Origin of the sequence: Vibrio sp. Y58_MX_L22, assembly GCF_024181865.1 — a bacterium.
Taxonomy (GTDB): Bacteria; Pseudomonadota; Gammaproteobacteria; order Enterobacterales; family Vibrionaceae; genus Vibrio; species Vibrio alginolyticus.
In genome coordinates this window covers 1-729643 of record NZ_JAMZAN010000001.1, presented here as the reverse complement: position 1 = coordinate 729643, position 729643 = coordinate 1, and the positions used below count along the sequence as shown (strand labels likewise).

The following is a 729643-nucleotide window of genomic DNA, read 5'->3' as shown; positions in this document are numbered from 1 at the left end:
TTCTCACGTTTAAAGGAAAAACATAAGAAAGAATATGGTGGAGGGGGACGGATTCGAACCATCGAAGGCAGTGCCGGCAGATTTACAGTCTGCTCCCTTTGGCCACTCGGGAACCCCTCCAGGGTATTTTTATACTTAAAAGTTAGTTTCCCAACCTAGCTTCCAAGTTGTTCTCATGTTTAAAGGAAAAACATAAGAAAGAATATGGTGGAGGGGGACGGATTCGAACCATCGAAGGCAGTGCCGGCAGATTTACAGTCTGCTCCCTTTGGCCACTCGGGAACCCCTCCAGAGGATTTTTATACTTAGTAAGATGTTTTCCCAACTCATCTCCCAAGTGCGGAGCGAATCATAGCAAACTCGCTCAGGCTGTAAAGCGTTTTTCTTACGTTTTTACGTTGAATGCTGTCTTTTTGGGCAAAGATGGTAGAAAGTCAGCGTTTTGTTTGTCCTTTGAACAGAAGAGAAGCGCGCTTTTTACTTGAATTTACACTACTTGACGTTAAACACCGTATCTACTGATAAACTGTAAGCAGTTTAATGACATAAGTTTATTCGTTTAGAAGTCAATATCATGAGCATGAAAGCCACGTTATCGTTATCTGTTTTAACGCTTTCTATATTACTGAGTTCTCCATCGGTTTGCGCTGCGATGCGAGGAGGCTCAGCGGTTACCGTTGTGACTGAACAAGTAGAAACGCACGAGATCAATCAATCCTTAACTCTTATCGGCAAATTAAAGGCAGCGGAGTCTGTGGTTGTCGCATCGGAAGTCGCCGGCAAAGTGAATCAAATCGCTGTTAAAGCGAATCAAAATGTCCAGCAAGACCAGTTATTAATTAAGTTAGATGACGATAAGGCTCAAGCCGCTTTGATTGAGGCAAAGGCGTATCTAAAAGATGAACAGCGTAAGTTAAAAGAGTTCCAACGTTTGGTTAAGCGGAATGCGATTACTCAAACTGAAATCGATGCACAAAAAGCCAGTGTTGAAATAGCACAAGCGAGGCTAGATGCTGCTCAAGCCAATTTAGCTGATCTCCATATTACTGCACCATTTTCTGGCACTGTTGGTTTTATCGATTTTAGCCGCGGCAAAATGGTCAGTGCGGGTACTGAACTTTTGACGTTGGATGATCTTTCCGTCATGGAACTGGATTTACAAGTACCGGAGCGCTATTTATCGATGCTTTCTATTGGTATGGAAGTCATCGCTAAAACCAGTGCATGGGGTAGCCAGATCTTTACTGGTCAAGTCACAGGTATTGATACGCGTATCAGCGCCGAAACACTGAATCTTCGCGTGCGTATTGAGTTTGATAACCCAGAAAATCAATTGAAGCCGGGCATGTTGATGAACGCTTCACTAGCATTTCCTGCTATTAAGGCGCCAATCATTCCTGTTCAAGCACTTGAATACTCCGGAACTAAACGTTTTGTATATGTAATTGATGAAAATAACAAAGCTACTCGTCAAGAAGTGTCGCTAGGTGCTCGTGTTGGTAACGAGGTGGTGATCGAATCTGGTGTTGAGATTGGTGACAAGATTGTGGTTCAAGGCATTGTTAACATGCGTGATGGTGTCGAAGTGAAAGAAATTGTCGCGCCACTAAAAGCGAACACCACGGATGTGACACGCAATGACAGTGAATCGGATGAGGAAGAAAACTAATGTTACTGTCCGACGTTTCAGTTAAACGCCCTGTCGCGGCGTTGGTTCTGAGCATGCTGTTGTGTGTGTTTGGCTTTGTGTCATTCACCAAATTAGCCGTTCGTGAAATGCCTGATATAGAAAGCCCTGTCGTTTCTATCAGTACGCGTTATGAGGGTGCATCGGCGACTATTATTGAAAGCCAAATTACCTCCGTTTTGGAAGACCAGCTTTCTGGGATCAGTGGGGTTGATGAAATTAGCTCCACTACTCGTAACAGCATGTCGCGTATCACGATCACGTTTGAGCTAGGTTACGATCTCAACACAGGTGTGAGCGACGTGCGTGATGCCGTAGCTCGTGCTCAGCGCTCGCTACCTGATGAAGCGGATGACCCTATTGTTTATAAGAACAATGGCTCGGGAGAGGCGTCGCTCTACATCAATCTCAGTTCTGCAGAGATGGACCGTACTCAATTAACCGATTATGCCGAACGTGTATTGATGGACCGCTTTAGCCTGATCTCTGGGGTTAGCTCCATTGATCTATCCGGTGGTTTGTACAAGGTCATGTACGTGAAGCTTAAGCCAGAACTAATGGCTGGACGTTCAGTTACAGCTTCGGATATTACATCAGCTTTGCGAAGTGAGAACCTAGAAAGCCCAGGTGGTGAAGTTCGCAACGACTCAACAGTAATGTCCGTGCGTACGGCTCGTACTTATAACACGCCTGAAGATTTTCAATATCTTGTCATTAAACGCGCAAGCGACAATACACCTATCTATTTAAAAGATGTAGCAGATGTCTTCATTGGTGCAGAAAACGAAAACTCAACCTTCAAAAGTGATGGTGTAGTAAACATCAGTCTTGGTGTGGTACCGCAGTCAGACGCAAACCCGTTAGAAGTAGCGAAGCTGGTTAGGTCTGAAGTCGATAACATCCAGAAGTTCTTACCAGAAGGTACACGTCTTGCGATAGATTACGACGCGACAGTGTTTATCGAGCGTTCAATCGAAGAGGTGTACAGCACGCTATTTATCACGGGCGGCTTGGTGATTTTGGTATTGTACATTTTCATCGGCCAAGCTCGTGCAACCTTAATTCCTGCGGTTACGGTACCTGTTTCTCTGATTTCTTCGTTCATTGCTGCGTACTACTTTGGGTTTTCTATCAACTTGATCACCTTGATGGCGTTGATATTATCGATTGGTTTGGTGGTGGATGACGCAATTGTGGTTGTAGAGAATATCTTCCACCATATTGAACGCGGTGAATCGCCATTACTCGCCGCATATAAAGGCACCAGAGAGGTTGGTTTTGCTGTTGTAGCAACAACATTAGTGCTGGTGATGGTGTTCTTACCGATCTCCTTTATGGATGGCATGGTAGGTCTACTATTTACAGAGTTTTCTGTATTGCTGGCTATGTCGGTCATATTCTCCTCTTTGATTGCCCTGACGCTGACGCCTGTATTAGGGAGTCAGATTTTGAAAGCGAATGTAAAACCAAATCGATTCAATGAAGCGGTTGATCGCTTGTTTAGCAAGCTTGAGAGTGGCTATCGCGCATTATTGAAAGGCGCATTGAAAGTACGTTGGGCTGCTCCGCTGGTGATTCTAGCTTGTTTGGGCGGTAGCTATTTCTTGATGAATCAGGTACCGGCCCAACTGACCCCACAAGAAGACCGCGGTGTGATATTCGCGTTTGTGCGCGGTGCAGATGCTACGTCATACAATCGTATGTCAGCCAATATGGATATTGTCGAAGACCGATTGATGCCATTACTAGGGCAAGGTTATCTGAAGTCATTCAGCATCCAAACGCCAGCGTTTGGTGGCCAGGCAGGAGACCAGACAGGCTTTGTGATCATGATTCTAGAAGATTGGAACGAACGTGATATCACGGCTCAGCAAGCCCTTAACAAAGTACGTAAAGAATTGGCAGGTATCCCAGATGTTCGAGTGTTCCCATTTATGCCAGGTTTCCAAGGTGGTTCGAGTGAGCCAGTTCAGTTCGTATTAGGCGGCTCTGATTACGATGAGCTCGTTGTTTGGGCTGAAATGCTAAAGAACAAAGCAGAAGAATCACCAATGATGGAAGGAGCAGAGATAGATTACTCGGAAAAAACGCCTGAGTTATTGGTTACAGTTGACCGACAGCGTGCCGCAGAGCTAGGAGTCAGTGTTCAAGACATTTCTGACACCCTAGAAATCATGCTCGGTGGTAAAAGCGAAACGACTTATGTTGAGCGTGGCGAAGAGTACGATGTGTATCTTCGCGGTGATGAAAATAGCTTTAATAATGCTGCAGATTTAAGTCAGATTTATCTGCGCACGAATAGCGGTCAGCTAGTGACGTTAGATGCGGTCACAAAAATTGAAGAAGTGGCGGCCTCTATTCGTCTTTCTCACTACAACAAACAGAAGTCCATCACTATTACTGCCAACCTGTCGGAAGGTTATACATTAGGAGATGCGCTGAATTACCTAGACCAGGAAGCCATCGACAACTTACCGGGTGACATTTCGGTGAGTTATTCGGGGGAGTCGAAAGACTTTAAAGAGAACCAAGCGAGTGTTGCTGTTGTGTTTGCATTGGCACTACTAGTGGCGTATCTCGTGTTGGCGGCTCAGTTTGAAAGCTTCGTAAACCCGTTAGTGGTCATGTTTACGGTGCCGATGGGTGTATTTGGTGGCTTCCTTGGTTTGGTTATTATGGGCCAAGGTATGAACATTTATAGCCAGATTGGCATGATCATGTTGATTGGTATGGTGACGAAAAACGGTATTTTGATCGTAGAATTTGCCAATCAGCTACGTGATCGTGGCGTTGGGTTTGAAAAAGCGATCATTGATGCAGCTGCGCGACGTCTACGTCCAATCTTGATGACTGCGTTTACCACACTTGCTGGCGCAATTCCGTTGATCGTATCGACAGGGGCGGGTTATGAGAGCCGTATTGCCGTGGGTACGGTTATCTTTTTCGGGATGGGGTTTGCGACATTGGTGACCTTGTTTGTTATCCCGGCAATGTACCGATTGATTTCGGCGAAAACACAAGCACCAGGTCATGTAGAAGCAGAGTTAAACAAAGCAATTAGCCATGATACGAAGGGCCGTGTTGCCCACCCCTAGCAGTAGCACGTAAAGCTTTGATTGAAAACGCCGGGCAATTTTTGTTCGGTGTTTTTTTATATAGATAGTGATTACTTATAGATTTAATGATTATTTTTGTTTATTATTTCGTCACTTCTTCGAGGGGCACAGGACTCGCTCATCGTTTTGACTGAATGTTGGGTCTTGTTAGGTTTAATGCTAGGAAAGCAGCCTATGCCTATTATTATTGAGGTGTTTCCTTGAAAAAAGTACGTGGTAGTTACATGGTCGAAATGGTTTTAGTTGCAGGTGTTATGGCGTTGCTAGCAACTACCGCACTTCCAACGTTGACGAATGCATTAAAAGATCGTCAAGATGGTATTTTGCATTCTCTCGATGCTGGTCAACCAAGCAACCATGTGAACAAAGAGGCAACAGAAACGTTCTCTGTTCAGTAAATGACGACATACTATAGAATCTAAAAGAAGCCGAGGTAAAACACTCGGCTTCTTTGTTTTTCAATTATGGAAACTTGGTGTTATCTAATGTTAGAAGCGTTTCCCTAGGCTGATTTGTACACCTTCGTAGCTGTCGTAAAAATCTTCAAAACCCATATCTGCGACATTATAAATGTACTCTGCGCGTAACCAGATATCTGTACTCATATCCCAATGGACGCCAGCACCGATGTTGAATAGTGCGCCTGAGTCATCTGTGACTTTTTGTTCGTTTGGTACGTACATTTCAGCTTGAGTGCCAAGCGCAGTTACGCGACCAAACAGTGACAGCGGCGTATCGCCTAAGTTATCACTTGTTACAACAGCAGACATACCTGCTTGGTAATAGTGAAGATCTAAGTCAGTTTTTAGAGCATCGTTCTTAAGTTCATTTTGTGAATAGCGCAGAACCCCTTCAAACGCGAGGTATTGGTTTACATGGTAACCCCAGCCAACTGTGATATGTGGTGTTGACCACTCATTGTCTCTATCCGAGCCGAAGTACGGTGTATCAAAACCAACGTTACCAGTACCCAGATAAAAATAAGATTGATGAGCTTGTTCTTGAGCAGCTAAAGTTGGCACGCTAATGGTCAAGGCAGACAATAATAGAATGGCGTTTTTCATAACTAGACGATAACCTTGGTAAAAGACCGTTGTAATGATTTGTTTAAATGTTAATTTAATCAATAGGATGGATGGTAATTATCATATCAGCTTTTATCAAAGGTAGTGATTTTAGAATGGGAATTGTTGCGCTAAAGCATACTTCTTACTCATGACTACCGACTAACTAGATATGGTGACGAAAGCTAGTTAAATAAGAGAGAAGGAAAGGAAAGTGGCTGAATTCAAATACAAAAACTTGACTCAAGAAGAACAAGATAAGTTAGACGCGGCGACATTTCGCCGTTTATTGGCGCATTTAGATGCCAACAAAGACGTACAAAACATCGACCTGATGATCCTTGCGGGCTTCTGTCGCAACTGCTTTAGCAAATGGTATAAATCTGAGGCTGAAAATCTCGGTTTGGATTTAGATATTGATGACGCTCGCGAACGTGTTTACGGCATGACTTACGATGAATGGAAACAAAATCATCAACCAGCGGCAACGCCAGAACAATTGGCTGCGTTTGAAGCGCGCCAGAAAAAGTAAAACCCAGCGATAAAAACAGCCCGCATGAAGTTGGGCTGTTTTTTTAAAGTCCAGTTTGCACGTTAAGCGTTAGTTGAGCCGCAACAAGCTGGCTCAACGCAACCTTTTGCTTGAATGACTTCGAGTTGAGCTAAGTAAGGTTGAATATCGCCGATGTTCTCTTTTACCCATGTTAAGTCATAATACGTATCTAGGTAACGCTCTCCAGAATCACATAGAAGCGTCACGATAGAACCCTTCTCACCGCGTTGTTTCATCTCACAAGCCAATTGCAGCACACCGTAAAGATTGGTGCCTGTTGATGCGCCGACTTTACGCCCAATCAGCTGAGATACCCAATGGGCGGTTGCCACACTGGCTGCGTCTGGAATTTTGCGCATTTCATCAATGACACCAGCAATAAAGCTTGGTTCGACACGTGGTCGCCCGATACCTTCAATTTTGCTGCCAGTATCGCCTTTCAATGAGTGATTTCCTGACTGGAAAGCATCGTAAAACACTGAGTTTTCAGGGTCTACCACGCAAAGCTTGGTGTCGTATTTTTGGTAACGAATAAAACGGCCAATGGTTGCTGATGTGCCGCCTGTTCCAGGACTCATCACTACCCAGCTAGGAATCGGGTGATCCTCTAACTCCATTTGGCTAAAGATAGAGTTCGCGATGTTGTTGTTACCGCGCCAGTCAGTCGCACGTTCAGCATAAGTAAACTGATCCATGTAGTGACCATTTAACTCTTGAGCCAAGCGTCGAGACTCGTCATAAATCTGATCTGAGCGCTCTACAAGATGCGCTTTACCACCGTAAAACTCAATTTGTTCAATCTTTTTACGTGCGGTGGTTTTCGGCATAACAGCAATGAACGGTAAGCCAAGCAAGCGAGCAAAATACGCTTCTGAAACGGCAGTGCTGCCTGAGGACGCTTCAATCACTGTGGTTTCAGGACCAATCCATCCGTTACAAATCGCATAAAGAAACAACGAGCGTGCCAATCGGTGTTTCAGAGAGCCTGTTGGATGCGTGCTCTCATCTTTTAGGTAGATATCGATACCATCAAGAGAAGGCAGTTCAAGTTTAAATAAATGAGTATCAGCAGAACGTTGAAAGTCTGCTTCAATTTTACGCACTGCATTGTTGATCCAGTTGTGGTCAGTACACATGGCGTCTCTCCTTGGAAATCGATAGATAAGCATTAGATGGGAATAATTTACCTATAATACGAGAGAAAAACTTTGCTATAGTTGCCGGTAATGACTATTTTGATAGAAAAGTTTTCTACACTTCGTGGGTTTTATAGGATGAGTTTGGATCGGGTCGATAAACAGCTGCTTGCGTTGTTACAAACCGACAGCACCTTGTCATTAAATGAGTTAGCAGAGCAGGTAAATCTGACAACGACGCCATGTTGGAAGCGTTTGAAAAGGTTGGAAGAAGAGGGCTACATCGAAAAACGCGTGGCGTTGTTAAGTGCAGAAAAGCTCGAGCTATCTTTCATTGCATTTGTTCAGTTAAAAACGATTGATCATTCCGAAGGTTGGTATCACCATTTTGTTACAACTGTTAGTGACTTTCCTGAGGTAATGGAGTTTTATCGTATGGCTGGCGAGTATGACTACATGATGAAAGTACTAGTCAAAGATATGAAGTGTTTTGACGAATTCTATAAGCGGTTAGTTAATAGTGTAAAAGGGCTATCTAATGTGACTTCAACATTTGCTATGGAGTCCATTAAATACACAACAGAGTTACCAATCCTAAAATAACTCGCCCTATAAGAATTCTATCTAATGTTAATTCTACCTTTTAGTATTTTAAATGTTAAAAGGTAGTTTGATTATGCTTTTAAAACTATTTCCTACCAGATTTTTACAAATATAAACGATATTTATTCTCTCTTCTATTTTTCATTAACCATTTGTTTTTACAGTCCATTAATCCTATACATCATAATGAAAGAAAAAATAACGCAATTTTTTCTCTTTCTTTTTCATGTTTTATTTTATTGAATATTAATTTTTACTAAATTAATGGAAGAGTTTGATTTAAACGTTTGCTTTTTGTGTTTTCATGTAATTTGGTCGCTATTTTTGAGTATTTGTTTTTAGGATTAATACAGTAGCAATTACTTAAGTAATAAAGTACTCAAAAATGGGGATAGTGATTAATAAAACATCGTATTATTATCGCCCCATCTTGTATGTAACAAAGTATTACTAAAAATGAACAGAAATTACTATTTGCTTTTTCTCGCAGCTTTACTCGCTGGCTGTGGCGGTGGGGGAGACTCTAAGCCGAACAATACGAAGACACCAACTACGGTAACAAAGCAGAACCGTCCGCAATTAAAAGTGGAAGACACGGTGTTGAAGTTTGAAGGAGTGGGAACGGTTACTGAAGCAAAACTGAGCAATGTCCATGGGTCGGTATCTTACCAAGTCATTGACTCTAATCCGCCAAATGTCGTGAAAATTAATGACTCAGGAATACTACAAATTCTGCGTCCAGGAACGGCGACGATTCTTGCTACAGATAGTAGCTCTGCTTATGAATCTTCTGAAGCAAGATTTTCTGTCACTGTAGAGCGAGGCATCAATACTGAACTTTCAGTGAGTGATCTGAATTTCAATGCGATTGAGTCAGAAGGAAAAGCGTTGATCGTCCGTGGCCAAAAAGGCGAACTGAGTTATGAGGTAGAAAGTGGTCATAACTTGATTCGTGTTGATGAGAACGGTTCGGTATATTCATTAGGTTCAGTTGGTCAGGCATCGGTGCTGATTACTGATTCAGGTAACGACTTTTACTTGCCGAAACAAGTTCGCGCTACGGTTAAACTGCATGCAGTAGCTCCGGGGCAATTACAGTTCGCTTTGCTTGAAGACGAGTATCGAGAAGGGTTGACGTTAGAACCAGTGCGTTTAGATAAAGCTCAAACGCAACGTATTTCTTACAAAATTATAAATAGCGTACCAGACAGCAAGGTGGCCGAGTTGCTAGACCCTGAAACGGGTTTGCTTCTTGTTCATAATGTTGGGCAATTAACGGTTGAAGCGACAGCAACTTACAGCGACGCGTTTCTGGATAAACAGCAAACAGCGCAATTTTTTGTGGATGTAAAACAAGGCAAGCGTCAAGAAATCAGCGCAGCGGATATCGTCACAACTTATGAGGAAGGTGGACGAATTTTCCCTAAGGTGACGAACGCCTACGGTGACTATGAGCTGAGAATCATTCGTGGTGAAGACGTTGTTGCTAAAACAGAAAATGGTGAAGCATTACTGATCAAAGGTGTTGGTGCTGCTGAAGTGGAAATTTACGAGCATGATATGCGTAATTATCCTGCAAGCAAAACTCGTTTTGATCTTGAAGTTAATCGCGCGCCTCATCCCGTTATAAAAGACATTGAAATGCCGCTTACCTATCAACCAAATCTTTCAATCCCTCTGGCGTTTAAAGGGCAAAAAGGTAACGTAAATCTAGTTAGCAGCTTACCTAATGGCTTACGAATGACTGACGGCAAGTTGGAGGTAGTGACTGCGGGTGAGTACGGCCTTAAGTTTGAAGACGATGGTGGGGAGTTCTACCAACCTATTCAATTTAATGTCGTCATTAAAGTTGCAAAGGCTGAAGGCCAACCCATGGCAACGCACGATTATGACGTTGTATACAGCAACAAATACAGTTTTGATCTTCACCGTGATTTTGGTTTGAGTGCTGACGAGCAAATTGAGATTGTAGATAACACCGCACCAGATGTTGTCGGTGGTTTTAGTGAAGGACGTCTCCATGTGTATAAAGCGGGTAAAGCGACGCTAACTGTGCGCAGAAAAGAGAGCGCGAATTATACCGTTGGTCCAGATCAAAAAGTCTACGTGACAATTTTGAGTGCGCCGAGCCGAATTGAAGTTCAATCCGATGTGGAAGAGATTTGGAAGGTTGGCCAAACATTTGTTGCGCCGAAAATCTCTGGTACGGTTGGGGAAGTTACGTACCGATTTGCAGACAACGCAGCAACAGATGTGGTTTCCTTAAACAGCCAAACGGGTGCCATGCAAATTCTTAACGCGGGTAGCACAAAAATTATTGTTTCGGATGCGGGGGACGACAAAGTGGATCCGGGTGAAAGTAGTTTCTCGGTCACGATTAAACAAGGCACAAACCCTGTATCGGTTACTTACCCAACGGTAGAATTCTCCGCTGGTAGTGTTATCTCACCAGTGATGAGTGGTGGGACTGCGAAGGCAAGTTACCGCCTTATTAACCAAAAAGATCCTGTGGTCGAGTTAGTTTCCCCTGATACGGGGCGTTTGAAAATCCTGCACGCAGGCGAGTACCAAGTAGAGGTTACTCTTACTGGACGCAACTACAAAGCTAAAACAATCGTCGTAAATGGCACTATTAACAAAGCGAAGCACCCTGGTTTAAGTACCTCTACAATGAAGGTGGAATTTGAACCATTTAAAAAGGTTAAGCTAGATTTTGGTACACCAATAGGAAACCGCAGCTATCAAATATCCAGCTCAACAATTAAAGGAGTCGCTTCATTAGATGTTGATAAGGAAGAGCTGACGTTACTTGACCTCCCACCAGTAAAAAGACGTTGGATTTCTCTCGACGTTTCGGAAGGAGAATCTCGAGATTACAAAGCGTTGGAAAGTAAGAAAGTCCAGCTGTATCTAAGCTTTGCAGATGAAGGTGTTGCGGATCAATATACATTGCTTGAAACTGAACAAACAGTATTGTTTAGCACGCTAAATGCACGTGAGTTTTCTAACTTAGAAGAAAGTGAGTTTGGTTTGATGAACGTTCGTTCAGTGCGTGAGCCAACGGACGAAGAATTGAAATTATACGGCAAAGGTAAGATTGCACTACTTGCATTCAAGCCGGTGGGTAACGATGACCAAACTCTAATAAAAGGAGCGTGGGTACACTTAGCTCGATTTGATGGATGTACATCAGAGCTGTTCGAAGATGATCTCAAGCCTTTTGAAGCAATTGACTATGATGACCCAGGGGACTGCACCAGCGGCAGCACGATTCGTATGACTCGGTTCTTAATAATTGATGACTCGAAGATGGAAAAGGTAGAGTATGAGTTAGTAGCACCTGTGATTACTTACCGTCGTGGGGTTCGTGAATTTTTAGCAACGAATAAAGGTGGATTCTATGCCGACCCAAATGTCATTTACGGGAAAGGCGAATATGGTTACCCGAAATCACTTTACGAATGGTCGGTTGTTAACATGAAGTATCAACCAAATTAATCATCGTTTGATACCCATTAAAAAAGGAGTGCGGAACAGCACTCCTTTTTTCGTGTAACGAACACGAGCTATTTCGTGTAGCGCATCACCCCTTCTTGCACGGCGGTCGCCACTAAGTGACCTTGCTGGTTGTATATTTCGCCACGGACCAACCCACGAGTATTGCTCGCCGTTGGGCTCTCTATCGCATATAGAAGCCATTCATCCATCTTAAACGGGCGATGGAACCAGATAGAGTGGTCAATGGTGGCCACTTGAAAGTTAGGCGTCATTAATGAGACTTCATGTGGATGCATTGCTGTTACAAGGAATCCCCAATCGGATGCGTAGGCCAGAAGGTACTGGTGAATTAGCTGATTCTCTGGCATTTCACCATTAGCACGAATCCAAAGGTACTGTTTGGGTTCTGCTTTTTTGGGCTTCAAAGGGTTGATAACCGTAACGGGGCGAGTTTCGATTGGCTTTTCCCCGCAAAATGTTTTGCGTAAGCGTTTGGGTAGAAATTCTGCAATATGGCTTGCGAGCTCACTCTCTGAGGCAAAGTTTTCTGGACCAGGGATATCTGGCATTTCTTTTTGATGATCAAACCCAGGTTGATCGCCATGGTAGGATGCGGTTAGGTAAAAAATAGGGCGTCCATTTTGAATTGCTTTTACGCGTCTAGTGCTAAAGCTACGGCCATCTCTCAGATTTTCTACATCATAAATAATAGGTTTTTCTGGATCGCCAGGGTACAAAAAATAGCTATGGAAGGAGTGTACCGTGCGTGTTTCTTCAACGGTGTAGCGCGCAGCAGAAAGCGCTTGCCCAATTACTTGACCGCCATAAACTTGAGGCAAACCTAGGTTTTCACTTTGGCCACGAAACAAGCCTTCTTCTAATTTTTCGAGTTGTAGTAGGCTGAGCAATTCTCGTAGTGGTTTACTCATTGTGTCTCCTCACCGTTGTCTTTCATTCCAAGTTACCTCAACAGCCTCACTCTTGTGAAGTGGCATAGTTAAGAACTATTGAGTAACTTAGAAATAGTATTGTTCCAATTATGAAACAAAATCAATTGTTTGATAAATTCTAACTCAGTCAAACTATTGTCAAATAAAGTGACAGGAAGCAGACAGTTTTATATTCCAGACCTATAATTGCTTCGGTTTAATGCTCTTTTCGAGGAATATATGAAAAAAACACTACTACTTGTTACTTCTCTACTCTTTGGGGCTGCGTTAGTGGGTTGCCAAACTTCTCAAAATACAGAAATGGAATCTACAGAAGCGTCAATGAAGACGATTACAGGTACAGTGGCTTATCGCGAGCGGATTGCCTTGCCACCAAACGCAGTGGTTACTATTGCGTTAGAAGATGTGTCCTTGGCGGATGCGCCAGCAAAAGTGTTGGCGAAACAGACATTCGAAACAGAAGGTAAGCAAGTTCCTCTTTCTTTTGAGTTGAGTTACGACAGCAATGAAATCAAACCAAACCATCGTTACAGCGTTCGTGCTCGCATTGAGGTAGATGGAAAGCTGCGTTTTATCAGCGACACACATAACGGTGTTATTACAGATGAAGCACAAACTCACCAATTAGATATTCGTCTAGTTGGAACACGTTAATACGACGTACTGAGAACAAAAAATGGCAGCTTAAGGCTGCCATTTGTATTTTTTAAGTGAAGTTTTGCCAACTTCCGATACTTCAATCCCTTCTGCTTCTAATTTCTTTTTTTGTCGCTCTAAGTCTCTGCCTTTTAAAGATATTTTTCCTTGGCTATTTACCACTCTAAACCAGGGGAGTTTGCTGCCTTCTGGTAGGTTACCCAGTGCTTTACCAACATGTCTCGCATAGCCCGGATAACCGGCCATTTTTGCAATTTCCCCATAGGTGGAGACTTTTCCTTTTGGAATTTGGTGAATTACAGCAAAGATTTGCGCTAAAAATTGGTCCATACTCAAAAGTGTCTATTTTGGATTACTAAGGAATGGTAAACCATTGGACTTGTATATTGCTAACGGTTCTTAACCCTTGTGTTGCCAGCGACTCACTTTGAAGAATTACATTTTCTGTTCTTTAGTGTCGTTGGTTGATGAGCCTTAAACAGCATGAAGCAAACGCAAGCTAAGCTTGAATCTAGACCCTCTCAACGACTTTCAATCCCAGTTTTTGCCGTTGAGTTACCAAGTAGGTGGGGAAGCCAGGAGGCGCTATGATTTTATCGACACTTCAATTTTTCGTTACGACCTTACTCGCTGTTGTCTGTGTTCGGGCGATGAGTTTGAGCGAGGGTGACATTCCCGTTCTTGCACTTATGATCCCCGCGCTGTGGGTTCTGCCACAAGGTGGGTTCGCTGGCTTAGTATTACTGGGCGCGATGATGGCTTTTGGTGCGACACTCTCAATGCAGCCAATTGCTTTGTCGGTTGGTGTTTTGATCCTTTTCCCACTTTTAATGGTGGTGTTTTCTCGTAGAAGCTCTTTAGGCGTGTTGCTCACCGCTGGTCTTATTGTACTTACACTGCAAGTTGGTCTTATGGTCACACAGCAAGGCGGTAAGCTGGATGGGTCTGCTTGGGTTACAGTGGTTCAAACCATTGCGGTTATGGCGATGTGGTGGTCGGCTGCGCATTGGACGCCATCCAATAAACACAGCTGGTGGCCGTTGTTTTTGTTGCTCCCATTGTGGATTGCAGGCCTACCGTACGCCGTTCTTATGGCGTTAAGTTTGACGGGAATGTTAGCGTCAATGGAAGCACTTGCGAAGTTTCAACATACCATTCGTTGGAGCAAATTATTATGTTGGACATTGCCGACTGTGGGTTTTGCCGCTTTAGTCGTCAGCCCGACCACGGATGTGCCAAACCCTGTTTTCGTGGTTTGGATCTGTTTGTTAGGGACGGCTTGGATGACTGACTATATTTTACGTAGTAGCGATGAACAGGCTGAATTATGAATTTTTAGTCAGGTAAAAAGTGACATGTGCGGCAGAGTATCGAATTGGTTGTGGAACAAAATGGAGATTAGTATATGTTCTTCATTTCATATTTACTACACTTCCAATAATAATAACCACAATATAAGTGGTTGATTTAAGATAAGTTTGACATGACAACTTTTGCTCGAACACTGTTGCTTTTTGCATGTTGCCTCTTGAGTTTGAATGTAAAAGCCGAAGCCCCTTTAATTGCTCATTATAAAGTCGCGACTGAAGCGGATGATGTCGTCACTCGTGTTCTTTTCAATGCTGCTTCAAAGGAGTTTGGCTTTACCGTTCAATACGTGAACTACTCCAGCTTTGATGCCATTCTAAATTCAGTAGCGAATGGGGAAGCGGACTTTGCTGCGAATATCACTTACACACAAGAACGTGCTCAACGTTTTAGTTATTCCCGCCCAACAAATATCGAATATACCTACCTCTTTGGTTTAAAAGATTCGACGTTGAGTGACATTTCGCGTGTTGGCGTCCCCAAAGATACAGTTTATGCCCAATTACTTAAACAACACTACCCTGAGCTAGAACAGATCTCTTATCAAGGTCATGAACAAGCAGTAACACTGCTACGTTCAGGTGCTGTGGACGGCGTTGTCGATGCCATTAACCAGCTCAAGCCGATGCTGATGGAGGGGTTTGACGCCAAGATGCTCAATGATCAGATTTCGATAAAGCCCGTATCCATCATCAGTAAAAAAGATCATCATCTTGAAGAGTTGGACACGTTCGCTACGTTTATTCACGGGGAAGCGGTGCAAAAGCAGCTTCGCGAAGAAATTTCCCAGTATCAATTTGAATTAAGGCGAGCAGCGTTGCGTGATTCTATTCGTTTATTACCCCTTGATTTTAATGAACCAATACGGATTAAGCTCGAATCTATCTTTCCATATGTTGTATACAACGCAGATGGTAGTGTCGAAGGGATGACGGCTGATGTAGTCCTGAGAAGCTGTGAGATCTTGGCTTTAAACTGCTTGATCATTAGTGAGCCTGGTGAAAGCTGGGGTTCTATGTACCATGAGTTTATCCAAGGTAATTTCGAAATTTTGGCGCCGTTAACGGTCAGCCGTGAGCGGCGCGCATTTAGCTACTTTCCAAAGTCCCATTACGCGCCAGCTTCGGTGATGGTCAAGCGTTTAGGTTACAAACCGAGCACATACTCTCATGTTTCACAGTTGATATCTGAGCGGATTGGCGTAGTTAAGGATGACTTTTTCGATCAAATGATGACGCAACTGTTACCGCTAAAAGAACTCAAACGTTATCGTACCCAACAAGAGCTCATTCAGGGGCTACTACATGAAGAAGTCGATTACATTCCGATGGATACGGCGATGCTCAATCATTTTTTACGTCTCAGTGAATTGGTTCCGATAGAGCAGGATACCGCTATTGGCGAGTTTTATGAGTCACAACTCTCTGTTGGATTGGTCGCGAATGAAAAAGGAGCCATGCTTGCGCCTTTCTTCAGTCGTGCGATAGCGATGTTAGAAGTTGATAAGATCATTGCTCAGTATGATGTACGCCCAGATTGGCGTACCGCACTTGAATATGAGATTCGATTAGCGACGCAAACACAAGCTGTGTTTATCTTTGTATTATTGTTTGCTATTTGTGTTTCGCTTTATCTTTACCGTCAATCGAACACTGACAACTTAACAGGGTTAAGGAATCGTCGTGCGTTGCAAGTAAAGTATCGAAAAGGAGTAAACAAAGATCTATCCATACTTTACTTAGACATTAATCATTTCAAACGAATCAATGACACTTATGGGCATCGCGCTGGGGACGAAGTTTTACAACTACTGGCACTAAAAATTCATTATGTCTGGTCGGGAAGATGTTATCGAATTGGAGGGGATGAGTTCATATTGCTGGGTTATCCTACGCAAGCCGAGTTAACTAGAGCAATGAGAGAGCTCAGTAGAATCGACGTGAAAGGCAAATTATGTAGTGATTTGGAGTCTATAAGTATCTCTATTGGTTTCTCCGCAAAAAGGGAACGGCACATGAGCTTAGAGCAAGCGATGCATTTGGCTGATGAAGACATGTACATGAGTAAGCAGTCCTCACGGCACGACTCCTCTTATCGTGACTGTACGGTTTCATCATAAAGGAATGAATTGATCGAGTTTTGTCCAAACGATAATGAAATGATGAAATTCAAGGTTTTTGCTCTTGCATTATGAGAGCTGATACTGAATAATCGCCCCATCGATTGAGGCAAGACCTCTCGAAAAGAATTATGGGGCTCTGGTCCTCTCGCAACAATAGCTCGTGAACTCGGTCAGGTCCGGAAGGAAGCAGCCGCAGCGTGTGACTTGTGTGCCGGGATGTGGCTGGGGTCCCACCCTTTGAAAGCCCTGCGTTATCGCAGGGCTTTTTTCGTTTTTGAACCTTCTTTTATTTTGGCTACGCTTGGTGTTCAACGTCTTCTGATGATCAAGCTTCTTGAGGTTATTTAGGTATAATTTATAATCTCATCCGCTCGATACCGAACTTTCGTGAAGATTGTTTAGGGTACGCTCGTCGAATAACCATTTTCACCTGGGATACTTTAATGATTTCAAAAAACCAATTAAAACTGCTTCGTGCTTTAGGTCAAAAGAAACAGCGTAAAGCGCATGGCTTATTCCTAGTTCAGGGTGAAAAGAACGTACTAGAGCTAGCAAGTAGTTCATTGAAGGTGAAGCAGGTTTTTGCAACAGCAGCATTTCTCGAACAAAATGCTGGTACGCTAAATCGTTTTGATTGTGTTGAAGCATCGCTTGATGAATTGACCAAAGCGAGCACGCTTGTGAGCAATAATGCGGCCATTGCTGTGGTTGAAATTCCGAGTGTAAAAGAGCCTCAAGCGAAAGGCTTGATGATTGCGCTAGATGGTGTATCCGACCCTGGTAATCTAGGTACGATTATTCGTGTAGCAGACTGGTATGGCATCAAGCACATTATTGCGAGTACAGATTGTGCTGATCCTTATAATCCTAAAACGATCAGTGCGACCATGGGCAGCTTTGGCCGCGTACAAGTGAGTTTGGTGGATTTGCCAAGTTACTTGGAACACGCCAAATTGCCAGTATATGGCGCGTTTTTGGAAGGAGAGAGCGTTCATAAAACGGATTTCGCTGCTGAAGGTATTTTGTTGATGGGCAGCGAATCTCATGGTGTGCGCGAAGCCGCAGCAAAATTCGTGACAGATAAGATCACGATTCCAGCGTTTGGCGGTGCCGAATCACTGAATGTCGCGATGGCGACTGGCATTATTTTAGACAACATGCGCCGCCAACATAGCTAACGCAACAATTACATAATAACAAAGCCAGTCAATTGACTGGCTTTGTTGTATTTTGCCTAGAAAAATCAGCCTGGCTGAATCTTGCGTTTAACGAAATACAGTGAATGTTGTTCGGTGAGTTAATTTTGTTTTAGTTCAATAGGCTGTGCCTATAAATAAAATTACTCCTTTCCATTTAGTAAAATCAGGAAATTAGGCGACACTTATCTAAAGGCCGCAATAAAATGCCCTTAAGGAGATAAGAATGCATTCATTAAAAGTAAAAGATTACATGACGTTGCAAGCGGTGACTTTCACGAAAGATATGTCACTTTCGGCAGCTTTAAACAAAGTAATGCAAAGTGTCACACTAGGTGGCCCTGTCATTGATGAAAATGAAAAAGTGGTTGGGTTTTTATCGGAGCAAGACTTATTAGATAAGTTGGTGAAAGCAAGTTATCACTGCCAAGATACACATACGGTACAAGAGTGTATGCATGATGATGTCTTATCTGTTTCTCCAGAAATGTCAGTAATTGAACTGGCTGACATGATGAAAGTTGGAAAGCCGAAAATGTATCCAGTGGTGGATGGCAAAGGTAAGTTGGTTGGTGTTATCACAAGAAGAGACGTGCTGCGTGCCATCGGAATGACATTAAATGAGTGTTTTAAGCATCCCGTTTAACCTCTCTGTTTAAATTTTACGGAATATTGCTTTTAAACTGGTTTGGAAAGACGCTTCGGCGTCTTTTTTATTTTCTATCGCCGAACTGTACAAATTTATCTTGACCTTGGAGCTTACTCTAAGGTTTACCCTTAGCAATAGGTAAATCACCGATACCAATAAGGAAAAAATTATGTGTACAAAACATCAAGGTTGCCAATCTAGCAAAATCAAAACTGCGGTGCCGCTTGGTGCAAGCGAGTCATGCTGTGCGCCAGTAAAATCTTCGCTCAATATCTCTCAGGCCAGTGTTGATGTTTCTGAAAGCTCTTGCTGTAGTGGAGGAGGCTGCAGCGTTGACACAGGCGAGGAAGACGATCCCACAAGGGAGAGTAATTCCTCCGTTCGGAACGCTTGGCTTGTGTCAGGTATGGATTGCCCATCTTGTGCGCAAAAGCTTGAGAAAGCCATTACGTCTTTACAAGGCGTCAGCCAAGCCAAGGTTTTGTTTGCAACAGAAAAACTGGTCGTCGATTTTGATGGTCGAGAGCTGATAGCTACGATAGAGCAGACAGCCCAAAAAACGGGTTTCCCGCTCTCTTCACTGGATGCTCCAAAACCAAGCACTACAAAGAAAGGCTGGCTTGGCGTCATAAGAGACAACATCCAAATTCTCTCGATCGCTGGTGCAATGGCTACTGCGGCAGTAATTTCTAAGATCGACCCTCAAATAAGCGCTTGGTTATTCACTTTGACATGTTTACTTGGTTTATACCCAATCGCGCTCAAAGCATTTAAGTTGGCGCGTAGCGGTACGCCTTTTGCGATTGAAACGTTAATGAGTGTAGCGGCGCTCGGCGCTTTATATTTAGGTGAAACCGCCGAAGCCGCAATGGTGTTATTGCTTTTCCTTATTGGTGAAAAGTTAGAAGCATATGCATCATCTCGCGCGCGAAGCGGTGTCCAGGCGTTAATGGACTTAGTCCCAGAAAATTCAATTTTAATAATTGATGGTGAACGTAAAGAAGTACCAGCTGCTCAGCTTAAACCAGGGGATATCATAGAAGTCGCCCCCGGAGGTCGTTTGCCTGCCGACGGTGTTTTGCAAGATGCGCTTGCGAGTTTTGACGAAAGTGCGTTAACGGGAGAATCTGTTCCCGTTGAGCATCAAACCGGTGGCAAAGTGATGGCCGGGGCTGTGGTTGTCGATAAAGTGGTTCGTTTACAGGTGACTTCCCGTCAGGGCGAGAATGCGATAGACCGAATTCTTCATTTGATTGAAGAAGCAGAATCCCGTAAGGCACCATTAGAACGCTTTCTTGATAAATTTAGCCGTTGGTATACGCCACTAATGATGTTGGTGTCTCTGATGGTTATCGTTACGCCGCCATTACTATTTGCCCAACCGTGGGAAACGTGGATCTATCGAGGACTCGCCCTGCTGTTGATTGCTTGTCCATGTGCATTAGTAATTTCAACGCCTGCGGCGATCACTTCTGGCTTGGCGGCAGCGGCTAAGCGGGGCGCATTGATCAAAGGTGGTGCGGCGCTTGAGTTGCTTGGCAAGGTTGAGTCTGTCGCATTTGATAAAACTGGGACACTGACGCAAGGTAAACCAGAAGTGACCGACGTCTTTGCTTTTGATATGGATGAAGACAAGTTACTTAGCCTAACTGCGTCAATCGAGATTGGTTCAAGTCATCCTCTAGCGGTATCTTTAGTTACCAAAGTGCAAGAGCAGGGGCTTACTATTCCTGAAGCGTTGGATAAAACCGCGCAAGTAGGCTCTGGTGTCACAGGTTACGTCGATGGAAAAATGGTCCAAGTGGTCACGCCTTCAAAGGCAGGCTTTCCACTTTCTCAAGAAGCCAAAGAGCAAGTGGTTACGTTGGAACAACAAGGTAAAACGGTTGTCATTGTGCGTTTCGATGACGAGGTCATTGGCGTGATCGCATGGCAAGATACATTGCGCTCAGATGCCCAGCAAGCCATCGCAATGTTGAAGGAACTTGGGGTCACGTCGGTGATGCTAACGGGTGACAACCCGAGAAGTGCAGAAGCAATGGCAAATATAATAGGCTTGGATTATAAAGCGAGTTTGTTACCTGCAGACAAGGTGCATTACGTCGAGAAGCTATCACAACAACATACCGTTGCGATGGTGGGAGACGGTATCAATGATGCTCCAGCCATGAAAGCTTCGAGTATCGGCATTGCGATGGGAGGCGGTACAGATGTTGCGCTCGAGACTGCTGATGCGGCGTTAACACACAACCGTTTGATTGAGCTACCTGCCATGATAGAACTGTCGCGTGCGACGCTAAGTAACATTCGTCAGAATGTCGCGTTAGCGCTAGGTTTGAAAGGTGTATTCTTAGTGACAAGTTTACTTGGTGTAACTGGGTTGTGGGTTGCTGTATTAGCCGACAGTGGTGCAACAGCACTGGTGACATTGAATGCGTTGAGATTACTTCGTTTTGAGTCCAAGCAGATCAAATAACTGACCTAACCATTGATTCCACTCATTAATAGCCCGAGGCATTCGTGTATCGGGCTTTTTTTAACCGTATTAACCTGATGCGATCAGACGTTTTTCTCGTCCTTGAAATCACGCATTGCTATGCAACAAAATGATCTAATGCCCCTTAAAGTGTGATCAATACCAGTTTTGTTTGAAATTTCATTTTCATTACATTTTGTCATTGTGATTGTGATCACTCTATGTTGGTGAAAGGTTCGCTACAGTGCATCTGTACCCAATAACTGATTAATGAGCTTATTGTTCATAAAATAAGCCACAATAAGGAGCGACTTATGTCTCAAGCTGTATTCCATTTAGGTGTTACTGAAGCTGATCTTAATGGTGCGACTCTAGCGATCATTCCTGGTGACCCAGCGCGTGTTCAAAAAATCGCAGAACAAATGGAAAATCCAGTATTTCTAGCAAGCCATCGTGAATACACGCTATACCGTGCAGAGCTAGACGGTAAACCTGTTGTGGTTTGTTCTACAGGTATTGGTGGTCCTTCTACCTCTATCGCAGTTGAGGAATTGGCACAGCTTGGTGTTCGCACTTTCCTACGTGTTGGTACAACGGGTGCAATTCAACCGCATGTAAACGTGGGTGACATGATCGTAACGACGGGGTCAGTTCGTCTTGACGGTGCGAGCCTACACTTTGCTCCTATGGAATTCCCAGCAGTTGCTGACTTTGAAGTAGCAACCGCAATGAAAGCAGCGGTAGAAGAGTCTGGCGCTACGGTTCACATGGGTGTGACTGCATCAAGCGACACGTTCTACCCTGGTCAAGAACGTTACGATACGTTCTCTGGTCGTGTTGTTAAGCGTTTCCAAGGCTCTATGCAAGAATGGCAAGACATGGGCGTACTTAACTTCGAGATGGAGTCTGCAACACTGCTAACAATGTGTGCGAGCTCTGGTTTAAAAGCGGGTTGTGTGGCTGGTGTTATCATCAACCGTACACAAAAAGAGATTCCAGATCATTCAACTCTGAAAGAAACGGAAGCGCGTTCAATTAAAGTGGTTGTAGAAGCAGCGCGTAAAATGCTTTAAGCCGCTATAGTTGGCATTTAAACAAACAGAAAAAACCAGAGGCTAACCTCTGGTTTTTTTCTACTTATAGAAATGCGTACAGCTAAAATTTAGGTATAAAAAAAGCAGCATTAATGCTGCTTTTTATCGTTGTTAATTTTAGCTTTTCTTAATGGCACTATATCTCGTCTGAACCGCCCGCGTCTTTAAACCAAGCCGTTAAGTGCGTTCTTAAATCTTTAAGCTCATCAGGGCCAATCAGGGCTAGCCCTAAGTCTTCAGCACGAGTAATGTCATTGTGACGAAGAGGACGGAAGCTCACCAACATTGCGCGCGCTTGTAAGCCACCTAATAGATCGCGAAGCGATTCTAACTTATATAAAGTATCGTCGCCGTCATCTCTCATGCCTTTGGTTTTGCACTCGATGATGTGCAGCTTGTTGTTTACAACTGTTGCGACATCTAACTCATTGCGTACTTCACTTTCACCAAGTTTGCGATAAACCTGAACATTTAACGATCGATCTTGGATCGTCGGCATGGTGTCTTGGATTTGCTTCACGGTGCTGTGAACCAAAGTTTCTAACCACTCACCGTTTGAAAAGCGTCGAGCATCTTCATCTGCAAACGTTAAAACGCCATTCTCATAGGTGGCGATTTCTGCTTCTACTAAATCTGAAAGCAACATGTTGAGCTCACGGTAGCCCTGCTGTTTTTCGGAGAGCTCGACATCAAGCTTTTGTTCTTTGCGGCATGTGGTTGCAAGGTAGTTAAGTGTTGCTAGACCTGGCCCAAGCTCAAGCGCATTTGAGGCCCATCGTTCACCAAGTTCATACAATTTTTTATCAAGAAGAGGTGGTAAATCAACGTGGTGAAATTCGCCGCGTGCACCAAAGATAGTGAGGTAATCTGCAATCGTAATGTGATCTTCGACTTGGGTATCTTCTTTGCCATCAGGGTATAACCAACAAAGCTTATCGCTACTAGGCTCAACCACAAAAATTGGCCAGCGATAGGTACGGAAAACTTCGTACACCGACAACAAGCGATGACGAAGACCACAGCTCGCGTTCAATTTTACATCTTCGCCGCGTTCATGGAGATCTTTTGCCAGTTTTTGAATTGCTTGTTTGATCAGAGATGTATTAACAGCGGATGGAATTTCAAAAAATTCAGAAGTAATTTCTCGTTGATCTAAAACGGCACTCAGTCGGTCAAATATATCTAACTGGCTCTTGTCTCCGATGAAGACGATATGTGTGCTTAGCGTACGATTATCTAATAGAGGAGTGACCAATCTCACTGGGTCTTGGTCGATAATACCAACATGAACAGCCATAGATTTTCCTTTTTATGAGGCCGCTCGAAAAGAGTTGTGCAAGGGGATGAGCTGGCCTTATTAATCATATGTAGACATGGCCGACAAAAAACAAGGGCGACTTAACAAAAAGTCGCCCTTATACAGTTGATTGCACTAATTAATACTCTTAATTATAAAGTATTTATAACTTAAAGCGGTGGACCAATTCATTTTGCTGATGAGCCAAGTGGGTCAGTGATTCACTGGTTTGTGCGATACTCGACATGGCTTGGAAACTTTCATCGGCGATGTTGTTAATATCTTCAATGCTGCGAGCAATGTCTGTTGATGTTTCACTTTGCTCTGCTGCTGCTTGTGAAATGTGCGTACTCATTTGGCTGATCTCAATGATTAGCGCCTGGATCTCTTCCATTGAGCTGTTCGCTTTTGACGCTTGCTCAACCGACATCTCCATATCGCTCATACAGCTTTGTATGACTTGGTTTGCCGATTGTGAGCTAGATTGCAGATTACTGATCATAGATTCAATTTCAGTGGTTGATTGAGTCGTTCTTGATGCGAGTACTCGTACTTCATCTGCCACTACCGCGAAGCCGCGACCTTGTTCACCAGCGCGAGCCGCTTCAATTGCCGCGTTCAATGCCAGTAGGTTGGTTTGCTCCGCAATGTTGCGGATCACATCAAGGATAGACCCAATTTGACCACTCATTTTTTGTAGCTCAGAAACTGCGGAAACCGATTCGTTCAAACGTGTTTCTAGTTGATTAATGGTTGAGATATTACTGCTCATAACATTTCTGCCTTCTTCAGAGGCAGATTCGACGCGTTGCACCATTTCTAACGAGCCTTGCGCACTTTGCGCGACTTCCTGCACTGAATGGGACATTTCTGTCATCGCGGTAGCGACGTTTGCCGTTTGTTCGCGTTGAGAGCTCAATTTAATTTGTGCTTGCGAAGAGGTGCGTTCGTTGGTTGTCGCGGTTGACGATAGGTTTTCTGACGCTTCGTTGAGTTTCACCAAGATCTCGTGAAGGTTGTCGGCGAGTGAGTTAATGTGTCCACTCACACGGCTGAATTCGTTGTTATAGCGAATGTCGATACGCTGTGTCATATCACCTTCAGTCAGGCTTTCTAACACTTTTAGAATACGAGTCAACGGTTCGCGAACGCTTTGAGCGATGTGGTAGCCAATCGCTGTCGCGAGTAAAACGACAATAACGCCAATGATGATGGCTTTCGTTACACCCGCCGAATATATGTCACCTGCGTCTGCCAATGATTCATTGAGCTTATCTGTTGCGGTTGTCGTGAATTGCTCAAGAATCGCCATGGTTGAATCCACTTTATTTGCTAGGTTGGCGATATTGTTATACAAAGCGGCGCGAGCATTGAGGTAATTATTATGTTGGTCTAGCACACCGCCACGCATACCAACGTCACGAGTAAATTGCTCTACAGATTCGCCAAAAGCTTTTTCTAGCTCAGGAAGCTGAGTCACCAACCCGCGGAATGCGTAATTCAAGTGCGCTACTGCTTTGCGGTTTTTAGCTACGGCTTGCGTAACAAACTCAGGGTTGGAACTGGCGAGGGCATCAGAGGTAATTACTTCGGCATCTTTTAACTTGATAAAGTAGCTCTTTGCCATGACTTTGACAGAAATGCTGGTTTGATCTGCCACATATTCTTTAAGACCAACCGAAAGTTCGGTATTCAGTTTTTGGAAGCGGCGTGAGGATTTTTGCACTTCTTCTTGAGCCGCAAACATTGCTTCGTAGTTGTCCATGGCCTCTAGAGCTTCTGTAAAATAGCTCTGCTCTAACGTTTTTAACTGTGAAAACGGTTCGGCAAGAGAAGGGTAGATTTGGCTTGCGGTTTTCAGTTGAGCCAATGTGGATTCGAAGCGCTGTTGAGATCTAGCAAATTCCTGACGCATTTCATCCATGCGTTGTTTATTCTCTGTCGTCAGGAAGTCTTTAAATGATTTGTCGGCAGAAAGCAGCTCAACACTGGTTTGATTAGATAACGATACCAACGGTAGGGATGATTTAGAAACCGTGCCAAATTTTCCGTGAATATCACTCATTCCTCCCATCATAATGGCAATTGTGACGGCAAATAGGATGATGATCAGTGCAAAGCCGGCATACATCCTTTTAATAACTGAACCTCGCATAAGTGAGCTTCCTCTCCCAAAAATAGACAAGCTACCCAAGTATTTTTGAATTTACTTGGGTATAAAAATAATAATTGTCTTAAAAAAGTAACAAAATTCATTGGATTGTATTCAGTTTGTGATGCGCATTTTATGACGCACACGACAAAAAAAGCTTCGTTAATTAGCATTTGATTAATAATGTTAAGTGAACACTGTTTTTATTGAGCTCCGCTTTTGGTTGGCGCATACTAATTGGGGTCTAATTACGTTTATAAAATGGAGTCCTCATGGCGGAAGAAACGATCTTTAGTAAAATTATTCGCAAGGAAATCCCTGCCGATATCCTTTATCAAGATGATTTGGTGACTGCGTTTCGCGACATTAACCCTCGCACACCAAGCCATATTCTCATTATTCCGAATAAACTGATCCCAACAACGAATGATGTAGAAGCTGAAGATGAAGCAATGATGGGGCGTTTGTTCACTGTTGCTAGAAAGTTAGCGAAAGAAGAAGGTATTGCTGAAGACGGCTATCGCCTGATCGTTAATTGTAATCCACATGGTGGCCAAGAGGTTTACCATATTCACATGCACCTACTAGGCGGCCGCCCTCTAGGTCCAATGGTATTGAGCTAAGCTTTTAAAAGTGGGTGGTGATTCACCCACTTCTTTTTCCTGTCGAATGACACATTTGTGGAGATAAATGTGAAACTAGGTGTAAAGCTGTTAGGGCTGATGAGCTGGGCTTTAATGGCCTCTGGCTGCGCGAACTTATCTGCGGGCAATCTGTTTAGCCATTACAGCAACCAGAATCAAGAAGTTTATCAAGCCGTTGTTGCAGGGGAATATGCCAAAGCAAAACAACTTCAATCAAGTGAAGTGGGTGGCGAGATACTTGGCAATTTTGAAAAAGGTCGCATCTCTTTTCTTGCTGAAGATTACCCAACAAGTTTGAATGCGCTAGAAAGCGGCGATCGTGCCGTACGTGTTCAACAAGATCGAGCGACGATATCTGTGTCAGACACGGCAACGAGCGTCGGCTCTCTCGCAGTGAACGACAATCTCCAAGACTATCATCCCGCCGATTACGAACTTGGCTTTTTGCACCTGTATCTAGGACTAAATTACTTACAGAAAAACGATTTAGAAGGGGCACTAGTTGAAGTGCGTCGAGCTAATCAAGTTCAGGAAGCAGCAAGAAAGGCGCGTGAAAAAGAGCTTAAAGCAGCAGAGAAAGACCTTAACAAGCAAGGCATGTCTGCCAATTTAGGCAGTGTGTTAGCGAACTACCCTGATGCTGGTAAAAAACTAAGCGCGGTACAAAATGGTTATCTGTTCTATCTTTCTGGCTTGTTATATGAAGCGTCGCGAGACTTAAACAGTGCTTATGTTGATTACCGACGAGCACTCGCTGTAATGCCAGACAACAAGCAAGTTGTGGAAAGCACCTTATACGCTGCTAAGAAGCTGGGCATGCGTGAAGACTTGCGCATGCTAGAGAAGCGGTATGGTAAAGCACCTTCTGGATTAACTCAGTCACAAGGGCGAGTCATCGTTATTGATGAGCAGGGTGTTGTTGAGGCGATGAAAGGGTGGCGTATTGATTTACCAATTTACGACAGTCGCGATAATGGCGCGATTTATTCGTTGGCGCTTCCTTATTATCAGAACCGAGGTGCTCAACGTTTTAGCGATGTTGTTTTAAATGGTCAGGTATTGCCTTCCAGTACGCTGACTGATGTTAATGCGATGGCGCAAAACGATCTTAATGAACGTCTTACTACAATAGTGATCCGTCAAGCTCTTCGTGTTTGGGCAAAAGATCGAATCCGAAAAGAGGCGGCGAAAAAAGGCGATGATGTGGGCAACATACTTTTCAATGTATGGAACACATTGACCGAACAGCCAGATACGAGAAGTTGGCAAACATTGCCAGCGCAAGTGAAAACGGCTTCAAAAATCGTGAAACCGGGAACACAAAGTTTAAACTTGGGTGATCAAACCTATCAGTTTGAAGTGCCTGCACAGCAGACTACATTGGTATGGGTATCTCGTCAGGGAGCACACTCAACCGTGTGGCATAAACAGCTAGGGAGACTGTAATGAAAGCATGGCTTGTTTGTTTAGCAATGGCTATTGGTTTAGTTGGATGCGCCGAAAACACGGCTGGTATTCGAATTGATGGCCAAACGCAAAAAGTATTTTTTAATGATAACGTTTTAGGTAGTCGCTTATTAGTTGACAACATCACCACCACTTACGTTGATGATCGCCCACGAGGAGTCGTGCAGCTGAGTAGCAATTACAAAGGTGATCAGCATATTCTTTACCGATTTTATTGGTATGACAACAATGGTTTAGAAGTGAATACCAAACCTGGTCCGTGGCGAAAAATGATTGTGCGAGGATTTGAGCAAGTCACGTTATCTGAAGTTACTGTGAATCCAAATGGCACAAAATTCCGTGTGCAAATTAGAGAAGCACAAGACGATTAATCTTAACGGCTCTGCCGAAGCTGCCGCGCTAACGATGCGCTGGTATTGAAAAACTAAGGAACTCTCATGAAAAAAAGTATTATTGCTCTTTTAGGTCTTGCCGTCATTTTAGGTGGCTGTTCTAACAAAGTCTCTTACGGCGATGCGCAAGCAACAGAAACCACGACTATCGATTTTGGCTCAACAGATTTACAAAAAATCGCGGCTGAAATGGTGGATAGCATGATGATGTCGGGCTCTGTAGCAGCAATTACTCGTGACCAACGTCCTATCGTTTTTGTTGAGCGAATTAAGAACAAAACCAGTGAACATATTGACACTGAATCCATTACTGACACGATCTCTACTAAGATGTTGAACTCAGGTAAGTTCCGTTTTGTTGATATGGATCGTGTTGAGTCTGTGCGTGAACAACTTAACTTCCAAAACACGGATGAGCTTGTTAACCAAAGCACAGCTATCCAATTTGGTAAAATGGTTGGTGCTCAATACATGCTTTACGGCAACCTATCTAGCATTGTGAAAAATGCGGGTAGCGATAAAGATGTATACTACAAGATGACCATGCGCCTAATGGACCTAGAAACAGGTTTGATTGAGTGGGCGGATGAAACTGAAATTCGTAAAGCGCAATCTAAGAGCCTATTCGGTCTTTAATCGAACAGGGTGGAGAAGTCATCAATGGCATGGTTTTCTTGGCAACAAGCAAAACAGTTAGATCCGAGTCTTAACGCTCTCGATGGCTTCTTTACGGAGCCTCCGGTAAAAGTACAAACTGTTACCGGGGGGCTCACCAACCGTTGTTGGCGGTTGGAATCTTCTCAAGGCCTTGCATACATCTGGCGACCGACCAGTCATGTCTGCAAGGCTTTTTCAATTTCTCGTCACAGTGAATATCAAGTGCTGAATGCAGTCTCTTCATTGGAAATTGGCCCCAAGCCAGTTTTTATTCATGAGCAAGGGTTGCTGGTGGAATGGATAGAAGGAGAGGCTCTGACGGAGTCAGGCTTAGCACTAAGCAATTTATTATCCATTGCGGCGAAGATTCATCAATATCCGATAAGCGCAATTCCTTTGGTTCCATTTTCATATATTTCTCGCATCGATCATTATTGGCTTGAGCTTGGTGGTCAGTATGTGGGGACGGAGTTTGAGGCTTTGTACATGAAGTGGCGCACGGAACCGAACGTTGCACCTGTTCCGCTGGCCCTATGTCACTTCGATCTGGGGTGTTACAACCTAGTGCGAGGAGAGAGTGGGGTGAAAGTCATTGATTGGGAGTATGCCGGGATTGCTGACCCTAGGCTTGATTTGACCTTAACTATTCAGGTCGCGAATTCGCCTGTGGAAGAAGCGGTAAAGCAGTATTGCCAAATTCGAGGTATCGAAGATGTGTCTCTTTGGCTGAGAGGTGTAAAAGCTTGGCAACCAAGAACCTTGGTGATGGCGATGCTCTGGTATCTACTTGCCTATAAATTGTGGGGAACTGAACAATACTTAAACAGTGCGTATGAGTTGAAAGGCTCATTGTGTATGGAAGATCACTGTTTTGAGAACTCGTGATATTTTCCCCTTTAACAGTAAGGAAATAGTGGTAGTTTTAATAAAAGTACCAGATACACACAGGGAGAGGTACACATGATTATTTACTTACACGGCTTTGACAGTACAAGCCCGGGTAACCACGAAAAAGTTCTTCAACTGCAATTTATCGACGACGACGTTCGTTTTATCAATTACAGCACCCTTCACCCAAAGCACGACATGCAACACTTGTTAAAAGAAGTGTCTAAAGTTATCGATCAATCTGATGACCCAAACCCGTTAATCTGCGGGGTTGGTTTAGGTGGTTACTGGTCTGAGCGAATTGGTTTTCTATGCGGTATCAAGCAAGTGATGTTCAACCCGAACTTGCACCCAGAAAAAACGATGGCTGGTCGAATCGATCGTCCAGAAGAGTACGAAGATATCGCAACAAAATGTGTTGATCAGTTCCGAGCGAAAAATCAAGCTCACTGCTTAGTGATTCTCTCTAAAGATGATGAAGTGCATGACAATTCGAAAACGGCAGCTGAGCTAGAAAAACACTATCAAATCATTTGGGATGAAACTCAGTCTCATAAGTTCAAAAAAATCTCTCATCATTTACAAGCGATAAAGGCATTTAAAAATACTTATTAATGTTGAGTGTAGACAGTAAAGCGGCGTTTTTATCTGCTGCTTTGCTGCGATTCCTTCTCTTGAGTATGCCGAGCCACTGTCTCTTTGAAAGGCACATTTTCTTGGTTTAACGCTTTGAATATTGTGTTCTCCTTACCGTTTTCTTACTTCCCTCCTATGTAGCACGAACACCTTGTTGTAGAGTAGTCGAAAAGTAGTCAATCCGTACTCGTTACACGGATTTTGGTTGCCTTCAAAGTTGGTCTCTATATAATGAACCGGACTAAAATAATTTGATAAATATCAAAAAAAATTGAGAGCGAGTAATAAACTTGCCCAAAAAATTCTGGCGTCGTATGCGTACCAGATAAACATGCCAAACCCTGACAAGTCATTGATAGATAAAGAATCAAGGTGAGTGGCAGTTTTTTAATCCAAGTAATTGAGACACCTCTAAGAACCAAGAATTCATCGGTTGGATGGATGCCACAAATGTTTGTGAGTCATGCATCGAGCTGAACCCCATATATTCATTTTTGTAGAGGAAAATCATTGTGACACGCATTATCGTTGTAGGCGGCGGTGCAGGTGGTCTTGAGTTGGCAACTAAGCTTGGTCGAACTCTAGGTCGCAAAAACCGTGCGCAAATTACGCTAGTCGATCGAAAAGCGAGCCACTTGTGGAAGCCATTATTGCATGAGGTTGCTACAGGTTCTTTGGACGAAGGAGTAGATGCACTGAGCTATCGAGCTCATGCAAAAAACCACAGCTTCGACTTCCAAATGGGTAGTCTTCAAGACATCGACCGTGAACGTAAAGTGATCATCTTAAGTGAGCTTAAAGACGAACACGGTGAACTTCTTATGCCAAGCCGTGAGCTAGAATACGACATTCTAGTGATGGCAATTGGCTCGACATCAAACGACTTCAACACGCCTGGCGTTCGTGAAAACTGTATTTTCCTAGACAGCCCTGAGCAAGCACACCGTTTCCGTACAGAAATGAACAACGAGTTCCTAAAGCTGCACGCGAAAAACGGTAACGGTACGGTCGATATTGCTATTGTTGGTGCTGGTGCAACTGGCGTTGAACTATCAGCTGAGTTACATAATGCTGTTAAAGAGCTGCGCACTTATGGCTTCGGTGATCTTGATTCTAGCAAGTTGAACGTCAATCTGATTGAAGCAGGTGAGCGTATTTTACCAGCGTTACCTCCACGTATTTCTTCTGCTGCTCATCAAGAGTTGGTGAAGTTGGGCGTAAACGTGCGCACCGCCACTATGGTGACTAAAGCTGAAAAAGATGGCCTTACTACAAAAGATGGTGAGAAGATCCCAGCTCAAATCATGGTTTGGGCTGCGGGTATCAAAGCTCCAGACTTTATTAAAGATATCGCTGGCTTAGAAACGAACCGTATCAATCAGCTTGTAGTGAAAAACACACTACAGACAACACGAGATGATGACATCTTTGTTATTGGTGACTTAGCACAATGCACCCAGTCTGACGGTTCGTTCGTGCCGCCACGCGCTCAAGCTGCACACCAAATGGCAAGCCAGGCATTTAGTAACATCGTCGCGAAGATCAACGGGCGCGAGTTGAAAGACTATGTATATAAAGATCACGGTTCATTAGTGTCTCTAAGTCGCTTCTCAACCGTTGGTAGTCTGATGGGGAACCTAACTAAAGGGTCGATGATGGTAGAAGGCCGTATTGCTCGTGTCGTTTACATCTCATTGTATCGCATGCACCTAATGGCGTTGCACGGTGTATTCAAAACCGGTCTGATGATGCTCGTCGGCCGCATTAATCGCGTGCTGCGTCCAAACCTTAAGCTGCACTAAGGTTTTAAATCCACTCTGTGTGGATGTGTTGTATCTTAAAAAATGCAGAAGCCACCGCAAGTCGGTGGCTTTTTGTTTATGTTAGATCTGTCGGTAAAAGTGAGAACACAACGCCATCTTTAGGCTTACCCTGAAAAATAAACCGGTTTCTGGCGATGGCTTCTTTTTGTGCACCGACGGACTCAATTAAGGCTTGGCTAGCTTCGTTGTCGGGGTCACAAACAATCTCTAGTCGAGTTAAACTTAGCTTTGCGAAGCAGAATTCTGCTAAGGCTTTAACGGCTTCTTGGGCATAACCTTGCCGTTGATAGCGGTCGGCAACCCAGTAACCAATACTCGCCATATTAAACGTATGATATAACTCATTAACCGCTGCCATTCCAACCAAAGTGTTACTTTGCCGCTCATAGATACCGAAACCAAAAGCCTCAGTTTTGACCCAGTTAAGACGGGTTGCCAACAGAAAGTCCTGCGCGGTTTTCAATGTGACGTTTTTATCACACCAGTCAAGCCATTGGTGCAGCGAAGGGGATTCTGCAAGTAATCGTTGTAGTGAATGTGCTTCTTCAGCAGGGATGAGCTTGAGCGCTAAGCGGGGCGCAATGATTTCAAAGTCTGGACTCATGAACTAATACGACTTCCATGTTGAGTGTAAGTAAATTGAAAGCTGTCTATTTATACTTGAACGCAGCTATTTTCCTTGCTCTGCGTTGGTTAGGAATAACTGAGGTATAGCAGATAAAAACAAAGCGCAGCTTTGCTGCGCTTTGTCGAACCGCTCGTGCTTATCGAACCCGACGAACTTGAATGATCATACCCATCAACGGGTTATCTAGGTAATGAGTCTCGCTGCTACGCATACGACGTTTTTGATCCATTCGATAACTCTTCAGGAATTTCTCTTCGGTTACTGTCGGCGATATTTCTGCCAAGTTACCAACTTGGACGTTACCATCTACTTCACCTAAGTCATCCGCCAATTGCTCAGTTGAGGTTGGTTCAAAACGCACCTCTCTAACACTTGGTTCGCGCAGATCTAGTGTTGTTTCAGCGAAGAGGTAATGCTGTACGTATATTTGGAATCGACCATCTAGTTCATATAAAGGACCATTGACCGTCTCTTCACTGTAACCGTCGCTGGAAAATGTTTGATTACTATTGCCATTGATTGGGCGGCCATCTGCTTGATAAGAATCAGAGAAATCTCGCCCGCCAACGATGCGGAAAATTGGGGCGCTAGATTTACCTCGGTCACCTTGACGCCAGGCTACGTGTTTAAGCACTTTAAAGCCGGCATGATTATTTAGTGCCGCTTCTTGCGCGTTGAGACGGAAAGAAGAACTTGGCAAAAGCGTCACGCCTTTAGAGCGGCGGTAGGATTCACTCTCTAGGCTACCGACATTTTCCATATCGATTTTTGGCAGTTGATTCGGCCAAGATTCTGTTGTGCTTTCAGCGTCGACTGCTCGCTTGAAAATGATCACTTCAATATCAAATTGGCGCTGTGCCCAAGAGGGCATTGAGACACATAGAAGCAATAACGGGATCAGTATTCTCATTCGACTATTAGCTCGTTGGTAATAAATTCTGTTTAAAATCATTCAGTAAGTCTTGAACAAACTGAATGCGTTTACGTCGGTCCACCAATGGTACGCTAAACTTGAACTTAGTTGGACCTTCCATTGCAAATTTTTGCGGCTGTGATTGCAGCAGTTTAACTAAATACGCTGGATTTATGTCAGCATCAGGGTAAAACTCGATAAATCCACCTTTATCATGGGCTTCTATCTTTTTCGCTTTTAAACTACCAGCCGAAATTTTCAATTCTGAGACGGCAAGTAAGTTCTTTGTTGCGTCTGGAAGCAGACCAAAGCGATCAATCAGTTCCACTTTTAGCTCTGATAGTTCATCACTGCTTGTGACACTCGCAATGCGTTTGTACATCGACAGTCGTGTGTTTACATCCGGAATGTAATCATCTGGTAAGAGCGCTGGGATTCGCATTTCCACTTCAGTTTGCTCACGAAGCAGCTCATCCAAAGATGGCTCCTTGCCTTCTTTTAATGCTTGCACTGCTTGTTCCAGCATTTCCATATAAAGTGTAAAACCAACGGATTGAATTTGCCCACTTTGCTCATCACCAAGCAGCTCACCAGCACCACGGATTTCTAAATCGTGGGTTGCTAACGTAAAGCCAGCACCTAAGTCTTCCAGTGAAGCAATCGCATCAAGACGCTTGATGGCATCTTTGGTCATGGCTTTTGGATGTGGCGTTAATAAGTAAGCATAGGCTTGATGGTGCGAACGTCCAACACGGCCACGTAATTGATGCAACTGCGCCAAGCCAAGATTGTCCGCACGATCCATGATTATGGTATTCGCCGTTGGTACGTCGATACCGGTTTCGATGATGGTTGTACACACCAACACATTAAAGCGCTGATGGTAGAAGTCATTCATGATTCGCTCAAGTTCGCGCTCGCGCATTTGACCATGAGCCACGGTAATGCGTGCCTCTGGGATGAGTTTCTGTAAGTCTTCTGCCGTTTTTTCAATGGTTTCAACCTGATTGTGCAGGAAGTAAACCTGACCACCACGCATAATTTCACGCAGTACCGCTTCACGGACCACTGGCTCTTCTTTTTGTCGAACAAAGGTTTTAATGGCTAAACGGCGTGCAGGAGGTGTCGCGATGATCGACAGGTCTCGCATGCCACTCATTGCCATATTCAGTGTACGTGGAATTGGTGTTGCGGTGAGGGTAAGAATGTCCACATCCGCACGCATTGCTTTGACCTTTTCTTTTTGACGAACCCCAAAGCGGTGTTCCTCATCAACGATCAACAAACCTAAATCTTTGAATTTAATGTCGCTCGAAAGCAGCTTATGCGTACCAACGACAATATCGACTTTACCATCGGCAACGTCTTGCAGAATGACTTTTTGTTCTTTGGCAGATTTAAAACGAGACAGTACTTCAACTCGGATTGGTAAGTTGGCAAAACGGTCACGGAAGTTTTCGAAATGCTGCTGAGCAAGCAAGGTTGTTGGTACGAGTACGGCGACCTGTTTACTGTTATCCGTTGCGACAAATGCTGCGCGCATAGCGACTTCCGTTTTACCAAAGCCCACGTCACCACACACTAAGCGATCCATCGCTTTTGCCTGGCACATGTCTGACAATACGGCATTGATGGCCATAGCTTGGTCATCTGTTTCTTCAAACGGGAATGTTGCTTTAAATGTTGCGTATTGCCCACGATCTAGCTCAAATTTGAAGCCCGGTTTTAATTCTCGTTTTGCATACACATCCAGCAATTCTGCCGCGACATCACGCACTTTTTCTGCCGCTTTACGACGTGCTTTTGCCCACGCTTCACCACCTAATTTATGCAGTGGCGCATTCTCTTCAGCGCCGCCAGAATAACGGCTGATAAGATTCAGTGATGAAACTGGCACGTAGAGCTTGGCATCGTTTTGATACTCAAGGGTGACGTATTCCGTTTTCATGCCACCGGCTTCAAGTGTTTGTAAACCGATGTAGCGACCAATACCGTGATCAATATGAACCACAGGTTGACCGGGTTTTAACTCCGCAAGGTGGCGAATAACGGTGTCACTGTTGACGGCTTTTTTATCTTTGCGGCGTCGCTGGATAACACGGTCACCGAGTAGATCACTTTCACAGATCAGAGCGAAGTTCAGCTCTTCGTGAATGAAACCATGCTCTGCTGCGCCTAAGATCAAGCTGAATCGATCACCTGAGTCTAGAGCTTGGTAAAGTGAGCCATGTACGACTGGCCGAACTTTGATGCCTTGCAACAGCTCCGTTAGTGCTTCACGACGACCTTCTGACTCTACCGAGAAAACGATTTTTCCGCTGAATTGCTCACTAAACTGACGAAGGCGCGAGAGCGGCTCTTTATTTTGTTGCTGAACGCCAAGCTCGGCTAACGATTGTACGGGTAGGTTTTGACGACCGGCACGCTTAACCACTTTATCTAGGCTCAATTGAGCGATAGGGAGCTGTTTTAGTTGACTGAAAAGTTCGTCTTTTTTCAACCAAAGCTGTTCAGGAGTCAAAAGAGGACGCAGCGGATCAACTTTTTTCTGGTCGTATCGATATTCGACATCGGTTAAGAAAGTATCGACCGCAGATTCGATATCACCATATGTGATGACTTGAGAGTCTTCTGGCAAATATTCAAATAAAGTCTCGGTATGGTCAAAAAACAGCGGCTGCCAATACTCAATACCAGCGGGCCACGTGCCTTTGGTCACTTGCATGTAGATTGATTCAGGCTCGCGGCGCGCGTCGAACTGGGTGCGCCAACGTGTACGGAAATCTTCAATCGCTTCTTTAGTGGTTGGGAACTCATGTGCTGGCAGCAATTGGATTTGCTGAATATCGTCGATAGAGCGTTGGTTCTCTGGATCAAACGTGCGAATGGTATCTATTTCATCATCAAAGAAGTCGATGCGGTACGGGTCATTGCTGCCCATAGGAAAGAGATCCAGAATAGACCCACGACTTGCATATTCACCTGGCCCAAATACTTGATCTACATGGCGGTAGCCTGAATTTTCAAGTTGTACACGTAACTTCTCTAGCGAGATTCGATCACCAGTTTTCACCATTAAAGTGTGTTGCAACAGAAAATTACGTGGCGATTGGCGTTGCAATACTGTACTGACCGGGACGATGGTTATGCCATCACGTTGACTTGGCAGTTGGTATAGGCGTGCGATACGTTCAGAGATGATTTCTTGATGCGGAGAAAAGTTATCGTAAGGCAGCGTTTCCCAGTCGGGGAACAGGCTTACCGTTTGGTCGGTGAATTGCTCAATCTCTGCCTGAAGCTTTAAAGCAATTTGCGGGTCAGGCACAACGAGTAGAGAGTGACTCGAATGCTGCTTGGCTAGCTCTGCAATGGCTAGAGGTAGAGCTGCGCCCGGCAAATTACCTAGCTGTTTTTTGTCGCCACGCTCTGAAGGGTTGGTGACGGAAAGAATCGTTGCTTTTGTCATAGGAATTATTTTTTATCTCGCTCCATCGAGCGCTGACGTAAAAGTTTTTGTTGTTGATACAGTGCCGCCTTTATCAGTAAATCTTGATCAGATTCTCGGAGCATCTTGTATCTAAGCGTGATAATGAAATCTTGCTCTGAAGCATCACATTCTTCTACTTGAGCGTAACAGTAAATCGCCGCAGCAGGGTGATCGAGGAACAGTTTAACACGAACGAGTTGTTGAGTAGTTAACGCTGTATCTGAGCGGAAACTGAGTTGACTAGCACCAAACTGCGTCGTTTGATATCGAATGGAGGCGTCATCTTGTTGTGAAAGCATAAAGCTCAACAAGAGGTTAAGTTTCGCGTTTTGCGTATCAAGCAAGTTGATCACATGCTTTAACTCTTTGTTTTTCAGCTCTAGACGCGCGTTGTCTGCCAACATATCTAAGTGACTAAATTCACTGGCGACAATAAATGGTGCTGGAATTTCGGAGGCAAATGTTTCTTCATCTGGCAAAGCAAAGTCCGCACTCAACGTTTCGACGTTGATGGTGAGGTTATGATGGACGGTAAAGTATTCTTGCTCTGTCATATAGTCGATCCTTTTGCCAGTGAGCGCTCCCTGTTCACTCAACAAACAAAGAGAAATAGGGCACTGATTATCGCTAACTGAATGAAGTTATCAAGTTTAGCTGATTTGTCCTTGAACTTTTTGCCCTAAATACAGACTTATTGCATGTCGTTGACAAATTTAGCGATTCTCTTGTCTTCTTAATGAGAAGAGTAAGGTAAGATAATCCGCTAAAGCTTTATATCAAAACAACCAGTTGGTTTGTCTTATATGTATCATCCTATCTCATTGTTTATTGGCTTAAGGTATCTTCGGGGACGCTCTGGAGATAGGTTCAGCCGATTTGTTTCTTATATGTCGACGGCGGGTATTACGATCGGTGTAATGGCGTTGGTGACGGTTCTTTCTGTGATGAACGGGTTTGAATCGCAGTTAAAAGAACGCATTTTAGGTGTGCTACCTCATGCCGTTGTTTCGCAACACGATGGAAAAACGCCTATGACCGAGTCTGCCCCTCCATTTGTTCAAGCGATGTCGAGTGAATCTCAGCCGGAGCCTATCGTTAGAGGAGAGGCTGTTATTCAGAGTTCTGCACAGCTGACGGCTGGTTACCTCATCGGTATTGAACCTAAGAAAGGCGATCCGATTAGCAACCATTTGATTGCCGGACGATTATCGTCACTTCAAGCAGGTGACTACAATGTATTTTTGGGTCACAGTTTGGCGCGTTCACTAAAGGTCTCAATCGGGGATAAAGTGCGCTTGATGGTGACCAACGCAACGCAGTTTACCCCACTTGGCCGTATTCCTAGCCAGCGAAACTTTACTGTCTCAGGCATTTTCAATACGGGATCGGACGTTGATGGTCAATTAATGATTGTGAACTTGACGGATGCATCTAAGCTGATGCGTTTCCCTAAAGACACGGTTTCTGGTTGGCGTGTCTTTTTCTCTGACCCATTTATGGTGACGGATTTTGCTGACCAACCCATGCCTGATGGATGGGAATGGAGTGATTGGCGCGAACAGCGTGGTGAGCTTTTCCAAGCGGTGAAAATGGAAAAGAACATGATGGGACTTATGCTAGGTCTAATTGTGGGTGTCGCTGCATTCAATATTATCTCCGCTTTAATTATGGTGGTAATGGAGAAGCAATCAGAAGTCGCAATATTGAAAACTCAAGGCATGACTCAATCTCAGGTGATGACCATTTTCATGGTGCAAGGTGCAAGCAGTGGTGTAATTGGCGCGATTGTTGGTGGTGCTGCGGGCGTGATCTTGTCACTTAATCTAAATGCGATTCTTGAATCTGCTGGTGTGGCGCTATTCAGCTTTGGTGGTCATCTACCCATCTTGATTGATTCACTGCAAATTCTTTTAGTGGTGGTATTGGCGATTGCTCTTAGCCTTGCTGCTACGCTTTATCCTTCTTATCGAGCATCTTCTGTTAAACCTGCTGAGGCACTTCGCTATGAATAAGCTATTAGAATGTCGTGATATTCGTAAAGTCTACCGAGAGGGTTCGTTAGATACGGAAGTGTTGAAAGGCGTAAGTTTCGATATCGACAAAGGGGAGTTGGTTTCTATTGTTGGCTCTTCTGGTTCGGGAAAAAGTACCTTATTGCATATTTTAGGTGCGTTAGATGACGCAACTCATGGTGAAGTTGATTTTCTAGGGCAAAACTTATCAGCTTTGAGCTCGAACAAACAGGCGGCATTACGCAACAAGCACCTTGGTTTTGTATACCAGTTTCATCACTTATTGGCTGACTTTACTGCGCTTGAAAATGTGGCGATGCCACTGATGATTGGCGGTGCTAAAGTAGAGGATGCAAAACAGGCGGCTAAAGCGCTGTTAGATAAAGTTGGTTTGAATCATCGGATGCAACATAGACCCTCCGAGTTATCGGGTGGTGAGCGTCAGCGTGTTGCGATTGCGCGTGCATTGGTGAATAAACCTGATCTGGTCTTGGCTGATGAACCTACGGGGAACTTAGATCACAATACGGCACTGTCTATCTATGATTTGATGCGCGAGCTCAATAAAGAGTCAAACATTGCATTTTTGGTTGTCACGCATGACAAAGAGCTGGCAGCAAAAATGGATCGTCAAATGCACATGCAAGATGGTTTGCTCGTAGATCGTTTTGTGACTGATACAGCATCTGCGGAGGGCTAGTTTTGTTTACCTCTTTAGCTTTGATGATTGGTGGTCGCTTCAGTCGAGCGAAAAAGCGCAACAAGATGGTGTCTTTCATATCGCTTTCTTCGACTATTGGTATTGCGGTTGGCGTTGCTGTGATCATTATCGGTTTGTCTGCAATGAATGGCTTTGAGCGCGAGCTGCAATCGCGTGTGTTGTCTGTGATCCCACACGGAGAGTTAGAAGGTGTTAATGGACCACTTCATGACTACACCAAAACGATGAATCAAGCTCTAAAACATGAACATGTTGTTGCGGCAGCACCGTACGTTCGTTTTACGGGCTTGGCAGAAAAAGGCAGTAAGCTAAAAGCGATAGAAGTTCGTGGTGTAGAGCCTACTTTCGAGCAAGCGGTGTCGAGCTTATCGAATTTTATTGACCAAGAAGCTTGGCAAAACTTTTATGCCGGTCAGCAGCAAGTGATCTTAGGACGAGGTGTAGCAAACGAGCTAAATGTCGCCGTGGGGGATTACGTTACGTTGATGATTCCGCAAACAGGCGGCGCAAATAAAGTGCAGGCTCCTAAGCGAGTGCGCGTGAAGGTGTCAGGGTTCTTAACATTGAATGGCCAAATCGACCACTCTCTAGCGTTAGTACCATTAGCGGATGCTCAGCAATACGCGAGATTAGGGGAAGGGGTCACTGGCATTTCACTAAAAACTGACGATGTTCTCAATGCGCCTTCTATTGTTCGCGAGGTTGGTAGCATGGTTGATGTTTATGTGTATTTGAAAAGCTGGCAGCAAAAGTTTGGTTTTTTGTATCGCGATATTCAGCTCGTGCGCACCATTATGTACTTGGTGATGGTACTGGTGATTGGCGTGGCATGTTTTAATATTGTGTCTACGTTGATGATGGCAGTGAAAGACCGAGCGGCGGAAATCGCAATTTTGCGAACAATGGGAGCAAAAGATAGCCTAATCAAACGGATCTTTGTTTGGCAAGGTGTATTCTCTGGTGTATTTGGCAGTCTCGTCGGCAGTGTTATCGGTGTCTTAGTGGCGTTAAATCTGACTCCGTTAATTAAAGGGTTAGAGAGCTTAATTGGTCATCAGTTTTTATCGGGCGATATTTACTTCGTCGACTTCTTACCATCACAACTACACTGGCCAGATGTGGCATTGGTGTCAGTGACGGCGATAGTGCTTAGTTTACTTGCGACGTGGTATCCTGCTTCTCGTGCCGCAAGGTTGAATCCGGCGGCTGTACTGAGTTCTAAATAGCTGATTGTTTTACAATATGCGAAAAACAAAAAAGGACCGAATTCGGTCCTTTTTTGTATTTATCCGACTTGAGTAACATCGCGTTTCATTCTAACTGTTAGATGCCCCTCAACTGATAGCTCAAATGCTGATTTTTACGCAGTAAGGTCTTATCTTATTTTGCGTTTTTGCCAGCTCCGTACCACTGAGTAGCGCCAAAGCCCTCGAATTCCGAAGTAGCCAATAATCGCGGATACAACCCCACAAATTGCGCAGCCCAATAGAAATGGAGGTCCAATGGTGCTCATTTGCTGCATGATGAATTCCCACGATAGTTCAAAGTGAAAAGGTTGCGGGGGAAGACGCATCACTAGAGCACCTAGCTTGTACGCAAAGTAAAATAGCACAGGCATAGTGATAGGATTGCTGATCCATACCAAAGCGACGGAGAGGGGCAGATTGACACCCAACATAATGGCCAAACCAGCGGCCATGATCATTTGGCTCGGCAGTGGAACAAAAGCCATAAATAACCCGACAGCAAAAGCCCCTGATGCCGAGCGGCGGTTTAAGCACCACAAGTTCGGGTTGTACAACACATTGCCGAAGACCTTCAATGCTTTTTGGCGTTTGATCAATTCATGATCTGGCATGAAGCGTTTTATCAGCTTTCTAGGCATAGGACAGCATGACTCTCTCAGAAAAAAGTTGGACCTTGGCGTTATTTGTAGCGAGCGTAATCTCGTCAGCTTGGTGGCCGACAATACCAGATTGGCGTTGGTTGCTGCTGGGAATAATAACCACTGGCTCAATAATCAAATTACGTCGTGGCTTAATTAGCATAGGCGCAATTGCGGGCTTTATGGTTGTCATCGTCCACGGCAATGTATTGGAGTCTCAGAGACAAGCCCTTTTTCAAGCAGGGGAGAATATTACCATAATTGGTAAAGTTGACAGCCCTTTTACGCAAATAAGTCACGGTTATGAAGGTATTGTCGCTATAGAAGCGGTAAATTCTCAAACTCTGTTACCTTTTCTTAAACCTAAAATCCGTCTTATTACGCCTTTTCCACTCGATGTTAACAGTGAGTTTACGACATCCATCTCGTTAAAGCCGATTACAGGTCTACGCAACGAAGCTGGCTTTGATGCTGAAAAGCACGCGATGGGTAAAAATATTATCGCCCGAGCGGTTGTTAACAAAGATGCTAAGTGGATTGTTCGTTCTAATGTATCTCTGCGTCAATCCATTATTGCCGATGTCGCTGATGATGTGTCTTCCCTTCATCATTTCTCGTTAATAAGTGCGTTAGTTTTTGCTGACCGTTCTTGGTTGTCTAAGGAAGATTGGCAAGCGCTCAGGGACAGTGGTTTACTGCATTTGGTCTCCATTTCTGGTTTACATATTGGTATGGCGTTTACTTTTGGGCTAGTCGTGGGCGGTACCGTTCGTTATCTATTACCCCAATACCAGTTGTTACCTAGCTTATATGGGCTGATCTTCGCTGTTGCCTACGCTTGGTTAGCGGATTTCTCTCTGCCTACTACGCGAGCAGTGTCGGTATGCGTTGTTTACGTTCTCCTGAAGTATACTCTGGTGCACTGGACTTCTTGGCGAGTTCTTTTGCTTGCAGTATCTCTACAACTGCTTGTCCAACCTTTTGCATCCTACAGTATGAGCTTTTGGTTATCATACCTCTCCGTTTGTGCGGTATTGTTCGCAATTAATTTGATTCGACATCAAAGGGGAGGTTGGAAAACGAAATTAAAAGCGGTATTGCTTACTCAATTGATGTTGAGCGCTTTAATCGTACCTGTTAGTGGCCATTTCTTTTCCGGTTTTAGTTTGTCCTCAATAGCCTACAACTTGGTATTTATTCCTTGGTTTGGATTTATCGTTGTACCTTTGATGTTCCTAGCCCTGTTCTCATCTTTGTTTCTTGAAATGATAGCGAAGCCTCTGTGGCATTTGGTGGACTGGTCATTACAGCCACTGAGCACGTCAATACAGTACGCAATAGGTTCTTGGCAACCTATTAGCATGGAAATGACAATGCTGGTTATGGCGATAGTGGTTTGCTTAATATTTCAACGGTTCATGTCTCAGTACGCGTGGTATTTGTTACTCGGCATCGTTATTAGTATCAAGCTTGCATCGGAGTATGAACCACATTGGCGTATCGATGTATTAGATGTAGGTCATGGCCTTGCAGTGGTTGTAGAAAAAGACGACAAGGTGTTGCTGTATGACACTGGTAAAGCATGGCAAAGCGGCAGTATCGCAGAGCAGGTCGTCACTCCGGTTTTGCATCAACGAGGTTATGAAAGCATAGATACACTGATTCTAAGCCATTCCGATAATGATCACGCAGGCGGCCGCTTTTTCATTGAAGATGCCTTTTCTCCACAGCGTAAACTTAGTAGTCAATTCTTTATCGAATATGAGCCTTGCACTAGAGGCGACCAATGGAAATGGCAAGGATTAAACATGGAAGTGCTCTGGCCTCCTGAACTTGTTCAACGTGCGTATAATCCGCACTCCTGTGTATTACGACTTACTGACCCTATTTCTAACTTTAGTATGCTTTTTACTGGTGATATTGAGGCCATTAGCGAGTGGATTTTGCTTAGAGAACCCGGAAAGTTACAAAGCGATGTGATGCTAGTCCCTCACCACGGGAGTAAAAGTTCATCGAATCCTCGATTTATTGAGGCGGTGAGCCCGAGTGTGGCAGTTGCTTCTTTAGCAAAAAACAATCGATGGGGAATGCCAGCGGAAAATGTCGTTGCTTCATACCGAAAGCTTGGCGTTACTTGGCTTGATACTGGTGAGGGTGGTCAGGTAAGCTTCTTTATTCACCGTGATAATTGGCGCTCAGAAACCAAACGTAGCGATACATTTGAGCCTTGGTATAGGCAGATGCTGCGTAAGGGAGTAGAATGAGAGTCTTAATGTAAGAAAATAAAGCACTTCTATGTCGATAAATACTGATGAAACGACTTGGCAGACGTTTAAGCGTCTATGGCAATTTATTCGCCTTTATAAGTCAGGTCTTGTCGTTGCAGTCATTGCATTAGTTATTAATGCCATATCAGATACCTATATGATTTCCCTGCTAAAACCACTACTCGATGAAGGTTTTGGGAACGCTGAATCTGATTTTTTACGCACGCTTCCATTGATTATTTTTGCCATGATGTTCATCCGTGGCATAAGTGGATTTGTCTCCACCTACTGTTTGAGCTGGGTATCTGGCAACGTAGTTATGCAAGTCCGTCGCATGGTGTTCAATCACTTTATGCATATGCCAGTGTCTTACTTTGATAAGGAAAAGACGGGCAATTTATTGTCGCGTATAACCTACGACTCAGAGCAAGTGTCAGCGGCAACTAGCCAAGCGTTGGTGAGCATTGTCCGTGAAGGCGCAAGTATCATTGGTCTGTTAGTTTTGATGTTTTACAACAGCTGGCAGTTGTCGCTAGTGCTGTTTGCTGTTGCTCCCGTTGTAGCATGGGGTATTGGTGTTGTTTCTAAACGTTTTAGAAAAATATCCAAAAATATGCAGACCATGATGGGTAACGTAACTGCATCAGCAGAGCAGATGCTGAAAGGTCATAAAGTTGTGTTGAGCTATGGCGGCCAAGACATCGAACGTAAACGATTTGAAAAAGTCAGCAACCAAATGCGTCAACAAAGCATGAAGTTGGTGACGGCTCAAGCGGCGGCTAACCCTATCATCCAAATGATTGCATCACTTGCAATTGTTGCCGTTCTTTATTTAGCAAGTATTGATTCGATTAAAGAGCAACTGACTCCAGGTACATTTACTGTTGTCTTCTCTGCAATGTTTGGTCTGATGCGCCCACTTAAAGCGCTGACTAACGTTACTTCTCAGTTCCAACGTGGTATGGCCGCGAGCCAAACGCTCTTCGCGTTAATTGACCTCGAGCCTGAGAAAAACGAAGGTAAGTTGACAGTTGAACGCGCAAATGGCGATGTTTCAGTTAAAAACGTAAGCTTTACTTACACTGGTGCAGAAAAACCAGCATTGGAAAATGTCAGCTTCGATATTCCAAGAGGAAAAACGGTGGCGCTAGTTGGCCGTTCTGGCTCAGGTAAAAGTACCATCGCGAACTTGTTCAACCGCTTCTATGATGTTGACAGTGGATCTATCACATTAGATGGGCATGATATTCGTGATTACGAGCTAAAGAATTTACGCCAGCAATTTGCACTAGTATCGCAAAATGTTCATTTGTTTAATGACACGATAGCAAACAATATTGCGTACGCAACGGATGGCCAATATGAGCGCAGTGATATCGAGAAAGCGGCAACACTCGCGCATGCGATGGAGTTCATCAGCAAAATGGATGATGGACTTGATACCATGATTGGTGAAAATGGTGCTAGCTTGTCTGGTGGTCAACGCCAACGTGTTGCGATTGCGCGAGCTCTATTGCGTGATGCTCCAGTGCTGATTCTTGATGAGGCAACTTCGGCTTTGGATACCGAATCCGAGCGAGCTATTCAAGCTGCACTTGATGAGCTGCAAAAAGATAAAACGGTACTTGTAATAGCGCACCGCTTATCCACAATCGAGAAAGCCGATGAAATTCTTGTGGTTGATGATGGTGCCATCATTGAACGTGGCAACCACGCTGAGCTTATTAAGAAAAATGGTGCGTATGCACAATTGCACCGTATTCAGTTTGGTGAATAAGCGCGGTGATTGAAAAAATCTGGTTTGAAAACCATCCAATAAAATACCTCTTGTGGCCGCTTTTGTGGCCACTGAGTTTATTATTTGGAACGATAAGCAAGTCAAAGCGAAAGCAATACCAAACTGGCCGCAAGCAAGCTTATAATGCGCCAATACCTGTTGTTGTGGTTGGCAATATCACTGCTGGTGGCAATGGTAAAACACCAGTTGTTGTGTGGCTTGTTGAGCAACTACAGCAAATGGGCTTTAAGCCGGGGGTTGTTTCTCGTGGTTATGGGGCAAAGGCTCCTGCCTATCCGTTAGTGCTAAAAGAAGATACGCCAGCGAAGCATTGTGGCGATGAACCTAAGTTGATTCATCGCCGTACAGGAGCACCTGTTGCGGTAGATCCTGTGCGTTCAAATGCAGTGAAAGCACTGCTAGATTTGGATGTGGATATCATAATTACGGATGATGGATTACAACATTATGCGTTAGGCCGTGATATTGAGTTAGTGATTGTGGATGGGAATCGCCGGTTTGGGAATGAAAGCCTGATTCCATTAGGTCCTTTACGTGAAGGTATTGAGCGACTTAAAGAAGTCGACTTTATCATCACCAATGGCGGTCAAGCGCATACGGGCGAAATCGCAATGGCTTTAGCACCCTCTAAAGCTATTAATCTTAAGACTAAGCAACATGTGGATGTCTCGGAGTTGAAAGATCTCGTCGCATTTGCGGGCATTGGGCATCCTCCGCGGTTTTTTCATACACTAAACTCGATGAACGCAGATGTTAAAGTCACAAAAGGTTTTGCTGACCATCAAGACTTTGATCAACAAGAATTAGAAGCATTGGCTCAACAAGGGACCAATGTGGTTATGACCGAGAAAGATGCCGTCAAGTGCAGCCATTATGCGCAAGATAATTGGTGGTATCTGCCTGTATCTGCCCAGTTTGAATCAAACGATGCAGAGCAAATTTTAAATAGAATAAAAGAGGTTAAAGCGGCTTATGGATCACCGTCTACTTGAGATTGTAGCTTGCCCTGTTTGCAAAGGTAAGCTGACGTACGATAAAGATAATCAAGAGTTGATCTGCAAATTGGATCGCCTTGCTTACCCGATCAAAGAGGGTATTCCAGTTCTGCTAGAGCCTGAAGCTCGCACTATGAGCATGGATGAGGGACGCTAATGTCTTTTACGGTTGTCATCCCTTCGCGCTACGCATCGAGCCGTTTGCCTGGTAAACCGCTAGCGGATATTGGTGGTAAGCCTATGGTTCAGTGGGTTTATGAACAAGCGCTACAAGCGGGTGCGGAAGATGTCATCGTTGCAACTGATGACGAGCGTGTTGCGAAAGCGGTTTCGTCATTTGGTGGTAAAGTTTGTATGACCTCTCCCCACCACGAATCAGGTACGGAGCGTCTTGCCGAAGTTGTTGAAAAGATGGCTATTCCGTCAGACCACATTATTGTTAATGTGCAAGGGGATGAGCCTTTGATTCCGCCGTCCATCATTCGTCAGGTTGCTGATAACTTATCTGGGTGTGAAGCCTCGATGGCGACGTTAGCTGTAGAAATAGACTCGGAAGAGGAAGTGTTCAACCCGAACGCTGTTAAAGTTGTCGCAGATGAGCAAGGCTATGCGATGTACTTTAGTCGAGCAACCATCCCCTGGGATCGCGATAACTTTGCTAAACAAGACAAAACCATTGCCAACCCATTAATGCGTCATATTGGTATTTATGCTTATCGAGCTGGTTTCATTAATACGTATGTCAACTGGGCACCAAGTGCATTAGAGCAGATTGAGTGTCTTGAGCAACTGCGAGTGCTTTGGTACGGTGAAAAAATTCATGTGGCGGTAGCGAAAGAAGCACCAGCAGCAGGCGTTGATACGCCCGAAGATCTAGAAGCCGTGCGCGCGATTGTTGAGAAGCAAGCGTAACAAATGCTCATATAGATTTAAGAATAAACAAGGCTCCTGAATTAGGAGCCTTTTTGTTTTACTTGTATCGCGGTATTAGTTAAATGTTAGTGTCGTATTGGTTCCGTTTAGGGCAGGTCGCTAACACCTCTCGGTGACCGGTGTCTTTCACTTCTTGGAGAATGACATCAAAGCCCCATAATCGATACACGTGCTTTAGAACTTCTTCGTAACTATCATCAAGTGGGATGCGGTTGTGAGGAACGTACTGCAACGTAAGCGAGCGATCACCACGGACATCGACATTAAACACCTGAATGTTTGGCTCAAGATTAGATAAGTTATACTGAGCAGCTAAGGTTTCTCTAATGCGTTTATAACCCATCTCATCGTGTATCGCAGCGACTTCAATAAAGTTCTTATGATCATCATCGTTGATCGCAAACAGCTTGAAATCACGCATTAATTTCGGAGAAAGGTATTGGCTAATAAAGCTTTCATCTTTGAAATTATGCATCGCGAAATGCACTGCATCTAACCAGTCGGTTCCTGCTAGGTCTGGAAACCACTCTTTGTCCTCATCAGTTGGTTCTTCACAGATACGCTTAATATCTCGGAACATGGCAAAGCCTAACGCGTAGGGGTTAATGCCATTAAAGTAAGGACTGTTATAAGGCGGCTGAGCCACGACACTGGTGTGGCTATGTAAGAACTCTAGAATGAATTTTTCAGACACCAAGCCCTCATCATAAAGATGGTTGAGTATGGTGTAGTGCCAGAACGTTGCCCAGCCCTCATTCATAACTTGCGTTTGTTTTTGCGGATAAAAATACTGACTGATCTTACGGACGATCCGAACAACTTCACGTTGCCACGGCTCTAGCAACGGCGCATGTTTTTCGAAGAAGTAGAGCAAGTTTTCCTGAGGCTCGCTTGGGAATCGCTCTTTAATGTCTTCCTCTTTCGTCTTGGCTGTCGGTACCGTGCGCCAAAGCTCATTAACTTGAGATTGTAGGTATGCTTCGCGTTCTTCTTGTCTTGCTTTTTCCTCTGTAATTGAGATTTTCTCTGGACGCTTGTAGCGGTCTACACCAAAGTTCATTAACGCGTGACAAGAGTCGAGCAGTTTTTCCACTTCTTTTACGCCATATCGTTCTTCACACTCGGCTAAATACTTTTTGGCGAACAGCAGATAGTCGATAATAGAGCTGGCGTCAGTCCACGTTTGGAATAGGTAATTACCTTTGAAAAAAGAGTTATGGCCGTAACACGCGTGCGCTATAACGAGTGCTTGCATTGTTACCGTATTTTCTTCCATCAAATAAGCAATACAAGGGTCGGAGTTAATCACAATCTCGTAGGCTAACCCCATTTGACCATGTTTATAGTTCTGCTCTGTTTGAATGAATTTTTTACCAAATGACCAGTGGTTGTAATTGATTGGCATGCCGATACTTGAATAGGCATCCATCATCTGTTCTGAAGTAATCACTTCTATTTGGTTAGGGTAAGTGTCTAGGCGATAATGCTCCGCGACACGCTTAATTTCTTTGTGGTAGCGCTCTAACAGCTCAAATGTCCAATCTGGTCCATCTGGCAACACTCTACTGTTACGCTTCTTAGGCGCCTCTCCTGAGAGGTTTCTCGTTGCGGTATTCATCGCTAGCCTCCTTACGCCGTTTCTTTTTGGAATAGTTCACGAAAGACTGGGAAAATATCCTCCACAGAGCGAATGTTTTTCATTGCGAAATTAGGAAACTCTTCAGTGAGTTTTTCGTACTCATGCCATAGAGTTTGGTGCGATCGCCGCGTGATCTCTATGTAAGAGTAATACTGACAGTTTGGAAGTAATTTGTTCACTAACAGATCCCGGCATCTTGGCGAATCATCTGCCCAGTTGTCACCGTCGGATGCTTGAGCTGCATATATGTTCCACTGACCAATCGGGTATCGCTCTTTTACTATTTCATCCATTAACTTGAGCGCGCTAGATACAATGGTACCCCCGGTTTCTTGTGAGTAGAAAAATTCGTGCTCGTCCACTTCCTTCGCTTGGGTATGGTGGCGGATAAAGACGACTTCGACATTCTCGTAGGTACGAGTTAAGAACAAGTACAAAAGAACATAGAAGCGTTTTGCGATGTCTTTCGTTGCCTGGTCCATCGAACCGGATACGTCCATTAGACAGAACATTACCGCTTGGCTCGATGGTACCGGGCGTTTCTCATAGTTCTTGAAGCGTAAGTCGAAGGTATCGATGAACGGCACGCTTTCGATTTTCTTGCGCAGTTCTTCAATTTCAGCCTTCAAGCGGTTCTCTTCAAACTGCTGAGCAGGTTCAATATTTTTGATGCGAGCAAGTTCGTCTTCTAACTCTTTAAGAAGTCGTTTCTTACCAGCAGTCATTGCAGTACGGCGCGCAAGAGATTGTTGCAGAGAACGAACTACGGCGATATTGGAAGGGATACCGGCAGTTTGAAAGCCTGCACGGTGTGTTTTCCATTCAGTGATTTTGGCAATTTGGTTTTTTTCTAGATTAGGCAGCTCGAGATCTTCGAACAAAATATCGAGGTACTCATCTTTTGATATTTGGAATACAAATTCGTCTTGGCCTTCTCCATCTGGACTGGCGTTTCCTTCTCCAGAGCCGCTACCTTGACCGCCACCTTTGGGACGCTCAATTTTATCACCAGTAATGAATTGGTCGTTACCGGGATGAACTCGTTCGCGAACACCACCTTTGCCTTGATGAAATATAGGCTCATTGATGTCTTTGTGAGGGATAGAGACGTCTTCGCCCGTTTCCGTATTCGTAATCGAGCGTCGATTCACTGCGTCTGCTACCGACTCTTTTATTTGCTCTTTGTGGCGCTTCAAGAAGCGCTGTCGATTAACAGCGCTCTTGTTCTTGCCATTGAGCCTTCGGTCTATAAATTGCGCCATGAAATAGCCCTCTTCATGTTTCACAAGCGACCTAACTCAATACTGGGTTAGGATGACTTACGTACTCGTAGGTACCACTCAGAAAGTAGGCGAACCTGTTTCTCGGTATAGCCTTTTTCCATCATGCGAGCGACAAAGTCGTCGTGCTTCTTCTGATCTTCAGAAGAGGTTTTCGCATTAAATGAGATAACCGGAAGTAGCTCTTCGGTATTGGAGAACATTTTCTTCTCGATTACTGTGCGCAGTTTTTCGTAGCTGGTCCAAACCGGGTTTTGACCATTGTTATTCGCTTTCGCACGAAGCACAAAGTTAACGATTTCGTTTCGGAAATCTTTCGGGTTAGAAATACCAGCTGTTTTTTCGATCTTCTCTAGCTCAGCATTCAGTGAAGAGCGATCAAATAGCTGACCAGTTTCTGGATCTCGGTACTCTTGGTCTTGAATCCAGAAGTCTGCATAGGTGACATATCGGTCGAAAATGTTTTGGCCGTACTCAGAGTAAGACTCAAGATAAGCGGTCTGAATCTCTTTACCGATAAATTCAACGTATCGAGGTACTAGGTAGCCTTTCAAGAACTCGAGATATTTCTCTGCTGTTTCAGCAGGGAACTGTTCGCGCTCAACCTGTTGTTCAATCACATAGAATAGATGTACAGGGTTGGCTGCCACTTCGGTTTGGTCGAAGTTAAATACGCGTGACAAAATCTTAAAGGCAAAACGTGTTGAGAGACCGTTCATGCCTTCATCGACACCAGCATAATCACGATACTCTTGATAGCTTTTTGCCTTTGGATCCGTATCTTTCAGCGTTTCACCGTCGTATACGCGCATCTTAGAGAAGATGGACGAGTTTTCAGGCTCTTTAAGTCGAGAAAGAATACTGAATTGTGCCAGAGTCTCGAGCGTGCTTGGTGAACAAGGGGCTTGAGACAACTCACTGTTTTCAAGAAGTTTTTGGTAGATTTTGACTTCTTCTGAAACACGTAGACAGTAAGGTACTTTCACAATATAAACACGGTCCAAGAACGCTTCATTGTTCTTGTTGTTACGGAAGGTCTGCCACTCAGATTCGTTTGAGTGAGCCAGAATCATACCGTCGAATGGAATCGCAGAAAGGCCTTCTGTACCGTTGAAGTTGCCTTCTTGCGTTGCTGTTAACAGCGGGTGAAGCACTTTGATTGGTGCTTTGAACATCTCAACGAATTCCATTAAACCTTGGTTTGCTTTACACAGCGCACCGGAGTAGCTGTAAGCGTCTGGATCGTCTTGCGAATAGTGTTCAAGCTTACGAATATCGACTTTACCAACCAATGATGAGATATCTTGGTTGTTTTCATCGCCTGGTTCAGTTTTGGCAATACCGATTTGGTCAAGGATAGAAGGACGTACTTTCACTACTTTAAATTTGGTGATATCACCACCAAACTCGTGAAGACGTTTAGCGGCCCACGGAGACATGATCGAGCGAAGATAACGGTGCTCTATGCCATATTCTTTTTTCAAAATATCGCCATCTTCTGTGGCTTTGAATAGGCAGAATGGATGGTCATTCACTGGGCTGCGTTCGCCGTTAGCAGTAAGAACATAAATAGGCATCTGTTCCATCAGAGCCTTAAGCTTTTCTGCAAGCGAAGACTTACCGCCACCTACAGGGCCGAGTAGGTAAAGAATCTGCTTACGCTCTTCTAGGCCTTGCGCCGCATGTTTTAGGTAAGACACAATTTGTTCTATGGCATCTTCCATGCCATAAAAGTCTTTAAAGGTTTCATAACGAGAGATAACACGATTCGAGAAGATTCGGCTTAGTCTCGGATCTTTTGCCGTATCGATTATCTCTGGTTCACCAATCGCCATCAGTAGGCGTTCTGCTGCATTAGCATAAGCGCTTTTGTCATCTTTACACAGGGCTAAAAACTCCTGTAACGACATCTCTTCATCTTTTGCAGCTTCATATCTTGATTGATAGTGGTCGAAAATACTCATGTCGCTTTCCCCTTTAATAGTCAGTCTACCGACGAACGTTGATTCAGGCTTTCCACCAACAGTTATGCTCGTTGTTGTTTGAATATACGTCCTGTTATCACATTTGGTTCGTACAGAATGTAAGATTGGCGACACCAAAGACTTTGCTTTATGGACGGTTTTTTCGTTACAACGGTGAGCGGTGGATATGAATTTTTCAATCACAGCCTTTCTCTACTTAAGCCTAGTCGGGGATTTGCAATTTTGCTTAACAATTATGAATTTATTGTAAAAGTGACATTTGAATCACTCTTTTATTAAGGACGAATTTATGTCGTGAATAGGTGCAATAGAAATCAAATATTTGGCAAAGACGGAAGAGTCTCAGTGATTCGTTGCTCTACATTGAGCAAGGCAAGTGAAAGAGGTAGGAAGAGAGCAAAGTCTTAGATAAGTTTGTGACAGGGTAAATAACAAGGAGAGCGGGCGCTCTCCTCATTCTTAGACGACCATTTTATGCGCTGAAGATTTGCGCTAGTTCGTTTTCACATAAATGATACTGACGAGGGCAGTTACGCCAAGTTTGCAGCATACGGCGGTATTTATCTAGCATCGGCATTTGGCTGTTAAAGTGATGATCTGCCTTGTCAAACTGAGGGTACAAACCTTCAGAATCGATGAGAAAACGTACGTAATGTACTTGTTGCGCTTCTGAAGCGATATCAAATCCCAAGAACTTCAAGCGGCGCTGATCTACGTTGCTGCGGTCTTCATCGTCTAGCATGTTGTAAGATTCTTGCATCGCATGATACATCTCCATAACGTCGATGATCTCACGACATTCTGCTTCTGAGAGGCAGCCGAAATCTTTGTTCAACTCTCGCATTTGTAGTTCATAACCACGTTCAACGATCGTTTGTAAGCGTTTGTATTTGGCCGCATTACTTGGATCAAGTTGAGACATAAGGTTGTATTGGTTTGATAGAATCAAACGTTGAGCGTTTGACATTTCCATGGTGACCTCACTAGATATCTAATACATTTTTAATGTGCTTAGGTTAACGCTTAAGACATGAGTGAAACATGATCTCAACACATATTTAATACTAAAAAATGGCAAGAACTGTCACTTTTGACCAGTTTGAAAACACTTATTTATGGTAATGATTGTATATGTAGTCTCGGTCTGAAAATACTCTCAGCCACTCTGGCTTGAATACGGTTAAAACCGCCAGTGCCATACCATTTAATAGACCTTCTGGAAAGGCGAGCAACGGCACAAAAACAAAGTAGTTATGTTGAATGGTTTCCCAATCGTAGTGACCAACTGATAGGTGATAAAAAGAGTTAATGATGAGGTGCAGACTTCCTGTTATCGCGCCATTGAAAAATCCAGCAACGAAGATGAAAACAAAAATGTTTCTTGGCAAGTAGTGGTAACTCAGAAGAAACACTAAGTAACTAATGAAAATCGGAATTAGGGCAGATAGAACTAACGATGTGGGTAAGAGTAACAATGACACATCATGTAGTAGGTGGTTGACCAGCATTGCAGGGATACTGATTAGAAATGCCATACGCCAACCATACATCATCGTCAGCGTTGTTAGTGCAAGAAAATGAATCTGTAATCCTTCTTTTACACCTGCTTGAGCTGTCCATAAAATACTGAAAAAGAAGAGCGTTGCAAAAACGAGGTGCTGAAATCCTTTTTCTTTTTCCAGTTTGGGCCAAACGACTTTTTTCCAATCTGGTAGGCAGTAGACTACTACTATCCAAATTGAGACAACAAGAGAGCCTAAGTTAAACAAATCCATGTTACTTCCTTCCTATGCGAACATGACGCAATCATTTCTATCGTTCTTTTTCTACCTAAATGACCGCAGAGAAACTCACTGATAAGGCTTAGATATAATCAAAAAAATACCAGCAATAAGCTGGTATTTTAAAGAGGTTAGTCTTGCGGTTCACTTAGTATTTTACGTTATCGTTGTATTGAGCAAGAATGGATTGAATTTCATCCATGGTTTCTTTCGGTGGCGGGTTTACGCCTTCGAGTGGGTATTCTAAGCCTAACGCTTCCCACTTATGAGCCCCTAATTTGTGGTAAGGAAGTAACTCGACCTTTTCGATGTTATCCATGTCTTTAATAAATTCACCAAGCATGTGTGCTGCTTCTGGGTCATCTGTGTAACCAGGCACGACGACATAGCGAATCCATGTTTTCTTTCCGATTTTTTGCAAGTAACGAGCAAAGTCCAATGTGCGTCGGTTGGATACACCGATGAGATCTTGGTGCACTTCGTCTTTCATGTGTTTGATGTCAAGCATGACTAAGTCTGTTGCATCCAGTACTTCATCGATAACATCAGTGTGCTTACGAACATAACCGTTAGTATCTAGACATGTATGAATGCCTTCGGCTTTAGCAGAGCGGAAAAAATCACGTACGAATTCCGGTTGAAGCATCGCTTCGCCGCCAGAACAAGTAACGCCACCACCTGATGCATTCATGAAGTGGCGGTAACTTTTCGCTTCGGAAATGATTTCTTCAACCGTGACTTCTTTGCCATCATGCGTGTCCCAAGTATCGCGGTTATGGCAATACTTACAGCGCATTAAACAACCTTGCAAGAAGACGATAAATCGAATACCAGGTCCGTCTACGGTACCACATGACTCAAATGAGTGAATACGACCAGCTGTTGACATCTTTTGCTCTCATTACTAGTAAATTCTAGCTGTTATTTTATTACAAAAAGCAGGGTTAAAACAGCTTTGTCGGTACTAAAGGCAAGGTTATTTGAAGAAAGAAAATAGATGGAGCCAATCTACATAAACGCTTGAACACGAGGTGGTTAATACCTACCCCGAGAACTTGCCGTGTATCTAGATTGACTTCGATGCTGGGATAATCCAGTTTTTAGAAAAAGGCGAACACGGAGAACGAGCCTGTCCCATAAACATCGGTTTGGGCTTCTTCATAATCCGGTGTTTTAATTGTAAAGGTGATGCTTGCACCGTAATTTTGGTTGTACCAAGATACCCCCGCGACGGCACTTGCTTGCCAATTTTGCAGTGTGACGTCGTATGGCGCTGACGGTTCAGGAATGCCAGGACGATCTCCTTCGATAGTCATGTCATTAAAGCGGTAACGACCTTCAAACCCGGTGAACAAGAACCAACTCGACGTGTTCTGAGCGATCATACTTGCTGAGAAAGGGCTTTCGACACTGATATTGGCGGCTCCGATGCTATTCGCTAGGTTTGTACCCCAACGAAACATGACGCCTTGAGAGACATCACTACGGAAGTTACCCGCATTGATGTCGTTAATGTTGGTAATCTCCCATTGTGTTTTTTGTTCTTCGCTGCGCATCAATTTGTTAAATACGCGGTAACCAAGGCTGAACGCAACTTTATCTTCAATCTGGTAATCCCAACCTTGAGGGTCCGTCGATCCTGTTATGCCGTGAACGATTTCTTGCGCCTTTTCTGATAGCGAACTTTCACCCGTAGCTCCTATGGTGAAATTGTACCGTACAGCTTTGTCACTCGTTAGGGAAAGGTAGTTGATTTCGGTGTGTAGGTAACCGGCATATGGGCGATCATTGATTAGTGGATAATCGGCTTCAATGTCGCTTGGAGTCCACATTTTGTGGCCAAGAACCAACTCTATTTTATCGATATTGGCGTGCTCTGAGTTAGCTAGACTCAGCCATTTCCATTGGCTTTCTTGTGTCAGTTGGTCTGTCGCGTAAGAAAGGAAAACACCATTCGTATAGTCTTGATCTACGCCAAAAATACCATCGTTGTCGATGGTAAAAGAAACCGTAGACTTAGTGGATGCTATTGCAACTGGAGAAAGAAGGGTAAGAATAATTAATTTACTAAATCTCATAGACTTTATTTGCTAACTTTTTTCGCATCATACGTAAGAATGCGGGCAAAAGTCTTTCGCGATATCACAACTTTCATTCAAGAAATAAAAAAAGGCTGATGCTACTTAGCATCAGCCTTTGTTGTATTACTAGAACGTTATTTCGCTATAGTCTTATAGAGACTCAGTGAATGTACGCGCGATTACGTCAGCTTGTTGCTCTGCAGTTAGAGAGTTGAAGCGAACAGCGTAACCAGATACACGGATTGTTAGCTGAGGGTATTTCTCTGGGTGCTTAACTGCGTCTTCTAGAGTTTCACGGTTAAGAACGTTCACGTTTAGGTGTTGGCCACCTTCGATACCCGCTTCGTGGTGGAAGTAACCATCCATAAGACCAGCAAGGTTAGCGCGTTGTGAACCCTCATCTTTACCTAGTGCGTTAGGTACGATAGAGAATGTGTAAGAGATACCATCTTGTGCGTCAGCAAACGGCAGTTTAGCAACTGAAGTTAGTGATGCTACAGCACCTTTCTCGTCACGACCGTGCATTGGGTTTGCACCTGGAGCAAATGGAGCACCAGCACGACGACCGTCAGGCGTGTTACCAGTTTTCTTACCGTAAACCACGTTTGAAGTGATAGTAAGAATTGACTGAGTAGGGATTGCATCACGGTAAGTCTTAAGCTTACGGATTTTGCCCATAAATACAGAAACAAGTTCACATGCAATGTCATCAACGCGTGGGTCGTTGTTACCGAATTTAGGGTAATCGCCTTCGATTTCGAAGTCGATTGCTAGACCGTCTTCGTCACGAATTGGCTTAACTTTTGCGTATTTAATTGCAGATAGTGAGTCAGCCGCAACAGATAGACCAGCAATACCACAAGCCATAGTACGTTTAACGTCACGGTCGTGCAGAGCCATTAGTGCCGCTTCGTAGCTGTACTTATCGTGCATGAAGTGGATAGCGTTTAGTGCTGTCACATATTGTTTCGCTAGCCAATCCATGAAGTGGTCCATTTTCTCCCACAGTTCATCGTAGTTAAGAACATCGCCTTCGATCTTAGGCATTTGCGGGCCAACTTGGATTTTTAGCTTCTCATCCACACCACCGTTGATGGTGTAAAGCATTGTTTTCGCAAGGTTCGCACGAGCACCGAAGAACTGCATTTGCTTACCAACAACCATTGGGGATACACAACATGCGATCGCGTAGTCGTCAGAGTTCATGTCTGGACGCATTAAGTCGTCATTTTCGTACTGAATAGAAGAAGTATCGATAGATACTTTCGCACAGAACTTCTTGAAGCCTTCAGGTAGTTGCTCAGACCAAAGAACAGTGATGTTTGGCTCTGGAGAAGGACCCATAGTGTATAGTGAGTTTAGGAAACGGAAGTTTGTACGAGTAACTAGCGTACGACCGTCAAGACCCATACCACCCATAGACTCAGTTGCCCAGATAGGGTCGCCAGAGAATAGATCATCGTACTCAGGAGTACGTAGGAAACGAACCATACGTAGTTTCATTACGAAGTGGTCGATCATTTCCTGAGCTTGTTCTTCAGTTAGCTTACCAGCCGCGATATCACGTTCGATGAAGATGTCTAGGAACGTAGAAGTACGACCTAGAGACATAGCCGCACCGTTTTGAGATTTAACAGCAGCTAGGTAACCGAAGTAAGTCCACTGAATAGCTTCTTGCGCAGTTTCAGCAGGACGAGAAATATCACAACCGTATTTTGCAGCCATTTCTTTGATTTGACCTAGAGCACGGTGTTGCTCTGCGATCTCTTCACGAAGCTGCATTGTCATTTGTAGGTCTTCGCCGTTCTCAAAACGCTCTTGTAGAGAAGAGAACTGCGCGAATTTATCCTTCATTAGGAAGTCAATACCGTATAGAGCAACACGACGGTAGTCACCGATGATACGACCACGACCGTATGCATCTGGAAGACCAGTCAGTACGCCAGATTTACGACACGCCATGATTTGAGGAGTGTAGATATCGAAAACGCCTTGGTTGTGAGTTTTACGGTATTCTGTGTAGATTTTTTTAACTTGTGGGTCTAGCTCGCGGTCGTAGGCTTTGCATGAACCTTCAACCATGCGGATACCACCGTTAGGGATGATCGCACGTTTTAGAGGAGCGTCAGTTTGAAGACCTACGATAGTTTCTAGGTCTTTTTCGATGTAGCCTGCATCGTGAGCAGTGATGGTAGAGATAACTGAAGTATCAAAATCAACAGGAGCGTGAGTCGCGTTCTCTTGTTTGATGCCTTCCATTACCTTAGCCCAAAGCTTGTTAGTCGCTTCAGTACCTTCAGAAACTAGGAAAGATTCGTCGCCTTCGTACGGAGTGTAGTTCTTCTGAATGAAATCACGAACGTTTACTTCGTTTTGCCAGTCGCCTGCAGCAAAACCTTCCCAAGCTTTAGCAAATTGCTCTGCCATGACATACCTACCTTTTTAGTAGAAAAAAATACGTACTGCTTCGCCGTTGAGCCAGCTATCCCCAGATAAAAGAGGGGAACAGTACACTCTTATGAATAACAATATTTATAGTCTTAAATTTACGTATTCGATTTACAAAACTATAAATATTGTCACTAGTTTTAACGTTTCTCTTTTTAAGCAACAGTTAGAGGTTAAACTAAAATTTTTTTGCAAACCTTAAACTAAATCAATAAATCCTCAAAAATCTCGATAAAAATGGGGTAGCGACGAGCGCTACCCACAAATTTCTGGACTGCTAGCTTATAGCCAAGCTTGGATGCCATACTGGTCTTCAAGCATACCAACTGCAAGCATAGCAACTAAACAGATAACAAGTACGCTTACTGGGATCACAATCTTGTCTACAAATGATAGGCGAGACGCGCGCTCTTTATCTCCAATTAAACCGTTGTTATCTAAAAGCATAGTTAATGCCCAAGCTAGAACTGGGTTAACAACGGCAGAACCAAAGATACAAATGCCTGCTGCTTGTGAGTCTTTCGAGTCCTTCACCATCTGCATGCCAGCTTCAAGCAGTGGTAGAGATACACCAACGAGAAGAGCAACGCGCATAACTGGAGGCCATACTGCAACGTCCATAGGAAAACCAAGGATTGCAACAATAATACATAGAGAGCCTAGTAAGATGGCACCAGCAGGAATAGGGCGTTTCGCGATTGCAGCAGGGATCATGTAAGTCCCCCAAGATGATGTGATGTTACCACCACCCACTGCAGTACCGACCATTTGGCGAACGGAACACATTGTCATTGTGTCATCAACGTCCATCAGCACTTTCTCACTCTTACGTGGGTAGTTCATCTCTTGGAAGATACGGTGACCCAAGAAGTCAGGTGACCACATTGCTACCGCAAGAATGGCGAATGGTAGTGAAGCGATGAAGTGTTCCATATTAGGAAGACCAAGCATCCAACCTTCTTCTGTTGAGCCCCACCAGTAGATTGGATTTAGGTTTGGAAGGCCTGTCTCGGTTACGAATTTAATATCGAAGCCTGCGCCAAGAGCAAGTGCGATTGCAAGTCCTGTGAAGGCACAAACAGGGATCGCTAGCCAGCGTTTGTTCACTTTAGCAAGGAACGCGTATAAGCCAATGGTAACCGCAAGAACAATTAGACCGATGTAACCCATGCTACCAGCGGCAATCGTATCGGATTGCAAACCAACAGCCCAAGCTTGAATAGAGTTAATTTGGCTCATGGTTCCGGTTAAACCTAAGAAAATAAGAAGGCCACCAGCCGTACCTTCAGAGGTGAGGTTAACCAGTTTTGACCCACCTTTTAAGAGGCTCAAAATCAAACCAAACACACCAATGAGAATTGCTAATGCAAGAGGGTGAGCGCCAGCAAGAGCGATGGTACCAATAAGAGGGATCATTGGGCCGTGGTTGCCTGCTAGGTTGGCTTTAGGGTTAATAAAACCAGAGGCAAGTACACAGAAAAGAAGTGCAGGGATGAGCATTTCTACACGCGCAACTTCGATAGCAAAGTCCTTGCCTAAGTTTACGTGGTCCCATGCTGCAGTAAGACCTTCAGCCCAAGACATCATTACCGCAGAGTACATTGCGATAATACCGATAGTACCAGCAAGCGCTGGAACAAGGTCTTCAAGCTCAAAGCGGAAGTCACGACCTGGCAAGTTCAAGCCAAAACGACGTGGCTTCATGATTTGTAGTTCGTGGTCTAGGTAGTCTGAACGGCTTGCGAACTCAGATGCTGGACGATGAAGCTCACGGTAGCTCTTGGTCTCGATATCTGAATCAGAGTGCGTTTTGTTAACTGCGTCTGACATAGATTCCTCATATATTTAAAAGTTATGAATTCTTCATTCAATTGTGTTAGTCCGCATCCTGCGGCACGCTTATGCTAGCTATTGTTAGATTTGTTACACGTCGACACTGTGCCTAAGCATAGCTAATAACTTATTGTGTTGAGGCACAAAAAAAGCCTCATCTTTTGGCAGGAGTCTAGCAAGATAGCCATTTAGGGTGATTGATTTAGATCACTTTAAGAATGGTTGTGAAATAAAACTACAGAAAGTTTCTGGCATGCGAATGAGATGCGGAGATCTTGTGTAATTTCATTACACAAGTTGCATAAAATTAGAACTTTTTGTCCTTTTGCACGAGATGCAGATTAAATGTCAATATTCACGATGATTATATAAAGCTGGCTTTATTCTTGCTTTGGACAGAGCAAAGACAATTTTTTGGCTAATCATTGCCGCTCAGTTTAGGAAAAAGACATGAAACAGCTTAAAGTACTGCCACTAGTGGCAATCATCTCAGGGTTAATGGTCGGTTGTGGCGGCGGTGGCGGCGGTGGCGGTAGTTCCACACCAAGAACTACATTCACTTTTACTTTTGCAGCTCCAAATGTCATTAGTGAAACAAATGCACAAAAAGACAGCTGTACTATTTACGACCGAAGAGTAGATGGCAACGGCATCGAGCAGGTATTGACCTATCAACCAGCCGTAAGTGCACAGCTAACAGGAGGTAAGGTCGTCGGTTTCTATTCAGACAAGAATGGTGTCCGTCAAGGCGACTTTATCTACCCATCAGGCACTACTTTGAAATTTGTTCTAGAAGACATTCCTGAGGACGGCTATTTTACTTATCAGTTGCTTGATGCTTCTGGAACAGTATTTACGGCAAACAGCTTCGGTCGAGATTTTTTAAAGGACAATAACCTTAGAAACTCAACGTTCTCAATGAATCGAGAGGCGGTGTCTGCTTGCAATAAAAATGGCAACTTCCGTAAGGCTACCCGAACTGACCTTAAATATGAAGCAACGGAGGCTGGTGGCTTAGAGTACAACTTCATATCTAAAATTGCGAAAGAGTCTAAGCCTACCTATTCTATTGATTCTTTGGATGTAAGAGCAATTGGTTCGAAGATGGAGTCGACAGTCGTGCTACAATATGCAGACGCAGCGAAAACAGAACTGCACCAGTATGGTATTCGCGATTGGTCGAGTGAATCACCATTGCCGTTGGTTGGCATGAATGGTTCTTCTCCAATCTTGAACCCAACACTTTTTAAATATGACACTTTAGACATCAGTGTACTTGTTGGTGATTACAACTACGAAGTTGCAGAGCTACCTATGTCAACGACGAAGTTCTACCACCCGCTTGAGCCAAAAACGGAAACTTGGACTTACAGTGTTGCAGCTGAAAAACCTATCAATGGTTGGACGGTAGTGCTGAACCAAAAGATGTATCAGGACGCAAATTGGGATATCTCAATTGATCCAAGCGCTTACTACAACCTAAATGCTCTGCCTGCGTCGCATGTGGTGAGAGGCTCAACTATTGATACTGGTTTTGCTTTCACTGACCAAGATAAAGGCTTTAGCCGCCTTGCATATCGTGCAGAGTCTAACTCTGGAACACTACACCGAGTAACACACAAGATATTTACAACTTTAGAGAGTGATGTCGTTGTTCCGGAGTTGTTCTACTACACATTCGATGACAGTGTGAAGCAAGATTTGAAAGTTTCTTCTAAAAGTGATTTCTCACAATCTATTGTCGTGGAGTCTGCTGAAGCAAACCTAAATAGCTATGACTTTGTTTCTCTTTTCTCTCATGGTGATGTGACCGATCTTAAAGTGGATCACGATGGTCTTGTGATCAGTGAAGTTGATTCTGAGAAGGTCAATACGAATGCTCAGAAATCTGATTTTATGGTATTGGTTAAGTAGCGTCTTAACACTTTTGTAAATTTATTAAGCCCCTTTGAAAGGGGCTTTTTTATATTTAATATTCAACTTTTGAAGAATATGTTGCTATATATTGCATATTAATTTGTCTATCGTATCTTTCTATTCGAATTATTTAGGTTAATAATTTGTTGCAAGTTTCAGAGGGCGGTGCTAATTTGTTCCGAATTAGAGAGGGCGGAGTCCCTTAATTGCAGTGACAAAAAACACAGGGAGTAGGGCGCATGAATGATGTACCAGCGCTAGATATAAAAGACCTGCACAAAACATTTGGACAAAATGAAGTTTTAAAAGGCATTTCACTTGCCGCGCACAAAGGAGATGTTATCTCCATCATTGGCTCTTCCGGCTCAGGTAAGAGTACCTTTCTCAGATGTATCAACTTGCTAGAAACGCCTACCGCGGGCGAAATTTGGGTAAATGGTGAATTAATCCAAATGAAGAACAACAGAGCAGGTGAATCTGTTCCTGCTAATGAAAAGCAAGTCCAACGTATTCGCTCACGCCTGGCAATGGTTTTCCAAGGTTTCAACCTCTGGTCTCACCTAACCGTACTAGAAAACGTGATTGAGGCGCCTGTTCATGTCCTAGGCGTGCCAAAAGCTCAAGCGATTGAAAACGCAGAAGTCTTGCTTAAGAAGGTAGGCTTGTATGAGCGTAAGGATTATTACCCTGGGCACTTATCTGGCGGCCAGCAGCAACGTGCAGCTATTGCCCGTGCGCTAGCAGTTGACCCAGAGGTGATGTTGTTTGACGAGCCAACTTCTGCGCTTGACCCAGAACTTGTAGGAGAAGTTCTGGGGGTAATGAGAGATTTGGCAGATGAAGGGCGAACTATGCTGGTGGTCACGCACGAAATGGCGTTTGCGCGTGACGTATCAAACCATGTGATGTTTTTACATCAAGGCTTAGTGGAAGAACAGGGAAATCCAGCTAAGCTATTTACAAACCCGGATTCAGAACGATTACAGCAGTTTATCTCATCCATTTACTAATATTTGTTAGGCGGCAGACTATTGCCTCCTAAGCCAACACAACAAACAAAACGAAATAAAATAGCAATCACAGGAGTATGGAAATGAAAAAGTGGTTATTAGCAGCAACGATTGCTGCAACGGCAGTATCAGGTGTTGCCCAAGCGAAAGAATGGAAAACAGTTCGCTTTGGTATCGAAGGTGCTTACCCTCCGTTTAGCTGGACAGAAACTGATGGCTCAATAAAAGGCTTTGACGTAGACATGGCAAATGCACTCTGTGAAGAGATGCAAGTGAAGTGCAAAATCGTCGCTCAAGATTGGGATGGTATTATTCCTTCTCTGCTTGCACGTAAGTACGATGCCATCATCGCAGCAATGTCTATCACTGAAGAGCGCAAGAAAAAAGTCGATTTCACTGGCAAGTACGCACAAATTCCAAATAAATTTATCGCTAAGAAAGGTGCGGGTCTAGATTTTGATAATCTTAAAGATGTCAAAATTGGCGTGCAACGTGCGACGACACATGACAAGTACTTAACTGACAACTACGGCGATGATGTTGAAATTGTGCGTTATGGCTCTTTTGATGAAGCGTATCTTGATCTAGAAAATGGTCGAATTGCTGCTGTTTTAGGTGATGCTTCTGCTCTAGAAGAGGGTGTGATCAACAAAGCAGGTGGCGAAGCTTATGAGTTTGTTGGACCGTCGTTAACCGATCCAAAATGGTTTGGTGAAGGTATGGGTATCGCTGTTCGTAAACAAGACAAAGATCTGACGAAGAAACTCGACGCAGCAATTATTTCACTACGTGAGAAAGGTGTTTACCAAGAAATTGCTGGTAAATACTTTAACTACGATGTGTACGGTGAATAAACCGTAATTAAGCGACCGTTGGCTTGTTCCTAGAAGTAGTCAACGGTCGATTTTTTGAGTTTAGGGATTAGGAACTCACCTATGCTAGATTTACAAGGATACGAAGCTTCGATTTTGAAAGGAGCTTTAGTAACAATAGAAGTTGCAGTGCTTTCACTCATTCTCGCCATGGTCTTAGGCATGCTTGGCGCATTAGCTAAGTTAGCACCTTACAAATGGGCAAGGGCGATTGCCACTCTTTACACCACAGTCATTCGCGGCATTCCAGATTTGGTTCTGATGATGCTGATTTTCTTTGGTGGACAAATACTTTTAAATAACAGCCTTTACTCCATTAACGAAACGCTTAACGAGTGGTTTGCCTCGAGTGATCCAAACCATGAATGGACGTCTTACTTACCTGATTATATTGATGTCAGCCCATTTATTGCTGGTGTACTCACGATTGGTTTTATCTTTGGCGCCTACATGGCGGAGACTTTTCGCGGAGCGATCATGGCGGTGGACAAGGGTGAATTAGAAGCGGCGAAAGCTTATGGGATGAGTTCTGCTTTATCGTTTAGAAGAATCTTACTTCCTCAGATGATTCGTCATGCATTACCTGGATTTGGTAATAACTGGTTAGTGTTACTTAAGACCACAGCGTTAGTTTCCATTATTGGTCTGGATGACATGGTGAGAATGAGCTCATTGGCAGCAGGTACGACCAAAATGCCGTTCACCTTTTACATGGCTGTCGCGCTCATCTTTCTATTTTTTACCAGCGTTTCGACCGGGCTACTCAAGCTTGTTGAGCGTAAGTTCAGTATTCATGCGAGGTAAGTTATGGACTTTTCTTTGATTATTGAAAGCTTTCCAACTTATCTTCAGGGACTTTGGACAACAGTTTGGTTAGTGGGATTAGCGTTGGTTATTGGCTTGTGTGTCTCTATCCCATTAGCCGTGGCACGCAATAGTACCAATTACGCTCTAAGCTTACCTTCTTGGGGATTCATTTACTTTTTCCGTGGAACGCCGCTATTGGTTCAGCTGTATTTGATTTACTACGGCATGGATCAGTTTTTCCCTGTGAAAGATACCTTGTGGGAGAACGCTTGGTTTTGTGCTTTGGTCGCTTTTATTCTGAATACATCGGCTTACACCGCAGAAATTATTCGTGGTGCGATTAATGGTTTGCCGAAAGGTGAGGTGGAAGCTGCGAAAGCCTATGGCATGAGTAAGTTTATGACATACAGACGTATTATCTTGCCGAGTGCATTGCGTCGAGCATTACCCGCTTATTCCAACGAGGTCATATTTATGCTGCACGGAAGTGCAGTCGCGGGCATCGTTACCATCATGGATTTAACTGGTGCTGCGCGTCTAGTTAACTCGCGCTACTATGCACCATTTGAGTCTTTCCTGACGGCGGGGCTGTTCTACATGGCACTGACGTTTATGATCTTGTGGTGTTTCAAAGTGGCAGAGAAGCGTTTCTTAGCTTATCTGCGTCCTTTAAGCTAATTATCAATAGAGGCAATAGCATCGGAGTGGGTGCTATTGCTTTTGATAATTTTGTTATCTTCATTCCTATTTTTTCAGTCGATGTAAAAGACTCTTTCTTATTATTCATCAACTTACATTAACATTCGGTAAACTCATTGTTTAGTAAGTAAAAATGAAAAAAACAATTCTATCGTTGGGCATTGCCGCCTTAGCCACAGGATGTGGTGGGGGAGAGGGAGAATCACAACCTAATGCTCAAGTAAAACCAACGCCAGCTCCAGTTCAACAAGCTCTTGAAACTGGTAATGCACTGCTCGTTTCTGACCCGAGCGAATTCATTCGTAAAAGTCGTCAGGTTGTAGAAGCTCACAAGATGCAGTCGAATACGATCAAATCTGCAATTGCGAAAAACCTTTCAGGTCTTTATTGGGATCCAACCCATGATGCCGCGATCTTGGCACCTCAGTATGGCTTCAACGACACCATCTTGATGACCAATAAGGCCATGGCAAGCGGTTACAAAGATCAAGCTCTGTCAATTGGCGTTGCCGGGGAAAAGTCTAATGGTCAACGTTACGCACTATTAGGGAGTAACCCATTTAGAACGGCACAACGTTTTCCCGACTCTTCCAACTCTGCGATGACGCAATGGTTAAGTAACCTGGTCACTTGGTTGTCGGGCGGAGTTACTTCAAACGTCGTCATCGCGCAAATGGATCAGTCTTATTACTTTCCGGATGAGCAAGCGACTCGGAATTGGCTGAAAGACAATGTTTCACAAGAGTTGGCGTTTAACGAGGCCAACCTATGCGATGGTTCGAAGCTACTTAACTGCTTGCAAACCAATACTCCAAACTTATTGATCTTGTCACAGCATCTGCAATCTGGAGATACCAACAAACCAGTACTCGAAGCTTTGGAATACGCTGAGCAAGCCCAAATTCCTGTTCTATACCTGCATTGGGATGGAGGACTAACTGATCTTGGCCAAGACATTTTGGAAAAATTCCATGTTGATTATGTGGGAGATAACTATTGGCGTAAGTTAGGCTTGGTCGACTGGGAACCTTCATCGTTGATGAACGTTGTGCCGGACTCTGTCATCACACAACAAGCGCTGTTGTCTCGTTTTGAATCTCAAAATTTCAACGTTGACTTGTCAAAGTGTGATGACAAATCCTGCCCTGACACTGCGAATATGGACAGTCAATTTTATGCAGGGGCAAACAGCATTCGCCATTGGTTGCAAAAGCTTGATGAACTAAAAGTAGATTTGTTTAATCAAAACGGCTACCAATACGAAAAACTCATGGTATTGCTGGCTGATCATTATCGTCAAACGGTTGTCTTCCCGATGGACAAACAATCAACCCAAACGACCGAATTCCTAAAGTCGTACTTTGCCGATTACGTGCAATACAACAGCCGAAGCGTAAACCCAAAACAACCAAATATGGGGAACTTCAGCCGTAGTGAGTTTAGCCCTGAAATAAAGAGAATCAGTGCAACGATTAATATGGAATCAAAGCGTAACTTCCGTTCGGCTGGTGTGTATGCGCTTCCTGGGGAAACCTTTACGGTTAAACGTAATGACAGCAATGATGTGGCGACTAAGATTGTCATCAACACTTTAAGAAGTGGTGCAACTCATGAGTTCAGCAAAGATGGATACACGCGACCAAAACTGCTGACTTCATTCGGCTATGAAGTGAAGCCGGGTGAAACCATCACGCTGACTTCTCCTTATGGTGGTCCAGTACAGGTTCACTTTGACAAAAATGATGTTCCGGTTGAACTGAAATTTAATCATGTGGCACAGCATCCAGTTTGGAGAAGTGAGAAGGACAACGACGCTTTTATTCAACAGTTAGAAGCCAATTTATTCGATTGGGCTGAGCTGATCACTCCTGGGTTTGAAGTACACTCAAAGCGCGACAAAATGTTGGAGTCGGTCAACGATGAAATGTGGTCTACCCCTTCGGAAATGGCGCTTGCAACAGAAGAATATGTTCACAACTACCCGCATGTGCTGGCAGGTTTCCAAGGGCCGGGCATAGATGAAGTGCCTGAAATTATTCAATACGCCCAAAACCAAGGTTGGGAAATCGCCAATATTGATATAGTGAAGCACATGAACGCTGACCAAGCGACGTGTGGTTATGGTTGTTCGGGTAACCCTTACGATGCTTACTGGTCATTCAGCCCACTCGGTCACGGTGATTTACATGAGCTTGGTCATGGTTTAGAAAAAGGTCGATTCCGATTTTCAGGCTGGGAAGGGCATTCAACGACCAATTACTACTCGTATTATAGTAAGTCTCGTTTCTTCCAGAATACGGGGAAAGTTTCAACTTGCCAAAGCTTGGATTTCAAAGGCCAGTTTGAATTATTGCAAGCTAGCCGAACTCAAGCGGATCCAAACGCATACATGGCTGCGCAAAATCAAACCAGTTGGAGTTGGGGCGCTCGTGTTTACATTCAAATGATGATGGCGGCGCAGCATGAAGGTGTGCTTAAAAATGGTTGGCATTTATTGGCGCGCTTGCACCTGATTGAACGTGAGTTTAACCGCTTAAAATCGGACGATGCGCTTTGGGATGAGAGACGATTGAGCATTGGTTTCGCCAACTACTCTCGGGAAGAAGCAAATAGCATCTCGAACAACGACTGGTTACTTATTGCTCTGAGCAACATCTCTCAGCGAGATATGACTAACTATCTCGATATGTGGGGGTTCTCGTTCACAGAAAAAGCGAAACAGCAGGTTGTGGCGCTGAATCTACCGCCGATGCCGCTCACTTACTTTGCAAGTAGTAATACAGGCTACTGTCTGAACGAATTTGCTCAAACACCGATAACTATTGATGGTCAAACGGTTTGGCCGCTGAATTAGTGATTAAGTGGTAATTTGTATGAAAAAGGGAGACTGAGTCTCCCTTTTTATTGGACTAAGCTTAGCGTTGAGTCTCGCTTATAGCTTTGCAATATATTACTTAAATGTTGACCAGATTGGTGCGTGATCTGAAGGCTTCTCGATACCACGAAGCTCATAGTCGATACCAGATTCAATACACTTTTCCGCTAGAGAAGGGGTTGCCAAAATGACATCAATTCGTAGGCCACGGTTATCATCAAAACCGCGAGAACGGTAGTCAAACCACGAAAATTGATCGTTCACCTCTGGGTATAGCTTACGGAAGGTGTCCACAAAGCCCCAGTCTAGTAAGGCTTTCAACCATTCGCGCTCTTCAGGTTGGAATGAACATTTACCTGTTTTTAGCCAACGTTTACGGTTTGGCTCGCCGATACCGATATCTGCATCAATAGGGCTGATGTTGATGTCACCCATAACAATCAATTGCTCGTCGTTATTGTGATGATCGTTTAGGTAGGTCATCAGATCTTTATAGAATTGGCGCTTGTATGGGAATTTGGTTTCGTGGCTGATGTTATCCCCTTGAGGGAAATAGCCGTTTAGCACAGTGACCTTTTCGCCGTTTTCATTTAAAAACGTTGCCATGATCATGCGCTTTTGATGTTCCTCGTTATCCGTCGGGAACCCTTTTTGTACGTGTAGAGGCTCTTGCTTACAAAGCATTGCTACGCCGTAATGTGCTTTTTGACCATGAAAATACACTTTGTAGCCCATGGCTTCGACAGCTTCAATCGGGAATGCTTCATCGTGAACTTTAATTTCCTGAAGACCAATCACATCAGGTTGGTGTTTGTCGATTAGCGCTTGGAGTTGGTGCAGTCGCGCACGTAGTCCATTGATGTTAAAGCTGATTACTTTCATTATTTATCCTTTTGGGGGCGTACTTTTTATGAATAGTATCATTGTGTAAGAGCACTGAAAATGAGTCTCGGTGAAAGGAGTGAAACGCTCTGAGCTACTTTGCTTTTAATTTGTTTTCTAAGTCGTTTTGCACGATCTTTAAAGCGTTAAGCGCAACTTCTGGATCTATCTCATTGCTCTCAAGCAAATAGATTAAATCGACAGCCAGTTTGATCTCTTCAGGTGCGTCATCTAAAGGCGAGGTTGGTTGGTCAGCCATTATTGATGTTTTTCCCTATGTGTAATTTGGTTCTCTAGCTTAAGAAGTGCTGCTTCACAACGCGCTAAACGTTGCTCGGTTGCTAGTAATACTTTTTGAGCGTCGGCACGCATAAAACTAGGAGCGCTTTCGACAGCACGTTCTTTTTCTAACACCATCTCGCGCAAGCGTCTTGCCCACTCTTGGTGTTGAGCGAGCTCCTGATAAAGCACGTTGATAGGCTTACGGAAATGGCTGCTATGTTTGATTTCATTCTTACGAATTTTAGTGGTAGAAATCTCGCGTTGAATCGCACCGATTTGCGCCACTAACCGTTCAGTGAGGTACTCAGCACGCAAAGCGGTGAGCTTACCTTCATTTTGCTCACGCACAATCGCATCCAGCGTGGCTTTTGCTTCTTTTACGCAAGGAGTAAGTAAGCGAGAGCGGCAACCAAATAAACGCTCATCAAAAAGCGGAACATGATGTTCGCCTCTTTGACGGTCAAGAACAGCGGCTTGCTTCGCCATTTGTTCTAGATTTTCCTGGAGTTGAGAAATGTTCATGACAAACCTACAAACCATGCGTCATAAGCCAATTTAATGGCTAGTATGCTGACGACAGTAACAAATACAGGACGAATGAATTTAGAACCAAATCTAATAGCGGAGTGCGCGCCAACAAAAGCACCAGCCATTAAACATACTCCCATTGTTAAGCCTAGCACCCAGTTGATATGTCCGAGGAATGCAAAAGTGATCAAAGAGGTAAAGTTACTGGTAAAGTTCATTGCTTTTGCTAAGCCAGAGGCGAGCAAGATATTCAGCCGGTACAGCGCCATTGAACTTACTGTCCAAAAAGCCCCAGTTCCAGGCCCTGCGAGTCCGTCGTAGAATCCGATTGATAAGCCTTGTATGTACTGTTTTTTATGAAGTTTGGGGCAAGGCTCGGGTATTGGACTTTGATGAGCAGAGTGGGGCGTTTTATGAAAAACGGTATACAACGCTGCCGCCAAAATAACAAGCGGCAATCCTTTTTCCAGCCAATCTGTACTAATCGCATCTACAAATAGCGTACCTAATGTCGCTCCGACGAGTGTCGCCACGAATGCACGCCGCCAGCATTGAGGCTTGAATAGACGTTTTTTGTAGTACGTAAATGCTGCAGTAGAAGAAGCAAAGGTAGCGGCAAGTTTATTGGTGCCTAGTGCAATATGAGGCGGCAAGCCTAGCGAAAGTAGAGCAGGTACGGTAAGCATGCCACCACCACCGGCAACTGCATCAATAAATCCAGCGACAAAAGCGACAAGCGCCAACACCAACAGCATGGTTGGCTCAATCATTTCCATAAATGGTGATTCTTCTAATATTCTATTTTACGTTTAAATGGAGGTAGTGAGTCGATTAAGGCTTGTCCGTATCGCTTAGTGACTAGGCGTCGATCAAGAATCGTTACTCTACCAGAATCTCTCTCTTTACGCAGTAAGCGACCTACGCTCTGGATCAGCTTTTTGCTTGCGTCTGGTACAGTTATTTGCATAAACGGGTTTCCTCCTTTTTTCTCAATGTATTCGGAATGAGCCTGCTCAACAGGGGAGGTTGGAACGCCAAATGGAATTTTTGTAATCACCAAGTTTTCAAGTAATTCGCCAGGTAAGTCTAGCCCCTCAGAGAAACTGCCAGTACCAAATAAGACGCTGGTTTTATTTGATTCTATTAGCTTTTTATGTTTTTTTAGAATTTCTTGACGTGAGCTTTCACCTTGAACTTGCAACGCCCAGCCTTTTTTTATGAACTCCGAAGAGAGTGCCTTCGCGACTTGGTTCATCTGCCAATAGGATGAGAATAATACTAAGTTGGCTTTCTTGTCTTCCAAGTACTTAGGCAATATCTCGATAAGATATTCAGTAAATTGAGGCGCTGGTGGTTCATATTTCATCGCAGGGATGAGCAATTCTGCCTGGTTTTGGTAATCGAATGGTGACGCAAGCGCTAAAAACTGAGTGCCTGATTCTGGTTTTCCATCAATACCAACCTGATGGCAAAAGTAATGGAAAGAGTTTAATGCACGCATCGTTGCGGAAACCAAAATGGCGCCAATACATCTGCTCCAAATCTGTTGGTCGAGTTGCCATCCAATTTCAAGTGGCGAAACACTCACAATGAAATCACCCTCGTGATCGGGGTGGGTTTCTAACCAGCGAGCTAAAGGCGCACCTTTTTCACGGGCTGGTTCAGCCATTAAATGCCATACTTGCGCTAGGTTTTCTAACCTTTGAATGTAGAAACCGAGCTCTGCAAGCGCTGGTTCAGCCAACCTTGTCGCAAGCTCCCCGTCCCTTACTCTTTCCGCAATAAGGTCGGCAATTTTTGCCACACTTTGATTTGCTTTTTTACTGAACTGCTTTAACTCTTTGGATTGGTTCTCTAGCCACTCCGGTAGTTCACCGTGTTCGAAGCGGTAGATACCCTCTTCAAATTGAGCTGGGTCGAACTGTTTGGGCAATTGACTCAGTGCCGGTATCAAGTTCTGAACCGCGTCTTGAAGGTCGTTGCGAAATCGAGCTACGCGTTTCTCGTCTGCGAGTGATGAAAACTTACTAATCGACTGATTTAACTTCTCAAGCCATGCTGCCGCACCTTTTAAACTCGCAGATGCTGAAGCATGGTCACGAGCGACGTGAGGTAAGTGATGTGCCTCGTCGAAGACGTATATCGTATTTTCTGGCTCAGGTAAAATCACGCCGCCACCTAAATCTGCGTCTGCCATGACGAGAGAGTGGTTAGCAATGATGACATCGTTTTTATCCAACTCTGAGCGCGCTTTTTGGAATGGGCAGCCGCGGTGGCCTGGTAAACTGTTATTGCAACTGTGTTTATCACTGACAATCAGTTGCCAAAGCTTATCGTCGATGGGTTTAGGCCAAGAATCACGGTCACCGTCCCATTTACCTTGCGCAAGAGAGCGATGCATTGTTTCTAACAGCTCTATATCTTTTTGCTTAGGTTTGGTTTCAAACATGGCTAACTGGCCACCATCAGCACCGCTAGCAGTGGCGAGCTTTTCTGCACAACAATAGCGTTGACGGCCTTTTGCCAAAATAAAAGAAAACTCTCGGTCGGTAATCCGACGAAAAAGAGGGAGGTCTTTATTTATGAGCTGCTCTTGCAGAGCGACGGTCGCCGTTGAGATAACCACTTTCCTATTGTTATGTACAGCCACGGGAATGGTCGCCATTAGATAAGAGAGCGATTTACCAATTCCAGTCCCTGCTTCTGCAACGAGTATTCGGTTAGATTTGTGATACTGACCGCACAGCGTTTTTGCAATCTCTGCAACAAGGTAGTTTTGTGCTCTTCTAGGCACAAAGTTATCAAGTTGATCTTGAAGGTTTTGATAGCTATTACGAATCGATTTTTGAATGTTACTGGTCAGCATACGGGCCTCAAATGCGTTGGAGGCGAATAGTAGCACACATCACTAGTTGTACAGTAGTTCACAAAACGGAATGCTTTTATAAGGAATGTAGATCTCCTTCACAAAAAAATATTGAACCTAATCTTAATGAAATTAATTTCATTATATGAAAAATATAAAACTCCAACTTGGTCTGATTTGTAGGTTTTTATTCTTTTTTTGTTTTTTTAAAATTTACTTATTGGATTAAAAAACCATTTGTTAATAATTTTGTAAATTACAAATAATAACGGGGATTGGTTAGATGTTCGTCGAATAAATAAAGGTAAACTTATCAAGTTGTTGTTTTGTAATGGTATTTTGTTTTTTTTACATTGGTATTTAGAAAATTTGACAGCCAGAATAATCTTTTGCACTCTTAGCTCCAGATTTTGAGGAGGTGCTGTATAACGTTTTGTTAACGCTCTACCTCAAGCATATAAAAAAAGGGAACCGGACAAGGATATCCCGAACTAAGAAAAGGCAGTGGATTAATTATGAAAAAAACTCTATTAGCACTAGCTGTAGTTGCGTCTGCAACTTCAGTGAACGCAGCTGAAGTATTCAAATCTGAAGAAGGTTCTGTAGATTTCTACGGTCAGCTACGTCCAACTCTTCTATTCACAGAAAAAACTGATCACACAGCAGAGCTAAACACTAGCTCTTCTCGTACTGGTGTGAACGCGGTTTACGTTGTTGACGAAAGCCTAAAAGTTCTGGGTGAAGTTGAAATCGGTGTTGCTCTAGGTGACAACTACGACGCAGGTGCTGATTCAAGCGAGCGTACAGATGACTCTGTATACGTACGTCGCCACATCATCGGCTTTGATATGGGTGATATGGGTACTCTTCGCTTCGGTAAAGAAGGTACTTGGGCTGATGACGTATACTTCGCAGATTACTCTTACTTCTTCGGTGGTAACGCAGCGGAAACTGCATACGGTCACGCTTGGAACAACGATTCTCAAATCAAATACGCTTACGAAAATGACGCATTCTGGCTAAAAGCTGGTTACGCGCTAGGCGAAAAAGATTCTAACGAAGAAGTACTAGAAGTATTCGTTGGTAAATCTTTCAACGACCTATCTCTACACGCTGGTGTACTTACTGCGAACAACGACATCAACGTAACTAAAGAGAAAAAACTAGTTCTTAATGGTGTAGAGCAAACAGTTTCTCACACAGAGCGTACTGATAACGAAAACCTATCTTTTGAAGTAACTGCTGAGTACGCACTAAACGAGCACACTCTAGGTGCTACGTACTACTACAACGAAAACGAAGATAAGCTAGGTAAATCAACAGTTGATTCACACTACATCGTTGTAGCTGGTATGTTCGCTGTTGCTCCTAAAACAACTCTATACTCTGGTTACGAGTACCTAGCTCAGTCTACTGACGAAGCAGGTAAAGTAGACGCAGACTCTTCTTGGTTCTACGCTGGTGTTGAATACAAGTTCTCTAAATGGGCACGTGTATTCGCAGAAGCGGGTTACACTTTCGAAGGTACTGACTTCGACAACAAAGACACAGACGACGCAACTAACTTCGGTGTTGGTGCTCGTTTCTACTGGTAATCAATACCCAGTTTGATATTGTAAGACCCAGCTATATGCTGGGTCTTTTACTATGAAGATAAGGATGAAAAATTCTATGCAGTTATCATTAAAAGTGGCAATGGCACTGTCTATTTTTGCCAGTACAAACCTCTACGCTGCAACGACTTTAGTGGTTCCAGAAGACGTGAAGTTATTGGCCGTCAACATGGAGAAGCCAGATCTAGAAGGTGGTCTTTTTTCTAGTGAGAAGACAATCGAACTACCTGACGGAACGAATCAAATTGTCTTCAAATATCAACCTACATTCGAAATTAACGAAAACCTTAAGACGGTTTACAGTGATGTAATCGTTGCTAAATTTGATGCTGAAAACGAAAAGTTAACGTTTGAACTGCCAGAGTTTAAAACTCTTCGCCAAGCGCAAAACAACATCTCGCCTCTAGATTGGCAATTACTGGATACCAAAGGCCAACCTATTGCTTTGGTCGAAGATGTATTAGAGTCAGATGGTGTTCAAATTGGTCGTAATTACCCTCAAGAATCTCGTAACTACAATATTGCTGGCGGTATCGCGAGTGTTGCCGTTAGTTATGTAACTGTGAATCAGCATCAACAATCAGTAAGTGATATCGAGCCTCGAGTTGAGACTAGTGATACCCGTTCAACAGCCGCATCGAACGACAGCCCAATGGTTGATGTATTAAAGACTATGTACCAGAAAGCGTCTCCGGCGGAAAAAGAGGCATTTAAAAACTGGCTTGCTGAGCAGTAATCCCTTAGTTCATTAGATAGGGCTTAACTGAAAAAGTACGAATCTAAAAAGCAGGCTTTAAGCCTGCTTTTATCTTTTCTGCTTATTAGAGAGAGATTTCTCTCCATTCACCAGGCATTAGGTCGTTAAGGACGATATCACCCATCGAATGACGAATGAGGCGCAAAGTAGGGAAGCCAATGTGCGCAGTCATGCGACGCACCTGACGATTTCTTCCTTCGATAATGGTAATGGCTAACCAAGTGGTAGGGATATTTGCTCGAAAACGGACCGGAGGGGTTCTGTCCCAGACTTGTGGTTCTGGAATAACTTCAACTTCGGCTGGTAGAGTCATACCATCTTTTAGCTCTACTCCCTTCCTCAATTTTTCAAGATCTTGCTCCTGAGGAGCGCCATCGACTTGAACCCAATAAGTCTTCGGCGATTTTGACTTTGGCTGCGTTAACTTCGCCTGCAAGATGCCATCGTTAGTGAGTACCATCAAACCTTCGCTGTCTCGGTCCAATCGGCCAGCCGCATAGACATTTTTGATTGGGATATAGTCCGCTAACGTTTTGCGACCATCGCCATCGGTAAATTGACTGAGCGTATCGTAAGGCTTATTGAAAATAATGACTTTACGTTCTTTAGGGGCCACTTTTGGCTTTTGGCTTTTTGTTGGGCGATTAGGGCGGCGGTCTTGCTGAGTACGAGTCTTCGAGCCATTGCGAGCTCCTGAGTGTTTAAAATGGCCCGTTTTAGACTGGTTACGACTGCGACCTTTTTCCTGACCTGTACGAGATGACATGTTAACTACCCTGCAAAAATGTAAATGAACTGTGTTTGAAAGTTTTAAGTTTTCTCATGATCGGATATGATTTGCGCGCCTAAAACTAACAAACGCGCACAGAATGATAGACTAATTCGTGTTATTTGTTTAATTATATCAGTGCACTCATGGATTCAGAGCTTAGAGCTTCAAACTACAACAAAGAGTGCGAACCGCATGTGGCGTTAGTGAGGAGACATGTACTGCTAACGTGCAGCAATGCGTCAATTAAACCAACTCAGACGCTGAGTTGATCAGCCAACAAGTTGATTAAAAAATAGGGAAATTTCATGCCTACAGAAAAACCTACAATTATCTACACCATCACTGATGAAGCGCCGGCGCTAGCAACTTATTCATTACTACCAATCATTCAATCATTCACAGCATCGTCTGGCATCAATGTAGATACTCGTGATATTTCACTAGCAGGTCGAATTATCGCTAACTTCCCAGAGCATCTAAAAGAAGAACAGCGCATTGGCGATGCGTTGACTGAGCTTGGTGAACTAGCTCAAACTCCAGAAGCAAATATCATCAAGCTACCTAACATTTCAGCTTCAGTTCCTCAGCTTAAAGCGGCGATTAAAGAGCTTCAGGCGAAAGGTTACGATTTACCAAACTACCCAGAAGAGCCGAGCACGTACGAAGAGAAAGCGATTAAAGCGGCTTACGACAAAATCAAAGGTAGTGCGGTTAACCCAGTACTTCGTGAAGGTAACTCAGACCGTCGTGCTCCGACTTCGGTTAAGAACTACGCGAAGAAAAACCCACACTCAATGGGTGCATGGTCAGCAGAATCTAAGTCTCATGTTGCGAGCATGTCAGACAATGACTTCTTTGGTAGCGAAAAGTCTTCAACTATCTCTGGTGCAACAGAGGTCAAAATCGAGTTTGTCGGTAATGATGGTACAGTTAAAGAGCTTAAGTCTGCGTTCCCATTACTAGATAAAGAAGTCATTGATACTTCAGTAATGAAGAAGAAGGCGTTGGTTGAATTTTTCGAGAAAGAGATTGCTGAAGCGAAAGCACAAGACGTGCTGCTGTCTCTTCATATGAAAGCGACGATGATGAAAGTTTCTGACCCTGTCATTTTCGGTCATGCAGTAAAAGTTTACTACAAAGACGTTTTCGATAAGTACGGTAAGCTGTTTGAAGAGCTAGGCGTTGATGTAAACAATGGCATCGGTGATGTTTACTCAAAAATTGAGTCTCTACCTGAAGCGCAAAAAGCAGAAATTGAAGCGGCCATTCAAGCGGTTTACCAAACTCAACCAGAACTTGCGATGGTTGATTCTGATCGTGGTATCACAAACTTACATGTACCAAGTGACATTATTGTAGATGCTTCTATGCCAGCAATGCTTCGCTCTTCGGGTCAAATGTGGGGACCAGATGGTAAACAAAAAGACACCAAAGCGATGATTCCAGATCGTAGCTACGCAGGTATTTACCAAGCGGTTATTGATTTCTGTAAAGAGCACGGCGCATTTGATCCAACCACTATGGGTAGCGTACCTAACGTTGGTCTAATGGCTCAGAAAGCTGAAGAGTATGGTTCTCACGACAAGACATTCATTCTAGACGCTGCGGGTACTGTTCGCGTTGTTGATGCTTCAGGTAACGTACTGTTAGAGCAAGCGGTTGAAGAAGGTGATATCTTCCGTATGTGTCAGGTTAAAGACGCACCAATCCAAGATTGGGTTAAACTAGCAGTGACTCGCGCACGTGCAACAGGTGTTCCAGCTGTATTCTGGCTAGACGAAAACCGTGCGCACGATGCTGAGCTCATCAAGAAAGTAAACGCCTACCTACCAGATCACGATACTGACGGTCTAGAGATTAAGATCCTATCTCCTGTTGAAGCTTGTAAGTACTCACTAGAGCGTATGAAAGCGGGTCTGGATACTATCTCTGTAACGGGTAATGTTCTTCGCGACTACCTAACAGACTTGTTCCCAATTCTAGAGTTAGGTACGTCTGCTAAGATGCTATCTATTGTTCCATTGATGAATGGTGGTGGTCTATTTGAAACAGGCGCTGGTGGTTCTGCTCCTAAGCACGTTCAACAAGTAGAAAAAGAGAATCACCTTCGTTGGGATTCTTTGGGCGAGTTCCTAGCGCTTGCAGCTTCGTTAGAGCATTTAAGTGTAGCGACAAACAATCCTAAGGCTCAGGTTCTAGCAGATACACTAGATAAAGCGACCGGTGAGTTTTTAGACACCAACAAATCTCCGTCACGCAAAGTGGGTGAGCTAGATAACCGTGGAAGCCACTTCTATCTTGCACTTTACTGGGCGAAAGCGCTTTCAGAGCAAACGGGTGATGCGGATCTTGCTGCTGAATTTGCACCAATTGCAAAAGCGCTTTCAGAGCAGGAAGAAACGATCGTTGCTGAGCTAAATAATGCGCAAGGCGTGAAAGGTGAGCTAGGAGGTTACTACTTACTAGACGATGCATTGGTTTCTAAATTGATGCGTCCAAGCGAAACCTTTAACGCAATCATTAACAAGTAAGTTAGTGTAAAAACACGTCGTTTTCGGCGTGTTTCCTATCCTGTAAGTGCGTTGTAAGTGTTCCTTTTGTAACACGTGCTCTAAATAGTAAGAAACCCGCTATCTTGGCGGGTTTATTTTTCTCTTCAAAACATCAACGTGGCGTTTCGAGAGCAATATTTTTATATTTCGACAGCGCTCTAATTATTTGGCTTGGCCTTCAAGAGGCACGACGCTACTCGCGTGACAGCCTTTGGGACCTTTTTCAATCTCGTAAGAGACTTGTTGGCCTGCTTTCAGTGTACGATAACCGTCCATCTGGATAGTTGAGTAGTGGGCAAAGATATCTCCCTCTTCTTCATCTGAACAAATAAACCCAAATCCTTTGGCATTGTTAAACCACTTTACTGTACCTGTAGCCATGCTTTACATCCCTCATGCATTTTTTACTGATGTTGTTACTGCAACCAAGTTATACCTTTAACTTGGTACTACCATTGTCAGCGAATGCCAACAAACGTCAAATCAATGATAAGTCACATTCATCAAACCACTTAAAGAAGAGAGGTTTCAAAATGATGATTTATGCATCGACACTTTCCACTGTAGTCAATGAATTTCGACAGTCAATAGCAGTGAGCAACAAACAGAAACATAATTGAAAACAAATCACTTTTGAGATTAACAAATTTGCAAACAGTTTTTCGTATATACGCAGAAGTTTAGTCAATTTGCCTATGAAGTGGTTCATACTGAAAAAGCCATACTGTCCGTGTTGCTTATGGTAGAAGAATCCTCTGACTGAATAAAAAATGAAGTTTTCGTGATAATTACCGTATTCTCAATGAGGAAGTGTGATCCAGATAGAAGATGATGGGGCGGTTTGCAATAGTCCGAAAGCAATAAATAGAAAGTTCTTTTATAAGAAAAAATGCGTAACTTATCGACAAGCATCTTTTATTTGCGCCGTATCAAGACGTGCATTAGTCTCTATATTAGGTAGCAACTTTTATCGATCAAAGATCGAATTCGGTGCCATAACTCACTACACCGCGCTGCACGCTTGTGGTAGATTGTTTTTATAGGTCGAAAACATCAACCCTTTGATACGATATCTTTAGATTGCCATGAGTAAAAATTTTGAATGGGTCACTCCGGACTCTGATCTTCTGGAGCGAGAAAGTACGAAAGTCCAGCCACCTAAGCTGTACAATGTCGTACTCAATAATGATGACTATACACCTATGGATTTCGTCATAGAGGTGCTTGAGCGATTTTTCTCACATGATATTGATAAAGCAACTCAAATCATGCTTCAGGTCCACTATGAAGGAAAGGCAATCTGCGGCACATACAGCGCAGAAATTGCCGAAACAAAAGTAGCGCAAGTTACGATGTACGCAAGGGAAAATGAACATCCGCTACTTTGCACTATGGAGCAAGCGTAAACAAAGAAGACTTGCTCGAACAACCCCAGTTGTTTTTTCGGGAGGTACTTATGCTAAATAAAGAACTAGAGTCAAGCCTTAACGGTGCATTTGCTCGGGCGCGCGACAAACGCCACGAGTTTATGACTGTCGAACACCTCCTACTTGCATTGTTGGAAAATGATGCAGCTAAGGAAGCCCTTCTAGCTTGTAAGGCGGATCTTGACGCTTTACGCAACGAACTCGATATTTTCATCGATCAAACTACGCCTCTTATCCCAGATAGTGATGAGACGCGTGAAACGCAGCCGACTTTGAGTTTTCAACGTGTACTACAACGCGCCGTCTTTCATGTACAGTCGTCTGGTCGTAATGAAGTAACAGGCGCCAACGTGCTTGTTGCTATCTTCAGTGAGCAAGAGTCGCATGCCGCTTACTTACTGAAGAAAAATGACATCTCCCGATTAGATATTGTTAACTTCATCTCCCATGGTATTACTAAAGCATCAGGTGCAGGTGAGGATTCATCATCAGACTCGTTTAGCTCAGAAAGTGTTGAAGAGCCTAATTCTGAAGAACGCCTAGAAAGCTTTGCGACGAATCTTAATCAAGTCGCTAAAGATGGAAACATCGACCCACTCATTGGACGTGATAAAGAGTTAGAGCGCACTATTCAGGTACTTTGTCGACGCCGCAAGAATAATCCACTACTAGTGGGTGAGGCAGGGGTTGGTAAAACAGCCATTGCGGAAGGTCTTGCATGGCGAATTGTCGAAGGGCAGGTCCCTGAGGTTATTCAAAACAGCGTGATTTATTCACTAGATATTGGCTCTTTGCTCGCTGGTACCAAATATCGCGGTGATTTTGAAAAGCGCTTCAAGGCGATTTTGAAACAACTTGAAAAAGAAGAAGATGCCATTTTGTTCATCGATGAAATACATACCATCATCGGTGCAGGCGCGGCATCTGGTGGTCAAGTCGATGCAGCAAATCTTATTAAGCCTCTTTTAAGTAGCGGTAAGTTGCGTTGTATTGGTTCGACGACATACCAAGAGTACAGCAACATTTTCGAGAAAGAGCGTGCGTTGTCTCGCCGTTTCCAAAAGATAGACGTTGTAGAGCCTTCATTGGATGATACAACTAAAATCTTGATGGGCTTGAAGCCGAAGTACGAAGCTCACCATGAAGTACGTTATACCAATAAAGCACTGCGTGCCGCGGTAGAACTGTCGGCTAAATACATTAATGAACGCCATCTACCAGATAAGGCCATTGATGTCATTGATGAAGCTGGTGCGCGTAGTCGTCTTGCTCCTGCAAGCCGTCGTAAAAAAACGGTCGGAGTGGCTGATATCGAATCAATGGTTGCCAAAATGGCGCGAATTCCAGAGAAGTCGGTTTCTTCTTCAGATAAAGACATTTTGAAAAACTTAGATAGCAAAATGAAGATGTTGGTATTTGGTCAAGATAATGCGATTGATGCATTGTCCGAGGCGATCAAGCTGACACGTGCAGGTTTAGGTGTAGACAACAAACCTGTTGGTTCATTCTTGTTTGCAGGCCCAACAGGGGTTGGTAAAACAGAGGTGACGGTGCAGTTATCTAAGCTTCTAGGTATCGAACTACTTCGTTTTGATATGTCTGAGTATGGTGAGCGTCACTCCGTAAGTCGCTTAATTGGTGCGCCTCCTGGTTATGTCGGTTATGACCAAGGTGGTTTGCTAACCGATGCTGTTATTAAGCACCCACACTCAGTCGTATTACTTGATGAGATTGAAAAAGCGCACCCTGATATCTTTAACCTGTTGTTGCAAGTCATGGATAACGGTACGCTAACGGACAACAATGGTCGCAAAGCAGACTTCCGTAATGTCATTCTTGTTATGACAACTAACGCAGGTGTGGCGGAAACCGAGAAGAAATCAATTGGTTTGATTCAACAAGACAACAGTCACGATGCAATGACGGAAATTAAGAAGGTGTTTACTCCTGAGTTCCGTAACCGTCTTGATAACATCATCTGGTTTAACAGCCTTGATGAAAGCGTTATCCATCAAGTGGTTGATAAGTTCATTGTTGAACTGCAAGTGCAACTTGATGCGAGAGGCGTTTCAATGGAAGTATCGCAAGACGCTCGCCATTGGTTAGCACATAAAGGTTATGACAAAGCTATGGGGGCTCGCCCAATGGGGCGTGTTATCCAAGAACAGCTTAAGAAGCCTTTGGCTAACGAACTGTTGTTTGGATCTTTAGTTGACGGCGGTACAGTGAAAGTAACGCTGGTCAACGATACGCTTGAGTTTGAATACTTAAGTGAGAAAGAGACAGCGATGCATTAATCGTTAGTCGGTAACAAACGCAAAAGCGCACGAGAAGATCGTGCGCTTTTTTATCTGAACTAAATCGGAAAAAATTGTGCAATAAAAAACGGAGCAGCTTGCTCCGTTTTTTATTGCATCCGAAAATCAGAGATTAACGAGCGCGGAAGACGATGCGGCCTTTTGACAGGTCGTATGGAGTCATCTCTACAGTTACTTTGTCACCCGTTAGGATACGGATGTAGTTCTTACGCATCTTGCCAGAGATGTGAGCAGTCACAACGTGACCGTTTTCAAGTTCAACACGGAACATAGTGTTTGGTAGAGTGTCAAGGACTGTGCCTTGCATCTCGATTACGTCTTCTTTAGCCATTTAATCCTCTTTAGAAATTAGGCAATATTAGCGGGCTATATTCTGCCGCTAAATAGTAATTATGTAAAGTTGAGGCGTATTCTACCCTCGCCAACGCTGATTTACTAGCCTTTGGTGGCGTTGAAAGCGTGTTTTGTAGCTCATTGCTGGGCACTCATCAATCTGATATCCCAAATATAGCCACTGTTGTTTGTTTTCTTGGCAGTATTTAATTTGATAAAGCACTGCTAACGTGCCAAGAGATAACTCGTAGTCAGGGTCAAAAAAAGTATAAAAAGCACTCGAGCATTGTGGCATCAAATCTGTCACTGCAATGGCGAGCAATTGATCTGATTCATCGTAAATGTGTAAAAACGACGTTGTCAGCCAGCTAGTTTGAGCAAATCGAGCAAACTCATCACGCTTTGGTGGGTACATAGTGCCGTTTTTATGCCGTTTGCAGATGTACCGACTGTAAAGCTCAAACCATTCCTCATCCATTTCAGGTTTCATATCCCAGCGTAAAGACTGTGCTTTATTAAGCAGCCTCTTCTGACTTTTTGATAGTCTAACGTCTGGAATCGAGACTCGAATTGGCTGGCAAGCGGTGCAATGCTCGCAATGCGGTTTATATATGGTATCTCCGCTACGACGAAAACCGTTAGCCATGAGCAACTGGTAATTTTCTTCAGTATGCAGCCTTTCATCAAGCGCCACCGCAACCCGCTCTTGCCGTTCAGGCAAATAACTACAAGGGTGATTATTCGTCAACCCTATTCGAATATGTTGTATATCCGTACTCATACTGAATCCTGCAAAACTTGGGGCTGATAGGCATCAAATAGTGTTTGCTTTTCTCTTAAAGATAGTAGTTTTTGCATAAATTCGTCACGCTCAAGTTCAAATGCGCCAAGTGATGCCAAGTGAGAATTCATAACTTGGCAATCGATTAATTGACCTTGCTTTGACGCCAAATGGTTGCATAAGTACCACAATGCAATTTTGGATGCGTTATCTTTTAGACTAAACATCGACTCTCCGCAAAAAAGTTGGCCCACGCAGATGCCATATAGTCCGCCAATCAGGTTGTTGTCATGCCATACTTCTACAGAGTGACAGTGACCAAGTTTGGCTAACTCAATGTAGGAAGCTTGCATTTCCTCGTTGAGCCATGTTTCCTCTGCAGGGCGTGTTGAAGAACATAGTCTAATCACTTCTTCTGTCGCGAAATTGAGTGTTACTTTATAGTTATGTTTACGCTGAAATTTTTTGAGACTTTTAGATGGCTTAAACTGCAATGGGTCAAACACAGCGCGCGGAGAAGGGCTCCACCATAAAATAGGTTCACCAGGACCATACCAAGGGAAAATGCCTTGATAGTAACCATTGAGGATTCTCATGGGGTTTAAGTCACCACCAAAAGCCAGCAAACCATTGGGGTCGCTGAGTGCTTTATAGGGTGAGGGAAAGTTGAACGTTTCATCGAGTTCAGTTAAATAAATAGCCATAAGAAGTCGTTACCAACATTGGAGTCAGAGGAGTTTATGATGACCTGGTTAAGAAATATCGTAAAAGTATGGCTTGGGATCATACTGTTTTTACCACTTGTCGCCAACGCAGCCTATGAAAGAAATGTTGCCAAGCCAGTTAATGAAGTAGTTTACGGGAAGATTGACTCTGTCCGTTATATTACTCAACAAGAGGTTGTTCAATCGAAAAGTAACGGTTGGAAGACACTACTTGGTGCCACTATCGGTGGTTTAGTCGGTAATCAATTTGGTGGCGGTACGGGAAGAGAAGTCGCGACGGCAGTGGGTGCGCTTGCAGGTGCCGCAGTTGCTCAAAACCAAAGTAATTACCAATACACGGTTGAATATAAGTTAGTTGAGCTACTCATCAAAGTGAAGGGTGATAAGCTAATTAATGTCATCCAAGATGTTGATAAAAATATGTTATTTAGTCGAGGGGATGAAGTTCGTATTTTATATTTTGATGATGGAGTCAGGGTTGATATCACTTATTAACCCTAGGTTGTTTTAGTCTAACGAAGCCTAATCAGGCATGTACAGTCGGGCTGGCTTATCGTCAAATAAAGTCGAAATAGTTTGCTGTTTCGCCGTGCTTCTTTCGCTCTGATTTACATCGCTGGCAATGCCTTTAATTCTGTATCTTTAGGCTGCTTGAGGATATTCATAAATTAGCGCCGATTTACTCTGGTTTTGTCGTGTTTTTTTGGGTAGTCTGAATTCACGAAGAATTGTTTAGCCCTCATAAAAAATCGTATGTTGAGGGCACAAAGGATTATCAACTTTTAATGGAAAGCCTAACGTTACAACCTATCAATAAAATTCAAGGGGAAGTGAACCTTCCTGGCTCTAAAAGCGTTTCTAATCGAGCTCTTTTACTTGCTGCTCTTGCTAAAGGCAGAACTCGCCTTACTAATCTCCTCGACAGTGATGATATCCGTCATATGCTGAATGCGCTGACTAAACTAGGCGTTCAATACCAACTTTCCGAAGATAAAACAGAATGTCTCGTTGAAGGCCTTGGGCGTCCGTTTTCTGTCTCAGAGCCGGTAGAGTTATTTCTCGGCAATGCTGGCACTGCGATGCGACCATTAGCTGCGGCTCTTTGTCTTGGAGAAGGGGAGTATGTACTGACGGGCGAACCTCGTATGAAAGAGCGTCCAATTGGTCACCTTGTCACGGCACTGAAAGATGCTGGTGCGAACGTTGAGTACATGGAAAACGAGAACTTTCCGCCTCTCAAAATAATTGGTACTGGCCTAAAAGCAGGTACAGTTTCTATCGATGGGTCCATTTCAAGTCAGTTCTTGACCGCTTTCTTAATGTCTGCGCCATTGGCTGAAGGTGAAATTCGCATCAACATCGAAGGCGATTTGGTTTCTAAGCCTTATATCGATATCACCCTGCATATCATGAAGCAGTTTGGAGTCGATGTGATCAACAACGACTATCAAGAGTTTGTGATCCCAGCCGGTCAGCAATACATCGCTCCAGGTGATTTCTTGGTTGAAGGTGACGCGTCTTCTGCTTCTTACTTCTTGGCGGCGGCAGCCATCAAAGGCGGAGAAGTTAAAGTCACGGGTATCGGTAAAAACAGCATTCAAGGTGATATTCAATTTGCTGATGCGCTTGAAAAAATGGGTGCAGAAATTGAATGGGGTGATGACTACGTAATTTCACGTGTTGGTCAATTAAAAGGCATTGATATGGATTACAACCATATCCCTGATGCTGCAATGACCATCGCGACAACAGCGTTATTTGCCGAAGGCACTACCGCTATTCGTAACGTTTATAACTGGCGTGTAAAAGAAACAGACCGTTTGTCAGCTATGGCGACTGAGTTACGTAAAGTTGGTGCGGAAGTGGAAGAAGGGGAAGACTACATCATCGTCAAACCTGTCTCTCAGTTAAAGCATGCTGCGATTGATACTTACGATGATCATCGAATGGCGATGTGTTTTTCGCTGGTGGCACTTAGTGATACGCCTGTGACGATTAACGATCCAAAGTGTACGTCGAAAACGTTCCCTGACTACTTCGACAAACTTAAGGCTTTAAGTTGCTAAATATTCTGACCTAAAACAGGAAAGCCAGAGTGAATAACACTCTGGCTTTTTTGTTTCCCAATACTATTTAACCAGCGTAAATTCCTTAGAAAGGTGATGCGCTAAGTATTTGAACATATTGAATACTGCAGTCGTATTTGAAGTTGGTAAACCTTTGTCATCAAGGAAGTATTCACCTTTAAAAACTAAAACACCTTCTTTTTCTTCTACGCTTGTTGCTCGCATCCCCTCGATGTAATCATCGTGCTCTTGGATGATTTGGTTAGCGATCAAAAGAAGGTCGAACTCTTCGATAAACGTTCTATCAGACATATTCTTTCTACCATCCTATTCAGTTAAGAACGCTGAGTATACCTACAACTAAAATGGGTTTGCATGATTAATTCAGTCAATCGTTCAGTAAGACTAAACAGATCAATTTTTAGAGTATAAGCATGATGCGGAGGAAGATGGCAGAGCATTGAACCAAACTATTTTGTGATGGGTAACAAAATTTATTGCATTGGATTAGCGGATGCTAAGTTTGCCTGTTTAGATATGCCGCTCAATACCTTTCAGAACCCTGTCTCTTTGAAGTATAAAGACGATGAATTGTCAACCAATCGGATCTGAATTTCAAAAAAGCAGTTGATCTTCTTTTCATCTCGCACAATAGTAAAAAAAGAAGCAATGAAATAGAACATTATGCGGGTGGCCTTTAAACAAGGTTTCTACCCGCATTATTATGAAGGACGTTAGAGTCAGTTATGGGTAAATCACTCGTTATAGTGGAGTCACCAGCCAAGGCAAAGACGATAAATAAGTACCTTGGTAAAGACTTTATTGTTAAGTCTAGTGTTGGTCATGTGCGTGATCTGCCTACGGCCGGTCAAAGCACTGGTGAGAAAAAAGCCGCCGCCATCTCAACTAAAGGGATGAGTCCGGAAGAGAAAGCGCGCGTTAAAAAAGAGAAAGACCGCAAAGCGTTGATCAAAAAAATGGGGATTAACCCATATCATGACTGGGAAGCGAATTACCAAATCCTTCCAGGCAAAGAAAAAGTTGTCAACGAACTACAAAAACTCGCCAAAGACGCAGATTGCGTTTATCTCGCAACCGATTTGGACCGCGAAGGGGAAGCAATCGCATGGCACCTTCGTGAGATCATCGGTGGCGATGAAGAGCGATACAAACGTGTAGTTTTTAACGAAATTACGAAAAACGCGATCCAACAAGCTTTCCAGACACCTGGTGAGCTGAACATGGATGGTGTAAATGCCCAACAAGCACGTCGCTTCATGGACCGTGTCGTTGGTTTTATGGTTTCACCTCTACTTTGGAAAAAAGTGGCTCGTGGCTTATCTGCTGGTCGAGTGCAGTCTGTTGCGGTGAAACTTTTAGTTGAGCGTGAGCGTGAGATTAACGCGTTTGTACCAGAAGAGTTCTGGGACATTCATGCGAATACGAAAACGAAAGACAAAGCGGACTTTAAACTGCTTGTTGCTCAGAAAGACGGTTCTGCGTTTAAGCCAGTTAATGAGGCAGAAACCAAAGCAGCGATGTCTGTACTTGAGAATGCAAGTTACGAAGTATGTAAGCGTGAAGACCGCCCTACAAAGAGCAAGCCTTCAGCACCTTACATCACCTCTACGCTTCAACAGGCAGCGAGTACACGCCTGGGCTACGGCGTGAAAAAGACCATGATGCTAGCTCAGCGCCTCTATGAGGCCGGTTACATCACTTATATGCGTACTGACTCGACTAACCTAAGTGCCGAGGCTGTGGACGCTGTACGTGACTTTATTGGTTCTGAGTTTGGTGATAAGTACCTGCCAGCGAAACCATTGACGTACGGTAGCAAAGAAGGGGCACAGGAAGCGCACGAAGCGATCCGTCCTTCAAATGTGGGTGTTAAGGCGGAAGACCTGCAAGGTGTCGATGCTGATGCGCACAAACTTTATGCTTTGATTTGGAATCAGTTTGTAGCGTGTCAAATGACGCCAGCAGAATACGATTCAACAACCATCAGCGTAAAAGCGGCAGAATACACGCTTAAAGCGAAAGGTCGTATCCTTAAATTTGACGGCTGGACTCGTGTACAGCGTCCAATGGGCAAAAACGAGGATACAATCCTTCCTGCGGTACAACTTGGCGATAAGCTAAGCTTAGAGTCACTTGACCCTAAACAGCACTTTACAAAGCCACCTGCGCGCTACACTGAAGCAGCACTGGTTAAAGAGCTGGAGAAACGAGGCATTGGTCGTCCGTCGACTTACGCATCGATCATTTCTACGATTCAAGATCGTGGCTATGTGAAAGTTGATCAGCGCCGTTTCTACGCTGAAAAAATGGGTGAAATTGTTACTGACCGCCTTGATGACAGCTTTAACGATTTGATGAACTACGACTTTACTGCGCGTATGGAACAGAAATTGGACCAAATCGCTGAAGGTGAAGTGAACTGGAAAGCTGTGTTAGACAACTTCTTTGCTGATTTTACTGGCGATCTTGAAAAAGCGGAGCTAGATGAGTCAGAAGGCGGTATGAAGTTAAATCACATCGTCATGACGGATATCGAGTGTCCGACGTGTAGCCGTCCAATGGGCATCCGTACTGCTTCGACAGGTGTGTTCTTAGGCTGTTCAGGTTACGCGTTACCACCAAAAGAGCGTTGTAAGACAACCATCAACTTGGGTGACGAAGAAGGTATTATTAACGTTCTAGAAGAAGACGTTGAAACCGCAGCTCTTCGTGCTAAAAAGCGTTGTCCGATCTGTGAAACAGCGATGGACGCTTACCTGATTGATGACAAGCGTAAGATGCATGTTTGTGGTAATAACCCGAACTGTGAAGGCTACCTTGTTGAATACGGCGAGTTCAAAGTAAAAGGCTACGATGGTCCAGTTGTTGAGTGTGACAAATGTGGCTCTGATATGGTGCTTAAGAACGGTCGCTTTGGTAAATACATGGATTGTACGAGCGAAACGTGTAAGAACACTCGTAAGATTCTTAAGAATGGCGAAGTCGCGCCACCAAAAGAAGATCCTGTTCATTTCCCCGAGTTGCCATGTGAAAACTCAGATGCGTATTTCGTACTTCGTGATGGTGCTTCAGGTCTATTTATGGCGGCAAGCAACTTCCCGAAATCGCGCGAGACACGTGCTCCTTTGGTTGCTGAACTGGCACGTTTTGAAGAGCGTTTACCTGAGAAGTTCAAATACCTAGCGACCGCACCGCAAGAAGATCCTGATGGTCGTCCTGCAGTCGTACGCTTTAGTCGCAAAACAAAAGAGAACTACGTTCGTTCGGAAGAGAATGGCAAACCATCTGGTTGGACAGCGCTCTTTGTTGACGGTAAGTGGGAAGTCACTGATAAGCGTAAAAAAGCGAAAGCATAAAAACGTACGATCTAAGTAATGTAAAAAGGCAGCGATATCGCTGCCTTTTTTGCGTTTTGTTTTTGCGTAAAGGCCACTGTGTTGTTCGTATAGATCTTTGCTGCTTTGACTGAGTTTTGCTGACGCGAGAAGATCCCAGTATCAATATTTCGTAGTCGCTGATGTATTTTTTATGTAAAAAATATTCGTTGTAACTTTCATTTTGCATTCACATATTTGTTATACATTGGGCTAAAAAATCGGCGGTGTAGTGAATCCGTTCGTAAATTGTTTTCACAATGTAATCGTTTGCTTTTCCATGTGTGATCTAGATATCGTCTTGAGTACGCAAGAGCTATATGGTACACAGAATGGCGTATTAAAAATTGTAATTTAGAACCCGCTTAGATAATTTATTACAAAAATTAGTGCAACTGTGTGCATTGTTTGCGTCAAAAAATAAGGAAAGAGTGGACGTTGCATACTGGAAGTGCCGTAGCTTTTTTATCCGTGTTGTAAGAGTTCACAGAAACTCAGAGACGGTTGCTAAATGTATTCGCTTGACTCCCCGAGTATGACTCATTCAAGCGAGTACCAAATCCAAGCTATAACGATATGGAGAACAACAAATGGCTGGTGTTTTGGGAATGATTCTTGCTGGCGGTGAAGGCTCTCGTTTGAGACCTTTAACGGAATCTCGCAGTAAACCTTCGGTACCGTTTGGTGGTAGTTATCGATTGATCGATTTTGCTCTAAACAATTTTGTTAATGCGGATCTGATGCGCATTTACGTCCTAACCCAATTTAAATCTCAATCTTTATTCCATCACTTAAAAAAGGGGTGGAACATCAACGGCATTACAGACCGCTTTATCGATCCTATTCCCGCTCAAATGCGTACTGGTAAACGTTGGTACGAAGGGACGGCGGACGCGATCTATCAAAACCTGCGTTTTATGGAATTAGAGGAACCAGAGCAAGTTTGTATTTTTGGCTCTGACCATATCTATAAGATGGATATCAAACAAATGCTGAACTTCCACTCAGAAAAGAAGGCTTCTCTGACGGTATCTGCATTGCGCATGCCACTAAAAGAGGCGTCGCAATTTGGGGTTATCGAAGTCGATAGTGAAGGTCGTATGATTGGCTTTGAAGAAAAACCAGCAAATCCGAAGTCGATTCCTGGTGACCCTGATTACGCTTTAGTTTCAATGGGTAACTATGTTTTTGAAGCTCAGGTACTGTTCTCAGAGTTGGTCGAAGATGCGGATAATGAAGCTTCATCACATGATTTTGGAAAGGACATCATTCCAAAGATGTTCCCTAGAGGTGATGTGTTCGTGTATGACTTCAGTACCAACAAAATCAGTGGCGAAAAAGAAGAGGTGTACTGGCGTGATGTCGGAACTATTGATGCGTACTGGCAAGCGCATATGGATCTGCTAGAAAAAGATGCTCCATTTTCGCTGTACAACCGTAAATGGCCATTGCACACCTACTACCCACCATTGCCACCTGCGACATTTACCGACTCTGATAATGGTCGTGTGCAGATAATAGATAGTTTAGTGTGTAATGGCAGCTATGTTAGAGGCTCAAGAATCGAAAAGTCGGTGCTTGGTTTTCGCAGTAATATTGCTTCTGCTTGCGATATCAGTGAATGTATACTTCTTGGTGACGTAAAAATTGGCGAAGGCTGTGTTTTACGTCGTGTGATTGTCGACAAGGATGCCGATATTGCTCCTGGTACTCAGATTGGTGTGAATCTTCAAGAAGATAAAAAACACTTCCACGTGTCTGAGGAGGGCATTGTTGTTATTCCGAAAGGAGCTCGAGTTGGCTACTAACAACTTATCTATTCTGTTTGTAGCTTCTGAGGTTGAAGGCCTCATTAAAAGTGGTGGCTTGGCAGATGTTGCCAAGGCACTACCGGAAGCCCTTCAAAACCTACAGCAAGACGTAAGAATTACCATCCCTGCGTACAGTAGTATTGATAAACTCGCAGACGCAGAAGTTGTATTAGAAACAGAATTAACATCATGGCCGCATACGGAGTATCGAGTTTTGCGGCTCATGTTAGGTCAAAATCCTGTTTACCTGATTGATTGTCCGCCGTATTTCAATCGACCATCAATGTATGCGGAGAACAACCAAGCGTATACTGATAACGGCGAGCGCTTTGCGTTTTTTAGTGCAGCATGTCTCGACATGTTACCCAAGCTCGCCTTTCAACCTAATATCATACACGCGAACGATTGGCACACAGGTCTTGTTCCATTTTTGCTCAAGCACAGGTATGGCAATGATCCGTTTTTTGCTCATACTAAAAGCGTCATTTCAATTCACAATGCGGTCTTTAAAGGCGTATTTAGTTATGAAGACGTGCAGTGTTTGCCCGAGTTTCATTGTAGAAACGTTCCCGATGCTGCGGTGAGTGCAACGCATATTACGATGCTTAAAGCTGGTGTAATGAATGCAGATAAGATAAACGCGGTTAGCCCTACGTACGCAGAGGAACTAAAAACAGAGCTTGGCAGTCACGGCATGGCTTGGGAGTTTCAGCAACGTGCGCAGGACTTAGTCGGCATCTTGAATGGTTGTGATTACAGCGCTTGGAATCCGGAAACGGATACCTACTTGCCGGTTAATTACTGCGCCGACCAGAAAAGTATGTCGCAAGGGAAGAAAGCTTGTAAAAAAGCATTACAACAAAGACTAAATTTGCCCGAAAAAGATGTAGCTATGTTCGGTATGGTTTGTCGCTTGACCCAGCAGAAAGGCGTTCATTACTTGTTGCCTGCTTTGGCCGATTTTTTGAAGCACGATGTTCAGCTAGTTGTCGTTGGGACCGGAGACCCTGTTCTTGCCGCTCAGTTACGAGAGGTTGCCGCGCAGTTTTCTAGCAAATTTGCCTTTGTAGAAGCGTATGACAATGAACTTGCGCATATCGTTGAAGCGGGTTCTGATTTCTTCTTGATGCCTTCTGAGTTTGAACCATGTGGCTTAAACCAAATCTATAGTATGGCTTATGGGACATTACCGATAGTACGCGGTGTTGGTGGCTTACAGGACAGCGTTAGCGATTATGATGTAAACCCATCTGAAGCAACGGGGTTTGTTTTTTTCGAACCGACACCGCAGGCATTGTTGTTAACGATGCTAAGGGCACTGTTGCTCTACGCTCAAAACGAGCCTGAAGTGAATAAAGTACAGTTGCACGCGATGCAACAAGACTTTTGTTGGCAAAAGGCCGCAGAATCTTATTTGCAGCTTTACCACTCAGCGTTAGTTTGACTTAAAATTGTAACGAAAGGCTCCGAATGAGGTGCCTTTATTATCTTGAGTAAGGGGAGTGTGGTAGGATGGCTTTTTACTCAATAGCACGATCTTTTTGATACTCAATATGACCCAGCCGCTACTTTTTCATAAAACCTATTTGCACCCTACTAGTAATGAGTGGGTTGTATTTGTGCACGGTGCTGGTGGTAGCTCTTCTATCTGGTTCAAGCAAATTAAAGCTTACAAGCAACACTTTAACTTATTGCTGATCGATTTAAGAGGTCATGGAAAGTCAAATCAGTTACTTAAAGAGCTCATTGCTAGCCGTTATACCTTTACGGAAGTTACCCAAGATATTTTGAAAGTATTGGACCATTTAAAGATCCAATCCGCTCATTTTGTCGGTATGTCGCTTGGTACTATTATTGTTCGAAACCTTGCTGAATTGTCATCAGAGCGCGTACGTTCGATGGTGCTCGGCGGTGCTGTCACAAGGCTTAACACTCGTTCTCAGATATTGGTGAAATTAGGTAATTTTTGTAAGCATATCCTACCGTACATGTGGCTCTACAAACTGTTCGCTTATATTGTTATGCCTCAAAGAAGCCAACGAGAATCTCGCCACCTTTTTATTCGCGAAGCCAAGAAGCTTTGCCAAAAAGAATTTAAACGTTGGTTTATTCTTGCTGCTGATGTAAATCCGTTAATGAAATATTTTAAAGATCGAGAGTTACCCATTCCGACTCTTTACTTAATGGGCGACAGGGATTACATGTTTATTAAACCTGTCAAAGAAATGGTTGCAGCACATAAGCTCAGCATTCTACGAGAAATCCCGAATTGTGGTCATGTATGCAATGTAGAGCGTCCAGAAGACTTCAATCAACACTCCATCGAGTTTATTAAACAGCAAGCTGTATGTGCTTAAAACTGAGTGCATCCACTGAATAGGAGAGCCGCTATAGCTCTCCTAGTTGATATCCACATTGCCAACATGCACCAAATTGCCCTTCGTTTATTTCATGACATTTTGGGCATTGCCAATCTTGATACTCATGCCTATCGGATTGTTTTCGATATGCTTTTACTATTTCTTCAGCTTTCATCTTTTGTGCCGTGTCAAAAAGCCACACATAAGGATCGGTATCATCACCAAACGGCAGTTCTCCTTTTAAGCCGAAAATACCTTCTCCACGAACTTCACAGTAAATTTGTTCCACTTTAAGCAGCTCACATACAATGTGTGCTTCTGCTGGGTTTTTAGCGATAAATATTTTCATCAAAATACCCACTTCACCAATTACGAGTTTTGCTGACTTGGTGTCGGCCTTACTTTATTCATAACCCATTTAGTGATGATTGGAAATAGTCCCAATAGCGCAAAAGACGCTAATACTGCGGGTGAAACAATGCCCGATAGGCTTTCAATTGTTGCTAATTGAGTACCTGCATTCAGATATACGGCTGTGCCTGGCAGCATACCTATTTGGCTAGTGAGATAAAATCTACCTACAGACATCGGCGTTAAGCCCATCAGTAAGTTGATTAGAAAGAAAGGGAATACAGGGATTAGACGCAAGGAAAATAGATAAAAAGCTCCGTCTTTTTCGACACCTTGATTAATTGCGTTGAGTTTATTTCCGAATTTGTTTTGTACCCAGTCACGCAATAAGTATCGGCTGCTCAAGAAGGCCAGTGTTGCCCCCATAGTGCTAGCGAAAGAAACCAGTAGCAAGCTTGTCCAAAAACCAAATAAGGCTGCACCAAGTAAGGTGACTACTGCCGCTCCTGGGATAGAAAAAGCGGTAATTGCAATGTAGGTAAAAAAGTAAATCGCAGCCGAGAATACAAAATTCTGATCGATGTATGTAGTTAGTGCTTCTTGTTGGGCTTTTGCATTCTCTAAGGTTAAATACTGGCCAAAGTTAATACCTAAAAAGACGATAGCCGCTAGTAGGATGAGACCTAATATCAGTTTCTTATTCATAATTTTGATTCCAATTTGGGATATATGTAATAAGACAGTAGGAAAACCGAAAAAATTTCACAAAAAAACCGCAGATTAGACTGCGGTTTTACAAGATAGTTTTTAGGCCGACTTTTATTGGAGGCCGTTCATCAACTCATCTCGGCGAGCTTGAGGTACCACACTCCAATGAGTGCCGTTGATAGCACCTTCTAGTGCCCATAGCAACTCAATGTTGACGGTTGCAGAGTGCGTATCTCTTATCGCTTTATAGGCGTTAAGCGCACCTTCCTCTTCAAGCTTCTCTACGGATTCGATGCCGGCTTTTTTTAGCATGCGCTCGGTAGCCAGTCGTAAGTTAGGCAAATCTTTCAAACGGTTAGGCTTTGTACTTGCTTGCTGTTCTTTCTCAAGCTTTGCCTTTTTCAATGATTGATTCGCTACTTCGATTAAGCGTTCGCTTGATTCCCATAAATCGCTGGAAATAGCGTAGTACTTTGTAACGACTGGAAAGCCACGTTTTTTATAAACGTAAGGCTTTAGCCCTTGTTTCTCGAAGTCAGATGAAGTTTTTTGGTCTGCTCTGATATGAAGCTGATTGTTTACCACTAGTGCAAACATTGTTTCATCAGCGAATAGTCCGAAGCCACCAAACATTGAGCGCGACTTGATATTACCAAGTGCCTCAAATAGCTTCATAGAGTCTTTGAGTATCGGTTTATCCATGTTTTGTTATCTCGGTGTAATTAATATTACGCCACCAAAAGTCAGGTCCGAGAGAGTAGCAAACATGCGTAAAAACAATGTCATTACAGAGTAAAGTCATTGCTTACACACTTGCCATCGGTAACCCCGCTACCTTCCATATCGTAATATGGTTCAGGCCGGAGGCTTTGCGTCCCACTCTTTCGAATGGTTTGCCCTGTGCGTGACACAATGAGCATACTTCTTATATTGAATTAACATCACGGTTTAGCGTTAAAAGTGTGATTTCGGTTCAATAAAAATGATAGATTGAATGCTCTATTTTGCATATGGAAAGGTGCAAATTGGCCTTTGAAAAGGAGTTCTTAATATATATTACATTTATATAAAACAGGGAGTTAACGTTAGTCAATTGTTATTAGAGTGGTGTGAAGTATTAGAGAATGCTTAATTTTTCCAAAAAAATAAGCGCCCCTGTAGAGCGCTTATTTAACACGGTTAAATACAGTGAAATTTAGTTCATTTTTTTCACAGTATTTCGAATTACAAGCTCAGGTTGCATTTCGAAAATTCGTTTTTCGTGTTCTTTATCTTTGATACGCTCAAGTAGAATTTCGAATGCATTTTTACCAACACGACGTTTAGGTTGGTGGATAGTCGTTAGCGGTGGAGAGAAGTATTCCGCAAGCTCGATGTTGTCGTAGCCGATCACTGAAATATCTTCAGGAATTTTGATCCCGTTTTGTTGCAAGCGGCTCATTAGGCCTAGAGCCATTGTGTCGTTAAAACAGAATACCGCCGTCGGGCGCTTGTCCATTGCGGTAATTTTATCTGCAACTAATACGGCCGTATCACATTCAAAGTTACCTTCAAGGATCCAGTCTTCATTTACAGCTAGGTTCGCTTCGCTCATTGCGCGACGGAAACCTGCAATGCGCTCTTGGCAAGCAAGCTTTTCAAAATGACCGCTTAGACAAGCGATATCCGTATGACCATTGTCAATCAGATGTTTGGTTGCAATGTAGCCACCTTCTTCTGAGTTATCCATGATCTTGTCTGCTTGTGAGCTCTCTGGGCCCCAATCCATGACCACTTTAGGAATGTCCGCATGACGGTCAAGCATCTCTTTTAGTTCTTCGGTTAAGTCAGAACACATCACTAGGATGCCATCAACGCGCTTTTCAGCCAGCATACGAATGTAATCGCGTTGTTTTTCGTAAATCCCGCCTGTGTTACATAAAATCAGAGTATAGCCTTGGCGGTAACAGTAGCTCTCAACGCCATCAATCACTTCTGAGAAAAATAGGTTAGTTGATTGAGTTACTAACATGCCAATCGTACGAGTTGAGTTGCATTTTAGGCTGCGTGCAACGGCACTTGGCGCGTAATTCAGCTCGTCAACGGCTTTCATTACTTTTTCTTGCGTTGCTTCTGCAACGAAACGCGTTTTATTGATAACGTGCGAAACTGTCGTAGTGGAAACGCCGGCTAAGCGAGCAACGTCTTTTATCGTGGCCATAAATGGTGTCCTGTATCGAGCTACTGAAATATGTCGTATTGGATGTACCTGATGCTCTAATGGTTTCACACCTAGCAATCTAAAATTGGCGCTAAGTGTCTCGGCAGCGGTTGATCCAAGTGCGACAAAAGGGTGCGTAGCAGCATCGGTCGATGAATTTTATCTTTTTTCTATCTGATGAGAAATTGCCATCAACCTGTTAAGAAAACACAAAAACCGCTATATTTCAGCGGTTTACATATAAATCATATTTAATCGTTTGCGCTCACATTTTAGCCCTATGTGGACTGACTAGCAATGTTTTCAGCAAGAGATTTGTGTATTTGAAGTCACATTTTGACTGCTAAATAACCAAGCGTCTTTGCGCTAAGTTAAGGCAAACGAATATTATACCCAAGTTACTTACAATTGGTCACTTTCAGGCATACAGGAAGCCCGATAGGCAGGCTCCCTAAAAATAGGCGGCAATTATTCACCAAGAAGGTAGGCGCTGTCTAGTTTACAAAATGCAACTAATAGTTTCGCGACACTCGAGTAAAATCCAAATTCGTCGAATTTTTTACATTTGTCTGAAAACTGAGGTAACCAAGACATCAATTGTTGCTGGATAAAGTCGTTTTGTTTAACGAAGGCTTCTTCCATGTGTTTTTCTTGTTCAAGCTCGTTTGAGCGGATAATCATGTTCCCGAGAAAGTCGAGCTCAACGGCTAAGTGATCCGCAGGTTCCTTTAGGTTTTCGTCTACTTGAACGCCAAATTCAGCCATCAACTTTTCCATTTCCTCAGCTGGCTTGTCATTCAGTAAACCTGATTCACCAATGTACATGGATGCGTAAGGAAGAGCGCCGTATTTTTCTGTCTTCAAAAACAGTTCACAAAAGTCAGCTGCAAGCTCTAGTTGTGCATCTTCACGATCTTGTAACCGATTCAATGCATCAACTAGGCTATCAACAGCTGGTTTCAGCGACTCATTTTCACCTAAACCTGCGAGAAAACTGCGAATTTCAACACTGTGATAGGCTTCCAATTCTTTCTCTGTTAGTTCTTTTGCGAACAAGCTCGAAAACCACCAGTAAATTTCAGCGCGTTTTTCATTAAAAGCTTTCACTTCTTGCATTTTGGGCTCCTGAATGATGCTTCAAGTCATACATCACAAAGTCAATTAGGGATATCCCCTAAGTGTAATCAATTAAAATGAATAGCAGTAACTATAATTGTTATGTTTTATGGTCAAAAATGACCGTTTATTAATAGCAATGGGCAAGCTTGTTTTGAATCAATAAAAACGCTAAATCTTGCGTTTTAATGTATCTATGACTAGAAATGTTACTAGTTATGAATAGAATACGTCTTGGATAATAAGAAGACAGAAAAGTGGTGTAAATGAGCTATCACGTATTAGTCGTAGAAGATGATGTTGTAACTCGTAGTAAGCTTGCGGGATATTTCCAAAATGAGGGCTACCAAGTCAGCGAAGCAGAGAGTGGCGCAGAAATGCGTGAAGTTTTGCAAGCGGGCGATGTAGACCTGATCATGCTGGATATTAACCTGCCTGGTGAAGACGGCCTGATGCTTACTCGTGAGTTACGTAGCCAATCGGATATTGGTATCATATTAGTAACAGGACGCACGGATAGCATTGATAAAATCGTAGGCCTAGAAATGGGTGCTGACGATTATGTGACAAAACCTTTTGAACTGAGAGAGCTGTTAGTTCGCGTTAAAAACTTGCTGTGGCGTATTTCAGCAGCGCGCAGTGGCAGCTCGAAAGCGAATGAAACCAGTGAAGAGCACATTGTGCGCTTTGGGGAGTGGACATTCGACATTCAACGTCGCGCACTTAGCCGCAACGGTGAGCCAGTAAAACTAACTAAAGCAGAGTATGAACTTTTGGTGGCATTATCGTCTTATCCTAACCAGGTGTTAAGTCGTGAGCGTATTTTGAACATGATCAGCCATCGAGTGGATGCGCCGAATGACCGCACCATTGATGTTCTTATTCGACGTATGCGCGCAAAAATGGAGTTCGATCCTAAGAACCCACAGATTTTTGTAACGGTACACGGCGAAGGCTATATGTTTGCTGGTGACTAGTTTGAGCATAACTCAATCGTAAAAAGAAAAAGGAGAGCTTCGGCTCTCCTTTTTTGTGGCTTCAAGATAATACTAGTTTGCTTCAACCATTGGTGTTTGTCCGACAGTATCACGCAACCTTTGCCAAATACTGCCCAAGTACTCATGCCAATAAAGCTCTGTTTGTTCTAAGTAACGCGCTTTAGGTGAGTATTTATCCCAAGGTTGACTGATTTCGCTAATAGCTAAGAAGTTGGTCGGGGCTGGGATTGGTTTAATGCCTGCCGCGTTGAACTCATACAATGCACGGCTCATGTGACTCGCAGAAGTGACTAACACAATCTCCTTTTGTTGAACGAATGCAGCCGCTTGACGCGCCTCTTCCCACGTATCTTTCGCATCTTCTAATAAAATGATATCGGATTTCGCGACTCCCAACGCAAGGGCAACGTTCGCCATCATTCGCGCGTGGCTAATTTCAGATCCGCCAGCATAGCCGGATAAGATTAATTTCGCGCCTGGATACATTCTTAAAATACGAATGCCCTCAGTTAAGCGCATTAATGCTGCACGGCTTAACTGCGAGGTGGGTGGAATTTCGTCATCGATAACATGACCATTCCCTAAAACCATCACGTAGTCGATGGTGCCAGAAACTGGCAAAAAGGCTTTATGCTCTCGCTCTAACGGCATAAGAAGCTTGGTTGAAACAGGTTGGAAGGCAACAAGAAAAATGCCAACAAAAGAGAATAGAACAACGAAGCAGCCAGTTTTACGTTTTGTAGTAAAACTAATGAGAGCAAGACCCAACAAGCCTATCAGCAGCAATGCCGGAAGGGGCATAAGCATGGCTGACACTACTTTTTTCAGCTCAAACATACATAAATAGTCCGAAAAAACATCAATTGATAATAAAAATGAGGGTATCCCTCTTTATTCCTGCTTTCCTTGTGCCAGAATAGCGGCACAATCCGTTATGATAACTCAGCAGAAGTGACAGAAGACCGCAATTTCGACGATATCGCCCACAAATTTGCAAAAAATATTTACGGCTCCGATAAAGGGGAGATCCGCCAAATCATTGTGTGGGAAGATTTTCTACAGATTCTAAGTGAATTAGATGCTGACCAGCAACCCCTAGAAGTGTTAGACGCTGGTGGTGGTTTGGCACAAATGTCGCAAAAGCTTGCTAAGCTCGGACATCGAATCGCTTTATGTGATCTATCTTCGGAAATGCTGCAGTTGGCTAAGCAGGATATTGAAAAAAACGGTTTGCTTGAGCAGTATCGCCTGATTCATTCGCCTGTCCAATCCATCGGTGAACATATGGATGTACAGGTCGATCTGGTTATGTTCCACGCTGTGATGGAGTGGCTGGTTGATCCTAAGGCCGCACTTGAAACAGTTCTAGAACAAGTAAAACCGGGAGGCATCGCATCAGTCATGTTCTACAACCACCACGGTTTAGTCTATAAAAACGTGGTTTGTGGCAACATTCCTCATATATTAGACGGCATGCCTCACCGAAAAAGATTTAAACTACAGCCGCAAAAAGGCTTAAAACCTGAAGAAGTCTACCAGTGGATAGAAAATTCAGGTTTTAATATTTGTGGCAAATCTGGTATTCGCTCATTTAGTGATTACATAGGCAATATGGAATACATGGGTGATTACGAGTTTGAAGATGTGTTGGCGCTAGAAAAACAACTTTGTCGACAAGAGCCATACCTCTCATTAGGCCGCTACATTCATGTGTGGGCTAAAAAGAACGATAAACAGGAATAACAATGAGTGAGATGACTCTCAATGCTGCAGAGCAACCAATCGATGAGCTGGTTGGCTGGGTTAAGCAGCACGATTTCTCGTTGAACCTGACCACAGAGCGATTGGCATTTTTGATAGCCATTGCCGTACTGAGTAATGAAAGGTTCGATGAAGAACTGGGTGAAGGTGAACTGCATGATGCATTTGCCATCGTCACTCGACTATTTGATGAGACCGGCGAAGCCTCCGCTTTTCGTGCGAACAATGCGATCAACGAGATGGTTAAGCAGCGTCTTATGAGCCGTTTTGTCAGTGAAATTACTGACGGAGCGAGCATTTACCGCTTGTCGCCATTAGCGATAGGAATAACCGACTACTACGTGCGTCATCGTGAGTTCTCAAAACTGCGTCTATCTATCCAGCTATCCATGGTAGCGGATGAAATGGCGAAAGCGATTGAGGCAGCACAAAAAGGTGGCACACCGGGTCACTGGAAGAAAAACGTATACGGTGTTTTAAAATATTCTGTAGGCGAAATTTTCGATCAAATTGACCTCAACCAACGTGTTATGGATGAGCAGCAACAGTCAGTGAAACAACAGATTGCTGACCTGCTTAACAAAGACTGGCGCGAAGCGATCAACAACTGTGAAGCACTTCTGTCAGAAACATCAAGCACGTTGCGTGAACTTCAAGATACGCTGCAAGCCGCCAGTGATGAACTGCAAACTCAGATCCTCGATATTCAAGAAATTGTTTACGGTGACCTTGAGCTGGAGTTTATCGAAGAAGCCTTGTTTGGTCTGCAAATGAAGCTGGACCGAATCACAAGCTGGGGCCAGCAAGCGATCGACCTTTGGATTGGTTACGACCGACACGTGCACAAGTTTATTCGTACTGCAATCGATATGGATAAGAACCGTGCGTTTAGCTCGCGTCTGCGTCAATCCGTCAAAGATTACTTCGATGCGCCTTGGTATCTGACTTATGCAGATGCGGAGAGGCTTTCTGACCTTCGTGATGAGGCCCTAGTACTGCGTGATGACGAGGTAACGGGTCAAGTTCCGATGGAAGTAGAATACGAAGAGTTTCAACAAGTCAATGATGAGCTGTCTGAACGAATTGGTGACATGCTAAAAGCGCATAAAGATCAAGGCACACCAATCGATTTGAGTGTGGTACTGCGAGATTACCTTGCACAGCACCCTTACACTCATCATTTTGATTTAGCTCGCATTATCGTCGATCAAGCTGTACGTCTAGGGTATTCAGAATCGGATTACCAAGCGATTCAACCAGACTGGAAAGCAATCAACGAATTTGGGGCAAAGGTACAAGCGAATGTCATCGACCGATACTAATGAATACATGTCAGAGAATCTGGCAAAAGCAATTTCTAACCCTCTGTTCCCAGCGCTAGACAGCATGCTTCGAGCAGGGCGTCATATCTCAAGTGAAGATCTAGACAACCACGCGTTGTTGTCGGATTTCGAACTTGAGCTTTCTTCTTTCTACCAACGCTACAACACCGAATTGGTGAAAGCGCCAGAAGGTTTCTTCTACCTTCGTCCACGTTCAACATCTCTGATTGGCCGTAGTGTTCTTTCTGAACTGGATATGCTGGTGGGTAAGGTACTGTGTTTCCTTTATCTAAGCCCAGAGCGTCTTGCGCACGAAGGCATCTTCACTAACCAAGAGCTGTACGACGAACTGCTTGCTCTAGCAGATGAAAATAAGCTGATGAAGCTAGTGACGAACCGTGCTACCGGTTCTGACCTTGATAAAGAAAAGCTGTTTGAAAAAGTACGTACGTCACTTCGTCGTCTGCGTCGCCTAGGCATGATCATCAACATCGGTGAAACCGGTAAATTCAGCATCAGTGAAGCGGTATTCCGCTTTGGTGCCGATGTACGTATTGGCGATGACATGCGTGAAGCGCAGCTGCGTCTGATCCGTGATGGTGAAGCAGTAGTGCACACCAAAGAGCCAAGCCAAGGCAGCTTATTGTCTGAAGAAGATCAAGACGACCAAGCCCAAGAAGAAACAACAGAAGAGGGTGAAGCATGAGCATGATTGAACGCGGTAAATACCAATCGCTGACCATGGTCAACTGGAACGGCTTCTTTGCCCGTACGTTTGACATCGATGGTCTGGTCACCACGCTATCAGGTGGTAACGGTGCAGGTAAATCAACCACAATGGCGGCGTTCATCACCGCATTGATTCCTGACCAAACGCTACTGCACTTCCGTAACACGACAGAAGCAGGCAGCAGCCAATCGTCTCGCGACAAAGGTTTGTACGGTAAGCTACAGCCGGGCGCATGTTATGCGGCGCTGGACGTGGTGAACTCACGTAACCAACGCCTATTGTTTGCAGTAAAACTGCAGCAAGTTGCGGGTCGTGATAAGAAAGTAGACATCAAACCGTTTGTTATCCAAGGTCTTCCAAGCCATGTGAAACCAACGGATATCTTGGTGGAAAGCGTATCGGCGACTCAAGCTCGTGTACGTCAAATCAATGAAGTAAAAGAATCGATCGCGGAATTTGAAGGCGTTCAGTTCAAAGCGTTCTCTTCTATCGTGGATTACCACGCACAAATGTTTGAATTCGGTGTGATTCCGAAGAAACTGCGTAACTCTGGTGACCGCTCTAAATTCTACCGCCTGATCGAAGCATCGCTTTACGGTGGTATTTCAAGTGCGATTACGCGCTCGCTACGTGACTACCTTTTGCCACAAAACGGCGGCGTGAAAAAAGCGTTCCAAGATATGGAATCGGCACTGCGTGAAAACCGCATGACGCTAGAAGCGATCAAAACTACGCAAGCAGACCGTGACTTGTTCAAACACTTGATCACAGAGTCGACTAACTACGTGGCAGCGGACTATATGCGCCATGCTAACGAGCGTCGTAAAAAACTAGAACAGACATTGTCTTTGCGTTCAGAGTTATTTGGTTCTCGCGAGACCTTGATTGAGCAAAACAATCTGCTTAATCGCGTTCAAGAAGAGCTGGTACTGCTGATCGAGTCAGAATCTTCTTTAGAGCAAGACTACCAAGCGGCTTCTGATCACTTGCAACTGGTGCAAAACGCGCTGCGTCAGCAAGAGAAGATCGAACGCTACCAAGAAGATCTTGAAGAGCTGAGCGAGCGTCTTGAAGAACAAATGATGGTAGTCGAAGAAGCGCAAGAACGCGTGATGATGGCTGAAGAGCAAGCTACCGTTGCAGAAGAAGAGGTGGATAGCCTTAAGACGCAACTTGCTGATTACCAGCAAGCTCTTGACGTTCAGCAAACTCGCGCCCTTCAATATCAACAAGCAGTTCAAGCGCTGGAGAAAGCGAAGCAACTACTTGGCGATGACAGCCTAACGGCGGAATCGGCTCAAGCGCTTGTCTCTGAGCTTAAGAACAAAGAGTCAGAAAGCACCAATGCGTTGCTATCGGTTAAGCACAAACTGGACATGTCTTCTGCAGCGGCAGAGCAGTTTGAAACCGCGCTTAAACTGGTACAAAGCATTGTTGGTCAAGTTGAGCGCAAAGACGCGTCTGAACATGCGAAAACCGCAATTGCGAAAGCGCGTGAGTCACAACAAATCGCACAAAACGAACAGCAATGGCGAGCACAACACCGTGATCTCGAACGCAGCCTTAACCAGCAGCGTCAAGCACGTGAACTGGTTGCTGAATACAAAAAGCAATATCACGTTGAACTAACCGATGAGGTTACGTTTGAACAAGAACGTGAACGTCATGCGACGCAAATCGAATCACTAGAGATAGCTCAAGAAGAAGTTCGTGATCAGCGTGGTGAACAGCGCCGTCTAGAGCAAAACGCGGTGGCAGAAATCAGTAAGCTTGAAGCAATAGCACCAGCTTGGATTGCGGCGAACGATGCGCTAGAGAAACTGAGAGAGCAGAGCGGTGAAGAGCTTGAGGATCGCCATGCGGTAATGAACCACATGCAAGTTGTCCTTGAACAAGAAAGGGAGCTGTCTTTAGCTAAAGATAAGCTTGCTGAGCGCCGTAGCCAGCTAGACTCTGAGATTGAGCGTCTTGCTTCTCCTGGTGGTTCAAATGACCCTCGCCTGAAAGGTTTAGCAGATACGCTGGGCGGTGTATTGCTGTCTGAGATCTACGATGACATCACGATTGATGACGCGCCTTACTTCAGTGCGATGTACGGTCCGGCTCGTCACGCTATAGTTGTTTCTGACTTGTCAGGCATCGAAGAAAAACTGGTAGAGCTAGACGACTGTCCAGAAGACTTGTACATCATTGAAGGTGACATCGATGCCTTTGATGACAGCTCGTTCGATGCAGAAGAGTTAGAGGGCGCGGTTTGCGTTCGTATGAACGATCGCCAAATGCGTTACTCTCGCTTGCCTGAGATCCCATTGTTTGGCCGCGCGGCACGTGAGCAGCGTCTAGAGTTGCTGCGTAACGAACGAGAAGAAGTGGTAGAGAAACACGCAAAAGCGGCGTTTGATTCTCAGAAAATGCAGCGCTTGTACCAAGCGTTTAACTTATTTGTGTCTAACCACATTCAGGTTGCTTTTGACGCCGATCCAGAACAAGCACTGGCAACTATTCGTGATAAGCGTAACCAAATTGCTCGCGTGCTGGCGGATCTGGATGCGAAAGAGCAACAACAACGTTCTCAGCTTCAAACCAGCAAGCAAGCGTTGTCTTCTCTGGACAAGCTAGCGTCACACATGGTGCTTGTTGAAGATGAGTCATTGCAAGCGCGTTTTGATGAGCTAGAAGAGAAAATCGCTCAGCTGGCAGAGGCGAAGAACTTCTTAAGCAACCATGCAAAAGCCGTCGGGCAATTAGAGAATATTGCGTCTGCGCTTGATGCTGACCCCGAGCAATTCGATGCACTAGAAGCAGAATACAAAGCGGCAGACGAGCAGCTACAAGATCTTAAGAAGCAAATCTTTGCACTTTCAGATCTCGTTGAACGCCGCCACTACTTCGCTTACTCTGATTCAGTAGACCTACTGAACAAGAGCAGCGAACTGAGTGAGCAGCTAAAAGCAAAACTGGTTCAAGCTGAACAAATGCGTACACGCTCTCGTGAAGAGTTGAAACAGTCGCAAGGCCAAATGAACCAATACAACCAAGTATTGGCTTCTCTGAAGAGTTCACACCAAGCGAAACTGGAAACGGTTCAAGAGTTCAAACAAGAACTTCAAGAGTTTGGCGTGAACGCTGACGAAGGTGCAGAAGAGCGCGCAATGCGTCGTCGTGACGAATTGCACGAGCGTCTACACACGTCTCGCAGCCGTAAGAGCGAATACGAGCGCACGATCACCTCTACTGAACTAGAGATGAAAGGCTTGGCAAAACGTCTGAAGAAAGTTCAGAAAGAATACGTTGAGCTGCGTACGTTCGTGGTTGCTGCGAAAGCCGGCTGGTGTTCAGTGCTTCGTCTGGCGCGTGAGAACGATGTTGAGCGTCGTCTACACAAGCGTGAACTGGCTTACATGTCAGCGGATGAACTGCGTTCGATGTCGGATAAATCACTGGGTGCGCTGCGTCTAGCGGTTGCGAACAATGACGACCTGCGTGATGCACTCCGTTTGTCTGAAGACAACGCTCGTCCAGAGCGTAAAGTTCTGTTCTATATTGCTGTATACCAACACCTTCGTGAGCGTATTCGTCAGGATATCATCCGTACTGATGACCCAGTTGAAGCAATCGAAGAGATGGAAGTCGAGCTGGCGCGTCTAACGGAAGAGCTAACGCAACGTGAAAACCGTCTAGCGATCAGCTCTGAGTCGGTAGCGAGCATCATCAAGAAGACGATTCAGCGTGAGCAAAACCGTATTCGTATGCTGAACCAAGGCTTGTCGAACATTTCGTTTGGCCAGGTGAAAGGCGTACGTCTAAACGTGAAGATCCGCGAAAGTCACGAAGTGCTACTGAACGGTCTAGCGACACAGCAAGAGCAGCACAAAGACCTGTTTGAATCGACTCGCTTTACTTTCTCCGAAGCAATGGCGAAGCTGTTCCAACGTGTGAACCCACATATCGATATGGGTCAACGTTCTCCTCAGGTTCTGGGTGAAGAGCTACTGGATTACCGTAACTACCTAGAGCTAAGTGTAGAAGTGAACCGTGGTACAGATGGTTGGCTACAGGCTGAGTCTGGCGCACTATCAACAGGTGAAGCGATCGGTACCGGTCAGTCAATCCTATTGATGGTAGTACAAAGCTGGGAAGAAGAGTCTCGTCGTCTACGCAGCAAAGACATTGTGCCTTGTCGTTTGCTCTTCTTGGATGAAGCAGCGCGTCTGGATGCGAAATCGATCGCGACATTGTTCGAATTGTGTGACCGTCTGGATATGCAGCTTCTTATCGCGGCACCAGAAAACATCAGCCCAGAGAAAGGTACGACCTACAAACTGGTGCGTAAGGTGTTTAAAGACCACGAACACGTACACGTGGTTGGCTTGCGTGGTTTTGGTCAAACGGATAAGCCTAAGACTGAAGCGCAAGAGATGATTGAAGAGTTTGAATCGTAAACTGCGAATCTAACAAAACGCCCGCATGAACGCGGGCGTTTTTGTATCTGTTTGCGAGGTAGGCTTCGAACTACATAAGATAAGCCGAGACTGTAGGACGGCAGTCTCGGCTTATTAGCGGAACTTAATGAGGAAGCGACGTTTATTCCTCTGGAATATCGTCCCTGACTTCGATCATTTCAGCAAGCTCTTCAAGTGCTTGGACAGAAAGCTCAGACAAGCGCTGTAGGTGTTGGTCTAAGCTCTCTTGTTCTTCAAGCTCTGGTTCATCATTATTTGTTTCTTTTATTAGCATTTCCCAACCTCTCAAGTTGAGTAAGGGGAGCTCTCATCATACTCAAAAGGCAAAGTAGAACAGAAACGATCTATGTTGATTTTGTTAGCTCGATCATTGATTCAACTTATATATGAGAAGGATGTGTTTAATAAGGAGAGCAAGTGCAAGGTTTTTGGATGCGGGAACAAAAACGCCAGTAATCATGACAATTACTGGCGAGTAATAACGAACATTATGTCGGAGGGTTAGAACAACGGCTTCACACCGAACTGCTCTGCCGCGTAAGCGACGCGTTCAATCGGTTTTGGATACTCAGCAGGTGTGCCAAGGCTCTCTATGTGTTTCAAACGAGGAAGCAAGCCTGCACCATTAGCGATTTGGATTGCCAGACCAGGGCGAGCGTTAAGCTCTAAAACCATAGGTCCTTCATCTTTATCCAGCACCATATCCGTACCCATGTATCCCAAACCTGTCATTTCCCAGGCACTTGACGCAAGCTCCAGCAAGCGCTCCCAATGCGGTACTTGAAGGGTCGAAAGGTCTTTACCTGTATCAGGGTGATGAGTCACTGGATGATCGAACTGCACCGCTCTGACGGCTTTACCTGTCGCGATGTCAATGCCTACTCCTACCGCACCTTGGTGAAGGTTTGCTTTGCCGTCGGAAGCCGCTGTAGAGCAGCGCATCATCGCCATAACTGGATAACCTTTAAATACGATGATCCGAACATCTGGTACGCCTTCATAACTGAAGCCATCAAAACAGTCATCAAACTTGATTAAGTTTTCAACCACAGCAACGTCATTTTTACCACCAAGAGAGAAAAGGCCAGCAAGCGCATTACTAATGTGACGCTCGACCTCATCCCTACCAATTGTAGAGCCGGAGGGTTTGGTATATACCCCGTTTTTATGAGACGTAACAACCAGAATGCCTTTACCGCCACTACCTTGTGCAGGTTTGATTACAAAACCAGGCCAGTTCTCAACCATTTTGTGGATAGTCTTAACTTCAGCTTGGTTATGAATGACACCGATCAGGGCAGGAACTGTTGCTCCTGCTGCCTGTGCAATAATTTTGGTCTTTAGCTTGTCATCGACAAGTGGGTATTTAGAACGATCATTGTAACGGCCAATATAGCTGTGGTTACGCTTGTTCATCCCCATAATGCCTTTATGGCGAAGCTTAGACGGCGAAGTAAAACTTTCGAACATCGTTTAGTCCTCCGCTAGTGGTTTGAAGCGTCGTAGCTCAGTGAGGCGGTAACCTGTGTAAGTACCTAGTAATAGAATACCGGCCAGAACAATCAACTGTAGACCAATGAAGTTAAAGGTTAAGTGTTGAATGTATGAGTTCGTCATTGCAAGGTAAACTAATACCGCTGTCAGCAATGAACCACCACCTTGCAGAGCAACTTCCTTCGCACCTTCTTCTTCCCATAGGATTGACATACGTTCAATCGTCCAAGACAAGATGATCATAGGGAAGAAGGTAATTGTTAGGCCTTCCGTTAAGCCCATCTTAAATGCAACAACGGTGAACACCGAGATGATCATGATAACGGTAATAATGACCGCAGATATCCTTGCTACCAGCAATAAGTTCAACCTAGACAAATAGCTTCGAATAATCAGGCCTGTACCTACAATTAGCAAGAAACCGACAATACCAGTTAATAGTTGAGTTTGAACAAAAGCAACGGCAATCAACACCGGCATGAAGGTACCGGATGTTTTCAGGCCGATAATCACACGCAAGAACACAACGATCAGAGCACCAATAGGGATGAGCATGATGGTTTTGAACATCGCTTGCTCTTCCAAAGGTAAGCTATGAATTGAAATATTCAGTAATCCATCTGCTTCTATTTTGTTGTTTGTAGCTTGTTGTGGTGTCATTTCTTGCTTAATCATCGAGAAATGCACTTGGCTATTTTTACCACCAACAAGGTCAAGTAAGGATACGTTTGATTCATCCCACACTAACAAGTTGGGTTTCACTGCTTTTTGTTCGGATTTTGGTGAAAACAGTACCCAATCTTTACCTGACCAAACCTGAACCATTGGTTGAATTGTTTGGCGTCGACGACCATCCTCTAGTTCGATAACACCGACGGTTTTGCTCTGTATACCTGCGGTAAGCAAAATATTATGCAGTGCATCAGTACGGCTGAAATCGTTCAGTAGTAGCGACGAGTTTTGGCTATCTGGGTCATTAAGCGCTTTGATAAGCTCACGAGTAAACGTCACATTATCGGCTGAGCGACTCATCGCACGTTCGATAAGGGCATTTGCCGCTGCTGCTTGTGGTGCTGATAGCGTTGGTGGCGTAATGTCTTCCGTTGGCGGTAAAGGAGTGACTTTAGCCTGAGGGTCTACTAAGAACTGGGCTTTGTAGTATATGGTTTGTGGCCCTTGAGCTTGGCGAATTGACCATTCTGCACGACGGCCTGAATCGTCATTGATGTAGGAAACGCCATAACCTGATGAGGAAGCAGATTCACCAATAAGTGTGTAACCACTTTGCGTATGCGGTGCTGCAAGTGACGCTTTTACTTCGTTGCCGTTAGCATTGAACTCAATACGAGCTTCTACATCCCACACCTGGCGAGTTTCGCCTGGCGTCCAAGGCACGCCGTAGTTTTCATGCCTGAAAACACTCAGAGCAATGCCCGCAATCACCAATAAGATGATAGAAAGGTAAAACGGTATTTTTGACGTCATAATCTACCTTATTATTTTTTATCTTCGTCCGTTTGGATATAGGTACGACTTACATCGACAAGTGCTATGTCGCGCATAAATTCTCTACCCAGTAAAATAGGATGGTTCATATGTGAGCGATCTGCCAACGTAAATTGCGCTTTTTCATGAATTTTTCCAACGCGCACCCAAAGTTCTACCACAGCGCGGCGTTCTAACTCTTCACTGGTAACCTGGCGGATTTTGACGTAGCGAATGACAGGTGCTTCGATCCAAGTACTTTTCTCTTCTTCGGATTTACTGGTGTCTGCTAAGTGGAATCGGACCCATTTTTTGCCATTTCTTTCGAACTCTTCAATATCAACGGCATTTAAAGACGACGTCGCAGCACCAGTGTCGATACGTGCATCAAAAGTTTGCTTAATCGACTCTACCGTGACCTTTTCGATAGAGCCAAGGACAATATCGTGAGTTGGGGTTGGTTCCACAGGAGCGGGAGATTGGACAATAATCGGCTCTTTCGGTTTTTTTACTTCTGCCATTGCTTCATCGCGAAATGTAAGAAGTTCAACCTGTAGTTTATCGACTTGTTCTTCAAGGCTGTCGATATAGTCCGATTGGTTGCTGAGCTGTAGCTCTAGGTTGGTAATGCGATTATTGACATTCGCTTCTGAATTTTGAATCGCCGCTAACGTTTCTTGGTGGTACTGTTCGCCTTTGGTTAGTGAGCATCCAGATAGTAAGGCGATGGCAACAATCGGGGTCAATCGTAATAACATTGAAAACCTTGGGATTGGATTAAGTTGTTTATTTTTTAGGAGTTTAGCTTATATCGATAAAGCCTCACAAGTAAGAATGTTTCTCTATTACTTATTGTTTGAGGAATAGTGATGAAAAGCCAAAAATCAAGGACATAAAAGCGCATCCTTATTTAGAGCGTGCTTATATTTTGACGTGAAAAATGGATTCAAAAAACAAACTCGCTCATTACGAGGAAAGAGGGTAATGTCTTAACTCGTAAAATGAGTTAAGACAATGTCAGGAATCTCAGCGAATTATGATTTGCGAGCGACAAGAACCGCGCGGCGAGGGGCAGGGTAGCCTTCTACAGTCTTGCTTGGGTCGTTCGGATCTAAGTAGTCAGGTAGAGAGTTATGCGTCATCCAATCTGTGGTACGTTGTTCATCTACGGATGTGATGTTTTCATCAACGATACGAACATCTTCAAAACCGACCAATTCTAACCACACTTTTAGGGCTTTTGCTGAAGGGAAGAAATAGACATTACGCATTTGCGCGTAACGAGAAGTCGGGACCAATACTGCATTCTCATCACCTTCAATCACGAGTGTTTCCAATACGAGTTCACCACCAGATACCAATTGATCTTTTAGTTGCACTAAATGATCGAGAGGCGAGCGGCGATGGTAAAGCACGCCCATGCTGAATACCGTATCGAACGCTTCTAACTTAGGTAGTTGTTCAATGCCCAATGGCAGTAGGTGTGCACGTTGGTCATCGCCCATTAGTTTACGAATTGCTTCGAACTGAATCAGGAACAGGTGAGATGGATCGATACCGACAGTTAAGCGTGCACCTTCGCCTAGCATGCGCCACATGTGGTAGCCGTTACCACAACCTACATCGAGTACGCTGCGATTCTTTAATGGTGAAATATGCGGAAGCACGCGGTCCCATTTCCAATCACTGCGCCACTCAGTATCAATATGGATGCCGTGTACGTGGTATGGGCCTTTGCGCCAAGGATGGAATGTACGAAGTAAGCTTTCTAGCTTTTTAAGTTCCCCTTGAGGCATCGGCTCATTGTTTGAAATCGTGACAGAATCAACAATGTCGATGTTGTCCGGTCTACCCGCTGGGATTTTGTTCAGGGCTTTCAACCAGCGACCAAAGTCACCGTGCTCTGCATTTTGCCAATCCGTTAGCTGTTGTGGAAGCACATTAAGCCAAGGTTGAAGACGGGTGTCTTGGGCAATCAATTGGTAGAAATTTGCAAAGTTAAACATAGTTAGTTAATCGCTGAGTTGATGGGTATAAATTATTAACAAAAGCCGAAATCGGTATGGTTCAGGCTTTGTATGCATGGTCTATTTAATCGCGAACATGGAGCCGAAGTTAAAGCATTGGAACCAAACATCGTAGCTAGAAAAGCCAATTTTAGCGAAACGCTCTTTATGCTCTTTCTTTGAATCTGGGCGCATTACATTTTCTATCGCGCTGCGCTTTTGGCTGATTTCTAGTTCGCTATAACCATTCGCACGTTTAAAGTCGTGGTGAAGGTCAATTAATAGTTCGTTCGACACTTCATCTTCGAAGACGAATTTCTCAGATAGAATCAAAATGCCGCCCGGACGAAGGCCAGCGTAAATTTTTTCGAGCAAGGAGTAACGATCTTCTGGAGAGAGGAATTGCAAAGTGAAGTTCAACACCACCACTGACGCGTTTTCAATTTCGATATTGCGAATGTCTGCTTCTACTACATCCACAGGAGTGTCACTGCGGTAAGCGTTGACGTGAAGTTTACAACGCTCAACCATCGCAGGAGAGTTGTCCACTGCGATGATTTGGCAACCTTCTTGTTTGATATGGCGACGCATAGACAATGTTGCAGCACCCAAAGAACAGCCAAGGTCATAGATGTTTGAGTGAGGTTTTACAAAACGCTCTGCCAGCATACCGATTGCAGAAATAATATTGCTGTAACCCGGTACCGATCGTTGAATCATGTCAGGAAATACTTCCGCTACGCGTTCATCGAACGTGAAATCCCCAATTTTATCGATTGGAGCCGAAAAAATAGTATCTGGATTGCTCTTAGGGTTCATAACTAAGTCTCTGCATACAAGCCGCCTGAAAATGTCAGGCACCAAAAAAGGCGCGTATTTTATGGGAATTTCGCGCCTCTGTCATGTGTTGCGTTAGAACATCTGTAACTGCGAGTTGCCATCGTCAGCAGGGAAAGGTGCTAACTCAGGGAGCGTGATACGCTTTTGTATGTCTTTATATAGGTTTGCGGCCAACTCTGGCGCAATTAAATTGTCTGCGGTATGGATCATGACATATGGCTGTTTACCTTCGGCAATCCATTGTGGCAACTTGTTGAGCCATGGTTTAAAAAACTCGTAATTTTGCTGTTCTTCTGGATGACCAATAAAGCGAATCAAAGGGTGTGAAGCGGTAGCAATGGCGTGAACAGGTACTCGTGGTTTTTTCATTTGTGCATCAATAATCGCCTCATTGTCGGGCTTAGCGGCAAAGACTGGGCGGCTATCCATAATAATGCGGTCAATATTATTCTCTACTAACCATTGGTTAAGTGCTCGCTCTTCTTCGCCTTTGGAGAAAAATGCCATATGGCGAACCTCAACACCGAGAGGGAAGTTAGGTGGAAAGCTCGCACAGAACTTTTTCAGTCGAACAAGGTGTTCAGGACCAAATGCGGCTGGCAATTGAATTGTCCATTGGCCCACACGGTCATGCAAAGGCTCCATGACTTTCATGAAGTCTCTCAGTTGTTCGCTGCAACCTCTTAGCATTTGCTCATGAGTGATGGCTTTAGGAAGTTTGAAAGTAAAGCGAAAATCATCGTGGGTTGCGGCTCTCCAGTTTTGCACTGTATTGAGCGTCGGTGTGGCATAAAATGTCGTGTTGCCTTCCACGGTATGAAACACTTGCGCATACCTTTCTAAACGTTCAGCGGGCTTTGTCCCGCTGCCGTAAAAACTTTGTTGCCATTGATTGTGCGACCACATCGTCAATCCAAGTCGAAGAGGTAAGTTATCCATTATTCTTTACTGCTTGCTACTCGTGTGAATACTTTACGAGAGTTTTGCTGAAATAGGTAATTTCACGCTATAATCCTCCCCAATTTTTTCGCTTTGGTGCGCTTTTGAACATTTGTTGTACTAAAAAGCACCAGTGAATGATAAAACACACGTAATTGTATGTTGAGTAGTCGATTTTCGTGGACATTCAGCGTATAACTGAATCTTTACTCTGCTTAGCAATGAGGCTGACAGAGCGTAGTTAACAACATTTGAGAGATTGGGAATTTCATTATGCGTACCCATTACTGTGGTCACCTGAACAAGTCCCTTGCAGGACAAACTGTAGAACTTTGCGGCTGGGTTAACCGTCGTCGTGATTTAGGCGGTCTTATTTTTATTGATATGCGAGATCGCGAAGGTATCGTTCAGGTAGTTGTTGATCCAGATATGGCGGATGCGTATGAAGTGGCGAACACACTTCGTAATGAATTCTGTATCAAACTAACGGGTGAAGTGCGCGTTCGCCCAGAGAGCCAAGCAAACAAAGACATGGCAACAGGTGAAGTCGAGATCCTTGCGAAAGGTCTTGAAATCATCAACCGTTCTGATGTTCTGCCTCTAGACTTCAACCAAAAGAACTCTGAAGAGCAGCGCCTGAAGTACCGTTACCTAGATCTACGTCGTCCAGAAATGAGCGACCGCATCAAGCTACGAGCTAAAGCGTCTAGCTTTGTTCGTCGTTTCCTAGATGACAACGGTTTCCTAGACATCGAAACACCAGTCCTAACAAAAGCGACTCCAGAAGGCGCTCGTGACTACCTAGTACCTAGCCGTGTTCACAAAGGCAGCTTCTACGCGCTTCCTCAGTCTCCACAGCTATTCAAACAACTTCTAATGATGTCTGGTTTTGACCGTTACTACCAAATCGTTAAGTGTTTCCGTGATGAAGACTTGCGTGCTGACCGTCAACCAGAATTCACTCAGATCGATATCGAAACGTCATTCATGACGGCTGACCAAGTTCGTGCAACGACTGAGAAAATGGTTCGTGAAATGTGGCAAGAGCTACTAAACGTTGACCTAGGTGAATTCCCAGTAATGCCGTTCAGCGAAGCGATTCGTCGTTTCGGTTCTGACAAGCCAGACCTACGTAACCCACTGGAACTAGTAGACGTTGCTGACCTAGTGAAAGACGTTGAGTTCAAAGTATTCTCAGGTCCAGCAAACGATGAAAAAGGCCGCGTTGCCGTTATTCGCGTTCCAGGTGGTGCATCTTTGACTCGTAAGCAAATTGATGGCTACGGTGAATTCGTTGGCATCTACGGTGCGAAAGGTCTAGCTTGGATGAAGGTTAATGACCGTGCAGCGGGCATGGAAGGTATCCAATCTCCAGTCGCTAAGTTCCTAAATGAAGACGTGATCAACGGCATTCTAGATCGTACTCAAGCGGAATCTGGTGACATTATTCTATTTGGCGCTGATAAAGCGGGTATCGTTGCAGAAGCAATGGGTGCGCTACGTTTGAAACTAGGTAAAGACCTAGAGCTAACGGATGAGTCTGCATGGGCTCCACTATGGGTTGTGGACTTCCCAATGTTCGAAGAAGATGACGAAGGCAACCTACACGCGATGCACCACCCATTCACATCGCCTCTAGGTGTGACTGCAGAAGAGCTAAAAGCAAACCCTGCTGCGGCAAATTCTAACGCTTACGATATGGTTCTAAATGGCTACGAAGTGGGCGGCGGCTCTGTTCGTATCCACAACGCAGATATGCAAGAAGCCGTATTTGATATTCTAGGCATTACACCTGAAGAGCAACAGCTTAAGTTCGGCTTCCTGCTTGATGCGCTGAAATTCGGTACGCCTCCACATGCTGGTCTTGCATTTGGTCTAGACCGTCTAGTAATGCTGCTATGTGGCACAGAGAACATCCGTGATGTTATCGCGTTCCCTAAAACAACAGCAGCGGCGTGTCTACTAACAGACGCACCAAGTATTGCGAACCCAGCAGCGCTAGAAGAGCTAGCAATCGCAGTAACTGCAGCGAAAGAAAAAGACGCAGAATAAGCGCACAACATTTGAAGAAAACTCCCGCAACTGCGGGAGTTTTTGTTTAAATAAACCCAAGAAACTTCCAAAGCAATTTCCCAAGCAACGCTTTTAGAACATGTTTTGTTATTAAGCGTCAAAATACATTAAAAGGTGAATTATGGCTGGTCATAGTAAATGGGCGAATATTCGTCACCGTAAAGCAGCGCAAGATGCGAAGCGCGGCAAAATCTTTACTAAATTAATACGTGAAATCGTTGTTGCGGCAAAAGAGGGGGGCGGTGAGCCAGAAAATAACCCACGTTTGCGAGCAGCAATTGATAAAGCACTGTCTAACAACATGACACGTGACACTGTCAACCGCGCTGTCAGCCGAGGTGCTGGTGGTGAAGGCGACGACAACATGGAAACCGTGATCTATGAAGGTTATGGTCCAGGTGGTACGGCGGTCATGGTCGAATGTATGACGGATAACCGAAATCGTACGGTATCTGGCGTACGTCATGCATTCTCAAAGTCAGGCGGTAATCTGGGGACGGATGGTAGCGTCAACTATCTTTTCGACAAGAAAGGCGTGATTTCATATGGCCCAGGTTTAGATGAAGATGGGGTAATGGAAGTAGCATTAGAAAGTGGTGCTGATGACATTGAAACGGCAGAAGATGGCTCGATTGATGTCTACACGGCCCCAGGCGATTTTGGACTCGTAAAAGATGCTCTTGATGCCGCAGGGTTTGAGGCAGAGAACGCTGAGGTGTCGCTGATCCCATCTACGAAAGCAGATTTGGACGCGGATACTGCGCCAAAACTACTTCGTTTGATTGACGCTTTGGAAGATCTGGACGACGTTCAAGAGGTTTATCACAATGGTGATATCTCTGACGACGTTGCGGCTACGCTAGATTAAACTCAAGGTGTCGGGAGCGGTATTTGCTCCGAAGTTAGCAAGTAATAATAAAAAGACTGAGGCCGAATTAGGCCTCATTTTTAGGAACATTCATGTCAATTATTTTGGGCATTGACCCAGGTTCGCGCATTACCGGCTATGGGGTCATTCGTCAAAATGGACGCCACTTGCAATACCTTGGTAGTGGCTGCATTCGTACTTCAGAAAAAGAACTTCCGGGTCGGCTTAAACAGATTTATGCAGGCGTCACGGAAATCATTACCCAGTTTCAACCGGACGTTTTCGCGATCGAGCAAGTGTTTATGGCCAAAAACGCGGATTCAGCGCTAAAACTTGGCCAAGCTCGTGGCAGTGCAATTGTTGCTGCGGTGAATGCGGAGTTGCCGGTATTTGAATACGCGGCTCGTCTTATTAAGCAAGCTGTCGTCGGCACTGGTGGCGCGGACAAAGCGCAAGTTCAGCATATGGTTCAGCAGATGCTTAAATTGCCCGCCAAGCCTCAAGCGGATGCAGCCGATGCTTTAGGTGTGGCGATTTGTCATGCCAATACTAACAAGACTCTCGTTGCATTAGCGGGCAAAGCAACCAGTGCCAGAAAAGGGCGCTACCGTTAAAATTAACTGGATGTCTATCCAGTTCTTTATTATCCTGTCGCAAATTCATTTCCAAAGAGTATTTATAGTGATTGGACGTCTTCGTGGCATACTGATTGAAAAGCAACCACCTGAAGTATTAATTGAAGTTAATGGCATTGGCTATGAAGTCCAGATGCCAATGAGCTGTTTTTACGAACTGCCAAATGTTGGCGAAGAAGCCATTATTTATACTCACTTTGTTGTCCGTGAAGATGCGCAATTGCTATACGGTTTCAACACGGTAAAAGAACGAGCACTTTTCCGTGAAGTGATCAAAGCCAATGGCGTTGGTCCTAAACTCGGTCTTGGAATTCTCTCTGGTATGACAGCAACGCAATTCGTTACTTGTGTGGAACATGAAGACGTTTCTACGCTGGTTAAGCTTCCAGGCGTTGGCAAGAAAACCGCAGAGCGATTGGTTGTTGAAATGAAAGACCGCTTGAAAGGGTGGGGCGCTGGCGATCTATTTACACCATTTACGGATGCTGCTCCTGCGGATTCTAGTGCGACATCCAACAACGCGGAAGAAGAAGCAATCAGTGCGCTTCTAGCTCTAGGTTACAAGCCGACTCAAGCGTCGAAAGTGGTATCTCAGATCGCTAAACCGGACATGAGCAGTGAGCAAATGATCCGTGAAGCTCTAAAATCAATGGTGTAACGCTGGTTGCACAGTGAACATTTGTTCAAGATAACTCATTCTCTAAGGTTAATGCCAATCGCTTAACGATGTTTTTTGTGTCATTCCAGCGAGCCTGGCGAGACTGGGAATCTAATAGCAGCACGCTGAGCGGTTAATGAAACAATTTGACCATAAATCGCTCGGATAGAAGATCCTGTATCACGCTCCTTCGTCGCTGTACAGGATGACGAGATATAGAAATATGCCACTTGCTGTTAAACGAGCGGCATTATTCTCTCAGGTAACCATTTTTCAAGGTAAAAAGATGATTGAAGCCGATCGTTTAATCGCGCCAGAAAACCCTGCCTTTCGTGATGAAGATGTCATTGATCGTGCTATTCGGCCAAAAAAATTAGCGGATTACCAAGGTCAGGACCATGTCCGTGACCAAATGGAGATCTTCATTAAAGCTGCTCAGTTACGTAGCGAAGCACTTGATCACCTTTTGATTTTTGGTCCCCCAGGTTTGGGTAAAACCACACTTGCGAACATCGTTGCCAATGAAATGGAAGTGAACATTCGCACTACTTCAGGCCCTGTACTTGAGAAAGCAGGCGATTTGGCCGCGCTGTTAACCAACCTCGAAGAAAACGATGTGTTGTTCATCGATGAGATTCACCGCTTGAGCCCGATGGTTGAAGAGGTGCTGTATCCGGCGATGGAAGATTATCAACTGGATATTATGATCGGTGAAGGTCCGGCCGCTCGTTCTATTAAGATCGATTTACCACCATTTACGTTAATTGGTGCGACGACCCGAGCGGGCTCTTTAACGTCACCATTGCGCGACCGCTTTGGTATTACTCAGCGCCTTGAGTTTTATAAGATAAAAGACCTCCAAGATATCGTGCAGCGAAGCGCGGATTGTTTAGGTTTATCAATGGAACCTGAAGGTGCATTGGAAGTGGCAAGACGTGCGCGTGGCACACCACGTATTGCTAACCGTTTGCTACGTCGTGTTCGTGATTATGCGGAAGTAAAAGGCAATGGTCACATTTGTGCCGATGTTGCCGATAAGGCGTTGAATATGCTTGATGTGGACGCCGAAGGCTTCGATTACATGGACCGTAAGCTACTACTCGCGATTATGGAAAAATTTGGTGGTGGTCCGGTCGGGCTCGACAACATGGCAGCGGCGATAGGTGAAGAAAAGGACACTATTGAAGACGTTCTTGAACCTTATCTTATTCAGCAAGGTTATTTACAACGCACTCCGCGTGGAAGAATCGCGACAGATCGTGCGTATTTGCATTTCGGAATTGAAAAATAAGATTCCCTCGCTGGGCCGTTGTTGCCCAGCGCTTCATTAAAGTTGACCAAACTCACATTTTTTGAATTTTTTCTCATACTGGTTTAGTAAGTAAAAAGCATTGATTGTTAACTCGATGTTTGCTTGCAACGGGTTGATTTCTCTCCTGATTACTCTCTCTTAACATCCGTATCCAATACTGGTTGATCTAGATCAATGTGATGGATTTTTGTGCAAATTCCGCGCATAAACATTGATGTATATCAAAGCGCGTTACGGCTATAAACCTTTTGAAACAATCTGTTTTTACAAGTAATATTAGCCCCAGCTATATTAGCTGATGCTTAACAATTAACTAACCAATGAAGCACATTTTTGCAACAATGAGTTGTGATAATTCAACATTTTTCAAGTGTAAATAACACCTGAATATGGATTGCAATATGTAGAGAGTGTCATTCAGCCGACACATAGGAGTTACCATGATTGACGTAGTTGATCTATCGCGGTTGCAGTTTGCACTGACAGCGATGTATCACTTCCTATTCGTACCATTGACCCTTGGTATGGCCTTCCTTCTGGCCATTATGGAATCGATGTACGTAATGACGAACAAGCAAATCTATAAGGACATGACCAAGTTCTGGGGTAAGCTATTCGGTATTAACTTTGCACTTGGTGTGGCGACAGGCCTTACCATGGAGTTCCAGTTTGGTACGAACTGGTCTTACTACTCCCACTATGTAGGTGATATCTTCGGTGCACCGCTAGCGATCGAAGCACTTGTCGCATTCTTCCTGGAGTCAACTTTTGTTGGTCTATTCTTCTTCGGGTGGGATCGTCTATCTAAACGCCAACACTTAGCGGTTACCTGGCTTGTGGCACTAGGCTCTAACTTCTCTGCTCTTTGGATTCTTATCGCAAACGGCTGGATGCAAAACCCAGTAGGCGCAGATTTCAACTTCGAAACCATGCGAATGGAAATGGTGAGCTTCTCTGAGGTTGTACTAAACCCAGTTGCTCAGGTTAAGTTCGTGCATACGGTTGCTTCTGGTTACACTTGTGGCGCAATGTTTATTCTAGGCATCAGTTCATACTACCTATTAAAAGGTCGTGACATTGCGTTTGCTCGTCGTTCGTTTGCTATTGCTGCTTCTTTCGGTATTGCAGCTATCTTATCTACCATCGTTCTTGGTGACGAATCTGGCTACGAGCTTGGTGAAGTTCAAAAAGTGAAACTCGCTGCAATTGAAGCAGAGTGGCACACTGAACCTGCACCTGCCGCATTTACGTTATTTGGTGTTCCTAACCAGGAAACGATGCATACCGATTACGCAATTAAGATCCCTTACGTAATGGGTATTATCGCGACACGCTCTTTTGATGAGCAAGTAACAGGTCTTCGTGATTTACGTGATGAACACGTCGATCGTATTCGTGACGGCATGTACGCTTATGAACTTCTAGAGAAGCTTCGTGCGGGCGACAAGTCAGAAGAAAACATGACTGCGTTTGATGAAGTGAAAGGTGACCTAGGTTACGGTCTACTTCTAAAGCGCTACACAGACAATGTTGTTGATGCAACAGAAGAGCAAATCCAAGCTGCTGCGGACGACTCAATCCCAACAGTATGGCCGCTATTCTGGTCATTCCGTATCATGGTTGCTTGTGGCTTCATCATGTTGTTTGTCTTTGGTGCGGCGTTTATCCAAACGTGTCGTCAGAAGATTGAACAGAAACAATGGATTCTAAAAGCTGCACTATTTAGCATTCCACTACCTTGGATTGCAATTGAAGCGGGTTGGTTCGTCGCTGAGTACGGCCGTCAGCCTTGGGCTGTAGGTGAAATTCTACCAGTGCATGTTGCAGCTTCTGCGCTAACTGCAGGTGAAATCTGGACTTCACTCTTCGCAATTCTGGCGCTATACACGGTATTCCTGATTGCAGAAGTTTACCTAATGTTGAAATTCGCTCGTAAAGGCCCAAGTAGCCTGAAAACGGGTCGCTACCACTTCGAGCAAAATGCTGACTCTGTTGAAGACAAAGTTAGTCGCCAAGTAGAAGCGTAAGGTAAGGAGATAACAAAATGTTTGATTACGAAATCTTGCGACTCATCTGGTGGGTACTAATCGGTGTTCTACTAGTTGGTTTTGCAGTAACAGACGGCTTCGATATGGGTGTAGGCGCGCTTGTACCTATTATCGGTAAAAACGACACGCAACGCCGTGTCATGATTAACTCAATTGCTCCTCACTGGGATGGTAACCAAGTTTGGCTTATCACTGCTGGTGGTGCACTGTTCGCAGCTTGGCCTTTGGTTTACGCAACGTCATTTTCAGGCTTTTACTTAGCGATGATTTTGACACTAGCAGCGCTATGGCTTCGTCCTCTTGGCCTAGACTACCGCTCTAAAATCGAAGATCCAAAATGGCGCAATAGCTGGGATATCTGTATCTCAATCAGTGGTTTTGTTCCGCCAATCATCTTTGGTGTAGCGTTTGGCAACCTTCTACAAGGTGTACCATTCCAATTGAGTGAGTTCTTGATGCCAACATACCATGGCTCATTCTTTGGTCTACTAAACCCATTTGCACTGTTGTGTGGTCTAGTAAGCTTGTTCATGATTTTGATGCAAGGTTCTACTTGGCTACAAATGAAAACAACAGGCGAAGTGCATGTGCGTGCGCGCAACGTTGCTCAGTTGGCTGGTTTACTGACGGTTGCTGCGTTTGTAGCGGCTGGTTTCTGGATCCAAAATATCGATGGCTACGTCATTGTTGGCGGTATCGACACTAACGCAGCTTCTAACCCTTTAAACAAAGAGGTTATCCGTGAAGCTGGTGCGTGGATGAAGAATTTTGAAAACTACCCATTACTATGGGCTGCTCCTGTACTAGGTGTTGCAATGCCGCTTCTCGCTGTATTGGCATCTCGTCTTGAAAAATGTGCGATTTCGTTCATTACTTCAAGCTTGGGTGTTGCTGGTGTTATCTTTACTGCAGGTTTTGCGATGTTCCCATTCATCATGCCTTCAGACTTAATGCCAAGCCACAGCTTAACAATGTGGGATGCAACGTCATCTGAGCTGACTCTGAACCTAATGACAGGCGTTGCGTTTGTTATGGTGCCAATCATCCTTGGCTACACATCTTGGACTTACTACAAGATGTTTGGTCGCCTTGATGACCAGTACATTGAAGACAACAAAAACTCACTTTACTAAGGAGCATTTACTATGTGGTATTTCGCATGGATTCTAGGTGTACTACTTGCTTGTGCATTCGGTATCATCAACGCTCTTTGGCTAGAGCACTCAGAAATGATGGATAAAGACAGTGAGTAACCTCGCTGATAAGGTAGCGAAACTTCACGCACCAATGGATAAGACTCTGCTACGAGTCTTATCTCTCATCCTTGGCTTTATGCACGTAGGATTGGTGATGTGGGACCCTGAAGCTTACCATCAAGCAATTGGTGGTTTTAACTCAATCACCGCACCAGCACTGATTTGGTCTGTATGTTCAAGCATGGTGTATGGGGTGGGCTTCAAGCCAAGAAACTGGTACTGGCAAGTTTTGTTTAGTCCTTATTTCTCGTTAGCTATCTTAATTTATCTAACGGCACTTTATTTCATTTAGGCTGAAATATGCTGTAATAAAGTCGGTTACTAAATCATCGAATAAAAGCTAGGTATCTCGCCTAGCTTTTATTTTTTCTACAAATTTCAAAAATATTTCCTTAGCTCGGTACCAATTGCTGTCGCTTCAGTTATAGTAATTACTTTAAAGAATTGAATATATTGGTACTCCCTTGCAAGGCACATCAAATCTCTTTCACTGGCCGATCACCGTGTACTATGAAGACACTGATGCGGGCGGTGTTGTATATCATTCTAATTATCTAAAATTCTTTGAGCGCGCACGGACAGAGATGTTACGTGCTAAAGGCATTTCTCAACATGTGTTACTGGAACAAAATATCGGCTTTGTTGTCCGACACATGGATATCGATTTCAACCAAGGCGCTAGGCTGGACGAGCATCTGACAGTCGTAACCCGAGTGTCAGAAATAAAACGTGCTTCTCTGCAATTCTGTCAAGAGTTGGTCAATGATCAAGGCAAGATATTGTGCAAGGCCTCGGTTAAGGTAGCATGTATCGATAATAAGAAAATGAAACCAATAGCTATTCCAACCTTTATAAATTCGGAGCTAACAAATAGTGACTGCTGATATTTCCATTTTAGATCTCTTTCTTCAGGCCAGTCTGTTGGTAAAGCTTGTGATGCTGACGTTGCTTGGTATGTCAATTGTGTCATGGGCAATGATCATCAAGCGCAGCAAAGTGCTTTCTCAAGCGTCAAAAAATGCAGAGCAGTTTGAAGACAAATTTTGGTCGGGTACTGATCTTTCTCAGCTTTACCAAAAAGTAAAAGCGCGTAAAGACGAAATTGAAGGCACAGAAGAAATCTTCTACGCAGGTTTTACAGAGTTTGCTCGCCTACGTAAGAGCAACGCAAATTCACCAGCTTACATCATGGAAGGCACTGGCCGCGCAATGCGCGTTGCTGTTTCTCGTGAAGTAGATGAGCTAGAAACAAGCTTACCGTTTTTGGCAACAGTCGGTTCTATAAGCCCTTATATCGGCCTATTTGGTACCGTTTGGGGCATCATGCACGCCTTTATTGCGCTGGGTGAAGTAAAGCAAGCTACGCTGTCTATGGTTGCACCGGGTATCGCGGAGGCACTTATCGCGACAGCGATGGGTCTATTTGCGGCTATTCCGGCAGTAATGGCGTACAACCGCCTAAGCAATAAAGTGAGTAAACTAGAGCACACTTACGCAACATTTTCTGAAGAATTCCACAGCATCCTTCATCGTCAAGCGATGGCTGGCCGAGACAGCGCGGATAAGGAATAAAGCATGGCGGGTTATCAACCTAAAAAGCGAAAAATGACAGCGGAGATCAACGTTGTTCCGTATATCGACGTAATGCTCGTACTGTTGATCATTTTTATGGCGACCGCTCCATTTGTGACTCAAGGCGTCGACGTTGATCTTCCGAAAACATCGACCGCAGAATCTATGCAAGACCTTGCTGGTGAGACTGACAGTAGCTTTATTATCATCGAAATTGATAGCGAGGGTAATTTAGGCCTAAGCGTAAATGATGAAGAAGTTCAGCGAGGTTTGTCGTTGCAAGATGTTATTGTGCGAGTGAAAGCGGAGCGAGAGGTTAAGCCAGATTCACCAGTTGCGGTAGGTGGCGACGCGGCAACACCATATGCCGATGTTGTTCTATTGCTGGATGAACTAAGTCGAGCTGGTATCCCTAAGGTAGGTCTAATGACCGATATCAGGGAATAGACATCAATTATCTATGAAAGATCACAAGAAGAAACCCAACCAATACGCCAAACCGATAGCAATATCGGTTGGTTTGCATGCAATTCTAGTTGCAGCCCTGCTTTGGGGGACGGACTTCAACATGTCTAAACCAGAGCCTACAGGGCAAATGGTTCAAGCTGTTGTCATCGATCCAAAACTTGTGCAGCAACAAGCGAAAGAAATTCGCCAGCAACGCGAAAAGGCAGCGAAAAAAGAACAAGAGCGTCTTGATAAACTGAGACGCGAAGCAGAGCAGCTAGAAAAAAACCGCAAAGCTGAAGAAGAGCAAATTCGCAAGTTGAAAGAGCAGCAAGCGAAAGATGCTCAAGCGGCGCGAGAAGCAGAAGCTGCACGTAAGAAAAAAGAGCAAGAGCGCAAGCAGGAAGAAGAACGTGTTCGCAAAGAAAAAGAGCGAGCTGCTAAGCTAGAAAAAGAGCGCAAGGAAAAAGAAGAAGCCGTGCGTAAAGCTGAGCAGGAGCGTTTAGCAAAAGAAGCGGCTATAGCAAAAGCTGAGCAAGAACGTTTGGCTCGTGAAAAAGCAGCAAAAGAAGCGGAAGAAAAAGCACGTCGTGAGCGTGAAGCTGCTGAAAAAGCTGAACAAGAGCGCATTGCAAAAGAGAAAGCGGCAAAAGAGGCAGCGGAGCGAGAGCGTAAAGCGAGAGAAGCAGCTGAGCGTGCCGAGCGTGAGCGTAAAGCTCAAGAAGCCGCGTTAGATGATATTTTTGCGGGTCTCGAGAGTGAGTCAGAACAGAATCAGCAAGCGAAAAATCAACATGTGCAATCTGAAGTTGACCGCTATGGTGCAATTTACAAACAATTGATAGAGAGTCGTATCATTAAGGACGATTATCTTGTGGGAAAGTCGTGCAGGCTTAATGTGAAGCTAGTTCCAACTGGGACTGATGGTATTGTGAGTAATGTTACTGTGTTAAACGGTGACTCTCGTCTTTGTAGTGCAGCCAAAAGTGCAGTAGCCCAAGTTGGCAACTTTCCGATGCCTAAAGATAGAGATGTTATTGATAAAGTTAGAGATATCAACTTAACCGTTGAATACTAGAATAAGGAATAAGACGTGATTAGACGCCTTTTACTAGGAATGTTTGTACTGTTTAGCAGTATGACAAATGTGGCGAATGCCGCATTAGAGTTGGTCATTACCGATGGTATTGATTCAGCACGACCAATTGCTGTTGTTCCGTTTAAGTGGGAGGGCACACAAGCGCTTCCAACGGATGTTTCTGCTGTTATCGCCTCGGATTTACAACGTAGTGGTAAATTCAGCCCAGTTCCAACGAGCAAAATGCCACAAACACCGTTCAGTGAATCAGAAGTTAATTTTGATGCTTGGACCAATTTAGGTGTGGATGCGCTATTGACTGGTTCAATCAAGCAAAACGACCAAGGTGACTACGTTATCAACTATCAACTTGTTGATATTGTGCGTGGTCAGTTAACAGGTGGGAAGAGTAAGGCGCTTGGTAGTGACGGTGAATTAGTCCTGTCAAAAGATCATGTGCTGTTCAATAAAGTAGCCACTGTTCAAGGGCCTCGTATGCGTGAGTACGCTCACCGTATCTCTGATTTGGTGTATGAGCAGTTAACTGGCGACCGTGGCGCTTTCATGACTCGTATCGCATATGTGGTAGTGAACGATAAAGACCGTTTCCCTTACCAACTTCGAGTCGCTGATTACGATGGCTACAATGAGCGTCTGGTTTTACGCTCTAAACAACCATTAATGTCACCAGCGTGGTCCCCCGATGGTAAAAAGCTTGCATATGTTAGCTTCCAAAATGGCCAAGCAGAAATCTTCATCATGAACATCTACACCGGTGAACGTGAGAAAATTACTTCATACCCACGTCACAATGGTGCGCCAAGATTTTCGCCAGATGGCAATAAGTTAGCGATTGTTCTTTCTAAAACAGGCTCGCTTCATGTTTATACGTTTGACCTTAACACTCGTAAGCTGACGCAAATTACGCGTGGCAGATCAAATAATACGGAACCGTTCTGGCATCCGGATGGAAAATCGTTGATTTTCACATCGGATAGGGGTGGTAAACCACAGATTTATCAAGTAAATTTGGGCAGCGGTTCTATTGACCGTTTGACTTGGCAAGGCAGCCAAAATTTGGGTGGTCAAATTACTCCTGATGGGCGATTCCTAGTTATGGTGAACCGCAGCAACGCAGGATTTAATTTGGCGAAACAAGATTTGGAAACTGGTGCTCTTCAAGTCTTAACTAAGACCTTGCTTGATGAGTCTCCTAGTATTGCCCCAAACGGTGGCATGGTTGTGTATAGCTCGATTTACAACAAGAAAAACGTACTATCGATGGTGTCAATTGATGGTCGATTCAAAGCTAGATTACCGGCAACAAATGGGCGTGTTCGAGCGCCTGCATGGTCACCGTTTTTGTAGTAATAAGTTTGATTAATAAAGGAAAATAAGATGCAACTGAACAAGGTTCTAAAAGGGCTACTAATCGCGCTTCCTGTAATGGCTGTTACAGCGTGTAGTTCAAGCGACGACGCTGCTTCTAACACTGGTGCAGCAACAAACAACAATGGCGCAGTGGAAACAACAGTAGCTACGCCAATTGATCAAAGCGGTCAGTTGACAGAGCAAGAGCTAAAAGAGCAAGCGCTACGTGAAACTCAAACAATCTACTTTGCTTTTGACAACTCAACAATTGCAGCAGATTACGAAGAGATGCTAGCGGCTCACGCTTCTTACCTAAGCAAGAACCCAGCACTTAACGTAACTATCGAAGGTCACGCTGATGAGCGTGGTACTCCTGAGTACAACATCGCTCTAGGTGAGCGTCGTGCACAAGCAGTAGCGAACTACCTACAAGCACTAGGTGTTCAAGCTGACCAAATCTCAATCGTTAGCTACGGTGAAGAGAAGCCACTTCTTCTAGGTCAATCAGATGAAGTTTACGCTAAAAACCGTCGCGCGGTTCTAGTATACTAATTCGAGGTAATCCTCATGTTCAGTAACACTAAGCGCGCTGTTGCGCTTACGTTACTGGCAAGTGCAGCGAACTTTGCGTTCGCTGCACCAGCTCCAGTATCCGATCTCAACAGCACATCATCCGTCTCTAAGAGCCGTTCATCTGAAACGGAAGTAGAGCGTCTAGAGCGCTTGCTACAAAACCGCAATCGCGTTCAGCTCCAAATGCAACAGCAAATTGACCAAATGTCACAAGAGATCAGTGAATTACGTGGTCAATTAGAGCGAAATAGCTACGAAATGAAGCAAATGTTGCAACGTCAACGAGAGTTGTTTGTCGAGCTGGATCGTGTTCGTGGAGAGATAAAATCCGCGCCTGCGCAAGAAGCGAAACCGGCTAAAACAGGTGGTCAGTACACACCAAATGTTGATGAGCAAACGGCATACCAAAATGCAGTCGACCTCATCCTCAAGAAACGTGACTACACTGGCGCAATTGCAGCGTTCCAGCAGTTCCAGAAAGATTATCCTGATTCTACATATTCAGCGAATTCTCACTACTGGCTAGGTCAGTTGTACTTCGCTAAAAAGCAGGATGAGGATGCAGTGAAAAGTTTTGCCGCTGTTGTGTCTTATAAAGACTCCAATAAGCGAGCCGATGCGTTGCTTAAGTTAGGCGAAATCGCTGAGCGTAATAACAATGCAGCTCAAGCGAAAAAGTACTACCAACAAGTGGTTGATGAATACCCAGGTAGTGCATCTGCAAAACTTGCCAGCTCTAAGCTGTAAGACGTTATGTTTTGAAAAGGAAGCTTCGGCTTCCTTTTTCTTTTCCATTTTCTGTTGGTGCAGAACGGCTAAGTCGATAGCAATGATGCAGAGCCTCTGACCTTATGTTGCACCGAATTTCGCTACTCGGAAATGCTACCTGTAACAAAGATATACGGCTAGACCGCTAGAAATCCCCGCGACAAGTTGGTTTTTGAAAATTAACGAGGTTACAATACTCGGATTAAAGGAAGTTGCGTAGAGCAAGAGCAATGAGCCATATATTAGATAAAATCGACACTGTTTACCCATTCCCACCGAAACCAGTTCCATTAAGCGAAGAAGAAAAAGCATCTTACATTGAGCGTATTAAAAAGTTACTCAAAGAAAAAGATGCGGTACTTATCGCGCACTACTATACCGACCCTGAGATTCAAGCCCTAGCTGAAGACACTGGCGGGTTTGTTGGTGACTCGTTGGAAATGGCGAAGTTTGGTAATCGTCACCCTGCAAGTACATTGATTATTGGTGGTGTTCGCTTTATGGGCGAGTCGGCCAAAATTCTGACACCAGAAAAGCGCATTCTAATGCCAACGTTGGAAGCGGAATGTTCGCTTGACCTTGGCTGTCCTGCGGATAAGTTCAGCGAGTTTTGTGATGCTCACCCTGATCATACGGTTGTAGTTTACGCAAATACTTCAGCAGCGGTTAAAGCCCGTGCCGACTGGGTCGTTACATCGAGCATTGCGCTTGAAATCGTGGAACACTTAGACGCTGAAGATAAGCCAATTATTTGGGGACCAGACCGTCACCTAGGATCGTACATCGCTAACAAAACTGGCGCAGATATGCTGCTTTGGCAGGGTGAGTGTGTGGTTCATGATGAGTTCTCTGCTGATGCGCTACGAAAAATGAAGAGCGTGTATCCAGATGCGGCTATTTTGGTTCACCCTGAGTCACCAGCAAGCGTCGTAGAACTTGCCGATGCCGTTGGATCAACGAGTCAGCTGATCAAAGCAGCGAAAGAGCTTCCTCACAAACAAATGATCGTTGCGACAGACAAAGGCATTTTCTTTAAAATGCAGCAACTTGTGCCAGAGAAAGAACTTATCGAAGCGCCAACCGCAGGTGCAGGCGCAACATGTCGCAGCTGTGCACACTGTCCTTGGATGGCAATGAACGGTTTGAAAGCAATTGAGAAAGCGCTTAGTGAAGGTGGTGAAGAGCACGAGATTTTTGTTAACGAAGAACTGCGTGTTAAATCCCTTATCCCGCTTAACCGCATGCTAGATTTTGCTGAGCAGCTAAATATGCAAGTGAAAGGTAATGCTTAAAAAGTCGGCGTAACTGAAAATAAATCTCAAAAACCAGCCGAATATGGCTGGTTTTTTTGTGTCTTACTATCAATGAGTTACTATTGATGCAATCAATGAATATCGAGGTCATAAATTTATGGCGGTGTGGTTAGTAGTTAAAAAGTGGCTTAGTTCCCACCTTTTTAAATTGAGCAACCGAAGCCTTCTCATCTTTAGTGGCTTATATGTGAGCCTTTCATGGTGGCTGCTGGTTCTCGCTGGTGAAACAGCATTAACAGACAGTTTCGCTAACTTTATCTATTACCTCATGGTTACGGCGAGTACGGTGGGTTATGGCGACCATTCTCCAGTAACAGATTTGGGTAAATGGGTTGTCGTACTATTTGTAATCCCCGGCGGTTTGAGCTTATTCGCCGCATTATTGGGGCGTGTCGCTGGAGCAGCGATGGACTATTGGCGAGCGGGTATTTTAGGAAAACGGAGAGTAAGAGTGGAAAACCATATTGTATTGTTGGGCTGGAATGGATCGAGAACGATGCACCTTATTCGCATGTTACAACATGAAGAAGAGGGAAAGCGTCCGATTGTTTTATGCAGCCGTTCAGAAATAGAGAACCCGTTACCTGGCGAAATCAGTTTTATCAAAGTGACCAGTTATACCGATTCGCAAGAAATGAAAAACGCCAATATTGCCGAAGCCGCTTGCATTATTGTGGATAATCTCTCGGACGACATTACCTTGTCAGCCGCTCTATACTGCGCATCTGTAAACCCTTCCGCTCATTTGGTCGCTTACTTTAAAGATGAAGCGCTAGGCCGACTTCTAAGTCAGCATTGCCCGAAAGCGGAATGCATACCTGCTGTTGGCGCAGAAATGTTGGCAAAAGCGGCGGTTGACCCGGGCTCAAGTGCGCTTCATCAGGAGCTTTTGGCTTCAACACGAGGTATGACGCAATACTCAGTTATTTATCCTGAGGGGCAGTCTGCCACCACTATTGAGAATCTCTTCGTTTTTCTCAAAAGACGCCATCATGCCACGCTGATTGCTTTTGATATTGGCGATGGTATTCAACTCAACCCAGATTTAGATGCTGAAGTACCCGCGAGTACCAAGCTGTTTTACATTGCAGATGAACGTATTGAAGATTTTGCCTGGAAAGAAATGAACAAGGAACAATAATGCACATGATTGCTGGCCTGTTAGCAGGCTTCCCAAACTTTTTACTCTATTTCTCTGTTTCTATTATTTTTGTATTGGCGTTTAAGTTCATCTACGTCAAGTTGACGCCATACGATGAGTGGCATCTGATCAAAGAAAAACAAAATACAGCAGCAGCGATTGCGCTAAGTGGGGCCTTCCTTGGTTACTGTCTCGCGATTTCGGGGGCGGCAAAAAACTCAGTCAATATCGTCGATTTTATGGTATGGGGCGTTGTTGCAATGCTTGCTCAAATTATTGCATTTGCAATTGTACGCTTTATTTTACTTCCGAAAGTGGCAGAGCGTATCGAAAAAGATGAACTGCCAGCCGGTATTGTATTAGCAGCAGTTTCTGTTTCGGTTGGCGTATTGAATGCCGCGTGCATGACCTACTAGGAGGAACGATGAAGCGGAGTTCTAACGTTAAACGTTCTTCCATGGACAAAAGCTTAAAGCTTGGGAAAATTCTTCCCTTTGCTGCCTTTGGTGGTATTTTCTTCTTTGCTACGTACGAGTCAAAAACAGAAGGGTACATTTTTTCTAATGCTGATGAGTGTAAATCTAACTCGCCTGAGTTTAGTGAACAGTGTGACATTGCATACCAAGAAGCTTTAGCTCGTGCCGAACAAAATGCCCCTCGCTACCGCAGCGAGTTCGAATGCGAGAATGATTTCTACGAGGATGATTGTTACTACAGTTCCAGTTCCCGAGCTTATGTACCTAACTTTGGCGGTTTTTTTTACAGTCGCTCATTAAGCGGGTTGAAAGGTTATAACAAGAGCTATTACTCAGAGCCGATGTACCGTTATAAATCCAAATTCTATAATGGAGCAGGACAATTCTTTGGCTCCTACCGAAATCAGCCGACCAAAGTTGCGACGAATAGCCTTAATAAACGTGGCGGCGGCACCATTGGCAGGGCGATGTCTCGAGGCGGGTTTGGTAAAGCGGTGTCGGTCAGTCGAGGCGGTTAAAAAGCACTATGTTTCGACGAGAAATACAAGAGCGCGAAAACTGGCGTGAATTAGCACGCCAGTTTGGTTTTGGTTTCCATACCATGTATGACCAACCGTATTGGGATGAGAGTGCTTACTATCAATTCACGCTGGAGCAAATTGAGCGCGATATAGAAGCGCCCACTGAAGAGCTGCATCAGATGTGCCTGGCTATTGTGGATGAAGTCGTTCGGAGTGAGCGGTTGCTGACGCAATGTGCGATCCCTGAATCTATGTGGGAGCAGGTCGCTTCTTCATGGAGACGAAGCGAACCTTCGCTTTATTCGCGGCTGGATTTCGCGTACAACGGGACCTCGCCAGCAAAATTACTGGAAAACAATGCGGATACGCCAACCAGCTTGTTTGAAACTGGCTTTTGGCAGTGGGTGTGGCTAGAAGATGTTGTAAATAAAGGTCGAGTTCACCAGAGCGCGGATCAATTCAATATTCTTCAAGACTTTTTGATCGAGCGCTTTGCTGAAATAGCAAAATACCAACCAGGACAAACACTTCACTTTAGCTGCTGCAAGTACACTGAAGAAGATAAAGGGACTGTCCAGTATTTAGAGGATTGCGCGCGAGAGGCAGGGTTAGCAACGGCATTCGTGCATGTCGAAGATATTGGAGTGACGGAAGATGGTCTGTTTGTGGATGCTGACGACAGAGCGATTCGTTGGATGTTTAAGCTTTACCCTTGGGAGTTTATGTTTGAAGAGGAATATGCGAAGTACTTAGCGACTGCGAACGTAAACTGGTTAGAACCGATGTGGAAGTCGATTCTATCCAATAAAGCACTTTTACCGTTATTGTGGGAGCGCTTTCCTAACCACCCGAACCTTTTGCCCGCTTATTTTGCTAACAATTCAAAAGCGAACACTATGAGAGATTATGTCATCAAGCCACTATTTTCTCGAGAGGGCGCGAACATCGAGATCGTCATCGATGGAAAACGTTTTGTTAAAACGTCAGGGCCTTATGAATCTAAATTTAATATCGTCCAGCAATACCATCCACTACCTAAGTTTGGGCAAAACCATACGTTAATTGGCAGTTGGTTGGTCAATGATAGAGCTGCCGGTATTTCGATTAGGGAAGACAGTAGCTTAGTGACTCAAGATATGGCGCGGTATATTCCACATGTAATTTTAACATGATCAAAAAAGCTCTCCATTTGGAGAGCTTTTTGTCTATTCAGCCGTTCAATCTTGATGGTCGACAGCGTTGCGTCTATTGTTCTTCAGCTAATGCAACACCGCGCTGGGTAAGACCACATAACATCACTGGCATTGCATTGAAGATTTCCTCAAACTGCTCTAAGCCTTCCATACCTTGTTCGGCCAATGTTTCAATGGTCGTTTCTGGGTCGTAAAGCATAGTAAGAGAAAGTAAAACACCACCGAGTAGGGCATTATCTTCGCTATCCTCAGGCATCAACGTTTCCCAGTCATCACGCGCAAGTTGCCAGCCTTGTAATACACCTTCACAGAAATCGCGAGCCTGACTTGTTACAATGTCTTGCTCATCTAGCGCGCACCCTGCAGGCCACTGCCAAGTGCCTTCTAGGAGAGCGGGACGAGTTTGGTTCCACATTTGTACAATCTCGTCAATGTACTGCTCTAGTTGTTCACCGTCAGTAAATGGCGCTGTTTCTTCTCCACCCCATAAGAATGGCAACCACTCTTGAGGCATTAATACGTTTGGCGCTGCAGCCATCGCTGTTACAAAGCCTTGAGTTTTTGCCAGGTTTAGTAGTTTACCGTCAAGTTCTGGGAGAGAAAGGATGTCTTGTAGTTTCAAAATAGAATACCATTTGTTAATGGGCTGGTTGATTGCGCTCATCTTACCAATCAATTAGTGATAAATCGATATTAGGGAATGATTCACACATCTATGGAAATTCGCTCATCACTTAGAAAAAAAAGCATTCTCGCCCTAACACTTTACCTGTGCTTCTTTATCGCCACTATCGGTTCTGTCGCCTATTTGGTTGTTGAGCCACCGGTTAGACAAAAGCTAGAGCAAAACCTAGAGTTACGTACCCAACTCCTGGCTCTTGAGATCAAAGAGCCCCTCCTCAGTTCTACAGGTGTATTGAGCAGCTTAGTAGGGCTAGCCCAAGGGACTGAAAATATTCAATCTCTCAACACAATAATTCCACATATTCTTCAATTGAGTGACAAGATGCTTGTTAGTGGTGGCGTATGGCCTAAACCCGAACTCAAAGCAGAACAATGGAGATATAGAAGTCTATTCTTCAATAAAAACAGTGATAGTGGTATTGACCAAATTCACTCCTACAATAACCCCGAATCTGGCGGTTATGATAATGAACCCTGGTATGTCGCTGCCGCCAATGCTCCGGTAGGTTCTGTTAGTTGGTCTACGGTTTACATCGATACCTTTACTCAGGTCCAGATGATTACCGCGTCTTCTCCGTACTACCAAAACGGTCGATTCGCTGGAGTTGTAACGGTAGACCTATCACTTGATGCACTTTTTCAGTTTATTCGAGAGCACACGAACCAGCATTCTTTGGGGGTAGTGGTTCGCGATGCTGACTCAAACGTGATTATTGAACACAACTTTCAACTGACGGACGAAATTTATGTCAGCGAGCTTGATTTCGGAGAGTTCGATTGGCGCATGGAAGTTGTCAACGCAAAAGCTAAAGTCGCCGATCAAGTGTTTGAACAAGTGATGAGCGTTGAGGGGAGGATCATTCCATTTTTGCTCTTGTGTGTCTTGGTCGGTTACTACTTACTGAATCGCTATATTGTTGAACCAATTGTTCGCATTGCCGCTAAGATTGATGACTCGAAAACTGGTGGGATCATAGATATTGACTACGATAGCGATGACGAAATCGGACAGCTTATCGAGAAGTTCAATGAAAAGACGATCTATTTAGAGCAGGAGAGAATAAAAGCTCAGGCTTCGACAAACGCTAAAACGGCATTCTTAGCCACATTGTCCCACGAGATTCGCACACCAATGAACGGTGTACTAGGAACTGCCCAGATACTGTTAAAAACACCACTTACCGATGAGCAGCGTAAGCACCTGAGAACACTTTATGATTCAGGTGATCACATGATGACATTACTCAATGAGATTTTAGATTACTCAAAAATTGAACAAGGGCATGTTGAGTTTGAAAATAAGCCTTTCCCAATTGAGTCGATTATCGGCAGTATCAAGAGTGTTTATCAAACGCTATGTGCAGAAAAAGGTCTTCGCTTTAGAGTAGTCTCGCATTTACCAACGGGTCGTTGGTACAACAATGACAAAGCCCGTTTGCGTCAAGTACTGTTCAATCTACTCAATAACGCTGTTAAGTTCACCGATCGTGGCATCGTAGAGGTAGAGCTAGCCGAGAAATCGAGTAAGGCTGGCACCAAGCTGATACTAAAGGTAAAAGATACAGGGATTGGTATTTCAAAAGAGGCACAAAAACGCATTTTTCGTCCTTTTGAGCAAGCAGAGTCATCAACGACTAGACGGTTTGGTGGTACAGGGCTTGGTTTAGCAATAGTCAAAGAAATCGCGGAACATATGGGTGGGCAAGTGGTTGTAGAGAGTCAGGAGGACGCTGGAACGACTTTTACTGTCGAAATTGCCCTTACACCTTGCAAGCCGGGTAAAGTAGAGTCAATCAATACACATAAATTGAACTGTAAAGGGTTGAAAGCACTCATTGTTGAAGACAACCGAACAAATGCGATCATTATGGAAACTTTCCTCCGAGCCAAGGGCTTTGAGTGCACAAGTGTCGAAAATGGTCAGCTTGCAGTCGATGAGGTTGCGATCAAACCATTTGATTTGATACTGATGGATAATCATATGCCTGTTCTAGATGGCGTTGGGGCCATATCAGCCATTCGAGCAATGAGTTCACCTGCTAAGTCGGTACTGATTTTTGGCTGTACAGCGGATGTGTTCAAAGAAACACAAGAGCGTATGATTAATGTAGGAGCAGACCACATAATAGCGAAACCAATAGTGGAGTCTGAATTAAATGATGCACTGTATCTTCATGCGACACAGTTATATCAGTACCAATCGGACTTTGATGGAAATGCAGCAGATAGCTTTAATGCTGAAAAGTGGTTACTCAACTTCTATGTCGCTCTAGATAATGGACATCTTAATGAAGCACTTGAGGCTATTTCAGCGATCATTGCGGAGGCTCCCCTTGAACTCAGTGGCGACGTTTCTTCAGTCGCCGAACGGATAAGAAGTAACTTAAAGCGTCAGCAATCCCCAGACCAAGATGATATCGATACATTAACGATTTTGCTGGCCTCACCATAATTTAATCAATATGGCGCAACTGTGAATTGTTCTTACTATTCATACGTCATCCAGCTTCGTGACAAACTCTTCTAACCCGCAATGAACAGGCTTGCAGTTTTACTTTTACGAGTAAAACAGCAAGACCTTCTACTGTGATTATATCGGTAATACTCTGAATTTTCGCAGCTTGGTAGCATAAGCTATAGGAGTGACTGTTTTCGGTCCGAGTTTTGTTCTAACTTTACGTCAAAATAATTATCGTAACCCCTTTTTATGTAAGTGAAATCCGTGTTTTTGTACCATTTTTACGTGATTTTAGGCGTTTTTACTCGCCATTGGTGAAAAAAACTACTTTTACTTTAAAAGTTGGTTATAAATTTACAACTTAATTTTAAATACAGAGCCATAAGCTAGTTTTTGTGTGTTCTAATTGCATCATTAACTGGCTTGATGTCTTTTTGGTGGTTAATAGTTTTATTATTTTCATTAATTGCAGTGTTTGATTTTAAGGGTTTTGTAAATGAAGTCTCGTGGACCATTTTGTATTCGTCACGCCGCAGCGGATACCTTTGCTATGGTTGTTTTTTGCTTTATCACAGGGATGATTGTCGAGATTTTGATTTCAGGGATGACATTTGAGCAATCTCTAGCATCGCGTACGCTATCGATTCCAGTGAATATCGCCATTGCTTGGCCGTATGGGGTTTTTCGTGATTGGGTGCTGCATCAAGGTAGTAAGGTGTCACCGTCTTCCTTTATGAAGAATATCTCTGATCTGGTCGCTTATGTACTATTTCAATCTCCAGTTTATGCGGGTATCTTATTCGCAGTTGGCGCATCTACAGATCAAATTGTGACCGCAGTAGCAAGTAACGCTGTTATTTCTTGTGGCATGGGTGTGTTGTATGGGTACTTCTTGGACATGTGCCGCCGTTGGTTCCGTGTTCCCGGTTATTCTCAAAGCATCTAAATGCCCCAGTTTTGCTCAATTTAGTTACTTAGTGAGCAATCGATTCGAAAAGGGCGCTTTTTTTTATGTTTAGCCTTGACCATCAGGCACATAATCATTAAATTAGCGCCTCGTTAGCCAATGATGCTAACCAAAATTTGATTCGGTGAGTTGTCCGAGTGGCTGAAGGAGCACGCCTGGAAAGTGTGTATACGGCAACGTATCGAGAGTTCGAATCTCTCACTCACCGCCACATTCTAAAAGGTCTGATTTATCAGGCCTTTTTTCATATTTGCACTAAAGTAATGCGTCATTGAAAGTACACAAGAGTGCTCAAGGTGCAAGCGCCATTCTATCTACAAGCCAACTATTCACATCTCACCTCGATACAACGCCAAAATTGAAGATGCTATACAGAGGCAGCCATAATCTGATTGGTGCGAGTTAGCCTATCCGCTTTAATCTAGAATTGAGCAGCCATATCACATGAGGTATGAATACGGCCACAAGAATGAACGTAGTGCTACTAGATGCTAAGCAAAACAGCCTTAAACACGAATACAACAGCAATCATACCAAAGAGATCTGTGTTTGGATTGAGGTCATCTGGGTTAAATTTTTCAATGCTTTGCGTCGTTTTGCATCTTATCTTCATGTTCTTGTCCTTATTTCATGTACTATTTCAACAGCAACATAACATGCAATTGAGTGTTCACAAGTCATAAAAAGCATAAGTATACTTGCACCTCATTGAGCGCAAAAAATACTCAAAACGTTTTAAAGTGATGGTCTACCTTTTGTAACATCAAATATTCTTTCTGTTTTTGTGCCTGTATCGCTATAGTTGAGAAACGGTTATCTCGTTCTAGTTAGGAGCAAACTACTGGCTGCCGCTACATTCTCTCAGCGTTCCCACTCAGTCGCTTTGGGTAGATACTTTAGTCGTGAGTACTGCAAAAAAAACGCCGCATGAGCAGCGGCGCTTTGTTGAGGAATTCCCTTCCTACTTGTAGCTAAGTTCTGTCGCTTTGCCTTTGAAGATCCGGTATACCACAAAGGTGTAAAGCAATATCACCGGCATAACAATCATTACACCGTAGCCCACGATTATTAATGTCGCAGGTGAGGAGGCCGCTTGTTGTGCGGTCATCAACCCCGGCACAACTTCTGGGAAGAAGCTGTACGCAAGACCTAGAAAGCTCAACGCGAAAATGACGGTGACACCAAAGAAAGGCCAGCGCACACCCAGATCATTCACCATTGGAACCTGACGCAAATAGCGATCAACTAGGAAGATGGTTGCCAATACAATTAACGGAACTGGGGCAAGCAACAAGATTTCTGGGAAGCTGAACCAACGCAAGGCAACTTGTTGATTTACAATTGGGTTTACAACACTCACTACCAAGATACCCAGAGCCGCTAACCAACCAGCACGGCGAGACCAACGCGCCGAACGTATTTGCAAATCACCTTCCGTTTTCAGTACCAACCATGCGCCACCGATATAAACGTACGCCGCTGTTACACAAAGTGCGCTTAACCATGCAAAGCCAAATGCTTCGGTTGATTGTTCAAATCCCATGATGTAACGACCCACCATGTAACCCTGAGTTAGTGCGGTGATTAGCGAGCCAATTCTGAAGCACCAATCCCAATGAGGTTTATGATCCGAGTTGGCTTTGGCTCGGAAATCGAACGCCACGCCACGCATTATCAGTGCGATAAGCATGATGGCGGTCGGCATATAGAGCTCCGTTAAAATCAAACTGTGAGCGGTAGGAAAGGCAATCAACAAAATACCAACGGCTAACACCAACCACGTTTCGTTCGCGTCCCAGAAAGGGCCGATAGAGGCTATCATTCGGTCACGTTGCGCTTCATTATCACTTGGCAACAGGATACCGACGCCAAGGTCGTAGCCGTCGAGCACGGCATACATAAAGACCGAGAAGCCAAGCAGCAGAAGATAAATTTCTGGTAGATAGTTGAGCATGATTAGGCCTCTTGTTGTGTCAGTGGGACTTCATGGGCTGCAACGTCTTTGCGCGCCAAATAGAATAGGGTATGGATGTACGCAACCAGCAATGCAGCATAAATGGCTAAGTACATAATGAGCGAAGTCATCACGCTACTGCTCGCAACCGTGGTGACGGCTTCGGATGTTCGCAATACACCGCTGACCAACCAAGGTTGTCGACCAATCTCAGTAACATACCAACCCGCCAGTGTGGCTATCCAACCAGAGAACGTCATGGCTAATACTGTGTATAGGTAAGGTTTAGGTAGCGCTTTTTTGCGTGCTAGCTTCACCGCGCCATACCAGCTAACCAGCAGCATAAGAACACCCACACCAACCATCACGCGGAAACCAAAGAACAAGGGCTTCACTGGCGGGTGGTCAGGCGCAAACTCGTTAAGTCCCTGGATTTCCCCGTCTAAGTCATGCGTAAGAATCAAACTCGCCAACTTAGGGATGCCCACTTCAAAATCATTGCTGAGAGTTTCTTCATTTGGCATCGCAAATAGTAGAAGAGGTGCGCCTTGCTCGGTCTCCCACACACCTTCCATCGCTGCAATTTTTGCAGGTTGATGTTCAAGCGTGTTTAACCCGTGAAGGTCTCCGACAAAGATTTGAATCGGGATGAATCCAGCCGCCGCGAACAACGCGACTTTTAAGCCAAGTTTGGCTGAGCGGTGATCTGGCTTTTTCATTATTTGATAAGCCGAGATACCTGCAATCAAGAAGCTGGCAGTCAGCGCCGATGCTAATAGCGTGTGTAGAAGACGGTACGGTAAAGAAGGATTGAAAATGACTTCTTTCCAACTGGTCACATGAACAATGCCGTCAATCACTTCATAGCCACTTGGTGTGTGCATCCAGCTGTTAAGCACCAGAATCCAAAATGCGGACATACTTGTCCCTACAGCAACCAGAACGGTGGCGAGAGTATGAACCCACTCCGGTACTCGTCCTCGTCCAAAAAGCATCACGCCAAGGAAGGTGGCTTCCATAAAGAAGGCGGTCATCACTTCGTACCCGAGCAATGGTCCAGCTACGTTTCCGACTCGTTCCATAAAGCCTGGCCAGTTGGTACCAAACTGGAAGCTCATCGTAATGCCGGATACCACGCCTAAGGCGAAAGTAAGAGCGAATATCTTGACCCAAAAGTAATAAACATCGAGCCATACGGGGGCTTGTGTGCGGTTGTATCGCCACTTGAAAAACACCAACATCCATGCCAACGCGATGGTGATGGTCGGGAAGAGAATGTGAAAGCTGATATTGGCCGCGAACTGGATCCGCGACAGCATGAGGGTATCTAACATCTTGGTTCCTCAAAAACGTGCCATACTAAAAATCGTGTCTATCTGTAATTTAGTTACGAAAAGTCGGGCAGTTTGGATTCATGTATCGAGAAATACAGGTGATTCTGTTTTCTTCTAACCATGATTTATATCAACTAAGGGAAAGAAAGGAGTGTAGGAAATTGTCTCAAAATGCCACTAATAGTCGCGAGAAGTGAGTAAAAGAAAGCAAATGTAACTGAAGGGGCATGGATTAAGATTAGTTCGAATTATCCTTATGATGGTTTCGATAATCCTGAAATAAAATTACAAAAACAATATTTTTAGTAAGGAAAATTGCCTTGCCTTCACTTTGAACCTCCATACTATTTATACACTAGTCATGTCGAGATCATCTCAAACACAGCAAACTTACTGGCAGTTAAGGTGGGAAACTTTAGCTAATTGATAAACTTAAAATTGCACTGCTAATGACATGTGCATCATAAGTTCGTTAGCACTCGACCAGAAGTGCGATAGGCTACATTTTTATACTAGCGAACGATTTGGCGCTAGGTAATTCGGCTTTCACTAGATCAACAAGTCGACTGCGGACCATTTTCGATTCCTGATGAGTTTCAATCCAAACTGACACTTACTTTTCAGCAAGTGTGCTAGTGTCTTTCTTGTTATTTATTAAATAATTAATAAATGCCGATCTGGTAAAGAGAGTTGTGGACAGCTATCTCGAGCAGTAGACTGGCGTTAGCCAGAGAGTCTGACTTTGAGGGGGGCATTCTACATGAACTTTGGATTCTGCCACCGCAAAGCTGATATTGAATTTGATGGAGATGGATAATGAACGACAGTTGGGCTAATTTCTTTCCTTACTTTGCTGGAGCTTTTAAGCTTATTGTATTAGGGATAGGAGCCTACTTAGCCATTAAATGGCATTTTGACGAAGAGCGAAGGGTAAGAGAAGCGGAAGGTGTGGTGTTTGATAACCCAAATCTCATGAAAAAGTTTGCGAAGACGCTAACTCTGTCATTCCTTTTGTGTCTTCTCGTTCTTCTTGTTATATATGCTACCAACTGGTTCCTGTACTGACAGCGTTATTGTTTGTTGTAGTAAAGTTGAATGCTGCCACCTCTGAGAGTCGAGCCGTAGTTGAAGTTAACGCCTATGCCGAAATTGTCCAACCAATCAAAGGGCTTTGGTGCATAAAATAGCCATCCTATAGAAGCTTCGTAGTAATGCGGACTTCCAAGTTCGTCGCTTAAATCATGCGAAAGGTCGACTCTTTTAATCCCAGTAAATAAAGCTTGCTCACCGTGATAAATATTGTAGTAACCGGTGATTTCATTAGATAGGTACCAACCTTTAGGGTTGCCTATATTGCCGTTATTTGCGCTTCCCCAGCTGTGCCCAATGAATGAATTCAATGTCGAACTGGCATGCCATTTCCCCCAACTTGTGGGAGACGTGTATTTGGCTTTAATGGATGGTTGAACTATTGCCGCCCATGCTGAAACGTTAACGGCACGGCCGTCTAGGATTCTTCCAATGATGGATGAAAGTTTATTATCGGTAGAGAATGAGTTTTTATAACGCATAAGGTGAGTCGTCGTTCTGGTGCTAAGGGTGACGTTTTCACTTGCTTTGTATAGATACCCATAACCAATCGATGCACCGTATGTCCTTTCCTTGAGAAGATCCTTACTTGTGCCGAATAGTTTGAGATCATTCTCTGTTTGTATCGTAAATGCCTTAAACGACAGCTCATGTAAGTCCTCGCTGCCCTCTATATTAAAGTTAGTCGTGTAAGGGAGAACATATACGGATTTGCTTCGACGTTCATTGATTGACTCGTCAGTCCCGAACTCTGGGTTGGCGGTATCAAATAATGCATTCGGATCAAAGTCGCCAATACCAAACGCAATTGCGTCAGTGTCGGACAGCAAAACCGCGATAGAAAAACGTTGTTGGAGAAGGTTGCTAATTTCCTTATCTAGTGAATCCGCTTGAGCTGTGTTAGGAAGAGAGAGTAGGAGAGCGAGCGAAACGACTCGCCACTCCACTGAGGCGAAGTTGGGTTGGAACATTTTGGCTCTTTCAAATGGTTCATGCATGGAGTTTTTGGACGTACCGGTACGCTAACATTAGTTTAATCGTTGAATGGTCGGTGTAACTTTGAGAAATCTATGTTTTCTCATATTGATATGAAAAAGTTCCTTAAACGAGTTTAGCTTCAATGTGTATGCTGCACCAGATTTGTTTAGCAACATCATTCTTTTCTGAAGATGTAGCAAAACTTTGTGACTAGGTTGCATTATTTTCTTGAATGCGTCTCTTGAGAGGAAAATAGCAAACTTTTTTATTGCCTTGGCGCTCAAGAAAATCTGAATCGTTCACTGTGCTACAGGTTACTTCGAAAACTTGTAAGCACCCTGTCTGCCAACATCACGACTAACATCATCAAGGATTACCCTTAAATACGTCAGATAAACAATGGTTTTTTTGAGCTTTAGAAGAAATGTTCGGACCTTTGCATATTACGCGGTCGTGCTCAATCCAAAAACTGTGTTTTGTATGTGTTCTCAGTAAATCATTGAGTCGATCTATTCTTCAAAATGTGGTCCCTTTTAATTCACTTTCTGTTACATATTTTTCGTTTTGAAAGAGCATTTTAATTTGCATCTTTTGAAAAGATCTCTTTGTTAAATTTTGTATAAAATCAACTAATTGTTGAAATTAGAACCCTTGTCAAAAAGTCATTAGATTTCATGTTGAATAGCCTCTTTTACCTAATAGTATACTCTATTTGTTTGATATAATTTCCGGCAGTTTGTATACCATAAATAAAGAGAGTCTATTCATGTTCCAGAACTTAACGATCAAGCAGAAGATAGTGATTCCGCTGTCATTGATTATTGGATTGTTTATTGTGAGCTCTGTATTAAACGTTATGACAAGTTGGAAGCAATCTGAATTGAGTGAGACACTCAACGAACAGATCGTGCCGAACTTATTAACGATTGAGGATGCTTACCGCGATCTTTACCAAGCTACATCTGCAATCCAAGGTGTTGCTCTTTCTGATACTCAAACCGATATTGATCACCACATCGGTGAATACAAAGACAACGCATACAAAGCGCTGCCGCGTATGGAACAAATGATTGAGCTATCGCAAGCCGGTGTGACGCCTTCTACACATGGTAATGAAGTTCGAACGCTTGTCTCTTTGGGTGAAAAATGGTTAGCAAGTTATGAGGCGATGCTACGTTTACCTCAATCTCAATGGCGTGGTTACTACAATGAGCACAAACATACCTTTGAAGACCAATTTATCGAGGTTAGAGCGCAGCTTAACGTTGTAAAAGATGCAATAGAAGAAAAGCAAAGCCAATTGAAGGACGAAATATCAGCGGCTGCAACAAGAGCAGAACTCATTCTTGAAGCGGGCATTGTGATTGTTATTCTGGCCGCTATTGCGATGGCGTTTTTGTTGTTGCAAACGGTTGTGAAGCCTATCAATGATATTAAAAATGCGATGACAGAAATTGCGTCCGGTGAAGGTGATCTAAGTCAGCGAATCGATGTAAAAACACAAGACGAAATTGGCAATTTAGCAGACGCATTTAACCAGTTTGTGTCCAAAATTCAAATGACAGTCGCTCAGGTAATTGAAAGCTCAAATACCTTACGTAACGAAATGGCAAATCTTAGCTCGTTGACCACGACCATCGCGAATTCGACCGTTTCTCAGCAAAAAGATAGCGAGGCGGTAGCGGCGGCAGTGCATGAAATGCAAGTCACCAGCAGAAATGTAAGCGATAGCGCTAACGAAGCTGCGGTTGCGAGCCAAACAGCGAATGATGAACTTACCAATACCAATGTTATTTTGGATCAAACGGTTAGCTCAATTCGTAGCCTCGCAAGTGAAATCGAAAGCGCAAGCCACGTCATTAACACATTGGATCATGATGTGAGTAACATTGCGTCCGTACTGGATGTAATTCGTGGTATTGCCGAGCAAACAAACTTATTAGCGCTTAACGCAGCCATTGAAGCGGCTCGCGCTGGAGAGCAAGGGCGAGGCTTTGCTGTGGTAGCGGACGAGGTTCGTTCTTTAGCCAGTCGTACGCAACAGAGTACGGGAGAAATCCAAACCATGATTGAAAAGCTACAATCTGGTGCAGGACAAGCTGTAGAAGTGATGCGCGGTAGCCAAAATAGCAGTGATGAAACGATCAAGTCCGCTGGCCGAGCGAGTGAATCCCTTTCTGAAATCTTGAACGCGATTTCACGTATGAACGAGATGAATACACACATTGCAACGGCTGCGAGCCAGCAAAGTACAGTAAGTGACGAAGTAAATAGCAACGTACAAGGCATTGCAGACAGTAGCACTTCAATTGTGGAAATCGTAAACCAAGCGCAAGCTTCTTTAGCCATGTTGTCAGAGCAAACTCAACGTTTAGATCATCAGGTCAGTCAGTTCAAAGTATAAGCTTGAGAACAGCAATCTCACTGACGAAATAACCCGCTTCTTAGCGGGTTATTTTTTAGATAAGTGGCGAACCTGACTTGTGAAATTTCGACTATATTTACATTCCTTTCTCACTTTAGTTCGTATACCAGAGTGGGCAAATAACCCTAGACAGCGGTAACAAACTCTGTACAGCGTGATGATGCTTTTATCATCACTTTTGCTGCTTTTTAACCATTGCAATTGCACACAGGAAAATGTGATTTCCAACTCAAAATCTTCAAATTTGAGAACTTCATAACACCTTTACCATAAACGTTTTTCGTAAGCGTATAGAACTGTAAATTTTGTTGTATGTACAACACTGGGTATTTATCATCCTAATTAATTTGTTCTGGATATACATCCATTAGTCATTATTAAGTCATTCTAGAAGCTTTTAATAAGGAATCTTGAAGGCTTGTCGGTAGATAAGAGAGAAAAATTCATGAGACGTAAAACCACGCTATCTCTGCTGATTGCGTCGAGCCTTTTTGTGGTTGGATGTCAACCTAGCGAAGAAGGATCGAGCCAAGGTGGGGGGCCTGCGCCCGTAACCGAAGTAGAAGTGTTAACAGTGCAGCCAACGCGCCAAGCATTGACAGTAGAGTTGCCGGGTCGTAGCAGAGCATTCAAAGAAGCAGAAGTTCGTCCGCAAGTCACTGGCATTATTTCGGAGCGAAATTTTGTTGAAGGTGGCCTTGTTGAACAAGGACAGTCGCTATATCAAATTGATGATTCATCATTTCAGGCGGATTTGCTGAGCGCTGAAGCGGAATTAATCCGTGCGCAAGCTGCGGCAGAGTCGACCTATGCCACGGTGAAGCGTTACAGAACCTTGATCACCAAAAAATCCATCAGCCAACAAGACTTGGATGAAGCAGAAGCGGCATACAAAGAAGCGAAAGCGCAGGTCCTAGTCGCAAAAGCCAAGATCAACACAGCAAAAATCAATTTAGATTATACGCAAGTCAAAGCTCCGATTAGCGGGGTGATCGGTAAATCGAGTGTGACAGCGGGTGCGTTGGTTACGGCTAACCAAGCTGCCAAATTAGCGACCATTCAGCAGCTTGACCCTATCAATGTTGATATTGTGCAATCATCCGCGCAACTGCTGCGTTTGAAAGCATCACTCTCCCAAGGCCATATGCAAGAAGATGATTCTGCGCAAGTTACATTGATGCTTGAAGATGGCAGCACTTACGAACACAAAGGCACAATGAAATTTACTGAGGTCAATGTGAACGAAAGTACGGGCAGCGTGACGCTTCGTGCCGAATTCCCAAACCCTGACGGTTTGTTGCTACCTGGAATGTTTGTTCGTGCGACGGTCATTACTGGTGTCGACCCTGATGCGATTCTAATACCACAAAATACGGTATCTCGTGATGCGACAGGTAAAGCGACAGTGATGACGGTTAATGGCGAGAACAAAGTGGAAGCGAAACCAGTGAAGACAGCTGAAGCGATCAATAGCCAATGGCGCATTATTGATGGTTTGAACGCGGGTGATAAAGTCATTACCGCCGGTTTACAAAAGGTAGGGCCAGGTAGTTCGGTAACTATCCAAAACGGTGAACAGGAGTAATCATGGCACGATTTTTTATCGATCGTCCGGTATTTGCTTGGGTTCTCGCGATTCTAACGATGTTGGCGGGGGTAATGTCATTATTCAATTTACCCGTCTCGCAATACCCAACGATTTCACCGACGACGATCACCATCAGTGCTCGTTATCCAGGTGCATCAGCAAAAACCGTTGAAGACTCGGTAACGCAGGTTATCGAGCAAAATATGACGGGATTAGATTACCTTCGCTACCTATCATCGAGCAGTGATGCATTTGGTAATGCGACAATTACCCTGACGTTTGATAGCGAAGCTGATCCTGATATCGCGCAAGTACAGGTGCAGAACAAACTGCAATTGGCATTGACTTCATTGCCGATGGAGGTACAAAACCAAGGTATTGTCGTCAATAAATCTAATACGGCATTTCTCATGGTCGTCGCAGTTTATTCTGAAGATCCTGACTTTACAGAAAACGATATCGGCGACTTTGTTGTAACGAATATTCAAGACCCGATAAGTCGTGTTACTGGTGTAGGACAAGTGCAGGCGTTTGGTGCGCAGTATGCAATGCGAGTTTGGCTGGATCCTTTTAAGCTTACGCAGTTCAACTTGACCGCGATCGACGTAGCAAATGCAATCAGTGAACAGAACGCACAAGTTTCTTCAGGTCAACTTGGTGCGGCACCTGCGCAGGAGGGTCAGTTGTTGAATGCTACGATTTCTTCTGCAAGTCGTTTGAGCAGTGTAGAAGAGTTCCAAGACATCATTCTTAAGTCTGACGCCAGTGGTTCGAATGTTTATTTGAAAGATGTAGCTCGCGTTGAGCGTGGTGCAGAAAGTTATGATATTCGAGGCCAATATAATGGCTTCCCAGCATCGGGGTTAGGTATTTCATTAGGTACTGGCGCAAACGCGCTTGAGACCGCCAATGCGGTAAAAGAGCGCTTAGAACAACTGAGTGCAACGTTCCCAGAAGGGTTGCAGATTGCTTACCCATTTGAAACAACGCCATTCGTCAAAGCCTCGATTCAAGAAGTGGTTAAAACGCTATTAGAAGCTATTCTTCTTGTGTTCTTAATCATGTACCTGTTCTTGCAGAACTTCCGTGCGACGATCATTCCAACGATCGCAGTGCCTGTCGTATTGCTCGGAACCTTCGCTATTTTGTACGCGACTGGATTTAGCGTAAACACGTTAACCATGTTCGCGATGGTTCTGGCTATCGGTTTGCTGGTGGATGACGCCATCGTTGTGGTGGAAAACGTCGAGCGTGTGATGCATGAAGATGGTTTAGAGCCCAAAGAAGCGACCAAAAAATCGATGGGGCAGATCACTGGTGCCCTGATTGGTGTGGGGTTGACGCTTTCAGCGGTATTCGTCCCTATGGCGTTTATGTCTGGTTCTACCGGGGTTATTTACCGTCAGTTCTCGATAACTATTGTGGCGGCTATGACGCTTTCCGTTTTGGTTGCGATAATTCTGACTCCAGCATTGTGTGCTACGTTGCTGAAAAAAGGCGATGCTGAGCTTCTAGAGAAAAAAGGCTTCTTTGGCTGGTTTAACCGCAAGTTTGATGCGATGACAGCAGGCTATGAAACCGGCGTTGCCAAACTTCTAAAACGCACAGGTCGCATGTTGGTTGTATTTTTGGCAATGAGTGCAGGTGCTGGCTGGTTATTTATGAACCTTCCAACGTCATTTTTGCCAGATGAAGACCAAGGCACAGTATTCTCAATGGCTATTTTGCCGCCTAACTCAACACAAGAACAGACGGAAAAAACACTTGAGAAAATGCGTGACTTTTACCTAGTAGACGAAAAAGACAATGTAAAGTCAGTCTTCTCCGTTGCTGGATTTAGTTTCGCAGGCCAAGGCCAAAACATGGGGATGGCATTTATCGGTCTGAAAGATTGGTCTGAGCGTGAAGCGCCTGGCGCCGATGCCGCTTCCATTACGGGCCGAGCGATGGGGTACTTCTCTACTATTAAAGAAGCTTTGGTGTTTGCGTTCGCCCCTCCAGCGATTCAAGAGCTAGGTAACTCGACAGGTTTCGATTTCTATCTCCAAGACTCGTTGAATAAAGGGCACGATGCATTAGTTGCGGCTCAAGGGCAACTTCTGGGCATGGCAGCACAAAACCCGAAACTTGTCGGTGTTCGTCCAAACGGTCAGGCAGATGCGCCAATGTACAAAGTTAACATTGACCACGTCAAACTTCGTGCTTTGGATGTCAGTATCAATGACGTAAACCAAATTCTGTCAGCTGCATGGGGCGGGGCTTACATTAACGATTATATTGATCGCGGTCGTGTGAAGAAAGTGATGGTGCAAAGTGATGCGGAATACCGCATGCAGCCAAAAGACTTCGATTCATGGTACGTACGCAACGCTAAGGGAGAGATGGTGCCTTTCTCTGCTTTTGCGAGTGGCGAGTGGACCTATGGGTCTCCTCTTTTGCAGCGCTTTGATGGTTTGCCAGCAATGAATATTCAAGGCGGTGCAGCTCCTGGTGTAAGTACTGGTGAAGCCATGGAAGAAATTGAAGCAATGGTAGAAAAGCTACCGGAAGGCTTCACGGTGAACTGGAATGGTATTTCGTATGAAGAGCGCCTTTCCGGAAACCAAGCGCCGATGCTATATGCGCTATCTATCCTCGTCGTATTCTTAGTTCTTGCCGCTTTGTATGAAAGTTGGTCAGTACCTTTCGCCGTGGTGTTAGTTGTTCCTCTTGGTGTGCTTGGTGCTGTGCTTGCGGTAATGACGCGCAGTATGGATAACGATGTGTTCTTCCAGGTGAGCTTATTAACGACGGTCGGCTTGGCAACCAAAAACGCCATTCTGATTGTTGAGTTTGCAAAGGACTACTATGAGAAAGGCGCTGGGCTTATCGAAGCAACCCTGCATGCCGTTCGTGTTCGTCTGCGCCCAATTATCATGACATCGCTTGCTTTTGGTTTGGGTGTGGTACCACTTGCTATCAGTTCAGGTGTGGGATCGGCAGGTCAAAACGCAGTAGGTACCGGCGTACTTGGTGGCATGATCAGTGCCACGATATTGGGTATATTCTTCGTCCCAATCTTCTTTGTAGTGGTTGAGCGATTGTTTGATCGACGTGCGAGAAAAGAGTCGGAGGCAGAGTTGTCTGAGACCAGCACTAAACCCAGTCAGCAAAGCGAGTAGGACTTGGTTGTTTTAACTGAGTTATACTAGTGATAATTAACACGATTAAAGGGCGCTTCGGCGCTCTTTATTTTATGTTTTCACTTGGTGGTTACCGTCTATGACGCGAGCCTGAAAGACGGCGTGTTGTGTGCAGTATCAGCACAGCCTTTTCGACCGAATGAAAGCCTAAAGAAGAAAAACGACGATGAAAGATCAGAAAATTTCCCCAATTTCCGTTTTGGATCAAAGCCCTATGTTTGTCTGCGGTGTGATGCAGCGCATGTACCGCAATCGTGCCCAAGCCGAGCTCTCTCGGCAAAATTTGATGACACTAGAAATGGCAAGTGCACTGGCCGCTTTAGAAGAATTTCAACCTATGAGCCAGCAAGCGTTGGCTGATGCGGTTCGAACTGAGCGAAGTGTAGCAAAGCGGATGGTGGACAATCTGGAAAAGAGAGGGTTTGTTCAAGTTTCTAAAAGTAAATCGAATCAGCGCCTTAAAATGCTAAGCATGACAAAAGAGGGAGCAAATGCTTTAAAGCAAGTTCATCAAATCATGACGAATTTACAGAAAGAGTTTTTTTCTTGTTTGTCGGAATCTGAAGCGAGTGAATTTTTTCGTCTGGTAAGAAAGCTCACTTTTGCGAATCACGACCAGTAACTGACATCAATGCCGTTTAGCGTCTTTATTTTATCGCGGACCAATTATATTAAGTTGTAGAACTTAAGAAATAGGATGCCCAACGTACAGGTCACGGTAGAAAGCACCGTAGTGAGTGCGATGATATTTGCAGCTAACGTGGCATTGCCTCCCATGGAACGCGCCATGACATAGCTGGCAGCAGCGACTGGAGAGGCGTTCATAAAGAAAAGAATACCGAGCTCAATTCCTCGAAATCCTACTAAGTAAGCTCCCATGGTGATGATGACTGGCGCTACGATGAGCTTGTAACTGCTCGCAAACCAAGATGGACCTTTCTCTTTTCTCATCAAGCTAAAGTCAAGTGAGCCACCCGTACACAACAGCGCCAAAGGCAATGTCATTTTGGACAAGTAGTCTCCTGCGTCAATAACCACATTCGGTACTGGAATAGCGAGTAAATAAAAAGCCATTCCTAGAACAATGGAGATTATGAGCGGATTCCTAGTCAGTGTTCGGCCCATCATCTTTGCTGCTTGCGAGGCAGACGTTGCCCCCTTGGGCGATAAGCAAATTACCGCTTGGACGTTATAAATAAATGTGGTGACCGCGACATAGAGCGCTGCTAGCGCCACACCTTGAGAACCATACGCATTGGCAACGTAAGCGATACCAATAATACCTGTATTTGCTCGGAACCCACCTTGGATGAGAACGCCTTGGTCAGGCGATGCTTTGAACAGAAGTTTGACGGAAAGGTAGGTGAAAATGAAAAACGAAATACTAGCGATGACGCCGAAATTGACGAATCCACTTGCCGCGGAAAAGTCGTGTTCTGAAGCCACAATGCTGACAAATAACATTGCAGGCAAGGTAACTTGAAACACCAGTTTAGAGCCTACTTCGATAAAATTATCGTTGATTAGACCAAAGCGCTTAAAAAGAACGCCAAGTACCAACATCAAACAGATAGGTCCGGTTATCGACAAAGAGAATTGCAACTGATGTAAAACAGCTTCCATGTAAGTATCCGCAGCAAAAGAAAAAAGTGTTCCTGTTGCCTATTAAGCCACAAACCCGGAGGGTAGGACAGTAACGTGATGAAATTTTCTTCTGTTGTAGGTTCCGGAATCATTTACACTCCAAGTTATGGACGAGGTCCCAATTTAACAAAGCGGTACTGGTCCTACGTGCGATATGTTGGTTAACTCGTTGTCGTGATGCATCCACATGCGTATTAGATGTGAGGGCTGGTCATCGTAGTTATGGATAGGAGTTCATCAATGAAAAGGAAACACAACAAAACTGTACTGTGTGCGTTTGTCTCTGGTTCGGTATTTGGTGCGGTTTTGGTCATTGCGATGTCTTTACCAATGTAATCCTATTAATTGGCTGTTGGAACACTCACACTAATTCAGTACAAAACAGATTGAGTTCTGCGGTATGTGCTGTTAGTTTAAAAAACATGAAAATACACGTTCGCCCTTCATTAACAACCTTCTCTTGGTGGCGCTCTAAATAGAGCGGCGCGGAATACTTACATTCTTAAGCTGCTGGATGGTAGCTAAGAGTGTTTGATCTTTTTATCTCCAGTAGCGATCTATTAAATACTTGGAGACAAATATGAATACCCATAAAAACACATCTCAGCGTGAAATTATACTTACCGGAGATCGAGCAACAGGTCCATTACACCTAGGGCACTATATTGGTTCATTGAAACAACGAGTCAAATTGCAAACGGAGCACGAGCAAACAATCTTGGTCGCGGACATGCAAGGGTTGACGGATAACGCGCATAATCCATCAAAGGTATCCTCTAATATTCTCAATGTCGTTGCAGATTATTTGGCTGTTGGTATCAACCCCGCTCAAACTACGATCACGTTGCAGTCTCAAATTCCAGCGTTAGCCGAGTTGACAATGTATTACAGTAATCTAGTTTCTATCGCACGATTAGAGCGAAACCCTACGGTTAAAAATGAGATTCAGAGTAAAGGTTTTGAACGCTCTATTCCCGCAGGCTTTTTAACGTATCCAATTTCTCAAGCTGCTGATATTACGGGGTTTCATGCGACGCTAGTACCAGTGGGTGATGACCAACTGCCAATGTTAGAGCAAACTAATGAAATCGTGAGAAAAATAAACCATCTGGGTGGAAAAGAGGTTCTTAGAGAATGCCGTCCATTACTTAGCGATGCACCTCGTTTGCCGAGTACTGACGGTAAAAATAAGATGTCTAAAAGCATGGGGAACGCAATCAACTTAGGGGCCTCCGAAAAGGAGATTTCCGCGGCAGTGAAATCTATGTATACCGATCCCAATCATCTGAAAATTGAGGACCCTGGCCAAGTCGAAGGGAATATTGTATTCATCTACCTCGATGCTTTTCATCCTGATAAAAATTATGTCGAACAGCTAAAAGACCATTATCGACGAGGTGGGTTAGGTGATGGTTTGACCAAGAAAGTGTTAGAAGAATGCTTACAAGAGATGCTTCGCCCTATTCGAGAAAAGCGCGCTATGTATTTGAATGATAAAGCGCAGCTGATTGATATTTTAAAACAAGGTAGTGAGCGTTCTCGCGAGAAAACCGAAAAAGTGCTATTTGATGTGAAAGATGTATTTGGTTTAAATTTATTCTGAATTAAAAGTAGAGAGTTGAACATAAGGCACGACGGCTGGTTAGCAACGTGCCTTTTTAAGTTCCCAGTCAGTCAAAGCGCATTATTAAGAAGAAAAAAATTCACGACGAAAATCCGCGACTTCTTGTTGGTAATAGCTTTGCCATTCCGGTTCTGACAAATGTGAATGGCTAGAGGCTCTTTGCGTTCTTAGTTTGGACTCAAGTTGCTGTAATGCTTGTTGATAATCTTTGACTCGTTTTTTTTGCTCTGTAATTTGCTGCTGACGAGCATGAATGTTTTTACTTTCTTCTTTAGTTAAGTAAGTTCGTTCTAGCTCTGCGATGAGCGCCAAGCGATCTGGTAGGCTTATACTATTAGGAATCAGGGTGACCGCACGCTCATATTTTTCCTGGTCGCTTGTTAGCCCGATCGCACCTGCATGTTCTTGCCAGTCAATGGTGAGTTGCTTGAAAGCTCGCAAAAAGTTATCTGGGCTTTGAGTGTCCAGCTTTTGGGCTTCTAAGTTGAAATCGTACAGCGCGAACTCATCCGCGAAAACAACATCAGCCAATTCTCCCCAGATGCTTCTTGCTTCGTTCTTCAGCTGTGCAATACGCGACGCCAGTGATTGTTGCTCATCAAATAACAAATTTCCTACACTCTCTTGCCATTGGCTGCTGAGCTGAGGGTAGTTCGCCAAAAGCTGGAATCGAGCTGAAGATAAATGCGCCTCAAACAAGGCGACCTGCTCTTCACAACTACGGTTCAACATACACTCTTGCCAAAACGTCTCAAGTTGGGCGACAAGTTTCCTGCCTTTGAGTTGAGTTAATCGCTCAGTCGTTATTTGAACTGTGGAAGGGAGCTTAGTTGTTTGTGGTGAAGTATCCGTATCGGGCACGATGCTATTTGTTTGTGGTGATGTACTTGAGACACTCTTATTTTTTGTCTTAGGGGAAGGAGAGGAAGCGAGCTCTTCTTTTTGAACATCGTGATTGAAAGTTAAAAATATCATGCCCGCCATAATGGCGGACATGATTATCAAAGCGATTTTCTTCATGGCTTGATTGTTGCGCTTACTGGGAAATGGTCAGAAAGGTTGTAGTGTTTCCATAAACTCTCTGCGGTTGTGCGCGGCACGTCTACACGGTTGTCATTGAATGATTTCACCCCGTATTCACTACTCACCATAACATAGTCAAGGTATTCCACGTTTTCGCCACCTGATAACGCTTCACCTGCAAAGTTATTGATACGGGGATCAAAGGTTGACTCCGTGTAACCAGAGTAGTGAGGTTCGATGGCGCTTAAGTTAGCGATCATTTGTTGGTAGTCACCAGGGAACTTTCTTTTGTTTACGTTAAAGTCGCCGCTGTATACCACAGTTTCGCTTGAAGGAATTTTAAGAGATTGGGCGAGTGCGCGGATTTGTTTGAACTGGCGCTGACGATACTCACGGGCGGTGTCTGTATCGAAAGATGCGGTATGGGTAGCAAACACATGGTAAGCCTGACCACCTTTAATTATTTCCGCATAATTTACGCCTTTATCGGCAAAGCAGTCTGTACCAGAGCAATCGGGAAAGACATATTGCGCTTCGTTCACGATAGGGTAGCGACTAACTATGATTACGCCACCATCATGAATATTAACGCCTTCTTTATCTAACATCTTTGTTTGGTAAGGATATTCCTTGGCTAACTCACGTAAGAATGCTTCACGGCCGCTGGCAAACACCTCTTGCAGCGCCAAAACATCGTAACCTTTTACATGTTGAGGAATCAGTTCGTAACGATCTCCAATGTGCGATGCAATAGCCGTCAACGCCCAGATGTTATAAGTCATCAACTTAAGGTTTTGCTCTTCGTTGTCGACAGATTCCGCTACCTTGCTTGGCGTGATGGTGTAGTAAAGATCATCATATCGAGCGGTACTGTCTGACTTAAATGCCAGTTCGGTTTCTCTCGCACCAAAAGCGTTAGTGTTGGTACGATGAATATTACGATCATCTTTGAGAGATAACTCGACATCGGCAGCGGACAAGCCGTATTCAATGGTCGAATTGTACCAATGGCCTTCCATTATTTGATTGAGTGTTATGCTTTCACCTTCGGGGCTAGAAACCACAGTTTCAAAACGGTAAGTTTGATTTGATTTCACGCCCTCCCAGCGGTTGAAGCTTAATACAGATTTAGTTTCCCACGGACCAAGTACCTGCACATGTTGTTGCCATTCTTCTCCGTATTGAAGCAAATCGCTGCCTTCATGTTTTACTTGAATAGTTAACGGTTGAGCAGAGTTATTCGTTAGGTAAACGTCGGTATCTGCAATGCTGGGTAACGCTATCAAGCTACTTAATAAAAGGCTCCACTGCGAAAATTTCATCTTATTTTTCCATCATTTGAACTAGAGCAATCATTCTTGTTTATAAATGTTACTTGCACGTTAAATATGGATGACATCTAAGCCAGTGCTGAAAATTGTTATCAGAATGTGATCTTTATTCAATGGTGAGGGTGGAGGTATTGAGTGTCTGGCCGTTGAAGCGGTGGAAAATAATACCAACAGTCAACGAATTGCATTCACTGCAATCAAGCTGTCATCTTTGCTCTATAAGTTGTGCGGCGTCATTCATCTAGCCATATGGCTAGAACTCAAATTGATAGATGGAGCACCATGGCTAGAGCAGTAAATCCAACCGATGAAACCATCATTAAATTGTTACAAGAGCAAGGTCTGATTAGAAGTGAAGCAGAAGCGCGTTTAAAGAAAGAGGTGTACCGCTTGCAACCTAATGAGATAGCAAAAGTAAAAAATTATGCCCAGCATTTTGGGATAAATGCGAAAGAAAAGCTCATCGATGAGATCTTGGATCTGCGCCGAGAAGCGCTCATGAAAAGATGTAGACACAATACGGAGCATGCGAGCCTATCTCTAAAATAGCATGTGATAAAACTATCAATTACTGGTCAAGATTTGATCTCTCAAGCCGATGTATATAAGAGCGTTCAATGATATCGAGCGCAAAAAACAGTGTGTTTTAGAGGTTAAGCTTTCACTTAAGTGAGAGGTTTGGAAAGGCTGCGGGGAGAAAGTGCATGCGTATTAAAGACTTAAGTGTCGTAAAGAAAATATCGGTTAGTTATTTAACCGTTTTTGCCGTGTTTGGTTTAGTGTCAGTAATGTTGGTGCAAGGTTTGTTAACACTGAATAAAGACATCTCAGTGCTAACAGATAAAAGTTTACCTTCTGTTGCGATTTTGAAAGGTATCCAAGTTGATATTACTAAAGTGCGTAAAGATGAGTTCTCTTTATTGCCAAACGCAAATCACCCCAAAATTGGTGAGTGGTTAAAAGGCCTCGACCAATGGCGTTCTGATGTGCAGGCTGGTATTGCAGAATACGAAAAGCTCGACCTTAATAAGCGTGAAACGCAGTCCTTTAGCGTTTTTAAAGAAACTTGGAATCAATACATCAAAGAAACGAAGACTTACAACGTATTGCTAAGCCAAGGCGATGCTGAAAGTGCAAATGATGTAATTTTATCAAGTTTCGATACCTACTCAAAAGCGTTGAGCAGCTTGGATGATACCCTCGCGTTGAACGATGAGTTGGTGAATTTGATTGGCGAAGAAGTACAAAGTGAAGCGGCATTTACACAATACAGCGCTGCTGTTGGTGCGCTTGTGGTCGCATTGGTCATGGTAATGTCTGCCATGTTGCTTTCTCGAGTCATCTGCGGGCCTGTTGATCGAGCACTGGAATTCGCTTCCAAAATCGCCAAAGGTCAATTGAATAATCAAATCGACGAAAGCGAATTGAGCAAAGACGAGTTAGGAACGCTGCTCAAAGAGCTTGTCGGTATGCAAACAAACTTACATTCGTTGGTTTCTGAGATTAATGACTCAACGATTCAGCTAACGGCAGCAGTAGAGGAAGTGAGTGCTATTTCTTCTCAGACCGCTTCTGGTATGCAAAATCAACAAATTGAACTTAGCTCGGTGGCTTCTGCGATGACAGAAATGCAAGCTGCTGTAAGTGAAGTGGCACAAAATACCGAAGTTGGCGCAACCTCTGCTTATTCGGCTGCGGAAGTGGCAAAGCAAGGAACGGCGACGTTACAACAAACTATCGCAGTAATTGAGCGTGTATCACATACGATCCAAGAATCAGATGAACTGGCACGTGAGCTTGAATCGAGCTCAAACAATATCAATGTGGTCGTCGATGTGATCCGCGGGATTGCGGAGCAAACAAACTTGTTAGCACTGAACGCCGCAATTGAAGCCGCTCGGGCAGGTGAACAAGGACGTGGGTTTGCTGTTGTGGCAGATGAGGTTCGTTCTCTGGCGCAACGCACTCAAGACTCCACTTCACAAATTGTGGAAATTGTTAATCAACTACAAGAGAGCAGCAGTAAAATAGGGCATTCAAGCCGTGATTGTCAGGAGGGTATTTCTCAGTGTGTTGAGCAAGTTAATGATGCTGATAGCCAGATAAAAGAAATTGAACATTCTGTCGATAACATAGCGCAAATGAGCACACAAATCGCAACGGCGTGCAGTGAGCAGAATTCTGTATCCGAAGAGCTGAATCGCAGTGTGGAGCATATTAATAGTGCTTCAACAGAGATGGCTGAGGGAGCTTCACAAACGGCTGTGGCTTGTCAGCAGATTAGTAGCCTAGCGCACAACTTGAAAACTCGAATGGGTTCATTCCAGCTCTAGCTGTTGTGTTTCAGCTTTATTCCTAACCTCATTGCTACAATAAATAAGCCGGACGAAATGTCCGGCTTATTTATTCTCTGTCTATATAAGTTCAGAGTATGCTCAACCTTGGGAGAATATGCTCGCTAGGCTGGAATACCACTGTGAAACTTAAAATCTGTATCTGGCGTAGAAATTAAATCTGCCTCTATACGTCCAAAGTAGGCGATGCGCTCGCTGATATCTTTGCCTGCGATTTGCTCCGCTAATACAAGATAATCCTGGTAATGGCGTGCTTCTGAACGTAATAAAGAAATGTAGAACTTTGCGATATCGTCATCCATATGTGGTGCTAGTTTGGCAAAACGCTCACAAGATCGGGCTTCGATGTACGCACCAATGATGAGTTTATCGATCAGCGTTTCCGGCTCATGAGTCTTCATATGCGAAATCAGTCCTTTAGCATAGCGACTTGCTGGAATATTTTTATACTCAATTCCACGACTTTCCATGATCTCTAAAACTTGATAAAAGTGGTGTAACTCCTCTTTTATCAAAAGCACCATCTTATCGATCAAATCTTGGCTGTATGGTGAGTCGGACATAGCCATGATTGACTTAGAAATATTGCTCTTGCCTTTTAAAGTTTCCAATGAGCCTACGTTACGGTAAGCAAAATCTTCGTAGGGCTTAAACCAGTCAAGTAGAGCATGTGAACTGGATTGGTCAACGGCATACTTACGAATTAAAAACATGGCAGATTGGCCAGCTTTTAGTTCGCACAGTAGGTGGTCTAACAAAATGGTTTGAAGGTTCTCTGGTTTCTTTGCTTCCTCTACCCATTCATCAGGTGTACTGCATCGCAGAAATTGGTTAATGGGAGCAAGAAGATCTTGATAGGCGTCTAGATTCATCATTTTAGTTTTAGTACTTCACATTTTTATTGGGCATATCCGTTGTCTTGCGGATAGAAAAAAGGCTGCAATTGCAGCCTTTTTTGACCTGAAGTGAATGTTACCACTTTTTCTTCTCGCCGAAGAGAGCTTCCATGTCATTGTCACGCTCTTTGTCAGCAATCTGCTGCATTTCGGCATCGCTTTTATCTTGGCGCTTTTTATCTAAGTCACCTAACATCTCTTCAAGCTTTTGTTTCGCTTGAATAGAATAAGGATCGCTCTTAGTGCTCAAAGCATCGATACCTTTACGCAGCAGTTGAAGCGCGGTGCCTGGTTGGCCACGAGAGATAGAGTCGTTTGCTCTTTTGATGACATTTTCAATGTTGATGCGAATTTGCATCGTTTCCAAGCGCGCATTTTCGGTTACGTAAGTCTGGGTATCCAATCGGCCTTTGTTGTGCTCGTTACGGATAGTGTCGCGAAGTCGTTTAACCAGCTTAAGCATGACGATAGCTTGTTTGTCACTACTCGGCATCTTGAAAGTGGTACTCTCGCCAGTAGGGCCATTCTCTTTTAGCTGCGTAATCTGCTGCTTCATATTTTCGATACGTTGAGCAAGTTGCTTGTTCTTCGGGTCCAGCTCATGCATGCTCTCTAGCGCGTCAAGAATACGATTGTTTAGACACAGCAACAGCTCTTTACTAAAAGGGATATGGTGCGCATGACCAATCAACTCTTCAGTACCATCTATCAAGGCTACATATCGCGCTGATTCCTGCCTTTTTGCGGTTTCAACTTTAACCTTATATTGCAACATAATGTTATAGCCTAGGATTAACACCAGTAGGATGGCTACCAAAGCGATTATTAAACCAATATTCATATCTTTGCGTCTGCTTTACTTTTCTGCGGCTAGCGTTAAAGAATACATGAATCTTATCTTACTCGGCACCTTATTTGTTTGATTATTTTGTCTCTCCCACGTTTTAGTTACTGATAGAAGTCACATCATAGAAATTCGGTCATTTATTGGCTCAACTTTGTGCATATTGTTTCTTGCTTGAAGATTATTAGTATGTGATTGAGGTATAAGTTAGAAATTGCTGTTCATTTCGATTTGAACGCGTTATAACTAATTATTATATCGCTCGCTTGAGTGGCCAATAAACTCTCTCATGAATAAGTAAGGGATTACGATGAAACTGCAGCAGCTGAAGTATATTGTTGAGGTTGTAAACCATAATCTGAATGTATCTGCAACGGCGGAAAGCTTATATACCTCTCAGCCAGGTATCAGTAAACAGGTTCGGTTACTGGAAGATGAGTTAGGCATTCAGATTTTTGAACGTAGCGGTAAGCACTTAACGCAAGTGACGCCAGCTGGTGAAGAAATTGTACGTATCTCGCAAGAAATTCTCGCTCGTGTAGAAAGTATCAAAGCGGTGGCTGGAGAGCACACCCATCCAGAAATGGGGACGCTGAATATCACCACGACACATACGCAGGCTCGTTATGCACTGCCAGATGTCATCAAAGGTTTTACTTCTCGTTATCCAAAAGTGTCGTTACACATGCACCAAGGTACACCGTCACAAATGTCTGAGGCGATAGCTAAAGGCACAGCGAATTTTGCGATTGCGACAGAAGCGCTTCACTTATATCAAGATGCCATCATGCTGCCTTGTTATCACTGGAATCGTTCAATAGTTGTGCCTAAAGACCACCCACTAGCGAAGAAAGACAAAGTAACGATCAGTGATCTTGCCGCTTACCCATTAGTCACTTACGTGTTCGGTTTTACTGGCCGTTCAGAGCTGGATACAGCATTCAACCGCGAAGGTTTAACCCCGCGAGTGGTGTTCACTGCAACTGATGCAGACGTCATTAAAACTTACGTTCGTATGGGTATTGGTGTGGGTGTGATTGCAAGCATGGCTGTGGATGAAGAGCAGGACGGTGACTTGGTTGCAATAGATGCGAGCCATTTGTTTGGCGCGAGCACCACGAGCATCGGCTTCCGCCGTGGTACATTCTTACGCTCTTACATGTTCGATTTTATGGAGCGTTTTGCACCGCACTTAACGCGTCCAGTGGTTGAGCAGGCGATTTCGTTGAAGTCTAATGCAGAAATCGAAGAGATGTTTAAAGACATCGAGCTTCCGGTGAGATAACACTTCATTGATGTTTCGATTCCCTCTACAATGCGCTCGTTGTAGGGGGAGTTATGAAAACGCAATTTCAATTTATTAATGACTGCTTAATCGAAAACCAATCTTTGTGGCGATTCGAGCCTTTTAAAAGCAGCATTCACACATCATTACCTTGGCAGGAGCAACATCCTCGACTGTGCCAATGGCTAGCGTCTCTTACTCCCTCTCAAATCGAAGAATACAAAGCAGCACCAGAACTCGCGTTAAAAGCACTTAGTCCGTTTTTGCCTGAGCTTGAACAACTCGCAGAACTGACTCATTTAGAGCTTTTGTCGTTAAACGGCTTGGAACTCGCTCGTGGTTTAGATAACGGTATTCCGGGACGTAAGTTGGAGCAAATTAGCTCGATGGGTGAAGCTGCAATTCAACAACACTGTGGCGAAGAATGGCTAGAATGGTGCTCAGGTAAAGGTTACTTGGGGCGAATCCTGACAACGCAAACCGATCAGCCTGTAACCAGCTTTGAATACCAACAAGCACTGTGCGATTCGGGGCAACAAGCAGCCAATGAACATCATTGGAAGATGACGTTTATTCAAGGCGACGCGTTTGATAGCAAAGCGAAAGCCGTGTTTAAGCCAACGCAACACGCAGTAGCACTGCATGCATGCGGTGACCTTCACGTTCGTCTAATGCAGTACGGCAGTGAAAATGGGATTGCTGCGATGACCATATCACCTTGTTGTTACCACTTGATTCAGTCGGAACAATACCAGCCGATGTCGGAATCGGGCAGGGCTTCTTCTCTCTCATTGTCTAAGCAAGAACTGCGTATCCCATTACAACAAACGGTGACAGGAGGAGAGCGCGTGCGTCGTCATCGTCAGCAGGAAATGATGTTTCGTCTTGGGTTTGATTTGATCACGCGACAAGCTTTGGGAATGGCAGAGTATCAGCCTGTGCCGAGTATCCGTAAGTCGCAATTAAGTGATGGTTTTGAATCTTTATGTCGCTGGGCAGCGGAGCAAAAAGGCATTGTTCTTCCTCAAGAAATCGATTTCTCTCATTTTGAAAAGTTAAGCGAACAACGCTTCTGGCAAATGGAGAGAATGAGCTTAGTGCAACTTGTTTTTCAACGTCCGTTGGAGATCTGGCTCGCATTAGATAAAGTGCTTTATCTTGAAGAACGTGGTTACCGTGTTAGATTGTCAGAGTTTTGCCCTAAATCGGTCACGCCTAGAAATATTTTAATTTGTGCATATAAGATTTAGTTATTCTTTATAGCCAAACGCTCTATATGAAAAAGCCCACTTATGCGTGGGCTTTTGTAAACAAAACGTGACAAGTTATGTTTTATTTTGTCATTAATTGAACATAGCGATAGCTTGAGTAGGTTCAACGTATTCCAAGTCAAAGCTTTCTGCTACTTCTTTACACGTTACTTTTCCGTGAATAACGTTTAGACCTTCAAGGAAGCCTTTATCTTCTAGAAGTGCTTCGCGGTAGCCTTTATTTGCTAACTTCACGATGTATGGAAGTGTAGTGTTGTTGAGTGCAAATGTTGAAGTGCGAGCAACTGCGCCAGGCATATTTGCTACACAGTAGTGAACCACTTCATCAACGATGTAAGTTGGATCTGCGTGAGTTGTCGCGTGCGAAGTTTCGAAACAACCGCCTTGGTCAATTGCCACGTCAACCACTGCCGCACCAGGCTTCATCTTAGCAATGTGCTCTTTAGTGACCAGTTTAGGTGCTGCTGCGCCAGGAATTAGAACGGCACCGATAACAAGGTCCGCTTCTAGAACATGCTTCTCGATAGCGTCTTCAGTAGAATAAACCACTTTTGCGCGACCTTGGAATTCTTCGTCAAGCTTACGAAGTGTGTCTACGTTACGGTCTAGAATGGTGACGTCAGCGCGAAGGCCAACCGCCATACGAGCAGCGTTTGCACCAACAACGCCACCACCAACGATAACGACTTTTGCAGGTTCAACACCAGGTACGCCGCCTAGGAGCAGACCACGACCGCCGTGCGATTTTTCCAACGTTTGCGCGCCAGCTTGGATAGACATCCGACCTGCCACTTCTGACATTGGTGCTAACAGTGGCAAACGACCCATATTATCTGTTACAGTCTCATAGGCTATACAGACAGCTTTGCTCTTGATTAGCTCATCAGTTTGTGGAAAATCTGGTGCTAGGTGTAAATAAGTAAATAAAATTTGCCCTTCGCGGAGCATTGCTCTCTCTACTGCTTGGGGTTCTTTTACTTTTACAATCATGTCTGCTTGCGCAAATACGTCAGCAGCATGAGGGAGAATGGATGCGCCGACAGCGATGTAATCATCGTCTGAAAAACCAATGCCGGCACCTGCATTGGTCTCAACTAAAACTTGGTGACCATGTGAGATGAGTTCTCTCACGCTAGCTGGGATCATACCAACACGATATTCGTGATTCTTGATTTCCTTAGGTACGCCAATGATCATCCTGTATCCTCTTTCTATAATGGTTGTATTAACTGTTAGTAGGGTGTTATTGTCGAATTAATAACTAGTATAGTTATAGATTTGTAAAATTTGGCACCAAATATTAAAAAGTTGTAGTATATTTTTTTGCAAGGAAGTAATAAGGTGGAATAAAAAATGGCAGACAACTATAAAAAGCCGTCCAAGGAACTAGACCGTATCGACCGCAACATTCTTAATGAGCTGCAGAAAGACGGTCGTATTTCAAACGTTGAGCTTTCAAAACGTGTGGGACTTTCTCCAACGCCATGTTTGGAGCGTGTACGTCGCTTAGAGCGTCAGGGTTATATCACAGGGTATACTGCATTATTGAATCCGCAGTTCCTGGATGCATCACTATTAGTATTCGTTGAGATTACGCTAAACCGTGGTGCGCCGGATGTGTTTGAGCAGTTTAACTCAGCTGTTCAAAAGCTAGACGACATACAAGAGTGTCATCTTGTTTCAGGTGACTTTGACTATCTTCTTAAAACCCGTGTATCAGATATGGGTGCTTACCGCCGACTATTGGGCGATACGTTACTACGTCTACCTGGCGTAAATGACACTCGCACATACGTTGTTATGGAAGAAGTGAAACAATCTAACCAGCTTGTGATCAAAACTCGTTAATTTCTTGCAAAGAAAGCGGTATATGCTTCCGCTTTCGCCAGAGAGTAATTGGGTTTTTCTCCTTGATATGGTTAAATCAATTTACCGAGCGGCTTGATGCCGCTCGGAATGTTTTGCAATTTCCTATTTCATTTCCATATTCAAGTTGATTTATGTTCAAAGAGAACGCAAAGAAAGTCGAAACCATTATCAAAACCAGTGAAGAGCCCCAGTCTTCACGCTTAAATGGCTTCCAACGCTTAAAAGAGTGCTGCTTTATCGTTGGCGTTCTTAGCTCGGTATTGCTTGCGGTTGCACTATTTACCTTCAGTCCGGCCGATCCTTCTTGGTCCCAAACCGCATGGGGAGGGGATATCGATAATGCTGGTGGCCTTTTCGGCGCTTGGCTAGCCGATACTCTATTCTTCACATTTGGCTCTCTCGCTTACCCAATCCCTTTCTTGCTAGCGGCGGCTGCATGGGTGATTTGCCGTAAACGAGGAGAAGATGAGCCCATTGATTTCATGTTATGGGGTACAAGGCTGCTCGGTCTGGTCGTCCTTATTATGACCAGTTGCGGTCTTGCCGATATTAATTTTGATGACATTTGGTATTTTTCATCCGGAGGTGTGGTCGGGGATGTGTTGTCTAGCCTCGCTTTACCTACATTGAATGTACTCGGTACCACATTGGTACTGCTGTTCTTGTGGGGAGCGGGCTTTACGCTCTTCACTGGCATCTCATGGCTTAACATCGTGGAATGGCTTGGTGATCGTGCATTAGCACTAATTGCCGCGCTTGCAAATAAGGCAAGAGGTTCAGAGCAGGAAGTTTTAGAACCTCAGCTTGATGAGTTTGTAGAAGATAAAGTCTCTACGCCTAAACATAATGTAGATTATGAAATTGATGATGAGCCGCTTCCTCATTTAACGGCATACGACGTCGATGAACCGAAAGAATCGGCGCCAGCGCATGAGTATCCTATTTATATGCCGCAAGCGAAACCTGATAAGCCTGCGGAACAGGCGATGGTAGAACCGACGCCACCACAACGCAAGGCTACGGTTAATGCTGCGCCAGTTTATGCTGAACCTGAGCCTCAAACACAACCTATCCATACGGTTAACACTGATAACGTTGATCCGCTCTTGGAACGCACCAAGCAACTGAATGTTACGATAGAAGAGCTTGAAGCAGCGGCGCAACAAGCAGATGACTGGGGAACTGAAGAACAGGCAGCCCCATCATTTGCAGACACTTACTCTTCCTATGTAGAGCCACATACAGCTACAGAAGAACCGATCAGTGTTGAACCAGATTATGCGGAGTACGAACAATTTGAAGCAGAGCAAGTACAGCAGCCAAGTATTGAGCATCCTGTACATGAAGAGCCTGCAATTGATTCTGCTGTATTAGATAGCATCACGGCGCAAACAGAATCGAGCCAACATATTGAGCCTACGATCTCTGACTTTGATGTGTTAGATGATGAAGACGAAGTGGAGTCTCAGCCTGCACAGCAAGCACAGCCAACAACGCCTCATCAGCAAGCAGCAACACCTTCAACAACATTTGAACCTGCACCTCAAAAAGTGGAGGTAGAAGAGGTCCAAGACAACGACCAAGACGTTACCGCATTCCAAGATATGGTTTCCAATGCGCAAGCCAAAGTCGCTGCAACACAGAACCCATTTTTGGTACAGAAAGAAGAAAACTTGCCAGTTCCGGAAGAGCCACTCCCAACGCTCGAGTTGCTTTATCATCCAGAAAAACGTGAAAACTTTATCGACCGTGATGCGTTAGAGCAGGTCGCTCGATTGGTAGAGAGCAAACTCGCTGACTACAAAATCAAAGCCGATGTGGTTGGTATTTATCCTGGTCCAGTGATCACTCGTTTTGAGCTTGATTTGGCGCCGGGGGTGAAAGTAAGTCGTATTTCTGGTCTTTCAACTGACTTAGCGCGTGCATTGTCTGCGATGGCGGTACGTGTCGTGGAAGTAATCCCTGGCAAGCCTTACATCGGTTTGGAACTGCCAAACATGAGTCGTCAGACGGTCTATTTATCTGATGTCATCAGTAGCCCTCAGTTTGAGCAAGCAACGTCACCAACAACGGTTGTGTTAGGTCAAGACATTGCGGGCGAAGCTGTGGTGGCAGATCTTGCGAAGATGCCTCACGTGTTAGTAGCAGGTACAACAGGTTCTGGTAAGTCGGTGGGTGTGAACGTGATGATTTTGAGCATGCTGTATAAAGCAGGTCCAGAAGATGTACGCTTCATCATGATTGACCCGAAAATGCTAGAGCTTTCTATTTATGAAGGTATCCCTCATCTTCTTTCTGAAGTTGTGACTGATATGAAAGACGCATCAAATGCTCTGCGTTGGTGTGTGGGCGAGATGGAACGTCGTTACAAATTGATGTCGGCATTAGGTGTACGTAATGTGAAGGGCTTCAACGAAAAATTGAAGATGGCAGCAGAAGCGGGCCACCCAATCCATGACCCGTTCTGGCAAGAAGGCGACAGCATGGATACTGAACCGCCATTGCTAGAAAAGCTGCCTTACATCGTCGTTGTTGTTGACGAATTTGCTGACCTGATGATGGTGGTAGGTAAGAAAGTTGAAGAACTGATTGCTCGCTTGGCGCAAAAAGCGCGTGCGGCAGGTATTCACTTAATTCTTGCGACTCAGCGTCCATCGGTTGACGTTATTACCGGTCTAATTAAAGCGAACATTCCAACTCGTGTTGCGTTTACGGTATCGACTAAAACGGACTCTCGTACAATCCTAGATCAAGGCGGCGCAGAATCACTACTTGGTATGGGTGATATGTTGTATCTACCGCCGGGATCAAGTCATACAACTCGTGTTCACGGTGCATTTGCATCAGATGATGATGTTCATGCTGTTGTAAACAACTGGAAAGCGCGTGGTAAACCGAACTACATTGAAGAGATCATCAGTGGAGATCAAACTCCAGAAAGTCTATTGCCTGGTGAGCAAATGGAAGCGGATGAAGATGTAGACCCGCTCTTCGATCAAGTTGTTGAGCACGTGGTTCAATCACGTCGAGGTTCGGTTTCCGGTGTTCAGCGCCGATTTAAGATAGGTTACAACCGTGCCGCCCGTATTGTAGAGCAGCTTGAAGCGCAGGGCATCGTAAGTGCTCCGGGTCATAACGGTAACCGTGAAGTACTGGCACCTGCGCCACCAAAAGATTAATGAACTTGTTTTACTCACCTCAGTCCAACTGAGGTGAGTGGTTCTAATAATAGGTATCTGAATGAAAAAACTATTTTCAGCGAAACTTTTCTCTGCGCTTGTTTTAAGCTTTTCCCTCTTTTCTACCGCACACGCAGCATCTCCTAAAGATGAATTAAACAAACGCCTTTCTATGAATGATGGCTTTAGTGCAGATTTCTCTCAGCAGGTTATCAGCCCTGAAGGCGAAACGGTTATGGAAGGAGAAGGTACGGTTGAAATTGCCCGCCCAAGCCTGTTCCGTTGGAGCACAACATTCCCTGATGAGAACCTATTGGTCTCTGACGGTAAGACATTGTGGTACTACAGCCCATTCATCGAGCAAGTGAGCATCTACTGGCAAGAGCAAGCAACAGAGCAAACGCCATTTGTTTTGCTAACGCGTAACCGAGCAAGTGATTGGAATAACTACAAAATATCTCAAAAAGGTGACCAGTTCACTCTCATTCCTACCGCAGTAGACTCCACACAAGGTCAATTCCAGATTAATATTGATGCCAAAGGTGTCGTGAAAGGCTTCAACGTGGTTGAGCAAGACGGTCAAAAAGGTTTGTTCACCTTTAACAACGTGAAGCTGGGTAAACCAAAAGCAGACAGATTCACATTCACAATTCCAAAAGGTGTGGAAGTGGATGACCAAAGGAATTAATTGGTAGTGAGTAATTACACATTAGATTTCTCGGGGGACGAAGATTTTCGTCCCCTTGCTGCTCGTATGAGACCGGAAACAATCGAGCAATACATTGGACAGCAGCACATTTTAGGCCCTGGTAAGCCACTGCGCCGTGCGCTAGAGGCGGGTCACATTCACTCTATGATCCTTTGGGGACCACCAGGCACAGGCAAAACGACATTAGCGGAAGTGGCTGCAAACTATGCCAATGCTGAAGTAGAGCGTGTGTCTGCGGTAACGTCTGGTGTGAAAGAAATCCGTGCTGCAATCGAGAAAGCACGTGAGAACAAAATGGCGGGCCGCCGCACCATCTTATTTGTGGATGAGGTGCATCGCTTCAACAAATCTCAACAAGATGCGTTTTTGCCGCATATCGAAGATGGCACGGTTACCTTTATTGGTGCGACGACAGAAAACCCATCGTTTGAGTTAAACAACGCATTGCTGTCACGTGCACGTGTCTACAAGCTGACGTCTCTCGATAAAGATGAAATCTCACTGGCGCTGAACCAAGCGATCAGCGATAAAGAACGTGGCTTGGGTAACACACCTGCACACTTCGCTGATAACGTATTAGACCGCCTAGCAGAACTGGTAAACGGTGATGCTCGCATGTCTCTCAATTATCTTGAGCTGCTCTACGACATGGCAGAAGACAATGCGCAAGGTGAAAAAGAGATCACGCTTAAGTTGCTGGCTGAAGTGGCAGGGGAGAAAGTCTCTCGCTTCGATAACAAAGGTGATATCTGGTATGACTTAATCTCTGCGGTCCACAAATCAATTCGTGGCTCTAACCCAGATGCGGCGCTTTACTGGGCTGCACGTATGATTGCAGCGGGATGTGATCCTCTTTACATTGCCCGTCGATTACTTGCGATAGCATCGGAAGATGTCGGCAATGCGGACCCTAGAGCCATGCAAGTGGCACTCTCCGCGTGGGACTGTTTTACGCGCGTTGGTCCAGCAGAAGGTGAACGTGCGATTGCACAGGCGATCGTGTACTTAGCGTGTGCGCCAAAAAGTAATGCGGTATACGTGGCGTGGAAACAAGCGCTCACGGACGCTCATAACTTACCTGAATATGAAGTGCCGCATCACCTTCGAAATGCACCAACCAGTTTGATGAAAGACATGGGTTACGGTGCAGAGTATCGTTATGCTCACGATGAGCCTGGCGCTTACGCTGCTGGTGAGCAATATTTGCCACCTGAAATGGGCGATCGTAGGTACTATCAGCCGACAAATCGTGGTCTAGAGACCAAAATCGGCGAAAAGTTAGATTACTTGGCTACTTTAGACGCAAATAGCCCACAAAAGCGCTATGAAAAGTAGGCGTTTTTGGATACATTTGTTCAGTAAATTTTTTTAACGCGTACGCTTGGAAAGTGCGCGTGATTTCACAACAAAAAGCATAGGATTAACAATGCTGGATTCTAAATTACTTCGTACAGAGCTGGATGAAACAGCTGCTAAACTGGCGCGTCGTGGCTTTAAGCTAGACGTAGATACTATTCGTAAACTTGAAGAACAACGTAAGTCCATTCAAGTAGAAGTAGAAAATTTACAATCCACGCGTAACTCCATCTCCAAGCAAATCGGCCAAAAAATGGCGGCTGGCGACAAAGAAGGCGCAGAAGAGATCAAGAAACAAATCGGTACGCTAGGTAGCGATCTTGATGCGAAGAAAGTTGAACTTGAGCAAGTAATGGCTCAACTAGACGAATTCACGCTTTCTGTACCAAACATCCCAGCAGATGAAGTGCCAGATGGCAAAGATGAAAACGACAACGTTGAAATCTCTCGTTGGGGTGAGCCAAAGTCTTACGACTTCGAACTGAAAGATCACGTTGACCTAGGCGAAATGGGCGACGGTCTAGACTTCGCAAGTGCAGTTAAGATCACTGGCGCACGTTTCATCGTGATGAAAGGCCAATTCGCTCGTCTACACCGTGCAATCGCTCAGTTTATGCTGGATCTTCACACTGAAGAGCACGGCTACACAGAAATGTACGTACCTTACCTAGTAAACTCTGACAGCCTATTCGGTACTGGTCAGCTTCCTAAGTTCGGTAAAGACCTTTTCCACACAGAGCCTCTAGCGGAAAAAGTAAACGACGAAGAGCCACGTAAACTGTCTCTAATCCCTACTGCAGAAGTACCTGTAACGAACCTAGTTCGTGACACGATTTCTGACGAAGCGGATCTACCAATTAAGATGACAGCGCACACGCCATGTTTCCGCTCAGAAGCAGGTTCTTACGGTCGTGATACTCGTGGTCTGATTCGTATGCACCAGTTCGACAAAGTTGAGCTAGTACAAATCACTAAGCCAGAAGATTCAATGAACGCACTAGAAGAGCTAACAGGTCACGCTGAGAAAGTTCTACAACTTCTTGAGCTTCCTTACCGTAAAGTGGTTCTATGTACAGGTGACATGGGCTTTGGCGCTCGTAAGACTTACGACCTAGAAGTTTGGGTTCCTGCTCAAGAAACTTACCGTGAGATCTCTTCATGTTCTAACATGTGGGATTTCCAAGCTCGTCGTATGCAAGCGCGTTTCCGTCGTAAAGGCGAGAAGAAACCTGAGCTTGTACACACGCTAAACGGTTCTGGTCTTGCTGTAGGTCGTACAATGGTTGCTATCCTAGAAAACAACCAAGAAGCAGACGGCCGCATTGCAATCCCTACAGTACTTCAGAAGTACATGGCGGGCGCAACGCACATCGGTTAATTCATTAACCACTAGAACACCAAAACCCAGCCTCAGTGCTGGGTTTTTTGTTATCTGCGTCGAGTGAAAATTGATTATTACTAAGCTGCAATAGTGTTTTCGAATTTACCCTAATTATCTTGTTATTTGTAATCGATATAATCGTCCACCTTACCACGGTAAGTAGATTTTCTCATTCAAGTAACGAGGAGGGCTTATGGCCGTAGGGTGGGCAAACGACGATAGTGTCAGCCAACAAATTCAAAACACAATAGACGACGAGATTTCTCGTGTTCGTGGCAGTATCACAAAGGGTGAGAGCGCCCATTACTGTGATGAGTGTGGTGATGAGATTCCGGAAGCTCGTCGTCTTGCTATGAAAGGCGTTCGTCTGTGTATCGAATGTCAGTCAACAATCGAATTGGTATCTCAACGCCAAGCATTGTTCAATCGACGAGCGAGTAAAGACAGTCAACTCCGATAACTTTACTGTTCTAATAAATAATGAGACGGTTTGAGTCTCATACTCAAACCGTTTTCGTATTGAATTGGACTATGAAGCGAAGCAGTCTTTACGTTGCAACGCCGCATCAATCGCGTTAACTAGCTTCTCAATATCTTCCGGCTTGCTGATGAACGGCGGCATCATATAAATCAGTTTGCCAAATGGACGAATCCAAACTCCGTGTTCAACAAACAAGGCTTGGATGGTTTCCATATTCACAGGGCGATGCGTCTCCACTACGCCAATGGCACCTAGCCAACGGGTGTTCTTCACCAACTCGTATTCTTCAAGTTTTGGTAGTAACTCAGAAAACAGCGTTTCAATTTGTTGGGTTTGTTGCTGCCAATTACCTTGCTCAATCAATTCCAAACTTGCGGTGGCAACAGCACAGGCGAGTGGATTCCCCATAAAGGTTGGACCGTGCATAAAACAGCCTGCATCACCACCACAAACGGTGTCTGCTACGTGTTTGCTCGCCAGGGTCGCAGAGAGGGTCATGTAGCCGCCAGTGAGTGCTTTCCCGACACACAGAATGTCTGGTTGAATGTCTGCATGTTCGCAGGCAAACAACTTACCGGTACGACCAAATCCGGTAGCGATCTCATCTGCAATCAATAACAAGCCGTATTTGTCGCAAAGCCTACGCACGCCTTTGAGAAATTCTGGATGGTAGATGCGCATGCCGCCTGCGCCTTGAACAATAGGTTCTAGGATCACCGCAGCAAGTTCTTCATGGTGCGTTTCAATCTTGTGCTCGAAGTCGGTAAGGTCCTCTGGCTTCCATTCATCCCAATAACCACAAGTTGGTGACTCCGCAAAGATATGCTCAGGCAAAAAGCCTTTGTAAAGAGAGTGCATTGAGTTATCAGGATCGGTAACCGACATAGCCGCAAAGGTGTCGCCGTGATAACCGTGTCGCAAAGTAAGAAACTTCGGTCGGCGTTCGCCTTTTGCATGCCAATATTGCAGTGCCATTTTTAAGCTGACTTCTACGGCAACGGAGCCTGAATCGGCAAGGAATACATGTTCAAGGTTATTTGGTGCAAGGGACAATAGCTTCTTACACAAACTGATTGCTGGCTGGTGGGTAATCCCGCCAAACATCACGTGAGAGACCTGATCGATTTGCTGGTGAGCGGCTTGATTTAAATGCGGATGGTTGTAGCCGTGGATCGTCGACCACCAAGAAGACATGCCATCGACCAGCTCAGTACCGTCTTCCAATTTAATATGAACACCATTTGCCGATGCCACTGGGTAGCAGGTCAGAGGTGTCAATGTCGAAGTGTAAGGATGCCAGATATGCTGGCGGTCGAAGGCGAGATCCATGTGCGATTCCAATAATAATTGAGGTTAAAAAACAGACAGATGTAAACTTTGTTCTTTTGCGTTGTGTTGACAGTTTATCGAGACTCAGTAGACTGTCAACACAACAACAAAAGTGACTAAAGGAATACACGTGGAAGTTCGTCATAACTGGACGCATGCTGAAGTGCGCGATCTCATGGAAAAACCATTCATGGATCTCCTATTCGAAGCGCAGCTTGTACATCGTCAATATCAACAAACCAACCATGTTCAAGTAAGCACGCTTCTGTCGATTAAGACAGGTGCTTGTCCAGAAGATTGTAAGTACTGTCCTCAGAGTGCTCGTTACACCACAGACATCGAGAAAGAGCGTCTGATGGAAGTAGAACGCGTACTCGATGCTGCGCAAAAAGCCAAAAATGCTGGTTCTACTCGATTCTGTATGGGCGCAGCATGGAAAAATCCAAAAGAGCGTGACATGCCGCATTTGACCGACATGATCAAAGGCGTGAAGGACATGGGTTTAGAAACGTGTATGACATTAGGTATGTTGACACCAGATCAAGCAAAGCAATTGGCAACCGCAGGTCTGGATTACTACAACCACAACCTAGATACCTCACCTGAGTTCTACGGCAACATTATTACCACACGTACTTACCAAGACCGTTTAGATACTTTATCTCACGTACGTGATGCTGGCATGAAGATCTGTTCCGGTGGCATCATCGGCATGGGTGAAAGTGCTAACGACCGAGCAGGTTTGTTGGTTGAATTGGCTAACTTGCCGGTACACCCTGAAAGCGTTCCAATCAACATGCTCGTGAAGGTAAAGGGGACACCACTGGAAGAAGTGGATGATGTTGAGCCTTTCGATTTCATTCGCCTGATTGCGATTGCACGAATCATGATGCCTCAATCAGCCGTTCGTTTATCCGCCGGCCGTGAAAACATGAACGAACAAATGCAAGCGCTGTGTTTTATGGCGGGTGCAAACTCCGTTTTCTATGGCTGCAAACTTCTGACCACACCAAACCCTTCTGAAGACAAAGACATGATGCTGTTCAACAAGCTCGGTATTAACAGCCAAGAGGTGTCTCAAAAACCTGATGAAATCGAAGAAAACGAGTTACTCGATCGCGTCGTAGAGCGCGTTGCTGCTCGTCCAACAAAAGACGACCTTTTCTACGATGCCAGCGTTTAAATCTCGTATCGAGTCCGCCCTTGCTGAGCGTAAAACGCAAGGGTTGAATCGTTCTATGAATGTGGTGTTTGCCGGTAACCAGTCCGTTTTGGAACACGAAGGCAGACGCTACATTAATTTCTCAAGTAATGATTATTTGGGCTTGGCCAATGACCAAGCGCTTGTTCGGGCTTGGCAGCAAGGTTTAAGCGTATACGGCAGTGGCAGTGGGGCATCACCAATGGTGACTGGCTTTAGTGCAGCACACAGCAATTTAGAAGCCGCACTAACTGAATGGTTGAGCTACGACAGAGCAATTCTGTTTGGTTCTGGATTCAGTGCTAATCAAGCCTTGTTGTTCACCTTGTTAGAAAAAACAGACGTATTGATCCAAGATCGTTTGAATCATGCTTCACTGATGGAAGCGGGGATGTTGTCACCAGCTAAGATGAAGCGTTTCAAGCACAATGACATCGAGCACCTGAAGTCGCTGATTAATAGCGAAGGCAACCATCTAGTTGTGACTGAAGGGGTATTCAGCATGGACGGTGACTGTGCACCACTCGCTGATATCGCTGCTGTCGTTGATAGCCACAATGCATGGTTTGCTGTCGATGACGCTCATGGAATTGGTGTTCTCGGTCAATCCGGTGGTGGTTCTTGCGAGTTGGCAACGGTTAAGCCTGAGTTATTGGTCATTACCTTCGGTAAAGCGTTTGGTATGTCTGGCGCGGCTATTTTATGTGACCACGCAACGGGGGACTTTTTAACTCAGTTTGCTCGTCACCATGTGTATTCCACGGCGATACCGCCAGCACAAGCGTATGCGTTGACTCATGCAGTCTCGATGGTTCAAGAGCAGTCTTGGCGACGTGAAAAGCTCTCTGAGCTTAGTGAAGTGTATCGAGATAGCCTTAGCGACCTTGAGGGGTTTGTTGAGACTCAAACTTCGATTAAGCCCTTTTTGATTGGTGAATCTGAATTGGCTTTGCGAGTAGCAGGTGCTTGTCGCCAAAACGGTATTTGGGTGACTGCTATTCGCCCTCCGACGGTGCCTAAAGGAACGTCTCGTCTTCGAATCACACTCACTGCCAATCACACTAATGAACAAGTTAAAACGCTTTCAATCGCATTGAAGCAAGCATTAGGAGCGCTGTAATGGATAATGCAACTACCGCATTAGCGCAAACGCTCGCGTTAGAGAGTTTCCATCAAGATAAAGACGCGATTGCCTCTTCGTTTGGTAAAGCAGCAGAAACATACGATAAACATGCGGCTTTTCAACGTGATGTCGGGCATCAGCTGCTTGATAAACTTCCTGAAAACTTGACGGGAAAACGTGTATTGGATTTAGGTTGTGGCACGGGTTATTTCTCCCAACTACTTCAACAACGCGGTGCGGAAGTAGTCTGCGGCGATATCTCTCAAGCCATGTTAGATAAAGCAGAGCAGCGTTGTGGTGCAGTACGAATGCACTACCAAGTTGCTGATGCTGAAAACTTACCATTTGACGATGATAGCTTCGATTACGTGTTTTCAAGTTTAGCGCTGCAATGGTGTACAGATTTAAGTTACCCACTAAAAGAAGTGCGCCGCGTGCTAAAAAATGGTGGGAAAGCGTGGTTCTCTACACTGGTTGATGGATCACTGTATGAGCTGCGTGCATCATGGGAAAAAATTGATGCATATCAACACGTCAATAACTTTCTAACGCTCAATCAGGTAAAAATTGCGTTAGCGCAATCTCGATGTGACAGCCATCAACTAGACTTGACCACCATCACAGTTTGGTACAACTCTGCATTTTCAGTTATGCGTGACCTCAAAGGTATAGGTGCAAATCACGTAAGCGGGCGCTCACACGGTTTAACTAGTCGCGAGACTTTGTTAAAAGTTGAGCATGCGTACCAAGCGTTTAAAAACGATCAAGGTCTTCTACCTGCAAGTTATCAGGTTTGTTTTGGAGTAATACATCTATGATTGATGCTTTTTTTATTGCTGGTACGGATACTGATGTTGGAAAGACGGTAGCGTCTAAAGCCATTTTGCAAGCGATCGCAGCAAAAGGACTAAACACTATTGGTTATAAGCCAGTGGCAGCAGGGAGTGACAAGACTGAAGCGGGATGGCGTAACTCTGATGCTTTACACTTACAAGACGCCGCAACACTCGATGTGGCCTATGATGATGTGAACCCATACGCTTTAGAGTTGCCTGCTTCTCCCCACATTGCAGCGAAGCATGAACATGTCGAAATAAGTTACGATGTTCTGAGTCAAAAACTGGCTCAACATAAGCAGCAAGCCGATGTTGTTCTCGTTGAAGGTGCTGGAGGCTGGCGTGTGCCAGTATCCGATACGGACTGTTTATCTACATGGGTAAAAGAAGAGCAGTTACCTGTTGTACTGGTGGTTGGCATTAAATTAGGCTGTTTGAGCCACGCTTTACTCACAGCGGAGAGTATTAAAGCGGATGGTTTGAATCTTGTTGGCTGGGTGGCAAACCGCGTCAACCCAGGCACAGAGCACTACGCTGACATTATCGAGATGCTAGAAGCACGTATCGATGCACCTAAGCTTGGGGAAATTCCATATATTCCAAGTGCTAAACGCAAAGAGCTAGGCAAGTACATTAATGTAGAGCCGTTGCTAAACACTGACTAATGGTGTTTAGGATAAAAGACTAAAAAACCCAAAGGGCTGCGCAATGCAGCCCTTTCTTGTTGGTGTAACCTAAAAAGTCAGATTACTTATCTTGGCTGAGCCCCATCAATGCTTGTTGTGTTTCTGCAACACGCTGAGACATATGATGATCGGTTGAAATACCAAGTTGTTGCTTTGCCTCGTCCTCTGAGATGCCTAGGTGACAACGTAGTAAATCAATAGCCATTTGATAGTCGTTAGTTTCTACCATGGTTTTTCCCTCAATACATGGAGTTTTTGAGCTCACCCAATGCACTTTTTGCAATGTACTTAGAGTGACTCTGTTTTGTTCATCTCATTCGAATTTAGCATGTCCATGTGGCCGCACAATAAGACCAAAGTCTATAGCAGAGCTAACGTACTGTTTTTGGTCTATTAAAAAATTTCTAGCTAAGTTGCTAAGAGGTGATAGATTTAACACCAAGATCATCTATCAATACATGATGGGTAGCTCAGAGCTTATTTCATCATTTTGATAAATGTATATGAGCGGAGGTTCCAGCTCCTACCAAAGCATGTTTTGAAATCGCTTGAATCAAATATTTCAGTCCCGAAAACAAATGTTGCAATTTATTGCTTAACCTTGTTTTTATCGCGGATAGACTATATCTATAACGCACGGAACATGAAAATCAACGGAATTGGCTTTTATAGCGATTACCATTTGTTCCTTATAACAATCCGTTTTAAAAAAACGATAAGCTTCCTCGGAGAAAAGTAATGAAGCGAATTATGTTATTCCTAGCAACTAACCTAGCTGTCGTGCTAGTGCTTAGTGTTGTTCTGAATATTGTTTACGCTGTAACTGGAATGCAACCAGGCAGTCTGTCAGGTTTACTTGTAATGGCTGCTGTATTTGGTTTTGGTGGCGCATTTATTTCGTTGATGATGTCAAAGGGTATGGCGCTACGCTCGGTTGGTGGTATGGTCATTGAAAGCCCGCGCAACGAAACGGAGCATTGGTTAGTCGAAACTGTGGGTCGTCAAGCTCAACAAGTGGGTATTGGTATGCCAACGGTGGCTATTTATGATTCACCAGATATCAATGCATTTGCGACTGGTGCAAAACGAGATGACTCTCTTGTCGCAGTTTCTACTGGTCTTTTACACAATATGACTCGTGATGAGGCAGAGGCAGTACTTGCACACGAAGTGAGCCATATTGCAAATGGTGATATGGTCACGATGACGTTGATGCAAGGTGTCGTGAACACGTTTGTTATCTTCCTATCACGCTTTATTGCCAATATCGTGGCATCGAACGATGATGAAGAAGGCCAAGGTACAAATATGATGGTTTACTTTGGCGTATCCATGGTGCTTGAACTGGTATTTGGTTTCCTAGCTAGCTTCTTGACTATGTGGTACAGCCGTCATCGCGAATTCCACGCGGACGCAGGTGCTGCGCGCCTCGTTGGCAAAGAAAAAATGATTGCGGCTCTAGAGCGTTTGAAGGTGAGTCATGAATCTCAACTGGATGGCACCATGATGGCGTTTGGTATCAATGGCAAGCAGTCGCTGACTGAGCTACTAATGAGCCACCCTCCGCTAGATAAACGTATTGCAGCGTTGCGAGGCCAGCAATACTAATTGTTCCTACTTAAATAATTGTTAATCTGCTGAAAAGGCTTGGTTTTGACCAAGCCTTTTTTTTTCGCCGATTGATCGCGTGCGAACTTCATCACGTACTACTTACAGAAATAAAGTTATACAAAATTATTTTTGTACAACTTTGGTGGAATGAACTATCTTGTACATATAATAATTTTGTACAACTTAATGGGCGTGTAGGAGTAAAAAATGGACATACAGTCTGTTGGCAATATCTATCAAAAGCTCAACAAAGCGAACTTACATCTACTTAAGGATATATATCACCAAGATGTAGTATTTGAGGACGCAGCGCATCGTTTAGAAGGATGGCCAGCACTTTCGGATTATTTCACCTCATTATATGCCAACGTCATCAGTTGTGATTTTGTAATCCATGAGCATCAACAAGTCGGAGATACAGGCTTCCTAACTTGGACAATGGACCTTCAGCATCCCAAACTTCAGAAGGGTGCGCCTATTCTCGTCAATGGTGTTTCGCACCTCAAATTTAGCGAAGGTCAGGTCATTTATCACCGAGACTATTTTGATCTCGGAGAGATGCTCTATGAGCATTTACCGTTACTTGGTTCAGTCGTTAAAACCATCAAGCAGAGGTTAGGACAATGAACAACACCATCTTAATCACAGGCGCCACCTCCGGAATAGGAAGACAGCTTGCCCTAGATTACGCGAACTCAGAATGGAATGTGATTGCTTGTGGTCGGAATCAAGATGTTCTTGCAGAACTGGAGGCAGTTTCCTCCAAAATTCATACATTGCAGTTTGATGTGACAAATTATGAGGAAACTCAGCAGGCGCTCTCTAATTTGCCCTTTACGCCAAATACATGGGTTTTTAACGCAGGCCATTGTGAGTACATGGATGAGGGAGTGGTCGACGCGAAACTCATGGCGCGTGTGATGAACGTAAATGTTGTCGGTGTTGCCAACTGCGTTGAAGGCTGCCAAGTGCATTTAGAGAGAGGGCACCGCATTGTTATTGTTGGCTCTATCGCATCAGAAGTGGCACTGCCTCGTGCAGAAGCTTACGGCGCATCCAAAGCGGCAGTCAGTTATTTTGCACGCACGCTCGCCGTCGACTTGAAAAAGAAAGGGATCAATGTGGTAACGGTGTTTCCTGGTTTTGTTGAAACGCCGTTGACTGACAAAAACGACTTCGAAATGCCAATGATCATTTCTACTCAGCAAGCGTCGGACTCTATCAGGAAGCAGTTAGCCGCCAACAAGACCTATATCTATTTCCCGGCGAGATTTACCAGTATTTTACGTTTTATCTCGTTACTTCCATACAGTTGGCAAGCTCGCCTAACTGCTAAACTCGTATCATAAGAAGGAATAAAAATGAAAACAGCAGGAAGAAAGAAGATAGCGATTGTGGGAACGGGAATCTCTGGCCTTACTTGTGGTTATTACTTGCATAAAGAACATGATGTAACGCTGTTTGAAGCGAACGATTACATCGGTGGCCATACTGCAACCGTTGATGTGAGCCTTGATGGTAAAGAATACGCGATAGATACTGGGTTCATCGTCTATAACGACCGTACGTACCCTAATTTCATTAAAATGATGAGCGAGATTGGCGTTGAAGGTCTGCCGACTCAAATGAGCTTCAGTGTCAGAAATGATGGGAACGGACTAGAGTACAACGGCCACACAGTGTCGACATTGTTTGCTCAAAAACGTAACTGGGCAAACCCTAAATTTTATCGATTTATCTTCGAGATACTTCGTTTCAATAAACTTGCCAAGCGCTTCGCTAGCGAGCAGTCCACGCACTCTCAGACGTTAGGTGAGTTCCTTGACGAACACAAATTCAGTGCTTTCTTTACCGATAACTACATTTTACCGATGGGTGCTGCGATTTGGTCGTCGACTTTAGCTGACATGCGCGCATTCCCTCTTATGTTCTTCTTACGTTTCTTCCTCAACCACGGTCTGCTAGATGTGACTAACCGACCACAATGGTATGTGATTAAAGGTGGTTCACGTTCATACATTCCACCATTGACCAAAGGCTTTGCCGAGAATATTCGTCTTAATAGTCCTGTCGAAAAAGTGGTTCGCAACGAAAAAGGGGTTGGCGTTCAAGTTCGCGGAGAAACGCATTGGTTTGATGACGTTATCTTTGCTTGTCACAGTAATCAAGCAATGAGAATGCTAGAGGATATCAGCCCAATTGAGCAGGAAATCTTGGGGGATATGACATACCAAGCAAATGAAGTTGTTCTTCATACCGACTCTGCCGTACTACCAAAACGTAAGGCAGCATGGGCATCATGGAACTACCTATTGGAAGGCAGTGAGGAGGAACAGCAACGCCTCCCTTCGCTCACTTATAACATGAACATTCTTCAGCATATTCAATCAGAACACACGTTTTGTGTAACGTTGAATAGTACTGAGCAAATTAACTCAAATAAAGTCTTGCGTTCGTTCACTTATCATCATCCAGTATTCACCACTGAGTCTATTGCAGCGCAGCAGCGCAAAAATGAGATACAGGGTAAACAAAGTACCTGGTTCTGCGGCGCTTATTGGTACAACGGTTTTCATGAAGATGGCGTGCGTAGCGCGCTTGATGTTGTGAAAGAACTAGAAGAAAAGTACCGCGAACAAAATGTGGTTCCTTTCGAAAAAGGCGCAGCGTGATATGGATAGCCAAATGAACAGCCGATTGTTTATAGGCAACGTTCGTCACCGTCGATTCACGCCTGTGAATCATGAGTTGAACTACTCTTTATTTATGCCCGCCATCGATGTAGACGAGATCGATGCTTTAGAGAAAAAAGTATGGGGTTTTGGTTCGCGTTGGTGGCATTGGGCTCGCTTTAAGCGCAGTGATTACATTGGTGAAGGTAGCGTCAAGTCGGCAGTGCACAGCAAAATTGAAGAACTGACAGGTGTTCGCTGTACCGGCAAGGTAATCGCAGTCTGTCACTTGCGTTATCTAGGACTTTATTTCAGTCCCGTTAATTTCTACTACGTTTATAACACGGAAGGAGAATGGAAGTATCTCCTCGCAGAGGTGAGTAACACTCCTTGGAATGAACGACATTACTACGTGGTGTCAGCAGATAAAGAAGAAGAAAAGTTTGGTTGGGAACAAGTTAAAGCATTCCATGTTTCACCATTCAACCCGATTGACCAACTCTACCGCTGGAGAATTAAACCTTTGACAGACAAGTTGAATATTCATCTTGAATGTCACAAAGGAGAGAAACACTTTGATGCCACCATGGTTATGAAAGCCAAGCCACTTTCAAGCAAAACCTTATTGAGGTGTTTGATCGTTACACCAATACAAACGGTAAAAGTAATGGTTGGTATTTATTGGCACGCATTAAAACTTTGGGTGAAAGGCGCACCTTTTTATTCTCATCCTAAATATTCAACGCATGAAGAAATAGAAGCCGATACTGAAAAAACAGACAAAAAAAATAAAAAGCACAAGGAGAATTCTGCATGTTAAATACTAGTTCTATGACATTGCCGCGTAAATTGACGACAACGCAAAAAGCGGCTCGCGGAGTTATTTTTCAATGTCTGCAAAAAATGGAAATCGGTTGCTTAACAGTTATTGAAAGTTTTAAGACGGAAACGACAGAGCGAAGCGAGCGTTTTAGTGCGCCAAATGGGGAGTATAGTGGTCAACCTGTTGTCGCTACTATAGAGGTAAAACATCCAGGCTTTTATTCACGGATCTTGCAGGGCGGCAGTATTGCTGCTGGTGAGGCTTATATGGATGGGTGGTGGGATAGCCCCGATTTAACCTCATTAATGAAACTGATGGCCCTTAACATGCGTGCTCTAGATAAACTCGAAGAGCAAGGCAGTTGGTTGACTAAAATACTGTACAAGTTCAGCCATTGGTCAAACAGAAACTCTGAAGAGAACTCACGTAAAAATATCCATGCGCATTACGACTTGGGTAACAACCTATACGAAGCGTTCCTTGACACCAATATGCTGTACTCGTCGGCGCTTTACAATCATGCGGATGACTCTCTAGAGCTGGCTCAAATCAACAAAATGGATCGTCTATGTCAGCAACTTGAGCTGAAGCCCACTGATCATGTTGTTGAAATTGGCACAGGGTGGGGCGCTATGGCGATTTACATGGCCGAACAATACGGTTGTCAGGTCACCACAACAACGATATCTGAAGAGCAACACGAGTACGCGGAGCAAAAAATCAAAGAGCGTGGCTTAGAAGACAAAATCACTCTACTCAAAGAAGATTACCGCAACCTAACCGGCACTTATGACAAGCTCGTTTCTATTGAAATGATTGAAGCTGTGGGCAAACAATTCCTGCCTTCGTACATTAAGGTCTGTGAGTCTTTATTAAAGTCCGGTGGCTTGATGGCGATTCAAGCGATTACGATTGCCGATCAGCGTTACGATTACTACAGTAACAACGTCGACTTTATCCAAAAGTACATTTTCCCGGGTGGTTTTTTACCGTCGGTAACCTCACTAACCCAAGCCACAACAAAATACAGTGACTTAGTGACGCGAGACTTGTTCGATATTGGTTTGGACTACGCTAAGACGCTGAATGAATGGCACCTACGTTTTAATCGAGCAGAGGGTGAAGTGCGCTCATTTGGCTACGACGACCGCTTTGTGCGTATGTGGCGCTACTATTTGAGCTACTGTGAAGGTGGCTTTTTGGCTCGCACGATCAGTGCCGTTCACATGACGTTTCAACGCCCGTAGTTCGTTATGAAGGTGTTTCTTGCTTCGACATGGTTCCAACTCTGCTGGTTTGCAGCGGTGCTTGGAACCTATCAATGGCAATGGGTGACGTTATTCCTTACTTTGGCAACCCTACTATATTGTTTGAAAACTGACGCATCTTCGCTCAAAAGTATTGGTGTTATCGCCACGATTGGTCTCGTGCTTGATACATTAAATCAGCAATTTTCAATTTTCATGTTTGCCACTCAATGGTTACCCCTTTGGCTTTTGTGCCTTTGGATTCTGTTCGCCTGGTATGCCTATCAACTCAAGTCAATTTTGTACCGTTTCCCAAAAACCTACGTATCAATAGTAGGCGGTATCGGAGGAACAGCGAGCTACTTTGCTGGCTATAAGCTCCAAGCCGTTGAATTTGGATTTAGCACTGGCGCTACACTGGCAATGTTGTTTGTCGAATGGTGCGTCATGATGCTCTTGATACTCAAGGTGTACGGAAATGAAAAGCTTGAAGAGAGACTTAACTCAGAGACTGACTAGGCTGCTTGCGTTGGTAATAGTAACTGGCTCTTTTGCTCTGCAAGCTCAACCTGTTGGAAATAGCGAAGCTGCCAGCAACATTGCGAATTGGAAGGGATGGAAAACTGTTGGAGAAGCCCAACTTACTTGGTTCATCTTCGATATTTATCACTCAAGATTAAAAGCGCCTGATGGAAAGTTCATCGTAAGCGATGACGTATCGCCACATCCCCTTGCGTTGGAAATTAATTACAAGAGAGACATCAGTAAGCAACAGCTGCTTGATGTGACGGATGAGCAGTGGGCGAAATTGGGTTTTACGGACTCATATCGAAAAGCTTGGATCAGCGAGCTCGATCGTATGTTTCCTGATATTCAAAAAGGTGACGAGCTTACTTATCTAACAGATGGAAAATCTGGTCAGCTGTTTTATAAGCAGGTTGGGGACGTGCAAGTAAAGAACGTTGGCATCATTGAAGACGAACGAATGAACGATGCATTTTTGGCTATATGGTTATCACCCAACACAGAATTTCCGAAACTCCGAAAACAATTGATAGGGCAGGTTAGATAGTGTTTAAACGAATTTTTAAAGCAGCGACTTTAGTGGCAGCTGTTTTTCTTTCGGCATGTTCCGCAGACATTGATAATTACCGCTCTTCTACACCGACTTTTGACGTATTCGGTTATTTCGAAGGCGACATAAAGGCGTGGGGGATGGTGCAAGATTATACCGGACAGCAAACGCGTCGCTTTGAGGTCGATATAGTGGGTACTGTAGCGGGTGATACGCTGACGCTGGTGGAAGACTTCGTGTTTGATGACGGAGAGGTGGACCAGCGAATTTGGGTTATCACTAGATTAGAAGACGGTCGTTATGAAGGTAAGGCAGACGATATTATAGGTGTAGCAACAGGGGAAGAGCAGGGCAATGCGCTACAGTGGCAATATGACTTTGAGCTACAAATGGAGGATTCATCAGTGACAGTTGCTTTTGATGATTGGCTTTATCGTCAGGATGACAGACACGTTTTCAATCTAACGAAAATAAAAAAGTTTGGTGTGGAAGTAGGAACAATAACCTTGTTCTTCCAAAAGCAGCCATAACAAATGGGGCTGATCTTCAATTAATAATCCATTCCATATAACTAAAATTATTTTCTCCCGACCTAACTCTCCTAACTAAAAAAGGTTGACGCTTTCGCGTCAACCTTTTAAGTATCTGGTCGTTACAGGAGTATTACAGCTTATCTGTCAGCTCGATTGCTTGACCGATATAGTTCGCTGGTGTCATCTCTTTCAGACGTGCTTTCTCGTGCTCAGGAAGCTCAAGACCGTCGATGAAGTTACGCATTGCTTCGCCGTCTACACGCTTACCACGAGTTAGCTCTTTCAGCTTCTCGTATGGCTTCTCGATGCCGTAACGACGCATAACGGTTTGTACTGGCTCAGCTAGTACTTCCCAGTTCTTGTCTAGTTCAGCAAGAAGCGCTTCACGGTTTACTTCTAGCTTGCTGATGCCTTTAAGCGTAGAAGTGTAAGCGATGATAGCGTAGCCAACACCAACACCAAGGTTACGTAGAACCGTTGAGTCAGTTAGGTCACGTTGCCAACGAGAGATAGGCAGTTTCTGTGCTAGGTGGCCGAATACAGCGTTCGCAAGACCTAGGTTACCTTCTGAGTTTTCAAAGTCGATTGGGTTAACTTTGTGAGGCATTGTTGAAGAACCGATCTCACCAGCAACAGTTTTTTGCTTGAAGTGGCCTAGTGCAATGTAACCCCAAACGTCACGGTCGAAGTCAATCAGGATAGTGTTGAAACGAGCGATAGCGTCGAACAGCTCAGCGATGTAATCGTGCGGTTCGATTTGAGTTGTGTAAGGGTTCCAAGTTACGCCTAGAGACTCTGTGATGAACTCTTCAGAGAACTTGTGCCAATCTAGTTCTGGGTAAGCAGAAAGGTGTGCGTTGTAGTTACCTACTGCACCGTTGATTTTCGCTAGGATTTCAACGTTTTCGATTTGCTTGAATTGACGCTCCATACGGTACGCCACGTTTGCCATTTCTTTACCCATAGTAGATGGAGAAGCAGGCTGACCGTGTGTACGAGATAGAAGAGGAATGTCGCGGTATTCCACTGCTAGTGCTTTGATAGCGTCGATTAGGTTACGGATTTCTGGAAGAATCACGTTCTCACGCGCTTCTTTAAGCATTAGAGCGTGTGATGTGTTGTTGATGTCTTCAGAAGTACATGCGAAGTGGAAGAACTCGTTTACTGCGTGCAGTTCAGGAACGTCTGCTACTTTCTCTTTCAGGAAGTACTCAACCGCTTTTACGTCGTGGTTAGTTGTACGCTCGATCTCTTTGATACGGCGTGCATCTTCTTCAGAGAAGTTTGCAGCAAGGTCGTCTAGGAATTGGTTTGCTTCTGCGCTAAACGCTGGCACTTCTGCAATTTCAGCAGTAGCAGCAAGCTTTTGTAGCCAGCGGATTTCAACGATAGTACGGTACTTTAGTAGACCGTATTCACTGAAAATTTCGCGTAACGCAATTGTCTTGCTTCCGTAACGGCCGTCTACTGGTGAAACAGCAGTCAATGCTGACAGTTCCATGATGTTCTCCTGAATTGGGTTTCTAAATTTCGTGAGCTTTATACCAATAACTGTGGCAATTGTCACGAATATTGCGCAAACGTTTGCGCGAGATTTGTTTTAGTCGAAAAAAATGAGCTCGCGATAAACGCGAGCTGCTTATTTGATATTTTACTACAGACGAGCAAGAAGGATTTGTGCTTGCTCTACCATCTTCTTGCGCCCGAAGATTAGGTGGCGACGCTTACCACCAACTTGACGCCAAAGAACTGCACTACGAATGCCAGATAACAACAGCGCACGAACTTTGTGTTGGCTTGCCGTCTGCTGCAGTACAGATGGCGTGCCCGTTACTTGAATGCGTGGGCCAATAGGGCTAACGACATCCAGATAGATGCTCGCTAAATTGCTGATCATTTGATCGTCTAGTAGCTCAAAGTGCTCTGACTGACGCTTGGCCATTTGAATACGATCACCAAGCTGAGACATAGCATCGTTACGAGAGCTTAATTTACGTTCTAACGCCATTAAACTAATAATGTAACGAGTAATTTCACTGCCTGATGGTGTGCTATCAATCCCTTTAACCAAGCATTCTAGGCCGAGCTTTAGATCGGCTTCGCGACCGAATACGCCAACTGTGTTAGCAGGGTTCGTGCTCAAAATAGCGTTGATTGATGTTTCAAAAGCATCTTGATCACAATGTCCGTTTCTCGCTACCTGTTGAACTAAAGCAACAGCTTGGCAAATCCCAGCGAAAGCGATGGTACGGTCATAAAGTGTATTCGCCACGTAACGACTCCTAAGCTTGAGAATATTTAATGCGTTGCTCGATGATGCCGCCACCTAGGCACACGTCACCTTTGTAGAACACTGCTGATTGACCTGGAGTTACAGCAATTTGTGGCTCGTCAAAGATAACTTTAATGTTTTCATCATCGATAGGGATGATTGTACAAGGAATATCTTCCTGACGGTAACGAGTTTTCACTGTGCACTTCATAACATCGCGAATTGGCTCACGATCTACCCAGTGAAGTTGTGATGCAAGTAGACCTTCTGATTTCAACATTGGATGGTCTTTACCTTGAACAGCAATCAAAACGTTACGTTCTAGATCTTTCTCACCAACGAACCATGGGTCCTCGTTACCACCGCCGCCTTTACGGCCACCGATGTGTAGACCTTTACGCTGACCAAGTGTGTGGTACATAAGGCCTTGGTGTTGACCAATCACTTCGCCTTCTGGAGTCTCGATATTACCAGGCTGAGCTGGAAGGTAGCGACCTAGGAATTCCGTAAACTTGCGTTCACCGATGAAACAAATACCAGTTGAATCTTTCTTCTTAGCAGTAATTAGGTCTTGTTCTTCCGCAATGCGGCGTACTTCTGGCTTCTCTAGGTCACCAACAGGGAATAGGCTACGTGCGATTTGCTCGTTGCTTAATGTGTACAGGAAGTAGCTTTGATCTTTGTTGCCATCTAGACCACGTAGCATCTGTGGTTTTTCACCGTTTTCTGGGAAAGAGCGACGCACATAGTGGCCCATTGCAATGTAATCAGCATCAAGTACTTCATCAGCGAATTCTAGGAATGCTTTGAACTTGATTTCTTTGTTACAAAGAATGTCAGGGTTCGGAGTACGGCCAGCTTTGTATTCAGCAAGGAAGTACTCAAATACGTTATCCCAGTATTCGGCAGCAAAGTTGATAGTGTGTAGGTGGATGCCTAGCTTGTCACATACTGCCTGAGCGTCAGCAAGATCTTCTGCCGCTGTACAATATTCTTCGTTGTCATCTTCTTCCCAGTTCTTCATGAAAAGGCCTTCTACTTGGTAGCCTTGCTGCTTTAGAAGATACGCGGAAACAGATGAATCAACGCCGCCGGACATACCGACGATGACTTTCTTTTGACTGTTATCAGACATTACTAAACACCACTTAAATAAACGGGATGCAGATTCTATCAGAATCCACAGACCGGTGACAGATCCGAGATCGAAATCACAATTCGTTTCGCTGGATTTTTCTTCAACAAAGATTCGAACGAGTAATTTCGCAAGTATAGAAGAGGTATATATGGCATAGTTGGCCAAAATCCAAGAGGAAACACCAAATGACAGAAGAAAACCAATTTATGCAAGAAAGTGAGTTGATTGAAATTGTTGAAAATCAGCTCGAAGATGGTAACCCGCTTAAAGTAAAAGAAACCCTTATGCGTTTAATGATGACTGGCACACCACGTGAAGATGCGGTTGCGATGATGGCATGTGCGATGTCAATTGAGATTTTTGATGTAATGAAGAATGAAGGTGAGTTCAACCTAAAGCGTTATAGCGAGCACCTTGAGCAACTACCAGATCTCAGCTTTATGGAAGGTGAATAAGCCACCTAAAAGAAAAAAGTAGTCAGCAAACGTTTGCTATAATCGCTTTTATTGCTGCTTTATTATTAGCGGTATAGAATCCGCTCTCCTTTTCATCCCCTTACTCAGACTGACAATATGAAATTTCCTGGACAACGCAAATCGAAGCACTATTTTCCTGTTCATGCTCGTGACCCGCTGGTGAGCCAAGCACAAGAAAGCAAGAAGATGACGCGCACTCACATCATTGGTATTGACCAAACCTTGGTTGATATTGAAGCAAAAGTTACAACGGATGTGATTGAAAAGTACGGTCTGAGTAAAGGTCACTCTCTGGTTATCGATGACGAAAGAGCAGAAGAGTTATACCAGCAACTGAAAGAAGAGAACTTGATTACCAATGAGTATGCGGGCGGTACAATTGGTAACACGCTACATAACTACTCCGTGCTAGCGGATGATCGCTCCACACTACTTGGAGTGATGAGCCAGGATATTAAGATTGGCAGCTACGGTTACCGTTATCTTTGTAATACATCAAGCCGCATGGATTTGAACTACCTACAAGGTGTAGATGGTGCAATTGGCCGTTGTTTTGCTCTTATCACAGAAGACGGTGAACGTACTTTTGCTATCAGCGAAGGGCAAATGAACCAACTCCATCCTGATAGCATTCCAGAGAAAATCTTTAAAAATGCATCAGCACTTGTACTGACGTCATATCTAGTACGTTGCAAAGACGGCGACCCAATGCCGGAAGCAACAATGAAAGCGATTGAGTACGCGAAAAAGAATGATGTGCCTGTTGTTCTGACTTTAGGCACAAAGTTTGTTATTCAAGATGATCCTAAATATTGGCAAGAATTCATTCGAGATAACGTTTCTGTCGTTGCGATGAATGAAGATGAAGCAGAAGCTCTGACGGGGGAATCTGATCCACTTGCTGCGTCTGATAAAACATTGGAGTGGGCTGATCTAGTATTGTGCACGGCGGGTCCTGTAGGTCTATTTATGGCTGGGTATACGGAAGATAGCGCGAAGCGCGAAACTTCTTTGCCATTACTTCCAGGGTCAATTGCTGAATTTAATCGTTATGAATTCAGTCGTCCGGCGAAAAAAGACTCATGCGAGACGCCAATAAAAGTGTACTCGCATATCTCGCCATATATGGGTGGCCCAGAAAAAATTAAGAATACAAATGGCGCAGGTGATGCCGCGTTATCTGCTGTTCTTCATGATATGGCAGCAAATAAATACCATAAAGAAAATGTGCCTAATTCAAGCAAGCACAGTAACGAGTATTTAACTTACTCTTCTTTTTCTCAAGTCTGCAAATACGCAAACCGTGCTAGCTACGAAGTTCTCGTGCAACATTCACCACGATTGTCGCGCGGACTTCCTGAGCGAGAAGATAGCCTAGAAGAAGCATACTGGGAACGTTAATACGAAGCGGTTTAATTAACTATTCTGTAACTAAAGTAAAAGGCACATTAAGAAATGTGCCTTTTTTATTTGTAATGGTTTAAATAAAAAAGGCTCCCTATGGGAGCCTTTTAAAAATAGCACGGATCTAGATTAGGAACTCATCCAGAGATTTACCTGCATCAAGTTGCTCTTGAATCGCCGAAGGTGTACGACCTTGGCCAGTCCAAGTTTTCTCATTACCGTTTGAATCTGTGTATTTGTATTTAGCAGGGCGAGGTGCGCGCTTCGCTTTGCCTTTCGTCTTAGTTTCGCCAGATAGCGCAGTAATAAGTGCTTCCACGTCAATACCGTCTTGAGCGATTTTCTCAGCAATCTCTGCAAGCTTAGCTTCTTGCTCTGCTTGTGCTGCGCGTTCTGCTTCTTCTGCTTCACGACGCTCATCTACGACAGTAGTGAGTTTATCTAGAGCTTCTTCCAATTGTTCTAGAGTCAGCTCACGAGAAAATGCACGAAGGCTACGGATATTTAGAAGGGTTTTAGTCAGCTCTGACATAACGATTCCTATTAAAAGGTTAATGTGTTGGGCACTTTTTATCGTTACGATTAAATAATGCCAATCTATAAATAAACAAAGAGTCCTTATATTTAACTTTATCTTTTCCTTATGTGCAAATGCTAAATCAAGATTTTGTTTAAATTTGACTATTTTTTAAAGCAATTAATATTATTACACTCGAAATAAATCATTATTAGATGAGAACTAAAATCAACAATCATTATTGTATAGAGAGAGTGACAGCTTGGTTTTTTATAAAAAAATTTGAGTTATTACTTAAAAATATGAAGCATCCATCTTTAATGGTGTGTCATATATCCTTAATTTATTGATATAAGATAAACCATGATATTTCTAAGGTAGTAATAATGTTTCATAAATAACATGATTGATGTGATTTCAGTTGCACAAAACTTATGGAAGTAGGCAAGGTTTATAAATTATCTCAGCCATTATTTATTTGTTTAATTTAGTTTGATGTGTTGCATTGACTCTCATCATAAGTACAATGGCTGCCACCTGATGCAATATTGCAGACAATTTGTTGTTAATTTGTACAGTTAGTGGTTAATTGTTTGTTGTTGCCGTAGAGGCGCGGTCTCGAAGAGTAGCTATTATTGGGGTGATGCCAATGAATAATAGTGGAAGGCGAAGATTGCCGAAGTAAGTAACTCATCAAAGTTACTTGCTGGGGTTGTATCTGAAAGGAACAACACTGCCATAGTATATATTCACATTAAACTATGGAGCGCTACTGTAGGGTTGGGTGGAGTGTTCGCTTCCCTGTCGCTAAGTTCAACATGAGCACGTATCGTATGCTACGTGACTTGTCTGCAGTAGATCTCTAGCCAAACTTTGGTTTTTGAAGATCATGAATTTAATAGATTTTTCTAGTTCTCCTGTTTCATTATTGCCACCTATTGTCGCTTTGACTTTGGCGATTTTGACTCGACGTGTATTAGTTTCCTTGGGTGTAGGTATCGTGCTAGGTGCGGTGCTACTTAATAGCTGGTCTATCAGCGACACCGCAGGTTACGTCAGTTCTCAAGTTTCTTCTGTCTTTATTGAAGATGGCGGAATTAACACTTGGAACATGAGCATTGTTGGTTTCCTAATCTTATTAGGTATGACAACAGCTTTATTAACGCTATCTGGCGGTACTCGTGCTTTTGCTGAATGGGCACAATCTCGAGTGAAGAGTAAACGCGGCTCCAAACTTCTTGCCGCCTTTTTAGGCGTATTCATTTTTGTCGATGATTACTTTAATAGCCTTGCTGTTGGTGCGATCTCTCGCCCAGTAACCGATCGCTTTTATGTGTCTCGCGCTAAGCTTGCGTACATTCTAGACTCAACCGCTGCTCCAATGTGTGTAATTATGCCTGCTTCTAGCTGGGGTGCTTACATTATTACTATTATTGGCGGGATCTTAGTCTCACATGGGATCACAGAGTATTCGGCTCTTGGCGCATATGTTCGTCTTATCCCAATGAACTTCTACGCCGTTTTTGCGCTGCTAATGGTGTTCGCTGTTGCGTGGTTTGGTCTTGATATTGGTAAAATGCGTGAGCATGAAATCTCTGCATCGCAAGGTCGTGGCTTTGATAAAGACAAAGAAAATGACTCGCAAGAAGCGCATGACCTAAACGAAGAGCTAGATATCCGTGAAAGTGAAAAGGGTAAAGTGTCAGATTTGATACTTCCTATCGTAACGCTGATTATCGCGACTATCGCTTCAATGCTTTACACGGGTGGCCAAGCATTGGCTGCTGATGGTAAAGAATTTGCGCTTCTTGGTGCTTTTGAAAATACAGACGTAGGTACATCACTAATCTACGGTAGCTTGCTTGGCTTAGCAGTTGCACTGTTTACTGTTGTGAAGCAAGGTCTACCAATGGCTGAGATCGCACGTACACTTTGGATTGGTGCTAAGTCTATGTTTGGCGCGATTCTAATCTTAGTATTTGCCTGGACCATTGGTTCTGTTATCGGTGATATGAAGACAGGTACTTACCTTTCGACAATGGCGCAGGGCAATATCAACCCTCATTGGCTCCCAGTCATCTTATTCCTGCTGTCTGGCCTGATGGCGTTCTCAACAGGTACTTCATGGGGTACGTTCGGCATCATGCTTCCAATCGCTGGAGACATGGCTGGCGCAACAGACGTAGCGCTAATGCTACCGATGCTGAGTGCGGTTTTAGCTGGTGCGGTATTCGGTGACCATTGTTCACCAATCTCAGATACGACTATCCTGTCATCGACGGGTGCACGTTGTAACCACATTGACCACGTATCAACACAGTTACCTTATGCATTATCAGTCGCGCTTGTTTCATGCGTCGGCTTTATTGCCCTTGGTATGACTGCTTCAATTGCGTTCTCGTTCATTGCAGCGTCGATAACATTCGTTATCGTTTGCGCTATTTTGTCATGGCTTTCAAAGTCTAAAATAGCGTCTTGCCAGAGTGCGTAAGTTGTTTTGAATAGATTCGTTACAGAGGGAAGCTCCGCTAATTTAGCGGAGCTTTTTTTTAACGCGACTTAGGTGAGGGGGGCAATCGCGTTTTTGGGGATAAAAGTCTCGTGTTAAGAGCGAATTGTTTGTGTACCGAGCTCTCCTTGATGGGCTGTAATGGAAAAGCAATCCATGTTCTTCTTAGTTCTAAGCAAAGACTATGCCCATTTTAAGCTTTTGATTTTTAATACAGCAAAATACGCATGGTTGCGATGCAGAGTTAACTAAATGATATCTAAAGAGTTACCTGTTACACAGTGTTACGTTACACCTATACAGTATTTAAACATTTAAGTTGTATTTCTTTATTAATCGATAAAGCGTTGTTCTTGAAATGCCGAGGTGACGTGCAGCCGCACTCATATTGTGTTTATTTTCTTCGATAGCTTGCAGTAGGTAGTCGAGATCAATTTGGTCCACAGAAGGGAGCAATTGCCTCTCATTGTTATCAAGGCCCAAGTCAGCGACGAGAAGCGTGTGATCTTCACACATCACAATTGCTCGTTGGATGACATTACGCAGTTCTCTTACGTTGCCTGGCCAACGATGTTTGAGGAGCTTGGCTTTTACCTTATCAGACATTTTTTGTACCTGACCATGAGACAGATCTGTTAGGAAGTGTTCAGATAAAATAATAATGTCTTTTCCACGCTTTCTCAGTGGAGGGATAGTTAATGGTAATATATTAAGCCGATAGAATAGATCTTCACGAAATCCTCCTTGTACGACCTCATTTTTCAAATCCACGTGGCTTGCTGCAATGACCCTACAGTCCACGTCAATGAATTTATCCGCTCCGACTTTATGGATTTGTTTACTCTCCAAAAAGTGAAGGAGGTGGATTTGTAGGTCTGGTGGCATGTCACCAATTTCATCAAGAAATAGGGTGCCTTTATGTGCCTTTTGAATAAAACCTATACGCTCTGAGATTGCGCCTGTAAATGCTCCTTTTTCATGGCCGAAAAGCTCGGATGCAATAAGACCACTCGGAATGGCTCCACAGTTGACTTCCACAAAAGGTGCTGAGTGTCTGTTCGACAATTGATGAATAAGGCGAGCGCAAAGACCTTTCCCAACACCAGTTTCACCCTGAATGAGGACTTCAGCATCACATTGAGCGTACTTTTGTATTGCAGTACGAAGTTCTTGGATACAGGCACTATTGCCGATCAACGGGTATAGTGCCGTATCGTCGAAATCTACAGCTTGTTTATTACTACCGTTACGCAGTTTCATTGTTAATCACTATTTTTTGCCCCGCTCTAATAATAGTTTTGAATGACTTGTCTCAAACGTGAGTTGCTGTCTCTTTATTGAGAAAAGTGTCAATTAATGGGTTGGGTACGGTCTAAATAGTTGTTTTGGTGAATATTCATACTATTCTTCGCTTTCTTCGTCAGAGTAGAGCTGATTGGAGGTGCTCTTTCTGCCAGAGTATTCAATATGGAAAAGAATTTAATTTCATTTAAATCAATGTCTTGTGAAAAATATTTAGAAAATATTCAATTGAGTATTGAAAAATATAGAATCCTTAGTTAGTGTGGTTACTAACAAAGCAACTCAAAAAGAGCCTTAAATAAGTATGCGTAATTTTGTAATGAACATTCATCACCATCATCACCCAATCTAGTCTTTCGGGCGATGTACGCATACCCGGGAGGCAGGAAACTCCCGGAGGTAAAATCAAAGTAAAAGCAGATTTTAAACCCTCGGGAGACTTCAATCTCCCGAGGGTTTTTTAGTTTTATTAGTTTGAAAAATACTTAGATATCAAAATCTTGCATAGGGACAAAGCAATGCAAACACAACGTTTAAGAATCGCAATTCAGAAAAAAGGGCGTCTTAGCAAAGAGAGTCAAGCTCTACTAAAACAGTGCGGCGTAAAGTTCAACGTAATGGGCGAGCGTTTAGTTGTCCATTCTGAAAATATGCCAATTGATTTACTCTTGGTTCGTGATGACGACATCCCAGGTTTAATTATGGATGGCGTGGTTGACCTTGGCTTTATTGGCGAAAATGAACTAGAAGAAGTTCGCCTTGACCGCAAAGCATTAGGTGAACCCTGCGAGTTTGTTCAGCTTCGTCGACTTGATTTTGGTGGCTGTCGTTTATCTATCGCAATCGACAAGGACGAAGAGTACAACGGTCCACAAGACTTAGCTGGCAAGCGTATTGCTACAACGTATCCTCAACTTCTAAAAGCGTACATGGATGAAGCCGGCGTTTCATTCTCTACATGTATGCTGACAGGCTCTGTAGAAGTTGCCCCTCGCGCGGGTCTCGCTGATGCTATCGCTGATTTGGTTTCTACAGGTGCAACACTGGAAGCGAACGGCCTTAAAGAAGCTGAAATTATCTTCAAATCAAAAGCGACATTGATTCAACGCACAGGTGAGTTCGACGCAGACAAAGTGGCGCTTATCGAAAAGCTGTTAACTCGCATGCAAGGCGTGCAGCAAGCGAAAGAATCTAAGTACATTATGCTTCACGCCCCAGCAGAGAAGTTAGATCAAATTAAAGCACTACTGCCAGGTGCTGAAGACCCAACTGTTCTTCCTCTTTCTGCAGATAAGCAGAAAATGGCTGTTCACTTAGTGAGTTCTGAAAACCTGTTCTGGGAAACAATGGAACAGCTGAAAGAGTTGGGTGCTAGTTCAATTCTCGTTCTACCAATTGAAAAAATGATGGAGTAAGCATCATGAGAACAGTCGTTTGGCAATCATTAAGTGAGAATCAGCAAGACTCTATTTTGGAGCGCCCTGCTATTGCAGAAGGTGCCAATATCACCACTGCTGTGGCCGAAGTTATTGCTAAAGTTCGAGAAGAAGGTGACTCTGCTCTTATTGAGCTGACCGAAAAGTTTGACCGTGTTAAGCCTGAATCCATTCGTGTTTCTTCTCAGGAAATTAAGGCAGCGTCAGAGCGTTTGTCAGAGTCAATGAAGAGCGCACTAGAGCAAGCTTACGCCAATATTTCTAAGTTCCACAAAGCGCAAAAGCCGCAACCGATCAAGGTGGAAACCCAGCCAGGTGTCCTTTGTGAACAAGTAACACGCCCAATTCAAAAAGTGGGTTTGTACATTCCTGGTGGCAGTGCGCCTTTGCCATCGACTGTTTTGATGCTCGGCGTTCCTGCAAAAATTGCAGGTTGTCGTAAAGTCGTTCTTTGTTCTCCACCCCCAATCGCTGATGAGATCCTTTATGTCGCGAAACTGTGTGGCATTGATGAGGTGTATAACGTCGGTGGTGGCCAAGCAGTTGCTGCAATGGCTTATGGCACCGAGACTGTATCGAAAGTAGATAAGATCTTTGGTCCGGGCAACGCTTACGTGACCGAAGCAAAACGTCAGGTAAGTAATGATTTCCGTGGTGCTGCGATTGATATGCCTGCAGGGCCGTCTGAAGTGCTTGTGATTGCCGATGAAACCGCAGATGCAGACTTTATCGCTGCGGATCTTTTGAGCCAAGCAGAGCACGGTCCTGATTCTCAAGTGGTACTTGTGACTCCTTCTCCTGTGATTGCTGATCAAGTGACGGATGCGGTTCAACGTCAGCTTAAGGAGCTATCTCGTGCAGACATCGCAGAAAAGGCTCTGGCATCAAGCTTGATCATTATTTCCGAGTCGATGACGCAGTCAGTTTCTATTTCCAATTACTACGGTCCTGAGCACTTGATTGTTCAGACTAAGAACCCTCGTGAGCTTCTACCTCTACTTGATAATGCAGGCTCTATCTTCCTTGGAGATTGGTCGCCTGAATCAGCAGGTGATTATGCATCAGGCACCAACCACGTTCTTCCTACTTACGGTTACACACGCACGTATTCAAGCTTAGGTTTGGCCGATTTCTCCAAGCGTATGACGGTTCAAGAACTGTCTGCTGATGGCCTAAAGAACCTTGCACCAACGGTGGTCACCATGGCGGAAGCGGAAGGCTTGGATGCACACAAACGTGCAGTGACGATCCGTGTAGAAAAACTGGCAGCTAAGTAAGAGGATATTGAGATGGAAAAGCTAGCGCGCAAACAAGTCCAACAACTTACCCCTTATATGTCGGCTCGTCGAATTGGTGGTACAGGTGACGTATGGTTAAACGCCAACGAATCGCCATTCAATAATGAATACAAAACAGACTTCGCTCGCCTTAATCGTTACAGCGAATGTCAGCCTAAAGAACTGATTTCTGCTTACGCAGCCTATGCGGGTGTGAAACCAGAGCAAACATTAACATCTCGTGGTGCGGATGAAGGTATTGAACTACTGATTCGTGCTTTCTGTGAGCCGGGTGAAGATGCGATTCTTTACTGCCCACCGACTTACGGTATGTACGCCATCAGTGCAGAAACCATCGGTGTAGAGCGCAAAACCGTGCCGCTAACGTCAGATTGGCAACTAGACCTTGCAGGCATCGAAGCTAATCTGGATAACGTGAAACTGGTTTTTGTATGTTCGCCAAACAACCCAACAGGTAACTTGGTTAAGCGTGAGGACATTGTGTCTCTGCTTGAGATGACAAAGGACCGTGCAATCGTGGTGATGGATGAAGCGTACATCGATTTTTGTCCAGAAGCGTCAACGGTAGACCTACTGGCGCATTACCCGAACCTTGCGATTTTGCGTACTCTGTCGAAAGCTTTCGCGCTTGCTGGTCTGCGTTGTGGATTTACGCTTGCGAACGAAGAGCTGATTAATGTACTTCTTAAAGTTATCGCACCTTACCCAGTCCCGGTTCCAGTGGCAGAAATTGCGACTCAGGCGCTTTCGGAAGCTGGTTTAGCGCGAGCGAAGTTCCAAGTTCTTGATCTGAATGCAAACCGTGCTTACTTGCAAGTTGGCCTTTCAATGATTCCGGGTTTGGAAGTGTTTGAAGGGTGGGGGAACTACCTATTGGTGAAATTCCCAGATGGCGATGATCTTTTCAAAGCGGCTTGGGATACGGGCATTATTTTACGTAACTCGCCAATTGAGAACTGCGTACGTATCAGTGTTGGTAACCGCGACGAGTGTGAAAAAACGCTTGGATTTATTAGAAACTACTACGCATAAGTAGAGACAAATTAATCGCTCTTGCTCAAAAGCGGGAGCGCCAAAAGAATAGCAATAAGGAAGTTCCCGAGTGAGCAAACAACAAAAAATCCTTTTTATTGATCGTGATGGCACCTTAATTGTTGAGCCGCCGATTGATTTTCAAGTAGACCGTTTAGACAAACTAAAACTAGAGCCATTTGTTATCCCAAGCCTGTTGTCGTTGCAGGATGCAGGATACCGTCTAGTGATGGTCACGAACCAAGATGGATTGGGTACCGACAGCTACCCACAAGAAGATTTTGATGCACCGCACAACATGATGATGGAGATCTTTGAGTCTCAAGGTGTGAAGTTCGATGACGTACTGATTTGTCCTCACTTTGATGAAGATAACTGCTCTTGCCGTAAGCCTAAACTAGGCTTGGTAAAAGAGTATCTTCAAGGTGGCAAAGTAGATTTCCAAAACTCTGTTGTGATTGGCGATCGTCAAACCGATCTTCAACTTGCAGAAAACATGGCAATTCGTGGTATTCAATACAACCCAGAAACCATGGGCTGGAAACAGATCCTAAAAGATCTCACAGTGAAGGCGCGCGTGGCTGAAGTGGTCCGCACCACAAAAGAAACAGACATCAAAGTATTCGTTAATCTTGACGAGCAAGGCGGTAATGACATTTCTACAGGTCTTGGCTTTTTTGACCACATGCTGGATCAAATCGCGACGCACGGTGGATTCCAAATGGTGTGCAAAGTGGAAGGTGACCTGCACATTGATGATCACCACACAGTGGAAGATACCGCTCTTGCGTTAGGTCAAGCGTTGAAGGAAGCACTGAGTGACAAGCGTGGTATTGGTCGCTTTGGCTTTAGCTTGCCAATGGATGAGTGTTTGGCGCAATGCGCACTAGACCTATCAGGTCGTCCTTACCTTAAGTTCGACGCGCAGTTTAGTCGTGAGCAAGTGGGTGATCTTTCAACAGAGATGGTGGTTCACTTCTTCCGCTCTCTGACTGACACATTAGCGTGTACGTTGCACCTTTCTTCTGCGGGCAACAATGATCACCACATCATTGAAAGTCTATTTAAAGCGTTTGGTCGTACGTTACGCCAAGCAATCAAAGTAGAAGGCACTGAGCTACCAAGTAGTAAAGGCGTGCTTTAAGGCTAACGTTAGCAAGGAGAAAAACAGTGACAGAACAGAAAGTTGTCATTATCGATACTGGCTGTGCCAACGTTTCTTCGGTGAAGTTTGCCATTGAACGCCTAGGCTATGACGTAACGATTTCAAAAGATCCGCAAGTTGTGTTGTCGGCAGATAAGTTATTCCTACCGGGCGTGGGAACCGCCAGCGAAGCGATGAAAAACCTAGAAGAGCGCGATCTTATCAGCTTGGTAAAACAAGTAGAAAAGCCGCTGTTAGGTATCTGTTTAGGCATGCAACTGTTGGGCAAAGTGTCTCAAGAGAAAGGCCAGAAAGCCGACGAGTTAGTTGAGTGTCTTGGACTTTGTGATGGCGAAGTGAAGCTACTACAAACTGGCGATTTGCCGTTGCCGCATATGGGGTGGAACACGGTCTCTGCAAAAGCAGGTAATCCACTTTTCAAAGATATTGAAGAAGGTGAGCATTTCTACTTCGTGCACAGCTTTGCAATGCCTGTTGGGGATTACACGATTGCGGAATGCGAGTACGGCAACCCGTTCACAGCAGCAGTACAAAGCGGTAACTACTACGGCGTGCAATTCCACCCTGAGCGTTCTTCAAAAGCGGGTGCGAAGCTTATTCAAAACTTCTTAGAATTATAAAAGGGATTTAGTGTGATTATTCCAGCTCTTGATTTAATTGAAGGACAGGTGGTTCGCCTTTATCAAGGTGATTACGGCCAAGTAACCGAGTACAAAGTTGACCCAGCAGAGCAGTTCAACTTGTACCACCAAGCGGGTGCTAACTGGTTGCACTTGGTGGATTTAACTGGTGCGAAAGACACGACAGCACGCCAGCTTGATTTGATTGCAAAGCTACTAGCAAGTACACCAGCAAACATCCAAATCGGTGGTGGTGTGCGTACAGAGCAAGACGTTATTGATCTGTTAGAAGCCGGTGCTCAGCGTGTTGTTGTTGGTTCTACAGCAGTAAAACAGCCAGAGCTTGTGAAAGGTTGGATGGAAAAATACGGCGCAGAGAAAATCGTTCTCGCGCTAGACATCAACATAGATCAAGACGGTACGCGTAAAGTGGCGATCTCTGGTTGGCAAGAAGACTCAGGCGTGACCATCGAAGCTCTGATCAACGATTACTTAACGGTAGGTTTGCAGCACGTGCTTTGTACGGACATTTCTCGTGACGGTACGCTAGAAGGCTCAAACGTTGAGCTTTACATCGACTTATGCAAGCAGTACCCACAAGTGCAGTTTCAATCTTCAGGTGGCATTGGCTCATTAGCAGATATCGAAGCGCTAAAAGGCAGCGGTGTGGCTGGTGTGATTGTTGGTCGTGCGCTGTTAGATGGTAAGTTCACAGCAGAGGAGGCGTTTGCATGTTGGCAAAGCGAATAATTCCATGTCTTGATGTTCGTGATGGACAAGTGGTAAAGGGCGTTCAGTTCCGTAATCACGAGATCATTGGCGACATCGTTCCTCTGGCACAGCGTTATGCGGAAGAGGGCGCTGACGAGCTTGTGTTCTACGATATTACCGCTTCAAGTGATGGTCGTGTCGTAGATAAAAGTTGGGTCGCTCGCGTTGCAGAAGTGATTGATATTCCTTTCTGTGTCGCTGGTGGTATTAAATCAGCGGAAGATGCAGCGCGCATTCTTGAGTTTGGTGCAGACAAAGTGTCTATCAACTCACCTGCATTAGCGAACCCACAGCTGATTACTGACCTTGCTGATAAGTTTGGTGTGCAATGTATCGTCGTTGGTATCGATTCATACTACGACAAAGAGACAGGTAAGTATCAGGTTTACCAGTTTACTGGCGATGAAGAACGCACCAAAGCAACCCAATGGGAAACGCGTGATTGGGTGCAAGAAGTACAAAAACGCGGCGCTGGTGAAATCGTACTGAACATGATGAACCAAGACGGCGTGCGTAACGGCTACGACATTGAACAACTTAATATGGTGCGTGAAGTGTGTAACGTGCCATTGATTGCATCGGGTGGTGCAGGTGCCATGGAGCACTTCGCAGAAGCCTACCAAAAAGCAAATGTGGATGGCGCGCTTGCCGCATCGGTATTCCACAAGCAAGTCATCAATATTGGTGAACTAAAGCAGTATTTGAAACAACAAGGCATTGAGGTACGACTATGAGTGTGAAAGCCGCCGAAGTAAGTTCGCTAGCTGAGCGAATCAACTGGGAAAAGGTGGATGGTCTGGTACCTGCCATCGTACAAGATTTCCAATCAAGCCAAGTGCTGATGATGGGTTACATGAACCAAGATGCGTTGGCAAAAACGGGCGAAACAGGTCAAGTGACGTTTTTCTCTCGTACCAAGCAGCGTCTTTGGACGAAAGGTGAGACTTCTGGCAACGTATTGCAATTGGTGAACATTCAGCTCGATTGTGACAACGATACGCTACTGGTGAAAGTGAATCCCATTGGTCCTACGTGTCACTTGGGTAACACAACTTGCTGGGATGTGGACCCTCAAGAGGAGTCACAAATGGTGTGGCTTCATCAACTTGAGCAGCTATTGGCTGCCCGCAAGAGTGCCGACCCAGATTCCTCTTATACTGCCAGTCTTTATGCCCGTGGCACCAAGCGTATTTCGCAAAAAGTGGGCGAAGAAGGCGTTGAAGTCGCGCTTGCGGCGACGTCGGGCGATAAGGCGGAGCTAGTGTGTGAATCAGCAGACTTGATTTACCACTTGCTGGTATTGCTTCAAGACCAAGGCTTATCGATGAATGACGTAGTGAACAAACTGAAAGAGCGTCATAAATAAACCTGCTATAAATAAATGAAAGCCCCTATGCTCTCGAGCCTAGGGGCTTTTTTACTTTAGTGTTCTTGATTCGGGGGAAAACCCGGCAACAGTGCTAGTAGCGATTAGACTCTGAATCACACTCGTTCCTCGCTGTTCAGAATGACGGTATATTTTCTAATGGTACTTGCAGTAGAGTTATTTACTTCAAATAGGTACACATATTCACGTCACTCCAACGAACCTAGGCGAGGTCAAGAATCCAATTAAATCGAGCACAATAAGCTAGGTATGGATGCTTTACCCACAACACTTCTTGAATTTCTTACCGCTTCCGCAGATACACGGGTCGTTGCGACCTACTTTCAGGCTACTTACTGGCTGGTTTAGACGAGGATCTTGTACTGGTTCTTCTTCAGGAAATGTGCCGTCAATGTAGTACCAAAGCCCATTTTCTTTTACGAAGCGAGAACGTTCTGTCATACAGTAGCGTTTGCCGTCTTCGTCAAAGTAAGCGTTGAATTCAACAAAACCTTCATTCTCGTTACAACCCGCTTCAGCTTTCACTACCTCAAGTTTGCACCAATCGCTGTCGATAGATTGGGCAATGCCTTCACGTTGCTCTTCTGCATTACAGCTTGGGTGGTACGTGTTCACCACGTAATCGACTAGACCTAACACATGCGCACTGTAACGAGAGCGCATTAACTGCTCTGGAGTGGTGACGTCAGCGTGGTTATTGTGGGCAATTTCACAACACTGTTGGTAGGTGCGGTTAGATCCGCAAGGGCAAGAAGAAGCCATAAAATGAAATCTCGATTAATTAAGCGGTAAAAACAAACAACCTCACAATTGCGAGGCTGGAGGTGAGGCATTATAGCGATTTAGGGCGTTTGAGACAGCAGTTCTTGAGCCCATTCCGTCGATTGATTAAAAGCGTCTGCTAATTGAGGTTCGGTTAATTTAAGAACGGTGCAATATCGCTCGGCTAACTCCCAGTCCGCTTGTTCATAGGCGATTGTCATCGAAAGTAAGTGACCAAGTACACCTTTTCGACTGGTTAATGCGAGTTTTATATCTTCGTCAACGGGGATATCTTCAATGACATCCGAGAGAGGTTGATCGAGCAAAGATCCGAGTAAAGAAAACATGCCTGTTAAAAAAGCCTGCCCAGGGTCATACCTAGTGTTCATTTGACTAAGTAACAGTTCACACATTCGTGCACGCTGAATCGCTAAAGAGTAAAGAGAGTCAGGTTTATCTTCTTGAACGGACGCAATTGCAACTAAGGAAATAAAGCGTCGTAGTCGCTCTTCACCCAGATAAATAAGCGCCTGTCTGAACGATTTTATCTTAGTCGTTAATGTATATCCTGAATTTACGTAAGTAAGCAACTTGTATGACAGCGTCACATCAATTGAAAACAGACGTTCAACCTCATTGAAGTCGATGGGCTTATCTGCAATCTCTTTACAAAGCTGGATGACGGTAAGAAACGCGGGGTTCAACCGTTTTTTCTGGATCATCTCAGGTTTGCTAAAAAAATACCCTTGAAAATAGTTAAAACCGGCTTCTAGAGCTTGCTCAAACTCTTCATAGGTCTCTACCTTTTCCGCTAGAAAGTCGATTTTAAATGGGCTCAACGCCTGAATAAAAATGGCAGCTTTCTTGATCGGCACAAGTCTAATATCAAACTTGATCATGGAAACGTATGGAAGAAAACGCTTCCAAGCTTTCGTCGGAACAAAATCATCCAGAGCAATTTTGTATCCGCACTCATGAAGGTGCTTGATGGCTTCTAACAGTTCTTCTGTCGGTTCGCAGTCTTCAAGGACTTCAATGACGAGAGATTCTTTAGGGAACAAAGTTGGGACCAAGTTCACCAAGCTTTGATGCGGAAAGTTAACAAAGCCAAGTTTGTTTCCTAATGTGTTGTAATGCGTCGACAAAAAATGATCGGATAGCAGTCGACTAGTAGCCAGCTCTGGTTCTACTTCAGGGAAGGTATTTTTAGGGCCGTCTCGAAAGAGGAGTTCGTAACCTATGGTTCGTTTTTCTCTATCCAGAATCGGTTGGCGAGCTACGTAAGAATACTTCAATTAGGTACTTCGTTCTGTTTAACTTAGTATTATGATAATAGCGATTTTTTACAAAATATCTACGACTTGAGCGTGAATCTTCTACACGCTCTACATGCTTAACGCAAATTCTGTATGAACGGTCTCGTTTGTAGGTCAAAACTATCAGAATTTACTTTTAAAACTGAGCCTTGCGTATACCAATCCCCTAAAACAATTCGGGTCTTTTTAACGCCATCGACGTCAAAAAAATGTGTGTTCGGGCGATGCGTGTGACCATGAATCATTAAGTTGACGCAGTTCTGAGACATCACTTTCTCGACCTCATTTTGGTTAACGTCCATGATATCTAATGACTTGCTCATTTTATCATCACGAATATCGGATTGAACTTTTGAGACAATTTTCTTCTTAATAAACCAAGGAATACGGTTAAACAACCATTGTAGCCATGGCTTGTGAACGGTTTTTCTAAACTCTTGGTATTTCACATCGTCAATGCAGAGCGTATCGCCATGTAGGATTACGGCTTTTTGACCATAAAGATCAATCGTGCAGACATCGTCGAGTAATGTCATACCGGTTTCTTTGCAAAAGCGTTTGCCGAGTAAAAAATCTCGATTGCCTTGGATGAAAAAAGTTGGCACACCCGCATCCGTCAGTGCTTTAAATTCTGCACGGATTTGGTCTGCAAAAGGGGTGTTGTCATCGTCACCAATCCAGAACTCAAACAGATCGCCGAGTACATAAAGTGCATCAGCTTTTGTTGCTTCTGTTCGCATGAACGTCACAAAACATTCCGTGATATCAGGACGTGATGGGGTAAGGTGAAGATCGGAAATAAATAATGTCGTCATAGAAATAAGGGGAAGCTATGCCTCCCCATTAACTTATCTTTTAAAAATAATTCCTAAGAATTACTCTTCAATTGTTGTACCAGTGATTACTACGTCTTCTAGAGGTACGTCTTGGTGCATGCCGTAAGAACCAGTGCTAACGCCTTTGATCTTATTTACGATGTCCATGCCTTCGATTACTTCACCGAACACACAGTAACCCCAACCGTCTAGGCTTTCGCTACGGAAGTCCAGGAATGTGTTGTTGTTTACGTTGATGAAGAACTGAGAGCTTGCTGAATGCGGCTCCATAGTACGTGCCATAGCAAGTGTACCCACTTTGTTGCTTAGGCCGTTGTTTGCTTCGTTCTTGATAGGTGCACGAGTCGCTTTTTCACGTAGACCAGACTCCATACCACCACCTTGGATCATGAAGCCGTCAATAACACGGTGGAAAAGCGTGTTGTCGTAGAAACCGTCGCGGCAGTACTGAAGGAAGTTTGCGCTTGTCTCTGGCGCTTTCTCTTCGTTTAGTTGAATCTTGATGTCACCAAAATTAGTGTGAAGGGTGATCATGCTACTTTCCTTTACTGTGTTGTGTTGAGCCCGAGATTCTAGCCTAAGTTCTAGTGCTTTAAAAACTCAGGAAGAGGAAATTCTTCGTTTTGTGCTTGAAGTTTAGCCGATTATCGTTTTATCGGTTAATTGCTATTACCTAACTAGGTTGGAGTTGATATACTCATCTTCTTTTATTCATTCACAATCATAGATAGAGATCATGTTAAAGATATATAACACACTCACAAGACAGAAAGAGGAATTCAAACCAATTACAGCTGGCAAAGTCGGTATGTATGTCTGTGGAGTTACCATCTACGATCTCTGTCACATTGGTCACGGTCGTACTTTCGTCTCTTTTGACGTTGTATCACGTTACCTTCGCTACTTGGGCTACGATCTGACGTTTGTACGTAACATCACAGATATCGACGATAAGATCATCAAACGTGCCGCAGAAAATGGTGAGTCTTGCGATTCATTGACTGAGCGGTTGATTGGTGAAATGCACGCTGATTTTGATGCGCTGAACATGAAACGTCCGGACGTTGAACCTCGTGCGACACAGTTTATTGCTGAAATCATCGAGTTGGTTGAGAAGCTAATCGAGCGCGGTTTTGCATACGTTGCAGATAACGGTGACGTAATGTTTGAAGTGGGTAAGTTCAACGAATACGGCAAGCTTTCTAAGCAAGACCTTGATCAGCTTCAAGCTGGCGCGCGCGTTGATATCGAAACAGCAAAACGCAGCCCTCTAGACTTTGTACTTTGGAAGATGTCTAAGCCGGGTGAACCAACGTGGGAGTCACCATGGGGTCCTGGTCGTCCAGGTTGGCACATTGAGTGTTCAGCAATGAACTCTTCAATCCTAGGTAACCACTTCGACATTCACGGCGGCGGTTCTGATCTTCAGTTCCCACACCACGAAAACGAAATCGCGCAATCATGCTGTGCACACGACACTAAGTACGTAAATACTTGGATGCACAGTGGCATGGTGATGGTAGATCGCGAGAAGATGTCTAAGTCTCTAGGCAACTTCTTTACTATCCGTGACGTACTTGGTCACTACGATGCAGAAACGGTTCGTTACTTCCTTATGTCTGGTCACTACCGTAGCCAGTTAAACTACAGCGAAGATAACCTAAACCAAGCACGTGCTTCGCTTGAGCGCCTGTACACATCTCTACGTGGTTTAGACCTAAACGCGGCGCCTGCTGGTGGTGAAGAGTACGTATCTCGCTTTACAGCAGCGATGAACGATGACTTCAATACACCAGAAGCGTACTCAGTTCTGTTCGACATGGCGCGCGAAGTTAACCGTCTGAAGACAGAAAACCTAGAGAAAGCGAGCGAGCTAGGTGCGCTAATGCGTGAACTAGCAGATGTGATCGGTATTCTTCACCAAGATCCAGAAGCCTTCCTAAAAGGTGATGCAGGTAACGATGATGAAGTGGCTGAAATCGAAGCTCTGATCAAGCTGCGTAACGACTCTCGTGCTGCGAAAGATTGGGCGAATGCAGATATGGCTCGTGACAAGCTGACCGAAATGGGCATTGTTCTGGAAGATGGTCCAGAAGGCACAACGTGGCGTCGTAAGTAATTGAATTTTCATTTTTAAAGGGCTGATAATTCAGCCCTTTTATTTTCCATTTCCATAAATTAAAACTTTAACTTTAGGTAATGCTCTGTGGCTCAGATGTATTTCTATTACTCAGCAATGAATGCGGGTAAATCAACAACGCTTCTTCAATCCTCTTTCAACTATCAAGAACGCGGCATGACGCCAGTTATTTTTACGGCTGCGCTAGATGATCGTTTTGGTGTCGGTAAAGTGAGCTCTCGTATTGGTCTTCAATCTGACGCACATTTATTTCGTCAGGATACCAATTTGTATCAAGAGATCGCAGATCTGAATGAGGTTGAAAAACGTCACTGTATTCTTGTTGATGAGTGTCAGTTCTTGTCGAAAGAACAAGTTTATCAACTTACTGAAGTCGTTGATAAGTTGCATATTCCAGTATTGTGTTACGGCCTTCGCACCGATTTTCTAGGCGAACTTTTTGAAGGCAGTAAGTATCTATTATCTTGGGCAGACAAGCTGGTTGAGCTCAAAACAATCTGCCATTGCGGCCGCAAAGCGAATATGGTTATTCGTACCGATGAACACGGCGTGGCAATTAAAGAAGGCGATCAAGTTGCGATCGGCGGTAACGATAAGTATGTCTCCGTATGCCGCCAACATTACAAAGAAGCGCTCGGTAAATAAGCCGTATTGATACAGAAAAGCCACCGAACTTGGTGGCTTTTTGTTGTCGGTTAGAAAAAGTTAGACTAAGTCAAAACCAAACCGCTCGAGTAAAACCTGGTAAGAAGATTCGACTTGCTGAGGGATGTTCTGCTCGGTTTGAAATCCTTTCTCTGGATAGCTTTTTACGCGAGAGAAATCTTCCATTAGTGCTTCTAGCACCATCATTAATGGCATGTCTTCATTAATGTATTCAAAAAATGGAAGAGCCGCAGAGCTTACTTGGAGCTGAGTGTAGGGTGACTGCCACTGTTTTTCAAATGTCGCGATTGCTCTACGCTCCATAAACGGTTTTTGTACCAGAATAAACGAGGAACACTGTTTTCCTTCCTCTTTTAATCGTTGCTCAGTAAAGCGAACATTTTCTCCACTGTTTGAGGATTCAGTCTCGAGCAAAACTGCTTCGCTTGGAACGCCCGACAACTTTGCAATCTCGGCAAAGGTTTCTGCCTCGCTTTTTTCAAACAGTCCATCTGTGAAGCGACCTTCACCCCCTGAAAATACAATCAAAGGTGCCAACTTTTGGTGGTAGAGCTTGGCAGCGTGCTCCGCTACACGCACATCATTACTGCACATCACAAACAAACAGTCCGCAGGCTTCAGTTCATGTTTAAGTTGCATGTAATCCCAAAGCGTTTCTATATGTCTATAGAGTCTCATAGCGCATCCAAAGTTGAATTGAAGTGAAATCGATAACCAAGTGAGAGTAGTTTGTCAGCAAGAATACGCTTGTCAGCTTGCTCTGTGACGGGTGGAAGAGGTATCTCACTTCCGATTTTGTTTATGGCAGCTTGGTAGAACTCAGCCTTGCTGACAGTATGAGGTGTCGTAACATTAATGACTTGGTTGCTTAAATTGCCTAAGGCAAATTTCGCAGCCGAGACAGCATCATCTTGATGAAGCATATTAGCTGGTGCTTTACGACTAACTTGTTGAAGCCTTGCTGCAAAGCGAGATGGGTGTCTATCTGGCCCGATTAATCCGCTACAACGTAGAATAACAAAGCTAATATTCGAGTCGATAACATGCTGCTCTGCTTGAAGCATAATACGTGCATTGTCAGAGAAATAAGGGCTTTCGGCTGCTAAAGAGATTGACGCGTCAGCTTCTTCCATATCGGAAGCAAGGTTAGGGTAAACCGTTGTAGAGCTGATCATGAGAAGTTTTTCAACGTTGTTTTGCTTAGCTGCGTTGGCAAGTATTTGCCATTGCTGTGCATATTCTTGACCGCGTCCTTTACGAAATCCTGGAGGAAAAGCACCGATAACGTGCGTAATTTGATGCTGTTTGAGCAGCTCATCTAGCCGTGCTGTGGCGTTCAATTGATTGAAATCGAACAATGCGGAGTGAGTTAATGAGGTGGGTAACTCTTTTAATCGAGTTTGGCTACGACGAGTGACAACAACATAGTGTCCATCTTTCATCAATGTTTCTGCTAGCGGAGTTCCGAGCCAGCCTGCACCTACGATCAATGTATTTGCCATTTGGGTCTTCCTACTTACTTATGTCTGCCCGAATAGGTTGAGCAGTTCTGCTTTGGCTTGTTGATGGAGGGGATCTGAATGCCATTTCTGGTGCTGAATAAGGTCAACATTGACTTGCCAAGCCAGTTTTGTGAAATCATCCCCAACTTTTTTTAATGTATTAGGTGAATACGCGACTAAATGCTGTGGTAGAAAGCACCAACCAAACCCTTTATTCGCCAATTCCAACAAAATATAGTAGTTATCAGCGTACCAGATATCTGGGCTAAATGCTTGATTGAGGCCACATGGCTCTGCACTTTTGGATCGTATGACCAATTGACGATGTTGTTTTAATTGATCAATGTGAGTGATTTGCTGCTTTGCTAAAGGATGTGTTGAAGAGACATAGACATCAAATGCAATATTGCCAAGATTGGTGAAATCGATGTGCCTTGGCATTTGTAAATCACTCAAAATAATCCCAGTCGTGGCGCGTTCCGACTTAACCAATTCAATGATATCAGGGCTTGATGCCGTTAAGCATTCAACTTGTAAGTGTGGAAAGCGTTGCTCTAACTTCTTTAGCACATCCGGCAAGCGAGTCAGAGGAATCCCTTCATCAATAGCTAAGACTAATTTGTTCGTTGGCGTGGAAAAGAGCTGCGATGCCCTATTGTTTAGGCGGTCGAGTTGGCTGATTGTTGCTTGTGCATAGGGTACGAGAGCGAGGCCATTCTCAGTTAATTTAGGGTACCTGCCTGATCGATCGAAAAGCTCAACGCCACAGTCGATCTCCATATTCATGATGTGCTGGCTCACTACAGATTGAGCTCGCCCCAGTTTTCTAGCTGCTCCTGAAAATGATCCTGCTTCTGATGTAGCAATGAAAGCTTGCAGTTGTTCGATGGTAAACATATCGCTTAAACCGATGGTATATAACTTTTGATTATCTAAATAATAGATAAAATTCTAAGCATTGAGTAGAACTATTTGGATAGAGAAATATGACTCGTAACGAACGAATTTTTCATGCAGTACTTTTTGAGTTAATCGCACTCGCGATTATTGTACCAGCGGCTTCATTGATCACTGGAAAGGGCTCTAGTGATCTCGCGTTAGTTGGGGTCGGGTTGAGTATGTATACCGTGATATGGAACTACATCTACAACTTGTACTTTGATAAGTGGTTTGGTGGCAATCGAGCTGAGCGAAGTTTAGCGATGCGGCTTGGACACACTGTTGGTTTCGAGGGAGGATTGATCTTTATCTCTCTACCTGTGATTGCCTGGTTCTTAGAAATTACGCTTCTTCAAGCTCTGATGCTGGAAGCCGGCTTCCTCGTTTTCTTCCTATTTTATGCTACTGGTTTTAACTGGTTGTATGACAAGGTTCAACCATTTAGCAAAATGAAAAAGCGATTATTGCCGCAGGCATCGACAGGAAAAATATAGGACTAAAAAACGCCACCGAGTTCGGTGGCGTTTTTTGTTCAAATTACACAGACAAAACTCTTAAAATCTTATCTGCATGTTCTGCAACTTCAATGCCTTCGTCTGTTAGATAACCACCGTCAGGCTGTGTACAAAGTTGCTTCTTATATAGACGAGCAACGGCTGCCTGCATTTCTTCTGACGCGTCTGTATGAACTTTAATACCAGTTGCAGCACTACTTAGGTCGAACTGAAGAAGTAGATTCAATTCGGCGATATGTTCAGCTGAATATTTCATAAATGATTCCTTTGCGCTTTTTTTACCAAGCTAGTCTGAAAAGTAGCGTTGGGCAACATTCAACGACAAGAAGTGTTAAGTATGGCGCTATCAGGCTGATATAACGCAGGATCTTTGTTCGAAAGGCCGAATACTTGTTAAGTATCAATGATACTTACGGTAGCGAATGATAGGCGCTATTTATTGCTTGATCTCCCAATAACAACGATTTTAGTAAACACGCCAAATAGCACTTGAAAAAATAGGGAAATAGAGCGATTATCCGCGCCTCTTTAAATGTTTCTAAATGTTACACCAGAATGAACTTTAATCAGTTTGACTCACTATTACCGCCACAAGCTGCGGAACGCGCGGCTGAAGTGGGGGTAGGCAAAGCAACGAAAGCTCCAATCAAATCTTTTCTGCTCGCCATTTCTGCGGGGCTTCATATTGGTATTGCTTTCATCTTCTATACCACAGTAACGACAGGCGCAGGCGAGCTGCCTTGGGGCATTACACGACTCATTGGTGGTCTGGCATTTAGCCTTGGTTTGATTTTGGTGGTGGTTACTGGCGGCGAGCTTTTCACTAGCTCTGTGCTAACACTAGTTGCGCGTGCGAGTGGAAAAATCTCTTGGCAAGCACTTATCAAAAACTGGTTGGTGGTTTACTTTGGCAATATGGTTGGGGCCATTTTGCTCGTGGCCTGTATGCTAGTTACCAAGCAATATATGTTTGATCATGGCCAAGTTGGTCTTAACGCGATGGCGATCTCCCAACACAAATTACATCATGGTTTCTTTGCCGCTGTTGCGCTTGGCATCATGTGTAACGTATTAGTTTGTATTGCAGTTTGGATGACGTTTAGTGGGCGAACATTGACAGATAAAATAGCGGTCATGATTTTGCCTGTGGCTATGTTCGTGTCGGCAGGTTTTGAGCACTGTATTGCGAACATGTTCCAAGTACCTATGGCGATTGGTATTAAGTACTTTGCGCCAGAAGCGTTTTGGCAAATTACAGGGGCAGATATTGCAAACTACGCGGACTTAAACATGATGGGGTTCATCGTAAACAACCTAATTCCTGTTACGATAGGAAACATTATTGGTGGTGGCGTATTTGTTGGCATGTGGTATTGGATGATTTATCTACGCGATGAAGATAACCATTTGCGATAAGTTTAGAAGATCACAAGAAAGGCGAACCAGATGGTTCGCCTTTCTTTTTACTTGTCTCTGCAAGTGTCAAATAAGTCGAGTCATGCTAAATCAACTCTTCGTTGATGCCAAAATCGGTTGGGAGCCAATGAGAAGTTACTTCCTTTGGTTCTTGAACGAGCCAATCCAGAGGTGCATCGGACAGGAGTTCATCGTAATTTTCTTTGATCATTAAGACATCCATGTACGTCTCTCCAAGTTTGTGGTCACTGCCTTTACTTTAAAATTAGAACATGTCAGTCACGTGATCAATGCATGAAGATTCGATTGATCACTTATGTTGCTATGTTTCTGGTTGCGTATGGGTTTTGGGGGCTTATCCACATTTTCTGTGGATAACCTGTATCAAAGATCGTGCGTATCTAAACTTGCAAAGAAAATTTCATAAAATTAGAGGCTTATATCAAAAAGAATTCTGCCTGACTTTTCATCTGAAAGCGTCTTGATGAGTGCTCGAAGAATAGTTGAGTTATTCAGTTATAAGTACGTTCGACTTGGCAACATAAGTTGTTTAACGGGCTTTACCCACAAGCGCCAACTAACCGTGAGTTTTGGTCGATTCGGGTTGCTCGATTTTTATCTTGATTCGGCCTTCTTTGGTTTGTACCCAGCGCAATGTCATTTCTAACGTTATGGTTACGGAGGCACTCAACATAACGAAAATAGCCAGCATAATTACTAACTGGTATTTAATCGCAACCATCGGGCTCGCGCCACCTAGAATTTGACCGGTCATCATACCCGGTAAGGTAACCAGCCCTGTAGTGGCCATAGAAGCTAAAGTCGGGGCAAGGGACTTTCTAAGAGCCTCTTGAATGAAGGGGAAGGATGCGTAGCGAGGAGAGGCTCCAAGTGAGATTGCAGCCTCATATTCTGCTTGTCTCTGCTCAAAAGCCGTAAACAAATTCTGAAGAGCGATGATATTACTACTCAAGCTGTTACCCAATAACATACCAGCAAGTGGGATCATGTACTGCGCATTGTAAATAGGGGATGGTTGCACTAAGCCTGCTGTAATTGCTATCAGAAGTGGTATTAGACCACAGGTAAGGCCCGTTAGTAGCGGAAGCATAAGTGGCTTTTTAGGTAAGTGAGCTTTTCCCGCAATTGAGCTGGCACCAATCAGTAGCATGATGGCAAGCCAAAGTATATTGACAAGTAAGCTGTTTAATTGAAAAAGATATTCTAAATACACGCCAATCAATATGAGCTGAAGTGTCATTCGGATAACACTGATTATGGTGTCTTTTGCTATCCCTAATTTGTAGCGGGCATTGATAAAGAAGGGGACCAATAAAATCAAACCAAACAGTGCCAGTTTGACCCAGCTTATATCCACCACGTTATCCATAATCGCTCCTTGAAAATACGCGAATAATTGTATCTAAGCCTCCCCTTTATATGAACCACTATGTGCACTTTTTGCTGTTCTTAAAGTAAACCTTGAGTGCTATTTTAGACATTAATACGCAGCATTCTGTTTACAAGTGGGTATCTTTTTCGGAGTTTTTAAGTCGATTTATGGCATGGTAATTACGATTTAAATGTGATCGATGTTTCTTAAATGTTGGTTATTTAACAACTCCTTAAAAGACTTATTTTGTCACATCTGTTCATGTTTTTTAATAAATAACATCAATCCATCATATCTCTGGATGAGCTCAAAAAAGTGTTGAATTACAAGGTCTGAGGTCGCTTATTTGATTGAACCCTACTATTAGTATGGTCTAACATTTTCCATTAGAGATTGTAAAAAACTTAAGCTTGGTTACGCGGGCTTTTCAATAACACTAGATACAAAATAGGCAAATGTATGAGTGATGTTAATAAAATTGAGAGTGGTGAAAAACGCTCCCTGGAGTGGAAGTCGTTCCTCTTCATTGCAGTTGTTCTCTTCCCAATTCTGAGTGTGGCCTTTGTTGGCGGCTACGGGTTCATCGTTTGGATGTTGCAAGTCTTCTTCTTTGGACCTCCAGGCGCGCACGGCATGTAAGCCAGTGAGCTCATAACCACACTTTTGAAAAGATTTTAAGAGAGCAAATAATGAAATCATTAATCATTAAACTGTGGCGTACCATGACGCGCCCAGCTGTACATATCAGCCTAGGTGTGCTGACTATGGGCGGCTTTATTGCTGGTGTTATCTTTTGGGGTGGCTTTAACACCGCTCTAGAAGCAACCAACACAGAAGAATTCTGTATTAGTTGTCACACAATGCGTGACAACGTGTACGTTGAGCTACAAGAAACGGTGCACTGGAAAAACCACTCTGGTGTTCGTGCTACCTGTCCTGATTGTCACGTTCCACATAACTGGACAGATAAGATCGCTCGTAAGATGCAAGCTTCTAAAGAAGTATTTGCACAAGTATTTGGCAACTACGACGAACCGGGTGTGTTCGAAGAGCGTCGTATCGAACTTGCTAAACACGAATGGGATCGTTTCTCGGCAAACAAATCTCTGGAGTGTAAAAACTGTCACAACTATGAATCGATGGATTTCGAGCAAATGTCTCCTACGGCTCGTATCCAAATGAAGCAAGCCGCTGAGAAAGATCAAAGCTGTGTTGACTGTCACAAGGGTATTGCGCACAACCTACCAGCAGGCATGGACAGCATTGGCGGTATCGTGGGTGATCTAGAGGGTATGACTTCTAACACGGATTACGGCGTTGGTCAGCAACTCGTGAGCGTTCGTCACCTACCAATTTACTTTGATGCGCAAGGCAGTAAAGAAGCTGGTCTTCTTAATCCTGCATCGACCGTTAAAGTTCTTGAAGACAAAGGCGAGTTTGTTGAGATCGAAATTGACGGTTGGCGCAAAGCAAAAGGTTTTGGTCGTGTAATTCAAGAAGACTTCGGTAAGAACATTGCGACTGCGTCTCTGATGAAAGAAGCAGCAACAGACAGCAACATTGTGACGACTGGTGAGAAAAAAGTGGATGAGCTAACAGGCCTTCCTTGGGAAAAAGTAGCGGCGAAAGTATGGATTAAGAAAGAGTCTATGCTGAACGACATCAATCCTGTTTGGGAAAAATCTCGTGAAGCCTACAAGACCAATTGTTCTGTATGTCACACTCAACCTGCGGAAGCGCACTTCGACGCGAACACCTGGCCAGGTATGTTCGACGGTATGTTGGCGTTCGTTAACCTAGATACAGACAGTGAAGCACTGATCTTGAAGTATCTACAGAAACACTCTTCAGATTATGCTGAAGGTCACCACTAATAAGCGTCGGATTGGAGTAATTTTAAATGGCTATTACACGAAGAAGTTTTCTTAAAGGTGTAGCAACCACAAGTGCAGCGTCAGTAATTGGTCCTAGCTTATTGGCGTCCGCCTCTGCAAATGCCGTTGAGACGACAGGTACTTGGAAAGTAACCGGTTCTCACTGGGGCGCGTTCCGCGCCCACATCTACGCGGGTAAAGTTCAAGAGATCAAGCCGCTAGAGCTAGACAAAAACCCAACAGAAATGTTGAACGGTATCAAGGGCATTATTTACAGCCCTTCACGTGTGCGTTACCCAATGGTTCGTCTAGATTGGTTGAAGAAACATAAATACAGCGCAGATACGCGCGGTAACAACCGTTTCATTCGAGTAACTTGGGATGAAGCGCTAGACTTGTTCTACCGCGAACTAGAACGTATTCAAAAAGACTACGGTCCATGGGCGCTACACGCAGGTCAAACGGGTTGGAACCAAACAGGTTCATTCAACAACTGTACCGCGCACATGCAACGTGCAGTAGGTATGCACGGCAACTTCATCACGAAAGTAGGTGACTACTCGACGGGTGCAGGTCAAACCATTATGCCTTACGTACTTGGTTCAACCGAAGTTTACGCACAAGGTACGTCTTGGTCTGAAATCCTAGAGAACTCTGACAACATCGTTCTCTGGGCTAACGACCCAGTGAAAAACCTTCAAGTAGGTTGGAACTGTGAAACGCATGAGTCGTTCAAGTACCTAGCACAACTAAAAGAAAAAGTAGCGAAAGGTGAGATCAACGTTCTATCTGTAGACCCAGTGAAGAACAAGACTCAGCGCTACTTAGAGAACGATCACTTGTACATCAACCCGCTGACAGACGTAGCATTCATGCTTGCTGTGGCGCACGTGCTGTACAACGAAGATTTGTACGATAAGAAGTTCATTGATACTTACTGTCTAGGCTTTGAAGAGTTCATTCAATACGTTCAAGGTAAGACAAAAGATAAAGTAGAGAAAACACCAGAGTGGGCTGCGGCTATCTGTGGCGTGAAAGCGGACAAGATTCGCGAATTCGCGCGTATGCTAGTAAGTGGTCGTACACAGATCCTGATGGGTTGGTGTATCCAGCGTCAAGAGCACGGTGAGCAGCCATACTGGGCAGCGGCTGTGGTTGCTGCAATGGTTGGTCAAATCGGTCTACCTGGCGGTGGTATCTCTTACGGTCACCACTACTCAAGTATCGGTGTACCTTCAACTGGTTTCGCGGGCCCTGGTGGTTTCCCTCGCAACCTTGACCAAGGTATGAAGCCGAAGTGGGACAACAACGACTTTAACGGTTACAGCCGTACTATCCCAGTTGCACGTTGGATCGACTGTCTGCTTGAGCCAGGCAAAGAGATCAACTACAACGGCGGTAAAGTGAAACTGCCAGACTTCAAGATGATGGTGATCTCGGGTTGTAACCCATGGCACCACCATCAAGATCGTAACCGCATGAAGAAAGCGTTCCGCAAACTTCAAACGGTTGTAACGATCGAGTTTGCTTGGACTGCGACATGTCGTTTCTCAGATATCGTTCTACCGGCGTGTACGCAATGGGAACGTAACGACATCGACGTATACGGTTCATACTCGAACAAAGGTCTGATTGCGATGCATCGCCTCGTTGATCCATTGTTCCAATCTAAGCCTGATTTCCAAATCATGAGTGAACTCACTCAGCGTTTTGGTCGCCGCGAAGAATACACTCGTGGTATGAGTGAGATGGAATGGATCGAAAGCCTTTACAACGATTGTAAAAAAGCGAACGAAGGTAAGTTTGAAATGCCAGAATTCAACGAGTTCTGGGAGAAGAGCGTACTAGACTTCGGTGAAGGTAAACCTTGGGTTCGTCATGCGGACTTCCGTAAAGACCCTGAGCTGAATCCACTAGGTACGCCGTCTGGCTTCATCGAGATCACGTCTCGTAAGATCGGCCGTTACGGTTACGAACACTGTCAAGAGCACCCAATGTGGTTCGAAAAATCAGAGCGTTCACACGGTGGTCCTGGTTCAGATAAATACCCATTCTGGTTGCAGTCTTGCCACCCTGATAAGCGTCTGCACTCTCAAATGTGTGAGTCTGAAGAGTTCCGCGCGACTTACGCGGTACAAGGTCGTGAGCCGGTTTACATCAACCCAGCGGATGCCAAAGCAAAAGGCATCAAAGATGGTGATTTGGTACGTGTATTCAACGGTCGTGGTCAGCTATTAGCTGGTGCTGTTTTGACTGACAGCTACCCACGTGGCGTTATTCGTATCGAAGAAGGTGCATGGTACGGTCCTCTAAACGAGAAAGAAGGAGCAATCTGTACCTACGGTGATCCTAACACGCTAACGCAAGACATCGGTTCTTCTGAGCTTGCACAGGCGACTTCTGCGAACACATGTATCGTAGACTTCGAGAAGTTCACAGGTAAAGTGCCGCCAGTCACTTCATTTGGTGGTCCGATCGAAGTTGCTTAATTAGTGCAGTTTGCATAAATCGAAATACCAGCCACAGAGCTGGTATTTTTTTATCAAAATTTCAGTGAGCGTTGTCTCAATAGTAACTTCATAACGTTAAACGAGACTGGTATTCGTGATGATGGTAACGAATTGGGTAAGACAAGCAGGAGATAATGCGCCAAGCTAAACAATAATAATTAAGTGAGTAGACTCTTTATGGCTCAGAGCATTCAATTGGCAAATCACACTGAGATCACTGTGAATAACAATGACTTCCAAGTTGAAGTCGAGGGTAATCAATTACATTTTTCTTTTGCTGGTCTTCACAATAAAACCTTTACCGACCGTGAAGTGTTGCTCGAAATGCCGTTTTTGTACGAGCACGAGGCCAACGTAATTGGGGATGGTTTTCAAATGTTGGCGCAAACGGCGGGAACGATCAATCACCCCGTTGATATTGGTCGCTGCCCAGACAATAATACTTCTTATCGAATCTACCCTAAAGATGCCCCTAAGCGTTATTACAACTATTTAGTAGTGGAAGGTTCAGCGGGCTACACATTATTTGGCTTCACATCATGTCATCGCTTTGCAGGCTATTTTGATGTTGTGCTGCGTGATGGGCATTGGGTTTTATCAGCCGCAATTGATGGTGAGTTGACTCAAGTGGCGGATTGGGAAAGTAATCAACTTGAATCCGTGGCGGTACTCTGTGGTCAATCGCTGTCCGAGCTTTATCAAACCTATGGCGAGATGATTGCAGAGCATCATCCTGTTCGCCAAGGTGTGACACAAGATGCGCCTGTTGGTTGGTGTTCGTGGTACGCGTACTACGCAGACGTGACAGAGCAAAACATCATGCAGAACGTAGATTGTATGAAAGATAAGCTCGAAGACCTAGAGTGGGTACTTCTGGATGATGGCTATCAAGCCTTTATGGGCGATTGGTTAACCCCATCAGATAAGTTTTCTGGTGGCGTAAAAGAGCTCATTCATAACATCCGTGCAAAAGGAAAAAAGCCGGCAATTTGGATGGCGCCTTTCATTGCACAGCCTGAGTCGGAGATCTTCAAACAGCATCCAGATTGGTTTGTTCGCCACAAGGATGGTGGCTTACTTAAAGCAGAAGATGTCACATACGGTGGTTGGCGATGCGCGCCTTGGTACATACTCGATACCTCAACCCCAGAAGTACAAGACCATTTGACGCATGTGGTCTCTGTCATGAGACAAGAGTGGGGCGTTGAGTTGTTCAAGCTAGACGCTAACTATTGGGGAACCTTAAAAGGTGTTCGCAAACAATCTGGTATTACAGGCGTTGAGGCGTATCGCTTAGGAATGGAAGCGATTGCTAAAGGCGCTGGTGATGCGTGGCTTTTAGGTTGCAACGCGCCAATGTGGCCATCTCTGGGACTTGTGGATGCAATGCGTGTTTCTGACGATGTAGAGCGTCATAGTCGTCGATTCGAACAGATAGCCAAAGAAACCTTTTACCGTAGTTGGCAGCACCGAAAACTGTGGCAAATTGACCCGGATTGCGCGACATTCACTTCATTAGCTAATCAAGCCGCATCCAGAGAAGAGTATGAATTTCATCGCACGGTGTTATTAGCTAGTGGTGGTTTGCTGCTGTCTGGTGACCCGCTCCCTGAGATTACGCCGTTTGCGAAGAAGACATTGTCTAAGCTCATGTTACGTCAACAACGTAACCAACAATCTGCAAAGTTTACCGCTTTGAGTTTAAATCACGCGTTTTTAAAACTAACGACGAAGAATGACCTCCATTGTTTGTTTAATTATGCGAGTTACGGAGCGATGGAATTTACGCTGACGTCTGATCAACCGGTGGACTGGTATGATTACTGGACAGGGGAAAAGCTAAACCAAGAACCTTGCCAGTTGTTAATGGTGAGCGTTGATAAAGGGCTCAATGCGAAAGCGATCGTTACAGCATAACGTGAAGTAAATCGCCCAATACTAAGAACAAGAAAGGAGCTTATTGCGGCTCCTTTCTCGTTTTGATGCTCTGGGCGTTAGAACTCGAATAAAAAGTAATACCCGTATCCAACAATAAACGCAGGAATGGACGAATAAATTGTCGCGACCAAAGCAGCTTTCGGTGCCATAGCAATGGCGGGGAATAGGGCGTCACCATCATTGGAAATCGCATTTGCCAATTGCGCCGAAAGTGGCGCTGCACCAGAGATGTACAGGCTAGTGACTAAAATTTGCGGACCACAACCAGGTAGCATACCAATGGCTAAGCCAGCTAATGGCATCCATATCCCCCAATGAGAAAAGGTTTCTACGAGGTCGATTCCAGAAAAATAGGTCGTCAGTTCAAACGCCAGAAAAGCGACGATCACCCAAGCACTGACGAAGTTTGTGTCTTGAGCCGCTTTTTGAATTGGATGCGAGTCCACAATTTTTTCATCTTCAGAGACCGTTGACTGATAATCGCCGAGCTCTTTTGTCATAGCCCACAACGACATTGTGATCACCGCGAAGATAGCGCCCAGCCATTCAATGGTGTTGGCTTTCAAAGATAGCAACTGATTAATATCTATTTGGAAAGACATTAACACAGCAACGACACTAGCAGGCACAATAAGCCATTTCCAAAATGCGCCTTGTAGATTGATTGCACGTTGTTCAAGAGGCGTGTGTCGGTCTGTCTGGTGTTGGCAACAAGCATGTGTCTGAGGTGCTTCTTTTGGTTCTGGTCGCAGAAAGTTATCAGCATGAAAAGCATTAACGACTAACCCTGAAAGAGTACCCACGATAATGCCTAATCCAACCACGCCTAATCCAACACTTGGTTTGGCGGCCAGAAGTAAAAAGGCAGCGTCACCCATTGTTGAAGTAAGTACCGCGACAATCGCACCAAATCCCACTCGGCCACTAATAAATTGCGTTGTCACAACAATAGCGCCACCACAGCCAGGCAAAGCACCCAATAAAGAAGCAAAGAAAACCTGATGATTACGCGAGCGATGGTAGAGCTCGGTAATTCGATTGGTTTTCGACATAAAGTTTGAAAGATAATGATAAATAGCCAATGTGGCAGCAACATAGCATGACACTGCCCAGAATGAGTCGGATAGCGTCTGTACGGCTACGTCACGTGTATTTTCATTGCCTAGCAAAATGAGCATGACGATAGGGATCAGCAATCGCTTATAAGCTAAACGAAACTGAGTAGGCTGAAACAACTGTTGTGCAGAGTGTAATAATTGGGTCGCGTTCATCGTTTACTCAAATGCAAATAGGAATAATTATCATTATATGTAAATGAGATTTATTCGCAATAGCATTGTGAACTTTTCTTCGTGTCAAACTCTCTGAAATCAGGTAAAGTATCGGCCTTTGTGAGCAAACACGCCCTAATTAACTGTATTAGGCGGCGTATAAAATTGACTTGAATAGGAAGAAACATGATTCTAGTTGTAGGTCATAAGAACCCAGACAGTGACAGTATTTGTAGTGCACTCGTTGCAACTGAACTTCTAAAAGCGCGTGGCGTTGAAGCTATGCCAATTCGCCAAGGCGAAATCAACCGTGAAACTCAGCACATCCTAGAAGTTGCTGGCGCTGAAGTTCCTGAGCTTCGCACATCAGTTGCGGGTGAGACCGTTTGGCTAGTAGATTACTCAGATCTAGCACAAGCACCAGACGATATCGCAGAAGCTGAAATTGCGGGTATTGTTGACCACCACCGTCTAGGTGACGTGATGACAGTAAACCCAATGGAAGCATGGATCTGGCCTGTTGGTTGTACCAACACTGTTCTATTCAACATGTTCAAGATTGAAGGTCACGCGATTACTCCACAAATTGCTAAGCTAATGATGTCAGCAATTCTATCTGACACAGTAGGTTTTGCTTCTCCAACTTGTACACAAAAAGACAAAGATGCCGTTGCTGAACTAGCGGCAATCGCAGACGTACAAGATGTTGACGCGTTCACTAAAGATCTTCTAATTGCTAAAACAAACATCGAAGGTCTATCAGCGGCTGAGCTTGTTGAGAAAGACCTTAAAGGTTACCCATTCAACGGTCGTGACGTAGTGGTTGGTCAGGTTGAACTTGCAACTCTTGAGCAAGTTGACGGTATGATCGAAGCACTAGAAGCAGACCTAGAATCTCGTTGTGAGAAAGATAACCTAGCGTTCGCTGCTGTAATGCTAACAGACATCACGACTGCTCAAACTCGTCTTCTATACAAAGGTGAGTGGGCTGAGAAGCTTGTTAAGCACGAAAAAGACGGCATGCTAATGATGGAAAACACGCTAAGCCGTAAGAAGCAAGGTTGGCCTTGGCTTCAAACTGAGCTAGCTTAATTTTCTAGCATATACTTTAAATGCCCGCCTAGCTGCGGGCATTTTTCTATGGGAAATAGGAGACGAATATGTCTGAGCAACTGACCCAAGAGCAGATGGATACCATTAATCGCTACAACGAAGAGCAACGTTTAAAGTACTGCGTAAAAGAGATTGTGGCGAATCGTAAGGTTTGGATTCTGAAAGACGAACATGGCTGTGTCATGTTAAATACAGAAGATGATGATTGTGTACCAGTATGGCCAAACGAAGAGTTCGCTTTGCAATGGGCGAATGGTGATTGGGAAGATTGCGAGCCTGAGGCGATCTCTTTAAACAAGTGGCACAGCCGTTGGACCTCTGGTCTAGAGGATGACGAGCTATCGATTGTTGTATTCCCAAATCAAAATGAAGAAGGGGTCGTATTGTTTCCTGACGAGTTTGATTTTGAACTGCGCAAACAAGCGAGCCGCCGTTAGTTTTTTGATTAGTACCCATGCAATAAAGAAGCCTGCGTTAAAGCAGGCTTCTTTACATTTGCACGATTACATCTTTGATAAGCTATTTTGTTTGATGGCTTGGCGCTTTATAAAAGTGGCTTTCGACTAGTCGTTGAGTAATAGGATGCTCGGGATGAGTCAATACTTGGTTGGTCTCGCCAAACTCGACCACTTCACCTTCATGCATCACCATCACTTTATCAGTAATATGCTTAACAATGCCAATATGCTGAGACACGTACACAAATGACAATCCCATCTCTTCTTGCAACTCGAGGAATAAGTTAATGATCTGCGAGCGCATTGCCATATCCAAACCGTTTAACGCCTCATCAGCGACAATGATGGAAGGTTGAAGAATAAGTGCACGAGCCAAACACACGCGCTGTTTTTGACCGGCAGCTAGCATTTGTGGATAAAAATAGGCGTGCTCAGGCAGCAATCCTACGCGGAGCAGGGTGTTCTTTACACGCTGCATGCGCGCATCTGGCGGCATGTTGGTATTTCGCTTTAGCGGACCTTCTAAAATACGACCAATCTGGATACGTGGGTTTAACGATGTGTTTGGATCTTGGAAAATCATGCGGATGAGCTTGCAGCGTGTCGCGTAATCTTTGTGCTCCAATCGTTCGCCATTCACACGGATCTCTCCGGAGCTTGGTTCAACAACGCCAGCAAGCATACGAGCTAGTGTGGATTTTCCTGACCCGTTTTGACCAATAAAACCAATAGTTTGTCCTGGCTCTAAAGTAAAGCTTACCGGTTTAACTGCCTCATTAACCTGACGTTTGAACAGACGGGAGCGCGTAACAAATTGCTTCGATAAATTATCGACTTCAAGTAACGCACTCATGACTTTTTCTCCGTGTTCAATGGAAAGTGGCAGTTAAATTTATGATTCTTAATTCGTCTGGTGTGTGGAATTTCTACACATTGTTTCTGCGCATACGGGCAACGTGGTCCGAGGCGACAACCGATAGGCAGATGCTGCAATGGCGGAATCGAGCCCGGTAGGGATTGGAGTTTTTGCTTGTGTGGTACCCAATCATTAAAGTCAGGCATCGCTTTAAGCAAGGCATCGGTGTACGGGTGCTTGGGTGCCGCAATGATTTTACTGGTATCGGCAGACTCCACCGACTGACCACAATACATTACCGTAATACGTCCTGCCCACTGTGTTATGGTCGCTAAGTCGTGGCCGATAAGCAAAATGGTTGTGTTATTAAGTTGGTTCATGCGGCTCAACAGACGCAAAATTTGCGATTGAGTAATCGGGTCTAAGTCGTTGGTTGGCTCATCTGCGATCAGCAACTTTGGTTTGGTCGCTATCGCCATGGCAATCATGACTTTTTGACACTCACCATCAGTCAGTTCATAAGGGTAGCTACCCATTAAACGCTTGTGATCTTTAATACCCACTTTATGCAAAAGCGCGATGGCCTGTTTTTTACGCCATTTAAATCGCTCCCACCATTTCCCTTCAAATGCGCGAGATGGAATGGATTCAATCAATTGACGCCCGACTTCCTCTGAAGGGTCAAGACAAGTTGAAGGTTCTTGGAAAATCATCGCAATATCACGAGCAATGACGCGCCGACGCTCTTTTGGTGTAAGCTGAAGCAAGTCAATATTGCCAAGGCGCATACGGTCTGCGGTGATGCGCCAGTTATCTTTACTTACCCCGACAATCGCTTTTGCAACTAAGCTTTTCCCTGAACCAGACTCACCTACAAGACCACGAATTTCGCCTTCGTTCAAAGTTAGGCTCATTCGGTCAACGGCTTTGACCAACCCTTGAGGTGTTTCGATCTCAATGGTCAAATGTCGAATATCTAACAACGGCATTATTCGATCCCCGCATTAAGCGCTTGACGTACACCTTCACCTACTAAGTTTAGGGTAATAACAGTAAACATGATGGTCAGGCCGGGTAGGGTCACTGTCCAAGGTGCAATATAAATAAGCTCGACAGAGTCACCTAATATTGCTCCCCACTCGGTGCTTGGGGCCTGTGCGCCTAGGCCAAGAAAACCCAGTGCCGTAATATCTAAAATCGCAGCAGACAGCGCGAGTGTGATTTCAGCGGCAATGACCGTCAGAATGTTAGGAAGAATTGAACTCCACAGTAAGTAGAAATCATTAGCGCCATCAAGGCGTGCTGCCATTATGTAGTCTTTTTCAACTTCGGTGTGGACTGCGATATAAACAGAGCGAATAAAACGCGGAATCAAAGCTAAGCAGATTGCGAGTAAAATATTGAACCCACCAAAGCCGAGAAATGCCACAAAAATGATTGCTAATAAGAGCGACGGGATCGACATGACGGTATCGAGCAAGTGGTTGAGAGTACTCGACAGTAAGCCTTTCGTCATACCTGCCAATACGCCAATTAAACAGCCTACAACGGCAGCAATTGCGGTGATGGCGACAGCAGCGCCAAATGTTAGCTGAGAGCCCATAATCAGGCGCGAAAGAATATCTCTACCTAAGTCATCGGTCCCCAAAAAGTAATCAACCGTTCCTGCTGGGGCCCATGATGGCGGCACAAGCAACTCACCTGACTGTGCTTGGGCGTCAAATGGTGCAAGTAGGGGCGCAAAAATGGTAATAAGGACGATAAACACCAAGCACCACAAGCCAAACATGGCTAGTCCGTTGGCGCGGTAGCTTCGCCAAAAACGCTCAAACTGAGTTGGAATGCGCTCTTCCTGATAAACGTTATTTGTTAGCATACCATTCCTTTCGAACTAAAGGGTTAATCATCGCGCCAATCAAATCCGAGAGTATGTTAGCGGTAAGAACCAAAGTCGCAAGTACCATCACGCCAGCTTGGATAGATGCATAGTCTTGGCTTGCTAGCGCATCTAAAAGCCAACGACCAATACCTGGCCAGTTAAAAATAGACTCCGTGATGATAGCTAAGGTAATCATACTCGAAAGTTGAACACCAACTTTGGGAATGATAGGCGGTATCGCATTCCGCAATACATGTTGAGTTACGATTTCGCGGTTAGAAAGACCTTTGATTCTCGCTGCACGGATGTAGTTTTGGCTCATCACTTCCGCTACCGAGGAGCGCATTAGTCCGACAACCTGGGTGGTTGGAGCCAAAGCAAGCACCAAACATGGCAGCACCATATGCTCAATAACGCTTTGCAGTGCGTGAGCGCGGTATTCACCTTTCGCCATGAATGCGTCGATAATGGCAAATCCGGTTACATGATCAATTTCGTAAAGCAGGTCATATCGTCCTGCCACTGGAAAGAGTTGGTACTCTAATGAAAAAACCATGATAAGTAACAAAGCCACCCAAAAAATTGGGGCGGAATAACCAGACATTGACATGAATGAAATGCTGGTATCGAGCCATTTACCTTGCTTCATCCCAGCCACGGTTCCAAGTGGAATGCCGATCAAAAGGGACACCAAAAAGGCAAAGAAACACAATTCCAAAGTGGCTGGGAATACAACGGCGAGCTCGTCGTAAATCGCATTGCCGTTTTTACTTATGCCAAAATCGAGTTGAGAAAGGTTGATTAAGTAAGTTTGCCAGCCAGACCAAAAATCAACGTTTGCCCAGTGCGAGAGAGGGTCAAGGCGAAGCAGAGAAAAACCCACTAATGTAAGGATCATCAAAGTGATGATAAATAGGTTAAAGCGTCGAACGGTATACCAAAACATCAGTGAATTCTCTCAACTCTATCAAACGGTTGGGCATTGAAAGGGCTTGATTTGAAGCCTGTCAGCGATTTGTCGTGCACACGGAACTGCACGCCATGCGCCAGAGGAATAACCGGGAACTCTTGATTCAAAATGTTCTGTGCTTGGCGATATAGGTTCAAACGGTAACGCGGTTCTTGAGTTTCTAACGCCAAATCGAGCAAGAAATCGAAGTCATCGTTACACCACATGGACACGTTAAGGCCAACGCGGTCAGACTCGCAAGATAATAAAGGGCGGAAAAAGTTGTCAGGATCCCCGGTATCACCAATCCAACCTGTTAAAAGTAAATCGATATCGTTGATGTTCTCCAAATCCACACGTTCAAACCTATCATCGGTCAGTAGCGTTAATTTAACCCCAATATCGGCAAAATTCGCTTGGATTAACTCCGCAGTCTTACGAGGGCTTGGGTTAAAAGCACGTGGTTCAAGTGGTACCCACATGGTCAATTCTAGGCCGTCTTCGTAGCCTGCATCTCGAAGTAGTGCCAATGCATAATTCCGGTCATAACGAATTTTTACGCTATCTTTTTGATAAGCCCATGAATTAGGTGGTAGCAAAGTATAAGCTTGGGAGCCAGTTCCGTAGTAAACCGAATCTAAAATATTTTGACGGTTGATCGCTAAGTTAAGTGCTTGGCGAACTCGAGCATCACTCAGCGCGGTGGTTTCTGTGTTTATCGCAATAAAGGAAACGTTGTTAGCTGGTGTAGCCGTCAGCTCAAGGTTGTCATTTTCTTGAATGACAGGTATTTGGCTCGAAATAGGTGAAGAGAGTACGTCACACTCGTTTCTTAAAAGTTTAGCTAGTGTACCCGTGCCTCTGTGAGAGATATCGAACACCACTTGTTCCATTTTTGCTGGTGACTTCCAGTAATTAGAATGACGCTCTAATCGAATCAAATCGTTCACTTGGTACTCTTTTAATTGATAAGGGCCGGTACCGATAGGAAGTTGGTCGATTTCTTCTTTATGATCTTTTGCTGCCAATTGCTGTCCGTACTCCGCAGACAAGATAACCGCATGGCTGGTGGCAATATTGGCCAAGAAAGAAAAGTTTGGCTGAGATAACGTAAACCTTACCGTATGCTCATCTATTGCAACCACGTCTTGGAGTAGGTTTTGAAAATCTAACCCTGCAAACCATGGATAAAAACCACCACCTACTTGGTGAAAAGGATGGTCTACATCGATGATTCGCTTGAAGCTAAATACCACATCTTTTGCATTCAATGGGCGAGTGGGTGCGAACCAAGGCGTGGTTTGGAATTGAACACCACGTTTAAGCTTAAACGTGTATTCCGTCCCTGATTCATTTACTGACCAACTCTCGGCGATGCTTGCCACGGGCTGATGTGATTTAGGATCGAGCGTGAGCAGCGTATCGTACAGCTGTGGGCTCAGAGCCTCTGCGGTAATACCGCTATCAATAAGCTGAGGGTTAAACGTGGTCGGCTTACCCTGTCCGCAAAACACAAAGCCAGCTTTGCGAATATCATTGTGGTCAATTTCATCGCCACAAGCGGTAAGTAGGCTAATCCCAATAAGGCTCAGCGATAATCTTATAAAAGCATTCATAATATGAAATGTTCATTGGATCTTGCTCGTTTCGTTTGATCTTACTCTTTCAAAGCTAACAAGCGAAAATGATCTCGCTAATTTATCACCTTTGTGAACTCGCTCCAAACATAAAATCCATACACTGTAAGGTGTTATGCCATAAATGCATGCGAATTAGAGCGCAGTCACGAGCTCGTGTATTGATTGAGTACTCTCGGTCAAGTTAGCTTTGTCCGACCAAACCATATTTTCTAACCATCCCTCGTAATTGGTGATAGCTCAAGCCAAGTAGCTCGGCTGCTTGTCGTTGATTAAACTTGGCTTCTTCCAATGCACGATTGAGTAAATGGATATCTTGTTCCTCTTGCCATTGTTTATAGTCTAGAGGGAATTGGATGGTGTTGCTTGATGCTTCCTCTTCTTGTTGTTCTGCTTGTTTTGCACTATGGCCAAGCGCGCTGTGCCAAACCGTTTCAAAAGGATTGAAAACCAGTTCATCAATTGGGTGAGCATTCAGACCATGTTGGTAAATCGCACGTTCAATCACGTTTTTTAGTTCGCGGACGTTACCGGGCCATTCATATTCAATAAGCGACTGCTGCGCTTTTGGGGTAAAACCGACAAAGTATTCCAGTTGCAGTTCACGACACATTTTCATCGCGTAGTGCTCTGCTAAAGAGAGAATGTCTTCTTTGCGCTCGCGAAGAGGCGGTAACATAATGACATCGAAGGCTAGCCTGTCGAGCAGATCTGCACGAAAATCACCTTGCTCTGCCAATTTTGGTAGGTCGGCATTGGTTGCACAAACAAGTCGAACATCCGCATTGAGAGCGGTATGACCGCCAACTCGCTCATATTCACCATATTCAATGACACGTAATAGCTTTTCTTGAACTAAAAGTGGTGCGGTTGCCAGTTCGTCAAGGAACAAAGTACCGCCCTCGGCACGCTCGAAACGCCCTTTATGCTTACCTTTAGAGCCCGTGAAGGAGCCGGATTCATGTCCAAACAATTCGGAATCTATTAGCCCTTCGCTTAATGTCGCACAGTTGAGTGATAGTAGTGGTTTATCCCAACGTCTTGATAAATAATGCAAACGCTGAGCGATGAGTTCTTTACCCGTACCTCGTTCACCAATGATGAGGACAGGGCGCTCAATGGGTGCAAGTTGTGATACTTTATCTAGTACAGCGAGAAAAGCAGGTGATTCACCAATCAGGTTTTGCTTCATAAAGTCCTTCTTATTTAACAGCCGAGCCATGATTTAGAGATAGAGTTGGTAAATTTCACCAACAGTTGGTGAAAAACATCATAGCACAATAGTGTGTAACGACAACAAAATGAATAACGCTCTGATTTAAAAGAAAATTATAAGTTGGCACGTTACTTGTTATATATTCAGGGAGACACAAGGTTAATCACCACCTTGTCGAGTTTTAATAGGAAAAAAGAGGAGTTCCGTTATGGGTATTTTTTCTCGATTTGCAGATATCGTTAACTCAAACATCAGTGCATTACTGGACAAGGCGGAAGATCCTGAAAAAATGATCCGTCTTATCATTCAAGAAATGGAAGACACACTTGTTGAAGTGCGTACTAACTCGGCTAAAGCGATTGCAGACAAGAAAGAGTTGGCTCGTAAGGTTGAAACGTTAGAAGAGCAAATTGGCGAATGGGGCCAAAAAGCGAGCTTAGCATTAGTGAAAGAGCGTGAAGATCTAGCTCGTGCAGCGTTAATTGAAAAGCAAAAGCTAGAGCAAGTGATTAAAGGCCTCCACACTGAGCAAACCTTAGTGGAAGAAACGATCGATAAGCTTACTGGCGAGATTGGTAAGTTGGAAAGCAAAATTGCCGAAACGCGCGCAAAACAGCAAGCACTAGCAATTCGTAACCAAACTGCATCTAACCGTCGTGATGTGCAAAAACACCTGCACACTAGCCGCACTAATGAAGCGATGGCGAAATTTGAGCAGTACTCACGTAAAGTGGATGAAATGGAAGCGGAAGCAGACCTGTATGCTCAAACTGGTAATGCTAAATCGCTAGAACAAGAGTTTGCAGAGTTGCAGGCACAAGACGAAATTGAAAAAGAGTTGGCAAAACTGAAAGAACAGATGTCATCGAAAGATAAATAAGAAAGGAGCCATTTATGTCGGCATTTTTTATAGCAGGACCAGTGATTGTCTTTTTAATCTTTGTCGCTCCACTATGGCTCTTCTTACACTATCGCAGCAAACGCAAAACAGATAGTGCACTGTCGAGCCAAGATTTAGAGCGCCTTCAGGTACTATCTGAAAAAGCGGAAGCGATGCAGTCCCGAGTTGATACATTGGAGCGCATCTTGGATGCTGAGTCACCAACATGGAGACGAAAGTATGAATAATCGAGAACTGTATCGTGATCCAGTAAATGGCAAAATCTCCGGTGTTTGCGCCGGAATTGCCAACTACTTTGGTGCAGAAGTTTGGTTGATTCGTATTGTAGTGATTTCTGCAGCGCTGTTAGGTGGTACGTTTTTGGTATTGTTAGCGTACATCGCGATGGCGTTTATGTTAGAAAAGCAACCAGTAACGTATTCTGAAAATATCAGAGCGCAGCAAGAGCATACGCTCAAAAGTAAGCCTTGGCAGAAAGGGCAAAGCCCTGATCAACTGCTCAGTGTGTTGGAAAGGGATTTTGACCGTCTTGATGGCAAAATTCGTAACATGGAAGCGTATGTTACGTCTGATACATATAGGGTGAACAGAGAATTCAGTAAGCTCTAGGCATTTTGTATCCAAAGAAGATTTAACTGAAGCAGGCATAAAGCCTGCTTTTTTATCACAAATTACTAATTTTAAAGCACTATTAATCTTTTCTGCTCTGGAAGTTCGTTCAAAATTCATCTACTTTAAAAATAATCCCCCAATTTTTATGGATGAATGTAATGAGAAAATTGCTCATTCCTATTGCCATCTCGGCTGTCTTGTCGGGGTGCGGTAAAGAACTTCCTCCTGTTCCTGAACCTGAATCGCGCCCTGCGAAGCTATTTACAGTATCTGTTGGCAATGCCCAGTTTGAGCGACATTTTCCTGCCACGACGGAAGCTGGCGATAGAGCAGTACTGACATTTCGAGTTCCTGGGCTTCTTCAAACGATAGAAGTGAATGAAGGTCAAGTCGTTAGTAAAGGTGATGTTTTGGCGTCATTAAACCCAGATGAATATTCTCTGCTCGAACAGCAAGCTCGGGCAAATTTTTTGCTCGCAGATGTGCAATACAAGCGATACCAAAAGCTACGTAAAGACCAAGTAGTATCTGAGCAAGATTTTGATGAGGCAAAAGCGAATCACAACTCGGCAAAAGCTCAATGGAATCAAGCAAAGGCAAACTTAAGATATACCAAACTTGTCGCGCCATATGATGGCACCATTTCGTACATTCCAGCAGAAAACCATGAATATGTTGCCGCGAAAGAAGGGGTGATGAATATTCAGTCCAACCAACTCCTCAAAGTGATATTCCAAATCCCAGACTATCTTCTAAATCGTTACACGCAGGGGAGCGATGTCTCTGCCAGAATGATATTTGATGCGTTCCCCGAGCGAGCCTTTGACTTAACCTTTCAGGAAATCGATACAGAAGCCGATCCTAAAACGGGCAGTTACAAAGTCACGATGGTCATGGAGCGACCAGCAGAAATAGGCCTTTTGCCGGGAATGTCTGGCAATGCTTACCTCCTGTCCAAAAGTGCAGGAGCGACAAAGATTCCTAACTCCGCGTTGCTAGAAGAGAACGGCAAAACATACGTTTGGCGTGTCGATGAGCAAGGCATTGTGTCCAAAGCCGCAATTGAGATGAATGACAAAAATCAAGTGTTAGCTGGGCTTAACGATGGCGACCAAATCATTATCTCGGGTGTCAGTGTAATTGAACCCGGAATTAAGGTAAGAGCGTGGATTAAGGAAAGAGGGTTGTAATATGAAAGGAATCATCTCTCTAACGACTTTACTTTCAACGCTTTTTCTCGTTGGCTGTGGGGATAAGGCGCCAGAAAAAGAGCTCGAAACGCCACGAGTTAGAGTTACGTCATTAGCGGGAAGCAAGGTGGATGACAACTTGTACTTCCCTGCGGTTGCGAATGCAGCGGATCGCTCTCATTTGAGCTTCAGAGTGGCAGGAGAAGTCAGCAGCATCATGGTAAAAGAGGGCGACAAAGTCACGAAGGGTGATGTTATTGCAACACTAGATCCCACTGACTATGAGTTGGATGTAGATAATGCGAGTGCGCGTTTTTCTGTTGTCGACAGTCAGTATCGCCGCTCACGCCCTTTGGTCGATAAAGGCCTATTAGCTAAGTCTCAGTTTGATGAAATTGCAGCACAACGACAAATCGCCTTAGCTGAGCTTCAGTTAGCCAAACTTCGTCTATCATTTACTGCCTTAAAAGCGCCCGTGGATGGGATTATTTCGCGAGTTAATATCGACCAATTCGAAAATGTTCAAGTCGGACAGCATATCGTTAATATTCACAGCTTGGAGCGAGTCGAAGTGTTGATTCAGCTTCCAGATCGCCTCTATGTGAACCAACCGCCAACGGAAGAAAGACTCACCGCGATCAAAGCATTGGTGCGCGTGCCCAGCGGTAACGAATATAACGCGACGGTAAAAGAGTTTACGACTGAGCCCGATCCAACAACAGGTACGTTTACTGTCACACTGTCGCTTCCTATGCCGGAAGAAGAGTACATCCTAGATGGGATGGCTGTTGAAGTAACGTCTAAAGACGAGAATGTTGGGCTTGATTTAAACCTAGGAATTAATGTCCCTATCGAAGCCATTTTCAATGCGGACGGTGACGAGCTGGGACGCGAAAACAAATTTGTTTGGGTACTGAATGACGACAATACGGTATCGCGCAAACAGGTGCGAGCAGGTAAGGCATCTAAAACGTCCATTCAAATCCTTGATGGTCTCATGCTCAAAGACAAAGTTGTGATTGCCGGTGTTTCTCGATTAAGGGATGGCATGAAAGTGGAAGTGATACAGGAAATGGCTACGCAGGAGACCGGTCTATGAGCGATCTTAATAAATCAGTGCCTCAAAGTGATGATGATGTGACCGGTATTGCTGCGTACTTCATCCGAAATCGCGTCATCAGTTGGATGGTTGCACTGATATTTTTGATTGGTGGTATCGCCGCATTCTTTGGTTTAGGGCGTCTTGAGGACCCTGCTTTTACTATTAAAGATGCGATGGTAGTGACCTCTTACCCTGGTGCGACACCGCAACAAGTCGAAGAAGAAGTGACGTATCCAATCGAAAAAGCGATTCAGCAGCTTACTTATGTTGATGAAGTGAATTCGATTTCTAGCCGAGGATTATCGCAAATCACGGTCACGATGAAGAACAATTATGGCCCTGATGATCTGCCACAAATCTGGGATGAGTTACGCCGTAAAGTGAACGACCTTAAAGGGACGTTGCCTCCAGGTGTGAATGAACCTCAAGTGATCGATGATTTTGGTGATGTTTACGGGATTTTGTTAGCGGTGACTGGCGACGGTTATAGCTATAAAGAGCTACTGGATTACGTCGATTACTTACGCCGAGAGCTCGAACTGGTTGATGGCGTGAGTAAAGTTTCGGTATCTGGGCAACAGCAAGAGCAAGTGTTCATCGAAGTATCGATGAAAAAATTGAGCAGTATAGGTCTTGCTCCGGATACCGTGTTTAATCTTCTTTCGACGCAAAACGTAGTTTCTGACGCAGGAGCGATCAGAATTGGTGATGAGTACATCAGAATTCAGCCGACTGGCGAGTTCCAGAGTGTGGATGAGCTAGGCGATTTGTTGATTACTGAGTCGGGTGCTCAGGGGCTCATCTTCTTGAAAGATGTGGCGGAAATAAAACGTGGTTACGTAGAAGTCCCGAATAATATTATTAATTTTAACGGAAGTCTTGCACTAAACGTCGGCGTTTCTTTTGCTGAAGGCGTCAACGTCGTTGAAGTCGGAAAAGCATTTGATCATCGCCTTGCCGAGCTAAAGTACCAGCAACCTGTCGGTATCGAAATTTCGGAAATCTATAGTCAGCCGAAAGAAGTGGATAAATCGGTTAGCGGTTTTGTTGTGAGCTTGGCTCAAGCTGTCGGTATCGTCATTATCGTACTTCTGTTCTTTATGGGGCTACGTTCTGGGCTACTAATCGGTTTAATCTTGCTGCTGACGGTGCTGGGTACGTTCATTTTCATGAAGTATCTCGCGATAGATTTACAGCGGATTTCATTAGGTGCCTTGGTTATCGCGTTAGGTATGCTGGTGGACAATGCCATCGTTGTGGTTGAGGGGATTTTGATTGGTACGCAAAAAGGGCGAACTCGACTCCAAGCAGCGACCGACATTGTTACCCAAACAAAGTGGCCATTACTTGGGGCAACTGTGATTGCGGTAACTGCATTTGCGCCAATTGGACTGTCTGAAGACTCGACGGGCGAATACTGTGGCACTTTATTTACGGTTCTGCTGATCTCTTTAATGTTGAGCTGGTTTACCGCTATCTCGTTGACACCATTCTTTGCTGACATCTTCTTTAAAGGCCAGAAGATTAAACAAGGTGAAGGGGAAGAAAATGATCCATATAACGGGGTTATTTTCGTTATTTATAAAAAGTTTCTTCAGTTTTGTATGCGTCGTGCTTGGTTTACCGTTGTGGTGCTGATTGCGGGATTAGCGGCAAGTGTTTACGGGTTCACCTTTGTGAAGCAAGCGTTTTTCCCATCTTCGACAACGCCGATTTTTCAGTTAGATGTATGGATGCCAGAAGGAACTGATATTCGAGCAACCAACACAACGCTTAAAGAGTTAGAAAGTTGGTTAGCTAAGCAAGAGCATGTTGACCATATCACGACGACCGCGGGTAAAGGCTTACAGCGCTTCATGTTAACGTACGCGCCAGAGAAAAGTTATGCGGCTTATGGTGAGATAACCACTCGTATGGAAAACTACGAAGCGTTAAAACCATTAATGGCGAAGTTTCGAGAGTATTTAAAAGCCAACTACCCAGAAATCAATTACAAGCTCAAACAGATTGAGTTAGGCCCTGGTGGTGGTGCAAAAATTGAAGCGCGCATTATTGGCTCTGATCCAACCGTCCTTCGTACGATAGCCGCTCAGGTCAAGGACATCATGTACGCCGATCCTCAGGCAACAAATATCAGGCATGATTGGCGTGAACGAACCCAAGTTCTTGAGCCTCAGTTTAATGAGAGTCAGGCACGTCGCTATGGCATTACCAAATCGGACGTCGATGATTTCTTGTCCATGTCATTCTCTGGAATGACGATAGGCTTATACCGAGACGGCACGACGCTCATGCCTATCGTGGCTCGTTTACCAGAAGATGAGCGCATTGATATTCGTAACATCGAAGGCATGAAAATATGGAGTCCAGCACAGAGTGAGTTTATCCCACTTCAACAAGTCACAATGGGTTACGACATGCGTTGGGAGGATCCTATCATCGTACGTAAGAACCGTAAGCGTATGCTCACTGTGATGGCAGACCCTGATATTCTAGGTGAAGAAACCGCATCGACGTTGCAAAAACGTTTACAGCCCCAAATCGAAGCGATTCAAATGCCTCCTGGCTATTCACTAGAGTGGGGTGGTGAATACGAATCTTCTGGTGATGCTCAAGAGTCGCTGTTTACTACCATGCCAATGGGGTACTTGTTCATGTTCTTGATCACTGTATTCCTATTTAACTCTATCAAAGAGCCACTCATTGTTTGGCTTACCGTGCCGCTGGCGTTAATTGGTGTCACTACCGGTTTGTTGGCGCTCAACACGCCGTTTGGTTTTATGGCATTGCTCGGCTTCTTAAGCTTATCGGGAATGGTGCTCAAAAATGGCATCGTATTACTGGACCAAATTGAAATTGAAATGAAGTCCGGTAAAGAGGCTTATGACGCGGTCGTTGATGCTGCGGTAAGTCGCGTCCGTCCCGTTTGTATGGCTGCTATCACGACGATCCTTGGTATGATCCCACTGTTGCCAGATATTTTCTTCAAACCAATGGCGGTTACGATTATGTTTGGTTTGGGTTTTGCGACAGTCCTGACACTGATTGTCGTGCCAGTGTTGTATCGTTTGTTCCATAAAGTGGCAGTACCGAAACAGGCTTAGTGCTACTGATATAACGATGAAAAATATCGCGCCTCTAGCTCATCAGTTAGAGGCGCTTTTTAAGGAAGAATAATGACAGAACAAAAAACGTGTGCGTGGGCGATGAATCACCCATTAGAACGCGAATATCATGATTCCGAATGGGGCGTGCCAGTATATGACGACCAAGTCCTGTTTGAATTTATTACTTTGGAAGGTGCGCAAGCTGGGCTTAGCTGGATCACCATCCTTAAAAAACGCGAAGGTTACAGAGAAGCGTTCGAGAACTACGACCTAGATGCGTTGGAACAAAGAAATGAAGAACGCGCTGAATACATCGTGGAAAACTTCGATGTTGTGAGACATCGCGGAAAGATTAACTCGGTATTTAGTAATGCCAAAGCGGCTAAAGCGTTAATTGCTGAATACGGGAGTTTATCAGACGCGTTGTGGCAGTTCGTGGACGGTGAACCAATCGTCAATCAATGGCAACATATGAGTGACGTACCAGCTTCGACAGAGCAATCCAAAGCCATGAGTAAATTCCTAAAAAAGAAAGGCTTCAAGTTTGTCGGTGAAACCATCTGTTATGCTTTCATGCAAGCCGTCGGCATGGTGGATGACCATATCGTTGGATGTCCTAAAAAGCAGAATAAGTAACGTTTGGCGATTAAGCTAATGTTGTTAGTTCTGGCTATCATGAATACGTTCCAAAGCTTCGATTCGACGCCATTGAGTGGTATCGAAGCTTTGTTTTCTTAAAGCAATGATTTCTGCCTGTTTTTCGTCTTGCCCTAGAAAATCTCTATTCAGAATATTTTGACGCTGCTTTAAGTAAGTGGCGAGTTGAGTCTCAAATGATGCTCTTTGCTCATCAAGCTTTTGGAGCCTCTGCGCTCCGGCATCTCCTACCAGAGCAACACGGGCGATGTACTTGTCTTGTGAATCAAGCTGAGAAGCTTGCTCGAGCTGCTTTGCTAATGCGTTATTGCGTTCACTTTCTCGTATGTAATCCGGTTGTTCTGATAACGCTTGATTGAGAAGGTGTTCTTGACTCTCGCTATCCGATGCCTGTGTTTTAATCGTCAGCTTTTCTAAAGCAAGTTGGCGAAGTCGGTTTTCTTCGTTAAACAATTGGGTTATCTGCACCTCGTTAAAGTATTGAAGCTGTAAGTTCAGTATTGCTTCATTCAGCATGGTTAACTGTTCAAGCGTTAGGTGGTTGTGCTCAAAAGGCTCTAATGCAGAGAGTGCTTGCTTGTAGGAAAGGTAGGTTTGAAAAAGTTTGGCATCAATATTCAGAGTTTGCTTTGCTAAAGTGTCATCATTAACTTCCGCTTTGATCGTATCGAGATCTTCTTCGCCCAGCCGGCTAAGAGAATATTCGAAGAAGTCTTTTGGGGAAGAGACATCGGCGGCTATATCTTGCTGAGATTGCGAATGGTTAGAGGTTATCTCTTGTTGTTTGTCGCTTTGCAACAGAGAAAGCGCTCCCACGCCAAATATCGAGAGCAGGATAAAAGTGGTGAGAGCGACTTTCTTCATTGTGATGACCTCTTATAAACCTTGAAGTTTGAGACGATTTGCATGTTGGCGATAAAGCGTGACTGGATCGGTTTCAAAAAGATGATGAATACCGAGTAGGCCGTTAATTTCATCCAAATGGTTCATTTGATAATCATCACGTATGACTTTGCCCAAATGTGTGCTGCACGCACCAACTAAGCCATCATTTGGCCCATCAAAGGCTAAGCCAAGTACCATCATGGCAGCATCGGTCGGATCGAAAACGTTTGTAAAAGTGGATGATCCGGTCCATGAGTAGTAATAAACGCCATTTGAAGCCAGCAAGTCACCATTACCACATTCACTGGTAGGGACTCCCTCCGGGTAGTGTTGGTTAAACGCTAATGATCCTTCCGTGGTTAATGCTGCTAGTGAGGCTAAAGGGTCTTGGTCGAGATCAGAACCACCTGATAGAAGATTAATAAGAGTAGTTAAGCCTTGCGCCAGTTTTACCGCGAGCTGCTCACTACCCGAACCCTCAGATACGGTGCCACGAACTAAATCTGCCACTTTAGACCCTTTATTAACGCCTCCTATACTCGTAACTGATGCGACTAGGTCAGGACGGACAGAGGCAACATAGCGCGTTGTTGGACCACCATGACTGTGACCAATGAGATTGACTTTCTCTGCGCCTATTGCTGCAAGTAAGGTTTCTACTTGAGCAAGCAGTTGCTCCCCTCGAACTTCGCTGCTATTGGTCGCGGATACCTGTGCAACATAAACCGTAGCGCCATCTTTTGTTAAGGAATGTGGTATTCCGAAAAAGTAATCAACGCCTGCCAGGGTATCAAAACCAAACAAACCGTGAACCAGAACAATCGGATACTTGGTTTGGGTATAACCTGTTGCAGCGTATACGGAGGTTATTGGGACGGTAACTAAGGTAAAAAGCATTAGCGCTATAAATTTGAGTTTCAAAACTATCTCCTTGTGGTATGACCTCTTATGAATGATAAAAAGTAGGAGAGAAACTCTAAATTTGAAAAGCCTATTTATGGCACATTATTTCATTCTGTGACTGCTCAATTGAAAAACAACACAAATGATTAACATCAATTAATGGTTCGGGTGAATGTTAGTTAATTCTAATTAAGTCAGGGGTTTATAAAAACGCCCCGCAATGCAGGGCGATTCAATCATTGTTATAGGGAGACTTCTTTTTCAAGCATTAAGGCGTTATAACGCGCAAAACCAGCCTCTAAATCAGCGATCAAGTCATTTACGTCTTCTAAGCCAATATGAATACGAACCAAAGTACCTTCAAAGTGTGGGTGAGCTACGGTTCTCAGGCTGTTAAAGCTCTTAGGTTCGTTAGCTAGAATGAGGCTTTCATAACCGCCCCAAGAGTAACCCATACTGAAGTGTTTCATACCATCAAGCAGAGCCGTCGTCGCTTTTGGATAAGACGTTTTGAGAACAAATGAAAACAAGCCGTTTCCACCTGTGAAGTCTCGTTTGAAAAACTCATGGCCAGGGCTTGTTTCTAAAGCTGGATGGCGGACATGATCAACTTCTGGGCGAGAAGCGAGCCACTGAGCGACTTTTAAACTGCTTTCTGCGTGCTGTCTTAGGCGAACATCCAACGTGCGAATACCTCGAAGACCTAGGTATGCGTCGTCAGGAGAAACGCACTGACCCATCAGGTAGCTTTGTTCACGAAGCTGATCCCAATACTTTTCAGAAGCCACAGCAGTACCTAGCATGACATCTGAATGTCCAACGATATACTTAGTCGCCGCTTGAATGGAAATGTCTACGCCATGCTCGAAAGGAGAGAAGTTCACGCCAGCTCCCCATGTGTTGTCAAGCATCACAATGATATCTTGCTCGTGGGCAATGCGCGCTAATGTAGGTACATCTTGGACTTCCATGGTTATTGAACCAGGAGATTCTAAGAAAAGGACTTTGGTATTCGGCTGAATCAAGTCTCGGATACCTTCACCGATCATTGGGTCATAATAGGTGGTTTCGATGCCCATTTTCTTCATGATGGTGTTACAAAAGTCACGAGTTGGTTCGTAACAAGTGTCCACCATTAGAATGTGATCGCCAGTTTCAACGAAAGAGAGGATGGCGTTTGAAATTGCTGCCGTTCCACAAGGGTAAAGCGCGCAACCAGCTCCACCTTCAATCTCAACCATTGCGTCTTGGAAAGCAAAGTGCGTGTTGGTGCCTCGGCGACCATAAAACAACGTTTTGTTTGCACGATTAATGGTGGCTTGGTTCTTTTCTGCAACGGTATTGAATACCACAGTTGAAGCGCGTTGAACGGGTGGGTTTACAACACCATTTGTCCACTTTTTATCGCGGCCAGCGGTAATGAGTTTGGTTTTTTTTCCCTCTGACATAAAAGTTCCCTGTCTTAAAGATTGCGGTTTGGAATATTTAAAACATGGACGACGTAGGTTATGCAAGGGAAAAGTCAACTATCAGCCAATAACAGCCAAGATGAACAGGTAATGATGTCGAGAGGTATCGTGTAGATAGGGAGCTAAAAGAACAAACCTCCAGCAGGATGCATGTAGCGCTGGAGGTTTTTTAGTCGGTGTATTTGAGGTATTAAAGGAGTGGATTGAAGAGATAGAACACTCGCTCTAAGAACCGAGAAAATAGGCTCCTTTTCTCCCATTCTTCCAATACAACAGTGTGAGATTGCTTAATATAGCTATCTTGTAACCAAGACATTTGCTTGGTGAACTCTTCGTCATCAACGGCGAGGGTCACTTCGAAGTTCAGCCACAAGCTGCGCATATCCATGTTTACGGTGCCAACTAAACAGAATTGGTCGTCAATTACGACAGATTTTGTATGCAGCAAACCACCATAAAACTCATAAATCTTGACCCCTGCACTCAAGAGCTCACTATAAAAAGCGCGTGACGCCCATTGTACCATCATAGAGTCATTTTTATGGGGAATAATGAGTTCAACGTCAATGCCTCGTTGTGCTGTCATCTTTAACGTTTCGAGTAAATCAGCATTGGGCACGAAATATGGTGTTGTGATTCGTACCGAGCGATTGGCTTGGTTTATTGCCAATGTTAATACTTGATAGATCAGATATTCCGGCATACCTGGGCCAGAAGGCACAACCTGAATAGGGTGTTGGAATTCACTCTCATCGATCTTGCATTCAGGTAGTCTCGGTAAATGACGTTCGCCAGTTTCGACTTCCCAATCCCAACAGTGGATGGCACTCAATACGTTTACCGTTGGTCCCGTAATGCGAACCATGATGTCTACCCAATGCCCGACGCCACTGTTTTGCTTGAAGTAAGCCGGGTCAACCAAGTTCATTGAACCTGTATAAGCAATTTCATCATCAATTACGATGATCTTGCGATGTTGGCGAAGATCAAGACGACGTAAGAAAATACGCCACATCTTCACTTCTAGCGCTTGAATAACTTCAATTCCAGCATCCTGCATCATTCGATACCAAGGACTTCTGAAAAAACGCGGGCTACCTGCTGAATCGAGCAATAGTTTGACATCTACGCCGCGTTTAGCCGCTTGGATAAGTGCAGAAGCGACAGAGTCAGCCAAACCACCCGGATGCCAAATGTAGAATACCATTCGAATACTGCTCTGCGCGTTTTCGATGTCTTCAATAATGGAATGCAAAATCTCATTAGGTGACTGTTGCAGCGACAATGTATTGCCGCTCAATGCGGGAAGACCAAGGCGGTTGTTACAAAGTTCATCGATTCGGTAGATGTGCCTTCCCATCGTTTCTGGGTTGTGCGCGTTACAGTCGTTAAGTTGACTGAACCACTTCTCGAATGGTGTAAACATCTCTTTCGCACGTTCGGCTCGTTTTCTGCCTAAGTTCAGTTCACCGAAGAGGAAATAACATGCGACACCCAGAACGGGAAGGATATAAATGATCATTAGCCAAGCTAAAGACACGCTCACTGCACGGCGCTTTAAAACGACACGAATGGTCACACCTGCGACCAGTAACCAATATAGCCCAATGCCAGCTAAAGTAAGAAAGTGATAAAACTTGTCCATATACGCTCAGAGTAATATGCCCTTCTAGGATATTAAGCATAAAAGTGGGTTGGGGGAATAGATTTCCCATTTAGACGTGGGATTGACCTTATATGAGGAACGAATTTCATAACAGCTGATTCTGTTATTTTAATGTGAAAAATAAGGTCATTCTTTAACTTTTGAACAAAAAAGCAGCATTTAACCTGCGTAACTCGACACTTGTGCGATAAATGTACTTTTTTGGGGTTCCAATTTTAAAGGGGAGCTGCTTTACTTTCTAGACATAGTGCGTCGAACGCTTATTTTATAAGTGTACAATAATTTTTACATAAACTTTTTAGACGCCTATCTCTATGCATACACAACAAACTAATTTTGGAGAAAAAGCGTGGCTACAACTAATACAGCAGCACCACGTGATACGTGGGGGTCTAAACTAGGCTTCGTAATGGCAGCAGCGGGTTCCGCTGTCGGTTTAGGCAATATATGGAAATTCCCTTACACAGCAGGTGAGAGTGGCGGCGGTGCATTCGTTGCTATCTATCTTATCTTTGTAATTTTTATCGGCTTTAGCGTGATGCTGACAGAGTTCGCTATTGGTCGTAAGACAGGTCTTTCTGCCGTAGGTGCATTCAAAACAACTGACCGACGCTGGACGTTTACTGGCGTTATGGGAGTCTTCAGTGGTCTTTTGATCATGGGCTTCTACCCTGTGGTTGGTGGTTGGGCATTGGCCTACATCTTTAAAGTGGGTGGTGGTCTACTCAGCGCGCCAGAAGCAATTGGCGACAGCTTTGGCGGTTTCATCTCAGATCCGATTCAACCTTTAATGTGGATGGGTGTTTACCTGTTCCTTAACGTCATGATTGTGATGAAAGGGATTTCGGGTGGTATTGAGAAAGCCGGTAAGGTTCTGATGCCGCTTCTGTTCTTAATCCTAATCGTTGTTTCTGTTAAAGGCTTGATGCTGCCAGGTGCAATGGCTGGCCTTGAGTTCTTATTCATGCCGGACTTTTCTAAAGTCGACAGCAACGTGGTTCTTGCTGCACTAGGACAAGCGTTCTTCTCACTTAGCTTAGGTATGGGTTGTATGATGACGTACGGTTCTTACCTGAAAAAGAAAGAGAACCTAGTTCAAACAACCGGTATGGTTACAGCGATGGATACTGGTGTCGCGATTCTTGCTGGTGTTGCTATGTTCCCAGCAATGTTTGCCTTTGGCATGGAGCCTGCGGCAGGCCCTGGTCTTGTATTCGTTGTCGTTCCTCAGCTATTTGCTGAAATGGGCGGTGTGATTGGGTTGCTATTCGCGTTGTTATTTTTCATCGGTTTGACGGTGGCGGCATTAACTTCTTCAGTATCACTATTGGAAGTTGTCGTGTCTTACCTAATTGACGAGAAAGGCATGAAGCGCTCTAACGCAGTTCTGTCTGCAAGTGCAGTTATGGCGGCATTATGTATTTTTGCGTCACTATCGTTAGGTGGAATGGGACCAACGCTGTTTGGTACCGGTGCCTTTGATATCTTCGACTTGCTAACGGACAAAATCTTCTTAGCGGTTGGTGGTATGTTGGTTTGTATCTTTGCAGGATGGCGCCTAAGCCGTGCTGAGCTAGAAAAAGAGATCACTAATGACGGCGAAGTATCCTTCCCGCTATTTGGATTGTGGTACAACCTAGTTAAATACCTGATTCCTGTTGCGATTGCTATTGTTGCCTTCATGGGGATTAAGTCTGGCTTTGATAGTGGCAAAGGTGAAATCATGCTGCTGGGTATCGCAATCATTGGTCTTGCTGGCATTTTCTCGAAGAAGCTTTAGCAAATACCTTGGGGGCAAGCCTCGATAGCTTTGTCCGATAACTTATGTATACTGCTGGCTCCAAACGTGGAGCCAGTTTTTTATGTTCGATATTCTACATACCCATCCCGATTTTCTGATCATCAATAAGCATCCCAACGTCTCTGTTCATAAAGACGATGGCGACACAATGCTGCTGCAAGAAGTGGCTAAGCAGAGTGGTGATCAGCAGCTCTATCTTATCCATCGCTTGGATAAAATGACATCGGGTATTCTGCTCCTCGGACGCAACGCCAAAGCGGCCAGTGCGTTATCGCAAGCTTTTGCTGACCGCCAAGTGGAAAAGTTCTATCTGGCGATTGGCTCTAAAAAGCCGAAAAAGAAACAAGGTTTGGTCGTTGGTGATATGGAGCGTTCGCGCCGTTCATCATGGAAGCTGGTCAACAGCAAAAATAACCCAGCCGTCACCCAGTTTTTCTCTCTTGCGGCAGAGCCCGGAGAGCGCCTATTTTTATGTAAGCCACACACTGGTAAAACGCATCAAATCCGCGTGGCATTAAAATCGGTTGGCTCAGGTATTGTTGGCGACCCGATTTACAATGCAGGCAATGAGGCTGATCGCGGTTATCTGCATGCATTTTCACTTTGCTTCCAATACCGAGATGAGCAATATCGCTTTGTTTGCGACCCACGAGAATACCAAGTGCTGGGTAACAAATGGCACAGTGAAATCGTCTCTCAGGGTTTGGATACTTGGCTTTCCCCTTGGGAACTGAACTGGCCTACGATCAAATAACCGTCACAAAGAAAACTAATAAGAGAACTCGATGCAAGCATCACAACTTCCGCTGTTTTTTCAGCATCTAGAAACCGAGCTCGCGCAAGCTCCGAACGAAATTCGTCGACTGTTTCATGGTCGTGGCCGTCGTTTTGAGGGCTTAGAGCAAATTACCTGTGATTGGTTACAAGGTCAGTTGATCATCAACTTGTTTAAAGAAGTCGACGACGCGTTTCTCGCTGAGCTGAAAAGCGGCCTCAATGCGTTGGCACTATCACCACTGTGGGCAGACAAGCAAGGTCGTACTATGGTTCTTCAGCACCGTTATGCCGATGGTGCGCCTTCAGAAGTGCTTGTCGGTGAATTAGACGCTCGCCCTGTCGTTGAAGAAAGCGGTTTGAAATACCAATTGGATATTGGCCGCAACCAAAACTTCGGTCTGTTTTTGGACATGCGCTACGGTCGTGATTGGGTACGGGAAAATGCGAAGCATAAAAACGTGCTTAACTTGTTTGCTTACACGTGTGGCTTTTCTGTCGCTGCCATTGCGGGTGGCGCAGATAAAGTGGTTAACGTCGACATGGCAAAAGCGTCGCTGTCTAAAGGTCGTGAGAACCACAAGCTAAATGGTCATAACATCAACCAGGTAAGCTTTATGGGGCACGATATCTTTAAATCGTGGGGTAAGATTAAGAAATCTGGTCAGTATGACTTGATTATCATCGATCCGCCTTCGTTCCAGAAAGGCAGCTTTGCGCTGACTAAAGATTACAAAAAGATTTTACGTCGATTGCCGGATTTGTTGGCAGAAGGCGGTCAAGTGATGGCATGTGTGAACTCACCATCTGTGACAAGCGACTTCTTGATTGAAAGCATGAAAGAAGAAGCGCCAGAGTTGACATTCCGTGAGCGCCTGGATAACCCACCAGAGTTTATGGACGTAGACAGCGAAGCAGCATTGAAAGTGTTGCTGTTTAGCGAGAAGCAATGACGACGAAACGAAAGTTGTGCCTATCTATAATACCAGCCGTTTGAGTACGGCTGGCATTTCCACGATACCCCGTTAATCTGAATAGCGAGACGCGAGTGTGATTCAGAGTCTATTATCAGAGTAAGTTATTCCTAACACGCTGATATTAGATTCCTGATCTCGCCTAGGCTCGTCGGAATGACGGGAAACAATAAAAGATCGATACCAGCAGCATTAACCGATCTGCACTTCAAGATCCGCTTCGATGGTTGATGAGCAGGCGAGCACATAACCTTGTTCAATTTCTTCTGGCGTTAATGTTTCTAGGCTGGTGGAAGAGACGTTGCCTTGACGAACCTTGCATTTGCAAGACCCACATATGCCACTTCGACATGCGACGATGAGAGGTAAGCCCGCGTCTTCAAGCACATCTGCCAATACCTGACCTTTTTGCGCATCAATGGTTTGAGCAAAGTCAGGAACAGAAACACGAACAACTTCATCGGAGACCGATGTTTCTGCGCCAGTCGCTGGCGTAAAACTCTCTTGGTAGAAGTTCGTCATGTCAAAACCAAGGTCATTCAAATAGCCGTGAACATCTTGCATAAACTGGCTTGGACCACACAGGTAAACGGTGCGTTGCTTGAAATCAGGAACAAGCTCTTTAAGCCAGTCGGCATTCAAACGACCTTGTGAGTGTGACGTTCCTTCGCGGTTTTTCAGCAACAGCTTTAAATGGAAGTTGGGATACACAGCGTCGAATGTTTCTAGCTGATCGTAGTAAATCGTCTCTTCAGGGCTGCGTGCGATATGAAGAAATGCGATGTCTACATCGTTGTCGTTTTCATCTTGATTACTCAGCCAGTGTTTTGCCATCGAAAATACGGGCGTGACGCCGCAACCTGCACTGATAAGCAAGGCTTTTGTTTCGCCATCACGTAACACGGGTGGGTGGTCGATGCAGTTAAATTCACCCGCTGGTGGTAATGCTTGAACGGTATCACCAAGCAGCAGCGAGTCAACGATGTAGTTCGATACTTTACCGCCAGATACTCGTTTGATGGTGAGTTGAAGGTGATCGTCTTCATTGATCGAGCTGATTGAATAGGCACGAAACTCCATTTTTCCATCAATTTCGACGCCCAAGTTAATAAACTGGCCAGGCTTAAACTGAAACAGAAGTGATTCGGTTAGTTCGGCCAATTTGATGCTGACTGTGTCGTGTGTTTCGAAGTATTTGTCGATGCAACGGAGCGTGACGGGTTGGTTACCTTGCCATTCAAAAAACATAACAATCTCTTTGGTTGTGGCTATTTTTAGTTCGAAATAGAGAGCGCCTCCACGTAAGGAGGCGCGAACAAGCAAGTTTATTAAGCTGCTAGGATGGCTTTTAGATCATCCTGAACATTGCCAATACTGCGCATATCGAACTTCTCTTGGATTATGGCGATTAGGTTTGGCGTTAGGAATGCCGGTGCAGTAGGGCCTGTGTAAATGCCTTTCACGCCCAATGCAAATAGTGTTAGCAAGATAACGATCGCTTTTTGCTCGAACCAAGAAAGCACAAGCGTGAGTGGTAGTTCATTGATGTCACAGTCAAACTCTTTCGCCAGTGCAAGTGCAAGCTGGATTGCAGAGTAAGCATCGTTACATTGGCCCACATCCAATAGGCGAGGGATGCCGTTGATATCGCCGAATGTGTTCTTGTTGAAGCGGAACTTACCACACGCCAAGGTCAGGATGAGCGTGTCTTCTGGCGCTTCAGCCGTAAAATCGGTGTAGTAGCTGCGTTCCGCTTTATCACCATCACAACCGCCGACTAGGAAGAAGTGTTTGATGTTGCCTTGCTTCACTTGGTCGATAACCGCAGGGGCGGCGTTCATCAGTGCATTGCGACCAAAACCAACCGTGATGTGGTGTTCGATTTCATCGTGTTGGAAACCGTCTTGCGCCAGAGCACATTCGATCACTTGGCTGAAATCATCGCCTTCGATATGTGCAACACCAGGCCAGCCAACAATGCTACGGGTGAATAGACGGTCTGCGTATTGACCCACATTTGGATTCAACAAGCAGTTTGACGTCATTACGATTGCACCAGGGAAGTTGGCGAATTCTTTCTGTTGGTTTTGCCATGCGCTGCCGTAGTTACCGACAAGATGAGGGTATTTCTTCAGCTCAGGGTAGCCGTGTGCAGGCAGCATTTCACCATTGGTGTAAACGTTAATGCCTTTACCTTCGGTCTGTTGCAGGATTTTTTCTAGGTCATGCAAATCATGGCCAGAAACAAGAATACATTTACCTTTTACTGGCTTGACGTTCACCGTGGTTGGTTCTGGATGGCCGAAGGTCATTGTTTCACCTTGGTCGAGCATTTCCATCACTTTGTAGTTCATCAGGCCGATGCGCATTGAGCAATCAAGTAGTTCGCCGAGATCTTCAGGGTCTGTGCCCAACCACGCCATGATTTCATGGTATTCGGCATAGATATCGTTGTTGGTTTGCTCAAGAACACGTGCGTGCTCCATGTACGCGGCTGCACCTTTAAGTCCGTATAGGCAAAGTAGGCGTAGGCCAATAACATCTTCATGTACTTGGTCCTTACCACGGTTCACCGCGACTTGAGGAGCAAAAGTTAAGATCGCTTCTGCGCTGTTTGGTAGATCGAAGTTGGCAACGGCAGGAATGTCAGTAAGGTTGGTGTTTGACAAAGTCGCAGCAGACATTACTTGCTCTTTTAACAATGCTTTGTACGTTGCGGCTTGAGAAGTTAACTCTAGGATGCGTTCAGGGTCGAAGTTAACGTTCGTCAATGTAGAGAAAAATGCCTTGGGTGCCCATTGGTTGATTTCATCGTTAATGATGTTGAATTCAAGTGCTTTTGATGCCCAAAAAGAAACCCCTTGCAGTGTGTAAACCAACACGTCTTGCAGGTCAGATACTTCAGAAGTTTTACCACACATACCTTGTGCAAAAGAACAACCTTTAACAGCAGGGGTTTGAATTGTCTGTTCACATTGAATACAGAACATATTGGGTTCTCCAGTGATTGTTTTAATAGTCGTGATGTTGACCACTAGCGAGCAGAATGCGTGCCAATTATTATCTTGTTGATTTTTAATGATTTTATTTGTTTTTGATAGGGCGAGTGATGTAATTAAGACAACGTAAATGATGTCTTAATTACATCAGCTTCTTGTGGTTGGTTATTTATTGATCCCGAGCTTTTTACCCATTCGATATAAGTTCCCGCGATCCATTTGCAAAAACTCCGCTGCTTTTGCCCAAACGCCACCAGTTTGGCTTAAAGCATGTTCAATTAAATCACGTTGATAGCTTTCTATCAGTTCTCGCATTGGTTGGCTTTCTTTGGGTAAATAATGCGATGTGTTTTTTACATCACCGAGAGCCAATGAGGTGTCGAAATGGTTAAGCATGATCGTGCTTGCACCTTGTTGAATAGCGTGTAAAGCCGCGCGAGTTAAAGTGTGTTCGAGCTCGCGTACGTTTCCGTACCAAGGTGAAGACTCCAGTTGAGCCAACACCTTAGGGTGAACGTGCAGGTTGGGCGCATTAAATTGTTGGCGTACTTTTTCTAACAGGTATCCTGCTAAAACGGGAATATCTCCGTCACGGGCACGCAGTGGGGGGACTTGGATTGGGAACACGTTTAAACGGTGGAAAAGGTCTACTCGAAACGTGCCAGCTTCGACCTCTTTTTCTAATTGTCGATTAGTCGCGGCGATGATGCGCACATTGACCATCAAATGCTGATCGCTACCTACACGTTGCAGCTCGCCTTGTTGAATCACACGTAGCAATTTTGCTTGCAAAATCAAAGGCAGTTCGCCCACTTCATCAAGGAAAATCGTTCCACCGTCTGCCAGTTCAAACTTACCGGCACGGTGGCTATTAGCACCTGTAAATGCGCCTTTGACATGGCCAAACAGTTCACTCTCAGCCAGACCTTCAGGCAGGGCCGCACAGTTGACGTAAATCATCGGCTTATCGCTACGATGAGATTGCGCGTGTACCGAGTGCGCGACCAGTTCTTTACCAGTACCGGTCTCTCCTGTGATAAGTACTGCGTAATCTGATTGAGCAACGGTCGCAATGTTGTTTCGTAACTGGTTGATCTGTGGACTCAAACCCACCATTTCACCATGTTGAGAACGGGCTTGCTGGATAAGGGTTTGAGTGACGCTTTTTTGCTTCTGGTTTTGCGCTTTGAGCGCTTTTAACTGAGCAATGTTACGCAATGTCGCAGCGGTCAAAGCCGCAAAGGTTTCGATAGCGACAGGATCGATGCCATCAAACGCGCCCACCGTTAGTGCATCCATCGTTAGTGCGCCAACAAGTTGGCCTTCGACATACAAGCTAAAGCCCATGCAATCGTGAACATCAATGCATTGGTCTTCAGTTAATAGTGTGCCGTCGAAAGGATCCGGCAGTGAACAATCGGCATCGAAACGCACCGGTTCACGGCTATGAATAATGGCATCTAAGCGAGGGTGCGCCTTGGGGAAATAGCGACGACCTAAGACCGAGCTGGATAAGCCTTTTACCGCGACAGGAGTTAGAAACCCATCCTCATCGAAGATAAACAGGCAGCTCGCATCACATGGGAATACTTGCGCGACCCCATCAATGAGATTTTGATATTGCTGCTCGTGAGAGCGATTTGAGCTGAGGTTTAGCGCGATATTAAGGAATACGTGGTCAACAGTCGGAGTCATAACAAGCCCAAAGTTATCTGGAATGGGCTCATGCTAGCAACTTGATGTCATTTGAACATCGAAAGGTGTGGGAGATTGATGTTCCATTGACGACGATCAAGTTTGATACGAAAAGAAACGCGCAAGTTAACAAGCCAGTGATGTAAGCTTGCGCGGATTAGGTGTTTGAATTAAAGCAGGCCAAAGGTTTGGTTCGTCCGAATTAACGAGGAACGACTCTGGCGTCATTACCAGAAACATTGATTTGGACCGCTTGGCCTGGTTGGAAAATCATGTTTGGATTTGCTTCTTGAACAATAGAGATAATCTTTCCGTCCTCTAAACGAATGGTCAGATTCACGCCATTTCTTTTCGCGGTTGCTTCAGCCGCTTTGCTGCCTGCATAGCCACCCAATAGACCACCACCAATGGCAGCGATATCCGAGCCAGAACCGCCCCCAACTTTTGAGCCTAAGATCCCGCCCACGGCAGCACCAGCGATGGTGCCAATGGCATTGGATTGGGTAGAGGCATCAATGGTTACGGGTTCTACTTTTTCTACTGTGCCGTAGTAAACCTGCTGAACTTTGCGAGTGTCGGATGAGCCGTATGCATCTCCGTACGGGTTAGGTGAGCTACAGCCGCCAAGCACGAGCGCACAAGTAATGGTGAGCAACATGCCTAAATTGATCTGTTTTTTCATATAGCCTCCGAATGGTTTCTTCATTCAAAGAGTATATACCCCAATTTAACCTGCGTTTTGGTGCTTTATAAAACAGTGGCTTAGCGGCCTGTCCCTTAAGGAAACGCGATTGTCTAAGCAGTATTAATGATCGTTAAGCGTATGAAACCCTGAATAAATACGTGTAAAAGTAGTAAACCAGCATGCCGCGCCAAAGATATACGCGATGACGGCAAAGTGTTGCGGTAGCAAACAAAATAAAACCAAGCAGCCAATGGTTTCTGTACCTTCGGTTAAGCCGCTCATGTAGTAAAGCGATTTGTTTTTATATACCGGATTATCGATGCCTTGTTTTCCTGCCATGATGGCAAAAGCCAAAAAGCTACTACCAGTGCCGATGAAGGAAAAAATCAAAAATGCGCCTGCAACGGCATTGTGCTCTGGGTTGGCAAGCACAAAGCCAAAAGGAATCAACGAATAGAACAAAAAATCTAAGCTGATATCAAGAAAACCACCCGCATCGGTAATGCCTTGAATCCTCGCCAGTGCACCGTCTAACCCATCACAGATTCTGTTCAGCAAAATAAACAGCAACGCCAACAAGTACTGTTCGGTGATCAAAGCCGGCAGGGCAAAACAGCCAAGTACAAAACCAAACACTGTCGTCTGATTTGCAGTGATACCACATTTATCGAGATATTTCGCACTGAGTGCCAGCGGTTTGCGGATGAGCTTTATACTCAGGCTATCAAGCATGATTTGTCTCCCACGGCCAGTTTAGGCAGCTGCTGCCATCAGGAATATCGTCTTCATCGTGCGTTACCATCAAAGTAGGGATGTTCGCTTGCTGCAATTGTTCGACCACCCAATTGCGAAATTGCACGCGCAGGTCTTTATCCAGCTTGCTATAGGGCTCATCAAGTAGCGCAACTTTTGGCTTTGCTAGCAGCATACGAGTCAATGAGATACGGGCACGTTGCCCTCCCGAAATTTGGTCAGGAAAGGACTCTGCTAGTTTGGTCAATGAAATGTTCTTCAGTGCTTGCATAGCGTGAGCTTTACGCTCTTCACCTTTGATTGAGTTTGGTAGCGCGAAGGCAAGGTTCTCCCACACCGTTAAATGAGGGAAGAGCAAATCTTCTTGGAATAGAATACCGACCTGACGCTTATGGGCAGGGAGGGCATCCAACTTTTCGTTATCAAGCGTAATGGATCCAGAGTAGTTGAACTCGGCGGATAGGTGCCCGGCAATGGCATCCAACAAAGTGGATTTACCACAACCGCTAGGCCCCATCAGGGTAACGATTTCACCTTTTTCTACGGTCATGTTGAACGCTGAAAAAAGCGCGTCGCCATTGGTTTTACGGATGGCGAGGTTTTCGAGACAAAGACTCATTCAGTAGTAAACCTTTTATAGACAAGCGGCGATACTTCCTGTGCAAGTGGCTAAGCAGTATCGCAAAAGAAAAGAACAAGAATGGCAGCAGAGCTTGCCAAATGGCGTAAATAGCGGTGACACGTCGGTCAAAACCACTGGATAGTGCAACGGCTTCGGTTGTGATGGTGCTAATGCGCCCAGCCCCTAGCACCAATGTTGGTAGGTATTGCGCCAGGCTGACACTAATACCGACAGCCCACGCGAATGCAATTGCAGGCAGGAGGATTGGCAGTTTCACTTTTAACCAAGCTTGCATCGGTGATTTACCCAAGCTGAGTGCGACGCGAGTTAAGCCGTTATCGAAGCTGCGCCACGGACCGTCTAGCGAGAGGTAAATAAATGGGAACGCAAAGAATACATGCGCCCAACATACCCAAAAGAAATACGCATTACTGTTTAAGTACAGCGTCACTACTTGCATACCGAATAGCACGGATAGCTGAGGAATCAGCATTGGGATGGCGATGATGTAACCGGGCACCTGCCAGCGATAACGGAGATGATACTCATGTGCTATTAAAGCAAGAACTAGCGCGACAGTCGCGCTGATTAGGGCGATTGACATACTTTGTTCTAGAGTCCCTAGAATACTGTGCCATTCGTATTCCCAAAAACGCAGGCTGTAACGGCTTGGGAGCAAATCTGGAAAGCGCCAACGTTGGGCAAAGCTCCACAGCACCATGAGTGGAATCATTAGAAGTGCAAGTAGCGCGACCAGTGAAAATAGGGTTTTACCGGGTAAACGAAACCCGTTTCGACCAGAGTACTGCCAGCGTTTGAAGCCTTTGGTAATACACCATTCCATTAAGCGTGCAAATCCAATCAAAAGGCTAGCGATCGCAAACAGTATTACTGCGCCAGCGGCAGCTCTTGGTAGGAGCGATAAATCTGGATCGTTAAACCATTGCCATACCAAAACCGCAAACGTGGGTGGGTTGGTAGGGCCAATAATCAGGGCGACATCGACAACGGACAAACTGTAAGCCAATACCGCCAGCATTGGGAAACGAAGTTTTGCTAACCATTGCGGAAATACGCATTTCCACCACGCTTGCGCGGAACTGTAGCCCATCGAGTGACTGACTTTTTCAACCTTATCGACTTTCAATTGCTGAAGGATCGGAATACTCATCAACAATAAAAACGGCACTTCTTTAATCGCAAGCATGATGATCAAACCGAGTGCATGTGGGTCCTTAATCAGCAATGCTAAGTCATTCACCGTTTGTGCATTCGGGTCGTAACCAAACAGTTGGTTGAGAACACGAACGCCCATACCAGTTGGGGCAAACAAGAACGCAAAGCCAATTGCAAACGCGACGTGCGGCATCGCGAGAAGTGGGGAAAGGCTAACTTCAATTTTTCGCCAAAACTTACTGCCCCAAGAGGCTTGTAGAATTGCAAATGCGATGAAGCAAGCCAAGTAGCTACTGAAAATGGCGGAGTAGAAAGTAAGCCCGATGGATGTCCAAACACCTTCCCAATCAAAGACGGCATTGAAGCCATCAAAAGAAAAGTGGTGCAAGCCGATAGGAGGTACATAACCGAGCGCAGAGACCACCACTCCAAGTAGTCCCGGAATGGTAGGTAAAATACAAACTGCGATAATGACTAAATACAGCGCTCTTAACATGGATTCTTACTAATTCCCGTAGCGTTTCAACCATTCTTTTTCCAACGCCGCTTGCCAACTTGGATGTGGCTCAGCGATAGATTTGAATTGTTGAGTGTTTTTGGCCGAACCAGTTAGGTATTGGTTGCTTAGTACCGAAGGGTCGCCCCAGATGTTTAGGTTACCTTTGCGAGACTGTGCTTCAGGGCTCAATAAAAAGTTTATCGCAACTTGTGCACCAGCACTGGCATTTGCGTTCCAAGGAATCGCTAAAAAGTGGATATTTGAGAGTGCTCCTGCGTCCATTGCGTACGCTTTGGTGCTCTCTGCAAGATTACCGCTCGACTGCGCAGAGAAAACCGCGTTCGGGTTAAAGGTAATCGCCAGGTCAGTCTGACCATCATCTAGTAGCTGAAGGGTTTCTGCTGTACCGCCTGGAAACTGCTTACCACCGCGCCAAGCGACTTTATGGAACTCATCTAGATAAGACCACAGCGGTTGAGTGACTTGTTCAAACGTGTCATCGGTAACTGGTTGTTGCAGCTCAGGGGCGTTGTTAGACAGTTCAATGAGTAATGCTTTGATAAAGCTTGTGCCATGAAACTCTGGTGGTCGAGGGTAAGTCAGGCGATTCGGGAACGCTTTTGCATAGCTCAGCATTTCTGAGAATGATTTTGGAGGGTTATGGAGGGTTTGCTCGTCATGGATAAACACTAATTGTCCTACTCCCCAAGGTGCTTCTAGACCTTCTGTTGGCTCGGAGAAGTCCACATCAATTGGTAGAGATTTATCCACATATTGCCAGCTTGGCAAACCTTCGACAAAAGGACCAAATAGCAATTGGTTATCCTTCATTGATTTGAAGTTTTCGCCATTGATCCAAACCATATCAACACTACCACCGCTGTTTTTGCCTGCCGCTTTTTCTGCAATAAGTCGAGTAGTGGTCTCAGAAATATCAGTTACTTTAACGTGGTTTAGCGTCACGTTATAACGTGATTTTAGCTCTCTACTCGCCCACTGTATGTAGCGATTAATTTCTTGGCTCCCGCCCCAAGCATGAAAGTAGACGGATTGCCCGTCGGCTTGCTGTTCGATTTTTTGCCATTCGCTATTCACTGATGAATCGGCAAAAGAAGGTGTCGCAAAAGTCGTGGCTAAAATGCCAATGCTGCTGAGTAGCTTTTTCATATCTATTCCGTGTTATGTCTTTTGGTTCTTGCTTTCGTTTCTATTGACGTTTTCGCAAGTCGTTCCGCTCTGTTACAAGGATAGTAATTCATCTCTCTCTATTATCAATGCCAATCCCAAACGGAATCACTCATTGATTCAAAGAATTACTCTCAATGTGAAGCAAAACGAATAAAGGACAAATTTGGTGTCATTTTAGGAGCGGACCGTTTGTTTGAGGATATTCTTTCAAGTAATTGAAAATTATTGTCCCCAGAGATATGAATAGGTTGTTTTACAGAGCAAAATTGATGTCTAAAGCATGGAATTGAGGGCGAAAAGAGAAAGAAAGTTGGCCATTTAAATGACTTTAGCATGCATGACTAACGATTCATCGATATAAAAAAAGCAGCCGTTTGGCTGCTTTAAGATACTATCTGGTTTACTTAGTTGGGATTAGTTTACCCAGTCACGTAGTGTAAACGTCAATTCGTGATCGGCACTTTTCAGAACAAGACCATCTTTAGTTAGCGTGATATCGCTCCAGTTAGATAGTGTTTGTGTCATTGCGTTTTCGATCTTCATTTGATCTTCCATACACATCTTCATGGTCATGCCCATTTTTTCGATGCGTAGTTGGTTGTTTTTCAGCTCGGCTTGACCGAAGAAGTTGTTACAACCTGCGTTGCCGTTTGCGGTTAGATTTTCACCGATTTCTAGGCGAGCCGCTTTTTGGTGTTCGTCTAGAACGATATTTTTGCCATCAACTTGAACAAGTTCCCAGTTGTGGTGCTGCAAATCTTGAGCCGTTATTTCTTTCACATCATCACCGTTGCTAGCACAAGCAGTCATAAGAACAGGGAGAGAGATTGCTGTAACTAACGTTTTTAGGCTAAGCTTCATTTTATAGACTCCGTTTTTATAAACGCGGTAAGTATAAGTAATAAAACACTGTTTTTGTCAGCATAAGGTTATGGTTTCGTATGTTTTTGACATAACGAAGTATATAGCAAGTTTTGTTGCTGACTAATCTTCTCATTATTTAAACTAGGCCAATACGCCCTAATATGGAAAGAGCGGTTTTAGTATGGAGCAACTGGAGTTTTTTACTGTCCCAAGCCCTTGTGTTGGAGTATGTACCTCCGATGAAAAAGGGTATTGCAAGGGGTGTATGAGAAAGAGAGAGGAAAGGTTTAATTGGCTTAACTTAACCCCCGCTCAGCAGTTGCACGTTATTAAGTTGTGTCGTCAAAGGTACAGAAGAAAGATGTTGGCAGGGAAGACGAAGCCAGAACAGCTTCAAGATGAGTCATCGCCTCAACAAGACTTATTCTAGAACTCTTGTTCAGTCTGTGGGTTACGCCTTCGCTTTCGGTTCTGATTAGGCTTTTACATATTCCCGGTCCGGCAAGGTGTCCTTTAAGAACCGGGAATCTCCTATCCATTTTCCCTATAAAGCGGTAATTGGCGTTATTTCATCGACCAACGGTCGCTAACCCAGCCTCCCGCTTGTTCGTCGAAGTGATTTCCTGAAAATCGATGATTGAATTCAACATCTAATTTACTTGTTGGGCGTTCATCCATGAGTTGATGAATGTATCTCGCCATAGGATCCGTACAAGCTTCACGCTCTCTACGGGTAACTACTTCTTTGATCATTTGGAGTCTGTAGCTATTGCTGGCTCGTTTCATTTTTGACCTCCAGAACTCGATGGCAGCAGTTTGAACACATTGACGTCCAGATCGCTGCTCATTAGTGTGCGCGTGGAGGCACATCACCATCGTTTGAAGTCCAAAGACAAATTGTTTGAGAGCAGTGTTTGTAACGCCATTCACATCTTTCTCAGAATCATTGACTGTGCGATTGAAAATGTTTCGCGAAATTTAGCCGATGAACCTGCATATTTAAAAGACCTTATCAAACATAGAAGCCCAACACAGGGGCGTCAATAACACAAATGAACAATTTTTGAACATATTGTGAAGGTGGAGAGTTTTCAGTAATTTATCGAAAATAAAAAACCGAAGCACAAAGCTTCGGTTTTAAGGAAAGCCCTGACGAAATTGCTTGTAAAAGCTCTTAGCGCCAGGGGTAAGGTGTTGAGTATTAGCTACCAGTTGCAGGACAACCTTTTACTGGTTGGCCATTACTGAAGTACTTGACGTTCTCTAAGTTCTTGTTGTAGTTATCCGCAGAGATTTGTGGGTTGTTTACGAAGAACTCGCGCAAAACGTATGCATCGGTTAGCTGTGTAGATTGAACATCGATGATTGGATAGTTATCGCCACCAGCAGCACTGAAGCTGATTACAGAGAATGTGTACGTTGCGTCTAGATCGAAGCCTTTATTGTTAATATCGGTAATGGTTACTGAGCCAGCATCACAATTTACATCTAAAGTGATGTTATCTAGTTGAGCGTAAGCACCAGAACCTGCAGATTTCGTCGCAACCACGTCTAGGTATTCTTTAACTTCTTTACCTGTCATAGTTGCTTTAGTCACGAAGTTACCAAATGGCTGAACCGTTAGTACGTCACGGTAAGTGATATCACCATCTTGGATTGAATCACGCACGCCGCCAGAGTTCATCACACCAAAGTCAGCATTTACCGTTTTGTAAGTACGGTATGCCTCGCCGAGTAGGTGACCTAGGTTAGTTTGTTGAGAGCGAACTACGTTACGATCACCTTCTAACTTACCCGTCGTATTAGAAATCTTCTCATCTAATAACTCTTGACCTTGTTGTTGGTATGGCAGTAGTAACGCTTTTACCGTTGCATCTTGTTGAATTCGTTCACCGATAACTTCATCGTTTTCGTCTAGAAGGTTTACAGGAATCAGTGCGTAATTCGCTAAATGAAGCTTGCCGTCGTAGTATTCGAAGTCAGCACGACCCACATATTTACCCCACTCATGCGCTTGCATAATCCAAGTGCCTTTTTGTTGGTCTGGGGCACAATCATCCCCAGGTTTGAAATCAGCATACTCATTGGTACCTGGTTCCATACATACAGGGTTTTGTGAGTGACCACCGATGATAGCGTTTAGCTGTCCTTCTTCAAGAGAGCGAGCGAGTTTAACGTCACCTGGTGCTTCACTACCGTTTTTGCCATCTTCGTAGTGACCCATGTGCGTTGTTGCAAATACTAGGTCTACCTTTTCGTTCTCTTCGATTTCCTTCAGTACCTTTTTGATTTCTACTTGAGGGTCTTCGAAGTGGATGTTTGATACGTTGTCTGGATTGACTAGCTTCGCAGTGTCTTGCGTTGTTAGACCAATAACAGCGATCTTAAGGCCGTTGATAGTAAATACTTTGTAAGGGTCGAAGTAACGCTCGTTTGTATCTTTTTTATAGATATTCGCAGCCAGCATAGGGAAGTCAGCTAGCTCGGCTTGCATATCGAGAATATCTAGTGAGTTATCAAATTCGTGGTTACCGACAGCCATTGCATCGTAACCAAGTAGGTTCATCCCTACGAAGTCTGGAACCGCATCTTGCATGTCTGATTCTGGTACGCCGGTATTAATATCACCGCCAGATAGCAGAATGGTTTCACCGCCTTTTGCTTCGACTTCTGCGCGGATAGATTCGATTAAAGTGTGACGCGCAGCCATGCCGTATTCGCCGTCGCTGTTATGCCAAAAGCGACCATGGTTATCGTTAGTGTGGAGAACGGTGAACTTAGTACAAGAATCTGCAGTCTCGCAGGTTACTGGAGAATTGTCGCTGTCTGAGCCGCATCCTGCTAGCGCAGCGCCTACTGCCACTACCAAAAGAGATTTGGAAAACTTCATAAGGGATCCTTTCTTTGTGATTTTGTTATTGTTACGGCGTGAAATATACGGAATTAATGTGAAACTTTAGTGATCTATCTCTTATTTATACTTCTATCGGAGAAATGAATTAATAAGCCTGCAAACTACGTCTATAAATAAACAGAATTGGTATTTAGTATTTATTTTGTATCGCTAGCTCTATTTTTTGTGAGGTAGTTAATTGAATGTGTGTTGTTTGTGTGAATCAATGCGCATTTTTGCGAAGTATTACGCTGATTTTGGTGATTATTTTGCCAAGTTTATGTTTTTCCTAATAGGTATGACACAAATCGTTATAAATTTTCGCTCTAATGATGAGGGGCTCGGTTTGTATGCATAATGAACAGCACAGAGCTTAAACTCATTTGATCATGGCTTTATTCTGCCAAACTCTATCAAAAATTGTATTTATCTCTTTACTATAATTGCGATCGTTTAGAAACCTTATGCTTTAGGCATCGTTTATTTATCCTCATCCGATACCTTATCGTGCTTATTCCGCATTTGACACTCGAGTGTTTAAACAAATAGATTCAACCTAATGAGTCAAAATGAAAAGTAAATAATGGATCGTTCTTCTTCGAATATTATGATGTGAACTATCATTTAATTAATGAAAATGAAATAGATTAATGTAAAGCGTTGCGACTGTAGCCGTTATCTTTGAGCTTTGGTTTAAAGGGTAGGGTTAAAAGAATTTGTAAGTGGTGAACGCTAATAAAGGATGCTTATGAGATACACAGTAAGGGACGCACTCAAAAAGGAAGCAGCCCAAATCGCCAAGATACACGTTGATTCTTGGCAGGTGGCGTATAAAGGATTAATGCCAAAGAGCTACATAGAGCAGTTTACGATTGAGCGTCGAGAAAGGATGTGGGCGCGAGTGATGACGGAGCAACTGGCCCAATTGATCGTAGTTGAGAGGCAAGGAGAAATTGTTGGCTTTTTAAGTTACGAGTTACCTAACCACACCAGCGAAGATAAAACGGCATTAGTGACATGTTGCTACGTTACGCCGCTACATTATGGGCAAGGAGCAGGAAGTGCACTGTTAGATGAGTTAGAGACACGTTTGCTCTCTACGTCAGTTATGCAGATCAGTTTGAAAGCACTGGATACTAATCAACAGGGGCTTAACTTTTACAAGAAGTGTGGTTTTGTGCGTACTGGAGAGGAAGAGTCGGAAGTGATTGAGAGTATGACGCTGACCGATCTCACTTTAGTGAAGTATATTGCCCGTTCATAAATCAAATGTTATATGCCAAATATAGTAAAACCCCGGAGGTGGTAAGACTCCGGGGTTTTGAAATTTTTTAGATGTCTCGGTTGGTAAGTCCGATTATCTTTTATGCAAAAGGTTTGGATTTAATCCGATTAATTCCTTGGTAGGGAATTAGATGCGGATGAAGTCCATGTGTTCAACTTTTGGCTTGAACGCGTGACGTTGAACGTCTTGTGGCTTAACTTTAACTTCTTTGCCATCGATAACTAGAACGATGCCTTCGTAGAATTCAGGCTTGTCCATTTGGTTTACGATGTCGTCGTGGTTAAGAACGATAGCTACTGCTGCTTCTTCACCGCCGTATACAACTGCAGGGAATTTGCCAGCGTGACGTAGGCGGCGGCTCGCACCTTTACCTAGTTCAGTACGTACTACTGCTTCGAATTTCATAGTATTTACTCTCAAATTAGTAAAAATCAAATGTTCACAATCAACAATGCGACCTTGTTGTTCGTGGTAAAGCTTGAAACAGGAACTGTTCAAGCGAGCGCGGATACTATCATTCCACTTATAAATGGGCAACCCAAATCGTATCCAAATCAACAAAAAGGTATGATTTAGCGGGGTGGAAGGCTATCCCTTTTAACGCTTTGCTTGGATTTTGTTCACATCGACTTCATTTTCATCGGTTTACTAATCATGGTCCGAAGAACAAAGTTTATGTGTTATATGCTTTATGTTCGGCTGAGATGTAAGACTAAAGATGCTTTTAATCCACCTAAAGCGCTTGTATCCAATGTTAATTGACCTCGGTAACTGTGTGCCATTTCACTGACTATGTTTAGACCAAGACCTGAGCCAGGGGTTGTTTCATCCAATCTAACTCCTCTCTTGATTACTTGACTCAGTTTCTCTTTAGGGATGCCTGGCCCATCATCTTCAATAATGATGTGTATATTTTCCTTATCCTGAGAGGAGTGCACACGAATCATGCTGTTGGCCCACTTATAGCCATTTTCTAGCAAGTTACCTAGCATTTCATCGAGATCGGTCTGCTCTACTGCTACATTCAGCTCTGAATCAAGTTCATTAATTAAGGTAATGCTTCGGCTCGCATACACTTTATCAAACGCCATTGAGATAGCATCCACACGATCTGCTGGGTTCGACTTCACTGATAATATGTTCATCGATCCGGCCATACGGGCACGACCCAAATGGTAATCGATATGGTCTTGTATTTGATTGATTGGAGCTCGGAGACGGGATTGTGCCTCAGGTTCTAACGTCTGAACTTCATTTTTTAGAACAGAAAGTGGCGTTTTAAGTGCATGAGATAGGTTACCTGCATGATTGCGAGCTCTCTCTAGTAATTCTTGGTAATGGAACAGCAGAGCGTTGAGGTCGAAGATTAGAGGAGAAATCTCTTTTGGGTAGGTTTCTTCTAGACTCTTTTTATTACCAGACTTCAGCTCGGCTAATTCTTTTTGTAGCTTTGTAAGCGGACTCAATGACCAAGCAATTTGCAGTAAAATGACGGTAAGTACGCCCGCGAATAATAAACCCAAAATAAGCCAAAGTTGGCCGATTAACGTTTGAAGGGTATTTTTAATGGGCTCTTCGTCAATACCAATAATAATGTGAATAGGACCATCGTAATCAGGAAGATACAGCGCTTTTTCTAGCGTAATTAGTTTTTCGCCTCTTGCTCCATACGCATCTTTATCCAAACCTTTGTATTCGATTTTTTTGTCCCACAAAGAACGAGAACGTTCGAGGCTTGCCTCTGTAGAGGCACTCCAATACAAACCACTGTAAGGTCGGTTAAATCGAGGGTCTGATAGCTGAGCTGCGAGTGAAAGATGCCCGGTGTTATCGACTTCTAACTGTGCGGCGACTTCATCCATAAAAATGCTGAGCTGTGAGCGAGTGTCATCAACCATATAGTTGTAGACCTGCGTCGGTATAGTCACACCAGCGGCGAGGATCATTGCTGTTAACCAAACGATCGCCGCTAAAACGAGGCGACTTTTGATACTCAGTCGTTTTATTGCGTTCAACGGTAGCCTGTTTCTATTCGGCATTTAATTGGTATCCCAACCCTCGGACAGTTTTGATGATCTTTGGTGCGATTTTTTTGCGAATTCGGCCGATAAAAACTTCGATTGTGTTGGAGTCACGATCAAAGTCTTGTTTGTAAATGTGCTCAACGAGTTCGGTTCGAGAAATCACTTTTTCCGGGTTATGCATAAAGTAAGCGACCACTTTATACTCTAGCGCAGTCAAGCTTACCGCCTGCCCTTGCCACATGACTTTAGAAGTGCGTGTATCCAAGCTCAAGTCGCCAATTTGCATTACAGGAGAGGCATTACCAGAGGCTCTTCGCAGCTGTGCACGAATACGAGCGATAAGCTCAACCATTTCAAATGGTTTAGTTAGGTAATCGTCTGCACCTGCGTTTAAGCCTTCAACTCGCTGCGTTAGGGTGTCGCGAGCGCTTAGAATCACGACAGGAGTATTAATGTTTTCATCTCGGATGCCTTTTAGGACGGTAAGACCATCCAGTTTTGGCAAGCCGAGGTCAAGAACAATGGCGTCCCATTCTTCCGAAGTCGCGCGATACAGAGCGTCTATGCCATCTTGGGACAATTCTGGTACCCAGCCGGTACTTTCTAATGTTTCGATGATTTGCTCGCCTAAACGAGGATCATCTTCAACAACAAGTATTTTCATATTGATGATTCTTATTATGTTTGGATTTTTATCGAAGTAAGCTACGCATCGCGTCTGGATTACGCATTAGACAAGTTTAGTTGTTTTGCGGCTTTAACGCTTTGTTAAAGCTGCGACCTTTGATCTCAAGCATTTCTAGCGTGGCGGCGTCGTACTCAACTTTCAGGACGCTGTTGTTGTACAGAATTTTCAATTCATACACCCAAGCATCATCATCTTCTTCAAGCTCGACCTTGATGATGCGGCCGTATAGGTCGTTTTCTACTGCGGCGTAAAGTTCCGAAAATGGTCGTATATATCCTTGTTGAACCGCGCGGTAGACCTCATCTTGATCTTCATCGAATTCGATGCGTGTTCCTGGCTTTTCGACATCTTGCACGATGGCGTGGCCATTTTGTGATGTGTACTCGTTGCCATGCTTGGCAAAACTTGGTGCACACATGAATGTCGTGATAAGGCCGAAAAGTAACGCAGAATGTAGAGAAGTCGTTGCTTTATACATAGTCAAACCTTTTCTGGAGCGTTAGCCGCAGTATATCGGATATAGATGAACAGAGAGTGAATCAGCTAATTAAGTTTTGCCATATGTTGTCGATGTTATTTCAACTCATCTTCAAAAATCTTATCCCGCAGCTTCCAAAAGCGACCAGATTTTCTAGCAATAACAAACTGAGGCAAACGGAAACGATGTTGATTAGCTACAACGCGTGTCGGTGAAGCCTCTTCAAAAGGGCGATGCTTGTCTGCTAAGTGGGGGCGTACGAACTGATCTTTAAACGTTTGTTTTTGTTTTTTGGTACTCAATGACCAAAACTCATGAACTAACGCATTGCCTTCGCCTTGGTATGGTTCACCAGAATACGTCACTTTTAGCTGAGATTTACCATCACTGGACTTAAATACAGATAGGTCCATTTCTGTGCATTCAAAGATTAATGCATCTTTGAGATTAAGGGCTTCTTTTAGCTTTTTATCTGGGTCAACGAGCGTCGCGTCACACTCATGACAAATTCGTGCAGCGATATCGTTGTCCGCACCACATTCACCGCAGTATTTGGCACGAAAACGGTAGCCACAGTGTTCACGTTCGCCTGTGTCTTCATCTTCAAAGTAACCTTGGCAACGTCTGCCAAAATGTTCAACCAAGAAACCGTTACTATCCAACTTACCCCAGAAGTTGTTATTGAATCCGCAAGCCGGGCAAGGAATCGTGATAATTTCACTGTCAGAGTCTGGTTTGGGATCACCGACTTCAGGTTGGTATAAATCGTAGCTGTTGCCTGCGTAATCAAGCACTAAACATTCTGATTTTCCGTCTGATAAGCGTAATCCTCGTCCTACTATCTGTTGGTACAGACTGACTGACTCTGTTGGTCGCAAAATCGCGATTAAATCGACATGCGGCGCATCAAAACCGGTTGTCAGTACCGAAACATTGACCAAGTATTTTATTTGGCGATTCTTGAACGCTTGGATGATCGCATCGCGCTCCGGCGTAGGTGTATCACCAATGACGATTTCAGTTTCGCCTTCTGGCAATAAACTGTGGATCTCCTGTGCGTGTCGGACAGTTGCAGCGAAGATCATGACACCTTGACGCTCTTTCGCATATTGCATGATTTGCTCAACAATTTGTGGAGTCGCACGTTTGGCTTTATCGATCACCATGTCCATTTCTGCTTCTTTGTAGCGTCCGGTGTTAGCGGGCTTCAGCTGAGAGAAGTCGTAAGACAAAACGGGCGCATCCATCATGCGGGCTGGAGTGAGGAAGTTTTCGTCGAGCAAGTAACGGATCGGCAGTTCGAAAATACAATCGCGGAAGAATCGAGGCTCTTCGGTTCGCACTTGACCTCGGGTGTGATACTGATAAATCCAGCCCATTCCTAAACGATAGGGCGTTGCAGTTAGTCCCAGCACCTTAATGCCAGGGTTTAGTTCTCGTAAGTGAGTAATAACTTTTTGGTAGCTGCTGTTTTTGTCATCTGGCACACGATGGCACTCATCAATAACGAGCAGAGAAAACTGGTTTTTGAACGAATCTAAGTTACGTACGACCGATTGAACCGAAGCAAACACGACTTGCTGGTCAGTTTCTTTTCGTCCCAATCCTGCTGAGAAGATAGAACCTTTTAAACCATAACCTTCATACTTTGCGTGGTTTTGCTCGACCAGTTCTTTTACGTGGGCGAGGACTAACACTCGTCCTTTCGCAAGGCGAGCAAGTTCTGCGATCACCAAGCTTTTCCCGGCACCGGTTGGCAGCACGATCACTGCTGGTGTCGAGTGTTTACGAAAGTAATGAATAACGGCTTTAACCGAGTCGGCTTGATAAGGACGAAGTGTGTACATGAAAATATGTGAAATTGCTCAACTATTCGAACGAGGAACGCTATAATACCTGACTTTTTATACCCAAGTGACCTTTAAACCAAGATTTAGAGATCACTTGGGTATAATTCAATGAGGTATTCATGCGTTTAGATAAATATTTGTGTGACGCTCTGGGTGCAACACGCAAACAGGCAACAAAGATCATCAAAAGTGGAGACATCACCGTAGACGGTGAGGTTCAAAAAAGTGGTGCATTTAAAGTACCTGAAGGTGCGGAAGTGATGTGGGAAGACCGTGTTATTGGTGCTCCTGGTCCTCGTTACATTATGTTGTATAAGCCTGCTGACTTTGTTTGTTCACATGAAGATGGCTACAACCAAACTGCATTCGCATTGCTTGATGAGCCTAAAATTGAAAACCTTCACTTTGCGGGCCGATTAGATGTCGACACAACTGGTCTAGTGTTGATTACGGATGATGGTAAGTGGTCTCACCGTATTACCTCACCTAAGCATAAGTGTGAGAAAACGTACCGTGTTTGGCTCGTCGATGCTATTCAGCCAGATTACGCGGAAAAGCTCGAGCAAGGCATCATTTTGCGCAATGAATCAGAAGCAACATTGCCTGCTCGTTTGGAAATCGTGAACGAGGCCGAGAATGAAGTATTGTTAACTATCGTGGAAGGTAAGTATCACCAAGTGAAACGTATGTTCGCGGCGTTAGGAAATAAAGTTGAGTACTTACATCGTGAGCGTATTGGTTCTATCGAACTTGATGAGGCACTAGAACCAGGTGATTATCGCTACCTCACGCAAGAAGAAATTGATTCTATTTGGAATTAATTGTCGGCATGGGAAATTCTTTAGTTCCTAATAGGAACTAGTCTTTTGGTAGGAATTGGCTCAAAATAAATTTTCCTACCAAAATTAGTGCCTAGACAATTCCGGTGTGCTTACTCATCTCAGTGATATGCCTTTGCATTTAGCTGAGGCATGCATACTCTTATTGCAAAGCCTTCGGCTACGGTGAATGGAATGATGGTGTCAATGCCATCATTTTTACTGCATTGTGTTTGTTTCCCATAAACACATTTCGCTTTCACATGCTTTTCTATGTCGAGTTCGTCAAGGTCACACCTTGGTACATATTTGTCCTTATGATTCTCGAACGTTGGATAGAACAGGTTTTTGGCTTCTACATTCAGCGATATGAGAACTGTCCGTTATTTTCACTTTGTTCTGCAAGTATTGACGGTAGGGCTCCAACAAGAGGTAAAAGAATGACAGAAAAAGCTCAAAGTGCTCCGCAATCCCAAATCAGTTTTCTATTGTTTCTGGTACTAGGAGCGATTGGTGCTTTGACGCCTTTGGCGATCGATATGTATTTGCCTGCGATGCCGACAATAGCGAAAGATTTGGGGGTCGCGCCTGGCGCGGTTCAGATTACGTTGACGGCTTATACCGCGGGTTTTGCGATCGGCCAGTTAATTCACGGGCCGCTTGCCGATAGCTTTGGTCGCAGACCTGTGTTGATTTTAGGCGTACTTTTCTTCGGCTTGGCTGCTGTTGTGAGTGCGACAACAAATGGCATTGATGCGCTGACCTATGTACGTACGGCACAAGGTTTTGCTGGCGCGGCAGCGGCGGTCATTATCCAAGCTGTCGTGCGTGACATGTTTGACCGTGAAGACTTTGCACGCGCAATGTCCTTCGTTACTCTGGTCATTACTATTGCGCCGTTGGTGGCACCGATGATCGGTGGTCATCTCGCGATTTGGTTTGGTTGGCGTTCCATTTTTTGGGTATTAGCTATTTTCGCTGTAGTTGTGATTTTTCTCGTACTTTGGAAAATCCCTGAAACGTTACAGCCTGAAAATCGTCAGCCTCTTCGTTTCCGCACGACGCTGAGAAACTACGCCAGATTATGCTCCAATCCTGAAGCGATCGGTTTGATGCTCTCAGGTGCGTTTTCATTTTCCGGAATGTTTGCATTTTTGACGGCGGGTTCGTTTGTTTATATTGATTTATATGGTGTTCGACCAGACCACTTTGGTTACCTATTTGGTTTGAACATTGTGGCGATGATCATCATGACCAGTATTAATGGTCGCTTGGTGAAAAAAGTTGGTTCCCATGCCATGCTTCGTTTTGGGTTGTTCGTGCAACTTTTGGCGGGGATTGGTTTATTCGTAAGTTGGTTAATGGACTTCGGATTATGGGGCATTGTGCCTTTTGTTGTGCTGTTTATCGGTACATTGTCGACGATAGGTAGTAACGCGATGGCGCTGCTTTTAAGTGGTTACCCATCAATGGCGGGTACGGCGTCGTCTCTAGCGGGGACATTAAGATTCGGTATCGGTTCATTGGTTGGTGCGCTGGTGGCATCACTGCCCGGGAATGTTGCTTGGCCGATGATCATCGTGATGTTTACTTGTTCTGTGCTTTCAGCACTGTTTTATTGGACTTTAGGAAGAAAGGCGTAATGTCGAATTACACCAAAGAAATTCAAAACTTGGTTAACTCAGCACTTGAAGAGTTAGATCAAGAGCATCGCTCAGGTAAGTTAGCCAATGCCCCTGTTGCGAATAACCATTATTTAGTGCGTTGGGTAACAAAGGCGCTAAAATCACAACGTTTCGGACGTACGGTAGGCGATGACTTAACGCGTTGGCAAAAAGCAGGTCGCTCAAAGGGGAACGATGCTGGTTTGTTGTTTATCTTTAAACGTATTTCTGCTTTTTATGCGCAATTCTTCCCTGAAGGTGAAGACTCCAAAGTGTTCAAAGATTCAGATATTGAGTCTTTTCTTGATTTGATGGAGCAAGCAGGCTGGGAAGTCTCAACGTCTGAGCAACTGATTGGGTGCGGCAAAGTACAAATCTTCACTGAAGGTCAAAACTCTTTAGCGTTATGTGCAGACCAATGCGAAAGCTGTTTTGATGGCGAGTTGCTCGTAAAGCCAATGAGTTGGTTTGTACGTGGCAATCATGCTGAGTTTGTTGAGAAAGCAGCGCAAGCGGGCTTTATGGTACATAAGGTAACAGACTACAAATCGATGGTGAAATACCATGGCGAGTACCTTATTTTTCCCGCAAACGAAGGCAACCAGTTAGCCGAAATTCCACTCTCGTTCAAAGCTGACTAAAGTGACATTTTGAGTGTTTAGAAGCCCCTGTTATTGGGGCTTTTTGTTTTCTAAACGGTTTGCTTCTTTCGCGATGGCTTTGACCATGCCTTTAAATATGAAAAGATGGGCTGGCATCATTGCAAACCAATAAAGCAGCCCAAGAAACCCTTGCGGGTGCCACCAGGCGGTAATATCCAGCTCTCGTTCGTCACCGAGATCTTTGATGGTAATTTCTAAACGCCCAAGGCCTGGGCCTTTCATACCAAAAAACAGTGAAAGAAACTGATTATTATCGCAGCGAATCACTTTCCAAGAGTCAATAAAATCACCGACTTTAAGCTCTGGTCCAGGAGGAGAAACGCGAATCGGTTTTCCGCCACCAAAAAAGATATCGAGCCATTCACGTGTACGCCACAAGATGTTGGCAAAGTAATAGCCTTTTTCGCGACTCCCGATCTTTTGCGCCACTTTCCATAATGCTGCCGCTGAGGCTTGGGTTTTAATGCTCGCTCCAGCTTGTTTTGGGTAATAGCCATATCCTGGTTGCCATCGACGAAGCGCTGCGGGTTCAAACCCCCAGACATTACTGCGTACAAATGTGCCTTCATCTTGAATGGTATCAGTTACCGCTTGCTCGTAGCTGATCAGCGTTTGAGGAAATCGTTCTTCAATCGCTTTAGAGTCTGCAATGTAGTCGTGCTCTAAGCCCGCAAGTAATGCTTTACCGATACTAGTTGGCACTGAGGTAACTAAACCTAGCCAGTACGATGCCATTTTCGGAGTAAGTAGCGGGGTCGACCACAACCGATACGGCTTGTTCGTGATTCGGCAAATGACTTTGAACTGCTCGCGGTAGCTAAGTGTATCTGGCCCTCCAACTTCATAAATTTCACTTTCTTCTGGATAGGGGGCTTCTGCTAACTTCAACAAATAGTGGTTGAGATTGGGCAAGGCGATAGGGTTCGCTTTTGAGTCGACCCATTTAGGCGCGATCAAAATAGGTAAGTTGTAGACAAAGTCACGCATGATTTCGAAAGCGGCAGAGCCGGGGCCGATGATAACGCCTGCACGCAATTCAGTTACTGGAATACCAGACTGTCGAATTATTTTTCCCGTGGCTTTACGAGCGGCTAAATGGCGAGAGTTTCCGGTTTGAGGTTGAATGGCACTCAAATAGATAACATGCTCGACGGAGCTTTGTTCCAACGCATATTTGAAGTTCAAAGCAAGGTTTAGTTCGTACTCAACAAAGTCATCACCTTGAGCCATCCCGTGCACGAGAAAAAATACTAAATCAAAATCGTTCACTACAGCCTTCGTGGTCTCTGCGTCAGCCAAGTCGAGATACCTTAACGTTAAATTAGGGTGAGGCTGAGTTCTTGACTCTAAATAATCAATATGTCGCGCCGCTGCTGTGACGGCGTAACCTTTATCTAAAAGTAACGGAAGAAGTTGAGAGCCAATGTAACCCGAGGCGCCTAGCACCAACACCTTTTTCATTATCTGTCCTTTTATCGTTGGTGGAATAAACACCACAGAGTATAATCATGAGACACTTTCCCCATTCTATCAATAAGTTGTCGTTGGAGCGCTTGTGACTTTTCTTTCTCAACTCTCAATACACGCAGATAAAGCATTCTTACGTCGTTTATTTGCAATCGCGTTACCAATTACACTGCAAAGCATGATGTTTTCAAGCCGAAGCCTCGTCGATGTTCTTATGCTTGGTCAACTTGGTGAAGCAGAAATTGCCGCAGTTGGAGTTGCTGCGCGCGCGACTTTCGTCACCACCATTATGTTAGTTGGGGTGACAACGGGTGGTGCATTGTTAACCGCTCAATATTGGGGGGCTGGCGATAAAGTTGGGGTGCGTCGCAGTACCGCTTTAACATGGATGATCGCAATGATGTTTGCTGCGATTGCTGTTGCTTTGTTTGTTGTTTTTCCACAGCCCATCATGAGTTTGACTACCGATTCACAAGAAGTGATTGAGCTAGGGGCCAGCTATCTCATTATTTCGTCGGTTAGCATGTTTGCTGTTGCATGTGTGGCCAGTATGTCGGTGGGCCTAAGGGCGATGTACCAACCAGGCTTAAGCACTTTTTTTAGTGGTATAGGCATTTTATCTAATGTGTTTCTTAACTGGGTTTTAATTTTTGGTCAATTAGGCTTTCCTGCTCTGGGGATTACGGGAGCAGCGATCGCAACGGTAATCAGTGGCGCGATCGAAGTAGGTTGCCTGTTTGGTTATCTATGGTTGAAAAAACACATAATCGCATTTGGTTGGGATGATATACGCGCAGGATTGGTCTTAGATAAAATTACGCGTTTCTTGAGCCTCTCTTTGCCAACCACATTTAACTTCTTGGCGTGGGCTGGTGGGCTGTTTGCTTATCACGCCATCATGGGGCAAGCAGGCGTACAAGGTTTGGCGGCACTTTCCGTAATGACACCTGTTGAGTCGATCGCATTGGCGATGATGATTGGTTTATCGAATGCGGCTGCAGTTCTAGTCGGGAACCAGCTCGGCGCTCGTAATTTTGAACCCGTTTATTATCAAGCATGGGCTACGGTCATTTTGAATGTGCTTATCGCATTTGTGGTCGCCGTCTTGTTGATAGTGTCAAATCAATGGATCCTTAATGCGTTTAGTGCACTGACAACAGACACTCGCGAGCTAGCTGAACAGTTTATGGTGATTCTTGCGTTGGGTGTCGTGCTACGCTCGGTGCCGATGATGGCGATTGTTGGTGTATTACGCGCGGGCGGTGATGTTAAGTTTTGTTTGTATCAAGACATCTTGGCGCAGTGGGTGATCGGGATTCCACTCGCAGCATTTGCAGCGATTTATCTCAATTGGGACCCACAATGGGTTTACTTACTCTTTTTGACGGAAGAAGTTGTGAAGTGGGCGATTTGCTTGCCAAGAATGGTTAGCCGAAAATGGATGAAAAACCTGATTGGCCAGTAAGGAGGAACAGAGTTTATTTTGGCTGCAAAAATCTGCTCAAAACGTCAACAAAATTAGCAACAGAAAGTGAATCGAGTTGCATTTGTACTTCCATAGTGTGATCAAGCATTCAAAATACTTTCTACTAACAGGATTTTAGTGTAGATTCTGATCCCAATTTTTAAACACCATCCGAGCGGCATAATCAATGTTAAAACTGTCAGACCTATGTAAAGGCTATGTAGACGGGGGAGAGTTTCACCCTGTATTACAAGGGGCAGAATTAACATTGCAGCAAGGCGACCAAGTTGCTCTGATGGGAGAAAGTGGTTCGGGTAAAAGTACTCTGCTGAATTTAATCGCCGGATTAGATACTGCTGACTCTGGTGAAGTGCAGTTTCCAAATTTTGCTATGCATGAAGCACCGGAGCATTTAAGAACCCTTTATCGCCGCAACAATATTGGTAATATCTTCCAACAATTCAACCTGCTTCCTACACTTAATATTGCCGACAATATTCGTTTTTGTCGTCAGTTAAAAGGTCTGCCGGAAGATAAAGAGTTGTGGCGTCAAATTCTTTCTGCTTTGGACTTAATGCCATTGCTAGGACGTTATCCGGAAGAGGCGTCTGGTGGTCAGCAACAACGTGCGGCGATTGCTCGCGCCCTTTATATGGAACCCAAAATCCTGCTTGCTGATGAGCCAACTGGTAGTCTAGATGAGCGAAACGCAGAAGCAGTAATGCGCTTATTAACGAGTCTCGCTCGCCAACTGGAGTGTACTTTGCTGTTAGTGACGCACAGTGAAAAAGTGGCCGCCCATATGGAAGGAAAGATTCGACTTCAAGGAGGGCAGCTACATGTTATGGCCCGTAGTTAAGGCACTACTCGGTCATTACCGTCGTTACCCTCTACAAATTATTCTTGTCTGGCTGGGATTAACTTTAGGCGTGTCCCTCCTTGTTGGTGTTACTTCTATCAACCAGCATGCAAAACAAAGTTATGCTACTGGGGAAAAGCTTTTCTCCAATCCTTTGCCATACCGAATCCGAACGAAGCACTCTGCCAATAAAATTCCTCAAGGTTTCTATATTCAGTTACGTCGAGCTGGGTTCAACCAATGTGCACCGTTTGACGTGCTGCATCTAGATGCCAAGACCGATATGAGCCTGATGTTGGTGGGGATAGATCCTGTCGCGATGATCCCACTACAACAAGGAAAATCGCTAGGTGAGATGCCTGTTTTATCACTAATGAAGCCTCCTTATCCTATTCTCGTTAGTCAAGATTTGGCCGCTTACATGAGTTGGCAGGATGGGGACTTCATTGAGATGAATGACGGAAGCCGTCTTGGGCCTATTCAAGTAGATAAGGACAAGATGCTTTCGGGTACTCGGCTGGTTACTGATATATCGTTGTTGCGTATGCTCAAGCGGAGCTCAGGTTTGTCTGCGATTTCTTGTGGCGAAATGCCAGAGGAAAAGCTGATAGCACTGAAAAACATGTTGCCAAACGGAATGACGCTCGTTAGGAATACGCGTACTGAGCTTGAGTCGCTAACTAACGCATTCCATATGAATCTCACCGCGATGGGAATGCTGTCGTTTTTGGTCGGGTTGTTTATTTTTTATCAAGCGATGTCTCTGTCTTTCATCCAGCGACAACGTTTGGTAGGTATTTTGAGACAGACTGGTGTTAACGGAACACAGTTAGCGCAAGCCTTATTGCTAGAGTTGTCTTTGCTCGTCTTTATTGCGTGGGCGTGTGGTAACTTTTTTGGCTTGATCTTAGCGAATGAACTTATCCCAGCAGTGTCTTCGAGCCTGAGTGATTTGTATGATGCCAACGTAGGTTTAACCATAGGATGGTCATGGCAATCTAGCTTATATAGCCTAATCATGGCAGCGATGGGTGCGTTGATATCGTGTCTGTGGCCATTAATCCGTTTGCTGAAGTCACAACCAATCCGCCTTTCTTCTCGACTGTCGCTAATGCGATTTGCTGGAAGAGAGTTCTCTTGGCAGGCGCTTGCGGCATGTGCGTTTTGTGTCGCTGCAATAGCGGTATATCAGGCGCCGAAAACACAAGAAACCGGCTTTGCAATTATTGCGCTGATGTTGGTTAGTGTGGCGTTGTTTATGCCATTTATTATGTGGCATATGTTCCAAAGTTTTTCTTATACCATGCGATGGGTTCGTGTCCGTTGGTTTTTTGCTGATGCAGCAGCCAGCATGAGCTATCGCGGTGTGGCTACGATGGCGTTTATGTTAGCGCTGGCGGCAAACATTGGTGTAGAAACAATGGTCGGAAGCTTTCGAGATACAACCGATAAGTGGCTAAATCAGCGATTAGCCGCTGATGTGTACATCTATCCGACCAACAATTCAGCCGCTAGGATGAGCGCATGGCTCCAGAATCAGCCAGAGGTGAACTCGGTTTGGTGGCGCTGGGAAAAAGATATGCCGACCGAGCACGGTGCTCTACAAGTTGTAAGTACGGGCTCTTCTGAAGGTGAGTTAGACTCACTTACCGTCAAGTTAGGTGTCCCAAATTACTGGTATCAACTGCACGCTACCAAGAGCTTAATGGTCAGTGAGTCGATGGCCTTGAAGCTGGATATCCGCCCTGGCGATTTCATTAACTTGCAAGAACCGCTTGGTGGTGATTGGCAAGTCGTAGGCGTTTACTACGATTATGGAAACCCATATAACCAGGTGATGATGTCGCACCGGAATTGGCTGTATGCATTTGCAGGTACGGGTAATGTTGGTCTTGGCGTAGTATTAAAAGATAACGTCAATGGAGAAGGGCTGAAAAATCGCTTAGAGAATGTATTCCGTCTCCCGCAAGATCGTGTGTTTGATAACGGTAATATTTATAGCCAAGCAATGAGAGTGTTTGATCATACCTTTGCTATAGCAGGAACCTTGGGCAATATCACGCTGATTATTGCCGTGTTTGGTTTATTCTTTGCGACGTTGGCAGGAGAACTTTCACGGCAGCGGCATTTTTCCTTATTAAGATGTATGGGTGTGTCCGGAAAAGAACTTGTCGTATTAGGTGGTTTGCAGCTATTCGTCTTCGGAGCCATTTCTGCGATTATTGCAGTGCCGCTCGGCTTGGCGCTCGCACATTTGATCGTTGATATTATCATTAAGCAATCATTTGGCTGGTCTCTAGAGCTTCAAACGATTCCATGGGAGTATGCTCAAACCATTGCTTGGGCGATGCTTGCCATTATGGTTGCTGGCGCATTGCCAGTTATTAGAATGATCAAAAGTACACCGATGAAGTCATTAAGGGACGCGTTGTAATGAAAAAAATGGGCTCTAAAAAACGCTTGTTGGTTTCAACGCTCATTGTTGTTACGTTCACTTTTCTGACTGGGGCTGCTTTTTACTCAACTTTTTGGTTAGAGGCGACAGCAACACGAGAAAGCGAACTTGATTCTATCTTAACGCGTGAAAATCAAACGATTTTCGAGCCTGTACTACCTAATGAGCATGTCTCTTTACCCTCAGACTTTCGCTTTCATCCCGAGTATCAGCATGAATGGTGGCACTACTTTGCGAAACTAAAAGATGAGCAAGGCAAGATCTACAATGTTCAATGGAGCTATTTTAGGGTTGCGACGGACGAGCGAGAAACCAGCGGTTGGCAGAACCCTCAATTGTACATTTCACATGTTGTCGTCAGTCATGGCTCGCATGTATGGAAAGAGCAACGGGTAGCTAGAGGTGGGATAGGCCAAGCTGGTATGATCAATCGTCCTTTCAGGTTATGGATTGATAATTGGACTTGGCGATCACTCGGTGCGACGCCTTTCCCGGGCAACTTGAATGTGAATACTGATACGTTTGGACTTGAGCTCAATACCATGACAAGCGGCCCCTTTGTCGTGAATGGAGACAAAGGTTTCCAAGTTAAACATGCGTTGCAATCTGTTGCTTCTTTTAGCTTCAGTGCTCCATTTTTAAAAGTAAAAGGTAGCTTAAGCTTAAATGGTAAGCGATTCTCAGTGACGGGTTCTGCTTGGGCGCAAAAAGAATGGGGCAGCGGCTTAATTGGTGAGGGGCAACAAGGCTGGGATTGGTTTGTTTTCAATTTAGATGATGGTCGAGCATTAACTGTTAGCCGTTATCGTCACCATGGGCAAACACCGCACGTATTTGGCACGTTGTCGACACGCTCAGGTAAAGTCATCAACCTCTCAGACGATGATATCAGTATTAAACCAATGCAAGTGACCAGTTTATCCAATGGAAGAAGGTTACCTTTGCAGTGGATTATCAATATTCCGAAGCATCAAATTAATTTGACTACCCGCATTATCAAGTCAGATATGTGGCTACCCTTTGTAATACCTTACTGGGAAGGGCCTACTTTAGCCTCCGGCTCCAATGAGGCTTGGGGCTTTATGCAGCTGACAGGCTATTGAGTTGTGAAGAAAACCACCCCCTACGGGTGGTTTTTTAGTGCGCGAAGCTTCGTAGCTTTTTCTCAAAAGTACGGGGTTATCATGATGGTACAAGCCGTGTTATGCTGATTTTCTCATCATCTTGATAAATATTTGGTGCGACAAAAACAAATACGATCTCCGATCAAAATTGAGTGTCATGTTGGAAAATACGATGTATAGTAAACTTAACATCGAAAAAACCGAAGTTTATACTCTGAAGAAGCGATTATTCTAAAGTTTTCGACAGCTATACACTCTTATCACTCTTTGTTAATCGTTTATTAAGATAATAAATATAAGGACGAAACCATGAACGATGTCATTCGTGACTTTTTCAAAATGGAATCAGCAGGTGGTATTCTTCTCGTAATTGCAGCGGCAATTGCGATGACCATTGCTAACTCACCGCTGGGCGAAACTTATCAATCTGTACTGCATACTTATGTATTCGGTATGTCAGTTTCTCACTGGATTAATGACGGCCTAATGGCTGTTTTCTTCTTACTTATTGGCCTTGAAGTGAAGCGAGAGCTACTTGAAGGAGCGCTAAAATCAAAAGAAACCGCAATTTTCCCTGCGATTGCAGCGGTTGGTGGTATGTTAGCCCCTGCTCTTATTTACGTTGCGTTTAATGCTAACGACCCAGAGGCGGTTTCTGGCTGGGCCATTCCAGCTGCGACGGATATTGCATTTGCTCTAGGTATCATGGCGCTACTAGGTAAGCGCGTACCAGTAAGCCTTAAAGTGTTTTTGTTAGCTCTCGCTATCATCGACGATTTAGGCGTGGTTGTTATTATTGCACTGTTTTACACAGGTGATCTTTCTAGCATGGCGCTGCTTGTTGGCTTCATCATGACTGGTGTCCTGTTCATGTTGAATGCGAAGGAAGTAACGAAACTGACGCCATACATGATAGTCGGCGCGATCTTATGGTTTGCGGTACTTAAATCTGGTGTTCACGCAACACTTGCAGGCGTAGTGATCGGCTTTGCTATTCCTCTTAAGGGTAAACAGGGCGAACATTCCCCACTTAAGCACATGGAGCATGCACTTCATCCATACGTGGCATTTGGTATCTTACCTCTATTCGCATTTGCAAATGCGGGGATTTCGCTAGAAGGCGTATCGATGTCAGGCCTAACTTCAATGCTGCCATTAGGTATTGCTTTGGGGCTACTGGTTGGTAAGCCTCTAGGTATCTTCACCTTTAGTTGGGCTGCTGTGAAAATGGGTGTAGCTAAGCTACCGGAAGGCATTAACTTCAAGCATATCTTTGCGGTATCTGTGTTGTGTGGTATCGGTTTTACAATGTCTATATTCATTTCCTCTTTAGCGTTTGGAAATGTAAGCCCTGAGTTTGATACCTATGCTCGACTAGGTATCTTAATGGGCTCGACGACAGCCGCGTTACTTGGCTACGCGTTACTGCACTTTTCTTTGCCTAAGAAAGCGCAAGCGTAAGATACACACTGTTTAGTAAAGCCTCCCATTCGGGAGGCTTTTTTATGTCTGCAGATCGGCACATCAACCACTTCAGGCTGGTTACTTTTGTGACCAACTAAGGTCTGGCTTATGGAGTTGGGGCAAATCATCGAAAGAGGCGCTTGGTAAATCTACAGGCGAAAAAAAGCCCAGCCGAAAATTTGACTGGGCGGATACAAACATAGGAGTTAATAAGAAAAAAGCAGCAACGTAACAATTAGATGGAAACAAGTTTGACGGCCAGTGAAACTTCAAATGCCCTAACTGTTACGTATATTCAGACCGAGCCTTTTCCAAACAGTTCCATTTTTTTTCAAAAAATTTCTACTTAATGCTTTCTAGCTTCTTACACACCCGAAAGTAATAGAAAAATCGAGATGGATTACCAACTTGGCGAAGTTACTAACTTCTGTGTTTCTCATTTTATCTCCCCTAGAACCGAAGATGTATTTCATTCTCTCGTCGCTCACTCCGAGCCGCCAAGGCTATTGTTAGCGTTTCAATTGCGATGGACTGAGAAATTTGATCGTTTTCTTCTGACAAGCTTCACTGGAGTATTCGATTGAATTTCAAAAGATTAGATCACACCTTTTATTGTCTGGTCAGACCAATTGGTTAAAGTGTGATGTTAATCATTTGTTAATCTGAAGTTTCGGGAGTATATTTTCAAACAGTTGTTTAATACGAGTGATTAAAATGGCCCCGAGAACATCAACAAAAGAAAAAATACTCGATGTCGCAGAAGGACTCTTTGCTGAACATGGCTTTAATGATACTTCGCTAAGAACGATAACAGGTAAAGCTAACGTTAACCTAGCATCGGTAAACTATCACTTTGGCGATAAAAAAACGCTGGTTAGAGCGGTTTTAGATAGGTATTTAGAAGCACTAATGCCGAGCATTAAGACTTCATTAATTGAGTTAAACACGCGCGATAGCTACAACATGGACGATGTCTTTGAGTCATTGCGATTACCTTTACGTACATTAAATGATGTACGCCCAAATGGTACTGCGCTATTTATGTTGTTAATTGGCCGCGGTTATACAGACGTTCAAGGTCATCTACGCTGGTTCATTACCACCAGATACGAAGAGGTACTGAACCTTTTCACTTTCTCGATAATGAAGGCGAACCCGGAACTATGTGAAGAACAGTTGTTTTGGCGACTGCACTTCACGTTAGGAACCTGTGTATTTACGATGGCTTCAAGCCAAGCTCTTTCGGAGCTGGCAGAAAGTAAGTTTGAAAAGGAAGTCGATGTGAAATCTGTCGTCGATTTACTGATTCCATATTTGTCAGCAGGAATGTCAGCAAAGCAGTTGGCATAAGACAAATAAGAAAGTTAAACCAATAATAAGATTATACCCCGAGCGGTTACGTGAACAAAAGGATCTGAACTATGAGCTCTCTACGAAGAAAATGGATTAGTGACCCGGCTTTTAAAGTGTTCAAAAAAGTATTGCCACCTCTGTCTAGCACCGAGAAAGAGGCGATGGAAGCGGGTAGTGTATGGTGGGATGCCGAACTATTCTCAGGCAAGCCAAACTTCACAACATTGCATCATTATCCAACGCCTACACTGACGGCAGAAGAGCAGTCATTTATGGATAATGAGCTTGAAACTCTGCTAGAAATGCTTGATGACCAGAAGATTGTCAAAGAAGACAGGGATTTACCGCCTGAAGTATGGGAGTACCTACGTAAAGAGCGATTTTTCTCTTTGATCATCTCGAAAGCATATGGTGGTCGTGAATTTTCCGCTTTGGCGAACTCAACCATTGTTTCTCGTATTGCGACTCGAAGTATCAGTACCGCGGTATCGGTAATGGTACCAAACTCTCTTGGCCCTGGTGAGCTGCTATCGCACTATGGTACGCAAGAGCAAAAAGATTACTGGTTGCCTCGTTTAGCTGATGGTACAGACATCCCTTGTTTCGCCCTAACTGGCCCTGAAGCGGGTTCTGATGCAGGTGGCATACCTGATCAAGGCGTGGTTTGTTACGGCACCCATGAAGGCAAAGAAGTGCTTGGCGTGCGAGTTAGTTGGAATAAACGCTACATCACGCTTGCGCCAGTTGCGACAGTGCTCGGGTTAGCATTTAAACTGCAGGATCCTGAAGGGCTACTTGGTGACAAGAAAGAGGTTGGCATTACATGTGCGTTGATTCCCGCTGACCATGAAGGTGTCGAGATAGGCGAGCGCCATGATCCTCTGGGGTCTGCGTTCATGAATGGTCCTACTCGTGGTGAAGATGTCTTCATCCCTATGGACTGGTTGATCGGTGGCGCTGATTACGCAGGTAAAGGTTGGCGTATGCTGGTTGAGTGTCTTTCTGCTGGTCGTGGTATCTCTCTCCCAGCGCTTGGCACAGCGATTGGTCACCTTACTACACGTACAACAGGTGCTTATGCTTACGTGCGTAAACAGTTTGGAATGTCGATCGGTAAGTTTGAAGGTGTTGCAGAAGCAATGGGGCGCATTGGTGGTCTTACTTACCTACTAGAAGCGACGCGTACGCTAACGACGACTTCTCTCGATATGAAAGAAAAACCTGGGATTGTAACCGCGATTGCCAAGTACCACATGACGGAAATCGCGCGTACCATTCTAAATGATTCGTTTGATATCCATGCGGGTCGTGCGATTCAAGATGGCCCAATGAACTATCTTGCTAAACATTACCTTGGTATCCCGGTTGCTATCACCGTTGAAGGCGCGAATATTCTGACTCGTAACCTGATGATTTTTGGTCAAGGTGCGACTCGATGTCACCCATATGTTCTAAAAGAAATGGAAGCCGCGGCGAATCCAGATTCTGAACAAGGTGCGAAAGAATTTGACAACTTACTCTTTAAACACATCAAGCACGCTCTCGGTAATACATTCGGTGCATTTGGTGCAGCACTAACTGGTTCTCGATTTGTTAACGCGCACATGAGTGGCCCAACGCAGCAATACTACAAAGACATTACTCGTCTCAGTCGTGCACTTGCAGTAAGTGCAGACTTTGCGATGTTAACCTTAGGTGGAGACTTGAAGCGTAAAGAAATGATCTCCGCACGTTTGGGTGATGGATTAAGCTATCTATATATGGCATCTGCTGCCTTGAAAAAGTATGAAGATGAAGGCCGTCAACAAGGCGATCTAGACTTCGTTCATTACGCTGTTCAACACTGTTTGTATAACGCTTCTAAGTCATTAAATGAGGCTTACACCAACTTCCCTGTGAAATACGTTGGCGGTGTGCTTAAGGGGCTATTGTTCCCGCTTGGTAATCATTTCAATAAGCCAAGTGATGAGCTGTGTGTGAATTTGGCTGAAGCGATGATGACACCAGGCGCGCAACGTGATCGCCTCACGCATCTGTGCTACATCGGAAAATCAGAGGATGACAGCGTAGGCTTAATGGAGAATGCATTCCTTGCAATGTACGACATTAAACCTTTGGAGCGTAAACTTATGAAGGCTGCGAAGGATGGTAAAGTGGCTCGTAAAGGTTTGCTGCATGACCGTTTGCAGCAAGCATTTGAAGCAGGCGTGTTAACTGAGCAAGAAATTGATCAAATCATGGCTGCAGATAAATTGCGCTACAAGGCGATTCAAGTTGACCACTTTAGTCATGACTTTTCTGAAGTGCGAACTCATAACCCAAAAAAGTCGCAGTTGAATCCGGCGGCATAATAGACAACTAATGTTAAGAAAAGCACCTCAATGAGGTGCTTTTTTGTATTCTTGGGGAGTGGATGGTGGGATAGTGCTCCAACCACTTGCCTTTTAAGAGCATTTTTACAGAAATTAGATGCGAAATCCCAACGAAACTTTTATCCTAACAAGGTTTTTTAAAGGAAGTTGAATATGATCATCAAACCTAGAATTCGTGGATTTATCTGTACTACAACGCACCCTGTTGGTTGTGAAGCTAACGTAAAAGAACAAATTGCGTACACCAAAGCGCAAGGTCCAATCAAAAACGCACCTAAGCGTGTTCTTGTTGTTGGTGCATCAAGTGGCTACGGTCTATCTTCTCGTATCGCTGCGGCATTTGGTGGCGGTGCATCAACTATCGGTGTTTTCTTCGAAAAAGAAGGTACTGAGAAGAAGCCAGGTACAGCAGGTTTTTACAATGCCGCTGCTTTTGAAAAGCTAGCGCGTGAAGAAGGTCTGTACGCAAAAAGCTTAAACGGCGACGCTTTCTCAAATGAAGCGAAACAGAAAACTATCGAGCTGATCAAAGAAGACTTAGGTCAAATCGATATGGTGGTTTACTCACTGGCATCTCCAGTACGTAAAATGCCAGAAACTGGTGAATTAGTTCGTTCATCTCTTAAACCTATCGGTGAAACTTACACATCAACGGCTGTTGATACCAACAAAGATGTGATCATCGAAGCTAGCGTTGAGCCTGCAACAGAAGAAGAAATCAAAGACACTGTCACTGTAATGGGCGGTGAAGATTGGGAACTTTGGATCAATGCGTTGTCTGATGCTGGTGTTCTTGCTGAAGGTTGTAAGACCGTCGCGTACAGCTACATTGGTACTGAGCTAACTTGGCCAATTTATTGGGATGGTGCACTAGGTAAAGCAAAAATGGACCTAGACCGTGCAGCGAAAGCGCTAAACGACAAGTTAGCAGCAACAGGTGGTAGTGCCAATGTTGCGGTACTTAAATCTGTTGTAACTCAGGCGAGTTCTGCAATTCCTGTTATGCCACTGTACATCGCAATGGTATTCAAGAAAATGCGCGAAGAAGGTGTACACGAAGGCTGTATGGAACAAATCTACCGTATGTTCAGCCAACGTCTATACAAAGAAGACGGTAGCGCGGCAGAAGTTGATGAGATGAACCGCCTACGTCTGGATGACTGGGAACTTCGTGACGACATTCAGCAGCACTGTCGTGAGCTATGGCCTCAAATTACGACTGAGAACCTAAAAGAGCTGACTGACTACGTTGAGTACAAAGAAGAGTTCTTGAAACTATTTGGTTTCGGCGTTGAAGGCGTAGATTACGAAGCGGATGTGAATCCAGCAGTTGAAGCAGACTTCATTCAAATCTAATCGAATCACAGACTAGATAACCAATAAACAAAAGGCGCTCATTGAGCGCCTTTTTGTATTTCATAGTCAAAGTGAGTATTAACTTAGTATTATCAGAATCGTACCAGCTAGCGTCATTAAAATATTCGCAATCGCATAGGTACCCGCATAACCAAGGGCAGGGATGGTGGACTTAGCGTAGTCGTTAACGACATCCATAGCTGGAGCGCAAGTACGGGCGCCAATAATGGCACCGAAGAGCAGGGCACGGTTCATCTTGAGTACGTGTGCGCCAACTAAGTAAGCCAGAACTACAGGCACGACACTGACAATAAATGCCAAACCAATGACTTTTGGACCTACTTGCGTTAGGTGCTCGAACATCTTTCCACCTGCACTTAGACCAATTCCCACCATAAAGAACATTAACCCTAGATCTTTGACCATATTCAGCGCCCCTTGTGGGACATAACCGAAAGTAGGGTGATTTGCTCGTAAGAAACCAAGCGTAATACCGGACAACAGAAGACCCACCGCATTACCCAAACTGAAAGACACCTGACCGAACGTCATTGTGATGAGGCCAAACAGAATACCCAAAATAAAGAAGCTACAAAAAGCGAGCAAATCGGCCATTTGACTGTGGATCGAGATGAAACCGATTTTTTCCGCCAGTCCATGTACTCGGCTTTTCTCGCCGCTCACTTGAAGGACGTCCCCTTTAGCGAGCACAATGTCTAAGTCCATAGGCATTTCAATCTGAGCGCGAACTACGCGGTTTAAGAAACAGCCAAACTCAGACAAATTCAAATCCGATAAACGCTTACCAGCGATAGCGTCACTTTTTACGACGATTTCTTCTTCAACGATGCGCAAATCAAGCAAGTTACGGTCGAATACTTCTTTACCATTACGGAAGCTAGGGTCTAAGCGAGCATGGCTGTCAGGGAAGCCAACCAGTGCAATTTCATCTCCCTCTTGCAAGATAGCATCACCATCTGGGTGGGCGAGAATACCATTGCGACGGATTCGTTCAATGTAACAGCCAGTTTGACGATAAATACCCAGTTCTCGCAAGTTTTTACCATCAGTCCAGTCAATTAGCTCTGGGCCCACTCGGTAAGCTCGAATAATGGGTAAATACACTTTTCTCTGGCTTGAATTTCCAAGGCCACGCTCTTGTGCGATTTGCTGCGCGGAATCAGAAAGGTTTTGTTTTTGCAGTTTTGGCAACAATTTAGCAAACATGATCATGCTAATTAAGCCGACCAGATAAGCCATCGCGTAGCCTACGGATAGATTTTCTAATACCAGAGAAAATTCCATATTCCGCGGTATAGTCGCAAGGCCAGAGTTAAGAGCATCTTGTGCACCAACCAGTACTGGCGTTGCGGTCAATGCGCCTGCCATCATACCGGCGGATAAGCCAAAATCGAGGCCGAAATAGTGACTCAAACCATACGTTAAGCTGACCGCAGACACGAGAACAGTCATGCTTAAAATAAAATAATGCTTACCATCTCTGAAGAATATACCAAAAAAGTTTGGTCCAGCTTCAATGCCAACGCAGTAGATAAACAGCATAAAGCCAATGGTTAAAGCTTCTGCATTAAATGAGAAACCAAGGTGGCCCATTACCAAAGAGGTAATAAGAACGCCAATAGAGTTGCCTAATTGTAATTTGCCAAATCGAATTTTTCCGATGGCAAGGCCAATGGCTAATACGACGAAGATTAGAAGGATAGGGTTTTGCTCAAGAAGGTATACGACGTCTATGTTCACTGTGTGGCTCGGTAGAGTGTGTGCCAAAAAAGATTAAGAACTGTGAATTGTAACTAAATATAGCAAAAAGATAAGTGAATTTTTTTAGGTTTTACCATTAGTTGACTTAACGTAATAACCAGCTGAAAAATAATAAAAAAGCCGCATGAAGCGGCTTTTTTGAAAACAGTCTTTATTACTCGTCAAATAGACCTAGGTGCTCTTTCGCGTATGCTTCGAATTCGTCGCAGCCACCGATGTGCTCTTGGTCGATAAAGATCTGGGGAACGGTTTCAACTGGTTTACCAACTGTTTTCTCAAGATCTGCTTTAGAAATACCCTCAGCGTGAATATCAACGTAACGGTAGTTGAAGTCATCACGTTTTGCTTTTAGCGTTTCTGCGTGCTCTTTTGCACGAACACAGAAAGGACATGCAGGGCGACCAAAGATAACAACGAACATAATCTTATTTCTCCTAAATCTATTCTTTTTTGAAAGCGTACAAAACATAGCGGCTGAGTGCGCTTTCTTTTGTTGGAGTAACTATGCCCGATCCAGATACGGAAATAAAGCGGCAATTACCTCTTGGTTCTATAGGTGAAATCTATCGAATAAAAACTAAACGCGCGTGCTTATTTTACGGCTCTGAAGTATGTGAAGTGACGCATAAAAAACATACATTCTAAAGGGTTAATGATGGCAAGGTGGAATTGGTCAATTTTTTTTGTTTAAAAAAATAGCAATCTATTTTGGCTATACGCAAATAACTTCAACTCTTACATAAGTGTTAAATCAGAGGGCGAGAGGTTATTTGGGTATATTCTTTTGGGAGGGTGTGTATGTTTCAGTTTATGACTGCAACAAGGATTATATTTGGTGAAGGTGCACTTCAATCTTCATTGTCCGTTATTAACCAATTTGGCTACAGTGTTTTGCTGGTTACTGGGCAGGATACCCAACGAGCCGCCCCCATTATCCAATATCTTAAAGCTCAAAATATGCGTTACCAGCACGTAGCTATCGTTGGTGAACCATACATCACGATGGTAGAAGAGACCGCAGTGCTCGGTAGAAAATTCCAACCTGATATGGTGGTTGCGATAGGTGGTGGCAGCGTCATCGATATGGGCAAAGCCTTAGCTGCCATTATTCCCAATCAAGGCAATGTTTACGATTACGTAGAAGTGGTAGGAAGAAGCGTCCCTTTAAAAGCAAAGCCTCTTCATTTTATTGCAATTCCTACGACAGCAAGCACCGGTTCAGAAGTGACCAGAAATGCTGTGCTGAAATCTGGACAAGATAAAGTGAAAGTGAGTCTTCGAAGCCCTGATATGCTCGCAGACGTTGCCATTGTAGACCCGACACTTACTTACGGGACCGACCAATACACATCTGGACGTGGCGCAATGGATGCGTTCACTCATTTAATGGAAGCGTATGTGTGTGGTGAGCCAAACCCTCTTACTGATATGGTCTGCGAAGAGGGGCTACGCCGTTTAAGCCGTTCAGTGATTGCCGCTTGTAAGCAAGATAATCATAAGGCGCGCTCTGATTTATCGTTCGCTGCATTGCTTGGTGGTATGGCGATTACTAATGCCAAATTAGGTGCTGCTCATGGGTTAGCATCGGCGTTAGGAGGCAAGTTAGACGCCCCCCATAGCGTTATTACGGCTCGCCTAGCTCCGCACGTGATGCAGGAGAACATTAACGCTGCTAAACTCGCGGGTAGGAATGATGTGATAAGTCGTTATCGTAAGCTGGCCCAATTAGTCACTGAGCGAGTAAATGCTAACGAACACGATGGAATTCTTTGGGTAAATATGGTGCTAGATAAGTTAGCGTTACCGCTACTGGCTCAATTTGGAGTATGCCAAACCTCTTTTGAGCAAGTGGCGAATGATGCGCTTAAATCAATGGCAATCAAAGGGAATCCTTTACCTCTTAATCAGGAACGTTTGATACACATATTGCAGCAAGTCTGTGATTGTAGTGGAGAGTGTGTAGCAGAGAGTGCACAACATGTCAGTTCTGTTGAAGTACTGGAATCAAGAACGGACTTATCGAGTGTCAACGACTTAGGGTGATTGCTCCCTTAGCAGCATTAAAACAAAAGGGGAGCCTTGAGCTCCCCTAGATAAAGTATTGACTAAGCTTTAGTGCTTAGTACTGGCTTAGTTTGTCATAGCGACTGTCTTTCAACGCATCTTTTACGCGTTTTAGGTTCTCACGGAAACCAGTACCACGGCGAAGAGTGAAGCCAGTTGCTAGCACATCAATCACTGTCATTTGTACAACTCGGCTCGCCATTGGCATGTAAACGTCGGTATCTTCTGGAATATCGAGCGTGATAGCCAGCGAGCTTGCCTTTTCTAGAGGAGAATCCTTCGCTGTAATCGCAATAACCGTTGCGCCATTTTCACGAGCAAGGTTCGCTATTTCTACCTGACTCTTTGTTCGACCGGTATGAGAAATAAGAACCACAACATCATTATCACTGCAGTTGATACAACTCATGCGCTGCATAACAATATCTTCAAAACAAGTAATTGGAATATTAAAGCGAATAAACTTGTTTTGTGCGTCTCGGGCAACAGAAGATGATGCACCAAGGCCAAAGAATGAAATGCGCTTCGCTTGCGTTAGCAAATCGACCGCACGGTTCACTTGCATTGGATCTAGGCTATTTTTCGCGACATCTAAACACGCCATCGTCGATTCGAAAATCTTATGGGTGTACGCGTCTGGGCCATCGTCTTCTTCCACATTACGGTTAACGTAAGGGGTGCCGTTGGCTAGGCTCTGTGCCAAGTGAAGCTTAAAATCTGGAAAGCCCTTGGTGTCCAGACGACGACAGAAGCGGTTTACAGTGGGCTCACTAACGTCGGCCATTTTAGCCAGCGTTGCAATGCTTGAATGAATTGCAGTTTGTGGAGACGCCATAATTACTTCCGCAACTTTGCGCTCTGACTTACTGAAATTCTCCAGGTTTTTTTGAATTTTTTCTAATGTATTCATAGTGTTCACGAGGGTATAGAGAACAACTCGCTGGCTCTGCTAACGAAAGGAAACACGAAGATTCCGGAGTAGAGTGGGGCGTTAACGAAAACAACCAGCGCCATAGAATCAGTATAAACCTGATCTTCAATCAGTCTAAACCAATAACGGGTACTATTTAGTGAGAATTTGACAGGCCTCAAACAAAATGTTGTAAAAACTACAGAATTGGATGTGTAAACGAAGTTTTGTTGCGCTAGTCGCACGATAATGATGTTTGAGTTACATCAAAACGAAAAAAAATTTCAAATTGATGTAACTCGATCTGGCTGTTAAGACGATTGAATATCGACAACCAGCTGTTGAATTCTTTTCATCAAATTTGGTGCTTGCTTGGCGATTTCGCGTTGTTCATCAAGCACTGAGCTCAAAATTTCTTTTGTGGTCAGTGGATTTGCCAAAACCACTCTAAACACTATCGTATTCATGCGTTGCCATTGGTCTGGGTTCAGTCTTGTACGTGAAACGAACGATTTGCCCGTTTCGCGCTGACGCTTTTGAATAAACTGTGTTAACTCATTGATCAGCTCATTCAGTTGTTCTTTTTGTGAGCCTTCTGCTTGTGCTAATGCTTCACGGATGAATGGCGGCAAATAACGGTATGTGAGCAGACAAAGCTCTGGTTCAGAAACTAACTCGAAATCATCTTGCTGTTTGATTAAATCCGCAAAGTATCGAGCTTTTTCAATGCTTTGGTCAATCAGAAGCTCGTAACCTGGGCGACTTATGATGTGCATTGCGGCGTAGACCAACATCGCCATACCCGAACGTGAACCTTCTAATGTATGGCTGCCTAGGTCTTTTGAACCTTTGCGCAATATATATTGAGCGTGATGCTCTATGGATTTCATTGCGTCAGGGTCTTTGAACAGAACCATACCAGCGCCCATCGGGATGTAGAGCTGCTTATGCGCATCAATAGTTACTGAGTCTGCCATTTCCACACCTTTGAGAAGGTGACGGTGATGGTTAGACATAAGTGTTGCGCCACCCCATGCGGCATCCACATGGAAGTGACAGCCGTGAGCTTGGCAGACTTCAGCGATTTCAGGCAATGGATCAACATTACCTGTCTCTGTTGTGCCAGCCACACCAATAACAGCAATAGGCTTGATATTTTGTTTTTCGAGCTCAACAATTTTCGCTTTCAGGTCGTTGACAATAATACGGTTGTTGGCATCGGTTTTAACCGCAACCAAGCCCTCTTGGCCTAGCCCTAATACATCGGCTGCTTTCTTAAGGGAGTAGTGACCACGCTCAGACACTAGCACCGCTAAGCCATCATATCCATAGTGCATCATGGCTTTAAAAAGGCCTTCCTTCTCAACGCCTTTAAATGAGCCATTGGCTCTTAACGCTTTGTTACGTGCTACCCAAAGCGCAGTGATATTGGCAATGGTGCCGCCGGAACAAAATGCGCCTAATGAGTGGTTTGCACTGTGCATCCACTGATTGTAAAACGTATCATTCTGACCATATATTAAGCGATGCAGCATACCCAAAACTTGACGCTCAAGTGGCGTAAAGGCTTTGGAAGTCTCTATTTTTACCAGGTTTTGGTTTAAGGCGATCATGATCTTTGACAGTGGCATCAAGAAATAAGGCAGTGCCGATGTCATATGACCAATGAAGCTTGGTGAAGATGTGTGAACTGAGTGCGACACCAAAGTGTCGAGTAAGTGCTCTGTATGATCTGACACGAACTCTGGCTGCTCAGGAATCTGAGCAGAAGAAAAGTCTTTTTCGATTTCGCGTAAAGGCTTTTCTTCTGCCACGATGTGTTCACGAAGAAATTGATTTAGATTTCGCGAGAGGCTCTCGTCAATTTTAGTTAACGTTGAGTCCGGACCTTCTGGGACAGTGAAGATCTTTAGCAAGCTCTCAAAGCTAACATCAGCGGTTTTTTGTTCCTTAACCATAGCAAAGAATCTTTGTAGTTATTTTGGTAATGCGAGCGGCACAATCTAAACTAAAACGGGCGCAAAGTCCCGTTTTAATTGTTGAAACCCAAGTTGTAGAAATGAAAATTTTAGGTGAAGGTTACGATATTCACATTAAAAAATTCTAGATTGAGTACGTTAAAACACTCTGATGTTATCGAATGCTAATCAACGACTAATGCGAGCAATCTTAGTCACATTTCTGCTTTTCAATCTTTTCTATTGACTGATTGTACTTATTAAGTGCGGTATCAATTTGTTGGGGATGACTAAGCAGATCAGCGAATGCTGAACGAAGCTCGTAGTTTTTTGGGTGGTTAGTTGATTGACGGTCGCTAAATGTCTGTTTTGCAACTTCACCTAACTTATCGCTTCGGGTCGCTAACTGCTTAACGTCATGTTGCTCTAGTTTTAACCATGCTTCGATTGGCTGTTCCGTCGCAACGCGGCTAGGGTCGTTCTCTAGAAAGTAGTGAACCGCTTCGCGGTTTAATTCAAAGTGATGTTTACGTCCATCCAAGAACCATTGACTAACTTCTTTCAGATCTGGATATTGGGTAACCGTCAAATCAACAAGATCTTGATACCACTGTAGTGAGGCATCGACGTAGCCATCGTATTTGCTAGCAAGGCATTGTTGATCTGCGGCAAGCGTAAAAGTTGAGCTTGTAGCGAGGAGCGCTGCAACGACAAAGCGTTTCATTCTTCTTCCTTCTGGTTGTTATCCCTTTATTAACGCAATGCACATCAGTTGATGTTTCTCCCTTCTTTCTATTTGGTCGTGACAAATCGTTGGGCTGAATGACGAAAAGAAAGAGGGGTCTTGCCAAAAAATATTGACCACTTTGACGTTAACTGGGTATTTAAATTTTTGCCGTATTGTAATGGATGTTAAAGCGAAAACCTGAGATCTAGCTAGCAAGTGATACAAAGAAAAGCATCATAACTGGTACCAATAAACTCAAAATAAAGCCGCTAACGATAGCAACAGGAACACAACGCACACCACCGGTGGTTTGAATAACGGGTAGGGTGAAGTCCATTGCTGTTGCACCGGCGTAACCAATTGCGGTGCACGGATAGCTACGAATAAAGAGAGGAATGGCAACCAGTGCGACTAGCTCTCTCATCAATTCAATCAAGAACGACGCGCCACCAAATACCGGACCAAAAGCGTCACCCATTAAAATACCTGCGAGTGAATACCAGCCAAAACCTGAAGCCATTGCGAGTGCTTGATAAAGAGGAAGATCCAAAAGCAACGCTGCAAGAACGCCACCAAGCATACATGTTGCGATGACAACAGCCGCAATGGCCATTCCTTGTTTATTTAATAGGATTTGACGCAGAGTAAGTCCACTATTGCGCAGCTGAATACCAATAAAAAATAGAAGTAGAAAGAGTATCCATTCGCTTGCTGTATCTACCCAACTCAAATCAATGGGTAACAGCAGGCCAACCACTAACCCTCCGCCAACGACCACGATAAGCTTAACTGACTCTAAAGCCATCGAAGATAACGGTAGCTTCTTTTGATTCTGATTGGTCTGGAGTGGAATAATTTTATCAATAATAGGCAGAGCCAACAGGTTGCAGGCACTTAGACACAAAAAAAACGTACTCGCATAGAGGATAATACTTTGTAAGTTGCTGCTTAAATTATCGAGCGCCGCCAAACTAAGACCCATCAACGACAAAATGACGTAAATAAGGTAGGACGTTGACTGATTGATCTTCTCCAATAACGAAGATCGAGATATAGGAATTAGATACCCCACCACAAGCGGAGCGAAAATAAATAGCATCCCTGAAAACATAAAGCTCAATGATTCCTTTTTGAGATAACATCAACACGCATAAATCAAATTATCTATCGGTTGAAATTAAAGACATTTCACCACACACAGCTCAGCCTTGAGCGAATCGTTTTATCACGGATAAGGTATTATCAGAAAACGATAAATTACAAACCGCTAGCATTGAGTACAGCACGGATTTGATCATTGAAGTCAGTATCACTCATGTTACTAAGTTCATACAAGACTTCTGCACCAGTTAAGTTGAATTCAACTTCATGTTCGTCAATGCGTTCATCGTGATTGCGGAACATCAATAAATGATGCGCAATTCTAGCGATGTCGAGATAACTCACTTCTGGTCGCGTTAATTCGTATTTTTCGTTTGAGGATACTTCTCTGAAGTCGTTGTCAAACCCCCAACGCTCAAGTACCAGTTTACTTGTGGCAGAACAACGTGTTTGGAAGATCTGCAATGCAATATCTGGGTCTAGGTAATTGCCCCTATCTAAGTACAAGTGGTACTCATTAATTAGGCAAAATAGCCCTATATCGGCTAATAGACCGACCAATAACGCCTTTTCTTGCTCTAGATGACCATAAGTGCCTGGCTCGTGGCTACGAAACGATTGAACCAACATCACCATTACGGCACCGAGCTCACGCGATATCGCTGCACTCTTCACCAAGATGGCATTGCATTCTTTAGTGAGATTAACTGAGTGTTTAAGTTGCTCGATCGCTTGTGCGGTAACAATATCACGTACACGAAGTATTCCGAGACGAGATACCGCTGTAGTTAAGTCGTTGCAGGTGATATTTCTGCGATTAAAAATCACAGAGTTAGCGACTCGTAAAACGACTGCTGCTAATCCGGGATCTTCCAATAAACAGTTAGCAACATCGGCAATCGTGGTGTGTTCTTCGACACATAACTGCTGAATTTTAAGCACGACATCAGGAATAGGAGGTAACGAAATCTTACCCGTGGCGATGGACTGTTCTACCAGCTGAGCAAACTCGGATTCCAGTGCGTTTATAAGCTTATCTTTATTATTTGGCAGCCAAAAAAATGATAAATGTTCCATTGTGACGCTGTACTTGAGATCTTTCGTACAGTGTACCCTTACAGCGTATTCTTTATCAATTAAATGCGTATTATGTGCCCGTAATTGCCAGCGAGATCATAATGATGGCGCGTTTTAGGCATGCTATGCGTCAAAAAAATATCACCACACGAACAATAAGTGTGAAACTAATCACGTATGCAGAATTTATACTTTTTTATATGTGACCTATGTCCTAACTTATTTTTCAACGTTAAGTATGATTAAGCAAGTTGGTGAGCACAACTCACAAAAATATCGCCAACAAATCGACATTTATAATTCGCTATAAGCTGCTGTTTATCTGGTGACATCGCTAATCGGGGTAATTTATTCAGATTAAAGAGGTCAATGGACATGACAGACCAAGCTTTTTTTAAATATGTACGCACCTTCAGTGAGTACCAAAAACGTTCTATGTTCGGTGGTATTGGTTTATTCACCGATGATGCTATGTTTGCGCTTGTCAGCAATGATTGCTGCTACTTACGTGGTGGGAATGGGCTAGATGAAGTGTTTACTCAACTGAGCTGTGAGAAGTATAAGCACGTCAAAAAACAGACGACGGCAACCGTAAATTATTATGATGTAACCGATTTATTCGAATCCGGATATGTAGGGCTTGATGAACTGGTACAGAAATCAATTGAATACTCAATTAAGGAACGGAAATATCAAAAGTCCTCTGCCAGTAGACGCTTAAGAGACTTACCCAACATGCAACTAACCCTTGAACGTATGGTCAAGAAAGCCGGTGTTGATGACGTAGAAACCTTTTTAGAACTTGGACCTGTAAAAGTCTTCAACAAAGTTAAAACGGCTTACGGTAATGATGTTGATGTAAAGCTACTGTGGAAATTTGCCGGTGCAACTGATGGCGTACATTGGAAACTGATCCAAGAGCCGCGTAAAAAACAGTTATTGGCACTGTGTGACTAAGCGAAGCTGATCGCACAATGATTGACTCGTTTCGATGGAGTTAGCGGGTCGTAAAGGCAAGTGTGAAAAGCGGAAAAAGGACGTTGAAGTTTTTTACCACTTCATTGAGTTAGTCATTAAATTAGACAAAAAAACCGAGGCAGAGACCTCGGTTTTTGTTTTTTTAATTTGCTCTTTTCTTACAGCACAAATCTTAAAACTTAAAACGCGTAGTGAACATTACCTGATCACCGTAAAAATCGTTGATACGTGCTTCAGCACCCAAAGAGAAAAGCTCTGTTGAGTGGAATCGAGCGTAGGCAGAGCCAGTCCAATCGTCATCGTTATCGATAGAAACGTAGCCGACTTTGCCGCCTACTTCTAATTGAGGGCCCAACCATTGGCGAACACCTAAGTTAAGCTCCATACCAACATCTGTGCTGCTCTCATTCGAAGGTTGCACAACGCGCATTAGCATTTCACCAGTAAGATCTGCCCAGTTGTTTAGCGGAGAATGGAAGCCAAAGCCTGCAGCTGAGTCAAAATCACTTTCAAACTCAGAGTCAATACGAGCAATAACATGCGCGTTCGGGTGAATTGATTTGCTGAATCCAGCACCAAATGTCACAGGACTTGCGCCAATACGTGCTTCGAAATAGTCGTAGCTAAAGTTGCTCATAGTTGCTGGCGCATTGCGATCGTTTGCAGCTAGGGCATGGCTTGATGCCACTAGTAAGGCAGCGGCTAATAGTGTTTTACGCATAACTAACGATAAACCTTGTTCATTATTTCCATGGATTCAAGCAACCACTTGAACCGTAATCTGATTTGTCCGACATCATAATAAAAAGGAAGGTCGACGACCAACAAAAATGTGTCGATGTTTTGTCAATTAACTTAATAGTTCCTTGGTTTAAGCAAAAACTACGCCATATACGTAGTGTCCGAGAATTTCACTCGGACAAGTAACGATATTTTTCTAACCTCGTTCGACTATCGAGGTTAGGTGGTTCAATGAGCATCGTTGAGTTCAAGTTAGAACCAAACACTTTATTACTCGCCAAAGCTTGCTCTTCTATCTGCCATGGCGTTGAGGATTGCCTCAGAATCAAGGATTTGAGTCCAGGATAGCAGGTTATCATCATTCTCAATCACAAACGCGGTAAGCTGAGACACGATTGCCTTTCTCAATGCTTCGCCTTTCCAAGGTTTGGCAATGTAATAATCGAGACTCGCGTTATTTACGGCTTCTACGGTGTCTTCCAAACCGGCTTGTCCTGTGAGTAAAACTTTGCGCGCTGCTTTTGTGTCACCATTTTGACTGAGTTCGATTAAGAAGCTGATCCCAGTTTGTTCCGGCATAATGTGGTCACATAAAATGAGCGCAAGCTGAACTTCTTCTTCCGCCATCTCCTCAATCACTTGCCGAGCTTCAGTCACTGATTCCGCTCCTTCGACGACAAAGTTCTCCTCGAAGGGAGCAAGATCTTGGAGCACGCTATCCAAGACTTCTCGTTCGTCATCGACACATAAAATTAGATACTTGGTCATGTTTCATCTCCTTTTTCGATGACTGGTAACCAGACGGTCATTCGTGTGAACTGGCCGATCTCTGATTCGACGTCAATCCACCCTCTGTGTGCTGTTACGATTTGCTGGCAGATGGACAGCCCGATGCCTAAGCCAAAGTTACCTTCTTTTTTTGTGGTGAAGTTTAGCTCGAAAATGGCGTCTCTTTGCGACTCAGGAATGCCACATCCATTATCGTCAAATGAGATAACGGCATAATGTGTGTGCTCTTTTTCTACAAGGCGTGTTTGTATGTTTAACACCCCTTTTTCTGGAAATGCGTCAATGGCGTTAGAGACCAAATTCGTCCACACCTGTTGGAGTGCGATCGGTTGACAAAGGATGGAAGGCAAGTTTGCATAGTCGGTTGAAACTTGGTGCATTTTTAATTTGTTCTCGAAAATCACCAAGGTGTCTTCAATACCTTCATGAATATCAGCATAGTGCAGGGTTTCATCATCTGACCGAGCATATCCTTTCAGGCTTTTTACCATATCAGCAATTCGTGCTGCACAGACATTAATTGAGCGAAGTGTGGAACCTGCTTTGTGGTATTGCTCTAGTGTATTGAGGGCATGATAAGACGCTTGCTGCTTTCTCGTTAGTTGGGTAAGTAGCTCGTGATCGGATTCTAAACCAAGGCTCACCACTTTCTTTGCCAACGCTCGGTCTGGAAGAGTATGGCTAAGCGCTTTTACGCGTGATCTGAGCTCGGCGGTTGAAGCGGGTTTTGAGGTTTGCGCTTTGTTCAGTAATTCAATGCCTTTGGTTTGTATATCGGAACTGGGCGCATCGTTAAGTAATCGTTCTAGTGTATGCGTTAAATTCTCTACGCCCCTTAATATCGCGGCTACTGGATTGTTTAGTTCGTGGGCCACTCCCGCAACCAATTGACCAAGCATCGCCATTTTTTCTCTTTCAATGAGCTGCTGGTGGGCTGATTCTAAAGATTCGAGCGTTTTTTGAAGTTGCAGTTTGGTGTTGATGCTTCTTTGCAATCGGCGGTTGAAGTGGCGTAAGAGCAAGTTTGTAAAAAGAGGCAGTAAGTTTGAGTCGCTTTGCATCACTTTATTGAATACGTTGCGATCGAGTTTGATAACTTCTGTTTTGGTTAGTGTTAGAGCTGTCGAGAAAGAACATTCCCCAGTAACAAACGACATGCCTCCGACAATATTCCCTTTGTTATGGCGTACAACCTCTCGCTGCATGCCTTGTTCATCGCGCTTGTACAGAGCCACTTCACCTTCGGTGATAAACCACAAAAAGCTATTTGGCTCGCCTTCCACGGTTAATAAGTGTTCAGGTGAGTATGTACGGCACGCTCTTGTTTCGTCATTATCTTTGAAAAATTGCTGGAGAGCGGAGATCACTTGCTCGGCTAACTCGGTATCAGACATCGAGTGGTAGTCGTGTAAGAATCCGGCTTGATAATGGCTCATCTGATTATTGATGTGCGCTCGCAACAAGCTGTGATGATCCAATATCTGACTGTAACTTAGCAGGTCTTCTTTACCGTTTCGCAAGATAAATTGGGTCAGCTCTTTTTGCACTGTGTTAAATAAGACGTGATCTGGCAAAGGTTTAGTGAGGCAGTGGTCGAGCCTGCCCTCATTAACGGCAGTGAGAATTGCCTCTATATCAGACGAGCAGCTAATAAGAATTTTTCTTGCTTGCTCGGTATGTGGCATCCGGTCTAAACCAATAAGAAAATCCACGCCGTTAAAATGAGCGTGATGGCTCGCTATAACTAAAGCAACAGTCTGTTCTCTTTCTTCTAGATACTCTAAAGCGCTTTGAGCCTCTTCTATCGATTCGACAGAAAAAATATCAAACTTACTTGAGAAGGCAGACAGCTCCAATCGAAACTGTTCAGCACTGATTGGGTTGTTGTCGAGACACAACACAGCATAACGATTCACAGATGTTTTAGCTCCGGTTAAAACTTCGCCACGCAAACTTTAACAATAAAAGGACATGATGAGTGGGAGCCAAGTATGATTCCTGGTTAATGGACTAGAATAAGCATCAATAGTCTGATTTGTCTCAATGTTTTCTCCGCAGGTGGTTTGGGGTAGACTGACCGAAAATATCTAATAAGTGACGTTATGCAAAATCTTAAAAAAATCGGCGCCATTGGTGGTGCTATCTCATTAGCACTGTGTTGGCCATTGGCTGTCGGACAAATTGGTCAGTCCATCATTGAAGATGGTATTACCAATATGAATGATGAAATGATTAAAGGCGAAGTGGTCGAGTATCAGCGTGGCTATTTGTCTTCAGTCGTGCTGACTCGTTATTCAGTTGTTGATCCTGAGCTTAAAACGCAGTTAGAGCGTGATGGTATGCCAACGACGTTTGACGTAACCAGTGATGTTAGCCACGGTCTAACAAGCCTAACAGCAGATTCAAAATTGGTGGACAATGACTTTTTGCCTCTCACGATGCATAGCCAGACTCAATTAAATGGCAATACAGCATTTATCCTCGACCTAGACAGTTGGCATTATCGTAACGAAGCGCAAGGTGTTTCTGTTTCTACAAGCCCTGCAAAAGTAACAGGTGATGTGACGGTATTGGGTGATCTCAATTACCAAGTTTCCGTTCCTTCTGTTCAAGTGGATTTTGAAAACGGTGAAGAGCTTCATCTGAATGCATTGACAGGGCAAGGTAAAGGAAAGCAAGCAAAAGGCTACTGGTTAGGCGAGCAATCTTTCTCTCTAGAGAAGCTAGATGTGGTTGATGCGAACTTGACGCCTGTCTTTTTGATTGAAAATGCGAGCTACCGTGGTAACACTACGATGAGTGAGTCTGGTGATAAGCTGAACAGTCAATTAAACCTAGATGCTAAGAAACTACGTTTAACTGATGGGACGGATGTCGATAACTTTAAGTTGGATTTCTCAATTGCAGATGTGGATAGCCAGTCTTTTGATCAAATTATGTCTATCTATCAAGGCTCTCCTATGTTAGATGAGCAGGAAATTGCGAATTTATTGCCGCATGTCGATACGCTGTTTAGCAAAGGTTTTGATTTATCCGTGAACGAGCTTTCACTCGCATTCGGTGACGGCAAGTTCCACAACGAGTGGCAACTATCCATCCCTGAAGGTACTGAGCATATTACTCAAGATCCAATGAAGTTGGTGACGGCCACTACTGGTGAACTTAGCACTTACTTCTCTGATGAATTAGTAACGCATTACCCATTTATTCAAGAAGGGATTGATGAGCTCCTTATAATGGAGTTGATCGAAAAAGTAGAGGGCGGTTATCAATTAAAAGCAGAAATTGGTGAAGGCAAATTGAAGTTCGAAAATGGGCATGAGTTCCCATTGGTGGCTCTACTTATGCCTGCTTTGATGCAACAACAGTAATTCGTATTGTTGCGAATTTGTTCCAATTCAACGCTTAGTCTTTAAAAAGAGGTCGTAAGACCTCTTTTCTTGTTTTTATCACTGCGAAAACGTGATATTAATTTCGTAATATTTACATAGCAGGAGCAATGAGCATCATGGAACAAAATACGGACAACGTATTTAACTTCAGTGCAGGGCCAGCAGGTCTGCCTAAAGCAGTTATGCAGCAAGCACAACAGGAACTAATCGATTGGCAAGGTCTTGGCACTTCGGTCATGGAAATCAGCCACCGAAGCAAAGAGTTCATCAAAGTTGCAGAAGAAGCCGAGCAGGATTTACGTGACCTTCTGAATATTCCGGACAACTATAAAGTGCTGTTCTGCCAAGGTGGTGCTCGTGCTCAGTTTGCTGCTGTTCCTCTAAACTTACTTGGTGATGCCGATACGGCAACTTACATCGATGGTGGTTATTGGGCTGAAAGCGCGGTAGCTGAAGCGAAAAAATACTGCGAACCAGACGTGTTTGATGCAAAAACAGAAATCAACGGGAAAGTCGCGGTTCTACCTGCAAGTGAATGGAAAATTGCTCCAGAAGCGGCTTACGTTCACTTCTGTCCAAATGAGACCATTGATGGTATTGAGATTAACGATCTTCCTATTACCGACAAACCGATTGTTGCTGACATGTCTTCGACAATTCTTTCTCGTGAAATCGATGTGTCTAAATACGGTGTGATTTACGCGGGCGCTCAGAAAAATATTGGTCCTTCCGGCATTGCTATTGCTATCGTGCGCGATGATTTATTAGGTATGGCGAAGCAGGTTCTACCAAGTATCTTGGATTACACTGTTTTGGCAGAAAAAGAATCAATGTTCAACACGCCACCAACCTTTGCATGGTACCTGTCTGGTCTTGTTTTCAAATGGCTGAAGGCACAGGGCGGAGTAAAAGCGATTGAGCAAGTGAACCGCGCTAAAGCCGCGCTACTGTATGATTACATCGATCAGTCTGATTTCTACCGTAATGGCGTGCACTCAGCAAACCGTTCTTTGATGAACGTGCCATTTCAACTTGCTAAGCCTGAACTGGATGCAACCTTCCTTGAGCTAGCAGACTCTAAAGGGTTGAAAGCGCTAAAAGGTCACCGAGCAGTTGGTGGTATGCGAGCATCCATTTATAACGCAATGCCGCTTGAAGGCGTTCAAGCGTTAGTAGACTTCATGCAAGAGTTTGAGAAAAACTACGCGTAAACTCAAACTGATAGTTGTTCTCCAAAGCGTCGCTATTGCGGCGCTTTTGTTTATCTCAACTCACATCATTCCAGGAAGGTAAAATGACCAAGGCAAATATTGAAGCGCTGACTAAGCAGTTCCCACTCTTAGCAGCACTTATTGATCTTGAAGAGGTTTGTTGGTTTAACCCCCATATCACTTCCTTGGAGGAAGGTTTACCTCATGTCGGGTTAGATGAAAAAGATATTCAAGCGGCGAGTGAACGGCTAGCACGATTTGCGCCTTATTTGATGAAAGCGTTTCCCGAAACGGAAACGTCGCGTGGCATTATTGAGTCCCCAGTGGTGGATATTCCCAATATGAAAGTGCGTTTGGAGCAGCAATACGACACACCAATATTGGGCCATTTAATGCTCAAAAAAGACAGTCATTTGCCAATTTCTGGTTCGATCAAAGCGAGAGGTGGTATTTATGAAGTGCTCACTCATGCAGAAAAGTTGGCGTTTGAAGCCGCCTTGCTCTGTGAAAACGATGATTACAGAAAATTGTTCAGCAATGAGTTTCGGCAGTTTTTTAAGCAGTACAGTATTGCAGTTGGCTCAACCGGCAATCTTGGTATGTCCATCGGCATCATGAGTGCGAAGCTGGGTTTTTCAGTTTCAGTCCACATGTCTGCGGATGCGCGGGAATGGAAGAAAAATAAGCTCCGGTCGCATGGTGTTAATGTCGTAGAGCACCAAGAAGATTATGGTATTGCTGTCGAGCAAGGTCGTAAAGAGGCAGAAAAAGATCCCAACTGTTTCTTTATCGATGATTAAAACTCACGGACGCTCTTTCTAGGTTACTCTGTTGCGGGTGAGCGTCTTAAGCAGCAGTTTGATGACTTGGGAATCGTTGTTGATGAGCATCATCCATTGTTTGTTTATCTTCCTTGTGGTGTTGGCGGTGGACCTGGTGGGGTGGCATTTGGCTTGAAGGTAGCATTTGGCGAGCATGTTCACTGTATTTTCGCAGAGCCAACGCACTCACCGTGCATGCTGTTGGGCGTGCATACAGGCTTGCATGACGATATTTCGGTACAAGATTTGGGTATCGATAACATTACCGCCGCTGATGGTTTGGCAGTAGGTCGTGCCTCGGGATTTGTCGGAAGAGCGATGGAAAGGCTACTTGATGGTTTTTACACCATTGATGACGCTCGTATGTATCACCACTTGGGTGAGTTAAGTGAACTGGAAGGTATTAGTCTAGAGCCTTCTGCATTAGCCGGTATGATTGGGGCAGTGCACGTCTCGAATAACCATGCTTATCAGTCTCGAATGAAATTTGACGAAGAAAAACTCAAAAACGCAACACATCTTGTTTGGGCAACAGGTGGGGGCATGGTTCCGGAAGATGAAATGGCGGCTTATCTCAAAAAATCTGGTCGGTAAATCAGCACTGTATACGTGCTTAATTAGGTAACTAATAATACAGGAATAACAAAAGGGCTCATCGTTTGATGAGCCCTTCTCGTCACTGAAAATCGAATTATAGAGATTGTAATAGCTGGTAGTAACGACCTTTTTGAGCGAGTAGCGTTGGATGGTCGCCTTGTTCGATGATCTCACCTTGTTCCATCAAACAGATGCTATCCATACTTTCTAACTCTATCAGTCGGTGTGTAATGAATACTACTGTCTTATTAGCAAAGTGTTCATTGAAAAGCGCCATCACTTTTTGTTCCGTACGCTTATCGAGGCCTTCAGTCGGTTCATCTAAGAGTAGGATTGGGGCATCACGTAGCAATGCTCGAGCAATGCCGATTCGACGTTTCTCACCGCCAGATAACTGACGACCGCCGTCGCCTAACCAAGCGTCTAACCCCGGCTCTTCAAGAAGTCCGCCAAGCTCGACTTTTTGTAAAATAGTAGACAGTTGCTCATCACTTGCATCCGGAGCGGCCATGAGTAAGTTGTCACGTAGTGTCCCGTTTAGTACATCTACGCGTTGACTGATCACAGTCATTGCTGATCGCAGGTCCGACTCGCTCCAATCTTGCAGTTTTGTACCACCGATTCGAACTTCACCTTGGTTAACATCCCAGTAGCGGCAAAGAAGCTGAATCAGTGTTGATTTACCTGAACCTGTTTGACCTACAATTGCAGTTTTAGTGCCCAACGGTAGTGAGAGTGACAAGTCTTTCAGCACCTTTTGCTGACCGTCAGGGTAAGTAAAATCTATGTTGTCGAATTCAATGTCTAACGTTGTGTCTTTATGTTTCGACTGCTCAGGGAAGACAACGTCAGGTTCAGCCAAAATTACTTCATTTAAACGACGAGCAGAGGTCAACGTTTGACCGAGATATTGGAATGCGCCCGCGATAGGCATCAGAATCTCAAAGCTCGCCATGGTTGCAAACGCAAACAGCGCAATCCAAGGATCAGGAGCACGACCACCTACGCCGTCTGCAGCAAACCAAAGCATCACAACCAGTGTAAGGCCGTTCACCAGCATAAGCAGGCCTGAAGCCATGCCCGTTAAGTTCGCGTTCACAAATTGGTTAGACAGCAACTGCTTCTGCTTCTCTAGAATGAGATTACGATAACGTTCTTCTGCTCCAAAGATACTCAGTTCACTGTAGCCTTGAAGCCAGTCCAGTGTCGCCACTCGCAATTGCGCTTTATGATGAGTGAGCTTCTCGCCATTGTTTTTACCCAGTTTATAGAACAGTACTGGCCATACAAACAACATGACGGTAAGAATCGAGCCAAGCAGTAGGGCGAGATGCCAATCAAAGAAAGCCAGGACAGCCGTTAAACTCAATATGCCAAAAATACCAATCACGACAGGGCTGATAAGTCGAAGGTAAACGTGATCCATCGCGTCTACGTCCGCTACTAGGCGGTTGAGCAGATCGGCATCACGCATCGTAGAAACACGACCCGGAATCAGTGGTGCAAGTTTCTTAAAGAAGAAGATACGTAGATCGGTAAGCAGCTTGAACGTTGCATTGTGGCTAACGACACGTTCTCCCCATCGACCTGCGGTTCGAGCCATTGCAGTGCCGCGTACCCCGGCACCTGGTAACATGTAGTTGAAGGTCTCACGAGCAACCGTCAAGCCTGCCACCGCTGCGGCTGAAATAAACCAACCTGATAGCGTTAATAAGCCAATAGACGCCGCTAAGGTCAGAAATGCCAGTAGCATACCTAGCGAAAGACCAAACCAGTGTTTCTTATAGAGTTTTAGATAAGGGAGTAAATCACGCATCTAAGTTCCCCTTGTCTGTTTCACGTTGTGCGAGGTTCGCTTCCAACATGTCTTTAAATAAGCCATCTTCTGTCGACAGTGTGGCGTAATCACCACGTTGAACAATCTGGCCGTCCTGCATAACAAGAATTTGCGATACGTTTTGTAAAGGCGCAAGTTGGTGAGTAATCATCAAATTCGTTGTGGCATGCGCATACTTGTTAATGCCTTCCATCACGAGTTTTTCACTGCGAGCATCTAAGCTTGCGGTTGGTTCATCTAATAACCAAAAACGACCATTTTGTAGCATGGCGCGAGCCAGTGCTAAACGCTGCGCTTGGCCGACAGATAAACCACCAGAACGATCAGATATCGGATAATCCAACCCATGCATTTCAACAAATTCAGCAGCGTGAGAGTCATTCAACACAGAATGTACGTCTGCATCCTGAATATTGTGCTTACCTAGTGTGATGTTATCTCGAATGCTACCGTGTAATAGCATCGGGTTTTGACCAATCCAGCTTACTGCCTCTCGCCATGTGGCTAGATCCAGTTGCGACAATTCACAACCATTAATCTTCAAGCTACCTTGATAAGGCATGAAACCGAGGATGGTGTTTACCAAGCTTGTTTTACCTGCGCCACTTGGTCCAACTAAAGCCGTACTTTTGTTGGCTTCAAGAGAGAAGGATAGGGGACCTGCGAGCTGCTTACCTTCCGGACTAAAAATGGTTAACTGGTTCGCTTCAATATGGATAGGGCTGTTTTTATCTAACGCTTGGGTACCATCTTTGATTTGATCGACTTCCAAATCCAGAAACTCGACAATGCTTTCTGCTGCCCCAACCGCTTGCTGTTTCGCATGATAGAACGTGCCCAAATCACGTAATGGCTGATAAAACTCTGGAGCAAGAATCAGAATGAACAAACCAGCAAAGAGCGTAACACCTGTGCCGTAGTAGCCGAAGTCCAGCTCCCCGATATAACTAAAGCCAAAGTAGACAGCGGTAATTGCGATAGAAATGGAAGTGAAAAACTCTAACACCGCAGAAGACAGAAACGCGATTTTCAGAACGTCCATGGTACGAGTACGAAAGACTTCTGAAGCACCCTTTAGCGTCTCAGTTTCAGATTTTGTTCTATCGAACAAGCGAATGGTTGTCATTGCTTGCAAGCGGTCATAAAAGTGACCCGACAAACGCTGCATCGCTTTAAAGTTTTTACGGTTTGCTTCTGCGGCTTTCATCCCAACCAGTGCCATGAAAATAGGCACTAGTGGTGCAGTGACCAGGAAGATCAAGCCTGCTGCCCAGTTTACTGGGAATACGACAACCAAAATGATGAAAGGCACTAGTACCGATAATGACATTTGAGGCAAGTAGCGTGAGAAGAAATCTTGCATATCTTCTACCTGCTCTAAGATGAGCGTTGCCCAACTGCCAGCAGGTTTGCCTTTGATGTAAGCTGGCCCAAGTTTATGAACTTTATCTAAAATGAGTTGGCGAATATAAACTCGAATTTGCTCCCCGCAACGGTAACCGGCAAGCTCTCGACCCCAGGTACAAGCAGCTCGACCGATAACCGTGCCACCGAGCCCAACAAAATGCCAAATGAGGTCGGCTTTGTCGACTTGGTCAATGATTAACTGGTGCAGAATGGAGGCGAGCAGGGCTGCTTGAGCCAATAAAAACACGCTTGAAAGTACGCCTAGGCCTATCGCAATCATAAGCCAGCGCTTGGCTAACTTACTTTGTTGCTTCAGCCACTTATTCAAGCTGCTTTGCTTTTTCTTATCCATCGTGAAGGCTTAATGATAATTGTTTTAATGAGGCGGTAGTATACAAAAGAAAACCCAGCGGGAATACCGCTGGGCTTTAAGGATATGACACAAATGTGAAAAGTTATTTGTCACCAAGTGAGTCTAAGAAACGTTCAGCATCTAATGCAGCCATACAACCTGTACCTGCAGAGGTGATCGCTTGACGGTAGTTGTGGTCCATTACGTCGCCAGCTGCAAATACACCTTCGATACTAGTTTGTGTTGCGTTGCCTTCAAGACCTGATTGAACGATGATGTAGCCATCTTTCATGTCTACTTGGCCTTCAAAGATTTGTGTGTTTGGCTGGTGGCCAATTGCGATGAATGCACCCATTACATTGATATCTTCTGTCGCACCGCTGTTCACGTCTTTAATGCGGACGCCCGTTACGCCCATATCGTCACCCAGTACTTCATCGAGAGTGCGATCGGTATGAAGAACGATATTACCGCTTTCAACTTTATCCATCAGACGTTTCACAAGGATCTTCTCTGCGCGGAATGAATCGCGGCGGTGGATCAGGTGAACTTCTGACGCAATGTTAGATAGGTATAGCGCTTCTTCAACAGCCGTGTTACCACCGCCCACAACTGCAACTTTCTGATTACGGTAGAAGAAACCGTCACAGGTTGCACAAGCAGAAACGCCGCGACCTTTAAATGCTTCTTCAGACTCAAGGCCAAGGTATTTTGCTGATGCGCCGGTAGATATGATTAAGGCATCACAAGTGTACTCACCTGAGTCGCCTTTTAAACGAAATGGGCGTTGTGATAGCTCTACTTCATTGATGTGATCAAATACGATTTCAGTTTCAAAACGCTCGGCGTGTTCTTTCATGCGATCCATCAATGCTGGACCTGTCAGTCCCTCAGCATCGCCTGGCCAGTTTTCAACTTCAGTTGTGGTGGTTAGCTGACCACCTTGTTGCATTCCCGTCACAAGCACAGGGTTTAAGTTTGCACGCGCTGCGTAGACGGCAGCTGTGTATCCTGCAGGACCAGAACCAAGAATTAATAATTTACAGTGTTTTACGTCGCTCATTATGGCTCCAAAAAGGGCGTAACATTTCCCTCGATTGTATGGAAATTCTTAGTGCTTTAAAAGCATAAACAACGATTGTGATCGAATAATTGGTTATAGATTAGAACCCACTAAATATTGATAGAGAACGTTGACTTCTAGCATAAAACTCTATTCGTAGTAGAGAAGTCTAGTTTCAAATATTGCCAAAGCGTAAAACTGAAACATGGTTCTGTTTTTTTTGCTTTATTTGGTTTGATATGTTGTTTTTGTTGTTTTGTTGAAGCTATCAACGTTAAAAGCTGGTAATTGCAGAATATTTGCGTAACCTAGCGTGTAAATTAAATGTTAATTAATGTGCCTCATTAAAGGAGCAAATGATGTTACATTCACGTGAGAATACTCTACATTTAACACAGCTCAGCATGGCAGCAATTGAGCAGCTTTCCCCATCGTTTGAAGAACTGCCTCGAACCGAACATGCAGATGGTCAGTATCGACTACGACGTTATTCTGTGGTTGGTTTTGATAACGGCAAAGTCATCGACTTAAATAAAAATAGCTTTGTTCAATCCTCTGATATCAACCGATTTCAAGGTGATGTTGTAAGACAATTCGAGCCAATTGAGAAGGATATTCTTACCAGCGATGGATTTCGAGAAATGTGTGAATTGTTTGTCAATGCGAATCATCTGCCAAACGGTCAAGAAATAGAAATTCACCAAATCCGTATCAGGGCACTGGAAGAAGAAACCCAAGTAGCACCTGAAGGTGTGCACCAAGACGGTTTTGATCACATTGCAATGGTTGGTGTGGGACGCCATAACATCATCGGTGGCGACATCATGCTTTACAGCAGCCATAACCAAGCCCCATTTTTCCGTAAAGTGCTAGAAACCGGAGAGGTCGCAATCTTGGCTGATAGCAAGCTGTGGCATAACGCGTGCCCAATCCGCTCTGTTATTGATGACGAAGCAGGCCATATGGATGTATTTGTACTCACTGCTACGGATAAGCGTAATGAACTTCAATCTTAATCAGATCAGAGCGCAATTTCCGGCGTTGGCTCAATACCACAACGACAAGCCTGTGACGTTTTTTGATGGTCCAGGTGGCTCACAAGTGCCTCAATCAGTACTAGACAGCATGGTAGGGTATTTAGGTCGTTTCAACGCTAACTTAGGCGGACATTATTTTTCTAGCCAAGTGACCGTTGACGTAATGCAAAATGCGCGTGAGTCGGCTCAGGCTCTACTTAATGCCCCTTCATCTGGCAATATTGTCTTCGGTGCCAATATGACCTCACTAACCTTTCAGCTTAGTCGCGCGATTAGTCGAGATTGGCAAGCAGGAGATGAGATCATTGTTTCCGCTTTGGATCACTATTCAAATGTATCCAGCTGGCAGCAAGCGGCAGAAGATAAAGGCGTTACGGTTCATCAAGTTCGTATCAACGAAGAAGATTGTACGCTGGATATTGAGCATTTAAGCCGCCTTCTTTCTGATAAAACGCGCCTTGTCGCTGTGACTTATGCATCGAACACGACGGGCTCTATTGTGGATGTACAGCATGTAGTCAGCATGGCGCACAATGTTGGGGCACAAGTTTATGTGGATGCCGTCCATTATGCGCCTCATCATTTGGTTGATGTTCAAGCGTTAGGTTGTGACTTTTTAGCTTGCTCAGCTTACAAGTTTTTCGGACCGCACGTTGGTATTGCTTACATAGCCGATCAGTGGCTCCACAGTATTCGCCCATACAAAGTCGAGCCTGCCACTAATATAGGTCCAGGTCGATTTGAAACAGGAACGCAAAGTTTTGAAGGTCTTGCTGGTGTCGTTTCTGCGGTTGAGTATCTGGCTCAATTTGGTGAAGTCGGTTTACCTCTTCGCCAACGGTTGGAGCAAAGCTACCAACTGTATGAACAACATGAGCAGCGCTTGAGTGAGCGTTTCTTACAGCGTTTGAATGCATTAGATGGTGTCAATCTATTCGGTATCGCAAAGGAAGATAGCCAACTCCGCACGCCAACTTTTGCGCTAACGTTTGACCGATATTCTCCAGAGTTCATCGCGAAAACACTGGGTGAACATAACATTTGTGTATGGAATGGTCACTTTTATGCGTTGGGCTTAGTTCGTCAACTTGGTTTAGAAGAATCGGGTGGTGTAGTGCGAATTGGTTGTATGCATTACAACACAATAGAAGAAGTCGATATGTTATTCGATGTGCTAGAAAGCATCCTTGACGCATAACTAACGATTTCTTCCTAATAGAAAAACAAAAGCTCGAGTCAAACTCGAGCTTTTTTCATTTTTATTTGAATCAACGCGTTCTGCAAGCGATTACTCACTAACTTCAACTTCATAGGAAGTGAATTTTCTTACATTAATAACGCCGGTATCAAAGATGAGGTATTGACCTTTGATGCCTTGCAAAGTGCCAGTCACAACCGGGTTTTTATCGAAGTTATGCGAAGTGATCTTCGTTGGGTGCTGTTGTACCGGGTAGCTAAGGTCGGTAATGCTTTCGTTTAATACTTCAATGGCATCTTCGCCGAATTGCTGTTTTATCTCGGCAATTTTCTCTTCGACTAAAGGCAATAGCTCAGCAAAACGGTCCTGCAATGCCATAGGTTCACCGTCACCTTTTAGCAGTGTGCGCCAATTGGTCTTGTCTGCGATATGTTTCGCCAGTTCAACTTCAATTAAACCGGAGATATGGCGAGTTTTTACTTTAAAAATTGGCAAGCCCTGAGTCGCGCCTTGGTCAATCCAACGAGTCGGGATTTGAGTATGACGAGTAATACCAACTTTTAAGCTGGATGTGTTGGACAGGTAGACAAAGTGATCCACCATGCAATTCTCTTCACCCCATTGTGGTTCGCGACAAGTCCCTTGATCGTAGTGGCAGGTCTCTGGCTTCATGATACACATGTCGCAGCTTGCTAGCTTTTTCATGCATACAAAACAGTGGCCTTGCGAATAACTCTTTTTCGTTTTCTTTCCACATGAGCAACAAAAAATATTGCCAGTGTGAGTCAGTGTGAGCGTTTTACCCAGAAAAGGAGTTAAGTCGATTTCTTCCTCACCGACAGGAAGACGGTAGTTGACGGCACCGTCCAGAGAAGCACGCATTTTGTTTAGCGTGCCAGTTGCAATTAATGACATGACATTACTCATTATTGTGTTTTTGCACAGTATATACTGAAGTGGAGAAGAGATGCAGGGTTGACAGGAGCTTTAAAGTAAATGTCTTGCACTAAATTATTATGCATCGTGTTTTATTTTCTAAAAATTATGGCTGTGAAATGCTTCGCAAATAGAAGTTGGGCTGCACTTTTTAGAAATTTTAAAACGTGATAACGGTTCAAAATCCGTTACCATGTGTCGAAACTAAGAATTGAATGAAAAAGCGATTTTATTTCTTGATAAATCACCTTGATTTCATTTTTGAAATTATTGAACCCCACGTATTGTATAATCTCAGCAGGTCACTTGCCCATGAAGTGGATCCATAACTTTATCTTTGCTCTTTCTATTTGCACTATCAGTTTGGTCGCCCTTTATAGTGTGCTTGGCGATACGCGAAAGCTGACCATTACACCTGAGCATTTCAATATCTATGCAACTAAAGATGCCAGTGAAGGAGGTGTGAGTGAGGCAGATATCACATACGATCGGCAAAGCCTAGTCCTTAGCTGTGAACTAAAGCAGAGCTCGTATGCTTGGCCTTACTGCGGAATCTCGGTTTATACCGATTCAGCAACGCCAACACAGGGTATTGACCTTTCCAACTACCATACGATTCGATTGAAGGTGCGATATGAAGAGGCAGGAATAGGGGCTAACCCTAGCCACGACCTACGTTTGTATCTTCGCAATTATAATTCTGAGTATTCCAAGCCGGACGACGAGTACACCATTAAATATAATGGCATGCAGTTTTCTCCGTCGGGTTCGAGCGATATTGTCGAAATTCCGATTAAAAATCTTCAGGTGATGACCTGGTGGTTAGCAGATAACGGAGTCGCGATTGAGCACTCTGCACCTGAATTTTCAAACATCACACGTATTGATATTGCAACTGGGTCTGGTGCGGCACTTGGTAAACATAGAATTGTGATTGATAAAATTGAGTTTGAAGGCGCTTACCTTGCGCAAGAAACATTGTTGTATGCATTATTACTCTCTTGGATGGCGCTTGGACTGGCTTTTTCACTGCATGAGTTACGAAAAAATAGAGTGGCTTATGAAAAAGCGCAAAAGCGTCACCGTCATTTGGAAAAGGTGAATGATACTTTGCGAGCTCAAAACTATGAGTTTGCAGAGCTAGCGCATCGAGATGCTTTGACGGGCGCGATGAACCGATATGCTGTGCAACACTGGCTGGAACAACAATCTCGTCAGGTTCGCTGGGGGCATAACACCTTCAGTATTCTCTATTTGGACTTGGATAAGTTTAAAAAGGTGAACGACAAATTTGGGCACCAAATGGGGGATGACATATTGCGCGAATTTGTCATGGTGGTAGCGACTTCTATTTACTCAGACGATCGACTCGTTCGTTGGGGCGGCGAAGAGTTTGTCGTATTTTGCCCTGATACCAATATTGAACAAGCGTTAGAGAAGGCAGAAATGATTCGCAAAAATGTGGAGGATCATTTGTGGGTGCACGGTGAATCATTAACTTGCAGTATTGGCGTTGCCCAAATGCAGAATGAACGCGTCTCAGAAACCATGGCGAGAGCTGACGAAGTGCTGTATCAGGCGAAGCGCAATGGTCGCAACCGAGTGGAAGCTCATTATGGTTTACTTGCTTGCGAAAAGAAGCAAGCCTGATAGCCGTTCACTAAAAGGAAAGAAAAAAGGTGGCCAACTGGCCACCAAGAGGGAAACTGCTGAACACCACTTAGGGGGGAAGTTTGGGTTATCGATACGATTACCGTGAGCAGCAGTGTAGTGCTAATCGAACTTGCTATTTTTACCAGAACAACCAAGCGAAAAGCGTTAGTGCAGCAATACACGCAATGTTTAATACGAAACCAATTCGCATCATTTCTTTTTGCTTGATATGACCCGTACCGAACACAATCGCGTTTGGAGGTGTTGCAACTGGTAACATAAATGCACAAGATGCAGCGACGGCAATCAGTGCAGAAAGAATAACCGGAGACATGCCTAAGGCTTCTGCAATGGTCGCAAATACAGGGACAAGTAGTGCAGCACTGGCGGTGTTACTCGCAAACTCAGTTAAGAAGACAACAAAAGCAACCACTGCAAGAATCGTTAAGAGAATACCGGCTTGCTCAAGGAAGCCTGACAAGCTATGAGCCAAAAATACGCTTGTTCCGGTTGCTTTTAGGACGTTACTCAGACAGATACCACCACCAAATAGGATTAACACACCCCAGTCGGTTGTTTTCTCGATATCTTTCCACTCGACGGCGCGAGAAGCACCAAGTAGAAGGATGGCGCCAATAGCTACAAGAGTATCGAACTTCGCGAAGCCACCCAGCATAGCGTTAATAGGCTTACTGAATATCCACAACGTCACGGTCAGTAAGAAAATCGCCAACGTAATCATTTTGCCGTTTGTCCATTCGACTGGTTGATGGTCAAGGTCAAACTTGTGGCTAAGGTCAGGCTTAGTCATCGTGTACAATACGAGGATAGCGATTGGCATTAATACTAGGGAAATAGGTACACCAAACTTCATCCATTCAGTGAAGCTAAGGCCAACTTCAGCTGCTGCAATTGCGTTTGGTGGGCTACCAACCAGTGTTGCAATACCACCAATTGAAGCACTGTAAGCGATACCGAGTAGAACAAACAAAAAGGTGTTGTGGTTTTTCTTGGCGTCTAGCTTTGTCATCACACCCAGCACAAGCGGTAACATCATCGCGGCGGTGGCGGTGTTTGAAATCCACATTGACAGGCCAGCACTCACACCAAATAGCATGAATACAGCGACAGACATTTTTCCTCTTGCCAGCAATAGTACTTTATCTGCAATCGCTTGATCTAACTTTTGTTTATGTAGAGCCGCAGCTAGTGCAAAACCACCCAAAAATAGAAAAATGATGGAGTTGGAAAAGTTATTCAGTGCGGCTTGAGTGTTGAACACACCCAAAAATACCGCAAGTAGTGGTATGAGCAGCGCAGTAATGCTGACGTGAATCGCTTCGGTTAGCCACAGAATAGCAACAAAAACTAAGATGCTCAGGCCGGTTACTACTTGTGGTTCAAAGGGTAAGGTATTAAACAAGATAATGAACAATAGGATATTCGCGTTCAAAATCATGCTGTTGCGAGTGAAGAACCAATTCTTCAATGTCACAGCGAGTGCGGTCATGGGTAGTGCTCCTTTTGCATTGCCTTTTGTCGGTTTTTTTATGGCAAAGTAACTGACTTGTAGTTATTTATTGATGAAATGTTACTTTGAATGCGAAAAAGAGTTTTGCCTGAATCGTAGAGCAAATTAGAAAGTGTGATGTTGAGAATTGGAAATGGGTAGAAAACTACCCATTTGTTTTATAGAAATGTTACTAGGCTTGTGAGCCACGTTATTCCTCTATTCGACGGGGACTTGAAGAGGCTCGTTAGCTGCTTTATTTGGCTCTTTTACTGCGACGATAGGTTCTTGAGGGCCAAGAAACTTAGGCTGCGTATTGATAATATACAGGTCTAAAAACGCTTTCACACGGGCTAGCAGTTCTCGAACACGCATCGATGTTTTTTGCTTGTTGGCCGTCGGCCCTGCTACCGCGAGACACTGTGCATCAATGCTGTAAGCATCAGCGATGAACAGTGCGCGTTCGCAGTGAAAGCGTTGAGTCACAATCAGAAATCGCTCCGAAGCAAAAATTTTTTTTGCTCGTACAATCGAATCTAAGGTACGAAAGCCAGCATAATCAAGGTGAATCACTTCTTCAGGCACGCCTGCTTTAAGTAAGTCGCGTTTCATTGTCCACGGTTCGTTGTATGAACGGTGGGCGTTATCACCACTCAATAAAAACTGTTTTACTTTGCCTTGGTTGTAAAGCTCAATCGCCGCATTAATGCGATGAGTGTAGTAAGTGTTGAGGATCTTTCCGATGTATTTACTGGTACCAAGAACTACGGCAACCTCATGTTGAGGGATTTGCTCGTATTCAGTGAAAATGCTCTCTTTGGCTTGTAAAACCACCCACCGGTCGATGGCAATAACAGAAACAAGCAGACTAAGTGCAGAGATCGACAAAATCAAAGCAAATCGCTTCCAGGAAAATTTCAGCTTCCACTTTGATCTTATGCGAGAAAACAACAAAACGTTTTATATCCTTAACTAAAAATGTAGTTCTCATCATATCTGATAGAAACAAAAAGAGAGAAGCCCATTTATGCCAAAATCTGGTTAGGATGATAAAAAAATAAAAGCCCCTACATGGTAGGGGCTAATTATTAAACGAATTGTCTCAAGCTTAGAACGCAGTGCGTTTGTAGCGGCGGTAAACAGGTTGCCAGAACGACTGTTCAATTGCCACGTTCAATGCTTCATCAGTAATTTCTAATGCGACACCTTGTTCAATTGCCTTTTTACCAACGGCAAATGCGATTTTTTTCGATACTAAGTGGATCTCTTCTAGTGGTGGAAGTAGAGCCCCACGACCGTTGATTGCTAGAGGAGAACATGTTGCGAGCGCGCGGCTTGATTCCATTAGCATCTCGTCAGTGACACGTTTTGCATTGACAGCAAGTACACCAAGGCCAATGCCTGGGAAGATGTAGCTGTTGTTACATTGTGCAATAGGGTAAGTGCGACCTTCATGAACCACTGGCTCAAATGGGCTACCTGTTGCAACCAGTGCTTCACCATTTGTCCAACGAATGATGTCGTTCGGTGTCGCTTCCACGCGGCTTGTTGGGTTCGACAGTGGGAAGACAATCGGACGCTTACAGTGTTTATGCATTTCTTCGATGACTTCTTGGCTAAATAGGCCAGGAGCACCAGAAACACCAATTAGTACCGTTGGCTTCGCGTTACGCATTACATCGAGTAGTGAGAAGCCATTTCCTTCATTTTCCCACTCTTTCGTATTGGTATGCTTTTGCACCAAGCGTTGTTGGAAATCAAGAAGGTTAGGCATGCCTTCTTGTAACAGACCCCAACGGTCAACCATGTAAACTTGTGAGCGAGCTTGCTCGTCAGAAATTCCTTCCGATACCATTTGTGCGATGATCGCTTCTGCGATACCACAACCAGCAGACCCTGCGCCTAGGAAGGTAATACGTTGTTTAGAAAGCTGAGTTCCTGCTGCTTTACAGGCGGCAAGTAGAGAGCCAACAGTAACAGCTGCAGTACCCTGAATATCATCATTGAAGCAACACACGCGGTCTTTGTAACGCTCTAGAAGAGGCATCGCATTTTTCTGAGCAAAGTCTTCGAACTGGATCAAAGCATCAGGCCAACGGCGCTGTACCGCTTGGATAAACTCTTCTACAAATGCATCGTATTCTGGACCCGTAATACGAGGATGACGCCAACCCATGTACATCGGATCAGCTAAGCGTTGCGGGTTATTGGTACCCACATCAAGCACGATTGGTAGCGTGTAAGCAGGGCTGATACCACCACACGCGGTATATAGTGACAGTTTACCGATAGGAATACCCATGCCGCCGATACCTTGGTCACCCAAGCCAAGGATACGTTCGCCATCTGTCACGACAATCACTTTAACGTTGTGGTTTGCTGCGTTGTTCAGCAAGTCGTCAATACGGTCACGGTTTGGGTATGAAATGAACAGACCACGACCACGACGGTAAATGTTAGAGAAGTTTTCACATGCTGCGCCAACAGTCGGTGTGTAGATGATAGGCATCATCTCAGAAATGTGATTTTGCACTAGGCGGTAATACAATGTTTCGTTGGTGTCTTGGATATTACGCAGATAAATGTGCTTATCCATATCGCTTTCGAAACTTTTGTATTGCTGGTAGGCACGTTCCACCTGCTCTTGGATAGTTTCGGTCGACTCTGGAAGCAGACCTTCTAAGTTGAATGAACTACGTTCTTCAGCAGAGAATGCACTGCCTTTGTTCAAAAGAGGGGTTGCTAAAAGAGCCGGACCCGCATATGGAATATATAGTGGGCGTTTATCGTTGTTCATTGGGTGCCTTATGTAGGGTTGAAGGATGCGCACCAAATTTTAACGGGTTCACTATTTAGTTGTAAACATGCGTTGATGCACATCAATGTAATGTCGCAAAAAAATTCAGATACCGACGAAAATATCGGCAATATTGGTTGTTTAGAGATACCTAAAGCAGGATTTTTTTACTTGGGTATAATGTTTTGCATCATCAAATCAAATCCAATTTCTATGTTTCAACTACCTATCGACAGCCTGAAAGCCGAGTTTGACCATCATGTAAGCCTTAACCATCTTGTGGTGGAAGCCGAAACCGGGTCGGGTAAATCTACCCGCTTGCCCATGTGGGCGGCAAAACACGGACGCGTTCTGGTTATTGAACCACGTCGAATTGCTTGTACCTCGCTGGCTGAATTTCTTGCGGAGCAATCTGGAGAGCCAATAGGTCGCAAAGTCGGTTACGCGATCAAGCTTCATGCCTACTTTGATGAAAAAACCGAAGTTGTATTTGTGACTCCGGGGGTTGCACTGCGTTGGTTTTCGGAAAACAAGCTAGCAGACTTTGATGTCGTGATAGTGGACGAATTTCACGAGCGACGCTGGGATATTGATCTATTAACCGCCATTTTGAAGCAAGAAAATCAACATCGATTGATCGTCACTTCCGCTACCTTAGAAGGCGAAAAGCTTGCTCGTTACCTGAATGCTAAGCGCCTGAGTTCGGAGGGACGTTGCTTTCCAGTCACGGTGACACATCGTTCTACAGACAGCCGCTATTTACCGAACAAAAAGGGATGTGAACAAGAGGTTGTCGGAGCGGTAAAAGAAGCACTGGAAGATGAAGATGGCGATATTCTTGTTTTTCTCCCAGGACGTAAAGAGATCGCCCAATGCGCGCAGATGCTACAAAGCAGCAGTGATGTCATGGTGGTTAAACTTCATGCCTCGGTCAGTGATGCAGAACGACATCGTGCGCTGACGGTACAAAAGCAACGGAAAGTCGTATTGGCAACCAACGTCGCGGAAACCTCTCTGACCATTCCTAATATCCGTGTGGTAATCGATAGTGGTTTAGAGCGCAGAACTGTACAACGAAATGGACGTACAGCACTGACATTAACCAACATTTCTAAGGCCAGTGCCGCGCAGCGAATGGGGCGAGCAGGTCGCGTTACCGAAGGGGCTTGTATTCGTCTATATGGTGAGCACGCGCCTTTAGAGTTGGTGACACCTCCAGAATTACACAGAGAAGAGCTCGTCGAGCCCATGCTGGCAGCGGCTTGTTGTGGGTACCGTCTCTCAACACTCGATTTTCTCGACTCAATTCCAGAAAAGTCGCTAGAGGCATCTCATTCGACGTTGTTATCCATGGAAGCGATTGATGAGGATGGCAATGTCACGCAGCACGGGAGAAAAGTATATCCACTACCCATTGATGCACTGTTTGCCGATCTCGTTACCAGAATTCAAGCGAAGCCAGAGAAGGAAGCAATGATTGATTTGGCTGCCGCCTTATCTGTGCCTGCGCAGCTCTATCAGCGACAAAGTGGTGAAGTTGCTGAGCTTCTATCTCAAGAGGAGCCATACGGATGTGATGCCTCTTTACTGATCCGTTTGGTTCGAGGGGAGCAACTCTCAGGCATTATCATTGACGCTAGCGCGCTCGAAGAGGCACAAGGTTTAGCGAAACAAATGCGAGAAGTGTTTGAATTGCCGGAACTTGACGTTGCCTCTCGATATAAACGTGAAGCGCTCTTTTTCTCCATCGCCTCATTGCACCCTGAGCTTGTGTTTGTCCGACGAGCTCGTCGAAGGGATGCTCTAGGAAATGGCGTAGTCGAGATGCTGGTTGGGCGTAACAGCCGCTTTCCTGACAAAGAAGAAGCGGCAATCGTGCTAGATAGCCATAGCGTGCCAGGACGAGGCGTTAAGCAAACACTAAACCTCGCATCGGTTATGATGCCTATCCCGCTGACGTTGTTACGCGAACTTGAATTTGGGGAGTGGCGACAAGGTGAGACGAATTATGAAGAAGAGACGCCAAGAGCAACAATGCATTTGGTCTACGCCGGGCGAACAGTCTGTTCTGAACACCAAGCGTTACAAGGTGATGTTGCTGTTCAGTCTATTGTCGAAATGATAGAAGACGAGACACTGTTACCAGGTTTTGCTTCTCAAAGAAAACAACAAATCCAACACTGGAAACTCTACAACGCATTGGGCCTTAATGTCGAAGGAGAAGAGGTTAACGACTTGGCCTCCTTGACATTTTCTAGCTGGTTAAAGGATCAGTTGGAAACATTAGGCGTTGAAAATGTCGATGATATGGCGTTATTTGAACCGGAAGACTTAACATTTAACGGTGTTCCAGAATGGGAATACGACGATTTCACGGAGCAGTACCCTTTAGAACTTTCGCTGCCAGAACTCCAACTGGATGTTGAGTATTACGCGTCTCGCAAGCTGGTACAGGTCGTTTATCGAGAGGGAAACCGTAAGGGGGACCCGAAGCGTTGGGAGCTGCCACGTTGGGCTGGTTGGAAGATACAGTATAAAAAGGCCAGTCGAGTGATTGATGTAAAGTAGGTCGGCGGATGACGTTGTGACAAGAATTGATATTTTTTTGGTGAATCTATAATGATTTCATATTGATAGCGTTACTTGCGTGTTGTTTTTAGTTTCTTAATTGAAATATTAATCAATTGAATGCTTATATATGGCGAAGCTGTACATCAGTTGTTACAAAGCTGGTTTTAATATTTCCTTTTGTATGTAAATTAGGGCATAAAAGACGAATGTTTTATATCCCATTGCTATATCAAAACAGTTGAACGATATTTGGTATATCTCATTTTCGAGTGTCGGGGGCATAGAATGGATCAACAAGGAAAGACGTGCATTGAATTCGACTACACTAGCTTTTTAGGAGCGACAGGTAGTAAAAAATGGACCTTTTTAGAGGCATTTGCCACCATCGCGCCTATTTTCGGTTTGATGTGGAAACAGAACATTGCGGAATTGAGCAAGCCTGAAGATCGGTTGTGGGATGCCGCATTAAAATCGATGTCTTCTCGTAAAAGTGATGAATCCAATTTGGTCCGCTTAACCCAGTTAGCTAAACATGAAGGGATCAATGAATTGCGAGTCGTTATGCCATATTCGCTCGATGTTCAGCAAATCGAGTACATAGAATCTCGCAGTCAGTTGAAGGTGGATACGTCAGAACAAGATGTTCTTAACATCAAGTTTTAGGCTGAGTATTTCCACTTCATCGATGTACTACTTAACAATAGTGCAATGAAAAGCGACCTCAAAGTAGGTCGCTTTTTTATTTTGAGGTTTTTGTCACAGGTCTTGGAAGTGTGATGAATATAGAGTATTTGCACTTAAATTAACAAAAGTGTAACGTTTGGAAATGCAATTGTCATAACTAGCTTCTAACTTTGTGTTTTTAGGACAAATTACCGACTAAGTGGTTGGTACTGTAAGTTCGAATTAACGTCCCTTATTGGCACACAAGGATGATTGAGTCACCACGTCATTTGGGCATAAAAACAAACACAATAAGAAAGGAAGTCAATATGTCTTTGTCTCGTCGAGACTTTATGAAAGCTGCCTCTTCAACGGCGATTGTTACCGGGCTGGTGGGCTGTGGTAGCGATGCTAGTGAATCTGTTGCGGTTACCTTTGAGCACGGAGTGGCGAGTGGAGATCCTACTCAAACACAAGTAATCATTTGGACTCGTGTTACAACCTCAGCGAGCTACGCAGATGTAAGCTGGCAAGTTTCATCTAACGAAAATTTTACTGATATCGTGCAAAGTGGCACTTTTGCCACAGACACGAGCCGAGATTTCACGGTAAAAGTCGATGTTCAAAATCTCAATGCAAATTCTCGCTACTACTATCGATTCATGGTTGGAGATGTCACTAGCGAAGTCGGGCAAACTCAAACATTACCAGAAGATGGTGTAGAAAAGGCATCCATGGCGGTTGTTTCTTGTGCAAACTATCCTGCAGGCTATTTCCATGTGTATAGAGAGATCTTAAATCAACATGAACAAGACCCGTTTGATGTGGTGCTTCATCTCGGTGATTACATTTATGAGTATGGTGCTGGTGGCTACGCTAGTGAAGATGCTGAGGCACTAGGGCGAGAGCCAAGCAAAGGCACTGAATGTATTACCTTAGATGATTACCGAAAACGGTATGCGCAATATCGCCAAGATGCTGATTTGCAAGCGTTACATGCGAACCTACCAATGATTGCTGTCTGGGATGACCATGAGCTTGCAAATGATAGTTGGAAAAATGGTGCGGAAAACCATCAAGAAGAGGAAGGCAGTTTTAATGATCGTCGTGCAGCTGCGGCTGCCGCGTGGACAGAATGGTTGCCCGTTCGTGAAAACACTTTCTCAAACATGCTGATTTACCGTCAGTTTTCGTTTGGAAGTTTAGTCAATTTGATGATGCTCGACACGCGACTTGTGGGGCGTGATAAACCGTTGGATTATTTCTCGCTCAGCTCACCAACGATGGAAGCTATTGGCGGTTTAGTTGCTCAGTCGCGCAGTCAAGACCGAGAGCTGTTAGGCGGTGACCAACTCGCTTGGCTGATGGATGCGTTCAGTACGCACGACGCAACTTGGAATGTGCTAGGGCAACAAGTGTTAATGTCTCGTATGGAGTTGCCAAGTTCGGTTATGACCGCGATGTTTCAATTGTTTACTGCCACTGAAGAACAAAAAACAGAGGCGTTATTAGCGGTAAACTCTGCGATTACGGGTTATCTCTCTGACCCAAGTTTAGATACCATTGCTTTACCATATAACCTAGATGCATGGGATGGTTACTACGTTGAGCGAGAGAACGTTTATCAACTGGCCAAAGCCAGCAGTGGTAACTTTGTCTGTTTGGCAGGAGATACGCACAACGCATGGGCAAGTGAGCTTAAAGACGTATCTAAGCATCCTATCGGGGTAGAGTTTGCGACTAGCTCTGTGAGTTCCCCTGGGTTAGAGGCCTACCTCGCGTTAGACCCTGTTGCGATCGCTCAAATGGAATACACGCTGCCGCACTTAGTGTCAGAATTACAGTGGGCAGACATCAAACAGCGTGGCTTTATGCGCGTTACTTTTACGCCCGACAGGGCAGAGTCGACCTGGTATTTCGTATCAACGATTAAAGACAAAACATATCAGGTGACGACCAAGTCAGCCTCTACAACAGATGGCACTACGTTAAATATCGGCTAAACTGAGCCTAATACGAAAAAAGTCCGCAAGCTAGTGCGGACTTTTTATTGGAAAGCATTTAGCAATCTAGCGACAGTGCTAGTCAATCAATCCGTATTCTTTGCTCAGAACTTCGATGATTTCCGCTTTCGGATTCTCACTCAAATGAATCGGCTTGCCTGTAATCTTCTCGGCAATACCAATGTAGGTGCTCGAAATCGCCATCAAAGATTCGACGGGTAAAGCATTATCACGAGCGAGTGCTTCACGCTCTGGCATACGTTCTTTATTTAGCAAGATATCTGGGTCAGGGAAGTGGTTAAGTAGGAACTGGCGGAAACCTTCTTTTGAGTTCTCTACGATGTGACCTGCTTGGTACTCTTTAGCATCCCATATACGAGACGAGTCTGGTGTACCCACTTCATCCATGTAAATCAGCTTTTCATTGCTAGCAGCATCATGAACATAACCAAATTCGAATTTGGTATCGACAAAGATTTGGTCGATTTCTTCTAACGCTTGGCTGATAACGTTAAAGCCTTCTTTCAGCAATTTTTCGTAGAGTGCGATATCGTCAGCGCTTGAGAAGTTAAATGCTCCGTAGTTGTCTACGATGTTTTGACGAGTAATATTCACGTCATCCGCTTCTGGCACACCGGGAATGCCTTTTAGAATGCCTTTTGTGGATGGGGTCATTAGCAACTCTGGCAGTACTTTGTCTTTTCCTAACCCTTCAGGAAGTTGGATTCCACAAAACTCGCGCTCGCCATTTGCGTAAGCGCGCCACATCGAACCCGTGATGTATTTGCGGCAGATGGCTTCGATTTTTACCGGTTTGGCTTTTTGTACAATCCAAACAAAAGGGTGAGGAATGTCTAGAATATGGCTATCTGCTAAGCCATTTTCTTTGAACAGTTTGAACCAGTGATTAGAAATCGCATTTAGCGCAGCGCCTTTACCCGGGACACCATTAAGACCACCTTCAGCATGCCAAATACAATCGAATGCAGAGATTCGGTCGCTAATCACCATGATAGCCAAAGGCGCATCTGGAGCGACATTGTATCCTTTTTCTTTGATCAGTCGGGCGCTGTCTTCTTCAGTTAACCAGTAAACTGAACGAACTTTTCCACTATGAACGGGTTTATGGGTGCGAATTGGCAGGTCGTCATTGACGGCAAGTACTTGATTAGCAAGGCTCATTGCGACATTCCTATCATCTTAATCAAACGTCAGAAAGAGAAGATATTCAGCAAAATGTGGGCGCTGAATAAATCGAATGTGGGCATCATACCAGAACTATTTTAACTCGCCAGAGAAAAAGCAAACGTTTGCCTGTTTTCTTTAATACAAAAAAATGCCCCCTTAAAAAGGAGGCGAGATGCAGGATAGATAACGTCGAACTTATTAGTGGTACTTATTAACTCTGCCTTCGACGAAAAAGACTTCACACTGATAGCGCTGCGCCACGTCGCGCAACATAGATTGATTCATAAGTGCAATTTTATTGGATGCGACAACAGCACTGGCATTACCTGATCGGATGGCTTTTATCACGATCTCGACTTCTGAAAGCTGTTGAGAGGGCTTCATTTGAATAACGTTTTTACAGCAAATATTAGAAGCAGTGAGTTGTTCAAAGTCTGGACGAGGGCAGTCTGCTGTAAACAAAATCCATTGTTTCTGCTGCGATAAAACAGCCAGCTTAGATAGAAGCTGATCCGAAACGGCCATGGGCTTAGTTGCTTGTGCCAATACGTTGTAGCGAGAGTATGTATGAGATTGACTTTGTAACTGCATCTTACTGTTCCTTTATACATGCTGTATGTGTATACAGTAGTTTGTTTTGGCGACCTGATCAACCAGTTTCTCAAAAGTTATTTGCGGTTTTTTGAAAAGGAAATAAAAGGATTTTACTTTAAGTAATTGAATTTATTTGTTTATTTTTCATTTCTGATATGTCTAACATCAATTTAAAAATGTGAGGTGAGTAGAAAATTGGACGAGATACATACAGGGGTTCACTACTGTATATACAGGTGTTGTTTCACGGACAGTGGTTTGTATACAGTGGAAGAGGGCTGATAACCGATGCGACATGCTATGTAGGATAGGAGGGAATACGAGATAGAGATTGGAAATAGGCTTGGGCGATCAAAAAAGCGCCTTATAAAAGGCGCTTTTGAAAATCAGTTCCATTGATTCCGTCTTGCTTAGCTCGCTCGTTGCAAACGTTCGCGCATTTGCAATTCGCCTTGGTTAAATAGGCGCACGTCGATTTTCGCCATATCGTAACAAGCTTTACATGAGTAGTGGTGCTTGCCATCTAAATAATCGTGACGAGTTACAAGACTAGGTTTTTTACACCAATCACAGGTGCCTTCTTCAGTGAACATTGATTTTCTCCCCACCTAGATTAATTTGAGTCGTTAGGTGTTATTTTGCGCCGGGCATTATGGCATAAAAGCGCGACTTAAGTTAAATGTCTGTTAATTTCTTTGAGAGGGAGATCGATTGCGGTGCTTGATTATATGGGAATAAAAGCATGGCAGCCAAAGTATCCTGACCTATTTTTACTGTTTTGTAACATTTTGTGAGACGAGCTTAAAGGCATGATTGAGTCGCTTCATTTCTTCTTCACTGCCCCTTGTGTCAGGATGATAAAGCTTTGATAATTGTCTATAGCGTAGCTTGATTGCCTGTAAATCAGGGATGGTTTGTGGTGTGTAGCCAAACATAGCACACGCGACGCTTAGCTTATGGTTTTCTGCCTGAGTTTTGGATTTCTTAAATTCTCTGAATACTTTCTCTAACTGACGCTTCAGTTGCTTGTTCGTAAACTCTAGCTCTTTTATTTTTTCCGCCATTCGTTGATTTTGGCTTTCCTCTTTGGCTTCACGCGCTTTTCTATTCTGCTTAAGTTTTTTGATCGCGAGGAAACTTAAGCCGCTGATGATGAGGATCGCCGCTAGCCAAATCAGCCATAGAAACTGCGAGTGTTTTACTTTGGGGGTTGCAACTGTGCTTTTCTCTTCTTGTGTTTGCTCTGCTTTTTTATCGAGCGACTTTATTTGCGAGACTTGTTTAGCTCGTAGTTGGTTGAAGCGCAGCTCTAACAGTTGATTATAAGCTTGTTCTGCTGCTGGATTATGCTGAGAAGCCATTTGATACAAGGCTTCAGTCAATTGAGAAGTTGTGACCTTACCTGGATTGCGCTGAATAAAATCGGCGAGAAGAAAGCCACGATCGGTTGGGTCATTGAGTGCGATAGAGGTTAGCCAATATAACGCTTGTGTTTCATTTTTTTCGCCATTTATCCCTTTAGCAAAGTCGTTCGCGAGCTGTTTTTGTGCAGGGAGGTAACCTTGGTTGGCGGATTGCTCTAGCCAGTAGCGCGTTTCTGGTGAGGCTTCAGCTTCGTTTGATGCCAATAATTGTTGTGCGTACTCGTATTGTTCGATGGGGTCATTTGGAGCTTGAGAGGCAAGTGAGTAGCCAGAAAAGCTGAGGCTAAATAAGCAGAGTAGGGCAGACGTTTTGACAGACATTAATATGTCAGGCCTAACGATAATGGTTAGGCCTGCTCCGGTAATTTTTTATTATTACCGTTATGGTGCAACCAAATTACTTCAGTGGCAAGATCTGGATTTCAACACGACGGTTGCACGCACGACCTTCAGAAGTTTGGTTTGAGCAAATTGGGTTACGTTCGCCGTAGCCGCGTGCAATTGCACGACCAGGTGCAACGTTTTGAGATACTAGGAATTGACGTACGGACTCTGCACGGCGCTCTGACAACGTTTGGTTGTATGACTCACTACCTGTGCTATCCGTGTAACCGTCAATAACGAGACTGGTATCTGGGTACTCAACTAGGATGCGAGCAACACCGCGTAGAGTATTATGGATACTAGCATCAAGCTGGTAAGAGCTTGAAGAGAAGCCGATACCGTTTTCCATACGCAGTAAAAGCTGATTTTCACCAACACGCTGAACTTGTACGCCAGAGTTTAGCAAAGCGCGACGTAATTCCGCTTCTTGTTGGTCAAAGTAGTAACCAACGCCAGCGCCAGTCGCTCCGCCTGCGGCTGCACCAATGAGTGCATGCTGACGACGTTCTTTAGCATCATCACCCGTTGCTAGGCCGATTGCTGCGCCAGCGATCGCACCAATAAGCGCGCCTTGCGTGGTGGAGTTAGTTTCGTATTCACCCGTTGTTGCATTTTGGCGTTGAGTGGCTTGACAGCCAGTAAGAGCTAGCACTAGAGCTAGTGCAATAGGCATCTTTTTCAAGGGAAAATCTCCGTATAAAACTGAGGCGAAACCATGCCTCATAATGGGATGCGAATTATGAATAAACAAGCATTAATATTTGTTATGAGAAAGTAAGATTGATAAGAGTTTCTGTAAGAAAATTCCTATCAATACTGCCAAAGCTCTCAAAGTAAGCCCTATAGACATCGAAGTCATGGGTGCTTATGTGAATCCTTTACTATTCTGGCTATTTCGATGAATCGCCCAACATTTTGCGTGCTTGTTCGCCGCCCACTCCACGGTTAACTGAAACCTTTCTACCTTTCTTTAAGCCCACTTCGTAGTCTTCAGTTAGGTTTTTCATCGCTTCTTTCAATTGCTTCTTGAACGTTTCGCGGTCAATGTTTTGGAATTCTTTATCAATATAGTCATTAATTTTATTGGCCGACTCTTCATCTGGAGAAATAATTGGCAATTTTTCAATCGCGCCTTCCACCCAGCCAGATACAAATGAGTTCACACGGCGAGTCACTTCCTGAGAAGAGGTGCCGGTGCCAGCAAAGCTGTTTCGGAATTGTCCGGTACTTTCGTTCATCTCGCGATAAACAATATCGAAAGCAAATGCAGCAAAAATAGCGCGATCTGCTTCACCGATAAATTCGACACGTTTGAGCCCTTTGTGATTCAACAATACTGCTTCGACACCGAATTTTGTGTTAATGCCGCGAATCACTCGCAATATGGTAGAACTGATGTTCGCTGGTAGCAAATGAGAAGATTGTGTTTTTCCCATTCTGATGAACTCAATATCGTCTTTATCGAGACCATATTTAAGCATGAGGCGATGTGCCATTTTGATAGCATTGGCAGCCTCATTAACATTAGCGGAATTGCCCAGTTCTAAGCACTTGGCGATTTTTTTCAGAGCTTTTTGTTTATCCATCGACAACCAGTAACGAAAGCAGAAAATTTATGAAGTCAGACATATTACCTTTTTTGACATAAAAACGAAATACAAGGTGGGACTGAAGATAATTTCAGCACATAAAAAGAAGCCTCGCATTAAGCGAGGCTGGCGTTTTAGTTCGTCGTAATCAGTATGAAGTCGTACTTGTGTCTAAGAAGCCATTCTTCATTAAGATTCGTTAGAATTACAACCCGAGCTGGTTGAGCAAGTCATCGGCATCATCGTTTGATCCCGACGATTTAGATTCTTTCTCAGCCAACTGTTTACGTGTTGCCTCTAAAATGTCGTCTGGGTTTTCGTCTTCAGCAACTTCAAACTCTTCCAGTTGGATGAACTCAGTTTTATCCATTGCTAGTTCGAGATAGAAAATATTGTTGTTTTCGGTGGAGAACGTCACTCTGCGAGCTTGAGGGCGGTCAAGGTTGGTATCAACTTGTAAGATAACTTGCTTATTCAGCGCCAGCATTTTTGGTTGGTTTTGTGTGATGTTCGTTTGCAGGTCTTTACGAATTTTATTAGTGAAGTCTCCGACCAGTTGATTCATGAGTTCACCCAGAACATCGCCTACCTCGTCAGAAGTATGAGATATTGCCAGTTCTTCTTCTGGCATGCCCATATTACGCATGTAGTTGGTGTAGATCTCCAGTGCGGCTTTTGCCGTAAAATTAATCACAACTAGCCCGGTAAATCCGCCATCAAACAGAACAAAACAGCCAAAATCTGGTTTGAGGCTAGTCTTGTGGATTTTTTGCACCATTGCTGAATAATTTACTTGAGAAGATGTCGCCGAAGTAAGTACGCCAGAAACAGACTGGCAAAGTTTGAGAAGGATATCTTCAGTGGTCACAATTTTATTTTTTTTCATTCTGAAAACTCATCTAGAAACGCGATTCGTTCCCCAATGTAAGGCATCAAGCGTGAAAAAATAAAGCATAAGTTTAATTATTGTATCGAGATTCTGATTTGCTCGTCTTTTTAAATGTTGTAAAGTGACGAAATTCAAAGAATATTACTTCACTAACTCTTTTGTGGTGTTTTTTTTCGCTTAGCGCCAATTTGTATGAGAAGTGAGCAAATAATTACACAACCCGCAGCTGATCGGATCAGCGTCGTAGGGGCAGGAAGCAAATGTTACCAAGATTACACTCGCAAACTGATGTCGATCCTCTTGTTCTTAGTTTTCTGAAAGAGCTTGAGCACGCCGGATTCACTGGTGATATCGAAAGCCAATATTCAAGCCGACTAGCGGTTGCCACTGACAACAGTGTTTACCAGCAACTTCCTCAGTCTGTCGTTCATCCCAAAACGACAGAAGATGTTTCTCTCCTCGGGAAACTGAGCAATAAAGAAAAGTACGAACGAATTACCTTTTCACCTCGTGGTGGTGGCACAGGGACCAATGGTCAGTCGCTAACCAAAGGTATTGTGGTGGATATGTCTCGCCACATGAACAAAGTGCTTGAGATTAATGAGAAAGAAGGCTGGGTTCGTGTACAAACTGGTGTAGTGAAAGACCAGTTAAATGACGCTGTTCGCCCTTATGGCTACTTCTTCTCTCCAGACTTATCTACCAGTAACCGTGCAACGATTGGCGGCATGGTCAACACCGATGCTTCTGGTCAAGGTTCTCTGAAATACGGAAAAACATCCGATCATGTTTTGTCGCTACAAGCGGTGTTTGCTGATGGCTCAGTTTTAGAATCAGACCTGTCCAACGGCTACCCAAAAGAAGACGAGTTTGCTGCCAAGGCGCTACGTGTAACGGAATCCGTATGTCGTGAAAAACGCCAGCAGATCGTAGATAAGTTTCCTCCTCTTAACCGCTTTTTAACGGGCTACGATTTAAAAAATGCCTTGAATGAAGACGGTGACCGTTTCGATATCACACGAGTACTGTGCGGCGCTGAAGGTTCATTGGCATTTATTACCGAAGCAAAGCTTAACCTGACGCCAATTCCGAAAGCGCGCACTTTGGTTAACGTTAAATACAACAGCTTTGACTCTGCGCTGCGTAATGCACCGTTGATGGTCGAAGCGAAAGCGCTATCTGTAGAAACCGTTGACTCGAAAGTGCTTAATCTCGCGAAGCAAGATATCGTTTGGCACACCGTGAGCGATTTACTTACCGATGTTCCAAATAAAGAGATGCTTGGCATCAATATGGTGGAATACGCAGGTCAGGACGAAGAGGAAGTTGCTGCTCAGGTTGCAGCATTGACCGCCAAGCTCGATACCATGTTGGAAACAGAAGAAGCGGGCATTATCGGCTACCAAGTTTGTAACGATGTAGCTAGCATTGGGCGTATTTACAACATGCGTAAAAAAGCGGTGGGTTTGTTAGGCGCAGCAAAAGGTCGTGCTAAACCGGTCGCATTCGCTGAAGATACCTGTGTGCCACCAGAAAACCTGGCGGACTTCATTGTAGAGTTTCGAGAACTGTTAGACAGCAAGTCTCTGAATTACGGCATGTTTGGTCACGTCGATGCTGGGGTGCTTCACGTACGTCCTGCGTTGGATTTGTGTGACCCGCACCAAGAAGCATTGATGCACGAAGTTTCTGATGAAGTGGTCAAGCTGGTGGCGAAATACGGCGGTTTGATGTGGGGTGAACACGGCAAAGGTTTCCGTTCAGAATATGGCCCTGAGTTTTTCGGCGACGAGTTGTTTACTGAACTGAGACGTGTGAAAGCGGCATTCGATCCACACAACAAAATGAACCCGGGCAAAATCTGTACACCGCTGGATAGTGATGCAGAGCTTGTCAAAGTTACCGATACCAAACGTGGTTACTATGACCGTCAGATTGACGTTCAAGTACGTGACAGCTTTAAACAAGCGATGGAATGTAACGGTAACGGTTTGTGTTTTAACTATGATACCAGCTCGCCAATGTGTCCATCGATGAAAGTAACAGCCGATCGTCGTCATTCACCGAAAGGTCGTGCGGGTTTGGTTCGCGAGTGGTTGCGTCAGCTTACTGAGCAAGGCATTGATATTCTTGACTTAGAAAAGCAAACACTAGAAAACAAAACATCAATCAAAACCATGATTGACCGCGTACGTCATGCTATCAATCGTCGTCACGAGTATGACTTCTCTCACGAAGTGTATGAAGCGATGAATGGTTGTTTGGCGTGTAAAGCGTGTGCGAGTCAGTGTCCGATTAAAGTCGATGTTCCGAGCTTTCGCTCACGCTTTTTAAACATCTATCACTCTCGTTATCAACGTCCTGCAAAAGACTATCTGGTTGCGAACATTGAGACTATGCTGCCGATGATGGCAAAAGCGCCAGGTGTCGTAAATGGTGTTTTGAAGCAGTCGTGGGTGAAAAGTTTAACGGCATCTACGGTCGGGTATGTCGATGCGCCGTTGTTATCAGTACCCACCTTGAAACAACGAGTAGAGTCGCTGACAACGCCTTATGATCTGCAAGCGCTCAGTGGTTTGTCTTCGTCTGAAAAGAGCAAGCATGTTTTAATTGTTCAAGACCCATTCACTAGCTACTACGACGCTGATGTCGTTGAAGACTTCGTTAAGTTATTGAAAAAGCTGGGTATGCATCCGGTACTTCTGCCGTTTAAGCCGAATGGTAAAGCACAACACATTAAAGGTTTTTTACGTCAGTTTAAGGACACAGCAGCCGACACAGCGAAGTTCTTGGCGATGGTAGCGGATTTGGATATCCCATTAGTTGGCGTCGATCCTGCTTTGGTGCTGTGTTATCGAGATGAATACGCTGAAGTGCTTGGCAGTAAGCGAGGTAATTTCGATGTACTAACAGCCCACGAATGGCTTTACCCAAGACTAGAAGCGTTTGAAAGCGGAGAGCATAAGGCGCAGGAACCTTGGTATCTGTTTGCGCACTGTACTGAAAAAACCAAAATGCCAAATGCGGAAAAAGAGTGGGGCGCTATTTTTGCTCACTTTGGTGCAGTTTTGAATACGGTACCTGTTGGTTGTTGTGGTATGGCGGGTACGTTTGGTCATGAGGTTGATAAGTTGTCGATGTCGAAAGACATCTACAATTTAAGCTGGAAGCCAAGCTTAGATAAGTTGGATAGCGAGAGATGTTTGATTACAGGCTATTCTTGCCGCAGCCAAGTGAAACGCTTTGAAGGAACGAAGCCCAAGCATCCCGTTCAGGCATTGTTAACTTTGTTGTAATCGGACTAAATCAAGCCCAGTTTTACTGGGCTTTTTAGAAACCGTACTTAGACCCTTTCAAAGGATATGAATCTTGAGAAAACTTGAACTCAAAGTCCCACCTGTTGCGGTGTTTTTGTTAGTCATACTTTTGATGTACGGACTTAAAGTTTTGACGCCGAGCATGAACATTCGAGTACCCTTTGTTGAATTTGTAGTAGGTGTATTAACTTTGTTGTCTGGTTACATGGGCATTGCTGGTGTGTATGAATTTCGCAAAGTAAAAACCACAGTGAACCCAGTAAAACCTGAAGCGGCATCTTCTGTTGTAAGAACTGGTGTGTTTGCCTTTTCACGCAACCCTATGTACACGGCATTATTGCTTCTAATCATAGCAACTGGTTTGTGGTGGCAGCACTTGAGTGTGGTGCTTTGTGGCGTGATATTTGTCAGTTATATGAATCGGTTTCAAATCAAGCCTGAGGAACGCGTTTTAGAGCGATTGTTTGGTGAAGAGTATGTGGATTATAAAAACCATGTTCGTCGTTGGCTCTAAGCATTGCGTTTAGTTTTGTTTGGATGAGACATAAAAAGAAAGCCCAACGGTCGACGTTGGGCTTTCTTTTAGTAAACACGTTTTTTGTGCGCTTCTGATAGGGCAGTCGACTAGGCTGCCTTAACGAACTTTGCTAGGAATGCATCCTTACGTTCATTAAAGCGGCGTACAAGGTCGTCAACCGCTTCTTGGTCATATGGCTTCAAGCCACTTGCAACCATGCGCTTAATACCTTTACCAACGACTTCACCGTCTTCTTTGAACGCAAAGTTTAAGGTGACTACACCTCGTTTTCCTTCTACGTCGAATGTTGCGCCAGTGAAATCAACCTCTGGATGCGTAAGGTCTAAGCGTGAAAATTCGACTTCCATGCTTTCATAAATAACTAATGGACGCTGGCAGTTGATCATCATTTGCTTCTCTTCCATAAGAGGAACCATGATGTGAGGGAAGTTCATACCAGAAAATTGCACGTAATTTGTCACTACATGCTCAATAAATGCCGGATCGTGGTTAGTTTCACCTTCACGGGACATGTGTAAGTATTCTTTACCTGCCTCGTCAACAACAGCGCTTTCTTTGTCACACTTATTTTCAATATGAAGTGCTACACCATCGTTTACCATGCCAGAGAAGTTAAAACGCATCTTTTGGCTAACGCCTTCTTTACTAAGAAGCACAGCGAAAAGTAAATCTCCAGGGACACAAAAGCGTTTGTTGTCTTCATCATGAATTGGGTTGTAGTCACCTGCGACACGTTTTGCAAAGTGGCTTGCTTGTTCGCGAGTGAACTGAAACTGGTGATTAGTGTTTGAAAAATAAGGTGTTAGAAACATAATTTTTACGTAGTAACCAAAACTGTGTGGGATTATATGCGAATATCTGCGTAGCAATGGTCCATCCAGTGAAAACTTCACCGTATCCTAACAATAAGACACTATTTCGGCGGATAAACCGTTAAAAACGCATACTTTAGCAACGCTTTTATTTGTGAAAACAATAAACAACGACCTTTTCGCTCGCCTATCTTTTAAAGTATAGCCATCAAAGTAGACAGGCGTTCATAAATAGTGCCATCAACATGTTTAATCGTATGTAAAAAGGCTCCACGCTGAACGTAGAGCCTTCAAGTCATTATCTGTTTATTCGATGAAATGCCAGTTATGCTTGGTTATTGAACACTTGGTAACAAGCTCTCTGGCATGAGCGTGTTGTGAATAGCCAGCTTAAGCAGAGTATTTGCCTGTTCAATGTCTGGAGCAAAGTAGCGATCTTTATCGTAGAACGATACTTTTTCACGCAACATTTGTTTCGCAATCTCAATACGCTCAGAGGACTTGTTTGGCGCTCTAAAGTCTAGGCCTTGTGCTGCTGAGAGGTATTCGACAGCCAGAATACCGCGAGTGTTTTCGCCCATTTCTTTCAATCTGCGAGCCGCGAATGTTGCCATTGAGACGTGATCTTCTTGGTTTGCAGATGTTGGCAAGCTGTCTACTGACGCTGGGTGAGCGAGCGTTTTGTTTTCACTTGCTAACGCAGCAGAGGTCACCTGAGCGATCATGAAACCAGAGTTCACACCACCATTGTCGACTAAGAACGGTGGCAGTTTTGATAGCGCGCTATCGATAAGTAATGCCATACGACGTTCAGACAAGCTGCCGATCTCGGCAATCGCAAGTGCTAGGTTGTCGGCTGCCATTGCAACAGGCTCCGCGTGGAAGTTACCGCCAGAGATGATGTCACCATCTTCAGCAAACACCAACGGATTATCTGATACGGAGTTCGCTTCTACTTGTAATACTTCCGCCGCATTGCGGATTTGCTGTAAACACGCACCCATCACTTGAGGCTGACAGCGCAAAGAATACGGGTCTTGTACTTTTTCACAGTTAGTGTGCGAATCACCTATTTCACTCGATGTGTCTAACAAATGACGGTATGCGAGTGCTGCGTCCATTTGGCTGCGATGACCACGTACACGGTGAATGCGCGGATCGAATGGACGTCGGCTGCCGAGAGCGGCTTCAACAGACATTGCACCACAAACGGTTGCTGACGCGAAAAGGTCTTCCGCGATAAACAGGCCTTCCAATGCGAACGCTGTGGATGCCTGAGTCCCATTTAGTAGCGCTAAGCCTTCTTTTGGCGCCAGAGTGATAGGCTCTAGACCTGCGATTTTTAATGCTTCTTGCCCGGAAATGATATTACCGTTGTGGCGAGCTTGCCCTTCTCCCAGTAATACTGTGCTCATATGGGCTAGAGGAGCTAAGTCACCTGATGCGCCAACAGAGCCCTTTTTAGGTACGCAAGGGTAAACTTGTGCGTTGACTAGGTCGGTCAGCATATTAATGACTTTTAGGCGAATCCCAGAAAAGCCACGAGACAGACTATTGATTTTTAATACCATCATCAGACGAACCGTTTCATCTGACATAAACTCACCGATACCTGCCGCATGAGAAAGAACGATACTGCGTTGCAGTGTTTCTAAATCTTCTGGTGCTATTCGTGTGTTAGCCAATAGCCCAAAACCAGTGTTAATTCCGTAAACCGTTCGATCTTCCGCGATGACTCGGTCTACGACCTGTGTGCTTTCTTCAATGGCCGGAATGGCTTCAGGACCCAAAGTAAGGTTGACTGGTGAACGGCTCACTTGGCGTAGTTCGTTTAAGCTAATATGACCCGGCTTTAGCGTTAAATTTAACATCTCTTTCATCCTTACTTGAGCTTCTTCAGTTCTTCGTTGAGCATTGGCAAATCTAGCCCTTGCTCTGCTGCACATTGTTTAGCGATATCGTATCCCGCATCAGCATGACGCATCACGCCTGTTGCTGGGTCGTTATGCAGCACGCGGGCAATACGTTGTGAGGCATCTTCACTGCCGTCACAGCAGATAACCATACCTGAGTGTTGCGAGAAGCCCATACCTACGCCACCACCGTGGTGCAGTGAAACCCAAGTTGCGCCGCCCGCCGTGTTGAGTAGCGCGTTTAATAATGGCCAGTCTGATACGGCGTCAGAACCGTCCATCATACCTTCGGTTTCACGGTTCGGGCTTGCTACAGAGCCAGAGTCTAAGTGGTCTCGACCAATGACAACGGGCGCCTTAAGTTCGCCATTTTTCACCATTTCGTTGAATGCTTGACCAAGACGCTCACGATCTTTAAGACCAACCCAGCAAATACGCGCAGGTAAACCTTGGAACTGGATGCGTTCGCGAGCCATATCTAGCCAGTTATGTAAGTGCGGATTATCTGGAATTAGCTCTTTTACTTTTTGGTCGGTTTTATAAATGTCCTCAGGATCGCCAGAGAGAGCAGCCCAACGGAAAGGACCGATACCTTCACAGAATAGAGGACGAATGTAGGCTGGAACGAAACCAGGGAAATCAAACGCGTTTTCTACGCCTTCTTCCAAGGCCATCTGGCGGATGTTGTTACCGTAGTCGAGTGTTGCGGCGCCGCGATTTTGCAGCTCTAACATCGCTTGAACTTGCACAGCCATGGATTTTTTCGCTGCTTTTACGACCATTGCTTCATCTTGCAAACGCATTTCTGCTGCGTGAGACATGCTCCAGCCTTGTGGTAAATAGCCATTGAGCGGGTCGTGTGCAGACGTTTGGTCTGTTACGACATCAGGCGTGATATTACGTTCTACCAGCTCAGAGAAAACGTCTGCTGCATTACCTAGTAGACCAACCGATACTGGTGTGTCTGACTCTTTAATGATAGCTAGCGCTTCATCTAAAGAAGTCGCTTTCTTATCGACATAGCCTGTACGTAGGCGGTAATCGATACGTGATTCATCACACTCTACTGCAATCATGGAGAAGCCCGCCATTGTACCAGCGAGAGGTTGAGCACCACCCATGCCACCAAGACCACCCGTTAGAATCCAACGGCCATTTGCGTCACCGTCAAAGTGTTTTTTTGCAACAGATACGAACGTTTCGTATGTGCCTTGTACGATACCTTGCGAGCCAATGTATATCCAGCTGCCAGCGGTCATTTGGCCGTACATCATCAAGCCTTGTTTATCGAGCTCGTTGAAGTGTTCCCAGTTTGCCCAATGCGGAACAAGGTTTGAGTTTGCGATAAGCACGCGTGGGGCATTTTTATGAGTAGGGAAAACACCAACAGGCTTGCCTGATTGAACTAAAAGCGTTTGGTCATCTTCGAGTCTTTCAAGTACTTCAACAATCTTGTCGTAACATTCCCAGTTTCGCGCTGCTCGGCCAATGCCGCCATATACAACCAGTGAATGTGGATGTTCTGCAACATCAGGATCAAGGTTGTTCATCAGCATACGAAGAGGGGCTTCGGTTAGCCAAGATTTTGCGCGCAGTTTATCTCCGTGAGGTGCACGAATTGTTCTGCTTGTATCAAGTCGTGGATCTTGTCCCTGGCGCTGTGTCATTTCAGACTCCTTTAGTTTCTCGTGATGACCAAGTACTTGCTTGGTCGTAATAATCAGTGGCATCTGGGATGCATTATGGTTTGTGCTGTTTTTCCGCCATTGCGTTGGCGATATCCCAACACAAACGGGCAGCTAATCGTGCTGTTTGACTATCGACGTCATAATTTGGGTTGTATTCGGCGATATCAGCCAGCATTAACTTATTTTTGTAATGAAGAATTCGATCTAAAAAGGGGGCAATTGTGTCGTAACTCACTCCCCGAGCTGCTGGTGCGCTGACTCCAGGTGCGGTTGCAGCAGGGAATACATCCAGATCAATAGTCAAATAGAGGTAGTCACAGTCGTCAATAAAATGCTGAAGCTGAGTTAAGTGATAACTGTGGTTTAAGTAGCAGAGCTGATTGTCCTCTACATACCAAACATTTAACGCATCTGCTTTTTCAAATAGCGCTTTAGTGTTGCTACTACGGCTTACACCAATACAAGCGTAATGAAAGTCCCAATCGTTACGTTGACAAAAATGATGAATTTGGTTGAAGGGTGTACCAGAGCTCGGTCTTATGTCGGCGAGGTTACTCTCAAATGCGCGCAAATCGAAATGCGCATCGAAATTGATAATGCCGATTTTAGGTTTCTTCTCTGGATAGCGCTCTTTAAAGTACCCCGCTAAGCCGGAAAAGGAGGCCCACGCAATCTCATGCCCACCACCCAGCACGATGACTGGCGTGTGGGGCAGTGCGCTTGAAATGGTTGCTGCACATAGAGCTTGGCTCTCTTCCAGTAAGTCGTCTTCACACACCACAGTACCTAAGTCATATAGTGGGGCGTCTTGGTGCCATGCTAAATTAGCGAGTGCTCGTCGGATTAAGTCTGGCGCTTTTTTCGCGCCAATGCGTCCTTTGTTTCTCGCAACGCCAGCGTCGGTAGCAAAACCGAGTAATGAGACGCCATGCGCAACGGCACTCAACTCATCTGCTTTTTGGCGTTGAACAACGTGATGAATTCGCTGACCAAGCTTGCCGTCCTCGGCATCATGACGGCCTTGCCAATGAAATAGGGGAGAATGTAGGTCGAATTGAGACATATTATTGGCCTCCGTGTGAAATGTATTCACCATTTACTATACGACCTACCAGACGTTTTGCTCCGACTTGATAGCTTAAATCCGCAGGGCTTTCGATATCCCATATAGAGAAGTCCGCATCAAACCCTACTTTGATTTCGCCACGTGAGTTTTGATAACCCAGAGCTTTGGCTGCATGTTGCGTTACACCACGCAGTGCTTCTTGCGGTGTAAGGCGAAATAGTGTGCACGCCATATTCAGCATGAGTGTGAGATCAGAAAATGGTGATGTACCTGGGTTGACGTCCGTAGCAATTGCCATCGGCACGTTATGCTCTCTCAACAACTCAATCGGTGGTAACTGAGTTTCTCTTAGAAAATAAAAAGCGCCAGGCAATAGAGTGGCGACGGTGTTTGATCGAGCAAGTGCTTTAACACCTTGCTCATCTAAAAACTCGATGTGATCCGCTGACAGACCGTTGTATTGCGCAGTGAGGGCTGTACCACCGAGATTAGAAAGTTGCTCAGTATGCCCTTTAACCTTTAAGCCGTGGCGTTTTGCAGCTACAAACACTTTTTCTGTTTGTTCAAGATTGAAACCAATCGATTCACAAAAAACATCGACACTCGTAGCTAATTCTTCCTTTGCGACAACAGGGATTATGTCCTGACAAATGTGCTCAATATAATCATCTGCACGACCCTGGAACTCTGGCGGAATGGCGTGAGCGGCGAGAAGTGTAGTGGTGATTTTAACTTTGCGCTCTTGTTCCAGCATTTTGGCTGCACGGAGCATTTTTACTTCATCATTCAGTGTCAATCCGTAGCCTGACTTCACTTCGACAGAAGTGACGCCGCTCGCGAGTAGCCCGTCTAAACGTGGCAACGCTAACTCAACTAATTGCGCTTCGGTTGCTGAACGCGTCGCATGCACCGTTGAAAGTATTCCACCGCCTTGTTTGGAAATTTCTTGATATGGCACGCCGTTTAAGCGCATTTCAAATTCGTTGGCACGATTGCCCGCGTAAATAAGATGAGTGTGGCAGTCGATCAAACCTGGCAGAACTAACTTGCCTTGAAGGTCGATACTCTGAGGGTAATGTTGGGCAGACAGCAGAGACTCGGTTTGCGGTGCGTCTTCACCAATGGCACAAGTACTGATCGCAACGATTTTTCCAGATTGAATACCAATGCGCGCTGGAGGCGTTGGAAGGTATCCGCATTCTCCCGATTGCATGGTAACTAGACGTGCGTTTTCAATCAGCAAATCCATGTTTGTGTCCCTGTGTTTATTTGTATCATTAAATGTATATACAAATAAATAGAGCAAAATAAGAACACTGACAAGATTGATGTTGCTAAAATGTGATCAAAACGTAGAACTAGAGGATAAATCTTGTCCTTAAATGAGCACTTTTGAGCTCAGCTTATATTTGTTACCAGGGTGATAAAGTAGGGCGGTACTGACTAACTTATCTTGGCTCCACGTTCTGCGATTCAAGAGAAGGCAAGGTTCATTGGCTTGCATTTTTAAGTCTTGCTTAATACGGCTTTCAGGCACAATTGCCTCTACAGTATGTTCTATCGCGCTGAGTGGGCAATTATCTGACAGGTATTGATTTGGAGTGATTTGTGTGAAGTCTTGATTTAAATAACTCGGGGCATATTGGCTATTCACCCAGCGGAGCTCCAATTGAATCGGCGTTTGGTCTTCATAGTGAATAATTTCACTGTAAAACACTGTCGTGCCTAGCATAACGCCGAGTTTTGTCGCAATGTTGTCATCTGCTTTTATGGCAATCTGTTTGAGCACTTTACTGCCATACTTTCGCCCTCTATCGCTGACTTCTTCGGCAATGTTTCGAATGTCTAGCAGGGGAGATTCTGACTTTTCACCAGGATCACACACGAACGTGCCTAAGCGTGGGCGACGTTGTAATCGGCCCTCATTTACTAAATCCCGAATTGCTTTGTTCACTGTCATTCTACTGACACCAAATTGCTCGGTAAGCTCAATCTCGGTGGCGATGCGATGACCAACTACCCACTCTCCAGCATCAATTTTATCCAGGATAAATTGTTTAATTTGAATGTAGAGTGGTGCAGACATAATGATCTCCCTTTATTTGACTATACAAATACTGCTTAATTTAGGTACAAATTGCAAACATTTCTCGACGAATGTACCGCTTAGTGACCGAGCAATCCTATTGCAGAGCTGAATGACTCTTGCTGCTGAGCATTATTTGGATTGATGATTGAATTCAAACATTTTCTTGTGGTCTATTGCTTGCACAGCAGAAAACAATTGTGTAAACAAACGATTATTAGAAGAAAAATCGCTAAAAAAGGAAAAGTATGTTTAAAAAATTGAAAGCATCACTGGGGATCGGCTCTGCAAAAGTAGATACTATTTTGGACGAAATGAGCGTGTTTCAAGGAGCGACGCTGAAAGGGCATGTTCATATCAAAGGCGGAGACGTCGAACAACAAATTGATGCTATTACGATTAAATTGAACACGGAAATGAAAGTCGAAGTGGATGATAGCGTAAGTTACCAAACCTTCACTATTGATCAATTGAAAGCAGTTGACCCTTTTGTGATTCAACCTAATGAAGAAAAGCAGGTTCCGTTTGAGCTAAAACTGCATGATGAAACACCAATTACTGCGGTTAGCGCACTTAAGAATCAATGTCATGTTTGGGTCGAGACGACGTTAGATATTGATTTTGCAATTGATCCGCGTGACCGTGACTATATTGAAGTGAAGCCTTTACCAGTAGCATCTCGGGTTATTCAAGCGATCGAGCAAGCTGGTTTCACTATGGTTAAAGCCGATGTTGAAAAAGGCTTTTTGCGCGGTGGCTCGTTTGCCTCTCGCTCTGGTATTTATCAAGAGCTAGAGTTCCGTAACAGCGGCTTTATCTCATCAAAAGAAATTGAGCTCTCTTTTATTCTGGAAGGGCAGGTCATGCATTGTTTGGCAGAGATTGACCGTTCGCTCAGCTTGGCTGGTGACCAATATCGCTCGTTTACGTTGCCGATCAATGCAACCGATGCTCAAGTCGCTGCCGCAGTTACACCAACGCTAAATCTATAGCTCTCATCAACTTGATGAAAATATGTACCGATATCCTATTGTGAAAGCGATATCGGTACTGTTATCCATGTTTCTTGCGTTCTCTACGGCTAAAAACTCAAGCGCTGAATTTTCCATTAGATATCGATAGCCCAATACCAGTTCATTAGAGGCATCAGCAAACTCTGTGGGCCCTTCTGTTGAGCCTTGATACCAATGATATTCCAACATCAGGTGATGGTTATCTTCTAAGGCATAACGGTACCCACCCGCAATGGCAATCGTATTATGTCGATAGGGCAGATCGAGCAAGGCACGGTCATCCGATCGAAAAGTCATGCCAATCATCGAATAAAATGCATGAGCATCACTTAAGTAGCTGTAGTTTAATTGGAAGCCTTGCTCGAAACTGCTACCTTGAAAAGTGCCGTGAGCCACATCGTTAAAATACAAACTGCCGCCAATCGATAGGCCGTGATGTTCATTTTGGAACACTTGATACTGTAAGTAAGTAGATAGGTTATTGGCCAGTGTTTGTCCTTCGAAATCATCTTCAAGCACATCATATTGCGGCATTGAAATGTAAAAACGATCTCTGTCTACTTTATCCCGCCCATTTTGTCCGATACCGAAAAGTTTATGGAAGCTTTTCGTCAGTCCATCTAAATGGTTGTCAGCGGCAAAGACCCATCGATAGTTGAGCTCCCACTGCCAACGGTTGCTGACTTGCCATTTGCTGCCTAATTCGATTTGATTGTGGTAATAATCCAGTGCGTATTCATCAGTATGAGCCCAAACACTTGCCACGGTTCCCGAACCATAGGCTTCGACAAAACCAGAGGGCAGACTGTGCCCTGAACGTAGTATGTTGGTGTGACTAACCACTTGCATTGGGGATTGTGCGTAAGAACGCAGCGGGCCATATAAGTCATTTGATGCGAAGGCTTGCAAAGAACATATCGAGGTGCTTAGAAGCACCATAAAGCGCGATTTGAAATAGACCATGATGAATACCTACATACAAACTACTCTATAAAACAACTATATACCTAAATCGCACGTTGAGCTCTCGCCAAGCGTGTTAGGCTTTGTATCGGTTCAAACGTAATAGGCGATATTGTAATTTGTTGTGTAAGTTCATTGAGGGGCAATTCCGTTTACAAGTTATGCGGTCTCTTAAAAAGCATGATCAGATTGCCGTGATGGGTCTGCGGTTAAGTTCTTATGACAAAACAAAATCGCGCTTTGCATTCTAAATGTGAGCTAGGTACAATCCCATTTTCGATAACGGTCCGGTATTCGTGTTACCGAGAGGCCTTTATTGACTCTCAACTATTTTCAACAAATAGCTTCTAATTTGAATAACATGTGTTGCTTGGTGTGCAACACCACTGTAAAGGACATAGCATGCCTATTATTACTCTTCCTGACGGCAGTCAGCGTCAATTTGACAACCCAGTATCTACTATGGAAGTTGCGCAATCGATCGGTCCCGGTCTTGCCAAAGCAACTATCGCTGGTCGTGTAAACGGTAACCGCGTTGATGCGTGTGACCTAATTGAAGAAGACGCAAGCCTTGAAATCATCACAGTTAAAGATGAAGTAGACGGTCTAGAAATCGTTCGTCACTCTTGTGCTCACCTTCTTGGTCACGCTCTTAAGCAGCTTTACCCTCAAGCTAAAATGGCGATCGGTCCAACCATCGACAATGGCTTCTACTACGATATCGACCTAGACGAATCTCTAACGCAAGAAGATCTTGAAAAGATTGAAAAGCGTATGAAAGAGCTAGCGAAAACCAAGTACGAAGTGGTTAAGAAAAAAGTAAGCTGGCAGGAAGCGCGTGATACGTTTGAATCACGTGGCGAACCATACAAAGTGGAAATCCTTGACGAAAACGTATCTCGTGATGATCGTCCAGGCCTTTACCACCATGAAGAATACATCGACATGTGTCGTGGTCCTCATGTTCCTAACATGAGCTTCTGTCAACACTTCACTTTGCTGAATGTTGCAGGTGCTTACTGGCGTGGTAACAGCGACAACAAAATGCTTCAACGTATCTACGGTACGGCTTTCCACGACAAGAAAGCACTGAAAGCGCACCTAACTCGCCTAGAAGAAGCGGCGAAGCGTGATCACCGTAAGATTGGTAAACAACTAGACCTATTCCACATGCAGCAAGAAGCACCGGGTATGGTGTTCTGGCATCACAATGGTTGGTCTATCTTCCGTGATCTAGAAGTATTCATCCGCGCTAAGCTAGATGAGTACGGTTACCAAGAAGTGAAAGGTCCACTTATGATGGACCGTGTTCTTTGGGAACGCTCAGGTCACTGGGATAAATACGCTGATGCAATGTTCACAACTTCTTCTGAGAACCGTGAATACGCAATTAAGCCAATGAACTGTCCAGGTCACGTACAGATCTTCAACCAAGGTCTAAAATCGTACCGCGACCTACCGCTACGTATGGCTGAGTTTGGCTCATGTCACCGTAACGAACCATCTGGTGCACTACACGGTATTATGCGTGTACGTGGCTTTACTCAGGATGACGCTCACATTTTCTGTACTGAGAGCCAAATCCAAGAAGAAGTAACAAACTGTATCAAGATGGTGTACGATACGTACCAAACATTTGGTTTCGACAACATCGTAGTGAAACTGTCTACTCGTCCAGAGAAACGTGTAGGTTCAGATGAAATCTGGGATCAATCTGAAGAAGCATTGAAGCAGTCTCTTGAATCGATGGACATTCCATACGAAATTCAAGAAGGCGAGGGTGCGTTCTACGGACCTAAGATTGAATTCACACTATACGATTGTTTAGACCGTGCGTGGCAGTGTGGTACTGTCCAGCTAGACTTCAACCTACCAGGTCGCCTAGGCGCTACTTATGTAGGTGAAAATAACGAACGTCTTGTACCGGTAATGATTCACCGTGCGATTCTAGGTTCACTAGAGCGCTTCATCGGTATCCTTATCGAAGAATATGCTGGTTTCTTCCCTACTTGGTTGGCGCCAGAACAAGCAGTTCTTATGAACATTACTGATAAACAGTCAGGTTATGTTCAAGAAATAGTACAAAAACTACAAAAAAGTGGAATTAGAGCTAAAGCGGACTTGAGAAATGAGAAGATTGGCTTTAAAATCCGCGAACATACTTTGAAGCGTGTACCGTATATGCTTGTTGTTGGTGACCAAGAAATGGAAGCTGGCGAAATTGCAGTGCGTACTCGTAAAGGTAAAGATCTTGGTAAATTTAAAGTGGATGATTTTATTGCATACATCCAAGACGAGATCTCTAGCCGTAAGCTCAATCTGGAGGAATAAGCTATTAAAGGCGGAAGACGTGGCCAACAGCCGGTAAAACAAAACCCGCACCGTATCAACGGTGAAATTCGTGGTATTCGTGAAGTTCGACTAACAGGCGCTGACGGTGAATCAGTTGGTGTTGTATCGATTCAAGAAGCCATTGCAGCTGCTGAAGAAGCTGGTATGGATCTCGTTGAGATCAGTCCTAACGCCGAGCCACCTGTTTGTCGTGTGATGGACTATGGTAAGTTCCTCTTCGAGAAGAGCAAAACTGCTAAAGAGCAGAAGAAGAAGCAAAAGCAGGTCCAGATCAAGGAAGTAAAATTCCGTCCTGGAACTGATATTGGAGACTATCAGGTAAAACTACGCAACCTGACGCGTTTCCTTGAAGAAGGCAACAAAGTGAAAGTAACAATTCGCTTCCGTGGCCGAGAGATGGCACACCAAGACATCGGTGTTGACGTTCTAAATCGTCTTAAGGAAGATACTGCAGAAATTGCTGTAGTTGAATCTTTCCCTAAGAAGATTGAAGGTCGCCAGATGATCATGGTGCTAGCCCCTAAAAAGAAGTAATTAACGGCTCATCAAGTAATTAAAACCTAGCCGCTTTCCTTTATATAAAGGCATATGGCTGGGTTTTGTTCGCCCTAATTACGTTGTTTATTAAACCTACTCAATGCGGAGTTATTCATCATGCCTAAGATGAAAACCAACAAAGGTGCTGCTAAGCGTTTTAAGAAAACTGCTGGTGGTATTAAGTACAAGCACGCTACAAAACGTCACATCCTGACTAAGCGTACTACTAAGAACAAGCGTCAACTACGTCCGAATGCAATCCTTCCAAAATGTGAAGTGGCTGCAGTAATCCGTATGTTGCCATACGCTTAATTCTTTTTAGTTATCAATCGTTTAGTTTAGGAGAAGCATAATGCCTCGCGTAAAACGTGGTGTACAAGCTCGTGCACGTCATAAGAAAGTTCTAAAACAAGCTAAAGGTTACTACGGTGCGCGTTCACGTGTTTACCGCGTAGCTTTCCAAGCAGTTACTAAAGCTGGTCAATACGCTTACCGTGACCGTCGCGCTAAGAAACGTCAATTCCGTCAACTATGGATTGCACGTATCAATGCGGCATCTCGTCAAAATGGTCTATCTTACAGCCGTTTCATCAACGGTCTTAAGAAAGCATCTATCGAGATCGACCGTAAGATCCTTGCGGACATCGCAGTATTCGACAAAGCTGCATTTGCAGTTCTAGTTGAAAAAGCGAAAGCTGCTCTTTAATTAGCAGTTTAGGATTAAGAGAAGGAGAGCATTAGCTCTCCTTTTTTATTGCTAAAATTTATACCCAAATGACTTTTAGCTTGGCTATAAATTTTTACGTTTATAAGGGATTAAAAAATGATCTACACAACGACCGAAAGCATTCCTGGCAAGCAGATCTCTGAAATCAGAGGGGTTGTAACTGGTAATGTTGTTCAATCAAAGCATATTGGCCGTGACCTCATGGCGGGTATCAAGAGCATTGTTGGCGGCGAAATTCGTGGTTACACGGAAATGATGACCGACGCGCGTGATATTGCTATACAGCGCATGGTGGCGGACGCTGAATCTAAAGGTGCCGATGCAATTGTAGGGATTCGATTTACCACAAGCTCAATCGTAGATGGTTCTTCGGAAATTTTGGCATTTGGTACTGCAGTGAAACTGGCGGACTAGTCTACTTGAATAGCATTGCAAAAATGCTAATAGAGAGCGGTGAATTATTATGCATTTACCGTTCTGTTCCTTTTAGGTTAATTATTCTAGATTTTTGTAGAGCGAATAGGTTTATATTCTCAACTTTACGTTACTATTAAAATTAATCACGATAATTTAGAGTGATTGCTTTACTTTTATTTTGCATATTATTTTATACCTATAATGAAATTGAATTCATATTGAATTTTTCATTTGTTGTGTGAATTCTCCTTTCAGTATATTAATTCATGTTTTTCTTATAAAAATATGAACTTATACCTTGCCAAGCGGTTCTAAATTGTTACAAATACTATACAGCTGTAACATTGCCAAAAGGAATTGTAGATGAGAGATCTGACTCCCGAATACTTGCTAGCCGCATTACGCCAAGCGATTAAAACAAAAGGGCTAACATATCGAGAGCTATCTGAGAAAATGGGTATGCCACTGTCTACCTTTAAGAGACATCTTACAAGCACGAATCTCGCTTTAGATAAGTTGCTGGAATATTGTAGAGCGGTTGATTGCACGTTAGATGAACTACAAAAGCTCGCAAATCAATTGCAAGGTGAAGACGAGGATTACTTTAGTCGTACGCAGGATGAGGTATTCTTTCAATTCCCTCACCTTTACGACTTTTATCGTGAATTGAGAATGCTACGAGGTAAAGATGGTTATTCTATTTTAAAGAAAAAGTATGACTTGTCTGAGCAGAGCATGTCTGATTACTTAAAAGCATTAGAGTTGTTGGATCTCGTTTACGTTGATGAAGATAAAAATATAACGCTGCACGGGCCTTTATATTATAGCTATGCAGAGAACTCCAAGCTCAACGACAAATATACAGAAATCATAAAAGAGCAGACGACTACCCACGATAAGTGTGTTCGCGTTGCTTTGGCGCGTATGAAAATTACCGAAGAACAGCTTTTGTTACTGGAAGAGCAAGTCGCAAAGACCGTCATCGATTTTCATTCCAAAAATGTTGTAGCAGAGAACTTTAATGTCTCTGATTTTACTAATATTGTTCTACTTGCTGGGCCACATCAGCCAGTCACATTCTCTGACGGCATTATTGAGACAGAGGGGCGATTTATTGATGATATTCGTTATGCCATCGCAGCTGCAGGTGATAAGCCAAGCCTATCGATATAGATTTTGAGCCTTTTTTGAAGAGAGTTTCTGAAAGGGCGTTGCAAAAGAAAAAGCCTAAGACAGCAAATACTTTGTAAGTAGGGCATTCAGCGGTGTTTGCTCTTAATTCAGACTTAAAGTGTTTTGGGCTTGTTTCGAATAATACCTGTTCAGCATCTACTTTCGTTATTTTTAACATGCTGATTTCCTTCGTTGTTCCTCCCAAAGCCTCTCTCGCTTCCTCTACAAAGAAACCATTCTCGTTGAACCAAGCATCCTGTAGCTACTTGGGTATGCATAATTGGTAGCTATTTATCTTCTAATTATAAATTCATACTTGAAATGTTTGTTTTTTGATCTATTATGACGAAGTGTCATTTATGACGGTTCGTCAACTTTAGTTGCGTTCCTGTATTAAAGAATCGTGTTACAATTATTGGGAGTGTGTTGGTATACGGATCAAAGGATTATGTTTAACTTTCGCTGTAAAAAATATAGCAAGCAAGACGGATGTCGTGTGTCTTCAGGGCTAACAAAAAAGCAACAGGCGATTGCTGATCGTGAGATAGAGCTTATTCAATTGGCTAAGTCTTTAGTTCAAGAGCAAGGCTTTGCCAACTTAACGATGGACAAGCTTACAGCGTCAAGCCCTTATTCTAAAGGGACGATCTACAATCATTTTTGCAGCAAAGAAGATGTGATTCTTGCGCTTTGTATTCATTCGCTGAAAAGCGAAGCAATATTTTTCGAACGTACCGCCAAATTTAATGGCAATACCAGAGAAAAAATCATTGCGATGCATGTAGGTTATCGTATTTACGCTCGTATGGAGCCAGTACTATCAACTTGTGCGATTGTTGCAAAGACGCCTTGGGTTCTAGAAAAGGCTTCGCCTAAACGTGTGAATGAACTGAATAACTTGGAAGAACAAGTAATAGATGGTGCTGATGCGCTGGTGAACAATGCGGTAGAATGTGGTGATCTTAAGTTTTCTCCCGCAATTGGTTCTGATGCTATTGTATTCGCCAACTGGTCTATTGCATTCGGTTCAAACGCTTTGGCGCAAAATGCATCGAACAGTCGATGTATTCAGCGAATTCAAGACCCATTCTCAGTACTGCACAACGCGAATATGTTACTTGATGGTTTAGGTTGGTCGCCTTTATCTACAGAATGGGACTACCGTAAAACCTGGCGTCGAGTGGAGCAGGAGTTATTTAGTGAAGAGCTTGCTTATTTAGAGTCAGTGAATCGCTGATAAACTGGAAAGGCCAATCTGACGTTATGGTTGGCTTTTTTATCGCACTATTGTGACGAATCGTCATTAAATCTCGAAGGTTGGCGTTCAGCCAATGATCACGAGAAGCATAGGAAGTTACTAAAAACTAACTTATGTAGCCAAATTCATTCGATCTAAAGTTTGCATGTCGAGTTTGTCTGGTTATTTACAGCATTTGCTGTTTTTTTAGTTTTTAAATTTGACGAAACGTCACAAAAGGAGAGTGTGATGCCATATCACAACGTTCAACAATACGCCCGTTCAGGGTGGGGTAAGCTACCAACGAATTACAGTGTATTGGTGATGCTTGCTACCGTTTTATTGATTGTCATAGCAACCATTGGAGGAAAAAATCTTTACTTTAGAGGAGATTACGACATCTTCTTTGATGGAACAAATGAGCAGTTACTTGCGTTTGATGAAATTCAAACCACCTTTGCAAAATCTGACAGTCTTGCTTTGGTTATAGCGCCAAAGAGCGGCACTGTTTTTACTCCTAGCACATTATCTCTTATTCAGCAGATCACTGACGAGGCGTGGCAAGTTCCATACTCCACCCGCGTTGATTCCCTCGCCAACTACCAGCATACCGAAGCGTTTGAAGATGATCTTCTTGTCGAAGATTTACTGTATAGCGAATATGAATTGACACCTCAACGAATAGAGAAAGTCAAAAGTATTGCGTTGAGTGAGCCGGTTTTGAAAAGTTCACTGATTTCTGAAAAAGGAGATGTCACGGTCGTAAACATTACGGTCCAACTCCCTGAAATAGATAAAACTGCTGAAGTACAAGAGGTGGTTGCTTACATAAACGGAATGATTGTGCGTTATCAGCAAGTGTACCCAGACACGGAATTCCACAAGGCTGGTATTATTGCAATGAACTACGCGTTTATGACCGAAGCCCAAGATGATAGCGCAACATTAGTGCCAACTATGTTACTAGTGATATTGGTGTTTCTGACCATCATGTTGCGCTCATTGCTTAGCGTCATCGCGACGCTCATCGTTATTATCGGCTCGGTTATGGTTACAATGGGCTTGTCAGGATGGGCTGGTATGTTCTTAAGCACGGCGACCGTTAATGTGCCTACCTTGGTGATGACGCTTGCCGTCGCAGACTGTGTACACATCATCGCGACAATGCGTCAGTCTATGCAAAACGGCTTTAGTAAAGCCCACTCTATTGAGCGAAGTATTGCGCTCAATTTCATGCCTATCTTGATTACCTCCATTACCACCGCGATCGGCTTTTTAATGATGAATATGTCGGATTCTCCAATCCTGAGAGATTTCGGCAACCTATCAGCCCTTGGCGTCATGGTTGCTTGTTTCCTTTCCATCACGTTACTTCCCGCCTTGCTTAATATCCTTCCGGTTACGGTGAAGTCGGATACTTCTGATGAAAGAAAGCACTTTATGGATCATTTAGGAGATTTCGTGGTGTCAAAGCGACATGCGTTATTGCCGTTGTCGGTGCTTGTTATTGTCGCGAGTGCGAGCTTGATTCCGCTGAACAAAGTCAATGATGAATCCGTCGAGTACTTTGGCCATAGCAATGAATTTCGCCGAGCGGCTGATTTTATGGAAGAGCGAATCAGTGGCATGGCGAACATCAGTATCGCGATAAAAACTAACGAATCGCAGGGCATTGCCGATCCTAATTTTCTCAATTCCGTGGGTAAATTTACTGACTGGCTAAGGTTGCAGCCAGAAACAGACCATGTTGCGACCTTGAGCGATGTTTATAAGCGCCTAAACAAGAACATGCATGGAGATGATCAGGCTTATTACTCGCTCCCTCAAGACAGAGAATTAGCGGCTCAATATCTGCTGCTTTATGAAATGTCACTACCGTATGGTTTAGATTTGAACAACCAAATCAATGTAGATAAGTCGTCGATCAAGATGGTTCTCACCGTGGAGAACTTGGGCAGCGTCGAGCTTGTTGATTTGGAAAATCGCATTTACCAATGGTTTAACGAAAACGCGCCTCAATATGATGTTGTTGCGTCTAGTCCTTCACTGATGTTTGCGCATATTGGTGAAACGAATATGGCCAGCATGCTGTCAACCTTGCCCATTACTCTTGTCTTAATCTCTGCATTACTGATCTTTGCCTTGCGTTCGTTCAAGCTTGGCTTAATTAGTCTTGTCCCGAATATTGCTCCTGCGCTTATTGGTTTTGGTATTTGGGCGCTGGTTTCTGGCGAGATTAACTTGGGATTGTCTGTCGTTGTGACATTAACGCTTGGTGTTGTTGTCGATGACGCCGTTCACTTTCTTTCTAAATATCAACACGCTCGTAAAGATGGCCACAGCGCGGAGCAAGCGGTTCGCTACGCCTTTCGTACCGTGGGGCGCGCACTCTGGATTACGACGGTCGTGCTTGTTGCTGGTTTCTCTGTTCTGGCGATGTCGAGCTTCCGTTTAAATGCCGATATGGGACAGTTGAGTGCCATTGTCATCTTTATTGCCCTTGTTGTGGATTTCATCTTTCTACCGACTCTACTGATGTTGTTTGACAAAGGCGTCTACGACGAGGTGGACCGCCGAAACAAGCTTAAATCAACTGACTCTCAAACCACGGCTGTTACTCAGTCATAACGAATCAAAGGATTGAACATGAATTTAGTAAAAAATGCCTTAAAAGTATCTGCACTTTCTGTCTCGCTTTTTATGAGTCATGCGGTGTTAGCGGATGAAGCGAAAGGATTAGAGATTGCTCAAGAGCGCAAAGCCCGTGATGAAGGGTGGGGGGATTCTGTTGCTACGATGCAAATGATTCTGCGAAACGCGCAAGGAGAAAGCAGCACACGTTTAATGCGCTTACAATCACTTGAAGTTGATGGCGATGGTGACAAAGGGCTCACGATATTTGATGAACCGAGAGATGTAAAAGGCACGGCGTTTCTCAACCATTCTCATACGGTGGGTGCCGATGACCAATGGCTTTACCTTCCTGCACTGAAACGTGTGAAACGTATTTCCTCGCGTAACAAATCAGGTCCTTTTATGGGCAGTGAATTCGCGTATGAGGATCTCAGTTCCTTTGAGATTGAAAAATACCGTTTCAACTACCTAAAAGATGACAGCATAAACGGGCAAGATGTTTTCGTCGTAGAGCAAATTCCGACCGATAAGAACTCAGGTTATACCAAGCAAACGGTGTGGTTAGATAAAGCGCATTATCGTCCACTTAAAGTTGAGTTTTACGACCGCAAAGGCTCTTTGTTAAAAACGCTTTCTTTTTCCGATTACAAGCAATATCTCAACCAATATTGGCGAGCGCACACTATGGCGATGACAAACCATCAAACAGGAAAAAGTACTGAGCTAACGACTAGCGAAATGCGTTTTAACACTGGATTACAAGACAATGACTTTCATAAGAATGTGTTGAAGCGAGTGAGGTAGTGGAGGAAAAATGAAGCGATTAAATGTTGGGTTGTTGCTTAGTGCAGCAGCCTTTTTTTACTCGATGCCTCTGACTGCCGTCGAGCTTGCAGGACAAGTCAATATTGAGCATCGTCAGTTTTTTGAAACGGGCTCTCAGGGTCAGAGCAAAGCGCAAACGTCATTGGTTTTGCAGCCAGAATTTTACTGGGAGATACAAAATGGTGATGCAAACTTTACTTTCACACCTTTCTATCGTCTGGATGGTCTAGACGATGAGCGAAGTCATGGCGACATACGAGAGGCACTTTATCTGAGTTATTGGGATGATTATGAGCTTCGAGTTGGGATTAGTAAGGTCTTTTGGGGAGTGACTGAATCAGCCCATTTAGTTGATGTAGTAAACCAAACAGATGCCATTGAAGCCGTCGATGGTGAAGATAAACTCGGTCAGCCGATGTTACATTTTACCTCTTTCAAAGACTGGGGCACCGTCCACGCAATGTTGTTACCTTACTTTAGGGAACGAACGTTTGCGGGTACAGATGGCCGCTTGCGAACCGAACCCGTTGTCTCTGATGATGCTATCTATGAATCAAGCAGAGAAGAGAAGCACGTAGATGTGGCTTTTCGATATTCGAAAATGCTTGGCGATTGGGACGTAGGCCTAAGCTATTTATATGGAACAAACCGGGATCCTTACTTTCGTTTAGAGTACGGAGAATTAAAGCCTTACTACGCTCTGATGAGTCATGTCGGTCTGGATGTGCAAGGAATCGTTGGCGATTGGTTATGGAAACTGGAAAGTATTTATCGAGATAGTGCTGATAATCATGTCGGTCTTGTGACGGGCTTTGAGTATACCTTCGTCGGTGCATTTGACACGGTTTGGGATGTGGGGGTTATTGGTGAGTACCTCTATGACAGTCGTGGGAACAACGCACAAACTATCGGTCAAAATGATGTGTTTGCAGGTATTCGTTGGGCGCTCAATGATGAGGACGGAACGGAAGTATTGACGGGAATTACGAAGGATTTAGATAACGATGATGTTTACAATGCTAAGTTAGAAGCATCGAGCCGAATATCGAATCACGTTAAGTGGCAAATTGATGCTTGGTTGTTTAAAAATGAAACACCAAATGATTTGCTCTACTTCGCTAGAGATGACGATTTTATCGAGCTATCTATTCAATACTATTTCTAAAACAAAAGGGCACAACTAAACGGCAGATTAACTAAAGATGACATTTTTGACGTTTTTGTGCTCTTTTTATTCAATAACCTCTTCTTTTCGTAATTCAATTTGGCATTGGTGCCCGGTTTGGCTACTATGTACAGCTATCAAAAAACCAATCACTCCCTTATGGACACTACCTACAGGTAGATGAGGAAACGATGCAACATCTAGAAGAGATCATTGCTAGCGCGAGCACTGCAATTGAAGCTGCCGAATCGCTAGTCGCACTTGATGAAGTGCGTGTTCAGTATCTGGGTAAAAAAGGTGAGCTAACTGCTCAACTTCAAAGCCTAGGCAAACTACCACCAGAAGAACGCCGTGAAACTGGTCAAGAGATCAATAAAGCGAAAGGCGTAGTTCAGCAAGCTATCGTAGCTCGTAAAGATGCACTACAACGTGCTGAGCTTGAAGCAAAACTAGCAGCAGAAACAATCGACGTAACACTACCAGGTCGTCGTATTGAAAACGGTGGTTTACACCCAGTAACTCGTACTGTAGAGCGTATTGAGAAGTTCTTTGGCGAACTTGGTTTTAACACCGAGGCTGGACCAGAGATCGAAGATGCATTCCACAACTTCGATGCGCTAAACATCGCAGCTGATCACCCAGCGCGTACTGACCACGATACTTTCTTCTTCAACCCAGACTTGATGCTTCGTACTCATACGTCAGGCGTACAGATCCGTACGATGGAAAATGGTAAACCACCATTCCGTTTCATCGCACCAGGCCGTGTATACCGTAACGACTATGACCAAACTCACACGCCAATGTTCCACCAAGTGGAAGGCATGCTGGTTGATGAGAACGTAAACTTTGCTCAGCTGAAAGGCATCCTGCACGATTTCCTATGTAACTTCTTCGAAGAAGAAGTAGAAGTACGTTTCCGTCCATCTTACTTCCCATTCACTGAGCCTTCAGCTGAAGTAGACGTGAAAGGCAAAAACGGTAAATGGTTAGAAGTACTAGGCTGCGGTATGGTTCACCCGAACGTGCTACGTAGCGTAGGTATCGATCCTGAAAAATACTCTGGTTTCGCATTCGGTATGGGTGTTGAGCGTCTAACAATGCTTCGTTACGGCGTGAACGACCTACGTGCGTTCTTCGAGAACGATCTTCGTTTCCTAAAACAGTTCAAGTAATCCAGAGGGTTCATCAACATGAAATTCAGCGAATCATGGCTTCGTGAGTGGGTAAACCCTGCGGTTACTACTGACGAGCTAACTCACCAAATTACAATGGCCGGTCTAGAGGTAGACGACGTTCTTCCTGTTGCAGGTTCTTTTACTGGCGTTAAAGTCGGTCACGTTGTTGAATGTGGTCAACACCCAGATGCAGACAAACTGCGCGTAACTAAAGTTGACGTGGGTGAAGAAGAGCTTCTAGACATTGTTTGTGGCGCACCTAACTGTCGCCAAGGTCTGAAAGTAGCAGTAGCAACAGTTGGTGCTGTTCTTCCAGGTGATTTCAAAATCAAAAAAGCGAAACTACGTGGCCAGCCATCTCACGGCATGCTTTGTTCATTCACTGAACTAGGTATCGACGTTGAGTCAGACGGTATCATGGAACTAGCAGAAGACGCAGTAGTCGGTACCGATTTCCGTGAATTCCTAGGTCTAGACGACGTAACAGTAGACGTAGACCTAACGGCAAACCGCGCTGACTGTTTCAGCATTCGTGGTCTAGCTCGTGAAGTTGGCGTACTAAACCGTGCTGACGTGACAGAGCCATTAGTAGAAGCAGTTGCCCCTTCAATCGACGATAAAGTGTCTATCGAAGTGAAAGCTCCTGCTGCGTGTCCTCGTTACCTAGGTCGTGTTATTAAGAACGTAAACGTTCAAGCTGAAACACCACTATGGATGCAAGAGAAACTGCGTCGTTGTGGTATTCGCTCTATCGACCCTGTAGTAGACATCACTAACTACGTTCTTCTAGAGCAAGGCCAACCAATGCACGCATTCGATCTAGCGAAGATCGAAGGTGGCATCGTAGTTCGTATGGCTGAGCAAGGTGAGAAGCTAACGCTTCTTGACGGCAACGAAGCAGAACTAAACGCAGATACACTAGTAGTTGCTGACCATAACAAAGCACTTGCAATCGCAGGTATCTTTGGTGGTGAAGAGTCTGGTGTAACAACTGAGACTAAAGACGTTCTACTAGAGTGTGCATTCTTTGCACCTGACCACATCCGTGGTCGCGCACGCAGCTACGGTCTGCACACTGACTCTTCAATGCGTTTTGAGCGTGGTGTGGATTACGCACTGCAAGTAAGCGCAATGGAGCGTGCAACACAGCTTCTTGTTGAAATTTGTGGCGGTGAAGTAGCACCTGTTGTTGCAGTAGAGTCTGAAGCAGACTTACCTAAGCCAAACAAAGTTGCTCTACGTCGTACTAAGCTAGACAACCTGCTAGGTCACCACATTGCAGATAGCGACGTAGTAGAAATCCTAGAGCGTCTAGGTTTGACTGTTGAAGCTTCAGAAGAAGGTTGGATGGCAGTAGCGCCAACATGGCGTTTCGATATCGCTATCGAGCAAGACCTGATTGAAGAAGTTGGCCGTATCTACGGTTATGACAACATTCCTAACCAACACCCAGCAGCAGCACTTAAGATGCACAACCACGTTGAAGCGGATCTTCCACTGAAACGCGTTCGTGATCTTCTTGTTGATCGTGGTTACCACGAAGCAATTACATACAGCTTCGTTGAGCCTGAGCAACAAAAGCTAGTTGTACCTGGTGTTGAGCCTCTAGTGCTTCCAAACCCAATTTCTGCAGACATGTCAGCAATGCGTCTTGGTCTTATCCAAGGTCTGCTGAACACGGTTGTTCACAACCAGAAGCGTCAACAGCCACGCGTTCGTCTATTCGAATATGGCCTACGTTTCATCCCATGTGAATCTGCAGAAAACGGCATGCGTCAAGAGCCTATGCTTGCAGGTGTTATTGCTGGTACTCGCGGTGAAGAACATTGGGATATCGAAACTAACACGGTTGATTTCTTCGACCTTAAGGGCGATCTAGAAGCGATTCTAGAGCTATCTGCGAACGAAAAAGCGTACTCTTTCGCTGCACTGTCACCTGAAAGCAAAAAAGCTAACCCAGCTCTTCACCCAGGTCAATCTGCGGCAATCATCGTAGACGGCAAAGAAGTAGGCGTGATCGGTACCGTTCACCCTGAGCTTGAGCGTAAGTTCGGCCTAAATGGTCGCACTATCGTATTCGAAATCGAATGGTCTGCAATCAACAGCAAAGTGATCCCAGAAGCGGTAGCACTTTCTAAATTCCCTTCAAACCGTCGTGATATCGCGGTAGTAGTGGATGAAGCTGTTGCATCTGGTGACATCGTTAACGCTTGTCTAGAGCAAGGTGGCGAGTTCCTTAAAGATGCGAAACTGTTCGACGTTTACGTAGGTAAAGGCGTTGAAGAAGGTAAGAAGAGCCTAGCAATCGCTCTGACTCTACAGTCACTTGAGCGTACGCTTGAAGATGCAGATATCGCTGGTGCGGTTGACGCTATCGTTGCTCACGTTTCTGAGATGTTTGGTGCGTCTCTGCGTGACTAATCTCGCGTAACGTATCTTCTTAAGAAATGAAAACCCTGCCAGTTTGGCAGGGTTTTTTATTTTTAGGATTACCTTATCGTTGTTCAAGTTCCATACTGCTCGCACCACCCCTCATGACTTTAAAATACTAGACCAAACTAGGGATGGCCCTTACCCGAGATTAGGAACGTATTGTTTTTCAGCTAATACACGCTAACGATAGCTTGTTGGCGGTTAGGCAGCGAGTGAGAGGGTATAGCTAAGCAGAAGAGGTAGCGTAAGAATGCTGAAAAAGTTGCCAAATAGTACCATTGACGCCACTTTCATGGGTTCTATATTCAGCCTTTCCGCAAATAGGTAATTCATGACGGCTGGCGGCAGCATTGTGAAGAGCACCATCATTTGCAATTGCATCGTTGGAAGGGGAATTAACCAATAAATAAGTGCAAAAGCGACAGCACCAGTTGCCAGTGACTGCACGGTACACAACACACCAATCTTTAAACCGTCCAACCTTAAATGACACATTTGTGCCCCCAGAGATAAAAGCATCACGGGTACGGCCGCTTGCCCAAGTAGAGCCGTGCCTTCGTATAAAGGCGCCCATGCACCCACATTTGACACGTTGAGAAACAGAGCCAACGACGCTGCTAAAAAGATTGGCATCTTGACTATTTGCTTAAAAGGGTTGCCATGACTAAGCAGCATTACGCCTAAGCTGATATGCAAGCATGCTGATACGACAAATAAAAGCACTGCTGACGACAGCGCAATTTCTCCAAACGTATAGGTAAACAAAGGAATAGCTAGATTTCCGCTATTGCGAAACATATGTGGTGGCGCCCAGGTTTTAAACGAGAGTGACGTCCATCGACATACCGGGATCATGAGTAGTGCGGGAATTAAAACCGCGACAATTGCCGCCAAAAGAAGCGGCCCCTGATTTGAATCGAGCGGCATACTAACGAGTGACGAAAATACCAGTGCTGGCGTAAATACCTCAATATTAATGCGGTTTATTGGGCGAAAGTCAGGCTTGATGTAACGACCGACCAAATAGCCAACTCCGACAAGAGCAAAAACAGGGAAAAGAATATTTATGATTTGATTAATCATGGTCGCCTAGAAGCAGTGTAAGAAGCTAATGAGGAAATACACGAACTTCCACATTATCAATCTTTATATATGGCGTCATCGTTAAACAGCGAGAAGCGTGGGTTTAATCAAGCTTTCTAAGCACAGTTGCAAAGTACAGGTGGTCATACCTTTTAATCTAATTGTTACGTATCGAGTTACATACAAATCACTGAATTTACGACAAGTTCTATGTCAAGTGTCTGTTAAATAACCAATATCTGATATTTTTATTAAATAGTGTTTAATGTTGATATTTAAACTACTTTTAGTTTTATAATCTGGATGTTTTTCCTGATAAAGATGAAACAAAAACAAAAATATCAAATTTCTGGCGTTTAACAATAATTTACGTAGTGCTATTCCTTTTGTTCGCCAAGAAAAAAGTTGGCGAAAATCATAAGCTTGTCATACACTTCCTGATGTAACCCCGATATGTTGTTGAATTGGTAGGGTAAAACTGCTCTGGCGCTACACTAACGTAGCATTGTTTAACATAGCTTTGAGGAAAGTTTTATGGCGCTCACAAAAGCCGAACTGGCAGAAAACCTGTTTGATAAATTAGGATTTAGTAAGCGGGACGCCAAGGAAACGGTGGAAGTGTTCTTTGAAGAGATTCGTAAGGCACTGGAAAGTGGCGAACAGGTAAAACTGTCAGGTTTTGGTAACTTTGATCTTCGTGACAAGAATGAACGACCTGGTCGTAACCCGAAAACTGGTGAAGATATTCCAATTACTGCTCGACGTGTAGTGACTTTTCGCCCGGGTCAGAAGTTAAAAGCTCGTGTAGAAAACCTGAAGAAAGTACAGTAAGCCGAATAAATGGATCACGCTAAGGCGTGGTCTTTTTTTTGCGTAAAATTCGTGTGCATACAAATGAAAACCACCGCAATGCGGTGGTTTTTCTGTTTATGAGAGACGCTTAATGATATCGGTTACGCCGCTTCTAGATGCGTTGTTAAGTATGGTTGCCATGCTTGTTGGTACAAGTTCTTAGACTGTGTACGCATGTTGCGAATAGAGGCAAGCTCTATTTCGCTTAGCTCACGTTTTTCCAACATCGCTTGACGTTCTAGTTTCTGGATTTTTTCGTATAGGTCGTGTTCGGGACCGCTTTTTACATCTGCGATTGCTTTCAAGTGCAGTTGAACTTCGGCTACTAGGTTTGTTTTTGGTAAACGAACGAGCAAGTTCAAGTCTCTATATCCTGAAGGGCCAGGTTTTTTGAATCGATTTTTTACTTTCACAATAGTTGTTTCACGCTCTAAAGTTTCATAAATGGAGACTAAGCTCGCGACGTCTTCAGCTACAATCGTTGCACGTGCTAGGTCAGTAATACGTTCAACTTTCCCACCTAATTCTAAAGCTATCTTTTCTTCTGCTCGTTGTTTGGATTTCACGCCTGCGAAGTATGGCTGAGCGTCATTAAGAAGTGCGGTACTTTTACAGATAGTTTCAAGTTCAAATTGCGCTTGGTGAGCTTTGCTGTAAAGAATGTCGAAGTCAGAATATGGCTGAGTTGGTGTGGTGTCGATTGACTGAATGCCATATAAACCGCTAAGGCTGTGTTTAAAAAGTTTCGAACAAACTTCGTTTTGGCTGGTTGAACGATTTTGTTCGCCATTAGGCGCAGGGGTAATTGGAAGTGCGGCAAATGCCGGTGCACGGCTAAGTACCAAAAGCATCAATGCTGTAGTACGAAGAAATAAGCTCATTCACTCTCCTTAACTTGCTTGTACTTAGAAAATAGGGAACATAAAGGTCGCTAAGTTCGGCAAATCAGGTACTAACTTATAAATGGGGCCATTACGAAAGATTCCAAGGTTTCAGTTTTATCTTGAAGTAGAATCGTGCGTTAGATCACCATTTCTCTTTTCTTTATTCTGATTATCAGATAAAGGCGCGTCTCCTATGAGACCGATTACATCCTATCACCGCAGTATTAACCAAAGATGAACGGCATAGACAAATTGAAAAAAAACGTTAGTCTTACCTCTCAAAATGAAAACAGCCGACAAGTAGAAAGTAAAATGAGAGACCAAGAATTTTGGCATAACAAATGGGCCAGCAATCAGATCGGATTTCACTTGGAAGATGTAAACCCGCTATTACCAGTATATTGGAAACACACTAATCCAAAGCGTGAAGATAAAGTGTTAGTTCCTTTATGTGGAAAGTCAGAAGACTTGATTTGGCTAGCGATGAAGCATGATTCGGTTGAAGGCGTTGAGCTAAGCCATATTGCTGTGCGTGCCTTTTTTGCTGAACATTTTTACACGCCAACGGTAACGCCTATTAATGGCATGCACGAGCTTTATCAATTTGATGAGCTCTCTATTTATACTGGGGACTTTTTCACTGCACCAGTATCTCAAGCCGATATCATTTATGATCGCGCCGCGTTGGTTGCTTTACCGCAAGATATGCGAGAGGAGTATGTAGAGCGTCTCAAGCAACTTTTGAACCCAGGCGGTCGTATTTTGCTTGTTACACTCAACTATCCTCAAGAAGAGATGGCGGGGCCTCCATTTAGCGTGCCGGTCGAAGAGATTGAGCAGTTATTTTCAGGTTACAAAGTTACTTGTTTGAACGTAGATGAAGCTGACGAGAATCATCCTAAAATTGCGAAAAAAGGCTTAAGTCGCTTCTCTGAAGAAGTGTACTTAATCGAGAGTGAATAGGCTCTCTTCGGTTTGGAACACGAAATAGCGCAGCAATTTGAGCTGCGCTATTTTTGTATGAGTGGTTCGTATTTAATAAATGATATTCACTTTTGAAGCACTTTCAACAGCATCTTGAACGGCTTCTTCGGTGGTTTTTCGTCGCGTAAGGACAACACCTAAACGGCGGCGACCATCGATTTCTGGCTTACCGAATAGACGAATTTGTGTTTGAGGTTGAGCTAAAGCTTTGCTTAGGTTTTCAAAGCGAATGTTTGTGGAAGTCCCTTGTCCAAGAATAACAGCAGACGCAGATGGGCCATATTGCACAATATTATTAATTGGCATTCCGGTAAACGCGCGCACGTGGAGAGCAAACTCAGACATTTCCTGTGAAATCATTGTAACCATACCCGTATCGTGAGGGCGAGGAGAGACCTCATTGAAAATGACTTTATCGCCTTTAACAAATAGCTCTACACCAAAGATGCCGTAGCCACCGAGCGCGTTTACCACTTTCTCAGCCGTGTATTCAGCTGCTTTTACTGCGTTTTCTGACATAGTTTGCGGTTGCCATGATTCGCGGTAGTCGCCATCTTCCTGACGATGACCAATTGGAGCACAGAAATGCACACCGTCAACGGCTCTGATGGTCAATAAAGTGATTTCGTAATCGAAGTCGATAAAACCTTCCACGATAACGCGACCTGCACCCGTACGCCCGCCTTCCTGAGCGTAATCCCATGCTTTTGTAACGTCGTCTTCGGTCTTGATAACACTTTGCCCTTTACCTGAAGAGCTCATCACAGGCTTCACCACGCACGGAATACCCACATGCTCAACCGCGGCTTTGAAGTCTTCAAAGTTATCTGCAAAACGATAAGGTGAAGTCGTCAATTCCAGTTCTTCTGCTGCCAAACGTCGGATACCTTCACGATTCATTGTTAGCCTGGTTGCCTTAGCGGTTGGAACAACATTCAGTCCTTTTTCTTCAAGCTCTACCAGTTTGCCGGTTGCGATGGCTTCAATTTCTGGTACGACGTAAGTAGGTTGTTCCTTCGTAATAACTTCTTCTAAGGCGTTCCCATCTAACATGTCGATAACATAACTACGGTGAGCGACTTGCATCGCTGGAGCATTGGCATAGCGATCACAAGCAATCACTTCTAAACCAAGTCTCTGGCATTCAATGGCGACTTCTTTACCGAGTTCGCCAGAGCCTAAAAGTAATACACGGGTAGCATTTGCGCTAGTTGCAGTGCCAAACATAGTGTTCCCTTACAAAATAGAGTGATGAGACAGAAATTGCAGGAGATCATACTGAAGTTTTATGACAAAGCAAACGTTTGCTTTTGGTTTTTAGGTAATAAAAAAGCTCTACATGTTGTAGAGCTTTTTGTTGAATTTGTCGTTTATACGTTGACAAAACTAAGCGGAATATCTGGATTCAACGCTTCCAACGTTGATTGCGTATCGGCTAAGTGACTGATCTTACCTTCAGAGTTTTCTACCAATGCAGCGGCTTTGATGCTGTCAAAGGTTTCACCCGCAAGTAAAACTTGGATTAGCGCAACTTGTAGCGGTGGCAAGCTAGGATTAAACGCTGCATTTTCTGCATAAGCGCCTTGGAATACACGGCCGCTAGTCATCTCTAATGCTAAACCACTCAAGTTGTTGGTGTATGGAGAGTGGCTCATGTTCATCGCTTCAACTGCACTTTGGATGAGTGCGTCTTCATCATCACATGAGAATTGGTGTTTAACTTCTGCCATTAAGCCGGACTCGATACCGAGATCGTTTGGTCCAAAGGCTTCAGGCAGGTATTCATGAAGTGACTTTTCTTCGCGTTCTGGGAGCTGGATTTTAAGCTCGTTTGCGGTAGATAACTCATTCATGAACTGGCGGCAGTGACCACATGGGCTGAAGTTGATAGTGATATCCTTAACACCACGTTCGCCTTTCATCCAAGCATGGCTAATCGCAGACTGCTCTGCGTGAACCGTTTGACCCAACTGTACACCAAAGAATTCCATGTTGGCACCGAAGTAAAGGCGACCTGAAAGACCACGAACGATAGCGCCGACATAAAAGTCAGAAAGGGGAGCATAGGAGTACGCTGCGGCAAAAGGAAGTAGCGCAACACGAAGCTCTTTGTCTGATAGACCGGTAGCTGAAAGCAACTGCTCAAATTGTTGAACTGAAAGCGTAGCATCAAAATCATCAGCTTGGATGATAGGAGCAAGTTGTTTGGAAAGTGCTTCTGGAGCGCCTGCTAGCGCCTGTTCAATGCGACTTTTCATGTTGAATCCTTGTTATTGCATGGACAGTTATTCTATGTGAAAGATAGAAATGTTCCGTGCGTTAGATCACGATAAATAATGCAATTGATAATTCTGTTACATAATTAGAGTGAGCTCACACATGTATTCGATTGCACAGGTGTGAAGCGTTATCTCCGTCTCACAATTAACCATATCAGTATATATTCATATGACCAAGGAGCAGGAGTATGTTACTAACGCGACTTTTACCGCTATGCTACTTTATACCTACGTAATCTAGAGCGAGTGGTAGCACCTAGAATGCTAATGCTATGAATGTATATCTCGATCAAGTCCCTTCACGATATTACTGGGTGAGGTTGATAGATAAGATAGGGTTTTGAAAAGGGTAAGGAAGAAGCGGAAAGGCTACGGCCTGCCGGAAGGAGGGCAGACCGAGAGCGCTTAACTATTGATATAGCCAGACAGCCAAAGCAAAAAAGCTTGGAGCCAAAATAGAAGTTATGATCCCACATAAAACCAATGCGAGTGATGAGAACGCGGCATCTATGGGCTGTTTCTCTGCACAAGTAGCGGTGCCTAAGGCATGAGAGACTGTACCCATTGTCAGACCACGTGCAATCGGGTGTTTAATTCCAATCAAATTGTAAATTGGGTATGCCAAAATTGCGCCCAATAAACCGACAATCAGAACCAAGATCGCTGCAACGGCGGCTTCACCACCGAGGTGACTCGATATTTCCATCGCTATTGGTGTAGTGACGGACTTACCCACTAGACTCGCGATTAAACTGATATCCGCTTTGAAAGCGACTGCGATCAAGGTGGTTGTCATCATCGACATCACACTGCCTACTGTGCAAGCAAAAGTGATGATTCGCCAGTTTGCTTTAATTTGTGGTAGTTGTTCATATAGTGGATAAGCCAGAGCAACTACGGCTGGTTGAAGTAAAAAACTGATCCCTTCGTTATCCGCATAATACGTTTCAAACGGTACATTTAAGTAAGTAAGCAAAGGAATGAGCACTGCAATACTGATCAGCAAAGGATTTGCTAGAGGATTATTCACTTTGATTGCAATTTGGCGCGCGACAAGAAAAACCGCAATGGTAACAACTAACCACATATCAGTGCTTCTCCTTTAACAAGTAGTCCAGCAGCCAAGCGAGGCTGACTAGTACAATGAGTGAGCCTCCAACTGCGCTAGCAATGATAGGGAGGGCATTAGCGAGTAGCATATCGAAATGTTGCATTAATCCCACGCTAATAGGAACGAACAATAAGATCATATAGCGGATAAATAGCGTGGCGCCCGGTTTGACCCAGTCGACTTTTACAAGCCCAAGAGTCATGGAGAAAAACAGTACGAGCATACCGATGACACTTCCTGGAACGGAAACGCCAGTGAACTTTTGAATGGTAATTCCGATGCCAAGTGCTCCCATGATGAGGAAGATTGAAATGAGCAGTTGGATCAGTTGTAAGAATCGTTCTTTAATCATTTTGACAGTATATAAACAACAAGCACACCATAAGGTGCGCTTGTATTAGGAGGAGTTAGGAAGCTAAGCTCTCTACATAACGGTACACGGATTTTAATATCGCAATCTTCTTTTCGTCACTTTCATGTTCGTGAACTAAGTTTTCTAAATTCAGCATGTACTCTTCAATTTGGCTTTCAAACACTTCTCGACAGTGTAGTGCCCAGCGTCTTTGTTCTTGCTCGTCTAATGTGCCTGGGAAGTTACGCGCACGATAGCGGAACAATAGAGGTTTAATGCGCTTGTCATCAAATTCAATATCTAATGCAGCAAGATTATTCGGATCGGTTTCGCGAATGATATCCATAGCTGCGCGATCGGCTGGAGAAAAGAACCCGTCGTAAAGTTGTGTATCGACGTCATCACTTTTATCGAATTTACGCTCGACTGAAAAGAGGCTAATCAGCTTTTCTCTAATTTCAGGATGTTGGCGCAACAAAGCGAGATTGGCGAGACATTGTTGGCGATCAATGCCAATAGACTCTGCATTTTCAGCCGTTAACGTTTTTGCAGGGGCGAGAATAGGGCATTTGTTCAAATGAACTAGTTTAACTGGCACTGGTAGCAATTCACCAAGATCTTCGCGCTTAGTGTAGAGTCTTTCGTGCAGCTCTTCTGCGGATAGCTCAAGAATAGGTTGAGGGTCTTTCGCTAAATCGATGGTGATAACGGCGTTATTATTGGTTGGATGCCAAGCAACAGGCACAATCCAGCTAGTGTACTGGCATTCGCGCCCTAGCATGCCTGAAACGTGCATCAACGGTGTCATGTTGACGATGTCGACTAAATCATTGAGCTTGCGCTTTTGGCGCATAGAAAAAAAGTAATCAAACAATTTTGGTTGCGCTGCTTTTACTTTCTTTGCCATTTCGATAGTCGCAACCACATCTGCCATGGCATCGTGCGCGTTACTATGTTCTATGCCGTTAGCCACAGACAAGTGTTCTAATTTAAAGCTAGTGAAGCCATCTTCGTTTTCTGGCCATTCTACGCCTTCTGGGCGAAGGGCATGGCACGCGCGTAGTACATCGAGTAAATCCCAACGTGAGTTACCGTTTTGCCAACTCCATGCGTATGGATCGATAAAGTTGCGATAACAAGTATAACGGGTCACTTCGTCATCAAAGCGAATGCTGTTGTAGCCTAAACTGGTAGTATTTGGTTTCGCGAGTTCAGCGTGAATCTTAGCGATAAACTCTGGCTCAGAAAGGCCTTCTTGAACCGTTTTTTGCGGAGTAATACCAGTAATAAGTGCAGCTTCAGGAGACGGAAGATAATCAGCAGGTGGCTGGCAGTACATGACTAAAGGCTCGCCGATGATATTAAAGTTTTCATCTGTACGAACACCCGCAAACTGGCTTGGGCGATCTTTCGCGGGGTTGGTTCCCCATGTCTCATAATCAAAGAAGAAAAAAGTGGGCTGATTATCTTGGTGCATTCTGCTTACCGTTTACAAAACCGATGACAGTATTAGACCATTCAACGCCTTGACTAGCAACGAAAGATGCAAGTTGAATTTTTGAAAATGAAAAAAGCCGATGGCGAACCATCGGCTTGATATTTTACGTTATATCGCTTTGGAAGGAATTTGAGCTCTATGCTCGTGTTTCTTCCAATGTTGCTTCACTTTCTGGTGACTTCAGCACTCGACTAGCAATTGTACCCGCAGTCATTGAACCTGAAACGTTTAGTGCGGTACGTGCCATGTCAATCAATGGTTCAATAGAGATAAGCAGCGCCGCGATGGTCACAGGTAAGCCCATTGCAGGAAGAACAATCAAGGCTGCAAACGTCGCACCGCCGCCGACACCTGCAATACCAAATGAGCTGATGGTGATAATCGCAATCAATGACAGGATAAAGTGAAGATCCAGAGGGTTGATACCCATTGTCGGAGCTACCATCACTGCAAGCATTGCAGGATAGATACCCGCACAGCCGTTTTGGCCGATAGTGGCACCAAACGATGCTGATAGGTTTGCAATCGCTGGTGGTACGTTAAGCTTGGTGATTTGCGCTTCTACGTTTAGTGGAATTGTTGCTGCTGAGCTACGGGATGTAAACGCGAAGGTCAGTACAGGCCAGATTTTCTTAAAGTATTCCGCAGGGCTAACGCCAACAAAAGAGACCAATACGCCATGAACAACAAACATCAGTGCGATAGCAACATAAGACGCCACAATAAAGCCAAGTAGGTTTAGGATGTCGCCTGCGCTTGATGTCGCTACCACTTTTGCCATCAGTGCTGCGATGCCGTATGGCGTTAGGGCCATGATCATCTTCACTAGTCGCATAACGATAGATTGAGCAGCTTCTACGAAAGTACGAATCGGTGATTCCAACTCTGCTTTTTCCATCATCACTTTACGAGCGGCGATACCAGTTAACACGCCGAAAATCACAACAGCGATAATTGATGTCGAGCGAGCACCTGTTAGATCAGCAAATGGGTTGGTTGGAATGAAGCTAACTAGCATTTGAGGAATAGTTAAGTCACTTACTGTACCGGCACGGCTTTCTAAAACGGCGATACGAGCGGTTTCACGCGCACCTTCAGTTAACCCTTCTGCTGACAGGCCAAATGTTGTTGTCACCAAGATACCGATAAGTGCAGCAATTGCAGTCGTTACTAGAAGAACAGAGATGGTCAGGCCAGAAATTTTACCTAAAGATCCACCTTTCTCCAATTTAACAACTGCAGAGATCATCGATACCAATACTAGTGGCATGATGACCATTTTCAGTAGACCAACGTAGCCACTGCCTACAATGCCTACCCATTCAAGTGTTTGAGCAATTGCGCTGTTGCCTTCACCGTGAATGAGTTGCAAAGCAAGACCAAAAAGAGAACCGGTAACAAGACCGATCAAAACGAGACGTGAAAGAGTATGTTTCTTTTGTTGCTGACTAAATAGAAAGAACAATATGCCAACAAAGACGGCTAGAGAGGCTATCACTGCAAAATTCATAATTTGACCTTATCAACCAACCGAAGTGGCGGTTGTTTTTTATACGGGGTTTTATACGGATGTATTTATGGAGCGTAAGATAACGCTCGTGATATAACTTTAAAAATGACAAACGGGTATTAGCTAGATCTAAAATGAATATAAAAACGAGATCTAAGTCGCGTGAGAGCGTGAATTAGCACGTTAATTGTACAAAATGGTTATTCGTAGTGATGCAGTAAGTCACGCATTTCTTTCCTTTGTAAGTAAACCACCGAGTCTTCTTGATAACTGAAAAGTTGATAAATCATCGCTTTGGCGACATCTTCTGCTCGAATCGGTAAAAAGTTGGACAGTTTGCCAAGCATAAGTGGGCGAATTACCTTAAACAGAGTTTGTACTAACTTCTCGTCCATTCTTGGGCTTTGACGTTGACCAACAAGCGGGCCTGGGCGAACAAATACGATTTCCTCAAAATCCATAGCTTCGATTCGTTGTTCCATTTGTCCTTTACAAGCTAAGTAATGGGATGGCGATTTACTATTTGCACCGAGGCTAGAAACAACCGCAAGGCGTTTAACTCCGATTGTTTTCATCTGCTGGGCGACTTTACACACCAGATCAACATCTACTCTACGCAAATTATCCTTACTGCCTGCTTGCTTAAGGGTCGTGCCTAAACAGATAAAGCCGATGGTTGGTGTTGGTTGGTTCTCATCCCATTGGTGGATAGAAAGGTCTGCATCAATGAGAGGAATAAGCTTGTTTTCCACATCTAGGACGCCATCGAGTGGGCGGCGAGAAAGATAATATAGGGTTCCAACACCTGATTGATTTATGAGGTTTGCAATGACTTTTGAGCCTACTAAGCCAGTTGCACCGGCGATGATTGCGCAGGTGTTGTTATCCATATCTTTTCTCCTATATGGGAACATAGTCTAAGCTATTGTAGCGGATTTCAACGAGTTACTTATAATCTCGTGCAAGAAAGGTGAGACGCTCTGCGAACTCGGCAGACTATCCTGAGATAAACTTGATTAGCGCTGCCCCAATTGGATGCAAGTGTATACAATAGTGGGCGCGCAAAAACTGTCGCTGAACAAGACCTCTTGAACAACAGAACACCTCTCACCCAGACAACATCAAAGGAACGTAAAAAATGGATGACTCTTTTGCTGCGGAGATACAAGCACGCATAGATAACAAAACCAAACCCGTCGGTTCTTTAGGCTTATTGGAAAAGGTGGCACTGCAGTTAGCTCTTATTCAAAGTCAGAATAAACCTCAGCCAGTTGATTCCATCGCTATCTGCAAACCAAGCATGCTGGTATTTGCTGGAGATCACGGCGTTGCAGAGGAGGGTGTGAGCATTGCGCCAAGCGAAGTCACTCAGCAAATGGTGGCTAACTTTCTCGCTGGCGGCGCAGCCATCAACTGTTTTTGCGATATTAATGGCATTCAACTCAAAGTAATAGATTGCGGCATGTTGGCTCCTATTGATGTGCTGGTTCCAGAATTTAAATCCCATCCCAACTTGGTTGAACAACGGTTGGGTAACGGTACGGCTAATTTTTCTAAACAATCAGCGATGTCCCCAGAACAAGTGGCGTTAGGTTTAGAATATGGTGCGAAGATTGCTGAGCAAACCATTTTGCATGGTTCAAACCTCTTGATGTTCGGTGAGATGGGCATCGGTAATACCAGTTCGGCCTCAGCACTGTTATCGGCACTGAGCTCATTAGATATTGATTATTGTGTTGGCGTTGGCACTGGAATCAATCAACAGCAGTTGAGCAGCAAATATAAACTGGTAGCACAGGGGGTAAACCGATGTCGAGGTCTTGATACCAAAGCGATTCTTGCACAGGTTGGAGGTTTTGAAATCGTACAAATGGTGGGCGCTTTTTTAGAAGCCAAGCGGCTTAAAACTCCAGTTTTAGTGGATGGGTTTATCGTATCGGTAGCGGCTTATATTGCGACGTTGCTAGATGAAGAAACGCGTGAATACATGTTGTTTGCCCATCGCTCTGAAGAAAATGGACATAAATTTGTATTGGAACATCTTAAAGCAGAACCTCTGCTCGACCTTGGTTTACGGCTAGGGGAGGGAACAGGAGCCGCTCTTGCCTTACCCTTGTTAAAAGCTGCCGCTCAGTTTTACAACAAAATGGCGAGCTTCGAGAGTGCAGGAGTTACAGTATAGTGTCAGTCCCTGATAATTCTGAGAAAGTCACGCCGTCATCGTTAAGATACCAGTGGGAGTTATTTCTATTAGCTACCAGTTTTTTTAGCCGCTTACCCGTGCCCCAAGCGTTGCCTTACAGTGAAGAACGCATGAATCAGGCAGGCCGTTACTTCGCGTTAGTTGGTCTCGTGCTTGGAGCACTTTGCGCTTTGGTATTCTCGCTCACCTCAATTTTTTTCCCAGAGTCGGTTGCCATAGTATTAACGATGGTGTTTAGCTTATTGTTAACTGGGGCTTTTCACGAAGACGGCTTGACCGATATGGCGGATGGCATTGGCGGTGGCATGACCGTAGAGCGACGCCTCTCTATTATGAAAGACAGTCGTATTGGCACTTATGGTGCCGCCACTCTCATTATGGCGTTATTGGCTAAGTATGTTTTTTGGAGTGAACTGGCTAACTTGCCGCACTTTTGGTTGGTCATTGTCGTCGCTTACACCGCAAGCCGAGCACTAGCAGCGACGCTTATTTATGACATGCCTTATGTCAGTGACAGTGATACGTCGAAAAGTAAACCGCTAGCAAGTCGCCAGTCTTCTCTAGAAGTCTCCATTTTGTTGTTTACTGGTGGCGTAACATTGCTTGTGCTTGGTTTCGCGGATGCGATCTTGATATCGCTTGTTCTCGTGGTATTTCGTTTGATGTTCAAACGTTGGTTAACCAAGAGAATTGGCGGCTTTACGGGGGATTGCCTTGGCGCAGCGCAACAGTTGTCGGAACTGCTTATTTATCTCACTATGATTGGGTTGTATCACTCCTCATGAAGCAATTGATACTCGGTGGCGCGCGCTCTGGGAAGTCGCATTTGGCAGAAAAAACAGCTAAGCAATTATCGGTCGCTTCTCATCGATCATTACACTATGTTGCAACCGCGCTGCCATTTGACCAAGAAATGCGAGAGCGAATAGCGCATCATCAAAAGCAACGCGGGGGCGAGTGGCAAGAGCATGAATGCCCCCTTCATTTATCTGAGTTACTGACAAATTTCGCTACCACCGATGTTGTATTGGTCGACTGTTTAACCTTGTGGCTCAACAATTGGATATTTGAGTTAGGTGATGAATGTTCCCATGAGAAGCTAGAAGCAGAAATTGAAAAGCTTATAAAGATGGTACGTGGCTCAGATGCGACGTTAATATTCGTCTCTAATGAGGTTGGAATGGGCATTGTGCCTTTGGGGGCGGTTAGTCGTTATTTTGTGGATAATGCAGGACGGATGAATCAAAAACTAGCCAGTGTTTGCCATCGCGTTACCTTTGTTGCTGCTGGTTTGCCGTTGGTTCTTAAAGAGTAGGATGGAACAAAATGAAAACACTCAATATCTATCTTGTGCGTCATGGAAAAGTAGACGCTCCACCAGGACTCCATGGCCAAACAGATGTAAAAGTTACGCCTGCTGATCAAGAGAGTATTGCTCGGGCTTGGGCTGAGAGTGGACGAGGTGTGGGTGGAATAATTTCTTCTCCACTTTCACGCTGTCAAGAACTGGCAAACATCATTGCTGAACAGCAATTATTACCAGTAATGACGGATGAATCTTTACAAGAGATGGCATTTGGTGATTTTGATGGTATGCCTTTTGATCTGCTCACTGAGCAGTGGAAAAAGCTAGATGCTTTTTGGCAATCGCCAGCACAACATACGTTGCCGAATGCTGAGAGCTTAAGCACATTTTCTAAGCGCATATGTCGCGTTTGGTCTCAAATCATCAACGATATCAATGACAATCTACTTATCGTCACGCATGGTGGCGTCATTCGTATGATTCTTGCTCATGTATTGGAGTTAGATTGGCGTAACCCAAAGTGGTATTCGACGTTGTCGATAGGAAACGCTTCTGTCACGCATGTAACAATTACCATAGATGAGCAAATTTACGCCTCGGTGCGTTCGATTGGCGTACCTCTTTTAACTCGTTAATTTATAAATATTAAAATGCCCAGAACGATATTGCTTACGGGCATAGTCACGGAAGATGTCAGTGGAAGCCCATCTGCTAGGTGCAGGAAGCGAAAATTGACTCAGTTACATAAAAAGGAAATATAGAAATGACAACGCCGAGTTGGGATTTGTCCATCGTTTATAACGACCTTTCTGACCCACGAATTCAAGACGATATTGCTCTTGTGGAACAATGTATTGATCTTTTGAATAAACAATCAGCAGATTGTGGCAACGTAGAGATCATGCAAAATGCGATTTTGACCAATGAAGCCGCGAGTCGTTTAGCGGGTACAGTTGCAAATTTTGCGAGTTGTTATGCTTCTGTTGATGCAACAAACGCCGAAGCGAAATCGTTACTTGGTAAAATGACCCGCATCTTTTCGGAGCTTTCCCAAGCGTTCAGTCCCTTTGATTTGACACTAACGCATGCCGACGAAGAGTTTATCTTGCGCGTGTTAGACCATGAGAATCCTGATATCAGTGGGCAAGCTTTTTCTATCTTGAATTCTAGAAAGTTGGCGGATACTCGTCTTAGCAACGCAGAAGAACAGTTACTGGCTGCGATGAGTGTGGATGGCAAATCGGCTTGGGGTAACCTATACGATAACCTGACTGGCTCATTGAAAGTGAAGCTTGAGTACACAGATGGTAATAGTGAAGAGCTTGGGTTTTCTCAAGCGGCAAGCATTCTTTATGGTTCTGAATTCGAGCGTCAAGAAGCCGCGTGGCGAGGCGTACAAGATGCAATGCAAACGCACCAAGAATCATTCGCTGCGATTTTGAATGCGTTAGCAGGATGGCGCTTAACTGAAAACAAAAAGCGTTCTACGAAGCGTGAAGTTCACTTCCTAGAGCCGAGTTTGCATGGTAGCCGAATCCAAGCTGAAACTTTAAATGCGATGATGACCGTAGCCAAAGACAGTCGAGCTATTGGTCAGAAAGCGGGTTTATTGATGGCGCAAGTACATGGTCTGGATGAGATGAAACCTTGGAATCATCTGGCGGCTATGCCTGCTTTGAGCGGTGAAGCGAAGGTTTACGACTTTGATGAAGCGATTGATGTTATTTGTGAAGCATTTGAAACAGTAAACCCTGAGATGTCGGAGTTTGTCCGTTTGATGGTACAAAATGGTTGGATTGATGCCGCGCCAAATGCTAACAAGCGTCTTGGCGCATACTGCACCAAACTGCCAGCAACGCGAACACCACTTGTGTTTATGACTTGGAGTGGCAGCCGTTCAGACCTTATGACTCTGGCACATGAACTTGGCCATGCGTTCCATAACTGGGTTATTCGTGATTTGCCACTTTGCCAAACTTACTACCCAATGACGTTAGCAGAAACCGCCTCTATCTTTGCAGAAAACATCGTTCGTGATCATTTGATTTCGAAAGCTGAGAGCGTTGATGAAAAGCTCGAGATGTTGTGGGAAGAGTTGTCATCTGCGCTAGCTTTAATGATCAACATTCCGGTTCGCTACGAGTTTGAAAAATCGTTTTATGAACGCCGCCAGGATGGAGAGTTAACCGCAGATGAATTCTGTGAGTTGATGTCAGAAACTTGGAAAGAATGGTATGGCGACGTAATGAGCGAACCGGATCCGTACTTCTGGGCAAGCAAGCTGCACTTTTCTATTGATAGCGTGAGCTTTTATAACTACCCATACCTATTTGGTTTCTTGTTTAGCAAGGGTATCTATGCACAGCGAGAAACCAAAGGCGAAGCGTTTTACACCGATTACATCAATTTGCTGCGCGATACAGGCTGCATGATGGCGGAAGATGTCGTCGAAAAGCATCTGTCGATGGATTTAACCCAGCCAACGTTTTGGCAGCAGAGTGTTGAGCTAGTGCGTGAAAAAGTCGATGAGTTTGAGCGTTTGCTCGCACAGCGCGGCTAAGTTTTTCGCAGTGTTGATGCATAATCTGCTTTATAGCTACAAAAATTTGATCAAATCATAATGATCTTAATCAGGGCTGTGGTAAAGTTCACAGCCCTAACACTTTGTAATTGTTTGAAAATTAAACGCCTCAATGCTTGATTTGAGTGCCTGGCGCGAAAAGGCATCGGATTTTCGAGGGAAATAGTGATTTCTACTCATAAGTGAGATCGCAGCAACAAAAATCCTTTGTACAATTTATTAACATATCCGCCGTGCTATTAAGGAGTAACGCATGACGAAGTCTCTCTTTCGCCAATCGTTTTTAACTGACACGTTAGATGTTCATATTGATGTTGCACCAGCGGAGCAGGTGCTTTCTAACGGTGTAAAACTTAAACTCTATCAGCGTGGTGTATTAGAAGTAATCCCTGCGAATTATACTCAGGATACGAAGAACATCATCATCTCTTGTGGGGTTCACGGAGATGAAACCGCACCGATGGAGCTGGTGGATTCCATTATTCAAGACATAGAATCTGGGTTCCAGACGGTCGATACCCGTTGTCTGTTCATTATCGCTCACCCAGAATCCACTCTGGCGCACACGCGATTCCTCGAAGAAAATCTCAACCGTCTGTTTGACGAAAAAGAACACAAACAGACAAAAGAGCTTGTTATCGCCGATACGCTTAAGCTGCTTGTTCGAGATTTTTATCAGGATACCGACCCGACAACACGCTGGCACCTTGATTTACACTGCGCGATTAGAGGCTCGAAGCACTATACGTTTGCAGTAAGTCCTAAGACTCGTCATCCTGTGCGCAGCAAGGCATTGATCGATTTCTTGGACAGTGCACACATTGAAGCAGTGCTCCTGTCAAACTCACCATCGAGCACGTTTAGCTGGTACAGTGCCGAGAATTTTGGTGCGCAGGCTCTCACAATGGAGCTTGGCCGTGTGGCTCGTATCGGTGAAAATGACCTCGATAAACTGACCGCGTTTGATTTGTCTTTACGTAATTTGATTGCGGAAACGAAGCCAGAACACTTACCAAAACCATGCATTAAGTATCGCGTAAGTCGCACAATCGTTCGTTTGAACGAAGACTTTGACTTTATGTTCGACGACAATGTTGAAAACTTCACCTCATTTGTTCACGGCGAAGTGTTTGGTCATGATGGCGACAAACCATTAATGGCGAAGAATGAAAACGAAGCGATTGTCTTCCCGAACCGCCACGTCGCAATAGGTCAACGTGCAGCTCTGATGGTTTGTGAAGTGAAAACCCGTTTTGAAGAGGGTGAGTTGGTTTACGATTAATCCAACATTGCTTTGAGAAGTTAATTGCAATTTACCGAGGCTTAACTGTAAGGTTAAGCCTCGTTTGTTTTTATCGGCCGCTATGGATTTTCAACAACTTATCCTGAACAAGGAACGACGCTGGCAACGTAACCTGATGGTTATGTCGATCGTGCTCGCTGTACTCTCTGCCATTCACTTGATGGTCGGAGAAATTTTCCTTTCTCCTTTTCAATCCTTATCTGCATTTGAACAGAAGTTATTGGTGGACTTGCGTTTACCGAGGTTAGTGTCTGCGGCAATTATTGGTGCTGCGTTAGCGGTATCTGGCGCGACGTTACAAGTGTTGCTTGGGAACGTGTTGGCTGAACCTGGCGTGCTTGGTATCTCTGGTGGCGCAAGCTTAGCAATGGTCTTAATCATGTTCGCGTCACCTGTTCTTCCTACCCCGATTGTTTTTATGTTGGCAGCGATTGCAGGCTCGATGGTATTCACGTTTGTTTTGGTGGCGATAGCAAGGGCAATGCACCTGACGACGGCTCGATTGCTTTTGGTTGGGGTCGCATTGGGTATTTTATCGAGCGCGATTGTGACCTGGGCATTTTACTTTAGTGATGATCTCAGTTTACGCCAACTGATGTATTGGTTAATGGGCAGTATTGGCGGTGCAAGTTGGTATCAACATACCGTTACTTTGGTGATGTTACCGGTGCTTACCTGGTTATGTTGTAAAGGCAAGTCGCTTGATAAATTGATGCTGGGTGAGATTCATGCGACCCAATTGGGTGTCGATGTGCATCAAATGCGTTGGAAATTGATCCTCGCCATTTCTGTTTTGGTGGGTAGTTCAGTCGCTTTGGGTGGCATCATCAGTTTTGTTGGTTTGGTGGTGCCGCACTTGTTGCGTTTGGCTTTTGGTACGGAAAACCGTTATTTATTGCCACTTTCTGCAATATCTGGTGCTGCGTTGCTTGTATTTGCTGACATCGGCGCAAGACTGTTATTGGACTCCGCAGAGTTACCTTTAGGTGTCATGACAACATCGATTGGCGCACCTATTTTCATCTGGATGCTGGTGAAGAGTCATGATGCACGTTAAACATATGTCGGTTGGTAGTCGATTATTGCCTCTTTCTTTTGAGTGCAAAGCTGGCGAAATCGTACATGTCGTTGGGCCTAATGGTTCCGGTAAGAGTACTTTATTGGCTGCGATTTCTGGTACGTTAAGTCACCGAGAGGGTATGAGTGGTGAAGTGTACGTTGGCAACAAAAACTTGCTTACTTTACCGTTGTCAGAGCAAGCTCATGTTCGAGGTTATTTGTGTCAGCAATCGCGCCCAGCGTTTAATGTTGATGTGTTTCAGTATCTCGCTTTATCTCTGCCAAGTGGTGCTGAGATTGCGGATATCAAAGTGCGTGATGCCGTCAATATGGTGGTGGAGCTGGTACAACTGCAAGATAAGCTTCATCGCAGTATTCAAACATTATCCGGTGGTGAGTGGCAGCGTGTCCGATTAGCAGGTGTATGTTTGCAGGTGTGGCGTACCATTAATCCTTTTTCGCAGTTTTTAATTTTGGATGAGCCAGCAGCACCGTTAGATATTGCGCAAGAGGGTCTGCTCTATCAATTGATTAACGCTATGGCGGCGCAGGGGATTGGAGTATTAGTTGCTAATCACGATCTCAATCGCACATTAAAGCACGCAGATAAAGTATTGCTGCTTAACAACGGTGTGCTGCACTCATCAGGAAATGCCGATACTGTGCTAACGGAAGAAGCTCTCGGGGAAGTGTTCAATACTCAAGTCAAAAAGGTCATCGTAGATGAGCAACCTTATTTAATCTTTGATTAGTATTTAGGGACAACAAAAAACGACCTACTTGAGGTCGTTTTTTTTTAATCGAGATAGCCAAACTCAACGCTTATTGAGTTAACGGTTTTAGATCTGCTGGGCGGTAGTAAACAGATTTGAGTACTTTGCCTTTACGAATGGTTTTACCTTCCGATACGAAATCTTCGGCGCATTTCGCGATGATGTATTCACCTTTCTGCACCGCCATCAACTTGATGCCTTGTTCCGCGTAGAATGCTTCTGTTTCTGAGTACTCTTGCTCGTTACGGCATACTTTGCTCATGTTGCTTGAATGTACTTCATCCCAGCAAGGAATAAATTCGATACCACGGTTTACCGCAACGTTTAATAGAAGATCAATTAAGTAGCTGATCGCCAGGTTGTCTTCTACTTTGCTGTGGCCAAGATGAACGAGACGGCCCATTAATACATACACGCTGTCTACGATGGCATCTGCTTGCTCAGTTTTACAATCTGCTTCTGCTAGCTCTGTTAGCTCTTCGATCGCCAAAGAGGTGTGTAGTGTATCTGCTTGCGTATCAAGGCTTGCAGCGTCTGCGACTGGTAAGTCGAACGTACTACGGAACTCGGTGATATCACGGTATAAGTGATCAAAAATCTCTTGGGTTAGCTTTGACAGTTGCATTCTAATTTCCATTGAATCGATTGAAGCGGCAATGATACCAAACCGCACTTTGAACCCCAAGGGCATTGCATCTAACTGGTGATAAATCTGCCTTTGGGGAATGGTGGTGCTTAACGAAATAGGTAAGGGAACAGCTTTTTACGTTCTTCCTCTGAAAGGGCGGAAACACGAGCGATGTTCGTATCGGGAATGGATTCAGGATCAGGATAGTGTTTTAGTACCTTTTCCATACTCTCTTCGCGAATCAAATGGAAGATCGGGTAAGGAGAACGATTGGTCAGGTTTTCGTCGTCTTCAGGCCTTGCGCCGCCAAAACAGTAATCAGGATGGAAAGTCGCTACTTGGAAAATACCTTCCCAGTTTTGCTGCTTAATTAATCCTTCAACCCAATCTATGCAAAAGTTGTAGTCCCAGAAATCTTGTAGCATGTTGGGAACCACAACCAACGTGGTCTCAAGTTGTTCGGGTTCTGTGTTACTCAGCTCAATCAGCTGCAATAAAATATCTTCAAGAAGCGTTTCTTCTTGAGTCGCTTCACTAACAAAAATTTTGATTTGTTTATTACGTTGCGGTTTGGCAGCAAACGGACAAAGGTTGAGTCCGATTACCACATCGTTGAGCCATTGATCGACCTGTTGAGTGATCGCTTCGATATCTGTGTTTTGTGTTGAACGCGTTGACATACGACTTTCTGGTTTTTATTAAAGTAGCCCAAGCATAGCAGAGTTGGTTATCCAAGTAACCAGAGAGGTATTACGCAAATGAGCGTACCTTAGCTACTCTTTAAACTCGCAGCGTCAGGTGTTTGGTCAGTATGCTTTCTTTCGGCAATGTGTTTCAAATACGCAATCGCAGCAAACATCGCTAGGTAGACTGCGCTTCCCCCCATGAGAACACTCGACCAACCACCATGTTGCCAACAATAAAGAAGTAAGAATCCTCCCAAACTACCGCCTACATAGTAGTGTACTAAGTAGAGCGCTGTCGCGGTGGCTTTGGCGCGAGTGGCATTCTGACCGACCCAACCGTAGGCGAGGGTATGAGTAAAGAAGGCACCAAAACTTATCAGCAACAACCCAAATAGCATTGCAGTCAAGCTTTCAACCGCCGCAATCCACATCCCCGTCATGCTCACTATCGCGCCCAAGAACATGCCGAGGATTGATGAATAACGTTTACTCCAGTGGCCTGCGCAACGAGAGGAGAAAGTTCCTCCCAAGTAACAAATAAAGATCAGTGAGGCCAACCCGACGGGCACATTGTGAGGTTCACTCACCAGACGGAACCCCATTACGGAGTAAAGGTTGACGAACAAAGCAAAGTTGAGTCCTCCTATCAGCATCGCGAACCATACGCGTTGGTTTTTAAAATGACCAATAAGCGCACGATTTTGATGGCGCAAGCTGCTTGATGACGGGGTGAAGTTGCGCTGTGTTGGCAATAAATAGTGAACGCCAATGACACCAAGAAGAGTGAACACCATCATAACTTCAATGGCGACATCAACACTGAAATTGTCCGCCAATAAGCCGCCGCTAATACGCCCTGCAATGCCGCCTAATGAGTTAGCTGCAATGTACGTTCCAATTGCCATCGAGAAAGCGTGCTTGTCGAGCTCTTCTGCCATGTAAGCCACGGCGACCGCAGCAAAAGCTGCGAGCGCGACACCGATCAGTGCTCGACATACCACCAAAAACAGGAATGAGTCACCAAACAGCATCAAAGCAGAAAGGGTAGGAATCGAAAACAGACCAGCCATCATGACTGGCTTTCTTCCCACTGATTCTGATAACACAGCCATTGGAACGAGGCTAAAAGAGAGAGCGAGTGTTGAGGCCGCAAATAGCCAGTTAACTTGCGTTTCTGAGATCGTAAAAATTTGGGCAAAAGTGGGCAGCATTGGCTGTAGTAGGTATAAATTTGAAAAAACCAAAAAGGAACCAAGCGCTAGCGAGAGCGTAATGCGTTTGTATTCCGGTGTGCCAAAACTGACCATGAATCCTGCCTAATGTGAGCAAATGGAGAGACTGTGATCAATCTATCAGTTCGTTATAAATTAAAAAAATATATTAAAAATATGGACACCATATATTTTTGATCTAATGGAATCGAAACAACTTAAACATTTTCTGGCGGTCGCTGAACACGGAAACATTACCCATGCGGCGAAAGCCCTGCATATTGCCCAGCCCGCATTAAGCATTTCTATCAAAAAGTTTGAGCAGTCTTTGGGCGTTACCCTATTTCGCCGTGATGATAAAAAAATCAGCTTAACGAAAGAGGGCGAAACGTTATTTGTACATGCTAAGCGGGTGATTCAACAGTTGCACGACGCGCAGCTCGCGATTGATGAGTTGAAAGGTTTAGCGAAAGGCGAAGTAAGACTAGGGACGCCATCAATGATGGGCAGTTATTTCTTTCCACGAATTGTGATGGCGTTTAAAAGCCAATTCCCTGAGTTAAAATTGACCTTGGTCGAAGCTGGAACTCAATCGATTCGTCGTATGCTGCTCAATGGTCAACTCGATATTGGTGTGATCAGTTGTGATAATGTGCCTGATGATCTAGAAACTGACCATTTGTTTACTAGCCAAATGGTCGCAGTTGTTTCACCTGAGCATGAGTTAGCCCAGCGACACGCTCTTACTTTTGATGAGTTCTTTGAACACGATTTGGTTATGTTTCAGCATGGCTATTTTCACCGCGAATTTTTGGATCAGGTGAGTGAGGAGCATGGGTTTACCATGAAGTCATCATTCGAGACCAACTTACTGCCTTTGATTTTGAGTATTGTAAAACAAGAGTTTGCGATTACCGCGTTACTGGAATTGGTGACTCAACATGAGTCGGGCGTTGTTGGCTTACCGTTTGAACCACCAGTGACGCTGGATCTGGCACTTGCTTGGCGCAAGCAGGGGTATTTATCAATAGCAGATCGAACGTTTATCGACTTTATCAAGCGCTACGTTTAAATGCAGCGCAGATTCATCGTCCGAGCACTAGTCGCCTTTGTACATCTTCTCGAAGTTCTTTGGGTTCCAGCCAATCATTACCCGATCACCAATTTTTAAAACAGGCACTGAACGAGCACCAAGCGCATCAAGTTCTTTGCGACCGCGTTGCATCTTAGCATTGCACAAACGATAGTTAATATTTTTCGAATCCAGATAACGTTGAGCATCTTTGCAGTGAGGGCATTTATCTTTGACGTAAAGAACGACACGTTTCATTGAATTTCTCTCCATTATCATTGGGAGGCGAAGTTTAACGGCCTTTCGTCATAAATGAAAGGCGAAAGCTAAGGTGAAACTGTCCTTTATCTCAGGTATATTGAGCGCCTTTATTTTGTCATAACAGACGTTAACTCTATGCATCCGTCACTTCGATACATTCAAGGCTACCCACAAAACATCGTAGAGCAGGTGAGCTCATTGATAGCGAGTGGCAAGTTTGTTCCTTGGTTCGAAAAACGTTATCCCGATAGGCACCAAATCAAAAGCGAAAGGGCGCTCTATGAGTACGCCATGGCAATCAAAAACCGCTACATGAAGAAAGCCGCGCCAATCAGTAAAGTTGTCTACGATAAGAAAATTCACGCGGTAAACAACGCGCTTGGTTTGCACAGTGTAATCAGTAGAAACCATGGCGGTAAGCTGAAGTCGAAAAACGAGATTCGCATTGCCAATGTATTTAAAGATGCGCCCGAGCCACTATTAAGGATGCTGGTGGTACATGAGTTGGCACATACTCGTGAGAAAAACCACGACAAGGCGTTCTATCAGTTATGTTGCTACATGGAGCCTGAGTATCACCAACTCGAATTTGATGCTCGTTTGTTTATGATTTATCTCGATTTAAAAGCGAATTTGAATGAAGAACAATAATCACAACGCGAAGCAAGCAAAGCCAAAGGCTTCAATGGCGGCTCAGAAGAAAGACGCGAATAAAGACAAGCCGAAGCGTGTTAAAGACAAAGTTGCGCGCAAATCCCCTCAGCCTGCAGGAAAGAGCGAAGTCGAGTTCACAAAAATAGCGAAGAATGGTTTGCATGAGCGTAATGTTCATCGAGGTCGTTACGATTTTAAAAAACTCGTGGAAAGTGAACCACAGTTAAAGCCATTCGTTATCAAAAATCCGAAAGGGGAAGATTCCATAAACTTCTCTGATCCTAATGCTGTTAAAATGCTCAATAAAGCATTGCTTGCTGCGTATTATGGTGTCGAGTTCTGGGACATTCCCGACACCTACCTTTGCCCACCGATTCCGGGCCGCGCTGATTACATTCACCGAGTGGCAGAACTACTTGATAGTGAAGTAAAAGGTCAGTACGCGCACCAAAAAGTGAAAGCGTTGGACATTGGCGTGGGAGCAAACTGTATTTATCCGATTGTTGGTGTAACAAAATACGGTTGGCACTATACGGGCAGCGATGTCGATCCAAAATCCATCCAATCGGCTCAAACGATCGTAGAGCACAATCGTGTTTTGACGGGAAAAATTGCACTGATACAGCAACACAATGATGCCAATATTTATCGAGGTATCATTCAACCGAATGATCGTTATGATGTGACGACATGTAATCCGCCATTCCACCGTTCGGCGGAAGATGCCGCTATGGGCAGCCAGCGTAAAATCGATAATCTAAAAGCAAACCAGCGTAAGAAAGGGCTAAAACCTCAAGCCGCACAAGTAAAGACAAGTAAGCCCGCGTTGAATTTTGGCGGTCAAAACGCTGAATTGTGGTGTGAAGGTGGAGAAGCGGCGTTTATCCGAAAAATGGCGAATGAAAGCCAAGCTTTTGCCGCGCAGGTCTTGTGGTTTACAACCCTTATATCCAAAAAAGACAACGTTCGTCCGATGCGCAAGCAGCTTGAAAAATTGGGTGTGAAAGCCATTCGTGTGGTTGAAATGAGTCAAGGGCAGAAAGTGAGCCGCTTTGTAGCTTGGTCATACATGGATAAGCAACAGCGCAAAGCATGGATTGAACTAAAGTAACGTTGACCGTTTCACACTGAACAATAAAGTAGGAAGCCCGCTGATATCAGCGGGCTTCTATTTTGGGAGATCTAAAACTTAATGATGGGCTCACAATCTAGTGAACTGAGAGAGACAAAAGTATCTGTTTTGGCATAGTACAAGCCACAGGTTTCACCTCTGATCTGCAACGTATATTGGTCTGGAAGATCCGTATAGCTGCCATCCAACAGTTGATTGTTTTTCCCTTTTACTCGTCCTTTTTCAATCAACACATGCGGTGAGGATTCAAATACGTTATTTGCGATTCTAGGTGCTGGTGTCCCTTGGATTTCTGCGATCGCGTTTTGAATCTCTATGACTGTTTCCGGAGAGTTCTTTTTACTCAATGCTTCAACGGGTTCTTGTGACATAGCTTGGCATCCTATCAAAGAAATCGAAGTGCCTAAGAAAAGCGCAACCCGAATCAGCATTCGTAAAAAGTTAGTTGATCTCAACATGAATTGCCTCTGTTCGTAGCGGAGAGCGAAGATCGCTTAACTCCGGAGATGAAATGTTACGCGGCATGGCGTTGAAACTTGAAGGGGATACTGGCGGACAGGTTCCAGTTTCCATGTAGTTTAGTGCCGCAGAAAGCATACCTTCAGATGGATCGCCTAATGGTTTTGTTAGGTCGTCATTGACCCAGCAACCTTCCACTCTATTGTTTAAGCCTAGCTCGGTATTGATTTGGCTCTTTGGAGTAGGAATAAAACCATCAGCGAAGTCGCCAAATTTTTTCTCGTTCGCCGACTTGAACTGAATAGTGTAGTACATAGTGCCGCAGTTTTGTTCTGGTGAGAACCCATACGGTTTACCTGTGGTTGTTGAACCTATTTGGATAACCTCCACATCAATGCCGCGCAAAGCGTTGATTAACAGTTCACTTGAGGAAGCCGTGCCTCCTGAAGTCAGCACATATACGCGCTTTTTGTTCAGTGTCGGAAGCACTTGATCCGAATATTTCTGTGCTGCCCAGTCTATTGCTAGATTCGTAAAGCGATAGATGTTATCCCCATCTTTAATGGTACGCATCACTTTGTCATTGTGAATCAACTCACTGAAGACTCGGTTCTGACCAGCACCGCTTAGCATGTAGCCTACTTGCGAGGACTGAAGGACTAAGCCACCGCCGTTGTAACGTAAATCAACGACGATCTCGTCAACATTCTCTGCTGAGAGCGTACTAAACGCCTCAATAAGCGGGGCTTGAGCGCTTGGTTCAAAGGAGTTGTATTGCAGATAGCCGATCCGCATAGCATTGTGTGTAATCACTTTGGCATTTTTTACTGGAGAGGTCATGACATCAGAGGCGGTAAGCGTCACGGTTTTCTCTAGACCGTCAACACTCTCAAATGTGAAGGTGTAATCTTGATTGATGTCAGGGTTAAAGAGCGTTTTGTTAATAAAATCAATGTCGGACTGACTACCGGTGTTAACCACATCAATATTATTGATTTTCAGAAGCTTATCACCACGAGCAATGCCGCTTCTATCAGCTGGCGAGGCTTCTTCAGTGTAGGAAATACGAACGTCTCGAGGTTGTACGCCACGTAGGAATGCCCAGTTAAAACCAAATCCAGCAACTAAACCGGATTGCGATGATTTCATATCATCTTCATAAGGGACGGTAAAATGGAAGCGATCTTTTGGTTTACCCGTCGCGGTAGTAGCAGAGGTGACCAGCGTATTGAAGTAATCAGTAACAGTTTTGTAGTTTGCTGGATTATTATCAGGAACCTCGTCATACCATAGATACGTTTCGTTAGTAAAAGCTCTTAAAAAGAGTTTTTCGTGTAATGCAGAGCCCAATTTATCTGGATAGGCGGCATAGTTGTCATATGGGTCCAGTCCGACGCGGGGCGTTTCACATTGGCTGATAAACGTTTTCGACGGTTGGCTAAAATCACCGGCTTTCCATGTTGGACCGTTTGCACTGCTAGTGGACGGAGTAGGTGATGAACCATCACCGCCGCCACCGCCACAGCCTTGTAATAATGCGAGAGTGACTGCCGTTGCTAAAGAATACTTAAATTTCACTTTTCTATGTCCTTATAAATAATAGAATTATAATTATGTGTTTTGCTTTTGTTTTTATTAGCTAGGTGAATGTATTAATTTAATTTGTTCGTCTGCAAATTTATAGTTAAATAGTGTGAGGTAAATAACGTAAAAAAGTTGTCTTTTATACTTAAGCTAAATTAGTTATTACTTAAGTTTTCTGTCTATTTCAAAATAGCTAACAAGACCATTAGTAAGTGTGAAATTAAGACAAGCTCTTAGTTGACGAAGCGATGCTCGCTAAATAAAAAATCAGAATTAGATTCAGGAAACGCTTTGAATCAATAGTTTGGTAGGGGTATATGATGTTATCTGGGGTTTGATTGATTTATTTGTCTGATGCTTTAACTTAATTTAGTGAGTTGAGCGACGTGCTTTAATAGGCTTCCGTCAATGTTAGGTAAATCATCAGCGAAAAATATCTGAGCACCGGGAGTGCAGCGCATTAATATATTTGTTAGTTCACCTTCATTGTTGGAAGTGTTAACTGCGTTAAGTTTCGCTAATTTATTACAAAGCTCGTCCTCTATTTGCACTTTCTGCTCTTCGGTGAGCCTAATGCGACCTATACATACGCCTGGGTTGATATCATGAGAAAGCGAATCTTGTTGAAATCGCTCTTTGAATAAGGTGTCTAATGCCGTACCTTCTTCCATAATAAATCGACGACCAGAACGGTAAAACAAGCCGTCTCCGAAGTTTTCGACATATCCTAGAATTTCCGCGATACGCAAATAGAATCGTAAGCTTGTATCAGAAAGTCCGTAAGTTTGGGCTATCTCTTGCGGTTTAATATCACGAGAAGTCAGCATATAAATAAAATCAAGTAAATAAGGATGCTCAACGAAAAGGGCGCTCTCTTCATCTGTTAGCATTTGCTCGTTTTGGTGCTGAAGCTCGTTGGCTAAGGTTGCGAGTTCGATGAGATCGGTATTCAGGTAGTTCAGATAAATAAGTACTTTATCCAAACCTAAAGCTGGATTATGTAGGTGGCGTTTAATACTAGATAAAGGGATGCCACTTTTCTCTGACAAGGAATTGTAGCAAAGCCCTTCTTCTTTAATCTTTTGTCGTAGCGCTGCAAGTAAAAACTTTGGTCCAACATTCATCCTTGAATATCACCTTATTCGTTATTCCGTTTACTGGCTGATATTTTGCCTTTCAAGCAGCAGGTTTCGAATCGCTGTGCCCGCTTCTAGAATGTGCTTTTTCAGTAGATACTTGGCGCCTTCGATATCGCGATTTTGGCACATTTCAAACAAGCTTAAGTGCTCTTCTTCTGCCTTTTTAATGCCTGTAGTAAACAATAGCTGCATGCGTATGTATCGGTCACACTTTGTGTTCAGGTTGTAAATGACGTCCATAGTTTCAGGCATGTTGGCTGGCGCATATAGGGCTTTGTGGAACTCGTAGTTGTAGTTGCTCCATTCTTCTACTTCGTCGCCACTGTTCACTACTGACTCGAAACGTTCGCGAACTTCGCGCGCGCGTTCAAGGTCAGCGTCTGTCATATTTTGAATCGCGCGCTCTAAAATGTGGCATTCCACGACAGCGCGCAGTTCAAATAGCTCATTGATTTTCTCTGGAGATAGTTCAGTGACCGTCGCACCTTTGTGAGGTTCAAAGCTAACGAGTCCTTGTGCTTCCAATTGAACTAACGCTTCACGCACAGGAATTCGGCTAACATTAAACTCTTTTGCTAACGCATCTTGACGTAAAGGTTGACCAGTTTTTAACTCGCCCTTCAAGATCTGAGTTCGAATTGCTTCCTCAACGAGCTGAGTGCGCGTTTTAAAAACAGGTTTCTGTGACATTGAAGTCTCCCGTTAAATTAATATTGTATCCAATCCATTTTACTTTAGTAGTTTATTGTTTTTCTGGCACAAACCAACTAGGAAAGAAGGTTTTGAGAAGTAGAGTGAAATAAAAGGCATCAGTTGATGCCTTTTTGAGCCATTTGTTGATCTTATTGGGACACACTGCCATCTATGGCGCGTTGGATACCTAGTGGGTTCGACGCTTTTAATGAATCCGGCAATAAAGATTCTGGCAAAGCTTGATAAGCGACCGGACGCAACCAACGATGAATAGCCTCCGCACCGACAGATGTTGAGGCAGAATTGGTTGAAGCCGGATATGGTCCACCATGAACCATAGCGTAACCAACCTCGACGCCAGTTGGCCAACCGTTGAATACAAGGCGTCCGGCGATTTCTTCCAAACTTGGCAGCAGTTGCTTGGCTTGTTCTTCGTCTTCAGCGGTAGCGTGAAGGGTTGCGGTGAGCGAGCCAGTCAGTGAATCACTCAGTTTCAACATGTCATCGAAATCTTCACAGATTACGATTAACGATTGAGGACCAAATATTTCTTCCTCCCATTGCGGGTTTTCACGCCAGTTTTTACTGTCCGTCACGAACAGTGCTGGTGAGACATTGGTCGCTTCTGCTTGTTCAGAACGAGTGACGTTAATGCCTGTTTCGGAAGCTCGCTTATTCACTTCGGATTCATACGTTTCTCGGATTCCTTGAGTTAGCAAAGTGGCCGTTGATTGTTGTCGAATTAGCCCTTGAGCGGTCTCGATAAAGGCTTGCGTTTCTGGGCTATTCAAGACAAATACAACGCCAGGTTTAGTACAAAATTGTCCACAGCCCAAAGTCATAGAAGCTACAAACTCTTCAGCCAATGAGGCGTTTGCTCGTATGGCTGAAGGGAGAATAAATGTTGGGTTAATCGCCCCTAGTTCACCATAGAATGGGATTGGCTCTGGTCTTTGCTGAGCTAGATTGAACAGCGCACGGCCACCACCGACGGAGCCTGTAAACCCAACCCCTTTAATTTTTGGATCGGTAACGAGTGCTTGGCCAAGTGCGCGTTTGTTGCCTTGCAATAGCGTGAAGATGGCTTGCGGTAAGCACTCTTTCTCCAGTGCAGCCTCAATACACTCTGCAACAAGTTGACTGGTGCCAGGGTGGGCGGTATGGCCTTTTACAATCACAGGACAGCCAGCTGCCAGTGCCGAAGCCGTATCACCACCTGCCGTAGAAAATGCGAGCGGAAAATTAGACGCACCAAACACGGCGACAGGGCCAATTGCGATTTGTTGACGGCGAATATCTGGTTTTGGCAGTGGTTGACGGTTTGGGTTTGGCGTATCGAAAATTGCTTGATGGTGATTACCCGATCTCACAACCTCGGCAAATAGTCTTAATTGGCTCGCTGTACGTCCTATTTCACCGCTTAAACGTGCTTCGGGAAGGGCAGTTTCCAAATGAGCACGAGCAACGATTTCTTCACTCTTCACTTCCAATTCAGAGGCGATAGAGCAAAGTAAGCTCGCTCGCTTTGCATTGCTTAGTTGGCGAAACTCACGCGCAACGCTTTGGGCGGCTGAGGCGGCTTGATTAACTTCTTGCTCTCCATGTACCGGAAACGCTATAGGTAGAGGCTCACCAGTAAAGGCGTTGACTGCGTAAAAAGTGGTTGGTTCTTGTGGGTTCATCATTCTTCCTTACTATCCTTATTACTTCACTTCAAATCCGTACGCATATGGGTCTTCATCGTCTACCCATATCGTGTTGTGACCGTATACTTGTGCCCATCCTTCAATGCTTGGCAAAATAGCGGCTTTGCCATTCACTTCGGTAATGCCTTCTATACGTCCTTGAAATAGGCTGCCGATGATACTTTCGTGAACAAAGTCTTCCCCTTGATTGAGCTTGCCTCTTGCATGCCATTGCGCCATACGTGCACTTGTTCCCGTACCACATGGCGAACGATCCAACGCTTTGTCGCCGTAAAACACAGCATTTCGAGCGGTGGCGTTTTCTTGAGTGGACTCTCCGGTCCATAGCACGTGAGAAACACCGCACACTGTTGGATCTTCTGGATGTACGCACTCAACCGCTCGAGATACCGCTTCGCGAACTTTTGGTGAAAGCATCAAAATTTCATCTGGAGAGTAGTGTTCAAGTCCGGCGTAGTTTTCTTGAGGATCGACGATTACGTAATAGTTTCCGCCATAAGCAACATCGACAGTGAGCTCACCTAAGCCCTCTATGTCCACGGTTACGTCTTGGTGGGCAAGGTAAGCTGGTACGTTAAATATCTTCACCGACGTGACCTTGTCACCTTTTGTTTGGTAGTGCACTTCGATTTGTCCTGCTGGGACATCAAGTATCAAACGGCCTTCTTTTTTGGGAGTGATAAGGCGATTCTCGATAGCGGTAGTGACGGTTCCAATGGTGCCGTGGCCACACATTGGTAAGCAGCCACTGGTTTCAATAAACAGAATTGAAGCGTCTGCGTTATCGCTGCAAGGAGGCAAGACAACGGACCCCGACATCATTGAGTGTCCGCGAGGCTCAAACATGAGTGCCTGACGAATCCAATCATAATGCTCAAGAAAGTATTGGCGCTTTTCGCTCATGGTATTGCCTTCGAGTGGAGGCACACCGCCTGCTACCAGCCTAACTGGGTTGCCGCAGGTGTGGGCATCAATACAGAAAAAAGTTCCTTGTCTCATTTTTCGCTCCTTGCTGAAAAAATGGTTGAATTAAACAATAGTGATGTTAACGTAATGTAAAATATATTGTATACAATCTACGTTTTCAAGTGTGACTCGGAGCATATTTATGTTGGTCAAGGATGAAACCAAAAAGGAAAGGATCGCCGTGATAGGTGCGGGGATTATTGGCTTATCAATTGGATTGAAGTTGCAGCAACAAGGTTATCAAGTCACGATTTTTGATCCCAATGGCGTGGGGAATGGATGCTCTAAGGGAAACGCAGGTCATATCGCGACTGAGCAAATCTTCCCTCTTGCAACGCCAGCGCTGCTTCCACAATTACCTAAAATGCTGCTAGATTCCAAAAGTCCGGTTTCGATCCGTTGGCAAGATATTCCAAACACAATCGGGTGGATGATTCGTTTTCTATTACAAACCAAGCCATCAGCCGCGGAGCGGGCAAAAAACGCGATTAAGAGTCTTAACGAGCGGTCAGTGGCAAGTTGGCGTGGCGTGCTTGATTCAATCGGAAAAGCGCATCTAATAAAAATGAATGGTTCATTGCTCACTTTTGAAAACGAGAAACTGTTTCAGAATTATCAAAGCACGCTTAACTCACTGGCTAAAAACGGTGTGGCGTATCAAGTTTGGACACAAGAGGAGATTCGAGAGCGGATACCTGATCTCAGCCATAAGGTTCGTGTCGGCGTCTTTTTTCCCGATACAGGTCATACGCTAGACCCCTATCAGCTCTGTGTTGAGCTAAGTGAAGCTTTTGAAGTTATTGGCGGTAAGGTTTTACAAAAAGATGTATCTGCGTTGGCGAAAAATGGCGAGGTGCTGGTTGAGTCTCAAACGTATTCATTTGACCGAATCATTGTTGCTGCTGGTGTACATTCTAAGCCTTTGATACGGCAGCTAACCGGAGTCAAAGTGCCTATTCAAGCCGAGCGTGGTTATCACCTAATGGTGGATGACAAGCGTGATGTACTGCCATTTCCTATTAGCTCTGCAGATAGAAAATTCATCATGACTCCGATGTCTGGCGGGCTACGCTTGGCAGGCACTGTTGAGTATGCCGATGTAGAATCACCACCCAATATGAAACGTTCAGAAATGCTTTTTCAGTTAGGTGATGAGATGTTTGAATCGGAGTTAAATCCACTCAAGCAAGGAGAAAAGTGGATGGGTAATCGGCCTTCAACAGTCGACTCGTTACCGGTTATTGATAGCATTTGGGATGGAAATGTATTACTGGCATTTGGCCACCAACACCTTGGATTAACTCAAGCGGCGATTACGGCAGATCTCCTTTTAGAGCTTATCGAAGGAAAGCCGACATCGATTGATCTATCACCTTTTTCATTACAACGATTCGCCTGAAAAAATTTAATATTAAATATTGTATAAAATATATTAAATGCTAATGTTAACTTAATTTTAACAAAAATGGTGTCCAGCAGCCGTACTCGGATGCCTCCAGAAAAACAACCAAAAGGAGTAAAACATGTCACGAATGACCAAAGCACCATTGGCGCTGTTGATTTCAGGAATGCTGTTGGGGACCTCTGCTTATGCTGAAGACAAATTGACGGTCGTATCTTGGGGTGGTGCATTCACCAAGAGCCAAGTGGAGGCATATCACAAGCCTTTCATTAAAAAAACAGGTGTCGAGATCGTATCCGAGGATTTCAGCGGCGGATTAGCCGAAATTAAAGCGCAGGTGGAAGCGAACAACGTGCGCTGGGATTTGGTTTCTCTCGACAAGCCAGACATTGTTCGTGGTTGCGCCGAAGGGTTACTAGAACCAGTGAACCCAAGTATTTTGCCTCCGGGCGCAGATGGAACACCAGCACAAGAGGATTTTATTGATGGTGCGATTCACGAGTGCGCAATCAATACCATCGTAGTGTCCACTGTATTAGCGGTGAACGAAGACGCGTTTAAAGGTAAGGCTTTGCCTAGCAAGTTGACCGATCTCTTTGACCTAAAAACTTTTCCAGGTCGACGTGCATTGCAAAAACAGCCTCAGGGTAATCTTGAGTGGGCACTATTGGCTGATGGTGTAAAGCCAGAAGAGGTCTACAGCCTGCTCGAAACCGAAGCGGGGCGTGAGCGTGCTTTTGCTAAGTTGGATACGATCAAATCAGAAGTGCTGTGGTGGACAACAGGTGCCCAGCCACCTCAAATGCTTGCAGACAAAGAAGTGGTGATCGCCTCGGCGTTTAACGGCCGAATCCACAATGCCCGTAAGGATGAAGGTCAACCATTTCGGATTATATGGGACCGTCAAATGGGTTACATGAATGGATGGGCGATACCTAAAGGGAGTGAGAACACAAAGCTTGCATTGGACTTCATTGCTTTTTCTTCAGGAACAAAACCATTAGCTGATCAAGCTAAGTACGTTGCCTATGGGCCTACGCGTAAGTCGTCTTCGGCGGAGGTGAACCCAGACATTTTAGCGAACCTTCCTACCGCACCTCAAAACTTCCAAACCGCCTTCCTGATTAACGATGAATGGTGGTCAGACTACGCGGATGAACTAAATGAAGAGTTCAATACCTGGCTGCTTAACTAGGCGTTAATTTGTGTATGGGGTCGAGTTTCATCCATAAGCGAGGTTCCGTACTTTCCTCAACTGTATTTATGTTTTCGGAGAAATGATGAAAGTCATCGAAGCACAGCAAGTCGCGCAATGTTTAACAATGAAGTCTCTTATTGAAACGATGCGTGAAATGTACTCGCGGCCAGCAACAATACCTCAACGCCGAGTCATGCCCTTAGAAGAGGGAGAATACGAGGCGTTTGCGCTACTTCCAGCTTGGAACCAGGAGTTGATTGCGGTGAAAGCCTTTACGTATTTCCCGCATAACCCTGAGCAAGGCAAAGATACGCTTGCATCTAAGCTGCTTGTTTTTAGACGAAACGATGGTGAGCCGCTCGCACTCGTGGACGGTAAAGTTTTAACGTTTTGGCGCACCGCCGCAGCTTCTGCGTTGGCAGCGGACTATTTGGCGCGTCCCGATGCTGATCGTCTGTTGATCTGCGGAACGGGCAATCTTGCGCCTTATTTTGCGTGGGCATACGCTGCGGTTCGCCCACTTAAGCAGGTTTATATTTGGGGGCGTAACTCAGATAAAGCCGAGGCGACGGTAGATGCCATTGTGTCATCTTCAGAGTATCAGTCGCTTCCTGATGAGCGTCGGTTTCGCGTTTCAGTCGTAGAAAAAGTGGACCACGTTATCAAACACGTTGACATCATCAGCTGTATTACTGCATCAGCAGAGCCTTTGTTTAATGGCGCAGACGTGCAGCCGGGCACCCATATTGATTTGGTCGGTAATCATGACTTGGACAAGCGTGAATGCGACTCTAAAGCAGTGCAACGAGCACAGGTGTATGTTGATAGCCGTATTAATGTATTAGCCGAAGCGGGCGATCTTCTCATTCCAATTCAAGAGGGCGTATTCACGTCAGACGATATCAAAGGGGAATTACCGCAGCTTTGCGCCCAACAAATCTCAGTACGTCAAAACGATGAGGTCATTACTTTATACAAATCAGTTGGCAGTGCTTTGGCTGATTTGGCCGCTGTAAAGGCGGTGTTGTTAGAAAATGGCATAGATAGCCATGTCTGAGCATTTTCGCTCGTTCATTTAAATTGCATACAATATACATATAAGGAAAGTAGTTCATGAAAATTGATTGGAAAGGTGTTTATCCGGCGGTCAGTACGCAATTTCGTCAAGATCAGTCAATCGACTTAGACGCAACGCAAACCGTTATAGACAACCAGATTAAAGATGGTGTGAATGGCATTATCTGCTTAGGTACTGTCGGTGAGAACTGCGCGTTGTACCCGAAGGAGAAACGCCAGGTCTTGCAAGCGGCAAAAGAAGTCGTAAATGGCCGTGTGCCTTTGATTGCTGGTACAGCAGAGTCTATTACCACAGCAGCTGTTGATTACATGCAGGATGCGTACAAAATTGGTATCGATGGTTGTATGGTGATGCCTGCCATGGTTTACCGCACGTCTGAGAGCGAAACGTTCGAATATTACCGCACGCTAGCAGAGGCAACGCCAGAAATGCCAATCATGATTTACAACAACCCTGTTGCTTATGGTGTCGATGTAAACCTCGATATTATGGCGAAACTGGCTGAGTTTGAAAGTATTGTAGCTATCAAAGAGTCGACCACTGATACTCGTCGTATCACTGAGCTTTACAATAAATTTGATGACCGCTTTACCGTGTTCAGTGGTGTTGATGACATCGCTCTTGAATCATTGATGCTAGGTGCGACCGGCTGGATTTCTGGTTTAACCAACGCATTCCCAGAAGAGTCCGTTGCGATTTATAAACTGGCAAGCCAAGGTCGTTATGCTGAAGCGTTAGAGATCTACCGTTGGTTCTTACCCCTACTGCGTTTAGACACCATTCCTACGCTGGTTCAGTGCATAAAATTGGCCGAGCAAGTCTGCGGACGTGGCTCTGAACAAGTTCGTGCGCCACGCCAACTCTTACAAGGTGAAGAGCGTCAACAAGTCATTCAAATGGTTGAACATGCGTTAGAAACCCGCTTAGACCTATCCAAATACAATCTGTAATTGTGCTGTTTAGTAGAGCGTTAACTGACGCTCTACTCATTCGTAATATTCAAAAAATGAGAAGAGGGAAGTCATGAGCACGGAAAACAAGGACTATGTCAGCTTTCAACACGTTAAGAAAACCTACGATGGCACGAATTTGGTGGTGAAAGACTTCAACTTAGATATTACTCCTGGAGAGTTCGTTACTATGTTGGGGCCGTCAGGATCGGGCAAGACCACTTGCTTGATGATGCTAGCAGGCTTTGAAACTGCGACCGGTGGAGACATTTATATCGATGGCGTTCCTGTCAATCATCTCGCGCCGCACAAGCGCGATATTGGTATGGTGTTTCAAAACTATGCGTTGTTTCCACATATGACCATTGCTGAGAATCTTGCGTTTCCTTTAAAGGTGCGAAAACTCGACAGTGACACGATTCAAAGCAAAGTTCAGAGTGTATTAGAAATGGTCGAGCTTGAGCATGTTGCGACTCGATACCCGAAGCAGTTATCAGGTGGTCAACAACAGCGTGTTGCGTTAGCGCGAGCATTAGTGTTTGAGCCTAAACTCGTGTTGATGGATGAACCACTAGGCGCGTTAGATAAGCAGCTGCGTGAGCAAATGCAGATGGAAATTAAACATTTGCATGAAAAGCTTGGCATTACCATTTTGTATGTGACGCACGATCAAGACGAAGCTCTCACTATGTCCGACCGTATTGCGGTTTTTAATCACGGCGAAGTGCAACAACTCGCGACACCAACCGAGCTTTATGAATCTCCGAGTAATACGTTTGTTGCGCAGTTTATCGGAGAAAACAACCAACTCTCAGGTTTAGTCAAAGAGTGGAACGGAAAGTATTGCCAAGTGCTCGTTGGGAAAGAGTTATTTACTGCGAAACCTGTCAGAGTCTCTGAGCAAGGGCAGAGAACAACACTTTCCATTCGACCAGAAAAGATTGTTATTCAACCAGAGAAAGCGTCTTGTGAGAACCAAGTCTCGGGCGTCCTACGAGAATTGATTTATCACGGTGATCATTATCGTCTGGTCGTCGAAGTAGAGAGCGTTGGTCACTTCATCGTTAAAGTACCTAACGATAATCGTAAACACTTGCAGTTAACGCCTGGCTCAATTTGTCGTATTGGTTGGCAAAGTGACGATTGCCATGCTCTTGATGGGACACAAACTCAAAGTAGCGAGGTAGCAGCATGAGTCGAGAGCTAACCGCATTAGATTCTGTATTGGAAATCGAACGCCAAGTTCATGAGCAAGAAACCAATCTGAAAGCGCAGCTGCAAAAGGCAGAGCGCCGAAAAAAGCTTCGCTCCATTATGCTCACAACGCCATTGGTGTGTTTTATTCTGCTTACGTTTGCTTTTCCTATCCTCGACATGCTTTTTCGAAGCGTGGATAACCGAGAAATATCCCAGTCACTCCCACAAACTATTCAAGCTTTAGAAAGTTGGGATTATCAAGGTCAGCCTCATCAAGAAGTCATTGAGGCATTCTCTGTTGAGGTACTTGCGCTTTATCAAAGCAAAGAGCTACCGAAAATAGCCAACCGGATGAATATTGAAGAGTCTGGTATGCGCAGTTTACTCATGAAAACCGGCAGAAAGTTGTCTCGGTTGACGTCGCTGCCGATCTCGGTGACACAGCTAGCTAAGCTGGATAAGCGTTGGGCTAATCCTAAATATTGGGCGGCGTTTAAGAATCTTAGTGGCGCATTAACATTCAGTCATTATCTTGCAGCGCTAGACTTGCAAGTGAATGAGTTTGGAGACATTGAGCCCCAACCAGAAAAACGCCAAATATACGTCGACCTTTTCTTTAAAACTTTTTGGATGTCTATCTCAATCACCTTAATTTGTTTGGTGATGGCGTACCCCGTTGCTTACCTGCTTGCCAATTTACCTGATAAGCGCGCGAACTTACTTTTAATTATTGTGCTGCTGCCATTTTGGACATCATTATTAGTCAGAACCACGTCTTGGATTGTTCTGCTGCAAAACCAAGGGGTCATTAATGATCTCCTTATTTGGTCGGGTTTTACTTCTGAGCGAATTCAGATGATTCACAATACCTTCGGAACGGTGGTGTCTATGGTTCACATTCTGTTGCCGTTTATGATCCTGCCTCTGTATAGTGTAATGAAAGGAATTAGCCCAACTTATTTCCGTGCCGCTCGTTCTCTAGGCGCGACGCCTTTCATTGCGTTCATGAAAATTTATATGCCGCTTACGTTACCTGGGATAGGTGCGGGGGCCTTGCTCACTTTCATTCTTTCTATTGGTTTCTACATTACGCCCGCTTTGGTTGGTGGAAGAAGCGGACAGATGATCTCCAATATGATTGCCTATCATATGCAGACATCACTGAACTGGGGGATGGCTGGCGCATTGGGTGGACTGCTTTTGTTCGTTGTACTGGTTCTGTTTTATATGTTCAACCGTGTGGTTGGCATTAACAACCTTAAGGTAGGGGGATAACCATGGCATTACCAAACTATGCATCAAAAGTAGAGCGAGTTGCTTACGCAGGTTACTTAGCTTTTTGTGGGGTGGTGCTGTTCTTTTTAATCGCTCCAATTCTGACCATCATCCCGTTATCGTTTAATGCAACGCCTTACTTTACTTTTACCGAGGGGATGTTAAACCTTGACTCTGCAGCGTATTCTACTCGCTGGTATCAAGAAATGTTTACTAGTGATCAGTGGCTGTTGGCGCTGAAAAATAGCACGTTCATTGCTTTTATGGCGACACTCGTTGCAACAGGGCTGGGAACTCTGGCGGCGTTGGGTTTAGCAAGTAGTAACTTGCCTTTTCGCAATACGATTATGGCGCTGTTGATCTCGCCCATGATCGTACCAGTCATTATCTCTGCTGCTGCGATGTACTTTTTCTACACACGCCTTGGCTTATCACAAACTTATTTAGGCGTCATTTTGGCACACGCTGCGTTAGGTACGCCTTTTGTCGTCATTACCGTTACTGCGACGTTAAGCGGCTTTGACCATAGCTTGGTAAAAGCGGCGGCTAGCTTAGGAGCAAACCCTGTTTATACTTTCAGACACATTACCTTTCCTCTGATTCGTCCGGGGATGATTTCTGGCGGCTTGTTTGCTTTTGGCACTTCGTTCGACGAGGTTGTGGTGGCGTTATTCCTGACTGGGGCAGAACAAAAAACCGTTCCTAGGCAGATGTGGTCAGGAATTCGAGAGCAAATCAGTCCGACTATATTGGCGGTCGCTACGTTGCTGATTTTTATGTCGGTGTGTTTGCTCGTGACTTTAGAAGTTCTACGTAGGCGTAATGTACGCATTCGAGGCATTCAAGAATAACCAAACTTTTTCTTTGTTGCTCGCTACGCACTTTTGTTTAGGTGCTCCTCAATTTTTGACCAAATGCGCCTCATTGTAGGCGCTTGTCTTTTGTGTTTATCATCAGCGATGACTGACATGTCACTCCTGTAGATTAATGCCAGCCTGCTCGAAACGTGCCAAAGGCGACTTGTTTGATCGCTGATACCAACTAGCTGGCATGTTTGGTTTAAGTCGGGCTTTCTCTTCCTTGCTAATCACAACATAGTGCAAAAACGCATTAAGTGTGGTTACCATCACGTTAAACGTCATTTCCCCATCTTTGCTGATGGATTTCAATAACCCAACGACGGTTTCCTCAGAGACTAACGGTTCAACCACCGCCTTTTTTCGCTCTTTTATTGATGTTGAAGCGGGCAGTCTTGCACGTGCCGTCTCCCAACAAACTTTGTTGGTTTTACTGACAAGGTTGTGCTTGTAGCAGTAGTAACTGAATAAAAAGCGTGGCAGGTTTTGCCAGCGTTCGGCTTGGACTTCTAACCAAAGGTGTTGTAGCTCAATATCAGCGTCGGTCATAAATATTATGGAAGATTATTAAAGTAGTGGCATTCTAACGTTTCATCAGCGATGCCGTCTATTATTCGGTTACTTCCCATCTTTATGTTGACACTTTGATTTTCAATGAAACAGTGACTTCTTATTACTGTAAATAGTGAGTGATTTGTCCAGTTTCTGACATTAGTATTTGACTTGGGTAGTAGAGTGTGGGCGTTTTTTGTTTTGAAGCGTCAATATACATCATCACATACTCACGTCTTACTCTTTCTGAAATAAATACTTTTATCAAAGTAACTGTGTGATTTTCATTCAAATAGTATGTGTTTCATGGTGATGAAAATTCTGTTTATTGCGCTACAATCGAGTGTCGTTCGTAGAATGTAGCCTAATGACGAAAACCTTGCGTCTTCTATCTGGCTTTTTGTGTGCTACTTTTTAATAAGTATCTTTTGGGTGGGTTTTTATGTTTGGAGTTAAAAGAAATGCTGCTATCTCTGGCTTGTACCAAGCGAGTGAACTTAAAGCAAAGCTGTTCTCCAAGGATTTGGAAATCTTAAGACTTAGAGCTGAAACTGAGTTTAATAAAGTGCTTGATGAGCTACTAAGAATTAAAGATAACAATTCAAGGCTTCGTGAAAGTGGGCTTATTGATAAGCTTGAGCAAGAGAAGTCTAAATGGAACAGTGATCAGCTCAAAGACATCGAGCAACGTATAAGTAATGTCGAGTTCTGTATTAAGGATTGTGCTTTATATGTCAGCAACATTGAGTCCCAATTCGCTGAGGATAGCGATTTAGGATATGGTGAATTGAGCAGTCGTTCCCTTGAAGACGAGTTGGAAACACTATCTTTTAGTAAGATCCTTAACGCATCTGCACATGAGTACTTTTATAACTCTAAAGAGTATGAAATGTACCTTGAAAACACACCAAATACCGAATTTTTGCACGCGTTAAAAGAGCAAATTACCGCACTCTTCGACCACAAAGCAGCCTAGAGCCTACAAAAGTATTATCCCATTGTCCGATTCCTTCTTTAGGGGCTTTGATTCGCGAATTTTTATCGACCCACTTTGGAGTATACCTAGCCATTTAACGTGCTGGGTATACTCGTATAACTACACGTTTCTTCTCTAGCCCATCTCTATTTTTTAACAAATACGAATTTTTAAAGCTCACTCCGTGTTCCTTCTGGTACCAAAAACTGATACCGCCACGTCTGGTTGTTAACAAAATGTTTCTTCTTGTCTTGCTAGTAGATTATATGGAGATGCTCTTGCAGTAATAAGGGCAGTGGCGATGCAAAAGACGTAATGCATTTAAGGAAAACTCAATATAGAAGAAATTAGATGGAACTGAAGATTTTGAGTGTCGCGATTGCGACAACATTAACCAGTACTGGCGTATTTGCGTTAAGCGAGCCAGTTTCTCAAGTTACAGAGCAACATGCACATTCGGCTCATACACACGGTGTTGAATCCAATCAAGTTGAATACCAACCAACCGCAACTCTCCCTATTCAGCTCTCCAAGGCAACTCGAGTACAGTCACTTGAAAGCCTTGATGAGTCGAGCACTGCTTGTGATTTGGAAGCATTGGTTACCGAAAGCAGTAACCAATTGATCGGCGAAATTTTAAGTCAGGGCGCGACGTGTGTGAACCAGCTATTCTCTGCTGAAAGTCGGATTCAAGAGTCGGTATTTAGTTCCGATCATATGTACAACATCGCTAAGCACACTACGACCTTGGCGAAGGGTTATATGGGTGGCGGGAGCGATGAACTAGAAACGTTGTTCTTATACTTACGCGCGGGTTATTACGCCGAGTTTTACAATGACAACATCTCATTTATTGAATGGGTCACACCAGCGGTGAAAGAATCAGTGGATGCATTTGTTAACAACGCAAACTTCTACGAGAACAGCGATCGTCACGGCAAAGTGCTTAGTGAGGTCATCATCACTATGGATAGTGCGGGCTTGCAGCACGCGTACTTACCGCAAGTGACCCAGTGGCTTACTCGTTGGAATGATCAATACGCCCAGCACTGGTATATGCGCAATGCGGTTAACGGTGTTTTTACTATTTTGTTTGGTGGGCAGTGGAACGAGCAATTTGTGCAAATAATTGGCAACCAAACGGACCTTGCCAAAGCTTTAGGCGATTTCGCTCTAAGGGCGTCATCAATCGGTGCTGAAGATGAGTTTATGGCCGCGAATGCGGGGCGAGAGCTCGGGCGTTTGACCAAGTATGCGGGTAACGCGAGTTCTGTGGTGAAGAGTCAGCTAAGTCGAATCTTTGAACAGTATGAAATGTATGGTCGGGGTGACGCGGTTTGGCTTGCGGCGGCGGACACCGCCTCATATTACGCAGATTGTAGTGAGTTCGGAATTTGTAATTTCGAAACTGAGCTAAAAGGCTTGGTGCTATCGCAAACTTATACTTGTAGCTCGACAATCCGAATTTTGTCTCAGAATATGACGCAAGAGCAACACGCGGCCGCATGTTCTAAAATGGGCTACGAAGAGGCTTACTTTCATCAGTCTTTAGAAACTGGTGAACAACCAGTAAAAGATGACCACAACACTCAGCTCCAAGTCAATATCTTCGATTCAAGCACTGATTATGGTAAGTACGCAGGGCCAATTTTCGATATTAGTACTGACAATGGCGGTATGTACTTGGAGGGCGACCCTTCCCAGCCGGGGAATATTCCCAACTTTATTGCTTATGAAGCCTCTTATGCGAACGCGGATCACTTTGTCTGGAACTTAGAGCACGAATACGTGCATTACTTAGATGGTCGATTTGATCTCTATGGAGGGTTTAGTCATCCAACTGAAAAAATAGTGTGGTGGAGTGAAGGCATTGCAGAGTATGTCGCTCAAGAAAATGACAACCAAGCAGCACTTGAGACGATTCTAGACGGCTCGACATATACCTTAAGTGAGATTTTCGAGACTACTTATGATGGGTTTGATGTCGATCGAATTTATCGTTGGGGGTACTTAGCTGTACGTTTTATGTTTGAAAATCATAAAGATGACGTAAACCAAATGCTGGTGGAAACGCGCCAAGGGAATTGGAGCAATTACAAGGCCACGATCACCCAATGGGCGAATTTGTATCAAAGTGAGTTTGAGCAGTGGCAGCAAGCCCTTGTCTCAAATGGTGCACCTAATGCAGTCATAACCGCAAACAGTAAGGGGAAAGTCGGTGAAAGCATTACATTTAGCAGTGAAAACAGTACAGACCCAAACGGGAAGATCGTCAGCGTCTTATGGGACTTCGGTGATGGCTCGACAAGTACACAAACCAAGCCGACGCACCAATATGGGAGTGAAGGGGAGTATTCGGTCAGTCTAAGTGTGACAGACAGTGAAGGCTTGACGGCAACCGCCACTCATAGTGTTGTTATCTCAACGTTGGGCGGTAATGACACATTGCCACAAGACTGCGCGGTGCAAAGTAAAGTAAGCGGTGGGCGCCTAACAGCAGGAGAGCCCGTTTGCTTGGCAAATCAACAAACCATTTGGCTAAGCGTGCCAGCGGTGAATGAGAGCTCAAATCTGGCGATAACGACGGGGAATGGTACGGGCAACCTAAAGCTTGAATACAGTAACTCTGGTTGGCCGGATGGTGCTAATCGTCACGGGTGGTCAGATAATATTGGTAATGGAGAGTGTATTACGTTGTCAAATCAGAGTAACTACTGGGGCTACGTTAAAGTCTCTGGTGACTTTGAGAATGCCGCCATCGTCGTTGATTTTGATGCTCAGAAGTGTCGTCAGTAGGGCATTTTAACTGCATCATTTTAATTTAATTGATCGCCTCGCTAACATTGCGGGGCGTTTTTGTTTTTTACGCCGTTATCTCTATAAAAAAACCAGCCCGAAGGCTGGCAAACAAGGAGTTTGAGATGAAAATGAAAACGTTATAAAACTTGCTGATATCCTATTTCTCAATAAGTTGGGTTGTGCGTTGAAGCCAGTTTTTATCTTGCGCATCAAGAAAAGGGCTAAGCGCTTGATAGACTCGTGAATGGTAATGATTGAGCCAGTCTAGCTCTGCTTGATCTAGCATTGATAAGTCAAGGGCGTTGGTCGCAATTGGAGCAAGAGTGATGGTCTCAAAACCGTAAAACGTGCCGAACTCATTTTGTTCTACCTCTACAACTTTAAGAATGTTCTCTATTCTTACCCCGTACTCACCTTCGCGATAAACGCCTGGCTCATTAGTAATGACCATACCCGGTTTTAGTTCAACCTCGTGGTGGCTTTGCGAGAAATTTTGTGGGCCTTCGTGAACATTCAAGCAAATGCCCACGCCGTGTCCAGTGCCGCACTTGTAATCAATACCATGTTGCCATAAGACGCCACGCGCCATGATATCAAGATTGGCACCCGTAGAGCCTTTCATGAATCGAGTCTGAGTCAGTCGGATGACCGCTTTGAGCACCAAGGTATAATCTTTGCGCTGCTTAATGGTCGGTGACCCGAAGTGGAAAGTACGGGTGATGTCTGTTGTCCCGCCAAGGTATTGGCCACCAGAATCGACGAGAAAGAAGTTGCTTTCATTGACTGCCGCATTGCTTTCTTCATCGGCGGCATAATGCATTTTTGCCCCGTGAGCTGCGAAGCCTGCGATAGTGCGGAAACTGTCACTCACATAATGTCGGGTTTGACGGCGATAGTGGTTCAGTTGTGCCTCAGCAGACAATTCTGTAACGAGTCCGCTTGGAACTTGCTCTTCGAGCCAGTTCATAAACCTTACGATTGCCACACCATCATCTGTTAATGCCTGCTCTAGGCAGGTTAGTTCGGTCTCATTTTTTATGGCCTTCATTGCCGTTACAGGGCAAGCCATTGGTTTTAGATTCACATTCCGTTCAATCGAACTCACCAATAAGCTGTCTGTGTGGGTAGGGCTAAAAGCGAGCGATAATCCCTCACATTGCTGATTCAAATACTGACTTACGTAGTTGTAATGGCGAATGTGTACACTCTGCTCGGTCAGCGCTCTTTCAACGTCTTGAGGCAGTTTGGCCTTATCAATAAACAGTGTCGCAAGTGATTGCTCTACGATTAGATAGGCTTCAGAAACTGGGCAGTAATTCGTATCACCACCTCGAATATTCATTGTCCACATGACATCATCTAGCGTTGACACTAATAAGCTATCTACTTGGTTCTCGGTTAACAAAGAACGGATTCTCGCTAACTTATTTTCTGTGTCAACGCCAGCAAAAGCGGTGGGGTGCTCGAATACGGGTGCACTTGGGCGAGGTGGTCTTTCAAGCCAAATCGGTGTGAGCAAATCTAGGTCGAGAATGATCTTAATGTTTTTCGCTTCAAAGGCTTGTTTGAGGCCTTGATAAAAAGCGTAATTGATGGCGCGCCCGTCAACCGCGACAATACTGTTTTCTGGGAGCGTGGTAGCCAGCCATTTGGTAATTGTCGGCGTTTCTGGTTGTTTGGCTTTAAACAGTTCAAGTCCTGTGCCGTGTAACTGTTCTTCAGCTTGAATATAGTAACGACCATCAGTCCACAGGCCACCACCTTGTTGGGTAATGACGACATCGCCTGCTGAGCCGGTAAAACCTGAAATCCAGCTTCGCGCTAACCAATGAACCGCTGAGTATTCACTGTTATGTGGGTCATTGTTGGTCACGATATATGCAGACACGTTGTGAAAGGACATTGCCTCACGCAATAACGTAAGGCGTTGGTTTACTGAGTTAGTATTGTTCATTAAATGGTTCCTAAAGTCATATTTGAGCAATAGATATGATGCTGCTCCGAGCCTGTTTTTATTGGGTTCTGTTGCCCGCATACTTCTGTTGCTTCTGGGCATCGAGTACGAAAAACGCAACCGCTCGGTGGATTAAGTGGAGAAGGAAGGTCGCCGGGCAATAGTTGTATTTCACGGTCACGTGCTAATTGCGGATTAGCTATCGGGACAGCAGATAACAGTGCTTTGGTGTAGGGGTGTTGTGCATCATCAAATACTTTATCGTAACGTCCTACTTCCATAGGTTTACCAAGATACATCACCATAACGCGGTCGCTGATATGGCGCACCACGCTTAAGTCATGCGCAATCATCACCAGTGTTAACCCCATTTCTTGTTTAAGATCATCTAGAAGATTGATGACCTGAGCTTGTATGGAGACGTCTAGCGCACTAACGGGTTCATCACACACGACCAAATCTGGATTGAGAATTAATGCTCTGGCAATGCCCACACGCTGGCATTGACCTCCGGAAAATTCATGTGGATAGCGGTTTCGCTGGCTCGCCAAGAGACCCACTTTATCCATCATAGCGATGACACGCTTTTCTACCTCTGCCCGTTTAAGTTGTGGCTCGTGGGTGAGCAGTGGTTCGGCGATGCATTCTGAGATGGTTAATCTCGGATTCAAACAAGCGGATGGGTCCTGAAACACCATCTGAAATTCTCTGCGTCGAGAGGAAAGCTCTTTTTTACTAAACCCGAGCATGTCTTGACCTTTCCAAGTCAACTCGCCATGTGTAGGTTCAATTAAGCGAAGTAAGGCGCGTGCAAGTGTTGATTTTCCGCAGCCTGATTCCCCCACAATGCCAAGTGTCTCACCTCGGTAAACATCTAAGTCGATACCATTGACCGCTTTCACGATTTTACGTCGACTTGGAATAAGATGACGTGAAACAGGAAAGTGGACGTTTAAATCACGAGCAGACATGAGGACTTCTTTTTTATTCATAACGCCTCCTTAAGCTTTTATTTGAATGGGAGTGATAACACTGGGTGCTTTAACGTGACAGGCAATGGACTGGCTCGTGTTTAATGGAGAAAACCGTGGGGTTTCGTATTGGCAACGCGTCTCTCGATGCTCGCACCGCTCTCTAAACGGACACCCTTTATGGTTAATCAACGCACTTGGTGGGTTACCTGGGATGGTTGGTAAACGCGGCATATCTTCAGTGATAGAAGGAATAGCCTTTAGCAGACCTTGAGTATAGGGGTGCGCAGGTTGAGCGAACAATGTCTCGGTATCGGATTGCTCCATTTTTTGACCACCATACATGACCAATACGCGATCACACATCTCGGCGACGACGCCCATATCGTGAGTGATCAGTAAAATAGCCGTATTGAACTCTTGTTGTAAGTCTCGTAATAGCGTCAAAATTTGAGCCTGAACGGTTACATCTAATGCGGTGGTTGGTTCGTCTGCAATTAACAACTCGGGCTTACACAACAACGCCATCGCTATCATGATTCGCTGACGCATTCCGCCAGATAATTCGTGAGGGTATTGATTCATCCGAGTTTCGGGAGAGGGAATACGCACCGCATCCAACATGTGAATCGATTCCATTTTTGCTTGTTTTCGGCTCATTCCTTTATGAATCATGAGAACTTCACAAAGCTGCTTGCCAATTTTCATGAATGGATTAAGTGACGTCATCGGATCTTGAAAGATCATTCCGATTTTCTCTGCACGGATGCGGTTGAGCTGCTTTTTCGACATCGCGAGTAAATCATCACCGTGGAACATTGCGCTTCCAGACACGGCGCCGTTATCCGCGGTTAACCCCATTAATGCGAAAACAGATTGGCTTTTTCCCGAACCTGATTCCCCAACAATCCCAAGAGTTTCGCCCGCTTTAATCGAGTAGGAGAGATTACTGACCGCTTGCACTTGCCCATCTGGTGTATCGAAGCGCACGTTCATGTTTTCAATAGATAGCATGGGTTTGTCCTTATCGGTCTTTCGGGTCAAGAGCATCACGCAAGCCATCGCCGATGAAGTTAAAACAAAAGAGGGTGGCAACTAAAAACAGAGAGGGAAAAAGCAGCATCCACAATGCCACGTCAATCGTTTTTGCGCCTTCGGAAATTAGGATTCCCCAGCTCGTGTCTGGTGGTTGAACACCAAGCCCTAAGAAGCTTAAAAACGATTCGAACATAATGAATCCAGGTACCATTAAGGAGGAGTAAACCATCACGATCCCAAGCACATTAGGCAGAACATGGCGTCGGACAATTGTCAATTTAGAAACCCCAATAGAGTGTGCGGCTTCGATGAACTCTCGCTTTTTTAGACCGAAGGTGACACCACGTACAACACGGGCAATGCCCAGCCAAGATACCATTCCGATCACGATAAAAATCAGGTAGATGTTGTTGCCAAAAAGGGTAACAAACAGGATAACCATAAACATAAATGGCACCGAATCGAGCATCTCAATAATGCGCATCATTACGCTATCGACAACGCCGCCAAGATAGCCGGAAATACTTCCCCAAATCGTACCAATAACAACGGCGACTAAGGCGCCGACAAAACCCACCAAAATAGAGAGCCTGCCGCCTTGCATCGTGCGAGCAAAGACATCTTGCCCGAGATCATCGGTACCAAAGTAATGGCCACTGCTCAGTGAAGGTTTCCCTAGCTCGTATGGATCGATGAGCACTTCCCAGTCAATTTCATCATGGCCAAAAGCGGCAAGAGAGGGGCCGAAAGTGATGCATAAGGTAATGAAAGCCAAAACATACACTGATGTCATCGCGGCTCTGTTTTTACGAAATCGAGTCCATGCATCCTGCCAAAGACTGCGACCTTCGACGGCTTCAATATTGTCGACGACTTGATCTTGAAGAGCTTGTGTATCCAGTTTTTTGATCGTTAACATGCCGGACTCCTAAACGCGTATACGAGGGTCGATAATCGTATATAGCAAGTCGACCACAAGGTTAAAGAAGATAGTGAGTGAAGCGACAATCAGAGTAATGCCCATTACTAGGCCGTAGTCGCGGTTGAGAGCCCCAGACACAAAGTGTTGTCCCATGCCACCTGTACCAAAGAAAATGTCGATAATCACCGAGCCTGTCACGACAGACACAAACGCAGGGCCGAGCATCGCAACGACGGGAATCAGGGATGGTCGCAAAGCGTGATGGAATAAAATGTAGGTTGTGGACAAACCTTTGGCTTTTGCCGTTCGAATGTATGGTTGGTTGAGCGTTTCAATCATTGCGCCACGCATGACGCGTGCAATACTCGCAATGGAGCCAATCGCCAGGCTAAGCACGGGAAGAACAAGAAAAGCCAGCTTTCCTCCTTCCCAACCACCAGCAGGGAACCAGCCGAGCTGAATGGCGAAGATCATGACTAAAACTGGAGCAAGCACGAAAGCCGGAACCACAACTCCAGTCATCGAAAGTGTCATCAGGCCGTAATCTAGGCGGCTATTTCGGTTCAATGCCGCAATGGTGCCAAGCAACATGCCAAGTGGAACGGAAATGCAAAAGGAGAGTACGCCTAATACTGCTGAAACTGGCCATGATTGTGCGACGAGCTGTGTAACACTGAAGTCTTGATAAACGAAGCTCGGACCGAGATCTCCTTGTATGAAATTACCAATGTAAATCCAAAACTGAGTAAGGAAGGGCTGGTCCAAATGGAATTTTGCTTCGATATTCGCACGTACCACTTCTGGCATAGGCCGTTCCATATCAAATGGCCCCCCTGGTGCAATGTGCATCAGCCAAAATGATGCGAGTGCGATGAATAGAAGCGTGGGGATAGCGATAGCTAATCGCTTAACAATGTACCAAATCATGATCCATCATCCTTTGGTCATCCGAAATCACTTCGAACGGTTATGAATAAAAAATGGTCTGAGCTCAGGTTGCCTTCTCCACCGAGAGATATGAGGAACGGCAAGTAAACATTGAACTTGCCGACTCAGACCGAAAACATGCTTTTAGTGGGCTTTTACATAGACATTCTTGCGGTAGTACGACGACTCAGGGTTTGTCAGTTCGTAGCCGCCCACGTAAGGCTTGATGAGGTATTGATCGTTACCCGGACGATAAATAGGAATAATGGCCATGTCTTCAATCAGCAGGCTTTCTGCTTGTAGATACAGTTCTGATGGGTTGCTCATGGTCTTTGATCGAGCCATTAACTCGTCGTATTGCGGGTTGTTATAACGAGAATCGTTGTACTCGCCACTAGAAACAAAGATATCTAACCACGTAGAGGCTTCATTGTAGTCGGCCGTCCAGCCGCCGCGAGTAATGTCGGTCGGCTCTTTAAGTGCGTAGAACACTTTCGGTTCTAGCTGTTTTATCGTGACTTGCGCACCCAATCGGCTTTTCCACATGCCTGCCATGGTGGTTGCCATTTTTACGTCCATCGAGAAAGTTGGTACGGTAAACGTCAACTTAAGCGGATTGCTTTTATCGTATCCAGCTTCTGACAGTAATTGCTGCGCTTTTTCGATACGTTTATGGCGGTTCCAAGTTGCGAACTCAGGAGTGTGAGATTTAAAACCATCTGTTTGAGGTGGCACAAGGGTATACATTGGAACCCCACCGTTTCTCAAAATAGCACTCGTTAACAGTTGACGGTCAATGGCATATGAGAGGGCTTTACGAACTCGCACGTCTTTTGTTGGCCCTTGTTGAGTGTTGAGGTAATAGAATGTGGAGCCAAGAGACGCACTGGTGCTTGCCACTTCTTGTGGGCGTTGTTGAATTAACTTTTTCTTCTGAGCGGCAGGAATGGAAACCGCTTGGTCTATCTCACCAGCTAGGTAGCGGTTTAGCACTACGTTTGCATCACCAATTGGTAGCCAGGTGACTTTTTCCAGCACTACATTGCTTGCGTCCCAATAATGTGGATTTTTAACCATCACCAGTTTTTCGTTAACTTTCCATTCAGAGACAGTAAACGCACCATTTGTAACGATATGCTCAGGCTGGGTCCAACGGTTGCCATGTTTTTCAATGGTCGCTTTATGAACGGGGGCAAGCACTGGATGACTTAATAGTTTCGTAAAGAAGGGAATAGGCTCTTCGAGTGTTACCTGGAACGTTTTTTCATCCAGCGCCTTCACGCCCAAAGACTCGGGTGCGGCGTCGCCTTTCATAATGGCTTGCGAGTTTTCGATATTTGGAATGGCCGCAAACCAAGCGTAGGGTGAAGCAGTGCTTGGATTCAGTAAGCGTTGCCAGCTGTAGACAAAATCTTGTGCAGTGACCGTTTCGCCATTTGACCATTTTGCATCACGTAAGTGGAAGGTATAAACCGTATTGTTGTCATTGACTGACCAAGACTCAGCAACACCAGGAATGGTTTTACCTTGCTTATCTTGAATGACCAGACCTTCAAACAGGTCTCGACCGAGATTAAAAGCGGGCTCTGCGGCTTGCTTGGCTGGATCAATAGAAGTAACTTCAGCTCCATTGTTTAGCGTAATTTCTTGTGTCTCATCGAGGGTCACTCCTGCGGGATACGGCGCGGCATAGCTTGATGTCGCCAGTATTGGACTCATCATCGACGCTAATAAAAGCAACTTAGGTAATTTCATCCTTGTCTCACTCTTTTCATCCTGAAAGATGCCAAAAATGTATATTGTATAAATTGTCTGCACAATCGAGTTTTAACATTACTGTAACAGGGTGTCGGGTGTTGAGCTGTCTGGTCTCAAAAAGTGAGCTAGGGGAATTTCTTTGAAGATCTGATATCAAGTTGGCATGACGGGAAGTAATTTTGCTTCGATACAAATTAAAATCCCCTTCAAGCACAGGCTAGAAGGGGAAGATAGTCAGTCTGCTCTTCAAAAGGCATGACGTTAACTGACTAGGAAATGTTTCACGAACTCAGTGATTTTGACCATATCACTTACCGCGATAAACTCTTCTGTCGTGTGTACTTTTGCCATGCCAGTTGAAAGGTTGACAGTTGTGAGACCTTTCTTGTTAAAGTTGTTGGCATCGCTACCGCCGCCAGTGCCTTTTGTGAAGGCGTCAATTCCCAACTCTGAAAACGCTGCTTTTATAGCGTTTACGTGTGGGTGGTTTTCTTCAATAACAAAAGCGTCGTAGGCTCGGCTAGATTCAATTTCGACTTCTGCACTGTGTTTTTCACAGACAGACTCTAATGTTGAGATCATATGATTGACCTGAGCATCTAGTTTATCGCCATTCAGGGAGCGTGCTTCTGCCACGATTTTTAATTCAGGCATAACAATGTTTGTGGCCTGACCGCCGTTAACCATACCGATGTTGGCTGTCGTTTCTTCGTCGATGCGAAGCAGCTTCATTTGGTTGATAGCATCAGCCGCCACCATGATCGCACTGATGCCTTCTTCTGGCGCAAGCCCTGCGTGTGCTGGTCGACCTTTGATTTTTGCCATGATCTTTTGCTGGCCTGGGGCTGCGGTCACAATGGTGCCAATAGGGCCACCCGTATCTAACACGATTGCTTCCGTTGAAGTGACGTGTGACATATCGAAGTATTGTGAACCGAATAAACCGCCTTCTTCATACACGGTGAAAGCAAGTTCTAACGTTTTGTGCTCACGGTTTTCCGCTTGAATACAACGAACGGCTTCCATGATGGCAGCAATACCAGATTTATCATCGCCACCAAGAATCGTATTGCCTTTTGAACGGATAACGCCGTCTTCGATGAGTGGCTCAATGCCAATACCTGGAGTGACCGTATCCATATGACAGCTCATTAGAATAGAGCCGTCTTTTTTGCCGTCTAAACGGGCGTACACGTTAAAACCGTTAGAAATGTGCTCAGGTACTGGAAGTTTGCGTATGGTAAAGCCTAGCTCGCCTAGCTGTTCTGCCAGTGTTTCTGCAATTTGTTTTTCGTTTTTTGATTCGCTGTCGATACGTACTAGTTGGCAAAAGTGTTTAACTAGGCGTTCTTGATTAATGTGTGTCATTAGATGTCTCTTTTTCTGATCGAGCGTGAAGCCTTGTGGCTCGGCTCGATAGGGAACAGAGCACCACTTATGGCACAGTTACTTTTGAATAAAACTGAGGTGAATCAATAAAGGGGTATCCATGACACGATTCTGACCGATGAGTCTTTCGAACTGTATGAAGCGTCACGAAACATTACTTTTGATGTTTTGCAGGATCAAATGAATAAATCGGATAGAGATAGGGTGCAATAGACTTTCCATCCCCTTTTACTTTTTGAGCTACGTTGCCAAGATAAAATGCCAAGGTAACAACTTGTTTACATTTTGTGTGTTGGCGTAAAGCCGAAAATATCAATCTAATATATTGAAAATAAGCAGTTTGTTTGATGTTTACGAAAGTGGGTTCGACGCGCCTCCTGTGTGTAACATATATTTTACAATTATGCGTAAAAATCGCCAAGATAAAGATTTCTCCCCACGTATTCCAATTTCTCAAGACCTGCGCCAAGTTAGAAAAATAAGTCCAAACAAAAGCTACTGAGACAAGGAGAAAGTCATGGTTGATGCATATAACCCACTAGGAACAGACGGATTTGAGTTTGTTGAATATACCGCTGCTGACAACAAAGGCATTCAACAGCTTAAAGATCTGTTTATATCGTTAGGTTTTGCGGAGATTGCAAAGCATCGCTCAAAAGAAGCGTGGTTATATCGACAAGGTGACATTAGCTTTATTGTGAATGCGCAGCCGCATAGCCAAGCTGAGGGATTCGCCAAAGTTCACGGTCCGTCGGTTTGTGGCATGGCATTTCGTGTGAAAGACGCCACCGTTGCTCTGGCGCATGCGTTAGAGAATGGCGGTAAAGAATATAAAACGGAAATTGGGCCGATGGAGCTAAGCATTCCTGCTATTTATGGCATCGGTGAAAGCTTGCTTTATTTTGTCGACCGTTATGGAAAGCAGAGCATTTATGATGTCGATTTTCGTTTTTATGATGATGCTGATGAGCGTTTATCAAAAGCGAATGTTGGTCTTTACGAAATCGACCACTTAACGCACAACGTTAAGCAAGGCAACATGGATGTCTGGTCAGGTTTCTATGAGCGCATTGGTAACTTCCGCGAAATTCGTTATTTCGATATCGAAGGTAAGCTGACTGGTCTTGTCAGCCGTGCGATGACCGCACCTTGCGGCAAAATCCGAATTCCTATCAATGAGTCGTCAGATGATAAATCACAGATTGAAGAGTTTATCCGTGAATACAATGGCGAAGGTATTCAACACATCGCATTGACCACTGACGACATCTACGAAACGGTCAAAACCTTGCGTGAGCGAGGCATGGACTTTATGCCAACGCCAGATACTTATTACGAGAAAGTCGATCAGCGTGTTGAAGGCCACGGCGAAGATGTAAGCAAGCTTCGTGATTTGCAGATTCTTATTGATGGTGCGCCAACGAAAGATGGCATCTTGCTACAAATCTTTACTCAAACCGTTATCGGCCCTGTGTTCTTCGAAATCATCCAACGTAAAGGCAATGAAGGCTTTGGCGAGGGTAACTTCAAAGCGTTGTTTGAATCGATAGAAGAAGACCAAATTCGCCGAGGAGTATTGAGCGATGCATAAATGGATCACATTCCCTCATCGGGAGGGAGTGTGCTCTAAACAAGCACATGCTGACTTCCCGGAAGAGGCAATTTATGAACGTGAGGCAGGTCGAAGTGGCTTCTTCGGCCCCGCAACACATTTTCATCATCAACATGCCCCAACGGGGTGGTCTGAGTGGGAGGGCGAGCTACGTCCACGAGCGTTTGATTTTAATCTAGTCGAAAAAGCCAGCCATATTACCCCTTGGACAGTCCCGCATCTATTACACAACGCGAATTGTAAAGTTCGTGTTTGGCGTATGGATGAAAAAATGGACTTCTTGGTGAGAAATGCAGATGGCGACGAACTGCTATTCATCCACCAAGGTACGGCAGATCTCTACTGTGATTATGGTCATTTGAAAGTGAGCGAAGGGGATTATGTCATGATCCCGCGCTCAACGAGCTGGCGTTTAGAGCCAAGCGAGCCGATGTTCATTCTGATGATCGAAAACACCGATGCGGCTTATACATTGCCCGAAAAAGGCATGGTTGGAAACCACGCGGTGTTTGATCCGGCGGTTCTAGAAACGCCGTCGATCAACGATCAGTTCCGTGCTCAATATTCTGAGAATCAAACACAGGTTCAGGTGAAACGCCACGATAAAGTCAGTGTTATCACTTACCCATTCAACCCGTTGGATGCGATTGGCTGGCATGGTGATTTGGCGGTAGTAAAAGTGAACTGGCGTGATATTCGTCCACTTATGTCACATCGTTACCATTTACCGCCTTCTGCACATACTACATTTGTAGGAGCAGGATTTGTGGTGTGTACCTTCGTTCCTCGTCCAATTGAAAGTGATCCTGGAGCGCTCAAAGTACCGTTCTACCACAACAATGACGATTATGACGAAGTCTTGTTCTACCATGCAGGTGATTTTTTCAGCCGTGACAACATTGAAGCAGGCATGGTGACATTCCATCCAGCAGGATTTACGCATGGTCCTCACCCGAAAGCATTCAAAGCAGGGCGAGAGCACAAGAAGACTTTCACCGACGAAGTTGCGGTCATGATTGATACGCGTCACGCACTTCAGTTTTCGGATGAGCTGGAAAAAGTAGAAAACAAAGAATACGTCTATAGCTGGCAAGAGAAGTAAGAGGCAAGGATGAAATTAGCAACCAAGAAAAATGGCACTCGTGACGGTTTGTTGATGGTCGTGAGCAAAGACTTAACGCGCTGCGTACCAGCGACAGAAATTTTCCACCCCATGAACTTAGCACCGACGATGCAGGTGGCACTTGATAACTGGGATACGCTAGCACCGCAACTGGAAGAGCTATACGTTGCACTGAACAATGGCACGGTTGCAGGGTATGAAGAGTTTGAAGCGCACTACTGCGAGTCGCCGCTTCCTCGCGCTTATCAGTGGGCTGATGGCAGTGCTTACGTAAACCACGTTGAGTTGGTTCGAAAAGCTCGCGGCGCTGAAATGCCAGAGAGTTTTTGGACGGACCCGTTGATGTACCAAGGAGGCTCTGATGCCTTTATTGGACCTTGTGACAACATCGAGTTTGCGAGTGATGAATGGGGTATTGATTTCGAAGGTGAAGTTGCTGTGGTAACTGGTGACGTGCCAATGGGCGCGAGTGTTGCAGAGGCTCAGGAGTCGATTCGTTTGATCATGCTGGTGAATGATGTCTCACTGCGTGGTCTAATTCCGGCAGAGTTAGCTAAAGGGTTTGGTTTTTTCCAATCTAAACCTTCTTCTGCGTTTTCTCCTGTGGCAGTAACACCTGACGAACTAGGCGATGCGTGGTACGAAAACAAAGTGCATTTACCACTGGTCTCGACATACAACCACAAGCCGTTTGGTCGCCCAAATGCGGGTATCGATATGACGTTTGATTTTGCAGACTTAATTGTTCATGCGACTAAAACGCGCCCGCTATCTGCTGGGGCAATTATAGGTTCTGGCACGGTATCTAATAAGCAAGGCACCGAACATGGCACTTCGATTGAGGAGGGTGGTGTTGGTTATTCATGTATCGCGGAAGTTCGCATGATTGAAACCATTCGTGATGGTAAGCCGTCGACTAACTTCATGTCGTTTGGAGATTCAATTAGATTGGAAATGTTCGATGCGGATGGCAACAACATATTCGGTTCGATTGACCAACAAGTTAGCCAATATCTCAAGCACTAACAGTGCTGGTTGGGAGACGATATGAGCGATAGCATGGTTTTGTACGGATATTGGCGGTCTTCAGCGGCGTATCGTGTGCGTATTTGTTTGAATCTTAAAGAGTTATCGTATGATTCAAAATCGGTACACTTGGTGCGCAATGGTGGCGAACAACACAGTGACGAGTACCATGAGTTAAACGCTTCTGAACTGGTTCCTTTGCTGGTGGATGGGGAGGTTCAGTTAACCCAGTCACTGGCGATCATTCAATACTTAGAAGAACACTACCCGGATGTCACCGTGATCCCCGAGCAAACGCCGCTTCGATACCAAGCGCTAGCTTTGGCTCAGGATATTGCAATGGAGATTCATCCCCTGAATAACTTAAGAGTTCTACAGTATTTAGAGGGGGAGTTAGCTTGCGAGCCAGAGCGCAAAGTCGCTTGGATTCATCACTGGATCCACAAAGGTTTTACGGCATTAGAAGAGAAACTTCAGAAGCATCGTAAACTAAATGGTGATTGTAAGTTTAGCCTGACAAGCTCGCCATCTATTGTCGATATTTGTCTGGTACCACAATTTTATAACGCACAACGCTTTGGTGTAGATACCTCTCTTTATCCAACCATTAACGCTGTTGTGCAGTCATGCAATCAACTGCCAGCTTTTATTGATGCGATGCCAGAGAATCAGCCAGACGCTAATAGTTGATTCTTAGCATACATAATGTATTAAAAAAATTAAAACGAGCCAATCCAAGTGTGTGATTGGCTTGTTTTTATTGGTGAGCAAAATTTTCTGTTTCTCGCTATCGTCGTGGCGCCTCAAAATTGCGAGGTTTTGTTGCTCTGCATAACATTTCCATTTACGCTTTGAGCAACGAGTTGTTTTGGATGCACTTTATTTATGACCAACATTTTTATCATTGTTGTTCTTCTGGTTTTATTCTTCTTTGTTATTCAAAAGTACGTGATTAAGCACGATGACACGCGTGATTATCCTTATCGCTCGAAAGGCCCTCTGCTCAGAGGTCAAGAGGGTGCGTTCTATAATGCGTTAAGAGCGGCGGTAGGGGAGCATGCCGTAGTATTCGCGAAAGTAAACATGTCCAGTTTGGTTACGCCAAAAGAAATCAAAAATAAGAAGCAGTTTTTTGTCGCGAACAATCGTATATCTCGAAGCTATTTTGATTACGTTATTTGTGACCCAAGGACACTAGAGCCGCGCGTTATCGTTGAATTGGATAATGGGCAGGAGCTAAACAAGGGTAAGATAGAAAGACAAAAGTTATTGATTCATGTTTGTAAGACGGCCAACCTGCCTTTAATTGGCTCCTCGGTAAAGCACAGTTATCAAGTTGGGCGATTACGTCGTTTGCTTGCGGCACACATTGATTTGATTGAGCCCGATAAAGAAGTGCGTTTTTGTAAAAAATGCGGCAGTCCGATGATCATTAAAACCGCAAGCCAAGGTGAGTTCAAAGGGAGACGTTTCTTTACTTGTAGCCGTCAGCCGAATTGTACATACACCGAAAATTATAACGTTGTGTTTGAGGCGGACGACTAAACACGATAATTAACCTGCAGAAATAAGGGGCTTTGATTAGAGATGATCAAAGCCTTTTTTGTATCAGTCATCAAGGCAGGGCCTATACTTTGAAAAAGAGTGCAGAATAGGGCAGCCATATGCGATACGGATGGATTTTGTCAGCATTGTTCATCGCATCTAATGTTAGTGCGATACCTAATTTGAAACCACTGGAGTGTGAATTGACAGAGACACCCCAAGATCATTTCTTGTTTTACCGAGAGCAAATGGTTTACCACAGTGAGCAGTTTGTCATATTTCAAAACTTCAAAGGCAGGGTGAGCACTCAAGTGGACGTCAAAACAGGAGAGTTGATCCGTACAACCTATATCGGCGAACCATTTAAACCTAAATATCAGATTTTGTTCGGCACTTGCCCTAAGGTATCGCAAACCTTACAGATTTGGATGCTCAGTGAAGTGCCTTACGACAATTAAGTGAGATACTAAAAGTTATATAGATCACACTTTTAATCCATGAAGGATTCAGCTTTGCTGATAAAATCATCTGAAAACGCGTGTTGAGTTTACATTTTCGCCAAACGGTTCAAAGTTGGTAAATTTGTGCTTGCACCACCGTTCGCTTATAGCTAATATCCTCCTCGTTCCAGAGAAATGCGTCCGTAGCTCAGCTGGTTAGAGTATCGCCTTGACATGGCGGGGGTCGGTGGTTCGAGTCCACTCGGACGCACCATTCTGAATTGAATGGTTAGGAACATAAAAATTTGGGTCCGTAGCTCAGTTGGTTAGAGTACTACCTTGACATGGTAGGGGTCGGCGATTCGAGTTCGCCCGGACCCACCAAATTTTAAAAAAGCCCACCTTTTGGTGGGCTTTTTTGTGTCTGTAATTCATTAATACTCAAATAAAACTACTTCTTTTCTTGTCCCTTGTTTTTGCTCTGCGTTAGCCCCTTGTTAAAGATAAAAGCGCACTACCTGATCCGCAACACAACCTCAAAACCCTAAATGCAATGCATAAGGTGCATACGCTTCAAACCCACTAGAGCCGTCTATAAATTGTGTTGCGTGCCACTTGCTGTGGCACTAGAGACACTGACTACTGATCTAAATTATCTGGCGTGTGAAGATTAGTGCCGCATATTGTACATTTGTAGTCACCAGTCGCTTCGCCTTCCATTAATGAGCCAATTATTGCTGCAAATAGACCAGAGAAGAAATCTTTAGCTTTTTTCTCGGTCTTTTCCTGCGCTTTAGAGAAGCTTTCGTACCGATGTAGCGTTACTTCTTTACAGTTACAGCAAAACGCTCTTGTCTCTTCAGAACCGTACATTTTTACCAATTGATTTACTCCCTGTAAGTTAATTTCCCCAAGTGGCGTTATGTTCAAGGGTAAGTCACACAAGACTGATGTGTGACTTACCCTAAACACTAAAACTAATGTAATGTAAAACACCACATGTTATGAATGATTATTTAACGCCTTGTTATCCGAGCTTGCTAACTCTGCTGATTGAATAGTTGTGGTAATAAGCTCTTCAAATAGATCTAATTGCCCAGCAGGTATCAATTGATTTTGTATAGCTTTTCGTTTGTTTGAGTCAAATAGCCGCTCTGTTAACCAACCAATTAGATACATCAGTGAAAGACAGCCACCGGCCGTCGCTACATTACCATCTATCACGAGAGGCAGATCCTTAACATCTCCTCCCATACTTTGTAGAACATCCTTTGCATCTGGGTTTGTTGTTAATCGCTTGCCTTTTAGTAAACCGAGTTCATGGAGGATGAATGATCCCGCACAAATCGAACCTATTAGCTGCCTATTTGGATCAAGATTCAACGCTGACATAAATTCAGCATCTTTTAAAGCGGCTGGAATACCCCGTTTGCCGCTTGTAATAAGAACGACATCTTGATTCGTCACCTCAGAAAGGTGTCCGTCTGTTTTAACTTTCATACCGAGGTGGGAATGATGTTCAGATTTAGTTCCAAGTATACTTACTGTCCAACTGTCGGTTGTGCGCCCCAGCAAGTCATACATAAGAAAGAAATCGACATCCGTGAAATCATCAAATAAAACAACGCCGATTTTATACATAACATTTATCCTTTTGGACTTACTCGTAAGTCGCAAAATGTGTAGTAGGAGGGGAGGGGCATTCGATACACAAGCTTCTGCTAAGCACCTTAAATACCAAAGGCGGTGCAAACTAACAATGCCATGTGTACCAAATCCCTATTATAAAACTTTGTTATGTTTGTTTTATGAGCCTGCCCAGAAAAACTCAACCCTAATACCACTTGGGTCGTAACACATTAAATGTTTTGCGGGTCCTGTTTTAACAAGCTCGGGACCAAACTCAATTTCGATTCCCGACGCCATAAATTGATCACGCAACTCATAGAGTTGCTTCTCAGTCTCTACGAGTAAAGCTAAGTGATGCAAACCAATATTCGTTTTTCTGTCAAATGGAGTGGCGGCATCAGCCTTAGCCGCCCATAGTGTAAGCATGATATGCCCATCACTCACAAATATTGCCGGGTAGTCTGGATTTCTTTTTACTTCACTCCAACCTAATTGTTCAGTGAAAAACTTCGCGCTTGCTTCTAGGTTAGATACGGTTAAACCTACGTGGTGTATGCCTTTTGTTAACACAGTCACTTTGTTTCCTTACTCGTTTTAATGGCTATCAAACAAAGATAACTCGACAAAAAGTAAGCATCAATACACATATATTGATTAACTTCGTCAATCTATTCGAATACGGTAATCCAACTGGAAACATAACATTGTAAACAAGAAACCCAATCTTGAACTAAAAATTAAACTTAGAGTTCATTCTTAAGTCCTGTATTAATCAAATACATTAATAGCCATAATATTTAAGCCAGCCTATAGGGCATATCATTCCATTAAAGGTTTGAATGTTCTTATTCAAGCTAACGTCTTCCAATTTGTAACAGTGAACAACATTACTAGTCGAAGTAGATGCTGGTGTTGAATACGTCACAGGTTTAGAAGCGTTTGCTTTATGTATTTCATGTGCTCGCTGTTGGTCTATCGCCACTTGATTCTTATGATTGTTAACTTCTCGCAATCCAGATTCTAGGGGTAGGTGCCAATCCTTACATGTTGTTCCTAAACCATCATTCTGAGACTGATATTCTGATAACGCTACACGAGCTTCATTTACCGACTGATCGATATCGGACTGATCGACTAGCCAAGTAGAAAAAGAATAGTTAATGGCCTCTCGATAGTTTACCGATTGCTCTAAGCTATAAGCATCGGAATGAAAACAGGCCTCTACCACTGCCCATTGAGTCGATAGGTTTGATAATACGTTTTCAGGTATAGGCTGTAGCTGGCTTTGCGTAGACTGGCAACCGGCTAGAAGAAAAGGGACAGGGAGTAGTTTTAGAAAAAATTTTTGGTTCATTTTAATCTTAAAATTAATGCAATCTTTTTCATTATCATAATACAGGACGATTGAAGAAAGTAGCATTTCTATCAGTAAGGGAATGTGGCTAACGCACTGATAAGGTGTGAGTAAAGCGATATCAAAGCCCTCAACACACCTTAACTACGAATACTACCGCATAACAAAGATGCTATGCGGTAACGGTAGTATTCAGGCTTGAACAGTTTGTCGCACGTTGCTCTCGCCTGACAGCACGGAAATTCTCTCAAAATCTCGACTCGGGAAGTCAGGGTCTACGTACACAAACATACGACTTATCATTTTTCCTTCAAACTCAAATACACTACAAAAACGCCCTGTGGAAACTTTGTTGTCCGGCCAAGAGGTACCATCACTCATTACGCCGCCTTCCTGTCCTTCAACAATGACCTTGTTTCCAGCAGTCGTTATTTGAAAGCCGTCTATGTCGTGCCAGATACTAATCAACGAGCTACCAATCCTATTGCCAAACTCCACTAAGGCACTCTTTCCTTTCGCTTGCCCAAATTTAGGAAAGAAAAAGTCAACATCCTCTGAGAATAGATCCAGATAGCTAGGATCACCGGCATCTATTTTCTCGAAATACTTAACTACTAGCCCAACTAAATCGTCTTTTTCCATAATTATTTCACACCCATATAAGCTTTACGCACAACCTGAACGCTTGCATCTTAAACACAGAGTACATTTAAACTGAAATTGCCAAGAGTTGCGAATCTTATTGAAGTGCCTTGTTAGATGTAATCCGTTTAGCCTACGTATACACCATTGAAGTATTCGACGCGTTCTAACGTCATTCTTAACTTACATTCTTCAATCTGGACACCTTGCCAGGGCGAGGGTGTGGAAGACAGGCCCGTAAATTCACATTCGGCGTCTCTGTATTTTAGCCAAGCTCTTTGGGCCTTTCGAAATGGCTCTACCAGTTCGGTCTGAGACCATGTTTCCCTTAGTGCTTTTTCTTCCTCACCTATTCTAGCGATTGCTTCCTTGTAACTTTCGTTAAGCTCTTTATCTGCAGATTCCATCTTCTTTTCTACACACTGATAACCAGCCATAACGCCACCGCCTTTTACTTTGCAGGGATCTTCAACATCATCAGAAGCCAAGCAAGGTAAAGAAACCAACGCAAACATCATAAGTAATTTGTTCAAAATTGCCTCCAAGCTCCGAGTGCTTGTTAAACAGTTATCCGCTATTTTTCCTTTTTAATCATGCAGCTTTTTATCTGTGCCTTCAAAGATAAAATAGAAGGTTAGTGATTCTAGTGCCTAAACAGAAGGTAAAAGAGATTGATACACGGGTTAAATGACGCCTTAATCTGAGTTACTTTTAGTGGGCGTTTTGTATCAATCTTTTCTGTGGAATCATTAGTTTGATGGCGACTGAGGACGTTAAGATAACTCCCATTGAATTTATTATCGCCCTGAAACACCTAGGTTGATTTAAGTGGTGACTATTCCCCTCCAATCATGAAGTTGATTCAAAGGTAGGGCGATAAATGTTGCGATTCGTAATAAAAATTTATGCCAAGTGCAGTTCGCTATCGCGGCTTATATTGAGTTGGGCAATAACCTCTAATGATGTCTGAGTTTCGTAGCTTGTTGTGTTTTGTATTGCGCCCCGAAACCCTTTTACGCCACAATTTAAAGCTACTTGATTTGAGCCGGCTACGCATAAACTGAATCACGTCGGATTCATTCAAACCAAATTGAAATTCGATAGCCTCAAATGGGGTGCGGTCTTCCCATGCCATTTCTATTATTCTTGACTCAGTTTCCGAGGTCAGTTTCATTTCAAATAACCTATTTTAGAAAAGACATTTCTACGACGGAAATTGAGTCTTGGTTCAAATGTTCTTATATGCGTGCTTAGTGTTTAGCGGCTTAACACCTACAAAAACTTCTCAATGAGGACTTCGTCTACGTATTTCCCACGAACTTTTGCATGCTTCTTCGCGGTCCCTACGATTTCGAAGCCTTGTTTGAGATAGGCTGATAACGCTCGCTCATTATCGCTGCGAACGTACGCAAATAGTTTTTCGTAACCCTTTTGTTTGGCTACTTCGAATGTCGATTTGAAAAGCTGTTTAGACATACCTTGGCCACGAGCACCGTCACTAACAAACGTACCAATTATGCCAACATGGTCAAAAGCTTTTGTATATTGTGCAAAGGGCTCGATATTTTGGAAACCAATGACTTGTGAGTTATTTTCGGATAAAGCGACTGTAAACACGCCCCGTTCTGGGAAATGAGTAATGAACTCTTTTTCTTCTTCAGGTGTGAAAGGCGTATCTAATACAGTGTATAAACCTTCAATAATGATGGGGTTGAGGACGTTTGTAATGCCTTCAGCATCACCTAAAGTTACCTGACGTACAATTAAATTCATGCCACTTAGCTCCTATTAAAATTAGGGCTGTTTTGTACATGAGTTGGAGACTTGCAGCAACAAGAAACGTCATTAAGTCGTAAAGAATATACCTATTACACTTAAACGGCGGTTAATAGTGCTGATTGTTACTTTAGTATTTCTGATATATCACTTTTTAAGTGACGGCTTAACTTCTACAGAATATTTCCACATCACGATCCCGTTTTCTACAAGATCATAACTCGCGCTTTGACCCTCGGAGTTGAGTACAAATACCGGCATTTCCATCCTTGACGTAGCGCCATCTCGGTTGCATGACATGGTAGCTTCAAGCTGTATGCTATTTTTGCTCGGTTCTGAAAGGGTTCCTAAGTACGTGCAGCCGTCGACAAAACTGGTTTTGCTTTTTCCTTTAGAGGATATTTCAAAAGTCGGAAAAATGAATGTTGATTGAGGCTCTGTTACTACCACATTGACTTGATAGTTCGTCGCTGAAAAAGCATTGAAATGAGCTCCAAGCATAAGTAAGAACAAGATTTTTGATTTCATAAACTCTTCTTTATTTCGATATTACTAGTTTGGTTACGGCGCTATTAACGTGACCACTTAATCTAAAACTTTACTGCGGAAGCATTAAAAAGGATACAAAGGTAGAGTAGTTGAATATGGTTAATCGGCCGTAAATAGTTTTATTAAGCGATCTTACATACCTAAAAGAGGTAAGTTCTTTCGCTTTTGATAGGTTAATGCTAATTCTAAACAGGTCTTGATTGAAGCTTCTGGCAAAGGAGCTGATAAAGATAGAATTATTGCTCGATTACCCTGAAACTCAAGTGAGTCACTATACAGTTCACGGAATGTGTCGACGAGCTTAGTTTGGCAATTAAAGAACAGATAATAACGACTAGGCGTTTTCTGTTTCCAATCCATCCTTACCGGGCTACCTGTTTTCACACTGTAGCTTGGCTCTCCCCATTTTAGAGATTCTTCAACTTCCCCCAGTTTTAATTCAGAAGCGATAGTTAAGACGATATTTCGTAGCTCTTCTATCCGAATACGCACATGTTTTGGATACTCATCAAATCTTGCCTTCACTGCATGGTTCATTGGTATCTCCTATAAATAGCGCTGTTTTGGGGTGAAGCCCAAGCGTACTTTGGCTATGTAGCAATTACGTCATAATGTTATTAATCAATAAATCTAGCACATAGCCAAAATACTAAGCGTAAGGGTTTCCCTCGGTTACGTTTAGGATGCTCTGGGTGAAAACATGATGATTGACATGCCAAGCATAGCGACAGAAACCCCCACTATGTCCCAGAGCGTTGGTCGAACGCCGTCGATACACCACAACCATAGAATTGCGACAAAAATATAGACACCACCGTAAGCGGCATAAACTCTGCCAGTTGCGGTAGGATGTAAAGATAGAAGCCAAGCAAACATAGCAAGGCATAGCGCTGCTGGTACCAAAAGCCAAACTGACTTATCTTCCTTTAACCAGAGATAAGGTAAGTAGCAGCCTAATATTTCTGCAATGGCGGTTATAAAGAAAAGCCCAATGGTTTTGACTTCAGTCACTTAAACATTCCTATCTTTCTCTACAAATATATGATGCTTGTTAAATGGGCAATTGTTCGACTCATTACATTTCGCCCAGCTTAATCTTGGATTGAGCCTCACTCACGGTTTGTTTACCGAATAACAAATCCATCATCGAAATGATTCGTTTGTTGTCTTTACCCCATTTATCTGGATTCGCGCTGTTTGGTGCTTTAAATTCAACTTGTCCTATTTTTTCGTTATTTTTGTAGGCTTTGATCTGAGCATCAGCGATAAATGTTCTAAAATCCCAGCTCCAGCGTGATACGTAAGTAAGTGTCAGCTCAGAGCTAACAGGAGGAGTGCCATCGCTTACGACTGTGCATTTATGGGCGGTATCCAAACACCAGTCTTGCATCGAATCTAAGAAAACATCTCGCGTGGCGTTGTCTTTTACGATGGTGATTTCCTTGCTCTGATTTTCTTTCGAGATTGTTTCTACCGTATACTTTGGTGCCGCACATGCGGCTAATAGAATAGGCAAGCTTAGAATGATGAGTTTTTTGTGCATCTTATGTCTCTTTTTTTAAATTTATATATTCAAACAACTTCAAGATACTGAGTTCAACGAGAATAACTAACAAGCATGGCAACTGTTATTAACAAAACCTTTAGAGTAGAAGGGTTTGTTTCGGGAGTATGCCAATGTCTCGAAGCAAATTATTAGTAAGAGATTGCTATAGCGTTATGTTAACTCTTGAACTTATGTCCGTATCAATGTCCAGAATTCTTCGCATTGAAGTTTTTGAAGTGCAATTCTAACGGAATTTTAAATTGCTGCATAATGCTCAATTAAGAGGAATAGGGGAGCTTATCGTTAAACATAACGTGTAGTGCTGTAAATTCGTCCCTAAGACTAAGCTAAAAGGGCCTAATGTTTTAAAATAGCTTCTTGTCTATTCTGTTGTGTGAGTTTTCAATGTTGTCTCATACTAGCCACTTAAAAGAGCGCTGTAAGAACTCGTCTGCATTATCAAGGACGATTTCACCGTGAGCCATAACCAATATATTAGGTTTCCAAGACAGCAATTTATTTAAGTGTTTTCGAGCCTCTTGTTTGCTAAACATAAAACTTAGGCGCCAATCCAAAGGCATTTTTCCATTCGGAGCAAGAATACCGGCCCCTTTAGCCACAAACCGCTGCCAGTAGTTAAAGTCCTGGTCAGAAAAATTCTCGACGAGGTCAGTAACAATTAAGGTCTTTGAAAGTCGATGATAAAACACACACTCTTCCATTAATGGAGAGCCAGAAAATAGTTCTTGTTCAACCTCAGAGTTCCAAGCATTACCGCCTTGGTTAAGTGAAGCGTGAAAGTGTATATCACGGCACTTCTTGATGACTTCATCTGTGCCATAAACTTCTGCGCTAGGATAGGCAAATACCCATTCAGATAAGAACAAGTGGTGTAAATGATTAGGAGCGATTAAGTATTTCACTTGGCCTAGATTGTTGATTTGCTCTCTAATCGAATTTGATAACTTAATTGGACTATGAATCCAAAGGCCACCATCAGAAAGCCTAACAATAGTCATACGAGTGGTGTATGGGAGTCCTAAGAATTGGACGGGATCTCCGTCAAATATCCATATCTCTTGGGCTAACTTTTTCATGTCTCTCCAACCGTTAACACTGTATTAAGGCGGCATTTAAGTTACTCAAAAGCTGCCTTGCTGCACAATAAACGCTTCGCTAAGCGTAAACCAAAAATATTAGGTTTACCAAACCCTTATTGAGTGCAGATGTATATCTTTGAGTGTTTTTATACTGAACGGACGTAAAGTCGTTTTAAGAGGATCATTTGACTTGATAGAACAAAACCCCGCTATTTTTGAGCAGGGCTTTGCAATTAGATAAAGGGGCTAACCGATGATGAAGAAGAAAATCGCGGTTGCAACAATACCAATCAACGCATAAGGAAACTGTGTGGTTGCGTGTTGCATTGCTGTACAGCCCGAACCTTGTGCAGATAACACGGTTGAGTCACTAAAGAAACAAGAGTGGCTCCCTGCCGCTGATGCTGAAAGCAGCGCTGCAACGGTTAAGTGTAGAGGCACACCAAGCTGTTCGCCCAAAGGTAGAACAATTGGCATCGCTACTGCAAAGGTTCCCCAAGACGATGCCGTTGCAAATACCAACGCGCCCGTAATCATAAAGATAATCGCAGGGAAGTAAGACGCTGACAGGTAAGGGCTGACGGTCTCAATGACATACTGCGTGACGCCCAATGAGTCGTTGACCGATTTCAACATGAAACCACCAATAACGGTCGCAAGCGGCAGTAGCATAACCTTAATGCCATCATAAACAGCTTCGAACATGTCGTTCATCGAGATCAGTTTTTGTGCGCCGTAAAAGCTAATAGTAAAGATTAACGCGACGAAAACACCAGCAAGTAGATCGATACCAAAATACCAACTTGCGGCAACAAGTACGATCATTGGTAACAAGAAGTTGACAAGGCCCATGGTTGGGTTGGTATGTGCAGATACATCGGGACCAAAGTCGACATCTGTTGCACCGTCTGGACGAACTTGACCATTCTTCGCACGCTTTTCTGCCTTTTTCATCGCACCTAGATCTGGGATCTTTTCCATTGCAACCAGCAAAACAATCACCAGCGTTACCCAGCCGTAAGCCATGTATGGAATAGCTTCAATGTATGCTTTGATACCATCTCCCGCTTCTGCTACTCCGTTTGCTTCTAGCAACGAACTGAAGAAAATTGCCCAAGTGGAAATCGGTACGAGGATACAGATAGGCGCGGCGGTTGAATCCACAAGATATGAGAGCTTTTCACGCGAGATTTGGTAGCCGTCCGTAACTTTTTTCATTGAGGAAGAAATTGCAATCGCATTCAAATAATCGTCGATAAAGATCAGAATACCTAAAGCAAAGGTCATCAGCATCGATTGCTTACGGCTTTTTACTTTCGTGACCAGCATGTCGGAGAAGCTTAAGATACTGCCGCCTTTCTCCAAAATAGCAATTAGGCCGCCCATCAAACCACAAACGAGGATGATCCAAGCAATAGTTTCATCCATCATTACACTCATGGAAATATCAACAATCTGTTCCACCGCTTCAGTTGGGTTAAGCAGAAGAACACCGGCAATAGCGCCGCTAAAGAGGGCTTCCACAGTTCGGTGTGTTGTCAGCGCAAAGACCAATACCAACGCCGTTGGTAAAAGACTCATCCATCCGTAGGCTTCGCCTTCCTCATGGTTCAAACCGATTGTGGTAAAAAAGACAAACGTCGCAACCGAGATTAAAGAAACAATAATGTGTTGAGAGTTGATTTTAAGAGGCGCATCCAGCGCCTTGGTCTGCGTAGTCATAAAGTTCATTTCCTTTGTTTATGCCGAGTGCAACATCCAGTCGATTTCCAATGGAGTAATCGCTCGCTCAAATTCTGCGAGTTCACTCTGTTTGCAAGCTAGATACAAATCGATAAAGTCTCTTGAGATGTATTGAGCTAGCTCACTGTGCTCCAGTCGCTCTAGAGCTTCTGACATACGCAGAGGTAACTCAATTGCATCATCACTGAGAGTCGGTGGACATTGATCTTTGGTGTAGCTTTCACTCGCTAATACTGCGGAAAGTACTACTGCAGCGAGAATGTATGGGTTAACGTCAGCGCCTGCTATACGATGCTCTATACGGCGATTTTTGCTATCGCTGATAGGCACACGCAACGCAACACCGCGGTGGTTTTCTCCCCAATCGGCTTTGGTTGGGACGTAAGCGCCAGGAACAAAGCGACGGTAAGAGTTAACGTTAGGACAGATTAGGGCCATGGCATCGGATGTTTGTGACAGCATCGCTGCCATGGTTTGATAGAAGAAGGCGCTCGCTTGACCGTCTGATTGGCTAAAGTGGTTGTTACCATCTGTATCAACCAAGCTGAGATGAATGTGCATGCCATTACCCGCTTGCTCACTAAAAGGTTTCGCCATAAATGTGGCGTCAAATCCGTGCTGATGAGCGACCTGGCGAATCAAGCGTTTTGCGATGATGATTTCATCACATGCTCGAAGTACATCTTTAGAATGGTTGAAGTTGATTTCGAACTGCCCTGGTGCCGATTCAGATAGGGCTCCGGAAGTGTTTAAACCTTGTTCTAATGCAATTCGATTAAGGTCGGCCAAGAAATCAGCGTAGTCATCTAGTCCATCAAGGTCGTAAACCTCGGTATCTTTTTCTCGAGTTTTTTTCGTGGGGTTAATTGCCGTTAATGGTTCGCCATTTTCGCCGCGGGTTTTGTCTATTAAATAGAACTCCAGCTCGAGCGCGACACAAGGATATTGGTCTTTAGCATGCAGTGTTTGCAATATAGAAGCGAGAATGTTTCGGATGAACAGTGGGTTAGGGTGCTGCCCGGTTTCATCCATCATACTAAGCAGTAGCTGACCAACTTGTTCTTTTGCCGTCGGCATTAAGGTGCCGCTGATTGGATAGCAGAGATTATCTGGTTCTCCGAGATCTTCTCCCAACCCGGCCGTTTCAACGACGTTACCTTTGGTATCTAGGGTGATGGTCGAAAGGGGGAGGGCAACACCTTTATTCAGTTTTTCTAGAGCATCTATCGGGATGCGTTTTCCTCTTGGGGTGGCATTTATATCGGTAAAGATGAGATCGATAAATTCAATATCGGGCCATTTTTGTTTAAAATTTTGTACTTCCTGTAGATACGATTCCATTTTCTTCTCCAAATAGCCTGACGAGTAGAAATTAGAAATAACCAAATTAACAAATAAATTACAGCACTCTGAACGAGTTGTTTGTTTTTTAGGTTATTTTTAATTTAAACATGCACTTACACTGTGTTTTTGATGTTTAACGGCTGGTTTTTATGTCTTTCTGTTAACTATTTTGTAACAGTTGGTTTTGTTTTGTTCAATATAATGAGCATAAATATTCAGTTTTGAAGCCTAAAAAGTGCGTCAGATCACGTTGTGACGATAATAATGGTCATCTGTGTTGATAATTTTGTACATGGTTTGTAGGGTTTGTGTTAAATAAATTGAACACGGACATATCATGGCAGATACACACAAACCCATCATTGGTGTGGTTAGCTGCGCTAAAGAGTTGGGTGGCTATCAGATACAAGCGGTCAACGACTTTTACCTTCGCGCCATAAAGGATTTTGGAGGACTACCGATTATGTTGGCTCCCGACATGTCGGGCGATGACGTAACCACCATCCTAGACATATGTGATGGTTTTCTTTTTCCTGGCAGCCACTCTAACGTTGCGCCACATCGATACAATGCAACGCACGAAGAGAGCTACAAAGATGAAGCTCGTGATGAGCTCTCATTCACGTTAATTCGTCATGCGGTTGACCAAAACATTCCGTGCCTTGGTATTTGCCGCGGTTTTCAAGAGATGAATGTCGCACTTGGTGGCTCGTTAAACCCAGCCGTTCATGACTCCGGCTTCAATGACCATCGTGAAGCGCCTGTTGAAGATTTCGAACAAAAATACGCGCCAGCACACGCTGTGCTAGTTCAAAAGCAGAGCTTATTTGAACAATGGCTGGTGCAAAATCATTGGGAAAATACCACCTTCTTTGAAGTGAACACACTACACAACCAAGGCGTCGATCAGCTTGCTCCTCTCTTACAAGTAGAAGCTAAAGCCCCGGATGGCTTGGTAGAAGCATTTAGTCTTCCTAATCAAAAATTTTTCGTTGGCGTGCAGTGGCACCCAGAATGGGAAGCAAAAACCAATCATTTCTCTCAAATTTTGTTCAATGAATTTATGATGGCTACCTCTCGTTAAACGTTTGGAGCTGTATGAATGGACAATCAAGAGATTGGTAAAAATATTGTTCAGTTACGAAAAAAACATGGATTGTCACAAAGGGAACTAGCCGAGCGCGCTGGTATTACCCACAGTGCAATCTCATCCATTGAAAATGGCAAAGTGAGCCCGTCGGTCAGCTCACTACAAAAAATCGTTAATGTATTTTCTTTATCGTTATCAGAGTTTTTCACTTTTGAACAACCTTCGAACGATGAAGTGAAAGTAGTCATCAAGCCGTCAGATCTTGTGGAAATCGGGAGCGAGACGGTGTCCATGAAACTGGTAACGAATGGCGACAAAGATCAAGTAATCGGATTCTTGATCGAGGAATACGCACCTTATGGAACCACTGGTGCGGCAGAAATCAAACACGAAGGCGAAGAGATTGGCACCGTATTAGAGGGCGAAATCACTCTGGAATATAAAGGGCAATCTCATGTCATAACAGCGGGCGAGTCGTACATTATTGATACGACGAAGCCCCATCGATTTACAAATCACACAGACAAGGCTTGTCGAATGATAAGTGCGCATACGCCAACCACATTTTAGTGGGGGCTTGCCTTGTGTGATCACAAGGAGAGCGTATGAAAACCCAAGAGCAATGGATTGAACTAAAAAACAATCTAAACATCGAAAACAGGGCGTACATTAACGGTGAATACAGTGCCGCTTTAACAGGGCAAACCATCCCGGTAGTTAACCCAGCAACAGATGAGATATTCACCGAAATCGCCCGTTGCCAAAATGAAGATGTTGATCTCGCGGTTTCATACGCTCGCCAAGCATTTCAATCCGGTCAGTGGAGCGAGAGCAGCCCAGCTCATCGCAAAGCAGTGCTTAAACAGTTTGCTGACTTGATTGATCAAAACCAAGAAGAATTGGCTCTGCTAGAAACGCTTGATACCGGTAAGCCTATCTCTCACAGCTTCTCTACCGATATCCCTGGTGCGGCGAGTGCATTACGCTGGTACGCAGAAGCAATCGACAAAGTATACGGCGAAGTTGCCCCAACTGAAAAAGATGTACACGCTTTTATTTCTCATCAACCAATTGGTGTGGTTGCTGCGGTTGTACCGTGGAACTTCCCCCTTTGGCTTGCGTGCTGGAAGCTTGGCCCTGCTTTAGCCGCTGGTAACAGCGTGATTCTAAAACCGTCAGAAAAATCTTCTCTTACCGCGATATTCCTAGGTCAACTTGCTTCTCGAGCGGGCTTACCAACAGGCGTTTTCCAAGTCGTTACGGGTTTTGGTCATGAAGCTGGCGACGCGCTGGCGAAACACCAAGACGTAGACTGCATCGCCTTCACAGGCTCGACGCGCATTGCAGGTCAACTGATGGTCAGATCGGGTGAGAGCAACCTAAAGCGTGTGTTTGCAGAAGCGGGCGGCAAGAACGCGAACATCGTGTTTGAAGATTGTGATGATTTAGACCGCGCAGCAGCAGACACCGCCGCAGGGTGTTTCTACAACCAAGGTGAGGTGTGCGTCGCGGCAACCCGCCTGCTTGTTCACGAAAGCATCAAAGAGCAGTTTATAGAAAAAGTTATTCAAGCGTCGAAAGCGTTCACGCCAAAAGACCCAATGGACCCAAGTTCATCCATGGGTGCGCTTATCGACCATGATCATAAATCAAAAGTGTTGGAATATATCTCGTTAGGTGAATCAGAAGGTGCAAACGTACGTTGTGGCGGCGATGTCGATGGGCAAGGTGCATTTGTTTCCCCAACCATTTTAGACAACGTCGACAACAAGATGCGTGTCGCTCAAGAGGAAATTTTTGGTCCGGTGCTGTGTGTCATTCCATTCAAAGACGAAGCGCAAGCAATCGAGATCGCTAACGATTCGAAGTACGGCTTAGGCGCGGCACTCTGGAGTAGCAATATCAACCGCGTTCATCGCGTAGCAAAACGACTGCAAGCCGGCTCGGTTTGGGTTAACAACTACAACGAAGGTGACATGACGGTTCCATTTGGTGGATTCAAAATGAGCGGAAATGGTCGAGATAAGTCTCTCCACGCGATTGAAAAATTCACCGAAACCAAAACCACTTGGATTCGCCTCCATCCTTAAGCCTGCTGACGATTACGATAAATAAAGGAATAGTTCTATGAACAAGCATACGGATTCGTTCTACGCGCACTCTGTGCCAAACATGCCGGAATACCCACAACTGCAAGACAACATCGAGTGCGATGTGTGTGTAGTCGGTGCGGGATTCTCTGGTCTTTCTTCTGCACTACACCTTGCAGAAAAAGGTTTTAAAGTCGTTGTGCTAGAAAGCGCAAAAGTGGGCTTTGGAGCAACTGGTCGTAACGGTGGTCAAATCGTTAACAGCTACAGCCGAGATGTTGATGTGATTGAAAGCCGTTACGACCAAAACCAAGCCAAAGCTCTGTGCGATATGATTTTTGAAGGCGGCGATATCATCCGTGGTCTGATCGACAAATACGACATCAACTGTGATTACAAGCAAGGCGGCTTGTTCACGGCACTGAACAGTAAACAACTCAAAGGGCTAGAAGAACATAAGAAGAACTGGGAGCGTTACGGCAACGACCAACTGACTCTGCTTGACGCAGGAGAGGTAGAACAAGCGGTAGGCACTAAAGTATACACTGGCGGCTTACTGGATATGCGCGGTGGTCACATTCACCCGCTTAAACTGGCATTGGGTGAAGCTGCTGCGTTTACGTCTCTAGGTGGTCAAATCTTTGAGCAGTCGGCGGTCGTGTCGATTGACAAAGGGATTAACCCAGTAGTTAAAACGGCGCAAGGCAGCGTGAAGAGCAAGTACGTGGTTTTGGCAGGTAACGCCTACCTTGGTGGTTTGGCACCAAACATCAGCAACAAAGCGATTCCGTGTGGCACACAAGTGGTGGCGACTCAGCCTTTGAGTGATGAGCAGCTAAAACAAGTGCTGACCAGTGACTACTGCGTTGAAGATTGTAACTACTTGCTTGACTACTTCCGCTTAACCGCCGACAAGCGTTTATTGTTCGGAGGCGGCGTGGTTTACGGTGCACGTGACCCAGAAAACATCGAAGCATTGATCCGCCCGAAGATGGAAAAAGTCTTCCCACAATTGAAAGGCATCAAGATTGATTACACCTGGACGGGTAACTTCTTGCTGACTTACTCACGCATGCCGCAGTTTGGCTCGTTTGCAGACAACATTTACTACCTACAAGGCTACAGCGGTCACGGTGTAACGTGTACTCACCTAGCAGGTAAGTTGCTGGCCGAAGCTCTGACCGGACACGCAGAACGCTTTGACGCGTTTGCTGCACTGAAACATTACTCCTTCCCGGGTGGCCGCCACTTCCAAATTCCGTTTACGGCAATGGGTGCGGCTTACTACAACCTACGTGACAAACTGGCGATTTAAGAGATAAGGAATATCCAATGAGCAAAGTAGTGAAATTTGCAGCCCTTCAACTGACGAAAAGCTGGGATCTGGAAGATAACTTAGCCAAAGCAAAAAAGGCGATTCGTGAAGCAGCACAAAACGGTGCGAACGTGATTCTTCCTCAAGAGCTGTTCGCCGCGCCTTACTTCTGCAAAAAACAAGAAGCGAAGTATTTCGAGCTTGCAGAAGAGACGGCAAATAGCCACCTTATTCAGGAAATGAGCGCACTGGCGAAAGAACTCGGCGTGGTTATTCCTGTTAGCTACTTTGAAAAAGCGGGCAACACGTTTTTTAACTCGCTAGTGATGATAGATGCCGATGGCACAGTATTAGATAACTACCGCAAGTCACACATTCCTGATGGTCCGGGCTACAGTGAAAAGTACTACTTTAGCCCTGGCGATACTGGTTTCAAAGTGTGGCAAACCAAGTTCGGTAAGTTCGGTGCTGGCATTTGCTGGGACCAATGGTTTCCAGAGCTTGCGCGCAGCTTGGCTCTGCACGGCGCGGAAGCAATTTTCTATCCAACCGCAATCGGGTCTGAGCCTCAAGATCCAACACTGGACTCGCGTGATCACTGGCAACGTACAATGCAAGGTCACTCGGCAGCAAACCTCGTTCCAGTGATTGCGTCAAACCGAGTGGGCACTGAGGTCGATGATGGTATCGAGACCACTTTCTACGGCTCTTCTTTTATCACTGACCACACTGGTGCAAAAATTGCCGAAGCACCACGTGAAGGTGAAACCATCATTTACGCAGAAATCGATCTCGCTGCGACAGCGAAAGCGCGTCACGCGTGGGGCTTGTTCCGCGACCGTCGTCCAGACCTTTACACCAGCGTTGGCAAACTAGCTGTTTAAAGAGGCGTTAAAATGAAGTTATCGACAACACCAGCGCAGGATGGCTTCTATTTTCCGGCTGAGTTTCAGCCGGTTAGTGAAGTTTGGCTAGCGTGGCCAGAAAGGAAAGACAATTGGCGTGATGACGCATTACCCGCGCAAGAAACCTTCGCCAGAATCGCGAACTTAATCGCGGAAGTGACCAAAGTGTGTGTGGCGGTGTGCTCGCACAACTTTGACCGAGCGCGTCAAATGCTTCACTCAGATGTACGTTTGGTGGAAATCCCATTTAACGATGCGTGGATGCGAGACATCGGGCCGACCGTGCTTGTTAACCGAGCGGGCGAGCGCCGTGGGATTAGTTGGCAATTCAACGCGTGGGGCGGCGAATACAACGGGCTTTACGACAACTGGCAGCAGGACGATCTTGTCGCTGGCTCGGTGTGCGACATCATCGGTATTGATTATTACCGCGCACCGTTTGTACTTGAAGGTGGGGCGATTCACACCGATGGTGAAGGCACCCTTTACACCACAGAGGAGTGCTTACTCAGCCCAGGACGTAATCCGCAGTTGAGCAAAGCGCAAATCGAAGAGCAGTTAAAGGCGTACCTCGGTATCGAAAAAGTCATTTGGTTGCCAAATGGTTTATTCAATGACGAAACAGACGGCCATATCGACAACCTGATGCACGTTATCGCCCCGGGTAAAGTGGTACTAAGTTGGACCGATGACCCAAGCGATCCGCAATACGCGTTATCTCGTCAAGCGGAACAAGTACTGAAATCTCAGCACGATGCGAAAGGGCGCGAGATAGAAATTGTCCGTTTGCCATTACCAGGTCCGTTGCATTACAGCGAGCGCGAAGCCAATGGCATTGACGCCAGTTCAGGAATGAGTCGACAAGCTGGCGAACGCCTAAGTGCCTCTTATGCGAACTTTCTTATCGTCAACGGCCATGTGTTCTTACCGATGTTGGATGAAGAAACCGACGCCATTGCAATCGATATTTTGCAAAACGCGATGCCGGAATACCAAATCATCGCGATACCGTCGAGAGAGGTTCTACTGGGCGGAGGGAACATTCATTGCATTACGCAGCAGATCCCCGCTTAAACATAAGCTCGCCGCTGACTCAGCGGCGATGATGAGTTGTCAAAAGGAATGACCATGCAACAGATACAAAACCAAAGCCTTGTTTCGTTTATGGTAGCGAACCCACAACAGGGCATTGCAGTGACTAATCCAGCGACCGGAGAGCTTCTCGGGTACGCACCTGTCTCAACTGAGAACGATATTTTAAATAGCATTGAACGTGCCCATGTCGCGCAGAAAGAATGGGCGGCACTGCCAGCAAAAACGCGTGCTGGCATGCTCAGTCGTTGGTTCCAACTCCTGCTAGAAAACAAATCCGACCTTGGCCGTTTGATGACGTTAGAGCAAGGTAAGCCGCTAGCGGAAGCTCAAGGTGAAGTGCTTTACGGCGCGAGTTTTATCGAATGGTTTGCTGAAGAAGCGAAACGTACCTACGGTGAGACGATTCCTGCGCCGAGTGCAGACAAGCGTTTGGTGACCATCAAACAGCCAATTGGTGTTGCCTGTGCGATTACGCCTTGGAACTTCCCAATTGCGATGATCACGCGCAAAGCAGCGCCGGCTTTAGCGGCAGGCTGTAGCTTTGTCGTAAAGCCATCTGAATCTACGCCGCTGTCTGCGTTTGCGGTTGCAGAGCTTGCCTATCAAGCGGGTATCCCGCGCGATGTGCTACAAGTGGTACTGGGTGAAAACTCCCGTCAGGTCGGTGCTATCTTTACTTCGCATCCGTTGATTCGTAAGTTGTCTTTCACTGGCTCTACTCAAGTTGGTCGCGTGCTGATGCAGCAAAGCGCGGCTGACATCAAACGTACCTCAATGGAGCTAGGTGGCAACGCGCCGTTTATCGTATTCGATGATGCAGATATTGATGCAGCTGTGGCAGGCGCGATGGCGTCGAAATTCCGTAACGCAGGTCAAACGTGTGTGTGTGCGAACCGTTTCTACGTACACAGCAAAGTGTATGAGGAGTTTGTTGCTAAGTTCGACGCTGCGGTTCAACAACTCAAAGTCGGTAACGGCTTGGAAGAGGGCGTGAACATCGGTCCTGTGATCAGCGAATCGGCAAAGCAAGGCATTCAAGCGCTTATCGACGGTGCTATTGAACAAGGCGCGAAGCCAGTCTCAGCACTTAAAAAGCTCGATGGTCTATTTATGCAGCCAGTGGTTCTCAAAGACGTTACTCACGACATGAAGATTGTCTCTGAGGAAATCTTTGGCCCTGTCGCACCAGTGATTCGTTTTGACAGTGACGTACAGCTGATCGAAATGGCGAACGACACCATTTACGGTCTTGCGTCGTACTTCTACAGCCAAAACATCCACCGTGTTTGGAAAATCGCAGAAGCGCTCGAATACGGCATGGTCGGCATTAACGAAGGCATGATTTCTACTGAAGTCGCTCCTTTCGGTGGTGTTAAGCAGTCCGGCATCGGACGCGAAGGAGCAAAACAAGGTATCGATGAATACATGGACGTGAAATATCTCTGCTTTGGCGGCAACTAATTAAGGACAAGACAATGACAAACCAACAACTACACGAAAGAAGAAGCCAAGTTATCGCTCAAGGCATGGGCGCACTGTACCCACTTTACGTCGAGAAAGCAGAAAACGCTTACGTATGGGATATCGAAGGCAACAAATACATCGACTTTGCAGCGGGCATCGCGGTAACTAACACCGGGCATTCTCACAAACGTATCAGTGAAGCGGTAAAAGCTCAGTTGGATAACTTCTCGCACACGTGTGCGATGGTCACGCCTTACGCGTCATTCGTTGAGCTGGCGGAAAAGCTGACAGAACTTGCACCAGGTGAGACTAAGAAGAAAGCGATCTTTCTAACCACTGGCGCCGAGGCGGTCGAAAACGCAGTGAAAGTAGCGCGCGCTCATACTGGTCGTAGCGGCGTGATAGCGTTCAAAGGCGGCTTTCACGGTCGTACAAACATGACGATGGGGTTAACCGGTAAAGTTGCGCCATATAAAGCAGGCTTTGGCCCATTCCCGAACGAAATCTACCACGCGCCGTACCCAAATGCGTTCCACGGCATCAGCGTTGAACAAAGCTTACAAGCGATCGACGATCTATTTGCTTGCGATATTGAACCTTCACGCGTTGCGGCGATTATCTTCGAGCCAGTGCAAGGCGAGGGCGGCTTCTACAAAGCACCTGAAGCGTTTGCACAAGGCTTGCGTCAGCTGTGTGATAAGCACGGTATCATGCTGATTGCCGATGAAATCCAAACTGGTTTTGCTCGTACCGGTAAAATGTTTGCCACAGAATACCTAGGCATTGAACCAGACCTAATGACAATGGCGAAAGGCATTGCTGGTGGTTTCCCAATCTCAGCGGTAGTTGGGAAAGCGGATGTGATGGACTCTGCACTACCTGGTGGTTTAGGTGGCACTTACGCGGGCTCTCCACTTGGTTGTGTTGCTGGTCTCGAAGTACTGAAAATCATCGAAGAAGAAGATTTGTGTGCTAAAGCGATGGGCATCGGTGAAGTGGTCAATGCTCGTATGACGAAACTGCAACAGTCAGTGCCTGCTATCGGTGAAATCCGTACTATAGGTGCGATGATGGCGATTGAATTTACTGATCCAGAATCAGGCAAACCACTACAAGAGATGACTAAAGCGGTGATTTCTAAAGCGCAAGAAAACGGCCTTATCCTGCTTTCTTGTGGAGTAAAAGCGAATGTGATTCGTCTGTTACCTCCACTGACCATCGAATCTGACGTACTGAACGAAGGCTTAGATAAGTTGGAAAAAGTGATTCTTGAAGTGGCGTAATTCACGCGCTTTTAAAAAGCAATAACAAATCAAGGAAGCGGTTGGCATCAATCGTTTCCTTTTTGTTTTTTAGCGTATCTGCTGCCTATCTAAAAAGTATTGCTCAAGCTCCAAGTCGTCACTTTTATTACGGATGACTTAACAATTGGGCTCGTTCTTACTTTCCACTTAGTCGCTACTTTGTTCTCCTCGAATGTGGTTTGGTGCTCGCATTCTAAATCCCGACATCTGAAAGCCACTTGAGTCTATAATTTTATTGAGCGTCATTCCTCACTTTTTGGACTATAAAAATGAGATAGTATTCATATCCCACTTAGGTTGCTTGTCAGATTAGTAGGACGAACTTTGATAACAAAGAATACAAGGTATGCCATTTTACTCGGCTTAGTTCCCATCGCCATATTTGTAGTGGCCTTTCATTCGATAACCAACTTTTACGTCAACTCGGTAAAAGCGTCGAAAATAGATGCTTACGTAGAATATTTAAATCAAAGGTCTGCCTATTTGGACAGAGCAATAGTGAAGCAGATTGCTCAGTTAGATTTTACTTGTAGTGATAGTGATGTAAGAACTTTACGCGACCCACGTTTTTATAACCGTTACATTCGTTTTATTGCGATGACCACAGAAGGCGGAAAAACGTGTTCCACGGTTGGTAGTGAAGTGTCTCGCCCATCTAGTAGTGAACGATTTCAGATGGATGAGAACTTTTTCGCATCACTCATTTTGCCGCAACAGAATGACCAAATAGAGTGGATGGTCATTTATGATAATGAACACGTTGAAGTCTTCTGGGTACTTGATAACAGTTGGGTTAACGAGGTAATAAAAACGCCTTGCAAAGACTGCCTATTTGTAGAGTTTAAGTATGATGAACCAATATTTGGTGATTTAACGATAAGCCGTGGCAAAGCGAATATTGCAGGAGAAGAAAACGCACTCTCAAAAGAGTTTTTCTTTTCAGGAGAGTCTCAAGCCAACATGCTCATCAAGATATACAGCGGTGAAAAACTTAAAAATTATGCTCAGGAAAGAGTACTTTTGTGGGGCGGTCTTGTAAGTGTGCTTGCAGGTCTTGTGACTGCCTTTGCATACATATCTGGTAAAAGCTTGAGAAAATCCATTACAGGTCTAATTGAAAATGGGATTAGTAATGCAGAATTTATTCCTTACTACCAGGCGATTGTCGATAGTCGCGATGGTAAGACAGTAGGATATGAAGCTCTGATTCGATGGTCGCGACGTGATGGAATGGTGCCACCAAATATGTTTATTGGTGCTGCAGAAGAAAGTGGCCTGATTATTCCGATGACGAATCAGCTTATTCGTAAAATCATACAAGACTTAAGTGACTTACCCGAGCATACGTGGGTCAGTATCAATATTGTTTCCTCCCATTTAGAGTCAGGTGTATTAACGAAGTTGCTGTCGGAGTTAAATTGGCCAATCTCGAATAGAATTCATTTTGAATTGACCGAGAGAATACCAGTAAAAGACACTGAGGCCGCGAAAAAAGAGATTTTGTATTTAACGAATAAAGGCTACAAGTTCAAAATTGACGATTTTGGTACCGGATATGGTGGCTTTTCTTACCTACAAGATTTGGGCATCCGGTGTGTAAAAGTGGATAAGATGTTCATTGATCCAAAAGGATCTGACGACCAAAAGTTGAAAGTGCTGGACTCAATTGTGTCTGCAGCGAACAAAGCGGAATGTGAGATGATTGCAGAAGGTGTAGAGAGCCAGGCTCAAGTCGAATACCTGGCTCAGCATGCGATTTACCTTATTCAAGGTTATGTTTACGCTAAACCAGAGCCCCTGACTAACCTTGCAAGCGCTTAACAGCCATAACGTCAAAACGTACCGTTTTAAAGGTGTCAGTTGCCTAGGTTAGCGCTGATTTCTGCTGATGGGGTCACACTTGAGGATTCCTAACACTCTCATTACTTCTAGAGTGTTAGGAATTAACGTTACTTAGGAGGAGAGTGCGGCTCTTTTCGCTTTGATCGACGTAATGAGCTGAGGTAGTAATGACATTACGATCATTCCTAGCATTAAGCTGTATTGCAGAGGAGTGAACGTTTCCCCCAATAGCAGTAGGCCCGAAACAATGCCTGCGACTGGGTTTGCAATACCACCAAAGGTAAAATCTACGACCGACATCCGCTGCAATAACCATACATACATGCCATACCCTAATGCGGTGTTCAGAATAATTACCCACAGTAACCCTAGAATATTCGTCATGGATACGTCCTGAACGACCGTAACATATGGCTCTGGATTGTTTATCGCCAGCACACTTGTTGCGATAGACATAATCACGCCACCCAAAATGAGCTGCCATGTTAGCACTGTCCACCAGTGCATTTTTGTACCTAGTGACTTTGTTACGCTACTTCCTATCACGATGCACATAATGGCGGAGATCATCGCAAGTAAGCCCACGGGTTCGAGAGAAATAGAGCTAGGATCAAATAAGAACCAAGCTAAAGCAATCAAAGTTGCGCCGCTTATTGCTTGAATGCCACTAGGCTGACGTTTGTAGACCGCCCAACCAAACAGCATCGCAAAAACGGGGACCGAAACCATACCAACACCAGAGATGGCAGAAGGAAGCGTCAACGCCATGACAAAAATGAGACCAAAGAAGCAAGCGATGTTGATGGTTCCTAAAACAAGCAGCACCTTCCACTCACTTCTTTTTGGAAACGAGGGCTTTATTGCCAGCAACAAAAGACCCGCAGGCAGTGCCCTTAGAGCGCCAAGTAAAACGGGAGGCCAGTCCGGTAGAGTAAACTGAGTAACAGCGTAAGTCGTCCCCCAAAAAAAGGCAGGAATCATCGCAAGTAAAATGTTCATGTTAAATATCTTTATGTAGAGATAATTAAATGTAACGATATCGGCAAGGTGGCTTTTTGTAAAGTATCTTTATGTTAAAATAAAAAATATATGATGTTTGGAGAGAAATAATGGATGCAATTGATAGAGTGGTAGAGCAGTGGGCTAGGGAGAAGCCAGACCTCGACACTGAACCGATGGCAATAATGGGTCGACTAATGCGAATTGCAAAACACATGGAATCTAGGGTCGCCGAGCTACATAAGAAGTACGACCTGAAAATGGGTGAATTTGATGTGTTAGCGACACTGCGTCGAGCTGGTTCACCATATTGTCTTACTCCTTCAGCGTTAATGGAGTCGATGATGCTCACTTCGGGTGCGATGACTAATCGCTTAGATAAACTAGAGAAGAAAGGGTTTATCACCAGAACCCATAGTAAAGAAGACCGACGTAGCGTCACCGTTGAACTAACAGGGCAAGGCTTAACCTTAATTGACAAGCTAATTTTGGAGCATGTAGACGTTCAGCAATCGTTATTGCATGGTTTAGAAGGCAATGAAAAAGAGCAGGTTAACCAGGCGTTAAAATTGCTATTGCCACAATTTGAATGAGAACGCAGAAGGAGGCAGGGGATATGAAAAGCAAAGAACTAGAACAATACTTAAGTACCTTCATGTGTGCAGAAAGCGATTTCCCATTTGGGCCTGAAGCGCTTGTATACAAAATCAAAGGCAAGATGTTTGCCATCATTGCAGAGAGAAACGGTCGGGAGTATGTCAGCGTAAAAGTAAAACCAGAAGATGGAGAAGTCTTAACGTCGCAGTTTACGGATATTATCCCGGGTTATCACTTAAATAAGCGTCATTGGATAACGGTTTATTTTAACGGTGATGTCGAGGATGGGTTGATTCAAGACTTGTGTGAACGCTCTTATGCTCTTGTCGTTGCCAAGCTGCCGAAAGCACAACGAGCGTTGCTTGGTGAGTAATCGGCAACGCACTGGCCTCTGTTGTTTTGTCGCTCGTTGCTCGTAGCCTTTACGGAAAAATTCGCACCTTTTTCATCCTCGGGCTATATAAGAATAAGAAGGTGGAAAAGGGGAATGATATGCGAGCATTATCTGAATGGCTAAAAGAATACGGGGAGAGTCACCAAAACCCTATCAACCAAAAGATTCACACAATCGCAGTTCCAGGTATTTACCTTTCTGTGGTTGGACTTATTTGGTCGATTCCCCAGATTTCATTATTAGGCTTCGAACTTAATTGGGTTTGGGTAGCGGTGATCCCCACTTGGGTTTTCTATTTTCGTTTGTCTCTGAGCGTATTCATGATGATGATCGGCTACACATTAGCGTGCATTGGCCTTATTTGGTCTCTAGAGGTATTGATGTTGCCCGTTCTGCATATTTCTATGCTCTTGTTTGGTGTATTGTGGATATTGCAATTTATCGGTCACAAGATTGAAGGTAAAAAACCGTCGTTTTTTGAGGATTTACAGTTTCTACTCATCGGCCCGATTTGGGTGTTCAGAAAACACTAGCGATAAGCAAAATCAGGCATCATCCGAATGACACAAGACATATAACGTTCAGAGATTATGTAGCTCTTACTACAGAATACCTCTCCTTCTTATTGCCACGACAAGCATTCACTTTAGATACGCACTATGATTAAAGAGGTGCCAACGCACTTTACGCTATCGAGATACTTAAACTTACGGCAAGTTTACTTTAGGGGGATGAATGTACGACCGACAATATAAATATGCCTATTGGAGAGAAGAGCGTAAAAAAGGCAAATGGCACTATATATTAAAGTCCTTCTTTATGATTTGTTGTGCATTACTGCTTGGTAAAGTCATCGGTTTGTTCATTTTTGGAGAGCTGCATTCTTTAAGCGACATTTGGGAACAACTCCCTGCGGATGTTTTTATTATGATGCTCGTGGGCTTTCCAATTAGTGTCCTTGGTTGGTACCACGAAGAGTCAAAGTTTTTCCGGGCACTGCGACGCAAAGAAAAGCGGTTAAAAGGCAATCAAAACAAACCGAAATAGAGTAACCTTTGTCTCTGTTTGGATTGCCACTTACCTATCTGAACGATTCTATCCCTTCCAGTCGTTTAGCGTTTAGTTACGTGTTGCAAAAAGCCTTCTTAATGCAACAGCCTCTAGCGTTGTGGAAATTGGTACTGTAAGAAACATTAAAAAACGAAGTTGAGCATTAGCGTATAAAGGCTCGCACTGTCATCCTTTGGGGCTGATGAAAACGCGCCAGAGCTATTATTGTAGGCGTTGAACCTTTGCCATTCTGCGTTCAGGGAAACGTTGTAATCTAGGTCGTATCTCAATCCGAGTAAGAAACTGTCTCCACTTTTTTTATCCCGACTATTAAACTGCTGACCGTAAACAATATAAGGAGTTAGCTTGTTTACATTATAACTTGTTGTCGCGTACCAAGATGAGGAAAGATTGCTGGTCTGTCCTTCTGCCATAATCACAATGTTATCGAGCTCGTATCTTAACCCTAGAGAAAACAGATCGATCGTGTTGTTTTTTTCTGTTTCAACTAGACGGTCAATGATTGTGGTTCCGCCACCGGGAGTGGATTGCTCAATGTTAGAGAGCGTCGTTGTTTGATCATAATCGCCGTGGAGGTAGGAAAAATTCCAACGATAACTCTCTCCGCTTAGCGTTAAGTTCATCCCTGCAGTGTTGTTTGACTCAATTTCCAATTCAGTACGTTCATTGATGGTTACGTCACTATTGTCTTTAAACCCGACAAACGGCATGGCGGTAAGTACGATTTGCTCATTAAGGTCATGAATCCAGCGTGCAGATAGGCCGTTATAAGCCGTGATACCTAGAATGCTGTCATATACCTCATTCGGTGGGCGGGCTTGGGTAAAAGCGTGGCCGACATAGTTGTACTCAGACATCAAAAACAGTGGCAGTCTTAAGCGTCCTCCTCGTATTTCTATGTTTTGATAGGTATAAGCCAAATACGCCCACTCGAGCTGAGGCGAGCTCCAATGGTCTTGCGGGCGCTTTACGACTTGTGCGGATGCCCGAAATGCCTTGTGAAAATAATCGAGCTGCATGCCGAAAGTGGTATCGCAATCGAAACAAGATTCATCGCCAATAAAGCGGTTAACTAGTAACGTAGTTGGGTTATCGGATTTTGCCCACGAAGTAGAGCCAAAACCACTTAAAGAAAGTTGTTCTGTTAGTTCAATCGTGGCTGAGCTCGGAAAGGTCGCGATACTCAGCGATAACATGGTTAAATATTTTTTCATATCAGTTCTCCGAGCTAACCACACATAAAACGTGAGCATTACTAGGGACGCTCGATGTTGGGGCATAACCAATTCTATTCGGCTTCTCTTGCATCCATGCTATGAGGTCATCAATGCTGGAGCGTGCAATCACTTTTGGCGGTCTAGCTTTACCTGAAAAAGACAAGCTTGCCCAATGCGCGTTCATTTGCGCTAAATTTTTGTTGAGAAGATAACGATAGAACTCAGCTCTTTCTGTTGATGTCGCAGGCCAGTCAGAGAGTTCAATTCGCTGGCCTTGTAAAAGTTGCGTCTTCCCTCTGTACAACTTTCGCGCTTTATTGACAGTGAGCGGAGAGAATTCGTCATTAAATGAGAAAACGGCGTAGCTCTCTGCAGCGAGAGCTTGGCAATTTAATGAAAGAAGGGCAATCAGAATAAACAGATAGCGTTTTATGTAACGCAAAGGAAAAGCAACGCGAGAATGATTTCTACTCATAGAATCCACCTACATTGCTTGTTCAATTTGATACAACAGTTTTTCTTTGCGCACAGGCTTTGGTACGTAGGCATCCATTCCTGAATCAAAGCAGCGTTGAATATCATCATCAACGACGCTTGCTGTTAATGCGATAATGGGCGTCTTAGCTAATCCTTTACTCGCTTCATAAGCTCTAATTTGCCTAGAAGCTTCAAACCCATCCATTATGGGCATCATGCAATCCATCAAAATAACATCAAACTTTCCATCTTTTTGGAACATTTCGACTGCAATTTGTCCGTTTTCTGCGACTTCGAATTGATAGCCTGCTTTAGATAGCAATAGAGAAGCCACTTTCTGGTTCACTCTATTGTCTTCGACAAGCAAGATACGTTCGGAGCGAATAGGCGTTACCGTTGCTTCTGGTTGCTCTGAACTCGCAGGTAGTTTATGAGTTGTATCGAGAGTAGTGTTCTCTTGGTGTGGTTCAGCAGGCGTCGTGTTGGAAACACGTAACCCAATTGCCTTATCTAACTTCTCTTTAAGCAACCCTGCTTTAAACGGTTTGGGCACATAGTCATCCATTCCAACGTCAAAGCATTTTTGTATATCGTCATCGACCACACTTGCCGTTAGAGCAATAATCGGAATTCTGAAAGCGCGTTTTTCTTTTACTTCTATTTGACGAATTATTTGGGTGGCTTCAAATCCATCCATTACGGGCATCATGCAGTCCATTAAAATTAGGCTGTATTGATTCTGTTGAAATTTCTCAACCGCTTCTTGTCCGTTTACTGCGACATCAAAGTCGAAGCCAGCTTTTGTGACGTGTAGCCCCGCGATTTTTTGATTGACCGTATTGTCATCAACGACCAAAATTTTCGGCAAAGATTTAACATGTTGCGCTGAAATGCTCTCTTGTTGTGCGTGCGAGAAATTTGCCGCACAACTTTCAAGTGCTTTAATTAAGCGCTGCCCTAGTAGTGGCTGAGTGACCAAGGCGCTGATACTGCTTCTAAAGTCGAATTGTGGGCTATGAAGGTGCTTGATGAGGCAGACACGAATGTTTCGTTTACAAAGGCTTTCTATCTCATCGATATGCATCGCCGCTGCATTTGGTGATCCTTCTACATGAATAACGATAACGCGCTCGTTATCAATCCACGTTGGCAACGCACTTAAGGTATCTACTGACTGCGTTATATTGATGTTGAAAAAACTTAACTCGTTACGCAGTTTTTGTTCTAGTTGAGTACTGCTGCATACAATCCATATGTCGTTGTGATTCAGAGCGTGATAAGCGTTAAACTCTTGCGTCACAACAGGAGCAGTTAGTTCAAAGAAGAAGCGACTGCCTTTACCTTTCTCGGATTCAAGTTGAATTTCTCCACCCATTAGCTCAACTAATTGCGTGCTAATGGCAAGCCCAAGTCCAGTTCCCCCAAATTGTCGGGTAGTAGAGTTATCCTCTTGGGCAAATGGAGCAAATATTTTCTTTTGCTGCTGGGCATCAATACCAATCCCAGAATCTTTAACGGAAAACTCGATGACCGCTTCACCATTTTTTATTTCGCGGGTGATGACCGATAGCTCTACACTGCCTTGTTCGGTAAATTTTACCGCGTTAGACATGAAGTTCATGACAACTTGGCGTATACGATGGTCATCCAACATTACGTGGTAAGGCGTGTTACGGCTAATGTTGACTTGCACATCGATGCCTTTTTCCTTTGCTTTCGGTGAAATGATAGAAGCAATGTCATAGATAGACTCTCGAACACAAGTTGAATGTGGGCTAATGAGCAACATCCCAGATTCAATTTTTGAGAAGTCTAGAACGTCATTAATTAAACTCAAAAGCAGTTGGGAGGAGGTTTCAATCGTATCGACGTAATCGCGTTGTGTGGCAGTCAGGGAAGTATCGGATAAGACTTCAGAGATACCAATAACGCCATTTAGCGGCGTGCGGATCTCGTGGGACATGTTGGCCAAAAAGCTACTTTTGGCTTTACTCGCCTTAATTGCATCATCTTTTGCTTGTTCTGCATCTTCTTTAGCTTGTGTGAGCTTTAGTCTGGACAACATCCGCTCATCACTAAGCTTTTTTACCTCTCGAGCAAACTTACTCAGCTCGTCTTTACCCTTTATTAGTTGAGCAAGAGGTGAATTTTCAGTGTTACTTTGTTCATTGCTTTCGTTACTGAGAAATTTGAGGACTAGATTCAAGTTTCCAGTAACTTTTCGCACCAATCTTAGCGTTAAACTTACGACCAACAGCGTTAAAAGGCTCATCATTGCGATAAAGGTAAAGCGGTGCTGTGTCGTCGTGTTGATTGTCTTTGATATATCATCACTCAGCTGCTGTTCCATTTTGTCGTCAACACTTTGTAATAACGATAAGCGTTTGTTGAGTGCAGATAACCCCGCATCAATCTCATCCGGGGTTAATGATTTGAGTTGAGCTGGTTGCAATAAATAAGCACGAAACTCTTGGCTTTTGATAAAGACTTCACCCGTAAACGTCTCAATGAGCAGATCTACTTGTTGTTGATTGGCATTTAGCGTCACAAAACGCTCTAGAAATAGTTGTTGGTTCTGGATTAAAGATTGGATAGAAGCCTGTGTTGTGAGGTCATACTCGTTATTTTCCTCTGAAGATCGAATCAAATATTCGCTTAATCTATGCTCTTCAGTGGACCAAAACATCAACCATTCAAGTTGCATCAAAGAAGAAAGGTGAGTGTTTGTTTCATAACTCACATTTCTAAAATAGACTTTGTCTAAGCTCATGAGGATTTCTTTGAACGTATCAGCGCGCCACTCTGCCGCATCTAACTTTTCTTCTTGATTTTGCGAAGAGAGCATCGAGAGGGTTGCTTCCTCAAAGCTTGTCAACTGGTTTAGTATCTCAGCGTTTTCACCGAATACTGGTGCTGCAGTGTCGCGTAACAATTGAGATATCTGCTGAGTTTTTAGTTGCTTATCTATTACATCAGGGTTATTCGGTAGGTGATAAAGCGAAGATACGCGGTCTATGTAGACAGAGAATAACTGTGCTTTTTGTAGTTCCTGAGCCTGGATAGAAAGGCTTTGTACATGTTTACCCGCGAGGACAAGCAACAATAAAATTGGCAGCAAAACCAACCCAAATAGCTTTTGTTTTACCGACAGGTTGTTCCAAGAAAAGATTCCTACCACGCGCATTTCCATATCCAAGAAGTTGATATGAAAAGTGTAGTTTATTTATCTCAGATGTTAGATTTTAAGAGAAAATTCATATTAATGAGGTGGGGGAAGTGTGACCGATATTGCATTACGAGTACTAACGCGCTAAGCGGCAATAGTTAACAAAACGGCGTTCTAAGCAAAGTGATTGACGCTTTGAGCGCCACTCCCTCGTTGGTATTCAAATGCAATCAATTCCTCGGCAGGTACAGGTCTACCTAAGAAAAAACCTTGTACGACGTCACAGTGGAGAGACTCCATTCGTGTGAGTTGAGTTTGAGTTTCTACGCCTTCGGCTACTACTTTCATTCTTAGGTTGTGAGCCATGGATACAATCGCGCGAACTAATGAATCGTCTTGATCGCTTTTTCGGATTTGAGCGATAAATGAACGATCAATCTTGAGCCCGTTAAAAGCCATATGTTGTAGGTAGGCAAGGGCTGAATACCCCGTACCAAAGTCATCTAGCCAAACTTCCACTCCGATACTTTGTAGTTTTTTAAGCACATATTGAGCTTTCTCTGTATCATCAATAAAAAGTGACTCTGTCACTTCAACATGAATGGTTTGAGGGGCGACATCATGTCGTCGTAAATACTTAGAAAATAATTGACTTAAATCTTGGCGATAGATTTGTCTTGGGGACAAGTTTAATGCGATGTGAAAATCCGTACCGAAATGTTCTGCCCACATTGCCCGCTGAGCAATTGCCGTCTCAATGATATGTTCTCCAAGCTCCAATATTAAATCACTTTGCTCTGCGATCGGGATAAACGATTCTGGACTGATATAGCCTTTCTCGGGATGATTCCACCTAACCAATGCTTCGACCCCAATTAGGCGATAGTTTTTTAGATCAAATTGTGGTTGATACCACAGCTCGAATTGAGACAAGTCACGTACTGAACGACGCAGTTCTCGTTCTATGTATAAACGTTGTTTAATCGTTTCATCAAACGTGGAATCGTATATCGTCATAATGTCTTTACCGCGTCTTTTAGATTCCTGCGCCGCAAGAGAGGAAAGCTGTAAAAGAGACTCAGCGTTTGAACCAAATTCTGGATACACAGCAATTCCGAGGCTTGCCGTAATTTGAATATCGTTCTCTTCCAAACTAAAGGGAGAGAGTAGTTGGCGATGAATATCGTTCGCTTTTTCTCTAGCTTCATGATTGTCCGAGCACGGAAAGGCCAGTACAAATTCATCCGCACCTACTCGACTTACGATGGTAGAAAGGCGGTAAAGCGGCTTAAAATAACTCGGCAAACGGCCTTGAAGCTCTGAGGCAAGATGGCCTAGCAATTTATCCCCAATGTTATGTCCATAGTTATCGTTAATGTGCTTAAAGTCATCCAAGTCAATAAACACAACCGCGAGTGAGGGGGATTTGTGGTCAGTTATTTGCGTTTGAATATCAATGAGTAACTTTTCTCGGTTTGGCAGGGAAGTCAGAATATCGTGGTATGCCATGAACTCAACTCGGCTGGTGTATCGGTTCACTTTGTTTGACATTTTGTTGTACGCCGAAATAAGTTCTCCCACTTCATCTTTGCTTTGTATGTCGGTGACTGGCAGCGCTTGGGTATTTGACTCTGAAAATTGATCTTTTAGTTGCTTGAGTGGCTTAGTTAACGACCGCCCCAAAGCATAAGCGATGATGCTACCGAATAGAACGGATATCCCACTGATCGTTAGCAGCAAGTTAAACATCTTCTGTTTATCGTTTGAGGTAATCGCTTGGACTTGTTCAATATTCTGTTCTTTCTCTTCCAGTAGATGTATCAAGTTAAGCTCAAGATACACCGCCCCAAGAGTAATGTTTGATTGCTGAATCGGCGCTGCGATCTCCAACTGATGCTTGGAAAAGGAAACGAGAGTTCTAGATTCTTCTATTGCTTTCAAAATAAAAGGAGAGCGGTAATGAGGTTGGGCAAACATCCTTAGCTGAGTAGTGCCGTCGTGAAAGATTAGCCCTTCATTGTCAACAACATGTATTTTCGAGACATCTGGCTGGCTCAATGTTGCCTTAATTTGCTCATACGCTTGACTGATATTGTCTGTATAGAGTGGATCAAAAAGCTGTTTTGATAATAGCTCTGCATAAACCAACCCTTTTTGCTTAACGTAAGATTCTGTTTTTTCTTGAGAGTTGTTCGTGATTTGTTGAGTTAAGCTATTTGAATACGCATCGTAACCGTGCATGTATAGCGCAAGATTTATCACCACAACAAACAAGACAACGAACATTGTCGAGCAAATGTATTTGGTTTCGAGTGAGAGCTTTTGAAACATCAATCCACCTTCGGTAACAAGTGAACTGACTTGCGCACTGTACTTAAGGAGGCTCGCATTTCTGGAGTAAGCGCGCTGAATTTTTTGGTGTTCTGAAACTTTTTAAGTGCGAGAGAGCCTTCGTGAGTTGTATCCATATCAAGCAGTATGGACGTGATTTTACGCTGTTGCTCTAGGCTCATGCTTGGAGAAGCGAGAATCAAATCCCTGGGTATTTCAACAGAACGAGAAAAAATCGCTAGTTTGTCTTTCATGTTCTCTGGCAAATCTTTGGGATTGTTCCAGTTGAAGTTACTGAATGCTCCAGCTGCAACTCTCTGTTTATATACCCATACAGATAGGTTGATTTCATTTGACTGAGCGAGTTGCTCATCAAGGAATAAATAACCAATGCTGTCTTTGGCCGGTTTGTCATCAGGAGAGGGAAGGTATTGCAGTTTTTCTCCGTGGTTCAGCAATGTAATCGCAGGTAGGTAATAGCTGCTGGTAGACGTGCGCTTTTCGAAAACAAGCGTTTTTCCGCGCAGGTCAGAAAGTGACTCAATGCCACTCTCTTTATTAGTAAAGAACACCGTATGATATTTTTGTATGCCTTTTTTCCATCGTATAGCAAGAACTTGGCTATTAGACTCCTTTTCTAAGGTCATCGCATTAAAGGGGGTCGCCGTTGCAATTTGAACGGTGCCATTTTCAAGCGCAACCGCGAGCTGACGATAATTTTTAAATACCTTTACCGCCCCTTTTGCGTAACCATATTCAGCCATATTTTCAGTTACATACTGAGTAAGGGGCGTCGCTTTTTTAATTTTGCTTTGGGCTTTATTGGACACAATGCCAAATGTGAATGTTTTCTCAATATTTTCTTGTGCACTGACGACAAAAGGTGAACTCAGCAAAGTGAGTAATAACAGAGTGCAGGCAGGTTTCATCCGGCTTCAACTTCCTTCTGGTGCATGTCAGTAATATTTAGTATTTATCAATGTGCCGAAATCAATCTTAAAAACAGTATGATGTACAAATTTCGTTGTGTGCGCACTTTTTATAATGTGACTTGGTCACTTATTCCGTTCAAATAGTACCGAATTTGACGTTTATGTACAGGATGAATGTATCACCGTGAGTCTGAATTCACTGGATTCTTGGTCAAGCGCTGTATTGGCTGTGAGCTAATGCGCCTTATGTATCGCTATTTTGTACTAAGAAAATTTTTCCAATTGTTTTTGATACTTTTTCTCGAGAGCTTCATTGCCTGCTGCACGTTCAAGTTGAATCATGAGTTGCAAAGAAGGCTTCTTTACGCCATACATTTGATTGAATCTCATTAATCGAATTCTAGCTTCAGTATAATCACCGCTATCAATTTCTATTTTAGCGAGTTGCAAAATCGATTTTGGTCTATGGGGATCATGATCGATAGCTCTAGTAAAGTAGTATCTCGCTTTGTCTTTATCTTGTGATTTTAGAGCACAAAAAGCTGCATTCTCATAGCTCGCTGGAATAAGGTAGTAATAAGGCTGCTCAATGGCTCGATTAAACATCTGATCGGCTTTTTCGAAGTCACCTCGCTTGCAAAGAAAAGTACCGTAGTTATTGAGCACATTTCCGTTTTTAGTATGTTGGCGTAGAGAGCGTTTATACATCTGTTCGGCTTTAATATCTTCACCAACCGTTTCGTAGTAGTGAGCCATAGATAATTGCGCGCGATAGTATTGAGGTGCGTGGTTTAAGGCTTGTTGTAAGTTATCATGCGCGCGAATCATGTTACCGCCGTCTAAATAACCTAAGCCTAGTGCGATACGTGATTCTGCCATTGCCACAGGATCGGCTTTAACGACAGGGCTTCCATCTTCTTTCACCGTCACGCAACCCACGAGTGCAAACTGAGACAATAATATTAGTGCACCGAGCTTTGCTGTTTTCATTCTTTATCCCTACATCCCTGAATCTTTCTGCATGATATGAATTACTTAGCAAAAGCCTATTGAGGAAAAAACACTATGCGATCAGGTTTGCAAACTGTTATGAAAAAGCCGCCATATGGCGGCTTGGTTCACATATTACATTTCGGTAATGATGAGTGCTTTGTTTGCTTATTTTGAAGCTAATCGTCTTTAGTGAAAGCATCTTCACTGAAGTGATCGAGGTCGTACGGTGTTTGCTGATAAACACAGTAGTTCAGCCAGTTTAAAAAGAGGAGGTGTCCATGGCTTCTCCAGCTTGCAATTGGTGGGTTATCTGGGTTGTTGTTTGGGTAATAGTTGACAGGAATAGCGGGCTCCATACCTTCGCTTAAATCTCGGATATATTCATTATGTAAGGTGTGAGAATCATACTCAGGGTGTCCTGTGACAAAGACATTGCGTTTGTCTTTTGTGGTGGCCAAGTACACACCTGCGACATCCGATGTCGCTAAAATGTCTAAGTCAGTATGCTCTTCTAGAAAGTGAGGCGAAAAATCTGCGTAACGCGAGTGAGGAGCCAAAAACGTGTCATCAAATCCGCGTAAGATAGGGTGAAATTGATGATGGATTTGATGATGATACACGCCTGAAAGTTTTTCTTTACGCGTTTTTTTAGGTAGATCGTAGAGTAGCTTTAACCCTGCTTGCGCAGCCCAGCAAACATAAAGAGTGGATGTCACATGATCTTTTGCCCACTCCATGATGGTTTTGAGATGATCCCAATAAATGACATCTTCAAATTGCACCAAACCTAATGGAGCCCCAGTAATGATCATGCCATCGAAGTTTTTATCTCGCACCATTTCAAATTGGCGATAAAACGTGTCTAAATGTTCAGTTGGCGTATTTTTACTCGGGCGGTTATCAATGCGCAGTAATTCGACGTTAACCTGTAGTGGGCTGTTTGAGAGTAGACGCAGAAACTGAGTTTCAGTCTCTATTTTTTTTGGCATCAGATTAAGGATCAGCACTCTTAAAGGACGTATTTCCTGACTCGCTGCACGCGTTTCACTCATCACGAAGATGTTTTCTGTCCTTAATACATCGGTAGCTGGTAATTGATCTGGAATTCTAATTGGCACGACTTTCTCTCCCTAAGTATAGTCAATCTAGACGTCTATACTTCTAAAGCTAACTTAATTAAGTTTAGATGTCGATACGAAATCCGACTTTTCAATCTACTCTTTACATTATGGTAAACCGTACTCGGGGTTGTCACACAATTGTGACTAAAGCAGAGTTTCTGATGAGATAGGTTTGAAACGCAGTGTGTACTATTTGCTGGTAATTATGCGATCACGTTAATATGTGAAGGTGACTTCGTAGTAAGGAAGTCTCAAATTAATGAGCCATACTAAAAACAATCAGCTCACCATTTTGCATTAATGTGCATATTTGGAAACATCGTCAGTGGAGGACATTATGTTCGGTATTTTCAAGAGAAAGACAAAGATTCAGGGCATCGCTCAAGAAGTTCCTTGCGTGCTACTGCATTCGTTTGGTGATAAAGACATTTATACGCCGGAAGAGATTGATCAAGCTCTTCAAAAGCTGGGTTATGATAAGAGCAAGGATATCAGTCATTATCAGTATGCGTATGGAATGTTTGCCGATGAAGCCTCTTACGAGCTCCTAGAACTAACGGATGAGCTAGGTAATTATGGTCATTTCCAACGTGAAGTAGGTAAGATGCTACTCAATACACCTGAGCCGATTGATATGCATATCTACTTTGAAATTTCTCGTCAGCACCAAAACGTCAGCCTTTCACCTGGTCATCAAAAAGTAAGCGAAAGTGATGGTGTGTAAACATCGTTAGTGGTATTCCATCGTGAGATGAGTTGGGTATAATGCGCGGCCTAATTATCCGGACATGTTGTCGGTTACATTTCTGTTGAGCGTTAATGCCTTATGTTCAAAATGCTTGTCTCTATGCCACCAATGTTGGCGCTGTCGATAGCGATTGTATGTGAAGTGATTGCCACTTCTTATATTCCCAAAACAGAGCAATTTACGAAAGTAATGCCGAGCACAGTCGTTTTGATTGGTTACGGCATCGCTTTCTTCTTGCTTTCCGTCACAGTGCAAACAATGCCTGTCGGGGTTGTTTATGCCATATGGAGTGGTGCTGGGATCGTTTTGGTTGCGACGGTTGGTTACTTTGTTTACGGACAGCGTCTAGACTTACCAGCCCTAGTTGGTATTGGGTTTATCATCGCTGGTGTGTTGATCGTAAATTTATTATCCAAAACAGTAGGGTACGAATAACGCCACTCTACTTGTTAAGTGAATAAGAAGCCGCAGCGAGAAATTGCTGCGGCTTTTTAGTGCAAATTCAATCGCTAATGGCGAGTATTGATATGATGTCTTATTGTTGCATTCATCACGGTCGCATTATGTGATTGAAAAATAGGCATTATTTAGCGCATTGAAAATACAAAGTTATGTTTCTTCAAACTTTAGAAAAGGGCAGTAGATAAATCACTCCGATAGATGTTAACGTGGCGACTCATCTTTACTGCTTTTTCATTCCCTACATATTTCTGCAAAGTTCTTATTGTGTAGTGTGTCGAAGAACCATAGAATCCGCGCGCTTTAATTTATGTTATTAGCGTTATCAATGATAAAAGTGCAGTCCATTATCATTGTTTTTATCACTTATAGATGGGCACATCTGACAATACTTACATGAACAAATACAAAAAGCCTGCATTCAAGGCCGAATTTCTTTTGCCTCGTTACTGGGGAACGTTAATTATCATTAGCGTGATGTACTTACTTAGCCTCCTTCCTTTTAAAGTTCAACTAGCTTTGGGACGCAACATTGGTCGTTTAGCTATGCGACTCATGAGAAAACGTCAAGTTACGATCAGACGCAATCTTGAGCTTTGCTTCCCTCATATGGAAGAATGCCAACGCGAAGCAATTCTAAAAGACAACATCGACAATACTGGCATCGCACTTTTTGAGACCGCAATGGCATGGTTTTGGTCAGATAAACGGGTAAACAAACACGTCACGATAAAAGGCATGGAGCATCTAGAGGCTTTAGAGAAGTCAGGCAAAGGTGCATTAATGTTGGCCGTACACTCAATGAATCTAGAGTTAGGTGCTCGAGCTTTTGGCATTAAAAAGTCTGGAACCGGTGTTTATCGCCCAAACAATAATCCGTGCTTTGATTATTTTCAGTATAAGGGACGCTCTCGCTCTAATCGTACACTGATTGATCGTAAAAACGTCAAAGCCATGCTTGAAGCACTTAAAACAGGTGAGCGGGTTTGGTATGCACCGGACCACGATTATGGTAACCGACGCTCGACATTTGCACCGTTATTTGCCGTTAAAAATGCTTGTACTACGACAGGCACAAGTTTGTTGGTTGATTCTACAGATTGCGCCATTGTGCCTTTTACGATGGTAAGAGGAAAAGACGGACACTATACCCTAACCATTAGTGCGCCCGTCGAAGGTTTCCCGAAAGAGGATCATCAACGTGCCGCCGCATTCGTGAATCAAATAGTTGAAACATCAATCATGGCAAGTCCGAGCCAGTATATGTGGCTTCATCGTCGGTTTAAAACTAGACCAGAGGGTGAGGACTGTTTGTACAAGCCTAGGCTCATCCCTAGCTTGGCATAACACATAGAGAGCCTACAAAAAGCCCAAGGAACATACGAACCTTGGGCTTTTACTTTCTATTCTTTTCGCTTTATAAGTAGCGATCTTTTAGGTGAGCTTGAAAGTGTTTAGCATTCAGTGTTTCACCCGTGGCTTGTTTTACCAACTCATCAGTGGTGAATAAGCTACCTTTACTCCAGATGTTTTCCGAGAGCCAATTGAATATCGGAGCTAAGTCGCCAGAACGAATAACCGCATCTACATCGACGGTTTGTTTCATTGCTGCCATAAATTGTGCAGCGTACATCGCACCGAGCGTGTAGGACGGGAAATAGCCAAAACTTCCGTCTGTCCAATGGATATCTTGCATACAGCCATTTTTGAAGTTTCCTTCGGTTGATAGCCCCAAGTACGCTTTCATCTTTTCGTTCCAGAGTTCTGGTACATCTGTATGTTTGATGACGCCGTTCATGAGATCTCGCTCAATTTCATATCGAAGAATAACGTGAGCAGGATATGTTAGTTCGTCAGCATCTACGCGAATAAAGCCTTTTTCTACGCGAGTGTAAATTTTGGCTAAATTGTCTTTTTCGAATTCACTACCAGAAAAATGGTTAGAAGCCAGTCGAGCGAGGTGATCGATAAACGCGCTGCTTCGTCCTATTTGCATTTCAAAGAAGAGTGATTGTGATTCATGAATACCCATAGAGCGAGCTTCTCCCGCGGGTGTTCCTGATAAATCTTTTGGTAGCCCTTGCTCGTATCGAGCATGGCCAGTTTCGTGGACAATCCCCATCAATGATTGGACAAACTCGTTTTCATTATAACGTGTCGTAATACGCACATCTGTCGGTACACCGCCACAAAATGGGTGGGTACTCTCATCAAGTCGACCGTGTTCAAAATCGAATTGAAGTAGCTTCATGACTTCCAAACCGAGCGCTTTTTGCTTTTCCGCAGGGTAGTGTGCAGTTGGCAATAAGATGTTGTCTGATTGTTGTTTTTCAAGCGCTTCATCGATCAAAGTAGGAAGCCAGGTTTTCACGTCAGCAAAAAGAATGTCTAACGACGCAGACGTTGTGCCAGGTTCATAAACATCGAGCATGGCATCATAAGGAGTCGTGCCATTTGCTTCGGCTCTAATTTGCGCTTCTTCCTGCGATAGCTTTACGACTTCAGCCCAGTTCTTTTCAAAACCAGCCCAGTCATTTTCTCCACGTTGCGTACGCCATGCATGTTCACATTTGGAGCCAGCAAGAGATTGAGCTTGAACTAATGATTCTGGTAGTAAGTTAGCTTGCTGCCACCCACGCTTCATTTCTCTTAGGATAGATTTTTCTTTTGTAGACAGCGTCTCTTCTTCTGCCTGAGCGAAAAGCTCTCCCAAGTGCGGTTGAGTCATTAAAGAATGGATATGTACATCGAGCTCTGCCGTGGCATTCGAGCGTGCTTCAGCGCCACCAGGTGGCATGACCGCCGCTTGATCCCAATCTATGATGGCTGATAGATGCTCAAAATTTGCCACTTTTTTGGAATGTTCAACGAGTTTTGTAAATGCGTTCATGTGACTACTCTTATTCTTTTGTTCTTTCCCTAAACACCCGATAACGGGTCCTTCATATGGTGTTGCACTAAGCAACCTGCGTTAATTTACTAATAATTAACAATTAACTCCAACCCATTGTCCATAAACTCACCCAGTTGTATAGCTCTCTTAAAAAAGAAGCTTGCGAATCTTGTGGATTGGCGGTATTGATGAAGGATTGACAATTAATTATCACGATAATATGGATATTTTGAATTTCGAGGCATTTATTATTGCCATTACGATTTTAACGTTAACGCCAGGTTTAGATACTGCACTTGTTATCCGTAACACTAGCCGATCGGGCCTAAAAGATGGATGTACAACCAGTCTAGGGATTTGCTTTGGCTTATTCGTACATGCTTTTTTTTCTGCGGTTGGTATCTCGGCGATTCTTGCGCAATCAGCAGAGTTGTTCCAAATCGTAAAAATGATTGGCGCAGCTTATCTTATCTGGCTTGGTTTGAGCAGTTTAAAAGCGCTAATGTCGTCGAAAGATGGATTGACCGTGACCGAGCAGATTCACGAAGTGTTTAATGGTAAGCGCTCTTTTAGAGAGGGCTTTCTTTCTAACGTCTTGAACCCGAAAACGGCGGTCTTCTATTTGGCTTTCTTGCCACAGTTTGTGAATCCAGAAGGTTCACCCTTGCTTCAATCAATGATGATGGCATCTGTACACTTTGCTATTGCGATGGTTTGGCAGTGTGGTTTAGCTGGCGCGCTTAACTCGGCTAAAAATCTACTAAAGAATGCAAGCTTTATGAAGTGGATGGAAGGCGCGACGGGCGCAGTATTAGTCGCACTTGGTGTGAAGTTATTAATTGAAAAACCCGTTTAATGCGTAATATTTATCGATTGTTGATACTACTCGCTGTATTTATTGTGGGGATAGGTGCCGCTGTTGCTTGGCATACGTGGCCACAAGTACAGTTTGCGCAACGCGGCATGATCTGGTCTTGGCACTGGGGCTACTTCGAGCCTTTTGCTAATGGAATACAACAAACGCGAACTCAAGACACTAAACAGTTATTGCTCAGGCGTGTGTATTTGCATGACGCTATTGTCGTTTTTGTTTCGACAACTATGGACAATAAATTTGAGGTTGACGTTGTAAAAGAGCAAACCTGTGAACCTAAAACGACAACTTGGGCTTCGGTCTCTGTCAATCATCAACGTGTTAGGCATGTACCTATGGTGTGCGATGCGTTTGGGCAAGGCTACTTTTATCGCTACATCGGGAAACATCTGGAATCGATTGAGGTTGGTGTCGGCGACTCGTTTGTAACAGAAGCATTTTTAGACTGGCCGCTATCAGAGTTGAAAGCGGATCAATTCAAGCAAAAAAATGCGAAGTTTTTTGAAGAACGTGGAGAAAACGTTGAGCATCAATGGTTGAGAGATTAACCATTTAACCGAAGATAAATAAAGCCCGCTAAATAATAGCGGGCTATGTGTTTTTACCATTTCTAATGTGTTTTGCTCTCTGTGACTGGTAGTTTGTGACCGCAAACCTGCCGTTTCACTAAGCTTTCACTGCTTCAACTTCACCTGATTGCGATGTTGAGCTAAAGAACAGTTTGGTTTCTGCCAGTACGACGTGACGCAGTGCGATCAAACCAATTAGGTTAGGAATTGCCATCAGACCGTTTACGATATCAGCCAGTAGCCAAATCATATCGAGGTGAAGGAATGCACCAGATGCCACCAAGCCGACGAAAATCAGTTTGTATGGAAGCACAGCTTTAGTTCCGAACAGGAACACAACGCAACGCTCACCGTAGTAGTTCCAACCAAGAATGGTGGTAAAAGCGAAGAACATCAAACCGATTGAGACGAGCATAGGGCCAAATGTATCTGCATTTAAACCCACCGCAAAAGCATGAGTCGTCATCGCGGCACCTGCAAGGTCACTTTGCCATGCACCGGTCAGGATTAGAGCAAGGCCTGTCATGGTACAAATAATGATGGTATCGAAAAAGGTACCCGTCATTGAAATTAGGCCTTGTTTAACACAAGAGTCTGTCTTCGCTGCTGCTGCTGCCATAGGCGCGCTACCCAAACCAGATTCATTTGAGAACACACCGCGAGCGATACCTGATTGGATTGCCAACATGATGCTTGCACCTAGAAAACCACCAGTCGCTGCTGTTGATGTAAAGGCTGAAACCAGCACTAATTCAACGGCATTGAACAATTGGTCTGCATTCATGATGATCACGCTTAAACACGCCAACACATAAAATACAGCCATGGTAGGAACCACTTTTCCTGCAACGTTAGCAATGGATTTGATGCCACCCAAAGTTACGAAAGCAACCAAAAGAGTTAGTACAAAGGCAGATAGCTCACGGTTAACACCAAGAGATATCTCACTTGCATCCAGAATCGCGTTTACTTGTGGAAACGTACCGATACCAAAACAAGCAACACCCAAAGCAAACACTGCAAACATGATCGCGAGAGCTTTTGAGCCAACACCGTATTGCAAGTAATACATTGGGCCACCAATCATTTGGCCTTTATCATCGACTCTTCGGTACTTAACCGCCAACAAACATTCGGCGTATTTAGTCGCCATTCCGAAAAGGGCAGCGAGCCACATCCAGAATAGAGCGCCTGGTCCACCGAGTTTGATTGCTGTGGCAACACCAACAATGTTACCAGTACCAATTGTTGCTGAGAGCGCAGTACAAAGAGCTGCAAAGCTAGAAACGTCACCTTGAGTATTAGATGACTTATCTTTACTGAATACCATCGCTAGCGCTGTTGGGAGGTGTTTAAACTGGATCAAGCCAAGGCTAAAAGTGAAGTAAACCCCTGTACCTACTAGCAAAATAAGCAGCGGTGGACCCCAGACAAAATTATCGATGGTTTGTAGTAAAGATTGTAGGTTGTTCATGATTTCCCCTTAATAAAACAACTAATAAGGAGAAGAGGGAAAGGACGAGATCAACGATCTCTAAAAGAACTAAGCTATTGGTTGTAGGCGGGAAGGCCAAGCAAAATAGTTAGGTTGTAACTTTCCACTCCTCTGTCCTTTTGCCTGAGAGTTTCACCTTGCGTGAGTGCAAGACTTGCTCCTTCGGCGACCGATTTAACGGTTCTCTCCAGAGGTTCCTCCAACTACAGTCCCCGCTACCTAGGTAGCACCTGAAATAGTTAATTCTTCGGCGAGTTATGCTAATCAAATGTTAAAATTTGATTAATAACCACTCTCCTGCAGTCTTCATCGGAACAATTACTCAATTAAATGAGTAAAGGTTAGTTAATGATGCTGGTCATCATTAACGTGTGAACTCTATCATGTTTTTGGTCCATTTCAACACCCTATGTCAATTTATTTTCAATGAAATAACCTCATCAATTTTCATGAAGGTATGTTTGCCAATCTTTTTGTGCGAGTCACGGCATAAATAAAATTTATTGGGTTAGGGAATGGAACCCAAAAACACTTCAGAACGATAAATGTGTTTCGACCGTTACGACATAAGTTATTCAATTAAGGACACAAAATTGATTAAAATCGGAGCACTTATTTTAAAATCTACGCTAAGTTGACCTTATGGTACGTATAAATGGGTTACAATGAATCTTTGTGAAACAGTCTACGGACCTAGGCAGTTTTTCATGAGTGGACAAGGAGGCGGTATGACCAGATTATTAGCCATTGCGGTGTTGATTGCAGTAGCATTTGTGCTGTTTCGTTATCGAACCAATGAAAAAGTCCAAAAAGCGACCGTTATAACATTAATTGGCGCATTTCTGATTTATACAGCATCAATTATGTTTGCGGAATTGATCCGCTAGCAAAGTAAAAGAGTCCTTGGAGTAGTATACGGTGAGTTCTCAGAACAAAATGGAAGAGCAAGACGACGTAGTTGTCATTGAAGAGCGTGACAAACGTACGCATATCTATATCGCAATCGCTGCGGTGTTAGGCTTGGCATTTGGTGGCCTTGTTGGATCGGTTGTCACTGCGAACAAGTGGGAATCGACTTACCACGTATTAGAAGAAAAGTATCAAGCACTAACGCAAGATAAAACCCAGTTGGCATCTCAAGTAAAAGTGCGTGAAGAGGCGCTTGACCAAGAGATACAAAACCAAGTTAGTGAGTTACTCGCCGCGAAAGATGAAGCTCATCAGAAAGCACTTAAGAAGTTGCAAAAGCAATTGACTGAGGTCGAGAAGGTTAACTTGTCACTAGAGTCTCAATTGAAGCAGCAGGCAGATAAGATCAACACGACGAAGTCAGAAAATGAGAAGTTGAGTCGTCAAGCGGATATGCAAGCGACTATGTTTGAGCGGTCCCGCGAAGTATTCCAGAAAGAGCTAAAAATTTCGCAAGAATTAGAGTCTCTCGAGAAAGAACGGTCGAAATTATTACCTAAGATTGAGAAACTCAAGAAAGAGTGTGACGTATTTTTAGAAGGCAAATCTTGGGACGTGAAGTCGGACGCGTGTGATAAACATGACGAAGCTAATTCACGACTAAGTCAGGTCGATCAAATGATTGAAGTCTATAAAATGGACCTCAAACAAATCAAAGCAATAACGGAAGATATCGGCCTTTAAGTCTTTTGTATCCGATTTTTGAAAAGCAAAAGGAGCTCTTTAAGAGCTCCTTTTTCGTTGTTAGCTATGACTTTAAGGCTGCTCGTATATTAGATTCGTGAGGCGTCATAGCCTGAGGCGAGCAGGAGCTCTCGTTCGTGTTTAATCAGCTGAGCTCGATCTTCAATTAGTTCATTGAGTGCTTGAGATGGCTTACCTGCTAATGCTTTGAACGAATCAAAAGATTCCGCGGTGTCGATTTTATCAATCATCTGACTGATGACATTACGAGCCTCACACGGGTTACTCGTCGTTGTAAAGTATTCTACTTGCTTTGCTGCCGATTTCATCTCAGTTAATAGCTCAAGCGGGCTACTTTCTTTGGCTACTGCCATGTAGTTATCCAGCACGCGCTTTGCATAAAGCAGTTCTTTGAGGGGGATATCTCTTCCGCTCTCGATTAGGGATTCGCTAAGGATCATACTTGAGCTCATGGGCATTCCTTCTTATTACTACGCCGCTTTTGATGTTTCCTTGAGTCTAATTTATTGAAGTCACATTGGGAATGGGTAAAAAGCATTTTTAACGCATTTTTATTCATTTGTGAAAACACGAATGCGATGCTTATCTGGATCGATAGCCATAAAATTTAACCCATACACTGATGTCGCTGGTGGTTGAACAAACTCAACACCTAGGTCTTTCCAGCGCTTGTAAATGCGCTCTAGCATATGACTATTGGGCACCGATAAAGACAACTCGGTGCCACCACCTCTAATTCCGCTGTAGGGTGAAAGATTATCTCTTTGCTTGAGTGTCAACGTTAAGCCTTCGGTCAGTGGAATAGCGGCGAAGGTTGGAGACAACTGCGTGACTTTGCGTTCGAACAGTTTCGAATAAAAAACTTGGCTTATGTGGATGTCCTCAACGTAGAGAACGAATGAATTGATAGTCAGCATGGTTTGTTCCTTAATCAATTAGAAATAGTAGGGGCAATCTAACGGAAAGGAACGACAGGAGTTGTCAGTAGAACATTCTCGAAGGTAAGTGACAGAATAAGAAAAAGGAGCCGTTTAGCTCCTTTTTATCAGCGGAATCATTGGTATTAATGAGTGTGTTTGGAAGAATACCAGTTGTTTTGATACGCTTTAGATGCAAATAATGCGTTTGCTTTTGCACGCTCGATAATAGATTCGTCCACCTCTAGCGGCTTCATGGTTTGGTCTTTAAAGTCGTACGCCAGGGTCGATATCTTTTCACCAGGGGAAAGCACAACGAGATTGTCGCGCGTTAAATAACCAAAGTTTTTGTCGTATTGCATCATTGCGCGTTCATCTTCGCGAGCCAGTGGCTTCGTTAAATCACGACCAATCATCGGTGTTTTAGCATCTACCCCAATCAGAGATAACAGTGTAGGCGGCATGTCTATGTTGTTTGCTATGCGGTCATCTTTACGTGGTTGAATGCCTTTACCAAGGATCAATGCTGGAATGTGAAAGTGCTTAACTGGAACAAGGTTAGCGCCAGAAACACGTGCATCATGATCTGCAATTACAATGAAAATGGTATCATCCCAATAAGATGACTTTTTCGCCTTTTCAAAGAAAGTGCCCAAAGCGTAATCGGAATATTTAACGGCGTTGTTACGCGTCATATATTCTGAATCGTATGGCTCAATTTTGCCTTTTGGATACTCATAAGGGCTATGATTACTTGACGTAAAAACTAAGCTAAAAAAAGGTTTGTCGCTTTTTGAAAGGCGTTCAAACTCTTCGTTTGCTTTGTTATATAGATCTTCATCACTAACACCCCAAGAGCCAACAAAGCTTGGGTTGTTATAATCGTCTTCTTCTACTATTTGATCAAAACCGTTACCAAAGAAGAAAGTTTTCATGTTGTCAAAGTTGGCTTCACCGCCGTAAATAAATTGCGTGTGATAGCCTTGAGCTTTCAGTAAGTCCGCGATGGTAAAGAAACCCGTTTGGCTTTTACTCAGCTTCACTACCGCGCGAGACGGAGATGGAGGAAAGCCCGTGGTTACGGCTTCAATTCCACGAACAGAACGAGTACCAGTGGCGTACATTTGTGTGAACTGCCAACCTTCCTTCATGAGTTCATCAAGGTTTGGTGTTAGAGGCAAACCACCCAAAGCACCGACAAATTGGGCGCCTAAGCTTTCTTGTAGCAAAATCACTAAGTTTTTATGTTTACCCTGGTAAGTCGCGGGGTTACTGTTCATGGTTGGGAGTAATGAAGGGGTGAAGTCGGACTTTGTTGATGAAGTGCGAACTAATTCCAACATCTTTTGAGTGTCCATTTTTCCGTAGAACTGCTTAGCACTCTTTTCTGACTTCATGCTATTAACCGCAAACAACAATGAGTAAGATGAGTTCAGTGCTAAGTCGTTAAGCAGTGGATCGTTAGAAAAGGCGACCATAGCAGGATTTAGCGGGCGGTGCCCTAAAGATGAGCGAGCACCTGCAACCCCAAAAAGAACAACGAAAAGTGCCAATAGTGGTCGCCATTTCCAGTTGACCTGCTGCGCCTTATCGGTCAGTTTCTTACTCCACTTCCAACCTAAAGTGATGGTTAAAACTGTACCTAACGCACCAATAAACAGTTCTAATTTGTAGCCAGTCCAGAGCATACTCAAGACTTCTTTTGGGTAGATTAAGTATTCCACAAACAGGCGGTTTGGACGTAGGTCGTATTCCTGAATGAATGGCGCTGTTGCGAGCTCCATGTATACAAGCACCCAAAGCCCTAAAACCATCCATATGCGTAATATTCGCTTCCAACACTCTCCCATCTTACCGGTTAATGGCATGAAGGTTGAAAACAGTGCTGGAAGAATAAATAACCAGCAAAGCGTTGCAATATCTACGCGCAAACCTTGACCTAGGATGTAAATTAAGTCGTTTAGAGAGTCAATACGGTCAATCTGCCAAAAAGCTAGCAAAACTCTTGAGATAGACAGAAATAGAAGCGAAAACAAAGAAAAGGCAGCAATTGGCTGCAAAGGCCCCCACACAGAGCTCTTTGATAAGTTTTTCATATTTATTCGAATAGTTTAATTGTTATGTTGTGTTGTTTTTAGCAAAGCAAGCGTGAAATAAACGTGAATTATAATGTGGGTTTATGGTCGAGTAGTGTAAGTGTTGGTATGTCTATGTAAGGGGGAGGGGCGTTTGTGTAAAAAAGAGCCAGTTGATAACACCAACTGGCTCTAGAGGTTGATAACGGCATGATTACATTGCGGCTTTCTTCGCTTCTTCGACCCATGCGTCGAACTTTTTCTGGTTCGCTTTGATCCAACCATTTACATGAGACTCGATGTCCGCTGAGCTGTTCTTACCTTGGCTCATCATCATATTCTGAGCACTAACATCATTGATATTTAGTTTGATGATTTCAAACAGCTTTGCAGCAGCAGGGTTGTTTTCTGTAAACTCTTTATTAGCAACGATGCGCATAGAGTTCATCTCGAAGCCGTAGTTCTTACCGTTCTCTAGTGTTGTATCAATGTCCTTACGCTCACCAGGAAGTGAAGAGAATGGCACTTCTAACCACACAACATCTTTCCCCGGAACTAAAACGCCACTTACCCAGTACGGTGTCCAAGTGTAGTAAAGAATCGGATCGCCTTTTTTGTAACGTGAGATCGTATCAGCGATAATCGCCGCGTAGTTACCTTGGTTGTGTGTTACTGTGTCACGAAGTTTGAAAGCATCCAACTGATGCTCAACAACCATTTCACAACCCCAACCTGGGTTACAACCAGTTAAGTCCGCTTTGCCATCGCCGTTTGCATCGAATAGCTTCGCCAATTTTGGATCTTTTAACTGACCAATGTTAGTGATGTTATATTTTTCCGCGGTTTTCTTATCGATCAAATAACCTTGCGCAGCACCACTTACGTATTGGCCTTTACGGAAGAACTTATCATCACCGCCAGACATCGTGTACTTATCGGCGTGAAGAGGGAACCAACCAACCGCTAAGAAAGTAGCATCACCTTTAGCAATAGAGGTGTAGCCTACGTTGTAGTCCACTTCTTTGGTCGGTTTAACATCGTAACCAAGCTCTTCAAGTGCGCGGTTTACGATCAACGTTTGAAATGTTTCTTCTGCAACGGTTGATTGAACAGGCTGAACAGTGACACCTTCACCTGGTAGTTCACTTGCCACACCATAAGTTGAAAATGCGATAGTACTTAGAGCTCCAACAGAGAGCGCTTTCTTCCATGAATTATTCATTGATGTTTCTCCTAAGTTTTAGATCGTCTTGGTTCGTCTTTGTTTTCAGTTTTAATAGGTATGAAACAGGACCTGTGTGATACCAGCGAAGTTTAGTGTTGCCCGCATTAACCCCTAACACCTGGGTGATACGGTCTAACAAAATCGCAAGAATAACGATGCCTAAGCCACCAACGGCAGCAAGACCCATATCAAGTCGGCCAATACCACGAAGTACCATTTGGCCTAAGCCGCCAACAGCAATCATTGAAGCAATCACTACCATAGAAAGTGACAGCATTAAGGTTTGGTTTACACCTGCCATGATAGTTGGTAACGCCAACGGTAACTGGATGCGATAAAGCATCTGTTTTTTGTTTGCCCCGAAAGAGTGGCCAGCTTCGATAAGCTCTTCAGGTACTTGCTGAATACCCAAAATAGTCAGGCGCACAACGGGAGGCAGGGCGAAAATGATCGTTACTACTACGCCAGGAACGTTACCAATACCAAACAACATAACAATTGGCACAAGGTAAACGAATGCGGGAGTCGTTTGCATTGCATCTAATATTGGCCTAACAAATTTGGCAGCGGTTTGGCTCCTTGCCAACCATATCCCCATTGGTAGCCCTATAAGCAAACAGAAGAAAACGGCGGTTAACACCAGTGCTAGCGTTGTCATCGCTTGTGACCACGCACCAATTAGGCCGATGAAAACAAGGGATACAAGAGTAGAAAAACCAAGTTTTACATTGGAAAACTGCCACGCTAGCAAAAATAAAATGAGTACCATTATAGGCGCAGGTGTAGACACCAAAGCAGTTTCAAACGACGTTAGAATAAAGTCGATTGGAACTCGTATTGCTTGGAAAACAGGTCGACCATGTTCCACCAGCCAGTTCAAACCGGATTCTACCCAGCTATCGAGGGGTAAAACCGCATCTTGGAATGGGTTCATAATATCGAATGGCGCTTGCTCTACAGTTTCTGAGTTGAGCCAATCATTACTTGGTGCGGCCTCTGTACCTTGCGACCAAGGATCATCTTGCGCAGGAGCAGTATTTGACCAGGGATCATTGTTAGTTTGCTCTGAAGACATCGTGTTAATCCTTATCTAGTGTTTGTAGAAGACGTGATTTAGTCACGACACCAAAGTAAGTTCCTTGCGCATCTACGACAGGCACGGCATAAGGAACACCAGCAACCAGACCCAAAATGTCATTAATTGACTGATCAGGCTGAAGAGTAACTTCATCCGGTAATTGAGCACTGGCTAACGAACGGTTTTCTTTATGAGCCAAACGTAGTGAATCAAGAGATACGATGCCGGAATATCGGCTAGATTTATCGACGACAATGCCGTAATCACGGTCGTGATCCATCAGAATCTGCATCGCAGAGCCTGGACCGTCATTTTCCGATTTCTTAAAAACAGCCGCTGGCTTCTTGCGCGCGATATCTTTTGCTGTCAAGACACTTGCGATGTTTACGCCGCGGAAAAACGCTTCGACATAATCATTTGCTGGACTGTGTAATATTTCATCAGGTGTACCAACCTGAACAACCTCACCGTTTTGCATGATGGCGATGCGGTCGCCAATGCGCATTGCTTCATCCAAATCATGAGAAATGAAGACAATTGTGCGTTTGTCATCGTTCTGTAGACGAATAAGCTCATCTTGCATCTCAGAACGGATCAATGGGTCTAAAGCGGAAAACGCCTCGTCCATTAATAGGATGTCAGGATCACAGGCTAACGCTCTCGCTAAACCAACGCGCTGTTTCATACCACCGGATAATTCGTCAGGGAAAGATTCTGCATAAGGGTCTAAACCCACTCTTTCTAGGGCGGAAAGGGCACTTTTCTGACGCTCATTAACATCGATGCCGGCAAGTTCTAAACCAAAGGCGGCATTTTCAATCACCGTCATGTGTGGCATGAGTGCGAAACTTTGAAACACCATTGAGATATTATTACGACGAACTTCTCGAAGTTCATTTTCGGAGATGTGGGCGATATCTCTTCCTTTGAGATAAACACTGCCTTTAGTCGGCTCAATGAGCCGGTTAAGAAGTCGAACAAGGGTGGATTTCCCGGAGCCAGAAAGGCCCATGATTACGAAAATTTCCCCTTCATTTATGGTGAGAGATACATCGTTTACGCCGACTGTTAAACCTGTCTGTTCAAAAATACCGTCTTTATCGACGCCTTTGTCGATAAGCGAGAAGGCTCTCTCTGGGTCTTCTCCAAACACTTTATACAGTCCCTTAACTTCCAGTATGGGATCCATGTTATCTGTCCTTTTTCGTGTGTTTATAACTGTTTAACGATTTGTACTCTAATTAATTTTAGTTCAACTTTCAATGAAAGGGGGTTGGTTAACTAGTTATGCTGTGCATAGAGAATTAGTTGAGCAAGGTCTGTTCAACTCTTGTTTTTTATATTTAAAACAATTGCTTGAGATGTGTTTTTATCCGCCATAACGTTGCCCTGACGTAGGGTTGAATTTATTTTGAATTTTTTTGTACATTTCAACTCAACTCACTTGCATAGATATAAGCCGTGATAGCTTAGAGCTCTACATATAAAAAGGTTAGAGCTCTAATTTTTGGTTAAGGCTTGGTCCTGTGAAATCGGTTAGGTACTGTTATCCTTAGATTTATTTATTGCTTGATTTCACTCAGGGTGATATTTATCGCTGTAGTTTAGGCAACGTATGGAATAAAAAATGGAAGCCGAACAGTTAGAAGTGCTCAATTTCATTAGCCAGTACCCACCTTTTGATGACCTACCTGAAGAGCAGCTTAGAAAAATTGCTCTCAATGCCGAGGTTGCATACTTTCGGCAAGGAACAAAAATCCTTAACTTCGGAGATACGATCCGCGACTTGTATATGGTGAGAAGTGGGGCGGTAGAGATTTATCGACGTAAAGGTGAACTTTACAACAGGATTGATGCTGGTGGACTGTTTGGTCAGATGGGGTTGTTGATGAACAACCGCGTACGTATGCCAGCCAAAGCGATAGAAGACACTCTCGTTTACTGCATTCCGGAAAACATCTTCAATGAACTTTGTGATGAGTTTGAAAACTTTGCGGACTACATGGAACTGGAAGATAGCGCGCGTTTGCGAAGCGCAATATCTAGCCGCTCCGAAAGCAATGACTTTACCACCGCTAAGGCACGTAAAATCTTAGCAAGAGATCCAGTAACTCTGGAGGCAACGGCTTCAATTCAGGAAGCTGCGATACTAATGGCAGAGGAAAATGTCACCTCTCTGCTCATTATTCGCCCGACAGAGGAGCTCACAGAAGAAGATGACGAACAGCTGCTTGGAATATTGACTGATCGCGATCTTTGCATTCGCGTACTAGCTCAGGGTATTGATACCAATATTCCAGTGAGTGAGGTCATGAGTTATGACGTGGTTTCATTGGATTATAACGCCTATGTGTTTGAGGCCATGTTAACCATGTTGCGTTACAACGTGCATCATTTACCAATTTTAAAAGATAAAAAGCCGATAGGAATTATTGGCATGACGGACATCGTTCGTTATGAATCTCAGAACAGCCTATTGCTAGTGAGCTCTATTTTTCAGCAAACCAGTGTCGAGGATCTCAAGCAGGTTTCTGAACAAGTAAAAGACTGTTTCGTAAGAATGGTCAATGAAGATGCCAACGCGCACATGATTGGTCGAGCCATGTCGGTTATAGGCAGTAGTTTCAAACAACGCCTCGCTGAATTAGCTGAGCAAGAGTTCGGCCCTGCGCCCATTCCTTATTGTTTAGTCGCAATGGGTTCAATGGCGAGGGATGAGCAGTTAATTGTAACGGATCAAGATAACGCGCTTATTCTCGATAACAGTTATGACGTTGAGATTCACGGAGAGTACTTTGAAAAGTTTGCTAAATTTGTTTGTGATGGTTTAGCGGCATGCGGCTATGCTTATTGTACTGGAGACATTATGGCTACCAACCCAGAATGGCGAAAAACTCGTGCAGAATGGGAAGAATGCTTTGGAAACTGGATAGACAATCCAACCCCTGAGAGATTGTTAAATAGTAATATCTTTTTTGATCTCCTCGGTGTGCATGGGCGAGTGAAATGGGCGGAGCAACTAAGCAGCTTTATTGTGAGACGAGCGAAAAGAAATAACCGCTTTCTTGCTTGTATGGCGTATAACGCAATACGTAGGACGCCTCCACTGGGCTTTTTCAAAGACTTTGTGATGGAGAAAGATGGTCGTCATCGCAACTCGATTAACTTGAAGCGAAGGGGGACGGCTCCGTTGGCCGATTTAATACGGGTGCATTCTCTGGCAATCGGTTCGCGATCGCAAAACTCTTTCGACCGTTTAGATGACATTAATGATGCTGGTATTTTACCGAAAGGTCGAGGTTTGGATTTAAGGGATGCGATGGAGCTAATCTACATGGTTCGAATTCGTCACCAAGCCCTTGATATAGAAAATGGTGAAGAGCCAGACAACAATATTGAGCCGGAGAACATGTCTGAATTTGAACGTCGAAACTTAAAAGCAGCATTTCAAATTCTAAGTAACGCACAGAACTTCATTAAGTTTCGATACCAGAGAAGTAGCAAATGATGTGGTTCTCAAAAAAGGCAGAAAAAGAACATCCGTTGTTGGATACATCCCAGACGCCAGAGTGGTCAATGTTGTTCAAACAACTCGCTAAAGAAGCGAAAGACGAGAGGCTCAAACGCTACTATTCGACACCGATGGTTAATGGGGAAACACCAATTGAACAAGTGCCATTTGTCTCGGTAGACTTTGAGACAACAGGATTGAACTCGGAAGAGGATGTCATTCTCACGATCGGACTTGTGCCGTTCACTATTGATCGTGTTCAATGTAATGGTTCTGCTCATTGGGTCGTTAACCCAAACAGAGAGTTAAACCACGAGTCTGTCATTATTCACGGTATCACTGACTCTGAGGTTAAAAACGCGCCGCAGCTGTCTCAGATCTTGGGTGAAATATTGGATGCGTTGTCAGGCAAAGTGGTACTTGTTCACTACAAGAACATTGAAAGGCAGTTCTTTAATAACGCCTTGCTAAATAGCATCGGAGAGGGGATACAGTTTCCTGTTGTTGATACGTTAGATATTGAGTATGCGATACAGCGCCGTGAATGCAGAGGTTTTATCAATAAGTTGAAAGGCAAGAAACCCGGTTCTGTACGATTAGGGCACGCTCGTGAAAGATATGGCCTCCCTGCTTATCAACCTCACCATGCCCTGACGGATGCGTTAGCAACTGCGGAGCTGTTTCAAGCACAACTGCAGTATCACTTTAATCGAAACATGCCAATATCTTCGGTTTGGCAATAGGCGTTATTTATGGTGAAAACAATAAAATGCAATGAGAGATAGGGGGCTTTAAGATTATGATGGCGGATTGAGTAACCGCTTATAAGAACAATGTTTTATGAACATGTGCTTGGTAGTGATGAAGACGTTTCATTACTCGAACTCCGACGAAAGTAATTTAAACTTGGTCACGTATTTTTAAGGAGATTATCCGTGAGCACCGATAATAACGGTGGCATTCAACGCCCCGATGGAAAAGTAAACGCAATAGATACTGACTATCAAATTGGTCAGGATAACGTTGCGCTAAAGGTAGGCCCATTTGGCCTTGATATTCACAACCGTGTTTTTGCAATTTCTGGCTTAGCAATCGTCATGTTTGTTGTGATAACACTATTATTCCGAGAACAGGTAGAGCCGTTTTTTGCAGACCTACGAGCGGGTTTGTTACACAATTTAGACTGGTTTTTTCTCGCTTCAGGTAATATTTTTGTCATTGTCTGTGTCGGATTGATCTTCACACCATTAGGCCGTGTACGAATCGGTGGTACTGAAGCAACACCGGATTACTCCTATGCTGGATGGTTGGCAATGCTATTTGCTGCGGGTATGGGCATTGGTCTCGTATTCTTCGGTGTATCAGAACCGATGTCCCATTTTAGTTCTGCGATTGGTGGCGTGAGCGTTGAGAATGGTGTACGTACTGACTGGGCACCGCTAGGTGGTGCAGAGGGCGATGCAACTGCAGCTTCGGCATTAGGGATGGCTGCGACGATTTACCACTGGGCACTTCATCCGTGGTCAATATACGCGCTCTTGGCTCTTGGACTGGCTATCTTTTCATTTAACAAAGGTTTGCCACTCACCATGCGCTCAATTTTTTACCCTTTGTTTGGTGAGCGTGTATGGGGTTGGACTGGTCATATTATCGATATTCTTGCAGTGGTAGCGACGGTTTTTGGTTTAGCAACATCGCTAGGCTACGGTGCATCTCAAGCCGCAACGGGTTTGAACTTCCTGTTTGATGTCCCAATGACCAATACCACGCAGGTTATATTGATTATTGGTATTACTGCGCTCGCTTTAATCTCTGTTGTGGCTGGACTCGATAAGGGCGTGAAAATCTTATCTGAAATCAATATGGGTCTTGCAGCACTGCTATTGCTATTTGTTATTGTTGTTGGCCCGACGATTGCGATTTTAACTGGTTTCTTCGAGAACATCGTTTCCTATGTGGCTAATATCCCTGCCTTATCTATGCCATTTGGACGAGAGGATGTGAATTACTCTCAAGGCTGGACGGCGTTTTACTGGGCGTGGTGGATTTCTTGGTCACCATTTGTGGGTATGTTCATCGCACGTGTGTCTCGCGGTCGTTCGGTTCGTGAGTTTATTATTTGCGTTATTCTTATCCCATCTTCAGTTTGTGTGTTATGGATGACGGCTTTTGGCGGTAACGCAATTAGCCAATACGTTAATGATGGCTATGAGGCGGTGTTTAACGCAGAACTGCCTTTAAAACTTTTTGCCATGTTAGATGTTATGCCATTGGCTGAGATAACATCTTTTGTCGGCATTATCTTAGTCGTGGTGTTCTTCATTACCTCTTCTGACTCAGGATCACTGGTTATTGATACTATTGCTGCGGGCGGTAAGGTCGATGCACCAACGCCACAACGCGTGTTCTGGTGTACGTTTGAAGGTTTGGTTGCGATTGCATTGATGTTGGGTGGTGGTCTAGCTGCTGCTCAAGCAATGGCGGTGACGACTGGTTTACCATTTACTATTGTTTTGCTTGTTGCAACGGTATCTTTGATAAAAGGTTTGATGGATGAACCTCGTCCAAAGGCGGTTTCTAAGAAATCAAAATAACTAGTATCAGCAGTTAAATTATTGATAAAAGCGGTATGCGAAAGCATGCCGCTTTTTTTTTGGATTTCTATTTTTTTCTGAGAAATGAACAGCATGGAAAACGGTCTTATTCTGGTTGTTTTTTGTACTGCGCATTTAGGTGACTATTTAATAAATTAGACCTCAAACTATTTTAACTTTTGGTTAATAGGTTTATTTTTGTGATCTAAATCACAAAAATACCGATAAAAAGGCGGATTATTTGATTTTTAGTCGCGAGGGATGCCCATAATAAAAAGGAAATTTAATTAGACCTCAAAGGATATGTATTTTCATATGATCACATCAGCACCTTGGGTCCTTTATCCAGAGATTGGAGAAGACTCAAGTAAAAAATGGATTTTTCGTGAGCCTAAAATCTCTGATGGTGACGACATTTACAGCTTGATTGCAGACTGTCCTCCATTGGACATGAACTCATCTTATTGCAATTTCCTACAGTCTACGCATTTCAGCAAAACCAGTATTTTGGTTGAGCAAAAAGGCGAAATCGCAGGTTTCATTTCCGGTTATCAGAAACCAGACGAGCAAGACGTTTTATTTGTCTGGCAAGTTGCAGTCTCACCTCGCTTTAGAGGTCATGGTTTAGCATTCCGCATGTTGAAAGAACTTCTCACCCGAGAGGAATTAGGCGGTGTTAAATCGGTAGAAACTACCATCACGGAAGATAATAAAGCCTCTTGGGCACTGTTCAAAAAGTTAGATGCGATGAACGGCAATTCTGGCCAAGTAAGCACATTTTTGGATGAAGAAGCCCACTTTAAAGGCAAACACGATACAGAATATTTGTATCGCATTCCTCTCAAATAATCCTCAAACAATAGGAATTAAAAACGGTCTCATCATGGATATTTTCAAAAAGCAGGAATCCAACGTACGCTCATATTCAAACAATTTCCCGGTCGTTTTTCGTAAAGCGAAAGGCTGCTGGCTAGAAACAGAACAAGGTGAACGATACTTAGACTTCCTTGCTGGAGCGGGATCTCTAAATTACGGCCATAACAATCCAGTACTAAAACAAGCGTTGCTTGAGTACATTGAAATGGACGGTATTACTCACGGTTTGGATATGCACTCAGAAGCGAAAGCATCGTTTCTGGAAGCGTTGGATACTTACATCCTTAAACCAAGAAACTTGGATTACAAGGTTCAGTTTACGGGCCCAACAGGTACTAACGCTGTTGAGGCGGCATTGAAGCTGGCTAAAAAAGTAAAAGGCCGCGACAGCGTCGTTGCGTTTACTAACGGCTTCCATGGTTGTACTGCTGGCGCACTGGCTGCAACGGGTAACCAGCATCACAGACAAGGTAACGGTTCTAGTCTAAGTAACGTCACTCGTATTCCATTTGAAGGTTACGCTGGCGTAGATGGTCTCGCGCTGTTCGAAACCATGCTAAATGACAACTCTGCAGGTATGGATAAACCAGCCGCTGTACTTCTTGAAACTGTGCAGGGTGAAGGTGGTTTAAATGCTGCTTCAAACGAGTGGTTACAACGTTTGAGCAAAATCTGTAAAGCCAATGACATTCTTGTGATTGTCGATGACATTCAAGCAGGTTGCGGACGTACCGGTACTTTCTTTAGTTTCGAGCCGTCTGGTATCCAACCGGATATCGTGACGCTATCGAAGTCGATCGGTGGTTACGGTTTGCCGATGGCTGTCGTATTACTTAAGCCTGAGCTTGACCAGTGGAAGCCAGGCGAGCATAACGGTACGTTCCGTGGCAATAATCACGCCTTTATTACTGCTGCAAAAGCACTAGAAATTTACTGGGCAAACGATGATTTTGAAACACACATCAAGCAGTGTTCAGACAAGGTAAGTGCAGTGATTGACCGTTGTGTTCGTCGCTTTCCTCAAATGTTTGTGCAGAAAAAAGGCCGCGGCATGATGGTTGGTATTGAATGTATCAATGGTGACATGGCATCTGAAATTGCGAAAAACTGTTTCGAGAATGGAATGGTGATAGAGACAGCGGGTCCAGAAGATGAAGTTGTGAAGTTCTTCTGTCCACTAACCATCAGCGAATCAGAGCTAGATCAAGGACTAAGCATCTTTGAAAATGCAGTAGAGACTATCGCTGCGAAACATTTCAAACAAGCATCTTAATAAGGATTTTAATTATGATCGTCAGAACTCTAGATGAATGCCGCAACAGCGAACGACGTGTTGTTTCAGATAACTGGGAAAGTGTCCGCATGTTGTTGAAAGACGACAACATGGGTTTCTCTTTCCACATCACAACAATTTATGAAGATACAGAAACTCATATTCACTATCAAAACCACCTTGAATCGGTGTTTTGTATGAGTGGTGAAGGTGAGATTGAAGTTGTAGGTGGAGAAACGTACCCAATCAAACCAGGTACATTATACATCCTTGATAAACACGATGAGCACTACTTGAGAGCTTATAAGAATAAAGAAATGGTAATGGCGTGTGTGTTTAACCCACCGATTACTGGCGCTGAAGTGCACGATGAAAACGGTGTTTATCCTCTCGTTGACTAAAAGATGATGGTGGGGTGCTTTGCCACCCCACACTTTACTATCTCTTCTTTTTTCTTTTTAAAGTTACCAATCAAAAAAGGCTTATCATGACATTTACCGTAGAAAAAATCGGCGGTACATCAATGACAGCATTTGATGCTGTTCTCGACAATATTATTCTTCGTCCCAAAACACCATACAATCGTATTTTTGTCGTATCTGCATACGGTGGTATGACCGATGCGCTGCTCGAGTGTAAAAAAACCAGTAAACCAGGCGTTTATCAGCTTATCGCGAAACGCGACGACAAATGGGAAGAAGCGTTAGCGTACGTTGAAAGCCGTATGTTGCTGACCAATGAAAATATTTTTGCGGACCCAATGAATCGTATCCGTGCGGATAAATTCATTCGCTCCCGCATTGCTGAAGCGAAAAACTGTATCGCGAATATTTTAGAAACCTGTCAGTACGGTCAATTTTCGTTGCGCCAGTACTTGCCTCAAATTCGAGAGTTTCTCTCGTCTATCGGTGAGGCACATAGTGCTTACAACACAGCACTAAAACTAAAAAATATGGGTATTAACGCTAAGTTCGTTGACCTGTCTGGTTGGGATAATCAAGCGCCAAGAAGCCTTGATGAGTCGATTAGTGACGCGTTTGCTGATATCGATGTATCAAAAGAACTGCCAATCGTGACAGGTTATGCTTACTGTAAAGAGGGCCTAATGCACACTTATGACCGAGGTTATAGTGAGATGACATTTAGCCGAATTGCAGCAATAACAAAAGCGGATTTAGCAGTAATTCACAAAGAGTACCACTTGAGCTCAGCAGACCCACGCGTTGTTGGTCCTGAAAAAGTATTACCAATTGGTAGTACAAACTATGACGTAGCAGACCAACTTGCGAACCTTGGCATGGAAGCGATTCACCCAAATGCCGCTGCGGGTTTACGTGAAAGTGGTATTGAGCTACAGATTAAAAATACATTCGAACCTGAACACGAAGGTACTTTGATCTCTTCAAGCTATCGTCCGGAAGAAGACAAAGTCGAGATCATCGCAGGTAAAGAGAAAGTATTTGCACTGCATTTGTTTGACCAAGCAATGGTAGGAAAAGCCGATAACGTTAGTTACGAATTGATGGAAATCATCTCCGATGCTCGTGTAAGTTTGGTTGGTAAAGAGATGAACGCTAACTCTATTACTTACTATCTAGGTGGCAGTACTGATAGCTTAAACAAAGTATTGTATAAAGCCGAGAAACGTTATCCGAATGCCTCGATTAAAGGTCGTATGGTCGCGCTTATCTCAGCCATTGGTTCTCAAATTGATACCAACAAGACGTTGGCAAAAGGTGTACTTGCATTGATGAATAATGGCGTTACGCCAGTTGCACTGCACTCATCATTGAGAAATGTAAATGTGCAATTTGTTGTCGGTGATAAGGAATACCAGCACGCGATTTGCGCATTGCATGATGAGTTTTTCCAAAGTAGCAGTTTAGCTAAATCGGTTAATGTGGCTTAGTTTATCCACGGTTAAAATACAAAGGAGAGCAGGTTAGCTCTCCTTTTTTTGTTTTTCAGTTTGTACTCACAATGCCCACTTTGTATAGGCTAAACAGGCGATTTAAGTAAGTTCCTATGTGGCGATACACATAAGCCAGCAGAATGGTCTGCTGGCTTATGTTACTGATTAACTAACGTTAACTTAGTTTACTTAAACTTGCTGATTTCTTGTTCAACTTTGTCTAGTTGTTGCAGCTTCTCTTGCATTTTTAGAGAGTCGTAGTTTAGTGAAGCAGGGTTCATCGCTGTGCCACGCTGCATTGGGTATTCTGGGAGTGTTTTAAAGAACTCTCCCACAACGTCTTGTACAGGTACAAATAGCCACATGTTGTCAGCCATCCAACGCAAGTACATTTGTGATTCGCTTGGGCCTTTTTCGAATGGGTCAGCGCGTAGGTGGATGATTTTAGGCCAGTTCGGAGCAAAACGAACTGCGTTACTTAGGTTCCCTTCAAGCGTTGCAAAGTGAAGTTTCCAGTCATTCCAGCGGACAGCGTTTAATTCACCATTAGACGTAAAGTAAAGCAGCGACTCACGAGGGCCTTTTTCTTCCTTACCTTCAAAGTATGGCATGAAGTTATAACCATCTAAATGTACACGCCACTCTTTGCCATTTGCTTTGTAGCCTTCTGCCAGTTTTTCTTTTACATCAGGTACGCCAGCAGCTGCCAATAATGTAGGCAACCAGTCTTGGTGTGCCATCATTTCATTGATCTTGGTTCCTGGCTTAATTACGCCTGGCCAACGAACCAGTTGAGGAACACGCATACCGCCTTCCCAAGTTGTACCTTTTTCACCATGGAATGGTGTTGCGCCACCATCTGGCCAAGTCATGGTTTCTGCGCCGTTGTCCGTTGAGTAGATAACGATAGTGTTGTCTGCAACACCTAGCTCATCCAGCTTGTCGAGTAAAACACCTACATGATCATCATGTTCCAGCATACCATCGGCATAAATGCTTACACCTGATTTACCTTGGTATTTTTCCTGCAAGCGAGTCCAAACGTGCATACGAGTGGCGTTATGCCAAATAAAGAAGGGTTTATCCGCCTTAACTGCTTTTTCCATAAATGCCAAAGAGCTCTCTAGGAACTCTTCATCTGCGTGCTCCATACGTTTTCGTGTCATCGGGCCAGTGTCTTCAATCTTACCGTCGGCATAAGACTTAATGACACCACGAGGGCCATAGTTTTTACGAAACTCTGGGTCTTTAGGGTAGTAATAAGTTTCAGGCTCTTCTTCTGCGTTTAGGTGATATAAGTTACCGAAGAATTCGTCAAAGCCGTGTTTGGTCGGTAAGTGCTTATCTTGGTCACCTAAGTGGTTTTTACCAAATTGACCCGTCATGTAACCTTGTTCTTTTAACAGATCTGCAATGGTTGGCGCCCAATCAGGTATACCGTGGTCAGAGCCTGGCATACCAATTGTTAACAAACCCGTACGAAATGGCTCTTCACCTGTAATAAAGGCCGCGCGACCAGCAGTACAAGACTGTTGTCCGTAGTGATCTGTGAACAACGCGCCTTCATTCGCTATACGGTCGATGTTTGGCGTTTTGTAACTCATCATACCTTGGTTGTATGCGCTGATATTCCAGTAGCCGATATCGTCACCAAAAATTGCCAGAATATTCGGTTTGTCGGCTGCCATAGCGGCACTGGACGCCGCTAACAGTCCTGCGCCTACAGCGATTTTGCTCAATTGATTTGCCATAAAAACTCCAGATTGTTGAGAGTAAAGATAAGCACAAGTGAGCCTTATGCTTAGTTGCTGCATAAGTTAATGATGTATATAGAAAAATCCTCTTATACTCGATATAACCATAAGTTATTGCTAGGTTGTAACCATGTGTTAATTAAAAAGAAATAGGATTGTTCTGTTAGTTTGTAGAGATTCGTAAAGTAGATTTAGATCACTTAAGAGCCTTATTTTTATTGCGTAGTAGAAGAGGGGATGGAAATGAAAAACAATAGGATGCTCGCTTGTTTTACGGTCCTAAAGCAATACTAAAGTCGTTATGTATTGCTTGTAATTATTTGTATAACCAGTGATTTAGTGTCTATATTGATTTAGGTTGTACATTATAAATATAAGGATATCTATGAGTCAGTGGGCAGGCCGGTTTCGCATTTTATTGCTGGTCAACGTTGTTGTCAGTTTTATGGCTTTTTCTCAAGAGTTATTAATAGAGAAACCAAATATTCCTTCAGGCTTAAATCCGGAATATGCTGGCACACAAGCTTGTATAGATTGCCACCAAAACGAGGTAGCGGCCTGGAAAGGGTCACATCACGATATGGCCATGAAGCATGCAAGTACAACCTCTGTACGTGGTGATTTTGATAACCATGTTGTAACGCACAAAGGAATGCCTAATCGTTTTTTTAAAAAAGGCGACGAATTTTGGGTCAATATTCAAGGTGCTGACGGGCAATGGCATGACTATAAGATCAGCTATACATTTGGCTGGGAGCCATTACAGCAGTACATGGTCGAGTTTGAAGATGGCCGCGTGCAGCTTATTCCTTTTGCTTGGGACACAAGAGCTAAAGTTGAAGGGGGACAGCGTTGGTTTCATCTTTATCCAGAAACGACAACAACGGATGAATTCTATTGGACCAATACCGGGCAAAATTGGAACTTCATGTGTGCTGATTGCCATTCAACGAACCTAAAGAAGAATTACGACGCTGACAAAAACACTTACAACAGCTCATGGTCAGAGATTAATGTGGGATGCGAAGCATGCCATGGTCCCGCTAGTCAGCACATAGAACTGGCCAAGAAATACAAAAATGCTGGCACTTCTTTTGAGCATGACAGCCATTATGGCTTTGATCGAAATTTGTCTAAAGCAGTGTCGGATTGGGTGTTTGAGGAAGGCCATAGTACGTTACAGCCGAAATCAATTGAAGCAACCAATCAAGTGCAAACATGCGCTCAATGCCATAGTCGCCGAACCCAGTTAAATGAAACAGGTGATCATGTTAAAGGTTCCTTTTTTGATAAATATCGCTTAAGTCTTATAACACCTGAACTCTACTATCATGATGGACAGATTTACGACGAAGATTATGTTTATGGTTCGTTTCTTCAATCTGAAATGGCGGAGAAGGGGGTCACGTGCACTAATTGCCATGATCCACACACGGCAGAATTGACGATCCCAGAAGAGGCAGTATGTTCGCAATGCCATATTGCATCGGAATATACACCTGAAAAGCATACCTTTCATAAGGCTGGATCTGAAGCATCGCAATGTACGACTTGTCACATGCCAGAAACGACTTACATGCAAGTCGATCCTCGTAGAGACCACGGTTGGCATATTCCACGACCGGATTTGAGCAAACATATTGGAACGCCCAATGTTTGCATGTCTTGCCATGAAGATAAAAGCAATCAATGGGCCGATGAACAGATAGCAAAATGGTACCCGAATTCGAAGTATCGTAATCAGCAACATTTTGCTGTCGCATTTTATGCGGATTCAATTGGTCATCAAGGAGCAGCAAATGCGTTGGCATACTCTGCTCAGGATTCGTCGTTAAAAGACATTATTCGTGCTTCAGCCCTGGAGAGAATGGGGGGCAATACTGACCAAAATACAACAGTATCTTTGGCTAGGGCCGTTAAGAATGAGAATGAAATGGTTCGATTAGGGGCAATTTCAGGCTCGTCTGGTTATGAATTTCATGATCGGTGGCGGATTCTAGAGCCATTGCTTGGTGACCCGGTGCTTTCAGTGAGAGCGGAAGCTGCCTCGGTGCTGGTAGCGAACTACGCACAAATGACCCCTTTACAAAAAGATATCATTAAATCGCCTTTAGAAGAGTACATGGAAATTCAAGAGTTTAATGCCGATCGTGGTTTCGGAAGAACCAATTTGGCGAATGTGTACCGCAGCTTAGGTGAAATCGACAAAGCGGCCGAGCTGTATAAACAAGCGATCAGCATCGAACCCTATTTCGAAAATAGCTACGTTAACCTAGCAGATTTGTATCGTCACCTAGGTAAAGAAGAAGCTGCGCTCACGGTGCTACAACAAGGGATGAAAGCTCAACCTAAATCCAGCACATTACCATACAGCGCAGGTCTTTCTTTGTTGCGTCAAGGCAAAGCTGATGATGCGAAAAAGCTACTTAGACGCGCCGCAGAAATTGGTGAAACTAATGCTCATTATTGGTACGTGTACGGTCTAGCTCTAGAAAAAAGCGATGTTCTAGAAGCCAGTAAAGCGTTGCAAACAGCATTTGAAGTCGGTGGCAATCCACAGCACTTGTATGCTCAATGCGAGGTTCTAGCGAGAAATCATAAAAAAGGTGCTGTCGCTTTTGCTTTCGATAGGTGCATACAAGAGCTTAGTCACTATGCACCTAAACAAGCTATTGATCAGCTTAAAGCCTCTATTGTCGGGGTCAATAGGAGCTAATTACCAAAAGTGGAGCTTTTATCGCTCCACTTTTTTCTTACTTAGTTTAATCAGCGTCTTTCGCTAATCTCAGCCCCATGTCGGACATGATGACTGACTGGCTAGCAAAATCGCGACGATAGTTTTCGGATTCGTCAGCATCATAGGCAAAGCTACCACCTCGTACAGACTTGTGTGCAAGGCTTTCTTTTTCATCTTTTGCGTTTACCGGATTATCACTTGGTGCTGATTTGTAATAACCTTCATCAAACGCATCAATAACAAACTCACCAACATTACCCGTCATATCGTATAAGCCAAGCTCATTCGGTTTTTTCTGACCTACCTTGTGTGCCTTATTGTTTGAGTTACTGGCATACCAGGCAACGTCGTTAATATCATCAGCTCCCGCGTAAGTGAATCCTTGACTTAGATTCCCCCCTTTCGCTGCAAACTCCCATTCTGCTTCTGTGGGTAAACGATAGTGCTCTCCCGTTTTTTCATTCAATTTCTTTATAAAATAATTGGCTTGTTGCCAGCTAATGTTATTTACGGGCGTATTTGGGTTTCTAAAATAACTCAGAGAAGAGCCTGTAACCGATTCGAATAACTCTTGGGTTACCTCAAATTTTGCCAAATAGAAATCTTCCACGCGAACGGTGCGAGCCGGGCGCTCGGATTTATTTGCTGACGGATTATCCGAGCCCATCGTAAATTGTCCACCTTCAATAAGAACCATATCTTGATCGATTTTTTGGGCAAGAGGGCTAGGTTGTGTTGTTGCACATCCAGTCATAATTAGCGAAATCGAAATAGCGGCACCAAGGTAAAGAGTATTACTTTTGGAATGCTTCATAGGGGAGCTCCATCAACATTTATGATCAAAGAATTTTATCAGGCAAGTCTATGAAAAACAGTTATACACACTATAACAAGCGCCACGAATAATTGAACATTATCATCACACTAGGCGATTAACTTAATGATTAGTCTTAGCGCCGTTGGGCACAGGCTAGCAACTAAGAAGGTGATGAATGCACATAACTCAAGGTCCGCAGTTCAATGGAAAAGCATCCAAGCGATTACATGTCATGGCGAAACCTATCGGTGCAGTGTGCAATATCGATTGCACCTATTGTTACTACCTAAGCAAACAAGATTTACTTGAGTACAAGCCAGGCTGCTCACCAGTCATGGATGAGGAAACGCTCGAGACCTATATCCGTCAATATATAGCGGGACAAAATACACCTGAAATTATTTTCTCTTGGCAGGGTGGTGAGCCGACAATGCTAGGTTTGGATTATTTCAAGACAATTGTTGAGCTACAGAATAAATACCGTCCCGATGGCATTACGATCTCCAATGACCTCCAGACTAATGGCACACTGCTTAACGATGAATGGTGTGAGTTTTTAAAGGCGAACAACTTTCTCGTCGGTTTAAGCATTGATGGCCCAGAAATGATGCACAACGCTTACCGAACAAACCGAGCTGGTAGAGGCACATTCCGGCAAGTTATGAATGCGGTTGAATTATTACATAAGCACGAAGTAAAGTTTGCTACGCTCACTTGTGTTAACAACTTGACCGGCCGTAACCCACTTGAAGTGTACCGATTCTTGCGAGATGAAGTACGCTCCCCTCAAATGCAGTTTATTCCAATAGTTGAGCAGAAAACATTCAGAACAACCGCCCCTCAAACTTGGGAGCCAAACGAGCAACTAAAGCAAGGAGATAAACGGTTGATCCCAGGTCATAAAGATGCCGTTGTTGAGCCTTTTTGCGTTGCGGATGAAGCATGGGGAAATTTTCTGATCGCGATTTTCAATGAATGGGTTTTACACGATATCGGCAACGTGTTTGTGCAGTACTTTGAAGCCAGTATCGAAACCTGGATGGGCAGAAAAAACCCACTGTGTACGTTAGGTGAAATCTGCGGGAAGGGCTTAGCAATGGAGCCTAATGGTGATGTGTTTGCGTGTGATCATTACGTGTACCCAGAATATAAGGTTGGAAACATTCATCACGAAAAGCTCGATACGCTCGCTTATAGCTCTGAGCAGCAGAAATTTGGGTTTGCTAAAAGTCGTACGCTGCCCCAACAGTGCCTTCAATGTGATTATCAATTTGCATGTTTTGGAGAATGTCCCAAAAACCGTTTTATCCGTACTAGGCAAGGTGAGCCTGGTCTTAATTATCTCTGCGCGGGTTGGAAGAAGTTTTTTACCCATGTTGATCAGTCGATGGCGTACATCTTACGAGCGACAGGTAACCCAGTGGTTCACGGTAAATACAGTGACCAGATTCTACACCAGCAAGCTACTCAAACACAGACTGTGTTTGAAACGAAGTTTTAAGATAGTCACTACGCCTGCTACAGGCCCGGAAATGAAAGAATATAGGTTATTGAATGCAAAAAATTAAGCTGCTCTCTAAATCATTACTCGTGATCTCGATCGGCATTGCTGCGAGTCAAACAGCAGTGGCACAAGAAACAACATTGCTAGACCCAGATCAAGTATCGCCGACAACGGTTGTCACTCCACAAGAAGCTCAAATGACACCGGCGCAACGAGTCGAAAAGCTGTCTTATGATGCGCAAAATAAAAAGTTGTCTTCAGAAAAACGTATTGATGCTTTACGTGAGTTAGCCAACTATCCAAGCCAAAATGCATTGGTTGCAGTTGCGCGTGGGTTGCAGGATGAAGATGCAGGTATTCGCGAAGCTGCGATCGTGGGAGCACAACCATATATGATTGAGCACCGTTGGCGTTTGATTTCACCATTATTGAGTGATGACGCCGCCATGGTGCGAATTACAGCAGCGATTAACCTCGTTCGAGATTACGCCAATTTGAGTTCGGAGCAACAGCAGTCACTTGAGGGGCCTGTTTCAGAGCTGACAGCACACTTGTCCAGTAAGAACGATAATGTTTCCAAGTTATTACTTGCAGACGTTTACCGTTGGCATCGTGATTGGGATAAAGCGGCGCTGATATACCCAGAGTTAACTAAGCTTGAGCCAAACAACCCTCAAGTTTGGTTAAGCTATGCAGACAACTTCCGAGCGCAACAGCTAGACCAAAAAGCTATCAACGTGCTTGACGAGGGTATCAAGCTAAATTCAGAAGATGCCTCGCTGCATTATTCTAAATCTCTCGCTTTGGTTAGATTAGACAAAAAGAAAGAAGCGGCGTTTGAAATAGACAAAGCTGCGACGATGGCAACGACGAACAGTTACTTTTGGTATTTAAATGGTGTTCTGCAAGAAGAGTTAGACTTGAAGAAGTCTGTCAACGCTTTTGAGCAAGCGTATTTGATATCCGGTGCTCCAGAACAATTGTATGCCGTGTGTGACATCTATGTCAGATACGGCAACCCTAAAACGGATGACTGTTTAACAGAGCTAACGAAGGTCGCTCCCGACTATGTTATTGAAGAGCTCAATCAGAAAAAGGGACGTAAAAGTGCCTCTACATCAGTTGAAGCCAATGAATTTAAACTCTAATCGGTAAATTCCATGTTCCTATTTCAATAAAATAGTGAACCAATTTAGTGACGGCGTCACTCTTTGGTGGCCGTTGGATATGTCAGTTCAATATGCGCCTGTTTCAATTGAACTATACTTTTGATTGGATTCGCACCTAGCACCTCAATATAAGGAATTAAGATGGCTATAAAGTTAAAGGCGATTGTCTTAGCAACAGGTTTAGCTCTGTCTAGTTACGCTGTTGCTGCTGATATGCAAGATCCACTTCCGTCATGGAACAACACTGACGCTAAGCAAGCTATTATGGCGTTTGTTACGAAAACAACGACCCAAGGTTCGGATTCCTATGTGCCTGAAAGCCAACGAATCGCGACGTTTGATAATGATGGAACACTTTGGGCAGAAAAGCCTGTTTATCTACAGTTGTTTTTTGCGATCGATAGAGTAAAAGAAATGGCCTCTGAGCATCCTGATTGGAAGACAACCGAACCCTTTGCTTCCGCATTAAAAGGTGACATGGAGGGGATTGGTAAACAAGGACTCGAAGGTGTAATGAAGCTTGTTATGGCAACCCATTCTGGAATGTCTACTGAACAGTTTCATCAAGAAGTTAAGGAATGGTTGAAAACGGCTGTCCATCCAACAACGGGTAGACCATACACTGAAATGGTCTATCAACCTATGCTCGAACTGCTCGACTATTTAAGAGCGAACGACTATCAGACCTACATCGTTTCTGGAGGCGGTATTGAATTTATGCGCGTTTGGGCGCCGGAAGTATACGGCATTCCAACGCAAAACATCGTGGGGACGACGTTAAAGGCGGAATATCAAAGTGTTGATGGAAAACCTACCATCCTACGCATGCCGGAAATAGACTTCGTCAATGACAAAGCAGTAAAGCCTGTGACGATTCAAAACTTCATTGGCAAACGTCCGGTCATGGCGTTTGGTAATTCTGATGGTGATTTACAGATGTTAGAGTGGACGAAAGCAGGTTCAGGTCCAAGATTTTCTGCGATTATCCATCACACGGATGACAAGCGCGAATGGGCGTATGATAAAGATTCTCATGTTGGTAAGTTAGATGAATCGTTTAAAGTAGGTGAAGAGCAAGGTTGGCTATTTGTCGATATGAAACAAGATTGGAATCAAGTGTTTAAAGAGAGCACTAAATGATAATCTTTGTTTGACCATAACTTGCTGCAACCAAACAATTGCAACGAAATAAAAGGCCTCACAATTGAGGCCTTAGTTAATTCCACAGTAGCTTCGATACCTAGGGTCTAGTTTCTAGGTTGCTGTGTCATTGTTTCTACCACTTTTTCAATACTTAACGAGCTACCTTTCGTGGCAGGGAACTCCTTGAATGTCTCTAGGAACTTACGCACGATAGCTTGAGCAGGAACGAACATCCACATTTGATCAGCGTAAAAATGTCTGACGTAAAGTGCTGCATCTGGACCGACCTCAAATGGATCCATACGAAGGTTTACAATCAAAGGCCAACTAGGTGTTTTGCGGTATGCCTCATTAATGGCACCTTCCATAATACTGAAGTGGATCTTCCAGTCTTTATAACGAACGGCGTTTAAATTACCACCAGCATCGAAGTAAAAGATTTCTTTGCGTGCGCCTTCGTCAGCTTTACCAGTCAGCAGATCAAGTTGGTTGTAGCCATCTAAATGTGCTTTAAAGGTTTTGCCCGCTGCTTTATGACCCTTCAATAGTTTTTCTTTCACATCTGGTTCGCCCACAGCTGCGAGTAGAGTTGGCATCCAGTCTTCTTGTGAAAAGATATCGTTGATAACCGTTCCTGGTTTAATGTTTCCAGGCCAGCGTACCATCATCGGAACGCGGAATCCGCCTTCCCAAGTCGTACCTTTTTCGCCCTTGAACGGTGTAGTACCACCATCTGGCCAGGTAAATTTCTCAGCGCCATTATCAGTACTAAAAACAACAATGGTGTTATCTGCTACGCCTAGCTCTTCAAGTTTATCAAGCATGACACCTACTTGATCATCTAGGTCCATCATGCCATCGGCGTATAAGCCGTAACCTGACTTCCCTTGATATTCTTCACTCAAATGTGTCCAGACGTGCATACGGGTTGAGTTATGCCAAATAAAGAATGGTTTGTCTTCTTTTACTGCTTTTTCCATAAATGCCAAGCTAGCATCCATGAACTCTCGGTCTACGTTTTCCATACGCTTACGAGTAAGGGGACCTGTGTCCTCGATTTTGCCATCCGCAGTCGCCTTCAACACGCCTCGAGGTCCGAATTTTTTACGAAACTCTGGATCTTTTGGATAAAACTCAGACTCAGGCTCTTCTTCCGCGTTTAAATGGTATAGGTTACCAAAGAACTCATCAAACCCATGGTTAGTTGGTAGGTGCTCATCTTGATCACCAAGGTGGTTTTTACCAAACTGACCAGACACATAGCCGTGATTTTTAAGTAACTCTGCGATAGTAGGATCTTTCGATTGAATACCCTCTTTTGCGCCGGGCATACCAATAGTCAATAGACCGGTACGAAACGGATGTTGACCCAGAATAAATGAGGCTCGTCCGGCAGTACAACTCTGTTGTGCATAAGCGTCTGTGAAAATGGCACCTTCATTGGCGATTTTATCAATGTTAGGAGTCTTCCCTCCCATCATACCATTGTGATACGCACTAATGTTGTATACACCTACATCGTCACCCCAGAACACAAGGATGTTGGGCTTATCGGCAGCAAAGGCTGTGGACGCAGCTAATGTACCGACCAATGCCATTACCTTTTTAATCGAGTTTCGCATGAAAATCCTCCGCGATAAATGAATCCATTATCGTTATATAACGTTACTAATTGTGTTCATCATGGCGAAGTCGAGTGAGATGACACCAAATGAGACAATGTAGTCAGTTGAATATAGTAGAGGTTTTTTGTTGCTTCCAAGTAATCCCTGTTTTTCAAAAATGTTAACTAACATGGACTAGACTTTAGTGTGTTTTAAGTGTGATAAGACGCACTTACAGGATTGAATTTCAATGAAAGGCGACACTATGAAAAATAAACTAGCAACTATCCTGTTTCTATGTATCCCGTTAGAAGTGGTTGCGGAAGAGACACCAAATGTCGTGGTAATGTTGGTTGATAACCTTGGGTGGGGGGAACTAAGTTCCTATGGGAGTACCAGAGGTGTTGAAACTAAAAACTTAGATCAACTTGCTAGAGAAGGTGTACGCCTTACTAATTTTAATGTGGAACCGCAATGCACGCCAACTCGCTCCTCATTCATGACGGGGAGGCGAGCGCTTAGATCTGGGACAGATAAGGTTGTTTGGGGAGTGCCTTACGGTATGGTGAACTGGGAGATAACCATTGCAGAGAAGTTTAAGGAACAAGGATATAACACGAGCCTTTACGGGAAATGGCATTTGGGAGACCAAAAAGGGCGCTTTCCAACGGATCAAGGCTTTGATGAATGGTATGGCATTGCAAATACGACGGATGAGTCAGAATATAGCTCTCAACCCGGTTATAAAGCTATATTACCTAAACCTCAAATCCTTTCAGCTAGAGCAGGGCAGGATCCTAAAGGGGTCAAAGAATATAATTTGGACTCACGTAGAACGATTGACAGTGAGCTAGTTGAACATGCCACAGATTTTATAAATCGAAATGTGAAAGAGAATAAGCCATTTTTCTCTGTAATTACTTTTACTCAACCACATTTACCGACGCTACCTCATCCTGATTTTATTGGTAAAACAGGCAAAGGAAATTACTCAGATGTGTTAGCTGAGATAGATTTTCGAGCTGGGCAAGTTATTGGTGCAATAGAAAAAGCAGGAATTAAAGACAATACACTAGTGATTTGGTTTTCTGACAACGGTCCAGAGTGGCATATGCCATACCAAGGCTCTAGCGGACCATGGCGTGGTGCGTACTTTACGGCTCTTGAAGGCTCTCTCCGAACACCATTTATTGCCTCTTGGCCTAACCACATCAAACCGGGCAGAGTGAGTGATGAAATTATCCATGTTGTGGATCTATTTGCCTCACTTTCTCATGTCGGTGGATACAAATTACCAAGCGATAGAACAATAGATAGTATTGATCAGTGGGCCTTTTTAAAGGGAGATAGTGAAAAGTCTAGTCGAGATGGTTTCATCGTTAACAATGGATCTGAAACCTACGCTTATAAGTGGGAAAATTACAAGATGCACTTTATTGATCAAGATATCATGCCGGAGAAAGGGCGCCCATTACAGATCCCTGAAATATACAATTTGATTGATGACCCTAAAGAGGAGTTTGATTTAAGAAATAATGCCACATGGTTATTTCCTATCATGATAGGAAAGAGAGTAAAGTTTGAATCTTCCGTTTCAACAAGCTGCGATACGATTCCTTTCCCTGCTCCATTTGGATATGAGCCCGATTGTAGCAAGGGGAATTTCAATCAATTTCCAGTGGATGGATTACGCCAGAAGTAGTTTACCCCAATGGCTCTTTCTCGCATACATGAGGTATGTTTTTGGTTCAATATCTCATTAGAGCCATTTAGGGCCATGTTTTTTCTAGTTTCATTTGAACAGTCATATTCGTCGACCATACTTAAAGTTCGTTGTTTCATATGGGGCGGATTATGCAGCCAATACTCTACATTCAAATCGGTAATGTTCTTTGGGCGGTTTTAAGTGACGGTTCTTGGATCCAAATGTTGCCCAACGAACAATTAGTTCCAGAAGTAGAGGTGGTTGTTCTTAATACTGACATTCTCGATATTGCATTTAATGAAGATACAACAAGTGAGGATGAATCGAGTTCGAATGATCTTTTAATTGCATCTCAAAACGGTATTGAATCCACTTTTAATCAGAGCGTTCGAGATTTTAGTGAGTCTTCTGGTGGGTTAAGTTTTGTTGCCTATATTCGCGCTGTTTTACCTGAGCAACTCGTTTCTAATGGCTATGTTACTAGGCCAGCAGTGCAAGAAAGAGAGAACCCAACTTCTGAGACTCAGGCTCCTGAGCGGTTGAATCCCGATGCTATATTAACGGTGGATATTCTTGATGGCGGCGATGGATACGAAAACCAGTTTGAAGTTCCTAGTGTCACGATTCAAGGTGACGCACTCAAGATAAGCGATGAGTGGCTTGTTACTATCACCATTACCGACAGCCTCAATAATTCCATTACTGTTACAACGACCGTAGAGAATGAGGCTTATACCCTATCAGACGTTGATCTGTCTTCTCTTGCTGAAGGGCCGCTTACGGTGACTTCTGTGGTTTCTGACATTTATGGCAATAACCTGAACGCCGTCGATACGACCATTAAAGATACGCTTGCAACGGTGAACGTCAATTTTGATGGTGGAGGGGATGAGTATTTAAATCAGTACGAAATCGCGACTACTCGCCTCGAAGGGACGATTGAAAACATTGAAGATGGCCAGCGTATCCAAGTTACGGTAACCGACTCGTTAGGAGCGGTCATAAACTTAGAAACGGTGGTGACTGGTGGAAGTTGGTCTCTGGACGACGTTGACCTCTCTGGGTTGTCTGAAGGTACGCTGACAGTTGTTGCTGAGAGTATAGATATAGCGGGCAACCCTGCAACCAGTGAAAACACCATCATCAAAGATACGCTCGCAAGTGTGACGGCGGACGTTGACGATGGCGGAGACGGCTATTTAAACATTGAAGAGCGCCAATCTGTCACTTTGTCAGGGCAAGTCAGTGATGTTGAAAATGGTCAGACGGTTTCTGTCACGGTTCAAGACAGCTCGGGGGGGATGCTCTCGTTCAATACCGTTGTCGTTGATGGTATGTGGCAAGTCGAAGGGGCGAACTTATCCACGTTAGCCGATGGGGCGTTAACCGTATCTGCCTCCGTGAATGATGTGGCGGGCAACCAAGCGAAAGCGATGGATGAGGCTACGACCATAGATGCCACAGCTCCCACCATTGATATAGATACGGATTTTTATATTAGCGGTGGTCTTGCCATTGATGATTTCCGTGAGGGTATAGTCACGGAAATGAGAGGGACAACCAGTGGTGTAGAGCAAGGTCTGGCGGTGACGATTCGGGTAAGTGACGGAGACAGCACGCTGAATTTTACTGGCCTTGTTGATGCATCAGGTTCGTGGACAGTAACCGGAATTGACGTAAACACTCTCAATCTAAACAACACGTGGACCATTGAAGCAGAAGTGTTGGATGCCGCCGGCAACCACGCGGTCGATACCATGCCGACAATAGTGCTACCCGGTTCAACGGTATTTTCTGAAAACATCGTTGGATTTTTTGGTGAGCAAAGCAGCTCGGCAGCCATCAACATAGAAAATGGTGTGCCAGCACTGCATGCAGAGCAACCAAGTTTGAGTGCGCTTACATCGGTCGGTCAATCTATTAACGTTGTTGTTGCAGAAGATGGGTTGAGCTTACAAGGAACATCGACTGACGACCGATTAGTTTTCTCAGCAGAAGTCAATGATGATGGTACGGTTCAAATTACTTTTTATGAAGCGATTGATCATGGTGTAGGTCAAGATGAGCTGGTGACTAACGTATTGGTTGAAAGCATTCAAAGTGATGCTGACGGCACACAAGAGGCTGTTGTGGCTCCCCTAGAAATCGCCATCCTTGATGCCGATCCAGTGATCGAAAATGAGTCATATAGTGTAACCGAAGGCCAAGTCATTTCTGGCAATGTACTGGAGAATGACATTGATATTGATGGTGACTTGTACATTCGATATGTCAGAGCCGGAGGAGAGATCCAGTCTGTCCCTGATGGTGGCTCAGTAAGTTTTAGTCTAGAGAAGGGTGAATTAACCGTATTTTCAGATGGCTCTTGGCAGTTGAATGCCAGTCGCAACTTAGATCACACGGTTGAGCAAAGTCTCGTTTTTGATTATCTCGCAGCCGATGATTCAAAAGATTACGGTGTAGCAACCGCAACTATCGACATTATAGATGGCCAAGCGGGTTATGTAGGCAGCGCTACTATAAACGCAGCAGAAGTACCTCTGGGAGAGGCATTATTAACCACCGAAGGCAGTGTTAATGTGATTGCTGGCTCTGATAACCCTGATCCGACTAGTTTGTATTTTGGTGGGGCATCCATTACTAAGTTAGAGGCATTAGGGCTTACAAGCTCAGTCTCTGATAATGAGCTTAGCTACACGTTAAGTTCCAGTGGAAAGCAAATCACAGCATTTGCTAATGGTGTCACTGTATTTACGTTAACATTGAGTGGCATTGAGTCGGGTAACGATGTACTAGCTTCAATCTCGCTTACTCTTGATCATCCTATCGATCAATTCAATAGTAGTGATACGGTCACTTTCCCGCTGACCATTGGAGGGACAGATCTAGACTCCACACCGCTTGTAGAGAATGAAATTGATTTCGTGTTGAAAGATGGTGTTGATCCTACGTTGAGCAACTTGACTGTTGTTGCAATGGAAGAGATTAATCTAGAAAGTGGGGCAATCTTTAAGACTGGGAGCCTTCAACTCGATATCGGGAGTGATTATGTTGACTCTCTTCGATTTAGCGAATTAAACCAGCCCACATTAGTGAGTAGTGAAAGTGAGTTGCTTTACCGTCTGTCTGATGACGGTACGACAATTACTGGCTATATCTTAGAAGGTGGGGTGGAAGTAAATATTTTTCAATCGAAACTATTATCCACATTACCTGTAGAGTCGAGTAGTGAAATAGAGTATTCCTTTGAATTATATCGCTCTTTCGATCTGTCAAAAGATCAAATCCTGGATATACCATTGTTAGTTAATGCAACAGATTCAGACGGTGACACCACCTCCGTAACATTGGATATTACCTTAGAGGCAATTGAAGGTTTGAACGATGATGCCTCTTTAACGGTGGATATTCTTGATGGCGGCGATGGATACGAAAACCAGTTTGAAGTTCCTAGTGTCACGATTCAAGGTGACGCACTCAAGATAAGCGATGAGTGGCTTGTTACTATCACCATTACCGACAGCCTCAATAATTCCATTACTGTTACAACGACCGTAGAGAATGAGGCTTATACCCTATCAGACGTTGATCTGTCTTCTCTTGCTGAAGGGCCGCTTACGGTGACTTCTGTGGTTTCTGACATTTATGGCAATAACCTGAACGCCGTCGATACGACCATTAAAGATACGCTTGCAACGGTGAACGTCAATTTTGATGGTGGAGGGGATGAGTATTTAAATCAGTACGAAATCGCGACTACTCGCCTCGAAGGGACGATTGAAAACATTGAAGATGGCCAGCGTATCCAAGTTACGGTAACCGACTCGTTAGGAGCGGTCATAAACTTAGAAACGGTGGTGACTGGTGGAAGTTGGTCTCTGGACGACGTTGACCTCTCTGGGTTGTCTGAAGGTACGCTGACAGTTGTTGCTGAGAGTATAGATATAGCGGGCAACCCTGCAACCAGTGAAAACACCATCATCAAAGATACGCTCGCAAGTGTGACGGCGGACGTTGACGATGGCGGAGACGGCTATTTAAACATTGAAGAGCGCCAATCTGTCACTTTGTCAGGGCAAGTCAGTGATGTTGAAAATGGTCAGACGGTTTCTGTCACGGTTCAAGACAGCTCGGGGGGGATGCTCTCGTTCAATACCGTTGTCGTTGATGGTATGTGGCAAGTCGAAGGGGCGAACTTATCCACGTTAGCCGATGGGGCGTTAACCGTATCTGCCTCCGTGAATGATGTGGCGGGCAACCAAGCGAAAGCGATGGATGAGGCTACGACCATAGATGCCACAGCTCCCACCATTGATATAGATACGGATTTTTATATTAGCGGTGGTCTTGCCATTGATGATTTCCGTGAGGGTATAGTCACGGAAATGAGAGGGACAACCAGTGGTGTAGAGCAAGGTCTGGCGGTGACGATTCGGGTACGTGACGGAGACAGCACGCTGAATGTTACTGGCCTTGTTGATGCATCAGGGTCGTGGACAGTAACCGGAATTGACGTAAACACTCTCAATCTAAACAACACGTGGACCATTGAAGCAGAAGTGTTGGATGCCGCCGGCAACCACGCGGTCGATACCATGCCGACAATAGTGCTACCCGGTTCAACGGTATTTTCTGAAAACATCGTTGGATTTTTTGGTGAGCAAAGCAGCTCGGCAGCCATCAACATAGAAAATGGTGTGCCAGCACTGCATGCAGAGCAACCAAGTTTGAGTGCGCTTACATCGGTCGGTCAATCTATTAACGTTGTTGTTGCAGAAGATGGGTTGAGCTTACAAGGAACATCGACTGACGACCGATTAGTTTTCTCAGCAGAAGTCAATGATGATGGTACGGTTCAAATTACTTTTTATGAAGCGATTGATCATGGTGTAGGTCAAGATGAGCTGGTGACTAACGTATTGGTTGAAAGCATTCAAAGTGATGCTGACGGTACACAAGAGACGGTTGTGGCACCGTTAACGATTACTATTTATGACTCTGATCCGGTGATTAGAGATGACACATACTCAGTCTTAGAAGATCAAACAATTACGGGCAATCTACTTGAAAATGATATTGATCTTGATGGAACACTTTATGTGAAATTTGTAGAGGCTGGCGGGGAGCAGAAGTCAATTCTAGAGGGGGGATCCGTAAGTTTTAGTTTAGAAAAAGGCGAATTAACCGTATTTTCTGATGGCTCTTGGCAGTTTGATGCAGGTCGAAACCTAGATCATTCGGTCGAGCAAAGTGTTTCTTTCAGCTATTTAGCTGCAGATGACTCCCAAGACTATGGCTTGGCTAACGCGACCATTGACATTACTGATGGACAAGCAGGTTACGTAGGCAATGCGACTATAGACGTAACAGAAGTCCCTTTGGATGGCCCGATATTGAACTTTGAAGGAACTGTCAATATTGTCGCGGGCTCTGACAATCCGGATCCGAGTAGTTTGTATTTCGGTGGGTCATCTATTACTAAGTTAGAAGCATTAGGGCTTACAAGCTCAGTCTCTGATAATGAGCTTAGCTACACGTTAAGTTCCAGTGGAAAGCAAATTACAGCATTTGCGAATGGTGTCACTGTATTTACGTTAACATTGAGTGGCGTTGAGTCGGGTAACGATGTATTAGCTTCAATTTCACTTACTCTTGAGCACCCTATCGATCAATTCAATAGCAGTGATACGGTAACCTTCCCGTTGACCATTGGCGGCGTAGATTTAGATGCCACACCGCTTGTAGAGAATGAAATTGATTATGTTCTAAAGGATGGCGCAGACCCAACTTTAAATAATTTGAATGGGGTAGAAGTAAAAGAATCTGATCTCGCAAATGGAAGTGTGTTGAGCTCAGGGAATTTTCAAGTTGAGGTTGGCAGTGATTACCTCGAATCTTTGTCGTTCATCGTCTCTGAACAACCCTTGTTGACGAGTGGTGAACAAGTTGTGCTTTATCAAGTCTCTGCGGATGGCAAAACACTTGATGGTTATATTCTTGACGAAGATGGGCAAACTCAGATTCCCATCTTTCAAGCTACCCTCAATGCTTCATTACCTATTGATGCAAATAGCGACATTACCTACTCCTTTGAGCTTTTTCAGGCTCTCGACCAACAAGAAAATACTGATCCAAACGTACCTCTCGTTGTTACTGCAATCGACTCAGACCAAGATAACACGTCGGTCGTTTTAGACATTAATGTTATAGATAACGACAATGGACAAGCGCTAATCAATAGTGGCAATGTCGAGTTAACCGAAACACCTGTCGATACAAACATTGCTCCTGATGGGGTTTCAGCCATAGCGAATACGGATGTGATAGTTACGTCATCATTCGATCCGATTGTGTATCTGGGTGTTGACATAAATGATGGAGATACTGTCAAAACTACGCTTGGTGATGCTGTTACTTATAACGGAGAGGCTGTCACTTGGTACGATAACAATGATGGAAGCTTTGACGCAATTTCAGACACTGGAGACGTTGTATTTAGGGTCACGTTACCTAGTGACTTCTCTTTGCCATCAAATGATACGTCTACCGTTAATGTAACTGTAGAGCTTTATCACTCGCTTGACCATGTTTTAGGTGATGGGACGCAATTGTCGATCTCTATGCCCATCGTGGCGAGAGATTCTGATGGAAGCGAGATCTCTACGGAGTCCAACATACTGGTCTATGATGGCTTGTTTCCGGAACTAGTAATTACAGAGGGAATCACAGTCAATGAAAGCGGGTTGAATGATGATTCGCTTGATTCTGGCATCGAGGGCTCGTCACCATCCATTACGCTATTACAAGGTTCAGACTCTATCGCCAGTGTGAGCGTGAATATCGATATGTTCAATGCGCTCGGCTATAAAACAAGTAGTGGTAGCCTGGTTTCGCTTGATTCACCGGACTCGAATGGTTGGTTATATGCAAGAGATGAAAGCGAGCAAGACGTCTTTAGAATTAGATTTAATACCGATGGGACTGTCGAGTTTGATCTATACCGTGCACTTGAACACGATGAACCTGACGGTGTTCCAGCGGACGAGAACACATTAGAACTCAGTTTTTCAATTTATGCCGTTGATAAGGATGGCGACCAGTCTGAAGCTGAGACATATACCGTTAGTGTAGTGGATGATATCCCCGAAGACACAAGCTCACCAATAGAAATTGAACTTACCGAGGGGGATGAGTTTTCGGGAAACTGGTTTAGCAATAATGCCGACTTAATCAGTTCAGATGGCACGTTGATTTCAAGTTTGACCTATGCAGGTGAAACATACGATACGGCGAGTTCGGTATTTAGCAATGATGCTTGGACCATCGATTTAATCAATAGTAGTGATGGTAACTTAAAATATGGAACGCTGACTATTGCTCAAGATGGGACATTTACGCTAACTACCGAGCTTATTGTTAATACGCCTGTAGGTGGTTTGCTTGATGATCTAACGATAACTGTGACGGATGCAGACGGTGACCAAGCAAGCAGTGAAGCTCAATTAATTCTTGATGATGCTAGGGGCTTTATTCGAACCGTTAATGTAGATACGTTAGAAGATAATGGCGCGAATAATAGTGGAGACCCTACGCCAGTCGCGTTACCGATTAGAGTTTCTCCTGGGGATACGGAGAATAATGAGCGTGTTGAAGCGATAAGGATCTCTGTTGAATCTCTACAAGGAGGGGCTCTGTTTTTAGACGGAGTGCGCCTTGAAGATGATGATAATGACGGATTTATTAGTCTTTCTGGTACAGAGCTAATGGGGGTGGGTATATTCACCGTTCCAAATGGTGATCTCACTTATCAACCAGCGCTAAACCTGTCGGGCAACACTATCAAAGTTTCGTTAGCAGTGTCTGCATTAATCGTATCTGATGTCGAACCAGATGGTTTTGTATTACAAGGCAATAACACGTTAAATGTTAACGTTTTACCGGTTGCAGATTTGCCAGAGTGGTCTAATGATTCGGACTTTTCTTATCAAAGTGTTGAAGATTCCGCTGAATCACTTTCACTCAATATTGTTGCTGAAAAGTTTGACCAAGACGGTTCTGAAACGCTCCACTACCAAATTTCGAATATTCCAGATGGGCTTATATTAACACTTAACGGAAGTGCTATTGAGGAAGGGAAAGCGTATAGCCAATCCGAGTTAGATCAAATTGAAATCACATCTAACGAAAACTTAGCCGGAAGATTTACTTTTGATGTAACGGCAGTAACGACTGAGTCGGGTAGTGTGTTTGCCGATGAGCAAGATAAAACAGCGGAGATCACTGAGCAAGTTGTTATCGATATATCTCCAGATGCCGATGTGCCTGCGCTGACCGTTAAAAACATTCAGGGGCTTGAAGACCAAGCGATTGACTTAAAAGAGTACATCTTAGGGCGGCTCACTGACACAGATGGCTCGGAGTCTCTGTCTTATCGCATAGAAGTTCAAGATGGTTGGACATTGCCTGTCGGAGCTGGGATTACGCTTATCGGTATTAATACCTACCTAGTGACCTCCAATGCTCTAGCCAATTCGGAGGCGTTACTTCAACCAAAATCGGATATCAGCTCATTTACTGAATCTCTATCCCTTCAAGTAACCGCCATTTCAACAGAGTCGACTATTGATGGCTTAGCACCTCTTAATGAAACCGCCGAGAGCCAATCTGCAACCATTGACATTAAGCTAAAAGGCGTGGTCGATGAACCAATTGTTCTAGATGGTGGACAGGGGAATTGGCAATATGATCAAGCGACTAAAGTAATTAGTAATCTCTCTACGTTAGACGAAGATAACCTGATACAACTGGATTTTATCATCCAGACATCAGACGACGATCTATCAGAAGAAATTAATATCTTGCTTCAGAACATCCCTTTAGGAACACAACTGACAGATGTAAATGGTGACCCTATTGTTCTTCCAATTGCTTACGTGGACCCAATAACGGGGCCAGTTTATCAGGTCTCAAACGCTGTTCTTGAAAACACTTACCTCAAAACAGAGCAAGATTTTAGTGGAACACTGAGCATGGATGTTATCGTCGTTTCAACAGAGCCGGATGGTGATTCTGCTGAAACCCCTCTTAAAGTGGAAATGGAAATCTCACCTATTGTTGATCAAACTGACGGTCAAGAATTACAAAGCAATGGTATTGAGGACAATTTCATCACACTAAATCTTGAGCCTGTCGTTAATCAAGATATAGATTCTAGTGAGTCCTTGACAGGATACACCATTGTATCCATTCCAGATGGCTTAACGCTTTACTTTGATGGTAATGCAGTAGAGGAAAGTAACTTACCGTTAGAACTCAATGAACTACTTGATGGTAGCTCGGCAACATTATCTGAGTTGTTAAACAGTGGACGAATCACTGTAAAAGCTAATGAAGACCTAAGTGGGACATTTAGCCTGGAAGTTCAGTACGAAGTGACAGACACGTCTCCGACGATGGAGACTGATGTAAAGGCAATCAATGGCTCTTTGAGCGTCGTGGTTTCTGGCAAAGTGGATATTGGTAATGAAGATATTGACAAAACACGTTTAGAAGGCGCGACTGAAGTATTCACAAGTACGGATGGGTCTGCTGTCGACGTGAGTGGAGGCATTGCATTTACAGAAGCGGATATTGATGGTTCAGAGTATCTCGATTACATCGTTTTACAGATACCGCAGGGTCAAGACCTCATTGTTACTCATCCGAATGGTGCTTCTCAAGATGCCGATGGGAACTGGCTGATTCCAATGGAAGGAATCACAAGTGATAGCGTGTTGGAAACCGCTCAAGATTTGCTTGCTAGCGCATCGATTTATAGCCCATCTAATACAGAGATACTTGATGTGAATGTGTTAGCGTATGTTCGAGATGGAACGGATGCTCAATACATCACAGGTCAGTTCCAAATTCAAATTACTGGCCATGAAGGAGATGGAGACCAGTGTGCTGATCCTGGTGAACCAGGAAGCGTTCAAAGTGGGGATATTGTAGGTAAAGAAGGTGAAGATGTCTCAATTGGGGCGTTTTTAAACCCTGATGTAGCGAGTAGTGATGGTAACTTAGTTTCCTTCTTTGTCGCCGCAGATTCTTTACCTGAAGGAGTCGAGCTTACTGGCGAAGGTGTGATACCTGCTTATGATAATGCGGGCAATCTGTTGGGTTATTCAATTTCTAGCGCTGGATTGTCTTCCTTGACGCTTACTGGCGTGGATGAGGACTTTGCTGGTTGCATTACTTTCAATTTAGAAGTGACAGAAACGGCCCCATGCGATGGTGACTCGAAAACAACCTCTCAGACCATTACGGTACAAATCTCTCCTGTTGTCGATGATATCGCGATAGCACCAAGCGAAGTTACGGTTCAAGAAGATACTATAACCAACCTGAATCTTGCTCTTGTATTGGGCGATAGTGAAGGGCCAATGCAGTCCATTACTGGAGAAGGTGACGCAGCGACTGGCCTTGAAAGTGTCAATTGGGTTTCTTTATCTGTGTCTGACGAGAATGCGCGGTTTACTGCCGTGGACCCGAGCCTACTCATTGACAACGGTGATGGAACATGGGTAGTGACAGATGTTACGCGTCTAAACGAAATTCAGTTAATCCCACCTGAAAACTACAGTGGAGAGCTTGTTATTTCCGTTGACGCAAACATTACTGATGAAGTCACGGGAAGTTGTTTAAGTACTGACAGTGCGAAAGATACTCAAACTAAATCAACAGAAGTTACCGTTACCATTGCCCCAGTGGTTGATAAAGCGGTTCTGGAAACAGAAGACGTAGTTGGTGATGAAGATAATTATATTTATTTAGGAAACTTATCTGCATCATTAATCGATCAAGATGGTTCTGAGTCGATGTCTTTGGTCATGACAGGAGTGCCAGACGGAGCTGTGTTGGTTTGGGACAATAATGGGACGTTCGAATTACTCCCTGATAACGGTTCAACGGATGGTGAGAGCAAGGAGTGGCAGCTAACTCAAGCACAACTTGATAAGGTTTACTTTCTACCGCCACTAGATTTTAGTGGGGATATTTCACTAACACTGCAAGCTATTACCCAAGGGTCTGGATCAAACGACTATAACTATACCACTTCTCAGTTCAACGTCGGCGTAAAACCGATTGGCGACGATGTATCGTTGAATACAACCTCTAACACGTTCACTGGAGATGAAGGTGATTCCGTTTCGATTGACTTTTTAGCGAGCGGTTTTGAAACAAATAGCAACGAATATATAGAAGTGTCGATGTTGATCAAAGCAAGCTCTGAACCCTCTGCATTGGAAGGCTTAGGTAGGATTCGTATTGGAACTCAATTCTCATCCTTTACCTTCGATGACGCGGGCAATGCCGTGGCGACGGTATTAGTGCGAGCAAATGAAGTGTCAGGTTTGGAGTTCGTTCCGAAGGATGCATTTGGAACGATGGATGTTGCTCTCAATGTTAGAACGTTTGATCAAGCGATAGTGTCAGGGAAACTCGAAACCGATTTTGGAGATGTGCAAAGCACCGATCTAACCATTGTTGTTACCCCTGAAGCTGATGAGCCAACACTAACGGCCGATTATCAGTCTATTGTGTCTGAAGCGTCTGGGAGTATTCCTTTAGGGTTGAGCATGAATTTAGTCAACCCTGCACCAGAAGAGTTTGGAAGTGTGGAGATTCGCGGATTACCAACAGATCTAGAGTTGAGTCATGGTGAAAGATTGAACGGCATTTACACTGTTGATCAAGAGGATGTCGCTGATCTTTCCATCGTTGGTGGGTTTAGCGGTGCAAGTGATTTTACGTTGTCGATAAAACCGATTGCAACACTGGGTGCTACTGTCGCAGAAGGTGCTGCTCAGACAGTCAATGTTGCCTTAGTGGAAGAGGGTGACCAAACATTACTTGCGACAGATGCTAATGATTTGCTTATTGGAGGAAGTGGCAGCGATGTATTCCAGTTTGACAGTTCAGGGCTCGGTAACGAGTTAAAGCCCTCGTACGATGTGATCAACGATTTCCAAATATCCGTTATTGGTGATGATAATGACACAATTAACATCGCCTCGATAATCACCGCTACCTCGATAACAGAAGTCGATAATAAGCTCGATTTAACAGAGAATGATGATGGCGTAACGCTTCACATAAAACCAGAAGAGACGGGGACAAAACAACAGATTCTTATGCAGGGCGTCACTCTCGATCAGCTTTACAAAGGTGACTCGACTGGCGTAGCCGAAGAAAATGTCTTACAGAAGATGATTGATGACAACAACTTGCTAGTAGGTGGTATGTCATGAAGCATCACTCATTCTCATCAAGTGAGCTGACTAACGATCCTTGGGGGCAATCGTTAACTTGGTTGATGCGTTATTTTGAGGTTAGACACCATACAAAAAAGGTGCTTTCTGGATTACCTCTTGTTGAGGGTAGATTGGATAGTGACTTATTCATCAGAGCCGCTGAGCGAGCCGATCTTGAACTCACATTAATCGATTTAAAATCCACCGCAATGTTGAGCTTTCCATTGGTGGTAATCAATAGGAAGACGTTACAACCCGCTATTATATCTGAGCGACATAACAGCGATTATCAAGTCACGTTATTTAGTGAAGATCAAGGTGAAACGCAATACGTCACGAGCGAGGAACTGCAGAATCAATTCCAGCCTCAAGCATGGCAAGTTTCTATGCGTCCAGAGCTGGACAAACGGATAAGTTCTATTCAAGCGGATTATAATGAACATTGGCTTTTCGCAGTAGTGAAAGAAATGTCTCCGTGGTATCGAGATCTTTTGATTGCCTCTTTCCTTATCAATACGCTAGCGCTAGTTATTCCGCTTTTCACTATGAACGTTTACGATCGTGTAGTGCCTAATCAAGCTTTCAGTACATTATGGGTTTTGGTCGCTGGTGTCTCCGTCATCATTATTTTTGATTGGCTATTGCGTAAAGCAAGGGGAGTTGTCACTGATACCGCGGGTAAGTACATCGATAACAAGCTTTCTTCGATACTTTTTTCTAAAGTTATGGGGATGAAACTTGAACACCGTCCTGCATCAGTCGGTGCATTCGCTCGACAACTACAAGATTTTGATAGTGTTCGCGATTTTTTTACTTCTGCATCTCTTGTGACCTTAGTTGATCTCCCATTTACGTTGTTATTTTTAGTCTTAATTGGTTGGCTAGGTGGGGCAATGATGTTCATACCTATTGCCGTCATGTTTACCCTGCTGATCCTTGGCTTTGCGGTAAAAGCAAAAATAGAACAATCACATACGGAAAGTGCTGCACTATCCATGAAGCGACAAGCTCACTTGTTTGATTCATTGTCCTCTTTAAAAGAGATTAAGCAAAATAACGCTACGGGAGAAGCACAAAAGCGTTGGGAGCAAACGGTATCCATGCTTTCTGATTGGCAAAATCAATCGCGAAACTATTCGAATATCGTTGCTTACTCCATTCAATCTAGCCAGCAGATAATTACCGTAATGTTACTTGTAACAGGCGTGTACAGAATTTCTGAGGGATTGCTCAGCATGGGGGGGCTCATTGCTATTGTCATGCTTAGCGGTCGTGCTGCAGGGGCGATTAACCAGTTAGCTATGCTGTTACTTCGCTATCAACAGACAAAAACAGCGGTTGAAGGCTTAAATTCTATCATGTCTTTACCTCAGGAGGCGAAACGCAGTCAGGTCATTACGTCTGCCGAATTTACAGGGAATATACGTTTAGAAAACGTGAGCTTCCAATACCCAGATGTTGATATGCCATGTTTGAGAGATATTAATCTTACTATCAAGCAAGGCGAACGCGTTGGCGTTATTGGTAGTGCAGGAGCAGGAAAGTCTACACTCCTTTCTATTATTACCAATCAACTCAGTGCCTTACAGGGTAGCGTTTATTTTGATGACATTGACAGTCAGCTTTGGCCCGCCGAATTGATAAGAGAGAAAACGGGTTGGGTTAGCCAAGATTCGCATCTTATATACGGCAGCATTATGGAAAACATAGTATTAGGACATCATGTTATTGATCAAGAACGATTACGCCGTGCGATAGAATTATCGGGTTTGAACCAGTACATGAGTCGCCTTCCTCATGGTCTAGAAACGCAAGTCGGAGAAGGAGGGCGTTATTTGTCGGGGGGGCAAAGGCAAGCTGTAGCGATTTCAAGAGCTTTTTATCGAAACCCAGCAGCATTAATTTTAGACGAGCCAACCAGTTCCTTAGACCAGCCAGCTGAGAATGCGTTGTTTAATGCTCTTAAATCGTTGCCGCACTCGACGACGATGATTATTAGCTCTCATAAACATTCCTTATTATCGCTTTGTGATCGAATTGTTGTGCTTGATAAAGGCGCAATTTTGAGGGAAGGAGCGCCCCAAGAAATTTTTGCTAAACAACAGTCTAACGCGAAGACGAACAGAGTACGCGCAGTATCAATTGTACGCGAAGGAGGTCAATGATGAGCACAGTTCGTTGGAGTAATGCTCATTTAGCAAACCGTTCGAGAACGTTGATTTGGTTGTCTGCCGCGTTAGTGCTGAGTGTGATTATTTGGGCCTCGTGGGCGAGGTTAGACGAAGTGGTTGTCGGCGAAGGAAAAGTTGTTCCTACTTTGTCTGTTCAGACGATTCAGAGCTTAGAGGGCGGCATTCTAAAGGAGTTACTTGTCATGCCTGGTGAAAGCGTCACTAAGGGGCAAACCATCGCCATTCTGGATGATACAAGGTTTAAGTCGACCTATTCGGAGACCTCTGAACAAGTTGAATCTTTGCTCGCCAGAAAGCAGAGGCTTCAAATTGAATTAGAAACGGTAAAAGTGAATAGCCTCCAACTGGATTGGAAACAACAAGTGAGTATCGAGCCTCAGCCATTTGATATTTCGATGACCGGCCACTCTGCCTATCTGAATGCCAAAGCAAACTATCTTGAGCGGTTGAGCCAACTGGAGTCTGAGCTGGAGGAGGCTAAATTGCGAATTGAGCAACAATCGCAAGCTTATCTAGATACCTTGAATACCATTCAAACACTAAAAAGCAGTCTGGTTATTGTCTCGAAAGAGCGAGATATGTTGAGAGAGGTGGTTTCTAGTGGCGCGGTGGCTGAAGTGGAATTATTAAAACTGAATAGAGATGTTATAAAGCTCAAAGGAGACATCGCGAGTTCACAAGCTGCTGCCCAAAAGCAAAGGGCTGTGTATTCTGAATCCATCGCAGATTATCGTGGTACTGCGCTTGCTTTTAGGGCAGAGGCACAAGGGCAGCTCAATGAAGTTGTGACGCAACTAGCGCAGCTCAATGAAAGTCGTCAGGCGATTGCGGATCAGTTGAATCGAACGCAGTTACTTTCTCCGGTCGATGGAACCATCAAAGATGTTTTTGTCAGAACCATCGGAGGTGTGGTTAAGCCGGGTGAGCCTATTTTAGAAATAGTCCCTCGTAATAGCACGTTAATCGTTGAAGCGAGAATTTCTCCTCAGAATATCGCCTTCATAAGGCCTGGCCTGCCGGCAACGGTAAAGTTGTCTGCCTATGACTTTGTCATTTACGGAGGCCTAGAAGGAGAAGTGACCTACGTAAGCGCCGATGCACTTCAAAATGAAGAGGGTAATGCCTACTACCGTGCCAACGTTACTTTCAAGGTTGATGATAAGTTTACGATCATCCCGGGAATGCAGGTTGTGGTAGACATTCTTACAGGAGAAAAAACAGTACTGAATTATTGGTTAAAACCTATATTACGTGCGAAAGAGAATTCGCTCAGAGAAAGATAGACATAAGGATATAAGATGCGGCTTAAATCAACGTTATTGGTCTTGTTTGCAGTATCATCGTCGCCAAACGCTTTGACTTTAGAAGAGTCAGTTACGTTATCTCTCGATAGCTCCCCAAGTTTGCTTGCTCGCTATTCTCGCTATGAGTCGATGGTACGAGACCGAAATGCCATAAATGGTTCATTTCTTCCTCAGGTTAATTTGTATGCAGCAGCAGGGTACGAAGGTACTCGATATAACAACGGAAACTACATCGACAGTGAAGATAGAACATTAGAAAGAACGGAGATGGGCGTAAGAATCTCCCAACTGTTATTTGATGGATTTAAAACAAGTGCTGACGTTGATCGCTTATCTTACGAGGCTGAAGCTGAACGCTTGGGCTTATTGGCATCTGCGGAAAATGTCGCATTAGATACTGTCAGAGCGTATGTGGACGTTTTACATGCCCGAGAGTTGATGAAACTGACAGAAAGAAACCTAAGTGAACACCAAGAGATCTACCGTTTCATTCTAGATAAAAAAGAAAAAGGTTTAACCAGCAACTCCGACTTAGCGCAGGTTTCTTCGCGTGTCGCGACAACACAGTCCTCATTGATTGCCGCCCAAAACAATCTTTCCGATGCTAGAACAAGATTTGTACGTTTGGTTGGTCGAGCGCCGCAAAACTTAGTTGAGCCTGTTTACCCGCAGGAATTGCTTCCGAATAAGCTTGACGAAGCACTCAAACAAGCGGTTAGGTTGCACCCATCCATACAGTCGGCGATGAAAGATTTAGAGGCGGCTCGACATGAAGTAAAAAGAGAAAAGGGGGATTACTACCCAGAGCTCAAGCTTGAGCTGTCAGCCAACAAAACAGACAACGTGGATAATATTGAAGGCATTAACGAAGATGCAAAGGTTATGCTGACGGTCAACTACGATCTTTTTAACGGCTTTTCTACAGACTCCCGAGTGGAGTCATCTGCCTGGCGAGTAGAGGAGGCGAGGGCTATTCGAGCAAATGCAGAACTAGATGCGAATGAAGGTGTAAGGCTGGCATGGGACGCACATACATTGCTTCAACAGCAAATGGAGTATTTAAAAGTCAACGTTGATGCGGCGAAAGTAACTGAATTAGGGTACATCCAGCAGTTCAATGTAGGGCGACGCAGTTTGTTAGATGTATTAGATGCCAAAGTTGAAACGTTTGTTGCGAGACGGAACTATACCCGAACAAAGTACGATCATTTGGTTGCCACTTACCGTTTATTCAACTCGATGGGGATTCTGACTTATGCGTTGCGAGTTGAGTATCCAGAGAACTGGAAGGAGAACAATAATGGATAAATTCGCAGTGGCGAGTCTTCTAGTTTTCATGTTAGCAGGCTGTGCTGAATCACCGGATACGATGTTGACCACTTACCAGTACAACGACCTTAAAGACAATGATAGTGATGGCGTGATAAACCAACGAGATAACTGCGCAGATACGCCCAAAGGTGTGGTTGTTGACAGTGAGGGTTGTGCGAATTGGGTCAACGACTCGCAGACACACCTGATCAGTTTTTTCTTTGCGATGGATGAGCATCAGGTAACGTCATCTCATGATATGCCGCTAAGCGAGTTGAAAGCATTGCTTCAGAGTAACCCAAATGCGCAAGTCATACTGATAGGAGACACAAGCCCTGAAGCGTCACTCGAATACAACAAAGCGTTGGCAAAGAAAAGAACGGCAGCTATACGAAAATTGCTAGTGAGAAACGGCATTCAAGATAATCGAATTGAAGAGCAAGAGTTTTATCAGAATACGGCATTGACGGTACAACTAAAAAAACGGGAAAGGCGCACAATTGCTGTTGTAAACACGAAAGCTGAAAGTACTGAACAAGCGTGGACTATATTTAGTTCGGACAGCGAGTTGACACCTAATTCGAAGTTGGAGTTGAATTATGAAAATTAAAGTCTTGCCTTTCTTTGCTCTAGCTTCATGTTTGATTTCACCGCTGGCATTTGCTGACTCTGAGGCTCGAACATCGATTTTTGTCGAACCAGAGATACTAGAAACGATAGAAACATTGATAGATGAGCCAAGTGTAAATGTAGCGCTTGCATCTCAGTCTGGTGGTTTTAACGACATGCTAAATGACGGAGCCTCTATTGCGATCACATCTAAGAAATGGTCAGATGAAAACATCTCCCGATTTCAACGAGAAAGAGGCCACAGGCCTACACGTTTGTTTTTAATGGCAAACGCTATTGTCGTAATCAATAGTCAAAAGAGTACGGTAGATAGTGTTTCCGTTAGTGAATTGAAACGCTGTGATGCAAATACGTATGCTTTCGGGGAGATGCGTTTAAGTAACCCAGATGTGAGCTCTAATGGTTGTCAATCATCGATTCAAATGCTTGATGAAGACCGATTGAAACGGGCTTTAAGCGACGACTTTTCAGCCAAAGCTTATATGCGATACTCCGATTTTAAATACTCAGAACAGTGGTCGAGCTACAAGGCTCTCTCTGTTCATCATAACGATGACTCATGCTCTTTGAGCACAGATTGCATCTATTCTCTTCGCTATCCATTTTCCGTGGTCTATTACGTTTATATAAATAAACAATTCGACACCAATCAGAAAATCACAAAATCAAAACTATTTGAACTCCTTACAACCGACAACAATACACAACAGGTACGAAATGCTGGGTTTATTTCACTACCAAAAGCGCTTATTAAAAGAAATAGAGTGAAGTTAGGGCTAGATGAGCCAGTTGTTTTAAACGGGTATAAATAAACTTCATACGCCTAACTATGTGGGCTTGAGTGAACGTACCGTCCTAGGAAGTTTTGCCTTGCTGCTCATTTATCTTTGGTTAACTTTTGGTCAATTGAGTTGGTTATAAGTGGTTTTGTTGGTAATTTTTCTATCATTGTGGCAAGTTTACTTAAAATTACTTAAGTGAATTTAAGTTATGACACAAGAAGAAAGACTCGTAGCGCTCAGAGCGAAGCTGGATCAGCAAAATAAAGTAACGTTGTCTGAAGTTTGTGAGTACTTTGGTATCTCGCGAGATTCAGCTCGTCGAGACTTAGTTAAGTTGAGTCAGCAACCTGGGTTACAAAGAATACGAGGTGGTGTCATGCTTGCGCCGATCTCTTCCCATACCGAGGCATACGCGAGTCGACCCGTGAGTGACGTTAAACATCGACTAGCTCAAGCTGCCGCAGCGTTGTTGGATGAGCGCGACCATCTTGTTATTGATACCAGCACCATTTTGTCTCTGCTCCCACTCTATGCAGGAAAAGCGCGTTGTGGAGAAAACAAGCTCAACGTCGTTACTAACAGCATTGATGTACTGACCGCTGCTGAAACAAACGACACAATGGACGTTCATTTCTTAGGCGGACACTTTGACCCTTATGCCAGAGCAGTTTTAGGGGCGCAAGCAGAGCAGCAAATGCAGCAGTATCACGTGAACAAAGCGTTCATTGGCGTGTGTGCATTGACATCCCGAGGGCTGACAACAAATAGTTTGTTAGAAGCTACAATGAAACAAGCGATGATTGCTCAAGCTCAGCAGGTCATCGTCGTTTGTGAATCCCGAAAAATTGGTAGCGACAATTTCCACCACGTATGTGATTTGTCAAAGATCGACATCATTATTACCGATCATCCCCCTCAATCAGATTTTCAACAACTCCTCGATCACAATGATATTGAATGTATTGTTGTGTCACCGAAATAAGGAATCTTAGAATGGCTTACGATCCCGTAAAAACCGCTGTGATTGGTTACGGATATTCAGCAAAAACGTTTCATTTACCCTTCATTAAAGCGCTACCAAATTTAACGCTGAGCGCGATAAGCTCTCGTCAACAGGAGGCGGTTCAAAATGATTGGCCAGATGCCAAGTGGTTTTCTGATGCGAATACTTTACTCGATGATAGTGATGCAGAACTCGTAATCATTACTGCGCCAAATGACGTACATTACGAACTTGCAAAGCGTGCGTTGAACAATGGGAAACACGTCATCGTCGAGAAACCGTTTGTTACTCGTATAGAAGACGGTAATGAACTTATCGCCTTGGCGGAAGAGAAAGGTCTAGTGCTGAGCGTTTTTCACAATAGACGTTGGGATGGAGATTTTCTCACGGTTAAATCTCTTATCGAACAAGGTAAGTTAGGTGATATAAAGCTGTTTGAGTCACACTTTGACCGTTACCGCCCTGAAGTTCGTCAACGATGGCGAGAGCTAGCTCAAGATGGTGGTGGTATTCTATTCGACCTTGCTCCTCATCTTCTCGATCAAGCATTGGTGTTGTTTGGCTTGCCAGATGCGATAGACGCACAATGTCGAATGATGCGTCCGGGCGCGACGACGATTGATTATTACAACTTGATACTTCATTACCCTGAGCATATTGTGCACTTGCATTCAAACTTGTATAGCCCAGAGCCGAATCTCCGATACAAAGTATTGGGTACGGAAGCTAAATATGAAAAGTTCGGATTAGATCCTCAAGAGGGCTACTTAAAAGAAGGCCGTTTGCCGGAAAACGATGCTTGGTCGGAAGAAGATGAGGCGTTATACGGAGTCCGTTACGACGAAGACGGTGCGCAAACTATCAAAACGGAGAGAGGCGCGTACCAAGCTTACTTTGTTGGTGTGGCAGACGCCATTCGTTTGGGCACTGATAACCCGGTCCCTGCCGCTCAAGCAGTACAGAATATCGCTCTGATTGAGATGGCATTGGAAAGCAGTAAAACGGGTAAAACGATTCAGGTGAAACCATGAGTTTGACGCTTGAACTCGTGGCCCGGCAAGAGCATGAACTTCAGTTGGCGGAATTTAATCATCATATTGCGTGGTCTATCGGCCTCGCTCTAAAAGAAGAGGCTGAAGCTCGCGGCGCGGCTGTTGCTATTGAGGTTTACGGCTTTGGACAAACGCTATTTCAATACGCGATGGCAGGAACCTGTGCTGATCATTTAGATTGGGTCCGTAGGAAGCGAAACTCAGTATTAAGGTATGGCCACAGCTCTTACTATCTTTCTCTGTACAACAAGCAAAAGCAACGTGATTTCGAAAATCAGCCTCATCTCGATGCTCGTGAGTACTGTGCTCATGGTGGCGCGTTCCCAATTCGGCTTTCTGGGTCTGGTTTGGTTGGGGTTGTGACGGTATCGGGTTTACCGCAGTTAGATGATCATCAGCTAGTTGTGGATATATTAAAAACGATGACAGAGACAAAACCCTCTTAAACGCCAAATATGAAAGTAGCACGGTTCTTTATCGTGCTACTGAATTCTCTTTTTAGCTCATAAAGTGTTCTTTAATGTGAGCAAATATTAACATTGATCCCAACTTACTACCTGAAAATCAAATCAATTTCATATAACCTATACGCTCATTTATACAGAAAGCCTTCAAAGTTGGCCATTGGCAATGTCTTTTAGAAGAAAAGAAAAACTCAATCTTAGAAATCTTATTGTCACCCTATGTGTGTTCAGTGTGCTTGTCACTTTGATCAACGCATTCTACTCGATTTATCGTGTTCAAAGGGATCTCATCATCAATAACACGTTAGAATCAAACCGTGTTTACGCCCAAAAAATGTCTGAAATGACAGACTCTTTCATAGAAAGCTCAATGTCGCAGCTAAAATACAGTGCGAACGTGCTAAAAGACAAGATGCATGACGCTCAGCTTCTTGATAAAGAGGCTGAGAGATTAAGAACGCAAACCAAATCATTTAACTCTGTGGTTGTCGTTAATGCAAAAGGGGTTATTATTTCTGTATCCCCTGAAACACTTCAGGTGAAAGGTGTAAGGTTAGTGGGTGAAAGAAAACGCCAGTCTTTAAACGCTCAAGCACCGGTTGTTACTGAACCATTTATATCGCCAGCTGGAAATTACTTGTTAACCATCTCATACCCTATATTTTCTCAATCTAATGAATATTTAGGTTATATCGGCGGCACTATTTATCTAGAAAAAGAAAATATTCTTGCAGAGTTACTCAGCCAGCACGCATACAAAGATGGTTCTTTCCTTTACGTTGTCGATGAGAGTAACACTCTGATTTATCACCCAGATCAATCGAGAGTTGGTGAAGTAATCGACGATAATGAGGCAATCAAAGCGGTGACGATGGGGCAGAGCGGTAACAAAGAAATTGTTAACTCTCGCGGCGTCGAAATGCTTGCTGGTTATGCACCAGTAAAGTCATCAGGATGGGGAATTGTTGCTCAGCGCCCGAAATCGATGACGTTATCTGTGCTAGATGAACAGATGTGGAATGTTTTCCTTAAGTCGATTCCAATTGGTTTATTAACTTTGTTGCTAATTTGGTTCTTGTCCCTTCTTATTTCTAGACCACTTTGGCAGTTAGCGGGTGCTGTGCGAGGTGTCGAAGAACATTCATCCTCTATCGATGATCTCAAACTGGTTAAGTCTTGGTATTTTGAGGTCTCACATTTGAAGCTTAGCTTTCTTAAAGCATTTGGTATCGTGTCAAAAACCATTGATAAGCTGCAACTGGATACATTAACAGATTCGATGACTGGATTATTGAATCGACGTGGATTAGATAAAGTTCTTGGTTTGTTTAAGCAGGAAAATACCGCGTTCTCTGTTTTGGCGCTAGATATTGACCACTTTAAGAGCGTAAACGATAACTATGGCCATGACGTGGGTGACAATTTACTTAGAGAGTTTGCGCAGTTAATGAAAGACCAAGCTCGCTCTAATGATCACCTGTGTCGTTCTGGCGGTGAAGAATTTATGATGTTTTTGGAAAAAACAGACGTAAACCACGCTATGGATGTTGCAGAGCGTATTAGACACAACGTGGAACAACATGACTTTCAGGTGGTTGGTAAGGTCACGGTTTCGTTGGGTGTTTCTCATTGGAAAGGCAATGACACACCAATTGAAGCGGTAATGAAAGACGCCGATAATGCACTGTATAAAGCGAAACATAATGGAAGAAATAGAACGGAGTTGGGTGACGACGCACAATAGATATTGTGCTTTATGCTGAACATAAAACGAGCCAGTGACTAATCTTTGCTGTTAATCGCTGGCGTAACCGCTACCAATTGCGCGAAACGGCAAGTTCAGCTCTAATTCTGGTATTTGTTTACCCACCCAAGCCGGAAATGTATTGCTATTTGGCCCTGGAAACAGCGTATATTCTTCAGCCCAAGGGTATTGGTTAATAACACTTTGTATTTTAGGGATAAGCTGGTGGGCCTTTTCACCTTGTATGGAGAGGATCTTTTCTGGTTTTGCACCATACCAATATCGATCTGGCGTCCCAGTTTGGTACTGATATAGAGCGGGTTGTCCGCGATTCACTCTCCAGCCGACTACTTCATACACTGTATATTCGTTCGCATTTTCAGGCTTTATTGCAAACCATGTATGAACGGCAAACCAGCCTCGCCAACCAAACGCGTCTGCGGCGTAAAACTCAATCACAGCATGCTTGACATTGGAAGGATCGGGTGCGATACCCGCAGGTTCTCTGCTTGCGGTACGCCAATCTCCTTGAGTGCATCCACCCAGCATAACCGCGATTGACATGAGCCAAATTTTTACAAGGTGAGTAAAGTTGAGAGGGTCTTTCATTTATTGCTCCTAGACCAACCGATGCTGGTAATGCTCTATTGATTTTAGCTATAAAAACGTGGCAAGTCTGATAGTTGAAATCCTCTCCTTATTAAAAGAGAGAGGGAAGTTAGTGCCATAATTCCAGTTCATACGTAATAATAAGGTAAGCCGATTTGTAACATGTGGCATAGACGATGCCGTATTTCTCGAACGATTCGTCTAGTTGCGTATGAAAAAGTAAGAGGTTGTATGTATTCCTTACACGGCCACATGAATTAAAAACATTGAAAAAACAGAGGTTTACAGTGGATTTTGACTGATTGAGTGAGTTTGGGACCCTCACATTGTCTCGCATTTGCTTGTTTTGGGCGGAATTTTCATCGCTCATCTTTTTGCGCGTTTAGAGTCAGCGCTCAGCTATGGCACAATAGGCGCTCACAGAACAAGTGCTGTTTGGTCATGCAAATAGCAGAAAAATAACTAGAAATAGAATAATTAATGTTTAAATCAAAAAGTATACTCGCATTAAGCATGTTCGCATTTGGCTGTTTTGCCAATCAAGATAGCGAACCAACGTCCGTTGTGCTGAACTATGGTGACTCCTCCATCAGTACTGATATTCAAGCCAATCGAAAATTTCATGTTGTCCGAGACAATGAAAGTGAGCACGTAGAATTTTCCGGAGGAATCATAAAGGAGTATTCCGATTATATTGTGAATGTTCATATCATAAGAAAAAGCAAAATACGCAGATCAAGCCGAGAGCTGAATACAACCGTACTGATGAACAGTGATCAGATTGGGAAGCCTTTAGTGATTGGCATTGAAAATGATGAGTTCACTAGTATCACTTTGCGTTAATGCTTAGTATTTATTGAATAAGAATGAGGAAATTGATGCTCTCAATACGCTGCTATCGCACCGAGGATGCCCCAACACTGTGGGCACTCTTTTACCATACTGTGCGAATCATTAATCGTCGCGATTATACGGAATCACAAGTTTCCGCTTGGGCACCATCAGATTTTGACCTCGATGTGTGGCAACGAAAAATGGACGATATTCAACCATACGTCGCGGAGATAGAAGGGCAGGTCGTTGGCTATTGTGATTTGCAAGGTGACGGCTTGATTGATCATTTCTTTTGCCATCATGAATACCAAGGACAAGGTGTTGGTCGTGATTTGATGTCTTTTCTTTTTTCACAGGCGAAAGTACAGGGGATAAAACGACTGTATTCTGAAGTGAGTATTACCGCCCGACCTTTTTACGAGAAAATGGGTTTCACAGTTAAGTCTCGACAACATGTTGAGGTTAGGGGAGAAACCTTAACTAACTTTATGATGGAAAAGTATATTTAACTTAAATAGTGAGCATTTAGTGAGCTTGAACACAGATATAAAATGTTTTCCAATGTGAAAACGAGTTCATTGATCTCGCACCAACGTTTTGTTTGAAAACAGTGTACATAATCTTCTCTGGAACGCCATTACCGCATTTCGTCTCTGAAGGCTTAAAAACAGTCTGAAAGTTTTGGTTTTGCGGCGGGTAATAGCGTTCCAAACGCCAAATGTGTCTGGCTAACCATCTCAGGAAGAGAAGTAGTACTATGCGCCCTTATCTCAAATACGTTGTTCCAACATTGATACCATTGCTTGTTTGGTTGATGCCTCTCTCTGCGTTCCCATTTGATGGCATTACTATCGTCCAGCAAAGAGTGATTGCAATCTTCTTGCTTGCCGCACTTTGCTGGGTATTCGAGCCAATTCCAATCTACGCCACTTCGGTTGTGATCATTGTCCTAGAGCTATTGCTTGTATCAAATAAAGGTATTGTGCTCTTTCGTTTGCAAGAAGGGCAGCCACATTTTGGTGAGCTATTACAATACAACGAGATAATGGCGACCTTCGCTAGTCCGATTATCATGCTCTTCCTCGGCGGTTTCTTTTTGGCTATGGCGGCGACAAAGTACAGGTTAGATGTCAACTTAGCCCGAGTGTTACTCAAACCATTTGGACAAAAACCAAAGTTCGTTATGCTGGGGTTGATGCTGATCACCGCTGTTTTTTCTATGTTTATGTCAAACACCGCAACAACAGCGATGATGTTGTCCATTTTAACCCCTGTGATAGCGGTTTTCGGGCCTAAAGACCCAGGTCGAATTGCATTCGCCTTGTGTATTCCTGTTGCAGCCAACATTGGTGGCATTGGTACTCCAATCGGCACGCCACCGAATGCCATCGCCCTAAAATATTTGGTTGGTGACAACTTAATTACGTTTGGTGAATGGATGGTATTTGGTGTGCCATTCGTTATTGTGATGATGGCGTTAGCCTGGTTTCTGATTGGCTTTTTGTATAAAGCCGAACAAACCACCATCGATCTGAACATTAAAAGCAAGTTTTTGAAAACACCCAAAGCAATAATGGTTTACGTCACCTTTGCCGGCACGATTATTCTTTGGTTGATGGGTTCTGCACATGGAATGAATTCTTACACAGTAGCATTAATTCCGGTGGCAGTGTTCTCATTGACGGGCATCATCAACAAAGAAGACTTGAAGAAAATCTCTTGGGATGTGCTTTGGTTGGTGTCAGGCGGTATTGCTCTGGGCCTTGCTCTAGATAAAACCGGGCTTGCGAAGCTGGTGGTACACAGCATTCCGTTTGATCAGTTCTCGCCATATGTTGTCTTGTTTGGTGCGGCTTTCTTGTGCTTGTTAATGGCAAACTTTATGTCGCATACTGCCACCGCAAACTTGCTGATGCCGATTATGGCTGCGTTAGGTACCTCTATGGCTTCGTTAACGCCTCTCGGCGGTGAAGTTACTCTGATCTTAGTCGTGACATTTGCTGCTTCACTCGGTATGTCGTTACCAATCAGTACGCCACCAAACGCGTTAGCTCATGCAACAGGGCATGTCGAGAGCGGCCAAATGGCTCGTATCGGTGCCGTGCTAGGCGTGATTGGCGTATTACTCAGCTTTGTGATGGTGTGGATTTTACATACTGTTGGGCATATTGGATAACCCATGTACGAAACGAAGTTAGACGCGTTAGTACAACGCTACTTTAATCACCTTGAACGCCGATTAACGGTTTTATCCGGGTCGGTGCTTATTGAGCAAGCTGGCTACAATGATCGCTTGTACTATGTGCTGTCGGGAGAACTGGCGGGCTATTACGCGGAAGATGACAAGAAACCGATTCAGGTATTTTCTGCGTCTCAAGGTGCGTTTATTGGCGTACATAGTTTCTTTTCTGGTACGTGGACTGCCTCTTCGACAGTGATTGCTCAAACCGATGTTGAATTGGCTTGGATACAGCGTGATACGCCCGCCGTGGAAGAGGCGACATACGGACCATTGACGACACAATTTATGCCTGTGATGGTTAACGAATTATCTCGTCGTCAACGGCGTGCAATGCAAGAGGCATTAGCTAAAGAAAAAGCGCTACAAAAGCTTCATACCGCAGAGCAAATGACAACGTTGGGGCAGCTTGCAGCGGGTATTGCTCATGAGTTGAACAATGCGATAGGCGTTGTAAGCAGTAAATCAGAACGGCTAGAGACAGTTATCATGGAACTGCTTGAAGAAGTTCATCCGGAAGCGAGTCAATTTTTTGATTTTGGTTTAATGCAAGGGCAGAAAGTCTCTTCTAGCGAAGCGAGAAAGCGGGGGCGTCACTTCGAAAAATACTACGGTTTAACCAAGGAGGTTGCTCGTGATCTTGCACGTGCCGTTCCAAATAACTTCCTTTCAGAACATTGGCTAAAAAGACCAGAAGAAGCGATACGTTTCTGGCAAATGGGGCGAGATCTCCATGACTTACGCATCGCTTCTAAACATACCGTTGGCATTGTGCGATCCGTAAAACAATTGGGGCGCACGGATATCGACTTGGATGAAGCGATTAACATCAATGATTCAATCAATCGCGCCTTGGCTCTATTGCAAAGTGACTTAAGACGAGTGAGTGTTCGTTTTAGCCCTGCGGATTTACCTGCTTTTATTGGTTCTCAAACCGAACTCGTCCAAGTTTGGGTAAATATCTTAAAGAATGCGTGCGATGCACTTGGTGAAACGGAGAAACCCGGTATCGAAATACATACTCGGGAGAGTAAGGGTAAAATTTTGGTCACGATTGCTAACAACGGACCAGAAATTGATGAAGCGACACGTAGAAAAATTTTCCGGCCAAACTTCACCACTAAAAAGGGGGGATTGTCGTTTGGTTTAGGGTTAGGTCTGTCGATTGTGAAGCGCATTATCGCCGGATATAACGGCTCTATTGTGGTAAAGAGCGACAGTGAAAAAACGATTTTTAGAATCAAGTTACCAGTAGAGGGTGAACATGGAGAAGCTTAATGTAATTTGCGTTGATGACCAACGAGAGGTACTAAGCGCGGTTCTACAAGATTTAGAGCCGTTAAATCAATGGTTGAATGTCGAAGACTGCGAATCAGCAGGTGAGGCTCTAGAACTGATGGATGAATTTGATGCAGAAGGCGAGATGATCGCATTGATTATTTCCGATCATGTGATGCCAGGTAAAACGGGAGTAGAACTGCTGACCGATGTATCAAAAGACGGTCGTTTTGGCTTTACGAGGAAAGTGCTTCTTACCGGGCAAGCGACGCACACCGATACGATTAATGCGATCAACTCCGCAGGCATTGACCGCTACTTTGAAAAACCATGGCAAGCAAGCCAATTAATAGAGTGCGTTAGAAACCTGGTGACCCAATATATCTTTGATGTGGGTTTAGATTACACTCAGTATCACGAACATTTAGATCAGAGTGTGGTGTTTGAACGCCTACGTTAATAGGGGGCATTAAGCTTTGTTTTCGTCACGGCCAGTTAGTGTCTGAAATCTATAGTGAATAGTTCAGCATGTTTAACGTGGCCGTGCGGAATATTGCTCTAGTATGCTTAACTCAACGAATAGCGGCTTGCACTGGCAACAGAAAGTGGCTTAGAGAACCAATAACCTTGCAGATAATCGACGCCCATTTCGGTAAAAAATTCACACATTTTGGCGTCTTCAATTCCCTCAATCACTACTTCAATATTATTTTCCTGGCACATAGTGATAAGAAACTTCAGATATTCTTGTGAAGAGCGGTTGGTTAGTGTTTTCCACGCCATCGACCTATCAATTTTGATTTGTGTCATCGGGAGGTCGAAGAAGCTATTTAATGAACTGTAACCGGATCCAAAGTCATCCAGAGAGAGTGCAAATCCTAGTTCCCTGAGGGTATTCAGAGGGGCAATGGCTGTCTGATTATTATCCAAAATAAACGTTTCTGTTAGTTCCAACACAATAGACTCAGGATCGACACCAACCTCATCCGCCATGGCTTTAATTCGCGCAGGGAATTCACTATTCATTAACTGAAGTACAGAAACATTCACGTTTACACGAACTTGGTTTTGGTAACGCTCACGGTAGTTTTTGATAAATTCACACGCTTTGGCAAAGACTTGATATCCGAGTTCGACAATCAAACCTTTGTTCTCTGCCACGGGGATGAATTCGTCTGGATAAATTTCGCCAAACTCTTTGCTACGCCAGCGAACCAGAGATTCGAAGCTCACTACTTTTGAGCTTTTGGCGTCAATAATTGGCTGAAACTTAACGCTTAATGTCTGTTTTTCTAGTGCACTTTTTAGACCTTGTTCAATAAAGAAATAACGGTCTACGGCATGCTGAGTTTTCTCACTGTAAACCGCAACACGGTCTTTATTCTGCTCGCTTGCGTACTGACAAGTTCGTGCTGCTTTACGCAATATTTCCTCTGCTGAGTGACTTGGATCTATGCAAGGATACAAACCAATACTAATGTTACTTCCTAAGTATTGGCCCTCTTCAATCACTGCCTCGTGGTAGGTTTCCTTTAAACTTTCGGCGTAACTTTGCAGCGTTTCTACCGAGCATTCATCGTGAATCAAAATCGCAAAGTCATCATCATGTACGCGATATACAGAACTATTTGGAGAAGGTAGGTGACTGAGAGTTTGTAGCAATTTTTCCACTAACCCATCGACCAACTCGCTGCCATATTGATTTAAGTAAGATTTAATCTCTTCTATCTGAATGTAACAGATAGATGCACAAGAATCGGTGGCTCGCACACTATCTTCAATATCCAGCAAGAGATGGGCGCGATTAGCCATACCTGACGCATTGTCATGAAATGCGACTTGATGAATGTAGCTTTCCATCAGCTTGCGTTCAGAAATATCACGGTGGCTACCAACCATATAATGACCATGTTCTGTTTCTTTGGTCATGGCTACGCCTTCAATCCAGACGTACTGTCCATTGGGTTTACGCACGCGGTAGGTCGTTGTGACCCTCGTGTTGTTGGTAATGATGTGAGCATCGACCCGAGTGGAGAGTCTTTCTCGATCGAGAGGGTGAACAAGGTCTAACCATTGCTCTAAGCTGATTCGACCAGCGTTGATACCAAGCTGCTCATAAAAGCCCTTGTTATAAAATACCATGGTGCCAAACTCATCCATGTAAAAGAGGCCTTCGTTAAATACATCGAAGATATGAATGAATCGTTCTTCGACGATTTTTAGGAACTCTCGGTCACTATCTGAGACTTGTTGGTCAAATATGGTGGTCAAGATATTTCCTCCTCGAGCCTTTTAGCATCAGAGATGAGTGTTGGGGTTGATAACATAGAGTTGATCTGCTGGCGTACATTACAATCACAAAAGTGTCAGTTCAAATTGTTTGGCTATCATTTTATGCGCTACTAGGTTAATAACATACTAAGATTAGGCGGCTAATCATCGACATTTATAAAAAATAGTCAACAGTAAAAATCATTTATAAAACACAGTTATTGATGCCGTCCGCAATCTATAAATATTTATGAATAATTATCCTAAAGTTATTTTCAGTTGTGTCGGTATCAATGTGTTGTTTTCTAACGTCATTTGTATATATGTTATCTTGGATAAAACCATAATAACAAAAAGGACTTAATGAGCGCGACCGATTATTAATTGACAGGATGCTCATTAATTGTAATCAATTCAAATTTATTATCACGCCAAGTAATCAAATCTCTTATAATGTGGACGTTAATATCGAGTAAGCCTTCTTTATATGCAGTACGATCCGAAAAATTCAATCAAAATTGCGCTCGCTGATATCGGCGTTGGTATGTTTGTTACCGCGATAGAGCACAACAAGCGCGTCAATTTAGCCAATGCAGGGCGGATATCTAGCCCTGAAGGCATTAAGAAGCTTGCTACAAGTGGCGTAAAGTATGTTTGGGTAGATCAAACATTATCTTCGCAGCAGTGTGTCTTCAAGCCTGTAGATGAATCAACTGATGCCACTAAAGAGACGCGAGAGCAGAAACACTCAGATTTTAAGAGGGGTCAACGAGCTTATCGTTCGAGAGACATCCAACACAAGCGAGCCAAAAAGTTGATCGCCGAAGCAAAAGATTTGGCGCAAAAACTATTGAATCAAACTTTTGAAGGAAAAATCATTGAAGTTGATGAAGTAGAAGCTTGGGCTGACGATGTCATTGAAAGTGTTTTGATTGACTCAGATGCGTTGCAGTGTGTCTCTGCACTCCGAAAAAAAGACTCTTATTTATTGGAACACTCCGTCAATGTCGCTTGTCTTTTAGTGTCATTCGGTAAGTACTTGGGCTTGGATAAGCCAACACTAAAGCAGCTTGCTGTAGGTGGCATTATTCATGATGTAGGTAAAATTAAAGTCGATGATAAGATCTTGCACAAGCCAGCGAAGCTAACGCCTGAAGAATTTGAACATATGAAGCTACATCAAGTGTTCGCAGGTGAGATTATCCTTCACGTAAAAGGGCTTAGTGACGTAAGCCGTGATGTTTGTTTGATGCACCACGAGAAGTTAGATGGCAATGGTTATCCTAGAGGCTTGAAGGGGGATGAGATTCCAATTCACGGCCGTATGAGCTGTATTGTAGATATCTACGATGCGCTAACGGCTGATCGCTGTTACAAAAAAGGCATGAGTTCTGCGGAAGCGTTTAAAATCTTGTTGAGTCTAACGCCATTTCATTTAGACGCCGACTTAGTTTACAAATTCATTAATTGCATTGGGATGTATCCCGTAGGCTCCATTGTCGAGTTGAACGATGGGCGTGTTGGTATTGTTTGGTCTTCAAATGAATCTCAAGCATTAAAGCCAGAAGTGAAATGTTTCTACTCCCGCAAGTATAAACGATACATTGATGTCACGATGGTGGATTTAAAAACGAGTGCGTACAAAATTGAAAGAGCGATCGCGCCTTCATCGTTAGAGATCGATCCTAAGCCTTTTTATGATTAAGAGAAATAGATAAGCTTATACAACAGGCTTTACATCCTTGCATGTAGATCGTATTTTATTTGCATAACTATCTATTAATTTTTTCTAAGTTATTTAGATGCAAGATGGTTATTAAGACCTCGGCTTCATGGATAGAAACCGGGCGATAAAATAGTTCTATACAATGGGCTATAAACCTCATTTTTCTGGAAGGGATGCCAATGCAAATAGATACATGGATTTTTTACACTCTTGCCATTCTCGTGCTCACTGCTTCACCAGGACCAAGCTCACTGTTGTGTTTGAGTAAAGGAGTGAGTAGTGGGTTTCGTATTGCTTTCATGACTGCACTTGGCAGTTTGTCTGCGATTACGATCATCCTTACGCTCTCATTTACCGGGCTGGGAGTTGTCATTGCTTCATCTGAGTTAGTTTTTAATATTATCAAATGGTGTGGTGCCGCTTATTTAATCTGGTTAGGTATTCAAGCGTTGCGCTCATCTCAGACAGATTTTAATAAAACGGCAACGACTCAAAGTTCCGCGACAGCGTTTAGCGCGTTCACTAGTGGTTTCATTGTTGGCGCTAGTAATCCTAAAGCGATAGTCTTTTTCACCGCTTTGTTTCCTCAATTCATAGAACCTTCCGCACCGCTACTGTCTCAATACGCGATTTTCGCGTCTACATTTGTGGTTTTTGAGCTTAGCTGGCTAACATTTTATGCATTGTTAGGGGTAAAAGCCTCCGATTGGTTGTTTGTCGCTGGAAGAGCGAAGTTGTTCAATCGTTTGACTGGTGGAGTATTTATTGGTGCAGGCGTGATGTTGTCGACGGCAAACCGATAAATAAGACAGACTTCGGTACGCAGCTGGGTTTTTTCCATATAGTAAGTTGGAATGCGCTAATTTAGCTTTGTCTTATTTCCAGAATGGAAATAGACGTTTTGTTTATTTTCATTAGTGGCAACAGCCAAGCAGGAGTAAAATCACGTTACTCTTTAGGGGTAGAGCTCGTATTTTGTCTTGTGGGCTTGTGGTTACTTTGTAGGAATATCTTAGATGACAAGCCTTTCTAAACTACAACAACGTTTTCTAGATATCGCGACCGACGTCCGTCTTTCTCCAAAACAGAAGTCGAGTTTTTTAGCTTTAGAGGCGGAAGCGTGCATTCCTTACATGACCGTATCTCCATCACTGAGACAAGCAATGGATGAAGGCATCATCTGCGATATGTTTGAAGGTCATGCACCGTTTAAACCTCGCTATGTGTTGCCTGATTACGCTAAATTTCTATCGCAAGGCTCAGACTATTTAGAGTTGTCTCCGGCTGATGATTTCGATGATGCGTTGAACATGCTGACCATCATTTACCATCATGTTCCTTCGGTAACGAACATTCCGGTTTACTTAGGCCAGTTAGATGATGTCTTGTTGCCTTACATAGGCGACCTAACAGAGAGCCAGATTTACAAAAAGTTAAAACATTTTTGGATCATGCTGGATCGCACATTGCCAGATGCGTTTATGCATGTGAATGTCGGACCGACAGACAACATTATTTGTCGCACTGTTTTAAAAGTAGATGCGGAGCTCAAGCAGATCGCACCGAATCTCACCTTTATGTACGACGAGACAGTTACACCTGATGATTTACTTCGTCAAGCGACACAGAACATTTGTGAATGCAGTAAACCGCATATCGCCAATTACCCAATGCACGCGAAAGCCTACAACGGCTCACGCTTTGGTATTGTAAGTTGCTACAACTCGCTTCCATTAGCAGGTGGCTCGAACACATTGGTGCGAATGAATTTAAAAGAAGTTGCAAAACGAGCATCAGACTGTAACGACTTCTTAAACAGTGCGTTGCCTTCTTACCATCGATTAATGGTCGAGCTCATAAACGCAAGAAGCACGCACTTGCATGAAAAATCGAACTTCTTTCAAGGCTTTTTGACGCAAGAAGGGTTGATAAAAGAGTCCTATTTCGCGCCAATGTATGGCGTTTACGGCATGGCCGAAGCGGTAAACCTTCTATTTGAAAAAGAAGGGCAAATAGGGCGATACGGAAAAAATGATCGAGCAAATACTTTTGCTCATGATGTTTCAGCAACACTGGCTAAACTGGTGGACTCAACCCCGGTGAAATATGGTTTAGATGGCAAAGCGCTCTTACATGCACAAGGCGGCATTAGCTTAGATCATGATGTTACGCCAGGTGTACGTCTGCCTTATGGTGCAGAGCCAGACCCAGTCACTTATGTACAAGCAACGGCGAAGCATCATCAGTATTATCGTGCGGGTATCAGCGATATTTTGACGATTGATGAAACGGTGAAATCTAACCCAGAAGCGATGTTCAATTTATGTAAAGGGGCACTAAATGCTGGTTATCGTGAGTTTACCGCGAATGTCAGTTCAAATGACTTAATTCGCGTGACAGGCTACATGATCAAACTTTCAGACGTCGCGAAATATGATGAAGAAGGTTCGAGAACCAACACGACGTTTCTAGGTGCAGAAGCAGCAAAAAATACCAAAATTTTAGAACGCTCACCACGTGTGGTGAGTCATGAAGTAACACCGACTTACACGCAGGCATAAGTTCGGTTTAGGAAAGAACAAGATGTCTAGACGAAGTGGAAGCCTTTTGGCAAAAGTCACTCGTATCCTTCCTTTCTCTTGTGTTGATGGGCCAGGAAATCGTCTAGTCATCTTTCTACAGGGTTGTAACTATCAGTGTTTGAACTGCCACAATCCTCACACGATAAACCATTGTAATCATTGTGGTGAGTGTGTGAGTGAATGTTCAGCAGGCGCATTGAAGTTCGACGAAAACAACAACGTTGTTTGGCTTAAAGAGGAGTGCACCCACTGCGATCATTGTATAGAGATATGTCAGAACCAATCTAATCCAAAAATTACTGACTACTCTGTAGTAACAATGCTCGATTTGATACGCAAACATCGCTTTTTCATCAGTGGTGTTACTGTATCCGGTGGGGAATCTACCTTACAACTTCCTTTCATTATTGAGCTGTTTAAAGGGATAAAACAAGATCCTGAATTACGGCACCTCTCTTGTTTCATCGACAGTAACGGTTCTTTAGCGGTTGCTGGTTGGCAGCGTATTCTACCTTTTCTGGATGGCGCAATGATCGATTTGAAAGCGTGGCAGACGGAGACGCATCAGTGGCTAACTGGGCGTGATAATCATCGTGTATTTAAAACCCTTCAGTACCTTGTTGAGCACGAAAAATTGTACGAGGTCCGCTTACTGCATATTCCCCGAAAAAGTGATTTAGATATAGAAATCGTAGCAATTGGACGTTACTTGAGTACTCTTCCTGAATCGGTGCTTATCCGTTTAAATGCCTTTCAGCATCAAGGAGTAGTGGGGGAGGCGTTAACTTGGGATATGTGCTCTCATCATGATATCGAACGCTTAAAATCAGAGCTTCGATGCTACGTGAGTAACCCTATCACAGTGCCGACAGTACTCACGTAGTACCGTTGTTTATCTATGCTTACGCATCACAGGCATCTAACATGGCGCAAGCGTCGAGTAATTGTTGCTGTAACCATTTTAAAGCGGGATCGTTTAAGCTCGCTTTGTTCCAAACGAGGCTGTAGGCTACTTGCCCGTAATCGAATGGAAGAGCTTGCTCAACCAAACCTTTTGCTTGCATTGCCGCTCTTGCCCAAAGCTTGGAGCATGTGAACAAGTAATCCGAGTGCTGACACATCACCGCAGCTGAACCAAAGTCGGCTACACGCATGGCCAAGTTTCGCTTTGAATGCCTTTGGGTGAGATTTTGCTCAAAATAAGGTTGTGACAGATCTTTATCATGAATACCGATGTGTCTTGCACAAAGGTAACTTTCAACAGATAAGGGTTGCTCAGCGAGTGGGTTCGATGCTCTCATTAAGCAAACCATTTCGTCTTTCAAAATGGTTTTCCATACCAAGTCTTTATTTTGTGTGGGTGGTTGGCTGAGATCGTGAGGAAGCAACAAAAAATCCACTTGACCTCTTGCTAATGCATCGAAGCTCATTTCCTCTTTCGCATGGACATTCAAGTGCGCGTGGTTACTCAGTTGTTGGGACAGATGCTGTAGAACTGGCGCAAAGAGCTCAAACGAACTTTCACGCATTGCTAATGAAAAACTACCTTGATAGTAAGCCGGATTAAAAGAGCCTTGATGTAATAACCCATTCATACTGGAGAGTATGCCATGGATTGAAGGGCCTATATGCAGCGCAAATGCTGTCGGCACTAAGCGAGTGCCATCACGGTAAAAAAGGTCATCCTTTAGCGTTTCGCGCAACTGTCCGAGCGTTTTACTGACGCTCGATGGTGTTACACACAAGCGTTCTGCCGCAAGTGTGACGCTGTGAGTGGTTAACAACATATGTAAAACAGTTAGATGTTTAAGGCTTATACGCGAAAGAGCAATGTAGTCCATAAATAGCATGGTTTCTTATGATTTTTGGCAGTATATCAGCATGAAACAAATTTTTACTATTGTTTATCTCGGAAACACGCCTGTTTCTCTTTGAGCTCAATGCATTTAATGGGTTGCATAAGGGTTGATGGTGCTTATAAGTCTAGAAATTTATCTTAGTTTTGTTGGACTTTAATGCTTTCATTTATTCAATTCTAAAGCTTCTATGTAATTTTAATCAATTTGGAGGAGTTGATTGATTTGTACACGAATTAAACTTGTTCCTTGTTAATTAAAATAGATATTGTTTTGTTGATTGTTTGGTGATTTACTCATGATCCCTCAGTAACAAAGGTATAAATAATTAATGGACGACCCCTTTAGTCGACAAAACCCTTCACCATATGTCTTCTTATTATTGGAGACATGCTCATGCTAGAACTTTTTATGCAACCAGAAGCTTGGGCTATTTTCGCCACTTTGTTTGCGCTTGAAGTTGTCTTAGGCGTTGATAACGTCGTTTTTATCTCTGTCTTATGTGAAAGACTGCCGCTGCACCAACGTAAACTGGCAAGAAACCTTGGTATTGGTCTTGCTGTTATTGCTCGTATTGGTTTAGTGTTTTCAATCTCTTGGATCATGCAATTGACTCAACCGCTATTTTCTTTGGCGAACCAAGCGTTTACCGGAAGAGACGTTATCATGATTGCGGGTGGTGCATTCCTCTTGGCTAAAAGCCTGAAAGAGTTGTGGAGTTGGTTAAATCACAACGAGTCGGCTCACTCAACTCACGCCCGTACTGGTTTAGCGGTAGTTCTGTTGCAGATTGTTGCCGTGGATGCTGTATTCTCGATGGACTCGGTGATAACCGCCGTTGGTTTGACAAGTGATGTCCCACTTATGGTCGCAGCGATTGTTTCTTCTGCTATCGTGATGGTCATGACAGCAGAAAAAATCAATAACCTGGTGTCGTGTTACCCTGGTTTTAAGACACTTGCTTTGTTATTCCTCGTTTTGTTAGGTGGTTTATTGATGGCAGAAGGCTTCGAAATTCATATCAACAAAGGTTATGTGTACTTTGCGATGGCATTCGGCTTAATTCTGGAACTTTGCCATATCCAGTTAAAAAACAAACAACGCCCGACTATTAAACGTCTTAGTCCGTTGCGAGTTCATCCAACCAGATTAGAAGCTCGTCAATAATAAAAGATATTGCCGCTCATATGAGCGGCATTTTTATATTCGTCATCACCTATTTTTACTCTCTTTTTATTTTGTTGTCGTTTCGACAAAAAATCGCATTTGTTGTGGGGTTGAAGATTTTTTATATAGACCGCCCAACTAATATGAGTGAACGACAATAATGGATAAAATGATCGATGCGTTAGCAACCCATGGCTACTACATCTGGGATGATTTTCTTTCTGAACAAGAAGTGGCTCAATTACGAGACTGCATTCCAAGTAACTGGAAAAAAGCGCGTATTGGTCGTAATGACGATGTGACTCGTATTGAGTCAATTCGAAGTGACAAAATTCAATGGTTATCGCCCAATATGGGGCACGCGGTTACTTCTTACTTAGATAAGATGGAAGAAATACGCCAAGAAGTGAACCGTCACTTGTTTCTAGGACTTTTTGAGTATGAAGCTCACTTTGCCAAGTACGAGGAAGGGGATTTCTACCAAAAGCATCTAGATTGTTTTAAGGGCAATGAAAACCGTCGATTGACAACCGTTTTTTACATGAACGAATCTTGGACGGAAAAGGATGCAGGTGAATTGGTGGTTTACGATCTAAATGATAATAAGATAGCAACCATCTCTCCTCAATCGGGACGCTTACTTTTATTCTTATCTGAGCAATTCCCGCATGAGGTTTTACCGACCAATGCTGAGCGTTTCAGTATTGCAGGTTGGTTCAGAATCAATGGTGTGCGAGACAATGTACTTGATATTGCAAAATGATTGGTTTGCAACCTGCACAAAATCAGCAAAGGGCGTAGATACGCCCTTTATCGATTAAACATTAGTTGATAGCTCGTAACACTCGGTCATGTTTCGCTCTAGCACTGCATAGACGTCAGAACAAAGTTCTTGTTTAGCGACTTGCTCGCCCATAATCGCGGCGATTTGTGCTTGAGCCATTCGTCCTCGGTAGGGACGGTCCTGAGACAGAGCTTGAAAAACATCGGCAACCGCGACAATACGCGAAGGTACATCGAGTTCGTCTCCTGTTTTATGATAAGGATAGCCAGAACCGTCCAAACGCTCGTGATGATTAGAGGCCCACTCCGCTATTTTAGCGTTGGGAAACACTTTGTGTAATGCGAGCTGAGTATCAATTGTATGGCGTTTAATACGCGTATACTCTTGTTTATTAAGAGAGCCTTCTTTATGAAGAATCTCATCTGGTGTTTTTAACTTTCCGATATCATGCACCAACCCAGCAATAAATAACATCTCTTGGTCGTGCTCACAGAGCCCAAGCTTGATGGCTAGATACCGAGATAACTCCGCCACTTTTTGCGAATGTTGATAAGTAAATGGGCTTTTTGCGTCAACAATTCGAGCGATAAACATGCCCAAACTATTCATATCTTGGATGGTGAGCTGTTTTTGAAGCCAATCAATGCTTTTAAAGTTTAATCCGATGGTTTCTATATTTTCAGACTCCATCGCGAACCAAAATGCGTCGGTCATAACGAGCTTAACCATTGCCTTAGCCATGTCTGGATTAAACAAAGTTCCAGCGTTTGCCATGATGCACTCTGCAATTAGTTCTTCATGAAGTGTGACAATGTCACAGTGGCAGTTCATGACGTATTTGGAACGCATAAAATCGAGACGGTCGGCTAAATAAAGTAGGGCAGCGACCTCTTTTTCAAAAGGCGGTAAATCAAGATATTTTAGTTCACTCCAATGTGTATGGTGGTAAAGAACAGGTGTAGCAAACTGACGCAACAAACGACACTGCTTGAGGCTTCGGTATCCTCTTAAGCAATGTGTTTTTACATCTTGTGGCACCAACTCCTCAAGTAACATTTTATGTTCTTGTGTTTCGGAGACTCCACAATCGTGGATCATCCCTGCGAAGTAGCAAAACTCCGCTTTTTCTGGTTCCCAGTTCATGACCCGAGCACATTGGTAAGCGATGTAAGCGACACGATGGCTATGGTGCGTATCATCAACACCTACATAGTCGAGTGCTCGAGCAACCCAGATAAGTGCTTGTTTCAGATCGACTTCAAAGCCCATGTCCGTATGGGAATGGCAAGAATGATTCATGGTTTATACCGACATTGCTAATTAGCCCACGCTAAACCCAAATCAGAAGGTGATAGGAAAAATTGGGTACGACAGCGAATAGACCCCAAAAAGGTGGGCGTTTAGACATAGTTTTGATTATGGGCGGGATAATAATCCTAGTTGCATAATAATATCACCTGAAGCTCATGGTTAAGAGTCAGATATTTGAACTAAGTATAAGTTTTGAAAGATTATTGTTGCTCTTGTTGACTTATTTGAAAACGACAATAAATCATGATGTAACGCATTCTTATTTTTATTTTTGTAAATCGTGCTCGGGCTCAACCAGAGACACACGGTATTGATGTGTGATTAACAGAATTCATATTGTTGCTTTTGGCAAAAAATAAGAAGACTTCTTCGAGGCTCGCTCTGTAACTAACAGAGTAATAGGGAAAGAAGCTTGTTAACTACATGACAATAGAGCGTCGTTGAAAACATTTTCTCTGTAGCTCATGTCGTTGAGGAAAGATAATGAAATGGTACGGTTTCCCAGCGATGCTAGCCCTTTTAGTGAGATAAGTTTATTGAAAATGTGTGATTGCAAAGTAAGCATAGGTGGTAAAAGTAGCTAGAATGATAGCTCTAAATGAAAAGGATTTCGTATGTTGAAGCATCGTTTATATCGGACTTACACCGCAGGGTTAAAAATAGCAGCCCTTATCCTTCCTATGCCGAGACCAACCTTGTTTTCCGGCCCTGGTTTGATGAATGAGCTATTAGAATCGATGGCCGAGCTGGGATTTAAACGCGTTTTGTTAGTAACCGACGAAGGGTTAGTCCAAGTCGGTATTGTAGATAAGGTGCTTGAGGCAGCAGCACAACTCGATTTACAGTTAGATGTTTTCTCGCAAGTTAAGCCCGATCCTACCTATGATCAGGTTGAGAGCGGTCTAGAGGCTTATCATCGTTTTCATTGTGAGGGCATATTAGCTTTGGGTGGCGGCTCTGCAATGGATTGTGCAAAAGTTATTGCTGCGAAAGTTACCAATAAACGGCCAATAAAAAAATTAGCTGGACTATTGAAGGTATGGCGAATGCCAGCACCGCTTTTTGCTATTCCAACAACGGCTGGAACCGGAAGTGAAGTTACTATCGCTGCGGTCGTGTCAGATCCCTCCTCACACATTAAAACCCCTTTAATGGATCCAAAGTTGGTGCCACTAATGGCAGCTTTAGATGCGAATTTAATGATTGGTTTACCTCCTAAGATCACGGCTGATACTGGCGTTGATGCATTAACCCACGCTATTGAGGCCTATGTATCGAAAAACGCTACTCAAGAAACGATGGCTTATTCGGTTGCCGCTATTAAACTCATTTTTAAATATCTTCCTAGGGCTGTGATGCAAGGGGATGATGTCGAAGCTCGTCATAAAATGGCTATGGCATCCTATTACGCGGGTTTAGCATTTACCAAAGCGAGTTTGGGTTATGTTCATGCCTTTGCTCACACATTCGGTGCGAGATATGGAATACCTCATGGTATGGCAAACGGATTAGCCTTGTTGCCTGTGCTGCGCTTTTCATTATCAGAGATTGAGCCTCAACTAAGAAAGCTCGATGAGTTGACGGCCGAGGGGCAGTTAGGTAACGCAAGTGCTCAGCATTTTTTGGCGAATCTGGAGTCCTTGTTTTCAACTATTGATATTGAGCAAACCAGTGCGCTCATTCAACGTGAAGATGCTGATGCGCTTGTTGATTTAATTCTGAAAGAGGCGCACTGGAATTACCCTGTTCCCAAGTTCATGAACAGGGAAGAATGCACACAGTTATTGTTAAATATCAGTAAGGTGTAAATTATAGTTTACATGTGTGGTTTTTTATCCTTACACTTTGCTTGATCTTCTGCTAAAGATCCTACAATATCGACGGCAATACAAATATGGTGTTGGTTTCGGTCCGCCGTTGCCCGATCTAATACTGATAATTTCTAATAAAGTGTAAAGATTAATATACAATGAGTCGTTCTAAAGTATTCGGTAGTACGCTAATTATTGCGGGCACTACAATAGGCGCTGGTATGCTAGCGCTTCCACTTGCCTCTGCCGGCATTGGTTTTTCAACTTCTATTATCATCATGCTAGGCTTATGGGCTCTGATGGCTTTCACTGCCTTGCTTATGCTTGAGCTTCATCAACATGCGGAGAGTAGTGCTACACTTCATACTTTGGCGAAACAGATCCTAGGTCAAAAAGGCAAGTGGGTGGCAAGTTTTGCGATGTTGTTTCTTTTCTACTCATTATGTGCAGCGTATATCGCTGGCGGTGGTGCTCAGTTCGGAGACCGCCTTGCACAATGGTTTGACCTCGATATTTCAGGGCCTACATCAACGATAATCTTTACCTTAATTGTGACTTTAGTTGTGACGGTGGGTACCGGTACGGTCGATAAAGTAAACCGAGTACTGTTCGCGATGAAGCTCATTGCGATGGTTGCGGTGCTTTCTTTTCTTGCTCCAAACGTTACGGAATCTTACTTGTTAAGTATGCCAATCGAACAAGGCCTTGTTGTAGCGGCGATTCCGGTGATCTTTACTTCGTTTGGTTTCCACGGAAGTATACCTGCAATTGTGAATTACTTAGACGGTGACACTTCTTCTTTACGCAAAGCCGTTATTATTGGTTCGACGATTCCACTCGTTATTTATATCTTTTGGCAAATCGTGACGTTGGGTGTGGTTAGCCAAAGTACGCTTGTTGAGAACGGAGGGTTGAGCGCACTGATTGGTCAACTATCTCAGACAGTACACCAATCAAATTTGGGTAGCATTGTTGGTGTGTTTGCTGACTTGGCATTGTTGACATCGTTCCTTGGCGTGAGTTTGGGTCTATTCGAATTTTTGGGTGATACCATCAAAGGAAGTAACGATAAGCCTAATCGTTTGATTGCGGCACTAGTGACGTTTACTCCACCGCTAGGCTTCGCACTTTTCTATCCTCAAGGCTTTATTATGGCTTTGGGCTATGCAGCGATTGCCTTAGCGATTTTAGCCATCTTTTTGCCTTTGGTTATGGTGATCAAGGTTCGTAAATCGGATGATTTTACTGGGGAGTACCGCGTCGCAGGTGGTCAAGGTGCGCTAGTGATAACGGGCATCGCTGGCACTGGCATCGTATTCGCTCAGGTGTTAATTACGCTGGGTGTGCTTCCTGCTCTAGGCTAGTTGTTCAGAACGTTCTTTGAATAACCTCTAGTTACTGAATCCATCGTAATCAATCAGTATTGTTAAGCCAACGAGTTTTGCTCGTTGGCTTTTTTAATCTGGATCAAATTACCGTAAGATATCCGGTGAAAAAATTGGTAGAAATGTGCTTTTATTTCGTACACTTAAGTTGTGGTATATCGATAGTTTAAGTGGAGAAAACCGCTCAAAATACCATTGAATTTGCAACACAATGAGCTTTTCTTGTTTCTCTGCTTTGGTGTGGAGGTGAAGCATGGCGCACCGGAGTTTTTACCCGTTTGCAAAACCGCTTAACGAGCAACTGCAAACGCTAAAAGGCAGGATGCAGGCGCACTTGCCATGTATTGATAGGGTGTCATTTGCAAAATATCACCCAGACCAAGATGTGCTCAAATCATTTGCAGAAAGTGAGTTCGACACTTGGTGTCTAGCCCATCACGAATCAGCATTCCGTAAACTCCACCACCTCAATATTGCCTCTAAAAACGCGGTTCCTCGTATCGTCGAAGACCTTCATGATATTAATCACTGTCCTCGGGTTCAAATTTTACTCAAACACGGATATCAGTCGTCGGCTGCTATTCCTTGTTATGACAATAAAGCTTTTACTGGTTTTGTATTTTTGAACTCCACTCAACGTGATGCGTTTAGTTTAGAAGCGCTGAATGGTCTTAAACCTTATTTCGAAATGATTCGATTTGCGGTTGAATCAGAGACTCAAGTAGTCAATGCGATAGAAACGCTAGCGAACCGAATGCAATGTATGATGCCAGGCTATTCACCTGAGTATTACGCGCATACCAAACGCATGAAGTACTACAGTCAAATTATCGCAACGCAGTTAGCGGATCGTTATCACCTGAATGACGAAATGGTCGAAGATATTGGTATTTTTGCTCAGTTCCATGCGCTCGGTGATAGTCAGCTGCCAGTTGAAATTGCTAGCCGCCGAACAAATTACTCTCAAGAACAAGAGGCGATATTGATTCAACATATTGAGCGTTGTATCGATTCAGCGGATGACATAGTTGCCCGTATCGGAAATCCGGTTCACCCGAGTGTGACTTTGTTTTTGCAGATGGTTACTTATCAGTACGAAAACTTAAATGGCACTGGTTATCCGTATGGTTTAACCAGTGACGATATACCAATAGCCGCGCAAATTACGGCTGCTGCAAATGCCTTTGATTTTATGACAACGCACCATCCGTATAGACAAGCGTGGTCCATCCCATACGCATTGTTAGAGCTTGAAAAATGGGTATATCAGGGATGGTTATCTCGAGAATGTGTTAATGCTCTGCGAGAGCATCAAGGTTATATAAAGCAAATCATCCACAAATATCCTGAGCACTATACAGGCTTGGGGTTAATGTGAAGAGCAGTAACAAAGTTGAAATGTTGACGAGGAGGAATATTTAAATAATACTGTTTTTATATACAGTAACAAGTTTGGAGGTGAAGTATGTTGTGGGAAACCCTTGAAAGAGTAAACCGCTTACGCCAACAAGCACTTGCAAATCCTGAGTTTGTTGAGTCAGCAAAAGAGCACGAACAAGCACTTCAGGAGCAAGAATACCATTATCAAACTAAGAAAAAGCGTTCAGCCAAAGACAAACAAGGTAAAAAGTCGCTGGCCGATATCTATAAAGAAGTAGAGTTTGGCGCTGACGCTCGTCATTAATGTATTCACTGCGGCATTTTTCATTTCTTCATACGCTGCAGTATTCGTTCAAATTTATGCGAGAGCAGTGGGAGACCGCTACTCTCGTTGACCTGCCTATAATTTACTAATGAAGTTCAGCCGAGCAAATTATCACTAACACTTAGCAATTCTCTCAATGATCTTGTTGATGTAATGATAATGACAACGGTTTGCATTTGTATCTTTGTTGTTATATAAAACCTCCCTTATTAATCGTTCTGTTGAATAAGAACGGCAAACGTGATCAACGAATGAGAGCTCTGAATAACTGTTATTCGTAAATGGCTATTAGGTGAAGTAGGGATGTTGGAAGCTAAAGCACTCCAGTTTGAGATTGAAGGCAAGTCATTGCTAAAAGCGTTTGATGTGACATTTGAACCCGGAAAAACATACGCTCTTGTTGGACACAATGGTTCAGGAAAATCCACATTGTTAAAGTTGCTGGCACAGCAACAGCCATACACCGCTGGTGACGTGGTTCTGCATGGAACGAGCATTAACGATCTCTCAGCGAAAAAATTCGCCCAACACATTGCCTACTTGCCTCAGCATCTTCCAGTGACCGACAGTATTTTAGGTCGAGATTTAGTCGGTTTTGGTCGTTATCCATGGCATGGTTTACTTGGACGTTTGAGTAAGAAAGATCACGACATTGTTGAAGAAGCAATGGCGATGACAGGCACACTAAAATACGCAGATCGCTTAGTGGACACGTTATCTGGAGGAGAGCGTCAACGTGTGTGGCTAGCTATGCTGTTAGCCCAAAAAACCGAGTATTTGCTTCTTGATGAGCCTTTGTCTGCGCTAGATATCAGCCATCAAGTCGATATGTTGAAGCTTATCTCTAAACTCAGTCAAGAACTGGGCTTGGGCGTTATTATCGTATTACACGACATCAACTTGGCTGCACGATTTTGCGACTACATCGTTGCATTACATCAAGGTGATTTGATTGCACAAGGCAATGTTGAACAGGTGTTTACTGAACCTAAGTTGAGGGACATATATGGGATAGAGATGATGATCTCTGACCACCCTGCGGGTTACCCGGTGGCGATGCCAAGCTAAAGGTTGGAATAATGAGCAGTACAAACACTCGACTTAAACATTTCTCTTTCGCTCTCTCACTTAGTGCGCTTTTGGTCAGTTCTTTTCAAGCACTAGCTGACGCATCACCTCGGGTGATGTCGGTTGATTGGACACAAACTGAAACGATGTTGGCGTTAGGGGTTGTGCCCGTAGGCGTCGCTCAAGGGCAAGATTACGATGCTTGGGTAAAATCGCCACCGTTACCACCTCAAACTAAGGATGTAGGGTTAAGAACTCAACCCAATATAGAGCGTATTTACGAGCTCAGACCTGACCGTATTTTTATTGCCCCGTACTTCTCCTCAATGAAGCATCGTTTAGTCGATATTGCCCCCGTTACCACGATTGACTTATATGAAAGCGGGATCACAGATTGGTCGGTACTTACTCGTTTCACTCGGAGGTTTGGTGAAGAGCTGGGAAGAGAAGCGGAAGCAGAGGCGCTTATCCAACAATATGAAAAACGTTTCTCTTTATTAAAACAGCGCATAAACAAAGACCAGCCGCCGCTTTTAATGATTCAGTTTATGGATACGAAGCACGTTCGTGTTTTTGGTCAAAATAGTCTTTACTCTCAGGCTATCGAAAAGATTGGGCTGAGTAATGCATGGAATGAAAAGACGAATAGCTGGGGCTTTAGCCTAGTTGGCATCGACAAGTTAGCTGGCATAAAAGCTCAAATTGTTATCGTAGAGCCATTACCTTACGGTGGAGCGGAGCAGCTCTCTCAAGACCCATTTTGGCAATATGTTGTTCAACAATCTGGTGAAAAGGTCATGCAAGTCGCACCCGTTTGGAGTTTTGGTTCTATGCCTTCAGCTCTCCGTTTCGCAGAGTTAGTTACGGCGAGTAAGGTCGAGGAGTTAACACAATGAAAACGATGCCTTTAAGCTTTGTGGTGTTACTTTCGGCATTTACCTTTTCTATTGGTGCTTTCCAATTGTACCAAGTAAGCTCATTTTCGTTGGCTCTAAGCAGTTTATGGGAGCCTAACTTTCAATCTATCGATTCTGTTTTACTTCACTTTAGCTGGTGGCCTCGAGTCTTCACCACGATTATATCTGGTGCTGGATTAGCGGTTGCTGGGGTATTGATGCAGCAAGTGCTGCGTAACCCTCTCGCTTCACCCACGACACTTGGTGTGGCGAGCGGTTCAAGTTTTGCTTTGATGTTAGCTACGCTATTCGCACCTTGGATGTTGGATATCGCGCCTAATTTGGTTGCTCTCATCGGCGGTGTGATATCGATGGGGTTGGTGATGCTGTTGTCATGGCGACGAGCGTTATCTCCAACGGTTGTCGTCGTTTCTGGGTTAGTGATAAACCTGTACTTTGCATCATTAAGTACGGTTATTCTGATGATGAATACCGAAAAGCTGAATGGGTTAATGATATGGGGAGCCGGTTCGCTTGTTCAGAGTGGATGGGGAGATTTCTCGTATCTTGCCCCTCGAATCGCACTTGCTACGGTCGTTGCATTTGTGATTGCAAAGCCGTTAAGTCTGTTGGAACTCTCCGAGCAAGGTGCCAAGAGTTTAGGTGTCTCGCTAGCTAAGTTGCGTTTTGTCTGTCTTGGGCTTGCGGTGTTAATCACTTCTTGGGTGGTTTCTGCCGTAGGAATCATCGGTTTCATCGGGTTAGCGGCGCCAGCGATTACTCGATTGATAGGTATCAATAAAATCCAGCATAAGCTTTGGGTATCAATGCTGATTGGTGCCATGTTATTGACTTTAACCGATTTGGTTATTCAGCAACTGCCAGGGCTAATGGCGAGTTTTATACCAACGGGAGCAGCAACCGCTGCACTGGGCGCTCCGCTACTGTTATGGCTGTTACCTCGCTTATCACAAAAGACGCAGGGCCATACTCAAACAGTGTTAACTCGACATCGTGAACATGTTTACAAGCTAAACCCTAAAGCGATCTCATTGGCGTTGATCGGCACGTTAATTTCTGTTGTTCTTTTTGCCACGGTTGCTGTGCAAAATGAAGGGTGGGCAAACTTATTTTCTAGCCAAAATTGGATTTTTTTGGAGTGGCGCGCACCTAGATTATTTGCAGCAGCAATTGCGGGGGCAATGTTAGCGATTGCTGGAACCATGATTCAACGCCTAAGTGGAAACCCAATGGCAAGTCCTGAAGTGATCGGTATCAGTTCAGGGACAGCGATGGGATTGATCATCGCGATGTTTACTGGGTTTGGTTCGTCAATTTTCACTCTTTCTCTAGGCGGGTTCGTAGGTGCATTAGCGACGGTATTAGTCATTGTGCTGCTAAACCGTAAATCAGGCTTTCAGCCGGAGCGTATTTTGTTGACTGGTATTGCGATAACCGCACTGATGAATGCAATACAGAGCTTTATTCTAGCCACTGGTGACCCAAGAAGTTATCAAGCATTGGCTTGGTTGTCAGGGTCTACCTACTATGTCTCGGTTGAAACGTTACTCCCGTTGTCTTTATCTGCGCTTGTCTTTATAGGGTTGAGTTTTCTCTGCGTAAGATGGCTAGATATTCTTCCTGTCGGTGCCGCTTCCTCTAAAGCGCTTGGAATTCGAGTTGATCGTTCACGCGCAACACTGCTTCTTTTAGTTGCTTGTCTCACGGTCAGTGCGACATTGGTTGTTGGTCCGATTAGCTTTGTTGGGTTGTTGGCTCCGCATTTAGCTCGCTTATTTGGTTTTAACAAAGCGTCACAACACATGTTATGCGCCGCGATACTGGGGGCAGGGGTGATGTTGTTGGCTGATTGGTTGGGACGACAGGTCCTTTACCCGCAAGAAATACCAACAGGGCTTATGGCGTCTCTCATTGGCGGTTTGTATTTAATGTGGGGTTTACGCCGCTTATAGAAATGAGCTAAGCCTCAACCAAGAAAGTACTTATACAAATAAGCACTCGTAGTGGCATTCGTAACCTATGCGAGTGCTTTATGCAAAACCTCTGGTTTGTCTTTTACGGAAACAACTGGCGATGCCGTAACTCGCTTTTCTTTCAGCGGTCGCTGAAGTCATGAAGGGTTGGTTTGGCTGCCGACAAAAAGGAGAGAATATGACTCGGCAGTTTATGCTGACACCAACGTCGATGGCGGTTGTATTAGCTGTATCAACGCCAAATGTCTTGGCTCAGGAAGATGAAAATATAGTTGTGATTGGACAGCAGCAAGACAGTGCAGTTGGTCCAGATTTTAGTTATCTCGGAGCGAAGAGTCGGGCAGCGACGAAAACTGATATTGCTATCAATGAGACTCCAAGAGCGGTGTCTGTTGTTACGCGAGAGCAAATGGATGATCGTGCCTCTATTAGCATTTCTGACGCACTACAGTACACACCAAGCATTCAAACTAATTATTTCGGCGAAGATAACAAGCAAGATTGGTTTATTATTCGTGGTTTTAAACAGGCGAACAGTGGGTTGTATCAAGATGGTACCCGTTTATATTCTTCTGGCTTCTATAGTTGGCAAATAGATCCGTTTGCGTTAGAGAGGGTTGAAGTTTTACGTGGTGCAGCGTCTGTTCTTTATGGGCAAAACCCTCCAGGTGGGGTTATCAATGTTGTCAGTAAGCGACCTCAATTTGATGGGGGGTCAGGACTTGTATCTTTGGAGTACGGTTCTGAAGACCGTAAACAACTTTCTCTTGACGTAAACTCTGAGGTGAGTGAGCAGCTAGCTTTCCGCTTTCAAGGGTTAGCGAGAAAAAATGGGACAAGAATTAGTAGGGTAGAAGCAGAGCGCATTCTTCTCTCTCCATCGATGACGTACAAATTTAATGAGACGTCTGAAATTACCTTTCTAACGAGCTATCAAAAAGACGACTCAGATCCTTATCTGCAATTTTTGCCAGTTGAAGGAACGTTAACGCCAAACAAAAATGGAAAGATCAGTGATAGTTTAGCGATAGGCAATCCTAACTGGGAGACGTTTGAGCGTGAGCAGATGTCTTTAGGCTATGAGTTTTCTCATGCATTTAATGATACCACTTCATTTGTTCAAGCAGCTCGTTACAGCGAAATGGATGTTAAGCTAAGACAAATGTATTCGTACGTTTACTCGGCTGACGTGCCTGCGTTGGGGCCGGCTTTGGACCCATCAAATGAACGCAAAACCATACTTCGGGGTGCTTCAACAGAAGATGGGTCATCTGATGCTTTTAATATCGATAATCGTTTGATGCACCAAGTAAATTGGGGAAGTGTTGAGCATAACTTGATGTTGGGCATAGATTTTCAAATGATCAGTATCGATGGTAAAGATTTTGCGAATGATCCTATCGTTGCTGATGGTAATGCGCTCTTAAACACACCAATGGGAGCTTTGCCTGACCCTAGGTTTAATGTATTTAATCCTACTTATTCGGATAACATAATGTTACTCGATCCGAATACGCTACAACCATTGAGCGAAACCGATAAGCAAAGAACGAAAATCGATAATCAGCAGCTCGGCGTCTACTTTCAAGATCATATGCTGATCAACGATAAATGGGCGATGTTATTGGGCGCACGTTACGACGATACAAGTAATGAAGTACATAATGTTACCACGGGTGCTCGCACGAAAGTCGATAATGGAGAGTGGACGTTTAGCGTGGGAACGGCTTATATTTCTGATTCTGGCTTCACGCCATACTTTAGTTACTCTCAGTACTTTGATCCAATTATTCAAGAAGACAGCAATGGTAAGCCAGCGAAGCCTGAAAGCGGTGATCAATTTGAAATCGGTATGAAATACCAACCGGATTCATTTGATGGTTATTTCAATATTGCAACGTATCGGGCAACAAAAGAAAACTTGGCTCGTATCTACTTGAGTGAATTAACGCAAATAGGAAAAATAGAAAATAACGGCGTTGAGTTTGAAGCTGTAGCTAATGTGACACCATCCTTAACATTGATCGGGAACATTGCGTACGTTGATGCAGAGATAAAAGAAGACATCAATAAGGCATGGGTTGGCAAAACACCTTCCCAAGTGGCGAATACCGTATCATCAGCTTGGGCACATTATCGTTTCTTTGATGGACCTCTTGATGGCTTTGCTGTTGGCTTAGGCGCGCGCTATACAGGTGAGTCATACGGAGACAATGAAGAGAGACTAAAAGTACCAAGTTATTTCTTAATGGATGCGACGGTCAGTTATCGAATCGGCGATTACAAGCTACAAGTCGCAGCTAAAAACATCGCGGATAAAAAGTACATAGCGACATGTGATGGCTTTTGTTGGTATGGCGACCGACAAAATGTTATTGCAAGTTTAACTTACGACTGGTGAGTTAACGTATAAATAAACACCCCTAACTTTAGGGGTGTTTATTTAGAAATCGGCTTTACGGACAAAGTGCGGGTTTTTGTACTTTTTCTGCGGGCCAAACGATGATACGACAAGTTTGTTCCATAACGTTTTGTCAAACTCACCCTTTGGAATCGAAGGGTAGAGGGTTTCCTCTTCTTCTCTTGCAAAGTTCATATATTGTTTCTTTTTAATTTGATTGTACTTTTTGGCGATCTGGTTATGTTTTCTTACCCACTCCAGCTTGTAATTGTGGAGCACTTTTTCACCTTCTTCGAGACTCATTCGAGATAGGAACAGTCGCTTGTATGAGACCTTTCTGTCCAGCATTGTGCGCATAACGGTTTGGATATATTTACCGTGATGCGTAATGGTAATGTCGTTTTCATCAATAGGAGTGACACACCAGCCTTTAGGTAAAAAGTCTGGCTTCTTAAATTGCTTATTACGCTCCATTAGCGCCTGATGTAAAACTAAATCAGAGGTGCCGCGGAACGTCTTTTGCCATTTACCGATACGAATTTGAATCGAACCAGGCAAGCGATAGATGTTAGTAAACTTATCTTTGTCCATGGACTTGTGTCATGAGATTAATGTGCATAATTAGAAAGCGGAATTCAGCCCAATGCCACAGGCAGTAGACTTAAGTACCGTACGATTTTACAACGACCTTGCGTGATATAGCGAGGGGTTATGTCAATAATAGGTAAGAAATAGAAAATTAGTTCACATTATGAAGAAATTGGAAGCTAACAAGGTTAAATTTTGAAGTTACACCAATTATGCCCATGCCGACTAAATAAAAAGAAGGCACGGGCATAAAATCACACCGCTTCTTCGAGTTGCTTGGTGTCTTCTTCAATCTGTTGTAGATGTCGGTTTGCTTGCTGTAACTGATACATTTGAGCATAACGACTATTTTGCGTTAAGAGTGCTTTGTGTGTGCCTTTCTCGACTAACTCCCCATGATGAAGAACAATGATTTGGTCTGCATCTAAGATAGTTGAAAGCCGATGAGCAATAACAACGAGCGTCATGTCTTGTCTGAGGACCGCCAAGCTCTTTTGGATTAAAGCCTCTGTTCCTGAGTCAATATTTGCGGTTGCTTCATCTAATATCAATATCTTAGGTTTTACCACAAGCACACGTGCTAACGCCAAAAGCTGTTTCTGACCTGCAGATAAATTAGTTTCGCCTTGACCTAACTGCGTGTCTAGCCCGTTAGGGTAACGATGAATTTGTTCTGCCAAACCTACTTTGTCTAACGCATCCCATATTTGATTGTCATCAACCGCCCGACTGAGAGAGATGTTTTCTCTGACTGAAGCAGGGAGAATATGTGGATCTTGTTGAACCATTGCCACATCTTTGCGAAGTACGTCTTTCCCTAATGTTTTAAGTGGACGACCATCTATGAGCAGTTCACCACATTGCGTTGGATAAAAGCCCATTAACAGTGACGCTAATGTGCTTTTACCGCTTCCTGTATGCCCGACAAGCGCGATAAAGTCTTGGTGGTTGGCCTTCAACGAAATGTCTTTTAGGACGTCCTGTTTACCATCGTAGCTAAATGTGAGGTCTTTAAGTTCGATAGCACCTGACCTTAATGGTTGATGATCGCCCCCGTAAGTTTGTTCTTTCGCGTCAATCAATTCAAAAACACGTTCGCTTGACACTAACGCTTGCTGAAGTAGAGCAAGTTGCTGAGTCATCTCAATTAGTGGTTCAGTAACTCGCGCAAGATAACTGATAAATGCATACAGTACCCCCACACCAATCAACTCAATACCATTAAAACCAAAGATCGCAACCAAGCAAAGCAACGCAAGACCAGCGAGTAAGTCCATTAATGGTCTTAGCAGATAGCCGTTTAGCCGAATCACTCGTTTAGATGCCACCAGATGCTCTGCGGTTAGCTCGTTGAACTGTTTATTAAAACGCTCTTCTTGTTGCATTAATTGAATGACACTCATCCCTTGAATGGATTCACTCAGATTCGCATTTATATCGGTCAATAGGTCACGCATCTTTCGGTAGCTTTCTGTACTTAGCTGCTTAAACAAGTACATAAAGCCGATGACGATCGGCAGCAATACAAGCACAACGAGTGTGAGCTTCCAGCTCATGAAAAACATAACGCCAAGCATTACGACAATCATGACCACGTTTTTCACCACGGTCGCGATCAAAAGCTCATAAAATTGCTGTAAAGATTCCGTATCGTTGGTGATTCGCGACACCAATTTTCCAGCAGGAGTGTAATCAAACGCAGATAACGGCTGCTTAATCACGCCAGAAAATACTTGCTTACGAATCGCTTTGATCGTGTTAGCCGCGACAATGCTAAATTGCAATGACTGAAAATACTGGAATGTTGCCGATACGATCTGAAGAGCGATATAACCTACTGCTAGCGAAATCAGAACACTTTGTGAATAGTCACCTTTAGCGATGTGCTCATCAATGAAATATTGAATCAACCAAGGGCCGCCGGCGCTAGCTAACGCTGCAATAAACAGCAAGGCGAGTCCTTTAATCATTGGCTTTGGTTGAGATAATGGGTAAGACATTAACCGTTTAAACGTGCTGGTCTGGTTCATTCATTATTCCTCCATCGCCTGCTCTAGTTTCTGATACTCGAACATCTCGGCGTACCAGCCTTTATGCGCTAATAACGCGCTATGTTGCCCACGTTCAGTAATGTGTCCGTGATTCAATACAATGATCTCGTCTGCTGCTTCCAAAGCGGTGAGGCGGTGCGCAATAACGATTAGGGCCTGATTACGGTAGTATGTTTCCAAATTCTTAAGGATTTGATGTTCGGTCCGTCCATCAACAGCGGAAAGTGCATCGTCCAAAACCAACACTTGAGCATTCAGCAGCATAGCGCGTGCTATCGCAATACGTTGTTTTTGCCCGCCGGAGAGTGTAATGCCTTTTTCACCAACTTCTGTTTGGTAGCCTTCAGGAAACTTCTCAATATCGTCATGTATACAGGCTAACTTTGCAGCTCTATAGACTTCTTCTTTCTCTGCATTAGGGTTACCTAAGGCAATATTATCGAAGATAGATTTGGAGAATAGAAACGGGCTTTGATTAACCACGGCAAAGCGGTTGCGCCACTGAGGAAGTAGGGCATCTTTAATCTCAACATCCCCGAATGTAATTGAACCGTTTGTTAGGTCGTGCTGACGCAAAAGCAGCGTTAGCAGGGTTGATTTTCCGCTTCCGACAGGGCCAGCTACTCCCAACATTTTACCGGGCTTGAGCTCGATGTTTACTTCCGTCAAAGCGGGCGGTAAATCACTAGACCAGTGGAAATCGTCGATATCAATTTTTAACGGAAGTGGTTTATTTTCTATTGGCTTATTACCACTGATAATTTCTGGCTTTTCATCAAAGATCTCTTGTAGTCGGTTCCATGCGGCAGAGCCTCTTTCTAAAATGTTAAATAGGAATGCGAATGCCAGCATCGGCCATATCATCAACCCTAAATACATCGTAAATGCGGTCAGATCACCAAGCGTGATCTCACCTTTATCAACAAGGTAAGCACCAGCAGCGACACTGAGAAGGAAAGAGAGGCCGATGGTGAGTTGGATAGCTGGATCAAATCTCGCGTCGACTCTAGCGACGGCGATATTTTTCTGACCGGTATCATCGACTACATCTTCAAAGCGCTGTTGTTCTTGATTCTCTAACCCAAAAGCTCGCAACATTCGCACGCCGTTAAGTGACTCTTGCGTCATGTCTGACATGGTAGAAAAGGCTTCCTGAGCGACACGAAAGCGTTGATGTAGGATACGCACAATAAAGAAGATGATGATGGCAAGAAATGGCATTGGAAGAAGCGCCATTACGGTGAGCTTCCAGCTTACTTGCGTTACCATAATGATTAAAACCGCAATACCAGTGATCAAAGAGTCTGCGGCGGTTAAAACCCCTTCGCCGGCTGTCATAACGATATTACGCACATCATTAGTGCCACGAGCCATCAGATCCCCCGTCTTGTAACGTTCAAAAAAACGAGGTGGCTGTGTCGATAAATGCCTATATAGACGGTTACGTAGAATGGTCCCGAGCTCCCAGCTTGCGCCGAAAAGCCAAATTCGCCATAAGATGCGACACCCATAAATAGTAAAGATCAGTACAGTTAACCCTGAGAGCCATAGAATCAGCGTATTTGTATCTAAAGTGTTGTCTACGACGCCGTCAACTATGATGCCAACTGCTTTGGGCGGAACAAGCTGTAGTGCTGATATCACAGCGAAAAGCAGAATGGATCCGACATAGTGCCTCCACTTTTGTTGGAAATACCAACGTAGCTGCCAGAATATTCTCATTACGCCTCCCGCTTTAAATTATTGAATTTGTTATAGAACTATTATTGAGCGAAATGATGAGTTTACAAGCACAAGTTATAGGCGGGTTTAAAAACGATAGATTGTTTCAATTATAGCCATGTGTCGGCGCAAATTACTGGTTTTATCTCTATGAGCTCATTGTGCGACGACATTATGTGAAATAGTTGTTAATGATGGTTTTGGAGCCATTACCTTGTAATAACGATGAAGACACCAAAAGTAAAAGTGTTACTGCCACTCTCTATGGGAATTAGCAATCGTCAGTTTGTATTTTGTATTTCACTTGGCCACCAGGAGTTTCTGGGTAGTAAACTTCGACATAACACATATGTTCTGGACCAACAGGCTTGTTTGCAAAACCAATAAGGAAGTAGGGCTCGTCTGGGCTGTCTACCCCATACCAAGTGTTAATAGTGAGTTGCGGATCAAAGCCTGCTAGCTCTTTTGCTGGAATAACATTTTTGATAAATCCAAAGTAACCAATTAGGTCGTTATGGCCGTCATTATCTAGATCAATGTTATATTGTATGCCGCCATCTACTGTCTCTTGAGATTGAATCACTGCTTTGGTGTAGACAAAGTTGTTGGCGGTCATGAGTGCTTCTCTGGCTCCATATAGAACCGCCACTCTGGCATCTTTTTGTAAGCCAAGAAATTTAGGAAATGCAACGACGCTTACAATACCAAGAATGATGATGCACACAATGAGTTCAATAAGAGTAAATCCTTGAGAGCGACGCACTGCCTTTCTCCATGTTTTAGAAACGAATAGGCGGCTATTCTGATATAGAAACTTTCAGGTCAAGTATTAAAAAAGAATGATAATAAGAGATCGGGATTGCAAATCTCAAATATAAAACAAGTTGCTTATATTCGAGATGAAGAGTGATTTTGATAAAAACCAAGGAATGAACTCGAGAGGATAAAATCCTCCCGAGTAAAGCGACTAAGATTCGTGTGTCAGAGCACTGCGGTTACGTTTAAAAATGAATCGCCAAATAAATAAGACAATTGCGATGTAACCTAATCCTACCCCAAGCGCTTGCCAGTGCATGCCGTTATACATCGCGATTGGCATCAAAGAGATGATGAAGATGTCAGTGATTGAGCCTGGGACATAAGCGATGGCGTAATCATCAAGCACCTTGCTACGCATTTTTGGATCAACAATACGAAGCAAGGCAATACCCATGGCAACTGTACCGGTTAACCAACCCCAAGAGAAAATGCCTTTCTCGAACCAATCTTCTCCCATGATACGTGGGGCAACCCAGAAGATTAGCCATAGTGTGAAGGCGATACCGCCGATTGCAAGCACTACCATCGGCATTAAATACTGGGCTAAGACGGTAATCTTGATGGCTGAGATACCAAAGATAATCAAATAATCGGTACTGATGCCCGCAGCGTGTTTGAATGCACCGTCACAAAGATAGCGTGAAGCTTTCGTTTGTTTCGCGATGATTCGCACAAGCATGCCGCCAAGGAAGCCGGTTACGAACGTAGGGATTTGTACCTTATCGTGGAAAGAAGATAAGTAGTTAGCCGCTACATACGAGAAAGCTGTTACCACTACAACCAACGCCGCGTGAATCGCAAAAGAATCAACCGACAGGGAAGACATGGTGTCTTTCATTACCGGTTCTTGATCATCAGGCTTAACAAGGCCTTTGCGTTCGTGTTCGTCCATGCTGTCGAAGGTCGTAAAGCTACGAATCCAACCCATCTTCAATGCGAATTGCAGCATGAGCATGCCGACAGAAATCGAGATGAAAATACCCACGGTTGCGAACGTTAAGCCAAGTGTGAAGCCATCTTCCCAGCCAAGCCCCGTGAAGATTTCACCAACAACAGATGCAGAGCCATGTCCGCCCATAAAACCCGCAGACATTGTCACACCAAAGCCGGGATTAATCTCTGGCCAGAAGAAGGTTGTGAGAACTAGACCAAACATTGCCGCAAACAACCACTGAGAAACAGAAGCGATTTGGTTAAACGCCCACAATGAGCCAGCACGCTGCGCGACGGTTTTAGGTGATGGAACATCCGTTGCCAGACCTAACGCAGAAAAAAGTGCAGCAGTTAATAGGCTTGCGTTAGCGGTAAACGTATCGGTCCAAGGCAGTACGTCTAACAGGGCTGGTCCAAAAATTAGACCGAATAATCCTGCGAGAACCGCCGATGGAATGTACATACGCTGTAGTAATGGCGCGTGAACGCGAATGACTTTTGCCAAAATCAATAGTAAGCCAGCGATGGCTAAGTCAGTCAGCATTAGACCTTTAGGCATCTTATCCTCCAGTAAATGCAGTCAAGGGGTAGCGTCCTTGTGACCTACCTTGAATAAAAATCTCTCTAAAGCCAAAAAGCCACATACGTGACTAAAAGCGTTGAGAAATCAATGTCGTTTTCATAAGCAAAGGAATGTGCTTATGCAATTTGAAATGAGTGTAAATGTTGTGATTGCACACGAACAGGAAGAGAAATTAGATTAAATTTCTCGATATTTTTTTGATAGTTCACTCAGGAAAGGCGGCAATCCTAGTCACTTTGTCAGAGCAATGCAATTGGTGTGAATCAATAAATTATGCCTAGTTATGGGTGTTTCTGACTAACAACATGAAAAATAAAGACAATTAACAAGCAATAATATTTGTCATATCGACAATAAAAGTTAATTAAATGGTTAAATTGTCGCCGCTTTATGTGGGGCGTTACGGATTCACATGCGAAAGAACAAAATCGACTAAGGTGCGATTTTTAAGGGAAAGCTGTTTTGAACGGTAAAGCAGGTGGATCGGTTTTGGCTTGGGAATGTGTGAATGGAGAATTTCTACCAAGGCGCCAGATTGGATTTCCTGTTCAACTAAGATCTTTGGTTGCAGAAGAACTCCAGAGCCTTTTAACGCGGCAAACTTAAGTACATCGCCATTATTAGACGTTAATCGGGTGTTGCTGTTTCCAAAGGTATTAGATGGCATGTTCACCACTTGTTGGCTTTCTCCTTGGTGATACTGAAACCCCAAACAATGATGATGTTCAAGGTCATCAAGCGATTGGATAGGGGCATGTTGCTCAAGGTAAGAGGGTGAGGCGCAGTAAGTCATGTGGTATTCACCCAATTTTCTCGCGACTAACGACGAATCGACCAACTCACCGATTCGAATAATCACGTCAGCTTCGCTTCGATATGGGTCAATCAAATTGTTGTCCAACATCAGCTCAACGTTCAAATCGGGAAATTCAGCTAAGAAGTCAGCTACGATGGGGGCGATGACCTTTTTGCCATACGTGACAGAGCAGTTAACTTTTACCGTTCCAGTTGGACGGTTGATCAGCGTCTGGATTAGGTTCTCTGCGTTGGTGATGTCTTCAATAATGCGGTGGCACTCTTGGTAGTAGAGTTTACCGGCTTCGGTCAAGGACTGTTTGCGCGTGGTCCGATGAATCAGCTGTGTACCTAAGCTTTGCTCAAGAAAGCTCACGTGCTTGCCAACCATGGTCGGTGAAATATCAAAGTGGTGTGCAGCATTACGAAAGCTGCCGTGTTCGACCACGTAAGCGAAAACTTTCATGCTTGTTAATTTATCCATTGCACACCCAGAGTTAATAAAGAAATAACTAAAGCAGAGTTTATCAATCAAATGAGGTTAATTACAGTGGGCGTATGATTAAGAATGGAGAAAGAGATCCATCATGAGTGAGACGATTTTTGTTACCGCCGAACTGAAAATGAATGCCGATAAGCCAAGACAACAAGTGGTTGAAGCCATTGAACAATTTTGCCTTGATATGCAAAGCGAAGCGGGGTGCTTGCAAGCGAATGCGACCTACGATTCTACAGAACCACAACGTGTGATTCTTTGGGAGCGATATGAAAACCGCACCGCGATTGAAGCGCATTTTGCTATGCCGCATACACAAGCGTTTATTGCTGCTGAAGTGGCAGAGTTAGTCCAAGCATTCGAAACCCAAGCTCAATAGGAGAGGCGAACATGAAATGGGGCATTTTAGGCACAAGCTTTATCTCAGGTGTCATGGCTGAAGCAATCCAAGGCGATGACAAGAGTGAACTGTACGCGGTTGCTGGGCGTTCGGAGCAGAACTTAAAGACATTCGCTGAGCAATATGGCATCGAGAATACGTTCACCGATTACGATGCGTTGATTGCTGATGAGCAAGTCGACATTATTTACATAGCATTGCCAAATCACCTTCATCATGACTTTATCGTTAAAGCGGCAGAGCAGGGAAAAGCGATCCTGTGTGAAAAGTCACTGTCGGTAGATATGGAAAAAACCGAGTTGGCACTAAAAGCAGTCGAAACGCACAAGGTATTCTTTGCTGAGGGTTTGATGTACTTACATCACCCATTGATCAGCGAGTTGGTTTCTGTGCTTAAATCGGGAGAGATTGGTGAACTTCGCTCCATCCACACGTCTTATATTGCGTCGATTGCGCAGTTTGTTAATCCAGACAGTAAAGGTGCTTTGTATAACTTAGGTTGCTACCCAATGTCATTGGTGCATTTGGTGGTGAAAACCATGTTGGGTGAACAAGCCGTTGGAAACCGCTCTATGACGGTGATTGGTCGACGAGGTAACGATGGGAATATCTGTGAATCGAGTTTGATGATGCAATTCGGTGAGCAACAAACCGCGAGCGTACACACCGCCGAAGATCATGGATTGAAACACCAATTCACTATTCTGGGTAGTAAAGGCAGTATTACGTTAGACTCGAATCCATGGCTACCAACGCAAGACAACCAGTTTAGTGTGGAAATTTACGAGACGTCGAAGCGCGAGGTGTCTGTATCGGCAGCTGGAGACGCTTTCTTCTATCAAGTGCGCAATATTCGCCAAGCGGTTGAAGCAGGGCGTACATCGTTAGAGAACCCTTGTGCAACATGGGAAGACTCTCACCGTATTATGCAGCTACTGACTGAGTGGGAATCACTGGCTTCAAAGTAAGTCTGTACTTGAACCAATGAACATAAAAACGGCGCACTAAATCCAATATTTGGTGCGCCGTTTTGTTTTGGGTTCAGTCTCTGTTAAATGCGATTATCGCCGGTGCTGAACGCAATGATTTGGCTGATTTCAGACAGGCTTCTACCACTTTCTTGCTGCCATTGAACAAACGCTTTGTTGGTTGCATCGAGCGATTTTTTCGTATCTTTGCCACCTTCAATGATCTTGCAATTACGTAGGTAAGCTTCAACGTCGCTAGACAAGATGAAGGTATCAACGCCCATTTGACGCAGTGTGTAAGGGCCAGTATTTCCGCCTAGGCGATTGCCGCGTTTCTTCAAATACGCCCATAGGTCGGTGATTTTCTCTTGCGGCCAATCGGCAACCATTTTGCCAAACGAGCCGTATTCGATTTTTGCTTCGTGGATCATACGAGCATTAGCAGGAATCGACATGACTTTAGTGAGATGGCGAATGATGCGTTTGTCGGTTGCTTTGGTTTCCCATTGCTCGTCTGACAGCATCAGCAACGGCTCAATCTTAAACCCAAAGAACACTTCTTCGAAGTTCGGCCACTTGTTGCGAACCACGCTCCACGAAATCCCACTTTGGAATACTTTCATCGAAAAAGCGGCCAGCCAACGGTCGTCGGGAATCGCTGCCAGCTCTTCTTTGCTTAGTGGATGAGACAAAAGCGCTTCAAGTTGATCTTCACCACCTTTACGCTCGGCAGCGCGCTGATAAATCGCGTCAAATTTTTCGATACTCATAAAAGAAGTTAGTCCTAGTTTATGTCGATATTTGCGAAACATACTACGCTTAAGTGGCTGAATCGTAAATTGATGGAGTGTCACAAATGAAGAAGGTCACATTAACGTTTGTCGGGGAAGGTTCGGATCGTATTGCAGAAAAATTCTATGCGTGGATGACGGATGGTGGGTTAGAAGATAGCATGATTGAGAATTTATCTGACCGTGAAATCTCAGTTGTCGGCATCAGTGATATGGATAATGAAACGCGTGATGTGGTAATCAATACGGAAATGAACTAACGAGTCGACTATCGTCAGCAAGCAGAATCAGATAAAACAAAGCCCTTCACGAGAAGGGCTTTGTTGCGTTTATAAGCGTGAGAGCCTAGTTATTTACCAGTGTCAGACCGCTTGGTAGTGCATCACCGAAGATACGCTTCGATTCGCTCTCAGATAGCTCTTTGACCTCTTCAACCAGTGATACCCAAGACTCAGGTACCTTGCTTTGCTTCAACTTAGCCAGTACCTGCTCACGGTAGTCGTCTGAGATATCAAATAGGCGGTCGCCCGTCTTACGACAAATCATTACGGCTGCGAAAGCGATCATTGGCTCTTTCTGCCAGTTCTGCTCTAACAGCTTAGGCAACCATTGTTCCGCTTGTTCGCGAGGAATGACATTGTGCTGGCTGCCATACAAAGGTGTACGCGATGCCAAGCGACCCATTGCCCACCAGTGCGCTTGTTCGAACTGCTTGTGGTTGATGGCTTTGCTCAAGAACCACGTTGCCAATAGAACTTTGTCTTCGACTTCTAGGTGTTCAAGCGATGCCGCCAATCGAACCATGGATTCATAACCCATATCTTGTGCCGCTTTGGCGGATTGTGGGTTTTTCATCGCACCAGGATGTAGGTATTTCGCGATGTCCGCCAAGATGGTCTCTTGTTGCTCTTGGCTCAAGCCACCTGCGATACGACGCCAGAACACCCACCAGTCGGTCCAACCTTGATGGTTCTTAAACTGGATGTTTTGTTGGTAGAGACCCCAAACTTGCTCAATGCGCCATGAGTCGGTTGGATCGCCAAAGCCCGGACGCAGTGCAAAGCCCGCCAAACGAAGCCAGTTTTTCTCGTGTTGTTCAGAACGACGGCGACGCTTACGACCTTGCGCAAAGGTATCAAACAGTTGACGTAGGGTAGTGAAATCCCACTCGTCACGTTTGCCCAGTTTCTTCTCAAGATCTTTGGCTAAGGTTTTGATCTCTTTGCTTTCCGCGCTTTTCTTATTACCGCTGTAAAGGCGAGCGATCAGCTCCTTACATTCATTCAGTTTAGGGTGAAGCTTAACTTGCTCGCTGTCATCGGTTTGCTTGTTACGAACTTCGAACTCCAGCTCCCAACGTTTGCTCTCGTCTTCTGCGCTGACACATTCCATCTTAAGCGTACCGACTTCGGTCAACTGACACGCCAGTTGCACTTCTACGCGCTCTTTCTGGTTGGCTTGCAGTTTGGCACCTTCACCTTCAAGGGTGGTGATATAAGGCGGCAGAGGAGCAAATAAGTCAGGATCAACGTCCACCATCACACCGTTTTGAATGGCAGTGTTATTGGTTAAGGTGTCGTGGGTAGAAGTCAGCAGGTTAAAGCGAACGGGCTCACCTAGGGTAAGTGAGAAGCGACGACCACTTAAGCGGATCTCGTGTCCTTCTTCTGTACCTTTTGCAAGCAAACAGAGCGCTTTGCCCATCTTGTTCTTCTCTTGAAGGTGCAAGAAGTAAGAACGCGCTGCGCCACCACCAATTTTTAGCTGTGCACCACGACGCGCTTTACCAAACGCAACGGCACCCAGTGCAACAGACCAATCTGGATGTGGGTTATCTAATACCGTAACCGGAGCGCCTCGCCAATCGGACAGTAGGGTAGTGACTCGTTCAGTCACAAGTTCACTGTTGAACACACCACCGTTGAGTAGCAAACCGACTGGAATGGCATTTTGTTTGTCGTCTTCAATGCCAAGAGCGGCACGAGCAACTTGTTGGTGCTGAGTTAAGAACTCGGCAACGTGTTTGCTCACAGCTGGGTCAGCAACGTATGGAAGACCAAACTCGACGACGGCGCTGCGGCGCTTGTCTGGTACTTCACTGAAATCAGAAAGCGGGAAGAAGCCATCTAAAGCGATTTGGTGCACTTCTTGTTTGCTCAGCCCAATACTCTTTGTTCCGCCAAGAAGTTTCGAGCCGCTACCCAGCATGGTGATCTTCACTTCTTCAGGTGCACTTGCTGAAAGTAGGCTTTCTTTCGCCTTGCGAGTTTGCTGAATCAGCTTAGTTAGGCTTGCTGCAGTGAGCTTCTTACTTTGGTTGAAGCGGCTCTCTGCAAGGTGTGCTAATGCTAAGTCGAGGTTATCACCACCCAGCATCAAGTGTTCGCCAACACCAATACGATCAAGGGCTAGTTCATCTTGAGAAGAGAAACTTGCTTCAATCAAGCTCAAGTCGGTGGTACCACCACCCACATCGCACACTAGGATCAGCGGTAACTCTTTGAGCTCATCAGCTGCGGTTTGCTGGTGGCGTGCGTACCAGTCGTAACATACGGCTTGTGGTTCTTCGAGCAGGACGATTTTTTTCAAACCTGCCAACTCAGCGGCTTCAAGCGTGAGTTTACGAGCGGTTTCATCGAACGACGCTGGAACGGTCACAACCACATCTTGGTCTTCTAGCTTATTGCTAGGGTGACGGTAGTTCCATGCTTGACGAATGTGGTTGAGGTAGCTTGCGCTGGCAATAACGGGTGAGACTTTATCTACGTCTTGCGCACCAGCCCAAGGAAGAATGTCTGAACTACGATCCACTGCTTGGTGCGATAGCCAGCTTTTAGCACTGGATACCTGACGTCCTTCCACCTTAGCGCCTAATTCACGAGCCCATTCACCCACGATCACATTACTAATGTCGCCAGAGACAGGTTCGTTTTCCCAAGGAAGTGTTAGGTCAGAAGGGGAGATTTGACCAACTGCAGGGTGATAGCGGAAAGAGGGCAGCAATGGTTTACGAACCACTTCACCCGGACCAATCAATTGGTCTATGTCGAATAGGGATACTTCGGATTGTTCAAGGTTGTCGGTGATTTCACAATACGCCACCACAGTGTTTGTGGTGCCAAGGTCAATACCAACAAGAAAACGAGGAGATGCCATACAAACCTTCGTGTATTTAAAAACGGCACCCGATTGGATGCCGTTTGATTTCTATTTATTCTTCTTCGTTTGAGTTGCTTTTCGCGTCTTCGCGCACATCGAACTCAACATGCCATTTTTGACCGTTATCAGCGGCAATGGCTTCTAAGTAAAGCGTACCAAGTTCTGTGACGCGAGAGGCTAGGGTTACAGGAACCACTTCACCTTCACGGCGACCTTCAGATACAGGCAGAGTTACTTGGATTTCTGGAAGCTCTTCAAGCTCTTCTGGTGCCCAGTAGTCTAGGTGAGTACCTGCTAGGTCATCACGACGAACCGTTGAGCCGAAGAACTGGAAGTTAACTGGCTGACCGATGATCAAACCAAACTCTTGGCTTGGTACGTCAACGCTTGAACCTTCTTCCATACCAAATGGTGCAACACACAGTGCTTCCATTGGAGGCGCCATGCCCGGAATCGCTGGCATCGCACTCTCGATACCCACGTAGTACGCTGAAGCAATACCGCCACGGATACGAACACCTTGACCACGACGCACAGAGCCGTAGTAAGCCGCACCGCTAGCAACCGCAAGGTCTAGATCCACACCTGTTAGGCGTTTCGCCATTTCAGCATCTGCTTCTAGTAGCCATTCGTTGATCGTGTCTTCTAGACGAGTTGCTAGAAGTTTCGATTTCAGAACACCACCGTTGAATAGGATTGCTGTTGGCTTGATGAAGTCAGCTGACTGCGCTGCATCCGAACCTGGCATACCAGGCATGTTAGCGAATGGGTTGAAATCTTGAGCTGCTGCTTCTGCGCCATTTCCTGAAGTAGAAAGGGCATTAGCTTGCTTAGACAAGAACGCTGCAATGTGACGAGTAATGCCCGCATCTTGTGCGTAAGGCAGACCCATTTGCGTTAGTGCACCACGGCTACGTTGAACAGGGTGGTCCGTAATCGCAACTTGAGGGAAGAAGCCGTCAACCAGTGTTTGTTGTACTTCTTCTTGAGTCAGTTCTGTTTTTAGCGTTGCGCCAAGCAGTTTAGAACCACGGCTTGGTACCACGATTGGCACTGACTGAAGCTCGCTGTCGTTCAATAGCGCTTCTTTAGCGTCACGACATGCGTGCGTCATTGCCTGAACTTGCCATGGCTGTAGCTCTTTGCCTTCTTGCGCTAGCTTCATCTTCAAGCGGTACGCAAGTGCAAGGTCCATGTTGTCACCGCCAAGTAGGATGTGTTCACCTACCGCAATACGGTTCAGAGTTAGGTTGCCGTCGTCTTCAGTTACTTCAACCAAAGAAAGGTCGGTTGTACCACCACCGATATCGACCACAAGCACGATGTCGCCAACTTCAACTTCGTCGCGCCATTTGTCGTTGCTGTTATCGATCCAGTTGTAAAGTGCAGCTTGTGGCTCTTCTAGAAGTGTTAGGTGCACAAAACCAACGTTGCGTGCTGCTTCTGCAGTTAGATCGCGAGCAGCAGGATCAAAAGAAGCAGGAACCGTAATGGTTACGTCTTGATCGGCAAGGTTGTGATTTGGGTTCGCGTGATTCCAAGCGTCTTTTAGGTGCTCTAGGTAAAGCTCTGTCGCACGAAGAGGGGATACTTTTTCCACTTCTTCTGGGCTACCTGCTGGCAGGAAAGCATCACGACGGTTCACACCTGCGTGGCAAAGCCAAGATTTCGCACTTGCAACAAGACGAATTGGTGTTTTTGAACCTAGGTTACGTGCAATTGCACCAACTAGAGCTTTTGGCTCGCTCGACCACGGAAGAACGCGTGATTGCGGGTTCATTTCGTGTTCGTGTGGTTGGTAAAGGAAAGAGCCTAATTGGCTGCGAGTCTCTACCGTACCCGGCGCAGTCAACTGCGGGATAGGCATCACTTCAACGCGAGCGTCTTCGTCGTGAGTATCAACAAAAGACATCACACAGTGTGTTGTACCTAAGTCGATACCAACACTGAATTTAGGCGTCTGTTGAGTTTCAACAGACACTTCTTGAGAATGGTTTTCTTGGTTCATGTGTTCCATTACAGCTCAACCTCAGCTGGAGCGATCACAGATGCGTCGTAGTTCTCAGCCAGTTTAGGCAACGTCATTGATGTTGCCTTCCAACCTTTGTGAACTAGCGTGCCGTTAAATGGCGCGCTGCCTGTTACGTTGCCAGTTAGGCGGATTTCTTGTGGGTTGAAGCCTTCTTCAACCGTAATGCGAGTTTCTTCGTCTTCGTTACGAACGTGCGCTAGCGTCACGTAGTCGTTCAGTACTTTCTGACCACCAGTGTGGATTACGCGAGCGGCTGCGCCTACTTCTTCATCAGAGAATGACGTTAGGTCTTCTTTTAAGAAGTCAATCAGACGAGCTTCTTGTTGCATGATAGAAAGCAGCTGCATTGCAGAGTCCGTTGATGCTGTTGCAAGTTTTGATTCAACTTCTACAACACGCTCTACGACTTTCTCTACTTCTACTACTTTTTCTACTTCAACGATCTTCTCAACTGGTTTCTCAACCTCGACGATTTTCTCGACTGGTTTTTCTACCACTTTCTCGACCACTTTTGATTTGCGCGACACTGCAACTAGAAGAAGCAAAACGCTCGATGCGGTTAGGCCAGCGTGAAGCATATCGAACGTTTGAGGAATTAGGTTCAAATCAATGTTCATGACGTTTTTTCTCTTTCTATTGATTTATTGGTGCTCAGTATTGGCTCATATTTGTTCACTAAAACGATCGTCTTTGCGATCTTGCACCAAGTTTAGACATTAAAATGATGACGGATGGTAGCATATTCAAGGCTTAAGGCTGTAATAATTCGTGACTATACCGTACGAACAGCGTGAAAAATCGACGATCAGACTCCCCAATATAGGTTGTTGCTTGATGTTTGTGCGTTGCTAACGCAGTATTTCAATAGATCCCGAAGTTTAACTTACGGAAGTATCAAAAATTACGATATGACACAAAGCACCGCTCATAAGAGCTTTATAAAACGACATTCAGACTCTATTTTAGCTTTTTTGGCGACTTTATGTGTCACTGCTGGTGTAGTAGGTGCTGCTTATACAATGCAGCAACGGTATACACAGACGACGTTTGATACTTTAGCCGACCGACAAGCAGAATCACTTAAAGCAAACGTCGAGAATGATCTAAAGTTCATTGGTGCGGGCGCAAACTTTTTCCATTCGATTGAGCGAAGCTATTGGCCATCGTTTCCCATGTATGCGGAACAAGTGATTAATAGCTCGCGAAGTCTCATTGGACTTCAATGGATGCAAAAGGTCGAATTCGAAGATCTTGATGAACATATTTTAAAGACCCGTCAAAAATTTCCAAACTTCCAACCGTTTACCGTTCCTAAAGATGGTCCCAAAACCTACGGGTACATTTTTGAACACAATGAGCCAATTTTTATCGCGTCGGATATCTACCCAAGAACACCGGAAAACCTTTCTCTATTGGGTTTCTATTTTTCGCGCAAACGCTTCGATTTAATCTTGGATGATATTTCCGAAAATGGGCGAGCGAATGTCTCGGATAAAGTTCGCTTACTGCAAGATGGTTATGACAAGTCCATACCTAAGACTGGGTTGCTGGTGTTCCATCCAGTGTTCGACTTCGAGAACAAATATTTATTAGGAGTAGTGACCGGCGTTATCCGAAGTACGGTTTACTTTGAGGATTTGATTACGAAAACCGCGACGGAGCTCGATATGTCGGTGCGCGTAGAAGACTTGGGATTCGACGCAGCAGATGACCCTGTTCTCTTTCAAAGTGCTAGCTGGGATAACATTCGAGGAACCGTTATAAGCCGAACCATTCAACTGCCTAACCGTGAATGGCGTATTGACTTTAAGCTTTCTGACGCAGTCTCAGCTTGGGAGCGTTCTATTTTAGCGGGCACGACGCTAGCCGGATTGGTAATCGCCTTTTTGATCAGTTGGATTGTGAATTTACAGTCTCGAGAAAAAGAGCGCTTAGCGGTCATGTTGGAGCTCAAAACCGTTGAATTAAAAAGAATGGCAGAGCGAGACCCTCTAACTCAACTACTGAATCGCCGAGCATTCAACGATCATTTGCTTAATCAGATAAACAAAGGTGTTAACTTCGCCTTGGTTGGTTTTGATATCGACCACTTCAAAGTGATTAATGACAAACACGGCCATTTAGGTGGAGATGAAGCGTTACAACATGTTACTAAGCTGGTCAGTGCTAATTTAAAACCGGGAGATAAGTTTTACCGAGCTGGTGGTGACGAGTTTTGTATTATTTCTAAAGTCATTGATAGAGCAGTGCTAGAAGCTTACCTAGAAAAATTACGGAGTGTTGTGGCAAGTACGGCTTTTGATTATGGTGATGCGTCAATCATCTGTACGTTGAGTATCGGTGCGGTTATCCATAAAGAAGAAGATCCTGAGAGCTTGTATCACAAAATGGATAGTCAACTCTATTTGAGTAAAAAAAACGGCCGTAATAATGTGTCGATCGGCGATTAAATGGGCGCACAAATTCGAGTTTTACGCCGTGTTACGATAGAATCGCACGCTTTAAATTTTTATGTTAGGAACCAAGGCAAACTATGAACCATAACCGTATTGTATGCTTCGATTTAGAAATGTGTTGCTGGAACGAAAATGGCGTCGGCAGCACGGGTGAAATTATCGAAGTGGGGTTAGCTGAAATAGATTTGTCTAAAGGTGAGATAGTCAAGCGTGCTCAATACTACGTGAAACCAGAACACGATGAAGTGTCTCTGTTCTGCGCTGAGTTAACGGGCATCACACCACGTAAGATTGAAAAACAAGGACGCCCACTAGAAGAAGTGCTTAAATCCATGGTTAAGAACTTCGGTGGTCGCAACAAAATCTTTGCATCTTGGGGGCGAGATGACCTCATTCTTCTAGAAGAGTGTAAGCAAAAAGGTATTGAAGCACCGTTCACAGAGTTCATCAACTTAGCGACACTCTACCGTATTCAAAATCGTCTTAAAGATAAACGTATAGGCCATCGAGCCGCTCAAGAAGCAAAAGGAATAGACTGGGAAGGGCGTCAACACTCTGGCTATGTAGATGCATACAACTTAGCTAAGCTTGCTTTGACCATGTTTTAGTTATTCGAACCTAGCTAGCTTGTAATTAAATAATCATCCAACCATTGTTGTTTTGTCATGCAGTCTGTTTAGTGTGGAAAGAGCTAAACACATACCTTGACCAGTATTTTAATAACAATGTCGTTGGCTTATTGAAAAACGCGCAGAGTGCGCGTTTTTTTATGGCTACAGAAGCGATATCTGTTGTCATTCTAGGGGTAGCTTAGAGTTAGCCAGCGACTTATATACTCATCTCGTCACTTTACTGAGACTGTAACTTCGCTCGAATGAACTCGCTGTGATCAACATAGAGTAGCTCTGCTGTTTTACGGATCACCGCGTCTTCTAGCGGGTCAATTTCGCCGTCTGCGTAAGCGACTTCCCACATGCTTTTGATTAAGTTGTAACGAGTTTCTTGAGTCAGTTCTCTTAGTTGAGAGGTAAAGTCGTACAGCGAAGCGGAATCTTTTATTTTCTGTTGCGCTTGCTCTAACAAAGTATTTGATTCTTCTTCATTTAACGAAAGCAGTTTCATCAATAAAGAGCGCTTTGTTTCTTGTTCTCTATCATCGACACTATGGTCTGCGCCAGAAACTTCACAAAGCAAACACGCGATAGCCATGTTAGGGGAAAGTGTGTTGGTTTGGCTTAAATCAGAGCCATCAATGAGTTGTTTAAATAATGATGTGAGAGAATTAAACATAATGAACACCGAGCTATTGTTTATTTGGTTAACATGGTAATAAATACGGAAGATCTCAAGGTGCGATACCAAATTTAGCACGCCGTTGACATTTAAGAACGGCCACTTTCTCCCCAAAAAACCTAAACTCCTGAGTTAGTTCACGGTGACTTGCCTCTTGCAAAGGGCAAGTCATTTGGGGATAGATACTCAGCTTTCAGCACGTGTGGGTGGAAAATGAACTTCGTCACCATCACTCGTCAGAATACTAATTTGACTTGGTTTGCCTTCATCATCAAGGCGTAGCTCACCAATGGCACTATGGTTAACCAAGCGATAAAAGTTGTGTGTACTTGGTGCGCGTTTGTAAATCTTGAGTCGTTTACGTTTTGTGAACCAGTTTAAAGGTGAGCGAGGGCTGTATAGCAGTCTATCTAGGCCATCACAAATATTGAGCAGTTGTGTAGGGAACTGATTTTTAATTCCACTACAGGTGATTTGATAGATATTCGGACTGTTTTTTCGATAGCGGAGCTTAATATCGTATGCAAAAGAGTAGTGTACGTCGCCAGAGAGAATAACAAAGTTAGTTGGTGTCTTTGTGTGTGTGAAAATACTAATAAGAGTATTCGCACTTCCGGGGTGAGCCATCCAGTTTTCAGCATCAACCATCAATGGTTTACCAAGCATGGTCACCACACGTTGTAGTGCTTCGATAAATTTCACACCAAACATTGGCGCAGCAGAAACAATAACAACTTTGTCTTGGTGCACTAGCTCTTGGTGGAACTCAATCATCGCTTCCCAGTCCATTAAGCCAGAAGGTTTGTTCATTTTAGACTCAGAACGCCAGCGTCTGGTTCGTGTATCTAGCACGACAACTTTTGGTGTCGTAGGAATGGTGTAGTGCCAATTCTCAAAGCGATACAAATATTGAATAAATGCATCTTGGGTTTGCGAGGTTCGCTCATCGATAAAGCGTTGAGCGAGGCTCATAAATTCATCATTGAATTTTTCTGGCGCATTTCCCCAACCTTGGCAAAGCCAGTAAGCTATCAAGCTATTACCGATAATGCGTTTTGCAAACGTGTTGCTGTATGCGGCTTGTTCCCAGCCTATGGTGAGATTCCAATCGTCGGTGACATCGTGATCATCAAAAATCATATAGGTTGGAATGTGAGCGAGTAAGCGTTGAACCTTGTCCAGACCTGCGACGAATTTATCAATTTGTTTTTTTTCTTCGCGCCATTGCTGCTGCCATTTGGGTTCAAGAACTTCTCCGCCGACAGTAAATTCGTTTTCTAATAAACGATCCGTTCGAACAAGCTTCCACAAGGTCGGAGACCAAACCAATAAGTACATTGCAAAGCACTCAGCAAAGCTTATTAGGTGATTCTCACACTCTTTGGCGCTGAATATTGGTGTCCCTCGGTGTGGAAAAAACTTACTTAGTAAACTGTCATCACTCACATAATGAGGCAACAATTTATCTCGACCATAATAGCAAGCAGGGTGTTGGTAGAGCTCATTGGTATTTTTTATCGGAGCTTGATCGAATTCTTCGCCTGGCAAACCCAATAAAGCTATGACTTGCTCAATGGCATCGAGAGTGGGGCCTGCAACATGGTCTGCATAGATTTGATCACCACTCATGATGAGCATATCTGGTCTTTCTTCAATGGATTGAGACGCGATTTTATGATCCGCAGCGACCAATGTATCATCACTGAAGTGATGGGGATTACGGCAAGAGCCATGTAAGAGATAATCCGCTTTTTCACTAACGAGGAACTCAATACCCAAGTTTGGCGTATTATCTCGCTCATAAGTTAGGTGAGGGAGCAGTTCCGTCACTAAGCCATATTGCGTTTTAATTTGATAGCGTAACGCTTGATGGGTTGGAAACTCGCCTTCTAATTTAAGTAAGCAACACCACGCATTGAGGCCGACTTGAAGCTGTTCTTTTTGTTCACTTAAAGGGGCTTGATAAAGGATGGAGGCATTTTCATCCGTAATTTGCACCATACCCTCCAAGCGTTGGGTGGTGACTAGCCAAATATTGATTTCAGTTGCGGTCACTTTACGTAGGATCGGACCTGCAACGACAAGAGGAAGTGAAGAAATTTCAGTCGTGTTCATCAATGCTGGCAAAACGGCTCCTTATGTGTCAGCTTCTTCTTCTAATATTTCGATAACTTGCGAGCTACTAAGTTCATGTCCCATAAGGAACAAACCAAGCATCGCATCGGCTTTTGACGCGTTATCACTGTCTTCATCCAAAATTTGCTGAAGCCGAGTTCTAATTAGGTCGATTTCGTGTTCGACGAAGCCACGCCCTTCTTCGTCACCTTGACCATCTTCTGGTGCATTATCAAAGTGCAAAAACAACATGTCACCATCGAGTTGAGTCCCTATCAACCTCTCTGGCAGCCATGCTTCTCCCATCACAATGTCTGGGTCTGTGTCTGCGGGTAAATGATTCAAGGTAGAGATGAGTTCTGATGCTTTCACTTTTTACTTCATTATGTTTGATTTAGAACTAAGCTAGAGTTTACGCGCTTGTTGTGATGGTAAAATATTCGCAAACAAGCTCACCTAGTCGTGCAATATTAATATGATCTTGGGACTCAAACTGTCACGAGGATGACAACATTTGCCATTGTAACGGCTATCATCAGCAGAACATAAGCTTTTAATGGCAAATCATTGATGTTTGCCTGCTTCTCAACCAACATTTTTCGAACTCATGAAGAGATTAATTCTAACAACACTCGCTTTACCTTTAGCTGCGGTAGTTTCTTCTGTGCATGGTGCAGAAGAACAAACGTGGGGGATTGCTGCGATGTATCGCACAGCATCGATTCCGTTTTATACCGCCGATAATGACTCTACGGTGAGTACATTTGTACCAATGATGTTCTTTGAAAACGAACATGTGTATATCAATGGCATTGAAGGTGGCGCTTTTTTGCATAACGAGAGTGATTCCGACTGGCGCGCGAGCGCACTCATGCGATTGAGATTTGTCGATATTCCCATGTCGCTACAAAATGCTAATGAAGGAGACAGAGTCGATTTCGGTGGGCAAGTGCGTTATAGCATTAACGACAATTGGCGCGCAGAAGTAGAGTTGATGACGGACGACGAACTCCAGTTTCACTCTAATTACCGCCTTGCTGCCAATTATGTATTTGGTGATTGGGAATTAGAGCCATCGATTACGATTCGATACAAAGACGCTGATTTCAATAGTGAATATTATTCCTTTAAGGATAGTACTGGCGAGAGAATTGGAGCTGGGCTTGACACCAATCTTGGTATTAAAGCGCGTTACCATGTAACTTCAAATTTGTATTTATTGGGTGAGACGAGTGTTACTCGCTTAGATGATAACGCCTACAACAGTCAGCTTGTAGAAGATCGATATCAGGGAGAAGTGTTTGTCGGTTTTGGCTTTTTCAACGATAAAAGCAAAGTTCCGAAACCGACACTGAGCAATAAAGCATATCTACGTATTGCGCATGGTTGGGCGACGCCTTCGAACATCGGTGAAATATTTAGCTTTGAGAGAGAAAAAGACCCATACGACAATCAACTTACTTCATTGTTTTATGGGCATCCATTAACGGATGAGCTGTTTGGTTTTCCTCTTGATATTTATTTAACGCCAGGGTTGGTTCATCACTGGTCGTCCAGTGTTCAGTCTGCGAGCACAGAATACGTCATGGCGATTAAGGCTTATTATACGGTTAATTGGCCTACGACTTGGCGATTTGGTGTAGCGGAAGGTGTGTCATACATTGATAGCATTACCTATATTGAAGGCACAGAAATGGAAGACAAGGGTTATACACCAAGCAAGTTGCTCAACTACCTAGATTTCTCGTTTGATGTCAATGTAGGCGATCTCTTCAACCAAAAGAGCTGGAACAATATGTGGGTGGGCTATTCATTGCATCACCGCTCGGCAATTTTTGAAAGCGCTTCCCAGTTTGGGCGAATTAAAGGTGGGAGCAACTACAATACTATTTATTTCCAGTTCGAGTTTTAGCGCATCGCGAGATGCATATAGGTCGGATTTGCAACTGACTTATTTATCGCCCATTATGAGTAAAGATGAATAATACTATGCTGCTTTCAACGAGAAATTTCGTATATCGTGCCAGAGTTAAGGCTGTTTGTGATGCATCTGATGAATCGGATGGCATAAGCACCATGAGTATCGACTCCTCATTTAATATTCAAATTGAAGCGATAAATTGTACTAACTATGAATTTGCTAAACGCTTTTTTGCCATTCACGGAGAAGGGCATTTGGAGGGAGATGAATGGTTGGTGTTGTACGTCAACTCTCTTGACGTTAAGGCGGGAGACAATATAGAAATCCGTAGCGATGTCGCGTTTAATGCGATGATCGAGAATATGATAAGCGAAGCTGAGCGGTCTTTAGAAAAAGTCTACCTCGATGCAATACGCAACTTGGAGAAAGTGAATCGTCTTTGACGATGTAAGAGACCCTATAAATACGATCAAGGCATCAGGATCCAAAAAGGGATTGGCGCGAACCAATCCCTTTTGTATTCTGGTTTATTCTAACTTACGCCATTGTTGCAAGTTGGCTTTGCGCTTCTGAAATGCCTTTTGCAGCTGCATCTTCACCCATGTTTAGCGCTTCTGCGTAAACAAATTCTACATCAGTGATTCCTACAAAACCCAGTACAGTGCGTAGGTATGGCGTAACGTTGTCAGTTGGTGAATCTTTATGAATACCACCACGAGTCGTTACTACAATCGCCTTTTTACCTTCAATCAAACCTTGAACGCCGTTTTCTGTGTATTTGAATGTCACGCCTGCACGAGCAATCAAATCAATCCAGTTTTTAAGCTGAGTCGGGATGGTAAAGTTGTACATTGGAGCGGCAATAACCAAAGTGTCTGCGGCCTTTACTTCTTCAATAAGGGTGTCAGACAAGTCGACCACCGCTTGCTGTTCTTGTGAAAGATCTTCCGTAGCGCGCAGTGCAGTCGCAACGGCGAAGTCCAAAACAGGTAGCGGGTTTGCAGCCAAATCACGAACAGTAAGCTTGTCTTGGTCTACATTTTTGATGAAGTCTTCAACCAATTTGTTTGATTGAGAGTAATCGCCAAGGATGCTTGATTTTAGAGCTAGTACACGAGACATAATGGTTATTCCTTAAATAAGTGCTTTCGACTATGGGAGCCATTATAAGCAACGTAAGTGAGTTCAAAAGCCTAGCGATTCGCTGAACATGTTCGAAAAAATTGAATGAGCTTTCGGTTATCTTGTTACAGATCTTGTGTGATACAATCCGCGCAGTTTTTGTAATGAAAAGAATAGGAAACGCTTTGACTTCGTCACAGCCCCCAAAAAAGAATCTAGCTGAAGAGCAAGCGACACCGTCAAATGGTGCGCAAAAAGCGACAGCGAAACAAGCTCAAACACCTCAGGCTCAAGTGAATAGTGCTGCATCTCTGCGTAAAGCGCTGAATCAGTGCATGATGCGCGACCGTTTCCGCTTGAGTAAACGTATTTCTGGTGCAAGCAAAATTAAGAAGGACGCAGCGCGTAATGCTGTGTTCGACGAAATTGCATTAGACATCGCAAAATCCATGATGGTTGCAGAGCAGCGCAGCAACTACAAACCAACGATTGAATACCCAGAAATCCTGCCTGTAAGCCAAAAACGCGACGATATTGCGAAAGCGATCGAAGAAAACCAAGTGGTTATCGTCGCGGGTGAAACCGGTTCTGGTAAAACCACTCAGCTACCAAAAATCTGTGCTGAGCTTGGTCGCGGTAAATTTGGTCTGATTGGTCATACTCAGCCTCGTCGTCTTGCAGCGCGTTCGGTTGCTAACCGTATTGCCGAAGAGATGGAAACCAAGCTTGGTGAGTTTGTTGGTTACAAGGTTCGATTCAACGATCAGATCTCTGAAAATACCCAAATCAAATTGATGACGGACGGTATCTTGCTGGCTGAAATTCAGCATGACCGTTTCTTGAATCAATACGACACCATCATTATCGATGAAGCGCACGAGCGCAGCCTTAACATCGATTTCATCTTGGGTTACTTGAAAGAGTTGCTGCCACGTCGTCCTGATTTGAAAGTGATCATCACGTCGGCAACCATCGACCCAGAACGCTTCTCAAAACACTTCAACAATGCACCAATCATTGAAGTATCGGGTCGTACTTACCCAGTAGAAACACGTTACCGCCCACTAAGCGGTGATGACGACAATGATCGTGACCAGCTTGAAGGCATCTTCGAAGCGGTAGATGAACTGTGCGATGGTGACATCCTGATTTTCATGAACGGTGAACGTGAAATCCGTGATACCGCAGATGCATTGTCCAAACGTAATCTGAAGAGCACGGAAATTGTGCCGCTTTACGCGCGTTTGTCGGCAGGTGAGCAGAATAAGATTTTCCAACCTCATACTGGTCGCCGAATTGTACTGGCAACCAACGTGGCAGAAACCTCGCTAACTGTTCCGGGCATTAAGTACGTTATCGACCCGGGTACGGCGCGTATCAGTCGATACAGTTACCGTACTAAGGTTCAGCGTCTTCCAATTGAGCCAGTTTCTCAGGCGAGTGCGAACCAGCGAAAAGGTCGTTGTGGTCGTGTGGAAGAGGGTATTTGTATTCGTCTGTACTCAGAGGAAGATTTTGAGTCACGCCCAGAGTTTACTGATCCTGAAATCCTACGTACCAATCTAGCGTCGGTTATCTTGCAAATGACGGCACTTGGTTTGGGTGATATTCAAGCGTTTCCGTTTGTGGAAGCACCGGATAAACGTAACATCCAAGACGGCGTGCGTTTGCTGGAAGAGCTTGGTGCGATTAACTCTGAGGTAAAAGACCCGAAAAAACGCCTGACTTCCATTGGTCGCCAATTAGCGCGTTTGCCAATCGATCCGCGCTTGGCGCGTATGGTATTGGAAGCGCCAAAATATGGTGCGCTTAAAGAAGTGATGATCATCGCAGCTGCCTTGTCGATTCAAGATCCACGCGAACGTCCTTCAGACAAACAACAATCGTCAGACGATAAACATCGTCGCTTCTTCCATGAAGAGTCGGACTTCCTGACATTTGTGAATTTGTGGGAATACATCCAAAAGCAGCAAAAAGCCTTGTCTAGCAATCAGTTCCGCAAACAGTGTAAGCAAGACTATTTGAACTACTTGCGCGTTCGCGAGTGGCAAGATGTGTACTTCCAAATTCATCAGTCGATGCGTGAGATGGAATTCAAGCTTAACGATGAGCCCGCTTCTTACCATGGCGTACACAGTGCCATTTTGGTTGGTTTGCTGTCGCACATCGGCATGAAAGACCAAGAAAAGAATGAATATCAAGGCGCGCGTAATGCTCGTTTCCATATCTTCCCTGCATCAGGTCTATTCAAGAAACAGCCTAAGTGGATCATGTCTGCTGAGTTGGTGGAAACCTCAAAACTTTGGGGTCGTATCATCGCAAAGATTCAGCCAGAATGGATTGAGCCGTTAGCTAAACACCTTATTAAACGCAGTTACAGCGAACCACATTGGTCGAAGAAACGCGCTGCGGTGATGGCGCACGAAAAAGTGATGCTTTACGGCGTACCAATCGTACCGAAACGCTTGGTCAACTACGGCAGTATCGATTCGACCGTAAGTCGCGAAATCTTCATTCGTAGTGCATTGGTTGAGGGTGAATGGGAAACCAAACACGCGTTCTTTAAGCAAAACCGTAAGCTTCTGCAAGAAGTGGAAGAGCTTGAGCATAAATCTCGTCGTCGAGACATCTTAGTGGATGATGATGAGCTGTTTGATTTCTATGACCAACGCGTTGGCACCGAAGTGGTGTCTGGTAAGCATTTCGATACGTGGTGGAAAAAGGCATCTAAAGAAAACCCGGAACTGCTGAACTTTGAAAAAGAGATGCTGTTCAAGGGTGATGCTAGCCATGTGACCGATTTGGATTACCCGAACTTCTGGCATCAAAATGGTTTGAAGCTCAAATTGAGTTACCAATTTGAACCAGGCGATGATAGTGACGGTGTCACAGTGCATTTGCCGTTGCCGATTTTAAACCAAGTTGAACCAGCGGGCTTTGATTGGCAGATCCCAGGTTTACGCCATGAGCTTGTGGTTAGCTTGATTAAATCGTTGCCAAAGACAATTCGTAAGAACTTTGTACCTGCGCCGAACTATGCCGATGCATTCTTAGCACGCGTCACGCCAATGGAAGCGCCGCTGTTAGATTCATTGGAGAAAGAGTTGCGACGCATGACGGGCGTAGAAGTGCTGCGTGAAGACTGGAACTTGGAACAAGTACCTGAGCACTTGAAAGTCACGTTTCGTGCGGTTGATCACCGAAATCGTAAACTGAAGGAAAACAAAGACCTTCATGAACTGAAAGAAAGTTTGAAAGACAAAGTTCAAGAAACGCTTTCCAAAGTTGCGGATGACGATATCGAACAGCAAGGTCTGCATACGTGGAGTTTTGGCGAATTGCCGAAAGTGTATCAACAAAAACGTGGCGGCTACGATGTAAAAGCGTATCCGGCGCTTGTTGATACCAAAGACAGCGTTGAAATCAAACTCTACGAAACGGAGTACGAGCAGATAACGGCAATGCGTGCTGGTCAGCGTCGTTTGATTTTGTTGAATGTGCCGTCTCCAATTAAATATTTGCACGCTAACTTACCGAACAAATCGAAGTTGGGGTTGTATTTTAACCCTTACGGCAAAGTGCTTGATCTGATAGATGACTGCATTGCCTGCGGTGTCGATAAGCTTATTGAAGAGCAGGGTGGTTTAGTTTGGGAGCCAGAGAAGTTCGAAGCGTTGAAAGAACACGTTCGTGCTGAATTGGGTGACACCGTTGTAGAGATCGCTCAACAGGTTGAGACTATTCTGACCACGGCGTTTAGCATCAATAAGAAGCTAAAAGGCAAGATCGACTTCACAATGGCGTTTGCTCTGTCCGATATCAAAGCACAAATTGAAGGCTTGATCTTCAAAGGCTTTGCAACGGAATGTGGCTGGAAGCGCTTGCCGGATATTCTTCGCTACATGCGCGCGATAGAGCGCCGTATGGAGAAGTTGCCTATCGATCCAAACAAAGATCGTTTACATATGCTGAAGATTGAATCTGTGACTCAAGACTATAAAGAGTTGCTGAACAAGATCCCGAAAGGTGTGGCCATTCCTGAAAATGTAAAAGAAGTGCGTTGGATGATTGAAGAACTTCGCGTGAGTTACTTTGCTCAACAATTAGGCACTCCTTATCCTGTTTCTGATAAACGAGTCAAAAACGCGATTGATGCTTGCTAATCAACCAGTAAAATAGTGTCAGATTTGTAATTATCGCTTAAGAAGTTGCTGGTACACTAATTGCTAGTAACTCAATAAGCATTATTTTTTAGTTCTGGGAGGCAATAGTTCGCCTCCCTTTATTTGTAGTACCAACGACTGAGTTATGCAGACGTGGGAATAATAAAGAGTAAAGGTAGATGATGAAAAAAACTCTATTAGCAGTGGCGCTACTTGGCGCATCTTCTGCGGCAATGGCGGATTCTTGGATTTACGGTGGTGCAACAGTAGGTCAGTCTGACTACAAAGGTGAGACGGACACATCATACTCTGTTCACGTTGGTACAGGCATTCTACCTATCATTGGTGTTGAAGCTGGTGTAACACAACACGGTGAGTTCAACGTAAATGGTCAAGACACTAAGCTAACTTCTTACTACGCAGCACTTAAGCCAAGCATCGACTTCGGTCCGCTACACGTGTACGCAAAAGGTGGTTTCCATCAGTGGGACAAAAAAGTGAAAGGCGGCAAAGACGATGACGATTTGGACCTAATGTACGGTGTGGGTGCTGAGTACTTCATTTTTGGCCCAATGTCTGTTGGTGCTAGCTACATGAACTACACTGCTGGTAAAGACGATATCAGCACGTTCTCTGTTAACGCAACACTACATTTCCTATAAGCGTCAAGCTTTCTAACACCATATGAAACACACCGGCTTTATGTCGGTGTTTTTTTGTCTGGAAGTCACAAAACAAAAGTTGAACATAAATTATTCACTTTTAGAGTCTTAAAATGCCTATGCTTTCCAATATATAGTGGCGATTAAATGCGCATATTTGCGTAATGTTTCGCTTAGGAATCGATCAGGAAGGGATAGTATGAAAAAAACACTCTCGTTATTCGCTCTAACGTTGTGCTCAACGTCAGCAATGGCTGACTCTTGGATTTACGCTGGTGGCCAAATTGGTCAGTCCGATATCGACAGCGAAAATGATACAACTTATGGTATTCATGTCGGTACTGGTATTTTGCCATTCATTGGCATTGAGGCAGGCTACTTTAACCACGGCAAAGTGGATTTATCTTTGAGTGGCAGCAGGGGTAGTGCTGATTTTGATTCATTCTATTTAGCGGCGAAACCTAGTATCGACTTCGGCCCGTTACACGTTTACGCAAAAGGCGGCATCAATGCATTCAACGTTGATTATGACGGCGGACTGAGAAACTTAGACAAAGATGATGGCGTCTCTTACATGTATGGTGTTGGTGCCGAATACTTCTTGCTTGACAATGTGTCTGTGGGCGCGAGTTATCAAGCGTTTGGCGTGGATATTGAAGGCGATAGCGATACCGTTAGCAGCGTAACAGGGAACATCACCTTCCATTTCTTATAACGCTCGCTGGATGAAAGGTTTGCTGATTTGGTTTCGTCGTTAATTGTGAAACCAAATCAGCGCAGGTCTTCTCTATTTGCGCAGTGACTGGCTATGAACTTAAGTCTTTCTTGTGTCTTTTCTAGTCTACAACCTACGACAAAATCAATCGTTAGACCTCATAATTTTTGTGTTGATATTATTTCCCCTTCATCTGTCTCGAATTGAGCTTAAAATGCAATAAATCACGACTTTTTGCAAAAATATGTGATTGCTGCTAAAATTCGTCCCGCTTTAAAACTTTAGAGTTCAAATTAATGGAGGGCGGTATTGGAGTTCTTCTCACCTGAGGGGCGTTTCAAATTCACGTTAAATTTGTATTTATGGATAATGCATTTAAAAAATATAGTATTGATACAACCGATTATCAGGTTGGACAGGATAACGTTCAAAAGTGGGGATTCGATATACATAACCCGGTTTTTGGCATTAGTGCGGGGCTCGTTGTTTTCTGTCTGATTTCACTTCTTCTTGTTGAGCCAACCACTGCTCGTGACGTATTAAACGGTCTAAAAAACGGAATTATCGAACAGTTTGATGCGTTCTTTATGTGGTCGACAAACTTCTTCTTATTGTTCGCCGTTGCTCTTCTTTTTTCTCCGCTAGGTAAAATCCGCTTAGGAGGCAAAGAAGCAACGCCGGATCACTCAACCATTTCTTGGTTGTCGATGCTTTTCGCCGCGGGTATGGGTATTGGTCTTCTGTTCTGGAGTGTGGCTGAGCCGACCGCGTATTTCACTGATTGGTGGGGAATGCCACTTAACGCAGTACCATACACCGAAGAAGCAAAATCCCTCGCGATGGGTGCCACTATGTTCCACTGGGGTGTACATGGTTGGAGTATTTACGCACTCGTTGCACTAGCATTAGCGTTTTTTGCCTTTAACAAAGGTTTACCACTTTCATTGCGCGCGGCGTTCTATCCAATTTTTGGTGACCGTGCATGGGGTTGGTTAGGTCACGTTATTGATATCCTTGCCGTTTTGTCGACGCTATTTGGTCTTGCAACGTCGCTAGGTCTAGGTGCTCAGCAGGCGACCAGTGGTATTAACCATGTCTTTGGTCTAGAAGGCGGCATTGGTACACAAATGATTGTGATCACCTTCGTTACCTTTATCGCGGTGTTATCAGTGATTCGTGGTATTGATGGTGGTGTTAAGCTACTGAGTAACGTCAATATGGTGGTTGCGTTTGCGCTGCTTATTTTCATTACCTTCATCACGTTTGATACGGCGTGGAGCTCGCTACGCGACACAACAATGGCTTACATTGAAAATATTATTCCATTGAGTAACCCTCACGGTCGTGAAGATGAAACTTGGATGCACGGCTGGACGGTATTCTACTGGGCTTGGTGGGTATCTTGGTCACCGTTTGTTGGTATGTTTATCGCGCGTGTGTCTAAAGGTCGTACGGTTCGAGAATTCTTATTCGCAGTCATCGTTATTCCTACAGTTGTTACTTTGATTTGGATGTCTGTGTTTGGTGGTATCGCGCTTGACCAAGTGGTGAATAAAGTTGGTGAGCTAGGTGCAAATGGCCTAACTGATATTTCATTGACTCTGTTCCATGTTTACGATGCGCTTCCGTATAGCTCAGTGATTTCAATGCTTTCTATCGTGCTGATTCTGGTATTCTTTATTACATCGTCAGACTCTGGCTCGCTGGTTATCGATAGTATTACCGCCGGTGGTAAGATTGATGCACCAGTACCGCAACGCATTTTCTGGGCGTGTATTGAAGGCGCAATTGCAGCCGTAATGCTTTGGGTTGGTGGTAAAGAAGCCTTGCAAGCATTGCAATCAGGCGTTGTTGCAACAGGGTTACCGTTTACTTTTGTTCTGCTGTTGATGTGCGTAAGTTTGGTGAAAGGGTTAAGAACAGAACTGCCAGCTTACAAATAAATACAACACGATCCATGATTGAGTTTAAATGCCGAGCCTAATGTGCTCGGCATTTTTTATTTCTACTTTTCTTTTCCAATAATTTCGTTACAGTTTAGGCTTATTCCCACCTCATTAAACTGCATTATGTCACTGGCTAAACTCATTCTTATTCGTGGACTTCCGGGTTCAGGTAAAACAACCTTAGCAAAACAACTGGCAATAGAGCTTGGTGCTAAGCATTTTGAAGCTGACATGTATTTTGAAAATGATGAAGGTGATTATCACTTTGAACCGGTTCAATTACCTCAAGCGCATGAGTGGTGTTTTCAGCAAACTAGAAAGTGGTTGAACAAAGGGAGAGTCGTGATTGTGAGCAATACGTTTGTTCGACATTGGGAGATGAAGCGTTACATGGACTACTGCATGAAGAAGCGCATCGAGGTGGAAATTAAAGTGTGCCACGGAGCGTATCAAAGCATTCATGACGTGCCACCAGCGACGATAGAAAAGATGCGACGCCAGTGGCAAGAGTGACCGTTACCAGAACCGGAAGTTATTGACCTCGTCCGTCAATCATCACAACGAATGTTTTGCTCATGATTGAAAGGTCCATTGAAATCCAAGAGTAAAACGAACCTAAGCTTAGTGCGTAACTGTGGTCAAACCCAACTTTGCGTCTTACATCTTCAATGCATGCATCATAGCCTTGGTTAACCTGAGCTAAGCCTGTGATACCCGGTAACACGCCATATGTGCGCTCTACAAAATAGGGGATTTCATCTTCTAATTTCTGGTAGAAAGCTGGGCGTTCTGGGCGCGGCCCAATCATCGACATTTCACCTCTCAACACATTAAACAGTTGAGGTAGTTCATCTAAACGCGTTTTGCGTAAAAAGCGTCCTACTGGCGTGATGCGGGGATCATTTTCAGTTGCCCATACTGCGCCAGAGCGTTGCTCTGCATCAATATACATGGTGCGAAACTTCATGATTTGAAAAAGATCCATTTTTTCTGGTGTGCAGCGTCCTACTCGCAATTGGCGATAAATCACAGGGCCTTTCGATGTGGTTTTGATCGCTAGCGCGATAAATGGGAATAGTGGTGCAGTGACGACCAAAATAAGCATTGCAACCAGTACATCAAACGTTCTTTTTGCGTGGCATACATTTGAATCGTAGCGTGAGTTTTTCATGATGCTTTCCTTATTGGTTGACGCGTTTCCAACGTCCATTTTCCATTCCGAGCAAATACTTCATACCGCCGATAAAGTTGGCGAGATGACCAATGACGATGTAGCTAATCAGCTTAAAAGGTTTAATAGTGTTAAGTGCTGGCATTAAGTAAGTAATAAGCGCGATGCTGTAAATACCAACTTGTGCGAACAGCATTACTTGAAACAGCGGATTGTGTGCCAGTAGTAGTGAGCAAATAAAGCAAACAATCATCAAATAGGGTGTTGCTAAGCGCAGAACCTTTCCCGATAGAAATGCAAAGGCAGTGCCACGATAACGAGGTAGCAGTAATTTCTTTAATTGCATGAGCTGCTGCATGTTACCCGCTGAAATTCTTAGGCGCCGCTTGAAATCTGCGTCGTCTGAGCTTTGTTCGAGCTCAAGAGCCAGCATGTTTGGCTCGTAAATAGCGCTATAGCCTCGCAAAACGATTCTCATAGGGAGAATAAAGTCGTCATTAATGGTGCTAACTTCCAGTGGTTCAAATAAGTGAGTTCTGAAAGTGTAAAACGCACCGTGGGAACCAATCGTTGAACCTAACAAGGATTCTTGGTGCTTTACTCGAGACTGGTATTGCCAATACGCCGCTTCACCTTGGTTATTAGTGCTCATTATTTGATATGTTGCGTTAACCACTCCAACGTTCTCATTTTGATAATGCTGACTAGCTAGCAACAGAGAATCGCAAGAAATCAATGCAGACGTGTCACTCAGTGCGGTAATGTCCGAGCTAACATGACGCATTTCTTCGTTGAGTAGGGCAACTTTACCGCGATTGATTTGGTGATCATTAATAATGAACAGAGTATCAGAGCAGATTGCTTCTTGAATTGTCGCTTGAGCAATCTCGGCTGTGTTATCTGTGCAGCCATCACATGCGATCACTACTCTTAACTTATCCCTTGGGTAATCTAGGCTCGCAAGGTTACGGATCTTCTCTGCTATCCATTGTTCTTCATTGTAGGCGGGCACGATGACAGTAATAGAGGGTAGCTGGTTATCTGCTTTGGAGGCTTTGTAAGCTCGCTCTACAAATGGTGCTTTGGTTTCGTCTTGCTGTTTTAAAGGAAGCCATTTAAGGAGCAGTGGGTACCCAACGTGATGATAGACAATCAAAAATGCGGATAAACCAAACCCTATAATCCAAAGTAAATCATTCATAGCTAGCCTCCTTGGCCAAACGTGAGTAGCGACTCACCATGTCTCTGATATCAAAGTGTTTGAGAATAAAAGTTCGAGGAGAGCGGTGTGATGATTCCAGTTGTTGTGATAACGCTTCGGCCAACGAAAACACGCGATTTGCTTCAACCAGTGTGCTGTTGTTCGGACAGAGCGTCTCTTTCACGCCGCCAACATCCGTCGCGACGCAAGGAATGTCACATGCTTGAGCCTCGAGGGTTGAGAGAGGAAAGCCCTCTTGAAGTGATGGTAAGCAAAACAAGTCGAGGCTTTGGTAAAAGCTGGGCATATCGTCGACCAAGCCTAAAAAGGTAACGCGATCCTCAAGTTTTAACGTTCTAACTTGTGCTTCCAATTGAGCTCGCTGAGAACCATCTCCAGCAATGGCTAGGTGTGTGTTTGGCGTAAGATGAGAGAAGGCTTCGATAAGCACTTTATGGCCTTTAACTGCTTCTAGACGCCCGGCAACGCCAATCACGATTTTGTCGGTTGGAAGTTCAAACAAGTGTCTTGTTGCCGTTTGGTCACCGCTTTTAAACTTCTGACAGTCAATCCCGTTATGGATAGTACAAACTTTGCGATACTTTAACTTAGTCTGTATTTGATGGGCGACAAAGTTAGCATCGGCAACTACTTGCGGGCGAATCATCGTTAGCAAAAGGGACTGTAGTCGAGCTGATTTTTTGTTATTAAGGTGCCATGCGTCGTGCTCGGTATGAATCACTACAGGTACGTGCGCTAAACGTGCAGCAATACCACCATACAGAAGTGGGCCGATATGATGGGTGTGGACCACGTCAGGCTTAAGTCCTTTGAGCATGGAAGTCAGCGTACTGATGGTTTTTCCGCTGAATCCAGGTTTCTTATTAAGAAAGTGCAGTTGGCCTTGGTAGGGCAATAGTTTTTGCCAGCCTTGTAGTGCATGTTCTTTGCTTCCTTCTAAGCTCACGACAAAAACGGAATGGTTTGGCTGCGCAAAACGAATCATTTCTAGTACGAGCGTTTCTAGACCACCAGGAGCTAAGTGTTGCACGACGTGTAATATCACTTTTTTGCTGTGCTTAGTGTTATTGTGTTTTTGTCTGAATTCCATTTTCAAACCCTCGTTGAGTTCTTTGTTTATTTAGGAGTTGCAGACTGCGTGCCAAAAAATTAATCATTTAAAAACAATAGGTTAATATTGATGTTTGTGAGACTTTATGTTTATTCTCAATTTGAGATTCATATTAGTGGACATGCTATGAGGCTGTATAAGGCAGTAGTAAAAGAAAAGCACTCGCCGACCGAGTGCTTGTAAATGAGTTCTTATGGCGGTTAGTTTCCGTACACTACGTTAGGTAAAGTGGTGATGACAGGAACACCAAGGTGTTTTTCTAATGCTCTTTTAGAGCGGATAGAGTTATCGGCTAACTCTAGTATCGTCGCTAATCCAATGCCTAAACCAGCGCCACCAATAAATCCTAAAATGACAAATACAAAACTAGGTAAGTTAGTTGGAATCGTTGGCGTGAACGGTTCATCAATGATTTTTACGCGCTTATTCTCTTCAAACTCTCCCAAAGAACCCGTTAGTTGGGCCATCTCATAGCGTTCGACGAGTTCATCATACATTTCTCTCTTCACTGCGACGTCACGAGCTAAGCGGTTGATTTCTGTTGCTGTGCTCCCAAATTGGTGCGCATTTCGCTCTAATTCTTGGATCATGTCTCGCAAGCTGTTGGTTTCTTCCGTAAGTGCTTCAAAACGTCCGCGCATCATTTGTAATTGATGTAGTTGGGAGACAAGTAGAGGCTGTGCTTCGCCAAGACTGTTTACTGTGGTATTGCTCGCGATATCCCATAGTTGAGCACTGTTTAGTTCTGGTTGTTTAGAGTTCAAGAGTACCGAGCGTTCCTGCTCCAACCGGTTTAATTCTCGCAACTTACCTTGCACTAAACTATGCGCCTCTGTGTATTTAGCTCGAAGCAGGGTAAGTTCACTACGAATGTCGATGATTTGCTCTTCCAGTTTACCGATAACCGGGTTCGTTTTGGATAGTTGTTGATCCAAACTGCCTAGACTTCGTGAAACACCAGCAAGCTCCGCCTCCTTTTCGGCTAGCGTTTGTTTGAGGCTAGCAAGGCGAGTAAGGCTTTGAGCTTGCATTTCGGGCGTCGCGTCTGAGTAAGTATTTTTATATTCTGCAAAGGCTTGCTCTGCCTTGTCTAGTTCTTCCCTGCGTTTGTTGATGTGGATAGTCAAAAAATGGCTCGAATCTTTAATCGAAGAACGCTCAGGAGCCAAAAGCTGTTCGACAAAATGCTCTCTGACAGACAGCAGCATCGACTCCATTCCTTCTGATTTACCACTTTGCAATTGAATTTGAATGAAGTCTTTACCGAGTGGCTGAACAGACAGGCGCGACGCGAGATCTTTTATGATGAACTCTTGCTCTTTTGCACTCATCTCGTCATTGATCAACGATTGTTCTTTTGCGACTGAATACAAAACGTGTCGGCTTTTTAGCAGAGTACTGAGTGCGCTCAATCGGTCTTTCAGCATTGTTGAGACGGCAAGGTCTTGAAGGAACGGGTTCATTTTCGCTGTCTCTTGAATAAGCATGCTGGTATGAGCAACATAAGTCGTCGGAACCAGTTTACTTACGATGAAACCCAGCACCGGCAAGACAAGCATAGGAATAACGATCATGTAGCGACGTCTCCAAGCTCCATGTAACAGTACGCTGAGGTTTTCTCTTAAATCGTTCATAGCGCCCTCACTAATTTATCAACTTGGTTGGCTCTTGCTTCCCAGCTTTGCTGTTGAACAAATGACTTTGAATCTGTCGGTGGCGGTAGGAGGTGATCGAGACTGGCACGCACGTCTTCGACATCTTGAACCACATGAAGCATATGTTTGTAGGGCATTAATGCAGGAAACGGTGTGCTGATAACAGGGGTTCCTGTTGCCAAGTACTCAAGAAGTTTAAGCGGATTACATGCCTTGATTTGAGCGTTATCAACAAAGGGCAACCAACTGGCATCCCAGTGTTGGGAGTAACGTGGCAGAGTGTGATGCGCTCTCGGGCCCAGGTAGTATACGTTGCATCTTTGTGGAAGTGGATTATCACTGAACTCGTTAGGGCCGATGAACACGAGATCCCAGTCAGGCGCTTGGTCTGCGACTTGGGCAATTAAGTCGTAATCTAACCATTCAGACAAACTACCATAAAAGCCCAGCACTTTGCGGCCGTTGTCAGGCAAGTCTTTGGCCTTCGGTGCTGGCTCAGAAAACAGACTAAAGTCGACACCGTGAGGCAAAGTGACGGTTTTACCAGATGGAAATTTGGTGGAGAGTGTTTCGCTTGCCGTAAAGATAACGCTGGCCGCATTAACAAGAGTACGTTCGTGCTTGGCCACCGTGTCGTGGTCAACACCAGCTAAAGCGCTAAAGTCATCGCCACAATAGTAAATCAGTCCACGTGGGTTCATTTCTGCACAAAGATCGGCAGCAGTCGGGAGCGACGTCCAAAATACAGGCTTATCAAAACCAAGAGCTTGTAATTGTTTGTTGAGTTGGTGTTTCATCATCTTAGCGGCCACTTTTCTTGCTAATGCAGAACTAGGGGCAGGAATGGTGAGCAAGTTGATGATGTGAATGTTTGGGTTTGTTTCAGAGTCCAATGTTGGCTTGTGTGAGCCTACGTTATGAAATACACGAGTGAGTTTGTTTAACGCACGCTGTATGTCTTTAGAATCCAGCTTAGGTTGACGAAGGCCAATGGAGTTAACCCAAAGGATGCGATGGTTCGCTGCTAGTCGCTTGACAATATGCTGAGTGGAAGAGGGTAACCCACCAAAATCTTCTCCAAATACTACGATGTCTGTCATGTGGCTCTCCTTGAGTCTTGGTTATTTGATTACTAATTAAGTGAGTAATCACAATGCGTGCCAAGGAATTAGCCATTTTAAAACAGTGAGTTATGGGTTTTGTTTATGTTTGAAACTAGGATTTCTCATTTTGACAGTCACTTTGAACAATTCGGCTAACGACAACTGTTAACGCCGCTAGAATGTAAATTGGCCAAGTGAAACCTTGAGTCAGAAACGTGCCTGATACGATGGTACCGATAAGCCCACTTAACACGGCGTTTGCTCCTACAGAGAGGGTGTAATCTGATTTTGGTGTCAGCAATGATATGGAATGCAAAGAGGTGCGGATCAATGACACAATTAAAGTAATGAACACCGCGAGCCCGACAAAACCCGTTTCTGCTAACACGCCAAACCAAGTACTATGGACGGCGTGGTTGATACCATCCCAGTGTGGGCTGTAGAAATAGTAATTAAAATAGAAGTTATCTAGACCTACGCCAGTCAACGGATGATGCAGCGCCATTTTAAATGCCGCTTCCCACGCATAAAGTCGCCCCATCGCAGAGGCATCTATACCATCCTCAGCGGCTCCCCCCGATTCTCGTCCTGAAATACCAGCGAATGCGTAGAGTACGATCGCTGCGATGGCGCCTAGTACCAAGACTAATGTTTTGCTTTTGATGTGTTTAAAAGCAAAGTAGGCAAATACAGACAGTGAACCTAGTAACCCACCGCGGCTCTGCGTCTCAATGATCGCAAAGAACAAAACCAAACAGGTGATAAGGGCAAAGAGCCTGAGATGCTTGGGGGAATGCTTCTCCATCAATTGACTAACGGTAAAGGCAAGGGGAAACATCAGCACTAGTGCCAAATCGTTAGGATCGCCAAGTACTGAACCTATGGATCGTCCTATTGACACGCGCGTTCCTTCGACTAAATCAATGCCATTCGCAGCGTTTTGTAATGCCACTAAGCCAATCAATAGTCCGGCGAAAATAATTGCTTTTGACATCTGAGCGAGCTGTGAAGGTTTAGTAATAAGCCAGGTGATTGCCAACGTCATAATGATGATTTTCCAATAGGTATTTTTGAACACCGTTATTGCGATATCACGACTGGAAGCGAATATTATTCCGATGATCACCAGACCCCAAAATATACACAGCCACTTTAATGAAGGGTGCCAAAAAGCTGTAATCTGGCGGCTTATAAGAAGGTGAAAGGCGAGTGCGGCGAGTGCCCCCAGTGATAACAGTAATGGGATCTTGAAGTTATAGATAACAGGAAAGGCTTCGTGAATACGAAAGAATGAAAAAATAACGAACAGTGTGACAAGCCAAAACGTTTGATTGAGAACAAACAGTAACGCGAGTGGTGCGAAACACAACGCAACAATCAAAATGGGATGAGGCATAACAATCCAAAGCAGGCCGATACCGACAGTGATCGTCAGTGCTGCGATGGACTGTTTTGTTCTCACCTTGGTTTCATTCATAACGAGTATCTCTTCACCTGTCCACGCCGTTTCACTATGTATCGAGTGAGAGCATTGAGCGTCTCTTTACTCATGTAGCGAGTGGCTATCCCTGCCAGCAAACTGCATGTCAAAATGCAAATTGCGATGGCGATTCCTATTGATTGTGAAGAGTGAAGCAGGAACAGTGCCACACCGGATATAATCTGTAATAAAACCATCAGACTGAGGTGAAAAGGCAACGTCATACATTGTTGGCCTACTACATAAGTCAGGCCCAACTTACACAGTTGTGCGTAATAAAGCGCAATGAACACCCCATAAACACCCAGAGAAGATAAGCCAAACAGCAAAGCAATCGCAACGCACGCAGAGACGACATTTATACCCAGTAGCCAGCGAGTACGACGCTTGTACAAAATGGAGATGTTAATCAACTCACTCCATTCTTTTAACATGGCGATAGGTAGCAAGAATAAGCTGAATAGTACCGCCTCATGATAGGTTTCTGGCAGTAAGTAGGTGATCATCACCATTGCTAATGTGCCGACCACTACACTCAAACCTGTAATGTAAATCATACCTAAGTGTGTGATGCGCACTGCTTCAGTGCTCTTGCGCCCTTCTAAGTAGTTAAATCGACGTGGCATCCACCACATGCCAAACGGCTGCACTAAAATACACATGCCCACTGCAAATTTTACCGCTATCGCGTAAATCCCTAACGTCGCAAGAGAAGTGTTGGCACCAATGAACCAGCGTTCAGCGCCATTGAGACAAAATGCTACTAAACCGGCCATCATCATTGGTAGGCAGTAGTTTAGGTATTGTTTTGCCAATGTCAGCTTAGGAAGGGTGACATTGTAACGGTTAACGATGTGCAGCCAAACAAATTGAGTAATAGCAGCCAACAAGCCCCCCCACAAAACAGAAATAACATGGGGATGAACAGACAGCGCCGCGACGATAAAAATGACCTGAAAAATGGTGGTAGTGACCATGACGTTAAGCAGTGTTCTTGCTTTGTCGTCTTGTGTTCTTAACCAGGCAGTGCCGATTGCAATACTGCCTTCTAGAACGATGGCAAACATAACAATAGCAAATTCGACTCGCGTAAAAGGCGCGGGAATGGGGGCGATTAAAATGATAGTGAGCAAGCTAAGAGCGACGACGCCAGCGATGAGTAAAGCAAGTGAGTACAGCTGGTTTAGTAGGCTTGTGCGCGTATTTTGATCCTTTTCAACGCCGACGAATCGATAAAGCGCTTCATGCAAAGCGAAACTGACGAACAAGGTCGTAACAACACCAAAGGTTGTTAGAAGCTCAAGCTTGCCCATTTGCTCTGGTGAGAGAAAGTGGGGCAATACAGGTAGCATGATTAGGCTGATGCTTTTATTGATCACTAAGGCGATAGCAAATAGCGTCATGTTGGTCATTGCTTTAGACATGGTCATATCCTTTGATGTCTCGCGGTGTCTTGAGTGCGCAATCATTGTTGGTAGCAATTTCGCTAGCAAGGTGCTGGGCGATTGGCAAATAACAACGTTCGGCTGTGTATAGTTGAGAAACATTGAGTGCTTCGATACCCATCGTTACTTTCATCCACGGCGATTCATTCAAAAGGCGAATTGCGTTGTGTAACGAAGCCACATTGTTAGGCGTGTATTTAATACAATTTCGGCCGTGAGTTAACACGCGGTCCCAATAACTATCATCATGTGGAATGACGACACACATACCTGCAGCGAGAGCCTCCAAAATAGATAACCCAAAAGGTTCGTTGAGACTGGTGGAAACAAACACACCACACTGTGAACGCAATTCATCTAAGTTGTTTGGGCATTCATGCCATTCAACACCTTGTGTGTTGAAGTCCGGTGTTGAATATTCCACACCTGCCACGTTAGGTTTGATGTAACACACGGTGGATTTGATCTTTTTCGACTCATCAAGTGTTAAAGCATCAAGCAAAAGATCGATGTTCTTCCATTTTAGTAAGCTAGCTGCCCAGAAAACGCGGCTTGAAATCGGATTCGCTTGTTTTGGCCAGCGATCTTTCGATAATCCATTAACAAACGTAGATGTATTCAAACCACACCAATAGCGTTCGGTGGCTGGCTTCTCTGTTTTGAGGTAGGCCTGTAATGCTTCTACCATTGATTCGCGGGTGTTTGCCAAGTAGTAAATTGCCGATGCTTTTACTAAGCAGTAGCCAGCAGATCTCGATCGTCCAATAGGGCCATGAACCATCTGTACCACAGGCTTTTTGCTAATTAATCGTAGTAAGTACAAAGGCATATCATTACTTGGGCAAGATAGGCCCAAAAAGCTATCTATCTTTGGAAGCTTCATGCACGCGTAGAGAAGTTGGAGAAAGTAGTAAGCGTTCATCAACCAGTAGGTCAGGCCATGAGTCGAGTTAAATGGTGACGGTTTTATTTTTATAACTTGCACACGCGGTGTATCACTAAGCAGTGACGCCCAATGCTCTGGATTTGTAGTGAGTAGGTAACCAATCACGCTCAGCTTATCGCACTGCTTAAGGAGCTCTGCATTCGCGATTTTGGATCCACCTTGCATTGGGATGGCGTCGAACATCAATACACGTTTCATGACCGGGCTCCTCAATTGATGCTCAACCAGCGTGAAAGAGGCTTCATGCAGTGAGTCATTGGCATTGGTGTAATGGCGTTGTTATTAAGTTCACCTTCGTAAATACGTTCAATAGCGTTGATAGATGCAGTCGTCGTTAAGTGCTGGCTAGCATGTAGGTAAGCGTTTTCCGCCAGCTTGTTTCTTAATGCCGCGTCTTGCATGACTTGTTGAATCGCGTTTAACAGGCTCGCCATTCCACTGTTCTGGTACAGCAATGCAGAGTGATTATGCTCGAACAACTCAGGAATGCCTCCCGTTTTAGGAGCCACGATAGGCAGTTGAGCTAAAGCCGCTTCCCCGAGCACGAGACCAAAGGCCTCTTCATAGGCGCCGCTAATAAAAGCGTCTGCATTACCACACATCCACGCTCCGGCATTGTGTTGTTCTCCGACAAAGTGCACTCGTTCTTGGATACCAAGATCCGATGCAAGCTGTTGCAATGCTTCTCTTTCTTCGCCGTCACCAACAATAACAAGGTGAGGGTTGTTGTGGTGGTAGTTGTGCATGCGCATTGCGCGAATAAGGCGGTCGAACCCTTTGCGCTTAATCAGCGAACCCACCGACAGAAAGGTAAAGGCCTGTGATGGGATTCCGAGGCGATCTTTAATGTCTATGGGTGTATCCACGCCTTGAAGTGACACGCCGTTGTGTACGACATGAAGTTGGTTTTGTGGGTAGCCGTCCTGAAGAATTTCGCGTCCAACATCTTTGCTAACGCAAATCAATTTTGGAGAGAGGTGAAGTCCGAGAGAGAAGCGATCGCGCAATGTATAATGGCAATGAAGTTGCGTGACAAGTGGTATATGATTCATGCGAGCAGCCAAACACATCCATTGACAAGGGCCGCCGCTATTGACGTGTACCAAGTCGATGTTGTGCTTTTCGATTAATGCTGAGCCTTGTTTGATAAGGCTATTCCACCCGCTAATATCCCAGCGCGGAGCGCTCCAACCACCCACCAAATTGAAGGCTGAATGTTCCGCTTCAATTCCGAGCGATTGGCACTTATCGATTAATGGTTGGCAGTTGGACCATACGAATGGCTCAAACTTATCGCGGTCGATTCCTGAAATGAGATCCAGAAGCACCACTTCACTGCCGCGAATCCAATTATCACCATAATGAACATATAGAATGCGTTTTGGCGTAGTCATAAGTCACCTCTGTCTCATCATTAATCTGCGTTAACTGCTGAGCTGCAATAGAGATGCCAAAATATGCCATTAGTTTATGTGATTGAATCTTATATGATATTTATGTTTGGAACTCATCATTCTCATATTGAGAACCAATATGGATTAGTGATCCGTTTCAATTTGATATTTTTGTAGCAATACGGGAATCACACTTTGTGTTGAGAAATCATCAATGATGGTTTGTCGAGCATTCTCGCGAATGAGTGATTGTTGCGCTTCACCAATCGACATCCAGTCATGAAGACATTTAGCAAGAGAGGGAATGTCTTCGACGATAAAACCATTTTTACCCGTTTGGATAATATCTGGAAGACGACCTACACGTAAGCTCATCACGGCAATGCCTCTCGACATGGCTTCAAGCGCCGCCATTGGAAGACCCTCATAACGAGAAGAAATGATAAGTACACTGATATTTTCCCAAACACCTTCCATATCGGTTTGATGGCCGAAGAAAGTCACATTTGGAGGGGCAGTTTGATTAAGCGATTCTTTTTCTGGGCCATCACCGTACACACTAAACTGTAATGTTGGACAGAGCCTCGCTACCTCAATAAATTGATCGGCGCCTTTTTCCTGACTCAATCGGCCGACAAAAGCGATCTCCTGATAGTTGGGTTGACTGTTGGGAATCGAAACAAAGTTATTCAGCAGTCCTGAAGAACAAAAAACTTTGCGCTGAATACTCGGACTGACAGCAAAGCAATGGTCAGATAGGCTGCCTGAGCTTCTATCAAGCCAATCGTATAGCCATAGTTTCCCTGAGGACGATTCACCAGCATGATAAGTTGAAATCAAACGAGGAAACGTACGGGTGAGCAGTTTGGCGCAGCGCGACAAAATCGACGCTTTATAACCATGGGAGTGAACCACTGAGGGTTGGTGATTGGCGACGGCGCTTGTTAGGTGTTTAATTTTTAAAGCTTTATTGGGCTCGCCAGACAAATAGTTTAAGTAACTCACAGGGATCGCGGCTTCTTTTGCCTTCTGTACAATCTGAGCGGCTGGCGAATACTCGGTGGTTAGCACAACTCGAGCTTTGTTTCCAAAGGCGATTAATCCCCGAGCTAGCTCGATAACGTGACTTTCAATGCCGCCGAATAGACGGCTATCAAGCAAGATCCAAATTTCACCAATGGCAGGTTTATCAAGATTGTTCGAGATTAATTTCATCCGCTTCCCACGCTTGTTTTTTTCGGTAAACCGTAGATGGGCTTAACTCCAGCATGACAGCGGCGTTGAGGACGTTGCCATCACAGTACGCAATTGCGTTCTGAATTGCTTCACGCTCTACTTGCCACATAGGGCGAATGGTTCCATCAGAGTTAAAGTACGGTGAGGTAGCAGCAGAGGACGGTGTACCAGGCAGCTCCGCTGCGGTAATCGACGGTTCGACCGCAGAAGGTGAAGGTTCCTCAGTATAAACAGGTGGTGGTGTGATTGGTGCAATGTTTGCTGACTCTTGAGCAACATGCGCAGGTGTCGTTGTTTTCGTAACTTTTGACTTTTTAGTGAGTTGAGCGGGTAGGTGGCTCACCGTGACTTTTTCGTCGTTATTAAGCACCACAATGTTACGTATGATGTTTTGTAGTTGCCTTACATTACCCGGCCATTCGTAATGCTTGATGATATGTTGAGCTTCACTGTCGATTGTTGAGAATTTCTTTTTGTCCTGTTTGGCGTAAGTGGTCAAGAAGTGCTTGGCAAGCGTGACGATGTCACTTCCTCGTTCACGTAATGGGGGCATATCGATAGGTATAACGTGCACACGATAGTATAAGTCTTCACGAAAACGACCTTCTTCTACTTCTGTTAATGGATCTCGGTTAGTGGCACAAATGATTCTCACATCCACTTTCATTTCTCGAGTGCCACCAAGAGGGGTGTAAGTGCCCGTTTGTAGAAAGCGGAGCAACTTCTTTTGCATCTCAAGTTCCATTTCACACAGCTCATCAAGAAAAAGCGTGCCACCATGTGCCAGCGTCGCCGCACCTTTTCGATCTGTTGTTGCTCCAGTAAAGGCCCCTTTAACGTGACCAAAAATCTCACTTTCCATCAAATCTCGTGGAATAGCCCCACAGTTAATTGCAATAAAAGGCTTGTCTTTACGGTCGCTCTGGCGGTGGACGGCTTCAGCACAAACTTCTTTACCTGTGCCGCTTTCTCCCACAATAAATACACTGGCAGAAGTTGGCGCAACAGCATCAATGGTCTTGTATACCGCCTGCATCGGGAGGCTTGAACCGATGAATCCGTGATAGTTGTGGCGATCAAACTTGGACTGAATATTTTCCACCAAATCTTCCAATTTGGCGCGTTTAAGGTGCAATGCAACTGACGTTTTTAGGCGATCAGCGTTTATGGGCTTTTCTAAGAAATCTTCCGCACCTTTTTGAATTAGATTAACGGCTAAGTCGACGCTGCCGTGTGCCGTAGCAATAATAACGGACGTAGGAATGTCATTCTGGTTGATCCAATCCAACACGTCTTCGCCAGACATGTCGGGCAGTTTCAAATCGAGAATGATGAGCTGAGGTTTGCTTCTTTCAATAAATTGAATCGCTTCGCGACCTGTCTCGACATGAAAAATGTCATAAGGTTCGTCTTTCACATACTGCTTATAAAGTATGGCTAGTGAAGTAGAGTCCTCTACCAGTAACACCCTTGGTCTCATAGTCCCATCCCAACGTAGTTTGTTTCATTTTTTATGATTTTTTTCAGCACTTCTATTTGGCATTATGAGTGGTTTATAGCTCTCTAGTGCTGAAAATTCTCAATTTGAGAAAAGCGTTATTTAAGTATTAGCACAAGGTAGGAAATTTGCGAAAAATCCATACTTTTTAATTGATTAAGTTATGCCCAAATAACTTCAAGGTGTGTGGCTTGGCGAGGGTGACTGAATTTGGAGCCTAAATTTCTGAGATGATGTAGGCATCGCGCTTTATCAAACGCGATGCTTCGCTAGGGAGTAAGACACTGATACTACTCAAACCCTTGAGCTTTTCGCTTTTCTAACGCATCAAACGATTCATTGGCGAGTTGAGGAAGTGTTTCACAAAGCTCCAATGCTTTTGGTATTTTTCCTTCGACACAGTACTTCTCAATCATTCTTGCTTGTCTTGAAAGCGTTCGATTGCCTAGAGCGAGAGCAGAACTGCCCAGTGTGTGAACCTCGAACTCTAATGTTTGAAGGTCTTTTGTGCTTAATGCTTGCTCTATTTTCTCCATGCGATCGCGTGACTCTTCGACATAGTGATCAATCAAGGTAGGGATGATTTCGGCGCACGTATCTTTGATCATTTGCTGAAGAATATGCTCATCCACTAATTCTTGCTCGATAGTCAATGTGTTATTTATCGTCATAATAGCGCTCCCTATAACATAAACAGTTCGCTTTTTTTAATTTGCTGAGACAGTTTTTCTTTCCACTTTTTTGGTAAGAAACGCAGCTTGGAAACTTGGCGGATTAACTCATCTTTCAGGCTTGGTGTATGCTTCATGTTCAAGACAGAACCAATCAAGTTCGCATCGCTAGCATCGAGTAGCTTTTTGGCTTGCTCGAGCTGGGTTGCAGTCGTAGAACCATAATGCGCTACTAACAAAGTAGCATCACATACGCCAGCAATCACTTGAGGCGCAATATTGCTTCGGTTGACACTGAGAAGTGGTGATGTATCTATCACGACGCGCTCGTACTGCGTTAACCATTGTGCAATGTTTCGTTTCAGCATTGTTGGGTCTCGGTACGCTAACTGAGTGCTGGCGAGAGATGGAGCAGGGAGGCCGACTAAAGTTTGATGTGTATTCTCTCGTGTGATCAAATGGCCAACCTTCTCGTCATCATCAAAGTCGTGAACAGTGTGATAAGCGGGTTTGAATAAGTTAAGGTCTACATACAAAGTATTGTGGCCTGCTAAAACCAAGCGCTCTGCAAGAGATGACGCCACGGAAGTGACACCATCTTCAGATTTACAACCCACAACACAAATCGTTTTGTGGCCTTTCTGTTCACTCTGAAGATAAATTTGCTCAATCTCAGCGTGAGTTGCAGGAATAGTCATTACAACGCTCCTATTAACACGATGGTTGTGGTGATTTGTAAAATATCTCTTAATCCGGCCCTCGCTTTTTCAACAAAGCTTTCGTCTTTATGGGGAATGTAAATCGTGTCGCCTGCGCGAATGACTGGCAGCTCATAAATGTTGGCTGTTTTACTAAAGTTCACCAAATCAAATGTTCGGGCTTGGCCCTGGCAGCAAGACATATTGACCACACTGATCTTTTCAAGGTAGGCATTGTCAGTTGGTCCTCCTGCTTCCGCTAACAGATCAAGCACAGTCATGTTGTCATTGAATACGTATCGCCCTGGGTCTCTTACTTCACCTAATACGCGTACCGTGGACTCTTTTGAACGATCTAACCAGTTTTTGTTTTTTTCTGGAATGTAAATGGTATCACCAGGACGAACGTGGGGCAGAATTGATTCATCACCTGTTTCAAAGTACATCGATAAATTCAATTTACTCACTTTGGCATAACCTAGGCCTCGGTGTGTGACACGGATGTTGTGAATATCTGCATCCATTGTCGGTCCATCGGCGGCAGACAAAATATCCAGAAAATGCATATCTTCAGTGAAACGATAGCGCCCAGGTGCATTGATTTGCCCGAAAACGTATATCGATGCGTCAGAGCTTTGGCTTACCCATTGCGATTTATTATCGGATGGGTCGTCAGGCAATGCATGTACCCTTACGACTGTACCAGCGGAAACTCGAGGTAGGCTTGATGTTGGTGAGCCATCCAGAATGTATTGGTCTAAGTCAAATTGTGTCATTTGACCGTTATTGGCGACTTCAATTTTGGTGGTATCAGCTCGTCGAGTTGGGCCACCAACGTGTGCAAGCAGATCAATCAAATCCATTTCGTCTGACCACTCGATGCGTCCAGGGCGAACAACTTCTCCCATCACTGCGACCGCTCTACTAGGTGCTACTTTTAACCAAGACTTCTCATTGAAATCGGTTTTCTCCGGCACGAAAATCGCATCTCCTGGTCCAACATTTGGTGGTCTGGCTGAAGATAGTCCTTCTGTATGCGCGGTAAGATCGAATTTGATGACTTTGCCATCGGCTTTTATAACGCGAATTTGGCGAGATTCTGCGTAGCGAGTGGGCCCGCCAGCGTTGGCGAGGATATCCATGAAGCTAGCGCCTTGCTTGCCTTCGTATGCCCCAGGATGGGCGACTTCACCCATCACGTAAACCACATTTGCACCTGCTTTGATTTCTTCTTCCTGTTTTGGGACAAAGATGGTTGCACCTGGCAGGATCTCCGGCAGTAGGCTTTGGTCTCCAGTATCAAGGTACTTTTTCAGGTTAAACATGGTTGGGTTATTGTTTGTTATCACGCGAATTTGCTCAACACTGGCATATCGTGTCACGCCGCCAGCTCGCATTACGACATCAACTAGCGTGGTGTTTGGCTTGTATGAGAACGAGCCAGGTGCGTTGACTTCACCAAAGACTTTGATTGCACGAGCGGAATCTGCGCTGTCACCTGAATTCGCGAGTTTTGCTGCATCAAACTCTTGCTCAATATTCCCTACGAGTGGGGAGGCGGGGACAAATAAGACATCCAGTGATTCTAGTTTTGGCAGCTGGCTATTGTCCCCCGTATCAAGGAAGCGTTTGTAGTCAAATTCAATGTTTTTATTTCCACGTTTCACGATCATTTTATCAAGCTGAGCCCCTGCGCGCAGGCCTCCAGCTTCGTACACAAACATTTGAATGTTGGACCCAGAAGGTAAGGTATATTCACCGGGTTTGACCACGTAGCCTTGAACGGACACTAACAACTGTTGCTGTTTAATAAAAACTCGAGCGTTGTTAACGTCACGATACACGGTCTTTAGCCTGTCGATAATCACGTCTTGGAGTTGTTGTTCATTGTAGCCGGCCACTAATACAGGGCCGACTTCTGGTAAATTAATTCGTCCACGACGATCAACCTGAAACCCTTGGTTTAACGACGCCTCTCCGGGTAAGTTAATCTGTATTAAATCACCGACCTTAACAGTATTGCTTTCATCCGCTATGGAAGAAGGTACCCACGCGACCAGACACAACAACATTAAGAGGATAAATGGTTTCATCGTGTTCATAGCGCGCCTCCTGCCGTTGGGTTGCGGTTTATTGAGGTATCGCTATCTGAATTAGGGCTAATAACCTCGATGCTTACTCGGCGATTAGTTAAACGCACGGCGGATGTTTCACCTTCATAGAGTGGCAGGTTATCTCCGACAGATTTGGTAGTGACTCTCTCTGAAGTGATACCAAATACGGTTAGGTAACGCTTTACTTGTTCTGCACGCGCTTGAGCAAGTTTCTGGTTGTAATCGGGGGTTCCAGTTGCATCCGCATGCCCCGTTACTACAAGAGATAGGTTAGGGTGGTCACGTAAAATGTAGGCTGCTTCTGCCAAATGTCCCATGTACTTCGGGTTGATTTCTGCTGAATCGACAGCAAACTGGTTGTCGATATTAAGTAGTGCATAGATATCCGAGACTATGTTTAGGTCGCTACGTAGTGCTTCAATATCATCGGGCGGTGTGCAAGTGGTTTGGCTCAGTACGTAGTCGAGTTGTTGTTCGAGCTGGTTTAAGCGTCGACGCTGAATCACAAGGTCGTTGGCAGCGTCGAGTAAAAGCCCACCTTCTAACTCGCGCGCAATTCTATTTTGTTTTTCAAGGGCCTGAACAACTGCCGCAGGAAAACACCAGCGCGCGCCCTCTTGGATTAGTGCGTCTAGATGTAACTTGGTCAGTTGCCAATCAAACCTTAACCCATGTTCTGGACCTAAAGGCTCGTCAGGCATCACAGGGGAAAACTGATAATTCTCGATCGAGATATCTTGATAGCTTTCCGCCAAGCCACCTTTTCCGTGTTCTGGGTAGTCAAACGACGAACAACCAAACATGCCGACAACAAGACCGCTTAATGCATATCGTCGTATAAGATTTACCATGCCAACCTCCGTTTAAACCGGTATTTTTAGTGTTCTTTTGAGTTAACGGGAATGGCATGGTTGATACGAAGCAAGCTCATGATTTCTAAAGGTTGGCCTGATACGTTTTCAATACTCATGCTTCTTTCACGTTCAACTAGACGCTTATATAAGTAAACAATGGCACCAATCCCTGAAGAATCAAGAAATTGGACGTGCTGTAGGTTAATTTCGACTTCTTTGTGATGATTGTTGTGAATTACCTCATCAATGTGATGTTGTGCTTGTCGACAGCCGCTTGCATCTAAGTCACCAAAAAACTCAATGGCTAACTTGTCTTGATTGATTTCTAGTTTGCGTAGTTCCATGACTCTGTCTCCGTTTGTTTTTCTAATTGGATATAGAGCAGGTAACGTGCCAATTTGAAATTAATTAAAAATCAAATAGTTAAATATTGTTAATGATATTGTTCAATTTGAGAAAGGACTGATTCTCAAATTGAGAATCAAAAACGCACAGAGAAATGGTTTGCTTATAAGAGGTTTTGAGCCGAAAGAAGTCGTTAGAGCTGGGGGCTCGTCATGATTAGATTCCAACTCGATTGACGAACCATCCGCCTTACGTGAATAACGTGTAACGACTAAATGCAAAACCTGTCTAAAGTTTATGATTATCTTTGCAAATTATTACTAATGCTGATTGTTATGAGTCGAAGAATGACTAGTAATAAATAGGTCATCGAGAGGACTTACGTTTCAATAAAGGCGATTTTTTGTACAAGGTCTTCTTATGCCATTAAAAATGACATTAATTGCGCTGGCTGTTATGGCAGCGTCTTCACAGCTTCAAGCGGATACGTCTCTCGCACCACCAGTTTCTCTTGCACAAAGCTATCAGGATGGCATTGATGTGTCTGAATATTGGTATAGCGAAAAACTTGATGGTGTTCGCGCTTATTGGACTGGGCAACATCTCGTGACGAGAAATGGTAATCGAATCTACGCCCCAGATTGGTTTACAGGACCTTTGCCTGATTATCCGTTGGACGGTGAACTTTGGGCTGGGAGAGGTAATTTCCATCTTGTTCAGCAAACGGTGTTAGATAAAACTCCTGTAGAGTCTGCTTGGCGACACATCGACTTTATGATCTTTGATATGCCATATTCCGCTGGTGATTATCGGAAGCGTTATTACAACATCAAAGACTTAGTGCTTGAAGTCGACCAGCCTCATATCAAATATGTCGAGCACCGAGCGATTCAAAATGAAGCTCATCTGTTTACACAGTTGGATAAAATTTCAATATCCGACGGTGAAGGGGTGATGTTGCGGAAGGTATCAAGCCGCTATCAGGCTGGACGCGGTAGTGATTTGCTTAAACTAAAACGATACGCAGATGATGAAGCGTTAGTTGTGGGTTATAAGCCAGGAACAGGGCGCTTATTAGGTATGATGGGAGCAATGTTAGTTCGCTTACCAAATGGCATTGAGTTTTACATCGGTAGCGGATTTACCGATGAAGTACGTCGCCAGCCTCCGAAAATTGGTTCAACCATTACATTTAGATATAACGGTTTTACACATACTGGTAAACCACGTTTTGCTCGATTCTTGCGTGAAAGGTTGAAGGAATAGAACGCTCTGCACTTACTAGTTGCCAACGGTTACGCCACATCGTTTGAAGAGACCCTGCCAAAACTGAACGTGGTTTAGGGTTTCTTGCCTAAATGTCCTATGTGCCTCAATGATGCCATACTGGTGACCATGGAGTTGCATACGGTTCTCCACCAAAGTGGCACCATCATTAAGTTGTTGATAGGTACTGTCTAAATAAGCCAAATAAGGTTGCACTTCTTCAACGTAAATGGATTGAAAGACATTTCTTAAGTAGCGGAACTGAGTGGTGTCTCTGTTCGGCCCGCACAATACATTGCTCTGGTTCTGTTCAAGTAGCTGAGTTGTCGCTTTTAACCAAAGGGATGTGTTTACCATTGAATAGTAAAGTCGTCCGAGTAAACGAGATTTCTCTAACTCTTCTTGATATTGCGTAACTTCCACATCGGGTAGACGTGAGACCGCGCGGTGGGGTAAATCATACATTTCGCTGAAAATACGATAGACATCGTTAATGCGTGCAATATCATTCGTCGTATTTTGAGATAGCCAATCAGATGCTGTTAGTTGCTTTTGCATGGCATTACTTACGAGTAGTAAGTTGTCGAGATGAATGTCTAAATGTTGCCACTTGGTTGAGTAAAGCTCTGTCAATGTCGCGCGTTCTTCATCGCTAAGTGGAAATTCGGATAAACATCGATTCATGACTCTTAAAAGGGCAGTTTGATAATCAAAATCATGAAAGGCATCCTGCACCTTTCCAAGTTGTGAGTTTTTCTCGGCAAGTAAATTAAAGAGTCCGCACTGTCGTAATTGATAGCTCTCTAGCAGGCCAATAGATAGCCTTGGCAATGGCTCGAACAAAACGCGTTTCGCAGGAATCGTTACCGTAGACTGTAATGTTATTGGAATAGCAGGAACGTCCAATACATTGGCTACACGTTGATGATACTTATCAAACATGGCGTTCTCTGGATTGAACCAGTTATCACAACCATTAAGAATCAAGATTAAGAACAATAAAATAGACCGCACAAATATCCTTTTTTCTAACTTCGTATCCGTTGTCTAGAGAGCAAAATCAACCGCTTTGTAATCTTGTTATAAGTATACTCAACCGTGTGATTATTCGATCAAAAAAGCCAGCGGATGCTGGCTTTTTTTACTTTTTATTGAACTGAAAAGTTCAATTGCACTTCTGGCTCTTGGCGATGCATCCAACGCATTCTGACGCCTAACATAAAGGCAGCAGAAGATAGGCCGATGATAAAACCAAGCCAGAAGCCTTGTGCTCCCATTGGCTCAACAATCCAGTCTGTACGGCCAAGGACGTAACCAATTGGGAGCCCAAGAATCCAATAAGCAATAAAAGTACGGTTGAAGATGGCTCGCATGTCTTTATAGCCGCGTAATGCACCAGCTGCGATCACTTGAACCGCATCCGTACATTGATAAACAGCGGCAAACACGAGCAGGTGCATCGCTAGAGTGATGACCTCTGGGTTGCTAGTATAAAGCTCGGCGATCCACTCACGAGACAAGACGGTTAAAATCGCTGTGAGAACGGACAATGCTAGACCAACCATAATGCCGACTCGTGACGCTACGCGCGCGCCATCTACGTTTTCTTCACCAAGTCGATGGCCGACACGAATGCTTACTGCTGCACCAATACTCATTGGTAGCATAAATACCAACGAGGAGAAGTTAATCGCGACTTGATGCGCTGCCACAATGATAGGACCCAGTGGTGAAACGAGCAGTGCAACAACAGCAAACAGTGTCACTTCAAAAAACAGCGCTGCAGCAACAGGAAAGCCGAGCTTGAATAGACGAACTTGCGCTTTCCATTGTGGGCGATGCCATTCTCCAAATAGGTTGATGCTTTTCAATCGCTCTGATGTCATCACGTACAGCAATAGCATGGCAAACATGACCCAGTAAACAATCGTGGTTGCTACACCACAGCCAACACCGCCTAATTCAGGTGCACCAAACTTGCCGTACACGAAAATCCAGTTTAGAGGAATGTTGAGCAGCAAACCGATAAAGCCAATAACCATTGCCGGTTTCGTCAATGACATACCATCCGTAAAGCTTCTAAGCGTTTGGAAAAGTAAAAAAGCGGGTACTGCTAATATAACGGCATGAATATATCCCACCGTTTTTTCAGCCATCAGTGCTTCAACATCCATCAGCCCGAGAATAAACTGGGTTTGAAGCAGGACTGCAATTATCGGCACACTGATCAGCAATGCCAAAACGACGCCTTGCTGAATTTCAAACGGGATTTTCACTCGACGACCAGAGCCATTTAACTGTGCGACAACAGGGACCAATGCCATTAATAAACCCACCCCAAACAAAATGGATGGTAGCCAAATACTTGAAGCGACAGAAACCGCAGCCATGTCGGTGGCGCTAACGCCGCCAGCCATTACGGTATCAACAAACCCCATACCAGTTTGAGCGACAGATGCGATCAATACCGGGGTCGCCAATTTGATAAGACTTGATGCTTCTTCTTTATAGCGATGCACGAAAAATACTCCAGAGCGGAACAATAAGTTGAAAGAATGAGAGTACTCGAGGGCAAAAGATGTGGTGAACGGATCTGATGGTTGATTTTAGTCACGATAAGGTGAAAAAATGCCTCGGAGAAACTCCGCGCAAATGATAAACAATTGTATGTTTATATTCCATAGCTAGGTAGTGAATAGTCGATAACACTGACTGGACGCTCTCCACGCTAAGGATACGCTTTTACTGAGAACAGCAGCGAATCATGGTAATGTTGAAACATGCATGAGAACAAACCAGTGTTCATTAAGCCGTTGCTTTATCGTCTGCGGTCTTTATTTCCGGCCCGTAGCGCAGTGTTTAAGGCTTAGTCTTCAACTACAGTTGGTATGAAATCAATAGGTAAAAAGAAATGTTTACAGGAATAGTTCAGGGTACGGCGAAGGTCGTTAAAATTGATAAAAAAGAACGCTTTCAAACGCACGTTGTCGAGTTAAGCGATGAACTTTGTAAAGGGTTAGAAATTGGTGCATCCGTTGCACACAACGGATGTTGTCTAACTGTGACTAAGATCGAAGGCAACCTTATCAGTTTTGATTTAATGCAAGCGACATTGGCTCTTACTAATTTAGGTCAGCTGGTGGAAGGGGATAGCATAAACATTGAGCGCGCGGCTAAGTTTGGTGACGAAATAGGCGGGCATAGCATGTCTGGTCATATTAGTTTAACGGCAGATATTGTCGATATCATCGATACGCCCAATAACCGCACGATTTGGTTCCAACTGCCGCAAGAATCAATGAAATATGTATTAGCGAAAGGTTACATTGGTTTAGATGGCTGCTCGCTAACTATTGGTGAAGTTGAAGCGTGTCGTTTTTCAGTACACCTAATTCCAGAAACCTTGCAGCGAACGCTTTTCGGAGTGAGACAAGTAGGGGAGCGTGTTAATATTGAGTTTGATCCTCAGACTCAAGCAATTGTTGATACTGTTGAGCGCGTTCTTGCAGCAAAACAGCTTTAGAATGAGAAAAAGGAGCCTAGTGCTCCTTTTTCATTTAAGCGTTTTTATATTTCTGATGTTCACATGCTCGAGCTGTTATTCGTAATTGTCATCGATAAATAGTTCGACCTTATCTTGTAACTCATCCACTCGCATATTTAGGTGGATAGCGTGGCAACAAGCTGGGCAATCATCATAAAACTCTTGGTCACCATTACTTGCATCCAATGTAATGCCGATAGAGTGTCCGCAATGCGGGCACTTTACATACCTTTCGGTATAATTTTTCATACAACAACTCCTAATCTCGCAGGGCTTTTAAACACACTATTCATCAAGGAAGTACAGCCCTTTACTTACTTTGCCTACAAGGAAAATAGGCACAATCCAAAGTTAAGTCTCCTTTGATATTAGGTCGAGTTGTTGCTAATTGAGTCGAAATAAGTACAAAACTTGACCCCAAACTCAACCTTGAGCTTAGGGTGATCTTCTGTAGTGATGTGCCTCGAGATTTTACATCTTGAAATATGCAGTGGCTTCCAAATTAATAAGAAATGATTTTATTAATAACCAGTTGAGCCTGTTCCAAGTAATGGCCGCCAAACAAATTACAATGGTTGAGAACATGGTAAAGGTTATAGATATCTTTACGCTCTTCATAGCTTGAAGAAAGTGGCATAACCGATTCGTAGCCTTGATAAAATTCTGGTTGAAATCCACCAAAAAGCTCTGTCATCGCAATATCACACTCCCTGTCCCCCCAATAGCACGCAGGATCGTAACAGATAGGACCGAATGCAGTGAGTGCCGTATTTCCATTCCATAAATCGCCATGCAACAAAGAAGGTTCCAGAGCATGGTTTGCTAGCCGCTGTTTTACGACATCGATAAAGTCATCGATATCAACCAAGGTGACGCCTTTTTCTTTAAGGAGCTGTAATTGCCATCCTATACGTTGCTCAGCAAAGAATACACACCATTTCTTGTGCCATTTGTTGGGCTGTAGAGTCGAACCGAGATAGTTGTCGGTATCAAAACCAAACTCTTTTTGCTCGCCCCACTGGTGTAGGTGAGCTAATTGTTGCCCAAATTTAAAGCTGTTGGGACCATCTTCTAATGGTTTCGTTGGAAGGTAGTTAAGAATTAGGAATGAGGCATTTTTGGTTTTACCAACCAATACCACCTCAGGTACAAATAGGGTGGATGTTTCACGCAAAAGATGCAGGCTTTCAGCTTCTACCTCAAATTTAGACAAAAACTCGCGATCGTTAATTTTCACAAAATAACGTTGCTCGCCATCATTGATCATGTAGCTTTCACTGATATCCCCACCAGACAGCCTTACTTTTTCCGTGATCTGGTAATCGAACAATAAAGTATCAGAAAGCTGTTGCGATATTGCTTGCCACATACAAAACCTCGCGAATCTATTTGACCACCAATAGTTTAGGATAAATAGCAGGGAGTTGGCGCTATGTTGAGCATACTTAGTAAAGAAACCTTCCTCTTAGTGTAGTCAATTTGTATAAATGTGAATCAAATCGCTTATAAGCCTCTGATTTGTTGGCTTAGCATATGGAGATGAACGTTTACAACAGGTATTATGATTTTTTTGACGTTAGTTCCATTGGTGGCATGAAAATACTGATATGTGATGACTCAGCTGTTGCAAGAAAGCTTATTGCGCGTTCTATCGTACAAGATACATCATTGCATCTTATTGAAGCGCAAGATGGTTATGAGGCGCTTAATATTCTTGCTGAGCAAAATATCGATATTTTGTTTCTCGATTTAACGATGCCCATAATGGATGGTTTTGAGGTCCTCGAATCATTACCTGTTAGTCAGTACCCGACCAAAATCGTCATTATTTCTGGAGATGTTCAACAAGAGGCAAAACAGCGCTGTCTCGATCTTGGTGCTCAAGCTTTTATCGCTAAGCCTCTGACAGAAGAGCAGGTGCTCCCACTATACGAACAATTAGGGCTGCATTATGCGTTCAAACCTCGTCATTCGGTTGATTCTAAAAACCAGGGTTGCGAAGAGCTTTCCTTACTAGCCAAATTCCGTGAAATTGCGAACATTGCCCTTGGTAAAGGGGCTGCGATTATGGCCGACCATTTACATGAGTTCATACAACTTCCTGTTCCTCATGTTGGACCGTTGTCCTACGGCGAGCTTCATATGACACTGGTTGATGTGGTTGGGCGTGACAGTTCCGTTGCGGTAGCGCAGAGGTTTGTCGGTGGTGGTATTCACGGAGAGGCACTGGTGTGCTTACGTGGTAGGGATATCAATCAGATTGGGGAAAAATTAGGTTACCTCCTTGAGTTTACGCCTCATAATGAAATCATCTTGAATATCTCTAACCTACTGGTTTCGTCATTTCTCACGTCGTTAGGCGATCAACTCGACAAGCAATTCTCACTTCGTCAGCCAGGCATTGTGGATACCTTAACACCTTATTGTGAAGAGCAAGGCGAGTTGGGCGAGCTCTTTACTATCGAATACACCTACATGGCAGAAGCGCTCGATTTCGAGTGCGAGGTACTGTTTTTAATTGATAAGCCATCCGTAGAAATAATCTATGAAATCATGGAGCTAATCTAATGTCCGATATCACGCTGGACATAGCAGACTTTCATTGGGTCACACAAATTCTCGATACGATGGATTCAGGGCTTATTGTTTTGGATCAAGAGTATAAAGTGTGTGTGTGGAACAGTTTTATGCAGTCATACAGTGGCGTTCTATCACAAGAAATTCTTGGTGAATGTTTATTTGAGCATTTTGAAGAGCTGCCAAGAACTTGGCTAGAAACCAAGATAAAAGCTGCCGCCGATCTGGAAACTCGTTCTTTTTCTAGCTGGGAAAACCGACCGTACCTTTTTAAGTTCAACAATTTTTCTCCGGTTTCAAACAGCAGTGATTTTATGTATCAAGATATCGTGATCACGCCGTTAATTGGGCTTTCAGGAGAGGTCAGCCACATAGCGATTCAAGTCAATGATGTTTCTGAAACTGCGAGAAATCGCATTCATTTGAAAGAAACAAATCAACATTTGTCGGAAATCAGTCGCAAAGATGGTTTAACAGGTTTATTTAATCGCGCTTATTGGGAGCAATCATTGAAAGATGAGTTTGCTCACTTAAAAGTTATCGACGGACCATGCTCATTAGTAATATTCGATATCGACCACTTTAAGAAGGTGAATGATACTTATGGTCACCCGACAGGGGACGAAGTCATTCGTCGAACCTCTGCCTTGTTGAGAAAAACAGCAAGGAGCAGTGACATCTGCGGTCGTTTTGGTGGTGAAGAGTTTACGGTACTACTTCCTCACACAAACCAGGAGCAAGCTTGCTATTTCGCAGAGCGTTTGCGCAAAAGAATTGAGCAAGAGATCGTGAAAGTGGAAGATTTTTTGATTAATTACACGATAAGTATTGGTGTTTGCGAGTATAAGCCTTATTTTGAAACTCACACTCAATGGTTAAAGAGTGCCGATGCTGCGCTGTATCGTGCAAAAGAAAATGGTCGTAACCAAACCTGTTTGCACGAAAATGACTGAAATATAAAAAGGTTTGAAGAAACCCTGTATCCGAATTCAGTGAAGCAAAGCTCAATTGTTTGAAAATCATCCAGTTGGTTCGTGAATGTTTGTTAATATGAAATAAGTTAATGAAATTTTCTCGGCATGTCTTACTATTGAAACTATTCTGCTTTCAGCTTCGAAGGCTTGCAATAAACGGAGAAAAACAGTGGTTTTAGAAACCGATGGATATCTCGCTCTTATCGAGCACTTGTCTCTAAATCTAGATATTTTTACGACCGAAATTGGCGACACTGGATCCGAAAGCATCGAAGATGTTGTCACCGATATGGTGGCTTCAAACATCATGGCGATTTTTGAGCAAAATCCAGAACTTCACTCGAGCGTACGCTTCAAATTGTTGAAAGAGGCTGATGCAGTTGTTGAAGATCTTGGTGAGATATTGGCTGGGGTATGGCATAAAAAAGCGACCAATGAACAGATCACGTTCCTTGATGAATACATCGCTCTGGTCAAAAATCTGTTCGATAATGCTGTTGCGACTTACGACTGATATTGTTTTAACTTACAGCAATGTCCGGTTAAAGAGTGAGAGGAGTTACATTGTAACTCTTCTTATTTGCCAAAACTTAGATGCCCAGTATGGGTTGTCGATTCTTGAAATAATCACACCTCTAGACGTCGATGCATGCATGAACTGCTTGTTACCCAAGTAAATTCCGACATGATAAGTTGTACGTCTTGTTTTAAAAAACACTAGATCCCCTTGCTTGGCATCCGTCCAACTTAACTCCACACCTTGCTTTGATTGCTGCTTCGTTGTCCTTGGTAACGAGAGCTGATAAGCCTCAATAAACGCTTTTTGTACAAATGCTGAGCAATCAATTCCAGATTTCTGTGTCCCGCCTAAGCGATAAGGCGTGCCGTGCCACTCTGTGTAAAAGTCGAACAAGTCAGGGTTGTCCGACAATAGCTGATTTGTAGGTGTTGTCACTTGTGCTTGCTCACTAGGCTCAGGCCCAGAAGAGCAGGCGCTTAGTAGCACACTGATTATCAAAGGAAAATATACTCGACGCAAATCACCACCTGTCATCTCTATGACTCACAACTGAAATATTAGTGTCATAACCAATCCATAGTATGGGCTGCAAATCACGGTTTTGTCTCACAAATGTGACGGAATCACTGCAGAACCGATTCAACCTTAAGAAAGAATAAAAATTGATTATGGCAAAGCGAAAACGCTCACGCACATCACTTTCACTGATTCAGGCTGTCAGTGCAACATTTTTAACTATCATTGCTCTTGTTATAGCCCTTTCTGTCTCAAGTTTCAAAGGAATGGAACAGGTAGGGGAACAATTTGAAGACTTGTCGCAAAAAGCATTACCAATCGCGATGGCAAACGCAAAGTTAACCAGGAATGTATTGGAGATGGTTAAGCTACTCAACCATGGTATGCAGATTACTGAGCCGAAAGAGTTGCCTCTCATAAAAGAGCAAATCGACTCTCTTGCAACTCAAAGCACAACTTTGGTTGTGGAAGCGTCTGGTGTAGCTCAGCAACTCTCGGAGGAGTTAGACACCAAACTAGCGCGTTTACATAACATCACGCAGTCCATTTTGTTGAAGCAATCTTCGGTGATACAAATTCAAATGGATATTGATGCCGCTGTTGGTGGGTTTCGCTATGGGCTTAGCTCTATCGGTCCGGAAATGAATCGAATCAGTTCGTTTCTTAGTGCTGATAATCCTGAGTCGAGCGATGCCGCTAACCGTTTCATTGCTTCTGCAAGCTCAATGGAAAGTACGTTCTTAGTCATGATGATGCACTCAGAATTAAACAAAGCCGAAAAAGAATACCGAGAAATGCGAAATCGCATAGCAGGTATTAAACTCGCCTATGAAGACTTCCAATCTTTCCATCCTGAAGTAAGTGAATATGCAAGCTTAACCGCACCATATGAGATGGTGAAACAAGGCTTTAGTGAAAAGGGCGTGCTGCGTTTGATCCTCGCCAAACTAGAACAAGGGGAATTGCAACGTTCAGAGTTTAAACAGGCTTCGATGCTTGCGGATGAAACCATGCGGTTACTTGATCAAATCTCCCAAACCGCTGGTCAGTTGATCGATGAAAAAGAGCGGGTGGTCAACGAGACCATTGAATCGGTGAGCGTTGTGCTCGTGTTTGCGGCGTGTGTGATTTCTTTTATTATTCTGGTTACTTGGTTTAGTCTTAAGTCATGGACAAACCGAGGATTAAGGAATGTACTAACGCGTCTTTCAGCACTTACCGAACATGATTTTCGTGACAAGGCAGAAGAAGTCGGCCCCTATGAGCTGAAAGAAGTAGCACGAAAGTTGAATCAAGTAATCGATTCCACACATGACTCCATTCAAACGGTGACGCGCAATTGTGAAACGCTTTATCAGACGGCAGAAGTAAGTCACAGTGCAGCCGAACAAACAAGTGATGGGTTGGCAACACAAAATGAAGCGTTGTCGAGTATGATCACGACCATAACGGAGCTTGAAGCCTCTATTCGTGAAATAGCAATGGTGACAAATGCATCTTCACAGGACTCGCTCCTTGCAACCCAACACACTGAAAAAGGGGTTCAAGTCGTGGAACAAAACCGCGAACGTTTGGAGTCATTAGAAAGCTCTTTGGATGTAAATGAACAGTCAATGTTAGAGCTAGACCAGCGTGTTAAACAGATTCGTGAAATGGTGGATATGATCAGTGGGATCGCGGACAACACCAACTTACTTGCTCTCAACGCGGCAATAGAGGCTGCCCGTGCTGGTGAGCAAGGGCGTGGATTTGCGGTTGTCGCTGATGAAGTTCGCAAACTTGCAAGTGATACCTCTCAACAAACTACGAACATCCGAGAAATGATGAGCGAGCTTATTACTGCCGCAGAGCGTTCGCGCCAAGCAGTTAATGATTCAAGAGAAGAAATGACCCACGCGCTACAGTCCAGCAATGAAGTGAAATCGACATTTTCTGATATCAACCTCGCGGTTAAGCACATTCAAGAACGTGTTGAGCAAATCTCAGTTGCTACAGAAGAACAAGAACGAGCGACGGCAGATGTATCTCAATCCATCACACATATTTCTGATCTTGGCGAACGCACAAAGCTGCAGCTTGAGTCTATGGTTGAGAGTTCTGAGCAAGTGGCGGAAATTGCTGGGCACCAGCAAGCAATGCTGCACAAGTATGAGCTTCATCAGACCGAGTAAATGAGATGTTTCCACCGACTAAAAGCAGAACCTCGGTTCTGCTTTTTTGTTACGGCTACCCATTCAATGGCTCCTATTTGCATTGCAAAAGTGAGTTACATCTCATCTCGTTCATTTCTAAAGGGTTTAGTTATCACAACGTGATGTTAATGCTTTGTTCGAGGGACTCGTTGACTAGAATGTCGCTAGAATTCAAAGGAATGAATCATGCAGCTTCATGCGATTTCTTTATATCCAGAGAAAGCTAAAGCCTTTTGCTTGAAGCATAAGGAGTGGTTTTGTGATCGATAAAGTTTGCCCCGTCGTTCTACGTAATCAAAATCAAGAGATCCTACTTTTTAAACATCCGTTGGCGGGTGTTCAGCTCGTCAAGGGCACTGTCGAAGTGTTTGATGAAAGTTACATCATAGCAGCCAAGCGGGAGCTCGCTGAGGAGTCTGGTATCACACATGTTCGTTCCGCACGATATTTATGCTCATGGGATAGTGGCTTTCAAAATCAAGTGTGGCATTTTGTTTTGTGTGAGTGTGCTGACCTCGCTAATTCATGGCTGTTTCATACGCAAGACGATGGCGGACATGATTTCGCGTTCTTCTGGCACGATGTCGAGAGCGGCCTTCCCGCGAATGCACATACTGTGTTTCAGCGCGGGCTGGAAAAGGTACGAGAGTTGATAAACCAAGGCGTGATTTAAAGGAGGATTCTGTCATTGCATTGGCGGATTTGGGCGAAACGCCACAGTAAACACTATGCTTCTACTAGAAGCAAATAAAGAAGGTAGAGCAGCCGTTACTGTTCTCATCGTGTTGATAATGGCACTGTCGATCTCAAAAATGGCGATGAGATTACAAATGTTTAAGTGACTTCTATATGCTTTGCTCATTCATTCAGATAAGGAAACGGTAATGGATAAATTCGTCGTGTTTCTCTTATGCCTTTTTATGACAGTTGGCGGAGTGGTTCATCTTTATGACAACATTGTTGGTGGCTTTTTACCTTACGATTTTGCGCCACGCTGGTTGAATATGTATTGGAGCGCTTTGGGACTATTGGACTTATTAGCAGCGTATCTATTGGTCAAGCATCGCCGCTCTGGCCTAGTTGTTATGTTATTGATTCTTATAACCAATGTTATCTTTAGTTCCCACGCTCACTATACATTAGAAATATTAGATAACAACGTCGCCCTACAAATGAAGACACTGTTTTTAGGGTTCTCATTTGGGGTATCTATCTGGTTATGGAATGCGCGAAAACATAGTCAATCACGCCAAATATTTCGTTAATTATTATTTTCACAACACTCGATTAAGGATTGTAAACAGGGACTCGTTATGAACGATTTTAAAGACTTGGCCAGTTTTGCTGGTTTCAGCGTACTGACAGGTTTGAGCTTTGCCACCACTTTCTTCAGCCTTGCTTTTCTATACAGCTCAATGGAGGCACAGCAAGTAATGAACACCAATGCTTTGGCATGTGCAGTGCTTGGTGTTGTTGGTTTATTTGTTGGTATTACTCAGTTAAACAAAAAGCGTCAGCTAGCAGAAAACTAATCTGTTCTTACACATCATGAGGATGAAGTAGTGTTTAACAGGGGTTTAGGCTTGGTCTATTCGTTTTGTTGACATACTTCATCCAACAATATTTTTTCAACCATTACTTCTTCTCTTTATTGTAGCGAAAGGGCTGCGTTAAAAGCTTATCTAATCTTTGCTCTTCTTCGTCTCTAATTTCCGGCACACCAATAACAACATCTTCATGACCCAACTTAGGCTGAGCTCGGTATGTCCCAAAAAAGCGGTCCCAAACTGAAAGGAAAAAACCAAAGTTTGAGTGGGTCTCTTTTACTATCACTGAATGGTGCACGCGATGCATGTCTGGTGTAACGATGACGTTTCGCAGTTTTTGGTCCATAGATAAAGCCAGTTTTGCATTACTGTGATTAAACATCGCGCTCGCATTAAGCACAATTTCAAATACCACAATTCCGATAGGTGAAACACCTAAGATAAACACGGCTGCAATTTTTACTCCCATTGAAATGATTATTTCGAAGGGATGAAAGCGTGCGCCTGTAGTGACGTCTATGTCGAGATCGGCGTGATGCATTCTGTGAATCTTCCACAGCGGCTTTACATGATGAAAGACAACATGCTGAGCGTAAATGACGAAATCAAGCAAAATGACGGTTAGAAAAATGTTTAACCAATCGGGGAGGGACAGAATATTCAGCAGCCCCCATTGTTGCTCCTGAGCTATGACCGCAGCTTGAAAGGCGGCGATAGGCATGATTAAAGCAATAACTAGGCTGTTAAAAGCGACCAATGACAAGTTATTGACCCAGCGAAACCTGCGCGAAGCGGTCAGTGTTTTTCTAGGCAATTTGTTTTCCCAAATGGCACAAAGCAATAATACGCCAAGGAAAAAGCCTAATCTGAGCCATGAGGGTTCTTGAAATGTCGTTTCTGTCACTGTCATTCCCTTATTTATTTCTTTATCTATGACCGAGATAAGAGTGAAATTATTTCAACACACTGCTGATGGGCTTATCTTGAGGCGAAACCATAATATCAGTAGAATCGCGCTCTACTTTTTACTTGGCATTACTTACCATGAGAATTCACGCTTTCCACCGTTTATATCAGTACCGACAATCTATCTCAACCAAGCCTTTCAACGCGCGTGGATGTAAAGTGGTTCGTTGCCAATATTGCCAGGTTTCTGAGCAACACTGTTTGTGCGACCTTCAGCCAAACATCAAGGCCAATATTGCATGTATGTTGATTGTTTCTGAAAACGAAGTGTTTAAGCCAAGTAATACCGGTCGTCTAATCGCTGATACGATTCAAGAGACTTACGTGTATCAATGGAACCGAACAGAACCGTCTGAAGAGATGCTAGCGCTACTACAGGATGACAGTTACCAACCGGTGATTGTATTTCCTGCAGACTATGTGGATGATCCCTCTCGTTTAATTGAAGATCTAGAGCCAGGGCGATTGGTAAAAGAAGATGTCGAGAACAAAAAATGGTTGCTGATCTTTATTGATGGTAGCTGGCGTGAGGCACGAAAGATATTCCGTCGTTCTGATTTTCTTAAATCTTTGCCTGTGCTTTCCATTGAGCCGGAATCTCTGTCTGAATACATCATGCGCCGCTCCGAGAATGAGCAGCATCTTTCAACCGCCGAAGTCGCGACATTAGTTTTAAAACAAGCTGGTGAGCCTAAAGCTGCGGAATGCCTTCAATTGTGGTTTGAAGCCTTCAGAGAAACTTACATGCTGAGCAAGACTCGAGTCAAAAACGACCCTAACCAGCCTCACTTGAAACGTTTCAAAGAGTGGATGAAAACCGAGAGCTGACTCTAAGGAATGAGCTTTTGTTGATGGTATGTTGTTCAACTGGCTTCGGTGAGGGGATAAATCTGCATTCGGTCACGGTTTGCAGGCGTACAGATATGGATAATGCCATCAGTTTATACTTTTGACTCTAGCCATTTTGAGAGTCGTTTGAAGCATTTTTTAGGAGAGAAATACATGTATTACGGCTTTGATGTCGGTGGCACTAAAATTGAATTTGGTGCATTTAACGAGAAGCTTGAGCGTGTAGCGACGGAACGTGTACCTACACCAACAGACAACTACGAGCTGCTGGTTGATACCATTGCGGAATTGGTGAATAAATACGATACAGAGTTTGGCTGCGAAGGTACGATTGGTCTTGGCTTGCCAGGTATGGAAGACGCCGATGATGCAACGGTACTAACAGTTAACGTTCCTGCGGCAAAAGGCAAACCACTTCGTGCTGATCTGGAAGCTAAAATCGGTCGCAGCGTAAAAATTGAAAACGATGCAAACTGTTTCGCGCTTTCTGAAGCGTGGGACGAAGATCTTCAAGATGAACCATCTGTACTAGGTTTGATCCTTGGTACTGGTTTTGGCGGTGGCTTTATCTACGAAGGTAAAGTATTCTCTGGCCGCAACCACGTAGCGGGTGAGGTGGGTCACACACGTCTTCCTATCGACGCATGGTTCCACCTGGGCGAAAACGCACCATTACTTGGCTGTGGCTGTGGCAACAAAGGCTGTTTAGATAGTTACCTATCTGGTCGTGGTTTCGAGCTTCTTTACGCGCATTACTACGGCGAAGAGAAGAAAGCGATCGACATTATTAAAGCGCACGCAGAGGGTGAAGAGAAAGCAGTAGAGCACGTCGAGCGCTTTATGGAGCTGCTAGCAATCTGCTTTGCAAACCTGTTTACTGCAACAGACCCACACACCGTTGTACTTGGTGGAGGCTTATCTAACTTCGAATTGATTTACGAAGAGATGCCAAAACGCATCCCTAAACACTTATTGTCTGTAGCTAAGTGTCCTAAGATCATCAAAGCAAAACACGGTGATTCAGGTGGTGTACGCGGCGCTGCGTTCTTAAACATCAAGTAGTGACTGAAACCTTACTCGATACAAAGTAAGAAGAAATTTAAAGCCCCGTTTAGACCATCGAGGTAAAACGGGGCTTTTACTTGTATATCGAAGTAACTTATATACCCAAGTAACTTCTATATGCTTGGGTATAGAGCACGAACAAAAAATAGCATGCATAAAAAACTCGCGACGAATCGCGAGTTTTCTGTTTACAGCTAAGCTTATTTGTTCTTTTTGCCTACGCCTAGGTTTTCTTTTTGAGCTAGGGTGATTTTACTAAAGCCTAATTTTCTGAAGTAGTTGTCGCGGTAGTTGCGCACTGCTTTAGTGTCAGACACTGCTTCGATTTGTTGCTCCATCTTTAGGAACTCAGTGATATCGATACCTTCTGCCTCGGCAACTGCTTCTTGAATGTTGCGGTGTTGCTGGTATGAGAATGTCAGTTCTTTGTCTTGGTCTTTGTAAGTGTAAAGAATGGTGCGAGCCATAGCTGTCTCTCTGAAAAGGTTTCTGTATTAAACAAAAAGGCCAGACTCGCTGACCTTTGAATTTCTAGTTTGAGCTAGATTCTGCCTTGAAGTGGGATAATTGTCACGCTTTCTCCCGCTTTTACTGTATCAATAGCTGGGGAGATTTCGATCAAACAGTTTGCCTCACTCATTGAGCGCAAAATACCAGAGCCTTGCTTGCCTGTTGTACGAACGGTTAAACGGCCAGTTGCATCCAGTTCATAGACGCCACGGCTAAACTCGGTACGACCTTGTCGAGAGCGAAGGTTTTCAGTCGCGATGGCATTCACTTTCAGAGGCTTCCAGCCTTGTTCGCCTTGCATCTTACGCAGTGCAGGCTCGACAAAGTTAATGAAAGAGACCATCACGGCAACAGGGTTGCCCGGCAGACCAAAGAACGGCTTGTTGTTGATTTGACCAAACGCGAGTGGACGTCCCGGACGCATGTTGATTCGCCAAAAATCGATTTGACCAAGTTTATCCAAGGCAAGTTTGATGTAATCCGCATCACCAACAGATACGCCACCAGAAGTCATAACCACGTCCGCTTGCGCCGATGCGTTTTCCAACGCTTCAATCATTAACTGTTCGTTGTCTTCCAGAATACCGAAATCCAAGATCTCGCAGCCGAGCTTTTCAAGCATGCCCATGATGGTAAAACGGTTGGAATCGTAGATAGAATTCGCTTTTTGCTCTGTTCCCGGTGGTTGTACTTCGTCACCGGTGGAGAACACGGCAACTTTCAATTTGCGGAATACATTCGCTTCACCAAAGCCAAGCGAAGCGATCATGCCCATCTCTGGAGAGGCGAGGCGAGTACCTGCGGTAAAGACGTCACTGCCGATAGCGAGATCTTCACCTGCTTGACGAACGTTTTGGCCTGCTTTGATATTCGCACCGTTAAAAGTGACCTTGTCACCTTCTTGAATGGCTTGCTCACGCATGACCACTGTATCGCCGTTACGTGGTGTTGGTGCGCCAGTCATGATCTTAACTGCTTGACCAACTTCCAGAGGCTGATCGTAAGCATGGCCCGCCATCACTTCAGCAACCACTTGGTAGCTATCACGGTCAACATCATCACTGCGGATGGCATAACCGTCCATCGCGGAGTTGGTGTATTGCGGCACATTTACTGGTGAAACGATATTTTCCGCAAGAACGCGGCCATAGGCGTTTTCAATCTTGCATGCTTCTATTTCCGAAACCGTGTTCACCAAAGAAAGGATTTTCTCTTGGCCTTGAACCACAGAAAGGAAAGCAGGAGAAAGTGTGTCGCAACATGCGGCTTCTTTCTCTTTGTTTTTTGGCGCTTTCGCTTCTTGAACGTATTGAAGAACAAATTGAGCGATGGCATCCAAATCATTGATGTTCATTTGAGGGAGCTCAGAATCTAACTCCGCACTGTCGGAAGCGATAGCAATGATGTTTTCATCGTTTGGATAAAGCCAAGGTTTACCCACTTCTTCACGATGCAATTCAATTTTAGGAAACGCGATGTTTTTGCAGCCTTCGACCAAAACCACATCAAGCATGTCTTCATCAAAACGTGTTAATAGGTATTCAAACTCCGCTTCGGCTTCTGGCGTTTCTGTCATTAACGCAAAACGGTTGCGAGAAGCAATCAGCATTTGAGATGCGCCAGCTTTGCGTAAACGGTAGCTGTCTTTACCCGGCTTATCGACATCGAAGTTGTGGTGCGCATGTTTTAGCATGCCAATGCGTAAACCTGCTTCGGTCAGCTTTGGCAATAGGGCTTCAAGTAGCGTGGTTTTGCCTGTGCCTGAATAAGCTGCAAAACCAAGAATAGGAATGTTTAGCGTGTGTTTCATAATTCTAATTGTCCAAATTGCGCCAGTTCTTCCGGAGTGTTCAAGTTGACGAAACAGTTTGGTGAGTCGCTAAAGTCAACGTAACTGGTGTTGCACTCTTTGTAGAGCAGAATGATTTTGCGGTCGCCACGTTCTAAAAACGCGGTGAGTTTTGGCAGTACGCGCTTGTGGTAGAGCGTAAAAACAGGTTGCTGATGGTCACCATCATGCGCGACCAAAATATCGCTGTCTTCTTTGACGAACTGGCAGAAACGCTCGACAAGGTCGGTGTTAATTTGTGGACTATCGCAAGGTACAAATCCGACCCAGTCAGTTTCAGCATGCATCAAACCCGCGTGAATACCGCCCATAGGCCCAGGGAAATCTTTGAATTGATCACTAAATACGAAACCAAATTTGCTGTACGCATCTTGGTTTCGGTTGGCATTAATTAAAATGCGTGGAGTTTGTGGAGATAAACGTTCAATAACGTGTTCGATGAGTGGCTTCTGATTTAACTCAATCAGACCTTTATCTTTTCCACCCATACGGCTGGCTTGGCCACCAGCCAAAATGACCCAACTAGTTTGTGTTGGTTGAAGCATATGCATTCTCTTGGGATGTTTCTTTTGGTATGACATACAACAGAGGAGACTCTATCAAAGTCTTGTCTTTAATCCACCACTGTTTTTTACATAAGTCGGTCAGTGCGTTGGCCTGATGGCTTGTCACCACGATACTGGAACCACGATCCAAAAGATCTTTCGCCATCACTACCAATCGTTCAATGGATTCTTGGTCTAAAGACGCACTTGGCTCATCCATCAATAAAATCGACGGTTTTAAAATCCAAGCCCTTGCCATGGCAACGCGCTGTTTTTCACCGCCGGACAACACGGAAATATGTTCGTCCGCTAAGGTTTCTAAACCTACCATGCGCAGCGCGTGAATAACTTGAGCTCGCTTATCTTTTTGCGTGTCTTGTTGATATTTCACTCCATAGACTACGTTTTCATATACAGTGCCGTCAAAAAGGTAAGGGGATTGATGGAGATAAATCACATCGACACGACCATTGCGACACGTCAGTCTTTTCAGCCACGTATCTTTTGGCGCAACAACATCGCCAGTAGAGGGTTTGAGCAAGCCAGCAAGGATTTTGAGTAGGGTAGTTTTGCCCACACCATTGTCACCCTTGAGATAAATGGCATCATTTGGGCCGATGGCTAACTCAGGGATGTGGAAAAGCACACGCTCTTTAAAGCGCATGGATAACTGTTCGGCGGTGATTTTTATAGTCATAATTCGCCTCGACATGGGGTTAATGGTGAGTCGTTTGTTTGCTTCATGTTCTATGTTCTGAGGTAGCCTTTGCCTCTCATGCTTGACAAGAAGAAGTTTAGAGCCAACGCTAAAGATAGTAATACAATTCCTAATGCAACTCCTTGCGCAAAAGCACCTTTACTGCTTTCCATTGCGATAGCCGTGGGAATATTTCGCGTCACGCCCATAATGTTCCCACCAACCATCATTGAGCAGCCCACCTCGGTCACGATACGTGAAAACCCTGCAATGATAGCCGCAAGTAGAGGAAAGCGGGTTTCCCAAATCATCGTAGCTGCCAAGCGCGGAATGGAGACGCCCAGCGTGATGGCAGTTTCCACTGCACGACGGTCGCTAGATTGTAATGCACCATGCATCATCGATACCAAAACAGGGAAGCAGATCACCATTTGGCCGAAGATCATTGCCTTCTGAGTGAACAGCATTTGCCAGTCTCCCCAAGGGCCAGCACGCGACAGCAACATGTACAGCAACAGGCCAATCACCACGGTAGGGACCGCTTGCAGCGTATTTACGATCGACAACAAAAACCATTTACCGCGAAAGTCGGTATACGCCAGTACAAAGGACATCAAAATAGCCGGCAATACCACTAGTGATATTGCCGTGATAGAAACACTAAAGGAGACCGCAACGATCTCCCATAGGTCTGCATCAAAATTCACCAGTAAGCGAAGCGCTTCCAGTGTTGTATCAGCAAGATTCATATTGCGTTATTTGCTCTCAGCATTCGCAACAAACAGTTGTTTACCGTTTAGGCGGAAACCATTGATAAGTTCCTGTCCGCGAGGGTTTACCAACCAATCACTGAATGCCTTCGCACCTTGGTAGTTAATCGTTGGGTAACGCTCAGGGTTAACAAGAATAACTTGGTACGGGTTAAACAGTTTTTCATCGCCTTGGAACAGAATTTCTAGATCCAATTTGTTTTGGTAAGCCAGCCATGTGCCGCGATCCGTCATGGTGTAGCCTTGCATTTCAGACGCCATGTTTAGAGTTGGGCCCATACCTTGACCTACGCTACGGTAGCCACCAAAGTTCGGTTCGATTTTAGTTTGAGCCCAGAAGCCCATTTCTTTTTTGTGCGTACCAGAATCATCGCCGCGAGAGATGAACGTTGCGTTTTTGTTTGCGATCTCTTTGAATACATCTAACACGCCTTCGTCATTTTTGATTGTTGCTGGGTCAGCTTTCGGGCCTACAATCACAAAGTCGTTGTACATTAGCTTGCGAGGTAAAACGCCGTAGCCTTTCTCAACAAATGCGCCTTCAGCTTTTGGTGCATGTGTCATCACCAAATCTACGTCACCGTTTTCGCCCATTTTTAAGGCTTTACCCGTACCTGCAGCAATAACATCGACTTTGTAGCCCGTGTCTTTTTCAAATTGTGGAAGCAGGTAATCAAGTAAACCTGAATGGTAAGTACTGGTTGTGGTTGCAAGGCGAACATGTTCTCCGTCTTGAGCAGAAAACGCAGAGTAACTTACAAGCGTGATAGACGTTGCAGCCAGAGTTAGCGCAATTTTTTTCATTTTTATGTGTTCCTTTCCAATGATTCTTTGGAATCTCTCCAGGTTTTAGGGAGAAGCCTTTTTGGACGAGAGCGATTAGCGTAATACGTAAGTTGTCTTAGGGTGTTGGAATAAGCAAACATCAACATCCTGAGATCACTTAAATGCGCTCCGTATCCACCTTATAGCAAACAAGATGCCAACCTTTTACAAGCTTAAAGTGCTTGGTTTATGCACTAAATCATGGGGTTATTTGCATAAAAGTTTGCGTTGGTACAAAATGTCGCACTTTTTGTAGGGTATCTCTGTTTAAACTTGGTACACTCTGTCCCATTGAAATCCATCTGGGGTAAATATGTCTACTCAATCCCATCTTAGTACAAACCAACAATATAGCGCCTTTTCCGTACTGGTCGTCGATGATGAATTAGGCATGCAAGCCATCTTGAAAAAGGCATTGGGTAAGCTTTTTTCACATGTCGATACAGCTGGTAGCATCGAAGAAGCAGAACTACTGCGTAATTCTCGACATTATGATCTGATCTTACTGGATATTAATCTGCCAGGGCGTTCTGGAATTGAGTGGGAAGAAGCGTTTGAAGATGATGACAAACGTGCCGATGTGATTTTTATGACGGGTTATGCGGATTTAGAAATTGCCATTCGAGCGCTACAGCTCGGTGCTTCCGACTTTATCCTCAAACCATTCAACCTTGAGCAGATGTTAAAAGCGGTCAGTCGCTGTATGGATCGCCGTTTGAACGAACGCATGCAGTACGCCATGACACGCGATTACCAACGTCACAATACCTCAGAGATCATCGGCGGCTCAGAAAAAACGCGTCTGCTTAAGCAACTTATTAACCAATTTGCACCATCACGCGCTTCTGTTTTGGTGGAAGGTGAGTCGGGTACGGGTAAAGAACTAGTTGCACGAGGTATCCACCAGGCGAGTGGGCGAACGGGCCCGTTTGTGCCAATCAACTGCGGCGCGATTGCACCAGAGCTTTTAGAAAGTGAGTTGTTTGGTCATACAACGGGCGCGTTTACCGGTGCAAAAAAATCGCGTGAAGGTTTGTTCCGTGTTGCGAACGGTGGCACCTTATTTCTTGACGAAATCGGGGAGATGCCACTTGCAATGCAGGCATCATTATTACGCGTGTTAGAGCAGCGTACGATTCGCCCTGTCGGTTCAGAAAGAGAGATCAGTATTGATGTCCGTATCGTAGCGGCAACCAACCGAAACCTGCAAGAAGAGGTCAATCAAGGTAATTTCCGCAGTGACCTCTATTACCGTTTAAACGTTCTGAAAATTGAAGTGTGTCCGCTGCGAGAGCGCAAAACCGACTTATTTGAGTTGGTGCCATTTTTCAGCAATATGCTGACGCGCGAGCTCGGTATGCCTGCGCCCAAATGGGCTCACGAGGATATGGAAGCCATGAGTGAGTACGATTGGCCGGGAAACATTCGTGAGCTGAAAAACTTGATTGAGCGTTGTATCTTGCTTGGCAAACCACCTGCACACTATTGGCGAGAGCTGAATGGCGGGCATTCACTGCCTAATGTATCGATTACTGTTTCTCACTCTGCTGAGTTACCAACCTTTAGAGAAGGCAAAGAATTTACTGGCGAAGGCTATCCAAACAGCTGGACGTTAAAAGAAGTCGAGAAAGCACATATTAAACAAGTCGTTAACTTGCATGAAGGCAATAAGTCTGCTGCTGCTCGTGACTTGGGCGTAGCTCGCAAGACCTTAGAACGTAAGTACAAAGAATGGGATTCTGAGGGTGAGGAATATGCCGACTAACGGCCCACAGCACAAAGGATTGTCAAAATGGACGCACCGTTTTAAAACCATGGTGCGTTATCGCTTGTTATTCTTAACCTCTGCGCCGATTTTCCTCACATTGTTAGCTCTGATCGGCATTACCATTTATTGGTCTATTCATTACACGTGGCAAAATGCGCTGCTTGATGTCTCGGAACGTCTTGGTGTTGCAAATAACAGTGTAACGTTGTTACAGCAAAAGCAAGCCAATTACGTGCGGGCGTTTGCCGATTCGTACGATTTCCGTATTCGCATTAATCAAGGAACGCCACAAGGTGACCTGCAAAAGTGGGTCACAGAGCAGAAGAAAAGATATGCTTTAGATTTTCTCTCTTTCCAACGCGTTAATTCCATGGAAAACAAATTCCGCTTTATGGATCTCACCAAGCGCGAATCGTTTTTTGATGTACTTAATAAAGAAGAACTCGAACGCCTCGATCCTGAACTCGCCAAACGAGCAGAAGTGCCTATTCTTGCTGATGGTGACAGGGAGGCGCGTGGGTTAGTCAGTCGAACCGTGATTCCGGTATACAGCCAAGCGAACGATTTGATCGGCTTTCTTGATGGTGGTTTGCTCCTTAACAACAGCACAGTGCTGGTGGATCAAATCCGCGATCTCATTTACTTAAGTGATAATGACCGCCTTCGCCCTGTGGGTACGTTGACGGTATTTCTCGATGATTTGCGTGTGAGCACCAACGTTCCTTTAGACAGCGATCATAGACTAGGGCGCGCCATAGGCACTCGCGTGAGCGCCGAAGTGTATAACCAAGTACTTTCTAAGGGTGAACAGTGGGTTGATCGCGCTTATGTGTATGACGCTTGGTATATTACGGCGTATCAACCGATCAAAGACCAATACGACAATGTTATTGGTATGCTTTATACCGGTTACCTCATGTGGCCATTCGTTAAAGCCTACATGACCAACATTGCCGAAATCAGCTTGATTACGGTTATGTTATTGCTGGTTTCTGGCGTGATGGTATATCGCGGTTCTTATGATCTGTTTCGACCGATCGAACGCATTCACAAAGTGGTGAAGCAGGTCCAACAAGGTAAAGAAAAACGGATTGGCCCGTTAGGATTAGATGCCGATCATGAACTTGTGCAGTTAGCCAGACAGTTTGATGATATGTTAGACGCGCTAGAAGAGCGCAAAATTGAACTGAAAAACTCCGCAGCTCAACTTGAATGCAAAGTTCAAGAGCGTACGGCAAGCCTGAGAGAAAAAACCCAAGATCTTGAACTGCATATTCAATTGCTCAACCAAACCCGCGACAAACTCGTTGTTCATGAAAAACTGGCAGCGCTGGGAGAACTCACCGCGGGGATTGCTCACGAAATTAATAACCCAACCGCCGTGATTCTTGGCAACGTAGAATTGATCCATTTTGAATTGGGTGACGATGCAAGTCGAGTACAAGAAGAAATTGATGCGATTCACGCGCAAATTGATCGTATCCGCAATATCACACGCAGTTTATTGCAATACAGTCGCCAAGGCGGTGTTCAAGATGAAATCACTTGGCAACATGTCAATCCTATTATTGATGAAAGCATCACCTTGGTTAAAACTGGCACCAAGAAACGCGACGTTGAGTTTGTGACTGACCTACAAGCGCATACGTCCGTTGAGATAAACCGTCACCACTTGCTACAAATCTTAGTTAATTTGCAAATGAACGCCATTTACGCAATGAGCGGTAAAGGAACTTTAACAGTAGTCAGTGAAGACTGGATTGAAGAGGGCGAAGTGAAAGGAGCTGCGATTCATGTTATCGATGAGGGCTGCGGTATTAAACCAGAAAACTTGAGTCGAATCTTCTCGCCATTTTACACAACGAAACGAGAAGGCACAGGGTTAGGGCTATCGGTCTCCCAAAGTATTCTCAGCCAAACGGGTGGTGAGTTAAAAGCAGAGTCTGAATGGGGAAAAGGCAGTAAATTCAGTATTTATTTACCTAAAAAAGCCGAACTGATCCTAGAGGTGACGAACATCGCTTAGTAACTTTTTTGTATTTAATGACGCATTTATGTTTACGCTTTTGCTTCTTAGAAACCTTACAATGATTTCACTTGGAGTGAATTAATAAAAACAACACTTGCAGTATGTAGCATGAACAAGTACCGTTGCCCGGTTTTTCTAAATACACCCCAATTGCTAAGGTAAAGGTTTTGATCTCCACAGCGAATATTACTCAACAATTCGGCGCTAAGCCGCTATTCGAAAACATTTCAGTTAAGTTCGGCGAAGGCAATCGCTATGGCTTAATTGGAGCTAACGGTTGTGGTAAATCAACCTTTATGAAGATCCTCAGCGGCGAGCTTGAGCAAACCAGCGGTAACGTAAGCTACGATCCAAACGAGCGCGTTGCAAAACTGAACCAGGACCAGTTCGCTTACGAAGAATTTACGGTAATCGATACCGTTATCATGGGTCATAAAGAGCTATGGGAAGTGAAGAAAGAGCGTGACCGCATCTACTCACTTGCTGAAATGAGCGAAGAAGACGGCATGAAAGTGGCTGACTTAGAAGTTCAGTTTGCTGAAATGGACGGCTACATGGCAGAAGCCAAAGCGGGCGAACTTCTTCTTGCGGTGGGTATTCCAATGGAGCAGCACTTCGGTCTAATGAGTGAAGTAGCACCAGGCTGGAAACTTCGTGTGCTTCTAGCGCAGGTTCTATTCGCAGACCCAGATGTGATGCTTCTTGACGAACCTACCAACAACTTGGACATGGACACAATTCGTTGGTTGGAAGATACGCTAAACGCGCGTAACTGCACAATGATCATCATTTCGCACGACCGTCACTTCCTAAACTCAGTATGTACACACATGGCTGACTTGGACTACGGTGAACTACGTGTTTACCCAGGTAACTACGACGAGTACATGACGGCGGCTTCTCAAGCTCGCGAACGTCTACTAAACGACAACGCGAAGAAGAAAGCACAAATCGCTGAGCTACAAACTTTCGTTGCGCGTTTCTCTGCAAACGCATCGAAAGCAAAACAAGCGACATCTCGTGCGAAGCAAATCGACAAGATCAAATTGGACGAAGTGAAAGCGTCTAGCCGTCAAAACCCATTCATTCGTTTTGAACAGTCTAAAGAGCTGTTCCGTAACGCTCTGATTGTAGAAAACCTGAGCCAAGGTTTTGAAGAGGACTTGTTCTCAGACTTCAATGCAATTTTTGAAGTGGGAGAGCGCGTTGCGATCATCGGTGAAAATGGTGTGGGTAAAACAACACTTCTAAACACGCTTGCTGGTGTACTTGAACCGCGTGCTGGTGAGTTCAAATGGTCTGAAAATGCAAACATCGGTTACTACGCGCAAGACCACGCGCATGACTTTGCAGAAGACATGAACCTAACGGATTGGATGGGTCAATGGCGTCAAGAAGGTGATGACGAGCAAGTCGTTCGTGGTTTCCTTGGTCGTATGCTGTTTGGTCAAGATGACATTAAGAAGTCAGTAAAAGTACTGTCTGGTGGTGAGCAAGGTCGTATGCTGCTTGGTAAGCTAATGATGCACAAGCCAAACATGCTGCTAATGGACGAACCAACCAACCACATGGACATGGAATCGATCGAATCTTTGAACACGGCGCTTGAGCAATACAAAGGTACGTTGTTCTTCGTCTCTCACGACCGTGTATTCGTAGACTCACTAGCAACGCGTATTATCGAAATCCGCGATGGTAAAATCACAGACTTTAAAGGCACTTACTCTGAGTTCCTAAAATCTCGTGGTGTTGACGCGTAATTACTCGCAAAGCGTTTAAAAAGCAAAAGCCTCGCTATTTAGCGAGGCTTTTTTGATATTTGGCCTTAATCCTTAAACTGACCTGTTATATACGCATAGAGCCCGACTACGCCAAAGGTAATAATCATAGAAAGCATGATACCGCTGGGCGTAAGCAGAAAATTCCACAATTGGTCATTATTCATAGTCCACATCCTCTGTGAATCCGCATTATTGGTTTTAGTTTACACTGAAAAGGTGTTATTGGTTGCCTTTTACATCAAATTCAACCTTGTCGGCTCCTGTAAACACTTGGAAGCGCAAACCTTTCGCACGCGCAATGGTTGTAATACCAAATTGCTTCGCTAGATCTAACCCCATTTGAGTAACGCCAGAGCGAGAAAGCAGAACAGGAATGCCCATTTGAGCCACTTTAATCACCATCTCTGATGTAAGGCGACCTGTTGTGTAGAAAATTTTATCTTCACCTGTTTCTTCTTTGAGCCACATCTCACCTGCAAGTGTATCCACTGCGTTGTGACGGCCGACATCTTCCACAAATGATAACACCTCATTACCTTTGCAAACCGCACAGCCGTGTACTGCGCCCGCTTTTTTGTAGGTGTCGTTGTAATGGGTTAACGCTTCCAGCGCAGAATAAATTTCTGACTGCTTAAGAGGAACTTGAGGCACTTGATAATTTTCAAGCTGCTTCATCACGTTGCCATACATAGTGCCTTGGCCACAACCTGAGGTGACGGTTTTCTTTTTCAGGGCGCCTTCTAAGTGCTCAGTGTTTTCTTTAGTAATCACCGCTGCGGAATGCGTTTCCCAGTCAATAATAACGGATTCAATCGCGGCTGGATCGGACAGGAAGCTTTGGTTTTTTAAATAACCCAGTACTAGTGCTTCTGGACGCGAACCCAGCGTCATGAGCGTGACCACTTCTTTCCAGTTCAGCATGACCGTAAGAGGACGCTCGCAAGCGATTTGCTTCGTGAGCTTTTCGCCGTACTCGTCGTACACATCGACTTCAATGGTTTGCAGGGGATTTTCACTGGTTTTAATAATATTTGGTTTCAGCACAGTCGTGTCCTAGTGATTAAGAGCGTTAGGTTGCTACGCATTTTAGCTTGTTAAGTGGCTAGCAAATCTCATTCCAAAATAGCGGTTCGCACAGAAATTGCGAGGTTTTATGTCAACAATGCATTAAAACTGCGAGTTCGCAGTAATGACACATCAATACATTTGAGTTTCGTCTAGTTTGGTACTTATAGCCTGAGGGAGTATATAGACTAAGTTATATCAGCTTGGCGCGTTTATTGCTTCGAAGACAATAAAAATGGTCGAAAACGGGGGCAAAATGTCCTGTGTGTTTTCAGACCAAAAATAGAAAGACTGGGTGAGTTATGTCGGATAAGAAAGATTTCGAAAAAAATTACGAAAAGACTGAGGATACATGGCCAATCGGCGTAGAGCTTGTTGAGCATGAGATCAGTACAGGGATTTGGGTGACAACCCAATGGCAGTTGACAGGATTTGCGCTGAATCCGACGGAAGAGACTCCAGATGTTTGTCCGTTGCAATTACATAAAGATGAACGTACAGACTACCGCTTTAACTTAAGCTCTCTGCAACCTAAACTCTTTTTAGTGATGGATAACGTCGAGTCTGGTGAAAAACCAGCGATACAGTTACTGACGGCTTCACAATCTGTTGCGGCGCAATATATGGATGGTGATAACCTTGTACTATCTAACGATATGCCGTTAGCCGTTCAGGCTTGGATGGAAGCCTTTATCGGTCGCCACGGTGAGTTGTTAGAAGTAAGACGTAAGAAACGCAAGGGAGCGGGCAGAGCAAATGGCAACTAGTTTTTTAAGCCGTTGGTCGAAACGTAAGTTAGAAGAATCTTCCCAACATGATGAAGAGATCACGCCGATAGCAGAGACGGCGCAATCCGAAGATAGTGTCACAGCGCTTTCAAACGCTGACGAAAGCTCAGATGCTTTGAACGTCAATGAGGATAGTCAGGCTCCAGACATTACCGCGAGTGTAGAGACTGAAAAAACCGAAGAAATGTCTGTGGCGCAACTGCTGGTTTCTGAAGCCTCAGAAAGCGTCAAGAAAGCTGCGCTGCGCAAAATGTTCTTGTCCGAAGAATTTAACGTGCGTGACGGCCTAGACGATTACGATGATGATTACAGTAACTTAAAGTCACTTTCTCAAGACGTCGCTGAGACGCTGCGTGATTGGGTTAAAGACAAAGTGGAAGACGAACCAGACGCTGAAACTGCGCAAGGGTCTGAGCTTAACGCTAACGATATCGCATCTGAGGTAGTTGAAGACGCAGAGTCAAACACCGACAAAAGTGGCCAAATTACTCAAGATGAAAATGAACTGTATATAAATACAGTTCCTGGCGAAGGTGATACTTTTGCTGAAGAATCACAGCCTAACGAGGTGAGACAAAATATACCACACAAAGAATAGGTACATTTTGACTAAACACTCAATGAGCCGGCTGAGACAAAATGTCTCAACCGGTTTTTTTATCCCTACTATTTGCCAGCAAAATTGATAACCTATTGATTTTTAGTTGATATTTTATTGGCATGACGCTTGCTATCTGTTGCTCAATACCAATCTGGTTGAAGTTAGTACGGACGCACTGCGTAGTATTCATCGCCTATAGATGGCGGAATAAGAATGCTCATTGATAAGTTAATCAGCAGAATCTCCGGCGCTAACTACACTAAGAGATGGAAAAGACTATCCATGTTCATAAATGGAATTGAGCAATGCTGAAACAATTATTAGAACAAGCAACTTCCAATAACGGTAAAGCGAGGCTGTACGCTTTCGAAAATACCGTAGAGTTGACCAATCTTATTCCACCAACCGTAAGCTATGAAAGCGGCGGTAATACTTTGATTGTGGGCCCAACAGCAATCATCGAAAGTGCGGCAGCGCAATTGTCGCAAATGAACAGCCTAACGCTGCTTTCTACCGATGGCGAAAAGGGCACAAATCCCGAGCTTTATTACGCCAATTCGGTTCAGGTTTCAGGGTTCTTAGGTACGTTTGAAGTTCTGATTGAAAATCATGGTTCGACCAACAATCTTGCCAAGGTCGCGATCAATAGCGATTGTTTCGATATCGTACTCGATCTTTGCCTTAACAGCTGCATGTCGGAAGAAGTCCCAGTACCGGGCTACTACCCAGTAGGTCGTGGCTATCCGAAACTGGCTGAAGCGTTGGAAGAGATTCCAACCTTAATGGGGACGTTCGATAAACCGAAATTTTTCCGTTTAGATACCGATTTATGTGCACACAGCTCTCGTGGCGTAAAAGGTTGCGAACGGTGTGTGGATGCTTGTCCGGCTGGGGCACTATCGAGTGAAGGCAGCGACAAAACGGGCCATCGCATCGAGATCAACCCATACCTATGTCAAGGCGTGGGTACTTGTGCTACAGCGTGTCCGACAGCAGCGATTCATTACGCACTGCCAAACCCTGAAGATACGCAAAAGTTTATTGAACGTACGCTCGCCAACTATGAGCAAGCGGGTGGTTTAGATCCTATCGTATTGATTTGCAGTTCTCGCCACGAGAGCTACAACGTGATGGCACTAAAAGCACTGCCAGATAATGTGATTCCAATTGTGGTGGAAGAACTGCCTTCGGTTGGTATTGATACTTGGTTCGCCGCGCTTGTGAATGGTGCTACTCAGGTGCTGTTTGCGGCTTCACGTTTTATGCCTCAAACCATTATTCGTGTACTTAATAGCGAAGTAGGTATTGCTCAAGAGCTGCTCGGTCAGCTTGGTATCGCCAAAGAAACCATCGACATTCTGTATCTAGAGTCACTACGTGAAGGTGCTCCGACACTTTGTACCGAGTCTTTTGATTTGGCATTAGGAGACTTGCAAGGCAACAAACGTCAGCGTCTATTTACGGCGTTGGATGCGTTGTCCGCATCACGTATTCCAGTTGAGAACATTGTTGAACTTCCAGCGAACGCACCTTACGGCACAGTCTCTTGTGAAAGTAAAGATTGTACGTTGTGTATGAGCTGTGTGGCGGTGTGTCCAACACGTGCATTGCATACGGACGGTCGATCTCCGTCGCTTAAATTCGTCGAGCAAGACTGCATTCAATGTGGGCTGTGCGAGAAAGCGTGTCCAGAGAAAGTGCTGACGCTTACTCCTCGTATGAACTGGGTGAAAGAAGAACGCCAGAAAGCGGTTGTGATTCATGAAGAAAAGGCAGCCGAGTGCATTCGTTGTCACAAGCCTATTGCTCCGCAATCGATGATCGACATGCTACAAAACAAGTTACGCGGTCACTCTCATTTCTCTGATGAAGCGGCGATCAATCGTATCGCGATGTGTGAAGACTGCCGTGTGATCGACATGTTTGAGTCGATGGCAGAAGACCCAATGAAACAACTGAAATACTAGGAGCTCGCAGTGGACACACAACAAGAACAAACACTGAGAACAGACATTTATCTCGTACTATCTGCACTTTTTCGTAGTGCGCCTAGTGATGAAATGCTGGCGTTCCTGAAGTCGCTAGAAATTGAACCGTCTGAGAGCGCGATGCAAAAAGCTTGGCTCGCACTGCAACAAGCCGCGAACGAAACGCAGCGAGAAGCGTTAGAAGAAGAATATCAAGATCTGTTTATTGGCATTGGACGTGGTGAAGTTGTGCCATTCGGATCTTGGCATCGCACTGGCTCGATGATGGAAAAACCGTTAGCGGAAATTCGTCGCGATTTGGATCTTTTAGGCATCGAACGAGAAGAGAACGTGAAAGAGCCTGAAGACCATATTTCTGCACTGTGCGAAGTGATGGCAATGCTGACAGGTGAAGAGGAAGAACTTCAACAAGCGGTGTTTAACAAACACATCGCCCCTTGGTTCCAATCTTTTACGCGCCAACTAGAGAGCGCAGAAAGCGTGAACTTCTACAAGCCAGCTGCACAGCTTTGCGATGCGTTTTTAACGTTAGAGCAAGTGCGCTTTAGCGTGAACACCAAAAGCAGTAAGAACAAATTAAAAATTGATGTGAAAAACGTCACTGATTACGAGTAATCGAGCAGTACTTGGTCATATCGATAGAGAGGCATGAGTCTCCAAAGATCTACCGTAAGGTAAGGAAGCAATGATGAAAGATAATAAAGAAATAAACACAAGCCGTAGGGATCTCCTAAAAGGCTTCACAACCGCTGCCGTTGCCGGTGCTGTTGTTGCGGGAACCACGAAAGTGGCCGTTGCTTCAGAAACGGTTGAGCCTTCTGAAAATGACGTGAAGAAGAAAGGGTATCGTGAAACTCAACACATTCGCGATTACTACGACACACTTTAGGAGATAACGGATGAAACTTGTCAAACGCTCCGACAGTGTGAGCAAAGAAACGAATCAGCTTGGCGTATCTCGTCGTGCATTCATGAAAAACACTTCGCTTGCCGCTGGTGGCGCAGTGGTTGGTGCTAGTCTATTCGCACCGGGAATGATGAAAAAAGCGCAAGCAAAATCAGTCGATCCAGAAGCGAAAACAGAAATAAAACGTACTATCTGTTCTCACTGCTCAGTGGGTTGTGGTATTTACGCAGAAGTTCAAAATGGTGTTTGGACGGGTCAAGAGCCTGCATTCGACCACCCATTTAACGCCGGTGGTCACTGTGCAAAAGGCGCAGCACTGCGTGAACATGGTCACGGTGAGCGTCGTCTAAAATACCCAATGAAGCTTGAAAGCGGGAAGTGGAAAAAGCTTTCTTGGGATCAAGCGATCGAAGAAATCGGTAACAAGGTGATGGACATCCGTAAAGAGTCCGGCCCTGATTCGGTTTACTTCTTGGGAAGCGCAAAGCACAGCAACGAACAAGCGTACTTGTTCCGCAAAATGGCATCACTTTGGGGTACGAACAACGTTGACCACCAAGCGCGTATTTGTCACTCAACAACCGTGGCGGGTGTAGCGAACACTTGGGGTTACGGTGCGATGACCAACTCTTTCAATGACATGCACAACTGTAAGTCGATGCTATTCATTGGTTCAAACCCAGCTGAAGCACACCCAGTAGCGATGCAGCACATTCTGATCGCAAAAGAGAAGAACAACTGTAAGATCGTCGTAGCGGATCCTCGTCGTACACGTACGGCAGCAAAATCGGATCACTATGTATCACTTCGTCCTGGTTCTGACGTAGCATTCATTTGGGGGGTGTTGTGGCACATCTTCGAAAACCAATGGGAAGATAAAGAGTTCATCCGTCAACGTGTATTCGGTATGGATGAAATCCGTGCTGAAGTAGCGAAATGGACGCCAGCAGAAGTTGAGCGCGTAACAGGCGTAAGCGAAGAAGACGTTTACCAAACAGCAAAACTGCTTTCTGAAAATCGCCCAGGCTGTATTGTTTGGTGTATGGGTGGTACTCAGCATACTACTGGTAACAACAACACACGTGCTTACTGTGTGCTTGAGCTAGCGCTTGGTAACATTGGTAAATCAGGCGGCGGCGCAAACATCTTCCGTGGTCACGATAACGTACAAGGCGCAACCGACCTTGGCGTACTTTCTGACACGCTACCGGGCTACTACGGCCTTTCTGAAGGCGCTTGGCGTCATTGGTCAAAAGTGTGGGAAATCGATTACGAATGGATCAAAGGTCGTTTCGATGACAACGCTTATAGCGGTCAGAAACCAATGCACAGTGCAGGTATTCCTGTATCTCGTTGGGTTGATGGTGTACTGGAAAACAAAGACAACATTCGTCAACGCGAAAACATCCGTGCAATGTTCTACTGGGGACACGCAGTGAACTCTCAAACACGTGGTGTTGAGATGAAAAAAGCGATGCAGAAGTTGGACATGATGGTGATTGTGGACCCATACCCAACGGTTGCTGCGGTAATGAACGACCGTACCGACGGCGTTTACCTGCTTCCTGCAACAACACAGTTTGAAACACACGGCAGCGTTACCGCTTCTAACCGCTCTCTACAATGGCGTGATCAGGTGATTGAACCTTTGTTTGAATCAAAACCAGACCACGAAATCATGTACCTGCTTTCGAAGAAACTGGGCTATTCCGATCTTCTGTTCAAAAACATCCGTGTTGAAAACAACCAGCCGGTGATTGAAGACCTAACGCGTGAATTCAACAAAGGCATGTGGACGATTGGTTACACAGGCCAAAGCCCAGAGCGTTTGAAAGCGCACCAACAAAACTGGCATACGTTCCACAAAACCACATTGGAAGCGGAAGGTGGCCCTGTCAACGGTGAAACCTACGGTCTACCTTGGCCATGTTGGGGTACACCAGAAATGAAACACCCAGGCACGCACATTCTGTACGATACGTCTAAGACGGTTGCAGAAGGTGGCGGTAACTTCCGTACGCGCTTTGGTGTGGAATTTGAAGGCAAGAGCCTACTTGCTGAAGACAGTTACTCGAAAGGCTGTGAGATCAAAGACGGTTACCCAGAGTTCACTGACAAGTTATTGAAACAACTTGGTTGGTGGGACGATCTAACTGCTGAAGAGAAAGTGGCAGCAGAGGGTAAAAACTGGAAGACTGACCTTTCTGGCGGTATTCAGCGTGTCGCGATAAGGCACGGTTGTATTCCATTTGGTAACGCGAAAGCGCGTGCGATTGTTTGGACGTTCCCAGACCGTGTGCCACTGCATCGTGAACCACTTTACACACCACGTCGTGACCTTGTAACGGATTACCCGACTTGGGAAGACAAAGATGCCATCTTCCGTGTACCTACGTTGTATAAATCCATTCAAGAACAAGACAAATCGGGCGAGTACCCAATCGTTCTGACTTCTGGCCGTCTGGTTGAATACGAAGGTGGTGGTGAAGAGACGCGTTCAAACCCTTGGCTTGCCGAGCTTCAACAAGAAATGTTTGTTGAAGTGAACCCGAAAGACGCGAACGATCTTGGCTTCAGAGATGGTGATGATGTTTGGGTTGAAGGTGCAGAGAAGGGACGAATCAAGGTGAAAGCAATGGTAACGCGTCGTGTGAAACCTGGTTTGGCGTTCATTCCGTTCCACTTTGGCGGTAAGTTCGAAGGTGAAGACCTACGTCCTAAATACCCAGAAGGTACACAGCCTTACGTTGTTGGCGAATCGGCTAACACGGCAACCACTTACGGTTACGACCCGGTTACCTTGATGCAGGAAACCAAAGTAACTCTATGTAACATTCGTAAAGCGTAAGGAGTCTGACAATGGCACGAATGAAATTTCTATGTGACACCAAGCGCTGTATCGAGTGTAACGGCTGTGTTACTGCATGTAAAAACGAAAACGACGATGCGCTTGAATGGGGCATTCAACGTCGTCGTGTGGTAACACTAAACGACGGTGAAGCTGGTGAAAACTCTATCTCTGTTGCTTGTATGCACTGTACCGATGCACCTTGTATGGCAGTTTGTCCAGCAGACTGTTTCGAACATACCGAAGACGGCATCGTTCTTCACAATAAAGATCTGTGTATCGGTTGTGGTTACTGTTTGTTTGCTTGTCCGTTTGGCGCACCTCAATTTCCTAAACAAGAAGCGTTTGGTGAACGTGGCAAAATGGATAAATGTACTTTCTGCGCGGGCGGCCCAGAAACAGAGCCTGGCTCTGAGGAAGAACGTCAAAAATACGGTGCGAACCGTATCGCAGAAGGCAAGTTACCGATGTGTGCATCGCTTTGTTCAACTAAAGCGCTGCTTGCGGGTGACGCAGAGAAAGTCTCTGACATTTTCCGTCAACGTGTGGTAGAACGCGGCGCGAAAAACGCAGGTTGGACAGACGGAAACGATCTTTCTTACGATGCGACGAAAAGCTAAGTAAGGAGAGGCACATGTTAAACACGCTTAAACGTGCATCTCTAGCAATGCTGTCAATGATGACGGCATTGCTGCTGACTTTCGCAATGCCTGCTTCAGCAGAGGAACAATCTTCTAAAGTTATTCAACAGGAGATCACGCAACTCGCCGGGGCAGACTATTGGCGCGAAGTCAGAGAGGGGCAAGAAGGCTACACCACGTCTCAATCGCCAGAACATGGCGTATTGATCAGTAAACCTGGTGAGACTTGGTACATTCTAAAAGAGAAATGGATGTCTCCAGCGGGTGCTGTCGCGATTTTCGGCAGTATTGCAATGGTAATCATGGCTTACGTATTCGTTGGTCCTTTGATGCTTAGCAAGCCGCGTACTGGTAAAAAAATGAAGCGTTGGTCTCGTTTAGACCGCGCGCTTCACTGGAGTATGGCGTTTACATTCTTAACGCTGGCATTCAGTGGTTTGATGCTGGTTTACGGTAAGCACTTCTTAAAACCGTACGTTCCTACTGAGTTCTGGGGCTTTATCGTCATGTTGGCGAAGCAGTACCACAATTACATGGGACCATTGTTCTTCATTTTACTGATGCTCGTGCTCTTTAAATGGTGGCGCAAGTCGATTCCAAACATGACAGATGTTCGTTGGTTTATGAAAATGGGCGGCATGGTTGGTAAACACAAAGGCACACATCCGTCAGCTGGTTTCTCAAACGGTGGTGAGAAGGCAATCTATTGGTTGTTAATCTTCTTTGGTGCTATCGCGGCAGTGAGTGGCTTAGTTCTGGACTTTCCTATCTTTGGCCAAACTCGCCGTGACATGGAGCTTTCTAACTTAGTTCATGCGATTTCGGCGCTGATTCTAATCTGTGGCTTTATCTTCCACATCTATATTGGTCTATTCGGTATGGAAGGTGCGCTAGAAGGCATGGTGACAGGTGAAGTTGATGAAACATGGGCGAAAGAGCATCACGATCTTTGGTATGAGGAAGTGAAGTCCAAAGAAGCGATGGGTGAAACAGATACGGCACAAACGGAAGTAAAAGGAGCGAAAGCGAATGAACAAACCTCATAACGGGATTTGGGTTGCGTACATCCTGAGCTGTCTGACCCCGTTTACGTTTCTGATCTCAGGCGTTATCGCAATTATCTATGCGGGTTACCGATTAGATAAGGGAGAAGACAGCGACGTAGTGATTTCTCATTACTACGGTTTAATTCGCACCTTCTTTCTCTACCTGACGTTTTTTGTTGTGTTGATCGTCACCGTCGCGACTTCTAACGGTGTACTCGTTGGCGTGAGTGATTATTGGTTGCATAGTACTTTGCTTGAAACCATCGCTTACTTTATTCCTTGGGTAGGGATGGTGTTTGCTGCATTAGCCATCTTGGTGTGGTTTATGCGAATGTTTCAAGGGATGCAGCAACTGCTCAATAACCAACCACACAGACCATCGACAGGTCCAAACCTTTAATCAGTATTCTTTAAGCAAAACCGCCGTAATAGGCGGTTTTTTTGTTGCTGTTTTGTCTCAAATATGAAGCGTTGAGTCGCAGTGGTGATACTTGATGCAACTTATTGAGTGAATTTACGTAACTGGGCAGAAAATCATAGTTAAGTAAGAAACATGTAAAAAAATCGCGTCACGATGAGACATTAGTCTCACTCACGCTATTGTTCATTTACTCAGGATTCATCGTCCCGTTAAAGTACGCTGCGCTCAGAAATTCAAAGAGTTGCATACGTGAAAATTGCCATCAATACATTCAGTCTACGCATACAGAGGAATCTCTATCGGAGGATGTTTGATTAAGGCATCTTGCTCTCACAAATAAAAAGAGCGAAACGAGCATTAAATGATGCGGCAAGGTAAGAAAAGGACAAACACGTTACGGCTATGATCCCTCAATTCGTCATTCCTATCACGAATCGCTTTGGCGAAAGTTATCACTTCTCTGGTCAGTTACTTACTAGCGGCGAACCTAAAACATTCGTGACCAAACAAGAGGCAATAGAGTTTCTTGAGAGCTTTGGTGAGCTTGACCTTCGCTCTGTCGAGGACTTGTTCTATGCGATTGGTCAATTCAAGCCAAACATACCTGACGGTGAGCTTACTTCCCAACACTATAATTCAACGTTTGCCAATGCTTTGGTGAACGGTGACTTGCGTGTCGCTCGAATTGTACCTACCGGCGAAAACTACGCACTCTCGTCAGCGGTTACGCCTCCACCGACGCAAAATACCGTCAATGCAAAACCATCGAAGGGAAAGGGGAAGTCGAATAAAAAGAGTGGCAGAAGTGCCGCATCCGCCAAGCCTCAGCAACAAAGCAGCGAAAAACATGAGAAAGCCGGTGATCCTGTATCACTTGTGACGGGTGAAGAAATTCTCGAACTCTATGATATCGAGCTACAACAAGGTACTACTTGGCAGCGTACTTACCGCTCTTCGCAGTCGGATGTAAATCATGGAATGGGCTTTGGTTGGCGACATGCATTTCAGTTTGAATTACGCGAAAAGACGAACGAGAAAGACAATGTTATCGCTTGGGAGTTTGTTGACGATAAGGCCGATATCACAGAATTTGAGCCAGTAGATATTGGAGCAACAAGTTATCAAATATACGCTGGTGCGAGCTGTTATTTCCTGAGCTCAACAACTCGGATTGTAACGCTCGCGAATGGGCATCAATATCGATTTGAACAGAAAGATGATCGTTGGGTTGTTAAACAAGTCAGAAATGGCACGTTTTCAACGTTTCAACTGCAGTATTCTCGAAACCATCGATTGATCGAGATTGCATACAACAAGCGTCCGGTTCTTGAATGTCAATATGATAAGCAAGGACGCCTTGTAGAACTGCTAAATGCAAAGTCCCAAAAAGTTCTGACAACTTATACCTATGATGAGCATGATGATTTGGTCAGTGCAACTAATCATTTAGGCTTAAAGGAACAGTATCAATACCGCGGGCATTTAATTGTTAAACGTGTACGACCAACTGGCTTTACTCATTATTTTGAATGGGATGGCGAAGGTGCAAAAGCGAAATGCATCAGAAACGTTGGGGACGCAGGAATTTATGACTATCGCTTCCATTATCAAGGAAATCACTCTTCTTATTCTGACTCGTTAGATCATCAATGGTCTTTCTTGCATGACGAGCAGGGTAACTTACTCGAGAAAATAAGCCCCACAGGTAAAACTTGGCGATGGCAATATGATGAATTAGGGCGAAAAGCGCAAGCTATCTATCCTGATCAGTCAACGGTCAATTATCAATATAATCAGCATGGTCAATTAGTTTCTAAGTTTCATTCCTCTGGCAAAGAAATTCAATATGGTTATGACGGCTTAGGTAAGTTAGTTAAAACGGTTTCGCCAGATGGGGATATCGAGAAGGCTTACTACAATAGCCTCGGTCAAAGAGTTTGGGATACCGACCAGTTTGGCTGTGTCACGGAATATGATTACGATAAACACGGGCAAGTCGTCAAAAAAGAGTCTGAAGATGGTAAGAAAAGTCAGTGGTGGTGGGATGAACAACAAAGACTTATCGCGAATGAAATAGACGGTACATTACTTCGTTATAGCTACAATGAAGAAGATTTAGTGAATGGCGTTGCTTATCCCGATGGGTGTATTGCTCAACTCGCTTATGATCAATTTGGCAGGCGTACATCAGTTCGTTATTTTAACGACGAAGACAAAGTCGGTTATAGCGAAGAATATTCTTACGATGAGCACAGCCGTGTTGCTCAGATTCGAACGCCAGCAGGCATTACCTCATATCAATGGGGAGCACTCGCGCAACAAGAAGCAGTCATCTTTCCCGATGGCAGCCATATTTCTTACGAATACGATCAACAACGTAACCTGACTAAATTAGTTCGGAGTGACGGCTTAGAGTTCGAATTCCTGTATGACGATGAAGGCCAGCTGTCAGGAACTGTCGGGTTTGATAATCTACAAAGCCAATTTGATTATGACGATATGGGGCGGATCCATCGTAAGCAAGTCGCCGATAGGACGGTGCTGTATCGCTATGACGCTGCGGGTTATCTCAAGCACGTCAAAGCAGGAAATGGTAGCAGTATTGTAGAGAACCACTTCAATTATACGCTTGGTGGGCGACTTACTTTCGCATCCAATCGCCATCACACATTGCAATACCAATACTCTTCATTCGGGCATTTAACAAAGCGCATTCAAGGCCAGTTTGAGATAGCGCAGGAGTTTAACAGAGTTGGCCAACGCGTATCTCAGGTACTGCCAGATAATACGGAGCTGAACTTCTCTTATGATCGATATGGGCGTTTTTCAGCGATTCGGTTTGGAAACCTAGATTTACCTCAAATCAAATTTCATTACGATGAAATGGGACGAGTTTCCCAAATTGAAACGGCATATTTTAATGAGCGCATCATTTATGATGGTGTTGGTCGTTTGGTTGAACAGCATTGGCCAGATAGAGAGAAAAAGTACGTTTACAATGCGCAAAACCGTATTTCATCAATCATTGATAATACGGCAGGAGCAACACACTATCAGTACGATGCCTTAGGGCAACTTAAACGAGTCAATGCTTCCGGAGATGTGACTAAATTTGAATACGATAGTTTTGGCAATCCTACTTTGCCATCTTCAGAGGTATTCGTTGATCGTATTGAAGTACACGATGGTGTCCGGTTCAAATATGACGCGCAAGGAAACCAGACAAAACGTGAGGGGCAAGGACATGTTCAGACTCGCGTATTTGATGCGTTAAATCAGCTCATTGAAGTTCACACCGACGATGGCATCAGTCAATATGAATATGATGCATTAGGGCGCAGGACGAAGAAAATTACACAACAAGGCGTTACGGAGTTCCTGTGGGAAGGTGAACGTTTAATTGGTGAACGCTCTTCAGGTGCTTTCCGTTGGTACCTATATCAACCAGAAACCTACACGCCAGTGGCACTGCTAGAAAATGACGTTATTTATTGGTACCAGTGCGATCAAGTTGGTAAACCAGAGCGACTAATCGATTGCGAGGGGAATGTTGTATGGAGTGCCAGCTACGATGCTAACGGCTTTGCTCATGTACATATTGAAAATGTAGCAAATCCACTGCGTTTTCAAGGACAGTACTTCGATCAAGAAACCAACTTACATTACAACCTCGCTCGGTATTACGATCCTAAACTAGGACGTTTTATCCAACAAGATCCGATATCTATTGCTGGTGGTATTAATCATTACCAATATGCAGTCAACCCTATCCAGTGGATTGATCCAACAGGTTTCCTTTGTGAAGAAGGGCTAAAACGCTTGGGTCAAATGTTGGCAGAGTATCAGGCGCAAAGCGATGTCCCCCAAGAGGTTTGCGATCAGATTTTAGAGGCAGCAAAAGAATCATCCGTCGGAGAAGATGGCGTTCGCTCGCAAGTCAAAATCCGAAAACCCAAAGGTAAAAATCATATTCGATATGAATACGATTTAGACCATATTGATTGCGAAAGAAACGAGATTACTTTTTATCGTCATATCAATCATTCAGATGGCAGCCGACACGAAGTGCAGTATGTTGTTGGGATTGAGGAGTTTGTCAATGCGCATGTTTTTGACTCAGAGAAAGTTGGCGGGGAAGAAGGTTGCACGATCTTTACTGAAGATCTTGTGCTAAATAAAGCAGAGTATAAAGAAAACTCTGAACTCAATACGAGTGATTATGAGCTAACAGAAAGAAACAAAGCAAAAATTGATGAATGCTTGAAAGAGCGTCAAGAGGCAATGGGCGCTCGATCTGGCGAAGAGGGATATAACGCTCAAATTGGTAATATTAACCAACAGTCTGCAAAAATAGGTGAGTTGGCCGCGGATGACTTTGTCCGGAGTAAACGTCCTAATGCTAAGCTGCTTCATCCCAAAGATATTGGAACCTCAATTTCGAAGCCGGGCGATTTTGATATGGTTTACGAGGTGGAAGAGCCGCCACCAGGTGAAATTATAATTGTTGAGGCCAAAGGAGGGAGCAGCCCGCTGGGCAGCCGCAAGATTGGAAATATGGCATATCAGCAAGGGACAACGGAATACACTGCAGAAATCACCAGGCTAATGTCGAAAAATAAAGAAGGAACGACTGAAAAAATAGCAGCAAGAAAAATTCAACATGCAGCTTCGTTCGGCATACCTATTCGATATATACATACTCAAACAAGCATCCCTGAAAGTGGAAATGCCTCAGACGTAATAGTAGATGCGGCAGAGTTTAAAATTGATTCCAAAGGACTAATTTAAAATGCAAAGTAAAGTTGTAGAACGCAAAGCAAATCCTGAGTTGAGTGAAAGTGGAGTTTCTTCTGAGAAAGAATTCATCAATAAGATATTAGATCAGCGCAAAGAAGGTCTTAAAATCAGGCGAGAAAACTTGGTTAGTTTTGGTGATTTTGCCATTGACCAGGTTCGCTGGTATACATGGTTTCAAACTTCACATGAAGACGAACAAATTTGTACATTACGTCTTTACGAAACTTCATTGATGGGTGCTTGTTATCATAGACTTGCTATGAATCCCAATGATGAACTAACTATAAAGATTCTCGACTATCCTGAAGTAAAGTGGGACGGGGAGGGTATTTTAAAAACGGGGTGCATAAATCCTAATAGATGGATTGATATGTATTTCATATCGACAATTGTGCGTGACAGGCCAAGTTTAGACGCATTGGCGAACTTTCCAACTTCTTTGATGAGACAGAGCTCTACCAAAGCGGGTGAGCTGTCTTATATGTTAGTAGACGTAATTCAGTCGTTCCATCAACGTACAGCAGACTACCCTGATAAACTGGTGGCCGCGATGGACGCGGCAGTTGCTCAGGGTGATGATTGGGCGTTAGAAATCGCCATGGGTATTTTGGAAACTTTTGCTGCCCTGACAACTGACATCGGTTATGACTTTGAAGAGGTACTCATTAAGAACCTACAGTTCCAAGAGCAATACCAAATGAGGCTCGATAAGCCAGAGGACTTGATTTCTATAGAAACTTTCATATCTTTCCCTCTTCTTGGCATGGCCTGTATGTGGTACGACAAAGGCAACCGTTTATCAGTTGAAACTGGTTGGCTTCCTCCTTATCTCGTCGAGGGGCGTTGGCTAGAAGAAGTAAAAGCAGGGAAGATCACTCGATAAACTCCTTTAGTTAGCAATTCCGTATATAAGCCACCTCTCATGGGGTGGCCTTTACGTTTATCGTATAAAGTTTGCTGTTTGTTGAGCTATATGGTGCGCATTATGTTGGTGCACTAAAACCACATTGGTGCATTTATTAGCGTGTTAAGCACCATTTCAAGAATGCATAATTTTATTAAAGTTCATACAAAACAATAAATTAAAGTGTAAGTGTTAGAAATGTAAATTATGGAATGAGAATTGCTCTGTTAGACGCTCTATAAACTAAGCTCACCAAATTGGTGATGAGCCTAACTTTGATGCACAGGATAAGTGCGCTACAGATCAACGGAGACAATCATAATGAGTGTAACTGCCAATCAGGTACACGGCGCTGTACAAACTCTCACGCAAAGTTCCGACACACTTTTCTTACTACTTGGCGCAATCATGGTCTTTTTGATGCATGCTGGTTTTGCTTTTCTTGAAGTAGGAACCGTGCGCCAAAAGAACCAAGTTAATGCTTTAGTTAAAATCTTGGCCGATTTCGGTATTTCCGCCATTGCGTATTTTTTCATTGGATACTGGGTCGCTTATGGCGGCACCTTCTTTGCTGATGCAGAGACATTATCTCAAGGCAATGGTTACGAGTTGGTGAAGTTCTTTTTCTTGCTGACCTTCGCTGCAGCGATTCCTGCTATTGTTTCTGGTGGTATCGCAGAGCGAGCTCGTTTTTATCCGATTCTAATCGCAACATTTTTCACTGTCGGTATTGTATACCCACTATTTGAAGGAATGATCTGGAACGGAAACTTTGGCGTTCAATCTTGGTTTGAAAATACCTTTGGTTATGGCTTCCACGATTTTGCAGGTTCAGTCGTTGTGCATGGTGTTGGCGGCTGGATAGCGCTTGTTGCTGTCGTGTTTTTGGGCATGAGAAAAGGCAGAGTTCGAGCAGGAAAGCACACCAACTTTGCACCTTCGAATATTCCGTTTTTGGCTTTGGGAGCTTGGGTCTTATGTGTGGGGTGGTTTGGCTTCAACGTCATGTCAGCTCAAACTGTGTCAGGCATAAGTGGCTTGGTGGCTATGAACTCATTGATGGCAATGGTCGGGGGCATTGTCGCGTCACTGTTGGCTGGTAAGAATGACCCTGGCTTTATTCATAACGGCCCACTAGCTGGCTTGGTTGCTGTATGTGCGGGCTCAGACTTAATGCATCCTATCGGTGCTTTAGTGACAGGTGCGATTGCTGGCGTGCTATTTGTTTATCTTTTTACCCACCTACAAAACAAAACCAAGATTGATGATGTGCTAGGTGTCTGGCCTTTACACGGTGTATGTGGCGCTTGGGGTGGCATTGCCGCTGGGATTTTTGGTCAAAGCGCATTGGGTGGGCTAGGTGGCGTGAGCATTATCGTTCAGCTTCTAGGAACGCTTTTGGGTCTTTCCATCGCAGTGCTTGGTGCACTTGTAGTCTACGGCGCGATTAATACCAGTATGGGACTGAGGCTTTCAGAAGAAGACGAATTCAATGGCGCTGACCTAGCCATTCATAAAATATCTTCGACCAACGAGGATTGAGGCCAATATGGGAGCGGCATAAAGCCGCTCTTTTAGCAATTGCCTTTCTTGGCTTGGCCAGGAGGACAGAAATTACCATTACCTCGATGGTCATCATCATTGGTGCTGACTCTTACCTTTACATCATCGACTTCGCCTTCAACATTGGTAAGTTGACAGCCTGCCAAAGTCATAAGCAATATAAACGCTAGAGATACTTGTCTCATTGCTGTTCCTCTTAAATTGTAATTCTAATAGTGACCATTGCGACTATGGTCTAATCCATATTACTACTGTTGCTATTCTTTCAGTGTTAAGCTAATGAAAAAACAGCAAGGATGAGTTATGAATTTCCCTTATAGAAATATTGTAGTACTTACTGGTGCAGGTATCTCGGCCGAATCTGGTATTCAAACATTTCGTGCGCAAGATGGCCTATGGGAGAATCACCGTATCGAAGATGTAGCAACGCCTGAAGGGTTTGCTCGCGATCCGAACCTTGTTCAAGATTTTTACAACCAACGCCGCAAGAAACTTCAAGATAATGCGATAAAGCCTAATGCAGCGCATGAAGCATTGGGTCGTTTAGAGGCTGAGTTAGAAGGTAAAGTGACGGTCATCACTCAAAATATAGACAACCTTCACGAAAGAGGAGGCAGTCAGAATGTGATTCACATGCATGGTGAGTTGCTCAAGGCGCGCTGTAGTGAATCTAACCAAGTAGTAGAGCACAATGAGGACATTAAGACAGGCGAACTTTGTCACTGTTGTCAGATCCCTTCACAAATGCGACCACATATTGTTTGGTTTGGTGAAATGCCACTGCGAATGGGTGATATCTACGCATCATTAGAAGAAGCAGATTTGTTTATTTCTATTGGGACTTCTGGCGTTGTGTATCCCGCAGCAGGTTTTGTTCATGATGCAAAAATGCACGGCGCACATACCATTGAAATTAACCTAGAACCTAGTGCGGTAGAAAGTGAATTTGAGGAAAAACGCTACGGAAAAGCAAGCGTTGAGGTTCCAAAATTAGTTGACGAGATACTGGCTCTAGAAGGAAAAGAAAGAGCGTAATAACTTCAACAGGAAGAGTTTTTGTCTTGTCATTAAGAACAAAAAAGCGGCTCATGAGCCGCTTTTTCATATCTTTAAAACTAACGAATTAGTTGTTCACTTTTAGCTTTTGGAAGTACTCATCGTACATTACGCTCGCTTCGCCAACTTCATCTTGCCAAGTACCGCTGTCCATCACTTCTTGTGGTGGGAAGATGCTTGGATCATTAGCAAATTCTTTCGGTAGCAGATCGTGTGCCGTTTTAACTGGCGTAGGATAACCAATCTCAAGTGCAATCTTAGCTGCGTTCTCAGGACGTAGTAGGAAATCGATCATCTTATGAGCTGCGTCAACGTTCTTCGCACCAGCTGGAATTGCTAGGCTGTCCATCCAGAAGATAGTGCCTTTTTCTGGCCAGATGATGTCGATGTTCGCGCCTTCTTGACGAGCCATGTATGCAGAACCGTTCCAAAGCATGCCTAGTGAAACTTCACCCGCAAGGTAAGGGTTTGCAGGAAAGTCTGAGTTAAATACTAATACGTTTGGCATTAGCTTTTTCAGTTCTTCGTAAGCGGCTTTGATTTCTTCTGGGTTAGTCGTGTTTGGTGAGTAACCAAGCTTAGTCAATGCAATGTGGAATACTTCGCGAGAATCATCCATCAGCATTAGTTGACCTTCCCACTTGCTATCCCAGAAATCATCCCATTTAGAAACCGATGACTTGTCTAGCATGTCAGCATTGATACCAATACCGGTCGCACCCCAAATGTATGGGATAGAGTAGTTGTTGTTCGGATCGAATGGTTTGTTTAGGAAGTTAGTATCAAGATCGGCAAAATGAGATAATTTCTCTTTGTCGATCTGTTGTAGCATGCCTTCTTTACGCATTTTAGAGACGAAATAGGTAGACGGTACTACCAAGTCGTAACCAGAACCTTGAGTTTTTAGTTTTGCGTACATACTCTCGTTAGATTCGTATGTAGAGTAAATAACTTTGATTCCGGTTTCTTTTGTAAAGTCTTCAAGAACTTCGTTTGGAATGTATTCCGACCAGTTGTAGAAATACAGTTCTTGATCAGCAGCCATTGCAGGGGTAGCGATGAGCGTCGCTGCACATAGAGCGCTTGCGTAGAATTTACTTTTCATTTGTTTTCCGTTTTGTTTCGCGATTGGACAAGTCAATACTAGCTGGAGTTATCAAGTTGAGCCAAATCGCAGTAAGCACAAATATGTTCATTTAGCTTGAATATCGTTGTCTCCTTGTTATGAGACGATAAATCTATGATACCAAGACAAATAAACCTAGCAACGCGCGATTATATCAGCCTAAGACAAAAATAGGCAGCGTATTGCTGCCTATTTTCCTATGGTTGATGACTTGTTACACAAGCTAGATTATTGTCCCGCTTTCAGCTTGAGGAAGTAATCTTCGTATTTAACGGTTAGATCACCAACCGCATCTTGCCATTCAACGCGGTCAAGGTCTTCTTGAGAAGGGAATAGTGGGGCAACGTCTTTAAACTTAGCATTCGATTCCTCCACCGCCGTTAGGTAGCCAGTATCACGAGAGATTTGCTCTGCGATTTCTGGGCGCAGTAAGAAGTCGATCATCTTGTGAGCGGCTTCTACGTTCTTCGCACCGGAAGAGATAGCGAAGTTATCAACCCAGCCTATACCGCCTTCCTTAGGAAAAACGAGTTTAAGGTTCAGGCCTTCACTTTGTGCCGCTGCGGCGCTACCGTTCCAAAGCATACCAACGCCCACTTCGCCAGACATGTAAGGTGCGCCTGGGTTGTCAGAGTTGAAAACTAGAACGTTTGGCATCAACTTTTGTAGCTCAGCGTACGCTTCATCGATTTGCTTAGGGTCTTTTGAGTTACCTGAGTAGCCAAGTTTACGCAGAGCGATATGGAACACTTCACGAGTGTCGTCCATCAACATTACTTGACCTTCAAGCTCAGGCTTCCATAGATCAGCCCAGCTTTGGAAGTCGTTTGGATCGTACATGTCTGCGTTAACCGCTAGGCCTGTAATCGCAACAACGTGTGGGATAGAGTAGTCGTTACTTGGATCGTAAGGCTTGTCTAGGTAGTTTTTATCTAGGTTGCCGAAGTTTTTCAGCTTAGTCTTATCGATCTTTTGTAGCATGCCTTCGTCACGCATCTTCGCCACGAAGTACGTTGAAGGTACTACTAGGTCATAACCTTGGTTATGAGTTTTTAGCTTTGCATACAAAGTTTCGTTCGACTCGTAAGTCGAGTAGATCACTTTGATGCCAGTTTCTTTAGTAAATTGCTCTAGGATATTACTGTTGATGTAAGGACCCCAGTTCATAAATACTAGTTCTTTATCATCCGCTGTCGCTGTACCAGAGAACAGAGAAAGCGCACATGCACTACCAGCTAATAGAGTAGCCCATTTTTTCATTGACGTTAGCTCCAAACCAAACGTTGTCCAATTTTGGACGATAGATAGAAAAACAGAATGGCATGTAACCATTCTGTTTCGTGATGTTAACAGGTGCGGATTCTACTTCACTTTTTCTCTTGCTAGCAACTGAGAAATTACTACCAAGACCAAAGAAACAATCAACATCACCGTTGCTAGGGCGTTAACTTCCGGTGAAATGCCCACCTTAACCATTGAGTAAATCTTCAATGGCAAGATTTCGTATGTTGGACCCGTTACAAACGAGCTGATGATCACATCGTCCAAAGACAGGGTAAAGCTCAATAGCCAACCTGCGGCAACCGCTGGTTTAGCGAGAGGAAGGATGATCTGTTTCAAGATAACCCACTCGCTTGCACCAAGGTCTTTTGCTGCTTCCAACATTTTCACATCAAAGCCATTTAAGCGGCTGTATACAGTTACCACAACGAATGGTAGACAAAAGGTGATGTGAGCAATCAATAGTGTAAAGAAGCCAAGCTGTGCGCCTAATACTAGGAACAGAGCAAGTAATGAAATCGCCATTACAATATCGGGAGACATCATCACGACAAACAGCATGCCGTTTACCGCACCTTTACCTTTGAACGAGTAACGGAATAGGGCAACGGCCGTTAAGCTACCAATGATGGTTGCTGCTGTCGCTGAGAATACCGCTACATTCAATGAATGCCATGCAGCTTGCATTAGGCTGTCGTTATTTACTAAGGTTTCGTACCATTTCGTGGTGAAACCACCCCATTTCATACCAAATTTGTTGGCATTAAATGAGTTAACAATTAAGACGATGATTGGCAGATACAAAAATGCATACACCAGCGCCATAAAGCTAAATCTAACTGTGCGTCCCATTAGTCTAGCTCCACTTTCTTATTCAATAGTTTGCCTGCTCTGTAGTAAGCGTAAAGCATCACAGCCATTGCGAAGGTGAGGGCGATACTGGTCGCAGCACCAAATGGCCAGTCACGAGCGTTCAATACTTGGCTCTTAATAACGTTACCAATCAGTAGGTTCTTCGCACCACCAAGAAGGTCAGAGATGTAGAACATACCTAGTGCTGGTAGCAGAACCAACAAACAACCACCGATAATGCCAGGCATTGTAAGAGGTAGAATCACTTTCGTAATGGTTTGGAACTTGTTCGCACCAAGATCTTTCGCCGCCTCGATATAAGTGTTGTCCAACTTCTCGATTGCCGAGTAAAGCGGCAGAATCATAAATGGAAGCAGGATGTACACAAGACCAATCATTACTGCTGTTTCGGTGTACATAATACGTAATGGCTTATCGATGATTTCCATCGCCATTAATGATTTGTTCAAAATACCTTGTGTACCCAGAACAATCTTCAGGCCGTAAGTACGGATAAGAGAGTTTGTCCAAAACGGTACGATAACTAAGAACAACATGAATGGGCGCCATTTCTCTGGCATTTTCGCTATGATGTAAGCAAATGGGTAACCAATGATTAAACACAACAACGTCGCCACAATCGCCATGTAGAACGAGTGCATCAGCACTTTCGCATACAAGGGGTCGAGTAGACGTAAGTAGTTGTCGAAAGTAAATGTCATTTCGATTAAGTTTGCTTCATCACGCGTTAAGAAACTCGTACCGATAATCATCACATTTGGTACCAACACAAAGAGTGTTAACCAACCGACGATTAAGGTAATGATCGCGTTTTGAAGATTAATCTTCTTGCTTATCATTGAGGACTACCTCCCAGCTCTCAACCCAAGTGATAGCGACTTTCTGGCCAAGTGAGTGGTCCACATCAGGATCATCTTCGTTAAAGAATTCGCTAACCATTACACGCATGCCTGAATCCAATTGGATAACTGAATCAAGCGTCATACCTTTATAGGTACGCTCTGTTACGTGACCTACGATGCCTTTTTCTTCAAACTCTTTGATCTCTTCGATACGTAAGTCTTCTGGGCGAAGTAGTACTTGCAGTTTTTCACCTGCTTGCGCTTCCTGATCGTAGTAAACAACAGACTCAACACCTTCGATTTCTGCACGGATACGTTTCTCGTCGATACGCTCTAGCATGGTTGCGTTGAATACGTTGATCTCACCGATAAAGCGAGCAACAAATAGGTTCTTCGGCTCTTCGTAAATCTCACGTGGAGAACCATCCTGCTCGATAACACCGTCGCGCATTACAATAATGCGGTCAGACATCGATAGGGCTTCTTCCTGATCGTGCGTAACGAAGATAAAGGTAATACCAAGTTGACGCTGAAGTTGTTTAAGCTCGATTTGCATTTGCTTACGCAGTTTGTAATCAAGTGCAGATAGAGATTCATCTAGCAGCAGTACTTTTGGTTTGTTAACAACCGCACGCGCAATGGCGATACGTTGTTGCTGACCACCAGAAAGCTGATGAGGCTTACGCTGTGCCATTTTTTCTAGGCGCACCATGCGTAGCGCTTCCATTACTCGTGGTTCAATGTCCGCAGTAGGCGTTTTCTGCATACGAAGACCAAAAGCGACATTCTCATATACGGTCATGTGTGGAAACAATGCGTAACTTTGAAATACCGTGTTGACGTGCCTTTGCTCTGCAGGAACCTGTGTTACATCCTGGTCATCCAAAATAATTTGACCGTGATCTGCCGTTTCAAAACCTGCAATCATGCGTAAAACTGTTGTCTTACCACAACCAGAAGGCCCGAGAATCGTCAGAAATTCACCATGATTAACATCCAGATTTAAATTACCGATGATTTCCTTACCATCGAAACTTTTACTAATACCAGATAAACGAATAACTGGCTTTCCTGCTTGCGGTTTTGCGTTCAACGTCTGTATTTCCCCCACGTTCAAGCCGGGATTATCCCAGCTGATGTGACACTAACCATTCACTTTTGAGGCGCGCATCATAATCACCAAAAGTGTGAAATTAAAGCATTTTCTTATCTTGAAACAGAAATAATTTTGCAGGAAAAAGCCATCATTCCTTACCATACTGTTTTTATGAGATTAATTGGCATCTAAACACAGTTTGATAGCACTAAACTTTGTTCAACAATTGTTTCAATTTCATGACTTTGAAAGTGGTTAATTATCAACCATACAGTTGAGATTGCAAGGATTGTAGGTGAGTTGTGATGTTAGATGTGGAAAGATTTCTTTATAATGACGATTACATTAATTGACTGGAATTCCAGTCAAAATTTTACAAGTTAGTCTTGGATAAACTATGAACGACGATTTTGAGAAAGATTTCAATCTTGGGGGGAGTGTAGAGCGAGCTTTGTCTGGCAACTACGAGCTTAAAGCTGGCGCGGTTTTTAACGAAGCTTGGCGAGCAACCATCCAGCACTTTTTATCATTTTCTCCTGCCATTATTGTATTGCTTTTTGTCCAGTTAGGTATTTTCTATATTGCATTAAAACTGCAGTTGGGCGATTTGACCGTTATTCTTGATGCATTTGAGAACCCAGAGTCGTTCACAAACGATATTGTGTCTTCTATTTATGTCGCGAATTTCAGTTATGAGGTGATTAGCGCACCAATTTATGCGGGGATCAGCTTGATGGCTATGAGCCATGTCGCTGGCCTGAAGACTAAGTTGCGCCATGTTGGAAAGGGGTTGCAGTTCACCATTCCTGTTATTCTAGCAACGCTCATGAGCTTAATGCTACAAGGTGTGGTTGGTATGATTTTTCCTTTACTGTCGCTGTATCTTTCCTTGGCATTTAGTCACTCTATTTTGTTGATTTGTGAGAAAAGGGTGCCACCAATGCAAGCGTTGCTGTTATCACTTCGCGCAATCAACAAGAAGATTTTTGTGGTCGCGGGGCTTTACTTAGGCGTGATGTTAATGTTTATTATTGCAGCAATGTTCTACGGTATTGGCTTGATTTTTGTGCTGCCATTCTTCTTCCATTTGAAAGGCATACTCTACCGCGAAATGTTTGGAATTAAGCTTAAGATCGTTACAACACAGAAAAACGATAATGATCACGATGGTAACTCACAGGTGTTTGATGCCTAATTCTTTGAAATCAATAAGTTTACGAGTGGCGGCAACCTGTATAGCCGCCACTTTTATTTCTATAGGCCCATATTTGCACTACGAGAAACAGTTTAAATATGTGGAAAATCCTGACGTACTCTCTGGCAAGATTAAGCATGTCGATTTATCACACTTGCCATACATCGGTGATATCCCAGACTTCAATTCAATAAAAGATACGAAAGAGAAAAAAGCAGCTTTTTTTGATTTTTTAAGGCCTAAAATTGCTCTTGAAAATCAACGAATTCGTCATGAGCGGGTCTTTCTTACCTCTTTAAAGGTGGGACAAGTGACGCAAGAACAACAAGAGTATGCTCAGCGGTTATCATCTCTGTATTCGTTGCCCTTGAGTAACGATAAGATTGATCAAGCATGGCTAGACGAGATGCTTGTGCGAGTGAACGTCTTACCTGAAGCCTTGGTTCTAACTCAAGCGGCAAATGAATCTGCGTGGGGCACTTCTCGTTTTGCTACTCAAGCAAACAACTTGTTCGGCCAATGGTGTTATAAAAAGGGCTGTGGAATTGTTCCAGCGCAACGTGGCGCTAACAAAGTTCATGAAGTTGAAAAATTCGATTCTGTACAACAGTCTGTTCATGGCTACTTTATGAATGTTAATCGAAACCCAGCGTATGCAGACCTGCGTGAAATCAGAACATCTCTGGCTGAAAAGAACAAGGGCTTGTTAACGGTTGCAACCGCGTCAGAGTTAACGCATGGGTTGCTAGCCTATTCTGAACGTGGCATCGCCTATGTACACGATCTTCGCGCTATGATTCGTCATAACAACGCCTACTGGACGCAATAAAATAACGGATAAAATGAAAAAGTTAAGCCTAAGTCTATTGGGAAGTGCGGCGCTAATTCTTGTATCGCCGATAACCCAAGCTCAAGAGTACATGTTCACGTACTCAAAGTTATACACTCAACTAAAAAACAACAATAAAGAAGGGCATGACGATGTGAAAGTTGGTGTCTTTTTTGTGGACGCAAAAACTAAACAAATTTGTACGATAGAAAAAGCTTGGATGGAAAAAGAAGAGCACTATGAAGAGTTTGTTATCCCTGCTTCACAAGAGTTGCCTTTACCAGTTGATAAAAACTTAAAGTCAGCAAATCCGTTGGTTTTTGTCGATACCCCAAAAGATACACGTTGCGATTACTCACTTGTCGTGATGACCAAAGAACCATTACAGGGTAACGTTTCTTACGAGCAAATTAAGCCTCTTCTACCTCAAATGCAGACGATGCTGGAAGATTTAGGCGGTATGTTTGCGGGTTGGTTTACACCGGAAGTTCAAGGTGTGACGATGGAGTTTGCAAATCAACTGAATGATAAAGTGATTTTCTCAAACGGAACCGAAAAGCCAATTGTCAATGGCAAGATACAAGTCGCACTAAGTGAAATAGGGCAAGGTGGCACAATGACACTACCAGAACCGACGATGCGAGTGTTACCTTATCTACCTAACGCAAAGAAATGAACACTGAACGTTTAGAAAGGGCTGCAATCGCAGCTCTTTTTTAATTTTGACCGTAACTAAAGTATCTTTCACACTCTTTTCTTAAAGACTCAATAAGACAAGCATTTAATCCTGCGTAAAAAGCTCGTATAATCCACGCCCCAAAGAAACCCATGTTAGGAAGTCCTAGTCGATTTATCGGCGATGTGAGAGCCCGCAATGAACCAAATAGATACAAGAAAAGAAACCCTAGAATTCAACAAGCTTCAGAAACGCCTAAGAAGACATGTTGGAAATGCCATTACTGATTACAACATGATCGAAGAAGGCGATGTTGTAATGGCATGTATTAGCGGTGGTAAAGATTCATTCGCGATGCTTGATATCCTGCTGAATCTTCAAAAAGCCGCACCGATAAAATTTGAAGTGGTTGCGGTAAACCTAGACCAAAAACAACCGGGTTTCCCTGAGCACATTCTGCCAGAGTATTTCGAAACACTGAATATCCCTTACTATATCGTCGATAAGGACACGTATTCCGTCGTAAAAGAGAAGGTACCAGAAGGCAAAACCACTTGTGGTCTGTGTTCACGCCTGCGACGTGGTACGCTGTATTCATTTGCAGAGAAGATTGGTGCAACTAAGCTTGCGCTAGGTCATCACATGGATGACATCGTCGAAACAATGTTCTTGAACATGTTCCACGGCTCTCGCCTTAAAGCGATGCCACCAAAGCTACGCTCTGATGATGGCCGTAACGTGGTCATTCGTCCATTGACTTACTGTCGTGAAAAAGATCTGATCAAATACGCTGAGCACAAGGATTTCCCAATTATTCCTTGTAACCTTTGTGGCTCTCAAGAGAACCTTCAGCGTCAATCTATAAAAGCAATGTTGATTGAATGGGATAAGAAGACGCCAGGGCGTGTGGAAGCGATTTTTAAATCAATTCAAAACGTAAGCCCAAGCCAACTAGCAGACCGGGAATTGTTCGACTTTGTTAACTTACCGCTAGATCGTGAAGGTAACCGCGAAGAGTATGAATTTAATGAGGCTGTCGTTTCTTCGACGAATATTGATGAATCAATGTTCATCGATGTTACGAACATCTAACCCGTAAAAAAGGAGGTCAATTAGACCTCCTTTTTTGTACCCAACGCTTTAACTGTTCCCAAAAAAAATCCCCCTGTATTCGGGGGATTTATTAGCGCTTATTTGAAAGCGCTCAATACATAGCAATACTAAGGAGAGATTAGGTTGCTGTATTTGGATCGAGAGGACTAATGTAGCCTTTTGGTTTTAGAGCCAACACGTCGCAATTTATTTTATCAATTACGTGCTCCGCTGTATTACCAATAAAGACAGCAGAAAGCCCAGTTCGCCCTGTAGTACCTAAAATAACCATTGCAGCATTCAAGCGCTCTGCAGCTGACGGAATGACATCTTCAGGTAAACCTTGCTCAACTATCGTTTGTTCTTCATCAAGACCATGTTTTTGGCGTAGTGCTTTCATAGCCGTTAAATGATGACCTCGCACTGCATCGGTATAAGTCGTTGGGTCAAATTCAGGAAGTTCAATCGTAATGTTCGCCGGTGTAACGGGGTAGGCGTTAACAAGATATGGCTTGGCCTCAAGCCGAGTGGTGATTTCTTTTAATCGCTCGACCATCGTATCGTTGAGATCAATATGAGTCGGGTTTTCTGAGCCCACATGTACTGAGGCAAGGATACTTGCTTGTTCCGGCCAAGCAGCATTCTTGATAAGAAGCACTGGAATAGGGCATTTTCGCAACAAGTGCCAATCTGTCGGTGTGAAAATGACAGACTCTAAAACATCATGCTTACGTGTGCCTTTGATGACTAGGTCATGATTGCCTGCATAGACTTCAGCAATAATCGCCTCATAAGGGCGGTTGTGCCAGACAACACAAACATCAAAGTCGAAGCCATCGTTTAGGTATGGTTGAGCAATTTTACGCATCCACTGCTCACGCTGATGAATGACACCTCGACGCATAGCATCTCTTTCATCCACTGATAGCATTGACGTCATGTCATACGAGAAATCGTAAATGGATAAAAAGAAAGTGATTCGGCTTCTAGATACACTTTTCTGAGCTAATTGAACAGCTCTTGCAAGTGCGGGCTGCTCATCATTATTGATGTCAGCTACAACAAGGATCTTACTGTATATACTCATAACTAAGCCCACTTCTATTGCAAAACCAGATACTGAATGTAAATTAAATCAGTATTTTGGAGTACTCACCGTACATTTTTACTGTAGCTTAGTTTGGAGAACTTTTTGAGGACTTTCGAAAGGAATTTATGAGAAATATGATGTAGCTCATTTTCGAGCCACATCAATAATTAGGGTGTATTATTCTTTAGTTACACCAGCAAGTTCCATCAATGCATCGTGGTCTAAGATAGTGATATATTTACCTTTTACGCTTAGGATCTCAGATTTCTGGAAACGACCTAACAAACGACTGATCGTTTCAACTGTAAGACCAAGGTAGTTGCCAATATCACCACGAGTCATAGTTAAACGAAACTCTCTAGGGCTGAAGCCACGCTGAGAAAAACGCGTTGATAGGTTGTAAAGGAAAGCAGCTAGTCGCTCTTCTGCATTCTTTTTAGAAAGAAGCAAAATCATTTCCTGATCACCTTTAATTTCGTTACTCATCAAACGCATGATTTGCTGGCGAAGCTTAGGCATCTTACCCGATAGATCGTCTAGAATTTCGTATGGGATTTCACATACCATCGACGTTTCGAGTGCTTGAGCAAAGCTAGGGTGGGAGTCACCAGTGATAGCATCGAAACCGACTAAGTCTCCAGCTAAGTGAAACGCTGTGATTTGCTCATCACCTTGCTCTGTGATCGTATAGCTCTTGATGGTACCAGAGCGGATAGCGTATAGCGATTTTAGCTCATCACCGGCCTTAAAAAGCTCTTGTCCTTTTTGAATAGGCTTCTTACGTTCGATGATTTGGTCAAGCTGGTCAAGTTCTGCCTCATTTAGAGTGAACGGGATACACAGTTGACTAATGCTACAATCTTGGCAATGAATGGCGCAACCGCCTGATTGGATACGCTTTGTTGCAGGTTTTTCAGAAATCATAACAACCTTTCACTATTTGATATACATCAATATTTTAGCATCGCTTAATCCTAAAGGGTAGCAAAAATGTCACCTCAATAGAGTTTAACGTTATATGAAACCGAGTAACGCTAAGGCTCCTACAGCGGTATACGTACCATAGCCAATAAGGATTAATGCTGAAATATTTCTAAATATTAATGATTTTTGTAATTTCTGAAAATGATTGGCACCGTATCCAATAATAAGCATTGCAGGTAGCGTTCCGAGCCCAAACGCAAGCATAATTAGGCCGCCGTTCATCGCACTACCAGAAACCGCCGACCAAGTAAGCGCTGAATAAACTAAGCCACATGGTAACCAACCCCAAATAAAGCCAAATGGCAACGCGTTAAGAGGATGCTTTAGTGGCAACAGATTCTTCCCTGCCGGCGAGATAAAGCGCCAGATATACTGCCCTAGCTTTTCTATTAAAAGTAAGCCTTGCCACCATTTAGCAATATACAGCGCGACCAGGATCATGAATAACGCAGCAATCAGCCTTAACCAAGCAAGAGAGTGCGTTAACCCACTAAGCTCAGATAAACCTGATATAGCACCACCCACTAATGCACCTATTAAGGTATAACTGATCAATCGTCCGAGGTTGTAGAAGAGGGGGATAAGAGGGGTAGTTTTATTTTTAGCAGAAGAGCCCATGGTAAGCAGAGACGCGATACCACCACACATACCCATACAATGACCGGCTCCTACTAAGCCGATCATCAACGCACCGATAAAATCAGGAGTCATAAAGGTCGCTACTTTTTATCACTATTAGATTGGTCTTCTTCGTCGAGAAGAATGTTGTGCCCTTGCCGTTCAAGATCTTCAAACTGATCGCTTCTTACCGCCCAAAGAAAAACGGCGACAGCAACACAAACGAGAACGATAGCGATGGGAATCAATATATAAAGACTTTCCATGTTTGCTTTCTCTACTTATTTCTCTTTGAGCAGGCGCAAAGAGTTAGATACAACGATAATTGAGCTTGCAGACATGCCAACTACTGCAATGTAGGGAGCCACTAAACCTGCGACCGCCAAAGGCAAAATTAACAGGTTGTAACCCAAAGACCAAGCCAAGTTTTCTCGAATAATCTTTCTTGTACGCAGTGCAAGCAAACGTGCCTCTAGTAGCTTTTCGAGATTATCCCCAAGTAACGTCATATCTGCAGAAGCTTTAGCGACATCTGTACCACCGCCCATTGCGACAGAAAGGTGAGCTCCGGCGAGAGTCGGCGCGTCATTGATTCCATCACCAACCATCATAGTGATACTGTTTTCGTCCAAGCTCTTAAGGTATGCAAGCTTATCTTCTGGCTTTGCTGACGCGACGATGTGATCGATACCAATTTCATTCGCCACTGGTTGGGCGTTTGAGAGAGAATCACCAGTTAGCAGGGTTGTCTTAATTCCAGCGTCAGCAAAACGTTGAATAAAGGCTTTGCTTTCTTTTCGGATAGGGTCGCGGTAGTAAAAGCTAGCGACATGCTTGCCATCAACCGACAGATAGACCGCCTGGCTTTCACCACTTTCTTTGCCTTGAACAAAAGCAGCACTACCTATCTTAACGATTTTGCCATTCCACATACCCTCAATCCCTGAACCAATCACGTTTTGCACGTCAGACACGATAAAGTCATCATTGGTGTAAGTTGCAAAAGAACGAGCGATAGGGTGGTTTGCATGAGCCTCTAAAGCTGCAGCTAGTGATAGACAATCTTTCTGTGGGAGATCACTAAGTACCTTTGTTTCACAGATCTCAATATCACCTTTCGTTAGAGTGCCTGTTTTATCTACAACTAAGTGGTTGATCTTACATAGTGTCTCAAACACATGGCCTTTACGAAGCAAAATGCCAAAATTACCCATTCTAGAGGTAGCACAAGTGAGAGCGGTCGGAGTGGCCAGAGATAGCGCACATGGGCATGTAGCGACTAACACAGACAGCATGATCCAAAACGCATCATCTGGTTTTGTTTGATGCCAGTAAAACCAAGTACCAGCAGAGATGATAAGAATCACACCAACAAAGTAACGGGCGACAATGTCTGCAATTTCCGCAATTTTAGGTTTGGAGTGTTGAGCTTCATCTTGTAAACGCACGATGTTAGAAATCATTGAATCGGCCTTTGAGCTTACTACCTCAAGTTCAAATGATTCGTCTCCGTTTAGCGTTCCTGCATAAACAATATCGCCTTCTCGTTTCACAACGTGCACTGACTCACCCGTTAGCATGGATTCATCAATATGAATACGGCCTGAAATAACTTTACCGTCAGCGGGGATATGTTCACCAGGTAGAACGCGAATACGATCGCCAACTTTTAGCGTCTTCACGGGTATCTGATCACCGTCCAGCGTTGTAGCAATTGCAGGAATCAACTTAAGAAGGTTACCACTCGCTGCAGCAGCTTTGCGACGAGCGCGCATCTCTAAGAATCGACCTACTAACAAAAAGAAGGTAAACATCGAGATAGATTCAAAGAAGACTTCGCCTTGTTCAGTTACTGTTGCAACTAAACTTGAAACATAGGCAAAGATCAACGCGATAGAAACCGGGACATCCATACCAAGGGTTCGGCCTTTGATACTGCGCCATGCGTTTAAGTAAAATGGAAGAGCGGAATAAAGCAAAACAGGAGTAGCAAAAATCAAACTTACCCAACGAAAGTAACTTTTAAACTCTGGCTCTAAATCACCAAAGACTTCGAGATACAGTGCAACGGCGAGCATCATGACCTGCATGGTTGCTAAACCTGCAATACCTAGCCGATATAGATATTGCTTCATCATTCGATGGTAAGAGGCTTCTTGCTTATCTGCTTCAAAAGGTGCAGCTTTGTAACCAAGTTTATGAATAACGGAAAGGAGCTCGCTTAACCGTACCTGAGTTTTATCCCAGGCTAGTAACGCTCGATTGGTGGTTGTATTAACACGGATAGATACCAACCCGGCCGTATTAGAAACTTGCTTTTCGATTAACCACGCACAAGCGGCACATGAAACGCCTTCCAAAGAAAGGGTTACTTCAGAAACATTTTCGCGATTTCGTACGAATTCAGATTGTACATCCGCATTGTCATAATGAATTAAAGCTTGGAGTTGCTCTGGTACTAGATCTGCCTTTTCTGCAGGCGCAGTGCGGTATTGGTAATATGATACAAGACCACTATCGACAATAGTCTGCGCCACAGTTTCGCAGCCCGGACAACACATGTCGCGAATTTCACCCAATATTTCTACTTTGAAATCCGTGTTGGCTGGTACATCTTCACCGCAGTGATAACAGGATTTACACATATGCTTACTTCATTAACGGTGTTGAAGAGGCAGGAAACTCAACTTTACCTTGGATCATCCATTGCTTGTCGTGTGGTTGTAGTTCAACAAACCATGGTCCTTGAATAGATTCCTCAGCTTTTAGTCGGTAATTACCAGATGCATCCGCTGTTACAAGCTTTGTGAAGTCACGATCAGGAAGAGTACGATGAGTGAAAGTGGCCGTTAGAGCAGGGTAATGAGGTAGCTTCCCTTTAGCGAAAACAATCACAACATTGTTATTTTCAGAGGAAATCTCAGCGTTAAGACCTAGGTCACGAGCGACATTCATTTTACTAATGTCGATATTAATGCCTTTGCCTTTTTTATAGTAATCCTCGGCGACTAAAGAAACAGAGTTGTTCGAGAAAACGACCACAGTAATCACAGTCCAAACTACGACAGTAAGAGGAAGGATGATTAGGAACCACGGCCAAAATTGTTTATACCAAGGCTTTACCATAAAAAAGTTCTCAACAGCTAAATGAAAAAATGTAAGGCGTTAAATTTAAAGGAAAGACAGCCCCTATGAAAGGGGCTGTTATTGCTATGTTACGTAATATCTCAGTTACTTACTCTCTGAGTTACTTAAACTCCAGACATATGAGGCAACGAGCTGAACTTTATCTTCACCCAAAATGTCTTTCCACGCAGGCATTACGCCTGAGCGTCCGTTCATTACGGTTTCTGTTACAGCTGCACGAGAGTCACCAAATAACCAGTCTTGGTCTGTAAGGTCAGGCGCACCGACTGCAGGGTTACCCTTACCATCGGTACCATGACAAGCAGCACACACTACGAAGCGAGCTTTACCTGCCGCGGCTTCACGAGCATTTACTTTACGACCAGATAGACTAAGTGTGTAACTTACAACTTCTTGAACACCTTGCTCACCAAGGGCATCTTTCCATGCTGGCATTTGACCAATACGGCCGTGCATGATGGTTGTAACGATCGCTGCTGGCTCGCCACCATATAGCCATGCATCATCAGTCAGGTTAGGGAAGCCTTTCTGACCACGTGCATCAGAGCCATGGCATTGAGAACAGTTTTGCAAAAACAAACGCTGACCAACTTTTAATGCTTCAGGATCTTGCGCAATTTCAGGAATTGGGCGTAGACCACTGTCATTGTGCGCAAGTTTACGGAATGCTTCGCCGAAGTAAGCGTCGGCATCATCCAGTTCTTTTGCATATTGGTTCAGTTGCTTGTTCTCTTGTGCTGCAGCGATGGCTTCTTTTGACTCTTCTAGTGAGCGAACGGTTTGAGCCGAACTCTGCCAGTTTAAAAAGCCCTTGAAGCTACCTAGACCTGGGAATAGGGCAAGGTAAACTGCTGCGAACACAAATGTGCTTACAAACAGGTAAGTCCACCACTTTGGTAGAGGGTTGTTTAGCTCGCGAATACCATCGTACTCGTGGCCCATGTCTTCCCCTTCCTCGACGCCCATTTTATCTTTAGCGCACCAAGTCAGGAGAATCGCACAGCCTACTAGCGTACCGACAGTAATCACGATAATCCAGAGACTCCAGAATGTAGTCATTACTTCTTCACTCCTTGGTTATTAGGGGTCTTTTGTTCTTCGTCAGCAAACACCAAGTTGGCATCTTCTTCAAAGCGTGCTTTACGCTTTTTACTAAATGCCCACCATACGATGCCAATAAAACTAGCGAAGAGTACAACGGTATAAATACTATGAATTGTACCGAAATCCATATGATCCCCTTACTTCATTGCATGACCAAGAGACTGAAGGTAAGCGATGATTGCATCCATCTCTGTTTTACCTTCTACTTCTTTAGCCGAATTCGCGATCTCTTCATCAGTGTATGGAACGCCGAACTGATCACGAAATAGCTCAAGTTTCTTCTGAGTTAGCTTACCGTCTAAAACGTTTTCAGCTAGCCACGGGAAACCTGGCATGTTTGACTCAGGTACAAGCTCACGAGGATCTAACAGGTGAACACGGTGCCATTCGTCAGAATAACGACCACCAACACGAGCTAAATCCGGGCCTGTACGCTTAGAGCCCCAAAGGAATGGGTGTTCCCAAACACTCTCACCAGCAACAGAGTAGTGACCGTAACGTTCAGTCTCTGAGCGGAAAGGACGAACCATCTGGCTGTGACAGACGTTACAACCTTCACGGATGTAGATATCACGGCCTTCCATCTCCAAAGGAGTGTAAGCGCGCAGATTTTCTACAGGTTCAGTCGTTTGCTTTTGGAAAATCAGAGGAGTGATCTCTACAAGAGCACCCCAACTGATAGCAAACACGATAAAAATAGCCAACAAACCGACATTACGTTCTAAGATTTCATGGCGATTATTAGAATTATTACTCATTCTTAAATCTCCTTATGCCGGATGTGGGATAGCTTTTAGGCTTTCTTTAGGTGCACTTACCGTTTTGTACGTGTTGTATGCCATTAGGAACATACCTGATAGGAAGATAAATCCGCCTAGGAAACGTACAAAGTAGAACGGATAAGACGCTTCTACAGACTCAACAAAGCTGTAAGTTAGCGTACCGTCAGAGTTAACCGCGCGCCACATAAGACCTTGCATTACACCAGAGATCCACATCGCAACGATGTAAAGAACGGTACCGATTGTTGCTAGCCAGAAATGCACATTAACTAGACCAACAGAGTACATACGCTCTTGGCCAAATAGGCGAGGTACCAAGTGATATACAGAGCCGATAGAGACCATCGCAACCCAACCTAACGCACCAGAGTGAACGTGACCAATGGTCCAGTCTGTGTAGTGAGAAAGTGCGTTAACCGTCTTAATCGACATCATCGGGCCTTCAAAGGTAGACATACCGTAGAACGACAGTGAAACGATTAGGAAACGTAGGATAGGGTCATAACGAAGCTTATGCCATGCACCAGATAACGTCATAATACCGTTGATCATACCACCCCAAGAAGGAGCAAATAGAACCAGCGACATAACCATACCTAGAGACTGAGTCCAGTCTGGTAGCGCTGTATAATGAAGGTGGTGAGGGCCTGCCCAAATATATAGAGAAATAAGTGCCCAGAAGTGAACGATAGATAGACGGTAAGAATAAACAGGACGTTCAGCTTGTTTAGGAACGAAGTAGTACATCATACCTAGGAAACCAGCGGTCAGTAGGAAACCTACCGCATTGTGTCCATACCACCATTGAACCATCGCATCCACTGCGCCCGAGTAAATCGAGTAAGATTTACCAAGTGACACAGGAATAGCCATGCTGTTCACGATGTGAAGTACTGCTACTGTGATAATAAAGGCACCGAAGAACCAGTTTGCCACATAAATATGTGACGTGTTTCGCTTCACTAGTGTGCCGAAGAACACCACCGCATATGATACCCATACTAGCGCAATTGCGATATCAATAGGCCATTCTAGCTCAGCATACTCTTTACCCGATGTTAAACCGAGAGGCAAAGTAATGGCTGCTGCCAGGATGATTGCTTGCCAACCCCAAAAGGTGAAGGCAACGAGTGGGCCACCAAAAAGACGTGTTTGACATGTGCGCTGTACAACATAATAAGACGTTGCGAACAGAGCACTGGTACCAAACGCAAAAATTACCGCATTAGTATGCAGTGGACGTAAGCGACTGTACGTCAACCACGGCGTATCAAAGTTTAGCTGTGGCCAAACTAATTGAGCGGCAATCAAAACACCAACAGCCATACCAACTATGCCCCATAAAATGGTCACAAGGGTAAATTGGCGAACGACTGTATAGTTGTAGTTTTGTTCAAGCTGCTTTACTTGGCTCATTTGCATGCTTCCAATTTCTAATTAACTACACTTTTACTTCCAACACGACTTGCGTCGTAACACCACCCAAGTAAACTCTAGAATTCAAGTGTTATCATCACCTTATTTCCATTGCTGACTTTAATAAAAAGTGGCATTTTCAGCGTGACACTATACTTGAATTAACAATTCAATGACAGGGTAGTAACCTTACTGGACCTCTGGAAATCATTTTTTATTTAAAAAGTTTGAAGTTTGTAACAAGGATATTAGTAATTATGCCTGCACAAAAGTTAACAAAGGCGCGACTTGCACAAATCTTAATCATGCTCAGTGTTTTAATAGGCGCATTTTTCTGGCGTACCTTTACACACGAGAGTGTTAATAGCGTTGACTGTTCACAAAAAGAACGATGCGATGTAACAATTGAAGGAGAAATAATCACGATTAATCGTGACTCAATGGGAATTTCGCTCGAAACGACAGAAAGTAGCACTCTAAAAATTGATCTAAATCAATCTGGTAATTTTATCAATCTCAACGAGAAGCATAAGTCAGTAGAATGGGACATCATGCCTGAATCGAAAAAAATCACCTTTAAAAAAGGTGAAAACATTGTTGTAGTTCAATTATAAATACGATCTATCACGAGATAATCGTAACTTATTAATGAAATTAACACCTTCTTACCTAGAGAAAATTGGTTGGAATGGTATAACAGCAGAGTGATATCCAATTATAAAATCGTATGCATTGCCAATCAGTTTTTACTCATATTAAAGATGAAGACTCAGCGATAAAAACGCTCAGATCCGAATTGACACAACAGAACTTGTCTTACGTGATGTGTTACTACACGGAAGAATACAATTTCGAGTTGATTCGAGAAGCGTTTCTTGCGCATTTTCCTGGTGTGCCTTTTCATGGCGCCAGTTCATGTCAAGCCGTAATGACAGATCAGGGCTTTCATACAGGCCCAGTAATTGCGGCACTTGCTGTTTATGATACAGGTCCTCATGCTTATGGTACTGGTATTTCTAATCACAACTCAGGTGACAGCGTCACCAAGGCTTTGGATATGGCCCTTGAGAATGCAAACCGTGTAGGAGAGGTACCAAACTTAATTCTACTTCATGCTACACCAGGGCAAGAGGAATCAATCATTGCGTCTATAGATGAAAGATTTGGAACTCTAATTCCAATTATTGGTGGTTCGGCCGCTGATAATAACATCGCTGGGAAATGGTCTGTGATAACCGCCCAAGGCTCTCAAACTTCAGGTTTAAGCTTAACTCTCTTTTACTCCTCTCAACCTGTTGATATCGCTTTTAGCGCTGGACACACACCAACTAATATCAAAGGTGTTGCAACCAAGACCAACGATAGATGCTTACTTGAAATTGATAACGAACCTGCGCTCAATGTTTATAGAAGGTGGACAAATCACCAGGATAACCAAGTAGGTAAAGATAATATGCTGTTTACAAACTCGAGTGCTTATCCATTAGGGCGGATCGCAGGTCATCTCTATGATCGCCCATATTACAAGTTATCCCATCCGATCCGTGAGACGCAAGATGGTGGAATCGAGTTATTTACACGAATAGAAGAGGGTGACGAGCTCACATTAATGAAAGGAAGTCGTGAGCATCTCGTTGCGCGCGCTGCAAAAGTCGTCAATGCCGCTTTTAACCAAAAATTAGAAGAGTCTCGAAAAATTGGAGTGATAAATATCTTTTGCGCAGGTCCCATGTTGCACTTAATGCAAGACATGAATAGCGTTTGTGAACAAATTAACCAAGAACTAGAGCATTTGCCTTTTATTTGCCCTTTTACTTTCGGCGAGCAAGGTAGATTTATTGGTGGTGAGAATGGACATGGAAACCTGATGATTTCATCGGCTATATTCCATAAACCTTATGAAAGATAAATACTTAGACATATATCAACAGGAAGCGCTTCAAGAAGCGTTAGTTGAGCTAAAGCAGGCTAGACAAAGAGAACGACTACTCGCCGATGAAAACAAGGCCATTCTTTCCGCGATATCTGCGATGAGTGAGGCAAAGAATCGGCATGAGATATTTACGGGATTAAACAATGTCCTCAAAAAGTACATCAACTTCGATGATTTTATTGTACTGACTCGTGATGGTGAACGATATCCCTTCAAGACATTGATATCAACTAATAGCGTATTTGATAATGTATCCTGGTTACACGGTAACACCTATCAAAGAGCTCTCAATGGTGAATGCATTCTACTGTTCGAGCCAGATAAACTCGCTGAGTTTGTTAACTTAAACAGCTTTATAAAAAGCCATGTAAACTCGGTCGTTTTAACTGGTATACGTTCAGAAGTAACGCAAACCGTAATCCTACTTATTGGAGCTCAGAAAGGGCACTTTAGCATAGAGAATAAGGAAACCTTGAGGCGGTTTCGTCCCTTAATTGAAAGGGCGGTCATTGATATCGAGACCAAAGAGAAGTTACAACGTATCGTTGAAGTAAGAACAACTCAGCTCGCTAAAGCAAGAGAAGAAGCAGAGCTTGCGAACCGGTCTAAGTCGGAGTTCTTAGCGATGATGAGTCATGAAATAAGAACCCCTTTAAATTCCGTTCTTGGAATGCTAGATATACTGAAGCAATCAACCTTGTCAGAAGAACAAATTGATGCTTTGAGCCAAATGGAGTGCTCTGCAGAGTTACTTCTCGCGATAATCAGTGACATTCTTGATCTTTCTAAAATCGAGTCAGGTCGCTTTCAGCTCAATGAACAATGGATTAACTTAAGAGACACTGTCACTTTTGTTATTTCTCAGCAAAAACAAATAGCTAAGAAGAAAAATCTTAAATTCAAGCTCAACTGTACTGTCACTAATGACAAACAATTTTGGATTGACTCCACGCGGTTATCTCAAATTCTGTTTAATCTAATAGGGAATGCAATAAAGTTTACAGACGAAGGTGAAGTAAAAGTTTCTGTATCTGAGCAAGATGCTGAACTTGTGATCTCAATATCTGACACTGGAATTGGTATATCTAAAGCAAAGCAAGAGCACTTGTTTACGGCATTTCATCAAGGAGACCGTTCCATCACGAGACGCTTCGGTGGTACAGGACTGGGGCTCGCAATAACCAAGCATTTAGTCGAAATGATGCGTGGAAAGATTGCCGTTAAAAGTGATGAGCATGTTGGTTCAACCTTTACGATTTCGATTCCAGTTTTGACTCGTTGTAATCAAAATCGTCCAGTTAGAATCGAAACCAATCAACCGACAAAAGCAATGGAGCTTCTCGTCGTAGAAGATACTGAATCGAATCAGTTCGTAATAAAGCTTATCTTAAATAAGCTTGGCCATAATGTTCATATCGCAAGCCATGGAGCAGAGGCATTAACATTTTTAGAAGAGAATGAGGATTTAATCGATTTGATTCTCATGGATGTCTCGATGCCAGTGATGGATGGAATTACCGCAACAAGACTTATTCGAGATAAAGGTCTCAGGACCCCAATTATAGCGTTAACTGCACATGCGCTAGAAAGCGATAGAGATAAATGCCTGGATGCCGGTATGGACGGATTCATTTCCAAGCCAGTTAGAAGACAAGATATCTTTGAAGCTATACAGTCATTTCAATAAGTAAAAAGGCGTTAATATAGATCTTAACAATCGATAGATTATTAAGATCTATATTAAGTATTTTATGGTAAATAACGATTATGTTTAATGCTCACAGTAAGGCTCTTAAATTTAAAATCTGCAAGGGAATAGGAGCATACTCAGACAACATTTAGCGTACAGCAATACGCAATTTAACATAACACATATAATGCGCACTGCAATAGTGATTCCTGTGGACTTGCAATCACTAAAGCCAATCCGGTACAAACCATTGAAATGCTTGATAATCCAAGTCCGTTATACTTTTTTGCAATGCTTTCCCACATGCTTTTTATCGCTGGATTTTCATTGCGATCAGCGTGACATCCTAGTAACGCGATCTCAGGGTCTATACCTGCACCGTGTGCGAGAAAAACTGCTTCTTCATCAGTAAGTTGTCTAACACCTTTGCGAATTTTACTAATCTTCGGCGGGTCTAGATTCAAATCGTGCGCAACCTGCTTATCTTGTACGTAGTTTTTCGCCTTTTTGTAGGCGTTAATTAGTTCAGCTGTGTACATAAGAACCTCCATTTCTTCTCATTGTAGCCACAAAGTTGCCATAAATCGCATCTTGCAGTTGCCATTCTTCGCAACTAGGATTGCCATAAATCGCAATTAAGACCGCCTAGCTCTGGGCGTTTGCCCTTGACGCTTTCGCGCTTGGCTTTGGCGGTCGCTCTCTCAACTAGTCAAGGTGGTTGTTATGGTCGTATTAGAAACTGAAGTTCAAAACGTCAACGTTAAAACGTTAACGCTCCGTCATTTCGCAGTGTCTCACGTTCCGGCTTTCAAGCTCTGTTACATCACTACAACTGACATCTTTGAAGAAGTCGTTGTTCCTTTCAATCACTTTGGCTACTGCATTAGCACGTTTGAAAACACTCAAGAGTCCTTTGGTTATCTCTCGGTTGGTGATTACGAGTTTCGTTTTGAATCTGACGAACATGAAGTTTTATGTCGTTTCTTAGGTATGGCACCTTCAAAAGCGACTGCTTTAGAGGCTCAATAATGCGTGAACTTGTTATTGATTTAGCGTCCGGCAAACAAGAATGGATTGATTTTGTTCCTGTCCATTCTTGGGCTTCATGTGAGCACATTCCTGACAACTTATTCGACCACCGTTTTGATTACGTCGACCACAGATTCACAACGCCTGAGGATTTCATTCCGTCGGCAGTGAAATTGGCAATGAGTGCGCCAATCTACTCACACGACCTGTCAGATTTTATTGAGCGCCCTACTTCTAACCCTTGTTTGAACTTGCCTAAATCATTACACCGTAACGGCGACTTCGCTCGACACATGACACGCGCTTACACCGACATTCTGAAAACACGCAACGCTTTGGAAGCCGTTCGCGCAGTTAACGAGGCTCACGACCGTTTGACTGAGCACGGCTACAGCTACGCGATGTCAGATGAGCAAATTACCAATCTAGCTAAGCGCAAATCACGCGACTTTTCTCGCGTATTAAGTGCGATTCCGCTTGAAGAATCACAAGCGCGTTTTGATAAAGCGTGTCAGCTTCTTGATTCATTAGGCTTGGCATTCTCACCTGAGCAAATTCAATACGCAGAAAACAACTGTGAACTTTTCGCATTGGTGAACCGTGCTCTTGATGAGCATTGGCTTGTTCGTCAACTGCGCCGTAAATGTGCTTACGAGGTTGAATGTGTTGCGCGTGATTTAGCGCTTGTTCAACGCCGTAAGCAAGTTTACTGCTCGGATTTTTCTCTAAGCCGTCAACGTGATCGCAATACGTCTAACCGCATCGCGCTAGAAAACACGATTGCTTACGATGAGTCTGACCCGTCTAACTACTTCACACTCAGTGAGTTATCCGCTAAGTCGGTTTCTAACGCTGAGATTCGCCGCGCAGAAATGTTCGTTCGTCTGCGTGGCTTTGAGGAAATCGCTCAAGAATCGAATCACGATGCGGTGTTCTTCACGGTAACGGCTCCGTCTCGTTTTCACTCTGTTTCTAAGGGTGACATCAACCCGAAATGGCTTGAGGCTGGCAAGCCTGATGCGAAAGCGGCTCACGCTTACCTTATGGGCGTTTGGGCGAATCTTCGCAAGTCGATTGATAAAAGCAAAATCAAGGTTTACGGGATGCGCATTGTCGAGCCTCACCAAGACGGCACACCGCATCACCACTTGTTGCTTTTCATGGAAAAATCCGCACGCAAGTTCGTGACGTCTGAGTTTCGTCGTCTCGCTATGGCTGACTCGCCAAACGAAAAAGGCGCAAAGAAAGCCCGTTTCAAAGCGGAAGTTATCGACTGGTCGCAAGGTTCAGCCGTTGGTTATGTCGCTAAGTACCTGAGTAAAAACATCGACGGTCAGCACATTGATTCTGACAAAGGTTCGTCTTTGTCTGGCTCGGATGCGGCGGAACGTGTCGTGACTTGGGCGCGTGTGAATCAAATTCGACAATTTCAATTTATTGGTGGTCCATCTGTCACGGTATGGCGTGAGCTTCGTCGTCTTCGTGATGAATTCAAAGAGGACGATGCTTTGTTTACAGATTTATCTCAAGACGAACACTTTCTATTAGAAAAGGTTCGCCGCTCTGCTGATGAGGGCGACTGGAAAGCGTTTTGTTACGCAATGGGCGGTGTGTTCGTTAAGCGCAAAGACCAACCAGTAAAAGCGGAATACTCCGTTTCAACTTCTATAGAAAAACTGATTGCTTCGGGCGGTGAATACTCATCGACTCGATACGGCGATATGGCTCAAGCGCGTTTGAATGGCTTGATGTTCCATAAGATTTTTATCGCGACTCGCTTCCGTACTTGGAAGACCGAGAACAAAGAGCAATTCATCCGTGCTCAACAAGGCATCATGTCTAACGTGGTCGATTACTTTGACGCGCTAGAACGTGAAAAAGAATACGAGCGTATGTATGACAACCTTTACGAACAATACGAAAAGCACCTAGCGCTCTATGACGAAATGGAAGCGCTGTTGCTCACCGACCCTCAGGAAATTAATGCGTCGTGTTGGGTGGGCGCAGCCCCGCCCGACATGATGCATTAATTTCCCTTGGACTTGTGTCAATAACTGTCATTTCAATTTTCAACTAACCAACAACGTAAAAATAAGGGCAAAACACTATGAGAATGGAAGGTTTAATTCTAGATGTTTCGGACATCGTTCAAGAAACCAAAACAGACCGTAACGGCGAACAAAAGCAAAACGGCAAGCTGCGTCTCATCACGACCAATCCAACGGACACTATTGAAGTGCGTGTTTCTCCTGAGCTTTGGGAAAACGGCAAGGCTGGCGAACTGCTCAAGCGTTGTGTGGGTAATCGCATGATGTTTGATGTGGAACACAAGAAATTCAGCTTTGGTAACGATGAGGGTAAACACGTCTCTATCGACGGTTTCCACCTCTACGCCCTACCTCAATTAAACGAAAAGTAAGGGCTAAGTCATGACCGAGACGCAATTTGCAGAGCTAATGGCTCGACTCGATAACTTTCAGTTGATGGTGTTCTTAGGCATTTGCTTCTTGTTAGTTGCGCTCGGTTGGATGGTCGGAGGGCAACGATAAATGCTGTCAATAGAGTTCATGCTCGGCTGTTTTGGGGCAGCATTTATCCTTGGCTTCTCGATTGGTTTCCACATTCTTGGATTCAAGAAAGCGGCTGAGGTTTCAACTTCTTCATAAACAACACATAGGAAATAAGACTATGGAAAAGCAAAGCAAAGTACGCGCAGCAATGGCTAAGTCTGGCGCAGTAGTAACAACAAAACGTGCGACATTTGGTGGTGCACTTCTCATGGCTGCATCTGGTGCACATGCAGCATTGCCAGATCAGGCAGCGCAAGCATTCGCTGATTTAAGCACGTACGTTACTGACATGCTCGCCTCTACTTGGACAATCGCTGTTCCACTAACGGTTGGCTTCATCGGCATCAAGCTATTCAAGAAAGGTGCAAACAAAGCAACGTAATTCTAACGATTGTTTTATACACCACCCCCACGGCTTTGTGAGTGGCATCAATACTCACTAATCAACGGATAAGGGGGCTAATGCTCCCTTTTTTTCTTGGTTTTATACAATGAATCACTATCTCCGTTTTTTTATTGCCCTTGTTATTCTGTGTGCTAGTAGTCATACGTATGCTTTAGAAGCACGTATTAGTCATATGCAAATGAGGGGTTGTGGCTCTCAAGGTGATTGGGTTGACCCTTACAAGGTGAATACTTGTTTTTTGGATACTGGATATTTCGACTCATGCACATTTGAGAAGACATCATATGCTAATGCTCGCGATCCCTATCAAACGGTTTGTGATAATGGGCTCGGTCTTTCTTATTCTGAGGTTCGTTGTCCAGAAAATAGCGAATTTGATCCCTCAACCTTACGTTGTAAATCGGTCTGTGAATATGGCGAAAACCCTGACGGTTCTTGTATGGATGCCTGTCAGTTCAAGCAATCCATTGATGACAAACAATCACTTCACTGGTCGGCTTATGTTTATGGTGAGCAAGTTACGGGGGCATGTTATGGCGATTTTGGCGCAACCCGTTGTGAACTTGAGCGTATTCCAAATGACACTACGCTTTGTACCGATGTCGACTCCGGCGAGTTCACTCAAAACACTCGATGCCACGGTAATTTTCAATTCACTGGTAATCAGTGTGAGGGTGGTACGCTGTTTTGGGGTAAAGATGGTCCTGACACTCCTATTATTCCCGATGATCCAATTCACGACCCTGACGACCCAACGAGCGACATCGAAGACCCTAGCGTACTGCCTGACGGCTCAACCAATACGGTTAACCCACCGGACACTGACGCGGAGCCAGAAGTCGAAGACCCTGACACGGATGAATCAACCGATAAGGGCGTTGTCAGTGCGATTAAAGGGCTTAACTCGGATGTGAACAAGGCACTTAACGCACTAAACTCCGACCTCAATCAATCGAGCGCTGATATTCAAAACCAAATCATTGCGCTCAATGCGTCGATGGTGACTAACACCCAAGCGATTCAAAAGCAGCAAATCAACGACAACAAGATTTACGAAAACACTAAGGCGCTGATTCAGCAAGCTAACGGTGACATCACGACGGCGGTCAATCGAAACACCAACTCTGTTGGTGAAGTGGTTAAGGGACTCGATGATTTGCAAACGACTAACGCTGATGGATTTGCAGAGCTATCGGATAAGCTCGACGACCTCAAGCCTTGTGAGCCTACCGAGGAAAACAACTATTGTGAAAACCCTCATGGTTTAGGTTCGGATTATGTCGGTGATGTGCTGACTCAAGCGGATAAAGCCGTGTCCGGTGCGATGAATTCCTACGAAAAGACCGTGACCGATGCGGCGAACGATTTGATTGAGAAGAACCTGACGGCTGAATCTGAGGGGCATATTAATGCTATATCGGATTCGTTTTTGAGTGTGTTACCTAAGCCAACGCCCTGTATGAATCTATCCTTGCCTACGCTTGGCGGTGGTCGCGCTTCTATCTCTTGTGAGTTTTCGCAGAAACTCAAAATGATCATCTCAATTCTGATTTACATCTACACGATTAAGACGCTTGTTGAAATCCTGCTGACTGAGGTCACGCCAGTACCAAGTAACAAGCCAGGTTCGGGGAGATATTACTAATGATTCAGCTATTACCAATTGTCAGCACCATTGGGACTGCGTTGCGCCTCCCTGCTCTGGTTGCCTTTATCTCTCAGATAGCGACCACGTTGTTTGGTTGGTTCTTCATTGCGAAAGCACGAAACGTCACGATTAACTTGGTCATTTTAACGTTGCTAATCGGTTTGACCGTCACCCTCACCTTGGCGATTTACACCCTTGCAATGGGTCTGTCTTATGTTGCACCTCCAATGTGGTCACAAGCGGCGGGTATGTTCATCCCTAATAACGCCGTGCCTTGTGTGAGTGCGATTTACTCTGCGCGTCTGCTGCGTTGGGTGTGGGAGTGGAAGTTCTACGCGATTGTGAGGGCGGCGTAATGGCATCGGTCTACTTTGTCACGGGTAAGCTCGGCTCAGGTAAAACACTAACGGCGGTCGGTAAGATTCGTGAGGCGTTTATGCGCGGTGTGCCTGTGGCGACAAACCTCGATATCAACTTGAAAGAAATGCTTGGACGCAACAAGCGCAATACTCGCCTTTATCGTCTTCCGGACAAGCCTCAGGTAGAAGATTTGATGGTGATTGGCTCAGCAAACAAGAGCTATGACACCAAAAAAGACGGTTTGATTGTGCTCGATGAGTGCGGAACGTGGTTTAACTCGCGCACATGGAACGACAAGAATCGACAAAAGTTAATTGATCACCTTTTGCATATTCGAAAGCTTGGATGGGATGTGATTTTCATCGTTCAAGACATTTCGATTGTTGATAAACAAGCGCGTCTTGCACTGGCTGAGCACACCGTGTTTTGTCGTCGTTTAGACCGTCTTCAAGTCCCTATCCTCTCGACTGCGGTATCTGTTCTGACGCTCGGTCAACTCAAGTTGAAAATGCCCAAGTTGCATGTTGGCATTGTGAAGTATGGTGACAACGCGAACTCGCTCACTGTCGATAAATGGATGCTCTGGGGCACGGACTTATACAGCTCTTACGACACTAAGCAGATGTTTAGAAACAACTATGAGGACGGCGTTTATTCAGTATTGCCGCCCTACTATACCCACGGACGTTACACTGTCCCGTATACGTTGAGAAATATCATGCGCATTACGAAAATCTATCTCCGCAAATACTCTCGATTCAGTGTGTTTGCGGCAGGTGTCGCCGTCTCGTTTGCGGTGTTCACCTTAGTTGGCACGCCGAACATGTCGACGGAACCCGAAACGGCTCAAACGGCGGTGCCTCGCGAGTCATTGAGTGACTTGCTCGACGGCTATCGAATCGAATCGTCAATGAATCCCCCAAACGTAGCCCCGTCTTTTGTGCTGGTTAAGGACGATGTGCGTCTGTCGTCGTCGCAACTATACGCAAAGGGCTTTACGGCTCAATCTAACGGCTCTTGCTCCATTACGGTTAGCGGCAACGGTCAATCATTCAAAGTTATGTGCTAGGGAATAAGGTGCGCTTTATGTCATGGATAATCGCAAAACTCACAGCTTTTCTTTCAGAAATACAAAAAGAATTTTATTGCGCCGGAGGCTCACTGTTTGCGCGCTCATTACTTATCATGCGCTGTGGTAAAGTTGAGAAACAAACAACGGCTTGTTCCAACTTTTCCACATCAAGCATTACCACTTTACTGCTTACGTGCGCCCTGCTCAGCTCGCCTTCTTTTGCCGCAAGCTCTGCGCCTTTTGAGGCAAAGAACACACCGATTGGAGACTTTGCATCGTGGTTCTCGGTTCACACTGGAAACACAGTTGTGCTCGGTCATGGTGTCACTGGTGAGGTCAGCTTTACCGCACCGGATTTGAAAGATGAGGACTATCCTGCCTTTTTCCTTTCGGTGCTTCGTGCGCACGGTTACGAGCTTACGCATGACCACGGCGTTTTTACCATCATTGCTGACGCTAACAAAGTGGAGACGTTCGAACCCTCACAAGTGAAGTTGTACTTCTTTGAGAATGTTCGAAATACCAAGGTCGTTGATTTGATTTCCTCGATGCTTGCTGCAACTCAGAATCAAACACTGAACAACAAAGCGATTAAGAATTACAAGGTTGAGGTGCTACCGACCACAAACAGCATTATCGTGACTGGCTCTGAGAACCAATTGAAGCACATTGATGTGCTCATCAAAGGGATTGATAGACCACAAAAGCAAGTCTTTATCGAGGCGGTGATTACCGAAACTGAGCTCGGCGATTCTCAAGAAATCGGCGTGAATATGGACTTGGCACTGAGTGAGGCTGGCTTTGTTTCGCAGCCTACCGCAATTAAGAAAGCCGTTGATAACCTGTTGTTCTATGAGGGCGGTGATTTCAATGCGCTTATCAAAGCTGTATCAAAGAATCAGAATACCAAGCTCTTATCACGCCCAAACATGTTCATTATGGACAGGGAGCGCGGTTATATCACGGTTGGTCAGAACGTACCGTTCCTCACTTCATCTGAGGTAACTGACGGCGGTAATCGAGTCCAGCAAATTGAGCGTAAGGATGTGGGCGTGTCACTTGAGGTAGTACCGCATGTAATTGGTGATCATGTTGTGTTACAGATAGTGCAAAAATCCGACTCGGTAACGGATTCCTCTATCGCATCCGACATCATCACCAATACGCGAACACTGCAAACCGTGGTCAAGGTCAAAGACCGCCAAACGATCTCTTTAGGTGGGTTGATTTCCCAAGAGCAGCGCGACTCGGTAAGCGGTGTACCTGTCTTGATGGATGTTCCGTTACTTGGTGCGTTATTCCGGTCAGAAAAGACCAATACGGTAGATAAAGAACTTAAAGTAACGATAAGAACCACGATACTTTGAGTTAAAAAGAAAAGCCGAACAATTGCTGTTCGGCTCTGCTTTAGCTGTACTGTAATACGCTCTCCAATTCTCTACACTTTATTATCGTGTCACGCTCTAATACGGTTGCGATATGTGTTTTATCATAAGAGCTTCTAGCTTCAAACCGGAGCAACGGATGGTGTCCGTTAAGTGCATTGTTTACGTATATATCTCGTTCTTGTCTCTTCTTCTGCCTATGAGATGAGTCATCCAGCTCGATGACCGCCAAGACTTTTGTATCTCTATCCGTTATCACGTAGTCCATTCTTTTAGCCCAAGTTCGAGAGTTGTCTTTAAAGTTGGTCGGTTGAACTAACGCCATCAATGAAACTTGACTATGAATCACGTACTCATCAGGTATAAGCTCCTGCAACACTTTATAGAATCTGCGCTCTGTCTTGGTGGCCAAGTATGTACTTTTCTTGTGAGGTACAGAATTATGCTTATTGCCAGTGTTCGGCAAAGGTACTTCGACTATCTTGGGGCTATTTTCTACAGCTTTTGGTTCAAAAGAATGTATGCTTTTCGGTCTTCTAACCGTTGCACCTTGCTCCCATTCGTTAAGCCTACGTTTAGGTTTCTTACCCTTCTTTGTGAATAGATACACAATACACGCTAAGGATATAAGTATCAGTAATTCATGCACTTTCCGTTCCTCACTCATAAAAAAATGAGTGCATGGTAGCATATCAATTTTGTGTGGGTGTTATTGAAATCAGCTTTATGCACTCCTACGTGGATAAGTTCGACAGTCGTTAAAGCTTTCAACTATTTTCTAAGTATCCATTTCGACTGTTAGGCTTAGTTGTAGGTGTCTCACAATGCCATTCTCAGATTTGTAATGCTTATGTCTAATATATGAACATAGAATTGGCAAAACATTTTTGCCGTAGTTTTTTTACGGCAAATGATCGGATGCTGTGGTACTATGACTACAAACAAACAAGGTGAATTGAAGAAAATGTTAGCAGACTTTTATGTAACGAACTTTAGAGGCTTTGGTAATAAACCATTTCATGTTGATCTGATTACTAAAAAAAGCTACGAGTTTAATTCTGATAGAATTGAAGATTCTATGATAAAGCACGCATTAATATATGGAAGAAATGGCAGTGGAAAGTCAAACCTCGGTCTGGCATTACTAGACCTAACCTCTCATATTAATAGCTCAGATATCAATAAATCTCTTCATTCAAATTATTTGAACGCTGATACAAGAAAAGATGATTATGCTTATTTTAAATATAAGTTTCATTTTGGAGATGATGTTGTTGAATATGATTATACAAAGAAAGAAGCAAGTAAGACTCTAACTGAAAATCTCACTATAAATGATAATGTTGTGTTAATGCTCAACAGAAAAGATGAGAAATTTTTTGTTAACCTAGCTGGTGCAGAAAACCTTAGTCGAGATGTGCTCGATACACCTATATCACTCGTTAAGTATGTAAAATCAAGTGCTGTACTTGATCCAAAAAATCATAACGCTAAAGTTTTTAAAAAATTTGTTAACTTTGTTTCTGGAATGGTTTATTTCAGAACTCTAACCGGTAATGCAGATTTCTATGGCCAAGTTTTAGATACTGATCGACTTTCAAAATCAATTATTCAAGCGGACAAGCTATCTGATTTTGAAAAATTTCTCAACAACGCAGGGATAAAGTGTAATCTAACGCTGATTGGTGAAGACAATGAACAGCGCATTGCTTTTAATTTTGCTAATAAGAAAATCCCTTTCTCCATAGCGGCCTCTACAGGAACTATGTCATTAGGTGTATTTTACTATTGGTGGTTAAAGCTAGAGTCAAATAAGCTTACATTTGCATATATTGATGAGTTTGATGCATATTACCATTTCTCTTTGGCTAAATTACTGGTTGAAAAGATCACATCTACTAATTGTCAGTCTTTGATAACTACTCACAACGTTACAGTGATGTCTAATGATCTGTTGAGACCAGATTGTTACTTTGTCATGGCTGATGAGTTGTATCCACTGTACACACTAGTCAATAAAGAACTTCGTAAAGCTCATAATCTAGAGAAGATCTTCAAAGGGCTGGATTATGATTAATGCTAAAAGTCGTATTCTGTGTGTGTTTGAAGGTGCTAAAAGAGAGGTAGGATACTTTCATAGTATGACTTCTCATTTTTTTTCAGAAAGTGACATTGTACATTGTTGCTATGGTAATGACTTATATGAATTAGCAAGGTTATTGACGCGAGATGGTAATGACCCGGATGATTTTGATATTTTTGAAGTCATCAAAGAGCACAATACAGTTAGGGAAAACGAAAAGTTATTTACTAAATATACTAGGGATGACTTTAACCAAGTTTATCTTTTTTTTGACTTCGAGTATCATGATGATAAATACAACGAAGATGATATAAAAAATCTAATTGAAATTTTCAATGAAGAAACTGAAGTCGGAAAGCTATTTATTAGTTATCCCATGGTGGAAGCAATAAGAGATATTCCTTCATATGAGCTTTTTGTTGACTATAGCATAGAATTAGATGAAGCTAAATCTAATGTATATAAGACGTCTTCTTCAGAAAAAATTCAAGACTTTGTTCATGCTAAAAAAATAACTAAAGCCCAATGGAATAGCTTGGTTATGTCAAGTGTATCCAAAGCAAATTATTTAGTAAATGCGGACAAGCACAAGGAAACCATTGTAGAGCAATCTTGTATTCTAAATTCTCAACTTACCTCAATTAATAAGAACAACCGTATTTTTGTGTTAAGTGCATACCCAATGTTTTTACACAATCAGTTTGATATTGAAAATTTTAAATAAATAAAGGCTCATTACGAGCCTTTATTTGTTACATAATTTTTTTCAAAGCCCTTGCATACTTCAGAACTCGGCCAGCAACTTCTAAATCAGTCAATGCTCCAATCTCTAATAGCGCAATACCAGTCAATATTTGTTGGGCAGTAACCAATTGTCCTGTTGGAAGTTCCAATCTGTCATAATGCATTTTAAAGTGCCCCCATTGTTCAGATGGGCTTAGCTCCCTTCCCTTTGTCATTCTCATCAGCCGTTTACACTCAGGAGGAATGGTTTTCCCCTTATCCCATTCTTTGACGGTTCTCACAGTTTTTAAACAAAGTTCAGCAGCTTGTTCGACGGATAAACCACATTCAAATTCACGAAAAATATAGTTTTTAGTCATTTCGTGATACTTCATTGAATAGTCCCTCAAAAGAGAGACATTTTATAGGACTGGCATATGCAATCGCATTCAACATAAGCAGATATAATGCGCACCAAGGAGTGAGATCTCAAAGCAATAATGTCCGGTTTTAGCTACTTTAAAATGTCCTCCTAAGATTAACAACATTGTTTGCTTTTGAGGCTTTAACCGAGGTTCCTGTGGACTTGCAATCGCTAGTTTGGTTTGTGGTTATGCTTACGAAGCAAATCAAATCTCTTATTGAAAATTGATGCGCGCTTAGTCCCCGACTTACTGGCGTGTCCTTCCGTAAGCACCTGAATCAATCTATGTATGGTGATGATGGCCAACTCACTGAATTTGCCACTCAATGGCATCACGATTACTAACTTAAGCGCTACCAAACAAAAAAGCCTTTCATACTCGCCTCGTACAACAGCAAAAATCAGCTAAACGCTCTAATCGCTCCGCAACGAAATCTGCCAAAAATCACGAGCTCAGTTGCGTTCTGAAACATTTATAAGCCCGTGGTTATATGGAGGCGAATGTACTTTTCGGGGAATTTGTAACGATAGCGTTTTCCTTTCTTCAAGTTGGACTTAACGTACCTACACACTTTTTGGTCACCACTACTGGTTACTCTTTTTATTACTGCGTTTTTACTTTTGTGCTCCATTTCTATCATGACGTCACAATAACCTTGATAGCCATCAAACTTATTGTCTACTTTCTTTTGAAGCTTAGTCTTAATCTTTTTAGCCAACAGGTTCGTTTCTGAATCGTCAGCAAAAACTGAATTACTTGCAAAGATCAATATCATTAAAGTTACAACGTATCTCATCGTTTTGGTCCGTTTATGTTGTTGATTGTTCAATGATAAGTAATTTTTCTGTAGATACGAAAATGGGACGCCACATTGCGTCCCATTTAACATGATGAAGTAACTGATATGTAATTAAGCGCGCTTCTTGCCTTTGTTTGCTTTGAAGCCCTGGTGCGGAAAAACGTTACGAATCCTCTGTTGAACTTTTTTGGGAATGCCTTTGGAAAAGCTTAAGCGCATTCCTGTTCGTTGGCTATACACCTTCATTTCACCAGTAAACGGGTTATGCTCACTAATATCCTGTAAGTTGTGTTTGAAAGAAGGAGGTAGATGCCCTTTTACGTTACTAATATGGCCATTATCGAACTTTACTTTTAACACCGGCCTATCGACTGCGATCAACCAAAAGATCACGATGGCTGCAATTAAGATTACATATAACATTTGGCACTCCCTATCCTAGCTAGATAGCAATTTACTCAAATCCTCTTTAATTGAGGTAACTTTTTGACTCGCTTTTTCACTTCTCGACGCTTCGGAAAGCAAATATTCAATTGCGTCAGATAACGTACAACCAAGTTCATTCGCTCTACTAGAAAGCTTTTCCCAAACTCGGTAATCTAAATCAATGGATTTCTTCTTTGTATGGACTTGCTCTGCATTGAAGTGACGTTTCCGTTTCGCTCGGATAGCCTGCTTGAGTTTATTATCTAACTCTTCTGACATGTGGTTTTCTATCCAAGCTAAGACAAGTGTAGGCTCGTGTTCAAGGCGTTTTAGTTCTGCGACCGCTGCATCTGCTTCGCTCGTATCAATATGTCGGGTAATCGCTTCACCATCTTTCCATTTTTTGATGAGATACTTCCATTTCCACCCACATTCTAGATTCTCAAGCTGCTGATATTTCATTTGTTCCGACCCATAAACATAACCTAGTGACAGCGTAACCCAGATGGTTTACTTGGGCAAATAAAACTCTTAGAAGTATCGATGTTGATCACTCATTTGTCTAAGTATTGTTCATTGAGAGATGAATGCCGAGAGCAAACCAAATTGGTGCTAGGGTGTTATAGTCCGTTTCGTTATAATGTCGGCAAGATTGAATTACGATGAATTTTAATGAACCAACTTAATTGGCAAGACGTAACACCTTCACTTGAGCAGTACGAAGCACTTTTAAAGTCTGCACCTTCGTTACCAAAGAAGTCTTTTACTGATCTCCAACCGAGAATGTCGGCAACGATATCTCGTTTTTCAAAAATTTCCGGATTGACGCGAGTACTACTCATTAACTGCGTAGATAATTCTGTATATAGAGAGTTCATCAGTAAAGCTCTTCAGAGCCAGTCTAACGCTGCGATAGTTTTTTCGGAATCACTTGATGCCAAACGTTTATTTGACCGTTACAGTGTTGATGTAAGTGGTGATATTGCCTTCCAACCTGGTTTAATTTCACAGGCAGATAACGGTTACTTAATTGTACCGGCTAATCTAATTTTGGCTAACCCAGGGCTTTGGCCAAATATAAAGTCTGCAATTCAACAAAACCTTATCGAGCCACTGAACCTAAGCCCTACTCGTTTACCTACTTCAGTACCGCAAGCTAAAGCTTATGATGTAAAACTGATTGTAACAGGAGAAAGAAGTCAGTTAGCAGAGCTAGAATACATCGATGAAGACTTCTGTTCTGGCTTTGCCATGTATACGGAAGTTGAAGAAGATATTCATCTGTCAGAGCAGAATTTGACAGATTACTTTGGTTTAGTGAACTGGATATGTTCTCAATATCAGCTGCCTCACTTAACTGAATGTGGTTTTAGAAGATTGTTGCTGGCCGGTATGAGATTTACTGAAGATCAACATTATCTGCCTTTAGGAGTAATGTGGCACTCTCAACTTCTAACGCTTGCTAGCCAGTTCAGTGATGGCCACGCATTAGATTACAAGTCGTTAGATAAAGCGATTGACGATAAGTATTACCGAGAATCTTACCTTCCTCAGCGTGCCGTGTACGATATTTTAGATGGACAAGTCATCATTGAGACAACTGGGGAACAAGTTGGTCAAATCAATGGCCTAACCGTTATTGATATGGCTGGGCACCCTGTCAGCTATGGTGAGCCTGCGCGAATATCTTGTGTAATTCATTTTGGTGATGGCGATGTTTCCGATGTTGAGCGCAAAGCTGAGCTTGGAGGCAATCTACATGCAAAAGGCATGATGATTATGCAAGCTTTCTTGAGCTCTGCTCTGAAACTGGATGAACCACTGCCTTACTCAGCCTCCATCGTATTTGAACAGTCTTATAGTGAAGTTGATGGTGACAGCGCATCTCTTGCAGAACTTTGTTGCTTGGTAAGTGCTTTATCTGAATCTCCAATTAATCAACAAGTTGCGGTTACAGGGGCTGTTGATCAGTTTGGTCGAGTGCAAGCCGTTGGTGGCTTGAACGAAAAAATTGAAGGTTTTTATCAGGTTTGTAAACATCAAGGTTTTACAGGAAATCAAGGTGTTGTGATGCCAAAATCAAACCTTAAACACCTTGCATTACATAAAGATGTAATAGAAAGCATTAAAAATGGTGAGTTCCATATTTGGTCCGTTTCTACCGTAGATGAAGCTATTCCGATTGTAATGAATAAACCTTTTAGAGGTGAAGACGATAGCATTATTGGCAAAATAGCGGAACGTATTGAAAACTTTGAAAGACATGAGCATCCAGAAGGAATTGTGCAGCGCATCAAAAACTGGTTTGTCTAGTACTGATCGGAGTTGTTTAGCGTACACGTGTTCACTAAGATGCAGCTATCAAAAATTGGAGTAATTGATAATGCAAAACAAACGTGATTCTTATAACCGTGACGATCTACTTGCTTCTAGCCAAGGCGAACTGTTTGGGCCTGGTTACCCTCAGCTTCCTGCGCCAAACATGCTAATGATGGATCGTGTTACTAAAATGTCTGAGACTGAAGGCGATTTTGGTAAAGGTTTGATCTTGGCGGAATTGGATATTACTCCAGATTTGTGGTTCTTTGACTGCCACTTCCCTGGCGACCCTGTAATGCCGGGTTGTCTTGGCCTTGATGCGATGTGGCAACTTGTTGGTTTCTTCCTTGGCTGGGTTGGTGGCAAAGGAAAAGGTCGTGCTCTGGGTGTTGGCGAAGTGAAGTTTACAGGTCAGATCCTGCCAACAGCGAAAAAAGTGACGTACGAAATCCACATGAAACGCGTTGTAAACCGTAAGCTTGTGATGGGTTTGGCTGACGGTCGTGTATGTGTGGACGGCAAAGAAATCTACGTAGCAAAAGATTTGAAAGTTGGCTTGTTCCAAGATACTTCAAGCTTCTAATCACGATTTTAATCGATTTATTAAGGCTCCTATTTAGGAGCCTTTTTGTTATCGAGTGTTAACCTACTTCCCTATGTCCCTATAATGTAGAAAAGGCTCCGTAGAGCCCTTTCGAATCCTTCTTTTTGTATGTGGAGAGTTTATTTGTAGAGACCAGATTGTCTTTCATCTCTGGCATCACGCCAACCACCTAACCAATACGACCGAGCATCAACTTGTTGATATGGGCAAGCCTCTTGAGACCTTCCATTCAACCCAGCTTTGTAGCCTTGAGATTGAGCTCGTTCTAGGCGATCACGCTTTTGTCTCTTCATAGTTAATTCCTCATACAGGTCCATTTACTAACGTACAGCTGTTATTGTGAAACTTTGATGGAGTTTTTATGACTCCACTTATAAGAATCGATCAAAGTAGGCAATTTCTCAAGGCATAAAAAAAGCAGAGACTCAAATGTGTGAGCCTCTGCTTGATTTAAAAATTACTGACGATTTTTAACTATTTTCTACGGAACCCAAACAATCCAAGCATGGTCAAAGCTAACCAACCAAGACCTGCACCTTGACGCTCTGTCGTTGTTGAGTCAATGCTTCGAGATACGATGTCGTCCTTAGTTGCGTCAGCAATAGGTACTAGTTTGACTGCTACAATTTGCTCTTCAGATCTACATGTCGCATTGTTTGCTGTTGTGCTATAACCACCTGCACATTTCATAGCTGTACCAGAGATCACACCTGCATCATTGATATCAGTTGCGTCGATAATACGGAACTGATTGTTTTGTTCAGAGTAATCACCACCATTAGTCAAACTGTCTAGGAACCAAGCTTTTCCATTGAATAAGGTTGCAGCACGTTCACTAGTCTCGCCACCTACGCTATATGGATAGATAAAACCGCGCTTACGACGTGGCTTGCCATCGTCTTCACGAGTCGTTTCCGCATCAAGTTGCCCGACGATTTCATTGTAAGAGTTGATACCGCCCATCTTACCGCCCGCACCGCTAAAGAAAATGCCAGTAGTTGGGTAAAAAGCGCTAATAGAATCCTTACGAACATCATCTACGATAAAGAGACGATTCGGAGCAGAGCCCGTTGGCATTAAGTATCCGCCCGAACGTTTTGCTTCACCAATAGCAACAAAATTAGAGTTAACGTCGGTTAATCGTGAGTTTGTATGAACCGTATCATCACCTTCGCGCTGTCTAGCTCCTACAACAACTTTGTTTTTCCAAGTTGCGTTTTCAACGCTACCTTCGGCTTCTAGAGTTCCGACAAAAACAGTCGCATTCAGGTAGTTATCATCACTGTAAGTGTTGTAACCTACGCCATAGACCGTAGTTCCATCAGTGACAAGGTCACGCATGCTCCCTTGAGCTAACCTTTCTCCATCTTTAGATGTGCCACTTGGCCAAGCCAATTCACTGACGGTTCCGCTTTGATCCCAAATCGCTGCTTTTGATGTGTGGTGAGATCCATTGGTATTGCTTGCTGTTCGAGAAACACTGCCAACAGTAAAAATGCCGTCTGTGCTCCAAGCATGGCTTTGCACAACACTTGCGTCACTATCGCCAGTAAGAATATTTGGCTCTACTGGTGCAACTACGGTATTTCGTGTTTCTAATGTAGAAGCATTTTCTGTGCTAACTTTACTCTGATTACCGACAGCTGCACCATCCTCGGTAAGCTGGTTGATAACATTGTTATATTCATTTTTATAAGCAGCAGAATCTTCTTCTATGAACGCTAACGCATTAGAAGTAAAGTCTTTACTACGTTCTTTATTCCACGGCGTCCAGTTTACTGAAGCCCAAGAGTCACAGGTGGAATAGCGAAGCTGGTTGTAACAGTAACGCTCAAAGTCTTTGAGTTCTTGGATGTAGTAAAAGCCAGCGTCTAATCCGAATGGGATTTCTTCACGATAGCTGTTCCCATCCACGGCTTGTGTCGCTGAAATCGGTGTAGTGCGAGTTTCCATTGCAAGTTTAAACTGCTCTGGCGTGCAGTTTGCTGCTGCATCAAAGCAGCCTAAAGCGAAAGGTGAACCTGTTGAAGGATCTGTACCTGCATCGCCCTGTTGAATTGCAACCCCGTAAGCCGTTTGGTAGTCACCGTTTGAACCATGATCCTGAGGTGAAACCTCAACAACTTGATACAATGCCGCCTGTGCGTTCATTGTGGTACCAACCATCATTGCAATGGCGGTCAATTTGAATTTATTACTACAATTCATTGAATTCTTAACTATCCTGTTGCATTGCTTCGAGTTCTTCCCATCTCTCGAATGCGATTTCCAACTCCTGCTCTAGTGCAGCAAGCTGTTCCAATACCGGCTGAGTTTGCTCTACAGGTTTAGCAAAGAACTCTGGATCGTTCACTTGCTCCTGAAGGCTCTCGATATCCGACTCTAATTGTTCAAGTTTAGCTGGTAGAGCCTCTAATTCTCTTTGCAGCTTATACGATAACTTCTTCGAATTGTTCTTAGGTTGCGTAGTTTTGGGAGTTTCCTCAACCACTTTCTCTTTCTTCGTTGCTTTTTCAACCTGGCTGCGCGAAGCAAGAACTTGGTCACGCTGCTGTTTAGCATCATGATAACCACCAACGAACTCTTCGATTATACCGTTACCCTCAAAAATCCAGCTGGTTGTTACTGTGTTGTCTACGAACTCACGGTCGTGACTCACTAACAATAATGTACCCTGATAATTGGCAAGCATTTCTTCTAAAAGTTCCAACGTTTCGATATCCAAATCGTTAGTTGGTTCATCAAGAATAAGTAAGTTGTTTGGTTTCAACAAGATACGGGCTAGCAATAATCGGTTTTTCTCACCACCGGAAAGTGCCTTAACCGGGGTTCTGGCGCGCTTAGGTGCAAATAAGAAGTCTTGAAGATAACTCAGCGCATGACGCTGACGTCCCCCAACCATTACTTCTTGTTTCCCATCCGCTAAGTTATCGATCACTGTCTTTTCTGGATCCAAAATCTCTCGGTACTGATCAAAGTACGCGACTTCTAATTTTGTTCCGCAGTGTAAACGACCAGACTGCGCTTCCAATTGCCCTAGTAGCAATTTAAGTACCGTACTCTTACCGCAGCCATTTGGTCCGATAAGTGCAATACGGTCACCACGCATGATGTTAAAGCTAAAGTCGTCGACAATTGTCTTGCCTTCGTAAGCAAAAGATACATTTTCTGCTTCAAATACAATCTTACCTGAACGAGAAGCATCATCGATATTTAGGTTAACTTTACCTTGAACTTCACGGCGGTCACGACGCTCTTCACGAAGTTTTTTAAGGGCTCGAACACGGCCTTCATTACGAGTACGACGTGCTTTAATGCCTTGACGAATCCACACTTCTTCCTGAGCTAGTTTCTTATCGAACTCAGCATTTTGCATTTCTTCGACGCGAAGCATTTCTTCTTTGTCATTCAAATACTGTTCGTAATTACCAGGGAAAGAAGCTAATTGACCGCGATCTAAGTCAACGATGCGTGTCGCCATCGACTTGATGAATGCACGGTCGTGAGAAATAAAGATGATCGAGCCTTTGAAGTCTTTTAAGAAGTTCTCTAACCATTCGATCGTTGTCACATCGAGATGGTTTGTTGGTTCATCAAGAAGCAATACATCAGGATCACAAACCAGCGCACGAGCTAAAGCAGCTTTACGTTGCCAGCCACCGGATAGATCGGTCAGTTTGGTTTCTGGGCTTAGTTTTAAAGCGCCAAGTACGTTCTTAACACGGTCATCAAAGCGCCAAGCATTAGAATGATCAAGTTGCTCTTGAACTTTCGCCAAACGGTTAATGTTCTTCTCACTTGGGTCTTGAGCAACAAGATCGAGAAGATCGTGATAGATCTTCAATTGTTCGCCGATTTCAGCCAAACCGCCAGATACGTATTCGTAAACCGTACCCTCTTGATTGCGCGGTGGATCTTGTTCAAGCCGAGAAACTACTACGTCTTGAGTTATTTGAATCTTGCCATCATCCAACAAAATGTCGCCGGCAAGCACTTTCATTAACGTGGACTTACCTGCTCCGTTACGACCAACTAAACAAACGCGTTCGTTCTCTTGAAGAGCGAACTCCGCTTTGTCTAGCAATGGGTGGTCACCAAATGCAAGTTGTGCGTTATGAATGGTAAGTAATGCCATTATTATCCAACCAATGTGTGAGTTGTTCTAAGTCAAACGGCCAGTTCAACTCAGAATCTTGATATTTTAATACGGGTATTGTGACGCCGTAACGAGAAAATAGTACATCATCGAACGCAATATCGATGATATCTGTTTGCTCGGCCAAACCGACTTGGTCTACTAGAGCAAATGCCATCTCACAAAGATGGCATCCCTCCGTGCTATACAATATCAGCACGTATTAATCCTTTTGTTTGTACTACGCGTGTGTTACTAGCCAACAGTTATGAATCTGTTTATTACGCGCAAAATCTAATGGTAACGTTTGAGAAGAAATATTCTGAGCCTTCAAACCCAATTCAGCGAGTGATTCTTCATCCATCTTGAAATGACGTTTGTTATTTGAAAATACGATTGTGCCTTCACTTCTCAGTAAACGTTTGAGGTTCTTCATTAGCTTAATGTGGTCACGTTGTACATCGAATGATGTTTCCATACGCTTAGAGTTAGAGAACGTAGGTGGGTCAATAAAGATCAAGTCGTACTCACCTTTTGCGTTTTCTAGCCATTGCAAACAGTCCGCTTGTTCATATTTATGTTGGCGCCCTACACAGCCATTAAGCTGCATATTGTCTTTCGCCCAGTTCAAGTAGGTGTTTGACATATCGACAGTTGTAGTGGAACGCGCACCACCAACTGCAGCGTGCACTGTTGCACTACCAGTGTAAGCAAACAAGTTAAGGAAATCTTTACCCTGTGCCATTTCACCAAGACGACGACGAGTGATCTTATGATCCAAGAACAGGCCTGTGTCTAGGTAGTCATGAAGGTTCACGATCAGCTTCACACCGTACTCGTTTACTTCGAGCGTCTCTGATACCTGACCTAATTTTTGGTACTGGCTTCGACCTTTCTGCTTCTCACGAACTTTCAGTACAACTTTGTTCGCTTCGACACCGGTCACCTGAATCGTCGCACGGATAATGTCCGTTAGACGACGCTTGGCTTTTTCTTCAGGGATGTTCTTAGGTGCTGCGTACTCTTGAATCACAATTTGATCGCCGTACACGTCGATCGCTACGTTGTATTCTGGAAGGTCTGCATCGTAGATACGATAGCAGTCTAGTTTCTCTTTACGCGCCCACTTGCCAATCTTGCCAATGTTTTTCTTCAAACGGTTTGAGAAGTCTGGTGCGATTTGAACGTTAGTATCTGCACCTTTCACTTCATCAGCGCTGCGCTCGGCAATGCTGTAGTTCTTTTGGTGACACGGTAACGCACCATTGTTCAATTTAAACTGTTTATCAGCGCGCATACGAAGGCAACTCAAGAGCTCGTCTGAGCTAGAGAAGATAGATGCTTTACATCCGCCAAACTCAGATTTTAGCTGTCCACCGAACGCGGTATAGAGCGCAATCAGCCCCGGCTCAGTTCCTAGACGCTCACCGTAAGGTGGGTTTGAAACGATAACACCGTGTTCAAATCCTGCGGGACGAGTAATAGTTGCAGCATCACCTTGCGCAAACTCAATCAACTCTTCAACACCTGCTCTGCGGGCGTTTTCTTGAGCGACTTTTAATACTTTGGGGTCGTTATCGAATCCAAAAAACTTAGCGTCAACTTTCTTGACACCTCGTCTAGCTTGAACATTAGCCTCTGATTTAATCTCAGCCCAGGTCTCCGGTTCAAAGTCTTCCAAAACTTCGAAGCCCCATTGTTTGCGCTTAACGCCAGGTGCCATGTTGGCTGCCATCATTGCCGCTTCAATAAGCAAAGTACCAGAACCACACATTGGATCGAGTAATGGTTGATGCCCATCCCAGCCACAACGCATGATAATCGCAGAAGCAAGCGTTTCACGTAATGGCGCACGACCCGATTCTGGTCGATAACCACGCTGATGAAGACCACTACCTACCATGTCTACCCCAAGCAACGCTTTATCTTTATGCAAACGAACGTGAATACGAATATCTGGGCGTTCTTTGCTGATATTAGGACGTGGCAAGCCTTTGTTCTCAAAGCAATCTACGATGCCATCTTTGACCTTCATAGCTCCGTATTGGCTATTTCTAATCTCACGGTTTGTGCCGTTAAAGTCCACAACAAAGCGTTTAGAGCTATGAAATTGGTTAACCCAGTTAATAGTGGAAGTGGATAGATACAAGTCCATGTCGTTGTTACACGTGAACTCAGATAAAACACGTACAAATCGAGACGCTAAACGGCTCCACAAACAACAGCGATAAACCTGTTCGTTTGTCGCTTTAAATTTTACGCCTGCCTGTACTGGTTTCGCATTTTCAATGCCTAGTTTAGTCAGTTCTTCAACAAGCAAATTTTCCATGCCATTTGAAGTTACCGCGAGATATTGATTCATAGTGTTCTTTCGCTGATAAAAAATGGCTTCAATTATACCTGACTTTACGATCAATGCCTCGTTTTTAAAGGTATTTTCCCACCCGTTAGTTCAAATCATCACCACTCAAATGATCTAAAACTTTCAACATCTTTAGTTTGAATGTTTTTCATTCATGAACGTATTTTGTTTCCTTTAGAAGAAGTGAATACTTATTTACATGCATTTTGGTATATACCAGTCTGGATTGGTTGATGTAAATTACTTACAAATACCCTTTATAGGGGAATAAATAGGGTTGTTTTAGGCGCTAGGTTGCCTAATTAAAGGAGTAATCAAATTGAAATAAGTAAAATAAAAGTGACCAGCTTCATGTTTGCATGCATAGAAAACAAACAGTTTCATGGTCTTTCGGATTGGAGTGTCAGAGGAAAGGACAAAAAAAATCGACCCAATAAGGTCGATTAAGGCAAACAAAGGAACGAAATAAAGAAAAATTAAACAGCTTTAACCCACCATTGCCATAGGGGTCATTGCAAAGAGGTGGTTTGCACAAGCCATGCGATCATGCATTACTTTAATCGGCTGCCCAAATTGAAGCGCCTTATTGCCATCAAGAACAAAGGCTTCTTGGTTAACATAAGCACATAAGCTCGATGTTTCGCCTGGTTCTAGAACGATGAACATACCATCAGAATATTGATTTGTGAGAAAGACCATGTCCCCTTCTTGAGGTTCATAATCAGAGGACTGTGCATCGAAGAACCAGCTCTTAGGCTGTACAGGTTTATGAAAACGCTTTGCAGCAACACAATACAGTGTTAATTCAGCTTGGCGATATTCACTGATATCGAGACAGCGAATGCGCTCATTAAACGTTTGAAATGCGCTGGCGTCATCAACGGTAAATTCACTGTTTGAGAAGGCACAGTTAACCAACAATTTTCGGGATAGATTGGTTTGGAAAATCATTTCCTCCCCCAGATCCAGCATTAAGCAAGCTTTTTGCTCGTCAAAATACCAATTCCATTTGTCGCTGGGTTTAAGCATTATTCCGTTCTCTCTTGACTAGTTAAATCAGTGGTAAAGAGGTAAGACGCTTAATTACCTACTCGTGATTTTTAAATTCTACAAACGAACGGATAAAAAAAAAGAGGAAACAAAGTCCTCTTTTTTATGTAACAGGTACTGATTTTTCAGTAGTTTTTGATGTATATGTTAAAGATTCTTAACAATATCACGTACGAGACCTGGGCCGTGGTAAATAAAGCCAGTGTAGACTTGAACAAGTTTAGCGCCTGCCATGATCTTTTCTTTGGCTGCAACATAGGAATCTACACCACCAACACCGATAATTGGAAGTTTGTCTCCAAGCTCTTCATGAAGCTTACGTACGACCTCCGTAGAGCGTGATTGCACAGGGCGACCACTCAAGCCACCTGCCTCATTGGCGTGTCTCATCCCTTCTACGATCGTGCGATCCAAAGTTGTGTTAGTCGCGATCACACCATCTATATTGTTTTTCAATAAAGAATCGCAGATTTGGCAGATTTCATCGTCACTTAAATCTGGCGCAATCTTTAATGCTAACGGGACATACTTGTTGTACTTCTCTGATAACTCCGCTTGTTTCGCTTTTAATTCGGAAAGCAGTTCATCAAGCGCTTCACCATATTGAAGTGAACGAAGACCTGGAGTGTTTGGCGATGAGATGTTTACTGCAATATAGCCAGCATACTCATACACTTTTTCCATACAAATCAGGTAGTCCTCTGCCCCTTTCTCAATTGGCGTATCTTTATTTTTACCGATATTAATTCCGAGAACACAATTGAATTTTGCTCGTTTAACATTCTCGATCAAATTATCAACGCCTAGGTTATTAAAGCCCATGCGGTTGATGATCCCTTCTGCTTCCACTAAACGGAATAAGCGTGGTTTATCATTACCTGGTTGTGGTCGTGGCGTTACAGTGCCGACTTCGACAAAGCCAAAGCCCATGGCATCAAATGCTTCAATACATTCGCCGTTTTTATCTAAACCAGCCGCAAGACCAACAGGGTTACGGAATGTTAGACCCATACACTCAACTGGACGAGTTGGTAACTGTTGGCGGTAAAAGAGATCAAGTGGTGTGCCGTTAAAGCGTTGGAAGTTCTTGATTGCAAGATCATGTGCCTTCTCGGCATCGAGTTGGAAAAAGCCAGTTCTGGCTAGACGGTAAAGCATTGTGCCTCCGAAAGAAAAAAGCCCCGTATAAACGGGACAATATTATTTACCGTTTTTCATCGTAATTCAATGAAAATGAACGTAATAAGTAAAAACCTATATCTTTATAAGATTTTTAAATATAAAACAAACAATTACAATCAAGTTTCTGCGATAAAAATCGTAACTAACCGCTTAAAAGCAATCGATTTCACTCTGTTTTAATTTCAATTCAATGTGACAATGTAACTATTTTCGTTCCAAATGTGAATAATAGATAATAAAAAGCCCCGTTAAATAACGAGGCTTTTACTTATGACTTGATTATTCCACTACTCTTTCGATGAGCAGTTGAGGTTTAAAAGTACTAGCTCTCGAAGTGCTACAGAGAACTTAGCAAATTCGTGTACTGAGCCAACTTTGAACTCGTTTAAGATACTCTCCCAGCGGTGCAACGATTGCTCGTTAGTTTCAATCCAATCTTCTAACGCAGCCATCACGTCAAGCTCTTCGGTTGAGCAGCCACAAGTCAGTACCTGAGCGGTAAGTTGACGTTGTTGCCAGTCCAGATCTTCACGGAATGCCGCTCTTGCAAGTGCTTGCCAGTTGTTATCAACGGCTTGGCTATTAATTTGCTTCAAGAACCAATGCAACGATAAACGGTCACCCAAGTTAAAGTAGAGTTTCGATGCTTGCTCAACCGTTTTACCTGTTTCACTTGCTACTGATGAAATATCCAGTGCAGATTGTAAGCTTGATAAGCGGGCAACTTGGTGAGCGAGTTTCTCTTCAACCCCTTTCTCTATCCAACCTTGAGCCAAGTCATTGTGTTCTTCAACTTCAGACTCAACTAACATAGTGTCTAGGGTTTCAGTGATAACATTGACATCTTGCTTGTAGATAGCAATCAACTCACCGACCGTGCATTTGCCGCTACGGTTACGAAGCAACCAGCGTGCAATTCGACGCAGTGCTCGGCGCACGTAAAACATAATTTCGTATTGAGCTTGCGCTGTCGCAACGTTATCAAGTTTGCGAGTTTGCTTGAGGATTGCTTCTAAATCAAAGATTTCTCTAGCTGCACTGTAAGCGTTGGCAATATCGACAACACTTGCACCAGTTTCTTCTTGCAAACGAGTAACGAAGTTACAGCCCATTTCATTAACCATCTGGTTAGCCAATGCTGTAGCGATAATTTCAGCTCGCAGTGGGTGATTAACCATTTGATCTTTATAGTTACGTCGTAACGCACTTGGGAAATATTCAACAAGTTGTTTTGCATGGAATTCATCATTTGCGATTTCATCCGTAACAAGTTGCTGTTTAAGTACCATTTTACCGTAGGCAACTAACACTGATAGCTCAGGGCGAGTCAGACCTAGTCCCTGTTTTTCACGCTCGATTAGCGTTTCATCATCAGGGATGTATTCGAGAGCACGATCCAAGTACCCTGCTTTCTCCATAGTGTGGATGAATCGAATTTGCTCCTTAACAATGCCAACACCTTGCTGTTCAGTAACAGAGATCGACTCCGACTGACGGTAAGCATCATCCAAGACAATTTCACCCACTTCGTCTTCCATAGACTCTAGAATTTGGTTACGTTGCTTAACCGTAAGATCGCCATTTGAAACCAGTCCATTGAGGAAGATCTTGATGTTGACTTCATTATCCGAACAGTCAACGCCACCTACGTTATCAACGAAGTCCGTGTTCACTCGACCGCCAGTTAGTGCGTATTCGATACGACCAAGCTGAGTCATACCCAGGTTACCACCTTCGCCAACCACTTTGGCTCTTAAGTCACGGCCGTCAATGCGCAGCATGTCGTTAGCACGGTCACCAACATCTGTATGAGTTTCTGTCGATGATTTAACGTAAGTGCCGATACCACCATTCCAAAGAAGATCGACTTTCATTTTCAAGATCATCTTTATCAGATCGTTAGGCGCTAAAGATGCTTTCTTCGTACCTAACATTTTCTGAATTTCTGGCGTCAACTGGATCGATTTTGATCGACGAGAGAAGATGCCACCACCTTGAGAGATCAAGTCTTTGTTGTAATCTTCCCAGCTTGATCTTGGCAGATTAAACAAGCGGTTACGCTCTTCCCAGCTGCTGGCTGAATCTGGATTTGGATCAATAAAGATATGCATGTGGTTAAACGCAGCTTGCAATCGAATATGCTTCGATAACAGCATACCGTTACCGAACACGTCACCTGCCATATCACCTACACCGATTGCAGTAAAATCAGTGGTCTGACAGTTGATGCCCATTTCACGGAAGTGACGTTTAACAGATTCCCAACCACCTTTTGCGGTGATACCCATTGCTTTGTGATCGTAACCGTTTGAACCACCTGAAGCGAATGCGTCACCTAGCCAGAAGTTGTATTCTGCAGAAACAGAGTTTGCCAAATCTGAGAAGGTTGCTGTGCCTTTATCGGCAGCCACTACTAGATATGGGTCATCTTCATCGTGACGAACAACGTTTTGTGGTGGTACCACCTCTCCTTCAATGATGTTATCTGACACATCTAGCAGTGCACGGATAAAGCGTTTGTAACAACGCTGACCTTCCGCAAAAATTTCATCACGAGTGGTGAGAGATGGCTGGCGTTTACAAACGAAGCCGCCTTTTGCACCAACTGGTACAATTACAGTGTTCTTAACCTGTTGCGCTTTTACTAAGCCAAGAATCTCCGTACGGAAGTCTTCTTGACGATCTGACCAACGCAAACCACCACGAGCCACTTTTCCACCACGAAGGTGAACACCTTCAATATCTGGTGCGTAAACAAAGATCTCGAATGCAGGTACAGGCTGCGGAATCTCAGGAATATCGCTTGGCTTCATTTTCAAAGATAACCAAGGCTTAGGCTGCTTATTCTCGTCTACTTGGTAGTAGTTGGTACGAAGCGTCGCCATGATCATTTCAATATAACGACGAATAATACGATCATCATCCAAGCTCTCTACACGATCCAACTGCTCTGTTAGCTTTTTAATTAGATCGTTTTGGCCTTTCTCGCTGCCTTTGTGTTTCGGATCAAATCGCTTGGTGAACAGCTTGACTAGACCTGTCGCTAAGTCTGGGTAGTGGCTTAGCGTGTCTTCGATGTACTGCTGACTGAATGGGAAGCCGACTTGGCGCATGTATCGTGCGTAAGCGCGAAGAATGGAAATCTCACGGCCAGATAAAGACGCACCTAATAACAATCGGTTGAAACCATCACTTTCAAGATTACCCGCCCAAATGGCAGCAAATGCTTGTTGGAAACGATCACGAGCTTCACGAAGGTCAACGGTTTTCTCGCTCTTATGCAGCATAGAGAAGTCAAGGATCCAGAAAGTCTGACCGTTGTTTTTCTCGATCTCATATGGCGATTCGCCAATCACACGCAAACCAAGGTTTTCCAACATCGGCATTACGTCAGAAAGGTGAATTGGTTCATCGCGATGATATAACTTTAAGCGGACAGCTTTGGAATCTGCACCCTCTTCTTGAGGTCGGTAGAACAACATACCAAGTTTATTATCATCACTTAACGCTTCTAAGCGCTCGATATCTGCAACCGCAGAACCTGGCATCATGTCCTCTTTGTATGAGCGAGGGAACGCACTCATATATTCTTTTGAAAGAGGAAGGCCTTTACTTTCACCAAAGTTAGCAATGATGGATTCTTTTAGTCTGTCATCCCAAGAGGTAGAAACTTCCATTAGATTTTGCTCGATCTTTTTCACGTCTACGTCAATGTTGTTATTGTCTACACGAACAATGTAATGTGTTCTCGCTAGTGGGCTTTCTGAGAAGTACGTTGTAAATTCAACCTCTTGCTCGCAACCAAAGTACTGCTTAAGAATGCGTTGAGTTTGACGACGCAATTCTGTGTTGTAACGATCTTTAGTGACATAAACCATGCAACTGAAGAAACGACCAAATGGGTCTTTACGAACAAACAAACGCAGCAAGTCACGATCTTGCATTTGTACAACACCCATTCCCACCTCAAGCAGCTCTTCTTCATTAGCTTGAAGCAACTCGTCGCGTGGGTAGTTTTCTAAGATATTGTGCAATGCTTTGTATGAGTATGATCCGTGACGGTATCCACTTGCTTCAAGGATACGGTCAACTTTTTCACGGATCAAAGGAATACTTTGTACCGCTTGGTTGTAAACGGCGGAGGTATATAAACCAGTAAAGCGATGCTCACCTATTACTTTACCGTTTTCATCAAACTTCTTAATACCGATGTAATCAGTATAAGCTGGACGGTGGATACGAGATGCTTTGTTACCTTTGGTGATGATCAGAGCGTATGGTTTTTTCGCTTCTAATCGCGCTGAATCTGATAATTCAGAGAGCTTGACGCTACGCACGCGCTTGTCATCAGCAAACAGACCTAGTCCTTTTTCTTTAGCAGGAACAAGTTCGGTATCACCATTGACCTCTTTTAAGTCATAATCTTTATAACCCATAAAGGTAAAGTTATGATCTTCTAGCCAACGAAGAAATGCGATCGTTTCATCCATACGATCAGTTTGGATAGAAACACGATCTTTATTTTTCTCAAGTTCATCAGTAACAAACTTAAGCTTATCAACCATCTGCTTCCAGTCATCAACGACTAAGCGAGTATCAGATAGAATTCTTAACAGCTCTTCTTTAAGCGCTTGCATCTCGTCTTTACTAGTAAGGCGGTCTACCTCTATGTGGAAAAGTGATTGAAGAACACCACCCTCACCGTTTACGTCTGTAACTTGGCCTTTTTTATCACGCTGAATCTGTGTTGGGTTATTCAACATTAGGTGACAAACAAGATCCAAACGTGCTAAAGCCATTTTGACTGAGTCCACTAAGAATGGACTATCTGGAACAACAATTTCTACGATTGTGTGTGTGGATTGCCAGCCTTGACGACTTACGGTCGGGTTAAATACTCGAACCGAAATCTCTTCTGGTTTTTTTTCATTGATATGGTGCCAAAGGCTAACGACAGCACCATAAAGGTCGGATTCGTTTCGCTGAATTAGATCATCATCAGCAATGTTACTGAATAAGTGTTGAGCAAGTTTAGTTACAAGCGTTTGGTGAGAAAGCTCGAGTTTGTCTTGAATCAGTTGGTAAACCTTTTCAAGCAGAACCGGCACTACATTTTCACGCGCGGTCATATTCACACTCCACATTAGAATTGTTGTTTTGTAGGGGGACTTAGTAGCTAGGTTGTTACCTTAGAAACTAAGCATAGGTAATGCATGTGCCCATTGTAAAAGCATAATTACAAATGTTTAACAACTAATCGTAGTGGTAAGAGGTGAAATGTCCGATTCTGTGACTAAGATTCCTATTTAACTCTCTGCAAATACAATACATCACAGAGTTTCTAACTTAAGAAACTTATTATTTTGGTCAGTTGTTAGTCTAAACTGGCCTCTAACGCCCAATTGACTAAGAAATGGTCTAAATCTCGCGGCGGGTAACTGCAAACGCAAACCGTTGTGTGTGACAACTTGAACAACACTTGCCGCACCAGAATAATGAGATAAAAACGTTTGATATGAAATGTTGAGATTGAAGTAGTAATAGTTCATGAAGTGAAAACTAAGTGACATAAACAAATAAGGTGGCCTTAATGACCACCCTATTGTGTTGTTTACTATTCGTCTAGTGCTTTAGTCACTTTTTCGAATAGATCTTTAGCAAGATTATCCATTGCTTTGAGCTTTTCAAGTTCTGCACGAATCATTGCTTGGCGAGCTTCATCGTATTTACGGAACTTAAGCAAAGGATCAATCATTCGAGAAGCTACTTGTGGGTTCGAATCATTTAGTTGGCGAAGAATTTCACCGGCAAACTGGTAACCTACACCGGATTTATCATGGAAACGTACAGGGTTCGCACTTAAGAACGAGCCAATTAAGCTGCGCGTACGGTTCGGATTTTTCAAACTAAATGCTTCGTGGTTCATGGTTGCTTTTACTTTTTCAAGAGCATCCTCTGCAGGATTGCTACCTTGCAGTGCAAACCACTTATCCATAACCAAACCATCGTGCTTCCATTTATCGCTGTAATCAGCCATAAGTGCTTCACGACACTCGAGCTGAGCGTTATTTGCAGCACTCATCGCAGCAATCGTATCTGTCATGTTATTTGCAGATGCGTATTGTGCGTTGACTAAATCATTACCTTTTGCCGTATGTGCTAGGTATTGTAGGCAACGGTTACGTAAAGCACGCTTGCCAATAGCAGCATGGTCGATCGTATACTCTGTTTGCTTAAGCGTGTGATAAGTCGCACTTAGCTCATCTTCTAATTCCTTAGAAAGTGACACTGTAATGCTGTTTAGCACTTTGTCTACGGCATCGATATCAATTTGTTGGTACCAACCAGTAATCTCATTGATTGAAGGCATAGAGAAAACTTGAGCAATGAAAGCTGGCTCAAGCGTTTCATCCAACAGCACACCGCGGAAAGCATCTATCACACCTTCAGAAAGCGATACTTCTTGTCCCGCTTGAACGTTTTTCACATTCTGACGAATGTATTTAGCCAATAGCATTTGGCTAGCGTCCCATCGAGCAAAATCGTTCGTTGCATGCTTCATCAAGAAGACTAACTCGTCATCGCTGTAATCGTATTCTAATTTGACTGGTGCCGAGAATTCACGCAACAAAGATGGCACTGGCTGTTCTTCGACATTTTCAAATACGAACGTTTGCTTATCTTGTTTAATATCCAGCACGTTATGAACAAATTCACCGTTACTCATCAGTGGGATAACTTGACCTTTCGAATCATACAACTCGATATCGAACGGGATATGCAGCGCTTGTTTTTCTGCTTGGTCTTGCGTCGGCTCCGTAAATTGCTCTACCGTTAGTGCGTAAGTTTTTGCATCAGCGTTGTATTCGCTATTTACGCGCAGCGTTGGTGTACCTGATTGGCTGTACCACAGACGGAACTGTTTTAAATCAACACCGGTGGCATCTTCCATTGCAGAAACAAAGTCTTCACACGTCGCGGCGGTACCATCGTGACGTTCAAAATAAAGTTTCATTCCTTTTTGGAAGCCCTCTTCGCCAAGGAGTGTATGGTACATACGAATAACTTCGCTGCCCTTTTCATAGACCGTTAGCGTGTAGAAGTTATTCATCTCAATGACTTTGTCAGGACGAATCGGGTGAGACATTGGGCTTGCATCTTCCGCAAATTGAGGACCACGAATAATACGTACGTTATCAATACGGTTATCAGCACGAGAACCTAAGTCAGAAGAGAATTCTTGGTCACGGAATACGGTTAAGCCTTCTTTTAGACTTAGTTGGAACCAGTCACGACAAGTGACACGGTTGCCAGTCCAGTTGTGGAAGTACTCATGACCGATCACAGCTTCGATACCTAAATAGTCACGATCTGTCGCAGTTTGATCGTTCGCCAGCACATATTTTGAGTTAAAAATGTTCAAGCCTTTGTTTTCCATTGCACCCATGTTGAAGAAATCAACAGCAACGATCATGTAAATATCCAGATCGTATTCTAGGCCAAAGCGTTCCTCATCCCACTTCATCGAGTTGATCAGCGATGTCATCGCATGGCCTGCACGATCTAAGTTACCTTTATCAACAAAGATTTCTAAATCAACACTGCGACCTGACATCGTTGTATATTTGTCACGCAATACATCAAAGTCGCCTGCAACAAGGGCGAACAAGTAAGCTGGTTTTGGATGCGGATCCTGCCATTGAACCCAATGACGACCGTTCTCTGCATCGCCTTCTGCAATTCGGTTACCATTGCTCAGCAAATATGGATAAACCGCTTTATCTGCGATCACTTTTGTTGTGTATTTTGCTAGAACATCCGGACGGTCTAGATAGTACGTGATACGGCGAAAGCCCTCAGCCTCACACTGAGTACAAAATGCGCCGCCTGATTTGTACAAACCTTCGAGTGCTGTATTCGCTTCAGGATCAATTTTGGTGACGATTTCAAGTTCAAACTCGGATGGAAGATCGGTCAGTACCAGCGATGACTCCTTCACCTCGTGATGAGCCCAATCCTCACCATTTACTTTTACAGCGCGTAGCTCAAGCCCTTCGCCATCGAGTTCTAGCGTTGTTGTATCGCCTTTTTGAGCAACTTTTGATACCGCCGTAACGATTGTGTCATTGTCATATAGATCAAACGTTAGATCGATATCAGTAATCGCATGAGATGGCTCTTTATAATCTTTACGATATTTGGCCTTGGGAGCTTGAGACATGAGCATAAATCCTTGTATGTCGAACAACAAAAATACCAGACTGCATGATCAAAAATGCAGTTCTGGTATCACTATATAAGCTATTTGTAGGGGTTGTGGTATCAGAATACAAGTCTTTCCATCAAAAAACGGAGCTTTTAGTGCTCTAGCTCCGTTTTTTGATTAACATTTAAACAACATTAATGACTTACCGTACGCACGCGTAATTTGGCGCATGTTAAAGGCATCATGGCGTAACTCTATTGAGTACGGCGTACATATCACCATTGGAATCTTCGATCGTTAGCTCATTCTTGTTGAGCTTATACGTGGTTCCATGCTCGCCATTTTCATACAACAAAACCAAAAACTCATCTTCTGTGTAAAACACACCTTGTTTGATGGACTCATCCCCTTCTTCGTTCGAAACCCTAAACATGAACACGAAATCAGGTTGAATTATCAAATCCATCTGATTAATGTTGTTGGCCACTAGACCGTCGCCAGATACGTGAGAGCTAGACCAAATACCTGCAAGTGAATTGGATAATCCCTTAGTGAATGTTACACCATTAAGATCAAGCGTATTATGGTTGTTGCGATAGGCATAAATTTGAGGCTCGTCGGTGTTTAAACCAAGAACGATGGTGTCTTCATTTGCGTTATACAGCCCTTCCCAATGGTCAACGGAATAGTCTTTCTTTTGAATATCAATAGAAAAGCTGTAGTCAGAACCTAATGAGAGTTTGATCGCACGAAAGTTTTCAGCTGACTCTTCGGGGTTTGGGTTCATTAAATACCAGTCTCCGATGAGAAACGGCGTGTCAAAGTGACTTAATTCATCTTCTCTGGTGTTTTCTCCACCAAACACACTAAAGCAGCAAAAGCTAAGTAAAATAAAGAACCACTTCATATCGGCATCCTTATCGTTTTCTTTTAGCTTAGCCAGTAGTCCTCACTTTCGCGAAATTTTAGATGTAGATCACGTAAATTATTGGGGGAAAATAAGCGAATATCTTGCTCGATATCGAGACAGCGGAAGACAAAAAGGCATAAAAAAAGAGTGAATCTGAAAGACTCACTCTTTTTATTCTAAATTGCCAGTTATTATGACTGATTTTCCTGCTTAAGTAGATCGACCATAATCGCGACAGACTCATCTAAATAAACATCAGGAGCCTCGTAGTCTTTTGGTATATCATCCAATGTTTTGAATGCTTTTTTACCCAAAGCAGCTTGACGTTCATTTATGCGTTGTAATCGAAGTGCTTCCGCTTTATCCGATTCAGCTTTACGAACTTTTTCGTTCAAAGACAAAGTATTATCGTCTTTTTCTTTACGATATTTCTCGATGTCTTCATTGATAAAGCGGAACTCCATCTCATCAGAAATACGCTTGTTATGAAGAGCAGTAAGTTTTTCAACTAAGGCGTCGTTACTTGGAAACGTTTGATATTGTGCTTTATCAATCTGATCCCAAGGTAAAGCATTGTCTTCAACACTTTCACCTGTTTCAGAAGCCTCGATTGGCGTTGGGTACGAAATATCTGGTGCAACACCACGATTTTGCGTACTTCCACCGTCAATACGATAAAACTTCTGAATCGTGTACTGAACATAACCTAGCTCTTTATCGAAAAGATCGTAAATATGATTCAGTGAACGATGTTGCTGAACTGTACCTTTACCGAAAGAGTTTTCACCTAAGATGATTGCACGATTATAATCTTGCATTGCCGCTGCAAAAATTTCAGATGCTGAAGCACTGTAGCGGTTAATCAATACCGTCAATGGGCCATCATAACTCACTTTTCCATCGGTATCGGCATTCACCTTGATGCGGCCATAGCTGTCACGAACTTGAACTACAGGACCTTCTTTAATGAATAAACCTGTCAATGCCGTCGCTTCTGTTAGCGCACCACCACCATTGTTACGTAGATCAACGATTACGCCGTCAACGTTTTTGGTTTTCAACTCAGCTAGTAATTTATCGGTGTCTTTCGATAAGCCGACGTAGAAACTTGGTACTTCTAAAATACCAATCTTCTTACCGTCTTTTTCGATGATTTCTGACTTAACCGCACGATCTTCTAAGCGAACTTTGTCACGAACAATTGTGACAATGTAACTCTTCGCATCGTTACCTTCTGGCAAGATCTGTAGATTAACCTTTGTGCCTTTCGGGCCTTTGATTAACTGAACAACATCATCCAGACGCCAACCGATCACGTCGACAATTTCTTCACCGTCTTGTCCAACACCAGTGATTCGGTCCCCTTCACCAAGTTGCTTACTCTTCGACGCCGGACCGCCAACAACAAGTGAACGAATTACTGTGTAATCGTCTGTCATTTGCAAAACGGCACCGATGCCTTCTAGAGAAAGGTTCATTTCCGATTGGAATTGCTCGGCATTACGTGGAGAAAGGTAGCTTGTATGAGGGTCAACCTGTCGCGCGAAGGCATTCATATACAACTGAAATGCGTCTTCATTGTTGGTCTGTGTGATGCGCTTCATCGCGTTGTTATAACGCTTCTCTAAAACTTCTTTAATCTCTGGCCACTCTTTGCCAGTCAGTTTCAGATTTAACGCGTCATATTTCACACGCTTGCGCCACAACTCGTTGAGCTCTGCTTCGTCTTTTGGCCATGCGGCCTCAGAGCGGTCTAACTCTATCTCGTCATCGGTATCAAACTTGATCTCTTCATCGAGTAGAGTTAACGCATAAGCAAAACGATCGAAACGCTTCTGCATTGAGAGGTTGTAAACATCAAAAGCAATTTGGTTGTTGCCCGATTTAAGCTGATCATCAAGCTCGACTGACCAGTTTTTAAATGAGTCGATGTCTGCTTGAGTGAAAATATTTCTATTGTAATCAAGCAACTCTACATAGCGTTCAAAGATCGCTTTAGAGAAATCATCATTGAGGCTGAAGTGCTTATAATGAGAGCGGGTAAATCGCGAGGTGACTCGTTTGCTAGCTGTTTCATGCTGAACTTCAGGAGAAAGAACCGGCAGGTCATCTTTATGTAGTTTGGCTTCAAGAGCCTGAGCTGATGCTGCTAGCCATAAGCTAGCAGCAATCAGGGTCACTTTTGAACGGCAATTCATGCGTAGGAGTATCTCCTTTATGCGCGCAAGTGCTCCGCTTTCACAACCATTTGTAGGCCGTTAGCAAGTTGAACACGTACATCATCCTTATTGATTTCAACAATGGTCGCTGCCATGTTTCCTTTGCCCATGTTCACGTTAACTGCGTTACCTACTGTGATTTCATCAGCATTTAGAGCGCGCGTTTCTACAGGCTTAGTTGGTTTTTGTACTTTTGGTTTATTAGTACGACGAGGCTGTTGAGGCTTTTTAGCCGCAGGTTTCGCTTTCGCCTTACCCTCTTCACGAGCTTTTTGTGCTTGTTCTTTACGACGAGCCTGAACTTTCGCCTTGCTTTCTGCAAGTGTCGCTTTCGCGTGTTCAACGTGCTCTTCTTCTAGCTCACCACAAGGGTTGCCATCTAGGTCTACACGTACTGCACCTGGTTTTACACCGTGTAGGTAACGCCATGATGAAGTGTACTGTCTTAACGCTGCACGAAGCTGTGTTTTGCTTACTTTTTCGTCTTCATTTAGACGTTCCGCAAGATCTTGAAAAATACCAATTTTCAGAGGTTTTGCTTCACCTTCTAAAGTAAAGCACTTAGGAAAACATTCAGCAATATATGCAATAACTTCTTTGCTGTTTTTTAACTTTTCAGTCATGAGGGGTCCTGATTTGAGCGGATTTCCGCGAGCATTAAGAAAAAATATTCTCGTATTATAGTGACATGCCAAGGAAAAACCACACTCGAAGGCTAATTTATGCGTCGTTCGCGTGTGAATTAAGCAGCTTTTCTACTTCAACCATGAAATGAGTGAGACCTTCTTCGTCTGTTTCATTAAATCGGCCAATACTTGGACTATCAATATCAAGTACACCAACCACCTTTCCATTAATAGAAAATGGAATCACAATTTCTGAATTGCTCGCTGCATCGCACGCAATATGCCCCTCAAATTCGTGAACGTCGTATACTCTTTGTATAGTATTAGTTTGTGCAGCAGTACCGCAGACGCCTCGACCCATTGGGATACGAACACAAGCTGGTTTTCCTTGGAACGGACCAAGAACAAGCTCTTCACCTTTTGTTAGGTAAAAGCCTGCCCAGTTAAGATCGTCAAGTTCCATGAAAAGCAATGAGCTCAAGTTTGCTAGGTTCGCAATAAAGTCTGGTTCAGACTCAATTAGAGCAACAGCTTGTTTGGTTAGTCTTTGGTATTGTTCTAAGTTCATATTAACTTCCTACTTACTATAAAAGCTTCCATTCTCAATGTATGGCGCTAAAATGCAGCCCTACTTTATAATAGGACTTATTCTCAATTACAATGCTTCTGAAAAATGACACTATTAGCCGTTCTTGGTTGATAACACAAGTAAAAAAGCACAAGTCCAAGCTGATCATAGCGAACTTGATAGCGGTGCTTGCAACCTTGATTAGTGTTCCAATTCCCCTCCTCATGCCTTTGATGGTTGATGAGGTCTTATTGGACCAACCTGCAAAAGGCTTAGATGCCATGAATGCCATTCTCCCTGAAGCGTGGCACACTCCGACAGGCTATATTTTCTTTACCCTGTTCTTGGTTGTTCTTATGCGAGCTGCGAGCCAAGGATTAAATATCCTTCAAAGCCGACAATTTACGCTTGTTTCAAAAACCATCACGTTTGAGATGCGCAGTAAAATGATCGACAAACTCGGCCGTATCAGCATCCGACAATACGAGACCAAAGGTAGCGGAGGAATCAACGCACACCTTATCACTGACATTGAGACCATTGATAAATTTATTGGTTCTACGTTAGCAAAATTCGTTATCAGTTTTCTGACTGTTATTGGTACTGCTATCGTTCTACTTTGGCTCGATTGGCGACTTGGTCTGTTTATCCTGTTAGTTAACCCTATTGTCATTTACTTCTCACGTAAACTAGGCAGTATGGTTAAACATCTGAAACGGAAGGAAAATCATTCTTTTGAAATTTTCCAAAACCGTTTAGTTGAAACATTAGATGGAATCTACCAACTACGCGCGGCCAATAAAGAGCGAGAATTTCTCCAGCAACTCAAAGACAGTGCGAACCAAGTTCGCGTTGATGCAGACAAGTATGCTTGGCAATCTGAAGCGGCTGGTCGCGTTTCTTTCCTTCTCTTTTTGATCGGCTTTGAATTATTCAGAGCTGTCGCAATGTTAATGGTCATGTTCAGTGACCTTACTATTGGTCAAATATTTGCCGTTTTTGGTTACCTATGGTTCATGCTGTCTCCTGTTCAAGAGTTGCTTGGGATTCAGTTTTCTTGGTACAGCGCTAAAGCCGCATTAAAACGCATCAACGACTTATTAGAGTTAGAAGAAGAGCAGAGACCGGTTCCTAAGGTAAATCCTTTCAAAGAAGGTAGAGAAGTTGATGTTAAAGTAGAAAACATTAATTTCTCTTACAATAATGAAAACAAAGTCCTAGATAATCTTTCTTTACATATGCCGGCAGGAAAGAAAGTGGCGTTGGTTGGTGCAAGCGGCGGTGGTAAGTCGACCTTGATACAATTACTTATTGGGGTTTACCGTCAAAACTCCGGTAGCATTCGCTTTAATGATGAATTAACAGAAGATATTGGCTTTGAAGTAATTCGCGACAAAATTGCCGTGGTATTACAGCAACCTATACTATTTAACGACACCTTGAGGCATAATCTAACGCTTGGTGGTAATTTTGACGAAATGTCACTTTGGCGTGCGCTTGAAGTGGCTCAGCTGCATGATGTAATTTCTCAACTTAACCACGGCTTGGATACTCAAGTTGGTCGTAATGGCATTCGTTTGTCAGGAGGTCAACGACAACGGCTTGCCATTGCTAGAATGGTGCTGAGTAATCCTCAATTTGTTATTTTAGACGAAGCCACGTCTGCGCTAGATACCGCTACTGAAGCGGCTTTACACAAAGCACTGACCGAGTTCTTACGTGGTAGAACAACATTAATCGTTGCGCACCGACTATCCGCTGTTAAACAAGCCGATTTGATCTACGTGCTTGAAGATGGGAAAGTGACGCAAACAGGTACTCATGGTGAGTTAGTTGAGCAAGAAGGCTTATATCAAACCTTATATGGGGGCATACAGTCCCACGCTTAAATCGTTCAAGCTAGAGAGGTCGTTATGACCTCTCTGTCTAAGCACGCCATGCAACCCAATAACGTACGTCTGTGCCAAGGTTGTGAATTGCCTGTCGACATCGTCGACTTACCCCATGGCAAAAATGCACACTGCCCTCGTTGTGGTACACAATTATATCGCGGAGGTAGCCCTAGCCTCTCTGGTAATCTAGCCGTCGCGATAACCTGCATCCTACTATTTATTCCATCGCACTTTTTTAACTTTATTAGCATCCGACTCTTTGGTGTGATGATTCCGGCAACCCTACCTTCAGGGATGATCACATTGATGGAAGAAGGATTTGTTCTTCTTTCATTGCTCATTCTATTTTGTAGCTCTCTTGCGCCACTGACGGTTTGTGTTTCAGTGGTAACGGCGCATATTTCTTTACATCAACGATGGTTCCGTGGGCTTCGTATCTCACTGTGGCTAATTCAACATTTGAAGCATTGGGTTATGTTAGATGTGTTCTTAGTTAGCATCGCCATTTCCTGTTTTAAACTCCAAGATTATTCCGACATTTTCGTCGGTCCAGGGTTAATTGGTCTGGTTCTTTTGCAGATATTTACCGTTTTGTTAGTTTCAAGAATCAGCGTGCGTCGTTATTGGGAAGCTTGGAAACCAGAAAGTTTATATGCTTTTGAGCATAAAGATGTGCATTGCCATGAATGCCACTTGTCCCAGCCTGAGGGTGACCATTGCCAGCGTTGTCATCACGAGTTATATCATCGCAAGCCAAACTCCATTCAGAAAACATGGGCTTACCTCATCGCAGCAACGGTCGCCATCTTCCCCGCTAACCTGATCCCTATTTCCATCTTGCTTACCAATGGTAAGCGTTTGGAGGACACTATTTTTTCAGGCGTGGCTGGTTTGGTAAAAAGCGGCATGTATGGAATCGCTGCGATCATTTTTGTTGCCAGTATCGTTGTACCGGTGATTAAAATACTTGGGCTCGCCTACATCATGCTTTGCATCCAATTCAAACGTTCGGTGTTTAAGAGACAACGAATGATGGTTTACTTTGTTGTTAAATGGATCGGTAAATGGTCTGTGATGGATTTGTTTGTTATTTCTATCATGATGACGTTAGTCGATCGTGGTCAGATACTGGATTTCACACCAGGATATGGCGCGGTAGCATTTGGTGTTGTCGTTGTATTGACCATGCTTGCAGCAGAAAGTATTGATCCAAGGCTAATCTGGGACCAAACAAGCCCAAAACAATCAGAAAAAGAGTCAATGAATGAGTGATCAGAACAGTTCTCAAACGTCATACGTACCAGATGTAAAGCGGAGTAAAGGCATATCTCCTCTTTGGCTGTTGCCAATTTTGACCATGGTCTTAGCTGGCTGGCTTGTGGTGAAGTCGATACACGATGCAGGACAACGAGTGCAAATCTATTTTTCTGATGCCGCTGGTCTTGTCGCCGGCCGAACCACTATCCGTTACCAAGGATTAGAAGTCGGCATGGTAAGAGACATTAACCTCACCGAAGATCTCGGCAGTATTTATGTCGATGCTGATATCTATCCTGAAGCTGCAAAGTTACTGAACGATAAAACACGCTTTTGGTTAGTAAAACCAACAGCTAGCCTAACGGGAGTTTCCGGACTGGATGCGCTCGTCTCAGGTAACTACATCTCGATTCAACCCGGAGATGGTCAAGAGTTTGAGACAACATTCCATGCGTTAGACTCTGCCCCAACAGATTTACGCGTTTCTCAAGGTTTGAATATTAAGCTCAAAAGCCGTGATTTAGGTGGTGTATCGGTTGGCTCTCAAATTGTTTATAAGAAAATCCCAATCGGTGAAGTGTACAGTTACCAGCTAGATGAAGATGCAAAATCTATCACTATTCAAGCCAACATTCAGGATCAATACCGACATATCATTAACAACCGCAGTCGATTCTGGAACGTCAGTGGAATTGGTGCCAGCATCGGTTTTGAAGGTGTCGATGTAAGACTAGAAAGCATGAGTGCCTTACTAGGTGGCGCCATCGCCGTCGACTCTCCGGATGATGGTGAGCCTGTAGAAGAGAACACCGAGTTCCGTTTGTATAAAGATTTGAAAACTGCTGGTCGAGGCATCGCGGTTAAAATCGTCCTACCTGATGACAGCAAGATCAGCGGAGAAGGCGCTCCAATTATGTATCGCGGAATCGAAATTGGCCAAGTTACGGACTTGAGCCTTTCCGAAGGCCGAGAAGTGATATTGGCGTCAGCGGCAATTCAACCCGCTTTTAGTGACATGCTGACGACAGGTACTCGATTTGTTTTAGAAGAAGCAAAAGTGTCCCTTTCTGGTGTTGAAAACATTGCTAATTTAGTGCGAGGAAACTTCTTAACGATCGTGCCGGGCGCGGGTGAACGCTCTCGCCGCTTTACTGCCATTCGTAAAAACGTGTTTAACCAACAGCAAGAAAAGTCCATCGCGATTCGTTTGGTATCCGACAATTCGTTTGGCCTAGATAGCGGTGCCAATGTACTTTATAAAGGCATCGTTGTTGGTTCAATCATCAAAGTGGGCCTAGTTAAGGAAGATAAAAAATCACAACACGAAGTATTTATGGATGTATTGATTGACCATGAATACAAACATCTGATCAAATCAAACAATCGTTTTTATGTAACCGGCAGTGCATCAGCAGAGTTAACTGAATCGGGGCTCAGCGTTACCGTTCCTCCAGCAAAGCAGTTGTTAACTGGGTCAATTAGTTTTGTGAGCGAAGGCAAGCAGGATATTCAAAAAGAGTATCAACTGTTCCAAAATGAATCATTGGCTGAATTGGCGCAGTACAATCAAAGTGGCTCTAGGGCGCTAACACTATTTGCTTCTGAATTGCCGCCGATTTCCAAAGGCAGTCCTCTACTCTATCGTAATCTTCCAGTTGGTAACGTCTCCGATTTCCAACTAGTTGATGGCGGAGTACTAATTAAGGCTACTATCGAAAACCGCTTCGCTTATCTTGTAACGCCACAAACCGTTTTTTGGAATCGTTCAGGGATTGAGATAGATGCATCATTAGCTGGCGTCAGTGTGAAAGCACACCCTTTGAAGTCGTTAATCGAAGGTGGCATCGCTTTTGACTCCGTGCCAGGCGTTGAAAACAAAATCGGAGAAAACTGGAAGCTGTATTCTGATCAAAAAACCGCTCGCAAGTTTGGGCGCGTCATTGCTTTAGAAACCGACGGTTCGCAAGAGATTGCTAAAGGAATGCCGATTGAATATCAAGGTGTTAAAGTTGGTGAAATCACTCTGGTTGTACCGAATTTTCGTCGTAACATGGTTGAAGTCACTGCAAGGATCCTACCTGAATACGTAGAAAACATTGCGGTTGAAGGCTCACATTTTTGGCTAACTGAACCAGAAATTGGTTTAGGTGGCGTTAAAAACCTCGGGGCGTTGGTGTCGAAATCCATCAGTGTTGAACCAGGTAAAGGTAAAGCTAAATTTGATTTTCAATTAGAAAATAGTTCAGAACGCGTGCATGGAATCATGTTTACGTTACAAAGTGAACAAAGAGGCTCAGTACAAGTCGGTACCCCTATTCTTTACCGCCAGATGGAAGTTGGCCAAGTGACCGACGTAAGCCTAGGAGAATTTGCTGATCGCATCGTCACGACTATCAAAATACAGCCTGAATACGCTTACCTCGTTCGTCAAAACAGTGTGTTCTGGAATGTTTCAGGAGTAGATGTTTCCATCGGGCTTACCGGCGCTAACATCAAAGCGGGAACCTTTGATAGTTTAGTTCGCGGAGGAATTGCGTTTTCAACGCCAGAGCAATCGACTATTCCACCAGCGGCAAAGAGTGGGCAATCTTTCTTTTTGTATCCACAAGCTGAAGAAGGTTGGACTCAATGGCGTACAGCGATTCCTAAGCCGTAGAATAAAGCTCAATTCACGTACAATTGAAGTTTGAGTACCTTAAAAGAGCAGCAATCGCTGCTCTTTTTTATTGCTCGGCCCTTGTCACTATTCGTTTCTGCTTCGCTTTCGTATATTATTTGCCACAAATTCTGCAAACGAGATCCCACATTGCATCCTAATGTTTACATCCCAGACGCGTTTCTGGAAAAAATCCAAACGATCCTTCCTGCTCACCTCAACATGGAAGACTTTATCGCGTCTTGCCAAAAGCCACTGCGCAAAAGTATTCGAGTTAATACGTTGAAGATCACTGTTGAAGCGTTTCTAGAACGAGCAGAAACAAAAGGCTGGAAGCTTTCTCCCGTGCCTTGGTGCGACACAGGTTTTTGGATTGAAGCGGATGAGTCAGTTGTACCATTAGGCAACACAGCAGAACACATGTCTGGCTTATTCTACATTCAAGAAGCCAGTTCGATGATGCCGGTATCTGCTCTGTTTATGAATGATGAATCTTACGATGCCGTGTTAGATACCGCAGCCGCTCCAGGCTCAAAAACCACTCAAATTGCAGCTTTAACGAACAACGAAGGTGTACTTGTGGCCAATGAATACGCCGCAAGTCGTGTAAAAGTACTGCACGCTAATGTGGAACGTTGTGGGGTACGTAACGCCGCACTAAGTAACTTCGATGGACGCGTTTTTGGCGGTTGGCTACCAGAACAATTTGATGCGGTTTTGCTCGACGCGCCTTGCTCTGGAGAAGGCACCGTTCGCAAAGACGAAGATGCGATGAAAAACTGGACGCAAGCTTCCGTACTCGACATCGCTGACACGCAGAAAGATCTTATTGAAAGCGCCTTCCATGCATTAAAGCCCGGTGGAGTGATGGTTTACTCAACATGTACGCTCAGTACAGAAGAAAACCAACAAGTTTGTCATCACTTGAAAGAAACCTTTGGGGATGCTGTAGAGTTTGAAAGCCTTGAGAACTTGTTTGAAAACGCAGAGGCAGCTCTAACTGAAGAAGGCTTTTTGCATATTTTCCCACAGGTCTACGACTGTGAAGGGTTCTTTGTTGCAAGAATTCGCAAACTGGCTGCTGTTGAGGCGCCAGAAGTCAAAAAGCGCATGGGTAAATTCCCCTTTGCCAAAACATCAAAAAAAGAATCGACAGAAATTGCTCAACAACTCCAAAGCGCGTTAGGTATTAAACTTCCAAATGACGGTTCTGTATGGCTTCGCGATAAAGATGTCTGGCTGTTCCCTAATGCTTTAGAACCGATGATCGGCGAATTACGCTTCTCCCGTATGGGTATAAAGATCGCGGAAGCCCATAAAAATGGCTACCGTTGGCAACACCAAGTCGCGACTGCCCTGGCGACAGGTTCTGAAAGCAACGCCATTGAACTCAGTATTGAAGAAGCGCGCGAATGGTACATGGGGCGTGATGTTCGCCCACAAACCATTCCTGAGGGAATGAAAACAGGTAAAGGCGAAGTACTTGTCACCTATCAAGGCGCAGTTATTGGCCTTGGCAAGTGGGTAAGCAACCGAATAAAGAATGGTCTTCCTCGCGAATTAGTACGAGATAAGAACTTATTTTAAAAGACGTAACGAACCATAAATAAATGAAAAGCCATCGTATTTGCGATGGCTTTTTAATTCGTAAGTATGAAAGCAAGTGGGCTCGCTAGCGATCCGGACACGCTGTACTAAACTAGTTGTATCAAAGTAATGCTTTGATGTGGCATTTCTCTCTATGTTCACCAACAAAATTATTGTTGGACAAGTTTAGCGCAGGCTCTGCGGAGCCGTTTCCCCTAGGCCCAAAAAAAGGAAAAGTTTGGGCCGTTTTTTTGGCTGTAGATCCGCTATACGTGAGTTAGGGCTAAGCTAGACGAATACCGTCTTTCTCAATGACAATTTTACCCTGCTTGTATAAGCCACCGATGGTCTTTTTATAAGTCCCTTTACTTGTGCGGAAAGCATCAAAAATCGCTTCAGGAGACGACTTGTCATTCAAAGGCAAAAATCCGCCTTTCTTCTCTAGCAGGTCAAGGATCTTACTAGAAAGATCGTCCATTTTCGCCACACCGACTTTTTGTAGAGCAAGGTCGATTTTACCATCTTCACGAATGTGCTTAATAAAGCCTTTCAGCTTTTTACCGATGTAAAGCTTACCAAAAACATCCGATGGGAAAATCATGCCCCAATGCTTACCGTTAACGATAGCTTTATAACCAAGTTGACTACGCTCTGCGATGATCAAATCAACTTGTTCGTTAACTTCATAATTCGCTGGAGTTTTATCTAACCATTTATTGAACTTAGTCGTACCAACAATGCGACCTGACGCTTTGTCGGTATAAACATACACTAAAATGGTTTGTCCGGCAGAGAAGCGAGTGCGTTGCTCACTAAAAGGAATCAGTAAGTCCTTTTCTTTGATGCCCCAACTTACAAAAGCACCTGTCGCATTCACACCCTCAATCTTCATTAAACCCCATTCACCCACTTGGGCAATTGGTCTTTCAATGGTCGCAGCAAGTTGGCTTTCTGAATCGAAGTACAGAAATACGTCTACATGCTCACCAATTTCAGTACCCTCTGGTACATACTTACTAGGTAGTAGAACAGAACCGTAATCATCGCCATCCAGAAATACGCCAAAATCAGCCTTTTTAATGACTTCTAAGCTGTTAATTTGACCAATTTTAATCATTGATTTTGTCTCTTTTTAAATTTACGTGGAATTATACCTAAACTAACAAGAAAATCAGAGAGAAAAGCATAGTGCTCTGTTATGCTGTTGTCGTTCAGCTATATGCCCCAGTCACTCTTTTAGCACTCTTATACTTACCTGCTCAACGGAACGCATAAGTTAAGAATGCTTTAGCAAAGTCAGGAGCTTTCTTTGGTCACCGTCGATAAACAAGACTCAATAACATTAAAAATCAGTCATGCACTCGCAAAGAGCAAAAGTGTCGACCTAGATATTTACTTTTTTATACCTGGTGAGCTTGGTTTAAACGCCGATATCATCAGTGAATCCGAATTTTATTACACCTCAATCACACAGCAACGATCTTATTACAGTACTGAAATCCTTCTTCCGCTAGTACACAGTCGACTTGCCAAACGTGGACGCCTGTCGAATCAGCAATACCGAGTAAGTTTGAGTTTGTTCGCTTACCAATACGTTATCGCGCTAGACAAAGCGGTAGCAAGTTTAAACAAGCATGAGAACAACTCCGTAACGGAAGATGAAGTGGACGAAGTTATCGAGCTCACGCTTGAGATCTTAAAGCGCTTGCGGCGTTCTATTCCTTATGAAGAGAACTTAAAACGCTACTACGTTAACATCGATAACTATCTGTCTTGGTATACCGAGCAAAAGTTCCTGTCACTGGTGGCCCATCTACCACGTGAAGGCGACTATGGCACGATCAAAAAGCGTCTGATCACGCTATGTGAGAAAGAGCAAGCCCATCGTAAACTCAACAAATACAACTCATCAAGAGTCGTTGAAGACGTTACTCGCCTATCTAACAAAATGCGCTTGCTAAGGCGATTGATTGAACACCCTATCGTGCTTCGTGAAGAAACCATATCGATGGGTAACAACATTAAGCGCGCTATCAAAGGTATTGCAACCGGTTTAGTGATGGTTGTCGTGACCTCGACCGTGATTCTCGCTCGCGATTATCTGGGGGAAATTTCTGCCTCATTCATTATCGCGATGTCTTTTATTTACGCTTTACGAGAAATCTTTAAAGATGATTTACGCGATGCCATGTGGCGATGGATCCGTAAAGGTAAACCAAAATGGCGTAAGAAGTACGTTGATCCAACGACGAAAAAAGTGGTTGGCAAAAAATTGGAGTGGCTCGATTATCGTACCTTAAGTAGCTTGCCGGATAAGATTCAAAGAATACGTAAAAAACGCGTCGTTCAACGTGAAGAGCAGATTCTTCATTATCACGAGAAAACCGAAATGGCGACCTCTCTTTTCTTGAGTGGTTACGAACAAACGAGAGAAACATTGAACATCAGTTTGCGCCCTATCATCCGCTTGATGGATAAAAGCTCAAACCGAGTTTACCGTTTAAATGAAGGTCAAGTAACCAAAGAGTCAGTAGAGAAACGTCATTTGCTCAATGTGATTGTCAAAGAGGACAACCACACCGATGAGCCTGTTTATTACCGCTGGAAAGTGGTCTTAAATCGCTCCAAAATCGTCTCTATCGAGAAGATTGAACTCAATTAAGCCAACGCCTTTAAACAAACGAGCCACAAACCACTAGGCAGCCTCTTTTCTTTGTTGGGCTGCTTTTTTTATCGAAAGAGTAAGCGAAAATTCAGCCATTGGCTCGTCACCATGTAAGTTAGGACACAGCGCGACAATTTTTACGTCACGATTTACTCGTTCACCCGTTGCCAAGGTGTGCTCGAGCATCTCATCAATGACATGACCATCGTTACAAACAAAGTGCACATCGGCTTCCGGGCGCTTTAAAAACTCGGCTTTCACACCTTTAAATGCTAGCGAGATCGCTTCTCCCTTTTCTTGCGCTTTACTCATAGCAAGAAAACCACCAGCAACATCAGCGCCAACGGCTAAAGCGCCGAAATACATGCTATTCAGGTGGTTCTTCGTTCTTCTGCGCAATGGGATACGAACCTCAACATGCTTGCTATCTATCGCAATGATTTTAGGGTGGCAAAGCCAAATCAGCGGCACTTTCGAAAAGCCAAACAGATTTAGATACAAATTCGCACGACGTAGAGCTGATAACATTTTGGTCTCCTTACCAATCTAGTCAGACCAGTTAATCAACGAAAGAAATAGATGTCAAAGAAATGTTAACAAAAGCTCGATCTCACTAGTTATTTAACCCTCATAAAGTGACGGCGTCACCCGTAAGGTATGAAGTTTATCGCAGTTACTTAGATTACCTTACAGCGAGATAGATAAAATGGTTATAAATTCAAATGTATATATATTGATTTAATGATCAAGTTTTGTCATTTATACATAAGTCATTTAAATGAATACCTACACCTTTGTATACAATTCGGTATTTCCTGGCGAAGATTCCCGTGAAACGGTTTATTCCTGCCTGTAATTCCGTTATCTTTACCCCTTCGCAATAGAGAATAAAGCTATAACATGCCTATAAAAACAGATGAATTGAGAACCCAGCCTTTGGGTCCAATGCCTACCCCAGCAGAGCTAGGTAGTGTACATCCTATTACGGATGACGTTGCAGACCGTATCGCTCAATCTCGTCGTCAGATTGAAAACATTTTATCGGGTGAAGACGATCGCCTTCTTGCGATTGTAGGTCCGTGTTCTGTTCACGACACTGAAGCTGCCATTGATTACGCCACTCGCCTGAGTGAAATCCAAGACAAGTACAAAGACGAACTGTTTATCGTGATGCGTACTTACTTTGAAAAGCCTCGTACAGTAGTTGGTTGGAAAGGTTTGATTACGGACCCTAACCTAGATGGTTCTTACGCACTTGAAGCTGGTCTTCATAAAGCTCGTAAACTACTACTGGATATCAACAAGCTTGGTCTTGCGACTGCTACTGAGTTTCTTGATATGATCACTGGCCAATACATCGCGGATTTGATCACTTGGGGCGCGATTGGTGCTCGCACAACGGAATCACAAATTCACCGTGAAATGGCGTCGGCACTATCTTGCCCAGTTGGTTTCAAAAATGGCACAAATGGCAACGTAAAAATTGCAATTGATGCAATTCGCGCATCGAAAGCATCGCATTACTTCTACTCGCCAGATAAGAACGGTCGAATGACGGTTTACCGCACAAGTGGCAACCCTTACGGTCATATTATTCTGCGCGGTGGAGAAAAAGGCCCTAACTTTGATGAAGCATCAGTCAAACAAGCATGTGATGCTTTAGCTGAGTTTGGATTGCCACAACGTTTGGTTGTGGATTTCAGCCATGCAAACTGTCAGAAGCAACACAGAAAACAAATCGACGTAGCTCAAGACATTTGTAACCAAATTAAGTCAGGCAGCACTCGTATTGCGGGTATCATGGCTGAAAGCTTTATTCTTGAAGGCAATCAGCCAATGACTGACATCAATAACCTAACGTATGGTCAGTCTATTACAGATCCATGCCTAGGTTGGGAAGACACTGCTACAATGCTAGATATGCTGGCAAGCGCTGTTAAGTCCCGAAAGTCCCTATAACAAAATAATCAAGGAATCTTCATGCCATCGTTTGATATTGTTTCTGAAATCGATACGGTTGAACTACGTAACGCCGTTGATAATGCTAACCGTGAATTGTCTACTCGTTTCGATTTCCGCAACGTAAATGCGAGCTTTGAGCTAGTAGAAGAAAACGTAAAAATGTCTGCGGAAGGTGACTTCCAACTTAAGCAAATGCGCGACATTTTACGCGGCCACTTAGCGAAGCGTAACATTGACGCGAACGCAATGGATGCACAAGACCCAGACGTTACTGGTAAAAACTGGCACCAAACTCTGCTTTTCCGCCAAGGTATTGATACTCCAACGGCGAAAAAAGTAGTGAAACTTATCAAAGACGCAAAGTTAAAAGTACAAGCTTCTATTCAAGGCGACAAAGTACGTGTTACCGGTAAGAAACGCGACGACCTGCAAGCGACAATGGCAGCGATTCGTGAAGCAGAGATGGGTATCCCATTCCAGTTTAACAACTTCCGTGATTAATCAATCTGAGAAGTAAATAAAAAACGCCAGCGCATAATCCGCTGGCGTTTTTTATTGGCTTTAGTGTAACGAACTACGTATCCACTTTAGCATTTGGCATTGCTAGATAACTAAGTCCTGCCCTTGCAGCAATACGAATTCGCTCGTTCCTTGTGGTATGAACACGCAAATTCGAAGCTTTTCAGCTTTAGCCTTGGCCAGCATATCCGAAAGCTCAGCTGCGCTCGAGAAATCTTCTCTTTCTGCATCTCTTCGTATTAGTTCTAACACATTCGCTTCACATCGAGTTGAGTACAGAGCCAGCTCCGCTTGTTGCATATAGCGTACGGCTTTTATTGGCAACATCTCAACATCTTTCCCAACATGAACCCAAGTACAACTTCCCTTTTCATCTAAAGGTGTTGCCATGGTCGCTTGGTAAATTGCTTCTAACTCACGATTATCTCGCGCGTTTTCCACCTCTGGATTCGAGAAGAATTGCTCCCAAAACTTGCGGCGTAAATCGACACTAGGCAGCGCCTCTTTAATTGAGTTTCGCTTTGAGTTAGCAAAATCCGCCATCAACCCCATGTTTTGTGGCAGTATCGATTCAAGTTTTTCACGGATGTTTCGAATTAAAACTGGCGAAGCTCCACCACTAGAGATAGCGATTTGGATGCGGCCACGATTAATCATAGACGGCGTGATGAAATCACAATAAGGCTTATCATCCACAACGTTAACCAAGATGCCTAGCTCTTTGGCATCTTTGTACACTTGGTGATTTAGCTCAGGATTGTCTGTCGTCGCCCACACTTGAACAAAGCTTTTAGTGACAATGTCACTCGAATAGAAACGTTGTACCCAGCGCAGTTGATGCTCAGAAGCAAGCTTAGACAGAAAATCAACCAACGTCGGAGAAACGATAGTCACATCCGCCCCAGCCTTTAGCAACGCTTCCACCTTTCGGCTTGCCACCTCACCGCCACCCACGACGAGAACGGGTTTATCAATTAAATCTAAGAACAGAGGAAAATATCGCATTTCAATCCATGATTACTCTAATTAGCTGTTGTAGACCATGCTACCAAAAATGGGGCAAGCTCATCACCCTGTTTCGGTATCACAAATAATTTTTGTTTGAATTTTTACTGAACTTCACCTTGCTCAGCTAATGACAGTTTTAATAACAACTTTTTATTCTTTTGTATTGTTCACTCTTCTATTGATTGTTCTGATGCACCAAATTGTCCATGAATTGCACTATTTACAAACAATTAACATTTCGTCATTCTAAATCTCAAGGCACTTTGTAAGTTCTCTCAAAACTTCATTTAAATTATATATTTGAGAATTAACAGATCCTTTCCTACGCTTATAACTGGTTGATCTATCGAATGCCGTTTCTTCGAAAATCAATCACGTAGGACGATAACTCTAACGAATTGGACACGTTATTTCAGGTCACTCCTGATTAAACATGGATCATACAGGAAGGATACAAATGGCAAATAAACTCACAGTTCTTGCTTCCGTCGTAGCGGCTTCTACTGCGATGATGGCAACATCAGCTCAAGCAGCAGACACTACTCTGGACAAAGTCACAAAACAAGGCTTTCTTACTTGTGGCGTAAGTACCGGTCTACCTGGTTTCTCTAACCCTAACTCAAAAGGCGAATGGGAAGGTATCGACGTAGAATATTGCCAAGCACTGGCTGCAGCCGTTCTTGGGGATAAAACGAAAGTTAAATATGTACCCCTAACCGCAAAAGAACGTTTCACTGCGCTTCAATCTGGTGAGATTGATGTGCTTTCCCGTAACACGACCTGGACTCTCCACCGTGACACTGCACTGGGCCTAAACTTCGTAGGTGTGAACTACTACGACGGTCAAGGTTTTATGGTGAAGAAGGAACTTGGTATCTCAAGTGCTAAAGAGCTTGATGGTGCGTCGGTATGTGTTCAATCAGGTACAACAACCGAGCTAAACCTTGCAGATTATTTCCGCAACCAAGGCATGGCGTACAAACCAGTGGTATTCGACACAGCTGCGCAAACTTCGAAAGGTTTTGATGCAGGACGCTGTGACGTATTAACAACTGACCAATCTGGCCTTTATGCACTGCGTTTGAATTTGAAAGATCCGTCCTCTGCGGCCGTTCTTCCAGAAATCATCTCTAAAGAGCCACTAGGTCCAGTCGTTCGTCAAGGCGATGATCAATGGTTTAACATCGCTAAGTGGACATTGTCTGCGATGATTAACGCTGAAGAATACGGTATTAGTTCGAAGAATGCGGATGAAATGCTGAAGTCAACAGATCCAAACATCAAGCGTATCCTCGGTGTTGATGGCCCTAAAGGCAAAGGGTTGGGTATCCGCGACGATTGGGGCTACCAGGTTATCAAACAAGTTGGTAACTATGGTGAAAGCTTCGAACGTACAGTCGGTACTGGTTCGCCGTTAGAAATCTCTCGTGGCGTTAATGCGCTATGGAATGCAGGCGGCTTTATGTACGCGCCACCAATCCGATAGAAAGAGTTAATCAGGGCGGTTCATGCCGCCCTTTTTCTTGATTATATCTCACTGTATGAGTAAGGATCGCTCATTGGATGGCGAAAAGCGCTCGCTTGGTGGAACGGCTTTAAAGGTTCGTAAGCCACTAGACATGAGAGAGTTATTCTTTAGCCAGCAAGGACGAAACTTCGTTATACAGGCCGATATCTATAACTAAGGTTTGAGGTTATCGCTGTATGAAACCGACACAAGATGCATCGCCAAGTACGATGTCCAAACCAAGCGGAAGCAAGAGCCTGATTTATAATCCTGCCTTTCGTTCTGCTATTTTCCAGATCATTGCCATTGCTGCACTGGTATTTTTCTTTTACACGATTGTAAACAACGCTCTCAATAACTTAGATGCTCGTGGTATTGCAACGGGCTTCGGTTTTCTGAATCAAGAAGCCGGGTTTGGTATTGGGTTAACATTAATTGAATACGATGAAACGTACTCTTACGGCAGAACATTTATCATCGGCCTTCTTAATACGGCGTTAGTCTCCGTATTAGGTATTATTCTGGCTACTGTGATTGGCTTTACCATGGGGGTTGCCCGCCTTTCTTCTAACTGGTTAGTTAGTCGTTTAGCGGCAGTTTATATCGAAACTTTCCGAAATATCCCCCTTCTTCTGCAAATATTCTTCTGGTATTTCGCTGTTCTTCAAGCATTACCCTCACCACGCCAAAGCTTAAGTCTTGGTGAAGCTATTTTCCTGAACGTTCGTGGCTTATATTTCCCTGCACCGACTATGGAACCTGGCAGTAGCTACGTTATTGCCGCGTTAATCTTCGGGGTAATCGCAAGCTTATTAATTAATGTATGGGCGAATAATAAGCAACGTCTCACTGGGCAACAAACCCCAATGGGAAGAATAGTTTTGGGTTTAGTTGTTGGCCTTCCATTGGTTGTGTACTTCCTTGCTGGTATGCCAATTTCACTGAATTATCCTGAACTAAAAGGGTTTAACTTCCGAGGTGGTATTAGCATTATTCCTGAATTGGCTGCGCTACTTTTGGCATTGAGTGTTTATACAGCTTCTTTCATTGCTGAGATTGTGCGCTCTGGTATTAATGCGGTTAGCCATGGTCAAACCGAAGCAGCGATGTCGCTAGGCTTACCACGCTCGAAAACTTTAAAGCTTGTTGTCATTCCTCAAGCGTTACGAATTATTATTCCACCTTTAACCAGTCAATATCTCAACCTCACCAAAAACTCATCGTTAGCGATGGCGATTGGTTACCCAGATCTTGTCTCTGTGTTTGCTGGTACTACCCTGAACCAAACGGGACAAGCGATTGAGATCATTGCGATGACGATGGGCGTGTACTTGACATTAAGTCTGATTACGTCTGCATTAATGAACTTGTATAACCGTAAAGTCGCGCTGGTGGAGAGATAATATGAGTACTCATCAATTTCAACCGGATCTCCCACCACCCGCCAATACTGTAGGCTTCGTTGGTTGGATGCGGAAAAATCTATTTAATGGCCCTATCAATTCCATTGTTACTGTCATTCTTGCGTATATTGTCGTAACTGCAATATGGTATATCGTGGATTGGGCGTTTATTAACGCAGACTGGATTGGCTCAACGCGTGACGACTGTAGCCGAGATGGTGCTTGCTGGGTATTTATCAGCGTGCGCTGGGAGCAGTTCATGTATGGTTTTTATCCGGAGTCCGAACTATGGCGCCCTCGCCTTTTCTATATCACATTGGCCATATTTACTGTTTTACTCGCGTATGAGAAGACACCGAAACGGATGTGGATTTGGCTTTTCTTCGTAAACATCTACCCATTCATCATCGCTGGGCTGTTATACGGTGGTGTCTTTGGACTAGAAGTGGTCGATACACACAAGTGGGGTGGACTACTCGTTACACTCATTATTGCGCTAGTTGGTATCGTAGTTTCATTGCCAATTGGTGTGGTGCTTGCGCTTGGTAGACGTTCAGAGATGCCGATCATTCGCAGCATTTGTACCGTCTACATTGAAGTTTGGCGTGGCGTTCCGCTGATTACGGTTTTGTTCATGGCTTCGGTTATGCTTCCATTGTTTATGTCTGAAGGTTCAGAGACAGATAAACTGATTCGCGCCCTTATAGGTGTGGTTATGTTTGCCTCCGCTTACATGGCAGAAGTGGTACGCGGTGGTCTACAAGCCATTCCGAAAGGTCAATATGAAGCCGCTGATGCGCTTGGGTTAAGTTACTGGAAAAAGACTGGGCTTATTATCTTGCCACAGGCGCTAAAGATTACTATTCCTTCTATCGTGAACACCTTCATCGGTTTGTTTAAAGACACCAGTTTGGTACTCATCATTGGTATGTTTGACGTACTCGGTATAGGGCAAGCAGCAAACACCGACCCTGAATGGTTAGGTTTTGCTACAGAAAGTTATGTATTTGTCGCGTTAGTGTTTTGGGTATTTTGTTTTGGCATGTCGCGCTATTCGATATGGCTTGAAAACAAACTTCATACCGGTCACAAACGATAACTCATCAAGATCAAGGACGTATTATGACGCAACAACAAGACTACATGATCCAATTGAAGGACATGAATAAATGGTATGGTGAGTTTCACGTACTAAAAAATATTAACCTCGACGTTAAGCGCGGCGAGAAAATCGTTATCTGTGGTCCATCAGGGTCGGGAAAATCAACGATGATTCGCTGTATTAACCGTCTTGAAGAGCACCAAGCAGGCAGCATTTACGTCTCTGGTACGGAATTAACTGAAGACTTAAAGAACATTGAAGCAGTGCGCCGAGAAGTGGGCATGTGCTTTCAACACTTTAATCTCTTCCCTCATTTAACCGTACTGGAAAACTGTACGCTCGCGCCTATCTGGGTGAAGAAGATGCCAAAAGATGAGGCAGAAGCAGTTGCGATGAAATATCTGGAACGTGTAAAAATTCCAGACCAAGCGGAGAAGTATCCCGGTCAGTTGTCTGGTGGTCAGCAACAACGTGTGGCGATTGCTCGCTCTTTGTGTATGAACCCTAAAGTCATGCTTTTTGATGAGCCAACATCTGCACTCGACCCGGAAATGGTTCGCGAAGTACTGGATGTAATGGTCGAACTCGCCGAGGAAGGCATGACTATGCTATGTGTGACACATGAAATGGGCTTTGCTAAAGAAGTTGCCGATCGCGTGATATTCATGGACGCAGGAGAGATCATCGAAGAAAACAACCCGGTCGATTTCTTTGAGAATCCTCAATCGGATAGGACCCAAAACTTCCTAGCGCAAATCTTACACCACTAAGATTTAGCCGAATCGACATAAAAAAGCACTGGTTTCTGTGAAGCCAGTGCTTTTTGTTACTAAATTCAAAAATCTGTGTAAGAATCAACATAGCTATGCTAGGCAGTAATATTGTGTTACAAGTTGCCAAATACATAACATCTTATTTCTATTATTATTTTATCTAAGTTACGTATGGTTAGGGCTTGATTTTTTGAACTTTCAATCCCATAAATGTACTTAAAAGAAAGTCTCTTATCGAGGAAGATTATGAACAGTCCAATGTTTACCCGCACTTCAACTCAAGAAAGTGCTCTACAAACGAACAAAGTATTGCGTAATACTTACGCTCTACTTTCAATGACACTTTTATGGTCGGCAGTCGTTGCTGGCGTTGCAATGGCATTTAACCTTCCACATCCAGGTATCATCCTAATGCTGGTTGGTTTCTACGGCCTATTATTCTTAACAGAGAAAAACCGTAACAACAGTCTTGGCCTTGTGTTTACGTTCCTATTTACTGGCTTCTTAGGTTACACCGTTGGCCCTATTCTAAACATGTACATTGGTGCAGGCATGGGCGATATCGTATTAACCGCACTCGGTGGTACGGCACTATCTTTCATGGCAGCATCGGCATACGCACTAACAACGAAACGTGACCTATCGATGATGGGTGGCTTAATGCTATCACTATTTGTTGTGCTGGTTGTGGGCATGATTGCAAGCTTCTTTATTCAATCAACCCTCTTACACTTGGCGTTGAGCAGCTTGTTTATCATTTTCTCTACTATGGCGATCCTGATGACAACACAAAGCATTATTCGTGGCGGTGAAACAAACTACATCTCTGCGACAGTAACTTTGTATGTATCAATCTACAACATCTTCATCAGCCTACTAAGCATTCTAGGTATTATGAACGACGATTAATCGTTTCTCGTTAAGTAGAATAAAAAAGCCCGAAGGTAATTCCTTCGGGCTTTTTCTTTGTGTGCAATTCAGTGTATTACGCCTGCTCTACTGACAACTCGATAACTTCGTCAGCTTCTGGATTTTCTCTAAAGCGTCTCACTTTGATCGTTTCCTCTCCTAACATGATTTGCTTGGCGATTCGGTGCATACCGTCAAAAACACGATAGTCACTGGTTAAGATTACCGGATACGACAAATCAGCATTGTTGATTCGTTGGCAATGTTTTGCAATTTCACGGCAGGTTGGCTGTGGTCCTTCATGACTAAACCAAGTCACTTCATTTGGGCCTTTTATATCATCAATCGCAATTTCTTCTACAGGTAAGGATTCTGCAAGTTGCCAAATACGCTCGATGGACCAAGTGGATTTTACATTGTCATTAATCTCAATGTAACGTTGTTTCGACATGACTAACTCCTTGTCATCATTGTTGTTTCTAACCTGAATACAGGCTTTTCATCAATCAAAGAGAATATCGGTCTATGAAAACAAACACAACGTTGTCAGCTATTCATTCACCCATAAAATCCCATAATCAGACAAGTAGCCAAGAAAAAACCAAAACAAAAATGAATAAGCCTGGATATCCATGCAATTTCGTTGGTACTCACCCCGTAAAATTTCTAACAAACTGAATAGTTTCCTATTTATTTGAATAAAAGAGCATTTATATCAAAGTGCCTAGCTCAGTCAAAAACACTCACCATTTTGTACGCTTTTGATTCGCTCGATACGACTTCGAGATTCTTTTGTTGAGAACATTCTCGGCTGTCGCTAATCTATAAACATCCATGTTTACTTAACGGATAAAACGTTATGTTCGTTTACAACGGCAAAGAAATTGAAACGGATGCTCAAGGCTACTTATTGGATCATACTCAATGGGAAGAAGGTATGATTGAGCTTTTAGCAAAAGAAGAAGACATCGAGCTTACGGATGCTCATTTGGAAGTTGTGCATTTTGTGCGAGACTTTTATGAAGAGTTTAATACCTCCCCTGCAGTGCGTATGCTTGTGAAAGCGATGGAAAAAGCGCACGGCCCGGAAAAAGGTAACAGTAAGTATCTATTCAAGCTGTTTAAAAAAGGACCAGCCAAACAAGCAACCAAATTAGCCGGCCTACCAAAGCCAGCTAAATGCTTGTAGATTCATAAAATTTTAAAACCGCGTAACGGCTTATACGACGCAGGCTCCTGCATCACATGCTCTACTGTTGCCGTTCGCGGTCCTTCTTGTAACCATTCCGAAAACGCAACTATTTGCGCGTCTGTTCCACACGCCATCACTTCAACATCACCATTGTTTAGGTTCTTCGCATAACCTGTTAACCCTAGCTTCAATCCTTGATGGGAAGTATGGTAACGAAAGCCGACGCCTTGAACGTGACCTTTTACTATAAATCTCTCACACTTTACGTTCATCTTTGTACCGCTTCTTTTTACTGAGTGATATATTCTTTGCGTCTATTCACCCCACTAAGGATAGTGGGTTTTTGCACGGTTATTATAATTATGAAAGAAATTCCATTCCGCTGGATTGATAAGTATCTCATTCACTTAAAGATTCAAGAAAAGTTCTATTTGCTCTTCGTTCTCCCTCTTCTTGCTTTAGTCATTCTCACACTCGTCCTTAATAGCGCGGCTAATACACTGATCTCAAATATGTACCAAGAAGAGCTCATGCTTATGAAAGGTCTGATAGAGGCAGGCAACCTTTCTCAATCTCAAGTAGCAAGCCTCATAGCGGGTTCAGAAACCGTTTCTATTGGCTCAGGGCCGCAATCCGTGTCAGTTTTAAATGGTGCGTACAGCTTGGTTGCAAACCATGAACTTTCTTTATGGACTGCCCTATCAACGACTCAAGTGAGCATCATCTGTGTGAGCTTGTTTATTCTCGCTCTTGGCGTTTACTACATCATGACGTTTATTGGCGGCGCGATGTTCACGATGAACAAAGCATTAAACACTCTTGCTGGTGGCGACCTAACTGCGAGAATGAACTTCTTCCCTGTTCGCGACGAGTTTAGTGAAATTGCTATTACGATAGACAAAGTTGCAGAACGAGAGCAACAAATGGTGCTGTCGATTCAAGAGTCTGTGGCTTTAATGCAACAAATTAGCTCAGATCTGAATCAATCGATTCATCACAGTTCAGATATTTCAGCGACTCAGCAGGAACACCTCAACTCTCTTGCGAGTGCAACTGAACAGATGGCATCAACGATTCGAGAAGTCGCGACACTAGCTCACGATTCAAGCACGCAAACCGATGATGCACGTAACGTGGCTCAGTCTGGACAAGTGAAAGTTGAGAATACGCTTCACTCGATTTCGAACCTTTCTAATGAGATTCAATCTGCGTCTCAAGCCGTTGCCGAGTTAGATGCCAATGCAGCACAAATTGATGAAGTCGTGACAACCATCAATGGGATCTCCGAGCAAACCAACCTACTTGCTCTGAACGCGGCTATTGAAGCTGCACGTGCTGGAGAACAAGGTCGTGGATTTGCGGTCGTTGCGGATGAAGTTCGCGCTCTTGCGGGACGCACTCAGCAAGCGACAGTTGAAATCCAAACGATGATCGAATCGTTACAGCGTAACAGTCAGTCGCTTACTAAGCTGATGGAAGTGACAGTTAATAATGCAAATGAGGGACAAAACCTCATGACGGAAGTGAATCACGAAATCGGCTCTTTGGCAGATAAAAATCAAACTATCTCCGACAGTAGCATTCAAATTGCAACAGCAGCTGAAGAGCAAGGTGTAGTCGCGGACAATATCGCCTCAAGCGTTGAAGAAATTCGAGTTCAAGCAGATAACGTGTGCAATATGATAAGCACGACTTCACAAAACGTTGATCAACTGCGTAAGCAAAGCGACACAATGGAAGCTCTACTTACTGGACTTAAAGCATAGCAACGGAATCTGTTACAGCAAATTCAAATAAAAGGGTCACTTTAGTGACCTTTTTTGTATTTAAAAGTCACTACAATGTACTGGATTGCTGAGGGATATTGCTTTTACCATTCACATCCCGGACAATACGCCCCTTTCAAAATTCAACAAGAGCTAATGAAATGACAGCTGCTATCTATTTGGTTAAAGGTCGCGAGAAATCGGTCAAGCGCAAGCACCCTTGGATCTTCTCTCGAGGCATCAACAAAGTTGAGGGCGAACCTGCTCTTGGCGAAACGGTTGATGTATTCACTCACGACGGTAAATGGCTAGCTAAGGCGGCATATTCGCCAGCTTCACAAATTCGTGCTCGTATTTGGAGTTTTGATAAAGAAGAAATCGACACCGCGTTTTTCGTTAAACGACTTAAAGACGCACAACTTCTTCGTGAAGACATTATCGAACGTGATGGCCTTACGGGTTATCGCCTTATCGCAGCAGAGTCTGACGGCTTACCAGGCGTTACGATCGACCGTTACCAAAGTTTCTTTGTGTGCCAACTTCTCAGTGCTGGCGCAGAACACAATAAGCAGGCTATTGTTGACGCTCTGGTTGAGTGCTTCCCTGATTGTAATGTGTACGAGCGCTCTGACGTGGCCGTTCGTAAAAAAGAAGGTTTAAAAGAGATCACAGGCGTCTTGCACGGCGAAGAGCCACCTAAATCAGTCGTCATCGAAGAAAATGGCGTAAAGATTAGTGTAGATATCGTTGGCGGGCACAAAACAGGTTTCTACCTAGATCAACGTGATAGCCGCCAGCAAGCGATGAAATATGTGAAAGGCAAGGAAGTTCTTAACTGCTTCTCTTACACAGGTGGCTTCGGACTTTACGCTCTGAAAGGTGATGCAAAGCGTGTAATAAACGCTGACGTATCACAACCTGCTCTAGACACTGCGAAGTTCAACGCAGAACTGAATGAATTTGATATCTCGAAGAAGCGCGCCGTGTTCCTAAACGCAGACGTGTTTAAACTGCTTCGTGAGTATCGTGACCAAGGAACTCAGTTCGATGTGGTTATCATGGATCCACCTAAGTTTGCAGACAGTAAAGCCCAACTAAACGGCGCATGTCGTGGTTACAAAGACATCAACATGCTAGCAATGCAAATCCTAAAACCTGGCGGTACGCTACTGACCTACTCGTGCTCTGGCTTGATGGATCAAGTTTTGTTCCAGAAAATCATTGCTGACGCAGCCGTAGATGCTAACCGCCAAGTAAAGTTTGTGGAGCGCTTTGAACAAGCTGCTGACCACCCAACCGATACAGCATACCCAGAAGGTTTCTACTTAAAAGGTTTTGCATGTAAAGTGCTTTAATTATTGCCTGAACTTACTGCATTACTAAATGAAAAACGGAGCTTTCGCTCCGTTTTTCATTTTGAATCATTTACTCTCGTAATTGTTCAAGATTAGAAATCAAACTATTGGCAATATCAGAAGCAGAAGCTCCGTCAAAATTAACCTCCAACTGTTGTCCATCTTTATTTATGGTCAGAGTTGAGTTACCTCCACTTTCAGTCACCGCCACCGTGATATCATCCACGCTTCCGTGATAATCGCCCGAGCCGAGATCATCAAGTAATGTGGAAATATCAGTACCACTCATATCATCAAATACATCGGTAAAATCGAGCTGATCCCCGTCACTGAAATCCGTCACGGTGTCAATTGCGGATTGCATCTCTGTCCACTTGAAGATGTCATCACCTCCGCCACCAGTCAAAATATCATTACCTAGACCACCAATTAGAATATCATTACCATCGGTGCCTACAAGAACATCATCTTGGTCTGTTCCCATGATGATATTAGGCTCTTGCTGTAACGAAGCAGTCTGTGTACCGAAAGCGGTCACTGTTTCAAAAGAGACATTGTTAAAATCAATATCAACGGTTGCAGTGGTATCGCTTTCTAAACCATCTGAGTCAATCGCTTTGTAATCAAACGAGTCGTTTACATTATTAAAACTTGTAATCTGAGTACCAACTAGAGTAAAGCTGGCTTTATCACTTGAACTGTCTGTTTCAGGGAACAAGCGAATCTCATCAAAACTGCCATTACTTAGCGATACGTCAGCGTAACCTTCTTGATTACCAGTAAATACGATGTCACTGGTCTGTATGGTTTGTATATCAACAAGAGTATCGCCCATATAAAAGTATGCTTGAATCCAAGCGCCGCCACTGTTAAACCTATCATTCAAGCTTGCTAGGTTTAACCTTGCTTCTTTAGCTTCAAGCCCTTCATCTAATTCAATGGCAATGAACTCACTCGTACTAATTTCATCCCCTTGGCCAGTTTCGCCCGGAGATACTACGACTAAACCTACCTGCTGAGCGGCAAAGTCAACCTTGATTTGAGCATTATTGACAAAGTCACCATTACCATCAATGGTTCCTCCAAAGAAACTTAAACCGTTAACATCGACTGAATCGGCAATGAAGTCTTTAGAAAATTCATCGAGTAAATCTTGGGAATCAAAGCTTTGCTCATCAAAGAAATCTTCCGTTAGTGCATATCTGACTTCCGTAGTTTCTGGAATCACATCACCAATGTCCAATATGACTTCATTGTTCTGATCATCCAAGTAATAGAGATAGCCATAGTCTGGAAGCGTCGTGACACAGATGCTCGTTTCTTTATCATCTTGAAGATCAAAGTCATCTTCAAAGTCTTGCGCATGTGGTGCAAAGTCAATTAAAGCGTCTCCTCCCACACTAAGGTCAACCGAAATGCCAAAGTCTTCTACTGTCGGAGGTGTATTGTCATCATCAATAATCGTACCAAGGCCTGACGCTGCAGGTGATTGCCCTTGAATCGAACCAGTTAAAACAAAGTTTTCTGAAGATTCATAAATCTGGTCTTCAACAGTGTTTACCGTAACACTAAAGTTAGTATCACTCGCAGGTACGGAGACATCAAACGTTCCATCAGGGTTTACCGCAATAACTTCCGTCGTGTTATCAGCATAAGTAATGGTCACACTCGTAGCGTTAAAATCATCTCCAGCGACAGCGGTTCCGTCTAAGAGAGACATACTAACCATAATCGCAACCGCACTTGCATTACTCAGTGTAACGTTAAATTTCGCATCGTTACCTTCCACCACTTGAATATCCGTAATTTCAGTGACAGTTGGTATGTCTGCATTATCGTTAATCGTTACGGTACCGACAGCAGCAGTTGTTTGCACAGTAGTGGCACCGGATAATGTAAAGTTCTCATCACCCTCATAAATATCATCGTTTAACGTCACCATAGTAACGCTAAATGTTGTGTCTAACGCTGGTACAATGACATCAAACGTACCATCTGGGTTCACTGAAATAACATCGGTACTACTATCAGCGTAGGTAACGGTTACTGTCGTATTTGTATAATCCGAACCTCCTTCAGCTGTCCCATTTGCTAATGTCATATTAACAACGGTGTTTGTGGTACTTGCATTGCTTAAAGTGACTTCAAGCGTTGCCAGCTCACCTTCACTAACTATGGCATCCGTAATCGCTGCTACAGTCGGGCGGTCATCATCAGGATCTGGTCCTGGCCCCGAACCATCATCAAGAAGAGTCCCTGTACCTATTGCAGATGTAATTTGAGTGGCAGTTTTACCCGAGAGTGTTAAAGTCTCTGCGCCTTCGAATAGGTCATCATCAATAGTATTGACTGTGACGCTGAATGAGACGTCGTTCGCGGGAACTGAAACATCAAATGTTCCGTTTGCGTTGACAGTAATGACATCTGTTGAGTTATCCGCATAGGTAACTGTAACCGATGTATTGATGTAGTCTATGCCCCCCTCTGCGCTACCATCAGCGAGCACCATATTGACCAAACTTTCACTATCACTAGGGTTACTTAAAGTAACATCAAAAATGATAGGTTCACCTTCATTAACCACTTCACTAGAAATAGAGGCAACGCTGACTGTATCGTTATCAAGAATCGTTACCGTGCCTGTAACCGGAGTTGTTTGTATCTCGGTCTGTCCAATTAATGTGAAATTTTCATCGCTTTCGAACAGCTCATCGTCGGTGGTACTTATCACAATGTCAAAGGTCATATCACCAGCTGGTACGGACACATTAAATGTACCATCAGGGTTCACAGGGATAACGTCTGATGAACTATCTGCATAGGTAACAGTAACAGACGATTTGGTGTAATCTACCCCTCCCTCTGCTGTGCCATCATTAAGTGCCAGATTAACGAGAGTATCCGTAGTGCTTAGGTTACTCAAAGTGACAACCAACGTAGCAGACTCACCTTCGCTTACGGTTGTATCACTAATTGCCGCAACAACCGGACGGTCATCATCAGGATCAGGTCCAGGGCCACTGCCATCATCCACAATCGTTGCTGTACCCGTATCGCTGCCTTGTACCGCCCCAATGCCAGTCACCGTCACACTGAAATCTTCAGGGCCTTCATAAACGGTGTCATCAATGGAAGCAATGCGCACATCAAATTCGGTTTGCTCGGCTGGCACCGTCACCACGCCATCGTTTGGCACTGTGACCCAACCGCTTCCCGTGTTGTATTCTAGGGTGCCCAAATCTCCAACTTCGGTATCGCCAAGATTAAGGCCCAACTCCACTTGCGTTTCCGCTTCAGACGCGTTCGATAAGGTGACTGTGAAGTTCGCTGTCTCACCCTCATTAATGGTGCCAGCATCCGTAATAGTCACACTTGGACGGTCATCATCAGGATCAGGCCCTGGACCACTGCCGTCATCCACAATCGTTGCTGTACCCGTATCGCTGCCTTGTACCGCCCCAATACCAGTTACTGTCACACTGAAATCTTCAGGGCCTTCATAAACGGCATCATCAATAGAAGCAATGCGCACATCAAACTCGGTTTGCCCTGCTGGCACCGTCACCACGCCATCGTTTGGCACTGCAACCCAACCACTTCCCGTGTTGTATTCTAAGGTGCCCAAGTCACCGGCTTCGGTGTCACCTAAGTTGAGGCCAAGCTCGACTTGAACTGTAGACTCGGAGGCGTTCGACAACGTCACTTTGAAATTCGCTGTCTCACCCTCATTGATGGTGCCAGCATCGGTAATAGTTACATTCGGGCGGTCATCATCCGGATCGGGGCCTGGACCACTGCCGTCATCCACTATCGTTGCCGTACCGGTATCGCTGCCTTGCACTGCGCCAATGCCAGTCACCGTCACGCTGAAATCTTCTGGGCCTTCGTACACCGCGTCATCAATAGAAGCGATGCGCACATCAAACTCGGTTTGCCCTGCTGGCACCGTCACCACGCCATCGTTTGGCACTGCAACCCAACCACTTCCCGTGTTGTATTCTAGGGTGCCCAAATCTCCAACTTCGGTATCACCAAGATTAAGACCCAGTTCCACCTGCGTTTCCGCTTCAGACGCGTTCGACAGCGTCACTTTGAAGTTAGCTGTTTCACCTTCATTAATGATGCCAGCGTCAGAGATGGTCACATTCGGACGGTCATCATCCGGATCAGGGCCCGGGCCACTGCCGTCATCCACTATCGTCGCCGTCCCCGTATCACTGCCTTGTACTGCCCCAATGCCAGTTACTGTCACACTGAAATCTTCAGGGCCTTCATAAACAGCGTCATCAATGGAAGCGATACGCACATCAAATTCGGTTTGCTCGGCTGGCACGGTCACCACGCCATCATTTGGTACTGCAACCCAACCACTTCCCGTGTTGTATTCTAAGGTACCTAAGTCACCGGCTTCAGTGTCACCCAAGTTGAGACCTAGCTCGACTTGAACAGTGGACTCGGAGGCATTCGACAGCGTCACTTTGAAGTTCGCCGTATCACCCTCATTAATCGTGCCAGCGTCAGTGATGGTCACATTCGGGCGGTCATCATCCGGATCGGGACCAGGGCCACTGCCGTCGTCCACTATCGTTGCTGTACCCGTATCGCTGCCTTGTACCGCCCCAATGCCAGTCACCGTCACACTGAAGTCTTCAGGGCCTTCATAAACGGCGTCATCAATGGAAGCGATACGCACATCAAACTCAGTTTGCCCAGCTGGCACCGTTACTACGCCATCGTTTGGCACTGCAACCCAACCGGAGCCTGTGTTGTATTCTAAGGTGCCTAAGTCTCCAACTTCGGTGTCACCTAAGTTCAGGCCTAGCTCGACTTGAACTGTAGACTCGGAGGCGTTCGATAGCGTCACTTTGAAGTTCGCGGTCTCACCCTCATTGATGGTGCCAGCATCGGTAATAGTCACATTCGGGCGGTCATCATCCGGATCAGGGCCTGGACCACTGCCGTCATCCACTATCGTTGCCGTACCCGTATCGCTGCCTTGTACTGCCCCAATGCCAGTTACCGTGACACTGAAACCTTCTGGGCCTTCGTACACCGCGTCATCAATGGAAGCAATACGCACATCAAATTCAGTTTGCCCAGCTGGCACCGTTACCACGCCATCGTTTGGCACTGCAACCCAACCGGAGCCTGTGTTGTATTCCAAGGTGCCTAAGTCACCGGCTTCGGTATCGACGAGATTAAGACCCAACTCCACTTGCGTTTCCGCTTCAGAGGCGTTCGATAAGGTGACTTTGAAGTTCGCCGTATCACCCTCATTAATGGTGCCAGCATCGGTAATAGTCACGCTTGGACGATCATCATCCGGATCAGGTCCTGGACCACTACCGTCGTCCACTATCGTTGCCATACCTGTATCGCTGCCTTGCACCGCGCCAATACCAGTTACTGTCACACTGAAATCTTCAGGGCCTTCATAAACGGCATCATCAATAGAAGCAATGCGCACATCAAACTCGGTTTGCCCTGCTCGCACCGTCACCACACCATCATTTGGTACTGCAACCCAACCGCTTCCCGTGTTGTATTCTAAGGTGCCCAAGTCACCGGCTTCGGTGTCACCTAAGTTGAGGCCAAGCTCGAGTTGAACTGTAGACTCGGAGGCGTTCGACAACGTCACTTTGAAATTCGCTGTCTCACCCTCATTGATGGTGCCAGCATCGGTAATAGTCACATTCGGGCGGTCATCATCCGGATCGGGGCCTGGACCACTGCCGTCATCCACTATCGTTGCCGTACCGGTATCGCTGCCTTGCACTGCCCCAATGCCAGTCACCGTCACGCTGAAATCTTCTGGGCCTTCGTACACCGCGTCATCAATGGAAGCGATACGCACATCAAACTCGGTTTGCCCTGCAGGCACCGTCACCACGCCATCGTTTGGCACTGCAACCCAACCACTTCCCGTGTTGTATTCTAAGAGACCTAAGTCACCGGCTTCGGTGTCACCTAAGTTGAGAGTCAGTTCAACCTCAACATCTATAGCTGATGGATTAGATAACGACACTTTAAAGCTAGCCGTTTCACCCTCATTAACTATCCCTGCATCGCTCATCGTTACCGTTGGGCGATCATCATCAGGACTTAAACCTGGCCCACTACCATCATCAACAATGGTTGCCACCCCGGTTGCAGGTGTATTTTGTTCTTCTGTTGTGCCAGAAAGCGTAAACGTTTCTGGGCCTTCGAATATAGAGTCATCTATAGAGCCGAGAGAAACCGTAAACCCGCTTTCACCTAATGGGACCGAGACTGTAAAAGTACCGTTATCATCAACCAAGATTTCTTCCGTTGTACCATCAGAAAATGTTATGAGAACACGCTCATTAACGTAGTCACTTCCGCTCTCGTCAGTTGAACCGCCAGTTGCGGTACCATCAAGTAGCGACAAAGTGACATCAGTATTGTCCTCTGTTGCTTGGTTTAAAGTAATATCGAATACAACCTGATCACCTTCGTTGATAGTCGGACTGGATATTTCCTGAACAATTATCGTTGCAGGAATGGGGGTTGCTGTTGGTTCTGGTGGTTGTATTTGGAGAATATCGAGTAGCGTCTCTACCTGAGTACTTGAAAATCCTGTTCCGTCAGTTCCCACTGTCTCAAAATTGGTACTGGCGAGTAATTCAGCACCTGTGCGATCTATAGCTCCCGTATTCTGTGGGCTAGACCCGTTTCCTTCACCTGCAGCAGGTTCAAACTCTTCACCCAGCTCAGTCGGGTCTTCCCCACTCGCAATTGCTTCAATTAACGCAGTGATATCATCAGTTACATTTATTGAACTTCCTTGTGGTGTCACCTGCTCGATAACAAGTTCAGAAGTATCTGATACTTCATCGATTATTAACTCTCCTGGTTGAGGTAGTTGACCCTGACCTAAAGTCCTAATCTCACCGTCCAACCCGATAACGACAATGTTGCCCGCCAATGAGCTAAAAGTTACACGTTCCATATCTACCTCGCCCCACTTCAAACCAAGTCAAAAGTTTGTCACCCCTACATTTACGTCTATAGTTTAGTCAAAATCATCATATTTTCGTTGTATGTGTAGCTTGTAGGACGTTTGATAACTCTAGGGGCAGAGTTACAAAAAAGCGCAGAGTGACACAGGCCGTGAAACGCTATGATATTAAGAATTCAAGCTTTTCTCCGAGCTAAACTTGCTATGTTGCTAAGCAACATTCGACATATGTGCTAAGGTTTTAAAAGGCGAAATCTTGGATTTTTGAAACAAAAGCTTTGTTTTAACAGTAGGTTGATAAATCCCTTACTCAAGCACTGTTATTTATGATGTTTCGTCTCAGTTATGAGATGAAATAGCAAAAAGCAACACGAATTTTTAGGAGAAATACCGTGAAATGGAACCGACTAAATATTGCTTGCTGCTGTAGTTTAATGGTGTCTATACCCGTTTTCGGTCAAACTTTAGAGCAAGCCGTGGCATTGACGTTAAAAAACAACCCTGACATTAAGAGTGCATTTAATGAATTTACGAGCCGAAAATACGTAAATGAAGCATCTTCGGGTGCTTACTTGCCCTCTATTGATCTAGATGCGGGTATTGGGTATGAAGGATTAGACCCTTCTGACGAGGTGGGACGTGGAGATACAGATTACACTCGAAAAGAAGCATCGGTGACACTAACCCAACTTATCTGGGACGGCAGTGCGACTCTTAATGATATCGACCGAACTGCAGCGGATGCTGAATCAGTAAGATTTCAACTTTTGGCCGACGCATCGGATAAAGCACTTGAAGTCACCAAAGTGTATCTAGACGCTGTAAAAGCTTACGAAATACTCAAGCTGTCTGAAAACAACCTGGCTGTTCACAAAGATATCTACGATGACATTAAAAAACGAGTCAACTCGGGTATCGGCTCTACCGCTGACTTAACGCAAGTAGAAGCACGTTTGGCAAAAGCACACGGCAACTTAGCCGCTGCTCAAAATAACCTGTATGACTCTCACACGATGTTCACTCGTTTAGTCGGTCAAACACCGCAAGGGCTAATCTTTCCGAGAGCGGACCAAAACTTTATTCCGTACACAGTTGATGAAGCGGTAGGCTTGGCATTTGAACTGCATCCCGTTATTCAAGTGGCGCTCGCAGACGTAGACTCGGCTAAGTTTCAATACAAACAGTCTAAAGGTGTTAACTACCCAACCATTTCCATTGAAGCTTCGCAAACATGGCGTGACGACGCTGATGGTTTAAAAGGTCGCAGTGATGAGACACTTGCCATGCTGCGTCTACGCTACAACCTGTTTAATGGCGGCAGTGATGCAGCGAACTCAGAAAACTTCGCCTACCAGCTAAATAAAGCAAAAGACTTGCGTGAAGGTGCCTATCGCAATGTTGAAGAAGGGTTAAGACTTTCTTGGAGTGCGCTTGATTTAACATTACAACAAAAAGAGTTTCTGTCAGATCATGTTGACTCTGCGTCTGAGACCGTAATTGCTTACGAGAAGCAATATCGCATCGGTAAACGAACACTGCTTGATCTATTGAACACTGAAAACGAGCTCTTTGAGGCACGTAAAGACTACTTAGATTCTAAATACGCAGAGCAGTACGCCAAATATCGAGTGATGAACGCAACAGGTCAACTGTTGAGTGCATTAAGGGTCGAAATGCCTAAAGAATGGCTAGAAGAAGTGGAGTATTAATTATGAAACACATAACTCTTATTGCACTCTCATTGATGATTTCGGCATGCAGCTCATCCGATAAAGGCGATGAGTATGATTACATCGATACGCCAATTGCCGATCAGTGGGCTGATCACATAGATGATGACTCAGACGGCGTTATTAACGAGCGCGATTTGTGTCCGGGTACCCCTTTAGGTGCCGAGATAGATAACGATGGTTGCGGCTCGTATGTCGACTCCTCACAAGAAATGCAAATTCGAGTCCTATTTGCGAACGATTCCGATGTTATAAACCCTATCTTTACGCAACAAATTCGTGAGTTGTCCGATTTCTTGAAAGAGTACCCAAATACGTCTATCGAGATTCAGGGCTATGCTAGTCGCACTGGTACTGCAGAACACAATCTCGACTTATCCAAGCGCCGGGCTAAGAACGTTAGAAAAGAACTCATGATGAATGGTATTAGTGGGGATAGAGTTACCATTGTGGGCTATGGCGACACAGTGCTTGCAACACAAGGCACCGACCAAGTGAGTCACGCACTAAACCGTCGAGTAACCGCAACAGTGATTGGTCACAAGGGTGAAGTTAAGAAAGAATGGACCGTTTTCACTACACTTCCAAAAAGCTAACACAACCATAAACAGAACGTAAAAATAAAAGGTCTAGCAAATTGCTAGACCTTTTTTGATTTTCAATTTTACCTAAATGGTAACGCCACTACATATCTTTGTATTGCGCCTCTAAACTTGCAATCAAGCTTTGAGTCACATCATCAACACTTGCACCGTCAAAATGGATGTCCAATGTCGAGCTCCCTTTTGTAATACTCAGGTTTGCCTCAGAGCTGCCATCTGGTGCTACTTCTACGTGATACTCTCCGACATCACCAGTATGATCACCTGATTGAAGATCATTAAGAAGCTCTCCAATTTCATCTTTAGATAAGTCATCAAAGAGATCAGAGAAGTCTAGAGTGTCTTCATCTTTATTGAAGTCAGTGACAGTGTCGCGTTCATTGGACACATCAATCCATTTAAAGATGTCTTCACCGTCCCCCCCTGTCAAAATATCATTGCCGAAACCACCAATTAAAATATCATTATCTGCACCACCGAACAGCTTGTCGTCACCGCCTTGTCCAAACAAAATATCATCACCTGAACCACCAGAGATGGTGTCTGCTTGGTCGTAATAACGAGACTGTTCAAATTCTGCTTGGTTTTCAGTAATGTAGTGATGAACTTCTTCTTTCGTAACTAACGAAACATCCTTACCTAGTTGAGATGCTACGTAGTTTTGTAGCGCGGAAACTCCTTGCTCACCATCGACGTCGAAACGCATGGCATCACCAAAAATAATGTCATTTCCATCAAGGCTGTTAATCTCATCTTTGCCTTGCATCAATGAAACTTCCTTACCAAGGATCACTTCTGCTAGTTGGTTTACATCTATGTTAGCTCTTACTACACCATCAGAGTCGAAGTTTTCTAACGAATCTTCATCTAAGTAGCGACCAAGACCTATCGAACGAACCTCACTAAATTCAGCCAATGCTTGATATGCGTTATTCGCTTGAGATAGAACATTATTTCCATAATCATCATAGACATATGAGTTAAGCATTCTCCCCACCTGTTCACCAGTAGAGAGCGAATACACCGCCCCGCGAAAATCTATGATTGTTTTATTGTTGTATGTGACTGTATCACCAAACCTGTAATCACTTGGCAAAACATCCGCTAGCGTCACTAACTTTTGTTCTGACACGCCAAGTACGACACCCTCCCAACCACTAAACCAACTCGTATTGTTATCCGTAGCTTGGTTTGGTTGACCATCAGATATGAAATAACTTAGGTTTGTTGCGCCACTATCGGCATTAGCAAACCAGTCTAGTGCAGATTGGAACCCGGCTTCATAATTTGTATTACCATCACCGATTTGTAAAATTGCATCCAATGTAGACTCTATTTGCGATGTTGCGTTGTCAGCACTCAAATCTAATTCAAGTACCTGAGAGCTCCCAGTAGCAAATGTGGTCAATAAAACGTTCACTTTGCCCGAATGAGGGCCACTAGCACTTTCGGTAAGAGTATTCAGTACTGTTTTTAACTCACCTAGCGCTAGACCAACGTCGTAACCCATGCTGCCTGATGTATCGAGCATAAAAGCAATGTTGTAGTCCTGCCCCTCGACAATCTGTAATCCTTGAACATCGCCAACAATCACATCATTGCTATCAGATCCAGCTATCTTGTTATCACCATGCGTACCGGAAACAAAATCATAATCTCGAACTGAAACAGAAGCCGTGTCCGTTCCCATTTGAGTATTGTTATTAACTTCAACACTTCCTGCCGCCGCTGTTACATCAAAATCTAACGAACCATTGTAATCGGCTGGTACAGTAATCGTACCGCTTAGTTGATGACTGGTTTGATTTGGTTCACTTGAAAGGTCAACCGTGTAAGAACCATCGCTGTTTTCAGTAACCGTTTTGCCATTCACCTCTAATGTTAGCCCTGAAGGAATTCCCGTTAAGGTGACGCTATCGTTAATGAATGACTCACTTCCATCCACATCGATAAGATCAAGGTTCAGGTCAAAAGAGACTTGCTGCTCTGTAAGTACAACATACTCTCCTGTGTTGTTATTTAGCTTGATAATGGCATCTTGGAAGATAAGTTGTTCAATTTCATAAAGGTGGTCACCCGACTCTTTATGAGTGCTCGAAACAACATCTTTTGTATCAATAAATCGGCTATCTTCGACAATCCAATACGGGACCTCTGAGTGGTCAGATGCAGGGTAATAGTTGAAGTTGTAATCAGACAACTTGCCAGAGTAAACAACTGTGTCCGTCTCCGCTTGATCATCTAATGAACCAATACCGCCATAGATAGAATCATTACCTCCTCCAGTCACAAAGATATCACTGCCTTGAGCATCAACGTTCGCACCTGCTTGTTGATCTCCGACAAAGCTCAGTGGCGATTCAGTGTCACCGCTTAGCATTAAGTCATTACCAACATGTCCGTTATTAAACGTTTGTGTCACCACATGTTCAAAGTCAAGCCCTGGTAAATTACTTGCCTCAAGCAGATCTTTAAGTTCTTCGTCTGTAGACCAGCTTCCGCCTAGTGTCACAGGTACAGACGTTACTGGACCGAAAGTAAGGTCAATCTTAATTGGGTCCGCGACAGGCTCTATGTCGATACTCAACGTACCTGAAGCAGAAGAATTGCCATCACTAACCGTGAAATGAATCTGCTCGTAAGTATCCAAGCCGTTCCCAACACCATCTTTATCGAAAACATCTGCACCAGATTCATGTTCAGCAGGAACATAGCGAACAAGACCATTTTCGATATCAGAAGCGAGCACACTGCCAGAAACCTCTTCCCAACCATCAGAACCTTTCACTTGCAGTGAGCCATTTAGAGCAGAAGTGTCAAACTCAACACTTATACTACTATCAACGATGCCTAAATGTTCTAGTGTTATAACAATAGCTTCGTCTTCTAATCCGGAAATTTCGTTGCTTTGAACTGCTGGCGGAACATCATTATCATCAATATAGCCAACGCCAGATACATCTCCGACTTTAATCACAAGACTCTCTGTTGATTCAACCAACTGATCATCAATACTTGGAATGGTAATCTCAAAGCCATTCACTCCGGCTGGAACAATAAGGTATCCACCCAAATACTTCACGCCATTAGTAAAAGTTGCGTTCGACAAATCAATGTCTTGAGAGCTCACACTAGAACCCTCTGCAGAGAAATCCACTTGATACTTAACGGTCTGATCTGTCGCGTTATTTAGAGAAACAGAAAACGTGACATCGTCACCCTCAACAACAGTAACACCTGCAATGCTCTCCACCACAGGTCCATTTTCCGCAACATTACCATCTAGTATTTCGTTAACGATATTGACCGTAGACGGATCACTAACTCCACTTTCAGAATCGACTGCCACATATCCAAAGCTATCTCCGGCAGGAATACCTTCTACATAACGTAACTCCCAGTTCCCTTCATTTTTCGTAGAAAAATCTAACTGAGTAATGACCGAACCTTCAGGAAGAGCTAGTTCCTGCCCAAAACCAACGCTTGTTTCTTGGAATAGCATGAAGTTGCCTTCAGGCTTCAAGAACTCGAACGTTTGAGTCTGTTCGATATTATTTGAATCTAAATACGTAACCGTAATAAGCGCAGCGTTGTCATCACCGTAATCAAACAATCCACCTAATCCATCTAAGCCAAGGTTTACGCTGCCCACAGGGTTATTAGACAAATCGATCGTAATTGTCTCGCCTTTCTCAATACCCTGCCCATCATTGTCAGCAATACCGTTTCCGATATGTGACACTTGGCGGTTGTATTGAGCAAGTTCACCACTATCAGAAGATATAGTGATGGAGGAACCATTAACTAAATGCTCAGTACGGGAGTGTGATGGACCTCCGTCCTCACTTAGCCCCCAATTATTGAAATCTGTTGTAGACTCGGAACTATTTGGTGTATCTGGGCGATCCTTGATACCTAATAAGAAACCCACATTATCAGCTTCATAGTAAAGGCTATCTTTTTCATAAAGAGTGTCACTGACTTCTTTTATTTCATGCAGTTCACCGTTGTTATCTCTGAAGAACAATGTTCCTGAGGTCGGTAGTTCAGTAATCTGCACATGCAAGTCGTTGCCATTTAAGTCATCTTCAATATCCGCTATATGATCCTGAGAGTCGCCATCACCTAAAGGTTTCGTATCAGTATCAAATACAACTTGCGTCACAGGCTTGTCAGTCACATGCGTAAAGTCCTCACTGTCAGGCTTGTCATTTACTGGCGTCACATCGACGTTCACCGTGGTGGACTCTGATACCCCACCGGACGTGACGATGTAGGTGAAGCTGTCTGTACCGTGGTAGTTGTCGTTTGGCGTGTAAGTGACGCTGCCGTCCGGGTTGACCGAGACCGTGCCGTTGGCTGGACCGTTATTGCTATCGAGCGACACCACTTTATCGTTGCCTTCGAACGTGTCGTTATCTAAGACCTTGATGATGGTCGGCGTGTCTTCCACAACCGTCGCGTTGTCTGCCACAATGTCAGCCACAGGCGCTACCGTGAAGTTCACCGTTTGGCTGACGCTTTCTCCGCTTTGATCGGTAGCCGTAAACGTTAGGTTTTCTGAGCCATTCCAGTCTGCGGTTGGAGTGAACGTAGCAATGCCATTGACGATCGCCACTTGAATGTTGCTGTTGCCAGAGACACTAAACGTTAACTCACCATCGGCGTTATCCACATCGCTGAAAGCGGTATTTAGATCGATGCTGTATGGCGTAAAATCTTCCGCCAAGGTTTGGTCTGCAATGTTGCTTTCAACCACAGGCGCGTCGTTTACCGCATTCACAGTGACATTGACCGTCGCTTGGTCAGTCAGTGCACCATCGGTCACGGTGTAAGTGATTTCAGCATCGCCATGGAAGTTCTCAGCCGGTGTGAAGACCAGTTTTCCATCAATAATTTCGACTTTACCTTGGTCACTCGGCACAGACGCCGAATCAATGCTTAACGTATCGCCATCAATGTCGGTGTCGTTTGGCAGAACATCAATTGTCACTGGCGTGTCTTCGTCAGTAACAGCGGTATCATCTTTTGCCACTGGCGCGTCATTGACTGGTGTGACATCGACGTTCACCGTGGTGGACTCCGATACCCCACCGGACATGACGATGTAGGTGAAGCTGTCTGTACCGTGGAAGTTGTCGTTTGGCGTGTAAGTCACGCTGCCGTCCGGGTTGACCGAGACCGTGCCGTTCGCTGGTCCATTGTTGGTATCCAGCGACACCACTTTATCGTCGCCTTCGAACGTGTCGTTACCTAAAACCTTAATGATGGTTGGTGTGTCTTCCACAACCGTCGCTTTATCTGCCACGATGTCCGCCACAGGCGCTACCGTGAAGTTCACCGTTTGGCTGACGCTTTCACCGCTTGGATCGGTAGCCGTAAACGCTAGGGTTTCTGAGCCGTTCCAGTCCGCGGTTGGAGTGAACGTAGCAATGCCATTGACGATCGCCACTTTAATGTTGCTATTACCAGAAACGCTGAAGCTCAGATCGCCATCCACGTTATCCACATCGCTGAAAGCGGTATTTAGATCGATGCTGTATGGCGTAAAGTCTTCCGCCAAGGCTTGGTCTGCAATGCTGCTTTCAACCACAGGCGCGTCGTTCACCGCATTCACGGTGA

General features: G+C 44.1%; 618 protein-coding genes, 5 tRNA genes, 1 other RNA gene, 1 pseudogene, 3 riboswitches and 1 other annotated feature. Of the genes and pseudogenes, 341 read left to right on the top strand and 284 right to left on the bottom strand.

Annotated elements, in window-relative coordinates:
• Positions 1 to 35: 35 nt before the first annotated feature.
• Both NL626_RS03110 and NL626_RS03105 read right to left on the bottom strand, forming a co-directional pair.
• Positions 36 to 120 (bottom strand) — tRNA-Tyr (locus NL626_RS03110).
• 85 nt (positions 121 to 205) lie between these two features.
• A tRNA-Tyr gene (locus NL626_RS03105) sits at positions 206 to 290 on the bottom strand.
• A 284-nt stretch (positions 291 to 574) separates the two neighbouring features.
• On the opposite strand from NL626_RS03105, the gene NL626_RS03100 reads away from it, so the two are divergent.
• The 3 genes from NL626_RS03100 to NL626_RS03090 all read left to right on the top strand — a co-directional run bounded on the left by NL626_RS03100 (position 575) and on the right by NL626_RS03090 (position 5201).
• On the top strand, positions 575 to 1669 hold the full coding sequence (locus NL626_RS03100; protein ID WP_005389959.1) for a MexH family multidrug efflux RND transporter periplasmic adaptor subunit: 1095 nt from the start codon (positions 575 to 577) through the stop codon (positions 1667 to 1669).
• Positions 1669 to 4782, top strand: coding sequence for a multidrug efflux RND transporter permease subunit VmeF (gene vmeF / locus NL626_RS03095; protein WP_151514631.1), 3114 nt, complete (start codon positions 1669 to 1671; stop codon positions 4780 to 4782). The genes NL626_RS03100 and vmeF overlap by 1 nt, the downstream gene beginning before the upstream one ends.
• Before the next feature lie 221 nt (positions 4783 to 5003).
• Entirely contained in the window at positions 5004 to 5201 is a 198-nt protein-coding gene (locus NL626_RS03090) for a type II secretion system protein (protein WP_031781369.1), read from the top strand.
• Between the two features lie 90 nt (positions 5202 to 5291).
• Here the strand turns inward: NL626_RS03090 and NL626_RS03085 are convergent, their stop codons facing one another.
• Positions 5292 to 5867 carry a porin family protein gene (locus tag NL626_RS03085; RefSeq protein WP_137281816.1) on the bottom strand — a complete coding sequence of 192 codons (576 nt, stop codon included), beginning with the start codon at positions 5865 to 5867 and terminating at the stop codon, positions 5292 to 5294.
• Between the two features lie 214 nt (positions 5868 to 6081).
• Here NL626_RS03085 and NL626_RS03080 point away from each other — a divergent pair, with 214 nt between their 5' ends.
• Positions 6082 to 6399 (top strand): DUF1244 domain-containing protein, encoded by a 318-nt coding sequence (locus NL626_RS03080; protein WP_005378586.1) that lies wholly within the window; start codon positions 6082 to 6084, stop codon positions 6397 to 6399.
• Positions 6400 to 6461: 62 nt separating this feature from the next.
• Here the strand turns inward: NL626_RS03080 and NL626_RS03075 are convergent, their stop codons facing one another.
• The gene (locus NL626_RS03075; RefSeq protein ID WP_005389952.1) at positions 6462 to 7556 is read right to left on the bottom strand and encodes a PLP-dependent cysteine synthase family protein; all 1095 of its coding nucleotides are present in this window, start codon (positions 7554 to 7556) and stop codon (positions 6462 to 6464) included.
• Between the two features lie 138 nt (positions 7557 to 7694).
• Between NL626_RS03075 and NL626_RS03070 the strand changes: the two genes are divergently transcribed.
• Positions 7695 to 8159, top strand: a complete 465-nt coding sequence (locus NL626_RS03070) for an Lrp/AsnC family transcriptional regulator (protein ID WP_053307491.1) — start codon at positions 7695 to 7697, stop codon at positions 8157 to 8159.
• Between the two features lie 456 nt (positions 8160 to 8615).
• Complete coding sequence (locus NL626_RS03065) at positions 8616 to 11657, top strand: cadherin repeat domain-containing protein (RefSeq protein ID WP_253656977.1); 3042 nt, start codon at positions 8616 to 8618, stop codon at positions 11655 to 11657.
• Between the two features lie 68 nt (positions 11658 to 11725).
• Here NL626_RS03065 and tesB read toward each other — a convergent pair whose 3' ends face one another.
• Positions 11726 to 12586 carry an acyl-CoA thioesterase II gene (gene tesB / locus NL626_RS03060; RefSeq protein WP_005378575.1) on the bottom strand — a complete coding sequence of 287 codons (861 nt, stop codon included), beginning with the start codon at positions 12584 to 12586 and terminating at the stop codon, positions 11726 to 11728.
• A gap of 240 nt (positions 12587 to 12826) precedes the next feature.
• Between tesB and NL626_RS03055 the strand changes: the two genes are divergently transcribed.
• Positions 12827 to 13261 carry a YbaY family lipoprotein gene (locus NL626_RS03055; RefSeq protein ID WP_005378572.1) on the top strand — a complete coding sequence of 145 codons (435 nt, stop codon included), beginning with the start codon at positions 12827 to 12829 and terminating at the stop codon, positions 13259 to 13261.
• Between the two features lie 30 nt (positions 13262 to 13291).
• Here NL626_RS03055 and NL626_RS03050 read toward each other — a convergent pair whose 3' ends face one another.
• Positions 13292 to 13594, bottom strand: coding sequence for a DNA base-flipping protein (locus tag NL626_RS03050; RefSeq protein WP_005378570.1), 303 nt, complete (start codon positions 13592 to 13594; stop codon positions 13292 to 13294).
• Positions 13595 to 13851: 257 nt separating this feature from the next.
• Here NL626_RS03050 and NL626_RS03045 point away from each other — a divergent pair, with 257 nt between their 5' ends.
• The 7 genes from NL626_RS03045 (at position 13852) to udp (ending at position 22148) form a co-directional block, all read left to right on the top strand.
• Complete coding sequence (locus NL626_RS03045; RefSeq protein WP_253656976.1) at positions 13852 to 14595, top strand: hypothetical protein; 744 nt, start codon at positions 13852 to 13854, stop codon at positions 14593 to 14595.
• 152 nt (positions 14596 to 14747) lie between these two features.
• Entirely contained in the window at positions 14748 to 16751 is a 2004-nt protein-coding gene (locus NL626_RS03040) for a GGDEF domain-containing protein (protein ID WP_253656975.1), read from the top strand.
• A 137-nt stretch (positions 16752 to 16888) separates the two neighbouring features.
• Positions 16889 to 16985, top strand: an RNA gene (gene ffs / locus NL626_RS03035) — signal recognition particle sRNA small type.
• Between the two features lie 212 nt (positions 16986 to 17197).
• On the top strand, positions 17198 to 17932 hold the full coding sequence (locus NL626_RS03030; RefSeq protein ID WP_005378485.1) for an RNA methyltransferase: 735 nt from the start codon (positions 17198 to 17200) through the stop codon (positions 17930 to 17932).
• 244 nt (positions 17933 to 18176) lie between these two features.
• Complete coding sequence (locus tag NL626_RS03025; protein WP_005378483.1) at positions 18177 to 18596, top strand: CBS domain-containing protein; 420 nt, start codon at positions 18177 to 18179, stop codon at positions 18594 to 18596.
• A gap of 172 nt (positions 18597 to 18768) precedes the next feature.
• The gene (locus NL626_RS03020; protein WP_253656974.1) at positions 18769 to 21075 is read left to right on the top strand and encodes a zinc/cadmium/mercury/lead-transporting ATPase; all 2307 of its coding nucleotides are present in this window, start codon (positions 18769 to 18771) and stop codon (positions 21073 to 21075) included.
• Positions 21076 to 21389: 314 nt separating this feature from the next.
• Complete coding sequence (gene udp, locus NL626_RS03015) at positions 21390 to 22148, top strand: uridine phosphorylase (protein WP_005378479.1); 759 nt, start codon at positions 21390 to 21392, stop codon at positions 22146 to 22148.
• A gap of 157 nt (positions 22149 to 22305) precedes the next feature.
• Here the strand turns inward: udp and NL626_RS03010 are convergent, their stop codons facing one another.
• Together NL626_RS03010 and NL626_RS03005 are read right to left on the bottom strand one after the other, a co-directional pair.
• Entirely contained in the window at positions 22306 to 23466 is a 1161-nt protein-coding gene (locus NL626_RS03010) for a DUF1887 family protein (protein ID WP_005378476.1), read from the bottom strand.
• A gap of 163 nt (positions 23467 to 23629) precedes the next feature.
• Positions 23630 to 25621 carry a methyl-accepting chemotaxis protein gene (locus NL626_RS03005; protein ID WP_253656973.1) on the bottom strand — a complete coding sequence of 664 codons (1992 nt, stop codon included), beginning with the start codon at positions 25619 to 25621 and terminating at the stop codon, positions 23630 to 23632.
• A 269-nt stretch (positions 25622 to 25890) separates the two neighbouring features.
• On the opposite strand from NL626_RS03005, the gene hinT reads away from it, so the two are divergent.
• From hinT to NL626_RS02970, 7 genes are all read left to right on the top strand, one after another.
• A complete protein-coding gene (gene hinT / locus NL626_RS03000; RefSeq protein WP_005378473.1) occupies positions 25891 to 26241 on the top strand; it encodes a purine nucleoside phosphoramidase in 351 nt (116 codons plus the stop codon).
• A gap of 69 nt (positions 26242 to 26310) precedes the next feature.
• On the top strand, positions 26311 to 27708 hold the full coding sequence (locus tag NL626_RS02995; RefSeq protein WP_064376278.1) for a COG3014 family protein: 1398 nt from the start codon (positions 26311 to 26313) through the stop codon (positions 27706 to 27708).
• On the top strand, positions 27708 to 28100 hold the full coding sequence (locus NL626_RS02990) for a YcfL family protein (RefSeq protein ID WP_005378469.1): 393 nt from the start codon (positions 27708 to 27710) through the stop codon (positions 28098 to 28100). The genes NL626_RS02995 and NL626_RS02990 overlap by 1 nt, the downstream gene beginning before the upstream one ends.
• 66 nt (positions 28101 to 28166) lie before the next feature.
• Positions 28167 to 28757: a penicillin-binding protein activator LpoB gene (gene lpoB, locus NL626_RS02985; protein ID WP_005378467.1), complete on the top strand. Its 591-nt coding sequence runs from the start codon at positions 28167 to 28169 to the stop codon at positions 28755 to 28757.
• Between the two features lie 24 nt (positions 28758 to 28781).
• The gene (gene thiK / locus NL626_RS02980; RefSeq protein ID WP_253656972.1) at positions 28782 to 29663 is read left to right on the top strand and encodes a thiamine kinase; all 882 of its coding nucleotides are present in this window, start codon (positions 28782 to 28784) and stop codon (positions 29661 to 29663) included.
• A gap of 75 nt (positions 29664 to 29738) precedes the next feature.
• Positions 29739 to 30281, top strand: a complete 543-nt coding sequence (ycfP, locus tag NL626_RS02975; RefSeq protein ID WP_005378464.1) for an alpha/beta hydrolase YcfP — start codon at positions 29739 to 29741, stop codon at positions 30279 to 30281.
• Between the two features lie 533 nt (positions 30282 to 30814).
• Positions 30815 to 32104: an NAD(P)/FAD-dependent oxidoreductase gene (locus NL626_RS02970; protein ID WP_005378463.1), complete on the top strand. Its 1290-nt coding sequence runs from the start codon at positions 30815 to 30817 to the stop codon at positions 32102 to 32104.
• A 76-nt stretch (positions 32105 to 32180) separates the two neighbouring features.
• Here the strand turns inward: NL626_RS02970 and NL626_RS02965 are convergent, their stop codons facing one another.
• The 4 genes from NL626_RS02965 to NL626_RS02950 all read right to left on the bottom strand — a co-directional run bounded on the left by NL626_RS02965 (position 32181) and on the right by NL626_RS02950 (position 37707).
• Complete coding sequence (locus NL626_RS02965; protein WP_005387823.1) at positions 32181 to 32729, bottom strand: GNAT family N-acetyltransferase; 549 nt, start codon at positions 32727 to 32729, stop codon at positions 32181 to 32183.
• A 160-nt stretch (positions 32730 to 32889) separates the two neighbouring features.
• Entirely contained in the window at positions 32890 to 33663 is a 774-nt protein-coding gene (locus tag NL626_RS02960) for a peptidoglycan binding protein CsiV (protein WP_005387825.1), read from the bottom strand.
• A 7-nt stretch (positions 33664 to 33670) separates the two neighbouring features.
• Positions 33671 to 37132, bottom strand: a complete 3462-nt coding sequence (gene mfd, locus NL626_RS02955; RefSeq protein ID WP_005387827.1) for a transcription-repair coupling factor — start codon at positions 37130 to 37132, stop codon at positions 33671 to 33673.
• 5 nt (positions 37133 to 37137) lie between these two features.
• Positions 37138 to 37707 carry a hypothetical protein gene (locus NL626_RS02950; protein ID WP_017634743.1) on the bottom strand — a complete coding sequence of 190 codons (570 nt, stop codon included), beginning with the start codon at positions 37705 to 37707 and terminating at the stop codon, positions 37138 to 37140.
• A gap of 249 nt (positions 37708 to 37956) precedes the next feature.
• On the opposite strand from NL626_RS02950, the gene lolC reads away from it, so the two are divergent.
• From lolC to lolE, 3 genes are read left to right on the top strand one after another with little or no spacing between them, the layout of a single operon-like run.
• Positions 37957 to 39165 (top strand): lipoprotein-releasing ABC transporter permease subunit LolC, encoded by a 1209-nt coding sequence (gene lolC, locus NL626_RS02945; RefSeq protein WP_253656971.1) that lies wholly within the window; start codon positions 37957 to 37959, stop codon positions 39163 to 39165.
• Entirely contained in the window at positions 39158 to 39865 is a 708-nt protein-coding gene (gene lolD / locus NL626_RS02940) for a lipoprotein-releasing ABC transporter ATP-binding protein LolD (RefSeq protein WP_253656970.1), read from the top strand. The genes lolC and lolD overlap by 8 nt, the downstream gene beginning before the upstream one ends.
• 2 nt (positions 39866 to 39867) lie before the next feature.
• Positions 39868 to 41112 (top strand): lipoprotein-releasing ABC transporter permease subunit LolE, encoded by a 1245-nt coding sequence (lolE, locus tag NL626_RS02935; protein WP_025766930.1) that lies wholly within the window; start codon positions 39868 to 39870, stop codon positions 41110 to 41112.
• Between the two features lie 149 nt (positions 41113 to 41261).
• Here the strand turns inward: lolE and NL626_RS02930 are convergent, their stop codons facing one another.
• On the bottom strand, positions 41262 to 41771 hold the full coding sequence (locus NL626_RS02930) for a DUF2062 domain-containing protein (RefSeq protein WP_005387834.1): 510 nt from the start codon (positions 41769 to 41771) through the stop codon (positions 41262 to 41264).
• 8 nt (positions 41772 to 41779) lie between these two features.
• Between NL626_RS02930 and NL626_RS02925 the strand changes: the two genes are divergently transcribed.
• From NL626_RS02925 to kdsB, 5 genes are read left to right on the top strand one after another with little or no spacing between them, the layout of a single operon-like run.
• On the top strand, positions 41780 to 44035 hold the full coding sequence (locus tag NL626_RS02925; protein ID WP_239945353.1) for a DNA internalization-related competence protein ComEC/Rec2: 2256 nt from the start codon (positions 41780 to 41782) through the stop codon (positions 44033 to 44035).
• 31 nt (positions 44036 to 44066) lie between these two features.
• Positions 44067 to 45815, top strand: a complete 1749-nt coding sequence (gene msbA, locus NL626_RS02920) for a lipid A ABC transporter ATP-binding protein/permease MsbA (RefSeq protein ID WP_186584398.1) — start codon at positions 44067 to 44069, stop codon at positions 45813 to 45815.
• Between the two features lie 5 nt (positions 45816 to 45820).
• The gene (lpxK, locus tag NL626_RS02915) at positions 45821 to 46828 is read left to right on the top strand and encodes a tetraacyldisaccharide 4'-kinase (protein WP_017820019.1); all 1008 of its coding nucleotides are present in this window, start codon (positions 45821 to 45823) and stop codon (positions 46826 to 46828) included.
• Positions 46809 to 46988 carry a Trm112 family protein gene (locus NL626_RS02910; protein ID WP_005378451.1) on the top strand — a complete coding sequence of 60 codons (180 nt, stop codon included), beginning with the start codon at positions 46809 to 46811 and terminating at the stop codon, positions 46986 to 46988. Before lpxK ends, NL626_RS02910 begins: the two co-directional genes overlap by 20 nt.
• Positions 46988 to 47743, top strand: coding sequence for a 3-deoxy-manno-octulosonate cytidylyltransferase (kdsB, locus tag NL626_RS02905; RefSeq protein WP_239945354.1), 756 nt, complete (start codon positions 46988 to 46990; stop codon positions 47741 to 47743). The genes NL626_RS02910 and kdsB overlap by 1 nt, the downstream gene beginning before the upstream one ends.
• Positions 47744 to 47822: 79 nt before the next feature.
• Here the strand turns inward: kdsB and NL626_RS02900 are convergent, their stop codons facing one another.
• The 9 genes from NL626_RS02900 to NL626_RS02860 form a co-directional block, all read right to left on the bottom strand.
• Positions 47823 to 49382 carry a SpoVR family protein gene (locus NL626_RS02900; RefSeq protein WP_064376274.1) on the bottom strand — a complete coding sequence of 520 codons (1560 nt, stop codon included), beginning with the start codon at positions 49380 to 49382 and terminating at the stop codon, positions 47823 to 47825.
• A gap of 11 nt (positions 49383 to 49393) precedes the next feature.
• The gene (locus NL626_RS02895; protein WP_005378448.1) at positions 49394 to 50665 is read right to left on the bottom strand and encodes a YeaH/YhbH family protein; all 1272 of its coding nucleotides are present in this window, start codon (positions 50663 to 50665) and stop codon (positions 49394 to 49396) included.
• Positions 50666 to 50712: 47 nt separating this feature from the next.
• On the bottom strand, positions 50713 to 52647 hold the full coding sequence (locus NL626_RS02890; RefSeq protein ID WP_005378447.1) for a PrkA family serine protein kinase: 1935 nt from the start codon (positions 52645 to 52647) through the stop codon (positions 50713 to 50715).
• A 493-nt stretch (positions 52648 to 53140) separates the two neighbouring features.
• Positions 53141 to 53641, bottom strand: coding sequence for a YfbU family protein (locus NL626_RS02885; protein WP_005378446.1), 501 nt, complete (start codon positions 53639 to 53641; stop codon positions 53141 to 53143).
• Positions 53642 to 53777: 136 nt separating this feature from the next.
• Positions 53778 to 54443, bottom strand: a complete 666-nt coding sequence (locus NL626_RS02880; RefSeq protein WP_054575461.1) for an energy-coupling factor ABC transporter permease — start codon at positions 54441 to 54443, stop codon at positions 53778 to 53780.
• A 154-nt stretch (positions 54444 to 54597) separates the two neighbouring features.
• A complete protein-coding gene (gene pflA, locus NL626_RS02875; RefSeq protein WP_253656969.1) occupies positions 54598 to 55338 on the bottom strand; it encodes a pyruvate formate lyase 1-activating protein in 741 nt (246 codons plus the stop codon).
• A 211-nt stretch (positions 55339 to 55549) separates the two neighbouring features.
• Positions 55550 to 56527: a lipid A deacylase LpxR family protein gene (locus tag NL626_RS02870; protein WP_005387855.1), complete on the bottom strand. Its 978-nt coding sequence runs from the start codon at positions 56525 to 56527 to the stop codon at positions 55550 to 55552.
• A gap of 153 nt (positions 56528 to 56680) precedes the next feature.
• Positions 56681 to 58957 carry a formate C-acetyltransferase gene (gene pflB / locus NL626_RS02865; protein ID WP_005378442.1) on the bottom strand — a complete coding sequence of 759 codons (2277 nt, stop codon included), beginning with the start codon at positions 58955 to 58957 and terminating at the stop codon, positions 56681 to 56683.
• Between the two features lie 303 nt (positions 58958 to 59260).
• The gene (locus NL626_RS02860) at positions 59261 to 60808 is read right to left on the bottom strand and encodes a DUF3360 family protein (RefSeq protein ID WP_253656968.1); all 1548 of its coding nucleotides are present in this window, start codon (positions 60806 to 60808) and stop codon (positions 59261 to 59263) included.
• Positions 60809 to 61261: 453 nt separating this feature from the next.
• Here NL626_RS02860 and NL626_RS02855 point away from each other — a divergent pair, with 453 nt between their 5' ends.
• The 6 genes from NL626_RS02855 to NL626_RS02830 all read left to right on the top strand — a co-directional run bounded on the left by NL626_RS02855 (position 61262) and on the right by NL626_RS02830 (position 68970).
• Positions 61262 to 62725 carry a 54K polar flagellar sheath protein A gene (locus NL626_RS02855; RefSeq protein ID WP_151514641.1) on the top strand — a complete coding sequence of 488 codons (1464 nt, stop codon included), beginning with the start codon at positions 61262 to 61264 and terminating at the stop codon, positions 62723 to 62725.
• 242 nt (positions 62726 to 62967) lie between these two features.
• Positions 62968 to 63738, top strand: a complete 771-nt coding sequence (locus NL626_RS02850; RefSeq protein ID WP_005378438.1) for an ABC transporter ATP-binding protein — start codon at positions 62968 to 62970, stop codon at positions 63736 to 63738.
• Between the two features lie 83 nt (positions 63739 to 63821).
• On the top strand, positions 63822 to 64592 hold the full coding sequence (locus tag NL626_RS02845) for an ABC transporter substrate-binding protein (protein ID WP_005378437.1): 771 nt from the start codon (positions 63822 to 63824) through the stop codon (positions 64590 to 64592).
• 81 nt (positions 64593 to 64673) lie between these two features.
• The gene (locus tag NL626_RS02840) at positions 64674 to 65414 is read left to right on the top strand and encodes an ABC transporter permease (RefSeq protein WP_005378436.1); all 741 of its coding nucleotides are present in this window, start codon (positions 64674 to 64676) and stop codon (positions 65412 to 65414) included.
• 3 nt (positions 65415 to 65417) lie between these two features.
• Complete coding sequence (locus NL626_RS02835; RefSeq protein ID WP_005378435.1) at positions 65418 to 66095, top strand: ABC transporter permease; 678 nt, start codon at positions 65418 to 65420, stop codon at positions 66093 to 66095.
• Positions 66096 to 66249: 154 nt separating this feature from the next.
• Positions 66250 to 68970, top strand: a complete 2721-nt coding sequence (locus tag NL626_RS02830; protein ID WP_253656967.1) for an ImpA family metalloprotease — start codon at positions 66250 to 66252, stop codon at positions 68968 to 68970.
• A 96-nt stretch (positions 68971 to 69066) separates the two neighbouring features.
• Here the strand turns inward: NL626_RS02830 and xthA are convergent, their stop codons facing one another.
• The 5 genes from xthA to dinG form a co-directional block, all read right to left on the bottom strand.
• Complete coding sequence (gene xthA, locus NL626_RS02825; protein WP_005387861.1) at positions 69067 to 69873, bottom strand: exodeoxyribonuclease III; 807 nt, start codon at positions 69871 to 69873, stop codon at positions 69067 to 69069.
• Positions 69874 to 69967: 94 nt separating this feature from the next.
• Entirely contained in the window at positions 69968 to 70132 is a 165-nt protein-coding gene (rsmS, locus tag NL626_RS02820; protein WP_005378432.1) for a pleiotropic regulatory protein RsmS, read from the bottom strand.
• A complete protein-coding gene (locus tag NL626_RS02815) occupies positions 70132 to 70677 on the bottom strand; it encodes a primosomal replication protein (protein WP_005378431.1) in 546 nt (181 codons plus the stop codon). Before NL626_RS02815 ends, rsmS begins: the two co-directional genes overlap by 1 nt.
• Entirely contained in the window at positions 70674 to 71459 is a 786-nt protein-coding gene (locus tag NL626_RS02810) for a TSUP family transporter (RefSeq protein ID WP_138940022.1), read from the bottom strand. The genes NL626_RS02815 and NL626_RS02810 overlap by 4 nt, the downstream gene beginning before the upstream one ends.
• A gap of 14 nt (positions 71460 to 71473) precedes the next feature.
• Positions 71474 to 73549, bottom strand: a complete 2076-nt coding sequence (gene dinG / locus NL626_RS02805; protein WP_253656966.1) for an ATP-dependent DNA helicase DinG — start codon at positions 73547 to 73549, stop codon at positions 71474 to 71476.
• Between the two features lie 515 nt (positions 73550 to 74064).
• On the opposite strand from dinG, the gene NL626_RS02800 reads away from it, so the two are divergent.
• On the top strand, positions 74065 to 75144 hold the full coding sequence (locus tag NL626_RS02800; RefSeq protein WP_005378424.1) for a porin: 1080 nt from the start codon (positions 74065 to 74067) through the stop codon (positions 75142 to 75144).
• Between the two features lie 76 nt (positions 75145 to 75220).
• Complete coding sequence (locus tag NL626_RS02795) at positions 75221 to 75898, top strand: DUF2057 family protein (protein WP_017634732.1); 678 nt, start codon at positions 75221 to 75223, stop codon at positions 75896 to 75898.
• Between the two features lie 85 nt (positions 75899 to 75983).
• Here NL626_RS02795 and NL626_RS02790 read toward each other — a convergent pair whose 3' ends face one another.
• Entirely contained in the window at positions 75984 to 76685 is a 702-nt protein-coding gene (locus tag NL626_RS02790; RefSeq protein WP_206957394.1) for a pseudouridine synthase, read from the bottom strand.
• A gap of 311 nt (positions 76686 to 76996) precedes the next feature.
• Here NL626_RS02790 and NL626_RS02785 point away from each other — a divergent pair, with 311 nt between their 5' ends.
• On the top strand, positions 76997 to 79222 hold the full coding sequence (locus NL626_RS02785) for an NADP-dependent isocitrate dehydrogenase (RefSeq protein ID WP_253656965.1): 2226 nt from the start codon (positions 76997 to 76999) through the stop codon (positions 79220 to 79222).
• Between the two features lie 183 nt (positions 79223 to 79405).
• Here the strand turns inward: NL626_RS02785 and cspD are convergent, their stop codons facing one another.
• Complete coding sequence (gene cspD, locus NL626_RS02780; RefSeq protein ID WP_005378407.1) at positions 79406 to 79624, bottom strand: cold shock domain-containing protein CspD; 219 nt, start codon at positions 79622 to 79624, stop codon at positions 79406 to 79408.
• A gap of 704 nt (positions 79625 to 80328) precedes the next feature.
• Here cspD and clpS point away from each other — a divergent pair.
• The gene (gene clpS, locus NL626_RS02775) at positions 80329 to 80649 is read left to right on the top strand and encodes an ATP-dependent Clp protease adapter ClpS (RefSeq protein ID WP_005378419.1); all 321 of its coding nucleotides are present in this window, start codon (positions 80329 to 80331) and stop codon (positions 80647 to 80649) included.
• A gap of 50 nt (positions 80650 to 80699) precedes the next feature.
• Positions 80700 to 82967 carry an ATP-dependent Clp protease ATP-binding subunit ClpA gene (gene clpA / locus NL626_RS02770; protein WP_151514644.1) on the top strand — a complete coding sequence of 756 codons (2268 nt, stop codon included), beginning with the start codon at positions 80700 to 80702 and terminating at the stop codon, positions 82965 to 82967.
• 133 nt (positions 82968 to 83100) lie between these two features.
• On the opposite strand, the gene infA is transcribed toward clpA, so the two are convergent.
• From infA to aat, 3 genes are all read right to left on the bottom strand, one after another.
• A complete protein-coding gene (infA, locus tag NL626_RS02765; protein WP_001040192.1) occupies positions 83101 to 83319 on the bottom strand; it encodes a translation initiation factor IF-1 in 219 nt (72 codons plus the stop codon).
• Between the two features lie 81 nt (positions 83320 to 83400).
• Positions 83401 to 84102, bottom strand: a complete 702-nt coding sequence (locus NL626_RS02760; protein ID WP_151514645.1) for an arginyltransferase — start codon at positions 84100 to 84102, stop codon at positions 83401 to 83403.
• On the bottom strand, positions 84099 to 84806 hold the full coding sequence (gene aat / locus NL626_RS02755; RefSeq protein WP_005387881.1) for a leucyl/phenylalanyl-tRNA--protein transferase: 708 nt from the start codon (positions 84804 to 84806) through the stop codon (positions 84099 to 84101). The genes NL626_RS02760 and aat overlap by 4 nt, the downstream gene beginning before the upstream one ends.
• Positions 84807 to 84845: 39 nt before the next feature.
• Here aat and NL626_RS02750 point away from each other — a divergent pair, with 39 nt between their 5' ends.
• Together NL626_RS02750 and aroA are read left to right on the top strand one after the other, a co-directional pair.
• Positions 84846 to 85322: a glycine zipper 2TM domain-containing protein gene (locus NL626_RS02750; RefSeq protein WP_005378348.1), complete on the top strand. Its 477-nt coding sequence runs from the start codon at positions 84846 to 84848 to the stop codon at positions 85320 to 85322.
• 290 nt (positions 85323 to 85612) lie between these two features.
• Positions 85613 to 86893 (top strand): 3-phosphoshikimate 1-carboxyvinyltransferase, encoded by a 1281-nt coding sequence (gene aroA / locus NL626_RS02745; RefSeq protein ID WP_005387883.1) that lies wholly within the window; start codon positions 85613 to 85615, stop codon positions 86891 to 86893.
• A 63-nt stretch (positions 86894 to 86956) separates the two neighbouring features.
• On the opposite strand, the gene NL626_RS02740 is transcribed toward aroA, so the two are convergent.
• Positions 86957 to 87205: a YciN family protein gene (locus tag NL626_RS02740; protein WP_005387884.1), complete on the bottom strand. Its 249-nt coding sequence runs from the start codon at positions 87203 to 87205 to the stop codon at positions 86957 to 86959.
• A 434-nt stretch (positions 87206 to 87639) separates the two neighbouring features.
• On the opposite strand from NL626_RS02740, the gene topA reads away from it, so the two are divergent.
• The 4 genes from topA to NL626_RS02720 all read left to right on the top strand — a co-directional run bounded on the left by topA (position 87640) and on the right by NL626_RS02720 (position 94456).
• Entirely contained in the window at positions 87640 to 90270 is a 2631-nt protein-coding gene (topA, locus tag NL626_RS02735; RefSeq protein ID WP_005378351.1) for a type I DNA topoisomerase, read from the top strand.
• A 608-nt stretch (positions 90271 to 90878) separates the two neighbouring features.
• On the top strand, positions 90879 to 92096 hold the full coding sequence (gene glgC / locus NL626_RS02730; RefSeq protein ID WP_005378352.1) for a glucose-1-phosphate adenylyltransferase: 1218 nt from the start codon (positions 90879 to 90881) through the stop codon (positions 92094 to 92096).
• Positions 92086 to 93543 (top strand): glycogen synthase GlgA, encoded by a 1458-nt coding sequence (glgA, locus tag NL626_RS02725; protein ID WP_253656964.1) that lies wholly within the window; start codon positions 92086 to 92088, stop codon positions 93541 to 93543. The genes glgC and glgA overlap by 11 nt, the downstream gene beginning before the upstream one ends.
• 109 nt (positions 93544 to 93652) lie before the next feature.
• Positions 93653 to 94456: an alpha/beta fold hydrolase gene (locus tag NL626_RS02720; protein ID WP_017820032.1), complete on the top strand. Its 804-nt coding sequence runs from the start codon at positions 93653 to 93655 to the stop codon at positions 94454 to 94456.
• Between the two features lie 31 nt (positions 94457 to 94487).
• Here the strand turns inward: NL626_RS02720 and NL626_RS02715 are convergent, their stop codons facing one another.
• From NL626_RS02715 to torD, 5 genes are all read right to left on the bottom strand, one after another.
• Positions 94488 to 94808, bottom strand: coding sequence for a DUF2007 domain-containing protein (locus NL626_RS02715; RefSeq protein ID WP_017820033.1), 321 nt, complete (start codon positions 94806 to 94808; stop codon positions 94488 to 94490).
• 20 nt (positions 94809 to 94828) lie between these two features.
• Positions 94829 to 95515: a TVP38/TMEM64 family protein gene (locus NL626_RS02710; protein WP_005378366.1), complete on the bottom strand. Its 687-nt coding sequence runs from the start codon at positions 95513 to 95515 to the stop codon at positions 94829 to 94831.
• A gap of 114 nt (positions 95516 to 95629) precedes the next feature.
• A complete protein-coding gene (locus NL626_RS02705) occupies positions 95630 to 96220 on the bottom strand; it encodes a TfoX/Sxy family DNA transformation protein (RefSeq protein WP_005378367.1) in 591 nt (196 codons plus the stop codon).
• 116 nt (positions 96221 to 96336) lie between these two features.
• Positions 96337 to 96426: riboswitch (cyclic di-GMP riboswitch) on the bottom strand.
• Between the two features lie 287 nt (positions 96427 to 96713).
• A complete protein-coding gene (gene purR, locus NL626_RS02700) occupies positions 96714 to 97718 on the bottom strand; it encodes an HTH-type transcriptional repressor PurR (RefSeq protein ID WP_005378368.1) in 1005 nt (334 codons plus the stop codon).
• 468 nt (positions 97719 to 98186) lie between these two features.
• Positions 98187 to 98834 carry a molecular chaperone TorD gene (gene torD / locus NL626_RS02695; RefSeq protein WP_005378369.1) on the bottom strand — a complete coding sequence of 216 codons (648 nt, stop codon included), beginning with the start codon at positions 98832 to 98834 and terminating at the stop codon, positions 98187 to 98189.
• A 266-nt stretch (positions 98835 to 99100) separates the two neighbouring features.
• Here torD and torR point away from each other — a divergent pair, with 266 nt between their 5' ends.
• Complete coding sequence (gene torR / locus NL626_RS02690) at positions 99101 to 99811, top strand: two-component system response regulator TorR (RefSeq protein ID WP_005378370.1); 711 nt, start codon at positions 99101 to 99103, stop codon at positions 99809 to 99811.
• A 72-nt stretch (positions 99812 to 99883) separates the two neighbouring features.
• Here the strand turns inward: torR and elyC are convergent, their stop codons facing one another.
• Positions 99884 to 100669 carry an envelope biogenesis factor ElyC gene (elyC, locus tag NL626_RS02685; protein WP_005387893.1) on the bottom strand — a complete coding sequence of 262 codons (786 nt, stop codon included), beginning with the start codon at positions 100667 to 100669 and terminating at the stop codon, positions 99884 to 99886.
• 114 nt (positions 100670 to 100783) lie between these two features.
• Between elyC and cmoM the strand changes: the two genes are divergently transcribed.
• Genes cmoM through mukB form a run of 4 tightly spaced genes read left to right on the top strand, consistent with a single transcriptional unit; the run spans position 100784 to position 108087 of the window.
• On the top strand, positions 100784 to 101575 hold the full coding sequence (gene cmoM / locus NL626_RS02680; RefSeq protein ID WP_025998624.1) for a tRNA uridine 5-oxyacetic acid(34) methyltransferase CmoM: 792 nt from the start codon (positions 100784 to 100786) through the stop codon (positions 101573 to 101575).
• A gap of 2 nt (positions 101576 to 101577) precedes the next feature.
• On the top strand, positions 101578 to 102915 hold the full coding sequence (mukF, locus tag NL626_RS02675) for a chromosome partition protein MukF (protein ID WP_253656963.1): 1338 nt from the start codon (positions 101578 to 101580) through the stop codon (positions 102913 to 102915).
• Positions 102896 to 103621: a chromosome partition protein MukE gene (gene mukE / locus NL626_RS02670; protein WP_005378379.1), complete on the top strand. Its 726-nt coding sequence runs from the start codon at positions 102896 to 102898 to the stop codon at positions 103619 to 103621. The genes mukF and mukE overlap by 20 nt, the downstream gene beginning before the upstream one ends.
• A gap of 2 nt (positions 103622 to 103623) precedes the next feature.
• Positions 103624 to 108087, top strand: a complete 4464-nt coding sequence (mukB, locus tag NL626_RS02665) for a chromosome partition protein MukB (RefSeq protein ID WP_253657048.1) — start codon at positions 103624 to 103626, stop codon at positions 108085 to 108087.
• A gap of 142 nt (positions 108088 to 108229) precedes the next feature.
• On the opposite strand, the gene NL626_RS02660 is transcribed toward mukB, so the two are convergent.
• From NL626_RS02660 to NL626_RS02630, 7 genes are all read right to left on the bottom strand, one after another.
• The gene (locus tag NL626_RS02660; RefSeq protein ID WP_005378381.1) at positions 108230 to 108382 is read right to left on the bottom strand and encodes a hypothetical protein; all 153 of its coding nucleotides are present in this window, start codon (positions 108380 to 108382) and stop codon (positions 108230 to 108232) included.
• A gap of 227 nt (positions 108383 to 108609) precedes the next feature.
• Positions 108610 to 109578 carry an alpha-L-glutamate ligase-like protein gene (locus NL626_RS02655; RefSeq protein ID WP_005378387.1) on the bottom strand — a complete coding sequence of 323 codons (969 nt, stop codon included), beginning with the start codon at positions 109576 to 109578 and terminating at the stop codon, positions 108610 to 108612.
• A gap of 3 nt (positions 109579 to 109581) precedes the next feature.
• Positions 109582 to 111087 (bottom strand): inactive transglutaminase family protein, encoded by a 1506-nt coding sequence (locus NL626_RS02650; RefSeq protein WP_005378389.1) that lies wholly within the window; start codon positions 111085 to 111087, stop codon positions 109582 to 109584.
• An 11-nt stretch (positions 111088 to 111098) separates the two neighbouring features.
• Complete coding sequence (locus NL626_RS02645) at positions 111099 to 111845, bottom strand: ATP-dependent zinc protease (RefSeq protein WP_005378391.1); 747 nt, start codon at positions 111843 to 111845, stop codon at positions 111099 to 111101.
• A gap of 276 nt (positions 111846 to 112121) precedes the next feature.
• The gene (cmoB, locus tag NL626_RS02640) at positions 112122 to 113093 is read right to left on the bottom strand and encodes a tRNA 5-methoxyuridine(34)/uridine 5-oxyacetic acid(34) synthase CmoB (RefSeq protein WP_005387902.1); all 972 of its coding nucleotides are present in this window, start codon (positions 113091 to 113093) and stop codon (positions 112122 to 112124) included.
• Positions 113094 to 113174: 81 nt separating this feature from the next.
• Entirely contained in the window at positions 113175 to 113912 is a 738-nt protein-coding gene (gene cmoA / locus NL626_RS02635) for a carboxy-S-adenosyl-L-methionine synthase CmoA (protein WP_017635063.1), read from the bottom strand.
• A 93-nt stretch (positions 113913 to 114005) separates the two neighbouring features.
• Complete coding sequence (locus tag NL626_RS02630; protein WP_239945357.1) at positions 114006 to 114872, bottom strand: DUF72 domain-containing protein; 867 nt, start codon at positions 114870 to 114872, stop codon at positions 114006 to 114008.
• 273 nt (positions 114873 to 115145) lie between these two features.
• On the opposite strand from NL626_RS02630, the gene aspS reads away from it, so the two are divergent.
• The 21 genes from aspS (at position 115146) to NL626_RS02525 (ending at position 134154) form a co-directional block, all read left to right on the top strand.
• Positions 115146 to 116924, top strand: coding sequence for an aspartate--tRNA ligase (gene aspS, locus NL626_RS02625; protein ID WP_005378401.1), 1779 nt, complete (start codon positions 115146 to 115148; stop codon positions 116922 to 116924).
• A gap of 142 nt (positions 116925 to 117066) precedes the next feature.
• Positions 117067 to 117813, top strand: a complete 747-nt coding sequence (locus NL626_RS02620) for a YebC/PmpR family DNA-binding transcriptional regulator (protein ID WP_017635061.1) — start codon at positions 117067 to 117069, stop codon at positions 117811 to 117813.
• A 92-nt stretch (positions 117814 to 117905) separates the two neighbouring features.
• Complete coding sequence (gene ruvC, locus NL626_RS02615; RefSeq protein WP_005387909.1) at positions 117906 to 118427, top strand: crossover junction endodeoxyribonuclease RuvC; 522 nt, start codon at positions 117906 to 117908, stop codon at positions 118425 to 118427.
• Between the two features lie 67 nt (positions 118428 to 118494).
• Positions 118495 to 119106 carry a Holliday junction branch migration protein RuvA gene (gene ruvA, locus NL626_RS02610; RefSeq protein WP_017820041.1) on the top strand — a complete coding sequence of 204 codons (612 nt, stop codon included), beginning with the start codon at positions 118495 to 118497 and terminating at the stop codon, positions 119104 to 119106.
• A gap of 286 nt (positions 119107 to 119392) precedes the next feature.
• Positions 119393 to 120397, top strand: coding sequence for a Holliday junction branch migration DNA helicase RuvB (ruvB, locus tag NL626_RS02605; RefSeq protein ID WP_005378312.1), 1005 nt, complete (start codon positions 119393 to 119395; stop codon positions 120395 to 120397).
• Positions 120398 to 120858: 461 nt separating this feature from the next.
• Positions 120859 to 122445 carry a cytochrome ubiquinol oxidase subunit I gene (gene cydA, locus NL626_RS02600; RefSeq protein WP_005378311.1) on the top strand — a complete coding sequence of 529 codons (1587 nt, stop codon included), beginning with the start codon at positions 120859 to 120861 and terminating at the stop codon, positions 122443 to 122445.
• A gap of 17 nt (positions 122446 to 122462) precedes the next feature.
• Positions 122463 to 123599: a cytochrome d ubiquinol oxidase subunit II gene (cydB, locus tag NL626_RS02595; RefSeq protein WP_005387923.1), complete on the top strand. Its 1137-nt coding sequence runs from the start codon at positions 122463 to 122465 to the stop codon at positions 123597 to 123599.
• A gap of 12 nt (positions 123600 to 123611) precedes the next feature.
• Positions 123612 to 123719 carry a cytochrome bd-I oxidase subunit CydX gene (gene cydX, locus NL626_RS02590; protein ID WP_000270284.1) on the top strand — a complete coding sequence of 36 codons (108 nt, stop codon included), beginning with the start codon at positions 123612 to 123614 and terminating at the stop codon, positions 123717 to 123719.
• A complete protein-coding gene (gene ybgE, locus NL626_RS02585) occupies positions 123712 to 124014 on the top strand; it encodes a cyd operon protein YbgE (RefSeq protein WP_025766908.1) in 303 nt (100 codons plus the stop codon). Before cydX ends, ybgE begins: the two co-directional genes overlap by 8 nt.
• A gap of 172 nt (positions 124015 to 124186) precedes the next feature.
• Positions 124187 to 124606: a tol-pal system-associated acyl-CoA thioesterase gene (gene ybgC, locus NL626_RS02580; RefSeq protein ID WP_017820044.1), complete on the top strand. Its 420-nt coding sequence runs from the start codon at positions 124187 to 124189 to the stop codon at positions 124604 to 124606.
• A complete protein-coding gene (gene tolQ, locus NL626_RS02575; RefSeq protein ID WP_005378301.1) occupies positions 124596 to 125294 on the top strand; it encodes a protein TolQ in 699 nt (232 codons plus the stop codon). Before ybgC ends, tolQ begins: the two co-directional genes overlap by 11 nt.
• A gap of 3 nt (positions 125295 to 125297) precedes the next feature.
• Positions 125298 to 125741, top strand: coding sequence for an ExbD/TolR family protein (locus NL626_RS02570; protein ID WP_005378298.1), 444 nt, complete (start codon positions 125298 to 125300; stop codon positions 125739 to 125741).
• 13 nt (positions 125742 to 125754) lie between these two features.
• Positions 125755 to 126819, top strand: a complete 1065-nt coding sequence (tolA, locus tag NL626_RS02565; protein ID WP_005378296.1) for a cell envelope integrity protein TolA — start codon at positions 125755 to 125757, stop codon at positions 126817 to 126819.
• A 15-nt stretch (positions 126820 to 126834) separates the two neighbouring features.
• On the top strand, positions 126835 to 128187 hold the full coding sequence (gene tolB, locus NL626_RS02560; RefSeq protein ID WP_005387925.1) for a Tol-Pal system beta propeller repeat protein TolB: 1353 nt from the start codon (positions 126835 to 126837) through the stop codon (positions 128185 to 128187).
• Between the two features lie 30 nt (positions 128188 to 128217).
• Positions 128218 to 128742, top strand: a complete 525-nt coding sequence (pal, locus tag NL626_RS02555) for a peptidoglycan-associated lipoprotein Pal (RefSeq protein WP_005378293.1) — start codon at positions 128218 to 128220, stop codon at positions 128740 to 128742.
• Positions 128743 to 128757: 15 nt separating this feature from the next.
• Entirely contained in the window at positions 128758 to 129510 is a 753-nt protein-coding gene (ybgF, locus tag NL626_RS02550; RefSeq protein ID WP_005387926.1) for a tol-pal system protein YbgF, read from the top strand.
• Positions 129511 to 129761: 251 nt separating this feature from the next.
• Positions 129762 to 130823, top strand: a complete 1062-nt coding sequence (gene nadA / locus NL626_RS02545) for a quinolinate synthase NadA (RefSeq protein WP_042522106.1) — start codon at positions 129762 to 129764, stop codon at positions 130821 to 130823.
• A gap of 118 nt (positions 130824 to 130941) precedes the next feature.
• Complete coding sequence (locus NL626_RS02540; RefSeq protein ID WP_017635053.1) at positions 130942 to 131985, top strand: potassium channel family protein; 1044 nt, start codon at positions 130942 to 130944, stop codon at positions 131983 to 131985.
• Positions 131985 to 132401, top strand: a complete 417-nt coding sequence (locus NL626_RS02535; protein WP_005378281.1) for a DUF350 domain-containing protein — start codon at positions 131985 to 131987, stop codon at positions 132399 to 132401. The genes NL626_RS02540 and NL626_RS02535 overlap by 1 nt, the downstream gene beginning before the upstream one ends.
• A gap of 8 nt (positions 132402 to 132409) precedes the next feature.
• Entirely contained in the window at positions 132410 to 132979 is a 570-nt protein-coding gene (locus tag NL626_RS02530) for a DUF1190 domain-containing protein (protein ID WP_253656962.1), read from the top strand.
• A gap of 8 nt (positions 132980 to 132987) precedes the next feature.
• Positions 132988 to 134154: a glutathionylspermidine synthase family protein gene (locus NL626_RS02525; RefSeq protein ID WP_054575114.1), complete on the top strand. Its 1167-nt coding sequence runs from the start codon at positions 132988 to 132990 to the stop codon at positions 134152 to 134154.
• Positions 134155 to 134227: 73 nt separating this feature from the next.
• Here the strand turns inward: NL626_RS02525 and NL626_RS02520 are convergent, their stop codons facing one another.
• Positions 134228 to 134839: a YecA family protein gene (locus NL626_RS02520; protein ID WP_005378278.1), complete on the bottom strand. Its 612-nt coding sequence runs from the start codon at positions 134837 to 134839 to the stop codon at positions 134228 to 134230.
• 51 nt (positions 134840 to 134890) lie between these two features.
• Here NL626_RS02520 and NL626_RS02515 point away from each other — a divergent pair, with 51 nt between their 5' ends.
• The 3 genes from NL626_RS02515 to NL626_RS02505 all read left to right on the top strand — a co-directional run bounded on the left by NL626_RS02515 (position 134891) and on the right by NL626_RS02505 (position 138495).
• The gene (locus NL626_RS02515; RefSeq protein ID WP_136976110.1) at positions 134891 to 137311 is read left to right on the top strand and encodes a hybrid sensor histidine kinase/response regulator; all 2421 of its coding nucleotides are present in this window, start codon (positions 134891 to 134893) and stop codon (positions 137309 to 137311) included.
• A 502-nt stretch (positions 137312 to 137813) separates the two neighbouring features.
• Positions 137814 to 138263 carry an L-alanine exporter AlaE gene (locus NL626_RS02510; protein WP_054575116.1) on the top strand — a complete coding sequence of 150 codons (450 nt, stop codon included), beginning with the start codon at positions 137814 to 137816 and terminating at the stop codon, positions 138261 to 138263.
• 144 nt (positions 138264 to 138407) lie between these two features.
• Positions 138408 to 138495, top strand: a tRNA-Ser gene (locus NL626_RS02505).
• A gap of 273 nt (positions 138496 to 138768) precedes the next feature.
• Here the strand turns inward: NL626_RS02505 and NL626_RS22930 are convergent.
• The 3 genes from NL626_RS22930 to NL626_RS02495 form a co-directional block, all read right to left on the bottom strand.
• Positions 138769 to 138897 (bottom strand): hypothetical protein, encoded by a 129-nt coding sequence (locus NL626_RS22930; protein WP_262589045.1) that lies wholly within the window; start codon positions 138895 to 138897, stop codon positions 138769 to 138771.
• 348 nt (positions 138898 to 139245) lie between these two features.
• Positions 139246 to 140238 carry a cytochrome d ubiquinol oxidase subunit II gene (locus NL626_RS02500; protein ID WP_253656961.1) on the bottom strand — a complete coding sequence of 331 codons (993 nt, stop codon included), beginning with the start codon at positions 140236 to 140238 and terminating at the stop codon, positions 139246 to 139248.
• Between the two features lie 2 nt (positions 140239 to 140240).
• Entirely contained in the window at positions 140241 to 141572 is a 1332-nt protein-coding gene (locus NL626_RS02495; RefSeq protein WP_213876619.1) for a cytochrome ubiquinol oxidase subunit I, read from the bottom strand.
• Between the two features lie 816 nt (positions 141573 to 142388).
• On the opposite strand from NL626_RS02495, the gene NL626_RS02490 reads away from it, so the two are divergent.
• A complete protein-coding gene (locus tag NL626_RS02490) occupies positions 142389 to 142637 on the top strand; it encodes a hypothetical protein (protein WP_253656960.1) in 249 nt (82 codons plus the stop codon).
• A 5-nt stretch (positions 142638 to 142642) separates the two neighbouring features.
• Here the strand turns inward: NL626_RS02490 and NL626_RS02485 are convergent, their stop codons facing one another.
• Positions 142643 to 143632 (bottom strand): Solitary outer membrane autotransporter beta-barrel domain, encoded by a 990-nt coding sequence (locus NL626_RS02485; protein ID WP_253656959.1) that lies wholly within the window; start codon positions 143630 to 143632, stop codon positions 142643 to 142645.
• 773 nt (positions 143633 to 144405) lie between these two features.
• Between NL626_RS02485 and NL626_RS02480 the strand changes: the two genes are divergently transcribed.
• From NL626_RS02480 to NL626_RS02465, 4 genes are all read left to right on the top strand, one after another.
• Positions 144406 to 146043 carry a methyl-accepting chemotaxis protein gene (locus NL626_RS02480; RefSeq protein WP_186584348.1) on the top strand — a complete coding sequence of 546 codons (1638 nt, stop codon included), beginning with the start codon at positions 144406 to 144408 and terminating at the stop codon, positions 146041 to 146043.
• A 466-nt stretch (positions 146044 to 146509) separates the two neighbouring features.
• Positions 146510 to 147649 (top strand): efflux RND transporter periplasmic adaptor subunit, encoded by a 1140-nt coding sequence (locus tag NL626_RS02475; protein WP_017635040.1) that lies wholly within the window; start codon positions 146510 to 146512, stop codon positions 147647 to 147649.
• A gap of 2 nt (positions 147650 to 147651) precedes the next feature.
• On the top strand, positions 147652 to 150813 hold the full coding sequence (locus NL626_RS02470) for an efflux RND transporter permease subunit (RefSeq protein WP_054577971.1): 3162 nt from the start codon (positions 147652 to 147654) through the stop codon (positions 150811 to 150813).
• Between the two features lie 187 nt (positions 150814 to 151000).
• The gene (locus tag NL626_RS02465) at positions 151001 to 151456 is read left to right on the top strand and encodes a MarR family winged helix-turn-helix transcriptional regulator (protein ID WP_017635039.1); all 456 of its coding nucleotides are present in this window, start codon (positions 151001 to 151003) and stop codon (positions 151454 to 151456) included.
• Positions 151457 to 151500: 44 nt separating this feature from the next.
• On the opposite strand, the gene NL626_RS02460 is transcribed toward NL626_RS02465, so the two are convergent.
• A complete protein-coding gene (locus NL626_RS02460; protein WP_005388415.1) occupies positions 151501 to 152457 on the bottom strand; it encodes an AEC family transporter in 957 nt (318 codons plus the stop codon).
• A 601-nt stretch (positions 152458 to 153058) separates the two neighbouring features.
• Between NL626_RS02460 and trpS the strand changes: the two genes are divergently transcribed.
• Positions 153059 to 154081 (top strand): tryptophan--tRNA ligase, encoded by a 1023-nt coding sequence (trpS, locus tag NL626_RS02455; RefSeq protein ID WP_137281842.1) that lies wholly within the window; start codon positions 153059 to 153061, stop codon positions 154079 to 154081.
• A gap of 84 nt (positions 154082 to 154165) precedes the next feature.
• On the opposite strand, the gene NL626_RS02450 is transcribed toward trpS, so the two are convergent.
• Both NL626_RS02450 and NL626_RS02445 read right to left on the bottom strand, forming a co-directional pair.
• The gene (locus NL626_RS02450) at positions 154166 to 155122 is read right to left on the bottom strand and encodes an ATP-dependent dsDNA exonuclease (RefSeq protein WP_253656958.1); all 957 of its coding nucleotides are present in this window, start codon (positions 155120 to 155122) and stop codon (positions 154166 to 154168) included.
• Positions 155119 to 156447: a sphingomyelin phosphodiesterase gene (locus NL626_RS02445; RefSeq protein ID WP_253656957.1), complete on the bottom strand. Its 1329-nt coding sequence runs from the start codon at positions 156445 to 156447 to the stop codon at positions 155119 to 155121. The genes NL626_RS02450 and NL626_RS02445 overlap by 4 nt, the downstream gene beginning before the upstream one ends.
• 291 nt (positions 156448 to 156738) lie before the next feature.
• On the opposite strand from NL626_RS02445, the gene NL626_RS02440 reads away from it, so the two are divergent.
• Both NL626_RS02440 and NL626_RS02435 read left to right on the top strand, forming a co-directional pair.
• On the top strand, positions 156739 to 157005 hold the full coding sequence (locus NL626_RS02440) for a hypothetical protein (RefSeq protein ID WP_017634954.1): 267 nt from the start codon (positions 156739 to 156741) through the stop codon (positions 157003 to 157005).
• A gap of 155 nt (positions 157006 to 157160) precedes the next feature.
• Positions 157161 to 158789 (top strand): methyl-accepting chemotaxis protein, encoded by a 1629-nt coding sequence (locus NL626_RS02435; RefSeq protein ID WP_033905071.1) that lies wholly within the window; start codon positions 157161 to 157163, stop codon positions 158787 to 158789.
• Between the two features lie 125 nt (positions 158790 to 158914).
• Here NL626_RS02435 and NL626_RS02430 read toward each other — a convergent pair whose 3' ends face one another.
• Complete coding sequence (locus NL626_RS02430) at positions 158915 to 159685, bottom strand: tRNA isopentenyl-2-thiomethyl-A-37 hydroxylase MiaE (RefSeq protein WP_253656956.1); 771 nt, start codon at positions 159683 to 159685, stop codon at positions 158915 to 158917.
• A 97-nt stretch (positions 159686 to 159782) separates the two neighbouring features.
• A complete protein-coding gene (locus NL626_RS02425) occupies positions 159783 to 160547 on the bottom strand; it encodes a hypothetical protein (protein WP_033905073.1) in 765 nt (254 codons plus the stop codon).
• 313 nt (positions 160548 to 160860) lie between these two features.
• On the opposite strand from NL626_RS02425, the gene cysB reads away from it, so the two are divergent.
• Both cysB and NL626_RS02415 read left to right on the top strand, forming a co-directional pair.
• Positions 160861 to 161835 carry an HTH-type transcriptional regulator CysB gene (gene cysB, locus NL626_RS02420; RefSeq protein ID WP_005388967.1) on the top strand — a complete coding sequence of 325 codons (975 nt, stop codon included), beginning with the start codon at positions 160861 to 160863 and terminating at the stop codon, positions 161833 to 161835.
• A 53-nt stretch (positions 161836 to 161888) separates the two neighbouring features.
• Entirely contained in the window at positions 161889 to 163085 is a 1197-nt protein-coding gene (locus NL626_RS02415) for a methyltransferase (protein ID WP_054702685.1), read from the top strand.
• 93 nt (positions 163086 to 163178) lie between these two features.
• On the opposite strand, the gene ald is transcribed toward NL626_RS02415, so the two are convergent.
• On the bottom strand, positions 163179 to 164303 hold the full coding sequence (gene ald / locus NL626_RS02410; protein WP_253656955.1) for an alanine dehydrogenase: 1125 nt from the start codon (positions 164301 to 164303) through the stop codon (positions 163179 to 163181).
• Positions 164304 to 164459: 156 nt separating this feature from the next.
• Here ald and lrp point away from each other — a divergent pair, with 156 nt between their 5' ends.
• The 6 genes from lrp (at position 164460) to NL626_RS02380 (ending at position 172060) form a co-directional block, all read left to right on the top strand.
• On the top strand, positions 164460 to 164954 hold the full coding sequence (gene lrp, locus NL626_RS02405; protein ID WP_005378234.1) for a leucine-responsive transcriptional regulator Lrp: 495 nt from the start codon (positions 164460 to 164462) through the stop codon (positions 164952 to 164954).
• 152 nt (positions 164955 to 165106) lie between these two features.
• A complete protein-coding gene (locus NL626_RS02400; protein ID WP_253656954.1) occupies positions 165107 to 168154 on the top strand; it encodes a DNA translocase FtsK 4TM domain-containing protein in 3048 nt (1015 codons plus the stop codon).
• A gap of 61 nt (positions 168155 to 168215) precedes the next feature.
• Positions 168216 to 168842: an outer membrane lipoprotein chaperone LolA gene (gene lolA / locus NL626_RS02395; RefSeq protein WP_005388103.1), complete on the top strand. Its 627-nt coding sequence runs from the start codon at positions 168216 to 168218 to the stop codon at positions 168840 to 168842.
• Complete coding sequence (locus tag NL626_RS02390) at positions 168843 to 170198, top strand: replication-associated recombination protein A (protein ID WP_038889531.1); 1356 nt, start codon at positions 168843 to 168845, stop codon at positions 170196 to 170198.
• A 91-nt stretch (positions 170199 to 170289) separates the two neighbouring features.
• A complete protein-coding gene (gene serS / locus NL626_RS02385) occupies positions 170290 to 171597 on the top strand; it encodes a serine--tRNA ligase (RefSeq protein WP_005378225.1) in 1308 nt (435 codons plus the stop codon).
• 196 nt (positions 171598 to 171793) lie between these two features.
• Positions 171794 to 172060 carry a DksA/TraR family C4-type zinc finger protein gene (locus NL626_RS02380; protein ID WP_005437185.1) on the top strand — a complete coding sequence of 89 codons (267 nt, stop codon included), beginning with the start codon at positions 171794 to 171796 and terminating at the stop codon, positions 172058 to 172060.
• A 69-nt stretch (positions 172061 to 172129) separates the two neighbouring features.
• Here the strand turns inward: NL626_RS02380 and bioA are convergent, their stop codons facing one another.
• On the bottom strand, positions 172130 to 173410 hold the full coding sequence (gene bioA, locus NL626_RS02375; RefSeq protein WP_005388097.1) for an adenosylmethionine--8-amino-7-oxononanoate transaminase: 1281 nt from the start codon (positions 173408 to 173410) through the stop codon (positions 172130 to 172132).
• A 130-nt stretch (positions 173411 to 173540) separates the two neighbouring features.
• Here bioA and bioB point away from each other — a divergent pair, with 130 nt between their 5' ends.
• Genes bioB through bioD form a run of 4 tightly spaced genes read left to right on the top strand, consistent with a single transcriptional unit; the run spans position 173541 to position 177235 of the window.
• Positions 173541 to 174593: a biotin synthase BioB gene (gene bioB, locus NL626_RS02370; protein WP_086369529.1), complete on the top strand. Its 1053-nt coding sequence runs from the start codon at positions 173541 to 173543 to the stop codon at positions 174591 to 174593.
• Positions 174580 to 175731 (top strand): 8-amino-7-oxononanoate synthase, encoded by a 1152-nt coding sequence (gene bioF, locus NL626_RS02365; protein WP_171342739.1) that lies wholly within the window; start codon positions 174580 to 174582, stop codon positions 175729 to 175731. Before bioB ends, bioF begins: the two co-directional genes overlap by 14 nt.
• The gene (bioC, locus tag NL626_RS02360; protein ID WP_213886278.1) at positions 175731 to 176552 is read left to right on the top strand and encodes a malonyl-ACP O-methyltransferase BioC; all 822 of its coding nucleotides are present in this window, start codon (positions 175731 to 175733) and stop codon (positions 176550 to 176552) included. The genes bioF and bioC overlap by 1 nt, the downstream gene beginning before the upstream one ends.
• Positions 176549 to 177235 (top strand): dethiobiotin synthase, encoded by a 687-nt coding sequence (gene bioD / locus NL626_RS02355; RefSeq protein WP_005378217.1) that lies wholly within the window; start codon positions 176549 to 176551, stop codon positions 177233 to 177235. Before bioC ends, bioD begins: the two co-directional genes overlap by 4 nt.
• A gap of 82 nt (positions 177236 to 177317) precedes the next feature.
• On the opposite strand, the gene NL626_RS02350 is transcribed toward bioD, so the two are convergent.
• Positions 177318 to 177485 carry a hypothetical protein gene (locus NL626_RS02350; protein ID WP_005378215.1) on the bottom strand — a complete coding sequence of 56 codons (168 nt, stop codon included), beginning with the start codon at positions 177483 to 177485 and terminating at the stop codon, positions 177318 to 177320.
• Between the two features lie 509 nt (positions 177486 to 177994).
• Between NL626_RS02350 and htpX the strand changes: the two genes are divergently transcribed.
• From htpX to NL626_RS02305, 9 genes are all read left to right on the top strand, one after another.
• The gene (gene htpX, locus NL626_RS02345) at positions 177995 to 178864 is read left to right on the top strand and encodes a protease HtpX (RefSeq protein WP_005388085.1); all 870 of its coding nucleotides are present in this window, start codon (positions 177995 to 177997) and stop codon (positions 178862 to 178864) included.
• A 210-nt stretch (positions 178865 to 179074) separates the two neighbouring features.
• Positions 179075 to 179494 carry a nuclear transport factor 2 family protein gene (locus tag NL626_RS02340; protein WP_005378211.1) on the top strand — a complete coding sequence of 140 codons (420 nt, stop codon included), beginning with the start codon at positions 179075 to 179077 and terminating at the stop codon, positions 179492 to 179494.
• Positions 179491 to 180216: an SDR family oxidoreductase gene (locus tag NL626_RS02335; RefSeq protein WP_213885375.1), complete on the top strand. Its 726-nt coding sequence runs from the start codon at positions 179491 to 179493 to the stop codon at positions 180214 to 180216. The genes NL626_RS02340 and NL626_RS02335 overlap by 4 nt, the downstream gene beginning before the upstream one ends.
• A 12-nt stretch (positions 180217 to 180228) precedes the next feature.
• A complete protein-coding gene (locus tag NL626_RS02330; protein ID WP_253656953.1) occupies positions 180229 to 181539 on the top strand; it encodes an NAD(P)/FAD-dependent oxidoreductase in 1311 nt (436 codons plus the stop codon).
• 1 nt (position 181540) lies between these two features.
• Positions 181541 to 182359: a DUF1365 domain-containing protein gene (locus NL626_RS02325; protein WP_213907820.1), complete on the top strand. Its 819-nt coding sequence runs from the start codon at positions 181541 to 181543 to the stop codon at positions 182357 to 182359.
• Positions 182353 to 183609, top strand: a complete 1257-nt coding sequence (locus NL626_RS02320; protein WP_253656952.1) for a cyclopropane-fatty-acyl-phospholipid synthase family protein — start codon at positions 182353 to 182355, stop codon at positions 183607 to 183609. The genes NL626_RS02325 and NL626_RS02320 overlap by 7 nt, the downstream gene beginning before the upstream one ends.
• 6 nt (positions 183610 to 183615) lie before the next feature.
• A complete protein-coding gene (locus NL626_RS02315) occupies positions 183616 to 184128 on the top strand; it encodes a DUF2878 domain-containing protein (RefSeq protein ID WP_137281852.1) in 513 nt (170 codons plus the stop codon).
• Positions 184088 to 184681 (top strand): chalcone isomerase family protein, encoded by a 594-nt coding sequence (locus tag NL626_RS02310; protein ID WP_017821712.1) that lies wholly within the window; start codon positions 184088 to 184090, stop codon positions 184679 to 184681. The genes NL626_RS02315 and NL626_RS02310 overlap by 41 nt, the downstream gene beginning before the upstream one ends.
• Positions 184681 to 185214: a DUF3833 domain-containing protein gene (locus tag NL626_RS02305; RefSeq protein WP_137281853.1), complete on the top strand. Its 534-nt coding sequence runs from the start codon at positions 184681 to 184683 to the stop codon at positions 185212 to 185214. The genes NL626_RS02310 and NL626_RS02305 overlap by 1 nt, the downstream gene beginning before the upstream one ends.
• Positions 185215 to 185347: 133 nt before the next feature.
• On the opposite strand, the gene purB is transcribed toward NL626_RS02305, so the two are convergent.
• The 3 genes from purB to mnmA form a co-directional block, all read right to left on the bottom strand.
• Positions 185348 to 186718, bottom strand: a complete 1371-nt coding sequence (gene purB, locus NL626_RS02300; protein ID WP_253656951.1) for an adenylosuccinate lyase — start codon at positions 186716 to 186718, stop codon at positions 185348 to 185350.
• A gap of 153 nt (positions 186719 to 186871) precedes the next feature.
• Positions 186872 to 187489, bottom strand: a complete 618-nt coding sequence (gene hflD, locus NL626_RS02295; protein ID WP_005378194.1) for a high frequency lysogenization protein HflD — start codon at positions 187487 to 187489, stop codon at positions 186872 to 186874.
• A gap of 10 nt (positions 187490 to 187499) precedes the next feature.
• Entirely contained in the window at positions 187500 to 188624 is a 1125-nt protein-coding gene (gene mnmA, locus NL626_RS02290; RefSeq protein ID WP_005378192.1) for a tRNA 2-thiouridine(34) synthase MnmA, read from the bottom strand.
• A 188-nt stretch (positions 188625 to 188812) separates the two neighbouring features.
• On the opposite strand from mnmA, the gene NL626_RS02285 reads away from it, so the two are divergent.
• Together NL626_RS02285 and NL626_RS02280 are read left to right on the top strand one after the other, a co-directional pair.
• Positions 188813 to 189082: a hypothetical protein gene (locus NL626_RS02285; RefSeq protein WP_005378190.1), complete on the top strand. Its 270-nt coding sequence runs from the start codon at positions 188813 to 188815 to the stop codon at positions 189080 to 189082.
• 117 nt (positions 189083 to 189199) lie between these two features.
• Complete coding sequence (locus tag NL626_RS02280; protein ID WP_005378187.1) at positions 189200 to 190504, top strand: inosine/guanosine kinase; 1305 nt, start codon at positions 189200 to 189202, stop codon at positions 190502 to 190504.
• 127 nt (positions 190505 to 190631) lie between these two features.
• On the opposite strand, the gene NL626_RS02275 is transcribed toward NL626_RS02280, so the two are convergent.
• Entirely contained in the window at positions 190632 to 191039 is a 408-nt protein-coding gene (locus NL626_RS02275) for an H-NS family nucleoid-associated regulatory protein (protein WP_005378185.1), read from the bottom strand.
• A gap of 582 nt (positions 191040 to 191621) precedes the next feature.
• A riboswitch (Lysine riboswitch) is annotated at positions 191622 to 191804 on the top strand.
• 109 nt (positions 191805 to 191913) lie between these two features.
• On the opposite strand from NL626_RS02275, the gene tet(35) reads away from it, so the two are divergent.
• Positions 191914 to 193515 carry a tetracycline efflux Na+/H+ antiporter family transporter Tet(35) gene (gene tet(35), locus NL626_RS02270; RefSeq protein ID WP_005378182.1) on the top strand — a complete coding sequence of 534 codons (1602 nt, stop codon included), beginning with the start codon at positions 191914 to 191916 and terminating at the stop codon, positions 193513 to 193515.
• Positions 193516 to 193839: 324 nt separating this feature from the next.
• Here tet(35) and NL626_RS02265 read toward each other — a convergent pair whose 3' ends face one another.
• Positions 193840 to 194793: a sigma-54-dependent Fis family transcriptional regulator gene (locus tag NL626_RS02265; protein ID WP_253656950.1), complete on the bottom strand. Its 954-nt coding sequence runs from the start codon at positions 194791 to 194793 to the stop codon at positions 193840 to 193842.
• A 369-nt stretch (positions 194794 to 195162) separates the two neighbouring features.
• Positions 195163 to 195300 (top strand) — a sequence feature (His leader region).
• A 53-nt stretch (positions 195301 to 195353) separates the two neighbouring features.
• Between NL626_RS02265 and hisG the strand changes: the two genes are divergently transcribed.
• The 8 genes from hisG to hisIE all read left to right on the top strand — a co-directional run bounded on the left by hisG (position 195354) and on the right by hisIE (position 202523).
• Positions 195354 to 196250, top strand: coding sequence for an ATP phosphoribosyltransferase (hisG, locus tag NL626_RS02260; protein WP_253656949.1), 897 nt, complete (start codon positions 195354 to 195356; stop codon positions 196248 to 196250).
• Positions 196251 to 196255: 5 nt separating this feature from the next.
• Positions 196256 to 197548: a histidinol dehydrogenase gene (gene hisD / locus NL626_RS02255; RefSeq protein ID WP_158173785.1), complete on the top strand. Its 1293-nt coding sequence runs from the start codon at positions 196256 to 196258 to the stop codon at positions 197546 to 197548.
• A gap of 12 nt (positions 197549 to 197560) precedes the next feature.
• Complete coding sequence (gene hisC, locus NL626_RS02250; RefSeq protein WP_253656948.1) at positions 197561 to 198601, top strand: histidinol-phosphate transaminase; 1041 nt, start codon at positions 197561 to 197563, stop codon at positions 198599 to 198601.
• Between the two features lie 70 nt (positions 198602 to 198671).
• Positions 198672 to 199745: a bifunctional histidinol-phosphatase/imidazoleglycerol-phosphate dehydratase HisB gene (gene hisB / locus NL626_RS02245; RefSeq protein ID WP_253656947.1), complete on the top strand. Its 1074-nt coding sequence runs from the start codon at positions 198672 to 198674 to the stop codon at positions 199743 to 199745.
• A 26-nt stretch (positions 199746 to 199771) separates the two neighbouring features.
• Positions 199772 to 200386 carry an imidazole glycerol phosphate synthase subunit HisH gene (gene hisH, locus NL626_RS02240; RefSeq protein ID WP_253656946.1) on the top strand — a complete coding sequence of 205 codons (615 nt, stop codon included), beginning with the start codon at positions 199772 to 199774 and terminating at the stop codon, positions 200384 to 200386.
• 12 nt (positions 200387 to 200398) lie between these two features.
• Positions 200399 to 201136 carry a 1-(5-phosphoribosyl)-5-[(5-phosphoribosylamino)methylideneamino]imidazole-4-carboxamide isomerase gene (gene hisA / locus NL626_RS02235; protein WP_025766876.1) on the top strand — a complete coding sequence of 246 codons (738 nt, stop codon included), beginning with the start codon at positions 200399 to 200401 and terminating at the stop codon, positions 201134 to 201136.
• The gene (gene hisF / locus NL626_RS02230) at positions 201118 to 201891 is read left to right on the top strand and encodes an imidazole glycerol phosphate synthase subunit HisF (protein WP_004749837.1); all 774 of its coding nucleotides are present in this window, start codon (positions 201118 to 201120) and stop codon (positions 201889 to 201891) included. The genes hisA and hisF overlap by 19 nt, the downstream gene beginning before the upstream one ends.
• On the top strand, positions 201888 to 202523 hold the full coding sequence (gene hisIE, locus NL626_RS02225) for a bifunctional phosphoribosyl-AMP cyclohydrolase/phosphoribosyl-ATP diphosphatase HisIE (RefSeq protein ID WP_005450749.1): 636 nt from the start codon (positions 201888 to 201890) through the stop codon (positions 202521 to 202523). Before hisF ends, hisIE begins: the two co-directional genes overlap by 4 nt.
• Before the next feature lie 279 nt (positions 202524 to 202802).
• Here hisIE and NL626_RS02220 read toward each other — a convergent pair whose 3' ends face one another.
• The 4 genes from NL626_RS02220 to NL626_RS02205 form a co-directional block, all read right to left on the bottom strand.
• Positions 202803 to 203306 carry a YchJ family protein gene (locus NL626_RS02220; RefSeq protein WP_253656945.1) on the bottom strand — a complete coding sequence of 168 codons (504 nt, stop codon included), beginning with the start codon at positions 203304 to 203306 and terminating at the stop codon, positions 202803 to 202805.
• An 80-nt stretch (positions 203307 to 203386) separates the two neighbouring features.
• A complete protein-coding gene (locus NL626_RS02215; protein ID WP_005378158.1) occupies positions 203387 to 204601 on the bottom strand; it encodes an EAL and HDOD domain-containing protein in 1215 nt (404 codons plus the stop codon).
• Between the two features lie 98 nt (positions 204602 to 204699).
• The gene (lpxH, locus tag NL626_RS02210; protein ID WP_005389817.1) at positions 204700 to 205437 is read right to left on the bottom strand and encodes a UDP-2,3-diacylglucosamine diphosphatase; all 738 of its coding nucleotides are present in this window, start codon (positions 205435 to 205437) and stop codon (positions 204700 to 204702) included.
• Positions 205438 to 205497: 60 nt separating this feature from the next.
• A complete protein-coding gene (locus tag NL626_RS02205) occupies positions 205498 to 205992 on the bottom strand; it encodes a peptidylprolyl isomerase (protein WP_005378156.1) in 495 nt (164 codons plus the stop codon).
• Positions 205993 to 206194: 202 nt separating this feature from the next.
• Between NL626_RS02205 and cysS the strand changes: the two genes are divergently transcribed.
• Both cysS and NL626_RS02195 read left to right on the top strand, forming a co-directional pair.
• Positions 206195 to 207577, top strand: coding sequence for a cysteine--tRNA ligase (cysS, locus tag NL626_RS02200; protein ID WP_167415125.1), 1383 nt, complete (start codon positions 206195 to 206197; stop codon positions 207575 to 207577).
• Positions 207578 to 207664: 87 nt separating this feature from the next.
• Positions 207665 to 208243 carry a thymidine kinase gene (locus tag NL626_RS02195; RefSeq protein ID WP_042522050.1) on the top strand — a complete coding sequence of 193 codons (579 nt, stop codon included), beginning with the start codon at positions 207665 to 207667 and terminating at the stop codon, positions 208241 to 208243.
• A gap of 60 nt (positions 208244 to 208303) precedes the next feature.
• Here the strand turns inward: NL626_RS02195 and NL626_RS02190 are convergent, their stop codons facing one another.
• The 3 genes from NL626_RS02190 to NL626_RS02180 are packed head-to-tail and all read right to left on the bottom strand — an operon-like array spanning position 208304 to position 210663.
• Positions 208304 to 208942, bottom strand: a complete 639-nt coding sequence (locus NL626_RS02190; RefSeq protein ID WP_253656944.1) for a YdcF family protein — start codon at positions 208940 to 208942, stop codon at positions 208304 to 208306.
• The gene (locus NL626_RS02185; protein ID WP_017634682.1) at positions 208939 to 209766 is read right to left on the bottom strand and encodes an NAD-dependent epimerase/dehydratase family protein; all 828 of its coding nucleotides are present in this window, start codon (positions 209764 to 209766) and stop codon (positions 208939 to 208941) included. The genes NL626_RS02190 and NL626_RS02185 overlap by 4 nt, the downstream gene beginning before the upstream one ends.
• 18 nt (positions 209767 to 209784) lie before the next feature.
• Positions 209785 to 210663, bottom strand: a complete 879-nt coding sequence (locus NL626_RS02180) for a LysR family transcriptional regulator (protein WP_005378151.1) — start codon at positions 210661 to 210663, stop codon at positions 209785 to 209787.
• Positions 210664 to 210752: 89 nt separating this feature from the next.
• On the opposite strand from NL626_RS02180, the gene NL626_RS02175 reads away from it, so the two are divergent.
• Positions 210753 to 211199, top strand: coding sequence for a PACE efflux transporter (locus tag NL626_RS02175; protein ID WP_005378150.1), 447 nt, complete (start codon positions 210753 to 210755; stop codon positions 211197 to 211199).
• A 43-nt stretch (positions 211200 to 211242) separates the two neighbouring features.
• On the opposite strand, the gene NL626_RS02170 is transcribed toward NL626_RS02175, so the two are convergent.
• Positions 211243 to 211476 carry a TIGR02647 family protein gene (locus NL626_RS02170; protein ID WP_005387662.1) on the bottom strand — a complete coding sequence of 78 codons (234 nt, stop codon included), beginning with the start codon at positions 211474 to 211476 and terminating at the stop codon, positions 211243 to 211245.
• Between the two features lie 299 nt (positions 211477 to 211775).
• On the opposite strand from NL626_RS02170, the gene focA reads away from it, so the two are divergent.
• Positions 211776 to 212636, top strand: a complete 861-nt coding sequence (gene focA, locus NL626_RS02165; RefSeq protein ID WP_253656943.1) for a formate transporter FocA — start codon at positions 211776 to 211778, stop codon at positions 212634 to 212636.
• Between the two features lie 85 nt (positions 212637 to 212721).
• Here focA and NL626_RS22925 read toward each other — a convergent pair whose 3' ends face one another.
• Positions 212722 to 212847 carry a hypothetical protein gene (locus NL626_RS22925; protein ID WP_254903806.1) on the bottom strand — a complete coding sequence of 42 codons (126 nt, stop codon included), beginning with the start codon at positions 212845 to 212847 and terminating at the stop codon, positions 212722 to 212724.
• 366 nt (positions 212848 to 213213) lie between these two features.
• Positions 213214 to 214026: an ABC transporter permease gene (locus NL626_RS02160; protein WP_017634681.1), complete on the bottom strand. Its 813-nt coding sequence runs from the start codon at positions 214024 to 214026 to the stop codon at positions 213214 to 213216.
• A 462-nt stretch (positions 214027 to 214488) separates the two neighbouring features.
• Here NL626_RS02160 and torE point away from each other — a divergent pair, with 462 nt between their 5' ends.
• The 4 genes from torE to NL626_RS02140 all read left to right on the top strand — a co-directional run bounded on the left by torE (position 214489) and on the right by NL626_RS02140 (position 220330).
• Complete coding sequence (gene torE / locus NL626_RS02155; protein WP_005378141.1) at positions 214489 to 214668, top strand: trimethylamine N-oxide reductase system protein TorE; 180 nt, start codon at positions 214489 to 214491, stop codon at positions 214666 to 214668.
• Between the two features lie 50 nt (positions 214669 to 214718).
• A complete protein-coding gene (torC, locus tag NL626_RS02150) occupies positions 214719 to 215903 on the top strand; it encodes a pentaheme c-type cytochrome TorC (protein WP_005378139.1) in 1185 nt (394 codons plus the stop codon).
• Positions 215904 to 215929: 26 nt separating this feature from the next.
• Positions 215930 to 218392 (top strand): trimethylamine-N-oxide reductase TorA, encoded by a 2463-nt coding sequence (gene torA / locus NL626_RS02145; RefSeq protein WP_041156583.1) that lies wholly within the window; start codon positions 215930 to 215932, stop codon positions 218390 to 218392.
• 198 nt (positions 218393 to 218590) lie between these two features.
• Positions 218591 to 220330, top strand: coding sequence for a glycoside hydrolase family 36 protein (locus tag NL626_RS02140; protein WP_253656942.1), 1740 nt, complete (start codon positions 218591 to 218593; stop codon positions 220328 to 220330).
• A 77-nt stretch (positions 220331 to 220407) separates the two neighbouring features.
• On the opposite strand, the gene NL626_RS02135 is transcribed toward NL626_RS02140, so the two are convergent.
• A complete protein-coding gene (locus tag NL626_RS02135; protein WP_025766868.1) occupies positions 220408 to 221622 on the bottom strand; it encodes a putative manganese transporter in 1215 nt (404 codons plus the stop codon).
• 186 nt (positions 221623 to 221808) lie between these two features.
• On the opposite strand from NL626_RS02135, the gene NL626_RS02130 reads away from it, so the two are divergent.
• Together NL626_RS02130 and NL626_RS02125 are read left to right on the top strand one after the other, a co-directional pair.
• Entirely contained in the window at positions 221809 to 222714 is a 906-nt protein-coding gene (locus NL626_RS02130; RefSeq protein ID WP_017634678.1) for a manganese-dependent inorganic pyrophosphatase, read from the top strand.
• Positions 222715 to 222782: 68 nt separating this feature from the next.
• Positions 222783 to 223172, top strand: a complete 390-nt coding sequence (locus NL626_RS02125; protein WP_005378129.1) for a DUF2750 domain-containing protein — start codon at positions 222783 to 222785, stop codon at positions 223170 to 223172.
• Between the two features lie 82 nt (positions 223173 to 223254).
• On the opposite strand, the gene NL626_RS02120 is transcribed toward NL626_RS02125, so the two are convergent.
• The 6 genes from NL626_RS02120 to pspF form a co-directional block, all read right to left on the bottom strand.
• Positions 223255 to 224046: an ATP-binding cassette domain-containing protein gene (locus tag NL626_RS02120; protein WP_005393308.1), complete on the bottom strand. Its 792-nt coding sequence runs from the start codon at positions 224044 to 224046 to the stop codon at positions 223255 to 223257.
• Positions 224043 to 225038, bottom strand: a complete 996-nt coding sequence (locus NL626_RS02115) for an oligopeptide/dipeptide ABC transporter ATP-binding protein (RefSeq protein ID WP_005378126.1) — start codon at positions 225036 to 225038, stop codon at positions 224043 to 224045. The genes NL626_RS02120 and NL626_RS02115 overlap by 4 nt, the downstream gene beginning before the upstream one ends.
• A complete protein-coding gene (locus NL626_RS02110) occupies positions 225038 to 225925 on the bottom strand; it encodes an ABC transporter permease subunit (protein WP_005378123.1) in 888 nt (295 codons plus the stop codon). Before NL626_RS02110 ends, NL626_RS02115 begins: the two co-directional genes overlap by 1 nt.
• On the bottom strand, positions 225912 to 226874 hold the full coding sequence (locus NL626_RS02105; RefSeq protein ID WP_005378122.1) for an ABC transporter permease subunit: 963 nt from the start codon (positions 226872 to 226874) through the stop codon (positions 225912 to 225914). Before NL626_RS02105 ends, NL626_RS02110 begins: the two co-directional genes overlap by 14 nt.
• Positions 226874 to 228493: an ABC transporter substrate-binding protein SapA gene (gene sapA, locus NL626_RS02100; protein WP_005378121.1), complete on the bottom strand. Its 1620-nt coding sequence runs from the start codon at positions 228491 to 228493 to the stop codon at positions 226874 to 226876. The genes NL626_RS02105 and sapA overlap by 1 nt, the downstream gene beginning before the upstream one ends.
• A gap of 205 nt (positions 228494 to 228698) precedes the next feature.
• Positions 228699 to 229706, bottom strand: coding sequence for a phage shock protein operon transcriptional activator (gene pspF / locus NL626_RS02095; protein ID WP_017820869.1), 1008 nt, complete (start codon positions 229704 to 229706; stop codon positions 228699 to 228701).
• A gap of 232 nt (positions 229707 to 229938) precedes the next feature.
• Here pspF and pspA point away from each other — a divergent pair, with 232 nt between their 5' ends.
• The 7 genes from pspA (at position 229939) to NL626_RS02060 (ending at position 237278) form a co-directional block, all read left to right on the top strand.
• Entirely contained in the window at positions 229939 to 230610 is a 672-nt protein-coding gene (pspA, locus tag NL626_RS02090) for a phage shock protein PspA (RefSeq protein WP_005378119.1), read from the top strand.
• A gap of 14 nt (positions 230611 to 230624) precedes the next feature.
• A complete protein-coding gene (gene pspB, locus NL626_RS02085; RefSeq protein WP_005378117.1) occupies positions 230625 to 230858 on the top strand; it encodes an envelope stress response membrane protein PspB in 234 nt (77 codons plus the stop codon).
• A complete protein-coding gene (pspC, locus tag NL626_RS02080; protein ID WP_025766867.1) occupies positions 230851 to 231240 on the top strand; it encodes an envelope stress response membrane protein PspC in 390 nt (129 codons plus the stop codon). The genes pspB and pspC overlap by 8 nt, the downstream gene beginning before the upstream one ends.
• Positions 231241 to 231401: 161 nt before the next feature.
• Positions 231402 to 232433, top strand: coding sequence for an efflux RND transporter periplasmic adaptor subunit (locus NL626_RS02075; protein ID WP_005378114.1), 1032 nt, complete (start codon positions 231402 to 231404; stop codon positions 232431 to 232433).
• Position 232434: 1 nt separating this feature from the next.
• Positions 232435 to 233532 (top strand): efflux RND transporter periplasmic adaptor subunit, encoded by a 1098-nt coding sequence (locus NL626_RS02070; protein ID WP_253656941.1) that lies wholly within the window; start codon positions 232435 to 232437, stop codon positions 233530 to 233532.
• The gene (gene vmeI / locus NL626_RS02065; RefSeq protein WP_085569587.1) at positions 233529 to 236639 is read left to right on the top strand and encodes an efflux RND transporter permease subunit VmeI; all 3111 of its coding nucleotides are present in this window, start codon (positions 233529 to 233531) and stop codon (positions 236637 to 236639) included. Before NL626_RS02070 ends, vmeI begins: the two co-directional genes overlap by 4 nt.
• A 72-nt stretch (positions 236640 to 236711) precedes the next feature.
• Complete coding sequence (locus NL626_RS02060) at positions 236712 to 237278, top strand: DNA-3-methyladenine glycosylase I (RefSeq protein ID WP_005378109.1); 567 nt, start codon at positions 236712 to 236714, stop codon at positions 237276 to 237278.
• 24 nt (positions 237279 to 237302) lie between these two features.
• Here the strand turns inward: NL626_RS02060 and NL626_RS02055 are convergent, their stop codons facing one another.
• The 4 genes from NL626_RS02055 to cls form a co-directional block, all read right to left on the bottom strand.
• Positions 237303 to 238163 (bottom strand): lipase secretion chaperone, encoded by an 861-nt coding sequence (locus NL626_RS02055; protein ID WP_253656940.1) that lies wholly within the window; start codon positions 238161 to 238163, stop codon positions 237303 to 237305.
• Between the two features lie 12 nt (positions 238164 to 238175).
• Complete coding sequence (locus NL626_RS02050) at positions 238176 to 239105, bottom strand: triacylglycerol lipase (RefSeq protein ID WP_104978988.1); 930 nt, start codon at positions 239103 to 239105, stop codon at positions 238176 to 238178.
• A gap of 224 nt (positions 239106 to 239329) precedes the next feature.
• Entirely contained in the window at positions 239330 to 240535 is a 1206-nt protein-coding gene (locus NL626_RS02045; RefSeq protein ID WP_017820862.1) for a cystathionine beta-lyase, read from the bottom strand.
• 211 nt (positions 240536 to 240746) lie between these two features.
• Positions 240747 to 242201, bottom strand: coding sequence for a cardiolipin synthase (gene cls / locus NL626_RS02040; protein WP_005378105.1), 1455 nt, complete (start codon positions 242199 to 242201; stop codon positions 240747 to 240749).
• Positions 242202 to 242631: 430 nt separating this feature from the next.
• On the opposite strand from cls, the gene NL626_RS02035 reads away from it, so the two are divergent.
• From NL626_RS02035 to NL626_RS02025, 3 genes are all read left to right on the top strand, one after another.
• Positions 242632 to 244002, top strand: a complete 1371-nt coding sequence (locus NL626_RS02035) for a sodium-dependent transporter (protein WP_042522154.1) — start codon at positions 242632 to 242634, stop codon at positions 244000 to 244002.
• An 82-nt stretch (positions 244003 to 244084) separates the two neighbouring features.
• Positions 244085 to 244777, top strand: coding sequence for a TIGR01621 family pseudouridine synthase (locus NL626_RS02030; RefSeq protein ID WP_054574035.1), 693 nt, complete (start codon positions 244085 to 244087; stop codon positions 244775 to 244777).
• A gap of 31 nt (positions 244778 to 244808) precedes the next feature.
• On the top strand, positions 244809 to 245750 hold the full coding sequence (locus tag NL626_RS02025) for a class I SAM-dependent methyltransferase (protein WP_054574036.1): 942 nt from the start codon (positions 244809 to 244811) through the stop codon (positions 245748 to 245750).
• A gap of 213 nt (positions 245751 to 245963) precedes the next feature.
• Here the strand turns inward: NL626_RS02025 and NL626_RS02020 are convergent, their stop codons facing one another.
• From NL626_RS02020 to NL626_RS01980, 9 genes are all read right to left on the bottom strand, one after another.
• Positions 245964 to 247019 carry a hybrid-cluster NAD(P)-dependent oxidoreductase gene (locus tag NL626_RS02020; protein WP_253656939.1) on the bottom strand — a complete coding sequence of 352 codons (1056 nt, stop codon included), beginning with the start codon at positions 247017 to 247019 and terminating at the stop codon, positions 245964 to 245966.
• A gap of 80 nt (positions 247020 to 247099) precedes the next feature.
• Positions 247100 to 248761: a hydroxylamine reductase gene (hcp, locus tag NL626_RS02015; protein WP_253656938.1), complete on the bottom strand. Its 1662-nt coding sequence runs from the start codon at positions 248759 to 248761 to the stop codon at positions 247100 to 247102.
• A 174-nt stretch (positions 248762 to 248935) separates the two neighbouring features.
• On the bottom strand, positions 248936 to 250465 hold the full coding sequence (norR, locus tag NL626_RS02010; RefSeq protein ID WP_167415136.1) for a nitric oxide reductase transcriptional regulator NorR: 1530 nt from the start codon (positions 250463 to 250465) through the stop codon (positions 248936 to 248938).
• A 202-nt stretch (positions 250466 to 250667) separates the two neighbouring features.
• Positions 250668 to 251147: a glycine zipper 2TM domain-containing protein gene (locus NL626_RS02005; RefSeq protein ID WP_005386695.1), complete on the bottom strand. Its 480-nt coding sequence runs from the start codon at positions 251145 to 251147 to the stop codon at positions 250668 to 250670.
• A 123-nt stretch (positions 251148 to 251270) separates the two neighbouring features.
• A complete protein-coding gene (locus tag NL626_RS02000; RefSeq protein ID WP_042522015.1) occupies positions 251271 to 251882 on the bottom strand; it encodes a CDP-alcohol phosphatidyltransferase family protein in 612 nt (203 codons plus the stop codon).
• A complete protein-coding gene (locus tag NL626_RS01995; protein WP_065274385.1) occupies positions 251875 to 252522 on the bottom strand; it encodes an ATP-binding cassette domain-containing protein in 648 nt (215 codons plus the stop codon). Before NL626_RS01995 ends, NL626_RS02000 begins: the two co-directional genes overlap by 8 nt.
• Entirely contained in the window at positions 252488 to 254197 is a 1710-nt protein-coding gene (locus NL626_RS01990; RefSeq protein WP_253656937.1) for an ABC transporter permease, read from the bottom strand. Before NL626_RS01990 ends, NL626_RS01995 begins: the two co-directional genes overlap by 35 nt.
• A gap of 9 nt (positions 254198 to 254206) precedes the next feature.
• On the bottom strand, positions 254207 to 255367 hold the full coding sequence (locus tag NL626_RS01985) for an ABC transporter substrate-binding protein (RefSeq protein ID WP_005378079.1): 1161 nt from the start codon (positions 255365 to 255367) through the stop codon (positions 254207 to 254209).
• A 435-nt stretch (positions 255368 to 255802) separates the two neighbouring features.
• Entirely contained in the window at positions 255803 to 256249 is a 447-nt protein-coding gene (locus NL626_RS01980; RefSeq protein WP_005378077.1) for an META domain-containing protein, read from the bottom strand.
• Between the two features lie 184 nt (positions 256250 to 256433).
• Between NL626_RS01980 and NL626_RS01975 the strand changes: the two genes are divergently transcribed.
• Positions 256434 to 256682 carry a DUF1289 domain-containing protein gene (locus NL626_RS01975; protein WP_005378062.1) on the top strand — a complete coding sequence of 83 codons (249 nt, stop codon included), beginning with the start codon at positions 256434 to 256436 and terminating at the stop codon, positions 256680 to 256682.
• A gap of 134 nt (positions 256683 to 256816) precedes the next feature.
• Here the strand turns inward: NL626_RS01975 and NL626_RS01970 are convergent, their stop codons facing one another.
• Together NL626_RS01970 and ushA are read right to left on the bottom strand one after the other, a co-directional pair.
• The gene (locus NL626_RS01970) at positions 256817 to 257038 is read right to left on the bottom strand and encodes a hypothetical protein (RefSeq protein WP_005386686.1); all 222 of its coding nucleotides are present in this window, start codon (positions 257036 to 257038) and stop codon (positions 256817 to 256819) included.
• A gap of 415 nt (positions 257039 to 257453) precedes the next feature.
• The gene (gene ushA, locus NL626_RS01965) at positions 257454 to 259142 is read right to left on the bottom strand and encodes a bifunctional UDP-sugar hydrolase/5'-nucleotidase UshA (RefSeq protein WP_253656936.1); all 1689 of its coding nucleotides are present in this window, start codon (positions 259140 to 259142) and stop codon (positions 257454 to 257456) included.
• A gap of 751 nt (positions 259143 to 259893) precedes the next feature.
• Here ushA and NL626_RS01960 point away from each other — a divergent pair.
• The gene (locus NL626_RS01960; RefSeq protein ID WP_017634886.1) at positions 259894 to 260409 is read left to right on the top strand and encodes a GNAT family N-acetyltransferase; all 516 of its coding nucleotides are present in this window, start codon (positions 259894 to 259896) and stop codon (positions 260407 to 260409) included.
• Positions 260410 to 260556: 147 nt separating this feature from the next.
• Here the strand turns inward: NL626_RS01960 and rplY are convergent, their stop codons facing one another.
• The 5 genes from rplY to NL626_RS01935 form a co-directional block, all read right to left on the bottom strand.
• Complete coding sequence (rplY, locus tag NL626_RS01955; RefSeq protein ID WP_005378066.1) at positions 260557 to 260835, bottom strand: 50S ribosomal protein L25; 279 nt, start codon at positions 260833 to 260835, stop codon at positions 260557 to 260559.
• Between the two features lie 284 nt (positions 260836 to 261119).
• A complete protein-coding gene (locus NL626_RS01950) occupies positions 261120 to 262469 on the bottom strand; it encodes an ATP-binding protein (protein ID WP_005378071.1) in 1350 nt (449 codons plus the stop codon).
• The gene (locus NL626_RS01945; RefSeq protein ID WP_005378073.1) at positions 262459 to 263118 is read right to left on the bottom strand and encodes a response regulator transcription factor; all 660 of its coding nucleotides are present in this window, start codon (positions 263116 to 263118) and stop codon (positions 262459 to 262461) included. The genes NL626_RS01950 and NL626_RS01945 overlap by 11 nt, the downstream gene beginning before the upstream one ends.
• A 76-nt stretch (positions 263119 to 263194) precedes the next feature.
• Positions 263195 to 263620, bottom strand: coding sequence for a PepSY domain-containing protein (locus tag NL626_RS01940; protein ID WP_005378075.1), 426 nt, complete (start codon positions 263618 to 263620; stop codon positions 263195 to 263197).
• Between the two features lie 95 nt (positions 263621 to 263715).
• The gene (locus NL626_RS01935; RefSeq protein WP_021707635.1) at positions 263716 to 265467 is read right to left on the bottom strand and encodes a DEAD/DEAH box helicase; all 1752 of its coding nucleotides are present in this window, start codon (positions 265465 to 265467) and stop codon (positions 263716 to 263718) included.
• Positions 265468 to 265589: 122 nt separating this feature from the next.
• Between NL626_RS01935 and rsuA the strand changes: the two genes are divergently transcribed.
• The 3 genes from rsuA to NL626_RS01920 all read left to right on the top strand — a co-directional run bounded on the left by rsuA (position 265590) and on the right by NL626_RS01920 (position 268593).
• A complete protein-coding gene (gene rsuA, locus NL626_RS01930; RefSeq protein ID WP_033905117.1) occupies positions 265590 to 266291 on the top strand; it encodes a 16S rRNA pseudouridine(516) synthase RsuA in 702 nt (233 codons plus the stop codon).
• A gap of 437 nt (positions 266292 to 266728) precedes the next feature.
• Positions 266729 to 267931 carry a Bcr/CflA family multidrug efflux MFS transporter gene (locus NL626_RS01925; protein ID WP_213903546.1) on the top strand — a complete coding sequence of 401 codons (1203 nt, stop codon included), beginning with the start codon at positions 266729 to 266731 and terminating at the stop codon, positions 267929 to 267931.
• On the top strand, positions 267931 to 268593 hold the full coding sequence (locus NL626_RS01920) for a DUF2913 family protein (protein WP_005378053.1): 663 nt from the start codon (positions 267931 to 267933) through the stop codon (positions 268591 to 268593). The genes NL626_RS01925 and NL626_RS01920 overlap by 1 nt, the downstream gene beginning before the upstream one ends.
• A 30-nt stretch (positions 268594 to 268623) precedes the next feature.
• On the opposite strand, the gene NL626_RS01915 is transcribed toward NL626_RS01920, so the two are convergent.
• On the bottom strand, positions 268624 to 270075 hold the full coding sequence (locus NL626_RS01915) for a DUF2867 domain-containing protein (RefSeq protein WP_064353822.1): 1452 nt from the start codon (positions 270073 to 270075) through the stop codon (positions 268624 to 268626).
• A 94-nt stretch (positions 270076 to 270169) separates the two neighbouring features.
• Here NL626_RS01915 and NL626_RS01910 point away from each other — a divergent pair, with 94 nt between their 5' ends.
• The 8 genes from NL626_RS01910 to fabV all read left to right on the top strand — a co-directional run bounded on the left by NL626_RS01910 (position 270170) and on the right by fabV (position 282529).
• Positions 270170 to 271546 carry an MATE family efflux transporter gene (locus NL626_RS01910; protein ID WP_253656935.1) on the top strand — a complete coding sequence of 459 codons (1377 nt, stop codon included), beginning with the start codon at positions 270170 to 270172 and terminating at the stop codon, positions 271544 to 271546.
• A gap of 187 nt (positions 271547 to 271733) precedes the next feature.
• Positions 271734 to 272405 (top strand): ABC transporter ATP-binding protein, encoded by a 672-nt coding sequence (locus tag NL626_RS01905; RefSeq protein ID WP_005378040.1) that lies wholly within the window; start codon positions 271734 to 271736, stop codon positions 272403 to 272405.
• Complete coding sequence (locus tag NL626_RS01900; protein ID WP_005378038.1) at positions 272386 to 274839, top strand: ABC transporter permease; 2454 nt, start codon at positions 272386 to 272388, stop codon at positions 274837 to 274839. The genes NL626_RS01905 and NL626_RS01900 overlap by 20 nt, the downstream gene beginning before the upstream one ends.
• Positions 274839 to 275963 carry a lipocalin-like domain-containing protein gene (locus NL626_RS01895; RefSeq protein WP_253656934.1) on the top strand — a complete coding sequence of 375 codons (1125 nt, stop codon included), beginning with the start codon at positions 274839 to 274841 and terminating at the stop codon, positions 275961 to 275963. The genes NL626_RS01900 and NL626_RS01895 overlap by 1 nt, the downstream gene beginning before the upstream one ends.
• Positions 275964 to 276293: 330 nt before the next feature.
• The gene (gene nhaA, locus NL626_RS01890) at positions 276294 to 277445 is read left to right on the top strand and encodes a Na+/H+ antiporter NhaA (RefSeq protein WP_005378034.1); all 1152 of its coding nucleotides are present in this window, start codon (positions 276294 to 276296) and stop codon (positions 277443 to 277445) included.
• A gap of 717 nt (positions 277446 to 278162) precedes the next feature.
• Complete coding sequence (locus tag NL626_RS01885) at positions 278163 to 278798, top strand: TetR/AcrR family transcriptional regulator (RefSeq protein ID WP_005378033.1); 636 nt, start codon at positions 278163 to 278165, stop codon at positions 278796 to 278798.
• A gap of 71 nt (positions 278799 to 278869) precedes the next feature.
• On the top strand, positions 278870 to 281152 hold the full coding sequence (locus tag NL626_RS01880) for an acyl-CoA dehydrogenase (RefSeq protein WP_137281874.1): 2283 nt from the start codon (positions 278870 to 278872) through the stop codon (positions 281150 to 281152).
• A gap of 174 nt (positions 281153 to 281326) precedes the next feature.
• The gene (gene fabV, locus NL626_RS01875) at positions 281327 to 282529 is read left to right on the top strand and encodes an enoyl-ACP reductase FabV (RefSeq protein ID WP_005388648.1); all 1203 of its coding nucleotides are present in this window, start codon (positions 281327 to 281329) and stop codon (positions 282527 to 282529) included.
• A gap of 78 nt (positions 282530 to 282607) precedes the next feature.
• Here fabV and NL626_RS01870 read toward each other — a convergent pair whose 3' ends face one another.
• Entirely contained in the window at positions 282608 to 284290 is a 1683-nt protein-coding gene (locus tag NL626_RS01870; RefSeq protein WP_005378028.1) for an aspartate:alanine antiporter, read from the bottom strand.
• Between the two features lie 175 nt (positions 284291 to 284465).
• A complete protein-coding gene (locus NL626_RS01865) occupies positions 284466 to 284732 on the bottom strand; it encodes a GrxA family glutaredoxin (RefSeq protein ID WP_005378026.1) in 267 nt (88 codons plus the stop codon).
• A gap of 377 nt (positions 284733 to 285109) precedes the next feature.
• Between NL626_RS01865 and NL626_RS01860 the strand changes: the two genes are divergently transcribed.
• The gene (locus NL626_RS01860; protein WP_054576427.1) at positions 285110 to 286354 is read left to right on the top strand and encodes an iron-containing alcohol dehydrogenase; all 1245 of its coding nucleotides are present in this window, start codon (positions 285110 to 285112) and stop codon (positions 286352 to 286354) included.
• A 76-nt stretch (positions 286355 to 286430) separates the two neighbouring features.
• Here NL626_RS01860 and NL626_RS01855 read toward each other — a convergent pair whose 3' ends face one another.
• From NL626_RS01855 to NL626_RS01835, 5 genes are all read right to left on the bottom strand, one after another.
• Complete coding sequence (locus NL626_RS01855) at positions 286431 to 287285, bottom strand: MurR/RpiR family transcriptional regulator (RefSeq protein ID WP_005378021.1); 855 nt, start codon at positions 287283 to 287285, stop codon at positions 286431 to 286433.
• A gap of 311 nt (positions 287286 to 287596) precedes the next feature.
• Positions 287597 to 289243: a pyridoxal-dependent aspartate 1-decarboxylase PanP gene (gene panP, locus NL626_RS01850; protein WP_017820841.1), complete on the bottom strand. Its 1647-nt coding sequence runs from the start codon at positions 289241 to 289243 to the stop codon at positions 287597 to 287599.
• Between the two features lie 211 nt (positions 289244 to 289454).
• On the bottom strand, positions 289455 to 289967 hold the full coding sequence (locus NL626_RS01845) for a hypothetical protein (protein ID WP_017634875.1): 513 nt from the start codon (positions 289965 to 289967) through the stop codon (positions 289455 to 289457).
• Positions 289968 to 290175: 208 nt separating this feature from the next.
• Entirely contained in the window at positions 290176 to 291081 is a 906-nt protein-coding gene (locus NL626_RS01840; protein ID WP_138939970.1) for a lysine exporter LysO family protein, read from the bottom strand.
• Between the two features lie 146 nt (positions 291082 to 291227).
• A complete protein-coding gene (locus NL626_RS01835) occupies positions 291228 to 292148 on the bottom strand; it encodes an HDOD domain-containing protein (RefSeq protein ID WP_005378009.1) in 921 nt (306 codons plus the stop codon).
• Positions 292149 to 292517: 369 nt separating this feature from the next.
• On the opposite strand from NL626_RS01835, the gene NL626_RS01830 reads away from it, so the two are divergent.
• Positions 292518 to 293105 (top strand): TfoX/Sxy family DNA transformation protein, encoded by a 588-nt coding sequence (locus NL626_RS01830; protein ID WP_005378007.1) that lies wholly within the window; start codon positions 292518 to 292520, stop codon positions 293103 to 293105.
• A gap of 193 nt (positions 293106 to 293298) precedes the next feature.
• On the opposite strand, the gene NL626_RS01825 is transcribed toward NL626_RS01830, so the two are convergent.
• From NL626_RS01825 to NL626_RS01815, 3 genes are all read right to left on the bottom strand, one after another.
• A complete protein-coding gene (locus NL626_RS01825; protein ID WP_005378006.1) occupies positions 293299 to 293847 on the bottom strand; it encodes a hypothetical protein in 549 nt (182 codons plus the stop codon).
• 290 nt (positions 293848 to 294137) lie between these two features.
• Entirely contained in the window at positions 294138 to 294635 is a 498-nt protein-coding gene (locus NL626_RS01820; RefSeq protein WP_017820839.1) for a response regulator, read from the bottom strand.
• Positions 294632 to 296572 carry an ATP-binding protein gene (locus NL626_RS01815; RefSeq protein ID WP_253656933.1) on the bottom strand — a complete coding sequence of 647 codons (1941 nt, stop codon included), beginning with the start codon at positions 296570 to 296572 and terminating at the stop codon, positions 294632 to 294634. Before NL626_RS01815 ends, NL626_RS01820 begins: the two co-directional genes overlap by 4 nt.
• A gap of 186 nt (positions 296573 to 296758) precedes the next feature.
• Here NL626_RS01815 and NL626_RS01810 point away from each other — a divergent pair, with 186 nt between their 5' ends.
• The 3 genes and pseudogenes from NL626_RS01810 to NL626_RS01800 all read left to right on the top strand — a co-directional run bounded on the left by NL626_RS01810 (position 296759) and on the right by NL626_RS01800 (position 300674).
• Positions 296759 to 298027 (top strand): DUF945 family protein, encoded by a 1269-nt coding sequence (locus NL626_RS01810; protein ID WP_064368075.1) that lies wholly within the window; start codon positions 296759 to 296761, stop codon positions 298025 to 298027.
• Between the two features lie 137 nt (positions 298028 to 298164).
• On the top strand, positions 298165 to 299259 hold the full coding sequence (serC, locus tag NL626_RS01805; RefSeq protein WP_005378000.1) for a 3-phosphoserine/phosphohydroxythreonine transaminase: 1095 nt from the start codon (positions 298165 to 298167) through the stop codon (positions 299257 to 299259).
• Positions 299260 to 299342: 83 nt separating this feature from the next.
• Positions 299343 to 300674 (top strand): annotated as a pseudogene (locus NL626_RS01800) (D-serine ammonia-lyase).
• A gap of 97 nt (positions 300675 to 300771) precedes the next feature.
• Here NL626_RS01800 and cydC read toward each other — a convergent pair.
• The 3 genes from cydC to trxB all read right to left on the bottom strand — a co-directional run bounded on the left by cydC (position 300772) and on the right by trxB (position 305336).
• Positions 300772 to 302493 carry a cysteine/glutathione ABC transporter ATP-binding protein/permease CydC gene (gene cydC / locus NL626_RS01795; RefSeq protein ID WP_213866610.1) on the bottom strand — a complete coding sequence of 574 codons (1722 nt, stop codon included), beginning with the start codon at positions 302491 to 302493 and terminating at the stop codon, positions 300772 to 300774.
• Positions 302486 to 304273 carry a cysteine/glutathione ABC transporter permease/ATP-binding protein CydD gene (gene cydD, locus NL626_RS01790; RefSeq protein ID WP_104979019.1) on the bottom strand — a complete coding sequence of 596 codons (1788 nt, stop codon included), beginning with the start codon at positions 304271 to 304273 and terminating at the stop codon, positions 302486 to 302488. The genes cydC and cydD overlap by 8 nt, the downstream gene beginning before the upstream one ends.
• 103 nt (positions 304274 to 304376) lie before the next feature.
• Positions 304377 to 305336 (bottom strand): thioredoxin-disulfide reductase, encoded by a 960-nt coding sequence (trxB, locus tag NL626_RS01785; RefSeq protein WP_253656932.1) that lies wholly within the window; start codon positions 305334 to 305336, stop codon positions 304377 to 304379.
• A gap of 359 nt (positions 305337 to 305695) precedes the next feature.
• Here trxB and NL626_RS01780 point away from each other — a divergent pair, with 359 nt between their 5' ends.
• Entirely contained in the window at positions 305696 to 306352 is a 657-nt protein-coding gene (locus NL626_RS01780; RefSeq protein WP_005377989.1) for a 2OG-Fe dioxygenase family protein, read from the top strand.
• Positions 306336 to 307571, top strand: coding sequence for a cysteine desulfurase-like protein (locus NL626_RS01775; protein ID WP_064376422.1), 1236 nt, complete (start codon positions 306336 to 306338; stop codon positions 307569 to 307571). Before NL626_RS01780 ends, NL626_RS01775 begins: the two co-directional genes overlap by 17 nt.
• Positions 307572 to 307661: 90 nt before the next feature.
• Here NL626_RS01775 and NL626_RS01770 read toward each other — a convergent pair whose 3' ends face one another.
• A complete protein-coding gene (locus NL626_RS01770; protein WP_005377984.1) occupies positions 307662 to 308486 on the bottom strand; it encodes a DUF2797 domain-containing protein in 825 nt (274 codons plus the stop codon).
• A gap of 333 nt (positions 308487 to 308819) precedes the next feature.
• Here NL626_RS01770 and NL626_RS01765 point away from each other — a divergent pair, with 333 nt between their 5' ends.
• Positions 308820 to 310157: a GGDEF domain-containing protein gene (locus NL626_RS01765; RefSeq protein ID WP_031781257.1), complete on the top strand. Its 1338-nt coding sequence runs from the start codon at positions 308820 to 308822 to the stop codon at positions 310155 to 310157.
• A 142-nt stretch (positions 310158 to 310299) separates the two neighbouring features.
• Here NL626_RS01765 and NL626_RS01760 read toward each other — a convergent pair whose 3' ends face one another.
• The 3 genes from NL626_RS01760 to NL626_RS01750 form a co-directional block, all read right to left on the bottom strand.
• On the bottom strand, positions 310300 to 311670 hold the full coding sequence (locus NL626_RS01760) for a DASS family sodium-coupled anion symporter (protein WP_017634863.1): 1371 nt from the start codon (positions 311668 to 311670) through the stop codon (positions 310300 to 310302).
• 219 nt (positions 311671 to 311889) lie between these two features.
• Positions 311890 to 312624, bottom strand: a complete 735-nt coding sequence (locus NL626_RS01755) for a vancomycin high temperature exclusion protein (RefSeq protein WP_005388862.1) — start codon at positions 312622 to 312624, stop codon at positions 311890 to 311892.
• A gap of 154 nt (positions 312625 to 312778) precedes the next feature.
• Positions 312779 to 314467 (bottom strand): NAD-dependent malic enzyme, encoded by a 1689-nt coding sequence (locus NL626_RS01750; RefSeq protein WP_213973297.1) that lies wholly within the window; start codon positions 314465 to 314467, stop codon positions 312779 to 312781.
• Positions 314468 to 314680: 213 nt separating this feature from the next.
• Here NL626_RS01750 and NL626_RS01745 point away from each other — a divergent pair, with 213 nt between their 5' ends.
• From NL626_RS01745 to NL626_RS01735, 3 genes are all read left to right on the top strand, one after another.
• The gene (locus tag NL626_RS01745) at positions 314681 to 317035 is read left to right on the top strand and encodes a helicase-related protein (RefSeq protein WP_253656931.1); all 2355 of its coding nucleotides are present in this window, start codon (positions 314681 to 314683) and stop codon (positions 317033 to 317035) included.
• Positions 317036 to 317323: 288 nt separating this feature from the next.
• Entirely contained in the window at positions 317324 to 317701 is a 378-nt protein-coding gene (locus tag NL626_RS01740) for a hypothetical protein (protein WP_005377965.1), read from the top strand.
• Positions 317702 to 318030: 329 nt separating this feature from the next.
• On the top strand, positions 318031 to 319704 hold the full coding sequence (locus NL626_RS01735; protein WP_053306953.1) for an alkaline phosphatase: 1674 nt from the start codon (positions 318031 to 318033) through the stop codon (positions 319702 to 319704).
• A 78-nt stretch (positions 319705 to 319782) separates the two neighbouring features.
• Here NL626_RS01735 and NL626_RS01730 read toward each other — a convergent pair whose 3' ends face one another.
• The 7 genes from NL626_RS01730 to NL626_RS01700 form a co-directional block, all read right to left on the bottom strand.
• Complete coding sequence (locus tag NL626_RS01730; protein ID WP_115385881.1) at positions 319783 to 320886, bottom strand: phosphoribosylaminoimidazolesuccinocarboxamide synthase; 1104 nt, start codon at positions 320884 to 320886, stop codon at positions 319783 to 319785.
• A 204-nt stretch (positions 320887 to 321090) separates the two neighbouring features.
• A complete protein-coding gene (locus NL626_RS01725; protein ID WP_017820828.1) occupies positions 321091 to 321483 on the bottom strand; it encodes a SulA-like leucine-rich domain-containing protein in 393 nt (130 codons plus the stop codon).
• Between the two features lie 413 nt (positions 321484 to 321896).
• Positions 321897 to 322079, bottom strand: a complete 183-nt coding sequence (locus NL626_RS01720) for a hypothetical protein (RefSeq protein ID WP_005377960.1) — start codon at positions 322077 to 322079, stop codon at positions 321897 to 321899.
• Between the two features lie 177 nt (positions 322080 to 322256).
• Positions 322257 to 323231 (bottom strand): J domain-containing protein, encoded by a 975-nt coding sequence (locus NL626_RS01715; RefSeq protein WP_005388848.1) that lies wholly within the window; start codon positions 323229 to 323231, stop codon positions 322257 to 322259.
• Between the two features lie 76 nt (positions 323232 to 323307).
• Positions 323308 to 323967, bottom strand: coding sequence for an OmpA family protein (locus NL626_RS01710; protein ID WP_005377956.1), 660 nt, complete (start codon positions 323965 to 323967; stop codon positions 323308 to 323310).
• A 217-nt stretch (positions 323968 to 324184) separates the two neighbouring features.
• Positions 324185 to 324880: a DUF2786 domain-containing protein gene (locus NL626_RS01705; protein WP_005377954.1), complete on the bottom strand. Its 696-nt coding sequence runs from the start codon at positions 324878 to 324880 to the stop codon at positions 324185 to 324187.
• A gap of 208 nt (positions 324881 to 325088) precedes the next feature.
• Entirely contained in the window at positions 325089 to 325769 is a 681-nt protein-coding gene (locus NL626_RS01700) for a DUF3334 family protein (RefSeq protein WP_005388843.1), read from the bottom strand.
• A gap of 263 nt (positions 325770 to 326032) precedes the next feature.
• Here NL626_RS01700 and NL626_RS01695 point away from each other — a divergent pair, with 263 nt between their 5' ends.
• Together NL626_RS01695 and NL626_RS01690 are read left to right on the top strand one after the other, a co-directional pair.
• On the top strand, positions 326033 to 329068 hold the full coding sequence (locus NL626_RS01695; protein ID WP_253656930.1) for an FAD-binding and (Fe-S)-binding domain-containing protein: 3036 nt from the start codon (positions 326033 to 326035) through the stop codon (positions 329066 to 329068).
• A 73-nt stretch (positions 329069 to 329141) separates the two neighbouring features.
• A complete protein-coding gene (locus NL626_RS01690; RefSeq protein WP_033905135.1) occupies positions 329142 to 329603 on the top strand; it encodes an isoprenylcysteine carboxylmethyltransferase family protein in 462 nt (153 codons plus the stop codon).
• 110 nt (positions 329604 to 329713) lie between these two features.
• On the opposite strand, the gene NL626_RS01685 is transcribed toward NL626_RS01690, so the two are convergent.
• The 6 genes from NL626_RS01685 to hutC all read right to left on the bottom strand — a co-directional run bounded on the left by NL626_RS01685 (position 329714) and on the right by hutC (position 337192).
• The gene (locus tag NL626_RS01685; protein ID WP_017821813.1) at positions 329714 to 330439 is read right to left on the bottom strand and encodes a DUF3581 domain-containing protein; all 726 of its coding nucleotides are present in this window, start codon (positions 330437 to 330439) and stop codon (positions 329714 to 329716) included.
• 335 nt (positions 330440 to 330774) lie between these two features.
• The gene (hutH, locus tag NL626_RS01680; protein ID WP_025766831.1) at positions 330775 to 332310 is read right to left on the bottom strand and encodes a histidine ammonia-lyase; all 1536 of its coding nucleotides are present in this window, start codon (positions 332308 to 332310) and stop codon (positions 330775 to 330777) included.
• 11 nt (positions 332311 to 332321) lie between these two features.
• Complete coding sequence (gene hutU, locus NL626_RS01675) at positions 332322 to 334019, bottom strand: urocanate hydratase (protein WP_025998636.1); 1698 nt, start codon at positions 334017 to 334019, stop codon at positions 332322 to 332324.
• A gap of 73 nt (positions 334020 to 334092) precedes the next feature.
• Positions 334093 to 335103, bottom strand: coding sequence for a formimidoylglutamase (gene hutG / locus NL626_RS01670; protein ID WP_253656929.1), 1011 nt, complete (start codon positions 335101 to 335103; stop codon positions 334093 to 334095).
• Position 335104: 1 nt separating this feature from the next.
• Complete coding sequence (hutI, locus tag NL626_RS01665; protein ID WP_054577915.1) at positions 335105 to 336355, bottom strand: imidazolonepropionase; 1251 nt, start codon at positions 336353 to 336355, stop codon at positions 335105 to 335107.
• A 129-nt stretch (positions 336356 to 336484) separates the two neighbouring features.
• Positions 336485 to 337192, bottom strand: coding sequence for a histidine utilization repressor (hutC, locus tag NL626_RS01660; protein ID WP_005385493.1), 708 nt, complete (start codon positions 337190 to 337192; stop codon positions 336485 to 336487).
• A 248-nt stretch (positions 337193 to 337440) separates the two neighbouring features.
• Between hutC and NL626_RS01655 the strand changes: the two genes are divergently transcribed.
• Positions 337441 to 338184, top strand: a complete 744-nt coding sequence (locus NL626_RS01655) for a sporulation protein (protein WP_005377943.1) — start codon at positions 337441 to 337443, stop codon at positions 338182 to 338184.
• A gap of 6 nt (positions 338185 to 338190) precedes the next feature.
• Here the strand turns inward: NL626_RS01655 and NL626_RS01650 are convergent, their stop codons facing one another.
• Positions 338191 to 339168: a DUF3187 family protein gene (locus NL626_RS01650; protein WP_005377942.1), complete on the bottom strand. Its 978-nt coding sequence runs from the start codon at positions 339166 to 339168 to the stop codon at positions 338191 to 338193.
• A 402-nt stretch (positions 339169 to 339570) separates the two neighbouring features.
• Here NL626_RS01650 and thrS point away from each other — a divergent pair, with 402 nt between their 5' ends.
• From thrS to pheT, 12 genes are all read left to right on the top strand, one after another.
• Positions 339571 to 341499 (top strand): threonine--tRNA ligase, encoded by a 1929-nt coding sequence (gene thrS, locus NL626_RS01645; RefSeq protein ID WP_005395892.1) that lies wholly within the window; start codon positions 339571 to 339573, stop codon positions 341497 to 341499.
• Between the two features lie 3 nt (positions 341500 to 341502).
• Positions 341503 to 342054 carry a translation initiation factor IF-3 gene (gene infC, locus NL626_RS01640; RefSeq protein ID WP_080276913.1) on the top strand — a complete coding sequence of 184 codons (552 nt, stop codon included), beginning with the start codon at positions 341503 to 341505 and terminating at the stop codon, positions 342052 to 342054.
• 120 nt (positions 342055 to 342174) lie between these two features.
• The gene (gene rpmI, locus NL626_RS01635; protein ID WP_005377932.1) at positions 342175 to 342369 is read left to right on the top strand and encodes a 50S ribosomal protein L35; all 195 of its coding nucleotides are present in this window, start codon (positions 342175 to 342177) and stop codon (positions 342367 to 342369) included.
• A 40-nt stretch (positions 342370 to 342409) separates the two neighbouring features.
• Positions 342410 to 342763, top strand: coding sequence for a 50S ribosomal protein L20 (gene rplT / locus NL626_RS01630; RefSeq protein ID WP_004727974.1), 354 nt, complete (start codon positions 342410 to 342412; stop codon positions 342761 to 342763).
• Between the two features lie 117 nt (positions 342764 to 342880).
• Entirely contained in the window at positions 342881 to 343198 is a 318-nt protein-coding gene (locus tag NL626_RS01625) for a heavy metal-binding domain-containing protein (RefSeq protein ID WP_005377919.1), read from the top strand.
• 366 nt (positions 343199 to 343564) lie between these two features.
• Complete coding sequence (locus NL626_RS01620; RefSeq protein ID WP_253656928.1) at positions 343565 to 344374, top strand: helix-turn-helix domain-containing protein; 810 nt, start codon at positions 343565 to 343567, stop codon at positions 344372 to 344374.
• A 448-nt stretch (positions 344375 to 344822) separates the two neighbouring features.
• On the top strand, positions 344823 to 345611 hold the full coding sequence (locus NL626_RS01615) for a TetR/AcrR family transcriptional regulator (RefSeq protein ID WP_005377913.1): 789 nt from the start codon (positions 344823 to 344825) through the stop codon (positions 345609 to 345611).
• 249 nt (positions 345612 to 345860) lie between these two features.
• Positions 345861 to 348239: an RND family transporter gene (locus tag NL626_RS01610; RefSeq protein WP_253656927.1), complete on the top strand. Its 2379-nt coding sequence runs from the start codon at positions 345861 to 345863 to the stop codon at positions 348237 to 348239.
• 18 nt (positions 348240 to 348257) lie between these two features.
• Positions 348258 to 349049, top strand: a complete 792-nt coding sequence (locus NL626_RS01605) for an outer membrane lipoprotein-sorting protein (protein ID WP_042521954.1) — start codon at positions 348258 to 348260, stop codon at positions 349047 to 349049.
• Positions 349050 to 349113: 64 nt separating this feature from the next.
• The gene (locus NL626_RS01600; protein ID WP_253657047.1) at positions 349114 to 350235 is read left to right on the top strand and encodes a hypothetical protein; all 1122 of its coding nucleotides are present in this window, start codon (positions 349114 to 349116) and stop codon (positions 350233 to 350235) included.
• 191 nt (positions 350236 to 350426) lie between these two features.
• Entirely contained in the window at positions 350427 to 351410 is a 984-nt protein-coding gene (gene pheS, locus NL626_RS01595) for a phenylalanine--tRNA ligase subunit alpha (RefSeq protein WP_253656926.1), read from the top strand.
• Between the two features lie 18 nt (positions 351411 to 351428).
• Positions 351429 to 353834, top strand: a complete 2406-nt coding sequence (gene pheT, locus NL626_RS01590; RefSeq protein WP_253656925.1) for a phenylalanine--tRNA ligase subunit beta — start codon at positions 351429 to 351431, stop codon at positions 353832 to 353834.
• A 213-nt stretch (positions 353835 to 354047) separates the two neighbouring features.
• On the opposite strand, the gene NL626_RS01585 is transcribed toward pheT, so the two are convergent.
• On the bottom strand, positions 354048 to 354929 hold the full coding sequence (locus NL626_RS01585) for an AEC family transporter (protein ID WP_237305955.1): 882 nt from the start codon (positions 354927 to 354929) through the stop codon (positions 354048 to 354050).
• Between the two features lie 534 nt (positions 354930 to 355463).
• On the opposite strand from NL626_RS01585, the gene ihfA reads away from it, so the two are divergent.
• The gene (gene ihfA / locus NL626_RS01580) at positions 355464 to 355760 is read left to right on the top strand and encodes an integration host factor subunit alpha (protein ID WP_005377899.1); all 297 of its coding nucleotides are present in this window, start codon (positions 355464 to 355466) and stop codon (positions 355758 to 355760) included.
• A 122-nt stretch (positions 355761 to 355882) separates the two neighbouring features.
• Here the strand turns inward: ihfA and NL626_RS01575 are convergent, their stop codons facing one another.
• Positions 355883 to 356662 carry a phosphoribosylglycinamide formyltransferase gene (locus tag NL626_RS01575; protein ID WP_053350422.1) on the bottom strand — a complete coding sequence of 260 codons (780 nt, stop codon included), beginning with the start codon at positions 356660 to 356662 and terminating at the stop codon, positions 355883 to 355885.
• 315 nt (positions 356663 to 356977) lie between these two features.
• Here NL626_RS01575 and NL626_RS01570 point away from each other — a divergent pair, with 315 nt between their 5' ends.
• Complete coding sequence (locus tag NL626_RS01570) at positions 356978 to 357628, top strand: thiopurine S-methyltransferase (RefSeq protein ID WP_031778984.1); 651 nt, start codon at positions 356978 to 356980, stop codon at positions 357626 to 357628.
• 72 nt (positions 357629 to 357700) lie between these two features.
• Here the strand turns inward: NL626_RS01570 and purT are convergent, their stop codons facing one another.
• From purT to NL626_RS01535, 7 genes are all read right to left on the bottom strand, one after another.
• On the bottom strand, positions 357701 to 358876 hold the full coding sequence (gene purT / locus NL626_RS01565) for a formate-dependent phosphoribosylglycinamide formyltransferase (RefSeq protein ID WP_253656924.1): 1176 nt from the start codon (positions 358874 to 358876) through the stop codon (positions 357701 to 357703).
• A 143-nt stretch (positions 358877 to 359019) separates the two neighbouring features.
• Positions 359020 to 359907 carry a cytidine deaminase gene (cdd, locus tag NL626_RS01560; protein WP_005377892.1) on the bottom strand — a complete coding sequence of 296 codons (888 nt, stop codon included), beginning with the start codon at positions 359905 to 359907 and terminating at the stop codon, positions 359020 to 359022.
• A 430-nt stretch (positions 359908 to 360337) separates the two neighbouring features.
• Positions 360338 to 361015, bottom strand: coding sequence for an LrgB family protein (locus tag NL626_RS01555; protein WP_005377888.1), 678 nt, complete (start codon positions 361013 to 361015; stop codon positions 360338 to 360340).
• A gap of 1 nt (position 361016) precedes the next feature.
• Positions 361017 to 361391 (bottom strand): CidA/LrgA family protein, encoded by a 375-nt coding sequence (locus NL626_RS01550; RefSeq protein WP_005397786.1) that lies wholly within the window; start codon positions 361389 to 361391, stop codon positions 361017 to 361019.
• A 55-nt stretch (positions 361392 to 361446) separates the two neighbouring features.
• On the bottom strand, positions 361447 to 362868 hold the full coding sequence (gene sbcB / locus NL626_RS01545; RefSeq protein WP_085569561.1) for an exodeoxyribonuclease I: 1422 nt from the start codon (positions 362866 to 362868) through the stop codon (positions 361447 to 361449).
• Positions 362869 to 363025: 157 nt separating this feature from the next.
• A complete protein-coding gene (locus tag NL626_RS01540) occupies positions 363026 to 364399 on the bottom strand; it encodes an L-cystine transporter (protein WP_047100707.1) in 1374 nt (457 codons plus the stop codon).
• Positions 364400 to 364599: 200 nt separating this feature from the next.
• Entirely contained in the window at positions 364600 to 365289 is a 690-nt protein-coding gene (locus NL626_RS01535) for an NAD(P)H-binding protein (protein ID WP_253656923.1), read from the bottom strand.
• 248 nt (positions 365290 to 365537) lie between these two features.
• On the opposite strand from NL626_RS01535, the gene cobT reads away from it, so the two are divergent.
• The 8 genes from cobT to btuD all read left to right on the top strand — a co-directional run bounded on the left by cobT (position 365538) and on the right by btuD (position 373603).
• Positions 365538 to 366581, top strand: coding sequence for a nicotinate-nucleotide--dimethylbenzimidazole phosphoribosyltransferase (gene cobT / locus NL626_RS01530; protein WP_253656922.1), 1044 nt, complete (start codon positions 365538 to 365540; stop codon positions 366579 to 366581).
• Positions 366581 to 367387 (top strand): adenosylcobinamide-GDP ribazoletransferase, encoded by an 807-nt coding sequence (locus tag NL626_RS01525; RefSeq protein WP_115385892.1) that lies wholly within the window; start codon positions 366581 to 366583, stop codon positions 367385 to 367387. The genes cobT and NL626_RS01525 overlap by 1 nt, the downstream gene beginning before the upstream one ends.
• On the top strand, positions 367384 to 367917 hold the full coding sequence (gene cobU, locus NL626_RS01520; RefSeq protein ID WP_025766771.1) for a bifunctional adenosylcobinamide kinase/adenosylcobinamide-phosphate guanylyltransferase: 534 nt from the start codon (positions 367384 to 367386) through the stop codon (positions 367915 to 367917). The genes NL626_RS01525 and cobU overlap by 4 nt, the downstream gene beginning before the upstream one ends.
• 11 nt (positions 367918 to 367928) lie before the next feature.
• Complete coding sequence (cobC, locus tag NL626_RS01515) at positions 367929 to 368543, top strand: alpha-ribazole phosphatase (protein ID WP_253656921.1); 615 nt, start codon at positions 367929 to 367931, stop codon at positions 368541 to 368543.
• Between the two features lie 128 nt (positions 368544 to 368671).
• Positions 368672 to 370468 (top strand): M3 family oligoendopeptidase, encoded by a 1797-nt coding sequence (locus NL626_RS01510; RefSeq protein ID WP_130546029.1) that lies wholly within the window; start codon positions 368672 to 368674, stop codon positions 370466 to 370468.
• Between the two features lie 274 nt (positions 370469 to 370742).
• Complete coding sequence (locus tag NL626_RS01505) at positions 370743 to 371771, top strand: succinylglutamate desuccinylase (protein WP_005377878.1); 1029 nt, start codon at positions 370743 to 370745, stop codon at positions 371769 to 371771.
• 82 nt (positions 371772 to 371853) lie between these two features.
• Complete coding sequence (gene btuC / locus NL626_RS01500) at positions 371854 to 372849, top strand: vitamin B12 ABC transporter permease BtuC (RefSeq protein WP_053306934.1); 996 nt, start codon at positions 371854 to 371856, stop codon at positions 372847 to 372849.
• Positions 372836 to 373603, top strand: coding sequence for a vitamin B12 ABC transporter ATP-binding protein BtuD (btuD, locus tag NL626_RS01495; RefSeq protein ID WP_082245220.1), 768 nt, complete (start codon positions 372836 to 372838; stop codon positions 373601 to 373603). Before btuC ends, btuD begins: the two co-directional genes overlap by 14 nt.
• A gap of 70 nt (positions 373604 to 373673) precedes the next feature.
• On the opposite strand, the gene NL626_RS01490 is transcribed toward btuD, so the two are convergent.
• From NL626_RS01490 to NL626_RS01480, 3 genes are all read right to left on the bottom strand, one after another.
• Positions 373674 to 374249 (bottom strand): nucleoside triphosphate pyrophosphohydrolase family protein, encoded by a 576-nt coding sequence (locus NL626_RS01490; protein ID WP_005377875.1) that lies wholly within the window; start codon positions 374247 to 374249, stop codon positions 373674 to 373676.
• Positions 374250 to 374359: 110 nt separating this feature from the next.
• Positions 374360 to 374932: a DUF1415 domain-containing protein gene (locus NL626_RS01485; RefSeq protein WP_017633946.1), complete on the bottom strand. Its 573-nt coding sequence runs from the start codon at positions 374930 to 374932 to the stop codon at positions 374360 to 374362.
• 89 nt (positions 374933 to 375021) lie between these two features.
• A complete protein-coding gene (locus NL626_RS01480) occupies positions 375022 to 376245 on the bottom strand; it encodes an MFS transporter (RefSeq protein ID WP_006741641.1) in 1224 nt (407 codons plus the stop codon).
• Positions 376246 to 376351: 106 nt separating this feature from the next.
• Between NL626_RS01480 and NL626_RS01475 the strand changes: the two genes are divergently transcribed.
• Positions 376352 to 377221, top strand: a complete 870-nt coding sequence (locus NL626_RS01475) for a LysR family transcriptional regulator (RefSeq protein WP_005389786.1) — start codon at positions 376352 to 376354, stop codon at positions 377219 to 377221.
• 27 nt (positions 377222 to 377248) lie between these two features.
• Here NL626_RS01475 and NL626_RS01470 read toward each other — a convergent pair whose 3' ends face one another.
• The gene (locus NL626_RS01470; RefSeq protein ID WP_005377871.1) at positions 377249 to 377479 is read right to left on the bottom strand and encodes a glutaredoxin family protein; all 231 of its coding nucleotides are present in this window, start codon (positions 377477 to 377479) and stop codon (positions 377249 to 377251) included.
• A 138-nt stretch (positions 377480 to 377617) separates the two neighbouring features.
• Here NL626_RS01470 and NL626_RS01465 point away from each other — a divergent pair, with 138 nt between their 5' ends.
• The gene (locus tag NL626_RS01465; protein WP_005377870.1) at positions 377618 to 378133 is read left to right on the top strand and encodes a M48 family metallopeptidase; all 516 of its coding nucleotides are present in this window, start codon (positions 377618 to 377620) and stop codon (positions 378131 to 378133) included.
• A complete protein-coding gene (gene rlmF / locus NL626_RS01460; protein WP_213871598.1) occupies positions 378120 to 379247 on the top strand; it encodes a 23S rRNA (adenine(1618)-N(6))-methyltransferase RlmF in 1128 nt (375 codons plus the stop codon). Before NL626_RS01465 ends, rlmF begins: the two co-directional genes overlap by 14 nt.
• A gap of 71 nt (positions 379248 to 379318) precedes the next feature.
• Here rlmF and NL626_RS01455 read toward each other — a convergent pair whose 3' ends face one another.
• The 6 genes from NL626_RS01455 to NL626_RS01430 form a co-directional block, all read right to left on the bottom strand.
• The gene (locus tag NL626_RS01455) at positions 379319 to 379639 is read right to left on the bottom strand and encodes a hypothetical protein (protein ID WP_025766761.1); all 321 of its coding nucleotides are present in this window, start codon (positions 379637 to 379639) and stop codon (positions 379319 to 379321) included.
• Between the two features lie 70 nt (positions 379640 to 379709).
• Positions 379710 to 381305, bottom strand: a complete 1596-nt coding sequence (locus tag NL626_RS01450; protein WP_206957309.1) for a S41 family peptidase — start codon at positions 381303 to 381305, stop codon at positions 379710 to 379712.
• A gap of 365 nt (positions 381306 to 381670) precedes the next feature.
• Positions 381671 to 382435 (bottom strand): hypothetical protein, encoded by a 765-nt coding sequence (locus NL626_RS01445; protein ID WP_005377865.1) that lies wholly within the window; start codon positions 382433 to 382435, stop codon positions 381671 to 381673.
• Positions 382436 to 382465: 30 nt separating this feature from the next.
• On the bottom strand, positions 382466 to 383140 hold the full coding sequence (locus NL626_RS01440) for a GntR family transcriptional regulator (protein ID WP_005377862.1): 675 nt from the start codon (positions 383138 to 383140) through the stop codon (positions 382466 to 382468).
• A 152-nt stretch (positions 383141 to 383292) separates the two neighbouring features.
• On the bottom strand, positions 383293 to 384825 hold the full coding sequence (locus NL626_RS01435) for an aldehyde dehydrogenase (NADP(+)) (protein WP_213876743.1): 1533 nt from the start codon (positions 384823 to 384825) through the stop codon (positions 383293 to 383295).
• Positions 384826 to 384846: 21 nt separating this feature from the next.
• On the bottom strand, positions 384847 to 385848 hold the full coding sequence (locus NL626_RS01430; protein WP_253656920.1) for a 4-hydroxyproline epimerase: 1002 nt from the start codon (positions 385846 to 385848) through the stop codon (positions 384847 to 384849).
• 109 nt (positions 385849 to 385957) lie between these two features.
• Here NL626_RS01430 and NL626_RS01425 point away from each other — a divergent pair, with 109 nt between their 5' ends.
• From NL626_RS01425 to NL626_RS01395, 7 genes are all read left to right on the top strand, one after another.
• Positions 385958 to 387214, top strand: coding sequence for an FAD-binding oxidoreductase (locus NL626_RS01425; RefSeq protein ID WP_253656919.1), 1257 nt, complete (start codon positions 385958 to 385960; stop codon positions 387212 to 387214).
• A 124-nt stretch (positions 387215 to 387338) separates the two neighbouring features.
• A complete protein-coding gene (locus NL626_RS01420; protein WP_054576452.1) occupies positions 387339 to 388412 on the top strand; it encodes a polyamine ABC transporter substrate-binding protein in 1074 nt (357 codons plus the stop codon).
• A gap of 85 nt (positions 388413 to 388497) precedes the next feature.
• Positions 388498 to 389472: an ornithine cyclodeaminase family protein gene (locus tag NL626_RS01415; protein WP_054577903.1), complete on the top strand. Its 975-nt coding sequence runs from the start codon at positions 388498 to 388500 to the stop codon at positions 389470 to 389472.
• Between the two features lie 56 nt (positions 389473 to 389528).
• Complete coding sequence (locus NL626_RS01410; protein ID WP_054577902.1) at positions 389529 to 390443, top strand: dihydrodipicolinate synthase family protein; 915 nt, start codon at positions 389529 to 389531, stop codon at positions 390441 to 390443.
• A 73-nt stretch (positions 390444 to 390516) separates the two neighbouring features.
• Positions 390517 to 391638, top strand: a complete 1122-nt coding sequence (locus NL626_RS01405; RefSeq protein WP_005377849.1) for an ABC transporter ATP-binding protein — start codon at positions 390517 to 390519, stop codon at positions 391636 to 391638.
• Complete coding sequence (locus NL626_RS01400; RefSeq protein WP_191116081.1) at positions 391635 to 392915, top strand: ABC transporter permease; 1281 nt, start codon at positions 391635 to 391637, stop codon at positions 392913 to 392915. Before NL626_RS01405 ends, NL626_RS01400 begins: the two co-directional genes overlap by 4 nt.
• Before the next feature lie 2 nt (positions 392916 to 392917).
• A complete protein-coding gene (locus NL626_RS01395) occupies positions 392918 to 393766 on the top strand; it encodes an ABC transporter permease (RefSeq protein WP_006741629.1) in 849 nt (282 codons plus the stop codon).
• Between the two features lie 120 nt (positions 393767 to 393886).
• Here NL626_RS01395 and NL626_RS01390 read toward each other — a convergent pair whose 3' ends face one another.
• Positions 393887 to 394321, bottom strand: coding sequence for a hypothetical protein (locus NL626_RS01390; protein ID WP_042521922.1), 435 nt, complete (start codon positions 394319 to 394321; stop codon positions 393887 to 393889).
• Between the two features lie 445 nt (positions 394322 to 394766).
• On the opposite strand from NL626_RS01390, the gene NL626_RS01385 reads away from it, so the two are divergent.
• Together NL626_RS01385 and NL626_RS01380 are read left to right on the top strand one after the other, a co-directional pair.
• Positions 394767 to 395300, top strand: a complete 534-nt coding sequence (locus tag NL626_RS01385) for a hypothetical protein (protein ID WP_047100692.1) — start codon at positions 394767 to 394769, stop codon at positions 395298 to 395300.
• Positions 395301 to 395651: 351 nt separating this feature from the next.
• Positions 395652 to 398096, top strand: coding sequence for a collagenase (locus tag NL626_RS01380; RefSeq protein WP_213893802.1), 2445 nt, complete (start codon positions 395652 to 395654; stop codon positions 398094 to 398096).
• 160 nt (positions 398097 to 398256) lie between these two features.
• On the opposite strand, the gene NL626_RS01375 is transcribed toward NL626_RS01380, so the two are convergent.
• From NL626_RS01375 to NL626_RS01345, 7 genes are all read right to left on the bottom strand, one after another.
• The gene (locus NL626_RS01375) at positions 398257 to 400053 is read right to left on the bottom strand and encodes an aminopeptidase P family protein (protein WP_253656918.1); all 1797 of its coding nucleotides are present in this window, start codon (positions 400051 to 400053) and stop codon (positions 398257 to 398259) included.
• Positions 400053 to 401045, bottom strand: coding sequence for an ABC transporter ATP-binding protein (locus NL626_RS01370; RefSeq protein WP_053306923.1), 993 nt, complete (start codon positions 401043 to 401045; stop codon positions 400053 to 400055). Before NL626_RS01370 ends, NL626_RS01375 begins: the two co-directional genes overlap by 1 nt.
• 9 nt (positions 401046 to 401054) lie before the next feature.
• On the bottom strand, positions 401055 to 402038 hold the full coding sequence (locus NL626_RS01365; protein ID WP_053303146.1) for an ABC transporter ATP-binding protein: 984 nt from the start codon (positions 402036 to 402038) through the stop codon (positions 401055 to 401057).
• A 10-nt stretch (positions 402039 to 402048) separates the two neighbouring features.
• Positions 402049 to 402981 (bottom strand): ABC transporter permease subunit, encoded by a 933-nt coding sequence (locus NL626_RS01360; protein ID WP_248487544.1) that lies wholly within the window; start codon positions 402979 to 402981, stop codon positions 402049 to 402051.
• A 9-nt stretch (positions 402982 to 402990) separates the two neighbouring features.
• Positions 402991 to 403911, bottom strand: coding sequence for an oligopeptide ABC transporter permease OppB (gene oppB / locus NL626_RS01355; protein WP_253656917.1), 921 nt, complete (start codon positions 403909 to 403911; stop codon positions 402991 to 402993).
• Between the two features lie 144 nt (positions 403912 to 404055).
• Positions 404056 to 405666, bottom strand: coding sequence for a peptide ABC transporter substrate-binding protein (locus tag NL626_RS01350; RefSeq protein WP_253656916.1), 1611 nt, complete (start codon positions 405664 to 405666; stop codon positions 404056 to 404058).
• 264 nt (positions 405667 to 405930) lie between these two features.
• The gene (locus NL626_RS01345; protein ID WP_253656915.1) at positions 405931 to 407037 is read right to left on the bottom strand and encodes a M20/M25/M40 family metallo-hydrolase; all 1107 of its coding nucleotides are present in this window, start codon (positions 407035 to 407037) and stop codon (positions 405931 to 405933) included.
• A 538-nt stretch (positions 407038 to 407575) separates the two neighbouring features.
• Here NL626_RS01345 and hppD point away from each other — a divergent pair.
• The 8 genes from hppD (at position 407576) to NL626_RS01305 (ending at position 413188) form a co-directional block, all read left to right on the top strand.
• Positions 407576 to 408649: a 4-hydroxyphenylpyruvate dioxygenase gene (hppD, locus tag NL626_RS01340; RefSeq protein WP_005377835.1), complete on the top strand. Its 1074-nt coding sequence runs from the start codon at positions 407576 to 407578 to the stop codon at positions 408647 to 408649.
• Entirely contained in the window at positions 408642 to 409772 is a 1131-nt protein-coding gene (locus NL626_RS01335) for a homogentisate 1,2-dioxygenase (RefSeq protein ID WP_222712210.1), read from the top strand. Before hppD ends, NL626_RS01335 begins: the two co-directional genes overlap by 8 nt.
• Positions 409773 to 409781: 9 nt before the next feature.
• The gene (locus NL626_RS01330; RefSeq protein WP_025766743.1) at positions 409782 to 410819 is read left to right on the top strand and encodes a fumarylacetoacetate hydrolase family protein; all 1038 of its coding nucleotides are present in this window, start codon (positions 409782 to 409784) and stop codon (positions 410817 to 410819) included.
• Between the two features lie 21 nt (positions 410820 to 410840).
• The gene (gene maiA / locus NL626_RS01325; protein ID WP_017820906.1) at positions 410841 to 411509 is read left to right on the top strand and encodes a maleylacetoacetate isomerase; all 669 of its coding nucleotides are present in this window, start codon (positions 410841 to 410843) and stop codon (positions 411507 to 411509) included.
• A gap of 195 nt (positions 411510 to 411704) precedes the next feature.
• Positions 411705 to 412364 (top strand): DUF2726 domain-containing protein, encoded by a 660-nt coding sequence (locus tag NL626_RS01320; RefSeq protein ID WP_253656914.1) that lies wholly within the window; start codon positions 411705 to 411707, stop codon positions 412362 to 412364.
• Between the two features lie 119 nt (positions 412365 to 412483).
• Positions 412484 to 412822, top strand: a complete 339-nt coding sequence (locus tag NL626_RS01315; RefSeq protein ID WP_005377830.1) for a hypothetical protein — start codon at positions 412484 to 412486, stop codon at positions 412820 to 412822.
• A gap of 179 nt (positions 412823 to 413001) precedes the next feature.
• A tRNA-Val gene (locus NL626_RS01310) sits at positions 413002 to 413078 on the top strand.
• A 33-nt stretch (positions 413079 to 413111) separates the two neighbouring features.
• Positions 413112 to 413188 (top strand) — tRNA-Val (locus tag NL626_RS01305).
• 255 nt (positions 413189 to 413443) lie between these two features.
• On the opposite strand, the gene NL626_RS01300 is transcribed toward NL626_RS01305, so the two are convergent.
• From NL626_RS01300 to NL626_RS01230, 15 genes are all read right to left on the bottom strand, one after another.
• Positions 413444 to 413677: a hypothetical protein gene (locus NL626_RS01300; RefSeq protein WP_253657046.1), complete on the bottom strand. Its 234-nt coding sequence runs from the start codon at positions 413675 to 413677 to the stop codon at positions 413444 to 413446.
• Between the two features lie 129 nt (positions 413678 to 413806).
• Positions 413807 to 414445: a DJ-1/PfpI family protein gene (locus NL626_RS01295; protein WP_253656913.1), complete on the bottom strand. Its 639-nt coding sequence runs from the start codon at positions 414443 to 414445 to the stop codon at positions 413807 to 413809.
• Between the two features lie 165 nt (positions 414446 to 414610).
• Entirely contained in the window at positions 414611 to 415009 is a 399-nt protein-coding gene (locus NL626_RS01290) for a VOC family protein (protein WP_031780991.1), read from the bottom strand.
• A 205-nt stretch (positions 415010 to 415214) separates the two neighbouring features.
• Positions 415215 to 415787 carry a hypothetical protein gene (locus NL626_RS01285; protein WP_225466652.1) on the bottom strand — a complete coding sequence of 191 codons (573 nt, stop codon included), beginning with the start codon at positions 415785 to 415787 and terminating at the stop codon, positions 415215 to 415217.
• Between the two features lie 192 nt (positions 415788 to 415979).
• The gene (locus NL626_RS01280; protein WP_005377826.1) at positions 415980 to 416429 is read right to left on the bottom strand and encodes a nuclear transport factor 2 family protein; all 450 of its coding nucleotides are present in this window, start codon (positions 416427 to 416429) and stop codon (positions 415980 to 415982) included.
• Positions 416430 to 416557: 128 nt separating this feature from the next.
• Complete coding sequence (locus NL626_RS01275; RefSeq protein WP_053303310.1) at positions 416558 to 416947, bottom strand: lysozyme inhibitor LprI family protein; 390 nt, start codon at positions 416945 to 416947, stop codon at positions 416558 to 416560.
• Between the two features lie 404 nt (positions 416948 to 417351).
• Positions 417352 to 417603 carry a TIGR03643 family protein gene (locus NL626_RS01270; protein ID WP_005377824.1) on the bottom strand — a complete coding sequence of 84 codons (252 nt, stop codon included), beginning with the start codon at positions 417601 to 417603 and terminating at the stop codon, positions 417352 to 417354.
• Between the two features lie 98 nt (positions 417604 to 417701).
• The gene (locus NL626_RS01265) at positions 417702 to 418202 is read right to left on the bottom strand and encodes a GNAT family N-acetyltransferase (protein WP_253656912.1); all 501 of its coding nucleotides are present in this window, start codon (positions 418200 to 418202) and stop codon (positions 417702 to 417704) included.
• A 150-nt stretch (positions 418203 to 418352) separates the two neighbouring features.
• Positions 418353 to 418733: a hypothetical protein gene (locus NL626_RS01260; RefSeq protein ID WP_033905190.1), complete on the bottom strand. Its 381-nt coding sequence runs from the start codon at positions 418731 to 418733 to the stop codon at positions 418353 to 418355.
• Positions 418734 to 418886: 153 nt separating this feature from the next.
• A complete protein-coding gene (locus NL626_RS01255) occupies positions 418887 to 419291 on the bottom strand; it encodes a DUF1801 domain-containing protein (protein WP_017633973.1) in 405 nt (134 codons plus the stop codon).
• Positions 419292 to 419432: 141 nt separating this feature from the next.
• A complete protein-coding gene (locus NL626_RS01250) occupies positions 419433 to 419765 on the bottom strand; it encodes a YnfA family protein (RefSeq protein ID WP_005377819.1) in 333 nt (110 codons plus the stop codon).
• A 64-nt stretch (positions 419766 to 419829) separates the two neighbouring features.
• Positions 419830 to 420297: an Sbal_3080 family lipoprotein gene (locus NL626_RS01245; protein WP_253656911.1), complete on the bottom strand. Its 468-nt coding sequence runs from the start codon at positions 420295 to 420297 to the stop codon at positions 419830 to 419832.
• A 416-nt stretch (positions 420298 to 420713) separates the two neighbouring features.
• Positions 420714 to 421397, bottom strand: coding sequence for a DUF4336 domain-containing protein (locus NL626_RS01240; RefSeq protein ID WP_253656910.1), 684 nt, complete (start codon positions 421395 to 421397; stop codon positions 420714 to 420716).
• 249 nt (positions 421398 to 421646) lie between these two features.
• Positions 421647 to 423122 (bottom strand): Na+/H+ antiporter NhaC family protein, encoded by a 1476-nt coding sequence (locus NL626_RS01235; protein ID WP_005377816.1) that lies wholly within the window; start codon positions 423120 to 423122, stop codon positions 421647 to 421649.
• Positions 423123 to 423140: 18 nt separating this feature from the next.
• The gene (locus NL626_RS01230) at positions 423141 to 424484 is read right to left on the bottom strand and encodes a glutamine synthetase family protein (RefSeq protein ID WP_005377815.1); all 1344 of its coding nucleotides are present in this window, start codon (positions 424482 to 424484) and stop codon (positions 423141 to 423143) included.
• A gap of 340 nt (positions 424485 to 424824) precedes the next feature.
• On the opposite strand from NL626_RS01230, the gene NL626_RS01225 reads away from it, so the two are divergent.
• The 9 genes from NL626_RS01225 (at position 424825) to NL626_RS01185 (ending at position 435571) form a co-directional block, all read left to right on the top strand.
• Positions 424825 to 425571, top strand: a complete 747-nt coding sequence (locus NL626_RS01225; protein ID WP_005377814.1) for a gamma-glutamyl-gamma-aminobutyrate hydrolase family protein — start codon at positions 424825 to 424827, stop codon at positions 425569 to 425571.
• An 18-nt stretch (positions 425572 to 425589) separates the two neighbouring features.
• A complete protein-coding gene (gene puuR / locus NL626_RS01220) occupies positions 425590 to 426147 on the top strand; it encodes an HTH-type transcriptional regulator PuuR (protein ID WP_005377813.1) in 558 nt (185 codons plus the stop codon).
• 35 nt (positions 426148 to 426182) lie between these two features.
• Positions 426183 to 427667, top strand: coding sequence for an aldehyde dehydrogenase (locus NL626_RS01215; protein ID WP_206970024.1), 1485 nt, complete (start codon positions 426183 to 426185; stop codon positions 427665 to 427667).
• A gap of 37 nt (positions 427668 to 427704) precedes the next feature.
• Positions 427705 to 428982: an FAD-binding oxidoreductase gene (locus NL626_RS01210; RefSeq protein WP_025551017.1), complete on the top strand. Its 1278-nt coding sequence runs from the start codon at positions 427705 to 427707 to the stop codon at positions 428980 to 428982.
• 17 nt (positions 428983 to 428999) lie between these two features.
• The gene (aguB, locus tag NL626_RS01205; protein ID WP_031821195.1) at positions 429000 to 429866 is read left to right on the top strand and encodes an N-carbamoylputrescine amidase; all 867 of its coding nucleotides are present in this window, start codon (positions 429000 to 429002) and stop codon (positions 429864 to 429866) included.
• Between the two features lie 12 nt (positions 429867 to 429878).
• Positions 429879 to 430961 (top strand): agmatine deiminase, encoded by a 1083-nt coding sequence (gene aguA, locus NL626_RS01200; protein ID WP_253656909.1) that lies wholly within the window; start codon positions 429879 to 429881, stop codon positions 430959 to 430961.
• A gap of 54 nt (positions 430962 to 431015) precedes the next feature.
• Complete coding sequence (locus NL626_RS01195) at positions 431016 to 432443, top strand: NAD-dependent succinate-semialdehyde dehydrogenase (protein WP_253656908.1); 1428 nt, start codon at positions 431016 to 431018, stop codon at positions 432441 to 432443.
• 14 nt (positions 432444 to 432457) lie between these two features.
• A complete protein-coding gene (gene gabT / locus NL626_RS01190) occupies positions 432458 to 433729 on the top strand; it encodes a 4-aminobutyrate--2-oxoglutarate transaminase (RefSeq protein ID WP_213968909.1) in 1272 nt (423 codons plus the stop codon).
• Between the two features lie 345 nt (positions 433730 to 434074).
• Complete coding sequence (locus NL626_RS01185) at positions 434075 to 435571, top strand: EAL domain-containing protein (RefSeq protein ID WP_253656907.1); 1497 nt, start codon at positions 434075 to 434077, stop codon at positions 435569 to 435571.
• A 132-nt stretch (positions 435572 to 435703) separates the two neighbouring features.
• Here the strand turns inward: NL626_RS01185 and NL626_RS01180 are convergent, their stop codons facing one another.
• Positions 435704 to 436591 carry a DMT family transporter gene (locus NL626_RS01180; RefSeq protein WP_042522534.1) on the bottom strand — a complete coding sequence of 296 codons (888 nt, stop codon included), beginning with the start codon at positions 436589 to 436591 and terminating at the stop codon, positions 435704 to 435706.
• A 110-nt stretch (positions 436592 to 436701) separates the two neighbouring features.
• Between NL626_RS01180 and NL626_RS01175 the strand changes: the two genes are divergently transcribed.
• From NL626_RS01175 to NL626_RS01160, 4 genes are all read left to right on the top strand, one after another.
• Positions 436702 to 437184 carry a MarR family winged helix-turn-helix transcriptional regulator gene (locus NL626_RS01175; RefSeq protein WP_053303131.1) on the top strand — a complete coding sequence of 161 codons (483 nt, stop codon included), beginning with the start codon at positions 436702 to 436704 and terminating at the stop codon, positions 437182 to 437184.
• Between the two features lie 23 nt (positions 437185 to 437207).
• Entirely contained in the window at positions 437208 to 437561 is a 354-nt protein-coding gene (locus tag NL626_RS01170) for an MmcQ/YjbR family DNA-binding protein (RefSeq protein ID WP_017633985.1), read from the top strand.
• Between the two features lie 119 nt (positions 437562 to 437680).
• A complete protein-coding gene (locus NL626_RS01165) occupies positions 437681 to 438115 on the top strand; it encodes a DUF962 domain-containing protein (RefSeq protein ID WP_005377800.1) in 435 nt (144 codons plus the stop codon).
• 202 nt (positions 438116 to 438317) lie between these two features.
• Positions 438318 to 438629, top strand: coding sequence for a hypothetical protein (locus NL626_RS01160; protein ID WP_005377799.1), 312 nt, complete (start codon positions 438318 to 438320; stop codon positions 438627 to 438629).
• Between the two features lie 146 nt (positions 438630 to 438775).
• On the opposite strand, the gene NL626_RS01155 is transcribed toward NL626_RS01160, so the two are convergent.
• From NL626_RS01155 to metA, 7 genes are all read right to left on the bottom strand, one after another.
• Positions 438776 to 439867, bottom strand: a complete 1092-nt coding sequence (locus tag NL626_RS01155; RefSeq protein ID WP_193837416.1) for a sulfate ABC transporter permease — start codon at positions 439865 to 439867, stop codon at positions 438776 to 438778.
• A gap of 1 nt (position 439868) precedes the next feature.
• Positions 439869 to 440345 carry a hypothetical protein gene (locus NL626_RS01150; RefSeq protein ID WP_017633987.1) on the bottom strand — a complete coding sequence of 159 codons (477 nt, stop codon included), beginning with the start codon at positions 440343 to 440345 and terminating at the stop codon, positions 439869 to 439871.
• A 9-nt stretch (positions 440346 to 440354) separates the two neighbouring features.
• Positions 440355 to 443531 (bottom strand): response regulator, encoded by a 3177-nt coding sequence (locus NL626_RS01145; protein ID WP_080773706.1) that lies wholly within the window; start codon positions 443529 to 443531, stop codon positions 440355 to 440357.
• A 156-nt stretch (positions 443532 to 443687) separates the two neighbouring features.
• Positions 443688 to 445844, bottom strand: a complete 2157-nt coding sequence (locus NL626_RS01140) for a GGDEF domain-containing phosphodiesterase (RefSeq protein WP_253656906.1) — start codon at positions 445842 to 445844, stop codon at positions 443688 to 443690.
• Entirely contained in the window at positions 445844 to 446773 is a 930-nt protein-coding gene (locus tag NL626_RS01135) for a phosphate/phosphite/phosphonate ABC transporter substrate-binding protein (protein WP_253656905.1), read from the bottom strand. Before NL626_RS01135 ends, NL626_RS01140 begins: the two co-directional genes overlap by 1 nt.
• 267 nt (positions 446774 to 447040) lie before the next feature.
• A complete protein-coding gene (gene pilW / locus NL626_RS01130; RefSeq protein ID WP_017820928.1) occupies positions 447041 to 447766 on the bottom strand; it encodes a type IV pilus biogenesis/stability protein PilW in 726 nt (241 codons plus the stop codon).
• Positions 447767 to 447945: 179 nt separating this feature from the next.
• Positions 447946 to 448887, bottom strand: a complete 942-nt coding sequence (gene metA, locus NL626_RS01125) for a homoserine O-succinyltransferase (RefSeq protein WP_005377792.1) — start codon at positions 448885 to 448887, stop codon at positions 447946 to 447948.
• 340 nt (positions 448888 to 449227) lie between these two features.
• On the opposite strand from metA, the gene NL626_RS01120 reads away from it, so the two are divergent.
• The 3 genes from NL626_RS01120 to NL626_RS01110 all read left to right on the top strand — a co-directional run bounded on the left by NL626_RS01120 (position 449228) and on the right by NL626_RS01110 (position 451444).
• Positions 449228 to 449614: a hypothetical protein gene (locus NL626_RS01120; protein ID WP_053303128.1), complete on the top strand. Its 387-nt coding sequence runs from the start codon at positions 449228 to 449230 to the stop codon at positions 449612 to 449614.
• 102 nt (positions 449615 to 449716) lie between these two features.
• A complete protein-coding gene (locus NL626_RS01115) occupies positions 449717 to 450073 on the top strand; it encodes a multidrug efflux SMR transporter (RefSeq protein WP_033905208.1) in 357 nt (118 codons plus the stop codon).
• Between the two features lie 420 nt (positions 450074 to 450493).
• Positions 450494 to 451444 (top strand): LpxL/LpxP family Kdo(2)-lipid IV(A) lauroyl/palmitoleoyl acyltransferase, encoded by a 951-nt coding sequence (locus NL626_RS01110; RefSeq protein ID WP_064369089.1) that lies wholly within the window; start codon positions 450494 to 450496, stop codon positions 451442 to 451444.
• Between the two features lie 70 nt (positions 451445 to 451514).
• Here NL626_RS01110 and NL626_RS01105 read toward each other — a convergent pair whose 3' ends face one another.
• On the bottom strand, positions 451515 to 452987 hold the full coding sequence (locus NL626_RS01105) for a carboxypeptidase M32 (RefSeq protein ID WP_005377788.1): 1473 nt from the start codon (positions 452985 to 452987) through the stop codon (positions 451515 to 451517).
• 223 nt (positions 452988 to 453210) lie between these two features.
• On the opposite strand from NL626_RS01105, the gene NL626_RS01100 reads away from it, so the two are divergent.
• Positions 453211 to 453846, top strand: coding sequence for a LysE family translocator (locus tag NL626_RS01100; protein ID WP_017820932.1), 636 nt, complete (start codon positions 453211 to 453213; stop codon positions 453844 to 453846).
• A complete protein-coding gene (locus NL626_RS01095; protein WP_005385713.1) occupies positions 453846 to 454412 on the top strand; it encodes a hypothetical protein in 567 nt (188 codons plus the stop codon). Before NL626_RS01100 ends, NL626_RS01095 begins: the two co-directional genes overlap by 1 nt.
• Before the next feature lie 118 nt (positions 454413 to 454530).
• On the opposite strand, the gene NL626_RS01090 is transcribed toward NL626_RS01095, so the two are convergent.
• Entirely contained in the window at positions 454531 to 455907 is a 1377-nt protein-coding gene (locus NL626_RS01090; RefSeq protein ID WP_005377785.1) for a sodium:alanine symporter family protein, read from the bottom strand.
• Between the two features lie 122 nt (positions 455908 to 456029).
• Positions 456030 to 456129: riboswitch (glycine riboswitch) on the bottom strand.
• 527 nt (positions 456130 to 456656) lie between these two features.
• Between NL626_RS01090 and NL626_RS01085 the strand changes: the two genes are divergently transcribed.
• Together NL626_RS01085 and NL626_RS01080 are read left to right on the top strand one after the other, a co-directional pair.
• Positions 456657 to 456815 carry a hypothetical protein gene (locus NL626_RS01085; protein WP_005377784.1) on the top strand — a complete coding sequence of 53 codons (159 nt, stop codon included), beginning with the start codon at positions 456657 to 456659 and terminating at the stop codon, positions 456813 to 456815.
• Positions 456816 to 456846: 31 nt separating this feature from the next.
• Positions 456847 to 457581 carry a chromosome segregation ATPase gene (locus NL626_RS01080; protein ID WP_017820934.1) on the top strand — a complete coding sequence of 245 codons (735 nt, stop codon included), beginning with the start codon at positions 456847 to 456849 and terminating at the stop codon, positions 457579 to 457581.
• 89 nt (positions 457582 to 457670) lie between these two features.
• Here the strand turns inward: NL626_RS01080 and NL626_RS01075 are convergent, their stop codons facing one another.
• From NL626_RS01075 to proV, 6 genes are all read right to left on the bottom strand, one after another.
• On the bottom strand, positions 457671 to 458054 hold the full coding sequence (locus tag NL626_RS01075) for a hypothetical protein (protein ID WP_054576467.1): 384 nt from the start codon (positions 458052 to 458054) through the stop codon (positions 457671 to 457673).
• A gap of 99 nt (positions 458055 to 458153) precedes the next feature.
• Positions 458154 to 458519, bottom strand: coding sequence for a VOC family protein (locus NL626_RS01070; protein WP_170893821.1), 366 nt, complete (start codon positions 458517 to 458519; stop codon positions 458154 to 458156).
• A 146-nt stretch (positions 458520 to 458665) separates the two neighbouring features.
• Positions 458666 to 460615, bottom strand: coding sequence for an LTA synthase family protein (locus NL626_RS01065; RefSeq protein ID WP_253656904.1), 1950 nt, complete (start codon positions 460613 to 460615; stop codon positions 458666 to 458668).
• A gap of 193 nt (positions 460616 to 460808) precedes the next feature.
• Positions 460809 to 461816, bottom strand: coding sequence for a glycine betaine/L-proline ABC transporter substrate-binding protein ProX (gene proX / locus NL626_RS01060; protein ID WP_005385703.1), 1008 nt, complete (start codon positions 461814 to 461816; stop codon positions 460809 to 460811).
• A complete protein-coding gene (proW, locus tag NL626_RS01055; RefSeq protein WP_005377778.1) occupies positions 461809 to 462894 on the bottom strand; it encodes a glycine betaine/L-proline ABC transporter permease ProW in 1086 nt (361 codons plus the stop codon). Before proW ends, proX begins: the two co-directional genes overlap by 8 nt.
• A gap of 4 nt (positions 462895 to 462898) precedes the next feature.
• On the bottom strand, positions 462899 to 464086 hold the full coding sequence (proV, locus tag NL626_RS01050) for a glycine betaine/L-proline ABC transporter ATP-binding protein ProV (RefSeq protein WP_053350385.1): 1188 nt from the start codon (positions 464084 to 464086) through the stop codon (positions 462899 to 462901).
• Between the two features lie 438 nt (positions 464087 to 464524).
• Between proV and NL626_RS01045 the strand changes: the two genes are divergently transcribed.
• The 7 genes from NL626_RS01045 to NL626_RS01015 all read left to right on the top strand — a co-directional run bounded on the left by NL626_RS01045 (position 464525) and on the right by NL626_RS01015 (position 473060).
• The gene (locus NL626_RS01045; protein WP_005377775.1) at positions 464525 to 466405 is read left to right on the top strand and encodes a DUF294 nucleotidyltransferase-like domain-containing protein; all 1881 of its coding nucleotides are present in this window, start codon (positions 464525 to 464527) and stop codon (positions 466403 to 466405) included.
• Positions 466402 to 467151 carry a 3'-5' exonuclease gene (locus tag NL626_RS01040; protein ID WP_025766719.1) on the top strand — a complete coding sequence of 250 codons (750 nt, stop codon included), beginning with the start codon at positions 466402 to 466404 and terminating at the stop codon, positions 467149 to 467151. The genes NL626_RS01045 and NL626_RS01040 overlap by 4 nt, the downstream gene beginning before the upstream one ends.
• A 192-nt stretch (positions 467152 to 467343) precedes the next feature.
• Entirely contained in the window at positions 467344 to 469002 is a 1659-nt protein-coding gene (locus tag NL626_RS01035) for a BCCT family transporter (protein WP_005377772.1), read from the top strand.
• 315 nt (positions 469003 to 469317) lie between these two features.
• Complete coding sequence (gene ectA / locus NL626_RS01030) at positions 469318 to 469851, top strand: diaminobutyrate acetyltransferase (protein WP_005393379.1); 534 nt, start codon at positions 469318 to 469320, stop codon at positions 469849 to 469851.
• A gap of 34 nt (positions 469852 to 469885) precedes the next feature.
• Positions 469886 to 471151, top strand: coding sequence for a diaminobutyrate--2-oxoglutarate transaminase (gene ectB / locus NL626_RS01025; protein ID WP_025766718.1), 1266 nt, complete (start codon positions 469886 to 469888; stop codon positions 471149 to 471151).
• 14 nt (positions 471152 to 471165) lie between these two features.
• Positions 471166 to 471552: an ectoine synthase gene (locus NL626_RS01020; protein ID WP_005377769.1), complete on the top strand. Its 387-nt coding sequence runs from the start codon at positions 471166 to 471168 to the stop codon at positions 471550 to 471552.
• Between the two features lie 86 nt (positions 471553 to 471638).
• Positions 471639 to 473060, top strand: a complete 1422-nt coding sequence (locus tag NL626_RS01015; RefSeq protein WP_005377768.1) for an aspartate kinase — start codon at positions 471639 to 471641, stop codon at positions 473058 to 473060.
• Between the two features lie 188 nt (positions 473061 to 473248).
• On the opposite strand, the gene NL626_RS01010 is transcribed toward NL626_RS01015, so the two are convergent.
• A complete protein-coding gene (locus NL626_RS01010; RefSeq protein ID WP_005377767.1) occupies positions 473249 to 474814 on the bottom strand; it encodes an arylsulfatase in 1566 nt (521 codons plus the stop codon).
• Between the two features lie 388 nt (positions 474815 to 475202).
• Between NL626_RS01010 and NL626_RS01005 the strand changes: the two genes are divergently transcribed.
• Entirely contained in the window at positions 475203 to 477533 is a 2331-nt protein-coding gene (locus tag NL626_RS01005) for a tetratricopeptide repeat protein (protein ID WP_253656903.1), read from the top strand.
• Between the two features lie 46 nt (positions 477534 to 477579).
• Here the strand turns inward: NL626_RS01005 and NL626_RS01000 are convergent, their stop codons facing one another.
• Positions 477580 to 478368 carry an SUMF1/EgtB/PvdO family nonheme iron enzyme gene (locus NL626_RS01000; RefSeq protein ID WP_005377765.1) on the bottom strand — a complete coding sequence of 263 codons (789 nt, stop codon included), beginning with the start codon at positions 478366 to 478368 and terminating at the stop codon, positions 477580 to 477582.
• A gap of 178 nt (positions 478369 to 478546) precedes the next feature.
• Here NL626_RS01000 and NL626_RS00995 point away from each other — a divergent pair, with 178 nt between their 5' ends.
• The 3 genes from NL626_RS00995 to NL626_RS00985 all read left to right on the top strand — a co-directional run bounded on the left by NL626_RS00995 (position 478547) and on the right by NL626_RS00985 (position 482184).
• Complete coding sequence (locus tag NL626_RS00995) at positions 478547 to 479872, top strand: anaerobic sulfatase maturase (RefSeq protein WP_017821945.1); 1326 nt, start codon at positions 478547 to 478549, stop codon at positions 479870 to 479872.
• A gap of 53 nt (positions 479873 to 479925) precedes the next feature.
• Complete coding sequence (locus tag NL626_RS00990) at positions 479926 to 481023, top strand: hypothetical protein (protein ID WP_017821946.1); 1098 nt, start codon at positions 479926 to 479928, stop codon at positions 481021 to 481023.
• Between the two features lie 162 nt (positions 481024 to 481185).
• Positions 481186 to 482184 (top strand): HAD family phosphatase, encoded by a 999-nt coding sequence (locus NL626_RS00985; protein ID WP_017821947.1) that lies wholly within the window; start codon positions 481186 to 481188, stop codon positions 482182 to 482184.
• Between the two features lie 107 nt (positions 482185 to 482291).
• On the opposite strand, the gene NL626_RS00980 is transcribed toward NL626_RS00985, so the two are convergent.
• The gene (locus NL626_RS00980; RefSeq protein WP_005377761.1) at positions 482292 to 483809 is read right to left on the bottom strand and encodes an arylsulfatase; all 1518 of its coding nucleotides are present in this window, start codon (positions 483807 to 483809) and stop codon (positions 482292 to 482294) included.
• A gap of 247 nt (positions 483810 to 484056) precedes the next feature.
• Here NL626_RS00980 and NL626_RS00975 point away from each other — a divergent pair, with 247 nt between their 5' ends.
• The 11 genes from NL626_RS00975 to NL626_RS00925 all read left to right on the top strand — a co-directional run bounded on the left by NL626_RS00975 (position 484057) and on the right by NL626_RS00925 (position 508271).
• Entirely contained in the window at positions 484057 to 485493 is a 1437-nt protein-coding gene (locus NL626_RS00975) for an arylsulfatase (RefSeq protein WP_253656902.1), read from the top strand.
• Positions 485494 to 485645: 152 nt separating this feature from the next.
• Positions 485646 to 497786, top strand: a complete 12141-nt coding sequence (locus NL626_RS00970; protein WP_253656901.1) for an RTX toxin — start codon at positions 485646 to 485648, stop codon at positions 497784 to 497786.
• Positions 497783 to 499954, top strand: a complete 2172-nt coding sequence (locus tag NL626_RS00965; protein ID WP_253656900.1) for a type I secretion system permease/ATPase — start codon at positions 497783 to 497785, stop codon at positions 499952 to 499954. The genes NL626_RS00970 and NL626_RS00965 overlap by 4 nt, the downstream gene beginning before the upstream one ends.
• Entirely contained in the window at positions 499951 to 501264 is a 1314-nt protein-coding gene (locus tag NL626_RS00960) for an HlyD family type I secretion periplasmic adaptor subunit (protein WP_021033865.1), read from the top strand. Before NL626_RS00965 ends, NL626_RS00960 begins: the two co-directional genes overlap by 4 nt.
• 15 nt (positions 501265 to 501279) lie before the next feature.
• On the top strand, positions 501280 to 502593 hold the full coding sequence (locus NL626_RS00955) for a TolC family outer membrane protein (protein WP_054579453.1): 1314 nt from the start codon (positions 501280 to 501282) through the stop codon (positions 502591 to 502593).
• Complete coding sequence (locus NL626_RS00950) at positions 502586 to 503206, top strand: OmpA family protein (RefSeq protein WP_031781401.1); 621 nt, start codon at positions 502586 to 502588, stop codon at positions 503204 to 503206. The genes NL626_RS00955 and NL626_RS00950 overlap by 8 nt, the downstream gene beginning before the upstream one ends.
• On the top strand, positions 503196 to 504038 hold the full coding sequence (locus tag NL626_RS00945; RefSeq protein ID WP_253656899.1) for a phosphate ABC transporter substrate-binding protein: 843 nt from the start codon (positions 503196 to 503198) through the stop codon (positions 504036 to 504038). The genes NL626_RS00950 and NL626_RS00945 overlap by 11 nt, the downstream gene beginning before the upstream one ends.
• Before the next feature lie 178 nt (positions 504039 to 504216).
• Positions 504217 to 504990 carry a DeoR/GlpR family DNA-binding transcription regulator gene (locus tag NL626_RS00940; protein ID WP_253656898.1) on the top strand — a complete coding sequence of 258 codons (774 nt, stop codon included), beginning with the start codon at positions 504217 to 504219 and terminating at the stop codon, positions 504988 to 504990.
• Between the two features lie 11 nt (positions 504991 to 505001).
• Complete coding sequence (locus NL626_RS00935) at positions 505002 to 506042, top strand: oxidoreductase (RefSeq protein ID WP_005377752.1); 1041 nt, start codon at positions 505002 to 505004, stop codon at positions 506040 to 506042.
• Positions 506039 to 506509 carry a heme-degrading domain-containing protein gene (locus tag NL626_RS00930; protein ID WP_005389124.1) on the top strand — a complete coding sequence of 157 codons (471 nt, stop codon included), beginning with the start codon at positions 506039 to 506041 and terminating at the stop codon, positions 506507 to 506509. The genes NL626_RS00935 and NL626_RS00930 overlap by 4 nt, the downstream gene beginning before the upstream one ends.
• A 184-nt stretch (positions 506510 to 506693) precedes the next feature.
• Entirely contained in the window at positions 506694 to 508271 is a 1578-nt protein-coding gene (locus NL626_RS00925) for a sensor domain-containing diguanylate cyclase (protein ID WP_005389121.1), read from the top strand.
• Between the two features lie 51 nt (positions 508272 to 508322).
• Here the strand turns inward: NL626_RS00925 and NL626_RS00920 are convergent, their stop codons facing one another.
• A complete protein-coding gene (locus NL626_RS00920; RefSeq protein WP_031781286.1) occupies positions 508323 to 508880 on the bottom strand; it encodes a DUF3750 domain-containing protein in 558 nt (185 codons plus the stop codon).
• 480 nt (positions 508881 to 509360) lie between these two features.
• Between NL626_RS00920 and NL626_RS00915 the strand changes: the two genes are divergently transcribed.
• The 5 genes from NL626_RS00915 (at position 509361) to NL626_RS00895 (ending at position 513691) form a co-directional block, all read left to right on the top strand.
• Positions 509361 to 509723 (top strand): hypothetical protein, encoded by a 363-nt coding sequence (locus NL626_RS00915; RefSeq protein ID WP_025766707.1) that lies wholly within the window; start codon positions 509361 to 509363, stop codon positions 509721 to 509723.
• A gap of 35 nt (positions 509724 to 509758) precedes the next feature.
• A complete protein-coding gene (locus tag NL626_RS00910; protein WP_005389117.1) occupies positions 509759 to 510223 on the top strand; it encodes a GNAT family N-acetyltransferase in 465 nt (154 codons plus the stop codon).
• A gap of 248 nt (positions 510224 to 510471) precedes the next feature.
• Entirely contained in the window at positions 510472 to 511890 is a 1419-nt protein-coding gene (locus NL626_RS00905; RefSeq protein WP_017634015.1) for a DASS family sodium-coupled anion symporter, read from the top strand.
• A gap of 3 nt (positions 511891 to 511893) precedes the next feature.
• On the top strand, positions 511894 to 513231 hold the full coding sequence (locus NL626_RS00900) for an ATP-binding protein (RefSeq protein WP_005389108.1): 1338 nt from the start codon (positions 511894 to 511896) through the stop codon (positions 513229 to 513231).
• Positions 513218 to 513691 (top strand): response regulator, encoded by a 474-nt coding sequence (locus NL626_RS00895; RefSeq protein ID WP_005377744.1) that lies wholly within the window; start codon positions 513218 to 513220, stop codon positions 513689 to 513691. The genes NL626_RS00900 and NL626_RS00895 overlap by 14 nt, the downstream gene beginning before the upstream one ends.
• 107 nt (positions 513692 to 513798) lie before the next feature.
• Here NL626_RS00895 and NL626_RS00890 read toward each other — a convergent pair whose 3' ends face one another.
• The gene (locus tag NL626_RS00890; protein ID WP_005377743.1) at positions 513799 to 515502 is read right to left on the bottom strand and encodes a bifunctional diguanylate cyclase/phosphodiesterase; all 1704 of its coding nucleotides are present in this window, start codon (positions 515500 to 515502) and stop codon (positions 513799 to 513801) included.
• Between the two features lie 487 nt (positions 515503 to 515989).
• Between NL626_RS00890 and NL626_RS00885 the strand changes: the two genes are divergently transcribed.
• The 4 genes from NL626_RS00885 to NL626_RS00870 all read left to right on the top strand — a co-directional run bounded on the left by NL626_RS00885 (position 515990) and on the right by NL626_RS00870 (position 520693).
• Entirely contained in the window at positions 515990 to 517207 is a 1218-nt protein-coding gene (locus NL626_RS00885) for an HD-GYP domain-containing protein (RefSeq protein ID WP_222712232.1), read from the top strand.
• A 200-nt stretch (positions 517208 to 517407) separates the two neighbouring features.
• The gene (locus tag NL626_RS00880; RefSeq protein ID WP_025766704.1) at positions 517408 to 518031 is read left to right on the top strand and encodes a LysE family translocator; all 624 of its coding nucleotides are present in this window, start codon (positions 517408 to 517410) and stop codon (positions 518029 to 518031) included.
• Between the two features lie 213 nt (positions 518032 to 518244).
• Complete coding sequence (locus NL626_RS00875; protein ID WP_213967684.1) at positions 518245 to 519789, top strand: YjjI family glycine radical enzyme; 1545 nt, start codon at positions 518245 to 518247, stop codon at positions 519787 to 519789.
• 22 nt (positions 519790 to 519811) lie between these two features.
• Positions 519812 to 520693 (top strand): YjjW family glycine radical enzyme activase, encoded by an 882-nt coding sequence (locus NL626_RS00870; protein WP_170890610.1) that lies wholly within the window; start codon positions 519812 to 519814, stop codon positions 520691 to 520693.
• A gap of 19 nt (positions 520694 to 520712) precedes the next feature.
• Here NL626_RS00870 and NL626_RS00865 read toward each other — a convergent pair whose 3' ends face one another.
• On the bottom strand, positions 520713 to 521651 hold the full coding sequence (locus NL626_RS00865) for a LysR family transcriptional regulator (protein WP_005377737.1): 939 nt from the start codon (positions 521649 to 521651) through the stop codon (positions 520713 to 520715).
• Positions 521652 to 522062: 411 nt separating this feature from the next.
• On the opposite strand from NL626_RS00865, the gene NL626_RS00860 reads away from it, so the two are divergent.
• Positions 522063 to 522833, top strand: coding sequence for a TerC family protein (locus tag NL626_RS00860; protein WP_005377734.1), 771 nt, complete (start codon positions 522063 to 522065; stop codon positions 522831 to 522833).
• Positions 522834 to 522993: 160 nt separating this feature from the next.
• Complete coding sequence (locus NL626_RS00855) at positions 522994 to 523596, top strand: 2OG-Fe(II) oxygenase (RefSeq protein ID WP_104975288.1); 603 nt, start codon at positions 522994 to 522996, stop codon at positions 523594 to 523596.
• Between the two features lie 54 nt (positions 523597 to 523650).
• Here the strand turns inward: NL626_RS00855 and NL626_RS00850 are convergent, their stop codons facing one another.
• On the bottom strand, positions 523651 to 524916 hold the full coding sequence (locus NL626_RS00850) for an HD domain-containing phosphohydrolase (RefSeq protein WP_213893821.1): 1266 nt from the start codon (positions 524914 to 524916) through the stop codon (positions 523651 to 523653).
• A gap of 626 nt (positions 524917 to 525542) precedes the next feature.
• Here NL626_RS00850 and NL626_RS00845 point away from each other — a divergent pair.
• The 8 genes from NL626_RS00845 (at position 525543) to NL626_RS00810 (ending at position 536188) form a co-directional block, all read left to right on the top strand.
• Complete coding sequence (locus tag NL626_RS00845) at positions 525543 to 526736, top strand: iron-containing alcohol dehydrogenase (protein ID WP_253656897.1); 1194 nt, start codon at positions 525543 to 525545, stop codon at positions 526734 to 526736.
• A gap of 161 nt (positions 526737 to 526897) precedes the next feature.
• The gene (locus NL626_RS00840) at positions 526898 to 528103 is read left to right on the top strand and encodes an aromatic amino acid transport family protein (protein ID WP_033905238.1); all 1206 of its coding nucleotides are present in this window, start codon (positions 526898 to 526900) and stop codon (positions 528101 to 528103) included.
• Between the two features lie 274 nt (positions 528104 to 528377).
• Positions 528378 to 529502 (top strand): HD-GYP domain-containing protein, encoded by a 1125-nt coding sequence (locus NL626_RS00835; RefSeq protein WP_054701448.1) that lies wholly within the window; start codon positions 528378 to 528380, stop codon positions 529500 to 529502.
• Between the two features lie 87 nt (positions 529503 to 529589).
• On the top strand, positions 529590 to 529808 hold the full coding sequence (locus NL626_RS00830) for a hypothetical protein (protein WP_005377723.1): 219 nt from the start codon (positions 529590 to 529592) through the stop codon (positions 529806 to 529808).
• 324 nt (positions 529809 to 530132) lie between these two features.
• The gene (locus NL626_RS00825) at positions 530133 to 530897 is read left to right on the top strand and encodes an ABC transporter ATP-binding protein (protein WP_005377721.1); all 765 of its coding nucleotides are present in this window, start codon (positions 530133 to 530135) and stop codon (positions 530895 to 530897) included.
• An 11-nt stretch (positions 530898 to 530908) separates the two neighbouring features.
• Positions 530909 to 531793: an iron-siderophore ABC transporter substrate-binding protein gene (locus NL626_RS00820; RefSeq protein ID WP_054574124.1), complete on the top strand. Its 885-nt coding sequence runs from the start codon at positions 530909 to 530911 to the stop codon at positions 531791 to 531793.
• Positions 531790 to 533766, top strand: coding sequence for a Fe(3+)-hydroxamate ABC transporter permease FhuB (fhuB, locus tag NL626_RS00815; protein ID WP_213893823.1), 1977 nt, complete (start codon positions 531790 to 531792; stop codon positions 533764 to 533766). Before NL626_RS00820 ends, fhuB begins: the two co-directional genes overlap by 4 nt.
• Before the next feature lie 199 nt (positions 533767 to 533965).
• Positions 533966 to 536188: a TonB-dependent siderophore receptor gene (locus NL626_RS00810; RefSeq protein WP_213893824.1), complete on the top strand. Its 2223-nt coding sequence runs from the start codon at positions 533966 to 533968 to the stop codon at positions 536186 to 536188.
• A 42-nt stretch (positions 536189 to 536230) separates the two neighbouring features.
• On the opposite strand, the gene NL626_RS00805 is transcribed toward NL626_RS00810, so the two are convergent.
• The 6 genes from NL626_RS00805 to NL626_RS00780 form a co-directional block, all read right to left on the bottom strand.
• On the bottom strand, positions 536231 to 536779 hold the full coding sequence (locus NL626_RS00805; protein WP_017634028.1) for a hypothetical protein: 549 nt from the start codon (positions 536777 to 536779) through the stop codon (positions 536231 to 536233).
• A 251-nt stretch (positions 536780 to 537030) separates the two neighbouring features.
• A complete protein-coding gene (locus tag NL626_RS00800) occupies positions 537031 to 538806 on the bottom strand; it encodes an ABC transporter transmembrane domain-containing protein (RefSeq protein WP_222712236.1) in 1776 nt (591 codons plus the stop codon).
• 3 nt (positions 538807 to 538809) lie between these two features.
• On the bottom strand, positions 538810 to 540549 hold the full coding sequence (locus NL626_RS00795) for an ABC transporter transmembrane domain-containing protein (protein ID WP_222712237.1): 1740 nt from the start codon (positions 540547 to 540549) through the stop codon (positions 538810 to 538812).
• Positions 540550 to 540820: 271 nt separating this feature from the next.
• Positions 540821 to 541312 carry a type II secretion system protein gene (locus NL626_RS00790; RefSeq protein WP_005377704.1) on the bottom strand — a complete coding sequence of 164 codons (492 nt, stop codon included), beginning with the start codon at positions 541310 to 541312 and terminating at the stop codon, positions 540821 to 540823.
• Positions 541313 to 541516: 204 nt separating this feature from the next.
• Positions 541517 to 542860 carry a sodium/glutamate symporter gene (locus NL626_RS00785; RefSeq protein ID WP_222712238.1) on the bottom strand — a complete coding sequence of 448 codons (1344 nt, stop codon included), beginning with the start codon at positions 542858 to 542860 and terminating at the stop codon, positions 541517 to 541519.
• Between the two features lie 424 nt (positions 542861 to 543284).
• Complete coding sequence (locus NL626_RS00780) at positions 543285 to 544163, bottom strand: LysR family transcriptional regulator (protein WP_222712239.1); 879 nt, start codon at positions 544161 to 544163, stop codon at positions 543285 to 543287.
• A 103-nt stretch (positions 544164 to 544266) separates the two neighbouring features.
• Here NL626_RS00780 and NL626_RS00775 point away from each other — a divergent pair, with 103 nt between their 5' ends.
• Positions 544267 to 544554, top strand: a complete 288-nt coding sequence (locus tag NL626_RS00775) for a putative quinol monooxygenase (protein WP_005377698.1) — start codon at positions 544267 to 544269, stop codon at positions 544552 to 544554.
• Between the two features lie 11 nt (positions 544555 to 544565).
• Positions 544566 to 545543, top strand: a complete 978-nt coding sequence (locus tag NL626_RS00770; RefSeq protein WP_253656896.1) for a Gfo/Idh/MocA family protein — start codon at positions 544566 to 544568, stop codon at positions 545541 to 545543.
• Between the two features lie 83 nt (positions 545544 to 545626).
• Here the strand turns inward: NL626_RS00770 and NL626_RS00765 are convergent, their stop codons facing one another.
• A complete protein-coding gene (locus NL626_RS00765; RefSeq protein WP_005377694.1) occupies positions 545627 to 546313 on the bottom strand; it encodes a DNA-3-methyladenine glycosylase I in 687 nt (228 codons plus the stop codon).
• Positions 546314 to 546399: 86 nt separating this feature from the next.
• Between NL626_RS00765 and NL626_RS00760 the strand changes: the two genes are divergently transcribed.
• Positions 546400 to 546594, top strand: a complete 195-nt coding sequence (locus NL626_RS00760) for a hypothetical protein (protein WP_005377692.1) — start codon at positions 546400 to 546402, stop codon at positions 546592 to 546594.
• Between the two features lie 85 nt (positions 546595 to 546679).
• On the opposite strand, the gene NL626_RS00755 is transcribed toward NL626_RS00760, so the two are convergent.
• Genes NL626_RS00755 through NL626_RS00745 form a run of 3 tightly spaced genes read right to left on the bottom strand, consistent with a single transcriptional unit; the run spans position 546680 to position 552142 of the window.
• Entirely contained in the window at positions 546680 to 549490 is a 2811-nt protein-coding gene (locus NL626_RS00755; protein WP_253656895.1) for an Hsp70 family protein, read from the bottom strand.
• 55 nt (positions 549491 to 549545) lie between these two features.
• Positions 549546 to 551510, bottom strand: a complete 1965-nt coding sequence (locus NL626_RS00750) for an Hsp70 family protein (RefSeq protein WP_253656894.1) — start codon at positions 551508 to 551510, stop codon at positions 549546 to 549548.
• A complete protein-coding gene (locus NL626_RS00745; RefSeq protein ID WP_017634945.1) occupies positions 551510 to 552142 on the bottom strand; it encodes a DUF2760 domain-containing protein in 633 nt (210 codons plus the stop codon). Before NL626_RS00745 ends, NL626_RS00750 begins: the two co-directional genes overlap by 1 nt.
• A gap of 291 nt (positions 552143 to 552433) precedes the next feature.
• Here NL626_RS00745 and NL626_RS00740 point away from each other — a divergent pair, with 291 nt between their 5' ends.
• Positions 552434 to 553975, top strand: a complete 1542-nt coding sequence (locus tag NL626_RS00740) for a sensor domain-containing diguanylate cyclase (RefSeq protein WP_005377686.1) — start codon at positions 552434 to 552436, stop codon at positions 553973 to 553975.
• An 83-nt stretch (positions 553976 to 554058) separates the two neighbouring features.
• Positions 554059 to 554589, top strand: coding sequence for a 3'-5' exonuclease (locus NL626_RS00735; protein ID WP_005377684.1), 531 nt, complete (start codon positions 554059 to 554061; stop codon positions 554587 to 554589).
• Positions 554590 to 554830: 241 nt separating this feature from the next.
• Here the strand turns inward: NL626_RS00735 and NL626_RS00730 are convergent, their stop codons facing one another.
• The 3 genes from NL626_RS00730 to NL626_RS00720 all read right to left on the bottom strand — a co-directional run bounded on the left by NL626_RS00730 (position 554831) and on the right by NL626_RS00720 (position 557761).
• Complete coding sequence (locus NL626_RS00730) at positions 554831 to 555271, bottom strand: TerB family tellurite resistance protein (protein WP_017820644.1); 441 nt, start codon at positions 555269 to 555271, stop codon at positions 554831 to 554833.
• Positions 555272 to 555460: 189 nt separating this feature from the next.
• A complete protein-coding gene (locus tag NL626_RS00725) occupies positions 555461 to 557401 on the bottom strand; it encodes an alkaline phosphatase D family protein (RefSeq protein ID WP_175413441.1) in 1941 nt (646 codons plus the stop codon).
• Positions 557402 to 557410: 9 nt separating this feature from the next.
• Positions 557411 to 557761 carry a hypothetical protein gene (locus NL626_RS00720; protein WP_005377676.1) on the bottom strand — a complete coding sequence of 117 codons (351 nt, stop codon included), beginning with the start codon at positions 557759 to 557761 and terminating at the stop codon, positions 557411 to 557413.
• 235 nt (positions 557762 to 557996) lie between these two features.
• Between NL626_RS00720 and NL626_RS00715 the strand changes: the two genes are divergently transcribed.
• Complete coding sequence (locus NL626_RS00715) at positions 557997 to 559301, top strand: MipA/OmpV family protein (protein WP_222712243.1); 1305 nt, start codon at positions 557997 to 557999, stop codon at positions 559299 to 559301.
• 65 nt (positions 559302 to 559366) lie between these two features.
• Positions 559367 to 559753 (top strand): hypothetical protein, encoded by a 387-nt coding sequence (locus NL626_RS00710; RefSeq protein ID WP_250154526.1) that lies wholly within the window; start codon positions 559367 to 559369, stop codon positions 559751 to 559753.
• A 94-nt stretch (positions 559754 to 559847) separates the two neighbouring features.
• Here NL626_RS00710 and NL626_RS00705 read toward each other — a convergent pair whose 3' ends face one another.
• Positions 559848 to 560432, bottom strand: coding sequence for an FMN-dependent NADH-azoreductase (locus NL626_RS00705; protein WP_005377667.1), 585 nt, complete (start codon positions 560430 to 560432; stop codon positions 559848 to 559850).
• Between the two features lie 185 nt (positions 560433 to 560617).
• Between NL626_RS00705 and hrpA the strand changes: the two genes are divergently transcribed.
• The 5 genes from hrpA to NL626_RS00680 all read left to right on the top strand — a co-directional run bounded on the left by hrpA (position 560618) and on the right by NL626_RS00680 (position 568431).
• Positions 560618 to 564595, top strand: coding sequence for an ATP-dependent RNA helicase HrpA (gene hrpA, locus NL626_RS00700; RefSeq protein WP_253656893.1), 3978 nt, complete (start codon positions 560618 to 560620; stop codon positions 564593 to 564595).
• A gap of 182 nt (positions 564596 to 564777) precedes the next feature.
• Positions 564778 to 565257, top strand: coding sequence for an outer membrane beta-barrel protein (locus NL626_RS00695; RefSeq protein WP_021033871.1), 480 nt, complete (start codon positions 564778 to 564780; stop codon positions 565255 to 565257).
• Positions 565258 to 565456: 199 nt separating this feature from the next.
• Entirely contained in the window at positions 565457 to 565972 is a 516-nt protein-coding gene (locus tag NL626_RS00690; protein ID WP_005377661.1) for an outer membrane beta-barrel protein, read from the top strand.
• A gap of 362 nt (positions 565973 to 566334) precedes the next feature.
• Positions 566335 to 567915, top strand: a complete 1581-nt coding sequence (locus NL626_RS00685; RefSeq protein ID WP_253656892.1) for a BCCT family transporter — start codon at positions 566335 to 566337, stop codon at positions 567913 to 567915.
• A gap of 126 nt (positions 567916 to 568041) precedes the next feature.
• A complete protein-coding gene (locus NL626_RS00680; protein ID WP_005377656.1) occupies positions 568042 to 568431 on the top strand; it encodes an ATP-binding protein in 390 nt (129 codons plus the stop codon).
• Positions 568432 to 568450: 19 nt separating this feature from the next.
• Here NL626_RS00680 and NL626_RS00675 read toward each other — a convergent pair whose 3' ends face one another.
• From NL626_RS00675 to NL626_RS00600, 16 genes are all read right to left on the bottom strand, one after another.
• The gene (locus NL626_RS00675) at positions 568451 to 569089 is read right to left on the bottom strand and encodes a sugar transferase (RefSeq protein WP_005377654.1); all 639 of its coding nucleotides are present in this window, start codon (positions 569087 to 569089) and stop codon (positions 568451 to 568453) included.
• 10 nt (positions 569090 to 569099) lie between these two features.
• A complete protein-coding gene (locus NL626_RS00670) occupies positions 569100 to 570290 on the bottom strand; it encodes a glycosyltransferase family 2 protein (RefSeq protein WP_151514763.1) in 1191 nt (396 codons plus the stop codon).
• Positions 570283 to 571401: a glycosyltransferase gene (locus tag NL626_RS00665; RefSeq protein WP_253656891.1), complete on the bottom strand. Its 1119-nt coding sequence runs from the start codon at positions 571399 to 571401 to the stop codon at positions 570283 to 570285. Before NL626_RS00665 ends, NL626_RS00670 begins: the two co-directional genes overlap by 8 nt.
• A 221-nt stretch (positions 571402 to 571622) precedes the next feature.
• Positions 571623 to 573056, bottom strand: a complete 1434-nt coding sequence (locus NL626_RS00660; RefSeq protein ID WP_005377649.1) for a chain-length determining protein — start codon at positions 573054 to 573056, stop codon at positions 571623 to 571625.
• Positions 573053 to 574177 carry a glycosyltransferase gene (locus NL626_RS00655; protein ID WP_253656890.1) on the bottom strand — a complete coding sequence of 375 codons (1125 nt, stop codon included), beginning with the start codon at positions 574175 to 574177 and terminating at the stop codon, positions 573053 to 573055. The genes NL626_RS00660 and NL626_RS00655 overlap by 4 nt, the downstream gene beginning before the upstream one ends.
• Positions 574178 to 574292: 115 nt before the next feature.
• A complete protein-coding gene (locus tag NL626_RS00650) occupies positions 574293 to 575657 on the bottom strand; it encodes an O-antigen ligase (protein ID WP_175413444.1) in 1365 nt (454 codons plus the stop codon).
• Entirely contained in the window at positions 575654 to 577084 is a 1431-nt protein-coding gene (locus NL626_RS00645; RefSeq protein WP_253656889.1) for a lipopolysaccharide biosynthesis protein, read from the bottom strand. Before NL626_RS00645 ends, NL626_RS00650 begins: the two co-directional genes overlap by 4 nt.
• Positions 577077 to 578249: a glycosyltransferase gene (locus NL626_RS00640; RefSeq protein ID WP_213960874.1), complete on the bottom strand. Its 1173-nt coding sequence runs from the start codon at positions 578247 to 578249 to the stop codon at positions 577077 to 577079. Before NL626_RS00640 ends, NL626_RS00645 begins: the two co-directional genes overlap by 8 nt.
• Before the next feature lie 11 nt (positions 578250 to 578260).
• On the bottom strand, positions 578261 to 579445 hold the full coding sequence (locus tag NL626_RS00635; protein WP_253656888.1) for a glycosyltransferase: 1185 nt from the start codon (positions 579443 to 579445) through the stop codon (positions 578261 to 578263).
• A gap of 144 nt (positions 579446 to 579589) precedes the next feature.
• Positions 579590 to 580660, bottom strand: a complete 1071-nt coding sequence (locus tag NL626_RS00630) for a glycosyltransferase family 4 protein (protein WP_213872004.1) — start codon at positions 580658 to 580660, stop codon at positions 579590 to 579592.
• Positions 580635 to 582161 (bottom strand): sigma-54 dependent transcriptional regulator, encoded by a 1527-nt coding sequence (locus NL626_RS00625; protein ID WP_085569876.1) that lies wholly within the window; start codon positions 582159 to 582161, stop codon positions 580635 to 580637. Before NL626_RS00625 ends, NL626_RS00630 begins: the two co-directional genes overlap by 26 nt.
• Positions 582162 to 582469: 308 nt before the next feature.
• Positions 582470 to 582850: an Hpt domain-containing protein gene (locus NL626_RS00620; RefSeq protein ID WP_005377636.1), complete on the bottom strand. Its 381-nt coding sequence runs from the start codon at positions 582848 to 582850 to the stop codon at positions 582470 to 582472.
• 11 nt (positions 582851 to 582861) lie between these two features.
• Positions 582862 to 583548 (bottom strand): AAA family ATPase, encoded by a 687-nt coding sequence (locus NL626_RS00615; protein ID WP_033905258.1) that lies wholly within the window; start codon positions 583546 to 583548, stop codon positions 582862 to 582864.
• Positions 583548 to 585650, bottom strand: coding sequence for an SLBB domain-containing protein (locus NL626_RS00610; RefSeq protein WP_064353904.1), 2103 nt, complete (start codon positions 585648 to 585650; stop codon positions 583548 to 583550). Before NL626_RS00610 ends, NL626_RS00615 begins: the two co-directional genes overlap by 1 nt.
• Positions 585647 to 586513, bottom strand: a complete 867-nt coding sequence (locus tag NL626_RS00605) for an OmpA family protein (protein ID WP_053350556.1) — start codon at positions 586511 to 586513, stop codon at positions 585647 to 585649. Before NL626_RS00605 ends, NL626_RS00610 begins: the two co-directional genes overlap by 4 nt.
• A 26-nt stretch (positions 586514 to 586539) precedes the next feature.
• The gene (locus tag NL626_RS00600; RefSeq protein ID WP_213896321.1) at positions 586540 to 586860 is read right to left on the bottom strand and encodes an STAS domain-containing protein; all 321 of its coding nucleotides are present in this window, start codon (positions 586858 to 586860) and stop codon (positions 586540 to 586542) included.
• Between the two features lie 421 nt (positions 586861 to 587281).
• On the opposite strand from NL626_RS00600, the gene NL626_RS00595 reads away from it, so the two are divergent.
• Positions 587282 to 588127 carry a DNA ligase gene (locus tag NL626_RS00595; RefSeq protein WP_086046755.1) on the top strand — a complete coding sequence of 282 codons (846 nt, stop codon included), beginning with the start codon at positions 587282 to 587284 and terminating at the stop codon, positions 588125 to 588127.
• Between the two features lie 15 nt (positions 588128 to 588142).
• On the opposite strand, the gene NL626_RS00590 is transcribed toward NL626_RS00595, so the two are convergent.
• Together NL626_RS00590 and NL626_RS00585 are read right to left on the bottom strand one after the other, a co-directional pair.
• Positions 588143 to 589141, bottom strand: coding sequence for a DUF3080 domain-containing protein (locus tag NL626_RS00590; RefSeq protein ID WP_253656887.1), 999 nt, complete (start codon positions 589139 to 589141; stop codon positions 588143 to 588145).
• A gap of 134 nt (positions 589142 to 589275) precedes the next feature.
• Entirely contained in the window at positions 589276 to 590646 is a 1371-nt protein-coding gene (locus NL626_RS00585) for an MATE family efflux transporter (RefSeq protein ID WP_005377626.1), read from the bottom strand.
• 392 nt (positions 590647 to 591038) lie between these two features.
• On the opposite strand from NL626_RS00585, the gene NL626_RS00580 reads away from it, so the two are divergent.
• The gene (locus NL626_RS00580) at positions 591039 to 591650 is read left to right on the top strand and encodes a riboflavin synthase subunit alpha (RefSeq protein ID WP_158156367.1); all 612 of its coding nucleotides are present in this window, start codon (positions 591039 to 591041) and stop codon (positions 591648 to 591650) included.
• Between the two features lie 75 nt (positions 591651 to 591725).
• Here the strand turns inward: NL626_RS00580 and NL626_RS00575 are convergent, their stop codons facing one another.
• Positions 591726 to 591920 (bottom strand): CPXCG motif-containing cysteine-rich protein, encoded by a 195-nt coding sequence (locus NL626_RS00575; RefSeq protein WP_017634925.1) that lies wholly within the window; start codon positions 591918 to 591920, stop codon positions 591726 to 591728.
• A 253-nt stretch (positions 591921 to 592173) separates the two neighbouring features.
• Positions 592174 to 593040 (bottom strand): fructosamine kinase family protein, encoded by an 867-nt coding sequence (locus NL626_RS00570; protein WP_005389548.1) that lies wholly within the window; start codon positions 593038 to 593040, stop codon positions 592174 to 592176.
• A gap of 224 nt (positions 593041 to 593264) precedes the next feature.
• Here NL626_RS00570 and NL626_RS00565 point away from each other — a divergent pair, with 224 nt between their 5' ends.
• The 3 genes from NL626_RS00565 to NL626_RS00555 all read left to right on the top strand — a co-directional run bounded on the left by NL626_RS00565 (position 593265) and on the right by NL626_RS00555 (position 595736).
• A complete protein-coding gene (locus NL626_RS00565; RefSeq protein ID WP_161441590.1) occupies positions 593265 to 594239 on the top strand; it encodes a response regulator in 975 nt (324 codons plus the stop codon).
• On the top strand, positions 594239 to 595201 hold the full coding sequence (locus NL626_RS00560; RefSeq protein ID WP_025766666.1) for a GGDEF domain-containing protein: 963 nt from the start codon (positions 594239 to 594241) through the stop codon (positions 595199 to 595201). The genes NL626_RS00565 and NL626_RS00560 overlap by 1 nt, the downstream gene beginning before the upstream one ends.
• 190 nt (positions 595202 to 595391) lie before the next feature.
• On the top strand, positions 595392 to 595736 hold the full coding sequence (locus tag NL626_RS00555; protein WP_005377620.1) for a DUF3802 family protein: 345 nt from the start codon (positions 595392 to 595394) through the stop codon (positions 595734 to 595736).
• A gap of 45 nt (positions 595737 to 595781) precedes the next feature.
• Here NL626_RS00555 and NL626_RS00550 read toward each other — a convergent pair whose 3' ends face one another.
• Complete coding sequence (locus NL626_RS00550) at positions 595782 to 596276, bottom strand: NlpC/P60 family protein (protein ID WP_025998640.1); 495 nt, start codon at positions 596274 to 596276, stop codon at positions 595782 to 595784.
• A 134-nt stretch (positions 596277 to 596410) separates the two neighbouring features.
• Here NL626_RS00550 and NL626_RS00545 point away from each other — a divergent pair, with 134 nt between their 5' ends.
• From NL626_RS00545 to NL626_RS00530, 4 genes are all read left to right on the top strand, one after another.
• On the top strand, positions 596411 to 598429 hold the full coding sequence (locus NL626_RS00545; RefSeq protein ID WP_213969925.1) for a methyl-accepting chemotaxis protein: 2019 nt from the start codon (positions 596411 to 596413) through the stop codon (positions 598427 to 598429).
• 280 nt (positions 598430 to 598709) lie between these two features.
• Positions 598710 to 599123, top strand: coding sequence for an NUDIX domain-containing protein (locus NL626_RS00540; protein ID WP_053307087.1), 414 nt, complete (start codon positions 598710 to 598712; stop codon positions 599121 to 599123).
• 211 nt (positions 599124 to 599334) lie between these two features.
• Positions 599335 to 599715: a hypothetical protein gene (locus NL626_RS00535; protein WP_005377611.1), complete on the top strand. Its 381-nt coding sequence runs from the start codon at positions 599335 to 599337 to the stop codon at positions 599713 to 599715.
• A gap of 48 nt (positions 599716 to 599763) precedes the next feature.
• Entirely contained in the window at positions 599764 to 599982 is a 219-nt protein-coding gene (locus NL626_RS00530; protein WP_054579285.1) for a hypothetical protein, read from the top strand.
• A 103-nt stretch (positions 599983 to 600085) separates the two neighbouring features.
• Here the strand turns inward: NL626_RS00530 and NL626_RS00525 are convergent, their stop codons facing one another.
• Positions 600086 to 600901, bottom strand: a complete 816-nt coding sequence (locus NL626_RS00525; protein WP_025766660.1) for a sterol desaturase family protein — start codon at positions 600899 to 600901, stop codon at positions 600086 to 600088.
• Between the two features lie 140 nt (positions 600902 to 601041).
• On the opposite strand from NL626_RS00525, the gene NL626_RS00520 reads away from it, so the two are divergent.
• Entirely contained in the window at positions 601042 to 601791 is a 750-nt protein-coding gene (locus NL626_RS00520; protein ID WP_021033873.1) for a tRNA-uridine aminocarboxypropyltransferase, read from the top strand.
• 174 nt (positions 601792 to 601965) lie between these two features.
• Complete coding sequence (gene nagK, locus NL626_RS00515; RefSeq protein ID WP_005377586.1) at positions 601966 to 602874, top strand: N-acetylglucosamine kinase; 909 nt, start codon at positions 601966 to 601968, stop codon at positions 602872 to 602874.
• Positions 602875 to 603077: 203 nt separating this feature from the next.
• On the opposite strand, the gene NL626_RS00510 is transcribed toward nagK, so the two are convergent.
• From NL626_RS00510 to NL626_RS00485, 6 genes are all read right to left on the bottom strand, one after another.
• On the bottom strand, positions 603078 to 603344 hold the full coding sequence (locus NL626_RS00510; RefSeq protein ID WP_005377584.1) for a DUF2960 domain-containing protein: 267 nt from the start codon (positions 603342 to 603344) through the stop codon (positions 603078 to 603080).
• A gap of 74 nt (positions 603345 to 603418) precedes the next feature.
• The gene (locus tag NL626_RS00505; protein ID WP_253656886.1) at positions 603419 to 605197 is read right to left on the bottom strand and encodes a bifunctional molybdopterin-guanine dinucleotide biosynthesis adaptor protein MobB/molybdopterin molybdotransferase MoeA; all 1779 of its coding nucleotides are present in this window, start codon (positions 605195 to 605197) and stop codon (positions 603419 to 603421) included.
• A complete protein-coding gene (gene mobA, locus NL626_RS00500) occupies positions 605194 to 605781 on the bottom strand; it encodes a molybdenum cofactor guanylyltransferase MobA (RefSeq protein ID WP_199267698.1) in 588 nt (195 codons plus the stop codon). Before mobA ends, NL626_RS00505 begins: the two co-directional genes overlap by 4 nt.
• Positions 605759 to 606478, bottom strand: a complete 720-nt coding sequence (locus tag NL626_RS00495; RefSeq protein WP_017820675.1) for an energy-coupling factor ABC transporter ATP-binding protein — start codon at positions 606476 to 606478, stop codon at positions 605759 to 605761. Before NL626_RS00495 ends, mobA begins: the two co-directional genes overlap by 23 nt.
• Positions 606479 to 606528: 50 nt before the next feature.
• Positions 606529 to 607227, bottom strand: a complete 699-nt coding sequence (locus NL626_RS00490) for an ABC transporter permease (RefSeq protein WP_005389524.1) — start codon at positions 607225 to 607227, stop codon at positions 606529 to 606531.
• Between the two features lie 6 nt (positions 607228 to 607233).
• The gene (locus NL626_RS00485) at positions 607234 to 608052 is read right to left on the bottom strand and encodes a substrate-binding domain-containing protein (RefSeq protein WP_005389522.1); all 819 of its coding nucleotides are present in this window, start codon (positions 608050 to 608052) and stop codon (positions 607234 to 607236) included.
• A gap of 334 nt (positions 608053 to 608386) precedes the next feature.
• Between NL626_RS00485 and NL626_RS00480 the strand changes: the two genes are divergently transcribed.
• From NL626_RS00480 to NL626_RS00470, 3 genes are all read left to right on the top strand, one after another.
• Positions 608387 to 609838, top strand: coding sequence for a sigma-54 dependent transcriptional regulator (locus NL626_RS00480; RefSeq protein ID WP_213880424.1), 1452 nt, complete (start codon positions 608387 to 608389; stop codon positions 609836 to 609838).
• On the top strand, positions 609828 to 611867 hold the full coding sequence (locus tag NL626_RS00475) for a cache domain-containing protein (protein ID WP_253656885.1): 2040 nt from the start codon (positions 609828 to 609830) through the stop codon (positions 611865 to 611867). Before NL626_RS00480 ends, NL626_RS00475 begins: the two co-directional genes overlap by 11 nt.
• Before the next feature lie 170 nt (positions 611868 to 612037).
• A complete protein-coding gene (locus tag NL626_RS00470; protein WP_025766654.1) occupies positions 612038 to 613630 on the top strand; it encodes an ABC-F family ATPase in 1593 nt (530 codons plus the stop codon).
• A gap of 240 nt (positions 613631 to 613870) precedes the next feature.
• Here NL626_RS00470 and NL626_RS00465 read toward each other — a convergent pair whose 3' ends face one another.
• Positions 613871 to 614695 carry a formate dehydrogenase accessory sulfurtransferase FdhD gene (locus tag NL626_RS00465; RefSeq protein WP_017820681.1) on the bottom strand — a complete coding sequence of 275 codons (825 nt, stop codon included), beginning with the start codon at positions 614693 to 614695 and terminating at the stop codon, positions 613871 to 613873.
• 323 nt (positions 614696 to 615018) lie between these two features.
• On the opposite strand from NL626_RS00465, the gene NL626_RS00460 reads away from it, so the two are divergent.
• The 12 genes from NL626_RS00460 (at position 615019) to NL626_RS00405 (ending at position 631199) form a co-directional block, all read left to right on the top strand.
• Positions 615019 to 615483, top strand: a complete 465-nt coding sequence (locus NL626_RS00460; protein ID WP_017634910.1) for a DUF3305 domain-containing protein — start codon at positions 615019 to 615021, stop codon at positions 615481 to 615483.
• The gene (locus NL626_RS00455; protein ID WP_225455418.1) at positions 615473 to 616102 is read left to right on the top strand and encodes a DUF3306 domain-containing protein; all 630 of its coding nucleotides are present in this window, start codon (positions 615473 to 615475) and stop codon (positions 616100 to 616102) included. Before NL626_RS00460 ends, NL626_RS00455 begins: the two co-directional genes overlap by 11 nt.
• 308 nt (positions 616103 to 616410) lie before the next feature.
• Entirely contained in the window at positions 616411 to 618072 is a 1662-nt protein-coding gene (locus tag NL626_RS00450) for a 4Fe-4S dicluster domain-containing protein (RefSeq protein ID WP_253656884.1), read from the top strand.
• A 9-nt stretch (positions 618073 to 618081) separates the two neighbouring features.
• Positions 618082 to 618708 carry a molecular chaperone gene (locus NL626_RS00445; protein WP_005377544.1) on the top strand — a complete coding sequence of 209 codons (627 nt, stop codon included), beginning with the start codon at positions 618082 to 618084 and terminating at the stop codon, positions 618706 to 618708.
• Positions 618709 to 618781: 73 nt separating this feature from the next.
• The gene (locus tag NL626_RS00440) at positions 618782 to 618982 is read left to right on the top strand and encodes a twin-arginine translocation signal domain-containing protein (protein ID WP_005377542.1); all 201 of its coding nucleotides are present in this window, start codon (positions 618782 to 618784) and stop codon (positions 618980 to 618982) included.
• 10 nt (positions 618983 to 618992) lie between these two features.
• The gene (locus NL626_RS00435; protein WP_253656883.1) at positions 618993 to 621848 is read left to right on the top strand and encodes a formate dehydrogenase subunit alpha; all 2856 of its coding nucleotides are present in this window, start codon (positions 618993 to 618995) and stop codon (positions 621846 to 621848) included.
• A gap of 11 nt (positions 621849 to 621859) precedes the next feature.
• Positions 621860 to 622468, top strand: a complete 609-nt coding sequence (fdh3B, locus tag NL626_RS00430; protein WP_005377536.1) for a formate dehydrogenase FDH3 subunit beta — start codon at positions 621860 to 621862, stop codon at positions 622466 to 622468.
• A gap of 14 nt (positions 622469 to 622482) precedes the next feature.
• A complete protein-coding gene (locus tag NL626_RS00425) occupies positions 622483 to 623535 on the top strand; it encodes a formate dehydrogenase subunit gamma (protein ID WP_005377534.1) in 1053 nt (350 codons plus the stop codon).
• Entirely contained in the window at positions 623519 to 623935 is a 417-nt protein-coding gene (locus tag NL626_RS00420) for a membrane protein (protein WP_005377532.1), read from the top strand. Before NL626_RS00425 ends, NL626_RS00420 begins: the two co-directional genes overlap by 17 nt.
• 423 nt (positions 623936 to 624358) lie before the next feature.
• Positions 624359 to 628744: an RHS repeat-associated core domain-containing protein gene (locus NL626_RS00415; RefSeq protein ID WP_044129419.1), complete on the top strand. Its 4386-nt coding sequence runs from the start codon at positions 624359 to 624361 to the stop codon at positions 628742 to 628744.
• 1 nt (position 628745) lies between these two features.
• Positions 628746 to 629636, top strand: a complete 891-nt coding sequence (locus NL626_RS00410) for an immunity 49 family protein (RefSeq protein WP_025766647.1) — start codon at positions 628746 to 628748, stop codon at positions 629634 to 629636.
• Between the two features lie 342 nt (positions 629637 to 629978).
• On the top strand, positions 629979 to 631199 hold the full coding sequence (locus NL626_RS00405; protein WP_130544947.1) for an ammonium transporter: 1221 nt from the start codon (positions 629979 to 629981) through the stop codon (positions 631197 to 631199).
• A 32-nt stretch (positions 631200 to 631231) separates the two neighbouring features.
• On the opposite strand, the gene NL626_RS00400 is transcribed toward NL626_RS00405, so the two are convergent.
• Entirely contained in the window at positions 631232 to 631405 is a 174-nt protein-coding gene (locus NL626_RS00400; RefSeq protein WP_165401620.1) for a hypothetical protein, read from the bottom strand.
• A gap of 118 nt (positions 631406 to 631523) precedes the next feature.
• On the opposite strand from NL626_RS00400, the gene cobB reads away from it, so the two are divergent.
• Positions 631524 to 632255 carry a Sir2 family NAD+-dependent deacetylase gene (gene cobB / locus NL626_RS00395; protein ID WP_253656882.1) on the top strand — a complete coding sequence of 244 codons (732 nt, stop codon included), beginning with the start codon at positions 631524 to 631526 and terminating at the stop codon, positions 632253 to 632255.
• Positions 632256 to 632343: 88 nt separating this feature from the next.
• On the opposite strand, the gene NL626_RS00390 is transcribed toward cobB, so the two are convergent.
• From NL626_RS00390 to potA, 5 genes are all read right to left on the bottom strand, one after another.
• Positions 632344 to 633381: an extracellular solute-binding protein gene (locus NL626_RS00390; RefSeq protein ID WP_005377521.1), complete on the bottom strand. Its 1038-nt coding sequence runs from the start codon at positions 633379 to 633381 to the stop codon at positions 632344 to 632346.
• 249 nt (positions 633382 to 633630) lie between these two features.
• A complete protein-coding gene (locus tag NL626_RS00385) occupies positions 633631 to 634662 on the bottom strand; it encodes an extracellular solute-binding protein (RefSeq protein ID WP_017634902.1) in 1032 nt (343 codons plus the stop codon).
• A gap of 102 nt (positions 634663 to 634764) precedes the next feature.
• Complete coding sequence (gene potC / locus NL626_RS00380; RefSeq protein ID WP_005389180.1) at positions 634765 to 635535, bottom strand: spermidine/putrescine ABC transporter permease PotC; 771 nt, start codon at positions 635533 to 635535, stop codon at positions 634765 to 634767.
• Positions 635535 to 636395: a spermidine/putrescine ABC transporter permease PotB gene (gene potB, locus NL626_RS00375; protein WP_136977053.1), complete on the bottom strand. Its 861-nt coding sequence runs from the start codon at positions 636393 to 636395 to the stop codon at positions 635535 to 635537. The genes potC and potB overlap by 1 nt, the downstream gene beginning before the upstream one ends.
• Positions 636376 to 637491: a spermidine/putrescine ABC transporter ATP-binding protein PotA gene (gene potA, locus NL626_RS00370; RefSeq protein WP_238967065.1), complete on the bottom strand. Its 1116-nt coding sequence runs from the start codon at positions 637489 to 637491 to the stop codon at positions 636376 to 636378. Before potA ends, potB begins: the two co-directional genes overlap by 20 nt.
• Positions 637492 to 637891: 400 nt before the next feature.
• Here potA and NL626_RS00365 point away from each other — a divergent pair, with 400 nt between their 5' ends.
• The 4 genes from NL626_RS00365 to ttcA all read left to right on the top strand — a co-directional run bounded on the left by NL626_RS00365 (position 637892) and on the right by ttcA (position 641286).
• On the top strand, positions 637892 to 638689 hold the full coding sequence (locus tag NL626_RS00365; protein WP_005377508.1) for a hypothetical protein: 798 nt from the start codon (positions 637892 to 637894) through the stop codon (positions 638687 to 638689).
• Positions 638682 to 639518, top strand: a complete 837-nt coding sequence (locus NL626_RS00360; RefSeq protein ID WP_253657045.1) for a glucosaminidase domain-containing protein — start codon at positions 638682 to 638684, stop codon at positions 639516 to 639518. The genes NL626_RS00365 and NL626_RS00360 overlap by 8 nt, the downstream gene beginning before the upstream one ends.
• A 13-nt stretch (positions 639519 to 639531) precedes the next feature.
• Positions 639532 to 640194: a DUF2987 domain-containing protein gene (locus NL626_RS00355; protein WP_253656881.1), complete on the top strand. Its 663-nt coding sequence runs from the start codon at positions 639532 to 639534 to the stop codon at positions 640192 to 640194.
• Between the two features lie 198 nt (positions 640195 to 640392).
• Positions 640393 to 641286, top strand: a complete 894-nt coding sequence (gene ttcA / locus NL626_RS00350; RefSeq protein WP_005377502.1) for a tRNA 2-thiocytidine(32) synthetase TtcA — start codon at positions 640393 to 640395, stop codon at positions 641284 to 641286.
• A 139-nt stretch (positions 641287 to 641425) separates the two neighbouring features.
• Here ttcA and uspE read toward each other — a convergent pair whose 3' ends face one another.
• The 10 genes from uspE to ccoN all read right to left on the bottom strand — a co-directional run bounded on the left by uspE (position 641426) and on the right by ccoN (position 650427).
• On the bottom strand, positions 641426 to 642373 hold the full coding sequence (gene uspE, locus NL626_RS00345; RefSeq protein ID WP_033905303.1) for a universal stress protein UspE: 948 nt from the start codon (positions 642371 to 642373) through the stop codon (positions 641426 to 641428).
• Between the two features lie 180 nt (positions 642374 to 642553).
• Positions 642554 to 643300: an FNR family transcription factor gene (locus NL626_RS00340; protein WP_005377497.1), complete on the bottom strand. Its 747-nt coding sequence runs from the start codon at positions 643298 to 643300 to the stop codon at positions 642554 to 642556.
• A 90-nt stretch (positions 643301 to 643390) separates the two neighbouring features.
• Entirely contained in the window at positions 643391 to 644071 is a 681-nt protein-coding gene (locus tag NL626_RS00335) for a sulfite exporter TauE/SafE family protein (RefSeq protein ID WP_213867286.1), read from the bottom strand.
• Between the two features lie 8 nt (positions 644072 to 644079).
• Entirely contained in the window at positions 644080 to 644244 is a 165-nt protein-coding gene (gene ccoS, locus NL626_RS00330; RefSeq protein ID WP_005377493.1) for a cbb3-type cytochrome oxidase assembly protein CcoS, read from the bottom strand.
• A 15-nt stretch (positions 644245 to 644259) separates the two neighbouring features.
• The gene (locus tag NL626_RS00325) at positions 644260 to 646623 is read right to left on the bottom strand and encodes a heavy metal translocating P-type ATPase metal-binding domain-containing protein (protein WP_253656880.1); all 2364 of its coding nucleotides are present in this window, start codon (positions 646621 to 646623) and stop codon (positions 644260 to 644262) included.
• Between the two features lie 4 nt (positions 646624 to 646627).
• Complete coding sequence (locus tag NL626_RS00320) at positions 646628 to 647104, bottom strand: FixH family protein (protein ID WP_005377489.1); 477 nt, start codon at positions 647102 to 647104, stop codon at positions 646628 to 646630.
• Positions 647105 to 647209: 105 nt separating this feature from the next.
• Positions 647210 to 648184 carry a cytochrome-c oxidase, cbb3-type subunit III gene (ccoP, locus tag NL626_RS00315; RefSeq protein WP_005377487.1) on the bottom strand — a complete coding sequence of 325 codons (975 nt, stop codon included), beginning with the start codon at positions 648182 to 648184 and terminating at the stop codon, positions 647210 to 647212.
• Entirely contained in the window at positions 648184 to 648357 is a 174-nt protein-coding gene (locus tag NL626_RS00310; protein WP_005377485.1) for a CcoQ/FixQ family Cbb3-type cytochrome c oxidase assembly chaperone, read from the bottom strand. Before NL626_RS00310 ends, ccoP begins: the two co-directional genes overlap by 1 nt.
• A 9-nt stretch (positions 648358 to 648366) precedes the next feature.
• On the bottom strand, positions 648367 to 648987 hold the full coding sequence (ccoO, locus tag NL626_RS00305; RefSeq protein ID WP_005377475.1) for a cytochrome-c oxidase, cbb3-type subunit II: 621 nt from the start codon (positions 648985 to 648987) through the stop codon (positions 648367 to 648369).
• Positions 648988 to 648999: 12 nt separating this feature from the next.
• Positions 649000 to 650427, bottom strand: coding sequence for a cytochrome-c oxidase, cbb3-type subunit I (ccoN, locus tag NL626_RS00300; RefSeq protein WP_005396488.1), 1428 nt, complete (start codon positions 650425 to 650427; stop codon positions 649000 to 649002).
• Between the two features lie 257 nt (positions 650428 to 650684).
• Here ccoN and NL626_RS00295 point away from each other — a divergent pair, with 257 nt between their 5' ends.
• The 3 genes from NL626_RS00295 (at position 650685) to NL626_RS00285 (ending at position 654047) form a co-directional block, all read left to right on the top strand.
• The gene (locus NL626_RS00295; RefSeq protein ID WP_005377473.1) at positions 650685 to 651041 is read left to right on the top strand and encodes a hypothetical protein; all 357 of its coding nucleotides are present in this window, start codon (positions 650685 to 650687) and stop codon (positions 651039 to 651041) included.
• Positions 651042 to 651154: 113 nt separating this feature from the next.
• Positions 651155 to 652336, top strand: a complete 1182-nt coding sequence (locus tag NL626_RS00290; protein WP_005377472.1) for an FIST signal transduction protein — start codon at positions 651155 to 651157, stop codon at positions 652334 to 652336.
• On the top strand, positions 652326 to 654047 hold the full coding sequence (locus NL626_RS00285; protein WP_005377471.1) for an ATP-binding protein: 1722 nt from the start codon (positions 652326 to 652328) through the stop codon (positions 654045 to 654047). Before NL626_RS00290 ends, NL626_RS00285 begins: the two co-directional genes overlap by 11 nt.
• Positions 654048 to 654220: 173 nt before the next feature.
• Here NL626_RS00285 and NL626_RS00280 read toward each other — a convergent pair whose 3' ends face one another.
• Complete coding sequence (locus NL626_RS00280) at positions 654221 to 654589, bottom strand: DUF3693 domain-containing protein (RefSeq protein ID WP_253656879.1); 369 nt, start codon at positions 654587 to 654589, stop codon at positions 654221 to 654223.
• A gap of 184 nt (positions 654590 to 654773) precedes the next feature.
• Here NL626_RS00280 and NL626_RS00275 point away from each other — a divergent pair, with 184 nt between their 5' ends.
• The 8 genes from NL626_RS00275 to NL626_RS00240 all read left to right on the top strand — a co-directional run bounded on the left by NL626_RS00275 (position 654774) and on the right by NL626_RS00240 (position 662502).
• Positions 654774 to 655079, top strand: a complete 306-nt coding sequence (locus tag NL626_RS00275) for a hypothetical protein (protein WP_213901214.1) — start codon at positions 654774 to 654776, stop codon at positions 655077 to 655079.
• The gene (locus NL626_RS00270) at positions 655079 to 657109 is read left to right on the top strand and encodes a replication endonuclease (protein WP_253656878.1); all 2031 of its coding nucleotides are present in this window, start codon (positions 655079 to 655081) and stop codon (positions 657107 to 657109) included. The genes NL626_RS00275 and NL626_RS00270 overlap by 1 nt, the downstream gene beginning before the upstream one ends.
• An 83-nt stretch (positions 657110 to 657192) precedes the next feature.
• Positions 657193 to 657498 (top strand): hypothetical protein, encoded by a 306-nt coding sequence (locus NL626_RS00265; RefSeq protein ID WP_005389159.1) that lies wholly within the window; start codon positions 657193 to 657195, stop codon positions 657496 to 657498.
• A gap of 269 nt (positions 657499 to 657767) precedes the next feature.
• The gene (locus NL626_RS00260) at positions 657768 to 658031 is read left to right on the top strand and encodes a major coat protein (RefSeq protein ID WP_213901216.1); all 264 of its coding nucleotides are present in this window, start codon (positions 657768 to 657770) and stop codon (positions 658029 to 658031) included.
• 109 nt (positions 658032 to 658140) lie between these two features.
• On the top strand, positions 658141 to 659700 hold the full coding sequence (locus NL626_RS00255; protein WP_253656877.1) for a methyl-accepting chemotaxis protein: 1560 nt from the start codon (positions 658141 to 658143) through the stop codon (positions 659698 to 659700).
• The gene (locus tag NL626_RS00250; protein WP_025501660.1) at positions 659700 to 660059 is read left to right on the top strand and encodes a DUF5455 family protein; all 360 of its coding nucleotides are present in this window, start codon (positions 659700 to 659702) and stop codon (positions 660057 to 660059) included. Before NL626_RS00255 ends, NL626_RS00250 begins: the two co-directional genes overlap by 1 nt.
• Complete coding sequence (locus NL626_RS00245; RefSeq protein WP_064369883.1) at positions 660059 to 661132, top strand: zonular occludens toxin domain-containing protein; 1074 nt, start codon at positions 660059 to 660061, stop codon at positions 661130 to 661132. Before NL626_RS00250 ends, NL626_RS00245 begins: the two co-directional genes overlap by 1 nt.
• A 17-nt stretch (positions 661133 to 661149) precedes the next feature.
• Positions 661150 to 662502 (top strand): secretin N-terminal domain-containing protein, encoded by a 1353-nt coding sequence (locus NL626_RS00240; RefSeq protein ID WP_213886749.1) that lies wholly within the window; start codon positions 661150 to 661152, stop codon positions 662500 to 662502.
• Between the two features lie 40 nt (positions 662503 to 662542).
• Here NL626_RS00240 and NL626_RS00235 read toward each other — a convergent pair whose 3' ends face one another.
• Positions 662543 to 663169: a DUF2726 domain-containing protein gene (locus NL626_RS00235; protein WP_253656876.1), complete on the bottom strand. Its 627-nt coding sequence runs from the start codon at positions 663167 to 663169 to the stop codon at positions 662543 to 662545.
• 282 nt (positions 663170 to 663451) lie between these two features.
• Here NL626_RS00235 and NL626_RS00230 point away from each other — a divergent pair, with 282 nt between their 5' ends.
• Both NL626_RS00230 and NL626_RS00225 read left to right on the top strand, forming a co-directional pair.
• The gene (locus NL626_RS00230; RefSeq protein WP_253656875.1) at positions 663452 to 664597 is read left to right on the top strand and encodes an ATP/GTP-binding protein; all 1146 of its coding nucleotides are present in this window, start codon (positions 663452 to 663454) and stop codon (positions 664595 to 664597) included.
• Positions 664590 to 665327: a hypothetical protein gene (locus NL626_RS00225; protein WP_253656874.1), complete on the top strand. Its 738-nt coding sequence runs from the start codon at positions 664590 to 664592 to the stop codon at positions 665325 to 665327. Before NL626_RS00230 ends, NL626_RS00225 begins: the two co-directional genes overlap by 8 nt.
• A gap of 28 nt (positions 665328 to 665355) precedes the next feature.
• Here NL626_RS00225 and NL626_RS00220 read toward each other — a convergent pair whose 3' ends face one another.
• The 4 genes from NL626_RS00220 to matP all read right to left on the bottom strand — a co-directional run bounded on the left by NL626_RS00220 (position 665356) and on the right by matP (position 667438).
• On the bottom strand, positions 665356 to 665721 hold the full coding sequence (locus NL626_RS00220) for a regulator (RefSeq protein ID WP_253656873.1): 366 nt from the start codon (positions 665719 to 665721) through the stop codon (positions 665356 to 665358).
• A 502-nt stretch (positions 665722 to 666223) separates the two neighbouring features.
• Entirely contained in the window at positions 666224 to 666547 is a 324-nt protein-coding gene (locus tag NL626_RS00215) for a hypothetical protein (RefSeq protein WP_158173897.1), read from the bottom strand.
• Between the two features lie 114 nt (positions 666548 to 666661).
• On the bottom strand, positions 666662 to 666973 hold the full coding sequence (locus tag NL626_RS00210) for a DUF3634 family protein (protein WP_005377468.1): 312 nt from the start codon (positions 666971 to 666973) through the stop codon (positions 666662 to 666664).
• 15 nt (positions 666974 to 666988) lie between these two features.
• The gene (gene matP / locus NL626_RS00205; protein ID WP_005396497.1) at positions 666989 to 667438 is read right to left on the bottom strand and encodes a macrodomain Ter protein MatP; all 450 of its coding nucleotides are present in this window, start codon (positions 667436 to 667438) and stop codon (positions 666989 to 666991) included.
• A 210-nt stretch (positions 667439 to 667648) separates the two neighbouring features.
• Here matP and NL626_RS00200 point away from each other — a divergent pair, with 210 nt between their 5' ends.
• On the top strand, positions 667649 to 669289 hold the full coding sequence (locus NL626_RS00200; RefSeq protein ID WP_005377458.1) for a Lon protease family protein: 1641 nt from the start codon (positions 667649 to 667651) through the stop codon (positions 669287 to 669289).
• Positions 669290 to 669359: 70 nt separating this feature from the next.
• A complete protein-coding gene (gene fabA, locus NL626_RS00195) occupies positions 669360 to 669878 on the top strand; it encodes a bifunctional 3-hydroxydecanoyl-ACP dehydratase/trans-2-decenoyl-ACP isomerase (RefSeq protein ID WP_005390081.1) in 519 nt (172 codons plus the stop codon).
• Positions 669879 to 670018: 140 nt separating this feature from the next.
• Here the strand turns inward: fabA and rmf are convergent, their stop codons facing one another.
• The 14 genes from rmf to NL626_RS00125 form a co-directional block, all read right to left on the bottom strand.
• Positions 670019 to 670192 (bottom strand): ribosome modulation factor, encoded by a 174-nt coding sequence (gene rmf / locus NL626_RS00190; protein WP_005377453.1) that lies wholly within the window; start codon positions 670190 to 670192, stop codon positions 670019 to 670021.
• A gap of 181 nt (positions 670193 to 670373) precedes the next feature.
• Positions 670374 to 672107: a DUF3466 family protein gene (locus NL626_RS00185; RefSeq protein ID WP_167415212.1), complete on the bottom strand. Its 1734-nt coding sequence runs from the start codon at positions 672105 to 672107 to the stop codon at positions 670374 to 670376.
• A gap of 7 nt (positions 672108 to 672114) precedes the next feature.
• Positions 672115 to 674034, bottom strand: a complete 1920-nt coding sequence (locus NL626_RS00180; protein WP_253656872.1) for an ABC transporter ATP-binding protein — start codon at positions 674032 to 674034, stop codon at positions 672115 to 672117.
• Complete coding sequence (locus tag NL626_RS00175) at positions 674012 to 674254, bottom strand: glutaredoxin family protein (protein WP_017821808.1); 243 nt, start codon at positions 674252 to 674254, stop codon at positions 674012 to 674014. The genes NL626_RS00180 and NL626_RS00175 overlap by 23 nt, the downstream gene beginning before the upstream one ends.
• Before the next feature lie 21 nt (positions 674255 to 674275).
• A complete protein-coding gene (rlmKL, locus tag NL626_RS00170; RefSeq protein WP_053350765.1) occupies positions 674276 to 676396 on the bottom strand; it encodes a bifunctional 23S rRNA (guanine(2069)-N(7))-methyltransferase RlmK/23S rRNA (guanine(2445)-N(2))-methyltransferase RlmL in 2121 nt (706 codons plus the stop codon).
• Positions 676397 to 676882: 486 nt separating this feature from the next.
• A complete protein-coding gene (locus NL626_RS00165) occupies positions 676883 to 677425 on the bottom strand; it encodes a cell division protein ZapC (protein WP_005377444.1) in 543 nt (180 codons plus the stop codon).
• A 168-nt stretch (positions 677426 to 677593) separates the two neighbouring features.
• Positions 677594 to 678604, bottom strand: coding sequence for a quinone-dependent dihydroorotate dehydrogenase (gene pyrD / locus NL626_RS00160; protein ID WP_005377443.1), 1011 nt, complete (start codon positions 678602 to 678604; stop codon positions 677594 to 677596).
• A 311-nt stretch (positions 678605 to 678915) separates the two neighbouring features.
• Positions 678916 to 683757, bottom strand: coding sequence for an NAD-glutamate dehydrogenase (locus NL626_RS00155; protein WP_062730584.1), 4842 nt, complete (start codon positions 683755 to 683757; stop codon positions 678916 to 678918).
• Positions 683758 to 683958: 201 nt separating this feature from the next.
• Positions 683959 to 684177 carry a DUF2835 domain-containing protein gene (locus tag NL626_RS00150; protein WP_005377440.1) on the bottom strand — a complete coding sequence of 73 codons (219 nt, stop codon included), beginning with the start codon at positions 684175 to 684177 and terminating at the stop codon, positions 683959 to 683961.
• A 65-nt stretch (positions 684178 to 684242) separates the two neighbouring features.
• Positions 684243 to 686849, bottom strand: a complete 2607-nt coding sequence (gene pepN, locus NL626_RS00145; RefSeq protein ID WP_253656871.1) for an aminopeptidase N — start codon at positions 686847 to 686849, stop codon at positions 684243 to 684245.
• Positions 686850 to 687075: 226 nt separating this feature from the next.
• Positions 687076 to 687741 carry a hypothetical protein gene (locus tag NL626_RS00140; protein ID WP_253656870.1) on the bottom strand — a complete coding sequence of 222 codons (666 nt, stop codon included), beginning with the start codon at positions 687739 to 687741 and terminating at the stop codon, positions 687076 to 687078.
• Between the two features lie 194 nt (positions 687742 to 687935).
• Positions 687936 to 689942, bottom strand: a complete 2007-nt coding sequence (gene prc, locus NL626_RS00135) for a carboxy terminal-processing peptidase (protein ID WP_033905323.1) — start codon at positions 689940 to 689942, stop codon at positions 687936 to 687938.
• Positions 689943 to 689959: 17 nt separating this feature from the next.
• Positions 689960 to 690586 (bottom strand): RNA chaperone ProQ, encoded by a 627-nt coding sequence (gene proQ, locus NL626_RS00130; RefSeq protein ID WP_005377435.1) that lies wholly within the window; start codon positions 690584 to 690586, stop codon positions 689960 to 689962.
• Between the two features lie 97 nt (positions 690587 to 690683).
• On the bottom strand, positions 690684 to 691157 hold the full coding sequence (locus NL626_RS00125; protein ID WP_005377433.1) for a GAF domain-containing protein: 474 nt from the start codon (positions 691155 to 691157) through the stop codon (positions 690684 to 690686).
• Positions 691158 to 691249: 92 nt separating this feature from the next.
• Between NL626_RS00125 and NL626_RS00120 the strand changes: the two genes are divergently transcribed.
• The 4 genes from NL626_RS00120 (at position 691250) to rsmF (ending at position 698549) form a co-directional block, all read left to right on the top strand.
• The gene (locus tag NL626_RS00120; protein ID WP_005377431.1) at positions 691250 to 693046 is read left to right on the top strand and encodes an ABC transporter ATP-binding protein; all 1797 of its coding nucleotides are present in this window, start codon (positions 691250 to 691252) and stop codon (positions 693044 to 693046) included.
• A 24-nt stretch (positions 693047 to 693070) separates the two neighbouring features.
• Positions 693071 to 694321, top strand: coding sequence for a paraquat-inducible protein A (locus tag NL626_RS00115; RefSeq protein WP_005377429.1), 1251 nt, complete (start codon positions 693071 to 693073; stop codon positions 694319 to 694321).
• Entirely contained in the window at positions 694314 to 696962 is a 2649-nt protein-coding gene (locus NL626_RS00110) for an MlaD family protein (protein ID WP_017634276.1), read from the top strand. Before NL626_RS00115 ends, NL626_RS00110 begins: the two co-directional genes overlap by 8 nt.
• Before the next feature lie 150 nt (positions 696963 to 697112).
• Positions 697113 to 698549 carry a 16S rRNA (cytosine(1407)-C(5))-methyltransferase RsmF gene (gene rsmF / locus NL626_RS00105; protein WP_253656869.1) on the top strand — a complete coding sequence of 479 codons (1437 nt, stop codon included), beginning with the start codon at positions 697113 to 697115 and terminating at the stop codon, positions 698547 to 698549.
• A 283-nt stretch (positions 698550 to 698832) separates the two neighbouring features.
• On the opposite strand, the gene NL626_RS00100 is transcribed toward rsmF, so the two are convergent.
• Positions 698833 to 699666: a S1 RNA-binding domain-containing protein gene (locus tag NL626_RS00100; RefSeq protein WP_158156490.1), complete on the bottom strand. Its 834-nt coding sequence runs from the start codon at positions 699664 to 699666 to the stop codon at positions 698833 to 698835.
• Between the two features lie 192 nt (positions 699667 to 699858).
• Here NL626_RS00100 and NL626_RS00095 point away from each other — a divergent pair, with 192 nt between their 5' ends.
• Positions 699859 to 701211: a hypothetical protein gene (locus NL626_RS00095; RefSeq protein WP_005377421.1), complete on the top strand. Its 1353-nt coding sequence runs from the start codon at positions 699859 to 699861 to the stop codon at positions 701209 to 701211.
• 33 nt (positions 701212 to 701244) lie between these two features.
• Here NL626_RS00095 and NL626_RS00090 read toward each other — a convergent pair whose 3' ends face one another.
• Positions 701245 to 701742: a DUF4442 domain-containing protein gene (locus NL626_RS00090; RefSeq protein ID WP_005377418.1), complete on the bottom strand. Its 498-nt coding sequence runs from the start codon at positions 701740 to 701742 to the stop codon at positions 701245 to 701247.
• Between the two features lie 372 nt (positions 701743 to 702114).
• Between NL626_RS00090 and NL626_RS00085 the strand changes: the two genes are divergently transcribed.
• Positions 702115 to 703173 carry a 3-deoxy-7-phosphoheptulonate synthase gene (locus tag NL626_RS00085; RefSeq protein ID WP_005390197.1) on the top strand — a complete coding sequence of 353 codons (1059 nt, stop codon included), beginning with the start codon at positions 702115 to 702117 and terminating at the stop codon, positions 703171 to 703173.
• Positions 703174 to 703194: 21 nt separating this feature from the next.
• Positions 703195 to 703677, top strand: coding sequence for a YajQ family cyclic di-GMP-binding protein (locus tag NL626_RS00080; RefSeq protein WP_005377415.1), 483 nt, complete (start codon positions 703195 to 703197; stop codon positions 703675 to 703677).
• Positions 703678 to 703779: 102 nt separating this feature from the next.
• On the opposite strand, the gene NL626_RS00075 is transcribed toward NL626_RS00080, so the two are convergent.
• Positions 703780 to 704700 carry a bifunctional precorrin-2 dehydrogenase/sirohydrochlorin ferrochelatase gene (locus NL626_RS00075; protein WP_054574167.1) on the bottom strand — a complete coding sequence of 307 codons (921 nt, stop codon included), beginning with the start codon at positions 704698 to 704700 and terminating at the stop codon, positions 703780 to 703782.
• Positions 704701 to 705160: 460 nt separating this feature from the next.
• On the opposite strand from NL626_RS00075, the gene NL626_RS00070 reads away from it, so the two are divergent.
• The 6 genes from NL626_RS00070 to NL626_RS00050 all read left to right on the top strand — a co-directional run bounded on the left by NL626_RS00070 (position 705161) and on the right by NL626_RS00050 (position 710397).
• Positions 705161 to 706189: an amino acid ABC transporter substrate-binding protein gene (locus tag NL626_RS00070; protein ID WP_005377403.1), complete on the top strand. Its 1029-nt coding sequence runs from the start codon at positions 705161 to 705163 to the stop codon at positions 706187 to 706189.
• 73 nt (positions 706190 to 706262) lie between these two features.
• Entirely contained in the window at positions 706263 to 706388 is a 126-nt protein-coding gene (locus tag NL626_RS22920) for a hypothetical protein (protein ID WP_256895753.1), read from the top strand.
• A 19-nt stretch (positions 706389 to 706407) separates the two neighbouring features.
• On the top strand, positions 706408 to 707613 hold the full coding sequence (locus tag NL626_RS00065) for an amino acid ABC transporter permease (RefSeq protein ID WP_005377402.1): 1206 nt from the start codon (positions 706408 to 706410) through the stop codon (positions 707611 to 707613).
• 1 nt (position 707614) lies between these two features.
• Positions 707615 to 708712, top strand: a complete 1098-nt coding sequence (locus tag NL626_RS00060) for an amino acid ABC transporter permease (protein WP_005389988.1) — start codon at positions 707615 to 707617, stop codon at positions 708710 to 708712.
• Between the two features lie 23 nt (positions 708713 to 708735).
• A complete protein-coding gene (locus NL626_RS00055; protein WP_005377400.1) occupies positions 708736 to 709485 on the top strand; it encodes an amino acid ABC transporter ATP-binding protein in 750 nt (249 codons plus the stop codon).
• A 249-nt stretch (positions 709486 to 709734) separates the two neighbouring features.
• The gene (locus NL626_RS00050; RefSeq protein WP_025766607.1) at positions 709735 to 710397 is read left to right on the top strand and encodes a Bax inhibitor-1/YccA family protein; all 663 of its coding nucleotides are present in this window, start codon (positions 709735 to 709737) and stop codon (positions 710395 to 710397) included.
• A 76-nt stretch (positions 710398 to 710473) separates the two neighbouring features.
• On the opposite strand, the gene NL626_RS00045 is transcribed toward NL626_RS00050, so the two are convergent.
• The gene (locus NL626_RS00045; protein WP_138939228.1) at positions 710474 to 710848 is read right to left on the bottom strand and encodes a chromosome partitioning protein ParB; all 375 of its coding nucleotides are present in this window, start codon (positions 710846 to 710848) and stop codon (positions 710474 to 710476) included.
• 408 nt (positions 710849 to 711256) lie between these two features.
• On the opposite strand from NL626_RS00045, the gene NL626_RS00040 reads away from it, so the two are divergent.
• Positions 711257 to 711586, top strand: coding sequence for a TusE/DsrC/DsvC family sulfur relay protein (locus NL626_RS00040; protein ID WP_005377396.1), 330 nt, complete (start codon positions 711257 to 711259; stop codon positions 711584 to 711586).
• Between the two features lie 2 nt (positions 711587 to 711588).
• Here the strand turns inward: NL626_RS00040 and yccX are convergent, their stop codons facing one another.
• Positions 711589 to 711861, bottom strand: a complete 273-nt coding sequence (yccX, locus tag NL626_RS00035) for an acylphosphatase (protein ID WP_017634611.1) — start codon at positions 711859 to 711861, stop codon at positions 711589 to 711591.
• Between the two features lie 90 nt (positions 711862 to 711951).
• Between yccX and NL626_RS00030 the strand changes: the two genes are divergently transcribed.
• Positions 711952 to 713355 carry a methyl-accepting chemotaxis protein gene (locus NL626_RS00030; protein WP_031781373.1) on the top strand — a complete coding sequence of 468 codons (1404 nt, stop codon included), beginning with the start codon at positions 711952 to 711954 and terminating at the stop codon, positions 713353 to 713355.
• 161 nt (positions 713356 to 713516) lie between these two features.
• Entirely contained in the window at positions 713517 to 714710 is a 1194-nt protein-coding gene (locus NL626_RS00025; RefSeq protein ID WP_253656868.1) for a class I SAM-dependent methyltransferase, read from the top strand.
• Between the two features lie 70 nt (positions 714711 to 714780).
• Here NL626_RS00025 and NL626_RS00020 read toward each other — a convergent pair whose 3' ends face one another.
• On the bottom strand, positions 714781 to 721680 hold the full coding sequence (locus tag NL626_RS00020) for a Calx-beta domain-containing protein (protein WP_253656867.1): 6900 nt from the start codon (positions 721678 to 721680) through the stop codon (positions 714781 to 714783).
• Between the two features lie 401 nt (positions 721681 to 722081).
• Here NL626_RS00020 and NL626_RS00015 point away from each other — a divergent pair, with 401 nt between their 5' ends.
• Positions 722082 to 723398, top strand: a complete 1317-nt coding sequence (locus NL626_RS00015) for a TolC family outer membrane protein (RefSeq protein ID WP_005389970.1) — start codon at positions 722082 to 722084, stop codon at positions 723396 to 723398.
• A gap of 2 nt (positions 723399 to 723400) precedes the next feature.
• Positions 723401 to 724015, top strand: a complete 615-nt coding sequence (locus NL626_RS00010; protein WP_253656866.1) for an OmpA family protein — start codon at positions 723401 to 723403, stop codon at positions 724013 to 724015.
• Between the two features lie 88 nt (positions 724016 to 724103).
• Here the strand turns inward: NL626_RS00010 and NL626_RS00005 are convergent, their stop codons facing one another.
• Entirely contained in the window at positions 724104 to 729629 is a 5526-nt protein-coding gene (locus NL626_RS00005) for a tandem-95 repeat protein (protein WP_367618278.1), read from the bottom strand.
• Between the last annotated feature and the right edge of the window lie 14 nt (positions 729630 to 729643).

Coding starts and splice junctions, on each gene's coding strand:
- NL626_RS03100 (WP_005389959.1), top strand. CDS start 575: ATGAGCATGAAAGCCACGTTATCGTTATCTGTTTTAACGCTTTCTATA.
- vmeF (WP_151514631.1), top strand. CDS start 1,669: ATGTTACTGTCCGACGTTTCAGTTAAACGCCCTGTCGCGGCGTTGGTT.
- NL626_RS03085 (WP_137281816.1), bottom strand. CDS start 5,867: ATGAAAAACGCCATTCTATTATTGTCTGCCTTGACCATTAGCGTGCCA.
- NL626_RS03075 (WP_005389952.1), bottom strand. CDS start 7,556: ATGTGTACTGACCACAACTGGATCAACAATGCAGTGCGTAAAATTGAA.
- NL626_RS03070 (WP_053307491.1), top strand. CDS start 7,695: ATGAGTTTGGATCGGGTCGATAAACAGCTGCTTGCGTTGTTACAAACC.
- NL626_RS03065 (WP_253656977.1), top strand. CDS start 8,616: ATGAACAGAAATTACTATTTGCTTTTTCTCGCAGCTTTACTCGCTGGC.
- tesB (WP_005378575.1), bottom strand. CDS start 12,586: ATGAGTAAACCACTACGAGAATTGCTCAGCCTACTACAACTCGAAAAA.
- NL626_RS03055 (WP_005378572.1), top strand. CDS start 12,827: ATGAAAAAAACACTACTACTTGTTACTTCTCTACTCTTTGGGGCTGCG.
- NL626_RS03050 (WP_005378570.1), bottom strand. CDS start 13,594: ATGGACCAATTTTTAGCGCAAATCTTTGCTGTAATTCACCAAATTCCA.
- NL626_RS03045 (WP_253656976.1), top strand. CDS start 13,852: ATGATTTTATCGACACTTCAATTTTTCGTTACGACCTTACTCGCTGTT.
- NL626_RS03040 (WP_253656975.1), top strand. CDS start 14,748: ATGACAACTTTTGCTCGAACACTGTTGCTTTTTGCATGTTGCCTCTTG.
- NL626_RS03030 (WP_005378485.1), top strand. CDS start 17,198: ATGATTTCAAAAAACCAATTAAAACTGCTTCGTGCTTTAGGTCAAAAG.
- NL626_RS03025 (WP_005378483.1), top strand. CDS start 18,177: ATGCATTCATTAAAAGTAAAAGATTACATGACGTTGCAAGCGGTGACT.
- NL626_RS03020 (WP_253656974.1), top strand. CDS start 18,769: ATGTGTACAAAACATCAAGGTTGCCAATCTAGCAAAATCAAAACTGCG.
- udp (WP_005378479.1), top strand. CDS start 21,390: ATGTCTCAAGCTGTATTCCATTTAGGTGTTACTGAAGCTGATCTTAAT.
- NL626_RS03010 (WP_005378476.1), bottom strand. CDS start 23,466: ATGGCTGTTCATGTTGGTATTATCGACCAAGACCCAGTGAGATTGGTC.
- NL626_RS03005 (WP_253656973.1), bottom strand. CDS start 25,621: ATGCGAGGTTCAGTTATTAAAAGGATGTATGCCGGCTTTGCACTGATC.
- hinT (WP_005378473.1), top strand. CDS start 25,891: ATGGCGGAAGAAACGATCTTTAGTAAAATTATTCGCAAGGAAATCCCT.
- NL626_RS02990 (WP_005378469.1), top strand. CDS start 27,708: ATGAAAGCATGGCTTGTTTGTTTAGCAATGGCTATTGGTTTAGTTGGA.
- lpoB (WP_005378467.1), top strand. CDS start 28,167: ATGAAAAAAAGTATTATTGCTCTTTTAGGTCTTGCCGTCATTTTAGGT.
- thiK (WP_253656972.1), top strand. CDS start 28,782: ATGGCATGGTTTTCTTGGCAACAAGCAAAACAGTTAGATCCGAGTCTT.
- ycfP (WP_005378464.1), top strand. CDS start 29,739: ATGATTATTTACTTACACGGCTTTGACAGTACAAGCCCGGGTAACCAC.
- NL626_RS02965 (WP_005387823.1), bottom strand. CDS start 32,729: ATGAGTCCAGACTTTGAAATCATTGCGCCCCGCTTAGCGCTCAAGCTC.
- NL626_RS02960 (WP_005387825.1), bottom strand. CDS start 33,663: ATGAGAATACTGATCCCGTTATTGCTTCTATGTGTCTCAATGCCCTCT.
- mfd (WP_005387827.1), bottom strand. CDS start 37,132: ATGACAAAAGCAACGATTCTTTCCGTCACCAACCCTTCAGAGCGTGGC.
- NL626_RS02950 (WP_017634743.1), bottom strand. CDS start 37,707: ATGACAGAGCAAGAATACTTTACCGTCCATCATAACCTCACCATCAAC.
- lolC (WP_253656971.1), top strand. CDS start 37,957: ATGTATCATCCTATCTCATTGTTTATTGGCTTAAGGTATCTTCGGGGA.
- lolD (WP_253656970.1), top strand. CDS start 39,158: ATGAATAAGCTATTAGAATGTCGTGATATTCGTAAAGTCTACCGAGAG.
- NL626_RS02930 (WP_005387834.1), bottom strand. CDS start 41,771: ATGCCTAGAAAGCTGATAAAACGCTTCATGCCAGATCATGAATTGATC.
- NL626_RS02925 (WP_239945353.1), top strand. CDS start 41,780: ATGACTCTCTCAGAAAAAAGTTGGACCTTGGCGTTATTTGTAGCGAGC.
- msbA (WP_186584398.1), top strand. CDS start 44,067: ATGTCGATAAATACTGATGAAACGACTTGGCAGACGTTTAAGCGTCTA.
- NL626_RS02910 (WP_005378451.1), top strand. CDS start 46,809: ATGGATCACCGTCTACTTGAGATTGTAGCTTGCCCTGTTTGCAAAGGT.
- kdsB (WP_239945354.1), top strand. CDS start 46,988: ATGTCTTTTACGGTTGTCATCCCTTCGCGCTACGCATCGAGCCGTTTG.
- NL626_RS02900 (WP_064376274.1), bottom strand. CDS start 49,382: ATGAATACCGCAACGAGAAACCTCTCAGGAGAGGCGCCTAAGAAGCGT.
- NL626_RS02895 (WP_005378448.1), bottom strand. CDS start 50,665: ATGGCGCAATTTATAGACCGAAGGCTCAATGGCAAGAACAAGAGCGCT.
- NL626_RS02890 (WP_005378447.1), bottom strand. CDS start 52,647: ATGAGTATTTTCGACCACTATCAATCAAGATATGAAGCTGCAAAAGAT.
- NL626_RS02885 (WP_005378446.1), bottom strand. CDS start 53,641: ATGGAAATGTCAAACGCTCAACGTTTGATTCTATCAAACCAATACAAC.
- NL626_RS02880 (WP_054575461.1), bottom strand. CDS start 54,443: ATGGATTTGTTTAACTTAGGCTCTCTTGTTGTCTCAATTTGGATAGTA.
- pflA (WP_253656969.1), bottom strand. CDS start 55,338: ATGTCAACAGCTGGTCGTATTCACTCATTTGAGTCATGTGGTACCGTA.
- NL626_RS02870 (WP_005387855.1), bottom strand. CDS start 56,527: ATGAGATTTAGTAAATTAATTATTCTTACCCTTCTTTCTCCAGTTGCA.
- pflB (WP_005378442.1), bottom strand. CDS start 58,957: ATGGCAGAGCAATTTGCTAAAGCTTGGGAAGGTTTTGCTGCAGGCGAC.
- NL626_RS02860 (WP_253656968.1), bottom strand. CDS start 60,808: ATGTCAGACGCAGTTAACAAAACGCACTCTGATTCAGATATCGAGACC.
- NL626_RS02855 (WP_151514641.1), top strand. CDS start 61,262: ATGAAACAGCTTAAAGTACTGCCACTAGTGGCAATCATCTCAGGGTTA.
- NL626_RS02850 (WP_005378438.1), top strand. CDS start 62,968: ATGAATGATGTACCAGCGCTAGATATAAAAGACCTGCACAAAACATTT.
- NL626_RS02845 (WP_005378437.1), top strand. CDS start 63,822: ATGAAAAAGTGGTTATTAGCAGCAACGATTGCTGCAACGGCAGTATCA.
- NL626_RS02840 (WP_005378436.1), top strand. CDS start 64,674: ATGCTAGATTTACAAGGATACGAAGCTTCGATTTTGAAAGGAGCTTTA.
- NL626_RS02835 (WP_005378435.1), top strand. CDS start 65,418: ATGGACTTTTCTTTGATTATTGAAAGCTTTCCAACTTATCTTCAGGGA.
- NL626_RS02830 (WP_253656967.1), top strand. CDS start 66,250: ATGAAAAAAACAATTCTATCGTTGGGCATTGCCGCCTTAGCCACAGGA.
- xthA (WP_005387861.1), bottom strand. CDS start 69,873: ATGAAAGTAATCAGCTTTAACATCAATGGACTACGTGCGCGACTGCAC.
- rsmS (WP_005378432.1), bottom strand. CDS start 70,132: ATGGCTGACCAACCAACCTCGCCTTTAGATGACGCACCTGAAGAGATC.
- NL626_RS02815 (WP_005378431.1), bottom strand. CDS start 70,677: ATGAACATTTCTCAACTCCAGGAAAATCTAGAACAAATGGCGAAGCAA.
- NL626_RS02810 (WP_138940022.1), bottom strand. CDS start 71,459: ATGGAAATGATTGAGCCAACCATGCTGTTGGTGTTGGCGCTTGTCGCT.
- dinG (WP_253656966.1), bottom strand. CDS start 73,549: ATGCTGACCAGTAACATTCAAAAATCGATTCGTAATAGCTATCAAAAC.
- NL626_RS02800 (WP_005378424.1), top strand. CDS start 74,065: ATGAAAAAAACTCTATTAGCACTAGCTGTAGTTGCGTCTGCAACTTCA.
- NL626_RS02795 (WP_017634732.1), top strand. CDS start 75,221: ATGCAGTTATCATTAAAAGTGGCAATGGCACTGTCTATTTTTGCCAGT.
- NL626_RS02790 (WP_206957394.1), bottom strand. CDS start 76,685: ATGTCATCTCGTACAGGTCAGGAAAAAGGTCGCAGTCGTAACCAGTCT.
- NL626_RS02785 (WP_253656965.1), top strand. CDS start 76,997: ATGCCTACAGAAAAACCTACAATTATCTACACCATCACTGATGAAGCG.
- cspD (WP_005378407.1), bottom strand. CDS start 79,624: ATGGCTACAGGTACAGTAAAGTGGTTTAACAATGCCAAAGGATTTGGG.
- clpS (WP_005378419.1), top strand. CDS start 80,329: ATGAGTAAAAATTTTGAATGGGTCACTCCGGACTCTGATCTTCTGGAG.
- clpA (WP_151514644.1), top strand. CDS start 80,700: ATGCTAAATAAAGAACTAGAGTCAAGCCTTAACGGTGCATTTGCTCGG.
- infA (WP_001040192.1), bottom strand. CDS start 83,319: ATGGCTAAAGAAGACGTAATCGAGATGCAAGGCACAGTCCTTGACACT.
- NL626_RS02760 (WP_151514645.1), bottom strand. CDS start 84,102: ATGAGTACGGATATACAACATATTCGAATAGGGTTGACGAATAATCAC.
- aat (WP_005387881.1), bottom strand. CDS start 84,806: ATGGCTATTTATTTAACTGAACTCGATGAAACGTTCAACTTTCCCTCA.
- NL626_RS02750 (WP_005378348.1), top strand. CDS start 84,846: ATGACCTGGTTAAGAAATATCGTAAAAGTATGGCTTGGGATCATACTG.
- aroA (WP_005387883.1), top strand. CDS start 85,613: ATGGAAAGCCTAACGTTACAACCTATCAATAAAATTCAAGGGGAAGTG.
- NL626_RS02740 (WP_005387884.1), bottom strand. CDS start 87,205: ATGTCTGATAGAACGTTTATCGAAGAGTTCGACCTTCTTTTGATCGCT.
- topA (WP_005378351.1), top strand. CDS start 87,640: ATGGGTAAATCACTCGTTATAGTGGAGTCACCAGCCAAGGCAAAGACG.
- glgC (WP_005378352.1), top strand. CDS start 90,879: ATGGCTGGTGTTTTGGGAATGATTCTTGCTGGCGGTGAAGGCTCTCGT.
- NL626_RS02720 (WP_017820032.1), top strand. CDS start 93,653: ATGACCCAGCCGCTACTTTTTCATAAAACCTATTTGCACCCTACTAGT.
- NL626_RS02715 (WP_017820033.1), bottom strand. CDS start 94,808: ATGAAAATATTTATCGCTAAAAACCCAGCAGAAGCACACATTGTATGT.
- NL626_RS02710 (WP_005378366.1), bottom strand. CDS start 95,515: ATGAATAAGAAACTGATATTAGGTCTCATCCTACTAGCGGCTATCGTC.
- NL626_RS02705 (WP_005378367.1), bottom strand. CDS start 96,220: ATGGATAAACCGATACTCAAAGACTCTATGAAGCTATTTGAGGCACTT.
- purR (WP_005378368.1), bottom strand. CDS start 97,718: ATGGCCACGATAAAAGACGTTGCTCGCTTAGCCGGCGTTTCCACTACG.
- torD (WP_005378369.1), bottom strand. CDS start 98,834: ATGCAAGAAGTGAAAGCTTTTAATGAAAAACGCGCTGAAATTTACTGG.
- torR (WP_005378370.1), top strand. CDS start 99,101: ATGAGCTATCACGTATTAGTCGTAGAAGATGATGTTGTAACTCGTAGT.
- elyC (WP_005387893.1), bottom strand. CDS start 100,669: ATGTTTGAGCTGAAAAAAGTAGTGTCAGCCATGCTTATGCCCCTTCCG.
- mukF (WP_253656963.1), top strand. CDS start 101,578: ATGAGTGAGATGACTCTCAATGCTGCAGAGCAACCAATCGATGAGCTG.
- mukE (WP_005378379.1), top strand. CDS start 102,896: ATGTCATCGACCGATACTAATGAATACATGTCAGAGAATCTGGCAAAA.
- mukB (WP_253657048.1), top strand. CDS start 103,624: ATGATTGAACGCGGTAAATACCAATCGCTGACCATGGTCAACTGGAAC.
- NL626_RS02660 (WP_005378381.1), bottom strand. CDS start 108,382: ATGCTAATAAAAGAAACAAATAATGATGAACCAGAGCTTGAAGAACAA.
- NL626_RS02655 (WP_005378387.1), bottom strand. CDS start 109,578: ATGTTCGAAAGTTTTACTTCGCCGTCTAAGCTTCGCCATAAAGGCATT.
- NL626_RS02650 (WP_005378389.1), bottom strand. CDS start 111,087: ATGACGTCAAAAATACCGTTTTACCTTTCTATCATCTTATTGGTGATT.
- NL626_RS02645 (WP_005378391.1), bottom strand. CDS start 111,845: ATGTTATTACGATTGACCCCGATTGTTGCCATCGCCTTACTATCTGGA.
- cmoB (WP_005387902.1), bottom strand. CDS start 113,093: ATGTTTAACTTTGCAAATTTCTACCAATTGATTGCCCAAGACACCCGT.
- cmoA (WP_017635063.1), bottom strand. CDS start 113,912: ATGAACCCTAAGAGCAATCCAGATACTATTTTTTCGGCTCCAATCGAT.
- NL626_RS02630 (WP_239945357.1), bottom strand. CDS start 114,872: ATGGATAACTTACCTCTTCGACTTGGATTGACGATGTGGTCGCACAAT.
- aspS (WP_005378401.1), top strand. CDS start 115,146: ATGCGTACCCATTACTGTGGTCACCTGAACAAGTCCCTTGCAGGACAA.
- NL626_RS02620 (WP_017635061.1), top strand. CDS start 117,067: ATGGCTGGTCATAGTAAATGGGCGAATATTCGTCACCGTAAAGCAGCG.
- ruvC (WP_005387909.1), top strand. CDS start 117,906: ATGTCAATTATTTTGGGCATTGACCCAGGTTCGCGCATTACCGGCTAT.
- ruvB (WP_005378312.1), top strand. CDS start 119,393: ATGATTGAAGCCGATCGTTTAATCGCGCCAGAAAACCCTGCCTTTCGT.
- cydA (WP_005378311.1), top strand. CDS start 120,859: ATGATTGACGTAGTTGATCTATCGCGGTTGCAGTTTGCACTGACAGCG.
- cydB (WP_005387923.1), top strand. CDS start 122,463: ATGTTTGATTACGAAATCTTGCGACTCATCTGGTGGGTACTAATCGGT.
- cydX (WP_000270284.1), top strand. CDS start 123,612: ATGTGGTATTTCGCATGGATTCTAGGTGTACTACTTGCTTGTGCATTC.
- NL626_RS02570 (WP_005378298.1), top strand. CDS start 125,298: ATGGCGGGTTATCAACCTAAAAAGCGAAAAATGACAGCGGAGATCAAC.
- tolA (WP_005378296.1), top strand. CDS start 125,755: ATGAAAGATCACAAGAAGAAACCCAACCAATACGCCAAACCGATAGCA.
- pal (WP_005378293.1), top strand. CDS start 128,218: ATGCAACTGAACAAGGTTCTAAAAGGGCTACTAATCGCGCTTCCTGTA.
- ybgF (WP_005387926.1), top strand. CDS start 128,758: ATGTTCAGTAACACTAAGCGCGCTGTTGCGCTTACGTTACTGGCAAGT.
- nadA (WP_042522106.1), top strand. CDS start 129,762: ATGAGCCATATATTAGATAAAATCGACACTGTTTACCCATTCCCACCG.
- NL626_RS02540 (WP_017635053.1), top strand. CDS start 130,942: ATGGCGGTGTGGTTAGTAGTTAAAAAGTGGCTTAGTTCCCACCTTTTT.
- NL626_RS02535 (WP_005378281.1), top strand. CDS start 131,985: ATGCACATGATTGCTGGCCTGTTAGCAGGCTTCCCAAACTTTTTACTC.
- NL626_RS02530 (WP_253656962.1), top strand. CDS start 132,410: ATGAAGCGGAGTTCTAACGTTAAACGTTCTTCCATGGACAAAAGCTTA.
- NL626_RS02525 (WP_054575114.1), top strand. CDS start 132,988: ATGTTTCGACGAGAAATACAAGAGCGCGAAAACTGGCGTGAATTAGCA.
- NL626_RS02520 (WP_005378278.1), bottom strand. CDS start 134,839: ATGAGCGCAATCAACCAGCCCATTAACAAATGGTATTCTATTTTGAAA.
- NL626_RS02515 (WP_136976110.1), top strand. CDS start 134,891: ATGGAAATTCGCTCATCACTTAGAAAAAAAAGCATTCTCGCCCTAACA.
- NL626_RS02510 (WP_054575116.1), top strand. CDS start 137,814: ATGAAGTCTCGTGGACCATTTTGTATTCGTCACGCCGCAGCGGATACC.
- NL626_RS22930 (WP_262589045.1), bottom strand. CDS start 138,897: ATGAAGATAAGATGCAAAACGACGCAAAGCATTGAAAAATTTAACCCA.
- NL626_RS02500 (WP_253656961.1), bottom strand. CDS start 140,238: ATGCTCAACTATCTACCAGAAATTTATCTTCTGCTGCTTGGCTTCTCG.
- NL626_RS02495 (WP_213876619.1), bottom strand. CDS start 141,572: ATGTTAGATACCCTCATGCTGTCGCGGATCCAGTTCGCGGCCAATATC.
- NL626_RS02490 (WP_253656960.1), top strand. CDS start 142,389: ATGAACGACAGTTGGGCTAATTTCTTTCCTTACTTTGCTGGAGCTTTT.
- NL626_RS02485 (WP_253656959.1), bottom strand. CDS start 143,632: ATGTTCCAACCCAACTTCGCCTCAGTGGAGTGGCGAGTCGTTTCGCTC.
- NL626_RS02480 (WP_186584348.1), top strand. CDS start 144,406: ATGTTCCAGAACTTAACGATCAAGCAGAAGATAGTGATTCCGCTGTCA.
- NL626_RS02475 (WP_017635040.1), top strand. CDS start 146,510: ATGAGACGTAAAACCACGCTATCTCTGCTGATTGCGTCGAGCCTTTTT.
- NL626_RS02470 (WP_054577971.1), top strand. CDS start 147,652: ATGGCACGATTTTTTATCGATCGTCCGGTATTTGCTTGGGTTCTCGCG.
- NL626_RS02465 (WP_017635039.1), top strand. CDS start 151,001: ATGAAAGATCAGAAAATTTCCCCAATTTCCGTTTTGGATCAAAGCCCT.
- NL626_RS02460 (WP_005388415.1), bottom strand. CDS start 152,457: ATGGAAGCTGTTTTACATCAGTTGCAATTCTCTTTGTCGATAACCGGA.
- trpS (WP_137281842.1), top strand. CDS start 153,059: ATGAATACCCATAAAAACACATCTCAGCGTGAAATTATACTTACCGGA.
- NL626_RS02450 (WP_253656958.1), bottom strand. CDS start 155,122: ATGAAGAAAATCGCTTTGATAATCATGTCCGCCATTATGGCGGGCATG.
- NL626_RS02445 (WP_253656957.1), bottom strand. CDS start 156,447: ATGAAATTTTCGCAGTGGAGCCTTTTATTAAGTAGCTTGATAGCGTTA.
- NL626_RS02440 (WP_017634954.1), top strand. CDS start 156,739: ATGGCTAGAGCAGTAAATCCAACCGATGAAACCATCATTAAATTGTTA.
- NL626_RS02435 (WP_033905071.1), top strand. CDS start 157,161: ATGCGTATTAAAGACTTAAGTGTCGTAAAGAAAATATCGGTTAGTTAT.
- NL626_RS02430 (WP_253656956.1), bottom strand. CDS start 159,685: ATGATGAATCTAGACGCCTATCAAGATCTTCTTGCTCCCATTAACCAA.
- NL626_RS02425 (WP_033905073.1), bottom strand. CDS start 160,547: ATGAATATTGGTTTAATAATCGCTTTGGTAGCCATCCTACTGGTGTTA.
- cysB (WP_005388967.1), top strand. CDS start 160,861: ATGAAACTGCAGCAGCTGAAGTATATTGTTGAGGTTGTAAACCATAAT.
- NL626_RS02415 (WP_054702685.1), top strand. CDS start 161,889: ATGAAAACGCAATTTCAATTTATTAATGACTGCTTAATCGAAAACCAA.
- ald (WP_253656955.1), bottom strand. CDS start 164,303: ATGATCATTGGCGTACCTAAGGAAATCAAGAATCACGAATATCGTGTT.
- lrp (WP_005378234.1), top strand. CDS start 164,460: ATGGCAGACAACTATAAAAAGCCGTCCAAGGAACTAGACCGTATCGAC.
- NL626_RS02400 (WP_253656954.1), top strand. CDS start 165,107: ATGTTCAAAGAGAACGCAAAGAAAGTCGAAACCATTATCAAAACCAGT.
- lolA (WP_005388103.1), top strand. CDS start 168,216: ATGAAAAAACTATTTTCAGCGAAACTTTTCTCTGCGCTTGTTTTAAGC.
- serS (WP_005378225.1), top strand. CDS start 170,290: ATGCTGGATTCTAAATTACTTCGTACAGAGCTGGATGAAACAGCTGCT.
- NL626_RS02380 (WP_005437185.1), top strand. CDS start 171,794: ATGGCCGTAGGGTGGGCAAACGACGATAGTGTCAGCCAACAAATTCAA.
- bioA (WP_005388097.1), bottom strand. CDS start 173,410: ATGGATCTCGCCTTCGACCGCCAGCATATCTGGCATCCTTACACTTCG.
- bioF (WP_171342739.1), top strand. CDS start 174,580: ATGCCAGCGTTTAAATCTCGTATCGAGTCCGCCCTTGCTGAGCGTAAA.
- bioC (WP_213886278.1), top strand. CDS start 175,731: ATGGATAATGCAACTACCGCATTAGCGCAAACGCTCGCGTTAGAGAGT.
- bioD (WP_005378217.1), top strand. CDS start 176,549: ATGATTGATGCTTTTTTTATTGCTGGTACGGATACTGATGTTGGAAAG.
- NL626_RS02350 (WP_005378215.1), bottom strand. CDS start 177,485: ATGGTAGAAACTAACGACTATCAAATGGCTATTGATTTACTACGTTGT.
- htpX (WP_005388085.1), top strand. CDS start 177,995: ATGAAGCGAATTATGTTATTCCTAGCAACTAACCTAGCTGTCGTGCTA.
- NL626_RS02340 (WP_005378211.1), top strand. CDS start 179,075: ATGGACATACAGTCTGTTGGCAATATCTATCAAAAGCTCAACAAAGCG.
- NL626_RS02335 (WP_213885375.1), top strand. CDS start 179,491: ATGAACAACACCATCTTAATCACAGGCGCCACCTCCGGAATAGGAAGA.
- NL626_RS02330 (WP_253656953.1), top strand. CDS start 180,229: ATGAAAACAGCAGGAAGAAAGAAGATAGCGATTGTGGGAACGGGAATC.
- NL626_RS02325 (WP_213907820.1), top strand. CDS start 181,541: ATGGATAGCCAAATGAACAGCCGATTGTTTATAGGCAACGTTCGTCAC.
- NL626_RS02320 (WP_253656952.1), top strand. CDS start 182,353: ATGTTAAATACTAGTTCTATGACATTGCCGCGTAAATTGACGACAACG.
- NL626_RS02315 (WP_137281852.1), top strand. CDS start 183,616: ATGAAGGTGTTTCTTGCTTCGACATGGTTCCAACTCTGCTGGTTTGCA.
- NL626_RS02310 (WP_017821712.1), top strand. CDS start 184,088: ATGAAAAGCTTGAAGAGAGACTTAACTCAGAGACTGACTAGGCTGCTT.
- purB (WP_253656951.1), bottom strand. CDS start 186,718: ATGGAACTGTCAGCATTGACTGCTGTTTCACCAGTAGACGGCCGTTAC.
- mnmA (WP_005378192.1), bottom strand. CDS start 188,624: ATGTCTGATAACAGTCAAAAGAAAGTCATCGTCGGTATGTCCGGCGGC.
- NL626_RS02285 (WP_005378190.1), top strand. CDS start 188,813: ATGACAGAAGAAAACCAATTTATGCAAGAAAGTGAGTTGATTGAAATT.
- NL626_RS02280 (WP_005378187.1), top strand. CDS start 189,200: ATGAAATTTCCTGGACAACGCAAATCGAAGCACTATTTTCCTGTTCAT.
- NL626_RS02275 (WP_005378185.1), bottom strand. CDS start 191,039: ATGTCAGAGCTGACTAAAACCCTTCTAAATATCCGTAGCCTTCGTGCA.
- NL626_RS02265 (WP_253656950.1), bottom strand. CDS start 194,793: ATGAAACTGCGTAACGGTAGTAATAAACAAGCTGTAGATTTCGACGAT.
- hisG (WP_253656949.1), top strand. CDS start 195,354: ATGCAAACACAACGTTTAAGAATCGCAATTCAGAAAAAAGGGCGTCTT.
- hisD (WP_158173785.1), top strand. CDS start 196,256: ATGAGAACAGTCGTTTGGCAATCATTAAGTGAGAATCAGCAAGACTCT.
- hisC (WP_253656948.1), top strand. CDS start 197,561: ATGGAAAAGCTAGCGCGCAAACAAGTCCAACAACTTACCCCTTATATG.
- hisF (WP_004749837.1), top strand. CDS start 201,118: ATGTTGGCAAAGCGAATAATTCCATGTCTTGATGTTCGTGATGGACAA.
- hisIE (WP_005450749.1), top strand. CDS start 201,888: ATGAGTGTGAAAGCCGCCGAAGTAAGTTCGCTAGCTGAGCGAATCAAC.
- NL626_RS02220 (WP_253656945.1), bottom strand. CDS start 203,306: ATGGCTTCTTCTTGCCCTTGCGGATCTAACCGCACCTACCAACAGTGT.
- lpxH (WP_005389817.1), bottom strand. CDS start 205,437: ATGACGACATTATTTATTTCCGATCTTCACCTTACCCCATCACGTCCT.
- NL626_RS02205 (WP_005378156.1), bottom strand. CDS start 205,992: ATGATCACCCTTCACACTAATTTTGGTGACATCAAGATTCAACTAAAC.
- cysS (WP_167415125.1), top strand. CDS start 206,195: ATGTTAAAGATATATAACACACTCACAAGACAGAAAGAGGAATTCAAA.
- NL626_RS02190 (WP_253656944.1), bottom strand. CDS start 208,942: ATGAGACTCTATAGACATATAGAAACGCTTTGGGATTACATGCAACTT.
- NL626_RS02185 (WP_017634682.1), bottom strand. CDS start 209,766: ATGGCAAATACATTGATCGTAGGTGCAGGCTGGCTCGGAACTCCGCTA.
- NL626_RS02180 (WP_005378151.1), bottom strand. CDS start 210,663: ATGTTTACCATCGAACAACTGCAAGCTTTCATTGCTACATCAGAAGCA.
- NL626_RS02175 (WP_005378150.1), top strand. CDS start 210,753: ATGACTCGTAACGAACGAATTTTTCATGCAGTACTTTTTGAGTTAATC.
- NL626_RS02170 (WP_005387662.1), bottom strand. CDS start 211,476: ATGAAATATTCAGCTGAACATATCGCCGAATTGAATCTACTTCTTCAG.
- focA (WP_253656943.1), top strand. CDS start 211,776: ATGAACTTTAATCAGTTTGACTCACTATTACCGCCACAAGCTGCGGAA.
- NL626_RS22925 (WP_254903806.1), bottom strand. CDS start 212,847: ATGATCAAAGAAAATTACGATGAACTCCTGTCCGATGCACCTCTGGAT.
- NL626_RS02160 (WP_017634681.1), bottom strand. CDS start 214,026: ATGGATAACGTGGTGGATATAAGCTGGGTCAAACTGGCACTGTTTGGT.
- torE (WP_005378141.1), top strand. CDS start 214,489: ATGAGTGATGTTAATAAAATTGAGAGTGGTGAAAAACGCTCCCTGGAG.
- torC (WP_005378139.1), top strand. CDS start 214,719: ATGAAATCATTAATCATTAAACTGTGGCGTACCATGACGCGCCCAGCT.
- torA (WP_041156583.1), top strand. CDS start 215,930: ATGGCTATTACACGAAGAAGTTTTCTTAAAGGTGTAGCAACCACAAGT.
- NL626_RS02140 (WP_253656942.1), top strand. CDS start 218,591: ATGGCTCAGAGCATTCAATTGGCAAATCACACTGAGATCACTGTGAAT.
- NL626_RS02135 (WP_025766868.1), bottom strand. CDS start 221,622: ATGAACGCGACCCAATTATTACACTCTGCACAACAGTTGTTTCAGCCT.
- NL626_RS02130 (WP_017634678.1), top strand. CDS start 221,809: ATGATTCTAGTTGTAGGTCATAAGAACCCAGACAGTGACAGTATTTGT.
- NL626_RS02125 (WP_005378129.1), top strand. CDS start 222,783: ATGTCTGAGCAACTGACCCAAGAGCAGATGGATACCATTAATCGCTAC.
- NL626_RS02120 (WP_005393308.1), bottom strand. CDS start 224,046: ATGAGTGCGTTACTTGAAGTCGATAATTTATCGAAGCAATTTGTTACG.
- NL626_RS02115 (WP_005378126.1), bottom strand. CDS start 225,038: ATGCCGTTGTTAGATATTCGACATTTGACCATTGAGATCGAAACACCT.
- NL626_RS02110 (WP_005378123.1), bottom strand. CDS start 225,925: ATGCTAACAAATAACGTTTATCAGGAAGAGCGCATTCCAACTCAGTTT.
- NL626_RS02105 (WP_005378122.1), bottom strand. CDS start 226,874: ATGTTTTGGTATACCGTTCGACGCTTTAACCTATTTATCATCACTTTG.
- sapA (WP_005378121.1), bottom strand. CDS start 228,493: ATGAATGCTTTTATAAGATTATCGCTGAGCCTTATTGGGATTAGCCTA.
- pspF (WP_017820869.1), bottom strand. CDS start 229,706: ATGAAGCAAAACCTGATTGGTGAATCACCTGCTTTTCTCGCTGTACTA.
- pspA (WP_005378119.1), top strand. CDS start 229,939: ATGGGTATTTTTTCTCGATTTGCAGATATCGTTAACTCAAACATCAGT.
- pspB (WP_005378117.1), top strand. CDS start 230,625: ATGTCGGCATTTTTTATAGCAGGACCAGTGATTGTCTTTTTAATCTTT.
- pspC (WP_025766867.1), top strand. CDS start 230,851: ATGAATAATCGAGAACTGTATCGTGATCCAGTAAATGGCAAAATCTCC.
- NL626_RS02075 (WP_005378114.1), top strand. CDS start 231,402: ATGAGAAAATTGCTCATTCCTATTGCCATCTCGGCTGTCTTGTCGGGG.
- NL626_RS02070 (WP_253656941.1), top strand. CDS start 232,435: ATGAAAGGAATCATCTCTCTAACGACTTTACTTTCAACGCTTTTTCTC.
- vmeI (WP_085569587.1), top strand. CDS start 233,529: ATGAGCGATCTTAATAAATCAGTGCCTCAAAGTGATGATGATGTGACC.
- NL626_RS02060 (WP_005378109.1), top strand. CDS start 236,712: ATGACAGAACAAAAAACGTGTGCGTGGGCGATGAATCACCCATTAGAA.
- NL626_RS02055 (WP_253656940.1), bottom strand. CDS start 238,163: ATGAAGAAAGTCGCTCTCACCACTTTTATCCTGCTCTCGATATTTGGC.
- NL626_RS02045 (WP_017820862.1), bottom strand. CDS start 240,535: ATGTCAGAGGGAAAAAAAACCAAACTCATTACCGCTGGCCGCGATAAA.
- cls (WP_005378105.1), bottom strand. CDS start 242,201: ATGGACAAGTTTTATCACTTTCTTACTTTAGCTGGCATTGGGCTATAT.
- NL626_RS02035 (WP_042522154.1), top strand. CDS start 242,632: ATGGCAGCAGCGGGTTCCGCTGTCGGTTTAGGCAATATATGGAAATTC.
- NL626_RS02030 (WP_054574035.1), top strand. CDS start 244,085: ATGTTCGATATTCTACATACCCATCCCGATTTTCTGATCATCAATAAG.
- NL626_RS02025 (WP_054574036.1), top strand. CDS start 244,809: ATGCAAGCATCACAACTTCCGCTGTTTTTTCAGCATCTAGAAACCGAG.
- NL626_RS02020 (WP_253656939.1), bottom strand. CDS start 247,019: ATGTTTTTTGAATGGCAAGGTAACCAACCCGTCACGCTCCGTTGCATC.
- hcp (WP_253656938.1), bottom strand. CDS start 248,761: ATGTTCTGTATTCAATGTGAACAGACAATTCAAACCCCTGCTGTTAAA.
- norR (WP_167415136.1), bottom strand. CDS start 250,465: ATGACTCCGACTGTTGACCACGTATTCCTTAATATCGCGCTAAACCTC.
- NL626_RS02005 (WP_005386695.1), bottom strand. CDS start 251,147: ATGAAAAAACAGATCAATTTAGGCATGTTGCTCACCATTACTTGTGCG.
- NL626_RS02000 (WP_042522015.1), bottom strand. CDS start 251,882: ATGCTTGATAGCCTGAGTATAAAGCTCATCCGCAAACCGCTGGCACTC.
- NL626_RS01995 (WP_065274385.1), bottom strand. CDS start 252,522: ATGAGTCTTTGTCTCGAAAACCTCGCCATCCGTAAAACCAATGGCGAC.
- NL626_RS01990 (WP_253656937.1), bottom strand. CDS start 254,197: ATGTTAAGAGCGCTGTATTTAGTCATTATCGCAGTTTGTATTTTACCT.
- NL626_RS01985 (WP_005378079.1), bottom strand. CDS start 255,367: ATGAAAAAGCTACTCAGCAGCATTGGCATTTTAGCCACGACTTTTGCG.
- NL626_RS01980 (WP_005378077.1), bottom strand. CDS start 256,249: ATGAAGCTTAGCCTAAAAACGTTAGTTACAGCAATCTCTCTCCCTGTT.
- NL626_RS01975 (WP_005378062.1), top strand. CDS start 256,434: ATGGAGCAACTGGAGTTTTTTACTGTCCCAAGCCCTTGTGTTGGAGTA.
- NL626_RS01970 (WP_005386686.1), bottom strand. CDS start 257,038: ATGAAACGAGCCAGCAATAGCTACAGACTCCAAATGATCAAAGAAGTA.
- ushA (WP_253656936.1), bottom strand. CDS start 259,142: ATGAAGTTTTCCAAATCTCTTTTGGTAGTGGCAGTAGGCGCTGCGCTA.
- NL626_RS01960 (WP_017634886.1), top strand. CDS start 259,894: ATGAGATACACAGTAAGGGACGCACTCAAAAAGGAAGCAGCCCAAATC.
- rplY (WP_005378066.1), bottom strand. CDS start 260,835: ATGAAATTCGAAGCAGTAGTACGTACTGAACTAGGTAAAGGTGCGAGC.
- NL626_RS01950 (WP_005378071.1), bottom strand. CDS start 262,469: ATGCCGAATAGAAACAGGCTACCGTTGAACGCAATAAAACGACTGAGT.
- NL626_RS01945 (WP_005378073.1), bottom strand. CDS start 263,118: ATGAAAATACTTGTTGTTGAAGATGATCCTCGTTTAGGCGAGCAAATC.
- NL626_RS01940 (WP_005378075.1), bottom strand. CDS start 263,620: ATGTATAAAGCAACGACTTCTCTACATTCTGCGTTACTTTTCGGCCTT.
- NL626_RS01935 (WP_021707635.1), bottom strand. CDS start 265,467: ATGTACACACTTCGTCCTTATCAAGCCGACTCGGTTAAAGCCGTTATT.
- rsuA (WP_033905117.1), top strand. CDS start 265,590: ATGCGTTTAGATAAATATTTGTGTGACGCTCTGGGTGCAACACGCAAA.
- NL626_RS01925 (WP_213903546.1), top strand. CDS start 266,729: ATGACAGAAAAAGCTCAAAGTGCTCCGCAATCCCAAATCAGTTTTCTA.
- NL626_RS01920 (WP_005378053.1), top strand. CDS start 267,931: ATGTCGAATTACACCAAAGAAATTCAAAACTTGGTTAACTCAGCACTT.
- NL626_RS01915 (WP_064353822.1), bottom strand. CDS start 270,075: ATGAAAAAGGTGTTGGTGCTAGGCGCCTCGGGTTACATTGGCTCTCAA.
- NL626_RS01905 (WP_005378040.1), top strand. CDS start 271,734: ATGTTAAAACTGTCAGACCTATGTAAAGGCTATGTAGACGGGGGAGAG.
- NL626_RS01900 (WP_005378038.1), top strand. CDS start 272,386: ATGTTATGGCCCGTAGTTAAGGCACTACTCGGTCATTACCGTCGTTAC.
- NL626_RS01895 (WP_253656934.1), top strand. CDS start 274,839: ATGAAAAAAATGGGCTCTAAAAAACGCTTGTTGGTTTCAACGCTCATT.
- nhaA (WP_005378034.1), top strand. CDS start 276,294: ATGAACGATGTCATTCGTGACTTTTTCAAAATGGAATCAGCAGGTGGT.
- NL626_RS01885 (WP_005378033.1), top strand. CDS start 278,163: ATGGCCCCGAGAACATCAACAAAAGAAAAAATACTCGATGTCGCAGAA.
- NL626_RS01880 (WP_137281874.1), top strand. CDS start 278,870: ATGAGCTCTCTACGAAGAAAATGGATTAGTGACCCGGCTTTTAAAGTG.
- fabV (WP_005388648.1), top strand. CDS start 281,327: ATGATCATCAAACCTAGAATTCGTGGATTTATCTGTACTACAACGCAC.
- NL626_RS01865 (WP_005378026.1), bottom strand. CDS start 284,732: ATGTTCGTTGTTATCTTTGGTCGCCCTGCATGTCCTTTCTGTGTTCGT.
- NL626_RS01860 (WP_054576427.1), top strand. CDS start 285,110: ATGTTTCAGTTTATGACTGCAACAAGGATTATATTTGGTGAAGGTGCA.
- NL626_RS01855 (WP_005378021.1), bottom strand. CDS start 287,285: ATGAATACATTAGAAAAAATTCAAAAAAACCTGGAGAATTTCAGTAAG.
- panP (WP_017820841.1), bottom strand. CDS start 289,243: ATGGTTAAGGAACAAAAAACCGCTGATGTTAGCTTTGAGAGCTTGCTA.
- NL626_RS01845 (WP_017634875.1), bottom strand. CDS start 289,967: ATGAAACGCTTTGTCGTTGCAGCGCTCCTCGCTACAAGCTCAACTTTT.
- NL626_RS01840 (WP_138939970.1), bottom strand. CDS start 291,081: ATGTTTTCAGGGATGCTATTTATTTTCGCTCCGCTTGTGGTGGGGTAT.
- NL626_RS01835 (WP_005378009.1), bottom strand. CDS start 292,148: ATGGAACATTTATCATTTTTTTGGCTGCCAAATAATAAAGATAAGCTT.
- NL626_RS01830 (WP_005378007.1), top strand. CDS start 292,518: ATGGACATGACAGACCAAGCTTTTTTTAAATATGTACGCACCTTCAGT.
- NL626_RS01825 (WP_005378006.1), bottom strand. CDS start 293,847: ATGCGTAAAACACTATTAGCCGCTGCCTTACTAGTGGCATCAAGCCAT.
- NL626_RS01820 (WP_017820839.1), bottom strand. CDS start 294,635: ATGACCAAGTATCTAATTTTATGTGTCGATGACGAACGAGAAGTCTTG.
- NL626_RS01810 (WP_064368075.1), top strand. CDS start 296,759: ATGCAAAATCTTAAAAAAATCGGCGCCATTGGTGGTGCTATCTCATTA.
- serC (WP_005378000.1), top strand. CDS start 298,165: ATGGAACAAAATACGGACAACGTATTTAACTTCAGTGCAGGGCCAGCA.
- cydC (WP_213866610.1), bottom strand. CDS start 302,493: ATGCGTGATTTACTCCCTTATCTAAAACTCTATAAGAAACACTGGTTT.
- cydD (WP_104979019.1), bottom strand. CDS start 304,273: ATGGATAAGAAAAAGCAAAGCAGCTTGAATAAGTGGCTGAAGCAACAA.
- trxB (WP_253656932.1), bottom strand. CDS start 305,336: ATGAGCGACGTAAAACACTGTAAATTATTAATTCTTGGTTCTGGTCCT.
- NL626_RS01780 (WP_005377989.1), top strand. CDS start 305,696: ATGTTACATTCACGTGAGAATACTCTACATTTAACACAGCTCAGCATG.
- NL626_RS01775 (WP_064376422.1), top strand. CDS start 306,336: ATGAACTTCAATCTTAATCAGATCAGAGCGCAATTTCCGGCGTTGGCT.
- NL626_RS01770 (WP_005377984.1), bottom strand. CDS start 308,486: ATGTCATTAATTGCAACTGGCACGCTAAACAAAATGCGTGCTTCTCTG.
- NL626_RS01765 (WP_031781257.1), top strand. CDS start 308,820: ATGAAGTGGATCCATAACTTTATCTTTGCTCTTTCTATTTGCACTATC.
- NL626_RS01760 (WP_017634863.1), bottom strand. CDS start 311,670: ATGACCGCACTCGCTGTGACATTGAAGAATTGGTTCTTCACTCGCAAC.
- NL626_RS01750 (WP_213973297.1), bottom strand. CDS start 314,467: ATGAACAACGATAAACGCCCACTATATATTCCATATGCGGGTCCGGCT.
- NL626_RS01745 (WP_253656931.1), top strand. CDS start 314,681: ATGTTTCAACTACCTATCGACAGCCTGAAAGCCGAGTTTGACCATCAT.
- NL626_RS01740 (WP_005377965.1), top strand. CDS start 317,324: ATGGATCAACAAGGAAAGACGTGCATTGAATTCGACTACACTAGCTTT.
- NL626_RS01735 (WP_053306953.1), top strand. CDS start 318,031: ATGTCTTTGTCTCGTCGAGACTTTATGAAAGCTGCCTCTTCAACGGCG.
- NL626_RS01730 (WP_115385881.1), bottom strand. CDS start 320,886: ATGAGCCTTGCTAATCAAGTACTTGCCGTCAATGACGACCTGCCAATT.
- NL626_RS01725 (WP_017820828.1), bottom strand. CDS start 321,483: ATGCAGTTACAAAGTCAATCTCATACATACTCTCGCTACAACGTATTG.
- NL626_RS01720 (WP_005377960.1), bottom strand. CDS start 322,079: ATGTTCACTGAAGAAGGCACCTGTGATTGGTGTAAAAAACCTAGTCTT.
- NL626_RS01715 (WP_005388848.1), bottom strand. CDS start 323,231: ATGTCTGTCAAAACGTCTGCCCTACTCTGCTTATTTAGCCTCAGCTTT.
- NL626_RS01710 (WP_005377956.1), bottom strand. CDS start 323,967: ATGCCTATTGCACTAGCTCTAGTGCTAGCTCTTACTGGCTGTCAAGCC.
- NL626_RS01705 (WP_005377954.1), bottom strand. CDS start 324,880: ATGGATAAACAAAAAGCTCTGAAAAAAATCGCCAAGTGCTTAGAACTG.
- NL626_RS01700 (WP_005388843.1), bottom strand. CDS start 325,769: ATGAAAAAAAATAAAATTGTGACCACTGAAGATATCCTTCTCAAACTT.
- NL626_RS01695 (WP_253656930.1), top strand. CDS start 326,033: ATGTTACCAAGATTACACTCGCAAACTGATGTCGATCCTCTTGTTCTT.
- NL626_RS01685 (WP_017821813.1), bottom strand. CDS start 330,439: ATGTTTCTAACACCTTATTTTTCAAACACTAATCACCAGTTTCAGTTC.
- hutH (WP_025766831.1), bottom strand. CDS start 332,310: ATGTTAAATTTAACGCTAAAGCCGGGTCATATTAGCTTAAACGAACTA.
- hutU (WP_025998636.1), bottom strand. CDS start 334,019: ATGACACAGCGCCAGGGACAAGATCCACGACTTGATACAAGCAGAACA.
- hutG (WP_253656929.1), bottom strand. CDS start 335,103: ATGTCTCAATTCGACCTACATTCTCCCCTATTTCATTGGCAAGGCCGT.
- hutI (WP_054577915.1), bottom strand. CDS start 336,355: ATGGATTTGCTGATTGAAAACGCACGTCTAGTTACCATGCAATCGGGA.
- hutC (WP_005385493.1), bottom strand. CDS start 337,192: ATGTCTGCACCACTCTACATTCAAATTAAACAATTTATCCTGGATAAA.
- NL626_RS01655 (WP_005377943.1), top strand. CDS start 337,441: ATGTTTAAAAAATTGAAAGCATCACTGGGGATCGGCTCTGCAAAAGTA.
- NL626_RS01650 (WP_005377942.1), bottom strand. CDS start 339,168: ATGGTCTATTTCAAATCGCGCTTTATGGTGCTTCTAAGCACCTCGATA.
- thrS (WP_005395892.1), top strand. CDS start 339,571: ATGCCTATTATTACTCTTCCTGACGGCAGTCAGCGTCAATTTGACAAC.
- rpmI (WP_005377932.1), top strand. CDS start 342,175: ATGCCTAAGATGAAAACCAACAAAGGTGCTGCTAAGCGTTTTAAGAAA.
- rplT (WP_004727974.1), top strand. CDS start 342,410: ATGCCTCGCGTAAAACGTGGTGTACAAGCTCGTGCACGTCATAAGAAA.
- NL626_RS01625 (WP_005377919.1), top strand. CDS start 342,881: ATGATCTACACAACGACCGAAAGCATTCCTGGCAAGCAGATCTCTGAA.
- NL626_RS01620 (WP_253656928.1), top strand. CDS start 343,565: ATGAGAGATCTGACTCCCGAATACTTGCTAGCCGCATTACGCCAAGCG.
- NL626_RS01615 (WP_005377913.1), top strand. CDS start 344,823: ATGTTTAACTTTCGCTGTAAAAAATATAGCAAGCAAGACGGATGTCGT.
- NL626_RS01610 (WP_253656927.1), top strand. CDS start 345,861: ATGCCATATCACAACGTTCAACAATACGCCCGTTCAGGGTGGGGTAAG.
- NL626_RS01605 (WP_042521954.1), top strand. CDS start 348,258: ATGAATTTAGTAAAAAATGCCTTAAAAGTATCTGCACTTTCTGTCTCG.
- NL626_RS01600 (WP_253657047.1), top strand. CDS start 349,114: ATGCCTCTGACTGCCGTCGAGCTTGCAGGACAAGTCAATATTGAGCAT.
- pheS (WP_253656926.1), top strand. CDS start 350,427: ATGCAACATCTAGAAGAGATCATTGCTAGCGCGAGCACTGCAATTGAA.
- pheT (WP_253656925.1), top strand. CDS start 351,429: ATGAAATTCAGCGAATCATGGCTTCGTGAGTGGGTAAACCCTGCGGTT.
- NL626_RS01585 (WP_237305955.1), bottom strand. CDS start 354,929: ATGATTAATCAAATCATAAATATTCTTTTCCCTGTTTTTGCTCTTGTC.
- ihfA (WP_005377899.1), top strand. CDS start 355,464: ATGGCGCTCACAAAAGCCGAACTGGCAGAAAACCTGTTTGATAAATTA.
- NL626_RS01575 (WP_053350422.1), bottom strand. CDS start 356,662: ATGAGCTTATTTCTTCGTACTACAGCATTGATGCTTTTGGTACTTAGC.
- NL626_RS01570 (WP_031778984.1), top strand. CDS start 356,978: ATGAGAGACCAAGAATTTTGGCATAACAAATGGGCCAGCAATCAGATC.
- purT (WP_253656924.1), bottom strand. CDS start 358,876: ATGTTTGGCACTGCAACTAGCGCAAATGCTACCCGTGTATTACTTTTA.
- cdd (WP_005377892.1), bottom strand. CDS start 359,907: ATGAAAAGTCGCATTGAACAGGCGCTAGCAGGCGCTCCAGAAGCACTT.
- NL626_RS01555 (WP_005377888.1), bottom strand. CDS start 361,015: ATGTGGTTAGTTGTTACCATTGCGGTTTTTCTTGTCGCGCGCCAAATT.
- NL626_RS01550 (WP_005397786.1), bottom strand. CDS start 361,391: ATGATTAAAGAACGATTCTTACAACTGATCCAACTGCTCATTTCAATC.
- sbcB (WP_085569561.1), bottom strand. CDS start 362,868: ATGCACCAAGATAATCAGCCCACTTTTTTCTTCTTTGATTATGAGACA.
- NL626_RS01540 (WP_047100707.1), bottom strand. CDS start 364,399: ATGAATTTTGCAGTGATAGCCTCTCTAGCCGTCTTTGTTGGCATATTG.
- NL626_RS01535 (WP_253656923.1), bottom strand. CDS start 365,289: ATGGATAACAACACCTGCGCAATCATCGCCGGTGCAACTGGCTTAGTA.
- cobT (WP_253656922.1), top strand. CDS start 365,538: ATGGATGACTCTTTTGCTGCGGAGATACAAGCACGCATAGATAACAAA.
- cobU (WP_025766771.1), top strand. CDS start 367,384: ATGAAGCAATTGATACTCGGTGGCGCGCGCTCTGGGAAGTCGCATTTG.
- cobC (WP_253656921.1), top strand. CDS start 367,929: ATGAAAACACTCAATATCTATCTTGTGCGTCATGGAAAAGTAGACGCT.
- NL626_RS01510 (WP_130546029.1), top strand. CDS start 368,672: ATGACAACGCCGAGTTGGGATTTGTCCATCGTTTATAACGACCTTTCT.
- NL626_RS01505 (WP_005377878.1), top strand. CDS start 370,743: ATGACGAAGTCTCTCTTTCGCCAATCGTTTTTAACTGACACGTTAGAT.
- btuC (WP_053306934.1), top strand. CDS start 371,854: ATGGATTTTCAACAACTTATCCTGAACAAGGAACGACGCTGGCAACGT.
- btuD (WP_082245220.1), top strand. CDS start 372,836: ATGATGCACGTTAAACATATGTCGGTTGGTAGTCGATTATTGCCTCTT.
- NL626_RS01490 (WP_005377875.1), bottom strand. CDS start 374,249: ATGCAACTGTCAAAGCTAACCCAAGAGATTTTTGATCACTTATACCGT.
- NL626_RS01485 (WP_017633946.1), bottom strand. CDS start 374,932: ATGTCAACGCGTTCAACACAAAACACAGATATCGAAGCGATCACTCAA.
- NL626_RS01480 (WP_006741641.1), bottom strand. CDS start 376,245: ATGGTCAGTTTTGGCACACCGGAATACAAACGCATTACGCTCTCGCTA.
- NL626_RS01475 (WP_005389786.1), top strand. CDS start 376,352: ATGGAATCGAAACAACTTAAACATTTTCTGGCGGTCGCTGAACACGGA.
- NL626_RS01470 (WP_005377871.1), bottom strand. CDS start 377,479: ATGAAACGTGTCGTTCTTTACGTCAAAGATAAATGCCCTCACTGCAAA.
- NL626_RS01465 (WP_005377870.1), top strand. CDS start 377,618: ATGCATCCGTCACTTCGATACATTCAAGGCTACCCACAAAACATCGTA.
- rlmF (WP_213871598.1), top strand. CDS start 378,120: ATGAAGAACAATAATCACAACGCGAAGCAAGCAAAGCCAAAGGCTTCA.
- NL626_RS01455 (WP_025766761.1), bottom strand. CDS start 379,639: ATGTCACAAGAACCCGTTGAAGCATTGAGTAAAAAGAACTCTCCGGAA.
- NL626_RS01445 (WP_005377865.1), bottom strand. CDS start 382,435: ATGAATGTTGGACCAAAGTTTTTACTTGCAGCGCTACGACAAAAGATT.
- NL626_RS01440 (WP_005377862.1), bottom strand. CDS start 383,140: ATGTCACAGAAACCTGTTTTTAAAACGCGCACTCAGCTCGTTGAGGAA.
- NL626_RS01435 (WP_213876743.1), bottom strand. CDS start 384,825: ATGAACCCACAAGAACCAACCACTTTTTACGCAGTCAACGCCTTTACT.
- NL626_RS01430 (WP_253656920.1), bottom strand. CDS start 385,848: ATGAGACAAGGAACTTTTTTCTGTATTGATGCCCACACCTGCGGCAAC.
- NL626_RS01425 (WP_253656919.1), top strand. CDS start 385,958: ATGTTGGTCAAGGATGAAACCAAAAAGGAAAGGATCGCCGTGATAGGT.
- NL626_RS01420 (WP_054576452.1), top strand. CDS start 387,339: ATGTCACGAATGACCAAAGCACCATTGGCGCTGTTGATTTCAGGAATG.
- NL626_RS01415 (WP_054577903.1), top strand. CDS start 388,498: ATGAAAGTCATCGAAGCACAGCAAGTCGCGCAATGTTTAACAATGAAG.
- NL626_RS01410 (WP_054577902.1), top strand. CDS start 389,529: ATGAAAATTGATTGGAAAGGTGTTTATCCGGCGGTCAGTACGCAATTT.
- NL626_RS01405 (WP_005377849.1), top strand. CDS start 390,517: ATGAGCACGGAAAACAAGGACTATGTCAGCTTTCAACACGTTAAGAAA.
- NL626_RS01400 (WP_191116081.1), top strand. CDS start 391,635: ATGAGTCGAGAGCTAACCGCATTAGATTCTGTATTGGAAATCGAACGC.
- NL626_RS01395 (WP_006741629.1), top strand. CDS start 392,918: ATGGCATTACCAAACTATGCATCAAAAGTAGAGCGAGTTGCTTACGCA.
- NL626_RS01390 (WP_042521922.1), bottom strand. CDS start 394,321: ATGACCGACGCTGATATTGAGCTACAACACCTTTGGTTAGAAGTCCAA.
- NL626_RS01385 (WP_047100692.1), top strand. CDS start 394,767: ATGTTTGGAGTTAAAAGAAATGCTGCTATCTCTGGCTTGTACCAAGCG.
- NL626_RS01380 (WP_213893802.1), top strand. CDS start 395,652: ATGGAACTGAAGATTTTGAGTGTCGCGATTGCGACAACATTAACCAGT.
- NL626_RS01375 (WP_253656918.1), bottom strand. CDS start 400,053: ATGAACAATACTAACTCAGTAAACCAACGCCTTACGTTATTGCGTGAG.
- NL626_RS01370 (WP_053306923.1), bottom strand. CDS start 401,045: ATGAATAAAAAAGAAGTCCTCATGTCTGCTCGTGATTTAAACGTCCAC.
- NL626_RS01365 (WP_053303146.1), bottom strand. CDS start 402,038: ATGCTATCTATTGAAAACATGAACGTGCGCTTCGATACACCAGATGGG.
- NL626_RS01360 (WP_248487544.1), bottom strand. CDS start 402,981: ATGTTAACGATCAAAAAACTGGATACACAAGCTCTTCAAGATCAAGTC.
- oppB (WP_253656917.1), bottom strand. CDS start 403,911: ATGATTTGGTACATTGTTAAGCGATTAGCTATCGCTATCCCCACGCTT.
- NL626_RS01350 (WP_253656916.1), bottom strand. CDS start 405,666: ATGAAATTACCTAAGTTGCTTTTATTAGCGTCGATGATGAGTCCAATA.
- NL626_RS01345 (WP_253656915.1), bottom strand. CDS start 407,037: ATGACACACATTAATCAAGAACGCCTAGTTAAACACTTTTGCCAACTA.
- hppD (WP_005377835.1), top strand. CDS start 407,576: ATGGTTGATGCATATAACCCACTAGGAACAGACGGATTTGAGTTTGTT.
- NL626_RS01335 (WP_222712210.1), top strand. CDS start 408,642: ATGCATAAATGGATCACATTCCCTCATCGGGAGGGAGTGTGCTCTAAA.
- NL626_RS01330 (WP_025766743.1), top strand. CDS start 409,782: ATGAAATTAGCAACCAAGAAAAATGGCACTCGTGACGGTTTGTTGATG.
- maiA (WP_017820906.1), top strand. CDS start 410,841: ATGAGCGATAGCATGGTTTTGTACGGATATTGGCGGTCTTCAGCGGCG.
- NL626_RS01320 (WP_253656914.1), top strand. CDS start 411,705: ATGACCAACATTTTTATCATTGTTGTTCTTCTGGTTTTATTCTTCTTT.
- NL626_RS01315 (WP_005377830.1), top strand. CDS start 412,484: ATGCGATACGGATGGATTTTGTCAGCATTGTTCATCGCATCTAATGTT.
- NL626_RS01300 (WP_253657046.1), bottom strand. CDS start 413,677: ATGTACGGTTCTGAAGAGACAAGAGCGTTTTGCTGTAACTGTAAAGAA.
- NL626_RS01295 (WP_253656913.1), bottom strand. CDS start 414,445: ATGTATAAAATCGGCGTTGTTTTATTTGATGATTTCACGGATGTCGAT.
- NL626_RS01285 (WP_225466652.1), bottom strand. CDS start 415,787: ATGAACCAAAAATTTTTTCTAAAACTACTCCCTGTCCCTTTTCTTCTA.
- NL626_RS01280 (WP_005377826.1), bottom strand. CDS start 416,429: ATGGAAAAAGACGATTTAGTTGGGCTAGTAGTTAAGTATTTCGAGAAA.
- NL626_RS01275 (WP_053303310.1), bottom strand. CDS start 416,947: ATGATGTTTGCGTTGGTTTCTTTACCTTGCTTGGCTTCTGATGATGTT.
- NL626_RS01270 (WP_005377824.1), bottom strand. CDS start 417,603: ATGAAACTGACCTCGGAAACTGAGTCAAGAATAATAGAAATGGCATGG.
- NL626_RS01265 (WP_253656912.1), bottom strand. CDS start 418,202: ATGAATTTAATTGTACGTCAGGTAACTTTAGGTGATGCTGAAGGCATT.
- NL626_RS01260 (WP_033905190.1), bottom strand. CDS start 418,733: ATGAAATCAAAAATCTTGTTCTTACTTATGCTTGGAGCTCATTTCAAT.
- NL626_RS01255 (WP_017633973.1), bottom strand. CDS start 419,291: ATGAACCATGCAGTGAAGGCAAGATTTGATGAGTATCCAAAACATGTG.
- NL626_RS01245 (WP_253656911.1), bottom strand. CDS start 420,297: ATGCACAAAAAACTCATCATTCTAAGCTTGCCTATTCTATTAGCCGCA.
- NL626_RS01240 (WP_253656910.1), bottom strand. CDS start 421,397: ATGAAAAAGTTAGCCCAAGAGATATGGATATTTGACGGAGATCCCGTC.
- NL626_RS01235 (WP_005377816.1), bottom strand. CDS start 423,122: ATGACTACGCAGACCAAGGCGCTGGATGCGCCTCTTAAAATCAACTCT.
- NL626_RS01230 (WP_005377815.1), bottom strand. CDS start 424,484: ATGGAATCGTATCTACAGGAAGTACAAAATTTTAAACAAAAATGGCCC.
- NL626_RS01225 (WP_005377814.1), top strand. CDS start 424,825: ATGGCAGATACACACAAACCCATCATTGGTGTGGTTAGCTGCGCTAAA.
- puuR (WP_005377813.1), top strand. CDS start 425,590: ATGGACAATCAAGAGATTGGTAAAAATATTGTTCAGTTACGAAAAAAA.
- NL626_RS01215 (WP_206970024.1), top strand. CDS start 426,183: ATGAAAACCCAAGAGCAATGGATTGAACTAAAAAACAATCTAAACATC.
- NL626_RS01210 (WP_025551017.1), top strand. CDS start 427,705: ATGAACAAGCATACGGATTCGTTCTACGCGCACTCTGTGCCAAACATG.
- aguB (WP_031821195.1), top strand. CDS start 429,000: ATGAGCAAAGTAGTGAAATTTGCAGCCCTTCAACTGACGAAAAGCTGG.
- aguA (WP_253656909.1), top strand. CDS start 429,879: ATGAAGTTATCGACAACACCAGCGCAGGATGGCTTCTATTTTCCGGCT.
- NL626_RS01195 (WP_253656908.1), top strand. CDS start 431,016: ATGCAACAGATACAAAACCAAAGCCTTGTTTCGTTTATGGTAGCGAAC.
- gabT (WP_213968909.1), top strand. CDS start 432,458: ATGACAAACCAACAACTACACGAAAGAAGAAGCCAAGTTATCGCTCAA.
- NL626_RS01180 (WP_042522534.1), bottom strand. CDS start 436,591: ATGAACATTTTACTTGCGATGATTCCTGCCTTTTTTTGGGGGACGACT.
- NL626_RS01175 (WP_053303131.1), top strand. CDS start 436,702: ATGGATGCAATTGATAGAGTGGTAGAGCAGTGGGCTAGGGAGAAGCCA.
- NL626_RS01170 (WP_017633985.1), top strand. CDS start 437,208: ATGAAAAGCAAAGAACTAGAACAATACTTAAGTACCTTCATGTGTGCA.
- NL626_RS01165 (WP_005377800.1), top strand. CDS start 437,681: ATGCGAGCATTATCTGAATGGCTAAAAGAATACGGGGAGAGTCACCAA.
- NL626_RS01160 (WP_005377799.1), top strand. CDS start 438,318: ATGTACGACCGACAATATAAATATGCCTATTGGAGAGAAGAGCGTAAA.
- NL626_RS01155 (WP_193837416.1), bottom strand. CDS start 439,867: ATGAAAAAATATTTAACCATGTTATCGCTGAGTATCGCGACCTTTCCG.
- NL626_RS01150 (WP_017633987.1), bottom strand. CDS start 440,345: ATGAGTAGAAATCATTCTCGCGTTGCTTTTCCTTTGCGTTACATAAAA.
- NL626_RS01145 (WP_080773706.1), bottom strand. CDS start 443,531: ATGCGCGTGGTAGGAATCTTTTCTTGGAACAACCTGTCGGTAAAACAA.
- NL626_RS01140 (WP_253656906.1), bottom strand. CDS start 445,844: ATGTTTCAAAAGCTCTCACTCGAAACCAAATACATTTGCTCGACAATG.
- NL626_RS01135 (WP_253656905.1), bottom strand. CDS start 446,773: ATGAAACCTGCCTGCACTCTGTTATTACTCACTTTGCTGAGTTCACCT.
- pilW (WP_017820928.1), bottom strand. CDS start 447,766: ATGAAAACAGCAAAGCTCGGTGCACTAATATTATTGTCTCAGTTTGCA.
- NL626_RS01120 (WP_053303128.1), top strand. CDS start 449,228: ATGTTCGGTATTTTCAAGAGAAAGACAAAGATTCAGGGCATCGCTCAA.
- NL626_RS01115 (WP_033905208.1), top strand. CDS start 449,717: ATGTTCAAAATGCTTGTCTCTATGCCACCAATGTTGGCGCTGTCGATA.
- NL626_RS01110 (WP_064369089.1), top strand. CDS start 450,494: ATGAACAAATACAAAAAGCCTGCATTCAAGGCCGAATTTCTTTTGCCT.
- NL626_RS01105 (WP_005377788.1), bottom strand. CDS start 452,987: ATGAACGCATTTACAAAACTCGTTGAACATTCCAAAAAAGTGGCAAAT.
- NL626_RS01100 (WP_017820932.1), top strand. CDS start 453,211: ATGGATATTTTGAATTTCGAGGCATTTATTATTGCCATTACGATTTTA.
- NL626_RS01095 (WP_005385713.1), top strand. CDS start 453,846: ATGCGTAATATTTATCGATTGTTGATACTACTCGCTGTATTTATTGTG.
- NL626_RS01090 (WP_005377785.1), bottom strand. CDS start 455,907: ATGAACAACCTACAATCTTTACTACAAACCATCGATAATTTTGTCTGG.
- NL626_RS01085 (WP_005377784.1), top strand. CDS start 456,657: ATGACCAGATTATTAGCCATTGCGGTGTTGATTGCAGTAGCATTTGTG.
- NL626_RS01075 (WP_054576467.1), bottom strand. CDS start 458,054: ATGAGCTCAAGTATGATCCTTAGCGAATCCCTAATCGAGAGCGGAAGA.
- NL626_RS01070 (WP_170893821.1), bottom strand. CDS start 458,519: ATGCTGACTATCAATTCATTCGTTCTCTACGTTGAGGACATCCACATA.
- NL626_RS01065 (WP_253656904.1), bottom strand. CDS start 460,615: ATGAAAAACTTATCAAAGAGCTCTGTGTGGGGGCCTTTGCAGCCAATT.
- proX (WP_005385703.1), bottom strand. CDS start 461,816: ATGAATAATTCATGGAAGAAAGCGCTCTCTGTTGGAGCTCTAAGTACT.
- proW (WP_005377778.1), bottom strand. CDS start 462,894: ATGTCTTCAGAGCAAACTAACAATGATCCCTGGTCAAATACTGCTCCT.
- proV (WP_053350385.1), bottom strand. CDS start 464,086: ATGGATCCCATACTGGAAGTTAAGGGACTGTATAAAGTGTTTGGAGAA.
- NL626_RS01045 (WP_005377775.1), top strand. CDS start 464,525: ATGGAAGCCGAACAGTTAGAAGTGCTCAATTTCATTAGCCAGTACCCA.
- NL626_RS01040 (WP_025766719.1), top strand. CDS start 466,402: ATGATGTGGTTCTCAAAAAAGGCAGAAAAAGAACATCCGTTGTTGGAT.
- ectA (WP_005393379.1), top strand. CDS start 469,318: ATGATCACATCAGCACCTTGGGTCCTTTATCCAGAGATTGGAGAAGAC.
- ectB (WP_025766718.1), top strand. CDS start 469,886: ATGGATATTTTCAAAAAGCAGGAATCCAACGTACGCTCATATTCAAAC.
- NL626_RS01020 (WP_005377769.1), top strand. CDS start 471,166: ATGATCGTCAGAACTCTAGATGAATGCCGCAACAGCGAACGACGTGTT.
- NL626_RS01015 (WP_005377768.1), top strand. CDS start 471,639: ATGACATTTACCGTAGAAAAAATCGGCGGTACATCAATGACAGCATTT.
- NL626_RS01010 (WP_005377767.1), bottom strand. CDS start 474,814: ATGGCAAATCAATTGAGCAAAATCGCTGTAGGCGCAGGACTGTTAGCG.
- NL626_RS01005 (WP_253656903.1), top strand. CDS start 475,203: ATGAGTCAGTGGGCAGGCCGGTTTCGCATTTTATTGCTGGTCAACGTT.
- NL626_RS01000 (WP_005377765.1), bottom strand. CDS start 478,368: ATGAAGCATTCCAAAAGTAATACTCTTTACCTTGGTGCCGCTATTTCG.
- NL626_RS00995 (WP_017821945.1), top strand. CDS start 478,547: ATGCACATAACTCAAGGTCCGCAGTTCAATGGAAAAGCATCCAAGCGA.
- NL626_RS00990 (WP_017821946.1), top strand. CDS start 479,926: ATGCAAAAAATTAAGCTGCTCTCTAAATCATTACTCGTGATCTCGATC.
- NL626_RS00985 (WP_017821947.1), top strand. CDS start 481,186: ATGGCTATAAAGTTAAAGGCGATTGTCTTAGCAACAGGTTTAGCTCTG.
- NL626_RS00980 (WP_005377761.1), bottom strand. CDS start 483,809: ATGCGAAACTCGATTAAAAAGGTAATGGCATTGGTCGGTACATTAGCT.
- NL626_RS00975 (WP_253656902.1), top strand. CDS start 484,057: ATGAAAAATAAACTAGCAACTATCCTGTTTCTATGTATCCCGTTAGAA.
- NL626_RS00970 (WP_253656901.1), top strand. CDS start 485,646: ATGCAGCCAATACTCTACATTCAAATCGGTAATGTTCTTTGGGCGGTT.
- NL626_RS00965 (WP_253656900.1), top strand. CDS start 497,783: ATGAAGCATCACTCATTCTCATCAAGTGAGCTGACTAACGATCCTTGG.
- NL626_RS00960 (WP_021033865.1), top strand. CDS start 499,951: ATGATGAGCACAGTTCGTTGGAGTAATGCTCATTTAGCAAACCGTTCG.
- NL626_RS00955 (WP_054579453.1), top strand. CDS start 501,280: ATGCGGCTTAAATCAACGTTATTGGTCTTGTTTGCAGTATCATCGTCG.
- NL626_RS00950 (WP_031781401.1), top strand. CDS start 502,586: ATGGATAAATTCGCAGTGGCGAGTCTTCTAGTTTTCATGTTAGCAGGC.
- NL626_RS00945 (WP_253656899.1), top strand. CDS start 503,196: ATGAAAATTAAAGTCTTGCCTTTCTTTGCTCTAGCTTCATGTTTGATT.
- NL626_RS00940 (WP_253656898.1), top strand. CDS start 504,217: ATGACACAAGAAGAAAGACTCGTAGCGCTCAGAGCGAAGCTGGATCAG.
- NL626_RS00935 (WP_005377752.1), top strand. CDS start 505,002: ATGGCTTACGATCCCGTAAAAACCGCTGTGATTGGTTACGGATATTCA.
- NL626_RS00930 (WP_005389124.1), top strand. CDS start 506,039: ATGAGTTTGACGCTTGAACTCGTGGCCCGGCAAGAGCATGAACTTCAG.
- NL626_RS00925 (WP_005389121.1), top strand. CDS start 506,694: ATGTCTTTTAGAAGAAAAGAAAAACTCAATCTTAGAAATCTTATTGTC.
- NL626_RS00920 (WP_031781286.1), bottom strand. CDS start 508,880: ATGAAAGACCCTCTCAACTTTACTCACCTTGTAAAAATTTGGCTCATG.
- NL626_RS00915 (WP_025766707.1), top strand. CDS start 509,361: ATGTTTAAATCAAAAAGTATACTCGCATTAAGCATGTTCGCATTTGGC.
- NL626_RS00910 (WP_005389117.1), top strand. CDS start 509,759: ATGCTCTCAATACGCTGCTATCGCACCGAGGATGCCCCAACACTGTGG.
- NL626_RS00905 (WP_017634015.1), top strand. CDS start 510,472: ATGCGCCCTTATCTCAAATACGTTGTTCCAACATTGATACCATTGCTT.
- NL626_RS00900 (WP_005389108.1), top strand. CDS start 511,894: ATGTACGAAACGAAGTTAGACGCGTTAGTACAACGCTACTTTAATCAC.
- NL626_RS00895 (WP_005377744.1), top strand. CDS start 513,218: ATGGAGAAGCTTAATGTAATTTGCGTTGATGACCAACGAGAGGTACTA.
- NL626_RS00885 (WP_222712232.1), top strand. CDS start 515,990: ATGCAGTACGATCCGAAAAATTCAATCAAAATTGCGCTCGCTGATATC.
- NL626_RS00880 (WP_025766704.1), top strand. CDS start 517,408: ATGCAAATAGATACATGGATTTTTTACACTCTTGCCATTCTCGTGCTC.
- NL626_RS00875 (WP_213967684.1), top strand. CDS start 518,245: ATGACAAGCCTTTCTAAACTACAACAACGTTTTCTAGATATCGCGACC.
- NL626_RS00870 (WP_170890610.1), top strand. CDS start 519,812: ATGTCTAGACGAAGTGGAAGCCTTTTGGCAAAAGTCACTCGTATCCTT.
- NL626_RS00865 (WP_005377737.1), bottom strand. CDS start 521,651: ATGGACTACATTGCTCTTTCGCGTATAAGCCTTAAACATCTAACTGTT.
- NL626_RS00860 (WP_005377734.1), top strand. CDS start 522,063: ATGCTAGAACTTTTTATGCAACCAGAAGCTTGGGCTATTTTCGCCACT.
- NL626_RS00855 (WP_104975288.1), top strand. CDS start 522,994: ATGGATAAAATGATCGATGCGTTAGCAACCCATGGCTACTACATCTGG.
- NL626_RS00850 (WP_213893821.1), bottom strand. CDS start 524,916: ATGAATCATTCTTGCCATTCCCATACGGACATGGGCTTTGAAGTCGAT.
- NL626_RS00845 (WP_253656897.1), top strand. CDS start 525,543: ATGTTGAAGCATCGTTTATATCGGACTTACACCGCAGGGTTAAAAATA.
- NL626_RS00840 (WP_033905238.1), top strand. CDS start 526,898: ATGAGTCGTTCTAAAGTATTCGGTAGTACGCTAATTATTGCGGGCACT.
- NL626_RS00835 (WP_054701448.1), top strand. CDS start 528,378: ATGGCGCACCGGAGTTTTTACCCGTTTGCAAAACCGCTTAACGAGCAA.
- NL626_RS00830 (WP_005377723.1), top strand. CDS start 529,590: ATGTTGTGGGAAACCCTTGAAAGAGTAAACCGCTTACGCCAACAAGCA.
- NL626_RS00825 (WP_005377721.1), top strand. CDS start 530,133: ATGTTGGAAGCTAAAGCACTCCAGTTTGAGATTGAAGGCAAGTCATTG.
- NL626_RS00820 (WP_054574124.1), top strand. CDS start 530,909: ATGAGCAGTACAAACACTCGACTTAAACATTTCTCTTTCGCTCTCTCA.
- fhuB (WP_213893823.1), top strand. CDS start 531,790: ATGAAAACGATGCCTTTAAGCTTTGTGGTGTTACTTTCGGCATTTACC.
- NL626_RS00810 (WP_213893824.1), top strand. CDS start 533,966: ATGACTCGGCAGTTTATGCTGACACCAACGTCGATGGCGGTTGTATTA.
- NL626_RS00805 (WP_017634028.1), bottom strand. CDS start 536,779: ATGGACAAAGATAAGTTTACTAACATCTATCGCTTGCCTGGTTCGATT.
- NL626_RS00800 (WP_222712236.1), bottom strand. CDS start 538,806: ATGAACCAGACCAGCACGTTTAAACGGTTAATGTCTTACCCATTATCT.
- NL626_RS00795 (WP_222712237.1), bottom strand. CDS start 540,549: ATGAGAATATTCTGGCAGCTACGTTGGTATTTCCAACAAAAGTGGAGG.
- NL626_RS00785 (WP_222712238.1), bottom strand. CDS start 542,860: ATGCCTAAAGGTCTAATGCTGACTGACTTAGCCATCGCTGGCTTACTA.
- NL626_RS00780 (WP_222712239.1), bottom strand. CDS start 544,163: ATGGATAAATTAACAAGCATGAAAGTTTTCGCTTACGTGGTCGAACAC.
- NL626_RS00775 (WP_005377698.1), top strand. CDS start 544,267: ATGAGTGAGACGATTTTTGTTACCGCCGAACTGAAAATGAATGCCGAT.
- NL626_RS00770 (WP_253656896.1), top strand. CDS start 544,566: ATGAAATGGGGCATTTTAGGCACAAGCTTTATCTCAGGTGTCATGGCT.
- NL626_RS00765 (WP_005377694.1), bottom strand. CDS start 546,313: ATGAGTATCGAAAAATTTGACGCGATTTATCAGCGCGCTGCCGAGCGT.
- NL626_RS00760 (WP_005377692.1), top strand. CDS start 546,400: ATGAAGAAGGTCACATTAACGTTTGTCGGGGAAGGTTCGGATCGTATT.
- NL626_RS00755 (WP_253656895.1), bottom strand. CDS start 549,490: ATGGCATCTCCTCGTTTTCTTGTTGGTATTGACCTTGGCACCACAAAC.
- NL626_RS00750 (WP_253656894.1), bottom strand. CDS start 551,510: ATGGAACACATGAACCAAGAAAACCATTCTCAAGAAGTGTCTGTTGAA.
- NL626_RS00745 (WP_017634945.1), bottom strand. CDS start 552,142: ATGAACATTGATTTGAACCTAATTCCTCAAACGTTCGATATGCTTCAC.
- NL626_RS00740 (WP_005377686.1), top strand. CDS start 552,434: ATGACACAAAGCACCGCTCATAAGAGCTTTATAAAACGACATTCAGAC.
- NL626_RS00735 (WP_005377684.1), top strand. CDS start 554,059: ATGAACCATAACCGTATTGTATGCTTCGATTTAGAAATGTGTTGCTGG.
- NL626_RS00730 (WP_017820644.1), bottom strand. CDS start 555,271: ATGTTTAATTCTCTCACATCATTATTTAAACAACTCATTGATGGCTCT.
- NL626_RS00715 (WP_222712243.1), top strand. CDS start 557,997: ATGAAGAGATTAATTCTAACAACACTCGCTTTACCTTTAGCTGCGGTA.
- NL626_RS00710 (WP_250154526.1), top strand. CDS start 559,367: ATGAATAATACTATGCTGCTTTCAACGAGAAATTTCGTATATCGTGCC.
- NL626_RS00705 (WP_005377667.1), bottom strand. CDS start 560,432: ATGTCTCGTGTACTAGCTCTAAAATCAAGCATCCTTGGCGATTACTCT.
- NL626_RS00695 (WP_021033871.1), top strand. CDS start 564,778: ATGAAAAAAACTCTATTAGCAGTGGCGCTACTTGGCGCATCTTCTGCG.
- NL626_RS00690 (WP_005377661.1), top strand. CDS start 565,457: ATGAAAAAAACACTCTCGTTATTCGCTCTAACGTTGTGCTCAACGTCA.
- NL626_RS00685 (WP_253656892.1), top strand. CDS start 566,335: ATGGATAATGCATTTAAAAAATATAGTATTGATACAACCGATTATCAG.
- NL626_RS00680 (WP_005377656.1), top strand. CDS start 568,042: ATGTCACTGGCTAAACTCATTCTTATTCGTGGACTTCCGGGTTCAGGT.
- NL626_RS00675 (WP_005377654.1), bottom strand. CDS start 569,089: ATGAAAAACTCACGCTACGATTCAAATGTATGCCACGCAAAAAGAACG.
- NL626_RS00670 (WP_151514763.1), bottom strand. CDS start 570,290: ATGAATGATTTACTTTGGATTATAGGGTTTGGTTTATCCGCATTTTTG.
- NL626_RS00665 (WP_253656891.1), bottom strand. CDS start 571,401: ATGGAATTCAGACAAAAACACAATAACACTAAGCACAGCAAAAAAGTG.
- NL626_RS00660 (WP_005377649.1), bottom strand. CDS start 573,056: ATGAACGATTTAAGAGAAAACCTCAGCGTACTGTTACATGGAGCTTGG.
- NL626_RS00655 (WP_253656890.1), bottom strand. CDS start 574,177: ATGACAGACATCGTAGTATTTGGAGAAGATTTTGGTGGGTTACCCTCT.
- NL626_RS00650 (WP_175413444.1), bottom strand. CDS start 575,657: ATGAATGAAACCAAGGTGAGAACAAAACAGTCCATCGCAGCACTGACG.
- NL626_RS00645 (WP_253656889.1), bottom strand. CDS start 577,084: ATGTCTAAAGCAATGACCAACATGACGCTATTTGCTATCGCCTTAGTG.
- NL626_RS00640 (WP_213960874.1), bottom strand. CDS start 578,249: ATGAAACGTGTATTGATGTTCGACGCCATCCCAATGCAAGGTGGATCC.
- NL626_RS00635 (WP_253656888.1), bottom strand. CDS start 579,445: ATGACTACGCCAAAACGCATTCTATATGTTCATTATGGTGATAATTGG.
- NL626_RS00630 (WP_213872004.1), bottom strand. CDS start 580,660: ATGAAATTAATCTCGAACAATCTTGATAAACCTGCCATTGGTGAAATT.
- NL626_RS00625 (WP_085569876.1), bottom strand. CDS start 582,161: ATGAGACCAAGGGTGTTACTGGTAGAGGACTCTACTTCACTAGCCATA.
- NL626_RS00620 (WP_005377636.1), bottom strand. CDS start 582,850: ATGACGATAAATAACACATTGACTATCGAGCAAGAATTAGTGGATGAG.
- NL626_RS00615 (WP_033905258.1), bottom strand. CDS start 583,548: ATGACTATTCCTGCAACTCACGCTGAGATTGAGCAAATTTATCTTCAG.
- NL626_RS00610 (WP_064353904.1), bottom strand. CDS start 585,650: ATGAACACGATGAAACCATTTATCCTCTTAATGTTGTTGTGTCTGGTC.
- NL626_RS00605 (WP_053350556.1), bottom strand. CDS start 586,513: ATGGTAAATCTTATACGACGATATGCATTAAGCGGTCTTGTTGTCGGC.
- NL626_RS00600 (WP_213896321.1), bottom strand. CDS start 586,860: ATGGAACTACGCAAACTAGAAATCAATCAAGACAAGTTAGCCATTGAG.
- NL626_RS00595 (WP_086046755.1), top strand. CDS start 587,282: ATGCCATTAAAAATGACATTAATTGCGCTGGCTGTTATGGCAGCGTCT.
- NL626_RS00580 (WP_158156367.1), top strand. CDS start 591,039: ATGTTTACAGGAATAGTTCAGGGTACGGCGAAGGTCGTTAAAATTGAT.
- NL626_RS00575 (WP_017634925.1), bottom strand. CDS start 591,920: ATGAAAAATTATACCGAAAGGTATGTAAAGTGCCCGCATTGCGGACAC.
- NL626_RS00570 (WP_005389548.1), bottom strand. CDS start 593,040: ATGTGGCAAGCAATATCGCAACAGCTTTCTGATACTTTATTGTTCGAT.
- NL626_RS00565 (WP_161441590.1), top strand. CDS start 593,265: ATGAAAATACTGATATGTGATGACTCAGCTGTTGCAAGAAAGCTTATT.
- NL626_RS00560 (WP_025766666.1), top strand. CDS start 594,239: ATGTCCGATATCACGCTGGACATAGCAGACTTTCATTGGGTCACACAA.
- NL626_RS00550 (WP_025998640.1), bottom strand. CDS start 596,276: ATGACAGGTGGTGATTTGCGTCGAGTATATTTTCCTTTGATAATCAGT.
- NL626_RS00545 (WP_213969925.1), top strand. CDS start 596,411: ATGGCAAAGCGAAAACGCTCACGCACATCACTTTCACTGATTCAGGCT.
- NL626_RS00535 (WP_005377611.1), top strand. CDS start 599,335: ATGGATAAATTCGTCGTGTTTCTCTTATGCCTTTTTATGACAGTTGGC.
- NL626_RS00530 (WP_054579285.1), top strand. CDS start 599,764: ATGAACGATTTTAAAGACTTGGCCAGTTTTGCTGGTTTCAGCGTACTG.
- NL626_RS00520 (WP_021033873.1), top strand. CDS start 601,042: ATGAGAATTCACGCTTTCCACCGTTTATATCAGTACCGACAATCTATC.
- nagK (WP_005377586.1), top strand. CDS start 601,966: ATGTATTACGGCTTTGATGTCGGTGGCACTAAAATTGAATTTGGTGCA.
- NL626_RS00510 (WP_005377584.1), bottom strand. CDS start 603,344: ATGGCTCGCACCATTCTTTACACTTACAAAGACCAAGACAAAGAACTG.
- NL626_RS00505 (WP_253656886.1), bottom strand. CDS start 605,197: ATGAAACACACGCTAAACATTCCTATTCTTGGTTTTGCAGCTTATTCA.
- mobA (WP_199267698.1), bottom strand. CDS start 605,781: ATGCTTCAACCAACACAAACTAGTTGGGTCATTTTGGCTGGTGGCCAA.
- NL626_RS00495 (WP_017820675.1), bottom strand. CDS start 606,478: ATGACTATAAAAATCACCGCCGAACAGTTATCCATGCGCTTTAAAGAG.
- NL626_RS00490 (WP_005389524.1), bottom strand. CDS start 607,227: ATGAATCTTGCTGATACAACACTGGAAGCGCTTCGCTTACTGGTGAAT.
- NL626_RS00485 (WP_005389522.1), bottom strand. CDS start 608,052: ATGAAAAAAATTGCGCTAACTCTGGCTGCAACGTCTATCACGCTTGTA.
- NL626_RS00480 (WP_213880424.1), top strand. CDS start 608,387: ATGTCTACTCAATCCCATCTTAGTACAAACCAACAATATAGCGCCTTT.
- NL626_RS00475 (WP_253656885.1), top strand. CDS start 609,828: ATGCCGACTAACGGCCCACAGCACAAAGGATTGTCAAAATGGACGCAC.
- NL626_RS00460 (WP_017634910.1), top strand. CDS start 615,019: ATGTCGGATAAGAAAGATTTCGAAAAAAATTACGAAAAGACTGAGGAT.
- NL626_RS00455 (WP_225455418.1), top strand. CDS start 615,473: ATGGCAACTAGTTTTTTAAGCCGTTGGTCGAAACGTAAGTTAGAAGAA.
- NL626_RS00450 (WP_253656884.1), top strand. CDS start 616,411: ATGCTGAAACAATTATTAGAACAAGCAACTTCCAATAACGGTAAAGCG.
- NL626_RS00440 (WP_005377542.1), top strand. CDS start 618,782: ATGAAAGATAATAAAGAAATAAACACAAGCCGTAGGGATCTCCTAAAA.
- NL626_RS00435 (WP_253656883.1), top strand. CDS start 618,993: ATGAAACTTGTCAAACGCTCCGACAGTGTGAGCAAAGAAACGAATCAG.
- fdh3B (WP_005377536.1), top strand. CDS start 621,860: ATGGCACGAATGAAATTTCTATGTGACACCAAGCGCTGTATCGAGTGT.
- NL626_RS00425 (WP_005377534.1), top strand. CDS start 622,483: ATGTTAAACACGCTTAAACGTGCATCTCTAGCAATGCTGTCAATGATG.
- NL626_RS00420 (WP_005377532.1), top strand. CDS start 623,519: ATGAACAAACCTCATAACGGGATTTGGGTTGCGTACATCCTGAGCTGT.
- NL626_RS00415 (WP_044129419.1), top strand. CDS start 624,359: ATGATCCCTCAATTCGTCATTCCTATCACGAATCGCTTTGGCGAAAGT.
- NL626_RS00410 (WP_025766647.1), top strand. CDS start 628,746: ATGCAAAGTAAAGTTGTAGAACGCAAAGCAAATCCTGAGTTGAGTGAA.
- NL626_RS00405 (WP_130544947.1), top strand. CDS start 629,979: ATGAGTGTAACTGCCAATCAGGTACACGGCGCTGTACAAACTCTCACG.
- NL626_RS00400 (WP_165401620.1), bottom strand. CDS start 631,405: ATGAGACAAGTATCTCTAGCGTTTATATTGCTTATGACTTTGGCAGGC.
- cobB (WP_253656882.1), top strand. CDS start 631,524: ATGAATTTCCCTTATAGAAATATTGTAGTACTTACTGGTGCAGGTATC.
- NL626_RS00390 (WP_005377521.1), bottom strand. CDS start 633,381: ATGAAAAGTAAATTCTACGCAAGCGCTCTATGTGCAGCGACGCTCATC.
- NL626_RS00385 (WP_017634902.1), bottom strand. CDS start 634,662: ATGAAAAAATGGGCTACTCTATTAGCTGGTAGTGCATGTGCGCTTTCT.
- potC (WP_005389180.1), bottom strand. CDS start 635,535: ATGGGACGCACAGTTAGATTTAGCTTTATGGCGCTGGTGTATGCATTT.
- potB (WP_136977053.1), bottom strand. CDS start 636,395: ATGATAAGCAAGAAGATTAATCTTCAAAACGCGATCATTACCTTAATC.
- NL626_RS00365 (WP_005377508.1), top strand. CDS start 637,892: ATGAACGACGATTTTGAGAAAGATTTCAATCTTGGGGGGAGTGTAGAG.
- NL626_RS00360 (WP_253657045.1), top strand. CDS start 638,682: ATGCCTAATTCTTTGAAATCAATAAGTTTACGAGTGGCGGCAACCTGT.
- NL626_RS00355 (WP_253656881.1), top strand. CDS start 639,532: ATGAAAAAGTTAAGCCTAAGTCTATTGGGAAGTGCGGCGCTAATTCTT.
- ttcA (WP_005377502.1), top strand. CDS start 640,393: ATGAACCAAATAGATACAAGAAAAGAAACCCTAGAATTCAACAAGCTT.
- uspE (WP_033905303.1), bottom strand. CDS start 642,373: ATGAGTATATACAGTAAGATCCTTGTTGTAGCTGACATCAATAATGAT.
- NL626_RS00340 (WP_005377497.1), bottom strand. CDS start 643,300: ATGATTTCTGAAAAACCTGCAACAAAGCGTATCCAATCAGGCGGTTGC.
- NL626_RS00335 (WP_213867286.1), bottom strand. CDS start 644,071: ATGACTCCTGATTTTATCGGTGCGTTGATGATCGGCTTAGTAGGAGCC.
- ccoS (WP_005377493.1), bottom strand. CDS start 644,244: ATGGAAAGTCTTTATATATTGATTCCCATCGCTATCGTTCTCGTTTGT.
- NL626_RS00325 (WP_253656880.1), bottom strand. CDS start 646,623: ATGTGTAAATCCTGTTATCACTGCGGTGAAGATGTACCAGCCAACACG.
- NL626_RS00320 (WP_005377489.1), bottom strand. CDS start 647,104: ATGGTAAAGCCTTGGTATAAACAATTTTGGCCGTGGTTCCTAATCATC.
- ccoP (WP_005377487.1), bottom strand. CDS start 648,184: ATGACTACATTCTGGAGTCTCTGGATTATCGTGATTACTGTCGGTACG.
- NL626_RS00310 (WP_005377485.1), bottom strand. CDS start 648,357: ATGGATTTCGGTACAATTCATAGTATTTATACCGTTGTACTCTTCGCT.
- ccoO (WP_005377475.1), bottom strand. CDS start 648,987: ATGAGTAATAATTCTAATAATCGCCATGAAATCTTAGAACGTAATGTC.
- ccoN (WP_005396488.1), bottom strand. CDS start 650,427: ATGAGCCAAGTAAAGCAGCTTGAACAAAACTACAACTATACAGTCGTT.
- NL626_RS00295 (WP_005377473.1), top strand. CDS start 650,685: ATGCCTGCACAAAAGTTAACAAAGGCGCGACTTGCACAAATCTTAATC.
- NL626_RS00290 (WP_005377472.1), top strand. CDS start 651,155: ATGCATTGCCAATCAGTTTTTACTCATATTAAAGATGAAGACTCAGCG.
- NL626_RS00285 (WP_005377471.1), top strand. CDS start 652,326: ATGAAAGATAAATACTTAGACATATATCAACAGGAAGCGCTTCAAGAA.
- NL626_RS00280 (WP_253656879.1), bottom strand. CDS start 654,589: ATGTACACAGCTGAACTAATTAACGCCTACAAAAAGGCGAAAAACTAC.
- NL626_RS00275 (WP_213901214.1), top strand. CDS start 654,774: ATGGTCGTATTAGAAACTGAAGTTCAAAACGTCAACGTTAAAACGTTA.
- NL626_RS00270 (WP_253656878.1), top strand. CDS start 655,079: ATGCGTGAACTTGTTATTGATTTAGCGTCCGGCAAACAAGAATGGATT.
- NL626_RS00265 (WP_005389159.1), top strand. CDS start 657,193: ATGGAAGGTTTAATTCTAGATGTTTCGGACATCGTTCAAGAAACCAAA.
- NL626_RS00260 (WP_213901216.1), top strand. CDS start 657,768: ATGGAAAAGCAAAGCAAAGTACGCGCAGCAATGGCTAAGTCTGGCGCA.
- NL626_RS00255 (WP_253656877.1), top strand. CDS start 658,141: ATGAATCACTATCTCCGTTTTTTTATTGCCCTTGTTATTCTGTGTGCT.
- NL626_RS00250 (WP_025501660.1), top strand. CDS start 659,700: ATGATTCAGCTATTACCAATTGTCAGCACCATTGGGACTGCGTTGCGC.
- NL626_RS00245 (WP_064369883.1), top strand. CDS start 660,059: ATGGCATCGGTCTACTTTGTCACGGGTAAGCTCGGCTCAGGTAAAACA.
- NL626_RS00240 (WP_213886749.1), top strand. CDS start 661,150: ATGTCATGGATAATCGCAAAACTCACAGCTTTTCTTTCAGAAATACAA.
- NL626_RS00230 (WP_253656875.1), top strand. CDS start 663,452: ATGACTACAAACAAACAAGGTGAATTGAAGAAAATGTTAGCAGACTTT.
- NL626_RS00225 (WP_253656874.1), top strand. CDS start 664,590: ATGATTAATGCTAAAAGTCGTATTCTGTGTGTGTTTGAAGGTGCTAAA.
- NL626_RS00220 (WP_253656873.1), bottom strand. CDS start 665,721: ATGAAGTATCACGAAATGACTAAAAACTATATTTTTCGTGAATTTGAA.
- NL626_RS00215 (WP_158173897.1), bottom strand. CDS start 666,547: ATGAGATACGTTGTAACTTTAATGATATTGATCTTTGCAAGTAATTCA.
- NL626_RS00210 (WP_005377468.1), bottom strand. CDS start 666,973: ATGTTATATGTAATCTTAATTGCAGCCATCGTGATCTTTTGGTTGATC.
- matP (WP_005396497.1), bottom strand. CDS start 667,438: ATGAAATATCAGCAGCTTGAGAATCTAGAATGTGGGTGGAAATGGAAG.
- NL626_RS00200 (WP_005377458.1), top strand. CDS start 667,649: ATGAACCAACTTAATTGGCAAGACGTAACACCTTCACTTGAGCAGTAC.
- fabA (WP_005390081.1), top strand. CDS start 669,360: ATGCAAAACAAACGTGATTCTTATAACCGTGACGATCTACTTGCTTCT.
- rmf (WP_005377453.1), bottom strand. CDS start 670,192: ATGAAGAGACAAAAGCGTGATCGCCTAGAACGAGCTCAATCTCAAGGC.
- NL626_RS00185 (WP_167415212.1), bottom strand. CDS start 672,107: ATGAATTGTAGTAATAAATTCAAATTGACCGCCATTGCAATGATGGTT.
- NL626_RS00180 (WP_253656872.1), bottom strand. CDS start 674,034: ATGGCATTACTTACCATTCATAACGCACAACTTGCATTTGGTGACCAC.
- rlmKL (WP_053350765.1), bottom strand. CDS start 676,396: ATGAATCAATATCTCGCGGTAACTTCAAATGGCATGGAAAATTTGCTT.
- NL626_RS00165 (WP_005377444.1), bottom strand. CDS start 677,425: ATGCTTAAACCCAGCGACAAATGGAATTGGTATTTTGACGAGCAAAAA.
- pyrD (WP_005377443.1), bottom strand. CDS start 678,604: ATGCTTTACCGTCTAGCCAGAACTGGCTTTTTCCAACTCGATGCCGAG.
- NL626_RS00155 (WP_062730584.1), bottom strand. CDS start 683,757: ATGACCGCGCGTGAAAATGTAGTGCCGGTTCTGCTTGAAAAGGTTTAC.
- NL626_RS00150 (WP_005377440.1), bottom strand. CDS start 684,177: ATGAACTATTACTACTTCAATCTCAACATTTCATATCAAACGTTTTTA.
- pepN (WP_253656871.1), bottom strand. CDS start 686,849: ATGTCTCAAGCTCCCAAGGCCAAATATCGTAAAGATTATAAAGAGCCA.
- NL626_RS00140 (WP_253656870.1), bottom strand. CDS start 687,741: ATGAAGTGGTTCTTTATTTTACTTAGCTTTTGCTGCTTTAGTGTGTTT.
- prc (WP_033905323.1), bottom strand. CDS start 689,942: ATGAATTGCCGTTCAAAAGTGACCCTGATTGCTGCTAGCTTATGGCTA.
- proQ (WP_005377435.1), bottom strand. CDS start 690,586: ATGACTGAAAAGTTAAAAAACAGCAAAGAAGTTATTGCATATATTGCT.
- NL626_RS00125 (WP_005377433.1), bottom strand. CDS start 691,157: ATGAACTTAGAACAATACCAAAGACTAACCAAACAAGCTGTTGCTCTA.
- NL626_RS00120 (WP_005377431.1), top strand. CDS start 691,250: ATGCTTCTGAAAAATGACACTATTAGCCGTTCTTGGTTGATAACACAA.
- NL626_RS00115 (WP_005377429.1), top strand. CDS start 693,071: ATGACCTCTCTGTCTAAGCACGCCATGCAACCCAATAACGTACGTCTG.
- NL626_RS00110 (WP_017634276.1), top strand. CDS start 694,314: ATGAGTGATCAGAACAGTTCTCAAACGTCATACGTACCAGATGTAAAG.
- NL626_RS00100 (WP_158156490.1), bottom strand. CDS start 699,666: ATGATTAAAATTGGTCAAATTAACAGCTTAGAAGTCATTAAAAAGGCT.
- NL626_RS00090 (WP_005377418.1), bottom strand. CDS start 701,742: ATGTTATCAGCTCTACGTCGTGCGAATTTGTATCTAAATCTGTTTGGC.
- NL626_RS00085 (WP_005390197.1), top strand. CDS start 702,115: ATGCCTATAAAAACAGATGAATTGAGAACCCAGCCTTTGGGTCCAATG.
- NL626_RS00080 (WP_005377415.1), top strand. CDS start 703,195: ATGCCATCGTTTGATATTGTTTCTGAAATCGATACGGTTGAACTACGT.
- NL626_RS00075 (WP_054574167.1), bottom strand. CDS start 704,700: ATGCGATATTTTCCTCTGTTCTTAGATTTAATTGATAAACCCGTTCTC.
- NL626_RS00070 (WP_005377403.1), top strand. CDS start 705,161: ATGGCAAATAAACTCACAGTTCTTGCTTCCGTCGTAGCGGCTTCTACT.
- NL626_RS00065 (WP_005377402.1), top strand. CDS start 706,408: ATGAAACCGACACAAGATGCATCGCCAAGTACGATGTCCAAACCAAGC.
- NL626_RS00060 (WP_005389988.1), top strand. CDS start 707,615: ATGAGTACTCATCAATTTCAACCGGATCTCCCACCACCCGCCAATACT.
- NL626_RS00055 (WP_005377400.1), top strand. CDS start 708,736: ATGACGCAACAACAAGACTACATGATCCAATTGAAGGACATGAATAAA.
- NL626_RS00050 (WP_025766607.1), top strand. CDS start 709,735: ATGAACAGTCCAATGTTTACCCGCACTTCAACTCAAGAAAGTGCTCTA.
- NL626_RS00045 (WP_138939228.1), bottom strand. CDS start 710,848: ATGTCGAAACAACGTTACATTGAGATTAATGACAATGTAAAATCCACT.
- NL626_RS00040 (WP_005377396.1), top strand. CDS start 711,257: ATGTTCGTTTACAACGGCAAAGAAATTGAAACGGATGCTCAAGGCTAC.
- yccX (WP_017634611.1), bottom strand. CDS start 711,861: ATGAACGTAAAGTGTGAGAGATTTATAGTAAAAGGTCACGTTCAAGGC.
- NL626_RS00030 (WP_031781373.1), top strand. CDS start 711,952: ATGAAAGAAATTCCATTCCGCTGGATTGATAAGTATCTCATTCACTTA.
- NL626_RS00025 (WP_253656868.1), top strand. CDS start 713,517: ATGACAGCTGCTATCTATTTGGTTAAAGGTCGCGAGAAATCGGTCAAG.
- NL626_RS00020 (WP_253656867.1), bottom strand. CDS start 721,680: ATGGAACGTGTAACTTTTAGCTCATTGGCGGGCAACATTGTCGTTATC.
- NL626_RS00010 (WP_253656866.1), top strand. CDS start 723,401: ATGAAACACATAACTCTTATTGCACTCTCATTGATGATTTCGGCATGC.